The 922,746-nt window shown below is 40.4% G+C and carries 812 protein-coding genes, 18 tRNA genes, 18 rRNA genes, 1 other RNA gene, 4 pseudogenes and 2 riboswitches (2 of these 855 running past the window's edge); of the genes and pseudogenes, 369 read left to right on the top strand and 484 right to left on the bottom strand.

The annotated features are described in order from the left end of the window. Window positions 1-2,135: the 5' portion of a DDE-type integrase/transposase/recombinase gene (locus ATS72_RS14415; protein WP_058428375.1), read on the bottom strand. The gene continues 64 nt to the left of window position 1, outside the view; the window shows 2,135 of its 2,199 coding nt (coding positions 1-2,135); the start codon lies at window positions 2,133-2,135; its stop codon lies off the left edge, out of view. Then, complete coding sequence (locus ATS72_RS14410) at window positions 2,132-3,010, bottom strand: TnsA endonuclease N-terminal domain-containing protein (RefSeq protein ID WP_058428374.1); 879 nt, start codon at window positions 3,008-3,010, stop codon at window positions 2,132-2,134. Before ATS72_RS14410 ends, ATS72_RS14415 begins: the two co-directional genes overlap by 4 nt. A gap of 434 nt (window positions 3,011-3,444) precedes the next feature. On the opposite strand from ATS72_RS14410, the gene mads1 reads away from it, so the two are divergent. Genes mads1 through ATS72_RS14395 form a run of 3 tightly spaced genes read left to right on the top strand, consistent with a single transcriptional unit; the run spans window position 3,445 to window position 9,474 of the window. Next, the gene (gene mads1, locus ATS72_RS14405) at window positions 3,445-3,618 is read left to right on the top strand and encodes a methylation-associated defense system helix-turn-helix domain-containing protein MAD1 (RefSeq protein ID WP_058428373.1); all 174 of its coding nucleotides are present in this window, start codon (window positions 3,445-3,447) and stop codon (window positions 3,616-3,618) included. A 9-nt stretch (window positions 3,619-3,627) separates the two neighbouring features. Then, window positions 3,628-6,246: an AAA family ATPase gene (locus tag ATS72_RS14400; RefSeq protein WP_058428372.1), complete on the top strand. Its 2,619-nt coding sequence runs from the start codon at window positions 3,628-3,630 to the stop codon at window positions 6,244-6,246. 24 nt (window positions 6,247-6,270) lie between these two features. Next, window positions 6,271-9,474 carry a hypothetical protein gene (locus ATS72_RS14395; protein WP_058428371.1) on the top strand — a complete coding sequence of 1,068 codons (3,204 nt, stop codon included), beginning with the start codon at window positions 6,271-6,273 and terminating at the stop codon, window positions 9,472-9,474. A 148-nt stretch (window positions 9,475-9,622) separates the two neighbouring features. Here the strand turns inward: ATS72_RS14395 and gcvP are convergent, their stop codons facing one another. From gcvP to ATS72_RS14375, 4 genes are all read right to left on the bottom strand, one after another. Beyond that, complete coding sequence (gene gcvP, locus ATS72_RS14390; RefSeq protein ID WP_058428370.1) at window positions 9,623-12,514, bottom strand: aminomethyl-transferring glycine dehydrogenase; 2,892 nt, start codon at window positions 12,512-12,514, stop codon at window positions 9,623-9,625. A 155-nt stretch (window positions 12,515-12,669) separates the two neighbouring features. After that, window positions 12,670-13,059, bottom strand: coding sequence for a glycine cleavage system protein GcvH (gcvH, locus tag ATS72_RS14385; protein WP_006794102.1), 390 nt, complete (start codon window positions 13,057-13,059; stop codon window positions 12,670-12,672). A gap of 205 nt (window positions 13,060-13,264) precedes the next feature. Further along, window positions 13,265-14,347, bottom strand: coding sequence for a glycine cleavage system aminomethyltransferase GcvT (gcvT, locus tag ATS72_RS14380; protein WP_006794101.1), 1,083 nt, complete (start codon window positions 14,345-14,347; stop codon window positions 13,265-13,267). A 93-nt stretch (window positions 14,348-14,440) separates the two neighbouring features. After that, window positions 14,441-15,040 carry a hypothetical protein gene (locus tag ATS72_RS14375; protein WP_006794100.1) on the bottom strand — a complete coding sequence of 200 codons (600 nt, stop codon included), beginning with the start codon at window positions 15,038-15,040 and terminating at the stop codon, window positions 14,441-14,443. 126 nt (window positions 15,041-15,166) lie between these two features. On the opposite strand from ATS72_RS14375, the gene ATS72_RS14370 reads away from it, so the two are divergent. After that, complete coding sequence (locus tag ATS72_RS14370; protein ID WP_006794099.1) at window positions 15,167-16,012, top strand: LysR family transcriptional regulator; 846 nt, start codon at window positions 15,167-15,169, stop codon at window positions 16,010-16,012. A 197-nt stretch (window positions 16,013-16,209) separates the two neighbouring features. Further along, on the top strand, window positions 16,210-18,366 hold the full coding sequence (locus ATS72_RS14365) for a TonB-dependent receptor family protein (protein ID WP_058428369.1): 2,157 nt from the start codon (window positions 16,210-16,212) through the stop codon (window positions 18,364-18,366). Window positions 18,367-18,497: 131 nt separating this feature from the next. Here ATS72_RS14365 and rlmB read toward each other — a convergent pair whose 3' ends face one another. The 6 genes from rlmB to ATS72_RS18870 all read right to left on the bottom strand — a co-directional run bounded on the left by rlmB (window position 18,498) and on the right by ATS72_RS18870 (window position 24,621). Continuing rightward, window positions 18,498-19,241 carry a 23S rRNA (guanosine(2251)-2'-O)-methyltransferase RlmB gene (gene rlmB / locus ATS72_RS14360; protein WP_006794097.1) on the bottom strand — a complete coding sequence of 248 codons (744 nt, stop codon included), beginning with the start codon at window positions 19,239-19,241 and terminating at the stop codon, window positions 18,498-18,500. A gap of 5 nt (window positions 19,242-19,246) precedes the next feature. Next, the gene (gene rnr, locus ATS72_RS14355) at window positions 19,247-21,688 is read right to left on the bottom strand and encodes a ribonuclease R (protein WP_058428368.1); all 2,442 of its coding nucleotides are present in this window, start codon (window positions 21,686-21,688) and stop codon (window positions 19,247-19,249) included. A gap of 199 nt (window positions 21,689-21,887) precedes the next feature. Then, window positions 21,888-22,625 (bottom strand): enoyl-CoA hydratase/isomerase family protein, encoded by a 738-nt coding sequence (locus ATS72_RS14350; RefSeq protein ID WP_058428367.1) that lies wholly within the window; start codon window positions 22,623-22,625, stop codon window positions 21,888-21,890. Window positions 22,626-22,739: 114 nt separating this feature from the next. Beyond that, window positions 22,740-23,354 (bottom strand): response regulator transcription factor, encoded by a 615-nt coding sequence (locus ATS72_RS14345; protein WP_058428366.1) that lies wholly within the window; start codon window positions 23,352-23,354, stop codon window positions 22,740-22,742. Next, window positions 23,351-24,454 (bottom strand): sensor histidine kinase, encoded by a 1,104-nt coding sequence (locus ATS72_RS14340; protein WP_058428365.1) that lies wholly within the window; start codon window positions 24,452-24,454, stop codon window positions 23,351-23,353. The genes ATS72_RS14345 and ATS72_RS14340 overlap by 4 nt, the downstream gene beginning before the upstream one ends. Next, window positions 24,451-24,621, bottom strand: a complete 171-nt coding sequence (locus tag ATS72_RS18870) for a hypothetical protein (RefSeq protein ID WP_006794092.1) — start codon at window positions 24,619-24,621, stop codon at window positions 24,451-24,453. Before ATS72_RS18870 ends, ATS72_RS14340 begins: the two co-directional genes overlap by 4 nt. 157 nt (window positions 24,622-24,778) lie before the next feature. On the opposite strand from ATS72_RS18870, the gene ATS72_RS14335 reads away from it, so the two are divergent. The 4 genes from ATS72_RS14335 (at window position 24,779) to queG (ending at window position 28,864) form a co-directional block, all read left to right on the top strand. Then, window positions 24,779-25,645 carry a DMT family transporter gene (locus ATS72_RS14335; protein ID WP_058428364.1) on the top strand — a complete coding sequence of 289 codons (867 nt, stop codon included), beginning with the start codon at window positions 24,779-24,781 and terminating at the stop codon, window positions 25,643-25,645. Continuing rightward, window positions 25,642-26,346 carry a glycerophosphodiester phosphodiesterase gene (locus ATS72_RS14330; protein WP_058428363.1) on the top strand — a complete coding sequence of 235 codons (705 nt, stop codon included), beginning with the start codon at window positions 25,642-25,644 and terminating at the stop codon, window positions 26,344-26,346. The genes ATS72_RS14335 and ATS72_RS14330 overlap by 4 nt, the downstream gene beginning before the upstream one ends. Before the next feature lie 58 nt (window positions 26,347-26,404). After that, window positions 26,405-27,622, top strand: a complete 1,218-nt coding sequence (locus ATS72_RS14325) for a methyl-accepting chemotaxis protein (RefSeq protein WP_008126841.1) — start codon at window positions 26,405-26,407, stop codon at window positions 27,620-27,622. Between the two features lie 111 nt (window positions 27,623-27,733). Further along, a complete protein-coding gene (gene queG, locus ATS72_RS14320; protein ID WP_039036393.1) occupies window positions 27,734-28,864 on the top strand; it encodes a tRNA epoxyqueuosine(34) reductase QueG in 1,131 nt (376 codons plus the stop codon). 124 nt (window positions 28,865-28,988) lie between these two features. Here the strand turns inward: queG and ATS72_RS14315 are convergent, their stop codons facing one another. The 3 genes from ATS72_RS14315 to ATS72_RS14305 all read right to left on the bottom strand — a co-directional run bounded on the left by ATS72_RS14315 (window position 28,989) and on the right by ATS72_RS14305 (window position 32,773). Beyond that, on the bottom strand, window positions 28,989-30,122 hold the full coding sequence (locus ATS72_RS14315; protein ID WP_058428362.1) for a response regulator: 1,134 nt from the start codon (window positions 30,120-30,122) through the stop codon (window positions 28,989-28,991). Window positions 30,123-30,192: 70 nt separating this feature from the next. Continuing rightward, entirely contained in the window at window positions 30,193-32,166 is a 1,974-nt protein-coding gene (locus ATS72_RS14310) for an ATP-binding protein (RefSeq protein ID WP_058428361.1), read from the bottom strand. 118 nt (window positions 32,167-32,284) lie between these two features. Then, window positions 32,285-32,773 (bottom strand): GNAT family N-acetyltransferase, encoded by a 489-nt coding sequence (locus ATS72_RS14305; protein WP_033024928.1) that lies wholly within the window; start codon window positions 32,771-32,773, stop codon window positions 32,285-32,287. Between the two features lie 81 nt (window positions 32,774-32,854). On the opposite strand from ATS72_RS14305, the gene ATS72_RS14300 reads away from it, so the two are divergent. From ATS72_RS14300 to ATS72_RS14275, 6 genes and pseudogenes are all read left to right on the top strand, one after another. Next, on the top strand, window positions 32,855-33,430 hold the full coding sequence (locus tag ATS72_RS14300; RefSeq protein WP_006794084.1) for a glutathione peroxidase: 576 nt from the start codon (window positions 32,855-32,857) through the stop codon (window positions 33,428-33,430). Between the two features lie 84 nt (window positions 33,431-33,514). Continuing rightward, window positions 33,515-33,796 carry a peptidylprolyl isomerase gene (locus ATS72_RS14295; protein WP_006794083.1) on the top strand — a complete coding sequence of 94 codons (282 nt, stop codon included), beginning with the start codon at window positions 33,515-33,517 and terminating at the stop codon, window positions 33,794-33,796. A gap of 63 nt (window positions 33,797-33,859) precedes the next feature. Beyond that, window positions 33,860-34,438, top strand: a complete 579-nt coding sequence (locus ATS72_RS14290) for a glutathione S-transferase family protein (RefSeq protein ID WP_006794082.1) — start codon at window positions 33,860-33,862, stop codon at window positions 34,436-34,438. A gap of 17 nt (window positions 34,439-34,455) precedes the next feature. Then, window positions 34,456-34,806 (top strand): DUF2750 domain-containing protein, encoded by a 351-nt coding sequence (locus tag ATS72_RS14285; protein ID WP_006794081.1) that lies wholly within the window; start codon window positions 34,456-34,458, stop codon window positions 34,804-34,806. Window positions 34,807-34,903: 97 nt separating this feature from the next. Beyond that, the gene (locus ATS72_RS14280) at window positions 34,904-35,584 is read left to right on the top strand and encodes a hypothetical protein (RefSeq protein WP_033019772.1); all 681 of its coding nucleotides are present in this window, start codon (window positions 34,904-34,906) and stop codon (window positions 35,582-35,584) included. Window positions 35,585-35,707: 123 nt separating this feature from the next. Next, window positions 35,708-38,264: pseudogene (locus tag ATS72_RS14275) on the top strand (M1 family aminopeptidase). Between the two features lie 118 nt (window positions 38,265-38,382). Here the strand turns inward: ATS72_RS14275 and ATS72_RS14270 are convergent. Next, the gene (locus tag ATS72_RS14270; RefSeq protein WP_006794078.1) at window positions 38,383-38,748 is read right to left on the bottom strand and encodes a hypothetical protein; all 366 of its coding nucleotides are present in this window, start codon (window positions 38,746-38,748) and stop codon (window positions 38,383-38,385) included. Between the two features lie 61 nt (window positions 38,749-38,809). After that, window positions 38,810-39,685 carry a hypothetical protein gene (locus ATS72_RS14265; RefSeq protein WP_058428360.1) on the bottom strand — a complete coding sequence of 292 codons (876 nt, stop codon included), beginning with the start codon at window positions 39,683-39,685 and terminating at the stop codon, window positions 38,810-38,812. 157 nt (window positions 39,686-39,842) lie between these two features. Between ATS72_RS14265 and ATS72_RS14260 the strand changes: the two genes are divergently transcribed. The 3 genes from ATS72_RS14260 (at window position 39,843) to yjjG (ending at window position 42,047) form a co-directional block, all read left to right on the top strand. Continuing rightward, a complete protein-coding gene (locus ATS72_RS14260; RefSeq protein ID WP_008126819.1) occupies window positions 39,843-40,742 on the top strand; it encodes a phosphoribulokinase in 900 nt (299 codons plus the stop codon). 75 nt (window positions 40,743-40,817) lie between these two features. Beyond that, window positions 40,818-41,357, top strand: a complete 540-nt coding sequence (gene yjjX, locus ATS72_RS14255; protein WP_058428359.1) for an inosine/xanthosine triphosphatase — start codon at window positions 40,818-40,820, stop codon at window positions 41,355-41,357. Window positions 41,358-41,372: 15 nt separating this feature from the next. Continuing rightward, a complete protein-coding gene (gene yjjG, locus ATS72_RS14250) occupies window positions 41,373-42,047 on the top strand; it encodes a pyrimidine 5'-nucleotidase (protein ID WP_058428358.1) in 675 nt (224 codons plus the stop codon). A gap of 107 nt (window positions 42,048-42,154) precedes the next feature. Here yjjG and lpxC read toward each other — a convergent pair whose 3' ends face one another. From lpxC to mraZ, 16 genes are all read right to left on the bottom strand, one after another. Further along, window positions 42,155-43,066, bottom strand: coding sequence for a UDP-3-O-acyl-N-acetylglucosamine deacetylase (lpxC, locus tag ATS72_RS14245; RefSeq protein WP_058428357.1), 912 nt, complete (start codon window positions 43,064-43,066; stop codon window positions 42,155-42,157). Between the two features lie 103 nt (window positions 43,067-43,169). Further along, the gene (gene ftsZ, locus ATS72_RS14240; RefSeq protein ID WP_010555688.1) at window positions 43,170-44,414 is read right to left on the bottom strand and encodes a cell division protein FtsZ; all 1,245 of its coding nucleotides are present in this window, start codon (window positions 44,412-44,414) and stop codon (window positions 43,170-43,172) included. 21 nt (window positions 44,415-44,435) lie between these two features. Further along, window positions 44,436-45,668 carry a cell division protein FtsA gene (ftsA, locus tag ATS72_RS14235; protein ID WP_010555687.1) on the bottom strand — a complete coding sequence of 411 codons (1,233 nt, stop codon included), beginning with the start codon at window positions 45,666-45,668 and terminating at the stop codon, window positions 44,436-44,438. Further along, the gene (locus ATS72_RS14230) at window positions 45,665-46,444 is read right to left on the bottom strand and encodes a cell division protein FtsQ/DivIB (RefSeq protein WP_058428356.1); all 780 of its coding nucleotides are present in this window, start codon (window positions 46,442-46,444) and stop codon (window positions 45,665-45,667) included. The genes ftsA and ATS72_RS14230 overlap by 4 nt, the downstream gene beginning before the upstream one ends. Window position 46,445: 1 nt before the next feature. Further along, window positions 46,446-47,366: a D-alanine--D-alanine ligase gene (locus ATS72_RS14225; protein WP_010555686.1), complete on the bottom strand. Its 921-nt coding sequence runs from the start codon at window positions 47,364-47,366 to the stop codon at window positions 46,446-46,448. Continuing rightward, window positions 47,363-48,814: a UDP-N-acetylmuramate--L-alanine ligase gene (gene murC, locus ATS72_RS14220; protein WP_058428355.1), complete on the bottom strand. Its 1,452-nt coding sequence runs from the start codon at window positions 48,812-48,814 to the stop codon at window positions 47,363-47,365. Before murC ends, ATS72_RS14225 begins: the two co-directional genes overlap by 4 nt. Beyond that, a complete protein-coding gene (gene murG, locus ATS72_RS14215) occupies window positions 48,815-49,891 on the bottom strand; it encodes an undecaprenyldiphospho-muramoylpentapeptide beta-N-acetylglucosaminyltransferase (RefSeq protein ID WP_058428354.1) in 1,077 nt (358 codons plus the stop codon). Further along, on the bottom strand, window positions 49,888-51,063 hold the full coding sequence (ftsW, locus tag ATS72_RS14210; protein ID WP_006792144.1) for a cell division protein FtsW: 1,176 nt from the start codon (window positions 51,061-51,063) through the stop codon (window positions 49,888-49,890). The genes murG and ftsW overlap by 4 nt, the downstream gene beginning before the upstream one ends. Then, window positions 51,060-52,394, bottom strand: coding sequence for a UDP-N-acetylmuramoyl-L-alanine--D-glutamate ligase (gene murD, locus ATS72_RS14205; protein WP_058428353.1), 1,335 nt, complete (start codon window positions 52,392-52,394; stop codon window positions 51,060-51,062). The genes ftsW and murD overlap by 4 nt, the downstream gene beginning before the upstream one ends. Then, on the bottom strand, window positions 52,395-53,477 hold the full coding sequence (gene mraY / locus ATS72_RS14200) for a phospho-N-acetylmuramoyl-pentapeptide-transferase (protein ID WP_058428352.1): 1,083 nt from the start codon (window positions 53,475-53,477) through the stop codon (window positions 52,395-52,397). Beyond that, window positions 53,477-54,859, bottom strand: a complete 1,383-nt coding sequence (locus ATS72_RS14195) for a UDP-N-acetylmuramoyl-tripeptide--D-alanyl-D-alanine ligase (protein ID WP_058428351.1) — start codon at window positions 54,857-54,859, stop codon at window positions 53,477-53,479. The genes mraY and ATS72_RS14195 overlap by 1 nt, the downstream gene beginning before the upstream one ends. Then, a complete protein-coding gene (gene murE / locus ATS72_RS14190) occupies window positions 54,856-56,334 on the bottom strand; it encodes a UDP-N-acetylmuramoyl-L-alanyl-D-glutamate--2,6-diaminopimelate ligase (RefSeq protein ID WP_058428350.1) in 1,479 nt (492 codons plus the stop codon). Before murE ends, ATS72_RS14195 begins: the two co-directional genes overlap by 4 nt. Then, the gene (locus ATS72_RS14185) at window positions 56,327-58,144 is read right to left on the bottom strand and encodes a penicillin-binding transpeptidase domain-containing protein (protein WP_058428349.1); all 1,818 of its coding nucleotides are present in this window, start codon (window positions 58,142-58,144) and stop codon (window positions 56,327-56,329) included. Before ATS72_RS14185 ends, murE begins: the two co-directional genes overlap by 8 nt. Further along, a complete protein-coding gene (ftsL, locus tag ATS72_RS14180; RefSeq protein ID WP_006792138.1) occupies window positions 58,141-58,470 on the bottom strand; it encodes a cell division protein FtsL in 330 nt (109 codons plus the stop codon). Before ftsL ends, ATS72_RS14185 begins: the two co-directional genes overlap by 4 nt. Continuing rightward, on the bottom strand, window positions 58,467-59,405 hold the full coding sequence (gene rsmH, locus ATS72_RS14175) for a 16S rRNA (cytosine(1402)-N(4))-methyltransferase RsmH (RefSeq protein WP_010555681.1): 939 nt from the start codon (window positions 59,403-59,405) through the stop codon (window positions 58,467-58,469). Before rsmH ends, ftsL begins: the two co-directional genes overlap by 4 nt. A gap of 28 nt (window positions 59,406-59,433) precedes the next feature. After that, on the bottom strand, window positions 59,434-59,892 hold the full coding sequence (gene mraZ / locus ATS72_RS14170) for a division/cell wall cluster transcriptional repressor MraZ (RefSeq protein ID WP_006792136.1): 459 nt from the start codon (window positions 59,890-59,892) through the stop codon (window positions 59,434-59,436). Window positions 59,893-60,390: 498 nt separating this feature from the next. Between mraZ and ATS72_RS14165 the strand changes: the two genes are divergently transcribed. From ATS72_RS14165 to ATS72_RS14155, 3 genes are read left to right on the top strand one after another with little or no spacing between them, the layout of a single operon-like run. Then, window positions 60,391-60,729, top strand: coding sequence for a hypothetical protein (locus ATS72_RS14165; protein WP_010555679.1), 339 nt, complete (start codon window positions 60,391-60,393; stop codon window positions 60,727-60,729). Between the two features lie 6 nt (window positions 60,730-60,735). Next, window positions 60,736-61,191 carry a hypothetical protein gene (locus tag ATS72_RS14160; RefSeq protein ID WP_006792134.1) on the top strand — a complete coding sequence of 152 codons (456 nt, stop codon included), beginning with the start codon at window positions 60,736-60,738 and terminating at the stop codon, window positions 61,189-61,191. A gap of 1 nt (window position 61,192) precedes the next feature. Next, entirely contained in the window at window positions 61,193-61,435 is a 243-nt protein-coding gene (locus ATS72_RS14155; protein ID WP_058428348.1) for a hypothetical protein, read from the top strand. An 8-nt stretch (window positions 61,436-61,443) separates the two neighbouring features. On the opposite strand, the gene ATS72_RS14150 is transcribed toward ATS72_RS14155, so the two are convergent. Both ATS72_RS14150 and ATS72_RS14145 read right to left on the bottom strand, forming a co-directional pair. After that, on the bottom strand, window positions 61,444-62,415 hold the full coding sequence (locus tag ATS72_RS14150) for a glutathione S-transferase family protein (RefSeq protein WP_058428347.1): 972 nt from the start codon (window positions 62,413-62,415) through the stop codon (window positions 61,444-61,446). Window positions 62,416-62,432: 17 nt separating this feature from the next. Continuing rightward, a complete protein-coding gene (locus ATS72_RS14145; RefSeq protein ID WP_058428346.1) occupies window positions 62,433-63,278 on the bottom strand; it encodes a pirin family protein in 846 nt (281 codons plus the stop codon). Window positions 63,279-63,553: 275 nt separating this feature from the next. Here ATS72_RS14145 and ATS72_RS14140 point away from each other — a divergent pair, with 275 nt between their 5' ends. Both ATS72_RS14140 and ATS72_RS14135 read left to right on the top strand, forming a co-directional pair. Then, window positions 63,554-66,565 carry a bifunctional diguanylate cyclase/phosphodiesterase gene (locus ATS72_RS14140; RefSeq protein WP_082650895.1) on the top strand — a complete coding sequence of 1,004 codons (3,012 nt, stop codon included), beginning with the start codon at window positions 63,554-63,556 and terminating at the stop codon, window positions 66,563-66,565. Between the two features lie 128 nt (window positions 66,566-66,693). Beyond that, window positions 66,694-67,578: a LysR family transcriptional regulator gene (locus tag ATS72_RS14135; RefSeq protein ID WP_058429143.1), complete on the top strand. Its 885-nt coding sequence runs from the start codon at window positions 66,694-66,696 to the stop codon at window positions 67,576-67,578. A gap of 7 nt (window positions 67,579-67,585) precedes the next feature. On the opposite strand, the gene ATS72_RS14130 is transcribed toward ATS72_RS14135, so the two are convergent. After that, the gene (locus ATS72_RS14130) at window positions 67,586-68,539 is read right to left on the bottom strand and encodes a YihY/virulence factor BrkB family protein (RefSeq protein ID WP_039036377.1); all 954 of its coding nucleotides are present in this window, start codon (window positions 68,537-68,539) and stop codon (window positions 67,586-67,588) included. A 176-nt stretch (window positions 68,540-68,715) separates the two neighbouring features. On the opposite strand from ATS72_RS14130, the gene ATS72_RS14125 reads away from it, so the two are divergent. Next, entirely contained in the window at window positions 68,716-69,732 is a 1,017-nt protein-coding gene (locus ATS72_RS14125; RefSeq protein WP_425320032.1) for a mechanosensitive ion channel family protein, read from the top strand. Window positions 69,733-69,789: 57 nt separating this feature from the next. Here the strand turns inward: ATS72_RS14125 and rnpB are convergent. Next, window positions 69,790-70,153, bottom strand: an RNA gene (rnpB, locus tag ATS72_RS14120) — RNase P RNA component class A. 41 nt (window positions 70,154-70,194) lie between these two features. Beyond that, the gene (gene rsmI, locus ATS72_RS14115) at window positions 70,195-71,052 is read right to left on the bottom strand and encodes a 16S rRNA (cytidine(1402)-2'-O)-methyltransferase (protein WP_058428344.1); all 858 of its coding nucleotides are present in this window, start codon (window positions 71,050-71,052) and stop codon (window positions 70,195-70,197) included. A gap of 61 nt (window positions 71,053-71,113) precedes the next feature. Here rsmI and ATS72_RS14110 point away from each other — a divergent pair, with 61 nt between their 5' ends. Genes ATS72_RS14110 through dolP form a run of 4 tightly spaced genes read left to right on the top strand, consistent with a single transcriptional unit; the run spans window position 71,114 to window position 74,553 of the window. Further along, window positions 71,114-72,991 (top strand): penicillin-binding protein activator, encoded by a 1,878-nt coding sequence (locus tag ATS72_RS14110; protein WP_058428343.1) that lies wholly within the window; start codon window positions 71,114-71,116, stop codon window positions 72,989-72,991. 9 nt (window positions 72,992-73,000) lie between these two features. Then, window positions 73,001-73,372 (top strand): YraN family protein, encoded by a 372-nt coding sequence (locus tag ATS72_RS14105; protein WP_006792124.1) that lies wholly within the window; start codon window positions 73,001-73,003, stop codon window positions 73,370-73,372. A 25-nt stretch (window positions 73,373-73,397) separates the two neighbouring features. Further along, window positions 73,398-73,991 carry an SIS domain-containing protein gene (locus ATS72_RS14100; RefSeq protein WP_006792123.1) on the top strand — a complete coding sequence of 198 codons (594 nt, stop codon included), beginning with the start codon at window positions 73,398-73,400 and terminating at the stop codon, window positions 73,989-73,991. Next, window positions 73,984-74,553, top strand: a complete 570-nt coding sequence (dolP, locus tag ATS72_RS14095) for a division/outer membrane stress-associated lipid-binding lipoprotein (protein ID WP_008130334.1) — start codon at window positions 73,984-73,986, stop codon at window positions 74,551-74,553. The genes ATS72_RS14100 and dolP overlap by 8 nt, the downstream gene beginning before the upstream one ends. Before the next feature lie 61 nt (window positions 74,554-74,614). On the opposite strand, the gene ATS72_RS14090 is transcribed toward dolP, so the two are convergent. The 8 genes from ATS72_RS14090 to zapE (ATS72_RS14055) all read right to left on the bottom strand — a co-directional run bounded on the left by ATS72_RS14090 (window position 74,615) and on the right by zapE (ATS72_RS14055) (window position 81,117). Continuing rightward, on the bottom strand, window positions 74,615-75,049 hold the full coding sequence (locus ATS72_RS14090; protein ID WP_058428342.1) for a ClpXP protease specificity-enhancing factor: 435 nt from the start codon (window positions 75,047-75,049) through the stop codon (window positions 74,615-74,617). Then, window positions 75,049-75,675: a stringent starvation protein SspA gene (sspA, locus tag ATS72_RS14085; protein WP_006792120.1), complete on the bottom strand. Its 627-nt coding sequence runs from the start codon at window positions 75,673-75,675 to the stop codon at window positions 75,049-75,051. The genes ATS72_RS14090 and sspA overlap by 1 nt, the downstream gene beginning before the upstream one ends. 79 nt (window positions 75,676-75,754) lie before the next feature. After that, on the bottom strand, window positions 75,755-76,498 hold the full coding sequence (locus ATS72_RS14080) for a cytochrome c1 (RefSeq protein WP_058428341.1): 744 nt from the start codon (window positions 76,496-76,498) through the stop codon (window positions 75,755-75,757). Beyond that, entirely contained in the window at window positions 76,495-77,760 is a 1,266-nt protein-coding gene (locus ATS72_RS14075) for a cytochrome b (RefSeq protein WP_006792118.1), read from the bottom strand. The genes ATS72_RS14080 and ATS72_RS14075 overlap by 4 nt, the downstream gene beginning before the upstream one ends. Next, window positions 77,760-78,350: a ubiquinol-cytochrome c reductase iron-sulfur subunit gene (gene petA, locus ATS72_RS14070; RefSeq protein ID WP_006792117.1), complete on the bottom strand. Its 591-nt coding sequence runs from the start codon at window positions 78,348-78,350 to the stop codon at window positions 77,760-77,762. The genes ATS72_RS14075 and petA overlap by 1 nt, the downstream gene beginning before the upstream one ends. Before the next feature lie 578 nt (window positions 78,351-78,928). Next, window positions 78,929-79,321, bottom strand: coding sequence for a 30S ribosomal protein S9 (gene rpsI / locus ATS72_RS14065; RefSeq protein WP_086007041.1), 393 nt, complete (start codon window positions 79,319-79,321; stop codon window positions 78,929-78,931). 8 nt (window positions 79,322-79,329) lie between these two features. Continuing rightward, a complete protein-coding gene (gene rplM, locus ATS72_RS14060; protein WP_002957960.1) occupies window positions 79,330-79,758 on the bottom strand; it encodes a 50S ribosomal protein L13 in 429 nt (142 codons plus the stop codon). A gap of 270 nt (window positions 79,759-80,028) precedes the next feature. Next, window positions 80,029-81,117: a cell division protein ZapE gene (gene zapE / locus ATS72_RS14055; protein ID WP_010555667.1), complete on the bottom strand. Its 1,089-nt coding sequence runs from the start codon at window positions 81,115-81,117 to the stop codon at window positions 80,029-80,031. 132 nt (window positions 81,118-81,249) lie between these two features. Between zapE (ATS72_RS14055) and ATS72_RS14050 the strand changes: the two genes are divergently transcribed. The 3 genes from ATS72_RS14050 to ATS72_RS14040 all read left to right on the top strand — a co-directional run bounded on the left by ATS72_RS14050 (window position 81,250) and on the right by ATS72_RS14040 (window position 84,362). Continuing rightward, window positions 81,250-81,693 (top strand): YhcB family protein, encoded by a 444-nt coding sequence (locus tag ATS72_RS14050; protein ID WP_058428340.1) that lies wholly within the window; start codon window positions 81,250-81,252, stop codon window positions 81,691-81,693. Window positions 81,694-81,825: 132 nt separating this feature from the next. After that, window positions 81,826-83,178, top strand: coding sequence for a Do family serine endopeptidase (locus ATS72_RS14045; protein ID WP_008130320.1), 1,353 nt, complete (start codon window positions 81,826-81,828; stop codon window positions 83,176-83,178). Between the two features lie 101 nt (window positions 83,179-83,279). After that, window positions 83,280-84,362, top strand: a complete 1,083-nt coding sequence (locus tag ATS72_RS14040; protein ID WP_010555666.1) for a trypsin-like peptidase domain-containing protein — start codon at window positions 83,280-83,282, stop codon at window positions 84,360-84,362. A gap of 45 nt (window positions 84,363-84,407) precedes the next feature. On the opposite strand, the gene murA is transcribed toward ATS72_RS14040, so the two are convergent. From murA to ATS72_RS14005, 7 genes are read right to left on the bottom strand one after another with little or no spacing between them, the layout of a single operon-like run. Continuing rightward, the gene (gene murA / locus ATS72_RS14035; RefSeq protein WP_008130314.1) at window positions 84,408-85,667 is read right to left on the bottom strand and encodes a UDP-N-acetylglucosamine 1-carboxyvinyltransferase; all 1,260 of its coding nucleotides are present in this window, start codon (window positions 85,665-85,667) and stop codon (window positions 84,408-84,410) included. A 13-nt stretch (window positions 85,668-85,680) separates the two neighbouring features. Next, on the bottom strand, window positions 85,681-85,938 hold the full coding sequence (locus tag ATS72_RS14030; RefSeq protein ID WP_058428339.1) for a BolA family protein: 258 nt from the start codon (window positions 85,936-85,938) through the stop codon (window positions 85,681-85,683). 5 nt (window positions 85,939-85,943) lie between these two features. After that, window positions 85,944-86,237: an STAS domain-containing protein gene (locus ATS72_RS14025; protein WP_006792108.1), complete on the bottom strand. Its 294-nt coding sequence runs from the start codon at window positions 86,235-86,237 to the stop codon at window positions 85,944-85,946. After that, entirely contained in the window at window positions 86,230-86,910 is a 681-nt protein-coding gene (locus ATS72_RS14020) for an MlaC/ttg2D family ABC transporter substrate-binding protein (protein ID WP_058428338.1), read from the bottom strand. The genes ATS72_RS14025 and ATS72_RS14020 overlap by 8 nt, the downstream gene beginning before the upstream one ends. A 5-nt stretch (window positions 86,911-86,915) precedes the next feature. Next, window positions 86,916-87,464, bottom strand: a complete 549-nt coding sequence (gene mlaD / locus ATS72_RS14015; protein ID WP_006792106.1) for an outer membrane lipid asymmetry maintenance protein MlaD — start codon at window positions 87,462-87,464, stop codon at window positions 86,916-86,918. A 14-nt stretch (window positions 87,465-87,478) separates the two neighbouring features. Further along, window positions 87,479-88,258 (bottom strand): lipid asymmetry maintenance ABC transporter permease subunit MlaE, encoded by a 780-nt coding sequence (gene mlaE, locus ATS72_RS14010; protein WP_010555663.1) that lies wholly within the window; start codon window positions 88,256-88,258, stop codon window positions 87,479-87,481. Then, a complete protein-coding gene (locus ATS72_RS14005; RefSeq protein ID WP_074210176.1) occupies window positions 88,258-89,073 on the bottom strand; it encodes an ATP-binding cassette domain-containing protein in 816 nt (271 codons plus the stop codon). The genes mlaE and ATS72_RS14005 overlap by 1 nt, the downstream gene beginning before the upstream one ends. Before the next feature lie 382 nt (window positions 89,074-89,455). Between ATS72_RS14005 and ATS72_RS14000 the strand changes: the two genes are divergently transcribed. The 12 genes from ATS72_RS14000 to mgtE all read left to right on the top strand — a co-directional run bounded on the left by ATS72_RS14000 (window position 89,456) and on the right by mgtE (window position 98,738). Next, complete coding sequence (locus ATS72_RS14000) at window positions 89,456-90,424, top strand: calcium/sodium antiporter (RefSeq protein ID WP_058428337.1); 969 nt, start codon at window positions 89,456-89,458, stop codon at window positions 90,422-90,424. Window positions 90,425-90,427: 3 nt separating this feature from the next. Further along, complete coding sequence (locus ATS72_RS13995; RefSeq protein ID WP_006792102.1) at window positions 90,428-91,399, top strand: KpsF/GutQ family sugar-phosphate isomerase; 972 nt, start codon at window positions 90,428-90,430, stop codon at window positions 91,397-91,399. Further along, the gene (kdsC, locus tag ATS72_RS13990) at window positions 91,400-91,951 is read left to right on the top strand and encodes a 3-deoxy-manno-octulosonate-8-phosphatase KdsC (protein ID WP_006792101.1); all 552 of its coding nucleotides are present in this window, start codon (window positions 91,400-91,402) and stop codon (window positions 91,949-91,951) included. Further along, complete coding sequence (lptC, locus tag ATS72_RS13985) at window positions 91,948-92,502, top strand: LPS export ABC transporter periplasmic protein LptC (protein WP_058428336.1); 555 nt, start codon at window positions 91,948-91,950, stop codon at window positions 92,500-92,502. Before kdsC ends, lptC begins: the two co-directional genes overlap by 4 nt. Further along, the gene (lptA, locus tag ATS72_RS13980; RefSeq protein ID WP_008130303.1) at window positions 92,492-93,028 is read left to right on the top strand and encodes a lipopolysaccharide transport periplasmic protein LptA; all 537 of its coding nucleotides are present in this window, start codon (window positions 92,492-92,494) and stop codon (window positions 93,026-93,028) included. Before lptC ends, lptA begins: the two co-directional genes overlap by 11 nt. Next, window positions 93,025-93,750, top strand: coding sequence for an LPS export ABC transporter ATP-binding protein (gene lptB, locus ATS72_RS13975; protein WP_058428335.1), 726 nt, complete (start codon window positions 93,025-93,027; stop codon window positions 93,748-93,750). Before lptA ends, lptB begins: the two co-directional genes overlap by 4 nt. A gap of 69 nt (window positions 93,751-93,819) precedes the next feature. Further along, window positions 93,820-95,319: an RNA polymerase factor sigma-54 gene (locus tag ATS72_RS13970; RefSeq protein ID WP_006792097.1), complete on the top strand. Its 1,500-nt coding sequence runs from the start codon at window positions 93,820-93,822 to the stop codon at window positions 95,317-95,319. Window positions 95,320-95,345: 26 nt separating this feature from the next. Further along, window positions 95,346-95,633: a ribosome hibernation promoting factor gene (hpf, locus tag ATS72_RS13965; protein WP_006792096.1), complete on the top strand. Its 288-nt coding sequence runs from the start codon at window positions 95,346-95,348 to the stop codon at window positions 95,631-95,633. Between the two features lie 4 nt (window positions 95,634-95,637). Then, complete coding sequence (gene ptsN, locus ATS72_RS13960; RefSeq protein WP_058429141.1) at window positions 95,638-96,090, top strand: PTS IIA-like nitrogen regulatory protein PtsN; 453 nt, start codon at window positions 95,638-95,640, stop codon at window positions 96,088-96,090. Between the two features lie 19 nt (window positions 96,091-96,109). Beyond that, complete coding sequence (gene rapZ / locus ATS72_RS13955; RefSeq protein WP_006792094.1) at window positions 96,110-96,955, top strand: RNase adapter RapZ; 846 nt, start codon at window positions 96,110-96,112, stop codon at window positions 96,953-96,955. Window positions 96,956-96,998: 43 nt separating this feature from the next. Beyond that, a complete protein-coding gene (locus tag ATS72_RS13950) occupies window positions 96,999-97,271 on the top strand; it encodes an HPr family phosphocarrier protein (RefSeq protein ID WP_006792093.1) in 273 nt (90 codons plus the stop codon). Window positions 97,272-97,379: 108 nt separating this feature from the next. Then, window positions 97,380-98,738 (top strand): magnesium transporter, encoded by a 1,359-nt coding sequence (gene mgtE / locus ATS72_RS13945; RefSeq protein ID WP_006792092.1) that lies wholly within the window; start codon window positions 97,380-97,382, stop codon window positions 98,736-98,738. Between the two features lie 68 nt (window positions 98,739-98,806). Here the strand turns inward: mgtE and ATS72_RS13940 are convergent, their stop codons facing one another. Beyond that, a complete protein-coding gene (locus ATS72_RS13940; RefSeq protein WP_006792091.1) occupies window positions 98,807-100,993 on the bottom strand; it encodes a YgiQ family radical SAM protein in 2,187 nt (728 codons plus the stop codon). A gap of 107 nt (window positions 100,994-101,100) precedes the next feature. Then, entirely contained in the window at window positions 101,101-103,296 is a 2,196-nt protein-coding gene (locus ATS72_RS13935) for a bifunctional diguanylate cyclase/phosphodiesterase (RefSeq protein ID WP_058428334.1), read from the bottom strand. 152 nt (window positions 103,297-103,448) lie between these two features. Here ATS72_RS13935 and ATS72_RS13930 point away from each other — a divergent pair, with 152 nt between their 5' ends. Together ATS72_RS13930 and ATS72_RS13925 are read left to right on the top strand one after the other, a co-directional pair. Continuing rightward, on the top strand, window positions 103,449-104,030 hold the full coding sequence (locus tag ATS72_RS13930; protein WP_039036365.1) for an SRPBCC family protein: 582 nt from the start codon (window positions 103,449-103,451) through the stop codon (window positions 104,028-104,030). Then, window positions 103,999-104,886: a TIGR03899 family protein gene (locus tag ATS72_RS13925; RefSeq protein ID WP_039036364.1), complete on the top strand. Its 888-nt coding sequence runs from the start codon at window positions 103,999-104,001 to the stop codon at window positions 104,884-104,886. The genes ATS72_RS13930 and ATS72_RS13925 overlap by 32 nt, the downstream gene beginning before the upstream one ends. Before the next feature lie 33 nt (window positions 104,887-104,919). Here ATS72_RS13925 and ATS72_RS13920 read toward each other — a convergent pair whose 3' ends face one another. The 8 genes from ATS72_RS13920 to ATS72_RS13885 all read right to left on the bottom strand — a co-directional run bounded on the left by ATS72_RS13920 (window position 104,920) and on the right by ATS72_RS13885 (window position 110,439). Then, window positions 104,920-105,690: a TIGR04219 family outer membrane beta-barrel protein gene (locus ATS72_RS13920; protein ID WP_006792087.1), complete on the bottom strand. Its 771-nt coding sequence runs from the start codon at window positions 105,688-105,690 to the stop codon at window positions 104,920-104,922. 3 nt (window positions 105,691-105,693) lie between these two features. Then, window positions 105,694-106,680, bottom strand: coding sequence for a DUF2333 family protein (locus ATS72_RS13915; RefSeq protein WP_010555652.1), 987 nt, complete (start codon window positions 106,678-106,680; stop codon window positions 105,694-105,696). 8 nt (window positions 106,681-106,688) lie between these two features. After that, window positions 106,689-107,198, bottom strand: coding sequence for a copper chaperone PCu(A)C (locus tag ATS72_RS13910; protein WP_082014408.1), 510 nt, complete (start codon window positions 107,196-107,198; stop codon window positions 106,689-106,691). A 79-nt stretch (window positions 107,199-107,277) separates the two neighbouring features. Beyond that, on the bottom strand, window positions 107,278-107,604 hold the full coding sequence (locus tag ATS72_RS13905; protein ID WP_008130274.1) for a hypothetical protein: 327 nt from the start codon (window positions 107,602-107,604) through the stop codon (window positions 107,278-107,280). A 1-nt stretch (window position 107,605) separates the two neighbouring features. Further along, window positions 107,606-107,821, bottom strand: coding sequence for a PspC domain-containing protein (locus tag ATS72_RS13900; protein ID WP_008130273.1), 216 nt, complete (start codon window positions 107,819-107,821; stop codon window positions 107,606-107,608). Window positions 107,822-107,829: 8 nt separating this feature from the next. Beyond that, entirely contained in the window at window positions 107,830-108,510 is a 681-nt protein-coding gene (locus ATS72_RS13895) for a PspA/IM30 family protein (protein WP_058428333.1), read from the bottom strand. A gap of 240 nt (window positions 108,511-108,750) precedes the next feature. Continuing rightward, the gene (gene dusA / locus ATS72_RS13890; protein ID WP_058429140.1) at window positions 108,751-109,683 is read right to left on the bottom strand and encodes a tRNA dihydrouridine(20/20a) synthase DusA; all 933 of its coding nucleotides are present in this window, start codon (window positions 109,681-109,683) and stop codon (window positions 108,751-108,753) included. Window positions 109,684-109,818: 135 nt separating this feature from the next. Then, window positions 109,819-110,439 (bottom strand): MarC family protein, encoded by a 621-nt coding sequence (locus tag ATS72_RS13885; protein ID WP_058428332.1) that lies wholly within the window; start codon window positions 110,437-110,439, stop codon window positions 109,819-109,821. Window positions 110,440-110,533: 94 nt separating this feature from the next. On the opposite strand from ATS72_RS13885, the gene ATS72_RS13880 reads away from it, so the two are divergent. The 3 genes from ATS72_RS13880 (at window position 110,534) to ATS72_RS13870 (ending at window position 111,937) form a co-directional block, all read left to right on the top strand. Next, window positions 110,534-110,971: a transcriptional repressor gene (locus ATS72_RS13880; RefSeq protein ID WP_033019044.1), complete on the top strand. Its 438-nt coding sequence runs from the start codon at window positions 110,534-110,536 to the stop codon at window positions 110,969-110,971. Window positions 110,972-111,044: 73 nt separating this feature from the next. After that, window positions 111,045-111,512 carry a chemotaxis protein CheX gene (locus ATS72_RS13875; protein WP_006792077.1) on the top strand — a complete coding sequence of 156 codons (468 nt, stop codon included), beginning with the start codon at window positions 111,045-111,047 and terminating at the stop codon, window positions 111,510-111,512. Continuing rightward, window positions 111,509-111,937 (top strand): secondary thiamine-phosphate synthase enzyme YjbQ, encoded by a 429-nt coding sequence (locus tag ATS72_RS13870; RefSeq protein WP_058428331.1) that lies wholly within the window; start codon window positions 111,509-111,511, stop codon window positions 111,935-111,937. Before ATS72_RS13875 ends, ATS72_RS13870 begins: the two co-directional genes overlap by 4 nt. Window positions 111,938-112,161: 224 nt before the next feature. On the opposite strand, the gene ATS72_RS13865 is transcribed toward ATS72_RS13870, so the two are convergent. The 4 genes from ATS72_RS13865 to orn all read right to left on the bottom strand — a co-directional run bounded on the left by ATS72_RS13865 (window position 112,162) and on the right by orn (window position 113,236). Next, window positions 112,162-112,237, bottom strand: a tRNA-Gly gene (locus ATS72_RS13865). A 93-nt stretch (window positions 112,238-112,330) separates the two neighbouring features. After that, a tRNA-Gly gene (locus ATS72_RS13860) sits at window positions 112,331-112,406 on the bottom strand. A gap of 38 nt (window positions 112,407-112,444) precedes the next feature. Next, window positions 112,445-112,520: transfer RNA gene (locus tag ATS72_RS13855), tRNA-Gly, on the bottom strand. A gap of 170 nt (window positions 112,521-112,690) precedes the next feature. Then, window positions 112,691-113,236: an oligoribonuclease gene (gene orn / locus ATS72_RS13850; protein WP_008130263.1), complete on the bottom strand. Its 546-nt coding sequence runs from the start codon at window positions 113,234-113,236 to the stop codon at window positions 112,691-112,693. 162 nt (window positions 113,237-113,398) lie between these two features. On the opposite strand from orn, the gene rsgA reads away from it, so the two are divergent. Both rsgA and asd read left to right on the top strand, forming a co-directional pair. Next, window positions 113,399-114,457 (top strand): small ribosomal subunit biogenesis GTPase RsgA, encoded by a 1,059-nt coding sequence (gene rsgA / locus ATS72_RS13845; protein WP_058428330.1) that lies wholly within the window; start codon window positions 113,399-113,401, stop codon window positions 114,455-114,457. A 15-nt stretch (window positions 114,458-114,472) separates the two neighbouring features. Then, window positions 114,473-115,351, top strand: a complete 879-nt coding sequence (gene asd / locus ATS72_RS13840; RefSeq protein ID WP_006792072.1) for an archaetidylserine decarboxylase — start codon at window positions 114,473-114,475, stop codon at window positions 115,349-115,351. A gap of 147 nt (window positions 115,352-115,498) precedes the next feature. On the opposite strand, the gene ATS72_RS13835 is transcribed toward asd, so the two are convergent. The 8 genes from ATS72_RS13835 to ATS72_RS13800 all read right to left on the bottom strand — a co-directional run bounded on the left by ATS72_RS13835 (window position 115,499) and on the right by ATS72_RS13800 (window position 123,105). Beyond that, a complete protein-coding gene (locus tag ATS72_RS13835; RefSeq protein ID WP_058428329.1) occupies window positions 115,499-116,248 on the bottom strand; it encodes a HesA/MoeB/ThiF family protein in 750 nt (249 codons plus the stop codon). Then, entirely contained in the window at window positions 116,241-117,761 is a 1,521-nt protein-coding gene (gene thiE / locus ATS72_RS13830; protein WP_058428328.1) for a thiamine phosphate synthase, read from the bottom strand. Before thiE ends, ATS72_RS13835 begins: the two co-directional genes overlap by 8 nt. A gap of 13 nt (window positions 117,762-117,774) precedes the next feature. Further along, window positions 117,775-118,566: a thiazole synthase gene (locus ATS72_RS13825; protein ID WP_058428327.1), complete on the bottom strand. Its 792-nt coding sequence runs from the start codon at window positions 118,564-118,566 to the stop codon at window positions 117,775-117,777. 3 nt (window positions 118,567-118,569) lie between these two features. Beyond that, window positions 118,570-118,764, bottom strand: a complete 195-nt coding sequence (gene thiS / locus ATS72_RS13820; protein ID WP_006792068.1) for a sulfur carrier protein ThiS — start codon at window positions 118,762-118,764, stop codon at window positions 118,570-118,572. Beyond that, the gene (locus tag ATS72_RS13815) at window positions 118,765-119,772 is read right to left on the bottom strand and encodes an FAD-dependent oxidoreductase (RefSeq protein WP_058428326.1); all 1,008 of its coding nucleotides are present in this window, start codon (window positions 119,770-119,772) and stop codon (window positions 118,765-118,767) included. Window positions 119,773-119,877: 105 nt separating this feature from the next. Further along, the gene (thiC, locus tag ATS72_RS13810; protein ID WP_008130246.1) at window positions 119,878-121,830 is read right to left on the bottom strand and encodes a phosphomethylpyrimidine synthase ThiC; all 1,953 of its coding nucleotides are present in this window, start codon (window positions 121,828-121,830) and stop codon (window positions 119,878-119,880) included. Between the two features lie 141 nt (window positions 121,831-121,971). Next, window positions 121,972-122,080: riboswitch (TPP riboswitch) on the bottom strand. Between the two features lie 100 nt (window positions 122,081-122,180). Beyond that, window positions 122,181-122,579, bottom strand: coding sequence for an META domain-containing protein (locus tag ATS72_RS13805; RefSeq protein ID WP_235591582.1), 399 nt, complete (start codon window positions 122,577-122,579; stop codon window positions 122,181-122,183). Between the two features lie 121 nt (window positions 122,580-122,700). Continuing rightward, window positions 122,701-123,105 (bottom strand): acyl-CoA thioesterase, encoded by a 405-nt coding sequence (locus tag ATS72_RS13800; protein WP_058428325.1) that lies wholly within the window; start codon window positions 123,103-123,105, stop codon window positions 122,701-122,703. Between the two features lie 129 nt (window positions 123,106-123,234). Here ATS72_RS13800 and ATS72_RS13795 point away from each other — a divergent pair, with 129 nt between their 5' ends. After that, window positions 123,235-125,352, top strand: coding sequence for a TonB-dependent receptor (locus ATS72_RS13795; RefSeq protein WP_235591581.1), 2,118 nt, complete (start codon window positions 123,235-123,237; stop codon window positions 125,350-125,352). A gap of 232 nt (window positions 125,353-125,584) precedes the next feature. Here ATS72_RS13795 and epmA read toward each other — a convergent pair whose 3' ends face one another. Both epmA and efp read right to left on the bottom strand, forming a co-directional pair. Then, complete coding sequence (gene epmA / locus ATS72_RS13790; protein ID WP_058428324.1) at window positions 125,585-126,559, bottom strand: elongation factor P--(R)-beta-lysine ligase; 975 nt, start codon at window positions 126,557-126,559, stop codon at window positions 125,585-125,587. A 101-nt stretch (window positions 126,560-126,660) separates the two neighbouring features. Beyond that, complete coding sequence (gene efp / locus ATS72_RS13785) at window positions 126,661-127,227, bottom strand: elongation factor P (RefSeq protein ID WP_006792061.1); 567 nt, start codon at window positions 127,225-127,227, stop codon at window positions 126,661-126,663. Window positions 127,228-127,268: 41 nt separating this feature from the next. On the opposite strand from efp, the gene epmB reads away from it, so the two are divergent. Continuing rightward, window positions 127,269-128,282: an EF-P beta-lysylation protein EpmB gene (epmB, locus tag ATS72_RS13780; RefSeq protein ID WP_058428323.1), complete on the top strand. Its 1,014-nt coding sequence runs from the start codon at window positions 127,269-127,271 to the stop codon at window positions 128,280-128,282. Between the two features lie 8 nt (window positions 128,283-128,290). Here the strand turns inward: epmB and ATS72_RS13775 are convergent, their stop codons facing one another. Next, window positions 128,291-128,500, bottom strand: a complete 210-nt coding sequence (locus ATS72_RS13775; protein ID WP_006792059.1) for a hypothetical protein — start codon at window positions 128,498-128,500, stop codon at window positions 128,291-128,293. A 71-nt stretch (window positions 128,501-128,571) separates the two neighbouring features. On the opposite strand from ATS72_RS13775, the gene ATS72_RS13770 reads away from it, so the two are divergent. Beyond that, window positions 128,572-128,862, top strand: coding sequence for a hypothetical protein (locus ATS72_RS13770; RefSeq protein WP_006792058.1), 291 nt, complete (start codon window positions 128,572-128,574; stop codon window positions 128,860-128,862). Window positions 128,863-128,902: 40 nt separating this feature from the next. On the opposite strand, the gene ATS72_RS13765 is transcribed toward ATS72_RS13770, so the two are convergent. Next, window positions 128,903-129,394 (bottom strand): DUF3016 domain-containing protein, encoded by a 492-nt coding sequence (locus ATS72_RS13765; RefSeq protein WP_006792057.1) that lies wholly within the window; start codon window positions 129,392-129,394, stop codon window positions 128,903-128,905. A 271-nt stretch (window positions 129,395-129,665) separates the two neighbouring features. On the opposite strand from ATS72_RS13765, the gene galE (ATS72_RS13760) reads away from it, so the two are divergent. Further along, window positions 129,666-130,682, top strand: coding sequence for a UDP-glucose 4-epimerase GalE (galE, locus tag ATS72_RS13760; protein WP_039036351.1), 1,017 nt, complete (start codon window positions 129,666-129,668; stop codon window positions 130,680-130,682). 44 nt (window positions 130,683-130,726) lie between these two features. Here the strand turns inward: galE (ATS72_RS13760) and zapE (ATS72_RS13755) are convergent, their stop codons facing one another. Beyond that, window positions 130,727-131,836, bottom strand: a complete 1,110-nt coding sequence (zapE, locus tag ATS72_RS13755; RefSeq protein ID WP_058428322.1) for a cell division protein ZapE — start codon at window positions 131,834-131,836, stop codon at window positions 130,727-130,729. A gap of 59 nt (window positions 131,837-131,895) precedes the next feature. Here zapE (ATS72_RS13755) and rsuA point away from each other — a divergent pair, with 59 nt between their 5' ends. Continuing rightward, complete coding sequence (gene rsuA / locus ATS72_RS13750) at window positions 131,896-132,594, top strand: 16S rRNA pseudouridine(516) synthase RsuA (protein ID WP_058428321.1); 699 nt, start codon at window positions 131,896-131,898, stop codon at window positions 132,592-132,594. 27 nt (window positions 132,595-132,621) lie between these two features. Here the strand turns inward: rsuA and ATS72_RS13745 are convergent, their stop codons facing one another. Beyond that, entirely contained in the window at window positions 132,622-133,395 is a 774-nt protein-coding gene (locus tag ATS72_RS13745; RefSeq protein ID WP_006792053.1) for a YggN family protein, read from the bottom strand. 146 nt (window positions 133,396-133,541) lie between these two features. Continuing rightward, entirely contained in the window at window positions 133,542-135,971 is a 2,430-nt protein-coding gene (locus tag ATS72_RS13740; protein ID WP_058428320.1) for a zinc-dependent metalloprotease, read from the bottom strand. Between the two features lie 154 nt (window positions 135,972-136,125). Between ATS72_RS13740 and ATS72_RS13735 the strand changes: the two genes are divergently transcribed. Further along, window positions 136,126-137,094: a class 1 fructose-bisphosphatase gene (locus ATS72_RS13735; RefSeq protein WP_058428319.1), complete on the top strand. Its 969-nt coding sequence runs from the start codon at window positions 136,126-136,128 to the stop codon at window positions 137,092-137,094. Between the two features lie 64 nt (window positions 137,095-137,158). Here the strand turns inward: ATS72_RS13735 and ATS72_RS13730 are convergent, their stop codons facing one another. Further along, window positions 137,159-137,485, bottom strand: a complete 327-nt coding sequence (locus tag ATS72_RS13730; RefSeq protein WP_058428318.1) for a hypothetical protein — start codon at window positions 137,483-137,485, stop codon at window positions 137,159-137,161. A 43-nt stretch (window positions 137,486-137,528) separates the two neighbouring features. Between ATS72_RS13730 and ATS72_RS13725 the strand changes: the two genes are divergently transcribed. Next, window positions 137,529-137,888, top strand: coding sequence for a DUF5522 domain-containing protein (locus ATS72_RS13725; protein ID WP_058428317.1), 360 nt, complete (start codon window positions 137,529-137,531; stop codon window positions 137,886-137,888). A 158-nt stretch (window positions 137,889-138,046) separates the two neighbouring features. Here ATS72_RS13725 and ATS72_RS13720 read toward each other — a convergent pair whose 3' ends face one another. From ATS72_RS13720 to ATS72_RS13685, 8 genes are all read right to left on the bottom strand, one after another. Further along, window positions 138,047-138,880 carry a sulfurtransferase gene (locus tag ATS72_RS13720; RefSeq protein WP_058428316.1) on the bottom strand — a complete coding sequence of 278 codons (834 nt, stop codon included), beginning with the start codon at window positions 138,878-138,880 and terminating at the stop codon, window positions 138,047-138,049. 79 nt (window positions 138,881-138,959) lie between these two features. Further along, complete coding sequence (locus ATS72_RS13715) at window positions 138,960-139,355, bottom strand: adenylyltransferase/cytidyltransferase family protein (protein WP_039036343.1); 396 nt, start codon at window positions 139,353-139,355, stop codon at window positions 138,960-138,962. Beyond that, window positions 139,352-140,419: a CDP-glycerol glycerophosphotransferase family protein gene (locus ATS72_RS13710; RefSeq protein ID WP_058428315.1), complete on the bottom strand. Its 1,068-nt coding sequence runs from the start codon at window positions 140,417-140,419 to the stop codon at window positions 139,352-139,354. Before ATS72_RS13710 ends, ATS72_RS13715 begins: the two co-directional genes overlap by 4 nt. A gap of 87 nt (window positions 140,420-140,506) precedes the next feature. Next, a complete protein-coding gene (locus tag ATS72_RS13705) occupies window positions 140,507-140,932 on the bottom strand; it encodes a group I truncated hemoglobin (protein WP_058428314.1) in 426 nt (141 codons plus the stop codon). Beyond that, complete coding sequence (locus ATS72_RS13700; RefSeq protein WP_058428313.1) at window positions 140,932-141,768, bottom strand: DUF3034 family protein; 837 nt, start codon at window positions 141,766-141,768, stop codon at window positions 140,932-140,934. The genes ATS72_RS13705 and ATS72_RS13700 overlap by 1 nt, the downstream gene beginning before the upstream one ends. After that, a complete protein-coding gene (locus tag ATS72_RS13695; RefSeq protein ID WP_058428312.1) occupies window positions 141,755-144,070 on the bottom strand; it encodes a bifunctional diguanylate cyclase/phosphodiesterase in 2,316 nt (771 codons plus the stop codon). The genes ATS72_RS13700 and ATS72_RS13695 overlap by 14 nt, the downstream gene beginning before the upstream one ends. Beyond that, window positions 144,060-144,725, bottom strand: coding sequence for a methylamine utilization protein (locus tag ATS72_RS13690; RefSeq protein WP_058428311.1), 666 nt, complete (start codon window positions 144,723-144,725; stop codon window positions 144,060-144,062). Before ATS72_RS13690 ends, ATS72_RS13695 begins: the two co-directional genes overlap by 11 nt. A 122-nt stretch (window positions 144,726-144,847) precedes the next feature. After that, window positions 144,848-145,951: a phosphoribosylaminoimidazolesuccinocarboxamide synthase gene (locus ATS72_RS13685; RefSeq protein WP_058428310.1), complete on the bottom strand. Its 1,104-nt coding sequence runs from the start codon at window positions 145,949-145,951 to the stop codon at window positions 144,848-144,850. A gap of 200 nt (window positions 145,952-146,151) precedes the next feature. Here ATS72_RS13685 and ATS72_RS13680 point away from each other — a divergent pair, with 200 nt between their 5' ends. Genes ATS72_RS13680 through ATS72_RS13665 form a run of 4 tightly spaced genes read left to right on the top strand, consistent with a single transcriptional unit; the run spans window position 146,152 to window position 149,721 of the window. Further along, entirely contained in the window at window positions 146,152-147,225 is a 1,074-nt protein-coding gene (locus tag ATS72_RS13680) for a CDP-glycerol glycerophosphotransferase family protein (RefSeq protein ID WP_170865582.1), read from the top strand. Between the two features lie 8 nt (window positions 147,226-147,233). Continuing rightward, window positions 147,234-147,920, top strand: coding sequence for an ABC transporter ATP-binding protein (locus tag ATS72_RS13675; protein WP_058429136.1), 687 nt, complete (start codon window positions 147,234-147,236; stop codon window positions 147,918-147,920). After that, entirely contained in the window at window positions 147,917-149,206 is a 1,290-nt protein-coding gene (locus ATS72_RS13670; RefSeq protein ID WP_058428309.1) for an ABC transporter permease, read from the top strand. Before ATS72_RS13675 ends, ATS72_RS13670 begins: the two co-directional genes overlap by 4 nt. A 14-nt stretch (window positions 149,207-149,220) precedes the next feature. Next, window positions 149,221-149,721, top strand: a complete 501-nt coding sequence (locus ATS72_RS13665) for a DUF3299 domain-containing protein (protein ID WP_039036336.1) — start codon at window positions 149,221-149,223, stop codon at window positions 149,719-149,721. Window positions 149,722-149,792: 71 nt separating this feature from the next. Here ATS72_RS13665 and ATS72_RS13660 read toward each other — a convergent pair whose 3' ends face one another. The 19 genes from ATS72_RS13660 to rfaH form a co-directional block, all read right to left on the bottom strand. Next, complete coding sequence (locus ATS72_RS13660) at window positions 149,793-150,137, bottom strand: four helix bundle protein (protein ID WP_008130187.1); 345 nt, start codon at window positions 150,135-150,137, stop codon at window positions 149,793-149,795. A gap of 185 nt (window positions 150,138-150,322) precedes the next feature. Then, entirely contained in the window at window positions 150,323-150,796 is a 474-nt protein-coding gene (locus tag ATS72_RS13655; protein WP_058428308.1) for a peroxiredoxin, read from the bottom strand. Window positions 150,797-151,386: 590 nt separating this feature from the next. Continuing rightward, window positions 151,387-152,553: a nucleotide sugar dehydrogenase gene (locus ATS72_RS13650; RefSeq protein WP_058428307.1), complete on the bottom strand. Its 1,167-nt coding sequence runs from the start codon at window positions 152,551-152,553 to the stop codon at window positions 151,387-151,389. Window positions 152,554-152,677: 124 nt separating this feature from the next. Then, window positions 152,678-154,129 (bottom strand): capsule assembly Wzi family protein, encoded by a 1,452-nt coding sequence (locus ATS72_RS13645; protein ID WP_058428306.1) that lies wholly within the window; start codon window positions 154,127-154,129, stop codon window positions 152,678-152,680. Between the two features lie 577 nt (window positions 154,130-154,706). After that, window positions 154,707-155,627 carry a UTP--glucose-1-phosphate uridylyltransferase GalU gene (galU, locus tag ATS72_RS13640; RefSeq protein WP_058428305.1) on the bottom strand — a complete coding sequence of 307 codons (921 nt, stop codon included), beginning with the start codon at window positions 155,625-155,627 and terminating at the stop codon, window positions 154,707-154,709. 109 nt (window positions 155,628-155,736) lie between these two features. Continuing rightward, the gene (locus ATS72_RS13635) at window positions 155,737-157,134 is read right to left on the bottom strand and encodes an undecaprenyl-phosphate glucose phosphotransferase (RefSeq protein WP_058428304.1); all 1,398 of its coding nucleotides are present in this window, start codon (window positions 157,132-157,134) and stop codon (window positions 155,737-155,739) included. A 95-nt stretch (window positions 157,135-157,229) separates the two neighbouring features. Continuing rightward, window positions 157,230-158,648, bottom strand: a complete 1,419-nt coding sequence (locus tag ATS72_RS13630) for a phosphomannomutase (RefSeq protein ID WP_058428303.1) — start codon at window positions 158,646-158,648, stop codon at window positions 157,230-157,232. Window positions 158,649-158,786: 138 nt separating this feature from the next. After that, a complete protein-coding gene (locus ATS72_RS13625; RefSeq protein WP_058428302.1) occupies window positions 158,787-160,193 on the bottom strand; it encodes a mannose-1-phosphate guanylyltransferase/mannose-6-phosphate isomerase in 1,407 nt (468 codons plus the stop codon). Between the two features lie 8 nt (window positions 160,194-160,201). After that, window positions 160,202-160,828, bottom strand: coding sequence for a haloacid dehalogenase-like hydrolase (locus ATS72_RS13620; RefSeq protein WP_058428301.1), 627 nt, complete (start codon window positions 160,826-160,828; stop codon window positions 160,202-160,204). After that, complete coding sequence (locus ATS72_RS13615) at window positions 160,825-161,400, bottom strand: phosphoribosyltransferase family protein (RefSeq protein WP_058428300.1); 576 nt, start codon at window positions 161,398-161,400, stop codon at window positions 160,825-160,827. Before ATS72_RS13615 ends, ATS72_RS13620 begins: the two co-directional genes overlap by 4 nt. A gap of 4 nt (window positions 161,401-161,404) precedes the next feature. Continuing rightward, the gene (locus ATS72_RS13610; protein WP_058428299.1) at window positions 161,405-162,295 is read right to left on the bottom strand and encodes a glycosyltransferase family 52; all 891 of its coding nucleotides are present in this window, start codon (window positions 162,293-162,295) and stop codon (window positions 161,405-161,407) included. Next, a complete protein-coding gene (locus tag ATS72_RS13605; RefSeq protein WP_139295587.1) occupies window positions 162,288-163,373 on the bottom strand; it encodes an O-antigen polymerase in 1,086 nt (361 codons plus the stop codon). Before ATS72_RS13605 ends, ATS72_RS13610 begins: the two co-directional genes overlap by 8 nt. Window positions 163,374-163,581: 208 nt before the next feature. Then, entirely contained in the window at window positions 163,582-164,766 is a 1,185-nt protein-coding gene (locus ATS72_RS13600; protein WP_058428297.1) for a hypothetical protein, read from the bottom strand. Between the two features lie 3 nt (window positions 164,767-164,769). Next, window positions 164,770-167,022, bottom strand: coding sequence for an N-acetylneuraminate synthase family protein (locus ATS72_RS13595; RefSeq protein WP_058428296.1), 2,253 nt, complete (start codon window positions 167,020-167,022; stop codon window positions 164,770-164,772). A gap of 9 nt (window positions 167,023-167,031) precedes the next feature. Beyond that, complete coding sequence (locus ATS72_RS13590; RefSeq protein WP_058428295.1) at window positions 167,032-167,718, bottom strand: acylneuraminate cytidylyltransferase family protein; 687 nt, start codon at window positions 167,716-167,718, stop codon at window positions 167,032-167,034. A gap of 3 nt (window positions 167,719-167,721) precedes the next feature. After that, the gene (locus ATS72_RS13585) at window positions 167,722-169,959 is read right to left on the bottom strand and encodes a polysaccharide biosynthesis tyrosine autokinase (RefSeq protein ID WP_058428294.1); all 2,238 of its coding nucleotides are present in this window, start codon (window positions 169,957-169,959) and stop codon (window positions 167,722-167,724) included. A 15-nt stretch (window positions 169,960-169,974) separates the two neighbouring features. After that, complete coding sequence (locus ATS72_RS13580; RefSeq protein ID WP_058428293.1) at window positions 169,975-170,409, bottom strand: low molecular weight protein-tyrosine-phosphatase; 435 nt, start codon at window positions 170,407-170,409, stop codon at window positions 169,975-169,977. 10 nt (window positions 170,410-170,419) lie between these two features. Beyond that, the gene (locus tag ATS72_RS13575) at window positions 170,420-171,532 is read right to left on the bottom strand and encodes a polysaccharide export protein (protein WP_058428292.1); all 1,113 of its coding nucleotides are present in this window, start codon (window positions 171,530-171,532) and stop codon (window positions 170,420-170,422) included. Window positions 171,533-171,966: 434 nt separating this feature from the next. Beyond that, on the bottom strand, window positions 171,967-172,446 hold the full coding sequence (gene rfaH / locus ATS72_RS13570; RefSeq protein ID WP_039036310.1) for a transcription/translation regulatory transformer protein RfaH: 480 nt from the start codon (window positions 172,444-172,446) through the stop codon (window positions 171,967-171,969). A 328-nt stretch (window positions 172,447-172,774) separates the two neighbouring features. Here rfaH and ATS72_RS13565 point away from each other — a divergent pair, with 328 nt between their 5' ends. Next, window positions 172,775-174,160 (top strand): MBL fold metallo-hydrolase RNA specificity domain-containing protein, encoded by a 1,386-nt coding sequence (locus tag ATS72_RS13565; RefSeq protein ID WP_058428291.1) that lies wholly within the window; start codon window positions 172,775-172,777, stop codon window positions 174,158-174,160. 391 nt (window positions 174,161-174,551) lie between these two features. Here ATS72_RS13565 and ATS72_RS13560 read toward each other — a convergent pair whose 3' ends face one another. The 20 genes from ATS72_RS13560 to ATS72_RS13465 all read right to left on the bottom strand — a co-directional run bounded on the left by ATS72_RS13560 (window position 174,552) and on the right by ATS72_RS13465 (window position 197,425). Then, window positions 174,552-176,486, bottom strand: a complete 1,935-nt coding sequence (locus tag ATS72_RS13560; RefSeq protein WP_058428290.1) for a polysaccharide biosynthesis protein — start codon at window positions 176,484-176,486, stop codon at window positions 174,552-174,554. 162 nt (window positions 176,487-176,648) lie between these two features. Further along, window positions 176,649-177,197 (bottom strand): sugar transferase, encoded by a 549-nt coding sequence (locus tag ATS72_RS13555; RefSeq protein WP_058428289.1) that lies wholly within the window; start codon window positions 177,195-177,197, stop codon window positions 176,649-176,651. Window positions 177,198-177,225: 28 nt separating this feature from the next. Further along, complete coding sequence (locus tag ATS72_RS13550; RefSeq protein WP_058428288.1) at window positions 177,226-178,155, bottom strand: NAD-dependent epimerase/dehydratase family protein; 930 nt, start codon at window positions 178,153-178,155, stop codon at window positions 177,226-177,228. 8 nt (window positions 178,156-178,163) lie between these two features. Then, window positions 178,164-179,369, bottom strand: a complete 1,206-nt coding sequence (locus tag ATS72_RS13545) for a glycosyltransferase family 4 protein (protein ID WP_058428287.1) — start codon at window positions 179,367-179,369, stop codon at window positions 178,164-178,166. 1 nt (window position 179,370) lies between these two features. Then, window positions 179,371-180,501 (bottom strand): non-hydrolyzing UDP-N-acetylglucosamine 2-epimerase, encoded by a 1,131-nt coding sequence (gene wecB / locus ATS72_RS13540; RefSeq protein WP_039036304.1) that lies wholly within the window; start codon window positions 180,499-180,501, stop codon window positions 179,371-179,373. 38 nt (window positions 180,502-180,539) lie between these two features. After that, window positions 180,540-181,649 (bottom strand): UDP-2-acetamido-2,6-beta-L-arabino-hexul-4-ose reductase, encoded by a 1,110-nt coding sequence (gene wbjC, locus ATS72_RS13535; RefSeq protein WP_058428286.1) that lies wholly within the window; start codon window positions 181,647-181,649, stop codon window positions 180,540-180,542. Further along, entirely contained in the window at window positions 181,649-182,686 is a 1,038-nt protein-coding gene (locus ATS72_RS13530; RefSeq protein WP_039036302.1) for a polysaccharide biosynthesis protein, read from the bottom strand. Before ATS72_RS13530 ends, wbjC begins: the two co-directional genes overlap by 1 nt. A 1-nt stretch (window position 182,687) precedes the next feature. Further along, the gene (locus ATS72_RS13525; protein WP_058428285.1) at window positions 182,688-183,413 is read right to left on the bottom strand and encodes a glycosyltransferase; all 726 of its coding nucleotides are present in this window, start codon (window positions 183,411-183,413) and stop codon (window positions 182,688-182,690) included. A 19-nt stretch (window positions 183,414-183,432) separates the two neighbouring features. Beyond that, window positions 183,433-184,368 carry a hypothetical protein gene (locus tag ATS72_RS13520; protein WP_058428284.1) on the bottom strand — a complete coding sequence of 312 codons (936 nt, stop codon included), beginning with the start codon at window positions 184,366-184,368 and terminating at the stop codon, window positions 183,433-183,435. Beyond that, the gene (locus tag ATS72_RS13515) at window positions 184,361-185,524 is read right to left on the bottom strand and encodes a hypothetical protein (protein WP_058428283.1); all 1,164 of its coding nucleotides are present in this window, start codon (window positions 185,522-185,524) and stop codon (window positions 184,361-184,363) included. Before ATS72_RS13515 ends, ATS72_RS13520 begins: the two co-directional genes overlap by 8 nt. Next, a complete protein-coding gene (locus tag ATS72_RS13510; RefSeq protein WP_058428282.1) occupies window positions 185,487-186,731 on the bottom strand; it encodes an O-antigen ligase family protein in 1,245 nt (414 codons plus the stop codon). The genes ATS72_RS13515 and ATS72_RS13510 overlap by 38 nt, the downstream gene beginning before the upstream one ends. A gap of 2 nt (window positions 186,732-186,733) precedes the next feature. Further along, window positions 186,734-187,996, bottom strand: coding sequence for a hypothetical protein (locus tag ATS72_RS13505; protein ID WP_039036298.1), 1,263 nt, complete (start codon window positions 187,994-187,996; stop codon window positions 186,734-186,736). A 156-nt stretch (window positions 187,997-188,152) separates the two neighbouring features. After that, window positions 188,153-188,719 (bottom strand): dTDP-4-dehydrorhamnose 3,5-epimerase, encoded by a 567-nt coding sequence (rfbC, locus tag ATS72_RS13500; protein WP_058428281.1) that lies wholly within the window; start codon window positions 188,717-188,719, stop codon window positions 188,153-188,155. Window positions 188,720-188,732: 13 nt separating this feature from the next. Further along, a complete protein-coding gene (gene rfbD, locus ATS72_RS13495; protein ID WP_058428280.1) occupies window positions 188,733-189,608 on the bottom strand; it encodes a dTDP-4-dehydrorhamnose reductase in 876 nt (291 codons plus the stop codon). Beyond that, entirely contained in the window at window positions 189,608-190,480 is an 873-nt protein-coding gene (rfbA, locus tag ATS72_RS13490) for a glucose-1-phosphate thymidylyltransferase RfbA (protein WP_058428279.1), read from the bottom strand. The genes rfbD and rfbA overlap by 1 nt, the downstream gene beginning before the upstream one ends. 11 nt (window positions 190,481-190,491) lie before the next feature. After that, window positions 190,492-191,568 carry a dTDP-glucose 4,6-dehydratase gene (gene rfbB / locus ATS72_RS13485; protein ID WP_058428278.1) on the bottom strand — a complete coding sequence of 359 codons (1,077 nt, stop codon included), beginning with the start codon at window positions 191,566-191,568 and terminating at the stop codon, window positions 190,492-190,494. Window positions 191,569-191,782: 214 nt separating this feature from the next. After that, window positions 191,783-192,751 carry a Wzz/FepE/Etk N-terminal domain-containing protein gene (locus ATS72_RS13480; protein WP_058428277.1) on the bottom strand — a complete coding sequence of 323 codons (969 nt, stop codon included), beginning with the start codon at window positions 192,749-192,751 and terminating at the stop codon, window positions 191,783-191,785. Window positions 192,752-193,004: 253 nt separating this feature from the next. Beyond that, a complete protein-coding gene (locus ATS72_RS13475; protein ID WP_058428276.1) occupies window positions 193,005-195,674 on the bottom strand; it encodes an SLBB domain-containing protein in 2,670 nt (889 codons plus the stop codon). Window positions 195,675-195,796: 122 nt separating this feature from the next. Next, complete coding sequence (locus ATS72_RS13470) at window positions 195,797-196,579, bottom strand: DUF481 domain-containing protein (protein WP_010555578.1); 783 nt, start codon at window positions 196,577-196,579, stop codon at window positions 195,797-195,799. Window positions 196,580-196,606: 27 nt separating this feature from the next. Next, window positions 196,607-197,425, bottom strand: coding sequence for a mechanosensitive ion channel family protein (locus tag ATS72_RS13465; protein ID WP_058428275.1), 819 nt, complete (start codon window positions 197,423-197,425; stop codon window positions 196,607-196,609). 274 nt (window positions 197,426-197,699) lie between these two features. Here ATS72_RS13465 and ATS72_RS13460 point away from each other — a divergent pair. The 7 genes from ATS72_RS13460 (at window position 197,700) to ATS72_RS13430 (ending at window position 212,505) form a co-directional block, all read left to right on the top strand. Next, window positions 197,700-197,775 (top strand) — tRNA-His (locus ATS72_RS13460). Window positions 197,776-198,017: 242 nt separating this feature from the next. Beyond that, complete coding sequence (locus tag ATS72_RS13455) at window positions 198,018-199,343, top strand: surface lipoprotein assembly modifier (protein ID WP_058428274.1); 1,326 nt, start codon at window positions 198,018-198,020, stop codon at window positions 199,341-199,343. Between the two features lie 12 nt (window positions 199,344-199,355). Continuing rightward, the gene (locus tag ATS72_RS13450; RefSeq protein ID WP_058428273.1) at window positions 199,356-200,468 is read left to right on the top strand and encodes a FecR family protein; all 1,113 of its coding nucleotides are present in this window, start codon (window positions 199,356-199,358) and stop codon (window positions 200,466-200,468) included. A 40-nt stretch (window positions 200,469-200,508) separates the two neighbouring features. Further along, on the top strand, window positions 200,509-207,798 hold the full coding sequence (locus tag ATS72_RS13445; protein ID WP_082652819.1) for an Ig-like domain-containing protein: 7,290 nt from the start codon (window positions 200,509-200,511) through the stop codon (window positions 207,796-207,798). Then, window positions 207,799-208,632, top strand: coding sequence for an MBL fold metallo-hydrolase (locus ATS72_RS13440; RefSeq protein ID WP_082650890.1), 834 nt, complete (start codon window positions 207,799-207,801; stop codon window positions 208,630-208,632). 14 nt (window positions 208,633-208,646) lie between these two features. Continuing rightward, entirely contained in the window at window positions 208,647-210,872 is a 2,226-nt protein-coding gene (locus ATS72_RS13435; RefSeq protein ID WP_074210164.1) for a CHASE2 domain-containing protein, read from the top strand. Next, entirely contained in the window at window positions 210,844-212,505 is a 1,662-nt protein-coding gene (locus ATS72_RS13430) for an HD family phosphohydrolase (RefSeq protein WP_058428272.1), read from the top strand. Before ATS72_RS13435 ends, ATS72_RS13430 begins: the two co-directional genes overlap by 29 nt. Before the next feature lie 271 nt (window positions 212,506-212,776). On the opposite strand, the gene ATS72_RS13425 is transcribed toward ATS72_RS13430, so the two are convergent. The 12 genes from ATS72_RS13425 to prlC all read right to left on the bottom strand — a co-directional run bounded on the left by ATS72_RS13425 (window position 212,777) and on the right by prlC (window position 224,971). Next, window positions 212,777-214,204 carry an NAD-dependent succinate-semialdehyde dehydrogenase gene (locus ATS72_RS13425; RefSeq protein ID WP_058428271.1) on the bottom strand — a complete coding sequence of 476 codons (1,428 nt, stop codon included), beginning with the start codon at window positions 214,202-214,204 and terminating at the stop codon, window positions 212,777-212,779. Window positions 214,205-214,381: 177 nt separating this feature from the next. After that, window positions 214,382-214,720 carry an ISC system 2Fe-2S type ferredoxin gene (gene fdx, locus ATS72_RS13420; protein ID WP_006791979.1) on the bottom strand — a complete coding sequence of 113 codons (339 nt, stop codon included), beginning with the start codon at window positions 214,718-214,720 and terminating at the stop codon, window positions 214,382-214,384. Window positions 214,721-214,731: 11 nt separating this feature from the next. Next, window positions 214,732-216,594: a Fe-S protein assembly chaperone HscA gene (gene hscA, locus ATS72_RS13415; RefSeq protein ID WP_058428270.1), complete on the bottom strand. Its 1,863-nt coding sequence runs from the start codon at window positions 216,592-216,594 to the stop codon at window positions 214,732-214,734. A gap of 41 nt (window positions 216,595-216,635) precedes the next feature. Then, complete coding sequence (gene hscB, locus ATS72_RS13410; protein ID WP_008131647.1) at window positions 216,636-217,163, bottom strand: co-chaperone HscB; 528 nt, start codon at window positions 217,161-217,163, stop codon at window positions 216,636-216,638. Between the two features lie 75 nt (window positions 217,164-217,238). Then, entirely contained in the window at window positions 217,239-217,562 is a 324-nt protein-coding gene (iscA, locus tag ATS72_RS13405) for an iron-sulfur cluster assembly protein IscA (protein WP_006791976.1), read from the bottom strand. Window positions 217,563-217,574: 12 nt separating this feature from the next. Then, window positions 217,575-217,958 carry a Fe-S cluster assembly scaffold IscU gene (iscU, locus tag ATS72_RS13400; RefSeq protein ID WP_006791975.1) on the bottom strand — a complete coding sequence of 128 codons (384 nt, stop codon included), beginning with the start codon at window positions 217,956-217,958 and terminating at the stop codon, window positions 217,575-217,577. Window positions 217,959-218,006: 48 nt separating this feature from the next. After that, window positions 218,007-219,224, bottom strand: a complete 1,218-nt coding sequence (locus tag ATS72_RS13395) for an IscS subfamily cysteine desulfurase (RefSeq protein WP_058428269.1) — start codon at window positions 219,222-219,224, stop codon at window positions 218,007-218,009. A gap of 24 nt (window positions 219,225-219,248) precedes the next feature. Further along, the gene (gene iscR / locus ATS72_RS13390; RefSeq protein ID WP_006791973.1) at window positions 219,249-219,740 is read right to left on the bottom strand and encodes a Fe-S cluster assembly transcriptional regulator IscR; all 492 of its coding nucleotides are present in this window, start codon (window positions 219,738-219,740) and stop codon (window positions 219,249-219,251) included. Between the two features lie 232 nt (window positions 219,741-219,972). After that, complete coding sequence (gene trmJ, locus ATS72_RS13385; RefSeq protein ID WP_039036282.1) at window positions 219,973-220,698, bottom strand: tRNA (cytosine(32)/uridine(32)-2'-O)-methyltransferase TrmJ; 726 nt, start codon at window positions 220,696-220,698, stop codon at window positions 219,973-219,975. A 103-nt stretch (window positions 220,699-220,801) separates the two neighbouring features. Further along, window positions 220,802-221,557, bottom strand: coding sequence for a class I SAM-dependent methyltransferase (locus ATS72_RS13380; RefSeq protein WP_058429133.1), 756 nt, complete (start codon window positions 221,555-221,557; stop codon window positions 220,802-220,804). Between the two features lie 57 nt (window positions 221,558-221,614). Further along, complete coding sequence (locus ATS72_RS13375) at window positions 221,615-222,793, bottom strand: response regulator (protein ID WP_058428268.1); 1,179 nt, start codon at window positions 222,791-222,793, stop codon at window positions 221,615-221,617. Window positions 222,794-222,931: 138 nt separating this feature from the next. Then, window positions 222,932-224,971 carry an oligopeptidase A gene (gene prlC / locus ATS72_RS13370; RefSeq protein WP_058428267.1) on the bottom strand — a complete coding sequence of 680 codons (2,040 nt, stop codon included), beginning with the start codon at window positions 224,969-224,971 and terminating at the stop codon, window positions 222,932-222,934. Between the two features lie 332 nt (window positions 224,972-225,303). On the opposite strand from prlC, the gene gorA reads away from it, so the two are divergent. Both gorA and ATS72_RS13360 read left to right on the top strand, forming a co-directional pair. Continuing rightward, window positions 225,304-226,665, top strand: coding sequence for a glutathione-disulfide reductase (gene gorA / locus ATS72_RS13365; protein WP_058428266.1), 1,362 nt, complete (start codon window positions 225,304-225,306; stop codon window positions 226,663-226,665). 181 nt (window positions 226,666-226,846) lie between these two features. After that, window positions 226,847-227,701: a mechanosensitive ion channel family protein gene (locus ATS72_RS13360; RefSeq protein WP_058428265.1), complete on the top strand. Its 855-nt coding sequence runs from the start codon at window positions 226,847-226,849 to the stop codon at window positions 227,699-227,701. Window positions 227,702-227,753: 52 nt separating this feature from the next. Here the strand turns inward: ATS72_RS13360 and tldD are convergent, their stop codons facing one another. The 10 genes from tldD to ATS72_RS13310 all read right to left on the bottom strand — a co-directional run bounded on the left by tldD (window position 227,754) and on the right by ATS72_RS13310 (window position 241,361). After that, entirely contained in the window at window positions 227,754-229,193 is a 1,440-nt protein-coding gene (tldD, locus tag ATS72_RS13355) for a metalloprotease TldD (RefSeq protein ID WP_006793128.1), read from the bottom strand. After that, window positions 229,190-230,029 carry a carbon-nitrogen hydrolase family protein gene (locus ATS72_RS13350; protein ID WP_058428264.1) on the bottom strand — a complete coding sequence of 280 codons (840 nt, stop codon included), beginning with the start codon at window positions 230,027-230,029 and terminating at the stop codon, window positions 229,190-229,192. Before ATS72_RS13350 ends, tldD begins: the two co-directional genes overlap by 4 nt. Then, a complete protein-coding gene (locus tag ATS72_RS13345) occupies window positions 230,022-233,885 on the bottom strand; it encodes a YhdP family protein (protein WP_058428263.1) in 3,864 nt (1,287 codons plus the stop codon). Before ATS72_RS13345 ends, ATS72_RS13350 begins: the two co-directional genes overlap by 8 nt. Next, window positions 233,885-235,357, bottom strand: coding sequence for a ribonuclease G (rng, locus tag ATS72_RS13340; RefSeq protein WP_006793125.1), 1,473 nt, complete (start codon window positions 235,355-235,357; stop codon window positions 233,885-233,887). The genes ATS72_RS13345 and rng overlap by 1 nt, the downstream gene beginning before the upstream one ends. Window position 235,358: 1 nt before the next feature. Further along, a complete protein-coding gene (locus ATS72_RS13335) occupies window positions 235,359-235,928 on the bottom strand; it encodes a Maf family protein (RefSeq protein WP_039036275.1) in 570 nt (189 codons plus the stop codon). Next, window positions 235,928-236,407: a rod shape-determining protein MreD gene (mreD, locus tag ATS72_RS13330; RefSeq protein WP_006793123.1), complete on the bottom strand. Its 480-nt coding sequence runs from the start codon at window positions 236,405-236,407 to the stop codon at window positions 235,928-235,930. Before mreD ends, ATS72_RS13335 begins: the two co-directional genes overlap by 1 nt. Then, on the bottom strand, window positions 236,400-237,242 hold the full coding sequence (gene mreC, locus ATS72_RS13325; RefSeq protein WP_006793122.1) for a rod shape-determining protein MreC: 843 nt from the start codon (window positions 237,240-237,242) through the stop codon (window positions 236,400-236,402). The genes mreD and mreC overlap by 8 nt, the downstream gene beginning before the upstream one ends. Beyond that, window positions 237,242-238,285, bottom strand: coding sequence for a rod shape-determining protein (locus tag ATS72_RS13320; protein ID WP_002958401.1), 1,044 nt, complete (start codon window positions 238,283-238,285; stop codon window positions 237,242-237,244). Before ATS72_RS13320 ends, mreC begins: the two co-directional genes overlap by 1 nt. Before the next feature lie 131 nt (window positions 238,286-238,416). Then, window positions 238,417-240,465 (bottom strand): formylglycine-generating enzyme family protein, encoded by a 2,049-nt coding sequence (locus ATS72_RS13315; RefSeq protein WP_058428262.1) that lies wholly within the window; start codon window positions 240,463-240,465, stop codon window positions 238,417-238,419. 374 nt (window positions 240,466-240,839) lie between these two features. Next, the gene (locus tag ATS72_RS13310) at window positions 240,840-241,361 is read right to left on the bottom strand and encodes a type II secretion system protein (protein ID WP_058428261.1); all 522 of its coding nucleotides are present in this window, start codon (window positions 241,359-241,361) and stop codon (window positions 240,840-240,842) included. A 175-nt stretch (window positions 241,362-241,536) separates the two neighbouring features. On the opposite strand from ATS72_RS13310, the gene ATS72_RS13305 reads away from it, so the two are divergent. Beyond that, entirely contained in the window at window positions 241,537-242,445 is a 909-nt protein-coding gene (locus ATS72_RS13305; RefSeq protein ID WP_058428260.1) for a 1-aminocyclopropane-1-carboxylate deaminase/D-cysteine desulfhydrase, read from the top strand. 61 nt (window positions 242,446-242,506) lie between these two features. Here the strand turns inward: ATS72_RS13305 and ATS72_RS13300 are convergent, their stop codons facing one another. The 3 genes from ATS72_RS13300 to ATS72_RS13290 form a co-directional block, all read right to left on the bottom strand. After that, window positions 242,507-244,189, bottom strand: coding sequence for an EAL domain-containing protein (locus ATS72_RS13300; protein ID WP_237113117.1), 1,683 nt, complete (start codon window positions 244,187-244,189; stop codon window positions 242,507-242,509). 218 nt (window positions 244,190-244,407) lie between these two features. Continuing rightward, window positions 244,408-245,109 (bottom strand): single-stranded DNA-binding protein, encoded by a 702-nt coding sequence (gene ssb / locus ATS72_RS13295; RefSeq protein WP_058428258.1) that lies wholly within the window; start codon window positions 245,107-245,109, stop codon window positions 244,408-244,410. A 20-nt stretch (window positions 245,110-245,129) separates the two neighbouring features. Beyond that, entirely contained in the window at window positions 245,130-246,497 is a 1,368-nt protein-coding gene (locus ATS72_RS13290) for an MFS transporter (protein WP_058428257.1), read from the bottom strand. A 161-nt stretch (window positions 246,498-246,658) separates the two neighbouring features. Here ATS72_RS13290 and uvrA point away from each other — a divergent pair, with 161 nt between their 5' ends. Further along, window positions 246,659-249,478: an excinuclease ABC subunit UvrA gene (gene uvrA, locus ATS72_RS13285; RefSeq protein ID WP_008131688.1), complete on the top strand. Its 2,820-nt coding sequence runs from the start codon at window positions 246,659-246,661 to the stop codon at window positions 249,476-249,478. Between the two features lie 82 nt (window positions 249,479-249,560). On the opposite strand, the gene ATS72_RS13280 is transcribed toward uvrA, so the two are convergent. Beyond that, window positions 249,561-251,705: a winged helix-turn-helix domain-containing protein gene (locus ATS72_RS13280; protein WP_058428256.1), complete on the bottom strand. Its 2,145-nt coding sequence runs from the start codon at window positions 251,703-251,705 to the stop codon at window positions 249,561-249,563. A gap of 281 nt (window positions 251,706-251,986) precedes the next feature. On the opposite strand from ATS72_RS13280, the gene ATS72_RS13270 reads away from it, so the two are divergent. After that, window positions 251,987-252,352 (top strand): hypothetical protein, encoded by a 366-nt coding sequence (locus tag ATS72_RS13270; protein ID WP_058428255.1) that lies wholly within the window; start codon window positions 251,987-251,989, stop codon window positions 252,350-252,352. 33 nt (window positions 252,353-252,385) lie between these two features. After that, entirely contained in the window at window positions 252,386-253,306 is a 921-nt protein-coding gene (locus ATS72_RS13265; protein ID WP_058428254.1) for a TraB/GumN family protein, read from the top strand. A gap of 112 nt (window positions 253,307-253,418) precedes the next feature. On the opposite strand, the gene trpS is transcribed toward ATS72_RS13265, so the two are convergent. From trpS to rpe, 3 genes are read right to left on the bottom strand one after another with little or no spacing between them, the layout of a single operon-like run. Then, complete coding sequence (trpS, locus tag ATS72_RS13260) at window positions 253,419-254,423, bottom strand: tryptophan--tRNA ligase (protein WP_006793110.1); 1,005 nt, start codon at window positions 254,421-254,423, stop codon at window positions 253,419-253,421. A gap of 31 nt (window positions 254,424-254,454) precedes the next feature. Further along, window positions 254,455-255,120 (bottom strand): phosphoglycolate phosphatase, encoded by a 666-nt coding sequence (locus tag ATS72_RS13255; RefSeq protein WP_058428253.1) that lies wholly within the window; start codon window positions 255,118-255,120, stop codon window positions 254,455-254,457. Continuing rightward, window positions 255,120-255,803 (bottom strand): ribulose-phosphate 3-epimerase, encoded by a 684-nt coding sequence (gene rpe / locus ATS72_RS13250; RefSeq protein ID WP_010557964.1) that lies wholly within the window; start codon window positions 255,801-255,803, stop codon window positions 255,120-255,122. The genes ATS72_RS13255 and rpe overlap by 1 nt, the downstream gene beginning before the upstream one ends. A 205-nt stretch (window positions 255,804-256,008) precedes the next feature. Here rpe and ATS72_RS13245 point away from each other — a divergent pair, with 205 nt between their 5' ends. After that, window positions 256,009-256,305: a hypothetical protein gene (locus tag ATS72_RS13245; protein WP_006793107.1), complete on the top strand. Its 297-nt coding sequence runs from the start codon at window positions 256,009-256,011 to the stop codon at window positions 256,303-256,305. Between the two features lie 3 nt (window positions 256,306-256,308). Continuing rightward, window positions 256,309-256,494: a DUF2970 domain-containing protein gene (locus tag ATS72_RS13240; RefSeq protein ID WP_074210163.1), complete on the top strand. Its 186-nt coding sequence runs from the start codon at window positions 256,309-256,311 to the stop codon at window positions 256,492-256,494. Here ATS72_RS13240 and ATS72_RS13235 read toward each other — a convergent pair. From ATS72_RS13235 to ATS72_RS13195, 9 genes are all read right to left on the bottom strand, one after another. Continuing rightward, a complete protein-coding gene (locus ATS72_RS13235) occupies window positions 256,439-257,308 on the bottom strand; it encodes a Dam family site-specific DNA-(adenine-N6)-methyltransferase (RefSeq protein ID WP_058428252.1) in 870 nt (289 codons plus the stop codon). The genes ATS72_RS13240 and ATS72_RS13235 overlap by 56 nt on opposite strands. Window positions 257,309-257,361: 53 nt before the next feature. Continuing rightward, window positions 257,362-258,684, bottom strand: a complete 1,323-nt coding sequence (locus ATS72_RS13230; RefSeq protein ID WP_058428251.1) for an SPOR domain-containing protein — start codon at window positions 258,682-258,684, stop codon at window positions 257,362-257,364. Continuing rightward, window positions 258,685-259,755 carry a 3-dehydroquinate synthase gene (gene aroB, locus ATS72_RS13225; protein ID WP_058428250.1) on the bottom strand — a complete coding sequence of 357 codons (1,071 nt, stop codon included), beginning with the start codon at window positions 259,753-259,755 and terminating at the stop codon, window positions 258,685-258,687. A gap of 30 nt (window positions 259,756-259,785) precedes the next feature. Beyond that, complete coding sequence (aroK, locus tag ATS72_RS13220) at window positions 259,786-260,304, bottom strand: shikimate kinase AroK (RefSeq protein ID WP_006793103.1); 519 nt, start codon at window positions 260,302-260,304, stop codon at window positions 259,786-259,788. A gap of 184 nt (window positions 260,305-260,488) precedes the next feature. Beyond that, on the bottom strand, window positions 260,489-262,582 hold the full coding sequence (locus tag ATS72_RS13215) for a type IV pilus secretin PilQ (RefSeq protein ID WP_006793102.1): 2,094 nt from the start codon (window positions 262,580-262,582) through the stop codon (window positions 260,489-260,491). Next, entirely contained in the window at window positions 262,569-263,108 is a 540-nt protein-coding gene (locus ATS72_RS13210) for a pilus assembly protein PilP (RefSeq protein WP_058428249.1), read from the bottom strand. The genes ATS72_RS13215 and ATS72_RS13210 overlap by 14 nt, the downstream gene beginning before the upstream one ends. Then, the gene (locus tag ATS72_RS13205; protein WP_006793100.1) at window positions 263,105-263,710 is read right to left on the bottom strand and encodes a type 4a pilus biogenesis protein PilO; all 606 of its coding nucleotides are present in this window, start codon (window positions 263,708-263,710) and stop codon (window positions 263,105-263,107) included. The genes ATS72_RS13210 and ATS72_RS13205 overlap by 4 nt, the downstream gene beginning before the upstream one ends. Next, window positions 263,700-264,272 carry a PilN domain-containing protein gene (locus ATS72_RS13200; protein ID WP_058428248.1) on the bottom strand — a complete coding sequence of 191 codons (573 nt, stop codon included), beginning with the start codon at window positions 264,270-264,272 and terminating at the stop codon, window positions 263,700-263,702. Before ATS72_RS13200 ends, ATS72_RS13205 begins: the two co-directional genes overlap by 11 nt. Further along, entirely contained in the window at window positions 264,260-265,339 is a 1,080-nt protein-coding gene (locus ATS72_RS13195; RefSeq protein WP_006793098.1) for a pilus assembly protein PilM, read from the bottom strand. Before ATS72_RS13195 ends, ATS72_RS13200 begins: the two co-directional genes overlap by 13 nt. Before the next feature lie 131 nt (window positions 265,340-265,470). Here ATS72_RS13195 and ATS72_RS13190 point away from each other — a divergent pair, with 131 nt between their 5' ends. Further along, window positions 265,471-267,972: a penicillin-binding protein 1A gene (locus tag ATS72_RS13190; RefSeq protein WP_058428247.1), complete on the top strand. Its 2,502-nt coding sequence runs from the start codon at window positions 265,471-265,473 to the stop codon at window positions 267,970-267,972. Between the two features lie 148 nt (window positions 267,973-268,120). On the opposite strand, the pseudogene metL reads toward ATS72_RS13190, so the two are convergent. Together metL and metB are read right to left on the bottom strand one after the other, a co-directional pair. Further along, a pseudogene (metL, locus tag ATS72_RS13185) lies at window positions 268,121-270,466 on the bottom strand (bifunctional aspartate kinase/homoserine dehydrogenase II). 5 nt (window positions 270,467-270,471) lie between these two features. Beyond that, window positions 270,472-271,701 carry a cystathionine gamma-synthase gene (gene metB / locus ATS72_RS13180; RefSeq protein WP_058428246.1) on the bottom strand — a complete coding sequence of 410 codons (1,230 nt, stop codon included), beginning with the start codon at window positions 271,699-271,701 and terminating at the stop codon, window positions 270,472-270,474. Between the two features lie 199 nt (window positions 271,702-271,900). Here metB and metJ point away from each other — a divergent pair, with 199 nt between their 5' ends. Next, window positions 271,901-272,221 (top strand): met regulon transcriptional regulator MetJ, encoded by a 321-nt coding sequence (gene metJ / locus ATS72_RS13175; RefSeq protein WP_006793094.1) that lies wholly within the window; start codon window positions 271,901-271,903, stop codon window positions 272,219-272,221. A 69-nt stretch (window positions 272,222-272,290) separates the two neighbouring features. Here metJ and ATS72_RS13170 read toward each other — a convergent pair whose 3' ends face one another. Then, window positions 272,291-273,532, bottom strand: a complete 1,242-nt coding sequence (locus ATS72_RS13170) for a malic enzyme-like NAD(P)-binding protein (RefSeq protein WP_006793093.1) — start codon at window positions 273,530-273,532, stop codon at window positions 272,291-272,293. A gap of 619 nt (window positions 273,533-274,151) precedes the next feature. Further along, entirely contained in the window at window positions 274,152-274,367 is a 216-nt protein-coding gene (gene rpmE / locus ATS72_RS13165; protein ID WP_006793092.1) for a 50S ribosomal protein L31, read from the bottom strand. Between the two features lie 231 nt (window positions 274,368-274,598). On the opposite strand from rpmE, the gene priA reads away from it, so the two are divergent. The 5 genes from priA to ATS72_RS13140 all read left to right on the top strand — a co-directional run bounded on the left by priA (window position 274,599) and on the right by ATS72_RS13140 (window position 279,711). Then, the gene (priA, locus tag ATS72_RS13160; RefSeq protein WP_058428245.1) at window positions 274,599-276,785 is read left to right on the top strand and encodes a primosomal protein N'; all 2,187 of its coding nucleotides are present in this window, start codon (window positions 274,599-274,601) and stop codon (window positions 276,783-276,785) included. 20 nt (window positions 276,786-276,805) lie between these two features. Then, the gene (locus ATS72_RS13155; RefSeq protein ID WP_006793090.1) at window positions 276,806-277,333 is read left to right on the top strand and encodes an SPOR domain-containing protein; all 528 of its coding nucleotides are present in this window, start codon (window positions 276,806-276,808) and stop codon (window positions 277,331-277,333) included. A gap of 79 nt (window positions 277,334-277,412) precedes the next feature. Continuing rightward, complete coding sequence (hslV, locus tag ATS72_RS13150) at window positions 277,413-277,931, top strand: ATP-dependent protease subunit HslV (RefSeq protein ID WP_058403860.1); 519 nt, start codon at window positions 277,413-277,415, stop codon at window positions 277,929-277,931. A gap of 11 nt (window positions 277,932-277,942) precedes the next feature. Continuing rightward, a complete protein-coding gene (gene hslU / locus ATS72_RS13145) occupies window positions 277,943-279,271 on the top strand; it encodes an HslU--HslV peptidase ATPase subunit (protein WP_006793088.1) in 1,329 nt (442 codons plus the stop codon). A gap of 65 nt (window positions 279,272-279,336) precedes the next feature. Next, window positions 279,337-279,711, top strand: a complete 375-nt coding sequence (locus ATS72_RS13140) for a gamma-butyrobetaine hydroxylase-like domain-containing protein (protein ID WP_058428244.1) — start codon at window positions 279,337-279,339, stop codon at window positions 279,709-279,711. Window positions 279,712-279,734: 23 nt separating this feature from the next. On the opposite strand, the gene ATS72_RS13135 is transcribed toward ATS72_RS13140, so the two are convergent. The 3 genes from ATS72_RS13135 to ATS72_RS13125 form a co-directional block, all read right to left on the bottom strand. After that, on the bottom strand, window positions 279,735-281,615 hold the full coding sequence (locus ATS72_RS13135) for a methyl-accepting chemotaxis protein (protein ID WP_058428243.1): 1,881 nt from the start codon (window positions 281,613-281,615) through the stop codon (window positions 279,735-279,737). Window positions 281,616-281,723: 108 nt separating this feature from the next. Beyond that, window positions 281,724-282,755: an MJ1255/VC2487 family glycosyltransferase gene (locus tag ATS72_RS13130; protein WP_006793085.1), complete on the bottom strand. Its 1,032-nt coding sequence runs from the start codon at window positions 282,753-282,755 to the stop codon at window positions 281,724-281,726. Next, the gene (locus ATS72_RS13125; protein WP_006793084.1) at window positions 282,752-283,291 is read right to left on the bottom strand and encodes a phosphatase PAP2 family protein; all 540 of its coding nucleotides are present in this window, start codon (window positions 283,289-283,291) and stop codon (window positions 282,752-282,754) included. Before ATS72_RS13125 ends, ATS72_RS13130 begins: the two co-directional genes overlap by 4 nt. A gap of 205 nt (window positions 283,292-283,496) precedes the next feature. Here ATS72_RS13125 and rraA point away from each other — a divergent pair, with 205 nt between their 5' ends. Continuing rightward, the gene (gene rraA, locus ATS72_RS13120) at window positions 283,497-283,994 is read left to right on the top strand and encodes a ribonuclease E activity regulator RraA (protein WP_058428242.1); all 498 of its coding nucleotides are present in this window, start codon (window positions 283,497-283,499) and stop codon (window positions 283,992-283,994) included. Window position 283,995: 1 nt separating this feature from the next. After that, window positions 283,996-285,057, top strand: coding sequence for a formimidoylglutamase (locus tag ATS72_RS13115; RefSeq protein WP_058428241.1), 1,062 nt, complete (start codon window positions 283,996-283,998; stop codon window positions 285,055-285,057). Between the two features lie 125 nt (window positions 285,058-285,182). Here ATS72_RS13115 and ATS72_RS13110 read toward each other — a convergent pair whose 3' ends face one another. Both ATS72_RS13110 and hutI read right to left on the bottom strand, forming a co-directional pair. Beyond that, complete coding sequence (locus ATS72_RS13110) at window positions 285,183-286,844, bottom strand: EAL domain-containing protein (protein ID WP_058429132.1); 1,662 nt, start codon at window positions 286,842-286,844, stop codon at window positions 285,183-285,185. A 124-nt stretch (window positions 286,845-286,968) separates the two neighbouring features. After that, window positions 286,969-288,216 (bottom strand): imidazolonepropionase, encoded by a 1,248-nt coding sequence (gene hutI, locus ATS72_RS13105; protein WP_058428240.1) that lies wholly within the window; start codon window positions 288,214-288,216, stop codon window positions 286,969-286,971. A gap of 120 nt (window positions 288,217-288,336) precedes the next feature. Here hutI and hutC point away from each other — a divergent pair, with 120 nt between their 5' ends. The 3 genes from hutC (at window position 288,337) to hutH (ending at window position 292,323) form a co-directional block, all read left to right on the top strand. Then, window positions 288,337-289,044, top strand: coding sequence for a histidine utilization repressor (gene hutC, locus ATS72_RS13100; RefSeq protein ID WP_039036251.1), 708 nt, complete (start codon window positions 288,337-288,339; stop codon window positions 289,042-289,044). Window positions 289,045-289,114: 70 nt separating this feature from the next. Beyond that, entirely contained in the window at window positions 289,115-290,788 is a 1,674-nt protein-coding gene (gene hutU, locus ATS72_RS13095; protein WP_058428239.1) for a urocanate hydratase, read from the top strand. A gap of 2 nt (window positions 290,789-290,790) precedes the next feature. Next, the gene (gene hutH / locus ATS72_RS13090) at window positions 290,791-292,323 is read left to right on the top strand and encodes a histidine ammonia-lyase (RefSeq protein WP_058428238.1); all 1,533 of its coding nucleotides are present in this window, start codon (window positions 290,791-290,793) and stop codon (window positions 292,321-292,323) included. An 8-nt stretch (window positions 292,324-292,331) separates the two neighbouring features. On the opposite strand, the gene ATS72_RS13085 is transcribed toward hutH, so the two are convergent. Further along, a complete protein-coding gene (locus tag ATS72_RS13085; RefSeq protein ID WP_058428237.1) occupies window positions 292,332-293,102 on the bottom strand; it encodes an NADP-binding protein in 771 nt (256 codons plus the stop codon). A 406-nt stretch (window positions 293,103-293,508) separates the two neighbouring features. On the opposite strand from ATS72_RS13085, the gene secA reads away from it, so the two are divergent. Genes secA through ATS72_RS13070 form a run of 3 tightly spaced genes read left to right on the top strand, consistent with a single transcriptional unit; the run spans window position 293,509 to window position 297,761 of the window. Beyond that, window positions 293,509-296,217: a preprotein translocase subunit SecA gene (secA, locus tag ATS72_RS13080; RefSeq protein ID WP_058428236.1), complete on the top strand. Its 2,709-nt coding sequence runs from the start codon at window positions 293,509-293,511 to the stop codon at window positions 296,215-296,217. 60 nt (window positions 296,218-296,277) lie between these two features. After that, complete coding sequence (gene mutT, locus ATS72_RS13075) at window positions 296,278-296,676, top strand: 8-oxo-dGTP diphosphatase MutT (RefSeq protein ID WP_010557984.1); 399 nt, start codon at window positions 296,278-296,280, stop codon at window positions 296,674-296,676. A 14-nt stretch (window positions 296,677-296,690) separates the two neighbouring features. Then, window positions 296,691-297,761, top strand: a complete 1,071-nt coding sequence (locus tag ATS72_RS13070; RefSeq protein ID WP_058428235.1) for a phosphotransferase enzyme family protein — start codon at window positions 296,691-296,693, stop codon at window positions 297,759-297,761. Window positions 297,762-298,017: 256 nt separating this feature from the next. Here the strand turns inward: ATS72_RS13070 and ATS72_RS13065 are convergent, their stop codons facing one another. The 3 genes from ATS72_RS13065 to pmbA form a co-directional block, all read right to left on the bottom strand. Next, window positions 298,018-300,093 carry a M13 family metallopeptidase gene (locus ATS72_RS13065; RefSeq protein WP_058428234.1) on the bottom strand — a complete coding sequence of 692 codons (2,076 nt, stop codon included), beginning with the start codon at window positions 300,091-300,093 and terminating at the stop codon, window positions 298,018-298,020. A 242-nt stretch (window positions 300,094-300,335) separates the two neighbouring features. Continuing rightward, window positions 300,336-300,815, bottom strand: coding sequence for a DUF721 domain-containing protein (locus ATS72_RS13060; protein ID WP_010557986.1), 480 nt, complete (start codon window positions 300,813-300,815; stop codon window positions 300,336-300,338). Window positions 300,816-300,906: 91 nt separating this feature from the next. Next, complete coding sequence (gene pmbA, locus ATS72_RS13055; RefSeq protein WP_058428233.1) at window positions 300,907-302,256, bottom strand: metalloprotease PmbA; 1,350 nt, start codon at window positions 302,254-302,256, stop codon at window positions 300,907-300,909. A gap of 144 nt (window positions 302,257-302,400) precedes the next feature. Between pmbA and yjgA the strand changes: the two genes are divergently transcribed. After that, window positions 302,401-302,934: a ribosome biogenesis factor YjgA gene (gene yjgA, locus ATS72_RS13050; protein ID WP_006793069.1), complete on the top strand. Its 534-nt coding sequence runs from the start codon at window positions 302,401-302,403 to the stop codon at window positions 302,932-302,934. Between the two features lie 114 nt (window positions 302,935-303,048). Beyond that, complete coding sequence (gene hemN / locus ATS72_RS13045; protein ID WP_058428232.1) at window positions 303,049-304,422, top strand: oxygen-independent coproporphyrinogen III oxidase; 1,374 nt, start codon at window positions 303,049-303,051, stop codon at window positions 304,420-304,422. A gap of 73 nt (window positions 304,423-304,495) precedes the next feature. Here hemN and ATS72_RS13040 read toward each other — a convergent pair whose 3' ends face one another. The 3 genes from ATS72_RS13040 to ATS72_RS13030 all read right to left on the bottom strand — a co-directional run bounded on the left by ATS72_RS13040 (window position 304,496) and on the right by ATS72_RS13030 (window position 306,993). Continuing rightward, window positions 304,496-305,011 carry a DUF2489 domain-containing protein gene (locus ATS72_RS13040; RefSeq protein ID WP_058428231.1) on the bottom strand — a complete coding sequence of 172 codons (516 nt, stop codon included), beginning with the start codon at window positions 305,009-305,011 and terminating at the stop codon, window positions 304,496-304,498. Between the two features lie 13 nt (window positions 305,012-305,024). Then, window positions 305,025-305,618: a Der GTPase-activating protein YihI gene (yihI, locus tag ATS72_RS13035; RefSeq protein WP_008133239.1), complete on the bottom strand. Its 594-nt coding sequence runs from the start codon at window positions 305,616-305,618 to the stop codon at window positions 305,025-305,027. Between the two features lie 742 nt (window positions 305,619-306,360). Then, on the bottom strand, window positions 306,361-306,993 hold the full coding sequence (locus tag ATS72_RS13030; protein WP_006793065.1) for a c-type cytochrome: 633 nt from the start codon (window positions 306,991-306,993) through the stop codon (window positions 306,361-306,363). A gap of 280 nt (window positions 306,994-307,273) precedes the next feature. Between ATS72_RS13030 and yihA the strand changes: the two genes are divergently transcribed. Further along, window positions 307,274-307,951 carry a ribosome biogenesis GTP-binding protein YihA/YsxC gene (gene yihA, locus ATS72_RS13025; RefSeq protein ID WP_008133243.1) on the top strand — a complete coding sequence of 226 codons (678 nt, stop codon included), beginning with the start codon at window positions 307,274-307,276 and terminating at the stop codon, window positions 307,949-307,951. On the opposite strand, the gene ATS72_RS13020 is transcribed toward yihA, so the two are convergent. From ATS72_RS13020 to polA, 3 genes are all read right to left on the bottom strand, one after another. Further along, a complete protein-coding gene (locus ATS72_RS13020) occupies window positions 307,948-308,466 on the bottom strand; it encodes a DUF1285 domain-containing protein (protein WP_006793063.1) in 519 nt (172 codons plus the stop codon). The two genes, yihA and ATS72_RS13020, sit on opposite strands and share 4 nt — an antisense overlap. Beyond that, complete coding sequence (locus ATS72_RS13015; protein WP_058428230.1) at window positions 308,463-309,050, bottom strand: YceI family protein; 588 nt, start codon at window positions 309,048-309,050, stop codon at window positions 308,463-308,465. The genes ATS72_RS13020 and ATS72_RS13015 overlap by 4 nt, the downstream gene beginning before the upstream one ends. 517 nt (window positions 309,051-309,567) lie before the next feature. Continuing rightward, complete coding sequence (polA, locus tag ATS72_RS13010; protein ID WP_058428229.1) at window positions 309,568-312,303, bottom strand: DNA polymerase I; 2,736 nt, start codon at window positions 312,301-312,303, stop codon at window positions 309,568-309,570. Window positions 312,304-312,826: 523 nt separating this feature from the next. Between polA and elbB the strand changes: the two genes are divergently transcribed. From elbB to ATS72_RS12995, 3 genes are all read left to right on the top strand, one after another. Next, complete coding sequence (gene elbB, locus ATS72_RS13005; RefSeq protein WP_058428228.1) at window positions 312,827-313,474, top strand: isoprenoid biosynthesis glyoxalase ElbB; 648 nt, start codon at window positions 312,827-312,829, stop codon at window positions 313,472-313,474. A 216-nt stretch (window positions 313,475-313,690) separates the two neighbouring features. Further along, on the top strand, window positions 313,691-314,086 hold the full coding sequence (locus tag ATS72_RS13000; RefSeq protein WP_006793059.1) for a c-type cytochrome: 396 nt from the start codon (window positions 313,691-313,693) through the stop codon (window positions 314,084-314,086). 159 nt (window positions 314,087-314,245) lie between these two features. Then, a complete protein-coding gene (locus ATS72_RS12995) occupies window positions 314,246-316,810 on the top strand; it encodes a bifunctional diguanylate cyclase/phosphodiesterase (RefSeq protein ID WP_058428227.1) in 2,565 nt (854 codons plus the stop codon). A 30-nt stretch (window positions 316,811-316,840) separates the two neighbouring features. Here ATS72_RS12995 and rep read toward each other — a convergent pair whose 3' ends face one another. Continuing rightward, on the bottom strand, window positions 316,841-318,859 hold the full coding sequence (gene rep, locus ATS72_RS12990) for a DNA helicase Rep (RefSeq protein WP_058428226.1): 2,019 nt from the start codon (window positions 318,857-318,859) through the stop codon (window positions 316,841-316,843). 161 nt (window positions 318,860-319,020) lie between these two features. On the opposite strand from rep, the gene ubiK reads away from it, so the two are divergent. Beyond that, window positions 319,021-319,284, top strand: a complete 264-nt coding sequence (ubiK, locus tag ATS72_RS12985) for a ubiquinone biosynthesis accessory factor UbiK (RefSeq protein ID WP_058428225.1) — start codon at window positions 319,021-319,023, stop codon at window positions 319,282-319,284. Window positions 319,285-319,338: 54 nt separating this feature from the next. On the opposite strand, the gene ATS72_RS12980 is transcribed toward ubiK, so the two are convergent. The 8 genes from ATS72_RS12980 to ilvG all read right to left on the bottom strand — a co-directional run bounded on the left by ATS72_RS12980 (window position 319,339) and on the right by ilvG (window position 328,456). Continuing rightward, the gene (locus ATS72_RS12980; protein WP_058429131.1) at window positions 319,339-319,983 is read right to left on the bottom strand and encodes an NADH dehydrogenase; all 645 of its coding nucleotides are present in this window, start codon (window positions 319,981-319,983) and stop codon (window positions 319,339-319,341) included. Window positions 319,984-319,987: 4 nt separating this feature from the next. Beyond that, a complete protein-coding gene (can, locus tag ATS72_RS12975; RefSeq protein WP_039036235.1) occupies window positions 319,988-320,647 on the bottom strand; it encodes a carbonate dehydratase in 660 nt (219 codons plus the stop codon). Between the two features lie 25 nt (window positions 320,648-320,672). Beyond that, entirely contained in the window at window positions 320,673-321,863 is a 1,191-nt protein-coding gene (locus ATS72_RS12970) for a methyltransferase (protein WP_058428224.1), read from the bottom strand. A 53-nt stretch (window positions 321,864-321,916) separates the two neighbouring features. Next, window positions 321,917-322,960, bottom strand: a complete 1,044-nt coding sequence (locus tag ATS72_RS12965; protein WP_058428223.1) for an ABC transporter substrate-binding protein — start codon at window positions 322,958-322,960, stop codon at window positions 321,917-321,919. A 95-nt stretch (window positions 322,961-323,055) separates the two neighbouring features. Continuing rightward, window positions 323,056-324,609 carry a threonine ammonia-lyase, biosynthetic gene (gene ilvA / locus ATS72_RS12960; RefSeq protein ID WP_058428222.1) on the bottom strand — a complete coding sequence of 518 codons (1,554 nt, stop codon included), beginning with the start codon at window positions 324,607-324,609 and terminating at the stop codon, window positions 323,056-323,058. 2 nt (window positions 324,610-324,611) lie between these two features. After that, window positions 324,612-326,468 carry a dihydroxy-acid dehydratase gene (gene ilvD / locus ATS72_RS12955; protein ID WP_008133264.1) on the bottom strand — a complete coding sequence of 619 codons (1,857 nt, stop codon included), beginning with the start codon at window positions 326,466-326,468 and terminating at the stop codon, window positions 324,612-324,614. Window positions 326,469-326,567: 99 nt separating this feature from the next. After that, window positions 326,568-326,810, bottom strand: coding sequence for an acetolactate synthase 2 small subunit (gene ilvM, locus ATS72_RS12950; RefSeq protein ID WP_006793049.1), 243 nt, complete (start codon window positions 326,808-326,810; stop codon window positions 326,568-326,570). Next, window positions 326,807-328,456: an acetolactate synthase 2 catalytic subunit gene (gene ilvG, locus ATS72_RS12945; RefSeq protein ID WP_058428221.1), complete on the bottom strand. Its 1,650-nt coding sequence runs from the start codon at window positions 328,454-328,456 to the stop codon at window positions 326,807-326,809. The genes ilvM and ilvG overlap by 4 nt, the downstream gene beginning before the upstream one ends. A 668-nt stretch (window positions 328,457-329,124) precedes the next feature. Here ilvG and ATS72_RS12940 point away from each other — a divergent pair. Beyond that, entirely contained in the window at window positions 329,125-330,003 is an 879-nt protein-coding gene (locus tag ATS72_RS12940) for a TraB/GumN family protein (protein WP_058428220.1), read from the top strand. A 392-nt stretch (window positions 330,004-330,395) separates the two neighbouring features. Here the strand turns inward: ATS72_RS12940 and ATS72_RS12935 are convergent, their stop codons facing one another. The 10 genes from ATS72_RS12935 to rph form a co-directional block, all read right to left on the bottom strand. Next, window positions 330,396-332,117 (bottom strand): response regulator, encoded by a 1,722-nt coding sequence (locus ATS72_RS12935; protein ID WP_058428219.1) that lies wholly within the window; start codon window positions 332,115-332,117, stop codon window positions 330,396-330,398. A gap of 109 nt (window positions 332,118-332,226) precedes the next feature. Next, window positions 332,227-334,557: a fatty acid cis/trans isomerase gene (locus tag ATS72_RS12930; protein WP_058428218.1), complete on the bottom strand. Its 2,331-nt coding sequence runs from the start codon at window positions 334,555-334,557 to the stop codon at window positions 332,227-332,229. Next, window positions 334,554-334,916 carry a hypothetical protein gene (locus tag ATS72_RS12925; RefSeq protein ID WP_058428217.1) on the bottom strand — a complete coding sequence of 121 codons (363 nt, stop codon included), beginning with the start codon at window positions 334,914-334,916 and terminating at the stop codon, window positions 334,554-334,556. Before ATS72_RS12925 ends, ATS72_RS12930 begins: the two co-directional genes overlap by 4 nt. 143 nt (window positions 334,917-335,059) lie before the next feature. Beyond that, entirely contained in the window at window positions 335,060-335,836 is a 777-nt protein-coding gene (locus ATS72_RS12920) for a VOC family protein (protein WP_058428216.1), read from the bottom strand. Between the two features lie 511 nt (window positions 335,837-336,347). Then, a 5S ribosomal RNA gene (rrf, locus tag ATS72_RS12915) occupies window positions 336,348-336,462 on the bottom strand. A 147-nt stretch (window positions 336,463-336,609) separates the two neighbouring features. Further along, window positions 336,610-339,495: ribosomal RNA gene (locus ATS72_RS12910) — 23S ribosomal RNA — on the bottom strand. 296 nt (window positions 339,496-339,791) lie between these two features. Further along, window positions 339,792-341,327: ribosomal RNA gene (locus ATS72_RS12905) — 16S ribosomal RNA — on the bottom strand. 546 nt (window positions 341,328-341,873) lie between these two features. Then, window positions 341,874-342,260, bottom strand: coding sequence for a diacylglycerol kinase (locus ATS72_RS12900; protein ID WP_006794747.1), 387 nt, complete (start codon window positions 342,258-342,260; stop codon window positions 341,874-341,876). A 55-nt stretch (window positions 342,261-342,315) separates the two neighbouring features. Beyond that, window positions 342,316-342,960, bottom strand: a complete 645-nt coding sequence (gene pyrE, locus ATS72_RS12895; protein ID WP_006794746.1) for an orotate phosphoribosyltransferase — start codon at window positions 342,958-342,960, stop codon at window positions 342,316-342,318. A 23-nt stretch (window positions 342,961-342,983) separates the two neighbouring features. Continuing rightward, complete coding sequence (gene rph, locus ATS72_RS12890) at window positions 342,984-343,697, bottom strand: ribonuclease PH (RefSeq protein WP_006794745.1); 714 nt, start codon at window positions 343,695-343,697, stop codon at window positions 342,984-342,986. 179 nt (window positions 343,698-343,876) lie between these two features. On the opposite strand from rph, the gene ATS72_RS12885 reads away from it, so the two are divergent. The 6 genes from ATS72_RS12885 to ATS72_RS12860 all read left to right on the top strand — a co-directional run bounded on the left by ATS72_RS12885 (window position 343,877) and on the right by ATS72_RS12860 (window position 350,276). After that, a complete protein-coding gene (locus ATS72_RS12885; protein WP_008130686.1) occupies window positions 343,877-344,737 on the top strand; it encodes a YicC/YloC family endoribonuclease in 861 nt (286 codons plus the stop codon). Window positions 344,738-344,853: 116 nt separating this feature from the next. Further along, window positions 344,854-345,474 (top strand): guanylate kinase, encoded by a 621-nt coding sequence (gene gmk / locus ATS72_RS12880; protein ID WP_058430381.1) that lies wholly within the window; start codon window positions 344,854-344,856, stop codon window positions 345,472-345,474. A 123-nt stretch (window positions 345,475-345,597) separates the two neighbouring features. Beyond that, window positions 345,598-345,873 (top strand): DNA-directed RNA polymerase subunit omega, encoded by a 276-nt coding sequence (gene rpoZ / locus ATS72_RS12875; RefSeq protein WP_006794742.1) that lies wholly within the window; start codon window positions 345,598-345,600, stop codon window positions 345,871-345,873. 128 nt (window positions 345,874-346,001) lie between these two features. Continuing rightward, the gene (gene spoT / locus ATS72_RS12870) at window positions 346,002-348,107 is read left to right on the top strand and encodes a bifunctional GTP diphosphokinase/guanosine-3',5'-bis pyrophosphate 3'-pyrophosphohydrolase (protein ID WP_008130682.1); all 2,106 of its coding nucleotides are present in this window, start codon (window positions 346,002-346,004) and stop codon (window positions 348,105-348,107) included. Window positions 348,108-348,119: 12 nt separating this feature from the next. Continuing rightward, window positions 348,120-348,512 carry a RidA family protein gene (locus ATS72_RS12865; protein WP_006794740.1) on the top strand — a complete coding sequence of 131 codons (393 nt, stop codon included), beginning with the start codon at window positions 348,120-348,122 and terminating at the stop codon, window positions 348,510-348,512. Between the two features lie 156 nt (window positions 348,513-348,668). Then, complete coding sequence (locus ATS72_RS12860) at window positions 348,669-350,276, top strand: DUF342 domain-containing protein (protein WP_058430380.1); 1,608 nt, start codon at window positions 348,669-348,671, stop codon at window positions 350,274-350,276. 37 nt (window positions 350,277-350,313) lie between these two features. Here ATS72_RS12860 and asnA read toward each other — a convergent pair whose 3' ends face one another. Beyond that, window positions 350,314-351,309, bottom strand: coding sequence for an aspartate--ammonia ligase (gene asnA, locus ATS72_RS12855; protein ID WP_058430379.1), 996 nt, complete (start codon window positions 351,307-351,309; stop codon window positions 350,314-350,316). Between the two features lie 197 nt (window positions 351,310-351,506). On the opposite strand from asnA, the gene asnC reads away from it, so the two are divergent. From asnC to recG, 3 genes are read left to right on the top strand one after another with little or no spacing between them, the layout of a single operon-like run. Beyond that, entirely contained in the window at window positions 351,507-351,965 is a 459-nt protein-coding gene (gene asnC / locus ATS72_RS12850; RefSeq protein ID WP_058430378.1) for a transcriptional regulator AsnC, read from the top strand. A gap of 40 nt (window positions 351,966-352,005) precedes the next feature. Beyond that, window positions 352,006-352,692, top strand: a complete 687-nt coding sequence (trmH, locus tag ATS72_RS12845; RefSeq protein ID WP_058430377.1) for a tRNA (guanosine(18)-2'-O)-methyltransferase TrmH — start codon at window positions 352,006-352,008, stop codon at window positions 352,690-352,692. Window positions 352,693-352,752: 60 nt separating this feature from the next. Continuing rightward, window positions 352,753-354,834, top strand: a complete 2,082-nt coding sequence (gene recG, locus ATS72_RS12840; protein ID WP_058430376.1) for an ATP-dependent DNA helicase RecG — start codon at window positions 352,753-352,755, stop codon at window positions 354,832-354,834. Between the two features lie 557 nt (window positions 354,835-355,391). Here the strand turns inward: recG and rrf (ATS72_RS12835) are convergent. The 5 genes from rrf (ATS72_RS12835) to ATS72_RS12815 all read right to left on the bottom strand — a co-directional run bounded on the left by rrf (ATS72_RS12835) (window position 355,392) and on the right by ATS72_RS12815 (window position 360,649). Beyond that, window positions 355,392-355,506 (bottom strand): 5S ribosomal RNA (rrf, locus tag ATS72_RS12835). Between the two features lie 142 nt (window positions 355,507-355,648). Then, window positions 355,649-358,534, bottom strand: a 23S ribosomal RNA gene (locus ATS72_RS12830). A gap of 307 nt (window positions 358,535-358,841) precedes the next feature. Next, a tRNA-Ala gene (locus ATS72_RS12825) sits at window positions 358,842-358,917 on the bottom strand. 44 nt (window positions 358,918-358,961) lie between these two features. After that, a tRNA-Ile gene (locus tag ATS72_RS12820) sits at window positions 358,962-359,038 on the bottom strand. A gap of 75 nt (window positions 359,039-359,113) precedes the next feature. Continuing rightward, window positions 359,114-360,649 (bottom strand): 16S ribosomal RNA (locus ATS72_RS12815). Between the two features lie 621 nt (window positions 360,650-361,270). On the opposite strand from ATS72_RS12815, the gene ATS72_RS12810 reads away from it, so the two are divergent. Continuing rightward, on the top strand, window positions 361,271-361,750 hold the full coding sequence (locus ATS72_RS12810; RefSeq protein ID WP_008130837.1) for an RNA recognition motif domain-containing protein: 480 nt from the start codon (window positions 361,271-361,273) through the stop codon (window positions 361,748-361,750). Here ATS72_RS12810 and murI read toward each other — a convergent pair. Then, a complete protein-coding gene (gene murI / locus ATS72_RS12805) occupies window positions 361,713-362,513 on the bottom strand; it encodes a glutamate racemase (protein ID WP_058430362.1) in 801 nt (266 codons plus the stop codon). The two genes, ATS72_RS12810 and murI, sit on opposite strands and share 38 nt — an antisense overlap. Window positions 362,514-362,590: 77 nt before the next feature. Then, window positions 362,591-363,718, bottom strand: coding sequence for a DUF5610 domain-containing protein (locus ATS72_RS12800; protein ID WP_008130833.1), 1,128 nt, complete (start codon window positions 363,716-363,718; stop codon window positions 362,591-362,593). A 162-nt stretch (window positions 363,719-363,880) separates the two neighbouring features. Here ATS72_RS12800 and trmA point away from each other — a divergent pair, with 162 nt between their 5' ends. Then, on the top strand, window positions 363,881-364,978 hold the full coding sequence (trmA, locus tag ATS72_RS12795) for a tRNA (uridine(54)-C5)-methyltransferase TrmA (RefSeq protein WP_058430363.1): 1,098 nt from the start codon (window positions 363,881-363,883) through the stop codon (window positions 364,976-364,978). 10 nt (window positions 364,979-364,988) lie between these two features. Here the strand turns inward: trmA and ATS72_RS12790 are convergent, their stop codons facing one another. The 5 genes from ATS72_RS12790 to ccoG all read right to left on the bottom strand — a co-directional run bounded on the left by ATS72_RS12790 (window position 364,989) and on the right by ccoG (window position 369,294). Beyond that, window positions 364,989-365,441: a DUF523 domain-containing protein gene (locus ATS72_RS12790; RefSeq protein ID WP_006794649.1), complete on the bottom strand. Its 453-nt coding sequence runs from the start codon at window positions 365,439-365,441 to the stop codon at window positions 364,989-364,991. A gap of 59 nt (window positions 365,442-365,500) precedes the next feature. After that, window positions 365,501-366,139 carry a thiol:disulfide interchange protein DsbA/DsbL gene (locus tag ATS72_RS12785; RefSeq protein ID WP_058430364.1) on the bottom strand — a complete coding sequence of 213 codons (639 nt, stop codon included), beginning with the start codon at window positions 366,137-366,139 and terminating at the stop codon, window positions 365,501-365,503. A gap of 16 nt (window positions 366,140-366,155) precedes the next feature. After that, window positions 366,156-366,779, bottom strand: coding sequence for a thiol:disulfide interchange protein DsbA/DsbL (locus ATS72_RS12780; RefSeq protein ID WP_058430365.1), 624 nt, complete (start codon window positions 366,777-366,779; stop codon window positions 366,156-366,158). A 34-nt stretch (window positions 366,780-366,813) separates the two neighbouring features. Then, window positions 366,814-367,788 (bottom strand): serine/threonine protein kinase, encoded by a 975-nt coding sequence (locus tag ATS72_RS12775; RefSeq protein ID WP_058430366.1) that lies wholly within the window; start codon window positions 367,786-367,788, stop codon window positions 366,814-366,816. Window positions 367,789-367,863: 75 nt separating this feature from the next. Next, window positions 367,864-369,294, bottom strand: a complete 1,431-nt coding sequence (ccoG, locus tag ATS72_RS12770) for a cytochrome c oxidase accessory protein CcoG (RefSeq protein WP_058430367.1) — start codon at window positions 369,292-369,294, stop codon at window positions 367,864-367,866. Window positions 369,295-369,583: 289 nt separating this feature from the next. On the opposite strand from ccoG, the gene ATS72_RS12765 reads away from it, so the two are divergent. Continuing rightward, complete coding sequence (locus ATS72_RS12765; RefSeq protein ID WP_006794644.1) at window positions 369,584-369,943, top strand: hypothetical protein; 360 nt, start codon at window positions 369,584-369,586, stop codon at window positions 369,941-369,943. Next, window positions 369,943-370,149, top strand: coding sequence for a hypothetical protein (locus ATS72_RS12760; RefSeq protein WP_006794643.1), 207 nt, complete (start codon window positions 369,943-369,945; stop codon window positions 370,147-370,149). The genes ATS72_RS12765 and ATS72_RS12760 overlap by 1 nt, the downstream gene beginning before the upstream one ends. 39 nt (window positions 370,150-370,188) lie before the next feature. Here ATS72_RS12760 and ATS72_RS12755 read toward each other — a convergent pair whose 3' ends face one another. From ATS72_RS12755 to gspC, 13 genes are all read right to left on the bottom strand, one after another. Then, complete coding sequence (locus ATS72_RS12755; RefSeq protein ID WP_006794642.1) at window positions 370,189-370,776, bottom strand: UPF0149 family protein; 588 nt, start codon at window positions 370,774-370,776, stop codon at window positions 370,189-370,191. A 22-nt stretch (window positions 370,777-370,798) separates the two neighbouring features. Further along, on the bottom strand, window positions 370,799-371,557 hold the full coding sequence (locus ATS72_RS12750) for a type II secretion system protein N (RefSeq protein WP_058430368.1): 759 nt from the start codon (window positions 371,555-371,557) through the stop codon (window positions 370,799-370,801). Between the two features lie 3 nt (window positions 371,558-371,560). Next, complete coding sequence (gene gspM, locus ATS72_RS12745) at window positions 371,561-372,034, bottom strand: type II secretion system protein GspM (protein WP_008129639.1); 474 nt, start codon at window positions 372,032-372,034, stop codon at window positions 371,561-371,563. Beyond that, window positions 372,031-373,239 carry a type II secretion system protein GspL gene (gene gspL, locus ATS72_RS12740; protein ID WP_058430369.1) on the bottom strand — a complete coding sequence of 403 codons (1,209 nt, stop codon included), beginning with the start codon at window positions 373,237-373,239 and terminating at the stop codon, window positions 372,031-372,033. The genes gspM and gspL overlap by 4 nt, the downstream gene beginning before the upstream one ends. Next, on the bottom strand, window positions 373,236-374,222 hold the full coding sequence (gspK, locus tag ATS72_RS12735; protein ID WP_006794638.1) for a type II secretion system minor pseudopilin GspK: 987 nt from the start codon (window positions 374,220-374,222) through the stop codon (window positions 373,236-373,238). Before gspK ends, gspL begins: the two co-directional genes overlap by 4 nt. Continuing rightward, window positions 374,215-374,829: a type II secretion system minor pseudopilin GspJ gene (gene gspJ / locus ATS72_RS12730; protein ID WP_006794637.1), complete on the bottom strand. Its 615-nt coding sequence runs from the start codon at window positions 374,827-374,829 to the stop codon at window positions 374,215-374,217. The genes gspK and gspJ overlap by 8 nt, the downstream gene beginning before the upstream one ends. Next, entirely contained in the window at window positions 374,830-375,204 is a 375-nt protein-coding gene (gene gspI, locus ATS72_RS12725; protein ID WP_006794636.1) for a type II secretion system minor pseudopilin GspI, read from the bottom strand. Next, complete coding sequence (locus ATS72_RS12720; RefSeq protein ID WP_058430370.1) at window positions 375,204-375,788, bottom strand: prepilin-type N-terminal cleavage/methylation domain-containing protein; 585 nt, start codon at window positions 375,786-375,788, stop codon at window positions 375,204-375,206. The genes gspI and ATS72_RS12720 overlap by 1 nt, the downstream gene beginning before the upstream one ends. Before the next feature lie 49 nt (window positions 375,789-375,837). Continuing rightward, a complete protein-coding gene (gene gspG, locus ATS72_RS12715) occupies window positions 375,838-376,260 on the bottom strand; it encodes a type II secretion system major pseudopilin GspG (RefSeq protein WP_006794634.1) in 423 nt (140 codons plus the stop codon). 78 nt (window positions 376,261-376,338) lie between these two features. After that, window positions 376,339-377,574 (bottom strand): type II secretion system inner membrane protein GspF, encoded by a 1,236-nt coding sequence (gene gspF, locus ATS72_RS12710; protein WP_006794633.1) that lies wholly within the window; start codon window positions 377,572-377,574, stop codon window positions 376,339-376,341. A 2-nt stretch (window positions 377,575-377,576) separates the two neighbouring features. Then, window positions 377,577-379,142 carry a type II secretion system ATPase GspE gene (gene gspE, locus ATS72_RS12705; protein ID WP_058430371.1) on the bottom strand — a complete coding sequence of 522 codons (1,566 nt, stop codon included), beginning with the start codon at window positions 379,140-379,142 and terminating at the stop codon, window positions 377,577-377,579. Continuing rightward, the gene (gspD, locus tag ATS72_RS12700; protein ID WP_010558130.1) at window positions 379,135-381,198 is read right to left on the bottom strand and encodes a type II secretion system secretin GspD; all 2,064 of its coding nucleotides are present in this window, start codon (window positions 381,196-381,198) and stop codon (window positions 379,135-379,137) included. The genes gspE and gspD overlap by 8 nt, the downstream gene beginning before the upstream one ends. 23 nt (window positions 381,199-381,221) lie before the next feature. Beyond that, window positions 381,222-382,163, bottom strand: a complete 942-nt coding sequence (gene gspC, locus ATS72_RS12695) for a type II secretion system protein GspC (protein WP_058430372.1) — start codon at window positions 382,161-382,163, stop codon at window positions 381,222-381,224. A gap of 214 nt (window positions 382,164-382,377) precedes the next feature. On the opposite strand from gspC, the gene hslR reads away from it, so the two are divergent. The 3 genes from hslR to ATS72_RS12680 all read left to right on the top strand — a co-directional run bounded on the left by hslR (window position 382,378) and on the right by ATS72_RS12680 (window position 385,463). Beyond that, complete coding sequence (gene hslR, locus ATS72_RS12690) at window positions 382,378-382,800, top strand: ribosome-associated heat shock protein Hsp15 (protein WP_058430373.1); 423 nt, start codon at window positions 382,378-382,380, stop codon at window positions 382,798-382,800. 12 nt (window positions 382,801-382,812) lie between these two features. Continuing rightward, window positions 382,813-383,658, top strand: a complete 846-nt coding sequence (hslO, locus tag ATS72_RS12685; RefSeq protein WP_058430374.1) for an Hsp33 family molecular chaperone HslO — start codon at window positions 382,813-382,815, stop codon at window positions 383,656-383,658. Between the two features lie 266 nt (window positions 383,659-383,924). Beyond that, a complete protein-coding gene (locus ATS72_RS12680; RefSeq protein WP_058430375.1) occupies window positions 383,925-385,463 on the top strand; it encodes a phosphoenolpyruvate carboxykinase in 1,539 nt (512 codons plus the stop codon). 658 nt (window positions 385,464-386,121) lie between these two features. On the opposite strand, the gene rrf (ATS72_RS12675) is transcribed toward ATS72_RS12680, so the two are convergent. From rrf (ATS72_RS12675) to ATS72_RS12570, 21 genes are all read right to left on the bottom strand, one after another. After that, window positions 386,122-386,236, bottom strand: a 5S ribosomal RNA gene (gene rrf, locus ATS72_RS12675). Window positions 386,237-386,378: 142 nt separating this feature from the next. Beyond that, window positions 386,379-389,264 (bottom strand): 23S ribosomal RNA (locus ATS72_RS12670). 296 nt (window positions 389,265-389,560) lie between these two features. Then, a 16S ribosomal RNA gene (locus tag ATS72_RS12665) occupies window positions 389,561-391,096 on the bottom strand. Between the two features lie 887 nt (window positions 391,097-391,983). Beyond that, window positions 391,984-392,385, bottom strand: coding sequence for a 50S ribosomal protein L17 (gene rplQ, locus ATS72_RS12655; protein ID WP_006794892.1), 402 nt, complete (start codon window positions 392,383-392,385; stop codon window positions 391,984-391,986). A gap of 39 nt (window positions 392,386-392,424) precedes the next feature. Continuing rightward, entirely contained in the window at window positions 392,425-393,411 is a 987-nt protein-coding gene (locus ATS72_RS12650; RefSeq protein WP_008127834.1) for a DNA-directed RNA polymerase subunit alpha, read from the bottom strand. 24 nt (window positions 393,412-393,435) lie between these two features. Next, window positions 393,436-394,056: a 30S ribosomal protein S4 gene (gene rpsD, locus ATS72_RS12645; protein ID WP_002959461.1), complete on the bottom strand. Its 621-nt coding sequence runs from the start codon at window positions 394,054-394,056 to the stop codon at window positions 393,436-393,438. Window positions 394,057-394,077: 21 nt separating this feature from the next. After that, window positions 394,078-394,464, bottom strand: a complete 387-nt coding sequence (rpsK, locus tag ATS72_RS12640) for a 30S ribosomal protein S11 (RefSeq protein WP_002959471.1) — start codon at window positions 394,462-394,464, stop codon at window positions 394,078-394,080. A 12-nt stretch (window positions 394,465-394,476) separates the two neighbouring features. Then, a complete protein-coding gene (gene rpsM / locus ATS72_RS12635; RefSeq protein WP_006794252.1) occupies window positions 394,477-394,833 on the bottom strand; it encodes a 30S ribosomal protein S13 in 357 nt (118 codons plus the stop codon). A 125-nt stretch (window positions 394,834-394,958) separates the two neighbouring features. Next, window positions 394,959-395,072 (bottom strand): 50S ribosomal protein L36, encoded by a 114-nt coding sequence (rpmJ, locus tag ATS72_RS12630; RefSeq protein WP_002959476.1) that lies wholly within the window; start codon window positions 395,070-395,072, stop codon window positions 394,959-394,961. A gap of 22 nt (window positions 395,073-395,094) precedes the next feature. After that, entirely contained in the window at window positions 395,095-396,423 is a 1,329-nt protein-coding gene (gene secY, locus ATS72_RS12625) for a preprotein translocase subunit SecY (RefSeq protein WP_006794251.1), read from the bottom strand. A gap of 10 nt (window positions 396,424-396,433) precedes the next feature. After that, on the bottom strand, window positions 396,434-396,868 hold the full coding sequence (gene rplO, locus ATS72_RS12620; protein WP_006794250.1) for a 50S ribosomal protein L15: 435 nt from the start codon (window positions 396,866-396,868) through the stop codon (window positions 396,434-396,436). A gap of 4 nt (window positions 396,869-396,872) precedes the next feature. Then, window positions 396,873-397,055, bottom strand: a complete 183-nt coding sequence (rpmD, locus tag ATS72_RS12615) for a 50S ribosomal protein L30 (RefSeq protein WP_002959482.1) — start codon at window positions 397,053-397,055, stop codon at window positions 396,873-396,875. Window positions 397,056-397,057: 2 nt separating this feature from the next. Beyond that, window positions 397,058-397,564, bottom strand: a complete 507-nt coding sequence (gene rpsE, locus ATS72_RS12610) for a 30S ribosomal protein S5 (protein ID WP_006794249.1) — start codon at window positions 397,562-397,564, stop codon at window positions 397,058-397,060. Between the two features lie 9 nt (window positions 397,565-397,573). Beyond that, window positions 397,574-397,924: a 50S ribosomal protein L18 gene (gene rplR / locus ATS72_RS12605; protein ID WP_006794248.1), complete on the bottom strand. Its 351-nt coding sequence runs from the start codon at window positions 397,922-397,924 to the stop codon at window positions 397,574-397,576. 9 nt (window positions 397,925-397,933) lie between these two features. Beyond that, window positions 397,934-398,467 carry a 50S ribosomal protein L6 gene (rplF, locus tag ATS72_RS12600; protein ID WP_006794247.1) on the bottom strand — a complete coding sequence of 178 codons (534 nt, stop codon included), beginning with the start codon at window positions 398,465-398,467 and terminating at the stop codon, window positions 397,934-397,936. A gap of 13 nt (window positions 398,468-398,480) precedes the next feature. After that, window positions 398,481-398,873 (bottom strand): 30S ribosomal protein S8, encoded by a 393-nt coding sequence (rpsH, locus tag ATS72_RS12595; protein WP_006794246.1) that lies wholly within the window; start codon window positions 398,871-398,873, stop codon window positions 398,481-398,483. A gap of 21 nt (window positions 398,874-398,894) precedes the next feature. Beyond that, a complete protein-coding gene (gene rpsN, locus ATS72_RS12590; RefSeq protein ID WP_006794245.1) occupies window positions 398,895-399,200 on the bottom strand; it encodes a 30S ribosomal protein S14 in 306 nt (101 codons plus the stop codon). A 10-nt stretch (window positions 399,201-399,210) separates the two neighbouring features. Beyond that, window positions 399,211-399,750 carry a 50S ribosomal protein L5 gene (rplE, locus tag ATS72_RS12585; protein WP_006794244.1) on the bottom strand — a complete coding sequence of 180 codons (540 nt, stop codon included), beginning with the start codon at window positions 399,748-399,750 and terminating at the stop codon, window positions 399,211-399,213. A 16-nt stretch (window positions 399,751-399,766) separates the two neighbouring features. Further along, window positions 399,767-400,081: a 50S ribosomal protein L24 gene (gene rplX / locus ATS72_RS12580; RefSeq protein WP_006794243.1), complete on the bottom strand. Its 315-nt coding sequence runs from the start codon at window positions 400,079-400,081 to the stop codon at window positions 399,767-399,769. A 10-nt stretch (window positions 400,082-400,091) separates the two neighbouring features. Beyond that, entirely contained in the window at window positions 400,092-400,460 is a 369-nt protein-coding gene (gene rplN, locus ATS72_RS12575) for a 50S ribosomal protein L14 (RefSeq protein ID WP_002959498.1), read from the bottom strand. A gap of 272 nt (window positions 400,461-400,732) precedes the next feature. Continuing rightward, entirely contained in the window at window positions 400,733-402,703 is a 1,971-nt protein-coding gene (locus ATS72_RS12570) for an AsmA family protein (protein WP_058430147.1), read from the bottom strand. A 212-nt stretch (window positions 402,704-402,915) separates the two neighbouring features. Between ATS72_RS12570 and ATS72_RS12565 the strand changes: the two genes are divergently transcribed. The 8 genes from ATS72_RS12565 to ATS72_RS12530 all read left to right on the top strand — a co-directional run bounded on the left by ATS72_RS12565 (window position 402,916) and on the right by ATS72_RS12530 (window position 410,217). Then, window positions 402,916-403,341, top strand: a complete 426-nt coding sequence (locus ATS72_RS12565; protein ID WP_010557710.1) for a hypothetical protein — start codon at window positions 402,916-402,918, stop codon at window positions 403,339-403,341. Window positions 403,342-403,349: 8 nt separating this feature from the next. Next, window positions 403,350-403,550 carry a helix-turn-helix transcriptional regulator gene (locus ATS72_RS12560; RefSeq protein WP_058430146.1) on the top strand — a complete coding sequence of 67 codons (201 nt, stop codon included), beginning with the start codon at window positions 403,350-403,352 and terminating at the stop codon, window positions 403,548-403,550. Between the two features lie 139 nt (window positions 403,551-403,689). Further along, window positions 403,690-404,853 carry a hypothetical protein gene (locus ATS72_RS12555; RefSeq protein ID WP_058430145.1) on the top strand — a complete coding sequence of 388 codons (1,164 nt, stop codon included), beginning with the start codon at window positions 403,690-403,692 and terminating at the stop codon, window positions 404,851-404,853. A 282-nt stretch (window positions 404,854-405,135) separates the two neighbouring features. Next, window positions 405,136-405,822, top strand: coding sequence for a TorF family putative porin (locus tag ATS72_RS12550; protein WP_006794238.1), 687 nt, complete (start codon window positions 405,136-405,138; stop codon window positions 405,820-405,822). 521 nt (window positions 405,823-406,343) lie between these two features. Continuing rightward, window positions 406,344-407,057 carry a YIP1 family protein gene (locus tag ATS72_RS12545; RefSeq protein ID WP_058430144.1) on the top strand — a complete coding sequence of 238 codons (714 nt, stop codon included), beginning with the start codon at window positions 406,344-406,346 and terminating at the stop codon, window positions 407,055-407,057. A 55-nt stretch (window positions 407,058-407,112) separates the two neighbouring features. Next, window positions 407,113-408,279 carry an efflux RND transporter periplasmic adaptor subunit gene (locus ATS72_RS12540; protein WP_006794235.1) on the top strand — a complete coding sequence of 389 codons (1,167 nt, stop codon included), beginning with the start codon at window positions 407,113-407,115 and terminating at the stop codon, window positions 408,277-408,279. Beyond that, complete coding sequence (locus ATS72_RS12535) at window positions 408,279-408,986, top strand: ABC transporter ATP-binding protein (protein WP_006794234.1); 708 nt, start codon at window positions 408,279-408,281, stop codon at window positions 408,984-408,986. The genes ATS72_RS12540 and ATS72_RS12535 overlap by 1 nt, the downstream gene beginning before the upstream one ends. Beyond that, complete coding sequence (locus ATS72_RS12530; protein WP_006794233.1) at window positions 408,979-410,217, top strand: ABC transporter permease; 1,239 nt, start codon at window positions 408,979-408,981, stop codon at window positions 410,215-410,217. The genes ATS72_RS12535 and ATS72_RS12530 overlap by 8 nt, the downstream gene beginning before the upstream one ends. A gap of 13 nt (window positions 410,218-410,230) precedes the next feature. On the opposite strand, the gene ATS72_RS12525 is transcribed toward ATS72_RS12530, so the two are convergent. The 4 genes from ATS72_RS12525 to ATS72_RS12510 form a co-directional block, all read right to left on the bottom strand. After that, window positions 410,231-410,560, bottom strand: a complete 330-nt coding sequence (locus ATS72_RS12525; RefSeq protein WP_008127820.1) for a Bor/Iss family lipoprotein — start codon at window positions 410,558-410,560, stop codon at window positions 410,231-410,233. Then, on the bottom strand, window positions 410,557-410,868 hold the full coding sequence (locus ATS72_RS12520; protein WP_058430143.1) for a Bor family protein: 312 nt from the start codon (window positions 410,866-410,868) through the stop codon (window positions 410,557-410,559). The genes ATS72_RS12525 and ATS72_RS12520 overlap by 4 nt, the downstream gene beginning before the upstream one ends. Before the next feature lie 170 nt (window positions 410,869-411,038). Beyond that, window positions 411,039-414,617: an ABC transporter permease/M1 family aminopeptidase gene (locus tag ATS72_RS12515; RefSeq protein WP_058430142.1), complete on the bottom strand. Its 3,579-nt coding sequence runs from the start codon at window positions 414,615-414,617 to the stop codon at window positions 411,039-411,041. 9 nt (window positions 414,618-414,626) lie between these two features. After that, a complete protein-coding gene (locus ATS72_RS12510) occupies window positions 414,627-415,508 on the bottom strand; it encodes an ABC transporter ATP-binding protein (protein ID WP_058430141.1) in 882 nt (293 codons plus the stop codon). Between the two features lie 184 nt (window positions 415,509-415,692). Between ATS72_RS12510 and ATS72_RS12505 the strand changes: the two genes are divergently transcribed. Next, window positions 415,693-416,370 (top strand): nitroreductase family protein, encoded by a 678-nt coding sequence (locus ATS72_RS12505; RefSeq protein ID WP_008130030.1) that lies wholly within the window; start codon window positions 415,693-415,695, stop codon window positions 416,368-416,370. On the opposite strand, the gene ATS72_RS12500 is transcribed toward ATS72_RS12505, so the two are convergent. The 3 genes from ATS72_RS12500 to ATS72_RS12490 are packed head-to-tail and all read right to left on the bottom strand — an operon-like array spanning window position 416,363 to window position 421,009. Continuing rightward, a complete protein-coding gene (locus tag ATS72_RS12500) occupies window positions 416,363-417,436 on the bottom strand; it encodes an efflux RND transporter periplasmic adaptor subunit (RefSeq protein ID WP_058430140.1) in 1,074 nt (357 codons plus the stop codon). The two genes, ATS72_RS12505 and ATS72_RS12500, sit on opposite strands and share 8 nt — an antisense overlap. Further along, a complete protein-coding gene (locus ATS72_RS12495) occupies window positions 417,426-420,701 on the bottom strand; it encodes an efflux RND transporter permease subunit (protein WP_058430139.1) in 3,276 nt (1,091 codons plus the stop codon). The genes ATS72_RS12500 and ATS72_RS12495 overlap by 11 nt, the downstream gene beginning before the upstream one ends. A 5-nt stretch (window positions 420,702-420,706) precedes the next feature. Further along, window positions 420,707-421,009: an ArsR/SmtB family transcription factor gene (locus tag ATS72_RS12490; protein ID WP_006794225.1), complete on the bottom strand. Its 303-nt coding sequence runs from the start codon at window positions 421,007-421,009 to the stop codon at window positions 420,707-420,709. A 131-nt stretch (window positions 421,010-421,140) separates the two neighbouring features. Between ATS72_RS12490 and ATS72_RS12485 the strand changes: the two genes are divergently transcribed. Next, a complete protein-coding gene (locus ATS72_RS12485) occupies window positions 421,141-421,329 on the top strand; it encodes a YgaP family membrane protein (RefSeq protein WP_058433110.1) in 189 nt (62 codons plus the stop codon). Between the two features lie 5 nt (window positions 421,330-421,334). Then, on the top strand, window positions 421,335-421,679 hold the full coding sequence (locus ATS72_RS12480; RefSeq protein ID WP_039038386.1) for a rhodanese-like domain-containing protein: 345 nt from the start codon (window positions 421,335-421,337) through the stop codon (window positions 421,677-421,679). Window positions 421,680-421,760: 81 nt separating this feature from the next. On the opposite strand, the gene ATS72_RS12475 is transcribed toward ATS72_RS12480, so the two are convergent. The 7 genes from ATS72_RS12475 to ATS72_RS12445 all read right to left on the bottom strand — a co-directional run bounded on the left by ATS72_RS12475 (window position 421,761) and on the right by ATS72_RS12445 (window position 432,078). Continuing rightward, a complete protein-coding gene (locus ATS72_RS12475; protein ID WP_235591568.1) occupies window positions 421,761-422,585 on the bottom strand; it encodes a hypothetical protein in 825 nt (274 codons plus the stop codon). Between the two features lie 43 nt (window positions 422,586-422,628). Then, window positions 422,629-423,174 (bottom strand): PH domain-containing protein, encoded by a 546-nt coding sequence (locus ATS72_RS12470; protein WP_058430137.1) that lies wholly within the window; start codon window positions 423,172-423,174, stop codon window positions 422,629-422,631. Window positions 423,175-423,498: 324 nt separating this feature from the next. After that, entirely contained in the window at window positions 423,499-427,803 is a 4,305-nt protein-coding gene (locus ATS72_RS12465) for an alpha-1,6-glucosidase domain-containing protein (RefSeq protein ID WP_058430136.1), read from the bottom strand. 22 nt (window positions 427,804-427,825) lie between these two features. Beyond that, window positions 427,826-430,705 (bottom strand): TonB-dependent receptor, encoded by a 2,880-nt coding sequence (locus tag ATS72_RS12460; RefSeq protein WP_058430135.1) that lies wholly within the window; start codon window positions 430,703-430,705, stop codon window positions 427,826-427,828. A gap of 156 nt (window positions 430,706-430,861) precedes the next feature. After that, window positions 430,862-431,479, bottom strand: coding sequence for a LysE family translocator (locus ATS72_RS12455; protein ID WP_058403591.1), 618 nt, complete (start codon window positions 431,477-431,479; stop codon window positions 430,862-430,864). Continuing rightward, window positions 431,480-431,662 (bottom strand): hypothetical protein, encoded by a 183-nt coding sequence (locus ATS72_RS12450; protein WP_058430134.1) that lies wholly within the window; start codon window positions 431,660-431,662, stop codon window positions 431,480-431,482. A 17-nt stretch (window positions 431,663-431,679) separates the two neighbouring features. Further along, window positions 431,680-432,078, bottom strand: coding sequence for a DUF3224 domain-containing protein (locus tag ATS72_RS12445; protein ID WP_006794216.1), 399 nt, complete (start codon window positions 432,076-432,078; stop codon window positions 431,680-431,682). 88 nt (window positions 432,079-432,166) lie between these two features. Here ATS72_RS12445 and ATS72_RS12440 point away from each other — a divergent pair, with 88 nt between their 5' ends. Continuing rightward, on the top strand, window positions 432,167-433,945 hold the full coding sequence (locus tag ATS72_RS12440) for an ABC transporter transmembrane domain-containing protein (RefSeq protein WP_058430133.1): 1,779 nt from the start codon (window positions 432,167-432,169) through the stop codon (window positions 433,943-433,945). Window positions 433,946-433,980: 35 nt separating this feature from the next. Here ATS72_RS12440 and ATS72_RS12435 read toward each other — a convergent pair whose 3' ends face one another. After that, window positions 433,981-434,613 carry an OmpA family protein gene (locus tag ATS72_RS12435; RefSeq protein ID WP_008129859.1) on the bottom strand — a complete coding sequence of 211 codons (633 nt, stop codon included), beginning with the start codon at window positions 434,611-434,613 and terminating at the stop codon, window positions 433,981-433,983. 177 nt (window positions 434,614-434,790) lie between these two features. Here ATS72_RS12435 and chrA point away from each other — a divergent pair, with 177 nt between their 5' ends. Then, window positions 434,791-435,945, top strand: coding sequence for a chromate efflux transporter (gene chrA, locus ATS72_RS12430; RefSeq protein WP_058430132.1), 1,155 nt, complete (start codon window positions 434,791-434,793; stop codon window positions 435,943-435,945). Here the strand turns inward: chrA and ATS72_RS12425 are convergent. The 4 genes from ATS72_RS12425 to speA are packed head-to-tail and all read right to left on the bottom strand — an operon-like array spanning window position 435,908 to window position 440,922. Next, the gene (locus ATS72_RS12425) at window positions 435,908-437,164 is read right to left on the bottom strand and encodes a mechanosensitive ion channel family protein (RefSeq protein ID WP_058430131.1); all 1,257 of its coding nucleotides are present in this window, start codon (window positions 437,162-437,164) and stop codon (window positions 435,908-435,910) included. The two genes, chrA and ATS72_RS12425, sit on opposite strands and share 38 nt — an antisense overlap. Next, window positions 437,161-438,081: an acetyltransferase gene (locus tag ATS72_RS12420; protein ID WP_010557733.1), complete on the bottom strand. Its 921-nt coding sequence runs from the start codon at window positions 438,079-438,081 to the stop codon at window positions 437,161-437,163. Before ATS72_RS12420 ends, ATS72_RS12425 begins: the two co-directional genes overlap by 4 nt. 18 nt (window positions 438,082-438,099) lie before the next feature. Beyond that, a complete protein-coding gene (locus ATS72_RS12415) occupies window positions 438,100-438,984 on the bottom strand; it encodes an acyltransferase (protein ID WP_008129852.1) in 885 nt (294 codons plus the stop codon). Window positions 438,985-439,041: 57 nt separating this feature from the next. Next, window positions 439,042-440,922 (bottom strand): biosynthetic arginine decarboxylase, encoded by a 1,881-nt coding sequence (speA, locus tag ATS72_RS12410; RefSeq protein ID WP_058430130.1) that lies wholly within the window; start codon window positions 440,920-440,922, stop codon window positions 439,042-439,044. Between the two features lie 197 nt (window positions 440,923-441,119). Between speA and speE the strand changes: the two genes are divergently transcribed. Then, window positions 441,120-441,983 carry a polyamine aminopropyltransferase gene (gene speE / locus ATS72_RS12405; protein WP_058430154.1) on the top strand — a complete coding sequence of 288 codons (864 nt, stop codon included), beginning with the start codon at window positions 441,120-441,122 and terminating at the stop codon, window positions 441,981-441,983. 51 nt (window positions 441,984-442,034) lie between these two features. Here the strand turns inward: speE and ATS72_RS12400 are convergent, their stop codons facing one another. The 3 genes from ATS72_RS12400 to ATS72_RS12390 form a co-directional block, all read right to left on the bottom strand. Further along, complete coding sequence (locus tag ATS72_RS12400) at window positions 442,035-443,636, bottom strand: methyl-accepting chemotaxis protein (RefSeq protein WP_058430129.1); 1,602 nt, start codon at window positions 443,634-443,636, stop codon at window positions 442,035-442,037. Window positions 443,637-443,705: 69 nt separating this feature from the next. Continuing rightward, window positions 443,706-444,938 (bottom strand): hypothetical protein, encoded by a 1,233-nt coding sequence (locus ATS72_RS12395; protein WP_058430128.1) that lies wholly within the window; start codon window positions 444,936-444,938, stop codon window positions 443,706-443,708. Further along, on the bottom strand, window positions 444,928-445,554 hold the full coding sequence (locus tag ATS72_RS12390; protein ID WP_033025471.1) for a methylamine utilization protein: 627 nt from the start codon (window positions 445,552-445,554) through the stop codon (window positions 444,928-444,930). Before ATS72_RS12390 ends, ATS72_RS12395 begins: the two co-directional genes overlap by 11 nt. 162 nt (window positions 445,555-445,716) lie before the next feature. Between ATS72_RS12390 and ATS72_RS12385 the strand changes: the two genes are divergently transcribed. Beyond that, on the top strand, window positions 445,717-447,753 hold the full coding sequence (locus ATS72_RS12385; RefSeq protein WP_058430127.1) for a glycoside hydrolase family 97 protein: 2,037 nt from the start codon (window positions 445,717-445,719) through the stop codon (window positions 447,751-447,753). 62 nt (window positions 447,754-447,815) lie between these two features. Here the strand turns inward: ATS72_RS12385 and envZ are convergent, their stop codons facing one another. Together envZ and ompR are read right to left on the bottom strand one after the other, a co-directional pair. After that, a complete protein-coding gene (envZ, locus tag ATS72_RS12380) occupies window positions 447,816-449,132 on the bottom strand; it encodes a two-component system sensor histidine kinase EnvZ (protein WP_006793807.1) in 1,317 nt (438 codons plus the stop codon). A gap of 5 nt (window positions 449,133-449,137) precedes the next feature. Beyond that, window positions 449,138-449,857 (bottom strand): osmolarity response regulator transcription factor OmpR, encoded by a 720-nt coding sequence (gene ompR, locus ATS72_RS12375; protein WP_006793806.1) that lies wholly within the window; start codon window positions 449,855-449,857, stop codon window positions 449,138-449,140. 194 nt (window positions 449,858-450,051) lie between these two features. Here ompR and greB point away from each other — a divergent pair, with 194 nt between their 5' ends. The 4 genes from greB (at window position 450,052) to ATS72_RS12355 (ending at window position 454,075) form a co-directional block, all read left to right on the top strand. Further along, the gene (gene greB, locus ATS72_RS12370) at window positions 450,052-450,534 is read left to right on the top strand and encodes a transcription elongation factor GreB (protein ID WP_058430126.1); all 483 of its coding nucleotides are present in this window, start codon (window positions 450,052-450,054) and stop codon (window positions 450,532-450,534) included. A gap of 110 nt (window positions 450,535-450,644) precedes the next feature. Further along, window positions 450,645-450,950, top strand: coding sequence for a hypothetical protein (locus tag ATS72_RS12365; RefSeq protein ID WP_058430153.1), 306 nt, complete (start codon window positions 450,645-450,647; stop codon window positions 450,948-450,950). 52 nt (window positions 450,951-451,002) lie between these two features. Continuing rightward, the gene (locus tag ATS72_RS12360) at window positions 451,003-451,584 is read left to right on the top strand and encodes a CBS domain-containing protein (RefSeq protein ID WP_058430125.1); all 582 of its coding nucleotides are present in this window, start codon (window positions 451,003-451,005) and stop codon (window positions 451,582-451,584) included. A 166-nt stretch (window positions 451,585-451,750) separates the two neighbouring features. Continuing rightward, entirely contained in the window at window positions 451,751-454,075 is a 2,325-nt protein-coding gene (locus ATS72_RS12355; protein WP_058430124.1) for a Tex family protein, read from the top strand. A 154-nt stretch (window positions 454,076-454,229) separates the two neighbouring features. On the opposite strand, the gene ATS72_RS12350 is transcribed toward ATS72_RS12355, so the two are convergent. From ATS72_RS12350 to bioH, 3 genes are all read right to left on the bottom strand, one after another. Beyond that, complete coding sequence (locus ATS72_RS12350; RefSeq protein WP_058430123.1) at window positions 454,230-455,081, bottom strand: putative metalloprotease CJM1_0395 family protein; 852 nt, start codon at window positions 455,079-455,081, stop codon at window positions 454,230-454,232. Window positions 455,082-455,085: 4 nt separating this feature from the next. Beyond that, on the bottom strand, window positions 455,086-455,394 hold the full coding sequence (locus ATS72_RS12345; protein WP_006793799.1) for a hypothetical protein: 309 nt from the start codon (window positions 455,392-455,394) through the stop codon (window positions 455,086-455,088). An 89-nt stretch (window positions 455,395-455,483) separates the two neighbouring features. Next, window positions 455,484-456,224, bottom strand: coding sequence for a pimeloyl-ACP methyl ester esterase BioH (bioH, locus tag ATS72_RS12340; protein ID WP_058430122.1), 741 nt, complete (start codon window positions 456,222-456,224; stop codon window positions 455,484-455,486). Window positions 456,225-456,298: 74 nt separating this feature from the next. Here bioH and ATS72_RS12335 point away from each other — a divergent pair, with 74 nt between their 5' ends. Beyond that, the gene (locus ATS72_RS12335; RefSeq protein WP_006793797.1) at window positions 456,299-456,973 is read left to right on the top strand and encodes a ComF family protein; all 675 of its coding nucleotides are present in this window, start codon (window positions 456,299-456,301) and stop codon (window positions 456,971-456,973) included. Window positions 456,974-456,983: 10 nt separating this feature from the next. On the opposite strand, the gene ATS72_RS12330 is transcribed toward ATS72_RS12335, so the two are convergent. Then, window positions 456,984-459,533, bottom strand: coding sequence for a M14 metallopeptidase family protein (locus ATS72_RS12330; protein ID WP_058430152.1), 2,550 nt, complete (start codon window positions 459,531-459,533; stop codon window positions 456,984-456,986). A gap of 148 nt (window positions 459,534-459,681) precedes the next feature. Here ATS72_RS12330 and nfuA point away from each other — a divergent pair, with 148 nt between their 5' ends. Together nfuA and ATS72_RS12320 are read left to right on the top strand one after the other, a co-directional pair. Continuing rightward, complete coding sequence (gene nfuA / locus ATS72_RS12325; protein ID WP_006793795.1) at window positions 459,682-460,257, top strand: Fe-S biogenesis protein NfuA; 576 nt, start codon at window positions 459,682-459,684, stop codon at window positions 460,255-460,257. Between the two features lie 9 nt (window positions 460,258-460,266). Further along, window positions 460,267-460,536 carry a hypothetical protein gene (locus ATS72_RS12320; protein WP_006793794.1) on the top strand — a complete coding sequence of 90 codons (270 nt, stop codon included), beginning with the start codon at window positions 460,267-460,269 and terminating at the stop codon, window positions 460,534-460,536. 3 nt (window positions 460,537-460,539) lie between these two features. Here ATS72_RS12320 and ATS72_RS12315 read toward each other — a convergent pair whose 3' ends face one another. Continuing rightward, window positions 460,540-461,811 (bottom strand): MATE family efflux transporter, encoded by a 1,272-nt coding sequence (locus tag ATS72_RS12315; RefSeq protein WP_058430151.1) that lies wholly within the window; start codon window positions 461,809-461,811, stop codon window positions 460,540-460,542. A gap of 42 nt (window positions 461,812-461,853) precedes the next feature. Between ATS72_RS12315 and ATS72_RS12310 the strand changes: the two genes are divergently transcribed. Beyond that, entirely contained in the window at window positions 461,854-462,879 is a 1,026-nt protein-coding gene (locus ATS72_RS12310) for a polysaccharide deacetylase family protein (protein ID WP_058430121.1), read from the top strand. 15 nt (window positions 462,880-462,894) lie between these two features. On the opposite strand, the gene ATS72_RS12305 is transcribed toward ATS72_RS12310, so the two are convergent. The 13 genes from ATS72_RS12305 to ATS72_RS12245 all read right to left on the bottom strand — a co-directional run bounded on the left by ATS72_RS12305 (window position 462,895) and on the right by ATS72_RS12245 (window position 475,359). Next, window positions 462,895-463,929, bottom strand: a complete 1,035-nt coding sequence (locus ATS72_RS12305; RefSeq protein WP_058430120.1) for a protein-glutamate methylesterase/protein-glutamine glutaminase — start codon at window positions 463,927-463,929, stop codon at window positions 462,895-462,897. Window positions 463,930-463,937: 8 nt separating this feature from the next. Continuing rightward, complete coding sequence (gene cheD, locus ATS72_RS12300; protein WP_006793790.1) at window positions 463,938-464,555, bottom strand: chemoreceptor glutamine deamidase CheD; 618 nt, start codon at window positions 464,553-464,555, stop codon at window positions 463,938-463,940. Beyond that, window positions 464,545-465,369 carry a CheR family methyltransferase gene (locus tag ATS72_RS12295; RefSeq protein ID WP_058430119.1) on the bottom strand — a complete coding sequence of 275 codons (825 nt, stop codon included), beginning with the start codon at window positions 465,367-465,369 and terminating at the stop codon, window positions 464,545-464,547. The genes cheD and ATS72_RS12295 overlap by 11 nt, the downstream gene beginning before the upstream one ends. A 72-nt stretch (window positions 465,370-465,441) precedes the next feature. Further along, window positions 465,442-468,141: a methyl-accepting chemotaxis protein gene (locus tag ATS72_RS12290; RefSeq protein ID WP_006793788.1), complete on the bottom strand. Its 2,700-nt coding sequence runs from the start codon at window positions 468,139-468,141 to the stop codon at window positions 465,442-465,444. A gap of 50 nt (window positions 468,142-468,191) precedes the next feature. After that, window positions 468,192-468,656, bottom strand: coding sequence for a chemotaxis protein CheW (locus ATS72_RS12285; protein ID WP_006793787.1), 465 nt, complete (start codon window positions 468,654-468,656; stop codon window positions 468,192-468,194). After that, window positions 468,653-470,740, bottom strand: a complete 2,088-nt coding sequence (locus ATS72_RS12280; protein WP_058430118.1) for a chemotaxis protein CheA — start codon at window positions 470,738-470,740, stop codon at window positions 468,653-468,655. Before ATS72_RS12280 ends, ATS72_RS12285 begins: the two co-directional genes overlap by 4 nt. A gap of 14 nt (window positions 470,741-470,754) precedes the next feature. Further along, entirely contained in the window at window positions 470,755-471,117 is a 363-nt protein-coding gene (locus ATS72_RS12275) for a response regulator (protein ID WP_006793785.1), read from the bottom strand. An 8-nt stretch (window positions 471,118-471,125) separates the two neighbouring features. Continuing rightward, window positions 471,126-471,398, bottom strand: a complete 273-nt coding sequence (locus tag ATS72_RS12270; protein ID WP_058430117.1) for an STAS domain-containing protein — start codon at window positions 471,396-471,398, stop codon at window positions 471,126-471,128. A gap of 174 nt (window positions 471,399-471,572) precedes the next feature. After that, a complete protein-coding gene (locus ATS72_RS12265) occupies window positions 471,573-472,184 on the bottom strand; it encodes an SCO family protein (protein WP_058430116.1) in 612 nt (203 codons plus the stop codon). Next, entirely contained in the window at window positions 472,181-473,110 is a 930-nt protein-coding gene (cyoE, locus tag ATS72_RS12260; RefSeq protein ID WP_058430115.1) for a heme o synthase, read from the bottom strand. Before cyoE ends, ATS72_RS12265 begins: the two co-directional genes overlap by 4 nt. Window positions 473,111-473,122: 12 nt before the next feature. Continuing rightward, on the bottom strand, window positions 473,123-474,112 hold the full coding sequence (locus ATS72_RS12255; RefSeq protein WP_058430114.1) for a COX15/CtaA family protein: 990 nt from the start codon (window positions 474,110-474,112) through the stop codon (window positions 473,123-473,125). A gap of 22 nt (window positions 474,113-474,134) precedes the next feature. Then, window positions 474,135-474,629 (bottom strand): hypothetical protein, encoded by a 495-nt coding sequence (locus ATS72_RS12250; RefSeq protein ID WP_058430113.1) that lies wholly within the window; start codon window positions 474,627-474,629, stop codon window positions 474,135-474,137. Then, entirely contained in the window at window positions 474,619-475,359 is a 741-nt protein-coding gene (locus ATS72_RS12245; protein WP_058430112.1) for an SURF1 family protein, read from the bottom strand. The genes ATS72_RS12250 and ATS72_RS12245 overlap by 11 nt, the downstream gene beginning before the upstream one ends. A gap of 47 nt (window positions 475,360-475,406) precedes the next feature. On the opposite strand from ATS72_RS12245, the gene ATS72_RS19025 reads away from it, so the two are divergent. Beyond that, the gene (locus ATS72_RS19025) at window positions 475,407-475,685 is read left to right on the top strand and encodes a DUF2909 domain-containing protein (RefSeq protein ID WP_335682263.1); all 279 of its coding nucleotides are present in this window, start codon (window positions 475,407-475,409) and stop codon (window positions 475,683-475,685) included. Here ATS72_RS19025 and ATS72_RS12235 read toward each other — a convergent pair. The 5 genes from ATS72_RS12235 to lexA form a co-directional block, all read right to left on the bottom strand. Further along, window positions 475,585-476,460, bottom strand: a complete 876-nt coding sequence (locus tag ATS72_RS12235; RefSeq protein WP_006793777.1) for a cytochrome c oxidase subunit 3 — start codon at window positions 476,458-476,460, stop codon at window positions 475,585-475,587. The two genes, ATS72_RS19025 and ATS72_RS12235, sit on opposite strands and share 101 nt — an antisense overlap. A gap of 35 nt (window positions 476,461-476,495) precedes the next feature. Beyond that, window positions 476,496-477,026, bottom strand: a complete 531-nt coding sequence (locus ATS72_RS12230; protein ID WP_010557765.1) for a cytochrome c oxidase assembly protein — start codon at window positions 477,024-477,026, stop codon at window positions 476,496-476,498. Next, window positions 477,026-478,618 (bottom strand): cytochrome c oxidase subunit I, encoded by a 1,593-nt coding sequence (ctaD, locus tag ATS72_RS12225; RefSeq protein WP_006793775.1) that lies wholly within the window; start codon window positions 478,616-478,618, stop codon window positions 477,026-477,028. Before ctaD ends, ATS72_RS12230 begins: the two co-directional genes overlap by 1 nt. After that, the gene (gene coxB / locus ATS72_RS12220; RefSeq protein WP_006793774.1) at window positions 478,618-479,760 is read right to left on the bottom strand and encodes a cytochrome c oxidase subunit II; all 1,143 of its coding nucleotides are present in this window, start codon (window positions 479,758-479,760) and stop codon (window positions 478,618-478,620) included. Before coxB ends, ctaD begins: the two co-directional genes overlap by 1 nt. Window positions 479,761-480,175: 415 nt before the next feature. Continuing rightward, window positions 480,176-480,793 (bottom strand): transcriptional repressor LexA, encoded by a 618-nt coding sequence (gene lexA / locus ATS72_RS12215; RefSeq protein ID WP_006793773.1) that lies wholly within the window; start codon window positions 480,791-480,793, stop codon window positions 480,176-480,178. Between the two features lie 176 nt (window positions 480,794-480,969). On the opposite strand from lexA, the gene ATS72_RS12210 reads away from it, so the two are divergent. Beyond that, window positions 480,970-481,413: a PaaI family thioesterase gene (locus ATS72_RS12210; protein WP_039038356.1), complete on the top strand. Its 444-nt coding sequence runs from the start codon at window positions 480,970-480,972 to the stop codon at window positions 481,411-481,413. A gap of 1 nt (window position 481,414) precedes the next feature. On the opposite strand, the gene ATS72_RS12205 is transcribed toward ATS72_RS12210, so the two are convergent. Then, window positions 481,415-481,795, bottom strand: coding sequence for a hypothetical protein (locus ATS72_RS12205; RefSeq protein ID WP_006793771.1), 381 nt, complete (start codon window positions 481,793-481,795; stop codon window positions 481,415-481,417). A 246-nt stretch (window positions 481,796-482,041) separates the two neighbouring features. Here ATS72_RS12205 and ATS72_RS12200 point away from each other — a divergent pair, with 246 nt between their 5' ends. From ATS72_RS12200 to ATS72_RS12185, 4 genes are all read left to right on the top strand, one after another. Beyond that, complete coding sequence (locus ATS72_RS12200) at window positions 482,042-482,740, top strand: hypothetical protein (RefSeq protein ID WP_058430111.1); 699 nt, start codon at window positions 482,042-482,044, stop codon at window positions 482,738-482,740. Window positions 482,741-482,802: 62 nt separating this feature from the next. Beyond that, window positions 482,803-483,456 carry an endonuclease gene (locus tag ATS72_RS12195; RefSeq protein ID WP_058430150.1) on the top strand — a complete coding sequence of 218 codons (654 nt, stop codon included), beginning with the start codon at window positions 482,803-482,805 and terminating at the stop codon, window positions 483,454-483,456. A gap of 146 nt (window positions 483,457-483,602) precedes the next feature. Beyond that, window positions 483,603-485,219: a S41 family peptidase gene (locus tag ATS72_RS12190; RefSeq protein ID WP_058430110.1), complete on the top strand. Its 1,617-nt coding sequence runs from the start codon at window positions 483,603-483,605 to the stop codon at window positions 485,217-485,219. Next, the gene (locus ATS72_RS12185) at window positions 485,219-485,590 is read left to right on the top strand and encodes a hypothetical protein (RefSeq protein WP_006793767.1); all 372 of its coding nucleotides are present in this window, start codon (window positions 485,219-485,221) and stop codon (window positions 485,588-485,590) included. The genes ATS72_RS12190 and ATS72_RS12185 overlap by 1 nt, the downstream gene beginning before the upstream one ends. Window positions 485,591-485,698: 108 nt before the next feature. On the opposite strand, the gene ATS72_RS12180 is transcribed toward ATS72_RS12185, so the two are convergent. After that, a complete protein-coding gene (locus tag ATS72_RS12180; protein ID WP_058430109.1) occupies window positions 485,699-486,592 on the bottom strand; it encodes a LysR family transcriptional regulator in 894 nt (297 codons plus the stop codon). A gap of 119 nt (window positions 486,593-486,711) precedes the next feature. On the opposite strand from ATS72_RS12180, the gene ATS72_RS12175 reads away from it, so the two are divergent. Continuing rightward, window positions 486,712-487,278, top strand: a complete 567-nt coding sequence (locus ATS72_RS12175; protein WP_058430108.1) for an NADPH-dependent FMN reductase — start codon at window positions 486,712-486,714, stop codon at window positions 487,276-487,278. A gap of 11 nt (window positions 487,279-487,289) precedes the next feature. Here the strand turns inward: ATS72_RS12175 and ATS72_RS12170 are convergent, their stop codons facing one another. Next, window positions 487,290-487,736, bottom strand: coding sequence for a tellurite resistance TerB family protein (locus ATS72_RS12170; protein ID WP_008129052.1), 447 nt, complete (start codon window positions 487,734-487,736; stop codon window positions 487,290-487,292). Between the two features lie 97 nt (window positions 487,737-487,833). Here ATS72_RS12170 and ATS72_RS12165 point away from each other — a divergent pair, with 97 nt between their 5' ends. Continuing rightward, the gene (locus ATS72_RS12165; protein ID WP_058430107.1) at window positions 487,834-488,196 is read left to right on the top strand and encodes a hypothetical protein; all 363 of its coding nucleotides are present in this window, start codon (window positions 487,834-487,836) and stop codon (window positions 488,194-488,196) included. A 5-nt stretch (window positions 488,197-488,201) separates the two neighbouring features. Here the strand turns inward: ATS72_RS12165 and ATS72_RS12160 are convergent, their stop codons facing one another. Together ATS72_RS12160 and ATS72_RS12155 are read right to left on the bottom strand one after the other, a co-directional pair. Next, window positions 488,202-488,795 (bottom strand): hypothetical protein, encoded by a 594-nt coding sequence (locus ATS72_RS12160; protein WP_058430106.1) that lies wholly within the window; start codon window positions 488,793-488,795, stop codon window positions 488,202-488,204. Between the two features lie 43 nt (window positions 488,796-488,838). After that, window positions 488,839-489,825, bottom strand: coding sequence for a hypothetical protein (locus ATS72_RS12155; RefSeq protein ID WP_058430105.1), 987 nt, complete (start codon window positions 489,823-489,825; stop codon window positions 488,839-488,841). A gap of 416 nt (window positions 489,826-490,241) precedes the next feature. Between ATS72_RS12155 and ATS72_RS12150 the strand changes: the two genes are divergently transcribed. Further along, entirely contained in the window at window positions 490,242-491,750 is a 1,509-nt protein-coding gene (locus ATS72_RS12150) for a DUF3360 family protein (protein ID WP_058430104.1), read from the top strand. Window positions 491,751-491,823: 73 nt separating this feature from the next. Here the strand turns inward: ATS72_RS12150 and leuD are convergent, their stop codons facing one another. The 5 genes from leuD to fabR form a co-directional block, all read right to left on the bottom strand. Then, window positions 491,824-492,423 (bottom strand): 3-isopropylmalate dehydratase small subunit, encoded by a 600-nt coding sequence (gene leuD, locus ATS72_RS12145; protein WP_004589386.1) that lies wholly within the window; start codon window positions 492,421-492,423, stop codon window positions 491,824-491,826. Then, on the bottom strand, window positions 492,423-493,823 hold the full coding sequence (leuC, locus tag ATS72_RS12140; RefSeq protein ID WP_058430103.1) for a 3-isopropylmalate dehydratase large subunit: 1,401 nt from the start codon (window positions 493,821-493,823) through the stop codon (window positions 492,423-492,425). The genes leuD and leuC overlap by 1 nt, the downstream gene beginning before the upstream one ends. Before the next feature lie 54 nt (window positions 493,824-493,877). Next, a complete protein-coding gene (gene leuB, locus ATS72_RS12135; protein ID WP_006793757.1) occupies window positions 493,878-494,954 on the bottom strand; it encodes a 3-isopropylmalate dehydrogenase in 1,077 nt (358 codons plus the stop codon). Beyond that, window positions 494,951-496,504, bottom strand: coding sequence for a 2-isopropylmalate synthase (gene leuA, locus ATS72_RS12130; RefSeq protein WP_010557777.1), 1,554 nt, complete (start codon window positions 496,502-496,504; stop codon window positions 494,951-494,953). Before leuA ends, leuB begins: the two co-directional genes overlap by 4 nt. 414 nt (window positions 496,505-496,918) lie before the next feature. After that, the gene (fabR, locus tag ATS72_RS12125) at window positions 496,919-497,533 is read right to left on the bottom strand and encodes an HTH-type transcriptional repressor FabR (protein ID WP_039038350.1); all 615 of its coding nucleotides are present in this window, start codon (window positions 497,531-497,533) and stop codon (window positions 496,919-496,921) included. 126 nt (window positions 497,534-497,659) lie between these two features. Here fabR and ATS72_RS12120 point away from each other — a divergent pair, with 126 nt between their 5' ends. After that, window positions 497,660-498,793: an acyl-CoA desaturase gene (locus ATS72_RS12120; protein WP_058430102.1), complete on the top strand. Its 1,134-nt coding sequence runs from the start codon at window positions 497,660-497,662 to the stop codon at window positions 498,791-498,793. Window positions 498,794-498,806: 13 nt separating this feature from the next. Continuing rightward, entirely contained in the window at window positions 498,807-500,237 is a 1,431-nt protein-coding gene (sthA, locus tag ATS72_RS12115) for a Si-specific NAD(P)(+) transhydrogenase (RefSeq protein ID WP_010557785.1), read from the top strand. A gap of 73 nt (window positions 500,238-500,310) precedes the next feature. On the opposite strand, the gene hemE is transcribed toward sthA, so the two are convergent. Next, on the bottom strand, window positions 500,311-501,375 hold the full coding sequence (hemE, locus tag ATS72_RS12110) for a uroporphyrinogen decarboxylase (RefSeq protein ID WP_006793747.1): 1,065 nt from the start codon (window positions 501,373-501,375) through the stop codon (window positions 500,311-500,313). Between the two features lie 523 nt (window positions 501,376-501,898). Here hemE and ATS72_RS12105 point away from each other — a divergent pair. After that, window positions 501,899-502,369: an Rsd/AlgQ family anti-sigma factor gene (locus ATS72_RS12105; RefSeq protein ID WP_006793746.1), complete on the top strand. Its 471-nt coding sequence runs from the start codon at window positions 501,899-501,901 to the stop codon at window positions 502,367-502,369. Window positions 502,370-502,440: 71 nt separating this feature from the next. On the opposite strand, the gene fkpA is transcribed toward ATS72_RS12105, so the two are convergent. After that, on the bottom strand, window positions 502,441-503,187 hold the full coding sequence (fkpA, locus tag ATS72_RS12100) for an FKBP-type peptidyl-prolyl cis-trans isomerase (RefSeq protein ID WP_058430101.1): 747 nt from the start codon (window positions 503,185-503,187) through the stop codon (window positions 502,441-502,443). A 216-nt stretch (window positions 503,188-503,403) separates the two neighbouring features. On the opposite strand from fkpA, the gene ATS72_RS12095 reads away from it, so the two are divergent. Then, window positions 503,404-504,402 carry a WD40 repeat domain-containing protein gene (locus ATS72_RS12095; RefSeq protein ID WP_008126758.1) on the top strand — a complete coding sequence of 333 codons (999 nt, stop codon included), beginning with the start codon at window positions 503,404-503,406 and terminating at the stop codon, window positions 504,400-504,402. Further along, a complete protein-coding gene (locus ATS72_RS12090) occupies window positions 504,389-504,604 on the top strand; it encodes a SlyX family protein (protein WP_006793743.1) in 216 nt (71 codons plus the stop codon). The genes ATS72_RS12095 and ATS72_RS12090 overlap by 14 nt, the downstream gene beginning before the upstream one ends. Window positions 504,605-504,634: 30 nt before the next feature. On the opposite strand, the gene ATS72_RS12085 is transcribed toward ATS72_RS12090, so the two are convergent. Further along, window positions 504,635-504,838, bottom strand: a complete 204-nt coding sequence (locus ATS72_RS12085) for a YheV family putative zinc ribbon protein (protein WP_010557786.1) — start codon at window positions 504,836-504,838, stop codon at window positions 504,635-504,637. Window positions 504,839-504,970: 132 nt separating this feature from the next. Here ATS72_RS12085 and ATS72_RS12080 point away from each other — a divergent pair, with 132 nt between their 5' ends. Both ATS72_RS12080 and ATS72_RS12075 read left to right on the top strand, forming a co-directional pair. Further along, a complete protein-coding gene (locus tag ATS72_RS12080; RefSeq protein ID WP_058430100.1) occupies window positions 504,971-506,890 on the top strand; it encodes an ATP-binding cassette domain-containing protein in 1,920 nt (639 codons plus the stop codon). Then, on the top strand, window positions 506,877-507,299 hold the full coding sequence (locus ATS72_RS12075; RefSeq protein WP_058430099.1) for a TIGR02444 family protein: 423 nt from the start codon (window positions 506,877-506,879) through the stop codon (window positions 507,297-507,299). The genes ATS72_RS12080 and ATS72_RS12075 overlap by 14 nt, the downstream gene beginning before the upstream one ends. Here ATS72_RS12075 and ATS72_RS12070 read toward each other — a convergent pair. After that, complete coding sequence (locus ATS72_RS12070) at window positions 507,296-507,682, bottom strand: hypothetical protein (RefSeq protein WP_139295586.1); 387 nt, start codon at window positions 507,680-507,682, stop codon at window positions 507,296-507,298. The two genes, ATS72_RS12075 and ATS72_RS12070, sit on opposite strands and share 4 nt — an antisense overlap. A gap of 722 nt (window positions 507,683-508,404) precedes the next feature. On the opposite strand from ATS72_RS12070, the gene ATS72_RS12065 reads away from it, so the two are divergent. The 3 genes from ATS72_RS12065 (at window position 508,405) to ATS72_RS12055 (ending at window position 510,909) form a co-directional block, all read left to right on the top strand. Further along, complete coding sequence (locus ATS72_RS12065) at window positions 508,405-509,394, top strand: hydrolase (protein WP_006793738.1); 990 nt, start codon at window positions 508,405-508,407, stop codon at window positions 509,392-509,394. Then, window positions 509,394-509,648 carry a YheU family protein gene (locus tag ATS72_RS12060; RefSeq protein ID WP_010557790.1) on the top strand — a complete coding sequence of 85 codons (255 nt, stop codon included), beginning with the start codon at window positions 509,394-509,396 and terminating at the stop codon, window positions 509,646-509,648. The genes ATS72_RS12065 and ATS72_RS12060 overlap by 1 nt, the downstream gene beginning before the upstream one ends. Window positions 509,649-509,712: 64 nt before the next feature. Next, a complete protein-coding gene (locus ATS72_RS12055; RefSeq protein ID WP_058430149.1) occupies window positions 509,713-510,909 on the top strand; it encodes a dipeptidase in 1,197 nt (398 codons plus the stop codon). Between the two features lie 368 nt (window positions 510,910-511,277). Here the strand turns inward: ATS72_RS12055 and tuf are convergent, their stop codons facing one another. The 8 genes from tuf to murB all read right to left on the bottom strand — a co-directional run bounded on the left by tuf (window position 511,278) and on the right by murB (window position 515,843). Further along, on the bottom strand, window positions 511,278-512,462 hold the full coding sequence (gene tuf / locus ATS72_RS12050) for an elongation factor Tu (protein ID WP_006791257.1): 1,185 nt from the start codon (window positions 512,460-512,462) through the stop codon (window positions 511,278-511,280). Window positions 512,463-512,590: 128 nt separating this feature from the next. Then, a tRNA-Thr gene (locus ATS72_RS12045) sits at window positions 512,591-512,666 on the bottom strand. Between the two features lie 11 nt (window positions 512,667-512,677). After that, window positions 512,678-512,752, bottom strand: a tRNA-Gly gene (locus ATS72_RS12040). A gap of 45 nt (window positions 512,753-512,797) precedes the next feature. Further along, window positions 512,798-512,882, bottom strand: a tRNA-Tyr gene (locus ATS72_RS12035). A 40-nt stretch (window positions 512,883-512,922) separates the two neighbouring features. Then, a tRNA-Thr gene (locus ATS72_RS12030) sits at window positions 512,923-512,998 on the bottom strand. Between the two features lie 126 nt (window positions 512,999-513,124). Beyond that, window positions 513,125-513,835: a type III pantothenate kinase gene (locus tag ATS72_RS12025; RefSeq protein ID WP_058430309.1), complete on the bottom strand. Its 711-nt coding sequence runs from the start codon at window positions 513,833-513,835 to the stop codon at window positions 513,125-513,127. Then, on the bottom strand, window positions 513,832-514,836 hold the full coding sequence (gene birA, locus ATS72_RS12020; RefSeq protein WP_058430308.1) for a bifunctional biotin--[acetyl-CoA-carboxylase] ligase/biotin operon repressor BirA: 1,005 nt from the start codon (window positions 514,834-514,836) through the stop codon (window positions 513,832-513,834). Before birA ends, ATS72_RS12025 begins: the two co-directional genes overlap by 4 nt. Beyond that, a complete protein-coding gene (gene murB / locus ATS72_RS12015; RefSeq protein WP_058430307.1) occupies window positions 514,833-515,843 on the bottom strand; it encodes a UDP-N-acetylmuramate dehydrogenase in 1,011 nt (336 codons plus the stop codon). The genes birA and murB overlap by 4 nt, the downstream gene beginning before the upstream one ends. Before the next feature lie 142 nt (window positions 515,844-515,985). Here murB and ATS72_RS12010 point away from each other — a divergent pair, with 142 nt between their 5' ends. Next, on the top strand, window positions 515,986-517,827 hold the full coding sequence (locus tag ATS72_RS12010) for a M1 family metallopeptidase (protein WP_058430306.1): 1,842 nt from the start codon (window positions 515,986-515,988) through the stop codon (window positions 517,825-517,827). A gap of 67 nt (window positions 517,828-517,894) precedes the next feature. Here ATS72_RS12010 and ATS72_RS12005 read toward each other — a convergent pair whose 3' ends face one another. Then, on the bottom strand, window positions 517,895-518,497 hold the full coding sequence (locus ATS72_RS12005) for a DUF2057 domain-containing protein (protein ID WP_006793874.1): 603 nt from the start codon (window positions 518,495-518,497) through the stop codon (window positions 517,895-517,897). Between the two features lie 92 nt (window positions 518,498-518,589). On the opposite strand from ATS72_RS12005, the gene ATS72_RS12000 reads away from it, so the two are divergent. The 3 genes from ATS72_RS12000 to ATS72_RS11990 all read left to right on the top strand — a co-directional run bounded on the left by ATS72_RS12000 (window position 518,590) and on the right by ATS72_RS11990 (window position 522,094). Then, a complete protein-coding gene (locus tag ATS72_RS12000) occupies window positions 518,590-518,961 on the top strand; it encodes a histidine triad nucleotide-binding protein (protein WP_006793873.1) in 372 nt (123 codons plus the stop codon). A 196-nt stretch (window positions 518,962-519,157) separates the two neighbouring features. Further along, window positions 519,158-519,814 carry a helix-turn-helix transcriptional regulator gene (locus tag ATS72_RS11995; RefSeq protein ID WP_008132268.1) on the top strand — a complete coding sequence of 219 codons (657 nt, stop codon included), beginning with the start codon at window positions 519,158-519,160 and terminating at the stop codon, window positions 519,812-519,814. Between the two features lie 123 nt (window positions 519,815-519,937). Beyond that, window positions 519,938-522,094, top strand: a complete 2,157-nt coding sequence (locus ATS72_RS11990) for an ATP-binding protein (protein ID WP_010558066.1) — start codon at window positions 519,938-519,940, stop codon at window positions 522,092-522,094. 28 nt (window positions 522,095-522,122) lie between these two features. Here ATS72_RS11990 and ATS72_RS11985 read toward each other — a convergent pair whose 3' ends face one another. From ATS72_RS11985 to ATS72_RS11965, 5 genes are all read right to left on the bottom strand, one after another. Then, on the bottom strand, window positions 522,123-523,538 hold the full coding sequence (locus ATS72_RS11985; protein ID WP_058430305.1) for a mannose-1-phosphate guanylyltransferase/mannose-6-phosphate isomerase: 1,416 nt from the start codon (window positions 523,536-523,538) through the stop codon (window positions 522,123-522,125). A gap of 76 nt (window positions 523,539-523,614) precedes the next feature. Next, window positions 523,615-524,388, bottom strand: a complete 774-nt coding sequence (locus ATS72_RS11980) for an amidohydrolase (RefSeq protein WP_058430304.1) — start codon at window positions 524,386-524,388, stop codon at window positions 523,615-523,617. After that, window positions 524,376-525,518, bottom strand: coding sequence for a methionine aminotransferase (locus ATS72_RS11975; RefSeq protein ID WP_103379645.1), 1,143 nt, complete (start codon window positions 525,516-525,518; stop codon window positions 524,376-524,378). The genes ATS72_RS11980 and ATS72_RS11975 overlap by 13 nt, the downstream gene beginning before the upstream one ends. A 70-nt stretch (window positions 525,519-525,588) precedes the next feature. Beyond that, entirely contained in the window at window positions 525,589-527,070 is a 1,482-nt protein-coding gene (locus tag ATS72_RS11970) for an FMN-binding glutamate synthase family protein (protein ID WP_006793867.1), read from the bottom strand. 87 nt (window positions 527,071-527,157) lie between these two features. Then, window positions 527,158-528,939 carry a DUF885 domain-containing protein gene (locus tag ATS72_RS11965; RefSeq protein WP_058430303.1) on the bottom strand — a complete coding sequence of 594 codons (1,782 nt, stop codon included), beginning with the start codon at window positions 528,937-528,939 and terminating at the stop codon, window positions 527,158-527,160. Between the two features lie 531 nt (window positions 528,940-529,470). Between ATS72_RS11965 and ATS72_RS11960 the strand changes: the two genes are divergently transcribed. From ATS72_RS11960 to mdoH, 14 genes are all read left to right on the top strand, one after another. After that, a complete protein-coding gene (locus tag ATS72_RS11960; RefSeq protein WP_058430302.1) occupies window positions 529,471-530,457 on the top strand; it encodes a GGDEF domain-containing protein in 987 nt (328 codons plus the stop codon). A gap of 83 nt (window positions 530,458-530,540) precedes the next feature. Beyond that, window positions 530,541-531,296: a bifunctional demethylmenaquinone methyltransferase/2-methoxy-6-polyprenyl-1,4-benzoquinol methylase UbiE gene (ubiE, locus tag ATS72_RS11955; protein WP_006793864.1), complete on the top strand. Its 756-nt coding sequence runs from the start codon at window positions 530,541-530,543 to the stop codon at window positions 531,294-531,296. Between the two features lie 11 nt (window positions 531,297-531,307). Then, window positions 531,308-531,982 (top strand): ubiquinone biosynthesis accessory factor UbiJ, encoded by a 675-nt coding sequence (locus ATS72_RS11950; protein WP_058430301.1) that lies wholly within the window; start codon window positions 531,308-531,310, stop codon window positions 531,980-531,982. 9 nt (window positions 531,983-531,991) lie between these two features. Then, window positions 531,992-533,593 (top strand): ubiquinone biosynthesis regulatory protein kinase UbiB, encoded by a 1,602-nt coding sequence (gene ubiB / locus ATS72_RS11945; RefSeq protein WP_058430300.1) that lies wholly within the window; start codon window positions 531,992-531,994, stop codon window positions 533,591-533,593. A gap of 80 nt (window positions 533,594-533,673) precedes the next feature. Further along, a complete protein-coding gene (gene tatA / locus ATS72_RS11940) occupies window positions 533,674-533,913 on the top strand; it encodes a Sec-independent protein translocase subunit TatA (protein WP_033035675.1) in 240 nt (79 codons plus the stop codon). A gap of 5 nt (window positions 533,914-533,918) precedes the next feature. After that, entirely contained in the window at window positions 533,919-534,251 is a 333-nt protein-coding gene (gene tatB / locus ATS72_RS11935; protein WP_006793860.1) for a Sec-independent protein translocase protein TatB, read from the top strand. A 48-nt stretch (window positions 534,252-534,299) separates the two neighbouring features. Beyond that, window positions 534,300-535,040, top strand: a complete 741-nt coding sequence (tatC, locus tag ATS72_RS11930; RefSeq protein ID WP_006793859.1) for a twin-arginine translocase subunit TatC — start codon at window positions 534,300-534,302, stop codon at window positions 535,038-535,040. Between the two features lies 1 nt (window position 535,041). After that, the gene (locus tag ATS72_RS11925; RefSeq protein ID WP_058430299.1) at window positions 535,042-535,542 is read left to right on the top strand and encodes a hypothetical protein; all 501 of its coding nucleotides are present in this window, start codon (window positions 535,042-535,044) and stop codon (window positions 535,540-535,542) included. After that, window positions 535,542-536,327: a TatD family hydrolase gene (locus ATS72_RS11920; RefSeq protein WP_058430298.1), complete on the top strand. Its 786-nt coding sequence runs from the start codon at window positions 535,542-535,544 to the stop codon at window positions 536,325-536,327. Before ATS72_RS11925 ends, ATS72_RS11920 begins: the two co-directional genes overlap by 1 nt. Next, window positions 536,327-538,180, top strand: a complete 1,854-nt coding sequence (locus tag ATS72_RS11915; RefSeq protein ID WP_058430297.1) for a sensor domain-containing diguanylate cyclase — start codon at window positions 536,327-536,329, stop codon at window positions 538,178-538,180. Before ATS72_RS11920 ends, ATS72_RS11915 begins: the two co-directional genes overlap by 1 nt. Before the next feature lie 12 nt (window positions 538,181-538,192). Next, complete coding sequence (hemB, locus tag ATS72_RS11910) at window positions 538,193-539,203, top strand: porphobilinogen synthase (RefSeq protein ID WP_010558079.1); 1,011 nt, start codon at window positions 538,193-538,195, stop codon at window positions 539,201-539,203. A 130-nt stretch (window positions 539,204-539,333) separates the two neighbouring features. Then, window positions 539,334-542,066 (top strand): ExeM/NucH family extracellular endonuclease, encoded by a 2,733-nt coding sequence (locus tag ATS72_RS11905; RefSeq protein ID WP_058430296.1) that lies wholly within the window; start codon window positions 539,334-539,336, stop codon window positions 542,064-542,066. 253 nt (window positions 542,067-542,319) lie between these two features. Next, window positions 542,320-543,939, top strand: coding sequence for a glucan biosynthesis protein (locus tag ATS72_RS11900; RefSeq protein ID WP_010558081.1), 1,620 nt, complete (start codon window positions 542,320-542,322; stop codon window positions 543,937-543,939). Beyond that, window positions 543,911-545,872 carry a glucans biosynthesis glucosyltransferase MdoH gene (gene mdoH, locus ATS72_RS11895; RefSeq protein WP_058430295.1) on the top strand — a complete coding sequence of 654 codons (1,962 nt, stop codon included), beginning with the start codon at window positions 543,911-543,913 and terminating at the stop codon, window positions 545,870-545,872. The genes ATS72_RS11900 and mdoH overlap by 29 nt, the downstream gene beginning before the upstream one ends. Window positions 545,873-546,022: 150 nt before the next feature. Here mdoH and fusA read toward each other — a convergent pair whose 3' ends face one another. Next, a complete protein-coding gene (gene fusA / locus ATS72_RS11890) occupies window positions 546,023-548,107 on the bottom strand; it encodes an elongation factor G (RefSeq protein ID WP_058430294.1) in 2,085 nt (694 codons plus the stop codon). Between the two features lie 503 nt (window positions 548,108-548,610). On the opposite strand from fusA, the gene ATS72_RS11885 reads away from it, so the two are divergent. After that, window positions 548,611-551,589 (top strand): DUF3857 domain-containing transglutaminase family protein, encoded by a 2,979-nt coding sequence (locus ATS72_RS11885; RefSeq protein ID WP_058430293.1) that lies wholly within the window; start codon window positions 548,611-548,613, stop codon window positions 551,587-551,589. Window positions 551,590-551,964: 375 nt separating this feature from the next. Here the strand turns inward: ATS72_RS11885 and ylqF are convergent, their stop codons facing one another. Continuing rightward, the gene (ylqF, locus tag ATS72_RS11880; protein WP_074210160.1) at window positions 551,965-552,918 is read right to left on the bottom strand and encodes a ribosome biogenesis GTPase YlqF; all 954 of its coding nucleotides are present in this window, start codon (window positions 552,916-552,918) and stop codon (window positions 551,965-551,967) included. Window positions 552,919-553,339: 421 nt separating this feature from the next. Between ylqF and ATS72_RS11875 the strand changes: the two genes are divergently transcribed. Continuing rightward, entirely contained in the window at window positions 553,340-555,013 is a 1,674-nt protein-coding gene (locus ATS72_RS11875) for a hypothetical protein (protein ID WP_058430292.1), read from the top strand. Between the two features lie 202 nt (window positions 555,014-555,215). Here the strand turns inward: ATS72_RS11875 and ATS72_RS11870 are convergent. Together ATS72_RS11870 and ATS72_RS11865 are read right to left on the bottom strand one after the other, a co-directional pair. Further along, window positions 555,216-555,337, bottom strand: a pseudogene (locus tag ATS72_RS11870) (IS256 family transposase); the annotation flags it as partial. Window positions 555,338-555,513: 176 nt separating this feature from the next. Beyond that, window positions 555,514-555,999 (bottom strand): hypothetical protein, encoded by a 486-nt coding sequence (locus ATS72_RS11865; protein ID WP_058430291.1) that lies wholly within the window; start codon window positions 555,997-555,999, stop codon window positions 555,514-555,516. Window positions 556,000-557,235: 1,236 nt separating this feature from the next. Between ATS72_RS11865 and ATS72_RS11855 the strand changes: the two genes are divergently transcribed. From ATS72_RS11855 to ATS72_RS11835, 5 genes are all read left to right on the top strand, one after another. After that, window positions 557,236-557,919, top strand: coding sequence for a hypothetical protein (locus ATS72_RS11855; RefSeq protein ID WP_058430289.1), 684 nt, complete (start codon window positions 557,236-557,238; stop codon window positions 557,917-557,919). 12 nt (window positions 557,920-557,931) lie between these two features. Then, a complete protein-coding gene (locus ATS72_RS11850) occupies window positions 557,932-558,513 on the top strand; it encodes a hypothetical protein (protein WP_058430288.1) in 582 nt (193 codons plus the stop codon). Window positions 558,514-558,525: 12 nt separating this feature from the next. Further along, window positions 558,526-558,951 carry a hypothetical protein gene (locus ATS72_RS11845; RefSeq protein ID WP_058430287.1) on the top strand — a complete coding sequence of 142 codons (426 nt, stop codon included), beginning with the start codon at window positions 558,526-558,528 and terminating at the stop codon, window positions 558,949-558,951. 390 nt (window positions 558,952-559,341) lie between these two features. Beyond that, window positions 559,342-559,878, top strand: coding sequence for a YaeQ family protein (locus ATS72_RS11840; RefSeq protein WP_058430311.1), 537 nt, complete (start codon window positions 559,342-559,344; stop codon window positions 559,876-559,878). 22 nt (window positions 559,879-559,900) lie between these two features. Continuing rightward, complete coding sequence (locus tag ATS72_RS11835) at window positions 559,901-560,506, top strand: PGAP1-like alpha/beta domain-containing protein (RefSeq protein ID WP_008128336.1); 606 nt, start codon at window positions 559,901-559,903, stop codon at window positions 560,504-560,506. On the opposite strand, the gene ATS72_RS11830 is transcribed toward ATS72_RS11835, so the two are convergent. Then, the gene (locus ATS72_RS11830; protein ID WP_058430286.1) at window positions 560,503-560,712 is read right to left on the bottom strand and encodes a hypothetical protein; all 210 of its coding nucleotides are present in this window, start codon (window positions 560,710-560,712) and stop codon (window positions 560,503-560,505) included. The genes ATS72_RS11835 and ATS72_RS11830 overlap by 4 nt on opposite strands. 322 nt (window positions 560,713-561,034) lie before the next feature. On the opposite strand from ATS72_RS11830, the gene ATS72_RS11825 reads away from it, so the two are divergent. After that, window positions 561,035-561,508: a Dps family protein gene (locus ATS72_RS11825; protein ID WP_010558088.1), complete on the top strand. Its 474-nt coding sequence runs from the start codon at window positions 561,035-561,037 to the stop codon at window positions 561,506-561,508. Window positions 561,509-561,577: 69 nt separating this feature from the next. Here ATS72_RS11825 and ATS72_RS11820 read toward each other — a convergent pair whose 3' ends face one another. The 3 genes from ATS72_RS11820 to ATS72_RS11810 form a co-directional block, all read right to left on the bottom strand. Next, window positions 561,578-563,653 (bottom strand): S9 family peptidase, encoded by a 2,076-nt coding sequence (locus ATS72_RS11820; protein WP_058430285.1) that lies wholly within the window; start codon window positions 563,651-563,653, stop codon window positions 561,578-561,580. 144 nt (window positions 563,654-563,797) lie between these two features. Continuing rightward, on the bottom strand, window positions 563,798-564,361 hold the full coding sequence (locus tag ATS72_RS11815; RefSeq protein WP_058430310.1) for a hypothetical protein: 564 nt from the start codon (window positions 564,359-564,361) through the stop codon (window positions 563,798-563,800). Window positions 564,362-564,554: 193 nt separating this feature from the next. Further along, complete coding sequence (locus tag ATS72_RS11810; protein ID WP_058430284.1) at window positions 564,555-565,211, bottom strand: cytochrome b/b6 domain-containing protein; 657 nt, start codon at window positions 565,209-565,211, stop codon at window positions 564,555-564,557. A 98-nt stretch (window positions 565,212-565,309) separates the two neighbouring features. Here ATS72_RS11810 and ATS72_RS11805 point away from each other — a divergent pair, with 98 nt between their 5' ends. The 3 genes from ATS72_RS11805 (at window position 565,310) to ATS72_RS11795 (ending at window position 567,027) form a co-directional block, all read left to right on the top strand. Next, window positions 565,310-566,014, top strand: a complete 705-nt coding sequence (locus ATS72_RS11805) for an AzlC family ABC transporter permease (RefSeq protein ID WP_058430283.1) — start codon at window positions 565,310-565,312, stop codon at window positions 566,012-566,014. After that, entirely contained in the window at window positions 566,011-566,310 is a 300-nt protein-coding gene (locus tag ATS72_RS11800) for an AzlD domain-containing protein (RefSeq protein WP_058430282.1), read from the top strand. The genes ATS72_RS11805 and ATS72_RS11800 overlap by 4 nt, the downstream gene beginning before the upstream one ends. Before the next feature lie 219 nt (window positions 566,311-566,529). Further along, window positions 566,530-567,027, top strand: coding sequence for a glutathione peroxidase (locus ATS72_RS11795; protein ID WP_058430281.1), 498 nt, complete (start codon window positions 566,530-566,532; stop codon window positions 567,025-567,027). Window positions 567,028-567,142: 115 nt separating this feature from the next. Here the strand turns inward: ATS72_RS11795 and ATS72_RS11790 are convergent, their stop codons facing one another. Continuing rightward, window positions 567,143-567,328 (bottom strand): PA3496 family putative envelope integrity protein, encoded by a 186-nt coding sequence (locus ATS72_RS11790; RefSeq protein WP_010558095.1) that lies wholly within the window; start codon window positions 567,326-567,328, stop codon window positions 567,143-567,145. Between the two features lie 381 nt (window positions 567,329-567,709). Between ATS72_RS11790 and ATS72_RS11785 the strand changes: the two genes are divergently transcribed. The 5 genes from ATS72_RS11785 (at window position 567,710) to ATS72_RS11770 (ending at window position 570,757) form a co-directional block, all read left to right on the top strand. Further along, window positions 567,710-568,507, top strand: coding sequence for a YggN family protein (locus ATS72_RS11785; protein ID WP_058430280.1), 798 nt, complete (start codon window positions 567,710-567,712; stop codon window positions 568,505-568,507). An 864-nt stretch (window positions 568,508-569,371) separates the two neighbouring features. Beyond that, entirely contained in the window at window positions 569,372-569,512 is a 141-nt protein-coding gene (locus ATS72_RS18865) for a hypothetical protein (protein WP_008128321.1), read from the top strand. Between the two features lie 217 nt (window positions 569,513-569,729). Further along, window positions 569,730-569,820: transfer RNA gene (locus ATS72_RS11780), tRNA-Ser, on the top strand. A 49-nt stretch (window positions 569,821-569,869) separates the two neighbouring features. Further along, a tRNA-Ser gene (locus ATS72_RS11775) sits at window positions 569,870-569,962 on the top strand. Between the two features lie 306 nt (window positions 569,963-570,268). Next, window positions 570,269-570,757, top strand: a complete 489-nt coding sequence (locus tag ATS72_RS11770) for an RNA-binding protein (protein ID WP_006793835.1) — start codon at window positions 570,269-570,271, stop codon at window positions 570,755-570,757. Here ATS72_RS11770 and ATS72_RS11765 read toward each other — a convergent pair. Both ATS72_RS11765 and ATS72_RS11760 read right to left on the bottom strand, forming a co-directional pair. Further along, the gene (locus ATS72_RS11765; RefSeq protein WP_058430279.1) at window positions 570,741-571,865 is read right to left on the bottom strand and encodes an aminotransferase class V-fold PLP-dependent enzyme; all 1,125 of its coding nucleotides are present in this window, start codon (window positions 571,863-571,865) and stop codon (window positions 570,741-570,743) included. The genes ATS72_RS11770 and ATS72_RS11765 overlap by 17 nt on opposite strands. Window position 571,866: 1 nt before the next feature. Then, window positions 571,867-573,036, bottom strand: coding sequence for a PrnB family protein (locus tag ATS72_RS11760; protein ID WP_058430278.1), 1,170 nt, complete (start codon window positions 573,034-573,036; stop codon window positions 571,867-571,869). Between the two features lie 127 nt (window positions 573,037-573,163). On the opposite strand from ATS72_RS11760, the gene ATS72_RS11755 reads away from it, so the two are divergent. The 3 genes from ATS72_RS11755 to ATS72_RS11745 all read left to right on the top strand — a co-directional run bounded on the left by ATS72_RS11755 (window position 573,164) and on the right by ATS72_RS11745 (window position 577,765). Then, window positions 573,164-573,619, top strand: coding sequence for an Lrp/AsnC family transcriptional regulator (locus tag ATS72_RS11755; protein WP_008128312.1), 456 nt, complete (start codon window positions 573,164-573,166; stop codon window positions 573,617-573,619). 72 nt (window positions 573,620-573,691) lie between these two features. Then, on the top strand, window positions 573,692-576,403 hold the full coding sequence (locus ATS72_RS11750; RefSeq protein ID WP_058430277.1) for an ATP-binding protein: 2,712 nt from the start codon (window positions 573,692-573,694) through the stop codon (window positions 576,401-576,403). Between the two features lie 222 nt (window positions 576,404-576,625). Continuing rightward, window positions 576,626-577,765, top strand: a complete 1,140-nt coding sequence (locus ATS72_RS11745) for a GNAT family N-acetyltransferase (RefSeq protein ID WP_058430276.1) — start codon at window positions 576,626-576,628, stop codon at window positions 577,763-577,765. On the opposite strand, the gene ATS72_RS11740 is transcribed toward ATS72_RS11745, so the two are convergent. Next, window positions 577,742-578,332, bottom strand: coding sequence for a DUF938 domain-containing protein (locus ATS72_RS11740; RefSeq protein ID WP_008128308.1), 591 nt, complete (start codon window positions 578,330-578,332; stop codon window positions 577,742-577,744). The genes ATS72_RS11745 and ATS72_RS11740 overlap by 24 nt on opposite strands. Window positions 578,333-578,528: 196 nt before the next feature. On the opposite strand from ATS72_RS11740, the gene ATS72_RS11735 reads away from it, so the two are divergent. The 5 genes from ATS72_RS11735 (at window position 578,529) to ATS72_RS11715 (ending at window position 581,594) form a co-directional block, all read left to right on the top strand. Beyond that, window positions 578,529-578,714, top strand: a complete 186-nt coding sequence (locus ATS72_RS11735) for a hypothetical protein (protein ID WP_058430275.1) — start codon at window positions 578,529-578,531, stop codon at window positions 578,712-578,714. Between the two features lie 94 nt (window positions 578,715-578,808). Then, window positions 578,809-579,174, top strand: a complete 366-nt coding sequence (locus ATS72_RS11730) for a hypothetical protein (RefSeq protein WP_235591577.1) — start codon at window positions 578,809-578,811, stop codon at window positions 579,172-579,174. Between the two features lie 11 nt (window positions 579,175-579,185). Continuing rightward, window positions 579,186-580,559: a class II fumarate hydratase gene (locus ATS72_RS11725; RefSeq protein ID WP_058430273.1), complete on the top strand. Its 1,374-nt coding sequence runs from the start codon at window positions 579,186-579,188 to the stop codon at window positions 580,557-580,559. Between the two features lie 113 nt (window positions 580,560-580,672). Continuing rightward, window positions 580,673-581,179 carry a hypothetical protein gene (locus ATS72_RS11720; RefSeq protein WP_058430272.1) on the top strand — a complete coding sequence of 169 codons (507 nt, stop codon included), beginning with the start codon at window positions 580,673-580,675 and terminating at the stop codon, window positions 581,177-581,179. 10 nt (window positions 581,180-581,189) lie between these two features. After that, the gene (locus tag ATS72_RS11715) at window positions 581,190-581,594 is read left to right on the top strand and encodes a hypothetical protein (protein ID WP_006793824.1); all 405 of its coding nucleotides are present in this window, start codon (window positions 581,190-581,192) and stop codon (window positions 581,592-581,594) included. A gap of 29 nt (window positions 581,595-581,623) precedes the next feature. Here ATS72_RS11715 and ATS72_RS11710 read toward each other — a convergent pair whose 3' ends face one another. From ATS72_RS11710 to ATS72_RS11650, 13 genes are all read right to left on the bottom strand, one after another. After that, window positions 581,624-581,812: a hypothetical protein gene (locus tag ATS72_RS11710; protein ID WP_006793823.1), complete on the bottom strand. Its 189-nt coding sequence runs from the start codon at window positions 581,810-581,812 to the stop codon at window positions 581,624-581,626. A 188-nt stretch (window positions 581,813-582,000) separates the two neighbouring features. Then, on the bottom strand, window positions 582,001-582,321 hold the full coding sequence (locus tag ATS72_RS11705) for a hypothetical protein (RefSeq protein ID WP_006793821.1): 321 nt from the start codon (window positions 582,319-582,321) through the stop codon (window positions 582,001-582,003). Next, complete coding sequence (locus ATS72_RS11700; protein ID WP_058430271.1) at window positions 582,318-582,956, bottom strand: DUF4178 domain-containing protein; 639 nt, start codon at window positions 582,954-582,956, stop codon at window positions 582,318-582,320. Before ATS72_RS11700 ends, ATS72_RS11705 begins: the two co-directional genes overlap by 4 nt. Window positions 582,957-583,029: 73 nt before the next feature. Further along, a complete protein-coding gene (locus ATS72_RS11695) occupies window positions 583,030-583,722 on the bottom strand; it encodes a PspA/IM30 family protein (RefSeq protein WP_006793819.1) in 693 nt (230 codons plus the stop codon). 24 nt (window positions 583,723-583,746) lie between these two features. After that, window positions 583,747-584,160 carry a YjfI family protein gene (locus ATS72_RS11690; RefSeq protein ID WP_006793818.1) on the bottom strand — a complete coding sequence of 138 codons (414 nt, stop codon included), beginning with the start codon at window positions 584,158-584,160 and terminating at the stop codon, window positions 583,747-583,749. An 80-nt stretch (window positions 584,161-584,240) separates the two neighbouring features. Then, window positions 584,241-585,962 (bottom strand): polyamine aminopropyltransferase, encoded by a 1,722-nt coding sequence (locus ATS72_RS11685; RefSeq protein WP_058430270.1) that lies wholly within the window; start codon window positions 585,960-585,962, stop codon window positions 584,241-584,243. 3 nt (window positions 585,963-585,965) lie between these two features. After that, window positions 585,966-586,865: a DUF350 domain-containing protein gene (locus tag ATS72_RS11680; protein ID WP_008128289.1), complete on the bottom strand. Its 900-nt coding sequence runs from the start codon at window positions 586,863-586,865 to the stop codon at window positions 585,966-585,968. Between the two features lie 25 nt (window positions 586,866-586,890). Continuing rightward, the gene (locus ATS72_RS11675; protein WP_006793815.1) at window positions 586,891-587,823 is read right to left on the bottom strand and encodes a CHAD domain-containing protein; all 933 of its coding nucleotides are present in this window, start codon (window positions 587,821-587,823) and stop codon (window positions 586,891-586,893) included. A gap of 491 nt (window positions 587,824-588,314) precedes the next feature. After that, window positions 588,315-588,429 (bottom strand): 5S ribosomal RNA (gene rrf, locus ATS72_RS11670). A gap of 142 nt (window positions 588,430-588,571) precedes the next feature. Beyond that, window positions 588,572-591,457, bottom strand: a 23S ribosomal RNA gene (locus ATS72_RS11665). A 307-nt stretch (window positions 591,458-591,764) separates the two neighbouring features. After that, a tRNA-Ala gene (locus ATS72_RS11660) sits at window positions 591,765-591,840 on the bottom strand. 44 nt (window positions 591,841-591,884) lie between these two features. Continuing rightward, window positions 591,885-591,961 (bottom strand) — tRNA-Ile (locus ATS72_RS11655). A 75-nt stretch (window positions 591,962-592,036) separates the two neighbouring features. Further along, window positions 592,037-593,572 (bottom strand): 16S ribosomal RNA (locus tag ATS72_RS11650). A 578-nt stretch (window positions 593,573-594,150) separates the two neighbouring features. On the opposite strand from ATS72_RS11650, the gene ATS72_RS11645 reads away from it, so the two are divergent. Further along, window positions 594,151-594,687, top strand: coding sequence for a gamma carbonic anhydrase family protein (locus tag ATS72_RS11645; RefSeq protein WP_006794012.1), 537 nt, complete (start codon window positions 594,151-594,153; stop codon window positions 594,685-594,687). Here the strand turns inward: ATS72_RS11645 and ATS72_RS11640 are convergent. After that, window positions 594,670-594,930, bottom strand: a complete 261-nt coding sequence (locus tag ATS72_RS11640; protein WP_058430336.1) for a DUF1488 domain-containing protein — start codon at window positions 594,928-594,930, stop codon at window positions 594,670-594,672. The genes ATS72_RS11645 and ATS72_RS11640 overlap by 18 nt on opposite strands. Then, window positions 594,927-595,751, bottom strand: coding sequence for a shikimate dehydrogenase (gene aroE, locus ATS72_RS11635; RefSeq protein ID WP_058430335.1), 825 nt, complete (start codon window positions 595,749-595,751; stop codon window positions 594,927-594,929). Before aroE ends, ATS72_RS11640 begins: the two co-directional genes overlap by 4 nt. 53 nt (window positions 595,752-595,804) lie before the next feature. Here aroE and ATS72_RS11630 point away from each other — a divergent pair, with 53 nt between their 5' ends. Then, complete coding sequence (locus ATS72_RS11630) at window positions 595,805-596,242, top strand: group II truncated hemoglobin (protein ID WP_021032469.1); 438 nt, start codon at window positions 595,805-595,807, stop codon at window positions 596,240-596,242. Window positions 596,243-596,284: 42 nt separating this feature from the next. Here the strand turns inward: ATS72_RS11630 and hemF are convergent, their stop codons facing one another. From hemF to ATS72_RS11600, 6 genes are all read right to left on the bottom strand, one after another. Beyond that, complete coding sequence (gene hemF, locus ATS72_RS11625) at window positions 596,285-597,235, bottom strand: oxygen-dependent coproporphyrinogen oxidase (RefSeq protein ID WP_058430334.1); 951 nt, start codon at window positions 597,233-597,235, stop codon at window positions 596,285-596,287. 1 nt (window position 597,236) lies between these two features. Continuing rightward, the gene (locus tag ATS72_RS11620) at window positions 597,237-597,800 is read right to left on the bottom strand and encodes an L-threonylcarbamoyladenylate synthase (protein WP_006794007.1); all 564 of its coding nucleotides are present in this window, start codon (window positions 597,798-597,800) and stop codon (window positions 597,237-597,239) included. Between the two features lie 24 nt (window positions 597,801-597,824). Further along, window positions 597,825-598,394, bottom strand: coding sequence for a DNA topoisomerase family protein (locus ATS72_RS11615; protein WP_010558124.1), 570 nt, complete (start codon window positions 598,392-598,394; stop codon window positions 597,825-597,827). A gap of 118 nt (window positions 598,395-598,512) precedes the next feature. Then, window positions 598,513-598,986 (bottom strand): DUF494 family protein, encoded by a 474-nt coding sequence (locus ATS72_RS11610; protein WP_006794005.1) that lies wholly within the window; start codon window positions 598,984-598,986, stop codon window positions 598,513-598,515. 1 nt (window position 598,987) lies between these two features. Then, window positions 598,988-600,079 carry a DNA-processing protein DprA gene (dprA, locus tag ATS72_RS11605; protein ID WP_008130810.1) on the bottom strand — a complete coding sequence of 364 codons (1,092 nt, stop codon included), beginning with the start codon at window positions 600,077-600,079 and terminating at the stop codon, window positions 598,988-598,990. Window positions 600,080-600,110: 31 nt separating this feature from the next. Beyond that, window positions 600,111-601,232, bottom strand: coding sequence for a LysM peptidoglycan-binding domain-containing protein (locus tag ATS72_RS11600; protein WP_006794003.1), 1,122 nt, complete (start codon window positions 601,230-601,232; stop codon window positions 600,111-600,113). Window positions 601,233-601,351: 119 nt separating this feature from the next. Between ATS72_RS11600 and def the strand changes: the two genes are divergently transcribed. The 4 genes from def (at window position 601,352) to trkA (ending at window position 605,583) form a co-directional block, all read left to right on the top strand. Then, window positions 601,352-601,858, top strand: a complete 507-nt coding sequence (def, locus tag ATS72_RS11595) for a peptide deformylase (RefSeq protein WP_006794002.1) — start codon at window positions 601,352-601,354, stop codon at window positions 601,856-601,858. Between the two features lie 21 nt (window positions 601,859-601,879). Further along, window positions 601,880-602,833 (top strand): methionyl-tRNA formyltransferase, encoded by a 954-nt coding sequence (fmt, locus tag ATS72_RS11590; RefSeq protein WP_058430333.1) that lies wholly within the window; start codon window positions 601,880-601,882, stop codon window positions 602,831-602,833. After that, a complete protein-coding gene (rsmB, locus tag ATS72_RS11585) occupies window positions 602,826-604,121 on the top strand; it encodes a 16S rRNA (cytosine(967)-C(5))-methyltransferase RsmB (protein ID WP_058430332.1) in 1,296 nt (431 codons plus the stop codon). The genes fmt and rsmB overlap by 8 nt, the downstream gene beginning before the upstream one ends. A gap of 85 nt (window positions 604,122-604,206) precedes the next feature. Beyond that, on the top strand, window positions 604,207-605,583 hold the full coding sequence (gene trkA / locus ATS72_RS11580) for a Trk system potassium transporter TrkA (RefSeq protein WP_006793999.1): 1,377 nt from the start codon (window positions 604,207-604,209) through the stop codon (window positions 605,581-605,583). Window positions 605,584-605,650: 67 nt separating this feature from the next. Here trkA and ATS72_RS11575 read toward each other — a convergent pair whose 3' ends face one another. From ATS72_RS11575 to ATS72_RS11540, 8 genes are all read right to left on the bottom strand, one after another. Continuing rightward, window positions 605,651-605,866 carry a calmodulin gene (locus ATS72_RS11575; RefSeq protein WP_006793998.1) on the bottom strand — a complete coding sequence of 72 codons (216 nt, stop codon included), beginning with the start codon at window positions 605,864-605,866 and terminating at the stop codon, window positions 605,651-605,653. 80 nt (window positions 605,867-605,946) lie between these two features. Then, complete coding sequence (locus tag ATS72_RS11570; protein ID WP_006793997.1) at window positions 605,947-606,159, bottom strand: calmodulin; 213 nt, start codon at window positions 606,157-606,159, stop codon at window positions 605,947-605,949. 144 nt (window positions 606,160-606,303) lie between these two features. Continuing rightward, a complete protein-coding gene (locus ATS72_RS11565; RefSeq protein WP_058430331.1) occupies window positions 606,304-606,516 on the bottom strand; it encodes an EF-hand domain-containing protein in 213 nt (70 codons plus the stop codon). A 464-nt stretch (window positions 606,517-606,980) separates the two neighbouring features. Beyond that, entirely contained in the window at window positions 606,981-607,643 is a 663-nt protein-coding gene (locus ATS72_RS11560; protein ID WP_039038511.1) for a flagellar brake domain-containing protein, read from the bottom strand. Window positions 607,644-607,679: 36 nt separating this feature from the next. Then, the gene (locus tag ATS72_RS11555) at window positions 607,680-609,131 is read right to left on the bottom strand and encodes a TrkH family potassium uptake protein (RefSeq protein WP_008130797.1); all 1,452 of its coding nucleotides are present in this window, start codon (window positions 609,129-609,131) and stop codon (window positions 607,680-607,682) included. A 96-nt stretch (window positions 609,132-609,227) separates the two neighbouring features. Further along, window positions 609,228-609,842 carry a YigZ family protein gene (locus ATS72_RS11550; protein WP_058430330.1) on the bottom strand — a complete coding sequence of 205 codons (615 nt, stop codon included), beginning with the start codon at window positions 609,840-609,842 and terminating at the stop codon, window positions 609,228-609,230. Between the two features lie 57 nt (window positions 609,843-609,899). Then, window positions 609,900-611,222, bottom strand: a complete 1,323-nt coding sequence (pepQ, locus tag ATS72_RS11545) for a Xaa-Pro dipeptidase (RefSeq protein WP_058430329.1) — start codon at window positions 611,220-611,222, stop codon at window positions 609,900-609,902. A gap of 116 nt (window positions 611,223-611,338) precedes the next feature. Then, on the bottom strand, window positions 611,339-613,225 hold the full coding sequence (locus tag ATS72_RS11540; protein WP_058430328.1) for a transglycosylase SLT domain-containing protein: 1,887 nt from the start codon (window positions 613,223-613,225) through the stop codon (window positions 611,339-611,341). A gap of 192 nt (window positions 613,226-613,417) precedes the next feature. On the opposite strand from ATS72_RS11540, the gene fadB reads away from it, so the two are divergent. The 3 genes from fadB (at window position 613,418) to tusA (ending at window position 617,281) form a co-directional block, all read left to right on the top strand. After that, complete coding sequence (gene fadB / locus ATS72_RS11535; protein ID WP_008130792.1) at window positions 613,418-615,577, top strand: fatty acid oxidation complex subunit alpha FadB; 2,160 nt, start codon at window positions 613,418-613,420, stop codon at window positions 615,575-615,577. Between the two features lie 4 nt (window positions 615,578-615,581). After that, complete coding sequence (gene fadA, locus ATS72_RS11530; RefSeq protein WP_008130791.1) at window positions 615,582-616,751, top strand: acetyl-CoA C-acyltransferase FadA; 1,170 nt, start codon at window positions 615,582-615,584, stop codon at window positions 616,749-616,751. Window positions 616,752-617,041: 290 nt separating this feature from the next. Further along, complete coding sequence (gene tusA / locus ATS72_RS11525; protein ID WP_006793987.1) at window positions 617,042-617,281, top strand: sulfurtransferase TusA; 240 nt, start codon at window positions 617,042-617,044, stop codon at window positions 617,279-617,281. On the opposite strand, the gene ATS72_RS11520 is transcribed toward tusA, so the two are convergent. From ATS72_RS11520 to dnaA, 8 genes are all read right to left on the bottom strand, one after another. Further along, window positions 617,278-618,225: a hypothetical protein gene (locus tag ATS72_RS11520; RefSeq protein WP_058430327.1), complete on the bottom strand. Its 948-nt coding sequence runs from the start codon at window positions 618,223-618,225 to the stop codon at window positions 617,278-617,280. The two genes, tusA and ATS72_RS11520, sit on opposite strands and share 4 nt — an antisense overlap. 106 nt (window positions 618,226-618,331) lie before the next feature. Beyond that, on the bottom strand, window positions 618,332-618,781 hold the full coding sequence (locus tag ATS72_RS11515) for a hypothetical protein (RefSeq protein ID WP_058430326.1): 450 nt from the start codon (window positions 618,779-618,781) through the stop codon (window positions 618,332-618,334). A gap of 103 nt (window positions 618,782-618,884) precedes the next feature. Next, window positions 618,885-620,954 carry a glycine--tRNA ligase subunit beta gene (gene glyS, locus ATS72_RS11510; RefSeq protein ID WP_058430325.1) on the bottom strand — a complete coding sequence of 690 codons (2,070 nt, stop codon included), beginning with the start codon at window positions 620,952-620,954 and terminating at the stop codon, window positions 618,885-618,887. A gap of 2 nt (window positions 620,955-620,956) precedes the next feature. Further along, complete coding sequence (gene glyQ, locus ATS72_RS11505; RefSeq protein ID WP_008130780.1) at window positions 620,957-621,859, bottom strand: glycine--tRNA ligase subunit alpha; 903 nt, start codon at window positions 621,857-621,859, stop codon at window positions 620,957-620,959. A 141-nt stretch (window positions 621,860-622,000) separates the two neighbouring features. After that, window positions 622,001-624,427, bottom strand: a complete 2,427-nt coding sequence (gyrB, locus tag ATS72_RS11500) for a DNA topoisomerase (ATP-hydrolyzing) subunit B (protein WP_058430324.1) — start codon at window positions 624,425-624,427, stop codon at window positions 622,001-622,003. 12 nt (window positions 624,428-624,439) lie between these two features. Continuing rightward, window positions 624,440-625,534 carry a DNA replication/repair protein RecF gene (gene recF / locus ATS72_RS11495; RefSeq protein WP_008130777.1) on the bottom strand — a complete coding sequence of 365 codons (1,095 nt, stop codon included), beginning with the start codon at window positions 625,532-625,534 and terminating at the stop codon, window positions 624,440-624,442. Between the two features lie 15 nt (window positions 625,535-625,549). After that, window positions 625,550-626,653, bottom strand: coding sequence for a DNA polymerase III subunit beta (gene dnaN, locus ATS72_RS11490; protein WP_006793980.1), 1,104 nt, complete (start codon window positions 626,651-626,653; stop codon window positions 625,550-625,552). A gap of 13 nt (window positions 626,654-626,666) precedes the next feature. Beyond that, complete coding sequence (gene dnaA, locus ATS72_RS11485) at window positions 626,667-628,055, bottom strand: chromosomal replication initiator protein DnaA (RefSeq protein ID WP_006793979.1); 1,389 nt, start codon at window positions 628,053-628,055, stop codon at window positions 626,667-626,669. Between the two features lie 518 nt (window positions 628,056-628,573). Here dnaA and rpmH point away from each other — a divergent pair. From rpmH to glmU, 20 genes are all read left to right on the top strand, one after another. Continuing rightward, window positions 628,574-628,708 (top strand): 50S ribosomal protein L34, encoded by a 135-nt coding sequence (rpmH, locus tag ATS72_RS11480; protein WP_004335215.1) that lies wholly within the window; start codon window positions 628,574-628,576, stop codon window positions 628,706-628,708. A 7-nt stretch (window positions 628,709-628,715) separates the two neighbouring features. Beyond that, entirely contained in the window at window positions 628,716-629,141 is a 426-nt protein-coding gene (gene rnpA / locus ATS72_RS11475; protein WP_006793978.1) for a ribonuclease P protein component, read from the top strand. A 126-nt stretch (window positions 629,142-629,267) separates the two neighbouring features. Beyond that, complete coding sequence (gene yidD, locus ATS72_RS11470) at window positions 629,268-629,543, top strand: membrane protein insertion efficiency factor YidD (protein ID WP_006793977.1); 276 nt, start codon at window positions 629,268-629,270, stop codon at window positions 629,541-629,543. 8 nt (window positions 629,544-629,551) lie between these two features. Then, entirely contained in the window at window positions 629,552-631,186 is a 1,635-nt protein-coding gene (gene yidC / locus ATS72_RS11465) for a membrane protein insertase YidC (protein ID WP_058430323.1), read from the top strand. 134 nt (window positions 631,187-631,320) lie between these two features. Beyond that, entirely contained in the window at window positions 631,321-632,685 is a 1,365-nt protein-coding gene (gene mnmE / locus ATS72_RS11460) for a tRNA uridine-5-carboxymethylaminomethyl(34) synthesis GTPase MnmE (protein ID WP_058430322.1), read from the top strand. Between the two features lie 940 nt (window positions 632,686-633,625). After that, window positions 633,626-634,075, top strand: a complete 450-nt coding sequence (gene mioC, locus ATS72_RS11450; protein ID WP_058430320.1) for an FMN-binding protein MioC — start codon at window positions 633,626-633,628, stop codon at window positions 634,073-634,075. 426 nt (window positions 634,076-634,501) lie between these two features. Beyond that, on the top strand, window positions 634,502-636,391 hold the full coding sequence (mnmG, locus tag ATS72_RS11445) for a tRNA uridine-5-carboxymethylaminomethyl(34) synthesis enzyme MnmG (protein ID WP_058430319.1): 1,890 nt from the start codon (window positions 634,502-634,504) through the stop codon (window positions 636,389-636,391). A gap of 15 nt (window positions 636,392-636,406) precedes the next feature. Further along, window positions 636,407-637,027 (top strand): 16S rRNA (guanine(527)-N(7))-methyltransferase RsmG, encoded by a 621-nt coding sequence (gene rsmG / locus ATS72_RS11440; RefSeq protein ID WP_008130761.1) that lies wholly within the window; start codon window positions 636,407-636,409, stop codon window positions 637,025-637,027. Window positions 637,028-637,041: 14 nt separating this feature from the next. Then, window positions 637,042-637,827 carry a ParA family protein gene (locus tag ATS72_RS11435; RefSeq protein ID WP_006793958.1) on the top strand — a complete coding sequence of 262 codons (786 nt, stop codon included), beginning with the start codon at window positions 637,042-637,044 and terminating at the stop codon, window positions 637,825-637,827. A 20-nt stretch (window positions 637,828-637,847) separates the two neighbouring features. Beyond that, the gene (locus ATS72_RS11430; RefSeq protein ID WP_058430318.1) at window positions 637,848-638,774 is read left to right on the top strand and encodes a ParB/RepB/Spo0J family partition protein; all 927 of its coding nucleotides are present in this window, start codon (window positions 637,848-637,850) and stop codon (window positions 638,772-638,774) included. Between the two features lie 142 nt (window positions 638,775-638,916). Further along, complete coding sequence (locus tag ATS72_RS11425) at window positions 638,917-639,297, top strand: ATP synthase subunit I (RefSeq protein WP_058430317.1); 381 nt, start codon at window positions 638,917-638,919, stop codon at window positions 639,295-639,297. Between the two features lie 15 nt (window positions 639,298-639,312). After that, window positions 639,313-640,170, top strand: coding sequence for a F0F1 ATP synthase subunit A (gene atpB / locus ATS72_RS11420; RefSeq protein WP_006793955.1), 858 nt, complete (start codon window positions 639,313-639,315; stop codon window positions 640,168-640,170). 53 nt (window positions 640,171-640,223) lie between these two features. Continuing rightward, a complete protein-coding gene (gene atpE / locus ATS72_RS11415) occupies window positions 640,224-640,457 on the top strand; it encodes a F0F1 ATP synthase subunit C (protein WP_004335261.1) in 234 nt (77 codons plus the stop codon). A gap of 41 nt (window positions 640,458-640,498) precedes the next feature. Next, window positions 640,499-640,969: a F0F1 ATP synthase subunit B gene (atpF, locus tag ATS72_RS11410; RefSeq protein ID WP_006793953.1), complete on the top strand. Its 471-nt coding sequence runs from the start codon at window positions 640,499-640,501 to the stop codon at window positions 640,967-640,969. Window positions 640,970-640,985: 16 nt separating this feature from the next. Further along, window positions 640,986-641,519 carry a F0F1 ATP synthase subunit delta gene (gene atpH, locus ATS72_RS11405; protein WP_006793952.1) on the top strand — a complete coding sequence of 178 codons (534 nt, stop codon included), beginning with the start codon at window positions 640,986-640,988 and terminating at the stop codon, window positions 641,517-641,519. A 14-nt stretch (window positions 641,520-641,533) separates the two neighbouring features. Continuing rightward, the gene (gene atpA / locus ATS72_RS11400; protein WP_006793951.1) at window positions 641,534-643,075 is read left to right on the top strand and encodes a F0F1 ATP synthase subunit alpha; all 1,542 of its coding nucleotides are present in this window, start codon (window positions 641,534-641,536) and stop codon (window positions 643,073-643,075) included. A 60-nt stretch (window positions 643,076-643,135) separates the two neighbouring features. Further along, on the top strand, window positions 643,136-643,996 hold the full coding sequence (atpG, locus tag ATS72_RS11395; RefSeq protein ID WP_008130741.1) for a F0F1 ATP synthase subunit gamma: 861 nt from the start codon (window positions 643,136-643,138) through the stop codon (window positions 643,994-643,996). 33 nt (window positions 643,997-644,029) lie between these two features. Beyond that, window positions 644,030-645,415 carry a F0F1 ATP synthase subunit beta gene (gene atpD / locus ATS72_RS11390; protein WP_006793949.1) on the top strand — a complete coding sequence of 462 codons (1,386 nt, stop codon included), beginning with the start codon at window positions 644,030-644,032 and terminating at the stop codon, window positions 645,413-645,415. 13 nt (window positions 645,416-645,428) lie between these two features. Next, on the top strand, window positions 645,429-645,851 hold the full coding sequence (locus ATS72_RS11385; RefSeq protein WP_006793948.1) for a F0F1 ATP synthase subunit epsilon: 423 nt from the start codon (window positions 645,429-645,431) through the stop codon (window positions 645,849-645,851). 291 nt (window positions 645,852-646,142) lie between these two features. Continuing rightward, window positions 646,143-647,501: a bifunctional UDP-N-acetylglucosamine diphosphorylase/glucosamine-1-phosphate N-acetyltransferase GlmU gene (glmU, locus tag ATS72_RS11380; RefSeq protein ID WP_058430316.1), complete on the top strand. Its 1,359-nt coding sequence runs from the start codon at window positions 646,143-646,145 to the stop codon at window positions 647,499-647,501. A gap of 28 nt (window positions 647,502-647,529) precedes the next feature. Here the strand turns inward: glmU and ATS72_RS11375 are convergent, their stop codons facing one another. Beyond that, window positions 647,530-648,372 (bottom strand): LytR/AlgR family response regulator transcription factor, encoded by an 843-nt coding sequence (locus tag ATS72_RS11375; RefSeq protein ID WP_058430315.1) that lies wholly within the window; start codon window positions 648,370-648,372, stop codon window positions 647,530-647,532. 143 nt (window positions 648,373-648,515) lie between these two features. Between ATS72_RS11375 and ATS72_RS11370 the strand changes: the two genes are divergently transcribed. The 5 genes from ATS72_RS11370 (at window position 648,516) to rrf (ATS72_RS11350) (ending at window position 657,196) form a co-directional block, all read left to right on the top strand. After that, window positions 648,516-649,745, top strand: a complete 1,230-nt coding sequence (locus ATS72_RS11370; RefSeq protein WP_074210159.1) for an acyltransferase family protein — start codon at window positions 648,516-648,518, stop codon at window positions 649,743-649,745. 85 nt (window positions 649,746-649,830) lie between these two features. After that, on the top strand, window positions 649,831-651,624 hold the full coding sequence (locus ATS72_RS11365) for a choice-of-anchor I family protein (protein WP_058430313.1): 1,794 nt from the start codon (window positions 649,831-649,833) through the stop codon (window positions 651,622-651,624). 597 nt (window positions 651,625-652,221) lie between these two features. Continuing rightward, window positions 652,222-653,757, top strand: a 16S ribosomal RNA gene (locus tag ATS72_RS11360). Between the two features lie 296 nt (window positions 653,758-654,053). Continuing rightward, window positions 654,054-656,939 (top strand): 23S ribosomal RNA (locus ATS72_RS11355). Window positions 656,940-657,081: 142 nt separating this feature from the next. Then, window positions 657,082-657,196, top strand: a 5S ribosomal RNA gene (gene rrf / locus ATS72_RS11350). A 248-nt stretch (window positions 657,197-657,444) separates the two neighbouring features. Here the strand turns inward: rrf (ATS72_RS11350) and ATS72_RS11345 are convergent. Beyond that, entirely contained in the window at window positions 657,445-657,972 is a 528-nt protein-coding gene (locus ATS72_RS11345; RefSeq protein ID WP_058430024.1) for a sugar O-acetyltransferase, read from the bottom strand. A 154-nt stretch (window positions 657,973-658,126) separates the two neighbouring features. On the opposite strand from ATS72_RS11345, the gene ATS72_RS11340 reads away from it, so the two are divergent. The 5 genes from ATS72_RS11340 to ATS72_RS11320 all read left to right on the top strand — a co-directional run bounded on the left by ATS72_RS11340 (window position 658,127) and on the right by ATS72_RS11320 (window position 664,484). Beyond that, window positions 658,127-658,891 (top strand): DeoR/GlpR family DNA-binding transcription regulator, encoded by a 765-nt coding sequence (locus ATS72_RS11340; protein WP_058430025.1) that lies wholly within the window; start codon window positions 658,127-658,129, stop codon window positions 658,889-658,891. A 46-nt stretch (window positions 658,892-658,937) separates the two neighbouring features. After that, complete coding sequence (gene glmS / locus ATS72_RS11335) at window positions 658,938-660,758, top strand: glutamine--fructose-6-phosphate transaminase (isomerizing) (protein WP_058430026.1); 1,821 nt, start codon at window positions 658,938-658,940, stop codon at window positions 660,756-660,758. Window positions 660,759-660,870: 112 nt separating this feature from the next. After that, window positions 660,871-662,061 carry an alpha/beta hydrolase-fold protein gene (locus ATS72_RS11330; RefSeq protein WP_058430027.1) on the top strand — a complete coding sequence of 397 codons (1,191 nt, stop codon included), beginning with the start codon at window positions 660,871-660,873 and terminating at the stop codon, window positions 662,059-662,061. 159 nt (window positions 662,062-662,220) lie between these two features. Beyond that, window positions 662,221-663,528, top strand: coding sequence for a DEAD/DEAH box helicase (locus tag ATS72_RS11325; RefSeq protein ID WP_058430028.1), 1,308 nt, complete (start codon window positions 662,221-662,223; stop codon window positions 663,526-663,528). Between the two features lie 104 nt (window positions 663,529-663,632). Further along, window positions 663,633-664,484, top strand: a complete 852-nt coding sequence (locus ATS72_RS11320) for an alpha/beta hydrolase (RefSeq protein WP_058430029.1) — start codon at window positions 663,633-663,635, stop codon at window positions 664,482-664,484. A gap of 168 nt (window positions 664,485-664,652) precedes the next feature. Here ATS72_RS11320 and ATS72_RS11315 read toward each other — a convergent pair whose 3' ends face one another. The 8 genes from ATS72_RS11315 to ATS72_RS11280 all read right to left on the bottom strand — a co-directional run bounded on the left by ATS72_RS11315 (window position 664,653) and on the right by ATS72_RS11280 (window position 670,940). Then, entirely contained in the window at window positions 664,653-665,555 is a 903-nt protein-coding gene (locus tag ATS72_RS11315; protein WP_058430030.1) for a homocysteine S-methyltransferase family protein, read from the bottom strand. Window positions 665,556-665,721: 166 nt separating this feature from the next. Then, the gene (locus tag ATS72_RS11310) at window positions 665,722-665,967 is read right to left on the bottom strand and encodes a DUF3297 family protein (RefSeq protein WP_006792550.1); all 246 of its coding nucleotides are present in this window, start codon (window positions 665,965-665,967) and stop codon (window positions 665,722-665,724) included. Window positions 665,968-666,128: 161 nt separating this feature from the next. Beyond that, window positions 666,129-666,338, bottom strand: a complete 210-nt coding sequence (locus tag ATS72_RS11305; RefSeq protein ID WP_006792549.1) for a cold-shock protein — start codon at window positions 666,336-666,338, stop codon at window positions 666,129-666,131. A 187-nt stretch (window positions 666,339-666,525) separates the two neighbouring features. Further along, a complete protein-coding gene (locus ATS72_RS11300) occupies window positions 666,526-666,735 on the bottom strand; it encodes a cold-shock protein (RefSeq protein WP_006792548.1) in 210 nt (69 codons plus the stop codon). 292 nt (window positions 666,736-667,027) lie between these two features. Beyond that, window positions 667,028-668,032, bottom strand: a complete 1,005-nt coding sequence (locus tag ATS72_RS11295) for a YeiH family protein (RefSeq protein ID WP_058430031.1) — start codon at window positions 668,030-668,032, stop codon at window positions 667,028-667,030. Next, a complete protein-coding gene (locus tag ATS72_RS11290; RefSeq protein ID WP_058430032.1) occupies window positions 668,032-669,027 on the bottom strand; it encodes a TauD/TfdA family dioxygenase in 996 nt (331 codons plus the stop codon). Before ATS72_RS11290 ends, ATS72_RS11295 begins: the two co-directional genes overlap by 1 nt. A 9-nt stretch (window positions 669,028-669,036) precedes the next feature. Next, entirely contained in the window at window positions 669,037-669,999 is a 963-nt protein-coding gene (locus tag ATS72_RS11285) for an aldo/keto reductase (RefSeq protein ID WP_058430033.1), read from the bottom strand. A gap of 191 nt (window positions 670,000-670,190) precedes the next feature. Beyond that, window positions 670,191-670,940 (bottom strand): GntR family transcriptional regulator, encoded by a 750-nt coding sequence (locus ATS72_RS11280; RefSeq protein WP_010557877.1) that lies wholly within the window; start codon window positions 670,938-670,940, stop codon window positions 670,191-670,193. A gap of 170 nt (window positions 670,941-671,110) precedes the next feature. Here ATS72_RS11280 and ATS72_RS11275 point away from each other — a divergent pair, with 170 nt between their 5' ends. The 12 genes from ATS72_RS11275 to ATS72_RS11220 all read left to right on the top strand — a co-directional run bounded on the left by ATS72_RS11275 (window position 671,111) and on the right by ATS72_RS11220 (window position 685,869). Beyond that, window positions 671,111-671,878, top strand: a complete 768-nt coding sequence (locus tag ATS72_RS11275) for a sulfite exporter TauE/SafE family protein (RefSeq protein WP_235591566.1) — start codon at window positions 671,111-671,113, stop codon at window positions 671,876-671,878. A gap of 106 nt (window positions 671,879-671,984) precedes the next feature. Further along, window positions 671,985-674,045 (top strand): glycoside hydrolase family 31 protein, encoded by a 2,061-nt coding sequence (locus ATS72_RS11270; RefSeq protein ID WP_058430034.1) that lies wholly within the window; start codon window positions 671,985-671,987, stop codon window positions 674,043-674,045. Window positions 674,046-674,134: 89 nt separating this feature from the next. Further along, complete coding sequence (locus ATS72_RS11265) at window positions 674,135-675,874, top strand: solute:sodium symporter family transporter (protein WP_039038161.1); 1,740 nt, start codon at window positions 674,135-674,137, stop codon at window positions 675,872-675,874. A gap of 213 nt (window positions 675,875-676,087) precedes the next feature. Beyond that, window positions 676,088-678,529 carry a TonB-dependent receptor gene (locus ATS72_RS11260; protein ID WP_058430035.1) on the top strand — a complete coding sequence of 814 codons (2,442 nt, stop codon included), beginning with the start codon at window positions 676,088-676,090 and terminating at the stop codon, window positions 678,527-678,529. Window positions 678,530-678,736: 207 nt separating this feature from the next. Next, the gene (locus ATS72_RS11255) at window positions 678,737-680,320 is read left to right on the top strand and encodes an alkaline phosphatase (RefSeq protein ID WP_058430036.1); all 1,584 of its coding nucleotides are present in this window, start codon (window positions 678,737-678,739) and stop codon (window positions 680,318-680,320) included. 11 nt (window positions 680,321-680,331) lie between these two features. After that, window positions 680,332-682,122, top strand: coding sequence for an alkaline phosphatase (locus tag ATS72_RS11250; RefSeq protein ID WP_006792538.1), 1,791 nt, complete (start codon window positions 680,332-680,334; stop codon window positions 682,120-682,122). 112 nt (window positions 682,123-682,234) lie between these two features. Next, window positions 682,235-682,963, top strand: a complete 729-nt coding sequence (locus ATS72_RS11245) for a hypothetical protein (RefSeq protein WP_058430093.1) — start codon at window positions 682,235-682,237, stop codon at window positions 682,961-682,963. Window positions 682,964-683,277: 314 nt separating this feature from the next. Next, window positions 683,278-683,709, top strand: a complete 432-nt coding sequence (locus ATS72_RS11240; protein ID WP_058430037.1) for a hypothetical protein — start codon at window positions 683,278-683,280, stop codon at window positions 683,707-683,709. 112 nt (window positions 683,710-683,821) lie between these two features. Next, a complete protein-coding gene (locus ATS72_RS11235) occupies window positions 683,822-684,172 on the top strand; it encodes a hypothetical protein (RefSeq protein WP_058430038.1) in 351 nt (116 codons plus the stop codon). A gap of 53 nt (window positions 684,173-684,225) precedes the next feature. Further along, on the top strand, window positions 684,226-684,897 hold the full coding sequence (locus tag ATS72_RS11230; RefSeq protein ID WP_235591565.1) for a hypothetical protein: 672 nt from the start codon (window positions 684,226-684,228) through the stop codon (window positions 684,895-684,897). 52 nt (window positions 684,898-684,949) lie between these two features. After that, window positions 684,950-685,483 (top strand): YcxB family protein, encoded by a 534-nt coding sequence (locus tag ATS72_RS11225; protein ID WP_235591564.1) that lies wholly within the window; start codon window positions 684,950-684,952, stop codon window positions 685,481-685,483. 14 nt (window positions 685,484-685,497) lie between these two features. Beyond that, the gene (locus ATS72_RS11220; protein ID WP_058430095.1) at window positions 685,498-685,869 is read left to right on the top strand and encodes a hypothetical protein; all 372 of its coding nucleotides are present in this window, start codon (window positions 685,498-685,500) and stop codon (window positions 685,867-685,869) included. 97 nt (window positions 685,870-685,966) lie between these two features. On the opposite strand, the gene ATS72_RS11215 is transcribed toward ATS72_RS11220, so the two are convergent. Both ATS72_RS11215 and ATS72_RS11210 read right to left on the bottom strand, forming a co-directional pair. Continuing rightward, window positions 685,967-687,856, bottom strand: a complete 1,890-nt coding sequence (locus ATS72_RS11215; protein ID WP_058430039.1) for a monovalent cation:proton antiporter-2 (CPA2) family protein — start codon at window positions 687,854-687,856, stop codon at window positions 685,967-685,969. Between the two features lie 119 nt (window positions 687,857-687,975). Next, entirely contained in the window at window positions 687,976-690,372 is a 2,397-nt protein-coding gene (locus ATS72_RS11210; protein WP_058430040.1) for a PKD domain-containing protein, read from the bottom strand. Window positions 690,373-690,721: 349 nt separating this feature from the next. On the opposite strand from ATS72_RS11210, the pseudogene ATS72_RS11205 reads away from it, so the two are divergent. The 3 genes and pseudogenes from ATS72_RS11205 to ATS72_RS11195 form a co-directional block, all read left to right on the top strand. Beyond that, window positions 690,722-691,279: pseudogene (locus ATS72_RS11205) on the top strand (ABC transporter ATP-binding protein); the annotation flags it as partial. Continuing rightward, window positions 691,272-693,707 carry an FtsX-like permease family protein gene (locus tag ATS72_RS11200; protein WP_058430042.1) on the top strand — a complete coding sequence of 812 codons (2,436 nt, stop codon included), beginning with the start codon at window positions 691,272-691,274 and terminating at the stop codon, window positions 693,705-693,707. The pseudogene ATS72_RS11205 and the gene ATS72_RS11200, both read left to right, overlap by 8 nt. A gap of 7 nt (window positions 693,708-693,714) precedes the next feature. Continuing rightward, complete coding sequence (locus ATS72_RS11195; protein WP_058430043.1) at window positions 693,715-694,824, top strand: lipocalin-like domain-containing protein; 1,110 nt, start codon at window positions 693,715-693,717, stop codon at window positions 694,822-694,824. An 82-nt stretch (window positions 694,825-694,906) separates the two neighbouring features. Here ATS72_RS11195 and ATS72_RS11190 read toward each other — a convergent pair whose 3' ends face one another. The 8 genes from ATS72_RS11190 to ATS72_RS11155 all read right to left on the bottom strand — a co-directional run bounded on the left by ATS72_RS11190 (window position 694,907) and on the right by ATS72_RS11155 (window position 703,417). Continuing rightward, the gene (locus tag ATS72_RS11190; protein ID WP_058430044.1) at window positions 694,907-695,800 is read right to left on the bottom strand and encodes a hypothetical protein; all 894 of its coding nucleotides are present in this window, start codon (window positions 695,798-695,800) and stop codon (window positions 694,907-694,909) included. A gap of 205 nt (window positions 695,801-696,005) precedes the next feature. Further along, entirely contained in the window at window positions 696,006-698,537 is a 2,532-nt protein-coding gene (locus ATS72_RS11185) for a TonB-dependent receptor plug domain-containing protein (protein WP_058430045.1), read from the bottom strand. Window positions 698,538-698,829: 292 nt separating this feature from the next. Beyond that, complete coding sequence (locus tag ATS72_RS11180) at window positions 698,830-699,675, bottom strand: DUF4198 domain-containing protein (protein WP_058430046.1); 846 nt, start codon at window positions 699,673-699,675, stop codon at window positions 698,830-698,832. A gap of 35 nt (window positions 699,676-699,710) precedes the next feature. Then, window positions 699,711-700,220 carry a DUF2271 domain-containing protein gene (locus ATS72_RS11175; RefSeq protein ID WP_006792520.1) on the bottom strand — a complete coding sequence of 170 codons (510 nt, stop codon included), beginning with the start codon at window positions 700,218-700,220 and terminating at the stop codon, window positions 699,711-699,713. Then, complete coding sequence (locus ATS72_RS11170) at window positions 700,220-700,852, bottom strand: PepSY-associated TM helix domain-containing protein (protein ID WP_058430047.1); 633 nt, start codon at window positions 700,850-700,852, stop codon at window positions 700,220-700,222. Before ATS72_RS11170 ends, ATS72_RS11175 begins: the two co-directional genes overlap by 1 nt. A 134-nt stretch (window positions 700,853-700,986) precedes the next feature. Further along, window positions 700,987-701,382, bottom strand: a complete 396-nt coding sequence (locus ATS72_RS11165) for a YbaN family protein (RefSeq protein ID WP_006792518.1) — start codon at window positions 701,380-701,382, stop codon at window positions 700,987-700,989. Between the two features lie 132 nt (window positions 701,383-701,514). Further along, window positions 701,515-702,828, bottom strand: a complete 1,314-nt coding sequence (locus ATS72_RS11160) for a porin (RefSeq protein ID WP_058430048.1) — start codon at window positions 702,826-702,828, stop codon at window positions 701,515-701,517. A 106-nt stretch (window positions 702,829-702,934) separates the two neighbouring features. Continuing rightward, window positions 702,935-703,417, bottom strand: a complete 483-nt coding sequence (locus ATS72_RS11155; protein WP_008131907.1) for a MarR family winged helix-turn-helix transcriptional regulator — start codon at window positions 703,415-703,417, stop codon at window positions 702,935-702,937. A gap of 428 nt (window positions 703,418-703,845) precedes the next feature. Here ATS72_RS11155 and ATS72_RS11150 point away from each other — a divergent pair, with 428 nt between their 5' ends. The 4 genes from ATS72_RS11150 (at window position 703,846) to ATS72_RS11135 (ending at window position 709,797) form a co-directional block, all read left to right on the top strand. After that, on the top strand, window positions 703,846-704,697 hold the full coding sequence (locus ATS72_RS11150) for a D-hexose-6-phosphate mutarotase (RefSeq protein WP_058430049.1): 852 nt from the start codon (window positions 703,846-703,848) through the stop codon (window positions 704,695-704,697). A 62-nt stretch (window positions 704,698-704,759) separates the two neighbouring features. Then, on the top strand, window positions 704,760-705,293 hold the full coding sequence (locus tag ATS72_RS11145; protein WP_058430050.1) for a PH domain-containing protein: 534 nt from the start codon (window positions 704,760-704,762) through the stop codon (window positions 705,291-705,293). Beyond that, entirely contained in the window at window positions 705,286-706,845 is a 1,560-nt protein-coding gene (locus tag ATS72_RS11140) for a PH domain-containing protein (protein ID WP_058430051.1), read from the top strand. The genes ATS72_RS11145 and ATS72_RS11140 overlap by 8 nt, the downstream gene beginning before the upstream one ends. A 126-nt stretch (window positions 706,846-706,971) precedes the next feature. Then, window positions 706,972-709,797, top strand: a complete 2,826-nt coding sequence (locus ATS72_RS11135; RefSeq protein ID WP_058430052.1) for a TolB family protein — start codon at window positions 706,972-706,974, stop codon at window positions 709,795-709,797. Window positions 709,798-709,860: 63 nt separating this feature from the next. On the opposite strand, the gene ATS72_RS11130 is transcribed toward ATS72_RS11135, so the two are convergent. Further along, complete coding sequence (locus tag ATS72_RS11130; protein WP_058430053.1) at window positions 709,861-711,015, bottom strand: hypothetical protein; 1,155 nt, start codon at window positions 711,013-711,015, stop codon at window positions 709,861-709,863. Between the two features lie 48 nt (window positions 711,016-711,063). Next, window positions 711,064-712,197, bottom strand: coding sequence for a PepSY-associated TM helix domain-containing protein (locus ATS72_RS11125; protein WP_058430054.1), 1,134 nt, complete (start codon window positions 712,195-712,197; stop codon window positions 711,064-711,066). A 284-nt stretch (window positions 712,198-712,481) separates the two neighbouring features. Between ATS72_RS11125 and ATS72_RS11120 the strand changes: the two genes are divergently transcribed. From ATS72_RS11120 to ATS72_RS11105, 4 genes are all read left to right on the top strand, one after another. Further along, the gene (locus tag ATS72_RS11120) at window positions 712,482-713,096 is read left to right on the top strand and encodes a SemiSWEET family transporter (RefSeq protein ID WP_058430055.1); all 615 of its coding nucleotides are present in this window, start codon (window positions 712,482-712,484) and stop codon (window positions 713,094-713,096) included. Window positions 713,097-713,160: 64 nt separating this feature from the next. After that, on the top strand, window positions 713,161-713,982 hold the full coding sequence (locus tag ATS72_RS11115; protein WP_058430056.1) for a hypothetical protein: 822 nt from the start codon (window positions 713,161-713,163) through the stop codon (window positions 713,980-713,982). Then, window positions 713,979-714,452, top strand: coding sequence for a pilin (locus ATS72_RS11110; RefSeq protein WP_006792506.1), 474 nt, complete (start codon window positions 713,979-713,981; stop codon window positions 714,450-714,452). Before ATS72_RS11115 ends, ATS72_RS11110 begins: the two co-directional genes overlap by 4 nt. A gap of 16 nt (window positions 714,453-714,468) precedes the next feature. Next, window positions 714,469-715,257: a PhzF family phenazine biosynthesis protein gene (locus tag ATS72_RS11105; RefSeq protein ID WP_058430057.1), complete on the top strand. Its 789-nt coding sequence runs from the start codon at window positions 714,469-714,471 to the stop codon at window positions 715,255-715,257. Window positions 715,258-715,322: 65 nt separating this feature from the next. Here ATS72_RS11105 and ATS72_RS11100 read toward each other — a convergent pair whose 3' ends face one another. Next, window positions 715,323-717,830 (bottom strand): zinc-dependent metalloprotease, encoded by a 2,508-nt coding sequence (locus tag ATS72_RS11100; RefSeq protein WP_058430058.1) that lies wholly within the window; start codon window positions 717,828-717,830, stop codon window positions 715,323-715,325. A gap of 288 nt (window positions 717,831-718,118) precedes the next feature. On the opposite strand from ATS72_RS11100, the gene ATS72_RS11095 reads away from it, so the two are divergent. Then, window positions 718,119-719,297 carry an efflux RND transporter periplasmic adaptor subunit gene (locus tag ATS72_RS11095; protein ID WP_058430059.1) on the top strand — a complete coding sequence of 393 codons (1,179 nt, stop codon included), beginning with the start codon at window positions 718,119-718,121 and terminating at the stop codon, window positions 719,295-719,297. A 12-nt stretch (window positions 719,298-719,309) separates the two neighbouring features. Continuing rightward, on the top strand, window positions 719,310-722,453 hold the full coding sequence (locus ATS72_RS11090; RefSeq protein WP_058430060.1) for an efflux RND transporter permease subunit: 3,144 nt from the start codon (window positions 719,310-719,312) through the stop codon (window positions 722,451-722,453). A 70-nt stretch (window positions 722,454-722,523) separates the two neighbouring features. Here ATS72_RS11090 and ATS72_RS11085 read toward each other — a convergent pair whose 3' ends face one another. Beyond that, window positions 722,524-722,976 (bottom strand): c-type cytochrome, encoded by a 453-nt coding sequence (locus ATS72_RS11085; protein WP_058430061.1) that lies wholly within the window; start codon window positions 722,974-722,976, stop codon window positions 722,524-722,526. Window positions 722,977-723,066: 90 nt separating this feature from the next. After that, window positions 723,067-723,537: a DUF2721 domain-containing protein gene (locus ATS72_RS11080; RefSeq protein WP_006792500.1), complete on the bottom strand. Its 471-nt coding sequence runs from the start codon at window positions 723,535-723,537 to the stop codon at window positions 723,067-723,069. A 236-nt stretch (window positions 723,538-723,773) separates the two neighbouring features. On the opposite strand from ATS72_RS11080, the gene ATS72_RS11075 reads away from it, so the two are divergent. Together ATS72_RS11075 and ATS72_RS11070 are read left to right on the top strand one after the other, a co-directional pair. Continuing rightward, window positions 723,774-727,241, top strand: coding sequence for a S8 family serine peptidase (locus ATS72_RS11075; RefSeq protein WP_058430062.1), 3,468 nt, complete (start codon window positions 723,774-723,776; stop codon window positions 727,239-727,241). A 129-nt stretch (window positions 727,242-727,370) separates the two neighbouring features. Further along, entirely contained in the window at window positions 727,371-729,545 is a 2,175-nt protein-coding gene (locus ATS72_RS11070) for a S9 family peptidase (RefSeq protein ID WP_058430063.1), read from the top strand. Between the two features lie 85 nt (window positions 729,546-729,630). Here ATS72_RS11070 and ATS72_RS11065 read toward each other — a convergent pair whose 3' ends face one another. From ATS72_RS11065 to ATS72_RS11050, 4 genes are all read right to left on the bottom strand, one after another. Further along, window positions 729,631-731,112, bottom strand: coding sequence for a sensor histidine kinase (locus ATS72_RS11065; RefSeq protein ID WP_058430064.1), 1,482 nt, complete (start codon window positions 731,110-731,112; stop codon window positions 729,631-729,633). 10 nt (window positions 731,113-731,122) lie between these two features. Beyond that, entirely contained in the window at window positions 731,123-731,848 is a 726-nt protein-coding gene (locus ATS72_RS11060) for a response regulator transcription factor (protein ID WP_058430065.1), read from the bottom strand. An 86-nt stretch (window positions 731,849-731,934) separates the two neighbouring features. Continuing rightward, window positions 731,935-732,657 (bottom strand): spondin domain-containing protein, encoded by a 723-nt coding sequence (locus tag ATS72_RS11055; RefSeq protein WP_058430066.1) that lies wholly within the window; start codon window positions 732,655-732,657, stop codon window positions 731,935-731,937. A 10-nt stretch (window positions 732,658-732,667) separates the two neighbouring features. Continuing rightward, on the bottom strand, window positions 732,668-733,369 hold the full coding sequence (locus ATS72_RS11050) for a spondin domain-containing protein (protein WP_006792493.1): 702 nt from the start codon (window positions 733,367-733,369) through the stop codon (window positions 732,668-732,670). 181 nt (window positions 733,370-733,550) lie between these two features. Here ATS72_RS11050 and ATS72_RS11045 point away from each other — a divergent pair, with 181 nt between their 5' ends. Both ATS72_RS11045 and ATS72_RS11040 read left to right on the top strand, forming a co-directional pair. Continuing rightward, entirely contained in the window at window positions 733,551-733,916 is a 366-nt protein-coding gene (locus ATS72_RS11045; RefSeq protein WP_039038192.1) for a DUF4870 domain-containing protein, read from the top strand. A gap of 69 nt (window positions 733,917-733,985) precedes the next feature. Next, window positions 733,986-734,420 carry a YqaA family protein gene (locus tag ATS72_RS11040; RefSeq protein ID WP_006792491.1) on the top strand — a complete coding sequence of 145 codons (435 nt, stop codon included), beginning with the start codon at window positions 733,986-733,988 and terminating at the stop codon, window positions 734,418-734,420. Window positions 734,421-734,432: 12 nt separating this feature from the next. Here the strand turns inward: ATS72_RS11040 and folX are convergent, their stop codons facing one another. The 7 genes from folX to ycaO all read right to left on the bottom strand — a co-directional run bounded on the left by folX (window position 734,433) and on the right by ycaO (window position 743,029). Beyond that, window positions 734,433-734,789, bottom strand: a complete 357-nt coding sequence (gene folX / locus ATS72_RS11035) for a dihydroneopterin triphosphate 2'-epimerase (protein ID WP_008129424.1) — start codon at window positions 734,787-734,789, stop codon at window positions 734,433-734,435. 3 nt (window positions 734,790-734,792) lie between these two features. After that, complete coding sequence (folE, locus tag ATS72_RS11030) at window positions 734,793-735,347, bottom strand: GTP cyclohydrolase I FolE (protein ID WP_006792489.1); 555 nt, start codon at window positions 735,345-735,347, stop codon at window positions 734,793-734,795. 17 nt (window positions 735,348-735,364) lie between these two features. Then, window positions 735,365-736,084 carry a dihydromonapterin reductase gene (gene folM, locus ATS72_RS11025; RefSeq protein WP_058430067.1) on the bottom strand — a complete coding sequence of 240 codons (720 nt, stop codon included), beginning with the start codon at window positions 736,082-736,084 and terminating at the stop codon, window positions 735,365-735,367. A 135-nt stretch (window positions 736,085-736,219) separates the two neighbouring features. Next, complete coding sequence (gene nadE, locus ATS72_RS11020; protein WP_006792487.1) at window positions 736,220-737,050, bottom strand: ammonia-dependent NAD(+) synthetase; 831 nt, start codon at window positions 737,048-737,050, stop codon at window positions 736,220-736,222. Window positions 737,051-737,118: 68 nt separating this feature from the next. After that, complete coding sequence (locus tag ATS72_RS11015; protein WP_058430068.1) at window positions 737,119-737,748, bottom strand: YceH family protein; 630 nt, start codon at window positions 737,746-737,748, stop codon at window positions 737,119-737,121. A gap of 51 nt (window positions 737,749-737,799) precedes the next feature. Beyond that, complete coding sequence (locus tag ATS72_RS11010; RefSeq protein ID WP_058430069.1) at window positions 737,800-741,156, bottom strand: ATP-binding protein; 3,357 nt, start codon at window positions 741,154-741,156, stop codon at window positions 737,800-737,802. Between the two features lie 112 nt (window positions 741,157-741,268). Continuing rightward, the gene (gene ycaO / locus ATS72_RS11005; RefSeq protein ID WP_058430070.1) at window positions 741,269-743,029 is read right to left on the bottom strand and encodes a 30S ribosomal protein S12 methylthiotransferase accessory factor YcaO; all 1,761 of its coding nucleotides are present in this window, start codon (window positions 743,027-743,029) and stop codon (window positions 741,269-741,271) included. A gap of 147 nt (window positions 743,030-743,176) precedes the next feature. Between ycaO and ATS72_RS11000 the strand changes: the two genes are divergently transcribed. From ATS72_RS11000 to ATS72_RS10985, 4 genes are all read left to right on the top strand, one after another. Then, window positions 743,177-745,459 carry a penicillin acylase family protein gene (locus tag ATS72_RS11000; RefSeq protein ID WP_058430071.1) on the top strand — a complete coding sequence of 761 codons (2,283 nt, stop codon included), beginning with the start codon at window positions 743,177-743,179 and terminating at the stop codon, window positions 745,457-745,459. 57 nt (window positions 745,460-745,516) lie between these two features. Then, window positions 745,517-746,365, top strand: coding sequence for an MBL fold metallo-hydrolase (locus tag ATS72_RS10995; RefSeq protein ID WP_006792482.1), 849 nt, complete (start codon window positions 745,517-745,519; stop codon window positions 746,363-746,365). Window positions 746,366-746,453: 88 nt separating this feature from the next. Beyond that, the gene (locus tag ATS72_RS10990) at window positions 746,454-747,986 is read left to right on the top strand and encodes a bifunctional GNAT family N-acetyltransferase/carbon-nitrogen hydrolase family protein (protein WP_008129436.1); all 1,533 of its coding nucleotides are present in this window, start codon (window positions 746,454-746,456) and stop codon (window positions 747,984-747,986) included. After that, on the top strand, window positions 747,986-748,303 hold the full coding sequence (locus ATS72_RS10985; protein ID WP_006792480.1) for a DMT family transporter: 318 nt from the start codon (window positions 747,986-747,988) through the stop codon (window positions 748,301-748,303). Before ATS72_RS10990 ends, ATS72_RS10985 begins: the two co-directional genes overlap by 1 nt. Window positions 748,304-748,384: 81 nt before the next feature. Here the strand turns inward: ATS72_RS10985 and ATS72_RS10980 are convergent, their stop codons facing one another. Continuing rightward, a complete protein-coding gene (locus tag ATS72_RS10980) occupies window positions 748,385-749,263 on the bottom strand; it encodes a DMT family transporter (protein WP_170865580.1) in 879 nt (292 codons plus the stop codon). Window positions 749,264-749,518: 255 nt separating this feature from the next. Here ATS72_RS10980 and ATS72_RS10975 point away from each other — a divergent pair, with 255 nt between their 5' ends. After that, complete coding sequence (locus ATS72_RS10975; protein WP_058430073.1) at window positions 749,519-749,902, top strand: MAPEG family protein; 384 nt, start codon at window positions 749,519-749,521, stop codon at window positions 749,900-749,902. A 73-nt stretch (window positions 749,903-749,975) separates the two neighbouring features. On the opposite strand, the gene ATS72_RS10970 is transcribed toward ATS72_RS10975, so the two are convergent. From ATS72_RS10970 to ATS72_RS10960, 3 genes are all read right to left on the bottom strand, one after another. Next, complete coding sequence (locus ATS72_RS10970) at window positions 749,976-751,187, bottom strand: M56 family metallopeptidase (RefSeq protein WP_058430074.1); 1,212 nt, start codon at window positions 751,185-751,187, stop codon at window positions 749,976-749,978. Window positions 751,188-751,196: 9 nt separating this feature from the next. Then, window positions 751,197-751,571: a BlaI/MecI/CopY family transcriptional regulator gene (locus ATS72_RS10965; protein WP_058430075.1), complete on the bottom strand. Its 375-nt coding sequence runs from the start codon at window positions 751,569-751,571 to the stop codon at window positions 751,197-751,199. 99 nt (window positions 751,572-751,670) lie between these two features. Further along, window positions 751,671-752,363 carry a pseudouridine synthase gene (locus ATS72_RS10960; RefSeq protein WP_006792474.1) on the bottom strand — a complete coding sequence of 231 codons (693 nt, stop codon included), beginning with the start codon at window positions 752,361-752,363 and terminating at the stop codon, window positions 751,671-751,673. A 92-nt stretch (window positions 752,364-752,455) separates the two neighbouring features. Between ATS72_RS10960 and ATS72_RS10955 the strand changes: the two genes are divergently transcribed. Then, window positions 752,456-752,761, top strand: a complete 306-nt coding sequence (locus ATS72_RS10955) for a DUF6482 family protein (RefSeq protein WP_006792473.1) — start codon at window positions 752,456-752,458, stop codon at window positions 752,759-752,761. A 40-nt stretch (window positions 752,762-752,801) separates the two neighbouring features. Beyond that, entirely contained in the window at window positions 752,802-753,209 is a 408-nt protein-coding gene (locus ATS72_RS10950; RefSeq protein ID WP_008129452.1) for a GNAT family N-acetyltransferase, read from the top strand. 36 nt (window positions 753,210-753,245) lie between these two features. On the opposite strand, the gene ATS72_RS10945 is transcribed toward ATS72_RS10950, so the two are convergent. Next, a complete protein-coding gene (locus tag ATS72_RS10945) occupies window positions 753,246-753,602 on the bottom strand; it encodes a HopJ type III effector protein (protein WP_058430076.1) in 357 nt (118 codons plus the stop codon). 19 nt (window positions 753,603-753,621) lie between these two features. Further along, a complete protein-coding gene (locus ATS72_RS10940) occupies window positions 753,622-754,917 on the bottom strand; it encodes a hypothetical protein (protein ID WP_058430077.1) in 1,296 nt (431 codons plus the stop codon). A gap of 156 nt (window positions 754,918-755,073) precedes the next feature. Between ATS72_RS10940 and ATS72_RS10935 the strand changes: the two genes are divergently transcribed. Next, window positions 755,074-756,114, top strand: a complete 1,041-nt coding sequence (locus ATS72_RS10935) for a hypothetical protein (protein WP_058430078.1) — start codon at window positions 755,074-755,076, stop codon at window positions 756,112-756,114. Here the strand turns inward: ATS72_RS10935 and ATS72_RS10930 are convergent. From ATS72_RS10930 to lptM, 6 genes are all read right to left on the bottom strand, one after another. Beyond that, window positions 756,101-756,811 (bottom strand): HAD-IA family hydrolase, encoded by a 711-nt coding sequence (locus ATS72_RS10930; RefSeq protein WP_010557929.1) that lies wholly within the window; start codon window positions 756,809-756,811, stop codon window positions 756,101-756,103. The two genes, ATS72_RS10935 and ATS72_RS10930, sit on opposite strands and share 14 nt — an antisense overlap. A 9-nt stretch (window positions 756,812-756,820) precedes the next feature. After that, window positions 756,821-757,765, bottom strand: a complete 945-nt coding sequence (locus ATS72_RS10925; RefSeq protein WP_008129459.1) for a tyrosine recombinase XerC — start codon at window positions 757,763-757,765, stop codon at window positions 756,821-756,823. Next, window positions 757,762-758,373 (bottom strand): DUF484 family protein, encoded by a 612-nt coding sequence (locus tag ATS72_RS10920; protein WP_058430079.1) that lies wholly within the window; start codon window positions 758,371-758,373, stop codon window positions 757,762-757,764. The genes ATS72_RS10925 and ATS72_RS10920 overlap by 4 nt, the downstream gene beginning before the upstream one ends. Further along, a complete protein-coding gene (dapF, locus tag ATS72_RS10915) occupies window positions 758,370-759,200 on the bottom strand; it encodes a diaminopimelate epimerase (protein ID WP_010557932.1) in 831 nt (276 codons plus the stop codon). Before dapF ends, ATS72_RS10920 begins: the two co-directional genes overlap by 4 nt. Window positions 759,201-759,264: 64 nt before the next feature. After that, window positions 759,265-760,518 (bottom strand): diaminopimelate decarboxylase, encoded by a 1,254-nt coding sequence (gene lysA, locus ATS72_RS10910; protein ID WP_039038207.1) that lies wholly within the window; start codon window positions 760,516-760,518, stop codon window positions 759,265-759,267. Further along, window positions 760,519-760,713: an LPS translocon maturation chaperone LptM gene (lptM, locus tag ATS72_RS10905; RefSeq protein ID WP_006792465.1), complete on the bottom strand. Its 195-nt coding sequence runs from the start codon at window positions 760,711-760,713 to the stop codon at window positions 760,519-760,521. It lies immediately after the preceding gene. A gap of 157 nt (window positions 760,714-760,870) precedes the next feature. Here lptM and cyaY point away from each other — a divergent pair, with 157 nt between their 5' ends. The 7 genes from cyaY (at window position 760,871) to add (ending at window position 768,049) form a co-directional block, all read left to right on the top strand. Beyond that, entirely contained in the window at window positions 760,871-761,194 is a 324-nt protein-coding gene (gene cyaY, locus ATS72_RS10900) for an iron donor protein CyaY (protein ID WP_006792464.1), read from the top strand. After that, window positions 761,191-761,847, top strand: a complete 657-nt coding sequence (locus tag ATS72_RS10895; protein WP_006792463.1) for an alpha/beta hydrolase — start codon at window positions 761,191-761,193, stop codon at window positions 761,845-761,847. The genes cyaY and ATS72_RS10895 overlap by 4 nt, the downstream gene beginning before the upstream one ends. Window positions 761,848-761,869: 22 nt before the next feature. After that, the gene (locus tag ATS72_RS10890) at window positions 761,870-762,862 is read left to right on the top strand and encodes a DUF2914 domain-containing protein (protein ID WP_058430080.1); all 993 of its coding nucleotides are present in this window, start codon (window positions 761,870-761,872) and stop codon (window positions 762,860-762,862) included. 35 nt (window positions 762,863-762,897) lie between these two features. Continuing rightward, window positions 762,898-763,836 (top strand): hydroxymethylbilane synthase, encoded by a 939-nt coding sequence (hemC, locus tag ATS72_RS10885; protein WP_008129468.1) that lies wholly within the window; start codon window positions 762,898-762,900, stop codon window positions 763,834-763,836. Beyond that, a complete protein-coding gene (locus tag ATS72_RS10880) occupies window positions 763,837-765,669 on the top strand; it encodes a uroporphyrinogen-III synthase (protein WP_058430081.1) in 1,833 nt (610 codons plus the stop codon). It begins immediately after the preceding gene. After that, entirely contained in the window at window positions 765,666-766,778 is a 1,113-nt protein-coding gene (locus tag ATS72_RS10875; protein ID WP_058430082.1) for a heme biosynthesis HemY N-terminal domain-containing protein, read from the top strand. Before ATS72_RS10880 ends, ATS72_RS10875 begins: the two co-directional genes overlap by 4 nt. Window positions 766,779-767,047: 269 nt before the next feature. Beyond that, window positions 767,048-768,049, top strand: a complete 1,002-nt coding sequence (gene add / locus ATS72_RS10870) for an adenosine deaminase (protein WP_058430096.1) — start codon at window positions 767,048-767,050, stop codon at window positions 768,047-768,049. Between the two features lie 95 nt (window positions 768,050-768,144). Here add and ATS72_RS10865 read toward each other — a convergent pair whose 3' ends face one another. From ATS72_RS10865 to ATS72_RS10845, 5 genes are all read right to left on the bottom strand, one after another. Further along, complete coding sequence (locus ATS72_RS10865; RefSeq protein ID WP_006792457.1) at window positions 768,145-768,555, bottom strand: CBS domain-containing protein; 411 nt, start codon at window positions 768,553-768,555, stop codon at window positions 768,145-768,147. 158 nt (window positions 768,556-768,713) lie between these two features. After that, window positions 768,714-769,427, bottom strand: coding sequence for an NAD(P)H-flavin reductase (fre, locus tag ATS72_RS10860; protein ID WP_006792456.1), 714 nt, complete (start codon window positions 769,425-769,427; stop codon window positions 768,714-768,716). Window positions 769,428-769,575: 148 nt separating this feature from the next. After that, a complete protein-coding gene (gene ubiD, locus ATS72_RS10855) occupies window positions 769,576-771,042 on the bottom strand; it encodes a 4-hydroxy-3-polyprenylbenzoate decarboxylase (RefSeq protein WP_006792455.1) in 1,467 nt (488 codons plus the stop codon). Window positions 771,043-771,115: 73 nt separating this feature from the next. Then, window positions 771,116-773,146, bottom strand: a complete 2,031-nt coding sequence (locus ATS72_RS10850; protein ID WP_058430083.1) for a methyl-accepting chemotaxis protein — start codon at window positions 773,144-773,146, stop codon at window positions 771,116-771,118. Between the two features lie 67 nt (window positions 773,147-773,213). Continuing rightward, window positions 773,214-773,495, bottom strand: coding sequence for an MliC family protein (locus ATS72_RS10845; protein ID WP_058430084.1), 282 nt, complete (start codon window positions 773,493-773,495; stop codon window positions 773,214-773,216). 293 nt (window positions 773,496-773,788) lie between these two features. Between ATS72_RS10845 and ATS72_RS10840 the strand changes: the two genes are divergently transcribed. Continuing rightward, window positions 773,789-774,700, top strand: coding sequence for a DUF808 domain-containing protein (locus ATS72_RS10840; RefSeq protein ID WP_058430085.1), 912 nt, complete (start codon window positions 773,789-773,791; stop codon window positions 774,698-774,700). A 25-nt stretch (window positions 774,701-774,725) separates the two neighbouring features. Here the strand turns inward: ATS72_RS10840 and ATS72_RS10835 are convergent, their stop codons facing one another. The 3 genes from ATS72_RS10835 to ATS72_RS10825 form a co-directional block, all read right to left on the bottom strand. Further along, window positions 774,726-775,667 (bottom strand): tetratricopeptide repeat protein, encoded by a 942-nt coding sequence (locus ATS72_RS10835; RefSeq protein ID WP_058430086.1) that lies wholly within the window; start codon window positions 775,665-775,667, stop codon window positions 774,726-774,728. Between the two features lie 86 nt (window positions 775,668-775,753). Further along, window positions 775,754-777,157, bottom strand: a complete 1,404-nt coding sequence (locus tag ATS72_RS10830; RefSeq protein ID WP_058430087.1) for a M20/M25/M40 family metallo-hydrolase — start codon at window positions 777,155-777,157, stop codon at window positions 775,754-775,756. A gap of 138 nt (window positions 777,158-777,295) precedes the next feature. Then, the gene (locus tag ATS72_RS10825; protein WP_058430088.1) at window positions 777,296-779,374 is read right to left on the bottom strand and encodes a TonB-dependent siderophore receptor; all 2,079 of its coding nucleotides are present in this window, start codon (window positions 779,372-779,374) and stop codon (window positions 777,296-777,298) included. Between the two features lie 197 nt (window positions 779,375-779,571). Here ATS72_RS10825 and dbpA point away from each other — a divergent pair, with 197 nt between their 5' ends. Then, entirely contained in the window at window positions 779,572-780,960 is a 1,389-nt protein-coding gene (dbpA, locus tag ATS72_RS10820) for an ATP-dependent RNA helicase DbpA (RefSeq protein ID WP_033019133.1), read from the top strand. Window positions 780,961-780,965: 5 nt separating this feature from the next. Here the strand turns inward: dbpA and ATS72_RS10815 are convergent, their stop codons facing one another. Then, window positions 780,966-781,541 (bottom strand): DNA-J related domain-containing protein, encoded by a 576-nt coding sequence (locus tag ATS72_RS10815; protein ID WP_058430089.1) that lies wholly within the window; start codon window positions 781,539-781,541, stop codon window positions 780,966-780,968. Between the two features lie 76 nt (window positions 781,542-781,617). Between ATS72_RS10815 and ATS72_RS10810 the strand changes: the two genes are divergently transcribed. Next, entirely contained in the window at window positions 781,618-784,428 is a 2,811-nt protein-coding gene (locus tag ATS72_RS10810; protein ID WP_058430090.1) for a tetratricopeptide repeat-containing hybrid sensor histidine kinase/response regulator, read from the top strand. Window positions 784,429-784,495: 67 nt separating this feature from the next. Here the strand turns inward: ATS72_RS10810 and rho are convergent, their stop codons facing one another. Together rho and trxA are read right to left on the bottom strand one after the other, a co-directional pair. Next, window positions 784,496-785,755: a transcription termination factor Rho gene (gene rho / locus ATS72_RS10805; RefSeq protein WP_006792445.1), complete on the bottom strand. Its 1,260-nt coding sequence runs from the start codon at window positions 785,753-785,755 to the stop codon at window positions 784,496-784,498. A 182-nt stretch (window positions 785,756-785,937) separates the two neighbouring features. Further along, complete coding sequence (gene trxA / locus ATS72_RS10800; RefSeq protein ID WP_006792444.1) at window positions 785,938-786,264, bottom strand: thioredoxin TrxA; 327 nt, start codon at window positions 786,262-786,264, stop codon at window positions 785,938-785,940. A 91-nt stretch (window positions 786,265-786,355) separates the two neighbouring features. Between trxA and rhlB the strand changes: the two genes are divergently transcribed. The 6 genes from rhlB to ATS72_RS10770 all read left to right on the top strand — a co-directional run bounded on the left by rhlB (window position 786,356) and on the right by ATS72_RS10770 (window position 795,755). Beyond that, the gene (gene rhlB, locus ATS72_RS10795; RefSeq protein ID WP_006792443.1) at window positions 786,356-787,633 is read left to right on the top strand and encodes an ATP-dependent RNA helicase RhlB; all 1,278 of its coding nucleotides are present in this window, start codon (window positions 786,356-786,358) and stop codon (window positions 787,631-787,633) included. 43 nt (window positions 787,634-787,676) lie between these two features. Then, window positions 787,677-789,170 (top strand): guanosine-5'-triphosphate,3'-diphosphate diphosphatase, encoded by a 1,494-nt coding sequence (gene gppA, locus ATS72_RS10790; protein WP_058430091.1) that lies wholly within the window; start codon window positions 787,677-787,679, stop codon window positions 789,168-789,170. A 520-nt stretch (window positions 789,171-789,690) separates the two neighbouring features. Beyond that, window positions 789,691-791,226 (top strand): 16S ribosomal RNA (locus tag ATS72_RS10785). Window positions 791,227-791,522: 296 nt separating this feature from the next. After that, a 23S ribosomal RNA gene (locus tag ATS72_RS10780) occupies window positions 791,523-794,408 on the top strand. 142 nt (window positions 794,409-794,550) lie between these two features. Beyond that, window positions 794,551-794,665: ribosomal RNA gene (gene rrf, locus ATS72_RS10775) — 5S ribosomal RNA — on the top strand. 433 nt (window positions 794,666-795,098) lie between these two features. Further along, complete coding sequence (locus ATS72_RS10770; protein ID WP_010557628.1) at window positions 795,099-795,755, top strand: nitroreductase family protein; 657 nt, start codon at window positions 795,099-795,101, stop codon at window positions 795,753-795,755. 48 nt (window positions 795,756-795,803) lie between these two features. Here ATS72_RS10770 and ATS72_RS10765 read toward each other — a convergent pair whose 3' ends face one another. From ATS72_RS10765 to uvrD, 3 genes are all read right to left on the bottom strand, one after another. After that, entirely contained in the window at window positions 795,804-796,649 is an 846-nt protein-coding gene (locus tag ATS72_RS10765; RefSeq protein ID WP_058429962.1) for a hypothetical protein, read from the bottom strand. Window positions 796,650-796,749: 100 nt separating this feature from the next. After that, window positions 796,750-798,822 carry a GNAT family N-acetyltransferase gene (locus ATS72_RS10760; RefSeq protein ID WP_058429963.1) on the bottom strand — a complete coding sequence of 691 codons (2,073 nt, stop codon included), beginning with the start codon at window positions 798,820-798,822 and terminating at the stop codon, window positions 796,750-796,752. After that, a complete protein-coding gene (gene uvrD / locus ATS72_RS10755; RefSeq protein ID WP_006791383.1) occupies window positions 798,800-800,965 on the bottom strand; it encodes a DNA helicase II in 2,166 nt (721 codons plus the stop codon). Before uvrD ends, ATS72_RS10760 begins: the two co-directional genes overlap by 23 nt. 312 nt (window positions 800,966-801,277) lie before the next feature. Here uvrD and ATS72_RS10750 point away from each other — a divergent pair, with 312 nt between their 5' ends. From ATS72_RS10750 to ATS72_RS10740, 3 genes are all read left to right on the top strand, one after another. After that, window positions 801,278-801,502, top strand: a complete 225-nt coding sequence (locus ATS72_RS10750; protein WP_006791382.1) for a hypothetical protein — start codon at window positions 801,278-801,280, stop codon at window positions 801,500-801,502. Between the two features lie 115 nt (window positions 801,503-801,617). Continuing rightward, entirely contained in the window at window positions 801,618-801,986 is a 369-nt protein-coding gene (locus ATS72_RS10745) for a YacL family protein (RefSeq protein ID WP_058429964.1), read from the top strand. Window positions 801,987-802,068: 82 nt separating this feature from the next. Continuing rightward, window positions 802,069-802,692, top strand: a complete 624-nt coding sequence (locus ATS72_RS10740) for a dUTP diphosphatase (RefSeq protein ID WP_006791380.1) — start codon at window positions 802,069-802,071, stop codon at window positions 802,690-802,692. On the opposite strand, the gene yrfG is transcribed toward ATS72_RS10740, so the two are convergent. Beyond that, window positions 802,689-803,336 (bottom strand): GMP/IMP nucleotidase, encoded by a 648-nt coding sequence (yrfG, locus tag ATS72_RS10735; protein WP_006791379.1) that lies wholly within the window; start codon window positions 803,334-803,336, stop codon window positions 802,689-802,691. The genes ATS72_RS10740 and yrfG overlap by 4 nt on opposite strands. A gap of 62 nt (window positions 803,337-803,398) precedes the next feature. Between yrfG and nudE the strand changes: the two genes are divergently transcribed. The 7 genes from nudE (at window position 803,399) to ATS72_RS10700 (ending at window position 808,196) form a co-directional block, all read left to right on the top strand. Continuing rightward, window positions 803,399-803,971 (top strand): ADP compounds hydrolase NudE, encoded by a 573-nt coding sequence (nudE, locus tag ATS72_RS10730; RefSeq protein ID WP_033035276.1) that lies wholly within the window; start codon window positions 803,399-803,401, stop codon window positions 803,969-803,971. After that, the gene (gene cysQ / locus ATS72_RS10725; RefSeq protein WP_006791377.1) at window positions 803,964-804,767 is read left to right on the top strand and encodes a 3'(2'),5'-bisphosphate nucleotidase CysQ; all 804 of its coding nucleotides are present in this window, start codon (window positions 803,964-803,966) and stop codon (window positions 804,765-804,767) included. Before nudE ends, cysQ (ATS72_RS10725) begins: the two co-directional genes overlap by 8 nt. Before the next feature lie 136 nt (window positions 804,768-804,903). Beyond that, window positions 804,904-804,980: transfer RNA gene (locus ATS72_RS10720), tRNA-Met, on the top strand. Between the two features lie 81 nt (window positions 804,981-805,061). After that, window positions 805,062-805,138: transfer RNA gene (locus ATS72_RS10715), tRNA-Met, on the top strand. A gap of 68 nt (window positions 805,139-805,206) precedes the next feature. Further along, window positions 805,207-805,283, top strand: a tRNA-Met gene (locus ATS72_RS10710). Between the two features lie 755 nt (window positions 805,284-806,038). Then, window positions 806,039-806,653, top strand: coding sequence for a trimeric intracellular cation channel family protein (locus ATS72_RS10705; protein ID WP_058429965.1), 615 nt, complete (start codon window positions 806,039-806,041; stop codon window positions 806,651-806,653). A gap of 34 nt (window positions 806,654-806,687) precedes the next feature. Further along, entirely contained in the window at window positions 806,688-808,196 is a 1,509-nt protein-coding gene (locus ATS72_RS10700) for a YifB family Mg chelatase-like AAA ATPase (RefSeq protein WP_006791374.1), read from the top strand. Between the two features lie 33 nt (window positions 808,197-808,229). Here the strand turns inward: ATS72_RS10700 and ATS72_RS10695 are convergent, their stop codons facing one another. Both ATS72_RS10695 and ATS72_RS10690 read right to left on the bottom strand, forming a co-directional pair. Beyond that, window positions 808,230-808,934 (bottom strand): response regulator transcription factor, encoded by a 705-nt coding sequence (locus tag ATS72_RS10695; RefSeq protein WP_006791373.1) that lies wholly within the window; start codon window positions 808,932-808,934, stop codon window positions 808,230-808,232. Between the two features lie 183 nt (window positions 808,935-809,117). Further along, the gene (locus tag ATS72_RS10690; protein ID WP_058429966.1) at window positions 809,118-811,613 is read right to left on the bottom strand and encodes an alpha/beta hydrolase family protein; all 2,496 of its coding nucleotides are present in this window, start codon (window positions 811,611-811,613) and stop codon (window positions 809,118-809,120) included. 84 nt (window positions 811,614-811,697) lie between these two features. On the opposite strand from ATS72_RS10690, the gene ATS72_RS10685 reads away from it, so the two are divergent. Both ATS72_RS10685 and ATS72_RS10680 read left to right on the top strand, forming a co-directional pair. Continuing rightward, window positions 811,698-812,774 carry a hemolysin family protein gene (locus ATS72_RS10685; protein WP_008129553.1) on the top strand — a complete coding sequence of 359 codons (1,077 nt, stop codon included), beginning with the start codon at window positions 811,698-811,700 and terminating at the stop codon, window positions 812,772-812,774. Window positions 812,775-812,895: 121 nt separating this feature from the next. Further along, the gene (locus tag ATS72_RS10680) at window positions 812,896-813,912 is read left to right on the top strand and encodes a metalloprotease (protein ID WP_058429967.1); all 1,017 of its coding nucleotides are present in this window, start codon (window positions 812,896-812,898) and stop codon (window positions 813,910-813,912) included. 43 nt (window positions 813,913-813,955) lie between these two features. Here ATS72_RS10680 and ATS72_RS10675 read toward each other — a convergent pair whose 3' ends face one another. Next, window positions 813,956-815,266, bottom strand: a complete 1,311-nt coding sequence (locus ATS72_RS10675; RefSeq protein ID WP_058429968.1) for a short-chain fatty acid transporter — start codon at window positions 815,264-815,266, stop codon at window positions 813,956-813,958. Window positions 815,267-815,444: 178 nt separating this feature from the next. On the opposite strand from ATS72_RS10675, the gene ATS72_RS10670 reads away from it, so the two are divergent. Together ATS72_RS10670 and ATS72_RS10665 are read left to right on the top strand one after the other, a co-directional pair. After that, a complete protein-coding gene (locus ATS72_RS10670; protein ID WP_058429969.1) occupies window positions 815,445-816,512 on the top strand; it encodes a potassium channel family protein in 1,068 nt (355 codons plus the stop codon). Further along, window positions 816,512-816,715: a PLDc N-terminal domain-containing protein gene (locus ATS72_RS10665; RefSeq protein ID WP_006791365.1), complete on the top strand. Its 204-nt coding sequence runs from the start codon at window positions 816,512-816,514 to the stop codon at window positions 816,713-816,715. The genes ATS72_RS10670 and ATS72_RS10665 overlap by 1 nt, the downstream gene beginning before the upstream one ends. Before the next feature lie 16 nt (window positions 816,716-816,731). Here the strand turns inward: ATS72_RS10665 and ATS72_RS10660 are convergent, their stop codons facing one another. After that, window positions 816,732-817,193 carry an EVE domain-containing protein gene (locus ATS72_RS10660; protein ID WP_058429970.1) on the bottom strand — a complete coding sequence of 154 codons (462 nt, stop codon included), beginning with the start codon at window positions 817,191-817,193 and terminating at the stop codon, window positions 816,732-816,734. 77 nt (window positions 817,194-817,270) lie between these two features. Between ATS72_RS10660 and tesB the strand changes: the two genes are divergently transcribed. Further along, window positions 817,271-818,128 carry an acyl-CoA thioesterase II gene (gene tesB / locus ATS72_RS10655; RefSeq protein WP_006791363.1) on the top strand — a complete coding sequence of 286 codons (858 nt, stop codon included), beginning with the start codon at window positions 817,271-817,273 and terminating at the stop codon, window positions 818,126-818,128. Between the two features lie 19 nt (window positions 818,129-818,147). Here tesB and plsB read toward each other — a convergent pair whose 3' ends face one another. Next, entirely contained in the window at window positions 818,148-820,586 is a 2,439-nt protein-coding gene (gene plsB / locus ATS72_RS10650) for a glycerol-3-phosphate 1-O-acyltransferase PlsB (protein WP_058429971.1), read from the bottom strand. A 419-nt stretch (window positions 820,587-821,005) separates the two neighbouring features. On the opposite strand from plsB, the gene rpsJ reads away from it, so the two are divergent. From rpsJ to ATS72_RS10590, 12 genes are all read left to right on the top strand, one after another. Then, window positions 821,006-821,317, top strand: a complete 312-nt coding sequence (gene rpsJ, locus ATS72_RS10645) for a 30S ribosomal protein S10 (RefSeq protein WP_002957900.1) — start codon at window positions 821,006-821,008, stop codon at window positions 821,315-821,317. A 27-nt stretch (window positions 821,318-821,344) separates the two neighbouring features. Continuing rightward, entirely contained in the window at window positions 821,345-821,980 is a 636-nt protein-coding gene (rplC, locus tag ATS72_RS10640) for a 50S ribosomal protein L3 (RefSeq protein ID WP_006791361.1), read from the top strand. A 17-nt stretch (window positions 821,981-821,997) separates the two neighbouring features. Further along, window positions 821,998-822,603 carry a 50S ribosomal protein L4 gene (gene rplD, locus ATS72_RS10635; RefSeq protein ID WP_006791360.1) on the top strand — a complete coding sequence of 202 codons (606 nt, stop codon included), beginning with the start codon at window positions 821,998-822,000 and terminating at the stop codon, window positions 822,601-822,603. Next, on the top strand, window positions 822,600-822,902 hold the full coding sequence (gene rplW, locus ATS72_RS10630; RefSeq protein WP_006791359.1) for a 50S ribosomal protein L23: 303 nt from the start codon (window positions 822,600-822,602) through the stop codon (window positions 822,900-822,902). The genes rplD and rplW overlap by 4 nt, the downstream gene beginning before the upstream one ends. 15 nt (window positions 822,903-822,917) lie before the next feature. After that, entirely contained in the window at window positions 822,918-823,742 is an 825-nt protein-coding gene (gene rplB, locus ATS72_RS10625) for a 50S ribosomal protein L2 (RefSeq protein WP_006791358.1), read from the top strand. A gap of 15 nt (window positions 823,743-823,757) precedes the next feature. Then, window positions 823,758-824,036: a 30S ribosomal protein S19 gene (gene rpsS, locus ATS72_RS10620; protein ID WP_004588689.1), complete on the top strand. Its 279-nt coding sequence runs from the start codon at window positions 823,758-823,760 to the stop codon at window positions 824,034-824,036. A 13-nt stretch (window positions 824,037-824,049) separates the two neighbouring features. Next, complete coding sequence (gene rplV / locus ATS72_RS10615) at window positions 824,050-824,382, top strand: 50S ribosomal protein L22 (protein ID WP_006791357.1); 333 nt, start codon at window positions 824,050-824,052, stop codon at window positions 824,380-824,382. A gap of 11 nt (window positions 824,383-824,393) precedes the next feature. After that, on the top strand, window positions 824,394-825,095 hold the full coding sequence (gene rpsC / locus ATS72_RS10610; protein WP_006791356.1) for a 30S ribosomal protein S3: 702 nt from the start codon (window positions 824,394-824,396) through the stop codon (window positions 825,093-825,095). Window positions 825,096-825,107: 12 nt separating this feature from the next. Beyond that, window positions 825,108-825,521: a 50S ribosomal protein L16 gene (gene rplP, locus ATS72_RS10605; protein WP_002957890.1), complete on the top strand. Its 414-nt coding sequence runs from the start codon at window positions 825,108-825,110 to the stop codon at window positions 825,519-825,521. Continuing rightward, window positions 825,521-825,712, top strand: coding sequence for a 50S ribosomal protein L29 (rpmC, locus tag ATS72_RS10600; protein WP_004588692.1), 192 nt, complete (start codon window positions 825,521-825,523; stop codon window positions 825,710-825,712). Before rplP ends, rpmC begins: the two co-directional genes overlap by 1 nt. Then, window positions 825,712-825,969 (top strand): 30S ribosomal protein S17, encoded by a 258-nt coding sequence (gene rpsQ, locus ATS72_RS10595; protein ID WP_006791355.1) that lies wholly within the window; start codon window positions 825,712-825,714, stop codon window positions 825,967-825,969. The genes rpmC and rpsQ overlap by 1 nt, the downstream gene beginning before the upstream one ends. A 172-nt stretch (window positions 825,970-826,141) precedes the next feature. Continuing rightward, window positions 826,142-826,900, top strand: a complete 759-nt coding sequence (locus tag ATS72_RS10590; RefSeq protein ID WP_235591629.1) for a hypothetical protein — start codon at window positions 826,142-826,144, stop codon at window positions 826,898-826,900. 5 nt (window positions 826,901-826,905) lie between these two features. Here ATS72_RS10590 and ATS72_RS10585 read toward each other — a convergent pair whose 3' ends face one another. After that, window positions 826,906-827,451 (bottom strand): helix-turn-helix domain-containing protein, encoded by a 546-nt coding sequence (locus ATS72_RS10585; RefSeq protein ID WP_058429972.1) that lies wholly within the window; start codon window positions 827,449-827,451, stop codon window positions 826,906-826,908. Between the two features lie 185 nt (window positions 827,452-827,636). Between ATS72_RS10585 and ATS72_RS10580 the strand changes: the two genes are divergently transcribed. Then, complete coding sequence (locus ATS72_RS10580; protein WP_006791352.1) at window positions 827,637-828,101, top strand: hypothetical protein; 465 nt, start codon at window positions 827,637-827,639, stop codon at window positions 828,099-828,101. 27 nt (window positions 828,102-828,128) lie between these two features. Here the strand turns inward: ATS72_RS10580 and ATS72_RS10575 are convergent, their stop codons facing one another. Beyond that, window positions 828,129-829,745, bottom strand: a complete 1,617-nt coding sequence (locus ATS72_RS10575; protein WP_058429973.1) for an endonuclease — start codon at window positions 829,743-829,745, stop codon at window positions 828,129-828,131. A gap of 303 nt (window positions 829,746-830,048) precedes the next feature. Here ATS72_RS10575 and ATS72_RS10570 point away from each other — a divergent pair, with 303 nt between their 5' ends. From ATS72_RS10570 to ATS72_RS10550, 4 genes are all read left to right on the top strand, one after another. Next, entirely contained in the window at window positions 830,049-831,863 is a 1,815-nt protein-coding gene (locus ATS72_RS10570) for an assimilatory sulfite reductase (NADPH) flavoprotein subunit (RefSeq protein WP_058429974.1), read from the top strand. 60 nt (window positions 831,864-831,923) lie between these two features. Then, entirely contained in the window at window positions 831,924-833,621 is a 1,698-nt protein-coding gene (gene cysI / locus ATS72_RS10565; RefSeq protein ID WP_058429975.1) for an assimilatory sulfite reductase (NADPH) hemoprotein subunit, read from the top strand. A gap of 42 nt (window positions 833,622-833,663) precedes the next feature. Continuing rightward, on the top strand, window positions 833,664-834,404 hold the full coding sequence (locus tag ATS72_RS10560; RefSeq protein ID WP_006791348.1) for a phosphoadenylyl-sulfate reductase: 741 nt from the start codon (window positions 833,664-833,666) through the stop codon (window positions 834,402-834,404). 138 nt (window positions 834,405-834,542) lie between these two features. After that, window positions 834,543-835,085 carry a DUF4124 domain-containing protein gene (locus ATS72_RS10550; RefSeq protein ID WP_058429976.1) on the top strand — a complete coding sequence of 181 codons (543 nt, stop codon included), beginning with the start codon at window positions 834,543-834,545 and terminating at the stop codon, window positions 835,083-835,085. 3 nt (window positions 835,086-835,088) lie between these two features. Here ATS72_RS10550 and ATS72_RS10545 read toward each other — a convergent pair whose 3' ends face one another. From ATS72_RS10545 to ATS72_RS10530, 4 genes are all read right to left on the bottom strand, one after another. Then, window positions 835,089-835,334 (bottom strand): hypothetical protein, encoded by a 246-nt coding sequence (locus tag ATS72_RS10545; protein ID WP_058429977.1) that lies wholly within the window; start codon window positions 835,332-835,334, stop codon window positions 835,089-835,091. 134 nt (window positions 835,335-835,468) lie between these two features. Further along, window positions 835,469-838,213: an aconitate hydratase AcnA gene (gene acnA, locus ATS72_RS10540; protein WP_058429978.1), complete on the bottom strand. Its 2,745-nt coding sequence runs from the start codon at window positions 838,211-838,213 to the stop codon at window positions 835,469-835,471. A gap of 200 nt (window positions 838,214-838,413) precedes the next feature. After that, a complete protein-coding gene (locus ATS72_RS10535) occupies window positions 838,414-838,842 on the bottom strand; it encodes a hypothetical protein (protein WP_058429979.1) in 429 nt (142 codons plus the stop codon). Between the two features lie 94 nt (window positions 838,843-838,936). After that, complete coding sequence (locus ATS72_RS10530; RefSeq protein ID WP_058429980.1) at window positions 838,937-839,320, bottom strand: RNA-binding S4 domain-containing protein; 384 nt, start codon at window positions 839,318-839,320, stop codon at window positions 838,937-838,939. Between the two features lie 228 nt (window positions 839,321-839,548). Here ATS72_RS10530 and ATS72_RS10525 point away from each other — a divergent pair, with 228 nt between their 5' ends. Both ATS72_RS10525 and ATS72_RS10520 read left to right on the top strand, forming a co-directional pair. Continuing rightward, a complete protein-coding gene (locus tag ATS72_RS10525; RefSeq protein ID WP_058429981.1) occupies window positions 839,549-839,836 on the top strand; it encodes a hypothetical protein in 288 nt (95 codons plus the stop codon). A gap of 55 nt (window positions 839,837-839,891) precedes the next feature. Beyond that, the gene (locus tag ATS72_RS10520; RefSeq protein ID WP_058429982.1) at window positions 839,892-840,557 is read left to right on the top strand and encodes a hypothetical protein; all 666 of its coding nucleotides are present in this window, start codon (window positions 839,892-839,894) and stop codon (window positions 840,555-840,557) included. A gap of 1 nt (window position 840,558) precedes the next feature. Here ATS72_RS10520 and ATS72_RS10515 read toward each other — a convergent pair whose 3' ends face one another. The 5 genes from ATS72_RS10515 to glnA all read right to left on the bottom strand — a co-directional run bounded on the left by ATS72_RS10515 (window position 840,559) and on the right by glnA (window position 845,640). Next, a complete protein-coding gene (locus tag ATS72_RS10515) occupies window positions 840,559-841,017 on the bottom strand; it encodes a cyclic nucleotide-binding domain-containing protein (protein ID WP_006791339.1) in 459 nt (152 codons plus the stop codon). 26 nt (window positions 841,018-841,043) lie between these two features. Further along, complete coding sequence (ntrC, locus tag ATS72_RS10510) at window positions 841,044-842,429, bottom strand: nitrogen regulation protein NR(I) (RefSeq protein ID WP_033018844.1); 1,386 nt, start codon at window positions 842,427-842,429, stop codon at window positions 841,044-841,046. Window positions 842,430-842,443: 14 nt separating this feature from the next. Further along, window positions 842,444-843,514, bottom strand: coding sequence for a nitrogen regulation protein NR(II) (glnL, locus tag ATS72_RS10505; RefSeq protein ID WP_008127000.1), 1,071 nt, complete (start codon window positions 843,512-843,514; stop codon window positions 842,444-842,446). 83 nt (window positions 843,515-843,597) lie between these two features. Then, window positions 843,598-844,119: a DUF4124 domain-containing protein gene (locus ATS72_RS10500; RefSeq protein WP_277053767.1), complete on the bottom strand. Its 522-nt coding sequence runs from the start codon at window positions 844,117-844,119 to the stop codon at window positions 843,598-843,600. 114 nt (window positions 844,120-844,233) lie between these two features. Continuing rightward, window positions 844,234-845,640, bottom strand: coding sequence for a glutamate--ammonia ligase (gene glnA / locus ATS72_RS10495; protein WP_006791335.1), 1,407 nt, complete (start codon window positions 845,638-845,640; stop codon window positions 844,234-844,236). Window positions 845,641-846,146: 506 nt separating this feature from the next. On the opposite strand from glnA, the gene typA reads away from it, so the two are divergent. Beyond that, window positions 846,147-847,967, top strand: coding sequence for a translational GTPase TypA (gene typA, locus ATS72_RS10490; RefSeq protein WP_058429983.1), 1,821 nt, complete (start codon window positions 846,147-846,149; stop codon window positions 847,965-847,967). 293 nt (window positions 847,968-848,260) lie between these two features. On the opposite strand, the gene ATS72_RS10485 is transcribed toward typA, so the two are convergent. The 4 genes from ATS72_RS10485 to ATS72_RS10470 form a co-directional block, all read right to left on the bottom strand. Further along, window positions 848,261-848,989 (bottom strand): CBM9 family sugar-binding protein, encoded by a 729-nt coding sequence (locus tag ATS72_RS10485; protein WP_039038300.1) that lies wholly within the window; start codon window positions 848,987-848,989, stop codon window positions 848,261-848,263. A 72-nt stretch (window positions 848,990-849,061) separates the two neighbouring features. Next, complete coding sequence (locus ATS72_RS10480) at window positions 849,062-849,487, bottom strand: BLUF domain-containing protein (protein WP_058429984.1); 426 nt, start codon at window positions 849,485-849,487, stop codon at window positions 849,062-849,064. A gap of 88 nt (window positions 849,488-849,575) precedes the next feature. After that, a complete protein-coding gene (locus ATS72_RS10475; protein ID WP_058429985.1) occupies window positions 849,576-850,664 on the bottom strand; it encodes an MBL fold metallo-hydrolase in 1,089 nt (362 codons plus the stop codon). 142 nt (window positions 850,665-850,806) lie between these two features. After that, on the bottom strand, window positions 850,807-851,460 hold the full coding sequence (locus ATS72_RS10470) for a DUF2959 domain-containing protein (RefSeq protein ID WP_006791329.1): 654 nt from the start codon (window positions 851,458-851,460) through the stop codon (window positions 850,807-850,809). A gap of 85 nt (window positions 851,461-851,545) precedes the next feature. Between ATS72_RS10470 and ATS72_RS10465 the strand changes: the two genes are divergently transcribed. Next, complete coding sequence (locus ATS72_RS10465) at window positions 851,546-852,448, top strand: virulence factor BrkB family protein (RefSeq protein ID WP_008127015.1); 903 nt, start codon at window positions 851,546-851,548, stop codon at window positions 852,446-852,448. Then, a complete protein-coding gene (gene dtd, locus ATS72_RS10460; protein ID WP_058429986.1) occupies window positions 852,449-852,886 on the top strand; it encodes a D-aminoacyl-tRNA deacylase in 438 nt (145 codons plus the stop codon). It begins immediately after the preceding gene. Here dtd and ATS72_RS10455 read toward each other — a convergent pair. Beyond that, on the bottom strand, window positions 852,870-853,595 hold the full coding sequence (locus tag ATS72_RS10455) for a spermidine synthase (RefSeq protein ID WP_058429987.1): 726 nt from the start codon (window positions 853,593-853,595) through the stop codon (window positions 852,870-852,872). The genes dtd and ATS72_RS10455 overlap by 17 nt on opposite strands. A 172-nt stretch (window positions 853,596-853,767) precedes the next feature. On the opposite strand from ATS72_RS10455, the gene ATS72_RS10450 reads away from it, so the two are divergent. Then, on the top strand, window positions 853,768-854,661 hold the full coding sequence (locus ATS72_RS10450) for a bifunctional GNAT family N-acetyltransferase/hotdog fold thioesterase (RefSeq protein WP_010557660.1): 894 nt from the start codon (window positions 853,768-853,770) through the stop codon (window positions 854,659-854,661). Window positions 854,662-854,728: 67 nt separating this feature from the next. Here ATS72_RS10450 and ATS72_RS10445 read toward each other — a convergent pair whose 3' ends face one another. From ATS72_RS10445 to dapA, 5 genes are all read right to left on the bottom strand, one after another. Further along, a complete protein-coding gene (locus ATS72_RS10445; RefSeq protein ID WP_006791323.1) occupies window positions 854,729-855,763 on the bottom strand; it encodes a phospholipase A in 1,035 nt (344 codons plus the stop codon). A gap of 203 nt (window positions 855,764-855,966) precedes the next feature. Further along, window positions 855,967-857,088: a succinylglutamate desuccinylase/aspartoacylase family protein gene (locus tag ATS72_RS10440; protein WP_058429988.1), complete on the bottom strand. Its 1,122-nt coding sequence runs from the start codon at window positions 857,086-857,088 to the stop codon at window positions 855,967-855,969. 5 nt (window positions 857,089-857,093) lie between these two features. Continuing rightward, window positions 857,094-858,299 carry a PLP-dependent decarboxylase gene (locus ATS72_RS10435; RefSeq protein ID WP_058429989.1) on the bottom strand — a complete coding sequence of 402 codons (1,206 nt, stop codon included), beginning with the start codon at window positions 858,297-858,299 and terminating at the stop codon, window positions 857,094-857,096. Then, window positions 858,299-859,039, bottom strand: a complete 741-nt coding sequence (locus ATS72_RS10430; protein ID WP_006791320.1) for a 2,3,4,5-tetrahydropyridine-2,6-dicarboxylate N-succinyltransferase — start codon at window positions 859,037-859,039, stop codon at window positions 858,299-858,301. Before ATS72_RS10430 ends, ATS72_RS10435 begins: the two co-directional genes overlap by 1 nt. Before the next feature lie 15 nt (window positions 859,040-859,054). Beyond that, a complete protein-coding gene (gene dapA / locus ATS72_RS10425; RefSeq protein ID WP_058429990.1) occupies window positions 859,055-859,939 on the bottom strand; it encodes a 4-hydroxy-tetrahydrodipicolinate synthase in 885 nt (294 codons plus the stop codon). Between the two features lie 128 nt (window positions 859,940-860,067). Next, a riboswitch (Lysine riboswitch) is annotated at window positions 860,068-860,264 on the bottom strand. Window positions 860,265-860,455: 191 nt separating this feature from the next. Between dapA and ATS72_RS10420 the strand changes: the two genes are divergently transcribed. From ATS72_RS10420 to ATS72_RS10395, 6 genes are all read left to right on the top strand, one after another. Further along, the gene (locus ATS72_RS10420; protein ID WP_006791318.1) at window positions 860,456-861,160 is read left to right on the top strand and encodes a DNA-3-methyladenine glycosylase I; all 705 of its coding nucleotides are present in this window, start codon (window positions 860,456-860,458) and stop codon (window positions 861,158-861,160) included. A gap of 2 nt (window positions 861,161-861,162) precedes the next feature. Then, window positions 861,163-862,572 carry a protein adenylyltransferase SelO gene (locus ATS72_RS10415; RefSeq protein WP_058429991.1) on the top strand — a complete coding sequence of 470 codons (1,410 nt, stop codon included), beginning with the start codon at window positions 861,163-861,165 and terminating at the stop codon, window positions 862,570-862,572. Between the two features lie 389 nt (window positions 862,573-862,961). After that, window positions 862,962-864,017 (top strand): OmpA family protein, encoded by a 1,056-nt coding sequence (locus ATS72_RS10410; protein ID WP_058429992.1) that lies wholly within the window; start codon window positions 862,962-862,964, stop codon window positions 864,015-864,017. Between the two features lie 292 nt (window positions 864,018-864,309). Then, on the top strand, window positions 864,310-866,907 hold the full coding sequence (gene acnB / locus ATS72_RS10405; protein ID WP_006791315.1) for a bifunctional aconitate hydratase 2/2-methylisocitrate dehydratase: 2,598 nt from the start codon (window positions 864,310-864,312) through the stop codon (window positions 866,905-866,907). 199 nt (window positions 866,908-867,106) lie between these two features. After that, window positions 867,107-867,739 carry a 2OG-Fe dioxygenase family protein gene (locus tag ATS72_RS10400; protein ID WP_058429993.1) on the top strand — a complete coding sequence of 211 codons (633 nt, stop codon included), beginning with the start codon at window positions 867,107-867,109 and terminating at the stop codon, window positions 867,737-867,739. Window positions 867,740-867,748: 9 nt separating this feature from the next. Continuing rightward, window positions 867,749-868,984, top strand: a complete 1,236-nt coding sequence (locus ATS72_RS10395) for a cysteine desulfurase-like protein (protein WP_058429994.1) — start codon at window positions 867,749-867,751, stop codon at window positions 868,982-868,984. A gap of 61 nt (window positions 868,985-869,045) precedes the next feature. Here ATS72_RS10395 and ATS72_RS10390 read toward each other — a convergent pair whose 3' ends face one another. Continuing rightward, window positions 869,046-869,750 (bottom strand): 2OG-Fe(II) oxygenase, encoded by a 705-nt coding sequence (locus tag ATS72_RS10390; RefSeq protein ID WP_058429995.1) that lies wholly within the window; start codon window positions 869,748-869,750, stop codon window positions 869,046-869,048. 33 nt (window positions 869,751-869,783) lie between these two features. On the opposite strand from ATS72_RS10390, the gene ATS72_RS10385 reads away from it, so the two are divergent. The 7 genes from ATS72_RS10385 (at window position 869,784) to ATS72_RS10355 (ending at window position 880,654) form a co-directional block, all read left to right on the top strand. Continuing rightward, on the top strand, window positions 869,784-870,173 hold the full coding sequence (locus ATS72_RS10385) for an acyl-CoA thioesterase (RefSeq protein WP_006791310.1): 390 nt from the start codon (window positions 869,784-869,786) through the stop codon (window positions 870,171-870,173). A 224-nt stretch (window positions 870,174-870,397) separates the two neighbouring features. Beyond that, window positions 870,398-871,363: an aldose epimerase family protein gene (locus ATS72_RS10380; protein WP_058429996.1), complete on the top strand. Its 966-nt coding sequence runs from the start codon at window positions 870,398-870,400 to the stop codon at window positions 871,361-871,363. 212 nt (window positions 871,364-871,575) lie between these two features. After that, entirely contained in the window at window positions 871,576-874,356 is a 2,781-nt protein-coding gene (locus ATS72_RS10375) for a TonB-dependent receptor (RefSeq protein ID WP_010557670.1), read from the top strand. An 80-nt stretch (window positions 874,357-874,436) separates the two neighbouring features. Beyond that, window positions 874,437-875,978 carry a tryptophan halogenase family protein gene (locus ATS72_RS10370; RefSeq protein WP_058429997.1) on the top strand — a complete coding sequence of 514 codons (1,542 nt, stop codon included), beginning with the start codon at window positions 874,437-874,439 and terminating at the stop codon, window positions 875,976-875,978. 22 nt (window positions 875,979-876,000) lie between these two features. Further along, complete coding sequence (locus tag ATS72_RS10365; RefSeq protein ID WP_058429998.1) at window positions 876,001-876,750, top strand: SapC family protein; 750 nt, start codon at window positions 876,001-876,003, stop codon at window positions 876,748-876,750. Window positions 876,751-876,752: 2 nt separating this feature from the next. After that, entirely contained in the window at window positions 876,753-878,216 is a 1,464-nt protein-coding gene (locus tag ATS72_RS10360) for an SLC5 family protein (protein WP_058429999.1), read from the top strand. A 305-nt stretch (window positions 878,217-878,521) separates the two neighbouring features. Next, window positions 878,522-880,654 (top strand): alpha-galactosidase, encoded by a 2,133-nt coding sequence (locus tag ATS72_RS10355; protein WP_058430000.1) that lies wholly within the window; start codon window positions 878,522-878,524, stop codon window positions 880,652-880,654. A gap of 63 nt (window positions 880,655-880,717) precedes the next feature. Here ATS72_RS10355 and ATS72_RS10350 read toward each other — a convergent pair whose 3' ends face one another. After that, a complete protein-coding gene (locus ATS72_RS10350; protein WP_010557675.1) occupies window positions 880,718-881,419 on the bottom strand; it encodes a FadR/GntR family transcriptional regulator in 702 nt (233 codons plus the stop codon). A 204-nt stretch (window positions 881,420-881,623) separates the two neighbouring features. Here ATS72_RS10350 and ATS72_RS10345 point away from each other — a divergent pair, with 204 nt between their 5' ends. Together ATS72_RS10345 and ATS72_RS10340 are read left to right on the top strand one after the other, a co-directional pair. Further along, complete coding sequence (locus ATS72_RS10345; RefSeq protein WP_008127054.1) at window positions 881,624-882,382, top strand: SDR family NAD(P)-dependent oxidoreductase; 759 nt, start codon at window positions 881,624-881,626, stop codon at window positions 882,380-882,382. A gap of 3 nt (window positions 882,383-882,385) precedes the next feature. After that, window positions 882,386-883,330 carry a 2-dehydro-3-deoxygalactonokinase gene (locus ATS72_RS10340; RefSeq protein ID WP_010557677.1) on the top strand — a complete coding sequence of 315 codons (945 nt, stop codon included), beginning with the start codon at window positions 882,386-882,388 and terminating at the stop codon, window positions 883,328-883,330. Between the two features lie 79 nt (window positions 883,331-883,409). On the opposite strand, the gene glpD is transcribed toward ATS72_RS10340, so the two are convergent. The 7 genes from glpD to galE (ATS72_RS10305) all read right to left on the bottom strand — a co-directional run bounded on the left by glpD (window position 883,410) and on the right by galE (ATS72_RS10305) (window position 892,397). Beyond that, window positions 883,410-884,897, bottom strand: coding sequence for a glycerol-3-phosphate dehydrogenase (glpD, locus tag ATS72_RS10335; protein ID WP_058430001.1), 1,488 nt, complete (start codon window positions 884,895-884,897; stop codon window positions 883,410-883,412). 203 nt (window positions 884,898-885,100) lie between these two features. Beyond that, window positions 885,101-886,603: a glycerol kinase GlpK gene (glpK, locus tag ATS72_RS10330; RefSeq protein ID WP_058430002.1), complete on the bottom strand. Its 1,503-nt coding sequence runs from the start codon at window positions 886,601-886,603 to the stop codon at window positions 885,101-885,103. 204 nt (window positions 886,604-886,807) lie between these two features. Beyond that, window positions 886,808-888,136, bottom strand: coding sequence for an alpha/beta hydrolase family protein (locus tag ATS72_RS10325; protein ID WP_058430003.1), 1,329 nt, complete (start codon window positions 888,134-888,136; stop codon window positions 886,808-886,810). A 24-nt stretch (window positions 888,137-888,160) separates the two neighbouring features. Further along, complete coding sequence (locus tag ATS72_RS10320; RefSeq protein ID WP_058430004.1) at window positions 888,161-889,165, bottom strand: Gfo/Idh/MocA family protein; 1,005 nt, start codon at window positions 889,163-889,165, stop codon at window positions 888,161-888,163. A 14-nt stretch (window positions 889,166-889,179) separates the two neighbouring features. Next, window positions 889,180-890,328, bottom strand: coding sequence for a galactokinase (galK, locus tag ATS72_RS10315; RefSeq protein WP_006791295.1), 1,149 nt, complete (start codon window positions 890,326-890,328; stop codon window positions 889,180-889,182). Then, the gene (locus ATS72_RS10310) at window positions 890,318-891,382 is read right to left on the bottom strand and encodes a UDP-glucose--hexose-1-phosphate uridylyltransferase (protein ID WP_058430005.1); all 1,065 of its coding nucleotides are present in this window, start codon (window positions 891,380-891,382) and stop codon (window positions 890,318-890,320) included. Before ATS72_RS10310 ends, galK begins: the two co-directional genes overlap by 11 nt. A gap of 1 nt (window position 891,383) precedes the next feature. Next, window positions 891,384-892,397 carry a UDP-glucose 4-epimerase GalE gene (galE, locus tag ATS72_RS10305; protein ID WP_058430006.1) on the bottom strand — a complete coding sequence of 338 codons (1,014 nt, stop codon included), beginning with the start codon at window positions 892,395-892,397 and terminating at the stop codon, window positions 891,384-891,386. 251 nt (window positions 892,398-892,648) lie between these two features. Between galE (ATS72_RS10305) and ATS72_RS10300 the strand changes: the two genes are divergently transcribed. Beyond that, window positions 892,649-893,458, top strand: a complete 810-nt coding sequence (locus tag ATS72_RS10300; RefSeq protein WP_058430007.1) for an SDR family NAD(P)-dependent oxidoreductase — start codon at window positions 892,649-892,651, stop codon at window positions 893,456-893,458. Between the two features lie 130 nt (window positions 893,459-893,588). Here ATS72_RS10300 and ATS72_RS10295 read toward each other — a convergent pair whose 3' ends face one another. Next, window positions 893,589-893,831, bottom strand: coding sequence for a YdcH family protein (locus ATS72_RS10295; RefSeq protein ID WP_058430008.1), 243 nt, complete (start codon window positions 893,829-893,831; stop codon window positions 893,589-893,591). Window positions 893,832-894,074: 243 nt separating this feature from the next. On the opposite strand from ATS72_RS10295, the gene ATS72_RS10290 reads away from it, so the two are divergent. The 8 genes from ATS72_RS10290 (at window position 894,075) to speD (ending at window position 901,917) form a co-directional block, all read left to right on the top strand. Beyond that, window positions 894,075-894,656 carry an anthranilate synthase component II gene (locus ATS72_RS10290; protein ID WP_010557686.1) on the top strand — a complete coding sequence of 194 codons (582 nt, stop codon included), beginning with the start codon at window positions 894,075-894,077 and terminating at the stop codon, window positions 894,654-894,656. A gap of 46 nt (window positions 894,657-894,702) precedes the next feature. Next, a complete protein-coding gene (locus tag ATS72_RS10285) occupies window positions 894,703-895,866 on the top strand; it encodes an HDOD domain-containing protein (protein ID WP_006791289.1) in 1,164 nt (387 codons plus the stop codon). A gap of 377 nt (window positions 895,867-896,243) precedes the next feature. After that, window positions 896,244-897,449, top strand: coding sequence for an aspartate aminotransferase family protein (locus tag ATS72_RS10280; protein ID WP_006791288.1), 1,206 nt, complete (start codon window positions 896,244-896,246; stop codon window positions 897,447-897,449). An 85-nt stretch (window positions 897,450-897,534) separates the two neighbouring features. Then, complete coding sequence (gene astA / locus ATS72_RS10275) at window positions 897,535-898,551, top strand: arginine N-succinyltransferase (RefSeq protein WP_010557689.1); 1,017 nt, start codon at window positions 897,535-897,537, stop codon at window positions 898,549-898,551. Between the two features lie 15 nt (window positions 898,552-898,566). After that, the gene (gene astD / locus ATS72_RS10270) at window positions 898,567-900,036 is read left to right on the top strand and encodes a succinylglutamate-semialdehyde dehydrogenase (RefSeq protein WP_058430009.1); all 1,470 of its coding nucleotides are present in this window, start codon (window positions 898,567-898,569) and stop codon (window positions 900,034-900,036) included. Between the two features lie 129 nt (window positions 900,037-900,165). Further along, window positions 900,166-900,513 (top strand): DUF3802 family protein, encoded by a 348-nt coding sequence (locus ATS72_RS10265; protein WP_006791285.1) that lies wholly within the window; start codon window positions 900,166-900,168, stop codon window positions 900,511-900,513. An 89-nt stretch (window positions 900,514-900,602) separates the two neighbouring features. After that, window positions 900,603-901,016 (top strand): OsmC family protein, encoded by a 414-nt coding sequence (locus ATS72_RS10260; RefSeq protein WP_006791284.1) that lies wholly within the window; start codon window positions 900,603-900,605, stop codon window positions 901,014-901,016. A gap of 88 nt (window positions 901,017-901,104) precedes the next feature. Beyond that, a complete protein-coding gene (gene speD, locus ATS72_RS10255; protein ID WP_006791283.1) occupies window positions 901,105-901,917 on the top strand; it encodes an adenosylmethionine decarboxylase in 813 nt (270 codons plus the stop codon). A 95-nt stretch (window positions 901,918-902,012) separates the two neighbouring features. Here speD and ATS72_RS10250 read toward each other — a convergent pair whose 3' ends face one another. Together ATS72_RS10250 and ATS72_RS10245 are read right to left on the bottom strand one after the other, a co-directional pair. Further along, on the bottom strand, window positions 902,013-903,356 hold the full coding sequence (locus ATS72_RS10250) for a M24 family metallopeptidase (RefSeq protein WP_058430010.1): 1,344 nt from the start codon (window positions 903,354-903,356) through the stop codon (window positions 902,013-902,015). Between the two features lie 127 nt (window positions 903,357-903,483). Continuing rightward, window positions 903,484-904,767: an aromatic amino acid transport family protein gene (locus ATS72_RS10245; RefSeq protein ID WP_058430011.1), complete on the bottom strand. Its 1,284-nt coding sequence runs from the start codon at window positions 904,765-904,767 to the stop codon at window positions 903,484-903,486. Between the two features lie 752 nt (window positions 904,768-905,519). Here ATS72_RS10245 and ATS72_RS10235 point away from each other — a divergent pair. The 5 genes from ATS72_RS10235 to ATS72_RS10210 all read left to right on the top strand — a co-directional run bounded on the left by ATS72_RS10235 (window position 905,520) and on the right by ATS72_RS10210 (window position 908,736). Further along, window positions 905,520-905,909 (top strand): hypothetical protein, encoded by a 390-nt coding sequence (locus ATS72_RS10235; protein WP_139295585.1) that lies wholly within the window; start codon window positions 905,520-905,522, stop codon window positions 905,907-905,909. A gap of 94 nt (window positions 905,910-906,003) precedes the next feature. Continuing rightward, entirely contained in the window at window positions 906,004-906,366 is a 363-nt protein-coding gene (locus tag ATS72_RS10230) for a DUF7674 family protein (protein WP_058430014.1), read from the top strand. A gap of 169 nt (window positions 906,367-906,535) precedes the next feature. Continuing rightward, window positions 906,536-907,333, top strand: coding sequence for an alpha/beta fold hydrolase (locus ATS72_RS10225; RefSeq protein ID WP_006791277.1), 798 nt, complete (start codon window positions 906,536-906,538; stop codon window positions 907,331-907,333). Between the two features lie 779 nt (window positions 907,334-908,112). Next, window positions 908,113-908,394, top strand: coding sequence for a hypothetical protein (locus tag ATS72_RS10215; protein WP_058430016.1), 282 nt, complete (start codon window positions 908,113-908,115; stop codon window positions 908,392-908,394). A 45-nt stretch (window positions 908,395-908,439) separates the two neighbouring features. Further along, window positions 908,440-908,736 carry a hypothetical protein gene (locus ATS72_RS10210; RefSeq protein WP_058430017.1) on the top strand — a complete coding sequence of 99 codons (297 nt, stop codon included), beginning with the start codon at window positions 908,440-908,442 and terminating at the stop codon, window positions 908,734-908,736. 103 nt (window positions 908,737-908,839) lie between these two features. Here the strand turns inward: ATS72_RS10210 and cysQ (ATS72_RS10205) are convergent, their stop codons facing one another. The 6 genes from cysQ (ATS72_RS10205) to cysG are packed head-to-tail and all read right to left on the bottom strand — an operon-like array spanning window position 908,840 to window position 915,801. Beyond that, complete coding sequence (gene cysQ, locus ATS72_RS10205) at window positions 908,840-909,610, bottom strand: 3'(2'),5'-bisphosphate nucleotidase CysQ (protein WP_058430018.1); 771 nt, start codon at window positions 909,608-909,610, stop codon at window positions 908,840-908,842. A gap of 5 nt (window positions 909,611-909,615) precedes the next feature. Continuing rightward, window positions 909,616-910,212 (bottom strand): adenylyl-sulfate kinase, encoded by a 597-nt coding sequence (gene cysC, locus ATS72_RS10200; protein WP_008127182.1) that lies wholly within the window; start codon window positions 910,210-910,212, stop codon window positions 909,616-909,618. Window positions 910,213-910,245: 33 nt separating this feature from the next. Continuing rightward, a complete protein-coding gene (locus ATS72_RS10195) occupies window positions 910,246-911,970 on the bottom strand; it encodes an SLC13 family permease (protein ID WP_058430019.1) in 1,725 nt (574 codons plus the stop codon). Window positions 911,971-912,001: 31 nt separating this feature from the next. Further along, window positions 912,002-913,426, bottom strand: coding sequence for a sulfate adenylyltransferase subunit CysN (gene cysN / locus ATS72_RS10190; RefSeq protein ID WP_010557704.1), 1,425 nt, complete (start codon window positions 913,424-913,426; stop codon window positions 912,002-912,004). Beyond that, complete coding sequence (gene cysD / locus ATS72_RS10185) at window positions 913,426-914,325, bottom strand: sulfate adenylyltransferase subunit CysD (RefSeq protein ID WP_006791269.1); 900 nt, start codon at window positions 914,323-914,325, stop codon at window positions 913,426-913,428. Before cysD ends, cysN begins: the two co-directional genes overlap by 1 nt. Before the next feature lie 51 nt (window positions 914,326-914,376). Then, the gene (gene cysG, locus ATS72_RS10180) at window positions 914,377-915,801 is read right to left on the bottom strand and encodes a siroheme synthase CysG (RefSeq protein WP_058430020.1); all 1,425 of its coding nucleotides are present in this window, start codon (window positions 915,799-915,801) and stop codon (window positions 914,377-914,379) included. A 277-nt stretch (window positions 915,802-916,078) separates the two neighbouring features. On the opposite strand from cysG, the gene deoC reads away from it, so the two are divergent. The 10 genes from deoC to rpoB form a co-directional block, all read left to right on the top strand. Beyond that, the gene (deoC, locus tag ATS72_RS10175) at window positions 916,079-916,819 is read left to right on the top strand and encodes a deoxyribose-phosphate aldolase (protein ID WP_058430021.1); all 741 of its coding nucleotides are present in this window, start codon (window positions 916,079-916,081) and stop codon (window positions 916,817-916,819) included. Window positions 916,820-916,829: 10 nt separating this feature from the next. Beyond that, window positions 916,830-917,678, top strand: a complete 849-nt coding sequence (locus ATS72_RS10170; protein WP_039038343.1) for an SPFH domain-containing protein — start codon at window positions 916,830-916,832, stop codon at window positions 917,676-917,678. A gap of 106 nt (window positions 917,679-917,784) precedes the next feature. Next, window positions 917,785-917,861 (top strand) — tRNA-Trp (locus tag ATS72_RS10165). A gap of 132 nt (window positions 917,862-917,993) precedes the next feature. After that, complete coding sequence (gene secE / locus ATS72_RS10160; RefSeq protein ID WP_006791265.1) at window positions 917,994-918,371, top strand: preprotein translocase subunit SecE; 378 nt, start codon at window positions 917,994-917,996, stop codon at window positions 918,369-918,371. Between the two features lie 4 nt (window positions 918,372-918,375). Beyond that, window positions 918,376-918,933: a transcription termination/antitermination protein NusG gene (nusG, locus tag ATS72_RS10155; protein ID WP_006791264.1), complete on the top strand. Its 558-nt coding sequence runs from the start codon at window positions 918,376-918,378 to the stop codon at window positions 918,931-918,933. A gap of 214 nt (window positions 918,934-919,147) precedes the next feature. After that, window positions 919,148-919,576 carry a 50S ribosomal protein L11 gene (gene rplK, locus ATS72_RS10150; protein ID WP_002958879.1) on the top strand — a complete coding sequence of 143 codons (429 nt, stop codon included), beginning with the start codon at window positions 919,148-919,150 and terminating at the stop codon, window positions 919,574-919,576. 3 nt (window positions 919,577-919,579) lie between these two features. After that, window positions 919,580-920,284 (top strand): 50S ribosomal protein L1, encoded by a 705-nt coding sequence (rplA, locus tag ATS72_RS10145; protein WP_006791263.1) that lies wholly within the window; start codon window positions 919,580-919,582, stop codon window positions 920,282-920,284. Between the two features lie 320 nt (window positions 920,285-920,604). Next, window positions 920,605-921,099, top strand: a complete 495-nt coding sequence (gene rplJ / locus ATS72_RS10140) for a 50S ribosomal protein L10 (RefSeq protein ID WP_006791262.1) — start codon at window positions 920,605-920,607, stop codon at window positions 921,097-921,099. A 73-nt stretch (window positions 921,100-921,172) separates the two neighbouring features. After that, entirely contained in the window at window positions 921,173-921,535 is a 363-nt protein-coding gene (rplL, locus tag ATS72_RS10135) for a 50S ribosomal protein L7/L12 (RefSeq protein ID WP_006791261.1), read from the top strand. Window positions 921,536-921,805: 270 nt separating this feature from the next. Beyond that, a protein-coding gene (gene rpoB, locus ATS72_RS10130) for a DNA-directed RNA polymerase subunit beta (RefSeq protein WP_006791260.1) crosses the window boundary here: on the top strand, window positions 921,806-922,746 show its 5' portion. 3,085 nt of this gene lie beyond the right edge of the window; 941 of the gene's 4,026 nt are visible here — the first part of the coding sequence; the start codon lies at window positions 921,806-921,808; its stop codon lies off the right edge, out of view.

Raw genomic sequence — 922,746 nt, 5'->3', positions numbered from 1 at the left:
GTTCCAGTACCAAATGTATTATCCAACTGTTGATTCGCTTGAGTTCTTAGCACAAGCTTCTGAATTTGTTGACGAGCTTTAATGCCTGGTTGGATAGATTTATGTTTATTTTTAGGTGCGAGCGAGCGCTCAGCCTCCTGTTGCGCAGTAGTAAGATCAGTAACAGAATCCCAATATGAACGTGTGATCAGAGCATTTTGCTTATGCTCGTGAAGCATATCTTTTTCTTGCTCCATTAAATGCATTATCAGCTCCCAATGCTGACTTGCTAAAGGATTTTCGTTATTGATATTTTTAAGGCGTAACTTAACGATCTGACCATCGTCGGTTTCATGTAACAGCTCATTGATATTGTCGTACATCCTTTTGACCAATATTTTGAATGTGCCATGATGCCTAGCTCTAGCATAGCCACTACTAGAATTAAAATAAGGGTGATGGTATTCGACCCCTTCAAAACGTATACTGCTAGAAGTTACCGTCGCACGCTCTTCAGGCAAAAATGCCCACCGAATTTTAGCTTCACTTACTTCAGGGTTTAATCGCCCGACCTTTTCCATGTCTTCTAAGCTATTTAAAAAAATCGCTTTCGGCGTAAAGTCCGTACCATTTACAAGGCCTTTGAAGTTAAGTCGCTTGAGACGATCTGCTGAATTGTTGTGGTAGCAAATTTCTGCGATTAACACTTGCATCAATGAGTCATAATCGTACAACGCATTATTAGATGCATGGCTATCTTCACGTTTTGGTAGATCTGCTAATGCACCAGGAACAAACTTAATAACTTGATCATTAACAGTACCAAATTTGCGCTCAACCACTCCTTTAGCATCACCGCGATAAATTGCCATAAACGCAACATCTTCTATACCAATTCTCGCGTTTAACAGAGCATCAATTAAGTTTCTCTTATACTCAGGTCCATTGTCTATTGCTAATTCAATTGGCACATGTTTAGCGGGCCAATCATTCTCATCTAAAAGAACACCAAAACGCTTAGCAAATTCAACTTTATCTAAACATGCATTTGCTAGCGCCTGGGATACCCCTTGCCAATTGGGGCCATCAAACCCCAAATACATCCCAACAATCATTGTTGAATAAACATCGACTACGAGATATAAAACAGGACGCCCCATTGAATAGCGCTTACTTGTATCAAAAGGATAACGCACGTAACAATCAAGAATGGTTGCATCGACTTCATAGCGCTGTGTGGCGCCAAGTACCCCATCAAAAGACTTGCCTTGTCTATCCTCAAAGTCTTTGGCGAAGTTAACATCACCATGTTTCAAACGAAGAAGTGATGCTTTATCAATAATTTTTTTAAAGTGATAGCGAAACATGCCATCACTAATTCGGTCTTCCTCAGGAAATGGGTGAAAAATATGTTGGGTACCTAGTGTCGTCTCTCTTTCGATTACATAGCGTTCAAATGTCCTGTGATATAGCCGATAAGCAAACGCAATAGAAAAGTTAACATGATTAGATTTGATAAAAGCAGCAGTTTTTTTGATGTTTAATTTATCAACATCATTTACACACCGTGCGTTTGAACGAACTTTAACTTTACCGTTCTTACCGTTTGGACCACGCTTAATCTGGGAGTCACTCAAGTCTTTAACATGACGGTAGTTTGAGCCACATTGCATCAAGCCACATGGCAACAATGAGTTTTTGGTACAGCCAAAAATGATGTATCTATTAATCGCAGAATGAAATGATGCTTTCCCTTTCCACTTATCCTTTCCGAGAAGTGGCTTTATTTCAGCCGCTAACCCCTTGCCATACAGGTACTGCTCAATTTTATCGAGACTAACAAGACTTTCGATTTTCCTAAATTTATAGTCACGTTTATCAAGCCAGGTACCTTTACCCATTTCAGTAGCAATCCAGTCATCACTTCTAGTCATAACAACCGGGTAGTCAAAACGCTCTACTTGTAATGAATGGCTAGTTATATATGCCAATACATCATCCATCCGCCATGCTTCAGGTTTAGAAAGGTTCTTTTTTGGATCAAAACCATTTAGATCATACAAAGCAGTAAACCGTCGACAACAACTAACGTGACAAACAAGAAGATCAATATTCTTTTTATCGTTAGTCAGGCGCGTACCAATTCTTAGCATCATAAGGTAAGCTCCACAGGACGATGGAACTGTAACGTACTGCTATGCTTAAGCGGCAAAAAGTGCTTGAGTACACTAAATTGAAAAAGCCGAATAACTTGCTTATCAGAGCAATTTAGTTGCTGGCTTGTAAGTAACAGTAAAAACTCAAGTGGTTTCATGAAGTACCTTTGCCATACGTGGCAAAAAGTAAACACGAATGTTCTAACCAACTCATCCTCAAACTTCATAAAGCCAGCAGGCTCACAGAAGCGGATATTATTGAACTCGTCCTTGGTAGCATCCAATTCCGTAACAATTTGATACTTGATGCCACGGCGTCGCCAATACTCTCGTTCAATTGCAAATTTCTGCCAAGTTCGAGCATTCTTGCGCTGTAGCAGCTTTCTTTCTTCGCCTTGTATCGAGCCCTCCAGCTCAACCCCTTCCTCATCCACCACATAAATTTGAGAGGCATATTTAAAGCTATATGCAGTAGTAATAACGCTGCTTGGATTTTGTGGGTCCCGTGACTGCACCAAAAAATCTGTTGTCATCACATATGCCTCCGAGGTCTCCCAATTGCGTGGGTGAATTAAATTACCCGCGACTGCAATGTTTAAAGTTTCATTTAAATCGAGTGCATACTGCTCAAATACACGCTTTGTACCTCTGGCCCAAATCAATTTTTTGTACATCCGTAATTCACCATCACTCAACAAATGAGCATGCCGTTTCTGTACATTGCAAAAGATCCAATGCCTACGACCATATTGATTAACCGCTTTTACCGTTAAATACGGTCGATAACTCTCCGATGTTAAACTTTGTATGTCACGCTTCCACCGGTTTAACTTTTCCATAGCTTTTGGTGTAGCGGTAACCTCTTTAAATTTCATATGCATCCTGCAATTGATTCAGTAGGGAACAATATCTTGCCTGTAGATCAAACTTTGATCAACCCACCTAAAAACCATAACCACATGAAAAACAACATTTTTGTTTTGAAATAGCAACCTTGTATAACATCAAAACTGTGTAAGTAAAAATTGAATTAAATCAACGTAAGCTTTTTGACTAAAAATAAGTTTTTGAATTGGAAATGGAAACAATGATTTTGTTGTGAGGGATTTTGGGGCTTTAAAAATTGAAGTATTTCAATGCAAGATAAAAAAATATTTTTAAGGCATGATCAAAATTGACTAAATATTTTATAAAATAATTTTTAACCGCTCAAAAATACAACAAAATAACAAAGTAAGATCGCCTGCGATCAATTGCTAATTCCTCAAGTTTCTCATACTATCAACTTGTTAAAATGCAAAGATTAAACATGGCCGATGATATTTTGACCATTCAAGAGGTCGCTACGTACTTAAAGCTAAATGAAAAGACAGCATACCGTCTTGCAAGCGAAGGCAAATTACCCGGCTTTAAGGTGGGTGGAAGTTGGCGCTTTAAACGCGTAGATTTAGAGCAATGGATTGAAGAACAAAAACAAAAATAAGGGATTATTATGATTAGGGCTGAATATCAACGCTTTATGCAAACACTACAGGGTCAAAATGCAACGGATTCTGTGCGCAAAGTAGCAAATATAGTTTCAGCCCATTTTGATGAATTACTGCCCTTATCTACTCACCAAGGGCAACGTATTCGTAAGATGGTCGAGCTATGCCAGGTCAATTGGGACAACTCGGCGACTAATACTCCTCCACTCGTAGAGCAAGAAGTGATACAAGAAGTGCCACTATCGCGTTTAAAAATCTTGGAGGTGGGACCATTTAGAGGGTTTGCGCGGAAAGAAATATTTGATTTAAATAGTCGATTGGTATTGATTTATGGTCCAAATGGAACGGGGAAATCAAGTTTTTGTGAAGCGCTAGAATTCACTCTTTTAGGTAACGTTGCGGAAGCAGACAGCAAACGATTTCGTGATCAAAACGAATATCTGAGGAATGCTTTTGTAAATCAGCTGGTAGCCCCCTCCTTAGTCGCGTGTGATATGCAAGGCAACGATGTCGCTATAGTTCCGAATGAGTCAGCCTTTCGTTTTTGTTTTGTCGAAAAGAACCGCATTGATAGCTTTTCCCGGATTGCTGCACAAGCCCCAGCAAAGCAAACCGAGCTTATAGCAACACTATTTGGTCTAGAAGCATTTACAGAGTTTGTCCGTAATTTCACGTCGGATATTGGTGGTCAGTATATCGATTTACAAGGCCAACTAGCATTACATCTAGCTCAAAAGGAACAAGGATTACAAGTGGCGCGTCAGCAAATACAGGCAAGCGCTACCGAACTACAAAGAATAGCTGCCGAAGAGTTAAAACTAGCCAATAGCTACAGACTTGGTATCAGCTTTGAACAATTGATTCTTGAACTAAACGGTAATGGTCAAGCTCTGGGTCGTATTGCACAGTTAGAGTCTGAACTACAGCAGCCACCTCCGCCTAAAAGCTACCTCATTGCTGCTACGTTTGAGGCGATAGGTAACGAAGCGTCAGCGTTAGTCAATGAATTAAGACAAAGCCAACAGCAACTGGCCGATGCAAGTCAACAAGTTTCATTTAAACAACTATATGAAGCAGTAGTGCAGGTTCAACAGAGCAGCCCTGGTTTGTGTCCGGCCTGCAAGACTCCATTGCAACAAGTTCAGGTAAATCCATACACAAATGCCGGACAAGAATTAACCAGATTGCAGCAGTTAGGTGAACTTCAGCAAAAAGTGGGTCAACTTGAACAAAACGCATTGCAAGCAATATTTAAGGTTGGGCAATCGCTGAATACCTGTCTGCAATTTTTCTCAGTGAATAACCCCTTAAAACCATTTGAACTGGTTAACATGCAGCATGGGTTACAGTGGTGGAGTTCACTATTCACTCCGTTACCAGATACTTCTGTTGCATGGCAACACTTAACCAGTCAAATCCATCAACTAGAGACAAATGATAGGCTAGCGGAAGAAGCCATTCGACAGAGAGACAATAAACAGGCCGAATTAAATCGCCTCCGCAATATCGCACAACAAATAACAGTATTAGCAACGCAGAAGCAAACGGCCTTAGGTAACCAAGCTAACGCTCAAAGACTGATTGATAATTTTCAAAATGAAAATGCACAACTTATTGCAAACGTCGAATCAGAAAGGCCTTCCATCGCACGGAATCATGAAATAGTAGCTGCATATGCGATGTTTGTTCAAAAGCTTACAAATTACAATAATAGCTTGCCCGCACGGTTAGTCGCTGACTTAGGAGAATTGGTTGTCCAATTGTACAACTCTTTCAATCGAAATGATGCTCAATCGGAACTATTGGCTGACGTAAAGCTACCATTAGCACCAAACCAACGGTTGCGAATAGCATTTCAAAATCAACCTGAACAGTTATTTGATGCATTGCATATCCTAAGCGAAGGCCACGTACGTTGCTTGGGCTTAGCCATACTGTTAGCTAAAAATTTGAAAGAGCAAGCACCTGTTTTAATTTTTGATGATCCTGTCAATGCGATTGATGACGACCATCGTGAGTCCATAAGACGAACTCTATTTGAGGACCAGTACTTTATGGACAAGCAAATTATACTTACGTGCCATGGTGAAGAATTTTTCAAGGATATACAGAACTTACTGCCAGCTGCGGATACTCGTAATGCAAGACTTCTAAGCTTCCTACCACGGTTAGGTGAGCAGCATGTCCGTGTTGATTTCAATTGTGCGCCTAGAAATTATATTTTGGCCGCTCGTAATCACATGATTAGAAATGAAGTGAGGGATGCGTTGGCAAAGTCACGACAGGGTTTGGAGGCACTTACAAAAGGGAAAGTCTGGAAATATGTAAGTAGGTTCGGTGATGGAAACTTGAGTTTGAAGTTCCGTTCAGCATCTTCGCCAATTGAACTAAGAGGCTTAACCGAGCAGTTACGTAGCAAGATTGCTAAAGCTGACTTTTCTGATCCTAATAAAGCCAGCGTTTATGATCCAATAGATCAGCTTTTGAACCGCAGTGGAGACTCTCGAGAATGGCGTTATCTAAACAAAGGAACACATGAGGAGAATGATCGTCTCGAGTTTGATCGTCAAACGGTTGAATTAATTATTATGTCGCTTGAACAAATAGATGCGGCGCTGCAATAGCATATTTAAATAGGAATACGCATCATGGGGTATAGAGCAGAATTTACAGGATGGGACTCAATAACAATAGAAGATCTTCTCGTTGCATACCGAAAAGCAAAAGCCGACTGTTTCTTCGAAAACACCTTTCCAACAGCCATTAAATTCGCTGAATACGAGCAAAATCTACTCACCAACTTAAAAGCTCTGTTAGGTCAATTGCAAGCCGATGCTGGTTTTGCTGAAAATGTAGAATTACTTGGGGATTTTCGTTTACTGCCCAAGAAGCTATCCACTGAAAGAAAATCAGATTCAGGCGACAATGGCCATGTTCATTTCTCAAAACCTGATAGAGCGGTTGAAAGCCTGTTTAAAAATTACAATGTAGTGCCTGAGTTTAGAATTGTCGGCGACTTCCCTGTAAATACCCACATTATTTCTGCATTGTGGATCAATATGATTGGTCACAAGTTTGACGCCAAACTCGACGATAGCTGCTACGGAGCCAGACTCAAACGAATTAGTAATGATGAACTGATTACAGAAGATAATGAAAAGCCATTTCATATCAGCTCTGTAGGCTCTTTTGTACCGTATTTTCAACCTTACCAAAAATGGCGTAACGATGGCTTAAAAACAATAAGAGAAGAGTTGGAAAAAGACCGAGATATAATTGCTGTATCTCTGGACTTAAAAAGTTACTACCATTTTATAGACCCGCTAATTACCTCCGCTTCAGCACTTATAGAAGCTCTAGATTTGAACTTGTCTGATGAAGAAAAATCCTTCACTAAGCAGCTATCACTATTTCTTAATGCGTGGGCTAGCGGCGCCACCAAATTTGGTAAATCAGTAGGTGGCAAAAAAGCAAAAATAAGCGGCGGGTTAGTTATTGGTTTGACATGTAGCAGAGTCATTTCGAATGCTTTATTGCACAAGTGGGACCGGCTTGTTATCGAAAAGCTCTCCCCTATTCACTATGGCCGTTACGTTGATGATATGTTCCTTGTGTTGCGCGATACAGGGAAAATATCAAATAGCCAAGACTTTATGCTTTTATTACAAGAGCGAATGGGTGAAAAGTGCATTGCACAAAGTCCCAAAACCAATAAAGTGTGGGAAATTAATCAAGGCGACGACGTACAATGTAACTCCAAAATATCGCTTCAGTCAGACAAACAAAAATTATTTGTCCTACAAGGCCGTGCTGGCTTAGACCTGTTGGATAGTATCGAAAAGGAAATATACGAATTATCAAGTGAACATCGTCTCATGCCCTCGCCCGACCAATTGGAACATTCAACCGCAGCTAAAGTACTCTCTGCTGCTGGAAGTGTGGGTGAAAATGCAGATACTTTAAGAAGAGCCGATGGATTAACGATCCGTCGTCTGGGTTGGTCACTACAATTGCGTCATGTAGAAACCCTAGCTAGGGATTTACCGCCGAATCAATGGAAAGAGCAAAGGGAAGAATTCTACCAATTTGCCCATAATCATATATTGCGGGCAGACAATCTCTTTGCCCATTTTAATTATTTACCTAGATTGCTTGGATTTGCAATCAGCATGAATGAATGGGAACAAGCTGAACAAATCGCAGTGAAGTCCTATCAAGCTATAGATATACTAGCCAAAGAGATAGGCAGAGGAGAGAAAGTTCGAATCAATGGGTGTGATGCTAAAGTCTTGAAAGATCTTTGGGGTTACATAAAAGGTACCTTAACCTGGTTATTTATTGATGCCGCTACACGCTACCATGATCCAAGTAAACTATTCCTTGGAGAACGCTCGAGTAGGAAAAAGCGCCTAGCAAACTTGTTCTTAAAACAAATTGTCGAAACGCTCAGTGATTTTGAAACACTACTAAAGCTTAGTTTTGATGTAGCAGAGTTTGAGAATAAAGCCCCATTAGTCGCATCGGCAGATCTAGCAAAAGAAGCATACAAGCACATAATAGATAGTCGTTCCGCTGAGCAGTTAGTTGGTAAGCGAAATGCAAAAAAAGAAAAGCAAATTCTTAATTTGCTCGGTGATTCTGGGGTTATTGATGTACCTATATTTGAGCAGTTTATTAACTCTACCCGAAAAACGAGACTAGGCAACGTCACTAAAGGGCAAAAGAAAAACGACAGCTTCCTGCCGTATCTCTTCCCAACTAGACCTTTATCTCCACTGGAAATATCTGAGCTAGCCCCTGAATGTGTTGGTTTACCCTCTGCATCCGGAAAACCTCCAGTATTTGGCCCCTCTGTTACATGGGCAAAATACACGCAAGTACTTCGTGGTGTATGGATAAAGCCAACCCTACTTGCTGCTGAGCAAGATGCTGATGAAAAACCTCCAACAACCCGGAAGAAATTCATTAAAGTAGGTACGGACAGCAAAGATAAAGTGATCGTGGCGCTAACTAATCTTCGCACTGAGGACAACAACTGGGCATCGACAGCTTGCAACAAACCTAATTTAAGTCGGAAACGTTATCAAAAAATTTCTAAATTGGTTAACGATGTTCTGAAATTAAAACCAAAACCTGATTACGTACTTTTTCCTGAACTATCGATTCCGCTGAAATGGCTGAACAGTATTGCTGCTAGATTAAGTAGCGCAGGAATAAGTCTTGTTGCAGGAACAGAGTACCAACACGTTGGAGCTAATAAGATATACAGTGAGGCCTCAATGGTTTTGGCGGATAACCGACTCGGTTATCCCACCTTTGTCAAAATTAGACAACCTAAACTTGAGCCAGCTGTTGGTGAGGACAAAGAGCTTACTAGTAAGTTTGGTAAGCAATGGGACTCATTAGGAAAATCGCCAAAACCTGTATATATACATAACGGTTTTAATTTTGGTGTTATGGTTTGTTCCGAGTTACAAAATAGTAAAGCACGCGTTCGCTTTCAAGGAGCCGTTGATGCATTAATGGTGCTCAGTTGGAATAGAGATCTTGATACCTTCGCGTCTCTAATCGAATCTGCGGCTTTAGATGTTCATGCTTATACTATTTTAGTTAACAATCGAAAATATGGTGACAGTAGAGTACGCTCTCCAGCAAAAGAAGGCTTTCTGCGTGACATCGCTCGTTTAAGAGGCGGTGATAATGATTTCGTGGTAGCTGCTACTATAGACATTGCTACACTTCGAGCTTTTCAAAGTAGAGCTAAACGTTGGCCAGAAAATGGCGATAAGTTTAAGCCCGTACCTGAAGGCTTTCGCTTAGCAAATAACCGGAAAGTACTTCCTCCTAAATAAAACTGTATGAAAACAAAAAAGCGAACCAGAAGTGGTTCGCTTTTTTATTTTTACTGACCTCTAAATCCAACTATCGGTTGCAAACTTTATTCGAGTTGCAAACTTAATTCCGATAGTTGCATTCTTTATTCGCAACCTACATCAAAAATTAATCTCTATATGTCTCTACCGCTGGGCATGAACATACTAAGTTACGGTCGCCGTATACGTCATCTATTCGTGTAACGGTTGGCCAGAACTTGTCTTTAGCTACCGAAGGCACTGGGAATGCAGCGTAAAAACGGTCGTACGCGCGGTCCCATTCGTTGCCAAGTACGTCTGCTTGTGTATGCGGTGCAAACACAAGTGGGTTGTTTTCGATTGACCATTCGCCAGAGATTACTTTGTCGATTTCGCCTTTGATTGACACCATTGCTTCGATAAAGCGGTCTATCTCGCCTTTTGACTCAGACTCAGTTGGCTCAATCATTAACGTGCCCGCTACTGGGAACGACATAGTAGGTGAATGGAAGCCGTAATCTTGCAGGCGCTTAGCGACGTCCATTTCAGTAATGCCTGACGCCTCTTTTAATGGGCGTAAATCAACAATACATTCGTGAGCAACGCGATTGTTGCGTCCACGGTATAAAATTGGGAAGTGCTGGCTTAACTCGTGCGTTAAGTAGTTAGCGTTCACAATCGCCATTTCTGTGGCTTGTTTCAAGCCCTCTGAGCCCATCATGGCAATGTACGCCCATGAAATAGGTAAAATAGCCGCTGAGCCGTAAGGCGCTGCCGATACGGCACCGTTGTTAATGTTTGTACCCGGTACGTTAATTACGCTGTGGTTTGGCATAAATGGCGCAAGGTGCGATTTAACACCAATTGGGCCTACACCTGGGCCGCCGCCACCGTGTGGAATACAAAACGTTTTGTGCAAGTTTAAGTGCGATACGTCTGAGCCAATAAAGCCTGGGCTTGTTACACCTACTTGCGCGTTCATGTTTGCGCCGTCCATGTAAACTTGGCCACCGTGCTCATGAATAATGTCGCATAGTTCACGAATGGTTTCTTCGTAAACACCATGGGTAGATGGGTATGTGATCATGGCACACGACAGGTTTTCAGACACGTCTTCAGCTTTCGCTTTTAAGTCTTCCATGTCGATGTTGCCGTTTTTATCACAGTTAACCACCACAATTTTCATGCTCGCCATTTGTGCCGACGCTGGGTTAGTACCATGCGCTGAGCTTGGAATTAAACATACATTACGGTGTGCATCCCCGCGTGACTCGTGGTATTTACGAATGGCAATTAAGCCTGCGTATTCACCTTGTGCACCCGAGTTTGGCTGAAGTGAAACCGCATCGTAACCCGTAATGTTAACTAGCCAGTCGTGTAGCTCGTTAATCATTATTTGATAACCCTCTGCTTGGTCTAGCGGGCAGAATGGGTGAAGGTTTGCAAACTCAGGCCATGTAACTGGAATCATCTCAGCGGTCGCGTTTAGTTTCATGGTGCATGAACCTAACGAGATCATTGAGTGGTTAAGCGCTAAATCTTTGTTTTCAAGGCGCTTAATGTAGCGAAGCATGTCTGTTTCGCTGTGGTAGCTGTTAAAGTTTGGATGCGTTAATACTTCGTCATCACGTACTAAACTCGCTGGAATAGAGTCGCTACCGTTTGCTTCAATATCGGCTGCAATACTGTCTACGCTTAGGCCGTGGCCTTCACCTAGTACAATATCAAATAGCTCGGCTACGTCTGCACGGGTTGTGGTTTCTGAAACCGAAATTGAGTATTCGCCGTCGTGGTTTGTAGCAAAGTTAACACCCTTGGCAAGTGCACGTGCTATTACGTCGTCTTTGTTGTCGCCAACAATTGTTAGCGTATCAAACCACGTGCTGTGCTTAAGGGCGATGCCTTTGGTTTTTAGGCCAGCAGCTAAAATATCAGCAAAGCGGTGTATACGCTGCGCAATAGTTTTTAAGCCTTGTGGGCCGTGGTACACCGCATAAAACGCCGCCATGTTGGCAAGTAATACCTGCGCTGTACAAATGTTTGAGTTGGCTTTGTCGCGGCGAATGTGTTGTTCGCGCGTTTGCATTGCCATACGCAGTGCGTCGTTACCTAAACGGTCTTTAGATACACCAATAATACGCCCTGGTAATGAACGTTTGTATGCGTCTCGTGTTGCAAAAAATGCAGCATGTGGACCGCCGTACCCCATAGGTACACCAAAACGCTGAGCCGAACCTAATACTACGTCGGCACCTAATTTACCCGGTGCTTTTAATAGTAATAAACTCATAATGTCGGCAGCAACACAGGCAATGGCTTTTTTGCTTTGAACACCAGCAATTAGGTCGGTTACGTCAACTATTTCACCCGATGTAGATGGGTATTGGAATAATGCGCCAAAAATGTCGTGGTTAACGGCGTCGGCCGCTTTGCCTACAATTATTTCAAAACCAAACTGCTCGGCGCGGGTGCTTACTACGTCGATAGTTTGTGTGTGTACGTCGTCGGCAATAAAAAAGGCATTGGCTTTTTTAGCTTTAGATACACGTTTTGCAAGGCCCATCGCCTCGGCTGCAGCGGTTGATTCGTCAAGTAACGACGCGCTTGCTAAATCAAGGCCGGTTAAATCTAGGGTCATAGTCTGGAAGTTTAGTAATGATTCTAAACGCCCTTGTGCAATCTCTGGCTGATATGGCGTGTACGCTGTATACCAACCCGGGTTTTCAAGTACGTTACGTAAAATTACGTGCGGTACATGTGTTGGGTGGTAGCCTTGGCCAATGTACGATTTGAAAACTTTATTTTTGCTTGCTACTGATTTTAAGTAGCTTAGTGTTTCAACTTCAGTACGGCTTTCGCCAATGCTTAGCGGTTGCTCTAGGCGAATGTTAGCCGGTACCGTTTGATCGATCAGCTCTTGTACACTCGATACTTCAAGAGCGCTTAGCATATCGCTTACTTGCGCTGGGCTTGGCCCAATATGGCGGCGAATAAAATCTTGCTTTTGCTCTAACTGTTCAAGAGATTTGGCGTTTGACATGTGTCCAGATTCCTATGATCCTAAATACTAATGGGTAACTAGTATTGATTAAAATATATGATGATTTGGCAACTTACTGGGTATGGGCAATAAGCTGTAAAATCATAAAAGCCCCGATTGTTTACTCAACATGCGGGGCTTTAGACAAAAAGTGATTACTCTTCGTCGATAGTGTGCGAGTAGCCTTCAGCGTCTAATAGGTTGTCTAGCTCAGACACATCAGATGCTTTAAGACGGAATAACCAACCGTCGCCGTACGCGTCGTTGTTTACTGTTTCAGGTGCGTCTTCTAGCTCTTCATTAATAGCAATCACTTCACCACCAATTGGTGCGTAAATGTCTGAAGCAGCTTTAACCGACTCCGCTACTGCACAGTCTTCGCCTGCGTCTACTTCGTCGCCTACTTCTGGTAATTCAACAAACACCATGTCGCCAAGTAGTTCTTGCGCGTGTTCTGTAATACCAACTGTAAAGGTACCGTCACCTTCGTCGCGAACCCACTCGTGTGAAGAAGCGTATTTTAATTCAGTAGGGATATTGCTCATTATCTTGTTCCTTTGGTTATGATACCAATCAACTTAAATATTTAACCACTCTAGCGGTCTAAACAAAGCGCTAACATCGTTATTAATTTCTTAGGTAGAACAACTACATATCAAAATTAATGCCTTGTTATCACTCTATTTATCCGTCGCTATAAGTGATTAATAACTCAACATGATTGGTATTATTGGGTGATAACACCAAATTTTAAATTATTGATTTACCGTTACGTACAAAGCTAGGCTTCACTACTTTAACGTTAACTAATTTTTTGCGCATTTCTACTTGAGCAGTGTCGCCTGTTGAACGTGGTACACGTGCAAGGGCTACACTAAAACCAAGTGTAGGTGAAAAAGTACCTGAGGTAATAACCCCTTCTCCACCGTCAACAATTACTTTTGAACCGCTACGCAATACGCCTTTTTCTTCAAGTACTAAACCAACAAGCTTGTCGGTGCTTTTTTCAGCGCGTTGTTTAACCAGTACGTCACGGCCAATAAAGTCACGATCTTCTGGTTCCCATGCAATGGTCCATGCCATGTTAGCTGCAAGTGGCGATACGCTTTCGTCCATATCTAGGCCGTAAAGGTTCATACCTGCTTCTAAACGTAGCGTGTCACGTGCACCTAAACCAGCTGGCGCTACACCTGCGTCTAGCAGTTGTTGCCATAAATCGGCTGCTTGGTCGTTTGGTACTACAATTTCGTAACCGTCTTCGCCAGTATAACCCGTTGTAGCAATAAATAAATCACCCACTTGAACACCAAAAAACGGCTTCATGCCTTCAACTGCAGCTTGTTGCTCTGCATTTAAAAGCGTGCCTGTTTTTTCGCGTGCGTTAGGGCCTTGTACTGCAATCATTGCAAACTCTGGGCGCTCAGTCACTGTAACGGCAAAATCGCTCGATACATTAGCTAAATGCGCTAAGTCTTTTTCGCGCGTAGCCGAGTTAACCACTAAGCGGTAAAACGTTTCGCTGAAAAAGTAAATAATAAGGTCGTCAATTACGCCGCCTTGCTCGTTAAGCATGCCGGTGTAAAGTGCTTTACCTGGTACGGTTAATTTAGCCACGTCGTTTGCTACAAGCTTACGTAAAAATGCTTTAGCTTGGTCGCCTTCAATATCAACAATGGTCATGTGTGATACGTCAAACATGCCTGCATCGTTACGCACTGCATTATGTTCTTCTATTTGTGAGCCGTAGTTGATTGGCATTTCCCAGCCATGAAAATCAACCATTTTTGCGCCCGCTTCTAGGTGCTTAGCATGGAGTACAGTTTTAGAAGTCATAACATTCCTTCACGTTTTAAATTAACCCTTAATGGGCGTGGCTTAAATTAAAAACAGGCAAACATTATTATGTTTACCTGTTGGTTGTTTTTGTTATGCGGCCTGGTTTTGCATTACTGCAAAACCCTGCGTTTGCATATAGCTTTGCCATTTTTGTAGCTCTGGCGCTTTAGCTATGAGCACAAAATGCTGTTCATCTTTGTTATCAATCGCGGTAATAAATACCTCACCGCTTTGCGCACCGTAGCATAGTTGTGCGTCAGATAATCGCAAACCGGGTGTTAACTTAAAGGCATCAACTAGCGTATCAAAGGCGTTTTCGCCGCTTAAGGTAAAGCTAGTTAGGTCGGTACGAATAACGTAGTCAATATCAAAACGAAGCTGTTGTTCGTTTATAAGTGACTGTAATTGTAGGCTTGCGCTGTGAGGTAATACAAATCGAAAAGCGGTTTCGCTAAAATAATACACGGCGTAACTGAAGTCAGAATAAAAATCGCCATCTAAAGTGCCTTTTAAACCTAAACCGCTGGCCGTTAATTTTGTTAAATCGTGGCCTAAAATACTGCTTAAAAATACAGAAGCTTCGCTACCGCTAAAATCCATTACAACTGTGCTGTTATTTGCTTGCAAAGCGTTTATAACCGCGCTGTTAGCGTTGCTGTGGCGGGCAAACATTATTGGGTTAAAAGTCATAACAAACACCTGTGTATTTTTAATCTTAAAATTATATTGCGCGGGGTCTGTAACAACAAATTGTAATTATTTATCAATTGATAAATAATACTTATATATGTAGCCACATAAATTGCAATTTTAAATATGAAAAATATATCAACCGACAGTTTACGCACCTTTGTAATGATTGTAGATGTAGGCGGATTTGCCAAAGCCGGCGACTTTTTGGGGCTTTCGCAACCTGCGGTAAGCTTACAAATAAAGCGTTTAGAAGATGTATTAGGCTATAAATTATTTAAAAAGCAAGGCCAGCGCCAAGTACTAAACCAGTACGGCGAACTATTATTGCCTATGGCAAAACAAATGATGCAATACAATGATGCCATTTTGCAGCAATTTACGTCAGAGAGCATTACCGGAAAAGTACGTTTAGGCATACCTAGCGAATTTGCTGCGCGTATACTCCCTTCTATTATTGGCGACTTTGTGGCGCTGTACCCAGAGGTATCGCTTGAAGTTAAATCGCGATTAAGTAAGCATTTGCTTTCGGCTTCTAGGCAAGACCAATTTGATCTAGTGCTTGCGCTAAACGAGCAACTTACCTCAAGTAAATTCCCTATTTTTATGCAAGACCAATTGGTATGGGTGGGTGATTTAAACCAAGCAAAAAACCAAGTGGTTACCTTAGTAACCGCGCCAGAAGGGTGTATTTATCGCCGCCGCGCTACCGATGCGCTTAAAAATGCCGGCATAAAATACCGTATTGTATATAGTAACGCCGACTTAACTGGGCTTATTGCGGCTTTAAAAGAAGGGCTTGGCATTACAGTACTGGCAAAAAGTACCGTACCCAGTGAGCTTAATTACCAAGTACAAACTAAATACCTACCTGCACTGGGCGACATTGGTATTAGCTTGGTTAAAAGTTCAGGTGAGTCTGAAAATGCGGTAGATAAGCTTGCTGAGTTTATTGCCTTGCGTTTAGGCTAATAAAACACACACTCAACTTTATACTTAGCTTCACGATTACAAAACAATACAAAAGATATAAAAAAGTTAATTAAGTTACATAATATATGTTTTTAGTTCTAAAAAAATGAATAGTTTTATACTTAATAATATTGATTCGCATTCGTTAACGTGTTCAAATTACGCCAATTTAGATAATCAACGTGATTAGGACAAAAATGAACCCTAAGTTTTTAGTATCTACTCTTGCAACTGCGGTTGCTTTGTCTTTTACAGCCACTGCAATGGCTAAAGACACCAGCGATAAAGAACAACGCTTTGAACAAATTACAGTTATTGGCTCACAGCAAGCTATAAACGACATTCCTGGTTCGGCTACTTTTATCTCTGACGAAGAACTTCAAAAATTTGAGTTTACCGATATTTCGCGTGTTTTAGCGTCTGTTCCGGGTGTTTACGTTCAAGAAGAAGATGGCTATGGCCTTCGCCCTAACATTGGTATGCGCGGTACTGGTACCGGCCGTAACGATAAAATTTCTGTAATGGAAGACGGTGTATTAGTCGCACCTGCGCCTTACTCTGCCCCTTCTGCTTACTACTTCCCTACTATGGGTCGTATGGAAACAATTGAAGTATTAAAAGGTGCTGCCTCAGTTAAGTACGGTCCTCGTACTACAGGTGGCGTTTTAAACTTACTTTCTCGTAGCTTACCAACCGAGCCTAATAGTTCTAAAGGTATGGTAGATGCAGCCCTTGGTAGCGATGGCTACTACAAAGGTCACGCATACTTTGGTAAAGAAAAAAACAACACGTCTGGCTTGGTTGAAGTATTTACTTACGGCGCAGACGGCTTTAAAGAGCTTCCTGTTGGCAGCGATAATACGGGCTTTGAAAAAACTGATTTACTATTAAAGTTTGGTCATACGTTTGGTAAAAACGATGCTCACAACATTGAGCTAAAAGTAAAATACTCTGACGAAACATCAGACGAAACTTACATGGGCTTAACTGACGAAGATTACAAAGTAAACCCTAATCGCCGTTACGCTGCATCGCAAAACGATGAAATGAACACTCGCCACAATGCTTACCAACTAAACTACGCGTACCGTTTTGGCGAAGGCTACGAATTACTTGCAACCGCTTACCTAAACGATTTTCATCGTAACTGGTATAAAGCAAGCAGTGTAGGAACTAGCACGCTTGAGCAATACAGCGACTTTGAAGCAAATCCAACAAGCGAAGGTATTGAAGGCATTGGTGTTAAAGCTAACAACCGTGATTACCAAGCAAAAGGCATTCAGTCTGAATTACATATTCCTGCAGGCGATCACTACATTACTGTAGGTGTGCGTTACCACGAAGACGAAATGGATCGTTTCCAATGGCAAGACACATACACGCTTAATCAAGACCTAAGCATGACACTTACATCACAAGGTGTACCAGGCTCAGATAGCAACCGTGTAGATAGCGCAAAAGCAAGCACGTTATTTGTTCAAGACGAATGGACACTAGACGCGTTAGTTATTAATGCCGGTCTTCGTTACGAAGACATTACCATTACGCGTGAAGAATGGTCTAAATCAGATCCAACTCGTAGCAATGGCTTAACTAAAGATATTTCTAACGATACTGAAATTTTAGTGCCATCGTTAGGTGCCACTTATACACTTAACGATAACGTTACGTTACTTGCCGGTATTCAAAAAGGTTACGCTCCAGCGGCACCGGGTAATGCTGACCAAGAAGAAGAAGAAAGTGTAAACCTTGAGTTTGGCTCTCGCTTTAATATGGATGGCTTTAACGGTGAAGTGATTGCGTTTTTCTCTGATTACGACAACATGCACGGTAACTGTACTGCTGCTGTGGGTTGTAGCGACGAAAATATTGGCGACCAATACAACTACGGTGAAGTAGAAGTATCGGGCTTTGAATTTAGTGCGGGTCGTACTTTTGCAACAGACGCTGCGCAATTTCCAGTTAAATTAACGTACACATACACTGACTCTGAGTTTAAAAACACGTTTGATTCAGAAATTTGGGGCTCGGTAGAAAAAGGCGATGCAATGCCTTACGTACCTGAAAATCAAGTTGCTTTATCGTTAGGCGCTGAGTTTGCATCGTTTGTTGTTAACAGCCAAATACGTTACGTATCTGATTCTCATGCCGACCTATCTGACTCAGGCTTAAACGCAATAGATAGCCGTGTAGTATGGGATTTAGCTGCTAAATACTTAATCGACGACAACCAAAAAGTATACTTAACGGTTGATAACCTGTTTGATAAAACGTACATAGCTAACCGTGCTAATGGCGGTATTCAGCCAGGTAAGCCTCGTAGTATTCAAATGGGCTACACATACAGCTTTTAAGTAGTTGCTGAGTAAAACGACTCGTTAACTAAACCGTTTTACTCACACCATACTAAGCAAATAGTAGATACAAAAAAGCCGAGATTATTTAATCTCGGCTTTTTTAATGCTTAGCTTTAAACTAACGCAATTTAATTGTTTGCGTTACGTTGGCGTAATACTTCAAATAAACAAATACCGGTTGCAACCGATACGTTTAAGCTAGACACCGAACCTGCCATTGGAATTTTTACCAATACATCGCAATGCTCACGTGTTAAACGGCGCATCCCCTCACCTTCTGCGCCCATCACTATGGCCATTGGGCCTGTTAAGCTTGCATCAAATACATGCGTGTCGGTTTCGCCTGCTGTGCCAACTACCCATACGCCAGCATCTTTAATTTCACGAAGCGTACGTGCGAGGTTAGTGACTTGAATAAGGGGCACTGTTTCTGCTGCGCCACACGCTACTTTTCGTGCTGTACCGTTAAGCTTTGCCGACTTATCTTTAGGAACAATAATCGCGTGAACACCTGCCGCATCTGCACTACGCAAGCATGCACCTAAGTTATGCGGGTCGGTTATGCCATCAAGTACGAGTAAAAATGGAGTTTCTTCACGCGCAATGATCACATCTAAATCTTTTTCGTTGTACGTTGGCGCCGCTTTTACGTTAGCAATAATCCCCTGATGCTGCTCGTCTTTCGACTTATTATCAAGTGCTTTACGCTGCATAAATTGTACTGAAATACCAAATTTACGTGCTTCATCAATAATCGGTGTTAAGCGTTTATCATCACGGCCTTTAAGGGCGTAAATTTCTAAAAATCGCTCAGGCTCTTTTGCTAAAATTGCTTCAACAGAGTGAAAGCCAAAAATTAATTCATTACTCACGTATTTTATGCTCCTGGGCTTGTACGTTTACGGGCATTTTTGCCTGGTCTTTTAGGCTTTTTAGCCGATTTCTTTTTCGGTTTTTTCTTTGTGGTGCCGTCGGTAGCTTTAATCGCCGACTTACCAGCAGCTTTGCCTTTACTAGCTGGCTTTTTTTTACCTTTGGGCTTGTCGTCTGACTTTTTGCCCGGTACTTTGCCTGCTTTTAACTGTGAGCGCACACTCGCTGGGCCTTTACCTTTAGGTGCACGACGGCGTGAATACCTATCTTGTGCTACATCGCCTTTAAGTACTAAGTTTATACGGCGGTCGTCTAAACTGACTGAGGCAACTTGCACCGTTACTTTATCGCCAAGGCGATAAACGGTGTGGCTGTGTTCACCAATTAGGCAATGTTTTGCAGCATCATGTGCAAAAAACTCGTCGCCTAAATTAGTAACGTGAATTAAACCATCAATTTGTAAATCGTCTAATCGTATAAATAAACCAAAGTTTGTAACCGACGAAATAACCCCGTTAAACTCATCGCCAACGTGGTCTTGCATAAACTCACATTTAAGCCAGTCGGCTACTTCGCGAGTTGCGTCGTCTGCACGGCGCTCAGTGGTTGAACATTGCTCGCCTAATTGATCTACTTCATCGTCAGTGTACGCGTATGCGCCTGACGTTTGTTGACCCTGTGCTTTTAGTACCGCTTTAATTGCACGGTGTACAACTAAATCTGGGTAACGACGAATAGGCGATGTAAAGTGTGCATAAGCCGATAACGCTAAACCAAAGTGACCTATGTTATCTGGCTGATAAACCGCTTGTTTCATTGAGCGCAGCAGCATAGTTTGAATAAGCTCGGCCTCTGGGCGCTCGCCTAATTTAGCTAATATTTGCGTAATTTCTTTAGGCGTTGGTTCGTCACCTAATGTGCTCTGAATCCCTAACTCAGTTAAAAACTGTGTAAAGTTACCTAGCTTTTCACTGTCGGGTTCATCATGCACACGGTAAAGTGCACTGGCCTCGTGCTTTTCGAGTAATTTAGCCGCTGACACGTTGGCTAAAATCATACATTCTTCAATGAGTTTGTGCGCGTCGTTGCGGATAACAGGCACAATAGACTCTATTTTACGGTGTGCATTAAATACAAAGCGCGTTTCGAGTGTTTCAAATTCAATAGCACCACGCTCTTGGCGTGCTGATTTAAGCGCCATGTACATTTGCTGTAAATCAGTTAAATGTGGCACTACGGCGGCGTATTCGTCGCGAAGCTTTTCGTCATTTTGTAAAATGGCGTTTACTTTAGTGTAAGTTAAACGGGCGTGAGAATTCATCACCGCTTCGTAAAATTTATAACCCGACAATTTACCTGCCGCTGATACGGTCATTTCAGCAACCATACAAAGGCGATCTACTTTAGGGTTAAGCGAACACAACCCGTTAGACAGTACTTTTGGTAGCATTGGAATAACTTGCTCAGGAAAATACACTGAGTTACCACGTGCAATGGCTTCTTTGTTAAGTGGTGTATTCATGCCTACATAATGCGACACATCGGCAATAGCAACCCATAAACGCCAACCACCCGATTTTTTAGGCTCACAGTACACTGCGTCGTCAAAGTCGCGGGCGTCTTCGCCATCTATCGTAACAAGCGGTAAGTCGCGTAAATCTACGCGGCCTTGTTTGTCTACATCTTCTACAAATTCGCCTAAGTGGGCGACTTGTGCGTCAACCTCTTCTGGCCAAACATGCGGAATGTCGTGATTACGAAGGGCAACTTCAATTTCCATACCTGGCGCTAAATGCTCACCTAGTACATCAACCACTTTACCTACTGCGTTCATATTGTGGCTAGGATTTTGAGTGATTTTAACCTGCACCATTTGGTTGTGGCGGGCACCGTTTTCGTTGCCTGGTAAAATCATAATGTCTTGCGTAATACGCGGATCTTCAGCGACTACAACTGCAACACCATGCTCAACAAAGTAACGCCCTACAATAGGGGCGCGCTCGTTGGTAAGCACTTTAATAATACGGGCATCGCATTTTGAGCCAGAGCCACGTTTTGTACCTTTAGCTAGTACAATGTCGCCATGTAACACCATGTTCATTTGATGTTTGGCAATAAACCAATCTTTGCTCTCGCCTTCAACTTCTAAAAAGCCAAAACCGTCTCTGTGGCCTATTACTTTACCTTTGGTTAAACCGGCTTCGTCAATAAGTGCATAGCATTTAAATTTATTAAAATATAACTGACCATCACGCTCCATGGCACGAAGGCGACGTTTAAATGCAATTTGACGCTCTTCATCATTAACAGCTAGTTCTTCACATAATTGTGCGTAGTTAGCTGGTTTTGAACGCTCTTGAAGATGAGTAAGTATAAACTCACGGCTAGGGACGGGGTTTTCGTACTTTTCTTGTTCTCGACTGAGATTTGGATCTTGGTTTGACATTCACTATCTTGTTAGTTGGTTATGAAGGTTATTTTAACCCATATACGTAAAATGAGACAGGTAAAAGCACTTAATATTTAAACAAAGCTCACCTATCGGTTATTTAGCTTTTTAAACTTAGCGTACAGGGCCTTAATATGTCCTTAATTATGCAGCTTAATTGTGTCATTGTGATTAAGCTGCATCAGTGACTAAGCCATTACTCAGTTTTATGAAGATTTTTGTATAACATTTTACTGACGTTATCGATAAAAGCAGGGTCTTCTTCTTTAATAGTTTGCAAGATGTGTTTGTTCATTTGCGATTTGTTTTGAGCGTAAATCCAGCGATTTTTATTAAACTGCGCTGCAAATTCAAGTACACCGGCTTGCAGTTCGTCACTGTTAGAAAATACAGCTTCTATAACGTTGTTCTCAAACAGTTGTTGTGCACCCACCCGTTCGCCCGTCATTGCTAGCCTATTAAAGAAGGTTTGCGGTATCGCTTTATTAATAATAGGAAACATAGACGGTACAAAAGGCACCAGTACATCCACTTCAGGAAAGCAAAAAAAGCCTTTGTCTGATTTCATAAATCTAAAATCACAGGCACAGGCAAGCACGGCTCCATTACCATAAGTATGACCATTGAGGGCTGCAATAATAGGCATAGGAAACGTAACAATACGTTGTAGCAACTGTGTTATTTGCAACATAAAGTCAGAAATAGCCGCTGGTAAAATGCTTGGGTTTGCCATCCACTCAAGGTCAATACCCAGCGACCAGCTTTTGTCGCTTGCAGAGGTAAGTACCACCGAGTGAATGCTTTTATCAGCCTCTATATGATCAAGGTGTAAATTAAATTCAGCCAAAAACGCTGGATTGTGTCGATTTTCTGCGGTGTTCATTGTTAAAACTGCGACACTGTTTTTTACTGTTAAATCTATTAAATTTGCCATTTAACCCTCTTTTTGCGAATTTTAAGCTTACTTTAAGCGTTGTTCGTTACTTTTGTTGTTATGACTAACATAGTAAGGGTTTGTGTTAAATTTATAAACCTTAATCACATGTGTTTATAACCACCCTTTTTGTTTAGCTATACGTGCTGCGTCGATTCGGTTTGTTGCATTAAGTTTGGCAATTGCGTCTGACAGATAGTTACGCGTTGTGCCTTCACTTATAAATAACTGTGTGGCTATTTCGCTCGTTTTAAGTCCATCGCTTGCAAGCTTTAATGCTTTTCGCTCTTTGTCGGTAAGTGGATCGGCATCGTCTAGAGCGTTAATTGCAAGCTCTGGGTCAATCACTTTTTGCCCTTGCATTACCTTTTTGAGTGCGTTGATTAGCTCGTCACTCGGGGCTTCTTTTAATATAAATCCTTTAACACCGGCACTTAACGAGCGCCTAATATACCCAGCGCGTGAAAACGTAGTCATGATCACCATTTTTATAGCCGGAAATTGCATTGCTATTTTTTCACTAAGTTCGATGCCGTTCATTTTAGGCATTTCAATATCGGTTAAAATAATATCTGGCATTGCATCTTCATCAAGCGCATTAATAGCATTTAGAGCATCTAGCCCGTTGCTTGCTTGGCCAATTACGTCAATATTAAAATCTAGGCTAAGTAGTGCACTAACAGCGTCACGCACTAGCGCCTGATCTTCCACTAAAAATATTTTGATCATTGTAAATCCTCAGATGAAATTGGCAGTACTACGTTTAATGTAAATTGTTCACCACAGGTAAAAGTTGCACTACCTTGTATTTGCTCTGCTCGTTCTTTTATACCGTTTAAACCGTTGCCTGCCTCGAGCCTACCACAGGGTGAATTATCTATTACTTCAATGAGTAATTGCTGGGGTGTTTGCTTAATTGTTATTGCGCTGTTTTTAGTTGAACTATGGCGTAGTAAGTTAGTGACTGACTCTTTAATTATTAAACTAGCAATGCCCTCTACCTTGGCAGGTAGCACAGATAATTCAACGTTGAACGTAATATTAAAATCTTGCTCTAATAACCGTTGTTTTAACTGAGCAACTTGGCTTACCAAATTAAGCTCTTTTAAGTCGCTTACGGCACTGCGTACATCGCTAAGTAGCTGCCTTGCAAGGTCTGCTACTTGAGCTATTTCATTGTTTGCTTGCTCGTACCGCTCACCTTGGTTTAGCTTATTAGCCAGCTCGGCCTTTAATGCAATAGATGATAGTGAGTGGCCTAAAATATCGTGTAGGTCACGCGCTATACGTTCACGCTCAGCAATAGCAGCTAATTGCTCTAATTGGTTTGCACTTTCTTGCTCGCGCTTTTTATGGTCGCGTTCTCTTTTTGCTGCAATTCCATAACTAAATAAGGCGGCACATAATATTAAGGCCACAGCCAAAAAGTATTGAAGCTTTCCCATATCGCTTAAATACGAACTTGAAAAAAGCGCCACCACAATGGCTAATGCAGCATAAAACCGCTGTTTTAAGTTATAACTATACCCAGCTACATAGGCAACAAAGCCATATAAGGTAGGTGTGCCAGAGGTAAAAAAAGTGGCGCTAAAACAAATAGCGAGCAAGGCTAAAAATAAGGTGGTTATTTTTGTGTTATCGCAGTTAATTGCTTTTACATACAAGATAATAAAGGCAATATAAAAAGCTAAACATAGGCCCATTTGGCTTTTTGTAAATTGGTCAAAATTAATAATTAATGGCAGTAAGTAAAAGCCTGTAAAAATTAAATGGCCGTATTTCCAAAACGTTTTATCCGTTTGATGAGAAAAGCTACTTTGCGAACTCATGCTAGCACCTCTGGTGTATTATTTTTATTTAAAGCACTCTTTTTATTAATAAATATAGATACCACAAAAATGCTTATCAGCATAAAATAATCAATGTAATTAATAGTAAAATTAAGCGAATCAAAAAACTCGCTAATATCAAGACTCATTAAAACTAAACTATTCATAGCACTCTCCTGTTAAGTAGGATAACTATGCCAGTACGTAAAAATAATAAGAGTGTGAAGTGTCATTAACTTTGCTGACATTTGTCATGTTTCAAAAAATTCATCTTGTTGACGTCCCCTCGGTGATAACATATCAAAAAAAGGAGATGATGTTTAAATGCAGCCACAACAGCAAAGCTTAATTTACCTACATATTGCCGTGTTACTTTTTGGGGGAACTGCCCTTTTTGCCAAACTCATTGGTTTAAATGCCCTGGATATTACAGTTTACCGAACAGCTATTGCTGGTATGGCAATATTGGCAATGCTTTCATTCGGGAAAAAACAAATTAAGTTAAACAATCCCAAAGACTACCTTATTGCTTTATTTTTAGGTATTACAGTAGGGCTACATTGGGTGACTTATTTTGCAGGAATGCAAATGGCTGGCATAACCATTGGTATGCTTGCATTTTTTAGCTACCCAGTAATGACCGTGTTTTTAGAGCCTTTATTTAATAAAAGTAAACCTCAAGCAAAAGATATAATAAGCGCTGGTGTAGTTGTTTTGGGTATTTATTTATTGGTACCAAGTGCTGATTTAGGTGACGATGTAACACTTGGTGTTATTACTGGCGTGGTATCTGCGTTGTTTTTCTCTGTCAGAAACATTACTCACAAACGCTATTTTAGCCAATACGGCGGCCCACAGACGATGTTTTACCAAACCTTGGTAGCGAGCATAATGCTGTGCGCATTTATTGAAGTGCCTGTGTACGAGGTGAGTAATCAAGATCTTGTATTAATTGCCGTCGCTGGCATTATATTTACCGCTACACCGCACTCGCTATTTGCAGCAAGCCTAAAACATTTATCAGCTGCAACGGCAGGGCTAATTTCGTGCTTACAACCGTTGTACGGTACTATTTTGGCTATTATTATTGTTCACGAACGCCCAACATTAATGACCCTGATTGGCGGCGCACTTATTGTAAGCGCTGCATGCTTTGAAACATGGTCAATAACCAAGAAGGCTCGACAATGAAAGTTTTTGCACACAGGGGCGCTAGCGGGCACTTTCCCGAAAATACGAAAAGCGCCATTTTAGAAGCCTTAAATATGGGTGTAGACGGCATTGAAGTAGATATTCAAAGCGCTACCGATGATTACATGCTAATACATGACTCGTGGCTAGACAGAACCACCAACGGAAAAGGCAAAGTTAGTGAGTTTGATGCAGCAACCCTTACAAAGCTTGATGCGGGTAATGGCGAATGTATACCAAGGCTACAACAGTTATTTGATTGGAATAACAATAAAACCTTACTTAATTTAGAACTTAAGCATACCTTTGAACTTGAAAAGTTTGCTGACCAGCTTGAACGTAATATCAGTGCGGGAACCATTTCATGTGCTAATATTTTAGTATCATCGTTTGATCATCATCAATTACAATGGCTTAAAAAGCGTTTACCCTGGTTAAAAATAGGCGCTTTAACGTCTTCTATTCCAATTAAATATGCAAAGTTTGCACAAGACTTAAATGCATTTAGTGTGCATGTAGATAAAAATTTTATTAACAAAGCGTTTGTAGATGATGCTAAAAAACGCGGGCTTGAAGTTTACGCTTATACAGTGGATAAACAACAAGATATTGCACTTATGCGTGACTTCGGTTTAGACGGGATTTTTACTAACTTTCCCATGCAATCCAAGGCATATTTGCTATCGTTAGCTGATAAATAGAGTCGCTTATACCTTGCAAATGCCTGTGTAAAAGCGTTCAAACATAGGTTTAAGCAAGATGAGTGGCTTAATGAAAATTTATAATTACATCGAACAAACATTCTTTTTTACTCTAACCCGTAAAATTGTTGGTAACTTGAGTTTTGTTTTTTTGTTTCAAGCTATTACTTTGTTTTGGCTTTATGACAGCTTAAGTGAGCAACAAAATCTTGGCCTTTTTTGGCTACTAACCTTAGTTATTATTTCAGGCTTTGCGTTTACGCTTTTTTATATGCGCTTTTTGATTGTTCGCCCTGTAAAAGCTATGTGCGATACACTTATTAAAATTAATCAACAAGATGCCAATTTAAACGCCAAACTTCCGCATTTTTCATACGACGAATTTAAAACGTTAAGTACGCAATATAACGATTTTACAAGCCACTTAAGCCAATTACTTAACACGACTTACACAAGCGCTGAAGCCAGCGCACAAAGTAATAAAGCCGCAACTGAGTCAATGCAAAGTACGGAAAATTCGAGCGAACAGCAAATTACCTTAAGTCATACAATTATTGATGCCAGTAACCAAATAACACAAAGCTTGCAAAATATTGTGGGCAATACCGACAGTGTTCATACTGTAAATAATGAGCACTTAGCCTTTGTAAAACTCTCAGCTCAAGAGCTGAGTTCTCTGGTTGAGAAAGTGCAGTTAATAACTGATATGTTAGGCAGTTTTGCGAGCACCGTTGATGGCTTGAAGGAAAACAGTGAGAATATTCGAAGTATTTTAAAAATGGTTGAGGAGTTTTCTGATCAAACTAACTTACTCGCGCTTAACGCCGCGATAGAAGCTGCGCGAGCAGGAGAAGCCGGGCGTGGTTTTGCTGTTGTTGCTGATGAAGTACGTACCCTCTCGGTTAAAGTAAGTGGAGCTACTCGCCAAATCAGTGATTTTATAACCCAAATGAACGACCTAGTAAGTGAAACAAATAAAGAGTCAGAGCAACTTATTAACCATTCTAAAAATGCACAAAGCTCAATTTGTTCAACCTCTGAAGGGTTTAGTAAAATGCTTAATGAATTTGAGAGTAATCAACAGCAATTACAGCAAATTGCCAGCGCCGTGCATCTACTAGAAGATACGCAAAATTTAACCCATCAATCGGTAGAGCAAATTGTTGAATTAGGCGAGCAGGCTAAACAGCAAATAGACACCGCTCTTGCCGACAGCCAATTATCGCAAGAGTTAAGCTTACAAACACAGCAGCAGTTGAAGCGCTTTGTACTTTAATTTTTATCATAAACGCGGTTTACGCTTAAACACCTATTGATGCGTAAACCTCAACACACCTCTGTAATTATGCTAAATTACAGGGCGATTATTTAATATGCGTGAATATGTGTGAGCAACCTAACTCCTGACTACCCTAAATTAGCCCAGCAAATAAAAGCATGGGGAAAAGAACTCGGCTTTAGCGAAGTAGGGATCACTGATATAGATTTGAGTAAGCATGAACAACAGCTTCAGCGTTGGCTTGACGCCGGGTTTCATGGCTCAATGGATTATATGGCGGCACATGGAATGAAACGCGCTCGCCCTGACGAGCTTATTCCCGGCACACAACGTGTTATATCGGTAAAAATGAACTACCTGCCCCCCGATGCAGGCTTTGCTAAAACATTAAAAAACAAACAAAAAGCCTATATTAGCCGTTACGCACTTGGCCGAGACTACCATAAATTAATTCGTAATCGATTAAAAAAGCTCGGCCAAAAAATAGAACAAGAAGTAGGTGAATATGGTTTTAGACCCTTTGTTGATTCTGCCCCTGTATTAGAGCGCCAATTGGCTGAAAAAGCGGGGCTGGGCTGGCGTGGCAAACATTCATTACTAATAAACAAAGAAGCTGGATCGTGGTTTTTTTTAGGTGAATTGTTTATTGATTTACCTTTACCTGTTGATAATGAAAATACCTTTGAAGGCTGCGGTAAGTGTGTAGCCTGCATAACCTTATGTCCTACAGGTGCAATTGTAGAACCTTATGTGGTTGATGCCCGTAAGTGTATTTCATACTTAACAATAGAACACCAAGGCCCTATTCCTGAGCAGTACAGAACTTTATTAGGTAACCGAGTTTATGGCTGCGACGATTGTCAATTAGTTTGCCCGTGGAACCGCTATGGACAAATAACCGACGAACAAGACTTTCATCCGCGCACGCAGTTAAAAGACAAAGACTTGCTTGAGCTGTTTAGTTGGGATGAAACCACATTTTTAAAAAATACCGAAGGCAGCCCAATTCGCCGAATTGGACATGAACGTTGGTTACGTAATTTAGCCGTTGGTTTAGGTAATGCAAACTTTGACCCTGACATTATTAGCGCGTTAGAACAAAAAATTGATGGTTGTAGTGATCTAGTAAAAGAGCATATTCAATGGGCACTGGAGCAGCAAAACAATAAACAACCCTCACTTAGAAAAACGCAAAGACTTATTAGGATAGTGGAAAAAGGCTTACCACGAGATGCATAAATTCATAGAAGCCTATTTAGTACTAAAGCAAATCAGAGCTATTGGAGTGTGATTGTTCGCCATTATAGGGCGGTAAACCTGATATTAATGGCAAACAAGCCCTAAAAGTAAGTCTATGTGTTTATTATTGGCTATGGTTTAGCAGTATCGAAAGCTCTGTTTCAATGTCTGCGAACGCCTCTTTTACTTGAATAACAGACTCCTCGCGGGCTACAGAATTTTGAATTGTTTCATCTACTTTTTTATAGATAAAAATTTCTTGGTCTTCGTCTAAACCCATTGTTGGAATTCTAACCTCAAGCTCTTCCTGAAGTTTTTTAAATACTTGTTCGTTGTTTAAGCGATTTTCATTAAGTAAATCTATCAAACCATGAAATTTACTGTGTACTGTACTTGCTACTGCGTTTAGTTTTACTTGCTGCGCATCTAATAAGCTCTTAGTTATTATGGCGCGTAACTGCTGCTCTGTAACACTAACAATAAAGCACACGTGATCGCGTATTCTGCCGTGTTTATCAGGATCGTGTCCTGGCATGTTTAAGATGAGTAAACTAATTAGCTCGTAGTTAACTAATAAGCGCTGCGAAAACTCATGCAAACGGCCTTTGTTTTTAAGCATTTCAAATAGCTCGATCACAATAGGCGAGCAAACACCATGTAAAGCATAATGTTTAACAATAGAGTCGTATCTAAATTCTACATTACTTTGTAAATCAAAAGATTGTAGGCAATCAATAAGTGCTTTTGCTAAATCGTCTGGGTTAGTTATGAGTGCTATGCTTTCTACGTAGTTGACTATTTGCCCCATTTCGCTGCTGTTAGCCATTGCATTGAACGCGGTTGAAGTTGCCGCTTCTACTTGTTTTTCTAGGCTTTGTTTCTCTACTAATACTTGGTTTAGATTTTTTAATTTAGATCTAAGCTCATCATGCCCAAATGGTTTTACTATGTAATCTTCAGCGCCGGCTGAGTAGCCTTCCATGCGCTCCTCCACAGTTCCTCTTGCAGATACAAACATAACAATAATATGTGCGGTACTTGGGTTTGATTTAAGCGTTTTACACACTTCGTAACCACTCATCTGCGGCATGCTTACGTCAAGTAAAATAACTTGAGGCATATAGTCCTCAACCATATCCAAGCATTCAGGGCCACTGTTGGCTAGCCTTAACTCAAAATCTAAGTCTTCTAAAATTTCTTCAATTATCTCAAGGTTAAAGGGCTCGTCATCTACTGCTAGTATTTTTGTTAAAGCCATAACTAAATCATCCTTTTAAATTCAAAAATAAATTGTATTAACATAAACAACTTACTGTTTTAGCGTACTTTTATTCATCGACTAGGTGTTCGTCTAAATTTATTTCAAGTGGTAATTTTATGTGAACTGTGGCGCCACCATTGGTATTATTACACGCGCTAATTTGACCTTGATGCAACGATACAAATTCTCGGCAAAGTGCTAAGCCTAGCCCAGTACCGCCCGCACCACTGTTTGTTTTACTGCTTTGCACAAACTTTGTGAAAATATGATCAAGTTCATCTTCAGGAATACCTATACCACTATCAATGACTTCAATATCAGCAAATTGGCCATCCGATGCTAATTTAAGCGTGATGTTACTTTTGGGCTCACTAAACTTTAATGCATTGCCCAATACGTTGCGCAACAACTGATTAATTTGCTCTTCATCGCATTGCACAATGACCGGTGAATCTGGCGCAGGAAAAATAATATTAATTTGTTTTTCCATCGCCGTGCCCGACACATCATCAATGCTCGTTTTAATAATGCTTTCTAAATTATGAGGGCGCGGGTTAAACGGAAATTTACCTACATCAAGCTTTGATAAATCAAGAAGGTTATTTAATAAAGATAGCAGCCTATCGCCACTACACTCGATACGAGATAAGTATTTTAGTAACTTTTCTCTAGCAAAGTCGCCAGCTTCTAGCTTATCGAGTCCAAAGCGTGCAAAGCTTAAAATTGAGTGCATGGGGGTTCGCAGCTCATGTGACATATTTGCTAAAAAGTCTGATTTACTTAAATTTGCCGCTTCGGCTATATTTTTAGCATGCTCTAACTGCGATGTACGCGCTTTGACCTCTTCTTCTAGTAACCCTTTAGCTTCTTGAAGTAGCTCTTCTTTTTGCTTTAAGTGAGTTACATTTTTAAAAATTACAGCCAGTGCAATCTCACCATGGTGATCTATTTCGTTAAAAGAGCCAAACAAAGGCACTGTTCCACCGCTTTTAATGGGTAGACGTAAATCGTAACTGAATTGACGATTGCTGTTTAATGTTGAAATTTTTTCTTTGATTCCAGCAATCGAATCGTTATCTAAAAAATCAAATAACGATTTACCAGAAAGCCCGCTAAACGGTAGATCTAACAACCTCAAGCAAGCGTCATTTGCTTCAATAATTTGACCGTTGCGTTTAAATAGCATGATAGCGTCAGGGGTGTGTTTATAAATAACTTGTAGCAGACTGTCTTTTTCTATTAGTGCATCGACAGTTTCTTGAAGGCGCTCAACTAACTCGGCATTGCGGCGTTTTAATAATTCAGTTTGCCAAAGCTTATGCACTGATTGCAGTAAAATATTTTCATTGAGGGGTTTGATCAGTACGTCTTCAACACCTTGGCGAATAGCTTCAATCATTGAAACTTGGTCAGGGCGGGAAGTGAAAAGCAAGCACCGTGCATTTGGTTGCGACACTTTTAATTTTGAAAATATTTGAAGGCCAGTCGCTTCACCTAGGCTAAAATCGCTGATTAAAATATCAATTTTATTACTTTTTGCAATAGTGAGTGCGTCATTTAAGCTGCTTGCCGTAAGAGTTTTAATATGTGCGCCAATTAAATTGCTCTTCATATTATCAAGGCGATTTTGGATATGATCGACCAACAATATAGTGGGCAGTTGCATCATATGGTTAGAGTCTAGCTCTAATAAACTTTCTAAAAGAGAGGTGATCTCTTTATTAGAGAAGAAAGGATAAACAACCGTAGCATCAGGTACTATTTTATTTAGGCCAGCAAATGCGGTTAACTGCTCTGTGTTTTCGGTTTTAGGGGCAAGTAATAATAAACGCCCATGAGATAATTTATCAATTAGCGGTTTAATAGGTGCAACCGGCACACCGTGAGCTATAACAACTAAATCGTAATTTTCGGCGTGAGTAAACATCTCAAGCATAGAGAAATGAATCAGCTCAACATTACATCCAATGAGCTCTAAGAGTACTTTTACTCTCATTGCTATGATGGTGCTGCTGTCTATGATCAATATTTTTCTAGCCATTAAACTACACTTACAACCAATAAAATTAATATGTTACCAGCGTAGTATAAAAACACGAAAATAACACACATTCCTGTGCGTTATTTGTAAACAAATATGACCAATAAATAAGCGTAACTTATTCTAAATGCTTACCAAATATGGTTAGGCTGTATAAGTTATTATCCATAACGGCAACGTTTGGTAACTCCCCCCACACATCAAAACCAAAGTGCTTAAATAACTTTACGCTTGGCAAATTATGGCTAAAAATAAAGCCAAGTAACACGTTAATATCAAGCTTTTTAGCCTCCGATTGCGCAAACTGCATTAACTTTTTACCCAAGCCTTTACCTTGTGCATTTTTAGTGATGTAAATGCTCATTTCTACGGTTCCATCGTAAGCAGGGCGTCCGTAAAACGATTTATAACTCACCCAGGCAAGTACAGTATCGTTTTCGCAATACACATAAATTGGGCGCTTTTGTGTATGACTATTAAACCAATCTTTTTTTTCTTCAACGGTTACTTCTTCGGTATCTGCCGTTACCATTCGCCCTTCTATGGTTTCATTATAAATGGCGACAATATCATTAAGGTCGTCAATAGTTGCTAAGCGAGTTGTCATAGTAAATTTAAGTGGTTGATCAATTTCCTCCATATTAGCGTATGATCAGCAAATCAAACAATCGGATAGTTAGGTAATATGATGCTTAAAAAAATGATAATAGGGTTTACTGCGTTATTGGTTAGTTCAACTTTAATGGCACAAACACAGCCAAATAATGAAGCCGTAAATCCCCAAGCCTGTGACGATTTTACTAACGTTGATATCCGAAAGCTTCGCTCTAAAGAGTCCATTAACTTATGCGACTACAAAAACAAACCTCTGTTAATTGTTAATACTGCGAGTAACTGTGGCTTCACACCTCAGTTTGAAAGCTTAGAAAAACTACACAAAACATACAAAGACGAAGGGCTTGTAATATTGGGCTTCCCTTCTGATGACTTTTTCCAAGAAGAAGATAACGAAAAAGAAACGGCCAAAGTCTGCTTTATTAATTATGGGGTCACCTTTCCTATGTTCGCCACCAGCGAAGTGAGAGGGAGTGATGCAAATCCTATATTCAAGCATTTAAACGAGCAAACAAGTTCGCCCAATTGGAACTTTTATAAATATTTAGTATCTGCTGATCGTAAAACAATTTTACGATTTAACAGCAAAGTAAAACCAGATTCAGAAAAAATGATTAAGGCAGTGGAAAATTCCCTGTCTAAAATCTAAATTTATACTGGTACAATTTGTACAAACTAACTAGTATGGCAATACACTAGGTTAAAAAAACACCACTTATAATCAGGAGATTTTATGGCAGTGGCAAGCGCACGACACATTTTGGTAGACAGCGAAGCACAATGTTTAGACTTAAAAACAAAAATTGAACAAGGCGAAGACTTTGCTGAATTAGCAAAAGTACATTCTAATTGTCCATCAGGACAAGACGGCGGCGCTCTGGGTGAGTTTGGCCCGGGTATGATGGTTCCTGAGTTTGATAAAGTGGTTTTTTCTGCCCCAATAAACCAGGTACAGGGCCCTGTACAAACGCAATTTGGTTACCATTTACTTGAAGTTACTAGCCGTTCAGAATAAATTGAGCTTTACTGCTATTAACGTTTAATAAAAGCCGCTTTAGCGGCTTTTTTTGGAGTGATTATGCAATTAATTGGTTCTGTTCCCTCACCTTACGTTCGTCGAATTAGAATATGGGCTCTGCAAAACAACTGTAATATAGAGCTTATAAGCTTAGACATATTTTCAGCTCAAGACCGCCCTAAAATGGCCAATAAAAACCCAGCCCGAAAAATACCTATTTTAATTGATGGTGATTTAACACTTAGCGACTCAAACTCAATAATACGCTACTTATTAGAGAAAACAGGCAAATCAAAGCTAAACTGGCCGCAAGAGCACTTACTTACCACTATTAATGCCTGCAACGACTCGCTTGTTGAAATGCTATTATGCAAGCGCTCAGGTTTAGATACACAAAGCGATGCATTATTTTTTAATCTGCAAAATGAACGAATAGAACAAACATTAAGCTTTTTAAACAACCATTTAAACGATGAACAATTTAAAAGCTGTGAATACCTCAACATCAGTTTATACTGCCTGCTTGATTGGATTAGCTTTCGTGAATTAACTGACTTTAGTCAGTACAGTGAACTTGTTGCATTTCATGGACAATTTAGCGAACGTCAATCAGCAATAGAAACTAATCCTCGTCACTAACTTAATAAGGTAAACACATGAGCGATATTGAAATTGAATCACAGCTAGTTAACTTCGTAGAAAAAGTACGTGTTAGCGAAGTCATTTGGGCACTGGGCGCAGAAGATAATGGCTTTGTAGTGTGCGACTCAAACCAATTTGACGACACTGATGTTTTACTGCTCTGGGAAAGTGAAGAAGCGGCTAAAGCGCAGTGTAAAGAAGAATGGAAAGATTACAGTCCGGTAGAAATTAACCTTGATGAATTTTTAGATGCATGGGTTGAAGATTTAAATGAGGACGACGCATTAGTTGGCATTAATTGGAATGATGACCAAGTATGTGTTGAGATTGAACCAACGGGTTTAGCTCGTGCATTAAGTGAATAATAATTTACACACAGGACCTTAAAGCCTGATAACCCGACTAGCATCTAGTGCTAGTTGGGTATAAAATAAAACACCTCACTATTTTCAAGGTATTACGTTGAAAACCCATCTTGGTCGCCGCCCTTTTTCAGCCATGGAACTGCACACTATTTATAATGGATATATATACGGTGATGTTCGACTCCCTCGCGAGCAAGCAAAACATTGGCACTTTTGGCTGCCACTAATAGCCTATTACAGCGGTGCTTACAGTGATGAAATTGGCTGTTTAACACTTGATGATCTTTGTATTATTGATGATATTTTATGTTTTAGCTTTCATACTCACGGTAAAATAAAGCCCCGCTTAGTCCCTGTACATAAAGCACTTATCGATGCAGGATTTAGCGATTATGTTGAGTTTATAAAGTCTAAAAACCACCAGCGACTTATGTTTGATCTCCCGGCTAAAACAGGCAGATACAGTGAAAAAGTACGTATTTGGTTTTCGGGTGAAGGTGATCGTGCCGGCTATTTGCAAAAATGTGATATCCCCAACGTTGACCAGCTCGGTATGAAAACCGCCATTAGTAGCTTACGCCTTAACTTTGAACAACAAGTGCGTATTTATGCGCTTCAGGCTAACTCTAAAGATGCTTTTAATTATTTAATGGGTTTTAATGAATACCCAGATAATCAGTTTGATGAAATCAGCTTATTAAATACGGTTATTCAACAAGTACGTATTATAAATACACAACTCAGCTGGCAACGTTTTCTATCACGCGAAAGCCACTGACAAACTTTGTTACTATTTACCATCAAAGCCACTTCTTAAATCAATTACGCGCCTCACAAAAACTGGTAGGATAAACTGTACCCATAAAATCTGGGCGTTTCTAACAATAAACAAGGGATCACTATGTTTCTTAAAAGCCTCTTAACTGTGAGTGTTGCGCTAGCAATAAATGCAGCAAACGCTAACGAATTCGTTATCGAAAAACTCGCAAAACCAAGTTCGCAAAATGTATCGCTAACGCTCGACCCAAGCAAAGATACATTCACAGGGATGACTGAAATTGCCTTAGAAGTATTAAAACCAACACATTACATTGAGCTAAACGGTGTGGATTATGCAGTAAAAATGGCGCAACTTTTAGGTAAAGAAAACTGTGACTTAAGTAATGAAATACTTAAAACAGGTAAAGTTAAATTTAGCTGTGATGAAAAAATTCAACCAGGTAAATACACACTTAATATTGATTTTTCTGCTCCCTACAACCGCCAAAGTGTGGGGTTATACAAAACATTGGATCAAGGTACACCTTACCTATTTACCCAATTTGAAATGAGTGATGCACGTCGTGCCTTCCCCGTTTTTGATGAACCAAGCTATAAAATTCCTTTTCAGTTAACAATAACGGCTCCAAGTTCACAAAAAGTATATGCCAATACACCAGAACTAAAAACAACAATAAATGGTGATATGACAACCCACTTTTTTGATAAAACACCGCCTATTCCATCGTATTTAGTTGCAATGGCTGTTGGCCCGTTTGAAGAAATAGACATTGAAGGGATGCCCATTCCTGGGCGAGTTATTACTCCTCAAGGTAAAATTCATTTAGCCGAATATGCTAAAGATAATATGCCGCGCGTACTTGCAGCATTAGAAGAGTATTTTGGTATTCCTTATGTGTATAAAAAACTCGACTCAGTTGCCGTGCCTGAATTCCCATTTGGCGCAATGGAAAACTCAGGCTTGGTAACTTACCGCGAAGACATTTTACTCGTTGATTTAGCTGCAGCGACACGCAGTAAAAAACAACGTAACGTATCTATTATTGCTCACGAACTAGCACACCAATGGTACGGTAACTTGGTAACCATGAAGTGGTGGAATGACCTGTGGTTAAACGAAGCGTTTGCAAGCTGGATGGCAGCTAAATCCTGAGTTTGAATCACATTTAGACTTACCACAAAATAACGTAATGGCATTAGACGCCCGCTTAAGCACTAAGCCTATTCGTAAGCCAATTAAAACCGAAGCTGATATTATGGACGGTTTGGGCCTTGCATACAGTAAAGGTAGCTCAGTACTTGCAATGGTTGAAAACTGGATTGGCGAAGAAGCATTCCAAAAAGGGATTCAGCGTTACTTAAAAGACTTCTCTTATAAAAATGCAGAAGCGGCTGATTTATGGCAAGCACTTGGTAAAGCATCAAATAAAGATGTAGCCAGTGTTTTAAAATCATTTATCGAGCAGTCTTCTTTCCCTCTTGTAAGTGTTAAACAGCAAGGCAAAAAAGTAACCATTTCACAAAGCCGCTTTGTAAATGCAGGTGTTGATGCGCCAGCACAACTTTGGAATGTGCCAGTAACGATTAAATACGGTGCAGGCGACAACGTTAAAACAGCCAGTGTTTTACTAAACAAACAAAGCCAAACGCTTGATTTAGATTTTGCACCAGAGTGGATTTACCCTGACCAAGGTGCTCTTGGCTACTACCGCTGGGTAATGGATGACGCGCAATTTAACGCATTAATTGAAAACGCGCCAACAGTGCTGACTGACCGCGAACGTTTAGCGCTATTATCGGCCACCGATGCACTGCTTAAGGCTGGCGTTATCTCTGCCGCCAAGTTAATGCAAACACTTGAAGTATTTGTAAGTGACAGCCACCCTCGTGTAGCAAATACTGCACTGGGCTACTTAGTATCGCAGCAACGTACGTTCAAAGATGAAAGCAATAAAGACTTATGGCCTGCATTTATCCGTGACGCAGTGACTCCTGCTGCTAAAAAATATGGTTTAGAGGCAAAAATTGACGAAGATGGTGCAGTGTCGCAACTTCGTGCAGCCGTTATATCACGCTTAGGCTTTGATGGCGAAGACCAAAACGTAATCAATAAAGCCAAAGAACAAACGCAAGTGTATTTGACTAATCCACAAAAAGTAGACCCATACTTAGCAGGTGTTTATTTAAGACTCGCTGCTTTTCATGGTGATAAAGCCTTGCTTGATCAATTCATGACAACATTTAAAACGACTAAAGACCCACAAGTGCGCACTAACATGCTAGCTGCTATGGGCTTTTTTGGTGAGTCTGAATTACAAAATGCGGTTCTGGCTTACAGCTTAACTGATGAAGTAACCGCCTCTGATATGCGTACTATTTTATCTGGGCAAAGTTACACTGAAGAGCGCCAAGCATTATTTATCGATTGGGTTTATAATAATTACGATAAAGTAACAGCAAGTTTACCGCCGTTCTTTATTCCTAATTTACCGTACTTTACAACCGTAGGCTGTGATGCCAAAAGCTTAGCAACCACTCAAAACTTCTTTAACGATAAAATTTCAGAAGTGCCTGGGTACAGCCGTACATTGAGTAAACTAGAAGAAAGTACGCTTGATTGTATTGCACTAAAAAAACGCGAGCTTGATTCGGTTAATAGCTTCTTAAACAGTAAATAACCACTATGTGATTAAGCTATAAAAAAGCCGCTGAGTATTCACTCAGCGGCTTTATAATTTTAGGGCGAAACTAATTAACTCAAATTACGGATAAAAAACTTCTTAATTAATGTTCAGATTAATTACCAATGATCATCGTCAACTTAGCAATAAAGTCTTTTGCAGCTTGCTCTGAATTTATTTTAAATGCGACACCATAATGAATTGGTTGAGCGCTTTTATATATACGAGTTGGAAAACGCGTCATTTCACTGCTATGAAAATACCCTTGTGCACGTGTTACACCATCTATGTCATTAAAGTCATCACTAAATACTTCAAACGCAGGGCGAATCACTATTTTTCCTTTACCGCTTTCACTGTGAGTGTAAAAGGCCTCTTTAGAATTAACTAACATGTATTCAGCAATGTTTTTAATTTTAAAATTACTTCTGCATTGTAGTTTTATAAGCTGCTCTGTTAACTCATCTGCACTGTACGCCATGTTTATCCCTATTCGTTAATTTGCGTATCACCTTAACGCATACGCAGTTTGAAGTCTTATTTTATTGTGTTACGTCGCATACAAATGCAAGCTTATCGTTGTTGTAACTCATTCGGGTGATATTTGTTTCGCAGTATGTGCTTAAATCAAGCCATTGCGATATTTCATTACTGCCATCGAGCTTACGTTGATAAACACGATTTTTAATAGCGTAAGCAATTGTTTTATCATCTTTTAAAATGAAGTCTTGTACCTGAGTGGGGAGCCTTAATAAATCGCTTACTTGTTTATTTTGTGGATTAAAGCTCGCTAAAATATGCTGATCATTTTTAGTGTAACTAAATAAAAACATCGCCGCGTTGTGGTTATAAATAAGTGTACGAGAAATATCACTGGCAGCTATTTCACCTTTAGCAGCGTCTACTGAGGTGTATTGAAGCGTATGCGGCTGACCTAAAATAAACATCACTAAATCGTTTTTAATGCCCCAAGCATGGTAGCCAACAGGCTCTATCCAATCAAAAATACGACTAGGCGCACTTTGTGTATCAAGCGGATACTGCCACAACTTTTGTTTTGAATCAGCCTCTACAACAATGGCTGACAAACTTGTTTTATTAGGCATTAATGTTGGCGAATACTCACTGACAGGCGTATTTGTTAAGTTAGTTATTTCACGCGTTGTTAAATTGTAGTGTGCAATATCGGTTTGGCTTTGGTTATTAGTTATTACCTCATGAGTAAAGTATAAATCGTCATTAATTAAGTAAGGCTGGTTATTGTAACTTGTTTTGTCGCTTACTATGGTCACTTGAACACCATATGGCGTATTTAAATCAGCAAGTAATATTTGGCTTTTAGGCATGTTAGCGTGTGCACAACCTGCGGCTAACGCACTTAATGAAAAGAAGCTAAGTAGTGGTTTTAAAAGTTTCATGCTTTCTCTCGTTTTAATTTTAAGCACCTCATGATAACGTTATTTGCTGATGGCGTCACTTGAGCTTAGTCAGTCAACACGTAAGATACCCAAACGACTTAAAAAAGTGTTAAGTTTAGTCTGGTTATATAGCCTGGTCCTAAAAAAGAGAATTAACATGTCAGCTAAAAATCCTATCATTGCAATTACTGGTTCATCGGGTGCGGGTACAACCACCACAACCAATGCCATTAAGCACATTTTTCGTAGCCTAAATATTCAGGCTGCATTTATTGAAGGTGATAGCTTTCATCGTTATACACGTCCCGAAATGGACAAAAAAATACGCGAAGCCCAACAAGAAAGTAAGCATATTAGTTACTTTGGCCGTGAAGCTAACGACTTTGGCGCCCTTGAATCGTTATTTAGTAATTATGGTGAAACAGGGCAAGGCAAATTGCGCCGCTACTTGCACACCTTTGATGAAGCTGTACCTTATAACCAACTGCCAGGCACATTTACTCCTTGGCAAGAGCTTGAGCATAATACAGATATTTTGTTCTACGAAGGTTTGCATGGCGGAGTTGTTGACCAAGACGTTGATGTAGCCAAGCATGTTGATTTACTCATAGGCATGGTGCCTATTATTAACCTTGAATGGATACAAAAGCTAATCCGCGATACTTCAGAGCGAGGCCACTCTCGCGAAGCCGTGATGGGGTCAATTGTGCGTAGTATGGACGATTACATAAATCATATTACCCCTCAGTTTTCACGAACGCATATTAACTTTCAGCGTGTGCCTACCGTAGATACATCAAACCCATTTAGCGCAAAAGACATTCCATCACTTGATGAAAGTTTTGTTGTGATCCGCTTTAGAGGCATTGAAGATGTTGATTTTCCTTATTATCTGAGAATGATTGAAGGCAGCTTTATGTCGCGTATTAATACGCTGGTAGTGCCGGGCGGTAAAATGGGCCTTGCAATGGAGCTTGTATTAACACCGCTGATAAAAGATATTATTATGAAAAAGCGCGCACTAGAGAACCTTGCTCCGCTTGATTTGCCTATTTAGTATTATCGCTTTAGTGCTCTTTTTTGTTTAACAGAAGTCACGTACACTGCTGATTTTACTCAATACGAGATCAGCATGTCATCATTGTTAAAAGTTATAGTTGGATCTAAAAATCCAGTAAAAATAAATGCAGCAAAGCATATTTTTACTATGTACTTTCCAAATAACACCATTGATTGCCTAGGTGTTAACGCTCCTTCAAACGTGCCAGATCAACCTATTGGTGAAGATGAAACACGTATTGGCGCGCAAAACCGTGTTAACTATTGTAAAAAGCACCATCAAGCCGATTACTACGTGGCAATGGAAGGCGGTGCAGAGCAATTTAGCTATGGTGCAGCGACCTTTGCCTATGTTGTTATTGATAACGCCACAGAACAGGTTGTAGGGCGAAGCAGTAACCTTCCATTACCCAATATACTTTTTAAAGCATTACTTAATGGCGAAGAGCTTGGCGATGTAATGGATAAAGCATTTAATACCACAAATATAAAACAAAAAGGCGGCGCCATTGGTCTGCTTACAAATAACTATGCAACACGTGAAAGTACCTATACCCAAGCACTAACCTTGGCCATGGCACCCTTTTTACATAGCGACCTATATCGCAAATAAAATACAGGAAATTGAATGAAATACAGCTACGTGTTGTTTGATGCAGACGAAACTTTATTTAGGTTTGATATATTAGCCGGTATGACCCGTATGTTTAAAAATTACGGCGTTAATTTTACGCAAGACGACTACGTTCACTATCAAAAAACCAATAAAAAACTGTGGGTTGATTATCAAAATGGTGTTATTAGTGCTGATTACTTGCAGGTAACCCGCTTTAACGAATGGTCAGCAAAATTAAATGTACCCGCTAAAGAGTTGAACGATGCATTTTTAGATGCAATGGCGCAAATTTGTGAGCCTTTACCAGGCGCTGTTGAGTTGCTTAATAAATTAAAACCTCATGCTAGGTTAGGCATCATTACTAATGGCTTTGCTCGCCTACAAACAGTACGTTTAGAGCATACTGGTTTAAAAGATATGTTTGAATGGTTAGTTATTTCTGAGCTTGTAGGTATAGCAAAACCTAACAAAGCTATTTTTGAACATACATTCGAACTGATGGGTAACCCAAATAAGAGTCAAATATTAATGGTGGGTGATACCGCATCAAGTGACATACTTGGCGGTAATAATGTAGGTATAGATACATGTTGGTTGCAACACCCTGGTGAACAATTACCTGAAGGAATAACCCCCACTTACACAATAACCAAATTAGAACAGCTACAAGCCATTTTAGGTATTTAATTTTTAAAACTTACTATTTTAAAAAAAATAGATACATAGCAAAAAAAATGACGCTAATAAGCGTCATTTTTTGTAACTGTTTTAAGTGTGCACTTTAAAGTGCTTGGTTAGGCTGTTGCTAACTCAAGACCGGGTGCAGGCATCGTTACAGGCGTTTCAAATGTTGCCCACTCCCACGCTGACTCAGTAGCCATTACTTTACGAAGCAACTTATTGTTTAAATCGTGACCCGACTTAAACGCAGTCACCTTACCTAGAATATTATGGCCTGTCATAAACATGTCACCAACACAGTCTAGTATTTTGTGTTTAACGAACTCATCGCTGTAGCGTAAACCATTTGGGTTTAGTACTTTAAACTCGTCAAGTACTACTGCGCTGTCCATGCTGCCACCTAGAGCAAGGTTATTAGCATGCATGTATTCAATGTCTTTCATAAAACCAAAAGTACGAGCACGGCTAATTTCTTCAGTAAAGCTTTGAGCGGTGATGTCTAAACCAACACGCTGACGACTTTCGTTAATAGCCGGGTGATCAAAAGCGATTTCAAAGTCGATGTGAAAACCGTCGTACGGTTCTACTTCGGCCCATTTGTCGCCTTCTTCAATACGAACTTTTTCTTTAATACGAATAAAGCGTTTAGCTGCATTTTGCTCTTCAATGCCGCCTTTTTGTAATAAATAAATAAATGGTAATGCACTACCATCCATAATTGGTACTTCTGAGCTGTCTAATTCTACAATTAGGTTATCAATCCCCATTGCTGCAACCGCAGCAATTAGGTGCTCAGTAGTTGATAAACGAACGCCATCTTTGTTAATTAAACAGGTACACAACTGCGTATCGCCAACGGCTTCAGGTGTTGTTTCAAATTCAACAATCGGATCAAGGTCGACACGACGAAATACAATCCCAGTATTTGCGCTCGCAGGTCGGAGAGTTATTGTGACCTTCTCACCTTTATGAAGTCCAATTCCTATGGCTTTGACTACTTCTGCAATCGTACGCTGTTTAATCATAGGTTCGCTCACTTAAATTTATTACAGTTAGACGGCGGATAGTAACATATATACGCGCGCCTTACAATATTCGCTCAATTTACCAGCAAAATAACGTTTTTTATTAGTCTGCTTGTTTGCGTAAAAATGCAGGGATGTCAAAGTAATCACCACCCTCTGATTTATCCGCTTTTTTACTCGTTTGCGACGACGAGCTTGCTGTATTGCTAGAACTTGCTGAACTCGCTTTTTCTGCGCTTTCAGTTTGTGCTTTAGCTGCACTTTCATCGGTGCTGTCTTGGCTTGCAAAGCTAGGCACATACATGCTGCTTGCTTGGTTAGACGTGTTTGCAACATCAGAACCCGAAGCCTTTTTAAAACCGTTATCAACAATACCAAACTGTGGACGACGATCGCCGCCTAAACCCGTTGCAACTACAGTTACACGTAACTCGTCGCTCATTTCAGGATCAATTACCGCACCCACAACAACCGTTGCGTTCTCAGAGGCAAGTGCTTTAACGTGGTTACCGACTATTTCGAATTCTTCAATCGCAATATCCATACCCGCGGTGATATTAACTAAGATACCTTTGGCACCTGTTAAATCAACGTCTTCTAATAATGGGCTTGAAATAGCAGCTTCTGCGGCTTCTTGTGCACGATCAGGACCCGACGCAGATGCAGTACCCATCATAGCAGTACCCATAGCAGACATAACAGTTCGTACGTCAGCGAAATCCACGTTAATTAAACCAGATCGCGTAATGAGTTCTGCAATACCTTGTACAGCACCAAATAATACGTCATTAGCTTTAGCAAATGCATCTAGAAGTGTAGTGCCTTTGCCTAAAACTTTAAGTAATTTATTGTTCGGAATTGTAATAAGCGAGTCTACAATTTCTGACAACTCGCTGATACCTTGTTCAGCTGCCGCTGCACGCTTCTTACCTTCAAAGTCGAAAGGACGCGTCACTACCGCAACAGTTAAAATACCCAGCTCTTTAGCAATTTTAGCAACCACAGGCGCTGCACCAGTACCTGTACCGCCGCCCATGCCCGCTGCGATAAATACCATGTCGGCACCTTCAAGGCTTGCACGAATAGTCTCTGCATCTTCTTCAGCCGATTCGCGGCCTACTTCAGGGTTTGCACCCGCACCTAACCCAGAGGTTATTTGTGTGCCTAATTGAACTGTTACGTCAGCAGCAGAATTTCGTAATGCTTGCGCATCTGTATTAGCGGCAATAAAGCGCACGCCTTCGATTTGCTGTTTTACCATGTGCTCAACAGCGTTACCGCCGCCGCCGCCCACGCCAATTACTTTTATTACAGCTTCTTCGCTGTGTTGTTCCATTATATCAAACATGTTCACTCTCCGACTTGAGTCTTAAAACTCGCCTTGAAACCATTTAGTAATGCGGTTCCACCAATTATTGTTATCCTCTGCTTTCGACTTTTGTGCATTCATCGATTGCATGGTACGCCCGTATTGTAACAAACCAACAGCGGTTGCGTACGAAGGATCATCTACGTAGTCTGTTAAACCAACCATCCCGATTGGTTTACCTATTCTTACTGGCATTTGAAAAATGTCTTCCGCCACTTCCATTGCACCAGTCATTTTGGCAGTTCCGCCTGTTATAACGAGACCTGCCGCAATTTGGTCTTCTAAACCTGAACGACGAATTTCTTCCATCGCAAGTTCAAATAATTCTCTGAAACGAGGTTCTACCACCTCTGATAATGTATGACGTGACATTAATCTTGCAGGGCGCCCGCCTACACTTGGTACTTCAATAGTGTCTTCACTGCTTGCCAATTGGCTGCTTGCACATGCGTATTGTACTTTGAGTGACTCTGCATGCGATATAGGTGTACGAAATATTTTTGCAATATCACCCGTTACCTGATTACCCGCCACAGGGATTACTGCTGAATGGCGCAGCGCACCGTTGATATAAATAGTGATGTCCATTGTACCACCACCAATATCGAGTACAGCGACTCCAAGCTCTTTTTCATCATCTGTGAGAACTGAATAACAAGAAGCCAATGCTGTAAATATCAATTGGTCGACTTCAAGGCCGCAACGCTCAACACATTTCTCTATGTTTTTAGCCATGTCGTTAGAGCAAGTAATAATGTGAGCACGTGCCTCCATACGCACACCGCTCATGCCTAGTGGGTTTTTAATCCCTTCTTGCATGTCTATGCTGTACTCTTGCGGTAGTGCATGCAGCATTTTACGTTCAGCTGAAATAGGCACAGAACGCGCAATGTGAATCACATTTTCAATATCTTCGTCTGTTACTTCAGTATTATTAATAGCAACAACACCGCTTTCGTTCTGGCATTGAATATGTTTACCAGAAATCCCCAAGTACACCGAACTAATTCGACAATCTGCCATTAATTCGGCTTCGTCTATAGCGCGGCGAATAGACTCAGACACTAAGTTTAAATCGTTAACGCCACCTTTATCCATACCATGGGATACCTGGCTGCCCACACCAACAATGCTGAGCTTGTTATCTGCGGTGATTTCACCTACCGTGGCTACCACTTTCGAGGTACCAACGTCTAATCCAATCACGAGGTTTCTTTCTGCTGACTTAGTCATGCCTTACTCTTATTTTGTAATTGTTCTTCTTGCACTGGCTTAAAGCTCACTGCAAGGCCGGTATCATACCGTAAATCGACTGCATCTATCTGTGCTTTTTCTGGATATTCCATACGTGGGTAAACGTCTATAAAACGTTGCACACGCTTGGCTTTATCCCTACGCCCTAAATTTAAGCGCACCCCGCTATCAAGCCAAAGCTGCCAAGAAAAACGCTCTGATAAAGCTAAACTTTTAAGCGTTAACGCGTTTACTTTAAGCATTTCGTCAAACTGCTTAAAAGCAATCCATGCTTCTTGTTCGCTCCCTTCTGGGCCAAATAACTGAGGTAAATCTTTACTTAACTTATCGCTGCGAGCTTGAAAAGCCTCACCGTTGTTATTAATTAACAAGTCACTATTCCAATGCGCAACCGCCTCGTGTTCAACAACGTAAACCTGAATCGTATCAGGCCATTGTTTTCGCACCGATACAGTGGCCACCCAAGGTAGATTTTGCACTAGCTGTTGTACATGTTTTACATCAAGCTCAAAAAAACTACTTAAATCCGCTTTTTTTATTGCTGTTATTATTGCGGTTTCATCTGTGTATTTAGGATGCCCTTGCACCGTTAAGTGCTTTATTTGTGCATCTTTATTTTTTACTAACCAATCAGATACACCCGTTGTAATTTGCACTAAGCCTATAATAACAAATAAAAAAAAGCTCACGCCAAAAATCAGCGACCAATTTAGGTTCTGTTTGATTTTATGAGCTTTTTCTAAAAGGGGATGCATATTAAAGCGTTTGCTCCAAAATGCGAACAACTAATTGCTCAAAACTTGCCCCATTTGCTTTAGCTGCCATAGGCACTAATGATTTTTCTGTCATTCCGGGTACAGTATTAACCTCTAATAAATAAAAGTTGCCTTGCTCATCTTGCATTGCATCTACGCGGCCCCAGCCGCTTGCGCCAACTAAGTCAAACGCTTCTAACGACATAGCCTGTAATTGCTGCGTATCGTGCGCCGATAAATTAGCTGGGCAATGATACTGCGTAGTATTTGATTGATACTTTGCCTGATAATCATAAAAGCCATTTGGCGTTGTCATTTCAATTACGGGCTGTACTTCATCACCTAAAACAGTCACTGTAAATTCACGACCCGTTATCCACTGCTCAACCAACACTTGGCTATCAAACTTAAATGCATTGATTAATGCATCTTCAAGTTCTTGCGCAGTAGTTGCTTGTGCCATACCAATGCTCGACCCTTCATGAGAAGGCTTAACCATCACTTTTTTAAATTCAGCCATGATAGCGTGTGCATCAAAACCTTTTTTAGCATCCACAACGGCATAAGGTGCGGTGCTTAAACCGGCTGATTTAAACAAGTGCTTACAACGAATTTTATCCATTGCCAGCGCTGAACCCAGTACGTTACTGCCGGTGTAAGGTAAGTTCATAAACTCTAATGCACCTTGAACAGTTCCGTCCTCACCACCTCGGCCATGTAGTGCAATAAAAACACGATCTACATTTAACTCTTTGAGTTCCCACAACGACCGGTTTTGAGGATCGAATGCAATCGCATCTACACCGCAATTTTGTAATGCATTAAAAACAGCCTGACCCGACTTTAATGACACTTCACGCTCTGCTGAGTTACCACCAAGCATTACCGCTACTTTACCAAATTGTGCATTTACTTGGGTCATACTTCACCTTGTTTTAATTTTTCTATCGACATGCCTGTTGCTGCTAACGTTTTTACTAACTGACCTATATTACCCGCACCTTGGGTCAATACTAAGTCATTATTTTGCAAGTTATCTGCTAATACACCCGCAAGCTCTTTACTTGATGCTACATGCAATGGCTCTTTGCCACGTTGACGAAGGCTTCGGCATAAACTTTTACTATCAGCGCCCACTATAGGCTCTTCGCCAGCGCCATAAACATCTAATAATAAGAGCTGATCTACATCGGCAAGTACTTTTACAAAGTCTTCATATAAATCACGAGTACGACTATAACGATGCGGCTGATAAATCATTACTAAGCGTTTATCGGGCCACCCCTCGCGTACTGCTGCAATAGTTGCTGCAACCTCTGAAGGGTGATGACCGTAATCATCCACTAACATTATATTGCCGCGTTCGTTTTCAAATTCGCCGTAGTGTTGAAAACGACGGCCAATACCTTCAAACTTTTGCAATGCTTCTAAAATTGCTTGGTTGGCAATATTTTGATCTTTTGCTACTGCAATCGCTGCTGTTGCATTCAATGCGTTATGTTTACCTGGCATATTTAGCGTTGCCGTTAAACACTCACCTTGTTTATTGGTTACCGTAAACGTACACGTATTAGCTGACTGGCTAAAATTACTCATACGATAATCAGCCGTTGGCGACTCGCCATACGTAATAATAGGACGCCCAAAACGAGGAATTAGTTCGGCGGCTACCTCAGAATCTATACACACAACAGCCAGACCATAAAACGGCAGGTTATGTATAAAATCAACATAAGTGTCTTTCATTTTTTCAAGGCTGCCACCGTATGTATCCATGTGATCTTCTTCAATATTGGTGATCACCGATACCATTGGTTGTAAATGTAAAAACGACGCATCACTCTCATCAGCTTCTGCAATTAAAAAATCGCTTTTACCCACTTTAGCGTTACTGCCTGCACTATTTAATAAACCACCAATAATGAAGGTTGGATCGAGCCCAGCTTGTGCATAAATGCTGGCAATTAAACTTGTTGTTGTGGTTTTACCATGTGTACCTGCAATGGCTATACCATGGCGGAAACGCATTAATTCAGCTAGCATTTCAGCACGACGCACAACAGGAATTCTTGCAGCTTTTGCGGCAATTATTTCAGGGTTAGTTTCGTCAATAGCACTTGAAACTACCACCACATTAGCATCTTTTACGTTGTTTTCGTGATGACCAATGAATACTTCTGCACCCGCTTTAATCAAGCGATCTGTCATCGCACTATGTGCAATATCAGACCCTGTAATACGGTAACCTTCAAAAGCGAGTACTTCGGCAATACCGCCCATACCCGCCCCACCAATACCAATAAAGTGGATGGTTTCTATTCGACGCATTGCAGGTCGTATACTTTTGTTTTGTACTGATGCTTCTTTCACTTACGCTCTCTTATTTGATACTTGCTCACAGTGCGCTGCTACGCTTGCTGTGGCATCTAAAATGGCTTGTTTTTTTGCGTTATTAGCCATTTTATTAATTAAACTAGGGTTTACTAAGTAAGGGGTTAATAGCGCAACAATCGATTGCTCATTAAATACCCTTTGCTGCATGAGTAACGCTCCATCTGCCTCAACCAAATATTGGGCGTTAGCCGTTTGATGGTCGTCAACTGCATGAGGAAACGGCACAAACACAGCCATTTTTCCCGCTGCTGCAATTTCACTTACCGTTAGCGCACCGGCTCGGCAGATAACAATATCAGCCCAAGCATACGCTGCATCCATGTCATCGATAAATTCCGCAACTTTTACATTATCGCTTTCAAACATGTGCGTTTTGTATGTTTGCTCAACGTTGTTTAAATGTCCTTTACCTGTCTGGTGCCATACATTTATTGGACTGGTTTTGTTAAGCGCTTTAAATGCACCTGGAAGTGTTTGGTTTAGTACCTGAGCCCCTAACGACCCTCCTACAACCAACATATTAACCGGTGTTGAAACGTCACGCGTTGCTATGTCTATTACACTTTGACGAACTGGATTGCCGACAAGTTCGGCTTGTCCTGCATCAAAAGCGCTTGGAAAAGCCGCTAAAACGCGATTAGCAAATCGTGAAAGCCATCTGTTACTCATGCCAGCAACCGCATTCTGTTCATGAATAACTAACGGAATACCTAAACTTTTTGCAGCAATACCTGTTGGTCCAGTTACGTATCCTCCCATGGCAAGAACAACATCTGGACGTTGATTTTTCAATACCTTACGCGCTTGCAATATTGCATTAATAACCATGAATGGCGCTTTAACAAGGCGTTTTAATCCGTTGCCACGCACGCCTTTTACATTAATAAAATCAATTTCTATATTGTGCTTAGGAACAACGCTTGCTTCCATTCTATCTGGTGTGCCAATCCAAGTAACTTGCCACCCCTGTGCTTTTAAGTAATCAGCAACTGCAATACCTGGAAATATATGCCCGCCAGTTCCACCAGCGACTACAACACACTTTTTACTCATCGTTTACCTCCGCCTGAGGTCGCTTGCTTGGTTGCCATTTTAGTTTCAAAGTCAACGCGTAATAATATTCCAGTTGCTATGGTCATAATCATCAAACTAGAACCACCATAAGAAATAAACGGTAATGTAAGACCTTTAGTCGGTAAAATTCCCGCACTTGCCCCTACATTCACCATGGTTTGAAACGCAAACCAAATACCTATTGCAAAGGCAAAGTAGCCTTCGTATTCTTTACCGCACTTTAAGGCTTGCTGGCCAATTAATAGTGCTCTAAATACTAAAGTGGCGAGCACCATTAAAATGCTTACCACGCCAACTAAACCAAGCTCTTCGCCAATAACCGCAAAAATAAAATCATTGTGTGCTTCAGGAAGGTATTGCAACTTTTGCACGCTATTACCTAACCCTTGGCCAAACCATCCACCTTGGCTGTATGCCATTAATGATTGAACGAGCTGGTACCCTTTCCCGAATGGGTCATCCCAAGGGTCTAAAAAGCCAACAACACGCGCCATACGATAAGGCTCAACAATAATCAACAAAACAACCAAGCCAATCCCGGTTAAAATAAGGACAAAAAACTGCCATAGTTTTGCGCCCGCTAAAAACAATAAGCCAACTGTTGTTACAAACATAACAACTACGGTGCCTAAATCAGGCTGCAACAAAATAAGCAATGCATACACGGCAAACACTGCAATAGGCTTTGCAAAGCCTTTAATGTTCTCTTGTACTTCTTCACGCTTTCGGACCAGGTAACCTGCTATGTAACTAAAAAAGTACAATTTAGCGGCTTCAGCCACCTGAAAACCAATGGGTCCAATTGGGATCCAACGCTTGGCACCATTAACCTCGCGGCCAATAATTAATACAGCAATGAGCAATACCATGCCCAGTATCAATAAATATGCATTTGAGCGTTTCCACCAATCCATTGGCACACAAACCGTGATCCAAAAAAGAACAAACGCAACGGCCAAAAACATCCCGTGACGAATAGCAATATGATGTGAGTTATCAAAAAGGCGCTCTGCCGTGGGCATAGACGCACTCATCACCATAATAAAGCCAACACCAATTAGCATTAGCATTGAATAAAGCAAAGGCACATCATAAAGCTGCGGCGAAGGTTTTGGTGTTAATGTGTCTTTTATTTGTGCAAGCGCAATCATATGTTATCCGCCAAAACACACTTAACAAAGTCATCACCACGTTGCATATAGTTGTTATACATATCAATGCTTGCACATGCTGGCGCTAATAAAACTACATTACCCGGCGAACCAAGCTGCTTAGCTAAATTAACCGCCTCACTCATGTTATTTGTTAAATGGCTTTTGCTGCTCAGAGCCACTAGCTGTTTGGCATCTTTACCAAAACAGATCAGCGCTTTTACATGCTTTTGTAAGTAAGGTTTAAGCGGGTTTAAATCAGCGCCTTTTGCATCGCCTCCCGCTATCACAATTAAGTTTTGAGTTTCTGTGGCCAAACTGTCTATGGCTGCTATGGTAGCGCCTACGTTTGTTGCCTTTGAATCGTTAAAGTATTTAACGCCAAGTTGCTGAGTAATAAATTGGCAGCGATGAGCCAATCCGCCAAACTCATTTAGTGCCTTTTTATAAGCCTCTTTACTAATATTAAAGGGGCTTAGTAACGCCATAACCGCAAGCGTATTTAAATAATTGTGCTTACCTACAACAGCCAGTGTATCAACAGGTAAAAACGCTTCATTGTTAGCGAAAAAATACGTGCTGCTATTATGCTGCCCTAAATAATATTTACCCTGTTGAGTACCAAAACCAATTTTAGCCGTAGCACTGCTACCGGACGGATGCGTTTGTTTGTCATCTTCATTTACAACAATACATTGTGTTCCGTTGTAAATAGATAGCTTTGAGTCTATATATGCCTGGTAGCTATCGTAACGATCTAAATGATCTTCAGAAACATTTAACACCGTGGCACTCACAGATTTTAAGCTTGTTGTGGTATCTAATTGAAAGCTCGAAAGCTCAAGCACATAAACATCAAAGTCGTCATTGAGTAAATCAAGTACTGCGGTACCAATATTGCCGCCAAGTGCCACATTAAAGCCAGCCGCTTTTAACACGTCATAGGCTAAAGTCACTACGGTTGATTTACCATTTGAGCCAGTCACTGCCACTACAGGTTTAGTATTAATGCGCGCAAATAGCTCAACATCACCTATGACTTCAACACCCGAATTAATAGCACTCGCAATGGCAGGCGTTTTAAGGCTTAACCCAGGGCTTACAATAATCATATCACTGCTATTAAGCCCAGCAGCATCTAAGCTGCCAAAGTGTGTATTTAAACTAGGCGCATGACTGCTCAGCCATTCAATCCCTGGGGGATTTGCTCGGCTGTCGACAACCTTTGGCGTTAAACCGTGAGATAGTAAAAAACGCACAATGCCCAGACCGGTTACACCGAGTCCGAGCACTGTTATTTGTTTATTCTTTATCTCGTTTAAATATTGCATTTATCTTATCTTTAAGGTCGCAAGGCCTGCGAGAACCAACACAATAGATATAATCCAAAAACGCACAATAACGCGCGGCTCTGGCCAACCTTTTAATTCGTAATGATGGTGAATAGGCGCCATTCTAAAAATTCGTTGCCCTCGTAACTTATACGATCCCACTTGTAAAATCACCGACAACGCCTCCATTACAAAGACACCGCCCATGATAATCAGTAGAAGTTCTTGACGAACCAGCACTGCAATAATCCCCAGCGCTCCACCTAATGCTAATGAGCCTACATCACCCATGAATACTTGCGCCGGGTAGGTGTTAAACCATAAAAACCCAAGCCCTGCACCAACAATGGCAGTACATACAACCACAAGCTCACTGGCTAATGGCAAATGAGGAATATGTAAATAAGCAGAAAAATTAATATTACCGGTCAAGTAAGCAATGATGGCAAGTGCCGCCGCAACTAAAATAGTCGGTACAATAGCGAGACCATCTAGACCATCAGTCAGGTTTACAGCATTTGATGTTCCAACCAATGCAAAATAGGTAATAACAATGTAAAACAAGCCTAACTGCGGTAAAACATCTTTAAAAAACGGCACAACTAAAGACGTTTCTGCAGCTTGCGTACTTGTAAAGTACAATACAGTTGCAACCACAAGTGCAATTACTGACTGCCAAAAGTACTTCCATTTCGCTATAAGCCCTTTTGGATCTTTACGGATAACTTTTCGGTAATCATCGATAAAGCCGACAATTCCCAGTGAGCCAATTACAAATAACGTTGCCCACACATACTTATTGGAGAGATCGGCCCACAATAAGGTACTTGTAAAAATTGCCGCTAAAATAAGCAGGCCACCCATAGTTGGCGTACCCGATTTTGATAAGTGTGATTGTGGACCATCATCGCGTACTGTTTGCCCAATTTGCATTTTTTGCAAACCACGAATTAGCTTTGGTCCTAAATACAGAGACATAATGAGCGCAGTTAAAATCCCCAAAATAGCGCGCAGCGTTAAATACGAAAAAACATTAAAACCACTAAAATACTGTGTTAAATACTCAGCCAGCCAAACTAACATTATGATACTCCATTGATGGCTTGTTGCTGGCCATTAACTAAATCGGTTACTAATAATTCCATGCGAGAACTGCGTGATCCTTTCACGACGATGGTCGTTTTTTTATTTACTTGATTAATTGTGGCTTGAATTTGTTGCTGCATCTGCTCACGGTTTGAGAAGTGACGATTCGCAAGCGCAAATACATCGCTTGCACACTTACTCAACACACCTAGCGTAAATAACTCATCAATGCCTTTTTCAAGCGCATATTCGCCAACTTCTTGATGGTATTTACGTGCGTCTTCACCAAGCTCACCCATATCCCCCAGCGCTAAAATACGATGCCCTTGCATATCACTCAGTAAGTCAATCGCAGCCTTAACCGATTTAACATTGGCATTGTAAGTATCATCAACCACGGTGAGCATGTCAGACACTTCTATTAAGTTTACGCGCCCTTTTACATCACCCATCGTCGCCAATGCATGAGCAATATCATCTAAAGTGACATCGAGCTCGCTTGTTAGTGCAGCTGCAATAAGTGCATTGCTAATGTTATGTTTACCCGGTAATGCGAGAGTAACAGGTACCTTTTTTTGTTTTGTACATAACGTAAAGCTTGCACGTGCATTAGCATCTAAGCTTATATCTTCAGCCCAAATATCGAGTTTTTCAGAGGTTGAAAAGCGCTTTATATTGCGCCCTTCAAGTTTATCTAGCCAATATTGACTAAACTCACTGTCGCAATTAATTATGGCTACGCCATTTTCTTTAAGGCCATCAAAAATTTCGCCTTTTGCTTTGGCCACGCCCATCAAGCTACCAAAACCTTCTAAGTGGGCTGGTGCTACATTACACACTACCGCTACATCAGGTTTAGCCATTGCCGTTGTGTATGCAATTTCACCTAAATGATTTGCCCCCAGCTCTATTACTGCAAAACGGTGTTGTGGCTCTAAACGCAACAACGTTAGCGGTACGCCAATATCGTTATTAAAATTACCTTTGGTTGCCAGCACATCGCCATGCACAGATAAAATAGCCGCGCACATTTCTTTTACGGTGGTTTTACCCACACTGCCCGTAATAGCGATTGTTCTAGGTGCCACTTGCGCCATAACCGCTGTACCAATTGCGCCTAATGCTATACGCGTGTCATTTACTATAAACTGGGCAATATCAACATCGACTTTATGATCGACAATAACGCCTATCGCGCCTTTTTGTTTTGCCTCAGCTATAAATTTATGGCCATCAAAATTTGGCCCTTTAAGTGCTAAAAACACTTCACCTTCGCATACTGTGCGAGTATCTGTATTTATGTTGAGCACTTGCTGATTATCACCCTGATAATCGGTTGTTAACACATTGGCTAACCAATCAAAATCCATCGGGATCATGCTTGAGTCCCTCTATCTGTTTTTATTAATTGTTTTTGTACAAACTGGCGATCGCAAAAGTCGATACGTTCATCGCCTATAATTTGATAATCTTCGTGGCCTTTTCCCGCAATTAACACCACTTCATTAGAAGCTGCATTATTAATTGCATAACTAATTGCTGACGCTCTATCTGCTTCTAAATGTGCGCTTTGAGGTGCAGCTAAACCTGAAGCTACCTCTGCAATAATCACATTTGGATCTTCTGAGCGTGGGTTATCGCTGGTAATAATCACTTTGTTAGCATTTTTTTCAGCAGCTTGGGCCATTAATACGCGCTTCCCCTTGTCCCTGTCACCACCACAGCCAAATACACAGCTCACGCCACCTGGCACATGTTTTTGCAATGCTTGTAGTGCTAAAGCTAATGCTTCTGGCGTATGCGCATAATCAACTACGCAAGTTGGTTTACCCGCAACACTAAATGCTTGCATTCGTCCTGCTACTGGCTGAAGTTGCTGGCAACCTGCAATAAGTTGCTCAAGGGGGTAACCTAAACCCAATAACGTGGCTAAAGCAGCCGTTAAATTATAAAAGTTAAATTCACCAAACAGCGGCGATTTTACCTTAATATCACCCCAGCTTGTAGATAATTGCGCCGAAATACCTTCATCCGAATAATCAACATCTGAAAAGTACACATACTGTGCATTTTTAGGCGCTAAATTTTTTCGTCCGTAGCAAATTAAATTATTAAAATCGTATTTTTCGAGCCACTGCCCTGCTTGGTTGTCATCTTGGTTTAGTACAACAAGCTGTGGGTCAAAATCACGAAATAGCATGAGTTTTGCATCACCATAACTCGCCATATCACCATGGTAATCTAAGTGATCGCGAGAAAGGTTAGTAAATACAGCAGCTTTAAACTGGCACTGTGCAACACGGTGCTGCACAAGTCCGTGCGACGACACTTCCATTGCCACCAGCTTTTTATCTGCTTGATGTAAGTCGCTCAATATATGTTGTAAATCGACTGCTGAAGGCGTGGTGTTTATGAGCGGCGTTAAATTATCTGGATGGCCAAAACCAAGCGTACCAATAATTGCTGACTGCGTATTACAATACTGCGCTAAATGAGCAATCATAGCCGTGGTAGTCGATTTACCGTTTGTACCGGTTACACCAATTAAATCAAGGTTATGGCTGGGTTTATCGTAAAAACGACTAGCAAGTTCAGCCAACTTTTTATCAAGCTCAGACACTAAATAAAGTGACTCAAATGCAACATCAAACTCGCACAGTCTGTCGGCAATAACTGCGACAGCACCCTTTTCAATTGCTTTAGCTATAAACTGCCCGCCATCTAGCTCATGGCCTTTTATTGCTACAAATACATCGCCTGGGTTGACGTCTCGGCTATCTAATCGCAAATGATTTACAAGCTGCGATGGTGCATCTATTTCTATGTATTTTAAAATGCTTTTTAAATCACGCATCGTTCTTTTTACCTTTTACGTACGCAACTTCTTCCTTGTCGGGTGCGACGTTTAATATTCTTAATGCGTTAGAAACGATTTCTGCAAATGCAGGGCCTGCAGTGGCACCTCCATAGTACACATCACCGCCAGGTTCATTGATCATTACTACCACAGCTAAACGTGGATTACTTGCTGGTGCAACACCTGCAAAATAACCAACATATTCATCACCGTAACCACCTACTGCGGCTTTTTTAGAGGTACCCGTTTTACCCGCGGCACGGTAACCATCAACTTTAACGTTATGTGCAGTGCCACCACTTTCAAATACGCTTTCCATCATGTTTACTACCGCTTCAACATCTTGCTGTTGAAAAACACGATCCCCTTCAGGGGTAGAATCTTGCTTTAGTACAGTGAGCGGTCTGTTGATACCTCCCGCGCCTAACATGGCATAGAAGCGAGCCATTTGCGCAGTACTAACAGCAATATTGTAACCAAATGACAATGCAGCAATTTCGTGATCAGACCAACGACGATTAGGGTAAAATAAACCACTGCTTTCACCTACCATACCCGTGCCAGAGTCAGATCCGAACCCGACCTTTTGGAATAAACCCACCAGGTAGTCTTTTGGAACCAACTGAGTAACCTTAGTCACCCCCATATTTGACGAATATTTTAGTATTTCTCGTAGTGACATTTCACCATGGTTACGCGTATCTTGGACTAAACTTCCCCCTAAACGCATCCAACCTGGATAGGTGTCAATTTGTTCATCGGCTTGAATTGCGCCGTAGTCTAGCCCAGCTAAAATGGCCAGTGGCTTAACGGTTGAACCCGGTTCGAACAAATCAGTAATAGCGCGATTTCTGCGTTTATGAGGAGCCGCATCGGTTAGATTATTTGGATTGAAAGACGGGCTATTAACCATTGCTAATACTTCACCGGTTTTAACATCAACCACCATGGCTGAACCCGATGTAGCCTTATAAGATAAAACCGCTGACTTTACAGCTTTATAAGCAATAGCCTGAATACGTTGATCAATACTTAGTTGAATACTTTCGGGCTCTACACGTTCTCGCTCATCTAGCACTTGCACTTCACGGCCTTGGGCGTCTTTTCTGATAGTTCGACGACCTTCTTCACCGGTTAAAGCGTTTTCATAGAGCTTTTCAATACCTTCAATGCCTTTACCATCGATGTTGGTAAAGCCAATAATATGCGCGGTCACTTCGCCAGCCGGATAGTAACGCTTAGACTCATCCAATAAATGAATACCAGGAAGACGCAAGCCACCAATATAATCAGCAACTGCAGGGGTTACTTGGCGTTTTAAATAAACAAAACGACGACTCGGATCATTTAAAAGTCGGGAATTAATTTTTGCCTGATCAATACGTAATACATCAGCTAATTCGCGCCAACGTAAATCGTTTTTGTAATACTGTGTGGTGCGTTTGTTTAGCTCTACTGCATTATCTAACAACGCTTGTTTGTCTTCACCATTTTTTCGCGCTTGCCTAACAACTTTAGATACCAGCGATTTATGTAAAGCCTTAGGGTCAGCATACACACTCACAACGGGTACGCTGACCGCGAGCTCTTTGCCATTGCGGTCAAAGATCATTCCGCGTTGCACATGAAGTTTTTCGACGCGTACTGTACGTTTGTCACTTTCCGAACGTGCTTTATCAGGTTCAATTACTTGTAAATAGGCGGCACGAGACACTAGCGTCACAAACACCAAAAACACAACCGAACACACCAGCATAAAGCGCCATGTGATCAAGTTGTTAACTGGTTTTTTGCCTCGATTTCTCATTTTACTATAATTACCTGTTCATCCTGACTCGTCGGTCTTTTCATTTTTAATTGCGAGGTTGCCACTTCTTCAATACGCGCATGCTGAGAGTAAAACTCCTCCTCAACTAGTAAGTACCGCCACTCTAAATCAAGCTCATCTCGTTCCTGCAGTAGTTTATCTTGTTCAATTAATTGCCCGCGCGCTAAATGCGTGACTTGCACTACGCTAAAGCCAGAAACAAATATCGTAACCAACAAGGCCAAGGTGAGCTTATTAGCACCAAGGCCTTTAATTATTTCGAAAAATAAATTGGGAGGTTGACGATGATTTGCTTTTGTATTCATCCCAACCTCTGAGCAATCCTAAGTACAGAGCTTCGTGAACGCGGATTTCGCGCAACTTCTTCAGTGCTTGGTTTAATAGCTTTACCCACTGCTTTTAACGTCAGGTTTTGATTTATTTGTGCATCGGTTAAAGGCAGACCTCTGGGTAATGCTTCTCCCTTACTCTGTTTTCTAATAAATTGTTTTACTATGCGATCTTCAAGTGAATGAAACGAAATGACCACTAAGCGACCGCCCGGCTTTAATACTTTTACGGCCGATTGCAGCGCCGTTTGTATTTCTTCAAGTTCGCTGTTTATATAAATACGAATAGCCTGAAAAGTGCGCGTTGCGGGGTGTTTAAACTTATCTTTCACTGGTACGGCTTCATCAACTAAATCAGCAAGCTGCTTAGTTGTTGTAATGGGTGTGTGCTCTCGAGTTTCTAAAATTTTATGTGCAATACGCTTACCGAACTTTTCTTCACCCAACTTTTTAATGACGTGGGTGATATCATCTAACTCAGCTTCTGCCAACCACTGAGCAGCACTTCGGCCGCTTGTTGGATCCATGCGCATATCAAGCGGGCCATCTTTCATAAAACTAAAACCGCGTTCAGCATCATCAAGTTGTGGAGATGACACACCAATATCTAATAAAATGCCATCCACTTTACCAATGAGATCGTTTTGCTCAGCTACATCGTATAGTTTTGAAAATCGAGTGTGTGCTATAGCAAAGCGGGAGTCATCGGCAAATTTTTCAGCTGACTTTATAGCCTGTGGATCTTGGTCTATTGCCTGTAAGCGTCCTGCGTCGCCTAAACGAGCAAGTATTTGACCTGAATGACCGCCTCGTCCAAATGTGCCATCCATATAAATGCCGTCTGGCTTAATTGCTAGGGCATCAATGGTTTCGTCCATCAAAACGGATACGTGTTCAAATTGCGCTGTCATTAGCTATTGTTTGCCTTTTTTTGTGCCGTTAAAGTGTAAAGTTATCTAAATCTGAATTAGGCTCAAAATCACCTAGCCTCTCAAGCTCAGTGTCTTGGCGCATTTGCTCGTTCCAACGCGCTTCATCCCAGATTTCAAATTTATTCATTAACCCAACTAGCATTATTTTTTTACCAAGGTCTGCATGCGCACGTAACGACGGCGCTAACAAAATCCGACCATTTTTATCAAGTTGATACTCTGTCGCATTGCCTAACAACATGCGTTGCATTCGACGGGCACGTGGATTCATATTGGAAATTTTAGCTAAGCGACTTTCTATTTCTTGCCATTCAGCCAATGGATACAACCACAAGCAGGGCTCATTTAACGCGACGGTACAAATCACTGTTCCCTGATCTTCAGATAGCAGCGATTCTCGGTACTTGGTCGGCACCGCAAAACGTCCTTTATCATCCAAACTCAGTGAACTCGCGCCACGGAACATAATTAGCCTGCTTTAAATTATTTTAATCAGCTATTAATCTATGCTGATCCAGTTTGATCCACTAAAAACCACTTTTTACCACAGTGCTCCAGTTTAGGGCTTGACAAGCCTTTTTGTCAAGTAAGCTGACCTCCTTTAACGAGTCTCTAAGCTAGAAAAAATAAGGGTTCAGGCGAAGCGGTTGAATTACGTGGGAAAAAGTGGAGATACAAACAAAAAAATATTTTTATCCATTTTAATAACTTTTTGTTTACATGGTTTGATTACTGAATAAACAGTGAATAATTACAATTTTTTAGCGGGTTTTACTCACTTTGTAATATTTACTTATATCGGTGGTAAGAGTTACTGCTTCGTTTTTATTATATGTTAAAAACGACTCAACAAAAAAACATTATAACTTATAAAATCAATTGGTTATATAAATATCACAGTCTGGTTTAATTGTTGCTTTAGTTAATACACTACTTAAATACTTTTACTCATTAAGGATTGATTATGGCTACTGCTACGACGACTAAACAAAATACGACTACAGATATTAAGTCTGACACTAAAGCACAAACGACTGATGCCCCACTGACAGAAAAAGCAACATCAGCTGCTCACGATGCTGTTGATGCACTGTCTACAAAAGCAGCAACAGCTGAAAGTAGCGTGAGAAAAGGTGCATCTAGTTCTGCTGAGGCACTGAGCGAAAAGCAATTAATTGCTCGCGAAAAACTGAGTGAGTGCACAGCTAAAACACGTGCCTTCGCATCTGAGAATCCTCTAGCTACAGCAGGGATTGCATTTGCAGCGGGTATGTTAATTACTTCATTGTTCCGTCGTAAGTAAAACCTGATGGAAAATTTCCACTCGAGCACAACCAAGGATGGTACAGCGCAAAACCAAACGACTGATCAACAGTACCAAAAGGATGATTGGCAAGATCATATTGCAAAACTCTTAACGTATTCAAAACAGCTCAAGGATGATTATCACACTCAAGGAAAGATCACCCACCAGCTTGCAAAGGCTGAATGGCGCTTATCGTTAAGATCGCTTGCATTGATCTCTATATTTTTAGGCTGTTTTGCCAGTGGTTTGGTTTTGTTGTGGGCGGGCGTACTAGGTGCGGCAGGTTATGCGATATACGACCTATTTGGTTCTGTGTGGGTAAGTATTGCAACCGTTACACTATTACAGGTCGCATGCTTATTTTGGCTATGGAAAAGCGTTGCGTATTTAAGCAACAAAATAGGTTTTAGCAAAACCCTTAAAAGCATTAAACAATTATTAAACTTACAAGGACATTAAAATGTTAGTTGATATGTTGATTAAAAACCCTGATGCAAACGTAAAAGCACTGACTAAACAAATGGATTTACAAAGCGAGCTTAAGCGACAACACCAAGCCGCGTTCGTATACCGGTTAAAGCGTTTTGCAGCTAGTAAAGTAGGCTTAAGCAGCGCGTTTATAGCTGGTGTTGCCGTTCAGTCTGGTAAAAGTGAAACCAGCCTTATAAGAAAATACGGCTGGCTACTTAGGTTAATTGGTTAGCTGGTTAACTATGCTCTGTCATGTGATTGCAAATAATTTATTTCTGGCCCTTTTGGTACAATCTGAGTGGGATTAATCATAGTGTGGCTAAAATAGTAATGCCGCTTAATGTGATAGAAATCAACCGTATTTGCAACTCCCTCAACTTGGTACAAATCCCTTAAGTATCCACTCAATGAAGGGTAACTCTCAATTGTGCGCAAATTGCATTTAAAATGCCCTACGTACACACAATCAAACCTAATTAGCGTTGTAAATAAGCGCCAGTCTGCTTCCGTTATTTTGTCGCCCGCAAGGTAGCGTTTTTTACTCAGTATTTTTTCAACTTTGTCTAGAGCTGTAAACACATCATCAAATGCCTGTTCGTACGCGTGCGTTGTCGTTGCAAATCCAGCTCGGTAAACACCGTTATTAATATTTGGATAAACTAACGCATTAAGTTCATCGATTTCACTACGAAGTGATTCAGGGTAGTAATCGTCTTTATTACCTGTTATTTCATTAAACGCACTATTAAACATGCGTATTATATCGGCAGATTCATTACTAACTATCTTGTTTTGTTTTTTGTCCCACAAGACAGGAACAGTTACTCGTCCTGAGTAATTAGAATTATTTTTAGTATAAACTTGGTGTAAGTAATCACTAGCAAATAAGGCATCACCCGTGCTGTGGTTATTTTGATCAAACTCCCAGCCATTAACCAACATGTCGGGGCTTACAACCGATACAGAAATAAGTTCATCAAGCTTTTTTAACGTACGAAAAATAAGTGTGCGGTGCGCCCAAGGGCACGCTAACGAAACATATAAATGATAACGCCCAGCCTCAGCTTTAAACCCCCCTTCGCCAGTTTCACCTGCGCTACCGTCTGACGTGATCCAATTTCGTAATTGCGCTGCCTCACGCTCAAACTTTCCGTCGCTTGAATCTGTGTCATACCATTTATCTTGCCATTGACCATTAACAAGTAATCCCATTATTTGCTCCTCAAAAATTAAATAAGTGTGCCAAATTGACCATTTTGGTAATCACGAACGGCCTGCTGTATTTCGGCTTGTGTTGTCATAACAAATGGCCCCATGTGTGCAATGGGTTGCTTGAGCGGATCACCCGCTAAAATTAATACACCTGCACCATGTTGCGTTGATATATCAATATCGCTACCTTGCTCTAAAATTAGTAACTTACCCGCCTTGAATGTTTGATTATCTGGCGTGATAAGGGATCCCGAATGTATGTAAAGCATCACATTTTGTTGTTTTAAAGGAGCAAGCTCTAGCTGCTTACCAGCAGGTAAATTTACATCGACTAAAGCCGCATTTGCAGAGAGCTTTTGAATACTTGATGTTAATTCAACTGCTTCAAATTGCCATGAACCAGCAAGGGCAGTTAATGTGACACCATTTTCATTTTTAAAAGTTGGAGCTGGGCTTTGCGTTGTATCTTGATAAATGGGATCGCGCATTTTTTCTTTGCTTGGCATATTGATCCAAATTTGAAAACCATGGAGTCCGTCTTTGGCATCAGGCAGAGGCATTTCGCTGTGGATCACTCCATTGCCTGTACTCATCCATTGCACATCGCCTGCTCTGATCGCTTTTTTATTACCCATTTGATCTTTGTGCTCAAATCCTCCTTTAATAATATAAGTAAACGTTTCCATACCTCGGTGCGGATGCGCAGGAAAACCGCCCATATAATCAGCCTCGTTATCTGACTTGAGCTCATCGATCATTAAAAACGGGTCAAGGTATTTACCATCGAATCCAGGGATACGGCTTATATTGACACCATCACCATCTTGAGTTGCATAGGACGTTAATATTTTTGCTATATTCATTTTTTAAATCACTATCTTAAATATTATCTATACTTATTTAAGCACTGATAAAACCAAACAACCATGTCTTTATATCGCGCTAACCATTCGTTTTTTTAGAATGATTTGATAGTAAAATATTTTTTCATAACAACTTATAAAATATGGTTTTTTTATATTTTATTGACTACAATCACCATTAAATTTACTCAAAAAAGGGACAGAGTATTTTAACTTCATCGCTCAAAAGTCAATTTTATAGGTTACTAATCATTATTAGTATCCCGGGCATTCTTGTGACATTTTTAGCCCTTTGGGCAGAACGTGAGGCTGCGATTGAAAAAAGCGAAGAAAAAGTCGTTAATATTGCTAAGCATTTAACCCACCAACAAACAGCAATGATTGGAGAAACTGAGCAACTCACTCGGTTTTTAGCAAACACAATTGCTGCAGAACCCAACCTTCCGGACACGTGCCCTAGCTATTTTTACCAAATACAAGAGCTCTACACAAACGTTGCCAATATTGGTGTAGTTGATGACAAAGGAAACTTAATTTGTGTAACCAATGGCATAGTAAAAAATGTGTCTATTAGTGATAGGCAATACTTTAAAAATGCCATAGCAAATAAAAGCTTTTCAATTGGGTATTTTCAATACGACAGAAGCATTCAAGCACCCAGTGTTAACTTTGCTCACCCTATTATTGATAAGCAAGAGCAATTAAAGGGCGTTGTTGTTACAGTGATTGCACTTGACTGGTGGAGTGCAGCTTTAGACAAAGCCGAATTCCCAATTGGTTCGAACGCTGTTATTGCTGATTCTAATGGCCTTGTACTGGCAAGTTACCCAAACTCATTGCTACCTTTAGGGGAAAAAATTAACAACAAACACTTTTTACATGGCGATAGCTCATTAGCTATGTTTAAAGACGATAACAACGTCAATCAAATCTTTCACCGAGCAACTATTTATAATGACATTAATAACAATAATTTAGAAATTTACATCACATCGCCCACTGATAAATATATTGATCGAGCAAATAAACACTTTTTAGAAACTATTATTTTATTTTTTAGCGCTATTTTAATTATTGCTTTTATTGGCCACCATTTAATTAAAAAAAGTATTTTTTACCCTATTGAAAAACTCTCCCAAGCAACCGACCTATTAGCACAAGGCAATATGCCCGCTCATAAAATAAAACCTAATAGTCCTGAATTATCAGCTTTGTATACGCGCTTTGAAGCCATGGCTGAAACACGTTTGCAAACAGAAGCCGATTTAAAAAACAAACATGACGAGTTGACAGGGTTACTAAATGCTCTCCCCGATATGTACCTTAGATTCAACAATACGGGTACTATACTTAACGTTAGCGGCACCATTATCCCGCTATTTGCCGCAAGCAATAAACTGCCTGAAAACTTATTAGACATATTACCAGAAGGTATCACTGAACAAATTTTGAGTGAAGCATCCAACCGCGAAGACGTCATCACTTTTGATTTTAAAATCAGTACAGGTGTGGCGGATCACTATTTTGAGGCGAACATAAATCATCTTGAAAAAAGTGATGAGCTAATACTTGTGCTTCGTGATATTAGCCAACGCAAAGTAAATGAAGACTCGCTTCACTTAGCGTCTCTTGTTTATGGTAACAGTAGCGAAAGCATGGCAATTACAGATGCCAACGGTATTATTTTTGATGTAAACCCTGCCTTTTGTGAAACAACACAATATTCTAAAGACGAAGTGATTGGCCACTCTACCCGCATACTTTCTTCAGGTGAGCACTCAAAAGAGTTTTATGAAAAAATTTGGGCATCAATAAATGCCACTGGTCGCTGGCAAGGCGAAATTATAAACCGTAAAAAAAATGGGGTACTATTTACTGAGTGGCTAAATATAGACACTGTTTACGATGAAAATAACAAACCTGCACGCCGAATAGCTATCTTTACTGATTTAACTGAAAAAATACAAGCAAATAAAACCATTTGGCGACAAGCTCACTTCGATCATTTGACCGATTTACCAAATCGATTAGAGCTTAAAATACGACTAAATAAACAGTTTTCTAATGCAAATAATGAAAGCTTTGTTGTGATGCTTCTAGATATTGATCATTTTAAAGATATTAATGATACTTTAGGCCACCACTATGGAGACAACCTATTAAAAGTGGTGTCGCAGCGTATTGTTAATTCAGCTAAAAATGCAGAATTTGTTGCCCGCATTGGTGGTGATGAATTTGTTATTGTTTTTAATCATATTAAAAGTACTCGCCATATAAACCAAATTGCTAGCAATATTTTACAAAGCTTATCGTCTGCGCTGCATGTTGAAAATGAAGAAGTATTTATAAGTGCCAGCATGGGTATAGCCTGTGCGCCCGAAGATGGTGAAAATACCGAGCAGCTATTAAAAGCAGCCGATCAGGCAATGTATAAGGCTAAAAATAATGGCCGTAATGGCTTTGAATTTTTCTCTCGTGATATGAGAGAGCAAGCACAAGCTCGTATGGTGTTACTCAAAGACTTGCGCTGTGCAATAGAATATAACCAGTTCGAATTATTTTATCAGCCTATTGTGTCGCTAAACGATTTACATATACACAAGGCTGAAGGCTTAATACGCTGGCAACATCCACAAAAAGGGTTAATAAGCCCTATCGCGTTTATTCCACTTGCTGAAGAAACAAGGCAAATTAATGCCATTGGCCAATTTGTATTTTCCCAAGCAATAGAAACGCTCACCGATATAAAAAAATTGACTGATGACGATTTTCAAATAAGTGTGAACGTCTCCCCTGTACAATTATCTACTGCTAATAGTGGTATTGATGATTGGTATGCCATGCTTGATGCCGCTAAAATTTCCCCCTCTTCTATTGTTGCTGAAATAACAGAAGGCTTAATGGTTAACCCTGAGGAACTGACGCAAAAGCGCCTCAAACAAATTGTGAAATCAGGGATGCAACTGGCTCTTGACGATTTTGGTACAGGCTATTCATCGCTTGCCTACTTGCAGGAAATGGATACTGACTACTTAAAGATTGATAAACGATTTGTTGATAATATTAAAGCTGATAGCCAAGAACTATCGTTGTGTGAAGCAATAATTGTAATGGCTCACCAGCTTGGTTTAAAAGTAATAGCAGAAGGCATTGAAACACCATTACAATATCAGCTACTAACTGAGGCTGGTTGTGATTATGGGCAAGGTTACTTATTTTCCAAGCCTTTAAATAAAAGCGATTTTATGGATCTTATTGCTGAGAAAAAGGTAATTCTTTCAAAGTAAACTTACCGAGATTAGTAAGTTTTGTTAGGGCTGGGTTAAACATAAATTAATCTATTTCTGTTATGCAATTAAAAATGCGTCTATACGGTCAAGTCCAAGAAGCAAATAACTTTCTAACAGGATTTCAAATGGCAAAACCCACATTAGATCAATGGCGGATGTTTAAAGCCGTGGTAGAACATGGTGGTTTTGCTGGCGCCAGTGCCGCGGTATTTAAAAGCCAGTCAACGGTTCATCATGCAGTGCAAAAACTCGAAGCCGCTTTGCAAATAAAACTACTTGAGGTGAAAGGCCGTAAAGCGTTTTTAACGGAAAGTGGAAAACTTATATTACGCCGTGCAGAGTTTTTAATTGAAGAAGCGAATAAAATAGAATCTGTTGCAAATACACTAAGTGAAGGAGTGGAAAGTACATTAAAAATAGCAGTTGATGAAGTATTCCCTCAGCCCATTTTGTATCAAGCACTTGCTAAAACAAGTGAGCTTTATCCATTACTAAAAATCGATTTGATCGAAAGCGTGCTAACCGGCGCCAATGAATTACTTAACAATGCGGTGGTTGATTTAGCTATTTCATCAGTTCCTATTTATGGCATTAGTTGTAGCAAATTGACAGATGTTGAGTTTATTGCCGTAGCGCATAAAAATCACCCACTTAACAAATATGAAGAACAATTAAGCTTTCGAGATTTAAAACAACATCGACAAATTGTAGTGCGCGATTCTGCAACACACACTAACCAAGACGAAGGTTGGTTAGGCGCAGATATGCGCTGGACCGTTAGCCACTTACGTAATTCAATTGATATGGTGAGCCAAAATCTAGGTTACGCGTGGCTTCCGTTTGATCAAGTCACTCATCTCATTAATGATCATACACTCAAGGTACTAAACCTTGAGCAAGGCATTACGCGTCCTCTTAACTTATATTTAATGTGTAACGATGTTGATAGATTAGGCCCTGCAGCACAAGAATTTAAAGATCAACTTACAGCAATAATTGCAGCAGAGTAACGATTGATTAATCGTTTTTGATACCCAGGTGATCAGCAACATACGCGCCGCGTTCACCTAGCTCTTTCTCAGGTCCAATTGTGCTGTCTTTTGCCGTTTGCTGCTCTGTTTCTGCGTTAATCACGGCTCCCATGGTGACGATGTACGCGCTTATGTATAACCACATTAGCATGATAACCACCCCACCCAAGGATCCATAAGTTTCGTTATAACTTGAAAAGCGCGATACATAAAATGAAAAGCCAATAGATGCTATAATCCAAAATACGGTTGCAATAGCAGAGCCGAGCGTTATCCAACGCCATTTAGCCGCTTTTCTATGCGGTGCGTAACGGTATAAAAGCACCAATGCAAAGTTAAACGTAAGGGCTAGTATTGGCCACGACACGACCTTAATTAACAAATCAATACTGTCTTTGAGACCTACTAAATTTAGTACTATAGGCAAAATACCTATAATCAACAGCGCAAAAATAGCGACTAAAATAGCACCTACCGAAAACATAAAACGAACAAACTGCGCCCTCAAGAAAGAACGTTTTTCATATTCATGATAACTTATGTTGCAGGCTGTAATTAATGCTTGGCTTCCCTTAGAGCTACTCCAAATAGTGAGTAATAACGTGCCTAACGCCCCTAGAGTTAGCCGCGCCTGAGAGCTTTGCGTGAGCTCTGAAATTTGCGATAAAATCAGTTCACGCGAACTATTTGGTATTAAGGTTGTAAACTGCCTAAGGTGCTCACTGATTTCTGCAGGTGAAGCAAAATAAGCGTATATAGAAACCAAAGCAGCAATAGCTGGGAAAATAGCAAGTAACGCATAAAATGCCACTCCGGCAGAAACCAAAGATAAATTGTCTTTGCTCATGCGCGCAAAAATACGCTTAGCAATATCCCACCAGCCCTTCATGGGAATATGTGCTGGTTGCTCTGCATGTTGACCTCTTTTTGGCTTTTTCATACTTAATCTCACTATAATTAGTACTTTAATGAAGCAAAATAACTGCCAACTTAAAAAAAGTGTTTGGTATTAAACTTGCTGTTAAAGTAAAAGTAACTAAACACGGAAGAAACCCAATGCCTACAATAGCATCAGATGTACCATCAGCTGCCAGTACCCCCTCATTGAACCCCGTAATGGAAGGAAATGTGTTTTCGTGGCAATTTTTTTATGACCAAAGCATGCAATTAGTTCACGCTACAGCGCAAATATTACCCACCTTATTGTTAGGTTTACTCTTACTCACTATCAGCTATTTTACAGCAGGCCCTCTTTCACGCATGCTCATAAAACCTATCAATTTAGTAACCGATAGTAAGCTAGTTTTGCTGGTTGTAAGGCGCGGAATTAGCACTTTAGTCATTTTATTAGGCCTATATCTGTTTTTACGTTTAGCAGGGCTTACTGAATTTGCGGTAGCCATAATGAGTGGGACCGGTTTAATAGGCTTAATATTAGGCTTTGCTTTTAGAGACATTGCTGAGAACTTTATCGCAAGCTTACTCTTAAGTGTGCAACGCCCGTTTAAAATAGACGATGTAATTGAAGTAGATGGACGTTTAGGCGTTATAAAAAAAGTAACGGCCCGTGCCACAACGCTTGTTGATTACGATGGTAATCACATTCAAATTCCTAATGCTACGGTGTATAAAAATACCATCAAAAATTTAACTGCTAATCCCAAAATGCGCGGTAAAGTGGAAATAGGTATAGGTTACGATAACGACATACGCAGCGCGCAAACGCTTGCTCTAAATATAGCAAACAAACAAACGGCCGTATTAAGCGATCCCCCAGCACAAGTACTTATAAAAAATTTAGGCTCATCAACAATAAACTTTATTTTATATTTTTGGGTTAATAGCGAGCAGCATAGCCCACTTAAGGTAAGCTCTCAGCTTATGCGTGAACTAGTTAATGAATTTACTGAGCAAGATATAAGTATGCCGGATGATGCCAGAGAACGGATTTTACTAAATGCCTCTGGCGAGGATTTTTCAAGCTCAGCAATAAAAGAGCGTTTAAATGAAAAGAAACCACCGGAAACCCACGAGCAAACCCAAACACTTAACGATGTAAGCAGTGATACTGACGAAATACGCGAACAGGCAGAGCAGTCAAGGGATCCTGAACAAGGAAAAAATATTATTTAAGTTAATAAAATTTAGTGCAAAAAAGCCCGCAGCGTTAACTGCGGGCTTTTTATTGAATGAGTGAGTCAGCCTATAAGCCGGGTTTTGTCCTTTCCGAAGAAAGTGATAATCATTCGTCTAGGCCATAAATCGCTCTATGGCTCAAGCAACCTACCCGGTTCCAACGTGGGCCACGCCATAAGGAACCCTATTTGGTCTTGCTCCGAGTGGAGTTTACCTTGCAACCGACTATTACTAGCGGCCCGGTGCGCTCTTACCGCACCCTTTCACCCTTACCAACCGAAGTTGGCGGTCTTCTCTCTGCTGCACTTGTCGTGGGCTCACGCCCCCCAGCCGTTAGCTGGCACTCTGCCCTGTGGAGCCCGGACTTTCCTCCCCCTGATCATTTTCGTCACAGGCAGCGATTATCTTGGCTGACTCGGCGCGCAGTATACATGACGCTAAAGCCAAGCGCAGTAATATTTACTCTTTTTCTTCAATAATTGTTTTGTATAGTGCATTTTTCTTCATACCGAAATACTCAGCTACAACACCGCACGCCTTTTTCATTGGCATTTCTTTTTCAAGTAGAGCCAACATTTTACGAGCCTCTGGTGGAATGTCGTCTACTATCTTAGGCTTACCCGGCAGCATGAGGACTATTTCGCCGCGTTGCTTAGTGGGATCATCGGTTAAAAACTGCTTTAGCTCACTCACTGTGCCATTAAAAAAAGTTTCGAACGTTTTAGTTAGCTCTTTGGCAAATACGACCTGCTGTTCACTGCCAAGCGCAGTTTCTAAATCGTCTAGGCTTGCCATAATACGGTGCGTGCTTTCGTACATTATACTGGTAATACTTGAGTTAATCGCATCAATAAAAAAATCTTGGCGAGCTTTACTTTTAGCGGGGGTAAAGCCAATAAACTGAAAGCGATCGGTAGGTAACCCAGAACAACACACGGCGGTTATGGCAGCGCACGCACCTGGTACTGGGGTTACGCTTGCCCCTTGCTCACGACATAAGTTTACAACCGCATATCCAGGGTCACTAATGAGTGGCGTGCCTGCATCCGATACTAAAGCAATATTTAATCCTTGATTAAGCTGATCGATAATTTGCTGTGCTTTTTGTTTTTCGTTGTGATCATGTAATGCAAATGTTTTTGCCTTAATACCAAAATGGCTAAGGAGCTTACCTGTATGGCGAGTGTCTTCAGCAGCGATTAAGTCAACCTGCGATAATGTCGCGATAGCACGCTGACTTAAGTCGTCATAATTGCCAATTGGGGTGGCAACAACGTAAAGAGTGCCAATTTTATGTGAATTCTCCTCATTTAACATTGAGGTCTCCTGCGTCAGTCAGTAATATAAGCAAATCGCGTTAACGTATTGGGAAATCATTGTGCGACTTAAACTAGTTGGTCTATTAATTATATTGTCAGGGTTATCGGCGTGTAGCACAACCGAAAAACCAATTAAAAAAAGCGATAACTTCAGCAGCAGTGCTAATGCGCTAAAAAATCAAGCGACTAATGCTCAATCTATCTATCAATTGGCCGTAAATCGCGAAGGTGCAGATAAAATACAATTATTGTATAGCGCACGTGATGCTGCTATTTCTGAGAAGAACTGGCCATTATTAGAGCAAATTGGTAGCGACCTAGAGTTAACAGCGAGTGTCGATCAAACTCAAAATCGCCTTTATATTGCATACGCGCAAAAGCAACAAAATAAAAATGACCAGTCTTTGATTATTTTACAATCGTTAGATGGTCAACTGACACAACCTGAACACTTTGCATGGCATCAGTTTTTAACAGCCAGTATTTACGCCTCACAAAATTTCCCTAAAAAAGCGGCTCCCTATTTTTTTAGAGCATCAGAAACATCTACAAAAAATAATATTGATATACCACAACTCGACCAACAATTATGGGATAACCTAAAACAGCTTTCTTCTTATGCGCTGGAGCGTTTTAACCGTGGCTCTGTTATTCAACAAGGCTGGGTAAATCTTGCTTTATACCATCAAGTATATGCAGGTAGCGGTGTAGAGTTAGATCAAGCAATAAATAATTGGCGACGCCGTTACGTGGGGCACCCTGCTGGAGCCGTGTTACCTAAACAAGATGAAAACTTTGTTGAATTAGCACCTTTGAACATTGACCGCTTAGTTTTGTTATTCCCTCAATCAGGTCCTAACGAACGCCTAGGTGATGCTTTAAAAGCAGGAGCTTTAGCCGCATTAGATAAACAAAATATTAATGAAGCTATTTTTATTGATGAAAATTTAAGTACTGCAGACATTGCAGCAAAACTTGACCAAATTAACCCTGACTTTGTAGTTGGGCCACTACTTAAAGCGAACATAGATAAGCTTACGGCAGCTAAAACGCTTATTAATATTCCTACGTTGCATTTAAATACATTCGATGGAGACACTATTTCGCTCCAACACTACTATTTTGCCCTAAACCCAGAGCACGAAGTTGAACAAGCTTTAGAGCATTTTCTAGCTATGGGATATCAAAAACCCATGCTACTCGCTCCAGAAAATACGAATGGCCAGCGCTTAGTTGATTTTTTTAATCAGCAATGGCAACGCTACAGCGAGACTAAACCTCAAATTGGTTTTTATGAAAACAATCAAGACATGCCAAAAACGATTAGTAGTTTATTAGAAGTTGATCAATCTAAAGAGCGTATAAAAACAATAAAAGCCTTATTTAAGCAAGAAGTTGAAAGTGAAACACGCTCACGTAGTGATATTGATGTGATTTATATTTTAGGTGATGCAATAGAAACACGCTTAATTAAGCCCTACCTCGATGTAAATGTGAGTACATTCTCAGAGCGAATTCCGCTGTATGCGAGCTCAAAAAGTCACAGTAAGCAAATTGATTCAACCGACAAAGGCGATTTAGACGGCCTGTATTTCACAGAATTACCTTGGATGCTTAATTCACAAATCACACAACATAACTTACGTGAGCAGTATAATTTGCTTTGGCCCGAGCAAGCCGATATTAGCCAGCGCTTATTCGCCATGGCATACGATGCAGTACTCGTTATTAACGATATTAGGCAGTTGAGCTTAATGCCTGGCAATAAATTTAGCGGTTTGAGCGGTAAGTTATCAGTTAATAGTAATGGTCACCTACAACGCGTACTTGATTGGGCTCAATATACTAATCGCCAAATTAAGTCTGTGCAGTTAAAAACACAACGCCCTGTGCCCTTATTTATGCAATCGGCTAGCGGTGTAAAAACGATAAATTAAGGGGGCGGCATGTCGTGGTTTAAAGAGCTGTGGCAAAATAGTCGTGAAAAAGGTCAGTATTACGAACTACAAGCGCAAAAATACCTAGTAGCGCAAGGTTTAAAACCTATAGAACGTAATTATTACTGCCCCTTTGGTGAGCTCGATATTATTATGAAAGAGGGTAACACCCTTGTTTTTGTGGAAGTGAAGTTTCGCAAAAACAATGCTCGAGGTGGTGCTAATTATGCGCTCAGCGCTCAAAAACAAGCACGGCTTAAACGTAGTATTCATCATTACTTAGCAGCTAAAAACTTAACAAATCAGGCATTAAGAATTGACTATGTAGCCATAACCGGAGAATCATCTCCTACATATAATTGGCTTAAAAACGTATTTTAAAAATACTAAAAAGAATTGGTAGGCTATGCAAGACACAATAAAAGAAATTTTCACAGAAAGTATTCAAGTTCAAATAGCCGCTGGAGAGGTCCTTCCCAGTGCGCTTGAATCGGCCGCGTTCACAATTGCACAAAGCCTTATTAACGGTAATAAGTTAATTTGTTGCGGGACAGCTAACTGTCATATGCTTGCGCAACATATAGCGGGTATATTGGTCAATCACTACGAAACAGAGCGTCCTTGCTTGCCTGCTATTGCTTTGTCACAAGAAAATATAAATCTTGGGCAGAACAATCACAGTGATGATCACGATACATTTGCCCGTCAAATCCGTGCATTCGCTCAACAAGGTGACTTACTATTGGTATTAGCAATTAATGGCAATGAAAAGCAGGTAATTTCAGCCGTTGAAGCTGCACTTACACGCGATATGAAGGTCATTGTTATGGTCGGTGACGATGGCGGTGAATTAGTAGGTTTACTTGGCCCTAATGATGTTGAAATAAGAACACCGTCTAAACGCCCAAGCCGCATTATAGAGTCGCATTTAACTAACTTACATTGTTTAAGTGAACTTATAGATTTAACGCTTTTCCCGCAGGATGAAAATTATGTTTAAACGCTCCCTTATTATTTTAGGTACCGTTGTATTATTACAAGGCTGTGCTGCAGCTGTTGTAGCCGGCACTGCCAGTGCAGTAACCGCTGCAAACGACCGTCGCACTATAGGCTCTCAAATCGATGATAACAATATAGAAATTAAAGCTAGCATTGCTATTAGTGAAGTTGAACGCCTAGAAAAGTCTGCTCGAGTTAACGCTATAAGTGTCAATGGTATTGTTTTGCTTGTTGGTCAAGTTGCTAATCAGGAAATGAAAAACGAAGCACAAATAACCGTAGAAGCGATTGCCGGCATTCGTAAAATTCATAACCAACTTCGTATTGGTTCAAATATTGGTATAACAACTCAAACTCATGATTCGTGGCTCACCTCAAAGGTAAAAGCACAGTTACTAGCAGCTAAAGATATTAGTAGCAATAACATTAAAGTGGTTACAGAAAACGCTGAGGTGTATTTGATGGGCTTGGTGTCTCAAGATGAAGCTAATCGTGCAGTTGATATTGCACGTAATGTGTCGGGCGTTGAGCGAGTAGTAAAGGTATTTGAATATATTAATTAAAAGCCACTAAATTACAGTGATAAAAAAACCGCTTTTAAGCGGTTTTTTTGTAATCTACATATTATTTTATAACACGTAAATGTGAGCCTTTTTTCTTTTCAGGTTTTTCTGGCGGTGTTTCATCTATATACTCAGATGAATCAACACTTTCTAGCCCTGTATCAAACTCGTCTTCGTCCTCTACAAACTCGTCTGCAGTAAAGACTGTACCTTCGCCGTTTTCACGAGCGTAAATTGCAAGCACAGCACCTAAAGGTACATAAACTTGCATTGGCTGACCGCCAAAACGCGCGTTAAAACTAAGTTGGGTTAGGTCTAACGAAAACTGTGTTACTGCTGATGGGCTAATGTTAAGCACAATTTGTCCATCTTGCACAAATTGTGTAGGCACTTGCACATTCGCAAAACTAGCGTCCACCACAATATGTGGCGTACATTCGTTATCGACTATCCAATCAAAAAAAGCACGTAATAAATAAGGACGATTAGGCGTCATTATAAACGGATCTCACGCTCAGCTTCAGTTAGAGATGCTTGGAATGACTCACGTTCGAATAAACGGATCATGTACTCTTTCATCTCTTTAGAGCCTGCACCATTAAGCTCAATACCAAACTCCGGTAAACGCCATAGTAGTGGTGCTAAGTAACAATCTACTAAGCTAAACTCTTCACTCATAAAGTAAGGAGCTTCGCTAAAGATAGGAGCTACTGCAAGTAATGCCTCAGTTAACTCTTTACGAGCTTGTGCTGCATCTGATGTGTTATTGCTGATTTTAGCAGCTAAGCTGTACCAATCAGTATCAATGCGGTGCATCATTAGACGGCTACGACCACGCATTACCGGGTAAACAGGCATTAGTGGAGGATGAGGGAAACGTTCATCAAGGTATTCCATGATGATATTTGCCTGATATAAACCAAGCTCACGGTCAATCAGTGTTGGCACTGTACCGTAAGGGTTAATTTCGTGAAGTGCTTCTGGCAGATTGTCCTTTTCAGCCAAATGAATATCTACACTTACACCTTTTTCTGCAAGTACAATACGTACTTGATGGCTATACATACAGTTAGCCCCAGAGAAAAGGGTCATTACAGGGCGCTTATTGGCAGCTACGGCCATGCCTACCTCCATTAAATAACTAAAACAGCAATAGGGGCTTAAGCCCCTATTGCAAAATTACCTTTAAATATGTTCAAAATTAATGAACATCTCTCCAGTATTCTTTCTTAAGCATAAATGCCAAGATAAATAGGATAACTAAAAACCCAATTACCTTAATACCTAGCGCTTCCGATTCAAGTCGAGTAGGTTCACCTACGTACTCTAGGAAATTCGTTAAATCACGAACTGCTTGGTCATACTCATCTACACTCATCTCACCTGAACCATCTGTTTCAGTACCTGTGATATGTACAGTTGTTACACCGTCAACAGTTACTTCTTCAGTTATAGGAGTAGGAACACCCTGAAGTTCTTGTAGAACATGTGGCATACCTACTGATGGAAATAACGTATTATTTACACCAAATGGGCGAGACTCATCTTTGTAAAATGATTTCAAGTACGTGTAAATCCAATCACTTCCGCGTACACGTGCAACATTGGTTAAATCCGGCGGAGCCGCACCAAACCATTTTGCTGCATCATCTTTAGCCATTGAGTTCTTAATATGGCTACCTACTTTTGAACCATCAAAAATAAGCTGCTCTTGGCCAACTTCCGTTGGAATACCAATATCACGGAAAGTACGTTCATAACGCTGATACTGCATTTGGTGACAACCAAGACAGTAGTTCATGAACAACTTAGCGCCGCGCTGCAAAGATGGCTGATCAGATATATCGTTACCCGCGTCCATTAGTGGAACTGACGGGCCTGCCGCCATTGCAGGTAACATATGTACTGATAAAGCGAATAAACCAATTATTAGTTTTTTCATCATTTCGTTAACCTCTCAGGCAATGGCTTAGTTTTTTCATTCTTACTGTAAACAAATAACAGTACGAAGAACATAAAGTAAGTCACAGTACAAACTTGCGAAACAATTGTTTTAAAGTCAGTTTGCGGTGTAGCACCAACCCAACCTAAAAGAACAAAAGTAACAACAAAGCCTGCAATGTTCCATTTGTGGAAACCACAACGGTAACGAACAGAGCGAACTGAACCACGGTCAATCCAAGGTAATAACGCAAGTACTACAATTGACGCCCCCATTGCTGCAACACCCATTAATTTATCAGGGATTGCGCGCAAGATTGCGTAGAATGGCGTGAAGTACCAAACAGGGAATATATGTTCCGGTGTTTTAAGTGGGTTTGCCGCTTCAAAGTTTGGCGCCTCTAAAAAGAAGCCACCCATAGCAGGCATAAAGAATACAACCCAGCAGAACAAGATTAAGAAACCAACCACGCCCACAATATCTTTTACTGTGTAATAAGGGTGGAACGGAATCGCATCAATAATGTCTTTTTTATCAGTGTAGTATTCATGGAACTTAAATTTAGGCTTATCTTCTTCAGGAACAGTGCCTTTTTTACGTTTGTTATCAATACCATCTGGGTTATTAGAACCCACTTCGTGTAGTGCAACAATGTGTAAAAATACTAAGATAACAATAACCAATGGCAGTGCAATTACGTGTAATGCAAAGAAGCGGTTAAGCGTTGCACCAGAAATTACGTAATCACCACGGATCCAAAGTGTAAGGTCATCACCAATAACAGGAATAGCCCCGAATAATGAAATGATTACCTGTGCACCCCAGAACGACATTTGGCCCCATGGTAATAAGTAACCCATGAATGCTTCAGCCATTAGGGCTAAGAAAATAAACATACCAAACAACCACAGTAACTCACGTGGTTTTTGGTAAGAACCGTAGATCATGCCACGGAACATATGCAGGTATACAACAATGAAGAATGCTGATGCACCGGTTGAATGCAGATAGCGCAGTAACCAGCCATAATCTACATCACGCATGATATATTCTATTGATGCAAATGCACCTTCAGCAGACGGTACGTAGTTCATTGTTAGCCAAATACCGGTCAGTATTTGGTTAACTAGTACTAACATTGCTAATGAGCCAAAGAAGTACCAAAAGTTAAAGTTTTTAGGTGCTGGATACTGTGCAATATGCATGTTCCAAACACGTGTCATTGGGATTCTGTCGTCAATCCAACCAATAATCTTACCAAACATTAGGCCACCCCTTGTTCTTCGCCCACTAAAATAGTGGTTTCATCAAGAAAAGTATATGGTGGAATTTCTAAGTTTAATGGTGCTGGAACCGATTGAAAAACACGGCCAGCCATATCAAATTTAGAACCGTGACATGGACAATAAAAACCATCATCAGTCCCTTCCACTTTTTCACCAAAGCCACCTTGTAAAAAGCTAGGTGAACATCCTAAATGCGTACAAATACCTACAGCGACAAAAATCTCTGGACGTAATGAACGGTAGTCATTTGTTGATGATTCTAATTGTTGTGGCTCTTGCGATTGCGGATCACGAAGTTGACCTTCATGTTCTTTCATTTGCTCAAGCATTTTTGGGGTTCGTGATACAACCCATACAGGTTTACCACGCCACTCGACACGTATTAATTGTCCTGGCTCAAGTTTGCTTATATCTACTTCTACAGGCGCACCCGCAGATTTAGCTCGCTCACTTGGATTCCAAGACGCAATAAAAGGAACAGCAGCCCCAGCCGCACCAACACCACCAACAACAGAGGTAGCTATGGTTAAAAAGCGACGTCGGCCATTGTCTACAGGCGCATTGCTCATCCACTTATCTCCACTTACGATTCTCAACACTTGCTATATTGAGAACATCAGTTACAGCAGGTTAATTATTCGAAATTTTTAAAATAGAAATGATCATAATTAAAACCCTTGTTTAAAACAAGGTTATTAACAACTCAGGTCTTGAAAAATATTAATTTCACCAATGGTTTGATTAAGCTAGTTCGAGCACGAGCCGAAAAGTAATAATATCACTTCTGTAAAAACGATGTAGTGACCAAGATCAACTCCACTAAGCGGAAGTTTTAAGACTACACATAGTGTTATAAAACTTGATCGTTTTACTTCCACGCCAATTGTAGCAAAAAATTCCATCAATTAACTGATGGATTTAAACTAATTACGATAATTATTTAACTTTTTTGCACCTATCTGGCTATTTACTTCCTTTCGTTCAATTAATACGCCGTTATTGCACTGTGTGATCATCATAAACAGTAATTTGCAATTACAGCTTAGGCTAACAATTTTTTAAAGCTCAAAGGAATCAGAAGAAATTCATCGCCAATAACAAAAAACCCAGCATAAGCTGGGTTTTTGAATTCTTGATAACGTATAGATTAACGTTTTGAGAACTGTGGACGCTTACGCGCTTTCTTAAGACCCACTTTCTTACGTTCAACTTTACGTGCATCACGAGTAACAAAACCTGCTTTACGAAGTTGTGGACGTAGTGACTCGTCAAACTCCATAAGTGCACGAGTGATACCGTGACGGATAGCACCAGCTTGACCAGTTGTACCACCACCAGAAACGGTGATGAAAAGGTCAAATTTTTCAGTCATATCAACAAGCTCAAGAGCTTGATGAACAACCATGCGTGCTGTTTCGCGACCAAAGTACTCTTCTAAAGAGCGCTTGTTGATTACGATGTTACCAGTGCCTGGGCGTAAGAATACGCGAGCACTTGAACTTTTACGACGACCTGTACCGTAGTATTGATTTGCCATGATAGTGCTCCTTAAATGTCTAGAACCTGAGGCTGTTGTGCAGCATGGTTATGCTCAGTACCTGCGTAAACTTTAAGTTTACGGTACATAGCGCGGCCTAAAGGACCACGTGGCAACATGCCTTTAACTGCTTTTTCGATGATCATTTCAGGCTTTGCAGCTTGAAGTTTATCAAAAGTAGTAGACTTAAGGCCACCTGGAAAACCAGAGTGAGCGTAGTACACTTTATCTTTGAATTTGTTACCAGTTACAGTAACTTTCTCAGCGTTGATAACGATGATGTAATCACCAGTATCTACGTGTGGAGTGTATTCAGCTTTGTGCTTACCGCGTAGGCGATGAGCGATTTCAGTAGCGATGCGACCTAAAGTTTTACCTTCAGCGTCAACTACGTACCAGTCACGTTTTACTGTTTCTGGTTTAGCAACAAACGTTTTCATTTATAAAAATCCAATGTTTTTCAATTAAAACCACAAGTAGTTAATATTAACTACTGCTCTAAGTTTGCTATAACCCCTTCGAGTTTTAGACTTTTGCGCCGCTCATTAGTGGCTAAACTATATGAAGGCATAGAACGCAACGTGGCAGACGCGGGAGTATACCAGCACTTAAATCACATTGCTACCGATCGGTTGTTTTTCCCACAAGAAAATTATCGCTATTTAAAAATAAGTGTTGAGAGCGCAAAACGACCGGCATTCTAATTTTTATTAAGCTAAATGTTCTCTTGCCAAATACTCTAACGACTGCATTTCTTGTAAACGGCTTATGCAGCGTTTAAATTCAAAATTTAAGTTACCTTGGGTGTAAAGTTCGGTAATCGGTTTTTCTGCTGAAATAATTAGCGTCACGTGGCGTTCGTAAAATTCATCTACTAGAGCAATAAAGCGCCTTGCTGCATCGTCATTACTTTGGCCAAGCTGTTTTACATTAGAAATAATTACCGTGTTATATAAACGGCTAATTTCCATATAATCAACTTGGCTACGTGCAGTTTCACACAATTCACTAAATTCGAATAGCACGACACTTTGAGCTACTTTGCGCGTTTTTATTAAGCGCCCTTCTATTTCTATAGATTGATCGAGTTGACCCGGTTCAGCAGACAACTTATCAAAATATTCAAATAGATTTTTATCCGCTTGTTCATCAAGCGGACTGTGAAAAATCTCAGCCTGTTCTAAGGTTCTCAGTCGATAGTCAATACCCGAATCTACATTCACTATTTCAGTATTGAGTTTTACCAGTTCAATGGCAGGCATAAAACGAGCCCGCTGTAAGCCATTTCTATATAAATCGTCAGGCACAATGTTAGAGGTGGCGACTAAAACAATTCCACGAGCAAAAAGCGCTTCCATTAAACCACCCAGTAACATGGCATCCGTTATGTCTTGCACAAAGAATTCATCAAAACAAATGATGTCTGTTTCTGATTTAAATATATCCGCTACTTTTTCCAGCGGATTGGTCGTGTTATTTAGTTTTTTTAATTCGTCATGCACACGGTGCATGAAACGGTGAAAATGCACGCGCATTTTTCGATCACTTGGTAATGCCTCATAAAAAGTATCAACTAAATACGTTTTTCCACGCCCAACTCCGCCCCAAAAATACAAGCCTTTTATAGGTTCTGGTTCATTTTTACCAAATAAATTAGCGAAAAAACCTGTTGATTTTGGTTTTGCTTGCGTGAGGTCATCGTATAAACGTTGCAAGTGGCGCACAGCATTTTCTTGTGCTGCGTCGTGTACAAAGTCATCTCGTTTTAAATCTTGTTGATATGTTTGCCAAGGAGTCATATGTATTTTCAGTCAAAACGCAGTTTAATTTGTAAAGCATATTAACACGCATCATAACTCGGGGTATATTACACTTAATATGATTTATAAATGAATCAGCATTCTTTCGTTATTTTCCCAAAGGGGTAGTTTATGGGCACAGTTATATGGGTAGGTTTAATCGTTATTGTTGCGGCTATAGCATTTTTTATTGGTGCATTTGTTACTAAAAAACAGTTCAAACAAGATGAGTTAAAAGAGCAAGCGGAACAAGCGCAAAGCGAACTTGAGCAATACCGCCAAGACGTAGCTGACCATTTAGCAAGCACCAGCAAGCTTGTAAATAAAATGAAAGATAACTACAACCAGCTCTTGAGTCATGTAGAAGAAACTAATCAATTACTGTTAGAAGATAGAAATAAAGAACCAGCAGCCCCTTACTTTTCAAAAGAAACAACAGAGCAATTACAAGCATCTTTAAAAGAGCGTCGTTCTGATCGCTCTTCAGCAGAGGCGCAACCGGCAGACTTTGTGTCAGGTGAGTCTGGTTTATTTGCTGGTGAAAATAAAGTACAGGAACGCTCTAAAGCATCTTGATGAACTTTTTTTTGACCCCATAGTCTTTAGATATAACAGCTTTGTTGTTTTATCTTACTAACAAACTAAAAAAAGGCTGCTTATGCAGCCTTTTTTAATTTTTGTTTTTCCTAAGTGGAGTAAACCTTGACTATGAAAATGAAATTATCACTTATCAGTGCTGCTATATTATCTACAAGCTTATTAATGAGCCCGGTAGCGTCTTACGCAAAGTTACCAATAGCAGTTAACGGGCAACAGCTACCTACTCTTGCACCTATGCTTGAACAAATCTCCCCTGGTGTTGTGAGTATTCAGGTTTCGGGCTCTAAAGAGGTTCGCCGCCGCGCCGATCCACTTGAGTTCTTTTTTGGCCAGCAACAACCTCGCAGCCAAAAGCGCCAATTTAGTGGTTTGGGTTCAGGTGTGATTATCGATGCAGATGAAGGTTATGTGGTTACTAATAATCACGTGATCCAAGATGCTGAAAAAATGATCGTTACACTCGAAGATGGACGTGAATTTGAAGCTACTAAAATTGGTACAGATAAAGAGTCTGACATTGCACTACTACAAATAGACGCTGATGACCTTACAGAAATCAAACTTGCTAACTCAGACCAATTACGAGTCGGTGATTTTGCAGTTGCTATAGGCAACCCGTTTGGTTTAAGCCACACCGTAACCTCTGGTATTGTTAGTGCCCTTGGACGCAGTGGATTAAACATTGAAGGTTACGAAGATTTCATTCAAACAGACGCCGCAATTAACCAAGGTAATTCTGGCGGTGCTTTAGTGAATTTAAATGGAGAACTAATTGGCATTAACACCGCTATTTTAGGTGCATCTGGTGGTAACGTTGGAATTGGTTTTGCTATTCCTTCTAACATGATGAAAAACTTGGTTGATCAAATTATTGAGCATGGTGAAGTACGCCGTGGCTCGCTAGGCATATCGGGTCGTCCACTTGATGCGGGCTTAGCCAAAGCACAACAGCTTGATGTTAAACAAGGTGCTTATGTAATGCAGGTAATGGATGATACTGCTGCAAGTAAAGCAGGCATAAAAGCCGGGGATGTTATTGTAAGCATTAATGGCAGCGATATAAGCGGCTTCCATGAACTGCGCAGTAAAATTGCTACATTAGGTGAAGGCAGAGAAATAAAGCTCAGTATTTACCGAGATGGAAAAATAAAAACGCTCAAAGTCACACTCGACGGTGCATCTGGTGTTAAAGCGGTTGGCGAAGAACTGCACCCCGCATTTCAAGGGGCTGAATTAGAAAATGTTCAGAAAAATAACGCAAAGGGGATTGAAATTACTTCTGTCGATCCTCGCTCTCCTTCTGCACGGGTAGGCCTAGAAGAAGGTGACATGATAGTTCAAGTGAACCGCCAACGTGTTGAGACTATTCGCGATATGAATAAAATCATCGAAAATACTAAAGGTAATATTGTACTAGGCGTTAAACGTGGACGTGAGTCTATATTTATCCTAATTCAGTAATTAATCGCAGTATATGTGTAATAAAAATAACAGCGGCACTTGCCGCTGTTATTTTTTTTGTGCCATCATAAAGGGATTGCTCCTTTAATAATAAGAAACTTGTGCTGAAATTCATTAAATTTGTCCTCCCTCCTCTATTTGCAGGTCTCAGTATTGCTTTTTTGGTGGTTTTTTTCAGCCCAAATATGAGAGCAGCGCTGCTGCCTAATGTTCCTATCCCCAGTGCAATGAGTGCAAGCCACTTAAGCTTTTCTGATGCAGTAAAGCGCGCAGCCCCGTCTGTCGTTACTATTTTTTCTGAAAGTATTTCAAAGGAGCCCCGTTACAAAAGAAAAAACACCGTTCAGGAGTTAGGCTCTGGCGTTATTATGTCGCCAGATGGCTATATACTTACTAATTATCATGTTGTTAATAATGCTGATGTCATTATGGTGATTTTAACTGACGGCCGACGTTTTTTTGATGTGCAGCTTATAGGCTTTGATACAATTACAGATCTAGCACTACTTAAAATAAATGCAGAACACCTTCCTGTTATCCCCGTAAACGATGACTATACGACTAGCGTGGGAGATGTTGTATTAGCGATTGGTAACCCACTCAACTTAGGGCAAACCATTACACAAGGGATTATTAGTGCCACAGGTAAACAAAAAATTACCGATAGCCCGTTTAATAATCTACTGCAAATGGATGCAGCAATTAATGTAGGAAATTCTGGTGGTGCACTCGTTAATTCAAATGGTGATTTAGTGGGTATTACTTCGGCGCAATTTAAAACCCGCGAAAACTTAAACATCCAAGGCATCTTTTTTGCTGTCCCCTACACCCTAGCTAAGGAAGTAATGGCTAAGCTAATTCGCCATGGCCGTGTAGTGCGAGGTTACTTAGGGTTTGAAGGCACAGCTGTAGACAGTACAGGCAAAGAGGTTAATGACAACTTAACCCCTGTGAGCGGCATGCGTATTACAAATTTAGATCCATTAGGGCCTGCGTGGCAAGCTGGCATTGAAGAACAAGATATTGTAATAAAAATTGCAGGGCTTTCAGTGGCTAATCCACAAAAGGTACTTGAAAAAATTGGCAATACTGAACCAGGTAAAGAAATAGAGTTTGAATTGTATAGAGATGGGAAAATCGAAAAAATAATGGTTACTGTGGCTGAGCTTGAAACCAAACTCTAAATAAAGAAAGGTCGGTGTAATCACACCGACCGGCATTTAAACGTGTTAGCTTGCTTTACGCTTTATGTTAGCGCCTAGCGCGCTGAGTTTATCCTCAATACGCTGATACCCTCTATCAACGTGATAAATACGATCAACAACGGTTTCACCTTGCGCTACAATCCCTGTAAGGATTAAGCTTGCTGATGCTCGTAAATCCGTAGCCATAACTTGAGCGCCAGAAAGACTTTTAGTCTCACCACATATTGCTGTGTTGCCTTCTAAACGAATGTTTGCGCCCATGCGCTGTAACTCAGGCACATGCATGAAACGGTTCTCAAAAATAGTTTCTGTAATTGTCGCGCTGCCATTAGCCACTACATTAAGTGCAGTAAACTGAGCTTGCATATCGGTTGGGAACCCTGGATGCGGGGCGGTTTTAACATTCACCGCTTTAAGCTCACGACCACGCATATCCAGATAAATAGAATCGTCTTTAACTTCAAGTAAGGCATTTGTCGCGCGCAGTTTTTCAATAACAGGTTCAAGTGAATGAAAATCTGTGTTTTTACACAATACTTCACCACCAGCCATTGCTGCAGCAACTAAGAACGTGCCCGTTTCAATACGATCCGGTAAAATTTTATGTTCACAACCGGATAAGCGTTCTACGCCTTCAATTTCAATACGGCTCGTTCCAGCGCCTGTAATTTTAGCACCCATTGCAATCAAGCAATTTGCTAAATCGGTAATTTCAGGTTCACGGGCTGCGTTTTCTAGTACTGTTTTACCATCGGCCAACGCTGCTGCCATCAACAAGTTCTCGGTTGCGCCTACACTGACCATCTCCATAAAGATCTCAGCGCCTTTAAGGCGACCATCCACTTTAGCATTAATGTAGCCATTTTCGACGCTAATTTGCGCACCTAAACGTTCCATGCCTTGAATGTGAATATCAACAGGGCGAGCACCAATAGCACAGCCGCCTGGCAATGAAACTTGTGCCTCACCAAAGCGAGCAACTAAAGGCCCTAATGCTAATACAGACGCGCGCATTTGCTTTACTAAATCGTATGGGGCCAACGTTTTATCAACAGTTGCACCATCAATGACGAGGGTATCACTCTGCCAATTTACATCTGCACCTAATGTTTTTAGCAAAGCTTCAGTAGTTACAATATCGCGTAAGCGTGGCACATTGGTAAATGTGCTTTTACCGTCGGCCAAAAGTGAGGCAAATAAAATAGGCAGTGCCGCGTTTTTAGCACCAGAAATAGTCACCTCACCAGCAAGTGAAGTGCCACCTTGAATTACAAATTGATCCATTAGGAGGCCCTATTTATTGCGGTAAAATAAATTTTTGTTCGCGTTTCCACTCAGTCGGTGTAAAAGCACGAATAGAAACTGCATGAATAGTACCGTCTGAAATAGTATTCATTAGTGGACCATATACTAGCTGTTGCTTTTTAACTCGGCTTAAACCGTCGAAGCACTCACCCACGGCAACAACTTCATAATGGCTTCCATTGGCTTTTACATGAACTTCTGCTAATTGAAGTTCTTCGCGTAATAATGTTTCGATTTGGCTAGTTTCCATAACTCTCACTCAAATAGGGTTGTAACTTGACCCAATTGCATTAAATTTTGCAATTGCTCAGGTGGATTTTGCAATTCAAGGCGAATACCTTGCTGCTTTAATTCTGCAAAAGAGTGAATTAACCAAGCTAAGCCGGCTGTGTCAACCCTTGACACCCCACTTAGGTCAAAATAGATGGTTTTATGCTTAGTTTGTAGCTGCTTGTTCAGAAGTTGTTCATCGCCAATTGAATTTCGAGAGAGCTCGCCGCTCGCTCGAAACTGTTGATCATCAATTTGGCTTATCGCCAATTTAGTCATTCGAGCTACTGCCTCTAAATTGAACTGGAAGCTTACTTTTTTGCTCTAAAAGGTCACTTACTTTATCAATACCTTGCTGACGTAAAATGCCTTGTAGCTCACTTTGCTTAGCATCTAACAAGCTTATGCCTTCAGCAATCATGTCGTATGCACGCCATTGCCCACTGCGATCTTCACGAACTTTAAAATCAATGCGAATATCTGGCTTACCATCTTCAATAATTTTTGTTTTAACTACAACCACATCCTGACCTTTAAATGGTTGCGGTGCACCAAATTCAACGTGTTGGTTAGTATATTGAGTAAATACACCTGCATACGTAGCAACTAAATACTCTCTAAACACGCCAATAAAGCGCTGAATGTCTTTAATTGCTTGTGCTTTTTCAGCATCATCCGTGATTGCTCGTACCTTAGATACTTCACTTCCTAAAACACGCAGTGCTGCGTATTTATAATCAATATAGGGCATCAACTCTTCTTCAACGATAACGCGAAGATACTCTTGATCTTTAACAATCAATGGTTGATCTTTTTTGATTCGGTCAAATGTATACTCTGATACCTTGCGTACCATTTTATTTGGATCGTCTAACTTTACTTCTGCAGCACTCACCGTTTGCAATATGCTCAATGCGCTAAGCGTTATAATAGCTAAATACTTTTTCAACATAATAATTACTCACTACCTTGGTTGAATAAAAACTGCCCAATTAATTCTTCTAACACAATGGCAGACTTGGTATCAATAATTGAATCCCCATTCCCTAGCGCCTTACTTTCTACGCCAAATAAGTCATCAATTGCAGTGTCTTGTTCATTGTTGGTTACTGTTTCACCTAAACAACGCTGTTCAGCTGAGCTGGAGGCAATAACAGGATTTATACCTAAGTATTGCTCGCCTAAAATACCCGATGTAAGTATGGATATTGAGCTTGTATCTGAAAAACGACATAAGTATTGCGCATCGATAGTCATATCAACCACAGGTAAAAACTCTTTTGGATGAACATAAATTGACTCAACGCGACCAATTACCACACCACCTACTTTGATGGGGGCTCGTGCTTTTAATGAGCCAATGTTTTCAAACTTTGCATTGAGTGAATAGGTTTCGCCTGAGCCACTAATACCTGCATTCGCTACTTTAAGCGCTAACATAGCAAAAGCTAAAATGCCAAGCGCTACAAAAAAGCCAACTAAAATTTCTAATTTCCGTGAATTCATTATTTATACCCTAATTAGCTGGTAAACATTACCGCTGTCAAAATAAAGTCGAAACCTAAAACGGCCAATGACGAATGTACAACTGTCTCGGTAGTTGCCTTGCTGATCCCTTCCGACGTTGGAACACAGTCATAGCCTTTGTAAAGTGCAATCCAAGTAACCACTATTGCAAATACAAAGCTTTTAATTATGCCGTTTAGTACATCAGCCTGAAACGACACTTGCGATTGCATAATTGACCAAAAGCTACCGGTATCTACACCTAACCAATCAACCCCGACTAAATGAGCCCCTATAATTGCAACGGCAGAGAATATAATTGCAAGTAAAGGCATGCTAATAAAACCGGCCCAAAAGCGAGGTGCAATAATACGTTTAAGTGGATCAATTGCCATCATCTCTAATGATGAGAGTTGTTCGGTGGCTTTCATTAGGCCTATTTCTGCGGTAAGTGCACTACCTGCACGCCCAGCAAATAATAGCGCAGTAACAACAGGCCCTAGCTCACGCAGTAAACTCAATGCTACAAGTGGCCCTAAGCTATCTTCAGCACCATACCCTACTAATACGGTGTAGCCTTGCAATGCGAGTACCATACCGATAAACAAGCCTGATACCATTATAATAAGCAGCGACTGCGAACCCACCATATAAAGCTGGCGAATAAGCAGCGGAGTGCCTTTTTTAAAATTAGGAACATGCGCGAGTGCGCTGAACAACATGTAAGCTGAACGACCAAGGGCAGCAAAGCGACCCAGAGTTTTATGCCCTAACTTTTGAAACAAATCCAACATTAGGCTTTTTCTCCAAGCAACTCATCTGCATAGGCTTGCGCGGGGAAATGAAATGGCACAGGACCATCAGACAAACCTTTTAAAAATTGCTGAACTAGCTCAGATTCATGATTGCGCATTTCATCTGGCGTACCTGAGCCTATTACGCCCTGATCGGCAATAATAATAACGTGATCGGCAATACTCATTACTTCAGTTACATCATGGGTCACAATTAAAGACGATAAACCTAATACTTGATTGAGCGATTTAATTAACTTTACGAGCACGCCCATTGAGATAGGATCTTGGCCAGCAAACGGTTCGTCATACATGATGAGTTCTGGGTCGAGCGCTATTGCGCGAGCAAGAGCAGCACGCCTTGCCATTCCACCTGATAACTCTGAGGGCATTAAATCTTTAGCACCGCGTAAACCTACAGCCTGCAGCTTCATTAACACCACTAAACGAATAAGATCTTCACTTAGTTTTGTGTGCTCACGAATCGGAAAAGCAATATTGTCAAACACAGACATGTCGGTAAACAAGGCACCACTTTGAAATAGCATGCTCATTTTTGTACGCGCTTCATATAATTCTGAACGCGTCATGGAAGGAATACTGCCACCCTCAAATAAAATATCACCCGAATCAGGTTTTAATTGGCCACCAATTAAACGCAACATCGTGGTTTTACCAATACCGCTTGGCCCCATAATCGCAGTGATTTTGCCTTTAGGCACACTAAAGCTCATATTTTTATATATGACCCTATCGCCCCTGGAAAAGCTAACATCCTTGACTTCTACTATTGATTGCGACAAGTCGCTCTCCATAAAAATGTTCACTAGTGCCCCTATTTTAAATCTTTTTGATCCAATATGGAAAAAACAATTCGTAAGATTTTGTAATGTACGTTTAAAACACACATTAAGACTCACTCATCTTCACTTAACCAACACTTAAACTGGGGTCTGTTACCTATTAAGGTTAAATTTTCAGCAACCTATTTAGAATTTTTGGCAAGTCAGTACCTGGTAGTGTAGTTATTCCCCATACATCAGCAAAACTTTAATACTGAAAGCCTAACAGCCCCGACTAATTAATTTAGTAAAATGAATTAGTCTACGTAGTTGACCTTACTCTTTTATTTATACTTTCATCGTGGCATTTGTTACTATTCGCGCCATTCCTATTTTGAATAACTGGCTTAATACAATGGTTACCTCGTTTGTTATTTTGATTCTTGGTTTTGCAGCCCTAGTTTGGAGTGCTGACAGGTTTGTTTATGGTGCGGCCGCACTGGCTAAAAACTTTGGCGTACCAACCTTAATTGTTGGTTTGACTGTTGTTGCCATGGGCTCATCAGCACCTGAAATGATGGTATCAGCCTCTGCTGCATTAGCTGGAAAAACAGACACTGCGGTAGGCAACGCAATTGGCTCAAATATCACAAATATTTTACTGGTATTAGGTATTACTGCTTTATTTAGGCCTCTTAGCGTTTCTTCAAGTACATTAAAACGTGAAATCCCGTTAGTGCTTATCGTATCTCTAGCTACTTGGTATATTTTTTCAGATAACTACTTTTCGCTTGCTGAAGGCGTTGCCTTATTAATTGGTTTTGTCGTCTTTATTGGCGGGCTGATTATTGTTTCGCTACGTGCTAAAAATCAAACAGACCCATTTGTATCAGAAGCATGTGATGAAGTACCCAATGACGTACCAACAAAAAAAGCAGTAATTTGGTTAGTTATTGGTATGGTATTACTCCCTGTCAGTGCACATTTTTTAATAGATTCAGCGGTCGATATTGCAAAATATTTTGGCCTAAGTGATTTAGTGATTGGCTTAACAATTATTGCAATAGGTACTAGCCTGCCAGAGCTTGCAGCCTCAATTGCAGGGGTTCTTAAAAATGAAGATGACTTAGCACTGGGTAATATTGTTGGCTCTAATATTTTTAATATTCTTGCCGTGCTGCCTTTCGCAGGCATTATCAACCCTTCTGCTATTGACCCGTCTGTTGCTAACCGCGACATACTTATTATGATTGGTGCCACGGTCGCACTTATTATCATGTCATTGAACTTTAGAGGTGCTCAGCGCATCAATAGAGTAGAGGGCGGCTTATTATTAATCGCTTTTTTAGGCTACCAAGGGTATATTTTCAGTCAAGTAGGGTAAGTAATGGCAACGCTAAATTTTATTGAACAAGGCCTACGTGTATTAGACATAGAGCGCCAAGCATTGAGTGATATTGCACAATATGTGGATGAAAATTTTCATCAAGCATGTCAGTTAATATATGACTGCCAAGGGCGAACTATTGTTATAGGCATGGGAAAATCGGGTCATATTGGCAATAAAATAGCGGCGACTTTAGCAAGTACTGGCAGCCCTGCATTTTTTGTACACCCAGGTGAGGCAAGCCATGGCGACTTAGGTATGATCACTAAAAATGATGTGGTTATGCTAATTTCTAATTCTGGTGAAACAAGCGAAGTCCTCAATATAATTCCTGTTTTGAAACGCCTCGGCGCAAAAATGATAGCCATGACAGGCAACGCTAGCTCAACAATGGCAACGCTTGCAAACGTACATATTTGCATAAAAGTACAAAAAGAAGCCTGTTCGTTAGGCTTAGCCCCTACAGCAAGCACAACAGCAACACTTGCAATGGGCGATGCCATGGCGGTTGCACTGTTAGAAGCTCGCGGTTTTACAGCTGATGACTTTGCGCTATCTCACCCCGGCGGCAGTTTAGGTAAACGTTTACTGCTGACCCTAAAAGATGTCATGCATAGCGGTAAAAACACACCTATTATTAACGTTACTCAAACTATAAAAGATGCACTGATAGAAATGTCGGCAAAAGGCTTAGGCATGACAGCCATAGTTGATTCTCAGCAACAACTTGTAGGGCTCTTTACCGACGGTGATTTACGTCGTATTTTAGAACAACGAATTGATATACATACAACACAAATAGATGTTGTAATGACCAAGTCCTGCACAACGGCAACGCAAGATATTTTGGCCGCTGAAGCACTTAATATTATGGAGCAAAAGCGTATTAATGGTTTAATTATCGTTAATGAGCAAAACCACCCTATTGGTGCATTAAATATGCAAGACTTACTAAAAGCAGGAGTATTATAAATGCAATTTGAAGAGCTCTATCAACCATTGAGTGAAGACGCAAAAGCACGTGCAAAAAAAGTAAAGCTACTTATTTGTGATATTGATGGTGTGTTTTCTGATGGTCGCATTTATTTGGGTAACCAAGGCGAAGAGCTTAAAGCATTTAATACAAAAGATGGCTTTGGCATTAAAGCGCTAATTAATAGCGGCTTTGAAGTTGCGGTAATTACAGGACGCCACTCAAAAATAGTACAACAGCGTATGACAAGCCTAACAGTACAACATATATACCAAGGCCAAGAAAATAAATTACTCGCTTACGAAGAACTAAAAACAAAGCTCAATTTAAATGATGAGCAAATTGCCTACATTGGCGATGATGGCCCAGACATGCCAGTGATGGAGTTAGTCGGGTTTGCTGTTGCAGTAAATGACGCACATCCGCTAATAAAACGTTTAGCACATTATACAACACAAATGCTAGGTGGCTTTGGTGCAGTGAGAGAACTAACCGACCTACTAATGCTTGAAAATAACAAACCTTTGACCACAAAAGGGACTAGTTCATGAATACAGCGCGCATAATATTAAGCGTTTTATTCATCAGCTGTATGGTTTGGCTTTGGTACCCTTATTTCACACAAGTAAATTTACCACAACAAACCGAAGCAGACATAATTGCAAAGCCCGATTACACAGCCATAGAGCTAAAACAAACAGCGTATGACGAAAATGGGAAAATCAGCCATAAAGTAACGGCAGCGCGAATGGAGCTATATCAAGAATTAGGGTTTACCTTTTTTGATAAACCTATTTTTACGCTATACAACGACAAACAAACATGGCGAATTAACGCTAATGAAGCAACATTATACGAAGGCAGACAACTAATATTAGAAGGTAACGTTGTTGCTAGTAATTTAACTGATAACGCAATGATAGATAAAATTAATGCTGATAACATTCAGGTAGATATAAAATTACTAACGATGCAATCAGAGCAGCCTGTCATTGTTACAGGGCCCAATTTAAAAATCACCGGTAAAGGCTTAGAAGCCGATTTAAAAACCGAAGTGATAAAATTAATTAACCATACGCGAACTATTTATTATGACCAATAAACTATCAACACTCTTTATTATTCCAACATTTTTACTTGCATTAGGTACTAATGCCGCTGAAACAACAGCGCCAATTTCTGCAAATCAAATTTCGATTAGTGCGGATAAACAAGAGGGTCAACTAAAAGAAAACGTAGGTATCTTCGAAAAAAATGTTGAAATTATTCATGGCGACAGAAAAATTACCGCAGACCGCCTTGAGGTTCACAAGCGCGATGAGCTAGGCGACAACAAGCAATTGTTAATTGCCACAGGTACGCCTGCATATTTTGAAGAAAAACAAGCCGACGGCACAATAATGAGCGCCAGCGCTAATGAAGTTAGGTACGATGTTTCAACGCGTTTTTTAACATTAATTGGAGATGCAGAGATATCTCAAGCTGGGCAAAAAATGAATGCTAAAAGCATTACCTACGATATAGAACAGCAGCTTATTAGCGCCGAAAAAGATGAAAGCTCAACTGACCGTGTACACACTATCTTAGTGCCTGTGGAGCCTAAAAAAAATGACAAAGGCCAACCATGAGCACATTAAAAGCAGAGCTACTAGCCAAAAGCTACAAAGGCCGTGAAGTTGTAAAAAATGTGGGCTTAGAAGTTAAAGCTGGCAGTATTGTAGGCTTGCTTGGGCCAAACGGCGCAGGTAAAACAACAACCTTTTACATGATTGTAGGCTTAGTCCCTAGCGACAAAGGCAAAATATCTATCGATGATAACGATATTACGCTTTTACCTATGCACAGTCGTGCTAGATTAGGCATTGGCTACTTACCACAAGAGTCGTCTATATTCAGAAAATTAACAGTGTATCAAAACTTAATGTCTATTTTAGAAACTCGAAAGGAGCTCACTAAACAAGCCAGAGAAGATACATTGAATAATCTATTAGATGAATTTAGCATTCAACACATTCGCGACAGCAAAGGCATGGCATTATCGGGCGGAGAACGTCGCCGAGTGGAGATTGCACGTGCTTTAGCTGCAGATCCAAAGTTTATTTTGTTAGACGAACCTTTTGCCGGTGTTGACCCTATCTCAGTATTAGATATTAAAAAGATTATTGAACACCTGAAAAACCGTGGTATTGGCGTATTAATAACAGACCACAATGTGAGAGAAACCCTTGATGTTTGTGAAAAAGCCTACATTGTTTCTCATGGGGAACTGATTGCTTCTGGTACCCCTGAACACGTATTAAATGATAAAACTGTACGCGATGTATATTTAGGCGAGCAATTTAGGCTGTAACATTTACGCCTTATTTATAAGCATCTGCTAGTATTAATTATAACAACTTAAAAGGATTGTTAGAGATACATGAGGCAATCACTACAGCTGCGCATGGGCCAGCAACTTACAATGACACCTCAGTTGCAACAAGCTATTCGCTTGCTGCAATTAAGCACATTGGATCTTCAGCAAGAAATACAAGAAGCGCTCGACAGCAACCCATTACTTGAGGTTGAGGAGCAAGACTACGCCGATGACCTTGCGGGCAAAAATGAGCAAAAAGCAGATAACGATGAAGTTACAGTAACCGTATCTGCAGATGAAGCCCCTAGCGAGTATGAACAAGACAGTGGTGAAGCGCTTGCTAAAGATACCGTAAGTGACGACATGGCAATGGACGTTAGCTGGGATGAGTACATGAGTGCAGCCCCTGCATCATCTTCAGGACCAATGCCTGAAGATGAGTCTATATATCAGGGCGCATCAACTGAAACGCTTCACGAATACTTAATGTGGCAATTACAATTAACGCCATTTAGCCCTACAGATGAAGCCATTGCTATTGCTATTGTAGAAGCGGTGGATGATTCAGGCATACTGACACTCAGTTGCGAAGAGATTTTAGAGAGCTTTAATCAAGATAACGACGATGACGTTGAGGTTGAACTTGACGAAATAGAAGCTGTATTAAAGCGCATTCAGCTATTTGACCCAGTGGGTATTGCGGCACGTAGCTTACAAGAGTGTTTGTGTATTCAGTTAAATCAATTTGATAAAGGCACGCCTTTTATTGATGAAACAAAAATGATTTTAACCGAGCACATTGATTTGTTAGCTGCTCGTGACTACCGTACATTAATGAAAAAAACGAAGCTCAAAGAAGATGAGCTTAAAGAAGTAATGACACTTATTCATACGCTTAACCCTAAGCCTGCAGACACAATAGTACGAGAAGAGTCTGAGTATGTAATACCTGATGTGTCAGTTAAAAAAATTAAAGGCCGCTGGATTGTAGAGTTAAACCCAGACAGCATGCCAAAAATTCGTGTAAACAGCCAATATGCAGCGATGTCGCGTACAGTTAAATCAAGCGGCGACAGTCAATTTATTCGCTCACATTTACAAGAAGCTAAATGGTTTATAAAAAGCTTAGAAAGTAGAAATGATACACTTTTAAAAGTAACTAACTGTATTGTTAAACAACAACAGGGCTTTTTTGAACACGGGCCAGAAGCCATGAAACCGATGGTTTTAAATGATGTTGCCGAAATGGTAGAAATGCACGAATCAACAATTTCGCGCGTAACTACGCAAAAGTATATGCACACACCGCGTGGAATATTTGAGCTTAAATACTTTTTCTCAAGCCACGTAAGTACCGAAAATGGTGGAGAATGTTCATCTACGGCAATACGTGCACTTATTAAAAAATTAATCGCAGCAGAAAACTCAGCAAAACCATTGAGTGATAGCAAAATTGCGGATATATTGGCTGAGCAAGGAATTAAAGTAGCGAGACGTACAATCGCAAAATATCGCGAATCTCTTGCTATTCCACCGTCAAATCAGCGAAAGAGCCTGATCTAAGACGCTAAACAAAGAGGGTAATGCTTATGCAACTAAATTTAACTGGTCGTCATGTAGAACTAACTGATTCATTAAGAGACTATATAAATACCAAATTTGCGAAGCTAGAAAGGCACTCTGATCATATTAATAATGTTCATGTCATTCTTGATATAGAAAAATTAAATCAAAAAGCAGAAGCAACTATTCATGTAAGTGGTGCTGAATTATTCGCATCCACTGAACATCAAGATATGTATGCAGCTATTGATTCATTGATTGACAAGCTTGACCGTCAAGTAATTAAACACAAAGAGAAGCTTGCTCGACACTAATATGATGAAATTAAGTTCACTTATATGCGAGGACTGCAGTAAAGCTGCGGTCCTTTTTAATAGTAAAAAAAGAATTTTAGAGTTTATTAGCGAGCTGGCTCACGATAAATTACCGTATTTATCTCAACAGGATATTTTGGGCGCTTTATTAACCCGCGAAAAGCTAGGCAGCACAGGGATAGGAAGAGGTATTGCTATTCCACATGGCCGAATGAGCGGCGCACAAGAACCTTTAGCATTGGTGTTAGTAAGTGAAACACCGATTAATTTTGATGCTATAGACAACCGCCCTGTTGATATTTTTGTTGCACTCATCGTACCTGAAGGCGATAACCAACAGCATTTAAAGACGCTAGCAACGATAGCTGATAAACTAAAAAATAAAGAATTTTGTAAGCAGCTTCGCTGTGCTAAATCGGATGCTGAGTTGTATCAAATTATTGTTGACCAATCGTAACAAATTTAAAGGGTGATTAATGGAGTTGATTATCATAAGTGGCCGTTCTGGTTCTGGTAAGTCGGTTGCTTTACGCGTTGTTGAAGATCTAGGTTATTATTGCGTAGATAACATCCCAGTAAATTTATTACCTTCTTTGGTAAGAAGCGTTTCTGATAACTACGATAAAATTGCCGTTAGTATAGATGTGCGAAATTTACCAAAAGAGCAAGATGAATTTAATCACATAATCGAATACTTACCGGGTTTTACAAAACCAACGCTGTTCTACTTAGACAGTGAAGATCAAACTCTTATTAAGCGCTTTTCTGAAACTAGGCGCTTACACCCTTTATCAATAGATTCACTTCCGCTTGATTTAGCCATAAAAAAAGAAAAAGAACTTCTCGATGTGCTAATTACGCGCGCCGATTACATGATCGATACCAGTGAGCTAAGCGTTCATCAACTTGCTGAATCAATTCGCGAAAAAATATTAGGTAAAAAAGATAAGCAGCTGATTGTTACATTTGAATCATTTGGTTTTAAACATGGCATTCCTAAAGAGGCAGATTACGTATTTGATGCACGTTTTTTACCTAACCCGCACTGGGAGCCTGAACTAAAACCACTGAATGGCCTAGACCAACCAGTAAAAGATTATTTGGCTAGCCACAGCATAGTTCAAAAATTTACATGGCAAATACAAACCTTTGTACAAACATGGCTACCACACCTAGAGCGAAATAACAGAAGCTATTTAACTATTGCGATTGGCTGTACTGGCGGGCAACATCGCTCTGTATATTTAGCGCAAACAATTGGAGAAAGCTTTGCAGTTACGCATCCCAATGTAAAAATACGTCACAGAGAACAAGAAAAGTAATTTTACAAAACTAATAACCTGTTCAGCTTTGATAGAGTAATGTATGCGTATAGAAGACACTTTTTTAATACAAAATAAATTAGGACTGCATGCCAGAGCCGCGACTGTATTAGCCCAACTCGCTGTAAAATTTGATGCTTCAATCACCTTGTTTCAAGATGATAAAGAAGCTGCTGGTGACAGTGTATTAGCACTGATGCTACTTGAAAGTAGCCAAGGTAAAGAAGTTAAAGTGGTATGTGAAGGGCCTGATGCAGAGCAAGCTTTAAATGCAATTGGAGAACTTATTTCGCAACGATTTAACGAACAAGAGTAACGTTAATTTTTAACATTTAAATAAAATAACTATAATCAAAATAACTGGCTGCTAGGTCGTACTCCCCCACCCACTAGGTAACAGTTACAGTATAAATAAAGGACGCCAATGCCCGAAGCTTTTGAACAAGACTACCCACTACAACAACTAAAACAAGTGACTAAGTCACTTAATAGTGGTCAGTTTGTTCAAGTTAGGCGCATGCTCGCAAAAACAGCACCATGTGATACTGCATTATTATTAGAATCATCTCCACACAAAATTCGTCGCTTGCTATGGCAGTTAGTTGATCCTGATGTTCAAGGTGATGTGCTCGAAGAATTATCAGAAGACGTGCGCCTGGGCATTATTGCCCAAATGGAACCTGAGCACATTGCTGCTGCCACTGAAGACATGGGTCACGATGACCTAGGTGAAGTATTACGTAGTTTGCCTGACACCGTTTATCAAGACGTTGTTAGCGCCATGGACACCCAAGATAGAGAACGCGCAACACAAGCGCTATCTTATCAAGAGCGCTCTGCCGGCGCACTCATGAACACCGATACGGTAACTATTCGCCCAGATGTGACCATTGATGTCGTACTACGTTACATTCGACTTCGCGGAGAGTTACCTGAAGGCACTGACGACCTGTATGTGGTTGATAAGCATAACTGCTTTATTGGTGCTTTATCGCTGAGTACATTGCTAACTAATCCACCAGAAAAAATTGTTCGCGATTTAATGGATGAAGAATGTGAGTCAATTCCAATTTCAATGGATGAAAGTGAAGTCGCACAACTGTTTGAGCGCCATAATTGGATCTCGGCCCCAGTTGTTGATGACAACGATCAGCTACTTGGTCGTGTCACGATCGATGATATTGTTGACGTAATTCGTGAAGACGCCGAACATAGTTTACTGAGTTTGGCGGGCCTTGATGATGAAGAAGATACCTTTGCTCCTGTCTTAAAAAGCTCTAAAAAACGCTCAGTATGGTTAGGAGTTAACTTATTAACCGCGCTTGCGGCCGCCTTTGTAGCCAGTTTTTTTGAAAGCACACTCGATATTTTACCCATTTTAGCAGTGCTTAATGGCATCGTTCCTTCTATGGGCGGTGTTGCTGGTAGTCAATCACTTACACTTGTTATTCGTGGTATAGCTGTTGGTCATATAAATCAAACCAACCAACGCTTTTTAATGATGAAAGAACTCGCTATTGGAGCACTCAATGGCATTTTGTGGTCATTGTTGATAGCGGGTGTCATTGCACTTTGGCAGTGGGATTTTATGCTCGGCGGCGTACTCGCTTTTGCCATGTTTATGAACTTAGTTGTGGCAGGGGTTGCTGGTGCAAGTATTCCAATTTTACTTAAAAAAATGAATATAGACCCTGCACTTGCAGGCAGTGTAGTGCTAACAACAGTGACAGATATTGTGGGTATTTTTGCCTTTTTAGGCACCGCCACTTGGCTGTTAATATAAATTTAAAAGCTGTTATAAAAAACGCGCAGTTAATTTATAGCTGCGCGTTTTTATTGTCTCGGTAATAACTATCTGGCTTTTTGCCTATTTCCACCCACTTTAGGTTTTGTATTAGCCTTTTTAAATTGGCTAAATCCCGTATGACGTGTAAGCGCTGGGCGAGCCCCTTTACGGCCTTTATTAACGGTTTTACCCGCTTTTTCATCGCGGCCTTCTTCTGGCACTAAACAGTTTGGCCCTTTGCCAATTAGGTTAGCTTTACCCATTTTGCGAAGTGCTTCACGTATCATTGGCCAGCCCGATGCATCATGGTAGCGCAAAATAGCTTTGTGTAATCTGCGCTGGCGTGCTCCTTTTGGCACTGGCACTACTTCACTATTATTCTTGATATTACGCAGTGAGTTCATCTCTGTATGGTAAATAGTGGTCGCATTGGCCATTGGGGATGGGTAAAAGTTTTGCACTTGATCCAACTTAAAGTCGTTAGACTTAAGCCATAAAGCCATGTTTACCATATCTTCGTCTTTAGTTCCTGGGTGCGCAGAAATAAAATACGGAATTAAATACTGCTTTTTACCCGCTTCTTTCGAGTACTTATCAAATAATTCTTTAAATTGATCGTAAGCACCCATGCCTGGCTTCATCATTTTTGATAATGGACCGTCTTCAGTATGCTCTGGCGCTATTTTTAGATACCCGCCCACATGATGTGTCACCAGCTCTTTAACATAGCGAGGATCGCGTACAGCAAGGTCATAGCGAACGCCCGAAGCGATAAGAACTTTTTTAATGCCTTTTACATCACGTGCTTTTTTGTATAAATCGATTGTTGGCGTGTGATCCGTGTCCATATGCTTACAAATATCAGGGTATACGCACGATAAGCGTCGGCAGGTACTTTCTGCTTTTTTGCTTGTACAACGTAATTTGTACATGTTGGCCGTTGGCCCACCTAAATCGGAAATAACGCCAGTAAAACCAGGCACTTTATCTCTGATCTGTTCAATTTCTTCAATAATGGACTCTTGCGAGCGGCTTTGAATAATTCGCCCTTCGTGCTCTGTAATCGAACAGAATGAACACCCACCAAAACAGCCGCGCATAATATTCACCGACGTTTTTATCATGTCGTAAGCAGGTATTTTAGCGTCGCCATAACGTGGATGAGGAATTCGTTGATAAGGTAATCCAAATACCGCATCCATTTCATGTGTTTCTAAAGGATAAGCCGGTGGATTCACCCAAATAGAGCGATCGCCATGACGCTGGAACAAAGCTCTTGCACAACCAGGGTTAGTTTCTTGGTGTAATATCCTTGAGGCATGCGCGTATAAAGGTTTGTTAACACTTACTTGCTCGTACGCTGGAAGTTTAACATACGTTTTTTCCCATGGCTTAGGACGCGCTGGCTGCACGGTAATAGGCTTTGCAGCTTCTGCTTTTAAATCAATACCTGCTTGTTTAAACTCAGACTTGCTACAGCCAACATCATCGGCTCCGTAAGGGTTTGGAATGGGGTCTATTTTACCTATTTTATCAATAGCTGTTGAATCACTCCCCCGCCAGCCCGGCAAAGGTTCTTTACGAATCACAGCGGTACCACGAATGTCTTGAATCGTATCCATCGTTTCACCACCGGCAATACGGTGGGCAACTTCTACTAATGGGCGCTCAGCATTTCCGTAAATCAATATATCGGCTTTTGAGTCAAACAAAATGCTACGGCGCACTTTTTCTTGCCAATAATCATAATGGGCTATCCTGCGAAGGCTGGCCTCAATACCGCCAATAACAATAGGAATACCTTTGTATGCTTCACGACACTTCTGAGAGTAAATCATCACCGCTCGATCCGGGCGTTTACCACCTACGTTGTCTGGTGTATAAGCATCATCGTGGCGCATACGCTTTTCAGCTGTGTAACGGTTAATCATTGAGTCCATGTTACCAGCAGTTACACCAAAAAATAGGTTTGGCCTGCCAAGCTCCATAAATGCGTCTTTTGTATCCCATTTGGGCTGAGCAATAATACCTACTCTAAAACCTTGCGCTTCGAGCACACGTCCGATTACTGCCATCCCAAAGCTTGGGTGGTCAACATACGCATCACCACTAATTATTATTATGTCGCAGCTATCCCAGCCAAGTGCATCCATCTCTTCGCGTGATGTAGGTAAAAATGGTGCAGTGCCGTAACACTCAGCCCAATACTTGGGGTAAGAGAATAAGGCGCGCTTAGCTTTGAGTGTGCTCATAAATGTGACCGTAGAATAACAAAAGGCGCAAATTATACATCATAGACTTGTTTATATATACAACATTACAACGTATGAAATACCTTTAACACTAAGCCTATAACTATCTATGTTTTTCGTTTACTAATGAACTCTAATAACTTGTTTTCAGGCATAGGTTTAGCATACATAAACCCTTGTACTTCATCGCATCCTAAGTCTTTTAAAAACTTAGCTTGTTCCTGCGTTTCAACACCCTCTGCTATTGTTTTTAAACCTAACTTTGCACCTAACGATATTACTAATCCAGCAACGGCACCGGTATCACCATTATTAAGATCTTTAATAAACGACCTATCAATCTTTAGTCTATCGATAGGAAGGCTTTGTATATAACTTAATGAAGAAAACCCTGTGCCAAAGTCATCAATAGCAACTTCAATACCCAACGCCTTAAGCTCCCTCAGAGTATTAATAACCGTGTCTAATTCATCCATTACTACGCTTTCAGTGACTTCAAGCTCAATGTTTTTTGGGTCCACACCGTATTTTAGTAAGGTATTTTTTACTGTTTGCGCATACCCTTTAACTTTAAACTGCGGAACCGACACGTTAACAGCAATACATATTTCAGTTCCTTCATTTTCTAATCGCTTTTGCTGTTGGCACGCTTGCTCTAACACCCACTGCCCTATATCAACGATGAGTCCAGCGTCTTCAGCTAAAGGTATGAACACTGCGGGTGAAATGTAGGTGCCATTTTCCAACGGCCAGCGTAAAAGAGCTTCGCAACCAATTAATGACAAATCATCAAACGATAACTGCGGTTGGTACCATACTTCGAGCTTCCCTCTGGCAAAATCATGGCGCAGCTGTCTAATTAAACCTAATCGCCACTCCATTTTTTCTTGCATATCAATACTGTAATAAACACCTTCCTTGTGCTTTATTTTTTTAGCATGATTTAAAGCAATATAAGCCACTTTTAATGTTTCTAAACCAGAGCCTTGAAAGTCTTGCTGTTGGCATAAGCCAATTCTAAAATCGATGGGTAACACATGTTCCGCAGCAGAAAACGACGGACTTAACTTTTCATTAAAATCAGTTAAAACAAATTCACTTTTTGGGATTAAAAAACCAAATACATCAGCACCTACACGAGAGAGTAATTGAGCTGTGGGGACAATTGCTCTCAAACGCTCAACAATAGCAATAAGTAGCTTATTACCTACATCTTGCCCTAAGCCATCATTTATATCTGAGAAGTTAATAACGTCTAACAAAACAAACACATATTTGTTTTCACTGACGTTTTGAAAATCATCTATGCGCTCAATAAAATCAGTTCTATTTGAAATACCAGTGAGTAGGTCTTTATAAGCTGCATCTCTTAGCTTTACAAACAACCGTATATTATCGAGCGCAATACTAATATTAGTTAAAAATATTTCAGCAAACTGCAGTTGAATATCTGTCGGTGCTCCACCACTCTCAATATATAAAGCAGCTTTGCGGTGCTTACTTTTTAAAATAAAGGTGATGCTGTTATCTGTATATTGATGAGTGAGTTGTCCAAAACAGGCCTCAACCTGAGATAACGCAGTTTGGTTAACATTAACTAATTTTTCACCAAAATATTCTTCGTACTTTTCACACCCGCCCAGAACCTGAATAAAATTTTCACCATCAAGCTTGGTACAAATTAATCCGTTAGATTTACAACCTAAAATAACCCCCATAAATTCAAGTGCTTTATTGCACAATACTTTTACATCTGTTTGCCCCAAAATGTATTTAGAGGCAGATAAAATAGTATTCATCGCTTGCGCTTGATACTCAAGTAGGCATATCTGTTCGTAAGAACGAATAGCAGCAATAAGCGTTGTCACAAGTTTTGAGCGTGTCAGCTCTGTTTTAGTTTTGTAATCGTTTATATCGTATTCACGAATAACTTTTTCTTCGGGGATATTAGCGGCTTGGCCCGTACGTAAAATAATGCGAACGCGTTTGTTATTAAGAGTGTCTCTGACATGTTTAACCACCTGAAAGCCGGCATCGTCAGTTTCCATAATAACGTCTAAAAAAATAACAGATATATCATTGGGCTGAGTAAGTATATTTTTGGCCTCAGCGCCAGAATATGCGTGATGAAACCTAAGCCTAGCACCACCATACTCTAGTCCAGATAATGCGAGCTTTGTAACCGTATGAATTTCTTCGTCGTCGTCTACAATTAAAATATCCCAATATCGAGATGGCTCAACAACTATTTCGTCGTCTTGCTGTGGGTCTAAAAATAGAAAATCATTTTGTTCAGACGACATATTTACCCTTTTTCTGGTACTGCTTAATGCTTAAATATTCTAACGTAATGTTTAAAAAGCTATAAATTTAGTTTTTGGCTTATGATCTAATTCATACTATAGTCGATTAACAAAAAGTTGTTACATATATAGTTAAAAAAACTACCAAAGGTATGGTTATTAAATTATTAAAAGTACTGTTCAAATATGTATTAGTTTTACTACTTATAATAGTCGTAGTCGGATTACTGCTGCCACAAGATTATCGTGTAAGTAAACACGTAGAAATTAATGCCAATACCAGTACAATAAAAACACTTGTTGCCGACTTTAACCAATGGCACACATGGTCACCTTGGCAGCAAGTAGACCCCACCATTGAGTTTATTGTTAATGAACCTGGTGCTGGTGTAGGCGCTCATCAATCATGGATAGGAAAATGGGGATATGGTGAAATGACTATAACCTCCCTAAGTGATGATGAAATGTCGTTCAACATATTGCTAAATAATGAACACATTATTGAAGGCACACTCACATTTTCACCGCAGGCAAATGCCAATATCGTGACCTGTTATATTGAGGGACAATCAACGACTCTTCTCATTTCAGGCTATATGGCACTCGTATATGAGTATATTTTAAATAACACTCTAGAGCTTGGGTTAAATAATTTAAAAACCGTAGCACAATTAAGCGATATACAAAGCGTAGCAAATAGCCATGACAGTAAAAACAGCACAAGCACGGATTAATCTAGCTAATATAATAGAATCGTTACTTGGCTACCCTGTGACTAAGGTGCCCAACAACGACACTTCGCCATCATCAGAACAAAGTTACAATACAAAAGGGCAAGTAAAACCGCAGTACCATATAAATAGCGAACACCCTTTGCTGACTCGCGCAAAGCAAAGACAAGATTTACTGGCTATTAAGCGCCAACAAAATATAGAAGCTATCTTAACCAAAGCAATGGAGTTTTGCCCCGATGTAGCTAGCAATAAACACCCTGATGCAGATTGGGTTGAACACTTTATTGCTTTATGTGAGGACACCTCAAATAGCTCTATGCAAGCATTGTGGGCAAAAATTTTAACCGGTGAAACATTAAGCCCGGGGACTTTTTCAATTAAAAGCTTACAAACACTAAAACACATGACTCAGCGCGAAGCCGACTCTTTGCAAAAATGCGTGTCTTTGTCAGGTTATAATGAAAAAGACGATAGCCACTTTATTTTACTTGGCTTTTATAAAAAACCGTCTTTATTTGACCTACTTCGTAAGGGAAATAAAGTGTCATTAAATTTAGGTAAAACAGGAATAGGCTTTCCTGATATTTTAACTTTAATGGATTTGAATTTGCTTTACAGAAAAGAAATCGAATCTGCGGTGCTTAAAGCTGGCCAAGAACTCACTTTGTCGTTTTTATCTCAAAAGGTGACGCTTAAAGCAAAAAATAGTGATTTGGTTTTAAGCTATTACAAATTCACACAAACCGGCGATGAACTATCTAAACTCATACGATTTCCTGTAAATAAAGTATATAAGCAGCTGGTAAACACGGCACTAGAGGGAGAGTTTGATTTAGCGTGGCATACTACAAAATAGGACGCCACGCTTTGTTCAATTAGAAGGCACTAATTAAAAATGAACCTGAATACCTGCAAACGGACCCGATGCGTCAATATCAGTAGTAATATCATCAATATCGTCAAGCTCTAATACCATTGATCGGTAACCCGCTTTAACAGCAATATCTACAGCTAAGTTATCTACAAGTTCCCAAGCAACACCTACTTGATAATCTTGAACTTTACTATCGTCAATTGCCAAAAGGCTGCCTTCAAAAAACACACTTAAACCTGTAAGTGGTAAGCCTGCTTCTGCACGCGCGTATGCAAGTGGCACAAAACCAGAAAACTCAACCGTTTCAGTAAAGTTTGCGCCACCATCTTGCGTTGTACCATTAACAATGATGTCACCGTCAAACTGCTTTGCGTTTAGACCTAAATCAATAGAAATCAGGTCATTATCAAATATTTCGTAATACAAAATGTAATCTACATGCGTTAAATCGCTTACAGAATTAACGGTTGTACCCACTACGTAGTCTGAACCATTAAAGCTAAACGTATCATTTAGTACAGTAGAGCCATTTAGCTCAAGTTCTGTATACTTTAATTTAAGATTAGGTACTAATGGCACCGGATGCTCAAGCGCGGCGTAATAGCTTATGTATGTTTCATCTTCAAAGTTAAAATCTTGAGGTGCATTTGCTTTGTAAGAAAGCTGACCTTCATTATCCGACTGCCAACCATCAACACCTACATACAAACCTAATAGGGTATCAGCCTGAGCTACAGGTGCTAAACATGCCATAGATAAGGCAGCTGCTAAACAATACTTTTTCATTTTTTATCCTTGCGCTAATAGTTCGCTAAGTTCGATTAAAGCCGCGTTGGCTCTAGAAATATAATTTGCCATAACAAGAGAATGATTAGCAACATAGCCAAAACCATTTCCGTTTAAAATTAGTGGGCTCCATACAGTTTCTTGCGTGGCCTCAAGTTCACGAATGATTTGCTGTAAGCTGACGCGTGCGTTTTTCTTTTCAAGTACATCGTTAAAGTCATACTCTACGGCTTGTAAAAAATGCAGTAACGCCCACGTTGCACCACGAGATTCATAAAACACATCATCTATATCAAGCCATGGTGTTCTTACTTGCTGCTGCAATGGAGCAAGCGTTGCTTGCTTATTTGAAGAATTACCAGCTAAGTCAGTATTAACTTTATCTTGCCCAACACTTGCACTTAAACGCTGACTTAGACTGCCTAAACGTTTTTCAGCTTCTTTTAACCAACTACGTAAGTTATCAGCGCGGGCATAAAACTGACTATCGCGCTCATGCTGATGAGCCATTTGCGTACGGTAAACAATTAAGTAATCAATCCCTTTTTGGTACTCGCCCTCAGCACTTGGCCACGCCCAAGCTTCAGAACTTATATTAAATTGAGGTTGTGCTTTTTTAAGCGCTTCGTGTTCAGTTGATTGCGATTGAGAGCGGCTAAAATCTTTTCTCATAGAAAGTGATAAATCACGAACCATTTCAAGTGCGCCATATTCCCAAGCAGGCATATCATCCATAATAATGCTAGGTGGTATAACGTCGTTTGATAAATATCCGCCTGGCTTATCAAGCAGCGTATTTGCAACAGTGATAAGTGTTGATGTAGTAATGTAACCCGTCACCATCGTTTCATTTCGAAGTTGTGCTTGCTCTTTTGCACTTTCAACCACATCAAAACGTGAAGGCTCAGTACTCCAGTAAACGGCAATGGCGTAAAATATAATAAGCAGTATAACTATAATGCCTGCTATTTTTCCTTTGTGTTGCGACATGTAAACTCCTAGTGATGAGAATGTTGTGCTGACGACTTAGCTTTATTTATTTGCGACTCTAGCGTAACCACCTCAATATTTGTAAATAAGCGATTACCATCACTAAAATATAGCGTTAGTTTGCGTTCTTGCCCTGCTTTTAAAGGCTCTTGTGGCTCAAATACCATTAAATGATAGCCTCCAGGCTGAAAATCGACACTTTCATGCGCTTTCACAATGACCGATTCGACCTTTTGCATTTTCATCATACCATCAACATGTGCATGCTCATGTATTTCAACACGTGCTAGTCCGTCAATACTGGCCTTTGTTAATATTGCATTTGTACCACTATGATTGGAAATAGTTAAGTAGGCGGCACTTGCCTTACCGCCAGGTAAGAACTCTCTAACTTGCGCGTTACTTACTTCAAGTTGTGCGGTATCGGCTGAATGGTTATGGCCAGAGTGCGCAGCCAAAGATGACGAAAAAAAACTAAAAGCCAATGCAGACACAAAAGATAAACACAATTTTGTCATCATTTTAATCCTTGTAAAAACGTAATATCACACGTTAAATTTAACATAGTTAACGGGGAATAGTGAGTTAAATTAAGGATTAAGAAACCACTTTTTTGTTATCAGCCACTAACCAGCACAATACGGCAATAAATAATAATGGCCATGCAATCATCACTGAGCCAAATAGCAAAGCCAAAACAGTACCAATAACAGCCACTGCTGCTGCACCAATCAAACCTAAAGTCACTAACGCAGCAATTGCGGCAACGGCTACAATGGCTATAAGTACACTCACTAATTCAACACCAACCCAGCTCATATCTGCAATCCACAATGGAAACTGCCACGTGTCAAAGTTTAAAAATGAGAATGAGTTAGTAAAAAACACCAAATAAATGAGTATACAAACAGCTATAGCTTTCATTTTAAAATTCCTTAATATGCTTTTCTTCTAAACAGCAATGCGCAATAAAATAACTAAGCGCAACTACAAACGGAAAACTTAAAAACAGTAAAATAGTAACCAAACGAGTTGCCCACACCGGAAAATCTAATCGGTAAGCTAAGCCACTACATACGCCAGATATCTTTTTATTTAGCGTGTCTTTAAACCAACCACGCTGATGATTAAATCGACTCATAATTCCTCCTAGGCGCTTTGTTTAGAACTAACATTTAAGCGTGCTTTTAAACTAGCCAGCTCTGTATCAATTTTTTCGTTTTTAACAAGTGACTCGATTTGAGTTGCCGTCGAATTAGCTTTATCAGTTAACTCATACGCCTCGACTTGTGCTTCAATACTCTCAACACGTTGCTCTATTTGCTCAAAACGAGAGAGTGCATGAGTTACTTTATCGCTATTTAACTGAGTATTTATATGCGACCTGGCAACGGCTACATCATGGCGCTGCGCTAGTTGAGCTTGCTTTGTTTTTGCCTCTGCTATTTTTTGTTGAAGGCGTTCACAGTCAGATCTAATTTTTAATAAAGACTCTTGTAAAGTCTCACGTTGAGCTTGTTTCTTTTCAATGCTTTCGCTTACAGCTTGTTTAGAAATGAGTGCTGACTTTGCAAGATCATCACGTCCTTTTTCAATTGCTAACTCAGCTTTAGATTGCCATGTCGCAAGCTCTACTTTTTTAGTATCAAGGTGGCGGTTAATTGCTTTTTCTTCACATAAAAGCGCAGCTGCTGTGCTTCGGCATTCGTTTAATGCATCCTGCATATCGTTAAGTATTAAGTTAACAAGTTTTTGAGGATCTTCAGCTTTATCAAGCATTGCCACTATATTTGATTGAATAACATCGTTTACGCGAGTAACTATTCCCATTGTATTCTCCTGTTGATTTTTAATTGATTACAACAAGTAGATTCCAAGAGTTATGCCAAGTCACTTTATATTAATAAAAGAAGCTTATTATCAATGGGTTGAAATAAAAAAGATAACATTAAAATGACCACACACTGAATAGCGCTAAGTATAATTAGCCAATAAATTATGTTTTTGACTAATTTTTAGGATCAAAAAAAGCCACTGTATAAGTGGCTTTATATGTTACGTTTGAAAAAATTACTCGGGGACAAAACTAAGTGCTTTATCCATTACAGATAAATCAGCCTGCTTACCATGGCCATTCTCTGAAAGGTGACGTCTAAAGCCACGCGCACCAGGTTGCCCCTGAAAAATACCCAGCATATGACGTGCAACATGCCAAAAATTAGCGCCTAATCGCATTTCTTCTTCAATATAATCATACATAGAGCGCACAACATCATGACGGGTTTGCGTGTTAGCTGTATCGCCGTAAATTTTTTCATCAACCTCGTTAAGCATAAACGGATTACTGTAGGCCTCGCGCCCAACCATAACCCCATCAATGTATTTAAGATGCTCTAGACTTTGTTCAATCGTTTTCACGCCGCCATTAATACTTAAATCGAGTTGCGGATAATCTTTCTTAAGTTGATATACACGCGGGTAATCAAGTGGCGGGACTTCACGGTTTTCTTTAGGGCTTAAACCATTTAGCCATGCTTTGCGCGCATGAATAATAAAGTCATCACAGCCTACTTTATGACTTGCTTCAATTAACGCACATAAAAACTCATACGAATCTTGCTCGTCTATACCAATGCGCGTTTTAACAGTCACCGGAATACTAACTTCATTTTTCATTGCCGCAACGCACTGAGCAACCAATTCGGGTTCGGCCATTAAACACGCACCAAAGCGACCATTTTGAACCCGATCTGACGGGCAGCCTACATTTAGATTAATTTCATCATAACCACGCTCCCCGGCAAGCTTCGCACATTTTGCCAATGCCTCAGGGTCAGAACCACCCAATTGCAATGCAACAGGTCCCTCATGCTGGTTAAAATGCAAGTAGTCGCCACGGCCAAACAAAATAGCGCCCGTAGTGATCATTTCTGTATATAGCACGGTGTGCTTTGTCATTTTACGATGAAAAGTACGACAATGACGGTCAGTCCAATCAAGCATTGGGGCGACAGAAAAGCGTCTGTTTAAAGTTGGTTTATCCAAAATATATTCATCCAAATGTAAAACCCTAGTGGGTATAAAAGCAAGGCGTTTAAAGGAGGCGCATTTTACACAAAACCCCGACTAGCAGCAATATTAGCTATATACCTGCAAACCAAAGTAATGCGCTATACCATTTAAAATATTAGTTACTGCAACAGAGCTTAAAATAAGTCCCATTATTCTACTTATGATACTCGCGCCACTATCGCCAATAACTTTATGCACATGTGTTGCAAGTAAAAGTAATATGAGTACCAAAGTCAAAACAGCAAGCATCATCGAGGACGTCATCAGTTGCTCAATCCAGGTAAACTCTTCATTACGCGTCATAAGCACAGCACCTAACATAGCGCCTGGGCTCGCGATTGAAGGAATAGCCAATGGAAAGATGGCTGTTTCAGTGCTGTCACGTACGCTTTTTATTTCTGTTTCGGGTTTGCTTTCACCAAAAATCATCGACAGTGCAAAAAGCAGTAGCACTATGCCGCCCGCAATTTGAAAAGCCGACAATGGAATTTCAATCGCATTTAATAAAAGCTCACCAGCTACAACAAAAAATAGCAGCACAACAGCCGATACCCCAACGGCCTTAAAGATGACTTTGCGCTTAAATTTATCATCTTCTCCTCGGGTTACTGCGATAAATACAGGTACAGTTCCTATTGGGTCTATCACCGCAAAAAAGAAGATAAAAATGGCTAATAATTCGTTCATTTCGGGGTTTCCTAAATAAAAAGCGCCTAATAAAAACACTGCAACTACAACACAGTATGTTAGTATATCATGGTAGCGTAAGGATAAGAGAATGATGAATATAGAATCACTAGTTAGTAAAGCTAAGCAAGTATGTGACAACCGTGGCGCTCGTTTTACGCCTATCCGTGAAAAAGTATTTCGCTTATTAGCCAGTGCACAAGGCGGTGTAGGTGCCTATGATCTACTAGAACAACTAAAAATCACTGAGTCTGGTGCCAAGCCAGCCACTATTTATCGTGCATTAGACTTTTTAGCCGAACTAGGATTTATTCATAAAATTGAAAGCACCAACGCATTTATGTTGTGTCATCATTTTGATCATATTCATCCCGTACAATTGCTAATTTGCGACAACTGCGGATATGTTAAAGAACTTCACTCTACCGTTATCTCTCATGAGCTAAACAACTTAGCGGCAGAAAGTGGGTTTGTAGTATCAGGGCAAACAATTGAAGCTCATGGTAAATGTGAGTCTTGCAGAGCTTTATAAAAACAAAATAATTCTTTATGGCTATACTAGTAAGTTGTAGCCATTCAATAGCACAAATTTAAGAGTATTCAGTATGAATGTAGAGTTTATCAATCCTTTTTTATCATCATTAATCAACGTGTTAAGCACCATGGCACAAACACAGTTGAAACCTGGTAAACCGCGCATTAAAACTGATGAAGTCGCATGTGGCGATGTATCTGGTTTAATTGGTATGGTTGGCCCGCAAACGCGTGGGTCGTTCTCAATCACATTTGACGAAAGTCTAGCTCTTACAATTATGGAACGTATGCTTGGCGAGCGCCCAGACACTATTAATGAAGAAGTCACAGACATGGTGGGTGAAATCACTAATATGGTAACCGGTGGTGCAAAAAACCTGTTAGGCGAAAAAGGGTTTGATTTTGATATGGCTACACCTATTGTTGTTTCAGGTGCGGGCCATACAATAACACATAAAAGCCAAGGCAAAAAAATCATAATGCCATTTAGTAGCGACGCTGGCACAGCCAATATAGAAGTTAGTTTCGATACACTATGAGTTGGCAACAAAAAACAATTTCACTAAAACCTCGTTCTCGGGGTTTTCACTTAATTGATGATGACGTTTTAAACCAACTCCCCGAAATTGCCCACTATAAAGTAGGCTTACTGCATTTATTTATTCAACACACATCAGCAAGTCTAACGATTAACGAAAATGCCGATCCTACTGTGCGTATGGATATGGAAAGCCACTTCAATAAATTTGTACCTGAGCGACAGCCTTATTATCGTCATGATTATGAAGGCGACGACGATATGCCTGCCCACATAAAAACCAGCATACTTGGTTGTGAGTTAAGTATTCCAATTTCAAATGGATACTTAGCTTTAGGAACTTGGCAGGGTATTTATTTAGGAGAGCACCGCGATGCTGGCGGTGCAAGGCGCATTATAGCAACTATTCAAGGTGAGCTGCTTTAACTGAAATTTCAAAACTTCTCAGTCAAAAAGTATCCCCCCCTCTTAATTCAACTATATGACCTCAGGATAAAATATCGCTTTATTAATGAAAAGCTGGCTCTGCGCAAAAGTGATAAAGTCAAATAATCAAAGCCTGAATGCTGAATATTATAAATAGGAAAAATTAGGTAATAACGGTTTGAATTATGCTTTTTAATGTAGATATTTTGAAGGGATAAAAATATTGGAGCGGTACACGAGGCTCGAACTCGTGACCTCGACCTTGGCAAGGTCGCGCTCTACCAACTGAGCTAGTACCGCATTTTTACTTCTTTAGTTATTTTACGTTGGTGCGCGACAGGTCGCGTTCAACACTCTAGCAACTGAGCTAGTACCGCATTTTTGGTTAGAAATTGGAGCGGTACACGAGGCTCGAACTCGTGACCTCGACCTTGGCAAGGTCGCGCTCTACCAACTGAGCTAGTACCGCATTTCTAAATTTTAACTCCAATTTCTTTGGTGAGAAATTGGAGCGGCACACGAGGCTCGAACTCGTGACCTCGACCTTGGCAAGGTCGCGCTCTACCAACTGAGCTAGTGCCGCATTATGGTTAGTCAGTAATTTGTCCGTTGGTGCGCGACACGTCGCGTTCAACATTCCGGCAACTGAGCTAGTGCCGCATAATCGCTTGCTCAAGCGCACTAACCCCGCGGGGGTTATCGTCTTGAGCGGGGCAGGATTCTACAATAATACGATGTGTTTGCAAGTGTTTTTTACAAATTAAAGAATTTTTCTCTGTATACCTTCAATTCCATAATCGAATCTTTAATGTCGTCTAAGGCAAGGTGAGAGCCTTTTTTATTTACTTGAGCGAGCACTTCTGGTTTCCAACGTCTAGCAAGTTCTTTAATCGTACTTACATCAAGGTTGCGGTAATGGAAAAAATCTTCGAGTTCACGCATATATTTATTCATAAAGCGTCTGTCTTGCCCAATTGAGTTACCGCACATTGGGGATGCACCTGCTGGCACCCATTGCTTTAAAAACTCTAATGTTTGCGCTACCGCATACTCTTCATCAAACGTACTTGCTTTACAACGCGCAGTTAAGCCTGATTTACCGTGCTGAGTAGTACACCACTCATCCATACCATTAAGTAATTCATCGCTTTGATGAATAGCAATAGTTGGCCCCTCAGCTAATATATTAAGGTCTGCATCAGTGACAACAGTTGCAATTTCAAGTATTTTATCGGTCGCAGGTTCAAGTCCGGTCATTTCCAGATCGAGCCAAATTAAGTTTGATTTATTAATAGTCATAATTACCTTAAACGGTGCTTTTCTTTAGATCCAACGCATTTCGATATATCATATTAGCATCAACCGTCGAGCTAAAGCTTTTTTTATACCAACTCGGTTAAGTATTATTGCGAATTGGTATTATGCTCAAAGCCGACATTTAAACAAGGTTATAGGCCAAACGTGGCAAAACAGAAAAAATTAAGTAAAGGCCAATCGCGTCAGATCAAGGCCAATCATCAAAAGCGTATTAACAGCGCAGGTTCAAAACCAGCTAAAAAAGGTGCCCAAGAGTGGCAGGCAGATAATTTAGGTCAGGTTGAAAGCGCCATTGTGATCAGTCGATTTGGTCAGCACGCTGATGTTGAAACGCAAAATGGAGACGTGCTTCGCTGTAATATACGCCGAACGGTATCTAATTTAGTATGTGGCGACGAAGTGTTATTTCGTCGCGCTAAAGTAAGCGAGGGCGATTTAGCTGGAGTTATTGAAGCAACACAAGAGCGTCGCTCGCAACTTACTCGCCCCGATTTCTACGATGGGGTAAAAGTAATTGCTGCAAATATTGACCAAATACTTATGGTTTCTGCTGTATTACCTGAGTTTACCCCAAGTATTATTGATCGCTATTTAATTGCCTGTGAGGACATGGGTATTGAGCCTATTTTAATCCTCAACAAAATCGACTTAATCGATGAAGCCGGCCTTAAAGATATTCAAAACGTGCTCGATATTTATCGCACATTAAATTATCGCGTACTGCTTGTCAGCAATATAACCGGTGAAGGAATTGATGAGCTTAAAGACATGCTTGTTGGTAAAAATAATATTTTTGTAGGTCAAAGTGGCGTGGGTAAATCAACCTTAGTAAATACTGTACTGCCAAATGCCGAAATATTAACGAAAGAGGTATCCGAAAATAGTGGCTTAGGCCAACACACCACAACGGTATCACGCCTTCATCACTTACCCACTGGCGGTAACTTAATTGACTCGCCGGGTATTCGTGAATTTGGGTTGTGGCATTTAGACGTTGAGCGTGTGACTTGGTGCTTTAAAGAATTTAGAGAATTTATAGGTGGATGCCGCTTTAGAGACTGCAAACACTTAAATGACCCGGGCTGTATAATTAAAGAAGCCGTAGCCAATGGCGACATTTCACAACTACGCTTTGACAGCTACCACCGAATTTTAGAATCAATGGCCGATGGCCGTGCCGGCGCTCGTGCGCCGCGTGTATAATTAAGGAAAAATACCGTGAGCTTAGACAAATTTAAAATCGCAATGCAGTACGCAATGCCAAAACACTTTATTTCGCGCGTTGTGGGTAAATTAGCAGCTGCAAAAGCCGGTGCGTTAACAACAACGCTTATTAAACTGTTTATCAAGCAATATAAAATAGATATGAGTGAGGCTAAATATTCAGACCCGTCTCATTACAAAACATTTAACGAGTTTTTTACTCGTCCACTCAAAGACGGCGTTCGTCCAATGGTTGAAGACGCTGATACAATAATTCATCCAGTAGATGGTGCAATTAGCCAGCTAGGCGACATAGTTGATGGACAGCTTATTCAAGCCAAAGGCCACGACTATAGCTTGCAGGCACTTCTGGGTGGGTCTGAGGACGATACTACTGCGTTTTTAGGTGGTAAATTTGCAACTATTTATTTAGCACCGAAAGATTACCACCGTATTCATATGCCTATTGATGGCACATTAAGCAAAATGATTTACGTACCGGGTGATTTATTTTCGGTAAATCCGCTTACAGCGCAGAATGTTCCCAACTTATTTGCGCGTAACGAGCGTGTAGTGGCTATTTTTGAAACGGAAATAGGTCCACTCGCTATGGTATTGGTAGGCGCAACTATTGTCGCTAGCATAGAAACTGTTTGGGCCGGTACTGTTACTCCACCAGCAGGTAGTGATGTATTTAGTTGGAATTACCCGACCAGCGGTGAAAACGCAATCACACTTAAGAAAGGCGAGGAAATGGGTCGCTTTAAATTAGGCTCAACGGTAGTGCTTGCATGGGGTGCTAATAAAGCAAACATACTAGACGATCAACTACCAGAAGTGGTTACTCGCTTAGGTACTGCGTTTGCAAAAATTAAAGAAAGTGAAGAGCTATAAGTTTTTAGTTTTTAGTTAAAGATTAAAAGCACCGCGTTTATGGCAAATGCGGTGCTTTTTTATTGGTAGACAATGAGCTTGCTCATGTTAGAAGCGCAGCTTCTCATGGCTTAATCCCAAGTTTAGCCCCGCGAATTACCTCTTATTTTATCCACCACACTCTTTACAGTTTAAATCTTTAACTACTTTAAAATGTTGCTGCTTTAAACTCAGCGCATCAAAGGTAATAAATACACTCCCCTCAACATGCCCGAGTAAAAAATTAAGCGTAAGTTGTGCCTGCATAGAACCAACAATCCCTAATAAAGGGCTTATTACCCCCGCATTACTACAATTAATAGCGGGTGCTTCACTCGTTTTTGGAAAAATACAGCCGTAGCAAGGGCTTTGAGTCTGTGTAAAGTCAAAGCCCATTAACTGCCCGCTTGTCGCGATAGCAGCGCCAGCTATTAAACGCGTTTTATTCGCTAAGCAATACCGGTTAACTGCATAGCGCGTGGTAAAATTATCTGAGCAATCAAGTACTACATCGGCATTGCTTAAAAGCTCAGCGCAATTCTCGTCATCAAGCTTTTTACTGTGCGTCACTATGTGTATTTGATTATTGAGGCTCGTTAATACTTTACCAGCGGCCGCTACCTTGCTTTGTCCTAAATGATTAACTTTATAAAGCACTTGGCGCTGTAGGTTTGAAAGCTCAACGGCATCATCGTCTATTAAAATAAGCGTTCCAATACCTGCCGCCGCTAAATACAAAAGTGCTGGACTGCCTAAACCGCCTGCACCGACTACAGCAACAGTGGCAGACTTTAGTGCTAACTGCCCTTCTAGCCCCACTTCTTTTAATAATAAGTGGCGGCTATAACGCAGGGTTTCTTTATCGCTGAGCTTATCCATTTGGCTGGTTTATAGCGCTTTGTAGCGAGCTAATAGCTGCAATATAGTCATCCGCTTCACTAATGGCCCTTACTACCGCAACACTACCGACGCCTGTATTAGCAACTTCATTTGCGCGGGTTAAATCAATTCCGCCAATGGCAACCGTTGGGTAACTTTGCATTAATGGCACACACTTTTTAAGTTTATCGAGCCCTTGTATTTGCCCTGTCATATCTTTGGTCGTGGTAGGATAAATTGCACCAAATGCCATGTAACTTGGTCGGTAATTATGCGCACGCAGCATTTCATAAAAACCATGAGTCGAAAGCCCAAGCCTTAAACCCGCCTCTTTAATGGCGGCTAAATTAGCAATGTCTAAGTCTTCTTGGCCTAAATGCACGCCATAAGCACCGTGCTTTATTGCTAACTGCCAGTAATCATTTATAAATACGTGAGCGCGGTACTTTTTACCCAGTTCAACAGCCTGTTTTATGAGTTCATCAAGCTCAGTTTTATTTTTAACACGTAATTGCGCTGTTTTGATCCCTTGCTGTAAGCACTTTTCTAGCCAGTCATTACTATCAACAACCGCGTACAAGCCTAATTGTTTACTTTCACAAGGTGCAAAATCAGCGGCCATATTAAACTCAAGCGGCACATCAAAATCAAGTTCATCACCAAGCCAGCTACCTGGCTCTATAACTTGAGGATAGTCATCTAAATGTGTAGGAAATGATGTTTGCGCTACAGGCCCTATTCCTTCACCGTATCTAACCGACTGCTTTAAACCTTGGTTTATATAAGCTTTGGCTAAAATAAAGGCATCTTTTAGTGGGTAATCTTTTGCTAAACACGCTGCAATAACCGACGCCATACTGCACCCCGTACCATGGTTGTGTGGGGTTTGAATTTTTTTATTACCTAGCCAATATTCTTCATTATTTTGTATGCAGTAATCAATACAGTAACCACTAGGGAAATCCCAATGCCCACCTTTAATAACCACTGACTTTGCTCCCCAACTTAGCAGTTTATTTGCAGCGTCTTTAACGGCGCTTGGGCCAATTAAATATACGCCGGTTAATAATTGAGTCTCGTGCGTGTTAGGTGTTATTACATCCACCAGCGGCAATAAGCACTCTTTAATAGCGCTTACGGTATCTTCTTCGGTTAATACATCACCGCTTGAGGCAATAGCAACGGGGTCGTAAACAATCACTGGTGGAACTGGCCATTTAGCTTTGTAGTGGCTTATGTGTTCACTGATTAATTGAATTTGCTGCACATTTGCTAACATGCCAATTTTAATTACTTTGCCCTTCATGTCTTTTTCAAGTGCCAAAAGCTGTGATTCAATAATATCGGTAGATACCGCATTAATAGCTTCCACACCTAAACTATTTTGCGCCGTAAGCGCAGTAATTGCGGTACAGCCATGTACACCAAAACTTTGCATCGCCTTTATATCGGCTTGAATACCTGCGCCACCGCCAGAATCAGATCCGGCAATTGTCCACACTACGTCATTCATATATTTTATTTCCTTACTGCTGATGCCAAAACGGCATGCCCATTGTAGGAGTTGAGGGTGCTGCGAGGTCTTTTTCGGGCATTGCTTTAGCGTTATACGCAAAACGCCCTGCCTCAACCGCCGCCTTAAATGCACGGCTCATAGTTATTGGGCAACCTGCCCCAGCAATGGCTGAATTTAATAATACAGCATCATACCCTAATTCAAGCGCTTGGCAGGCATGCGACGGTAAACCTAACCCTGCATCCACAATAAGTGTTGTATTTGGTAAGCGCTCTCGAATCGTTTTTAAATTGTAACTATTTAACAAGCCTTTTCCTGTACCTATTGGTGCCCCCCATGGCATAAGCACTTCGCATCCTAGGTCATTTAAACGCTGACAAAGCACTAAATCATCGGTGCAATAAGGCAGTACTTTAAACCCATCGTTAATTAGTATTTCTGTGGCTTCAAGCAAAGCAAATGGATCAGGTTGCAAGTTATAGTCATCACCTATCAGCTCAAGCTTAATCCAATCGGTAGCAAATACTTCACGACACATTTGAGCAAGGGTTACCGCTTCTTTTACACTGTGGCATCCGGCCGTATTGGGCAATATTTTTAAACCCGTATTTTTTATCAATTGCCAAAAGTCATCACCTGCTTCTGCACTTTGCTGGCGCCTTAGTGATACCGTGACAACCCCCGCACCGGACGCTTTAATTGATTGCGTCATAATATCTGGCGATGGATACAAAGCGGTGCCAATTAATAATCGGCTATTAATTGCTTCACCATAAATATTTAGCGTGTCTTTTACTTGCATGCGCTACCCACCTTGAATGGGCGATAACAATTCAATGCTATCCCCTTCATTTATAACAAAACCGTTATGCTGACTTTTTGGTATAAATACGCCATTCACAGCCACCGCATAAGGGGCAATTGCTCCATATTCTTTCAATATCTCAAGTAACGCATGAGAGGTTAAATCTAAAAGCTCACCGTTTAACGTAATCTTCATTTAATTCTCACCTATGTACGATAGCGCTTGTACAACAAGAACAGGGGCTAACATATAGCCATGACGATATAAGCCATTAATGCTAATAACATTTCCTGATTTTTTCACTTGTGGTCTGTTGTCACTAAACGCAGGCCGAAGCCCTGTTTGAACCCCTAATAAACGCCCTTCTGCAAACCCACTATGCACCGTGTAAGCTGCCGACAATAGTTCTAGTGTTGAACGTACAGTGGCTGGGCCGCTGTCTTGCGATTCAATTTCAGTTGCACCAATGACATATTCATTATTAGGTTTTGGTGCAATATAAATAGGATACCGCGGATGCATTAATCGCACTGGACGCGTTAAATTAACTTCTGGCGCATAAAGTCGCGCAACCTCACCTCTTACGCCACGAAGCAGTTGCTCTTTTTTTGCGCCAAGCCCTCTGCAATCAATAATAAAATCAAACGGGCGATTATTAATTTCACCATTTTTAATAGTTACCCGCTGATTAAACACAAACTTTACTTTTCGCCTGTTAAGCATGCTGTAGCTTGCCTTATAAAAGGCCTGGTTATCTATTTGCCCTTCACAGGGTAAAAACACACCTTGGCTAAAACGATTCGCAAGCTCTGGCTCTAACTGCGCTATTTTCTGAGCATTTAAAGCCTCAGCATTGTGCCCAGCTATGGGTTTTATTCGCTGGGTAAAGCTTTGAAGGTCGCCTTTATCTTGCTGATGTGCAACCACTAATGTGCCTTGCTGCTGAAAAAACACATCGTGTTCAAGCTCTTCTATTATTTGTGGCCAGCGATTAATCGAATTCAATCCCATTTGCGCTAAATCGGCTTCACACAATACCGACTCAGCCAATGGCGCAAGCATAGCTGCTGCAACTTTGCCTGCGCTATTGAGAGCATGTTCATCATCGGCCTCAAACACACTCACATTGTGCTGCTTACTTAGCTCAAGTGCAGCAAGCCTTCCTGCTAAACCAAATCCAACAATGGCAATATGGTACTGCATAAAAAATCCTTCATTGGCTGGCCGCGAGTCACAAACTACATGCAATCTTGTGCTAAGGTAGCCACCTCATTGCACGTAGATAGATATCCGCAGCCTAAGGTCGAGTTATATCGCTTTATGATAAATTTCAGAGCCCGTTTGCTTAAACTCCTCTGATTTAGCTTTCATTTGCGCTTCTACATCAATCATTTTAATTTCAATAGCCTCACCTGCGTTATTGGGATCAATACCACGCTCCTCTAAATCGTTAGCGTAATCGCGTACTTCTTGGCTGATTTTCATAGAGCAAAATTTAGGGCCACACATAGAGCAAAAATGAGCTACTTTGCCCGACTCTTGTGGCAGTGTTTCGTCGTGATATTCGCGGGCACGTTCAGGGTCTAAACCAATATTAAATTGGTCATGCCATCTAAACTCAAAACGCGCTTTTGACAAGGCATTATCGCGCTCTTGCGCGCCTGGGTGTCCTTTAGCTAAATCGGCGGCATGCGCTGCAATTTTGTAGGTAATTAAACCTTCTTTGACGTCTTCTTTATTTGGTAAGCCTAAATGCTCTTTTGGCGTTACATAACACAACATAGCACAGCCATACCACGCTATTTGCGCCGCTCCAATGCCCGATGTAATGTGGTCGTACCCTGGTGCAATATCGGTTGTTAGTGGGCCTAGAGTATAAAATGGCGCTTCGCCACAATGTTCTAGTTGCTCATCCATGTTGGCTTTAATCATGTGCATTGGCACATGCCCTGGCCCTTCAATAAATACTTGTACGTCATGCTTCCATGCTATTTGTGTTAGCTCGCCTAATGTACGTAACTCACTAAATTGTGCTTCATCGTTTGCATCAGCAATAGAGCCTGGGCGAAGGCCATCGCCTAATGAAAAACACACATCGTATTGTTTTAAAATTTCACAAATATCTTCAAAGTGCGTGTATAAAAAGTTCTCTTTATGGTGCGCTAAACACCATTTGGCCATAATAGAGCCACCGCGCGACACAATACCTGTAACACGTTTTGCCGTCATCGGTACGTAGCGCAAAAGCACACCGGCATGAATAGTAAAGTAGTCAACGCCCTGCTCTGCTTGTTCAATTAAGGTATCGCGGAATATTTCCCACGTTAAGTCTTCAGCTACACCGTTTACTTTTTCAAGGGCCTGATAAATAGGCACAGTACCAATGGGTACAGGCGAGTTACGTACTACCCACTCACGTGTTTCGTGAATATAGCGCCCTGTTGATAAATCCATGACGGTATCGGCGCCCCAACGAGTCGACCACACCATTTTTTCTACTTCTTCTTCAATAGATGAAGTGACCGATGAATTACCTATATTAGCGTTCACTTTAACCAAAAAGTTACGGCCCACAATCATTGGTTCGGTTTCTGGATGGTTGATATTGTTAGGTAAAATTGCGCGGCCGCGTGCTATTTCGTCACGTACAAATTCAGGGGTTATAAAATCGGGAATACTCGCGCCAAACGACTCACCCTTATGCTGCGCAGCTAATAACTCTTCTCGAATCTTTGCACGCCCCATATTTTCTCGCACTGCAACGTATTCCATCTCTGGCGTTACAATACCTTGGCGGGCGTAATGCATTTGTGTGACATTTTTGCCCGCTTTACCACGGCGAATTTTTGGTAGGTGATCAAATCGAATATGATCAAGTCCATCATCAGCCATACGCTGCTGTGCAAACTGCGAGGTGACCGAATCGAGTACTTCTGTATCGTTGCGCCCTGCAATCCATTGCTCACGAAATTTTGGTAACCCTTTGCGTACATCTAATTCAAAATTTGGGTCAGTGTACGGGCCCGATGTATCGTAAACACGAAGGGGCTCATTAGATTCATACACCGGATTTTCGTCGGTGCCACCAATAAACGTATCACTGAGTGTTATTTCGCGCATACCTACACGCACGCCTGGCTGGCTACCTTCAACGTACACTTTTTGAGAATTTGGAAATGGCTGCCCTGTTAAATTATAAATATATTCAGATGCAGCTGCGCGCGTTTCGCGACGCGATGATTTATTTGTAGTGTTTGACATGACTTACCTCATAACTAAAGGGTTGTCTTGTCAGATATTCCAAAAGGAATAGAGAAAGATCGTAAAGTAGCTTCATGCCACTTTGCAGCCTAAAATGGGTATCGCTTTATTGCACGCATAAAAAAAGACGCACAAGCGTCCCGTTTTAGGCAGCTTGTTCCCTACGCAGGTATTAACCTGATCAGGTTCACGGATCCCGCTTTCGCGATCTCAGCCTAAGCAACATACTTAGGCACTCCGACAAGTATATAAATTGTTCGTTGATTTAATAAACAATCTTATTAAATCTGCGTTGAGTGTACGCCAGTTAAAAAAGACCCGCAAGGGGTCATTTTTTAAAACTCTAAAATTTATTTAGCAACAAATACAAACTTTTGCTCGCCTTGCATAACTAATTTTTGACCTTGCATGCTAAGCGTTGCACCTTGCTTTAACGTTTTTAAAAACTGCTGTTCAAACTTATCTGTTTTTTCGCCGCAAGATTTTCGGGTCATTCCAACTTTTTGCACACTAAGGCTACTTTCGTTAAGTTCACCCTCACCAAAAAATCGGTTACATCCTGCAAATCCATTTACTTGAAGCGCTTCTATAAAGCTAACGGAGGCCGTGTATTGTTCCTCTAAGGCTAAATCATCAATTGTAGATAACTGCCATTGTGTGTATTTTAGCTGCTCACTGGTAACGGTCCCTGTTGATGCGCAACCAACACATAAACCGATTATAAGCATCGGTATTGCTGCTAATTTCATACTGCTACTAACTCATTGTCTAATTAATGTCATAATAACAATATTTATGCGATTTATCCGTTAAATTTGCATGTTTTAAATGTAATTTTTTGTTCATAAAACGTTATTTATAGAATATGAGTTAGCCTAAATCATTATTGTTGAATAGGGTTTGCATTTCGGGTGGTAAAAAAGGACGCCCTTTTTCGTTCACGGCAGTACCTATTACTTTTGCTTTAAGCATCACTTGCTGGTCGTGTTTACGTACAATAGTTTGCTCAAACGCAAACTTTAAACGACTAAGACGAACGGGCTTTACAGACACATAAAACTCATCTTCTGGCACCAATGAGTGCTTGTAGTCGACTTCACTACGAATCACAACTAAATTAACCTTTTGCTTAGCAAGTAATGCAAAGTCAACACCGTTCGAAAATAGGAATTCATGGCGGGCATGTTCTAAATAATTAAAATAAACACTGTTATTAACGATCCCTTGTAAATCGCATTCGTAATGACGTACTTTAAAATCAACTTTAAAAGTCATATTAGTAATCCTAGTTTTTTTACGTATAATCGCTGCGTTATAACACAGGTATAAAAATAATTACTAGGGTCAGTTTGTCTTTTAAGATTAAGACTTAAAGGTCAACAGACCCCAGCATAAGCCCCTAAAATGGAGTTAAGTAACAAAATGAACTTACGTTTGTCTTTAATCACTGCCGCACTTTTGCCGCTAATGAGCGCCCCTTTTTCAGCTAATGCTGATGATAGCGACATAGAAAAAATAGTGGTCACCGGTGACTTTCAACGAGAAACTATTCAAACTTTAAGTGCCAGTGCAAGTTTACTCAGTGAAGAAGAAATAAGCCTACGTGGTGCAAGTTACTTAGACGAAATATTAGGCAGTGCCGCTAACGTAAACTTCACTGCGGGTGCGTCTCGTGGGCGTTTTATACAAATTCGTGGCGTGGGTTTACGCTCACAATTTGTTGACCCTATTAACCCTTCGGTTGGTTTAGTTATTGATGGCATTAACTACTCTGGCCTTGGTGGCAGTTCATTATTATTTGATATTGACCAAGTAGAAATTTACCGTGGACCTCAAGGAACACGCTTTGGTGCAGACGGCATGGCCGGTATGATCCAAATGCAATCAGCTAAAGCAACTAGCGATCCGAGTTTAAAACTGCACTTAGGTGCTGGCACATACAACAGCCATGAAGCAGGCCTTGCAGCAAGCACTGGTTTGACTGACGATACAACGGCTCGTGTTAGTTACTTTCGCAGAAAATCTGACGGCTACGTAGACAACTTATACTTGAACGAGTCGACACAAAATCAAGACGAGCAAGTTGCACGCTTTAAGTTAAACTCTCAGCTTACTGAAAACCTAAACACTGAGTTAAATTTTCATTATATTGATATAAACAATGGTTACGATGCCTTTACGCTCGACAACAGCCGCGACAGCGTTGCGGATGAACCAGGTCAAGATAACCAAAAAAGTTACGCGGTAGGTATTGCTAACACTTACACGGGTTTCGATAAATTTGATGTAAGCCTTAATGTTTCAGCAATCGATAGCGAGTTACTTTATAGCTACGATGAAGACTGGGTTTGTAATGATATTAACGAGCCGCAACTTTGTGCTGCAGGCTTACACCCTTGGGGTTACAGCTCTACTGATATTTACAATCGCGATCGCGATGACCAATCAGCTAACTTACAGTTTAACGATAAAACCGGTAACTGGGTTGCGGGTCTTTATTATCAAAACCGCGATGTTGATTTAGAGCGCCAATACACATGGCTTGCAAGCCCATTTGCCTCTACTTATGAAACCAGCAATATTGCATTGTATGGCCAAGTAGCAACCCCTATTGGCCCAAAAACCACTTTAATAACAGGCCTACGTGTTGAGCAATACCAAGGTGATTACACCGACAGTAACGGTTTTATACAAGAAACCGACGATGTTATGCTCGGTGGTAAAGTCGCGCTTGAGTATCAAGTAATAGATCGCACTATGATCTACGCAAGTATTACGCGTGGCTACAAAGCCGGTGGTATTAACTCAGAAGCGCTTGCAAAAGCAAAAGATGAAGGCCTAAACCTAGACGCTAACTTTTTTCAACAGCACACCAGCTTCGACCCTGAATACTTATGGAGCGGTGAGTTTGGCGTTAAAGGATCATCACTCGATGACGCTTTAACACTTCGCCTAGCGGCATTTTATATGCACCGCGACGACATACAGTTAAAAGCATGGCAAGTTGAAGGCCAGCAGTTTACAGGCTACGTTGATAACGCAAGCTCTGGTAGTAACTACGGCCTTGAAATTGAAGGTAACTACCGACTCACCGACAACCTATTATTAACCGGTAGCGCTGGTTACTTAGACACAGAAATAGATAACTTTGTAACGCAATCTGGTTTAAACCAAGATGGCCGTGAACAAGCCCAATCGCCTAAGTACCAATATGCATTTACTGCACGCTACAATTTTACCAACGCTTTTTATGCCATGGTGGGTATTGAAGGGAAAGATGATTACTACTTCTCAGACAGCCATAACTCAAAAGCGCCTAACAGCAACTTAGTTAACTTAAGCTTCGGCTACGACGCTGACATGTGGTCAGTTCATGCATGGGCACGCAATGTGTTTGATGAAGCTGTGCCGACGCGTGGTTTTGAGTTCGGTAACGACCCACTTGATGGCTACGAAACGCATACCTACACACAATTAGGTGAGCCAAGAGTAGCGGGTATAACGTTTACATTAGAGCTGTAAGTTGTCAGTTGTCAGTTGTCAGTTGTCAGTTGTCAGTTGTCAGTTGTCAGTTAAAGATTAAAAAACACCGCGTTTAATTAAAGCGCGGTGTTTTTATTTGTAGACGTTGAGCTTGCTCACGTGAGAAGCAACGCTTCTAATTACTTTAATTTAAGTACAATCGATATAATCAAACAACCTTTCAAAACCTTGCTTTAACGCGCCAGCAAGCTTTACGCTTACAGGGCAAGTATCAGGCTCTATCTACATCAAAGGCAATTACATCTTTAATTGTGTCTTTGTTAGTTGCTAACATTATCAGCCTATCAATCCCCAATGCTACGCCTGAACATTGCGGTAAACCGTGCTCCAATGCAGCAATTAAGCGCGAATCCATCGGAACTTGTTTTAAACCGTGCGCTTCACGATACTGGTTATCTTCATCAAAGCGTTTAGCTTGTTCTGTTGCGTTGGTTAGCTCGTTAAAGCCATTCGCAAGCTCCATATTTTTATAATAGAGTTCAAAACGACCAGCGACTCGCTCATCGTGTTCACAAATTTGCGCTAATGCCGCTTGTGAGGCAGGAAAGTGATAGACAAAACAGGGTTTAGTTTGCCCAATGCTCGGCTCTACTTTCATACAAAATAACAGCTGTAGCAAGGTATCTTTATGAGTTTCGTTTTTAGCTATGTCAGCAAAGCCGTGCTCACAAGCATGCGCCTTTAGTTGATCCAAAGATGCTGTCAGTGGATCCAGGCCTAATACTTGTTTAAATGCATCCTTATAAGTAATACGCGTTGCTTGCTCCACATTAAGTACACACTGCATTAGCTCATCCATTTCATCCATCAATGCAAATTCGTCAAACCCAGGGCGATACCACTCAAGTATCGTGAACTCAGGGTTATGATGGCTGCCCGCCTCTTCATTTCTAAATGCTTTGCAAAGCTGAAAAATAGAACCTGAACCAGCCGCTAACAAGCGTTTCATTGCAAACTCGGGGGATGTTTGTAAATAAAGAGGCAAACCACTAGCATGCCCGGGGCCCATAAATGAAGTATTAAAACTTGCCAAGTGAACATCAGTGACACTAGCAGCACTTAAGCTCGGTGTTTCTACTTCCATTACATCTCGCGCGTAAAAAAATTCACGAATCGTGCGTAAAATTTCTGCGCGTTGTTTTAATGTTTTTATATTTGCGCTGGGCGCCCAAAGTGTTGCTGACATATTTTCTCCAAAAAAAATCCCAGCATAGGCTGGGATTTATACCAATTCGCTTAATTAAGTGATCTATTTTGCGAATTGGTATTATTAAGCTACGTTAAATATTACTTAACACGGCCTACGTACTCACCACTGCGGGTGTCTACTTTAATTACTTCGCCAATTTGAACGAATAACGGAACACGAACTACTGCACCCGTGCTAAGCGTTGCTGGTTTACCACCCGTGCCCGCTGTATCACCTTTTAGGCCAGGATCTGTTTCAGTGATCTCAAGCTCTACAAAGTTTGGTGGAGTGACTGCAATTGGGCTGCCATTCCATAGTGTAATAGTACATACATCGTTTTCAACTAACCATTTGCCAGCATCGCCTAATGCTTTCTCGTCAGCAGCAATTTGCTCAAATGTTTCGTTATTCATGAAATGCCAAAATTCACCGTCTGTATAAAGATACGCTAAGTCCGTATCCATAACATCAGCACCTTCAACCGATTCACCTGATTTAAAGGTTTTTTCAAGTACCTTGCCAGAAATAAGCTTGCGGATACGAACACGGTTAAACGCTTGGCCTTTACCAGGTTTTACCATTTCATTTTCTAAGATACTGCAAGGCTCGCCGTCCATCATAATTTTTAGGCCGCCCTTGAACTCGTTGGTGCTATAATTCGCCATCGTTTCCTCTATTTTAATTTTTTCGAGTAATCTACGTGCCAATGATACAAAGAAATGAAGCAAATTTGCATAAAAACTGGCAAAAAGAATTAGCAAATGTAGTTACCTGTCCAAAAACCTTGCTTGAAATGGTTGGTTTATCGAGCCAAGTCCATGAAAACGACCTAAAAGCTCGCAGTTTATTTCCGGTACGGGTGCCAGTGCCTTTTATAAAAAAAATGCGCAAAGGTGATGCAAACGATCCTCTATTGCTGCAAGTTATGCCTCGCCATCAAGAGTTTTTAAAAAAATCGGGGTTTAATAAAGATCCTTTGCTTGAGCAAGACAACGATCAACCCGGGATTTTACATAAGTATAAATCGCGTGTTTTAGTTATGTTTAAAACCGGTTGCGCTGTAAATTGTCGGTATTGTTTTAGACGTCATTTTCCGTATCAAGAAAACCAACTTAATAAAAAAAGCCTGCTAGATGCCCTTAGCTATATAAAATCAGATACCAATATAAACGAAGTGATCTTAAGTGGTGGCGACCCGCTTATGGCCAAAGACGATGCCATTAGCTGGTTTTTAGATGAGCTTGAAAAATTACCGCAAATAAAACGTATGCGAATACACAGTCGTTTGCCTGTCGTAATACCTGCGAGAATTACTGACGAGCTATGTGCCCGCTTACAAAAATCACCACTAAAAATTGTATTTATAAACCATATAAATCACGCCAACGAAATAGATGATGAGTTTAAAGCCGCAATGCAAAAGCTTAAACATGCAGGCGTTATGCTATTAAATCAAGCGGTTATTTTAAAAGACGTGAACGATACGGTTGACTCACAAATAAATTTAAGTGAAGCGTTATTTGATGCCGACGTGCTGCCGTATTATTTGTATTTGCTAGATAAAGTTGAAGGCGCAAGTCACTTTGATATTAACGAAGAGCAAGCAATAAAAATAATGGCAGAGCTTTTAAAAGCTCTGCCCGGATTTTTAGTGCCTAAATTAGTAAGAGAAATAGGCGGTCAAAAAAGTAAAACCCCTATAGATCTCAAACTTATTTAGGGCGACATTTAAACGTATACGTTTATGTTATTACCAAGTGTTGCAGTCACCGATTTAGCTGGTGTTTGCGCACTTGATGATTGCGCAGCACCTTCAATTAGTGCAAGCGCAGCTGCGCCGTCTGCCTGTTGCTGTTTTTTAGCCAAAGAAGCGCTGTAAACTTCACCACTTTCGCTAGCCCCTGACATAACGGGTAAACTTGAACCTGATATATTCATATTACTAACCTGACTTTTAAATGTAATCCACGTATTATATCGGCCATGCAGTACAAAGCTTTAGGAAAACCATGGATTCTATAATTGAACAACTCAACGCTAACTTAAAAATTGTTTATCGTCAGGCACTTGATGCCGACAAAAAACTAGACGAATTACAACAACAAGGCCATGGTAAATTTAAAGCCTTATTTGGAAAAGACGCTGGTTTTGACTTTGAAGCAAAGCGTTTCAAACCCTATGTACTAGACGTTGCAGCCGACGTAGAAAGTTTATCAACCGATGGCTTTAACGAAGAAAAGTTAAAAGCAACCGTCATTAAATTACAACAGTTACTCACTTTACTTGCCACGTTTAAATAACCAAAGTTAATCACTTGCCGCTCTTAAGCGGCAAGTTAACTCAATCAATACTTGTTAATACTTGTTCGCCAAACCACTGTGTGAGTAATCTTTTTTCGTGGTCAAATGACTCCTCTCGGCCTCTTCTTATTCTATCCATAAAGCCCATGTCTTTGAGTTCAACATCATTTGCTTCACTTATTACATCGCCTTCTTTATTAACTAACGAATAGTTCAGGTTAATACGTGGGAAAAAAATAGGTTCAACAACGCGTATTTCACTTGTGCCACTAAAACGTACATCACCAGCTAAATCAACATCTGTAATTTCGACATTTAGCTTATAATCTTTTGGCAGTTGCTCAGCAAGCTTGGAAAAATGTTTTTCAAACTGCTTAGTAATTTGCTTATGGTAAGACGCTTTAGTTTGGTTTGATGCACGCACATCGCGATAGTCTTTAAAGTCATGCCACTTAACTGCAGACTCGCCAGCATGTGTAAATAGTGGCAATACAACACACAGTGCCATTGAAATTTTTGTAACTGAGTTCATAGCTATCTCCAAAAAGTAATCCATAACACAACGTATATGGTGTGGCTTTGTTGCTTACCTTAATTAAATAATCCTAACAGATATATATTAACTATAACTTAATCATAGTTGTTAAATGTAATTATAAACGAACAAAATGTAATCTGATGTACCTTTTAAAACTACTTTAAACCATCTTCTTTGCAAACTAAAAATTAAATATAAAGCATGTAAACTATGCCATTTTATGTTGAAATTAAAACAACTGAATAAAGAACCCTACGGAGCTTTAATGACTATTTTAGTAACCGGTGGCGCAGGCTATATTGGCTCGCATACCGTTTTAGAACTTTTGCAACAAGGAAGTGATGTTGTTGTTATAGATAATTTAGCAAATTCATCGCAAGAGTCTCTGGCTCGCGTTAAACAAATTACGGGAAAAGAAGTAACTTTTTATCAAGGTGACATACTCGATAAAGCTTTTTTAGATTCAGTATTTGCAAAGCATACGGTTAACAGCGTTATTCATTTTGCAGGCTTAAAGTCGGTTGGCGAATCGGTTGCTAAACCAGTAGAGTATTACCAAAATAATGTACAAGGCACTTTAACCTTAGTTGATGCAATGCGTGATGCGGGCGTTTTTAAGTTAGTGTTTAGCTCATCTGCCACCGTTTATGGTGACCCGGCAAGTTTACCTATTAAAGAAGACTTTCCTGTTGGTGGCACAACTAACCCATACGGTACCTCAAAATTGATGGTAGAAATGATGCTCCAGGATATCGCTAAATCTGACGAGCGCTTTGCGTTTGCTATTTTGCGTTATTTTAATCCTGTAGGTGCTCACGAATCGGGCCTAATTGGTGAAGATCCTAATGGCATTCCTAATAATTTATTACCATTCATTGCTCAAGTAGCAGTGGGTAAACTCAAGCAGTTAGCCGTATTTGGTGATGATTACGACACCATTGATGGCACAGGCGTACGCGACTACATTCACGTTGTAGATTTAGCTATTGGCCACTTAAAAGCGCTTGATAAAATAGCTACAAATACGGGTGCACTTGTATATAACCTTGGCACTGGTAATGGCTATTCTGTTCTGCAAATGGTTAATGCATTTATTAAAGCAAGTAACCAAGCAGTACCCTACCAAGTATCACCTCGTCGCCCTGGCGATATTGCTGCATGTTACGCCGCACCAGAAAAAGCCCTTAATGAGCTGGGCTGGGAAGCTAAACGCGGAATTGATGCCATGATGCAAGATACATGGCGCTGGCAGTCAAACAATCCAAATGGCTACAGTAAGTAAAGTAATTAGATTTGCGCTTAGCCATAAACCGTTAAGCGCGTTTTTTACCAATTTTGCATTTCTACTAGCCGCGATTGCGTTCGCGCATATTCAAAGCTTAGCTTTTTACCCACATATAAATGCTCTATATTTACCTGAGCATTTATGATCAGCAATTTTTGACAATCATAAAATTCATCCACTAATGCAATAAAGCGCCGAGCTTCGTCGTCTAAAGTGTGTTCTTCAAGCGTTTGCTTTTCCCGTTGATAGCTATCTTCTATTCCATGCACGATCGTTTTACCCGTTGCGGTTTCACCCATTTTAGGCACTTTATTAACGTACAACACATCAAACTGGGATGCTAAAAACATATAGTCGTTTGCACTACGTGGGCCTGAACATAAAGCCATAAAATCAATGATTACGGCTCTAGGCGCTTTTAATTGGTAGCTAAGTTTACGGCCGTGAATCGTAATTACATCTGAAAAAGTAACCTGTGAATTCGCTTGCACAAAAATAGCTTTAAAATCATCACTCGGTAAGTTGATATAATAGTGGCGGCTATTTTTACCATATCTAAAGCGATGATCTTCCCCACCGGCCACATTGACTATATGGCAGTGGTTGTTAATTAAATCGATAGTAGGTAAAAATCGCGCGCGTTGCAGGCCGTTTCTATAAAGCTGTTCTGGTTTTGCATTAGAGGTGGCCACCAGTACTAAACCTTGCTCAAACATCGCTTTAAACAATCTAGCCATAATCATGGCATCGCCAATGTCGCTGACAAAAAACTCATCAAAACATAATACTTTAATGTTTTTAGCCCATTTTTTCGCTATCAATGTAAGCGGATTAGCGTGGCCTTGTAGCTCAGCTAATTGACTATGAACATGTGCTATAAAATGATGAAAGTGAAGTCGCTGTTTTTTTACCACTGGCACATTGTTATAAAATAAATCCATTAACATTGATTTACCGCGCCCTACCGGCCCATACAAATAAACTCCATTTATATTTGGTGTTTTTTGCCACCATTTTACCGGTGTCTGAAGTTGTAGGCTTAAGGTATTTAATGCCATAACCGCACGTTGCTGGGCAGCATCGTACGTCAGCTCACCAGAGGCCACTTTGGCCTTATACAGGTTTAAAATTAGTGTGCTGTGCACTGTCATGGTATTTCACTATCGGCTATAATCGCGCCCATTGTAGCCGACTAAAAATGTGAACCAAAATGAAATTCCCTTGCCGTTTAGATAAATTTATTAGCCACTTAGCAGAAGTACCGCGCACGCAAGCTCGCGCCAGTATTAAGCGTAAAGAAGTAAGCGTAAATGGTGAGGTGATCACAGCACATAACTTTCAGTTAGCAAAAGAAGATGCCGTATTACATAACGGTGAGCCATTAGTATTTTTAGGTAAACGTTACTTTATGCTAAATAAGCCTGTTGGTTATGTGTGCGCAAATAGTGACGACTTACACAAAACAGTTTTTGACTTACTTGATGAGCCAAATATGAGTGACTTTCATGTGTCAGGTCGATTAGATATAGACACAACAGGCTTAGTCATAATCACTAACGATGGCGACTGGTCACATAAAATTACCTCACCACGCAGTAATAAATTTAAAACATACCTAGTTGAAACCCAAGAACCAATTACCGACGAAGCGCTTGAGCAATTACGCGAAGGCGTTATGCTACACAATGAAAAAGATGCCACCCGCCCTGCTATTGCTGAGCGCTTAGCTAACTACGGTTTACGCTTATCAATTAGTGAAGGAAAGTACCATCAGGTAAAGCGCATGCTTTACGCCGTTGATAACAAAGTGGTTGAATTACACCGTGAGCAAATTGCGGGTATTAAGTTAGATGAAAACTTAGCGCCAGGCGAATACCGCTTGTTAACCGAGAATGAGATAAAACTATAGGGCGGTCTGATCACGAACCACTTTCCCTTACGATTTAATTTGCACTAAATCAAAGTCTGCCATGCCCGGTACAATCGCTTGTAAGCGAGATTCGGTGACATCTAAGGTGTTGAGGTATTCGCAATATTCTGATGCTTTTAGCTCTAATTGGTCTGCTTTTTTTTGCAATGACTTATCAATCTCTTTCGTGATGATATCCATGCGTTGACCCATATCGTTAATGCGATCCTCAATATTGCCTTCACGCGATTTAAACGCATCCCCTAAAGACACTAAAATAGCACCTAACGAGCCATGAACCGCCGAGTGGATTTTTTGGCTTATTTCTTTTGTAAAAAAGTCATCAATTTGAGAAAGTGATTGAGGAGCTATAAAAAAAAAGTCGTCGCCTCGCTTAAACTTATCCATCAACGCGCGTTCTACGTATTGTAGTTGGGTTTTAAGTACTTCAGGCTCTTTATCCGACATGCCCTCAACCACCTGCTCAATAGCACTCAGCCCTAAATTAACACCGTCGGTGGCTAAATTTACAAGTTCGGGTACTGTTTGGCGAATGCCTTGGCTAAATTGCTCCAGTACTTTGCTTTCATCTTCACCTAAATCGACCCAATAGCCACGAATAAAGAGCTGGGTATTGTTGTTAATTTGCACTCGTGTTTGGCCTTTATCAACAATTCGTATTACGTCATCGGTAATAATTAGGCCATGTCTGAGTTCAACATCACACGGTTTTTGAGCAAAGGCAGCGGTACTTGAAAGTGCAATGGAAAGCGATAAAATCGCACGAGATAAAAACGCCATATACACCTCAAAAGACAAAAAATGGAAGGCAAGTAGGTTAACAAAAAACCAATTTTATGCAAGAAAAAACAGCGTTTGATACTATCGAAGCGCTGCTTATAAAGGCGTTTAAAGCTCAGGGCGTGTTAACCTGCGCCCTTATAAAATTAAATGGGTGAACCTGGCGGTATAGGCAGAACCTTAAAGTTATTAGGCCACTCTCCATTGGCTAAAAAGTGTTTTACCTGCACTGCTAGATATTGCTTAAATGCGCTTTCACCGGTGCTTGTATTACTCAGCATAGTGTTTTGATTAAAGTCGTCACTTAGCTTAACTAAGTAATAACGAAGTTGGGCCTGTACCTCTGGGCTTACATTATTATTTGCCACTAAGTCAGCAAAGGTTTTTGCTGTTAAAAACTGTATACGCTGGGTTATTTTGCCTTTCATTGTATCGGGCGACGATACATTATAAACATGGCTATACAACTTCTTTAATAACGCATCTAAACTGTAAAATTGGTTATTACGGGCTTGTTGTTGCGCTAAACGATTTAAGCGTTGTGGATTAAGCAACAACGATAAACTATGCTGCACTGCCACCTCTGGTAAAGCCATTGCATCAAGTGTTAACCCGGTACGCCCCACTACGCTTTCGCGCGATTTAGACTCACCATATGCTTTTGGCGGAATTAACGATAATACCGATTCAGGTATAACTAAATTTTTGGCTGTAAGTGTTGCTAAAATGGCATTAACTGCATCTTGTTGCACTTGCTTATCAACAACCTGAGCGCCTTGGACAGGCTCATCTCCGCGTGTTTCATATTCGTAATTTACACCTGCAATTAACTTAACCACAGACTCAACTTGAAAACGATGAAATAAATAAAGTGGCACAAGCTTTTCTTCTAACTGAGATAGCGCAACACCGGACTTAATATTATTAATACCAAATTGCGAAAGTGCCTTTTTACGCACATCTAAAACACGTAAAAGCTCTTCTGATGGGTTAGCGCCGTTATCCCATAAGTGAGCCGTTGGATGAGCGCCCCCTTTAGCCCGCGCGTCAGAATCTGAAATAAACGCTAACCCTTTGGCTTTATTCTCTTTTAAAATTGCTGCCAGCTCTGCGCTTTCATCTTGATTGGTAAAGTCGCTATAACCGTATTTAATTACCTGGGTATCCCATACGCCCATACCTGTTGCATAGCCTCGTGTTACATCAAGCTTGCCTTGTTCATTAAAGCTCAATAATGGGTGCGGGTAATCCATTACTGAGGCTCTATCACTTACTGATGCCGCAAAGTTATGGGCAATACCTAATGTATGGCCAATTTCATGGGCACTTAACTGGCGAATACGATCAAGCGCCATAGCGTGTAAGTTTTTAGCAACTTCATCTCCTTTAAAATAAGGAGCAGCCAGCGCTTCTGCAATTAAAATATCTTGGCGGACACGAAGCGATCCTAAGGTTACATGGCCTTTTAATATTTCACCGGTGCGCGGATCAATAACTGAGCTTCCGTATGACCAGCCACGTGTTGCCCTATGTACCCACTGAATTACGTTGTAACGAATATCCATGGGATCAACATTGGTTGGTAATACTTTAACAATAAACGCGTTTTTATAACCTGCAGCGCTAAATGCAACATTCCACCACTTACCACCTTCAAGTAAGGCGCTTTTAACTGGCTCTGGTACACCGGGATCTAAATAATAAACAATAGGCTCAACCGGCTCGCTAATAGGTAAGCTCGGATCTTTTTTTGCTAAACGGTGACGCGGTATATAACGAACATACATCGACTCGCCTAAAGGCGCTGCGTAATCTTTGTGTTCAATGCTCCAAAAGCCCGATTGCGGGTTAAATTTACGTGGTATGTAATTATCATCTGGTAATTGAATAAGTGAATGGTGCATATGTACGGTAACAGTGTATGGGTCGGCGCTAACTTGGCGTACAAACTTACCCGGCTTTGCGCCTTTAAATGTAAGCACGGCTTCCAGTTCGGTGTTTTTTACAAAGGCTTTTGAACGCGCCATGTAAACCGCACTTCGTGATTCATCAAGGTTAAAATTCCCCTGCTTACGGGCAGCTAGTGTACGGCTTACTCCATGTACATCGCTCAATAAATAAGGTGTGTAATCAATAAGTGCCGTGTTTTTGTCTTCAGCAACCACTTTAAAGCCCGCCAATATGCTTGATGCAAATGCCTCTTTGATACTTTGCTGCTCGGCTTTGTTATTAGTGTTAGCACGGTAGTAAGTATTTACAGCACGCAGCATAACTTTATCGCCAAAGCGCTCAAACTGTACCAAATGCGTGTTGCCAAGCTGGCCTCGATCAAGTCCAATATCGTTTGACCCAATCCCGTATGGCAAACTTTGTTGTAATAAAAACTGCTGCTCAAACTTATCTACCTTTAAATACACTTTGCCGTTTTGAGTATCGTAATAAAACGAGTAATACCCCGGAAAGTGGTTCATTTGTGTAGTAAATTCATCAATTGACTTAATTGCTGCGTGCGCTTGAGTTATGATAGAGCACAACACAGTAAAGAGTATGTAACTTAGTAGTGGTATTTTTTTCATAATCTTATCTTTGTTATAGGCGTTTTAGGTACGATTAGGTGCCCCCATTATAGGGCGGTATTTAAACAATACAGATATTTAAGACGAATTTCAGCGCTCTAAACTAATCTCTCTCACATTATGATTGGTTTTAACACGTTATCAGGAAAATAGAATGCGTAGACTCCCTCCAGTATTGCTAGAAGACGGTTGCCCAAGAGAACTATTATCATTAATCCGAACTATTTTAGCGGCATGTAAAGAAATATCGTTTCGTGTTGGTCAAGGTGCGCTTTCTGGCGTATTAGGCTCAACACTTGATGAAAACATTCAAGGCGAAACGCAAAAAAAGCTCGATGTATTATCTAATCAGCTATTAAAAGATATTTTACTGGAGTCGGGCACAGTTAAAGCCATTGCCTCTGAAGAAGAAGATTACACCGTTGCAGGAAACCCCGACGCTAAATATATTGTGGCATTTGACCCACTTGATGGGTCGTCAAACACCGATATTAACTCGCTGGTAGGGACTATATTTTCAATTATGGAAGCGCCTGAAGGCTCAGATGCAGCAGACGAAAGTATTTTTATGCAACCTGGCCACAAGCAAGTTGCGGCAGGTTATGTACTGTACGGCCCATCAACAATGTTGGCGCTTAGTACAGGTAAAGGCACACGCATGTTCACCCTTGATAAAACCCAAGGGAGTTTTTTACTAACAGAAGACTTTGCCACTATACCTGCAGATACAAACGAGTTTGCGATTAATGCGTCTAATCAGCGTCATTGGCAACCCGCTATGCAAAACTACATAAATGATTTACTGCAAGGCGATACCGGCCCGCGCGCTAAAAACTTTAATATGCGCTGGATTGCCGCCATGGTAGGCGATGTTCATCGCGTACTAAGCCGAGGCGGTGTATTTACTTACCCAACTGATACTAAAGATCCTAATAAACCCAATAAACTGCGTCTGCTTTACGAAGCAAACCCAATGGCTATGCTAGTAGAACAAGCCGGCGGCATTGCCTCAACAGGCTCTGAACGTATTATGGATATTCAGCCAGACGCTATTCACCAGCGTGTAGCGGTTATTTTAGGATCTAAAAACGAAGTAGAAACCTGCTTGGGATATCACAAGTAATCAGGTTGTCAAAAAATACTAAAACCGCATTTAATTTAAATGCGGTTTTAAGTTAACCTAAACTTTAACCCTTTAACAATGCCAGTATTTTTTGAAGCTTTTGGTGATCAAGCTCGCCCATTTGCTCGCTATTACTAAGCGCATAAATAACGCCCTCGTGTTCAGCGCAATCAACGTCTTCTCGTGACTCAATAACGTTAGCCCAAAGCTCTAAGTCATCTAAATCTATTTCACCACTCAAACAGCGTTTAATTACACCAACTAATACGTCAGTTTTTAATGTGTATAAGGGCGCTTGACCATAGGCAGGCGTTGACACAATAACCGATATTGCATTGTCTCTTTGTGCCGAAAACGTAATAAATTCTGCTAAGGCTTTTTGTATATTCATAATATTTGTTATTCTTGGCGCTCTACTGTTGATAAGAACTAAAATGACTCAAACAAACTGCAGCCAATGTAATACAGTGCTTAACTGTAATGTAAATAATATAACCGCATGTTGGTGTAACCAGTTACCCGCTATTTTACCCCTAGACGCAACGGCAACAAGCTGTTTGTGCCAAACCTGTACACTCAATAAAATTAATCATTACCTTGAAGAGCTTTATACTCAGCCAATTAAAAGCCAAATAGAGTTTGCAAAAGCATTTAAAGGAAACGATAACTTAATTGAAGAGCTCGACTACACTATGCAAAATGGCTACATGGTATTTAGTAAGTGGTTTTTTTTAAAGCGAGGAACCTGTTGTAAAAATGGCTGTAAAAACTGCCCATATGGTTTTAGAAAGTAAAAGCTACTTTATAAAAATGCGATAAAATATTCGTTTTTACCTTCTCATTTTTTCTCTTTTACTTCTCCTTGTGAGTAAAATTTTTAAGTACTGTTATTCACAAAGAGGTTTAGAGGCGCTGCGCTTTAACATGAGCAAGCTTTAAACTCATGACTCACCTACTTTTCTCCAGTAGCAATAGGCAACGAGTTACTCGCGCCCCACTCACTCCAAGATCCGTCATAAACACTTAAGTTTTTATAACCACATTCATCAGCAAATAAAGCTAAAATACACGCTGTAATACCTGATCCACAGCTAAATTGAATATACTCTGCAGTACCTACAGCGTTCTCAAATTTTATCTTTATTTCTTCAAAAGCTTTAGCCTCGCCATGAGTTAATAAATCTAAAAAAGGCAATGAACGGCTTTGTGGTATATGCCCACCTCGCATGCCTTTTCGAGGTTCGCTCTCTTCACCAGTAAAGCGTTTATAGGCACGCGCATCTAGCAATACCGTATTCGCATCATCTATTGCTGCTAATACTTGCTGGCGGCCAATAAAGTAACTTGGATTATAACTTGCTTCAAAATTACCACACGTTAAAGACTCACTATAACCTTGCTGCACTGCATAGCCGCACGCTAACCACTTTTTAAGACCGCCACTTAAAACCTTTACATTGTGATGCCCCATGGCTTTTAGCATCCACCACGCCCTTGCAGCACTAAATAAGCCGGCATCTTCGTATACCACAATAAACGAATCATGGTTTACACCCGCATGCTGCATAACCTGTGTAAACTGCTGTGCATTACACATTGTGCTTGATAGCGGGTTTGATTTATCTGCCAGCTCATTTTTTATGTCAAACCGCTTTGCATTGGGTAGCATAGCTTCAGGCACATAAGTTCCTAAAACACCAGGGCGAAGCATACCCGCATCAAACAACACTAAAGTAGGGTCGTTTAGCCTTTTTTGTAATTGCTGGCAGGTTATTAAGTTTTTGATTTGATAACCTTTTAATAATAAAGCGAATGGGGTTTGGAGTAATAATCAAAATATTACTCAATTATCGCTCTTCTAAGTTTTATGAAGGATTGCGAACTACTTCAATTATTTCCGTAGTTGAAATGGAAGGTGTTCTAGTTAAGTATTGTACGTCACATAACGTTTTGAAGTTATCGAATTTACCTGCCCAATCATCCCCCATTACTAACAAATCTGCATCATGTTCTTTTATGTAATCGCCTTTGAGCTCAAGGGAATGCTCTATAAAAATTTCATCGACACAGCGTAAAGAACTAATTATTTTAACTCTATCACTTTCGCTATAAACTGGAGTTCTACCCTTCTTTTGCATATTGAGTGCATCTGATGATATCCCAACAATTAAATAGTCACCTAAGGATTTGGCGCGTTCTAAAATGTTAATATGACCGACATGAACAATATCAAAGGTACCAAATGTAATAACTCGTTTCATTCATAACTCTCTAAGTAATTAACTATACGGTCAGCGCAATTTCCATCTATTTTTCCTGCAAGCTGCTCAATAATTTTTTTCCGGTTAAATCTAAATTCTTCAGATTCTGAGGCACACAACTGAACTGCAGATACAACATCGCTGAACTGTTCAGCCCTTTGACAAATTTTGTGAAAATAATTTATGTCCTCATCAAGCCGTGCCTTAAAACGATAAGAAAATATACCTCTATAATTCCATCGTAACTTGTAAAAGTCACACCACACAACAGGCTTATCCAGAGCTGCAAACTCAAATATAGCAGACGACGCGTCTGATAACATTATGTCTGCAACCGCTAAAAAAGGCGTTAAGTTAAATTCACTTTCACTTGTTAAATAAACATTATTATATTTTTGCCAGCGCATGATTTTACTTTTTTGTTTTTTATAACGCGGTTTAGACAAACTAAAAAAGTGTGGTTTTATAATAATATTATAATCAGGAAAACACTCTGGAAAATCATCGCTCATACACTCAATAGAGCTCGGATAAAAAGTGGGGGCATATAAAAGTGTTGGCTTATTCTTATCTAATCCCAACCCAGCCAAGTCAACTTTTTCCACTGAGTTGTTAATAATTGGATCTAATTTCGCATAGCCGCTATCAACAAAATTACCATTTGGATATAAGTTTTTTAATCGTTTTAAACGATGCTCACCTTCAACAAAGCGAACGGTAGTCGTTGTGTTTGATACATCGTAGTAACAGCTTTTTGGACCTATGCCATGCTGCATTAATACACTTTTATTATTGAGTTTATCAACATCTAAAAATGCATTACCAAACACGACCCAATCACACTCAACACCCTGATAGAAATCTAATGTATTTGATTTATCTTCCAACCAAATTGCTTTTATTGAATTTTCAACCGCGAACGTCTCGCAAATATCTATAAATTGTTTTTCTTGAGATCTATAAAATACTAATGCGCATTGATGGCCTCTATTTGATAATTTTTCAATTACAGGTATATATTGAGGTAAATAATAAATATGCTGGACGTCGAAATATACAAACATGAAAAATATACAATAAAGTAACAATATTGTTCATTGTACATAACTAATGGCCTGTATTGTAGGTAAACAGAAAATAATGTTTATCCACTATATATTAATAATGTCGCCTCTTAATGGCGCCATTTTTGACAAAATTTTATTTTGAATAGGATGAGATATGTTTTGCTCATTCATGGCATTCACTAATAAATCAACAACATGATTAAAGTCTTTTTCTGTTATATTCATGCCGGTGTGTATGTCTACCATTGAATCACCTGCGTAGCTGTATTTACACGGGCCATCGGTAAGCATGCACATATGCAAAATAAAACCTTGACGAAAATGTGCTATGTTTGTGTGCTCAAAGTAGTTAAATACCTGCTCGTCATTGCCTATTTGGTTAATAAAGCTATCAATTAGTTTTTCTATGCCGGCGTTACCGCCAATTTGGTAATATAAAGTAGGCGGTGCTTTATTCGCACAACCCATTAAAATACCTACACATAAAAACCCAACTGCAATTAACTTCATTACCAATACCCTGTTACCGATAAGTACCAACCGGTTTGATCGTCTGCCCCTGCAATACGCCCTAAATCTAAGTATGCGGCAGTTACACTCACATTTTTATTAGGCATCCAGGCAACAAAAACGTCTTTCCAGTCTTGCTCACCCAAGTTTAAGTTATTCGCTTTTTGACGATACTCAATACCGATTGCCAATTCACGACTTAAAAATACAGCGGTGCTACCTTCAAATAAAAACGCGCTGTCAGCATTACCGCCACCATAACCGAGTAGTCCCAGTTCATTGGCTTCACTATAGCGTGTTGTTACATTCCAAAACCAGTTATAACCTGCAAATGCACCTAAGTGAAGCTTACTGGCAGCCAAGTAATAATCTGTACCGCTGGTATCCTCTGCGCCAACAAGTTTGGCTACGGTGCCGTCATCTAGCGATTTATGCTGTATACCTAAACTTAATTGCGGCCATTGGCTGTAAACAATATCACCATATAAACGTATTTTTGCACTGGTAATCGATTGCTCTATTTCTGTGTTAAGTGCTGGCACGTCAAACTCTTGTTTTGCGTAACTTAGCTCTACCCGATTAAATAAGTTTAACTGCGCACCACATACATTTAATGCGTAATCACTCACATCCGCTCGGCTACAAAAACCATTTACCGAAAATTCATCTTCGCTCGCATAACCCGCAAGCTGAGCCCAAGGCACTATACCTCCACCGCCGCTACCTTCAACTTGAGATACACCCGGTGTTGCTAGTAACTTTCCGCTACTGTTGGCAACCGTTGGCAAACTTATTAGCAATAAAACACTGACAAATAAATGCTTAATTTTTACCATAGTATTCTTCCAGCCATTGTTCTAATAAATCAGCTTTTAAAGGCCGGCTAAGGTAGTAACCTTGTGCATGGTCGCACTGCATTGTTTTAAGTAAAGCTAACGACTCTTCGGTTTCGACCCCTTCAGCCACCACCGAAAAACCTAACTGATGCCCAAGCGTAATTGACGACTGCACTATAAATTGATCTTTTTGAGAGGCATCTAGTTTTAAAATAAAACATTTATCGAGCTTAAGCTCATCAATAGGTAACATTTTTAAACGCCCTAGCGATGTTTGCCCTACCCCGTAATCGTCAAGCGATATTTTAACGCCAATTTGTTTTAAATCTTTAAGCGCTTTAATACCCTTTTCTTCGTTTTCTATCATGTCGCGCTCGGTTAATTCAATGGTGATTAACCTTGCATCCACATTATGTTTTTTTAGCGTAGCGACTAACGCGGCATGAAACCCCGGAAACGCAATATCTTGTGCCGATACATTAATAGCGGCTTGAAGCTCAATACCCTTCGATTTCCATTCGGCAACTTGTGCAACTACGGTATTTATTACCCATGCAGTTAGTTCAACAATTAGCCCTGAGCGCTCTGCTAAATCAATAAATAACTCGGGATTAACCCAGCTGCCATCTTTACGCTGCCAACGAATAAGCGACTCAACTTTATCTATTTTTTGAGTTTGCATATGCAGCTTAGGCTGGTAGGTCATAAACAGCTGACCATCGTCGTCGCTAATAGCTTGCTTTAATTCATCAAGCATAATTAAACGATCTAAGTGGGCCTCGTCCTCGCCATCTTGGTAATAATGTATATGGTTTTGGTTATTTGCCGCATTTTCTACGGCAATAAGCACTCGCCTTACCAAGTCATCACTGGCAGTACCTTGCGATGGGTACTGCAATACACCGGTACTAAACTGTAAGTTAATTTTTAGCTTTTGAATGGTATAACACTCTTGAAGCCTAGCAATTAATCCCTCTATGCCGCACTTTTTCTCGCTAACCGCACTGCTTGGAAATACCGTTAAAAACTCATCTCCCCCAATACGCGCATGAATCCCACCAAACTCATCCGAAAACTCACTTATTCTGCATGCCACGGTTTTTATACATTCATCGCCAATGCGCGGGCCAAGCTTATCGTTTATATGGCGTAACCCTTTTATATCTATAGCTACAAGCGTATATTGAGTTAATTCGCTTAATTCTTTGTCCAACACTTCTAACATCGCAGAGCGATTATAAAAGCCGGTTAAAGTATCGTGTCGCGCCTGAAAACTAATTTGTTGTTCACGCTTGTTGATGTCGTTACCCATGTTGTCGAACGCATTAACTAAGGTCGTTATTTCTGTGCTTTGTTTTTTACCTTTAAACTCAAAATTATAATTACCTTGCGCAAACTGCTTAGCAATTACAACCAGCTGAGAAAGCGGCGTTGTTAAGTTATTTGCTAATAAGCTACTTGTTATTACACCTACAAACATCGTTAAGATAGACAAAATAATAAGGGTAAAAAATAGCTTTTCAAAATCGCTATAACTTTGTGTTAAATCGGCGCTTAATAAAATAATAATTGGGTGTGTTGCCAAAGAGGCTAAATTAATATCTCGGTTTCGGTAAACCGGGTACTCGCCAAATATTCGTGAGGTGGTGGCTGAGTTAAAATAACTCACCGGTTCAAAAGGCGCTGGGCGCTCATCTAACGAGCTAATAACTAGGTTGTCGGCACTGCCTACAAAACTTACGTCCATGCCTGTTAAGCTTTTAAGTTCGCTTGCAACACTGTCGTCTATTTTAAAGCCCACTAAACTGTAAGCTATGGTTCTTGGGGCTTTTACAGGTAATAAAATAACCTGGTAAAGCTCATTGTTTAACACTACAAATGTAGATTGCTCTTGTGCGTTAAAAAGCTCTGCGAGTAAAGGCCGCAAGTCGTCTTCAAAGGCACCTTGCTCTAAATTTGACGAAATTAGCTGACCCGATAAATCTATAAGCAACATTAATTGCGCGTCTATCCGTTGGCTGTGATTGTACAAAACACTGCTTATGGTGCCCGCATCGCGCGTGGCAACCGCTTGTTTAAAACCAAAATCGGCAGTTAATACTTTAGCTGCTGTTAACAATAGGCTTTCTTTTGAGGTTAAATATTGCTTATAAACGTTTTGCGCAACACTTATGTCTTGGTCTACTTTTTGTTCCTGAAACTGACTTGTTGACCACCAAAAACTAGCAACACTCACCAGCGTTGTTAATAACACCAGCCCTACGCAGAGCGAGGTAATTCGGTTTTTTAAACTATGAGTCATTACCAGCCTTAAATTTGCTACCAAAGGTGTTTCTTGGTGCTGGTGTAGATGTGTTTATCGTTATGGTGTGTTTGCTTTTAGCGCTTACTGTTATAATTTTTTTATTCTCCAAAGGTGCTGTTTGCAAAGCATGCCATATGCTTAATTCAATCGGTAATAAGTTATTTGGCAAGGTTACTTTGCCTTGCTCATTTGTTTTATAAACATGTTTGCTACCTGCCACATATATGTAGCCAACCATAGAGTCGTGAATATTACACCCCAAAACAACGACCCCTTGATTATCAAAAGTAATCGGTGCTTTTGGTTGCCCTGAATATAACTTTAACTGAAAAGGCTTAGCTTGCGAAAAAGAATACACATGATGGCGAATATTATCGCTATTTGGAAAATCAACTTGCTGCCCTTTTTGCACAACTAATAGCTCTGGCAAAAACTGTTTATGAACTTGGTCCATAGTGGCTACAGGAAGATTTGGCTTGGCTAATTGCTCGGCGTTAAAGTGAAGCTCAATAACAGCATTTGCTAGTTTGCCACCGTGTTGATCTTCTAGTACCAACTCCAGTGCAGCGGCGTTAGAAAAGTAACCAAAAAACAAACCCATGGTTAAAAAACGGCAACTTTTAGTTATTTTTTGCAAACAACGTTCAAACATAACAACACCTAACTATTAACGTTAGGTTAAGGTAATTAATTACAGGGGTTAATTGCAAGGAATATAGCCCAGTAACTAAAAATAAAAAGTTAGCCACTGGGTTTTTTAGTTCTTTAGTATGGCTATTTTACAATTAAGCCATAATCAGCGTCTAAAATAGAAATGACCTCTTGGCGCGGATCCTCAGGAATAGTAATTGCTTCACCAACTATTTTGCTGGCAATACCCACATAAGTATTAGACACTTCAAGCATGACTGATTCGGGTAAAATATACTCTTTTGCTAATTTTTCGCGCTCAGCCATGCGATCTTTGTTTAGTAATACGTCGCTTTCTGGCACGTTATTAATTAACAATTGGCGAAAGCCTTCTTTAGAGTTTTCAACAATTTTACCATCTCGATACGCAGCACCATCCCATATACGCGATGAATCTGGTGTACCCACTTCGTCGATATAAATAAGCTGTTGTGCACCATTTAGGTCTTCTACATAACCAAATTCAAATTTGGTATCTACAAAAATTTGGTCAAGCTTGGCAAGCTCTTTACTAATTAAGCCAAAGCCTTCTACTAACAGCTTTTCGTATTTTGCAACGTCGTCTGCCGACTTAAAATTAAATACATCTAGGTTATTTGTTATGTTCTCGCGGGTAATGTTTACATCGTCTACTGGCGCTATGTCGGCAACGCCTTCAATAATCCCCTTGGTTGATGGCGTAATAAGTACATTATCGAGTTTTTGATTCGCGTTTAACCCTTCAGGTAAATCTATACCGCAAAAGTTACGTGTCCCTTTAGCGTAATCACGCCACATGCTACCCGTAATATATTGGCGCGCTATCGCCTCTACCTTAACTGTGCTTGCTTTACGCACAATCCATACATATGGGTGCGGAATATCCACAATATGATTGCCAGCTAGGCCTGCTTCGTCAAATAATTTAAACCAATATGATGCAACGGTGTTAAGTGCTATCCCCTTACCCGGCACACCATTTAAGCCATTTTCACCTTGCCAAATACAATCAAATGCTGAAATACGGTCCGAAATCACCATAATAGCCAGCTCAGTACCTGCGGGTACTTTGTAGCCTTTATCTTTAATTAATCGTGCACTGTCTTCGTCTGTTAGCCAATAAACTGAACGCACTTTACCACTGTGTACTTCACCTTTGGTGCGGATGGGTAAATCATCGTTTACGTCTAAAACTTTATAGCTAGTCATGCTATCTCCGGGGTTAGGGATGCTCTATGAGCAAAGTATGGTATGGGGTTATGTGCGGTATGATAATCCAGCCAACTTCAAAGCTCAATCTTGGGCTTGAAACTAAATAACTTGAACTTTGGTTAAGAGATTTAGCAAGAATATTTATATGGTTGTCACAATCGGGTAAACTGGCTGTGCTATTGAGTCGAGGAGCTAGCTTGAACTACTTAACCACCACCAAAAATAAAAAATACTTAATGTATATATCTCAAAATTATTCATACGCAATTTTGAGGCCTATTCAGGCGGCCATATTAGCGAACGGTGGTCAGGTACGCTGGTTTTTACAAGGTAGCTCTGTAAACCCTGATTTTTTAACACCCGATGAAATACGCCTTAATTCAATAGACGATATTCACAACTGGAAACCCGATGCTACATTTGCACCGGCCAATTTAATTCCTACGTTTTTTCCGGGTATTAAAGTGGGTGTATTTCATGGTTTTGATGCCGGAAAACTTGATAAAAAAGGTAACAACGATCACCTAAAAGCAAGGGGCTGCTTTGACCTATATTGTACTCAAGGCCCCAATACCACAGTGCCATTTAAAGCCTTACAAAAAAAGCTGGGTTATTTTAAAGTGACTGAAACTGGCTGGCCAACGCTCGACCGCTTGTTTACTGGCGAATTACAAACCCCATATACCAGCAAAGCCGACACTCGCCCTACACTTTTAATTTGTTCTACTTTTTCAAAACGTTTATCACTTGCACCTAAACTTTACGAGCAAATAAAGCACTTTAGCGAAATAGGAAAGTGGCGCATATTAATGCAGTTTCATCCTAAAATGCCTATTGAGCTTATTGATAAATACAAAGCGTTAAGTAATCAAAACTTAACGTTTATCGAAACCGACGACGTAGTCCCCTTATTAAAGTCGGCCGATGTAATGCTGTGTGATACCTCATCGGTGCTTTTAATGTTTATAGTGCAGCGAAAGCCTGTTGTGACCTTTTGTAATAATGCCCCAGACAAGCATTTACTAAACGTAACAGATCCAAATAAGCTAGAAGACGCGATAGACCTTGCATTTACCTACCCTAAAACATTGATGCAAAATATAGAAAGCTATTGCCAACAGCTGCACCCATACACAGACGGTAAATCAAGTGAGCGAGTAGTGGCTGCAACGAATGAGTTTTTACTTAGTGACGAAAAGCTAAAACCTAAACCGTTTAATATTATTAGGCAGTTTAAAACGCGTAAAAACCTTAATTATTGGAAGTGGTAAACAAAACAATGATAAGCCTTAATAACGTTACTTTTAAATGGCATAAAAACGATAAAACGCCCACGCTAACTATTAGCAAACTTAACATTGAAAAAGGCCAACATGTTTTTTTACATGGCCCAAGTGGTTCGGGAAAATCAACCTTACTTGCCTTACTTGCCGGTATAAATGAAGCCACCAGCGGCAATGTCACGTTACTAAACCAGACCTTAAATACCCTAAGTAACACTCAACGAGATGTATTTAGAGCTGACCACATTGGTATTATTTTTCAAAACTTCAACTTACTTCCATATCTATCGCCTATTGAAAACGTAATACTGGGCTGCCAATTTTCAAAAAAACGCCAACAAAAAGCATTGAGCCACTCTGCCACATTAAATAATGAGGCTACACGGCTATTAAACTCACTGGGTTTAACCGAGCAATATCATAATAAAAATGTGGCAAAATTAAGCATTGGCCAACAACAACGCGTGGCCGCCGCACGCGCATTTATTGGTAACCCTGAAATTATAATTGCCGACGAGCCAACCTCAGCCCTTGATACACAAAACCGCGAAAGCTTTATTAACTTATTGTTTGAACAAGCTAGTAATACAAACAGCACACTGATATTTGTAAGCCACGACGAAAACTTAAAGCCGCTGTTTAATCGCTCAATCGACTTAGTAAGTTTGCAGGAGCCATTATGATCCTTACAAAGCTTGCTTTAAAAAGCCTAATTAATAGACGTGCTAGTGTTGTTTTAACACTGTTTACCATTGCCGTTAGCGTTATGTTATTGCTAAGTATTGAACGTGTTAGAGTTGATGCTAAAAGCAGCTTTAGCAATACCATTTCGGGTACCGATTTAATTGTAGGAGCCCGCACCGGCGATATTCAATTACTGCTTTCATCAGTATTTAGAATTGGCCACACCAATAATGGCGTGAGCTGGCAAAGCTACAAATACATAACAAGCCAACGCGGCGTAAAGTGGAGCATTCCTATTAGCCTTGGCGACAGCCACAAAGGCCAAGCAGTGTTAGGCACAACCCCCGATTACTTTACCCATTACCGCTTTGCTAAAAAACAACATTTGAGTTTTAGTGCAGGTAATCCTTTTAGCACTATTCACGGCGTGGTATTGGGCAGTGAGGTGGCTACAAAACTAGGCTATAAGCTGGGCGATAGCATTATAATATCTCATGGTATGGGTAATACCAGTTTTCATCATCACAACGACAACCCGTTTGAAGTAGTCGGTATTTTAAACCCGACGGGTACCCCGGTCGACAAAACACTGCATATACCGCTTGCCGCTATTGATTTAATTCACGGCGGTAAAGCAAGTCATAAGCACGATGAGCACGATGAGCACGATGAGCACGATGAGCACGATGAGCACGATGAGCACGATGAGCATAACAACCTAACTGGTCACCCTAAACAAATCACTGCATTTTTAATGGGGTTTGATTCGCCTTTATATACACTACAAATTAGGCGCAATATAAATCAGTACAAGCCCGAGGCTCTATTAGCCATTATGCCTACCGTCACACTAAAAGACTTATGGGAAATGCTCGCCATTGTTGAAAAAATACTGCTGCTTTTTTCATTTGTTGTCGTGCTAATAAGCCTGCTCGGTATGTTAACCACGTTACTTGCAAACCTTAATCAACGTCGCCGTGAACTTGCTATATTACGCTCAGTTGGTGCAAGGCCATGGCAGCTATTTACACTTATAAGTATGGAGTCATTGCTTACAACATTTTTAGGCTGTGTGCTTGGGTGCGCATTATTTTACGCCACCTTATTTTTAGGAGCCGACTACCTACAAAGCCATGCGGGTATTAGTGTAAATATAGCTATGCTTTCACGCTATGAACTCACCCTCATAGGCGTTATTATGGCGGCAGGTTTTATTATTGGCTTAATACCAGCAACTCGTGCTTATTTTTACTCACTCAGCGACGGCATGAGCATAAAAACATAATGTTTAGGAATTTTATGACACTTTTTAAAACAGCTTTAAATACTTTTTGCATATTAAGCTTAGCTATTATTAGTTTTTCAAGTAACGCTAATCCACCTAAAGAGATTTTTTGGGAAGACTTAATTCCAAAAGGCCATGTGCAAATAGATACCCAAGCACAAGCGAACCACGAAGGCAGCGATCAAAACTGGGTACAGCCCGACCTAGACGCCCCTGTAGTAAAAGAACTAAACGGGCAATCTGTCAGCTTACCCGGCTTTGTTGTACCACTAGAGGGCGATAGCGAAGTAATCACCGAATTTTTATTAGTACCGTATTTTGGCGCCTGCATTCACGTACCACCACCGCCACCTAACCAGCTTGTACACGTTACTATAAAAGGCGGCGTACCAATCGAAAGCCTTTACGATGCAATTGTAGTCACAGGTATTATTACAACAGAAACCTGGTCAGGTGAATTAGCGCAGGTAGGTTACAAAATGAAAGCCGTAGGCGTAGCGCCGTTTGAGCTTTGAAAAAGTGTTCAGTTTTCAGCTTTCAGCTTTCAGCTTTCAGCGCGGAGAATGAATAGCTAAACACTCTAAAGTTAGCTGTTATCAAACTTATTTTTAAGGCTTGTTAACATAGCAGCTAATTCTTTTGTTTCTATTATCCATTGTTGGCTTGTTGACTTATTTAAGTAACCTATTTCTGTGCCTATGTATATCTGTGTTCTAGCTTCTGCAAGAGAAGCCCTAGCTATATCTATAAATCTACTTTTCTCTTTATAGCTTTCTCTACACACACCTTCTGCAATGTTGCTCGGCACTGAAAGGCCTGAGCGTGTTAACTGATCTCTGAACCCATAGTCTTTTATATCTGCTGTAGACCTGTAAATATCTACGCTAAGACGTGCAGATCGTTTCCATACATCTAAATTTTCAAAATTCATTAGTGTTACTTTTATTTATATCATTTTTACTAGCTTAGTTTTAAATATACAAATAACAACTAGCTAACTAAACTAGCCAAAAAATACAATATTCATTAATAACTAAAATCTTCAGTCTAATCACTAATGTCTAAAAGCTTCTATCTGATAACTAAGTACTAACCACTGACAAACTAAATGCGGCCTTAAAGCTTTTCTAAAACATGCTCTGCGCGGCTTACTGTGAACTCTTTACCTTCTTCTACAAATAACTCAGTAACAACCGCGTTATTTACAATCATCGCGTAGCGAGATGAACGAATACCACCAAAGCCAGTGGTGTCTTTTTCAAGTCCGAGTGCTCTGGTAAAGCTTGCATCACCATCGGCTAGCATTAAAATTTCTTCAGCGTTTTGCGAGTCGCCCCATGCTTTCATTACAAAGGCATCGTTTACCGAAACACAATAAATAGCATCAACACCTTTTGCTGTAATTTTATCAGCAAGCGTAATAAATTCAGGTAAGTGCGCATTTGAACACGTTGGCGTAAACGCCCCCGGCACAGCAAATAACACCACTTTTTTACCATCAAATAATTCTTTGTTAGTCAGTGTTTGCATGCCTTCACTTGTTAACTGCGTAAGTGTAACCTCTGGTACGTTTTGGCCTTGTTCAATCATGATAAATTCTTAAAAATATAAATAACGAATAGCCCATAGCATAGTGGACTTTGCTAATAGGCGCAGCTTTATTATCAATCAGCATGAATACAAATTTTTCACACAATATACGTTAAGGTAAAAGTTGGAATGCTCATCGACTAATGCGAACTTACAGTGGCACAGCGAATTTAATGTAGGCGCTTTGCTTGCTAGTCCGTTTAATTTACACATAGTTACATTAACAACCTTTTACGTGAGCAAGCTTCACACCTTCGTTGAAATAACTCTAAAAATTAATCACTACCGAGAACGCTGAGCAGAGCGTAGTACAATATATTTTTTAAAAGATGATTTTAAATATTAATTACCACCGAGCGCACCGAGGCCATGTGGGCTACAAAGAGGAAATATACTATTGATTAGTCACTTCTCCTTGTATTTTCTTTGGTGAAGAAGTCACTTTTGTAAATAACACTTATCAGTTTAAATCTCAGTAACTAATCTGATAAATGCTGTCTGCTGCACTTTATAACTTGTAACAGAATACTCCCCCGCGAACAGGAAAGTACCTGTTACGGGGGGCAATTAAACCCTCAGACAATTATTATTTAATCGCTACCAAACAAATCTCGCGTGTACACTTTATCAGCAATGTCACTTAGCTCTTCAACCATACGGTTTGAAACAACCACGTCTGATATTTGCTTAAACTCGTTTAAATCTTTAATCACGCGTGAGTGATAAAATTCGCTTTCTTTAAGAACAGGCTCATAAACAACAACCTCAATCCCTTTGGCTTTAATACGCTTCATAATGCCTTGAATAGACGATGCTCTGAAGTTATCAGAACCCGATTTCATTACTAAACGATATACTCCAACCACTTTTGGATTTCGCTTTAAAATAGAAGCAGCTATAAAGTCTTTGCGTGTAGTATTCGCATCAACTATTGCACCAATAATATTATTTGGAACACTCTGATAATTAGCACGTAACTGTTTGGTGTCTTTTGGTAAACAGTAGCCACCGTAACCAAACGACGGGTTATTATAATGGTTACCAATACGTGGATCTAACCCAACACCCTGTATAATTTGCTTAGAGTTTAAACCGTGTGCTTCAGCGTAGCTATCAAGCTCATTAAAATAAGCGACTCGCATAGCAAGGTATGTGTTAGAGAATAACTTAATCGCCTCAGCTTCAGTTGAATCCGTAAATAGCACTTCAACATCTTGCTTTACAGCGCCTTGCTTAAGTAAGTTTGCAAATACAGTTGCACGCTCGCTTTGTTCACCCACTACAATACGAGAAGGGTGTAAATTATCGTAAAGCGCCTTGCCTTCACGTAAAAACTCTGGCGAAAATATTAAGTTATCAACATCAAGTTGCTTTTTTATATCGGCCGTAAAACCCACCGGAATAGTTGATTTAATTACCATTATTGCATTTGGGTTATGCGCTAATGCATCTTTAATTACGGCTTCAACCGAGCTAGTATTGAAATAGTTATTTTCAACATCGTAATCGGTAGGTGTTGCTATAATGATAAAATCTGCGCCACTATAAGCCGAAACTTTATTCGTCGTTGCAGTAAAGTTTAAATCATTGCGCATTAAAAATTCACTAATTTCTGTATCAACAATCGGCGATTTTTTATCATTCAACAGCGCTATTTTATTTTCATCTATATCTAACGCAACTACTTCGTTATGCTGTGAAAGCAGCATAGCATTAGATAAGCCCACATAGCCTGTACCCACTACGGCAATTTTCATGTTAATCCTTTAAGATCAATTAATATTTTACAAAATTATTTTATCAAAGTTACTTATATTCAACTATTGGTGTGTTTAAATAAAAAATATTACGATAATCTATAAGACCAATGACATTTAATTATTACCATCCGTAAAACGCACCGAGCCTAAAAAAGCTATCGTCAAATACGGTTTTGCCCGTATAAAGCTCAATACCCCAGTAACCATTTTTTAGATGTTGGGTGTAGCGAGCCTCCAGTTCAAAGCCTATCGTGTAAGGCTCTTCTGGTAATTGGCCAGCACCGTTCTTGCCTCGCTCTAAACCATTTTCGATCCGTCTAAACGTGGTGTCTATACTTTGAGTTGCACTATATTGCCACTCCCAATTAATAGACTGACTCTCTGCCGCAGGTTTGTGGTTATCACCACGCTCGTTACCCGCCCAATGCCCTAAAACTTGGCCATTAATCGAATTACCTAAAGAGTATAATTTTGCATTATACCAGCCTTCTTGCCAGCGGCTATTTTCAAATCTTAAACTATGGTTTTCACTTAAATAAGGTAAGTACAAACCAAAATTAAACGCATTATTCTTTTGACCACCACCTAGTGTATCTTCAAGGCCCACATCGCCATACAGGCTAAATGGCTGGTTAAACCAAGCCGCTTTATAGTCAAAGCTGAGTGAGGCTAATTGGTCACCTACCTCATAATTAGGGCCAAATTTTTGGGTTTCTTCTGGATTCACATTATCGTTACCGCCAGGTAAAAAAAACGCCTTTGCAAAATCTTTTAAACCTACAGAACGATCCCCACCACCAAACTGTAATAACCTGTTTGCACCTAGCGTTAAGCCATCAAAAGGTGAAAAACTCAAATGTACACCGGCTAAGTGGGGTTTACCTGGCACCTTTAAACCTAACTCTTTACCGGAGTTTATAGCGGGATCTGTTTTCATTTTCATGTAAAACAAATCATAACGAATATCAAAGTCAGTAATTGGTTTAACATTACTAATACTTATAGACGGGAGCGTTTTGGCATTAGTACTTAATATCATCGCGCTATCGTAAAACGGAGAGTACCAATGCTCGCGGTAACCTATATCAACCTGTGCATATTCGTAACCAAAATAAAAAAAGCTTTGGGTAGGTATTAGGTTATCTTCGTTAGCAATACCGGCAACACTTACACCAAAATGCTTGCCAAAATTTGCAAAACCACCCGCTTCTAACTTTAAATAGGTATCAACCTTTTGGCCGCGCTGATTAGGTATAGACTTAGGCTTATTACCATAAGCGACAGTCGCTTTAGCATAAGTCATTGCATCGGTTTGCTTGTATAATGCAAGCTCGTTAAATAGCTTTTGGTAAAGGCTTGGATAACTATGCTCTACCGATTTTAAAACTCTAAGCACTTCGCTGGTTTTATAGGGTTTACTCATCATGTGAGCGTTTTCCCCAACAACAAGGAGCTTTTCAACCAATTGCTCTAATTGCGGGTTTTGTTTTAGAGGTAAGTAAGGCGATACCCCACTAGCTAAAACCTGAGAACTAAACATTATTCCAATTAATACGGGTAATTTTTTGAGCATTTTTTTTCCATTTATTTTTTATGTTCTAGGTTATGCCCACATAATAAAAAATCGCTGGTGAGTTAACAACAACGATCTGTATTAATTTACTATCTCGGTTATATATAGCACTTAATTGATTACAACATACTAAATAACTCTTTGCGTGAGCAAGCTTCACGCCTACGTTGGGATGATTTCGAAGATTTAATTACCACCGAGCGCACCGGAGTCTGTTTTTTGTAGGCGCCTTGCTTGCTGGCGCGTTTAATTACACATAGTCACATTAATAATCTTTTGCGTGAGCAAGCTTCACGCCTACGTTAAGATGATTGTAAAGATTTAATTACCAACGAGAGCACCAAAAACTGTTTATTGTAGGCGCCTTGCTTGCTGGCGCGTTTAATTACTACACTGAGAAAAACGTAATACAGTATATTTGTTTAAAATGACTTCCCTGTACTGCTCCTTGTCTTCTCTGTGGTGATGATAATGTTTTATTCACTTAATCAATCAAATACAAAGCTTGCCTAAAAAACAAAAAAACCGTGTTTAAACTAAACACGGTTTTATGATATTAAATAAGCTAAATTGTTTATTACAAATTAACCACATTGTTTAGTGTTGGTGCATTTTCACCATTAACCAATGTATTTAAATGCTGTGCAAACTCCTTACCCAGCTTTTCATCGCGCATACCGTATTCAACAATTGCCTTTAAATAACCAAGCTTATCGCCACAGTCGTGTGCGCAGCCACTCATGTGAAATGCCTCTACAGTTTCTTGTGCCATTAACGCATCAATAGAGTCGGTTAACTGTATTTCACCGCCCGCCCCTACAGGTGTTTTAGCAAGTAGCGGCCAAATATTTTTACTTAATACATAACGGCCAACAACAGCAAGGTTTGACGGCGCAGCATCAACATCTGGCTTTTCAACCATAGTTTTAATTTTAGCGCTTTCACCGGCAACTAATTGCACCCCATTGATATCGGCAATACCGTATTTACTTACATCATCTTGTGCTACAGGCTCAAGCATTATTTGGCTTGCTGCAGTTTCATTAAAACGAGCGATCATAGCGGCAAGGTTTTCTGTTTTTTGGTTTGCTGTGTATGCATCTAGTATTACATCTGGTAGTACAACAACAAAATCGTCATTACCCACAATAGGCTTTGCACACAATATAGCATGCCCTAAACCTTTAGCCTCACCTTGGCGAACGTGCATAATGGTCACGTCGCTAGGGCAAATAGAGCGTACTTCTTCAAGCAATGTGCGTTTAACGCGTTTTTCAAGCGTTGCTTCAAGTTCGTAGCTGGTATCAAAGTGGTTTTCTATCGCATTTTTAGAGCTATGTGTTACTAATACAATCTCTTTAATGCCAGCAGCAACACACTCGTTCACAATGTATTGAATAAGAGGCTTATCAACTATAGGTAGCATTTCTTTTGGAATAGCTTTAGTCATAGGCAGCATTCGCGTACCCAAACCAGCAACAGGAATTACAGCTTTCATGGTTAGTCCTTTATTCTGTGGGTAAATATTTAATTTATATCATTATTATACCAAGCATACTTTATACCAACTGAACGCAGATAAAAATATGCAAAAACCTTAATAATTATTAGTAGGCATTTTTGTTGATAAAGCCTTTAAAAATCGTCAAAAATACTATTTTTAAATCTAAAACGAGTGACCAATTTTGAATGTATTCTAGGTCAAACTCTATGCGCTTTTCCATTTTATCTAATGTGTCGGTTTCACCTCGCCAGCCATTAATTTGTGCCCAGCCAGTAATGCCAGGCTTTACTTTATGGCGCAGCATATAGCCGTCAACCAAACTACGGTACTGCTCGTTATGTGCAACTGCATGGGGGCGAGGGCCTACAATCGACATTTGCCCTTGCAGTACATTTAAAAATTGTGGGAGTTCATCTAGGCTTGTTTTACGTATAAACTGCCCTATGGGTGTAAATCGCTTATCGTTTTTTGTGGCTTGAGTGACTTTAGCGCCGTCTTCCATAACGTTCATTGAACGGAACTTCCAAACCTTTATAGGTTTACCATCAATACCGTATCTGTTTTGTTTAAAAAACACGGGCCCTTTTGATGTAACCTTAACTGCAACTGCTAGCCCTATTAATACTGGTGAAATTAAAACAAGTATTAAAATAGAAAGTATTACATCCTCAATACGCTTAATAATAGCATTACTACCATCTATGGGAGAGTCATAAATACTTATAGTAGGTATACCCATTATTGTATCACTACGTGAGTGCAATAATTGGTAAGTAAATACATCGGGAACTATGTAAACACTAGCGGTACTGTCTGCTAATTTTTTAACTAACCATTTACGGCGCTCATATGCTTGTGGCGGTAGTACAATATAAACGCGATCTATTCCACCGCTTTTGCAATCAGCAACAAGCTGCTCTAAATCACCCAAAGTTTGTGCAGCAACCACTTTTTGGCTAGGTGTTTCGTCGTCGTAATAACCACTAAAAACCAAGCCAAAACTGGCATGTTCAATAATATTATTTGCAAGCTTTTGCCCTAGTACACCTGCACCTACAATAACTACATTGCGGGTGTTGTAGCCTTGTGCTCTGAGCAACCTTAGTATAAAGCGCAAGAAAATACGATATGAGCTCAGTAATACACAAGCCAAAACAAACCATACAAACTGAAGCCCAGTCGGGTTTAAATACTCTGGAGCTATAAAATTAACACTTAAAAACAGTACTGCGGCGCTTATAAACCAGTGTGAAATTGTTTTTTTAAGCTCTTTATAAAGCGATAAACCGCGCCACGATATATAAAGTTTGTCAAGCTCGCTGGTAAAGTGAAACAAAAAAACAGCCAGTAAAGCAGCCGTTGTGTGCTGCAATAACCAAGTAGTATTATGTAGGCATGTACTAATCCATAAGGTGCTCACTATTATTACTATGTCGAGCACCCGCTGAATAAATGCAACAATGGTTGCATTACTTTGCAAAATTCCTTTATGCATTTGCATATAGTCTCAATTATTGTTGTTATAAACGCAATTTAAGGATAACTGAATACACTTAAATTACTACTCATTTTTAACTTTGCTATCTCTGTAATAAACTAGTAGTTACTTATAAAATTTAATACATTTACTACAAGCTTTGTAGATGATTGTGCGCTGTTACTTTCAGTATAACAACGTAGCTCAGGTGCGTTGCCAGATGGCCTAAGGTGTACAACATCACCGCGTTCAAGAATAATACGTAAGCCATCAGTTGTATTTACAGAGTACCCTTCTTCATAGCCTAAAGAGCCTAAAAAATGGCTTGCATCATTTTTAAACTCGTTTATCAAATTTAAACTTTTCTCTTTTGCAAAGTCTTTAATGCGATCACTTGCAGTAAACCGTTGTGGTAGCTTAGCGAGCAACTTAGATACAGGCTCATTTTGCGCCAATAAAATCAATGCAGGTAATAGGGCATCTCTTGTTGGCAAAGCTTTAAGTGACTTGCCATTAAATGTTAAATCAGAGCCTAGTAAGTAACCCCCATTAGCTTCAAAGCCTGCGACTGATTTATATTGCTGAGCTAACTCTGCGAATTCAGCAATAACATACGGCGAGCCAATTTTAGTGCGTTTAACTTGCTTAAAACTCGCTGACTTTTCTATTGCTGTATTACAACTTACTGGCGTTGCAAGTGCTTCAATATTTAATAATTGGCTACAAAGCAATCCAAGTATATCACCACGTAACCAATTGCCATTTTCATCAGCAATTAATGGTCGGTCACCATCACCATCTGTTGAAAAAATAGCATCAAAGCTGTATTCGCTAGACCAAACCAATGCTTTTTGCTTATCCTCTTCCGATACAGCTTCAGTATCAATCGGTACAAATTCATCACTTCGACCTAGGCTGATAACTTCTGCACCTAGTTGCTCAAACAGTACCTTATAGATATCACGCCCTGCACTTGAATGCTCATAAATACCGATTTTCTTGCCTTTAAGCGTATCTGTACTGAAAAGAGAGGTATAGCGCTGTGCGTAAGATTCACTGGCAGTTGTATCTACTGTCAGTTCAGAAAGAGGTTCTGCTAATGCTGTGAATAAAGACTTGTTGTTCAGAATAGCTTGTTCATCAGCCTTTGTTATCTCACCGTCAGGGCGGTAAAATTTTAAGCCGTTACGATCAAACGGAATATGGCTACCTGTGACCATAATACATGGCATATTATTTTGCATTGCTTTGTATGCAAGTGCTGGGGTAGGTATTACACCATAATACACAACATTTAATCCATGCTGTTTTAACGCCTCTGCACATGCTTGTGCAATAGCATAACTACTTGGGCGGTTGTCTATAGCAATTGCAACTGTATCAAAAGTAAATTCATTTTCTATCGCAGATATAAAAGCAATTGCAAATGCCGCGTTTAAATCAGGAGTAAAATCCTTTACTAGGCCACGTGCACCACTTGTACCAAACTCAATACCACTTTTTGCAATGATTTCAGAGCAAACTAACTGGCTATCCATAAAAAACCTATTTATTTAACTATTTTACAAGAATACAACGAGCACAAAATAAATTGTACTAGCTGTATTTCTAACGTCTGATTACTAAAATCTGATGTCATTCATCTAATGTCTCAATCATGACACCTATCTCTTGGTTTATTTCACTCGACCATAACGGTCTTCAAAACGCACTATGTCGTCTTCACCAAGGTAAGAGCCTGACTGCACTTCAATTAGTTCTAAATCAACTTTGCCTGGGTTTTCTAACGCATGAACCGCTGTAATTGGAATATAAACAGACTCATTCTCTGTTACATATTGCTCTGTATCATCAATTTGTACTTTTGCTGTGCCTGATACCACAATCCAATGTTCTGCACGGTGGTGATGCATTTGTACAGACAACTTAGCACCTGGTTTTACGGTTATACGCTTTACCTGGAAGCGCTCACCATTATCAACTGAGTCATACTTACCCCATGGGCGGTACACTTCACGATGGAAAGTAACCTCTGAGCGCTCTTCTGCTTTTAGCTGGTTTACAATCGCTTTGACTTCTTGTGATTTATCTTTATGGGCAACTAAAACGGCATCTTTCGTGTTTACAATCACTAAGTCTTCAACACCCACTGTTGCGACGAGTTTGTCCTCACCAAATACAAGTGTATTTTTTGTATTTACGGCTTTTACATCACCTTTAAAGGCATTGCCATTTTCATCTTGCTCAGACACTTCCCAAAGGGCAGCAAAGCCACCAACATCGCTCCAGCCTGCATCCATAGGTACAACGACAGCGTCTTTAGTATGTTCCATTACAGCATAATCTATTGACTCATCGGGGCAGGCTTCAAAAGCGGCTTTATCTACACGTACAAAATCCATATCATCATTTTGCACTTGCATGGCTTTTTCACATGCTTCGTAGATATCTGGACGATAAGCCTTAAGCTCATCTAAATAGCGGCTTGCTTTAAACAAAAACATGCCGCTATTCCAGTAGTAATCACCGCTTTCTATATATTGCTTAGCTGTAGCTAGGTTTGGCTTTTCGACAAAACTATCAACTGCATAACCATGCTCAACTGCTTCACCACGTCTAATATAGCCATAGCCTATTTCCGGTTTATTACCGACAATACCAAACGTAACCAATTGATCTTCGTTTGCTAATTCTGCAGCTTTATTGATACTTGCTTGGAACGCTGCTGCATCTTCAATAACATGATCTGCGGCGAGAACAAGTAATAACGGGTCTTGCTCATTCTCAATTGCTTTAAAAGCGGCCAAAGCAATTGCTGGGGCCGTGTTACGCCCTACAGGCTCTAAAAAAATACCGCCATGCTCTACACCTAGTTGGCGTACTTGCTCTGCTGCAATAAAACGATGCTCTTCATTACAAATTAACATCGCAGGTGTATGTGCTAACCCTGTTAATCGAGTTAGCGTGTCTTGAAGCATGGTATGCTCACCATTCAGTTTTAAAAACTGTTTTGGATAGTTGCCACGTGATAGCGGCCATAAGCGTGTGCCAGAGCCACCCGCCATAATTACTGGTAAAATCATATACAACCTTAATCAAAAACTATTAAATTTGGAATGTGTTTGTAAAAAAATTGCTTTGTATAGTCATTAGTGTAGATCAAATAAAATTGGTCAGAAAAAAGTGCTAATGGTAGGTCTTCAATACTGTCACTAAACAAAGTTACATGAAATTTATCACGCTCTACGGCTAAATTTTCACTTAATAGTCTAGCTACAAAATCTCTCTTATTCTCACCTAACAATTCGCAATATACCGAGCTACTAGAACTTGTACATACAAAGTCTTGGAAGTGTCTATTTAAGTATTTTGTAAAAAAAGGAATAACGTATACAGATGGCGCAGCAGTAGCTAATATATTTATGTCAAATTTATTTACCTGTTTTAACACCTTTTTGTTTACGCATAGAGTTAATAAAAACACATAAAAATTTGCTAATTTACACCAAAAAACAGAACCTGTTTGTAGTGACAATAAATCTTTTTTGAAGGAATATCTATCTGTCCGCCCTTGCAATCTGAGTGTATAAAGTTTGAATAAAGAGACGTTATTTTTAAAGTCAAATAGTATAAAAAATGCGCTATAAATAACCCACATTTTAAAGGAGTTAACCCTAATTAGTGTTTCATCTAAATCAAAGACACCTACTTTAATCATTTTACGTCCATAGCCCAAGGGCAACGTAGTAACACTTGGTTATATAATGTAAAAGTTGGCGTAATTAATGGTTTCTTAAAGGTCACAGTAAGAACGGCAGTATGAATTTCACCATTGATACCTTTTGACTTTAAGAAATCAATAATATCTAAAATAGTTGAACCACTATCTATAGCATCATCTACTATAAGGATTTTTTTTATATTTTTAATTTTCAAAATTTCTACATCACCATTAAGGACTAATATATCGGCGGTATCTCTTAACATGCCTTTTTGATGAAACTTTCTTTCAGCTAGGTAGACCTCAAGCACGCGTAGTTTATTTAAGATAAACATAGGCATGAGGCGTAAGAATCTTGATACGTTTAACTTATTTTTCTTCTTAGTTGATCTTCTTTGCCTCTTTAAGATTAACTTATCGATAGAGTTAAAAGTATTCATATTGTCTAAGACATGTAAGCCACCTGTTGCGATTCCGACAATCAAGTCATAATCATTATCTGAAGCTTTTGCATATAAAGATTTACAAGCCTCTGAAAAATCCTCACCAAGTAAATTAACAACTTTCATTTTATTAATCCTTTTTGTTAAAAACAGAATTTTTTATCAGGCTATTTAATTTCTCTAAATAAAAAAACTCTGGAACATATTTACAATTTCTATATTCAAATATATTACAAATCACAGTAGAAAACATTGAAATATTAATAGTATATCTGTTACGCATTAAGTAACATTCAGCAGATTCGTTAACCTCTATCACTTTAAAGCCATTAGAAACCAAAGTATCTATAACCTTATTCTTTTCTCTAGGGTGGGTGAGATAATAAAATGGATAGGACTCATAATGCTTAGCTAATCGACATAACCCACTTATATATTTATCAATCGTTATAATGCCATCGTCTACTACTGGCTGAGCAATAAATATAACACCATGAACATCTTTAACATCTGTAAATACTGTTGGTTTATATACAAGATTCTTATTAACAAACCTATCGCGTATATTTAACTTATATCTTTTATAGTCCGGATCAAAAACTCCCTTACTGTAATGCCCTAAAATTAATTTCATCAATCCCTTTAAATAAAACAACTTATTATGATGTAAATTTAAATAGTGGTTTAGCCCATCTTCCCACATTTCCACGATAGTTTTTTTTTCGGTGAAAAAATCAATACAATGTCTTGAATATGGAAAATAATTATTAAATACAACGACCTTATTAAAATCACAGGCCATGTAAATATCATAGAGTTTCACATAAACACTTTTAGTATGTACTATCGAATGCGCCTCGAAAAAGTTATAAATTTTTACGTTTTCCTTACAAGTTAATGAAGGAGCTATAGTTAGATTATCATTTAGATTAACTAGATGTGTAAGCTCATCAGCTTCTCTATTTTGCTCAATTAGATCAACATGAAAAGAACTTCTAATAAAATACAGTACATTATTCAACTTTATTTCCTTTTAGTAATTTTCGAAACAAATAATCAAAAACAACTACGTAAAATATTATTTTCAAACCAAAGCCGAAGCCATAATATATAAAGAAAGGTATTGTGCTAGATAATATAAATCTATCTTTATAGCTTTTTTTATCAAATAAGTAGATTAAATACATAAAAATAACTGGTAGAAAAAACACACCAAACCAGGAAAAATTTAAGTAAGCTTCAACAATGAAGAAAGCACCTAGGTTGAGATTGTTTTCAATAAAATGCTCAGGGGATGCAATACTAGATATGACTTCATTTACTCTATTACTACCAACTAAAGGATCTGAGATGAAAGAAGGTAATATCTGAACTAAAGAAATAAAGTAATCTTTGCCCATACTCATGCTAGTATCTTTAGTAACAATAAAATAGCTGTAGAGTATGTTTTGTTCATGCCCTCCAAAATGCTCCATTAGGTCGCTAAAATTTAACTCATTGTTCATCAGTTTTTCAATCAGTTCTAAAGCTCCTAACTCTAAACCTCTTAATATCTGAAAAAAAATAAGAAGAAGATATATTAAGCCTCCTAAAAAAATATATTTTGACAGCTTTTTCCTTTTTGTATTTTCAAAAAAAAATAGGAGTGAGCAGATTACAACCATAACAAACGGAGCTCTAAATCCATTTAGAGCTAAAATTAATGAACTTAACATGACTAAAAAAAATAAAAGTTGCTGTAATCGAAACTTTGAGCCTTGATTAATTTTAAGCAAACCCTCTCTAACAGCCAATAGACTAAAAGTAATATACAAACTCATTAGAATCGTTCCACCTGGAATAACACCAACTAGAAATGAGTGCCTTGTAACTGTGCCCAAAGGTATAAATAAAACAATTGCAACCACCGAATAAAAAAAATACAACCTACCATTTGCTGTGAGAATACAGGTTTCATTCTTATTATTTAAGTCATTATTGGGTAAAAAGCTAAGAAAAAGGAAGAAGAGGATATTTAATATATTTAATATAGAAAACTCTTGGATGTATTCACCGAAACTGGTAATTGCTCTCCAACTTGTAAAATCGCCTCCTAACATAAAATAAATATCTATCGATAATAGGAAAAGCGTATTTATAACTATAAAAACTAGTATTGATGGCGATATAAATATTTTTTTATTAAATGAAAGATTCAATATCGCTGCAATAATATACACAAAAATGGATGACTGATTAAAATCAAATAAATACAAAATTATAGAAGTAAAAAAAAATGAAGTGTTTAATAATAAGAAGAACATTAGCTCACCGCTTTAATATCGTATTTAATAGAAGTGCAGACATCCCTGCTCCTCTCAAAATAGAGATTAATATTACTAAATAAACCCCATTCAGGCCAAAAAAGTAGGCACTAAAGAAACTCAATAAAACCACACTAAAGCTCGCATATATCATTCCTTTACTGCTAGAAAATTTCAGGTTAAATGTTCTTAATAAATGAAAAAATAAAATAAAGAATGCAATGATAAAGGCTTCAAAATTACTAAATACAAAATCTTCCCCCGAAAAAATAAAGCTTGCAACTATGCGACTCAATTGAGAGACAATTGTGGCGACTATGAAACATACAGTTAAAGTTGAAAAAAGATATATCAGACCATTCTTTAGGTTCCCTAAAATATTTTTATAACTTAAATAACTTAACAACGGATTTGAAACTACTAAAACAACAGGTGTTATGAAAAAATTTATTACAATTAATGCCTTAACTATTTCTACATAAACAGACTCAATAATAAAGTATTCATAAAATACTATATCCCCTCTTATAAGGAGGGCTAAACTGAAGTAAGAAAAGATAAAGTATAAAAGAGGCTTACAACTAACTGATTTATTTACAACTTTTATAAACCCGAAGTCCTTGCAAAGCTTTTTCTTTATAAAAATAAAGAAGAACATTTCGCACAAAGCAAGAGAAATGCAAAAGATAGCTAGATAAAGAGTGGGCTCTGCACTTGTCAATTTTAAGGTAATTAATACAACTATTAATGGCAAAGACTTAAAAAGAATATAAACCCAATTAATATTAAACTGCAACTTATTGAAGTAAACCTTTAAAGCTAGATTATTTCTAGTACAAAAATATACATAGATGCTTAAGATAATACTATTCTGTACATTCTGTGTTAATAAATAAAATATTATAACGCTGGATAAAGATAATAGAGAAAAATTTTGTAAAAAGTTCAGTAATTCTTCATTTAGGCAGCCTGAGGTGCTATTTTTTGTTAGATAGTCTGGTACCCCCCCTACAAAACAATATGATACCATTTCTATTAAAAATATTGCAGTTGCTATTATAATAAAGCTTTTCTCATCTAGCCTTTGAATAATTGGTAATGCTATAAGTTGCCTAAGGAAACTAAAAAGAAGAGTGGAAAATGAATATCCACTCGTCTTCTTTAAAAATAATAATATCGCGGACCACACGCTCTAACCCTCGTTAAAGGATTCTAAAAACTCTAGCGCGGACCAAAACCCTTCCCCATTATTTTTATGGCCTTGCCAAACTTCGGGGATAAATTGAATGTTTTGATTCACTTTATTTAACAGGTTAAATAGAGCAGTAAAGTCAACATCACCTTCACCGATAGCAACCCCTTCTCCATCGCTGCCTTTAGCATCAACAATATGCATATGTACGTTATATGGCGCGACTTTATTTACAAAATCTATTAAGCTCCACCCATAGTAATTACAAGACATCATTGAATGTGATACATCTAAACAAATTTTTATTTCTGGGTTGTTTTCGCAAAAACTAACAATTTCATCGGCACATACAAATAAGTTATGGTAACTTTGCCCACCAAAGTGCCAAGGGAAAGGCGGCATTGTTTGAATAGCAATGGTCACACCCGTTAAATCAATTTGCTTAAGCGCATCGCTAATCAGGTCATACTTAGCCTGTTTTAAGTTAGTATCGATAAAGCCATTATGATTCCAACCACCCGCATTAACTACAATTACTGGATTTGTTGTTTTAGGGAAATAGGTATTGAGCTGCTTAGTAATTTCAACCACTCGTGTCAAAAGCGCTATTGATTGCGCTCTGTACTCAGGGTTGTTAGAACATAAGTCAAGTATATGATCATTAGCAAATAGCTCTGGGCTATGCACCGCAAAACCTATATCTTCATGGCCATCAAAATACTTTTTAAGATCCACTTCTAAATCTTGGTAAGATAAATGAAATTCAACAAAGTCTAAGTTAGTTCCTTCTTTAATTGCTCTGTAATCATGATAGCGTACTGGAACACCAAATGGACGTTTAAACGAGTAGTTTCTCTTTTCAATTTGCCCTGTAATGTCTGTCATATAAAAGAATGAGCCAGCTTCTATATCTCGATTTGCAACAGTACCTACCAAATCATCTAATCTATTAGGTTGTAAACCTTGTCCAGGGCTTTTTATTTCTACCAAATCTCTGGTAATAACAGTCCCTTTTTTAATACCTTTTTTAGCCACTAAACTCTTAGCTAGGTTTTCGCGATTAATTAGCTCTCCTTGTGTAATTTCTCGCGGAGCTTCGTCACTGCCAAGCGCCTCTTCTACATTGCGTATTTGAGTAACCATTTCTTTAAGCTCACCTGGCAATAAACTTACCTTGTGGTCAGTGCCCTCTAGCGTTTGATCAATTGTTAAGTGCTTTTCGATTACACATGCACCTAAAGTAATTGATGCAACAGGTACACATATTCCTCGCTCATGCCCTGAGTATCCAACAAGTTGCCCTGTAATTTTACGCAGTCGGTTTAAATATTTAAGATTTACATCTTTAAATGGAGTTGGGTATGTAGAATTGCAGTGTAAAAGAACGTAGTTAGCGCCCAAAGTGTTTAAAAAGCTAACCGTTTCTTTAATTTCAGCTTCTGACGACATACCTGTAGAACAAAAGAAAGGTTTACCTGTATTTGCTATTGCTTCTAGCAGCTCAAAATTTGTAAAATCAGCAGACGCAACTTTATAAGCTGCCATACCATACGCTTCAAGCTCTTTTAATGAATCTAAATCCCAAGGCGTACATAAAGGTAAAACACCTTTTGACTTCGCATAATCAAATACTTCAATCAGCTCTTCATTTTTAAGCTGAAATCGTGAAAGTAAGTCAAGCGTATATTGAGCACCTAAATCAGCACTATCATCGTTTTTTCCTTCGCTTTTATAAAGCTGTTTCATACTACGCATTTGAAACTTAACACAATCCACTTTTGCAGCTACAGCATGATCTACTAATTCTTTTGCTAACTTAATATCACCTTGGTGGTTATTACCTATTTCGGCAATAATAAAGCTAGCACTTGATTCAGATATTTCTCGATCGCCCACGAAAAAGCCATCTTGCTTCTCAAAAGCAAGCTGTATAAGATGATTAGCGCTATCTACTAAAGGAATACAATCTACACCATTGATAAATAAAGTTTCGATTTCCGATTTATCTGTTTTAAAATCTACCGCTTTCACTGAGGTGTTCATTATTTCTTTAACTGGTACAGCTAAATCTATTTTATTACTTTTGGTAAGCCACCTTCTAACATCACCATCAGACAGGCTACCCAGTAGTTTGCCATGCTCAGTTACAATAAATACAACGCGGGCTTGATTGTCATTTATTTTAATCAAAGCGTCTGATAATTTCGCTTCTGAAAAGCAAATGTATTCCTGTATGTTTTTTGTTAAAAACATTATGTTTCCTTAACTTAAATTATTATGCTTCACTAACTCTTCACAAATTGTAAAGTCGATATGTGAATCTATTTCAAAGCTTTCTATTTCTGGTGTCTCAAACATACCAATTTTACCTGTTAAACGATTTTTTGAGGCTAGCAATTTTTTTGTGTTTGTAATATAAAACGAACCCGTTTCTAAATACTCTTGATCTTTTTCTTTAATATCTTGTCTTCTTGGCCTGTTCATAAAATCGTAAGAAGCGCTGGGGTTATCTTTATCTTTCCAAGTAAAGCGGTGAGACAATGATACGCTTAACATGCTGTCATAGCCTTTTAACTTAAAACGTTCAATAGCTTTGTCAAACGTACCTTCTGCTCGTAAAGGAGATGTGCATTGAATTAATACAAAAATTTCAGGCAGTTCATTCTTGTCATTTAAATAATCACAACAATGTAGCATTGCACTTTCAGTTGTGGCTATATCGCTAGATATATCAACGGGTCGCATGAATGGTACTTCGGCCCCGAACTCTAAAGCAACCTTAGCTATCTCAGGACAGTCAGTTGAAACAATAACTCTATCAATATTTTTCGACTTTTTAGCTTGCTCAATGCTCCAGGCTATTAATGGTTTACCTGCCAATAATTTGATGTTTTTTTTAGGTACACCCTTAGAGCCACCTCTAGCCGGTATAAATGCAACTACTGACATATTTTACCCTTTTAAATCTGATTTATATTCGTAGTTGTAGTAACCATAGTACCCGTAGGCATTACTGGCTTTTTTAACTACGCCATTAAATACTAAGCCTTTTACATCTATGCCGTTTTGTTCAAAGCGATTGCGCGTTAGCTCTATTTCGCGAACATGGTTTTGGCCAAAGCGTGCTACTAATAATGTGGTACCACAATGCGCGCTTACTATGGCCGGGTCGGTTACGGCAAGTATTGGCGGGGTATCTATAATTACTAGGTCGTAGGCTGCGCTAATTTGTTCAATAAATTGACTAAAGTTGCTATGCATTAACAGCTCTGACGGATTAGGTGGTATTTGCCCGCGCGTGATTACATTTAAGTTTTCAACTTTGCTTGCTTTTGTTATTTGCGCTAAGTTTAAACGGCCCGATAGGTAATCACTTAGGCCGTCGTCCCACTTTAAACCAAACTGCGTTTGTAAGTAGCCTTTACGCATATCGGCATCAACTATAAGTACTTTTTTACCACTTTGCGCCAATACTGTGGCCAAGTTTACTGATATAAACGATTTACCTACACCTGGGCTTGGCCCCGATATTGCTATTATGTTATTTTTTGATTCGATCATTGCAAAATGTAAGCTGGTACGTAAGCTACGTAAGGCCTCTATGGCTAGGTCTGCAGGGTTATCTACTGCTAGTATAGATTTGGCTTTTCCTGCTTTTGCTTTTTTAGACTTAGCACCAAACCCTACCAAGTTAACTTGGTGTTCTGAGTGCGGCACACTTGCATATACGTTAATGCCTAGGGCTTCTATTTCGCTTGGGTCTTCAATCCCTTTGTGCATAGCTTTTTGAATCAGTACTATGGCCACCGCTAAAAAACCACCTAGTAACGTTGCAACTACTGCTATTAATGCTTTTTTAGGTTTTACGGGTTCGGTTGTATCTACCGCTGCAACATCAACAACACGTACATTACCTACGGTGCCAGCACGCACTATGTCTAACTCTTGTGTTTTACTAAGTAGTAGCATGTAAATTTCGTTGCCTACTTCTACATCACGTGTTAAACGTAATAGCTCTTGCTGGGTTTCTGGCAGGTTACTTACTTCAGCAGTTAGCTGCGCTTTTTCGGCTTGTATTGATTCTATTTGCTTAATTAAACCTTGGTATGCTGGATGTTCGCGCTTAAATTTACGGCTAAGCTCTAGGCGCTTTAGGTCAAGCTCTTGCAAGGTTGTGTCTAGCTCTACAATTTGTTCAAGAATTGCTTGTGTTTCTAGTGTAATGTTTACCGACTGTCGCTTTTTTTGGTAGTCGTTAAATCGTTGCTCTGAGCCTTCTAGCTGTTTTTTAACCTCAGGCAGTTGTACCTCTAAAAAATCGAGCGACTTTTTAGCCTCTGCGCTGTTGCGCTCTACGTTTCGGCGTACGTAAATGTCAGCCACTTTATCAAGTACTTTTTCAGCGTGCGCTGCATTTTTATGCTCGTAGGCAAGAGTAATAATACCTGAATCTTTGCCTTTTTCGCTAGCCGAAATTTCTTGCTGTAACTCAACTACTGTGCGGTAACGGTTGTTTTTTACTAAGGTAAACACAGTACCAGGGCGTGCATTTAAAGCACGAACTGTAAGGGCATAAAAGCCTGCGGCTTCGTCTTTACCTACTGTGCCGTTTAGTACTGCACCGCCATCTGGGTTTAATAATTCGTACTGATTATTTTGTTTTATGTGTAATTCAAACTCCTCCCCTTCAAATGCTTGGGGCACTATAAACCTAAATACGTTTATAAATTCGCCGCCCCATGCATAGCTACTGGCGCCTAGCAATGGGTCGGCTACATCGTTTGGTTTGTTGGCTACAAATCCTCTGTAAAACTTACCACCAATAACAGGAAATAATTTAGGCTCGGCTACTATATCAAGTTTAAGTGAATCAACCGCCTCGCCAATCACACTGCGCGATTTTAATAGCTCTATTTCGGTTACGGCCTCACTTGAGCTCTCAAACATGCCTGCCATGTCATCTAGGCCTGGCACAGAAGGGCTACTTTCTTCTACTTGTATGAGCGCTGTGGCTTTGTAAATGGGTGTACTAAATACTGCTACAGCCACCCCTATTATTGCAAATAATACAGTTATTAAAACTATAAAGTATTTACGGTCGAGTAATGTGCCAAATAACGCTAGAAGATCTATTTCTTGTTCGGTTGATTTATTTTGATTATTGGTTGGAGCTGTAGGCTGAGAGGTCATTTACTTTGCCAATCCTTATAAATACTTTTGCCAAGCGCTACAAGCGCTATCGATTAATGCGTATACGTGCTCAAAAGCCTCTTGGCTTTGGCGGTAAGGGTCTGGTATTTCGGCATTGTTGATCCATTTACCTAATAAAAATGTTTTACCGCGCGCTTCGGGGTAGCGTGCGTGTAAATCATTTAAATGTCGTCCTTCCATAACTAAAATTACGCTATTTTGCGCAACGAGTGCCGATGTAAGCTGGCGACCTTGATGGGTATCCATATTTACACCATGAACTTGGGCAATTTTTTTTGCCATTGCATCTGCTGGCTTACCTTCAAGCGCTGTTAACCCCGCAGACGACACTTTTATATTTTTACCTTCCAGCTTTTGCTTTAATACATACTCGCCGGTTGGGCTGCGGCAAATATTGCCGGCACACACAACTAAAACAGAATCAAACATTATACCCGCCTTAGTTGTTTATATCGTTTAGGTTATCAACGGTAGCTACCGACGGTAACAATAAGCTTATTACGCGGTTCCAACGGGCCAATGGGGCTGATGTTACATATACTATATCGTGCGGCTGCAGTTCAAACTGCTCGGCCAATACAAGTGCTGCAATGTTTTTTGCATGAAGCTGGTATACGTTTGCAAGCACACCCGTTTGCTCTAAATTGCTTTTACGTAAAACGAATACGCCGTTTGCATCTGCTGTATTTTCATTTAAGCCGCCCGTGTCGCTTAATGCTTGTGCTAGGTTTAAGCCATAACGGTTAAGCGTAACCGACCCTGCTCGTTTTACATCACCTAATACAAATACTTTTTGTTGATCGTTTCGACTAACGTGCACTATATCGCCATGTTGTAGTAAGCGATTTTGCGAAATATCACCATGAGCATAAAAATCATCAAGCTCTATTACTTCTGTTTTGTCGCCACGGGTAAACGTTACTGTACGCCAATCGGCTGATTCGGTTAGGCCGCCAGCTTGATTTAGTGCATCTATCAAAGTAAGCGGTGTACTAGTGACAGGGTAAACACCTGGTTTATTTACTTCGCCAGTAACATACGCTTTTTGGCTTCTAAAACCGACTACTTTAACATCTATTTGTGGGTCTTCAATTACTCTACTAAGGCGTTTTACTAGCTGTTCACGCACTTCACTTATGGTGTGTCCTGCAGCTGGAATGTTTGGTGCGTATGCGTAAGTAATGGTGCCATCTTCTTGAACTCTGAAACCGTCAAACTCTGCGGTGCGCTGCGTACCTGCTGGTATGGTTAACTCTGGGTGATCCCATACACCTATTGTGAGTACGTCTCCTACACCTAGTTTATATTGGTAATTGCTTACGTTTAACCCCACGGTATTCGATATTGGCTTTGCGGCCACACGTGCTTGTTTTTGTTGTTTAATTAGTGACGAGTCAATTATTTGAATGTTTACTTTTTCTAGGTCTTGCTCAAGGTTTTGAGTTTGCTCGCCAGATTCTATGCCTTCAAAATGGCTACCTGGTACTATGGTGCAACCGGTAACTGATAGTATTGCGAGTGAAGTGATGAGTGATTTACAGCTTAACGCCATCGTAGAATCCCAAAATTATTTTAAATATTGCACTTGCCCACCAACCTTGGTGAGTACTTGTATTTTATCGGCTAATTAAAGCATGAGCTTACTTTGCACGCAAGCCGAAACACGCTTTTGCGCTTTGGCATTCCCTTAAATAAGTATTTATGCTTACTCAGTGTTTTATAAAATATAGACAGCAATCAGTGGCTGATTTACTTTATGAGTTATTAGCATTCACGCTGGCAAACTACGCGTCTATGAATAGCCACTCGGGCACGCTTCACGTTCCAGTTCGTCCCAGAGCTCCTCTCGCTCCAGCTTGAAAGCAAAATCATTTGCTTATCTAGCCCTTCGGGCACGCTTCCGCCCCTAGGTTGCAGTTCCTACTTACTGATAAAAGCTAAGTTTTGATGAGCGGGGTAATAATTTAATACTTGCCACTAAGGAGTTTATTTAAAATCATTGTTGTCTATGCTTATTTCTACTTCTTTGTTAAGCAATTTAATTAACAAAATGCTTCGGATATCTCCATCAGGCTCTTTATATATGGCATCTATATTGTTAAACGAGTTGTTATTTACGTTTACCCTATCACCTGATTTCGGCAGTTCGGATTTAGTAGTGTACAAACGTTCACACTTTAGTTGTTCTATTATTTGTATTGGTACAATTTGGTATTTGGCACCATATGCAACAAAACTTGCTATTCCGCGTGTGTTTTTTACAGCAGAAAAGTTACCGTTTTTTGAATCAAGGAACACAAATAAATAATTTGGAAATAAAGCAGATTTTTTGATGGTCTTACGACCTTTGACCAGCCTTTCGGTAGTCAATTGGGGGTAAAATGCTTCAATCCCTTGATTATTTAAGTTGGTTTTTGCCCGCTCTTCCTGACGAGGTTTACACACTACTAAGTACCAACTTTCCATAGCAATCCTACATAACAAAATTGCAATTAACACAAGATTAAACTAAATCAGGTGAGCATTATAGCTAATACTAAACACCTATGTAAACTGGCAATTAAAATAAATAATGCCAAACTTATGCTTTGAGTACTAAGTTTATCACTAAAAATAAACTTAACTAATTATGTAACAGTAACTTAACATTGGTAACGTTTAAAATTGATTTTGTTAAATATTTTTACATATATTATTTTAAATTTGATGAGTTAACTTATTTTTGGAAAAACATAGTAAAACAGCTATTTTTACCACTTTTTATTTTAACTAAATTTTAACACAAGGAGAGTGTATGCATTTACTTCACCACGGGGCTGTAAACGGTGTTACAGGCTCATGCCATGAGCTTTTAATTAATGAGCAAACAAGTGTACTTGTTGATTGCGGGTTATTTCAAGGGGAGGACTCAAAAGAAGACTTATCAATAGAATTTGATATTAGCTATGTTACCGCGCTTATTGTTACGCATTGCCATATTGATCATGTTGGCCGAATTCCCTATTTATTTGCCGCCGGCTTTAAAGGGCCAATATTTACCTCGCAAGCTTCAGCCAGTTTATTGCCGCTAGTAATAGAAGATGCGCTAAAAGTGGGCGTAACACGCGACCCTAAAATTATAAATGCCTGCTTAAACCTACTAAAGCGACGCATTGTACCCGTTGATTTTAAAACATGGTTTAACTTGCCATGCAATGGACAGCAAAGTGCTAAAGCGCGATTTCAGCGAGCCGGGCATATTTTAGGTTCAGCCTATGTTGAAATTGACATTAAAACTCATAAGCAAAGTACTAAACCAAATAGCACTCACCGCGTTGTATTTTCGGGTGATTTAGGCGCTCCATACACGCCATTACTCCCCTCGCCTAAAGCGCCTTATAAAGCCGATACTTTAGTGATTGAATCTACTTATGGTGATAAAAACCATCAAGGGCGTAAACAGCGTACCCAAACACTTAAAAAAATAATAGAGCGCGCGGTTGCAGATAATGGCGTGGTGCTAGTACCTGCATTTAGTATTGGCCGAACCCAAGAGCTCCTATACGAACTAGAACAACTTATACATAGCTCTTGTAAGCATACTAAATGGCGAGATATACACGTAATACTCGACTCTCCCATGGCAGCAAACTTTACTGCTCAATATAGAAAGTTTAAACACTTATGGGATAACGAAGCAAAACAGAAAGTAGCCAAAGGCCGTCACCCACTTGATTTTAAAAACCTAACCACGGTTGATTCGCATAAAGAACATATTTCCATTATTAATTACTTAAGTACGCGCCAAACGCCTGCTATTATTTTAGCCGCCAGCGGTATGTGTACCGGAGGCCGAATAGTTAATTACCTAGAACGATTTTTAGGTGATGCAACCACCGATGTTTTATTTGTGGGCTACCAAGGGAGAGGCACGCTAGGCCGTGATATTCAACAATACGGCCCACGTAATGGTTATGTATTTATAAACAATACACGCGTTACCATTAATGCCAAAGTACATACAATTAGCGGCTACAGTGCGCATGCCGATCAAAACGGGTTAATTAAGTTTGTAACGGGTATGCGTAAAAAGCCAAGCCATATAAAAATTGTGCATGGCGATGATGATGCAAAAGCTGCATTGGCAAATAAATACAAAGAGGTGTTGGGTGAGAGTGTTAAAATTGAAATAGGAAGTTAGCTTTAACGCGCCAGCAAGCAAGGCGCCTACGTGGCGTTAAAGCTTAATATTAGAGGTTTGAGGTACCTTTGCAGGCGTGAAGCTTGCTCACGCGAATAGTTAAATATAAACGCTTTTAACGCGCCAGCAAGCATGGCGCCTACATGGTGTTAAACCTTAATATTAGAGGTTTTGGATATCTTTGCAGGCGTGAAGCTTGCTCACGCAAATGGTTAAATATAAACGCTTTTAACGCGCCAGCAAGTAAGGCGCCTACATGGTGTTAAACCTTAATATTAGAGGTTTGGGATACCTTTACATTATTGGTTTTGGATACCTTTGTAGGCGTGAAGCTTGCTCACGCGGATGGTAAAGATTTAAAACACTAACTATCGTTTATTATAAACGCTACTCAAGAACTACTTATATTAGGCAAAACGGTCACATTTGATTGACTAGTTTGTTTTTCTTTCCAATTAAGGTCGCAAATACCATCAGTTGGAGCAAACGCTGTGGGTGCTTGTAAAAGTAGCTTACGAATTTGGGGATGGTCAGACTCATCACATGCAACTTTTAGATTAGCTAAAAAAGTATCTAATTCAGCCCATGGCATTTTTATTTCGTGAGCACTTAATATTCTTGGGTGATCTGTACCAGTAACGTTATCGCCAATTAACAACTCTTCGTATAACTTTTCACCTGGGCGCAAACCAGTACATTTAATTTCTATATCGCCATTTGGTCGTTTTTCATGCTTAACTTCAAGCCCTGACAAGTGAACCATTTTTGTTGCAAGGTCTTTAATTTTTACGGGCTCCCCCATATCAAGCACAAACACATCGCCACCGACCCCCATTGCACCGGCTTGGATAACAAGCTGAGCGGCCTCTGGTATTGTCATAAAGTAACGCGTTATATCTTGATGGGTTAATGTTATTGGGCCACCTGCTTTTATTTGTTTTCTAAAAAGCGGCACAACCGAACCCGATGATCCTAAAACATTACCAAATCTAACCATGGTAAAGCGCGTGGTGCTTTGCACCTCTGAAAGGCCTTGCAAAACAAGTTCGGCCATACGCTTGGTTGTTCCCATTATATTTGTTGGGCGAACAGCCTTATCGGTAGACACTAAAACAAATGTTTCTACATTAGTAAATATGGCTGCGGTTGCTACATTATAAGTTCCGTAAACATTGTTGCGAACACCTTCAACTACATTATGTTCTACTAGTGGGACATGCTTGTAAGCTGCGGCATGATATACAGTTTGAATACTAAAAGTTGAAAATGTTGATTCAAGTAATTTTTTATTTTGAATGGAGCCAAGTATTGGTAACACTTCAATATTTAGGTTGTTGGCAACGCAATATTCTGAAAGCTCTTTTTCAATAGCGTATAAAGCAAACTCTGAAAGCTCAAACAACACAACTTTTGTTGGAGTATTTTTTATTATTTGCCTACACAGCTCTGACCCTATTGAACCACCTGCGCCAGTCACCATAACGGCTTTATTGGTAATATTTGATGACATTAAATCTTGTCTTGGTTTAACTGATTCTCTGCCAAGTAGGTCATCGATTTCTACATCCTTAATTGCATCAACACTTGTAGTGCCCGACACTATATCGGCCATTCCAGGTATGGTCATCACCTGTAACTTGTACTTTTCAATTGCGTTAAGTATTTCTTTACGGCGGCTTCTTGATGTGCTTGGCAGGGCTAGTAAAATCTTCTTAGCACATTTTTGCTTTGCAACTTCTGCTATTTGTGTAGATGAGTACACGCATACTCCCTGTATTACAGATAAATGCTTTTTAGAGTCATCATCGATAAATGCAACAGGTGAATATTCAGGCCCGCTAGCAAGCGCGGTAGCTAATTGCCGACCTGCAGATCCTGCACCATATATAATTACACCTTCTTTGCGACGCATGGTGATTTGCCCTACAATGGCGCGCGCTGTTAACCTTGATCCACCTACAAATAAAATACAGAAACTAGCATATATAAATGGCACAGTACGCGGAACCGCGGCACTTAAAAAGAAAGACAAAACAGTTAAATATAATGTAGATAGCACAACGCCAGCGGCAATGGCCCACATAGCTTGTGTATTCATATATCGTAGAACAGCTCTGTATAATCCTAGCTTCACAAAACTAAGTAAACTCAGTGGTAACAGAACGGCTAGTAATAACCAATTGTGTATGCTTTTTAAAACAACTACATTATCTAGCCTAAGCAAAAAAGAAAGCCAAAAAGCCACTATTATAAATACGCTGTCGATAAGGAGAGAAATAACTCTTTTTTGGGGGCGTGGTAAACTAACTAAAAACTTTAAAAACACAATACATTTCCCTGAAGCCAGCAATCATATTGCTGTTCTATTGGCTACAATTTTACTACAAGATTAGCAACCAATGCACTTAATAAATAAAGACTATAGGCAATATTTTATATAGTCTTTATGTATTTAGTTATTTTTTGTAAATTTGTGTATGTTATGTTGCTATTTTACTCTATCGCCACTGCCACTTCCTGTTACTGTTTGCAGTATATAAGTAAAGTAATCTTTAAGGTTTAGCGTGGCAATCATTTTTGCATCGGTTTCAGCTAACAGCTCTGGAGTAGACATATCTATTTCGCTCACTTGTGCTAAGCCAGTAATGCCAGGGCGCACATTGTATATATTTTTAGCATCACGAGCCTGAGTAAGTTCTTGCTGATTAAATAGCCCGGGACGTGGTCCAACTAAACTCATTTCACCTTTAAGTACATTCCAAAGCTGCGGTAGCTCATCTAATTTAGTTTTACGTAAAAAACCACCAAAACGAGTGATAGATGCACTGCTTGCAAGATGGCTAGCAACCGACGCTGTATCTACTGACATTGTTCTAAATTTAACTAAAGTGAAAGGTTTTTTATTACGACCAACACGCTCTTGTTTAAATAGTGGTGAGCCAGTATCGAATAAGCCAATAAGGTATAAAATCAATAAAAACGGTAAAGCAAACGATAAACCAAAAAGTGAAAATAAAAAATCGAGTACGCGTATCATTTATAATTCCATATTATTAAAATAGTAGTTATTTAAAGCAACGACGAATGCCTTCTTCCAGAGTAATTGGCGGCTTCCAGTTTAATGTACTTTTAGTATGCTCAATATCAACAATTAACGAACTAGAAAATCTTTCAACGGTATCTTTTTTGCCAACTATAGAAGCTATGAGTTTTAAAAAAGATAATGGAATAGGTATCAACCAAGGCTTTTTACCTGCTGCCAACGTAAGCTTTTTCAAAAGATTTGATGTCGATATATCCTCATCATCGCTTACCAAAAATGTATGATTAACAGCATTTGGATGATCAATACATGTAACTATTAGATCAACTAAGTTATCTACAGCTACAAAGCTGCGCTGATTATTAATTGCACCCAAAGGAAGTGGTAGATTCCTCTGTGCAACATTTAAGAGTTTACCAAAGTTACCTGGAGCATTTTTGCCATAAACTAGAGGAGGTCTAATTATAACGAGCTCCATATCAGTATTCTTTACTATTTTTTTTAGCGCTATTTCAGCTTCATACTTAGAAATAGCATAATTTTCAATTGGAGTAGGTTTATCGTTATATTTAAAAGGAGATGAGTTTGATACCCCATTTACTCCTATAGAACTCATAAAAATAAACTTTTTAACACCTGCAATTACGGCTTGCTTCGCTAAGTTGACGGTACCATATGTATTTACCGAGCGGAAAGCTTCCAGCGACGACGCATTACTTACCTCATGTGCTTTCCCTGCTAAGTGAATGACAACATCGGCTTCTGCAAGTAACTCACTCCAACCCTCTTTTTGATTTAAACCTGGACATAACTGAAAGTTCGGCGGCAATGGCTCTCTTGCTAACGGTATAAAATTAAGGTAGTTAAATTTACTTAAATTTGAGCATAGAGCTTTACCAACAAAACCTTTAGCACCAGTTATAATGATTTTTTTACTAGAATTACTTGCCAATTTTTATCTCAATTTTGTTTTTCAAACAGTTCATCTACCAGGGATTTATACTTTTCAAGTGATTGTTCTTCAGAAAAGTGGTCAATCATACACTTCCGAGGGTAAATGCGATTATTAACTGTTAACCAGTTTTCGGATATTGTATCAATACTCTCGGCTAAAGTTACTGGGTTACCACTTTCACAAAACCAGCCTACATTGTGCTCATTTATTAATAGATCCAACTCAGACTCCTTATCAGCCACTAATAAAATAGGTTTGTCTGCAGCCATTGAAAAATATGCCTTGCTAGGTACACCTAAACCATACATTCCCTGCCCAAGAGTAACTAAGGCTATATCGCCACAATTTAAGCCTATATTATTATCTTTTAGCTGTAGTTCACCGTAATAGTAACTATTCCTTTTACCAACTGATGAAACAAACTTCTTCACCAAATGGTCTTCTGAACCACCACCAATGAATAAAAACCTGCTAGACTCCGATTTCACTAGCGCGATAGCAGATAATAAATTATCGATACCCTGCAAACGACCGATATTTCCAAAAAAACAAAAAACCAAATTGTTTTGCCAATTAAGCTTTTTAATTATTTGGTTTTCGTTTTTAGCCATCATCTTTATTTTATTATGATCAGCCCAATTTGGTACTACTACAATTCTTTCTTGGATTACACCTTTTTGCTGAAGCTTAACCGCCATATCTCTACCAATAGGTGTAATTATATCTGGGGTTCGATACAAAAGTGAGAATACTTTATTCACCAATTTGTACTTCAATCCTAACTGCATTACACCTGATGGAATTAAATTGTCAGGAAATATATCGTGGCATAGCATTATCCATTTGAAGGCTTTAAGCTTCTTAATTAACCCGGTAAAGAACATGCTAATTATTGGGTTAGTTCCAGTAAAAACTATATCTTCTTTACTAATATATTTAAGAATATGCCTGTTAAAAGACCAGGCATATTTCAATTGTCCAAAAACTCTTGATACTAATTTATTTTTATCAAAAGCAATATCTTTAACATAGTAAACGTTAAGCTTATGCTCGCGAAAAAAGCTTTCTGTATGCGAGTTTTTAGGACATATAACAATTAATTCATAATGTTTATTAAAAAATAATGCAATTTTCGCCCAATAAAAAGCTGTAGAATTATGATTGAGACCAATATATTCAGTAACTATAAATATTTTATTATTTTTACTCAATTTAATATTTTTTCCATACAACTCTATTTACATAGTCAGTGTAAGAATGGATTATTCTCACCACTTTATCTGCAACATTTGGCATGCTGTAATCATAAACCTGACGAAGTAAGCGTTGTTCCCCTGCAGGTTGAGATTCCAATATACGTAACCCCTGCATAACTCGCTCAACCCCTAAACCGACCATCATTACTGATGCCTCTTCCATTCCTTCAGGGCGCTCATGAGCTTCTCGTAAGTTCAATGCAGGAAAGTTCATAATAGAAGATTCTTCATTGATTGTTCCACTATCAGAAAGTACAGCTTTTGCATTTTTTTGTAAGTTATTATAATCATGAAAACCTAAAGGTTTTAATAATCTAATATTTTGATGGAACTCAATGCCCTGTGCTTCTATTCTATTTCTTGTACGTGGGTGAGTAGAAATAATTACAGGCATGTCATAATGTTCAGCAAGCGTGTTAAGCGTTTCAGCTAAGTATGCTAGTTGTTTTGGGGAGTCAACGTTTTCTTCTCTGTGAGCACTGACTACAAAAAACTGACCCTTTTGCAGTTCCAGTTCATTTAGTACACTTGAATCATCAATTTGAGGCATATAGTGGTTTAATACTTCAAACATCGGGCTACCTGTTTTTATCACGCGGTCTGCGGGTACCCCCTCTGCTAACAGGTAATCTCGTGCAATAGTGCTATAAGTCAGGTTTATATCAGCAGTATGATCAACTATTTTGCGGTTAGTTTCTTCAGGTACTCGCTGATCAAAACAACGATTACCTGCTTCCATATGAAATATTGGAACTTTTCGACGCTTTGCAGGAATTGCTGAAATACATGAATTTGTGTCACCTAACACAAGCATCGCTTCTGGATTAACTTCTTCAAGTACTTGGTCAACTTTAATAATTACTTGACCAATTGTTTCTGCAGCATTTTTACCTGCAGCATTTAAAAAATAATCAGGCTTTCTTACACCTAAATCGTTAAAAAAAACTTCATTAAGTTCAAAATCATAGTTTTGACCAGTATGTACCAAAATATGTTCGCAATGCTCATCAAGCTTAGCAAGTACTCGAGATAAACGGATTATTTCTGGTCTTGTTCCTACAACAGACATTACTTTTAACTTTTTCATTTTTTTCACTTTAAACTTATTAAATTAAATAACGCACTTTATAAAGGCATAGCGACAGTATCTGGTTTCTTTCTATCGAATATTTCATTTGCCCACAGCATAACGATTAGGTCTTCTGTACCAATATTAGTTATGTCGTGAGTCCAACCTGGTATAGTTTCTACTATAGTGCGGACTTGTTCCGATGTTGTAAGTTCATACTCTTCGCCTGTGACAATGTGCTTAAACTTAAATCGAGCATCACCCTTTAATACTAAAAACTTTTCATTTTTAGTATGGTGATAGTGCCCACCGCGAGTGATACCTGGGTGCGCAGTGAAAAATGAAAACTGACCTGAATCATTTGTTTTAAGCATTTCGCTGAATGAGCCTCGCTCATCAGTATAACTTGGCACGTCATAATTAAACTGCTCAGGTTTAAAATAACTCAGGTAAGTAGAATAGAGCGCTCGTTCAAACCCAACACCTACCTTACTCGTTATTAGAGAGGTGCGACTTTGTTTATAATCATTCAATAAGCTAACAACCTTACCTACTGTAGTTTTGTAAACAGGCTCTACATAATTATACTCTTCAGACTTTGAAGGTGTATTGATTAGTAAGTTAACAAATACATGACAAACATCATCTATGTAAACAAGGTTAATGGGTGCATCAGCTTTGTGTACAGTAATTGGTAAATCGTTTATTACGTTATAGCAAAAGGTAGCCACTGCAGAATTATAATTAGGTTTACACCACTTACCAAAAACATTCGGTAGTCTATAGATGTATGCCGTGCTTCCAGTTTTTTCCCTGTAAGAAAAAATAGCGGACTCTGCACCGGCTTTACTTTTTCCATATGGATTATTTAATTCAGCCTGAATTGATGATGTAAGTAAAATTGGAGTGCTTCGTTTATTATTGACTAGTATATCAACTATTTTTTTTGTTAAGTCAGTATTACCCGCTTGAAACTCAGCGTCATTTTCAGGTCTATTTACACCTGCTAAATGATATATAAAGTCAGCACTGTTTACCTTTTTATCAATACTTTCATCAGTGTCATCGCGGGTAATTGTTTCTATACTTTCAAAACCAGCCTCTTTCAAATGAATGCATAAATTTTTACCAATAAAGCCGTTAGCACCTGTTACTAAAATATTCATTACACACCTTCTGGTACTATTAATTTACCAGCTTCAATATCACGCATAAAGTCAAGTTTACGTAATAACTGCTTCATCCCTTCAACATCTAAGCGAGCTGTATTATGCGAATTGTAATCTTCGACATTAGATAAGTCTTTTTCACCTTGTTCAGTATATTGCGCATAGTTCAAATCACGATTATCAGCAGGTATACGGTAATATTCACCCTGATCTTGTGCTATGAACATTTCTTCACGGCTACATAATGCTTCAAACAGCTTTTCGCCATGGCGAGTACCGATTACATTTACTAAATGCTCCGGTGTTTTTAACATTTCAAGCAATGCTTTAACTAACACGTCAATGGTTGCAGCAGGCGCTTTTTGTACAAAAACATCACCATTTTGGCCATTTTCGAAAGCATGTAATACTAAATCAACCGCATCGTCTAAAGTCATCATAAAGCGAGTCATGGTAGGGTCGGTAATCGTAATTGGCTCATTATTAACTACCTGGCGAATGAACAATGGAATAACCGAGCCTCGTGATGCCATAACATTACCGTAGCGAGTACAACAGATTGTAGTGTTCGTGTGCTCTAAATTTCGGCTTTTTGCAACGATCACTTTTTCCATCATCGCTTTTGAAATACCCATAGCATTAATTGGGTACACCGCTTTATCAGTACTTAAACACACTATACGCTCAACATTATTCGCTATAGCAGCTTCTAGCACATTCTCTGTACCTAATACATTTGTTTTTACGGCTTCTAGTGGGTAAAACTCACATGATGGAACTTGTTTTAATGCTGCCGCATGATAAACATAATCAACACCGCGCATAGCCATTGAAATACTTTGAGGATCACGAACATCGCCAATGTAAAACTTTAGTTTTTCATTATTAAAAGCCTTACGCATATCATCTTGTTTTTTTTCATCCCGAGAGAAAATACGAATTTCTTTGATGTCTGTATTTAAAAATCGGCTGAGTACAGCGTTACCAAATGAGCCTGTACCACCTGTTATGAGTAGTGTTTTATTTTTGAACATTCTAAACTTTTAACCTCAAATAAGATAAATATAATAATTTTATAAACTTGGTTCTAATTTTAATTTTTTGTAAAAACGTAAGGCCCTTTTTAGGGCTTAAATTATTGTTATGTTGTCGATAACTTATCAATACTTTGTCATCGAAATATAAATTAGAAGAAACTACACCAAAGGCATTTAACCAATGGTCATGTGAGTATACTTGTTTTGGAAAAGGCACAATAAGAGGTACTATTTTTTTTCTAAAAGCCATAGCGCATCCATAACACTTCGGCTTAAGAATTGTTAATAAAACCTTACTATAGTTATTTTTCTGATTAAAGGAGGGAGGTACATAATTGAAGGTTTTATCTAATAAATTTCCATCACTACTAATAGTCTCCATGCCATGATGTAAAATATCTACGTTAGAATTCATTTCATCATTAAAAAAATCGGATATATATTTAACTTTATCTTCATTCCAAATATCATCTTGATCACTCAAATAAATGATATCACCTCGTGCTTCATAGATTGCTTGTTCAAAATTTTTTACATAGCCAAGATTTACTGGGTTCTTTTTGACTTTGACAATAGAGTTTACTTTAGAGAAATTAACTAGGAACTCATACGTGCCATCAGTAGATTTGTCATCAAAAATTAAAACTTCATCTGTAGCAGACAACTGATTCAATATACTGTTTAATTGTTGCTCTATGTAAGCTATGCCATTATATGTGGTCATACAAACTGATATCACAAAATTATCCTCTTCTAATTAACCTCTTCACTAATAACCTTATAGTCTTGAGATACTTAATCTGCGAAAAAACTAATAAACCAACTCTACCTCTATACTCACTAAGCAATCCAGTATGCAAATATTTGTCATACTCCACTGGGTCATAAGCTGGATTAAAAGCAATACTAATAGCTTCCTCATAAACCATCGGATCATGTGTCCATGTATTTGAATGTGTCCCATCAGTTCCGAAACCTACATTTCTTATAAGGTTTCCATTTGGTATAATACAATATTGATGTTTATTCCTAAAAAGCATTTCATATGAATATGCCCATGAATTAACCTGTCGTGATGAAAGCAAACCTAGGACGCCTTGAACATATAAACGCTCCACAATACCACTCGGCGTGTTTAATAACTTAAAATTGGATTTATAAGGAAGTTCTACATCTAACCCTAATATTCGATCAGACCAAGATGCCCAGCCCCAACAAAAAAAGCGAGAACAAAACGAATAATCTTGATGCATATCTAAATCGAAGTGTTTTCTACCAGATATAGTGGCAACTCTCAAATCACTTCTATAGTTATTTAGCATATTGCGACAATAACTAAAAAAGCGCTTATTTGGTACACAATCGTCTTCTAGTACAATACCTGCGTCTACCTCAGAAAAAAACCATTGTACTGCAGTATGAACTGCTCTTTTACAGCCCAGATTCTCTTTTTGGTACATGGTCTTAACTTCACATGGCCAGTCAATAAAAGACTCAACTTTACTTCTTATTGCATCGACATCGAAAGATTCAGATTCACTACGTGCACCGTCTGAGGCTAAATAGATATATTTAACTTTAATTTCTCGGAGTATATTGAAAGTATCTTGCATCCCTCCTAATCGATTGAAGGAGAGAATTAAAACAGGTACTTCGTTTTCATTTTTAAATTTAATCATCTAAATTAACAAATTTTTTAAATTGGGTAGAAACCGTTTTTTGTTTGAATAAACTAGACGCTTCTTCTAAATCAATATTTTTCGCGCCTTTCATAAGTTTTTCAATACAATGTAAGATTCTATTTTGCTCTAGTGACGTACAAGTAACTCCGCAGTTATATTTCAAAACAAAACCACATACATCGGCACTTTCTGGTCCATGGTAAAAAATTGGCAAATTCATTGATAGGTATGAAGTTACTTTTCCTGGGAATGAAGTTTTAACAACTAACTCTTTTTTTAAACTAAACCAATAAGGCATATAACCAGCATCACAATCTTTTATTACATTAAGAGTTTGACTCTGAGTCAAATAACCTAAATTAATAACACCAAACTCGGGGAATTTAGTAAGTCTACCTGGCGTTCCGATAAAAACCAACTCAACCTTCTTGTTTGATACTATAAAATCAACGGATTGAAGCGCTGTCACTAATGCATCCCACTCTGCTCTGCAATATAAGGAACCCGCAAAAACAATCCTAAACTTCTTGGCTTTACTATCAGTCAACATAGGTAAGTTCTTACTATATTTTTCCTGACTATCAATAGCATTTCTAAGTATAAATACTTTATTAGGTTCAATATCAAATTTATTCAAAGCAAAATAGTTTCTATACATGCCTTCAGATACAACGCCCAATGACAAAGATGAATTTATAATTTTTTTATATGCTTTGCCTAGCATATTTGAGGTAAACCTTGAAACTCTGAGGTTACTACAGATATACTCTAATACATCCCACACTAATACTCTAAATTTGAATCGCCCATTAATTTTTATTATTTCTGACAATATTAAAATTATAGCTGGACTAGATAATATGAATACTACCTCTTTATACTTATCTTTTCTTATTTCAGTCAGAATTTCACGAGCATACTCCGCTGCTTTAGTTTTATAGAAAAAGTATATATTTATATCAGAAAGTATTGGCCATGAGATATTTTTGTAAAAAAAGCTATCTACACAATTCGCATCGCTAATGGCTATATTTTTATCTACATCTGAAACAAAAATTCTTTTTACATCAATCCCACTACACATATTCGATAAAAAAATCTCGCCCACGCCAATTTTATCTGGACGGGTTCCTGATACAACTAAAACTGTCATTTATAGAGTTAACCTTAGAAGCCAAGGGGAAAATTAGTAGAAGTAAAATCCAATATTCCTTTGATTGAAACAAACTACCAGAAAACATTCCATTAACAAAATAGAATATGTAGAGATAAAATACTAACTTAAGTATTTTATCTAATATTATATTAGAACTAAAATATACAGCAATTGTTATAATGTTAATAAAAATAAAAACGACTAGACCTACCGCCCCTATAGACATCATAACTTCAATTAAAAAATTATGTGGATAATAATTTGTATTAATTTCCACCGCTCTATCCCCTATAAAAGGAGAATTAGAGAATTGTTCAAAGGCTGAAATGTATAATGAAAATCGTTGGTTTGCACTCTGATCTTCGCTGCCACCTACTTTACTAAACATCTCTATTAAATCAACATTGTAACCAACGAACTGTGATACTGAAGTGTAAATAATTATTATCGCAAATAAAGAAATGACCAAGTAAGTTATTTTCTTCAAGCTAAAATTACCTAAAACGAAAATAAATAATACAACAGCTAATCCTAACATTGGCCCCCTTGCTAAAGATAACAACAACCCTGTTGAACCTACGATAAAGATTAAAAGTGATAATAGCTTATGCTTACTTGGAATAAACATCTCGATAATTATTAATACTGCACTTGCTCTTCCAATTGAAATCGGGTTTAGTCTTTCAAATCCAGCCCTAATATTAGTTAGACCACCACTGCTAAAATCCAATAAAAAAAGCGAGATTATTAATACCGTTGAAATCAATAATAGCACTTTTAAACTTACCATTACTTCGAGTAGTAATTCTCTCGTTGAATTAATAGAAATTAGGATAGAGGCAAGCAAACTAAAAAGTAACCCAAAGACAAAATACTCAAGAAGATAAGAGTCATCAATAAATTTTTCTGAGTATATCGAGTCAATAAAAACCCTATAAGTAAACATTATATAAATGCATACAACTGACATTATAGCAATAAGATGTGTAAACTTTATTCTTCTATTATCAGTCTTTACTGATATAAAAAAAAGCAAAAATAAAAATACTACCTGACATATTCTTAACACTATCGTTATTGGTGATATATCTTCTGTATAACCTAAAAACTTACTGACAGGAGATAATATATAAAAACCATATAATAATAAAATAATAGTTATGTATATAAGTCTTTTTTCTAAATCATTATATTTAAATAGCATTTTTAAACCTTCTCCAACTTTAATGAAGAAGGTAATTCCACAATTAAAAAGCACATAAAAAACACTATAAATGGATTTATTTCGAGCTGGAAATACAAAACTAAAATAAGCACTAAAATAGAGGTAATTGCTTTGATTAAAAATATATTGGAAATTTTATTTATTTCATCTTTAGCTGTAAGTATGCAAAAAAACATATTACTCCAAATTAACGATGAGAAATATAATGATGCAGAAAACACATAAAAATATGAAAAGTCAATTTTATAAGAAAAATACCAAGTAACCAAATACTCTGCAATAGTGCTTCCAACTATTAAACTGGCTGTGATTAATAAAAATCCATAAGATTTCAGTCTTTTCACACTAGATTCGAACCAGGTTTTTTCACCTTTAATAAGTGATTCCCTAAGAGCTGGTATCAATGGAAGAGAAATAATAGAAAACAAACCACTACAAAGTAGTATAAGAGAATTTAAACTACTATATTGTGACGACCACTCAATACTACTAAACTTAGCTAAGATAATTACAGGTAATACATTCAATATAAAATTAACTAAAGTCGAAGCTTTTGTGTACTCTAATGCTGATAAAAAAAGTTCTTTTATAATCCTGGCATCAATTAACCCTACCAAAAACAAGTTTTCTTTGATAGTAAATAAAAGGCCTGTAATATATTTCATAATTAATGCTGGAAGAATTACAACTAAAAGAAAAATAGGGACTGAATCAATATAATCACGAAAGAAAATTAAGGTAATAATAGAGACCATACTTCCGATGCAAATAGCTAAACTCGACAAATATTGCTTTTGAAAGGATAAAACGATTGCATCAACTGGAAGACAGATACATTGGCTCATGAATAAAATAAATACTATAAATATCCCCGCAAATAAATTTTCACTTCTCAAACCCAATAAAAGCAGATTTTTAACATCTATTATATTGATGAAAATAATCATAATAGAAGAAACAAACAAACCAATTACCAAAAATAACGCCATACCATTGGTAATCCACACCCTAGCAGTATCACTGCTACTCGAACCCGATATTTTTGTAATCATTGCAGGTGATATTCCTGCTGTAGAAAGCATCAACCAAGAGTTTATACTTAATAAAACTGAGTAAAAAACTAGCCCCTCTGCTCCAAACTTTTCTGCAACCATAGGTAGTGACGTTAACTGCAGTAATAAAGTAGTTACTTTTGCGATAAGCGATGTTGATATTGAAGCTTTTAATTTGTTACTTCTGTTCATATTACCAATTTTTTAATGTAACTTACTAAATTACTTGGTTACGCTAATATAGCTTATATTCATGACTAGCTAACTCTAAGAATAACTCATCACTGAATCGTATAAATTTAGAAGTAAATTTTAACTGCAATTAAATGAGTGTAATAACATTCACTCTTAACAATAAGGGGTCAAGAGACCACGTGAACTTACTTCATCAATTGATAATGAATTAGTGTCCTTACTGGATAACACAGGCTTATTTTCAATAGGCCACTGAATACTCAAGATATTATCATTCCATGCAATAGATACTTCAGCTTTCGGGTTATAATAATCCGTACATTTATAAACAAATTCAGCTTTATCGCTCGTCACATAGAAACCATGAGCAAAACCTTTAGGTATCCATAATTGATGCTTATTTTCAGCTGATAGATATGCACCAACCCACTTTCCAAAAGTTGGTGAGCCTTTTCGAATATCAACAGCCACATCAAAAACCTCCCCTGAAATAACTCGAACAAGTTTCCCTTGAGTATTTTCAGTTTGATAATGTAAACCACGTAAAATCCCTTTACTTGACTTAGAATGATTATCTTGAACAAATCGAGTTGGTTTACCTGTAACTAGCTCTTCAAATTTTTTTTGGCTCCAGGTTTCCATAAAAAACCCGCGTTCATCACCAAATACTGTAGGCTCTATAATTTTCACATCTGGGATGCTTGTATCGATTACTTTCATTTTTTCAGCCTACTTATTTATATTTTTGAATAGTGTTTAATGCGGCTTTCCAGTCACTTGGCTCTACAGAAAAATTTGTTAAAATTTTACTGCAATCCAATTTTGAATTAGCTGGACGTTTAGCAGGAGTCGGATACTCTGAGGTTGAAATTGCACTAACTGTTACGGGCGATTCAATCACTTGTTGCGATAACGCTTGAGAAAATATTTCTGTTGCAAACTCTTGCCAGCTAACGTGTGGGTAACCTGAGTAGTTATATACACCGAACTTAGTAATACCTTTCTGAAGCTGTTGCGCTATGTTAATTAACGCTTTCGCTATATCACCTGCATATGTTGGGCCGCCAAATTGGTCCCCAACAACACCTAGAGTATCGCGTGTTTGTGCTAAACGCAGCATCGTTTTTACAAAGTTATTCCCATATTCGCTAAACACCCAAGCTGTACGAAAAATAATATGAGCATCGCACTCTTGTGCAACACTTTGCTCACCAGCAAGCTTAGTTTTACCGTAAACACCTTGTGGGTTTACTTCATCACCCTCTGTGTATAAGCCGCCTTTATCACCAGCAAAAACATAGTCAGTTGATATATGAAGAATGACCGCATTCACATTCGATGCTGCTTTCGCTAAGTTTTTTGGACCAACATTATTTATAGCATTTGCCAGCCCAAATTCAGACTCTGCTTTGTCAACTGCAGTATATGCCGCCGCATTAATTATAATAGTCGGCTGATACTTGTTTACTACTTCATTAACTTGTTCAGCATTCGTTATATCAAGCTCTTCTCGTCCTAACGCCAAAAAGTCAATGGAAGGGATATCAATTAATTGCGATACCAAGCAGCTTCCAACTTGACCATTTTTACCAGTAATAAGTACTTTCATTACTTTGCCTCAGACGCCAAACGAGTTAAATATTGACCATATTCATTCTTCATCATTGGTTTAGCTATTGTAAGTAATTCATCTGTGCTTAACCAACCGTTGCGCCATGCTATTTCTTCTAAACATGCCACCTTCAAACCTTGTACGTTTTCAATAGTTTGTACAAACGATGATGCTTCATGAAGACTTTCATGCGTCCCAGTATCAAGCCAAGCAAAACCACGCCCTAACAGCTCAACATTTAAACTTCCATCGTTTAAATACATTTCGTTTAAGGTGGTTATTTCAAGCTCACCACGGTGAGAGGGCTTTACCTGTTTAGCAAGATCAACTACACGATTGTCATAGAAGTATAAACCTGTAACAGCATAGTTTGACTTTGGCTTTTCAGGCTTTTCTTCTATAGAGATAGCTTTCATGTTTTTGTCAAATTCGACTACGCCAAATCGTTCTGGGTCTTTAACTTGATAGCCAAATACCGTAGCACCTGATGCTCTACTTGCCGCGTTTTTAAGCGTTTTACTAAACGATTGACCGTAATAGATATTATCGCCAAGTACTAAGCACACGCTATCATCACCAATAAAGTCTTCACCAATAATAAAGGCTTGTGCAAGTCCATCTGGAGAGGGTTGAATCGCGTAACTCAAGTTAATGCCGTAATCGCTACCATCACCTAATAAACGTTTGAAGCTGTCACCATCTTCTGGTGTAGTGATTATTAATATATCGCGTATTCCCGCTAACATTAACGTTGATATTGGGTAATATACCATTGGCTTGTCATAAACTGGGAGTAATTGCTTTGATACACCGCGTGTTAGTGGATAAAGTCGAGAGCCTGATCCCCCTGCTAAAATAATTCCTTTCACAAAATGCTCCTTTATTTATGTTTAATTTCGCCTAGGCGTTCGCGTTGATATGAACCATTTTGTACATTTTCACACCACAATTGATTTACTAAGTACCACTCAATTGTTTTGCGTAGACCGCTCTCGAATGTTTCCTCTGGTGTCCAGCCTAGCTCATTTTGCATTTTTGATGAATCAATAGCATAACGTCTGTCGTGGCCCGGGCGGTCTGCCACGAACGTTATTTGTTCTGAATATAGGGAATCTTTAGGCACTAAAGTATCTAAAATACTGCAAATACTTTTCACCACTTCAATATTTTGCTTTTCATTGTGACCGCCTATGTTATAGGTTTCTCCAACAATACCTTCGGTCACTACTTTATACAAAGCGCGCGCATGATCTTCTACGTATAGCCAGTCACGTATTTGGTCGCCTTTACCATAAATAGGCAAGTCTTTTCCTTCAAGGGCATTGAGTATCACTAAAGGAATTAACTTCTCAGGAAAGTGGTAAGGCCCATAATTATTTGAACAGTTAGTGACAATTGTAGGAAACCCATACGTGCGCAGCCATGCCCTTACTAAATGATCGCTCGATGCTTTGCTTGCAGAATAGGGACTACTAGGCGCGTAAGATGTTTCTTCTGTAAATAACGGAAGTTCACCTTCTTGTTCATCAGGGTGAGGTAAATCACCATATACTTCATCAGTTGAGATATGATGAAACCTAAACGATTTTTTGGCATCATTACTTAATGTATTCCAGTATTCACGAGCCGCTTCTAATAAGGTATAAGTTCCTACAATATTAGTTTTTATAAATTCGGCAGGACCAGTGATTGAACGATCAACGTGGCTTTCAGCCGCTAGGTGCATCACAGCGTCAGGCTTATGTGTATTAAAAACTCGATCTAATTCCGTTCGATTACAAATATCAACGTGTTCGAAATAGTAACGCTCAGACTCATCTGCATTTGAAAGAGACTCTAGGTTCCCTGCATACGTTAACGCATCAACGTTAGTTACACTATCTTGAGTGTTAGAAAGTATGTGACGAATAACGGCGCTACCAATAAAGCCTGCACCACCAGTTATTAATATTTTCACAATAAATACCTTTATATTTTTTGGGGATTATTCGTGCAAAGACGCTTTGCGCAGTCCTAATTATGTTTTATTTCTACAAAGTGTCTCAGTCATTTAATTAAGGACTGAGACACTTTTTCTAAATTGAGACGGTCAATTTAACTACCCCATTATAATTACTTGTTTTTATACTTTTATTTAAACGTGCCCAACAGCCCCGAAAGTAGGTTCCAAATCAGGATTTGGAATTACCAACAAAATGTCTGATCAATACTATCATTACACTTAACATGCCACCTAAAAGTAAACCCAGCACACAGATTAAAGCACGCTTAGGTTTAAACTTTTCTTCTGGCACGAGTGCTGCGTCTATAGTTTTAAATACATATTCGTCGCGCACTTTTGCAAACATAATTGTTTTAGTTTGCTCTTCAACAAGTTTATAGAGAACAGCACGTATATCAGCAATTTTAGTTTGTTCTAGTTGCTGAGTTAAAAAGTCGGTACTTTTTATTGCCTCTAACACATCACGCTGCTTCATGGTTTGGTTAATATCTTGTATTAACCAGCTCACCCATTGTTGAGCAATAGTTGGAGAAACATGCTCAATCGATATTTTAACCATGCCTGTTTCTTTATCTGTGCTGGCACTAAGAATTTTACTAAACTCTTTATATGCCTCTTGCATTGAAGGCTTTGGTTTAAAAGGTGCAGAAACTTCTCGCACCCATTTATTATTTTGAGCATTGTATATTTCGCTGTCATGGATAATAGCATCTGTTTGCATATTCCATGTTTTAGCGGACATTAAATAAGGGAGAATGTTGTGCTTTTTAATAAAATCGCTGGTGAATTGGCGTGATTTTAACACCTCAATTGCTAATTGTGCTTTATTGCTTGAACCGCCACCTAAATTAACGCCAGCCAAACTCGCTAAACCACCGAACTGGCCTGCTAAGCCTGCTAAACCACCTGAATTTTCTTGCTCTGCAGGAGCTAACAACGCCTCTGACTTATAAATATTAGGTAGGTGGATTGCATAAAAAACGGATGCCAGAGCAAACAAGGCAGTTACAGCTATAATTATCCATTTACCCTTCCAAATTACGGCAAAGAGTTCACGCAAGTTTATTTCGTCGTCGGCGATGTCATGGCTTTGTACGTAATCGTTATTTTCTTTTATACTTGCTTGGTTATTGTTCATATAAATCTCGGTTGATAGCTAAAGCTATTTATTAGTCTGGCAGCCAGGATTGCGATCCAATTCGTCGCAGAGTTTCTCTCGTTCTAACCTGAAGGCAAAATTATTTGCTTGCATAGCCCCTAGAGCACGCTTCCGCCCCTAGGTTGCAGTTCCTAAGGCCTGATAAAAATATAAATTTTGTTTTTACTATCTTGTACATGCCAACTAAAGCCAAAGGTTTTCTTTGGCTTTAGTTGCTAGTTTATTGCTTTAATTAAAGGCTACCAATTGCGGCTACTGCTACACCTAATTGATATAGTATCTGCGTTGCAGTGCTCCACAATGTTAGCTTATCCATGTGGCCAGCATCCATAGGGACCACTATTGTATCGCCTGGCTCTAACTGGTTTGCATTATTAGCCGCGAACCAGCCTCCTGTATTTGGAATTTCAACAGAGCCGTTGGCTTTAATAATGTAAATGCGGTCTTCTGCTGCTCGCTCTTTAAGGCCGCCGCTTAGGTCAATGTAATCATCTACACTTACACCTGCTTTATAAAGGTGCGATGTAGAGTAGTTAACCTCACCAATAATGCTTATAGAGTCACGTTTACTTGGTACATATAACGTGTCGCCATTTTGAAGTACTAAGTTTTGTTGGTTATTTACTATTAATGGTAAATCAATAACTAAACGCCCTACCGCTTCAACACTAGCTAAATCGTTTAGTAGTTTATCCATCTCATCGTATGAAAGAGAGTTACCGCTAACTGAGTTTTGGAAGCTTTTAGAAGCAATATCGCGGCGAAGCTCGGTTGATAAACGAGCAAGCTGTTGTTGCTCTTGCTCTTTTATAGAAACACGGGTAAATATTGCTGCGTTTTGTTCTGCAAAATCAGAAAATCCACCTGCACGTTTAAGTAAATCAGTGAGCGTTTCGCCCCGGCGAATAGTGTAGGTACCCGGGAATTTCAGTTCGCCTTTTAGCTCTACCTTTACATTTTCTTGCCAGTTAGGAATCGAGAAAATGTTAATGCTGTCTTTGCTACGAAGGGTAATATTGTTTTGTGATTCACCTTTTAGTGCACTTTCAAGATCAAATCGTACATGTTCTACCTGAGAGGCATCACCTAAAACAATGCGCGTTATTTCAGCTTGTTTAGTATAAGCGGATTCTAATAAGCCACCGGCTGCGGTTACTAAGTCGGCCACTTCGCCACTCACTGTAAGAGGGTAAATACCCGGGTAAGTGACGTTACCGTTAATTTCAACTAGTTGCATAGCTTGCGATATTGATGCTTGCTGTTTTAACTTTTCGATAATAGGAAGAAGTAAGTTATGGCGACTAAAAAAAGCATAGTCTTCTGCTTTTAATTCTTGCGATTGTTGATTCGCTTTACGTTTTGAGAAATCAGCAATTGTAAGCCCTTGCTGATTTTTTTTAATAGTTTCATCTTTTTGACTTATACCGATGTATTTTTCAAACTCTTTTTGTTTAAACTTATGCCATTGCTCAGCTTTAAATTGTTGCTCTTGTTGTTCTTGGCTTAGCGCCATGTTTTCAAGCGCTGTTTTTTCTATTTCTTTTTCTTCAAAGCGGCTAAATACAATGATTTTATCATTAGCTTTTAGCGCTAGGTTATTGTCAGTGTTTTTAATAATCGCTTGCGCTACGTCAAACTGGTGCGCTTCTATGTCACCATTAATGTTTGTTTCACGAATTAATAAACCATAGCTTAAATCTGCTTGGGGGAGTAAATCGCCACGCACAGACTTAAGTACATCTGAAATGCGTTTACCTTGGTACCACTGATAGTTACCTGGGCGTGCAACAGCACCAATTAGGCTAATTGAATTTTCGTATTGTGAACTTACCGAATTAAAACGAACTCGATCGCCATCTTGTGGAATATAGTTAATGTTACTTTTGCTAAAATCAACAGAGAGTATTTCTTTACGCTCATTATTAAAACGCTCAACAACCACGTTTTTAGCATAAGCCTCTGGTTTTAATCCGCCGGCCATGTTTAAAAGTTGTTTAGCCGTTTCACCTTGTTTAAGTTCAAAAATAGCCGGGCGTTTTACAAGGCCTTCAACCGTTACTTGTGAACCAACAGAAGGTACAAATACAACGTCCCCAGGTTTTAATACTATATCTTTACTGCTATCACCTTTGATCAGTAAATCGTATAAATCGAAGTTACTAACCACTTTACCAGCGCGTTTAACTTGAATATTACGAAGAGAAGCAATGTCAGATACACCACCACTGACAAATAATGCATGCGATACGGTGGTTAAAGACGAAACACTATAGCTACCCGGTTTGTAAGCCTCACCTAATACTAAAATACGCATACTGCGTAACTGCCCAAGCGATACAAACGCTTTTACGCCAATAACTTCTTGCTCTACCTTAGCATTAATAAGCGCTTTTACTTCTGCAAACGTTAAGCCTGCTACTTGGACTGGTGTTAAATCAGGAATGCTAATTCTGCCTTCACGATCGACTGTAACATCAAAACTTTCACTTTCTTTACCATAAAAGTTAATGTTTAACTGATCACCAGGGCCGACTAAATAAGTATCAGGAACTGCTGCGCTTTCATTTGGCATAAAAGTGGTTGGCTCACCGGCAAACAGTGAATAACCAAATGGTTTTAATTCATCTTTTTTTGGATTAAAGCGCTCGTCATCGCTGAGCTCTGCTTGCTGTGGCTCTTCACGCTCGCCAATCGTAGGCTGATCGGTTTGTGTTTGATTGCTTGGTTGATTTGATCCTGTGATTGTAGAAAGGTCAACACCATACTGCCTAGCTAAGGCTTCTTGCTGTGATTTAGGTAGTTTTTTAAATTGCTCTAGCTGCGAAGCAGTTGGCGTAAAAGCCATAGCGTTGATGCTAAATAAAAGAACAAAAGCACTTAATAATTGTGTCAAAACTTTCACGAGTAGGTATATCCCTAGGTCTACAACCAAAATTGGTGGCTATAATACATTAATCTGAGGCAAATAAAAAAGGGACTTTCGCCCCTTTTGTCATTTTAGTGTCACTAATTTAATGGTTTTGGTTAAAAACTGTAAACTAGTGTAAATGACGTCTCTGTGTCTGTGCTTTCTTTGTCATCAGCAACGTCTGAGTTGTTGGTAACATTAAAAGCCACTTTCATTTGTAGAGAGCCATTAATTTTAGCAAGTAATGCCGTTTCTGAACGTGTTTTAGTGTTCGTGTCACCGTATTCAACCGCCACTAACTGCGTAAAACGTGCATTATCAGAAATTTGCCAATTGTAGTCTAATTTACCAAGGGCAATCACTTCACCTTCAAACTCACCGGCAAGTGGATTGCCATTTTCGTCTACTTCAGTGCTGTCATCTGGGTACTCAAAGTATTTGTAACCCGGACCAATCTCTGCGCTTAACCACATTGTTTTTTCATTTAACAAACGTAAGCCATAACCTGCTGAAATTACAGACTCACTGCGGTATGCACCAAAGTAGTCTGAAACGTGTGAACCATAAATGAATAAATGAGAATGCTCTTCATTTAATTTATAGTTACCTTGGGCTGAAATTGAGTACTTTTCGTTTGTGCGTTGAGTAACTTTGTTACCGTTTGCATCGTCAACTTCATCTTCTTTATAGATTCCGTCAAGCTTGTACTCGTTGTTCCAGCTTTCTAAGTTGTGCTGTACTTTAATACCACCTTTAAGCGTTGTTGTTTCAGTGTTACCACTAGTAACAATAGCACCAAGCTCACTGGTAACTTCCCACGTTTTTTGCTCTGCATCTTCAGCAAAAGCGTTAGTCGCAGCAGAAGCTGCAACTAACACTGATAAAAGCTTTAATTTCATTAAAAATAACCTATTTAATACTAAAAATTAGTCTTGCTTGTGTAAATGAACATCCATTTGCGGAAATGGAATTGAAATATTTGCGTCGTCTAATGCAATTTTAATATTTTCCATTAGTGAAAAATATGTAGGCCAGTAGTCAGCAGCATTAACCCAAGGACGCACAACAAAGTTAACGCTAGAATCGCCTAGTTCTGAAACAGCTACAGTATAAGCAGGGTCTGTAAGTAAGCGTGTTTCTGCATCAAGTACTGATTTTAATACTTCTTTTGCCTGACGTAAATCAGCATCGTAACCAACACCAATCACTAAATCGATACGGCGAGTTGATTCGCGCGATACGTTTGTGATCGCACCTGACATAATTTGAGAGTTTGGCACAATAATTACTTTATTATCTGGTGTGCGAAGTTCAGTTGAAAAAATTTCGATTTTTTTAACCGTACCAGATTTGCCACCGGCTTCTACAAAATCACCCGATTTAAACGGACGAAGTAAAATGATTAGTACACCCGACGCAAAATTAGACAGTGAACCTTGCAACGCTAAACCTACCGCTAAGCCAGCTGCACCTAAAATAGCAATGAATGACGTTGTTTCAATACCAATTTGCGAAAGCGCCATTAGTACTGTTAATGCAAATACAAGGGTATACACAATACTTGCTACGAAAGAGCCAACCGCTTTATCTACTTGTTTTTTCGCAAAGCCCTTTTCTGTTAAGTTAGAACAAAACTTAGCAACTCGACTACCTATTAAAAAGATAATAAGCGCAACAACTGCTTGAATACTATAGTGTAAAATTAAGCCTGAGTTATCATTAAGCCAATTAAGTACTGAATCCATGTTTACTCCAAATGTTTTTGATTAGTGTTTTTCCGGATAGCATTATACATTAATTTACAATTTGTTCTCATTTATTAATGAATTCATACTATATATATGGCGAATTGTTTATAGTTTTTAATCGCGCATAGCTTGAACAAGCATTACTGAACTTTCGCTGTACGAGAGTGAATTTTTAGATTTTATTTTTAAATTTAATTTTTTTTAATTTAAGGCTTCACAAGGTTTATTATTTTATGTATTATGCGCGCCACACCAAACAAGGTGTGTAGTGGCGGTTGTAGCTCAGTTGGTAGAGCCCCGGATTGTGATTCCGGTTGTCGCGGGTTCAAGCCCCGTCAATCGCCCCATTTTTTCTATACCAATCTTCCTCTGTAAATAAAATCTACAACGTTAATCTTACACAAACTTTTTAAACCCGCTTATATTCAAATTTGTTAGCCCTATATTATCTTCGATGAATTGATATTTATACTTAAAATTAAATATCATTGAATTTATTATGTATTTTCATTAAAAACCGCTTATTTTCTGTTCAAAACCTATTTTTACTGTAAAATATATCTACACTTTTTAAGATATATAACTAAGTATGATTAAACCGATTCTAAAGCTTTTCCTATGTAGTTATTTGACCGCCCTCAGTTTTAGTTCTATTGCACAAAATATTAACAGCTACAGTCAGTTTTTAATCGATGTACAAAAGTTAGTCTCTGAAAAAAAATATCGCCAAGCCTACCAGCTAAGCCAGGGACAAAACCAGTATTTAGGCGAGCCCACTTATGATTTTTTGTTAGGTGTTTCTGCTTTAAAGTTAAATCATACTGCTGAGGCTATTTTTGCTTTTGAGCGCACCATTGAAAGCAATCCAAAGTGGTATGAAGCGCGTTTATTTTTAGCTCGCGCTTATATGTTGGTAAAAAACTTTCCTGCTGCACAAAATCAAGCCTTAATACTTGTTAACTCATCTATGGCGCCAAACACCATAAAAACCTCTGCACAGGCATTGTTAGATAGGGTCGCTTTACAGAGTAAGCGAGCCGGTGATTTTTATTCTCAAAATATTGAGTTTGCGTTAGGTGTTGATGGCAACGTAAATGCAGGCACTACAGAAGATACAATTATTATTCCTGAAATTGGGGAATTTTTATTATCTCCTGAAAGCAAAAGCACAGATGATAGTTACGCTAAGCTTAATTACTCTGGTAAATACTCTTATCCTATTAATCAACAAAGCACTGTAGTAATAAACGCTAACGCTGGATGGTATAAATTCGCCGAACTGAGTCAGTATGACAGAGTTAATGCCCATTTTAGTGCTGCATACAATTATGATATTGGAAGTATTAATTGGCACGTTCAGGCTTCAACAACGCCTTTAATGCTTGATTCAGAACTTTATAGAACTGAGTCGGCTATTACCTTGGGGGCTGATTTTGCGTTATCAGACGGTATTACCCTTTTTGCAGCGCTCAGTGGGGGGGAGTTAAACAACCGGTTTGACGACAAACTCGATAATATATTTTATGCGATTAATACAGGAGTAAGTTATTCAACACAGCATTGGTTTAACCGCTTTAGTGTCAATGTTAAAAATGAAGACGCAGACTTAACTCAGGGAAAATTTAATAGTCGCCAAAGCACCAGTGTGTACTACCAAGCCAACACTCAATTAGCCAAAAATTGGCAATTACTTTCACTTGCTGGTTACCAATGGATTAATTATCAAGAAGATCATCCTTTATTTTTGCAAGAACGTGCCGATAATCTACTTATGCTCTCGGCTACTGTTCGCTACTTAGTTAGTCGTGATTTTGCGTTGCAACTAACCACTAACTATCAGGATAAAAGCAGCAATATTGCTTTGTTCGAATACGACCGTTTAGACATTAATTTAAGCGCCTCTTACTCATTTTAATTTAAGGTATTTATGAAACACATACTTCCTATCATTACCGCCTTACTGTGTGTAAATTTTTATGCGCAAGCAAGTGAGCCAGCGGGTAAAACAATTTTGGCCCGTGGTTCTGTATTAGCAACAAATGAGGCAGCCCAACAACGTCAATTACAGCGTCGTGATACTGTTTTTGGTATAGACCGAATAACGACTGGCAACCAAAGTAAAGCGCAGTTTTCAATGTTAGATGGCGGTTTAATTTCTTTAAAAGAAAATTCAGAACTTAATATAGCCAATTACCAGTTTGATAAAAACACACAACAAGGGTCTGCATCTATTGAGTTACTCAAAGGCGGCCTGCGTTCTATATCTGGCGTTATCAAAAAAAATGGCGGTGCTTATGACGTCAAAACCCCTGTGGGGTCAATTGGTATTCGTGGCACGCACTTTGAAGTGCAGCTAGTAGGTAGTGATGTATTTATAGCTGTGTGGGATGGTGCAATCGACCTAACACTTACAAACAATAATGTGCTGTCGCTTGGTGATAATGAAGCATTTTCGTTTGCCCAAATTACAGGGACTGGTGATGTTTTTACAACAACGCGTGCCGCAGCTGTATTTGATCAAACCGTTGCAACTATTGAGCCTAATAGCGAAAGTGAAGAAACAGAGCAAACTCAAACAGCCTCAACAAACAACACCATTATAGAAGATGATAGCACAGCAGATGCATACTCAGAGCAGCAATTTCAGGCTGTAGATAATGCATCTTTAGTTGACCAAATAGCTCAGCGCCAAGGTATTTTTAACTACAACGCTTCTGATTTTAGTGTGGCTTCAAGTGCAGGAGGCGTTACCGACTTTTCTATGACTATGGCCGTTGATTTTGACAATGGGACAGTGCCTGATGGCGAAATTAGCTTTAAAGATGCAGGTGGTACATGGTATGCCGCGTACAGTGGTTTAATAAATATAAGTGAACTTGATTTAGCTATTACGTTTGCCTCATACGGAAACAATAAAGCAGAAGGTGATATAGACGCGGTGTTTTTAAATGACCTAGACACCATTATAGGTAACTTTCAGTTGAGTGAAATTAATAATCCAGATGTAAACGCGAGCGGTTCTTTTATTTTAGAACCGTAAACACATTGGATAGACCGCTTTTATTTTGGAGTATTAAATAATGACCGCCAAAAAACACTTTTTGCTTGGTTCAATGATGTTTGCACTAAGTGCTTGCGGAGGCTCAGATGAGCAACAACCTCAAGCGTCAGCGCAAGCGCCTACATCTACAGTTAACCCACCAGCCGTTGCAAGTTATGTAAATTTAGCGGGCGTTTTAGCCAGTAATAAAACAACACAAATACAGATTTTAGGTGAAAATACCGTGAGTCGCGGCGCTGTGGGCTCAGCTATAGCAAACTCGCAAGCTACTATTGGCTTTACTCAAACAGAAACAGTACAGGGTAATGTTTCATTTTTACTTAACGCCCGCGATCCCGATGGCATTAGCGAAATAAACTTAGTATTACCCAGCGTTAATAAAAGCCTACCTATTTGCTCATCTGATTGTGGTAATGAATACGAGCGTTCTGTTATTGGGCTAAGCCCATCTATTTATGGTGTAAGTGCCGGAGAATTACGCTTAGAAATATGGATAACAGATACACTGCAAAACCAAGTACTTGCCGATGCAATTACGTTTAGCTGGCAGCCTCATCAAATTGTAGGAGTAACAGCTCAACGAGAAGATCAAGGTATTAACCTTGCTTGGCAAGCCAACAATGAGCTAAACCGTTATAACGTATACATTGCCACCCAACCGGGTGTATCGCCTTCTAATGTTGATGAACTTGAAAATGGCCAACAATTTTTAAGCATTTCAGACCCTTTCTTTACAATACCAAACACGATTACAAACAAAAGCTATCAAGCTCTTATAACAGGCATAGATGGTAGCGGTGAAAGTGGGTTTTCTAACTTAATAAACATAGCTCCCCTAGGCGGAGAACTTGCTTTTGCTCCTACAGCTAACAACGATATATTTGAAATTGATGAAGATACTGCCCTGCAAGGCAATGTACTAACAAACGATACGAATCCGTATAGCGGACAGCTCCTTGCCAACACACAAGTATTAGTACCCCCTTCGCATGGCTCAGTAATTATAACTGAATCAGGTGATTTTACTTATCAGCCTGCGCTTAACTTTAATGGTGAAGATGCATTTAGCTATCAAATTATTAACGAGCTAGGCAGAACCGACACCGCGGTTGTGGCAATAACTATCAACCCAATTAATGATGCGCCTACTGCCCTAAACAATACCTATAATATTTCAAACGATGGTACGTTAACTGTTTCAACTCCCGGTTTGTTAGGTAATGATAGCGATGTTGATTTAGATGAACTTACGGTTGATGTAGCGCCTGTTAATGAGCCGCTGCGCGGACAGCTAACCTTATTTGCTGACGGTAGCTTTGAATACCAAGGCGAACCAAATATGCAAGGTGAAGATAGCTTTCAATATAAAGTTATTGATAACCAAGGCGGTGAAGCTACAGCAACTGTATTTATTGTAAGCACCAATACTAACTCGGCTCCCGTTGCTAATAACGATAGTTATAACGTAAACGAAGATAATACGCTTGTTATCTCTGCAGAAAATGGGGTACTTAGCAATGATAACGATCCTAACGGTGACACATTTACGGTAGACGACACCTTTATAGTTGCACCTACTCACGGGCAACTTTTACTTAGCATTGATGGCAGCTTTAGTTACATACCTGATGCTAACTTTAATGGGGTAGACCAGTTTCAATATGCAGCCATTGACTCTCAGGGCGCCAGTGCCACAGCAACTGTCACTATCATTGTAAATAGCCAGCCTGATAACCCGGTTGCGCAAAACGATGCATATCAGTTTAGCCGAAATAGTCTATTTTCAGTCTCAGCTGAAAGTGGCCTACTAGCCAACGACTTTAATATAGAAACTGGCGAACTTACTGTTAACACCACACCTGTTACAGTGCCTCAAAACGGCACGCTCAATTTAAATAGTGATGGTTCATTCACTTATCAACCCAATGCTGATTTTTCTGGGGTCGATAGTTTTTCTTATTCAATTTCAAACGTTCAGGGCTTAACCGCAACCGCTCAAGTAACACTAAGTGAAAGTGGAAATAACACCTTCCCTGAGGCAAGCGATGATCAGTTCACCATAGCCGAAGATAGCAGCGCAACACAGCTTAATGTATTAGCAAATGACACAGACGCTGACGGCGATACCATTACACTATTTAATGTAAATAGCACACTTGGCTCAGCAAGCATTGTTAATGGGCAAATTGAATATACCCCGCCGGCCAACTTTTCTGGGCAAACTGTTCTTACCTACAGTATTACTGATGGGTATGAAAATGGCTCTCCTGGTGAGAAAGACAGTACCGCAAGTGTTACGATTATTGTAACGCCTGTAAATGATGCACCCGTTGCAAACGCTGACCTTGCTACCATAAATGAAGACGCAATTGCATTGCTCATTGACGTTTTAGCCAATGATTCGGATATTGACGGCGACAGCTTAATATTAAGCGAGGTCTCTGCCGACAGTGGCACTGCGCTAATTGTTGATAATCAAATTCAGTACACACCCGCCCCTAATGCAAATGGCGTAGCAACGGTGACTTATTCAATAAAAGATGCGCAAGATGCAAATGCGACTTCAACACTGAGCATTACTATTTTACCAATCAACGATGCACCCGTTGCCACTGCTGATACTGCAACTATGGATGAAGATGCGGCGCCTATTACTATTGATGTACTCGCTAATGATTCAGACGTGGATGGCGACAGCTTAGTAATCAGTAACGCCACTGCCGATGTGGGTGCTGTAAGTGTTGTAAACAACCAAATTCAGTACACGCCTGCTGCTAATGCAAACGGCGTTGCAACGGTAACTTACACTGCGAGCGATAATAACGGTGGAACGGCTAACAGCACATTAGCGATTACTATCAACCCAATTAACGATGCGCCTGTTGCCACTGCCGATACCGCAACCATTGATGAAGATGCGGCGCCTATTACTATTGATGTACTCGCTAACGATTCAGACGTGGATGGCGATAGCTTAGTAATCAGTAACGCCACTGCCGATGTGGGTGCTGTAAGTGTTGTAAATAACCAAATTCAGTACACGCCTGCTGCTAATGCAAACGGCGTTGTAACGGTCACTTACACGGCAAGTGATAATAACGGTGGAACGGCTAGCAGCACTGTAGCAATTACTATCAACCCAATCAACGATGCACCCGTTGCCACTGCTGATACTGCAACTATGGATGAAGATGCGGCGCCTATTACTATTGATGTACTCGCTAATGATTCAGACGTGGATGGCGACAGCTTAGTAATCAGTAACGCCACTGCCGATGTGGGTGCTGTAAGTGTTGTAAACAACCAAATTCAGTACACGCCTGCAGCTAATGAAAATGGTGTTGCAACGGTCACTTACACTGCAAGTGATAATAACGGTGGAACGGCTAACAGCACATTAGCGATTACTATCAACCCAATCAATGATGCGCCTGTTGCCACTGCCGATACCGCAACCATTGATGAAGATGCGGCGCCTATTACTATTGATGTACTCGCTAACGATTCAGACGTGGATGGCGATAGCTTAGTAATCAGTAACGCCACTGCCGATGTGGGTGCTGTAAGTGTTGTAAATAACCAAATTCAGTACACGCCTGCAGCTAATGAAAATGGTGTTGCAACGGTCACTTACACGGCAAGTGATAATAACGGTGGAACGGCTAGCAGCACTGTAGCAATTACTATCAACCCAATCAACGATGCACCCGTTGCCACTGCTGATACTGCAACTATGGATGAAGATGCGGCGCCTATTACTATTGATGTACTCGCTAATGATTCAGACGTGGATGGCGATAGCTTAGTAATCAGTAACGCCACTGCCGATGTGGGTGCTGTAAGTGTTGTAAATAACCAAATTCAGTACACGCCTGCTGCTAATGCAAACGGTGTTGCAACGGTCACTTACACTGCAAGTGATAATAATGGCGGAACGGCTAATAGCACATTGGCCATTACCATCAACCCAATCAACGATGTCCCCGTTGCCACTGCCGATACTGCAACCATGGATGAAGATGCAGCGCCTATTACTATTGATGTGCTCGCTAACGATTCAGATGTGGATGGCGACAGCTTAGCAATAAGTACCGCGAGCGCTGATGTAGGCACGGCAACTATTGTAAATAACCAAATTCAGTACACGCCTGCTGCTAATGCAAACGGCGTTGCAACGGTAACTTACACGGCAAGTGATAATAACGGTGGAACGGCTAGCGGCACATTAGCAATTACTATCAACCCAATTAACGATGCACCCGTTGCCACTGCCGATACTGCAACTATGGATGAAGATGCAGCGCCTATTACTATTGATGTACTCGCTAACGATTCAGACGTGGATGGCGATAGCTTAGTAATCAGTAACGCCACTGCCGATGTGGGTGCTGTAAGTGTTGTAAACAACCAAATTCAGTACACGCCTGCAGCTAATGCAAATGGTGTTGCAACGGTAACTTACACTGCAAGTGATAATAACGGTGGAACGGCTAGCAGCACATTAGCGATTACCATCAACCCAATCAACGATGCACCCTTAGTTACTGAGCAAAGCTTTAGCATTAACGAGGACGCGACAGATTCCGACATTATAGGAACCATTGTTGCAACTGATAATGAAAACCAAGATTTAACTTACGTATTAGCCGGCGGTGATTTTGCTTTATTTAGCTTAAATGCATCATCTGGCATTTTAAGTGTGAATGGCGAAACCCCTTTTGACTATGAAACCAAAACTCAATACATATTAAATATTCAAGTAACAGATAACGGCACCCCTAATGAAACCACTGCGGTTAATATCACGGTTAATATAATTGATGTTGCCGAGCCACTAATCCCTGTTGAAGATACATCATTTGGTCGCCCTATTACGGGGCAGCTCGATCTAGGCAGCGTATTTTCAAGTGGCCAATTTAACGACAGCATAGCGCTTAACAACAACTTATATTTTGTGGGATTTACCAATAATGCAGACAAAGACATTCTTATTGTTTCGTACACTAATAACGGCGAAGCAAATACCGCATTTAATACCACAGGCACTAAAATACTTGATTTAGAGCAAGATGAAGAAGCCACTGCCATTATTTCCGACGGCACCGATTTGTTTATTGCCTACTCTAGTTTTGATGGCATTAATAATGAAGCATGCGTACTTAAAATGGATCTTGCAGGAACATTAAGAACAGGCTCAGATGATGACGATGATGATGATGGGGAAAGTAGCACGGGTATAAAATGTACAACGCTTAACAGTACCACGGTTATCAATGACCTTGAAATTGACGGCAATAAATTACTTGCTGTAGGCAAGCACTTTGACGGTACTCAAACCGATAGCCTATGGATACATTATAAAACCGACGACTTGTCATTTGAAAACTCTACACCCGCTATCGTTGATGTAAGTGGTGCTAATCGTGATGATGAAGGCCACGCAGTTAAAAACTTTGAAAACTCAGACTATTTAGTTGTGGGTAGCGTTACCGATGCTGATGGCACTAAAAACTCACTTTTGCGTTATTTAAAAGCAAATGGAGATAACGATGGTAATTTTAATGGGGGCGATCCGCTTATCATTAACTTATCAAGTGACTTAGGCCAGCCAGGTAACAATAAAGACGATGAGCTATTTGCCATTGGGGGTTTAGCTGATTCTAATTTTACAGCTTTTGCAGGTGGCTATATGACACGGCAAACAGGCGAAAAAGAAGCTGTTGTGTTAGCGATTGATAAAAATGGCGAGCTAGTGACCAGTTTTGACACCGACGGAATAGCAATTTATGACATTGATGGCAACAGCGGCGAGGGTAATGGCGGCGCTCAAATAACGGGTATCCAATACGAGCCAATTAAAAATGAAATAATGCTCTCGGGCACAACGGGTGTTCCTAATGCAGAACACGTATTTACAGCTCGCGTAATTAGTTCAACCGGTTTACTTGATGATACGTACGGTGAGTCTGGAGTTAGCACTCTTTCAGGTATAGATGCTAAACAAACTGTAAACACAACGTCTATCGACTCTAACGATACTTTATGGGTAGCTGGCATTGATGACGACACCAATACTAAACCATTTATTGGAGCGATAACCGATCAAGCCGCATTGTTTACTAATTTCAATAGCACAGGTTATTTAACAGTTGATGAAATAAGCGAAGCGTCAAACGATAAATCAATGAAATTGATACAACTTAGTAATGGCGCTCAAGCAGGTAAATATATGCTTGCCTCAACAGCAGAAACAAACGGTGTAATAAAATTAGTATTAACCCGTTTTACAAGCACAGGCGCAATAGATACAAGCTTTAGTAAAACGGGCCACAAAGAAATTGCCATAGAGTTAAACTCGCAACACGTTGCGTTAGCTGAATTAAACAATGGCAACTTATTACTTGCTGGTACTAAAAAAACCACAAATGGCTCGCAAGGTTTTGTAGCTAAAGTGGACCAAGATGGCTCCCTCGACACAACATTTGCAACCGACGGCATCTATGTAACCAACATTGAAAATACCGAGGCGCTTACATTATCAGATATAGCAATAACCAATAGTAACAATATTGTTGCAGTGGGTACTGCAACGCAATCTGGGAACACACAGTCATTTGCAATGATGCTCACAGCGCAAGGGGTACTTGCTACAAGCTTTGGCACTGAAGGCGTTTTATTAGGGTTAACGGGTGAGGATTTTTCTAAAATTCACATTGATAACAATGAGATTTTTATTGCTGGTGAATTAGTAACAGGTGCTGATTCAGCATTAATTGCGCTCAAACTTAACTTAACCGGCAATGAGTTGTTTAGATATTCAGGTACCGATACGCCTAACATCAACAACAAAGTAGCCAGTGTACTAACCGACTTATCTGGCGCAATCTATTTAGTTGCAAATTTAGTCGCTACACCTGATAAAGCGAATGTTGTGCGCCTGCTTTCGTCAGGCTCATTAGATACAAGCTTTGCTGACAATGGCGTTGGCCAATATAGTTTAGCTGCAACCGGCAATACTTTAATTAAAGGTGCCAAGCTAGATAGCACTGATAAACTTATATTAGTCGGTACTAGTAACAACCAGGGCGTAATTGCACGAATTACTACAAATGGTGAGCTTGATAGCATATTTGGTACTGGTGGAGTTGGTTATTACCAAGCTAACCTGTGTACAAATTCACTCGTATTTACCTCGTTGATTCTACAAACTGACACGCAAATAGCCTTAAGTAGCACTTGCGATAATGGTAGCTCAAATAATATCAGTGTATCTAAGTTTGATTTCTATCCGGATGGAGTTGAGCCATAAATGAAAGTCGAATTATTTGGGGTAAGAGGCTCAATGCCTACACCCGGTAGCGATACCCATCTATATGGTGGGAATACATCGTGTACTTATGTGACAAAAAATAATGGCAGTTCACTGATATTAGACTCGGGCACTGGAATAGCAAAACTTGGAGATTATTTACTCGAGCAGCAAAGCCCCATTTATATTTTGCTCACTCACAATCATTGGGATCATATTCAGGGCTTTCCTTTTTTTAAACCTATTTATCAAGCAAATCGCGATATAACAATTGTTGCAGGTGATGTTGATGATAAAGGTAGCCAACACGCTATTTTAAAACAAATGAGTGGCTCTTATTTCCCTGTTCGCCATCAAGATTTACCGTCAAACATTACGCTCAATACTGAGCTTTCGGCGCAAACGCAATTTAACCTTAATGGTTTTTCTATCTCCACCGCACCGCTAAATCACCCTGGTGGCGGAACTGCTTATTGCTTAATTGCTGATGGCGCGAAGGTGGCATATGTGACCGACAACGAGCTTAACCCACCTCAGCAAACTAAAACCAGTATTAGCGAGTGGGCAGCATTTATAGAAGGGGCAGATTTACTTATACATGACGCTCAACTTATTGATGCTGACTTACCATTAAAACATGGCTGGGGCCACAGCACTATTGACCAAGTTGCTCAACTTGCAATAAAAGCGAAAGTCAAAAACATGGTGATAATCAGTCACGATCCATCAAGAACCGATGAGCAACTTATCGAAATAGAACGTTATTTACAAACAAGCTACGGCAAGGATGTGCATATTGAATGTGGTAAAGAGGGGCGCGTTTTTGAATTTTAAACGCGCTAGGAGCTTTGACTATTAACCTATTAAAAAAAATAACATCAAAGCATTTTTATATTGGTGTATTGATCACATTACTCATAGCATCTATTGAATTTTTTTCGACAGGCGCTGTAGCTAAACTTTTAAACCGAGTTGAAGGGATTATTTACGATTCACGCTTACAACTAACCCTTGCAGAGACACCAAGAAAAGTGAATGAATCTGTAGTGATCATCGATATTGATGAAAAAAGCATGCAAGAACAGGGGCGCTTCCCTTGGAGTCGCTCTAAAGTAGCTGAGCTAGTAACTAAATTGACTGACGCTGGTGTTATTGTTATCGCCTTCGATATATTTTTTTCGGAGCCTGAAGTAAACCCTGTCACTAAAATCATGACTGAACTTCCTGACTTTTCGGCAAAGTATTCGACCCCCCTTTCGACAATAAAACAACAAGTAGATGCCGATACAAAATTGGCTAAAGCGCTGGCAAAAAATGATATTACCTTAGGGTTTTTATTAATTAACGACAAATTAAGTGAGCATAAAGCGCCATCTAAAAGTAGCGTGGTTTGGCGAGAAGATGATCACATCAACTCGCAAATTAATGACTACCCGGGTGCTATTATTAATATCCCTCAGTTACAAAATGCCGCATCAGGCCAAGGTTTTATTAATGCACATAGTGATGAAGATGGCTTTATACGAAAAGCAGCATTGATTAATCGTGTAGGTGATACCCTTTACCCTTCGTTGGCCCTTGAGGCCGCCCGTTTGTACACATTAGCCAACACAATAGAAACACGCTCAACGACATCAAATGGTATAACCCTATTTGAAGGCATTAAGTTTCACAATAAATGGATCCAAACTGATGAATACGGACAAGTACTTATTCCTTATAAAGGGGCTGCTCGAAGCTTTCCGTATTACTCAGCAACCGATGTGCTAACCCAACGAGTTGGCTTGAAAGAACTTGAAGGAAGTGTCGCGTTTATTGGCACCTCTGCTGTGGGGTTGGCTGACTTACGATCCACACCTGTGGGCTTACAATACCCGGGAGTTGAAGTTCATGCCAATATATTTGAAGGACTCATGAACCCACAACTACTTCCTTCAAAACCGAGTTGGTCACTTGGCGCCAGTTTGATCATTATTATTATTACTGGCCTTGTGCTGTCGTTTTTTAGTATTGGCAAAACCGCACGTTTTATTTTGGCACTCTCAATTATTGTTGCTGGTGTTGTCGTCGCTATAAATTTTTATTTGTGGTCAGCACAAAAGGTGAGCCTTCCTTTATTCATGACCTTATTACTCACCACTCTTCTGGCTAGCTATTACATTATTGTTGGTTCTATTGCTGAAATGAAACACAGCAAAAAAATAAAAACGATGTTTGACCAATATGTACCACCAGAACGTATCAACCAGCTTATAGAGCAAGGCGGTAACCTGGTTAAAAGCAGCGAACGCAGAAATATGACTGTTTTATTTGCCGATATAAGAGGTTTTACGTCACTGTCTGAGAGCATGTCGGCTCATCAATTAAGTGAGTATTTAAACCAATACTTAAGCTCTATTACTAAAATAATATTTGATAATAATGGTACTATCGACAAATACGTTGGCGATATGGTCATGGCATTTTGGAATGCCCCGTTAATAGATAAAGACCACGCCCAACACGGCGTAGAAGCGGCTCTAGCAATGACCGAAGGCCTAATAGAAATAAACGCCGTGTTTGCACAGCAAAACCTTCCTGCAATTAGTATTGGAGTAGGCTTAAGCTCTGGCGACATGAATGTAGGAGACATGGGCTCAATATATCGTAAAGCCTATACAGTTTTGGGTGATGCGGTTAACTTAGGTGCTAGAGTCGAAAGCTTGACCAAATTTTACGGTGTCGCTATTCTGGTCACTGAAGAAACAATGCAAGCTTGCTCAGCAATTACTTTTAGGCTCATAGATAAAGTACAGGTGGTTGGAAAAAAAACCTCAATTGCACTATATGAACCCATAAATTATACGAATAAGCTCAATAAAGTACAGCTTAACGAAATAGATAACTCGCTTAAAGCCATCACGCTTTTCCATAACAAAGAATGGGAAAATGCGCTCAGCTTATTTGAGCAATTAGAAAATAACGCTGTATTAAACGCAGGCGTTTACCGTGTTTACATAGAAAGAATACAAAGTACAGATATACAAACACTCGCTAAGGATTGGAATGGTGCCTTCGTACATACAAAAAAGTAGCAAAAATATGCCCCAGCACATTAAAGACAGAACAAACCTTCAGCACTTTATCGATATTAGTATTCGCCTTACTACCGAAAAAGAGCCACAACTGCTGTTAGACGAAATTTTACAAGTTGTTATGTCTATCGCTAACTCAGATGCAGGCAGTATTTATTCGATTACAGAAGATGATCAGCTTAAGTTTGAAACAGTGATCAATAAATCACTTAACTTATACTTGGGGGGTGGTTCAGATCGTTTTGTTAGCTTTCCCAATATTGACTTGTGTATCGATGGCAAACCAAACCAACGAGCAATCGTTGCCCATGCTGTTAATTCAGGCAAAGTAATTAATATTCCTGATGTTTACGCTGCACTGCCTTTTGACATGAGCGCTGCGCGAGAAATGGATGCCCGCACAGGTTATCGCACGCAATCAATGCTAACTATTCCTTTAAAAGATCACCAAGATGATATTTTAGGTGTGATACAGCTCATAAACGTAAAAGATAGCAACAATAATATTATTCCCTTTAGTGAAGAGCTCGTCACGCTAATACGCTCGTTTGCTTCATTAGGGGCTATTGCATTAACTAACTCATCACTGATTAAAGAAATGGAAGAGTTGTTTTCTACTTTTGCTGAAACCATTGCAATGGCTATCGATGAAAAGTCTCCTCATACCGGTGGACATTGTAAGCGTGTACCCGCATTAACGTTAATGTTGGCCGATGCGGTAAATGCAATAAGTAAGGGCCCATTAGCGTCATTTTCTATGAGCGACTCAGACCGTCATCAATTAGATATAGCTGGCTGGTTACATGACTGCGGAAAAATCGCCACCCCTGATCACATTATGGAAAAGGCAACTAAATTAGAAACCATTTTTGATCGTATCAGCTTCATAGACGCCAAATTTGAGATCATTAGCCGAGATTTAAAAATTAACTACCAAGAACAAATAATCTCAGCAATGAAAAATGGTAAGCCTGTAGAGGTGCAGCAACTCGAACGACTGCTCGATACCGAGCTTAAGCAGGTTGCACTGGACCGTGCTTTATTACAACGCATTAATGTGGGTGGGGAATTTTTAGGCGATAAAGAACTTGCCCAAATAGAACGCATTGCACAACACTATCACTTAGTGATCAACGATATACGCACACCACTGCTCAATGATGATGAAGTTGAAAACCTGTCAATACGAAGAGGAACGCTCACCGCTGGCGAGCATGATGTCATGAAGCGTCATATGGATGTCACTAAAAATATTTTAGATGCCCTGCCGTTCCCTAAACACTTAAGTAAAGTATCTGAGTATGCATTAGGGCATCATGAAAAACTCGATGGTACAGGTTACCCAAGGGGTCTAACCAAAGAGCAAATGTCGATACCTGCTCGGTTAATGGCAATTACCGATATATTTGAAGCACTTTCAGCGGTAGATAGGCCTTACAAAAAGGCAAAGCCGGTAAGTGAGTGTTTATTTATACTCGGTACTATGGTCGAAAAAAACCACTTAGACCCTGATATTTTCGCTGTTTTTATCGAATCCGGAGTGTACAAAAATTATATTAGTGAATACGCAAATCCAGAACAGCTTGATGACGTAGACCTTAATAACCTACCTGGATATAAATCAATCCGTTAATGCCCTACTAAAATTAACGACGCTGAACAAAAAAATGCCACCTTACGGTGGCATTTACACACGGGGTTATTTCTACTTATAGAAATCCTTTTACTTTTTATTTGGTTTTTAGTGTTGTTTTATTAACAAAAAATATGTGGCAAAGGTAGCACTTAGTCCTTGCTGTATCAATAGCAAAAAGAAAAGTTCATGATTTCGCCATATTATTGTAATAAACAAACGTTACCGAAACACAGCCTAAGAACCTTAAGCGTAAAATCGCGGATTGCTGTTAAATTTTAATACATACGTACTTTTCTTCTAGGTATTCATTAAGTCCTTGGTGTCCACCCTCTCGCCCTAAGCCAGATTGTTTTACCCCACCAAACGGAGCAACGGGGTTTGATATAACCCCTTCATTTACGCCTATCATGCCAAATTCAAGCCCTTCACTAATGCGGTAAACTTGTTTTAAATCTTGGCTATAAAAATAAGCGGCTAACCCATAGGGCACATCATTAGCAAGCGCAAGCACTTCAGCCTCTTCATCAAAAGGGATGACCGTTAATACAGGGCCAAATACTTCTTCGTGGTATATATCCATTTCAGTCGTTACGTTAGTAACAATGAGCGGGTTTTGAAAGCTGCCGCCTAAGCTGCTGTTATCCCCTATTAGGTCTGCGCCTTTATCAAGTGCATCTTGCACAAGCTGCTGCACTTTCTCTTTCGCTTTTGGATAAATTAGCGGGCCAATATCTACGTCCTCTTCAAACCCATTGGCTACTTTTAATGAGGCTACTTTAGGCGTAATTTTACTCAGCACTTCATCTAAAATACTGCGCTGAATAAAAATGCGGTTTGCGGCTACACATGCTTGGCCACTGTTTCTAAATTTAGCCGCCATAAGCCCGTCAATCGCATCATCGAGATCCGCATTATCAAAAATGATAAACGGCGCATTGCCGCCTAATTCCATTGAGGTACGCTTAACCGTGTCGGCACATTGCTTAAGTAATTGGCTACCAACACCTGTAGAGCCAGTAAAAGTAAACTTACGGATAATATGTGAGTCAGTGAGCATTTTACCCACTGTTTTTGCGTCTTGCGATACAAGTACGTTAAATGCCCCTTTAACAAAGCCAGCTTGGTCGGCTAGGTATGCTAATGCAATCGCGCATAGCGGCGTATGCTCAGAAGGCTTTAATATAAAACTACAGCCTGCAGCATATGCTGGCGCCACTTTACGTGTCACCATAGCAACCGGGAAGTTCCAAGGAGTAATACCTGCTACAACGCCTACAGGCTGCTTAAAACTGGTTAAACGGTGGTTCTTGTCGGTAGGTGGGATCACATCGCCATAACTTCGCTTGGCTTCTTCTGCAAACCATTTTATAAAGCCTGCACCGTAATCTATTTCGCCCAGCGATTCTTTAAGCGGCTTACCTTGCTCTTTAGTCATTAATTCAGCTAATGCTTGTTTGTGCTTGATCACAAGCTCATACCAGCGCATTAGCGTTTCACTACGCTCAGTGGCGTTAGTGTTTTTTAATTTTACAAAAGCGCCCTGTGCGGCAGTTATGGTGCTATTAACGCCTTGCTCGTCTATATCACTTACTTCAATAATACTTTGTTGGGTAGCGGGATCGTTAACGCTAAAATGTTCATTGGTTTTATAAAATTCACCATCAATAAACGAGTCACAAAAAATTAGATTACTCAAAGTACACCTCCGAAAAATATTTTAGGGGTTAGCTTTTAATGCGTGGCATAGAGCCAAGGCTAACTCTTTACGTCTACAAAATAACTTACGAGCTTTACTCGTCACGCCTACAATTTACAAACAAAAAAGCCGCTGTATTAAACAGCGGCTTTTAATAGATTAGTCGTTAATTAAAAACTAGTGCTCTTCATTAACGATATTGAGATTGTACTTAGGTATTTCAACCACTAAGTCTTCATCTCTAATTATTGCTTGGCAACCAAGGCGCGACTCAGGCTCTAAGCCCCACGCTTTGTCTAGCATATCGTCTTCTAGGTCGTCACTTTCATCAAGTGAATCAAACCCTTCACGAATAACTAAATGACAGGTAGTACAGGCACACGACTTTTCACATGCATGTGGAATGCTTATGCCATTTTTAAGCGCCGCGTCGAGCACTGTTTGCCCCTCAGGTGCTTCAATTGCAGCGCCGTCAGGACACAATTCAGGATGTGGAAGAAAAACAATTTGTGGCATTCTAATCTCTCTTAAATGTTGTCTACTGACTGACCCGTTAGGGCTTTTTTAATTGATGCATCCATTCTGCGCGATGCAAATTCACTACTGGCGTTATCTACTTTTTCGATAGCCGCTTTAATTTCGCTAGGTTGTTGAGCATTTTCGCGCACTTTTACCAGCTCTGCAATTTCAGCTCTTAAACTTGTAAGCTGAGCGTCATCAAGTAACGCGCCATCAGCATCTAATGAAGCATTTAGTGCCTCAATAACACGAAGAGCCTCAACTTGTTGCTCTTTAAGCATACGTGCTTGCATGTCGTCTTTTGCGTTGCTCATCGACTCTTTTAGCATGTTAGCCACTTGGTCGTCAGATAAACCAAACGAAGGTTTAACCTGAATTTCGGCTTGCACACCCGTTGATTTTTCCATCGCTGAAACACTTAATAAACCATCAGCATCTACTTTAAAGGTAACCCGAATATGCGCAGCGCCTGCTGCCATTGGTGGAATACCTTTTAAGCTAAACTTAGCAAGTGAACGACAATCGTCAACCAGCTCACGCTCACCTTGTAATACATGCAAAGACATCGCCGTTTGGCCATCTTTAAACGTCGTAAATTCTTGAGCACGCGCTACCGGAATAGTGGTGTTACGCGGAATAATTTTTTCAACCAAACCGCCCATGGTTTCAAGTCCAAGCGACAGTGGCAGTACATCAAGTAATAACATGTCTGAGTCTGGCTTATTGCCAATGAGCACGTCTGCTTGTAGTGCTGCACCCAATGCCACAACGCGGTCAGGGTCGATTGAGGTTAGCGGTTCTTTATCAAAAAAGCTATGTACTTGGCTGCGTACCAGTGGCATACGCGTTGAACCGCCGACCATAATAACTTGTAAAACTTCTTCGTTTTCAATGCCAGCATCTTTAACAGCTCGGCGACACGAACGCAGTGTTTTTTTAACCAGTGGCATAGCCATTTCGTCAAATGTTTCGCGCGTTACTTCTACCGTGTGGTTTTGCCCGTCAAACTCAAGCCCTACATTTACTTTTGCGTATTGGCTTAACGCTTCTTTACAGGCTTTGGCTTTGTTAATAAATAAACGTAAAACCGAAGGTGATAACGCTGACACACCGGTTTGCTGCTTAAAGTAATCAACGAGTAGTGAATCAAAATCGTCACCACCTAAGCTTGAGTCACCGCCAGTTGCCATTACTTCAAACACACCTTGGTGTAAACGAAGAACAGAAATATCAAATGTACCACCGCCTAAGTCGTAAACGGCAATGATCCCTTCTTGGCCCGAATCTAAACCATAGGCAACAGCCGCCGCTGTTGGCTCGTTTAACAAGCGTAATACATTAATGCCAGCCAGCTCTGCTGCATCTTTAGTACTTTGACGCTGAGCATCATCGAAATACGCAGGAACAGTAATAACAGCGCCTAAAATTTCTTGATTACCAAAACTTTGTTCTGCACGCGCTTTCAACGCGGCTAATATGTGGCTTGACGCTTTAACTGGGCTGACTTTTCCAGCTTCAGTTTGAATGGCAAGCGAGCCATTATCTTCACAAAATTGATACGGTAATTGGCCGTAGCTTTGCTCTATTTCAACCTGTGTTTTGCCTAAAAAACGCTTTACCGAAATAAGTGTATTTGCAGGGTCTTGTGTTGCAGCTTGAGCCGCATCGCTACCCACAGTAATACCACCGGCTTGATAACGAACAACCGACGGCAACATTGCCGCACCTAACTCATCTGTTAAAGTGCGCGCTTCGCCACTTTGTACGGTAGCAACTAATGAATTAGTAGTGCCAAGGTCAATACCTATGGCTAGTTTGTGTTCGTGTGGTGCCGCGCTTTGCCCCGGCTCAGCAATTTGCAATAATGCCATAATGCTCTTTAAACTCGTTTTGCTCGCTTTACAGCAAGTAATTAATCGTCAAATAAACTGTCTTCAATGCGTTCTAGTTCGTCACGTAATTTATAAACAAACTTCAGTTTACGAATATTATCAGCAGCTAGTTGGTACTGTTGCTCGTTGCTGCTTGCTAACTGTTCTGCAAGTTGTGCACTGTATTGCTCGTTAAGTTGTTTTATTTGTTTTTCAAAATTAGCAATGGCCGCATCCGGGTCACTCGCTGATGCAAGCTCTTCAAGCTCTTCGCGCAATTCCATTTGTTGCATTAAAAATAATGGATCTTGCAGTGTTTGTTGCTCGGCGCGAATATCAACTCCCAGCTCGCTTAACATATACTCAGCACGTTTAACTGGATGCTTAAGTGTTTGCAAGGCATCGTTAATTTCTGCAGCACTTTGCACAGACATTAACTTATCACGGCTGCTTGCATTGGCATGGCGGTCGGGATGTACAGCACGCTGTAATTCTAGGTAATTTTTATTAATCGTTGCTAAATCAATATTATAATCAACGGGCACTGCAAATAATTCAAAGTAACGCATAGCTTCAACCAGTAATATTCAGAAATAACAAAGCCCTACAGTTGCAGGGCTTCAAAATACAATTACACGTAGCAATTAAACGGTAAAGCTTTCGCCACAACCACACTCGTCAGCTTGGTTAGGGTTATTAAATTTAAACCCTTCATTTAAGCCTTCTTTAGTGTAATCGAGCTCTGTGCCATCGATGTAAACTAAGCTTTTTGCGTCAACTATTAAAGTAACGCCTTTAGCCGCAAAGGTTTCATCGTCTTCGTTTAACTCGTCAACAAACTCAAGTACATAAGCAAGACCTGAACAGCCCGTCGTTTTAATGCCAACGCGCAGACCTAACCCTTTGCCGCGGTTTGCTAAAAATGATTGTACGCGGTTTGCTGCCGCATCTGTCAATGTCACTGCCATGAGTTTCTCTTCTTACTTCGCTTGTTTGCTTTTGTAGTCTGCAATTGCTGCTTGAATTGCATCTTCGGCTAAAATTGAACAGTGAATTTTCACTGGTGGTAATTCTAGCTCAGCACTGATATCAGTGTTTTTGATGGTTGCTGCTTCATCAAGTGTTTTACCCTTAACCCACTCTGTTACAAGTGAAGAAGAGGCAATTGCGCTGCCACAACCGTAGGTTTTGAATTTTGCATCTTCAATAACGCCAGTATCCGATACTTTAATTTGCAATTTCATTACGTCACCACATGCTGGTGCGCCTACCATACCCGTTGCCACTGACGGATCGTTTTTGTCTAGAGCACCTACGTTACGTGGGTTTTCTACGTGGTCGATTACTTTATCACTGTACGCCATAATTCTATCCTCATTACCTGCTAGGGTATGTGCCTACATCACTAATTATTAGTGGTGAGCCCATTCAACTGAATCTAAATCAACACCTTCTTGATGCATCTCCCAAAGTGGAGACATTTCACGTAGGCGACCGATAGAGTTTTTCATTAATTCAACGGTGTAATCAATCTCTTCTTCGGTAGTAAAACGACCAATACTGAAACGAATTGAGCTGTGTGCTAATTCGTCGTTACGGCCAAGTGCACGTAAAACATAAGAAGGCTCTAAGCTTGCAGATGTACAGGCTGAACCTGACGATACCGCAATGTCTTTTACTGCCATAAGTAACGATTCACCTTCAACAAAGTTAAAGCTGATGTTTACAATACCCGGTACTGATTGGTCTTGTGTGCCGTTAAAATATACTTCGTCCATATCAGCCATAATGCCGTCGATTAGGCGTTTACGTAATGCGCTGATGTGTGCAAAATCTTTTTCAAAATCTTCTTTTGCGATTCTAAATGCAGTACCCATACCCACTAACTGATGAGTTGCAAGTGTACCTGAACGCATACCACGCTCATGACCGCCACCGTGCATTTGCGCTTCTAAACGAGCACGTGGTTTACGACGAACGTAAAGCGCACCTACACCTTTAGGGCCGTATGCTTTGTGCGCAGAGAACGACATAAAATCAACTTTAAGTTGTTGTACGTCAATAAGTACTTTACCTGCACTTTGCGCAGCATCTACGTGGAACATGATTTTACGTTCACGACACATTTCGCCAATCGTCGCAATGTCTTGAATTACACCTAGCTCGTTATTCACGTGCATGATGCTAACAAGTACTGTGTCGTCACGCATTGTGTCTGCTAGCTTTTGCAGATCAAGCAAGCCATTTTCTTCAACGTCCATATAGGTTACTTCAAAACCTTGACGTTCTAATTCGCGACATGTGTCGATGACTGCTTTGTGCTCAGTTTTAGCGGTAATAACGTGCTTACCTTTCTTTTTGTAAAACTGTGCTGCACCTTTAATAGCTAGGTTATTTGATTCAGTTGCACCCGAAGTGAACACAATTTCACGTGGGTCTGCATTTACTAAATCAGCAATATCTGTACGTGCTTGGTCAACGGCTTCTTCAGCTTGCCAACCAAAACGGTGTGAACGTGATGCAGGGTTACCAAATTTACCGTCCATTGTAAGGCATTGCATCATTTCTTTAGCAACACGCTCATCAACAGGCGTGGTTGCTGCGTAATCTAAATAAATCGGTAACTTCATTTCTCTCTCCGCTGCAGGTCAACCTTAAAGTTGACAGCTTACTTGAATGTTTTCCAACTGCTTAATTGCGTTATTGATACTGTTATCTTGGCGCGATGCAATTTCTTTCACATCTGATTTTTCCACCAATTCAGCAAGGGTAATACTGTTCAAAAATTCTTCTATACGTGCGCTCAAGTCTGACCATAAATTATGGGTTAAACAGCGCATACCGCTTTGGCAGCCAGTGTTGGCGCCTTGGCAACGTGTTGCATCAACCGATTCATCAACTGCGGTAATAATGTCACCAACAGAAATAACACCGGCTTCTCGCCCTAGTAAATAGCCGCCACCAGGTCCTCGAACCGAACTTACCAAGCCATTTTTACGCAGCCGAGCAAATAATTGTTCAAGGTATGACAAAGAAATTTCTTGTCTTTGTGAAATATCAGCAAGGGCGACAGGACCAACACCTGTGTGCAGCGCAACATCAAGCATCGCTGTAACGGCATATCGGCCTTTTGATGTTAATTTCATAACGCCCCCTGCACAAAGAGTGCAAATTTTAATTACCAGAGTAAATTAGTCAAGTATTATCACTTGATAAAAATTTGATTTAAAAACATATCGCTCAAAGTGAATGTAGTTAACAAATTTTTAATACCTGACCTGTTTGGTCAAGTATTGTCTCCATTGTAATTACCTGAGTAATTTAGTCAAGTATTAGCCAGTTATTTAAACACCCGTTTATATAACTAATTGCTATACCTTACTTAGGAATCGATTTATTTATAGAGGTAAGAATACCGCGCAAAATGTTCATTTCAGCCTCTTCTGGGCGTGCACGGTTAAATAAACGACGAAGCTTTGTCATCACAATACCTGGGTGCTGTTTGATAATAAAACCTGTGTTATAAAGTGTTTCTTCTAGGTGATCGTAAAATAACTCTGTTTGTTTTGAGTTAGGGTAAACGGTGTCGTCTTGTGCTTCTTGCTTAGGTTGCTTATTTAAAAATGCCATACGTGTTTCGTAAGACAAAGTTTGCACAGCCATAGCAAGATTTAGCGAGCTATATTCTGGGTTAGCTGGAATGCATACATGGTAATTACACAGCTGTAGCTCTTCGTTAGTTAAACCACTGTTTTCACGGCCAAACACTAATGCCACAGGACCATTTTCAGCTTCTGCCACCAGCTTTTCACCACACTCGCGAGGCTCAACCATAGGCCATGAAAGCGTGCGCGAACGTGCGCTTGTACCAATGGTTAATGCACAATCAGCAATAGCGTCTTCAAGCTTATCAACAATCACTGCATTGCCTAATACATCGCTGGCACCTGCAGATAACGCACTTGCATGGCTATCAATTTCACAAGCAGGGTCAACTAAATAGAGTTTTGATAAACCCATTGTTTTCATGGCGCGAGCCGCCGAACCTATATTACCTGAGTGTGATGTGTTAACTAAAACAACGCGAATATCGTCTAAGATCATTGCTGTGCTTCTTACTAATGCCAAAAAATTGCGCGAATTCTAACATAAAAGCACACTAAGATCCTAGATCCTTAAACCCGATCAACACTCGTAATAAGGGCCTTTAAACCATGGCCGCTTTTACATACACATCAAAACGGTTCTTTTTAGTTTTAATTTGCATGCTGGGGGTTTTGTCATTTAAAAACGGGGCGTAATCAGGGCGCTTAACCACCACTCGCTTGCTGGCAAGTGGGTAGGCAAATTCAAGTAAATCATCGGCGTCGGTATCTGCACCTACTAACTCTTGAAATACGCGCATTTCTTTTTTTACTAAGGCTGACTTTTCACGGTGTGGGAACATAGGATCTAAATAAACCACATCGGGCATGCTTTCACATTGGGCAAGTAACGTGTGGCTGGAGCCAAACACTAAGCTCATATTGTCTTTCATCCAAGGGCCAATTTCTGTGTCGCTGTAAGCTCTGTTTAAACCATCGGCCAGCAGTGCAGCAACCACCGGATGACGCTCATGTAAAATAACCTTGCACCCTAATGATGCTAATACAAAGCCATCGCGGCCCAAACCTGCGGTTGCATCCAGTACTACAGGCGTTGCCCCTTTATTAAGGCCAACCGCTTTTGCAATAGCTTGCCCCTTACCGCCACCAAATTTTCGCCTGTGAGCGGCTGCTCCGGTAACAAAATCAACGTTAATGGCACCTAATTTAGGTTCATCAGTTTTAAATAAACTCAGCCCTGTATCGTCATAGTGCAGGCTAAAACCTTGGCTATTTTGTTGCCAATTTACTAAACCAAAACGCGTTTCTAATTCATTTAAATACGGGCGACACTCTTTAAAGGCACACTGAATAACCACAATACACTCCGACGATAAAATACCGCCAGAGTATATCAACCAGCGAGCTTAAGCGCACTAAAATAGCTCTATGTCAGGGTCTTGGTCATTTGCCGGCTCAATGTCTTCAACTTTATGGCGTAAACTCTGTAAAAACTCACTGCGGCTTTGTGTTACTTGCTCAAACTGATATTTTATAAACGCTAAATCGCTATTGGCAGACACCAGTAACTGCATAGTATGTTCGAGCTGCGATATACATGAATCAATATCGGCGGGGTTTAAATTATTCTTTTGAAGCTCAATGGCTGTATTTAATGCCTCTAGTTGTGCACAAAACTGCTCTGCTACATTACTTTGCGTGATATTTTGAGCATTAAACTGGCTTATTATATCTTCCAGTGCCGTGCTAATTTGTTCAGCTTGCTGGTAATTTTTTTCGTTTCTTTCCATAGTAACGACCTTTTCATTGGTAACCTCTAAAATATGAGGAAACAAATCTTTATAACGCCCATATTTTTCGCTCTCATCGACGGGCATATTTTTTACCAGCAACGATAGTTTTGGATAATTAATGATAGTGCTCTCGCCTATATCAACAAACCGCTGTGCATCTTTATGTTGCGCCAATAACTCCTGCACTAGTGGGCATACACCACCTTGTAAGCTGTAAAATTCACTTTTATGCTGATACCAAAATACAACCACTACATCCAAATTAAGAGGAGTAAAAAACCCTAAGAAGAACTCACTCAACGTTTGTAAGCTGTTGGCATGATAACTTTGTCCAACGTAGCGCATAATTCGACCCATATCTCCCGACTCGGTCATCGCCATTGCAGCCGTTTTGTTGGCTTTATTTATATCGCTTTCGAGTTTGACGCATTGCTGGCGATACGCATAAAGTATTTTAATACGCGCCATTAGCTCCTGTGCATTAAACGGTTTCATTATGTAGTCAGACGCACCAACGCTGTAGCCTTTCACTCGGTCGATAAGCGCTTCTTTTGATGACAAAAACATAACCGGAATATCTTTTGTATCGGCATTTTGTTTTATTTCTTGGCAGACTTGATAACCCGACTTACCCGGCATTTCTATGTCGAGAAGGATAATATCGGGTTTATGTTCGTTTATTAACCTTAGCCCCTCCTCGCCCTCTTTAGCATGAAGAAGTTTACAAAACCCAGCTAGAGACTCTTCAATAATGAGGTGGGTTAATTTATCGTCATCAATGGTAAGTACTAACTTTTCCATACACAAATCCGTTTAGTTGAGCATGCTTAGAGCATAGTACGGCGTGCTGAAATTACTAACGTTTATAGCCTATTATCTAAAAACAATAAAAAAAGCGCCTAAAAGGCGCTTTTGTTAAATTTAATAAACGATATATTTTTAAGCTGAAATGCCGCTGTGGCGAAGTAACGCATCAACACGTGGCTCGCGGCCTCGGAAGTTTTTAAATAATTCCATAGGCTCTTCACTGCCGCCTTTTTCTAGAATATGCTGCATGAAGGCTTGCCCTGTTTGTGGGTTAAAAATTCCTTCCTCCTCAAACTTAGCGTAAGCATCGGCCGATAATACTTCAGCCCATTTATACGAGTAATAACCGGCACTGTAGCCACCTGCAAAAATATGGCTAAACCCGTGCTGGAAACGGTTAAACTCAGGAGCGTGAACAACGGATGTACGACTGCGCACATCGTTTAATACAGCTTGGATTTGACACGGCTCGCCCGCGACATAATCGTTATGAATTTTAAAATCAAATAACGAAAACTCAATTTGACGCAGCATTTGCATGCCTGAGTTATAGTTTTTAGCGGCCAATAACTTATCAAGCAATTCTTTTGGTAATGGCTCGCCGGTTTCAAAATGGCCCGAAATAAAGCTCAGCGCTTCTTCCTCGTAACACCAGTTCTCTAAAAATTGACTTGGTAGCTCTACGGCATCCCATGCTACGCCATTAATACCTGCTACGGGAGCAGCATCAACTTGAGTCAGCATGTGGTGAATACCGTGGCCAAACTCATGGAATAAAGTCGTTACTTCATTATGGGTAAACAAAGCTGGTTTATCGCCTACCGCTTTATTAAAGTTACATACTAAGTAAGCTACAGGGGTTTGTAACTCGCCATTAGCGCGTACCTTACGACCCATACAATCGTCCATCCACGCGCCACCGCGTTTGCGATCGCGTGCGTAAAGATCTAAGTAAAAACGTCCTCGTAGCGTGTTATTGCTATCAACAATTTCAAAAAAGCGCACATCTTTGTGGTATGTGTCAAAATCGGTTACTTCGTTTACGCTAATGCCAAATAAGCGGTTAACTGTTTCAAATAAGCCACTCAATACTTTATTAGCAGGAAAATAAGGACGTAGTACTTCATCAGAAATTGCGTATTTTTCTTGTTTTAGTTTTTCGCCATAGTAGCCAAAGTCCCACGCTTCTAACTCTGTAATTCCGTGTTTTTGTGCTGCATACGCTCTGAGTTCTGCCACTTCTTGCTCTGCTTGCGGCTTAGATTTAGCGGCTAAATCTTCTAAGAACGAAAACACTTGCTCTGGTGTTTCAGCCATTTTTGTTGCTAATGATTTTTCAGCGTAGCTTTTAAACCCTAATAACTGCGCAAGCTCATGGCGAAGTGCAAGTGCTTCTTTCATTATGTCTGAGTTATCAAACTCTCCCGCATTTGGGCCTTGATCAGATGCGCGTGTGCTAAATGCGGTGTAGGTTTCTTTACGAAGTTCACGGTTATCAGCGTAAGTCATAATTGGCAAGTAAGATGGAAAATCAAGCGTAAATACCCAACCGTCCAGCTCTTTACTTTTAGCTGTATCAGCAGCAAGCGCTAGTGCAGACTCGGGGAGTCCGGCTAAATCGGCTTCATCAGTAATGTGCTTGTGCCACGCCAAGGTCGCATCCATTACATTGTTACCAAACTTAGATGAAAGCTCAGATAAACGCGCACTAATTTCGCCGTAACGCTTTTGATCTTCGCTCGCTAATGCAATACCCGACAATTTAAAGTCACGCAAGGCGTTAGTAATTGATTTTTGTTGTGCTGTGGTGAGTGTTTTAAATTCGTCACTGTTGTACAAAGCATTATACGCTTCGTATAAACCTTGATGCTGACCAACAAACGTAGAGTACTCAGAAATAAGCGGTAAACACTGCTCGTATGCTTCACGCAGTTCGTCGTTATTCATAACAGAATTTAAATGAGAAACAGGCGAAAATAATCGCGATAGTTTATCGTCGGCTTCTTCAAGTGGTAACACTAAGTCATCCCACGTGTATGACTTTTTCGCAAGTACGTCTTCGATGGCTTTTCGACAATTTGCTATTCCGTCTTTAAGTGCCGGTACTACAAATTCAGGCTTAATTTTAGAAAATGGTGGTAAGCCTTCAAGGCCAATTAGTGGGTTGCTCATAAATACTCTCTTTGCGTTAATGCATTTCATTTTTAGATTGGGTCTAAAAGTTAAAAAACAACATACTTTTTATTAATCTAGCTATTCAAAAGCCATTAATAACTACTTTTAGGCTCGGTAATAATGAAATGCCTACAGGTAATGCAATCTAAAGCGAGCCCGGTTACGTACTGCAGATATTCTGTTTGGTACTGACTTAACGTATCGCTTTATATCGATAAGGCTGTAAATGTGAATGTTTTTTTACTCAACATAGGTCATCTAAACACTCTTTATTTTTAAAACTTAATGTTATGCTTATGCGCATAAAACTCAACGCCTAAGGACTTAAAATGACACAACACTTTGATTACATTGCAATTGGCGGTGGCAGCGGTGGCATTGCTTCTGCAAACAGAGCTGCAATGCGCGGTGCTAAAGTGGCACTTATTGAAGCAAAACACATGGGTGGTACCTGTGTAAACGTAGGCTGTGTGCCTAAAAAGGTTATGTGGCACGGCGCACAAGTAGCCGAAGCAATTAACTTATATGCACCCGATTACGGTTTTAACGTTGAGGTAAAAGACTTTAATTGGAGTAAGCTAGTAGAAAGTCGTGAAGCCTATATTGGCCGAATTCATAAAGGGTACGACAACGGTTTAGCAAGTAATGGCGTTACCGTTATTAAAGGCTTTGCTACCTTTATCGACAGCAAAACAGTAGAAGTAAATGGTGAACACTACACCGCCGATCATATTTTAGTGGCTGTAGGTGGGCGCCCTACTATTCCAAACATTCCGGGCGCTGAGCATGGTATTGATTCAAATGGCTTTTTTGAACTTAATGAACAGCCTAAACGCGTAGCTGTAATCGGTGCAGGTTACATTGCCGTAGAAATTGCGGGTGTATTACATAGTTTAGGCACAGAAACACATTTATTCGTGCGTAAAAGTAAGCCTCTACGTACATTTGACCCCTACATAATCGACACGCTCGTCGATATTATGGCTAAAGAAGGTCCGACTCTTCATACTGAATGCTCCCCTAAAGAAGTAATCAAAGAAAGTGACGGCAGTTTAACTATTCATTTTGAAAACGGTTACAGCCAAAATGTTGACCAAGTTATTTGGGCCATTGGTCGTACACCTACAACAGACAAAATAAATCTTGCGGCAGCCGGTGTAGAAGTAAATGAAAGCGGTTATGTAAAAGTAGATGAATACCAAAATACGACTGCTAAAAACGTTTATGCAGTGGGTGATATTATTGAAGGCGGTATTGAGCTTACTCCTGTGGCAGTTAAAGCAGGCCGCACGTTATCAGAACGCTTATTTAATAAAGCACTCCCTGATGATTTAAAAATGGATTACAGCCTAGTACCAACAGTCGTATTTAGTCATCCACCTATCGGCACCATTGGTTTAACCGAGCAAGAAGCGATTTCTCAATACGGTGGCGAAAACGTGAAAGTGTATAAATCAAGCTTTGCTGCTATGTACACCGCGGTAACTCAGCACCGCCAAGCATGTAATATGATGCTAGTTTGCGCAGGGGAAGAGGAAAAAGTGGTTGGCTTACATGGGCTTGGTTTTGCCGTTGATGAAATGATTCAGGGCTTTGCCGTAGCGATGAAAATGGGCGCAACTAAAGCTGACTTTGATGCTGTTGTTGCACTACATCCAACGGGCTCTGAAGAGTTTGTTACCATGCGCTAAGCTATTTAACCTAAACTCTGGATAATAAATCTCTTAACCAGAGTTCAAGTTATTTACTAATTTAACTAGGCCCCTTACAGTTATGTGTTAAGGGGCCTTTTTATTAGGGTAAAATTTGCTTATTAGCTAAATAACTCAATATACTAGCGTGTGTTTATCAACATACCTACAACTGGATATTATGATTACTGATATATTGCTACACCCGTTTCTTGTTTCAATTGTTATGCTTAGTTTTGCACTTGGATTAAAAGTACTTGTTGATAAATTAGCGAGAAACCGCGCAGAAAAAAAAGACAAAGATATTCGCTACATTGCTCATAACATTAAGCATTTTATTAATTTTGTGTTGGTGCTATCGCTGTTGTTTGTGTGGTCGACTGAAATTCAAAATTTTGCGTTATCTATTGCGGCCTTTGCGGTTGCCATTGTTTTAGCTACGCGAGAATTTATTCAATGTGTTATTGGCTTTTTTTACTTAGTCACCACACGGCCATTTAGGGTAGGCGACTGGGTGCAAGTCGGTGAATATTACGGTGAAGTAGCAGAAACAGACTGGATAAAAACAACCATGCATGAAATAGACATGCACACTTATCAGTTTTCAAGAAAAACGATTTACATACCTAATAATAAACTCATCACCAGCCCGATTAAAAATCTAAATTATGTAAAACGCTTTGCAACTCATAGCTTTACTATTGTTCGAAAAGAGAGCTTTAACCCTTACCCAATTTACGACACGCTCTCGGTAAAAGCTAAAATGTACTGTGAAGAGTTTGAAGAGCTCGCCACTCGTTATAACTCGATTATTGAGCGAAAACTAGATGCAAAAATATCGGGCCCAGCACCTGAAATACACTTTGGAACAACCGAATTGGGGGAGTTTAGAGCACGCTTTACGCTATTTTGCCCAACCGAGCAGGCACTGGACATAGAGCATAAACTAACTGAGTGTTTTATGGCGCTATGGTATGAAGAAGAAATGAAGCATAAAATTGCATTAAGCGAAGTAAATAACCAAGTAACTAGCTGATAGAGCGACTAGGCGCGAACGGTTTCGCGCCTAAACTTTATCGGTTAGGCCTTTAAGCTGTTCCACCTACCGTTAGCTGATCAATTTTAAGGCTCGGTTGCCCTACGCCAACCGGAACACTTTGCCCATCTTTACCACACACGCCAACACCTTTATCAAGTGCTAAGTCGTTACCTACCATTGAAATATGCTGCATGACTTCAGGGCCATTACCAATTAGGGTTGCGCCTTTGATTGGCTGTGTAATTTTACCGTTTTCGATTAAGTAGGCTTCTGATGCACTAAATACAAATTTACCCGAGGTAATATCAACCTGCCCGCCACCAAAGTTAGGCGCAAACACGCCTTTTTTAACGCTACTGATAATATCGGCTTGGCTATGCTCGCCACCTAACATATAGGTATTTGTCATGCGTGGCATAGGTAAATGCGCATACGACTCTCGACGCGCATTACCGGTTGGGTTAACCCCCATTAAACGTGCGTTTAGCTTATCCTGCATGTAGCCTTTTAAAATACCATTTTCGATAAGCACATTATAAGCAGCAGGCGTGCCTTCATCATCTACGTTTAGAGAGCCGCGACGATCGGCCATGGTGCCATCGTCAACTACGGTACATAGCTCAGAAGCCACTTTTTGCCCTACTTTGCCACTAAACGCTGATGCGCCTTTACGGTTAAAGTCGCCTTCAAGGCCATGGCCTACCGCTTCGTGTAAAAGTACACCTGGCCAACCATTTCCTAATACCACTTCCATAGTGCCAGCTGGCGCGTCAATAGCTTCTAGGTTGACTTTAGCTTGGCGTACAGCTTCTTGTGCAAACTCCATCCAACGTGGTTTACCGTTTACCAGCTCTTTAAAATAGCCGTAATCTAAACGTGCTCCACCGCCAGCGCCACCGCGCTCACGACGGCCATTTTTTTCAAGCAATACTGAGCAGTTTAAACGAATAAGCGGGCGAATATCGGTAGCAAATGTACCGTCACTGGCCGCAATTAATACTTCTTCGTATACTGCTGACATAGAGCTAATTACTTGCTCAGCGTCGGGTGCCAATTCTCGAATGTAGTTTTCAAGCTCGCGTAATAAACTCACTTTATCGCTATCGCTCATACTTGAGATTGGTTGATGTGGCGCAAATTGCATTTTTGCTGATACATCACTAAATACTTTAATGGTTTTATCTTCACCTGCATCGGCAATACTGCGAGCTGCTGTAGCGGCTTTGTTTAGCGCTTCTAAGTTGATAGCATCCGAATATGAAAAACCTGTTTTCTCGCCGCTTACTGCACGAACGCCAACGCCGCGCTCAACATTGTATGAGCCCTCTTTTACTAAGCCATCTTCCAGTACCCACGACTCGTGATGACTCGATTGAAAGTATAAATCGGCGTAATCTACTTTGTGCTGATGTATGTAAGCGAGCGTTTTTTCGAGCTCTTCTCTATTTAGTTGGCTGTCGTGTAATAAATGCTGTTCAACCGAATTCATAATAAATGCTCTCTAAATCGTTGATGAGACTGCACAGGCATATCTCGTCTAATTTTTTGTAACGGCTCTAAATCAGCGTTAGCGCTAATAAAACCTGTACCGCTGGGTAAATTACTTAAAGTATTACCCCAGGGTGAAATAATAATACTGTGGCCATATGTTTGGCGGCCATTTTCATGTGTGCCGTATTGGGCTGCAGCAACCACATAACATTGGGTTTCTATCGCTCGCGCCGCTAATAATGGTTGCCAGTGTGCTTGACCAGTCACCATTGTAAATGCACTTGGCACTAAAATAACTTCAGCACCTTTACGTGCAAGCGCATTAAATAAGGCACTAAAACGCAGATCATAACACACTGTTAGACCTAGTTTACCAAAGGGAGATTCAACCACAACCACATCACTTCCTGCTTGGGTAAAATCAGATTCGCGGTAACTCCCTGTTTTATCATCAACGTTTACATCAAATAGATGTATTTTATTATACGTTGCGACGCACTCACCTTGATTATTATATAAATGTGAGGCGGCATAATATTTAGTATTATTGTATGGTTCAGGTATTGTGCCTGCGTTTAACCAAATATTATGGTGTTTACATAATTGGCTTATTTGACGTTTGTATTGCTCAATGTGCTTAGCTGTTGAGAGCGTATCTTGACCGCTTTTGCTAAACACTAAAAAGGCCTCAGGGAGACATACAAGTAATGGCCGTGATGCGGGAAGTGTGTTTAATGCTTTTTTAAGTTCTGCAATATTGTCGTCAGCATTTAAACCAGAACACATTTGTAAAGCAAGTATATTGTGGTTACTAGGGTTCGCTAAATTAGTCATTAGTTGCGGTTACTTCAGCATCTTTAAGTTTTAAATCGACTGAAGCTTGGGGCTGGTTTTGCGCCGCTTGTGGTAATGTAACTTCACGGCTTTTACGATCGAGCTCCTGAACAACAGGCTCACTCATGGTGCCAGTCACTTTAAAGTTAATCTCAGAAATTACGCGCGCAGAGTGTATTACTTTATCTAGTGCCAATGCTGCTAGCCCTGTTACTGGGTTTACCATCCACGCCACAATAACGGGAATACTTGAGGTGACCTGCGGTGCAACAGCGAGATCGTAGTTGATATCAAGCGTATTTAAATTTGCATAGCCTTTTATGGTTAAATCAGCCGGAACGCCATCCATTTTAGTGTCTTTTGTATAAGCGATACCGTTCTCTAATTGCATAGAACCTTGCATGCTGTTGTAGAAAAACCCTTTTGAAAATACATCTCTAAAATCAAGTTTTAGTTTTCGAACCAACGAATCTAGGCTCAACAACGAAAAAACCCGTGCGCCACCATCACTAATTTCTGTTAGGTGCCCTTCTCCTAAATCCCAATCAATTTCACCACTGAGGCTCGGAACATCAAATGAGTAAGGTGCGGCTTGCCAAGCAAGATTGTAATTTATAGTGGCCTTAGAGCCTTTGATAGCCGTGGTAATATCAAACTCATCAAACAACGCACCTATATCATCACTTTTAACTTCACCGCTTAACTGTGTGGTGCCATCTTTCCATTGCCCTTTCGTGCGCAAAATATGATCGCCTTTATCAACAACCAACTCAGAAATAACCAAACGTTTACCGTCGCCAAGTAACGAGGCGCTTACTTTATCTAATTGGTAGTTGGTAATTTTACAATCTGCACATTCAAACTCTATAGCAGGTAAGTTCGTCAGCCACGTTAAATCGGTGTCAGGGTCTGCTTTTGCAGCCTCAGTGATGGGCGCTTCAATTTGCTCTGCAAAATTCACCCGTAAATAATCAGCGTTAAATCGAATAGGCTGGCTGCGCTGCGAGGTAGGAATAAATACACCTGCACGTAATTCTTTGGCGTTTAATTTTAAATACACATTGCTTTGCTCAGGGGCTAGGCGCATTTCAAAGTCATTAAACACCATACTACTAATATCGAGCATGCCAATATTTGCGACTATCTCGTTAAGCGGTGGCATGATACCTTGTGGTTCTGGGTCATCCTCGTTTTGGGCCGCACTAATGATTTGATCAATAAGATCAACCCAAGGTACAAGTTCGGTTTGCTCTAGGTTTATTGAAACGCTTAAGTCTTGTGAATTTAGCCCTAAATCTTGCTTACCTATAACAAAATGCGCATTACTAAATTGCGATTTTCCATTTTCTAATATTGCATTAAAATAAAACTGCTTATTTATCTGTGCAGTTATAAGGTTTGAAATGTCATCGCCTTGAACAACCGCATCAAGAATCCACGGTTGTGCCTCTGCTTTTTTGTATGGTGTTGGCAATTTACTTGTTAACCCAACAAGGTCAGATTTAACCTGTGCACGATAATTAAACCCTTGCTCGGTAAAATTAAGCACTAGTCCAATATCAACTGCACTTTGCCCTTCAAGTGACCCTTTTAAAATACCTTGCCCGCTATCGATTAAAGTATTGGCATCAAGTTGTGCATTAATATTTATGTTTGCTTTGTAGTCACTCGCTTCACTTTGGCTGTTGTAATTAAGTGCCAGCGGCATCCCAAGCCATGTAGCGGTGGCATTTTTAAGTTCGATATTATCGTTTTTAAAGTTAAGCACGCCGGTTAAGTTATTTAACGCAATACCGGGTGTGGCAATAAATACAGGTAAACCATCTAGCTTGACAGTGCCGCTAACACTGGCACCACCTTCAAACTTTGAACCGACCAGTAACTCAATGCTGGCATCGGCTTCACCTTGGCCTTGTATTACCTCAAAAATATCAGCTAACGGGCTCGCAATGGGCGTGGATTTAAAAAAGGTGTACAGGTTTTCCATCGGTGCTTTTTTATCTATTTGCACCACAAGCTCATCGGCATTCATTAAATCGTTAATGCTAACTTTAACGCTGTTACCCACATCTAAATTAACTAAAGAGCCTTGTTGGCTGTAAATATCCATGCGTTCATTAGCAAAATGTAGTTTTACCTTTGCATCTGTTACTGCTGGCCACTGCGGGTCAAACTGATAGGTGGCATTGTCAATTTGAGCAAGTACATCAAATTGCCCTGAGCTATCTTTAAATGGGAATCCTGATAACGGCCCTGCAAATAGAACCTGCGCTTTTGATATTTCACCGCCTTTTATAGCCCCGTTTAGGTAGCTAACTAATTCTGGGTTCATCGCTTTTAACGGAAAATAATGACCGGCAATACTGGCATCCTCTGCAAATGCCTCTGCGTATAAATCAAGACGCGGTGTATCACCAAAGCTCAGCTGCATTTCTGCGGCTAGCGTTATCTCATTGTTATCAAACCAAATATTATCACTGCTAATACGCCAGTTATTATTTTGCTTTACGAGGTCTAATTCTATATTGAGCTGGTTATACTTAATGTTGTCACTAAAACTATCGCCAGTTAATAAAGTGCCGTTTTCGCCAAATAAGCTGATACGGCCTTTATCTTGATTTAATAAACCGCTTACGCGTAAACCTTGCGCAGCAGGCACTGAATTAAGCTCTTGCCAGCCTATGTTATTGGCGTTAAACCATACTTGCCAATGCTGGTTACTCTCATAATTAACGTACGCCTGCTGTATTTGGCCACTTGGTTTGCGTTTTAAAAACGGGTCGAGAGAGTCAAAATTTGTCAGCGCTGCCAAATTAGCCAGTAGCGCTATATCTATTTGATTTAACCAAATTTGATTATTTTCACCAAGTTGAGCCTCAAACTCTAAGCTTGGCCATGTCGTATTATTGTTATTAAACGCTAAACCAGTGCTTTTTAAAAACCAATTACCTTGCTCGGGATAAAGATGAAAGCCACCTTCACTTAAACTAACTTGCTGGCTTTGAGATTCATTAAACCAAGTAACAGAACTAGGCAGCCACTGCATTTTTATATCGTCAATTAGGCCTTTTTCAATTTTTAACCACGCCTGTAAATTGATATCGCTGGTTAATTGTTGTTTTTCAGTATTTATATATTGCGCCAACCAATTAGAGACATCCACCTTATTGGCTTGGACATACATATTGCCAGCAACTTCTTCTAAGCTTTCACCTTTGAGAGCAATGCGTGCGTCAAAGGTGCCCACTGTGATGCCAGGTAAAGCTAATGTTCCACTACCTAAATGTTGAGACTCTTCATTTTGCCAAATGATATTTTCAAGCAGAAGTTTTCGCTCTTTGTTATCGTCTAAAACAAAATTAACACTGGAGTTTTCTATTGCAAAATGACCGGTATTACCTAAAAACAGCCCTTCTATAAGCTCTTTTTGCTCAAACGAAACATCATCTTGATTACCGCTCTCAAACAGATCTGCCACGTTTACCGTGGTATGAAAGCCATTTATAACAAAGTAGTTAGACTTTAACTGCAGGGTTTTAATGCTTTCCCATAAATTAAGCTCTAAGCTAGTTTTTGCAATAGTGAGGGAAATTGGCGCAGTTTCGTTGTCTTTAAACGATAGCTCTTCAAGCACAAGGGCAGGACCATTTCCCTGCCAGCTTGCTGAAATAGCGCCAATAGATAAACTAATAGCAAACTTTTCGTCTAGGTAGGTTTCTATATCACCTTTGTAATCATTTGCGTAAGGGAGTGTGTACTTTAATATTGAAACAATAACGGCCAGTAATACTAAAATTATGGCGCAGGTTTGCCATAACTTTCTAAAACAAAAAAAACAGACCGCTTTTGCATTCATTACATCATTACCACATCAAACTGTTCTTGGCTGTATAAGCTTTCTGTTTGTATGTGTACTTGCTTACCTATAAATAGTTCAAGCTCAGCAAGATTGTGGTATTCATCATTAAGTAAGGCTTCACTTACTGCAGGGGCTGCATAAACCATAAATTTATCGGCTGCGTAAGCGCGGTTTACGCGAACAATTTCACGTAATATTTCGTAGCATACCGTTTCGACTGTTTTTTGTGAGCCGCGCCCTGAACATGCCGGGCATACATCACATAAAATATGCTCTAAGCTTTCGCGAGTGCGTTTTCGGGTCATTTCAACTAGCCCAAGTGCCGACAAACCATTGATATTTGTTTTAGTGCGATCCTTAGCTAGCGCCGACTCTAACGAATGTAACACACGGCTTTTATGCTCTTCGCTGACCATATCGATAAAGTCGATAATAATTATTCCACCTAAATTACGAAGCCTTAACTGGCGCGCAATGGCGGACGTTGCCTCGACATTAGTGTTAAAAATAGTCTCTTCTAGATTGCGATGGCCGACAAACGCACCGGTGTTTACGTCAACCGTAGTCATCGCTTCTGTTTGATCAATAATGATGTACCCGCCTGACTTTAACGTGACTTTGCGATGCAACGCTTTTTGCACTTCGTTTTCTACATCGAATAGGTCAAATATAGGTCGCTCACCCGGGTAGTACTCGAGTACCTGTGAAAGTTGCGGCACAAATTCTTCGGTAAAAATTTTTAGCTCTTGGTAGGTAAGCTTTGAGTCAACACGAATACGTTCCATGTCTTCACCTACGTAATCACGCAGTGTTCTAAAGGCAAGCGTTAGGTCTTCATGTAATATGGTTGCTTTACTGGTTTTTTTACGACGTGCGGTTATTTTTTCCCATAATTTTCTTAAAAAACCAGCATCGTGCCTTAACTCTGCTTCGCTTGCACCTTCAGCCGCGGTACGTACTATAAAACTGCCATTTTCATCGCCATATTCAGCAACAATTTTTTTAAGGCGTGATCGCTCTTCTTCAGTTTCTATCCGTTGGCTTACACCAACATGCGTTGCGTCTGGCATAAATACTAAGTAGCGAGATGGAATAGTGATGTCGGTAGTGAGTCTCGCGCCTTTTGTGCCTAATGGATCTTTAACCACTTGCACCATAATGTATTGACCTTGGCGCACTAACTCTCGTATATCTTGCACTTTTTTTATTGGTACATCGTCAACACCTTCAACAATGGAGGCACTGTTTACTATGTCTGATGCATGTAAAAATGCGGCTTTTTCTAAGCCAATATCAACAAAAGCGGCCTGCATTCCAGGTAAAACGCGGCTTATTTTTCCTAGATAGATATTGCCAACAATGCCTAGGTTACCAATTCGTTCTAACTGAATCTCTTGAAGCACACCGTTTTCGATTAGGGCAACACGACTTTCACTCGGTGTTACGTTGATCAGTAATTCTGTACTCATGCTACCCTCTTAAAAATGCGTGTAATAATTGTTCAGTCTCATATAAAGGTAAACCGACAACACTAAAATAGCTACCCGCAATATGTGTAACAAAGCGACCACCTAGCCCCTGAATACCATAACCACCGGCTTTATCTTGCGGCTCACCACTTTGCCAGTAGGCTTTAATCTCTTCATCGCTCAGTTTTTTAAATGTCACATCGGTACTGATAACTTGGCTAAGCACTTTATCTTCAGTCGCAAAAGCAATAGCGGTTAGTACCTGGTGAGTGTTTCCAGACAAGCGTTTAAGTGTATGCGTAAAATCGGCTTCATCGCGTGGTTTACACAACGATTCATTATCAATAACAACTACTGTGTCACTACCTAGTACTGGCCGGTCTGTGTAACCAAGCTTGACACCTGAGCAAGCTTTTAGCCTCGCTAAGCGCTCTACATAGGCATGAGGAAGTTCATTAGGGAGTTGGCTCTCGTCTGCATCAACACTAAATTGCGAAAATTCGATACCAAGTTGAGCCAATAGCTCTTTACGACGAGGAGAAGCTGATGCCAGATATACGGCAGTATTCATTATCTGATCCTAAAATGTCTGCGGTATTTACGAAGTAATAAAAACACCCAAAACCAACTAATCATGCCAGTAAATACCGGCCATAAGTATTGTGGGTTAAAGTAAACACCAAGCAAAAAATGGTTTAGCCAAAACTGCATTAAATGATACAGCGTTAAAAACAAACCAATTAACAAACTTTGCTGCCAAAGCGAGAAGTTACGAATTTTTTGAAAGTTACTTGCGGTAATAAATATACATACCGAAAATGTCAGCGAGTTAACACCTAAAGGTGAGCCTGACGCTAAATCAATGAGTAAACCTACGACCCAAGCAGTACCAATATTTAACCGATGTGGCACGGCCAATGACCAATACATAAGTACTAATAAGACCCAATCCGGTCTAAATGGTTCAAACGAAAATGGCAGCGGCATTAGCGCCATAATTAAAGCAAAAAATATGCTCAGCGCAATTAACAATGAATAACGGTTAATCATCGTTTATTTGCTCCTGCTGGCTGCGCCATAAAATTACAAGTAAGCGAATACGGTCGAGCAACGCAATAGGCTCTGCATATACTTGTGCAAATGGACGACCTTCATCTCGGTTAATTTCTGTCACAATGGCGACAGGATACCCCTCAGGAAATGTGCCCCCAAGCCCTGAAGTCACCAATACATCACCAATACGCACATCTAAGCTGTGTGGAACATGCGAAAGCTTAACCACATTAATTTTACCAATGCCTTCAACTACGGTTCGTACGTCGTTTCTGAGTATGCGCACAGGTGTTGCGTGAGTTGTATCGGTCATCAATAATACGCGCGACGTAGTTGAACCTACTTTAGTAAGCTGCCCTACCACCCCCATTTCGTCTATTACCGCTTGCCCTTCGCTTATGCCGTCTGTAGTACCACGGTTAATAACAACTTGATGACTGTAGGGGTTTGAGTGAACCGATAATACTTGTGCAATAATTTTACGATTAGATTGTTTTGCTGACGAACCAAGTAATGCACGTAACTTTTGGTTTTCTCTGGCTAAAAATTGGTACTGTTGCAGCTGCTCACTTTGTAGCATTTGCTTTTTTTTCAGTGCTTCGTTTTCAGTAAGGAGTTGGTCTCGCGTGTGTAAGCTTTTAGCACCAATGCTAAATAACTCATAAGGTAAGTTGGCAACATAAATAAGCGGGCTAACCAGTGTATTTAAACTGGTGCGCACAACGGTTCCACCTTCTGTGTACCTATCTCCAGCTATGAGTACGATACTCAAAAGCACTGCGACAAAAAGTCGCAGTTGCAAAGAGACAGTGCGCCCAAACATTAATTTCATTAGTCGTAACTAAAAACGTCACCACCGTGAACATCAATCATTTCTAATGCTTTACCGCCGCCACGTGCTACACACGTTAATGGATCGTCAGCAACAACAACAGGAATGCCTGTTTCTTCCATTAATAAGCGATCTAAATCTTTTAATAGTGCACCACCGCCAGTCAGTACCATACCGTGCGCAGAAATATCTGATGCAAGCTCTGGTGGCGATTGCTCAAGGGCAACCATTACTGCACTTACAATACCCATTAGAGGCTCTTGAAGCGCTTCTAAGATTTCATGTGAGTTAAGCGTAAATGAACGTGGAACACCTTCAGCTAAGTTACGGCCACGTACTTCGATTTCAATTGGCTCATCTGTTTTAAACGCAGAACCAATTTGGTGCTTAATGTTTTCAGCGGTTGCTTCACCAATTAAACTACCAAAGTTACGGCGTACATAGTTAATAATAGCTTCGTCAAATTTATCGCCACCAATACGTACTGATGATGAGTAAACAACACCATTTAGTGAAATAATAGCGACTTCAGTTGTACCACCACCAATATCAACAACCATAGAGCCTGTTGCTTCTGATACCGGTAAACCCGCACCAATTGCCGCAGCCATTGGTTCTTCAATTAGGTAAACTTCTCGAGCGCCAGCGCCCATTGCAGATTCACGAATTGCGCGTTTTTCTACTTGCGTTGCACCACATGGTACACAAATTAGTACGCGCGGACTTGGGCGCATAAAGTTATTGTTATGCACTTGCTTGATGAAGTGTTGTAACATTTTTTCTGTTACATAAAAGTCAGCAATTACACCGTCTTTCATTGGGCGGATTGCTTTAATATTACCCGGCGTACGACCTAGCATCTGTTTTGCTTCAGTACCTACCGATGCAACACTTTTAGGGCCACCAGCACGCTCTTGACGGATAGCAACTACTGAAGGCTCGTTTAGAACAATACCTTCTTCTTTTACATAAATTAGGGTATTGGCTGTACCCAAGTCGATCGACAGATCGTTAGAAAAAATACCACGGAGTTTTTTAAACATGAGGCTGGATGACCTTTGAAATACGTTCTTATATTAGCTGCGTCACTTTAACATGCTCATTTTGATGAGCAATATAAAGTGCAGCGCCTTTGTGAATTTGTTAAAAAAGGAAGCAATGCTTCCTTATAAATTTATCTCTCGCGAACTAAGCGAAAACCAATGTAGTTTGATCTAAAATCAGGCGCTAAAATTAATCGTGTTGATACGCGTGCAAGGCTTGGTGCAAAGTTCCATGCCCCGCCTCTTACTGCCACATCCGATTCACCTGATTTTTTACCGGTCCATTCCCACACGTTACCTACCGTATCGTAAAGTCCAAACGCATTTGGAGAAAAAGACCCAACCGGTGCTGCGCGCTTGTTTGACCATTCACTACCACACCAACCACAGTTAGCTAAGTTTTTACCAATTTCGTTACCCCAAGGGTACTCAGTTTCTGTACCTGCACGAGCTGCATATTCCCACTCAACTTCGCTAGGTAAACGAAATTGCTGCCCTGTCTGGCCAGATAACCAGTCAGCATATGCTTTTGCATCGTTATAAGTTAAACATACAGCCGGAAAGTCACTGCCCTGTTCAAAGCCAGGATTGCGCCAGTTTAAAGCCGCTTCCCATACTGGCTCGCCATTTAAATAATATGCGCAGCCTTTATTTATTTCTGCTTCTGTTTTATAAGCCGTATTAGCAACAAATTTTTCATAGTCGCCTACAGTCACTTCCTTGCTTTGCATAGCAAAAGAGTTCGCAATGGCTTTTTCAATAACGGGGCGCTCATTAGCTAACCCGTTACCATTGATATCACCCATTTTAAATTTGCCAGCAGGAATAACCACAACAGGCGTCTCTACATTTGCGTTTAAAACGTTAACATTTTCGCTTACTCTGCGTGTTTGTGTTTCTGGTTGCTCGCGAGTATAGGTCGGTGCAGCAATCGACTTAGGCTTTTTTACTAAGTTAGCATTAATTGTTTGCGCTTTATTTAGGTTTACACGTGCTTGGTAAGGCTTGTAACCTAATTTACGAATTTCAATTTCATGCACACCTTTTGGTAAACGCGTAATTAAACGAGTAGAACCAAAGCTTACACCGTTAATGAATACTTCATCATCATATACATTAGAGCGAAGTGTTAACTCTACCGACTGATCTTTTTTTTGTTCAACAACCGTGTAATCAGGCTTAGACTGAACTGGCTGCTTAACAGAATAATCGCGTACAGGCTTGTTGTTTAAACGCGATACCGAAACTGTATTGTTATTATCCGCGCTATTGCTGAATGTTAACTGACTATCTGAATAGGTAGTGCCATAAGTTGGCTGGTAAGCTGTATTTAGCGGTGAACCGTATTCTGAACAATAACGGTTATCTATACTTAATAGGTTACATAAACGGCTGCTATTCACTTCGCCGCGCATTGAAACGCTTAAGTTAACGTTGTAATTACCTTGGCCGCTAAACGCACTGTTAACCACATGGCTACTTAAAATTTGTACTTGCGCCCCTGCTAAATTGCGTTTTGGTTCAACTATGCGCTCTTCGGTTAAGTTTGCAAAAATTTGATCTACAAAGCGTTTGGTTGCTTTTTGTAAACCCATTTGCTGACCACGTTGCTCACAGGCTGCAAGTGTTTCGGTGCGCTTACAATTTATTGTATGGTTAACCTCAAGCGTACCTTCACGCGTAAACTCGTTACGCAAGCGCTCAACACGAGCCGTTGTTAACTGCTCTTTTAAACTTTCTAAGGTATTTAGTAAAGTGTGCTTAGCCACTCGTATTTGCTCAATATCTTTTCGGTGAGATGCAATTGCCGCCAACTGCATAGAGATATCATCTTTATTTTGCTTGTGATCAACTACCGCCTGTTGATAGCGAGATTGAGCACTTGTAATATTTATTGATGGATCATCAATTAAACGACGATACATTTCGTTCATCGCGTCGAGCGCTTGGTTTTTTTCTTTATCTAGCTCAGTTGAACGAGAACGAAGTAGCTCTAATTGATTTTGTAACTGACTTTCTTCTTTTAAATGTTTATCAAGTATTCTTGTCGAGTTATCGTATTCTGTCTGTTTAACACTAATCTCTGACTCAATTCCAGTTACGGTAGCTGTGTCTTGTGCAAATGCACTACTTGCTAACAAACTAGCTGTAATTAACAGAGATAAAGGAGTAATTCGCATATATTCCAGTCCCAAAAAGCGGCAATTATTTGGTCGTTATTATTTTTTTATAATTAAAGTCTTATGCTATGTACTTGCAGCGCAAAACACAAGCTTTGTTCAATTATTATCTTAGTTTACAACTATTCGCCCGTTTCACGCTAGTAAATAACCTGATCATTTACTCTAAACCCGATAAATTGTGAAAAAATGCTTATATCTCTAATAGATTCATAAACTTACACTTAACAGTAAAACTATTTTATTTTAGGTTATTCATCACCGTTAAGTATCATTTTGTATTAAACCTAGCGTATTTGCGTTATTTAACCGTTAACCATTAAAAATTACGTTATCAAATAAACTAACAAACTTATAAACACTTATTTTTTGTACTAACACTCAGACGTAAATACGCTTAAAGCGGGCGCAGTAATTATATTTTGTTTAGTGTTTTTTTTGGCTTCAACATATTCAATACGGCAATTATCTACTGCAGAATAACTGTTGGGATAAATAATAGCTTTTGCAACTTGTGGGTTGCTAGTAATATTAAATTCTCCAGTGTTATCACTCGCAAACTTAGTATCTAAAAATGCCTTAAAAGCGGCCTCGGTTGCAGCAGGGTAGCCGTAAACAATATCAACCATGTTTCCTGAATCAAGCTCGATACTAGCATTAGCTTTATTATGCACACTTTTTACAATGGCTTTTCCATGTACAACGCTTATTTCAGCTTGAATTGATACTTGCAGTGTTTCAAGAATGGATGCGTGTGCCTCACCTTGAAGGTTTAAAAAGCGCGGGGCAAAATAAACAGCTAACGCACCAAAAGTGACAATAACAATGATTAGCTGCAGTAACGAAAAGCCAACCTGTTTTTTTATAACTATTGTTTCTTGAAATTGCTTCTTCATAACTAAACTCCCTTTACAATTGGTTAACTTTAAAACATGTTTACCAATCTAGCTACTCAAAATTTAATCAACGCACTGTTACTCACAACAATCCGTCGTAATTTTGGATAGCCCCTTTTGTTTATAAGCTATAAAATTGGTCATGTATTTTATTAATCCTTTTAATTGAGAAAAAATGCCTGCATCTTTCAAAATAAATGAAACCACTATTACGCAAACAATTGATGATCCGTGGTTAAAAAGTAAAGGCATTGAGTTACTAGTAAAACGAGATGATTTGCTTCACCCTCTAATAAATGGGAATAAGTGGCGCAAACTAAAATATAATTTATTACAAATGCAGTCGCAGAATAAAACTGAGCTACTTACTTTTGGTGGGGCATTTTCAAACCACATACATGCATGCGCCGCAGCTGGAAAAATCTTTGGTTTAAAAACACATGGGATTATTCGCGGGCCTAACTTAGATCTAAGCAATCCAACAATTCAATTTGCACAGCAGTGTGGCATGCAGCTTCATGTTGTTAATCGCATTGAATATAAGTTACGAAACGATTCACAATACCTTGCTGAGCTTCAAGAGAAGTTTCCAGATGCGTATATTCTTGCCGAAGGCGGGACAAATACCTATGCAGTACCCGGTTGTGCAGAGCTTGCACAAAGTTTACCAGAACACGATTACCTAATTTGCCCCACAGGAAGCGGAGGGACATTAGCGGGGTTAATTGAGGGGAGTAATACAGCAACACAAATAATAGGAATTGCCGTTTTAAAGCAAGCGCAATATTTAATAGATGAAGTCCGGGAACTAAGCTGCAAAGCAAAGTCACAAACTAACTGGCAATTACTTTGCGACTTTCATGGAGGTGGTTACGGTAAATTTACCCCTGAGTTATGGGCTTTTTGCCAACATATGGATATTAAACACTATTTACCATTAGAGCCTATTTATAGTGGTAAAATGATGTACGCAATATGGAACCTAATAGAGCAAGATTATTTTCCTCCTGGCAGTAAAATAATTGCGATTCATACCGGTGGCTTGCAGGGGCTAGAGGGTCTTAAATACAGAAAGCTTATTTAGGCATACTTCTTTTCGGTTAAGTCCCACTGCATAAGGCGTTAATTTACAAAGCTTAAATATTTTAATGAAAAACAGCCTGAGTTAGCTCTTGTAAAGGCTCCGAAAAATAAAAACCTTGTGCGCCAGCAACGCCCAATTTAGTTAACATAATGAGCTCTTTTTGAGTCTCAACGCCTACGGCATAAACAGGAAGGTTTAACATTTTACCTGCATCAACAATCTCTTTAATACATTTTTGATTATGCGATTTTTCATTTACTAAGTGAACGAGTTCATAGCTTAGCTTTAAGCCTATTACCTCTTCACAGTGAATAAGCAAAGGAATGTTTTCACTCGTTTTTACATTATCAATAATAATATTAGATCTGTGTTTTTTTATTGTATTTAACGTATTTGCTAACGCATTTTTGTTGTTGCAAAAGAAAGATTCACTCATTTCAAACTGTAATTGACAGCTTAGATTAAGCTTATCCATTTGCATGGTTAACCAGCTCCAAAACTCATCGTTAAGCCAGTTTTTAGGATGCATATTAATACTTACGCTCAAAGGCGACTTCTCTGCCATTACTAGTGTTAGTATTTGCGACAATACCGCCTTATCTAGAATTAACGCGTCATCTTTACTCTCAACTTGGTTAATAAAATACTGAGCAGCTAGTAATCCATGCATGTCGTGTCTTACTCTAATTAACGCCTCATGCTGGATAATATCACCACTAATCAGATCGAAAACAGGCTGAAAAGACAGCATAAATTTATTTTTCTTAATATTATTTATAACCTGCTCATTACAAAATAACACTTCTTGGCTTTTGCTCAGCGCCAACCGATGACGGTGTAATAACATACTATTTTTGGAAAGCGTTAGGGCCGACTGCGCTATTTGCAAAACCTTTGTTTGATCAGCTCCTAGACGAAAATTACACGCACCCAATTTAACATGCTTACGAGTCGTATTTTTTTGATGGCTTTGGCACACATTAAAAATTATTTTATGCAAACGCTCCGTGTACCGATCAAGCTCTGCAATAGGGACGTTGTAAAGCATAATGGTTAGCTTGTCTGGATTAATAAGTTTCACAGCTACTTTTTTTATCTCTGGAATACCTTTTAAAATAAAAACTTTAAAACTAGTTTCTAAGTCGGTATTTTTGTCAAAGTTACACTCCCAACTGACCAGAACAAACAAACTATGATACTGTTCAGCGGCAGCATATAGTGAGGCTAACTCCTCACTTTCAACATTTTTAACCACATTTAAACTGGAAATACTACGCGCCAATTTTGTTGAATTGTGATGACGGTTTTGGTGTTTTAATTGTCTAAAGTTAGCAGCGCTTCCCCAACGGTATAATGAAATAGCGGCACCCACTATCACCAGGTTAAGTAAAATAAATAAGTAGCTTTCCATTATCCACACAGGTGAATGGTAAAGGCCTAAGTTCAGTGTTTTATATGAAAACACCTCAAGCTGCGGCTTTATAATGTTTTTAAAGTGGAGGGAAGACGACTCAGGTGCAAGCATAAAGCCATTGCTTTGTGCTAAAACAGACAGTGTTTTTTGATTCAAAGGGGCATTTAATTGTAACTCATAAACTTGCTTTGTGAGCTGCTGGCCAGCGCTATGTACTTTTAAATGTAACGCATTGCTTAAAATGAGGTTAAAGCCAATAAGCGATACAACAAGCATGACCAAACAAATCGGCTTAAAATATCTTAATAACCAATACTGTCCCTTAGACATAACTCACCCACACGTAATATTAGTCACTAAAGTGTTGTTCAAAAAAGCCATAAGCACAAGGTAGCCAATTAACTTTAAATGTAAAACAGTACTTAAGCTAATTACCATTATTAGCAACACGAGAAAATTGGCTAACATTGATGGAGTGAAAGACATAAAAAAGCCGCTTAATAGCGGCTTTCTAGAAAACTTTTAAACATTTTGTTTTTTGTCTTAGATCAGAACGGAATGTCGTCGTCAAAATCTATTGTTGGTTCCATTGGATTTGATGCGCCGCCTTGTGGTGCATTTTGAGGCTTAGGTGCAAAACCACCTTGCTGCTGTGGTGCACTATTTTGCTGTGGAGCAAAACCACCGCCTTGTGGCTGATACTGGTTATTTTGCTGTGGTGCAGGCGCCGATTGAGGCTGTGCAGCAGGTGCAGCTTGCTGCTGTGGTGCATAATTACCTTGCTGGTTTTGATTATTTTGTGAATAACCGCCTTGTTGGCTACCTTGATTACCTTGATAACCACTGTTTTGCTGGCCACCTTGATTGCCTTGGTAACCGCCACCACTTTGCTGGTCTCCACCGCGAGCACCTAGCATTTGCATTTGACCTGTAAAGCCATCAACAACGATTTCTGTGGTGTATTTTTCTTGGCCTTGTTGATCAGTCCATTTACGTGTTTGAAGTTTACCTTCTACGTATATTTGTGAACCTTTACGACAATATTCGCCTACAATTTCAGCCAGTTTCCCAAAAAATACAACACGGTGCCATTCAGTTTTATCAACCATTTGGCCAGTGTTTTTATCTTTATAGCTGTCTGAAGTTGCTAAGGTAATATTTGCTACACCGTTACCGTTAGGCATGTAACGAACTTCAGGATCTTGCCCTAAATTACCAACCAAAATTACTTTGTTCACACCGCGTGCCATGAAACCATCTCCTATAAACGTTAGATTAAACCAGCGACTTTTCGCGCTTGGTCTAGGTCAAATTCTTTATCATTAATCTTTAAGTAGCTACGGCTTTCGTCGCGTACTACTGTTGCTTCTATTACACCGGGTAAAGCAACTAACTGAGAAGCCAATGTTTGGGCATGCTCCTCAGAACTTAATTTGGTCATTAAACTAATAACTTTACTTTTGGGTGGTACTTCCATTTTCCACGCAACAACAAGCCATATTAACCCAACAAGTGCCGCTGCCGCAAACACAGCTTGCGTACTTGTAGTTTGGGCAACATAACCACCTAACACCCCGCCCAAAAAGGCACCTAAAAACTGGCTAGACGAGTACCCGCCCATGGCTGACCCTTTTTGGCTAGCAGGCGCTAAACGCGAGACAAGCGCGGGCATTGTTGCTTCTAAAAAGTTAAACGCAACAAAATAAAGCAACATACATATTGCAATACCTACCACACTATTAATCCATACTGACATGGCAAGCATGCTGACTGTTAACAGCGCTACAGAACTTATAAATGTTTGCTTTTCTTTTTCTTTTTTTATGGCCACAATCATAATGGGAACCATTAATAGAAATGCTAACAGCAAGACTGGAATATACAAATACCAATGTTGCTCTGCCGCTAAGCCTTCTTTTATTAACTGGCTCGGCAGTACCACAAAAATAGTGGTTAGCGTTAAATGTAGCAGTAATACGCCTGCATTTAAGCGCGATAACTGCGGATGCTTAATAAGCTTTTTAATATCACTAAAGCTTGCCAAGGTATCACCTTTTGGCGCCTTGTTTACTGCGTTGGGCACTAAAAATAAAATAATACCAATACCACATACCGCAAGTATTGCTGTTAGCCAAAAAACGCCAGCCACACCCCACGACGCTGCAACAATAGGCCCTAATAACATAGCAAAAGCAAAGCTCATGCCTATGCTCATACCTATAACCGCCATTACTTTGGGTCGTTGTTCGTCTCGGCTTAAGTCGCTGGCAAATGCAAGCAAAGCACTAGCAATAGCGCCCATGCCTTGTAATGCACGCCCCACAGTTACCATTTGAATAGATTCAGCTAATGCGGCTATGACAGAGCCAATAGCAAACACAACTAAGCCACCAATAATAACTTTTTTACGGCCTATTTTGTCTGACAAACGGCCCATAGGTATTTGCAACACAGCCTGCGTTAGGCCATACGCACCAATAGCAAAGCCAATCCAAATAGGTGAAAAACCGTCAAGCGACTGACCATAAATCGCTAATACCGGCATCAGCATAAATAAGCCGAGCATTCTAAATGCAAACACACTTGCTAGCGATACAGCGGCGCGCTTTTCTCGTGAATTAAGTGAAGATGCAGTCATTATCAGCTAAATCTTACTATGTGAAAAAATTAGGCAAGGATTCTACCACAAGCTTGGCAATAATTAATCGCTTAAAGCTAAGGATTTTTCATGATCAAGGATTAATATTGCAGCGTATTATGAGATACTCAGTAAATAATTTTGGTAATTAACGAGATAGCATGGAAAACATTGAAGTCCGAGGCGCCCGTACGCACAACTTAAAAGACATCAGCCTAACCATCCCACGTGATAAATTAATTGTTATCACAGGCCTATCTGGTTCGGGAAAGTCATCACTTGCATTTGATACTTTATACGCTGAAGGGCAACGCCGGTATGTTGAATCACTTTCTGCTTATGCAAGACAGTTTTTATCCTTGATGGAAAAACCCGATGTTGATCATATTGAGGGACTGTCTCCTGCAATTTCAATAGAACAAAAATCAACTTCGCATAATCCGCGCTCTACCGTAGGTACCATTACCGAAATATACGATTACTTACGTTTAATGTTTGCCCGTGTGGGCGAACCTCGTTGCCCTACACATGATTTACCTTTAGCCGCACAAACAATTAGCCAAATGGTTGATACCGTTTTAGCGCTGCCAGAGGGCACTAAACTGATGCTTTTAGCGCCAGTGGTTAAAGACCGTAAAGGTGAGCACGTTAAATTACTTGAGCAGCTTGCAAGCCAAGGCTATATTCGTGCCCGAATAGATGGCGAAGTGTGCGACTTATCAGATCCGCCAACGCTTGAACTTCATAAAAAACATACTATTGAAGTGGTTGTTGACCGCTTTAAGGTAAAAGACGGTCAACAGCAGCGTTTAGCTGAGTCGTTTGAAACAGCACTTGAAATGTCGGGCGGCGTAGCAAATGTAGCTTACATGGACGACAGCAGTATTGAAGAAATGCTGTTTTCAGCCAACTTTGCCTGCCCTACCTGTGGCTATGCAATGACCGAATTAGAACCGCGTTTATTTTCGTTTAATAACCCTGCCGGTGCGTGTCAAAGTTGTGATGGTTTAGGCGTACGCCAGTACTTTGATCCTAACCGCGTAGTGCATAACCCAGAGTTAAGCTTAGCCGGAGGTGCTATTAAAGGGTGGGATAAACGCAGCTTTTACTACTTCCAAATGCTACAAGCAGTAGCAGAACATTATAAATTTGATTTAGACGTACCTTTTGAAAAGCTGGCTAAAGATTCTCAAAAAATTATTTTAGAAGGTTCAGGCAGTACAAAAATAGCCTTCAACTACCGTAACGACAGAGGCGATTTAATCACACGCAACCACGAGTTTGAAGGCGTGTTAAATAACATGAACCGTCGCTATCGCGAAACTGAGTCAAACTCGGTACGTGAAGAGCTCGCTAAATATCAAACCAGCCAAGCCTGCCCTAGCTGTAAGGGTTCACGTTTACGCCAAGAAGCACGCCACGTATTTATTGGCCAAACTAACTTACCTGCTATTACGACCATGAGTATTGGCGAAGCGATGGATTTTTTCGAGAGCTTATCGTTAAGTGGCCAAAGAGCACAAATAGCAGAAAAAATTCTTAAAGAAATTCGCGACCGTTTATCGTTTTTAATCAATGTTGGCCTTAATTACTTATCGCTTGAGCGCAGTGCCGATACCCTCTCTGGTGGTGAAGCGCAGCGAATTCGTTTAGCCAGCCAAATTGGTGCGGGTCTTGTTGGTGTTATGTACGTATTAGACGAACCATCAATTGGTTTACACCAGCGAGATAACGACCGTCTATTACAAACATTGGTGCATTTACGCGACCTTGGTAACACCGTTATTGTTGTTGAGCATGATGAAGACGCCATTCGCGCAGCCGATCATATTATTGATATTGGCCCTGGTGCGGGTGTTCACGGCGGACATATTATCGCACAAGGTACACGCGACGATATTTTAGCCACGAAAGACTCAGTAACTGGCCAGTTTTTATCAGGCGTAAGAAAAATAGAAGTACCAAAAAAGCGTAACCCAACCGGCGATAAATGGCTTGAGCTATTTGGCGCAACAGGTAACAACCTTAAAAATGTCGATTTAAAAATTCCGTTTGGTTTAATGACCTGCATAACAGGGGTGTCGGGCTCTGGTAAATCAACACTTATAAACGATACGCTATTTAAACTAGCGCATACTGAATTAAACGGCGCAACCACAGCAGAAGCTGCACCGTATAAATCAATTAGTGGTCTTGACCATTTTGATAAAGTAATTGATATTGACCAAAGCCCTATTGGCCGTACACCACGCTCAAACCCTGCTACCTATACCGGTATTTTTACGGGTATTCGTGAGTTATTTGCGGGTACACAAGAATCACGCTCTCGTGGATATAAAGTGGGTCGCTTTAGTTTTAACGTTAAAGGTGGACGCTGTGAAGCCTGCCAAGGTGATGGCGTAATTAAGGTAGAAATGCACTTTTTACCTGATGTATATGTCCCCTGTGATGTATGTAAAGGGGCACGCTACAACCGCGAAACTCTAGAAGTACAATACAAGGGTAAAAACATTCACCAAGTACTCGAAATGACCGTTGAAGACGCGCATGACTACTTTGATAAAATACCTGCAATAGCCCGTAAGCTTAAAACGCTAATGGACGTTGGTTTATCGTATGTTCGCTTAGGACAAGCAGCTACTACGCTCTCTGGCGGTGAAGCTCAGCGTGTAAAACTTGCCCGTGAGCTTTCTAAACGCGATACAGGTAAAACACTGTACATACTTGATGAGCCCACAACCGGCTTACATTTTGCCGACATTGAACAACTGCTTGTTGTATTACATCGCCTGCGCGATCACGGTAACACCATCGTGGTTATTGAGCATAACTTAGATGTGGTTAAAACTGCAGACTGGGTGGTTGATTTAGGCCCTGAAGGTGGCGCTGGCGGCGGTGAGATACTTATTGCAGGTACGCCTGAAGAAGTAGCCGAATGTGAACGCTCGCACACAGGTCATTACCTAAAGCCATTGCTTTAATACCAATAAAAAAACACCAAGTAATTTAACTACTTGGTGTTTTTTATATTTAGCTCCCAACTGCTAGTCCTTGATAAACTTTTTATTCATCCCAACTAATTTGTATAATTTGCATATCTTTGTATTTAGCACCCGTAAATAAAATTTCGTTATCTGAACTCACCTCAAAAGTGATAGGCCGAAAGTCCACGTGTGTATCTTGCACGGTACCCTCTTTTAAATTGAGCCTAGCAATTCTTGAAATAGAATCTGAGTAATAAAAATAGTCTTTGCTTACTCCATATACATTCGCCTTTCTGGCATTTTTAGGTAATGCCCAGCTTTGCATATCTGCGAGACGAATTAACTGATCAAGTGTTATTGCGTAAGCGTTCCCTTCACTATCTGAAATGAGCTTATTGGCTTTAATGTTTTCAATTACGCGAGTATCTCGGGTTAGCAAGTTCAACTCAACGACTCTATTTTTTGAATCAAGCTGCTCAATATAAATAATACTTTCGTTATTTTTTGACCAAATATAACTCTCTATTTTTCGCCCACTTAACATCTCTAACGGGTAGAATTTTTGCGTGTTTAGGTCATAAAGTGAAAAGCGCTTATTTTTTATTAATAATATACGCCTCTTATTAGGAGATACTTTTAAACCTTTAAATTTATAGGTAGAGGAGTCATCGTCGTAATTAAAAAAACTAAGTTGCTTAGTTAGCCCATTTTGAGCAATCCATAATTGGCTGCTACCAGAGCGCTCTGATACAAAAACATGCGCTGGCCCAGCTTTATTTATTACTTCAACAATACTGTAGTCGTCATTATCACTTTTATACAAAGGTTCATAAACTGGATTGTCGCCAAAGGTATCCGTTGCTTTAATTAATGAAAATGCTTGTGTTTTATTTGCTGAGTAAAACAGACTATTAGCAGACTGAACTGCAATATAATAAGGTGAAATTGCGGGGGTAACATTTAGAGTATGTTTAATTATATTATTTTCATTAAACGTAATGCTTGAAAGATCAGAGTCTTCAAACACAATGACGCCTTTATCATTTGAAAGCCAATCGAACGCGAAACTGATGGTTCTTCTCTTTGCCTTAAATAATCGCTTAGTCTCACGTGTGTTAAAGTCGTAACTAAATACAGAAAATGGCTGGCCTTTTTGGCTTAGTATGTACGCTATTTTATTACCCGAATGAGATAAACGCGGCATTATTACACCATACATTACACCTGGCGGAGGAATAACAATCGACTCCTTTTGTAATTCTAAATCAAATTTGTATAACCCTGAGCCATCTTGCTCATTTTTGTATTCGGTATAATAAACATACTCACCATTTTGATCTAATTGCGCATAACCTGTGTATCTGAGGTCACATTTTTTTATAAGTTTAGCGTCTCCAATAATAGGAAACTGGCTTAAATCAACTAATACCATTTCGCATTGCTGCTGTTTTAAGTTTGTCGCTTGTAATAGCACAGCATGTTGGTTTAGCTGCCACGATAAAATAGATACCTGAAAACCAGGGTATGTAATTTCTACTTCTCGCTGATCAGAAAGTCGCTTAACAAATGCACGATTAAAATCCTGTTCAGGTTCAACATTGGTATAAGCTAAATAGTGTTTATCTGAAGATAGCTCAGGGTGAACCTCACTACCTATATTCCACGTACTCGCAACCTTATTTACCGTAACTTGTTTAACTACATCACCAGCGCCTTCACTTGTATAAAACAGTACCAACCACACAATAGAGCACATGCAGGTGATGACTAATAACGTATAAGCCAAAAGCGTTTTGATGTTCTTTTCTGGAACCGGTTTTGAAATAGTCGCAGCAGTAAAATCATCACTATTAGTAGTGGCAGTAGCCGAGTCAGATATTGAGTTTACAGGCTTTTCAGTAACGCTTTCTCGTGTTAACTGTTCAGGTACTACCGTAAGGCTATATCCTTTACGGTAATGCGTTTTTAAAAGCGGTGCTTTTTCAGTTGGATGAGCAAGCTGTTTTCTTAGCTCTGAGATAGCTCGGTTAATCGCGTTATCGTCTACATAGCTTTGTTGCCATACACTTTCGATTAGCACTTGGCGGGAAACTATTTGTTGAGGCTTATTTACAAAGTGCAGTAATAACTTTACTAAAAGTGGATCTAATTCCCTTTCTAAGTTACTTGAAGTAATCACACAGCGATTACTTATAAATTGCCAAGGTCCGATTTGATAATTCATAGTCTTTAGGTATTTTTATTTTTATAAACCGTACCACATCAACTCATTATTGTGTATAAAAAGCATTTAAAACCTTATATCAACAATATAAGGTTTTACGCTAACCCATTAAATTAAAACAATTAAATACGATTAAAACCTTATCTATTAATTGCTCATAACTAGATAAGCGACTCTCAGTAAATTCAGCGATATTCTTTAAACCGTCATCAACAAGCAGCTTACTAAAAATCATTTGCGATTCTAAATTAGCTGCAATTAAAAATATAAAAGGTTTAATTATGAACAGCACAATGAAAAAAGGTCTATCTACTTTACTACTAGTAACTGCTTTTAATACTACATCAGCCTTCGCAGTTGATACTAAACAACACATATTTAAAAAGAGCGTTGAGCAGTGTGTAATTGGTGAACATACAGAAACAAACAAACCAACTAACAAAAAGCAGCAAAAAACTAACACAGTAAATGCAACTGAGTCTTTAAAAACTCATGTCGATACGCAAACACTGCTTTCTTCAATAGATGAAAAAATATCAGCTGAACTTGATTCTTCAATGAGCAAAATAAACACAGAAATTGACGAAAACCTTTCAAAAGTAACATCGTCAATTACTGCTTATTTCAGCAATATTTTATCTAACTAAAAACAACAAATTTTAAAGTATTAGGAAGTTATTATGAAAAATTTTACAAAAAAATTAGTGTCTGCCAGCGTTTTACTTGGTTGCAGCTTGGTAGCAAATACAGCACAAGCTCAAAGCTCTGTATGGCAAGTAAGCAAAGGAGGTGACTCGTTATTTATTGGCGGTACTGTACATATTTTACCTAAAGCTGAAATGCCATTACCTGTTGAGTTTAATCATGCCTATGAACAAGCCGATACAATTGTTTTTGAAGCGCCAATAGCAGACCCAGCTGATACTAATGCTCAAATGCAAATGCTTGGCGCGCTTTCATATACTAATAATGAAACGTTAAGTGAAAAGTTAGAGCCTGAGGTTAAAGCTTCACTCGAAAATAAACTGAGTGAGTTTGGCGCTAACCTCGAAAAGTTAGATGGTTTTCGCCCAGCCATGGTGAGTATCGTCTTAATGTCGATGGAACTGCAAAAACAAAACTTAATAGGTGAAGGTGTTGATGCTTACTATACGAAAAAAGCGACTAAAGACAACAAAACAAAAAACTACTTAGAAACAGTGGAGTTTCAGTTAGAGTTATTTAAAACAATGGGTCAAGGTAACGAAAATGACTTTATTAAACGTAACCTAGCAGAGCTAAATAACTATAATGATATATTTAAAGGATTATTAACTGCATGGCGAGAAGGTGATACCGACACACTAAACAAGGTAGCGGTTGAAAATATTCAGAAAAATGACCCAGAAACCTACAAGCAGCTACTTAAAGATAGAAATAATAATTGGTTACCAAAAGTAGAGGCAATGTTTAATAACGACAGTAGTGAGTTTGTACTAGTTGGGGCTGGACACCTTGTAGGCCAAGATAGCTTGCTTACATTACTTGAAAATAAAGGCTACAGCGTTTCTTTAGTGAGCATTAATAACGCACAAGACATAACTGTAAAAGGAGCCGAATAATGGATAAAACAGACAAATTAGCAGTATCGCTACTGTTTTTATTTGGGTCTATCATGTTGATATGTGCCATATGAAAAATGCCGCTAATAAGCGGCATTTTTTTTCAATAAACCTACCCGCGTGGAATAAACCCTAATGCATCGTATACCGATTTAAGCGTTTTCTCGGCACGTACACTGGCTTTTTCAGCTCCAGATTTCATTATGTTATCAAGTAAATTTTGATCTTCTCTAATTTCTTTAAAGCGAGCTTGAATTGGTTCAATCATGCTTACTACTGCATCGGCTGTATCTTTTTTAAGATGACCGTACATTTTACCTTCAAACTCTGGTACTAAGTCTTCTATTGAGCGCTTAGTCGCTACGCTTAATAAAGTAAGTAAGTTAGATACACCTGGCTTTTCAGTTCGGTCAAAGTAAATACGCGCTTGCTCGTCTGAATCGGTCACTGCTTTTTTAAGCTTTTTCTCAATCTTTTTAGGCTCATCTAATAACATAATGTAGCCGTTTGGATTTTCGTCAGACTTTGACATTTTCTTGAGTGGGTCTTGTAGACTCATTACACGCGCACCAAACTCTGGAATGTAAGGCTCTGGCAGTTTAAAAACGTCACCGTATAAGTTATTAAAGCGTGTCGCTATGTCACGCGTTAGTTCTAAGTGCTGTTTTTGATCTTCGCCTACTGGTACCTGATCGGCTTGATAAAGTAAAATATCGGCCGCTTGTAAAACTGGGTACGAAAATAAGCCCACGTTTACATTGTTAGCATGCTTTGACGACTTATCTTTAAACTGGGTCATGCGGTTAAGTTCACCCATTTGCGCGTAACAATTAAGTACCCACGCTAACTGTGCGTGCTCTGGCACTTGAGACTGAACAAATAACGCTGACTTTTCAGGGTCGATACCGCATGCAGCATACAATGCAACGCCATCTAGTACACGAGAGCGTAATAATTCAGGCTCTTGGCGAACGGTGATAGCATGCAAGTCAACCAACATAAAGAAACTTTCGTGATCTTCCTGTAACTTTAGCCACTGGTTAATAGCGCCAACATAGTTGCCTATTGTCATACCACCGGTTGGCTGAATGCCGCTTAAAACTACTGGTTTACTCATGATTTTCCTTTATTTACTTAATTATTAATATTTAACGCTGTGTTAGGACAGGTATTATATCTAAGAAGTTATCGCATAGGTACTGTGGATTATAATCAGCAAGGTTTTCACCTTGATTATAGCCATAGCCTACTGCAATTACATCAATACCCGCCGCTTTTGCAGCAAGTATATCGCTTTTAGAATCGCCAATCATTATTGCTTTAGAGGCCTCAATATTTAGCTTTTTACACGCAAACAATAATGGCTCAGGTGACGGTTTTTTTGCCATATCATCGCCACAAATAATAAGCTCAAAATGATTGGTAAGTGCTAACTTATCAAGAAGTTTTTCAGTAAAAATTCGAGACTTATTAGTTATCAATGCTTTTTGCATACCACGTAAAGCTGCAAGCCCTGTTTCAACATGTTGGTATAACACGCTGTATTGGCCTACCTGTTGTTCATAATGCTTATGAAACTGTGCAATGGCTTTATTAGTTAGTGATTCATCTAAATGCTCACTAACCTGCATATCACCACTCAGTGCCCGCTTTACCAACATATCTATACCATTTCCTACCCAGCTTTCGACCAAACTTTGGCTTACAATAGGAAATGCCAAGTCGCTTAATGTTAAGTTAATTGAGATATATAGGTCATATACACTATCGACTAGTGTGCCATCCAAATCAAAAAATGCCGCATCGTACTGCATTATTTTACACTCTCAAGTTGCTTACGCATTTGATCAATAACTACTTTGTAGTCTGGCTGATTAAAAATAGCAGAGCCTGCTACAAACATATCTGCACCGGCCTGAGCTGCTGCAGCGATATTATCCACCTTAATACCACCGTCCACTTCTAGTCGAATATCTCGACCTGACTCAACAATTCGTTGCTTTGCCTGCGCTAACTTTTTAAGTGTATGAGGAATAAAGCTTTGCCCACCAAATCCGGGGTTAACAGACATGAGTAAGATAGTATCTAGCTTATCAATTACATGATCTAAATAGCTTAAACTGGTCGCTGGGTTAAATACTAAGCCAGCTTTACAGCCATGATCTTTGATTAATTGAATCGTGCGATCAATATGCTCACTCGCCTCTGGGTGAAAAGTAATTATTGAAGCCCCCGCCTCTGCAAACTGTGGAATGATGCTATCGACAGGCTTAACCATTAAATGCACATCAATTGGCGCGGTGATACCGTAGTCCCTTAGTGCTTTACACACCATAGGTCCAATCGTTAAGTTAGGTACATAGTGATTATCCATTACATCAAAATGCACTACATCTGCACCTGCGGCTAAAACGCTATCAACATCTTCACCAAGCTTTGCAAAATCAGCTGAAAGAATTGATGGGGCAATTAAGTATTTTTGTTCTGGGCTAAACATAGCAGATTCACCAATGAGTAAAATATTACGTTAATGTAACTCAATTGATGACGTTACCCAAGCAACTAAAGCGTAATACTGTTGCGTTTGAAGTGCTTAAGTGGCTATTTTTGACATTTAATTAATAGTCTTTATTAGAAACAAGTTTGTTATTTGAGCAGTTTTTGTTATGCTTAAAAAAGTAACAAAATATTAGGTTCAAATCATGCGCGCTTTTAAAATTGGGATATTAATTGCATCTGCATTATTAGTTATTGGGGTAGTAAATTTTACGCCAAGTTCAGGGCAAGAGTTAAGCTCGGTTAATAATTGTGCTCCGCAATCAACACACGAAATAAACACAAGTAAACCCTGTTTACATGTACTTGAAGAAGACTCTTCTTGGTTTTCTTGGATCACTGGTGATAGTCGCAGCGCTCAGTTTCACTACTTGGATTTACTTGAGTTATTAACAAGCTCAGACGACAGCAAGAAAACACCTTCTTTAAAGCCTTTATTCTAGAAAATGCGGCACTTTATTAGCGCGTTGCAAAGTGTGCTAGCCGCATTTTTTGGTGTTCAATCAGAACAAAAGCGCCGCGCAGATTTTCAAGAACACTCTATTTCCTCAATCATTGCTATTGCGATAATACTATTTATCGCTTTTGCGCTTTCAATTTATGCTGTGGTTGTTTTAGTGGTAAGTACATAGCCATTAACTCGCCTACTTTATTACGAGTTCCGCCCTTAGGGCTTATCGTCCTTTTTACTTGAATTTGATCAAGTGATGCTTGGCTGTATATTTTCCGTGTCCATACTGTATCGTGATTTGAAATAAGCACTGGGGTGTTATTTTCAAACGCCGCTTTTTCTGCCAAATTAGCTAAATTAGCCTGATCATCTAAATTAAACCCGCCCTTAGCATAAGAAGTAAACGAAGCCGTTTTACTCAAAGGGACATAGGGTGGATCGCAATAAATAACCGCGTTATTAGGAACCAGTTTAAATACATCATCGTAGCCTAAGCATGTAAACGTCGCTTGCTGTGCTTTTTCAGCAAAAAAGTACATTTCCTTTTCAGGAAAATAAGGCTTTTTATATTTACCAAATGGTACATTAAAAATACCTTTTAAGTTATAACGGCATAAGCCGTTGTAACCAAAACGATTCATGTATAAAAATAGCATTGACCGCTCATATACATCACGGCTTTGATTAAACTGAAATCGGTATTCGTAGTACGCATCGGGGTGGTTATTTAAATCAACGAATAGCTTTTTTGCATCACTAATAAACTCATCGGGTGAATTTCTTAATTCTTTATATAAGTTGATTAAATCAGCATTAATATCGTTAAGAATATAATGCTTAAAATCGCTATTTAGAAAAACGGAACCGGCACCAACAAAAGGTTCAACCAAGGTATCAGCATGCGAACTTGCTTGGTTTAATCGCGCGTTAATATCATCAACGAGACTGTATTTTCCGCCAGCCCATTTAAGGAAGGCTCTACTCTTTTGCTGCATTGGTTCTTTACTTCAATCTGGTGTTGCGCGATTTTACACTAAAGCGATTTATATTACTGATCAACTAGTGCAATTTCTTGTTTTATTTTACTAATTTTTTTATAAAACGGCTTATTTTTTAAGATACTTGCAGGTAGGTTTTTCATACCTTGCTGTGCATCATTCATGCTTGTAAAACTACCGGTTGTCACCACCCACCATGTTTTATCGTTTCTTTGAGTTTGATAAGTGTACGTTGTTAATTGGAGTGCATACTGCTCTATAAAATCATCTACAACCTGCTTTTGTGTTACTGCAAGTAACTGAATCACCGTATTTGAATCATTTTGCTTAGAATACCATGAGCTAACTTCGTTTATGGGCAGTTGCACTGATGATGCATCAACCTCATTGTTAACTTTTGATTGCACAAGCTCTTTAACAGGTTCATCTTTTATGAGTGTATCAGAGCTAATAGGCTCATTGATCTCGTTGCCTGCATTTAAGCTTTGCATGATCGCGGATATATCGTTTTTTCTTTCACCTTCAGCGGTAGGCTGTATGTCGGCTACTTTTTCTTTTGTTACTGTGTCAGGTATAGGTGCAATAGCCTGGCTCACTGAAATAGCAGTGCTATCAACCTCAATGGTGCCTTGCTCATAATGCTTTTGCCACCAATCACTCATATCTGATTTATATAACAAGCCTATAATTAAGAACATAATGAGCAACATAAGTACCAGTAAATGTACACGCCATGATACTTTATCTTTAACTTTGACATCTGCGATGTACTCATCCTGTTGCCATGCAAGCAATAAACTAGGATTACCATTAGCTTCAGCTAAAAAAGCTTGGAAAACAGGATCTTCATCGTGAGGAAGCTTTTCAAAGTACCACCCCATTAACTGCTTACTTTCATGAAGAGGAAGCCGTTCAAGATGAATTTCAACTGCATGTTCAACCGGCAACTTTGCAGCTGAGGCAATCATAATATAAAGAGTGATTGGGCTATTTTTAGCTAGCAGCTCCAGCTCAATTAAAAACTCTTCTGATAAGTGCCTACCACCGTCAATAACCCATAAACAGGAGCCCGGTTGTTGTTGATTAAGTAACTTATAAAAATTTTCAGACAAACTTAAATTATGATCAACCAACGGGTTGTTAAAGCTTTGCTCTAATAGATCGCTCATTAACTGAGCGTCCGTCAATTTTGCACTCGACTGTACAAATGCTTTATTAAAGTCGTTGTATTTATCGGTAATAAAGGTTTCAAGTAGATAGCTTTTGCCTAGGCCTGATGTGCCCAGTAAAACAATGAGGTTTTGACCATATTCAAATTGCAGTGCGATTCTATCCACCAAAGCCGCACGGCTTGGTAAAATTTGTGACTGCATTTAGTGCTCGATTAATGCTCGGACTTGATCGTCAGATACATCGTCTACCAGTGCACATTGACCAAATTGAGTGGGTAAAATAAAACGGATAGTTCCTTTTTTATTTTTTTTATCTTTGCGCATATGCAATAAAAATTGTTCACTCGTCATATCTACAGGTACTTCAGTTGGTAAGTTATATTGTTTAATAACATCCACAATACGCGCTACATCCTGCAGCGTTAAGTCACCTCGAGTGTGAGCTAACTGAGAAGCTAACACCATACCCGTAGCAACAGCTTCACCATGAAGCCACTTACCATAACCCATTTGGGCTTCAATTGCGTGACCGAAGGTATGCCCCAAGTTTAGCAATGCTCTGAGACCTTGCTCTTTTTCATCCTCAGCAACTATTAACGCTTTAATTTCACAGCACCTGTAAATGATATGCTGCAGGCATGTTTCATTTAGCTGCTGTAAGTTTTCAACATTTTGCTCTAAATAAGTAAAAAGCTCGGTATCGTATATTAAACCATACTTGATAACTTCAGCCATTCCTGCCGCAAACTCTCTTTTTGGGAGTGTATGAAGAGACTGAGTATCAATAAAAACAGCTTGTGGCTGATAAAAAGCCCCAATCATGTTTTTTCCTAACGGATGGTTCACCGCTGTTTTTCCACCAACAGATGAATCCACTTGCGATAAAAGTGTTGTAGGTATTTGAATAAACGGCACGCCACGTTGATAACATGCAGCTACAAAACCAGTTAAATCGCCAACTACGCCACCACCTAATGCAATTAAACAAGTATCGCGACCACAATTATTTTGCAGTAAAAAAGCGGATATTTTTTCAAACCACTCTAGTGACTTGTATTGCTCACCATCAGGTATGATAAAGGAAAGAGGATTTAATTCAGCTAATGAATCAAGTAAGCCTTGTAGATATAAAGGTTCTATTGTGTCATTAGTAATGATGATAGGCCGACAATCACCAATATGGTGAATTAGACGGCCATTATCTTGAAGTGCAGATTGCCCAATATAAATAGGATAACTTCGCTCGTCCAAATTAACAGTTAATTTAAGCATGCTCAGCTAATCCTTTATTATGTATTGGTTTTAAAAATCTAATTTCTCAATGATTTGATTTGCAACAACTTTAGCGCTTTGCTCATCAGTGCGTACAACAAAATCAGCCACTTCTTTATATAACGGTTCGCGTTCTTCTGCTAAGCGCTCTAGTACATCACGAGGTGCTTCTTCTGTTTGCAGTAACGGGCGACGCTTGTCGCGTTGTGTGCGTGCAACTTGCTTTTCAATAGGTGTCTCTAGGTATACAACAATACCACGAGCCGAAAGCTTGTTTCGAACTTCTTTACTCATTACTGAACCACCACCTGTAGCAAGTACAATACCTTGCATTTCAGTTAAGTCGCCAATAACAGATTCTTCACGAAGTCTAAAGCCTTCTTCACCTTCAAGATCGAATACCCAGGCAATATCTGCACCCGTGCGGCGTTCGATTTCTTGATCAGAATCAACAAATTCAAGGTGTAATTGATCGGCAATGTGACGACCAATTGTGCTTTTTCCAGCCCCCATGGGGCCAATTAGAAATATATTACGTTTCTCAGCCATATCTTTTAGTACAAACGAACTCTAAAATTTGAAATAAAACCCCGCCTAACGACCTGGCCCCAAAATTAAGGAGGGGATTATCTCAGTAATTGCAGGGGTATTTCAAGTCAATTAGAATAAAAAGCCACATAACGAGCAATTAAACTAAATAATCACCCGTTGATTAACAAAAAAGTACCTTATTTTAATCTATTTGTATTTTTGGTGTCACGAAAATAAGCAATTCACGCTTTTCATTAAATTCACTGGTGCTTTTAAACAACCTACCAACATAAGGAATATCACCTAACACCGGCACTTTATTTGTAGTGTTGATTATCTGCTGTTGGAAAATCCCACCCAGTACGATAGTTTGCCCGTTTTCAACTAATACTTGTGTTTGAATTTCTTGAGTATCTATCGACACGGCCTCACCCGTACCTGTTTGTACAACATCGCCCCGTGTATCTTGCGTGATTATTAAGTCTAAAATCACTTTATTATCAGGCGTTATATGTGGCGTCACCTCTAAACTAAGTACTGCTTTTTTAAAGCTTACCGTTGTTGCACCACTAGAAGCTGATTCTGTATAGGGTATTTCAGTACCTTGTTCAATGCGCGCTTTTTGCTGATTGGCAGCAATAATACGCGGGCTTGCAATAATCTCGCCTTTATTCTCTTCTTCAAGCGCACTTAACTCTAAATCGATTAATGTCCCGTTGGCGAGTTTTGCTATGTGGAGGCCTATACTTGCCGCTGGGTTTGTAATAGGTAGATTTACATTTAATCTATCTGTTAAGTCAGGGATTACGCCATTTGAAATGGTTTCAGCACCTTCTAAAGAACCAGATATGCCATCACTACCTTGCTGATCGCTAAATCCCCAACGAACACCTAGGTCCTCAGTTACGTTATCACGCACTGTTACCATACGAGATTCAATAACAACCTGTTGAACCGGTATGTCCAGGGTTTCAATCATACGTCTAATATTTTCTATGCTCTTAACAGTATCTTTAACGAGTAAAGTGTTAGTACGCTGATCAACCGACACACTTCCGCGTGGGGTAATGATGCTATTAATATCGGTTTTAAGTAAGTCAGCAAAGTCTTCAGCTTTGGCGTAATTTAATCGCATATATTCGCTGTAAAGCGGCTCTAAATCTTCAACTTGCTGCTTTGCTTTTAGATCTTTTGCTTCACGGGCTGCAAGTTCTTCTGCTGGCGCTACCATTAAGATAGAGCCATCCATACGCTTGTCCAACCCTTTTATACGTAATACGACATCAAGTGCTTGGTCCCACGGCACGCCATCTAAGCGCAAGGTAATGTTACCGGTAACGGAATCGCTTGTTACTAAGTTAAAGTCGTTATAGCCTGCGATAATTTGTAACGCTGCACGGACTGAAATATCTTGAAAGTTTAAGGTCATTGGTCGACCTTGATACTCTTTACCACCATCTAAGTAAGCATTTTGAGTTTCATCTTTTTCAACTGTGAGGGTAAGAATATTGTCTATTTGCTGATACGTGAATGTAAACTCGGCATTAGGTTCTATAACAACGCGGCTTCGCCCTTCTTCTTTAAACGTTTCGATAGTACTAACAATGGTACCAAAGTCTAAAACATCTAACTCATAAAGTAGATCGTCCAGAATATCTGTATGGTGAAAATCTGCGTAAATTTTGCCGCCACTTTCGTGAACCTCTATAGCAGCTTGAGTGTCTTGTAAAAATACAAGTACCTTTGCCTCACCTTTCTCACCACGTCTAAAATCAATAGATTGGATACGGTTAATGTAGTTTCCACTCACATCACCTGTCAGAACGGCTTCATCTTCAGTTACTGAACCGGTTAATGGGTTATCCGATACACGTATTGAAACTAAGTTGTTATTAACTTCTGTTTCATACATTTTTAATCTGTCTAGATTAACTGTTACCTTTAAACCTTGCTCAGATAACACATTGGTGACACTACTAATACCTGCTTGATTAACTTCAACGTCATTTAATCCTAATTCTAACTCTGCGGTATCAAAAAACATTTCAATACGCGCTGGGCTGTTAAATACTTGAATTTGTGGTTCTAAAGTTATCTCTTCGTCGAAAACAAGCTGTAGTTCGGTTTCACCTTTAAGTAATGGGTTATAACGTACATCGTAAAGCAATGGTCCTGCCAAAGCATTGTTAGCACAAACCAAAGCGGCTGTTGCAAATAAAGCTCTCGCAATGCGATTAAACCAAAGAACATCCTTATGCATGTTATTTTTACCTTTTTTATTATTAATTTGCGCCATCAGTTGCCGCCTCTAACATTTCCAGTTTAGTCAGGCGCTCTTTCCAACAACCAGACCCATCAGGGATTAATTCAACTAATTCTATAAAATCGTTACTCACAGCTTTTACCTTGCCATCGTAACTGCCCAAATAATTACCAATCGTTACACGATGTAATGTTTCATCTGCAGCAGTTATAAGCGCCCAAACTTGACCACTTGAACCAATTGTACCTTTCATTGCTAAATTATCTAACGGGTATTTTTCTAATGGCTCTCTGCGCCTGTCTGGGTCAGGGTGTAAACAGTTTTTTATTTGCGTCAGTTTGTTCTGAATTATTTCAGGTTGAGGTGCCACAAATGGACTTCGTAAATTTCCAGCACTATATTCAAAAATCTCAAATTGAGTAAGTTCAGGAATCGACTCAACTTTAGGCGTTGTGCTTGCTTTTACCTGGTCAATAAACTCTTTTTGCTCCGAGGTATCGTCGTTACACCCCACTAACGCAATAACAGCCAATAGCGGCATTAAATGAAGGAGCCTCATTTTTTAACTCCTTCTTCATAACGGTAAGTTTTTGCTACAACACTAAATGTTAGTTGTTTTTCGCCAGAAGACGTAATAGAAAAGTCATGCAAACTAACTATTCGTGGTAACTGAGCAACTTTGCCAACAAATTCACCAAATTCATGATAAGTACCTACTACTTCTATTTTGATAGGTAGCTCTGTATAAAACTCTTTCTCTACTTCAGGTAACCAACCAATTTTTAAAAATGTTAAACCGCTCGTTGTGCCAACATAAGACAAATCGTCAAGTAAGCCGGGTATTTCGTTTGATGTCGGTAACCGCTTAAGTAATTGAGAAAACTTATCTTCCATTTCTATCATTTGTTGGCGATAAATATCTAGCTTACTCGCTACAGCGTATTTTGTTCTGTAGGTACTTCTTAAGTCGACCTCTTTTGATACCGCATTATGGTAGCTATCAATCTCGTCAGAAACTAACAGGCTATAGCTAAAAAATAATATGAGCCCAGCAACAAATGCACAGCAAATTACCTTTACAGCAGCAGGCCAATCACCAATATTGTCTAACTCAATTTCATTCCAATCTATTTCGCCAAGTGCTTTAAAATCAAGGTTCATTACGTACCTCACCAATCTCATCAAATGGTTTTACGTAAAACTCCATACTAAAGTCACTTAGTAAACGCGAAGACTGATCACCTGCAACAATATCCTGCATGGTCAAACGCTCTAACAAATATGAACTTTGTACCTGGCGGATCATAGTAGATAAACGGTTATTTGATTCACTTCGGCCAAGTACATAAATCTGGTTCCCTCTGCGTTCCAGCTTTGTTAAGTAAATACCTTGAGGTACTATTTTTGTTACTTCATCCATAATTTGTGTGCCAAGGTTACGGCTACTTTGCAGCTCTTCGATTAATCGCATTCGCTGTTGTAGGTTTTCTTTTCGTTTGTCTAATTCTCTAATATCACTGATCTTTCGATCAAGCATACTTATTTCAGAACTTAAGTAATTATTTTTTAAGTTTTGCCCGTCTTTTAATGCACCGTAAAACATACTTAATAAGTACATACTTAAAAAACAAGCTAAAACAATTCCAACTAGTATGGTTACAAATTTCTTTTTAGATTCTTCGCGCTGCAGTTCTCGCCAAGGCAATAGATTTATATGTGGCATGATGAAAAGCTCCTTAATGCCAAACCTGTTGCAATTGCAAACTGTGTTCGGTGACGCTGCATAACATTACGATCTACTTTTGGCGAAATTTCCATATTTGCAAACGGTTCTGCAACAACACTGTGTATACCTAATTCTTCAATTAATAAGCGATCAAGCCCTTTGATCATAGAAGTTCCACCGGTAAGCACAATATAGTCTATTTGTTCTTTGCCACTCGTTGTTAAAAACATTTGCACCGCTCTACGAACTTGCTGAAGCAACGCTGTTTGAAATGGTGCTAATACCTCAAAGGTATAGTTAGGTGGTAAGTCGCCTGATGTTTTACCTATTTCAGCTTCATCAAACCCTTTGTTGTAGTAGTTAACAATACTATTTGTGTATTGATCACCACCAAAGACCTGGTCACGTGTATAAATAGTTTCACCAGCTTGCACAACACTTACAAGCATGAGTACGGCACCAATATCTACAACAGCAACACACTTATTGAAGGCATCGCTTGGTAGCTGTTGATAATAAACGTCCATCGCACGGCTTAAGGCGTAACTTTCTACATCAACAATCTTAGTATCGAGATTAGCCTCTTCTAATGCGCCAACACGTGCTTCAACACTTTCTGTTCGGGCTGCTGAAAGTAATACATTCATTTTACTCGGGTCAGCTTCGTTAGTGGAGAGCTTTTCGAAGTCTAAGCTAACTTCATCAAGAGGGTAAGGTATTAAACTATCTGCTTCAATTTCAATTTGGGATTCAAGTTCTGCATCGCTCAACGACACATCCATAAAAATTACTTTTGTAATAACAGTTTGCCCTGACACCGCCACTGCTGCATTTTTAAGTGACTTAGGTAATTTTCTTTTTAATTTTGTTATTACATTACCAATCGCTTCAATATCTTGAATTGTTCGTTCACTCATGGCGCCTTTAGGCATGGGCTCAATTGCTAGGGCCTCTAATCGAAATCCACTTTCAATTTCTCTCAGAAGCACCGCTTTAATCGAGTGCGATCCGATATCAATTCCTACCATCATTGGCGACGGCTTTTGAAATAGTTGACTTAGCATGTTTGCAACTTGGCCTTTGTTTTAATAATAAACAAGTTATAATTTTTTTCTGAAAAAATATTATTCATTTTTTAATCAATATATACTATCAGTCCAAACTCGCAATTGGGAGTCCATTTAGGGAAATATAAGTGATTTTATTAAAACGAACTTTACAATTTTTTATCATTTGTACGTTAATCGGTCTGATAACTTTGGTCAGTCTTTATTACTACGTTAAACCTGATATCCCCAGTGTGCAAGTTTTAAAAGACGTGCAATTACAAACTCCTATGCAAGTATTCACTAAAGATGGCCTCTTGATCAATCAATTTGGTGAAAAACGTCGAATTCCGGTCACTATTGATGAAATCCCACAACCTTTAATTGATGCATTTTTAGCAACTGAAGATAATCGCTTTTATGACCATATAGGTATAGACCCTATTGGTATAGTTCGCTCTGCTATTGTTCTTATTTCTACAGGCGAGAAAAAACAAGGTGCTAGTACTATTACCATGCAACTTGCACGTAATTTTTTCTTAACCCGAGAAAAAGCTTATATCCGTAAAATAAAAGAGATATTCATCGCTCTACACATAGAAAATGTACTTACTAAAGATGAAATTTTAGAACTTTACCTAAACAAAATCGAGCTAGGTAACCGCGCCTTTGGTATTGGAGCTGCCGCTCAAGTTTATTACGGTAAAGAGTTAAAAGACTTAACGCTTGCTCAAATGGCGATGATTGCTGGCTTGCCAAAAGCGCCTTCGGCGTTAAACCCAATTCGCAACCCTACCCGTGCAAAAGCACGCCGTAATGTTGTACTTGGTCGTTTATTAACTGAAAACTACATAACACAAGACGTGTATGATGATGCAACAAGCCAACCTATTACCGCTTACTTTCATGGTGCTGAAATAGATTTATACGCACCGTACATTTCTGAAATGGTGCGTGCAGAAATGGTTTCACGTTACGGAATAGACAAGGCATATAATTCAGGCTTTAAGATATTTACCTCTGTTGAGTCTAAAGTACAAAAAGCGGCGCAAACCGCGCTAGTTAATAATCTTCATAGCTACGATATACGTCATGGCTTTAGAGGTCCAACCGCTATTTTATGGGATCCTGAAAAACAATCAGCGCTAAGTGAAGATAAAATACTAGCTAAACTCAATGAAGCCAAAGAGATAGGTACATTAAAAGCAGCTGCTGTTATTAACGTGGATGAAAAAAATGCCACAGTATTGCTTAAAAATGCAGAGCAAATAAATCTGAATTGGGACAACTTAAAATGGGCACGCAAATATATAACTCGTTATCGCCAAGGTTTTGCTCCAACTACGGCAACTGAAATATTAACGCCAGGAATGCAAATCTGGGTGCGTAAAAACAGCAATAACGAGTATGAACTAAGCCAACTACCTGAAGCATCAAGCGCAATTGTTTCACTTGACCCACAAGATGGCCGTATTAAAGCCATTGTTGGCGGCTATAGCTTTGAACAAAGCCAATACAACCGAGCTATTCAAGCAAAGCGCCAAGTGGGGTCAAACATAAAACCATTTATTTATTCTGCAGCGCTTGAAAACGGCTATACGCTCGCCTCTATTTTAAACGATGCGCCAATTAATCAGTGGGATAAAAGCCAAGGTGTGGCATGGCGGCCTAAGAACAGTCCGGCTGTTTACAATGGCCCAATTAGAATTCGTCGCGCGTTAGCACAATCTAAAAACGTAATATCAGTTCGCTTGCTCCGAGGTGTTGGTTTGCAACGAACAGCAGATCACTTACTAAAATTTGGCTTTAAAAATTCAGACATCAACCGCAGTGAATCCTTAGCACTGGGCAGTGCTTCAATTACTCCAATTGAACTAGCACGCGGTATGAGTGCATTTGCGAATGGTGGGCATTTGATTGAGCCGTACTTTATCTCAGAAATCCAAGATGCTTACGGTAATAGTTTGTTTAAAGCTAATCCTTCAGTAGTGTGTGACGACACTTCAGCTCAGTCATTAACCCCAGACAATACTACTGGATTATTCCCACAACAAAATACAGATACGCCACAATTAAAATGTGCCCCTCAGGTCATATCAAAACAAAATGCATTTTTAATTGCTCAAGCAATGCATAGCGCTGTTTGGGGAGGCGGAAACTGGTCACATAAAACGGGTTGGTCAGGAACAGGTTGGCGCGCTCAAGCATTAGGCCGTCGTGATCTATCAGGAAAAACAGGCACAACTAATGACTCTGTAGATACTTGGTTTAGTGGCTTTAATCGAAATGTTATGACCTCGGTATGGGTTGGTTTTGATAACCCTGGCAACCCGCTAGGCAGAACTTCATATAATAATAATCTTGATAGCGGGCAAATATCAGGGGCTGAATCTGGCGCTAAAACAGCACAGCCAGCTTGGGTTGAGTTTATGAAAGTTGCGCTTGAAGGTAAACCTGAAGCCCCCATAGAGCCGCCAGAAGGTTTAGTGTCTATTCGGATTGATTTAGAAACCGGTTTATTAAGTCATAAAAATGATTACACCAGTCGCTTTGAGTATTTTGACAAAGGCACCGCCCCCACAAAATACGTAATGTCTCAACCAACAGATATATTTGAAGAAGACACTAAAACAGAAGAAGAACTGTTTTAAATAAAGAACGGCAGCCATTGGCTGCCGTTTTTAGTTGATACCAAATTTAGCTATTCTAAATAAGAATTTTTTAACGCATGTAGCGACACGTTTAGCCCCGCAAAATGATTAGGTATTATTGCGGATTGATACAAGGCCCTTGTAACCTTTATTTTATATTTTGTACCAGCCAATATAAGTCAGAATGAATACCCGCCGCGGTTACTTCCTTACCCGCACCAGGTCCTTGAATCACAAGAGCGTTAGCGCTATACCACTTACTATTAATGACAAAAATATTATCGCCAGGTGTTAAATTAGCTAACGCATCACCAATAGGAGTATAAGTAATACCTACTTGAGCGGTTACTTTGTTTTCCGTAATTTCAAGTAAACCCGTGTAACGAAGTACGGAACTTTGTGCTTTGGCATTTGCAGCATGAGCGTCAATAAAGTCATTGAGGGTGGATTCATTAGCCAAAAAGTCGTCCCAACTTCCTATAGCAAGCGTTTCGGGCATGAGTGCTGATAAGCTTATATCATCAAGGTCGAGTTCTAAACCAAGCTCTCTGGCAAGTATAAGCAGTTTACGCTGCATATCACGCCCTGATAAATCTTCACGCGGATCGGGCTCTGTGAACCCCATCTTTTGTGCTTCAAGCACCAGATCAGAAAATGGTATTGTTCCGTCAAACTTACTGCATAACCACGATAACGTGCCTGAAAAAACACCTTCAATACGAGTGATTTTGTCACCACTGTTTTGCAAATCTGCCAATGCAAAGTTAACAGGTAAGCCTGCACCTACGCTTGTGTTGTAGCGCCAATGCAAATTTCGCTCACTAATACTCGTACGCAAAGCTTTATACCATGCTGTATCAGCAGTTCCAGCGTATTTGTTAGCACTGATCAAGTGGCAATCTAATGCAACAAACTCCGGGTATAACTGGCTAAATGCCTCGCTTGCGGTAATATCAACAACCACTTTATGCTCATAATCAAGTTCACTAATTATGTTTAGTAATGTTTGGTTATTATAAGCTTTGCTTTCTGAGAGAAAATGCTTTTTCCAATCAGCAATGTTTATACCACTGGGGTTAAAAAGTAACGTTTCAGAGCGTATTAACCCAACCAATTTAATTGTAAAGTCATCAGAGAAACGCTCGAATTGAGCTGACAACTGCTCTATAAATACCTCTCCCACATTTCCAAGGCCCGCGATTATTAAAGCAACTTCTTGGCCTTTATTAATAAGCTTATCGTGTAAAACACTGAGTATATCGCTATCTATAACCTGATCCGTTAATAGTAAAATGTATCCACTGTCTTGGTGAGTAAAGCGGGGCTCGATGGCATGAGCATTTAACGTATCAATAGCCAATACATTCAATTTTGAAATATCATTAACAGGCGCAACAACCGCACAGCCATTTAAGCTCGACTCGCTAATGTTTGCTCTACCCTCAAAATAACTAACAACTTTATATGTTGAAGCAGAGGGGACAACTAAATAAGTTTCACCATTTTGACTAAAGTGATGAATGCTGTGTTGAATAAGCTGGCTAACATCTGCGACTTCGCCTTCGGCCAGCTTTTCAACTGTTAATAAATCGATGTTGTTTAACGTGGTAATAAAACGCTTTTGTTTTACATTTCCTTCTTTAACTATATCTGTAGGCGTTGCTTGCACATCAAAACTACTACGAACAGATAGTTTTATATCGCTGCTTCTTAAAGGAGAAAGCGTTTTAGCGTGTAAAACAGGATTACCTAATCGCGCTAATAGGTTAGCTTGACCTCTACATACTTTATTGTATTTAACCGCTTTACTAACTTTGCGAGGGTCTGTGCTGTATACACCTTGTGTATCAGTCCAAATACACACCTGCTTAGCATGGCAGTAATTAGCGAGTAAGGTTGCACTATAGTCACTCCCATTGCGACCAAGTGTAACCGTGTCACCCAACGTATTTGATGCAATAAAGCCTGTGACAACATTAATGTAGTCTGGGGTTATAAACTTCGCACATTGCTGCGCATTTTGGGTATGTAACAATTGCCCATTATTTAATGTAAAAAGTGTTCGAGCATCAAGGTCACAAGCATTAATATTTAATTGCGTAAGGTAAAGCGCCAATAAGCGTGCAGATCAGACCTCACCATAAGCAAGTAAGGGAGCCTCTTCCAAGCCTTGGTTTTTTATCAATTCACTAATCGCTGTTAGTTCACTATGCAAACGCGTTAAAGCAGTTCGCTTAAGATCTGCATGGAGTAACTGTGTGATTAAATCAGTTTGATGATTATTTAATTGCAGCAATATATCAGCAACGACATGCGTATCTTGTTGCTGATAGCTTTGCCATAACTTCACCAAAGTATCGGTTGTTTTTCCCGCCGCAGATACAACAACACAATCGCCCGGCTGAGTATGCTCTAAAATAATACTCGCAACCCGCTCATACCGCTGAGCCGAACTAAGGCTTGAACCACCAAATTTATGTACTGTTTGTGTCATATTGTTCACCAAAGCGCTGGATGAGCGGCACTTAATTTAATGTCACCGCCTGCTCCTTTGTTTAAATTTACTTTACTGCCTGGCTTTACAAGCTGAAACACGCGCTCTAAATCAGCTAATAAGTCGTTTATATCTTCTATACCTACTGAAACTCGAATAAGTGTATCGCCCACTCCCGCTTCAAGACGAGCTTTAGGCTCCATGCCAGCATGGGTCATGGTTGCAGGATGGCATATTAGGCTCTCTACTCCGCCCAAAGACTCTGCCAAGCTAAAGTCACGTAAGCTGGTTAAAAACGCCGCAGCATCGTTTATGTCACCTTTAATATTAAAACTCACCATGCCACCAAAGCCTAGTTGCTGCGCTTTGGCTAATTCATGCTGCGGGTGTGATTCAAGACCAGGGTAATAAACTTGGCGAACAAATTCCGACTTTTCTAGGTATTTAGCAATCGCTAATGCGTTTTCTTGATGCTGCTTTAAACGCACATTTAGTGTTCGCAACCCACGCAATGTTAAATAACTATCAAATGGCGCACCTGTAATACCTATATTATTTGCCCACCATGCCAGTTCATCGCCCAGCTCTTGTGAAGCGGCAATCACCGCACCGCCCACTACATCTGAATGACCATTAATGTACTTGGTGGTGGAATGTACAACTATATCAACACCAAATTTAATAGGGTTTTGTAATGCTGGTGATAAAAATGTGTTATCGGCAGCGACTAAAGCACCGCACTGTTTAGCAACATCGGTTATTGCTTTAATATCAGTTAAGCGTAGTAATGGGTTACTTGGTGTTTCTATCCAAATTAGCTTAGGCTTAATTGCTAAAATTTTATCTAAACTTTGTGCTTGTGTTAAATCTAAAACTTCTAGCTTGAGCAAACCGCGCTTTTGCAGTGAAGTAAATAAACGATAGCTTCCGCCGTAACAATCATGTGGGATCACTAACGTATCGTCATGATTCAGGATTTGCGTAGCCAAATGAACGGCAGACATACCCGTGGCAGTAATAATACCGCGTGCGCCACCTTCAAGCTCAGCCAAGGTTTCGGCTAAAATATCACGATTGGGGTTACCACTTCGCCCGTAATCGTATTGACGCTTTGTATCAAAGTCGGCAAACGAATAGGTGGTTGATAAGTAAATAGGTGCGACAACTGCGCCATGATGTTTGTCTGCTTCAACACCACTTCTTACTGCAATGGTTGCTTTATTTTTTTCGCTCATATTCGTCACCTATTTAGTTTGGATGTTTAGACGTCTAAAAGAGTAATTTATCTTATTAAAGATGTCAAAACATTTAAAGCTCTAGATGGCTAAGAAACTAGTATTTGACTATCTTTTTTAAATCGATAGAATTTCACGCATATTCATATGTATTGTAGTGCATATGAGCAATTATTAATCTGAGGCGACGATACATCTTATGGCTAAATGGAATGGTGAGTATATTCACCCATACGCAGAACACGGGAAAAAATCAGAACAAGTAAAAAAAATTACCGTTTCAATCCCACTAAATGTATTAAAGGTATTAACGGACGAACGCACGCGTCGTCAAATTAATAACCTACGTCATGCAACAAATAGTGAATTACTTTGTGAAGCATTTTTACATGCATTTACCGGTCAACCTTTGCCTAACGACGACGACTTACGTAAGGATAACGCCGAAAAAGTACCTGAGGAAGTGAAAAAAATAATGCAAGAAATGGGGCTAGAAGTGCCTGTTTTAAACGAAGACTAAACGTAATTTAGACACAAAAAAAACCTCAATTAATTGAGGTTTTTTTGTGTCTAAATTACGACTTAGTCGTTATTCCATATAGTTTTCTGGTAAATCAATTTGTGCAACACCTGACTCTACAGCAGCTATTGCAACCGCTTTTGCAATGCGTGGTAATAAACGAGGATCCATTGGTTTTGGAATAATATACTTATCACCAAACTCCAGCTTATCAACACCCGCAGCCGTCAGTACTTCAGCAGGTACAGGCTCTTTGGCAATACTTCTTATCGCTTCTACAGCTGCAATTTTCATTTCATCATTTATTGCACTGGCGCGTACATCAAGAGCACCGCGGAATATAAACGGAAAACACAGAACATTATTAACTTGGTTAGGGTAATCTGATCGACCCGTTGCCATAATTAGATCGTTTCGAGCAGAATGAGCCAGTGCAGGATCAATTTCTGGATCTGGGTTTGAACAAGCAAACACAACTGGTTTTTCTGCCATTAATTTTAAATCATCGGCAGCTAATAGATTAGGCCCCGATACACCAACAAATACATCTGCATCTTCAATAACATCTTGCAACGTGCGCTTGTCTGTATTGTTAGCAAAAAGTTTTTTGTATTCATTTAAGTCATCACGACGAGTATGAATAACACCTTTACGGTCAAGCATATAAATGTGCTCGCGCAAAGCACCACACTTAATTAACAGCTCCATACAAGCAACCGCAGCAGCACCAGCACCCAAACACACAATAGTCGCATTTTCGATAGACTTGCCTTGCACCTCAAGCGCGTTCAACATACCCGCAGCAGTTACAATGGCTGTACCGTGCTGATCATCATGAAATATCGGAATACTGCAACGCTCAATCAATGCTTTTTCTATTTCAAAACACTCTGGCGCCTTAATATCTTCAAGGTTAATTCCGCCAAACGTGTCGGCAATATTAGCAACTGTATTAATAAAGTCTTCAGTAGTGCGGTGTTTCACTTCGATATCAATAGAATCAAGGCCAGCAAATCGCTTAAACAGTAACGCCTTACCTTCCATTACAGGTTTTGAAGCAAGTGGGCCTAAATTACCTAAGCCTAGAATTGCAGTACCATTAGTGATAACCGCAACCATATTCCCTTTACCTGTGTATTTATAAGCGTTTGCAGGGTCTGCAGCGATTTCACGTACGGGCTCTGCAACTCCTGGGCTATATGCTAATGCGAGATCTTTTACCGTTTCAGCAGGCTTTGTTAGTTCAATGCTAATTTTTCCTGGAACGGGGTGCGAATGATAGTGTAGTGCTTGTTCACGAAAGTCTGACATAACGCGATTGTATCCTGCAATTAAAGTAAAAGTGAGAGGTGAAGTTTAGGCTACGATACCCTTATTATTTTTAAATTCCAAGCAATATCAGGTCTATCCTGTTATATGCTAGTTCGATTAATTTTAAGAGGTTTTTCAATAACTTTTGTAAATTATATCGACACTTTATAAATAAAAATTCATCCAATAACGGATTCTAAAGGCACATTTGTTCTTTCATTATTTTTTATAAAACATCTTAATAAAGTACTATAAAAATAAGCAAAAATAGGCTTATTCACATACTTTAAAAACATATAACTTCACGTTAGCTACATTTAACTACTTAGTTAAAAATGAACTAATTAAAAATATAGAGAATAATTTGCGGTTTGTCTGTAAAGGTTTATGCATATTCAGAATAAGAACAGGAAATAGTTATGCATAGCAGGGAAATATGAAAATCGAGCAATAAGCTAAATAATTTGTTATTTAGTTGTCCTATATTAAAAAATATTGACGCCGTTCGTGTAACACTTAATTTTTTAAATCGAAACGTTATTACTATTAAATTGGTATAACTAAATTAAAAGCATAAAAAAAGCACCCTAAGGTGCTTAATTTAACAAGACAGCAAAAATTACTTCTTGCTACCAAGTGCACCGAAACGCTTGTTGAAACGATCAACACGTCCGCCAGTGTCTAAAACTTTTTGCTTACCAGTGTAAAAAGGGTGACACGCTGAACATACGTCAAGGTGAATGTCTTTACATAGAGTAGAGCTTGTTTCGAATTTATTGCCGCATGAACAAGTTGCAGAAATTACTTCGTACTTAGGGTGAATACCTTCTTTCATAGAAACCTCTAGTTAAGGCCGCATCGCTCTCCAAACCCGAAGTCTGGCACCATACGTCGTTAAAACAAATTTGTTGGTCGCGGATTTTATCCAACTACCATCAAACACACAAGCTATTATTAACTGTTTTGCTAAAAAAGTAGGCAGACACTTAAGCAAGCAATATTTGCTAGTAGGTTTTTAACGTTATTTTTAGTACATTACATCATTAATTTTATGAGTTGAGTTGCTATGTGTTTTGCTGAAGTCGCTATAAAAGTCCCCTTACCGCGCACCTTTGATTATAAAGTAGATAAGCAACTCGATGGCATGGCATCACCACTTAAACCGGGTATGCGTGTGTTGGTGCCTTTTGGTAACCAAAAAAAAGTCGCCGTTGTTTTAGCTATTAAAAGCAAGACCGACGTCCCCGAAAACAAAATAAAATCCATCATCGAAGTAGTTGATGACGCGCCTATTTTATCATCTGAGCACATTGCGCTTTTGAGTTTTACATCTCGCTATTACTGCTACCCACTCGGCGAAACAATTCATATAGCGCTACCAAGTGCGCTGCGCCAAGGTGAGTCACCGGATAAAACCAGTATCAATATGGTTATGCTGACAGAAAAAGGATCAAAACTTCCGTCACTCAAAGCAAAAACTCAACTTAACTTATTAAAGCAACTTGCACAGTCAGGTAAATCATCATTAACCGAGCTTAAAGCACTCGGCTTTAGTAAAAAGACTATCGATAGCCTTATTGCAAAAGCGCTTGTTACACAAACCATAGAACATGATAATCAGTGGCAAAGTACTGCACCAACAGTGGGTAGTAAGCCTACACTGAATAAAGAGCAAGCCGTAGCTTGCACTGCAATTAATCAAAGTAAAGGCTTTAACACGTTTTTATTAGAAGGGGTTACTGGTAGTGGTAAAACCGAAGTCTATCTTCAATGTCTTGAAGAAGTATTAAAGCGAGGTGAACAAGCCTTAGTACTTGTCCCCGAAATAGGCCTTACCCCTCAAACGGTAAACCGTTTTCGTCGCCGCTTTCCAGATACACCCATCATGTTATGGCATTCTGCACTTACCGATAACGAACGCCTACAAACATGGCGCTTTTGCGAAAAAGGGAGTTGCGCTATTGTAATAGGTACGCGCTCAAGTATTTTTTTACCCTTTTTAAAGCTCGGTATGATTGTAGTTGACGAGGAACATGACTCATCATTTAAACAACAAGATACCCTTCGTTACCATGCTCGAGATTTAGCAGCTTATCGTGCATTCCAGTATAAAATCCCACTTATACTCGGCAGTGCTACTCCAGCGCTCGAAACCTTGCATAAAGCCATTAATAATAAGTACCAACTATTAAGCCTGACTGAGCGCGCTCAAACCTCAACCGATAACCAATTTAAATTACTCGACATGAAAGGCCAGCCCGATCAGGCGGGTATTGCTCACGCAAGCCTTGCTACTATGCGCCAACATTTAAATCGTGGTAAACAGGTTATGGTGTTTTTAAATCGTCGTGGTTTTTCACCTACACTTATTTGCCATGAATGTGGTTGGTTAAGTGAATGTAACCGTTGCAGTACTAGTGCCACGTTCCATAAAGCGATTGGTCAAATGATTTGCCACCATTGTGGCGACCAACATCAAGTACCTCATCAATGCCCTGATTGCGGGAGCACGCAAATATTCCCTAATGGTAAAGGGACTGAACAAATAGAAGAGTTTTTAACAAACGAGTTTCCTGATACGCCGGTAACCCGTATTGATCGCGATTCAACTCGTCGTAAAGGCAGTTTAGAAAAAGCCCTAGACGAAATTAATTTAGGTGGAGCGCGCATATTAGTAGGTACGCAAATGCTTGCAAAAGGTCATCACTTTGCTGATGTAAGCCTTGTCATAATTTTAGACGTAGACAGCGGCCTATATTCCTGCGACTTCAGAGCAACGGAACATTTAGCGCAGTTAGTGACTCAAGTAGCAGGACGTGCTGGTCGCTCAGGAGAGCCTGGCCAGGTGTTATTACAAACACATTTCCCAGAACATCCTCTTTTACAAGATTTGGTCAATAATGGTTACCAAGATTTTGCACGCTTTGCGTTAAGCGAGCGTGATGACGCCGACTTACCGCCTATTACTAATATGGCCATAGTTAGAGCACAAGGGCTAAGTATTAAACTAGTCGTCGACTTTTTGACAGATTTGGTTCCAGTTAACGGGGTATCTGGTATACAATTGCTCGGTCCGATCCCTGCCCCATTAGAAAGAATTGCGGGTATGTATCGGTTTCAATTGCACATTCAAGCGCAAGATCGCCGCATATTACATCAGTATCTTGCGCAAATGGTTGATTATTTAAGCACCAGTAAACTTGCACAAAAAGTTCGCTGGAGTTTAGATGTAGACCCTATAGATATGATTTAGGTTAAGGCCAAAATAACGCTATGGCACAGCACGATTACATTAATAAAAAACCAAAAAATAGAAAAAACACCAAAAAAGAACCTGCTAAAAAGCCATTCCCTTATCTTTTGGTAATTGTTGCAGCTTTGCTTGTGGGCGGTTTTGCCTATGGATTATGGTTTATTAAAAATAATGCCGACCCCGAGCTTGTTGAAAAACAAACTAACCCAGCCGAAAAAGAAAAAATAGAAGTGGTCGTTCCTCGTGCGCCTGAATTTATAAAAGAAATCAGAAACCATGAAGTGCAAGTAGAAGTAAAAGAAATTGAACAAAAAGGTCCTTATGTTATGCAATGCGGCTCGTTCAGGACTCATGAACAGGCTGAATCGTTAAAAGCTAAAATAGCCTTTGCTGGTCTTATATCTGAAATAAGAGAAACCAAAGGCGAAACGGGTATTTGGTATAAAGTACGTTTAGGGCCTTATAAAACGAAGCGCCAAGCAGAAAGTGATAAAAATAAACTCAAGCGTGTCAAAGTCGTCGGCTGCGGAATTTGGGGCTGGACTTGAAAATAAACCATTCACCCATATAACCTCATCATAATCGTTTTTAACGAGTTGCCCCTGCAACTCGATGATGAGGAATAACATGACCACTATTGTAAGTGTACGCCGCGACGACAAAGTTGTAATTGGTGGCGACGGCCAAGTTTCATTGGGTAATACCGTAATGAAGGGCAACGCCCGTAAAGTTCGACGCCTTTATAATGGCAAAGTAATCGCAGGTTTTGCCGGCGGTACTGCTGATGCCTTCACCCTGTTCGAACGTTTTGAAAGCAAACTAGAAATGCATCAAGGTAATCTCACCAAAGCTGCTGTTGAAATGGCGAAAGATTGGCGTAGTGACCGTGCACTCAGAAAGTTAGAAGCCCTTTTAGCTGTAGCCGATGAAACTGCCTCTTTAATTATCACCGGTAACGGCGACGTCGTTCAGCCAGAAAATGACTTAATTGCCATTGGTAGTGGTGGTAACTTTGCCCAATCGGCCGCAACCGCGTTATTAGAAAACACCGATTTAAGCGCTCGTGAAATAGTAGAAAAAAGCCTAACTATTGCAGGTGATATCTGCGTATTTACTAACAACTTCCAAACTATTGAAGAATTATAATAGGAACCGCTATGTCTGCTATGACCCCAAGAGAGATTGTTCACGAGTTAGATCAACATATTATTGGCCAAGCTAACGCAAAAAAAGCCGTTGCTATTGCACTTCGTAACCGCTGGCGCCGTATGCAATTAAACGATGATTTGCGTGCAGAAGTAACGCCAAAAAATATTTTAATGATTGGTCCTACAGGTGTTGGTAAAACGGAAATTGCGCGCCGCTTAGCCAAACTTGCTAATGCCCCTTTTATTAAAGTAGAAGCAACCAAGTTCACCGAAGTGGGTTATGTTGGTAAGGAAGTTGAAACCATCATTCGCGACTTAGTTGAAGTGTCTATTAAAATGACACGTGAACAACAAACTAAAAAGTTTAAACACCGCGCAGAAGAAGCGGCCGAAGATCGTATTTTAGATGCACTTTTACCACCTGTTAAAGATCAATACGGTGAAACTCAGCGTGATGAAAACTCATCAACACGCCAAACATTCCGTAAAAAGCTTCGCGAAGGTCAACTAGACGATAAAGAGATTGAAATCGATTTAGCACAAGTACAACCAAACGTAGAAATTATGGCGCCTCCTGGTATGGAAGAAATGACCAACCAGCTACAGGGCATGTTTCAAAACATGGGTGGCGATAAGCGCACTAAGCGCAAGCTCAAAATTAAGGAAGCCTTTAAGTTACTAACCGAAGAAGAAGCGGGCAAACTAGTAAACCCAGAAGAGCTAAAAGAGCAGGCTATATTCGCTGTAGAGCAAAATGGTATTGTGTTTATCGATGAAATAGACAAAATTTGTAAGCGCGGAGATTCATCGGGTCCAGATGTTAGTCGAGAAGGTGTACAACGCGATTTACTTCCGCTTATTGAAGGTTCAACAGTAAATACTAAGCACGGTATGGTTAAAACTGACCACATGCTATTTATTGCTTCTGGTGCATTCCAAATGGCTAAACCATCAGACATGATCCCTGAACTACAAGGTCGCTTACCTATTCGCGTTGAGCTTGAAGCTCTTACTGCAAACGACTTCAAACGTATACTTACAGAGCCTCATGCTTCACTCACAGAGCAACAGCGCGAGCTACTTAAAACAGAGCAAGTTGATGTTCAGTACAGTGATGACGCTATTGAGCGTATTGCAAAAGCGGCATGGCAAGTTAACGAGAAAACCGAAAATATTGGTGCTCGTCGTCTTCATACCGTGATGGAAAAGCTAATGGAAGAGATTTCATACGATGCGTCTGAGCAAGCTGGGTCGTCGGTAGTTATTGATGCGGCTTATGTTGAAAAACATTTAGGTGCACTAGTTGAAGATGAAGATTTAAGCCGCTTTATTCTTTAATTGGTACTATAAGTAGTTATACTAAAAGCCTCCATATTGGGGGCTTTTTTAATGGGATACCAAACATGAAACACGTAACAAAAGTGCATTATCATAGCGTGAGCAAAAATTTAGATGTTTACTTTGACGATGATAGTAAAGCCGTATTTAGTTGTGAATTTTTACGTGTTCACTCTCCATCAGCAGAAGTACAAGGCCATGGCTCTGGCCCTATGAAGCTGGTTTTAAACAAGCAATCAGTCGGGATAAAAAAAATAGTCCCGGTTGGGCATTACGCACTGCGCCTAGATTTTGACGATGGCCATAATAGCGGATTATTTAGCTGGAACTATTTTGCTAAGCTTCAAGAACAGCAGACTAAGCTGTGGAATGAATATTTAGAACGTGTAAGCGAAAACACAAAAAATAAAGATAGTGTGCCAATAAAGTTTATTCCTTAAACCTTATTGGCTCTTTAATAAATTTAGACTTTAAATTTATCTATCGCAGCATATAGTACGCGACCTTGCTCAGATACCTCTTCACTAGTTTGCGCGTTACGCGATGCATGCTCTGATGCATCTTGTGCAATATCTCTAATACGTACCACGTTTTTATTAACCTCTGATGCAACTTGGCTTTGCTCATCAATAGCAACGGCAATTTGTGTACTCATTTCCATAATGGTTTGTACATCTTCAGTAATAGCACCCAACAACTCGCCCGCTTTAATTGCCTGGGATGCACTTTCATCACCTTGTGAGCGACATTGGTGCATAATGCTTACAACTTCCTGAGTACGTTGCTGTAGGGTATTAATAATCCCTTCTATTTCACTAGTAGACTCTTGCGTACGCTGGGCTAATGAGCGCACTTCATCAGCAACCACCGCAAAGCCGCGACCTTGCTCGCCAGCACGAGCTGCTTCAATTGCGGCATTAAGCGCAAGTAAATTAGTTTGTTCAGCAATACCACGAATAACATCAAGCACCGAGCCAATAGTTTCACCGTCTTTTTCTAGTTGAGACACCACATCAGATGCACTGCCTAAAGATCCAGACAATTCTCTGATATGGTTAACGGTTGATTCAACTTCGCTGCGGCCTTGTTGAGCACTCAAGTTTGTAGACTCCGCTTTTTTAGCCGCCGCTTCAGTGTTGTGTGAAATATCCTGAATAGTCGCTTGCATTTCTGTTGCTGCGGTAGCAACCATGTCAGCTTCGTGTAATTGCTCTTGCATACCTGAGCTTGTGGCTGCTGTGCTCTCAGATAAATGATCTGTTGCTACATTGAGAGTATTTAGTGCGCCATTAACCTCATAAATCAGGTTTTTAAAGTCACCTATTAAACTGTTAAAGTCAGTCGTCATGATAGTAATTTCATCTTTACCTGTTTGCTCTATCATTACGCTTAAGTCGTTATTGCGCCTAATGTCATTTATGCTGTGATAAACGCGTTCAATAGGCACAATAATAGAATGGCTAGTAAAATAAACCAATACTAAAACAATAACGCCTGCAATAACGAAAATAGTAATTGCCAAAAACTGTGCCTCACTTACGCTGTTTTTAACATGAGTTACTGTTTCCTCAACAATTTGGCTAACAACAGTGTCACTTTTTGACACGCTTTCTCGCATTTTACCAAGAGCTCCTGACTCTAAGTTTACCCCTAATTCAACTTGGGCTTTTACCAGCGCCTGAAAAGAACTTTGATAAGTAGCAATTAAACTATTGAGTTGTGATTTGGTGTTTGAGTCTATCGTTGAACGAGAAAGGCTTTGTTCAAGCTTAGTAATTGTGTCATCAAAACGGGGGAGATACTTGGTATCTAAACGCAGCATAAAATCTTTTTCAGCACGTCTTAATTGCAACATAAGTACTAGCAACTCATCGCTTTGCTGCTCGTTAAGCAAGGTTTCTACTTTATGCACTGCACTTCTTAGTTCACCATAAAGAGCATCTTTGGGATTTAAGCCTATTTTTCTTTGAAGAGAGACTACGTTATTAAAATCGCTATTATATTTAGCAACTAAGCTTTTTAATTGCGCTGCTTTTTGAGTATCAATATTTAAACTAGACATTAAAGCCTGTAATTCAGCTAACTTTGTATCCAGGACTGCATACTCTTTTTCGAACGACTCTAAAGAGCTCTCTGTTTTGTAAAACAAAAAGTTTTTTTCATGCTTTCTTAACTCTAATTGCTGAATATTCAGCTCTTTCGCTAGCTGTATAGTCTGATTTAATTTAAGATTTTCCTTTCCCTCAAAAATAGTTACACATAATAGAATAACCATTGCTAAACCAACTACCAAAGCATTAAGTTGCAATCGCCTCTTAATCGTTAAATTTTCTAAAAAACTCATTTCAAACACCTTTGGTTAATATGCAACCTTATTATAGACTAATGTCCTAATCTGCTTTTATTTTTTTTAGCTTTTTGCAAACTGGTCATACCTGAAAAATGTATGGCATTACAAATTAACACTGCCCCATAAACCTCTGTGTAGTAATTGAGTTTTATGCCACTGTTTTTGTAATAACCAATCTACAAGTGGTTCAGGGTCGCTAGGGTAATTAATTTGCCTGTTTTGAGGTGCATTATTCCAGTCATCTAATGCTTGTGGATTTAAGTAATTCATTACATGAGCCATTCCCATAGTGAGTAATGTTTGTGCATTTTCACTTTGTTCAAACTGGCCATCTAACGGCTTTAGTAATAACTTTTTACCCAACTTTAATGCCTCACTGGCAAGTTCAAACCCAGCATTACCAATCACACCGCTTGTATTGGCTAAATCATTTAAAAAGTCAGATCTTGAAGGCGAGCGTAAGTGTATATTACCCAGCGATCTATTTTGCGCATCGGGGTGATAACAATAAAACTCTTTTTCGGGAAAGTCCTTTAGGTAGTCAATAATGCTAGCAAGGTTTTCAAAGGGCAAGTACACCAACACTTTGTTAATAATCGCAACAGGATTACTGTGTTCATGATGTGCAATAAAGGGTGGAATAATGTTTTCAGCAAATGGCTGCCAATGAACCCCCAAATACGTATCAGCAGGTGCATAATATTTTATTAACGATTTACGTAAAATACCTCGGCTAAACATAGGAACACTGTTAGATAAAAACGCCGCCTGGTGACTGATACCAACCACAGGAACACCCGCTCGTTTAGCTGCCCATGCAGTAATTGGCTCAAAGTCATTAAGCACAAAGTCATACTGCTTTACATCGAACGATTTAATATCTTTTACTAACTTACAAATACGCGCATTTTTAACGGTTTGAAGGCTTTTTACTTGCCCATTTTTAGTATTAAACGACAGCCCTCTAAAGCTTTTATAGTTCGCAAAGTCGTGCATATCAAAGTAATCTTTATTTGCACGTCCTGAAAAAACATAATCAACGTCAATGTTTAGTTTTTTAAAGCAGCTAGCCATAACACGGGCCCGTGTTATATGGCCATTCCCAGTACCTTGAATACCGTATAATATTTTCATGCTGGCACCACTAGTGCCAATGCAAATAACCCACATGAACTACCTATCAGTGCACCAATAATAATATCAGCAGGATAATGGACCCCCAATACCACTCTCGATATTGCCACACCACCAGCCCAGCCTAAAAATAGCCATACATACTGAGGGAAAAAGTGACACAAAATAATAGCAACTAAAAAAGCGGCAGCACTGTGACCTGACGGTAAGCTAAACTTGTCACTCGGTACTATATAGGCATTGGTTACTAAACAATCGCATGGCCTTATTCGTGCAAAATACTTTTTAGCTAAAAAGTAAATGGGCCGCTCAATAATAAAGCCAAGCATTATTGCGATTGGTAATAGCTGGTGCAGCTCGTTTTTACTAAGCCACCACACACCTGCACATATAACTAAATACAATCCGCCGTCACCACTTTTAGATAATCCAAACGCCATTTTTTTTAGCCACTTAGGTGAGTTACAGTTAAACAAAGTTAAAAATAATCGCTCGTCAAACTGAGCTACTTTTTTAAGTATATTATTATTACCCATTGCTTATTCCTCATCGCATAATATATGAACACTGATTTAGCTTAGGTGTTGTAAATAACAATTGAGTGACGCTTTTAAGACACTATTGTTGCCATTCTTGATTTACTCCTTGTTTTGCTTAAATTTACTACGATTAAGTCGTTGTTATTGGTTATAAGGCAGGTATACTGAGTTATAAATTAATGTACCTTTTGAGGATAAAATAATGGATTACAGCACTTCTGATTTATGTGACCACTTTGCTGACGTGGTTGACGTGCTAGAGCCAATGTTCATCAACTTTGGTGGTCGACACAGTTTTGGTGGCCGCATTAAAACGGTTAAATGTTTTGAAAATAATGAACTGATCCGCGAAATACTATCTCAAGACGGTACAGGACAAGTGCTATTAATTGACGGTGGTGGCTCTACTCGCCGTGCACTTATTGATATTGAACTTGCTGAACTAGCGTTTGAAAACAATTGGAGTGGCATTGTTGTTTACGGAGCTGTCCGCCATGTGGATGAGCTAGAAGAGCTTGATGTAGGTATTCAAGCCATAGCATCAATCCCTGTGGCTGCCGACAGCGAAGGCGCTGGCGAAAATGGCATTGGTGTTAACTTTGCTGGTGTGTCGTTTTTCGATGACGACTTCATCTATGCCGATAGCACGGGTATTGTGCTATCTGCTGAAGAACTTGAGTTGGAAGTTGTAGAAGTATAACGTGATCCCTCAGTTAAAAGTATATGATGAAAGCGCGGTTAAAGCTTTATGCTCTACCCGCGCAAACGAAAAAAAAGCATGGCAAGCCATGTCTTTACTCGACACTCACGTAGATGTTCAACAAGCCCTTGTTGATGCCGCTGAGTTTGGTATGCGCTATGTGCTTTTAGGCATATGTGAAGACATTGGCCCTAAAGCCAATTTAGGCAATAGCGGGGCAAGTGAAGCTTGGCCTGCTTTTTTATCTAAATTTTTAAACCAACCCCATAATCAATTTATTGCCACTCAAAAAGTGTTGTTACTTGGCGAAGTCCACGTTGATGACCTAATGGCGCAAAGTAACCAATTAAACAACAAAAGCCCTGAACAACTTCAGCAATTACGTTTGCTATGCCAACAGTTAGATGAGCGCGTAGAAAGTGTATTAAATCTAATATTTAAAGCGGGTCTTGAACCAATTGTGATTGGTGGCGGGCATAATAACTGCTTAGGGATTATTCGTGCACTTAGTGGTTCACAGCATACACCAGTCAATGCAATAAACTTTGACCCTCATGCTGACTTTAGAGAATGCGAAGGGCGCCACAGTGGCAATGGGTTTCGATATGCTTATAACGAGAAGCTACTCAATAATTACCATGTTATTGGCCTACATGAACAGAAAAATAACCAAGCAATTATTGATGCCATGACGCAGGCAAACTTCACGTTTGATAGCTACCAGTCACTCAAAGTAAAACGCGACATAACGCTTACTCAGTCTATTGATAAGGCTATTAACGGTTTTGATTCATTACCCCTAGGCATTGAAGTAGATCTAGACAGTATTACATTTATGCCTGTAAGTGCCTATACGTGCTGTGGGTTTAGTGTCAGCGACACTGAACATTTTATATATAAAGCAGCAAGTAACCGAAACGCTAAATACTTACACCTATGTGAGGCATCACCGAGCCAACACCCAAACGGACCTGAAATAGGTGCCACACATGTAGGACAAGTGATCAGTGCATTGGTAAATAGCTACTTACTGGCAAAAGAAAGCGAGTGCTCATTCAAATAAATTTGATCGTGATGTGGGGCTATAAATTAATAGATAATGTAACCTTAGCTGCATTACTCTCCTGTATTACAACCTTGAAACGTCAGTGAGGTAGCGCAAAAAGAAGCCCTTTGCGCTCACTCTAATTAACCTTGTGCTTGTTGCCACTCTTTTAACCAGCTCATTAAGCCTATGCTACTAAGCGGATGCCCAAAGTAATAACCTTGGGCAGCATAGGCATTTAAACTTTTAACAAATTTAAGTTGCTCAAGGGTTTCCACCCCTTCAAAAATGACTTTTGTTTTTTGCTGATTATGCATTTCAACCATACCGCCAACTAAACTGCGGATATTATTTTGGTTGCTAAAATCAGCCGTTAATGACGGCGCTACTTTTATATATTCTACCGCTAAGCTAGGTAACTTAGAAAGCAGTACAGGGTTATCACCTAAGCCATCAACACAAAGCTTTAAGCCAATATTGTTCAGCCTTGCGATCATCGCTCTACCTTTATCATCGAGCCCCGTAAATATATGTAATGGACACTCAACAATTAAATCCCCCATTTGTAAGTTGTGCTCTGTTATTACATTATCAACAAACTCAACAAACTCTTCATTAAGCATTTCTGGGCCAAATACGTTAATGCTTAGCGGTATAGCTATGCCTTCTATTCTAAGTGCCATAGCAAGTTCTGCAGCCCGTTCTATAACAAACTTAGCAAGTGGGTAACCAAGCCCTGCAATTCTAATATCATCAATAAAACGATTAGCAGATAAAATCCCTTGCTTAGGATGCTGCCAACGCAATAACAATTCCAAAAACTCAATTTGACCATTTTTATTACAAATAACCGGTTGAAAATACAACTCAAGCTCGCTTGCAAAGTCAATGTTAGCAAGTTCTTTTAAACGCGCTTGCTGTTCTAATTGCTCAATCATCATTTGCTGGTGATAAGGCACCACTTTTTGAGTAGGCTGGCTATCAAGGGCTAAGTAGGCATAGGAAATTAAATCGTCAAAGTTAGTATCTTGCTCGTTACAGGCAACATAGCTTGCTCTCGCTTTCACCTCAACCGTGCAATTGGCGACATTAAAAGGCTTAAGTGTTGCACCGAGTATGGTATCAATAATTTGTTCGTGTAAATGCTTGTGATTAGCTAAGCTGCAAATAAACGCAAAATTTAATCCACCTAAATGAGCAAGTTTTTCATTACCAACTAAAGTAATCACTTCTTCGCTTTCTAATTGTTCTTGTATTCTATTTGCTGATTGCGCTAATAAAATATCGCCAAAGCCACGCCCTATATGCTGATTAACTTGCTCAAAGCCTTCAAGTCGAATAATAATAAGCACGGCTTCAACTTGAGTATCATCACACCAAACATAGTAACCTTGACGTAACTCTTTTTTACTAGCAAATACTGAAAGGGGTGACTCTTCTACAAAGGCGTCGTCGACCTGCTTAGGCGCCATGCTAACTTTGGGCTCGTCACTTTCATCATTTAGTAACCCAACTACAGCGCACAGTAATATGGCTAGTACCACCCAAAATAACGGCACATCCAATAACAAATGTGCTGAAAACAACACCACAAATAGCAGTCCAGCGGCAGAGCTGGTAATAATCATACTCCAATTATTGCGCTCAAATGATTGCCATAAGTGAAAACAAAAACCAAAGGCCAATAAAATAGCTAACCATGCTTCACCGCTACTTAAAATAGCTAAACCTACAACACCTATGCATAAATAACTAAATTTAATGTTGGTATTTTTTACCGAAAATAAAGTGGTGATCATCGCCATTAAAAGCGCACCACTAAAAAAAATCGGAAAATTACTGTCGGTTAATATATTCAAGTTAACGGCACTCGTATTCGTAAAAAAACTTTAACAACAACATGTTAAATATGAACAAAAATAATACAAACTAATTAAGTTTACCCAAAATCCATAAATTTGACAGTTTATTTACGCCGAATTGGTAACTTAATTGCGATGGGTGGCTTATTTGCCAATGTGCAACGTCGGCTCTGGCTCCCACTTTTAACACTCCTCTATCATTTAATCCCAGAGCTTTAGCTGCGTTACTGGTAACACCTGCCAGTGCTTGCTCTGGTGTTAATCTAAAGAGTGTACATGCCATATTCATCATTAATTGCACCGAACACAGCGGTGAAGTACCTGGATTAAAGTCGCTCGCAATCGCAATTGGCACCTTATATTGATTAAGTAGCTCTATGGGGGGCTGTTTAGTTTCTCTTAAAAAATAAAATGCCCCCGGTAACAGCACAGCTACAGTGCCAGCCTTTGCCATGGCTTCTACACCTTGCTCATCAAGGTACTCTATATGATCTGCCGATAATCCATTAAATTCGGCCACCAGCGCAGCACCATGCTGATTAGATAACTGCTCTGCATGGCATTTTACTGGCAAATTATGTTTAGCCGCCGCCGCAAATACGCGCTTAGTTTGCTCATAACTAAACCCTACATTTTCGCAAAACACATCAACGGCGTCGGCAAGGCCACCTGCAACGACTTGCTCAAGCATCTCGTTGCACACCAAATCAATATATTCATCTGCACGGCCTTTGTATTCCTTAGGTAATGCATGAGCGCCTAAAAATGTTGTTTTTATATCAATAGGGTGATGCTCACCCAGTAGTCTTGCCACTTCTAATATTTTAATTTCGTTTTCGGTATCAAGCCCATAACCCGACTTAATTTCAACTGTTGTTACGCCTTCTTTTAACAGTGTATTGAGCCTGTCTTTGGCATCAACAAATAGTTGCTCTCTATCTGCAGCTCTGGTTGCTTTTACTGTACTTGCAATGCCTCCGCCTTGCGCTGCAATTTGTTCATAGCTTACGCCTTGTAATCGCTGCTCAAATTCTTGCGCACGAGAACCAGCAAATACCAAATGTGTATGGCAATCTATTAAACCAGGTGTTAGCCATTGCCCTTTTATGCTCAAAGTTGGCGTTGCAAAAGCGTCAAATGGCGGTAACGATGCTTGTTCACCTAACCATACAATTATTCCGTTTTTAATGGCTAACGCTGCATTTTTGATGATCCCATAAGGTGTATCTCTAGTAGGATCCATTGTGGCAATATTTGCATCGATTAAAAGTAAATCGATATTTTCTAAGTTATTATTTTGTTGAGTGTTTTGCATATTGCAGTCCATACATACCCTGACATGATTGAAATATAGTCTAACAACACATCTTGTATATACAAGAGGATTGTGTCATCTTATTTAATATAAATTACTCCTAATGCAGCTACCCAGTTAATGACAACACCTAAATTTGCGCAAATAAAACAATTTATTGTTGATAAAATTCGCAGCGGTTTGTGGCAAGAAAACCAACGCGTTCCCTCTGAAAACGAGCTAAGCACACAATTTAGCGTTAGCAGAATGACTGCTCGCCGCGCACTTAGCGAATTAACAGAAGCTGGAATACTTACGCGTAGCCAAGGCCTTGGAACATTTGTTGCTTCGTTTAAGTCGCAATCTTCATTACTTGAAATTAAAAATATTGCCGATGAAGTTAAAGAACGTAACGGCAACTACACCTGTAGCGTGCTTATACTTGAATCAATAAACGCGGTGGCCCCTATTGCTATCGCACTAGGAGTAGAAGTAGATAGCGTCGTGTACCGAAGCGTACTGGTTCATAACGAAAACGACAGCCCAATACAGCTTGAAGAACGCTTTGTAAACCCTGCGCTTGCTAGCGGCTATTTACAACAAGATTTTAGTGCAACGACTCCTCATGAGTATCTTTCAAGTGTTGCACCTCTCACCCAAGCTAGACACACAGTAGAAGCCATTATGCCCAACAACGAAATGTGCCAATGGTTAAACCTATATAACGAAGAGCCTTGCCTGCAAGTTATTCGCAGAACATGGTCAGTTAACGGTATTGTAAGTTTTGCACGACTTGTATCGCCTGGTAGCAAATACCGCTTGGGCGGACACTTAACGTTTAAAAAATAAGATAAACAAAATTGCGCATCATGCGCTTTTTTTGTGACAAATCACCTTGTATATACAACAGGAGCAACACATGACTAACCGACTCGACACAAGTCGCGTAATACGTGCACCACATGGCGATATGATAAGCGCAAAAAGCTGGCAAACTGAAGCGGCAAAACGCATGCTCATGAACAATTTAGACCCTGAGGTTGCAGAGCATCCTCACGCGTTAGTTGTTTATGGTGGTATTGGTAGAGCGGCACGTGATTGGCCAAGTTTTGATAAAATAATAGCAACCCTAGACCGATTAAATGATGACGAAACATTGCTTGTTCAGTCAGGTAAACCTGTTGGCGTATTTAAAACACACAGCAATGCTCCTCGCGTTTTAATTGCAAATTCAAACTTGGTACCCCACTGGGCTAACTGGGAGCACTTCAACGAGCTAGATAAAAAAGGTTTAATGATGTACGGCCAAATGACGGCTGGATCTTGGATTTATATTGGCTCTCAGGGCATTGTACAAGGCACATACGAAACATTTGTAGCTATGGCTAAACAACACTTTAATGGTCAAGCTAAAGGTAAATGGGTGTTAACAGGTGGCCTTGGTGGCATGGGCGGCGCGCAGCCACTGGCGGCAACTATGGCGGGCTTTTGCGCCTTAGTTGTTGAGTGTGACGAAAGCCGCATCGATTTTCGCATTAAAACTGGCTATGTTGATGTAAAAGCCACAAATCTTGAACATGCACTGCAGTTAATTACTGACGCATGCGTTAACGACAAAGCAATTTCGGTTGGCTTGCTGGGCAACGCTGCAGATATATTTAGCACACTTGTAAGCAGTGGCATTACACCCGATATAGTGACTGACCAAACATCAGCACACGACCCACTTAATGGTTACTTACCACAAGGTTGGACTATGGAGCACGCCGCAAAAATGCGTGAACAAAATCCAAAAGCGGTTGTAAAAGCAGCAAAACAATCAATGGCTGTACAAGTTAATGCCATGTTGGCCCTACAAAAAGCAGGCGCAGCAACCACTGACTACGGTAATAATATCCGCCAAATGGCATTTGAAGAAGGTGTTACAAACGCATTTGATTTCCCTGGCTTTGTTCCTGCTTATATCCGCCCATTATTTTGCCAAGGTATTGGCCCGTTTCGATGGGTCGCTTTATCGGGCGATCCAGAAGATATTTATAAAACAGATGCTAAAGTAAAAGAACTAATCCCTGATGATGCACATTTGCACAATTGGCTTGATATGGCGCGCGAACGCATTCAATTCCAAGGCCTACCGGCTCGTATATGCTGGGTGGGTTTAAAAGACAGAGCACGCTTAGCACTGGCATTTAATGAAATGGTAAAAAATGGGGAGCTTAAAGCACCTATTGTTATTGGTCGTGATCATCTTGATTCTGGCTCAGTAGCAAGCCCTAATCGTGAAACAGAAAGCATGAAAGATGGTTCAGATGCCGTCTCTGATTGGCCATTGCTTAATGCGTTGCTTAACACAGCAAGCGGCGCTACGTGGGTATCGCTTCACCATGGCGGTGGTGTAGGAATGGGCTTTAGCCAACACTCAGGTGTTGTTATTGTTGCCGATGGTACAGACGAAGCGAAAGAACGTGTTGGTCGCGTGCTTTGGAATGACCCCGCTACCGGTGTAATGCGCCATGCAGATGCCGGTTACGACATCGCAAAAAACTGTGCCAAAGAGCAAAACTTAGACTTACCAATGCTGAACGAGGAATAATCATGGTCGAATTAACTCTCACACCCGGCTCGCTTGATTTAAATAGTCTAAGAAAGATTAATGCATCAAGTGTACAAATAAACCTTGAAAAAAATGCCGAATCTCAAATCGCTGCCAGCGCACAAACCGTTCAAAATGTCATTAATGAGCAACGCACAGTGTATGGAATTAACACCGGGTTTGGCCTGCTTGCTAATACCAAAATTGCCGATGACGAGCTTGAGCTACTTCAGCGTTCAATTGTGCTTTCTCATGCCGCTGGCATTGGCGAGTACATGGACGACAGCACAGTAAGATTGATGATTACACTAAAAATCAACTCACTTTCTCGTGGCTTTTCTGGCATTCGCTTACAAGTCATCGAGTTCTTTATACAGTTGCTAAATAGTGAAGTTTACCCATGCGTTCCTAAAAAAGGCTCTGTTGGCGCTTCGGGTGACTTAGCTCCACTTGCACATATGTGCTTACCCTTGCTAAGCGAAGGCCAGATGCGCCATCAGGGTAAAATAATCAGTGCGGGTGAAGGTTTGAAAATAGCAGGGCTTGAACCGCTTACGCTTGCAGCAAAAGAAGGTTTAGCGCTGCTTAACGGTACTCAAGCGTCTACCGCTTTTGCATTACAGGGGTTATTTAGAGCAGAAGATTTATATGCGCAAAGCTGTGTAATAGGCTCTATAAGTATTGAAGCAGCAATGGGGAGCCGCGCTCCCTTTGACTCACGTATTCACGAAATTCGTGGGCAACGTGGTCAAATAGATACCGCACAAGTGTTTAGAGATTTGCTTGATACTCAATCACAAATTAGCGACTCACATGTAAACTGCGAAAAAGTACAAGACCCTTATTGTTTACGTTGCCAACCTCAAGTACTGGGTGCGTGTTTAACACAAATACGCCAAGCTGCTGATGTATTGCTGTGCGAATCAAATGGTGTAACCGATAACCCACTCGTATTTGCCGATGTGGGCGATATTATTTCTGGCGGAAACTTTCACGCTGAACCTGTCGCTATGGCCGCCGACAACCTCGCTGTTGCAATTGCTGAAATTGGCGCTTTAGCAGAGCGCAGAATTGCTCTACTTATTGATTCTAACTTATCAAAATTACCGCCCTTTTTAGTTGAAAACGGTGGCGTAAACTCTGGCTTTATGATTGCTCAAGTAACAGCAGCAGCATTGGCATCTGAAAATAAATCGCTTGCGCATCCCGCGTCTGTAGATAGCTTACCAACATCGGCCAACCAAGAAGATCACGTTTCAATGGCTACGTTTGCCGCGAGGCGGTTACAAGACATGGCAAATAATACACAAGGTGTTTTGGCTATAGAGTGGCTTGCATCAGTACAGGGCTTAGAATTTAGAAAACCGCTAAGCCCGTGTGAAAAAGTATTAAAGGCAAAAAATTTACTACGCGAATATGTGACCTACTACGATAAAGATCGCTATTTTGCACCCGATATAGAACAAACTAACACTCTATTGAGCGAAGGTAAATTGTGCGACTTTATTGACCACAACCCTCTCCCTTCTTATTAAAATAAGTGTTAAATACCGTACTGGTAAGTAAAGTCTAACGCCTCGATAGCTGAGCCAATAACCTTGCGCTCAGCTTTTTCATCGCTCGTAAATTTTGGTATTTCACCACCTTGCTGCTTACACTTTAATGCATAGTAATCGGCTTTTGTTGGGTGCTCGGGGTTAACGATATTGTAAATATTTTGTCCTACTTGCCAATGCGCTATTACCGCAAAAATAGCATTTATTACATCTTGCTGATGCACCATATTCACCACTTGCTGACTTGAGGTATTAAGCTCTTTACCCGCAACAAACTTACCCGGCTCTCTGTTTGGGCCAAGTAATCCTGCTAAACGCAGTACCTTACCGTTTTGCTCAAGGACTTGCTCTTCGGCCTGATATAATTTTGTTTGCCTTGGATTGGCGCAAGCAATATCGCTACTTTCACTGTATACACCGGGTTCTTGGTCGTAAACCCCTGTGGATGAACATAATAAAAACCCTTTTGCATTTAACTTTTTAGACAACGCCAAGGCTGCAGTAAGTGTTTCTGGGTAATTACTCTCGCTATGACGACTTCGTGGTGGAATAGCACAGACCCAAAACGCATTGTCTAAATCAACCTGATGTATTAGCTGATTACCTTCTAATTTAAACTGGCGTTCAAAATCAAATTCTCGTGTATTTGACCGACGAGTACCCTGCACCTTCCAACCTGCCTGTTGTGCATTAACACATAGCGCATGACCTAACCAGCCAGCACCCAATACAACTAATTTATTCACCTTATTTTGCATGTTGAAACACACCTTCGCGTTAAGCGCACCATTGTTTAATGCTGTTATCTGAGCATAATTTTCTAAAGTTCACAAATGTAACGCCCCCCTTGTTTTTAATTTTTTAAGCACCATATATTCACAGTTCATTACTATTTTTATAGTAAGGAGTTAATACCACGGCTTTTTTAGAATGCAGATCAAATTTTTCTATTTTATATACAGATCTTTTGGCTGAGATAGTTTGTTGTTTGGCAGAGTCTGGTATAGTAGCGCACGTAATAAACAGTGCTTTTTGAATGGTTTAATACAAAATTGCTAATTAATATGTACTAAGTGTTACTTAAAAGCACATATTAATTACCAATTGTTAAAAATGGGTTAGCCGATACGCGGCTAACAACGAATTGATTGTAACGGTTTTATCATGATATCTAATTTATTTACCAAGATTTTTGGTAGTCGCAACGACCGCACTATTAAAAACTTTAGAAAGACGGTCGCGCTAATCAATGCGCTAGAAACGCAGTTAGAAGCCCTTTCTGATGAAGATTTACGCGCTAAAACAGCAGAATTCAGAGAACGTTACGATAACGGACAAAGCCTTGACGATATTCTACCTGAAGCATTTGCTGTAGTTCGTGAAGCATCTAAGCGCGTTAATGGCATGCGCCACTTTGACGTACAGTTACTAGGCGGCATGGTTTTACACGAAGGCCGTATTGCAGAAATGCGTACCGGTGAAGGTAAAACACTTACAGCAACCTTACCTGCTTACTTAAACGGCTTAACAGGTAAAGGGGTTCACGTTATTACCGTGAATGACTATCTTGCTAAGCGCGATGCTGAAACTAACCGTCCGTTATTTGAATTTTTAGGCCTAACGGTTGGCTGCAATGTTCCTGGCATGATGCCACAACAAAAAAAGCAAGCGTATGCTGCTGACATTACCTACGGTACAAACAACGAGTTTGGTTTTGATTACCTTCGCGACAACATGGCATTTAGTATTGATGAGCGCGTTCAGCGTCCATTATTTTACGCTGTAGTCGATGAAGTTGATTCAATCCTAATTGATGAAGCGCGTACACCGCTTATCATCTCAGGCCCAGCCGAGGACAGCTCACAGCTATACACTGAAATAAATACCATCGTTCCTTTACTTGAACTACAAGAAAAAGAAGACGAGGAAGGTGTTGAAGGCGACGGCGATTACACTATCGATGAAAAGTCTAAGCAAGTTCATTTAACTGAGCGCGGCCAAGTTAAAGTAGAAGATTTACTTAGCGAGCGCGGCTTAATTGAAGAAGGCGATTCGCTGTACTCTGCCGCAAGTATTACCTTGTTAAGCCATGTATATGCTGCACTTCGCGCACACAAATTATATCAAAAAGATGTTGATTACGTCGTTAAAGAAAACGAAGTTATCATCATTGACGAGCATACTGGTCGCTCAATGGAAGGTCGTCGTTGGTCTGAAGGTTTACACCAAGCTGTAGAAGCTAAAGAGGGTGTTAAAATTCAAAACGAAAACCAAACATTGGCGTCTATTACGTTCCAAAACTACTTCCGTTTGTACGAAACATTAGCGGGTATGACCGGTACTGCCGACACAGAAGCATTTGAGTTTCAGTCAATTTATGGCCTAGATACCGTTGTTATGCCAACTAATAAGCCAATGATCCGTGATGATCGCGCTGATTTAGTTTACCTAACGCAAGAAGAAAAATACGAAGCTATTTTAGTTGATATTAAAGACTGTCAAGAACGCGGACAGCCTGTACTAGTAGGTACTATCTCAATTGAAAGCTCTGAGTACTTATCACAGTTTTTACGCAAAGAAAAAATTAAGCACAATGTACTTAATGCTAAATTCCACGCGCAAGAAGCTGATATCGTCTCAGATGCAGGTTTACCTGGTACTGTTACCATTGCAACTAACATGGCCGGTCGTGGTACCGATATTGTGCTAGGTGGTAACTGGAATAGCGAAGTTGAAAAACTAGAAAATCCAACTGATGAACAAATTGCAGAAATTAAAGCTGCATGGAAACTTCGCCATGATGCAGTCATTGATGCTGGCGGTTTGCACATTATTGGTACTGAGCGCCATGAATCGCGCCGTATAGATAACCAATTACGTGGTCGTTCTGGCCGTCAAGGTGATGCTGGTTCTAGCCGTTTTTACCTTTCGATGGACGATGCGCTTATGCGTATATTTGCCGGCGAGCGCATGACTAACATGATGCGTAAACTAGGTATGCAACGCGGTGAAGCAATTGAACACCCATGGGTTAACCGCGCAATTGAAAATGCACAGCGTAAAGTAGAAGCACGTAACTTTGATGTTCGTAAACAGCTACTTGAATACGATGACGTAGCAAACGATCAACGTCGTGTTGTTTACTCTCAGCGTAATGAATTACTTGAAGAAGGTGATATTTCAGAAACTATCACTGCAATTCGTGGTGACGTACTAAGCAATACAATAGATCAATACATTGCTCCACAAAGCCTTGCTGAAATGTGGGATGTACCAGGTCTTGAAGAGCGCTTAAAACAAGATTTCTTAATTGAGCTACCAATTACTCAATGGTTAGCAGACGACAATAAACTATACGAAGAAAAACTTCGTGAGCGTATTGAAGAAGCTGTTGATCAAGCTTACAAGCAAAAAGAGCAACAGGTTGGTGATTCAGTTCTACGTCAATTCGAAAAAGCAATTATGCTTCAAAGTCTTGACCAACATTGGAAAGATCACCTTGCGGCGATGGATCATTTACGCCAAGGTATTCACTTACGTGGCTACGCGCAAAAGAATCCAAAGCAAGAGTACAAACGCGAGTCGTTTGAACTGTTCTCTGAAATGCTTGAAAACTTAAAAGTTGATGTAGTTAGCATTTTAAGTAAAGTACAAGTACGTGCAGAAGAAGATGTTGAAAAAGTAGAAGAGCAACACCGTAAGAGTGAAAATGCCCCTCGCGAGTACCAACATGAAGAAGCTGAGCACGTAGGCGGCGAAGCACCTCCAAGTGCTACGGTAATGGCCAGAACAGAGCCAAAAGTTGGTCGTAACGATCCGTGTCCTTGTGGTTCAGGTCAAAAATTCAAGCAATGTTGTGGTAAATTAAAATAACCACGCATTGTAAGTAATTAAAAAGCGGCGCTTGCGTCGCTTTTTTTATGGGATAAAAATATGACAATAAAAATAGTAAATGTAGCCGTTGGTGTAATTAAAAAAAATAATGCAATATTTATCTGCAAACGTGCCGATGACCAACATCAAGGTGGCTTATGGGAGTTTCCTGGTGGTAAAGTTGAAGCGAATGAAAGTGTATTTGCAGCGCTTAAACGTGAGTTGACTGAAGAAGTAGGTATTACTATTCACAGCTCTAGCCAGCTCATGGTGATCGAACATGATTATGGCGACAAATGCGTAAAACTCGATATTCACGTTGTCAGTAACTTTAGCGGTGAAGCGCATGGCGCTGAAGGGCAACCTAGTGAATGGGTAAATATTAGTGAGTTAACTCACTATGACTTCCCTGCCGCTAATGCTGAAATAATTGAAAAACTGCAATCTCGATACGCTTGATTAAGTGAGTTACAATGAATAACACTGTACAAAATACGTTGAGTAAACTGCTAAAACTCAACCCTGAAACAACTCAGTTGAGTACCATCAGTAGCGGTCATATCAATAGCACATGGCTACTAACACATTTTGAACAGCGATTTATTGTGCAAAAACTTAACACTCATGTATTTAAGTACCCAGCTCAAATTGTCAGTAACGCACAACTTATAGAGCAACACCTAAATACTAAGCAGAAGCAAAACAACTATCCGCTCGATATTGTTAAACACATTAGCACAGGCAACAACGCGTATTTAACCATGCTTAATGAAGAGCCATATCGCGTACTTAACTATATTGAGCACAGTTACAGCGAGGATGTTGTTAAAAACCCAGAGCAAGCGCATCAAGCCGCTTTGGCCTTTGGTACTTTTGCAAGTGCCTTACACGATTTTGACACAGCCACACTGCATACTGTGATTAATGATTTTCATAACTTGGCTATGCGCTTTGAGCAGCTAAACACAGCAATAACTCATAGTGATGAAAGCAGGCTTAACCGCAGTAAAAAAGACATTGAATTTTGCTTATCGCAACAACACTTAGTAAATGAACTTAAAGCTATAACTCAGCATTTACCTATTCGAGTTTGCCACAACGACACTAAAATCAATAATATGCTCTACTGCAGTAAAACTCATAAAGCGAAAGCTGTTATTGATTTAGACACCTGCATGCCTGGTTTTTTATTACACGATTTTGGCGATATGGTACGTACATTTTGCTGTGCAGAAGCAGAGGATTCGACACGTCTTGATAAGGTTGTTATTAGAAAAGAGGTTTTTGAAGCACTCGTTAAAGGTTACTTAGCACCACTCAAACCAATATTGAGTAAACAAGAACAGCTCAGTTTACTTTTAGGCGCTAAAATAATGCCCCTGATGCTCAGTGTGCGCTTTTTAACAGATTACTTAAATAACGACGTGTACTTTAAAACCGCATACCCCGAACACAATTTAGTACGCACTCAAAACCAACTCGCTTTATATAAAAACATTTTAGTTAACGAAGCATGGATGTACGAAACCCTAATGAAACAATAAAGTAAGCGTTTAAAATTTCGTATCAAAAAAGCCAGTAAGTTAAACTTACTGGCTTTTTTATTCACTGGTTTTTAGTTAACTAGTACCAATCTGCTTAATTAAGTGATCTATTTTGAGGATAGATAAACGTGTTGATAGCTAGGCAAAAAATTCGTTATTTAGTTATTCTAAATGAGAATTTTTTAACGCAGATAACGACACTTTTAGCCCCTAAAAATAATCAAGTATTATTGCGAATTGGTATAACATTATCTGATTACCAAATTTTTACGCGATCTTCTGGTTTGATATACATTTTGTCGCCTTCTTTTACATCAAACGCTTCGTAAAACTCTGGCATATTAGACAAAATACCAATGACACGATAATGGCTTGGTGAATGCGAATCGGTCATTAAACGGTTACGTAATTCTTCATCGCGGTAGTTACGACGCCAAATTTGCGACCACCCCATAAAGAAGCGTTGATCGCCTGTGTAACCATCAATAACTGGTGCTTTATTATCACCTAATGATAGCTGATATGCCTTATATGCGACTGTTAACCCACCTAGGTCACCAATATTTTCGCCAAGCGTAAGCTCACCATTTACATTCGCATCGTCAAACGGTTTGTACTTGTTAAATTGCTCAACTAACGCACCTGAACGCTCCTCAAACTGTTTAAGGTCGCTTTCAGTCCACCAGTTACGTAAATTACCATCGCCGTCGTATTTAGAACCTTGGTCGTCAAAACCGTGACCAAGTTCGTGTCCAATTACCGCACCAATAGCACCATAGTTTACCGCATCATCCGCTTCTAAGTTAAAGAATGGCGGTTGTAAAATAGCAGCAGGGAATACAATTTCGTTGTTTACCGGGTTGTAGTAGGCATTCACTGTTTGCGGTGTCATGTACCATTCTGAACGGTCAACAGGTTTGCCTAATTTGGCAATCATGTCTTTATACGCCCATTGGCTGTAACGGATGTAGTTACCTACTAGCTCGTCTGAATTAATTTCAAGCTCAGAGTAATCCTTCCACTTATCTGGGTAGCCAATTTTAGGAATAAATTTGTCTAGTTTTTCCTGTGCTGCAATTTTTGTTTCAGGTCCCATCCAATCAAGACCTTCAATTGCAACGCTGTAACCTTTAATTACGTTATCAACTAGCTCTTCCATACGTGCTTTAGCTTCAGGCGGAAAATTGTCTTTAACGTACACTTTACCTAAAATTTCACCTAACACACTGTTAGACGCATCTACGGCTTTTTTCCAAAGTGGTGCTTGCTCTTCTACACCACGTAAAGTGGTGCTGTAAAAGTTAAATTTAAGGTCAACCAAATCATCATTTAATAGCTGCGCATAGCCACTCACAAAATGAAACTTAAGGTAGTTTTTCCAGGTTGCTAAGTCGGTGTTTTGATAAATACCACCCAGCGCTTCTAAAAAGCTTGGTTGGCGCACGATAATATCAGCGGTGTTTACACCTGCCTCTTTAAAAAACGTCGATAAATCAAGCTCTCCAGCAAGTTTATCAGCCTCTGCTAGGGTCATTTTATTGTATGACTTAGTTGCATCACGGCTTTGTACACGGCTCCACTGCGCATCAGCAATGGTTTTTTCAAAGGCAAGTACGCTTGCTGCTGCTTGTGCGGCCTCTTTGACACCTGCTTTAGCTAATACATCAGTTATGTATTGCTCATAAGAGGCGCGAATTTTAGTAAATTTCTCATCGTCTTTTAAGTAGTAATCGCGATCAGGTAAACCCAAGCCAGATTGAGATAAATACAAAGCATATTCGCTTGAATTTTTAGCATCGTTATTGATAAACCAACCAAACGGTAGAGTGCCGCCTTGCTGTTGAATAGACGCCATAAGGCTAATTAGATCAGACTTAGATTTTACACTATCAATACTATCTAGCGACGGTTGCAGCGGTGTAATACCAAGCTCATTACGGGCGTTTTTATTCATATAGCTTTTATAAAACGCGCCAATTTTGTACTCGTCGCTGCCTTTTTCAGCCGACTTATTGGCCGCTGCGTTTTCAAGCGCCGTTTTCATCGCTTTTTGCGACTCATCATATAATTGCGAAAAAGAACCATAGTTAGACTTGTCACCTGGAATTTCGGTTGTTGCTAACCAAGTGCCATTTACATGGTAGTAAAAGTCATCCTGCGGGCGAACTGAGCTGTCCATATTAGCCAATTCAATACCTAGCTCTAACGGTTTTTCTGCCGGTGCTGTTGCTGCTTGAGTGTCGGCTACTTGGGTTTCTTGTTGTTTTTCGCCACAACCTACTAAGCCAAGCGCAAGTGCAATACTTGCAGCGGCCATTGTTACTTTATTCATAATTAATCCATTTGTTAGTCAATTTTATAAATTGCTCATACCAACTCCATTAAGCTCTTTCACAAGATAGCAGTCAGCTTTTACTTAATGGAATGGGCATCAACTTACACTAATTATTGAGTGCAATAACGCTATAATAAACCTGATTTTGAGAACATTGAAATAGATTATGTAACAAAGTATTTTGAATGAGATAAACGTTCTAAATTGCCCTATCAATAACTTAATAAAGTAGCCGGCAATTAACCCTTATTTTTACCGTGTAAGGCCAAACGTTGTAACTTCTCTTTTAATGAAGGTGGTGCTGAGTCGGCAATCGCATTTAAATAATCGGCTGTTTGCTCACTCATTTTACGTGAATTTGTGACGGCGGCTGATGCGGGTTTGTTGGCCGAACTTAATCGCTGAGTTGCCTGTGGATTAGCTGTAATTTTAATTTGCCCTAGTTCAGCCATCCCTGCCGCTCTAAAGTGCGAAAGCATATCCATTTTTAAATAATTAAGCCGAAGCGCTATCGGGGCCGATACCGCTTCAATCATTAAAGTGCCATCGCGATAATTACTTACGCGGCACTTATCCCCTAATTTAGGGCCTAAAAAACCTTTAAGTAAAGTTTGCTGAGTATCAAGAGCTTGGCTTTTACCAGCGTAAGCCGACAGACGGTTGTTTAGGCCCGCCATAATATCGGTGAGTGGTTTTGGTGCGTATCTATCTTTAGCCATTAAATATCTCAACTCGTACTTATTTACACACTTAAATTTAGCACCATCAGAGTAAACTAAAGTGTGTCCATAATTAAGCATAAATCAGGTATTAAGCACCCGCTATTTGCATTTGCTCGATTAGAACAGAGCCAGTTTGAATGCCGCCTCTGCGCTCAATATCACCACCGATAGCAGAAATACCTTTAAACATATCTTTTAAATTACCGGCAATCGTAATTTCACTTACCGGATATTGAATCTCTCCATTTTCAACCCAAAAACCACCAGCACCTCGAGAGTAATCACCTGTTACTGTGTTTACGCCTTGCCCCATAAGCTCGGTAACTAACAAACCGGTACCCATTGTTTTTAACAATGCTTTTAAATCATTATGCGTTTGTTCTACTAACCAGTTGTGAATACCGCCGGCATGACCTGTCGGGGTCATATTCATTTTACGCGCGGCGTAACTTGCTAATAAATAAGTTTGTAACTCACCACCTTGAATTATTTCACGATCAACCGTTTTAACACCTTCGCTATCAAACGGTGATGAAGCTAATCCTTTTAAAATATGCGGGCGTTCAGCAATATTTACACAATGACTAAATACTTGCGTACCTAAACTGTCGAGTAAAAAGCTCGACTTACGATAAAGTGCGCCACCGCCAATTGCCGAAACCAAGTGACCAAACAATGAGTTTGCAATATCAGCCCTAAATACAACCGGGACTTTCATTGTTCCTAATTTTTGGCTGTTTAATTTAGCCAATGTTTCTGATGCGGCTTCAAGCCCAACCGCAGCTGCATCAGTCAGACCTGCTTGATCGCGGGCAACCGTGTATGCTGAGTCGCGTTGCATTTGTTCACCATCTTTACCAATTACCATGGTGCTGATGCTATGACGAGTGCGAGGAAAGCCAGCAATTAAACCATGGCTATTCCCATAAACACGAAGCCCTTGATGCGATGAAAAACTCGCGCCATCAGAATTTACAATACGTTCATCAGCATTTAATGCCGCTTGCTCAGCTGTATGGCAAAGCTCAATACCTTGCTCTGGGCTTACATCCCAAGGGTGGTATAAATCGAGATCTTGTGGGTTAAACTCAAGTAGCTCTTTATCGGCGACCCCATTGAAAGGATCGTCTGATGTGAACTTTGCAATATCAATGGCTTTTTCTACTACTGTGCGCAATGTTTTAGGGTTTAAATCAGCCGTTGAGGCAGACCCTTTATTATTGCCAACATAAACACTAATCCCCAGGCCACCATCTTGGTTAAACTCAATGGTTTCTACTTCACCCATTCGTGTACTCACCGATAAACCCGACGTGCTAGACATTGCTGCTTCAGCTGCTGTAGCACCTAATTTTTTAGCATGTTCGAGTACTTCGGCTACCGCATCTTTAACCTGCGATATTTGAGAATAAATTGGATCGTTTTGTTGGCTTTTCATAAATTAAGTCCTGAGCCTTAGAGGCATAATGCACGCATTTCTTATAGTTAAATGCTAACACACTCACTGCACCACATCAGCTAATATTAATCACTAAAAGAATGGCGTATAATGTCGCCAGTTATTTTTATTTAAGAGCACCCCATGGCGAAGAAAAAAGGCAAGCCTGCTGAAATTGAAGAAGAAATTGAATACGTATCAAGAACAGAGCTTAAGCGCGAAGCACAAGAATTTCATCAGTTAGGTTCTGAAATTGCCAAAATGGGTAAAAAGCAGCGTGAGCGCCTACCATTAAATGACGATTTAAAAGAAGCGATGGTTGTTGCTGATAAAATTAGTAACAAAAGCGATGCATACCGTCGTCACTTAAATTACATTGCAAAAACGCTTCGCACAGTAGAAAACATTGAAGATATTAAAGCTATTATCGATGTAATGCTTAATAAAAATAACCAGGCTGAAGTTTTGGTTAAAAAAATAGAGCAACTGCGCTCAGACCTAATAGAACAAGGTGATAGTCTTATAAACGAGACTATTGAGCAGTTCCCATCACTTGATCGTCAAAAAATGCGTCAATTAGTACGTAATGCAGCAAAAGAAGTCAAAGCCGAAAAGCCAGGTAAAGGCTATAAAGAGCTTTTTCAGTATTTAAAAGATGCGCATACCGTCACGTATTAACGCGTAATGCGTTGTGATAAAAAGGTGCTTCGGCACCTTTTTTGTTATAGATCAACATATCTCCTTCGTTACTTTTTTATAATCACGGCTCTAGTTAAAACTTAGGTGCGTGTGATGATAAAACTTCCTCAATGGGACCAAGCTCTCATTAATAAATACAATGTGTCTGGTCCGCGGTATACATCCTACCCTACCGCATTATCTTTGAATGAGGGATACGATAAACACGATTTAATCAGCGCTGTAGAATCATCTCAATCTCGTTCGCTTTCTCTATATGTTCATATTCCATTTTGCAGTCAGCTTTGCTACTACTGTGGTTGTAATAAAATAATCACTCGCCACCAATCTAAAGCCGATACATATATAGACTTTTTAGCAAAAGAAATTGCCGCACAAGCGCCTTTGTTTAAGCACTACAGCGTTGAGCAACTGCATTTAGGTGGAGGCACTCCTACCTTTTTAACCCCTCAACAAATGAAACGCTTAATTACCCTGCTCGAACAGCACTTTAATTTTACCAGCACAACAGAGCGCGGTATTGAAGTTGACCCACGATCGCTTGCTGAAAATATGTTGGTTGATTTGAGAATGCTTGGTTTTAACCGAGTGTCGTTTGGGATTCAAGACTTTAATGACGACGTGCAACTTGCAGTTAATCGCCCTCAACATGCCGATACCGTTAAGCAGTTAATTACTCAGGCACGTGAACTGGGCTTCAAATCAATTAACGCCGATATGATTTACGGGCTTCCACTGCAAACCCCCGAAAGCTTTAAACAAACAATAGAGCAACTCATTGAGCTTAGCCCCGATCGTGTTTCAGTATTTAACTACGCTCACTTACCAGAGCGATTTGCCGCACAACGCAAAATAAAAGAGCACGACTTACCAAACGCTCACGACAAGTTAACCATGTTTAAAAGTACCTTAGAGCAGATGACACAAGCAGGTTATCAGTTTATTGGTATGGATCACTTCGCGAAAGCAGACAACGAGCTGGCTATCGCACAAAATGAAGGTAAATTGCATCGAAACTTTCAAGGTTATACAACGCATGGTAATTGTGATTTATTAGGGCTGGGTGCATCATCTATTTCACAAATTGGCACTGCTATTTTACAAAATAAAAAAGAGCTAAAGCATTACTACCATAGCATTGAAACGCAAAGCGGCTGCGCACTTAGTAAAGGTATGCATTTAACCCATGATGATGTTATTCGAGCGGATGCTATTAAGCAGCTTATTTGTCAGTTTGAACTAAATATAGACGAGTTTGCTAAAAAGTATCATATTGAATTTGATACCTACTTTGCGGAGGCATTGGTTTCTCTTAAACCACTTATAGACGAGAACATGGTGATTATTAAAAACAATCACGTCAGTGTCACACCACGGGGTAACTTATTCATTCGTATAATTTGTATGTGTTTTGATACCCACTTACAAAATAAAATCAACGCAACGCGTTTTTCTCGAGTCATTTAACTCCCTAATTAAATATTATTTGGGCACAAAAAAAGCATACCTAGGTATGCTTTTTTAATGTTATGTACGAGATTTAGTTAAAAACTACGTTTTCACTACCTGGAGCAGCTTTGAACTCAGAGATAATTTTAACGCAATCGGCCTTAATCTCATCACTGTAGCTTTCTTCTGCGCGCCAACGCGCCGTGTCTTGCTTAAATATTTCTTTTTTAGAATATTTTTTTCGGGCATCGTGTGTCGGCATTTCTTTTACCACTTGGTACATTTTATAAATGCCAGGGTACTGTATGGTTAAATCTCGCTCGTCTTCAAAGCCATATTGCGACATAAGCACCCACACGCGCAAACATCCCTCTGAAAACTCACATTGTTCTTCTTTCATTGCACGCGCAATTAGATGAATACTGTCGGCAAGCTTAGCATTTCGCTTTAAACGAGATGCTGCAAGCTTTTGCTTTTGCTCTGCTTGCTTTTTAGCTATTAACTTTTTTTGTGCACTTAACTTGTACAACAACTGACCCGCATAGAATGCCAAACCAGCTATAATAATAGCGCCTAAACACAAGGCTATGATCACAGCAGTACTCATTGATTACCCTTAATTACTTATCTTCGTCTTCATCATCGTCTAGCCATTCACTGGCAAGATCGTTTGATAAATACTGGTCGAAGTCTGAATTACTCTCTTCGCCAAAGTCATCTTCATCATCAAACTCGTCTTCATCCTCAAGGCCTAATAATTTGCATAGAACCTGATGGCGAGCAATTCGACTATTAAAGTACTTAGCATCTTTACCAGTCAGCATCTCACCGCCTTCATGACGCTCAACCAACTTAAGTAAGCGTACATCATTTTCAAGCTCTTCAAGCTCTTGTTCTGGTGTAAGCTCTGGCTGAACTACTTTTTTAAGTTCAACCACTGGTTTTAAGTTACGTTTCATTTCTACTTTTGGTTCAGCAGCAACAGGCACTAAAGACACCGGCTTTTTACTACCAATACGTTTATCTCTCGAACCTGAATGCGATGTTTGGTTTTGTTCTTCAACCAAATCTGGCGCATTACGAGAACCAGGCTTAGCACCTTTGGTTTTTTTAACACGCTGCTCTTTTAACGCACGCATTTCTTTAAGCTTATCTTGGCTTAAGCGAACAGGTCCATTTGATGGGATTTTGCGTGACTTTTTCTTTCTACTCATATCTTGATCATCTCACTTAAGAGGTTTTGAGCGAGGCGTATATTAATAGGCATCGCAATGCTGGCATAGCCAGAAGAATTCAGTTTGCGCTTTAGAGGTTGGGCTTCTCTTTAACATGACGCACTAGCATATTGCTAAACGGTGGGTATTGTAACAGGACAAATAAAAAGGCGGTAGAGAAAACATCTCTACCGCCTACTAATCTGAGCGCCATAAAATGGACACTTCTCCCTTCGACTTTTTTAGTCTTTGTTATTTTTATTATTATCAGTCCGTATTGTTATTATTTTTACGTTCCTTGTTTCATTCCATTTTGTTTTTATTATTAAACTTCCATGAGTTATTTTATTATTTTCGGTCATCCTGACTCTTTTGTAGTATTTCCTTTAGTAGCACAATCTTTGTGCTATGTAGTCGTGCCGCGCTACTTTCCTTATAGATGTTTCCATTTTTTTATTGTTCTTTGCGACAGCTGTTAATTTACTCGTTAATAATTTTGTTACAACTGGTTTATATCTTTTTTCTTACATTACAGCCATACATAAATAAAAGCCTATTTAAATAACAACAACTTAACAAATAAAAGACATTTAAAATAAGACTTTTACCATACATCCGCATGGTCAATGTCTCACAAAGTGAAAGACGATATCGCGAATTTCAGACACAAAAAAAAGCAACCGAGGCTGCTTTTTTTTCATATTACACTGTAGTTGGTATCTAAATTTAAATAAATACGACTTTAGTGTAAACCGCCTAAGTACTTAGAAAGCACTTCAATGTCTTTGTCTGTTAGCTTTTTAGCGATGTCACCCATCATACCGTTTAGGTCATTATGGCGTGTACCATTACGAAACTTTTCAAGCTGAGACTTTATGTACTCTGGGTGCTGAAAAGACACTTTTGGAAACTTAGCTAACGATGAGCCGTTACCACGAGGACCATGACACGAAGCACATGAAGGAATTCCTCGCTCTGCATCACCCGCTTTGTAAAGCATAGCGCCAACTTCAACGACGTCTTTAGGTGTTGAACCCTCTGACATGTTTAGTGACGAAAAGTAAGCTGCCAGATCTTTCATGTCTTGTTCGCTTAGTGGCATTGCCATTGCGCTCATTACAGGATCCATACGGCCTTCTTTCCCGCCTGATGTCATACCTAGTTTCAAATCCTGAAGTTGCTTTAGGATATAATCTGGGTGTTGGCCTGCAATTTTAGGGTAAATAGTAATCGGTGCATTACCGTCTGGGCCGTGACATGCCGCACACGTTGCTGATTTTTGTTTACCTGCGTTTACATCGCCATCAAATGCTGTTGCGTTGCTTGCTGACAACGCACCAAGCAATATTGTTAAAGATAGTGCTATTTTTTTCATGGTGAATTCTCTGTTCCCGACCCTGTATCATCTACAATCATGATGTTGCAATACATATATTCTACACGATAATAAATTCTCTGGCACGTTTTCTACACATATTAAGCTTATAATTTACAGGGTTTTGACTAAGGTGAAGCTTTAATATGCTTTAAATGTACCACAGACACTGATTTAAGGTATTTAAATACGCTTTTTAATACATCTTTTATAGTATAAAATACGTGCCCTAAGTAAATTTGGTTTACTTAACGTTATTTTTAAAGTTTTAGGAGAGCCTGTGCTCAAATCTCGTATCAAATATAATACCGCGTCTTTCGTTACAAGCGCTCCAGACATTACTAAATTACCTGCTGATACGGGAATTGAAGTTGCGTTTGCGGGTCGTTCTAATGCAGGTAAATCAAGTGCGCTTAATGCATTAACCGATCAAAAATTAGCACGTACGAGTAAAACCCCTGGGCGAACTCAGTTAATTAATACCTTTGAGTTAGCTGATGTTGATAACATGCGCCTCATAGATTTACCAGGCTACGGTTTTGCCAAAGTACCAATTGAAATGAAGAAGAAATGGCAAAAGTCATTAGGTGAATATCTTCAAAAACGCCAAAGCTTAAAAGGAATAGTTGTTTTAATGGATATTCGTCATCCGTTAAAAGATTTAGACCGCGACTTAATTAATTGGGCGATTGGAAGCGAGATTCCAGTATTGGCCCTGCTAACAAAAGCTGATAAATTAAAGCAAGGTGCAAGAAAGGCACAAGTACTACAAGTTCGCCGCGAACTAAGCGAGCTGGACGGTGATATTACTGTCCATGCATTTTCATCTTTAAAAGGCACTGGATTACCAGAAGTAGCTAAAAAACTAGACGAATGGTATTTAGGCCCCGTTATCGCGGTACCACCTGTAGAAAAAGTAGCTGACGAAAGCAGTTCAGACACAAACACTGCAAGCTAACTTAAGTAAAACACCTCACCTGCAGATTGAATAAAATAGCCGAGCTCATCAGACTCGGCTTTTTCTGCCCACTGATAAAACACACTTCTTGCTATACGTGCACTACAACCAAAAGGTAATATTAAATAAGGTACTTTAGCGCCCTTATAATTTTTTACCCGTAAGGGCTGTTGCTGGCAAACAATCCACTGCCTGGCTAAATTATCAATACAACACAAAGCCTCGCCTTCATTAGTTTGCTTTAAAAACCAATCAACAATAATAAACGGCGCATCTTCTACTGTAATCGTTACTTTTTCGATAGGTGTTTTTAAATAAAAATGTGCACCCTCTTTGCACAATACAGAAGCAAACAATTTGACCATAGGTAGTCTTGTTATTTTACTACCATCGTAAAACCATTCCCCTTGGTCGTTAATAACGATTGGCAACTCACCACAATGAGAGGGTTGCCAACTATCAAAGGGCTTACTCGGCTCACTTAACTGTTTACTGAGCTCATTAAGCGAAATCACTGTTTATTAAGCGTTAATACAAATGAAACTGGGATAGCCGTTGCAATCGAAGGCAAACCAGCAAGCTCTTGTAACTGTTTAACTCCCTCTGTCACACCAAAGTCGCCACTATTTATGATGACTGGCGTGAATGAAGCAAGCGTCAAATCAGCACTTTTATTGCTATTTACCAGCACATCAATTGAAAGTGATTTTTTGTTACCATGAAAATCAAGCTCTGCGCTAATACCTTTTAACACGTAACTACCCGGTTTTTTAATTATTGCTAACGACGGCTTCAAATTGGCGGTTAGCACGGCTTTTGGGAATGTATTTACTTCAAACAACAGGCTTGTAAGCCTTTGATTACGAATAGGTATATACGTTTCTACTGATACTAAGTCTATATAAACATTAAACTCACCTTTATCGTTAAGCTTACCTTCGATTGCAGTGAAGTGATGGGCTTCAGCAATCGTGTCTTTCTTTATAGAAACAAAACTTACTTGGCTTTTATCGTTGTCTAGCAGCCAATTAGCAAAGGCAAAATTAGACATAAATAAACTTGATAACGAAAGGCCTGTAATCACTAACGCTTTAAACATAACGCACTCCTTTAAATACATAGATGAAGGTAAAACCTCATTGAATACTATCATTTAGAAATAGCTTAAACCATACTAAAATATGAGATTGTAATATCGTAACTAATACTGGCTATAATTACGGGATTTAAACGTAAAGATGATCACAATAGAAGTAATAATTAGGTCAAGAATACTGAAAAGTGCGGAATAAAAAACGGCCTAATAAAATGTTATTAGGCCGATATAGCAAACTGGGGAGTCGCTAACAATTTGTTGCATCTTTACAGACGCATCATCAACAGGATGTCCTACAGAGTAGGACGGGCGGGACTTTAACAAAAGCGCGCATAAAAATACAATCATATTCTGCATTAATAGTTAGAATTGACGAACATGTAACCATTTGGCATAAATAATTACCTATTTTAACCAATTATTAACTAAATTCTGTTTATATAAAATTGACCGTTAAGGTACTACTATTTTTAATACACATAAAAAAAGCGCCTATTGGCGCTTTTATTATTTATAAAGTTTAGTGGGCTTGTTCCCAGTTTTCACCTTCGTCAGCCTCTACTATTAGCGGTACATCGAGTGAAGCTGCTTGTGACATTAACTCGCAAATTTGTTTTGTGTAAGCCTCTGCACAATCAGTTTTAATCTCAAATACTAATTCATCGTGCACTTGCATAAGCAGCTTCACGGTATTTGGAGCTTGTTCGTACACCCACTGATTAACACTTAACATAGCCTTTTTAATTATATCAGCAGCAGTGCCTTGCATGGGCGCATTTATGGCAGCACGCTCCGCGCCCTTACGACGAGCTCCGTTACGGGCATTTATTTCAGGTAAATGCAATCTGCGTCCAAATATTGTTTCAACATAACCATTTTCTGCTGCTTTTTCGCGTGTTGTTTCCATGTACTCTAATACGCCTGGAAAACGTTCAAAATATTTATCAATATAATGTTGAGCTTCATGGCGTGGTACATCTAACTGGCGGGCTAAACCAAAAGCCGACATACCATAAATAAGACCAAAGTTTACGGCTTTTGCTTTTCGGCGCATGTCTGTTGTTACGTCATCTAAATCAACACCAAACACCTCGGCCGCGGTCGCACTATGAACATCTAAACCGTTTGCAAAAGCATTAAGCAAACCTTTATCTTGTGAAAGATGCGCCATTATGCGTAATTCAATTTGGCTGTAATCGGCTGCCACTATTTTATAACCATCGGCAGCAATGAAGGCCTCTCGAATACGACGACCCTCTTCTGAGCGAATAGGAATATTTTGCAGGTTAGGATCGGTAGAACTTAAACGCCCTGTCGCTGTTACAGCTTGATGATATGACGTGTGTACACGCTGTGTTTTTTCATTAACCATAAGCGGTAGTTTATCGGTATATGTTGATTTAAGTTTTGATAAACCACGGTGTTCAATAATAACCTTAGGTAACGGGTAATCATGAGCAAGCTCTTGAAGTACCTCTTCTGCGGTTGAAGGTGCACCTTTAGGCGTTTTTTTAATTATTGGCAGCTCTAGCTTTTCAAACAATAATACTTGTAACTGTTTTGGTGAGCTCAGGTTGAAGGGTTCACCTGCAATTTCAAACGCCTCTTTTTCAAGTTCAATTAAGCGCTCACCTAAACGTTGGCTATGCGCGCCAAGCATGTTGCTATCAATCGCAACCCCTGTGCGCTCAATATCTGAAATGACGCTTACCAATGGCATTTCAATCTCTTCAAATACTGATTTAAGCTTTTCATCTGCCTCAATTTTAGGCCACAGTACTTCGTGTAAGCGAAGTGTTATGTCCGCGTCTTCTGCTGCATAAGGCGCTGCTTTGTCGAGTTCAATTTGATTAAACGTCAGCTGCTTTTTACCCTTGCCTGCAATATCTTCAAAACTAATATTTTTATGACCTAAATACTTTAATGCCAACGAATCCATATCGTGGCGCGTACCTACGCTGTTAAATACGTAAGACTCAAGCATAGTGTCAAATTTAATACCATTGAGTTCATAGCCAGCATTAGCTAATACGCTTTTGTCGTATTTAAGATTCTGCCCTACTTTTGCTTTATTAGCGTCAGCTAAAATTGGCCCAAGCTTTTGCATCACAAATTCAAGGCTTAGCTGTTCTGGTGCATCGGGGTAATCGTGCGCAACAGGTAAATATGCAGCTTCTCCTGCTTTAACGCTAAAACTCATGCCTACTAATTGCGCTTGCATATAATCGAGGCTAGTTGTTTCTGTATCAAATGCAAAAAGATCAGCGCCATTAAGTTGCTCTATTAACGTATCAAACTGCGCTTCTGTTAAAATAGTCTCGTAATGAGCCTCTTCAACTTTTGGTAATTCTGTTTCTTGCGATGGAACTGCTAAGTGAGTTTGTGCATCACTTGGGTTATCTAGTAGCTCAGCTAACCAACGACGAAACTCGCATTCACCATATAATGCAATTAATTCGTCTTTATTTGGCTCCTGCAGTTTAAACGTATCAAGATCTGACTCAACCTCAACGTCACACTTAATGGTTGCCAACTCATAGCTTAAAGGTAAATGATCTAATGCATTTGCTAATTTTTCACCAATTTTACCTTTAATTTCGCCTGCGTTATCCATTACACCTTGCAGAGATCCATATTTTTGTAACCATTTTACAGCTGTTTTAGGACCACAGCCTTCTACGCCAGGAATGTTATCAACCTTATCGCCCATCAGTGCTAGGTAATCAATTATAAGATCTGGGCCCACACCAAACTTTTCAACAACAGTGTCAGGATCTGAAATACTGTCGGTCATCGTATTAATGAGTGTCACATGCTCATTCACAAGCTGGGCCATATCTTTATCGCCGGTCGAAACCAGTACATGGCGTTTTTGCTCAGAGGCAATTCGCGCAAAGGTTCCAATGACATCGTCTGCTTCAACCCCTTCAATACTAATAAGCGGAAACCCCATTGCTTTAATAATACTGTGGATAGGTGCTATTTGGGTGCGTAAATCGTCAGGCATAGGTGGGCGATTAGCTTTGTATTCGCTGTACATGTCGTTACGGAATGTTTTACCTTTGGCGTCAAATACAACCACCATATGCGAGGGATCATACTGTCTGATCAAGCTTTTCAGCATATTAATAACGCCATAAATAGCGCCCGTAGCCTCACCCTTAGAATTAGTTAGATGTGGAGGAGAATGATAAGCACGAAATAAATACGACGAACCATCAACTAAAATAAGTGGATTTTCGGGGATCTGAGCCATGGTGAATTTGGATCCTAAATGCTAAAAATTATGATAATTGTAAGCATGCCATAAGGGTTAAAATAAAACGACTATCAATTGATATTCGGTATTTTATTAAAATAAGAGCAAGCTGTGGATAAGTATGTAGATAACAGGCACAAATGATTCTTCCAAGGCCTATTTAAACGCCTAGAAAAATGATTAACTATATGTTTTAATTTAAAAAAGATAATACGAAGTTCTTTTTTTATTATTTTTAAACCAATGTGGAAAAAGGTTTTGTATGGCTACTAGTGCCATCATCTACTTTGGTTATTCGTGTCCAATTAAATAACCGGAGGAGTATTCTAGCATAATGGATCGAAGATCATAGCGATCCTTTATACTTTTTTTTATTGGTGCTAATTGTGAAATGGCATATGCCGCATTGCAACTTACTTAGCGGATAATTTTCACACAAAAATTAATTTAAATAGGCAATTTCGTCCGTGTTAAACTTCAAACTATAGACTGAATAAATTAAATCAAGGAGCACAAAAGCATGAAAAAAGTAGCCGTGTTATTAGCTGGAAATGGTGTATACGATGGTGCCGAAATTAATGAAGCCATTTTGACTCTTTTACACATAGCTAAAAATGGTGCAACCTACCAGTGTTTTGCACCAGACATAGAGCAACTTCACACTATTAATCATCTAACGGGTGAGGAAATGAGTGAAAAGCGTAATGTATTAGTAGAAGCTGCACGTATTGCCCGAGGTGATATAAAAGCGCTTAACCACCTTAATAGCGATCAATTTGACGCATTAATAGTTCCAGGTGGTTTTGGTGCTGCGAAAAACTTATGTGACTTTGCGGTCAAAGGCGCACAAGCGACCATTAACAACGACGTATTAAACGCCTGTAAAAAATTCGCTAATGCCAATAAACCAGCCGGCTATATGTGTATCGCGCCTGCGTTAACTCCATTTATTTACGACGATGCAAAAATCACTATTGGCAACGATAAAGACACAGCAGCCGCACTCACTAAGCTTGGCGCAACACACTTAAATTGTGACGTTGATGACGTTGTAATTGATCAACACAATAAAATTGTGACTACACCTGCTTACATGCTAGCGCAATCGATTGTAGAAGCAGATGCGGGGATCGAAAAACTTGTTAAATCCGTATTAGCATTAAATTGATTGTAACAAAGGTTATTTATTAGATGACCAGGTATATTGGCTAAATAAATACGCCAAGGCACTTATTTTTGTTGAGCTAACGCAAAAAGTAGCCAGTTTTTAGTAATAAAAATACCTCTTAGCATTTTATAAATTGCCTCAGAGAGTTATAATCGGCGTAATTTCCGTCATCTATATCGTGATTGATCACGTTCAAATCGAAGTGAGCAAGGCAAAATGAAAAAATTAACAGCATTAGCATTATTAGTGTTAGCAACTACAGCATACGCACAGCCATATGATAACTCTATGACTGAAGATGCAATTAAAAAGCGTTTAGCACCTGTTGGTGCTGTGTACCTTGAAGGTGATAAAGCTGCAGTAGCTGCCGCGCCAACAGGGCCTCGCTCTGGTGAGCAAGTTTACCAGGCTGCGTGCTTTGCATGCCATGGTACAGGCGCATTAGGTGCACCTAAATCTGCAGACGATTGGGCACCGCGTATTGCCAAAGGCAAAGATACGCTACTTGAGCATGCAATTAACGGCTTTAATGCAATGCCAGCTAGAGGCACATGCATGGATTGTTCTGACGATGAAATAAGCGCAGCAATCGATTTCATGACAGCAGAATAACGCTCAGTTATACATAAAAAAGGCTTAACTTGTTAAGCCTTTTTTATGCCCAAAATACCGCGTTAACCATTATTTTTATTAGAATATCAGCTTGACGCTAAGCACTAAAAGTGAAAGTATAAGTCTAATAACTATACAATAATAATATCGGTTACATCATTGGAAGATAAACTCCCTTCATCGCGTAGATTAGCGTATCAAAATAAACGCCTCAAAACCCTACTCGAAAAGTACAAGCAATCACACCATTTGCAAAATGCGCTTATCCAACTTTCTGAGCGCGCGAGTACGGTTGCGGAGTTAACACTACTTTATCCCGCTATACACGATATTTTACAAAAGTATGTTCCCAGTAAAAGCTTTTATGTTGTTTTACAAAACCAGCAGTGCCAAACATTAGAGCTTTCTTATTTTTCAGATGAAAAAGATGGCATTGCAGTACCACTAAACCACTCTAATAGTTTTGATGAAGGTGCTACCGGTTACGTATTTAAAGAAGGTAAAACCACATACTTTACAAAACAACAAATGCAAGACGCTGCTGCTAACGGCTTATTCAAAGCGCTAGGCACACCCGCCGAACATTGGGTAGGTGTACCTGTGTACCAAGAAAAAAATATTATTGGTGTGTTAGCCGCTCAAAGCTATGACGTAAATCAAAGTTATAACTCCCAGCAAATACAACTTCTTGAAGTGATGTCGCTGTATTTAGCAACGGCAATAGAGCGTGTAAAAAAACGTGAGTATTTAGAGTCAGAAGTAAAAATTCGTACTCGAGCACTGACTCAAAGTAACGATGCACTTAATCTTGAAGTAGCTAACCGTAAACGCGCGCTGCAACGTCAACAAATTTTATTTAAAGTATCTGAAATCGCCACTCAAGCTAAAAATCTTGATGATGCTTACGTTAAAATACATGGCATAATAAAAACAATTACCTACGCAGAAAATCTTTATATTGCACTTTATGACAAAGACTCAGGCTGGATAACATTCCCTTACTGTGTTGATGAATATAAGGAAAATACTCAGCCCCGTCAGTTTGCCAAAGGCTATAGCGAATTAGTAATAAGCACCGAAGAAACGCAGCTTATTAACCCAGAAAAAGCACAAGCATTATTAAATAGTGGCGTGGTACAACGTTCAGCCCCCGTTCCTAACAAACAAAAAGCGACGAGCTGGCTAGGTGCACCTTTAAAAACATCGCAGGGTGTTATTGGCCTTATTGTGTGCCAAGCATACAACAATAAACATATTTTTAGTCAAGACGATAACGAATTAATTACGTTTGTATCGCATCAAATAGCGGCTGTTTTACAAACTAAGCTAGCAAATCAGGCTATAGCTAAAAGTCACCAAGAGCTTGAATTTAGAGTAAACGAAAAAACAAAAGAACTGCAACAAACTAATTTGCATTTGCAAATGCAAATTGAAGAACGAAAAAAAATAGAGCAGCAGCTTTATCATGACGCCCATCACGACTCGTTAACAAGCTTGCCAAACCGTAGTTTATTTTTAACCCAATTAGAAAAAACACTTCAACATTTTCAGCGTTTTCCAGAGCGTCAATTTGCTGTTCTGTTTATTGATTTAGATAAGTTTAAAGATATTAACGACCAACTAGGTCACCAAGCTGGCGATCAGTTCTTAATTAATGTGAGTGAGCTGTTTTCACAATGTATTCGTGAACATGATTTATTAGCCCGTTTAGGTGGAGATGAATTCGTTATTTTACTAACGCATTTAACCGAACCACAACAGGCCGAAGATGTGGCTAATCGTATTATCGATTTAATGAAAAAGCCTTTTAATATTAAAGGTACTTTGCTGCAAAGCGGTGCTAGCATTGGGATAAACTACTCAAAACAAAGCTATAAACATACCGACGAAATTATTCGTGATGCTGATGCCGCGATGTATCATGCAAAAAATTCTGGAAAAAATCGTTACGAGCTGTTTCATCCGTTACTCACTCAATCAATAGCTGATGTAGGGCAAAAAGCACTGCATCATCTTGATGTCATGCCAATGAGCTTTAGAAGCTCAGAAATTATTACACTAAACGAGCAACAGCAATCTGAATCGCTATTTGAAGCGTTCGGTGAGCACCCTATTTTAGGGTTTACCAGTTTTGAGGTTTTGAAAAAATTTGCTACCGACAAAGAGCAACACTTAAAAGTAGAGTTGCAACTTCTAGAGTGTGCTTACACGCAGGCCATAAATGCAAATGTGGCAATGGCATTAGTACCATGCTCTTGCTTATTACTTGAAAAACACGAATTTACTTTATTTGTTGATGTGTTAAATAAACAACGTGGCCCAAGCCAACTTTGTTTACTTTTTGATGAGCAAGAAATTCGCCATGCCTGTGCTACTCAGCTAGAAAATCTTAAGCAATTATCTTTGTTAGGCTACTCAATTGGCTTAAATAATTTTGCTAAAGACAGATGTGAACTTAACCTATTAACCGATGTAAATTTTGACTATCTATTGCTTAGCTCCACCTTTAGCAAGCGAATATTGCAACAAGATAGTTACGACCTGCAACTACAAGGTGTGCTTCCTATCACTAAGCTCAAAAAAATGAAGGTCATTGCAAAAGGACCCTCTATTCTTAATTTTAGAGCCTTATTGGAGAAACATGGCTTGTCATATTTTGTTGGCAAACAGCACACTTTAGCTTGCCCTGAGTCACAGCCAGAACACGTCAGTCAATCAGTTTAAGCCCAGCTTTGGTTATAAAAAAGCCTGATTTCACTCAGGTTTTTTAAACATAGCCCGTAAATTTGCGACTCTGGCTTGCCCTTTTTCCATTCGCTCTGCCTGAGAGCTTGGCGCTTTTTTGTTTTCAAATGCCAAATCATCTTGCGGCAACTCTTGCACAAATCGACTTAACTCTGTTTCAGAGGTTTCACCAAACTGGCGGCGGATTTTTGCATATGTAAGTGTTAACTCTTGCTGCGCACGAGTAATACCAACGTAAGCGAGTCGACGCTCTTCATCTACATTGTCTTCATCAATACTAACCTGGTGAGGTAATAACCCTTCTTCCATGCCAACCATAAACACATACGGATATTCTAAGCCTTTAGAAGCATGCAATGTAAGCAGCTGAACTGCATCAGACTCATCTTCTTCCTCGTTACGCTCAAGCATATCACGCAGTGTAAGTTTACTAACCACCTCGGCAAGCGTCATCGGCTCGTTCTCAGCGTCTCCGGTTAGCATATCTGTGATCCAACGATATAATTCAGAGACGTTTTTCATTCTCATTTCGGCCGCTTTAGCACTGGGCGATGATTCGTAAAGGTAGGCTTCGTAATTAATATTACGCACTAAGTCTTTCACTGCCTCTAACGTATCACTGCGTACCGCGTTATCTGACAATTCGACAATCCATCGAGCAAACCCAGCTAAAGCGTTAAAACCACGCCCTTTTAGCCTGTAACTCAGGTCGTTATCAAAACAAGTAGCAAACAAACTTTGATGTTTTTCGTTGGCTAAAGTGCCCAGTTTTTCAAGTGTTACCGTGCCTATTTCTCGTCTAGGCGTGTTTACTATACGTAAAAATGCGTTATCGTCGTCTTGGTTTACGAGCAAACGTAAATACGCCATGATGTCTTTAATTTCTGAACGCGCAAAAAACGACATACCGCCACTAATTTTATAGGGAATACGGTTGCTCATTAATGATTTTTCAAAGCCACGTGCTTGGTGATTACCACGATACAATATAGCGTAGTCTTTGTAGCTGGTGCGCTTCATAAATTTATGCGAAATAATTTCAGCAACTACACGCTCCGACTCATGCTCTTCATCACGACACCCAATAACTTTTATCGGCTCACCGTACCCTAACTCACTAAATAGTTTTTTTTCTATATCGTGCGGGTTGTTGGCAATGAGTATATTGGCAGATTTAAGTATTCGCTGCGCGCTTCGGTAATTTTGCTCAAGCTTTATAAGCCTAAGTCCGGGATAATCTTTACTCAAAAGAACAAGGTTTTGCGGACGTGCGCCACGCCATGAGTAAATCGATTGGTCATCGTCGCCCACTACAGTAAAGCGTGCTCTCTCACCTACGAGTAGCTTTACAAGCTGATACTGGCTGGTGTTGGTATCTTGGTATTCATCCACCAGCAAATACTTAAAGCGTTGCTGCCAACGCTCACGAGATGTTGCATTGCTAGTAAGTAGTAACGTAGGGATCATTATTAGATCGTCAAAATCTAATGCATTATAAGCACGTAATTGTGTTTGATAGCGTGCATATAGCTGCGCGAATAAAGCCTTTTGCGCGTCACGCGCTTCACGTATTGCTTGCTCTGGCAATACTAATTCGTTTTTCCAGCTACCAATTTCCATTTTAAGTAGCTTGAGTAAATCTTTGTCTTTTTTTAATTCATCTTCAGTGAGCTCCGACAACAGCTGATTGGTATCTTGATCGTCAAATAACGAGAACCCAGGTTTAAAGCCGAGTGTGCTCAATTCTTTTTTTATTATTTCTAAACCCAGTGTATGAAACGTCGATACCCATAACCCTTTAGCCTCTTGCTTACCAAGCGTTTGTAATACGCGCTCACGCATTTCTTTAGCCGCTTTATTAGTAAAGGTAACAGCCGCAATATTACGTGCTTTGTACTCGCACTTTTGTACCAAATAAGCAATTTTATTTGTAATAACGCGGGTTTTTCCAGAGCCAGCGCCAGCAAGAACTAAGCATGGGCCACTTATATATTTTACTGCTTCATCTTGTTTTGGATTGAGTTTCATAACGACCAGAATGATTTAAAAGACGCGCAATTTTAACGTAACCATTACTACAGGCATAGCAATTGCCATAATTAATTACCTAAACATGATCATGTGTTAAATGAGGTGGGTATAAGGTAACATTAGTTATATTCATTTTAGGCAAGGCCGAAGGGACAATTATGATCAACCCAGCAAAACTAGAAGAAATTGCTAAGCAAATTACGAGTAATATGCCACAAGGTGTAAAAAATTTAGCAGACACGCTAGAAGGTAAAACAAAGCAAGTTTTACAAAACAAACTTGCTGAGATGGACTTTGTTAGCCGAGAAGAATTTGATATTCAAAGCCAAGTACTTATTCGTACACGCGAAAAACTAACTGAGCTAGAAGCTAAAGTCGCTATTCTTGAACAGCAACTAAACAAAAATACAAACGCAGAATAATTAATTCAACGCATTAAAAAGCAGCCTGAGCTGCTTTTTATGTGTAACTAAAATCTAGATAAATAGCTCATCAAGCACATAATATTGTTGCGCCTCTTTTTGCTCTAAGCTCACCGCTAACATTTTTAAAGCGACTTGCTTTCCTTTTATAGGTTTATAACGCTTTAGGAAACCAATTTTTGTAAGCAATGGTAAAATCACACTGCCCATTTTTTCAGCTAACCTAAAGTGATCTCGCTCACCTATTAACAACGACGGTTGAAAAATACTTATTTTATTAAATGCTAATGGCACAACCTGTTGCTCTAGCTGCCCCTTCATTTTTAAATAAGTGCTGTTGCTGTTTGCGTTAGCACCACTTGATGACACTAAACAATAATGGCTTATGCCATTGCATGCTGCAATTTGTGCGGCGATGAATTGATAGTCAAAATCCACTTTACGCTGCGCATCAACAGAGCCCGCTTGCTTAAGCGTTGTCCCTAAGCACGAAAAAAATACATCACCTTTAAAGAAATCGCTGTATTGAGTCAACTTTTCAAAATCAATAACGTGATTAGTTAACTTAGTATGGGAAAGTGGTAACGCTCGGCGTGTTATGGCTACAACCTGACTATACTCAGCGCAACTGAGTAATGCAGTTAAAAGCTCAGACCCAACTAAACCTGTTGCGCCAATAATAACCGCCGTTTTTGTCATGTATTTACTCACAACCTGCTTTTTTGAAAACATGTTGTATTGCACGTTTATAACTGTCCGACTCTTCTTCCGCGCACGTAACAACGGCTTCTAAATCATGTAAGTGGCCGTTTTCTAAACCATAAACCCAACCATGTATTGTTAAATCTTGGCCGCGCTCCCATGCATCTTGCACAATATTGGTACGACATACATTGCGTACTTGTTCTATTACATTAAGCTCAATAAGTCGACTCAAGCGCTGCTCTTCGTCAATGCTGTTAAGTTGCTCTATGTGCTTTTCTTTTACATCGCCAACATGTCGAAGCCAGTTATCAATAAAACCAAACTTTGCATCACTTAGTACAGCTTGAACGCCACCGCACCCATAATGGCCAACAACCATTATGTGTTTAACTTTTAGTACTTCTACCGCATACTGCATAACAGATAAACAGTTATGATCGGTATGTACAACGACATTTGCTACATTACGGTGTACAAATAATTCTCCGGGTAATAAATCAACTATTTGGTTTGCGGGTACACGAGAGTCTGAACAACCAATCCATAAGTACTCAGGGTTTTGCTGCATAGATAAAATTTTAAAAAACTCTGGATTCGCTTCGCTTGTTCGCGCAGCCCAGTTTTTATTATTATCGAACAAATTTTTTAATTTTCTCATTGCATCTCTTATTAAGCCAAAACGACTAGTTGTTGGTTGAAGGATTAGTATTGGCAAGAATTAAAATATTCCGAGGCGTTAACTGCTTTTCACAAAAGGTTTTAATACTTACTTGATAGCCATGCTGTTGCAAATATAAAGCACGATCGAGCACAAGCCAAACCTCAATTGCTCTTCTGAACACATGTCGAACCAGTTCAACTCTGTCAGTGACCTTTTTTCGAGCCATACCCACAGATAAAAAATATTCATAATCAATATCTTGCGGTATTTTTAAAGCTTTTTTATCGCCCGCCCACTCACAAAATGATTTAAATGAACCTGAGAACACGGCCTTATTAACAGAGGGAACACTAACATAGTGTAATTCATTAGTAATTGACCTCCTGAGTGCATCAAAGCCCAACCGCCACTCAAGTTCTGTTTTTCGTATTTTATCAACACGAGTTGGCGCGGTTACTGTTTCTTGCAAAGCCAGTTTTAAATCACGGTGAGTTAACCTAAGCTGACTTTGCTTGGCAAGCTCGCTCATTGGTAAGTAATCGTTAGGTGTAAATAAATGATAGCAACAAGGTGAAAAGCTAATTTGCTGCACGTTTGCAGCTATTGCTTTGCGCATCATAGCCTGATGTAAAGCGCCGCATGCATGAAGCGCCACAGCATGCATCTGTGTATTAAAAAGTGATGTAGTATCATCTTTTAATACATCAACTTGGCTAAATTGCATTGCCAAGCCTTGTTGCAGTGCTGCTTTTTGGCCTTGTTCGCATAATGTTGATTGCAACTCAACACTGCTGACCTGCGTGGCACCGTTAAATGCGAGCATACGACCTAAGTGCCCTTTACCCGCACACCATTCTAATACCGGTAATTTTGTGTTTGGCAACGCAGATACAAAGTCTTGGAGTTGTTCGAATTTACGCCCTTTTATGCCGTTACTAATCCAAAAAGGGTAATTATATCGGAGGGTATTTGCCTGAGGTAATTTACATAATAGCTGTAATTCATCAAGTAACTTAATGTGTGGATTAAAGAAGTCTATTAACTCATTCTGCTTGGTATCAAGCGTTGCTACTTGCTCATCTGTTAAGCTATTTAATATGCCTCGCAGTTCGAGCCAAGGGATCGCATCAAAATCAAAAGCGGTGCACTGCCAATAGGTGCGAGTACGCTTTAAAATAGAGTCAAGTGAAGTAAATTGCTCGGCTAACGTCATAACAGCTTAATTTATTGAAAGGTAGCCAATTGTATCAGTAACATTAACAGCCATTAAACGGTTATTTTTTTACTAAACATTAAGCGCAAATACAACGGTATAGAGATAACACTCACAATCATCGCTGCAATTAACATCCACGATAATTCCATTTTTTCTGGTCGCTGATATTTATAAATAAAACTGGCTTTAACCTTATCAAACTCAGTTTGGTGAATACCGTACAAGTCTGCAATTAGGCGCCATTTTGGAATAGACATATGCCCCAGGCTAGTTGTTGCTGGCATAATGTACTCTTTTAATACTTCAGCCTCATATGCTAATTCATGGAAACTTTTGTTAGGTGCGTAAAGTATTTGGGTAACCGCAATGGCCTCATCCATATTCATCATTGCGTAGCGCCACCCCTTCAGGCTGGCTTGGTAAAATTTTTCAACGGTTTCTGGGGATGTGCTTAACATTTTCCCAGTGGTATATAAGATATCTGCATAAACGTCTATACCGTAACGCTGAGGACATATTAGGCGATGTGATATACCTCTTTGAGTCATATTGTAGGGCTCTGTAGATAAATAAACTTGCATCGCATCGAGCCTGTTCTCAATCCAGGCTTGGCTTGGGTTGTCACCGTTGTATACACTAAGCAAACGCGTATTAACTCCGCTGCGTGTCAGCATAGCCATTAACTCATTGCTATCATTGTGACTCACTTTACTAATTCGCTTATTTACAAAATCACGAGGATGAAAAATATCAGAGGTGTCTTTGACCATCCAACAATAAGGTGAATATTGCAAGATAGGCGCCATTGCTACAAAAGATTGGCCTTTTATACGTTCCTGTAAAATACCCGAGTGACCTACACCAAACTCGGCGTCGCCATTAGCCACAGCACTAAACGCATCGGGCATTGTTAGATCTGCTGGGTTTATGGTTACATCAAGACCCACATCTTTATAAAACCCTTTTTCTTTGGCCATGTAGTAACCAGCAAACTGAAACTGATGCGTCCATTTTAATTGTAAAGTGACCGATTCTTGCGCCGCAATTTGGCCACAAAAACAACACAATCCAAGTATTAATCCTTTAAGTAACAACCAAGTTTCCTCAAGTTAATGACGGTATCAGTAACTATATGTAAAACAAATGATAAAGCAAGCACCCTTGTAAGGTACTTGCTGTTTAATGGCTGTTAAACTGAAGCGAGCTTTGCGGTTTTTTCTGAAAGAGGTTGCGTCGTTAAAAACTGTGTAAAACACGGATTATGCGTTTCATCTTGCACGCTATAGCCTAAGTCATTTAAATGCTCGTTAAAAGTCTCAAATTGCTCAGGTTCAATAGCAAAACCGGCTAATACATAACCCATTGAGCCGCCTTGACTCCGATAATGAAATAACGTGATATTCCAATCGTTGCCTAACGTATCTAAAAAGCGCGCTAGTGCGCCGGGGTATTCTGGAAACTCAAAACGTAACAAACGTTCATGCAGTTTTTCGGGTGCTTTACCGCCAACCATATAGCGTACGTGCAATTTAGCAAGTTCATTATCTGATAAGTCGCAAAATGTGTAATCGTTTTGAGTTAGGTCCTGCTTGAGCTCATTGAGCTCCTGCTCTCCTTGGCGCAGAGCAATACCTACAAATATTTGCGCTTCACCAGGCCCTGCATAACGGTAGTTAAACTCAGTAATAGCACGGCCACCTAAAGACGCACAAAACTGTTTAAAACTGCCTTTTTCTTCTTTGATGGTAACGGCTAATAACGCTTCGTTTTTTTCACCTAGCGCAGTGCGCTCAGCGACATAACGTAAGCGATCAAAGTTTAAATTTGCACCCGAAAGCACAGCTGCTAAATGCAACCCTTTTAAGCCCGATTGTTGGCTCCACTTTTTAAGCCCTGCCGTTGCAAGAGCGCCAGAAGGCTCTGCAATTGCACGAGTAGACACAAAAATATCTTGCATGGCGGCGCAAATTTCATCGCTAGTCACAGTGATTACTTCATCGCAAAACTTTTGTGCCAAGCGAAATGTTTCTTTGCCAATAATTTTAACCGCTACACCATCGGCAAAACTGCCTACTCGGTCAAGCTCTACCGGTTCACCCGCTTCAAGTGCAGCTTGTAAACAGGCGCTCTCATCGGCTTCTACGCCAATGACTTTGATATCAGGACGAAGTGACTTTATATAAACAGCCATGCCTGCCAGTAAGCCACCGCCTCCAACGGGAATAAATACCGCATCAAGCTCATTGAGCTGCTGCATGAGTTCTCGCGCTACAGTACCTTGCCCAACAATAACGTCAGGATCGTCAAATGGTGGGACAAAAATGCCATTACGCTGCTCTGTGAGCTCAAGCGCGTGCGCTTTAGCTACGTCAAACTGATGTCCATGCAATACGACCTCACCGCCTAAAGCGCGTACGGCGTTAACTTTTATCTCTGGCGTTGTAACAGGCATTACAATCGTTGCCTTATGCCCTAAATGCGAAGCGCTTAATGCAACACCCTGAGCATGGTTACCAGCCGATGCAGTAATTACAACAGACCCTTTTGGCAACTTATTTAATTTATTGTATGCGCCGCGTAATTTAAACGAATACACGGGCTGTTGATCTTCACGTTTAAGCCATACATGGTTGCCAAGTTTAGCGCTAAGGTCAGGCATTTCACTGACCTCAGTAACTTTAGCCAAGGGCTCCATATTTGCTTGAATAATTGCACGAAAATAATCGAGCTCTTGAGAAACCATAATTAGCTCAGCTCCTCCAGTTTCTCTAAGTCACGCACTGCGCCCTTATCTGCACTCGTTGCAAGTAGTGCATAGGCTTTTAATGCCGACGAAACATAACGCTCACGGTCAAGGGGCTTATACGCCTGTTTACCACGCGCTAATTGCTTTTGCTTACGCGCTTCAAGCTCTTCCTCGCTTAGTGCAAGCGTGATCTCACGGGTAGCAATATCAATAATAATTTTGTCGCCATTTTCAACGTACGCAATAGCACCACCGCTTGCAGCCTCTGGCGATACGTGGCCAATAGATAAACCAGACGTGCCGCCCGAAAAGCGTCCATCGGTGATCAGCGCACACTTTTCAGCTAAACCTTTTGATTTTAAGTAGCTCGTTGGGTAAAGCATTTCTTGCATACCAGGGCCGCCTTTAGGGCCTTCGTAACGAATAACCACAACATCACCGGCTTTTACTTCGTCGTTTAAAATGCCTTCTACTGAATCATCTTGTGATTCGTATACCACTGCAGTGCCTTCAAAATGCAGCATTTCGTCAACTACGCCCGCGCTTTTAACAATACAGCCATCAACCGCTAAGTTACCTGAAAGTACAGCTAAGCCGCCATCTTGTCTAAATGCGTGTTCAACACTTCGAATACAACCATGTTCGCGGTCGTTATCGCCTTCATCCCAACGACACTCTTGGCTCATTGCTTTTGTAGTACGAATGCCAGCTGGCCCCGCGCGGTAAAACTTTTGTGCCGCTTCGTTTTTAGGATCTGTCGCATCCCATTTTTTAACAAGCTCACCCATAGTCATACCTGCAACGTGGTTTACCGATAAATCAACTAAACCGGCTTTGCCTAGCTCACGCACAATTGCCATCATGCCACCAGCGCGGTGAACATCTTCAATGTGGTACTGTGCTGTTGCTGGAGCTACTTTACATAAAAATGGGGTTTTACGAGATAGCTCGTCAATGTGCGACATGTCAAAATCTACGCCAGCTTCTTGTGCGGCTGCTAGTAAATGCAGTACGGTGTTAGATGAACCACCCATAGCAATATCAACAACCATAGAGTTCATAAAGGCTGTTTTGTTAGCAATAGCGCGTGGCAATACGTCTTGGTTATCTTTTTGGTAGTACTCGCGGCATAAATCAACAATGCGAGCACCCGCTTCTACATATAGCTGCTTACGATCTTTATGGGTTGCAAGCGTTGTACCGTTACCCGGTAGTGCAAGGCCAATAGCTTCTAATAAACAGTTCATTGAGTTTGCAGTAAACATACCTGAACACGACCCACAAGTAGGACATGCAGAGCGCTCTACTTGCTCTGAATCTGCATCACTTACTGTTTCATCAGCGCCTTTTACCATGGCATCGACTAAATCTAATTTGATATCAATGTTAGCAAGTTTCGTTTTACCCGCTTCCATTGGTCCGCCCGATACAAAAATAACCGGTATGTTTAAGCGTAGCGCTGCAAGCATCATCCCTGGGGTGATTTTGTCACAGTTAGAAATACAGATCATCGCATCGGCGCAGTGGCCGTTAACCATGTACTCAACCGAGTCGGCAATGAGATCGCGCGAAGGCAGTGAGTAAAGCATGCCCCCGTGGCCCATTGCGATACCGTCATCAATTGCAATAGTATTAAATTCTTTTGGTACACCACCCGCTTGCGTGATTGTTTCAGCCATTAGCTCACTTAGCTGATTAAGGTGTACGTGCCCTGGCACAAATTGCGTAAACGAGTTAACTACAGCAATAATTGGTTTACCAAAGTCGGTGTCGGTCATGCCTGTTGCGCGCCATAATGCACGTGCGCCTGCGCGTTTACGTCCTTCAGTTGTTGTTGCACTTCTTAATTTAGCCATAGTTACCTCTGTTTTGCCGCTGTGAAAGCGGGCATTCCTCATTCTAAAAATTGGTGAGTAACAGTTATTCAATTACTCGTAAATTTGTGTTGTTAGCAATTACACAGCTTGTTGCTGTAAATTTTGTAAAGTGATTTCTTTAACGTCCACCAGCTTATTTAACTGGCTTGTTAAAAGATGGATTGGTTTATCGCTGTCTACTGTCATTGCAACATTGTAGTGGCCATCATCCATATTGAGCTGAAAATGCGTAAGATCAAAACCACGGTGACGCACTACACGTAAAAAACGCTCGACCGCTATACTTTGGCTCTTTAATGCAATAGTTAGGCTGTGTTTCATTGTGCTTTCTCCGTAATCATTTCGTCATTTGCAGCCCCTGGTGGTACAAGTGGCCATACGTTTTCTTTATCGTCTATGCAGGCATGTACTATGTACGGCCCTTTGCTGTTAACTAATGCTGTTATTGCATCATCAACTTGATTGGCATGGGTAATTGTTTGCCCAGGAATACCAAATACAGCGGCTAACTGAACAAAATCAGGGTTATCTGAAAGGTTTGTTTCAGAGTAACGTCCTTCAAAAAATAACTCCTGCCATTGGCGAACCATACCTAAGCGTTGGTTATCTAATATTAGTATTTTTACTGGTAAATTGTTACGGCGAATAGTCGCAAGCTCTTGAATGTTCATCATGATTGAGCCATCACCCGACACCGTTATTACAAAATCGTCTGGGCGTGCTACTTGTGCGCCAATAGCCGCTGGTAAACCAAAGCCCATAGTGCCTGCGCCACCACTACTTAAATGGTTGCTCGGGTGGCTAAACTTCATGTGTTGCGCTACCCACATTTGATGCTGACCCACATCACAGCACACTACGCCTGTTTTTGGCATACGTTGGCTTAATTGGTTCAATAAATACGGGGCAAATACTTTTTCGCCTGGGTAGTCGTAGCGCCACGCATGTTTTACGCTTAACTGCTTATTTATATCGCACCATGCTTTAGAGGTTACAAAGCACTCAAGTGCCGGTAATGAGGTTTTTAAATCAACAATTAATGAGGCTTTAGCTGGTTTACGTTTACCTACTTCGGCCGCATCTATGTCTAAATGAATTACTTTTGCTTTAGCGGCAAATTTAGCTAAATTCCCAGTTACGCGGTCATCAAAGCGAGCGCCTATACACACTAAAACATCACACTCTTGCACCGCTATATTAGCGGCTTGTGTACCGTGCATGCCTAGCATGCCTAGGTAGTGTTCGTAATCTGGTAATACGCTACCTAACGCTTTAAGTGTTGATACCGCAGGCATCTGCGTTTTATTTAAAAACTGCATTAACTCATTTTGCGCATCAGCGGCTTGTACACCACCACCTACATACGCCACAGGTTGCTTTGCTTCGCTTAATAACTGATTGGCAATGGCTACTTGGTTTAAATCAAGCTGCGGTAAATACTCATCAGCGGCTAACCAAGGTTTAAACGGCACTTGCGCCATTTGAATATCTTTTGGAATATCAACAAGCACAGGACCTGGGCGACCACTTAGGGCTAAGTGCATGGCCTCTTGTAGTATTTCGGCTAAATCTTCTGGACGCTCTACCATGTAACTGTGTTTAGTACATGAAAGCGACATACCTAGTACATCGACTTCTTGAAATGCATCTGAGCCAATAGCGGCAGTCGGTACTTGGCCGGTAATTGCTAATAATGGCACTGAGTCCATCATTGCATCTGCAAGTGCTGTTATTAAGTTAGTAGCCCCAGGGCCTGATGTTGCTAAACATACACCTAATTTACCTGTGCTGCGGGCATAACCTACAGCAGCAAAACCAGCACCTTGCTCGTGGCGAGTGAGGTAATGCTTGACTGGCGCACCATACAGCGCATCGTAAATTGGCATAATGGCTCCACCAGGGTAGCCAAATACCTCTTTTACGCCGTGTTTGGCTAATAAGTCGATTGTGAGTTCTGCGCCTGTCATTAATAAATCCTCATTCTTCAGTGACAACCTAATTAATTTTTACCCTTAAAACTAAAAAGCCCTCCGAACTGTTAAGTGCGGAGGGCTTTTTAATGCTCAAGTTTATAGCACTACAAAGCCCTCGCGGGAATAATCACCACGATAATAATCAGGACTAGTTTAAGTGCAGTTGTAAGCATGTAATTAACACCAAATTTAAATAATCTGTTGCGAAAGTTCATCTTTCGCTCTGTTATGTATTAGTACCGCGCTGAGCGGCTTAAGTCAACACCAAACTCAATTCAAAAAAAGCACGAAAAACCAAATTAAGTGGTTTTAAAATTCACTAAATACAACCATAAAGGAATTTTTATGTTTTAATTTAAAGTATAGAAATTCACTATTCTTATATTCCCCATTTATGGTTTGATTAATTTTTGAGTTTTAGTAAAAATTAAATTAATTTTTTATACAGATAATGTTTAGACCTTCCGAATAGTTTTAATAATCATGGTTTGCAACTGTACTAAATCAAAAAACGTAAATAGAACAAATACTCCACTGAGCGCACATATTAGTACCAATAACCTCACAAAAGACGATTGATAAATACTGAATTTAGCACTGCTGTATAGGCAAATTTAGGTTAGTATTTGTTTAACTCAACAACAGGATTTGAAGGACAAACTATGAAAGCGATACCTCGTATTAGTCACTTTTTTATTATGGTACTGTTTACAGTACTTAGCTTTAATAGCTTTGCGGCACCGGCTTTATATAAAATAGAAAAAAACGGCACAACATCTTATTTATTTGGCACCGTACACGTAGGTGACGCCAGCATGAAAGGCTTACCAGTAAACGTTACCAAAGCGATTGATGAGAGCGAACACGTTATTGTAGAAGTGGATATTAGCAAACTGACTCCATTTCAAATGCAACAGCGCTCAATGCCATTAATGATGCTAAAAAATGGTAAAACATTACAAACAGAACTATCAAAACAAAACTACAATAAGCTTAAAAATTACTTTGCAAAAAAATCGATTGATATTGCTATGTTTAGCAACTTCAAACCTTGGGCTGTAATGGTGACTATGATGCAAATTGAGTTTCAAAATGCAGGCTTTTCTGATCAAACAGGCATAGACAAGCAAGTACTTGCTTACGCTAAAGAGCACAACATTAAAATTGGTGAACTAGAAACCCTAGAGCAGCAGTTACAAATGTTTGATGGTATGGCGCTATTAAGTAATGAAATGATTGAAGAAACCTTTGAACAGCTTAGCGATATTAATACATACTTTATTAAGCTAGTAAACGCATGGAAAAATGGCGATATGGATACCCTTACCGAGTACTACAACATGAGTTTTGACGAGAGTAATTATGGTGAAATAAGCGAGCAAGTCATGCTAATAAACCGTAATAACAAATGGGTAGAGCAACTTGTTCCTCGCTTAAATAACGAAAAGCTATTTATTGCAGTAGGCGCGCTGCACTTACCAGAGCAGCATGGTTTAATAAAGCAGTTAAAAGATAAAGGTTTCAGTGTTACTCGACTCTAACCTCATTGTTATACCTAGGGTGATATTAATTGCCCTAAGGGTTGCTAATATTATTAGTTTAAGCTCTATTAAAAAACGTAAATCAATGCGCTAAGTTCAACAAATACTAATTAAGAAACCGATTTTGATTTAAAAAACACTGTTGATAACAAGTTGAATTTTCGTTGTTCAATTTTTCTAAATAGGCGTTTTATAGCGCAGAAAGCGACACGTTTAGCCCCACAAGATGATTAAGTATGATGGCGAATTGGTATCCCACTTACAGAAAAAATACATGTAATTTTCTCAAGTAGAACCTCTCTTTGAAAAAGACCAATTGAGCGTTTTAGATTACTTATTGCAAATAATTTTTACTAAATTAACGCTGAAAATAACGCTATATAATCAATTTATTATTTAGGGTTTAAGCTACCTATTAACACTTCAGCTAACGCTTGCGTGCTGATAGGTTTAAAAACATGCCCATTTGCACCTAATTGAGTGGTAATTGCAATATCACTTTCTGATGTATTAGCGGTAACCACAATAATAGGCGTATTAGCGTCAAAAATGCGTATTTTTTTAATAGCCTCAAAGCCATCCATTATTGGCATATTTAAATCCATAAAAATGACTTGGTATTCGTTTTTAGTTGCCATCTCGCATGCGACCTTTCCGTTTTTTGCACATTCATAGCTGTAGTTAAGCTGTGAAAGAATACGGGTTAAAATGTGCATGTTTAACGGGTTATCTTCAACAACTAAACAATGCATATTTTTAGGTAACAGTGCACTTAACGAAGGTGCACTTTCATCAATCACAACGGGCATTTTCAGCGTAACGCACACCCCATTTGGCGATGTATTTTCAAACACAATATTTCCGTCAAAAGCATCAACAATGTACTGCACCCTTGCAAGGCCTGTTCTTAACCCTTGAAAGTGATTATTTTGATTAGATGAATCAAAGGTTGACCTGCTGACTGGCTTGGTTAACCCTGAACCTGTATCCGTTATTGTTACTGTTAATTGCTTATTGCTAACACAAGCCTTAACAGTAACAGTCCCCTCTTCTGTAAACTTTAATGCGTTGCCAACTAACTCAGCTAACACTTGCTGAAAGCGTTGATGATCTAGTTTTATAGCTTGGTCAAGTGTCGAATCAAGTGCTCTAACTAAGGCAATGCCTTTTTGGTTGTAACCAAATTCATACCCTAAAAGCACTTTATTGAATGACTGAAGTAAGTTTTCATTTGACGGTTTTAATGCCCAACGGCCCAAACTAAGCGCCTGTAAATCTTGAAGTTCGTCAAGCATTGCTATTATTCTTGATGCGCAATAAGAGGCCTGTGTTTTAATCGATTTTTGGCTATTACTGACCTCTAACGAATCAATCGAGGTAACAAAACCTTGTAGGGGCGTTCTAAACTCATGACTTGCTCGAGCTATAAAGTGTTCTTTATTTTTACTCACTTGCTGCGCAAAATCTTTTTGCTGTTGATACTTTGATAACGCCTTAGTGATCTGCTTTTCCATCGGTATGAACACAAAACGTAATACACCAATAAGCAATAACATAGTTAGCAACCAAAAAAATAGCTCGGCTGAAGACACCCACGCCACTTTTTTAACGGACGCTTTTTCAAATAAGCCAACAGCTTGATCTAAATACTTTAGTAACTCTTCCATGCGCTTAACAGAAAACACATCGGGGTTTATTTTTTCCTGTTTATACAGCAGCCCTTCTACCTGTTGGATAAATTTTTGCACGCGCAAATCTAGCTCAACAGGTGGTTGTATATATAACTTTATAAGCTCAGGGCTGAGGTATTTATATTGACCATTATCGTTTTTTAACAATAAATATTGATGGTTTGCTTTAAATAGGCTGAGCGATGCATCTAAAGACTGCTGATGACTAGTACTAGGAACTTGCGAGGTTAATAACTTATCACCATGCCATGCAATTTTTTGCGACAGCATTCGCTGTTTACCAGCAATGTTAATAATGTTTGCATCATTTTTCTGTACTGAAAAAAAGTACTGCATTAGTGATACAGAAACACTAATTAATAGCGCAATAGCGATTAATGCCCACCGATTACGTAGGCGAATATTTGCGACAACTTCAAACATAGTTAGCCTAACTTTTTGGTTTAAGTGTAGTCCAATTACATCAATATCTATGCTTAATCTATAAATATAAAAAAGCCCAACTCAAAGCTGGGCTATATAAGAGGGTTTACTATCTATTTTCTAAACGGTTGTAATCGAACAAGCCATATTCAACACCACGGTATTTTTTTGCTGTAGCGTGTAAAATATCGCTGTATTGCCAAAACTGTGGATGAGAACGTCTAATTCCAAATTTAGTTTTTAAGGCTGCGTAATCAGCTTCTACTTGCATCATAGGTAACTGTTCAGCAAAAGCCTCAACCTGTTGTTCATTATTTAAATACCAAATAGAGGCTGGGTAGTCACCTATAAAACCAGGGACGATTGTTGCCGTGTCTTCTTCAAAAGCTCGTTGACCGTCTTCATTTAACAAGCTCGAAATATTGTAATGCGCGTTATGATGAATAATCGTGTAAGCCTTATGGCTATCGTCATCTTGCTTTACTAATACAAACGATAACTGCGGTAATAAATTTACTGCTTTTGCCGGCATAGTATTAATGGCACTTAACGATTTAGGTACTTGCTTATAATCGTAGTGCTCACTTAGCACTGGACTTAGCGCCTCTTTCATTAATGCATACAATTCTTTTTGAGGGGTGTTTGTTTTATAAGTTATTCCGCTTGGCTGACTAAACTCACGGTTATTTTTAAAAAACTCAGCAAGACTTGGTGGTGATTTGCGATACCACTGGCCTTTGATTTTATCTCGTTTGTTTTCTGGTAATAATGCTAAGAAGTTTTGTTCTCCTTCTAGGCGTAAAAAGTCCATATATAAACGCGTAACTAACTGGTGCCCAATATTGCCGTAAACATCAAAACCAGCAACCAGTAAATAATGTATACGCTCGAATAAGGCATAATCTAAAATCCAAGTTGTTTTTGGCTCTTGGCCAATAAAACCTTTCACCACAGTGGCACTGTCAAAATGACGAAAAATAGTCAGTGCTGCATTTTTATTATGACCATCTCCTTTCCACAATAAATCTGTTGTTAAATGCTCACCGCCTTTAAACATCTCATTTGCTAAATTGACCTTTGCTTTCAAATACTTTTGCTCCAGAGCTGAGTATTTAACCCAATTAGCAATAGGGAACGCATTACTTTCTTCTGCAGCTGGTAATTCAAGTGCGTCTTCATGCTGCATTATCATTTGTCCAACCGCTGGGGTGGCCACTTTATTTGGATCAGCAAAAGCAACCCAAAAGTGGTCGTTAATCACATTTAACGCTATCTGACCACGACAGACAGGCCCTTTAATAAAGCCCATAATAATCAACTCAGCTTCATCAAGCATAAACTGATATTTAGAATCAATTGGGATCACTTCAAACGTTTTAAACGGATTAGATGCAGACTCTGCCTTATAGCTAGGCATACTTTTAACCGTATACTCTGGTGCAATGAACTGTTGGTACAAGCGCGTCAACTTTTCATCATTTAGCTTAAGAGGTAAGTGAGTTTTAGATAAAACAGTGCTGCGATCATGCAAAAATCGGTAGTAAACACGGTTAACTTTAGGGTCGTCATAAGGTCGACGTGTGCTTATTAATTTTATTTTTTCGCCTGGAGGTGTGCTCGAACGGACGAGCTTAAAAAAGTTATCAGGGGTCTTTTGATCAAAATATATGTGAGCTAAAAACCAATGCTCGTATATATAGCGAGCCGATAACTGATACTTCAAATCATCTTGGTTTAAAAATGCTTCCCAACGCTTTACCTGCTCAAGTTCAAACTCTGTTGGCGGGTCAATATGCGCCATTTTACCGCCTGCTTTGAGCCACTTCTGCAAATGATTAAATTCATCACGGGATACGCCCGGTAATCCATAAGGCATACCAGCATGAGGTTGCTCACCCGCTAATTGATCAAATTCTCCCATAGTGGCACAGGTTTGAGAGCGGCTCAGCGAAAAATCAAATTCATTATTTAATATTTCATTTGCAGGCAATTCATGGCTTTGTTTCAGTACTAAACTATTAAACAAGACGCTACCAGCTAAGTTAGCTTCCTCAGTTTGTACTCGCTCATTTAAAACAGGAGTAAAGTTCTTTTCTCGCCATTGCTCTGTGGTTGTAGCATCAAATAACAATCTACTCGGCGTTGTAGCAAGTAAACGAGTTCCGTCGTAAACAAGGTCTTTGCTTACCCCTCTATCTATTCCTTCAGGGGATGATAGCTTTAACTGACAAGGTGCATCGTAACAACCATGACACACAACACACCGAGTATCGAGCACCGGTTTCACATTCTGTAAAAAATTAGCCCCTTCGCCAGTAGTATGAGATACGATACGCTGCTGGGCCTGCTCAGTGCCAAATAGCTCATTGTAGTGAGCATTACCTAAGTATGCACAACCACTTAAAATAACTAATGTAACGATGCCTATGAGTTTATTCATTCGCCTTCATCACCTAAATTAAAGGTCGGCATCATATCCATTTGCGGAGATATAAATACATCTTGATCCTCAGTATTTAGTACAACACTCAATACAGGACCATGATTTAAAGTTATTTGCGCGTGGTGTGATTGTTCTAACATGTATTTGTAAGAAGGATCGGCTATTAACAGCTCATAACTTGTTATTGTAATAGCTATGCTGCTGTCCGCTGAGGGATTTTGGCAAATTTGAGCAAGTAACTCATCATCGAGCGCTACTGATATTTCAAAATCAGGCTGCTCTACATCCCTTTCACTTAAGGACTCGTTTAATAAAAATAACGGCAGCGTTAAATTGCTATCTTGTTCAAATTCCATTGTCTACTCAACATGCATAATTTATATAACTGGCATTATAACAAAATAACAAAATAACAAAAAATTAAACGTTAATGCCAATAACCAAAGTAGCTAAGTGCAAGACAACCCTCTCATGCACTTATCAGCATATTGTAAACGCTTTAATCTTTCGTTTGGATCACCGAAAAAACAGCACCTTGAGGATCACAAAGAACACCAAATCGGCCAACGTCTGGTACTGTAGTAGAAGGTACACATACTTGGGCTCCCAGCTTTTTAGCCTTATTAAGGGCAGAATCACAGTCGTCAACTGCAAAGTAAATCATCCAATGAGGTGGGACATCATCAGGCCATTCGCTACTCATTTCCAGCATTCCAGCAATCGGCTTACCGTCTACCATAAATAAAGTATATTCCATGTTGTCCATAGGTTTCACTTCGCTCTTCCAACCTAGTAAAGCACAGTAAAACTCATTACTTACTTTGCTATTTCGCGTCGCTAACTCATGCCAATAAGGCGTTGATAGCTCTGATAAACGTTTACATCCTTTATGATCTTTTCCTTGCCATAATGCAACGGTTGCTCCCCCCGGATCAGTAAACATGAGCATACGACCTGCATCCATAACATTGTGCGGACCCGCAATTATTTTAGCCCCAAGCTCTTTCGCTTTAATTGCACAATGATCTACATCATCTACAGCAATGTAAGTTAACCAACTGCTTGGAACACCCTCCTGAATTTGCTCTTTTGGCATTTCGTACATAGCGGCAATGTCGTCACCCTCTTTCTGGAGCATAGTGTAAAAAATACCATCGCCAATTGGCTGATCATCATAACCCCAATCAAATAGAGAGGTATAAAAAGCTTTACCTTCTTTCCAATTATGTGTGCAAAGTTCTGACCAACAAAAAATACCCTGAGGATAATTATCCATATTAAAGCCTTTGTTATTTTTATATTAAACATACTCTCGAAATGTAGTACGCAAGATTATTTTTTAATTAGCTTAGATCAATAACTATTAAGAGTCGATGAGAGATATAAGGAACTTGCTGAAATCTAAATGATGCTATCTAAGACAGGGGCTGTATTTCTGAATACCGTCTAGGTTATTAGCTCCGTGTATTAAGAGAATTGGGCAAAATGAGGTTACTAGGGTAATACTGTATATCTAATTACGTTATTTATCAGGTAGCCATGAAGAAATAGTTGTTCAAGTATAGGGATAGTGAGTTTACTAAACCACAGACAGCAAAAAACCATCACATTGATTTAACGAGTTTTTCTTATTTGAAGTCGGTGTGCTACCAATAACCAAAACACTCTTAACAAAGAGACGCTTTGCTTAAGAGACGCTACGCTTTAGAGAAGGGAATGCTGAAGATTACTTTTCTGCAGACGTAAAAAAGCCCGACTATTGCTAGTCGGGCTTTCTACAATTTGAAGCCTGGTAATGTCCTACTTTCACATAGCAAATGCTACACTATCATCGGCGCTGTTTCGTTTCACTACTGAGTTCGGCATGGAGTCAGGTGGGTCCAAAACGCTATTGTCACCAAGCAAATTTGGGCGTTAATCCGTATTTCTACGCACTAACTGAATTTGGAAAAATATCTGATAATATTTTTTAAGTCTTTCTGTCAGTAAATATCTACTTTAGTTATTAACTTCTGTCTTAACTGTCACACAAAACGCGTTTGGCGTTGTATGGTTAAGCCTCACGGGTAATTAGTACAAGTTAGCTTAATGGCTCACACCACTTCCACATCTTGCCTATCAACGTTGTAGTCTTCAACGGCCCTTCAGAGACTTTAAAAGTCTAGTGAGAACTCATCTCGAGGCCTGCTTCGCGCTTAGATGCTTTCAGCGCTTATCAGTTCCGAACGTAGCTACCGGGCAATGCCATTGGCATGACAACCCGAACACCAGCGGTTCGTTCACTCCGGTCCTCTCGTACTAGGAGCAACACCTCTCAATTCTCAAACGCCCACGGCAGATAGGGACCGAACTGTCTCACGACGTTCTAAACCCAGCTCGCGTACCACTTTAAATGGCGAACAGCCATACCCTTGGGACCGACTTCAGCCCCAGGATGTGATGAGCCGACATCGAGGTGCCAAACACCGCCGTCGATATGAACTCTTGGGCGGTATCAGCCTGTTATCCCCGGAGTACCTTTTATCCGTTGAGCGATGGCCCTTCCATTCAGAACCACCGGATCACTATGACCTACTTTCGTACCTGCTCGACGTGTCTGTCTCGCAGTTAAGCTGGCTTCTACCATTACACTAACCGTACGATGTCCGACCGTACTTAGCCAACCTTCGTGCTCCTCCGTTACTCTTTGGGAGGAGACCGCCCCAGTCAAACTACCCACCAGGCACTGTCCGTAACCCCGATTCAGGGGCCAACGTTAGAACATCAAAACTACAAGGGTGGTATTTCAAGGACGACTCCACAAGAACTAGCGTTCCTGCTTCAAAGTCTCCCACCTATCCTACACATGTAGGTTCAATGTTCAGTGCCAAGCTGTAGTAAAGGTTCACGGGGTCTTTCCGTCTAGCCGCGGGTACACAGCATCTTCACTGCGATTTCAATTTCACTGAGTCTCGGGTGGAGACAGCGTGGCCATGGTTACACCATTCGTGCAGGTCGGAACTTACCCGACAAGGAATTTCGCTACCTTAGGACCGTTATAGTTACGGCCGCCGTTTACCGGGGCTTCGATCAAGAGCTTCTCCGAAGATAACCCCATCAATTAACCTTCCGGCACCGGGCAGGTGTCACACCGTATACGTCATCTTGCGATTTTGCACAGTGCTGTGTTTTTAATAAACAGTCCCAGCCACCTGGTCACTGCGGCTCCCGTCCGCTTAGAGAGCAAGTCTCATCACAGATAGGAGCGTACCTTCTCCCGAAGTTACGGTACGATTTTGCCTAGTTCCTTCACCCGAGTTCTCTCAAGCGCCTTAGTATTCTCTACCTGACCACCTGTGTCGGTTTGGGGTACGATTCGGTATAATCTGAAGCTTAGAGGCTTTTCCTGGAAGTATGGCATCAGCAACTTCACTACCGTAGTAGCTCGTCTCGTGTCTCAGGTTTAGTGTTCGTCCGGATTTACCTAAACAAACGCCCTACTCACTTTCACATGGACAACCATCGCCATGCTTGCTTAGCCTTCTCCGTCCCCCCATCGCAATTATACCAAGTACGGAAATATTAATCCGTTTCCCATCGACTACGCCTTTCGGCCTCGCCTTAGGGGTCGACTTACCCTACCCTGATTAACATGGGATAGGAACCCTTGGTCTTCCGGCGTGCGGGTTTTTCACCCGCATTATCGTTACTCATGTCAGCATTCGCACTTCTGATACGTCCAGCATACCTCCCGGTACACCTTCAACCGCTTACAGAACGCTCCCCTACCACTCATCCTAAGATGAATCCGCAGCTTCGGTGCATAGTTTAGCCCCGTTACATCTTCCGCGCAGACCGACTCGACCAGTGAGCTATTACGCTTTCTTTAAAGGATGGCTGCTTCTAAGCCAACCTCCTGGCTGTCTGGGCCTTTCCACATCGTTTCCCACTTAACTATGACTTTGGGACCTTAGCTGGCGGTCTGGGTTGTTTCCCTCTTCACGACGGACGTTAGCACCCGCCGTGTGTCTCCCGGATATTACTTTACGGTATTCGGAGTTTGCAAAGGGTTGGTAAGTCGGGATGACCCCCTAGCCTTAACAGTGCTCTACCCCCGTAAGTATTCGTCCGAGGCTCTACCTAAATAGATTTCGGGGAGAACCAGCTATCTCCCGGTTTGATTAGCCTTTCACTCCTAGCCACAGGTCATCCCCTAACTTTTCAACGTTAGTGGGTTCGGTCCTCCAGTTGATGTTACTCAACCTTCAACCTGCCCATGGCTAGATCACCGGGTTTCGGGTCTATACCTTGCAACTATTCGCCCAGTTAAGACTCGGTTTCCCTACGGCTACCCTAATCGGTTAACCTCGCTACAAAATATAAGTCGCTGACCCATTATACAAAAGGTACGCAGTCACAGAACAAGTCTGCTCCTACTGCTTGTACGTACACGGTTTCAGGTTCTATTTCACTCCCCTCACAGGGGTTCTTTTCGCCTTTCCCTCACGGTACTGGTTCACTATCGGTCAGTTGGGAGTATTTAGCCTTAGATGATGGTCCACCTATATTCAGTCAAAGTTTCACGTGCTCCGACCTACTCGATTTCACTTAAAATGTCTTTTCATGTACGGGACTATCACCCTGTATCGTGGCACTTTCCAGAGCCTTCCATTAACACATAATAAGCTTAAGGGCTGTTCCGATTTCGCTCGCCGCTACTTTCGGAATCTCGGTTGATTTCTTTTCCTACGGGTACTTAGATGTTTCAGTTCTCCGCGTTCGCCTCGTTAACCTATGTATTCAGTTAACGATACCTGCAAGCAGGTGGGTTTCCCCATTCGGAAATCCTAGTCTCAAGTGCTTTTTACTAGCTTGACTAGGCTTATCGCAAGTTAATACGTCCTTCATCGCCTCCAACTGCCAAGGCATCCACCGTGTACGCTTAGTCACTTAACCATACAACCCAAACGGGTCTTTGTTTTGTGACAGTTTAACTTCGCCAGAAGTTAATATTGAATACTAAAGTAGATACCAATCAATCAACTCATAAGAGTGATTAAATGGCACTGAATGATACTGCTATCATTCTTTTTTACTTTTGAAAACTCTGTACAAATAACAATGTTATTCATACGAATTTTATTATCAGCTTTTCCAAATTTTTAAAGAGCATATTAATTAACTAAGCCAGTGGCTTAACTAATTAACAATCATCTGTGTGGACACTACGAACAAATAAGTTCTAAATCGTATAAGGAGGTGATCCAGCCCCAGGTTCCCCTAGGGCTACCTTGTTACGACTTCACCCCAGTCATGAATCACTCCGTGGTAAACGTCCTCCCGAGGGTTAGACTATCTACTTCTGGAGCAACCCACTCCCATGGTGTGACGGGCGGTGTGTACAAGGCCCGGGAACGTATTCACCGCGTCATTCTGATACGCGATTACTAGCGATTCCGACTTCATGGAGTCGAGTTGCAGACTCCAATCCGGACTACGACGCACTTTAAGTGATTCGCTTACCTTCGCAGGTTCGCAGCACTCTGTATGCGCCATTGTAGCACGTGTGTAGCCCTACACGTAAGGGCCATGATGACTTGACGTCGTCCCCACCTTCCTCCGGTTTATCACCGGCAGTCTCCTTAGAGTTCTCAGCATTACCTGCTAGCAACTAAGGATAGGGGTTGCGCTCGTTGCGGGACTTAACCCAACATCTCACAACACGAGCTGACGACAGCCATGCAGCACCTGTATCAGAGTTCCCGAAGGCACCAATCTATCTCTAGAAAGTTCTCTGTATGTCAAGTGTAGGTAAGGTTCTTCGCGTTGCATCGAATTAAACCACATGCTCCACCGCTTGTGCGGGCCCCCGTCAATTCATTTGAGTTTTAACCTTGCGGCCGTACTCCCCAGGCGGTCTACTTAATGCGTTAGCTTTGAAAAACAGAACCGAGGTTCCGAGCTTCTAGTAGACATCGTTTACGGCGTGGACTACCGGGGTATCTAATCCCGTTTGCTCCCCACGCTTTCGTACATGAGCGTCAGTGTTGACCCAGGTGGCTGCCTTCGCCATCGGTATTCCTTCAGATCTCTACGCATTTCACCGCTACACCTGAAATTCTACCACCCTCTATCACACTCTAGTTTGCCAGTTCGAAATGCAGTTCCCAGGTTGAGCCCGGGGCTTTCACATCTCGCTTAACAAACCGCCTGCGTACGCTTTACGCCCAGTAATTCCGATTAACGCTCGCACCCTCCGTATTACCGCGGCTGCTGGCACGGAGTTAGCCGGTGCTTCTTCTGTCAGTAACGTCACAGATATGAGGTATTAACTCACACCCTTTCCTCCTGACTGAAAGTGCTTTACAACCCGAAGGCCTTCTTCACACACGCGGCATGGCTGCATCAGGCTTTCGCCCATTGTGCAATATTCCCCACTGCTGCCTCCCGTAGGAGTCTGGACCGTGTCTCAGTTCCAGTGTGGCTGATCATCCTCTCAAACCAGCTAGGGATCGTTGCCTTGGTGAGCCATTACCTCACCAACTAGCTAATCCCACTTGGGCCAATCTAAAGGCGAGAGCCGAAGCCCCCTTTGGTCCGTAGACATTATGCGGTATTAGCAGTCGTTTCCAACTGTTGTCCCCCACCTCAAGGCATGTTCCCAAGCATTACTCACCCGTCCGCCGCTCGTCAGCAAAGTAGCAAGCTACTTTCTGTTACCGCTCGACTTGCATGTGTTAGGCCTGCCGCCAGCGTTCAATCTGAGCCATGATCAAACTCTTCAATTAAAAAGTTTTGTGTCTTTCGACAGCTCAATGAATTCTGAATTTATTTAATATCTTTCGATATTGAATTGACTGTGCTGAATAACTACCTAAGTAATTATTCTGTTGGTCACTCAGTTTCAATTGAGACTCTAATTTGTTTGCCTCACTACCTAAGTAGCTTGGCTGTTAGAACTCAATCTGTACGAGTGCCCACACAGATGATTGCTTTATATTGTTAAAGAACGTTTGAGTTGCCTTAGCGACTCAAGGGAAGCGAATCTTACGCTTTCCTGTATTTTTGTCAACACTTAATTTTAAGTTTTATAAAAATCTAAACTTAAGTTTTACTCGACTCACTAAGTGGTTTGCTTGCCTCGCTAAGCGTTGCCTGCTCTGCCGTCTCAGTGGGGTCGCATTATAGGGAGATCCGAAAACAGATCAACCCTTTTTTGAAGAAAACTTGAAAAAATATACTGTTCGATGAGTATTTGAACTAAACCTACTAAAAAAACAACATTGCTTTCATTTTATTAACATGTATCGTCAATTTTGCTTTGAAACGGTAGGCTAAGATCCGACGATCTTCATATACAAACTCACTCCCCATAAGATCACAAGGATCATTAGTGAAAGCGTGACGGCTGCAGAGCCCATATCTTTTGCCCTGCCTGACAAAACATGTAGTTCTGTGCTTACACGATCAGTGAGTGCTTCAATTGCTGAGTTTAATAATTCAACAATTAATACCACTAACAGTGAGCACATAAGAATTGCCCAATGAAGTAATGAAGATGCCAGCAGAAATGAAAAAGGAAAAAGGATTATGCAGATCAGTAACTCTTGCCTGAATGCAGCTTCTTCTTTAAACGCTGCTTTAAATCCTAGATAGGAGCAGTATGTGGCTTTAAATACACGCTTGAACCCTAATCCATTTGGTTTGAATACATCTTTCATTAAATAAGCTCTTTAAAAGGTCAAAAGAAAGCCCCGCAATGCGAGGCTTTATATTTTAGGCTACGCCGTATTTATCACGATACGCTTTTACTGATACTAAATGTTCACCCATTGTCCCTTGGTTTTCAAGGTAACTAATCAAATCAGCAAGTTTAACAATAGAGATTACCTGTGTATTAAAGTCGCGCTCAACCTCTTGAATAGCAGAGAGCTCAGCTTTACCTTTTTCCTGACGATCTAGTGCTATTAATACACCACTTAAGTCTGCGCCATTATCTGCGATGATTTCCATTGATTCGCGAATTGCGGTACCCGCAGTGATCACATCATCCACCAGCATAATTTTACCATTTAATGGTGAGCCTACTAATGTACCGCCTTCACCATGCGCTTTTTTCTCTTTGCGGTTAAAGCAATAAGGTACATCTTTATTGTAATGATCTGCTAATGCTACAGCTGTGGTGGTAGCGATTGGAATACCTTTATAAGCTGGTCCAAATAAAACATCATATTCTATAGCCGCATCTTCTAGAGCTGCAGCATAAAAACGGCCTAACCGTGCTAAATCACGTCCAGTGTTAAATAAGCCTGCATTAAAGAAGTATGGACTAGTACGGCCTGATTTAAGGGTAAACTCACCAAACTTCAGAACCTGCTTTTCTAGCGCAAATTCAATAAATTCTTTTTGGTAATCTTTCATTTTTTTGCTACCTACCTACTTATTTATGCTAATGCTTGCTTTTGAACGTCAATGATCTCTCTAATAGAGTGTTTTGCTAATGTAAGTAACTCATCAAGCTCATCAAACGAAAACGGTTCGCCCTCTGCCGTGCCTTGAACTTCAATAATTTTACCTGTTTCAGTTAAAATTACATTCATATCAGTTTCTGCCGCTGAGTCTTCAATATATTCTAAATCACTTATAGCTTGGCCCTTATATATGCCAACTGAAATTGCAGCAATCATATGCTTAAGCGGGTTTGAATTAATCATACCCTTGGCACGCATGTGGGTTAGTGCATCGACAAGTGCAACACAAGCACCGCTTATTGATGCTGTGCGTGTTCCACCATCGGCCTGAATGACATCACAATCAATAGTAATCGTGTTTTCGCCAAGTGCTTTTAAATCAACTGCAGCGCGAAGTGCACGTGCGATCAAGCGTTGAATTTCCATTGTTCGGCCACCTTGCTTACCACGAGACGCTTCACGAGCATTGCGCGTGTGTGTTGACCTTGGAAGCATGCCGTACTCAGCATTTATCCATCCCTTACCTTGGCCTTTCATGAAACGCGGAACGCCCGATTCAACCGTAGCTGTACAAAGTACTTTGGTATTACCAAATTCAACAAGTACAGACCCTTCTGCATGTAAAGTATAATTACGTGTAAATGATACGGGTCTAATTTGATTTGGTGTTCTTTGGCTTGGACGCATTGACGATCCCCTTAATTCATAATTTGCCACATTATAAGTGTATGTGAGTACAGATACCATGCTGATTTAACAAATACCTGGTTGCAAAACATTCAGCTACTTAAATTTTCCCTAGAGGTTGGAGAGTGTTTCGGTATAATAATAATTAATTATGTATTATAAAACTTAGGAAACCATCCATGATCCACAGTATGACAGCTTATGCGCGTCGCGAGATAAAAGGCGATTGGGGCACTGGCACTTGGGAAGTTCGATCAGTTAACCAACGTTACCTTGAAACCTTTATTCGCGCACCAGAGCAATTTCGTGGGATGGAGCCTGTTATTCGTGAACGCTTACGTAAACATCTACAGCGCGGTAAAGTAGAAGTATTTTTAAAGTTTGTTGCAAACCCAGCTCATGTTGGTGAGTTATCAATCAATCAAGCATTGGCTGAACAACTTATAAATAGTGCTAAATGGGTTCAACAGCAAAGTAATGGTGAGATAAACCCTGTTGATATTTTACGCTGGCCTGGTGTAATGGAAGCCGAAGAACTGGATATGGACAGCGTAAACACAGCGCTAATTGCAGGGCTTGATGAAGTAATAGAAGACTTTAAATCAGCACGGGGTGATGAAGGCGCAAATTTAGAAGAGATGATAGCAACTCGCCTTGATGCAATTATAGAGCAAGTAAACACTGTAGAAACTCACATGCCAGAAATTACTAAATGGCAACGTGAGAAACTTGAACAAAAATTGGAAGATTTAACGACAAATATTGACGAGTCTCGTCTTGAGCAAGAACTAATTTATCTGGCACAAAAACAAGACGTAGCCGAAGAACTTGACCGCTTAAAGTCTCATGTTAAAGAAACTAAAAAAATTCTTAAAAAAGGCGGCGCATGTGGCCGTCGCCTAGATTTTATGATGCAAGAGTTTAACCGAGAAGCAAATACCCTCGCTTCTAAGTCTATTAATAGCGATATTACTAATGCAGCAGTGGAGCTTAAAGTTCTAATTGAACAAATGCGTGAGCAGATCCAAAATATTGAATAGCGTAAAGTACGCCTGTGACTCACTTGAGCACAAATAGATAAATAAAGTACAATGTAATAATTAAAGGCTTGGGTTATTTATAACTCAAGCCTGTTTATTTTTTGATAGAGAAAAACATGGCTCAAACTCGCGGAAACTTATTTATCTTATCAGCGCCATCAGGTGCAGGTAAGTCTAGCTTAATTAATGCCTTACTTAAGAAACATGCAGATATGAAAGTATCGGTATCGCACACCACTCGCTCACCTCGCCCAGGTGAAGAAAATGGCGTTCACTATCACTTTGTAACTACAGATGAGTTTAAAGCATTAATTACCAAAGATGATTTTTTTGAGTGGGCACAAGTTTTTGATAACTATTACGGTACATCAAAACAAGCTATTGAATCGCAACTTGACGCAGGCATAGATGTATTTTTAGACATAGACTGGCAAGGTGCACAGCAAGTTCGTAAAATTATGCCAAGCGTGCAGACTATTTTTATTTTACCGCCTTCTAAAGCAGAACTTGAACAACGCTTAAATAACCGCGGCCAAGACTCTGCGGATGTTATTGCGTCTCGTATGGCCAAAGCACAATCTGAAACATCTCATTTCAACGAGTACGATTTTGTTATTGTAAACGATGATTTTGATACTGCCCTTGGCGATATCGAAACGATTGTTATGGCGCAGCGTTTAACATTAAGCGCTCAAGAAGTTCGTAATAAAAAATTACTAAATGACCTTTTAAAGTAAATTAAGGGCATTTAATTAGGTCATACTCAGAAAACTGATAAAAATTGACCACTACCTATTGGCGAAAGTCCCTGCGTGCAGTAAACTACGCCTTTGCTTTTAAATTATTTTTGGAGTGCTGAGATGGCTCGCGTAACAGTTGAAGATGCAGTAGATGCAGTTGGTAATCGTTTTGACTTAATTTTAGTTGCGGCTCGTCGTGCCCGCCAAATTGCTGTTGGTGGTAAAACTCCACTAGTAGACCCTGAAAACGATAAACCAACCGTTGTTGCTTTACGTGAAATTGAATTAAACCTTGTTGATAGCTCATCAATGGATTTAATCGACCGTGAAGAACAACAACATCAAGAAGCAGCAGAACTTGCTGCCGTTGCTGCTATTGTTGGTGGCAACCAATAATCGACCTCCCGGTCTGATTTAGCCAACGGCGCAGTATTTCTACTATAGCCGTTGGCAATCCTTTCTTTTCATCGTATATTCTTAACTTACCGTTACCTAATTTGCTTCACTAGAACATTGGAGTGTGAATGTATCTTTTTGAAGGTCTAAAAAAGAAAATTTCTGAATACTTACCTGCTGCTGAAGTAGAGCTGGTACAAAAATCTTACGTGGTAGCACGAGAGGCCCATGAAGGCCAAACTCGCTCAAGCGGCGAGCCTTACATTACTCACCCCGTTGAAGTAACTCAAATCCTCGCAGGTATGCACCTTGATCATGAAACGCTCATGGCCGCATTAATGCACGATGTAATTGAAGATACCGACTTTAGCCAACAAGACTTAGCTGAGATTTTTGGCGAAACTGTTGCAGAACTTGTTGAAGGTGTAAGTAAGCTTGATAAGCTGAGCTTTAAAGATAAAAAAGAGTTTCAGGCTGAAAACTACCGAAAAATGATCATGGCAATGACCCAAGACATTCGGGTTATTTTAATCAAACTTGCCGATAGAACACACAATATGCGCACCCTTGGCGCACTTCGCCCTGATAAACGCCGCCGCATAGCGCGTGAAACACTTGAAATATACGCACCCATTGCAAACCGTTTGGGTATTCACGATATAAAAAATGAACTGGAAGACTTAGGTTTTCAAGCATTATACCCTATGCGCCATCGTGCACTTAAGTCGGAAGTGGCTAAAGCCCGTGGTAACCGCAAAGAAGTTATCTCCAATATTCAAACTGAAGTAGAAGCTCGCTTAGAAGAATCAGGTATTGCTGCTACTGTATCTGGACGCGAAAAACACCTTTATAGCATTTATAAAAAAATGCTAAATAAGGAGTTGCTGTTTAATGAGGTAATGGATATTTATGCGTTTAGAATTGCCGTCGATTCAATGGATACCTGCTACCGTGTATTAGGCGTTGCGCATAATTTATATAAACCTATTGAAACTCGCTTTAAAGATTACATTGCGGTACCTAAAACAAATGGTTACCAGTCGTTGCATACTTCGCTTGTTGGCCCGCATGGTATTCCTGTAGAAATACAAATTCGTACCCATGACATGGATCATATGGCCGACAAAGGCGTTGCAGCACATTGGATGTATAAAAAAGCTGGCGATGGTGCAGGAAATACGTCTCAGCAACGTGCTCGCCAGTGGATGCAAAGCTTACTTGAACTTCAACAAAGTGCAGGGTCGTCTTTTGAATTCATTGAAAACGTTAAAACAGAATTATTCCCTGAGGAAATTTACGTATTCACTCCTGATGGCAGAATAGTTGAACTACCAATGGGTGCTACTGCGGTCGATTTTGCGTATGCAGTTCATACCGACGTAGGCAATACCTGTGTAGGCGCGCGCGTTAACCGCAAACCTTACCCGTTAAGTAAACCACTAGACACAGGCCAAACAATTGAAGTGATCACCAGTTCAGGCGCTCACCCTAATGCAACTTGGCTTAACTTTATTGTGACAGGTAAAGCGCGCTTAGGTATTCGTAATTACCTTAAGAGTCAGCATCATGAAGAAGCTATGTTGCTTGGTAGACGCTTACTCGACTCTGCACTAGGCGAAAACAAGCTAGATAGTATTCCTGATGAAAATATTGCACGCGTTCTTGAAGAGCATGAACTTTCGACCTTACTTGAGCTGCTTGTAGAAATTGGCGCTGGTAATTTAATGAGCGTACTCATAGCCAAGCGTTTATTGCAAAATGATTCTGACGACTTGACCGACATAACTAAACAAGCCAAAGCGACCATTATTGGAACAGAAGGCATGTTAGTCAATTACTCTAAATGTTGCCGCCCTGTCCCAGGTGATGCAATTACTGCACACATAAGCCAAGGTAAAGGATTAACAGTTCATCGCCAAGAATGTAAAAATATTCGTGGCTGGGAAAGTGAACGATCTAAATACTTGGTCGTAAAGTGGGATGATAACCCTGAAAAAGAATACATAGCAGCCCTTAGGGTAGAGATTATTAATCATCAAGGTGCGTTAGCTAAGTTAACCAACGTAGTTGCCACAACCCACGCTAATATTGTTGAAATAGCGACTGACGAAAAAGAAAGTAATTTATATGTGATAGACCTTGGAGTCACGGTTAAAAACCGTGTCCATGTTGCCAATATTATGCGAAAAATTCGCGTAATGCCCGATGTGCAAAAAGTCTATCGAAAAAAATAACATAGGAAAAACATGAACAAAGCATTTATATCCACCGAAAAAGCACCTGCAGCAATAGGTACTTATAGCCAAGCAGTTAAAGTTGGCACTGCAGTATACTTGTCTGGTCAAATTCCATTAGTACCTGAGACTATGGAAGTTATATCAGAAGACTTTAGTGAGCAAACACATCAAGTATTTAAAAATATCACAGCAGTGTGTGAAGAAGCCGGTGGTAAAATTCAAGACTTAGTTAAAGTAAATATTTATTTAACTGATTTATCTAACTTTGCTGTCGTTAACGAAGTGATGAGCCAGTACTTTAAGCAGCCATACCCTGCACGTGCAGCAGTTGGTGTACGTGCTTTACCAAAAGGTGTACAAGTTGAGATTGACGGAATAATGGAACTGCCTTCAACTAACTAATATTTTCCTGAGCTATAGACCCACTCTATAGCTCACACCTGTCCTCTTTTTATACTATATTGTTATTCTTACTATCTTGACTCCGTCTTCAATTTCTATCACTCTGTAACTATGTCATTAATTTACTAAAACTTTAGTGGTTAAAAAGGATTAGCTGTGTTTAAGCTTGCTCATAATGGGAATGTTTTACTCGATGTAAATAAACACCCGCCTCCAAGTGCTACATTTGTTATTGAAGCAATAGAAATGTCTAAATTTTGCGACTGTAAAATTGATTACGACGCAATTAATGCATTCTTCAAAGATAAAAGTGCAGAGCCAGTACTTATCGTCGCGACCAAATACGATGCAAAGTTAGAGGTTGTCATCAGTGATGATAAAATGATGGCTACTGGCGAGCTTACCGTCGCGCAAGGCGGTGATTTACTCAGCCTAGATGATGCAAAAAAACAGCTAGTCAAAGCAGGTATAGTTCGTGGTTATAAGCAAGCATATTTAGAACAACTATTACAAAAGCAATTTACTGCTAAAGCAGGTGAGATTGTGCAGGGTATTTTGGCTCAAGGCCGCCTGCCCAGTGATGGCTTAGCAACTAAACTCGTTACCAAAGTAAGAACTTTAAAAGACCATCTAAAAACCCCAAAGTTAAAAGAAGATGGCAGCGTTGATATGCGTGACTTTGGTAAAATGGCAAGTGTTGAGCCTGGTGCGGTACTTATACGCCAACAACCCGCAACTCCAGGGAAAGAAGGCTTTACTGTACTTGGCGATATATTACCGGCGAAACCGGGTGACAATAAACAACTTGTTGCCGGTGAGGGTACCGAGATCTCTAAACTTAACCCTCTAGAGTTAGTATCAACCATATCAGGTGTGCCTATTGAAATTACTAACGGAATGCGCGTAGACGATATTTTTACTATTCCCGATGTCAACGTTAAAAGCGGTCATATTGATTTTGAAGGCAGTGTGATTGTTACTCGAAATATAGAACCTGGAATGAAAGTAACCGCCAAAGGTGATATTACAATATTTGGTACTGTTGAATCTGGTGAGTTAACGGCCGGCGGTAATATTACTGTTAAGCAAGGCGTTATTGGGCATCAAAAATCTGACGACAAATCGCTTTCGTGTAAGCTTATATGTGAAGGCGACATTCATGTATCCCACTCACAATATTGCTATTTAGAAGCTGCAAATATTTTTATTGAGCGACAAACTAGCCACTGTATTATGAAGGCACGTCATGCTCTTAAGGTAGGTCAACCAGATTTACCTAAAGGTAAGATATTTGGCGGTGAGATTTTAGACGCGACAACATTAATTGCTGGTGAAATTGGCAACGAATCGGGTGCTAAAATGGTTATTAATTTAGCAAGCTCCGGCGGTGATATTACTGCTGAAACTGACGAGTGCTTTAAAGAGCTTGCTAAAACGGAGCAGCAATTAGACTCCTTACAACCTGCATTAGAAAAAGCAGACTTGCTTAAAGATCCAGAAAGAAAAAACGAACTTATCAATAAAATTGGTGCTACTCAGTTACATCTATGTCAACAAGCAGAGCAATATGAAAGGCAACTCTCATCATTAGAGAATAACCTTCATGAATTACTTACAAATACACACTTAATCGTCAATACAGTTTTACATTCAGGTGTGGAAATACATATTTTTGATAAAGTTCTTAAAACAAACCGTAATTACCCACCTTGCACAATAAAACTGATGAATAACAAAGTAGAAGTTGAGTTTAAAACATCGTGAATATAGAGTGCTAAAAGCAGCACTCTTATATCTTTCATTAGAGTAGACCGTCAACGCTTGCATGTGTTTGTGTTGACCATACTCCAACTTGAACTTGTCCAATATGTTCCTTTTGCAGCAATAACATAGCCAAACGTGATTGCCCAATACCACCACCAATAGTTTGTGGAAACTGACTTTTTAATAATGCCTTATGCCAATCCAATTGCAGGCGGTTATCATCTCCTGTAATGCTCAACTGAGTTTTTAGTACCTCAGGGCTTACACGAATCCCCATTGAAGATATCTCAAAGGAATCTTCCAGTATTGGATTCCATACTAAAATATCACCATTGAGCCCTATATATTGTTCGCTCGTTGGTGTAGACCAATCGTCATAATCAGGCGCTCTTACATCGTGAATTTGACCATCAGCTAATTGACCACCAATCCCAATTAAAAATACAGCACCATATTTTTTTGCTATTGCTTTTTCGCGATTTTTAGCCGTAAGGTCAGGGTACATTTTACGAAGCTCTTCACTGTGCACAAATTGAATATCACTTGGTAAAAAAGGATCAAGCGAAAAGTGTTCGCTAACAAATTGCTCTGTTTCTTTTATGCCTTTATAAATTGATTCAACTGTACGTTTGAGGGTAGTTAAAGAACGTTCTGTTGATTCACAAATTACCTTTTCCCAATCCCACTGATCAACGTAAACCGAGTGGATAGGACTTAGCGACTCTTCATCAGGGCGCAGTGCCTTCATTTGAGTGTAAAGGCCTTCACCTTTACTAAATCCATACTCACCTAACGTTTTACGTTTCCACTTTGCTAGCGAATGCACAACTTCGTATTGGCTATCGGCAATCGCTTTTACATATACTGCTACAGCGTTTTCATGACCGCTTAAATTATCTTGTGTGCCATCACCTACTTTTGCAAGAATAGGTGCCTGCACTTCGACTAGCCCTAACTGTTTTTCCAATTGCCGTGAAAAAAATTGCTTTACGCTGCTTATTTGCAACTGCTGCTGCACATAGTGTGAACTCATAATAATTGGCCTCATTCCCAGTTATTGTTACTTACTTTATTTTTAATAACGCACCTAACAGGTGCTGCTAATGAAGTTACTGTAACGATTTAAACTTTTAGTTCAATAACTCATAATAAAAATAGCTTTAATGCATTAATTCGACTAATTTACAGGGTATAAAAATGTGAATTCACTAATTTAAATAAGAAAAAATAATGGAAAATTATCAAATCGATAATCTCGATAAAAAGATACTTCACGCTTTAATGGAAAACGCCCGTACAGCTTATGCAGAATTAGCTAAACGTTTTAACGTAAGTGCCGGTACTATTCATGTGCGTGTAGAAAAATTAAAACAAGCAGGAATTATCACAGGTACCCAATTAAGTATAAATACAAAGCAACTTGGCTATGACGTTTGCTGCTTTATTGGTATTAATTTAAATAATGCACGCGACTATCCTGAAACACTCATTAAACTCGAAGCGCTCGAAGAAGTTGTTGAAGCCTATTACACCACCGGTAATTACAGCATTTTTATTAAAGTAATGGCTAAATCAATCGACCACTTACAGGATGTATTAATAAATAAAATTCAAGCGATAGAAGCTATCCAGTCCACCGAGACACTTATTTCTTTACAAAACCCAATTAGCCGCACAGTGATGCCTTAGTACATAAAATTTCGTATAATTAATAAAAAAGAGGATCACCATGCAGCAAAATCGCTATCAACGAATTAAAGACGTCTTATCGCGTCGCCAAACCGACTTAACCGTGTGCCTAGAAGACGTGCACAAACACCATAATCTATCGGCTATTGTAAGAAGTGCCGATGCAGTGGGTTGCCACCATGTACATGCTGTATGGCCTGAAAACCAAAAATGGCTAACTAATAACACCTCAGGCGGGAGTAAAAATTGGCTAGAAACCCACCTTCATAAAAATATTGATGATGCCGCAACCATGATGCGACAGCACAACCCAAATGTACAAATATTAGCCACGCATCTGAGCGAAGATGCCGTTGATTTTAGAGAAATAGATTACACAAAACCCACAGCAATTATTGTTGGGCAAGAAAAAACAGGGATCTCAGCACAAGCCCTTAAGCATGCCGATCAAAACATAATTATCCCTATGCAAGGCATGGTGCAATCTCTTAATGTTTCTGTGGCTGCAGCACTCATTTTATTTGAAGCACAACATCAACGCGAAAAGGCAGGGCTGTATGATCGTAATATGTTGAGCGAAGATATAAAACACCCAATGTATTTTGAAGGCTACCACCCCGTTATAGCTAAACAATGCCGTATAAAAAAACTACCTTACCCGCCACTCGATGAAGAAGGTGAAATAATTGCTGACGATGAATTTTGGCACGCTTTAAAACATGCTTGATGCTTAGCGAGCCTGTGAGTACACTTAACTCATTCACAAATAAAAAGATTTGAGCCTACATTGTCTAAACCTAGCTTAAACCAATACCCCATTAAGGAACTTAAAGGGGTTGGACCCAAAATGGCCGAACGCCTTTTAAAGCTAGGTATTAAAAACGTGCAAGACATGCTCTTTCACTTACCGCTTAGGTACGAAGATAGAACCCGTATTTATTCCATCAACGAACTGTCATTACACAGCCATGTGAGCATTGAAGCAACAATAGAAACAAGCCAGATCACATTTGGCAAAAGACGTATGCTCGTTGTGCAAGTAAATGATAATACAGGGAGGCTCACACTTAGGTTTTTTAATTTCAGTGCAGCACAAAAAAATGCATTAAGCCCTGGAAAAATAATACGTTGCTTCGGCGAAGTTCGCCGCGGGCGTGCTGGCTTTGAAATGAGCCATCCAGAATACAGTTTAAGTGATACACAAAGTGAGCAGCCAACAGCTTCAACATTAACGCCAGTTTACCCAACAACAGATGGTTTAAAGCAATTATCTATTAGGGCCCTAAGTGAACAAGCTGTAGAGCTGCTTAATAAATACTCTGTTGAAGAACTGTTACCCGTGCAATGGCAACCTTCTCAACTTGCACTAGCTGATGCCTTATTATTGCTTCATCGCCCACCTAGTAATATCGACGTTAATGAACTAGAGCAAGGAACACACCCTGCTCAGCAGCGATTAGTATTTGAAGAATTACTTGCACAAAACCTAAGTTTATTAAAAGTAAGAAAGCAAGGACAGCAAGTAAAAGCGGTGTCTCTAAGCTCTACAAATAAATTAGAGCCTCAATTTTTATCACAATTGCCTTTTGCGCCAACCAATGCACAAAATCGTGTTGTGTCAGAAATTAAAGTTGATCTAGCATCTCCTTATCCTATGATGCGCCTAGTTCAAGGCGATGTAGGCTCTGGCAAAACCTTAGTTGCGGCATTAAGCGCATTAACAGCAATAGCTCAAGGGTTTCAAGTAGCTTTAATGGCACCTACTGAAATACTTGCAGAGCAGCATGGTATAAGTTTCACCTCATGGTTTAAACAATTAGGCATAGACGTAGCATGGCTTGGTGGAAAAACAAAAGGAAAAGAACGCACAGCAACACTAGAAAAGATTGCCTCTGGTGAAGCACAAATGATTGTAGGAACACATGCTTTATTCCAAGATGAAGTAAAATTTAACAACCTAGTACTTATAATTATTGATGAACAACATCGGTTCGGTGTTCACCAGCGTTTAACACTAAGAGAAAAGGGGCAATTTAATGGCTGTTATCCACATCAACTAGTGATGACCGCAACCCCAATTCCACGTACTTTAGCAATGACAGCTTATGCCGACTTAGAAGTCTCAATTATTGATGAGTTACCACCTGGGCGAACACCTATTACTACAGTAGCACTTCCAGACACGCGTCGTGACGATATAATTACTCGCGTTAAATCAGCTTGCAATGAACAAGATCGCCAAGTTTATTGGGTATGCACACTCATTGATGAGTCTGAAGCACTGCAATGTCAAGCAGCTGAAGATAGTGCTGTGCAATTGAAAGAAGCCCTGCCAGATTTAAATATTGGCTTAGTGCACGGACGAATGAAGCCAGCAGAAAAGCAGTCCATCATGGACGACTTTAAAAAAGGCCTTATACATGTTTTAGTTGCTACAACAGTAATTGAAGTAGGTGTTGATGTACCTAACGCAAGCTTAATCATCATTGAAAACCCAGAGCGCTTAGGTTTAGCACAATTACACCAGTTACGCGGGCGTGTGGGAAGAGGGAGTATTGCTTCCCATTGTGTTCTTTTATACCATGCACCACTTTCGCATACCGCTCAAAAACGCTTAGGTGTACTTAGAGACAGTAACGATGGCTTTGTGATAGCCGAGCGGGATTTAGAAATACGCGGCCCAGGTGAAGTCCTAGGAACTAAGCAAACAGGCTTAGCAGAATTTAAAATTGCTGATTTAACCCGAGATAAACAAACCCTAAACCAAGTAAGACCTATTGCACAACAGATATTAAGTCAATACCCTCAATATGTAGATCAACTCATTCAACGCTGGTTGGGCAATAAAACAAACTACGCACAAGCATAACCCAATTATACTTATTTCAGCATCACTCTAGGTAGTAAGTGGTTTTCAAATATAGTGTACAGTCTTCTATCTGAAACCTCTGGATGTAAATGCATATACGCTGATTACTTCCTACCCTTAGCCTTATAAATTATGTTGTAGTGCCCACAGCGGTAGAGAGTCACAGTGAAATGTTCCCTACCATAGGCCTGTGTATTGAATAACCAAAAAACTCTTCACAAAGAGGCGCTTCGCTTAGGAGACGCTACGCTTTAGAGAAGAAAATGTTGAATATTACTTTCCTGCAGATGTAAAAAAAAACGACTATTTCTAGTCGGGCTTTCTACAATTTGAAGTCGGTGCGCTACGCAGTAGAATGTCATGGTGCCCACAGCGGTGAAGAGTCACAGTGAAATGTTACCTACCATAGGCCAGTGTATTTAATAGCCAAAACACTCTTAACAAAGAGGCGCTTCGTTCAACAGACGCGACGCTTTAGAGAAGAAAATGTTGAATATTACTTTTCTGTAGACGTAAAAAAGCCCGACTATTGCTAGTCGGGCTTTCTACAATTTGAAGCCTGGTAATGTCCTACTTTCACATAGCAAATGCTACACTATCATCGGCGCTGTTTCGTTTCACTACTGAGTTCGGCATGGAATCAGGTGGGTCCAAAACGCTATTGTCACCAAGCAAATTTGGTTGTTAATCCGTATTTCTACGCACTAACTGAATTTGGAAAATATCTGATAATATTTTTTAAGTCTGTCAGTAATATCTACTTTAGTTCATTAACTTCTGTCTTAACTGTCACACAAAACGCGTTTGGCGTTGTATGGTTAAGCCTCACGGGTAATTAGTACAAGTTAGCTTAATGGCTCACACCACTTCCACATCTTGCCTATCAACGTTGTAGTCTTCAACGGCCCTTCAGAGACTTTAAAAGTCTAGTGAGAACTCATCTCGAGGCCTGCTTCGCGCTTAGATGCTTTCAGCGCTTATCAGTTCCGAACGTAGCTACCGGGCAATGCCATTGGCATGACAACCCGAACACCAGCGGTTCGTTCACTCCGGTCCTCTCGTACTAGGAGCAACCCCTCTCAATTCTCAAACGCCCACGGCAGATAGGGACCGAACTGTCTCACGACGTTCTAAACCCAGCTCGCGTACCACTTTAAATGGCGAACAGCCATACCCTTGGGACCGACTTCAGCCCCAGGATGTGATGAGCCGACATCGAGGTGCCAAACACCGCCGTCGATATGAACTCTTGGGCGGTATCAGCCTGTTATCCCCGGAGTACCTTTTATCCGTTGAGCGATGGCCCTTCCATTCAGAACCACCGGATCACTATGACCTACTTTCGTACCTGCTCGACGTGTCTGTCTCGCAGTTAAGCTGGCTTCTACCATTACACTAACCGTACGATGTCCGACCGTACTTAGCCAACCTTCGTGCTCCTCCGTTACTCTTTGGGAGGAGACCGCCCCAGTCAAACTACCCACCAGGCACTGTCCGTAACCCCGATTCAGGGGCCAACGTTAGAACATCAAAACTACAAGGGTGGTATTTCAAGGACGACTCCAACAAGACTAGCGTCTCATCTTCAAAGTCTCCCACCTATCCTACACATGTAGGTTCAATGTTCAGTGCCAAGCTGTAGTAAAGGTTCACGGGGTCTTTCCGTCTAGCCGCGGGTACACAGCATCTTCACTGCGATTTCAATTTCACTGAGTCTCGGGTGGAGACAGCGTGGCCATGGTTACACCATTCGTGCAGGTCGGAACTTACCCGACAAGGAATTTCGCTACCTTAGGACCGTTATAGTTACGGCCGCCGTTTACCGGGGCTTCGATCAAGAGCTTCTCCGAAGATAACCCCATCAATTAACCTTCCGGCACCGGGCAGGTGTCACACCGTATACGTCATCTTGCGATTTTGCACAGTGCTGTGTTTTTAATAAACAGTCCCAGCCACCTGGTCACTGCGGCTCCCGTCCGCTTAGAGAGCAAGTCTCATCACAGATAGGAGCGTACCTTCTCCCGAAGTTACGGTACGATTTTGCCTAGTTCCTTCACCCGAGTTCTCTCAAGCGCCTTAGTATTCTCTACCTGACCACCTGTGTCGGTTTGGGGTACGATTCGGTATAATCTGAAGCTTAGAGGCTTTTCCTGGAAGTATGGCATCAGCAACTTCACTACCGTAGTAGCTCGTCTCGTGTCTCAGGTTTAGTGTTCGTCCGGATTTACCTAAACAAACGCCCTACTCACTTTCACATGGACAACCATCGCCATGCTTGCTTAGCCTTCTCCGTCCCCCCATCGCAATTATACCAAGTACGGAAATATTAATCCGTTTCCCATCGACTACGCCTTTCGGCCTCGCCTTAGGGGTCGACTTACCCTACCCTGATTAACATGGGATAGGAACCCTTGGTCTTCCGGCGTGCGGGTTTTTCACCCGCATTATCGTTACTCATGTCAGCATTCGCACTTCTGATACGTCCAGCATACCTCCCGGTACACCTTCAACCGCTTACAGAACGCTCCCCTACCACTCATCCTAAGATGAATCCGCAGCTTCGGTGCATAGTTTAGCCCCGTTACATCTTCCGCGCAGACCGACTCGACCAGTGAGCTATTACGCTTTCTTTAAAGGATGGCTGCTTCTAAGCCAACCTCCTGGCTGTCTGGGCCTTTCCACATCGTTTCCCACTTAACTATGACTTTGGGACCTTAGCTGGCGGTCTGGGTTGTTTCCCTCTTCACGACGGACGTTAGCACCCGCCGTGTGTCTCCCGGATATTACTTTACGGTATTCGGAGTTTGCAAAGGGTTGGTAAGTCGGGATGACCCCCTAGCCTTAACAGTGCTCTACCCCCGTAAGTATTCGTCCGAGGCTCTACCTAAATAGATTTCGGGGAGAACCAGCTATCTCCCGGTTTGATTAGCCTTTCACTCCTAGCCACAGGTCATCCCCTAACTTTTCAACGTTAGTGGGTTCGGTCCTCCAGTTGATGTTACTCAACCTTCAACCTGCCCATGGCTAGATCACCGGGTTTCGGGTCTATACCTTGCAACTATTCGCCCAGTTAAGACTCGGTTTCCCTACGGCTACCCTAATCGGTTAACCTCGCTACAAAATATAAGTCGCTGACCCATTATACAAAAGGTACGCAGTCACAGAACAAGTCTGCTCCTACTGCTTGTACGTACACGGTTTCAGGTTCTATTTCACTCCCCTCACAGGGGTTCTTTTCGCCTTTCCCTCACGGTACTGGTTCACTATCGGTCAGTTGGGAGTATTTAGCCTTAGATGATGGTCCACCTATATTCAGTCAAAGTTTCACGTGCTCCGACCTACTCGATTTCACTTAAAATGTCTTTTCATGTACGGGACTATCACCCTGTATCGTGGCACTTTCCAGAGCCTTCCATTAACACATAATAAGCTTAAGGGCTGTTCCGATTTCGCTCGCCGCTACTTTCGGAATCTCGGTTGATTTCTTTTCCTACGGGTACTTAGATGTTTCAGTTCTCCGCGTTCGCCTCGTTAACCTATGTATTCAGTTAACGATACCTGCAAGCAGGTGGGTTTCCCCATTCGGAAATCCTAGTCTCAAGTGCTTTTTACTAGCTTGACTAGGCTTATCGCAAGTTAATACGTCCTTCATCGCCTCCAACTGCCAAGGCATCCACCGTGTACGCTTAGTCACTTAACCATACAACCCAAACGGGTCTTTGTTTTGTGACAGTTTAACTTCGCCAGAAGTTAATATTGAATACTAAAGTAGATACCAATCAATCGACTCATAAGAGTGATTAAATGGCACTGAATGATACTGCTATCATTCTTTTTTACTTTTGAAAACTCTGTACAAATAACAATGTTATTCATACGAATTTTATTATCAGCTTTTCCAAATTTTTAAAGAGCAAGAGATACAAAAACCTCTCAAAATTAAACACACTCTATTCTCAGGCGATTTAGCTGCCCGATAAAGAATATTTATTTTTAAGAAGTAAAAGTGGTGGAGCTAAGCAGGATCGAACTGCTGACCTCCTGCGTGCAAGGCAGGCGCTCTCCCAGCTGAGCTATAGCCCCACATATGCTGGTCTTATTGTTTAGTTACCGACTTCGTGAAGAAGTGGTGGGTCTGAGTAGATTTGAACTACCGACCTCACCCTTATCAGGGGTGCGCTCTAACCAGCTGAGCTACAGACCCAAACAATAAGTGTTGTTCTCTTTACAATAACAATCATCTGTGTGGACACTACGAACAAATAAGTTCTAAATCGTATAAGGAGGTGATCCAGCCCCAGGTTCCCCTAGGGCTACCTTGTTACGACTTCACCCCAGTCATGAATCACTCCGTGGTAAACGTCCTCCCGAGGGTTAGACTATCTACTTCTGGAGCAACCCACTCCCATGGTGTGACGGGCGGTGTGTACAAGGCCCGGGAACGTATTCACCGCGTCATTCTGATACGCGATTACTAGCGATTCCGACTTCATGGAGTCGAGTTGCAGACTCCAATCCGGACTACGACGCACTTTAAGTGATTCGCTTACCTTCGCAGGTTCGCAGCACTCTGCATGCGCCATTGTAGCACGTGTGTAGCCCTACACGTAAGGGCCATGATGACTTGACGTCGTCCCCACCTTCCTCCGGTTTATCACCGGCAGTCTCCTTAGAGTTCTCAGCATTACCTGCTAGCAACTAAGGATAGGGGTTGCGCTCGTTGCGGGACTTAACCCAACATCTCACAACACGAGCTGACGACAGCCATGCAGCACCTGTATCAGAGTTCCCGAAGGCACCAATCTATCTCTAGAAAGTTCTCTGTATGTCAAGTGTAGGTAAGGTTCTTCGCGTTGCATCGAATTAAACCACATGCTCCACCGCTTGTGCGGGCCCCCGTCAATTCATTTGAGTTTTAACCTTGCGGCCGTACTCCCCAGGCGGTCTACTTAATGCGTTAGCTTTGAAAAACAGAACCGAGGTTCCGAGCTTCTAGTAGACATCGTTTACGGCGTGGACTACCGGGGTATCTAATCCCGTTTGCTCCCCACGCTTTCGTACATGAGCGTCAGTGTTGACCCAGGTGGCTGCCTTCGCCATCGGTATTCCTTCAGATCTCTACGCATTTCACCGCTACACCTGAAATTCTACCACCCTCTATCACACTCTAGTTTGCCAGTTCGAAATGCAGTTCCCAGGTTGAGCCCGGGGCTTTCACATCTCGCTTAACAAACCGCCTGCGTACGCTTTACGCCCAGTAATTCCGATTAACGCTCGCACCCTCCGTATTACCGCGGCTGCTGGCACGGAGTTAGCCGGTGCTTCTTCTGTCAGTAACGTCACAGATATGAGGTATTAACTCACACCCTTTCCTCCTGACTGAAAGTGCTTTACAACCCGAAGGCCTTCTTCACACACGCGGCATGGCTGCATCAGGCTTTCGCCCATTGTGCAATATTCCCCACTGCTGCCTCCCGTAGGAGTCTGGACCGTGTCTCAGTTCCAGTGTGGCTGATCATCCTCTCAAACCAGCTAGGGATCGTTGCCTTGGTGAGCCATTACCTCACCAACTAGCTAATCCCACTTGGGCCAATCTAAAGGCGAGAGCCGAAGCCCCCTTTGGTCCGTAGACATTATGCGGTATTAGCAGTCGTTTCCAACTGTTGTCCCCCACCTCAAGGCATGTTCCCAAGCATTACTCACCCGTCCGCCGCTCGTCAGCAAAGTAGCAAGCTACTTTCTGTTACCGCTCGACTTGCATGTGTTAGGCCTGCCGCCAGCGTTCAATCTGAGCCATGATCAAACTCTTCAATTAAAAAGTTTTGTGTCTTTCGACAGCTCAATGAATTCTGAATTTATTTAATATCTTTCGATATTGAATTGACTGTGCTGAATAACTACCTAAGTAATTATTCTGTTGGTCACTCAGTTTCAATTGAGACTCTAATTTGTTTGCCTCACTACCTAAGTAGCTTGGCTGTTAGAACTCAATCTGTACGAGTGCCCACACAGATGATTGCTTTATATTGTTAAAGAACGTTGCGACGTTGTCGCTAGGGATGCGTATAATACATCCTTTATTTTTCGAGTCAATACTTTGTTTTAAACTTTCTTACGATAATTTAAAACAGAAGTTTTACTTAACTCTCTGAGCCGCTAACACTTTGCTATGCTTCGGCGTTTCCCGTCTCAGTGGGGTCGCATTATAGGGAGATCCGAAAACAGATCAACCCTTTTTTTTAGATCTTTTTACTGTTCGAACAAAATTAGAACAAAACCACAAAAAACCATGTTAAAACACGCTTAAATTGATGTTTTTTTACACTGCTTTTTATAATTTCATATAAATATCATTGCTAAGTTCGTTTAAGACGTTAAGATAGCAAGTTCACAATGTTAAATTAATGTTTATTTCCTGTTTATTGGTAGATCTAAAATGAAATTACCCGATCAAAAATCTTTTATCTTTTCTGTTGTTATTGCTGTAGTTGGTTTTGTTATTGTTAAGTTCGCCCTTGGAAGCTTAGAACTTGACCCTGCAATTGTATTTGCTGTTGGCTTATTAATAGGTGGGCTAGTTATTGCTGCTATGTCTTCTGACGTTTTAGAAGAGGCCGAAGTAAAAACTAAAACACTTTACGTTGGTAATCTTCCTTACCGTGCAAACGAAGGTGTTGTTCGTGCTTTGTTTGAAGAGCAAGGTAAAGTATTCAACGTTCGTCTATTAAAGGATAAAAATACAGGCAAACGTCGTGGCTTTGGTTTTGTTGAAATGGCGCAAGCTGATGCAGACAATGCTATTGCTAACTTGAACGATAGTGAGTTCCAACAACGCACTTTAAAAGTACGTGAAGCAAAACAAAAACAAGAAGATGATTCTAATACGCTTCGAACTCAGGCGGATCAATCAGTTTAACTAGCTTAACCGCAAGTTTATCGCTGATCACATTAGCCGTTGCATAGTATTGCAACGGCTTTTTTATGCCAGGTATATTTTGTGCTAAAAAACCTGACTCGGTTAATAGATAAATAACTCTATTTGCTATTGCTGCACCGGAATCCACCAGCTGAATGCTGTTTTTAAAGTGCTCACTAATCTGCTTTGTAAGTATCGGAAAGTGAGTACACCCCAATACAAGCACATCTGTTTGCTTTTCAAGATTCAAACCTTCAAGTACAGCATGTAATTTATTTGTATCTAAATAGCCATTAAAGAAAAGTAATTCAGCAAGGTTTACCAACTCAACACTGCTATATAAGTTAACAGTTACATTACTAGCGTGCTGCGCTATTAACTTTTTTGTATATGAGCTCGCTATTGTGGCAGGTGTTGCCAGTAAAGCAATGTGATTTGAACGTGTTAATTCTGCGGCGGGCTTGATTGCTGGTACAACACCAACTATGGGTATATCTGTAATTTTGCGTACAGCACTTAATGCCGATGTGGATGCCGTGTTGCATGCTATAACAATTAAATCGACGTTTAGCTTGTTTGACTTAATGAAATGAATGAGCGAACACAAACGATTAATAATTGTTTGTTGTGTTTGAGCTCCATAAGGTAAGAAAGCATTATCCATAAAATAGCTATATTGAGCATTCGGGATACGTTGCTTTATATGTTCAAGTACTGTTGTGCCACCAATCCCTGAATCAAAAACCATTATATGCGCTGACAAACGACCGTTCCTATTATTAGATTAGAACGGCAGTTTGCCATGTGATTTTTGCAAAAGAAAGTAGTTTAATGTTGAGGTTAAACTTCCTCTGCTGTTTGCTTTGTCGCGCTATTTAACTTATTAAGGTTTTCAAACATAGCTTTTGTGTAATCAACCAGTTTATCGATCTCACTTTGATCTTCATTAAGCCACTGCATAATACCTGATAATTGATTTTGAATACCTAGCTCGGTTGCTTTAGAAAATGCCTCTCGGAGGTCATCATTAAAAGGCGCTACTTTATCTGCAATTACTTTTTCTGGAGCCGGTTTATTTTCTTCGTAACCCTTTATTGCAGCAACTGTTTTGGTTTGGCGTAAATCCATTGAAAATGCGACAAGTTGTTCATTGCCTAAACTAAGCTCTTGCGCCTCTTCAAATGCCTGCTCTAAATCGCCGCTAAAAAAGGTCTTACTTACGTTTTGTAGGTTTTCCATTAACTCATTAATTGCTTCTTGCTCTTTATCATTAAGGTCGCCGTTAACTGACATTGAAAATGAAAGCTCTCTCGATTGTGATGATTCACTTACGAATGCCTCCCCTCCCTCACCACGCTGATAGCTACTAGCAGACTGAGATTTAAACGCATCGGCAAAACTTATCGTTACTTCATCACCTTCTGCGGTTGTGAAACTGTACTGAGCATTATTACTTAAACTTGCGTATTGTGCTTGAGTTACCCCCACACTAGCGGGCATTGGGTTGAACAAGTTATCTTCAAACTTATCAAGGCCATCAAAAATACCTTCTTTTGATTTGTTGATTCCCTCTTGGGTTTCATCGTTCAGAACGCCGGATTCTTTTAACTCATCAACAGCGTCATCAATACCTATTTGCACCCCCTTACGGGCATCACTTAGCATACCTTTTAATTTATCGTCATCGGCACCATCAGCTTTTGCTTTATTAACGGCGCCGGTGACAAAGTCGAGTACATTTTTAACTATTGCTTCAAAATCAAAAAGGGGCTTATCTGCTTTTTTTTCTTGAACTGGCAAACCAAGCTGCTCTGCCATTTTATCACCTAAAACTTTAGCAGCTAATTCTTTACCTCGTTGCTGATAGCTGTCTTGCGGAGACGCGATGGTAGGTTGTTGTACGTCAGCTTTGTTGTTGAATTTGTTTATGTTCTGGCTTGGTATAAAGCCATAATTGCCTATTTTCATGAATCGTCTCCTGAGCATGCGTAGTTTATTATCGGCCAGGGCATAAAAAACTAAAGTAAACCGTGCAAAAAAACATCATTTATTCTAGCCAAAACTAGACAAATGCGAACCGCTCCCTACAATAGCGCCGATAAACAGATCTTAGATAAGGTAGTAACGCGAATGGCAGTTATTAAAATAGATACCACACAGTACCAAGCGCAGTTAAGTGAAAAAGAACAGCGTATAACTTCACAGTTTCAACGTTTTGGTGTGAAGCAGCTAGAAGTATTTAGCTCGGAGCCAATTAACTACCGCCAACGTGCCGAATTTAGAGTATGGCATGATGGAGACGATCTGTTTCATATAATGTTTGATCAGCAAACTAAAGAAAAAATACGCGTTGATACGTTTGACCCTGCGGCACCGCTTATTGGTGAAATCATGCAGGTGATGATTGAAAACCTTAAACCATGCGAGGTTTTACGCCGAAAGCTATTTCAAATAGATTACCTGTCTACACTCAGTGGTGAAATTTTAGTGAGCTTGCTTTATCACAAGCCCCTTGATGATGAATGGCTACGTGAAATTAAGTCACTAAAGGCAAAACTGAGTGAAAAATATAAAATAGATTTTATTGGCCGAGCACGTAAGCAGAAAGAAGTGCTAGGTGATGACTTTGTAACAGAGCAATTAACTGTAAATGGCCAAGAACTAATTTACCAACAAGTAGAAAATAGCTTTACGCAACCTAATGCAAAAGTAAATATAAGTATGCTTGAGTGGGCACAAGATTTATGTAAACCACTTAAAAATGATTTACTAGAGCTTTACTGCGGTAATGGTAACTTTTCTATTGCGCTAGCGGGATCTTTTAATAAAGTACTCGCAACTGAAATATCTAAATCGTCTGTTCACTCTGCTCAATATAACATTGCCAAAAACAATGTAGACAACCTAGATATTATTCGTATGTCGAGCGAAGAGTTTACTCAAGCAATGAATGGCGAACGTACTTTTTCTCGTTTAGACGGTATTGACCTTAAAAGCTATGACTGCCAAACCATCTTAGTCGACCCGCCACGCGCTGGTATGGATGAGTTAACCTGTGATTTAGTGGCTAATTACGAAAACATAATTTATATATCGTGTAATCCTGACACACTGGAACGCGATTTAGATCATTTAACGCGTTCGCATAACGTTAAGCGCTTTGCGATATTTGATCAGTTCCCTTATACACATCACATAGAGTCGGGTGTTTTCTTACAGCGTAAATAACCAACCAAAATTAAAGTGCCAGTGCTTTTATAAGTGCTGGTATTTGCTCTTCACTAAATACTTGAACTCCATTCTTTATTAATAATGCTGCAGTTAAACCTAGACCTTCGATTTTTATTCCGCGATGCTTTCCATCATATATTGTATTTCGTCCGCAAGAAGGGCTCGATTCTTTAAGTAAAGCAAAACGAACTTTATTTTTTTTACAAAGTTCTAGCGCTATATTAGCCCCTGTTTGAAATTGCTCTGTTACATCTTCGCCTGAATTAGTAATTACTTTCCCCTGTATTATTTCAGCAGGAGCTCTAGGAGTAGATAGCCCACCAGCCACTTCAGGACAAAAGGATATTATTTTCTTATTACTTTGCCATACCCGTAATTGTGGATGCTGTAATGTTTGTCCTTTCCCATCATAACGAACAGGTTGCCCTAGCAAGCAACTCGATACTAATATTTTTTTCATTGCTACATCCTTATAAAGCAAAAAAGCTCCTTAAGGAGCTTTTTTGGTTTTAGCTAAACTTACTTGTTAGCTAAGTAATTAATTAATTTACTGATATCTTCAGGTGCTGTAACACCTGATTCACGGCCTAAGTTTAATTTATACTTACCGTTTACGATAAATGTGGGCACACCACGAAGAGCACCTTTTTCTTTAAAGTATTCTTGATCGCGCTTCATCTTAGAGCTTAATGTACGAACCGAAAAGCTTTTAAATAACTTATCAAACTTATCGCCATCAACACCTTGCGCAACAAACACATCTTTCACGTCAGCTAATTCGTTAAATTTAGCGCGCTTAGTGTGAATATGATTAAAAATAGCTGCGATAAGTTTCTCTTTTTGAGGAAGTACTTCAGCAGTTGCAAGTGCTTGGCTCATCATTTGTTGGTTTTCTGGATTACGAACCCCCACAAAGTCAACGTGACTCTTTTTAAACTTAACATTTTTATCTAGTTTAGGCTTAAATTCGCTGATCAGTGACTCGTAGTTATTACACGCCGGGCAGTAAAAAGAGAAAAACTCTTTTACTTCTGGCTTTTTAGTGGCACGTTCAGCAATAACATCGTAATGGACGCCTTCTTCGTAGGTCGCCGCAAAGCTTGTTGCTGCCATCGGTAATACTAATGCAAGTAACCCTGCTTTAAGTAGTTTAATCATTCTTATGCTCCAAAATTTATAATGCTAATAAAAACGCAATTAACTCATCAAGTTCTTGTTGGTTTTTTATGGTGTTAATATTGATTTTGTATTTATCGTTAACAATAAAAGTAGGTACACCAGTTAACGCACCTAACTTTGAATATTTGTTTTGCTTATCTTGCATTGCCTGCTCTTCGGCAATAATTGGCATGCTTGCAATCGCTTGGTCAAATGTGTCGCTGTCTATTCCATTTACTTCCAATAGCTTTTTAAGGTCTTTAACTTCTGTTAAAGGCGCACCTTGAATATGGATACTTCTAAAAATTTGGTCAGCTATATTTTGTGCTTGCCCTTGTTGTTTTGCGATTAAGTAAGCAAAGCTTAAATTACTTTGTGCCTGTGGAGATACACCACGTAAAAAGTTGACGTGACTTTTAACAAAATCAGTGCCTTCAGGCAGTTTTTTTTCAATTGCTTTAGCCACTGGTTCAAATTTAAAACAGTGCGGACAATAAAATGAAAAGAACTCTGTTACCTGTGGTGTTGTGCTTTTTTCAGTTTTAATAATCGTGTATTGGTTATTTGCCTCAAACTGTGCAGCAAAGGCTGCAAATGGTAAACATAAAAGAAGTAGGCTCAGTTTTAGTTTTTTAAGCATTAGTGTCTCGTTGTACTCGTCATTAAATAATAATTTACGGCAATAACTTTAACGGCGGTTCTTGCAGTGCAGCAAGTTGTTCTTTAAGCGCTAAAATTTGTTGCTCCCAGTATTTGTCATCAGCAAACCATGAAAAGTTCCGCACAAAAGCTGGATCGCTCCACCTTTTTGCCACCCATCCCATGTAGTGAATAATACGCATTGCTCGCAGCGGTTCAATTAATTTGAGTTGAGCGTGGTCAAAATCACAAAATTCTTCATACGCTCCCACCAAAGTGTCTAACTGTAACAGTTGCGTTGGTCTGTCGCCACTGAGCATCATCCATAGATCTTGAATAGCAGGCCCTTGACGACTATCGTCTAAATCCACGAACATTAGCGCATCGCCAGCCCATAATATATTGCCTGCGTGGCAATCGCCATGTAAGCGAATACAATTTGTATCTTGATACTGCTTTTGTGTCTGCTCAATTACCAAATCTAAAATAGTATAAAAAGCAGTGCTTAATCCCATTGGCACCAAGTTACTTTTTTGAAGATGAACTTTAGCTGTATGCAAATATTCTTCACAGCTTATTGTTGGTCTGTAAGTAAAGGGTTTGGTTTTAGCTACTTGGTGCATTCGACCAATTAAACGTCCCATAACATCAAGCTGATCTAAATTATCTACTTCAAATAATCGCCCACCCACACTTGGGAATACCACAAACATATAACCCTGGTGTTCAAACAAGCTTTGTCCATTATGTAAAACAGGGGCTACAACGGGTACTTCAGCGTCAGCAAGCTCAAAAGCAAAATCGTGCTCCTCTTGAATTTGTGCTTTACTCCAACGCTCGGGACGATAAAACTTTACTACGTAACGCAGACCGTCTTCGGCTTTAAATTGATAAACTCTATTTTCATAACTGTTAAGCGCTAGTAACCCAGACTCGGGATAAATACCTATGGTTTCTATCGCATCAAGTATTAAATCTGGGGTTAAATCTATAAAGCTAAATTTGCTCATGCTCTTCTTATATAAATGAAAAGCGGGTTAAACCCGCTTTTGTTATTGCTATATTTACCGAATTAGAAAGTACGGCTATCGCGCTCTAAAAAAGTTGCTCGATTGCGAAATTGTTTCATCCGGTTCATTAACTGGCGACAATACAAAATTAAACTCTGTTATAGGCGCTTTTAAGTCATAAGGGTCCATAACGAGTGATAATGGCACATTATGCGATTGACCTGCTTGAACAGTAAATACTTGTTTACCTATGTATTTAAAGTTTTCTAGCCCTACCACTTTAATGTTAAAGGTTTGCTCATATTGCGCCTTATTGATGACCTTTAAGGTATATGTGTTTTCAACCAAGCCATTAAAGTCGACACGATATAGCTGATTTCGATCACGAATAATATCAAAGTCCATTGGTTTACGCAGTGCAATATTTGTAACAAGCGCGCCTGTTAGCAACACTAGTATGACCGTATACCCAATAATTTTGGCTCGTAGAGGATTGGTTTTATTTTCTGGCGTCTCAAGATTACGTTCTGTGGTATACGAAATTAACCCTCGCGGGTACTCCATTTTATCCATTACGCCATCACACGCATCAATACACGCACCACAATTTATACACTCAGCCTGCAAACCGTTTCTTATATCAATGCCTGTTGGGCAGACTTGTACACATAGGTTACAGTCAATACAGTCACCTATTTCTAAATCTGCGTGGGCAACCTTACGTGAGCGAGGGCCCCGGCTTTCACCTCGGCTTTCATCATAGGTTACTGTGTAGGTATCTTTGTCAAACATTGCCGACTGAAAACGTGAGTAGGGACAGATATGCAAACACATAATTTCACGCATCCAGCCTGCGTTGCCATATGTACACACAGCAAATACTAAAATGCTCACTAGTGCATAACCGCCAACATTAAAGGTTATAAAATCAGGGAGTAGCTCTCTTATCGGTGTGAAGTAACCAACAAACGAAATAGAAGTATACAAAGAAAACAACACCCAGCTGGAATGCTTAGCTGTTTTTCGCCAGAACTTGTCAAAGTCCATAGGCCGTTGATCGAGCTTTTTACGTTGATTTGCTGTGCCTTCAAGTTTTTCTTCAAACCAGATAAAAATGAAGGTCCATACCGTTTGAGGACAAGTATATCCGCACCAGACTCGTCCATAAAATGTAGTTACCAAAAACAGCGCAAAAGCCGCCAGCATGAATATAAACGCCAGTATGGTGAAGTCTTGAGGCCATAAAGTTAGACCAAAAATATTGTATTTTTGTGCTATTAAATCAAATAGCACGGCTTGCTGGCCGTTAAAGTTTATCCATGGCAAAACCATAAATGCGAGCATGCCTAAAAAACCAATGCGCTGTCTTAGTAATTGGTGAAGACCTTTTACGGCTCTCACATAAATGCGGTTACGGGGGTTAAATCTATCATCTTGACGGCTTAAATCCGGCTTTTGAATTTTTACCTCAACAGGAATGTTTTTTACTTTAATCTGTTTGTCCATCGAAGTTCCTCAACACCGCTTGGAAAATAAAAGCTGAGCACTAATCAAATGCTCTATACTCATAGTGTAGCAAGTAACTTGCTAAGTAAGACTTGTTTAATGAATCATAAATTAAATACTTTCAGATATTTCAGAAATATCTAACTTTTGTTAGTTATTATATCAATATTGGCTAAAATTACTGGTATAGATTACAACTAATTTATTCATCTCAGTTACTTGCTTTTAAAAGGCAGTTTATTACACTGCTTGATAATTCAACCCTATTTAGATCAAGGTTTACGTATCCATGAAGAAGTTTATTATTTTGATAATTGTGATCCTTGCGTTTTTTACCATTGATCATCCACTTGTAAAAGAACCACGCGAAAAGCTATTAGGCGAAGGTATTGGCTTTTTAAGTGATGCAAGTAAAGTAAATAGAAGCCCTGCTGCTAATTTAGCAAAAAACAGAATTAGTAATGAGCTAACACTTTCAAGCTCAGAAAAAGAATACGTAGAAAAAACATTCACCACTGATGACGCAGTTCAGCTATTTAATTTGCGCTACTGTCGTGAACGCGACTTAAACCTTTATTTCTACGCTGAACGCTTAAATAAAGTGTGTAAAATAGTGTCTGAATCACTCGAGCAAAAACGGGCTAAATAATGGACTTTTCTAATTTAAACAAAAAAACCAGTGATTCGTTTCACAAGCAACGTAATATGCTTAAACAGTTAGCACAAGGTAAAACGCTAAAATGCGAAAAATGTAATACGGTACTCACACTCGATTTAGCCACCAGCGAAGTGGGAAAAGGCGTGGTGAAGTGCAAGCAAGGCTGCACAGATATTATTTTAGATCTTGGCGCTTGATATTAATTAAAGCGCCATTACTAAAAAGTTTAACGCTAACTACTCGTCCCAGCCATCATCGTTATACAAACCACTATTGAGCGCCACTATTTCTACTAGCTCTGCAAAACCAAGTGCAAAATCCCCCATAAGGTCATATTGTTGTTCACACAACTGCAATGTATTCATTGAATTTTGTGATGCTATTTGAGAGATAAGCTGTGTATCTAATGCAAAAAAGCTGAGGGTTGCTTGTGCGGTTTCTAAGGCCTCTTTGTACTGTGCATCTAACTTCGTTGCTGCTAATAGCTTTTGCGTGTAAGCATTACTTGCTGTTAAAAAGCCTTGGCTCCACTGCGAGCAAAATGCACTGTCGTACTGTGGTGGCAGTTTATACCCTACTTCAAACACCTGTTCACTTATTTGATGGTAAAACGCCATAAATAAAAATAGCGTTTCTTCATCTAATTCGTTTGCTGAATTATTGAGTATCACATCAACCCATTCGTGCACATCAAGAGGGTCGGGTGAACATATAACGCCAAACAAATAACCTTGGCTTTGTTCAAAGGTCATGGCTTGAGGTTGGGTATTTAGAAATGTGCTGAGCTGCTTAGCATGCAGCTCAGTGAATTGCGGTAGTTGCATTAAAACTCTTTATATCAAAACATTAAAAATTGAGCGGGTAACGACCTTGGCTATCTGGTCGGCCTAAAAACTTAACCGCATCGTGAACATCTTTTGGTAAGCTAGCATCTGGTTTTACATACCCTGCTACGCTAAAGTCAAAGTTAGCTTTAAGAGTGGCATCGGCTTCAAGCCCAAGGGTGTTATCAGGGTTGATTAATATTGCCACATCGCCCGACTTACAGCTTAACTTGCCAGCCAGAGGCCCTATATTAAACCAACCATTTAAGCCTTGCACGTCGATATTTGGGCTCGCTATTTCACCCTTTAATGATTCACAGTAAGGAGCACCAGAGGTGTATTCATCTAGCTCAAGTATTACACGCCCCTTTGCTGTAACAGGTAATGGTAACTGAACTCGTTGCATAGCTCGATCTACCGTTGAGCGAACTAAACCATCTGTTACTTTTAAAGTATGATTAAACAATCCATAGCTGACGGTTGCATATCCCGATATATCGGTGCGTTCGCGAGCATTTCCAAACTTTATATTAGTATTTAAATTGCCAGTAAATAATGCCCAACCGGCGATATCCCAGCGCACATTGTTTAACTGCTCGCCATCAAAACGAACTTGCATTAATTGGCCTTGCCATACAGTGCCTACAGCCTGCCCTACTTCTAACTGCTTAGGGAAATGGGGTTTTGCTAAATCAAGCGCGATAGCTGCGGGTAATTTAATAATACAAAACACAATAAAACTAATTAAAAAGACAGCCGATAATATAATTATTCTTTTCATTTATTAATTCTCTATTACCAAACGGCTTACTCTTACATAACCCGATTTATCGTCGCGACTTAAATCTAAGTTTTCAATTTTTAAACCATGTTGATTCACTAATTCATCGAGCCATTCTACTAGTTTATTAAACTCTACTGAGTCGAGCGTTAAACGCAGCGAACCATCACTAGGCTGCATTTTACTAATATTGATTTGATAGCGACTTCGGGTAGAGTTAACCACTTGGCTTAGATTTTGACTACTCGCAACACGCGTATTACCCGCTGCTTTTAGCTTTACTATGCTTTCGTCAACCCACACGAGCAAAGCCTGTTGCTTAATTTTCGATTGTTCTGCTTTTGTTATGGCGTTATTTAACGGCCTGAATATCCCCATCACAAGAACAAAAATAACAAATATACCACCAGCAACCATAATAAGTTGCTGCTCTTGTTCTTTTAAAGAACGCCAGTATTTTATCGCTTGTGCTTTCATGCGGCACCTCGCAATTTAATCTCACCTACCACAAAATCACCATCGTTATTTAAAGACCCTTGCTCTACCGTTAAGCCTTGCTTTTCAAGTATGGTTTTTACTTTACCAAAGGTTTGAAAGTCTTTAGCACGCGCGCGAATACGTAATTCGTTTCTTCGTTTGTCGTAACGTAATGTTTCTGGTGTGAACTCATTCACTTGTGAAAATACATCAACCAAATTAGTCGTCAGCTCTAAAAAACCGGATTCATCAGAGCCTTCTATTCTATCTAATGCGCCTTTAATCTGATTTTTTATCAAATTAGGATGCACTTTAGATCCGGGGAATGCTGTCTGGTATCGCTCAACTACTTGGTTTTTTACTATATCGACCTGAGAATTAAGCTGTTGCAACTCAATTGCCTTTATAACTAAAGTAGAGCCCAATGCGACGGCTGTAAAAATTGCCGCGCCTTTCCAGTAACCCCACCAGAGCGCGCTCTTCTTTTTAAGCTGGTAAACACCTTGGCGAAGGTTGAATTTAACGTTATTTAATTGCTTAGCAAATAAAGCTAACGGGAGATCGTACTGACTTGTTTGCGCTTGTAAATTAGCCCCCTCTGGGAAGTCTTCCGCTGGGCTAAAGTGTTTAACCTCAGGGTTACCTAACGCAGTCAAGTAACCTGACAACCAGCTTAATTCAACCGCACTAATATGCCATGCCCCTTGCTTAAACAGCCACTGCTGATTGAGCTCTATAGCACTAGCCTCTCCTTCACCTACAGAGGGTAACAACAGTGCATCAGGTAATATTTTATAAACAGGCAGCTCATGTTCCACAAACAACGCGAGCCATTGCTCAAACCATTCGCGGTCAGTCATAGCAACCTGAATAGCATGCTGCTCACCAACCATGGTTGCTTCGCCTATAGCTATATACAAATCGTCTACATCGCAGGCTATATCTTCTTCAAGCATGTAAGGAAGTGCTTGCTCTAATTTGCGATTCCACTTTGTGGGTAGTGTTACCGTTTTTAATTGCACTTGATCGCTTGGCAATAAAACAACCACTTCCCTGTTGGCTGCTTTTTCACTTAATTCATTCAAATTGCCTGCGCTTGATAGCTCACCACTGGCTATTATTTCTTGTTCTTGTGGTGAATATACAAGCCAATTTAATCGTTCTTGTTGGGTTTGACCCGTACGGATCAACAATATTTCTGTCACTGTACGCCTCCAAATTTTCGCGCCAGTATCGTTACTTCGCCGTCTTTGGCGTGCAGTAAGGTGGTCATCGAAAAACGCAGATCTACAAAGTTTGCCTGCGTTTGTAATTTAAAATATTCGCTTTTAATACTAAATAAGTCTTTCACTGATTCAGTGTTTGTACCGCCTTGTTGCTGTACCTGTTCAAAAAATTCTTCTAAAGAATCAAAACCTGTTTGTGGTCTTGCGGCAATGACAGCCTCTGCAGCTGACAAACTTAAATTATCCATCAGCGCGCTTAATAGTAAAGCCTGTTCTGGTGCTATTGTATTAATGTTAATTAAAAGCTGAGTGCTCCCCGGTATAACACATACATAAGGCAGTACTTTTTCCATTACTAGCGGGTTAAAGCCTTTTACCAAGCGAAGTTCCGATGGAGATGCAAATAAACTATTAGCAGTCATATACGGAAATTTACGAGATAAGTACTCTCCCTCTTCAGCACCTGAGCGATACGTTATGCTATTTTCATCCAGCCAGTCGAACACGCTATCAGCCATTGCTTCTTCCGATTCATCCGCTGGTAAATCTTCTATATTTTCAAGTAAGGCAAACAGTGCTTTGTGTGCAGGGTTTGTTTTATCAGCGCTATTTGTATCGGGTTCAATCGCTATGGCGTTTAAATTTAAACATGATTGCAAGTCAGTAATTGAACCACTTAATGTGCCGTTATCAACTGGGTATGCTGCGTTACCTTGTGTTGCCCATACTTGATCAAGCGTTGTTTTATCTGGGTCATCTTTTTTGCTTTGAATGAGCCCTTTAATAGCTAACTCTTCAGCACCGTAAGCATACCATTTTGCTTGTTGGTGACCTTGTAAATTAGTACTTTTTTGCACTTGCACCATTAAATTAGCACTCATTTCTACGGCTAAAATAGCAGCTAATGCAACAATAAATAACACAATAACCAGCGCTGCTCCGCGCGAAGACTGCCTACCCATTACTTCTACTTCCTTGCCCAGGAACTAAAAATACACGGCGAATAGGTTCGGCCTCTATTTGTTGTAAAGTAACCGCAACCGCTTTAGGCAATGCTTTTACTTCCCATTGTTCTTGCCACTTATTATCACTGTCTAAAAATTCAAACTTAAGCTCTTCGACGTTTTCTAATACCTGCTGTACACGTGGCTCCATATTATCAAGCTGATCAACGTACACGCGATACACACGCTCAAGATTATCATCTATGACCCTATATCCAACAGCCTGCAGCTCTGACCGAGGCAATAAATTTATTGGGTTTATCCAACCGTCTCTTACAAATGCAATGCCGTCATATTGGCTTTCAAGCACATAACGCCCTGCTAATAAATAATATTCTTGTACGTCACCAGACTCGTTTCTAACTGCACGTTTAGTCATTTGGCTAAAGTCTTGGTCCATAAGTCTAAACGTTGTTTGTAAGCCATTAAGTTCCGCTATTTTTTCGTCCGATGCGTCTTTTGCTTTAGTTGTGCTGTCTAGTATTTGGTGCGTAGAAATAACAACAAAAGCTAAAATCCCCAAAGCAACCATTACTTCAAGTAATGTAAATCCGCGCTGCTTCACTTACTTTTTACCTTTATTTAAATACGTTGAAAGCTCATAGACTGACTGTTCGTACTTTTCATCGATAAATACATTTATGGTTAATTTAACAAAGCTTTTATCTGCAGTGGGCACAACCTCTTGCTGCCAAAACCATTCAACACCACCCATAACCTCACTACCACGTAAGTTATTTTTACCTTGCCATTGCTCGCCTTTTACCCGTTGTTCAATAATGACATTTTCAGCAACCCAGGAGGCATATGTTTGTTCTTCAATTGTTGTTAAGTGATGAATATGCTCGCCAGTGGCTTGCATTGCTGCAATACCTGCCATTGCACAAATACTCAAAGCAACAAGTACTTCTAACAAGGTAAAGCCTTTACTTAATGTCATTACTCTGGCTCTCTTCTTAAATTTACTGGTGCTGTAAATTCACCCTCAATAAAGTAAACAGGGTCACTTTGATCTTTTAGCTCAAGAATTAACTGAAATGCGCTTACTTCGCCCGACGATAAAATAAGTACTTGAGGTATTTTAAGCTTTTTAAGTTCGAGTAAGCTATCGTCTTCACCACCACTCATAAGCTCTCGCCAATTAGACTGTTCAAGTAGATTATCTTGAGCCCATGCAAGGTCTTCTAAGTTGAGGGTAAGCTTTAGGCGTGGGTCCAACTCTATGGGTTTAAATAACTCTTCTCTGTCAAAGGTTGCCCATTTTTCTCCATCAAATACTAAATATTCTAGGGTATTTTTCTCAACGAGTAAGCCAAGCTCTACCTGATTTAAAATTGCAAATTCTGACGCCATATTAATGGTGGTATGCAACCTAAGCGCTTGAGCATCTAACTCATCTTCGGCGCCGCCATCTAAGCTGTATACCACCATTTTTGTTGCAAAAGCGATAACAACTAATACAACTAAAATCTCGATTAAGCTAAAGCCCTTTTCCTTGTGCATTGATTGAAGACCTACGTTCATAGTAAGCCTTCAACAAGTACATTTAGGTTAAGACCAGTAGACTGACTCATTACTGCTTTTCTTCATCCCAGTTACCAATGTCGTCGTCGGTACCGACTTCACCGTCTGGTCCCATAGAGAAAATATCAAATTTACCAATTTCACCTGGGCTTATTAATAAGTATGTATTACCCCATGGGTCTTCTGGTAATTCGCTGATAAAGCCGCCATCAGGAAAACGTTTAGGAACAGGTTCAATAGACGTTTTAGTCACTAACGCTTCAAGACCTTGCTCTGTGCTCGGGTAACTTTTATTTTTAAGCTTGTATAAGCTCATCGCATCTTCAAGCTGCTGAATATCTAAATGCGCTTTATCAATAGCGGCCTCTTCTTGTTGGCCCATAATATTTGGCGCAACAATAGACATAATCATCCCGATGATAACCAGTACCACCATTACTTCTAGTAAAGAAAAACCTGATTGTTTGTTCACGTAATTACCTCATTATTCTAAAAACACTAAGCAAAAATGGTTTAGGTAAAACCATTAATATATAAAAACTATTTAAATTTAGAGCCCAACTGCTTTGTTCATTGCCATAATAGGCTGCAAAATGGCCATAACAATAAATAAAACGATAACAGCCATAGAAGCAATCATTGCAGGCTCTAATAACTTAAGCGATACGTTAACCATGCTTTCAAATTCACGGTCCTGGTTATTCGCTGCACGCTCTAACATTTGCTCTAGCTCACCTGATTTTTCACCACTGGCGATCATATGTAGCATCATCGGCGGGAACAATTTAGTTTGCTGTAAGGCCGCTCTAAGGCTTGCACCTTCGCTTACTCTGTCAGCTGCGTCGGCTACCGACTTCTTGATTTTTTCGTTTACGAGTACATCGCCAGAAATCCGCATTCCTTCAAGTAGTGGCACAGAGCTTGAAGATAAAATACTTAACGTACGAGCAAAGCGAGCGGTATTAATACCACGAGCCACCTTACCAATACCCGGCATGTGCAGCACACGGTCGTCCCACCAAAAGCGCACTTGTGGTTTTTTTAATGCGTACTTAATGCCAATCGCAATGCCGGTGATGGCTAGTAGGCTAATAAACCAGTAATTTTGTACAAAATGACTCCCAGCCATTACCCACTCGGTGGTCCAAGGTAATACTTGTTTAGTTTTTTCAAAGGTTTTTAGTATTTTAGGAACAACAGTACCTAATAAAACCGACACTATACCAATGGCAAAAATAACTAGAATAGTTGGGTAAACCATAGCCTGTGTTATTTGACTACGCATATGCTGACGCTGCTCGGTGTAATCGGCTAAGCGATTAAGTACTTGGTCAAGATGCCCTGACTTTTCACCCGCAGCCACCATTGAACGATATAAGTCGTCAAACACATGGGGAAACTCACTCATACCATCAGCAAGGGTATAGCCTTCAACAACTTTTGAACGAACCGACATTAACATACGTTTTAAACGTGGCTTTTCACACTGCTCAGCCACCGCCATAACCGCGCCCTCAACTGGTAATGCTGACTGAATTAACGTTGCTAACTGGCGTGTGATGAGCGCAAGTTCAGATGTAGAAATACTTGGTTTAAAAAGGCTACCAAATAAAGGCGCTTTCTCACCCTTTACCTGTTTATCACTCTGAGCCGCAGGCACAACCTCTAAAGGGGTTAAGCTTTTATCGCGCAGAAGCTGACGAACTTGCTTGGCGGTGTCGGCCTCTAAAATACCTTTTTTTTCTTTGCCGCGGCCATCTAATGCCCGATATTCAAACGCAGCCATTATTAGCCTTCCTCACGGGTAACACGCAGCACTTCTTCAAGCGTGGTTTTTCCTGCAAGCACACGGCTGCAACCATCTTGGCGAATACTTGGGCTATGAGTGCGGATGTATTTTTCTACACTTTGCTCACCTTTACCGTTGTGGATCATTTCTCGAATTGTTTCATCTACAACAAGTAACTCGTGTATACCAGTACGACCTTTGTAACCATTAAAGTTACATTCTTCACAGCCTATTGCACGGTAAATCGTTGGCTTGCTCTCAAATGGTACACCTAAAAGCTGACATTCACGTTCGTCTGCCACATGCCCTTCTTTACAGCTGTTACACAACGTACGTACTAAGCGCTGAGATAAAACACCTAATAGCGATGAAGAAAGCAAAAACGGTTCAACGCCCATGTCTTCCATTCGAGTAATAGCACCAGATGCCGTATTTGTATGCAGTGTAGACATAACTAAGTGACCAGTAAGTGATGCTTGAACCCCTATTTGTGCAGTTTCAAGATCACGTATTTCACCCACCATTACCACATCGGGATCTTGACGCAAAATAGCACGTAACCCTCTTGCAAACGTCATATCTACTTTTGTATTTACTTGCGTTTGACCAATACCTGGGATCTCATATTCAATAGGATCTTCTACAGTCAGAATATTACGATCGCGAGAATTTATTTGGCTCATACCTGCATACAAGGTGGTACTTTTACCAGAACCTGTTGGCCCTGTTACCAAAATAATACCGTGCGGCTTGCTAATTAAGTCAGCAAACAACTCACGGTTTTTTGGAGTCATACCTAAATCTTCTAGGTTTAGGCGAGCATTGTTCTTATCAAGTAAACGCAATACTACTCGCTCTCCAAAGCTCGACGGCATGGTTGATACACGCACATCTACTGCACGTCCTGCAATACGCAAGCTAATTCGACCATCTTGCGGAATACGTTTTTCAGCTATATCGAGTTTTGCCATTACCTTAATACGCGATACAAGCAATGAGGCAAGTTTACGATTTGGTTTTAGTACTTCTTTTAAAACCCCGTCAACCCTGAAACGAATCACAAGCTCTTGCTCGAACGTTTCAATATGAATATCTGACGCGCCCTCTTTTATTGCCTCGCTAAGCATGGCATTAATGAGTTTAATAATAGGCGCATCGTCATCACCAGCTAATAAATCTTCAGTTTGCGGGAGCTCATCAGCTAAAGAAAACAGATCAACTTCGTTACCAATATCTTCCATCATTTGCTGAGTTTCAGAGCTATCGCGTTGGTAAGATGACTCTAGCAACAATTCAAACTTGTCATCTTCAAGCTGCTCTAATTTAAAGCCATGACCTGCGACTCGGCGAACTTCTAGTAATACATCTAAATCAAGCTCACCACGAAAGTACACGGTAGTTTGGCCTTGATATTCACTAAGCAAAACACCTGCACGTCGCGCGTACGAAAATGGTAAACGTTTTGCTGGCAACTCAACGAGTACGTCATCAGCTAAGGGTTCATCTGCACTATGCGTATTAGGATGAACCACGTCTTGGTTTATCTCTTGTATCGCATTAGTCATCTTTACGCTCTTGTGCATTTTGTTTACGTAAATGCTCTTCATAAGTTGGCGGAAGTACTAACTCATCATTCCACTCTGGTAATACAGGGGTATCGGTCATTGGCATTAAATCAATACCATCTTCTTGCTGCTTAGTTTGCTCACCACGAATAAAGTTATACTTGTTAAAACTTAACTTATTCATGCTCACCCCATCACGGATGATCGTTGGGCGGATAAATACAATTAAGTTACGCTTACGGCGAGTCGTGTTTGTTGACCTAAATAGGTGCCCTAAAACAGGAATATCACCTAATAATGGAACTTTAGACACACTTTCTTGAACGTCTTCATCTATTAAACCACCTAAAACAACCATACCACCATCATCAGCAATAACCGTTGTTTTAATAGCACGTTTATTTACTGAAATATCAACCGCGGTTGCACCGCTTACGCTTGATACTTCTTGCTCAATGGTAAGCTGTACCGCTGAGCCATCGTTAATTTGTGGCGTTACAATAAGTTTAATACCTACTTCTTGACGCTCAACCGTTTGAAATGGGTTGCTATTGTTAGTGCCCGTTTGAGATCCGGTAATAATGGGTACTTCTTGACCCACTAAAATAGAGGCTTCTTCGTTATCCATGGTGGTAATTGAAGGCGTGGCCAAAATATTTGAATTGGTATCAGTTGCTACTGCCTGAATAATTGCGCCCCAGTCATTTTTTATAACGCCCAGTGCTAAGCCATTAATACCACTAAGTAATGATGCAAGCGGTCCGTAATCACCTTCCGTTGTTTCTGTGTAAGGTGTAACCGTGCCTGACTCTGTACCTATAATTGTTTTAGTTACTGTTTGATCTGCAGCTTGCTCTGCTGCAACAGCTAACGACCCAACAGGTACCGTTGTGCCATTATTAAACTGCAGCATGCCACCTTGCTCTGAAATCCACTGCAAGCCTAAATTAACGCCATCGCCTTCCATTACTTCAATAATTATTGCTTCAACTAATACTTGTGCGCGACGAATATCTAATCGCTCAATAACTGATTCTAATGAACGCATAGTATCTGGCTGTGCAGTAATTATTAGTGAGTTTGACTCTGGGTGTGCCTCAATGCTTGTTTCGTTGTTACTACGCGAACGCGTTTTAGTTGCGCTACCTTGAGCTTCCTCGGTTAACGTTTTACTTACACCCTGAAGAACCTTAACTAAGTCCTCCGATTTGGCATAGTTTAAATAAAATACTTTAGTGTTGCCTTGGCTTTCAAGCTCACCATCAAGACGCTTAATTAGCTCGATTGCACGTGTGCGGGCTTGCCCTTCACCACTTACAATTACGCTATTGGTACGGCCGTCGGCTACGACTTTAGGAATCAAAAATTCTGGTACGCTTCCTTTGCCACTATCTTTATAAATATTTTCTACTACAGAGACTACGTCATCAGCCGTTGCGTATTTAAGCTTTACAATATCAACACGCTTATCACCGGCTTGATCAACTGAGCGAATAATTTCCACTAAGCGGTTTACTGATGCAGCATGGCCAGTCAACATCATTACGTTTGCAGCATTAAAGTTAGCAACATGGCCACCATCTTTTTGATCGCTAAATTGACGAACTAATGGTCCTAGTTCTTGCACGCTTACATTTTTTACGCGCACTACACGGGTGATCATCATATCGCCCGATGCAGAACTGTTTTCAGTAATTAGTGGCACATTCGATTTTTTAGCATCAGAACTTTTTTCTACTTTAATAATGCCATTATCCATTTCAACAGCTGAGTAGCCGTAAACTTCTAATACATTTAAAAAGAATTGATAGTAAAGATCTTCATCCATTAACTCATAGCTACGTACATTCACTTTACCACGCACGTTGGGATCTATAATCACCGTCTTATTAAGGTTTTTACCAACAATATTAATAAACTCGTTGATATCAGTACCCTTAAAGTTTGCTGCATATTCAACTGCAGAAACAGACAAAGAAATACTTGCCGCCAAAAAAAGTGCTGCGTACTTAGCTAACCCTTTTTTAATTTTTGTGAGGTGTAGCACCTGAACCATTATGTTAAAACTCCAAAGCTAAGTTATTGCAGGCTAAATTGCACATCTATTTGCTCACCATCACGCTCAATGGTGATAGTCGCATCGGTGCTATTGCGCAGCTCGTTTATGGCTGACATAGCCTGTTTTAAATCTGTTAATTGATAGCCGTTAATAGAAACAGCTAAATCGTTATTTTTTAATCCCATTTGCTTAAATAGTGCGGGTTCTTTTCCCGGACTTAAGAGGTAACCAATGAGTTCGCCTTCACTCATTGCTTGAGATACACGTATGTAATCGAAAAGTTTACCGGGTTCTTCTAATAATTCTTCGCGTGTTTCTATAATGGCAGCTTTAACTTCGGGATCCGCAGTCGCATTTATTTGTTCTTCACTGCCATCTAATCGTTGCGGCCCCATTTCTTGCTCATCTTTTGCAGCGAGCACCGGCATAGAGACTGTTTTGGTAAAATCGAGTCCATCAAGCATAAGCGTTTCAAAACGGGCATTTACACTTAAAATGACACGGTCAGGAAGTATTTGCGCTACTTTTGCACGGGTCCCAGATACAACTTCATCGACAAGATAGCTAACCTGCTTGCCCTGCGACTCAATAATTGCAACGCCTGCTTTATCATCATTACTTACAGCTACTATGCCTGTTAAGTTAATACTTAAACGTGTTTCAGGGGCGTCATTAATAACTTGTGATTGTTTTGCAGTATTAGCGCTGTTTGTTACCGTTTTTTTACCAAACAAAAACTGCTCAACAATACGTTGTGCCGAATTATTACTTGTTCCCGATGACTGTGTGGCAAACTGAGTAGGGCTAAGTAAAGATACCTGAGGTTGAGGCCATAAAAGCCAAACCAATTTTGATAATAAAAATGCAAGGTAAACAACAACTAATAGCGTGACTAACGCACTTAATTTAGCATGCGGTAATCGAGTTAAAATGTGTTTTAGCTGTTGGATTTGCTGTTCCATAAATAGTGTTCTTTTTTTAATTTACTGCGTAAGCGCGTCCCCATAGTACCCTTTCATTTTTCATTCAACAAGCACACTAATATTAAACTTTGTAAACAGAATGAATAACTTCTATTTACTTGAACAAAAAACAAACACCCACTGTAATACCTTCATCCTAGATAGATTTCGTGGTAAATTTTAGATAACAAATTACTGCAGGTACAAATACATTATGAGTAAAAAAAGTAATAGTAATAAAGACTCTGACCTCGTAGATAACTTAAAAGTTCGATTAGATAAATGGTTATGGGCAGCACGCTTTTATAAAACACGTGCGATAGCAAGGGAAATGGTACAAGGCGGTAAAGTGCATTATAATGGACAGCGAACAAAGGCGAGTAAAATAGTCGAAGTTGGTGCGATAGTGAAACTCGCTCAAGGTGTAGATGAAAAAATCGTAACCATAACGAAAGTGCTTGAAAAACGACAAAGCGCCCCCATTGCTCAGACCTTGTACCAAGAATCTGATGCTAGTATCGCCAAACGCGAAGAAAACAGCATCGCACGTAAAAATAATAGCTTTTTTGCTCCTCATCCGGATAAAAAACCCGATAAAAAGCAAAGACGCGAACTTTTAAAAATGAAATCAAGTTAGGTATAGCCGCTCATGCAACAAGATTTACTTCACCGTTATTTATTCAACGAACTAGATGTTCGTGGCGAACTCGTTCAAATTGAGAGTGCCTACAATGAAATGATTGCAAACCATAATTACCCAGCACCTGTAAAAGCATTACTAGGTGAGCTATTGGTCGCTACTTGCTTACTTACTGCTACATTAAAATTTGAAGGTGAAATAGCCGTGCAACTGCAAGGTGACGGACCCGTTAAATATGCAGTAATAAATGGTGATGATAAGCAAAATATGCGTGGTATTGCTCGTCTACAAAGTGAAGTGACAGGCAGTACTGTCAAAGAACTAATCGGTAATGGCTATATGGTTATTACTATTACGCCAGATAAAGGTGAGCGCTACCAAGGTATAGTCCCTCTAGAGCATGACACTCTAAGTGAATGTATTGAAAGCTACTTTGAACAATCAGAGCAGTTAAAAACTCGTTTATGGTTTGCAACCAATACAACCGAAGGCAGTGCAAAGGCATGTGGTTTATTTTTACAGGTACTGCCTGTTGATAAACAAAAGTCGATTGAAGACTTCACCCACCTAGAAGCACTCAGCAATACGATTAAAGATGAAGAGTTATTAAATCTTGATGCAAATACAATCTTAACTCGTTTGTATCATGAAGATAATCCACGTGTTTTTGAACCACAAAGCATACGTTTCAAATGTGGCTGTAGTCGCGACAAAACAATCACCGCATTAGTTAATGTAGGACAACAAGAACTACTCGATGATGTAGCAGAAAACGGCAGTGTTAATATCAACTGTCATTACTGCTTAAAAGAATATACGTTTAATGAGCAAGACATTAAGAGTATTTTCAACTAAAAACTCCATCTCAGCTCATCTTCCTATATAAAGCCGCAAAATATGCGGTTTTATATTATAAAAAGATGATACCGGTGTCATAAAAAGTGACATTTAATGACACCGGTATCATTGAAATTATTCATGTTTTTTTGCAAATATATATGTTTTTAAGGGCTTTACAGGCTCGAATATCTGAAAACCTTCTGTTACTATCATTACAGCTGAAGGGCACTATTTACCCAGAGCTATCCCGTTCAAACTCTCATACATAGTTAGGTATAAACATGATTACAAGCGCTACACGTTTTGTCGATTTAACCGCAGCTGAACTTGTCGAGCATGCGATCCGCCGTGGCGAAGGAACTTTAGCCGCAAATGGTGCTTTCGTAGCCATTACAGGAAAACGAACAGGCCGTTCACCTCGAGATCGTTTTATTGTACAAGAAGCTACAACACAAAATGAAATTCAATGGGGCAATGTAAACCGTCCTTTCGATGCTGACAAATTTGATGCTTTATGGGCACGCGTAGAAGCACATGTGCAAAGTAATGACCACTTCACCTCTCACCTAGAAGTTGGCGCTGACCCAGAGCATTATTTACCTGTAGTTGTCACAACAGAAACTGCATGGCATCACATTTTTGCCAAAAACATGTTTATTGAACCTAAAAACTATAACGCTTCAAACTTACCACAATGGCAAGTGATGAACGTACCATCGTTTGTATGTGAACCAGAACGTGATGGCACTAACAGCGATGGCACCGTAATTATTAACTTTGCACAACGTAAAGTATTACTGGCGGGAATGCGCTACGCCGGTGAAATGAAGAAATCGATGTTCTCAGTTCAAAACTTCTTATTACCAGCTAAGGGTGTATTACCAATGCACTGTTCGGCTAACGTTGGTGAAGCTGGCGACACAGCATTATTCTTCGGTTTATCTGGCACTGGTAAAACAACGTTATCAGCTGACCCAACTCGCTTCCTAATCGGCGATGACGAACATGGCTGGGCACCTGGTAGTGTATTTAACATCGAAGGCGGCTGTTACGCAAAATGTATCGACCTTTCACAAAAGAATGAGCCTGTTATTTGGGATGCAATCCGCTTTGGCACTATCTTAGAAAATGTTGTGCTTGATGATAGAGGTGTGCCAGATTTTAACGATACAAGTCTGACCCAAAATAGCAGAGCTGCGTATCCATTAGAACATGTTGAAAAGCGTAAAGTAGAAAACCGCGCAGGTGAGCCTAAAGCTGTTGTATTCTTAACATGTGATGTGAGTGGCGTATTACCTCCTGTATCTGTACTGAGTGAAGAAGCCGCTGCGTACCACTTCCTAAGCGGGTATACTGCTAAAGTAGGTTCAACCGAAATTGGTTCAACAAGCGATATAGAATCTACATTCTCAACCTGTTTTGGCGCACCATTCTTCCCACGTCCTGCAGGGGTTTATGCTGAGCTTCTAATGAAACGTGTACGTGAGTTTGGCGCTAAAGTTTACCTAGTGAATACTGGCTGGACTGGCGGTCCTTACGGTATCGGCAAGCGTTTTGATATACCAACTACACGTGCTGTAATTGACGCTATAGTGTCAGGTAAATTAGCCGGTGTTAAAACTCAACATATTGATGCATTGAACTTAAACGTACCAGTTGCAGTACCTGGTGTTGATAGCAACCTTCTTAACCCTATTAACACGTGGGAAGATAAGGCTAAATATAATGAATATGCAGCTAAATTGGCTGCTGACTTTACAGAAAACTTTGCTAAATACGACGTATCTGACGATATTAAAAATGCAGGCCCTAAAGCTTAAAAATAACCTTTAGCCTTAAAAATAACCTTTAGCCTCATGATTAAAACGCCAACCTTGAGTTGGCGTTTTTGATTCTAATTTTTACCCCAGCAACTAAGTTTCTTTAATAAATAACCGAATACATAAGATAGAACACTCCAACACCACAAGCCAAACTGTTAAAGGTTTACAGTCATATAAAAGTCTACTCTTTCGAGTCGGACTTTCTTTCATTTAGAGTAGGATAACAGCTTTATAGCAGTGGCGCTGTACCCTGCGCTAAAGAGCCAAAGAGCTAATTCTGCGTCATCATCTGGTAATGTATTAGATAACCAAAAAACTCTTCACAATGAGGTGCTTCGTTTGAGAGACGCTTCGCTTTAGAGAAGGGAATACTGAAGATTACTTTTCTGCAGACGTAAAAAAGCCGCTTCATTTCTGAAGCGGCTTTCTACAATTTGAAGCCTGGTAATGTCGTGGTGCCCACAGCGGTAAAAAGTCACATAGCAAATGGGATGCTACTTTGTGCCTGTTTGCCTTGTGTGGCGCTCGCCTTCGCGCTGTTTTGTTTGATGTATAGGAATACAAATACTGAGTTCGGCATGGGGTCTTGGCTTTTACTAAACCCCAGATAGCAAAAAACCCGTCACATTGCTGTAACGGGTTTCTCTTATTTGAAGCCTGGTAATGTCCTACTTTCACATAGCAAATGCTACACTATCATCGGCGCTGTTTCGTTTCACTACTGAGTTCGGCATGGAGTCAGGTGGGTCCAAAACGCTATTGTCACCAAGCAAATTTGGGCGTTAATCCGTATTTCTACGCACTAACTGAATTTGGAAAATATCTGATAATATTTTTTAAGTCTGTCAGTAATATCTACTTTAGTTCATTAACTTCTGTCTTAACTGTCACACAAAACGCGTTTGGCGTTGTATGGTTAAGCCTCACGGGTAATTAGTACAAGTTAGCTTAATGGCTCACACCACTTCCACATCTTGCCTATCAACGTTGTAGTCTTCAACGGCCCTTCAGAGACTTTAAAAGTCTAGTGAGAACTCATCTCGAGGCCTGCTTCGCGCTTAGATGCTTTCAGCGCTTATCAGTTCCGAACGTAGCTACCGGGCAATGCCATTGGCATGACAACCCGAACACCAGCGGTTCGTTCACTCCGGTCCTCTCGTACTAGGAGCAACCCCTCTCAATTCTCAAACGCCCACGGCAGATAGGGACCGAACTGTCTCACGACGTTCTAAACCCAGCTCGCGTACCACTTTAAATGGCGAACAGCCATACCCTTGGGACCGACTTCAGCCCCAGGATGTGATGAGCCGACATCGAGGTGCCAAACACCGCCGTCGATATGAACTCTTGGGCGGTATCAGCCTGTTATCCCCGGAGTACCTTTTATCCGTTGAGCGATGGCCCTTCCATTCAGAACCACCGGATCACTATGACCTACTTTCGTACCTGCTCGACGTGTCTGTCTCGCAGTTAAGCTGGCTTCTACCATTACACTAACCGTACGATGTCCGACCGTACTTAGCCAACCTTCGTGCTCCTCCGTTACTCTTTGGGAGGAGACCGCCCCAGTCAAACTACCCACCAGGCACTGTCCGTAACCCCGATTCAGGGGCCAACGTTAGAACATCAAAACTACAAGGGTGGTATTTCAAGGACGACTCCACAAGAACTAGCGTTCCTGCTTCAAAGTCTCCCACCTATCCTACACATGTAGGTTCAATGTTCAGTGCCAAGCTGTAGTAAAGGTTCACGGGGTCTTTCCGTCTAGCCGCGGGTACACAGCATCTTCACTGCGATTTCAATTTCACTGAGTCTCGGGTGGAGACAGCGTGGCCATGGTTACACCATTCGTGCAGGTCGGAACTTACCCGACAAGGAATTTCGCTACCTTAGGACCGTTATAGTTACGGCCGCCGTTTACCGGGGCTTCGATCAAGAGCTTCTCCGAAGATAACCCCATCAATTAACCTTCCGGCACCGGGCAGGTGTCACACCGTATACGTCATCTTGCGATTTTGCACAGTGCTGTGTTTTTAATAAACAGTCCCAGCCACCTGGTCACTGCGGCTCCCGTCCGCTTAGAGAGCAAGTCTCATCACAGATAGGAGCGTACCTTCTCCCGAAGTTACGGTACGATTTTGCCTAGTTCCTTCACCCGAGTTCTCTCAAGCGCCTTAGTATTCTCTACCTGACCACCTGTGTCGGTTTGGGGTACGATTCGGTATAATCTGAAGCTTAGAGGCTTTTCCTGGAAGTATGGCATCAGCAACTTCACTACCGTAGTAGCTCGTCTCGTGTCTCAGGTTTAGTGTTCGTCCGGATTTACCTAAACAAACGCCCTACTCACTTTCACATGGACAACCATCGCCATGCTTGCTTAGCCTTCTCCGTCCCCCCATCGCAATTATACCAAGTACGGAAATATTAATCCGTTTCCCATCGACTACGCCTTTCGGCCTCGCCTTAGGGGTCGACTTACCCTACCCTGATTAACATGGGATAGGAACCCTTGGTCTTCCGGCGTGCGGGTTTTTCACCCGCATTATCGTTACTCATGTCAGCATTCGCACTTCTGATACGTCCAGCATACCTCCCGGTACACCTTCAACCGCTTACAGAACGCTCCCCTACCACTCATCCTAAGATGAATCCGCAGCTTCGGTGCATAGTTTAGCCCCGTTACATCTTCCGCGCAGACCGACTCGACCAGTGAGCTATTACGCTTTCTTTAAAGGATGGCTGCTTCTAAGCCAACCTCCTGGCTGTCTGGGCCTTTCCACATCGTTTCCCACTTAACTATGACTTTGGGACCTTAGCTGGCGGTCTGGGTTGTTTCCCTCTTCACGACGGACGTTAGCACCCGCCGTGTGTCTCCCGGATATTACTTTACGGTATTCGGAGTTTGCAAAGGGTTGGTAAGTCGGGATGACCCCCTAGCCTTAACAGTGCTCTACCCCCGTAAGTATTCGTCCGAGGCTCTACCTAAATAGATTTCGGGGAGAACCAGCTATCTCCCGGTTTGATTAGCCTTTCACTCCTAGCCACAGGTCATCCCCTAACTTTTCAACGTTAGTGGGTTCGGTCCTCCAGTTGATGTTACTCAACCTTCAACCTGCCCATGGCTAGATCACCGGGTTTCGGGTCTATACCTTGCAACTATTCGCCCAGTTAAGACTCGGTTTCCCTACGGCTACCCTAATCGGTTAACCTCGCTACAAAATATAAGTCGCTGACCCATTATACAAAAGGTACGCAGTCACAGAACAAGTCTGCTCCTACTGCTTGTACGTACACGGTTTCAGGTTCTATTTCACTCCCCTCACAGGGGTTCTTTTCGCCTTTCCCTCACGGTACTGGTTCACTATCGGTCAGTTGGGAGTATTTAGCCTTAGATGATGGTCCACCTATATTCAGTCAAAGTTTCACGTGCTCCGACCTACTCGATTTCACTTAAAATGTCTTTTCATGTACGGGACTATCACCCTGTATCGTGGCACTTTCCAGAGCCTTCCATTAACACATAATAAGCTTAAGGGCTGTTCCGATTTCGCTCGCCGCTACTTTCGGAATCTCGGTTGATTTCTTTTCCTACGGGTACTTAGATGTTTCAGTTCTCCGCGTTCGCCTCGTTAACCTATGTATTCAGTTAACGATACCTGCAAGCAGGTGGGTTTCCCCATTCGGAAATCCTAGTCTCAAGTGCTTTTTACTAGCTTGACTAGGCTTATCGCAAGTTAATACGTCCTTCATCGCCTCCAACTGCCAAGGCATCCACCGTGTACGCTTAGTCACTTAACCATACAACCCAAACGGGTCTTTGTTTTGTGACAGTTTAACTTCGCCAGAAGTTAATATTGAATACTAAAGTAGATACCAATCAATCAACTCATAAGAGTGATTAAATGGCACTGAATGATACTGCTATCATTCTTTTTTACTTTTGAAAACTCTGTACAAATAACAATGTTATTCATACGAATTTTATTATCAGCTTTTCCAAATTTTTAAAGAGCATATTAATTAACTAAGCCAGTGGCTTAACTAATTAACAATCATCTGTGTGGACACTACGAACAAATAAGTTCTAAATCGTATAAGGAGGTGATCCAGCCCCAGGTTCCCCTAGGGCTACCTTGTTACGACTTCACCCCAGTCATGAATCACTCCGTGGTAAACGTCCTCCCGAGGGTTAGACTATCTACTTCTGGAGCAACCCACTCCCATGGTGTGACGGGCGGTGTGTACAAGGCCCGGGAACGTATTCACCGCGTCATTCTGATACGCGATTACTAGCGATTCCGACTTCATGGAGTCGAGTTGCAGACTCCAATCCGGACTACGACGCACTTTAAGTGATTCGCTTACCTTCGCAGGTTCGCAGCACTCTGTATGCGCCATTGTAGCACGTGTGTAGCCCTACACGTAAGGGCCATGATGACTTGACGTCGTCCCCACCTTCCTCCGGTTTATCACCGGCAGTCTCCTTAGAGTTCTCAGCATTACCTGCTAGCAACTAAGGATAGGGGTTGCGCTCGTTGCGGGACTTAACCCAACATCTCACAACACGAGCTGACGACAGCCATGCAGCACCTGTATCAGAGTTCCCGAAGGCACCAATCTATCTCTAGAAAGTTCTCTGTATGTCAAGTGTAGGTAAGGTTCTTCGCGTTGCATCGAATTAAACCACATGCTCCACCGCTTGTGCGGGCCCCCGTCAATTCATTTGAGTTTTAACCTTGCGGCCGTACTCCCCAGGCGGTCTACTTAATGCGTTAGCTTTGAAAAACAGAACCGAGGTTCCGAGCTTCTAGTAGACATCGTTTACGGCGTGGACTACCGGGGTATCTAATCCCGTTTGCTCCCCACGCTTTCGTACATGAGCGTCAGTGTTGACCCAGGTGGCTGCCTTCGCCATCGGTATTCCTTCAGATCTCTACGCATTTCACCGCTACACCTGAAATTCTACCACCCTCTATCACACTCTAGTTTGCCAGTTCGAAATGCAGTTCCCAGGTTGAGCCCGGGGCTTTCACATCTCGCTTAACAAACCGCCTGCGTACGCTTTACGCCCAGTAATTCCGATTAACGCTCGCACCCTCCGTATTACCGCGGCTGCTGGCACGGAGTTAGCCGGTGCTTCTTCTGTCAGTAACGTCACAGATGTGAGGTATTAACTCACACCCTTTCCTCCTGACTGAAAGTGCTTTACAACCCGAAGGCCTTCTTCACACACGCGGCATGGCTGCATCAGGCTTTCGCCCATTGTGCAATATTCCCCACTGCTGCCTCCCGTAGGAGTCTGGACCGTGTCTCAGTTCCAGTGTGGCTGATCATCCTCTCAAACCAGCTAGGGATCGTTGCCTTGGTGAGCCATTACCTCACCAACTAGCTAATCCCACTTGGGCCAATCTAAAGGCGAGAGCCGAAGCCCCCTTTGGTCCGTAGACATTATGCGGTATTAGCAGTCGTTTCCAACTGTTGTCCCCCACCTCAAGGCATGTTCCCAAGCATTACTCACCCGTCCGCCGCTCGTCAGCAAAGTAGCAAGCTACTTTCTGTTACCGCTCGACTTGCATGTGTTAGGCCTGCCGCCAGCGTTCAATCTGAGCCATGATCAAACTCTTCAATTAAAAAGTTTTGTGTCTTTCGACAGCTCAATGAATTCTGAATTTATTTAATATCTTTCGATATTGAATTGACTGTGCTGCAATTCCTACCGAAGTAGTTATTGCTGTTGGTCACTCAGTTTCAATTGAGACTCTAATTTGTTTGCCTCACTACCTAAGTAGCTTGGCTGTTAGAACTCAATCTGTACGAGTGCCCACACAGATGATTGCTTTATATTGTTAAAGAACGTTTGAGTTGCCTTAGCGACTCAAGGGAAGCGAATCTTACGCTTTCCTGTGTTTTTGTCAACACTTAATTTTAAGTTTTATAAGAATCTAAACTTAAGTTTTACTCGACTCACTAAGTGGTTTGCTTGCTTCGCTAAGCGTTGCCTGCTCTGCCGTCTCAGTGGGGTCGCATTATAGGGAGATCCGAAAACAGATCAACCCTTTTTTAAAGAAAACTTGAAAAAACATGCTGTTCGATGAGTATTTGAGCTAAACGCTCAAAAACACAACTAATAGTAAGCTTTATTTATGTAATAACGCCATTTTACTAAGTATATGATGATAAATATCTTTCTAGTGCTTATTTGAAAGGTAATTATGATAACAACCATATTAGCTTATGATTTTTCTTAGGTTTAACGTTACCGTTTTTATAGTAATGCTACTCACTTCGCTGAATCATTAATGTAATAGAGCTGTGTTTTGGAGCACTTGAGATTAGTGGTAAATGGGTAATAGGTAATAGGTAATAGGTAATAGGTAATAGGTAATAGGTAATAGGTAATAGGTAATAGGTAATAGGTAATAGGTAATAGGTAAATATAATAATGCAGAAGTTTAATTTGTAAATTTCAGGCATTAAAAAGCCGAGCATAAGCTCGGCTTTTAGGTTTCTTTAAGACTTACTCTGCAGACTGTGCGTCTTCTTGAACTTCTTCGCTAGTCGCTGGGCGACCAACTAGTTCAATATAAGCCATTGGTGCATTATCACCAGTACGGAAGCCACACTTAAGAATACGAGTGTAACCACCTGGACGATCCGCGTTACGTGGACCGATTTCACTGAATAATTTACCAACAACTTCATTGTCGCGTGTGCGAGCAAACGCTAAACGGCGGTTTGCTACACTGTCAGTCTTAGCCAGTGTGATTAAAGGTTCAATTACACGACGTAACTCTTTCGCTTTTGGCAAAGTAGTTTTGATGATTTCATGTTTCACCAAAGAACCTGCCATATTGCTGAACATCGCTTTACGATGGCTACTGTTACGGTTTAATTGACGACCACTCTTACGATGGCGCATGACCCTATCCTTCTAACTAAACTAATATAGTGATTTAGATTATTCAGCTAAACTTGCAGGTGGCCAGTTTTCTAGGCGCATACCTAGAGAAAGACCACGTGAAGCTAGCACGTCTTTAATTTCAGTTAGAGACTTCTTACCTAGATTAGGCGTTTTAAGAAGCTCAACCTCAGTGCGCTGAACTAAATCACCGATATATTGAATTTGCTCGGCTTTCAAACAATTTGCTGAGCGTACTGTTAGTTCAAGATCATCGACTGGACGAAGCAGAATAGGATCGAATTCTGGTTTCTCTTCTTTCTCTTCTGGCTCAGTTACATCGCGTAAATCTACGAATGCATCTAATTGCTCAGCTAAGATAGTAGACGCACGGCGGATCGCTTCTTCAGGATCTAATGTACCGTTTGTTTCCATATCAATGATTAATTTGTCTAAATCTGTACGTTGCTCAACTCGAGCTGATTCAACCGAGTACGCAATACGTTCAACTGGGCTGAATGATGCATCAAGCAACAATCTACCAATTGGACGCTCATCGTCATCAGAGGATAAACGACTAGATGCCGGCACATAACCACGACCGCGCTCAACACGAATACGCATGCTGATCTCGCTGTTACCTGTAGTTAAATTACAGATAACGTGATCTGGATTAGCAATTGTTACATCGCCATCGTGCTGAATATCAGCCGCAGTAACAGGGCCTACACCAGATTTAGTCAGGGTCAGAAAAACTTCATCTTTGCCTTCTAACGTTACTGCTAAACCTTTAAGGTTTAATAGTATTTCAATGATGTCTTCTTGAACGCCTTCTTTCGCGCTGTACTCATGTAATACACCGTCGATTTCTACTTCAGTTACTGCACATCCAGGCATAGATGAAAGTAATATACGGCGTAAAGCATTACCCAGAGTGTGACCAAAGCCACGCTCTAATGGTTCTAAAACTATTTTAGAACGCGTTGGGTTGATAGCGTCGATGTCGACTAACCTTGGTTTTAGAAATTCTGTAACAGAACCCTGCATTTTATCCTCTCTTAACTCTTAACTTTACTTAGAGTAAAGTTCGACGATTAGTTGTTCATTAATGTCCGCAGACAGGTCTGAACGCTCAGGTAGACGCTTAAAGCTGCCTTCCAATTTCTTACCGTCAACTTCAACCCAAGTCGGCTTTTCACGTTGCTCAGCCAACTCTAGAGCAGCGATGATACGTGCTTGTGTCTTAGACTTCTCACGGATTACTACAGTATCTTCTGGAGTAATTACGTATGAAGGAATGTTCACAACACGACCATTAACTAGAATCGCTTTATGGCTTACTAACTGACGTGCTTCAGCGCGTGTGCTAGCAAAACCCATGCGATATACAACATTGTCTAAACGTTGCTCTAAAAGCTGTAACAAGTTTTCACCTGTATTACCTTTAAGGCGAGCAGCTTCTTTATAGTAGTTACGGAATTGCTTTTCTAATACACCGTAGATACGACGTACTTTTTGCTTTTCACGTAATTGTAAACCGTAATCAGATAGACGACCTTTACGAGCGCCGTGCTGACCAGGTGCAGTCTCAAGTTTACACTTAGAGTCGATAGCTCTTACGCCGCTCTTAAGGAACAGGTCAGTACCTTCACGACGACTCAGCTTGAGCTTAGGGCCCAAATATCTTGCCATGTTATTTCTCCTAACCTATTGTTAAACGCGACGTTTCTTCGGTGGACGACAACCATTATGTGGTATTGGCGTCACGTCAGTAATGTTTGTAATACGGTAACCAGCAGCATTCAAAGCACGTACAGCAGATTCACGACCTGGACCTGGACCTTTGATGAAAACTTCTAGATTTTTTAAACCGTATTCTTGAGCAGCAGTACCTGCACGCTCTGCAGCAACCTGAGCAGCAAATGGTGTAGATTTACGTGAACCACGGAAACCTGAACCACCGGCAGTAGCCCATGATAGTGCATTACCTTGACGGTCGGTAATCGTTACAATAGTGTTGTTGAAAGAAGCATGAACATGAGCCATACCATCAGCAACTTGTTTTTTAACCTTTTTACGACGAATTGGTGTCTTAGCCATAATACTATCCCCTTATCGCTTAATAGGCTTACGAGGACCCTTACGGGTACGCGCGTTAGTCTTAGTTCTTTGACCACGTAGTGGTAAAGAGCGACGGTGACGTAGGCCACGGTAACAACCAAGGTCCATAAGGCGCTTGATATTTAATGTAACTTCACGACGAAGGTCACCTTCAACAGTGTACTTGCCAACTGCATCACGCAGTACGTCAAGTGTTTCGTCAGAAAGTTCACCGATTTTTGTGGTCTCGGCGATACCAGTCGCTGCTAAGATAGCCTTAGAGCGAGTCTTACCTATGCCATAAATAGCTGTTAAACCAATAACTGCATGTTTATGATCAGGGACGTTAATGCCAGCAATACGGGCCACTAACACATCTCCTATATTCGAATTTGGTAATCAAAAGTTTGAAAAGCCCGTAAGGATACTCAAACGAAGACCAAATCACTACTAAAAACACAGGCCGAGAAATCTCAGCCTGCACGACTGTTTACTTAGCCTTGCCTTTGCTTATGCTTAGGCTCACTGCAAATTACGCGTACTACACCAGCACGTTTAATAACTTTACAGTTACGGCATATTTTCTTAACGGAAGCACGTACTTTCATTGCTCAACTCCGTAAACTGACCTTATCGACCGTAGCCTTTAAGGTTCGCTTTTTTCAGCACAGAATCATACTGATGAGACATCAGGTGAGTCTGTACTTGTGCCATAAAGTCCATGATTACAACAACGATAATCAAAATTGATGTACCGCCGAAATAGAATGGCGTTTGCCATGCCATAGTCATGAATTCGGGCACCAGACAGATAAAGGTTATATACAAAGCACCTGCCAATGTCAGGCGTGTCATCACTTTATCAATGTATTTAGATGTCTGCTCACCTGGACGAATACCTGGGATAAATGCGCCAGATTTCTTAAGGTTATCTGCAGTTTCACGAGGGTTAAACACCAACGCTGTATAGAAAAAGCAGAAGAAGATAATTGCCGCAGCTAATACAAGTGAGTACAAAGGTTGACCTGGAGTCAACGTTGTAGCAACAGCTTGTAATGCATCAGCGACAGGACCTTCACCTTGGCCGAACCAGCTAGCAATTGTACCAGGGAACAGAATTATACTACTAGCAAAGATTGGTGGAATAACACCCGCCATGTTTACTTTTAGTGGTAAATGCGTGCTTTGAGCAGCAAATACTTGACGACCTTGTTGGCGTTTAGCGTAGTTAACAACAATACGACGTTGTCCACGTTCGAAAAACACTACAAGATAAGTAACAGCGAATACTATAACCGCAACCATAAGTAGTACAAAAACATTCAAATCACCTTGGCGCGCCATTTCGACTGTCGAACCAATAGCAGACGGCAAGTTAGCTACAATACCAACAAATATTAGAACTGAAATACCGTTACCGATACCACGTTCTGTTATTTGTTCACCCAACCACATAAGGAACATAGTACCAGTTACTAAGCTCACCACAGCGGTGAAATAGAAACCCATACCCGGATTAACAACTAACCCGTTCATCATGCCCGGTAAGCTAGTAGCAATACCGATAGATTGGATAGTAGCTAGCACAAGCGTGCCGTAGCGTGTGTACTGGCTAATTTTTTTACGCCCTTGCTCACCTTCTTTCTTAAGCTCTATAAACGGAGGATACATATGCGTTAATAGTTGCGTAATAATCGAAGCCGAGATATACGGCATAATACCCAGCGCTAACACTGAAGCTCGCTCAAGTGCACCACCACTGAACATGTTGAACATTTCAACAATGGTGCCCTTTTGTTGCTCGAAGAAATCGGCAAGTACAGCGGCGTCAATCCCAGGGATCGGCACAAATGAACCTAGACGGTAAATTATGATAGCACCCAATACGAAGAGTAATCGACGCTTCAATTCCGAAAGCCCACCTTGTGCACTTTGTGTATCTTGACCTGGTTTAGCCATTTGTACTTCCTTAGTCTTCTACCTTGCCTCCGGCAGCTTCAATAGCTTCGCGTGCACCCTTAGAGGCTTTAAGACCTTTAAGTGTAACAGCGCGTGAAACTTCACCAGATTTAACAACTTTAACGAAAAGAACGTTCTTTTTAACTAGACCAGCTGCTTGTAACGCGCTTAGGTCTACCACATCGCCTTCAACTTTAGCGATTTCAAAAAGGTTAACTTCTGCAGATACTAACGATTTGCGTGAAGTGAAACCAAATTTAGGTAGACGACGTTGCATAGGCATTTGACCGCCTTCAAAACCAACGCGTACTTTACCGCCAGAACGTGACTTTTGACCTTTGTGACCACGGCCACCAGTCTTACCAAGACCAGAACCGATACCACGACCAACACGTTTAGGGGCAGTTTTTGAACCTGCAGCAGGTGAAAGTGTATTCAAATGCATGAAATTAACCCTCTACCTTAACCATGTAAGAAACCTTGTTTATCATACCACGTACACATGCTGTGTCTTCTAACTCAACAGTGTGATTGATACGACGTAAACCAAGACCGCGTAATGTAGCTTTATGCTTCGGTAAACGACCGATAGAGCTTTTTACTTGTGTTACTTTTACAGTTTGATTAGCCATGGTTACCCCAGTATTTCTTCTACGCGAAGGCCACGTTTTGCAGCGATAGACTGTGGAGAATTCATATTCTCAAGAGCCGAAATCGTTGCACGTACTACGTTGATTGGGTTAGTAGAACCGTAACATTTAGATAGTACGTTCTGAACACCAGTCACTTCTAGTACTGCACGCATAGCACCACCTGCGATGATACCAGTACCTTCAGAGGCTGGTTTCATGAACACTAGTGAGCCAGCATGACGTCCCTTAACAGGATGCTGTAATGTATTGCCATTTAGGTCTACATTGATCATGTTGCGACGTGCTTTTTCCATTGCTTTTTGAATAGCAGCTGGAACTTCACGTGCTTTACCATAACCAAAACCTACTTTACCTGCGCCGTCACCAACTACAGTTAGTGCAGTAAAGCTAAAGATACGACCACCTTTAACTACTTTAGACACACGGTTTACCGCGATTAGCTTTTCAGCTAGATCAGGCTGTTGTTGCTTTGCTTCTACGTTAGCCATTGTCTACTCCTAGAATTGCAAACCGGCTTCACGCGCAGCATCAGCTAGCGCCTTCACACGGCCGTGATATTTAAAGCCACTGCGATCAAAAGCAATCTTTTCGATGCCTTTGTCAGCCGCACGTTCAGCAACCGCTTTGCCAACTGCTTGCGCAGCTTCAACGTTACCGGTGCCTTTAACTGTTTCGCTAATAGCCTTCTCAACAGTAGAAGCAGCAGCCAGTACATTACCCTCAGCATTAATTACTTGAGCGTAAATGTGACGTGGCGTGCGGTGGATAACAAGACGCGTTGTGCCTTGTTCAATATAATTTCTACGAGTGCGTTTAGCACGACGTAGACGAGCTGTTTTTTTATCCATCGTCTTACCTTACTTCTTCTTAGCCTCTTTACGGCGTACATTCTCATCTGAATAGCGAACACCTTTACCTTTATAAGGCTCAGGTTTACGGTATGCACGAATGTTAGCAGCTGTTTGACCAACTAACTGCTTATCTACGCCCTTAACTAGAACTTCTGTTTGGCTTGGAGTTTCAATCGTAATTCCTTCAGGAACTGCGAAATTAACTGGGTGTGAGAAACCAAGTGTTAAGTCTAAAACTTTACCCTTAGCTGCAGCACGGTAACCAACGCCTACTAACTGAAGTTTCTTCTCGTAACCTTCATGCGTACCAACAACCATGTTGTTGATTAGAGCGCGAGCAGTACCTGCTTGTGCCCATGCATTTGCTACGCCTTCACGAGGTAAAGTTGTAATAACGTTGTCGTTAACTTGTACTTCAACTGCGTCGTTGATAGTACGAGTAAGTTCACCGTTTTTGCCTTTAACTGTGATTTCCTGGCCTTTCAATGTAACTTCTACACCGGCAGGAACATTAATTGGTGCCTTTGCTATGCGAGACATAGTTCCCCTCCGATTAAGCTACAAAGCCAATGATTTCACCACCAACACCAGCACTACGTGCTGCGCGGTCTGTCATTAGGCCTTTAGAAGTTGATACGATAGCGATACCAAGACCACCCATTACCTTCGGTAATTCGTCACGTTTCTTGTAGATACGTAAACCAGGGCGACTTACACGCTGGATATTTTCAATTACAGCTTTGCCTTCGAAGTACTTCAACTCGATAGAAAGCTCAGGTTTAACTTCACCGTTAACTGCGTAGTCTACGATGTAACCTTCGTCTTTTAGTACTTTAGCTAATGCTACTTTCAGCTTTGAAGTTGGCATCGTTACAGATACTTTCTTCGCTGATTGACCGTTACGGATACGTGTGAACAAATCCGCGATAGGATCTTGCAAGCTCATAGTCTTACTCCCATGATTCTATTACCAGCTAGCCTTTTTAAGGCCAGGAATTTCACCGCGCATAGCTGCTTCGCGAACTTTAATACGGCTCATGCCGAATTTGCGAAGGAAACCATGTGGGCGGCCCGTAATGTTACAACGATTACGTTGACGTGCAGGGCTAGAATCACGAGGTAAAGCTTGTAGCTTAAGTACCGCGTCCCAACGATCATCTTCAGATGTATTAACATCACTGATGATAGCTTTTAGTGCAGCACGCTTTTCAGCATACTGAGCAACTAGTTTTGTGCGCTTTGCTTCGCGCGCTTTCATAGAATTCTTTGCCATAACCCTACCCTTATTTCTTAAATGGGAAGTTAAACGCTTCTAACAACGCACGGCCTTCCTCATCAGATTTCGCAGAAGTAGTGATAGTGATATCCATACCGCGTACACGGTCTACTTTATCGTAATCGATTTCTGGGAAGATGATTTGTTCACGTACGCCCATGCTGTAGTTACCACGTCCATCAAAAGACTTAGCACTTACGCCACGGAAGTCACGAATACGTGGGATAGCGATTGATACCAAACGCTCAAAAAAGTCCCACATACGCTCGCCGCGTAGGGTTACTTTACAACCAATTGGGTAGCCTTCACGCACTTTAAAGCCAGCAACAGATTTACGTGCTTTAGTGATTAAAGGTTTCTGACCAGAGATTGCAGTTAAATCCGCTACAGCGTGATCTAAAATTTTCTTGTCAGCTAGGGCTTCGCCCACGCCCATATTTAATGTGATCTTTTCGATCTGAGGGACTTGCATGACAGAGCTGAAACCAAACTTCTCTTGAAGCTCAGCAACTACTTTGTCTTTATATACTTCATGCAGTTTCGCCATCATTCTACTCCAACTATTAGATAGTTTTACCAGTAGATTTAAAGATACGTAATTTCTTACCATCTTCAATCTTGAAACCTACACGATCTGCTTTACTCGTTTCCGAGTTGAAGATCGCAACGTTTGATGCGTCCATAGACGCTTCTTTCTCAACAATGCCGCCAGCTTGGTTCAATTGTGGAACCGGCTTTTGGTGTTTCTTGATCAAGTTTATGCCTTCGACAAAGATTCGACCAGATTCAGTAACAACTGAAAGCACTTTACCGCGCTTACCTTTGTCTTTACCTGCTAGTACGATTACTTCGTCACCACGACGGATTTTTGCTGCCATGATTGGCTCCTTACAGTACTTCTGGGGCTAGTGAAACGATTTTCATGAACTTGTCATTACGAAGTTCGCGAGTCACAGGGCCGAAAATACGTGTACCAATTGGCTGCAAGTTATCATTTAAGATAACAGCCGCGTTGCTGTCGAAACGGATCAGAGAACCATCTGGACGGCGAACACCTTTTCTGGTACGCACAACTACCGCGTTTTTAACATCACCTTTCTTCACTTTACCGCGAGGAATAGCTTCTTTTACAGAAACTTTAATGATGTCGCCAATCGCTGCGTAGCGACGGTGTGAACCACCAAGGACTTTTATACACTGCACTTTGCGAGCGCCGCTGTTATCAGCAACTTCCAGCTGAGTTTGCATTTGGATCATGTTAATGACCTCCGGTGTAGTAATTACAACGTGTCTTAAAATTGTTTAAAATCAAGACATTTCGATTAAATCCCACTCAAAAACAAACGAGTTGTCTCTTAAGGGCGGGCAATTGTACCAGCATTGAGCATGTAGCGATAGGTTATTTTTTAATTAATTTAAGAACTGAGGGGATTTTATTAACGTTGGTAAAGCTATGTGACTATTTTTTCAATGGTTATAAAATAAACAAGGCACTTAAAAAGTGCCTTGTTTATTTTACTAGTGGTTACTTAGCCAAATAATCCCTTTAATTTGTCTTTTACTTTATCTTTGGCTTTCTCTTTCGCTTTTTCTTTTGCGTCATCTAGTTTCTTTTTTGCTTCATCTTTTAAGGCATTACTTACATCAAGTTTAATTCCCACATCGTGAAATGGTCCTTTTATGCGTAACGGTATTTTAAAGCCTGTACTGTCATCGGTAGTGCCTTGACCTTCTATTGAATCTACAATCCCTGTTACCAAACGGTAATCAACTTTAGTGAGAGGTAAATCCACATCTCCTTCACCGGAAATACGAATCAGAGGGCTAATTAGTGAAAGGTCAGTATTGCGTCCAACACCTTTAATAAAATTAAAGCTACCTGTAAGCGCAGAAAAATCTGTTTGTTCTGCCTCTTCAAAGCCAGTATCTAACCCTTCAGAAGCGGCGCCAAAATTACCAGATATAATCTCTTTACCTTTACGAACCATTTCAGCAATGTTCGCCCCTTTTACAGCACCATCTGCAAACTCAAATGCCAACTTACCATTTAGCGCATCGATAAACGATTTTTGACTTTGCCCAGCTGTAGATAAATTCCAATTTAAAGAACCTCTACCGAGTACCTTGTCAAAACCGGTTGCATCAGTTAATAACGGCTGGGCATTTATATCTGTTAAATTAAAGTTTGTAGCTATTTTATAAGGCGCATTTTGAGCATCAATAGTAATTACACCTCTACCAGCGCCTTCATAAGCTGAAAAGCTATCTAAACTTAATTTAGCTACACCTTTATTTAGCGCCACTGTAAACTGGTTCGCACCCAGTTTTATATCATTTGCTATTAATCCACTAGAACGAATTACTACATTAGCATCTTGTGCTTTAAGGGCGCTTAAATCAATTTGAGTGTCATCCCAAACAATTGGCTCTGCCGGTTTGCTATCGTCTTCAGTCGGCTGTTCTTTTTTAGCAACGGCATCTGGCAAATAGGGATTAAGATCGAGCATCCCCAAATCTACATTTGCATTAATGGCTAAACGATTACCTAAACTAATTTCGCTTTTACCTTTAATTTGAAGTTCATCAAGCGTTGCAGTTAACTCTTCAAGATTGAATTTTTCACCCAGTAAATGCATTTTACCATTTACACTAAATGCATTAAACGCATTATCTTTCGCATTTAGGTCAACCCCCTGCCATTTAGCAATATTTTTTACCGACTCGCCATTGAGTGCTAATTGACCTTTTATGTCTTGCCCTTGTTTTGCGATTGAGCCATTAAATGTCAATTCAACCAAGCGCGAATCTAAACTTTGCGATACATTAAAAGCCTGACCTTCAATCGCTTTGGCAGGAGTATCGAGTTTTACATCTAGTTCAAATCGCTCCTGCATATAGGTAATCCCCCCTTTAACTTCAAGGGTTTTACGTAATGAAGGAAGTAAAATAGCCAGCTCTAAATCGCTAATTTGCTGCTTGGCGCCCGTTTGACCATCTAGATATGTAAATGTACCGCCATAAATAGCGACCTCACCCAGCTCAATATCAAAGCTAGCAGGTAGCTTAATTGCCTCACCAGGCTCAGTTTGCTCTGTTGGTTGCTCTGCTACAGCATCAAACAACTGCCAGTTAGCTTTACCATTTTTATCTGTCTCTAATAAAATATCTGGTTCGTTAATAACAAACTTATCAAGCTTAAACTCACCGCCAAATAACGAGAACCAAGGTATATGTACTGCCAGCTGCTGCATACTTGCCATATCAGCTCGCGAACCTGTTTGCATATTAGCAAAGTGGACATCATTCAACTCTAACTTTAGTGCAGGAAACACACTAAGCGTTTTGTCACCATTAATTGTTAGCGTTCTTCCCGTCGTTTTTTGAACTTCCTCTGATACTTTATTAAAAATGGTATCGGTAGGAATTAAAAAAGGCGCTGCCACAATTAAAGCAATACAGAGTAAGAGTATTACACCAAAAATTTTGAGTAAGGTTTTCATGTTCGTCCTTTAAGCGGTCAAATTATGTTTTTATCATAGCGAGTGTTAAGCCTAAAAGCATTGCTGTAGATAAAAAAAGCTCATAAAAGCAGTTTACTTATTTCATATGAATCGTTCCTGAAACATTTTGATACCTTTAGGTTACAAAAAATAATTGACTCATTGATACCCCAAGGTTACAAGAAATCAAATACTATTACAGGATGAATACTATGAAACAACAAGATATTAAAACAGAAGAACAATTTATGAGACAAAATATACGGTTTTGTATAAGCGCTGGCGTAGTTTGTTTACTTCTCAGTGTTTACTCACTAACTAACCATAATATAGAAGAGATGATAGTTGTTGGAATGAGCGTTTTATTTTATATGGTTGTAACTGCTATTTTTATGATTAAAGCAAGCTTTCCGCTAAAAATGTATTTTAAATATGCTTATAAAGATGAGTTTCTAAACACCATTGACATTAATGCCTATAAACATACAAGTTGTGCATTTGGAGTTTGTCTTATTGGTGTTTTGTATAATAACGATTCAATACCTAGCGAGGTTTCGCATGCAAATATGGCAATATTTTACTTAGGTATTATGCTCTTAGTATATGGAGTATCAACCCTTTGGCAGAGCCGTGATTAGGAGTCAAAGTGCAAAATAACATAGCAAAATTTCGTAAAGAGGCGGGGCTTTCACAGCAAGAACTTGCCGATGCTATTAGCGTTTCACGTAAAACAATAAGTACAATAGAAACAAATCGATTTACGCCATCGGTCATTATAGCCCTTAAAATCGCAGCTCATTTTCACGCATCAGTTGAAAGCCTCTTCATATTAGAAGAGGCTGATTAATAACCTAGCTGGTTAGATTAACCCCGATTTTAAACACCATAATAATGCAGCGCGCAGGACAGCGCTGTTGTTATTAGTGTATTTGAGCTAAAATAAGCAATGCTAATACATATATATAAATCCGGAGTATCTACAAGGCATGAAAAAACTGCTAATTTCACCGTCAAAAATGACACTAGGCGAGCAAGAAAATCAAATCTATCAGAACATTCTGAAACAATCTTCAGAATTAAGCCTTAACCTTATGGCCGTGAAAGTAGAAAACCATCCTGATGATTTTTTACCTTGGTGTTACGAGCTATTAAACGCAAGCAGAGATCGTATTAACTACGATCTACTTGAGCCACAACAGCTACCTGTTCTGAAAAAGCTGCATGATCAACTTATTTCAGCTATTAGCTTTTTACAAGTTAAAACGCTTCGTGTAGCTCCTTGGCCTGTGGTAAGTGTATTTATAGAGCAACATAAAGACGTTATTGCACTTGATGAACAACTTCGTTTAGCTAGTTACGTAAAAAGTATTCGTGAGCAATCATTAAAAGACATGATCCCTGAAGACCTTCTTGCTTTTACTGGCAAGCATATGGCTTCACTTGGTCCAAGCACTTACGATTTTGATGTTGAGTGGTTTGCATCAACTAAGAGTGCTAAAGTTTTCCACCAACTCATTGGTGATTTACCGGGTGCGTTTGATGAAGCACTGGCTAATATTCCTCTTGAAGGTGATATTACCCATTACGAGTACCAACAGTTTGTAGCTGCTTATAGCAAAATATTTACTGATAGCAGTGAAAAGCCAACACTTGCTCCGGCAACAAGACTACTTGCAATGCGTCGCCCTGATATTTTTACGCCAATTACAAATAGCCGTTTAGACGCGTTATGCTCAGCGCTTGCGGTTACTAAACTCAAAAATAGTGATTTTGAGCGTTACTGGCAAGATATTGTAAAAGGCATTCAAGCTATGTCATGGTACAAAATGGCAAATGCTTCAAATGAGCTAGAAGAGCAACTAGTGTCAATTAAAGCGCTTATTCCGTGCTTTTTTTACTACGCGGATAACAAAACACCAGATAGCTCTAACTATATTAAATTACTTAATAAACCAAAGCGTAGCACCACTAAAACGGGTAAAACACAACGCAGAGGTAAAGAGTCTGCTGAAATTTTAGTTGACCGCGCTTTGGCTGCCGATGATATTCCTGAGCATATTCGTAGCAAACGCGACTCAATAATCAGCGAAGTTCAAAAAGGTCGCAGTGTAAACGAAACAATTAGTCTAATGCGCACCATATTTGGCTAAATAATTCTAAACAAGCTGTACTTTCATGGTGCAGCTTGATTATTTTATGCACCAGCGATGTGCGATAGAATATTTCTTCCTCATAATCTAAACCACCCACCCCAAACGCAAGCCATTGTTAATAAATAATAAAACTTAAATCTTAAACAAAATAAATCAAGCTGGCACACACAGTGCAATTCTATTCTCAGTTAAACAATAAAAACGCATAAATCAAAAGGCTACGGTACTTCATAATAAAAAGCCTTCCTATGCAAAAAATCATATAACGGGAAATGGAACATGTTAAAACTAAAAAAAACAATCGCTTTTAGCGCCGTAGCATTAATGGCTGCAACGTCACTTACATCAACAGCAGTAAATGCTGAAGTATCTGCGAATGTAGCAGCTACCTCAAATTACTTATGGCGTGGACAAGAACAAACTGGCGGCGACGCTGCTATTTCTGGTGGTATTGATTACGCTGACGAATCTGGGTTTTATGCTGGTACATGGGTATCTAATGCATCTTGGGCTGACGAAATGACCTACGAGCTAGATTTTTACGCAGGCTTTGGTGGCGATATTAGCGAAGGTGTTAGCTACGATGTAGGTTACATTTATTATGCTTACCCAGACGCGGCATCAAGTGCAGACGCTGATTTTTCAGAAATTTACGGTAGCATCAGTGTTGAAGGCTTTACCTTTGGTGCATCAGTGCTTGCTACTTCTGCTGCAAGTGGCGACGGTACAGACTTTGGCGACTCACTTTATTTGACAGCTGATTACGGCTTTGCCGTAGGCAGCAATGGTACAGAAATGGCTTTACACATAGGTCATTATTCTGGCGATTTTATTGGTGACGAAGACATTATTGATTACGGTGTGTCTGTATCAAAAGATGGATTCACATTTGGCGTATCAGACACTGATATGGACGAGTCAGATGTAAAAGTTTACGTTGCTTACGCTGTAGACTTCAGCCTATAAACAAACATGTGTTACTTGCTGCAACTGAAGGGCCATTTGGCCCTTTTTTTTATACTTAAGCAAATTTGTTTAAGTATTCATGATTGTATAACTGGAAGGCAGGTTCTTACTATATTAGGTTAAATTGGACTTTTCAAAGCTTAGCCTTTTGATTATTAAGGACAGTAAAAATGAAACCGAAAGTGGTGATAAAAAACTAAAAGCATTGTATATCGCAACAGATAACCCTAGCGGTCTTAGTTTATCTGATAGCTAATTAAATAAATGGCTGTATTTGCATTAGATACAGCCATAACAACGTGATTATTAAGCTCCACTCCTTATGGCTCAATCATATTAAAACCACTTCGCAACTATAGAGCTTAACAATACGTCTTTTATTAATTACTTTTATAATGCCCACCCTTGTTAACAATCGGTTACAATTGAATAAAATTAGTACATACTTTTTCCTATATTATTAATCTATCCATTGGTATCAAGTGTTTACCAAATCACATATAGGTTATTAAGGAATAATAATGAAATCACCTAACGCATTTAGCGCCCTACTCGATATTTACATTAGTCCAAGCAAAGCTTTCAATGGTGTTGAGCACGCCAAAGGTTGGTCATGGCTTGCTTTTATAGCAATCTCTTTAGTTTCAATGGCGAGTATTTATATTTTTTATTCTACCGTTGATATGCAGTTTTTGATTAACGAGCAATTTGCAGCTGCAAGTGTTGATGCAACAATTGGCGAGCAAAAAATGATTCGCCAAAGCATTGAACAAAACGCCGGAATACAAGTATGGATTAGCATGATATCAATCGTATTAGGTACTGCAATCATAGCCGCGATAATGGCTGTGTATTATATGCTCATTGCTAAATTAGATCCAGAGTCAGAGCACAGCTATGGTGCTTGGTATGGTTTTACTATTTGGACAATAATGCCAAATATTGTTCTGAGTTTAGGTACGATAGCGCTTGTACTTAGTGCAAGTACCGATCAAATATCTCAAACAGCAGTATTTAACTTTGATTCAATTAATCAGCTTGTTGTTGGGTTAGAACCTGGTAGCGCATTTTATACATTACTAGAATCATTAAAGCTAAGTAGTCTTTGGGGGATTGGACTAGGAATGGTTGGCTTAAAATGTTGGACAAATTTTTCAACAAATAAAGCGTTACTTTTCTCGGCGCTTCCAACACTCGTTATTTTTGGTATTTGGGCAATTATTGCCGCAATGTAATTAATAAGCAGAGGTATTTTACCTCTGCGCTACTTATTCACGGACAGATGTATATATGAAAAAAGCAATAATAATAACGATAGCTATAGTCGCTTTTGTAGGCCTAATCGTCTCTAAGCAGGTGACCGGTGATAAAAAGCAAGCCCAAGTGAATATTGCGCAGGTTGAGCAAGGGAATATTGCTGATTCAATCATGGCGTCGGGCAATCTAGTTTTTAATACCCAAGTGCAATTGCGCTCTGAGGTAACTGGTCGTGTCGATAAGGTATTTGTAGAAGAAGGGCAAAGCGTTAAGCAAGGGGATATTTTAATGCGCCTTGATACAACGGCCTTCGAATCAGAAGTAAACCGAAACCAAGCCGTTCTACGCGCTACCGAAATTGAAATAAAACATAGCCAAACTCGCCTTGCTAATTTAGAGCGCCAATTAAAAAGGCAAAAAGAGCTATACGATGTTGGATTAGGAAATCAAGAAAGCTTTGAAAATATCGAAAGTGCTCGCGATCTAGCAAAAATAGATATCGAATCACGCAAAGAGTCATATAACCAAGCGCAAGCGTCGCTTCAAATTGCACAAGATCGCCTAAGTAAAAGTGTATTTAGAGCGCCAATGAGTGGCTTACTGGCATCGGTTAATATTAAAGAAGGTGAAACAGTTATTGCAGGCACAACTAATATTATTGGTTCAGACCTTATGCTTGTTGCCGACCCTAGCGCTATTTTAGCAGAGCTTAGAGTTGATGAAACAGATATAGCCAGCATAAAACTAAATCAACAAGCTGATATTTATGCCGCAGCCTACCCTAACAAACCATTTAGCGGCAAAGTGATTAATATTGGTACATCAGCTAAAAACCAACCAGGTTCGCAAGGGCTTTCTTTTAGAGTTAAAGTATTATTAGACCCAACAGATCGCCAGCTTTATGCGGGTATGAGTTGCCGAGCAGAAATTGCCACCAGTATTGCCGAAAATGGTTTAAAGCTCCCTATTGAAGCAATACAAAAAGAAGAGGGTAAAACCTTTGTATGGCGCTTAAATAGCGATAATACCGTAAGTAAAGTAATAGTAAGTGTTGGTATTTCGTCTGACATTGAGCAAGCTATAACAGAGGGGCTAAGCAAAGGCGATAATGTGGTTATTGGCCCCGCTCGACCAATTAGCAAGCTGCAAGAAGGCGATGTTGTTTCACTTAAAAATGACGCAGACGAGGAAACACTATAATGTCTGCGGTAATTAAGTTAGAACACATTAACAAACAATATGTAATGGGCGAGCAAGTATTTAAAGCGTTAGATGATGTAAATATCGTCATGAATGAAAATGAATACGTAGCCATTATTGGCCCTTCAGGCTCAGGTAAATCAACTTTAATGAACTTACTTGGCTGCTTAGATACACCCACTAGTGGCGATTACTTTTTAAAAGATAAGCTTGTAAAAAGTATGACCGAAACCGAGCTTGCCCATCAACGCAATGAAAGCGTCGGATTTATTTTTCAAAGCTTTAACTTATTGCCTCGCGCATCTGCACTTGAAAATGTAATGCAGCCCTTGGTTTATCGTTTTATACCCGCAAAACAACGCAAACAAAAAGCACTTGAGGCATTGCAACGCGTTGGTCTTGGCGACAAAGTTGATCACCTATCAAGTCAGCTTTCGGGTGGGCAACGTCAACGTGTAGCCATTGCTCGCGCATTAGTAACTAAACCACATATTTTACTGGGGGATGAACCCACAGGTAATCTTGATAGTAAGACCACAGCAGAAATAATGACCTTGTTTGATGAACTGCATAATGAGGGGCACACTATTATTTTAGTGACCCACGAGCAAGAAATTGCAGACCATTGCCAACGGGTTATTCGCTTAGTCGATGGTAAGGTAGTAAGTGACGTAAAAAAAGGCGAAGGAGAAAAACAACATGTTTAAATCTGCCATTGCCATTATGGAAGGAACAAAAGCAGCATTAATGGCTATTAAGGCCAACGCAATGCGCAGCGCATTAACCTGTTTAGGTATTATTATTGGTGTTGCAGCCGTTATAACTGTGGTTGCAGTAATGCAGGGCTTTACTAAACAAATTAACGATCAACTCGCTGACATGGCACCCGATGTAACCTCAATCAAACCATTTACAAGCATCGAGCAAGAAATGGTTGGTAAAAACGCAAAACTGACTTACTCCGATTTTCTAACACTAAAAGCACGTATAAAAGAAGCCGAAACACTGACCGCACTTATGTTTACGTGGCGCTTTTCTGGTGGAGCTGAATACGGGAATAAAAGCCATTCATCTCGCGTGATGGGAACCGAACAAGATTACCAAAAAGCATACCGCACGTTTCCAGAATTAGGCCGCTTTATTCGCGCGGAAGATGACGAAAAACGCCGTCGGGTTGCGTTCATTGGTCCTTCTATTATTGAAAAGTTAAATTTACCCGATAACCCCGTAGGCGAATATATCAAACTTGGTGGCGAATGGTTTAGGATCATTGGAGTAGCCGAAAAACAAGGTAGCTTATTTGGCTTTGATCAAGATGATTATATAAATATTCCGATCAGTACCATGAGCGCGTTAGAGGGTGCTAGCAGCACGAGTAACGTGCAAATAATGTTTAGACTTAAAGAAGGGGTCGATGAAGAGCTTACTTTAGCTAAAATAACGCGTATTTTACGCCAATTACATAAATTAAAAGACGGTGAAGAAAACGACTTTGAATTTGAAACCGCTGAAAAAGCCCGTGCTAATGTTGATAAGTTTACAGGTAGCGCCACAGCAATCACTGCTGGTATTGTTGGTATAAGCCTTGTTGTAGGGGGGATTGGCGTAATGAATATTATGCTGGTATCGGTGACTGAACGTACCCGAGTAATAGGCACTCTTAAAGCATTGGGCGCAACACCCGGCTTTATTATGCTACAGTTTTTGGTGGAAGCCGTAGTGCTATCGTTATTTGGCGGACTAATTGGCTTAGCTATAGGTTATGGTGCTGCCGCATTGATTTCGTTTATGGTTCCCAGTATGCCGGATGCTTACATACCTGGTTGGGCTGTGATGCTATCGTTCGGATTTACGTCACTTATCGGTATTATATTTGGCTTAGCCCCTGCTATTAAAGCGGCAAGGCTAAACCCTATTGAAGCATTACGATACGAATAATCAGCATCAATCTCTACTCAGCTTTAAAAGGTACCTTAGTGCAGCTCACTTCAACTGTTTTAGGGTACCAAGCCGGGCCTATCTGATTAACTACAACCTCCGCTACTCCATTACTAAATGACTTATACGTGTGCACCGTTTGCCATTGTCCTTGTGGACAATGCTCACTTAAGTCAACCGCATCAGATCCCTCATACAAAGCTAAAGCAAAATTATGATGCCACTGAGAACTATTGTGCGACTGGTTATTAACTTTTTCAGGTACACCATTATCAAAGTAAATATTTGTGCAACCAGTTAACATAGCAAAAGTAATACTGCCTAAAATTAATTTAAGATTCATAACGCCTCCTGCGTATTTTGCTCTTCACACCATACCTTTATAGTATGTGGTGAATAAATGCCTAGCGTAATTAAACCCAACGCACCATCGCTAAATGTTTGTTGCGACTGCATTTGAGCCGCTTGTGTATCTGTACAAATCTCTTTTACATCCACACGTTCCTCTCCTACTAACCCCCATAAATAAAATGGACGGCTATCTTCGTAGGTCGCTTTACTTGTAATTTTTGCGATAGCGTGTGGCTGTATGGTAACCGCAGAACAGGCGCTTAAGCCTAATACTACAAACCCCATTATTAATGATTTCATGTTTGTCCTTACTTGGTACTTACTTTCAGTAAATAAACTTTACAGTAAACCAGTAAAATAATGAGTAAAAAGCTGTGCGAAAAATGTAGCCAACCTTACAGATTTCAAACAGTTTTTTACACAAAAAAGGCCGCAAAATTGCGGCCTTTGAGTAAGTTTAGTTTCAGCTATTAAAACTTAGCCAAATTATTTACATTGTCTTTATCAACCAGTTTTACGTACGGATCGACTCCTGCAAATAAAGGTTTTTCTTTTACCTTTAACTCAATAATATTAGTACCCGTTACTATTTGATGTTTTTGTGAGTAAATCACAAAATCTTCGGCGAGTAGATTTTCAGGATCGTCACTAAACAACACAATATCAATTAACTCATCGAGTGGCTGTTCTGTTTCTTCACCTTGACCATCAGCACGTTGCTTAACAGCTTCAACGTTTAACGTAACACTGTAAAAGCCCTCACTGTCGGCTTCGTCTGAAATCGAAACCTCTTTCATTTCCAGCTCATACAAAGTGATATATTTAAACTGATCGTCAATAAAGTTTTGCTCAGCTTGGGTTGCGTCTTGTTTTAAATAACTTAGTAAATCAAGTGTTGTTGGGTATGGCGTTGACTGATATCTAAACTCATTTAAAAATGCCTTAAGTGCAGCGTTTAGGCGTTTTTCACCTAGGCGATCATAAATCGCCATCATAACAACAGATCCTTTATTGTAATGAAGGTATTGCTGAGCCTGGGTTTTATATAGTGGCATCTCTTCAAACGCTTCTCCAGTGCGGCCCATTAAGTACCTATCTAGCTCGTATTTTAAAAACTTACGTAGCTTTTCTGGGCCAAAGCGTTTTTCAAGCACCATAAGCGCACTGTATTGTGAAAGCGTTTCAGACATAACTTCACTCCCCTCTACATTGGCGCCTGATACTTGATGACCCCACCATTGATGCGCTACTTCGTGTGCAGTTACATAGTAAGGTAGGTCAATTTTACTTTCATCCCTTGAGTCTGTAACAAAACCAATGCTTTCTGAATAAGGAACAGTATTAGCAAAACTTTGCGCAAATGAGCGATAGCGAGGAAATTCAATAATACGTAATTGCTTATGCTGATAGGGGCCAAATGCTTGTGTAAAATAATCTATCGAGTCTTGAACCGATTCAATCATGCGGTCAACATTCCACGCATGACTTTTATGGAAATAAACCTCAATATTTACACCATTATGCTCAACCTTTTTACTTTCCAATTCAGCCGACTGCACCGCATAAAAATTTATAATAGGTGCATCCATTTCATAAACAAAGGTTCGGCGCCCATCTTTTACGCTTTCACTTTGTAAATAACCAGGTGTAATCGCAAATTGCGATTCATCGGTCGTTACCCTGGCCCTAAAGTTAATAAACCCAGTAGCTTGACCAAAATCACTTTGTGTATAGTACTGGCTATCTTCAAGTTTATTTGCTCGTTCTAGCTCTGGTAAGTCATGTTTACGGCGCTTAAATTTATCAGCTACCTGTAAACCACGGTTGTACCCGAAGTTAGGAAAAAGCTCCCAATTATTAATAAACGTACCATTAGCCACTAACTGTGTATCGGAGCCACTATCGGTAAAGCCTGTATGCTCGCGAGTGACAGACAGCTGCCCTTCTCTTACCTCTTCTGGCATAAGGGGCTGATCAAATTCAAACCATGCAGAATAAAGCGCTGGTAATTTTTCAACAATTTTACCGCCAGCCATCGTTACATCCCAGCTTTTGGCGTGTTGCGGTGAGGTGATCAATACTCGCGAAATTGGCTCATTAGATGTATTAGTAAACTTAATTTTTGCAACTGCACTTAAAGCACGCTTTTTAGGGTAAATATCAACAGTTAAGTCAACATCGGTCACCATAGGCACTGCTAAATCTTTATATTGTGCAAACTGTTTTTCATAGCTTACTTGCTTGTCTTGAAACGCATCGCTTGTGATAAATTCGTTTAAAACACGCGTATTGTGATAAATGTTATAACCTGCACCAACAAACACCAGTGCACTAACACAAACAATTACTTGCCCCTTTAACGACATATTATAACGAAGCAGAGACAGTCGTGTACGCAGTGTTTGTGAAGGTCCTCTATGCCATAACGCAAATCCTACAATAGCCAAAACAAGACTTAACGCGCCCCAATACAATGTGTACCAATGCGCTGCTTGCAAAAAGTGTCCATAGCCGTTTATATCAGAGTACGGTACGCTACTGCTTTTCGAAAAATGATACATATGGTGTTCAAATCCATACGAATCCATTACCATTTGCACTATGTAGTACAAAATAAATAACCCCATTCCTACGTATTTATTTGGGCTAATAATTTGTAAAAAGAAGGCAAGCACCGTAAGCATAATTAACGGTAAAAGCGATAAATAAACAATCCTGAATAAATACTGCCCTAACTCTAAATTAAATTGCCCTTTAAATAACTGCACTGTGATTGTTAGTATCATTCCAACAAGAAACAAGCCTGAAATAGCTGTTATTAACGCCAGTATTTTTGATACCCAAAAAACACTGTTGTGTACTGGAAAGCTGTCAACAATATCGCCCATACCACTTTGACGTTCTCGCCAAACAAGCTCAGCGCTATAAAAAGCGATAATAACAAACAAAAACAAACCCGAAATACCGCTAATAATATTGACCATATTCGCGGTAATTGGCCAGTTAGTTGTACCGTAAGCGCCAATGGGAGCAAACAGCGGAATCATAAGCGTTACAATACTTACACCCGCTAAAATCATAAATGGCGCGCTAAATATTACTTGTTTAAGTTCAAATATACTGCGCATTATTAACTGCGATTGCGTACTCGCTCCTGCAGACTTGTAATTTTTAGCATTATTAATCAGTGCAGCTTGTTTATTTTGCACAAATGCAGAGACTTTAAATTGCTTTTTCTGTTTTTTAGCTACTATGCGGTTACTTAATTTTCCAAGGCTAAAAAACATAGCTAAGCCCAGTACAACCCACAAAATACGGTTAACTAACAAATCACCGCTGAGAGTGAGCACTTCTGTATTTTTATCACTCACAGTCCAGTAACGCGTCAAATCAATTAAAGACCCCAAGCCAAATGGGTCGGCGTAAACAACTATATTTCTAAATGCTAAATCATCAAAATAAGCACTGGCGATTTGATAAGCAATAAAAATAACAACGGCTGCGACATACACCGACATCATGGTTTTAAAATAGACAGCTACGCTGTTAAAAATAGCCGAAAGCACCAGCAAACTGGGTACTGCAATATAAAAATAAGGTGCAGCGTAATACACAAACTTATTTGGACCCACTAGCTCACTATCGAGCCATCCAACAGATAAGCCAAACTGCGACCCTAAAAGTACTCCTAACGGCACGGTTAAAAATACAACCAGCACCACTAAGTAAGCACCAAAAAAGCGCCCAGTTTGATAAGGGACAGGATTAACAGGCTTACTAAAAACCAGTTCATCCATTTTAGTTTCACTATTTCTAATAGCGGAGCTGGCAACAAAGTTAACTACCAAAAACATCGCAAATACACAAAATGTAATGGTCAACATCATAATTGAAAAAGGCGAATTCATATGTACATTAGCGCCGCCTAGCGGAAATTTGCTAGAAGAGCTGATAAAAAACGCCATAAAAAAGAACATTAATGAAATGATATAAAACGAAGGCTGGCGCACAAAATAGCGCAGCTCAAACGCGAGCATATTAAAAAACATAACGCCTCCTTATGCTACTTGGCTATTACGATGATTGAGCAAAGTAGAAAAGTACACGTCTTCTAGGTTTGCATGGCTTGATTGAAAACCTTCAGGGGCTTGTTCCGCTAATACATGCAATATGGTTTGCCCAGCAAATAAGCGTTTAGAAATAACAGGTAGCTGTGGCTCAAGCTCTTGCGCTTCTTCTTGGCTCATGGCTTTGCGCCAAATTTGGCCTTGCAACTTGTCGGTAAGGGCAATGGGGTTACCCTCTAATAATATTTTTCCGCCTGCCAGTACTGCCATGTTTGGGCATAGTTCAGCAACGTCTTCTACTATGTGGGTTGATAATATAACGACTTTTTGCTCACCTAAGCTTACTAACAAGTTATGAAAGCGATTTCGCTCTTCAGGGTCTAGCCCTGCAGTTGGTTCATCAACAATTAGTAAATCAGGGTCACCTAGTAAGGCTTGTGCAATACCAAAACGCTGGCGCATACCGCCCGAAAAGCCACTTACCGCTTTTGAGCGATGTTGATATAAATTAGTATGTGCTAGTAGGCCTTCTACCGACTCTTTACGCTCGCCTTTGTTATGAATGCCCTTTAAAACAGCCATATGGTCCAGCAAGTCGTAAGCACTAACACGTGGGTATACACCAAAATCTTGCGGTAGGTAACCTAAACGTTGGCGCAAAGCCTGTGGGTCTTTAAAAACATCAATACCATCAAAGGTAATTGCCCCCGAATCGGCAGATTGCAACGTAGAAATAGTACGCATTAGTGATGACTTCCCGGCACCATTTGGCCCAAGTAGCCCAAACATGCCTTTACCTATTGATAAATCAACACCTTGCAGAGCGTGCACGCCGTTGTCGTAGGTTTTTGATAACCCTGTTATTGATAGCATTTTTTACTTCCTTGAATTGTAAGTATTATTTTTATACTGTTTTATACCACATTAAAAACGGGAACATAAGTTACGCAGTGGCCAACTTTGTAACAATAAATAAACAACACACTCTAATAACACTTGCTAAGAAGTGAGCCTCTCGGTATAAAAAGCACACACAACTTACAAGAAGCGAAAAGCCATGCAAGAACATAAAAACCAGCCATTGACCGATTTTATAGAATACTCACACGATGAAATGTTAGCCCGTGCAAATGAATTTTTACAAACAAGCCAGCGCCGCCATAGCATTCGCAGTTTTAGTGACCGCCCAGTGCCAAAAGAGATTATCGAAACCTGTATAAAAGCAGCGGGTACAGCACCTAGTGGTGCAAACCACCAGCCTTGGCATTTTGTGGCTATTAACAGTAGCGATGTAAAAAAACAAATACGCGACGCGGCTGAAAAGCTAGAGCGCTCTTTTTACGAAGGGCGAGCAGGCGAGGAGTGGCTGGATGCATTAAAACCATTAGGGACTGACGCGAACAAACCCTACTTAGAACATGCACCTTGGCTTATTGCTGTGTTTAGTCAAAAAAAGGGCGGCGTGAGTACTGACGATAAAAATACAAATTACTATGTGCATGAGTCTGTTGGGTTAGCAACGGGGTTTTTAATACAAGCTCTGCACCGAGCAGGCCTTGCAACACTTACTCACACCCCAAAACCTATGAGCTTTTTAACAGACATTTGTGGCCGCGATAAAGATAACGAGCGCCCTTATATGCTATTAATTGCAGGCTATCCGGATGAGCATGCAACAGTACCAATGCACGCCCTAGATAAAAAATCGATTGATGAAATAGCCAGTTTTATTTAATACCGTGCAAGGGGGAATAATCAATAGCGAGTACATCACCCTCTTTAAGGCCAGCAATTACATGGTGCTTGTTATTAACCATTGTACCTAACCTTACGAAACGTTTAACTGGCGTTTCGTTTTCTAGTACATACACCATGTTTAATTGCCCAAATTCATGTACCCAGCTTGGCTCAATTAAAATACCTTGAGCGCTTTTTGTAGGTAACTGCAACTGTGCGTAAAGCCCAGGAATTAACCCTAATTGTGTATTCGTGTCTAGGCGAATAAGCAAGCTACGCGCGCTACTGTCGGCAACAGGGACTATCTCGCTTACTACGGCAGGTGTTGTTATTGACAAAGATGGAAGAACCACATTTAAGCTATCTCCAAGTTTTAATTTTACAGCTTGTTGTTCACGCACATTAAATTCAAGCTGTAATTGCAATGGGTTATACACAGTAATAAGTGGCTTGCCCGGTGTTGCGGTGTCGCCGGGCTCGGTTAAACGCTCAACCACAACCCCCGAAATAGGCGCTATAATTTGAGTATAATTTAGCGCCACTTTTGCTTGTGCTTGCTGCTGCTGAGCTGCGGCTAAATTAGCAGTGAGATTATCAAATTTAGCCTTAGCATCATCCATTTCACTAACAGGCACCAACCCCTTCGCATTTAAATCACTCACTCTAACTAATTGCTTTTGAGCTTGCGTCAACGATGCTTTCACCGCGTTAATATTCGCGTCGCTTTGTGCTAACGCCGCTTTAAAATCATCTTGTTTGAGGGTAATAAGTAAATCGCCTTTAGTGACCTTATCGCCCGCTCGTACTTTTAGCTGCTCAACCTGCGCCATAACATTTGATGAAATTTGCGTATTTTGTTTAGCAATTACACTACCCGGTACCTGCTCAATACCGGTGATGCTTTGCAGCGAAATGGTGACGCGCTCACCCTGATAATTACTTTGTTGTGATTCTTTTAAACCAGCAGTTTGCTGGTCAGAAAAGCTGCCTGCCATGTAAAGCACAGCCATAATAATTACCAATAAAGCGATCAAGGCGCCGATTAGTTTTGATTTACCCTGCATGCGCTTCACCCTCTGAACTTGCAAACACTAAATAATAAACAAGTGGCACTACAAATAACGAAAATACAGTAGACGCCACAATACCAAAAATTATCGCAATCGCGAGCCCGCTGAATACCGGGTCAAGTGTGATTACTAAGTTACCCAATAAAGTCGTGCCTGCGGTTAGTAATACAGGGCGCATGCGCACTGTTCCAGCAGCAACCAGCGCATCTTTTATAGCCATACCTTGGCCTCGGGCTTGATTAATAAATTCGACTAAAATGAGCGAATTACGAACCACAATACCAGCAAGGGCAATCATCCCAATCATTGCTGTGGCGGTAAATAATACTGGCTCAGGAGCGCCAGCTATAGCACGTTCTCCAAACTGATTTAATAACCAGAAACCTGGCATAATACCTATGACCGTGAGCGGAATAGCCGACATAATAATTAGTGACAAACTCGCAGATTGTGTTTGAACACGTAAAATAATAAAGATGGCACTAAGCGCAAAGGCAAATGCAATTCCCATATCCCTAAACACATCTATGGTAATACGCCACTCCCCCTCACCACTAAAGTTGGCATACGTACCTTTAGGTAATTGCCATGGTGCAGTACCGCCATTGTTAAAAAAGTGGCGGTTTATCCACGGTGTTTTTTCAAAATAGTTAGGCTCGGCGTTAAAGTCAGCATTTACGTCTGCAATAATCTCTGCTGGCGTTCGACCGTTTAGCTCAGCCATAACATAAATTACATCACGTTGATCTTTACGAACCCGAATGTCAGCAACCTGATGTTGCGTAAATTCACCTAATTCTGAAAGCGACACTAATGGCCTAGGTGCACTTTGTAAGCCAAATTCATTACTGGTTTTAGCTAAATCTCTATCACCTCTGACTTGCAGTGCAAGTAATTGCGAAATTTGATTACGTTCGCTGTATGGTAACTGTAATTTAATATCAACAGGCTCAGTTTCAGAGCTTACGTAAAGTACACCGATGGTTTCACCTTGTGTTGCAACACTTAACGATTGAGCAATATTTTGAGTAGAAACTGCACTGATTGCCGCTTTGCTCTTATCGGTTACAAAACGCTGTAAAGGTGAAGGTGCAACCATAGAAGTATCCACTTCGACTACGTGTGGCTCTTGCTTTAAACGTTCAGCTAATTGTTTAGCTGCTTGGTAATGAGTTTGCTGATCAACAAAATCATCTCGGTAAACCTCAGCAACTAAAGTACTTAATACGGGCGGACCAGGAGGCACTTCAACAACTTTTATTACTATGCCGTGTTTTGCTAAAGGTGCGAGCTGTTTACGTAAGCGCATAACCACAGCATGTGATTGATGCTCACGCTCAGGCTTATCAATCAATAAGACTCTTAGCTCTGCTAAATGTGTCGCTTCACGGCGATAATAGCCACGTACCATGGCATTAAAATCCATACTTGAAGGCTTACCAACGTAGGCTGCTATTTCACTTACTTCGTTTAATTGCCAAGTGAGTGTTTGCACTTGCTTGGTAAAGGCTGCGGTTCGTTCTAAATTTGTGCCCTCTGGCATGTCTATTAATACTTGTAGCTCATTTTTGTTATCAAACGGTAATAGCTTTAAAGGCACTAAACGCATCATTGGTAGCATGGCGCTAATAATAAACAAAATTAATGTGCCCCATAATACCCATTTTGCGCGCTGCTTTGAGACGAGCAGTGGGCTTAATAACGTTCGATAAATACTGATTTGGGGCTCAATTTTAGTGTGGGTATCTGTATTGGGCTTGAGTAACTTCATCGCAAGCCATGGCGTTACAAAAAACGCCACAATGGTGGATACCATCACGCTGATTGGAACGTTAAATGCCATAGGTGCCATGTATGGCCCCATCATGCCGGTAATAAATGCCAGCGGAATAAATGCCACCATAATCGTTAACGTAGACATAAGTAATGCACCGCGAATTTCGCTCATTGCACCAACTATTTGCTGCTTTTTGTTGCCTTTTTTATTTAAAAAACGGCTTATATTATCAATGCCTGTAATTGGGTCATCTACCAATAAACCTAACGATAAAATAAGTGCAAATAACGTTACTCGGTTAATGGTATAACCAAACGCAAAATCCAGTGCCAGTGTAATGCCATAGCAAATAGGCACCGCTAACCCAACAACAATGGCGGGTCGCCAGCCCAAAAACACCCCAACAAATATCACTACCGTAAATACGGCAAATACTAAGCTTGATGTTAGATTATTTACTTTTTCATTGGCGGTTTGTCCGTAATCTCTTAATACCGAGTAGCTCACTTCTGGCGGTAAAAGCGTGCGTGATAACTCGGCCATCATTTGATGAACATGGTTTGCCACCGCCACGGCATTCGTGCCTGTTTGCTTAGCCACACTTAATGTGACCATGGGTAACTGTTGAGCATTAGAAGATTGTGCAAGCCATTGGTAATGTTCGCTCTCGCTAGGTCCGTCAATCACGCTTGCAATATCAAGTAAGTAAACGCTCTTACCGTTTACTACATTCACTACAAGCTGCTCCACTGCAGACTTATTACGTAAAACGTCACCCGCTTGCAAAGCTATTTTTTGCTGACCATTTACAACACTGCCTAGTTGCGTAAGTTGATTAGATACACTTAATGCGTAAAGTACATCGCTTATAGTCGTTTTGTGAGCAGCCAACGCGCTGGCGTTTAAATTAATAGTGAGCGTGCGTTTACGCCCAGCAATCACTTTTACCTCGCTGGTGTTTTCAATACGTTGTAAAGCACTCGCAATTTCGTTTGCAAATCGTGTTAATTCGTAATCGCTATAGAGTTGTGGATCTTTGCTGTACAGCCCAAGCATAACAATGGGAACATCATCGACCTCAATGGGCCGAATTTGCCAATTTTTAATAACAGAAGGCATTGTATGCTGGTAACTATTAAGCTTGGCGTAGGTATCTAAAATAGCTTGTTCGCGATCATGCCCCACCTCAAACCTAAGTGTCACCACGCTAGCGCCAGTTTGTGTGGTTGAATAAATATGTTCAACACCGCCGAGCTGGGAAAGTAACTTTTCAAGAGGCTGAGTCACCAACCGTGTCACTTCGGGCGCTTCTACATTAGGAGCCGATACATATATATCAAGCATAGGCACCACTATTTGCGGCTCTTCCTCGCGAGGCGTTTGTTTTAAAGCAAACAGACCAAACAAAATTGATAACACAAAAATAATAACCGGAATACGACCCGTTAAACTGCTTTTTACTGCGTTATCAATCATGTTCATTACCACTACCCCTTACAAAACAAACCATACAATGTGCCTAAAAGATGAATAGCATTCTGATCAATCACACGGTAATAAATAGTTTGCCCCTCACGGCGAGTAGCAACAATATTCGTTTTTCTAAGGGCAGCCAAATGCTGAGAAAGTGCCGACTGCGCTAACGGCACCGCTTCATTAAGCTGTGTCACGCTCATTTCGGTATCTTGCAACGAACATAAAATCATTAAACGATTTTTATTAGCTAAAATTTTTAATAGCTGCTCAGCTTGCTCAACGTTCCCCGCCATAGCAGTAAAATCAATATTCATATAAAGCTCTAATAATCTAATGTGATCGCAGTATAAATTGTTACATTAGAAAAGTCTAATATTAGGATTTACTAATATATAAAATACGATTATAGTAATTAGGTATTTAACTGGATAAGTGACCGACTATAATGAAACTCAATAATGCGCTTCGTCTGATCGCTGGCATAATGATTGTGATCTCAATTTTATTACAAACCTATCACGATCCTAGGTGGGTATTTTTTACAGTGTTTATTGCCCTAAACTTGATGCAATCGGCTTTCACTAGCTGGTGCCCTATGATTACACTACTACGCAAATTTGGCGTTAAGGAATAAATATAATGCTTACTTCTATCCCCGATTTACTAAAAGTTATTACACCTAACCAACGACGTATCGACGCTGAGCAAGCAAAACAAGAGATTAGCGAAAACAAGGGCTTACTTATTGATGTGCGCGAACCCGCAGAACATGCCACCAATCCTGCTGTAGGCGCTATTAATATTCCGCGTGGCTTACTTGAAATGAAGTTGATGGAAATAGAAAAAGACGCTTCCCGCCCAATTTATCTGCACTGCGCTAGTGGCGCACGCGCCACATTAAGTGCTGAAGCAATTACACGTATAGGATATGAAAACGTCACCGTCATTACTTGTAACGCAACGCAAGTGTGTGAAGCTTTTTAATTATGGTAAACCCAAATAATTAGGGCTTTAGCTAGTAGACTCGACGATAAAAATCGTCGAGTCTACTGATTCAAGTTGGGCTTAATTTGTTTGAAAATAAAAGCGCGTTTCTGTTATTTTTTCAATAATGTCATACTCTAAGCCCATGTGGTTATACTCACCCTGAGTTGGTATTCTTGAACTGTAATTAACAACAACACCCCAATGGTTATCACTCACTCCTCCAAAAATTATGCTCATACTTTTGTCATCATTTTTAGTGATAGCAGCAACATTATAAGCATCCATTAACTCCCTAACTTGCTGAGTTTCTGCTGATAACTTCATTAGCTCTTCATTTTCACCTAACTTAAAAACTTTATAATTAGCTGAAGGAACAAATCCCGCATACTTAGAAGGATAATAAGTAACAAGTTGAGCTGGCGTGAAAAATGTATTATTTATTCGATAAACAAACATGTCGGTTTGCTGAATAAGATTTAGATCTTTTGACTGATTTAATTTAACAAGCTCATTCATCGTTACTCTTAAAAAGTCGTCAATTAAGCCTAACCTTTCTTCCTTACATGCTTGTTTTTTACATATCGTAACATTAGGTAATTTGGAGAGTTGTGTCTTATTAATATTTAAGAAATTGCGCCCCAAAACACCTAAATTAAAGTTTGCAAACGCTTGTTTATCTTTATCACTTTTAAACTTAGTTGGGTGAATATCAAGAAAACTAAAAGGATAAAATAACGGCAGATACGCTAGTGGTAAATCACTTTTAGGTAATATATCTCCAGCATGCTTTAGAAATGCTCTATATTCTGTGTCTATATCCTCATTAAAATAAGGAGGCATACCACCGGCCTTAATAGCCGCCGCATTAATCAACAAACATAAAAACAGTCCATATCTCAGCATATTTTTTAAGACCCTTATTAAGTGCTTTTTTGTATAGCAAAAGCTATTTTTTCTCATCAATTAGCGTAACAAGCATGTTTTCTATGTTTTTTACGCTATAGGTAAGTGCACGTATTAGCTCTAGTTGGCTTTGCGGGCTTTCTTCATTTGATGATTTTGCTGGTGTGCTCGCGGTTAAGTTATTTTTTTGCTCAAGTATGGCTTCTCTGAATTCACTGGCATTTTCAACACCAAGTAATGACACCAATGCACCGTGGCCAGACTGTCCTGCTGTTTCAAAACTTAAACGATACAGCCCAAACATGCGCATTATTGGGCCTTGACTTAGGCCTACATCGGTTATTTTTTCAAGTGGTATTGATTTTTCTTCTTTAAAAAATATCCCGCGTTTTACAACGAGTTTTTGCGTGAGCAATTGTGCTGACATAGCCGCCAATATTCGCCCTCCCACCAGCCACACAATCGCCAAAACAATAGGTAATAACGGAATGGTCACGAGTGCTAACACACTAAAAAAAGCGGCCATTAGCATCCAGTATTGCTGCACTTTAGGGTCGAAAGATGCACTTTTTAAAACGTGGTTATTCATAAGTTTATCCTTAATTTAATGAGAGCGTATACCCTGTACAAGGTCGTTTTTACGCCTTTAGATACTCAAGTTACGTGAACAGTAACTTTAATGCAATTTAACTTCTTACATTGAAATAAATTGTCACACTTCCTTTTATAATCTCCCTTTAAACAAAAAATATCTTCAACCTCAGTTCTGAACTTGCTTCACTTTACATAAAGTGTATTTTCACATTGGAACGCAAATACCATGGGTTAACACCCGTTTTTAATATACTTTTAATTAGGCATTAAAAAAGCCGAGCAGGATTATGCTCGGCTTAGGTCTGGGAAAATATAACTGCTACTGTTTGTTTATAAGTATGCTCACATTTTCTCTATCTGGACCTATTACCTTAAAGGTGTAAGTACCTTGTTCGGTAATACTCAGTTCTATATTGGCACCTATAGCTTCGAGTGAAGTAAGCTCACCAATGGTGGCTACAGGTGCATCACCTGCTCCGCCATAATCAACGGTACTCCAATCTTCAGACGCTACTTTAAATTCATAGTCGCCCGCTTCTAACTCTATGGATGTAGAGTAAACCGCATTACCCTCGTACATCAGTGGGTTGTCTGTTCCCCATCCATTTAAGCTGCCGCGAATAAACACCGGTGTTTGTGCAAACATTTCAGCGTTAAGTACTTTGAGCGTTACATTATTTAAATCACTGGCATCAAATACAAACTGGTATTCACCTTGCTCGGCAATATCTAAGGTCATATTTGCGCCTGCAACCGATAACTGCTCTGCTGTGCCTATCATCACACTTGCATCCCCCTCGCCAGAGCCGTAATCAACCGTGCTCCAATCTTCTGACGCTACTTTAAATTCATAGCTTGCAGCGCTCAGTGTTTTAGTAAAGGTGTAAATGCCTTCTCCTTGATAGCTCAGCTCATCGGTTACTCCCCAGTCATTAAGCGTACCGCGCACATAAATAGCGGTGCCTACAAATGGCTCTTCGTTGAATAAAGTAAGCGTTGGGTTTTCAGGGTTTGAAGCATCAAGCGAAAATACATAAGTTGCATCAATGGCTGCATTAAAGGTCATGTTGGCACCTGAGCGCGTTAGTGGCTCACTTTGGTTTTCTACAACGTCTTTATCGGCATCAGAAAGCGCACCAAAATCAACCGTAGACCAATCTTCTGAGGCAATTTTAAATTCGTAGTCGCCAGCACTGAGTGCAATTGCTATACGGTATTCACCTTCGCCAATATATTCAAATGCATCACGTGTGCCCCAGTCGTTTAACGTACCACGAACAAACACAGCGTTGCTGCCATAAGGTACTACATCAGGTGCGCCTACGGTTGCATTTGCACTTAAACCAGTACCTTGGCTCTCACCTTGGTTTTTAGTAAAAACAGCTAACGTATAAGGAGGTACAGTGAATGTGCCTTCGTTATCGCCTTCGGCAAAATTGGCGCTGGCCATGCTTGCATCAACACTGTTTTTTAATACGTCATGTAATTCAAAACCCGCTGCAGTGGCAATGGTATGGCTAAGAGTTTGCTCGGTTGCGTTAATCACCACTACAAGCGCGTCAAATGCTGGATCTAAGTCTGTGAGTTCTTCACCATCATCAATGCTCATTACAATTAAGCCGTGCTGCTGGTTTTTACCCACATTGTGAAATCCGACACGGTCGATAACATCTTGTTCAGTTGTTAATCTAAATAACGGGCTTGCGCTGCGGATAGCCAAGAATTCTTGAAATACATCACCTGCATACGCTATGTCTTGCGGCATTGCCTGTGCATCTGCATTAGCAGAGATAGGCATAATTTCAGACCATTTTTCTTGGTTCTTCTCTGCGTTTGGTAAACCAATGTTCCAGTTATTATTCTCTTTGGTTAAATCAACAGCATTAAACCAATCACCGGCATTATAGCTATCACGGTCCATTGACTTAGAACGCAGTAAATCAGCGCCCAATTGCATAAATGGGATGCCTTGGCTCATAAGTGGAATCGACAATGCCACATTGTGCGCGCGCACACGTTCCTCAATACTCATGCTTGATGCATGTTTGTATTGCAACTGATCCCACAGCGTTTCGTTATCGTGTTTTGATACGTAATGAATGCTGTCGGCAGGGTCAAGTGCATACGCCGTTGGTTGAGTGTTCCAAGTAAAGCTATTACCTTTAGATGAATTACCTTTAAAGTCTTTTAAAATGTAATTTTGTAAGTTGCCCGCCAGCGATAACCGTAACGTGTCTTGTTCGGCTAGGTTGCCATCTGTCGGGTTATTGCTAAACATTGCACCACCACGCACGGCTTCGCGAATACGGTCGTTAAATGTGCCTACCTCTGAGCCTGCCATATCAGCTTGTTTAGCTTGTGTGAATAAACGATTGTTGGCTACTTCACCAAAATCCCAGCCCTCACCGTAAAAATAGTTGTCAGGGTCAACGGCTTGCACGGCTTCACGCGCAGCTAATATTGATGATTTAGGCATATGCCCCATTACATCAAATCTAAAACTGTCGTAGCCAAATTCACGCGCTAAAATAACCATTGAATCAGTAACAAACTTATCCATCATTACATGCTCTGTCGCTGTGTTTTCACAACAGGTTGAGCGCTCTATTTCACCACTTACTTCGCTATAGCGGTGGTAGTAACCCGGCACTAGTTTATCAAATACCGACTTATCCCAAATGCCCGATGATGTTGTATGGTTATAAACCACATCCAGTACAACACGAAGTCCTACTTCTTGCAGTGATTGCACCATAGCGCGTGTCTCAACTACGCGAGCAATGCCATCGCTGCTTGATGCATACGAGCCTTCAGGCGCAATAAAATGATGAGGGTCATAACCCCAGTTAAAGCCGTCTAAATCACGCATCGCACTGGCTAATGCTTGTGCATCGTCTGAGCCAGGTAGGTAACTTTGCATAATATCGACAATAGTGCTGTTTTTATCTTCGATTTTACATGCATCGGCTTCATCGTTAATACGCTCACATAATTTACCTAAGGTGTCTGTAATTTCCACACGCTGTGAAGCATCTTCTTCAATGGTGCCAATATCAGTCACTGGCAGTAAATGAAAGTGTGTTAAGCCCTTATCTGCTAATTGCTTAAGGTGCTGCATTGGCACGCTTTCAAGTTCAGTGAATGCAAGGTATTTACCACGGTTTGCTTCGCTTACTGACTGATCACGCACACTAAAATCACGTACATGGCCTTCATAAATAACCGCATCTTCTGGGTTAGTAATAGTAGGCACGATACGCTCATCCCAGCCTTCTGGTTTAGTGTCTTCATCGGCTAAATTAATCAGCTGGCTGTATAAGCCATTGGCAGATACATTGAGTGAGTAAGGGTCTGTACTCCATAGCGACTCTATTTGCTGAGTCAGTGGGTGGTAAACATCAAAATTAAAGCGATAGTAATGGCGGTCATATTGCGTATCTAAACTTACTTGCCAAATACCTGTCTGCGTATTTAATGTCATTGGCGTGGAGTGCACTTGTGTTTTTGCATCATCAAACACGTTTAGCACCATGTTATTCGCGGTGGGTGCCCACACAGTTACATCAATCGTGTTATTGCCATAATTTACGCCAAGTAATGCCTCGTTAGCATCGTCTTCGCCTTGTGTGTAAAGGGCATCGAGTGCTTTAGCGGTTTGTACAAAGGTTGCTTCTAGTAGCTTGCCTTCACTATCGTAGCCTGCAACAACAAGCTGTTGCTTTATAAGCTGCTTTGCAGCGTCTGCATCCCAACTACCTTCATAAGCAATCCAATCCGTTAAATGTGGTACTTTTGCAGCTTGCTCATCAGTTAACTCGCTTGCAGTCAGCTCAACGGTTTCACCATTTAGCCCAGTGTCTAAATCAACCACCAAGTCAGCGGCTGCTGAAGAATGTAACTTAATGATTTGTGTAAGCTCATTACTTGGCTTATACAATACTGTATTTAAATCAATCCAATGTGCTGATGCACCATCTATCGCCACCGGACGTTCGCCCAAGCTTAAAATAGGGTATTCAAACACCGAAGGCTCACCATGAATGGTAAAGTTCATACGCTGAAACTTTTCATCGTCTTGCATAAGCGGCATGGTTAAATCAACATCACCAAACGCTTTACCCGATCCTTCTGTGCCAATGTGCACAATAAAGTTAGCACACTCGTTATATCCTTCTTTGAGATTAATTATCCAGTAGGCACCGTAGTTTGGGTCAATCCCATCGTATTCATGGCCGTTAGCCCAATCGCTCGTGTCAAACGGAGGTGCGTAAGCATCACACACATCGTTATTCCACGAATGTAATCGGTAACCTTCGTAGTTATCGTCGGCTAAACGGTTATAAAATAAAACCGCCTCACCTTCACCAGCAAATACAATAGGATCAGGCAGGGTTGGGTCAGCGCCCACTACACAGCTTTCGTTTTTTTCATCCGGTACAGTAGGCGCTGCACACGTTATAGGTTCAGGGTCCACACATTGCGAGCCTGCTTCGTTTGGTACTTGTGGCACATTACAGGTTAAAAGCTGCTGCCCCGATTCAACCTTATTTGTCCCACCACATCCTGCTAATATCATTAACCCTAAGGCTATTAGCAAATATTTAGACATTGTTATAATTTTCATTTTTAAACGCTCCGTTTGCTAATTAATGACTGTATGTAAAACCAAGATAAAACTGACGACCAAAGTACTGAGTAGTCCCTGTTCGCTGCTCTGAGCCAAAGTAACTTTGGGTTGGTTCATCGGTTAAGTTATTAACTTGCAAAAGCATGGTGAGTGAATCGCTAAAGCGATAAGACGTTTGAAAATCGATGACTGTTTCAGCATCAAAATTGACCACTTGTTCGTTAATGGCAACCTGCTCTGATACAAACTCATCGCGGTAGCGTACATTAAGGCGCGTTTCAAAATCGTCTAAAGCATAAAATAACGTAGCATTAAGCACATTATTAGATAACCCAGGTAAAGATTGAACGAGAGTATCGCCCCCTAAACTGGTGATCGATTCAATTTCACTTTCGGTGTATGAATAACTTGCATTAGCGCCTAAGCCATTAAATGGTTCTGGTAAAAAGGTAAACACTTGCGTATAGGCAAGCTCTAGCCCTCTAATGTAGCCACCTTCGCCATTATTAACTGCTGTGGTGTAAATACCGTTTGTTGTAGCAACTTGCTCACCACTGACCGGATCTTCTATAGAATCAGGGACATTAAAGCCATTACCTTTAAAGTCGAAGTTCTCAATCGATAACGTTTCAACAAACGAGTCTATATTTTTATAAAATAACGCCGCAGCGACAGTGCCGTTACCTTCTTCAAAATAATATTCGTAAGATAAGTCGTACTGGTCAGCATAAAAGGGTTTTAAAAATGGGTTGTTATTACTTGAACCATTAATAACACCATCGTCACTTACGTTTGCGCTGGCATCGCCCGCTAAACGGTTAATTGGTGCACGCGACATGACTTTAGCCGCAGCAAAGCGTACAAGTGAATTGTCGTTAAGTTGCAGGTTTAAATTTAGCGAAGGCAGGTAATCTGTATATTTAGTGCCTAATACATTAGGCGCGTATAAGTCATTAACAATGCCGTTCTCATCAACAATATTTTGCGCACCTAAGCGCGCATCGCCTGCTACGTTTTCAAGTACGGTTGCTGATTGGTCGGTTTCGATACGGCGCACACCCACATTACCTGATAGGTCAAGGCCGGCAATTTGCGTGTTAATGTTTACCATCACGTACGCGGCTAGCACATCTTCAAACACCGAACCGCTTTGTAACACTGACCACGAATAGTTCGTTGTGTAACCTTGCGCGTCGTCTACGCCATCGGCGTTGCCCCATGTTTGAACGGGTTCTGGGGTGCCATCTGGAAACCACGCATTAAGTGCTTTATCTAAATCAATGGCTAAATACGATGGGAAATAACTAAAGTCGCCCTGCCAATCAACCACTGATGCCATATCGTCGGTTAAACGCAAAGGGGGCTGCGTTGTTGAAAATGCCCCGTCGTTACCGTACTCAAACACCGAGCGCTTTCGGCTGTATTCTCTATCTGAATAGCGTGCACCAAATTCTACTGAGCTAAAAATATCGCCTTCTAACTCGTATTTAAAATCGAGTCTAAATGCCGTTACTTCATCTTCTGTTTGATCAGGGTAAATACCATATTTACTGACCATCACACGGTCTATATCGCTAAAGGCGGCCGCCTGATTAAACCCAACGTCAGGTAAATTTAACCCATTTAACTGATAGTTAATTGCAACGTTGTTATCAAATACTGGCGTTTCTGCATTGGCATCTTCAGCTACTAAGCTCCACAACAAACCGTTTCTAAAATTACTTTTTGCGCGAGAAAGCGCTACATCAGCATTAACATTTAGTCTATCGGTTACTTGCCAATCGGCATTAACGCCAAAGCTGTCTACTTCGTCAAAATCTTGGTTGTCGTCATTCACTATTTCAACACGGGTATAACTTTGTGAAGTACGATTAACCGCAGCACCAATTACAGCATTGCCATCAAGTTGCGCATTTGCGTATGCCGCAGATGGGCCACCTAATTTAACCCTAAAACCACGGGCAAATGACTCTTTATCAAAGCGCGATAAAAACGCGTCACCTTTTAATTTAAAATTATCTACCGGTGCCCACTCTATGGCAGCTAAATAGCCATTACGGGTTTCTTCACCGCCTAAATGCTGTAGCTCAAAGCCTTCGCTAATGTATTCACTTTCTGGGCTATCTATGGGGCCATTTGTGTCGTTTGGTACGCCATCAACATCTTTTCTATCGTTGTATGCAAGGCCAATAAACTGTGTTGCTACACTTGGCTGAAATAAACGCGCAAACCCCAGTGCTACACCTAATGTATCGTCTAAATATTTACCTTGATACGAAAAGCTAATTCGGTCACCAAACTCAGTGGCATCCGATACCTCAGATGCACGGTCGTTATACATACCGCGCACATTAGCTACAAATTTATGCTTTTGATCATTATTGAGTGGGCTGGCTGTTTCAAGCTCTACCGTACCTGCCACACCACCTTCTATAAGCGATGCCTTTGGCGATTTATATACCGCCGCAGAGCTAATTAATTCTGATGGGTATTGGTCAAACTCAATACTGCGGCTACCACTTGTAGATACCTGCTCACGACCGTTAAGTGTTGAAAATACAAAGCCGCCCGACAGCCCGCGTATATTAATTTGTGCAGCCTGCCCACCAGTACGCACAGCTGAAATACCCGGTAAACGAGTCAGTGCATCGGCCATTGAAATATCAGGTAATGCGCCTAGGTCATCAGCAGAAATTTGTTCTGACACCGTATCGCTAAATCGCTTTTGGTTAAGCGATTGAATTAAGCTGCGACTAAAGCCGCGCACTTCAATCACTTCTACATCGGTTTGAACTTGAGCGGTTTTGCTCGTCTCTTCAGGTGGTTCTTCAGTAGCTGCAATAGCACTATTGGCGGCAAATAATGCCAGCATGAGCGCATTTAATTTAAACTTTTGCATGTGTGTGCCTTTTGGTTATTGTTTTGTGTGGTGTGTCAGTGCAGTAAAAACACAACCAACAAATTGTAACCAAAAGGTGAATATTTTGTGATGAATACGTATGCAGTATAGCCTGCTTAGGCTGCAGCTATTTTGAGCAATTTAGCTAGCAATAGCTTAAATACTCACTACCACCCTAATGGCTAAGGCAACAAATACAAAACCCAGTACTTTGTCTAACCATGGATTGTGTTTAGTAAACCCAAAACGGTTTTTAGAAAGCTCTGTTAGGGCGGCAACAAGTAAGTACCAACCGGTATCAATCACAAATACAGTTAAACACATCACCATTGCAATGCTTAAGGTAAGATTTTCTGGATCAATAAACTGTGAAAACAAGGCTAAAAAGAAAATAGCAAGTTTGGGATTTAAAAAGGCAATGGCAAACCCATCTTGTAATGCTTTAATGCTACTCACTTCGCTATTTTGTATTTTAAGTTCATCATTGTTGGGTTTAGACAATAAAATTTTAATTCCTAGGTAAGCTAAATAGGCAGCGCCTAAATACACTAACACCTGATACACAGTAGGAAACTGTAGCATTAACGCACCCAAGCCAAGTAATGAGGCTCCCGCATATAGTCCCACTCCAATACCATGACTTAGCGCCGCTAGCATGCCGTTTTTCATGCTGCCGTTGAGCGAATGCTTTAATACAACCGCAAGGCTTGGACCCGGCGACATTGCGCCCATCATACAAATAGCAACTAGGCCTAACCACATAGAAAGAGTCATTTACAGCTCGTCAATTTCAATAAATAATGTATAACCATGCACTTGCCCATAAAAACCGGTTATTGGCACTGCGCTAATTACTTTCCAGCCATCTTGATTTAATTCCTGTATGCGCTCATTCAGCGCCGCTATATTTACCCCACCCATAAAGCGGGTCTTTCTAAATTCGATTACTTTTTGCATTTAAATCCCTGTGTATCTTATAACGTGTATTGAAAATCGTAGTAATGTACACCGTTTTCAATGCGTATTTTCATACTACCGGCTAATCCTTCTAGCTCATCAGTGCCTGAGTCGGAAATTACAGTTAAAATTAGGCTGTCTTGGCCTTTATCCATAGTGCCAAAATGCTGTAATACAAAGCTGCCTTTTTTGCCTTCAAGTTCGCCTATTACTTGCTCTATTGCTACATAACCAGCACTGCCTTGCACAGGTGTCATAGCGCTTAACATTTCACCTTGGCTAGAAGCATTAAGCTTGCCTGTAAATGTTTTATCAATCGACATACGCCCTAAATTAATGCCGTTTTGTCCTTTGGCATAGCCATCTAGTGGGGCTAATGCCACCGTAAATTGGCCTGTTACTATGTTGCTTGTCATAACAATTCCTTATTGATGATTTTTAAAGCTATTGATTTTTAATCCAATGATGCCATATCTATACCTCAACTTATAAAAAGAATCCACTATGCCAAACAGTACCCCCGCAACCGAAAAAGCTGCCTTTAGCAGTTTATTGCCTATTTTTGCATTTATAAAACCCTATAAATGGATGGTTATAGCAGCCCTTGGCGCTTTATTAGTAACGGCTGGCGTTAATTTATCGTTAGGCCAAGGGGTTAAGTTTGTTATAGATCATGGCTTTATTGCGGGCTCTCAAGCGCAACTTCAACAAGCTGTATTGGTACTTATTGGTTTAATTAGCTTATTGGCTGTAGGCACCTTTAGCCGATTTTATCTAATGTCGTGGATTGGCGAGCGAGTCAGTAACGATATTCGTAAAGCCGTGTTTAATCGCATTGTTACCTTGCACCCAAGCTACTTTGAAGAAAACCGCAGTGGCGAGCTTATGTCGCGTTTAACAACCGACACCACTTTGCTGCAATCAATTATTGGCTCATCGTTTTCTATGGCGCTGCGTAGTGCGTTAATGCTGGTTGGCGGTTTGGTAATGTTATTAATTACCAACTTAAAGCTTACGCTCGTAGTGGTTGCGTGTGTGCCACTGGTATTAGTGCCAATGATGGTATTTGGCAAAAAGGTGCGTAAACTTGCAAGCTCGAGTCAAGACGCCATTGCCGATATAAGCACCTATGCCGGCGAGATCATTCAAAATATTAAAGTAGTACAAAGCTATAGCCACGAAACACAAGAGCAACATGCTTTTGCACTTGAAACCGAAAAAGCCTTCAACGTTGCCAAAAGCCGCATTAAACAGCGCTCGTTTTTAATTGCCGCTGTAATATTTTTAACCTTTAGTGCCATTAGCGCAATGCTTTGGGTTGGCGGCAGTGATGTACTGGCAGGCACTATGACCGGGGGTGAACTGGGTGCGTTTGTGTTTTACGCTATTATGGTGGCAATGTCGGTGGCAACGGTTGCAGAAGTGTACGGCGAATTGCAAAGAGCGGCAGGTGCAGCTGCCCGTTTACTTGAATTACTGGCCGTTAAAAGTGAAATTGAAAATCCAGAAAACCCACAAGACGCTCAGCTACAAAATAACGCAACTTTGCCTGCAATCTCGCTTGAAAATATCAGCTTTAATTATCCGTCTCGCCCGGATGTCAGTGCACTTAACAAAATAAGCTTAAGCATTTCGCAAGGTCAAACAGTCGCTATTGTTGGCCCATCTGGCGCAGGTAAAACAACCTTATTTGAGCTACTACAGCGCTTTTACGACCCAGCTAGTGGCGCAATAAAATTTTACGATATTGATATTAAGTCGCTCTCTTTAAACACTCTGCGCGATAAAATGGGCATGGTGGCACAAAACCCTATTTTATTTAGCTCAGATGTAATGCATAACATTCGTTACGGCAATCCAAACGCCACTGATGAACAAGTATACGCTGCTGCAAAACATGCCCATGCTGATGAATTTATTAAACAATTACCACAAGGGTACAACAGCTTTTTAGGCGAACAAGGCGTTAGGTTATCGGGTGGTCAAAAGCAGCGTATTGTATTGGCACGCGCTATTTTAAAAGACCCTGAAATACTCCTTCTTGATGAAGCTACCAGCGCACTTGATGCGCAAAGCGAGCACCACGTTCAAGCCGCGCTTGAGCACTTAATGCAAAATCGCACCACGCTTATAATTGCGCATAGGCTAGCAACAGTTATCCATGCAGATATGATTGTAGTTATGGAGAATGGCGAAATTATTGCAACGGGCACTCACCAAGAATTAGTAGCAAGCAACCCGTTGTATCAAAAGCTGTGTGAATTACAGTTTAATAAAGACTAGGGTCTTAACAGATTGAAATTCGTACAGGCTAGGCGTTAACCCTCTGTGTTTGGCACTATTTGAATTTCTACACGGCGGTTTTGAGCACGGCCATTTGCAGTATCGTTAGTGGCAATTGGGCGTGTTTCACCAAAGCCGCTAGTGCTAATGCGTGCTGCCATAATGTCTTGGTTAGCTAAGTAAGCCTTTACACTTTGAGCACGTTCGCGCGATAAGTTCATGTTGTAGCTATCTTGCCCTGTGCTATCTGTATGCCCTTCTACGCTTAGGTAGGTTTTCTCATACTTGTTCATAACTTTAGCAATGGCGTTTAGGGTATCATTAAACCCTGTTGAAATGTATGATTGGTCGGTTGCAAACGTAATATTAGATGGCATAACTAAGCGCAAGTTATCGCCTTCACGTACCACCTCAACACCCGAGCCGGCTAATTCATCACGAAACGCTTCTTCTTGCTTATCCATGTAGTCACCTACAGCTGCACCTGCTAATGCGCCAATAGCAGCACCAATAAATATACGCTTGTCTTTGTGGTTACCTGTTGCTTTACCCAACACGCCACCAGCAGCTGCACCAATTGCCGCGCCTTTGCCGGTGTTATTCATTTCGCAACCTGAAAGTAATACGGCTACCACTGTAACGCTTAAAAGTGATTTTGATAATGTCATGATGATGTCCTATTCATTTAGAATTTAGCAACAGTATGAAATTACCTGTATGAACAAACTATGAAGTGCGTAACAATCGCCTTATAATTTTGTTATTAACCCTACAAAATTGAGTTTTAATAAATATGTCACATTCCTTTGTGACAATTTAATGAAATCAAAAAGGATAAAAGCGCAATGCTAATTGCTATTTTTAGACAGTTTTTTTTACTTGGCTGCATGAGCTTTGGTGGCCCAGCGGCACACTTAGGCTATTTTAAGCGCCACTTTGTAGATACACTAAATTGGATCACCAACACACGATACGCGCAATTAATTAGTTTAAGCCAAGCGTTGCCGGGGCCTGGTTCGAGCCAAGTGAGCTTTGCTATTGGCGTTGAACGCGCAGGGATATTAGGTGGTATTACCGCATTTGTTGGTTTTACGCTGCCATCTTTTTTAATTATGGTGATACTGGCCATTAGTGCACACCAATTTGATGCCGTTTACTATGCGATTATTGCAGGCTTAAAATTATTTGCCGTGGTCATCGTAGCTGATGCCACACTGTCTATGGCTAAAAGCTTTTGCACAAGTGCGGTACTTAAGTTACTTGCACTGTTTAGCACCTTAGCGCTTGTTCTACTGCCCGTGTTAAGCACGCAAATTGCAGTTTTAGTTATTGCTGCAACTATTGGTGCTATATGGCCTTTATTAAAATTAGGCGAGGCAAATCAAAATACGAATACCGACACAAAAAGTAATATTAACTGGGTTGCTCTGAGCTTATTTGCATTATTACTGGCTATTAGCTTTGCCCCGCTTGGAAAAGAATTTGCATTATTTGCGCCTTTTTACCAAGCAGGCGCTATGGTGTTTGGTGGTGGGCACGTTGTATTACCCGTACTGCAAGCTGGTGTACCTGCGCTGAGTGATGACCAATTTTTAAGTGCTTATGCCAGCGCTCAAGCAATCCCTGGCCCTATGTTTACTATTGCTACTTATTTAGGTGCACAACTTAATACTGCGCAGCCTTTATTTGGCGCACTGGTTGCTACGTTATTAATTTTTGCACCCGGCTTTTTATTGATGTTAGCATTTCAAAAAAGCTGGCTTAACTTGGCTAATAAACCGCGTTTTGCTAGTTCAATTGCCGCACTTAATGCCGCCGTTGTGGGCTTTTTGGCCGCAGCTTTATACTCACCTATTTGGACATCGGCAGTGCACAGCTGGTTACATATTGGGTTAGTTGTTGTAGCTTTTGCATGGCTACGACTTAAAAAGCCACCTATTTGGTGGCTATTAATATTATTTATTAGTGTGGGTCTTGCACAGCATTATTGGGCACTTTAATACTGGGCTTTTCAGTTTGCCCTGCATTGGTTGGTGGGCTTAACTGCCCACTCACACTTTGATAAGCGCGCAATCCAAAAATAGGCAGCACGGCAAGTAAGTGATCCATTATTTCGGCTTGCAAATGTTCGTAAGAAATCCAGCGCTTATCTTCACTAAAGCAGTAAAACTCAATAGGTAAACCGTGGTTTAAAGGTTGCAGCTCCCGCACCATTAAAGTAAGCGAAGAGTTTATTTTACTATGCTGCTTTAAATACCCTTCGGCATAACGACGAAACAGCCCTAAATTAGACACAGGCTCTGGCAATGCCGATACACGAATATACTCGTGCAGCGGAATAGCGGCGTCTATTTGCGCTCTAAACTCGTCGTTTACTAGGCAAATGCTGTTCATATCAATATTGAGTGAGCGCTTAATCCGCCTTCCACCCGACTCTTGCATACCACGCCAGTTTTTAAACGAGCCTGCCACCAGCATGTACGTAGGAATAGTCGTAATAGTGTTATCCCAGTTACGTACTTTTACCGTGTTTAAACCTAAGTCTATTACCTCACCATCGGCGCCATAATTATCAACTTGTATCCAATCACCATAAGTAACTAACCGGTTAGCCGCAATTTGTATACTGGCAACAAACCCTAAAATCGTATCTTTAAATACTAATAAAGTGACGGCGGCAATCGCACCAAAACCCGAAAGAATATACGTCGGTGATTTTTCAAGCACAATACTAACAATTAAAATGCCACAAACAATAAAGGTAATTAGCTTTACAACTTGCACAAGGCCCTGAATGGGGACTTCTCGAGCAAAGTCTAATTGGTTATAAATAGCAGCCGCAAGACTAACAATGCTGCTGATAATAAAACCGGTATAAATAATTAATAAAGCTTGGCCTATGGTTTTAAGTATTTCAGCCGCTAACTCACCAACCGGATAAAAACTGTCGAAGGTGGCTAAAAACAATACACAACACAGTAGCCCAGCAATACGCTTATTAAGCTTAGTTAACATTGGAGAAAGCGCGCCAATACGCTCAGGCGATAACTTAGTAACCACCTTTTGAATACCTGGCAGCATAAGCCTGCGAGTAAATAAATACACAACAAATAACGAACAAATGCCAATGGCGGTAGCCGTTAGTGCACTAAAAAAAGCAGCGTCGGGGACATTTTCAAACCAAGGAGCAATTAGCTCTTGTATATGGGTGTTGGTCATAGTGTTTTGGCTTCCTTACTAATTTGTGCATCTGGCATAGCTTGCTGGGCATAAATACCTGCCAATTGCTTATCTTTTGCAACCCATAAGTCGTTCACATATTGTTGAAAGTTAGCTTTGAACGCTTCATCTGTTTGGTAACTACCTAACATAGTGTCGGTAATAGCCATTACATCAATTGATACGTGAATAGAGTCTAGCTCACCTTTTAATAAGTTGCGGCACACATGATCTGACTTACCGCTATAGACCAAACTGGTATTTAACATAGCATCAAACTGGGTTCCGAGTACCTCAAGTGCAAATGCAATTCCGCCTGCTTTTGGCTTTAGTAAATGCTTAAACGGGCTTTGCTGTTGTGCGTGTTTAGCGGGGGTATAACGCGTTCCTTCAACAAAGTTGATAATAGTTGTTGGATGGTTACGAAAGTTACGACAGCTGTTTTTGGTACGCTCTATGTCTAACCCTTTAAGCTTTGGGTTTTGAGCTATTTGCGCTTTGCTTACACGTTTCATAAATGGCATTCCCATCGCCCACGCACCTGTGCCAATAAATGGCACATATTTTAAATCGTCTTTTAAAAAAAACTTAGGCGCGGGTAACGCATGCATCGAACTAAGCACCGTAATATCTAACCAACTCATATGGTTACAAATTAGTAAGTACCAACTTTTTGAGTTTAAATCACCTTTCACATCAATTTTAATGTCTGGGCAGCCTAGCCATAAACCCAATCGGTTACCGTTACACCACCCCCGATAAGCGCTATGTAATAAACGATTAACAGCATGAATAGGCAGTAATAGTTTCACTAATCCTAAAAGTAATACCAACACGCCAAAAATTATAAGGTTAGTAAATAATACGCAGCCTACAATTAGGCCGTTTAGCCAATTTGGTAACCATTTTTTTAGCATAACTGTAAGCTCACCGTGTTATTTTGTACTTGTTGGGGCGTCAAGTGATTGCAACGTTTGTTCTTTTTCTTCCCATAAACGATTTAACTCGCTTTGAAAACGAACTCTAAATTCAGAATCACCCGTGTAATCACCAATTAACTCATCACTTACCGGCATGACATTCACGTGTACATTAATATTTTTTACTTTTCCGCCAGCAAAGTCCATAAACGTAGGAATACCGTCAGGGTAATGCAAAGTAACATTCACTACTTGAGAAATTTGCTCACCCATTGCTTGCATAACAAAGGCAATGCCACCGGCTTTTGGTTTTAATAAATGCGGAAATGGGCTTTGCTGTTTTGCATGTTTACTTTGTGTAAAGCGCGTACCTTCAACAAAGTTAACTACCGTTACAGGCATTTCTTTAAATTTTTCGCAGGCTTTACGTGTTGTTTCTAAGTCTTTGCCACGTAATTTAGGGTTCTTTTTAAGCTGACTTTTGCTCGTGCGCGTCATAAATGGAAAGTCGAGCGCCCACCAACATAAGCCCAAAATAGGCACATAAATAAGCTCTTTCTTTAAAAAGAAATTTAAAAACGGAATTTTACGATTAAATACGCGCTGTAATACTAAAATGTCTACCCAGCTTTGATGATTGGCAATCACCAAGTACCAATCTTTTAGTTTCAGAGAATCCAAGCCCGTCACGTTAAGTTTTGTTGGTGTAAGTAACAACTGGTTTAAGGTATTGAACGACACCCAAATAGTGGCGCACTGTTTAGCAACCCAACTCAATAACTTTTGTAATGGTTTAATAGGAATAAGCTTTAATAAGCCACAAATAAAAATAGGTATAAACCAAAAAAGTGTGTTTAATGCATAAAAAATAAGACTAAAAACACTACGAATAACTGACATTACTTCTATTCCTTTAACGGTGCGCAGCATTAAACACTGCGCATTTATACTTAAAAATTAATCTTCAAAATAGGTATAACCTTCAAGGCCCGCATTGAGCTCGGCTAAATAACCCGCTTTACACTGCTCTGAGGCATCTAGTTTATTAATTTGATAAGCAAAATTTTCGGCTAAAATAGCGCTATCGTAATCAACAAACTTTAATACATCCTTAACGCTATCACCTTTTATGGCATTGGTTAATACATAGCCGTCGTCGTTTAGCTCAACATGCACTGAATCGGTATCGCCAAATAGGTTATGTAAATCGCCTAATATTTCTTGATACGCGCCAACCATAAACATAGCAAGGTGGTATTGTTCGCCGTGCTTATATTCAGGAATTGGTAAGCTGGTTTCAATACCTGCACCTTCAACGTATTCGCGTATTTGCCCATCCGAGTCACAAGTAATATCTTGAATAATGGCGCGCTGAGTAAGGGGTTGCGTTAAGTTTTCGATTGGCATAACCGGAAACAACTGCTGTATGCCCCATACATCTGGTAACGACTGAAACAGTGAAAAATTAACAAACAGTTTATCGGCTAACTTTTCATTTAAATCGTCGAGTACTTCTCGGTGAGCTCGCGCGTTATTGCTAAGCGACGCACGCACGCGATGCAAAATAGTAAAGTAAAGCTGCTCTATTTTCGCCCACTCTAGCATGCTTACTAAACCGTGTACGTACTGATCGTGTGCTTCGCTAAATAAGTGCATCGCATCGTGATAAATTTCGAGCGCCATACGCGGATTCAAACGCTGTAAACATTGCCACATTTCATCAAGCACTAACACGCTGTTTTCAAGCGGTGGTTCAGGGTTTAAATGATTGGGTGCTTTTTCAACGTCAATTACGTCGGTAATGAGTACCGCATGATGGGCGGTTAAAGCGCGGCCTGACTCGGTAATAATCGCTGGATGGGTTAAATCGTGTTGGTCGCACACTTCCGCAAACGCATTGACTACGTTACGGGCGTATTCTTCCACTGTGTAGTTCATTGAGCACGCACTGCGAGAGCCCGACCCTTCATAATCAACGCCTAAACCGCCACCTACATCAACCGTATTCAGTGGTACGCCTAGTTGCGTTAGCTCTGCAAAGTGACGCGCACACTCACGAAGTGCGCGGTGTATATCACGAATATTGGCAATTTGAGAGCCAATATGAAAATGCACCATTTGCATTAAGTGTAATTTATTGTGTTTTTTAAGTACTTCTACTGCGCTTAATACTTGCCCTGCAGTTAAACCAAACTTACCTTTTTCGCCACCGGTATTTTGCCACTTACCTTTACCCACCGAATTTAAGCGAATGCGAATACCAATTGCAGGCTCTATGCCTAAGTTATCTATTTCTTCAAGTAAGGTGGTTAGCTCTGATAGCTTTTCGACCACTATTTTTACGCTGTGCCCCATGGCCTGACCAATACACGCTAAACGTAAAAATTCGCTGTCTTTGTAGCCGTTACATACAATGGTAATTGGCTCTTTTGCCACACCTAAAATAGCCATTAGCTCAGGTTTTGAACCCGCTTCAAGACCAACTAAACCACTTGGGTGCGCCAATAACTTACTCACCACAGAGCGCTGCTGATTTACTTTAATAGGATAAACACAGGTGTATTTGCCATTATATTCGCGGCTACTGCGCGCTTTGGTAAAAGCATTAGTAAGCGTATCTACACGATTTTTTAAAATGTCGGTAAAGCGCACTAAAACAGGCAATGTTAGCCCTTGTTGTTTAAATTGCTCTGTTAAGTCTGTTAAAGAGATTGCGGCTTTATTTTGATCGCCGTCGGGGTAGGCAACCAATTCGCCTTGTGCATTGATATCAAAATAGCCATCACTCCAATGAGCAACATTATAAGTAGCACGTGCTGTTTCTAAACCCCAGGTCATGGCAACTCTTCTTTAGTCAATTAGGTATAAAGGCGCATTTTAATACGTCGCTATCCCCTAGGCTAACAAAAATTGAACTTTCACTCACTCCTCACTAACTTTATTCGCTAAATCAGTTAAAATGTCATTGAGCAAACCGCCAAGCACTGGCAGAATTGCCCTTTTTTTACCTTAACCTAAAAAGTGTATCAGCAACTATGGCAAACTTAGATCAAAGTAAGTGGTTTACTGAAATTAGCGACCGCGACGGCAGCGCATTTTCATTACGCATTAACAAAAAGTTAGATGAAAAACAGTCTCCTTTTCAAAAAGTAGAAATGTTCGAAACCACAGACTTTGGTAATTTAATGATCATCGACGGTTGTACCATGGTATCAACCCGCGAAAACTTTTTTTATCATGAAATGATCAGCCACCCTGCACTTTTAGCACACCCAAATCCTAAAAATGTGGTTATTATTGGCGGCGGCGACTGCGGCACGTTACGTGAAGTATTAAAACACCCTGGCGTAGAAAGCGTAACGCAAATTGACATAGACGAAGTAGTCACACAAATGTCGTTAAAATACTTCCCAGAGCTGTGCGAATCTAATAACGATGCACGCGCTACAGTTATGTTTGACGATGGCATTAAGTACATGCGCGAAGTGGCTGGCGAGTCTATCGACGTTGTTATTGTTGATGGCACCGACCCAGTAGGCCCAGGTGAAGGTTTATTTAACCATGCATTTTACACTAGCTGCTTAAACGCACTTCGCCCTGGCGGTATTTTAGTGCAACAAAGCGAATCGCCACTTATGCATATGCCACTACTGGTTGAAATGCGTGAAGCGATGTTAAGCGTTGGTTTTAACGATTTACAAACATTGCCATTCCCTCAGCCTATTTACCCAAGTGGTTTATGGTCGGTAACACTTGCCCGTAAGTCTGAAACCTTTAATGGTTTTAGAGAAGACGGCGCAGCACACGTTGCAACGCAAAGTGAATACTACAACAGTGGTATTCACCATGGGGCTTTAGCAACACCTAACTTTATGAAACGCGCGTTTGATAAAAAATAATCAGTGTTAATATTCTACAAAGGGAGCTCTACACGCTCCCTTTTTGTTACGTTAAACCTTAAACCGGTTAACTAATCGATTAAGCTCGTCTGTTAACTGCTCCATTTTATTTGATACATCTTGCGTTGTGCGCGCCAGCGACCCACCCTCTAAGGTTTGATCGTTAAGTGATGATAAGTTATGGCTTATTTCATCAGAAACCGTTGTTTGCTCTTCGGTTGCTTGCGCAGTTTGCATAGCCATATCGTTTACTTTAGTAGATGAACTTTGCATGGCATTGAGTATATCGTTAGTTTGCGAAAACGATTCCACAGCATCATCTGCAAATTGCTTACTCTCACCTATGGCATTAATCGACTGCGATACACTCGATGCAAACAACTCAATCATTTGTTGAATATCGTTGGTACTATCTTGTGTGCGCGTAGCGAGCGTCCTTACTTCGTCAGCCACAACCGCAAAGCCTCGTCCGTATTCGCCAGCACGTGCCGCCTCTATTGCTGCATTAAGTGCTAATAAGTTTGTTTGTTCTGCTATGGCACGAATCACCTCAAGGACTTTGGCGATGTTGTCAGAACTTTGTTGCAACTCAGTAGAGCGCGCCATAGCTTGCTCCATGTTGCTAGAAAGAGAGGTGATTCGCGAACTAGAATTAGCCACCGCACTAAGCCCTTGTTGCGCTAGTTTTAACGAATTATCGGCTTCGCTTGATGACTGCTGTGCAACCCCTGCAACCTCTTTGCTAGCAGTGCTCATTTCATGCACTGCGCTTACAATAGACTCTGACGCTTGCCCCAAGGCTTGGTTTACACTGTTATTTTGGGAGGCCACTTTGCTAAGCTCAACACCTAAACCATTTAACTCTTTAGATTGCTCTAATATATCGCGTATTAATTGCTGTAAATTATCTAAAAAAGTATTAAATTCGGTGGCTAAGTCAGAAAACTCATCTTTAGACGTTACTTGTATTCGGCCAGTTAAATCGCCATCTCCTGAGGCAATATCACTAATACGCTTAGTTACATAATTAATTTGGCGAGTAAGTTGTTTAGGTACACTGTAACTAAACCAACTCGCTGCAATTAAAATAATAGTAACCACTGTCAGCATCATCATTTTTGTTGAAATGATATTGGATGAAAGCGTGATTATTTCTTGCTCCGAGGTTTTTTCAGCCAGCTCACCGGCTTTATCAAGCTTAATCCTTAAAGTGGCAAATGCTTGATCCGAATTCTTTTGTTTAGCTTGGCTATTTTTATCAGCCATGTAGCTTTTTGACGCTGCAAGCCAAGCATTAAAATCGTTTTCAAAGCCATTTAGCTCTTTAGCTATACTGGGGTAATCTTTCATTAAAGATAAATACTGATTAAGTTTATCAGTAACTTGCATTGCATTTTCTTCGTGCTCTGCCTGGTACTTTTCTGTATTTTTTGAATTAGTTACTAAATTTAATTCGGCCACTTTAGCTTGATATAGGTCGCGGTCTGCGTTTAAAGCAAGAGACAACGCCTTAATAAATTTTTCAGACTGCACATCAAGTGCATTTTTTTGTAAGGTTATTAAGTAGGTATACCCCACAATTAACGAGAGTATGGCAAGTCCTAAAACAACTATCGGAAACGACACTTTAACGCGAATACTATGCAAATTCATTTTATCACCCTGCAAGGCCCTAAACGCCTCTTACAAATTAAACCCAAAATTGCAGTAGGTTGATAAAACCTAAAACTTCCATTGCGTGTTAATCATTACTTGCTGCTGCGAAGCTCGCTGCTGCAGCCCCATTGCAGCTCTATTGTCTACAAAACTTTTTAGTGCTGAGCCTTCAATACCAATTTGACCATGTTTGCTAAACGCGTAACGCCAAGAAGCTGTTACCCCTTCGCCATTGCTTGCATTTGGGTCAAATACCGTCGTGTCGTTATCGGTTACTTTAAAGTAATCGTACCGCAACGATATTCTATGCTTACCTTCTTTATGGCTTAGCATTAAATAATGGCTGTAAAAGTCGTTATCTATTAATTTGCTATGCCCCATTTCGGTTTTACCGCTTAGTACCTGTGTTATAAAACGCGTTTTATTATTAAATTTATATAACCATGCAGCACTGGTAAAACGTGTATTCCATGCATATTGTCCTGAGCTAATGTTCAGTTTAGTTGGATCGCCATTATTGTCGTAATAATAAACTCTAAATTGTGATTGTTTTAAATAATCCCAGTGAACACCAAGGTAATAACCAAAGCGCCCATCAACTTCTTCAAATGGTAAAACCTGATTTGCCTGCCAACGCAATGCATATTCGCTAAGTGCTGCAACGGGTGCAAACCTAATACCTTCGTTAAATGTAGTTTGCCTGTCGTGCATGGCAAAGCCACGCCAAGATAGTAACGTGCCTGTAGGGTCGTTACCTTTAAATGTTGCACCCACTAAACTAAAACTATGCGGGCTGTTAAAACGTTTAGCGGGGCGTTTTATTGTTACCTCTGCGCCAACGGTTCTAAGCTCTTCACCTATCCAACTATTAATTGCTGAATTGGTATAGTTGTAAGGAGATGTCCAGCCAATATCTGGGTTCTCTAACGACATTAGTGGATAAAACCCACCCACTCGTACATGCCACTTATAAGCGCTACTAGTTAATGGTTTATATGTAAAATAGGCTTGTGTTAAACCTAAACCTACATCAGGGTCCTGATTAACGTTTAACACCCCATGAGCAGACCAACTTGTTGCTAAATCGGCGCGCACGTCAATAATACCTTGCGATAATAAAACGCCATCGTTTTTAGCATCGTGTCGGTATAAGCCGGTGCCTCCGTCTTGAAAACTTTTTAGCGCATCACCTTGAACTGCACGCACTTGTAGCAGCCCCTTAACCTGTGCACTGATTGACGCGCTAAATAAAAGCACACCACTAACAACCGCATATTTGAGCATGTGGTTAATAATCATCAAATTCATCCGTAGCAAAATCAAACTGCTCGGTTATGGCTTGCTTCACTTTATAAATAAATGGAGCTTGCCCTATGGTTACTTTTTTAGACTCAACATGGCTTATATCGCCAAACCCTGAATGCCAAACATTAAGTGTGTACTCACCTGGCTCTACGGTTAAATTTACATGTCCGCTGTTATCGGTAATATCAAAAATAGGGCTATCAACAACCACAATATAACCAAGCATCCAGTCATGAATGTTACATCCCAACTCAACAACACCGGTTTGATCAAACACCAATGGCGCCTTGGGTTGTTCCTTATATAACTTTAATTCAAACGTTTTTGCCTCAGAAAACGAGTACACATGATGCAAAATTGAATCGGCGTTTGGAAATTCCACTTTTGCATTTTGTGGTACAACTAAAATACGCGGCGTAAACTCCCTATCTTTTTGCACCATAGAATAAAGTGTATCTGCTTGGCTGGATTGACTAGAAAGCACCTCAGAAGTCAGCCACACCACGGCATCAGCCATAGGCTCATTTTTATTATTGTTAACCGTGATAGAAACCGCTTGTGCCTGCCAAGTTAATAACATGACTATAATTAACGTTAAATATTTGAACATCATCTTACTATTCTTATTTTTCAAATTATTTACAGTATAGACCTATTAGATTACTTATTTCTTTCTATTTTATTGATAAATGAATACGTATGTAGATATTCGTATTTGTTAACAACAGCCTTTATTCTGATAAGTCACACTGACACAGTAAGGATCTCTTAAATGAGAACATCAGCACTTTTGCTTTTCGCTTTTTCGGGCAGCTGTTTTGCACAAACAGCCATATTACAATCGCCCAACGGCAATATTAAAATAACTATTTCTGACGAATTAACGACCCCAAGCTATTCAATCGACTTTAAAAACAAACCGGTTATTAATAGCTCCGCGCTTGGTTTTAAATTTAAACAACAAGCCCCTTTTAGCGAAGGCTTTAAAATAACCCATACACAAAAAAACACACAAAACACCCAGTGGCAACAACCTTGGGGCGAACGACAAACCGTTACCGACAACCATAACGAAGTTGCTGTTACATTTAAAAAACCACAAGGCGGCGTATTTACTGTTAAATTTAGAGCCTTTAACAACGGCGTGGGCTTTAGATACGAAGTACCCAAGCAACCCGGTTTTGAAAATATAGAAATCACAAAAGAACTTACCGAATTTGCCATTACCGACAGCCAAAGTGCAACAGCGTGGTGGATCCCAGCCCGAGGCTGGAACCGTTACGAATATGTTTATAACACCACCCCAGTTAACGACGCTCCCTTAGTACACACCCCTTTTACGTTTAAAAACAAAGAGGGCGTACACGTTAGCATTCACGAAGCAGCCCTTGTCGATTATGCAGGTATGACCCTTAACCAGCGTCGACCAGGTGTTTTTCAAGCTGATTTAACACCGTGGTCTGACGGCATTGCAGTAAAAAAGCAAGGCGCATTTAATACACCGTGGCGTACTATTCAAATAGGTAGCAAAGCGGTCGACCTGATTAACTCCGATATTATTTTAAACCTTAATGAGCCAAATAAATTAGGTGATGTTTCGTGGGTAAAACCGGGTAAATACGTCGGTATTTGGTGGGGTATGCATATAAATACGCAAACATGGGGCAGTGGTGAAAAACACGGTGCTACAACTCAAACAACCAAATACTACATGGACTTTGCCGCAGAGTATGGCTTTGACGGCGTGCTAGTAGAAGGATGGAACATAGGCTGGGATGGCGACTGGTTTTTTAATGGCGATGTGTTTAGCTTTACACAACCCTACGACGACTTCGATATTGAGGAGCTTACCCGCTACGGTAAGCAAAAAGGGGTGCAGTTAATTGGCCACCACGAAACCTCAGGCAATGTAACTAACTATCGCAATCAAATGGAAGATGCCTTTGCCCTTTACGAAAAGTCAAACGTAAGCCAAGTTAAAACGGGCTATGTGGCCGATGGCGGAAACATAAAACGCATAGATGAAAACGGCATTGCCCGCCATGAGTGGCACGACGGCCAATTTATGGTTAACGAATACCTTTATAACGTAAAGCTCGCTGCTAAACATAAAATTAGTATTAACACTCACGAACCAATAAAAGACACTGGCCTGCGCCGTACCTACCCCAACTGGATTGCGCGCGAAGGTGCACGTGGGCAAGAGTTTAATGCATGGGGCACACCGCCTAACCCGCCAGAGCATATCCCTATGCTTGCGTTTACCCGTATGCTGGCAGGGCCAATGGACTTTACTCCCGGTATATTTGATATGGGCTTTAATGGCTTAGGCGATGATACAAACCGCCCGCAAACAACACTAGCCAAGCAACTTGCGCTGTATGTTGTGCTGTATAGCCCGATCCAAATGGCCGCCGACCTACCTAAAAACTACTTAGCTAAACCCGATGCTTTTCAGTTTATTCAAGATGTACCAACCGATTGGCAGCAGAGTATTGCGCTTGATGGCGAGGTGGGCGACTTTATTGTATTCGCTCGTAAAGAACGAAAACGCGGTAAATACTCAGGAAACGATTGGTACTTAGGTGCAGTGACTGACGAAAAAGCCCGCACCATTGAGGTAAAACTCGACTTTTTAGAAAAGGGTAAAAAGTTTGAAGCGCATATATACCAAGACGGCAAAAACGCTGAATGGAAAAACAAGCCGTATGATTTAGATATCGAAAAGCGCGTAGTTAGTGCAAACGATAAGCTAACTTTAAAGCTAGCAACAAGCGGCGGCACTGCCATCCGCTTTAAAGCACTTTAAGCTTAACGGTTACATCAGTTTTACAGATATTTCAGTGTTATAAATAGCACACTCTGCACAGGTTACTGTGCAGAGTTTTGTATTTTTATAGGCAGGTAAATTTGTGCACTTAAGCCGCCTTCAGGCCGGTTTTCAAGTTTTACTTTGCCGTCGTGCATATCAACAATACGCTTAATAATAGCAAGGCCTAGGCCACTGCCCTCACTGCCTCGTGCAGCATCACCTTGCTTAAACGGTTCAAATACCGACTCTAATTCACTTTCAGGAATACCTGGGCCATTATCGTTTACCGCAATAACCACATACTTTTTATTAGAGTTATAATAACTAAGTACCTCTATATCGCCGTCAGAATAACGAATTGCATTTTCAATCATGTTAGTTACAACACGCTTTATAGCCACGCTGCTGAGCGGAATACTCTCTATACTTGGGTTACTTTTAAAGGTAATAGAACGCTGATGCTTTAACTCGCAATTAACGACTTCACCCACTAACGCATTTATATCTTCACAACTGAGTTCTTCGCGTTTGTGGTGACGTAAATATTCAATAAATTGATCGATAATACCGTTCATATCTTCAATATCGTAAATAATCCCTTCGCGAAGATACTCGTCTTGGTCGCTCATCATCTCGGTTGCTAAACGAATGCGGGTAAGTGGTGTGCGTAAATCGTGAGACACACCCGCCATAAGTAAACGGCGGTCGTTTTCAAGGGCAGCGATACCGCGCGACATTTGGTTAAACGCACGCGTTACTTCGATTACTTCAGTAGAGCCTTCTTCTTCTAGCTTGGTGCTAAAATCGCCTTTACCTACTTTTACTGCCGCTTGTTGCAGTGCTTTAAGCGGGCGGTTTAGGTGGCGTGCAAATAACCAACCACCTAGTACACTCAAAAAGCCAATACTTGATAAGTAAAACGTTAAAAATTCGAGGTTGTTTTCTTGATACCCTGAAAGCGGAATTTTAACCCAATAGCCAGGCGCTTGCGGGGCCTCTATCCAGTAAACAAGCGGGCCAGTTTGCGTAATACGCACCCGCGCCGAGCCATTTAACTGCGCAGACATACTACGTGAAAGCATGGGGTATTCACGGGTTTGACCAAGCCCTTGGCGCATGGCTTCGCGCTGGGTCATCACATCAATACCGGTTATTTCAAAAAACTTTTCTGATAAGTCGTCGTTTATTTCTATACCGTCTTCCCAGTCAATAAAAACAGTTTTAACTTGCTTAGCAAGCATTAAGTTAACTTGCTCTATGGTCGGTTTTACAACATATAAACTGACTGTTACATAAGACACAACTTGGTTTATAAGTAATAACGCCGCCACCAAAAATACAGTTTGCCCAAACGCGCTACGCGGAAAAAATCCCATAAAAACTACTTTTCACCGTCAGGAACAAACACGTACCCTAAGCCCCACACAGTTTGAATATAACGCGGGTTAGCCGCATCAATTTCAATCATGCGGCGAAGGCGCGACACTTGCACATCAATACTGCGCTCTAGAGCACTGTAATCTCGGCCACGCGCTAAGTTCATGAGTTTATCGCGGCTAAGCGGCTCTCTTGGGTGTGACACAAGCGCTTTAAGTACGGCAAACTCGCCGCTGGTTAGCGATATTGTTTTATCGCCTTCGCTCATTTCACGAGTGGCTAAATTAAGTGTAAATTTACCAAAGGCAATTAGGTTTTCTTCTGCGGCGGGCGCACCTGGCACTTCTTTAGCGCGGCGGCGTAATATGGCTTTAATGCGCGCAAGTAACTCACGAGGATTAAATGGCTTTGGAATGTAATCATCTGCGCCAAGCTCTAAGCCAATGATACGATCGACTTCGTCGCCCTTTGCGGTGAGCATAACAATAGGGATTTCGTTTTCTTTTTGGCGTAACCTACGGCAAATAGATAAGCCATCTTCACCGGGAAGCATTAAGTCGAGAACCATTAAGTGAAAGTTTTCACGCTCTAAAAGCCTATCCATTTGCTCTGAGTTTGCGGCGGTTCTAACAATAAAACCTTGCTCTACTAAATAACGTTCTAATAAGCTGCGTAAGCGCATATCGTCGTCTACAACCAATACTTTTGTCGTTTCGTGTCCCATTACCTGTTTCTTATTTTTATATCCAATTAAGTATTAATATAAATGAAAAAACAAATAATCAAAAACTAATTAAAGCCTTAGATTGTTACTGAACATTTCAAACAACAATAATGGCTGCTTTAAACACTTTAAGCTCGACAAATTTTTCTAAGTTTATTACCGTGCCCATCATTGAAGCTAATAATTAAAAGTCGATGAAAACAAATTTAATTACCCGTGAAGGCTACTTGCAACTACAACAAGAACACGATCACCTGTGGAATGTAAAACGCCCTGAAGTAACAAAAATAGTCAGCTGGGCAGCAAGCTTAGGCGATCGCTCTGAAAATGCCGACTATCAATATAATAAGCGACTGCTGCGCCAAATAGACCGACGTGTTCGCTATTTGCGAAAGCGTATTCCCGATTTAAATATTATTGATTACTCCCCCGTGCAAGACGGAAAAGTATTTTTTGGTGCGTGGGTCGAAATAGAAAATGAGCAAGGCGACATAAAAAAGTTCAGAATTGTGGGCCCAGACGAAATTTATGACCGAAAAGACTATATTTCTATCGACTCACCCATGGCCCGGGCGCTTATTAAAAAACAAGTCGATGACGATTTTGAAGTAATGACACCGCAGGGAAAAAAAGAGTGGTACATAAACTCAATTGAGTATCAAAAAACGACTAAGTAGCATTTGATTCAGATCATATTAACTTTTGATTGTTTAAATTATCGCATTAGGCTATATATAAATAGCTCGCACATAATTTTAATGTGGGATTAGCAAAGGTTGTAATGGTTATGTCAAACGTAGTACAGCGCATATTTAGTAATGCCGTATTGTTTGCACTTTTTATGAGTGTGAGTTTGACTTTGCATGCCACCAACCAAAACACCAACCTTGAACACCCAACCGTTTTAAATAATTTAATTGCCTTAGATATTCCCGATCAGGCAACTCCTGACTTTGACGAAGATTCATTTGTTGATGTCACTTCCCTTAAGGCAGCTCAACCACTCCCTAAAGGCGCTCACTCTTTTTACAAGAGTTCATCTTTTAGCAGACCGTTTAGCACTGCGTACCAACGTGGACCCCCTGTTATTTAATTTAATTTATTACTTTCAATTTAATTAAATTTTTAACTAATAGGTGGATATTATGTCTAACTTTAAAGAATTACGTACCCAAAATATCTCTCATGGTGTTATTGCAAAATCATTTGCTGACAATCAACCGTTAATCGATTTGGCCTCACCCGCTTTAAAAATGGTGAATAACTTTACGCAAAAAACACCTGTTCGAGCACAGCACGAAACAACAATTGCTGAGGCCCTAAAACAAACGAGCAGCCAGCAGTCTGACTTTGTATTAGTAATGGATGACGACCACAAGCTAATAGGTATTGTTTCAAGTGCTGATTTACAAAGTGCTAAAATTACTATTATTGCTCAACGTTTAAATACACCGCGAAATGAAGTGAGCCTTCGCCATGTAATGACCCCAATAAACCAGCTAATGGGTGTCAGCATGCAAAGCTTAAGTTATGCCTGTGTGGGCGATGCTTTGCAAACAATGGAGCATCAAGGGACGATGTTTTTATTAGTAACAACAGCCAATAACGAAATATGTGGATTAATTTCAGCTCGCCAAATTGCTAAAACATTGCATATTCCGCTGCATATTAGCCCAATTGCCACTTCGTTTAGCGACGTACTAGAAAGCGTAGACCACCCTCATTAGAGGCTGTTTTATCGCTTAACTGTCTCAACCAAAGCAACCGTCTTAAAGCAAGTTAAATAGCTTGCTTTAAGAGCTTTTTATTACAACTTCATGTGATATTATTCAAGCAATTAGCCGACCCAGATATTTATTTCTGGTCTTATTTTTTGTTTAAAAAGGTTTTTGCATGAGCGATATCTCTGCACGTTTAGCCAGTGAGCTAAATGCACAACAACAACAAGTTGTTGCTGCAACAAAATTACTTGATGAAGGCGCAACTGTTCCCTTTATTGCCCGCTACAGAAAAGAAGTCACCGGCGGTTTAGATGACACTCAATTGCGCTTGCTAGAGCAGCGTTTATCTTACCTTCGAGAACTTGAAGAGCGTCGTAGCTTTATTTTGTCGACTATCGAATCTCAAAAGAAGCTCACCGCAGAGCTCAAAGCCGATATCACTAGCGCGCAAAGTAAAACAGAACTCGAAGATTTATATCTTCCATATAAAGCAAAACGCCGCACCAAAGGCCAAATAGCTATAGAAGCAGGCATAAAGCCCCTAGCCGATGCGTTATTTACCGACGCGAGTTTAAATCCTGAGCAACACGCGGAGCAGTACATTAATGCTGATAAAGGCTTTGATGACACAAAAGCCGTGCTTGATGGTGCTAAATTTATTTTAATGGAGCGTTTTGCCGAAGATGCAAAATTACTCGCTAAATTAAGAAGTCACATAAGCCAAAACGGTGCAATACAAAGCACGGTAATTAAAGGTCAAGAACAAGCGGGCACTAAATATCGCGATTACTTCGATCATCAGGAGCTACTTACTAAAGTACCTTCTCATCGTGCATTAGCTATGCTGCGAGCTCGCAACGAAGGCATACTTCAATTAAATGTAAACCCAGAGCCAAGTTCTGAAAACCCTGCTCAACTTTGTGCAAATATGATTGCACAGCACTACCGCTTAAATATTACCGACCAAACAGCGAGTGCTTGGCTTTTAAGCGTGGTGCAATGGGCTTGGAAAATTAAGCTAGGTTTACACTTAGAAAACGAATTTTTTGCAGCCATGCGCGAAAAAGCAGAAGCAGGCGCTATTGATGTATTTGCTAAAAACTTAAAAGACTTACTAATGGCGGCACCTGCAGGTCCACGCACAACACTTGGTCTTGATCCCGGTTTACGTACCGGTTGTAAAATTGCTGTTGTAGACAGCACAGGTAAACTGCTAACTACGCAAACTATTTTCCCTCATGCCCCGCAAAACCATTGGGATAAATCACTGCGTACATTAGAGCAACTTTGCCGCCAACACAAAGTAGAACTTATTGCCATTGGTAACGGTACAGCGTCGCGCGAGTCAGACAAATTGGTTGCTGAGCTAATGAAAGCAAATACCGAGTTAAAACTTAATAAAATTATGGTGAGCGAAGCTGGCGCGTCGGTTTACTCAGCATCTGAATTTGCAGCTAACGAATTTCCTGACTTAGATGTGTCATTACGTGGCGCGGTATCGATTGCACGTCGCTTGCAGGATCCGCTTGCTGAACTTGTTAAAATAGAGCCTAAATCAATTGGTGTAGGGCAATATCAACACGATGTGTCGCAAAGCCAACTCGGACAAACACTTACAGCCGTTGTTGAAGACTGTGTAAACTCGGTAGGTGTTGATTTAAATATGGCGTCGGTTCCTTTACTTACACGCGTATCAGGATTAAACAAAACCTTAGCGCAAAACATTGTAAATTACCGCGATTCCAATGGATCATTTACAAAACGTAGTGAGCTAAAAAAAGTAGAACGCTTAGGGCCAAAAGCATTTGAACAAGCTGCTGGTTTCTTACGAATTAACAATGGCAGCGACCCACTTGATAACTCATCAGTTCACCCTGAAGCCTACCCTGTTGTTAAGCAAATTTGCGAAAAAAACAACGCAGAAGTAACCACATTAATTGGTAACAGCGAATTTTTAAACAAGCTCGTTGCTAACGACTACACCAACGAAAAATTTGGTTTACCTACGGTTACCGATATTATTACTGAGCTTGATAAGCCGGGTCGCGATCCACGTCCAGAGTTTAAAACGGCTGAGTTTAAAGCAGGTGTAGAGAAAATAAGTGACCTAAAACCAGGTATGATTTTAGAGGGTGTTGTATCGAATGTTGCTAACTTTGGTGCGTTTGTAGATGTAGGTGTTCACCAAGATGGGTTAGTGCATATTTCGGCGATTACGAATAAGTTTATATCTGATCCTCGCGAAGTAGTTAAAGCGGGCGACATTGTAAAAGTTAAAGTAGTGGAGGTTGATGCTTCGCGTAAACGTATTAGCTTTACCATGCGTTTAAACGACGAAATAGACACCAGCAACAAGCCAGCCCCTGCTGCACAAAAACAACAGACGCGCACTAACAATGCGCAACCAAAAGCTGCTAAACCTAAACGTGATAGCGGTAATGCGGTTATGGGTAACGCGTTTGCCGATGCATTTGCGAATGCCAAAGTAAAAAAATAGCAGGCCATATAGCTTGTTTAGCTTTTAAGTAAAAATCGGAAAGCGCTCTACGCTTTAAAATAAAAAACCGCGAAAGCGGTTTTTTTTATTCAAATCAGTAAGCATTAAAAGCAATTTATTGAGGAGAGTTTAATATTCGGAGTTCAGGCTATTGCTAAGAGATTGCTGAAAAACCACTTTGTGTGGATGGCGAAGTTGCCATTTGATAAAAATTAGCAATTCGTCCTGCGCGTGCTTCCACGTCTGCATCTCGTGTTTGCTCTTCACTTTCTGCCGTTTTAGTTTCTTGAGCTTCACTGCTTGTGAATGACGCTTTACTATTGCTTTCAGCGCTGTCGTCTTCCTCATTTTGAGGCGCTGCAAGTTCAGCCTGAGCTGCTACCAGCTTTTGAGTTGCGTCTGCCGCTATTGATCGATCAGCACCCGAAGGCTCCGCTGGAGCTAGGGCTGCAGCTCTAACCGTTTGCATTTTTTCTATGGTTGCTTGGGGATCACCTGGAATTTCAGCAACGTCAATTTGCACCTCGCCGCCCACTGCATAGTTAGTGCCGTCAGGGCCACGTTGATATTCGTAACTTGGCGAACCCGCATATTTACCGCCTACAGAAGCATGCGCTTGTTCGTGAATACGCACTTCAGTATCGCGCGCTTTTAGCTCTTTTATTTGCTGCTGCTCTTGCTCTAAAACTTGCTGTTCTTGTTCAGACTCTTGTTGCTGCGCTTTTTGCTCTTCAGACTCCTCTGGATTCTCGGCGTTTTCATCGTCGCGCGCTTGAACCACTTTTTCGTCAGCTAACTTACCCGACGCGCTATATGTTGTACCTTCATTATTGCCCGGTAATTTAGCTTTTTCAGCATCGCTTTGCGCTTTGGTTTCGGTATTACTTGCGCTATTTGCAGAAGGAGCAGGAATGACTTCCCGCAGTTGATTGTCACGACGAGCGGTTTCCGTATAAACATTAGCTGTGTTTATATTGATTGATGGAAATGGCGTGACAATATTCATTACATTACACTTTAATATCGACTAACGTACCTAGTACGTCATCAGCTGTTTGAATTGTTTGCGCATTAGCTTTAGCGTTAAATTCTTCAACTTTTAGGTTAACAAGTGATTCGTCAATACGCGCAGGCTGAGCAACCGGCGCTGTTACTGCTTCGTCCGGCGTTGCTGCAACTAACTGTCGCTGTTGTGCAAGTTGCGCATCATCTTGCTGTTCTATACTGGCACGGTTGATTTCTGCGCTGGCCTTTTCAATACCTTGGCTTGCACGGTTAAACCCTTCGACACCATTATTAAATACAGATCCGATTGACATGGTAAACCTCCACCACTTAAATATTGTTTAATTATCGCTCAGTTTGTGCGCAAAATAAAGCTTTACGGGACGCAATTATCGTCGCATTTTTAAAGCATTGATTTAACGATAGATAAAAACTCATTTTTGTGAGAAATAAACGGAGCATGAGATGCTTTATCTATTACTTGGTATTCAAACTCAGCATTTAGTACTGACATTTTAGCTATTGCTTTATACGGCACTAATGCATCTAAGCGACCAAATACACCCATAATTTTTACCGGACACGTTGCAAATAAATCGCGTAAATCATCATTTTGTAAAATATCTAAACCGGCGGTTAACGCCTCACTGTTGGGTGCTGAATATTGATTTAGCAATTGTTTAAGCTGCTTTATGTCATCTCTCGCTGACTCACTTCCCATAGCCTGAATAGCCAAAAAGCGTTCAATGGTTTTTTCTCTATGATTAACCAATTGGTCCTTAAACTGAGTTAGTACTTTTTCACTAATTCCCGGCCATTCACCCTGCTCTGCAAAATAAGGTGTCGATGCGACTAAAATAACCTTCGATACTTTTTCAGGCCAATGCTTTGCAATGTATAGAGCAAACAAACCACCTAAAGACCACCCCATTAAAATAGAATGAGGTTTTAACTGTTGGCTTAATTGCATAGCGGCATCATGCAAATTATACGGGGTTGGTAATGTGGTTGCGCTATTACCAAACCCAGGCAAATCAAGGCTACGCACTTCTCCTGTATATAAGTTTTCAAGCTCTGGCTGTATGAGTTGCCAAACGCCTTGATTCATTCCCCAACCATGTAAAAGTACTAACTCTTTTTGCATATTTGCATATTCTTAACCAAACTTAGGCTCATAATAACGTTTAAAAAGATGATTGCAATGGAAGGCACTATCTCATGAAAGGTCTGTTTAACTGGCTGTTCCCGTCGTATTGCGTACAGTGCAAAAGCCCTGTAAGTGCAAGCCTAGGTTTATGCGAATATTGCTTAGAAGATTTAGCATTACTAGATGTAACTAAACACCCAAATTTACTTCACCGACCTGATATTGTTGATATGTTTCCTAACTGCGAATTTGACAGGTTATTTGCTTGCGCTTTTTACCGCCCTCCATTTGAGCAGTGGCTAACCCAACTTAAATTTAGTAACCAAATACATTACAAAAAAGCACTTCAGCAGGTTGTACACAGGCAGCTCAATGCGTTTTTTAAATACAGCACGCAATCTCCTGATCTATTTATAATTTTACCTTTGCATAAAAGCCGGTTTTTAAAGCGAGGTTTTAATCAAGTAAGCCAAGTATGGCACCCTTGTTTGTGCTCTCGCGTTGTTTTAAATAATGCGCTTATTCGTAATAAAAAAACCCATGCGCAATCGCAGCTCACTAAAGCAAAACGTATTAAAAATCTAACCAATGCATTTATATGTACTGAAGATATGAGCGGTAAAACAGTCGCTATTGTTGATGACATTATGACAACCGGCGCAACATTAAATGCCGCAACTCAGGCTTTAAAGAAGGCCGGCGCTAAACAAGTGTGGGCATTCACAACCTGTTTAACGCCAATTTAGTTAATTTATGTTACTGACCACTTGCGCGGAATGTATGGCCTAAAAACAGTGCATTGCTAAGCAATCGACTTGTACCATACCAGTAACCTCTAAATACGGGGTTGTCGGTCATAGCAATAACACTGCCGCGTCCGTACGAATGTGCTATTAAACCAGCGCCTTCAGCTACTTGTTCTACATTTACAGAGTCAGTAAAGCCTGCTAACAACGGGCGTTTTGTGTAGGTTAGTACATTTACAAAAGGGGCATCTGACGCTTCAAGTAACCATGTACTGTTTTTAAATACCGGTAAGGTGTCGCGCGTGAGTGAGAAGGTTAATGGGTGCGTTAAATCCACGCTAGTGTTAAAAATAGCCCCAGCAATACGCTGACGCCCCGCTAGATGATCTTTATCGCCATAGCTTAAGCCTTCAGTTTTGAAAGCACCAGCTAAATCCTGTCGCGATAAATAATTTGCTTTAAGTAGTTGCTGGTCGACTAAAAATTTAGCGCCGCCTTTGTGGCCCCAAATAACACCGCCTTTTCTTACCCAGCTTTTAATCGCTACTTTTTCTGCATCTGTTAAGCTATTGTAATTGCCGTGGGCCAACACAATATGGCTATAATCACTAAGCTCAAGTGAACTTAAACGCGTCATTTCAACAATTGTGGGGGCAACACCTACAAACCTATCTAGGTAATACCACACTTCACCTACTTCGTACTGGCTAGTGCCTTGGCCGCCAATAAGTAAAACCTTGGGGGCTTTAACAACTGCCATAGAGCGTGAACCTAAATCAGCACCTTTACTGGTTAAGCCTGTTGTAATAGGTTTTATGGCAATACCAAATTCACTTTGCGCACTGTTTAACAAAGTAATCCAGTTTTGCTGTGTTTGTAAACCAGCCGGAATAATAATACTCCCTGGCTCAAAATTTATGTCGCCCGCGCTCGATTTTGCCGTTAAGGCGCTCAATGCCACGCGTGCTTTTATACCTTGCTTTAATAATGTATTTAGCATTTTAGGCGCTAAGTAGTCGTCCCATGCAAAACCAAATGCATACGCTGGCTCTAAACTTGTTAGGGGTGCTTTAGGTGCTTTATTCCAAGGAGTATCTGCAACGTCTAGCCCCCAGTTACTTTTTACTTTTGCAAAGGGTAGATTAAATGCGTGCGCTAATGTCCAACCAGATACATCGTAAAATGTATTGTCTGCAAAGTTTTTTTGCTCGCTAAATATCGCTTTAACTAAACGATATTGAGGCTGCGCTAAAGGGACATAATAGCTGTTGGTAGTAAAGTTTATGCCACCTGCTTTTAACGGTTTAGTAAGCTCAAATGTCTTTATTTTATGTTGCTCTAATAGCGCTAAAAAGTCAGTAATTCGGTTGCTGTCTTTTGCACCTTCAACAACATAACCTGCAAAGTTTTCGTCACCTGCAAGCTCTGCTGCTTGATTATAAAATTTAGCTTGGTAGTCAAGCAATGCTTGACGGTTTTCAACCGCCGCTTTAAAGGTAGATAAGCTCGTTAATAACTGATTTTTTATAGTAAATGGAAACGTTAAAGGGCCATTAATGGTCTCTTGTATATGGCCTCGAGAGCTTGCTTGCTCAAACAAAATACCTATACCTCCGTTCACATCTGGGTAAGTTGAACCTTTACCGTAGTAAAAATCGTCAAAGCTTTCTTCTGTAAAATACAGTGCATTATTTTCATCCAATGTTTTGGCATGATAATTAGCAATTGCTTTGGTTAATGTTACGTTTTCAATTGGCGTAATTGGGTGCTTTCTACTTGGAATACCCGGCTGAAAAAAGTAGCTGCTGTTTGGGCCCATTTCATGAAAGTCGGTGAGTACATTTGGTTTCCACTGATGAAATTTTGCAATACGCGCACGCGACTCAGGGTGCTGTAGTAATAGCCAATCTCGGTTTAAGTCAAACCAATAATGATTAGTACGGCTGCTTGGCCAGTTTTCGGTATGCTCACGAGTTTTTGGATCTGACGATAAATTCATGCCGCGGTTACTGTTTGCCCAATTAGCAAAACGTGCAAGTCCGTCGGGGTTTAATGATGGGTCGAGCAAAATAACGGTATTGTTTAGTAGGTTATTTATTTCATCGCCTTGTGCTGCAGCTAAGTAATAAGCCGTTAAAAGCGATGCATTGCTACCCGATGATTCGTTACCGTGCACACTGTAGCCCATCCAAACGACTGCAGGTTCATCGTTTGCTTTTTTGCTGTTATTACCCAAACGAGCCAAGTGCGCTTGGCGTATTTGCTCTATTTGAGTTAATTTATTTGGCGCTGTAACCGTTAGCATTACCAGTGGTCGTTGCTCATGTGTGCGGCCAATTATCTCAAAGTTTATTCTGTCGCTCTTTTGAGCAAGTACTTCCATGTAGCGCACGAGTTGGTCGTGTCTTACATGCCACTCACCTACTTGATAACCCAATACTTCTTCGGGCGTGGGAATGGCTGGGTCGAATACAACATCGTCTTCAAAATAGTATGAAAGCGGTTTTGCTACACTTGAAAAGCTAAGCATTACCACCATTATTGTTATTAATAAACGCATATAGATCACTCTAAAAATGTTTGTTAATTGCACGCTAGCATTGCTTAAAATAGATGCCAACTTTTTACGCTCAACACTAGCCGCAACACGATGAGCGGAGTATGATATGCAGTATCCGAGTAATTTAGTCAGGTATAAAGCCGTTTTTATGATTTCTATTTCCGAAACAGCACAAGCACATTTTGCTAAACTATTAGCAGATCAATCACAACAGACCAATATTCGCGTTTTTGTTGTAAACCCTGGTACATCACAAGCCGAGTGTGGTGTTTCTTATTGTCCAGAAGACGCCGTTGAAGACAACGATATTCGCTTAAATTTTAACGGTTTTGATGCCGTTGTTGATGCTGAAAGTGCTCCTTTTTTAGAAGAAGCTGAAATTGATTTTGTTACCGACAAAATGGGTACTCAGCTAACGCTTAAAGCACCTAATGCAAAAGCACGTAAAATTGGTGATGATGCATCATTAAACGAACGTGTTCAGCACATGCTTGAAACAGAAGTAAACCCACAACTAGCTAACCATGGCGGCCAAGTAAGCCTAGTAGAGATTACAGCTGCTGGCGTTGCAGTACTTCAGTTTGGTGGCGGTTGTAATGGGTGTTCTATGATCGATGTAACGTTAAAAGAAGGCATCGAAAAAGAAATGATTGCTAAGTTTGACGAGATCACAGGTGTTGCAGATATTACTGATCACGAAGCTGGCGAGCACTCTTACTATTAAGCCAAGTAAATGCTAAAGCCTCTTATATACCGCTTAGGGAGCAACCCTAAGCTGAGTTTAAAGCGGTTTTTTCGCGGCGTAGCACTGTTTGTGCTAGCCGTGATTTTTATTTTTGCGGGTTACTATAGTCATTACAGTTTGCAAATTATTGGCGTTTTAATTTTAATACCTGCGCTATTTTTTGCTTTTTGGGGCTACAGTGGCATTTTTGCCAATCGCTTTTCGCAAGTAATAAAAGAAATAGGGCCCAAACATCACGATCCTGATCTGTGGAAATAAACCTTAATCTAGCAGCTGATTATTAGCTTTAAGCGTTTGATATTTTATTATTAATGTAACTCCACGCATTAGCATAAAGCAGCTCATCGCAAGCCATAGCCCATTATTTTGCCAATCATTAAATACCCAAAATACACCAAAAAACCCAATAGCTGCCGATAGCAACACACTATTTCGCATATCTTTAGCGCGCGTTAAACCAACAAATACACCATCAAATAAAAAGCAGCTCATTGCTAATAATGGCAAAGCAATTACCCATGGTAAATATTGCGTAGCCTCATTAATAACCTCAGGTACGTTGGTTAATAGCGTAATTATATAAGCGCCATACACAGCAAAAAACACGCTATAAATCACGCCAAATAATATTCCCCAAAATACACTTATTTTTACCCACAGCTGTATTTTACTTACACTTTGCTGACCTTTAGCTTGGCCTACTTTAGCCTCACTTGCGTAAGCTATGCCATCCAGTGCAAAGCTGACTAACATTAAAAAGTTTAGTAATACTGCGTTCGCTGCAAGGGTTGTTTCGCCAATACGCGCGCCATAAAAAGTCATAAAGCTAAAACACAACTGAAGTATTAAAGAGCGAATGAAAATGTCGCGATTTAAACTCAATAACCCTGCCATTTTTTTAAAGCTAAACCAGTGCGGAGTACTTAACACTACACCTTGTTTTTTTGCGAGTTTAGTCACTAAAAACAGCGCGAAAACCAGCGCAGTATAATCAGCGATTAACGATGCCCATGCCGCGCCTGCTACAGCCCAATCTAAAAAAACAACAAAATAAATATCAAGCACAATATTTACACTATTTGTTACCAACAATAAGTAAAATGGCCCTCGTCCATAATGAACGCCTAACATCCAACCCAATAAAACCAAGTTACATAGTGCCGCTGGCGCGCTAAAAATTCGAATACTAAAATAAGTATAGGCCTCGCTTAGCACGGCATTATTAGCGTCTGATAAAAATGCTATTGCGTGTTTTATTAAAGGAGACATAGCAATAAGAAATAATGCCACTATGCTAGCAAGTAATAGGCTTCGTTTGAGTAAAGCAGCTAATTGGGTTGAGTCATTTTGGCCATAGGCTTGTGCAACCATGCCGGTTGTGCTCATTCTTAAAAAACCCGCGAGCCAAAATAAAATGGAGATAACAGCTGAGCCCAACGCAATACCAGCCAAATAATGAGCACTGCCTAAATGGCCAATGACCGCGGTATCAACTATTCCTAACAGTGGCACGGTGATATTTGATAATATCATTGGTCCTGCTAACAACAGCAAGCTTTTATGGTGTGCTTTATTATGTATAAGAAATTGTTTCATTTAGTTTTATTGACTCTTATTGGGTTATCTTTACGTGCTCATGCTGGTGTTATTTTACAGTACCACCATGTAAGTGAAACCCTGCCGGCGGTCACTAGTGTGAGCGAAGAAACGTTTACAGAGCATCTAAACTATTTAAAAAATAATGATTTTAATGTTATTGCCTTAAATGAACTACTTGATGCTTTAAAACAAGGCCATACCTTACCTGATAAAACCGTCGCCATCACGTTTGATGATGGTTACAACAATAATTATGATCAAGCTGCTCCAATACTCGAAAAGTTTGGCTATCCATACACAATTTTTGTTAACCCTAAACTCATAGACGAAGGTAAACGCTATGTGATGGGGTGGGATAAACTTAAAGAGCTGAGCAAAAAAGGCGCACTTATAAGTAACCACACCGCACAGCATGACTATTTACATGTAAAACTTGACGGTGAAACCAACACGCAATGGAAAGAACGTATCACCCAAGATATTGTTCATTCACAACAACGTATAAAAGATGAAATAGGCCACAACTATAAATATTTAGCTTACCCCTACGGAGAGTTTGATAACGAGCTACAAGCTTTAGTGACAGAGCTTGGCTATATAGGCATTGGCCAGCATTCTGGTGCTCTAAATATACACGCTAACTTTAGTCGATTACCTCGCTTTCCTGCATCTGGCGTTTATAGCGACATAAAAACACTGGCAACCAAATTAAATTCTCAGGCATTTAATATTACTCAATTAAGCTATGAAAATAGCGTAACAACCCAAAACCCACCTGTGTTAACCATTGGGTTTGAAGTTGATGATTTTAACAAGTCTCAACTGGCTTGTTATGTGTCGGGGATTGGCAAAGCAAACTTGAACTGGGTGACTGATAATACGGTAGAGGTAACATCACCTAAAAAACTGAACAAAGGCCGTTCACGCTTTAATTGTACAGCGCCTTCAATTAAAAAACCGAACAGCTATTATTGGTTTTCTCAGCCTTGGGTTATTCAATAAATTTGAGCTTTCTATTTAGTTAGGTTTAACTGCTTGGCTTAATAATCGCTCAGCCATTTTATCAAGTGCAGCCACTTCATTGGCTGCATTTAAATCAATAGCGGCTTTAGGCATTCCCCACACAACTGATGAGTATTCATCTTGCGCTAACGTGTATGCACCGTTTTGCTTCAGTGCTAACAGTCCTTTAGCCCCATCAGCGCCCATCCCTGTAAGTATTGCTGCCACTATATTTTTTGATCCACAATCTACAAGCGAATCAAATAGTACGTCAACGGCTGGTTTATGCCGATTTACAGGCTCACCATCGTCGAGCTGGCAATACAGAGCAATTCCTCGCTTTTTTACGCTTAAATGAAGCCCGCCGGGGGCAATATAAGCCCAACCTGGGCTTAGCTTGTCGCCATGTTGTGCCTCTTTCACACTAATTAAGCATGTTCTATCCATACGCTCAGCAAACGAGGCACTAAATACGGGAGGAATATGCTGAGTAATTACAATAGGAGGGCAATTAACGGGCATTTTTATTAGTACTTCTTTTATTGCCTCGGTACCCCCGGTAGATGCACCAATTGCAATCACTTTATTTAATAAAAATTCAGTCTCTGAACTTATAGGTTTTGTATCGGGTGGCGCTTTTTTAAAGCTGCGTATTCGTGCACCGGCGGCTATTCTTACCTTTTGTTGAACCAGTGACGCATAATGACTCAGCTGGGCTCTTACGTTACTTGTTGGCTTAGCAATAAAATCCACAGCACCTAGCTCTAACGCCTCTAATGTAATGGGCGACCCCTTCTGCGTAAGCGTAGAAATCATAACCACGGGCATAGGCCTTAGGCGCATTAGGTTTTTTAAAAAGCTAATCCCATCCATTTTTGGCATTTCTACGTCTAAGGTAAGTACATCGGGATTAAGTTTTTTGATCATTTCGCGTGCTTGGTATGGATCTTCAGCACAGCCCACTACGTTAATGTCGTTAGCTTGTTGCAGTATTTCTGTAAGCAACCCTCTAATTAAAGGGGAGTCATCGATTATTAATACATTTATCATAGCGACTCCTAAAACAACTCTATATTCGATACCACTTCTTGCTTTTTAAGGTTTTGCAAGTAACGTACTTCGCGCTTTTCAATGGTATCGTTATGTAATTTTTTAAGTTTTTTCATATACACTTTACCCGTTTGTGGATGAAAGAATATTTTTCTAGGCCACGGGCCGCCCATATCATGGGCCACTAAATTTAAGGCTTCTTCTTTGACATAGGCGGTAGCAAAACTAATATTACCCAGCCCAATATCTGTCATTGCACTAATTATTTTTCCGCCACCAAATAGCTTAATTTTTAAATTATGACGAGACGCACCGTTTTTTAATACTTCATTAATTAGGTATTCCATAGCCCAATTACCATAACGGCAGTTTAAGCCGTGTGCACTTTTAAGCTCTACGCCTTTTTGTATCGGCAGCATAAAATGATTCATCCCGCCAATACCTAACACTTCATCGTAAACACAGGCCGCAATACATGAGCCAAGTACCGTTGAAATCAATTCATTATTTTTAGATACATAAAATTCTCCTGGAAGCACTTTGGCAACAACATGATTTCTTCCTGAATCCCAGTAACGCTTAATGTGTTCAAAACTGGGTAAAACACTTCTAAATTCAGCCTGCATGTGCTCTCAATTGATACATAGTTTTTCCTAAATTTTTATAATTTGAGTGCTCTTTACCCATACTCTCTGAGTGACCTAAAAATAAGTAACCGTGATCGCTTAGAATATTTGCATAGCGTTTAAATAAATGATCTTTCGTTTCTTTATCAAAATAAATAACCACGTTGCGGCATAAAATAAGATCAAACGGCCCTTTCATTGGCCAGTCTTGCAATAGGTTTAAGCGCTTAAAAGAAATACGCTCACGCAGCGTGTCTTTCACTTTATAGTGTTCGCCATCTTTACTTTTTAAAAACCAACGCTTTAGATGAGTGGCATCTAAGCCATTTACGTTTGCCGCGGTATACACACCTTTTTGCGCTTTCTCTAACACGTTAGAATCTAAATCGGTGGCTAAAATCTTTACATCCCAATTACTTGGAAATGCATTATTTAGCGTCATTGCTAAGCTGTAGGGCTCTTCTCCTGTTGAGCAGCCTGCAGACCATATTCTGACCCGCTTGGTGTCTTTGTTCGTCTTTATTAAATTAGGTATAAGCTCAGATTTAATAAATTCAAAATGATGAACTTCACGAAAAAAAGACGTTAAATTAGTGGTAATTGCATTTATAAACGCATCAAACTCTTGGTCTTTATGCGTATCTAAGTAGGCTAAGTAGGCTTTAAAGTCGTTTAATTTTAGCGCTCTTATCCGCCTTGCTAAACGTGAGTACACCATTTCACGTTTATGATCGCCTAATACAATACCGCAAGCGTTGTAAACTAAATTGGCAATGTCTTTAAAATCGCGATCGGTACACAGAAACTCTTTCATTAGCAGCTCTCATACATAGTAGTGAGTGTGGCCTTATTGAGCGCTTTTCCAATAAGGCCTGTAATCAAATAATTAAAATTCTTCCCACTCGTCTGCCGAATCAATAAAATTATCGCCTCTTGGCTTGCTTTGTACTGCGTTACTTTGTGATTTGTGAGCTAAACTTGGGGTATTCATCGTGGGTGACATAATAGCCATGTCTTGCTGACCCAGTGAAAAGAAATTAAGAAGTCTGCGCATTTCATTTGCTTGCTCAGCCATTGATTCACCTGCAGCCGATGCTTCTTCAACTAAGGCTGCGTTTTGCTGGGTCATTTCATCCATTTGAGATATAGCTTTATTTACTTGCTCTATACCTGCACTTTGCTCTTCAGATGCCTCTGTAATATCTGAAATCATTTGCGTCACTTTTTGTACCGACACCACAATTTCTTTAAGCGTTGCACCTGATTCATTAACAAGCTGAGAGCCATCTGCTACTTTACCTACACTATCTCTTATCAGCTCTTTAATTTCTTTTGCTGCACCCGCAGAGCGCTGAGCTAAATTACGCACTTCACCTGCAACAACCGCAAAGCCACGCCCTTGCTCTCCCGCTCTAGCTGCTTCAACGGCCGCATTAAGTGCAAGCAAGTTAGTTTGAAATGCAATTTCGTCAATCACACCAATGATGTCAGCAATCTTTTTACTCGATTCATTAATTGCCGACATACTCGTCACAGCACGATTAACCACTTCACCACCTTGAATCGCTTTATCGCATGTTTCTTCTGCGAGTGTATTTGCCACTTTAGCATTGTCTGCATTTTGACGGACTGTACTCGTCATTTCTTCCATACTTGAGGCGGTTTCTTCCAATGATGATGCTTGCTCTTCCGTGCGCTGACTTAAATCTGCGTTCCCCTGAGAAATTTCTTCTGCGCCACTGGCAACTAAGGTTGCTGATGAACTTATACGATTAATAACCTCCGTTAATTTATCTGCCGTGGTGTTTGCGTCGCGTTTTAATTTATCAAACGAGCCTTTGTATTCTTTTTCAATTCGCTTAGATAAGTCACCGGTTGCCAAGGCATCTAGCATATTGCCAGTATCTGCGACCGCATCGTCAACAATTTTAACTAAACTGTTTAACCCTTGTGCCAAGCGTAAAAAGAACCCTTCTTTACCCTCTTCCATTACACGCGTATCGAGGTCTCCCTCTCCTGCAGCACTCACTAATTGCGCTATTTCTCTTTCTATTGCAACTTCTGCGGTTCTATCTTCCCACTCTACAACGGTGCCAATTCTCTCTTGCTCTGGGGTTATTATTGGGTTTGCAACCAAACCAAATGTGCGTCCACCAACCTTTATTTGCGTACTGTAAGTATCTTTTAACGTTGCTAATAGGTTTTGTTGGTGCGCTGGGTTTTTATGAAACACATCAATATTTTGATTAAGTAGATTTTTGCTATCAAAATTAGGTAGGTCTTTTCGAAGGTCATTTTCAGCAATACGCATCATATTTCTAACAGCTTTATTCATGTACACAATGACATTTGATGAATCTGCAATCATGGTATTAGTCGCGACAGTATCAAGCGCTTGACGCACACGAAGGTTTTCTTGCGCTATGGCACGCTCTGCGTCAGCTTTAGCAACCTTTTCAGTAATATCGTCCCACTCAACAATGGTACCGAGTTTCTTTCCTTCTTGGCTGTACCATGGCGTCGCTATTAATGTGAAAATAAGCCCCGCTAAACGAAGCTCTGCTTTATAAGGTTTATCTAAATTTTTTAATAAATCTCGTTGGTGTGACGGCTTCTTATGAAAATCATCAACACAAGTACCTATTAAATTATCAACAGAAAATTGTGGCAATACGGTTTGTAGGTCTTTTTCACGCGCTTTTAACATGTCTTGCACGCGTTCGTTTACGAATACAATATTGAGGTCTTGGTCTGCAATCATTACATTTGCTTGGCATACTTTTAAGGCGCTGGCTAAGTCTGCAGTTTTACGCGAAGATTTTTCTAACTCTTTTTGAGCTGTTATATCGGATGCGTATTTAATTACTTTAAATGGCTTGCCATTCATATCATAGATTGGGTTATAAGAGGCCTGAATCCAAACTTCCTGACCTTGTTTACCTATTCTTAAATATTCACCCGAGTCAAATTCACCGCGCCCTAACTTAGCCCAAAAAGCTTTATATTCATCACTATTTGCGTGTTCAGGTGTAACAAATAATCGGTGGTGCTGCCCTATAATGTCGTTAAGCTGATACCCCAACGTATTTAAAAAATTATCGTTTGCATCAATAATAGTGCCGTCTAAATTAAACTCTATTACTGCTTGAGACTTACTAATTGCATTAATTTGCCCTCTTGCCTCTGCTGCAGCGAGTTTTTGTGGTGTTATATCCGTCGCAAATTTTACAACCTTAATAACTTGCCCCTGGGAGTTTATAATTGGGTTATAAGTGGCCTGAATCCAAACCTCCTTACCACTTTTGGTAAAACGCCTAAATTCTTGAGATATAAATTCGCCGCTGTTTAATCGTACCCAAAAATGTGTGTAGTCACTCCCTTGGGCCTCGGTATTATCAACAAATAAAGAGTGATGCTGGCCTTGAATCTCTTCTAGTTGATATTCCATTACGCGAAGAAAATTAGCATTAGCGGTAATTATTTTACCGCTTGGCTCAAACTCAATCACAGCTAATGACTTATTTAATGCGCTTACAATTAAATCATTATTTGATTCAGACTGTTTTGGATTACTAAACCATCCCATGCTCATCACCACCTTTAAGTTATTTTTACTTTATTTAGCAAATACTGACTCTAAATATTCATTGTTTTTTGCAAGTCGATTAACGCCACCATTTTTTCACCCACGTTAACTAACCCTGCCACATAATCGTCGTTATTTGTCTCTGAAATACTTGGTACCGCTTTGGCATCTTGCTCTGAAATACTGTAAACCTCAGAAACGGCATCAACGGTAATACCAATAATTTTACTGTCGTGCTCAAACTCTATTTTTACTACAATTACCACTGTAAGCGGCCCGTACTCTATACTGGGCAAACCAAATCGCAGCCTTAAATCAATAATCGGCACTATAGTGCCACGCAAATTTATAACGCCTTTTACAAATTCGGGAGCGTTGGGTAAAACGGTTATCTCTTCCCAACTACGAATTTCTTGCACAGTTAAAATATCTACGCCGTACTCTTCATCAGCCATAATGAATGTTAAAAACTGTTTCACGCCCTTTTGCTGCTGCAGATTTAGCTCCGAAATCATAACGCCTCCAAAGCAACTTGCGACTCAATACTTAACTCTTGGCTGCCCGGCTTTTTTAATCCTGAAAGCTTTATCAACCCGCTTATATCAACTATCAATGAAACCCGTCCATCGCCCAAAATAGTCGCACCGGATATACCATCTACTTTTTGGTAATTTGCCTCTAAACTTTTAATAACAACCTGTTGTTGCGATAGGAGGTCATCTACCAATAAACCTACTTTTTGGTTGTCGGTTTCTACAACAACAAGCAGGGTTTTATCAAGAGACTCAATGGCGTTATCATGATTAAAAATATCGTAGAGTCTTAAAATTGGAATGTATTCATCACGCAATCTAAGTACGTCTAGGTTTTTGCCTACACGGCTTACTTTGGCAATATCAATTTGCAGCGATTCAACAATAGAAATAAGCGGAATAATATAGGTATGCTGGGCCACTTTAACTAATTGGCCATCTAAAATAGCCAGTGTAAGCGGTAATCTAATTGTAAACGTTGATCCTACACCTGGCGCGGATGTAACCTCTACAGAGCCATTTAATGACTGAATATTACGCTTAACTACATCCATACCAACACCACGGCCAGATAAGTCACTCACTTCATCCATAGTGGAAAAACCAGGCATAAATATAAGCTCGTTTATTTCCTCATTGCTAAGGTGGTTGTCGGCAGAGATCAGTCCATTAGCAATGGCTTTTTCTTGAATTTTTTTAGTGTTTAGCCCTTGCCCATCATCCATTATTTCAATAACAATATTTCCGCCTTGGTGAAATGCATTTAAAGTGACCGTTCCTACTGGATCTTTTTCGGCTTGCAGTCTTTTCTCAACCGTTTCTAGGCCATGATCTAATGAGTTTCTAACCAAATGAACCATAGGATCAGAAATTTTTTCCATCACGGTTTTGTCTAATTCGGTTTGCTCGCCTATCAGCTTTAATTCAACCTGTTTATTTAGCTTTTGCGCAATGTCGCGCACCAAACGTGGGAAACGGCTAAATACAAAATTAATTGGCAACATGCGGATACGCATTACGTTTTCTTGTAAATCGCGAGTGTTGTGCGCAAGTTGCGCTAAACCTTCTTGCAATGCCGTAATTGTTGCTGGCGTAATGTCTTGCTCGCTAAGTTGATTAAGCATAGCTTGGGTAATAACAAGCTCACCCACCATGTTTATTAATGAGTCAACTTTATCAATCCCAACGCGAATAGAAGTCGACTCGGGTGTTGTTGATTTTTTATTCGTATTAGCAGAGGTTGGCTTTATGGGCTTAGCTTGTTCCGCCTGCTTTGGCTCTGGCTCTTGGATTGATGGCTCTTGATCTACTGTACTACTGTCATTTTCAGGAGTGGGTAACTCATCAGTAAACAGGCCGCCACACAATTCAATGGTAATATCAGCGTCATCTTCAACCCATTCGAACACCTCTTTAATTGCGCTTTCACCATGGCTGGTATTTAAGAAAAAACGCCAATGTAAAAAGCATTCATCACTACTCAAATTGGTTATTTCAGGGACTTCATCATAAAAAACATTGGTATCTAACTCGCCTAACTGCTCAAGCTCACTAATCATAATGAGTGGTTCATTACCTGTTTTAAATAAGTGATGATGAGGCTTAAAGTCTATTTGGTATGTATCGCTATCAGACTGGCTATCTGAAGTTTGAATGTTGGACTCTTGCGTTGTGCTATTTATTCCTAGCACTTCTTCAAATTGTGCTCGTAGTGTATCGGCTTCAGTTAAGTCGGGCTCTTGCTCTGCCTGCAATCCAGCCAGTAGCGAACGAAGGCAATCAACCGCTTTAAGTAATAAATTAACGTGCTCGGTTGTCAGGGTGCGCTCGCCTTGACGAATTTGGTCCAGTAAGGTTTCAAGTACATGAGTAAAATCAGACACCGATGAAAAACCAAATGTCCCACTCCCCCCTTTTATTGAATGGGCGGCTCTAAAAATAGTGTTAATAGTTTCTAAGTCTTCCTCACCGGGTACTAAGTTTAAAAGCTCAGCTTCCATGGTATCGAGGCCTTCAAAACTCTCTTCAAAGAAAACTTCAAAAAATTGACTTAAATCTATACTCACTTTGCGCTCCTTGACTAACGAATAACCTTTTTAATCACCGCTAGTAACTGCTCAGGATTAAATGGCTTTACTATCCAGCCTGTTGCACCAGCCGCTTTACCTTCTACCTTTTTTTCTAAGCCCGACTCGGTTGTTAGCATCAGCAATGGTGTAAATTTATAATCGGGTAACGTACGTAGCTCTCGGATTAATGTAATACCATCCATAATTGGCATGTTTACATCTGAAATAACCGCATCAAAACCTTGCTGCTTAGCAATAGCCAATGCCTCACTGCCGTCTTTGGCCTCTGTTACATCAAAGCCTGCGGTTTTTAAGGTAAAGCTCACCATCTGACGCATTGACGCTGAATCATCAACTGCTAAGATTTTTTTCATATAAACCTCTAACTATTTCTTTCGATTGTTAAATAATGACTTAAGCCAAGCTGATTAATGGTATGTGCTAATGCTCTACTACTGCCGACCCATATAATTTTATGTTGGATGGTAAGTAAGTGTTTTTGAAGCGCACATAACAGCTGAATAGATGCAGTATCTGCAGACACTACATCGCTAATATCAAGACTGATATCGTCGTTGCTATTGAGTTCTTGTAGTAAGTCTTGGTGGAGCGTTTCAACTTGGGTAATCACAAGTTCGCTTGGAAGTTTTAACATTTAAAATTGTGTAATCCCTTTCATTTCAATTCATAACAAAAGCTTAGCTCTAGTTGTTAAAATTGCCATAAAAGGGTCAAAAAAAAGTTTAATAAATTTATAAACAGGAATGAAAAAACAAAAAAGGGAGCCTAAAGCCCCCTTAAAATACGTGAAAATTTAAAAAGTCAGTTTTTAGTAGTAGTTTGCAATAACTTTAAACTCTTGCGTTAATTGAGTTGAATTAATAAGCGGCACACTGCCTTGCTTAAACTCAGGTTTAAAAATAGCTCTTAGCGCTCCTGTATCATCAACCAACGCAACTGATGCGCTATGATCAACCGCATAATCAGCTTTTGTTGTATCACTAATTGCGTAAATGAGGCCAAGCTCTCTCACCACTGGAAAAAGATCTTTATGCTCCCCTGAAACAGCCAAAAAATTGGGGTTAAAGTAATCTATATATTGTTTTCGTTTTTCTGCTGTATCTCTGTTTGGATCGACCGACACAAACCATATTTGTAATGGGTAATCAGCTTCCAGCTCTTTATAAACTGCGTTTAACTTAGCTAATGTTAACGGGCATATATCGGGACAACTTGTGTATCCTAAAAACACTAAATTCCATTGCCCTTTAAATTGCGCTTTTGTCACTGGTTCGCCGTGCTGATTTTTTAACGTAAAATCCGAAAGTGATTTAGCGTTTTCATAAACAAGTGCATTTAAATTTTGAGGGTCGTTTTCACTTGAGCACGCTGATAAAAATAAATTTAAAACAACAATTACTAAAAGCCATAACCGTTTCATAAAGGGAGCCATTTATCTATAAATAAGACCACGAAGAGTACCATTAAATGCACTATCGAAAAACGAAATAAATCCATAGCCTTGTCGTTATTAGCTGCAAATTTTAACTTAATGGCTTTGTACATAAACACACTATTTAGCGCACAAGCACCCACTAAGTAAATACCTCCTGACATACCAATTAAGTATGGCATCACACACACTAACGCCAATAAAACTGAGTATGCAACCACACATGTTTTACAAAAGTCGATACCATGGGTTACCGGCAGCATTGGAATTTTTGCACGCTCGTAATCACTTTTTCGAGCAATGGCTAAAGCCCAAAAATGGGGGGGGGTCCAGGTAAATATAATCATAACAAGCAACCACGGCGCTGCTGCCATTTGGTTTGTTTCAGATACCCAACCAAGCAATGGCGGCATCGCTCCAGCAAGTCCGCCTATTACAATATTTTGAGGTGTCGCACGTTTTAAAAATGACGTATAAATAAAGGCATAACCCACTAATGCAAATAACGTTAATATTGCTGTAAGCGTATTAGACCACACCATAAGCATGATAAAACCAGCAATACCAATACTTGCCGCAAACGTTAATGCATGTGTTTTACTTAAACGCCCTTTAGCAACAGGGCGATGACGCGTTCTTGCCATTTTAGAGTCTATTTCGCTATCCACTACATGGTTAATAACGGCAGCGGCAGCAGACAACAGGCCTATTCCTAATAGACTAATCATCTGAACGCCTATTCCACGTCCAACATCCGGGGCTAATGCTAATCCAACCCAGGCTGTTAAAACCAACATCGCCACCACTTTAAATTTACTGATGGCTAAGTAATCTTGTAATAGATCGTAAGCACGCAAGCTAAGTGATTGAGTATGTGCAGGCTGTATTGTTTTTTTGTTTATTGTTAGTGCCATTATATTTCTCCTTTATGTGCGTGATTTTAGGTAATAACACAACCTAACCATACTTAATAACAGTATGGCAGCCATTAGGTTATGCGCCAGTGCAACACCCAACGGAAAGTGCCAATGTACCAAAATGAGTCCTAAGCTAATTTGGCAAAATAAAGTAACCAATACTGCTATTACGCAGCTTTTAATTTTTTGAGAGTAAGCGTGACTGTAAATTTTCCACATAATAAGCGCCAATACGATGCAGGTCACTAATGCCCAAATGCGGTGTAATAAGTGAATAGACATTCTTGCTTGTTGTGAAAGCACACCAAACTCGTAGTTGCTGTGCTCAAGCGGTAACTGAAAAACACTCCTCAGTGAAAAAGGCTGAGCGTAATCACACAAAGGTAAACCATTACAGTGTGGTGCTGCGTAATTAGCCGCAAGCCAGCCGCCAAGCGCTATTTGCAAGACCAGTACAATAAGCGCAATTAAACTTAATCCATAATACCGCTTAGCCCCCGCATCTCCGCCCATAATGGGTTTTGCTGTTAACCTTAAATACAGCAATGTAATCAGCGATAAAATACTAAAACCACCCAATAAATGCCCCATCACTATAAGTGGTTGCAGATTCATAGTGACAGTCCACATACCTAAGGCAGCTTGAAACACAACAAGTAATAGCAATAAAGATGTGAGCTTTAATGGTGTAGTTGGAAATTGACGCTTTAAAAAAGCAACAATAAACAACGCTAAGATCATCAGCCCTAAGGTACCTGCAAAATACCTATGAATCATTTCTTTCCAGGCTTTCGCTTTTTCAAACACCATGTCAGGGTAACTTTGTGTCGCTAAAGCAATATCAGCTTCATGTTTAGGAACCGTTAAAAAGCCATAACATCCGGGCCAATCTGGGCAACCCAGCCCTGCATCACTCAAACGAGTGTATGCACCTAGTGCAACAACAACTAAAGCAAAAAGTCCGGTCAATAAAACCCAATTCTTATAATTTTTGTACATCTTTTACCTCACACTAAACGGATTAGCTTGAACGAGAATAATTAAGTAGTTTTTTTAAATCCTTCAATAGCCCTTTTTGAACTAAGCGGTTTTCTTGAGGCTTTGCTTTATATGGGTACTCAAGTACCACAAGCCCCATATGATCAATTAAATACAAACTTGCGGGGGTCAAGCTTGCTTGCTGAGCCATTTTTTTCCATGGTAAGTCTGCTTGTGAAGGACTCCCCATAACAGCCATATCTACCTTTCCTTGATTTTTACCAAGCGCTATATACAAATTATTAAGCGCCTCAAGTTGCTCGTTACATGACGCACTGCACTCACTCGAATAATTAAGTGCTATAGTCCATTGTTTAGGATTATTTTGTTGCCAGTTTTCTAGTTTTATCTCTTCATTTAGAAATTCACCGTGATTTGTAACCGCACTAGGTAACCAATCAAATTTCAGCGCGCTATAGGCTAAAAGCAAAGGGATAGCACAACAGGTTACAAACAGTAAAAGGGGTTTATTTTTCATTTTTATTCCTTTTTTTACTCGCAAAAATGGCTACAACAACACATGCAAAGGCGATTAAAAACCACTGCACCGCATAGGCGTTATGTTTTTGTGGGTTCATTACAACCGCTTCGTAATGCGGTATCGCAATTTCATCACCCTCACCTTGGCGGTAAGCCATAAAGTTAACTAATGGGAAATGAGTGTGTGATTGTATAAAGCTTAAGTCGATTGATTGAATGCGTTTGGGCAGATCACCACTCGAGGTTTTGTCTTCTAGGGTAAAACTACTGAGGTTATTCTCTTTAATTTGTGCTTTGACCGTAAACTCACCTTTAGGCATAACTATTGTGGGTAAAATATCCCGTGATAGCGGGGCTCTCACCCAACCTAAATTAACCAATACTGCACGCATATCATTATTTGGTTTTAACAGGGCGAGTAGGTCGTAACCCACTTGTCCGTTATATACTTGATTATCTAACAACCAGTAATGCTCGCTTAAAAGTGTCCCTTTAAGCTCGACTAGTACACCGGTTTTATTCCACTGCTTTGGTAAATTAAGCAACTGCGACCAACTCATAACACCATGAGTTTGTATTTGAGCAATGGCAGTGAGCTGTTGCTGTTTTTTTTCACCTCGTTCTAATTGCCAAAAACCTAGGCGCACACATACCAGCACGACAACCACAACCATACAAATTGTGATTATTGAACTAAGCTTTTGTTTGTGCCTTAAAACTACTTGCATAAAGGGTCAACTCAGTGATTATTAAAATTATTATTGTACTGTTGTTAATGTTTATACTTTTTAACTTATTTAGAGCGCTATTTATTATGGTGTCTGGGAAAACAAACGGGCGACCTATGTCTCACTTTTTAGGGCGCCGAGTGTTGTTTTCGGTTGTTGTATTAGTGGTTGCAATCGCAGCAGTTAAGCTCGGTTATATAAAGGCAAATAGCTCGCCCATAAACGTTACAGCACATATACAAACACAAATAAACACAGCCATACCACATCAACAAAATGCCAATACCAAGCAGCAGCTTGAAACGCAAAGTGCTTTTCTTTGGTAAAATGACCTTTTAATATTCGTATTAAAATGACAAATAAAAGTATGGCTCCGAGTGTGACATGCATGCCATGAAAGCCTGTAAGCAAAAAGAATGTATTACCGTACACACCGGCATCTAATGTTAAATTTAAGTCATTGTATGCATGAACGTATTCCTCTACTTGCAATGCTAAAAAGCACACGCCTAATAACACCGTAAGTCCTAAAAACACTTTCAGTGGTTTACGTTTGTTGTTTTCCATTGCAACATGGGCAAAATGCAGCGTAACCGATGACGCGATTAAAATTAACGTATTGATCAATGGTAGGCCTTGCCACCCCATAGCTTGGGTTGTGTCACCGGAAGGTGTAACAACCAAAGGCCACATAGCTTCAAAAGTAGGCCACAACACTTCATTAGTCATAGCATTGTTACCCGCGCCCCCCAACCAAGGCACCGAAATCATACGTGCATAAAATAACGCACCAAAAAAGGCCATAAAAAACATAACCTCAGAAAAAATGAACCAGCTCATGCCTTGTCGAAAAGAACGATCCATTTGTGCTGAGTACAACCCTTGGCCTGACTCGTGAATAACATTTTTAAACCAGCCAAATAACATATATAAAAGAACGGCTATACCGGCATAAAGTAAATAAACACCGCTCCCCCCTTCCTTGCCAACTTCCATAACTGTTAAGCCTGCGCCTACGGCGATAAAAAACAACGCAACCGCCCCTACAATGGGCCACGGGCTTTGCTCTGGTACGTAATAATGCTCATGTTCTTGATTCATTTTACTTGCTCCTAGTTTCGCACTAGTGTTTGTTGCTAGTTATTACTGGCAACTAGTTGCTCACTAATATCAAATACGGTGTAAGACAAAGTTAGCTCTTCAACATCACTTGGAAGCGCTGTATCAACATAAAAAAGCAATTTAAATTCGAGCTCTTCTCCCGCTTTTAGGGGTTGTTGATCAAAGCAAAAGCAGGCCATTTTGTGTAAATATTTTGCCGCTTTGCCTGGTGAAACAGACGGTACTGCCTGCATAACTTTATCGAGTTCACTACTATTTTTTGCGCTAAAAACGACTTCTCGCATTTCTCCGGGTTTCACAACCACACTGTACTCTTTTGATTTCACCTCAAAAGGTGCACCGCTTTGTGCATGAGTTGTAAAACTCACGCTAACGTCCCTTGTTTGCTCAATCACGCTACTTTGCTGCGCTTGCTCTAACGATGGCTTACCATTTAGCCCGGTTAAGTCACAAAACACGTCGTATAACGGCACTAAGGCAAACGCAAACGCAAACATACCTATGCTGATAATAATCAAGCGTTTAAGGAGCGGTGCGTGGGTCATTATTTAATTTCCGGTGGTGTTGAAAAGGTATGGTAAGGCGCAGGGGATTCAACTTCCCACTCTAACCCTTCAGCGCCATCCCATACTTTTGCAGGGACTTTTTCGCCGCCTCTTGCACATTTAAAAACAACCACTACAAACAACAGCTGAGATAAACCAAATGCAAAACCACCAATACTTATAATTGCGTTAAAGTCTGCAAATTGCAGTGCATAATCAGGAATACGGCGAGGCATACCAGCCAAACCCACAAAATGCATTGGAAAAAACAGCACATTTACACTGACTAACGACAACCAAAAATGCCACTTAGCCAGCGTGATATTAAACATATTGCCAGTCCATTTTGGCAGCCAGTAATAAGCACCGGCCATGATTGAAAATACCGCCCCTGTCACTAACACATAATGAAAATGAGCCACTACAAAATAAGTGTCGTGGTATTGAAAATCAGCGGGAGTAATAGCAAGCATCAACCCTGAAAAACCACCTAATGTGAACAGCACTATAAAAGCAATACTGAACATCATAGGGACTTCAAAGCTAATAGACCCGCGCCACATGGTGGCTACCCAATTAAATACTTTCACGCCGGTAGGTACCGATATCAGCATTGTGGAGTACATAAAAAATAGCTCTGCAGCTACCGGCATACCGGTGGTAAACATGTGATGCGCCCACACAATAAAGCTTAGCAATGCTATAGATGACGTGGCATAAACCATAGATGCATAGCCAAATAGCTTTTTACGCGAAAAAGTAGGCACTATGGTTGAAATGATACCAAACGCTGGCAAAATCATGATGTAAACTTCGGGGTGACCAAAAAACCAAAATATATGCTGGAACATCACCGGATCGCCACCGCCGGCAGCGTCAAAAAAGCTAGTCGCAAAATATTTATCGGTTAAAACCATGGTCACCGCCCCTGCCAAAACGGGCATAACAGCAATGAGTAAAAATGCCGTTATTAGCCATGTCCATACAAACAAGGGGAGTTTCATCCACGTCATGCCAGGTGCACGCAAATTAACTATAGTCACAACCACATTAATAGCACCCATAATTGAGCTAATACCCATTATGTGCACCGCAAATACAAACAAGGCAGTATTGTCGTTACTGTATGTGGTTGAAAGCGGAGCATAGAAGGTCCAGCCAAAAGCAGGACCTCCTCCAGGCATAAATAAAGAAGCAAGCAAAATTAAAAATGCGAAAGGTAAGATCCAAAAGCTCCAGTTATTCATTCTAGGTAATGCCATATCTGGCGCACCTATCATTAACGGTATCATCCAATTGGCTAATCCCGTAAAGGCAGGCATAACGGCGCCAAACACCATTATTAAACCGTGAACTGTAGTCATTTGATTAAAAAAGTGGGGATCGACCAACTGCAACCCAGGTTGAAATAGTTCGGCCCTGATCACCATAGCCATGGCGCCACCAATTAAAAACATGGTCAACGAAAATATTAAATATAAACTGCCAATATCTTTATGATTTGTTGTATAAAGCCAGCGCTTAAAGCCTTTAGCTGGATGATGAGCATGATGCGCTTCATTGGCGTTTGGTTGTTCTGCTATGCTACTCATTAGTTAGCCTCCACGTCGGCATCAAGTGCTGCTTGAATCTCACTAGGCTGAATAACATCACCGGTATCGTTACCCCATGCATTTCGCTTGTAAGTAATAACCGCAGCCAATTGTTTTATAGATAACTGCTTGGCAAATGATTGCATTGCCGTACCTGGGCTCCCATGAATAAGTATGTCTATATGACCTTTTATATCGCCAAGTACAATTGGGCTACCTTTTAGAGCCGGAAATACGCCCGGTAGCCCTAACCCTGTAGGTTGATGACATGCTGCACAACTTGCCATGTATACTTGAGCGCCCAGCTCCATTAGCTCTTCTTTAGGTAATGTTTGATCAAGTAAAGCGGCATCAGCTAAAGCTGCTTGTTGCTTAGCTTGTTTAGCATCGGCCAACCATACTTTAAAGTCAGCCTCAGATTTGGCCTCTACCACAACGGGCATAAACCCGTGATCTTTACCGCACAGCTCAGCACACTGACCTCGGTAAATGCCTTCTTCGTTTATGTTGGTCCATGTTTCGTTAATAAAGCCTGGGTTGGCATCTTTTTTAACGGCAAAGTCTGGTACCCACCAAGAGTGGATAACATCATCTGAGGTCATTAAAAAACGAATTTTTTGATTAATTGGCAGTACGAGGGGTTTGTCTACCTCAAGTAGATAATTTGGGTTTTTATCAGCTAAATTAGTTATTTCATCCTGAGGAGTTGCAAGCATTGAGTAAAACTCTACATCTTCTCCCATGTATTCATAATGCCATTTCCACTGTGAACCTGTAACTTTAATTGTTAAGTCGGCTTTACTGGCATCTTCCATCGCTATTAACGTTTTTGTAGCTGGCACTGCCATAGCAATTAAAATAACAAATGGAATGGCGGTCCAAAGAATTTCTACTTTGGTGCTTTCGTGGAATTGAGCGGGAACCGCTCCTTTAGATTTGCGATGATGAATGAGTGCCCAAAGCATAATGGCAAACACTATTATCCCAATCACACAACATATAAAAAATATGGTCATGTGTAATTCGTAAACATTTTCACTTATATCTGTAACGCCTTTACGCATATTAAATTGGCTATTTGCCAAGGCTAACTGCGGAAAAACACACAATATAAGCCACAAGGTACAACTAAGTTTACCCATGTGACGACTCCTTTGATGCTGTTGCTAGTGCAAAGCGAAGAGGCATACGGCTTAAACGCCAATTCGTTATTTTTATTTTTTTATTAATGCCGTTTTATTTATAAAAATTGGCATTCACTGCGCTAGCAAAAGTTTATTGTGTGTGCTCAAAACTTAAAAGCGATGAGTATTGCCAGCGTCAGCTTATTAACAATTAGTTAATATTTAACCACCATGCAAGTTTTTTGTATTAAAAACAAACAATAAATATATAAAAAGTAGAGAGTTGACTTAGTTGAACGTAGAGAGAAATAGCTCAAATCGAGAGGTGGTAAGGGCTAAGGATGAAATGAAAGAGTGTGAATAAAAAACAAACAAAATTTTAAAAATAAAAAAAGCGCACCAAAAAAGTGCGCTTTTTATAAAATAAGAAAAACTACATCCAGTCCGCGTTACGAATTACACCCACTGCTAAGCCTTCAATGTTGAACGACTCAGTTTCAAGATCGACCTTAATTGGTGCAAACTCGTCATTTTCGGCATGAAGCAATACCTGACGACCCGCTTTTTCGATGCGTTTTACGGTTACATCGTCATCAACACGGGCAACCACAACTTGACCATTTTCAGCCACTTGTGTTTTATGCACAGCAAGTAAATCGCCATCCATAATGCCTATATCTTTCATACTCATACCGTTTACGCGCAGTAAAAAGTCGGCAGCTGGTTTAAACATTAATGGGTCAATTTTACAGTGGCTTTCAACATGTTCTTGCGCCAAAATAGGGGAACCTGCCGCAACTCGGCCAATAAGCGGTAAACCTAATTGTTCTGGCTCCTCTTCTTCAACAAGTTGAATTCCACGGCTTGCGCCAGGTTTCATTTTAATCACCCCTTTTTTGGCAAGGGCTTTTAAATGTTCCTCAGCGGCATTTGCACTTTTAAACCCTAACGTTTGTGCTATTTCGGCACGTGTAGGCGGCATACCAGTGTCTTTAATAAACACTTTAATTAATTCGAGTATTTGAGCTTGGCGTTTAGTTAATGGGCGCATACAACTGGTTTTCCATACAGTACATTTAACTGTGAGTATATACAGTTAAATAAAAATCGCAAATTTAAATTATTCGTTCAAATAGCCAAATTACTTCCTTACGTGTACATTTTAGGGGCTTTCTAAAATAGCCTATAAAAATAGTAACTTGCTACATTAAATTTAAAGGAATCTATATGAGTATTTGGCATCAACCCATTACATTAGCATTGTGTAAACAATTGGACGAAGGCATTAATGGCCAAGGGACGCTAATGAAAACCATGGGAATCGAAATAACAGAGATAGGCGACGATTATCTAGTAGCAACCATGCCTGCAATCCCTGCACACCATAACCCTATTGGCATGGTTCATGGCGGCGCAAACGTTGTACTCGCCGAAACCGTAGCGAGCTATGCTGCTAATTTTGTAGTTGATTTCACAAAGTTTTACTGTGTTGGGCAAGAAATAAGTGCAAGCCATTTAAAGGCTTCTCGCAATGGTACATTAACGGCAACAGCACGCGCATTTCATATTGGAAAACGAAGCTCTGTTTGGGAAATAAAAATTACAAACAGCCGCAACGAGCTATGCTGCGTATCAAAAATGACCGCAGCCGTTGTTGAGCGAAAGACGTAAGTTATTTTTCGAGAGGGTAAATTGTTATTTCCATACCCGCGCCAATAGCAGATATACGCAGTAGTGTATCTGCATGTAAAGCTTGATTAAAACATTTTGGCGACGTGCCTGACTCAAACCCTATATCAAACGTTCTACGTGAGCAGCTTAACCATTGCTTTAATGCATTGCGTGAACATGACTCAATAAGCTCACATATATGGTTTATTGCTTTGTCTGGTGATTTTACATCGCCAGCTACCTCAATACGTGCTAATTGACGGTATTCGTCTTTGTCATAATGTAAAATCGTTGCGACTTTTTTTAGGTCGGCCACCAGCACACTAATATCTTGTTTTGACTCAAGCTCTAGATCTACATTTAAAAATTGAATTTCCGACATTGTCTCGTATTTATCCTCTAATGGTTACCATGCAAACTTTAACGCAGTTTTACCTTTATACCAAATCAACACCCTATAAATAGACGTTTTATATAGTAATACTCTTATTTTAGAGTGCTATTGCTGCTTACAATTGGCGCTATTGTGCTGAAACGCTATTTTAATGCACTAGTGCGACATTTTGTCGCACTCACCTTGCTCAACCATCGCGTAAAATGTCTCGTAAAAATAATAAGATAAACACACATGAAAAAAGTTTTTAAACCAGCACGTAAACTTCATAAATGGTTGGGCTATTTATTAGGAATACAAATACTAGCTTGGTTGCTTGGCGGTTTGGTTATGAGCGCTATCCCGCTTGAAAAAGTACATGGTAAACACCTAGCAACACGCACCCTAGTTAACCCCTTTAAAAGCAGCGATTACGTGGCATCAATTGATAATATTGTTTCGCAAGTCACTAATCCGACTAAAATAACCTTTGCGCATTTTTTATCTACCCCACTTATAACTGTAACCAGTGAAGGCAACCCTCAAAGTTTTAATGGCATTACTGGGCAACCATTTAAAGCCCCCAACAAACAGCAAATAATTGCTAATGCACACGCGCATTTACTTATTGATGCTCAACCAGTAAGTACCACTTTATTAGGTTTAGGACCAAGAGAAAGCGGTTATAAAAAAGATGTATGGAAAGTACAATTTAACGATACATTGAGCACCACACTCTATTTGTCATCAGATACAGGCAAAGTGATTACTGTGCGCAGCACACTGTGGCGAATTTTCGACTTTTTTTGGATGCTGCATATTATGGATTACGATGAACGTGAAAACTTTAACAATCCTCTATTAATTAGCTTTGCTGCAACCAGTGTGCTTTTTTGTTTAACTGGCTTTTTACTGCTATTGCAAAACATAAGGATTAAACGCAGATTTAAATAAGTTTATGTTTGCCTGTTGAGCCAGTAAACTAGGGGCTCCTGTAGTTCACGTATGTGATGGATATGACCCGATTGATTTTGGCCTTACTGGCTTGCTGTGTCTGTTTTTCGGTATCAAGTAAAGACTTTACTCGCTTCTCTACTGCTAAAAAGCACTTAATAAAAACGCTACCGCACAATGCAAAAAGCCTGTATTGCGGTTGTGATATTAAAAAACAAGGTAAAAAACTAGTGCCAGATCCAACGGGTTGTGGCTATGTACCTCGTAATACATTTACCCGCTCAGGCAAAGTAAACAAGCGCGCTTTACGTATTGAATGGGAGCATATTGTATCGGCATGGGAGTTTGGGCATCAACTACAATGTTGGCAAAATGGTGGGCGGAAAAACTGTCGTAAAGTCAGCGAAAAATTTCGAAAAATGGAAGCTGATATAAATAACTTAGCCCCCGCAATTGGCGAAATAAATGCTGACCGCTCTAATTATCGTTTTGGCATGCTAGGTGGAGCCGCGACTCAATACGGCCAATGCGATGTAAAAGTAAACTTTAAGCAACGTGTTGTTGAGCCACCATTTTATGCCCGTAAACAAATTGCCGACGCCTATGCTTACATGCAAAAAACCTATGGTTTAAAAATTTCAAAACAACAACAAAAACTTTTTAATGCGTGGCAAAAGCAAGACCTAGCACTAAAAAGCACTATACAAAAAATGTAATGATATTCCCGCTAATAAGCGAACTTAAAATACTGCTTTACCAATAAAAAATGACACAATTATTTACATAAAGAAAAAGCAAAACGTTGAATAAATAATCAGGTGTTGTAGTATTTTAAACAACTTATTTACAGGAAGTACCGAATATGTTTAAAAACAACACTCTATCGCTTGCAATTATTAGCGCGCTCTCAGTTTTTGCTTTAACAGGTTGTGGTGGAGGCGGAGGTAGCAACACTACACCAGCGCCTGTCACGCCACCTACAAGTAGCACACCGACATGGACTGCCGGTGTATTTGAACCTTCAGACGAACTTAAAAACTTTTGTGAAACACCACGTACAGGTAACGACCCGTTTAATAATAATGAGCCTTACCCTGACCAAGCTGGTTCAGCCTTATACGAAAAACTATGGCTTCGCTCATGGAGCGACGAAACATACCTGTGGTATGACGAAATAGCCGATAACGACCCTGAATCGTTCGATACCGTCGCTGACTATTTTGCTCAACTAAAAACCGAAGAGCTAACCGATTCAGGCGCTAAAAAAGATAACTTTCATTTTTCAGAACCCTCTGAAGATTACTTCCAAGAAGCACAATCGGGCGTTACCTCTGGTTATGGTATTAACTGGGCATTTATTGGTGATTCAGCCGATAGAATTTTACGTGTTGCTTACCTTGAAGATGACTCACCAGCTAGCCAAATTGGCTTTCAACGAGGCGATACCGTACTTGAAGTTGATGGCGTAAGCATTAATACCAATACCCAAGCAGGGATTGATACTTTAAACGAAGGCTTATTTAGCCCAACCAACGGTGATTCACATACAATTGTTGTTCGCAGTAACGACGGCACGGAAAAAACATTTAACGTCACAGCGGGTAACATTGAGCAAACGCCTGTTCAAAATGTAAAAACGATTGTAACAAGCAATAACACGCGCGTTGGTTATATGCAGTTTAATAGTCATATAGGTATTGCCCAAGAGGGCCTAATTGATGCAGTAAATAAATTTAGAACCGATAACGTAGACGAACTCGTTATTGATTTTAGATACAACGGCGGTGGTTTATTAGCGCTGTCTGCGCAGCTAGCGTATATGGTGGCAGGAAGTGCCAATGTACAAAACCGCTTTTACTATCAAACACAACAAAATGATAAACAGCCTGTCGATTCTCCATTTCCGTTTATTGACGAAGAAATAGATTACTCAACGTTTTTTAGTACTGGCGATAAATTACCTGATTTAAACTTATCTAAAGTGTATGTACTAAGTACATCAGGTACCTGTTCAGCCTCTGAAGCATTTATTAATGGCTTAAAGGGAATAGATGCAGAGGTGGTACTTATTGGCGACACAACCTGTGGTAAACCATACGGATTTACGCCTACACACAACTGTGGAACAACCTACTACACCATTCAATTTAGTGGTGTTAACAGTAAAGGCTTTGGCGAATATGCCGCAGGCTTTACCCCAACACCAACACCACAATTTAATGCCGATGTACAAGGGTGTGTTGTTAGTGATGACTTTGATAATCAACTTGGTGATAGCAACGAAAGGTTACTATCTACAGCACTTTTTCATATAGATAATAACGGCGCATGCCCAATCACAACAACGGTCGCTAATAGTAAAATAGATGTACCAAGCTTTGCTGCAACGGGCGAAAAACTGCAGCCTTTAAACGCACCAAACGAGCTTGCTCGCGGTAACATGGACCTAACATGGCCTACGTTGTCTAAGGAGCAATAATGGTAAAGTTACTGGCGGTACTCACTGTATTAATAAGTATAGGAGGGTGTAATAGTATGAGTAATGCCGTTGCAAAGCCTGCGCTATTAACAGAGGTTAACCCGGGCGTTATAACTGTGCTGCAACAGGCAATAATAAAAGCTAAAGGCGGTACGCTTGTTACACTGGCCGACACCGTTTTTACCAAACGCAGTGAGCTTTTACTAAGCCATGGTACAAGTAAAGATCCCAATGGTATGCCCATTATGGGCGCGCATAATATCAAGTCAGAAAAGTTTGTTTTGCAAATTATTGGCGAGCAATGCGTGCTGTATTACCCTAAAAAAGATCTCACTATTGAGCTTAAAAACGTAAGTTGTAAAGCACAGTAATTTAAAAACTAAAAAGGCGTACAACTTGTTGTTGTACGCCTTTTCATTGTAAAACTGTTTAAATGCTAATTGCCAAAAAATAACTCGATCGGGAGCCCTTCAATTTTTTTACTTAGCAAGTTTATTAAAATGCGCCTTTAATAAGCCTGCAAAAGCTTGTACTTTCGCGGTGCGATGCACTAAATGGTGGGTCACTAACCACACATCTGTGGGCCAATTTAATTCACTATGTAGCACAGGGACCAAATCGCTATATTGCGCTGCTACATCATGTTGTAAACCACCAATGCCTAAGCCTTTAATAATCGCGCGCGTGGCCTCGGCAGTTTCTGATACACGTAATTTGATTTGCGATGCAGGAATGTTTTCGTCTGCCCAAGCAAAATAAGGTACGCGTGCATTATATCCCGCCACTCCTGATACAAAATTATGCTGCAATAAATCACCTAATGATTTAGGCATGCCATGCCTTGTAATGTAGCGTTTGTTAGCATATAAACCCGATGTAAGCTTTGCTAAGTGCTGAGCAATGTAGTCACCTTCATCAGGTTTAGGGCCTGCACGAAGCGCAATATGTGCTTGCCCGTGATCGAGCCGCAAGCGTTTTTGCTCCAAAATAACTTCAAGCTGCACTTGTGGGTGTAATGCCTGAAATTGCTCACATACATCACCCATAACATCAATAAACCCACTCACCGTAGTAAGTAATAAACTTCCGCGTAAAGTACTATCGGCAGCGGCAATATCGTTATGTAGCTGTTCGAGCGAGGTATCTATAGTTTGCGCTGTCGCAAATAATTTAGCGCCAATTTCAGTTACCTTGTAACCACGAGCATGGCGATGAAACAAGCGGGTATCTAGGTTTTTTTCAAGGCTGTTAATTCGTCTTAACACAGTGCTGTGGTGCACATTAAGTGCCTCTGCTGCAGCTGTAAGTGTGCCAAGCCGCGCCACTTCAAAGGCCACTTTTACGTCTTGCCAGTCATCAAATTTAATTGCCATGCGCTCTGCCTATAACTTGTGTGCATATATGCACATAAGTGTTGCGTTTATTTGGGTTTTCTACAAGTAAAAGTTTGCTACATTAGGTATGTAACTTAAAACATAAAAAGGCCAAACTCATGTCAGCACCAAAAATTATCGCGCTTGCGGGCAGCTTACGTAAAGAAAGCTTTAATCAAAAACTTATTAATGAAGCAGCACGTTTTGCTCTGCAAACAGGTGCTGAAGTAGAAGTTATTCAGTTAAACGAGTTAGATATTCCACTATTTAACGAAGATATTGAAGCACAAGGCACACCCGCTGATGCACAACGTTTAAAAGACAAACTTCGCTCTGCAGATGGTATTTTACTGGCAAGCCCAGAGTATAACGGCTCGATCACTGCGCCATTGAAAAACGCTATAGATTGGGCGTCACGCACTGAGCAAGGTGCAGTACCGGCGTTTCGTAATAAAGTTGTGGCCTTATTTGCTACTTCACCGGGTGGATTAGGAGGTTTACGCGGTTTAAACCACGTACGTGATATTTTAAGCGGCATTGGTTCGTTAGTGCTTGCCGACCAACTTGCTGTACCGTCTGCGTTTTCTGTTTTTGATGACAATGGCCAAATTAGCGACCCAGAAATAGCTGATAAAGTATCTTCGCTTGCTTATCAATTAGTCAGTGTTGCAAGCAAATTAAAGTAACCTTATACGCTTTACTTTTGCTTTGTCGCCGCTATTTTTGCGGCGATAAAATCAACATGCGTTACATATAATAGACCCGCTATTTTACGTATTACGTACTCTTCTTGTGGGTCTATTTCACCGTCTGCGTAGGCTAAACGCCACAGCAATTCTATTATCTCTATTCGCTCTGCCGCACTGCAATGCTCATTAATCTGCTTTGAAAACTGAAAGTAATCAATTGCACCATCTAAACTACTTGCTGCATTGGTAGTGAGTTCTTCAACTTCAGAATCAGTTAAATTAAAGTACTTTTTTAAGGTTACAGTCAGGGTGTGTTGTTCATCATGGTCAAGCTTGGTATCTGCACGCATTACTTCAATTAACAACGCTGCTACCGCTGTTTTTAAATCGTGTGGCTCTATACTTGGCGCTGGATCATCGAATGCTGTAAAAAGCTGTTTTATTTGTTTGAACATCACATTATCTCTTTTGGGTGTTAGACTTAACGTACATAAACCGAACTTGTATGAGTATTTAATGGGTATTAAGTTCGCAAATTAAAGGATACATTTTATGAAAGGGTTATATTCACCGCGCTTTATCATTAGTTGCGTACTGGTGGGCCTTTCGAATACAGGCACTGTACTGGCCGACACCGTCGAAAAAGAAAAATCATACGACTTTGATAACAAAGTTCATTATTATCAAACCAAAATTGACAACAGCAATTATAAAATAGAAATACAATCAGACGATTACAAACACTTTGCTAATCAAAGTATGTTTTTACTGCGCCATGCAGACAGGTTATGCCGTGGTAACACCTTTATGTTAAAAGTGCTTGAAGGCGTGCAAGAGTACGAACGTTTTCCTACTAAACCACGCGCTTATCAACCACCTTTAACGGTTTTATTGCAATGCGAAAAGCCTGAATAATACGCTTACTCTTCGTATCCCCATGGTGCAGCGGGTGGCGTAATAGGTTTAGTTAAATCAAAGTCCACCTTAAACTCGCGCCCTTGGCGAATTAACCGATACGTAAATACCTCAGGATAAATATACATTTGCCATGTATTACCTGCCGACTGTTCAATGCCTTGTGCTACAAATAATTCTTTAGAGTATTGATCGGCCGGGAAAGACTGCATTTGTGCAAAACCCGCATCAAGTGTATGACCGCCATACATAGTAGAAGCGTCGTCAGTGCCATCTTTATGGCGATGATCATGCTTTAAGCTCAAACCACTGCCCGTTTTAGTAATGATCCACGTACGCGATGCATCATCACCCACATGAAATGGCACTTGTAGCTCGCTATCAGTACATTTACGTACATGCATAACTAATTTTTTATTATCAAATGAGCTTGGGCCTTTTGCGTTATCTACACTTACTTTGCCCTCAAACGCCTTACCACAATGCGCAGCTATATTATTAAAAAATGCATCGTGTGTCGGTATAGATACCAAAGGCGCAGGGCGCGCAATAGCGGCTGATGAAGCAAGTAATAACGTTGCTACCGTTAATAATTTCATAAAGTACTCTTATAATAGTTTTTTAATACCATAGCGGTTTAAGTTAATAATAGGAAATAGCTGCGACAAGTGGCTTTTCTGCTCTGTTTTTCATTAATGTTAAAAGTGAATAATGGAAGTCTTGAAAAATTACCTCACCCCATATTCGCGAATAAACACCAAAATTTGTATTATCTTGCACGGTCGTTTTTAAAGTTAAAATGGTATTGCCGCTTTTATCTTCACTTAACTCATATCCACCGTAAAGAGGTGAAAAGTATTCGCCGCCTAGTTTTACATGTTTATCGAGTGCATCATCGGGAATAGCATCAGGGTCTATCTCAAATCTATAAAGCATCTGTTTATTTGGCTGCCAATCCGTAATAACTTCTTTAAATATAACCCCTTTTTGCCATTTACTGGTTCTAATTGCACCAACACCCGTAGCATTCATATTTGCCTCTAAGGGTTTAGGTACACCTATTAATTGGGTAAGCGAGAATGGCAATTCTTGTTGCTCTATAGTGCTTACATTAGCAAGCTGCTGCCATACACGATTTATAGGCGCTTCAATAATTATAGAGTTGGTGACTTCGTACGTTTTTGATAAGTGTAAATAATTTACCTCAATAGGTGAGAGCAACACAGGAAGCAAAGCGATTGAAAGTAAAGGCCGGTTAGCGTTTTTTGTTTGACGGTTTTTAATAAAGCCTGCCAATAAACCACCCATACTTGCAAAGAGCATAAAGGCAGGCAAAGCCATTGCCACACAAATACTGCCTTCAAGCAGTGTAATAACGCTTACAAGTAAAAAAACAAAAATTGGCTGCCAAGCAATTGTCACCATTTGCCTTTTTGTTAATATTTTTGAGCTTTTAAATTCAAAGTGAATACGAATATAGCCAATTGCAACGGGCACTAAAAACATAAAGGAAATAGACACAAGGCTACTTAAATTATAAGTATCAAGCAGCTCTACAAACAGCCGCATAAATATGCCGTAAAGCGTACCGAGTAAAATACCAATTGATTTAGGGGAGTTGAATTGCATCTCTATTCTTTATTGTTGTTATTAACAATCAGAAAGTAACAGATGTATTATTCCACCACAAATAAAACAAAATTAACGGCTCCCGCAAACAAATAGCTTGAAATAAAACAACTTTAACAACCACTAAGACTAAAGGATAATAACCTGCCGTTAACACGATACTATTTCTGCAAATAGCTCTGAGCATCTTTAATGACACATTCAAGAGCATGATCTATATAAACTTTTAATCATTTTCTGTAATTTATGACTTTTAGTGTAAAGCTGTTTTTTAAATTAACTGTATTAAAAACAACCATACACGACCTTTTGCCTATACATTCCTGAGTAAAAGCTGATCTACCCTGCCCCTTCACTATTCATTTGCTTTAACAAAAGCCGTATTAGTAAATAAGCAACGAGTAACAGGAGGGACTATGTCAGTAACCCCAAAGGGTCACAACTCAGATCACAAAAGTACATTGCACGACAATACCAACAGCTATCAAAACAACCATAAACCCAGTTCAGAGTTTAATACCCGCGACGAATACCTAGAGCACGAACTGCAAATTATGCAGCCTAAGCGCTGGCGGCCTAATTTACCTTTTAGAGACTACCGCTTTGAATTTGAAGACACGATTCCAGCCATGGCGGGCACTATTGGTAAAGTGGTTATGGTGGGTGCTATTGCCGCTACATTTGCAGCGCCACTAGGTTTAAGCGATGCGTTTGTGTTAGAGAACGTACGCTATGAATTACTGATTGTTTCTATTTTTATTATTTTGTTTTCGGGCTTTATTTTACCTACCGCTAACTTAGCGGGTACTCATGGCCCACTTATTCCACTTATTCCTATTGTGGTTGCCGCTGGCGGCCATCCTATGGCGTTTGGCTTACTGATTGGTGCCTTTGGCTTTATTTTAGCCATAACCAAAGGAGGGAGCTTGCTGGCACGCTTAACAAGTAAAGGCGTGTGCGGGGGCTTACTTATATATTTAGGCTTTATTGGCACAATTTCACAGGTTAAAAAACTGTTTGCATGGGCTGAGGCCATTGATATGGCGCATATTGCGTTTATTGTTATTTTGGCGACCATTTTATTGTATGCGTTACTTGAGCACTTTAAAAAGCGCTGGTTAGCTGTGCCGCTTAGCTGCCTTATTGGCGGTGTGGTTGCATTTGCACTCGGTGCGCCGTTTGAATTTAATACCGCGCCGGGCTTACCAAATATGAACCCAGCTTATTGGTGGGGCGAAAACACAGGTTGGATGCTGGGCTTACCTACGCTTGAAAGCTTTGTGGTTGTACTGCCTTTTGCGGTATTAGCTGTGGCTATGTGGTCACCGGATTTTTTAGGGCATCAAGTATTTCAAAAAATTAGTTACCCGCAACGCACTGAAAAAGTACAAATGAACATAGACGACACCATGCTAAGCGCATCGGTTAGACAAACCTTTGGCTCGCTAGCCGGTGGTGCTAACTTTACCTCATCGTGGGGAACTTACATTGTCCCTGCCGCTATTGCTAAACGCCCTATTCCGGCAGGCGCCATTTTAACAGCCGTATTTTGTATTGTTGCGGGTTTATGGGGCTACCCAATGGATTTAGCCATTTGGCAACCCGTGCTTTGCGTTGCGCTTATTGTAGGTGTGTTTATTCCGCTGCTAGAGGCGGGTATGGAAATGACACGCGAAGGTAAAACAACGCAATCGGCCGCTATTGTTGTGTTTGCCTCTAGCTTGGTTAACCCTGCTTTTGGTTGGTCTCTAACTATGCTGCTTGATAATTTAGGCTTAATTGGCTGTAAAGAGCGCAGTGCTAATTTAACTAAAATGAGCCGCTGGGTTATTCCGCTAATTATGTTTGTGGTTTTAACCACAGTAATGGCTATTGTTGGTATGCTGCCAGGCATACCCGCGCTAATGGCAGATTTTAGACATTAAGAATTAGACATAAAAAAGCGCGGCTTATATACTCAGCCGCGCTTTGTTTTCATATGTAATTAATTGCTTTTTGTTACTGCCAAGGGCGCTCAGCAGCAAGTTGTTTTTCAAACGCATCAATTTGTGGATTTAGCGTTTCGGTCACACCAATAAAGTCTAAGCCACTTAATAAACGCTCTTTTACGTCTTTACGAATATCAAAACTAATTGGCGCAAACTTATCGCTTGTTAATGTTTGGTTTTCAAGATCGATTTGAATGTTTATATCGTCGTGCTGCTCACTAAGTACAAACAATTGCTCAAGCGTGTCGGCTGGTAGCGCAATGGCTAGCATTTGGTTGTTGCCACAGTTATTAAAGAAAATATCTGCAAAGCTTTCCGCTAAAATTACTTCAAAACCATATTGCTTAAGCGCCCACGGTGCATGCTCGCGTGATGAGCCACAACCAAAGTTATCGCGCGTTAATAATATTTGTGCGCCTTGGTAGCATGGGCGATTTAAAATAAAATCAGGATTTGGTTCACCGTTTTCTAGGTAACGCCAATCGTAAAACAGTGCTGCATCAAAACCATCACGGCTAGTTGATGTTAAAAACTGCTTAGGAATGATCTGGTCTGTATCTACATTGTTTTTATCAAGTGGGGCCATTAAGCCACTAAAAAATACGCTCATTAGGCTTCTCCTCTTATATCAACAAAGTGACCATGTATTGCAGCGGCTGCCGCCATTGCAGGGCTTACTAAATGTGTACGTCCGCCACGACCTTGGCGACCTTCAAAGTTACGGTTAGACGTAGATGCACAGCGTTTGCCCGCCTCTAAGCGGTCGTCGTTCATTGCTAAACACATTGAACAGCCCGGCTCGCGCCACTCAAAACCTGCCGCTTTAAAAATATCGGCTAAGCCTTCGTCTTCGGCTTGCTTTTTAACAAGACCAGAGCCCGGTACAATTAATGCCTCTATGCCAGCTACTACTTGCTTGCCTTCAACAATTTTTGCCGCGGCACGTAAATCTTCAATACGGCTATTTGTACATGAGCCAATAAAGACTGTATCTACTTTCGCGCTTGATAATTTATCGCCCGCTTTTAAATCCATGTATCTAAGTGCGCTGCGAATAGCGTCGGCTTTAATTAAATCTGGCTCTTGGTCTGGGTCTGGTATGCATTCGTCAACACCAATTACTTGCTCTGGGCTTGTACCCCAGGTAATTTGTGGCTGAATGTCGTCAGCTTCAAGCTCAACAACTAAATCAAAGTGTGCACCTTCATCTGTTTTTAATGTTTCCCAATATTCAACTGCTGCGTCAAAGTCAGCGCCTTTTGGTGCAAACGGACGACCTTTTAAGTAATCATACGTAATTTGGTCAGATGCTATTAAACCCGCTTTAGCACCCATTTCTATGCTCATGTTACATAGCGTCATACGGGCTTCCATTGAAAGTGCTTCAATGCCTTCACCGCAAAATTCAGCAACATAACCTGTGCCACCAGCGGTACCTAACTTGCCTATAACCGCCATAATTAAATCTTTAGAAGTTACCGTTGGGCGAAGCACACCGTTAATTTGAATTTTTAACGATTTTGCCTTTTTTTGCTGTAGCGTTTGCGTTGCTAATACATGCTCAACCTCAGAGGTACCAATACCATGTGCTAATGCGCCAAACGCACCATGCGTAGAAGTATGGCTATCACCACATACAATGGTAGTGCCAGGCAGCGTAATACCTTGCTCTGGGCCCATTACATGCACAATACCTTGGTTAATTGAGTTTAAATCGTAAAGTACAATGCCAAACTCTTTACAGTTCGCATCTAGCGCCATTAACTGGTTTTTAGAGACTTCGCTTGCGGCATCAAGTGATCGGCTTTTAGTCGATACATTATGATCCATCGTTGCAAAGGTTTTTTCTGGGCAACGTACCGTACGGTTTTTTTCACGTAGGCCAGCAAAAGCCTGTGGTGATGTCACCTCGTGAACTAAATGACGGTCAATATAAAGTAAATCAGTTTGCTCGTTTATGCTGGCAACGGTATGTGCTTGCCAAATTTTGTCGTATAACGTTTGGGCCACTTGCTAATTCCCTACTTTGTTAAGTCGCAGCATAACGGTGCTGCGATTTATATATTAAATACGTGAAACAATGGCAGCTGCCACATCGCTTGTGCTGTATCCACCTTGTGGGTAGATATCTGGCGTGCCAACGCCTGCTTCTACGGCTTCGGCTACGGCTTTTTCAATGGTGCGGGCTGCTTCGTCTTGCCCTAATGAGTAACGTAGCATCAGTGCAGCACTTAAAATTTGTGCAATCGGGTTTGCAACGCCTTTACCTGCAATATCTGGCGCGGAGCCACCAGCAGGTTCGTACAAACCAAAGCCCGATTGGTTTAAGCTTGCTGATGGTAATAAACCCATTGAGCCTGTGATCATCGCACACTCATCTGACAAAATATCACCAAACAAGTTATCGCAAAGTAGCACGTCAAACTGGCTAGGCTGTTTAACTAACTGCATAGCTGCGTTATCTACGTATATATAATCTAGGCTGACTTCTGGGTAGTCTTTACTTACTTCGGTGACTACTTCGCGCCATAATACGCTTGATGCAAGTACGTTGGCTTTATCTACCGAGGTAACATGGTTACTACGTAATTTTGCTGCTTCAAAAGCAAAGCGGGCAATGCGTTCGATTTCTTTACGCGAGTAGTTTTGCGTATCAAAGGCAAACTCCTCTTCGCCTTCGCCACCTCGGCCTTTTTCACCAAAGTAAATGCCGCCGGTAAGCTCGCGTACACATAAAATATCAAAGCCTTTTTCGCTAATATCGGCACGTAATGGCGATGCTGCGCTAAGCGCCGGTAAAAGCTGTGCTGGGCGTAAGTTACAAAACAAACCAAAGTGCTTACGAAGCGGTAAAAGCGATGCACGCTCAGGCTGCTCATTTGGTGGAAGGTTTTCCCACTTAGGGCCACCTACTGAGCCAAATAAAATAGCATCAGCGTTTTCGCACGCGCTCAGTGTTTTTGGTGGTAATGCTTCACCAAATTCATCAATGGCTGCACCACCAATAGCATGATGCTCGCGGTTTAGAGTAAAACCAAACTTATTGCTCACAGCATCAAGTACTTGCTCTGCTGCTGCCATTACTTCTGGGCCAATACCGTCGCCTGCTAATACGGCAACGCTGTAGTTTGTTTTACTCATCCTGCTTTCCTTTGTTGTTTTAAATCAGACACTTTTTGTGCACGATAAATTAAGTTGTAAACACGGATCATGGCGCGTACCGACGCTTCTACCACATCCGCAGCAATACCCGCACCGTGATAAGGGCGGCCATCGTATTTAGCAATAATGTTTACTTGGCCTAGCGAGCTTGCGCCTTGGCCTGTCGCTTCTAAGTTGTATTCAATCATTTCAACGCTCATACCGGTTAAGCGCTCAATAGCTGCAAACGATGCCTCTACTGGGCCATTACCTGTTGCGGCTTCTTGTTTAACTTCGCCATCAATCACCATACCAATAGTAGAGCTGGCTACCGATTGCGAGTTAGACGCTGAGTTAACAAACTCTAACTGGTATTTTTCATCTTTGTCGTTAATTTGATTTAGGTAAATCATGGCTTCAAGGTCGTAGTCGTACACCGTGCCTTTTTGATCAGCTAGGGCTAAAAAGCTTTCGTATAGGCTGTCCATATCGTAGTCCGCTTTTTGATACCCTAACTCTTCTAAGCGGTGCTCAATAACATGACGCCCCGAACGCGAAGTCATGTTTAATTGGTTGTTTGGTACGCCTACGCTTTCTGGCGACATTATTTCGTACGTATTTTGTGCTTTTAGTACGCCATCTTGGTGAATGCCCGAGCTATGTGCAAAGGCGTTTTCGCCCACAATGGCTTTATTTGGCTGCACTGGCATATTACAAATTTTTGCCACTTGGCGAGATGCGCGATAAATTTCTTCGCTTTTAATATCGGTGTGAACTTTTAAGTGGTCTTTGCGCATTTTCATGATCATCGCCACTTCTTCAAGCGAACAGTTACCCGCACGCTCACCAATACCATTTATTGTACATTCAATTTGGCGAGCACCCGCTTGTACCGCGGCGACCGAGTTAGCTACAGCTAAACCTAAATCGTTATGACAATGTACACTTAAACGCGCTTTATCTATATTTGGCACGTTATTCATTAAATGGCGGATCATTGCGGCGTATTCGTCTGGCGTAACAAAGCCAACGGTATCTGGTAAATTAATAGTAGAGGCACCCGCATTTATAGCCTGTTCAACAATTTTACATAAATCCCAATGCGGCGTTCGCCCTGCATCTTCACACGAAAACTCCACATCGTCTGTGTAGTTGCGCGCTAATTTAATTGATTTAACCGCCATGGCCGTTGCGTCATCTAGGCTCATACGTAATTTATGTTCAAGGTGCAAAGGGCTTGTGGCAATAAAAGTATGAATACGGCTTTGCTGTGCTGTGCGAAGTGCCTCACCACAGGCTTCAATATCTTTTGCTACTGAACGTGCTAACCCACAAATAATTGGACCTTTTACTTCAGTTGCAATTCGTTGCACCGAGCGAAAGTCAGCAGGGCTGGATACCGGAAAACCCACTTCCATCACATCAACATTCAAACGGCTAATAGTATGCGCTAACTGAATTTTATCATCTTCAGTAAGGCTTGCCTTAAGTGCCTGCTCGCCATCACGTAAAGTGGTATCAAAAATCCATACTTTATCTTTGTCTTGCATAACTGCCCCTCATTCCTATGTTACCCAAATTTCAATTTATCCCAGCCGCGAGATAAAAAAAACCCCGCAATTGCGGGGTTTTTAATGTTCAACTCAATGCAAACACACTAATCCCCGCTTACTTGCCATAGCAGTAAGAGGTTAAGTTTTAGTGTAATTAAACGAATATTTTGCATCTTGTTTCTTGTGTGTGTGTTCAGTGAGGCCTATTTTTAACATTACAGCGCAGTAGGTGCAAGCATAAAAATTCCAAAAAACAACTTCTCACCACATACTTTTAGATTTTATTATTCAAAAAACCACTGCAAAATGGATTTAAAAATCAAAAAAAAAGCTGAGGCACGCTTAAATTTACAATCTCAACAAGCTACTCTGCTTATATTAACTTTTTACTATTTTTTTAGGCTAAGTTACTTAATTTGTTTCTCTTACATAATGGGTTGCACCACGCGTTATGTAACGCAGCTGCCAAATAACACGCTCAACAAGTTCGTCAAGTTGTTGGCCTTCTATATCTAGCGCCTCTGCGCCGGCATTAAAGACCAGTGTTACCATGGCTTCTGATTGAATGTAGGCGTGCATGGCGTCGCACTTGGTTTCGCTTTCTAAATAGTGGGCAAGCTCTAAGATAAAGTGTTTGATTTCGCGTGCGACTGCGGCTCTAAATGCCTTAGATGTGCCAGAGCGCTCACGCAGTAATAACCTAAATTGGTTACTTGAGCTGTCTATAAATTCCATAAACGTAACAACCGAAGTGTTGATTACACTGCCACCGTCGTTTGCTATGCGTCTGCGGGCTTGGCGCATTAGCTGGCGGAGGGTTAAACCGGCTTCGTCCACCATGGTTAAACCTAGCTCGTTCATGTCTTTAAAATGGCGATAAAACGAGGTGGGCGCAATGCCGGCTTCGCGGGCTACTTCGCGTAAACTTAAATTCGAAAAGCTGTGATCTGCACTTAGCTGATTAAATGCCGCCTGAATTAAGGCTTGTCGTGTTTTTTGTTTCTGTTGCGCTCTAACACCCGACATCAACAACTCCCTGAATAATTTTATATTAATATTTAGTGATAATAGCTCAATTCCCCAGTCTAATACTTGACGGCGAGAGTTTGAAATACTATTTTAGCTTACAGTTGTACGCTGAGATTGAGAATGATGAATAAACCACCGATTATCTGGACAAACGTCCTATTTTTTAGCCTTACCTTTTTAGCGGCTATCACACTTGTTCCTTGGTATGGCATTAGCTACGGATTTACCAGCGCACATTGGATTGCTTTTGTAGCCTGTATGTTTTTTGCGGGCCTATCTATCACAGCCGGTTACCACCGCTTATGGGCACATAAAACGTATAATGCTCATCCTGCTGTTGAATTTATTTTTGCCCTTGGCGGTGCGTTTGCGTTGCAAAACAGCGCTCTGCACTGGAGTAGCGATCACCGTATACACCATGGCCAAGTTGACGACCCAATAAAAGACCCTTACGCCGCAACCAATGGCTTTTGGTACAGCCACATTGGCTGGATGTTACGTGACTACCAAGGCGATAGCTACGGTGATTACAGTAATTGTCGTGATTTACAGCGTAATAAAATCGTTATGTGGCAACACAAGCACTACCTAAAACTAGTTATTGCGATGAATGTTGGCCTACCATTAGCACTTGGTTTATTAGTGGGCGACGTGTGGGGTATGCTTATTTTAGCGGGTTTACTGCGTTTAGTATTAAGCCAACATTTTACCTTTTTTATTAACTCGGTGGCTCACATATGGGGTTCGCGCCCGTACACTGAAAAAAATACCGCGCGCGATAATGGCTTTTTAGCGTTATTTACTTATGGCGAGGGTTACCATAACTTTCATCATATTTTTGCAAGTGATTACCGTAATGGGATTAAGTGGTTTCATTATGACCCCACTAAATGGATGATTCGCTCTTTAGCTGCTGTTGGTTTAGCCAGTAAATTAAAGCGTACCCCTGTTGAGCGCATAGAAAAAGCTAAAGCCGATACGCTTATGAGCAAAACGCAAACACGCCTTGCAAAATTGCCTTTAGCTCAAGATAGGCTTACATTATTACAACAAGAATACGATTTATTGCTGAAAAAACTGCAGACTTATTGTTCACTTCAAAAACAAGTTTTAGAAGTTAAAAAAAATAATATGGCAAAGCAGTGTGAACGTTCAGCTTTAATGGCACAATATCACGAGCTGGAAGCCGCCTGGGAAAATCAAAAGCAGGCATGGCTAGCACTTAATGCGAGGTTATTAAAAGCCTCTTTTAATTAATTTAGGAGTGGCTGTGGCCAAACAACCAGAACAGAAAAAAGCACCCGTAAGTTTCCAATATGACGCAATAATTATTGGTACGGGCCCTGGCGGTGAAGGCACCGCCATGAACCTTTCGAAAAACAACAAAAAAGTAGCGGTTATAGAGCGCCAAGAAACAGTCGGCGGCGGTTGTGTACATTGGGGAACTATCCCTTCTAAGGCATTACGTCACTCAGTTAGCCGCTACATTGAATACAAAGCCAACCCGTTGTTTAATATTGGTGAACGCCCGAGTCGTTTAACGTTTCCTGATATTTTACGTCACGCAAGTTCGGTTATTTCTAAGCAGTCTAATTTACGTAGCAGCTTTTACGATCGTAATCGCATTCATATGTTTCAAGGTGATGCGAGCTTTGTTGATAAGCACACTGTTGAAGTAAAACGCCTTGATGGTTCAACCGAGCGTATTACTGCTAAAACAATTGTTATTGCTACAGGCTCTCGCCCTTACCGCCCACCTGAAGTTGATTTTAGCCATTCTCGTATTTACGAGAGCGATACTATTTTAGGCCTTGAGCACGACCCTCAGCGCGTACTTATATACGGTGCAGGGGTTATTGGCTGTGAGTATGCTTCTATTTTTAAAGGTTTAGGCGCTAAAGTTGATTTAGTGAATACTCGCGACCGTTTACTTGCCTTTATGGATGCTGAAATATCTGATGCACTTAGCTACCACTTTTGGAATAGCGGTATTGTTATTCGTCATAACGAAGAGTTTGATCGTGTAGAAACGCGCGACGATTGCGTTGTTATGCATTTAAAATCGGGCAAGCGTGTAAAGGCTGACTGTATTCTATTTGCAAATGGCCGCACAGGTAACACTGACACACTAAACCTTGAAGCCATTGGCTTAAAAGCCGACGGCCGTGGGCAAATAAAAGTAAACGAAACCTACCAAACTGAGGTTGAAAACGTTTATGCGGTAGGCGATGTAATTGGCTACCCAAGCCTAGCTAGTGCTGCGTTTGACCAAGGCCGTATTGCAGCTGATGCAATAGCCTGTGGTAACTGTGATGATAAGTTAATTATTGATATCCCAGCGGGTATTTATACCATTCCAGAAATGAGTTCAGTGGGGAAAACAGAGCAAGAACTAACCGCTGCTAAAGTACCTTACGAAGTAGGCCGCGCTCAGTTTAAACACCTTGCACGCGCGCAGATTGCAGGTACTGAAGTAGGTAGTTTAAAAATATTATTCCACACCGAAACCAAAGAAGTACTTGGGGTACATTGCTTTGGCGAACGTGCCTCTGAAATTGTTCACATTGGCCAGGCCATTATGGAGCAAAAAAATGGTGGCAATAATATCGACTACTTTGTAAATACCACATTTAACTACCCAACCATGGCAGAAGCCTATCGAGTTGCAGCATTAAATGGTTTAAATCGCTTGTTTAAGTAAGCACTTTAAAGCGTATAAACAAAAAGCCCGCTGTTAAGCGGGCTTTTTAGTATTAATGCATAAAACACATTAATTATTTGTGATACTGGCCGCTAAGCTCGTGCACGGCATTAATAAATATACCGGCATTTTCTGGGTCAACATCTGGCGTAATACCGTGACCTAAGTTAAACACATGACCATTGCCTGTACCAAAGTCTTCTAAAATAGTGCCTACTTCTTGGCGTATACGATCTGGCGTACCATGTAGCATTGACGGGTCCATGTTACCTTGCAAGGCCACTTTATCGCCTACGCGGCGTTTAGCATCGCCAATATTAATGGTCCAATCTAGGCCTACTGCATCACAACCTGTGGCTGCAATGGCTTCTATCCACTGGCCACCATTTTTAGTAAATAACGTTACAGGCACTTTGCGACCATCGTACTCACGAATCAGGCCATCAACAATTTTGTGCATGTATTGCAGTGAAAACTCGTTGTAGTCGCGCGGGCTTAATACACCGCCCCACGAATCAAATACCATTAACGACTGCGCGCCGGCTTTTACTTGTGCGTTTAAGTAGTCGATTACTGAATCAGCAAGTTTATCTAACAGTAAATGCAGTGTTTGCGGCTCTGCAAACGCCATTTTTTTAATTTTACCAAATACTTTGCTGCTACCGCCTTCAACCATGTATGTAGCAAGTGTCCATGGTGAACCAGAAAAGCCAATAAGTGGTACTTCGCCTTTAAGTTCACGGCGGATAGTACTTACTGCATTCATTACATAACCAAGCTCGTCAGTTGGATCGAGCTTAGGTATTTTTTTAACATCTGCAAGCGACGAAATAGGACGTTCAAACTTAGGGCCTTCACCTGTTTCGAAGTACAAACCTAAACCCATTGCATCAGGAATCGTTAAAATATCGCTGAACAAAATGGCCGCATCTAATGGGTAACGACGCAGTGGCTGAAGTGTTACCTCGCAAGCAAGCTCAGCATTACGGCACAGGCTCATAAAATCGCCCGCTTGCGCACGTGTAGCACGGTACTCTGGTAAATAACGTCCAGCTTGACGCATCATCCATACAGGCGTTACATCAACAGGTTGTTTTGCAAGTGCACGTAAATAACGGTCGTTTTTTAATTCGCTCATGGCGTAAATGATCCTAATGCTTATAGAAATTGTGCAAGATTGTACCACCATATTCATCGCCTCTCTATTTCTTAAAGACGAAAACGCCTTTACATAGAAGCAGATCAATAATATTGATGGTTTTAATTCATTTTGATTATAAATTAGGCAAAAAACACTAACATTTAAAACTTTTTGTTAATATGTTTGCAACATAACAAAAACCTTGGTATTGTCTTTCCCGCGTTAACAAAAACAATAATAAATTATTAAAACAATAAAAATAAAAAGTTTTAAATAATAACAATAAAAATCATTTAATAAAAATAAGAAAGCTTGTTATAACAAGCCACTTGAAGAAATTAGACCACCTTAACCGGTGGTTTTTTCTTGCCTGCAATAAAATGTTTAGCCTTTCAATAAATAATTCTTCTGCACTTTTACAACATCTGCATTACTTGTTGATATACACGCAAATTAAATATATCTTGATGTACATAAAAACGAATGTAACTAAAAACCAACCCAGCTTAGGAGAACAGTTATGCTGACGCGTGTAGAAAAAGCTCAACAGAAATGGGGTGGTAGCCATACAGTAATCGATAACTGGCTTAATGAACGCCAAGAACTTATTGTACTGTATTGCAAGATTGCAGGGTTTGCGCCTTATGATAAAAAAGATCACGCGCTACCAGAGCCTGAACAAATACAGTCTTTTTGCCAACTGCTTATGGATTACCTCTCTGCAGGGCATTTTGAAGTTTACGATGATATTGCTAAAGCATGTGAAAAAAAGGGCTTAGAGAGCCAAAAACTTGCAAACTCAATTTATCCGCGTATTTCAGGCACCACCGATGTCGCACTTGATTTCAATGACAAGTACGCTGAAGTAAATAAAGAAGACTTATTAGAAGGGTTTGATAACGACCTTTCAGTTATTGGTGAGTCATTAGAGCTTCGTTTTGAGCTTGAAGATGAACTGATTGATAACCTGTTTTCTAATCATACTGATTAAATTAAGATTTAATTAAGTTACACGAATTAAAAAAGGGACCCTAAGGTCCCTTTTTACGTTTTAAGCTTGGCTTATTCTGCAGGTGCTTCTGCATTTTGAATTTCTAGTAATTCAACTTCAAAAACAAGTGTTGAATTAGCTGGAATTTTACCAAGGTCACGATCGCCGTAAGCAAGCTCTGAAGGAATAGTAAACTTGTACTTAGACCCTACAGGCATAAGTTGTAAACCTTCCGTCCAACCAGCAATTACGCGATTAAGTGGGAATGTAGTTGGTTCGTTACGTGCGTATGAGCTATCAAACTCAGTGCCGTCTAATAAAGTACCTGTGTAATGTACTTTAACAACGTCTGTTGCTGCTGGCTTTTCGCCTTCGCCTTCGCTTAATACTTCGTATTGTAGGCCAGACTCAGTTACTGTTACGCCTTCTTTTTTAGCGTTATCAGCTAGGTATTGAACACCTGCCGCTTTGCTTTTTTCAGACTCAACTTTCGCTTTTTCTTCTTGCTTAGTGCGTACTGAGGTATCTAAAGCTGTTAACACTTCACGAATTTTTTCTTCGTCAATTTTTGCATTGCCAGCAAGTGCATCTTCAAAACCACGAATTAATAGCGCTTGGTCTAGCTCAATGCCAATTTCAGATTTGTCTGCTAGGTCTTTATTTAAAAAGTTACCTACAGAAGCACCAATACCGTATGCTTGTTGTTGCTCTACAGTGTCTAGTGTTACTTCAGCTTGCTCTTTTTTTGCTTCTTGATTACAAGCTGTAAGCGCTAAAACCGACGCTGCAATCAATGACAATCTAATCGTCTTTTTCATTTTAAATCTCCGACATACTTTGCAGTTGTCATTTATTGTAATATTACTAGTTAAAGATTAACGCCCTACATGGTAGGCTGTTTGTTTAATAACTAAAGTCTGTATTGTTAGCTAAACTTAGAAATATATATCCAGTGATTAGACAAACAACCTAGGCATTTAACGCACCTAGTCTAACCTCTCAGTCACTAAGAGTTAAGAGGAAATACCTGTAAGATGTCGATATTTCGTACTTTTTTAATCGTTTTTAGCTGTTTTTTAGCCATTGCCTGTACCGATAAAAAAAATCAATCGGTAGAAAGCTTTGAGCATACCGCACAAGGTGCATTTTCGTCAGCTCTCTCTCACGATGGAAAGTACAGTTTAATCTCTTCTATCAACCATGGGGTCGCGCTGTGGGATAATCAACAGCACGTTTTAAAATACCAATGGTTTCAGCAGCAATCTCAAGACAACTTAGTTTACAGCCTTGCTATTGCCTTTGATAACAGCGTGGCGGTTACCGCAGAAAAAACAACTTTCGCAGTGTGGGATATCAGCACTGGCGAAAACAAAGGCTATTACAAAATACAAAAAGCCACGATTCGAGATATTGCCATTAGTAACCAAGGCCGCAGTGTTTTATACGGCAGAAGCGACGGCGTGGTTGTATTTTTAAACCTTGAAACCGGACGTCGCATTGAGTTTTTAGGCCATCAAGATAAAGTTAACACCGTTGATTTGGCGCCAAACGGACGTTATGCATTAAGCGGCTCTAACGACTACGTTGCCTATTTTTGGGATACCAATACAGGCCAAGTTATTCATCGCTTTAGCCACCCAACTCGTGTTACTCAAGTAACCCTTGATCCACAAGGTCGCTTTGCATTTACCGCCGACAGTATGGCACAAGCACATGTATGGAAACTGACTACAGGTGATCTTGTGAGTAAACTGGCGTATATTGCGCGTCAGAAAATTTTTACCGCCGTGCGCTTTAACGAGCAAGGCACATTGCTGGCAACGGGTTCGCCTAATAAGCGAGTTGATTTATGGCAAATATCAAGCGGTGAAAAAATTCAAACGTGGCAAGTTACGCCGCGAGAAGGCAGTAAACCTAAATCGGCCGTTGTGCTTGATGTGGCATTTATAGATAACGATAAGTCGTTGTTAACCGAAAGCTCCAGCGGTATCGCAGAGCGATTTATTATACGAGACACTAATGAACACAATTGAACACCGCGTAATGGAACTTGAAGCCAAAGTGGCTTTTCAAGATGAAACGATTGAAATCTTAAACGATGAGATCAAAGTGCACCAGCAAATGCTAGCTAAAATGAAACGCCAAACGGAACTGCTGGCAGAAAAAATTAAAGAAGCGCAAACCTCGCCTTCTATGATGTCTAATATGCCAGAGCCACCGCCTCCGCATTACTAAAAGGTGTGTACTTAGGCAATAAAAACCGGGTTAGTCGCCCGGTTTAAACACACCAATGACTTGCTCAAATTGGCGAGTAGATGCCTGAACAGCGTTCTCTGGTTGTGACATTTTATGTCCACACTCAACACACTCTACTTTTTCAACATCATGTTCTCTGTAAAGCATCATTGTATCCATGGCTTTGCAGTCAGGGCACGATGCACCAGCAATAAATCGCTTCTTTTGTCTCACAACATTTTTCCTGTGGTTTGAACTACAACTATTTTATCGTATAACATCACTTGTTGATACGCTTGATAAGCGCATTAAGTTCTATGGTATGATAGCGCCAACTTAACAAGGGTACAGTAAAGTAACGCATTCATGATCCAAATATCAGAAATAGAACTCCTTCGTGGCGGAACAGCCTTATTAAAAAATGCATCAGCTACGTTATTTCCAGAGCACAAAGTAGGCCTTGTGGGCGCCAATGGCTGTGGAAAATCAACCTTATTTGGTTTATTAAAATCTGAATTGCAACTTGATGCTGGTAATTGCAGTATTCCTAAAGATTGGTCTATTGCCTCGGTTAAACAAGAAACCCCTGCCCTCGAAATAAGCGCGATTGATTATGTATTGCAAGGACACCCTGAATACTACGCGCTGCGTATTGCGCTGAGAGAAGCAGAACAAAATAACGATGGCGATACTCAAGCCAAAGTGCATATTCAGCTAGAAAACATGAAAGGCTACAGCATTGAATCGCAAGCTGGCGAGCTGTTGCATGGGTTAGGATTTGCTAATAACCAAATAGAAAACCCTGTTAGTGCGTTTTCGGGGGGGTGGCGCATGCGTTTAAACCTTGCCCAAGCACTTATTCGAAACGCTGATTTACTATTGCTCGATGAGCCGACAAACCACCTTGATTTAGATGCCGTATATTGGCTTGAACGCTTTTTACGTGCCTACACAGGCACACTGGTACTTATATCGCACGACCGTGAGTTTTTAGATGCAGTGGTTGATCAAATTTGGCACATAGATAAACAACTTATCAATATATACAAAGGTAACTACTCGCAGTTTGAACGCCAAAAAGCAGAGCGTTTATTACAACAGCAAGCCATGTTCGAAAAACAGCAAGAGCAAATTGCCCACCTAGAACAGTTTATTACTCGCTTTAAAGCAAAAGCCAGTAAAGCTAAACAGGCGCAAAGCCGTGTTAAAGCTCTTGAGCGTATGGAAAAGCTTGCCCCTGCACATGCTGACTCACCATTTAATTTTGAGTTTGCAGAGCCATTAGCGCTACCAAACCCACTCATGACGCTCGACAAAGCTCAAGCCGGGTATGGCGACGTAACTATTTTAAATAGTATTAAGCTGAACTTAGTACCTGGCAGCCGTATTGCACTGCTTGGTAGAAATGGCGCAGGTAAATCCACATTAATTAAATTACTTGCCGGCGACTTAAAACCACAAGCAGGAGATGTATTTCAGCACCAAGGCCTTAATATTGGCTACTTTGCACAGCACCAGCTTGAATCCCTTGACTTAAAAGCCAGCGCAATTACACATTTACAACGTTTAAATCCAAAGGCTAGCGAACAATCGCTACGTGACTTTTTAGGCGGTTTTGCCTTTATTGGCGATAAAGCGCTTGAGCCTGTAGCGCCGTTTTCGGGTGGAGAAAAAGCCCGTTTAGTGCTGGCTATGCTGGTATATCAAAAACCAAATTTACTGCTACTCGATGAGCCTACCAACCACCTTGACTTAGAAATGCGCCATGCTCTTGTTATGGCTCTGCAAGGATTTGAAGGCGCTATGGTTACCGTATCGCATGACCGCCACATGCTGAAAAACACCGCCGATGAGTTTTACCTTGTAGACAGCGGTGAAGTAACCCAATTTGGCTACGAACTTGACGATTATTACCAATGGCTTCTTAATGCTAATAAAGCGGCTACTAAATCGGAGCAGGCCGATGAGCCAAAAGCAAACTCAGGGGTTAATAGAAAAGAGCAAAAGCGCTTAGAGGCTGAATTTAGAAAAGCCATTCAACCGCTTAAAAAGCAAATTGAGAAACTTGAAAAGCAGCTCGACAAACACACCGCAGAGCTCAGCGAAGTGGAAGTTGCACTTGGCGATAACACCCTTTATAACGATGACAATAAAGCTAAACTAAAAGAGTTAATAGCAAAACAAGCGACATTAACACCTAAAGTAAACGATATCGAAGAAGAGCTACTCATGGCCCTTGAAGAAATGGAAGAAAAAGAACAAGCGTTTGCCGATGAACTTGCTTAACTGCGATGACTTTTGGCAATTTGCATGTGACCTTTATAGCAAAGGTGACATGCAAACGCGTCTGTTGGATTATCAAAACCAGCAAGGTAAAAATGTAAACCTGTGTTTGTTACTGTATTACCTAGACTCTCTCAAGCTAGCAGTTAGTCAAACTCAGCTAAACAAGCTTGAACAATCAATTTGTGAATTTGACCAGCAGGTATTGAAGCCCCTTCGTGCTACACGCGCCTATCTAAAAGCAAATCAAACCGAGATTGCAGATTACGCTGTAATTCGTAAAGAGCTGCTCAGTACTGAGCTCAAGCTCGAGAAACAACAACAACAGATGTTAGTAGAAAAAGTGAATACTTTAACATTAGAGCCTGATTCGAGGACCACTAATGTAATGCTATATGTTGGAGAGCTTTAAGCATTCGTTTTTTGCTGCAACTGCAACCCTGTTAGGGTTGCTAAAGTAATAACTAACAATGAAACAGGCAACTCTATAATGGAAGTTTCACTGAAAAAGTAAAACTCTTGCAATATCAATGAGACAGTTACTGTACCAAGCAAAGAGCCTAAAAAGTAAACATAAAATGTATATCGCCAAGCATAACTATCACTGCGATATGCCATTACACCGTATAGTAAAAAAGATAAAACACTAGAAGGCATGATTGCAATAAGAATGTAATCGCCAAGCCTCGATGATGCATAGCGCTCAAAACCAACAACAGTATTAAGTAATGTCGATAAGGCAATTTGCAGCAGCATAATCACTAAAGTGTATTTAACTATCCGTGTAATGTTCAATGCCTACCACCATTATTACTAGGTATAAAAATAAAGCTATAAAGGAAAATTATAAGCCCAAGCAGATGTTATTGCTACTAAGCTTGTAGGAACCAGCTTTAGCTGCGAATAAATTTTGCATTCCCCTCATTTACTTCTCATTCTCTCTTTGTGCAAAAAACTATTTAAATAACTGACTCACAATGAGGCATAGAGGCGCTTCGCTTTAAGAGAAAAACAAAGCCGTGATTTAGCTCAGCAAACTTACAATAAAAATTATCGCCATAAATGACGACCTACAGTAATTCATTACCTTGAAACTGCTTTTTATCATTAATTCTCGTTGGGTTTCGCTATGCTCTAGCCAACCTATTTGATCCAAATCAACTTCTTTACGACTCTTTTAATAATCAGGAAAATAGCTTGATCTGGATCAGTTCAGAGCTGCAAAAATAGACCTATGATTACCCCATAGACATCAGGAGGCAATTATGGACGTATTCTTTAGAGATTTTTTTAGCGACCCAGTGTTATTTTTATCATTTGGCTTTTTAGGCGTCGTTATTAGTTTATGCCTATTTTTTGTGTATTTTTTCATGAAAAAAGTACACGACGCTGATCTGAAAGAACAACATTAAAAAATTAAGCACGACGCACAAAGCGCCTAATTAGTTATTAATTAGGCGCTTTTTATTCTTTTTGATACACTAACGCTTCGTTTTTGCAAAGTGTGTAGTATAAACATGACTCATAAGTTTAAACCCGCATGGTGGATGACCAATCGTCACGTTCAAACCATAATGCCGCGTTTTTTCCGCCCTTTTCATAATACTCGCTACGAATTAGAACAGCTTGATACACCCGACGGTGATTTTATTGAGCTTGCATGGTCACTTCCGCATAACGAAAACGCTCCACTTGCCATTGTATTGCATGGCCTTGAAGGCAATATTAATAGCTTCTATGCCAAAGGCATGATGAAAGCGCTAAAAAAGCAAGGGTATGCCGTTGTACTCATGCACTTTAGAAACTGCTCAACAGAGGTAAACCGTCTTCCCCGTGCGTACCACAGTGGTGACACAGACGACTTAGCCTTTTTTATTAATCACTTAAAACTACAATTTCCAAACAGGCCTTTATTTGCGGTTGGCTTTTCGTTAGGTGGTAATGTATTAGCAAAATATTTAGGTGAGCAAGCCCAGCGATGCCCATTAAATGCAGCAGCCGTTATATCAGCACCGTATGATTTATCATCATCAAGTGATGTAATACGCAAAAGCTTAGGTAAAATTTATCAAAAGTATTTGCTCGATCGTATGAAAAAATCGATGCAGCGCAAGTTGCCTCAAATTAAGCAGCAAATACCCATTACAACTGATGAATTAATGGACATTAATGATTTATTAGAATTTGATAATCATATAACAGCCCCTTTGCATGGCTTTGAGAATGCACATGATTATTATCGTCAAGCCAGTGCTATGCCCTACTTAAAACATATTGCTGTACCTACCTTAATCATTCATGCGAAAGACGACCCAATGCTGTCGATTAAAGCGGTGCCTAGCAAGCAAGATGTGAGTGAAGATGTTACCCTGTGCATCTCTGAAAAAGGTGGGCACGTTGGATTTATTAGCGGTAGTAATCCGTTTAAGCCCATTTTTTGGTTAGAAAAAGCCGTACCCAGCTATTTTGGCCAACACATAATAAACAAAACGAGTAACAAGCAGTAATGATTATCCCTTTTGAACAACTTGATAAAGACACACTATACAACTTAATAGAAAGCTATGTACTGCGTGAAGGCACTGATTATGGCGAGCAAGAGTTCAGTATTGAAAGTAAAGTAGCGCAAGTCAATCAGCAGCTAAAAAATGGTGAAGCCATGGTATTTTTCTCTGAGCTGCACGAATCGGTCACTATCATCTCAAAGAGTGAATTTAAAGCACTGCAAAGTGAAGAGCACCAACAAGCGTCGTATGATTAGAGTGTAATACTTGTAACTTTTTAGCTGAGCGTACACAATGGCTTTTTACCCAAAGAGCCAAAACATGATAAAACTCAGCACTCTAGTGGTAGCCGTATCACTAGCTTTAACAAACCAAGCCTTTGCAGAGCAACCTATTAGCGCGTCAGACAAAGCGGTTAAACTTGCCAAAGACACTATTTTAATCGACACCCACATTGATGTACCTTACCGTATTCACGATACGTGGGCTGATGTAACTAAAGCGACTCAGGATGGCGATTTTGATTATCCTCGCGCAGTAAAAGGTGGCTTAAACGCGCCATTTATGTCGATATATATTCCTGCCCATTTAGAGTTTGAAGGTAAAGGCAAAAGCTATCAGTTAGCTAATCAGTTAATTGATGGGATGGAAGCGATTGCACAACGCGCGCCCGCTAAATTTGCAATGGCAAGCTCTACAAACGACATAGAACAACAATTTAAAGATGGCAAATTGTCTATTGCTATGGGAATGGAAAACGGCTCCCCTATTGAAGGTGACTTAAAAAACCTTCAGCACTTTTTTGACCGTGGCGTACGTTATATCACCCTTGCACACTCACAAAGTAATCATATTTCTGACTCATCTTACGATATTCGCCGCAAATGGAAAGGACTTAGCCCTTTTGGTAAAGAGCTAGTCACTGCAATGAATAATATGGGTATGCTGATTGATGTGTCGCATATCTCAGATGATGCGTTTTATCAGGTAATGGAATTGTCTAAAACTCCTGTTATTGCCTCACATTCATCATTGCGTAAGTACACCCCTGGTTTTGAGCGCAATATGAATGACGATATGCTATTGGCCCTTAAAAAGAACGGTGGTGTGATTCAAATTAACTTTGGCTCAAGCTTTGTTACAGCAAAAGCAGGTGCATGGGGTAAGCAACTAAAAAGTACAAAAGAGTCTGCTAAAAAACAAGGCACTAAATTAAGTAATGATTTTGATGCGGCTTATCGCGCTAAAAATCCGTATCCTTTTGCCAGCCTTGAACAAGTGCTTGATCATATTGATCACGTCGTAGAGTTGATTGGCATTGATTATGTTGGCATTGGCTCTGATTACGACGGTGTTGGCGATTCGTTACCGATTGGTTTGAAGGATGTATCTAGTTATCCAAACTTAGTACAAGGCCTTATGGATAGAGGCTACAGCGATGGCGACATAAAAAAAATACTGAGTGGCAATACACTAAGAGTATGGAAGCAAGCTGAAGCATATGCCAAAAAACACTAAGCTGTAAAATTTCTCAGTTGTCAGTTGTCAGTTGTCAGTTGTCAGTTGTCAGTTGTCAGTTGTCAGTTGTCAAAAAGTTTAATTATTAGCACGGCTTAAAGTCGTGCTTTTTTATGTGTTAAGTATAATTTAACACCAAGCTACTAATAGCTGAAAACTAATCGCTTTTCTTTAGGCATTAAAAAAGGCCACCTAAGTGACCTTTTTCTAACAATTAACTAAAACGCTAAATATTACTCATTGAACGTTGCTACAAAGCACCTACACCTAAAGTAAGAGCGCCCCTTCACGTGACGTAAATTGCAGGCATTAAAAAACCCGAGACTAAGCTCGGGTTTTTTAGTATTAATTAACTTAAACGTTAATTATTACTCTACGATAGTTGCTACAACACCAGCACCTACAGTACGGCCACCTTCACGGATAGCAAAACGAAGACCTTCATCCATCGCGATTGGTGCGATTAGAGTTACTGTCATCTTGATGTTATCACCAGGCATTACCATTTCTACGCCTTCTGGTAACTGTACGTCACCAGTTACGTCAGTTGTACGGAAGTAGAACTGTGGACGGTAACCTTTGAAGAATGGAGTATGACGACCACCTTCATCTTTAGAAAGTACGTATACTTCTGAAGTGAATGTAGTGTGTGGGTTGATTGAACCAGGCTTAGCTAGTACTTGACCACGTTCAACGTCTTCACGCTTAGTACCACGTAGTAGTGCACCAATGTTCTCACCAGCACGACCTTCGTCAAGAAGCTTACGGAACATTTCAACACCAGTACAAGTAGACTTAGTAGTCTCTTTGATACCAACGATTTCAACTTCGTCATTCACGTTGATGATACCCGCTTCAACACGACCAGTTACAACAGTACCACGACCTTGGATTGAGAAAACGTCTTCGATAGGCATGATGAATGGCTTATCGATGTCACGCTCTGGCTCTGGAATGTAAGAATCTAGTGCTTCTGCAAGCTCTACAATCTTGTCTTCCCATTGCTTCTCGCCTTCAAGTGCTTTAAGTGCAGAACCTTGAATTAGTGGTAAGTCGTCACCTGGGAAATCGTACTCAGAAAGAAGTTCACGAACTTCCATTTCTACTAGCTCAAGTAGCTCTTCGTCATCAACCATGTCACATTTGTTCATGAATACGATGATGTAAGGTACGCCAACCTGACGAGAAAGAAGGATGTGCTCACGCGTTTGTGGCATTGGGCCATCAGTCGCAGCTACTACTAAGATAGCGCCGTCCATTTGTGCAGCACCAGTGATCATGTTTTTAACATAATCGGCGTGACCAGGACAATCTACGTGTGCGTAGTGACGAGTTGGTGTGTCGTACTCAACGTGTGAAGTTGAGATAGTGATACCACGCTCGCGCTCTTCTGGAGCGTTATCGATTGATGCGAAATCTTTAGCAACACCGCCGTATACTTTTGCAAGTACGTTAGTGATTGCTGCAGTTAGTGTAGTTTTACCGTGGTCAACGTGGCCGATTGTACCAACGTTTACGTGCGGTTTTACGCGTTCAAACTTTTCTTTTGCCATGACGGAACCTATCAGTTTTGTGTATCTAGATTACATATGAAAATAATCCACCGAAGGTAGATTAAGTTAATTTTTTCAAATAGTATTTTCTGACAGATAAAGGAAGTAATCAAGAAGATTCTTAAGACTGGTGCTGATAGGCAGAGTCGAACTGCCGACCTCACCCTTACCAAGGGTGCGCTCTACCAACTGAGCTATATCAGCAACACAAGAACTGGAGCGGGCAGCGGGAATCGAACCCGCATCATCAGCTTGGAAGGCTGAGGTAATAGCCATTATACGATGCCCGCGTTAGGAATCTGTTCTTAATCTACCTCTAACCGTCAAGAATAAAGTGGTGGAGGGAGCTGGATTCGAACCAGCGAAGGCTGAGCCGTCAGATTTACAGTCTGATCCCTTTGGCCGCTCGGGAACCCCTCCACGATAATTCTCTACTAATTCACTTTCGGTAAAAGGAAAGTGGTGCCGACTAACCGAGTCGAACGGTTGACCTACTGATTACAAGTCAGTTGCTCTACCAGCTGAGCTAAGTCGGCACTGCTTTAGTACGGGGCGAGATATTAGAGTAAGGTTTATTGGGATGCAACAATAAAATTAAAAAAAATGCGATTTTATTGGTTAAATGTTCAATATTCATGCAAAAGTTGCTGATTTTTCTATTTTTAGCTTGTTTTGCTTAAATCTCGCCAAAAATTTAAACCTTTCATTACTAATAAAGAATCAAAAATACTACCTTCAAATTGTTGCTGTAACAGTGCGCCATAACCACCAGCAAAAACAATTTGTACTGTTTTTGTGCTATTTTGCACGCCTAAGTGTAATTTAGCTTGTTCTACCGCCCCGATGGTCGCAACCAACGCACCATTTTTTAAACCGTTAGGTGTATTTTTCCCTAATTGATTTTCAAAGGGGGTTTTTTCGTCATCAAATACTCGTTGGGTGTTTTGTGTCAGCGATGACGTCATTAAATCAAGCCCAGGTAAAATCCACCCACCTAAATGGTGGCCTTCACTGGTTAACACATCAATCGTTGTGGCCGTACCAGCATCAACCACGATACATGCTTGGTTAGGGTGCAATGTAAAACCAGCAATAAGCGCAAGCCATCTGTCTATGCCTAGGTTGTTTACTTGCTCGTATGCGCAGCTTAATCCTTTAAGTGTTTTAGTCACCGTTGCTTCGTAACATGCTATATGATGCTTAGCAGCTTGGGCTAATAATTTATTAAGTAAGTCACTTCGCCCTACACAAGCGTATACAACTTCTGTTATTTGCAGCCAGGGTAAATTATTTAAATCTGCTGGTTGTGCCTGCTGATTGTGCCAAAGTACTGCTTTTAAAGATGTGTTACCTACATCAATGAGTAATCTCATAGCTGTGCCTTTCTCAGTGATATTTCACCGCCATAATAGCTTTTTACCTCGCCGTCTTGGCGAATACGAATCCCACCTTGAGGGTCAATTCCTTCGCATATTCCCCGCCAACTTCTATGGCCTGTATTTAACTCTACGCACTCACCCGCAAATGCATTAAGCGAATTCCATTGCTCGTGCATTGTGTGTAACCCACTTTTACGATACTGTTCTAACCGGTGCTCTAAGTGGTAGGTGAGTGATGCCACCAGCTCGTTTTTATCTAGCTGCTGGGTATGCTGGCTAAGATCAGTCCATGCTTGATCTATGTGTTGACTAAAGCTCTGTGGCATTTGCAAATTAATACCAATTCCTAACACTAACTGACACGGCCCTTGCGGCTGCCCATCTAGCTCAACAAGTACACCAGCAAGTTTTTGTTTATTTAGGTAAATATCATTTGGCCACTTAAGCTCTAACTCTATGTTGTAAAGCGCTTTAATTGTATCGTATACCGCTAATCCGACCGCAATCGACACCCCCATAGCTGCTTGAAGACCATCATCTAAACGCCAAAAATAGCTGTAATAAAGGTTTGCACCAAACGGTGACTGCCACACACGGCCTCGTCGTCCTCGGCCGGCCTGCTGCATTTCAGCCACAATCACGGTACCCGACTCAAGCGCTGTTTTAGCTTGTATCCGCCTCATAAGTTCGGAATTGGTTGAGTCAATTATAGGATGCACTTCTACGTTCACTGGCTGTGACTTTAACTGGCTAGTTAATTGATTAAAATGCTGCTGTATTTTTGTTTGATTTAAAAGCCCAGCGTGGTTATTTAGGCTATAGCCTTTACCAGTTACTTTAAAAATATCTAAACCCATAACTTGTAAGCTATTTATGTGTTTACTCACTGCCGCGCGACTAATACCGAGCTGCTCACCTAGCGCTTGGCCAGATACAAAACCGGGTTGATTTAACGCATTCAATATAGCGAGTTTATTGCCATCGGGTGCTTTCACTGTGTAACGTCTCCTTGTATGTAGCATTCATCGGTTGTGTTTATTAACCGTACTTCATGCTCAAGCAGTATGTTGTAACGCGAATACACAACATGCTGAATGTACGTGATCATAGCAATCAAGTCTTCGCCTTCGCTGTTACCATGATTAACCAATACCAGTGCTTGTTGTCTATGAACCTCAATACCCGCTACGCGATAACCTTTAAGATTTGCGTTATCGATTAGCCAACCCGCAGCTACCTTATGCTCATTTTGCCCATAGGCGTAATACGGTACATCAGGAAACTGCTTCAACAACGTTGCTAACTGTTGATTGGTAATTATCGGGTTTTTAAAAAAACTGCCCGCATTTGGTAACGTGTATGGATCTGGCAGTTTACTATTACGAGTTTGAATAACGTGCTCAAATACAGCGCGTGGAGTCACGTTTGTTAGCTGTTTTAATGGCCCATAACTCAGTACAGGTTGCCATTGCTTTGGCAATGCTAGCAATACCCGTGTGATAACGGCTTTATTTTTTAGTCCATGTTTAAATACAGAGTCGCGGTAGCCAAACTCACATTGCGCGTTAGTCAAACAAACAAGTTTCTTGCTGTGTATGTCAAAGTACTCAACCGACTCTACAAACTTAGAAAGCTCAACACCGTAGGCTCCAATATTTTGTACAGGTGACGCCCCAACTGTACCAGGTATAAGTGCTAAGTTTTCAAGCCCTGGTAAGTTTTTATCAAGCAAGTAACTTACTAATGCGTGCCAATTTTCACCAGCGGCAACGCTTATTAAAGTATCGGTTTCACGGGGTGTAATAGTAATCCCTTTGGTGGCCATTTTAATAACCGTACCGTGGTAATCGTTTAAAAAAATGGTATTACTCCCCTCCCCCAACAAACAAAATGGTGACGAAAAGCTTTGAGTATAAAGTTGCTCAAGGTGAGTAATTTCAACTAAATCTTGGCATTGATTATGTAATGCAAAGGTGTGTAAAGGGTGTAATGCGTACGCCACAAAACTCTCAAGATAAACCGTTAACTAATCGTAATAGTTTACCTCATCGTCGCAAAATGCGCATCAGATTGTAAAAATTGCTCAACCCACCCAGCCAATCGTGATATAAAACCTGCACTTTTTATTTGTGTTCAGGGTAATTATGAAAATTAAACCTCTCTTTTTAAGCCTCGCTATGGCAGGTATGTGTTCGCAAGCAATGGCGAATGCGGTTGATCAAAACTCATACGCCAATCTTGACGATGTTGTTACAACTCACCTTAGCCTTGATTTAGATGTCGATTTTGACGACAAGCAATTAGAAGGCTTTGTTGAGCATACGCTTAAATGGAATAACAGCAAAAGTAAAACACTAGTGCTTGATACCCGCGATTTAGATATTGATAAAGTAATGTATCAAACACAAACAGGCAGCTGGCACAAAGCTAAATTCACTTTAGCGAATCGTGATGATGTTAAAGGCTCAAAGCTTACTATTGAATTTAAAAGCCAAGCTAAAATAGTGCGTATTTATTATAACAGTCGCCCAGAAGCATCTGGTCTACAATGGTTAACACCTACGCAAACTGCAAGTAAAACGCATCCGTTTATGTATAGCCAATCACAAGCAATTCATGCTCGTAGCTGGTTGCCAGTGCAAGACACTCCAGCAATGCGTGTAACCTACTCTGCACGAATTACCACACCTAAAGATATTCGTGCGGTTATGAGCGCAGACAACAAAGACGCGCTTTATAAAGATGGCGACTACCATTTTGAAATGCCGCAAGCTATTTCGCCATACCTAATTGCCATTGGTGCAGGTAACCTAGAATTTAAAGCAATGTCTCATCAGACGGGTATATTTGCAGAGCCTGAAATTTTAGAAGCCTCTGTTGCCGAATTTAACGACACGCAAGCCATGATCGATAAAACCAATGCCATGTATGGCGACTATGCTTGGGGCCGTTACGACTTACTCATGCTTCCGCCAAGTTTTCCGTTTGGTGGCATGGAAAATCCACGTTTATCGTTTATTACCCCTACCGTTGTTGCAGGCGATAAAAGCTTAGTTAACCTTATTGCGCATGAGCTTGCTCACTCTTGGTCTGGTAACTTAGTGACTAATGCGACGTGGGAAGATTTATGGTTAAACGAAGGTTTTACCTCATACGTTGAAAACCGTATTATGGAAGAAGTGTTTGGCCGCGACCGTGCCGTTATGGAGCAAGCACTCGATGCAGCAGGTCTTCGCGCACAGCTTAAAATCATTGACGCGCCAGACACACGCCTTAACTTAAAGCTTAATGGTCGTGATCCAGACGATGCGTTTAGCTCGGTACCATACACTAAAGGTCAATTATTCTTAATTTACTTGGAAAACAATTTTGGTCGTGACAAGTTTGACCCTTTCGTAAAAACTTATTTTGACGAGTTTGCTTTTAAATCGTTAACGACTGCACAATTTGTTACCTATATTGAAGCTAATTTAATTAACAGGTACCCAGGTATTGTTAGCATGGATAAAGTGAACGAGTGGATTTTTGAGCCAGGTTTACCAACAGATGCTCCTAACCCTACCTCTGATGCGTTCGATAAGGTTGATACTGCAACCACAGCCTGGTTACAAGGCGCAAAAACTGCTGCTCAGTTACCTACAGCAAACTGGACAGTACACGAGTGGTTGCACTTTTTAAATAACTTACCACGCGATTTAAGCATTGAAAAAATGACTGAGTTAGATGACGAGTTTAACTTAACGCAGTCAACCAACGCAGAACGTGCATTTGCATGGTATATGCTAGCAGTAGGCAACGGTTATCAGCCAATTTACCCTGCACTTGATGCGCATTTATCAGGTATTGGTCGTCGTAAGCTAATTGTGCCGCTGTACAAATCACTTATCACTAACGGTAAGAAAGACTGGGCGCAGAGTGTTTACTTAAAAGCACGTCCGGGGTACCACCCACTAGCACAAGGCACTATTGACGCATTATTTGAATAATAAATAGCGTAAAGTAACAACTAAAAGGGCCTAATTTGGCCCTTTTTTAATGCTTATTTTAAATAGTTTAGTTTGTTACTTTTTCTAAAAAAGCTTTGCGCTCAGCAACTGTTGCTTGCTGCCACCAAAAGTCGAGCATTTGCGCCGCACTTGGCATGCCTTTGCCTGTAATAGGCGCAATAGGTTTAATTGGCCTACTTGGCTTTTCTGGACCCGCTGGTGCTTCTCGCATAGTTCTAACAGGCGCTTCGCTAGCAAGTTGGTTATTAGAGACAACACTCAATGGTGCAGCTAACGCACTGCCTTTAGCTTTTAAACTTACCATAGGCGATTGAGCAAATACTTTAGCCGCTACTGCATTTTCAGCACGATTAAATACCAAGGTATAATCTGTACCCGCCTCAATTGTAATATCAACCCAAAAAGGCTCTGACTCAACCACCTCATGCATATCGTAATCTTCATCGTATAAGTCGGTATACTTGAGCTTTAGCCGATACGACCCCGGCGCTAGCTCTAAATCTTCTACACGGCTAAACAAAGAGCTTTCTATTATTCGCTCACCGACTTGCAACGGCACAAACTCTTCAGGAAAGTGAATATTTTCTGCCATACTCGATACACTAAATAGCAATGCAGCTACACTGCTCATTAACACTGATTTACGCATATTAACTCCTTTGGTTGATTTGAGTTTGACACTGCTTTGAAAATTTGTCATTAGTGAATCTAAATTTCATACCACTTGATAAGGAACACACAATGAGCCAAGAGACTATCTTTACAAAAATAATCAACCGCGAGATCCCAGCAAACATAATTTACGAGGACGAAAATACTCTCGCGTTTGAAGATATAAACCCTCAAGCTCCTTTTCATGTGTTAATTATCCCAAAAATTGCAATTCCTACCATAAATCATATAAATGATGATAACGCACATTTAGTAGGCAACTTGTATGTGGTGGCCGCTAAGCTTGCAAAAGAACATAACTTTAGTGATGACGGCTACCGTGTTGTTATGAACTGCAACGATCATGGCGGACAAACCGTCTATCATATCCACCTTCACATGCTTGCCGGTAAACAAATGGGGTGGCCTCCTTATCAAGATAATAAAAAAGAAATCGCTTAATTAAGCTCAGTTACTACATGCTATGTAAAAGCATGTGTTCCTATAAATTAAAAAACAATTACTTATTTGCAACATTTTATGTTTAAATAATCATAAAATTGTACTTGTTTTTAAGTACGATAGCGGTTTTCTAATACTAAAGGTGTGGGAATCGTGATAAACTTAATCAGTCAGCTTTATAAAAGAGTATAAAAACATGAGCAGTTCTGCCTTTTTGTTATTAGATAAAGATCCAATTAATACTATTGGTATTAACGTATTAGAGCCATTGCTAAAAACGCAAGGACTAGACGTTACAACAGGTACTAATATATTGGATACACCTGAAGGGACTCGCTTACTTTTTATTGAAACATCTAGCAATGACGCGTGGGGAAAATTAAAAGAACAACTAGTAAACCTTCGTGTTAAGTGCGATATCATATTATTTAACTTAGATGAAAACCCAGAGCTTGCTAATCGAGCACTACTCAGCGGTATTCGTGGTGTATTTTACACGACCGATAATGCAGATGTGCTAATGAAAGGTATTCGACTCTTATTAGAAGATCAGCTTTGGTATCGTCGCGACATCATGTGTAATGCATTAAATCGCATGTTGCAGTTTAATAAAGACGCACTTCACAAGCTTACAGAGGGCGATATTGAACCTGTCAAACTTACTAAGCGAGAAAAAGCGATTATTTCATTAATGAGTAACGGTTCTAAAAACAAAGAAATTGCTGAAGAACTTAGCATTAGCCCACACACTGTAAAAACTCATTTATACAGCGCATTTAGAAAGACCAAGTGTCGTAACCGTATTGAGCTTTTATCGTGGGCACAGCAAAATATACCAGACGAAATTCGCTAAACGCTGACTTCGACTGAAATACAAAAACAGACACTTAGGTGTCTGTTTTTGTATTTAATATAAGCGCTTGTTAAGTTTATAATTTTTAATTAATCTAATCAAAAATCACCTGCTGGGAAACCCATGCTTGACTCATACACTTTATATTTTGCCAGCATAGCCGTTATTGTCGTCATGACTTTTTTGAATATTTTAACTTGGCGAACCAATAAGCAAACCCCAGGGACACTGATATACATTTTTTATCCAGTATTGATGCTATGTGCTGTCGTTGCATTTGCGCTTGTAAGTAGCTCACATAACTTACTTGTTATAAATGCAGCGTGTAGCTTAATGTTTGCAGCCTCTATTGTGCACTGTTTTGCTATTAGTCAATTTTTAGATTATCGCGGACCTGGATTTAAGCTTCTTTGTTCAGTGACCGCATTTAGTGCAATGGTATTTGGTTATTATAGTTTTTTTGATCCCTCTTTAGCTGGTCGTGTTATCGCATCCGACCTACAACATATTTCAGAAGCCTTGTTTTTACTGTTTATATTTATAAAGTACGCTCGTAAACCTTACCCCAACGGCAGTATTGTATACATTACAATTTTAACACTCGTGGTGTTAGCCTTTATTGCGCGTTCAATTTTTATGAATGAAATTGAGCAAAAAGATCTCGTCTCAAGCAGTTGGTTTAGCACTGTATTATTTTTAAATGGCATCATAGCACCTATGTTTTATGCCGCTGGTATGGCACTGTTATGTAATGAACGCCGAGAGCATCACCTCAATACGCTCGCCGATAAAGCGCAGAAAGATTTAGAAATACGAGGGCTATTTTTATCGACTATTAGTCACGAAATACGTACACCACTCAATGGTATTTTAGGTAGTGCACAATTGGTCATGAACCAAACAAGCGATACGCATAGTAAAGCCTATTGCGAAGCAATTATTAATTCTGCCGAATCACTAAACCTACTGGTCGATAAAGTACTTGAATATGCAAGTCTAGACCAAAGTGACGAAGCCCTTTATGAAGAAGATATTGAATTTAAAACATGGCTAAATAACTTATGCTTATTGCTTAGCCCATTAGCAGAACAAAAACAGCTTAAATTTGAGCTTATATGTAATATTCCTGAACAAGCATGCTACTACTGTGACCAGCAAAAGCTTCGACAAATAATTATTAACTTAGTTGGTAATGCTATTAAATTTACTGACCGTGGCGTAGTAAAAATTCAAGTTGATTTAGTTTTAGAAAAACAACTAGAACACACTATAAAAGTGAGTGTTAAAGATTCAGGTCCAGGTATCGAAAATGAAGAAATTGCTTACTTAACAGAGCCTTATGTACAAAGTAGTGCAGGCAAGGAAAAGGGCGGCACCGGTCTTGGACTTGCAATTACCAGTCGCTTATTAGAAAAACTCGGTAGCCGCCTTGAAATTTCTAGTCAACTGGGCACTGGTAGTGTATTTAGCTTTACGATTACTTTTGCGCTGGGTGAGTTAAGCCTTGTAGAGCAACGCCATCAAACAAAAGATTATTTAACAGGGCTCGATGTTCTTTTGGTCGAAGATTTAGACCTAAACCAAAAAATTGCTATTGAGTTTATGGCCGACGACGAACACAAAATCAAGCTCGCTAAAGACGGTAAAAGTGCCATTGAGTTAATGCAAGCTCATCATTTTGACGTCGTCTTACTTGATATGAATCTACCCGATTTAACAGGCCAAGAAGTTCTTAAACGCCTTAAACGCCTTGATCACAAAAACCAGCGTACACCAGTACTCGCTTTTACTGCGAGTTTAAGCCCTGATGAAGTTAAAGAGTATTTAGCGCTGGGTATAAAAGACATTGTTGGTAAGCCAATTAAACACCAAAAACTGCGCCAAGCATTAAGCGATTCTCAATCAAATCAAACCACAAATATTGCAGTAGAACTTATAGATACCCTGTACGATAAAACGGCTATTGAAACACTCGCCAGCTCGTTTAGTGAGGATGAGGTATCATCTATTTATAATGAGTTTGTACTCTCTGCTCGTAATAAGCTGATACGCTGCCAAGATTTAATAGACCAGCATCCTGAACAGTGCATTAAACTTTTACACCGCCAAGCGAGTACTGCATTGCAATTAGGGTTTAATCGTTACGGTATGGAACTTAAAAAAATTGAGCGCCGCCTACTCGACAATAAGCCTCATAACGGCATGCTTGATGAGGCACTTGATCTTTGGCAACGCAGCCTTGAGAAATACTTAAAATTTGTACGTAGTGAATTAGGTTAAAGCGGTTTACTTTAAAAAGTAGAGCAGCTTAATACCTTCCGTACATATCATTAAATCGCTCAATGTCATTTTCATCAAGTATGGCACCCGTTTGTACCTCAATAACAATTAACGGCACTTGCTGGTTATTCGCTAAGCTATGTAGTTGTTTAGCGGCAATATAACAAGATTGATCTTGGGTGAGCATTAATACTTGGTCGTCAATACGCACATCTGCCACCCCAGATACAATAACCCAATGCTCTGCACGGTGCTGATGGCGCTGCGTTGAGAGCTTAGCGCCAGTATTTACAGTTATTTTTTTTACTTTAAAACCAGCACCCTCAACTAATGTGCGATAGCTACCCCACGGGCGGTATACTACTCGATGATGATCAAGCTTATCACTGTGCCCTAGTGCTAATTTTTTTAATAGTAAAGGTAACTCATCAAGCTCTTTTTTATTTGCAACCAGTGTGGCATCGTGGGTGTGGATAATAGCTAAACCACTTACGCCAAGCGTAGCCACCGTATGGTCGTTTTCAGTTATAACAAAATTATTGGTACTGTTTTGTGCAGTATGGTTTTCGCTTTTGTTGTTGCCATAACTATCTTTTTTGCTCAGGCTAGCAAGCGCACTAAAGCTGCCCACATCATTCCATTTAAGTGCTACAGACATAACAGCAACATTATTACTACGCTCTAAAATAGCGTAATCAATTGAATCACTGGGGCAAAACTCAAGCGGTTTACTATCGGGCCTAGTAAAACCTAAGTCATGTGAAAAATGAGAAGCCATCTTCACGCTGTGCGCAATTTTTGGTGCGAAGCGTTCAAGCTCATTTAAATAAGCACGTGGCGTAAATAAAAACATGCCGCTATTCCAACTATAACCGCCTTCAGCTAAGTATTTTTGCGCCGTAGCTAGGTTTGGCTTTTCTTTAAATTCAGCAACCTCAAAACAGTTTGAGCCTGAAATTTTACTGCCTTGCTTTATATACCCAAACCCAGTGTGGGCCACTGAAGGTGTAATTGAAAAAGTAACCAACTTTCCTTGCTCTGCCAGTGTTACAGCATCGTTTATTTGTGATGTTAGCAGAGAAAAATCCTTTATATGATGATCAGCAGGCATCACCAACATAGGGCCTTTAAGCCCACTTTGAATTGCATAATGGGCAGCAAGTGCAATAGCAGGAGCCGTATTTTTACCTGTAGGCTCTAGTATCAACCCAAACACATTTGCTGCACTACTTTGCTCTTTAGCAATAAATCGGTGCTGTTCGTTACACACTAAAATTGGCTGTGAAAACTCAGCCCCAGAGACGCGATTTAATGTATTTTGCAATAATGAGTTTTCATTATTCAATAGTGGCAAAAATTGCTTAGGCATTGCTTGGCGCGACAAAGGCCACAACCTAGAGCCAATACCACCAGCTAAAATAACAGGAGTGATTAAAGTGTTCATATTGCTAATTAGCCGCCAATCAATGTAATAGCGTCTATTTTAACACTTAATATGTTTAGTGCTATGTGAAGATGATTTAAGTCAGAGTAAACGTATCAGCATCTAAATAAGCAGGGAAAGCCGCTTTAAAGGTCTCTAAATGTTTTTTTTCAAGTGTCACTGTTACTAACTGCTCTGTGTTATCGGCCGCCTTAGCTAATGCCTCTCCCTTAAAATTATAAACTGCAGTGCCACCATTGTGAGCAACACCATTGCCATCGTCGCCTATACGGTTAACCCCTACCACATAACATAAATTTTCTATTGCACGAGCTGCCAATAATGTATCCCAAACGGGGCGTCGCACCGCTGGCCAATTTGCTACATTTACCATTATGTCGTAGTCATTTTTATTGCGCTGAAACACCGGAAAACGCAGGTCGTAGCACACCTGCGGTAATAGTTTAAAGCCATTAATTTCAAACACTTTTCGCTCACTTCCTGCTAGTACATAGTCTCCCTCATTTCCTAAGCGAAATAGATGGCGTTTATCGTAATAGCTCACTTCACCACATGCTTTTACCCAATAAAAGCGGTTGGCTTTTTTATTACCTTGCGCCACCAGCACCGATCCAGCAATCACTGTATGATGTTTTTTTGCTTGTTGTTTTAACCACGTAAGCACCAAGCCATTTTCTGGCTCCGCGCAGTCAAGGTTTATAGCAAAACCAGTGGCAAATGTTTCAGGTAATAAAATAAGGTCAGGCTTTTCTATTAGCGCCTCGAGCTGCTTATCAAGCATCGCTAAATTAGCGCTTTTATCAAGCCAGTGAAGAGAGCTTTGCACCAATGTAAGCGTTAAAGTTGACATAAAATATGGGTTGCCTCTTTTAGGGTTTCATCATTTTTTGCAAAACATAAGCGGATAACTTTATCACCCGGTGGCGTTTGATAAAAAACACTTAAAGGTATTGCCGCAACACCTGCTTGCTCAACTAGCCAATGGCAAAATTCAACATCGTTTAAATCAGATACATCACTATAATCTAACAATAAAAAGTAGGTTCCTTGGCTTGATAAAACTGTAAATCGACTGCCGAGTAAATGACGTATAAGTAAATCGCGCTTTTGTTGATAAAAATCACTGAGCGAATCTACATGCTCGCTTTGTTGTTCTAACATGTCGGCCAATGCATGCTGAGCAGGTGTGAAGCTAGAAAAGGTCACATATTGATGAATTTTTCTAAACTCGCTCGCTAAATGTTCAGGGGCAATGCAATAACCCATTTTCCAACCTGTACAATGAAATGTTTTACCAAAGCTCGAAATAACAAAACTTTGAGCGAGCAATTCTTGATCTCGTAATACACTTAAATGTGGTTGCTCATCAAGTGTAATATGCTCATATACCTCATCGCTTACAATATATAGCTTGTAAGTACCAACCAACCTTTTAAGCTCTGTAATGTCTTGTTGAGTTATCACTTTAGCGGTTGGATTATGAGGCGTGTTTATAACAATAGCGCGGGTGTGCTTTGTAATTTTTTGCTCTACCGTACGCCAGTTAATCGTATAGTCGGGGGCCTTTAATGCAATATGTACGGACCTCCCGCCTGCAAGCTCAATCGCGGGTTTATAAGCGTCATAAGCTGGGTCAAATACGATGACTTCGTCGTTTGGGCGAACTATTGTTTGAATGGCAACAAAAAGAGCTTCGGTTGCCCCCGATGTGATGGTTATTTGCTTTGCAGCATTAAGCTCTGTAGCGTATTTTTTTTGTATCAAACTTGCAATTTGCTGCTGTAATTTAGGTACACCACTTGAAGGAGAATATTGATTAACACCATGTTGAACATAATGAGTAATCTGACTTTTTAAAAAGTTTGGTGTGTCGAACTCAGGAAACCCCTGCGAAAGGTTAATTGCAGAGAACTGATTCGCCAGCTCACTCATTTGGCTAAATATACTCACACCAACGTCAGGTAATTTACTATTCAACACACGCTTTCCTTACTTCATTTTTGGAACCACTCAAAATAAACACGCACCTATTACATCTGTTTATTTTAACCTACTTATAATTTTCGTAAATTTTATCTAATGGCTCCGAAAGGCCACTTTCTTGAACTATACGCACATGTTCGCGTTTAAGCTCTCGTGCACTTGTTACACCGCATGAGTGAGCAATAAGCCCCGCGCCATAGTGAATATACTTATTGTAGTTAGCCACTCGCTGCGCTTTATCCGCAACGTTTAAACCGCGCTGCAAGCGTTCGTTATGAGTAGTAATACCGGTAGGGCAAGAATCTTTGTTACATTGCATTGCTTGAATACACCCTAATGCAAACATATGTCCGCGAGCCGACACAACAAAATCGGCCCCAAGCGCTAACGCCCAAGCAACCTTAGAAGGCACAATAAGCTTACCCGAAACAATGATTTTAACGCGATCACGCAGTCCGTGTTTTTCAAGCATATTGACTACTAGCGGTAAACTTTCACGAAGTGGTAATCCCACAGAATCCATTAAGGGCTGAGGAGCAGCACCAGTTCCACCGTCAGCACTATCAATGGTAATAAAATCAGGAGCCGACTCAATACCACGGTGATTTATTTCAGCAAATAAGGTTTCTAACCAGCCATACGCACCAATAACAGCCTTAAAGCCGGTTGGTTTACCTGTGGTATTTCGTACCGTCGCAATCATATCGAGAATATCACTGGGGTTTTTAATTTCAGGGTGCCCATTGGGACTAATAGAATCTTCGCCCTCAGGAATACCGCGTATTTTTGCTATTTCAGCATTCACTTTGCGCCCAGGAAGCATGCCTCCCTTACCGGGTTTAGCACCTTGACTCATTTTAAGCTCAAACATTTTAACCTGCTCGTGTGCTGCAATCTGTTTGAGTTTTTCGATACTGAGCTGGCCATTTTCATCGCGTACCCCGTATTTAGCAGTACCAATTTGAAAAACTAAATCTGCGCCACCTTCAAGATGATAAGGGCTCAAGCCCCCCTCCCCCGTGTTCATCCAACAACCTGCGAGCTTTGCCCCTTTAGAAAGAGCACGCACAGCGGGTTTAGATAGCGCACCAAAGCTCATTCCCGATACGTTAAATAAAGAATTGGTTGAATAAGGTGTTTGGCAATAGGGACCAAGCGTTACTTCACTTGGCGCAAGCGCTTCTTCATCAAGCGTAGGGAAGGCGCAGTTCATAAACATTACTGTACCTGTGACCTCTAAGCTTTGTGTAGATCCAAATGCCGCGGTACGGTCTACATTTTTTGCAGCGCGATAAACCCAACTACGTTCGGCACGATTAAAAGGCATTTCTTCCCTGTCGAGGGCAAAAAAGTATTGTCTAAAAAACTCGCCTTGACGTTCAAAAAAATACCTAAAGCGTCCAATTACAGGGTAATTTCGCCTAATTGCATGCTTTGTTTGTGTAACATCGCGGATATAAAAAACAGCCACAATTAAAACTAATAAGCCTAAAAAAACAATAAATAGACTCGCAAATACGTCAATACTAAACATTATAAAGTTGTTCATTGGTGATCCGCTGCTGTAAAAATAAAAAAGTGCTATATCCAAAATGACATAACACTTTTATGCATTCAAGAATTAACCATTTGTAGGCTAACTCTTCTGTTTGGCTAACTCTTCATTAATATATAAACGTACTTGCGCCTCTAAAACTGATAAAGGGACAGAGCCATGGCGTAATACCTGATGGTGAAACTCCCTAATATCGAAACTTTGCCCAAGTGCTTGCTCAGCCTCTTTACGTAAACGTTTAATCGTAAGCTCGCCAATTTTGTATGACAGTGCTTGGCCAGGCCAAGTTATATAGCGATCGGTTTCGGTTTTCACATTGTGTAACGACAACGCTGTATTTTCGCTCATAAACTGCATAGCGCGCTCTCTGCTCCAACCATACATGTGCATACCGGTGTCTACCACTAAACGAGCAGCTCGCCACATTTCGTAAGTTAAACGACCAAATCGGCTATATGGACTTTGATAAAAGCCCGCTTCAATGCCTAAGTACTCAGAGTAAAGCCCCCAACCTTCACCGAATGCCGATAAATACGCATCTCGACGATAACGTGGCAAGGTTTCTAATTCTGCATTTAATGATATTTGTAAATGATGACCCGGTACCGCTTCGTGCAAAGTGAGCGCTTCTAATACATACAGTGGGCGTTTATCAAGTGCGTACGTATTCACCCAATAATAGCCCGCCTCATCATCTCTATTTGACCCTGAGTAGCGACCCGTTGTGTATTTGGGCGCTATGCTCGCGGGTACCGGCGCAACACCATACGGTTTACGAGGCAAGGTATGAAACAGCTTAGGCAGTTGTGCGTCCATTTTTTTTGCTATATATGCTGCCTCTTTAAGTAGCTCCTCCGGTGTGGTTGCATAAAATTGCGGATCGGTTCGTAAAAAGTGAATGAACTCTGCAAATGTTCCCTCAAACTCGACTTCTTTTATAATGGCTTCCATTTCGCCGCGAATGCGTGCAACTTCTTTTAACCCCAGCTCGTGTATCTCTTTAGGGGTCATCTCGGTAGTGGTGTAATATTTAGCTCTATTTTTATAAAACGATTCGCCGTTTGGCGTATTTGAAATACCTATCGAAGTGCGCGCACCGGGGCGATACTCCTGTGTAAAAAAAGCTAAATAATTTTTATATGATTCAATTACTTTATCTTTTATTACAGACTGCGCCTGCTGCTGAAGTGATTTAAATTCACCCTCTGGCAAGCCTGCGTTATTTTTTAAAAAAGGTTTATAAAATTCAGACGTTGTAACATCCTCAACTATATAGGCTGATATTGATTCTTCGTACCCTTCAAGCACCGCTTTAGGTTGCGTTAAACCTGTTTCAAGACCTTTTTTCATCCAATAAATATTTTGTTCAAAAAAGCGAGGGACCTGAGCCAAACGTGCTAAATAGGTTTGATAATTTTGCAGTGTTTTATATTGGCTGCTGTTTACAATATACGATAAGCCAGAATGAAAACCGTACTCAGAAGTTAGCGGCATGTAATGAGCATTAAATACATATTCGTCAACGCTGTTTTGTACTTGAGCGCGAATAATACTGAAGTTTATTTGGTTTTCATCACTCAGGGACGCTGCATCTAAGGCGTCTAGCTCAGCCAAGAACTGAGTTTTTTTATTGTATTGCTGCTCTAAAAACTCAGGCGATAGATTCGCTAACAAATAACCATTAACACCCTCAATGTTGCCGTAAGGGCTGGAACTTTGTCGGTAATCAACAATGCTATCTGCAACCGCTGTAAATTGACTATCAGCATTATAGTTTGTGGATTGACAGGCACTTAAAGTACATAAAAGCGTCATGCTGATAAGTGTATTGCGAAATGGCTTAAGTAATAAATTATTCGTCATAATAAAATTTAGTCAGATAATGAATTTCACAAAGCTATCGCAGACTCAGTAAATAGCAAGTAAATGAGACAAGTATCGTTGATGTTAACGCCCTACCAGGCTTAAAGCTTATTCAATAAAAGGGCAAGCTATGATATAGCATATTGCTATTACACTGCGCTATCAGGCGCATTTGCAATAGCGTCTCTTTATAACGTGCCTTTACCTTATTACTAAAACCACCACTGTAAGATAAAGTTTTAAATAAAAATCAACTCTAAAAGTACAGTTTTAAAAAGTATTTATTAAACGATCAATCCTATTAAATGAGCTAAAAACAAGCCTAATTGATGAGAAAAGCAGCTATTAAGCGACTAAAGTAAAATTTAAGTTCCCTTGGCCCTATTTTTGCTTTTTAATAGCAGTTATAACGAATACAGTAGTAAAAAATAATAAAAAAGCTTGGACGCGCAATCGACTCATGGAATGAAATTATAAATTAAGCATTGATGCGTATTTAGTTGGTATTAAATAATGATGTTCCATGATTCCATGGCTATTGCTCAAGAGAAAATGACTCAAGTGTGTATGTTCTTAGAACGCTATGCACTGCCGCCAACGCCCCTGAATTTTCAAGTTGTTTACACCTACGTTAGCCAAGCAAATTTAAAATTAAATAAAACATTAGATCGCGCTATTTCCACCGATGAAAACATTGATGGCGTATTAATAGAGCAACTTTATTTTGAATTTTTAAATGTCGGACACAAGACGCAAGTGTCGATGATTCAAAACGTAGACGGCGTTATTACTTCATTGTCTAACAATGCGCAAAATACAGAAAAACAAATCAGTCGCTTTGCAGATCAAGTGAGTGAATGTGTTCATTCGCTTGACGAAAACAATATAGAACAAAGCCGCCAAGCACTTAACAAACTTGATAAGCAAACTGCTGAGTTACTCGCGCAACATAAAAAGTTTAAACAAGAGCTAACGAGAGCAAAAAAACTACACGAAAGAACACAAAAACAGCTTTCTCAACTTCGTAAGCAACACATTATAGATAGTCAAACTGGCTTATTTAAACGCCATTACTTAACCCAACAAACTGAATTATGGGCGACTCAAGACAAGTCTATTTGTGCCATTGCCATTCAAATCGATAATTTAGCGCATTTTGTTGATAACTTTGGCGATATTATTGGTGAAGTGATTTTAAACAAAGTGGCTAAACAAGTTCAAAAGTATGTAATGCAAAGTGGTTTACCGGGGCGTACCGCTAAAGATCAGTTCACTGTTTTATTAGCTGACATTGACCCTGAAACAGCGATTCTCATTGCTGAAAAAGTTCGTAAAGGTGTAGAAAAACTGCGTTTTGTAAGCTCAAAAAGTGGCGCAAAACTGCCCAGCATTAACTTATCGCTGGGAATCGCTCAGCATCAGCAAAAAGAAGACTTTAACCAGTTGGCTAAAAAGGCATCACATGCGGCATTTAAAGCCCGCTCTCTTGGCCAAAGTAGTTTTACCGCCGGCCAATAAAACACCTGATAAATCATATTCAAATTGCACCTTCGGTGCACAATAAAGTACACTAGTGCTTATTGCCACGATAGAGATTAATCATGAACGAGACCCCAGAAAAGACCACGCACTTTGGCTACAAAACCGTTGCTGAAAACGAAAAAGCATCAATGGTTGCAGATGTATTTCACTCTGTTGCGGCTAAGTACGATGTAATGAATGATTTAATGTCTTTTGGTGTCCACCGTTTATGGAAACGTCAAACTATAGCCAGTTCAGGCGTGCGTAAAGGCCATCATGTTCTTGACTTAGCCGGTGGTACAGGCGATTTAACTGCAAAATTTAGTCAACTGGTCGGTGAAACTGGCCAAGTGGTTTTGGGCGATATTAACTCATCTATGCTCAAAGTAGGTCGTGAAAAGCTTCATAATTTAGGCCTTGTAGGCAATATTGACTACGTACAAATGAATGCTGAAATGCTGCCATTTCCAGATAACAGCTTTGATGTGATCACCATTGCCTTCGGTTTACGTAATGTAACCGACAAAGACAAGGCGCTGCGCTCAATGTATCGCATACTAAAGCCAGGTGGTCGTTTGTTAGTATTAGAGTTTTCTAAGCCAAAACACGAAGCACTTAGCAAAGCGTATGATTTTTACTCGTTCAATTTACTTCCAACAATGGGCAAGCTAGTTGCTAACGACAGTGAGTCTTATCAATATTTAGCAGAGTCGATTCGTATGCACCCAGACCAAGATACGCTTAAAGCAATGATGGATGAAGCTGGGTTTGAACAAACAACGTATCAAAACCTAACTGGCGGAATTGTTGCCCTTCACCGTGGTTTTAAATATTAAGGCTCTGAGTCATGGCGCTTGATCAAGCATCTGAAAAAAACAGTGATAATACAAACACATCGACCTTTTTGATGCTACCTAACTTTGTACTTTCGCTTGTTGAGCGCATTTTAAATCAAGCACTTAAACTCGACCCTAACGTTGCCCAAAAGCTAAACACGGTAAAACAACAGCGTTTACTTGTTGAAGTTAGAGACTGGCAACAAACCATACAGGTTGTTTTTGCTGACGAAAAATTACACCTTTATGCCGCTGACAACAGCGATTATAGCGATTGCATGATCAGCGCCGATATAGACACGCTTGTTGCTCTTAAAAACCCAGCCATGCTTACACAGCTAATTCGTCAAGATAAACTCGATTTACAAGGCGACTTGAATATAGCGCAAGCATATAGCGGTGCATTTTCAGGGTTAGACATAGATTGGCCCGAACAGTTATCAAGTTATATTGGCGATGCACCAGCTCAACAACTTTATTTGCATTTTATGTCGATAAAGCGCCATGGTAGAAAAATTAACGCGCAACTAAGCACCACGTTAACAAGCTTATTTCAAGACGAGCTAGCTGTTACAATTCACCCTTTAGAACTTGCACAATTTAAACAACAAAACCGAGAGCTAAAAGGCCAAGTTGCCGCCATAGAGCAGCGTATAAACACTTTATTAAGCGCCAAAACACGCTAAGGACTTTTTGTGTCTTCTTCACGATTGTATTACATCACTAAAACATTACTTAGCTATGGTTTAGACGAATTAGTGCCTAAAAGTAAAACACCTTGGTTTGCAAAAATTGCCAGGGGGTGTTTATTTTGGCTACGAAATCAGCATAAAGAAAAACCTGCAGGACTGCGCTTACGTTTAGCATTACAAGAGCTAGGACCTGTATGGATTAAATTTGGCCAAATGCTGTCAACACGTCGCGATCTACTTCCTCACGATATCGCGCAAGAGCTTGCCTTTTTGCAAGACCAAGTTCAGCCTTTTGAAGGTGAATTGGCGCAACAAATTATAGAAAATGCACTCGATATTAATGACATTAGCGAGCTGTTTAGTGAATTTTCACAAACGCCATTGGCATCTGCATCAATAGCGCAAGTGCATACTGCAACACTAGTTGACAACGATAATATTGAGCAAGATGTTGTCATTAAAGTAATTCGCCCAAACATCCATGAACAAATAAATGCAGACTTAGCATTAATGGAAAAGCTTGCTCAGGTGCTTGCTAATGTTCATAACGAATCAAAACGTTTGCGCCCTGTTGAAGTAGTAAAAGAGTATAAAAAAACACTGCTTGATGAATTAGACCTAATGCGTGAAGGTGCCAATGGCATTCAATTAAAACGTAATTTTGATGATTCAGATGCACTCTATATTCCTACTGTTTACAGTGATTACAGCCGAAGCAACGTGTTAGTGATGGAGCGTATTTACGGTATACCCGTGTCAGATACCGAGTCGTTAATAGCGCAAAATACAAATATGAAATTGCTTGCAGAACGTGGTGTAGAAGTGTTTTTTACACAAGTATTCAGAGATAGTTTTTTTCATGCAGACATGCATCCCGGTAATATTTTTGTATCTCGCGAGCATCCCGAAAACCCTAAATATATTGGTATTGATTGCGGTATTGTTGGTACCTTAAGCAAAGAAGATAAGCGCTATTTAGCAGAAAACTTTATCGCCTTTTTTAATCGCGACTATCGCCAAGTAGCCCAACTGCATGTTGACTCTGGCTGGGTTCCTGAAGATACCAGTATCGAAGAGTTTGAATTTGCTATTCGCACTGTTTGCGAACCTATTTTTAATAAGCCACTTGCTGAAATATCATTTGGGCATGTACTGGTAAATTTATTTAACACCGCGCGTCGATTTAATATGCAGGTGCAACCACAATTAGTACTACTTCAAAAAACATTACTCTATGTTGAAGGGCTGGGAAGACAGCTTTATCCTCAACTAGATTTATGGAAAACGGCTAAACCCTTCTTAGAGCAGTGGGTTAAAGAACAAGTAGGGCCGTTATCTGTCTTAAAACAAATGTATGCAAACCTACCATTCTGGGCAGAAAAAATGCCTGAGTTACCTGACTTGATTTATCAAAACTTAAAGCGCCCAGTGCGCACCCACGCACCTGTAAAGCCAGCTTCTCATAAAGCGTTAGTGCTTAGCTTGTTGGGGAGTGCTACTTTGGTAGTGTCTGCACTGTGTTATTTGCAACATGATTTAATTGCTGCGGGCGTTACAGCAACCTGTTCCGCCGCGTGTTTTATTGCGGCATGGCGACACACATAAACAAAGTGCTATTTACGGTTTAAGGCGTATAATTAGTATTTAAAATATACATTTAATCATTTTATTATTTGGAGAGAACCATGGGATTGGGCGGCATTAGTATTTGGCAATTATTGATTGTTTTGGCAATCATTGTACTTCTTTTTGGTACTAAAAAATTACGCGGCATGGGGGGTGACTTAGGCGGTGCTGTTAAGGGGTTTAAAAAAGCAATGTCGGATGAAAAACCAACTGAAACAGACTCCCCTGAACAAATTCAAACGTCACAAAAAACGACGACTACTGATACCGAAAAAACAAAAGACACCGATAAGGCTTAATTAACATGGGCATGTGGGAGCTAGTTGTTGTTTTTATTGTAGGGCTTGTTGTATTAGGGCCTGAACGTTTACCCGTTGCAATAAGAACGGTTAGTCGCTGGATCAAAACTGTTAAATCTCTAGCTAATTCAGTTAAAGCTGAAGTGAGTGAAGAATTGCGCGTACACGAGCTCCACGAAAACCTAAAAAAAGCTGAGCAACAAAACCTACAAGACTTAAGCCCTGAATTACAAAGCTCATTAAGTGAGCTAAAACAGGCTGCAGAATCAGTAACTCACAGCTATAAAAAACAGCCACAAGAATCAGAACCGAACCAACAAATTGATGAAAAAAAGTGAATTTAATTTACCTTTCTATGGTCAACTTACTAAATGGTATAAATAAAAATGGTTGAGGAAGTAAAATCGGGGTTTGTAGCTCATTTAATAGAGCTGCGTGACAGGCTTATAAAATCACTGTTGAGTATTTTAGTTATTTTTATTGCAATAGTGTATTTTGCAAACGATATATACGCGTTTGTTGCACAGCCGTTAGTCTCTCATTTGCCAAGCACTGCAACCATGATTGCAACCGATGTCACTGCCCCCTTCTTTGCCCCATTTAAGCTGACTTTATTTGTTGCATTATTTGCGTCTATACCTTGGATATTGCATCAAATTTGGGGGTTCATAGCGCCGGGATTATATCAGCATGAAAAGAAAATGCTGATGCCTATTCTTGCTTCCAGTATTTTACTATTTTATGGCGGTATCGCATTTTGCTATTTTGTAGTGCTACCCATTATTTTAGGTTTTTTTACCAATACGGGGCCTGAAATGATGACCCTAGCGCCAGATATAAGTAGTTATTTAGGGTTTGTATTAAAGCTGTTTTTCGCATTTGGCGTCGCATTTGAAATTCCAGTTGCTATTATGCTTTTGTGCTGGAGTGGTGCAACGACAACAACGAGCTTAAAAGAAAAGCGCCCTTATATTGTGGTGGGTGTTTTTGTTGTGGCGATGTTTTTAACGCCGCCCGATGTTTTATCGCAGACATTATTAGCATTTCCGATGTTGCTTTTGTTTGAATTAGGTTTAATTTTAGCGAAATTTTACACCGCTAAACCACGAGAAGAAGTTGAGGAATAAAATGAAAAAACAAATACTCTCACTACTGGTTATATTGAGCGCACCTGCATTTTCTGCGCAATCAGACATTAATACTCAAGCGCTAAAAGCGTGTAGCTTTATCGAAAATGACTTTAACCGTCTCTTGTGTTACGACAATACAATGGCGGGTAAACCACTTACACAATCAACAGTAACCCAAAAAGTTAAAGCGCCAACAACAGCCACCAATGTCCCTGTTGTTGCAGTTGAAGCGCCAAAGGATGACTTTGGTTTAGAGCACAAAAAAGACCAAGCAGAAAAAGACAGTGAAATAAAAGCAGCGGTCACATCTGTTGACAAAGCCCCCTATGGCGAGCTGATCATCACCTTGGATAACAACCAAAAATGGCGCCAAGTTGGTTCTGATAGCATGCGTTTGAAAAAGTCTGATGCTGTAATCATTACCCGCGGTGCATTTAACTCATTTTTATTACGAAAAGATGGTCAAAACCGTTCTATTCGCGTTAAACGAACTAAGTAATGCCTTACACACTGGTTGATGCTGGCGTTAACTTAGCAAACCATCAGTTTGATGGTGAGCATTCAGATATCATCTCCCGCGCTCAAAGCGCGGGTGTCGAAAAAATGCTGCTTATTGGTTGCGACATATCAACGAGTGAGCAATCTTTAGCACTTGCTAAAAGCTTTCACTTGTTTTCAACCGCCGGTATTCACCCACATGATGCCAAAACAGCAACTGATTCATTAGAAGACCAATTAACACTGCTTGCCACTCAACCTCAGGTTGTTGCTATTGGTGAATGCGGGCTTGATTATAACCGTGATTTTTCGCCTCGAAATGTTCAACGTAGCGTATTGAGACGCCAACTTGCACTAGCCGAAAAGTTAAATTTACCGGTTTATTTGCATGAGCGTGATGCGAGTGATGACATGATCAATATTCTTACGGAGTTCAATGTTCGCGGTGTGCTTCACTGCTTTACAGGAGACGAAAACGCACTCAAAAGCTATTTAGCATTAGGGCTATACATTGGTATCACAGGGTGGGTTTGTGATGAAAGACGCGGACAAGCATTGCAAGCTTTAGTCCCAAGCATTCCCTTAAACCGCTTACTTATAGAAACTGATGCGCCTTTTTTAATTCCACGCACAGTTAAACCAAAGCCTAAGTCGCGAAGAAATGAGCCAGCACTATTAACGCATGTCTGCCAAACACTTGCTGAGCTATATCAAATAGATGCCAAGAGTGTGGCTAAGCAAACAACAGATAACTTTTATGCTGTTTTTGGTTTAGAAGCCCGTTAATGAACAGTATAAAGGCTGCTATTTGCCTACTTATAGTGCTTTTCACTTTTAAAAGCTTTGCGTCTACCGTAGTAATAAATTCAGATTTTTCATCCCATATCGTTACAAATCTTACTTATTCTTTTGAGCCTTCATCGATAGAGACAGCTTTACAACTTGAGCCTAACCAATGGCGTTCGGTTAACACCAAACTGTTAAATTTTGGCCTAGAAAGTCGCCCTGTTTGGGTTACGTTTGAAATAAATAACACGTTAAATAGTCGCTTTAGTCCATTAATTTTAATAGACAATCCATTTTTAAATGAAGTTCAGCTGTTTCACCTAAATAATACAAAAATACTGTCAGAAATGCGGCTAGGTGATTCATTCTCACTTGACGAACGTACTATAAAGAGTGAGTTTTTGTTAACTAAATTAACGCTTCCAGCAAGCTCCTCCACTCGGGTTATTCTCAAAGTTAGTAACCCATCAGGTTTACGTATCCCTATCAGTTTATGGCAACAAGATGTTTATTTAACTCAAAAAGAGGGTTTTAACTTAGTTTATGGGTTAATGGTCGGCTTTTTAGCAGCATTGGCATTAAGCTGTATATTTTTGTATGGATTTACTCGAAAGCGCTATTTTGCACTAGCGGGAGCGATCACTTTCACGCTAGGACTTTTTCTAGCGTACCTTGGCGGCTTTGGATTTCGTTACTTGCACCCAAATACTCCCACAATCCAACAAGTAATAATGCCAATATTACTTATTTTAATCGCGCTGTTGTTTTTCCCTCTTCAACAACAAATGTGCAAGCCTCACGCTCAAAAAATTATACGTGTGCAAAAATTAATAACAAAATTGCTGGCTGCCTCTCTATTATTTATTTGGCTACTTCCTAACTGGTTGGTCACTGCATATTGCCTAATATTAACCCCTCTTGTTTTAAGTCTGTACTTTTTAACAACCTACTTATCTACTCGCTCCCACCCTTCAAAATCTATAAATGCATTATTACTAGCTTTAGGCTTTTTTAATGCAGTAACGGTTTATTTTATTATAACCGTGATGGGATGGTACACCTTTGAAACGATGGGGTTGGTCATTATATCGGTGTTATTTTTTAGTTGTACATTTTGCTTGTGTTATGCAGTTATGAAGCAATTTATAACTGAACGAGATGAGCAGATAATCGAACAGCAAACTGTGATTGCAGAAAGTACGGCTCAAGACACACTGTTAAAAGAGCGGCTCGCACTTCAAGAAGAAGCTCAGTACGAACTTGAATCACAAGTAGATGAGCGCACGTTTGAACTACAAGTAACACTTAGAGAACTTGAAGAAAAAAACAGAGAGCTTGAACAGCTAAATACAGAAGATGCGCTAACAGGCGCTAAAAACCGCCGCTTTTTTGATAAGAAACTGGTAATGGAACTTCGTCGTTCACGAAGAGAACAAACACCGCTAAGTATTATTATGATTGATATCGATCACTTTAAAACAATTAACGATACCTACGGACACTTAAGCGGTGATAACGTTATAAAAGCAACTGCTGATATTATCAAACGCTTTTTGAAACGACCGCTGGATGAGGTCGCTCGCTATGGCGGTGAGGAGTTTGTAATTTTACTCCCTAACACTGCAAACCAAGGCGCTTTTGATATAGCAGAACAAATACGACTACATATATACCAAAACCCAGTCATTGTTGCTGGTGCTGAGGTTAAATTTACGATTAGTGCCGGTGTCTATACATTTATCGCTGATGATATAAATACCCCTGAGTTATTCACTGAATGCGCAGATAAAGCACTTTATAGCGCTAAACAACAAGGTCGTAACCAAGTTGTTAATTTTGAAACTATACAATAGGAGCATAGTAATATGGCCCAATCTGGACTAGACCTTTTCCCATATACTCGTATGCGCAGAATGCGCCGCGATGACTTTTCTCGTCGTCTAATGGCCGAAAACCACCTTAGCGTAAATGACCTTATTTACCCTGTTTTTGTACTAGAAGGTAAAAATCGCCGAGAAGTCATCGAATCAATGCCTGGAATTGAACGTTTATCGATTGATTTTTTGCTTGAAGAAGCAAAAGAGCTTGTAGATTTAGGTGTACCTGCCGTGGCTATTTTTCCGGTAACTCCTGGTGACAAAAAATCACTGATGGCTGAAGAAGCCTTCAATGAAGATGGCTTAGCACAACGTACTGTGCGCGCTTTAAAAGAAGCTTTTCCTGAGCTTGGGGTTATTACCGATGTAGCCCTTGACCCATTTACTACTCATGGTCAAGACGGCATTATTGATGATAAAGGTTATGTAATTAATGACATAACCACAGAAATTCTTGTTAAGCAGGCGCTTTCGCACGCCGAGGCAGGCGCAGATGTAGTTGCGCCATCTGACATGATGGATGGTCGTATTGGCGCTATTCGCGAAGCACTTGAAGCAGATGGCCATATTCATACACGTATTATGGCTTACTCAGCTAAATATGCTTCTAGCTACTACGGGCCTTTTAGAGATGCTGTAGGCTCTGCAGGTAACTTAAAAGGAGCCGATAAGAAAACCTATCAAATGGATCCTGCCAACTCAGATGAAGCAATTAGAGAAGTCGCGCTTGATTTACAAGAAGGTGCCGACATGGTGATGGTTAAACCCGGTATGCCCTACCTTGATATTGTCCGCCGCGTTAAAGACGAATTTGGTGTACCTACTTTCGCATATCAGGTTAGTGGAGAATACGCAATGCACAAAGCAGCGATTGATAACGGTTGGCTGAGCGAAGAAGCCACAATTATGGAGTCTTTACTCGCTTTTAAGCGCGCAGGGGCTGATGGCATATTAACCTATTTCGCTAAGCAAGCCGCGCAATACCTCACTAAAAAGTAAGTAATTGATAAAAAGGCGGTAAAACCGCCTTTTCGTTTACATTCATTAACATAATTGTATTATTTTTGTCATTTAGATTCTCTAAACTGGTGTCCCATTTTGGGATTTAAATACACGGGAATAATAAAAAATGTTAAAAACAAAAATAACGCCACTGGCGCTTGTACTAGCAGGTCTTAGTGCACCAGCGTCCGCTAACTTAATCATATCTGAGTATGTTGAAGGTAGTGGCTATAATAAAGCGATAGAGCTATATAACACTTCATCATCGGAAATCTCTCTAGGTGATTACACATTGCAGCGCTATTCTAATGGCTCTAGCACAGTTTCTACTGAATTAACGTTAAGCGGTACTCTTGCTGCTAATAGCACTTATGTTATTGTTAATGCTGACTCAAGAGCTGATTCAGCCCTTATTGCAAAAGCAGATTTATCTGACTCCGTAGTAAACTTTAATGGTGATGATGCTTTAGTTTTAATGCAAGGAACAACAGTTGTTGATAGCTTCGGCCAACGTGGTGTAGATCCTGGCTCATCTTGGTCAGAAGGCGGGGTAGAAACTGCAAACAAAACATTAAGACGCAAAGATGGAATAGTAACAGGTCGTGTTACTCCTGATGCTACCTTTAATCCTAGCGAAGAATGGGCGCAGTTCGATCAAAATGAATTTACTGGTCTCGGTTCTCATGCGGGTAATGGTGGCGGAACAGAGCCTGAACCAGATCCAATTGATCCAATCGTATGTGCTGCAGACAAAACGCTAATTAGTGCTATTCAAGGCGAAGGAAACGAAAGCCCACTAGTTGACACACTAGTAGAACTAGAAGGTATTGTTACTGCCGACTTCCAAGGCGATGATGAACTTAAAGGTTTCTTTGTAACCTCTCTTGCCGCTGATGAAGATACAAACCCACTAACTTCTGAAGGTGTATTTGTTTACTTTGCAGATACAGATGTAAATGTTGGCGATCACGTACGTGTTCAAGGTACAGTTGATGAATACTACGATTCAACGCAAATTTCTGATGTTGTTCAAGTTGCGGTATGTGCAACGGGTCAATCAGTAAGCGCCACTAAAATTTCTTTACCTTTAGCAAGCCAAGATGATTTAGAAGCCTTTGAAGGCATGCTGGTTACTTTAGACCAAGAGTTAGTTGTAACAAATAACTTTGGTTTAGGCCGTTACGGTGAAGTTGAGCTTGCAACAGAACGTTTATACCAAGGCACACAAGTTGCTATGCCTGGCGATGCAGCTAACGCTGTTGAAGTAGAAAACCTAACTAAAAAAATCTTAGTTGATGACGGTTCAACTGTTCAAAACTCAGATCCTACTGCTTACCCGACCCCAGGTTTATCAGCAGAAAACACATTACGTACAGGCGATAGTGTGAACAGCGTAACAGGCGCATTAGCGTATAGCTTTAGCACATACCGTATTCACCCAACAGTTGCACCGCAGTTTATTGCAACTAATCCACGTGAAGACGCACCGGAACTAAATCCTGAAGCAGACTTACGTGTTGCAAGCTTTAACGTTCTAAACTACTTCAACGGTGACGGCCAAGGCGCTGGTTTCCCAACCAGCCGCGGTGCTGACTCACTTGAAGAGTTGGTTCGCCAAGAAGCTAAGTTAGTAAGTGCAATTAGCGCAATGCAAGCTGACGTTGTTGGTTTAATGGAAATTGAAAACGATGGCTTTGGTGAGTTTAGTGCAATTGCAAGTTTAGTAAACGCACTAAATGATGCTGACAGTGCTAACGAATATGCTTTTGTAGACTTTAATGTTAACCAAGTAGGTACTGACGCAATTACAACAGCACTTATTTACCGCGCAAACAAAGTTGAAGAAGTAGGGTCTGCTGCTATTACTACCGCAGCACCATTTGATTTCAGCAACCGTACACCTATCGCACAAAGCTTTAAATCGTTAGAGTCGCAAGAAGTATTTACTGTTGCTGTAGCGCACTTAAAATCAAAAGGCGGTTGTGGTAGTGCAAGTGGCGCTAATGAAGATCAAAACGATGGTCAAGCATGTTGGAATGAAATCCGTACAGAAGGTGCAAGCGCATTTGCTGATTGGTTAGACAGCAAACCAACAGGTGTAGACGACGAAGATATTATCTTAGTGGGTGATATGAACGCCTACGCGATGGAAGATCCAATTCGCAAATTTGACGAAAAAGGCTACAAAAATGTTGTTGCTGAGCTTGATGGTAATACATTAGCTTACTCTTACAGCTTCTCAGGCCGCGCTGGTAGCCTTGACCATGCAGTGGCGACTGAGTCTTTACTTAGTAAAGTAGTGGCTGCTAAAGATTGGCACATTAATGCCGATGAGCCTATCGTACTTGATTACAATGTAGAGTTTAAGAGCGAAGGGCATCAGTCTACTCTTTACTCAGAAAGTGCATACCGCGCGTCTGATCATGACCCTGTGATTGTTGATATCAAATCTGAAGTTGTGCTTACACCAGAAGAACAGACTCCTGTGGTTGCCCCAGATCAAGTATTCTCTATTGATGAAAACAGCGCTGTAGGTACTGTTATTGGCATGCTTGATTACTCAGATCCTAACCCTGAAGATTCACCTGTTGTTAAATTTATCGTGTCTGAAAACGATAGTGTGTCAATTAATGATCAAGGTCAGCTAATTGTTGCTGGTGAAATTGATTATGAATTTGAAAACCGCATTACGTTTACTGTACAAGTTGAAGATAGCGTTGGTAATGTATCAAAAGCTGAAAAAGTTGCTGTGAAGGTAAATAACTTGCGTTCAGATGATGATAACGATGCTGGCTCATTGCTTTGGTTATCTCTTCTTTTAGCACCACTTTCTATAGTGCGTCGCTTTAAAAAGAAATAATTAGCTTAAAGTAAAAAATAAAAAGCCGCATTCGCGGCTTTTTTTATTCCTCTGTAAAAATAATTCAGACAAGCTTCAGCTATCCCCCCTTAATATCTTTTGCGTTAGGTAGTTCATTTTTTATTAAATGTAACTTTACAAACCTCGTAACTTCAGTACTTAACATCAAATTCATAGATTAATTTAGGCTTACCCATTAAGTAAAAAAATCACTTTTAAATGTGACCTAGCCGTTTTCATAAAGGAAGAAAAAATGAAGCAACTTATCAAATTAACAACACGATGGCAGTCTCATACTAAATCGATTTTGGGTTTATTTATTGCACTTTCAACATTTGCAGTTAGTAACCAAGCATTAGCAAGTACCACCAAAGCCTCTATTTCACAAAGTAGTTTATTTGATGTTATCAGCGCACGTGCAAAAAAATTAGCCAGTGAAGACTATAAGGCGCCAAACAATATTGAACTTGATGCACTAAATAACATTAATTATCAAGATTACCGCTCCATTCGTTTTAAACAAGATCAAGCTGTTTGGAAAGATGATGGTTTGTATGAATTACAGCTATTTCATCCTGGTTTTTTATACAAAACACCGGTGACAATAAATACTGTTGATAGCGACTCAAAACACAGCAGACTTCCCTTTAATACTGACTTTTATAATTACGATGGAACGGCTGCACCGCTAAAAGATGAGTTAACTAAAAGCACAACCAATACACAGCTTGGCCATGCAGGTTTTAGGCTTCACTACCCTTTAAATACTAATACTTATAAAGATGAGATTATGGTGTTTCAAGGTGCTTCTTATTTCCGTGTTGTAGGTCCAAACCAAGTTTATGGCCTTTCAGCTCGCGGATTAGCAATTGATACAGCGCTTGCATCTGGCGAAGAGTTCCCTATGTTTAAAGAGTTTTGGCTAGTAAAACCGACAGCAGAACAAACTAGCATTGTACTGTTTGCATTACTTGATAGCCCATCAGTATCTGGCGCTTATAAATTTAATATTGACCCTACTACCAACACAACCGTTAAAATAGACATGCAAATATTTGCCCGTAAAGACGTGAAAAAGTTAGGCATCGCACCACTAACGAGCATGTTTTATCATGGTGAAAATAGCACAAAATTTTTTGATGATTATCGTCCTGAGGTGCATGACTCTGATGGTTTGTTAACTCAATCACAGGATGACAAGTGGGTATGGCGCCCACTGAATAATCCATCGCAACTGAGTGTTACGTCATTTGCGTACGAAAACCCTAAAGGTTTTGGGCTTGCGCAGCGCGACCGTGACTTTAATAACTATTTTGATATAGAAGCACATTACCATGATCGCCCAAGCCTGTGGATTGAACCTCAGGGTGAATGGGGCAATGGCCGTGTTGAGCTAGTAGAAATTCCAACAGATACCGAAACAAACGACAACATTGTTAGCTACTGGGTACCAGAAAACCCCTTCAAAGCTGGTGATTCATTAAAACTTAGCTACAAAATGAGTACGTTTAATAGCAGTTTAAACAAACATGAAAAAGCACATGTAGTTCGTACTCGTATCGGCAGCGCGGCATTGCCCGGTGAAGATAACCCGCCACCACAAAGTCATCGTCAATTCACTGTTGATTTTTCTGGCCCTGCTCTAAATGCTCTCTCTGAACAACTTAAGTTAAATGCAGATATTCAGCTTACTACGGGTGAAGTAAGTGATGTATCCGTTCAAAAGCTGCCTGAAGGGTACGGCTGGCGTGTTGCTTTTAAAATTGCACCACAAGACGACAACCCCGTCGATATGCGCTTATCGTTAAAACTACGTGACAAAGACATTAGTGAGGTATGGAGCTATGTTTGGTATCCAAATGACATCAAGTAAGCAAAAAAAGGGAACGACAATGCCATTTAAAACAGCTCGTGTATGGCTTTTTGCAATTGCCGCTATATTCATATCAGGCTATGGCATATCAATCATGTTCGACATACTTAACTCAAACGGCATGACGTTGCTTGAGTATGCACTGCTTGTCTTATTTTCTATTACATTTGCATGGATAGTGACGGCATTTTGTAGTGGCACAATAGGGTTTGTATTACAGCTATTTCGTATCGATCCACTTACCTTAAAGCGCATAAAACCAATCGCGATCCACGCCCAAGCTATTGCTAAGCAAAAAACAGCGGTTGTAATGCCTATTTACAACGAAGACACCCACCGTGTAATTGCTGGTTTTGAAGTAAGTCTAGCGTCGCTTAAAGAGACCGGACAGCTCGAACACTTTGATTTTTACTTACTAAGCGATACACAAGACCCGCAGATAGCCGAGAATGAACTCAATGCATGGCACGCACTATGCGAGCGCTTAGGAGATACTGCCAAACATATTTTTTATCGCCGCCGTGAAGACAATAAACACCGCAAAGTAGGCAACCTAACGGATTTTTGTGAACGCTGGGGTAGTAAATACGATCATATGATTGTACTCGATGCAGACAGTATAATGACTGGCAAGTGTATGCTTGAGCTAACAACTAGCATGCTAAATAACCCACAAGCAGGTCTTATTCAGACAATCCCTATTCCGGTTCGCCAAGATACTTTTTTTGGTCGCTTTTTACAATTCGCATCGGTACTCTACAGCCCCATGCTAGCTACTGGCTCTGCTTTTTGGCAAACCGATCAAGCTAACTACTGGGGACATAACGCAATTATAAGGGTCGATGCCTTCATTAAATGTTGTGGCTTACCTACGTTAAAAGGGAATGCCCCCTTTGGTGGTGAAATTCTCAGCCACGACTTTGTTGAAGCTTCTTTACTTCACTCAGCAGATTGGGATGTATTGTTGTTATCTGAAATTGAAGGTAGCTATGAAGAAGTTCCAAGCAATATATTAGACTACGCAATTCGTGATAGGCGCTGGGTACAAGGCAATATTCAACACCTTGGTTTATTGTCATCAAATAAATTAAAGCTTATGAGTAAGTTTCATTTTTTACTGGGTGCCACAGCATATATATCGTCGCTTATTTGGCTATCAATGCTCGCATTAAGTACTATTGATGCAGTTACCCGCGCATTAAACAGTGATGTCTATTTTAATCGTGCTTATCAGTTATTCCCTACATGGCAAATAGCTAAAACAGATTTAATTGACTCATTACTTTATTTAACCATTATTATTTTATTAATGCCTAAGTTAATGGGGGTCATTGTTACCATAGTCCACAGAAATAAGCGTTTTGGTGGGTCAATTAAACTCATAGCTGGTTCAGTTATTGAAACTTTGTTTGCCGTTATTGTGGCACCGCTGATGATGGTTTTTCATGCTTACTTTGTAGTATGTGTATTTTTAGGTAAAAAAGTAACGTGGGATGCTCAACCGCGAGAAGGCCGCATGGTGTCGTGGAAAGAAGCCTTTGGCTATACACTATTTTCAACCGTAGTTGCAGTTGTTTGGGGCGGGGTTGCTTATTACTTTACCCCTGTATTTTTCTGGTGGTTATCACCTATTTTATTAGGGCTGATACTTGCAGCTCCCATTGTTCGTTACTCGAGTAGTATTAAGTTTGGTGTAGCGCTCAGAAAACTAGGTATATTTATATGCCCTAGTGAAGTCGATAACAGCAAAACACTCGCTGCACTTAAAGTACATTTACAAACAGTATCAGTACCAAGCAAAGGACAATACCCTGAAGCTTTGCCAGCACTACCTGCAGAGCAATTAACAACAATGCCAGTACAACGTTTTCATCGTGTTCGTAAGCTAAAAATCAAAACCCTCAAAGCAAAGTTAATTAGAAGGTTTAATTAACCGTACCATCACACTAAAAAGGAGCGCTTAGCGCTCCTTTTTTTATGCTTAAAATATATGCTAACTATAGATTTCACAGAAGCTAGAAAAAATTTTAACCAATAAAAAACCCGCAACATGTGCGGGTTTTTTTAGAGTTTAAAAGGCTAATTACTTAGCCGCTTTTTTCTCTTTTTCTGCAGCGATTACCGTTTCAGATACGTTAGCTGGACATGGTGCGTAGTGTGAGAACTCCATAGAGAACTGACCACGACCTGATGTCATTGTACGTAGTGAACCGATGTAACCAAACATTTCTGATAACGGAACGTCAGCTTTAATGCGAACGCCAGTTAAACCAGCTTCTTGGTCGCTTAGCATACCACGACGACGGTTAAGGTCACCGATTACGTCACCAACGTGATCTTCTGGAGTGAACACGTCAACTTTCATGATTGGCTCAAGAAGTTGTGCGCCCGCTTTAGGGATCGATTGACGGAAAGCGCCTTTAGCAGCGATTTCGAATGCAATTGCAGATGAATCCACGGCGTGGAAGCCACCGTCGAAAAGTTCTACTTCAACGTCAAGTACAGGGAAGCCAGCTAGCACACCCTCTTGCATCATTGATTTAAAGCCTTTCTCAACTGCAGGCCAGAATTCTTTAGGTACGTTACCACCAACAACTGATGATGTGAATGTGAAGCCTGAACCCACTTCGCCTGGCTTGATGCGGTAATCAATTTTACCGAACTGACCAGAACCACCAGATTGTTTCTTATGCGTGTAGCTATCTTCGATTTCACGAGTGATAGTTTCACGGTAAGCAACCTGTGGTTGACCAACAATAAGGTCTACACCGTAAGTACGCTTAAGGATATCTACTTTGATATCTAAGTGAAGCTCACCCATACCTTTAAGGATAGTTTCGCCTGAATCTTCATCAGTCTCAACTTGGAAAGATGGATCTTCTGCAACCATTTTACCGATAGCAACACCCATTTTCTCATTACCGCCTTTATCTTTAGGCTGTACAGCAATCGAGATTACTGGAGTTGGGAATACCATTGGTTCAAGTGTTACTGGGTGCTTAGGATCACAAAGAGTGTGACCAGTTTGCACGTTCTTCATACCAACGATAGCGATGATATCGCCCGCTTGCGCTGAAGTAAGCTCTTTACGCTCGTCAGCTTGCATTTCTACCATGCGGCCAACACGTTCTGTTTTACCAGTAAACGCATTAAGGATAGTGTCACCCTTGTTAAGCTTACCAGAGTAGATACGTACGAATGTTAATGCACCAAAGCGGTCATCCATGATTTTGAATGCAAGCGCTTTGAAAGGTTCGTCTGCAGAAACAATTGCAAACTCGCCGTTTTCATTACCTTCTTCGTCCATAAGAGGTTGAGGATCAACTTCTGTAGGAGCCGGTAAGTAATCAACAACAGCGTCAAGTACAAGTTGAACACCTTTGTTTTTAAATGCAGAACCACAGAACGTTGGGAAGAACGCAAGGTCACGAGTACCTTTACGGATACAACGCTTGATATCTTCAACAGAAGGTACTTCACCTTCCATGTACGCTTCCATTAGGTCATCGTCTTGCTCAACAGCAGTTTCGATAAGCATTTCATGGTATTCTTCAACTTTGTCAACCATATCAGCTGGAACGTCTTCAACTGAGTAGTTTTCTGGAAGACCAGTGTCATCCCAAACGTATGCTTTTTTCTCTAATACGTCTACAACACCAACAAAATCATCTTCAATACCGATTGGTAAAGTCATGATTAATGGTACTGCACCAAGTACTTTACGTACTTGCTCAGTTACACGGTAAAAATCAGCACCCATACGGTCTAATTTATTTACGAAAATAATACGTGCAACTTCTGATTCATTCGCGTAGCGCCAGTTAGTTTCTGATTGTGGCTCAACACCACCAGAACCACAGAAAACACCAACACCGCCATCTAATACTTTAAGTGAACGGTAAACTTCAACAGTGAAGTCAACGTGTCCAGGAGTATCGATAACGTTGAAACGGTGATCTTTCCAGAAACAGCTTACTGCCGCAGACTGGATAGTAATACCGCGCTCAGCTTCTTGATCCATGAAATCGGTAGTAGATTCACCATCATGAACCTCACCTGTTTTGTGGATAGTACCTGTAAGCTTCAGGATACGCTCAGTAGTAGTGGTTTTACCCGCATCAACGTGCGCGAAAATACCAATGTTTCTGTACTTCGATAAATCTGCCATTATTTTACTCTTAATAAAGTCGATAAATTATTCGGCGGGAGTATAGCATTACTTAAAGCGAACATCACCATAGAAGTCGCTTAAAATGCAATCAATTCACTATATTTTTTTTACAAAGAGAATATATTAACGGTACAACACGCTGTTTATTATATAAACCAATAAAAACGTTAGGCTTTATTTCATAAACACTGCATTTTAAATAATGCTTTTTAATTTTGTATCGGTAACTTAAAAGGCCTTATTGATATCGAGCATATTGTTATGTTTAATAATTTTTACTGCAGCTGCGCCCTTTAAGGTATAAATAAATAGTCGTAAATTCTCCCATAAACACATTGAAGAAAGGTTTATTTAATTAAAGTTAAAGCAGGCGAGTATTTAAAAATAACGCATTACTAAAGCTCTTCACGATTCAATCTGTATGATAATATCGATTAAAAATAGGCCACTATATAAACCTATAAGTGGTATGCATTAATAACAAATAATAAGAATTAAAAATGAAACGGACATTTCTTTACCCTATTTATTGGCTACTAACATGTGTTTTATTTCTATGTAATGCACCAGCTTATGCTACGCAATATAAAATAGATGCACCTGGTAATTGGGTCACCCTACATGACGTAAAACAGCCCCAAAAAAGTGATATGGCAAAAGTGCGCGATGGCACACTTTACCTATTACTCGACAACCAAACTTATGTTCCTGAACGTCAAAAGCAACAACGATACACACGCCTAGTAATGCAAGCACTTAATCAAAGTGGCGTTGACTATATAAGCCAGTTAAGCCTCGATTTTGACCCAAGCTATCAGACCCTAACATTGCACACACTCTCCATAATTAGAGATGGTAAGCACATAGATAAGCTTTCAACTGCAAGGTTATCTGTTATTCAGAGCGAGCCTGAATTAGCTGATAAAATTTATAACGGAAGGCTTTCTTTAAATATCATTGTTGACGATATGCGAAGCGGAGATATGCTCGATTATAGCTACAGTGTTACCGGCAGTAATCCTATCTATGCCAATAAATTTAGTACTCGGCGCACACTAAGGTGGTCAGTGCCCGTAGTGCAACAGTATATGCGTGTTTTATGGGGTAAAAAAACACCTCTTAATATAAAAACCATAAATGGAACTGCCGAAACAAAACAGACTGAAAACCAATACGGTACGGACTACTCTATATCAGAGTTCGAAGCCCCTTTACTCACGCAAGACTCTGAAACACCCACCTGGTACAACCCATACATGCAAGTTTATCTCTCTGAATATAATAGTTGGGACGAAGTTGTTAATTGGGCATTACCACTTTATGAGTCAGCAATCGAAACACCCAGTAGTATTAACGCCATAGCGCAATCTATACAGGCACAGCATACCAATACATCCGATAGGATTGCCGCAGCATTACGCTTTAGCCAAGACGAAATACGCTATTTAGGTTTAGAAATGGGCACCAATTCTCATCAGCCAACACCTGCCTCAGAAACGCTATCTCTACGTTATGGTGACTGTAAAGATAAAACAACTCTACTCATTTCATTATTAGAAGCGATGAAAATAGAGGCATACCCTGCTCTTGTAGATACAGAAGAAACGAAGCGCTTAATAGAGCTACCGGCCACAGCAAGCGTTTTTAACCACGTAATTGTAACTCTTAAGTACAAAGGCAAACGCTATTGGCTGGATCCAACCATTAGTTATCAACGAGGTACACTTCCCTATTTAGCGCAGCCCGATTACGGATATGCACTTATTATAAAAAATGGCGAAAATACATTAACGCCTATGGCACAAACTCCTGTGCATAAAAAGGTAACAGTAAACGATCAATTTTATATTCCTAAAACAGTAAAAGAACCGGTCCTATTTACTACCGAATATTCTTATGCCGAGTTTCAGGCTATTAATCGCAGAAGTAATTTAGCGCGCAACGGGCTAGACAGCGTTGCAAAATCATACCTTGAATACTACCAAGGTTTTTTTGACGAGATCAAAATCGATAAACCCATGGCGGTAAGTGAGGACCAACAAACAGGTCAGTTTATCACTAGCGAGTCGTACCTTATTAGCCAGTTTTGGGAAAAAACCAGTGACGGATATGAAGCCGATTTTTACGCCTCTGAAATACAAAACAGTGTTTACGAGCCAAAGCAAACTAATCGCACAGACCCACTTTATTTTGAATACCCCAATATAATTGACACCAGCATAAAACTTCATTTTACTGAAAAAAACTGGGCGTTTGACAATAGCCAAGACGAGATTGATAACGACTACTTTTATTTAAAAACATCCGTTAGCTTTAATGATAATATTTTAACGCTAAGCTATCACTTTTACGCAAAGAAAGACCATATTCCCGCTGATAAAATCAGCGACTACCTAGCGCAACGAAACAAACTTATTTCAGCCACGCACTACTCAATTTTAAAGTACGCAAACACAACTGAGGCGCCTCAAACAACGGCCGACATACTCGATAACCTTGGAGGTAATTGGCTTAAATACGCACTTGCCGGTTACCTTTTATTATTTATTTTCTTTATTGCAGACTGGCGACTCGAGTCGGCAAAGCGCCCTACTTTTGAAAATAACCCATTTTACGCTGTATCGGTCAGCAAGTTTATTATTTACAGCATTTTAAGCTTAGGTATTTATATTAACTATTGGTGCTACCGTAACTTTAAAGCTATAAAGCAGCACAGTAATGCTAATATAATGCCTATTGCTCGCGGTATTTTCGCCATTTTATGGTATTACCCGCTTTATCAAGCACTGAAGCAACACAGTGAATTGCAATCAAGTAAAAGTAAAATAATCCCAAGTTGGGGGGCTGCTGTTTTATTTTTATTAGTACTTGCAACCACATTGGTTTACCGCATGGAAGAATACGCCACTATCGCATTGCTGGTTATGCCTTTTCTATGGCTTCCATTAGTGAGTTACATAGAGCACGCAAACACCAACCAAAAAGCTTTGCATTACAATTCTTACTGGCGAGTCAGACAGTGCTTTATGTCTCTGGCGCTTTCGCCAATATTACTCTTCGGTGTACTTCAAGAAGCTAATATTTTACCTGGTAGCGCTATAATAAAAGGCGAAAAGTTATGGGCTTATCAAACTCACTTTTTAAAACGTAACCGCCTAACACCAGAAAATGAAGACGTTCTCTATTTTTATAGTGATGCCATGTTTGACTATCGAGACGATGGAAACGGAATAACTGATAATTATATTTTTAGCTACTATAAAAACGATGCTGGAAAGCTTGAGTCAGACCTTAGTCACTTTAATGACATTGATAAAATAGAAACCTCATACGGTAAAACTGAACTAGATAACACCACTATTAAAGTAATAAAAACAGATGGAAGTGATTTTTTACTTATTGTTAGCAGGTTTAATAAGCTCGATGAAGTGCTAGTTGATAAAATAAATTTACGCTTAAGTGAAAATAAAAAAGAGTAGTTATTTAACGCTAACATACCGATTTAAAAGAGAATAAAAAACGCGCACCAAGATAATGATAATTATTTGCATTTGAGTGTTGACAGATACTTAGATCTAATTGATAATCACTATCAACAAGGCAGAACATACAGCTTTGTAACGGAATGAATAACTTGTTTCTCGACCCTGAAACAACGTGTGGCGCACGTTAACAGCTATGGTTACTTGTTATTAACCGCAACGCCCCTTGATGTTGATGATAAGTAACCGCCCTACTATTTTACTTGCTACATTGCTCATATCGGTGACGGTAGATATGAAACTAAAAAAGCCCTTACGGGCTTTTTTTATGTCTGAAATTTAGTGAGCAACATACTCACATAAGCTCACAATTTAACGGCGGTTTTTTCGTGCGCGTGCACGGCGCTGTTTTTTCTCTTCTTCTTTAGCAGCTTTTTTAGCTTCTGCAGCGGCGCGTAATCCGGCAACCATTATTTCTTCTTCTTCACGCATGGCTGGTGTTTCCATGGTAATGCGACCAATGATGCCATCTCGAAGTTCGTTAATGAGTATTTCAGACATTTTATACGTGTCTATTTGATTACCACCACGAATACAACCACGCTTTTTACCCGCCATTTCCACAAATTCCCAATCGCTTTCTGGCAATTCGTTTAACTTATAGCGCGCTTTTAGTAGTTCAGGATAAGCATGCAGTAGATATTCAGCGGTGTAACTAGCAACTTCTTCGTACTCAAGTGCAGTGTCGCGTATTGCACCCGTTGCACCTAAACGATAACCTGAATTCTCGTTCTCTACTTTTGGCCAAAGCATCCCTGGCGTATCGTATAGCATAATGCCGTCTTCAAGCTTAATGCGCTGCTGCGCCTTGGTAACCGCAGGTTCATTACCCGTTTTTGCCACTATACGACCAGCTAATACATTAATTAATGTAGATTTACCCACGTTTGGAATACCCATGATCATGGCTTTTATTTGCTTATCGGCACCCACTTTATGCGGCACTAACTTTTTACAAAGCTCATTAATACGGTGTACTTCAGCGGCTTTATCATGACCAAACGCAATGGCTTTAACACCACTTTCTTGCTCAAAGTAGTCTCTCCATACTTGAGTCATTTTAGGATCGGCTAAATCAGCCTTATTTAAAATTTTGATGACCGGTTTGCCTTCACGAAGGGTTGTCACCATTGGATTTTCGCTACTATAAGGAATGCGTGCGTCAAGCACTTCAATGATCACATCCATTTGTGGCATTATTTCTTTAATTTCATTTCGGGCTTTATTCATGTGCCGAGGGAACCACTGTATTCCTGCTCTACTCATTTGATTTATATGACCTTTAATTTCAGGCCTTAGGCCATGGGTACTAATGTGGGTACTAAAAGTAAAACTATGCTTTTGTACTTTTTGTTCATAAGAGTAGTTTACTACAAATTTGATTAAATTGACTCCCCTAAGCTTGGCACCAAAGAACTGAAAGCGGTAATAAAAACAATTATATTTTGCAACAATATTACCATTAATAAAGCATGCCTGTTGATTATCAATTTTAGAGTTATATTTGCATCTTAAGACTATGCTAACAGCCTATTTAAAAATAGCGTTAATTCTGTTGAATAACTTGTGCTTATATAAATAAAATTACTTCATCTAAATCATAGTTTAAGAGTGATTTAGCTGTATTTTTGTAAAAGTATGGCCTAACCTCTAATAAAAAGGATTTACAACTAACACAGGACTATATATGAATTTTGAAACTTATATTTTAAGCTCAGGCCTAACCACCATAACCTCTGACTATATTTTCACGAAACCAAACATTCCTCGAAAAAAATTATTAAATGCTTTGAATGAATATGGACGGGATATACCCGAAGAAGACGTAGTTGCTCTGATTGATGATACGTTTTGGGGAAGTGCGAAAGAAGGCTTACTTATCACTAATGAAGGTATTTTTTTCAGTGGTCGAACATCAGAAACTCGTTATATATCATTTGATGAAATAAAAGAAACTTTTTGTAGTGACTGCAAGCTTACAGTGAACAAAAATTTTATAACTAAACTTACTTACGCAGAAAAAATGCCATTAGGATTTCTATTTTCCGAACTTAATAATTATGCTATCACTCTAAAAAAAGATGTAAGTTGCATAAACAAAGTAAAACTTACAGATGAAATGCTTTTAATATTAGAAAAACTAATTTATAAAATTAAAAACACTCCAGTTTTCTATGATCCACAAAAAAACAAAACCTTTGGTCCAAATCCTGAGTTAATAACTACAATTTCCGGTTTACATTTGGCCGATGAACTCACTTTTGAACAATTAGAATTCATAGCTTTTAAATTAAAGCTTAAGAACGATGAAAAGGTGATTGCAGCAACCTTCTTAGCCAACCTATCAGGTTATAGTGAATTCTTCTGTATTACTAATTGCGGAATATACCTTTCTAGAGGTAATTTAAATGAGGAATATATCAGTTTTAATAATTTGAAAGCCTTAAAAACAATTTCTGAACGAGAGAATTCAAGGTTTTGGGAGGTGGAATTTAGTAATGGTGTAAAAATGATTACCTCTCCTCAGAATGGATTCACTAAACCGTATTCTAAAACTTTGTTAGATAGCATTATTTATCTTCTAAATAATGGAGAAATAAATACAGATCTTCTAGCTAGTTACAAAGCCTCTCCAAAAGAAACAATAACACAAGAGAAGAAGCTACATACCCAAGCTGAAAATACTTCAGAACCCAATAAGTTGAAATTACAATATATTAGCAACGATGATCTATTTAATTTCATAAAAAACATGAATAGAGTCGATAAAGTAGCCTCATTTCTTACATCACCTTCAGACCCTAGAGAGGCGCCCCTAACAAAACTAAAAGAAGATTTTCAATCTTTTATAGTAAAGTCAGTGATAAAATTTAGAAAGATGGTTATTGAAAATTCAGGAATGAAAGAATTCGAAAACGACTATGCCACATTAGAAGTCATAGTTTTTTCAACTGCTTTTTTCCGTTTAGCAATGCTAAAAAGAGGTCTCAACTTAGAGATAACAGATACTATTATCCTTGAAGGTCTAAAGCTAACTTTTGGAGAAAGAAAGGACTGGCGTAAAAACAAGTTTATCTTGGTTGTTCGGAAGTTTGAAAAAAGCTATTTTGATGATGAAGATATGATATCAGCGTTTCAAGCAAGACTGTATCTTGGGAATTTAACAAAGTCCCTTGATATTGATAATGCAATACCAATGCTTTTCTCAAAGGGGGAGTATTCAGAAAAAGATGTAATCGATGGTTTAGAGGCTGTTAATAATAGAATGGGAAAAGGCTTAAATACCTATCTAGAAGATTTTGAAGGTGATACACACCACTTCATAGACAAATCAATGGACCTTCTTTGGAGTATTCGGTAAGTAGATTAATTACTCTATGAAGCAAGCATAGGTGGCGTCTACCAATAGCAGTTTTTTGAAGATGCTCATCATTTCGTAGATAAATCGCTAGATTTAATTTGGAGACTTAGATAACTTTCAGAGAGCGTTCAGAGTTTTTTATCAGCCTAAATTGCTAAATATCTAAGACGCCATCTAATATATCTTCAAAGTGGGTGGCTAATTACGACAATGTCAGGTTCAAATTATGGATTGGTATTGTCCACTCAACATGCTCGCATACAATAATTTTATCAAGCTATCTTCATTGAGGAATGCGCCCTTAGTTTTGGTTAATTTCCTAAACTAAAGGTGCACAGCATGTTCAATGAGCTATCAAAATATATGAGTGGCTATTAGTAAAATGGCCACTTTTTAAATCATCAAACCTTTTCCACAGGTTGTCGATTGAACCTTAAAAAGCTCTTAATGCAATTTAGCTATAATAAAGTTTAAACGCAATTATAGAACAGCATAAAGTTCTATACCCTGTCATCCAACAAGTCCATTAAATCATCTTCTATATCATCTCTTTCGGATACAATATCCCCAAAACTCAGACCATCTAAATAATCAGCAACTTTGGTTAGGATCTCCTCTTTTTGCATCAAAGTTTTAAAGAATTTATCTGCTCCTCGCCCCTTATACATTAACTCATTATAATCTTTCAGTTTAATTGAAGGGTTGCTTTCAACATAAAAGTAATATGCAAGAAGACCTACGGCTGTATTAAAATCTGCATAACCCTCAATATTTCCAGAAGCCACTACTTTTTGATAGCTTGAAGCAAATTTCAATGGACTATCCCCGTCGATTTCTGGATAAGATTCAAAAATAGTTATAGGCCAAACAATTGCTTTTCCTAAGTTATATGCATAACCACGATAGCTATCTTCACCAAACAGCCACATAAAAATGCTACAAATAAAAGCCACTGTAAAATAACCACTTATGAGTTCTTTCTTCATCAACTAACCCCTTATAACTTTTCTAAATATTAATTGTTTATAGTTATAAAGTGCTGACATTAACTGGTGTTAATATTGCTTACGCTATAGGAAAGTTGAAAGAATAACTGATACTTTAAATTGCTTTTGGTTTAAGCTAGTACGGTACAATTCATTCCCTGTCAGTACTTCGTATGTTGTCTATTAGAACCGCTTTTATCTGATTTGACAAGTAGCAATATCCAACATCTTATTTATTATAATTACATTAGCAACTATGTTTGTGTGGTAATAATACTACCTAAATTAGTGTCCGGTTTTATTGAATCACAACAAGGGCTATTCTACAAATATTCACAAAGCAACCAGTTCTTCGAAGGGTAGCCAAAGTAAATTAATCTGATATTCAAACCTCGGCCTAAAAGGGAAGCTATAAGCTTCCTTTAGGATAGTTTTTAGTTGTTTGTGCTTTTAAGCTAAACCAGTCTTCTTGTTTTAGCTTGTTGCAAACAACGGAGACATAGACACCTTTAACTTACATGCGAATCAAAAATTGTGGTAAATTGATTATTAAGAAAGTAAATCACTCTGCTACACATGGTTATCTAGCTTTTGACTGTATGAAAATACTTTTTCAACAGTCTTGATTCCTACGCCTTGTATCGATAGGAGCTGATATATATGGTCTACCTCAATTACTTCTAAAATCCTTTCAATATAATAGCTTTGTATAATCAACAAGCTAATACTTACCTTTGAACCATCTAATTAAAGTCTCTTTATCAATAAAGAACCAATAAATACAAAAAGCTACTAAATAGCATACAGTGATGATTAAGAACGCTTTCACAAAGTATTGAAGAGTTATAAGCACCAAATTTGTAAGGCTTATGCACTCATTCTCATAAAATGCAAACAGAAAACATGAGAACCCCGTAAATGACATTAAGGTTAGAACCATCACGAATTTACTAATATCGAAATCAAACTGTAATTTAATAATAACTAAAGTCAAAGTTAACGCAGGAACAAGCCAAAGCAAATTTTCATTCATTTACTCATCCTCAAAGTAATAACAATTTCTCTATAAAGTTTAATTTATTACCTCTTCTTATAGTTACCTTGGAAACTTCCAAAAGTCAGTTTGCATATGTATTTAACTTATTAAAAATTAAAATATTTAAAAAAACCTTGCAATTCAGATCTCAATTATTAAAGTTCTTATGCGGTTCAAACATAACTTAAATAGGAACTCTAATGAATCGCATTGCTGAAAAACTACAATCTATCAAGAATAGTCTCTTATCATTTACCTCTGGGGGTAAAGACGAAAGCTCAGACTACTCACCCTACCTGCAACTTATTAAACCTTTCATGGATATATCTAAAAGAGCAAATGTACAAAACTTTTCCAGAATGAAAGCCGATCGTTTAATGTTTGAAGTAAAATGTAGTGGGATGAAGTTAGATACCGGCATTCATAATTCTAGTGATGATGTTGAACTAGAGATGTTAAGGGAGTCTAGTTACGCATTTTACAAAAGCATCTTTCTAAGGAACCAGGTTCATAATCTTACTGATCTCTCCGTGTTTAAAGAAAAAGCTATATTAGCACTTAAAAAACTTAAATATAAAATAACAATTATCGATGATGAGCTACTTCTAGCGACAAAAGGCAAAAATACAGCAGTTGTTCAATTAGGTATTCACTCTACTTTTAAAGAACTGCAAGATACCTCTTGGAACGCAGAAAGAGTTGAGCTTTTAGAGAAAGCAAAACAAAACCATAATGCATCGGCGGCTATTTATTTGACTCCTGGCTCGACTTCAAAACAGTTTAGACAAATTGAGAAACAATCTGATGTTTTTGTTTTAACAGGCTGGGATATTGTTCAGTTATTTGCTGAAACAAAGATCACACCTTTATCATATTCAGCATAGAAGGCTGAAGCTATGAGCCTAATGATCCAGCATATCGAACTAAACTCCAAAGCTAACATCAATCAAAAACTAAGATTTCAATTAACAATTTATACAGCAGATACTGAAAATAATCTAAAGAAAGAAATTATATTTCTTCCTTGTAAAGAGGCCACTTATCTGTGGGCGTGGCTTGATTCTAAGGGAGTGCAAAAAAGGTCGAATGCAAAGGCACTAGGTTATAATAAAGCTGAAAAGTTAGCTCAATTAATAAGTAGGCAAGACATACATAGCCCTAACTTTAAATCTGATTTTGAGGCGTATGCTTTTTTTAAGAAGAACTTTGACAGTTCATTTCTTACATTACTTCTTGGTAAGGATCATGACGAAATAGCTACAAAATTAGAAGATAACAATAATTACAATGTACTTGGTGGTTACTTAGGCGGTGAAACCGAAAGTAAAGATAAAACTAGATTTAAGAGCTTCTTATTAAAAAATCTACAAGATTCCACTTTAGTTAATCAATTACTCCCGCAGCCACTTAAAAATAGAAGTGGTAAACGAATTCAAAACCAGTTCCATTTCACAATTTCAAACTACAAAATTTTATAAGGATTTACGGCTATGAGTAAAGTACTCGTTGGGATTTTAATATTTATTACTTCATTTTTTGTTATTGCAAAAGGCTCAGTACTAATTGGTATGTTAATACTTATATGGGGTAAGTGTTGCATCATACATGGCTTAGCTACTTGGGGAGATAGCCCTGTAGTAGATACTTACAGGCGACCAATGTCTGCCACAGAACAAAAACATATGAGAATTGCGCATAATAGAGCAGCGATAAATCGCAGTAAAGCGCGTGGCCAATCAAATAATAGTTACTCAGGCTCTACTACATCTAGTTTGAGTTCAAATAGTTACACTTCTACCGGCGATGATATCGTCATTAACCCTGCTAGTGGTCTAGTAATGAACGGTGGATACGGAGGCTTTGATTCAGAGGGAAATACTTACGGTACAGATAGTCATAGCGATAATAATTACTAATTAAAATTGTTAGATAGATCATACTAGCTGGGACTTAAATCCAAGGCCTTACCGCCATCTTTAAATAATAAAACTAGTTTAACAGCCAACGTTCATAGTCAAAGGTAGTTATGAAGGGCCATAATTTTAATAGCCCTTCAAAAGCTTCACTGACAAACACATTAAAAGTTGTAAAATTTAACTATTAACAAAATAAATCGCTCTGTTGCACATGATTATTAAGCTTTTGACTATATAAAAATATCTTTTCAACAGTCTTAATGCCCACAACTTGTATCGATAAAAGCTGATTTAGTTGATATATACGGCCTTCCTTAATTTAAGCGCTATTTTAACTGGCAATTCATTTAATTGCGCTATACTGGCGAAAATATTTTTAGATTAGTTGTTATGGCTCTTAAATCAACCATTATGAAGGCACAATTATCGCTTAGCGATATGGATCGCCATGTTTATCAAGATACAAACTTAACTCTGGCTCAGCACCCATCGGAAACTGACCAGCGGTTAATGATTCGCCTGCTCGCGTTTGCACTTAACTATTGTGATGGTTTAGAGTTTACCAAAGGGTTAAGTGCTGATGACGAGCCAGAGCTTTGGCACGTTAATTACAGTGAAGAAGTAGAGCTTTGGATTGAGCTAGGCTTACCTGACGAAAAGCGCCTTAAAAAAGCCTGCAATAAATCTAAAAAAGTTGTGCTTTATACCTACGGTGAGAACAACCAAGCTATATGGTGGCAAAAACACCAACCCAAATTGTACGAATTTAAAAATTTAAGTATTTTTAGTTTAGACTATGCAGCAACACAGGCACTTGCAGACCTAGTTGATCGCAACATACAGCTTACAGTTACCATTCAAGATGGTGAGGTATGGGTTAACACTGATAATACAAATATTGAGATAAAACCACAGCAATTAATGTAATTGCAGTTGCTTTAGGGGTTATATGAAAGTTAAACACGTTATTGTTTTACATGGCTTGTATATGTCTGGCTTTGTTATGCGCCCCCTTTGCTCTAGGTTAGAGAGCTCAGGAGTTAACGTGTTAAACCTTACATACAATACTCTTGACCCAAATCGTGATGCTATTTTTAAACAAATAGATGAGTTTATTGGTAATGAGCCCACAGCCTTAGTATGCCACTCTATGGGTGGGTTAGTAGCTAGAGCTTACTTAGAAGCTAACTCAGACGCGAGCCAATTCGTTACAAAAGTAGTAACGCTTGGTACTCCGCATCAAGGCAGTCACATTGCACAAAAAATGAAACAAAAAGGGTTTGAAGCTTTTTTAAAAAATAGCGTTGAGTTTTTACTCACACAAAATGGTAACTGGCCATTTAAAGCAAAGCTTTATAGTATTGCTGGCGACCTACCAATCGGCTTAATGCCTCTTATTGTAAAGGGTAGCAAGTCAGACGGCACGGTTCTTCTAGATGAAACTAAACTAAAAGGTATGGCAGAACACAAAGTGTTTCACTTAAGCCATACCAGTATGATTTACTCACGTGAAGTGGTCGATTATATTTTAAAGTGTTTAGGCGAAGGCAGTTAATCTTCTGCTGCCTCAGCTATTTTATAACTTAGAAATACAATAACCCCGAGCACCAACGGAATTGGCGCAGCTATATAACCAAACACGTCTGAGTTAGCGATACTTGCACCCGCTAGATGAGCTACTAAACCGAGCACAAATGCCACCAGCGCAATACATACCACAATTAACTCTGCTTTATTTTGTTTGCCTGTTTTTGCGTACATGTTCACTCTCCTAATTAATTCAGCATCATTATTATGCGCTTTCAAAAAGAGTGATTTTTGACCTAAATCAAAAAATAAATTAACAAATTTAATAACACCTTCTAGGCTTGTTTTAGATCATATTTTACCCAACAAACCACTTAAAAAATGAGGTGAATTTTAATAATTAGACCCCATTTCTATATAGCGAGCAAAACTTATGCACCTGACATTTAATAGGTTTTAACTATTAATTTTATAGATATAAACAATTTTACTAATCTAACTAAAAAAGTAATACTTTACTCAAGTTAACAAACAAACGGTTCTTAAGGAGCAAGTTATGTCACAAGTAAATGCAATTGGTTTAAACAGCGCAAAAAGCGACGACATTGTAAAATCACTTAATACTCTACTGAGTAGCTACCAAATACAGTATATGAATGCTCGTGGTTTTCACTGGAACATCAAAGGCCGTAACTTTTTTGAATTACACGTTAAGTTTGAAGAAATTTATAACCTGTTACTTTTGAAAGTAGACGAGATTGCAGAGCGTATTTTAACGCTCGATGGCGCGCCGTTACATGCATTTTCAGATTACCTTGAAGTAAGTGAAATAAAAGAAGCAAAAGGCATAAGTGATGGTGTTACTGCCGTAGAAAATATATTAGCGGGCTACAGTACATTAATTAAAAAGCAACGTGAGATTTTAAACCAAGCAGGTGATGCAGGCGATGAAGGTACAGCATCATTAATGGGAGACTACATCTCTGAACAAGAAAAACTAGTTTGGATGCTTAAAGCTTATTTGGATTAAGCTAAACGTTATTCTGATTTTGAAAGCCTCAGCTACCACTGAGGCTTTTTTGTTTATTTAACAAATGTATCATTCAACCAACGCAATAAAAAATGCCATTTCAAGTGCTTTTTCTTCCAAGCTTTTAAAGCGTCCAGATGCGCCGCCATGACCTGCGTCCATATCGGTTTTAAATACCAATATATTATTATCTGTTTTGTATTCTCGCATTTTAGCAACCCACTTCATGGGCTCCCAGTACTGCACTTGCGAGTCATGTAGGCCGGTAGTGACTAATATATTAGGATAATTTTGTGCGCTTATATTGTCATAAGGCGAATACGCATCTATTACATTATAAAACTGTGGATCGTTTGGGTTTCCCCATTCATCGTACTCATTGGTGGTCAGTGGAATACTCTCGTCCAACATAGTGGTGAGTACATCTAAAAATGGCACATGACACCCTACACCACAATATAACTGTGGAGCTTGATTCAGCACCGCCCCCATAAGCAAGCCACCCGCACTACCACCGGATGCAAATACTTTGCTGCTATCACAGTATTTTTGTTCAACCAGCGCTTCTGTTACGTCGATAAAATCACTAAAACTATTTTGTTTATGTGTTTTTTTACCTTGCTCATACCAATTGCGGCCTAGCATTTCGGAACCACGCACATGTGCAATGACATAAACAAAACCACGGTCAAGTAAGCTGAGCGACGTGCTAGAGAAGCTCGGATCAATGGTGTAACCATAAGCCCCATACCCATATTGAAACAATGGGTTGGTGCCATCTCTTTTAAAACTATCTTTTCGGTATACAACAGAAGCAGGTATTTTGACGCCATCACGCGAAGTAATCATCAGCCGCTCAGACTTATAATCTGTGGCTTTAAAGTCACCTAATACCTTTTGCTGTTTAAGCAATGTTTTTTCACCCGTTATAAGGTCAACATCGTACAAAGAACCTGGAGTGGTTAAGCTTGAGTAATAAATGCGCGCCGTTTTAACATTGGGCTCTGGGTTCATTGCAACAGCAGCGTAATAGCAAGGATCGTCGAACTCAAGCGCCATACGCTTGCCTTCTTTATTTACTACAACAAAACGTGCTTGTCCTTGCTCTCGTTCGCTGAGCACTAAAAAATCATTAAAAAGCTCAACGCCTTCAAGTAATACATGTTCCCTGTGGGCTGTATGCTCTTGCCACTGAGTTTTATCTGCAATGGTCTGCTCGGTTGCAGTCATCAATCTAAAGTTTTTAGCTTGCCAGTTGGTGACAATATAAAATGTGTCACCTAACTTATCGACATCAAACTCATGACCCTCTTCTCTTTGCATGAGTGCGCTAAATTGACCTTGCGGATTATTGGCATCAAGCACCCATGTGTCGTTGGACTCAGTAGATGCCAAATCAATTATAATTAGCGCTTCATCTCGGCTTTTACCCAGTCCCATAAAAAAGCTGCTGTCTTGCTCTTCATACACCAACACATCTTGGCTTTGCGCACTTCCCAGCTCATGCCTAAATACTTGGTACCCTAATAAAGTTTGCAGATCTTTTTTAACATAAAAAACGGTTTTATTGTCGTTTGCCCAAACAACTTGCCCTTCTGTATTTTCAAGCTCATCAGTGAGCATTTCACCTGTTGATATATTTTTAAAACGAACGTTATAAATACGGCGACCCTCAGTATCTTGTGAATACGCCATAAGCTGCTCATTAGGGCTTAATGCAACTTCCCCAAGGTCAAAAAATTCAAAATCTTGTGCAAGTTCGTTTACATCTAGCAAAAGGGCTTTATTTTCAGCTTTAATACTTGTGCTACGATAATGACGCGCATATTCATCGTCACCGCGCACTTCAGAGTGATACCAGTATTTTCCATCTTTGACGGGCACGGAATTGTCGTCTTTTACAATACGCGCTTTTAACTCTTCGAATAAGGTATTTTGCAAGGGTTTAATACATGCTAATTGCTCATCGCAATAGTTATTTTCGGCTTGTAAATGTGCGAGTACTTTTTCATTTTTGCGCTCATCATCACGCATCCAATAGTAATGGTCGGTTCTTTTTTTATTATGTGTAGTTAATATGTGGGGCTGCTTTTCAGCAACAGGGAAATGAGGCAACAAGCGTAAAGAGTAGTCTGAACTAGGCACAAATAAACCAAATTAAAGAAGTAATAATGCTCGCAGTTTATCATAAAAATAAAAAAGCCCACTCAATAGTTGAGTGGGCTTAAAGGCAACCGATTTATTCCTAAACCTGTAATACCTATGGGAAGAAACATGTAATTAACTAATTTATAATTGCAGCCAAGCCATAGCCCAACTTTTACCTATCCCTGGTTCAAATATTGACTGTTTATCCTTTGCTTTTCGACAAAACTCGTTAAAAGGCCAAGGCCTACATTGATATATGCAACCATCTTTAGGCTGTAACACCTTAGTACCTGCGTTATAGCGTTCACTATGCTCAGGGTAAACATACTCATACAAACGTTGAGAACTCACGTCATGATCGTCGCATTTTGCAATACAATTAAAATCAATATGCGCTTTGCATATACCGCTACTTTGCAATGCAAAGATTTTATTATTCCGATAAGCGACTACTAAACCGTGTTCAGTCATTTTTCCTGCACTAACCAAAGGAATGTGAACATTAATGTATTCTGCTATCAAACGCGGCCAGGCGTGAGGCTCCCCTTGTTCAAATGAAGTAATTTTAAAATCAAACGATAAGCTAATTAGCTCTCCTTGCATGTCATAAAAAGTTACTTTCACCACATCACCAATAAATAATTGAGTGTGATGATTTAAGCAACCAATTGTTGACCATTCCCCGCAGGCCAACGACGTATGCATAAACACGGCTACACCTTAAGAGTGACATAGTTTATTCATTATGAATAAACAAGAAGCACCAATAACAAGTAATACTGCAAACCATTCACTTGCCAAGGAAGTGCTAATTATAAGTACCCACTCCCTAACAATCAAACAAAAGAATGTAACCGAGATTTACAACCAGTAATTAAGGATTATTTTAAAGCTGAATTTATCCAAATAAGTACTGTAAAGGCTCTTGCCCCCAAGTAAACGCGAGTATAAGCAGTAAGCCTGCAAATATAGCCCATGCGAGCCAAGGCGACTTAGTTGCGGAGCTTTGTACACTGTTTGATTTTGATGCTTTTTCTCCAGTAATCATTGCTTTTACTAAAGGCTTACCTTTAATCTTGTACACAACAATTGCCGCTATATGCAAGCCTATTGCATACAGCAATATGTCAAAATTGAGGTGATGCAGCCAATTAGCAAAATCTACCGTATCACTCGATACATATTCAACAAGCGGGCCGTCAGTTAAAATACCGTCGCTACTCATCAACCCGGTAATTAATTGCGTTGATATAAGCGTAAAAAAAGCAAGAACCATATAGCTACCAGGAGCAGAGTGCCCAATGGTGTCAATCGGTTTTTTAAGCGCCTGTAACACAGCCTTAGGTGAGTGAAACAAGCCACTTAACTTTGCTGTTCGGCTGCCAAAAATCCCCCATACTATTCGCGTAACAATGAGCGCTAAAGTAAAGAACCCAGCAACAAAATGCAGCTCAATCATGCCTTCTTCTACACTAAAATATAAAACAGCAATACTAATGACTAACAGCCAATGAAAACACCGTATAAACCCATCCCATACTTTTATCGTCGTCATTGTGTTTACCCTCTAAAAAACAGTATTATTAAAATGCTAATCAACCTCATAATAAGGTGTCGTTATCTGCCATTCTACAAGCCAGCAAGGTAAATGCTATGCAACCAGTTAAAAAAGCGATAATAAAAGGCTTTTTAGATATGCTTCCGCTTTGCTTAGCCGTTATTCCATGGGGAATACTCTGCGGCTCTTTAGCTATTCAAAATGGATTTACAGCTCTTGAAACACAAGCCATGTCGTTACTGGTCTTTGCAGGTTCAGCTCAACTTGTCGCTATTGAACTTATGGCGAGTAACACCCCCTTACTTACCATATTATTCACCACGTTTATAATTAGCTCTCGGCATTTTTTATATGGACTTGCTGTTAGGCATAAAGTCATAGATCAACCAATGCGATGGCGCCTACCTGTTAGCTTTGTATTAACCGATGAATTATTTGCGTTTTCTCATCACCGCAAAGCTTATCGCACAAAAGTGCGTTTAGTTTATGCGCTTAGTGCAGGCTTTAGTTTTTACATCGCATGGAATATATGGACATTAATAGGCATTGTTGCAGGATCTATGCTTCCTGATTTAACTAACTTAGGGCTCGACTTTGCAATTGCAGCTACTTTTATCGCCTTAGTTATTCCAGGTATTAAAAATACCGCCTCTTTAGTGACTGTTATTGTGGCAGGTATTACTGCTACGTGGTTAAAAAGCACAGGGTTTGAATTATGGCTAGTGTGCTCCGCATTATTAGCAATGAGTGCAGGCTATACAACGGCAAGGCTAACAGCGAAAAAGGACACTAAAACATGATGACCACTATTTTACTCATGGCCTGCATTACGTTTTTTACGCGTTATTTATTTTTACACCGTGCATTGCCGTTTAAAGTAGGCCCTAAAATGCAGCAATTTTTAAGCTTTAGTGCACCGGCCGTGCTTACCGCTATTTGGGTTCCTATTGTATTTTTGGGTGACGAAGGCATAAACCTGAATTGGCAAAACCCTTACTTAAGTGCCGCTATTGTAGCCATTATTGTAGCTTATAAAACACATAACATTTATTACACAACACTTGCCGGTATGGGTTTGTTTCTAATTTTAAATTAGGGCTTATTACCCTCTAAAGTTAAGTTTTAGCAGCCTGAGGATTGTTTATTATTTTTCACCTACAAGGATGTGGAATTAGGTATAAGCAATACGCAAAATTTAGCTCAAACTATACCAAGGCCGTTAGGTCACATATCTCGCTCCACGAATAAACTTTATACTTTATGTGAAACCTTTACCGCGTTAAAGTATACCTAACAACAATAATAAGAAGCCACCATGCAAAAGTTTCATCAATTAAGCGCAACAAGTCTACAAGGCCAATCTATTAACTTTGATGACTTTGAGGGAAAAGTTGTACTCATTGTTAATACTGCAAGTAAATGCGGATTTACCTACCAGTACGCATCTTTACAAGCGCTTCATGAAAAGTACGCCAGTCAAGGACTTGTGATTATAGGCTTTCCGTGCAATCAATTTGGCCAACAAGAGCCTGGAAATGCGTCGCAAATAGAGCAAGGGTGCTTAATAAATTATGGAGTCAGCTTTTTAATAACAGACAAAGTTGATGTGAATGGTAAAAATGCACACCCTGTATTTCGATTTTTAAAGTCAGCATTACCGGGGCTTTTAACTCGAAAAATAAAATGGAATTTCACTAAGTTTTTAATTGCAGCCGATGGCACGCCAATTAAGCGCTATGCCCCTTTTACTAAGCCAGAAAAGATAGAGCTCACTATACAAAAAGCATTAAGTAAGGCTAAAAGCACGCAGTAAAAAGTAATAAAGAGGCACATAGCCTCTTTATTACCAATGTAACAACCGCTTAAGCGCACTTTTTTGTGCACCTAGCCGCCGTTATTAATTGGTATTGTAATTATACTAGTGCGGTTTAATCGATGTAATCGCTTAAGTCATCTTCGCCTAGATTTTTGCGCAAGCGTTTCTGCTCAAGATAGTCTTCCAACTTTTTCTTAACCTTTTGCTTGTTTTTATCGTGTTGATTTCGACCGACCATTTCGTATTCGTCTTCAACAAAATCATCATCTAGCGCATCGTAACTAAATGTCTTACCCACAACCCACTCCATAAAGTGTTTGAGACCAATTACGCTTTAATTAATGTAATTGGTAAATTAAAAAATTTAACACCAATATGCTGTGCAAATTAGCATCAAAGTAAAGCCACAAAGCCATAGTAAATAGCCTTCATGTCATTAATGTGAATAAATAGCGCTAAATTGCAATTGTGGAAAGTGAGAGTTTTTTATCGTATCGATAAAATTTTTTTATAAATTTATATTCGTTGGTGAATTTCACTAAAATATAGTCTAATAATAAAAACAAAACAGACCTTTAAACCCAGCAAAAAACACAAGCCATTGCTTTTGTTGATAAAAAAATAATGGCACCAAACTTGTTATTAGTTATTTGTTATCAACAAAAAATAGAGTCATCACATGAAAAAATTACTATTAGTTAGCGCATTAATCTGTACACCTGTTGCTATGGCACACAACGATAATGATTCAACAATTTCATTTAGCAACGATCAATGCGACGTAGAGTTTAAAAATGACGTTCGCATCAAGCCAAACGAACTAGAAATTTTTACAGCAAAAAACCAAGCTATGCAATTCAACAGCAATGGCGATTTAATGGTAAACGGTGAGTTTGTAGCGCTTAATAACTCACAACGCCAAGCTCTTACTCAATACTCTGATAGCTTACGTATACAGCTACCCGAAGTCGCTAATATAGCATTAGACGGCGTAAAAATCGCCGGTGTTGCTTTGGAAGAAGTCGGTAATGCTTTTAACATTAATGGCTTAGACGATATGTCATCGTTAATGGACGATATACGCGTAGAAGTAGAAAACACGTTTTATCAAGAAGGCACCTTTGTTATGGGCCAGCAAAGTTTTAACCAATTTGGTGAAAACTTTGAGCATCAGTTTGAAAAACAAATAGAAACAGCCGTTGAATCAGCAGTCATGCAATCTATGGGTAGTATACTGGTCGCGCTTGGATCGGAGTTATTAGGCTCTGGCGGCGATATGGATGCATTCGAAGAACGCATGGAAAATATGGGCGCACAAATTGAAGAGAAAGTAGAGTTACACGCGAACAACTTAGAGCAACGAGCTAATTCGTTATGCGGTAATTTTTCTGAAATTGCAAAACAAGAAGAGCAGCTAGTAACGTTAGTTCCTGAGCTAGAAGGTTATCAATTATTTACCTTTAAACACGTTAAATAACCCGCAATTAACTCACTATATTTAACATCCCTTCAGCAGCATTTTATTTTATTGAATGCTGCTTTTTTGCATCTGTTCTGTCTCTTTTTTCTCGTTTATGTTGTTCGGCTCAGAATAAGGGCCATTGGTCTAGTTAGTACTTGCCTAAGTAAACAACTCTATGGCTTTATACAAACATAGGCTTCGTTCGTTATTTATCGTTATAAATAATAAAGATAAAAGCAGTGTTTTATGGACATAAATTTAACTCATATGCCCCCTGTTTTTGATAACACTAAAGATTTAATCATCCAATTTTTAGTGGCCAAGCAAGACTAAAATATTCAGCAAGCAATTTGCTTCAAAATTTATGCCCTTAGCAAAAAGCTGAGAGGCTCCATCCCCAGTTAGACACGTTTAAACGTAACTAACACTAAAGCGCCTGCCTCATAGCAGGCGCTTTTTATTTATTAGAGAAGCACTCTATTAAAAAACCGTATTTTTAAGTCAATTACTATTTTAAATATCAAATTAACGACGATTTTTAATGCGCTAAACATAACTACTAGCTGCAATAAAAAACACTACAAACACAATGATTAAAAACCTAAATAAAATAATCTGAATAATTACCCATTTAAAACAATCGAATATGCATAAATAAAAAACAAAACTAGTAAAAACACATTTAAAACAACAAACTAAAAAACAACAGGGTGAAATAAAAATTAAAAAACAGAAAAAACACAATTAAACATTTGATTAACAACCACCACTTCAGATAAAAATAACTAATGCCTCATAGGTAATTTTTATCGTTTTATTTTTGTACGCTTTGCATGCAAAATGCGCATGTTTTCAACAGACCTAAACCGGAGCCAAGTGATGAACCCAATAAATACATTAAACCAAACAGCAAACACACAAATTGCAGTTAAACCAACCAACCGAAAAGCAAAAATGCTAGCTAGGCTTAATACCCTTGGTAAAAAATTAGCACTTGGCGGCGCAGCGCAATATAAATAATCACCCAACCATGGTTATTTATTCGGTGCAGCAAACACCCAACCACTAAAAAGTCTCTTTTTTAGCTCCCACAGTTTGCTGCAACCTCTTTATTTTATTAATAATTGCCTTAATTTCCCCTAATTTGTAAAAAAACACGTATTTACGTCTATTTTTTAGGCAAACAGACATTTTGCTATTTACACACCCCCATCACCTAAGTATTATTCTGCGTCACGGAGAGATGGCAGAGTGGTCGAATGCACCGGTCTTGAAAACCGGCATAGGTTTGTAGCCTATCTAGGGTTCAAATCCCTATCTCTCCACCATATTTTAATTGGTGGTTTTTTATATCATCAATACAACCGGTTATGCGTTGGAGAGGTGTCCGAGTGGCCGAAGGAGCTCCCCTGCTAAGGGAGTATAGAGTTTGTAGCTCTATCGAGGGTTCGAATCCCTCCCTCTCCACCATATACTATATATAAACCACTTAACTGTGGTTTTTTTGTGCCTAAATTTTAACACTAATACTAAATTGGAGGGTGAGACCCTCGACAGGGTTCGACAAAATGTCTGGAACATTTTGAGCCGCTGCAAGCGTCGCACAGCGATTGATTACATGGATGTAAGCAAGTCTATTCCCCTTTCTCCACCATATACTATATAAACCACTTAATTGTGGTTTTTTTGTGCCTAAAATTTATAAAAATTAAACAAATTGTAACCCGCTATGACTTAGTGCATTATTACTAAAACGATAGCCACTTTAGGTTTGCTATGAACAGGTTCATATTGTTAATTACATGCACAGCGCTACCTTTTTTTTCTTTTTCGCAAAATACAACGGTATACAAGTGTGTAATTAAAGGTGTTCCTACCTTTAGCCAAACACCTTGCTCAAAAGATGCCGAACAGATCACACTAAAAGAAATCAATATAATTGAAGCCTATAAAAGCCCCACTCAAGCAAATAATGTTACAGATAGTTCAGTAGACAATTTTTTAGAAGTTCAGCAAATAGAACGTGAAATAAGCAAGCTACAATTAACACTTAAACAAACAGAAAAAACCTACCAAGAGCAAGTAAAGCAAGCCAGCTATGTTACACAAGATCAGGCTAATCGGTTAGGCGCCTCTTCTATTGCTGACGCCATTGCTAAAAAAACAGCGCCAATTACCAGCGCATATGAATCAAAGGTTACGCGTACACAACAACAAATAGATGCTTTACGTCAACGAAAGCAGTTGCTTAGTCAAATTCCTTAAGCGCTTGCTTTATGGTATTGATAAGCGCGTTTACATCTTCTTCCGTTGTATAAATATGCGGTGAGACTCGTATTCCGTATTTGCGCTCGTCAACACTCATGTTTGCTTTACCCAGCGCTGCTAATATTTGCTGCTGTTTATTCTTAAAAAACATAATAACGGTACCACTACATTGATTGCTTTGTATTGGTGACACAACAAATTCACTTAAATGCTGATGAATATTCGAAATCATCGCGAGATTATGCTCTCTTACCTTTCTAACTGTCAGATCTGCAAAGTAATTTATACTATTTACAGCAATCACGTACGGGGCTATAGAAGGGGTGCCTCCCCAAAATCTCAGCGCGCTGTGATGATAACTAAAATGGTTAATATTAAACTCAAAGGGGTCTTCATGAGAAAACCACCCCACATCTTTTGGCTTACACTGCTCCAGCTGGTTTTGATTAACCCATAAGTAGGCTGCACCAGGCCCGCCGCACAACCATTTAACACTTGAGCCAATCATGAAATCGGCATCAAGCGTTGTTAAATCAATAGGCAAAACTCCAGCAGATTGCGCCACATCAATTATTGAAAGGCTATTAGTCATCTTACTGCGTAGTACAATATCGCTTATCGGTGCTTGAACCCCCGTATTTGAATAAACATGGCTTACAAACACCATATCTATATCGGATGTTAAATAACGCTCCCATACAGCTATATCGCTTAGGTCTTCTTCTTCAGGAATAAACGTTATTTCTGCACAAGGCGGTAACGCCTTTTGCATTACAAACCCCATACTTGGAAAGTCACTTTGTGCCATAAGCACTTTGCAGCGTGCTTGTTGTAATTGAGGGTGCGACATAACTAACTTAGTTAAACTGCTTGATAAATTAACCTGCGGACAAAATTGTGAACTTGGCGAATTAAATAACTTACCTAGTGCAGAAGTAAACGCATCTATTTGAGGTAACCATTGTTGCCATGGCTCTTTATTTGAATCTTGCCATGGTGATAGGTAGTGCTCTGTAAAGTACTGTTGAGAGCTTTTTAGTGGCCTGCCGACGGAGTGGCTTAAAAAGTAGCAACCTTCAGATATACAAAAATCATTTTTAAGCATATTACTTCACCCACTCTTTTAATGAATTGAGATCATCAAACCGCGTTTTTATATCGTCCCTTTTTGCCGCAGCGCGTCTATCCCTCAACTTTTCTAACGAATCGAGTAATACATGAAGTGGCGGTCCACTTGCCGTTACTTTACTTAAATGTTGCTCTTGCATTTGCTTTGACGGTTGCGCAATAAATTTTTCTACTAACTGGTTATGATGTCCGATTGCTGTGTCACCATGTAACTTACATACTTGCATAAATAGCTTTCCATGTGATTTAAACCAGTTGCTATTTTTATATTGCTGCGCCTGTAAAAAATCGTCCATAAAGCTTTGTATTCGCATTGATTCTCTTAATATTTGCTGATCTTCTGGCATCATATACAAAAACTTATCCACCAGCATTTGTGAGTAGCTTGGCTCATTTGCACTACAAAGACCAAGCAACATATCAATTACGTTAATTCCGGCAAAATCGCCTGCGTTTGCACCTCGATAAATCTCTTTACCAACACGGTATGGTTTGTAGTAAGGGCGAACGCAGTTAAAAAAACGATCTGTATCTAATTGTGTGTAAAGTGCATTATTAGATTCAATTACATCAATGAGCGCGTACTTTGCAGCCTTTAATAATTCACCACACAAAGGGTGCGAAATACCCAGTGGTACTATCTTTAATAAGGCATCACTTGCTCGCTTGTAGGCTAAAATACCTTGAGTGTTATAATCTAAAAAAAGTTTTTCATCAGGTAAATTAGTAAAGCGCTTATAGGTGCCATTAACAGCTTTATTGTGGGTGGTTAAATGCGCGGTAGCAAACCGCGGTGTTACACCAATCGACGCACCAATATGCATTGCCAATGCCGATGCCTCTACCAAAGGTGAAGTAGTTTCTCTACTGGGCTCAGTTATTTCATGGCGGCGACATGCAGCCATGAATAATCCAACATTGCCTAATAAATCAAATGCACGATCAAACCCTTGATCGGTATTTCCTTCTGCTAACAAGTGTGAAATTAATACATTGCCTTGCCTTTTTAATTGTTGCTTTAATTTCTCACCAACACCTTCAACATTTGCTTTATCGAATTGCTGCCAATAAAGCAGCTCTAATTCAGTATTTATCTCTACAAACTCAGTGCGTATCCAATCATCAAATGTGGCCGTATGTGTATTCATTATTTTGCTCTATTATTTTTATATTTAAATGCTAACAGAGTAACGTGAGCGTAAATCATCAAAAAACAAAGTGAAAGTGTCTATAATTAGTGATAATCACTAAAAATTTAAAAATAGATAACAATAAATGTTAGATAAAAAAGATCAGCAAATACTCACAGCACTACAAGAAAATGCCAGAATATCGGTTTCAGATTTAGCAAATACGATTAGCTTGTCTGATACGCCTTGCTTAAGGCGAATCAAAAAACTTGAAAAAGAGCATGTTATTACGGGCTACCACGCGTCAATTAATCCTAAAAAACTTGAACTGAACGTATTGGTATATGCTTTTATTAGGCTAAATCAAAATTCTGTTAGCGCGGCAGACTTATTTGAACAGTCGGTAGAAAAGCTACCTCATGTATTAGAGTGCAGTGTAATATCAGGTAGCTATGATTATTTACTAAAAATTATTGCTAACGATCTTGAAAGCTATGAACAATTTGTTAAACATCGGTTAGGTAGTTTGAGCTGCATAGCGAATATAGAGTCAACGGTGGTACTTAAGCAGTCGTTCACTAAAAAGCAGCTTCCGCTATAAAAGTACGGCAAATACAAAGTTGTTAGCTATACTGATATTTCTTAAACAGAAACATAGATATATGGATATTATGTGAAAATATTCGCCTCAACCTATCAATCAATTATTTTCTACATATTATTCGCCCTCGCTTATTACTTACTGGGCGTTGGACTTACTACGTTTGCATTTAACTCGGAAATAGTCCCTATCTGGCTACCGGCAGGTATTGCTTTAGTTGGTTGTTATATATGGTGGTGGCGTTTTATACCGCCTTTATTTGCAGCAGCAATTGCATTTAACTTAAATATATTCGATAACTCAGCTCATGAAATAATGCTGGTCGGCAATACGTTTACTCAGGCCATTTACATTGCCCTTGGCGTTATTATCCAAGCTATGGTCGGTGCCGCAATATTAAGGTATTGGTTGGGAAATCCGCTTTATTTTCGTAAACGAAAATACATCGCTTATTTTATTGCTGTAGTTGCTGTTTTAGTAAGCTTACTATCATCAAATATTGGTGTATTTGCGTTAAGTAACTTTAACCCACTTTATAGTATTGAGGACCATTGGCTACATGTTATTTATTGGTGGTTAGGAGATATATTAGGGGTACTTATTGCCTCACCTTTTTTATTGTCGCTACTGCCCAAAGCACCAGGACAACGCAAAGTCTTAGCCTTTGAAACCATTGCAGTTTGCTCTATTTTATTTATATCTGTGGCGCTTACAGCACAAATTTACGAACGCGAAAACAGCAAAAATACAATTAAAATTGCAGAGCGAGAAGTTGAAGTTATTGAAAACAGTTTATACAGGTATATAAATCAAAGTATTATCGCCGTGCAAAGCTTAGCAAGCCAAGTACAATCATCACCTGAGTTTAATGAGCAAGACTTTTACGCTTCAGCAAATAAACTACTTGAAAAGCATTCATTTATTAAAGCATTGTCTTGGAATGTACAAATAACACAAGCGCAGCGCCAAACACTCAGTAATACAATGTCAACAATTTATCGGCAAAATATAAACATTGTTGGTGATCCTCTCGAAGATGATGACCCTCTAGTGGTTGTTAAATATATAGCTCCTTTAGAAAGTAACCAAAAGGCGGTTGGCTTTAATGTATATTCAAACCCAGATCGAAAAGCATCTTTGCAAAATCCAGCTATCAAATATTTACCTATCAGCACTAAAATCATTCAATTAGTCCAAACAAAAACACCAACACCCGCCTATCTACTATTTGCGCCTGTCTATGGTCAAAATGAAAATATAAAGGGTTATGCCACCGGTGTATTTTTGGCCCATAAAATTATTGAACAAGCTATTACACAGCAGCAATCTGAAATGTTTTCTATTGATGTGTTTGAATTTGACAACGAACCCGCCTTTTACAGTAACGACTCTCAAAACTTTGAGCAAGCAACCCAAAGCCAGTTAATGTCATTCAATATTAACTTTGGAGGGCAGCAATGGGTAATAAAATTAGCACTTAAAGAAAACTACATTTCACAACAAAACATTGAAATGTCTTTATTTTTACTTATGCTACAAACCGCTGTGTGTTTACTTATTATTGTAGTGTTAATGCTATTTAACCAGCAGCAACTAGCGCTTAGCCGCCAAGTTGCAGAACGAACAAGCTCATTGGTAAAAGCCAAAAAACAGTCTGACTTAGCCAATAGCGCTAAAAGCCAATTTTTAGCCAATATGAGTCACGAAATACGCACCCCATTAAATGCCATTATTGGCCTATCGTCACTTGCGAAAAAAGATGATGATGCTCAAAAGCTGTTCAGCTACATTAAAAAAATTTACTCCTCTTCAAACAGTCTATTAAACCTAATTAACGACGTTCTTGATATTTCAAAAATAGAGTCACAACATTTAATACTAGAGTCCATTGCGTTTGATCCAAAAGCACTTGTAACGCGCATTGACACAATGTTTGAGCAAAGTGCGAAAAATAAGAACATTGAATGGATTCTCAAATGTAACTTACCTGTAGATACCTGGTTTTTAGGCGATGCAATGCGCATAGAACAAATACTACTTAATTTATGTAGTAATGCGATTAAATTTACTAACGAAGGAAGCGTTACGCTCGATATAGATACAGAGTTTGTGTCTGCCAATAAGGTAAAACTAAGCATTTCAGTATCAGATACTGGCATAGGTATTGAAAAAAACCAACACAACACCTTATTTAACGCGTTTACCCAAGCTGACAGTTCAACCTCTCGAAAATTTGGTGGCACTGGCCTTGGTTTAACAATAGCTAAAGAACTATGTTTGCTAATGGGAGCAACACTTAATTTAAAAAGCGAGCTGGGTGAAGGGTCAACCTTTACGTTTGCCGTTAATTTAACAACAACAGAGCCAGATATAGAGCCAGAAGCCATATCAAAAGATATTGATATTACGTCTTTAAATATTTTGGTCGCAGAAGACAATCCTGTGAATCAAATGGTAATAAAAGCCATGTTGGGATCTTTAGGTATCATTCCTCACTTGGTTGAAAATGGTGAAGAAGCTGTAAATATAATCAAAGAACAACATTTTGATTTAGTATTAATGGATTGCCAAATGCCTGTTATGGATGGCTATAAAGCAACAGAATTAGTTCGTGCGTTTAAATCGCAACATACATTACCCATTATTGCGCTAACAGCAGATGCCATGCCAGAAGATAAAATTAAAGCTAAAAAAGCAGGCTTTAACGAACATTTAGCAAAACCCATAGAACTTGCAAAACTGACCGAGTGTTTGAGTCAGTTTGTAAAAAAAGGTACTAAATAACATCCAAAAAATTGTTACCATCACGCTACGTGACTGAGTTATTATGTTCTCGGGTGGCGTTTAATCACACAATTAGCCTAATCGCATCGTAAAACACCGCTTTAATACGTGAGTATTAAAAGCTCTGAAAAAATAAATTGAAGCTTAGAAGTAAAATAAGTGCCAATAAAATTACAAATTAGAGCGCACAATTAAGCACGCAATATTTACAAGGTCGGCATCATGAAAAGCTTTTCTCATCGATGGTTTAAAAATATTAATGAAATAGACCAAGCGCAATGGCATGCTTTTTTTGGTGATGAACCTTTTACTCAACATGCCTTTTTATACGCCTTAGAGCAAAGCCAATGTGTAACACAGCAAAGTGGCTGGCAGCCCTATCATTTAGCTGTATATGAAGGGAGTAACTTAATAGCGCTTGCACCTGGTTACGTAAAAAGCCATTCTTATGGTGAGTATGTATTTGACTGGGCATGGGCTGAAGCATACGAAAAAAATGGTTTGCATTACTATCCCAAATGGCTATCAGGGGTGCCATTTAGCCCAATTGAAGGTAAACGTATTGCCATTCATCACACAAACCACACCGTCGTATACAACTATATTACAGAGCAACTCTGCACGCACAGCATTGAGCAAGGATGGTCTGGCTGGCATATAAACTTTTGCGACCAAACACAAGCAACGTTACTCACTAAGCAGCAAGCGATGCTCAGAGAGGGCGTTCAATTTCAATGGTTTAATAAAGGGTTTGATACTTTTGACGACTTTTTAACAACGCTAAACTCGCGTAAACGTAGATCGCTAAAAAAAGAACGCGCTAAATTAACACATCAAAATATTACTACTGAGTGGCTACAGGGTTCAGATATCACACCTGAAATAATGCAGCTGTTTTGCGAATTTTATCAGCGCACCTATTTAAAACGCTCAGGACATTTAGGCTATCTAAACAGTGAATTTTTTACCCTTTTGCATGCACTTATGGCATCGCAGCTGGTTATTATGCTTGCCAAAAAAGACGGTCAAGTCATCGCTGCAACACTCAGTTTAATTGGTGAAAACACACTTTACGGCAGGTACTGGGGGGCAAGCGAAAATATTGACGCACTTCACTTTGAGCTATGTTATTACCAAGGGATAGAATTTGCTATTAAACATAAACTCGACTGCTTTCATTCAGGTGCACAAGGGGAGCATAAAATAGCGAGGGGGTTTGAACCCGTTACTACTTTTTCAGCCCACCATATTGTTAACAATGACTTTAGCAGTGCAATTGAAGATTACCTGTCTCGAGAACGCCAGCATATTGCACTTTACAAAGCACAGTGCACATCGTTATTGCCGTTTAAAAACGAGTAACTGGTTATTAGCAGGCATAGCATGATCGCTCATAAGCGAAAGCCCTGCTTGCTTGGCCAATAATAAAACAGCTTCAAAGTCTCTTATACCACTTAAAGGATCTCGCTCAGTTAAAAAGGCGCAAAACTCTTGATTACTTTGGCTAGTGTATTCACCTTTGTACTTAAAAGGACCATAAATACACACAACCCCCTCATCATTTAAGTGACGTTTAACCCCGTCAAAAAAACGTTCAACTAATAACCAACTTACAATATGAAATGTATTCGCAGTATATATAGCATCTACTTTTTCGATAGGCCATGGCTGGTTTAAATCAAGCTCAATAGGGGCATGTAAATTAGCTAAATTCACTTCACTATGCCATAGCCTAATACCTTCATGATTAATGACACGATCACTTGTATGCCATTGTAGATAAGGTAATTTTTCAGCAAAAAACACACTGTGCTGACCTGTTCCAGAACCAACTTCTAATACTGTTTTAACGTTTTTTAACGCGCTATTTAAATGCTCTAAAATTGGCCCTTTATTGTTTTCACATGCTTGTGAAAATGGCTTTGTCATTGAGTGCACCAAAATTGTGGATGTTTGCACAATAGTAAAGCAAATTTGCAATATGTTGTCGTGACTAATTATGATTTATTTATTAAGTTAAATATAATCATATAGTTAGATATAGCTGGCTTGATTGGTATGTATTATGCAGCAACATAATTGACCCATTTAAGGGTTAATTAACTAATCACAAAAGGATAAAATTATGCATATGCCTCCCTATACCGCTGTTGATGCAGCAGTAGCTATCACCGATAAAAGTACCGATGATCACAGTGAAAGCCTTGATATGAGAGCAACAGTAATTGATTTACTTTCTCATCCAAAACATAATCAAAAGGCGATCACTAAACATGAAACAGACCAGATATTTATTCTCGGCTATAATTAAAATACACGCCGTAAATAATTTTTATAATAACTATTTACACTGAAACCGATTAAATGTAATGATAACTATTATCATTAGTTGAGTCGGTTTTTTTATGCCTTCAAATCACGCCTTACATAACTATCAACATACTCTTGCATTTAATTGCAAAAGACCAGGTCTGCATGCCCCAATGCTTGTCGCTCATTATATAGACGCAGCTCTCAACGTAGCTAAAAACTTTGAACAACTTGATAATCCGCTACTTCAGGAGTATTACCTAAGACGCACACACCATGAAATTATAAATAAAATGTGCGATCCTCTTACTCATAATGCAATTCGCAAACAATGTCTAAACCAGCTACACAAACCATTACTTGCATTAAAGCGTTTCTACATAAGCCACAATAGCCGTGCTAAATTTTTATTACTTGAGCGTGAAGCTCGTATTCTTAGTCACGAATTCAACCCTTTTTAAGGAGCACATTAATGAGCAACTTTAGAATAGAATCAGACAGTATGGGCGAATTAAAAGTACCTGTTAACGCTTTATATCAAGCACAAACACAGCGCGCTGTTAATAACTTTGCCATTAGCGCCCTCACTATGCCAGCACAATTTATAAAGGCACTGGCATATATAAAACAAGCTGCAGCACAAAGTAACTGTGAGCTAGGGCTTATAAATAAAACCAAGGCAACTGCAATAGAGCATGCTTGCCAAGCGATTATTGATGGTAAGCATCATGATCAGTTTCCTGTTGATGTGTTTCAAACCGGTTCAGGAACTAGTTCTAATATGAACGCCAATGAAGTAATAGCAACACTTGCCAGTACTCAACAGGAGCTTGTACATCCTAATGATGATGTAAACATGGGCCAAAGCTCAAACGATGTAGTCCCTACGGCTATTGCACTAAGTAGTGCATTAGCCGTTAAACAAGCATTACTGCCAGCTCTTGAAAACCTTTCGCAACATTTAGAAAATAAAAAGAGCGAGGTAGGCGCTATTGTTAAAACAGGTCGCACCCACTTAATGGACGCGATGCCTGTTACATTCGAGCAAACCCTTAATGCATGGCAATCGCAAGTAAACAACGCAGCCTCAGGCATTCGCCATAGCTTAGAGCCAGTGTGTGAGCTTGCTCAAGGTGGTACAGCTGTTGGTACCGGTATTAATGCCGACCCAAAGTTTGCAGACTTATTTTGCACTAACCTAACTAAAAACGTGGGGATCCAGTTTTCGCCAAGCAAAAACTTTTTTTATAATATTGGTTCACAAGATGCCATTGTTGCACTGTCTGGGCAATTAAAAGTACTCGCTGTAGCACAAATGAAAATAGCGAACGACTTACGCTGGATGAACTCAGGCCCTCTTGCAGGTTTAGGCGAAATAGAACTTGAAGCCCTACAACCTGGCTCATCTATTATGCCGGGTAAAGTAAACCCAGTCATACCAGAAGCCGCTGCGATGGTTAGTGCGCAAGTGATTGGTAACGACGCTACAATTACCGTTGCTGGTCAATCTGGTAACTTTGAACTAAATGTTATGCTGCCCGTTATTGCCTATAATATTTTGCAAAGCATAGAGCTACTAACAAACAGCGCCCAAGCTTTGGCAGAAAAAGCCATAGCCACATTTATCGTAAATCAAGCTAACATTGACCGCGCTCTTGCTAAAAACCCTATTTTAGTGACTGCACTTAATCCGGTGATCGGTTACGAAAAAGCAGCAAAAATAGCCAAGCAAGCCTATAAAGAAGCCCGTCCTATTATTGATGTTGCCGAACAAGAAACTGACTTACCACGTGAAGAGCTCGAAAAACTGCTCAACCCGACTAAGCTCACACAAGGTGGTTTGTAGTTTTTGAAAAGCCATAAATACGGCTTTAATTACTTGATTATAGAGTTTTTATTGCCGTAAAAAATGCACCGTGTATGATAGTGATGAATTATTCATCACTATCAAGGTATCTTATGCGCCCTGTATTATTAGCTCTTGTTTTACCCCTTTGTTTAAGTGCGTGTTTAGATAAAACACCAGCAGAAAAAGAATCAGTAACCACTGCTGAAGTAATAAAACCAAAACAACAAACACTAAAAGAAACCACTCAAACAAAAAGTGACGTTGAGGAACTTTCAAACTCAAGTCTTAAAGCGGTATCGGTTGAAGATATTACGACAGCTAAAACCCAATTAAACACGCTTATTGCTGACACTAGCTGCGATACAAGTATGCAATGTAAAGTTATTGCAGTAGGTAGTCGCGCCTGTGGTGGCCCTAGTAGCTTTGAAGTTTATTCAACCAAAACAGCAAAAGACGAGCAAGTAAAAACACTGAGTAAAACAATCACCGAGCTTGAAAGTAATTTTAATACGCAAAAAGGAATGATGAGTATTTGCCAGCATTTAACAACACCAAGCACTCAGTGTGTTGAAAATAAATGTGTTAAACTTGAAGGCTCAGCAGTAAGTGTATTTTAAGGATAACAATATGAGTGGTTTGACATTGACAGTTAAATTATCAATTTTTAGTGTTGCTGCTAGCATTTTTTTACTCAGCGGTTGCTCAACAACAGCATCTGTAAATAGCGATCAAGGGCAGAGCTTGTCGGCTTTAAATAGCCAACTTGCCAATATTGTTGATAACAATGGCTGTACAGCAAGCTTTCAGTGTAAGGTACTTGAAGTAGGGGCGCGAGCATGTGGCGGGCCGAGCAAATATGCTGTTTATTCAACGCTAAATACCCCTCAAGAGCAAGCAGAAAGCATTGCAAAGCAGATCACCGAACAAGAAAAAAATCAAAATGAGCAACAATCACTAACCGATTGCTTACCGGTTATTGAAGTACAATCGCTGTGTATTAACCAGCAATGCCAATCAATAGATATTAAGTAATAAATAAAGTATTAAGTACTATTTCAGCGTTATTGACTTAAGTACGGAATAAGCGCTGAAATAACCACGACTAGCAGCACACATATCCCTGCTTTTAGTATGTACTTCATTGGCATGGTTTTTAGTACCCAGTATGCATATATAAAACGCACAAAATAACTTGCTGCAGTACCAAATAAAGCAAAAATAATTAGGTAAGTAATCAGTATAATATTCAAAGCAGTACTTCTTTATAGTTGTTACCTTTAGTGTAAGGGCTTAATACAAAGAACGCAAAAGCACTGCTTTTCAATTTATTAGCTTTTGATAAATGATTTAAAAGTACATTGAAGTACCCATCCATTTAATCTTATTTTTAGCTAAAATAACTGCCTAACATACTTTTATAAGCCAGGATTTAGGTCAACTACTTAGCTTTTTTAGTATGCGCAATTAAAAGCTCTGCTACTTGTTGCTTTACCGCGCGCTTATCTTCGCTTGGTACATCAAAGCGGCTCGCTAGTTGCGCTATCTCATCATCATTCAAATTGAACGATAAGCGCTGTCGAGTCTTTTTAGACTTAACATCTAAGCCAAGTATTTTGCGGATCATATCGGATGGCGTGAGCTCTTGGTCAATTGCTTGCTTTTTTATTTGCTTTTGAACATCGCTACTCAAATCAAATGCCATTTGTGTTGCACGTACAGCCTGCTCTTGGCGCAACCACTTATCTTTAGCATCACTCACTTCGCGTCTCCAGGAAATAAATCCACTATATCGGTAATTGGACGCGTAAGTGTTAATGACACTTCGGTTTCGCCGCCATCCCAAATTTCAATATTTAGACTATGTCCTTCATCAGGCGATTCTAAACATATCATTTCACAAGGCTCGCCACCGTCTTGCTCATAGCGAGGTAGGCTTTGACCACGAAAGTCTTTATTATGAAAATAACAAACAAACGGCGATTCAGTTTGTTGGTAACTTTTAGCCAAAAACTGCATAAAACGCTCAGGAGTATTTTTAACTGCAATATGCGTTAACAACTCTTCATCAAAAATACGAGCAAATTCATCTAATGTGAAAATATCGTCTACTTCATCTCGTTGAACTTTTATCGAAAAATTAGCCCACTGCTCGCCGTCTTCTTGTGCTATTTGTAAAAACACAACTTGACCACTGTTTGTCTCAAGCACAAACTCAGTATCACTACTGTGCTGATATTGATAAGTTTGCACATCAATAACACGCAATGTTTGTCCTTTTAACCACAACGGATAAGCAAACGAATCTATAACGGTAAACATGTCACCTTTTTTAAGCTCACTTGCATGGTTAAGCTGACGTTCTGGCTCTTTTTTAGATTTGAAAAAATTAAACATAATAAAGCATCCCTTAAGCAAAAAAGGTAACTAAGCGACGCTTAATTACCTTTTATTATAAATGTACGAACTATTAGCCGTTTTGCTTGGCTTTAATGCGCGCTAAAATATCGGCACTTTTTGGACTTGTATCGCCAATGCCTGCTTCAGCCATTTTCGCTTTTAAATCGTCGCCATTAACTTCTGACTCAAGCTCTTTTGCAGCACCTAACTGATCGCTACGGTCTTGTTGACGCTGTTTAATACGCTCTAGTGATTGTCGAGCTGAGGTCATCGAAGAGCTATTCGTATTAAGCGTGCTGTTAACAGCCATTGTTGCTTGCTGTACGCTTTCTGTGGTTTTAACCATCGTAAGCTGACGTTGATTTTCTTTAATCGACTTTTCAGCGTCTTTAACTTGCTGCTTAAGCGTTACAATGTGGTTGCTAAAACCTGCTAATACTTGCTCGTTTTCAGCTTTTTCAGCTTCAAAGTCACCAATTTTTTCTGCAATTTCTAATGCTAAGGCTTCGTTACCTTTTTCAAGTGCTTGGCCTGCATACGCTTCGTGTTCAGCAATTGATGCATCTACAGCGCTAATTTTTCGCTTAGTTTGCATTTCTTTAGCCATTACTTCGGTCAAGCTTTTTTTAGCACGGTGAAGTGCATTTTGTGCATCAGCGATTTCTTGTTCAAAAATACGGATACCATTTGCATCTACAATTGCTTCGCCCGCTTCACGAGCGCCACCACGTACTGCTGTAAATAATTTTTTTAAAATACTCATAATCTTAACTCCACTAACTAGTTACTAATCGTTTAAATACAAGGTCACGGCTTCTAGTGCATCAATAGCGTTGTCAGCTAATGTCACTAGTTCGTGGGTAACATCATCTAATGATGAGTTTACCGACAGTGCACCAAAAATCGCGTATTTATTATCGATTTTAGCAAATGCACTTAGTGGAATTGGCACGTTTAAACGTAACAATGTTTCGTTTAACTCGTTGCGTAATTCACTTTTCACTTCGTCTTCGCCAAACAAGTAGCTAATACATAACAACTGCTCTTGAGTTTGCGTAACAAAAATTGGAAGTTCATCATTTCCATCAACAATGACTTGTAAAACATCTTGCTCACCTGGATTGGCAATCAAGAAAGACTCAAAGTTAGCGCCTTCAGTTTCAAAAGAAGCTAATTTTATTGAAAGTTCGTTTAATTCCATGTCTCTGCCTTTTTGTTTTTTGACATATTATGTCTGAGTTAAGATTCGCACGGCAGACATATTATGTCAACCATGTTTTGTTAGTTTTTATACAATTCACTCTCTATTTGCCATGCTGAACGGTAATAATCATAAAGCTGCCCAGAACCTAACCTATTGACCTCAATATCATTTATTTGTTCAAAATACTGATTAGGGAATAAAAAACTTGCTAGTAAATATTTTTTACTTATCCATCGTGACGATACCGGCATTTCGTCTATATTATTTATTCGTGCACTGGCTGGTTGACCCATTTTGGTAGCAATTGTCCACCCCCACTGACCAAACGATGGAATATTTTGTTGGTATTGCTCCACGTAATCAAATCCGGCAGCCTTAACAGTTTTAGCTATACTCAGAAACGCCTTTTTTGCATGATATGGCGACGTTGATTGCACAGCCATAGCCCCATCAGGAGCAAGTAATTGGCGTACATGATTATAAAAATAATCGCTGTATAACTTATTTAGGTCAGGATGATTCGGATCAGGTAAATCAATAATAACAGTGTCAAACTGTTTGTTTTGATCGAGTAACTTCTCAACCTCTAAAAAAGCATCACCCACAATTATGTTAGCTTTGGGGTCTTTCATTGAGTCGTTGTTGAGGTTTATTAATCGCTGCGTGATGGCTTTGGGCGGGGTAAACTTATCGTCTTCATGGCCAAATAGGTTAAGTAACTGTCCATCTAAATCAATTAAAGTGACTTCGTTTACCGACCATTTTAGTACATCCCTTAATGCTAAACCGTCACCCCCGCCAATAATTAGCACCTTATCATGTCGGTTAGAGGCAAGCATAGCCGGATAAACTAGCATTGAATGGTATATTTGTTCATCAACACTTGAGAACTGTAGGCGGCCATTTAAGTATAGGTCGGTAATAGGTTGCGGTTGATTTTTGCTAAGTCGTTCTGTTAATACAACATGCTGATATTTAGTCGCTTGAGAATAAATAACTTTATCTTTATATAAGACGTTGCTTAGGCTATTCATCCAACTGCTGCCGAGCACTAAAATAAAGCCAAACAGCACAAGCAGTAAAATATGGCAAACCAACAAAGCTTTAGCAAAGCGAACATGGGCATGGTAGCGCCATAAAAAAGCAAGCCCTGCAATAATATTAAATAAAGCGGTCCATGCAGCAGCTTGCATGATAGGCATAGCCAACATTATGCTTACCCAAATTGCTGCGCCAATACCTGCCCCAATGTAGTCTGCACCATAAATAGTTCCTGCATTGTTTTCTAAAAACCGCCCGTACACATGTTGGCGAATACGCGCTATAAGCGGTATTTCCATACCAATAAACAGTCCTAATACTAAGCCAAATACATAAGGTAAAAAGCGTGACCATTCTTGTAACTTTTGAAATACATAGCCATTAAGTACAACGTCAGGTGGCAGGTTAAAAATGCTCGAGAATAAATGAGGAAGCGAATAACTAACTGCAATCACGCTTGCTATGGCCAAAATACAGCCCATGCCAATCAAAGCTATAATGCTTTCTAGCCAAGCAAATGCAGTGAACGCATCTTTAAACCAACGCGCTAAAAAAGCTCCTAGCCCCATAGCTACTATCATGGTGCCAATCATGGCGTAAATAGCACTTTCAACAGAGCCTAGTACTCGGCCGGCATAGTGAGAGAGTAGGTACTCATAAATAAGGCCGCACCCAGCGAGCACAGCCATAACAGTGATAAGTAATATATCGTGCCCAAGTAAGCGAGACTTACTTGGGCTTTGAGTTGTTGATGACACGAATTATGCGCCTAATAAGGTTGCCATTGTGATGCCTACGGCAAACGATACAGCGGCAGAAATAGCTGCTACACCCACATTTTTTTGACGATTAACTTCATCAGAAATATCACAACCCGATAAAATTATTTTAATGGTCACTAAGTGTAAAATAATAAACGCAACTAGGCTCACTACTGCACTAACAGCCCAATATAATAGGCTAGCATTAATATTATCTGCAGCATACGGTGCAACACCTGTTGCCGCTGTGATTGCTAATGCACTACCCACTAAATAACCAGCGTAACGAATACCAACAGCTAAGTTATCATCAATAATAGCTTGTTGAAGACAGTCACCATTTTTATTTGTGCGTTTAAATAACATAACTCGGTACTGGCTCACAAATAGCAGCACGATGCTACCAATAACAAAGGCAGCAATGACAATCGGTAAACCATGCCATCCCTCTGTAGCTACCCATAGCAGTGCTGAACGAATGACAATTGCCACACTCACTACATGGCCAAAATCAATGATAGAAGCAGTCACATTACCTTTAACAATTTCATCATGTAGGCTCACTTTACGCAGTGCAACTTTGTCTTGAAAAAAGTGACCAAGCTTAATTAACACAATGGCAAGCGCACCATAGCCAAGCATTTGCAGTGCTTCTTGCTGAAGCGTTGCAGCAAATGCACCACTGCTTACACCGGTTAATACGATAGCTAGCGCAACCAAACCAGCAGCAAAACTAATACCAAAGGCAAAATTATCACGCTCTGTTATTTCGTCATTGGCATGTAAATTTGAAACCCAGCCTTTTATATATTTAAGGCTAACAAATAGCAGCACAATTATTGCAAAGTCTATCGCTAAAGCTTGCAGCGACCACGTAGTTATTCCATTAAATTCATACATATTATTCTAACTCCAACTTTATTCTTTACTTACCACGGCTCACGCCACGAGAGGTTCTGCTTCCACTGTCACGAACTGAACCAGAGCTATTGCTATAGCTACTTGAACGTGAGTAACTGCTGCGACTCTTAGGTGGTGTATAGCTACTTCGACTTAACCCTGATGCACCAGTCTTTTTACTCGCATACGGGCTTGTGAACTGCTTACCTTGGCGTTGATATGTTTGACGTGTACGTGTCTCTAGCGCGCTTTGTGTTTTAATTTGTTTAGGGCTTGAGTAGCGATAACGACCATAATCGTTGTAATAGCTGTACTTACGGCGTTTACTCCAGCTTCCGTATTCAACCCTGTCAAATACATCCCCTAAAATACGGTACATGCCGTACCATTGCCAAAAGCTGATGCCACTGCTATTTGTTTGCCAGTTACCGTAGTTGGGGTTACCCACCATCTGGTTACCTACCCCTTCACCCTCGGCTTGTTGGCTAATAGCACCAACGCGAGCTAGCGATCCTTTTGACATATCAGCAAGCATATTGATTGGATCAGTTAAAGCGTCAGAGAACAGTGAAGGTTTTGCAGCTTCACGTAAAAGATCGATGCTGTGCAACGTATCTTCGTAAGGGGGGATTAAGTAAGTACTTTTAGTCTCTTTAAGTCGCTGTAATAAACCACTATAAAGTGCACCTTGGCGCGAAGCATCTAAAGTAATTACATCAACAACATTTGAAAGCTCTGGCTGTTGTTTTTTTAAAAGCGCACCATACTCTTTAAGTAACACTGCATTGCGTATACTGCCATTATCTAGCGCACTACCTAGCTGTGATAGCTCAGCATCCGCTTTTTTTATAGACTCTTGAATTGTTTGTTGTAGCTGCTCTTCTTTAGATTGACAACCCATAAGCACCGTAAACAAACAAAACAGGCTTATAAGTTTCCAAACTTTACTATTCGACATTCATGTCACCTGATTTACTAAATTAACACAGCTAGTCTTACACAGGTCACTTAGTAAGCCAAGAATGAAATTGCAACAAAATGAGAAGAGATGTAAAGAATAAAGTAGATTACAAAACTCAGTAGTCAAAGGTAAAAAGTTTATGATCTAGACACGGGATAGAATTGACTTAACCTTACGTTGGTTAGCATTTTTGATGGAGATGATATTAGTTTGGTTCTTTATTTTATCCAAGAAAGTAAAAAACCGTCACACTGCTGTAACAGGTCTCTATTATTTGAGCCTGTTAATGTCATGGTGCCCACAGCGGTAGAGATTCACAGTGAAATGTTGCCTATCATAGGCCAGTGTATTGAATAACCAAAACACTGTTCACAAAGAGGCGCTTTGCTTAAGAGACGCTACGCTTTAGAGAAGGGAATGCTGAAGATTACTTTTCTGCAGACGTAAAAAAGCCGCTTCATTTCTGAAGCGGCTTTCTACAATTTGAAGCCTGGTAATGTCCTACTTTCACATAGCAAATGCTACACTATCATCGGCGCTGTTTCGTTTCACTACTGAGTTCGGCATGGAGTCAGGTGGGTCCAAAACGCTATTGTCACCAAGCAAATTTGGGCGTTAATCCGTATTTCTACGCACTAACTGAATTTGGAAAATATCTGATAATATTTTTTAAGTCTGTCAGTAATATCTACTTTAGTTCATTAACTTCTGTCTTAACTGTCACACAAAACGCGTTTGGCGTTGTATGGTTAAGCCTCACGGGTAATTAGTACAAGTTAGCTTAATGGCTCACACCACTTCCACATCTTGCCTATCAACGTTGTAGTCTTCAACGGCCCTTCAGAGACTTTAAAAGTCTAGTGAGAACTCATCTCGAGGCCTGCTTCGCGCTTAGATGCTTTCAGCGCTTATCAGTTCCGAACGTAGCTACCGGGCAATGCCATTGGCATGACAACCCGAACACCAGCGGTTCGTTCACTCCGGTCCTCTCGTACTAGGAGCAACCCCTCTCAATTCTCAAACGCCCACGGCAGATAGGGACCGAACTGTCTCACGACGTTCTAAACCCAGCTCGCGTACCACTTTAAATGGCGAACAGCCATACCCTTGGGACCGACTTCAGCCCCAGGATGTGATGAGCCGACATCGAGGTGCCAAACACCGCCGTCGATATGAACTCTTGGGCGGTATCAGCCTGTTATCCCCGGAGTACCTTTTATCCGTTGAGCGATGGCCCTTCCATTCAGAACCACCGGATCACTATGACCTACTTTCGTACCTGCTCGACGTGTCTGTCTCGCAGTTAAGCTGGCTTCTACCATTACACTAACCGTACGATGTCCGACCGTACTTAGCCAACCTTCGTGCTCCTCCGTTACTCTTTGGGAGGAGACCGCCCCAGTCAAACTACCCACCAGGCACTGTCCGTAACCCCGATTCAGGGGCCAACGTTAGAACATCAAAACTACAAGGGTGGTATTTCAAGGACGACTCCACAAGAACTAGCGTTCCTGCTTCAAAGTCTCCCACCTATCCTACACATGTAGGTTCAATGTTCAGTGCCAAGCTGTAGTAAAGGTTCACGGGGTCTTTCCGTCTAGCCGCGGGTACACAGCATCTTCACTGCGATTTCAATTTCACTGAGTCTCGGGTGGAGACAGCGTGGCCATGGTTACACCATTCGTGCAGGTCGGAACTTACCCGACAAGGAATTTCGCTACCTTAGGACCGTTATAGTTACGGCCGCCGTTTACCGGGGCTTCGATCAAGAGCTTCTCCGAAGATAACCCCATCAATTAACCTTCCGGCACCGGGCAGGTGTCACACCGTATACGTCATCTTGCGATTTTGCACAGTGCTGTGTTTTTAATAAACAGTCCCAGCCACCTGGTCACTGCGGCTCCCGTCCGCTTAGAGAGCAAGTCTCATCACAGATAGGAGCGTACCTTCTCCCGAAGTTACGGTACGATTTTGCCTAGTTCCTTCACCCGAGTTCTCTCAAGCGCCTTAGTATTCTCTACCTGACCACCTGTGTCGGTTTGGGGTACGATTCGGTATAATCTGAAGCTTAGAGGCTTTTCCTGGAAGTATGGCATCAGCAACTTCACTACCGTAGTAGCTCGTCTCGTGTCTCAGGTTTAATGTTCGTCCGGATTTACCTAAACAAACGCCCTACTCACTTTCACATGGACAACCATCGCCATGCTTGCTTAGCCTTCTCCGTCCCCCCATCGCAATTATACCAAGTACGGAAATATTAATCCGTTTCCCATCGACTACGCCTTTCGGCCTCGCCTTAGGGGTCGACTTACCCTACCCTGATTAACATGGGATAGGAACCCTTGGTCTTCCGGCGTGCGGGTTTTTCACCCGCATTATCGTTACTCATGTCAGCATTCGCACTTCTGATACGTCCAGCATACCTCCCGGTACACCTTCAACCGCTTACAGAACGCTCCCCTACCACTCATCCTAAGATGAATCCGCAGCTTCGGTGCATAGTTTAGCCCCGTTACATCTTCCGCGCAGACCGACTCGACCAGTGAGCTATTACGCTTTCTTTAAAGGATGGCTGCTTCTAAGCCAACCTCCTGGCTGTCTGGGCCTTTCCACATCGTTTCCCACTTAACTATGACTTTGGGACCTTAGCTGGCGGTCTGGGTTGTTTCCCTCTTCACGACGGACGTTAGCACCCGCCGTGTGTCTCCCGGATATTACTTTACGGTATTCGGAGTTTGCAAAGGGTTGGTAAGTCGGGATGACCCCCTAGCCTTAACAGTGCTCTACCCCCGTAAGTATTCGTCCGAGGCTCTACCTAAATAGATTTCGGGGAGAACCAGCTATCTCCCGGTTTGATTAGCCTTTCACTCCTAGCCACAGGTCATCCCCTAACTTTTCAACGTTAGTGGGTTCGGTCCTCCAGTTGATGTTACTCAACCTTCAACCTGCCCATGGCTAGATCACCGGGTTTCGGGTCTATACCTTGCAACTATTCGCCCAGTTAAGACTCGGTTTCCCTACGGCTACCCTAATCGGTTAACCTCGCTACAAAATATAAGTCGCTGACCCATTATACAAAAGGTACGCAGTCACAGAACAAGTCTGCTCCTACTGCTTGTACGTACACGGTTTCAGGTTCTATTTCACTCCCCTCACAGGGGTTCTTTTCGCCTTTCCCTCACGGTACTGGTTCACTATCGGTCAGTTGGGAGTATTTAGCCTTAGATGATGGTCCACCTATATTCAGTCAAAGTTTCACGTGCTCCGACCTACTCGATTTCACTTAAAATGTCTTTTCATGTACGGGACTATCACCCTGTATCGTGGCACTTTCCAGAGCCTTCCATTAACACATAATAAGCTTAAGGGCTGTTCCGATTTCGCTCGCCGCTACTTTCGGAATCTCGGTTGATTTCTTTTCCTACGGGTACTTAGATGTTTCAGTTCTCCGCGTTCGCCTCGTTAACCTATGTATTCAGTTAACGATACCTGCAAGCAGGTGGGTTTCCCCATTCGGAAATCCTAGTCTCAAGTGCTTTTTACTAGCTTGACTAGGCTTATCGCAAGTTAATACGTCCTTCATCGCCTCCAACTGCCAAGGCATCCACCGTGTACGCTTAGTCACTTAACCATACAACCCAAACGGGTCTTTGTTTTGTGACAGTTTAACTTCGCCAGAAGTTAATATTGAATACTAAAGTAGATACCAATCAATCGACTCATAAGAGTGATTAAATGGCACTGAATGATACTGCTATCATTCTTTTTTACTTTTGAAAACTCTGTACAAATAACAATGTTATTCATACGAATTTTATTATCAGCTTTTCCAAATTTTTAAAGAGCAAGAGATACAAAAACCTCTCAAAATTAAACACACTCTATTCTCAGGCGATTTAGCTGCCCGATAAAGAATATTTATTTTTAAGAAGTAAAAGTGGTGGAGCTAAGCAGGATCGAACTGCTGACCTCCTGCGTGCAAGGCAGGCGCTCTCCCAGCTGAGCTATAGCCCCACATATGCTGGTCTTATTGTTTAGTTACCGACTTCGTGAAGAAGTGGTGGGTCTGAGTAGATTTGAACTACCGACCTCACCCTTATCAGGGGTGCGCTCTAACCAGCTGAGCTACAGACCCAAACAATAAGTGTTGTTCTCTTTACAATAACAATCATCTGTGTGGACACTACGAACAAATAAGTTCTAAATCGTATAAGGAGGTGATCCAGCCCCAGGTTCCCCTAGGGCTACCTTGTTACGACTTCACCCCAGTCATGAATCACTCCGTGGTAAACGTCCTCCCGAGGGTTAGACTATCTACTTCTGGAGCAACCCACTCCCATGGTGTGACGGGCGGTGTGTACAAGGCCCGGGAACGTATTCACCGCGTCATTCTGATACGCGATTACTAGCGATTCCGACTTCATGGAGTCGAGTTGCAGACTCCAATCCGGACTACGACGCACTTTAAGTGATTCGCTTACCTTCGCAGGTTCGCAGCACTCTGTATGCGCCATTGTAGCACGTGTGTAGCCCTACACGTAAGGGCCATGATGACTTGACGTCGTCCCCACCTTCCTCCGGTTTATCACCGGCAGTCTCCTTAGAGTTCTCAGCATTACCTGCTAGCAACTAAGGATAGGGGTTGCGCTCGTTGCGGGACTTAACCCAACATCTCACAACACGAGCTGACGACAGCCATGCAGCACCTGTATCAGAGTTCCCGAAGGCACCAATCTATCTCTAGAAAGTTCTCTGTATGTCAAGTGTAGGTAAGGTTCTTCGCGTTGCATCGAATTAAACCACATGCTCCACCGCTTGTGCGGGCCCCCGTCAATTCATTTGAGTTTTAACCTTGCGGCCGTACTCCCCAGGCGGTCTACTTAATGCGTTAGCTTTGAAAAACAGAACCGAGGTTCCGAGCTTCTAGTAGACATCGTTTACGGCGTGGACTACCGGGGTATCTAATCCCGTTTGCTCCCCACGCTTTCGTACATGAGCGTCAGTGTTGACCCAGGTGGCTGCCTTCGCCATCGGTATTCCTTCAGATCTCTACGCATTTCACCGCTACACCTGAAATTCTACCACCCTCTATCACACTCTAGTTTGCCAGTTCGAAATGCAGTTCCCAGGTTGAGCCCGGGGCTTTCACATCTCGCTTAACAAACCGCCTGCGTACGCTTTACGCCCAGTAATTCCGATTAACGCTCGCACCCTCCGTATTACCGCGGCTGCTGGCACGGAGTTAGCCGGTGCTTCTTCTGTCAGTAACGTCACAGATATGAGGTATTAACTCACACCCTTTCCTCCTGACTGAAAGTGCTTTACAACCCGAAGGCCTTCTTCACACACGCGGCATGGCTGCATCAGGCTTTCGCCCATTGTGCAATATTCCCCACTGCTGCCTCCCGTAGGAGTCTGGACCGTGTCTCAGTTCCAGTGTGGCTGATCATCCTCTCAAACCAGCTAGGGATCGTTGCCTTGGTGAGCCATTACCTCACCAACTAGCTAATCCCACTTGGGCCAATCTAAAGGCGAGAGCCGAAGCCCCCTTTGGTCCGTAGACATTATGCGGTATTAGCAGTCGTTTCCAACTGTTGTCCCCCACCTCAAGGCATGTTCCCAAGCATTACTCACCCGTCCGCCGCTCGTCAGCAAAGTAGCAAGCTACTTTCTGTTACCGCTCGACTTGCATGTGTTAGGCCTGCCGCCAGCGTTCAATCTGAGCCATGATCAAACTCTTCAATTAAAAAGTTTTGTGTCTTTCGACAGCTCAATGAATTCTGAATTTATTTAATATCTTTCGATATTGAATTGACTGTGCTGAATAACTACCTAAGTAATTATTCTGTTGGTCACTCAGTTTCAATTGAGACTCTAATTTGTTTGCCTCACTACCTAAGTAGCTTGGCTGTTAGAACTCAATCTGTACGAGTGCCCACACAGATGATTGCTTTATATTGTTAAAGAACGTTGCGACGTTGTCGCTAGGGATGCGTATAATACATCCTTTATTTTTCGAGTCAATACTTTGTTTTAAACTTTCTTACGACAATTTAAAACCGAAGTTTTACTTAACTCTCTGATTAACTCTTGCCTCGCTATGCGTTGGCGCCTGCCGTCTCAGTGGGGTCGCATTATAGGGAGAACAGATTTTTACGCAAGTACTTTTTCAAAGAAAAACTAAAATAAAACACTGTTCGGTCAGTATATGAGCGAAAGCCCTTAAAACTGATAGTTTTATAAACAATATAGGCTTTACTGGCACTGAAATAAGCACTACTGCTACACTAATACACTTAATATGTTTAATTTAAAGGTGCATATATGGCAATACGTTCTTATAAAGGAATTACCCCTGCGTTTAATAAGTCTGTTTATATAGACGAGTCGTCTGTATTAGTCGGTGATATTACTATAGGTGATGATAGCAGTGTATGGCCTTTAGTTGCTGCTCGCGGCGATGTTAACCATATTCGTATTGGTGAGCGCTCTAATATTCAAGATGGCAGTGTATTACATTTATCGCGTGCAACTAAAAGCAATCCAGATGGTTACCCTCTTATAATAGGCGATGATGTAACGGTTGGTCACAAAGTGATGCTACATGGGTGCGTACTTGGGAACCGTATACTCGTGGGTATGGGTGCGATTGTGATGGATAATGTAATTGTAGAAGATGATGTTATTATTGGTGGGGGCTCGTTGGTACCACCAAATAAGCGCCTGGAATCAGGCTATTTGTATGTAGGAAGTCCAGCAAAGCAAGCCCGTCCATTGACTGAGCAGGAGCTCGCTTTTTTAAAAATATCGGCAGATAACTATGTCCAATTAAAAGATGAATATCTAGCTGAAGCTAACTAATTCCACTTCAATTTGACCTGCCGAGTTATAACTTTCTTCTTCTATTAGTTGCTCGGCACGTTCTTCGTATTCAAAACGGTATTTTTCAAAATAATCTGTTGCGTGACTTTCATCCGTGAGTTTAAGTGTACTTATCGCAATAACACACTCCACCAGCATGCCACTCACTTGAGCAAAAAACACTAACTGGTGATGAGGCTCTCTAAACTCGAGTCTATCTATAAATTGTACAGCTTGGTTCATTTTAGTGAGCCTTTTTTAAGTGCTTTAACCACGGGGAGAATTTCTGGCATTTTGTTATGCCAAACATAATAAGCTTGTGCTGCCTGCCCTACCAACATACCACTGCCATCTAAAAGCTTAGTATTGTTATTATGCTCTGCAACCCAGTTCATAAAAATAGTGTTTGTCAGTGAATAAAACATATCGTATGCAACATCACAGCATGTTAAGTGCTTTTTACCTAAGGCTGGTAATTCGTTATTCATACTACTAGACGTTGAGTTTACAATTAGTGAGTAATCGCTTACTGGTAAATCATCGAACCCATAGCCTGAAACTTTTCCGTATTCAGCAAATAGCAGAGCTAAGTCTTTTGCTTTTTGAGCGGTACGATTAACAATAATAATTTCTGCGGGTTTTTGTTCAAGCAATGGTAATATTACCCCCCTTGCAGCACCACCAGCACCAATTATTAAAATACGCTTATTTGTAATCACAACTTTGTTAGCAAGGAGGTCATTTACAAAACCAACACCGTCGGTGTTATCTCCTAATAATGTTCCATCGTTTCTTTTTTTAAGTGTATTAACTGCACCGACTATTTTAGCAAGCGGTGTAAGTTCATCAGCCATTGCAAACGCCTGCTCTTTAAATGGCATGGTAACGTTCGCACCTTTTCCACCTAGCTCAAAAAATGTCGATACTGTTTTTTCAAAGCTGTCGATAGGTGCTAATATTGCGCGATAGTCGATTTGCTCACCTAGCGAGATAGCAAATTGTTTATGTATCGCGGGGGATTTTGAATGTTTAATTGGATTTCCAAAAACCGCATATTTGTCCATTTTAAAACAACCTCTTTGCAGCTAAGTGCTGCCTATAATCGATGATAAATAATATGATTAAACGACTTTTTTCTAAATCTAAGCCTAAGAAAGTAGATCAAACACCTACACCTGAAAAAACGCCTTACGAAATCATTGGCGGAGAGAAAGGTGCACGCGCTATTTCTGAACGATTCTACGACATTATGGCCTCAGATGAATACGCTAAACCGTTATATGATATGCATCCTCAACCATTAGATAGAATTCGCCAAGTCTTTTTCGAGTTTTTATCTGGTTGGTTAGGTGGGCCTTCACTATTTGAGCAAAATCATGGGCAGCCCATGTTGCGTAAACGCCATATGCCATTTTTAATTGACCAGAACTTACGGGATCAATGGATGTATTGTATGAACAAAACTCTTGATATTGAAATTGACAACCCACTACTTCGAGAAGGGCTTAAAAACTCATTTGCTCAGCTAGCAAGCCACATGATTAACCAACATTAATCATAAACAATAAAAAAGACGCTTTCGCGTCTTTTATATTGTTTATATTTGCCACTCTCGGGCTATTAGCTCTTCTGGTTTACTTGAAAGCCAAGCTTGTGGTCGCAAGTAATACTGATATAAGTTTGCCTCAAGGCTGTTTTCAGCTGGTGTAAAGTTATACTCCCAGCGCGCTAGTGGTGGCATCGACATTAAAATAGACTCTGTTCGCCCGCCACTTTGCAATCCAAATAATGTGCCTCTATCCCACACTAAGTTAAACTCAACGTAACGACCACGGCGGTAGAGCTGAAAGTCACGTTGCTGTTCAGTGTACTCATCGTTTTTGCGACGTTCAATAATCGGAATATAGGCATCTAAAAAGCCATTGCCGACTGACTGCATAAATGCAAAGCTTTGCTCAAAGCCTAGTTCATTTAAATCATCGAAAAATAAACCACCTACCCCACGTGTTTCATCACGATGTTTAAGGTAAAAGTACTCATCGCACCATGTTTTGTATTTTGAATAAACATCACTACCAAACGGCACACATATATCGTGTGCAACTTGATGCCAATGCTGTACGTCTTCAAATACCGGGTAAAAAGGGGTTAAATCAAAACCTCCACCAAACCACCATATTGGCTCTTCGCCCTCTTTTTCGGCTATAAAAAAGCGTACGTTGGCATGACTTGTTGGTACGTGCGGGTTTTTGGGATGAATAACAAGTGAAACCCCACAAGCATGAAAACTACGCCCTGCAAGCTCTGGCCTATGGGCGGTTGCAGAACCTGGCATGGATGCGCCAAATACATGAGAGTAATTTACGCCCCCCTGCTCAATTACGTTACCATCAGTAGTTACTCGAGTACGGCCACCACCGCCTTCAGCTCTTTGCCAGCTATCTTCGACAAATTTAACACTGCCATCTGCAGCTTCTAGCCCTTGGCAAATGGTATCTTGCAAAGCCATAAAGTAGGCTTTTACTTGTTCTAATAATTCGCTTTGCATATTACCCTCTAAATACTTTACCGGTCATGGCATCTTTTATTGTGCTGGGTTGTGTGTTTCCACCTAATGGCTCGTCAACATAAAAGCCAACTTGATCAGCAAATTGCTCCTTTGCTTGCTCAATGCTTATTACTGTTTCTTGGCCTGTTAAATTTGCACTGGTTGATACCAGTGGCTTTCCAAACTCTTGGCATAAGCGTTTAACTGTTGGGTGATTTGTTACCCTAACCGCAATAGTATCAAACTGCCCTGTTAACCATTTTGGTGTGCTTTTTGCCGCTGGCATAACCCACGTAATAGCAGCAGGCCAACTAGAAAATATGTCTGCACGTTTGTCCATAGGTACTTTAGCATCATCAACATACTTTAATAATTGCCCATAATTATCAGCAATTAAAATAAGGCCCTTTTCAACTGGTCGTTGCTTAATTGCCAATAATTTTTCAACAGCATGCTGATTATCGGGGTCACATCCTAAGCCGAACACAGCCTCTGTTGGATAAACAATAACTTCGCCTTCATTTAAACATGTAAGTGCTGAAGGCGTATTTGAAAGTTCTGACAAGGTGGTCTCCAAAAATGTTAAACGTTATTGAGTAAGCTTATGCATGCAACTTTTTTGCGGGCATTGTAGTAGTGTACCATTTGCCATGTGTCTTTCTATGACGATGGGCCAATCACATTTAGGGCATGGCTGCTCTACAGGTTTATTATTAAGCGTGTATTTACAGCTTGGGTAGCTGTCGCATGAGTAAAATACTTTCCCAAACTTATTACTGCGAGCAACTAAGTGGCCTTTTTTGCATTTTGGGCATGCTGGTAACGTAGCCTCTTGTTCCTTTTGCTCGTTGTCGTTTGCAATATAATGGCAATCAGGGTACCCCGTACAACCAATAAACATACCGTAACGGCCATTTTTAACCACCAGCGGTTTGCTGCATTGAGGGCAAGAGGAATCTTCAAGTACTTTTATTTCGTTACTTTCGTGTTGTACTAATGGCCTAATAAAGTCACATTGAGGGTAACTTGCACACCCCAAAAAAGGGCCTGACTTACTGTTGCGGATCACTAACTCTGAACCACACTGTGGGCATACTTCGTATTCTTTTTCTAAGGCGTGCTTATTCGCCGAGAAAAGCGAATGGTCGATTTTACTCATAGTGTTCCTAAGAGGTAAGTGAATTTTCGCCTAATATACCCAAACCACTTAAAGATACAAGCTATGCTATGCGCTTCATCTCTAGTAATTTGGGTTATATAAATAAATTCATAAGGTATTAATGCAATAACTCGGTGGGCTCATCAAAAATTAAGTCTTCCATTTGCTCATATGCTTCTTCAGAGCCGGGGACATTAAATAACACCATAAGCACTATCCACTTTAAATCATCTAAGCTAATCGCTGGCTTATCAAGTGCTGCAAGCTTATCCATAACCATTTCACGGGTAATGCTATTAATAACTCCAATTTGCTCAACAAACATTAAAAAGCCACGACACTCAACGTTTAACATATTGCATTCGCTTTCTGTAAATATACGAATAGCGCGCCCTGGGTTAGCGATTAAATAAGGAGATTCATCGCTGTGTTGTAAATCGGCTAACTGTTCTAGCCAATTTAAGGCTTTAAATATTTCTGGTTTATTAAAGCCTGCACGAACTAACTCGTCGGTTAATTCATTTTGCTCAGCAAAAATGTCAGCTTCGCTATGAATGTAATTTTCAAATAGATACATAAGAATATCGAACATGCTACCTTCCTACGCTAAGCCTAATATAACCATCTAAAATGCGTTCAATTTGATCGTCTAACTCTAAATCAAGCAACCTTGCTAGTACTTTATCTATTGGCCATTGAACACGGCGTACAATATCGTCAACAGTTGTTACCTCAAACCCAATACTGTTTAAAACTTCACAATCACTACTTTGCTGAAGCGTCTCTTCTTTACTATATAGACCGCTTTGATAAGAAAAGCTCACTTCATCTAAAATATCTGTCACATTTTCAACAAGTTTAGCACCCTGCTTAATTAAAAAGTGGCTGGCTTGTGCAAGCGGGTTTTTAATAGAGCCTGGTACTGCAAACACCTCTTTATTTTGTTCAAGCGCATAACGCACAGTAATTAATGAGCCGCTTTTAATTTCAGCTTCAACAATTAATACACCTAAAGATAAGCCCGAAATAATCCTATTTCGACGAGGGAAATTATGTGCGTTAGCGGCGGTTCCGGGTAAAAACTCACTAATTAATAAACCACTATTGAGTACTTGTTCTGTTAATAGTTTATGGCGTTTAGGGTAGTAAATATCAACACCCGTGCCTAATACCGCGATAGTTTTACCACTCCCTGCTAAAGCACCTTTATGTGCTGCGCCATCTATTCCTCTAGCCATGCCCGATGTCACAGTAATACCAGCCTTTGTTAATTCGTAGGCAAACTCGGAAGCTATTTCAAGCCCTGTAGGGGTGGCGTTACGGCTACCAACAATGGCTATTTGCGAGCTAGAAAGCAAAGACACATCGCCCTTACAAAATAGTAATAAAGGTGCGCTAGCTATGTGTTTTAGTGAATCTGGGTAACGTGTATCAAAAAAACAAATAACTTCAATATTATGCTCTGCAACAAGCCGCTCATAATGCTGTACTTTTTGCCAATCTGTATTGAGTAAATTACTGGCCTGATTAGCCGTTAACCCTAATTCGTGTAATTTAGCGTGGGGTAAGTCAAACAATGACTCAAGTGGGTGGTGTTTAGATAGGGCTAATAAGGTTTTTGTGCCTAATCCCTTACACATATAAAAGGCAAGCCAGTGAGCTAACTTGCCTGATGACTGATCCATGCTCTCTCCTAGAGCACCGACTCGCTACTTCTTAATGAATAACTGCAATATCTCCAACGCGAATTGGGTGCTGGTTTTTTGTTATTAATGCATAACTTACTTTGTCATACACTTTGAATACAATTAACTCGCCTACTTTTTCTTTAGGCATTTTCCATGTTGTATTATCTTCGTCAGCTTTATTACTAAACAACTGACTTGCATCAGATAACAGCTTTTCAAATTTACTTGAATCCTCTGGGTAACGAGGACCACGAGGGCCATCAATAACCGTAGGTGACTCACGCTCTAAATCTAAAACATGACCTGGTTCAATATTTTGCTCGCTGCCTAAGTTTAGCACTACAACATCCATCGTGCTGAATTCTCTTACTTGGCGAGGAGACGCTATAACTTGCCCTTCTACTGGCTCTAGTGGGCGGTGAATATCAAAATAGGCTGGCAGCAACTGCCCCTCCATTGCTGGCATTAAAAAATCACCTTGTTTAATTTCTCGTTTTACTGACTCAACACGTAATGACGACGGCACACCATTACTTTCATCGCCACTTCTAAACGCTCGCGCCATGCCAACGTACGATGCACGCGTTGCTAATACTTCGCCTGTGTTTAAATCTCTGTAGGGTTCACCCTCGTTGTAAATCGCATAAGCACCATGTACTTTTAAGTCACCTTTAACGTATAAAATATGGCCTAACGTTTGTGTTTTTGTGTTTTCGTTAGCACCTAACACATACGGCATATTTTTTATATCGTCGCTGTTAATCGCTTGCTCGTAACTTAAATAAGGTTTAATCATTTGCAAAGGTAAAGTGGTAATTGCATTCAACCCTTTTGGGGTAATACGTCCTTGAGGTGACAGCTTTCGGTACGCTTTATTAATAACTAAACGTGGATTTCCGTCAGCATCGTATATAAGTGCCAATGCATCACCCGGATAAATTAGGTGAGGGTTATCGATTTGCGGGTTCATTTGCCATAGTTCTGGCCACAACCATGGCTCGTCTAAATAAATGCCAGATATATCCCACAACGTATCACCTTTTTTTACAACATACTGTTTTGGTGCATCTTTTTTTATTTTTAGCACATCAGCAATCGCCCCAAAAGAGGTGCTTAGTGCCAGTATGATTGCAACTAACGGAAATTTCATTGAGCTTCCTTGTATTGTTTTTTCATTATTATTGCCCAAAACCTGTTAAAGGTGAACGTGAATGGCTAAAATAAGAGCATACAATACCCTAAATTAAGCACAAGTGAAAAAGGTAACTAATGGCTAGGTTAGAAGTTTTAAGATTTCCAGATGAGCGTTTACGTACAATAGCAAAAGATGTTGCAGACGTTGACGACCAAGTTCGCCAAATTGTAAAAGACATGCTCGAAACCATGTACGACGAAAATGGCATTGGTTTAGCAGCAACACAAGTAAATATCCACCAGCGTATTGTGGTTATTGATGTCTCTGAAGAGCGTGACGAACCACTGGTATTAATTAACCCGCAAATCATTAAAAAAGATGGGTCAACGATTAGCGAAGAAGGCTGTTTGTCAGTGCCTAACTCGTACGCAAAAGTAGACCGAGCAGAAACAGTGACTGTGGCCGCACTAAACGAAAACGGTGAAGAGTTTGTGTTAGACGCAGATGAGCTATTAGCTATTTGTATTCAACACGAACTAGACCACCTTCAAGGCAAGCTATTTATTGATTACTTATCTCCATTAAAGCGCCAACGTATTCGTAAAAAACTTGAAAAAGAAGCTAAGTTTGCAGCACAGTAATCAGTACCTTAGGAAAACTCAGTGATCCAACCATTACGCATAATATTTGCCGGTACGCCGGATTTTGCCGCACGCCATTTACAAGCGCTAATAAATAGCGAACATGAAATTGTGGGCGTATATAGTCAACCAGATCGCCCAGCAGGTCGTGGTAAAAAATTAAAAGCGAGCGAAGTTAAAGCGCTAGCACTTGAAAATGACTTGCCTGTTTTTCAGCCTCAGTCATTAAAAAATGATGAGGCACTTGCAGAGCTCACCGCTTTAAACGCCGACATAATGATTGTGGTGGCCTATGGCTTAATTTTACCCAAAGCTATTTTAAATGCGCCACGCTTAGGCTGCTTAAACGTGCATGGTTCTATACTACCTCGCTGGCGTGGTGCTGCGCCTATTCAACGTGCAATTTGGGCGGGTGACGAGGAAACGGGTGTAACCATAATGCAAATGGATGAGGGCTTAGATACCGGCGACATGCTGCATATTAGCCGCTGCCCTATTAGTGATACAGAAACCAGTGCCAGTTTATATAACAAACTAGCAGAGTTAGGTCCTAGTGCATTAATCAACACCGTTAATAAGCTAGCTAATGGCGACATTACCCCTCAGCCTCAAAATGATGAGCTAGCTAACTACGCTAAAAAACTCTCTAAAGAAGAAGCAAATATAGATTGGTCTATGAGCGCCGTGCAAATAGAACGTAATATTCGCTCTTTTAATCCTTGGCCAGTGTGTTTTACCCAAATGGGCGAACAAACCGTAAAAATATACCAAGCGAAAGTAGTTGATCAATCAGGTAAGCCAGGCGAAATTTTAACAAGTGATAAAAACGGTGTTGTGGTTGCCTGTGGTGAACACGCTTTAAGTATTACTCAGTTACAACCGCAAGGTAAAAAACCAATGGCAATTAGCGACTTTTTAAATGGTCGCAGTGACTGGGTTAGTCCTGGCACACTATTAGGCGAAAATAATGAATAAAGTACAAAACGTACGAGCGCTAGCCGCTGAGACTTTATATAACGTGGTTGATAAAGGCGCTTCGCTTAATCAAGAACTACCATTTGCAAGCCAAGGTTTACCACCAAAAGACAAAGCACTGTTACAGCAAATTTGTTATGGCGTATTACGCTACTTACCTAGCCTTGAAAACTACTGCCAACATTTAGTAGAAAGCCCACTAAAAGGTAAACGCAGAATTTTTCAGTTTTTACTCTACGTAGGTATTTATCAATTGCAGCACATGCGCGTTCCACCGCATGCAGCAATAAGCGAGACCGTAAATGCACTGGGTCAAATGCGCGCACTAGGATTAAAAGGGTTAATAAATGCTATTTTACGTAGCTTTCAACGCCAGCAAGCAGAGCTTGAAGAAAAAGCAAAGCTTATTCCAGTGTGTTTATACAACCACCCCAATTGGTTTATTAAACAGGTAAAAGAAGCCTACCCAGAAAACTGGGAAGCTATACTTGAAGAAAACCAGCAACAAGCGCCAATGTGGTTACGTGTAAATCAATCACAATTTAGCACGCAAGAATACAGCGATATGCTAACGGCTAACGATATAGAACATACATTAAACCCAAACTTTATAGATGGGATTAAACTAGCCAAGCCGCGTGATGTTTTTTCACTTCCTGAGTTTGATACGGGTGCTTGTTCAGTGCAAGATGCAGCAGCGCAATTAGCTGCTCGCTTTTTAGAGCCAAAAGATGATGACGTTATTTTAGATGCCTGTGCAGCACCCGGCGGTAAAACATGCCATATATTAGAGCTTGCCGACGCCGACGTACTTGCACTTGATAGCGATGCCACTCGCCTTGAACGCGTAAAGCAAAACTTAACCCGTATAGGTTTAGGTGCCGACCTACAATGTGGTGATGCATCGCAACCGCACACATGGTGGGACGATGAACAGTTCGATCGTATCTTATTAGACGTGCCTTGTTCAGCAACCGGCGTTATTCGTCGCCACCCTGATATAAAATGGCTACGCCGTGCATCCGACATTGAAGACTTAGCCGCACTACAAGGCGATATACTCAATAGCATTTGGCCTCTACTCAAGCCTGGTGGTACATTGGTATATGCAACATGTTCGGTTCTTCCAAAAGAGAACCAACAACAAGTTGCTAAATTTTTAGCTAATAACGATGACGTAGAGCATATTCCACTTCATGATAAAGACACCCTCATCACACCGGGTTTACAGCTACTTCCGGGTGAAAGTGATGGTTTTTATTACGCTAAAATGGTTAAAAAAGCCTAGTTAAACAGGGCTTAATAACGCGTACAACAAGCCATTTTTAAATTTAAAAATGGCTTTTTATTACTACTTAATACACTGGTAAATAATGAAAATAATCATACTCGGTGCTGGACAGGTTGGCGCCACGCTAGCTGAAAACTTAGTAGGCGAACAAAACGAAATTACCGTAGTAGACATTGACGGTAATCGTATACGCGAACTGCAAGATAAATACGACCTTCAAGGTGTAATGGGCCACAGTGCTCACCCTGATGTTTTGCGCCGCGCCGGCGCAGACGATGCCGATATGATTATTGCGGTAACCAGCTCAGATGAAGTAAACATGGTGGCGTGCCAAGTGGCGTATAGTATTTTTAATACACCCACTAAAATTGCCCGAATTCGCTCTGAGCAGTATTTAAAATACCGTGAAAAACTTTTCCAAAACGATGATTTACCAATCGACCATTACATTGCCCCAGAAGCGTTAGTTACTAAGTATATACGCCGCTTAATTGACTACCCTGGCGCATTGCAAGTATTGCAGTTTGCCGATGGTATGCTCTCGCTAGTTGCAGTAAAAGCCTATTACGGTGGTTTATTAGTGGGCTATGCCTTATCTGCATTAAAAGAGCATATACCCAATGTAGAAACTCGCGTTGCAGCTATTTACCGTCAAGGCAAAGCCATTAAACCGCTCGGTACAACCGTTATTGAAGCCGACGATGAAGTATTCTTCATTGCGGCAACCAAACATATACGCGCCGTAATGAACGAACTGCAAAAGCTTGAGCGTTCATACAAAAAAATAATGATTGCTGGTGGCGGTAACATTGGTGCAGGCCTTGCTCGCTCTCTTGAAAAAAATCACACCGTTAAGCTAATAGAGCGCAGTAAAGAACGTGCTGAACAGCTTTCAGAAATGCTCGACAACACGGTAGTATTTTGTGGCGACGCCTCCGATCAAGAACTTCTTTCTGAAGAACATATCGAACAAGTGGATGTGTTTATTGCCGTTACCAACGACGATGAAGCCAATATTATGTCGGCCATGCTTGCCAAACGCATGGGCGCGCAAAAAACCATGGTGCTTATTCAACGTGGTGCGTATGTAGACCTAGTACAAGGTGGCGAAATAGACATTGCCATATCGCCGCAACAGGCAACAATTTCTGCATTGTTAACCCATGTACGTCGAGGTGATATTGTTAACGTGTATTCATTGCGTAAAGGGGCTGCAGAGGCTATTGAAGCAGTTGCTCATGGCGATGAAAATACCTCCAAAGTAGTTGGCCGTGCAATTGCCGATATAAAACTACCAGCCGGAACAACTATTGGGGCCATTGTGCGTAACGACGATGTACTCATTGCCCACGACGACACCATTATTATGTCGGGCGATCACGTGATTATGTTTTTAATTGATAAAAAGCATATCAACGTAGTAGAAAAGCTCTTCCAAGTAAGTGCTATATTTTTATAACGCATCAAACACAAAAAAGCCGCTGAACATGGCGGCTTTAGTGGAGTATGATTGGGGCTTATCAATGCTACTGTACTTTGGCAAATTCTTCTTTAGAAAGCTCACCATTTCCATCTGTGTCTAAATCTTTAAAAATTTTCACTAGTTGTGAGTTTACTTGAGCTTCTTCCATGCTGATAACACCGTCACTGTTGCTATCAAACGATGCAAAGTCTACCGCTGCATAAGCTGCTGAAGAAGATGCTAAAACTAAAACCGCAAGTGTTGTATTTAATGTTTTCATAGTAATGTTCCTAGTAAAATGAGAAATCCTTTTCTAAGATCCCTGTCTGTGAAAAATAGCTAAACCAATACCGGCTAACTTTAAAATTTTGCAAACTCGTCTTTAGAAAGCTCACCGTTACCATCTGTATCTAGCTCTGTAAACTCAGCCATTAAATCGGTGTCTATTGCCGCTTCACTTGGGCTAATTGCTCCACTGCTGTCGGTATCTAAACTGTCAAAATCTGATGCTGCAAACGCAGCTGAAGAAGACGCTAATGCAATAAGTGCTAATGCTTTATTTAAATGTTTCATAACTTAATCCTTCATACTTAATGTTCTATCAAAAAAATGGGCTTATTACCTTTTAAAATGGTTTCACTTCCTTGTTATCCTTTTTCGTAAGCTCCCTTGCCTACTTAGGTTGTCTTTGGCAACTCAGGATTCCATTTACTGAATTTAGGCTTTTGAAAACTCTTCTTTTGATAACTCACCATTTTGGTCTGTATCGAGCTCTGAGAACATGCTCATTAATTTTGCATCAACTGATGCTTCGGCTTGGCTAATTGCACCATTACCGTCTACATCGAGTGTATTAAAGTCAGAGCCTGCAAAAGCGGCTGACGAAGAAGCGAGTGCGATAAGTGCTAATTTTTTATTAATGCGTTTCATAGTATGTATCCTTCAAGTTGTATGTGAGTGATTGGTACTTACTGTTAATCACGTTTTTCGATTAGTACAACCAGACTATTACAACTTAAATGCCAATATTTATTAGTTTATATTTTTCAGTGCCTTACGTGTTAAACACTGAAAAAAGTGCAAATTTAAGCATTATTTTTGTAGCTATTTAGCAACGCTGGTTTAATTAAAAACTATAAGTTATTAAAAATCAGATATTTAGGTTTAATGTAAAAAACCACAAAGCAAAGTTATTTAAATGATCAAGGTGTAATTAGGTATTGAGCAGGAAGTTTTAAACTGAACAAGGTGTAAAAATAAAATAAAATATAAAAAATTTTAATGCTATATCTCTGTTTTTATTTAATAAAAAATAATAATTTAGAGGTTGGTAATTTATTTTCGTTCATAAAGTAAAAAGTCGCTATTTTGTTGCAAAATAGCGACATTAAAACCTAATCGGCATCGAGTTCTATCATAGCGGGGTCAATAAAGTGCTCTTTCATAAAAGCTTTCATCTCTTCTTTACTGGCTAATAACTTAATGCCGCAACGCACGCCTGCATTATGATCTTTCACGCTGCACACTTCGCCTTCAAAGCCTTTGCTATTACTACCTAATACCACAGTGCATTGTGAGTCTTTGATGCTTTCTAGATCTGCGTCAGTTTTTACATCAAACATAGCCCCCGTTAGTGAAATATCTTTTATAACACCATCGAGTACCTTGTCATCACTGAGTTTAAGTTTTGCAGGTAATAGAGTTGGAATACGGGTTTGCGAACGTAAACTAAATAGCTGAACTTGCTTGGGGTAGTTTATAAAAATCAGCCTAACGGGGTGTGATGCAATAGATTTAATTTGCTGTCTAAACGCAATTATTTGTCCATCATCCCCCTCTATTAATGCTCTTACAACTACGGTGACGCCATCTCGTAAGTAATCATTTGCACCCGGTAAACGTTTGGCTGTAGGAAAGTTTAAAATAATAAACTTTTCATCAAGCAAGCCTACCATTTCTGTTTTCACGCGCTTACTGCTAGTGGGTGTTAATATTTCTAAGTCAACTAAACTGCCAACCGGTATATTATTTAATTTATCTGCATGTGTTGCTGGCATATCCATTCCATAAACATAGTAGTAAAACGTTGTGTTTTATCCGCGCCAAAACGTAGGCGTAAATAACACAAGCAAAGTAAAAATTTCTAGTCGGCCAAATACCATTGCAATAGTCAGCAACCATTTAGCGCCGTCGGTTATTGCACCATAATGCGAGGCAACATCACCCAACCCTGGACCTAAGTTATTTAAACACGCTGCCGTGGCCGAAAACGCCGTAATATTATCCATTCCCGTACCCATAAGCGCCAGCATAATAATAATAAATACTAAAGCATAGGCAGAGAAGAACCCCCACACAGCTTCTACAACCTTATCGGGCAATGCTTTACGGCCAAGTTTGATTGAATAAATAGCACGAGGGTGCACTAGGCGGTTTAGCTCACGTACGCCTTGCAGGTAAAGTAAAAACACGCGCACCACTTTCATACCGCCCCCGGTAGACCCTGCACAACCACCAATAAAGCTCGAAAATATTAATAAAATAGGTAAAAACAGCGGCCATGTTGAAAAGTTATCGGTAGCAAAACCCGCCGTTGTACTCATTGATACCGCTTGAAATAGTGCTTGGTCAAGGGTTTCATCACCATTGGCGTATATCTCGTTCGACGACAACACAGTAAAACAAATAACCACCAGCGCCAATTGAATGCATAAAAATACTTTAAACTCGGGATCGCGAATGTAGACCTGCACGTTCCGGCTTGCCACCGCAGCGTAGTGCAAGGAGAAGTTAATAGCGGCAATGATTAAAAAGAATACACAAATAAAGTTAATAACCGGGCTGTCGAAATGGCCCATAGAAGCATCATAAGTCGAAAACCCACCAATGGCGACGGTAGAAAACGCATGACAAATGGCATCAAACCAGTCCATTCCTGCCGCCCAATACGCCAACATACAGGCAATGGTTAACGACACATAAATATACCAAAGATGCTTTGCGGTATCGGCTATGCGAGGGGTCATTTTTGAGTCTTTTACTGGGCCGGGGATTTCAGCACGGTACAGCTGCATTCCACCAACACCTAGCATGGGCAGTATTGCAACAGCTAATACAATGATCCCCATACCGCCAAACCACTGTAATTGCTGGCGATAAAACAGCACTGACTTAGGTAAATATTCAATCCCCGTCAGCACCGTAGCGCCTGTGGTTGTTAAACCCGAAAAGGCTTCAAACACCGCATCAGCAAGGGATAAGTTAGGTTCTTGTAAAAAGATAAGAGGCAAGGATGCGAATGCCCCCAGTACCAACCAAAACAAAACCACAATTAAAAAGCCTTCGCGGGCTTTCAAATCCCCGTTTTCATGTCGGTTTGGGTAATACGCTATTAAGCCAATAATAATACTGAAAATAAACGCTAAAACAAAAGGAACACCACCACCATCTTTATAAATTAAAGACACCACAGCAGGTGGCACCATGGTAATACTAAACAGCGCAACAAGTTGCCCAAGAATTTTTATGATGGTACGAAATTGCATTTAGCTAATCGCTTTTATTATTAGTAAATTCAGGCTCAACTGCATTAGCCTGGTTAAATAGAATGAATATGCATTGTATGCAACGTGTGTAGGTTATTACTCTTTAATAGTTAACTCAACTGCGCCGTGGCTTAAATCGAAAATATCTTTAATTGCTTGATGTGCTTGGCGGCTATCAATAGTGATCACCCAATCAATATTAGCAGTAAATTGCTTTTCAATGTTGAGCACTTGGTAGTGCGTTTTAAGTAGCTGCTCAATTGCGCCTTGCATGCTGTACTCACTGCTGCCAAGTAGCTCAACACTTGGAACTTTAAGTACGGTGTCTAATTTGGCTAATGCATTATTTAACGATCCACCATAGGCTCGTACTAACCCGCCAGTTCCAAGTTTAATCCCTCCAAAATACCGGGTCACCACGGCAGTAACTTCACCAAGTCCCGATCCCACCAGCACATTTAACATTGGTTTGCCGGCTGTACCATTTGGCTCACCATCATCTGAAAAACCATACACGTGGCTACCACCGGGGTTACCTGCCACATGGGCCCAACAATTATGCCGAGCATCGCTGTATTTATCTTCAATACTTTTAATAAAAGCTTTAGCTGCGGCTAAATCGGGAGTATGTGCAATATGCACAATAAACGTGCTTTTTTTAATTTCTTCTTGGTGAAACACAGCGTCGGCTGGGTATTTATATTCTGACATATTTTACTTAACCAAAAAAATGGGGCCATTAGGCCCCTTCTCTTGCTAACTTATCACTTAATCTAAGTGTAAGTCGCGCGTCATATTTTCTAAACTATCATCGTGCACAATAATGTTATCTTCAATACGAATACCGCCATAAGGTTTAAACGCTTCAACCTTATCCCAGTTGATATATTGCTTGTTGTCGGTTTGCGCTAAATCACCTAACAACGAATCAATAAAGTACAAACCAGGTTCAATAGTAAACACCTGATTTTTCTCTATCATACGTGTACAACGTAAAAATGGGTGTCCTTCTGGAGATGCTTGATGAGTACCTTTATCGTCACTCATAAAGCCGCCCACGTCGTGTACTTGTAAACCAAGGTGATGCCCTAAACCATGCGGAAAGAAAGTAGAGGTAATTTTACGCTCTATAATATCTGCAGCCGGTAAGTTAACTATATTAAAGTCGCTAAGAATTTGCGCTATGCGGTTATGGCACTCAACATGTAAGTCGCCGTAAAGCATACCTGGCTTTAATCCTTTACCTAATTCGATTTGCGTAGCCGTCATTGTATTAACTAGCTCAGCAAATTCACCCTGCTTTTTGAAGTCATAAGTACGCGTTATATCTGCGGCGTAGCCGTTAAAGTTTGCGCCAGCATCAATTAAAAATGAGTTATGTGTTTGCGGCGCGTTTGGCTCAAAATGAGTGTAATGCAAAATAGCGCAGTTTTCGTTAAGCGCCACTATATTACCATACGGCATTTCGTTTTCGCTTTGGCGTGTAGCCATAAGGTACGCTTGTTGAATATCAAACTCACTGCCACCATTAAAAAAAGTGTCGCGAGCAGCTTTATGGCCATCAACCGCTATGCGGTTAGCATTACGTAAACACTCAAGCTCATACTGCGTTTTGTATGCTCTATTAAAGTGTAAATAGTTAAGCACGGGCTCTGGGTTCATTATGCTAAAGCCAAGTGCTTGAGCTACTTCTATGTATTCGCCCATGTAAGCGTACTTTGCTTTGTCATAAGGAAGTAGCTTTTCAACCTGATCGGGTTGTAACAATAGCTCTATATCAAAATATTCAGCCCAAAAATCACGTGGTTCGTCAGGTACTTTATGCCAAAAATCAACAGGACGATAAAAAATAAGCTTCGGTTTGTCGCTACCATTAACAACAATCCAGCAATGTGGATTATCAATAACAGGTAACCAAGCTTTAAAGTGAGGATTAACTTTAAACGGGTAATACATGTCGTCTAAAAATTGGCGCTTTGCTTGGCCAGAGTGAATAACTAATCCTTCTAACCCTTCGCTTTCGCAAATTGTACGAGTACGCTGCTGCAGTGTTGCAATATGTTCGGCGTATAAAACGGCTAATTTATCCATTGTTAATCCATCTGTTAAATTTAACTTGCTTTGAGTCTACCACTTATAGCTATTACGCTCAAAAAAGGGGAATGGCCCACTGTGAGCACAATCCCCCTTATTTAAACTTATGTTTACTAACCGCCTATTTTCATTTCCAGTATGGGAGCCAGTAAATTACCCTCTCGGCCCATACGAGTATGATATACCTGCCTGTAAGCAAATACATTTTTGACATAATCGCGTGTTTCTCTATACGGAATAAGCTCTATCCATAACTCTGCTGGCATTGCATCATCAGGCACCCAACGTTTTATACGATGGTAGCCTGCGTTATAAGATGCTGTAGCAAGTATCTCGTTACCATGATTTTTCTTTTTCAAGTAACGTAAATAACTGGTACCTAGCCTAATATTTGTTTTAGGTTGATATAATCGACTATTAGACACACTGCCTTTATTTACATACTTAGCGGTACTTGGCAGCAATTGCATTAAACCTCGTGCATTAGCACTTGATCGCGCGTCAGGAGCAAATGAGCTTTCACGCCTTGCAATAGCAATACTCCAAGCTACATCTATTTTATTACGCTTGCTGTAGCGCTCAAATATGTCTTGAAAAGCAAATGGAAAACGTTGTTCAACATTATCCCAGGCTTTTATTTTTGCGAGTGTGAATATCGTGCTGTCGTGCCACCCCAAATTGGTAGATAAAACAGAGGCTGCAAGCTTTTCTTCTTCATTTGAGGTGTTTGTTAAGTAATTCCATTCACGTCTAGCTGAAGTAACACGCTCTAACTCATATAATGCTTTTGAACGTTTAAAACCAGGGGCATTACTCACCTTTGCAATTAATTGCTCACTAACCACTTTTGGTTGATTATTTAGATCAACCGGCAAGCCTAGACGCGCAGCGGCTAAAAAACCGTAGTAGTCTCGGTTAGTCGCAATACTTTGCCACATTTTTTTAGCTGTTTGATCGTCACCGCGTTCTGCATAACTATACGCAAGCCAATATTGCTGGCCTAAACTAAGATTTTCTTTGCCTGTAAAAAACGCAGCAATACCTGCCCAATCTTGGGTTTTAAGCATGTTACCAAGCTGCCATTGCATTAATTTGTTGTCTTGGCGCTCTTTTGGCACTTTGTTTAACCAAAAACTGGCTTGCTTATGTCCGCTAGAAGCAAGTGATAAAGCAAAGGTGTAGTATAAATCTGCCTTTTCTTTATCGCTGTAGTTAAACATACGCTCTATTTTTTCCCATGCGCGCAGCGCTAGTTCTTTGTCGCGCCAAATTAGACGCTTAACACCATAAAGTGCAATTTCACCCTCTTTAGGCGATTTATTTTTATAGCGATATAATCCCGCCGCAGCGCTTGGGTCGCGGCGAACTTTTAAATATAAGTCAGCAAGGTAACGCTCATTTTTTGGTAAAAGTGTTTTTAAATAAGGTAGTAGGCTTTGCGTTCCGCCTTGCGCGGCAAGTGTAATTCGTTGCCATACAGTATCGGTATTCATATAGCCTTTTTTGCGCCAGTACGAGAATAACGAATCGCACTCCTTAGGTTGTGACTTTCCCACCGTCCATAAATCCGTCACCTGATTTAAAATGGCTTTTTCTGGGGCGCCTAAATCTAATTGATACCCCAAATATGTACAGGTGTATTCAGCGTTGCTGGTGTCGCGGTAATTACGAATATACGCCGCTTTTCTATTATTTTTTTCAAGATACTCCAGCCATACTTTACGAACAGGCCACTCAAGTGGCGTATGCTGATATATATTTAAGTAATCTTCTATTTCTGCTTGATATTTTATGCTCGGGTTTCGTTGCCAGTATGTTTTTTCTACATACGGTTTAAGTGGGTGGTTTAGGTTATTAACTACGTTTTTAAACTCGCGGTAACTTGCGTTGCGTACTTTTTTTTCAGCATCTAAAAATGCGTCGTTATCGATGCTAGCCTCGGCAGAATAAAGAGGAAAAATAAAAGCAGCTGCCGCAAAACTAAATAATTGTTTTTTCATAATGTCCTTTAATAAAAAATTAAAGTAGTGAATAAAAGCTTTTTCACCACCTTAGCACCAAACCAGCTATATTTTAACCAGTCGTTTGTAACCGAGTTAAATTTTTCGTTGCATTTTTTACTCAAAGCAAGCACACTGATTGAAATGCAAACTCATCGTACCAGTCTTAGTTCGTCAACTAGGGAGAATAAAATGTTATATAAAAGCGATTCCTTTGAAGTTAGCTTCCTAAAGGAAAACATCGCCGAGTTTAAGTTTTGTGTTGCAGGTTCTGTAAACACATTATCTCAAAAAACTCTTTCAGATTGTGCAGCAGCATTAAAAGAATTAGCTGCTAATTCTGATATCAAAGGCATGGTTTTTACCAGTGATAAAGACCACTTTATTATTGGCGCCGACATCTTCGAATTTTTACCTACATTTACTAAACCTGAAGAAGATTTAGTCGTGTGGATCAAAAACGCAACTGACGTTTTTGATGCAATTGAAGATCTTCCATTCCCAACTCTAAGCGTTGTAAACGGCTTAGCACTTGGCGGCGGATGTGAGTGGGCACTTGCTACCGATTATCGTGTTGCAAGCGAAAGCGCTAAAATGGGCCTACCAGAAGTTAAACTTGGCATAATGCCTGGTTTTGGTGGCACAGTGCGCTTACCACGTATCATTGGCGCAGATAACGCCATGATGTGGATCACCTCTGGCGCTGAAAACCGCGCAGCTGACGCCCTTAAAGTAGGTGCGTTTGACGCGGTAGTTAGTGCTGACAAACTTTTAGAGTCAAGTGTAGCAACACTTGAATTAGCGATTGCAGGCAAGCTAGATTGGCAAGCAAAACGCAACGCAAAACTACAGCCACTTAAATTAAACCGTGTTGAGCAAGGTATGAGCTTTGCTATGGCAGAAGGTATGGTAATGGGTAAAACCAAAGGCCACTATCCTGCTCCGGTTATGGCAGTGCGTACTATTAAAGCAGCGGCAAACTGTACTCGCGATGAAGCAATGGCAATCGAAAATGCTAACTTTGCAAAACTTGCGCGTACCAACGAAGCTGCAGCGCAAACGGGCATTTTCTTAAATGACCAATTCATCAAAGGTAAAGCACGCAAACTTGCTAAGCACAGCGATGTAGAAATTAAACAAGCTGCAGTATTAGGCGCGGGTATTATGGGCGGCGGTATTGCATATCAGTCTGCTTATAAAGGCACACCAATCATAATGAAAGACATCCAACAAGATGCGCTTGATTTAGGTATGGGTGAAGCGTCTAAATTATTAGGTGCAAAAGTTAAGCGTGGCCACATGCCAATGGAAAAAATGTTGGCAACACTAAGCAAAATTAAGCCAACACTTAACGATGCAGACCTACAAGACGCTAACATTATTGTTGAAGCCGTTGTAGAAAACCCTAAAGTTAAGCAAGCAGTATTAGCAGACCTTGAAAAGAACATGCCAGAAGGCACTGTACTTACATCAAATACGTCGACTATCTGTATTGACCTACTTGCTGAAGCACTTGATAAACCAGAAAATTTCTGTGGTATGCACTTTTTCAACCCAGTGCCAAAAATGCCATTAGTAGAAATTATCCGTGGTGCAAAAACGTCAGACAAAACAATTAACGCAGTCGTTGATTACGCCCTTAAACTTGGCAAGTCTCCTATTGTTGTAAACGATTGCCCAGGCTTTTTTGTAAACCGTGTTTTATTCCCTTACTTTGCAGGCTTTAGCAAATTAGTTGTTGAAGGCGCTAACTTTGCAAAAGTAGATAAAGTAATGGAAAACGTATTTGGCTGGCCTATGGGTCCGGCTTACCTACTTGATGTTGTAGGTATTGATACGGCTTATCATTGTACTGGCGTAATGGCTGACGGTTTCCCTGAGCGTATGGCACGTGCAGAAAAAGATCCGGTAACTGTTTTTGCTAACGAAAAACGTTTTGGTCAAAAGAACAAAGCAGGTTTTTACAAGTACGAAACAGACCGTCGTGGTCGTCTTAAAAAATCAAGCGATGCAACAGCCGTTGAGCTACTAGCGCCAATTACTGATGCACCGAAAGAATTCGATAAGCAAGAAATCATTGACCGTTGTATGATTCCAATGATCAACGAAGTACTTCTTTGTTTACAAGAAGGCATTGTTGCTTCTCCACAAGAAGCTGACATGGCACTTGTTTACGGCGTTGGTTTCCCTCCATTTAGAGGCGGCGCGTTCCGTTACTTAGATCAAACTGGTTTAGCTAACTTTGTTGCAGCAGCAGACAAATACGCTCACCTAGGTGCGATTTACCAAGTATCAGAGCAAACTCGCAAATGGGCTGAAGAAGGCCGTGTTTTCTATAAGGTGGAAGGTTAATATCATGAATAATCCAGTAATTGTAGATTGTATCCGCACACCAATGGGTCGCTCAAAAGGCGGCGTATTTAAAAACAAGCGTGCGGAAGACTTAAGCGCTCATTTAATGAAGGGCTTACTAGAACGCAACCCAGCGGTTGATCCAGCATCAATCGACGACATTTATTGGGGTTGTGTACAGCAAACATTAGAGCAAGGCTTTAACGTTGCACGTAACGCATCACTACTTGCGGGTATTCCACACTCAGTACCAGCAACCACAGTTAACCGCTTATGTGGTTCGTCAATGCAAGCATTGCATGACGCAGCACGCGCCATTATGACGGGCGCTGGCGACACTTACCTAATTGGTGGTGTTGAGCACATGGGCCACGTTCCTATGACTCACGGTAACGACTTTCACCCAGGCTTAGCAACTTCAATTGCACAAGCATCTGGCTCTATGGGTTTAACAGCAGAATACCTTGCTACTATTCACGGTATCAGCCGTCAGCAGCAAGATGAATTTGCTTATCGCTCACATCAACGTGCACATGCTGCAACAGTTGAAGGCCGTTTCCGCCGCGAAATTTTAGCAATGGAAGGTCACGCAGCAGATGGTTCTTTAATTTTAGTTGAAGATGACGAAGTAATTCGTCCTGAAACAACGGTTGAAGGTTTATCTCAGCTTCGCCCAGTATTTAACCCAGCTTCGGGTTCTGTTACAGCGGGTACGTCTTCAGCACTTTCTGACGGCGCATCAGCCATGTTAGTAATGAGCGAAGAAAAAGCAAAAGAGCTAGGTTTACCAATTCGTGCGCGCATTAAAGCAATGGCGGTTGCCGGTTGCGATCCATCAATCATGGGTTACGGCCCAGTACCAGCAAGTAAAAAAGCACTTGCCCAAGCTGGTATCACTATTGATGACATCGACGTAGCTGAGCTTAATGAAGCCTTTGCTGCGCAATCACTACCAGTACTTAAAGACTTAGGTTTAGCTGATGTGGTTGACGAAAAAGTTAACTTGAATGGCGGCGCTATCGCACTGGGTCACCCTCTGGGTTGTTCTGGTTCGCGTATTAGCACATCGCTAATTCACTTAATGGAAGACAAAAATGCTAAGTACGGTTTAGCGACAATGTGTATTGGTTTAGGCCAAGGTATCGCAACTGTATTTGAGCGTGTTCAAGACTAATACTCTTAACACGTAAACCATCTTGGTGAGTAAAAAGGCGCACTGACGAAAGTTAGTTCGCCTTTTTTATTTGCCAAATTTTAAGGCGCTATACTAAGGCAATTTAGATTTGTGTTGTTGTGATCGGGTTTATAATTTGGCGTTGATATAAATACACTTAAATTAAAACTGATCCAGATCTAAGTAAAATAGTTAATTTATACTTAAAATTACGCTAAACTTTGGCGCAACAAAAAATCTGACTACTCGTAAAGTCACAGATTTGAAAACTATTTACAGGCATACGTACTATGAATTTTGATAATCCCGATCACCAATTAGATGCCATTGGCCTTCGCTGCCCCGAGCCAGTAATGATGGTACGTGCTGCTATTCGTAAAATGAACGACGGTGAAACCCTGCTTATAACTGCTGATGACCCCTCAACCACCCGTGATATTCCAAGTTTTTGTGTATTTATGGATCACACGCTGGTGGCTAAAGATGCCGATGAAGCACCGTATAGGTATGTGGTGAAGAAAGGGCTTTAAGGCTCATCGCTCAAATACTGTGTTCTTATTAAATTATTGCTTTTGAAGTGAGAATTATTTTTTTCTTCTAAATAATGAGCCACTCGGAACCACTCAAAATCCAAGTGAAATTTCTTTTTATTGTTAACTACTAATGCTGGTGGCCCCAAGAGTCGATTCATGTTTAAGTCTATATTTTGATCAAGTAACTTACTAAAATAATCTTCAGCCTCATTTACTGATTTATTCACCAAAGTACGTAGTTTAATCATTAAATCAAAAATCCCCTCAAAATAACCATCTATCGCTTTGTTGAGGTCAACTAGATCAAACCTTAACAGCTCATCTTTAAATGCAGAGTTTAACCCCTTTAACAACTTTATCTTTTCTTTCTCTTCCATTGCCGATAATACGAGTGGAATCTGAAATTTTGTTGTTACACCGTTTCCATGTTTACTTTTAGATGGATATTTTAAAGTTAACCTATTTACGGGTAACATTTTATGTTGGCATAAATTTCTCAAGTTGCAGCATAGAACATAATATTGATTATCTTTAAAGACCTTCTCTCTTTCTATTAATAGTTCAGGTAACAAAGATTGATCAATATCATTAATTATCGAAAACTTATCACGTTTAATATACAGTCGATCTAAAACTAATTTTCCAGTATTCAAAATACTTAAATAGGATATATTTAATTTAGTACGGCTTTTTTGATTTTCTATATAAGCATGTACCTCAGAGAAACGTGAAAACTCTTGTGAGAGCTGAGCTATAGTAAGCAATGATTTGAATGTTTTAACTTCCTCTATCAAAACATCAAATAAATTTTCTATCTCAAGTTTTCTTGAGAATACTCTATATTTTTTTAAGCACTCATTTGAGTCTAATTCAGTTAACTTACTTCGTTCAAACCTGGGCTTATCATTTTCTAGGTAGCAATACTCTATATAATTATTCAATGCGCTACCCCTTATTCCAACGGTTCAATTTCATATTAACGTCCTTGTCACAAATCTATAAGTTTACTCGAGCAACTAAAAGCTGACAGCTTATAGCTTGCAGCTCTTACTTCTTTGTTATTGTCACTTTTGGCTCATCATAGTCACTAAAATCAATGCTTACTATGTATGTTCCTTTTATCGCAGGTGTGTAACTAAAGTAATTATAAATAGTATTACAGTCTGCCGTTGCAGCTTGCCCAAGTGTTAAACTTTGACCTTGTGGGTATGAGTCGCTGTAACCACAGTTAAAGCCTTCACTAAAATCGGCATCGGCAATTTTGAATTCGTACACTTTACCTGGTGTGCTAAATTTTACCTGTGCTTGATACAATGCTGGGCCCACTAAGTTAAATTGATACTGTGGCTCTGCGTCCCATAAAGTAAAATCGCCTCGCAGGTACATGGTGCGGTCGAGTTCTTTTTGTGGCAATACATCGTTAATTGATATTTGGCTTGAACATGCACTGAGTAACCCAGCAATAGCGAGTGGTATTATTTTTTTTATTGAAATCATCAATTTTCATCCTATTCATTATACCTATTAGCTTAATTAAGTTAGGTAGGTATTAAAACTAAAAAGCCAGCGTTATGCTGGCTTTTTAAATTGCTAATGGTTGTTATTTTTGTAAAACAGAAATATCTGCAATATCCAAAAATAAACCACTTAACTGGCTTAATAGCGCAAGGCGATTTTGCTTAACAGCTTCATCGTCGGCCATAACCATTACGTTGTCAAAAAAGTTATCAACACTTTCACGAATGCCTGCCAATTGGCTAAGCGCTTCTTGGTAGTTTCCATCGGCATAAAGTGGTGCAAGCTCAGTTGCAAATTTTGCCACTTGTGATGCCAATACTTTTTCAGCGTCGTCGCTTAATAAGCTCTCATCAACATTACCTTGGCTTGTGATGTCGTTTTTAGCAAGAATGTTACTTACGCGTTTATTTGCGGCTGCAAGGGCTTCTGCTGCGTCTAAAGTACGGAAGTGGCTTACGGCTTTAACACGACGGTCAAAATCAACTGGTTTAGTTGGACGACGTGCTAGCACAGCTTGAATAACATCTACTTCAATACCTTCGTCTTGATACCATGCACGGAAACGTCCAAGCATAAATTCAAATACGTCGGTTGATACATTCAGGTTAGTTAGCTTATCGCCAAACAGTGTTTGTGCTTTTGCTACTAGGTCTAAAATATCAAGAGGTAACTCTTTTTCTACCATAATACGCAATGCACCAATAGCAGCACGACGAAGTGCAAATGGGTCTTTATCGCCTTTTGGTGCTTGGCCTATACCAAAAATACCCACCAGCGTATCAAACTTATCTGCAATGGCTACTGCACAGCTAATTAGGTTTGTAGGTAAGTTGTCGCCTGCAAAGCGTGGCATGTATTGCTCGTTTTGTGCAAGCGCTACATCTTCTGCTTCACCGTCAAAGCGAGCGTAATGCATTCCCATGACACCTTGTACATCGGTAAATTCCATTACCATTTCGGTCATTAAGTCTGTTTTACTTAATAGGCCTGCACGTTTTGCTAAGTCTTTATCTGCGCCTAATTGCTCAGCAATATACCCTGCAAGTTCGCTAATACGCTCAGACTTGTCTTTAAGCGTACCTAACTGCTTTTGGAATAAAACGGTATCAAGCGATTCTAAACGGCTTTCTAATGTTTTCTTTTTGTCGGTCTCAAAGAAGAACTGTGCATCAGCCAAACGTGGGCGTACAACTTTTTCGTTACCTGAAATTACTACGCTTGGGTCTTTACTCTCGATGTTAGATACGAACAAAAACTTATTTAAAAGCTTGCTGTTTTGATCTAATAACGGGAAGTATTTTTGATCGTCCTTCATGGTGTAAATTAGCGCTTCGGCTGGTACATCTAAAAATGCTTCTTCAAATGTTGCCGTTAAAGTAACTGGCCACTCTACTAGTGATGTTACTTCTTCTAGTAAATCTTCATCCATTGCAACAACAGCGTTAACTGCGCTTGCAGCTTCTTCTATTTGTGCACGTATTTGCGCTTTACGTTGTTCGTAATCTGCAATAACGTAAGCAGATTTAAGTACATCAAAAACCTCATCAGCATGGTTAATGCTAATTTTTTCTGGGTGATGAAAACGGTGACCTTGAAGTTGGTTACTTACTTGCTTACCAAGGATCTCACCTTCTAGCAATTCGCTACCAAATAAAATAGTGACGGTATGAACTGGGCGAATAAATTGTGTTTTATTCGCACCCCAGCGCATTGGCTTTGGTATTGGTAATTTACTTAACGCTTTTGCGATAGCATCTGCCATTAGCGTTTTAGTTTCTTGCCCTGCTACTTTAGCAATGTGCAATAACCATGCGCCTTTATCCGTTTCAAGTGTTTGTGCTTCACTTACATCAATACCACAACCGCGAGCCCAACCCATTGCTGCTTTTGTAGGGTTACCTTCACTATCAAATGCTGCTTTAGTTGCTGGGCCGCGCTTTTCAACTTCTTTGTCCTGTTGTTTAGCTTCAAGTGCTTTTACTTGTAAACCTAAACGACGAGGCGATGCATACCAGCTTACGCCTTGATGTGCTAATTCTAGCGATTCTAACTCTTGAGTTAAATTTGCAGCAAATGCCTCGGCAAGTTTACGCAACGACTTTGGTGGCAACTCTTCAGTGCCAATTTCTACTAATAAATTTTGTGCTGTCATGCTTACTTATCCTTACACAGCGGGAAACCAAGCGCTTCGCGTGCATCGTAATAACTTTGTGCACACGCTTTTGATAACGCACGAACACGTAAAATATAACGCTGACGTTCTGTTACCGATATAGCATGGCGCGCGTCTAATAGGTTAAATGCATGCGATGCTTTCATCACTTGCTCGTAGGCAGGAAGTGGTAAATTTGCTTCTATTAACTTTTGGCTCTCAGCTTCACACTTATCAAACTGCGCAAACAAGTCTTCTACGTTTGCATGTTCAAAGTTGTAAGTAGATTGCTCTACTTCATTTTGATGAAATACATCGCCGTATGTTACACGCCCTAGTGGACCGTCTGCCCATACTAGGTCGTAAATGCTATCTACGCCTTGAATATACATCGCTAAACGCTCTAGGCCGTAAGTAATTTCACCTGTTACTGGTGAGCACTCTAATCCGCCTACTTGTTGGAAGTAGGTAAATTGCGTTACCTCCATACCGTTTAACCAAATTTCCCACCCTAAGCCCCATGCGCCAAGCGTTGGTGATTCCCAGTTATCTTCTACAAAGCGTACTTCGTGAGTTAGGGTATCAATACCCATTGCTTCTAGTGAGCCTAAGTAAAGCTCTTGAATGTTATCTGGTGATGGCTTTAAGACTACCTGAAATTGGTAGTAATGTTGTAAGCGGTTTGGGTTTTCACCATAGCGGCCATCCGTAGGACGGCGACACGGTTGTACGTATGCGCTAGACATTGGCTCAGGGCCAATTGATTTCAAAAATGTTTGCGGGTGAAATGTCCCAGCGCCCACTTCCATATCAAGTGGTTGAATAATGACACAGCCTTGCTGTGCCCAATAATCCTGTAAAGCCAGGATCAAACCTTGGAAGGTTTTTACGTCGTATTTTTGCATATTTGGCTTTTTACTATCTAAGAAGTAGCGTGAAAATTATCCTTAGTATACCGTGTGTACACTCAGGTTTTAAGCAGTTTGTGTATTTGTAGAAAATAAAAAAGGAGCCCTTAGGCTCCTTTTTATTATCTAAATATGTTTTTACACGTCTAAGTTAACTACGCGTAGTGCGTTAGTTTCAATAAAGTCACGACGTGGCTCTACCTGATCGCCCATAAGCGTAGCAAATAACTGATCCGCGCCTACAGCATCTTCAATTGTTACTTGTAACATACGGCGTGCGCCTGGATCCATGGTAGTTTCCCAAAGTTGATCTGGGTTCATCTCACCCAACCCTTTGTAGCGTTGGATATAGATCCCGCGCTTAGATTCAGTGATCAACCATTCCAAAGCATCCACAAAGTTATCAACAGGTTTTGTTTTCTCACCGCGTTGAATATAAGCACCTTCTGTAATGATGTTTGCAATGTTAACACCAGTCACAGCAATACGTTGGTAGTCACGCGATGTGATGAAGTCGTAGCTTAGTACGTGAGACTTATCTACACCGTGTTGACGAATATTCACAACAGGATAATACAAGTTACGCTCTGCATCATACTGAGTTGCAGCGTTGAAAATAGTTGCATCTTCGTCACGGTCAACTAAATCGTCAACAAGCTCTTTTGTCCACGCAATTACTTTAGCTTCGTCTGCAAGGTCTTCTTTTGTTAATTCGCTTTGGTAGATTAAACGTTCCATTACCGTGTTAGGGTATTTACGTTTTAAGCGCTCGATTACTTTAACTGTATTTTGGTAATCGTGAACTATATTCTCTAATGCTTCACCTTCAAGCGCAGATGCGTCTGCGCTTGTGTATAAAGCTGCATTATTAAGTGCAAGCGATGTTAAGTACTCAACAAGTGCTGGGTCATCTTTAATATAGCGCTCTTGCTTACCTTTTTTCACTTTATAAAGTGGTGGTTGAGCAATATATATATATCCGCGCTCTACAATTTCCGGCATTTGACGATAGAAGAATGTAAGCAATAAAGTACGAATATGAGAACCATCCACGTCCGCATCGGTCATGATGATAATACGGTGATAACGTAGTTTTTCAGGGTTATATTCGTCACGGCCAATACCACAACCTAATGCAGTAATTAGTGTTGCAACTTCTTGAGAAGACAGCATTTTATCAAAACGTGCTTTTTCTACGTTTAGAATTTTACCTTTAAGCGGAAGAATCGCCTGATTCTTACGGTTACGACCCTGCTTGGCTGAACCGCCAGCAGAGTCCCCTTCCACTATGTAAAGTTCTGATTGTGCAGGATCTTTTTCCTGACAATCGGCTAATTTACCCGGTAAACCTGCAAGATCCATTGCGCCTTTACGACGTGTCATTTCACGCGCTTTACGTGCCGCTTCACGCGCACGTGATGCATCTATAATTTTCCCAACAACAATTTTTGCATCTACTGGGTTTTCTAATAAAAACTCAGTGAACTTCTCAGCCATTGCTTGTTCTACGGCAGACTTAACTTCGCTAGATACTAGCTTGTCTTTTGTTTGCGAAGAGAACTTAGGATCAGGAACTTTAACACTAATTACAGCTGTCAAACCTTCACGCGCATCGTCACCGGTTGCGTTACTGGTTGTTTTTGCTTTCTTGTTAAAGCCTTCTTTTTCCATAAAGTTATTAAGTGTACGTGTTAGCGCAGATCTAAAACCGGCTAAGTGAGTACCACCATCACGTTGTGGAATGTTATTTGTAAAACAGTAAATGTTTTCTTGGTATGCGTCATTCCATTGCATTGATACTTCAACGCTAATTCCGTCTTCTACACGCTCATGTGTAAAGTGGAAAACGCCTTTATGAATAGGTGTTTTGTTACGGTTAATGTATTCAACAAATGCCTGAATACCACCTTCGTATTTAAAGTGGTCGCTTTTATTTTCTTCACGCTCATCATTTAAAATGATACTAACGCCCGAGTTAAGGAACGACAGTTCACGTAGGCGTTTTGCTAAAATATCGTAATGAAAATCTAAATTAGTGAATGTTTCTGCACTTGGCCAAAAACGTAGTTCTGTACCCGTTGTTTCAGAATCTCCAATAACAGCAAGTGGTGCATCTGGCACACCCATAGTATAAAACTGCTCATGAAGTTTACCTTCTCGACGCACGGTTAGTTTTAATTTTTCTGAAAGTGCGTTTACAACCGAAACACCCACACCATGCAAGCCGCCTGATACTTTATAAGAGTTATCATCAAACTTACCACCAGCGTGAAGTACCGTCATGATTACTTCGGCAGCCGAAACGCCTTCTTCTTCATGGATAGACACTGGGATACCACGGCCATTATCTCTAACCGATACAGAGCCATCTAAGTGAATCGTTACAAAAATATCATCACAATGACCAGCAAGGGCTTCGTCTATTGAGTTATCAACGACCTCAAACACCATGTGGTGTAAGCCTGTGCCATCATCGGTGTCCCCTATATACATCCCAGGACGCTTTCTTACTGCGTCTAATCCTTTAAGTACTTTAATACTCGACGAGTCATAATTCTCAGACATGGTTAATCCCACTTATCTTGTTATTAGGTTGCCATGTTTCACGTGGAACATTTTTAGTTCTCGTTGCATGGGTTCCACCACAGCAGAAATACTCTCAGATAAAATTGAAGAGATAAATATTTGAGAACTGCAGTGAGACAATAGTTGTCCAACTTTCTCTTTTGTATCTTCGCCTAACTCTGAGGGTAAATCATCTATTAGCAATATAGATTGCTTATCGGTCTCTGACTCAATTAAGCTATTTTGCGTTACTTTTAACGCATACAATAATAACTTTAACTGCCCGCGTGAGAACGTATTCTCTACACTGTTGCCAGCGACACTGAAACTAAAGTCGGCCTTATGTGGGCCTTTACTTGTAAATCCTTGGCGAGCATCTCGCTCAAAGTTTTGCTCTAACGCATCTGCAAGAGATTCATTCTCTTTCCAGCCTGCATTAAACGTCATTTCTAAATCGCGTATAAGCGTTAATTCTGAGCACATTTTATCAAAAAATTGCTGCTTAAACCTACTTATATACGCCAATCTTAATTTATTTATTTCTTCAGCCAGTCTAACAAATTCTTTGTCCCAAAACTTAATTTGGTCAAAATAATTCTTAGGCTTAGATTTTAGTAAAGCATTACGCTGTTTTAATACTTTATTAAACGATTGCCACAAGTAAAAAAACTCATGTTCCACGTGGAACAAACCTAAGTCTAAAAACTTTCTACGCTCTTTTGGCCCACCAAAAAATAAGGAATAGCTCTCAGGCGTAATAATTTGAACAGGCATAAGCTGTGCAAGCTCAGATATTTTTCGGCTCGCTTTTCCCTGAATCTTTAAATTTGTTTCACCTAAACGCGTTTTGCTAATACCAATAGGAATTGATAAATCATGCACCGTCTTTCGGCCATGAATTACAAATTGCTCTTGCTGGTGTGCAATAATGCTTTTGTGCTTTGGTGTTCTAAAAGACTTGCCGTGAGAAAGGTAATAAATAGCTTCTAAAAGGCTGGTTTTTCCGCTGCCATTTTCACCATATATAATGTTTACGCCATTAACAGGTTCTAGCGTCAGCGCCTCAATATTACGAAAATATTTGAGGCTCAAATGACTTAAGCTCATTATATGTTTGTGATCTTATAAACGCATAGGCATAACAACATACATTGCTTCATCATCACCAGCGCCTTCTATTAGTGCACTGCTGTTTGAGTCTGCTAACGTAAACTGTACATCTTCAGTTTTTAATGTGTTTAATACATCCAAAACATATGAAACATTAAAACCAATTTCTAACTCATCACCTTGATAATTTACTTCAACAACCTCTTCAGCTTGTTCTTGCTCTGGGTTATTGGCAGTAATTTTTAATAAACCATTTGATAAGTTTAAGCGTACACCACGAAACTTCTCATTTGATAAAATAGATACACGCTGAAAAGCATTTCGTAACCATTCACGGTTGGCAATAATTGTTTTATCACCGCCTCGTGGAAGTACACGACGGTAATCAGGAAAACGACCATCAACTAGTTTACTGGTAAACGTAAACTCAATGTCAATAATGCGAATGTGGTTAGCACCGAATTGAATAGTAACTAGCTCATCGTCGGCAACCATAAGGCGCATGATTTCTTGCACACCTTTACGTGGAATAATTAATTGGCGTTGAGTATTAAGTGATTGAGTAAGCTTTTTCTGTGCAATCGCCAAGCGGTGTCCGTCGGTAGCCACCGTTTTAATATCGCTATTATCAACTTCAAACGACATACCGTTTAAGTAATAACGTACATCTTGGTTTGCCATTGAAAAGTGCGTGCTTTCAAGTAATTTACGAAGCTCTAAACGCGTTAGTTGAAATTCAACTTCACCATCCCATTCTTCTAAATTGGGGAAGTCAGCCGCTGATAACGTTGTAAGTGAAAAACGACTTTTACCACTCGTTAATAACAACTGGTGGTCTTGTAAGCTTAACGTAATGTCTGAACCTTCAGGTAGACTTTTACAAATATCGAGTAACTTTTTAGCAGGTAAAGTTAATTTTGTATCGGCAATATCATCACCAACAAAAACACCAGACACTAATTCGATTTCAAGGTCAGTCCCTGTCATCGAAAGCTGTCCGTTTTCTACTACTAACAAAACGTTAGATAAAATTGGTAACGTATGCTTACGCTCAATTGCGCCCGATACTTGAACCAATGGCTTTAAAAATTGTTGTCTTGATATTGTTATTTGCATAAAAAAGTCAGCCCTAAGATGACAATGTTCTTATTAAATTTTGATAATCTTCTTTAATTTCGTGACTTTCATCACGTAACGATTTTATTTTACGACACGCATGTAAAACCGTTGTATGGTCACGACCACCAAACGCGTCTCCAATCTCAGGTAAACTGTGATTGGTTAATTCTTTAGACAGCGCCATAGCAACCTGACGTGGCCTTGCTATTGAGCGGCTTCGGCGTTTAGAAAGTAAATCCGAGACACGAATTCGATAATATTCAGCCACTGTACGCTGTATATTATCAATTGTGACGAGCTTATCTTGCAGCGCCAATAAGTCACGCAGTGCTTCTTTTACAAAGTCGATAGAAATAGGACGTCCAGTGAAGTTTGCATTTGCAATTACACGGTTAAGTGCGCCTTCAAGTTCACGTACATTTGAACGTAATTTTTTTGCAATGAAAAAAGCCACTTCATGAGGTAAATTTATTTTACTCTGCTGCGCCTTTTTCATCAAAATAGCGACACGTGTTTCAAGCTCTGGTGGCTCAATAGCAATTGTTAATCCCCAACCAAAACGAGACTTAAGCCTGTCTTCTACCCCTTCAATTTCTTTAGGGTAACGGTCAGAAGTTAAAATAATTTGTTGATTACCTTCAAGCAACGCATTAAAAGTATGAAAAAACTCTTCTTGAGAACGTTCTTTATTGGCAAAAAATTGAATGTCATCAATCATTAATGCATCAACACTACGGTAATAACGTTTAAATTCTTCTATTGCATTATTTTGTAGTGCTTTAACCATATCTTGTACAAAACGCTCTGAATGCATATACACAATTTTAGCATCAGGCTTATTTGCCATAATGCCATTACCTACAGCATGGAGTAAGTGCGTTTTACCTAAGCCCGTACCACCGTATATAAATACAGGGTTAAATGCAGAGCCAGGGTTATCGGCAACTTGAGTTGCAGCCGCTTTTGCTAATTGGTTAGATTTACCCTCAACAAAACTATCAAAGGTGTAGTTTTCTTTAATGTTTGATTTATATCCCGATTTAGGTGCGGGTTCAACAACCGGTTTTTGCTCACGCGGCTGTTGCTTTGCTGATGCTTGAATACTAGGTGCAGGCTGTGCTTCTGTAGCAGGTGCAACCTGTGTATTTAAAAGTGGTTTGCTACCTACATCAAAACGAAGTTCCGGTGCTTCGTCACCACAAATCTCCACGAGTAGTTCGTTAATGCGGTTAAGGTATTTTTCTCTCACCCAATCAAGCACAAAGCGATTAGGTGCATAAATAGTCAGAGTATCTTCGGTACTTTCTGCTTGAAGTGGTCTTACCCACATACTGAACTGCTGCGAAGGCAATTCATCTTGCAATACATATAAACAACTTTGCCAAACCGACAGATACACAGTTAAACTCCCAGAGATATAATTTTTATTCCCGCACATCAAAAATGGTTAAAAACCATGCATTTATTGCGTTTAAATAGCCAAATAAGCGGCCCAAGACCAAGTATTATGAAGGCACTTTATCCACAAGTAAAAGGCTGATTTTTATAAAATTATGTATAATGACATGAAAAAAAGCTAACGCCTTGATTTAATTAAATTTTTAATTATTAGCCTGATAACAGATCATAACAAAATAACACCAAGATCGCGAACCAATTTTACGATCCAATTTACTTTTCCCCCGCTTTTATTCACTTTTTATACAAGGGCTGTGGAAAACTTCTTATTTATGATGATCCTACTAGATCGCGCTTTACGATCACTAACTGCCTGCTTAATAAACACGGTGCTTAACGCGTAATTATGATTGACTTTAGGTCGTTTCATCTATAATATCTCGCGCTCGCAATGGCACCTGTGCCAGGATCGCGACCTGCATAGGATGTTTTAACTTTAACCGATCGGATGAGATTGTTATGAAAAGAACTTTTCAACCTAGCGTTTTAAAACGCAAACGTGCACACGGTTTCCGTGCTCGCATGGCAACTGTAAATGGCCGTAAAGTATTAGCACGTCGCCGCGCTAAAGGCCGCAAAGTTCTTTCTGCTTAATTTATAAGTGGAAGACTTTAGCTTTGGCAGGGAGTTACGTCTGTTAACTCCCTCGCATTACTCTCGTATATTTAACGAACCCGCTCGGGCTGCAACTCCTTACTTTACTCTATTAGCTAAACCCAATGACCAAGAAAAACCTAGGTTAGGACTTACTGTTGCTAAAAAACGTGTAAAAAAGGCATGCCAACGAAACCGTATTAAACGTCTTGCTCGCGAAAGTTTTCGTTTAAATCAACACAACATCGATAACATTGATATTGTGCTTATGGTTAAAAATGGCATTGACGAGCAGTCTAATGAAGAATTAACCAAGCAACTGACCAAGTTATGGCGAAAAATCAACGAACGCTGTAAACCAGGTGCGCCTAAGCCTCCACCCTTTAAGAAACGCCCAAACAAATCAGCTAAATCTAATAAACAAACCCAATAGCAATAGAATTACAGGGTTAATTAATGTATCTTTAGCTCACCTTTTAATCATGCATTTAAAATTTCCAATAGAGCCTTTAAATACATGATATCTATCTCACTAAATTTAACTAGGGGCATAAACATCATGAGGTTACTCAAACCACTTGTTGCTTTACCGACATTATGTTTAGTGTTATTGATCCGCGGTTATCAAAAGTGGATTAGCCCGCTATTAGGTCCGCATTGTCGTTTTAATCCAAGCTGCTCACATTACGCAATTCAAGCAATTAAATTGCATGGATTGATAAAAGGAAGTTGGTTAGCATTAAAACGCATATTAAAATGCCATCCTTTACATTCAGGTGGTGATGACCCAGTACCTGAAAAAATAACCCATATTAACCACCAACACGAGAAATAAGAGCTGTTATGGAATCGCAACGCACGTTTTTATTCATTGGCCTAATGCTAGTGTCGTTTTTATTGTTCCAAGAATGGAATAATGATTATAACCAGCCAAAAGTCGATCCAAGTGCCACAACACAAACGCAACAAGCAAGTTCAACTGAATCGGATGATTTTATACCTTCATCGTCAGACTCTGGCTTACCGGCTTCAACAACATTAGCTAAACGTTCTGTTATAGAAATAACAACAGATGTGTTTAAAGTTAAAATCGACACCAAAGGTGGTGATATTGTTGAATCGGACTTACTTCAATACGAAGAAGTGAAAGGCGAAGAAACACCTTTCATGCTGCTGGGTGAATTTGAGGGTAATCAATACTTTTCACAAAGTGGTTTGATTGGTTTAAATGGCCCAGACGCATCTGCAAACGGTCGCCCTACTTACCACAGCGAACAAACGTCTTATACCTTAACAGGTGATGAGTTACGCGTACCGTTACAGTTTACTGATAGCAACGGTGTTAGCTTTACCAAAACGTATGTATTTAAAAAAGGTCAGTATGATGTTGGCTTAGAATACACAGTAAACAATACAACCAGTGCCCCTATCCAAGTGCAGCTTTACACACAGGTTAAACGCACAGTACAGGAAAAAGGCAGCTTAGTTGATCAAAACTATTTAGGTGCAGCTTACGGTACAGACGAAGAACCGTACGAAAAGTATAGCTTTTCTGACATGGCCGACAAAAACCTAAATGAAAGCACGCAAGGTGGTTACATTGCATTTATTCAACATTACTTTGTAAGTGCGTGGGTACCAAAGCAAGACCAAACCAACACCCTTTATAGCTTAATTACAAGCAGTAACGCCGCTATCATTGGTACAAAAGCAGAACCAGTTAATGTTCAAGCCGGTTCAGAGCAAACCATTACTTCTATTTACTACATGGGCCCTAAAGAGTCTGATGTATTAGAAGCGCTTCACCCAGATTTAGACCTAACTGTAGACTACGGCTGGTTATGGTTTATTTCACAGCCACTATTTGTATTACTAAAATGGCTTTACAGTATTCTTGGTAACTGGGGTTTAGCAATTATTGCTATCACTATTATTGTTAAATCATTGATGTACCCGCTAACTAAAGCGCAATATACGTCAATGGCTAAAATGCGTGCCCTTCAACCAAAAATGGCAGCTCTTAAAGAAAAATATGGTGATGACCGTCAAAAATTCGGTCAAGCTACTATGGAAATGTACAAAAAAGAGAAAGTAAACCCAATGGGTGGTTGTTTCCCTATTTTGCTACAAATGCCTATTTTCTTAGCGTTGTTTTATGTATTTTTAGAATCAACAGAACTTCGCCATGCTGAGTTTATGCTTTGGTTAACTGATTTATCAGCACAAGACCCATACTACGTATTACCAATTTTATTTGGTGCAAGTATGTTTATAACTCAAAAGCTTCAACCTATGACGGTTACCGATCCAATGCAGCAAAAAATGATGACCTTTATGCCGGTTATCTTCTCTGTATTCTTCTTATGGTTCCCATCAGGCTTAGTACTTTACTGGTTAGTATCTAACCTTATTTCAATCGCGCAAATGCTTTATATTTATCGCGGTATGGAAAAGAAAGGAATAAAAGTAAGAGGCTAACTTAGCCCTACTTATTATAAAGGCGACTTAGGTCGCCTTTTTTATTGCCCATTTTTTATCAGAGCATTCGCGAGTGGTAATTTCATAGGTTACAATAGCGCCATAACGTACACATTGTTGGTAAATTAAATAGCATGATCAATCAAGACACAATTGCAGCACAAGCTACCGCACCTGGGCGTGGTGGTGTTGGTATTATTCGGGTTTCTGGCAACCTTGCCAAAAGCGTTGCTGAACAAGTTATTGGTAAAATACCAAAAGTGAGATACGCCGATTATGTACCATTTAAAAACTTAAATGGCGATCAGCTTGACCAAGGTATTGCCATTTATTTTGCCGGACCTAACTCATTTACTGGTGAAGATGTACTTGAGTTGCAAGGCCATGGCGGCCCTGTTGTGCTTGATATGCTACTTAAAGAAATTAGTAAAATAGAAGGCGTACGCTTAGCAAAACCAGGTGAGTTTTCAGAGCGTGCATTTATGAACGACAAGCTTGATTTAACCCAAGCAGAAGCAATTAGTGACCTAATTAATGCCACTAGTGAACAAGCAGCTAAAAGCGCCTTACAATCACTTCAAGGTGAGTTTTCTAAACACATTGAAACACTGGTTGAAAAAGTAATTCATCTTCGTATGTACGTAGAAGCAGCAATCGACTTTCCAGATGAAGAAATAGACTTTTTATCAGATGGCAAAGTATCGGGCGATCTAAACGCAATTATAAACCAATTAAACACCGTAACTGACCAAGCTAAACAGGGAAGCATAATGCGCGAAGGTATGCGTGTTGTGATTGCAGGTCGTCCTAACGCGGGTAAATCAAGCTTACTAAATGCCCTAGCAGGCAGAGAAGCAGCAATCGTAACCGAAATAGCAGGTACCACCCGCGACGTACTGCGCGAACACATCCATATTGATGGCATGCCACTGCATATTATCGATACCGCAGGTCTTCGTGAAAGCCCTGACCGCGTAGAGCAAATAGGTATCGAGCGCGCATGGGATGAAATAAACCAAGCCGACCGCGTTTTATTTATGCTTGATGGCACCGATACTGTAGACACCGACCCACATAAAATTTGGCCAGAATTTATGGCAAAATTACCAAAAGGTATGGGGGTTACAGTGATCAGAAACAAAGCCGATTTGTCGGGTGATGTTGTAGGCTTGGATGAAAACCAACAATACCCGGTCATAAGTTTAAGTGCTAAAAACGCTGAAGGTATAGAGCTCGTTCGTGAACATTTGAAGGCCTGTATAGGTTTTGACGGCGCAACAGAAGGTGGCTTTATGGCTCGTCGCCGTCATTTAGACGCTTTAGAAAGCGCAGCTTATCATTTAGATACGGGTAAAACGCAGCTTGAAATGCATGTTGCGGGTGAAATTTTGGCCGAAGAGCTGCGCCTAACGCAGCAATTTTTAAACGAAATAACCGGTGAGTTTACTTCAGACGATCTACTTGGAAAAATATTTAGCTCGTTCTGTATTGGTAAATAAAAGACCTAACAATTAAATAATTAAAAATTAAGGGCGTAAAAACGCCCTTTTTTACTGCCTTAATTAAGCCTTCCTATATCAACATATGGATATTTTTTAGATAAGCTGAGTGCTATTTTAGGCTCTCATTTTCACTAAATTAGTATCTTTAGAAGCTTATTAATGACCTACTTTACAAGATATAACCGCCTATTTAAGGTGATATATCTCCCACATACGAATAAGTTAAGCCACTATAATTAACCTTAAAACAAGCTGAAATCACTGTTTTTAATATTTTATTAGCTAAAATTGCAGCCTTAATTGGCTATATATCAAAAAATAAGGCGATCACAAGTGTGTATTGATCGCGCTATCCACCAGCTCAAACATGTAAATGCATGATCGAATATCACAAAAACTTTAAATTTAGTCAGATCAGTTATCCACAATTTCCATTTTTTGGACAAAAATCCAAAATTTTTTAGCTGAAATACACGTTATTAGCTCTATTTTTAGTAAAAAGCGGCCGTTATAAAAACTATTTTGATATTTATTTAATAAGATCATATTTAATTGATCGTTATTTAAAATTATTTTCGATCTAAATAATCGGTTATCAACACCCTTTATATCCACACAATGATCAACATTACTTCTATATTAAACATTCATCATAATTGGACTTACAAAAGCTTAAAATCAATAACTTACAAAATTTTAGCTAAATAGAGTATAAAGTTAAACAGAACTTCCCCCAATCTTATTAACAGTTTGATCAGAAGGTTACATTTGAAGGTATTATTTTACATCTTTATAAATCAACAACTTAAAAAAACTTTAAACAATGATCTAAAAATTAGCCTAAAAATAGTTATCCAAACCCACACTCTTCCCTTTACTGCAGTTTGTACTCGGCTATCATAGGCAGCAATTAAAACTAATGCGATCATAACTAATCATGAGTTCAGTAAATATTATTGTGGGCAGCCAAATGGGATCGGCCGAGTATGTTGCGGAGCAATTAAGCGATGAGCTAAATAACCAAGGTATTACAACCCAACTCCATGATCAGCCAAAATTTAATGAAATAGATCAACACAATACGCTCTGGTTAATATGTACATCTACTTATGGCGCAGGTGATTATCCCGATAATCTTTTAAGCTTTGTAGAACAAGTAGCGCAATCAACTGATTTAAAGCATTTAAAGTTTTCAGTTATTGCATTAGGTGATACCAGCTACGACACATACAACTTAGCAGGGCGCAATATAGAAGTACTACTAAGCAAAAAAGGCGCTATAAAAGTGGCTGAACGCTTAGAATTAAATATATTAGACGAGTCACTCCCTGAAGACACAGCCCTCGCTTGGTTAGACACTTGGGTTACCCAAACAGGTTTAAAATAAAGAGATCAAGTAAAATCTCATATAAAAGTTACTCACAATTTACTAATAATTTAATTAATAATGTGGATAAAGTTTGAATAAACTGCATTTTAAAGCATGCTTATCCATGGGATAAGATCTATCTAATCGCCCCCTGTGCATAAAGTGGCTTTTTGATCAGTGCTTATTTGTGGGATGATCCGATCATATTAACACCTTTAGATCTGATCTAATTTAATGTTTTTAAACAAGATCTAAAGCTTATCAACAGAAAACCCGATCAGTAGTAGTAATAGTATTAAAAGATCTCTTTAAAAGATCCTTTATATTATTAGAGATCACTTACTTAGATCTGAGCACAGTTTAATCATTTATCTTCTGCTCATTTCTAGGTAGAATACGCTCCCTTTTGAAGTTTACCGGTTTGATTTAAGTAGGATCCCATTAATGATTTTTCATGAAAATTTTGACGTTATCGTAGTAGGTGGTGGACATGCAGGCACTGAAGCCGCATTGGCAGCTGCCCGTATGGGGATGAATACCCTGCTACTAACTCACAATATGGATACCCTTGGTCAAATGTCTTGTAACCCAGCAATTGGTGGGATAGGCAAAGGTCATTTGGTAAAAGAAATCGACGCCCTTGGCGGTGCAATGGCACAAGCTATTGATAAAGGCGGGATCCAATTTCGTACTTTAAATTCTTCAAAGGGACCTGCGGTTCGTGCAACCCGTGCACAAGCTGATCGCGCTTTGTATAAAGCGGCTATTCAAACCACATTACAAAACCAAGAAAACTTAAAAATATTTCAGCAATCGTGTGATGATCTTATTGTTGAAAACGATCGAGTAACCGGCGTAGTAACTCAAATGGGGTTACGTTTTAGTGCACCTAGTGTAGTACTCACGGTAGGTACATTTTTAGGTGGCCAAATACATATTGGTTTAGAAAATTACAAAGGCGGACGTGCAGGCGATCCACCATCAATTGCTTTAGCACAACGATTACGTGAACAACCTTTCAGAGTAGATCGTTTAAAAACAGGTACTCCACCACGTATTGATGCGCGTACGGTTGATTTTAGCAAAATGCAGGAACAACCAGGCGATGCCCCTACACCTGTGTTTTCATTTTTAGGTAAACAAAGTGACCACCCGCAACAAATACCGTGTTACATCACTTACACAAATGAAAAAACACATGATGTTATACGCAAAAACTTGCATCGTTCACCTATGTACTCAGGTGTTATTGAAGGCATTGGTCCACGTTACTGCCCATCTATTGAAGATAAAATTGTTCGCTTTGCAGATAAAGACAAACACCAAATATTTGTAGAGCCAGAGGGTTTAACATCTTACGAGCTTTACCCTAATGGTATTTCGACAAGTCTACCGTTTGATGTGCAATTAGAAATAGTGCAATCGATCACCGGTTTTGAAAATGCACATATTTGCCGACCAGGTTATGCTATTGAATACGATTACTTTGATCCACGTGATTTAAAACAATCACTAGAAACTAAATTTATTGAAGGCTTATTCTTTGCAGGCCAAATAAACGGAACTACTGGCTACGAAGAAGCGGGTGCACAAGGCTTAATTGCTGGTATGAACGCGGCACTTAAAGTGCAAGGTAAAGATTCGTGGACGCCACGTCGTGACGAAGCATACGTTGGTGTATTAATTGACGACTTAGCAACGCTTGGTACAAAAGAACCTTACCGTATGTTTACTAGCCGTGCTGAATACCGTTTATTGTTGCGTGAAGATAATGCCGATATTCGTCTAACTGAAAAAGGTCGTGAGCTAGGTTTAGTTAACGATGATCGCTGGCAGGCATTTAACGAAAAAATGGAAATTATCGAAAAAGAAAAACAACGTATAAAAGACACGTGGATTCACAAAGATCATACAGTTGTTGATCAAGTAAACGCTTTATTAAAAGCTCCATTAACGCGTGAAGCAAGTTTAGAAGAATTACTACGCCGCCCAGAGATCCGTTATGATGATCTAATGGCTATTGAAGGCTTAGGATCTGAATTTACAAATAAAGCGGCTTTAGAGCAGGTTGAGATCCATACAAAATACGCAGGTTACATTGCGCGTCAGCAAGATGAGATCAATAAACAGCTTCGCCATGAAGAAACAATTTTACCAAAAGAGTTTGATTATAAAACCGTATCAGGTTTATCAAACGAGGTAGTGGCAAAACTAGAAGAGTCTCGTCCGGATACTATTGGTCAGGCTTCGCGTATTTCTGGTATCACACCAGCAGCTATTTCGTTATTATTAGTGTATCTGAAGAAGCAAGGCTTATTACGCAAATCTGCGTAACGGTAAGGGCACCTAGTGTTACAACAACAATTAACTACATTGTTAGCGCAAACTGATATTGCGCTAACAGAAAAACAACAGCAACAGCTTGTTCGTTACGTTGAACTATTGGATAAGTGGAACAAAGCGTATAACTTAACCTCAGTACGTTTACCTCAAGAAATGATGGTAAAGCATATTATGGATAGCCTTGTTGTTGCACCTCATTTACCCGGTCATCATTATATTGATGTTGGTACAGGCCCTGGGCTTCCTGGTATTGTATTAGCTATTGCACTTCCTGATACCCAATTTGTGTTACTCGACAGCTTAGGTAAACGTGTACGCTTTTTAATGCACGTAAAGCATGAACTTGGGCTTGATAATGTTACCCCGGTACAGTCAAGAGTTGAAGAATATCAGCCAAGTGTTAAATTAGATGGCGTACTCAGTCGTGCATTTGCATCATTACAAGATATGGTTGATTGGTGTTCACACCTAATTGATCAATCTGGCCATTTTATTGCGCTTAAAGGCGTTTACCCTAGCGAAGAGTTAGAGTCATTACCCGCTGGCGTAAAGTTTGAGAAAAAAATTGCATTAGAAGTACCTGAGTTAGATGCACAACGACATTTAATTATTCTTTCTAAAGACTAGGGATCAGAGACACTGTGGCAAAAGTCATCGCATTAGCAAATCAAAAAGGGGGTGTAGGTAAAACTACGACCGCTGTTAATCTCGCTGCGTCTATGGCCGCAACGAAGCGTAAAGTGCTGTTAATTGATCTCGACCCGCAAGGTAATGCCACTATGGGCAGTGGTGTAGATAAATATGGCGACGTGCCTACTATTTACGACCTACTTATTGAAGATAAGCCCATTGAAGACGTGATCATTAAAGAAACATCTGGCGAATACCATATGATTGCAGCAAACGGAGACGTAACCGCTGCCGAAGTTAAACTAATGGAATTATTTGCCCGTGAAGTGCGTCTTCGTAATGCACTTGAAAAAATTCAGGACCAATACGAGTTTATATTTATAGACTGCCCGCCTTCATTAAACATGCTAACTGTTAACGCTATGGCCGCTGCAGATTCTATTTTAGTACCAATGCAATGTGAATATTATGCACTGGAAGGCCTAACAGCATTAATGGATACCATTACGCAATTGGCTAAATTAGTAAATCCTGAATTAAAAATTGAAGGCATATTACGCACTATGTACGATCCGCGTAACCGCCTAGCAAACGACGTTTCAGAACAATTAAAACAACATTTTGGTGATAAAGTGTATCGCACTGTGATCCCACGAAATGTTCGTCTAGCTGAGGCGCCAAGTTTTGGCGCACCTGCTATGTATTACGACAGAGCATCAAGTGGCGCAAAAGCGTATTTGGCACTTGCCGGTGAAATGCTGCGCAGAAAAGAAAAAACAGCGTCCGTTGTCGCCTAACTTTGAGGTAAAAAAATAACATGTCTGCTAAAAAACGAGGTTTAGGCCGAGGACTCGATGCACTTTTAAGTTCGTCTAAGCCTGCACCGAGCGCCAGCAAGGAACAAGACACACAAAACGTAACAGAAGTTGTCCAAAGCACAGTTAGTGCTACAGATAACCCGTTACAAACATTGCCTATTGAGTTTTTGCATTCAGGCAAGTACCAACCTCGTAAAGACATGTCTGAAGAGGCACTCGAAGAACTCGCCAGCTCTATTCGCTCACAAGGAATTATTCAACCTATTGTTGTGCGCCCTATTGCCCACAATAGCTATGAAATTATTGCCGGTGAACGTCGTTGGCGCGCAGCGCAAATTGCAAAACTAGACGCAGTTCCATGTATTATTAAAGATGTACCCGATGAAGCGGCCGTTGCTATAGCACTGATTGAAAATATTCAGCGTGAAGATTTAAATGCAATGGAAGAAGCGGTTGCGCTTAATCGTTTATTAAATGAGTTTGAATTAACACATCAGCAAGTGGCTGATGCAGTTGGTAAATCAAGAACCACCGTAACAAACTTATTACGTTTAAATAATTTAAATAGTGATGTAAAAATTCTGTTAGAACATGGTGACATAGAAATGGGCCATGCGCGTTGCTTACTAGCACTTGAAGGCGAAGCGCAGTCTGACGCAGCACGAACTGCCGTTGCAAAGGCACTAACAGTAAGAGAAACTGAAAAGCTAGTGCGAGCAATTTTAGAGCCAGCACCCGACAAACAAGAACACCAAAAAGACCCAGATGTTAAACAGTTAGAACAACAATTAGCTGAAAACCTAGGTGCTAAAGTAGAGATAAACTACAACAAAAAAGGCAAAGGTAAATTGGTTATTTCATATACTAATTTAGACGAGCTTGACGGCATTTTGAATCGTATTAATCACGACAATACCCACCATTGATCTATTACATGTCTAAAAAGAGACATTTGTAGCAAATTTGTGTTACAAACACTCTACTCAAGTTGCAAAACTGGCAGGATACAGTATAATTTCGCCAGTTTTCACACCCTAACGATTTGAACGCCATTAAGGTTAACAAAAAGTGAATAATAAGTTAGCAAGTCCGTATAGGCTTGCCGCATTTAAACTAATTTGTCTTCAGGGTGTTGTAGCATTATTTGCTGCCGTAATTATTTTTATTGGTTTGGGAGTTGAAGCCAGTCTGTCAGCGTTAGCTGGTGGTGCAGTTGCGATACTTCCTCACTGTGTTTTTGCACTTTACGCATTCCGATTTATGGGGGCGAGTCGTGCAGAGCAAGCGTATAACGCGTTAAAACGCGGTAACGCACTAAAGTTTATGCTGACAATCATATTGTTTGCGCTAGTACTAAAGCATTTTTCGGTAGTTTTGCTGCCCTTTTTTAGTATCTATGTACTGGCTTTATTCACTGGATTGTTTGCACCCGTTTTTTTTAAACATTAACTTTTGGGATATAACATGGCTGCAGAAGAAGTTACTCTATCTAGCCATATCCAGCACCACTTAACCAATGCTAAGATGTGCTCGACCGACGCCGGTCTAGCCTTCAATAAAGCATGTACGGACAGTGGTTTTTGGACATGGCATGTAGATACCCTCGCATGGTCAATCGGACTAGGTCTTATCTTTTTATGGATCTTCCGTAGTGCCGCTAAAAAATCAACATTGGGCGTACCAGGTAAATTTCAGTGTTTCATTGAAATGATAGTTGAGTTCGTTGGCGACAACGTACGTGATACTTTCCATGGTAAAAGCAAGCTGATTGCACCATTAGCATTGACGATATTCGTTTGGATATTCTTAATGAACTTAATGGATTTAATCCCAGTTGACTTCTTACCTGCATTTGCTGGTTTAGTAGGTGAGCAAGCCTTTGGCATGGACTCACACGACGTATACATGAAAATTGTACCAACAACAGATATAAACTTAACTGCAGCGCTGGCGCTAGGTGTGTTTATATTAATGATTGGTTACTCAATTAAAATTAAAGGTATCGGCGGTTTTATTAAAGAGCTAACACTTCACCCGTTTAGTTCAAACAATACAGCTATGCAGATTCTTTTAATCCCATTCAATCTATTACTAGAGCTTATCGCATTGGTTTCTAAGCCGTTTTCACTGGCGCTGCGTTTGTTCGGTAACTTATATGCAGGTGAACTAATCTTCATCCTTATAGGTGCGATTGGCTTAATGCAACTACCGTTGCACTTTGTTTGGGCTGTATTCCATATCTTAGTAATCGTATTGCAAGCATTCGTATTCATGATGCTAACAATCGTATACCTAAGCATGGCAAGTTCAGATAATCACTAATTTATAACTTTTAATTTTTACTTTTAATTACAATTGAAACTTTGGAGAAAAAAATGGAACTAGTATTAGGTCTTAAGTACATCGCAGTAGCTTTACTTATCGGCTTCGGTGCAATCGGTACAGCAATCGGTTTTGGTAACATGGGCGGTAAATTCCTTGAAGCATGTGCGCGTCAACCTGAGCTTGCACCATCGCTACAAGTTAAAATGTTTATCCTTGCTGGTCTAATCGATGCTGTAGCAATGATTGGTGTTGGTATCGCGATGGTATTGTTGTTCGTACTTTAATTTTATTTTTTGAACAGCTTACTATTTAAGGAGGAGCGGTTGTGAACTTAAACGCCACTCTTATCGGTGAATTAATTGCGTTTACGGTGTTCGTACTTTTTTGTATGAAGTTCGTATGGCCACCACTAAACGGTGCAATTGAAGCTCGCCAGAAGAAAATCGAAGATGGTTTAGCTGCCTCTGATAGAGCCGAAAAAGACTTAGAACTTGCGCAACAAAAAGCTGCAGAACAGCTTAAAGATGCAAAAGCTCAAGCGGCTGATATCATTGATCAAGCTAAAAAGCGTGCCGTGCTAATTGTTGACGAAGAAACAGTTCGTGGACAAGAAGAGCGTGAAAAAATTATTGCTCAAGGGCACTCTGAAATTGAATCAGAGCGTAACCGTGTGACAGAAGAGCTACGTAAGCAAGTAGCAACACTGGCTGTGGTTGGCGCAGAGAGAATTTTAGAGCGTGAAATCAATCAAGCCGCACATAGTGACATCGTTGAAAAACTTGTCGCTGAGCTGTAATTAGGAGGGTATGAGCATGTCTGAATTGACTACTATCGCTCGCCCATACGCTAAAGCGGCTTTTGAACTTGCCGTTGAAAAAGGCGCTATTGAAAGCTGGAATGACATGTTGTTTTTCGCTGGCCACGTTGCCAGCGACGAGCAAGCATCAGCCATTTTAGCTGGATTGCCTACTGCTTCTGCACAAGCTGAGTTATTTATTAACTTATGCGCAGAGCAGCTCAACGAACAAGGTCAGAACCTAGTGAAGGTGATGGCTGAAAATGGACGTTTGATTGCACTGCCTGAGGTTGCACAGTTATTCGCTGCGTTTAAAGCAGAGTATGACAAAGAAATCGATGTAGACGTGATTTCGGCAACCCCTCTTACTGCAGCGCAGCAAGAGTCATTGGTAGCGACACTTGAAAAACGTTTCGCACGCAAAGTTAAGCTGAATTGTAGTGAAGACGCGTCAGTAGTTGGCGGCCTTATTATTAAGGCAGGCGACACTGTAATCGACGGCTCTGTACGCGGAAAATTAAACCGCTTAGCCACAACACTACAATCGTAATTGGGAAAAAGAGCATGCAACTTAATTCCACTGAAATTTCAGAACTAATCAAACAACGTATTGAGAAGTTCGAAGTTGTAAGTGAAGCTCGTAACGAAGGTACAATTGTATCTGTTACTGACGGTATCATCCGCATCCACGGTCTAGCTGACTGTATGCAAGGTGAGATGATTGAGCTTCCTGGCAACCGTTATGCTATCGCACTAAACCTTGAGCGCGACTCAATTGGTGCAGTAGTAATGGGTCCATACGCTGACCTTACTGAAGGCGTAAAAGTATACACAACTGGTCGTATCTTAGAAGTTCCTGTTGGTGCTGGCTTACTTGGTCGTGTTGTAAACACACTAGGTGCTCCTATCGATGGTAAAGGCGCTTTAGACAACGACGGGTTTGAACCTGTAGAAAAAATTGCACCAGGTGTAATCGAGCGTCAATCTGTAGATGAGCCAGTACAAACTGGTTACAAATCTATTGATGCGATGATTCCAGTTGGTCGTGGTCAGCGTGAGCTTGTAATCGGTGACCGCCAAACAGGTAAAACTGCACTAGCAATCGATGCGATCATCAACCAAAAAGACACAGGCGTTAAGTGTGTGTACGTAGCGGTTGGTCAAAAAGCATCTACTATTGCTAACGTGGTACGTAAATTAGAAGAGCACGGTGCACTTGCAAATACTATCGTAGTTGTAGCATCTGCTTCTGAGTCTGCGGCACTTCAGTACTTAGCACCGTTCTCGGGCTGTACTATGGGTGAATACTTCCGTGACCGTGGTGAAAACGCATTAATCGTATATGATGATTTATCTAAGCAAGCTGTTGCTTACCGTCAAATCTCATTGCTACTTAAGCGTCCACCAGGTCGTGAAGCATACCCAGGTGACGTTTTCTACCTTCACTCGCGTCTTTTAGAGCGTGCATCGCGTGTAAACGCTGATTACGTTGAAAAGTTCACTAACGGTGAAGTGAAAGGACAAACTGGTTCATTGACGGCACTGCCTATCATTGAAACTCAAGGCGGCGACGTTTCTGCGTTCGTACCGACTAACGTTATCTCTATCACCGATGGTCAGATCTTCTTAGAAACTGACTTATTCAACTCAGGTATCCGTCCGGCAGTAAATGCTGGTATCTCGGTATCGCGTGTTGGTGGTGCTGCACAAACTAAAATCGTTAAGAAACTAGGTGGCGGTATCCGTCTAGCCCTAGCTCAGTACCGTGAATTAGCTGCGTTCTCGCAGTTCGCGTCTGACCTTGACGATGCTACACGTGCTCAACTTGAGCATGGTGAGCGTGTAACAGAGCTAATGAAGCAGAAACAGTACGCGCCAATGTCTGTTGCTGAAATGTCTTTGTCGTTATTTGCAGCTGAGAAAGGTTATCTTAAAGATATCGAAATCGCTAAAATCATGGATTTCGAAGCAGCTTTACTTTCTTACGCAAGTAGCACATACGCAGAGCTTGTGGCTCAAATCAATGAAACTGGTAACTACAACGCCGAGATCGAAGCGCAACTTAAAGAACTTCTAGAGAAGTTCAAGTCTACGCAAACTTGGTAATTTAGTTATTAATGGTGCGCTTTAGTTTACTAAAGCACACCTTGATTCGGAGAGAGAGTCATGGCCAGCGGAAAAGAGATTAAAAGCAAGATCGGGAGTATTAAAAATACTCAAAAGATCACTAGCGCAATGGAAATGGTTGCTGCGTCTAAAATGAAAAAGGCGCAAGAACGAGTGGCTTCAAGCCGTCCATACGCTGACAAATTACGCAAAGTGATTGGTCGTGTTGCTCAAGCAAATCTTGATTTTACTCACCCGTTCTTAGAAGAGCGTGAAGTAAAACGAGTTGGTTATATTGTTATCTCTACTGACCGTGGTCTATGTGGCGGCTTAAACTCAAATGAGTTTAAGAAAGTTGCATTAGATATAAAAGCATGGAAAGAAAAAGGTGTAGACGCAGAGTTTGCAACTTTAGGCAGCAAAGCTGCTGGTTTCTTTCAACGCTTTGGTGGTCAAGTGCTTGCTAAAAAAGCAGGCCTAGGAGATAAACCTTCAGTACAAGACGTTATTGGTCCTGTAAAAGTAATGCTTGATGCATTCTCTGAAGGTAAAATTGACCGTTTATTCCTGGTATATAACAACTTCGTTAATACCATGAAGCAAGAGCCAACAATAGATCAGTTACTCCCTTTGCCAAAAGCTGAAGAAGAAGTATCTGCCCACACATGGGACTACTTATACGAACCTAGCCCAGACGCTATTTTAGAGTCTTTGTTAGTTCGCTTTGTAGAATCTCAGGTATACCAAGGTGTGGTTGAGAACGCTGCCTCTGAACAGGCTGCCCGTATGGTTGCGATGAAAGCCGCAACTGATAACGCTGGCGACCTTATGGATGAGTTACAGCTTGTTTACAACAAGGCCCGCCAAGCGGCAATCACACAAGAAATTAGTGAGATTGTTTCTGGTTCAGCCGCAGTTTAATGCTTCAGGCAAAGATTAACGAGAGGAATAGACATGAGTTTAGGTAAGGTCGTCCAAATTATCGGTGCCGTTGTGGATATTGAATTTTCACAAGACAACGTGCCAGCCGTATATGACGCGCTAAAAGTAACAGATGGCGATTTAGCTGGTTTGACTCTAGAAGTTCAACAGCAGCTAGGTGGCGGTGTGGTACGTACTATCGCACTAGGTACTACAGACGGTTTACGTCGTGGTGCAGCAGTATCAAACACAGGTGAAGCGATTCAAGTTCCAGTTGGTAAAGCAACACTTGGTCGTATCATGAACGTACTTGGTGAGCCAATCGATGAAGCTGGCCCAATCGGCGAAGAAGACCGTATGTCTATTCACCGTGCAGCGCCTTCATACGAAGAGCAATCAAGTTCAGTTGAACTTTTAGAAACAGGTATCAAGGTAATCGACCTTGTATGTCCGTTTGCTAAAGGTGGTAAAGTTGGTTTATTCGGTGGTGCCGGTGTTGGTAAAACCGTAAACATGATGGAACTTATCCGTAACATCGCAATCGAGCACAGCGGCTACTCAGTATTCGCAGGTGTTGGTGAGCGTACTCGTGAGGGTAACGATTTCTACCATGAAATGAACGATTCAAACGTACTTGATAAAGTATCGCTTGTATACGGTCAGATGAACGAGCCTCCAGGTAACCGTTTACGCGTAGCGTTAACAGGTCTTACTATGGCTGAAAAGTTCCGTGACGAAGGTCGCGACGTACTTTTCTTCGTAGATAACATCTACCGTTACACTCTTGCGGGTACAGAAGTATCAGCACTACTTGGTCGTATGCCATCAGCGGTAGGTTACCAGCCTACACTAGCTGAAGAAATGGGTGTACTTCAAGAGCGTATCGCATCTACTAAGACGGGTTCAATCACATCAATCCAAGCGGTATACGTACCTGCGGATGATTTAACGGATCCATCTCCAGCAACAACGTTTGCTCACTTAGATGCAACAGTAGTACTTTCACGTGATATCGCATCACTTGGTATTTACCCAGCGGTAGATCCACTTGATTCATCTTCACGTCAACTTGACCCATTAGTAATTGGTCAAGAGCACTACGATACAGCGCGTGGCGTTCAAACAGTTCTTCAGCGTTACAAAGAACTTAAAGACATCATCGCAATCTTAGGTATGGACGAGCTTTCTGACGAAGATAAGCAACTTGTATCTCGTGCACGTAAAATCCAACGTTTCCTATCTCAGCCGTTCTTCGTGGCAGAGGTATTTACAGGTGCGTCAGGTAAATACGTTTCACTTAAAGACACAATTGCTGGCTTCAAAGGCATTTTAAACGGTGAGTTTGATGACCTTCCAGAGCAAGCGTTCTACATGGTTGGCTCTATCGAAGAAGCTCAAGAAAAAGCCAAAAGCATGTAATTAGGAGGGTAGTATGGCAGCTATGACTGTACATCTTGACGTAGTAAGCGCAGAGCAGAACTTGTTTTCTGGTTTGGTTGAATCGATTCAAGTATCTGGTAGTGAAGGTGAGCTTGGTGTTAATGCCGGTCACGCGCCACTACTAACTGCCCTTAAACCTGGTATGGTGCGTTTAGTTAAGCAATTTGGTGAAGAAGAACTCATCTACATTGCTGGCGGTACACTAGAAGTTCAACCGAACATAGTGACCGTACTTGCAGACACAGCCGTTCGTGGTGAAGACCTAGACGAACAAGCTGCAGAGCAAGCTAAACGTGACGCTGAAGCGCAAATGGCAAAAGGTGCATCGTCAGAGCTTGATTATAATCAAGCGGCAATGCAGCTAGCTGAAGCGGTAGCACAACTACGTGTTATTCAGCAATTACGTAAAAAGTAAGCCTATCTGGTTTATAAAAAGCCCACTTTAAAGTGGGCTTTTTTGTGCTTGTTGCTAAGGTCCGTGTTTAAATTTAAGCTTTTTTTAGTCGTCGAAGTTATTAACTGAGCTTTTCACTTATATCCTTCATCAATCCCCGCTACAATAACGTCATTAAATTAAGTGTGTTTTTCAGCCAAGATTCAGTACTAGCAAATTAGTTTACTGAGTATTTGCACAGGGCGTGACTTACGCAATCTTCTGCATAAACAGACTTGTTAACTAAAACAACGGAAAAAGGAAATTGTTTTAATGGCTCTAACTACTGTAATTCTTGCTGCGGGTAAAGGTACTCGTATGCGCTCTGCTCTACCAAAAGTACTGCATAAAGTGGCAGGTAAACCTATGGTGCAGCATGTTATTGATAACGCAAAGGCACTGGGTGCAACAACCACTAATTTAGTTTACGGACACGGCGGCGAACTATTACAACAACAACTTGCCGATAACGATGTAAAGTGGGTACTGCAAGCAGAGCAACTTGGTACTGGCCATGCAGTAGCACAAGCAAACCCTCATATTAACGATGACGATACTGTATTGGTTTTATACGGCGATGTTCCTTTAACTAAGCAATCAACGCTTGAGCGCTTATTAGCTGCAACACCAAAAAATGGGCTAGCGGTATTAACCGTTAACTTGGTTAATCCAAATGGCTACGGTCGTATGCTACATGAAAGTGGCAAGCTTGTAGGTATTGTTGAGCAAAAAGATGCAAGTGCAGAACAGTTACTAATTAGCGAAGTAAACACCGGTATTATGGCGGTTAACGGCAAACTGTTAAAAACCTGGTTAGGCAACTTATCTAACAATAATGCGCAAGGCGAATACTACCTAACTGATATAGTGGCAATGGCGCACAGTGAAGGTGTAGAAATTACATCGGCTCAACCAGATCATGCAATGGAAGTTGAAGGCGCAAACAACCGCGTACAACTTGCAGGCCTAGAGCGCGCTTACCAAGCGTGGCAAGCAGAAGAATTAATGTTAAATGGTGCCACCCTCGCCGATCCTGCCCGTATTGATGTACGTGGCAACGTTAAAACAGGCGAAGATGTATTAATTGACATAAACGTTATTTTTGAGGGTAATGTAACCCTTGGTAATAACGTACAAATAGGTCCTAACTGTGTACTTAAAAACTGTACCATAGGCGATAACGTTGTAATAAAAGCGAATACCCTTATTGAAGATGCAAGCGTAGCGGCTAAATGTACACTTGGCCCTTATGCACGCCTTCGCCCAGGTGCGGTAATGGAAGAAGACTCTCACATTGGTAACTTTGTAGAGATGAAAAAAACCCGCTTAGGTAAGGGTTCTAAAGCTAATCACTTAAGTTACTTAGGTGATGCTGAAATTGGCGAAAAGGTGAATATTGGCGCAGGCACTATTACTTGTAACTACGATGGTGTTAATAAAGCAAAAACCATTATTGGCGATAACGCTTTTATAGGCTCTAACTCATCACTTGTTGCTCCTGTAAACATTGGTTCCACTGCAACAGTGGGAGCAGGCTCTGTGATCACTAGCACTGTTGAAGACGAGCAACTGGCAATAGCACGTTCAAAGCAACGCAACTTAACCGGTTGGAAACGACCAGTTAAAAAATAATAATTAAAGGCTACTTAGGTAGCCTTTTTTATTGCAGCTTAAGTTTAAATTGCTCTTTATAACGCCTAGAAAGGTTAAGCACTTTTCCTGTCGTTAGTTTTATTTCGCTGTCGCCGCTGGGGAGTGGTGTAATACATTCTACTTTATCGAGCTTTACGCCATGACTTCGGTGAATCCTACAAAATCCCTGCACTTCTAGTTGTTTACTTAATTCAGTGAGCGTCACTCTTAAAGGGTAAATGGACGTGCCAATGTGTAAGTTTACATAATTGCCTGAAGATTCTAGCCAATCCACGTCGTCAATTTTTATAATAAATTCTTTACCCCGCTTTTTAACTAATAAGCGATTTATAGTGTCAGTAATGTGTTGCGCACCTTCATCAATAGACGAGGCCTCTCCCACCAACTGTTTAACAATATACTGATAAACTTTAATAAGGGTGATAAAGAATAAAAAGCTTATCGCATCTTTTTGGTATTCATATAAAAATTCAAACCAGCTGAGGCCAAAGTTGTAGTGAAGTTCGTTCAACCAATAAATGAGCTTCCGTCCTCCAACCATTACACTAATATGGAATACGCTGAAAATAATAGACGCTACAAAGTAAGTGCACAGCGAAAGCGCAATATTATGCCAATTAAAAGGTACTTTTTTTAATAGCCACACTACAGCTGGAAATATAAGTAACGTGCTAAACGCACTTGAATATTCCCATACAAACGGCTCCCATATTAAAAAAGGCAGTGCGCCGTCTCTTTGCGCCTCCATTATTTGAGTTGTCGCATTAACCGTATTGTTTATTACAACGTAGCTAAACAGGAGTAACGCGGCATAAAAAGTTTGAAAACGTTGAAAGTGTTGAAGGTTCATTATGTATGCTTTTATATTTGTAGGCGACAGCTATCCCTGTATACCACCTTTTATCACTATTGCTTGTAATATAAGCACTTATGTATAGTTTTTGCGAGTTATTTTAAGTTAACTACCGGTATCACAAACACATTGGTTAACGTATGAGTACTCAATTAAACGCAATACAATCTACACACTCTCGGCATTATTTTATTGATTGGTTGAGAGTAATTGCTTTTGCGACTCTCATTTTTTATCACATAGGTATGTTGTATAGCCAAAATTTGGGGTTTCATTTTAAAAGTAATTATACGTCTGAACACGTAGAGTATTTTATGTTGCTGTTTTCCCCTTGGAGAATGCTGCTAATTTGGTTTATATCAGGGGTAGCACTTCGTTTTATGCTTGATAAGGTAAGTGGCTATAAATTATGTGCCTTATTTGTTTTAAAGCGTTCTATTTTCATATTACTCCCCCTGCTGGTGGGGCTATGGTTAATTGTGCCTTTTCAGCTTTATGCCGAAATGCATCAACAAGGCGTTATAGATATGACGTATTGGCAGTTCTATTTAGCGTTTTTAGATACCAGTAATAGCATATTTGTTAATTACAAATCTGGAGTATGGCCGCATGTTGATGTAAATCATTTATGGTATTTACGCTCTTTGTGGCAGTTTATGCTTATTGTTTTTATATACTCATTAGTAGCAAAGCTTTCTATTTTTTCTTCTTTATTAAATACGATTAAAGTAAACCTATCATTTTCTATGCTTACAGGCCTATTGGTAATAGCCATGTTGCTTGCTAATAATTGTTTAAAAGGTGATGCAATACGCGAAGTAAGCGGCTTCATATTTTTATTTACAGGCTACTTGTTAGCTAAAAACACTTATTTTTGGAAAAGTTTAAATCGATACCTTTGGCTATTGTGTGCAAGCTTTACTCTATTGTATGTGTGTATTGCTTTGGCGTATCAAAATGAACTGGATTTACCAAACTATGTGTGGACTGCAATATACAATACTCAAAGAGTAGTTGGTGTACTTACCATGCTTACCTTAGCGCAGCGTTTTTTAAATTTTAAAGCAGCTTACTTAAACACACTAAATAGCTGGGTGTTTCCCTTTTATGTATTGCATCAAAGTGTATTAATTATTTTATGTTTTATGCTGCAACCTTTTAGTTTTGGCCCCGTGGTTGAGTTATTTTTAATTACAGTGGGTACTTGGGGAGCGTGCGCAGCTATTACATTAGTGGTAATGCGCATTGATATTATTAGGCCCTTGCTAGGTCTTAAAATAAAAAGCAACTATTCGGCAGCGCTTAAAAAAATGGGTTATGTATTGGGTATGTTGCTTATTTTACCTTTAGCCTATCAGCTGGTTTTTTAAAGTAAAAAAGCCGTATTAAAAGTGCCATAACTTTGTAATACCTCTGTGTTGATATTTACCAAATACCACACTAAGGAAAAGAACAATGTTAAAAAAATCAATAATAGCGCTTTCACTTTTATCTATGCTGACTGGTTGCTCATTAGATGGCGATGATGGTCAAAATGGCGCACAAGGAGCTCAAGGCGAGCAAGGTACAGCAGGTGAAAATGGAATTAACGGCACTAATGCAAATTCGGCTTTAACTATTAACCTAATAGGACGAGCAGTACTCAATGCGCAAAGCCCTGAAGGTGCTGCCGAAATAGTCGCATATCAAGCATCAAAAAAATGGATTTACGCTATTAATAGCTCGGGGGATGCTGCGGTTGTAAATATTATTCCTGCCGACACATTCGATACAGCTGCTCTAGTGCAAGACAATGAAGGCATTGTAAATACAACAAACTTAAGTACGGCAATTACACTTACCTTAAACGACAACACCCCCGGTGACGCAAACAGCATAGCAATAGATGAAAATAACAAATTACTTGCTGTAGCAATGGCTGCTAAAAGTGTTGGAGAGGCAGGTCAAATTGCCTTTTACGACATAAGTGGCGATACACCAATATTTATAAAAAATGTAACGGCTGGTTTTTTACCCGATATGGTTACATTTAGCCATGATGGAGCAAAAGTAGTTGTTGCCAACGAAGGGGAACCTAACGGCGACTATAGTATTGATCCACAGGGTTCTATCAGCATTATCAATGTTAATGATGGTGTAATTGCCGACAATGCTACCAATATTGATTTTACAGCATACAACGATAAGCAATCTGAACTTGAAGCACTCGGACTGGTATTTGCTAATCCAACAGGGCGCACCATAAATGGTAATTTAATCAATACCACCGTAGCAATGGACTTAGAGCCAGAGTATGTCAGTATTTCTAAAGATAACAAATATGCCTACGTATCGATTCAAGAAAATAACGCACTAGCCATCGTTAATTTAGAAGATAACTCTCTTGAGTTAAAAGGGTTAGGCTTTAAAGACTGGTCTAGCTTACAAATAGATGCATCAGATAAAGACGGCGGTGTTAATTTTAAATCATACCCTGGCTTATATGGCATGTATCAGCCAGACACAATTTCAAGCTTTAGCTGGAAAGGTGCAAACTTTATAGTGTCGGCTAATGAAGGTGATGCACGCGAATACTTTTTTGATACAACCGATGAAGCAGATTGCATAGCCAAAGGCGGCGTAGATTTCGATGAAGACGATGGATGTCTTGCTTACATAGATGAAAGCCGCGTCGAAGACCTAACGCTTGCTGCTAATTTTGATTACTTAAATAACGACGATAACGACATCGGCCGTTTAAAAGTGACAACGGTTAAAGGTGATAATAATAACGATGGTCAATACGAATCGCTTTATGCCTATGGCGCACGTTCGTTTACCATTTGGGACAGCAATGGGCTGGTGGTGTTTGATTCTGGAGACGATATAGGCCGTATTACCGCATCAGTTCATGGCGAAGCGTTTAACAATAATGAAGATGAAAATAAAGGGGATACACGCTCAGACGATAAAGGCGCAGAACCCGAAGCGCTAACTGTAGGTACAATTGGCGAACGTACCTTCGCATTTATTGGACTCGAGCGTATGGGCGGGATCATGATTTACGATATTACTAACCCATATGATGTGCAGTTTGAAGACTACTTTTATAACCGAGGTTTAATAGCTGGTGCAGAAATTACCGGTGATCTAGCACCAGAAGGAATGACATTCATACCACGCGAACAAAGTGCAACTGGCAAACCACTACTTATCATAGGTAATGAGATATCTGGTTCTATCGCAGTATGGGAAATTTCAGCTAATTAACCACTCTGTAAAAAGCGGAAAATATCATGCTTTATTTTCCGCTTTTTATATTGATAGAGTATTAGCATTTAAGTAGAGATTAAAAATGCATGTTTTTTAAGCTAAAAGCGCCCTCCATCCCTTTATTTGTATACCTTTCGTACTAAAAGTATTTTTATTCAAAAAAGCATGAATTAAACGTTGACCCCCACTCGAATATCCCTATAATGCGACCCCACTGAGACGGCAGGCGCCAACGCATAGCGAGGCAAGAGTTAATCAGAGAGTTAAGTAAAACTTCGGTTTTAAATTATCGTAAGAAAGTTTAAAACAAAGTATTGACTCGAAAAATAAAGGATGTATTATACGCATCCCTAGCGACAACGTCGCAACGTTCTTTAACAATATAAAGCAATCATCTGTGTGGGCACTCGTACAGATTGAGTTCTAACAGCCAAGCTACTTAGGTAGTGAGGCAAACAAATTAGAGTCTCAATTGAAACTGAGTGACCAACAGCAATAACTACTTCGGTAGGAATTGCAGCACAGTCAATTCAATATCGAAAGATATTAAATAAATTCAGAATTCATTGAGCTGTCGAAAGACACAAAACTTTTTAATTGAAGAGTTTGATCATGGCTCAGATTGAACGCTGGCGGCAGGCCTAACACATGCAAGTCGAGCGGTAACAGAAAGTAGCTTGCTACTTTGCTGACGAGCGGCGGACGGGTGAGTAATGCTTGGGAACATGCCTTGAGGTGGGGGACAACAGTTGGAAACGACTGCTAATACCGCATAATGTCTACGGACCAAAGGGGGCTTCGGCTCTCGCCTTTAGATTGGCCCAAGTGGGATTAGCTAGTTGGTGAGGTAATGGCTCACCAAGGCAACGATCCCTAGCTGGTTTGAGAGGATGATCAGCCACACTGGAACTGAGACACGGTCCAGACTCCTACGGGAGGCAGCAGTGGGGAATATTGCACAATGGGCGAAAGCCTGATGCAGCCATGCCGCGTGTGTGAAGAAGGCCTTCGGGTTGTAAAGCACTTTCAGTCAGGAGGAAAGGGTGTGAGTTAATACCTCACATCTGTGACGTTACTGACAGAAGAAGCACCGGCTAACTCCGTGCCAGCAGCCGCGGTAATACGGAGGGTGCGAGCGTTAATCGGAATTACTGGGCGTAAAGCGTACGCAGGCGGTTTGTTAAGCGAGATGTGAAAGCCCCGGGCTCAACCTGGGAACTGCATTTCGAACTGGCAAACTAGAGTGTGATAGAGGGTGGTAGAATTTCAGGTGTAGCGGTGAAATGCGTAGAGATCTGAAGGAATACCGATGGCGAAGGCAGCCACCTGGGTCAACACTGACGCTCATGTACGAAAGCGTGGGGAGCAAACGGGATTAGATACCCCGGTAGTCCACGCCGTAAACGATGTCTACTAGAAGCTCGGAACCTCGGTTCTGTTTTTCAAAGCTAACGCATTAAGTAGACCGCCTGGGGAGTACGGCCGCAAGGTTAAAACTCAAATGAATTGACGGGGGCCCGCACAAGCGGTGGAGCATGTGGTTTAATTCGATGCAACGCGAAGAACCTTACCTACACTTGACATACAGAGAACTTTCTAGAGATAGATTGGTGCCTTCGGGAACTCTGATACAGGTGCTGCATGGCTGTCGTCAGCTCGTGTTGTGAGATGTTGGGTTAAGTCCCGCAACGAGCGCAACCCCTATCCTTAGTTGCTAGCAGGTAATGCTGAGAACTCTAAGGAGACTGCCGGTGATAAACCGGAGGAAGGTGGGGACGACGTCAAGTCATCATGGCCCTTACGTGTAGGGCTACACACGTGCTACAATGGCGCATACAGAGTGCTGCGAACCTGCGAAGGTAAGCGAATCACTTAAAGTGCGTCGTAGTCCGGATTGGAGTCTGCAACTCGACTCCATGAAGTCGGAATCGCTAGTAATCGCGTATCAGAATGACGCGGTGAATACGTTCCCGGGCCTTGTACACACCGCCCGTCACACCATGGGAGTGGGTTGCTCCAGAAGTAGATAGTCTAACCCTCGGGAGGACGTTTACCACGGAGTGATTCATGACTGGGGTGAAGTCGTAACAAGGTAGCCCTAGGGGAACCTGGGGCTGGATCACCTCCTTATACGATTTAGAACTTATTTGTTCGTAGTGTCCACACAGATGATTGTTAATTAGTTAAGCCACTGGCTTAGTTAATTAATATGCTCTTTAAAAATTTGGAAAAGCTGATAATAAAATTCGTATGAATAACATTGTTATTTGTACAGAGTTTTCAAAAGTAAAAAAGAATGATAGCAGTATCATTCAGTGCCATTTAATCACTCTTATGAGTTGATTGATTGGTATCTACTTTAGTATTCAATATTAACTTCTGGCGAAGTTAAACTGTCACAAAACAAAGACCCGTTTGGGTTGTATGGTTAAGTGACTAAGCGTACACGGTGGATGCCTTGGCAGTTGGAGGCGATGAAGGACGTATTAACTTGCGATAAGCCTAGTCAAGCTAGTAAAAAGCACTTGAGACTAGGATTTCCGAATGGGGAAACCCACCTGCTTGCAGGTATCGTTAACTGAATACATAGGTTAACGAGGCGAACGCGGAGAACTGAAACATCTAAGTACCCGTAGGAAAAGAAATCAACCGAGATTCCGAAAGTAGCGGCGAGCGAAATCGGAACAGCCCTTAAGCTTATTATGTGTTAATGGAAGGCTCTGGAAAGTGCCACGATACAGGGTGATAGTCCCGTACATGAAAAGACATTTTAAGTGAAATCGAGTAGGTCGGAGCACGTGAAACTTTGACTGAATATAGGTGGACCATCATCTAAGGCTAAATACTCCCAACTGACCGATAGTGAACCAGTACCGTGAGGGAAAGGCGAAAAGAACCCCTGTGAGGGGAGTGAAATAGAACCTGAAACCGTGTACGTACAAGCAGTAGGAGCAGACTTGTTCTGTGACTGCGTACCTTTTGTATAATGGGTCAGCGACTTATATTTTGTAGCGAGGTTAACCGATTAGGGTAGCCGTAGGGAAACCGAGTCTTAACTGGGCGAATAGTTGCAAGGTATAGACCCGAAACCCGGTGATCTAGCCATGGGCAGGTTGAAGGTTGAGTAACATCAACTGGAGGACCGAACCCACTAACGTTGAAAAGTTAGGGGATGACCTGTGGCTAGGAGTGAAAGGCTAATCAAACCGGGAGATAGCTGGTTCTCCCCGAAATCTATTTAGGTAGAGCCTCGGACGAATACTTACGGGGGTAGAGCACTGTTAAGGCTAGGGGGTCATCCCGACTTACCAACCCTTTGCAAACTCCGAATACCGTAAAGTAATATCCGGGAGACACACGGCGGGTGCTAACGTCCGTCGTGAAGAGGGAAACAACCCAGACCGCCAGCTAAGGTCCCAAAGTCATAGTTAAGTGGGAAACGATGTGGAAAGGCCCAGACAGCCAGGAGGTTGGCTTAGAAGCAGCCATCCTTTAAAGAAAGCGTAATAGCTCACTGGTCGAGTCGGTCTGCGCGGAAGATGTAACGGGGCTAAACTATGCACCGAAGCTGCGGATTCATCTTAGGATGAGTGGTAGGGGAGCGTTCTGTAAGCGGTTGAAGGTGTACCGGGAGGTATGCTGGACGTATCAGAAGTGCGAATGCTGACATGAGTAACGATAATGCGGGTGAAAAACCCGCACGCCGGAAGACCAAGGGTTCCTATCCCATGTTAATCAGGGTAGGGTAAGTCGACCCCTAAGGCGAGGCCGAAAGGCGTAGTCGATGGGAAACGGATTAATATTTCCGTACTTGGTATAATTGCGATGGGGGGACGGAGAAGGCTAAGCAAGCATGGCGATGGTTGTCCATGTGAAAGTGAGTAGGGCGTTTGTTTAGGTAAATCCGGACGAACACTAAACCTGAGACACGAGACGAGCTACTACGGTAGTGAAGTTGCTGATGCCATACTTCCAGGAAAAGCCTCTAAGCTTCAGATTATACCGAATCGTACCCCAAACCGACACAGGTGGTCAGGTAGAGAATACTAAGGCGCTTGAGAGAACTCGGGTGAAGGAACTAGGCAAAATCGTACCGTAACTTCGGGAGAAGGTACGCTCCTATCTGTGATGAGACTTGCTCTCTAAGCGGACGGGAGCCGCAGTGACCAGGTGGCTGGGACTGTTTATTAAAAACACAGCACTGTGCAAAATCGCAAGATGACGTATACGGTGTGACACCTGCCCGGTGCCGGAAGGTTAATTGATGGGGTTATCTTCGGAGAAGCTCTTGATCGAAGCCCCGGTAAACGGCGGCCGTAACTATAACGGTCCTAAGGTAGCGAAATTCCTTGTCGGGTAAGTTCCGACCTGCACGAATGGTGTAACCATGGCCACGCTGTCTCCACCCGAGACTCAGTGAAATTGAAATCGCAGTGAAGATGCTGTGTACCCGCGGCTAGACGGAAAGACCCCGTGAACCTTTACTACAGCTTGGCACTGAACATTGAACCTACATGTGTAGGATAGGTGGGAGACTTTGAAGATGAGACGCTAGTCTTGTTGGAGTCGTCCTTGAAATACCACCCTTGTAGTTTTGATGTTCTAACGTTGGCCCCTGAATCGGGGTTACGGACAGTGCCTGGTGGGTAGTTTGACTGGGGCGGTCTCCTCCCAAAGAGTAACGGAGGAGCACGAAGGTTGGCTAAGTACGGTCGGACATCGTACGGTTAGTGTAATGGTAGAAGCCAGCTTAACTGCGAGACAGACACGTCGAGCAGGTACGAAAGTAGGTCATAGTGATCCGGTGGTTCTGAATGGAAGGGCCATCGCTCAACGGATAAAAGGTACTCCGGGGATAACAGGCTGATACCGCCCAAGAGTTCATATCGACGGCGGTGTTTGGCACCTCGATGTCGGCTCATCACATCCTGGGGCTGAAGTCGGTCCCAAGGGTATGGCTGTTCGCCATTTAAAGTGGTACGCGAGCTGGGTTTAGAACGTCGTGAGACAGTTCGGTCCCTATCTGCCGTGGGCGTTTGAGAATTGAGAGGGGTTGCTCCTAGTACGAGAGGACCGGAGTGAACGAACCGCTGGTGTTCGGGTTGTCATGCCAATGGCATTGCCCGGTAGCTACGTTCGGAACTGATAAGCGCTGAAAGCATCTAAGCGCGAAGCAGGCCTCGAGATGAGTTCTCACTAGACTTTTAAAGTCTCTGAAGGGCCGTTGAAGACTACAACGTTGATAGGCAAGATGTGGAAGTGGTGTGAGCCATTAAGCTAACTTGTACTAATTACCCGTGAGGCTTAACCATACAACGCCAAACGCGTTTTGTGTGACAGTTAAGACAGAAGTTAATGAACTAAAGTAGATATTACTGACAGACTTAAAAAATATTATCAGATATTTTCCAAATTCAGTTAGTGCGTAGAAATACGGATTAACGCCCAAATTTGCTTGGTGACAATAGCGTTTTGGACCCACCTGATTCCATGCCGAACTCAGTAGTGAAACGAAACAGCGCCGATGATAGTGTAGCATTTGCTATGTGAAAGTAGGACATTACCAGGCTTCAAATAAGAGAAACCCGTTACAGCAATGTGACGGGTTTTTTGCTGTCTGCAGGAAAGTAATCTCTAAAGCGAAGCGGTTCTTTGTGGACGGTGTTTTGGTTACTAGTAGCGCACCGACTTCAAATAAGAAAAACCCGCTAAATCAATGTAACGGATTTTTGCTTTCTGGGGTTTAAAACACCAAACCTTCAACACTCAGATCGGGCGAGCAAAGTGACACCTGACATCAAAAAACATCGATTATAATTATAGTATTCTTATTTTAAGAGCAGGATTACCTGCAACAAGAGTATCCGCCTCTACATTTTTAGTTACGACAGATCCCGCACCAACAACAGCATTATCGCCAATGGTAACGCCAGCTAATACAATAACTCCCGCGCCAATCCACACGTTATTACCCACTGTGATGGGGGATGCAAAGTTTTCTTTATTGAGTCGCTGTGTAGGGTTAACAGCATGAGATACCGCTAATAGCTGAACATTAGGACCAATTAAGCAGTCCTGCCCAATGCTGATAGCACCTTCACTAATTGGGGCATCCAATACAGTACAGTTAATGTTTATGAAGCTACGATCACCAATAGTTATTTGATTACCATAATCGCAGTGAAAACCTGATTCTATAATTACCCCTTCACCGCATTGAGCGAAGAGCTCTTTAATGCGTTTTAAATTGCCTTTACTCGGGCTTTTATTAAAGAGTCGGCATATTTCGCCAGTTTGCTTTCGTAGCGCTAATAGCGTTTTATCTAAGCTGTTAAATGACTGCATTAAGGCTTCTTTGATTGATTAACTGATCCTAGCGCTATTTTACCTTTATTATTCCTTGTTGAAAGCTGCTTTATTTTTGCTCGTTCACTTGCCATTTGACTAGTTTCGTTTAGAATTACATATCTTTCGAAACGAAACTTAATTTACGAGCTTTATGACTAAACGAAACACACAGCAACGCCGTCATTTAATACTTACTCAGGTAAATGAGCTAGGTGAAGTGGCTGTTGAAAAGCTCGCTGAGCAGTTTCAAACATCTGAAGTAACCATTCGAAAGGATTTAACTGCGCTTGAAAAAAGTGGCTTGTTACTGCGCCGTTATGGTGGAGCTATTGCACTGCCTAAAGAAATCGTCACCGACGAAATAGACTCTAAACGCAAAGTAGCAATAGCTAAGGCTGCAGCAGCACTCATAAAAGATCATAACCGTATTATTATTGATAGCGGGCGCACTACGGCCGCTATGATCCCAGAGCTTGCAAATAAGCGAGGGTTAGTTGTAATGACCAACGCGATTAAAGTGGCGAGCCGTTTACTATCACTTGAAAACGAGCCAACACTTTTAATGACCGGTGGTACATGGGATCCGCATTCTGAGTCGTTTCAGGGGCAAGTTGCCGAAAACGTATTATGCTCTTATGACTTCGATCAATTATTTATTGGTGCAGATGGCATAGATGTAAAGCGCGGCACGACTACCTTTAATGAGTTAGTCGGCTTAAGCCAAGTTATGGCAAAGGCGGCCCGTGAAGTAATCGTTATGGTTGAATCAGATAAGATTGGCCGAAAAATACCAAATTTAGAATTACCGTGGAAAATAGTAACCACATTAATAACCGACAATGGCTTAGCAGACGATAAACGCAAAGCGATTGAGGCGTGTGGTGTAAAACTAATTTGTGCAGATATTATTGATTAGTAACTGCAAAGTGAGTTACTAGAATTAAAAAATTAATGGAGACACTATGTGTGGAATAGTTGGGGCAGTTGCAGAACGTCCAGTAAACAAAATTTTAGTTGAAGGCCTTAAGCGTCTTGAATACCGTGGTTACGACTCAGCAGGCGTAGCATTGCTTGATGGCAACACACTTAATACTGTTAAAGCAGTAGGTAAAGTAGTTAACGTAGAAGCTGCACTTGAGAAAGCAGGCGTTAGCGGCCATACAGGTATTGCACACACTCGCTGGGCAACACACGGTAGCGTTACTGAAGAAAACGCTCACCCGCACGTATCAAACAACCAGCTAGCACTCGTGCATAATGGTATTATTGAAAACCACGCAAGCCTACGCGCATCGCTTAAAGAAGAAGGCTACGAGTTCCTATCTGAAACAGATACCGAAGTAATGGTGCACTTAATTCATAAGCTTCGTAAGCAACACACTACGTTACTTGCATCTGTTCAAGCCGCAGTTAAGCAATTTGAAGGTGCGTTTGGTACCGTTGTATTTGATAAAGCAAACGACAACGAAATCATCGTAGCGCGCTCAGGTAGCCCACTTGTAATAGGTTTAGGCCTTGGCGAAAACTTTATTGCCTCTGATCAGCTAGCACTATTACCAGTGACTCGCAGCTTTATCTTCTTAGAAGAAGGCGACGTAGCGCGTATTACACGTGACACTGTTGAAATTTTTGATGAAAATGGCGACGCTGTAGAACGTGAGGTTGTTGAATCAAACATCACGCAAGATGCTTCAGGCAAAGGCGACTACCGCCACTACATGCTAAAAGAAATTTACGAGCAACCACTTGCGGTACGTAATACCCTTGAAGGGCGTTTAAACGACGACCGCGTAGCAATTGACGCCTTTGGCGACAGCGCTCAGCAAATATTTAAAGACGTAAAACACGTGCAAATTATTGCCTGTGGTACATCATACCATTCAGGTATGGTTGCACGTTACTGGCTTGAGCAATTTGCAGGCGTTAGCTGTAATGTTGAGATTGCCTCTGAGTTCCGTTACCGCCAATCGTATGTACACGAAAACAGCCTACTTGTGACTATTTCACAATCGGGTGAAACAGCCGATACGCTAGCTGCACTACGTTTAGCTAAAGAGCAAGGTTACATGGCATCAATGACCATTTGTAACGTGCCGGGTTCATCGCTTGTGCGCGAATCTGACCTTGCCTTTATGACTAAAGCTGGTGCTGAAATTGGTGTAGCTTCTACTAAAGCATTTACAACACAATTAGTTGGTTTGTTAATGCTTACTGCGTCTATAGCTCAAGAAAAACAGCTTGATCAAAGTGCCATTGTAAATGCTATAAAAGTACTTCCTGCTAAGCTTGAAGAAACATTACTGCTTGCTGATGGCATTGCAGACCTTGCAGAAGAGTTTGCCGACAAGCATCACTCACTGTTTTTAGGTCGTGGTTCGCAATACCCAATTGCAATGGAAGGCGCGCTTAAGCTTAAAGAAATTTCGTACATTCACGCAGAAGCCTACGCAGCGGGCGAGCTAAAACATGGGCCACTTGCACTTATTGATGCTGACATGCCAATTATTGTTGTAGCACCAAACAATGAGCTATTAGAAAAGCTTAAATCAAACGTAGAAGAAGTACGCGCACGTGGCGGCATTATTTACGTATTCGCAGATAAAGATTCACACTTTGAGTCAGACGACACAATGCGTGTAATCAACGTAAACCACACTGACGACATTATTGCGCCAATTGTTTACACATTGCCATTACAGTTATTGTCGTACTATGTAGCCGTAATTAAAGGTACCGACGTTGACCAACCACGTAACTTAGCTAAATCTGTTACGGTTGAGTAAAATCAATAAGTTATTGTTTGTTAGTTAAAACTAAAAAGGCGCTCAACGCGCCTTTTTTTGTACCTCAAAGCCTGTTAGATTAAATAACCCACTATTTTCAAAAGGATTAGTAATGCGTTTATTAGCCGTAATTTGTTTTGTTAGCTTTTTTGCTTTTAGTTCACAAAATGCCTTTGCACAATCTGGCACTAAACAGCAAAGTGTAGATTACTCTCAGTTCATGCACTCTATTAAATCGGCTGTTTTAAACGAAGAGCGTACTGTTGTAGTCCAGCTACCAAAGAACTACCAAGCTGAGCCAAACAAAGTTTATCCGGTCATTTATCGCCTTGATGGCGCGGGTAACATACCGCTTATAAGTGCTGTGATGGAGCGCTTGCAAAATGATAATCGTGCGCCCGAGGTTATTATTGTCGCTATTGAAAACACCAATCGCTTAAGGGATTTATACCCCACAGTTAATAAAGAGCCACAAGGCCCGGTAGGTGAAGGCGGTGGTGCAGCAAAGTTTTTAGCATTTATTGAGCAAGAACTTATGCCCTTAATTAATAAAAGTTATCGTACGCACAATTATAATGTGATTGCAGGGGCCTCTGCGGCAGGCGTGTTTGCACTTTATACAATGCAAGCTAACCCTGATCTTTTCCAAGCGCATATTGCATATAGCCCAGCGGTTTGGTGGAACTATGGTGCATCGCTAAAAGCAGCTAAGGCGTTTATTAATACATCAAAAGACCTAAATAACTATGTTTACATTAATATAGGCGAAGAAGCAGGCATAATGCGTGAGCGATACAATGAACTTCAGCAAGCTTTGCAATCTAATAGCTTGCCAAATTTACGCTTCTTTAGTGATGCGTTTGATGGTATCTCGCATAACCTTACTTCGGTTGCTGGTTCATTTAATGCCTATCACAACTTATTTTTGCCTAAACAAATGCCCATAAGTGCTTTAACTGACGATGTAACCTCTATTGATACTTATTATCAAAGCTTATCTCAACAATGGGGCGAGCAGATTGCGCCATCGGATCGCGCTGTTAGATCACTCGGTTATAACTTAACGGGCAGCAAGCAGTTTACCCGTGCTATTGAGGTGTTTAAGTACAATTTAAAAAACCACCCAAAATCAGTCGATGCGCTTTCAGCTTTATCTTATGGCTATGAAATGCAGGGTGATACTCGCCAAGCGCTTAAACAGATGGACTCTGCTTTAGCGATAGCAGACGACTCATATCCTTATATACATTACTTAAAAGAAACAAAAGCTAGATTACAAACGCAGCTAAGTAAAACGCAATAATGTAAAAGGATAAAGCGCAGGGAGAGCCTGCGCTTACAGTTACCCTTACAACACGTAGCTGTTACCTATGAGAACATTTAAATCACTAATTCCTACTTAATAAGCGCTAAATACGCTAAAATTACAGGCTACTTTTTTAGCAATAAGCCCACAACTTTTATGACCTCAGCCGCAAGCCCTAGCACCTTTAACGATCTTGGCCTTATTCCAGAGCTACAAGCTCGTTTAACCGATTTGGAATATAACCAACCTACGCCAATTCAAGCTAAAGCGATTCCAAGTGTACTTGCTGGTAGCGATTTAATTGCGGGGGCAAATACTGGCTCAGGTAAAACAGCAACGTTTGCATTACCAATGCTGCAAACCCTATTTTTAGAGCAAAGCGCTAAAAAAGCAGCGAACAAAGGTAACTTTGTCACTGGGCTTATTTTGGTACCTACCCGTGAGCTTGCAACGCAGGTGGCTGATAGCGTTAAATCGTATTCTGCTAACTTTAATGGCGCCATTAAAACGGTGGCGGTATTTGGTGGTGTATCGGTTAATACACAAATGCAGGCTCTACGTGGCGGCGCCGATATTATCGTGGCAACACCTGGCCGTTTACTCGATTTAATCTCAAGCAATGCGATTAAGCTCGATAAAGTAACGACCTTAGTGCTTGATGAAGCCGACCGCATGCTAAGCCTTGGCTTTACCGAAGAACTTGCTGAGTTATTAGCGTTAATGCCTGCTAAAAAACAAACAATGTTGTTTTCAGCAACCTTCCCAGAGCAAGTCACTCTATTAACGCAAGAGCTGTTAACTAACCCTGTTGAAATACAAGTTCAAAGCAAAGACGAAAGCACCTTAGTACAGCGCGTATTTACGGTTAATAAAGGCGAAAAAACTACGGTTTTAGCGCATTTAATTAAAGAGCATAAATGGCGCCAAGCGCTTATTTTTGTAAACGCTAAAAAAGACTGTGAGCACTTAGTGGGTAAGCTTGAAAAGCGTGGTATTAACGCACAGGTATTTCATGGTGATAAAGGCCAAAGTGAGCGTACTCGCGTAATAGAAAAATTTAAAGCCGGTGAAATAGAAGTACTTATTGCCACCGATATAGCAGCCCGTGGTTTAGATATTGCCAAACTGCCTGTTGTTATTAACTTTAACTTACCGCGCAGCCCCGCCGATTACATGCACCGTATTGGCCGAAGCGGCCGTGCCGGTGAAGTTGGCTTAGCGTTATCGTTAATTGATTATGAAGACTTTCATCACTTTAAAATAATCGAAAAGAAAAATAAACTTCGCTTAGAGCGTAAAGAAGTAACGGGTTTTGCAGTTAACCAAGCAAACCTTGATGCAGCTGATGCGCTTAAAAACGACAAGCCAATGGCAAAGCCTGCAGGCACAGGTAAGAAAAAGAAGAAAAACAAAGTTAACCCAGAAGATGATGCATGGAGTGGTTGGCGAAATCGTTCTAAGTAAGGTTTTATAGTCACTTTATATTAGGCAGTTACCTTTATGAGGCGCTGCCTTCTTTACTGTTTGGGCAAATATAAGTGTAGCTGTAGTTTATAAAGGGAAATTAAGTGAATTTACCAACCAAATGGCTATTGCTGCTTTGTGTATTAACTTGTTTTAAATTAAGTGCAAATACGCCATATGAAATTCCTAGAAGTAGCGTTATTCAGCTAACTGAACCTTCTAGTAAGCGTGTTTACCCTGTTTTTATTCAGCTCCCTAAGTCATATAAAAATAAGCCAGATAAAACATATCCAGTTATTTATTTAACCGATGCGCCGTATACCTTCCCTATAGTGGCAGGGGCTACACGGTTTCCTATGAATAGCGGCAAAATGCAGCAAGCAATTATTGTCGCCATTGGTTATGAAAAAGGGTCTATTGGATCAGCTAGTCGAATAAGAGACTACACTCCTACCTTTGCAAAGGATTGGAAAAAACAAACAGGTAATGCGCAAGGCCATATTCAGTTTATTAAAAATACCGTGTTCCCTTATATTGAGCAAAACTACCGAGCAAGTCACACACACAAAACCTACATAGGTAACTCGCTAGGCGGTTTATTTGGTGCTACTGTTTTATTTACGATGCCCGACTTATTTAGCCATTATATTATTGGTAGCCCGTCTGTTTGGTTTGATAGCAACGCAATCTTAGCGCTACAAGCAAATAAACCTAAAGTGCCTACAAAGGTTTATATATCGGTGGGAGCAAAGGAAATCCCAGCTTTTGGTGAAGGGCAAAATATGGTTGAGGGTACCAAGCTATTGGTACAAAAAATTAATGCACTTAACAGTGACAACATACAATTAAAAAGTGTTGTTATTGAAGGGGCGAGCCATGCAACCGCATTTCCTACTACTGCAATACAAGGGCTTGATTGGGTGTTGGGAATAACACCAATCGACTCAAATATTTAATCATTCTAGCGTGCTAAATAGAGCGCTAACAGCGTTATGAATTTCTCATGTAGAACAACTACATGTCGATATTTATGCCTTGTTATCACGCTATTTATCTGTCGCTATAAATGCCTAATAACTTAACACGATTGGTGCAGCCAATAAGCCCTAAAGGGCACTAAAAGCTTAAGCGCTTTCAAGTTCCTGTTTCCAGTTTACCAGCACTTCAATAAACTCTGGGCCTATACCACAGCAACCCCCAATAACAGTTGCACCCAGAGCGTGCCACTTCTTTGCAAAGCCAAGGTATTCTGAAGGTGAAATATCACGATACGCTTGCGAGCCTTGATTGGCTTGATAGTCATGGGCAATAGGCGTAAAGCCGTTTGCAAAGGCGCCCAAAGCCACGGTTTTATTATGCTTCGACAATACCTTATTAGTATCTATTAAGGCTTGTTCTATTACTTCAGGGATCGAGCAATTAAATAAAATACCTGCAACATTGTGATCAAGCAGTTCAGTTACGGCGTCAGTTACAAATTCGCCTGAGCGCAGGGTTGCTAGTTCGCTAACTTCATCATTTAAGGTAAATGCGTAATAGCATGGTTTGTTTGAATTTTTAAGTACGCTTGCCATTACTTGTGCTTCTTCAATGCTAGAAATAGTTTCGCCAATCCATAGATCTACATACTCGTTTTGTGCTTCGTAAAGTGTATTTAAAATAGTAAAACCACGCTTACGTTCAAATAGCTCCGGGCGGTAAGAGCCAAATACCGGAGGAAGCGAACCTGCTACCAGTATATTTTTATTTGCACTTTGAGCCGCTTTTTTTGCAATGATTGCAGCTTGGTTAGCAAGCTCGGCACCCTGTGCATCATAAAGCGCTTCGCCTAAATGAAACGGTACACAGGCGTAACTATTTACAGTAATTATTTCAGCGCCAGCATCTATAAACCCAGAGTGTGCTTGAGTAACAAAGTGTGGCGCTTCTATAAGTGCCTGCGCACTCCAAAGAGGTTGCGTAAACGGAGCGCCAATGCGCTTAAGTTCGCGGCCCATGCCACCATCTAAAATAATTACTTTTTTCATAATAAGCTTCCGCTGTTCTATACAATATGACGTCATTCAAGCATGTTTTGCTTAAAAATATAGTGAAACTTCATCAGGTTTAACATGAAAATAGCTCAATACTTTTTAATAGGCACAAAAAAAGCGACTGCCTAAAGGAGTCGCTTACTTTTAAATAAGGATTAGCTTATTTGTAAAACGCTTCTACCTTGCCTTTTACTTTCATAAGCAATGGCTGACCGCGGCGATCTAACGCTTTAGGTGCTGCTACTTTAATCCAACCTTCGCTAATGCTGTATTCTTCAACGTCAAAACGTTCTTTGCCATTTAGTGTAATACCAATTTCATGTTCAAACACTTCTTCTACATAAAATTTGCTGCGTGGATTAATAGAAAGTTGATCTGGTAATTCAGGTTTGTTTGTATCAGTCATAATAGGGATCTACATAGAATATATTGTGCGCTATTGTAGGCAATACAGGAGTTATGCTCAAGCAAGACTGAAATAAATGTTTGAAGGGGTTTTACTAATACTTATAAGAGGTAATTAAGGGGGTAATAAATGCGTTAAAAAACGCATTTATTTAAAACATGTTAAATGCTAACAATGTTTTCAGCTTGTGGGCCTTTTTGACCTTGAGTAACAGTAAACTGTACACGTTGGCCTTCAGCAAGGGTTTTAAAACCGTCGCCAGAGATTGCGCTAAAATGTGCAAACACATCAGGGCCAGACTCTTGCTCGATAAAACCAAAACCTTTTGCTTCGTTAAACCATTTTACTGAACCAGTAGTTGTAGTAGACATAATATGTATCCTAAAAAATTAATATAAGTGTGCCTGAAAAGAGGCGATTGAGCCGGAAAAAATAGTTAACTTGAGGATAACGCGCAGGATTATTACTAAAACAACGGGGTACTAACAAATAAAACAAAACTTCTTTCAAACTAGTATTCAAAATGGGTTATTGCTAACCCATTTAATTGTTTAGCAATTAGATGCTAACAATGTTCTCAGCCTGTGGGCCTTTTTGACCTTGAGTAACAGTAAACTGTACACGTTGGCCTTCAGCAAGGGTTTTAAAACCGTCGCCAGAGATTGCGCTGAAATGTGCAAACACATCAGGGCCAGACTCTTGCTCGATAAAACCAAAACCTTTTGCTTCATTAAAAAATTTAACTGTACCAGTTGTTGTATTAGACATAATAGATCCTAAAAATAAATAAAAGTGTGCCCTAAATAGGCAATTTAACAGGAAGAAAACGTGCATTTAACTGAGGATAACGCGAAGGATTATTACTAATATCAACGAGGTACTTACAAATAAACTGGGTTTTCATCAACCCGATGCCGAGCAGGATAACAGCATGTTTGATAATACACCAAGCTTTATTGTTATTTTATTTTTTAGCCTTAGAAAGAATTAAATTAAAAAGCCGTGTTTAACATGGTGTATATTGATCTTGAAATTTACGGCTTAAACCTTTTTTATTCAGTTAGTTAAAGAATATAAAGCCCAATATTAATAACGCTATCCACACAGTTTCAGCCACAATTAAAATAATGGGTTTTATGCCCACTTCGGTAAGCTTTCCCAAGTTAGTTTTCATGCCAATGGCGGCAATAGCTGTAATTAAAAAGAACTTTGACAGTTCATTAGCGCTTTCGAGTAATACGCTTGGCAGCGAAAAACAGCTGTTAATTACCATTAAAATAACAAAACCAATTAAAAAGCCAGGTACCTTAGGTAAGTCGCCTTTATTGCTTTGATTGGAGCGATTAATTATAACCATCATTATAAGTACAACAGGCAGTAACATAGCTACACGTACAAGTTTAGTGAGTGTGGCAATGTCGCCGGTTTCTGGCGATACAGAATAGCCCGCGCCCACAACTTGGGCTACATCATGTATGGTACCACCTAAAAATACCCCTGCGTTATGGGCATCAAATTCTAGGTAATTAACAATGATTGGATAGAGAATCATTGCAATGGTCGACATAGCTGTTACGCCAATAACAGTAAGTAACGTATCGCGCTCTTTGTGTTCGCTGTTGGGCATAATCGACGAAATAGCCAATGCTGCCGATGCACCGCAAATAGCCACAGACCCGCCAGTTAAAGCTCCAAAGCGTTTTTGTAAGCCAAATACGCGCGCAAGTATTACCCCTAAAATAATGGTGGTGAATATAGCACCAGCAAGCATGAGCGCAGTTTGCCAGCCCAGTGTAATTAAGTCGCCTAAAGCAATACGTGTACCCAAAAGTACAATGCCGACTCGCAAAATAGTGGTGCCGGTAAAGTCGATCCCTTTTGCGCAAGGGCTGTCACTTTGATACAAAAACGATACCGCCATACCGAGCAATAAAGCAAATAACATAGCGGGTGCGCCGTAATGTTCACTTAAAAATAAGGCTGCAAGCCCAGTCATTACTGCAATGCTTGCACCTTGCCAAAGTGGCGATACATACGCTTTTAATGCATTACTTACTCGCCGCATTAGGCGTTAGCTGCGGTTAATGCAACAAGTACTTGCCGCTTTCGCTCGCCAGTAAATGGACGACGCCCGTGCATAGCCATTTCGTTATCAACCAGTGCTACATCGCCATCTTGCCAGGCTAAATCAAAGGTAAACTCTTTTGAAAGCTCAACAATTTTATCAAGTCCCGCTTTAGGAATAGCACTGCCATCGCCAAAAGTAATGGCAATCGATGGGTTTTCTCGTACGCCCTTCCAACCCATGTAAGCGGCAATAAGTTGGTTGTAAAAAACTTGTACGCCGTTTTCAAGGGTAACTACCGCAGGTAAAACCGGGGTAATTGCTTTTAAAGAGCCATCGTCTAGCCACTCCCACTCATAACCTAGCTCGGTAAGTTTACTGTGCGCTTCTTCTTTATTTTGTACGCTGAGCGTGCTTTTCCAACTGCGGCCTTGGCCCGATGTTGCATCGTCGGCTGCAGGCATGTAAGTGGTGTACTTTAAGCCTTTTTGTTCAAAGTCATCGGCTAATTGGCTATCAAATTGCTTTAAAGCGCTAAATAATTTATCTGAGCGGCAAAGCGGTGTTGCGCCGCCTTCCTCTGCTGCCGATTTACAAAAAAAGAATAATTTACTTGGCGAAATAGGCGTTTGAGCCATTTCGTGGTGTAAGTAAATTTCTACATCTTTTGGCGCTTCGTTAGCGGTAAATACACGCTCGGTAAAGTTAATACGTACCGCGTTAGATAGCGACTCTTGGTAAGTAAAATTATCGTAATCAAACCCTGCTGAAAACGTATCAAAGGTTTCAGCACTATTAATCGGAAAACCACGAAACAGTACAGCACCAGCGCTGCGCAGTTTGGTTTCTAGTTCGGATTTATTTGCTCGAATGAAAGCCACCGCCTCTTCAACGGTGCTGGCGTTATTATTATTAACCACAATGCACGGAAAAACCGAGTCATCGAAGGTTAATTGAGTAGGCACTGCGGCGTAGTTAAGTTCGGTAGCTGACATTGTATTTTCCTAATCGTAAATAGGGTGAAAACGGTTAAACGCTGCTTCACAAAAGTGACCAGGGTCGTTAAAGCGGCGGTTAATATTAAGTGCAGAAATATCGGCCATTTCTTGCTCATTGAGTTCAAAATCAAACAGCGATAGATTTTCTGTCATGCGTTCAAGTTTTGATGTTTTAGGGATGATGGCTGTTCCGCGTTGCACGCCCCAGCGCAGCACAACTTGTGCTGGTGTCTTACCATGGCTTTGCGCCGCAGCTTTCACTACGCTTTGCTCAAGCACAGACTCTGTTTGATCGGCCATTTCAAGCTCTAGGTACGAAAGCGCGCCCAGTGGAGAAAATGCAGTAACCGGAATGTCGTATTGTTTTGCCAACCTTATAAGGCGCTCTTGCGTTAAATAAGGGTGCGATTCAATTTGCAGCATAGCGGGTTTAACGGTGGCGTAGGTCATTAAATCGTGGAGTAATGCGCTTGAGTAATTACACACACCAATGCGTTTTGCTTTGTTGTTATATACTTGCTCTTCCATTGCTTGCCACGTTAAATGTAGTGGTACTTTTGCCAACTCCATGTGTGGGTTTTGAGCATCTGGGTCTACAAACCACTCTGGCGGGTAGCGTGTCTCTATTGGTACAAAGGTTTGCGCAATCGGAAAGTGAATTAAGTATAGGTCGAGGTAGTCGAGCTTTAAATCGCTGAGTGTTTTATCAATCGCAAGCTCTACATGCTCGGGCGCATGAAAGGTATTCCAAAGTTTTGACGTTATCCATAGCTCTTCTCGGGTGCACAGGCCGTCATTAATTGCTTGGGCTATGCCATCGCCAACCTGTTCTTCATTACCGTAGTCTGCGGCACAATCAAGATGGCGGTAACCCGCTTTAATGGCTTGATACACCGTTTGCGCGCAATCTTCTTGTGCTACTTTCCATAAACCGAACCCGACTGGCGGGATGTTATTTAATGAACTCATTGGGAATTCCTGTTAAAATTGCATAATGACTTTGGTCTTGTATAAGACATAAGTTATTATACGAATCTAACAGTGTCAACACTGTGCGCACCGCTAGGTGTTAAAACAGCGAATTAAAAAAGCTGCAGATAGCAAAAAGGCAGCGATTGCTGCCTTTAAAAAAATTTTATTTGTGAGTTGTTTTACATCTGTTAATCAAGCTCAATTTGGTAATGGTAATGATCGCTTCGGCACTTGCTTTGGCGGTATTCAATACGTTTACCTTCAATTGATTCGGTAATGCGTGACACTAATAACAGTGGATCGCCAGTTTTAATTGCGAGCATTTTTGCATCAGTTTCGTCGGCTAATACCGCTTTTATGCTGTCTTGGGTTTTGTGCACGGTTTGATTAAATTTGGTTTGGTAGTAGTGGTACAATGTATGCGGAATATCACTACTTTGATGTATATCAGGAAAGTAGCTTTGTGGAAGGTATATAGTTTCGCTCATACAAAATTCGTTATCAAGAATACGCCTACGCACAAGCTTAGTTACTTTATCTTTTTTATTAAGTTGTAAGGCATCGATAACATCGTGTGGTGCGGGGCATAGCTCAACCGATAACAGCTCTGCCTTGGGTAAGTCTGCACCTTTACCATCGGCCTGAAGCGGGAAAAATCTAAACAGTGCGTCTTGCGCGGTATGCTCAGATACAAACGTACCTACACCTTGTCGGCGAGTGACTATTTTATCGTCGGTTAGTAAGTTAAGGGCTTTACGAACAGTGCCTTGGCTTACATTAAATTCTTCAGCAAGGCGAAACTCGCTAGGTAATGCTTCGCCAGGTACCCAGCGTCTTTCAACAATGAGCTGTTTAATATAATCAGCCACTTGTAAGTAAAGTGGTTGAAAAGCCAAGCTTGGGCCACTTAATTTGTGATCAAACATAGAGTTACTCATTGTTATTTACCGTTAAATTCAATCCACCTGTAGTTATAACATAGGTGGTACTTTTTGCGCATCTTTGCGTGTTATAAGTTAATTGTGAGCTATTGTATTACAGCTTGTTTTTACATTATGCCTAAAAACAAATCGTTACACTACAATAGCGCACGCCAAGGAAATTTAAAGTGTTCAGTATTTCATTCGAACTTATATTAGTTATGGCGCTTTGCTTAAGTGCAGCCACACTATTGCAAACACTCAGTGGGTTTGGTTTTGGGCTTTTAGTGGTAGCCAGTTTTACGCTATTAGATGTATTGCCATTAACGGCAACCACGTTTTTAGTCAGTTTGCTAGGGCTTGTTAACTCAACCACTGTGGTGGTTAAAAACCGCAATGCAGTAAAAATCCCCGAACTAAAACTCATGCTGTATACGGGCATTCCGCTAATGTTGCTAGGGTTTGTTCTACTTGAATATATGTCGGCGCATTTAACTCAGTTTTTAAATTTTATATTGGGGATTAGCATTTTATTGTGCTGCGCTTTAATGCTAGTAAAACGAAAGCGAACCGACAGGCAAAGTCGTCCTCGCTCCTTTTTAATTGCAGGTGGGGTAAGTGGTTTACTGGGCGGGTTGTTTTCAACGTCGGGACCGCCGCTGGTATTTCAGTGCTATAAACAAGCTTGGTCTATTGAAGCAATTCGTAGTACGTTACTTGCAGTGTTTACCATTGGTGGCATAGTGCGGGTGGGTATTGCTTTATTTGGCACCTTGCCCGATCTCGATATTATGTTTTTAATTGCGGCTGCAATTCCTTTAGTATTACTTGTGACTCATTTTTCAAGACGCTTAACCCCATACGTAGATGCAAAATGGATACGCATTATTGCCATCACGCTACTGGGTGTAAGTGGTGTATCGCTGGTGGTTATCTCGGCGCCTACTCTAGTTTAAAGCGAGTGCTGTTAATTAATTAAAGTTAAGTTTATTTACATTGACATAGGGATCACAATTATTTAACTTGTGTCTTATACAAGACTATAGTTGGTAAGGAACTCCCATGAATGCATTTGAATTACGTGAGCCAGACTGGAACGCAATAGAACCAGCGCGCTTAATTGCAGAGCCTAAATTGCAAGGCCATGTGCTAGTTTTACCGACTCAATTTGGTGAGGTCAGCGTTACCATAAGCGAGTTTGGTTTACGTTTAAATGCAGGCATAACGCAAGACCACGCGTTTAATATACTCAGCGCCACTCCTACTAATTTACCGTTATTACTTAATACATTGGGCCAAGGCTTTGAAGCAACAGCCGGTGAGTACCGTTTAGAATTTTACAGCGACCCATTTCATTTTAAGCTTTATAAAAACGACAAATTAGTACAGCAATCAGCAACCGATGGCCACTTTGTACGCCAGCATCGTTTACCGCCACTGGCTAAAACTGATCACGGCTGGATTTTAAGCCTGGAGCTTACTTACGACGAAGCCGTATATGGCCTTGGTGAAAAGTGGGGCAAGCTTGATAAACGCGGCCAACTTATTCGTTCATACAATCACGATGCACTGGGCGTAAATGCTGAAAAATCATATAAAAATACCCCATACGCTTGGAGCCCAGAGGGCTGGAACTTATTTGTACACACGCCAGCGCCTGTTACCCATGGCGTAGGTTACGCACTTTGGTCGCAACGTGCTTATGTGTGTTTAGTTGAAGATGACGCACTTGATGTATTTTTATACCAAGAGCAAACGCCTGCACAAAGTATTAATCGCTACTGCGAGCTAACTGGTTTTGCACCGGTACCACCGCAGTGGAGCTTTGGCGTTATTTTATCAAAAGCGTACTACAAAAATGCTGATGAGCTACTAAGTGTTGCCCGCGAAGTACGTGCTAAAAATATGCCGTGTGATGTAATTACCCTTGATGGCCGAGCATGGCAAGACACCGACACCCGCTTTGCTTTTGAATGGGACCCAACACGTTACGCCGACCCAAAACCTGTGCTTGATGAACTAAAAGCCATGGATTTTAAAATTTGTGTGTGGGAATACCCGATGATCTCGGTAAACAACCCATTATTTGCTAAAGCGGCCGAGAACGGCTGGCTAATAAAAGATAAACGCACAGGTAAAGCGTATCAATACGAGTGGGATTTAAGCCCCTTTGGCGAAGTGCTTACGCCATTGCCAGAGTCGGGTATTTTAGATTTTACTCACCCCGATGCATACGAATACTGGCTCGAATCGCACAAGCCATTGTTTGAGCTTGGTGTTGATATGATAAAAGCAGACTTTGGCGAACAGCTAGAAGACGAAAACATGGTATCGCATAGTGGCGACAGCGGCATTAGACTGCATAATGTTTATAGCATGCTGTACAACCGCTGCGTTTATGAAGCTGCCGAAAAGTACTGTAAAACAGGCCCCTTTTTGTTTAGCCGCTCAGCGTGGACGGGTAGCCAACGATTCCCTGCACAATGGGGCGGCGATCCACAAGCCGATTGGCAAGGCTTAGCAGCAAGTATTCGCGGCAGCTTAGCGTGGGGCATGTCGGGCGGGCCATTTTTTGCAACCGATATTGGTGGTTTTTATAAAGATACTCGCGATGCAGAGCTTTATGTACGCTGGGCGCAAGCGTCGGTATTTAGTGCGCACATGCGTTTACATGGCATTGGCCCACGCGAACCGTGGTCTTACACCGAGCAAGCAAGTGACGCGGTATTTGCAGCGCTTAAATTGCGTTATCAGTTAATTCCATATTTACAAACATGTGCAGAGCAAGCACAGCAAACAGGGCTGCCTATTCAGCGCGCTATGGCACTGGCATTTCCTGATGATTTATTAGCACATAGTTTTGATCAGCAATTTATGTGCGGCGAAAAACTCCTTGTTGTGCCATGCGTTGTACCAAACGGTAAAGTGAAGTTTTACTTACCGCAAGGGGAATGGTTGAGCTTTCCTGATAGGCAGGCATACCAAGGCGGAAAGTATTACGAAGACACGCTTGAGCTTACACAAATGGCCGTGTTCGTTCGTAAAGGCGATACGCTATTGCTAGGTCCTGCTGTGCAACACACAGAGCAAGACATGAGCCAGTTAACTGCGTGGCCAAATTAAAAACTCGTTTTAAAACACACACAACACACATAATAATAAAGATATTAGCTTACTTTTTAACGAGTTAAGTAAGCTTAAAGGAACACAGTATGGAAGGTATGAACATTACCATGACACTGCTATCGTGCTTGGCGTTTATGGCGCTGGTGGGATATATCTCGTACCAAAAAACCAAAGGGGAAGTTAACACCCAAGACGGTTACTTTTTAGCGGGCCGTGGTTTAACAGGTACATTTATAGCAGGGTCGATGATCCTCACTAATTTATCGGCCGAGCAACTTATTGGCCTTAATGGCTCAGCGTATGGTTACAACCTTAGCTCAATGGCATGGGAAGTAACCGCAGGTATTTCTACCATTATTATGGCGCTGATCTTTTTACCGCGCTATTTAGCTGGGGCATTTTCTACCTTACCCGAGTTTTTACGAGATCGTTTTGACGATACCGTACGCCGCATGACCGTGATCTTATTCATGGTCGGATACTGCTTTATTACTATTCCTTCGGTTTTGTACTCAGGATCAATCGCCGTGCTTAGGCTATTTGATGTACCCGCCTTGTTAGACATGAGTTATCAAGCAAGCCTTATTGTTACCATTATTATTGTCGGCTCTGTAGGGGCAATATATGCGGTATTTGGTGGTTTAAAGGCGGTTGCTGTATCCGATACTATTAACGGTGTTGGGTTACTTATTATTGGTATTTTAGTGCCAACGCTTGGGCTTATTGCGCTTGGCGATGGCAGCTTTGCTGATGGTTTAAGTACTTTAGTAAATACCGATACCGAAAAGCTTAATGCTATTGGTAGCGAGGATGATCCCGTGCCATTTGGCACTATTTTTACCGGTATGATCCTCGCTAATTTATTTTATTGGGGTACAAATCAGTACGTGATCCAGCGCACATTAGGTGCTAAAAACTTAGTTGAAGGGCAAAAAGGGGTGTTGTTTTCAGGGTACTTTAAAGTACTAGTCCCCTTTATGATGATGATCCCTGGGGTTATTGCGTACCATCTTTATAAGCACGAAAGCCTACAAACTATTGATTTAGCCTACCCACACTTAGTGAAAGATGTACTTCCTCAGTACTTATCAGGGTTCTTTTTAGCAGTATTGTTAGGTGCGGTATTTAGCTCGTTTAATTCACTACTAAATAGCGCCGCAACGCTGTTTTGTTTAGATGTTTATAAACCCATGAAAAAAGACAAAGTAAGCGACGAAAAGCTCATTAAAGTGGCCAAAATAACCAGTATTGTTATTGCTGTTTTGTCGTTTATAACCGCGCCATTACTCATGTTTGCACCCGAAGGCTTATGGCACATTATTCGTGTATTTACCGGTTTTTATAACATTCCGGTCATCACAATTGTGTTAGTGGGTTTATTTACTCGTAAAGTGCCTGCATTGGGCGCTAAAGTGGCGATTATTTTTCATGTTATTGCCTACACGCTACTTAAATTTGTGTGGGATGTTGATATTAACTTTATCCATATTTACGCCATTTTATTCTTTATTGAATTGGCAATAATGCTAGGAATTGGTTACTACAAGCCACTTGCAAAACCGTGGCAATTTACCCGCAAAGCCGAAGTAAACTTAAGCCCTTGGAAATACGCACTGCCGTGCGCCATTGTATTGGTTAGCTTAATAGTGAGCTTATATATTGTGTTTTCTCCTTTAGGCCTAGTTGGCGGTACCAGTGTTTATTTTGTGCCTAGCCTAATTACTGTTTGGACATTAGCTGCATTGTTTAGCTGGTGGAGCGTGCGTCGTTGGCATGTGCGATACGAAAACAGCCTCGCCCATATAGGTGTCACAAAGGCCGCATAAACACAGGTTATAACCACTATACGTGATTTTAAATCACATTTTATTCACATAATGTTTGCATTACGAAGTTTGATTGTTTAAATTTGTAGCTCTTATATAAGATATAAGAGCTAGTAAGGAAAATACTTAACACACACTGTCACCGTAATTTAGCAAACCACACAATTGCTAGCGCGGTACCACACAGCACACACGCACAATATGGAGAATGACATGAGAGCTAAAAAGTCTATCTTAAGCTTGGCTGTCTCGTTAGCAATGACAACTGGTTTAGCTGTTAGCGCGCAAGTTAATGCTGCGCAAGAACAAGTAAATCAAACGCAAGCGGAACAAGAACAGCAAAATAATAAAAACGATTCATTTGAAAAAATAGTGGTGACATCGCAAAAGCGCACGCAAAGCTTAAACGAAGTGCCGGTTGCCGTATCGGTGCTAAATAGCGATCAAATTAATTCAGCGTTTGCTAATAATATGGAAGGTTTACAATCGCTTGTGCCGTCTGTGAGCTTTAGAAAAGGCACCACAACCCGTAACTCGGCGCTCACCGTGCGTGGTATTGGTACAATTTCATTTAGTATTGCTGCCGAGCCAAGTGTGGCAACGGTTGTTGATGGCGTAGTACTTGGCCGCTCTGGTCAAGCTTTTGCTGATTTATATGATGTAGACCGTATTGAAGTACTGCGCGGCCCACAAGGCACACTATTTGGTAAAAATGCCTCGGCTGGTGTGGTAAATATCACAACAAAAGATCCGTCTTACGACACTACCGGCAGTATAGAAACCTCGTTTTATCAAGACAACGAATACCGCTTTAAAGGCGTTGTAAGTGGCGGCCTAAGCGACGACTTAGCAGCAAGCTTAACCGTATTTAAAGGTAAGTTTGATGGTTACATAGATAACGTATATAACAACGAAAAAGTAAACGGCTACGACCGTGAAGGTGCGCGTGCTGTATTTAAATACGAACCAACCGACGACCTAAACGTTAAATTTATTGCAGAATACTACAACGCCGATGACGACTGTTGTGCCGATTTAGAAGCCTTACCAAGTGGCCGTAATCCTGATTCAAAAGCGGCGCCAAACAGTAACGGTATTGTTGATGGCGTTGCTGACATAGACCTAGATCAGCGTAAAGTTGACCACGACTATGAGTCGCGCACAATAGATAAACACAGCGCGTTTTCAGTACAAGTTGATAAAACCATTGGCGACCACACGTATACGTCAATTACTGCACAGCGCTCGTGGGATAACACCGAGTTTCGTGAAGGTGATTTTACCTCTATTGCCGGCGACAGCAATCAACCCGTATTTGGTGTGCCATTTCAGTTACATGATATTGGTGAGCAACAATGGGATCAGTTTTCACAAGAGTTTCGTGTAACGTCTAACCTAAGTGGGGCATTTAACTACGTGGCTGGTTTATTTTACTGGAACATGGACTCACAACGTAACTTTACTCGCGATGCCAGTTGCCAAAATAACGCAGGCCAGTTAGATAGCGCCATGGCGTTTTACGCGCAAAATAACTTGTCGGGTGCAGAGCTAGACGCAGCGCTTGCCGACTTAGATGGCTACGCACAGGGCTTAGGCGTTAGCTGTAATGCGAACGACATTGTGTCGGCTACTGCATACATGAGTACAGAGTTTAATAACTGGGCAGCCTTTGCCGATGGTACTTATGAGTTATCTGACGATTTAACTATGCTATTTGGCCTGCGTTATACCGATGACGAAGTATCGTATACGCACCGCCGTGTCAGCAATGATGTATATGGCCGTCGTGGTGTAGGTGTACGCCCTGCAACGTTAAATACCGACGAATCAGGCAGTGCAGAAGAAACTAACGTATCGGGCCGTTTAGGTATGCAATACGATTTAGGCGATGGCCAAATGGTATACGGTACTTACTCGCAAGGTTACAAAGGGCCTGGCTTTAATATTTACTACAACTTTAACCCTGACAACGACGGCCGTGAAATAGCGCCGGAAGAGTCTGACGCGTTTGAACTTGGCTATAAGTATGCAAGCAGCGACTTTGTGTTTAACTTTGCAGTATTTAAAACCGAAATTGAAGGCTTCCAAGCAAACAACTTTGATTGTTCAGACGGCACCTGTATTACCCGCTTAACAAACGCAGGCGACGTAAGCACACAAGGTGCAGAAGTTGACTTTATGTGGGCCGCAACCGATGCACTTACGATAACCGGTGGTATTGCTTATATTAAAGCCGAAATTGATGAATTTAATTGTCCGCCAGAAGTGGCCGCAGGCTCGTGTACTGACCGCTCAGGGCTAGATGTTCCATTTTCGCCAGACTTAAAGTACTCATTAAGCGCTGACTACTTTATTGAAACCGAACACGGCTTTAACGTGCACGTAAATGGCTCGTACATATACACTGACGAGCAATACTCTGACCTACCTAATAATGTAGGCGAGTTTAACCCAGCAGCCTTATTACCAGATTACGGTATTTTAAATGCAAGCGTAGGTTTATCGTTTAAAGACGATGCCTTTAGAGTATCGCTTATTGCTAAAAACCTAACAGACGAAAGCTATGCAACAACCTACAGTGGCGATAATTTCCGTTACCAAATACCGCGTGATGCAGAGCGCTACTTTGGGGTGTCGTTTAAGGCGCGCTTTTAATAGTTAAAAATTTTTCCCTTGTATAACAACAAGCGTAGCGTTAAACCGCTGCGCTTTTTTGTGTCTTATTTTTGTAAATCTTTGGTCACTTTTTCTTCATTAAAACGTCCTTTATTAGTCATAAGTATTTTCTATAGTGCAGCGGTTACTTATTTGAGGTTTTAGCTTCAAGCAAAAATAACCACTACATAATGGGAATAATAAAGGATGAAAATTAAAAAAGTCGCTGCGGCGGTTGGGCTAACATTTATGTTAAGCGCTGCAAGTCATGCCAATGTATTACCACAAAGCCAAACAGACAATAACTGGTATACAAACGCACAAACTACGTTAGCTACTAAAAATACTCAGGCACAAAGTGCGCAAGTTACAAAAGCAAAAAACGTAATTTTATTTGTGGGTGATGGCATGGGTATTTCTACCCTAACGGCAGCACGTATTTTAAAAGGCCAACGAGCAGGCAACCCAGGTGAAGAAGGCTATTTAAGCTTTGAAGAGTTCCCGTATTCTGCGCAAGTTAAAACGTATAACGTAGATGCGCAAACGCCGGATTCTGCAGGCACAATGACCGCAATGATCTCAGGTGTTAAAACTGATGTAGGCGTAATTGGTGTAGACGAAGACATTGAGCGCGGTGTGTGTTCAACTGTATCGGGTAACGAGCTTTTAACTGCAACAGAACTAGCTGAAATTAAAGGCCTTGCAACCGGTGTTATTTCAACAGCGCGTATTACACATGCAACGCCAGCGGCCACGTATGCTAAATCGGCAGACCGTAACTGGGAAGACATTTCAGATATGCCAGAAGGGTCAGAAGCCTGTGAAGATATTGCATCTCAACTAGTTAACTTTGAAAAAAACCTCGAAGCGCGCTTTTTAGGTACCGACGTAGACGGTCTTGATTTTGTAATGGGCGGCGGTCGTCGTCACTTTTTACCAAAAGATGCAGCGGCTAATTCAAGCGATGCGACAAGCGCCGTTGAAGGCGATCGTACCGATGAGCGTAACCTTGTCACTGAGTGGCAAACACAATATCCAAATGCAACATACGTTATGGACCAAGCAGGGTTTGATGCTATTGCCGATGACGCTACGAAAGTATTTGGCTTATTTAACGAATCGCACATGCAATACGAAGCTGACCGAGCAAACGACGTAGCAGGCGAGCCGTCACTTAGTGAAATGACCACAAAAGCAATCGACGTGCTGGGTAAAAATGACAATGGCTTTTTCTTAACGGTTGAGTCGGGCCGTATTGACCATGCGCACCACGCAGGCAATGCTTACAACGCACTTAACGACACCATTGAATTTGCCAATGCAGTTCAAGCAGCAATCGATAATACCAACCCAGAAGAAACCCTTATTTTAGTGACTGCCGATCACAGCCACGTATTTACTATTGCTGGTTACCCTAAGCGCGGTAACCCAATTTTAGGCCAAGTAGTGGCCGTAGGCCAAACAGCGCCAAGCCTTGCTGCCGATGACATGCCATACACTACAGTAGGTTATGCAAATGGTTTAGGTTTTAGAGACCTAGGTGATGAAACAAACGCTGATGCAACCTACTTAAGCGGCCCAGTAGCTGGGCGCGTTGAGTTAAATGGTGTTGATACAACAACCCCAGGTTTTCACCAAGAAACAACCGTACCACTCGGTTCTGAAACACATGCCGGTGAAGATATTTCACTGCATGCTAAAGGTCCAGGTGCACAACTTGCTCAAGGCGTTATTGAGCAAAACGTTGTATTTCATCTAATTAACCAAGCTCTTGAATTAACTCAGCAATAATGGCGGCGAACATGAAAAAATTAACAGTACTTTCTTTAGCAGTAATGGTCGCGCTAGCGGGTTGTTCAAGTGATGACGATAAAAGTGATAACAACATTATCGCAGTAGACAACGCCATAGCCGTGGGCTCAGCGCAATGTATTAATGGCGGTGTAGAAACCCAAGTGGGCGTAGATACAAACGAAAATGGCGAACTCGATAGCGACGAAGTTAACTCATCTAACCTAGTGTGTAATGCGCCGGCAACGTCGCTAACTACAGAGCAATTAGCTAACCTTACAGGTAATGCTTGGTATAGCGACGCGCAAACAAAGTTATCAGCAACGCAGCAAGCTAATACCGAAGCGGTTACAGAGTCGGGCAAGGCGAAAAATGTTATTTTATTTGTAGGCGACGGTATGGGTATTTCTACCGTTACGGCTGCACGTATTTTAGCGGGTCAGCTTGAAGGCGGCATGGGTGAAGACTACCAACTTAGTTTTGAAACCATGCCTTACTCAGGCTTTGTTAAAACGTACAACGTAGATGCACAAACACCTGATTCAGCAGGCACAATGACGGCAATGGTGTCAGGTGTTAAAACTGATGTTGGCGTAATCGGTGTAGACGAAGACATTGAGCGCGGTGTTTGTTCAACCGTTGCAGGTAATGAGCTGGTCACCTCGCTTGAGCTTGCTGAAATAGCAGGTAAAGCAACAGGCCTTATTTCAACGGCACGTATTACTCACGCAACACCCGCGGCAACGTATGCGAAGTCGGCTGATCGTAACTGGGAAGATAACTCTGATATGCCAGCAGGTTCAGACGCATGTGAAGACATTGCATCGCAACTTGTTAACTTTGAAGCTAACCTAGAAGCACGCTTTGCGGGCATTGATGTAGATGGTATTGACGTAGTAATGGGTGGCGGTCGTCGTCACTTTTTACCAAAAGATGCCGCGGCTAATTCAAGCGATGCAATCAGCGCAGTTGAAGGGGATCGTACCGATGGGCGTAACTTAGTAACCGAGTGGCAAGCTACTTACCCTAATGGCAACTACGTAATGGACCAAACAGGGTTTGATGCAATTAGCGACGATGCTACAAAGGTGTTTGGTTTATTTAACGAATCTCACATGCAATACGAAGCTGACCGTGCAAACGATGTAGCGGGCGAGCCTTCGCTTTCACAAATGACTGAAAAAGCAATCAACGTGCTTAACAACAACGAAAACGGCTTTTTCTTATCGGTAGAGGCCGGGCGAATAGATCACGCACACCACGCAGGCAATGCATACAACGCGCTTAACGACACCATTGAATTTGCTAAAGCCGTTAAAGCCGCTATGGACAGCACTAACCCAGAAGAAACGCTGATTGTGGTGACTGCCGATCACAGCCATGTATTTACTATTGCAGGCTACCCAAAACGTGGTAACCCAATATTAGGTAAAGTGGTTGCAGTTGGCCAAACCGAGCCAAGCCTTGCAGCAGACGACATGCCATATACTACCGTAGGTTACACCAATGGTTTAGGCTACAGAGACTTAGGCGATGAAACCAATGCCGACGCTTCTTACTTAGCTGCACCGGTTACAGGGCGTGTTGATTTAACAAATGTTGATACAACCACACCGGGCTTTCACCAAGAGTCGTTAGTACCACTTAGTTCAGAAACCCACGCGGGTGAAGATGTAGGTGTTTACGCAATGGGCCCAGGTGCACATTTAGTAACAGGCACAAACGAGCAAAGCTTTTTATTCCATGTAATGGACTTTGCCGCAGACCTAGTTAAAACAGCCGATGAAACAGTGGCTCAGTAAATAGAGCCCATTAAAAGCCCGTATTATTTTGCGGGCTTTTTTATGTCATAAAAATGCCATTGTTAGTGGTTATGTTATGGCAATAACAGTGATGTTAAATATAGAGAGCACCATGAAAACAGCATTATCATTACTCGCAACCATGTTGGTTGCCACACTAACAAGCGCCAGCGCAGTTGCCACTCAGTGCAACCTAAATAGCCAGTATTTAAAAGCCGAATACACAATTACCAACACCCACAAAAATAAGCAAAGTAGCAAGGTACTTACACTTTGGCGTAATAACCAGCAAGTCGCACATCAAAGCGATGTTACTACTGAGCTGTGGCAACATTTAGCTAATAAACAAATTCGTCCAATACGTTATTTTAATGCCCAACAACGCGGTATTGAGTATCAGCCATCGGAAGTGCGCGGCGTACAAAATTGGAGTGCTAAAAATCAGCTGGTGGATAATCACTTAATTAAAAAAATGACCCTTACAAAAACGCAAGGCACAGGCTGTGATGAGGTAAAAAACTACACTTACCAAGAGGGTGAAAATACCTACACACTTGCTTTTTATAGCCAAACCCAGCTTGTTAAATCTTTTAGTGTAAACAACACAAAAAACCAAACAATCACGTTACTAAGCTTAAATAACGTAAGCTATAACAAGCAGCAAGTTACTTCGCAATTTGCGCAGTGGGACCGCTTTCAAACTACTGACTACGCCGACATTGGCGATAACGAAAACGATCCGTTTTTAGCAAAAATGATAAACCTAGGTTTTATAGAGCACGGTGCAACAGGGTTTTACAACCAGCAAGGTGAAGCGATTCAAGGTGGGCACCACCACTAGGTTTTAGCTGGACTTTAGCGACAAAGGCTCCGTCATATGGCGTAAAACGAGCTTGCTGTATTTAGATTAAATTTAATTTACTTTAAATCAGCAAGCTATAGTGGGCGACTAACCGCCCTGTAAAATAAAGTGCATTTAAAATACTCCTGCCCAAATAAGGCCTCGAATAATCGGCTCTTCTTGTAAATAAGTAGCCACTTACAGTCAAATATTTTTAGTTGGCAATAACTTACGCTATTTGATATTAATAGAAGTCCACTCAATAGGGACGTTTGCAAAAATGCCTCTTAACAAAGCTGTTATATTGGACTTAAATGCGAGCACTTTTAGTTATATGTTTTTTCTGGGCTAACTCATTATTCGCCTGCGGTGATGATGAACTAGGTCAACTCGCATCTTTTGCAATAAATGAAGACTATAGCGTAGGTAACGTTACAGGCTATAATGTATATGTAACTGAAATGTTTAATAATTATTATTTAACGTCATTTACTCTAGTGATAAAAGATACTTTTTTAGGAGACTTAAACTTTACTGAAGCTAATAGTTATAAAGGTTATTACAAAGCTTTTTTTCAAGTTAATCCTGAAAAATTAGATTTACTAAATATAGTACTCGGTTACTCAACAACACAGGACAAAAAAGGAATTGTGATGTGTGGTGAAAGAATACAGTTAAATTTAAAAGAGTTGCTCAGAGCAAATCGGCCAGAAGCGATCATAGCAATACCACCGCCGTTAAAATAAAAATTATGTTCTTTTTTACAACGTCGCTCAGAAAGTTTGAAGTAGCTTGGTTGAGTTCTTTACGGCGCTTTAATTGTTCGCAATGTTTAAACAAAGTTAGGAGTTACTTTTAATGAGAAAGCACGTATTTAGTCTTTTATTTATCTTATTACTAGCCGGGTGTGATTTTGAAGTACCTGGAGCCGATGAAAGGTTTGGTACGCAAAACTTTGTATCTGCTATTTCTCTCATTGAACTACATAAAACCCGCAATGGCGCATATCCAAATACTTTAGCCGAACTGGATTTTTTAGGTGATTGGGATGGTATTTGGTTGTCCGCTGTTAAATATGAAAAAAATGATGACGGCTACAATTTATACCTTGAGAGAGGATGGGCTGGTAAGCCCTCATTAGAGTTTCCTGAGAGATTCAAGCAAGGTTTAGGTATTAAAGAAACCAATATTAAATGGGTAAAAAACTAATTACCAAAGCTTAAACAGTTGCTTATAAGGAGTTTGCATCGAATATGCGCATTATGAATTTTATTGAAAAAGCTAATAAGGTATTACTATTTATTGCTGCGTTAGTTGTAATTTTTGCTATTGGTAAGAGCCTTATTAGTGATCTTTTTAAAAGTGGCTATTCTGCGCCTAAGGTTCAGGTGATAGAACATAGTGCAGCCCTTGATGAAGAACCAAAGTTACAAAAAAATTATATTGGTCAAATCAAAGATGTTCACATTTTAGAAATCACATCTGACAAAATAGTAAATCAAAAACCTTACAGCGCTAATGCTGAGATTATTGTTTCCTCAGCACTGAGTTTGAGTCGTAATGCAGTAAATTTAATGTTTACTAAAGCTGGCGAAAAAAACAAAGTGTTATTCAAAAATAACGTATTAATTGTAGGCTTTTCTCCGGTTCAATTAAAAGAAACCAGTTACCAAAGCGTTCTAAGTAAAAACATCTACTCCGTTGTACGAAACGACACGAATAAAAATGGCTTTTTAAATAGTGATGACCAAAAAGAGTTGTTAGTTTCTGAATACGACGGCTCTGGCTTGAAATCCATTATGGATAATATTGAGGGCTATCAGTTAATTAGTAATAATACGGCCTTAATTTATACCAAGCCGGAGAGTGAAACACTTTATTATATTTTTGATGTACTATCAGGTGAGTTAGTTAAGCTTGATACGCGCTTGTAGTTAGTAATTAACTTAAACACAAAACCTAATTGTGCGCTGAAAGGCGTTTTATATGGACATGACAATGCTCAAATCTATTACTGTTACTAAAAAGAATTATACCGACTACGCTGATTTTATAATAAAAAAGTTGTGTGCGCCTAAAGATAATAAAGGTCTAGGGTTTATAAAAAATGTGATTGCATGGTTTGTGCTAACCGTTGTTTTTATGACTTTTTTTCAGGTTGAGTCTGTTCGCCTTTCTGACTTTCATTGGCCAAGTGGATTAATTGTAGCAGTGCCATTTTTAATATTGATTGTTGTATTTTTATACAACAATCATAAGATAAAAAAGCAATCAATCCCCAATGAAAATGGCGTAATGATTGGCAATAAAACAATTGAGTTTCAAGCTGATGGTATTTGCGAAACTAATCATCTAGGACGTTACTTTTATAAATGGCAAGCCGTTGAAGCAATAGAAGAAAATAAAGGCGACTTATATATATTTGTAGACAAGCTATTGGCTTTAATAATTCCGGCTAGTGCTTTTACAAGCGAAGCCGAAAAAGAAGAACTAAAAGCTTTAATTAAAGCCTATATCTAGTAATGTATTACTTTATGAATACTTACAAAGCTTTAGCGCTTATTTTAATGCTTATACCTATTTCATCAATGGGAAGTGAAAAACAAGCTAACACTACCGATGAACAACACGATAAGTATCTTGAGCATAGAGCTGCTTGGGAGAAAATGCTAAAAGAGCGCTATGACAAAGAGTTAAAGCACAACCCACCAAAACCGCCTTGGATTAAATTTCCAGATTACCACCCAAGCGAAATTTTTTGGAGAATGGGTGATGGCGAAAGCTACATAAATGACTATGTTTTTACTTATTTTAAGTACGCTTCTAAAGCTGAAATAAATGCTTATAAGATTAAATATCCAGAACCCGCAGATTGGCGAGGAACATATAAGCGCTTTGAACACTAGCTAAAGTACGGCTATGTTTTTAGGTAACTTATTTGAGGGCGGTATTTATTAAAAGTGCTATTAACTCAGGCTAATAGCACATATCAATTTTTAGACACTACTCCAAATGAGAATCATCAGGCTTTTTAGGTTTATCAGCGAGTTCTGTTAGGCCGTCTTCACAGTCGCCGCTGTCACAGGTATTTAAATCGCTTTGTGCTTGCCTGTCTTGTTGTAATACTTGCTTTAAATCTTCCATACGTTGGCGAACGGCTACGCCGTAGCTGGCATCGTCGCCCCACAGTTCAGCAAGTTGCACAACCGCAGCGCGATCGTGTTCTCTAAACAGCTTACCGGCGCGCTCGGCGTCTTGCTTGTTGTTTCCAAGTAGCTCGAGTGCTTCTACGGCTAAATTAATAGCTGAGTCGACGGTTTCTCGGTTAAAGGCATCTACTTTTAAATTAAGCAATTTGTAAGCGTGGCGACGGTCTATTGCGCGGGCAACAATTTTTAATTGTGGGTAGTTTTTGTGGGCAAGCTCAATTATTTCAATGGTTTTGTCTGGGTCATCAATGGCAACAACCAGCATTTGTGCGGTATGAGCGCCTGCAGCTTCAAGGAGTTCTTGGCGGGCGGCGTCACCATAAAATACGGTATTACCAAAGCGGCGTAGTAATTCTATTTGGCTTGGGCTGTGATCGAGTACTGTTATTTCGTAGCCTTGGGCGTGTAATAAACGGCCCATAATTTGTCCAAACCGTCCGTAGCCCGCAATAATAACGTGTTTAGCTGTGCTAATTTGCTCTGGCTTGTCGAACTCTGGCGCACTGATATGGCTGCGCTTTTCGAGTTGTTCGTACATCATTAACAACAGCGGCGCTACTAACATGGATACGGCGACGACCAGGGTCACTAAGCTTGTTTGTTCTGGTGTTAAAATGGCCAGTGTTGTGGTTACGCTTAATAATACAAAGGCAAATTCGCCGCCTTGTGCAAGGGCTAATGCAAATAGTAAGCGCTGTTTTTTACTGATGTTAAAGGTAATGGCAAGGGCATATAAAATACAGGCTTTTACCACAATAAGTAATGCAACAAGTGCGATAACAGTTGAAAACTCACTAGCCAATAACTCAAAGTTAATAGAGGCACCTACGGTTATAAAAAATAACCCTAAAAGTAGGCCTTTAAAGGGCTCTATATCGGCTTCGAGCTCATGCCTAAATTCACTTTCGGCAAGGACTACCCCTGCTAAAAACGTTCCTAATGCTGGTGAAAGCCCAATACTTTGCATAACAAGAGCAATAGCCACCACTAAAAATAGCGCAAAAATAGTGAATATTTCACGCATGTGAGTTTTAGCTATGTATCTAAATAATGGGGCTGATACGTATTTACCACCGGCAATAATGGCTGCGATCACGCCTACCGATACAGCAACTTGTTGCCATACTGGCCAGTTGGCAATAATAGAATGGCTGATTTCTTTAGAGCTACTTGGTGGAGCAAAGGCAAGTAATGGCAGCAGTGCCAAAATAGGAATAATGGCAATGTCTTGAAATAATAAAACTGAGAATGCATTTTGGCCGGCTTCGCGTTTTAGCCAGCCTTTTTCTTCAAGGCTTTGCAGTACAATAGCGGTTGACGATAACGCGAGCATTAAACCAATTGCGAGTGCGGTTTGCCAAGGCATGGTAAAAAACCAAAAGCAAAACGCAAAAATAACGGCGGCAGTTAGCACGACTTGCAGGCCACCGAGCCCTAAAATAGAGTGGCGAAGCTTCCATAAGCGGGAAGGTTGCAGTTCAAGGCCAACTAAAAATAGCATCATTACTACGCCAAATTCGGCGAAATGCATTACATCGGTTTGATCGCCCACTACCCCTAATGCATAGGGGCCAATGAGTATGCCGGCAATTAAGTAACCCAGTACCGAGCCAAGGCCCACTCGCTTGGCGATAGGCACCGCCACAATAGCCGCAGCTAAGTATATTAACGCTATTTCTAACACATGCTTACCTTATTAAAGTTTAGATAATTAGCATGGCTTAGGTACGTTTAAAATACAACGGCTTATGTGGCTCAATGTTGTTATTTATTGTGTGCGTTTTAAAAACGCACACAACAAGGCTAAATATTACATATGTTTATAATAGCTGATCTTGGATCGTCAGACGCTGAATAAAAAATAGTAATAGGCCAATTATAAGTGTTCTCAACGTTGCTTTCGGTTACCGTCACCTCAAATTTAGCAGTTGCTGGTAGGTCTATAAGCAGTTCGCTATCTAGGTAGGTGCTTCCTGATTTTTGCAAAACGAGTGCCTGAGTTTGGTTAAATTGATATTCAAAACGTGCAGAGGCTAGCAGTGTTTCGGTCATGTTAAAGTTTACGTTAATGGTATCTGGCCCGGTAAACTCAGGACATACAAATACGGTAACCTCCACGCTTTGAAATACGGGTAAACTGTTTTGTTCTAGGTCTATCGTAAAGTTATTTTGGGTAATTGCGGGAGAGTTATAGATGGCATTAGCAAGGCGCGGATCGTTGCTGGTTATAGTAATGTTTTCACCTTCAGCTAAGTTAAGTGTTTCGTTAAACTGACCTGCGCTATTTGTGGTGTACGGCACATTGTTAATTGTGAGTTTGGCATTACTAATTGCGGTTCGTTGCACGTTGGTAATTTGCCCTTTTATGTTGCCCGTTATTTGCGATGAATTAGTAGCTGTAACCGAAAACTGAGTAATGGCTTGGTAGTTGTCAGCATCAGTTACCGTGAAAGTTAAGATATAGTTACCAGTTAGATCGGGTGTTAATTCGGTTATGTTTTGGTTGGTGCTACTTAAACTAGCAGATGAACCTGTTGGTGTAGAGAGCTCCCATTCATAGCTAAGCGCGGTGCCCTCTGGATCATAGCTTTGGCTTGCATCAAAGTTAACGGTGCTACCAACGGTGCTGTAGCGAGCTTTATCACCGGTATGAATAATAACGGGCTTGGCGTTTTGTGTAACATTAATAGTGAGTGTTTGCGTGTCTGAAAACTGCTCGCCATCATTGGTTTTAAGTGAAACAACAACTTGCCCTTCTGCTGGCGCGCTAAGCGTGGGGGCTGAGCTACTTGTACTGCTTAATACAGCTTGATTTGACGACGAAACTATTTTCCAATGGTAACTTAAAACTGCGCCTTCGGGGTCGTAACTGGCTGAGGCATCTAAAGTAACTTGCTCATTAACACTAATTGAAGACTTGTAACTTACTAGAGTAACTGGTTTTTTATTATCCTTTGTATGCAGCACCGAGGTTACTTGTGGTGAGCTGAGTTCACCGTCAGATACAACTAGGGTAACAACGTAATCGCCTTCAACATCAGCAGTAAGCGAAGGGGTAGCCGATGTGCTTTGCTGTAATTGCGCAGTGCTACTTTCAGGTTTTGCTTGCAGTTGCCAGTTGTAAATTAGAGGGTCGCTATCGGGGTCGCTACATTGTAGGCATTGTAGGGTAGTTAATGTATTTAAGATTATATCAGCTTGCTCTGCAAGAACGGCAATAGGCGCTTTGTTTTCGGTGGTAACGCTTAAGGTTACTTGCGCGGTATCACTTAGATTACCTTCATCGGTTACGCTTAGGGAGATTATGTACTCACCCAATTCATTCGATGCAAAGCCTGCATTTTTGGCAATTGCATTAGATAAGCTTGGGTCGCTGTTCTCAGGCTTAGAGGTTATTGCCCATTGATAACTTAGCGTGTCGTTTGTATCTGGATCGGTACTTTGTTCACCATTTAGCGTTACGAGTTGGTTGGGTGAAAGTGTAATGTTTTGAACCGAAATCACGGCATTTGGCGCAGAATTTACAGTAAGCTGCTCACTTTTTATAAGTACGTTACTGCTGGCAGTATCGCCAACTGAGTTAGTAATAGTTAATTTAACGCTATACTCGCCTACTTTATCGGCAATAAATTGGCTGTTAACTCGGGTGCTGTTTTCAAGCTGTGTGGTGCTTGATGTCGGTTTGTTGGTAAATTGCCATTGGTAGCTATTAATTACCGCATTAGTCGCGGTGCTTTGTGCTGCTGTTAATTTAACTACATCACCTTGTTTTACGGTTTGTGTGCTGCCTGCGTTTGCAATGAGCTGTGCGTTTGAGGTAACGGTAATTTGTTTGCTTACTACAGAGCTTGAAATTTTACCGTCGCTTACTACAAGTTCTAACGTGTAGTCTTGCGCCTGCGATACCGAAAATTCAACAGTGCGTTGGTTGTTGGTATTAAGCGATATGTTTTGTTGATTACCTGTGCTACTGAGTTGCCACTGGTACGTGAGTGTATCGCCGTCAGGATCGCTACTATTTTCTGCACTAAAAATAATGGGTGTATTGATTTTATATTCTGATTGTTCAGTACTTATAACAGCCACGGGTTGCGCATTTGTGCTGACAGGAGGAGTGACTTGTTTTGTGTCAGAACTACCTGAGCCACAAGCAGCCAATGTAAACAAAGTGGGTAATATAATTAAAAGTGTCCGTTTCATATTAATATCCTTATAAAGTTGATATTAATATGTACCCAAAATAGATATAAATCAAAAAATAAAAACAAACTTTTGTAGTTACTGTTAGGCGCTATGCAGTTATTTGGGTTTTAGTTGCTGATTTAGTTAAATAAACGCATTTACTATGTGTCAAAAAATTAATCAAAAATCCGCTTAAGTGACCGTATTACTGTTATGGTATCGTTTATATAACGGGCCGTATTTTTATTACAGGAATAACCTTTCTTTTATGATTTCGCTAAATAATGTGTTTTTTACACGCCAAGATGGTGGCACAAAACGACAAATAATTAATGATTTATCGTTAACTATTTTACCCGCTGCACACATTGCTTTACTGGGTGATAGTGGCTCGGGCAAAACAACATTATTAAATTTATTAGCCGGTTTACTGTCTCCTGATGCAGGAACTATTACGGTTAATGAGCAAAAAATTAGTGAATTGAGTGCCAGTGAGCTTGCGCTTTATAGGCGTAAAATAGGGATTATTTTTCAGCATTACCAATTACTCAGCCCGTTAAATGTAAAAGACAACATGTGCTTTCAAGCAAGGCTTAATGGGTTATCGCCGAGCGACGATGAAGTAAATACAATGGCTAAAAAACTGGGTTTAGAAGGCAAGCTTACAGCGATGCCTGAACAGCTATCGGGTGGTGAGCAGCAACGAGTAGGAATAGGCCGTGCGCTATTAAATAAGCCCAAGCTACTATTGGCTGATGAACCGACCGGCAACCTTGATGCCGCTCGCTCACTCGATATCGTTACGCTATTAAAAAGCTTGTGTGAAGAAGAGCAAATAATACTAATTATGGTCACTCATAGTCAGCAATTGGCTAATCAATTTACTACGCAACTATTTTTAAAAGATGGCCAAATTAATGGCTGAGCTTAAACTTATATTAATAACGTATATGCAGTTTTATCGCCGTCATGTAGGGCTGTTATTACTGTTTTTTATTGGTTTTAGTTTAGGTGCGGCGTTACTTACTGCAATACAAGGTTTAAACCTGGAGGCCGGTAAGCGCTACCAACAAACCACAGCACTAATTGCAAACCCCGTGACGCATTTTATACGCCCTGTATTAGGTGAAAACAGGTTGCCCAACAGTATGTGGTCGCGCATTAGGGCCGCTGGTTTTACGCAGGTTCAACCCGTTTTAGAAGGTGTAATTGAAACCGATAAGCAGCAAAAGCTCGCACTTAGAGGTGTCAATTTATTGCAATGGCTTACACAAAATACCGACAGCTCAGCACCAGCATCAACAGCAAACAATAGTTACTCCGGTTTTGAACAGCTACTAAATACTGTTTATATCGATCCTAAATTAATGCAGCGGTTAAATTTAAAAAACAGCCGTATTAATATAAAAATGGGCGATGCCACCCGCACTTTAACGGTAAGTGAACTGCAAGGTTTAGGCATGACCATGCTGGTGGACATTAGCCTTGCTGATAAATTACTGCGCGCAAATGGGATGATAAGTTACTTTGAAGTAAGTGGTTTAAATAGTAAACAAGCAGCTAAGTTAAACGCGTTGCTAGGCGAGCAAGCACGCCTTGAAGCTGCGCAAGAACAAGCTTTTGACGCGCTATCGGAGGCGTTTTTCTTTAATTTACAAGCGCTGGCATTGTTGGGTTATGTGGTAGGTGCGTTTTTAAGCTTTAACGCAATTAAACTGGCATACAATGCGCGCGCTCACTTACAGCAGCAAATGTGGGTGTTGGGGTGTCAACGGTCGGCGTTAATTAAGGCGCTGGCTATTGAATTAACGTTACTTAGTTTGTTTGCGGCTGTGTTAGGTGCGATATTAGGCGCGGCACTAGCAAACGCCTTGGTTATGGATGTATCGGCCACTCTTCGAGGGCTTTACCAACTAGATAGAAGCTTTGTAGTAAACCTTGATAGCAGCATGGTTGCCAGTGGCTTTACACTTAATATTTTTGTTTTGTTAGGATTTTTAGCCAGCCAGTCGGCTCGATTAAGTACTGTTTTAGCGCGTATTAAATGGCCAATGTTAATGCTCGCCATTGCAGCAACCAGTTATTTAGCGCTAACGGCAAATACCAAAATGGGCGCCTTGTTGCTGTGTGTTTGTGTGCTACTGCTCTTTTTTGTGGTTACGCCACCGATAGTTAAAGCTGTATTTAAGCTGCCATGGCCCACACAAAACCCGATTATTCAGTGGTTAAAAGCCGATAGCATAGTGCAATTACCTGCATTATTGAGCTCAGTACTCGCCATTTTAATGGCGATGGGTGCCGCTGTAGGTATGCAAATTATGGTTGGCAGTTTTAGCGACACCTTAGATACACACCTTGAAAAACGCCTAAGCGCCGATTTGTACGTAAGGCCCGATCAAAACATTCAAGCATTAGGAACTAAACTGACTGAACTCCCTGAAGTTGAAAAGGTGGGCGTATATTGGTCAGCTAACAGTGAGCTTAAAACACCTAAAACCATGGTTGCTGTTGATGTTATGGCATTTGGTGCAACGGCCAGTTACAACCAACATCTTACTTTGTTAAACAATAAAGCACCTACATCTACAGTATTTGAAAAAAACAAAAATGGGATTGTGGGTTGCTTAGTGAATGAACCCGCCTTGCTGCAGTACTCGCTTACAGTCGGTGACGTAATAACCCTAAGGCAGCATATTAATACACTAACGTGCCAAGTACGCGCTGCCTATTTTGATTACGGCGAGCAAGGGTTAAATGTGGTAGTCACTACAACAGCACTATTAAATAGCAGCTTAAGTTACACCGAGTATGGTTTATCGCTTTGGCTAAAGCCCAATAGCGACGTAGACGCCATAGCCGACTATATTCAAAAAAAGCACCAATTAGATAGCCAACAAGTCATTGCCAATCAGCAGTTTAAGCGCTTTGCTAAGCAGTTATTTGGTAAAACTTTTTATGTTACTCAGGCGCTTAATATATTTATTATGCTGATTGCATTATTTGGTATGTGGGTAAGCTTTTTAACCCTGGGGCGGGGGCAATTGCAGCCTATGGCAGTATTACAAACGCTGGGTGTGACTCAACTGCAATTATTGGGTGCAAAAATATTGCAAGCCGCACTTATTATTTTAACCACCTTGTTATTGGCTATACCTTTGGGGCTTTGCCTTGGGTGGGTATTATTAACTTACGTAATGCCCATTGCCTTTGGCTGGACCATGGCCATGACCGTTAATTGGCTGCAATTAGGTGGTTTTACTGTGCTTATATTTATTTTAGCCTTATTTGTGAGTGCGTTACCGCTAATAAAATTAACGCGAAGCGCAGTTGCCGATAATGTCGCCAAGTTATAGGACTTACATGAATAGACTAAAAGCAGCCGTTATCTTTGTTTTTATTGGCACATTAAGCGCGTGCCAGCCAGAAGTAGAGCAAATAAGTAAAAATAAACCAATGCATAGCGGATTTGCACAGCAATTTGGTGAACCTGTAAATAAACACCAAGGGCTGAGCTTTCCACGCGACCATGGGGCGCATCATCAGCAAGGTATTGAATGGTGGTATGTTACTGCTAATTTAAAGGCAGATAATGGCGACACCTTTGGTGTGCAATGGACTTTATTTCGGCTCTCTGTTGATGATAAAAACACTGCAACTGAAACGTCGCCATGGTGGAACGGGCAGCTGTATTTTGCTCACTTTGCAATACAATCAGATACCCAGCACCATGCGTTTGAAAAGTATGGTCGCTCGGGGCAAGTTAATATTACTGCGCAGCCATTTGAGGCTCGCTTAGATGATTGGCAGTTAGCAAGTAAAGAGGCAGCATTTTTACCGCTTAACTTGAAGGCGCAGCAGGAAAATTACAGCGCTAATTTGGTGCTGGCTAATAGCCCACTTGTAAAACATGGCGAGCAAGGTTACAGCCAAAAAACGCATCAGGGGCATGCCTCTTATTATTACAGTTATCCGTTTTTACAAGCCAAAGGCAACATTACATTTGCGGGTGAAACGTATCAAGTAACCGGAGATGCTTGGTTAGACAGAGAGTGGTCTTCGGCGTTAATCGATCCGAGCCAAAATGGGTGGGACTGGTTTAGCATTCAGGCTGATGATAAAAAGCAGGGTGGTTTGATGGCATTTTGTATTCGTAATGGCCAACAAAGTTATGATTACTGCAGTGCATCGCACATTACGCAAAGTGGAATTGTGCGCGCTATTGCAAATAATGACGTGACCTTACAGGTATTAAAAACATCTGAGCTTACAACCCAAACGGCGCAAACAACGCCAAGTAATAAATCCTACCCTATTAAATGGCAGCTTAATGTTGAGGGGTTTGAGCCTATAACCATTGAAGCGCGTAACCCCGATTCACGTAATCAATTGAGTATTCCCTACTGGGAGGGGCGAATTAAAACCCAAGGTGGTTTTAAAGGTAAAGGTTATGCAGAGTTAGTTGGCTATTAGTGGGTTATAAAGTTTTTAAAAAGAAATGCACTTAAGCGCATGCTAAGTGCATTTTATTATTTAAAGCTTGATACACCTGATCTTATTGGTTGTATTTTACAGGGCCGTTCACATTATCAATGCTTACATCGCCCGAGCCTGCTTCAGTAATAGTCAATGATTTTGCATGATTAACACGAATACTGCCCGAACCATCTTCAATGGTAACGTTTGCATCAACATGCTCAATGGTTAAGTCGCCCGAGTTATCTTCAACGTCTACAGCGCCATTAATATGTTGTATTGCTATGCTGCCCGAACCGTCTTCAACGGTTAATGTACCGCGCACATTATTTACACTCATATCGCCTGAGCCATCATCAATATTTGCATTGCCATTCACGTTATTAATAGTAATGCTACCTGAGCCATCGTTAAGCTCTAGGTTGCCGGCAATGCTTTGAAGCGAAATATCGCCCGAGCCATCGTCTATGTTTAGGTTTTTAGCGCCATTGATTGATAAGCTGCCAGAGCCATCTTTTACATCAATATTATTTGTCATGGCATTAATAGTTATATCGCCCGAGCCATCATCAATATCTAGCTTAAGGTTGTTAGGGACTGTGACCACTAAATTAATGCTTGGCGATTGACCGCTGTAAAAGCTAATTCCATTATTACTTGTATTTTGGGCAACAAGCTTTGCTTTAGTTCCACTCTGATCGAGTGTGAGTTCGTATTCATCGTCAATATCGGCTGTGTAAATAGTGGCGTCAACATTAATACTGGTTGCTGTTGATGAGCCCATTATTTTAAGTGAACCTGCACCGCTTAATACGTCTAGGTATTCAAGGTTATTGCTAGGTAATGTAAGTTGTTGTGTTTGTTTTACCGATGCAACGCTTGGCGAAATATGAAACACGCAGCCACTTAATAATAAAATACCGCTAATTAGCGAAAGTGGTTTAGCAATGGTAGATACAGTTGATGAGCTCATGGTTAGTCCTTTTAATGTGACGTTATTTGTTAATATAACAAGACTAGAGCAATAATGGGGCCTAAATTTAAATGTTTGTTTTATAATGAATTTAGTTTTTTGCTAAAAATTAAAAGACTAATTAGTGGTTAAAATTACTAACTATTAATAAAAAGGATGCATAGCGCATCCTTTTTGTTTTAACGACTGGTTTTAATTATACAAATTAAAAGCTGTAAGTAATGTTACCGTATAAAAAGCGGCCATCTAAACTGTACGATGTATAGGGTGTGTACGGGAATATTTGGCTAAAGGTAGAGTAACCAATGTTATCGACCGTAGCTTGCGGGTATTGGTCAAATAAGTTATTGGCACCCAGTGCAAATTTCCATTCGTCATTAGGACGATATGCCACTTCTAAATCGGTTATCCATTTGGCGTCTAGGTATTCATCGCGATCGCTTGTTGTGGAAATATCAGCAACTTCACCGTAACGTGTTGCACGTAACGTTGTTTGCCATTCGTTAAAGTTCCACACGGCCGACAGATTCAGTTTGTTGTCTGGTGTGCCTTCTTCAAAACGACCTACTTCACGGCGTGCAAATACAACGTAGTCGTCTCCTAAAGAGTTTAGTTGTTCAGGATTATCGTCAACGTGTGTCACTTCGGTGTCGTTAAAGTTAGCCGCTGCGTTTAAGCGCACATCGCCAAAGTTATCTAACTGAAGTAGGTAAGTTGCAACAATGTCTACGCCTTGCGTGCGCGAGTCGATTGCGTTAGTAAAGTAGCGTACGCTTTCGGTATTTAACTCACCAGCATCCGCTAAAATTTGCTGTACTGCGGCACCGCTTAAATTTTCCGAGAGTACAATTCGGTCATCAATATCAATACGGTAGGCATCAACCGTTAAGCTAAAGTTACCTTGGGTGTAAACAAAGCCAGCAGTTAAGTTAACTGAGTCTTCAGCGTCTAACTGTTTTGCACCAAGGGCTTGCGCTGCGGGTGCATCTGTTGGGAATAGGCCTACTTCAAACGCTTGGTTGTTTTCAAGTACGGTTGAAATTTGGCGATACGAGCTTTGTGCAAGCGATGGTGCACGGAAACCTGTGCTAATTGCCCCACGTAGCGATAGGTTTTCGTTTACGCTGTAACGTGTTGCAAGCTTTGAAGTAAAGGTGTTACCAAAGTCGCTGTAATCTTCGTAGCGGCTAGCTAAAACCATGTTCCAGTTGTCGGTTAGGTAGGTGTCAAACTCAACAAATAGTGCAACGTTATGGCGGCTTTCATCGGTTACGCTTTCTGGACCAAAACCCGAAAGTACTTGTGCGCCACCGGCAGCAATTGGATTGCCATTGCTATCAAGTGCAGTAATGTAAGAGGATTCTTCACCTTGTTCTATTTTATAGCTTTCGTGGCGGTATTCAGCACCTAGGGTAAAAAATACGTCGTCAGGTAATCCTAAATCAAGGGTTGTGCTTGCATCACCATTGACTATAAATTGGTCATAAACTAGTGCGCCGTTATCAAATTCGGTGGGGCTGGTGGCACCCAAAGACGTATTTAAGCTATTTACAACGCCCAATGCAAAGTCGTTGCGGCCATAGTTGGTACTTACATCCCATGTCCAGTCGCCCGTTTCACCTTCTAGACCTAGGGCAAATGAGTAGTCTTCAACATCGGTTTCAATTTGCGGTAAAAAGCCATTTGGGTAAAGTGCTAATACGTTACGGCTGTCTTGTGCACGGCGGTAAAAGCCACCTGAGTTACCTTCTCGTTTTGAGTAGCTACCAAATGAATACAGGTTAAGGCTGTTATCTAGCTCGTAACCCATATTGTAAAATAAAGCGTAATCTTCAAGGTCAGCTTTACCAAAACGATGGTTGTAACGGTCAATAGTAAATTCGCGCGGGTCTAGGCTGCCATCGTCAAGGCGGCTATATTGCTCGCGAGGGTCAAAACCAGAGCGTTGTGTTGGGCTGTTATCGCGGTATTCAATCGATACGTTTACAAAGCCGCTGTCTGATAATGCAAATCCAGAGTTAGCGCTAATTGTGCGTGTGGCGCCATCGCTAATTTCGCGGTCATTACCTAGGTTAAATGCAAGGTCGCCGTTTGCATCTGCGTAGGTGCTTTCTAAGTTCGGTGCGCCCGCCATTTGTGTATCGTATTCACCATAGGTTACGCTTACACTACCGCCTTCAGAGGCATCTTTTAAAACAATATTAATCACCCCAGCAATGGCATCAGAGCCGTATTGCGCTGCAGCGCCATCGCGAAGTACTTCTACGCGCTTAATAGCTGATGTAGGGATCATGTTTAAATCTACCGCAGTAGATCCTCTACCTACAACACCCGCTAAGTTTAAAAGCGCGCCAGAGTGACGGCGTTTACCATTGATAAGCACTAAAGTGTGATCGGGCGCTAAGCCGCGCAGTACAGCAGGTTTTGCGTGGTCTGTTCCATCACCTAAAGTGGCACTTGGAAAGTTAAAGCTAGGCACTTGGTTGGCAAGAACTTGGCTAATCTCAAGTTGGCCTGTGCTTGCCATGTCGCTGCTAGTAATAATATCTACTGGCACTGAGCTTTCAGCAATACTTCGCAAACTACGGCGAGTACCTGTTACTGAGATTACTTCGATATTCTCTTGTGCCTGAGTATCTTGCTCTGCTGCATTAGCTGTAACAAAAGAACCGCCAAGTGCAGAGGTTACGGCCAGGCTAAGTGCTAATTTATTGGCTGATAAACGCTTAAAAGTCATTTATGTTCCTTAAGAACGTCGTTGTTTTGGTGAGTTTGAAAAAGGAGCGAATCATATAGAAGCGCTCAACTACGTGCAAAGATAAAAACCATCTATGTTATTCACGTTTTTAATAAGTAAGGCCACTGTTTACGTACGTTATAGGCGATTAGATCGTTACTGTTGTAATCTTGTGGCGAATGGTTGCGAAATCAATAAAAAGTAAAAGAGAGATTGAAAAAAAGTGATAGGCATAAAAAAGCCAAGTTAAAAACTTGGCTTAGAAAATACTTTTAAATAAATGCCTAAAAAATTACTCAGGCGCAACTTCAAGTGTTGTAAATAATGCATAACGACCTGAGTCTACGCCCTTTTCATTTACATCAACTTCAGTGGCGGTTTCAATTAAATAGATACCCGGTGCGTTCCATGTTGTTGTAAAGAAGCCGTTTTTATCGGTGGTTACTTTTACTTCGCCACGTTCGTTACGGTAGCGAGTGTCGCCTCTTAAAATATTTACTTCAATACCTTCGCCTGCAGGCTTCCCGTCTTGTAGTAATTGAAAACGCGCTTGCTCGCCTACAAATAAATCGTTTGGATGGGTTGGGCCACTTAGTTCAAGGCCTAAACCTAATAATGCAGGCTTAGATGTACCGTTACGGCTTACAAACGTGTCTACCGTTGAAATCACTTTAGTGGTGCGTACGCCTTGAGCGTTGCTAGGTAATTTAGCGTCTGTTTTTTTGCCAAATACACGTTTGCGTTTACCTTCTTCATCTTTATAAAAGGTCATGTACATTGGCTTTTGTGTCATTGCAATGTGGTAGGTGCCCTGTTCAGTTAAACTAACTGCGGCAGAGCTTTTGCGTTTTAAGTAATAAGCACGAATAGTGTCGCTAACCGGCTCGCCGTTTGGCATAAGCGCCATGAGTAATGTGTCGTCCCATTGAGCGTCTTTTTCTTTTGGCTTAAAGGCTTTGTCGGGGGCAAACATTTCGTTAGAAATACTCGCATCAATCATTACATAATGCGCTTTATCGCCAGAAAGTGAGGTGTGTGATGGTAATAACCAACGGCCATGTGCGCTGGCTGATGTAGATACAAGCGCTGATAAGCTAAGTGCGCCAATTAATGCTGTTTTTAATAAATTAATTTTCATTTTTCTGTCCTTTAAATTCGAATTATAAATAGCTACTACTTAGCGTTTACGGTAACAAAACTGGTTGAAAACTCTTTTTTACCATCGATGGTAATTTTACCTGGCTTTGTTAAATCGAGTTCGAGGCGTTTGTAATCACGGCCTCCTTCTTCACGAACAACTTCAATATTTAAAAGGTATTTACCAGGTGCTACGGCGTTGCCGTCTAAATCTTTACCTTGCCAATCAATTGTATAAGTACCAGCGCGCTTAGTGGCGCCACTTATACCGTCAAAGTTAATATTGGTTTTACCTGCTTTACGCCACCATTGGCGTAAGTCTTTAAACCACTCGGCTTTTTGAACCCAAAGTGCAAGCGTTGTTACGTGTTTGCGCTCTGGTGTTTCTAGCCACACAGCAACGTACGGTCGATGATAAGGTTGTACATCAAGGTCGGGTAGGGTGAGTTCAATCTCTAGCTGTGGCGTTTGTGCCTGAACCGTTGTTTGAAATAGTGCGGCAACCATTAATAATGCTGCGCTAAATACAGTACTAACTTTTAACATTAAGACACTCCTTTAATTTGTGGTACCCAGCATAAATAAATAACCAATGGCGTTGCGATGCCTAAAACGGTTATCCATATACCTGCTAAGCGTTTTTTTCTGTTTTGAAACAAAATAATCATGCCGGTAATGGCAAAAATAATCATCAATACCGCTGAAATATCAATTACCCAGCTCCATACTTCACCGGTGTAGCGACCTTTATGTAAATCGCCAATAAGGCTGAAAAAGCCGCCTGTTTGGTAATCGAGGTTTAGCTCGCCAGTTGTAAAGTCAAGCTCAGCGTAAGCAAAACCGGCCGGAAGGGGATAGTCGAGCATGACAAGTGCGTCTTCTTTTTCCCATTCAATACTTTTTACCTTGGTGAGTGAGTATTGTGTAGCTAGATAAGCTTCTATTTCTGGGTAAAGCGAAGGCAGTGTATTTAGCTGTGCGTTGGCTTTAGTTACAAGCTCAGCTGGAATAGTTGCGGTGACTTGCCCGTTACTTTTATCGTTTTTAAGCCAGTCAACATGGTTAAGTACAATACCGCTAACGCAAAATAGAATGAGTAAAAAAAACAAAGCGGTAGAAATATAAATATGTAGGGCACGGCTTGTACTGTACAAAGCTCGCTTATTAATAAACGACATAAATAATTTAATGTAATAAAATTTATTACATGATAATGATTTGCATTACTTATTACAAATTTACTTACGTAACTTTACATTAATATTTTAAATAACCTGAATTCAGGCTAAATGTTAGTGCGTTTAAACGAGGTTTAGTGCTGAGGGGGTTGTGAGGGTCTTAAAATAAGGTAAATCATAACCGCAATTTCTATTGCTGCTACAAGGTATACAACCCAAATAGGTGCTGTTGAATTAAGTAAAAGTATAAAGCCAGTAAGCATACCAATAGCGGCAAAGTACTTAGCTTTGGTTGGTACCACTTTATGAGCTTGCCATTGCTGCAAGGTAACACCATAGCGAGGGTGATTAAGTAACCAATTTGCAAGTGCAGGTGATGAGCGAGTAAAACAAGTGAGCGCCAAAATAAAAAATATAGTCGTGGGCATGACTGGAAGCATAATGCCTACAATGCCTAGCGCCACTAAGGTTAAGCCTAGCATTTTTAACCCTATGTTTTTGTAACAGATAAGTGACGATTTTATATTCATTGACGACGCTATAGTGAGTGGCGACTAATTTAAAGTGTAGGCCAATTTTACATTTATTATAGAGCTAAAACGCTATTCCAATAAAAAAGGACATACCCAGTATGCCCTTTTTTGTAGACTAAACACTAGTTATTAAAAATAATAACCAATGTTTATATTAAAGCGTTTTTCTGTTTCGCTGCTGTCACCGGCAATAGATCCACCAACGAAAGGTTGGTTTTTTGCATGTACAAAATCAAAGTAGGTAAACAAGCCGCCAGCGGCTACAGAAACACCGGTCACGTTCATCCACGTATCTGCGCTGTTGTCAGATTTATCGTAGATAATCCCGTAATCGTTATAAAATTGTAGGCCTGTCACTGGGCCCCACTCGACTGGCATGCTGTAAGCGATGTTTGCATTGGTCATGGTTGCTTCTGCGGCAATACTGTCGTAAAACGAGTAAGCACCTACGGCCATACGATCAATATTATCTATGTCGTAGTTGTATTCACCATGTTGAAGCTGAAAGTTCCATGCATCAATATTGCTATTTAGATGCATAGCCCATGCATAATAGTCGCCTGCGCGGTCATTACCGTCATGTAACCCGCCAGATAACGCAGAAAAACCTAACTCGGTTGTGCCGCCGTCATGTTCAAAATGGTAACCGTAACGGCCCGAAAACGTATTGTATTCGCCTATTTGGATTGCAGGTTCTGCATAAATGCCGTCTTCTGCGGCTCTAACGCCAACTACATCGTATGAATAGCGATCGCTGCGGTTGTCAACGTAGCCATCTACGCCACCAAGCTCATCGTTTTTGAAAAAGCCGAGATCTAATTGCCAGTTATCTGCAATTTTACGTTTAAACATAATGCCTAAATCGTGATCATCTTCTAAACCGATGTAATAGGTGGTGTTAAAAAACCAGTTGTGCGAATTATAAGGCCAGTTACCAAAGGGTACTTTGGTGATACCTGCTTGTACTTGCCAATCGTCTGCAAAATCGTACGCTGCATAAGCATATTTTACTGCGGTCATGTAATCAAAAAAGCGAATTTCTGCGTTAAGAATAACGTCGCCTACATCACCAGAAAAATTAAGTCTAAAAACGTCAAAATCGAAGTCGCCGCCGCGATCTTCGTTATCGTCATCATACGATGCATAACTAAAGTTAGTACGAATAGCACCGCCTACCTTTATGCCGCTGCTTTTTTCTTTCGGCGCTTCTGCCACCACAACGTTTTGGTCAGCTTTTTTCTCGATAAGTGCAACTTGCTCTTGGTATTTTTCGTTAATTTTTTGCTGTTTAGATTTTTCTTCAACTAGTTTTTGTTCAAGCAGCTTCATTTGCTGCTGTAGTTGTTTTAATTGACTTTGAAGCGTGTCGATATCGGTGGCGTAAGAAGTACTCGAAACACTACCTAAAATAAATGCGAGCGATAATTTTGAGAGTTTGGTCATATTAGCTGCTTCTTTTCGTTTGGTTAAAAATAAAAACCCAAGATATTAATAACACCTTGGGTTAAGAGCTTAGTACAAAACCATTATATTTTTTATTGTTCGTTTTTTATTCTTTAGGCGCTTGTGTAAGTGCGCCCACTTCAAGTAAGGGAGATGCATCTAATTTGTCTGCATCCATCATTGCTGCAATACGCTGCATAGAGGAAAGTAACAAAGATTGCTCCCATTCAGCCAGACCAGAAAACTTTTCTATGAAGTGTTCTTGTAATGGTTGAGGGGCTTTAAGTAGTAATTCTTTCCCTTTTTCGGTGAGGTGTAAGCTCACTCGACGTTTATCCATTTGGCTTCGAACGCGCGTAACCAGATCTCTGCTTTCAATTCTGTCGAGAATATTAGTTACGGTCGCTGGACTTAAATTTACATTTTGCGCAATGCGGCTAGCAGTGATGCCATCAGTTTGAGACACTTCGTGCATTATAAGCAGTTGTGGGCCAGTTAAGCCGGCTGTTTTATTAAGTTGCTTTGAATGTAAATCAATCGCTCGGATCACTTTACGTAAAGATACCAATAACTCGTCATATTTTTGCATGTGTTTATCTCGTCGAAAAGCGATGCTTTGCCATAATCGCGAAATGTTACACATCAAATAAATTGAATTCAAATTAAAAATTTAATTTTTTACTGCTGTTACTCGTTTTTATTAATTAGAGTAGAAACTAATTTACCTTAAAGCAAGCCCCCTTTAATTAAGGGTGTTTAATAGGTGGGAATGCTTAGTTAAGCATTTTAGCTACGTTTGAACTATTAAATACACTGCTCAAATTGCTTTTTTACGATTCATTTTATGCGTTTAGTGTGTAATTAGTTAAATTATAGATTAAGTAAGTGCATGATATACAACTATCAATATGCTCACAATGATTGTCTGAATAAGCAAAAACTTATTTGCTTGGTTTATACTTTACGTTATATGTAAGAGTATTGAACGTTGTGATTATTAATATTAAAGGGAAAGGCATGAAATTATCGCCATCAGTGAGCATTGAACACACCGAAACCGGTCTTGAATTTATTAATATTGAAAGTGATTTGTGCGATGCAAAAATATTTTTGCAAGGTGGTCAAATTACGCAATTTACACCTAAAGGTAAGCAACCTCTTATTTGGGTGTCGGGTAATGAAACGTTCTCAGAAGGCATGAGTATTCGCGGTGGTATTCCTATTTGTTGGCCTTGGTTTGGGACACACGCTAACGCTGGTTGGCCAGCACATGGTTTTGCCCGAACCAGCTTGTGGCAAGCTGATGAGGTTAATGAAACTGAGGAATGTATTACGGTGAGTTTAAAGCTACCCATGAAGTTGGTGAACACTGAAAATTGGCCGCATCAGTCGGCATTGAAGGTGGAATTTGTTTTAAGTGATTCGCTTGAGGTGAGACTAACCACAACAAACTTAGGCGATACGGCGTTTAGCTATACACAAGCGTTGCATACATATTTTCCAACGTCAGATATTACTAATACACATGTTGACGGCTTACAAGGCGCGCAATATATTGAATTTGCTGAAGGACCTTTTACGCAACAAGCGGTTGTTGGATTTGAACGTGAAACCGATATGGTTTACACCCAAGCCACACCTATTCAATATATAAATACGCCCGAAGGCGTTATTAAAGTTGGGCGAGCAAACTCTAGTTCGTGTGTGCTTTGGAATCCGTGGATTGAAAAATCAAAGCGCTTGTCTAATTTTGCTGACGATGAATACAAAACCATGTTATGCCTAGAAGCCGCCAATGTATTAGATGATGCTGTTACTCTTGCACCACAGCAAAGCCACACGTTGGTAACATCTATAGAATGGGCATAATTAGATATGCCTAATTAGGCTTTGTGTACGAATAAAATAATAAAAACAGTATAGGAAATAGTGTGTTTAACAATCAGCAAATAACGGATTTACCACAGCATAAAAACATTGAATTTAAAGCGCTTGCCGATAAAGCATTGCTGCATGCACAACTTAACTGGTTAGTGTTTTATATTCCCTTTAGCGCAATATTAGCCGCAATTTGTTACTTCAACGAAAATTTTGCGAATAACGCGCAAACGTACTTATTAATTGGTATGCCTATTTTAATTCTCACTTCTATGCTTTACAGCGTTGCGAGCATTAAATTGCAAGGTGTGGCTATGCGTCAGCACGACATTGCGTTTAAAAAAGGAATTATTTGGCAGCGGGTTACTATTTTACCGCTAGCGCGCGTACAGCACATTGAAATACACCGCGGCCCTATTGAGCGAAAGCTGGGTTTAGCCAGTTTAAAATTGTATAGCGCCGGTGGTATGAGTGCCGATTTGCAAGTAAGCGGGCTTACACACACGGATTGTAAAAATATGCGCCAGTTTGTTCAAGATTACCGCCAAGAGCAAACGTCTACTCAGGCTGTACCAGCCGATGAGTGATTTTACACCTCATACTACACAAACGGGTGCTGGCCAGACGCAATTGTGGCAAAAGGTATCGCCTTGGGCACTTGTGTATTTTGTTGTCCATTTTGGTGTGCGTTTTGTGCGTGACGGTATATTTAACCTATTACCGCTTGGCTTTGTATTTGTTACACAAGTAGAAAACAAACTCTTCTGGGGGCAAATTGCAGCAGCAGTGGCTGTAAGTGCTTTGCTTTTATACTCGGTTTTATATTACAGAAACTTTAGGTTTTGTATTTCAAGCGATAACGAAATACTACTCAATAAAGGTGTTTTTAAAAAAGAACGTTTAACGCTTAAATTTGAGCGAGTACAAAATGTAAATATTGCTGAGCCTTTTTACTTTAAACCAGTAACGTTGGTTAATTGTATTTTTGATGCGGCAGGTAGCGCGGCTCAAGAAGCTGTATTGCCGGGCGTAACCCAAGGTTACGCAGAGCAAATGCGAAAGCAAATATTTGCTTATAAGGCCCAGCAGCAACTTGAGCCAGACAGCGAAGTAGAAACAGACGAGGCTACTGAGCAAAGTAGTTTGTTTATTTCAAACAAAGAAATAGCCAAGTTTGGTTTAATGTCAAACATGGCTATTTTAGCGCTAGCCGCCATTGCACCACTCATAAATGTGGTAGCCGATGTGCTTGAAAAGCAATTAATCACAAAAGTAGAAGGGTTTTATGAGCAAGAACTTGGTCTTGTAGCCAGTGCAGCGTTATTTGCTATATTCACAATGTTTGTACTTGTGGTGCTTATTGCTGTTTTGCTTTCGGTGGGAATGTCGCTGATTCGGTTTTATAATTATCAGCTTTATTTTAAAGGTAAAAAGTTTAAACGCATTGCCGGTTTATTAGAGCGCCACCAGTTATCGATGAGCTTAGACAAAGTGCAGTCGATTGTCATTAAGCAAAATATTATTGCCCGGTTACTTAAGCGCTTTACCGTTGAATTTTTGCAAGCGAGTAGCGGTGGTGCAATGGCGGGTATGGCCGCTAAAAAAAATAAACAAACCTTAGTTTTACCTGTGTTAAATAACGAGCAAGTAAACAGCGTATGCCAGTGGATTTACCCGTGGTTTAACAACAGCGCACTGGCATTTAAGCAGGCAGAGCGAGCACTTTGGTATAAAAACTTAGTCTTGTATGCATTGTTACCTAGCTTACTTGTGGCTGTTTTTTGTTATTTTAATGAGTTTAATTACTTTATCAGCGTGGGTGTGCTTGTTGTATTTGCAGGCTTGGTTACCTTGTCGTATCAACGTTATGGTTACTATTTACATGAAGATGATGGCCGATTTTACATGGTTGTGCGTAAAGGCATGATTGGCGTACATTATCGCGTGTTTGAACTATATAAAGTACAAAGTGCTAGTAGCGAAAGTACCTATTTAATGCGGAGATCAGGATTGAAAAGCCTGTATATACAACTTGCTCATGGCTTTGCGTTTATGCCATACATAAAAGAGCAAGACGCTGATTTTGTGATTGATTTTACGCTTAAACAGGCTGAGTCAGACACTCGTAGTTGGATGTAATTTCTGCAAACAATAAAGTATGTGCGAAAACACATTTGCACATGCTTTATTACACTTTTTTACTGCAAACTCAGTGAGTTTAATAATACTCTAAGCATTATTGAAAATGCTACTTAAGGGATTATTGTGAAAAAGTCACTCATTGCCTCAGCTTTGTTGCTCGCTGCCCCCGCGTTCGCTGCGGATTGGCAAACCATTCATACCGAGCATTTTAATGTGCACTACAGCATTGAGCATATTGATTTTGCTAAATCGACCGCGGTTGAACTTGAAATTGTTCGCACGAAAGTGCTTGAACAACAAAATCGTGCACTCGATGAAATAGTCGATGTTGTCGTGTTTGACCCCTTAAATGCGGCGAACGGGTTTGCCTTGCCTACATCAAGCAACCCAGTAATGGCACTTTTTACTACCCCACCGCAGTCTGATACGGTGATTTCAAACAGTTCTGGTTGGCAGCAGTTACTGGTGTTGCACGAATACATTCATTTAGTGCATTTGGCCCAGCCTACACGCAACCACTGGCAGCAAAAAGTGCGCGGTTTGTGGGATATTTACGATTTAACCTACAGTGATACGCCGCGCTGGGTTGCTGAAGGGTATGCAACGTTAATTGAATCTAAAATGACCGGACGAGGGCGCTTATTTGATAATTACTCTGAGTCGATATTACGTGAATTTGCTCAACAAGGTGCGCTACCAACCTATGGGCAATTGAATAGTGATAATGGTTTTATGGGTGGCTCTATGGCCTATTTGATGGGCAGTCGGTTTTTATATTGGCTAGAGCAAACATTTTCTGAGCAAATACTTGATAGTGTATGGACCCGAATGCAGGCGGTTAAGTCGCGTGATTTTGATGAAGCATTTGAAGGTGTGTTTGGCCAAAGTGCGGCGAAGTTATATCGCCGTTTTATTGCTGAATATACGTATAAGGCCATGCAGCAAGAGCAAGGAGAGCAACCACTCAATAGTGAGTTATGGCTAGAGCTTGATTTATACGCAAGCACTCCAGCACTTTCACATGATGGCAGTAAGCTTGCAATAGTTGAGCGTGATGTAAAGCGTAATACTAAGCTCGTTATTTATAGCACCGAAGATAACACCAAAGCGATGGAGAGCTTTGAAAAGGCACAAAATGAGTTAATTAAGCAAGACCCACTCGATATACCAGATTCGCCACCGAGCGTGTTTAAGCGTGAACAAAAGCAAATACTTAATCAAATAAATCGGGCAGGTATAGCCAACCCGCAATGGGTAAATAGCACGACACTGTATTTTAATGCTTATAGTACTGAAGAGTCGGGCATTTATAATCGGGTGTCTGATATATTTAGCTATAACATTGAGACCGGCAACGTAGAAAAGCTAACCGAGTTTGCAGGGCTAAGACGCTTTAATGCAACAAGCGACGGTAAAGCAGTGTATGCAGAGCAAATACGTGATGGTTATTCTGAATTAGTAAAAGTTGATATCAGCACCGGTACCATAACGCCGTTGTTCAAAAAAAGCTTAAATACTGCATACGATTACCCCACGCTCAGCTCCGATAATAAAAAATTAGTTTATTTATCGGCTTCTTTAAACGAAAACTGGCAAATGTATATACAAGATGTTGATAGTGGTATTAGCCGGCCTGTACCTATGCCAAACGGGTATCAATATTTAACTCAACCTAGTTTTAGTGACAATGGCGAATCAATCTATTTTGTTGCGGGATTAAATAAAACGACTGATATTTATAATTACCATATAGCCAGTAATACCCTAAAGCGTTTAACACATGGGCAAGAAGCGGTTGCTCACCCCATTGAAATGCAAGATGAAACGCTGCTTTATTTATCGATTAATGCCGACGGCCCTGATGTAAAAAGCCTAGCGAATACCAGTATTAAAACGAAGGTGACCGATTTAGCTGCTAATAGCAAAGCCCCGCTATTAATGGTTAATGAGCACACATTGCCAGAGGCTAAAGTATACGCGCAAGAGGCTGGCGAACAGCGCGATTATGCAATATTTGATCAACATGCAACCTTTGCGTTGGGTTCTCAGTATTATTCTGCATCGACCAGCTTATTAAGTATGGGTATTAAAAGCAGTGATTTATTAAAGCAGCTAGACCTGCAAGCCGGTTATAGCATTGACTTAAACGATGATGCATTACATGGCGGGTTTGTAAACGCTAAATACAATGCGCTTGATGTTAAGTTTAAACTCGCTTTGTATGACTACAACTTAGATACCTCACGCCAATATCAAGCTTTAAGCCCAAGCAATTTAAATAACGAAATAGATGCTCTTGGTGGGTTTGTAGCAATGAGCTATCCACTTAAGTTTGGCCAATTAAGCTTAACCCCTGAGCTTGCTTATAACTATACTGATTACAAACAAAGCCATACTCGTTGGACGCGTGTCGGTTTTGCTCAAAGTTGGCAATATGACCGCCAAGCTTTTGCTATAGGGCAGCGTATTAATGCCCGTTGGTACGAAGGTAAAAGTGAAAACAATTGGCAAGGGTATGACCTCGATGCGAGCATATTTGGTAAGGTGTATAACGCTCCTTTGTACATTAATTTCACACAAAAGCAGCGAGACGATGCACGCCTTGCGCTAGGCGGGTTTAGTTCAAACCTTATTAATCAACACTACAGTAGTGAATTTGTGCTGGCAGCTGATCTGCCTTTTTATAGTGCAACTGCCGAGCGTTACCAAGGATATGGCGGCGGAGTTACTTATAAAGAAGGTATGCCATGGCTTTATTACACTCAGCATCAATTAGATGACAGCGTTTATGCACAAAGTTACGGTTTAAAATATCAAGGTGACTTTAGCTTTGGCATGGGGCCTGCGGGTGTTAACGATTTAACATTTAATGTGGGGGTGTCGCGTGTTGAGGGCAGCAGCTTTGATGATGAAATGCGTGCATGGCTGAGCTTTTATTATTCGCTTTAAATAAATTTAATGAGCTTAGTTGAACTGTGGGTAGTAAATCGATTAACCACAGTTCAATTCAGCCTAATCTTTATACTGCAACGACAACAATTTGGCTTGATATACGTTTAACTTTTTATCGTCTCGTTCGTATTCAATTGCTTTTTTGAGAAGTCGCTTTGAACGTTCAGTTTTACCTTGCTGGTAGCGAACTTTAGCAAGTTCTAGGTATAGCTCAGAAATATAGGGGGCTTTAAATAAAGCGAGCTCTAAGTGGTCTTTTGCTCGATTAATATAACCGGTTTGTAATTCGTTTTTTGCTAGAGCAAGTAGTTCATAAGGGTCTCTTTCTTTGTAATTTAATTGGCTGGTTAGTTGCTCTACAAGTACAGTTTTACCAAGTTGTTTAGCTAATAGTTGATAGTTATTAACTAAATTGACGCTCGATAAATTATTGTTTATTGCTGTTTCGTAAATTACTTCTGCGTTTTTTAAATCTCCCGCACGGCGATGTAACATACCCGCCATGTTAAAAAGCTCAGCATCATTCGGGGTAAATTTATTGGCTTGTAAAATAAAAGAATAAGCAGCGTTAAGATTTTCTTCAGCAAATGCTTTAGCTGCTAAGTTGCCATAAAACTTCGCAACTAAGTCGTTGTAGCTGGCGCTGCCAGAATAAAAACTACCGCGTGTAGGAAAATAATCAATCAGGGTACCTGGGCGAAAAACTTGAATAACGTTATCTTTTTTCTCAACTTTTGGTGCATATACCATGGTTCTAAAATGATTAGCTACATAGACCATTCCACTTTCTTTTGCGTACACAGGTTCACTAGTAACTTCTTGAAAGCTGGTTTCTAGCCCCAGCGCATTTGCATAACTTTGTGTAAGAACCGCTAAACTAATACAGTTGCCGTGTGCGCGAGTCAGAGTTTGCGAAGAAGTTAATGTGTCACCATGATAACTAAAATCGCTAAGTTGGTTTTCTAAATAGTTGTAAATAATACGATCGGTTCTAACACCATTTAGTTGCTGCTGGTCGGCATAAGCTAAAAAGCGTTTTTTTTCGGCGTTTGGCAATTCAAAAATATTCAACTCGCTGGGAGTGTCTATTTGTTTAAAACGGGTGTGATTGATAAGCGCAGTAAGCTGGGGGTGCTCAACTGTAGGCGTTGTTGGAGTGCTTTGACATGCACTTAAAAATACCAAAAATAACGTAACTAATACTATAGATTTCATAAGTCACCTCAATGTGATTTTTAACATTACATTGAGGTGACTTTTTAATCAAGCGGTTATTGTTCGTTGTTTATTATGACGATTTTTTTGCGATTGTTTTTTACGTTTGCGGCGTGTTAACCATAAGTAAAAGCCAGTAGCGCTTAGCCACAGTGGACTTAGCCCTATAACACTCCAAAGTATTTTACTTATTAGGCCAGCAAAATAACCAAAATGAAGCTTACGAAAGCTGTCTAGCACTTTCCAGCCAAGACCTACTTGGCGTATATCCCAATTGGCAATATGCTCACCAGTGATTTTGTTATACGAAACGGTATTAGCGTATTCACTTGCCAGTGGGTTATTAGAATTTACTTCACCAAATACAGTAATGTTGTCGTCAGGCTCTAATGGCATAACCAAGTAAGTGCTGTTGAACGTGGCTATTTGTTGCTTGCTGTCATCTAAAATATCTTGGAAGGAAACATTTTTGCTATACAGGTTTTTGGTTAGGGCATGATGTTCTTCTTCAGCATGTTCAAGTACTTCGTGATACCAAACGGCACCATTAAAATAACCACCGGTTATAGCTAAAACAATTAAAATAGGTGAGCCAATAACACCAGTCATTTTATGAATATCACTTAATACGATTTGTAATGTTGCGCGCCAACGCACGGTAAATAGGCGTTGCCAAAACTTTCGGTAAATAATGAGGCCGGTTATTCCAAGCACCAATAAAAATAAAGCAAAAAAGAACCCCAAAACGGTGCCTGTTTGGCCTGGTAAGCTTTTTAAATCATTGAGTAAAAAGGTGTAATGGAGTTCTAAAAACCAATCTGTAAAATAATGGCTCGTTCCCACGGGAGTTGACAAAATATCACCAGTATATTGATTTAAATGAAATTTATACCAAACTTGCGACTCGCGCTCGATTAAGTAAACCCGATCAGCAGTATCGTCGTTAAAAATTTCCCAGCTACCGATAACATACTCAGGGTAAGCGTTCTGAGTGATGGAAATTAACTCATCCATATTCAAGCGTTCAGGTTGAGTGCTAATCACAAAATGACTTTCGGGCATAAGTAGGCCATCTATCTCGCTTTTAAATACGAGCACACTGCCGGTAATACTAATTACAATTAATGGAATAATTGCAATGAGAGCAATCCAGCTATGAATTTTGAAAAGTGTTTTTCTCATGGGTTATCGTTATCTAATTCACCTATATACAAATGATATCAATTGTTATTTGTATTTAATAGTAATTGAGTAAGTATTCGGGAAATTAATAAACTGTGCACATTACATAACATATTTTGTAAATATAAGTTTCCAGTTCCTTGAAAGGGTTTTTGCTGTTTAGTTGAGTTAAATTAACTTCACTCTACAATGCCGCGCTCACAGTAAAAGCCTTTTAAAACATATGTTTAATAAATGTTTTTATTAAGTAATTAAAGTAACCGTTATGTAACAGCGAGGTTGTTTTGGCGCACTATTTGCCTATTTTGTCTTCATTTATTTTACTTTTTAGTTTTTTACCATTGCTAAATAAAATTAGAAAAAACAGAAGTGTTTCTGGTTTATCTTTGTTGATGATGACATTTGGAGTCGCACAAAGTCTCTATTTCATAACGTATAACATTTATTTTGAGCGATACTTTATTGCTTTACCTTTTTTTGTAACAGGCGTATTAAGCGGCTTGATCTTGTACTTTTTTGCCCGTTACAACGCCGCAAAGCAAGAGCGGCTGCAATTAATACTCATGCTTGGCTTTTCGCTTATGCCTTTTTCGCTGTTATTAAGTTCAAACTTTGATACAGCATGGGTGCTCAGCGCACTTACTTATGTAGGATTGGTGATGAGCTCAGTGCGCGTAATGCCACAAACCTACAAAACGCTGCGCACAGGTGATGTAAGTAATTTAAGTGCTCGTTATTTTAGTTTGCAGTTCATAGCGGGCATTTGTGGCTTAGTTGTTGAATTAACAAATACCACACCAAGTACTTCACACTTACTTATGTTTATCATGTTGTTGCTGACTAATGCCGTGCAGTTTGGTTGTATGCAATATTATAAAATGCGACCAGTAATGGCTTAATGTTTTCATTTATATTTAGGTAAATATATGGCATGTTACTTTATCGTTATTCAAAGGATAGAGTATGAATTGGGAGCAATTTGGCTATTTATGCCGAATAAATAGTTCATCACAGTTAAGCAAAAGCGATAAGCTAAGGTTAAGTGAAAAGGCGAGCCTAAGCATATACCAAGGCGATAACGACGATAGTGAACTTGCAAAAACGCTAGTTGTAGGTGTTGTGTCGCAAGACGAAATAGCCGCGCAAAAAAGTGCAACTTATTACCAGTGTTTACCCAAATTAATCAACGATTTTAAATTTGAGCATAAAGGCTGGCTTGTTTATTTGACGTTTGTTTTTGCGTTTTTTTGTTTATCTTCTCTTCTTTACCAACTTTTTGTTGTCCCTGCGTTTGTAGACATGTACAGCATGAATCAACAACATGATCACAATATCTTTGATAGCTATTTTCGCTATTGGTATGTTCCGATCATATTATTATTTTTGCTGCTTAGTTTTATACTTAGCGCAATTTTAAAGCTCAAAAACGCCAGTGTATTAAGTGAGCTAAAGCCGTTTTCAGGCTTGTTTAAAGTGTTTTTCCCACGAAAACTAGTCAAAAACTACGAAACATTAACTGCTATTTTATTCTTTCCATTAAGCTCAGTAAATTCAGGTGTTACAACCACAGAAACAAAGCATTTATATGAGTGTGAAGCGCTGGGGTTAAATGCTCAAAATGAGTTTGAAGTACTGTTACAGCAGCAGTTAAAACAGTTTAATCAGCGCGCAAAATACTTTATTAATAAACTTATAATTATTTATGGTGCAGTGATTGTTGTCTCTATTTATTTGTTTGTTTCAGCGGCCTATAAACCACTATTTATGTATGGAGAAGTATTATGAAAGCAAAAGGATTTACGCTCATAGAGTTAATGGTGGTTGTATCAATTATTGGTATTTTGGCCGCTGTAGCATTGCCTCAATACAGTAAATACATGCAAAAGGCAGAGCTTGTTGATCCCCTTGCTATGGCTGCTGCAATAAGAGAAGACGTAACAGTGTTTTACCTCGAGAATAAACGTTTTCCTAATAATAATGAAGAAGCGGGTGTGCCTGCTAGTCAATACTTAATAGGGAATAGAGTAACGGGAATTACTATTAAAAACGGTGCCATACATATTGCTTTAGGTAACAAAGCATCTCGGCCTTTACAAAATACCACGTTAACGTTTAGACCAGCAGTTGTTGAGGGCAGCCCCTCTAGCCCAATTTCTTGGTTGTGCGGCTTTGATCAGCCAGTCACAGGAATGAAAGCGATTGGTGAAAATAAAACCTCAGTGCCAAAAGATTTATTACCCTCGGCGTGTATTTAAAATACTAGGGAAGCTAATGCAATTAACTATTCACCAAATTGATGCGTTTACACACGCTTTATTTAAAGGCAATTATGCAGCTGTTATCCCACTTGAGTCGTGGTTGGATGATGACCTAATGCTAAACATAGGCGCTGAAAACAACGTATCTGAAACTGCGTTTACCTGTAGGCAAACCGATGGCCGTTTTGCTATTCGTTGGTTTTCACCTTTAATGGAAATAGACTTTTGTGGCCATGCCACTTTGGCTGCTGCGTATGTATTATGTGAAGAACATAATGTATCGCAAATTCGCTTTATCGCTGATGCAGTAGGCGAGCTGATTGTTAATAAAAACAATGATGGCAGCTTCGCCATGACATTCCCTAAACAAGCACCTGTAGAGGTTAAAAACCCGCCACAGGCACTGTTAAATGGCTTGTCTATACAACCTATTAAAGTACTTAAAAATCGTCAAGCTTACTTTGCTGTTTATGAATCGGCTAAGCAAGTAAAGAGCTTAAAAACCGACTCGGAACTCTTAAAAACGCTAGCGCCACACGATGTAGTTGCCACTGCGCCTAGTGATGAATACGATTTTGTTTCTCGTTATTTTTGGCCTGCCAGCGGTGGCGATGAAGATTATGTCACTGGCTCTATTCATACAGGGCTTGCTCCATACTGGGCACAGTTGTTAGGTAAAACACAGTTAACTGCCTATCAGGCATCTAGCCGAGGTGGTCATATACAGTGCGATGTTGGGGAGTCAACGGTAACTTTAACAGGCCATGCTGTTAGGTATTTAAAAGGCACAATTTACCTTTAATGGTGATAGGAATTAAGTTTATAAAAAAGGCCACAATCAATGTGGCCTTTTTTTGTTACAACTATTTACGCTTCGAGTGCTTTTGCAATTAAGCGATCAATATACTTTTTATGGGCTTTGGCTGCAGTATCTGCGCCCCATGACAGGCTTGTATCCGCTATTTCGGTTAACTGATAAAGCGCGGCTGTTTTAGCGAGGTTATCGAACTTGCTTGGTTTGCCTAAACCCGCAATTGCAATCAGTTGGTTTACATATTCAATTTGTAAATTGTGACTGATTGAGCTGGCCTCTGCGTCTTTAACAAAAATACTTGCGGTTAAATCCCCCATAAATTGATTTAAGCTATATTCGTTTCCGTATAAAGCGGTATCTGAAATACGCAGTAAAACCGCTGGGTGCAACAGCTGTGCAAGCACAGACTTTTGCATGCCTAAAATCATTTTGTGAGGTTTAGGGTCTTCATTTTTACCATAGTGATTAAACCCGCGGCGCTGTTGCTGCATGAAGTTATAAAGCGGTTGCATGCTTTGTAACACATCAGGTGCAAACACGTACTCGGCTAGAATTTCCATAGCTTGAGTTTGTTTTTCAAGTGGCACTGGGGTGAAAGGTTTGTCGGCGTTTGCATCACCTACAACTGCACGCTCTACATAAACCCCACCAATTTGACGAGATACAATACCTGCCTGCGATCTGTACTGGCCAAATAAGCTATTAGCTGAGGTAACAAGTTGCTGGTAAGAATCACCTTCAACAGTGGCTTTATCTTTAAGCTCAGTAAACAGTTTATTAATAAGTGCCATACGGTCTGCACCATACGCTGCTGGGTTTGATGACAAATCGCCAATCATTACGCGGGGATCGATATGACGGCCCGGCGCGCGCATATCATCTGCATCGTTACCAAATGCTAAAGCATGCTCACTAGAACGCGCAAGAATTTTACTAAGGCGAGCTTGCTCGGCAGATTCATCAGCCAGCGCTACGCTGTATCCGTAGTTAATAGCCCAGTCGTCGTATGGGCCTGGTTTAGTTTGAAAAATATCACCTTGCTGCATGCCAATCGGCGCAATGTTAGCCGGTGCATAATCCATTACTGAGCCTGTTACGATCCCTTGGGTTTTACTCTTATCGTGCACTTCTTTCTCATCCCACAAAATAGATGATTTCATGTTGTGGTTAAGGCCCAATGTATGACCTACTTCATGCAGAATAAGCTGTGTTAACCCTTGGCGTATCATTTCGTTTTCTTCAATGCTATCGCCAGCAGCTAAGCCTTTTGCAAGCATAAGGTTTTGTTGAATTTCATGACCTAATGAGCAGTTTAATTCACCAGTATGTGTACTATTGCTGTGGCTCATAGCGCCCTGTGTATAAAGGGTGTCGTAAATCCAACGATTTTTCATAAATACAAACTCAAGCATAATGTCTGAGCCCAGTATTTCGCCTGTTAGCGGGTTGGCAAGTGCAGGCCCGTAGCCACCAAATGGTGGTTTTGGCGATGAGGTCCAACGCAGTACATTGTAATTAATGTCGCCTGCATCCCAGTCGGCATCATCAGGTTGTATTTTTACTTCTAAGGCATTTTTAAAGCCTGCTTTTTCAAAAGAGCTGTTCCATGCAAGTACAGCGTCTTTAATTGTGTCGCGCCACTCTATTGGCGTGGTGTTTTCTATCCACCATGTAATTGGTTTTACAGGCTCTGAAAGTGCAGCGCTTGGGTTTTTCTTTTGTAAATCCCAGCGCTTAATTACATCTTCGTAAGGCGTCCAATCAGTTGACGTCATTTGATCAAACTGGTTTGTGAAATAACCAATGCGCGCATCGTCTAAACGAGGCTGGTAGTTGTTTTGTGGGAGTGCTACAAATGAATGCTGAACCTTCACAGAAACACTACGCGGGTCACTTACTGCGCCAGAGCCACGAACGGTTGGACTTGCATTGGTAAATACGTAATCTACGACAACGTCTAAATTATTAGGATAAGGACGCTGTTTAATAATGCGCGATTTTTTGCTGTCTAGCTTGCCTACTTTAAAACGTTTTTTCGCATTTTTATCTGCGGGATTTATAGTAGGAGATACTTTATGAAGTGCTTCACTTAAAAATAACTTATTGACGTTAAAGGCAATTCTACCATCTTCTTCTTTTTCTATTTTAATACTCGCAAGCACAGCTTCACTAATGTTTGCATTGCTGGCTTTTGAAATGGCACTGTTTTCGTCAAATTTATAACGAGGTGTTTTACTTATAATATCGATACGGTCGAAGTACTTCCTAAACTCAATGAGTTTGGTTTCACGGTAAGAACCACGAAAGTGTCCAGCATCAGTCACCCCATCAACTGTATGAGCAAAATAAACGAAAGGAGTATCAAGCTGCGATTCGTTAATGACCATTAAGTGCTTACCCGTTTTTTCGTCCTGATAAAGGTTAAATATACCGGCAAATTCGGTTTGACCTTTGATCATTTCACTTAATGTTTTTGGTTTTTTTTCGTCTTTTTTGTCATTGGCAAAAGCATGGCCGCTTAGAGCAATACTGAGCGCAAGAGTTAGGGTGGTTAGTTTCATAATGTCATCTTTTCGTTTGTTAATTTATTTTTACTGTACGTAATTTCAATTTGTTTCGTACAACAAATCGATGAAATAATACCTTTTTTATTTAATGTATTGATTTTAAATAGTAAAAGTTTGTAACAAAATATAATTTTATGGCTATATAATCTAATTTATAATTAAGTAATTAATTACGAGAAGTATAATTAATGCACATTTGTAACAGTTGCTTACAAATGTCACGTAATTGTTTAATTAAGCTCTGTTATTATGGCGTTAATAGAAATTTGGGGTAATTAGGATATGCAAACAAATTCACTTAGATGGGTTTTTCCATTTGTTGCGCTTGCTATAGGAGTTGTTGGTTTTAAAGCAATAAACGCTCTTGCAAATGAACAAGAAAAAAAAGGGTTAGTTGATACGCGACCTACTGTTCAAGTTGAGCCGGTTTCGGCTAACGACCATCAGGTTGTAATTAACAGCTATGGCGAAGTAAAGCCGCTGGAAAATACACAACTGTCTGCACAGGTATCGGGAGAGGTACTGAGTTGGCATCCGAGTTTTGTTGCCGGTGGGGTTGTAGCACGTGGTGAAACCTTATTTTCGATTGAAAAAGATAACTACGAAGCTGCAGTGCTCGTGGCTGAAGCTGAACTTGCTCGTGCCCAAGCGGGTTTAATTGAAGAACAAGCGCAAGCAAAAGTAGCTGAAGACGAAGCAAAACGCTTTCCAAGTAAAGCGCGTACTGATTTATTTTTACGCAAGCCTCAAGTACTTAGTGCGCAAGCAAATGTTAAATCAGCGCAAGCAGCATTAAAACGTGCGCAGCGAGATTTAGAAAACTGTGATGTTAAAGCACCTTACGATGCACTTATTGTGAGCCGTAATGTAGGTGTGGGCCAATACGTGACAATGGGCTCGCAAGTCGCTGAGCTAAACAATATAGAAACTGCTGAAGTAATTATTCCTATTGCAGGCTTTGATAGTGTGTTTTTGCCTGAGCGTATTAAAGGGATTACCGCAACAGTTATTCAAAAAGGCCTTAATAGCTTTACTCGTGAAGGCGTTATTGACCGCGATTTAGGTATTGTAGATAACGCAACACGTATGAGCAGTTTAGTGGTGCGAATTGAAGACCCGTATGGCCTTAAAAATAAACAACCAGCAATTAAATTTGGCAGTTACGTACAGGTTAATTTTGCTGGTACAACATTAAATAATATCTACCGTTTACCTCAAGCGCTTGTTAACAACCAAACCGTTTGGGTGGTTGGTGAAAACCAAACCCTTGAACCAAGAAAGGTAACGGTAATACGAGAAGAAGGCGAGTACTTCTATATTAGTAGTGGCCTAAAAGCTGATGATAAGCTGGTGGTTACGTTACCAGAATACCCTCAAAAGGGAATGGAAGTTAAAATAGCAGGTGCCCAACCGGCACCTGAAAGCTCTGATGTGAGCACCTCAAATACGCAACAGCTTTAAGGTGTAATAACAATGAGTGAATCAACACAAACAAAACAAACAGGGTTAATAGCTTATTTTGCCAATAACTCGGTTGCTGCAAACTTAATGATGTTGTTTATTATCGTTATGGGTTTTTTAAGCTACAACACGATTCAGCGACAAATGTTTCCTAATATAGAAATTAACTATATTAACGTAAACGCTAATTACCCAGGCGCCTCTCCTCAGGAAATTGAAGAAAGTATTCTTATAAAAATTGAAGAATCACTTAAAGATATTACCGAAATAAAAAAAGGTGTGTATCGCGCATTTAGAAACGGCGGCTCTGCAAGTCTTGAAATTCATACAGACGCAGAACTCACCGATGTGCTTGATAAAGTAAAATTGCGTGTTGACGGTATTGCTACTTTTCCAGCAGGCATGGAACCGGTCACCATAAGCCAGATTGAATTTAGACAAGATGTAATAGGCATGACACTGGTTGCTGACTTGCCTTTATTTGAGCTTAAGCCGATAGCAAACAATATTGAAGATGAATTGCTGCAATTATCTAATGTATCGCTTGTGGTCAATGATGTACCGCTTGATGAAATAGCGATTGAAATCGACCCAGATACATTACGCCAGTACAACTTAACAATTTCAGATGTTATGAATGCCGTGCGTCGTTACTCAGCTAACTTTTCGGCAGGTCAGTTAAAAACTGATGCGGGCGTTATATCAGTTCGTGTTGAAAACCAATTTTATTCAGGCGAAGAATTTAGACAAATTCCGGTAAAAATTGGCGAGTATGGTGCCAAAGTTTTACTGCAAGATATTGCCACAATTAAAGATCAATTTACTGAAGGTGAACGTTATTTTAAGTTTAATGGTGAAAATGCCGTTTATTTATCAGTAAAAGCAACGCAATCACAAAATATTATTCCGGTAGCTGAATCGGTTAAAGCGTATATTGATAAAAAGAATAAAGAGCTCCCACCGGGTGTGCGTATAGAGCCTTTAATGGATATGACGTACTACCTAAATGCTCGCTTAGATATGATGAAATTAAACCTTCTTCAAGGTGCGATTTTAGTCGCAATTATGTTGTCGTTATTCTTACGCTTTAAGTTGGCATTGTGGGTAATGATAGGTTTACCGGTATGCTTTTTAGGCGCGATGATGGTGATGCCACTATTTGGTATTAGCATAAATATCGTTTCGTTATTTGCGTTTATCATGGTGCTAGGGATTGTGGTGGATGACGCCATTGTCATAGGCGAAGCCGCATACAGTGAAGTTGAAAAAAGTGGCGGCGGTGTTGATAACGTAGTACGAGGTGCAAAGCGTGTAGCGACCCCAGCGACATTTGGTGTACTTACTACCATTGCTGTATTTGCGCCGTTTACGCTTTCGAGCGGCCCTGAAAGTGCCTTTTTTTACGGTATTGCTGTTGTTGTTATGTTGTGTTTGGTATTTAGCTTAATTGAATCGAAGCTCATATTACCTGCGCATATTGCACATACACATTTTACTCCTATTAAAAAAGGTGGCTGGCGAGATAGATTTAATACCCGCTTTTTTGGTTTTGTAAACGGCCCATATAAACGTTTTGTTTCTAAGTGTGTTGAATGGCGTTGGACTGTTTTATTTAGTTTTATTGCTTTATTAGTCGTGACTTTTGCATTAATTGCTTCAAATCAGGTGCGCACTATTCCTTCACCTAAAGTACCGCATGATTTCCCACAAATTAATATTGAAATGAATGACAACGTATCCGACATTCAAACTATTAATGCTATTCGTGAAATAGAAGCTATGGTGCTTGAGGTAGATAAAGAAACAGAGCGTCAAACAGGTCAAAAAATTATCCGCGATTTACTCGTGTTTAACCAAGGCCGCACAGAGGCGCAATTATTAGCCCCATTAGTTGATGAAGACTTACGTCCTTACGATGCGTTTGAATTATCGCGCCGTTGGCGTGAAGCCATGCCTAATATTGCAGGTGTTAAATCGTTAACTATTCAAGACGACGTAGGCGGCGGTGGCGGCAACGGTGGTGGCGAGTTTGGTTACCTTCTATTTGGGTCTGATATCGATACATTAAACGAAGCTGGGCGTCGTTTTATTCAATTACTTCAGCAGCAAGAAGGCTTGTTTGATATAAGTTCAACCATAGATCCTGCCAGTAAAGAAGTGCAAATGAGTTTAAAACCCGTTGCCTTTGATTTGGGGTTAGATCTTGCCAGTATTGCTAATCAAGTAGGTGCCAGTTTTTATGGTGGCGAAGCACAACGCGTAATTAGAAATGGTGAAGAAGTCCGTGTAATGGTTCGTTACCCTAAACTTACACGCGAAGCATTTTCATCACTTAAACATACAGTGGTGACTACACCAACAGGGCGCGAAGTGTTATTGGGTGATGTGGTTGAGCTAACCGAAACTCCCGGTATTAGCTACATTCGCCGTGAAGGTGGCTATCGAACTGTTTATGTGTACGGCAGTATTGATGAAGAGCAAATTGAGCCGGGCGAAGTGGTTAAACAGGTAAAAGAAAACCTACTACCACAGCTTAAAGAAGAATACCCAAGCGTTAAATCAGAACTTGGTGGTGCTATTGAGGAGCAACAGGCGCAAGCCAATGAGCAAAAGTTGTTTTTTATTGGAGGCATGATACTAGTTTACATACTGCTTGCTGTACCACTAAAAAGCTATTCACAACCGCTTATTGTAATGTCGGTTATTCCGTTTAGCTTAACGGGGGCTATTTGGGGGCACTACTGGTTTGATTTGGATATGAGCTTAATGTCTGGCTTTGGTCTTATTGCTGCAGCGGGCGTTGTAATTAATGACTCCTTGGTTATGACCGACTATGTAAACCAGGTACGTAAGCAAGGCGTTAGTGTTAAAAATGCCGTAATTGAAGCCGGCTGTGCGCGTTTTAGAGCAATATTACTCACCTCAATCACTACGTTTGCTGGTGTGTTGCCTATTATGTTTGAAACCAGCCTACAGGCTAAGTTTGTAATACCTATGGCAGTTGCGCTGGGATTTGCAGTTATGTTTGCAACCTTAATTACGCTTATTCTTGTACCTTGTTTGTACATTATATTAGGTGATATTGGGGCATTATTTAAAAACACTTACCGACGTATTTTTAAACGAAGAAGTGTAGAAGTGTCTGTTGATAGCTAATTTTTGCTAAACAATAAAAAAGGACTGAGTGTTAACACTCAGTCCTTTTTTATTTTTATTATGTTTTTAATTAGTCTTTAAATTGCTTGTGGCAATCTTTACAACCTTTCGCCCAAGCACCAAAGGCTTTACCAATAACCGCTTTGTCGCCAGATTGGGCAGCTAGAGCAAGTTTGTCTGCGTTTGCAGCAAACGCATTGGCTTTTTCAACAAATACCGTATTTTCAGACCAAACAGTAGCCAGTGCCGATGTATCGCCTTTGTCTGTTCCTGCGTAAAACGCTTCCCAAGGCATTTTTGAAAGCGCTGCTGCGTTATTTGCACGCATTTTGAATTGTTCTGCATCAAATGGAACCTTGCCCTTAAGCATTGCGCCCATATCGCCAATTTGAACTGATAGCATAGAGAATGCACTTTGACGGTATTCAATAGCGTCGCTTGGCTCTTTAAACGCAGAGTTTGCAGATACACTCAGCGCGCATGTTGTTAGTAATGCACCCGCTAGAATCTTTTTAAATTTCATATTATTGCCCCTGTTAACTATTTTTTGACTATTGCTTTGTATCTTAGCTATTGGTTTTATTCAAGCTAATACAGAAAAATTAACTAAAAGTTAATCGTTCATATCAATATCAGCAAATATCATCCCTCGTCGCATACTGCGAGTTGCTAAGAAAACTTCACCTAATAACGACATAAACGCACATATTAACAACGCCATAGCGGCCACAAAACAGCTGGCGATAGTAACGCCTAAGTTTATTGATTGAATGTGAGATAAAAATAATAGCATAACCACTGCGCATACAAGCAAAGCGCTCAAAACACTTAAACTAAAGGCTATATGTATACAACGGGAGCGTTTTAATAGAGCGCGAAGTTCTGTTGCGAGTGATTTATTAAAATCTTCATCGGTGCTTACTTTTAGTTTGCGCTCCAATTGCCTCGCACGGTCTGTAATACGAGCCAAGCGGTTTGATAAAACGCCAAGTGTAGCTGCAATACCGGTTATTAAAAACACTGGTGCAACAGCTGTTTGTATTACTTTAGCCATAGTTAAAATGTTGATCACATCATTATTCATAAAGTACCTAGTTATTATGCAGTTTTTGTTTACAAATATTCACAAAAGTGAAATGTGGTTTTATTTATTTATATCAGTTGCTTGGTGCTTGTTTGATTGTTTTTTTTATGTGCTTAATGCTTATTTGTAACCAAAGTGTTGCTTGGTGGGGGATGAACGTTTTATATTCGTCCATACATTGTAATTTGCTTTATTAATGTGACTACAATAATACATAAAATATCCTAGGGGAACTCATGAGTAACAATATAATAAAAAAGACAGCGATAGCGACGGCTGTTTCTAGCGCATTTGTGGCAACACTTGCAAGTGCCGCTGAATTACCAAAAGCAAATATTAACTACAAACAAGTAGAACAAGTAGTTGAAGTTGCAGCAGACAAAAAAGAGCCTTCAGCTCATATGATCGTTCTTAAAGCAACAACATCTGTGGATGCAGTATCAGCTGGAACTTATCAGGCTTCAAGTAGCCGTGAAATAACAGCTCAGGTTGAGCAGCTTCAAGACATAATGACTGCAGAGTTGAGTAACTTAGATTTTGATGCAAAAGTAATTGGCAAAACAAAGATTCTTGCTCCAACGTTAATCGTTCAAGCAACACCTGAAGCTTTAAAGCAGATTGCAAAAGATGATCGCGTTGCAAAAGTATTACCAATGTTTGACCGTGAACTTCACGTTGCAGCAAGCTCTGATTATATTAACGCTAAACCATTAATTACTGATGGTATTGTAAGTGGTAAAGGTCAGCGCGTTGCAGTACTAGATACAGGTATTGATTATACTCACGTAGCATTTGGCGGTGCGGGTACTGTTGAAGCATACCTAGCGGCACAAGAAGACCCTACAACAGTTACATGGCCGCAAGGCATTGTACAAGGTGGCTATGACTTTATTCGTGATGATGCAGATCCAATTGAAAATGATGCTGCAAATTCACCGTCAACAGGTGATCCAACAAATCATGGTACATCATCTGCAAACTCTGTAAACGGTATTGCACCAGAGGTTGAGCTATACGCATATTCTGTATGTGGCGGTGGTTGTCCAAGTGCAGCACAAGCAGCTGCATTAGAGGCTGCAATGGATCCTAACGGTGATGGCGATATTTCAGATCGTGTTGACGTGATGAACATGTCTCTTGGTGGTGAATTTGGTGATACTTACACTGGTGGTGGTACACAATACCTAGTTCAACGTGCTGTTGAATTAGGTGTTAACATGGTAATTTCTGCCGGTAACGATGGTGATAACCCATTCCGTGTTGGTGGCCCAAGTACAACTCCTAATGCCTTATCTGTTGGTGCAATGACACATCCAACAACAGAAGTTGGTATTGCAAGTGGAACAGTTGCAGGCGTTGAAGGCGATATTCAAGCGTCAGGTTTTGGCCCACAAGATGGCTTTACCCTATCAGGTGCTGATATTGATTTAGTATACCCTACAGCAAATCAAAACGGCTGTGACGCTTTTGCAGACGATGTTGACTTTACAGGTAAAGCGGTACTAATAGATCGTGGTGCCTGTGCATTTACACAAAAAGTACTAAACGCACAAGCTAAAGGTGCAGAGTTTGTATTTATTGCAAATAACATTGACGATGGCACACCAGCCCCAATGGGTGGTTTTGATGCTGACGTAACTATTAAAAACGTCGGGATTAATTTTGAAGCGGGTGCTGCACTGAAAGCACAGCTAGAAGCTGGCGGCCCTGCAACATTTGATATTAGTGTTGAGATTAAAACGACTGCGGGTGCTGTGGCAACATTCTCTTCACGTGGCCCTTCTATGGATGGTTTACTTAAACCAGAAATTACAGCGCCAGGTACGAGCATTGTCGTAGCAGCAACAGGAACTCAAACAGGTACTAACCCTGTATCGGGTACCTCGTTCTCAGGTCCAATTACAGCCGGTGCGGTTGCTATGATCCGTGAGGCTCACCCAAACCGTAATGCGTTTGAAATTAAAGCCACTATTATGAACGCGGCAAACCTTGAAGTTACTAACGAGCCATTGGCTATCAATCCTGATTCAGAGCTGGCACCTATTAGTATGATTGGTGCTGGTTTAGTTGATGTGACTAAAGCTGTGAATTTACCTGTTGCAGCATGGGTACATAATGCTGAGTTTGATACAAAACAAGCTGCCCTTTCTTATGGTTTAGTGAGCCTTGCAGAAGCCGGTTCTATCACTAAAACGGTCACTGTTAAAAACTTCTCTGCTGAAGCGAAAACATATAACCTTCGCACTGAAGCACGTTACGAAAGCGACGAAAAAACTGAAGCTGTTAGCTGGGATTTCCCAGAATCAGTAACAATTCCAGCTGGGCAAGCTGTAAACTTTGATATCACAATGATGGTTGACCCAAGTAAACTACCTGCATGGGAATTAGAGAATCCATTTAGTGCTGATGACATTGCTGCTCGCAGTGCTGCACTAACATCGATTGAGTTTGATGGTGCGTTAGTATTTGATGATGCGTCAACAGATACAACTCACGATCTACACGTTGTGTATCATGCAATGCCGAAAGCAGCGACAGAGCTAAGTTATACTGCCGAGCTAATTGACAATAAAGTTGCACTAGTACTTGAAAATACGGGTCAGACTGAAATCATTCCTCAAGCTGAAAGCATCATTGCAGTAGGCACAGAGAAAACAATGGAAGAGGCTGAGTATAATATTCTGTCGAGCACATTCTCTGCATTTGGTGCAGACTTCTGTGATTCAGGTATTTACATCACTTCATCAATTCAATTACGTGACCCGCTAACGCACACTTTCCAAGCTGGTTACAGAGTTGAAATTGATACAGATAATGATGGTGTTGCTGATCAGTTCTTACAAAACTTAAATGACCGTGGCCGTACAACGGCTTCACCAGGCCGTAGCCGTACATTAATTGGTACTACTGACGGTGCTGGTAATGATGGTTGGGCATGGGGTACACCACTTCTTCATTCAGCAGGTGAGGATACAATCACATTTACTGGTTGTTCTGAGCTAATGAATATTGATGGGTCGTTACTTGGTCAGCCAATGAACTTTAGAGTATCTGTGGGCTACCCAAGCTACCAGTCAGGTGTTTTCTCTGAGACAGACAGTGTAACTGGCTCAGTGGTATTTGGTGTTCAGCCTGAAGTTCAAATGACTTCGCTTGAAACTGGCGAAGCTGTTGCATCACTTCTACCTGGCGAAAAAGCAATGGTATCTGCAAGCGGTCCATTTGTTTTATCTCAAGGTGCTGGCACTAACATCATTAAAGCAATGACAAGTGAAGAGCTTACATTACCAGCTATTGAGGCGCCTATCTTAGTGGGTGGTGAATTCTCAGTTTCTGAAGATGCAGCCGATGGTACAGTAGTTGGCGCGCTTACAATTGAAGAAGCCGATTTTGACTTAGCGGTTTCTGAGTACTACGTTCAATCAAACACAAATATTGGGTTAGGTGTTGATGAGCAAGGTCAAATTGTGGTTGCTGACACCAACATGCTAGCAGGAGATACTACTGCTGAAATGGAAGTTGTTGCGATTGATATTCGAGGCAATGTTTCTGAGCCTGTAACTGTAACTGTTAATGTAACTGCAGTAGTACCTCCGGCAGTTGTTATTCCAGAGCCAGAGAAGAAAAGTTCGTCAGGTTCATTAGCTTGGTTAACGCTTCTAGTAGCACCGTTCGCATTCATGCGTCGTCGTAAGCAAAAGTAAGCTTAAAAATGATTAAGTACTAAATTAAAGGGAGCTTCGGCTCCCTTTTTACATAGCTTCACAAACTAAATCACAAAAGGTATTAATTTTAGGTATATTTAGGTAACAAAAATAATAAGGACTTTGCCCATGACACGTACTCCATTTGCACTTGCTGCACTCTCGCTTGCTATTTTAAGCGGGTGTAATAAAGCCCCCGAAGAAACTCAAAAAAATACGGTTCAAGTTGAGTCAGCTCAAGCTGTAACAGCGGTTGCACCAATTGCTAAAAAAGTACCCCATGAAATGACCATTCATGGCGATACACGTATCGATAATTACTACTGGCTCAGAGATGACGAGCGAAAAGCACCTGAGATTATTAACTACTTAGAAGCCGAAAATGCGTATTCTGACGCTATGCTTGCGCATACTAAAAAATTACAAAGTAGTTTATTTGAAGAGCTTAAAGGGCGAATCCAAAAAGATGATGACTCTGTTCCGGTAAAAGACGGCCAGTACTATTACTCGTCGCAAACTCGCGGCGATAATGAGTACACTACTTACTTGCGCAGTAGTGATTTTACAGGCACCGATCAGGAAGTTATTTTAGACGTAAATGAATTGGCTAAAGGTCATGACTATTTTGCGGTTAGTGGCCTAAATGTCAGCCCAAATGACAACTTAATGGCGTATGGTGAAGATACGGTGAGTCGCCGTGTTTACAACATAAAAATTAAGGATTTAAGCACTGGTAAATTATTAGACGACACGCTTGAAGGCACCAGTGGTTATGTTGTGTGGGCGAACGACAATAAAACAGTCTATTACATCAAAAAAGACGCGCAAACCTTACTCGGGTATCAGGTTTATCGTCATACGCTTGGTACACCACAAAGCGATGACGAGCTTGTTTACGAAGAAACAGACACAAGCTATTACACAGGTATGAGCAAGAGCAAAGACGGCTCAGAAATTTATATTTGGCATAGCAGTACTGATGCATCGGGTTTGTCAGTACTTAATGCAAATGATGTAAACGCTAAGCCTAAGCGCTTAATTGAACGTGAAGCCAACCTTGAATACAGCATTTCCAAACTAGGCAATACTTATTACATTGTTACTAATTTAAATGCCGTTAACTTTCAGCTTATGAAAGTAGATATTGATAAAGCCGGTGATAAAGCAAATTGGCAAAGCGTGATCCCTGCGCGCGAGGGTATTAAACTCGAAGGTGTTGAGTTGTTTGATGACTACTTAGTATACCAACAACGCGAAATGGGCCAATCAACACTGATTGCGCGTAATTTAACATCGGGCAAAGAGTTACCACTAAGCTTTAACGACAGTGCATATACAATTAATGCGTACGGTAATAACGAATTAGACAGCGATACGCTGCGTGTTTACTACACCAGTATGACGACGCCGGGTTCATCTTATGATGTTAATTTGGCCACTGGCGAAAAAACATTATTAAAACAACAAACAGTATTAGGTGACTTTAACGCAGACAACTATGCCTCAGAACGTATTTTTGTAACAGCACGCGATGGCGTAGAAGTACCGGTGAGTTTGGTGTATCGAAAAGAGTTATTTAAAAAAGATGGCACTAACCCATTATTGCAATACGGTTATGGTTCGTATGGTGCAACAATGGATCCGAGCTTTTCGTCTGCACGATTAACGTTGCTTGACCGCGGTTTTGTATTTGCAATTGCCCATGTACGTGGTTCGCAAATGTTAGGTCGCCCGTGGTACGAAGCGGGTAAGCTACTTACCAAAAAGAACACGTTTAACGACTTTGTAGATGTAACTAAGTCATTAGTTGAGCAAAAGTATGGTGCAAAAGACAGCATATTTGCACAAGGCGGCAGTGCGGGTGGGCTATTAATGGGTGCAGTGGCAAACCAAGCCCCTGAGCTTTATAAAGGCATGGTTGCACAGGTTGCGTTTGTTGATGTGGTTACTACTATGCTAGATGAAACGATTCCGCTTACAACTAACGAGTATGGCGAGTGGGGTAACCCTAACGAGAAAGAATATTACGATTATATGTTGTCGTATTCACCGTACGATCAAGTCAGTAAGCAAGACTACCCTAATATGTTAGTTACTACAGGCTTACACGATTCACAGGTTCAATATTTTGAGCCTGCAAAATGGGTTGCTAAGCTGCGTGACTACAAAACAGATGATAATAAACTATTATTTAAAATAGATATGGAAGCCGGACATGGCGGGGCATCTGGGCGATTTAAGCGCCTCGAAGATGCCGCGTTAAATTATGCATTTATGCTTGATTTAGCAGGTATAAAAAAATAACAAACCCTAGGGGCTGTTGATTTAATTTGCAAAGGTCAGCGGTCCCACAATTCAACTAAGTAATGAGCTAAGGCGTAACGTTAAGTTACGCCTTTTTTTGTGGCAAATTAAAGCTAAACATTGTGCCTTTGCCTAGTTCACTTTGTACATTTATTTCACTGTCCATGAGCTTTAATAGCCCGCGGCAAATAGCAAGGCCCAAACCACCTTGTTGTCGGCCGGCTTTGTTAGAATTACTAGCTTGGTAATGAGGATCAAAAATGGCATTTAACTCTTCGTGTTTAATACCCACGCCGGTATCAGAAACCTGCACAAATAATTGATTGTCATCACCGCGTTTTACACGCACAGCAATACTGCCATCACGCGGGGTATGCCTAATGGCGTTATCGATTAAGTTACTTAAAACACGCTCAAGTTTGGCTATGTCGGCAATGACAGGAAAGTCACAAATTGCTGGTTCAACCGATAAATTAATGCCTTTTTTCTCTACGGCTAAACTAAACTTAGCAATACAATCGTAAATAAGTTCACCTAGGTTAAATGTTTCTTTGTTGATGCTTATTTCGCCATTTTCTAGGTGTGCGAGTTCAAAAATTTGCTCTATTAGTTGCTTAAGTTGGCCACAGTTATTCAGTGATACTTGCAAGTACTCTTGCTGCTCTTGCGCACTTAGTTTGTCACCTGACTGATTTAACACCTCTAAAAAACCTTGTAACGAAGCCAGTGGTGTACGTAAGTCATGAGATAAGTGAGTAAGTAGCTCTTTGCGTTGTTTATCGCCTTGCTCTAGTGCTTTAAATTGCTCGTTTATACGTGTGAGCATTGCTTGAATAGTTCGGCTTAAGCTATGGACTTCATTACTTTTTTGAGTTGAATAAATACTCAATTTTGTGTCGTTTAGGCTGTAGTTTGCAGCCTCAATTTTGCTTACATCTTTTGCAAGGCGTTGAATAGGGTTTGTAAAAAATCGCAGTAAAATAAGCATCGCAATAAATAAAAAAACGAGTGCTGAGCCTAACCATATGGCAGCCAATAATAACGAGTCGTTACTTTTTATATGATTAAGAGAGGTGTCGTATGCCTCACCACCAATAATCACATATAAATACCCTTGCAATGTGTTGTTATTAAAAACAGGCGCCACAGAAAATATTTTTTGTTGAGCAGGGTTTCTTGGGTTGTCGCCATAAACTGGTGTAGCACTTGGGTTAGCTATAAGGTGCTTTAATGGCGTTAAATTAATATGTGTACGCTTCACTTTTCCGGGTTCTGCGGAGTAAGTTAATATTTTTCCGTTTTCGTCTACAAAGTAAAATTCAAAGGCGGGGCCGAGTAACATTAAGGTATGAAATAGGTTTTCAAGGGCTTCGTAATCGTATACGCCTTCTTTTATCAATGGGTTATCTTGTACTAAATGTTCAGCTAGCGCTAAATGTAAATTTTGTTCTCCATGATGTTTAGAGTTGAGTTCTAGTTGTTTACTCCAGCTATAAACCAGCGCGCAAATAAAACAAAAAATGACGGCTAACGACACTGCTAATTTTTGGTACAAAGAAAGTCTCATAATAAAAATCTTAATTAAGTTGGCTTGGATTGAGTTTGTATCCCACACCCCAAACGGTTTCTATAATAGGTGTCGATTGATGCAATTCAAGCTTTGCGCGCAACCGATTAATATGTGAATTAACAGTATGTTCGTAACCGCTATGTTGGTAGCCCCAGACTTTATCAAGTAGTTGCTGGCGACTAAATACATGGTTAGGGTGGCGTGCAAAATACACCAGCAAATCAAACTCGGTGGCAGTTAGGTTAATTGCCTGTTCGGCCAAATACACTTGATGAGAGTCAAACTCAATGTTTAATGAGCCAACTTTAAGGGTTTGTTCACTTGAAACAGAGGGTTCATCGGTATTTTGGCTGGCGAGTAACTGTGCTCTGTGTCGAAGTTGGGTTTTTACTCTGGCTTGTAGTTCACGTGCAAAAAAGGGTTTACAAATATAGTCGTCTGCGCCCATTTCTAGGCCAATAACCCTATCCATGTCACTACTTAGTGCGGTGAGTAAAATAACGGAGGTCGTTGGATAGTGCTCTTTTATTTTACGACATAAACTTAATCCATCCATTTGCGGCAGGTTTATATCCAGTAAAATAAGCCCGTACGGATGCTTAGCTATTTTCTTTAAAGCCTGTTCAGCACTGACAACATGATCCACATGTAAATTTAGCGATGTAAGCTGTGTGGTAATTAATTTACCAATTTCTCTGTCGTCTTCAACTATGAGTAATTTTTCATGACGCATCGTTTATCCTCGTAAAAAGGGGGCTTCCGTGCTCCCCAACTTCCCCATTACAAGCTGGTATATCAAGGTCAATACTGATAAACGAATTACTGAGTGCGGGTAATAACCACTTTTGCTAATGGGTTATCAAACTTATGTTCAGGGCTAAGCACTGAACTAGATAAGCCATCTTCATTTGTAACGACACCTGGGTGTCTTGCTACAAAATTAACATCATCACGGGCTTCATTAAAACCTTCTCCGCCATCAGCAGGACCGGGTATCGTACCAGCTGCTTCTGTATTTGCTTCAGTACCTGCATCGTAAGCAACTGTGGTGCGAGTTAAAGAGTCGCCCACGGCTAATGAAGATACGTCTAAAGCACTAAGACCGGTAAATCCATCATTCGTATTCACCATCATAGTGGCAAGTGAAAGCTTGAGTGCTTCAAGTGAGTCTGTCGTTAATGTAATCGTGGTATTTACACCTGGTCCAACAGGGCCTTCGCTTGATGCGTTGGCAATGGCGTTTTCTAATGCAAGTAGTTGGCTGTTGTCGCCTCCTTCAGCCATTGTTTCTAATGCAACCGATGCAGGACTACCTATTTGCCAAAGTGTGCCTTCTGTATGTGCAATAACGGCAATAGGCGATAGTGGCTGCCCTGCGGTTAAATTACTGACGGTTACATCAAATGTATAGCTTACAGGCTCAGGAGTCGGCGGTGTGACAACTTGAACAGGATCGTTACTGTCGTTGTCGCCACAGGCTGCAAGTGAAGCTGCAAGTGCAACAACCACGATGCTTTTTTTAAGAGTATTTAAAGATACCATGATTACGCTCCTACTTAACCGTAACGGTTAGCTTAGCTACAGGGTTTAACCATCTGTGAACCGTGTTGCTTAAATCACTATTACCAGCGGTTAAGTCGTCGTCACCTAGTGTACCAGGATGAATATGCACATTAATGTTGCTATCGGTGCTTGTTAAGCCTGCGCCACCAGTACCCGCATCACCACCTGGTGCTGCAGGAATACCTGGTGTACCAGGTGCTCCAGAACCTTCAACCACGAGCTCATTATTTTGCTCAGTGCCCGCATCGTATGCATTTAAATAAACTGTGTAGGTACCTGCTTCGGTTGGTATTTTCCAGCTATCAAGGCCAACAAAGCCATCGTTTGTAGGTAGTAACATAGCGGTCACTGATAAGTAATCGTTACCGTCTGTCGTCATTAGTGTTGTCATGGTTGATGACGATGGTGCTAATAGACCTTCTGCTGGGTTTGCAGCCATATCGCTACCTGCTGCAGTGGCTTGTGCCATTAGCTCAGCAATGTTGCCACCTTCAGCCATTGTTTGTAATGCGGTAGAAGCTTCAGTTGCAACTTCAAAAAGCTTATCTTCACTGTTGTGTGCTGTAACGAGTAGCGGAGTGAAGTGAATGCCTTGGGTTAGGTTGGTTATTGTTAAGTCTAACTCTGCAGCCATGGTTGACTGGCTAGCTACCGCTAAAAGAGTTGCAAGTGTAAAAGTTGAAGCTTTCATTTTTATTTCCTGTAAGTGATGATTCGAGATAAGTATTGAACAATCGTCTCCAGAAACTCTCACAAACTTATCACTTTTTTATCACAGGAATGTAGGTTGTGATTTTTGTAAATAAATACGCCAGAAAACTTATAGACCTGTGTATAATTAAACCGCATTATAAAAATTAAAGGATTGTGTTATGGAAGAAAATCAACAGGTTAAAGTAGTAAATAAAGATGAGCGCACATGGGCAATGTTGTGCCATTTAAGCGCGTTTGCTGGATTTATTGTGCCGTTTGGTTCAATCATAGGACCATTAATTATTTGGTTAATTAAAAAAGATGAAATGCAAATGGTCAATGAGCACGGTAAAAAAGCGCTTAATTTTCAGATAACTATGGCAATTGCCTATATTATTTGTTTTGCATTGATGTTTGTTGTGATCGGTGTAATTTTATTACCTATTGTGGCCATCTTTTCTTTTATTATGGTGGTTTTAGCGAGTATTAAAGCCAATGAAGGTAAAGAGTTTAATTATCCACTGAGTTTAAATTTGATAAAATAAGCGCTCAATTATTTGTATAAACCGACCCTAGCCTTAGGCTGGGGTTTTACCTTTTCCCGCAAGGTTATTATGCTTTATCTAACGCTGTTTTTAAGCGCATTTATTTCAGCTACGCTATTGCCGAGTTCTTCAGAGGTGATCATGGTGGGAATGATCACACAAAGCCAGGTTAACCTTTGGCTTTTATGGTTGGTTGCAACACTAGGTAATGTATTGGGAAGCTGTGTTAACTATTGGTTAGGCACGCAAGTTTTACGTTTTAAACATAAAAAGTGGTTTCCGGTATCAGAACAAGGGCTTGAAAAGGCACAAAATCAGTTTAATAAATATGGCGTATACAGCCTATTGTTTGCATGGCTGCCTGTTGTTGGCGACCCATTAACAGTTATTGGCGGTATTTTTAAAGTGAGATTTAGCGTGTTTTTACTTTTAGTAACACTTGGCAAAGGCGCACGCTATTTAGCGGTTATTGCCCTTGCCGTGGGAGTAGAAGCTCTTATTTAAGCTATACGTACGCTACTTTGTCCAATCAAGTGTTAACGATACAGAGTCAGCAAAGCGAAGCGCATGCGGTTTATCTACACGGGCTTTAGCATAATTTACACTCGGGTGTGAATGACAAACAGCAAGAATTTCAGCGACTAGCTTTTCTAGTAATAAAAAGTGTCCTTGCTCAACTAAACTAATCACCTCTTTGGTGATCACTTTATAGTTAAGTGCTTGGTCTACTTCATCGGTTTTACATGCGTTGTCGGCAGGGTAGTGAATCTCAAGGTTGATCACTACGTCTTGCTTTTTTTCACGTTCTTCAGGATTAAAACCAATAAATGTACGTAAGCGTAAGTTAGTAACATTAATAATTGCGTTGGCCATAGATTACCCTTTAATAAGCTGCAAAAATTCGTTGCGTGTTTTAGGGTCGCTTCTAAAGTTACCCAGCATTACTGATGTACGCATGCTTGAGTTTTGCTTTTCTACACCGCGCATCATCATACACATGTGCTTAGCTTCAACAATAACGCCTACACCTTTTGCGCCAGTCACTTCTTCAACGGCTTTGGCAATTTGATGCGTTAACTGTTCTTGTATTTGAAAACGACGCGAAAACATATCAACAATACGCGCAAATTTAGATAACCCCAGCACCTTGCCGTTTGGAATATAAGCAATATGGCAGCGGCCAATAAACGGTAGCAAGTGGTGCTCACACATAGAGTAAAGTTCTATATTTTGCACCAGTACCATGTCATCTGCATCAGAGGTAAATACGGCATTATTAGTAATTTCATCAAGCGTTTGGCGATACCCTTGTGTCAGGTATTCCATTGCTTTTGCAGCACGTTTTGGTGTGTCTAATAAACCTTCGCGTTCAGCGTCTTCGCCTACGGCGGTTATAATTTTTTGGTAGCTGTCTTTTAATTCGTTATGCATAGGTGTCTCAGTGTTTTTTACTTTAAATGACGTCCGCCATCAACAGGGATAGAGCGCCCTGTTATGTACTGACTTTGTAATAGTAAATCAATGCTGTTTATAATTTCTTGGCACCCAGGTTCGATGCCCATCAATGATTTTTTGAGTGTTTTAGCGCGGTATTGTTCGTCGTCGTGCTCGTTAAAAATAATAAGCGAAGGCGCAACCGCATTTACTTTTATATTTGGTGCGTATTTAGCACTAAACGATTTTGTTAGATTATCAAGTGCGCCCTTGCTTGCCGCATATGCCAAATGCTTAGGGCTTCCTGTTTCAACCACATAGTCAGTAAGGTGCACAATATCAGCCGCAGCACCGCTAGCTTGCTGGTACGCTAAAAGTAAGTCAGCGCACTGCATATTAATTAAGTAGGGTGTTTTGGCATGAATGCGCATCATGTTATCAAAAAGCTTAGCGTGGTCTGGATTATTTGCTTCACAGTCCCAGCTAGATGCATTGTGTATAACAGCCTTTAAGGATTGGGTATGGGCTTTCAAAGTATTAATAAACTCATTAATTCCCGCATCAGTACTGAAATCGGCATGGATACAAGTCACTCCCTGCTGCGCTAGTTTTTCTACGGCATCATGGCGAGTACGATAAGTAATAATCACTTTTTGCCCTTGGGTTAAGTAATGCTGAGCAAGGGCTAGGCCGATTCGTTGGCCTGCGCCAGTAATTAAAATAGGCGATGTCATATAATGCAGTGTTCTCTTTGGCAAGTTTTTAATAAATATTAGTACGTTAAGTGCAATGTGTACGTAATATTTGAGTAGGGCGATCAAAAAAGCAATTAAACTAGATGCTGTTAATTGCTTTTTATATCACTTATATTAATCGTAAATTGTTGGTATTGGCTGGCGTTTATGTTGCGTGCGCAGATATATACCGATTAACTTTTGCTCCACCTCTTCAGAGACAGGTTTGCCCTCTAAAAAATCATCAATTTGATTGTAACTTAAACCGAGCGCTTCTTCGTCGGTGAGGCCCGGTCGGTCGCTTTCTAAATCGGCTGTAGGGGCTTTTTCAACAAGCACTGCTGGCGCACCTAGGGCAGTCGCTAGTGCGCGAACTTGGCGCTTAGATAAACCAAAAAGAGGCGCTAAATCACATGCACCATCGCCAAATTTAGTGTAAAAGCCTGTAATGTTTTCTGCGCTATGATCGGTACCTACAACCAAGCCTTGGCTAAAACCAGCAATTTCGTATTGAGAAACCATACGTTGGCGTGCTTTAACGTTACCTTTAATAAAATCTATTTGAGCTTGCTCTGGTAATGCGTCACCGCTGCTAGTCATTGCGATTAACACTTGCTCATGTAAAGCATCAGCAGCAGGCTGAATATTAACGGTCATACGCTTACTTGGCTGAATAAAATCTACCGCCATTTGTGCTTCGTCTTCATCAGCTTGCACGCCGTAAGGTAGGCGCACAGCAATAAATTGATATTTGTTGGTGCTGTGTTCTTCATTTAATTCGTTAACAGCTAGTTGGCATAAACGGCCGCAAGTTGAAGAATCAACCCCGCCACTAATACCAAGCACAAGCGAGCGTGAGTGGGCTGCAACTAAACGTGCTTTTATAAAGTTAACTCGACGAGAGATCTCAGCGTTTACATCAATGGTTGGCTGAACTTTCATTTCAGCCATTATTTCGGCGCGCATTGCCGGCTCCTTGTAAGATTTTAAATGTGATACGCAATAAACTTATTATGTGATTTAGTTTTACTTATTTAAAGCCCTAAATGTGCTTTTATCTGGTTAAGTTCTGCTTTTAACTCTTCTACTTCGCGTAATAAATCGTTTAGCTCTTTATCTTTAATGGCTTCGCTGGGTAAATTAATGGTATCGCTATCAGGCGTAATTGGTTGCTCACCAAATAAATGAATATATCGGCTTTCACGTTTACCTGCTTCGCGCGGTAACTTGGCAACTTGCTCATTTTCAATTAATTTATTTAGCGCATTTTCAACTTCATCTACATTATTAAAATCAGCGAGACGAGCGCTGCGTGTTCTTAATTCACCGGGTGTTTGGGCGCCGCGTAACAGCAATAGGCAAATAATGGCACGTTGTTGTGCTGAAAACTGTAAGCTACTAAATTCGGTATTACAAAAGCGGTGGTCGTATTTATTTACTCGCCCCGAAAGTGCTTCATCAACAGTAACTAGGCGCATGTCACTAAGTTCATCTAGCACAACTTGCACATCACTTTCGGTTAAATTAAGAACAGGATCGCGATTCGATTTTTGATTACATGCATTGGTTAACCCATTCAGTGACAAAGGATAATGCTCTGGTGTAGTGCTTTGTTTTTCTAGGAGACAACCAATAACACGTTGTTGTTGTGGTGATAACTGCATAAGTACCCTTAAAAATATTAATTGTTAATGCTAATTAGTGGTAAGCCTTATTTAACTGCCAAGCCAGTGCTGCAACTTGGGTTTTAAGGCGGCCATATCAAGCGGCTTAGTTAAGTAATCGTCCATGCCCGCAGCAATACATTTTTCTCTATCGCCTTGCATGGCATTAGCCGTTAAAGCAATAATTGATACAGCATTATATTTTTCACCTGCTCCGCCTTGTCTGATTGCCTGCGTGGCTTGATAACCATCCATTATTGGCATTTGGCAATCCATTAAAATAAGTTTATACGGGTTATTTTGTTTGGCGTTTAGTTTGCTAATTGCTTGCTCACCATTTTCAGCAATATCAAAGATCACCCCGGCCTCTTTTAACAATGCAGAGGCCACAACTTGATTTATCTTATTGTCTTCTACTAACAATAAAACGGGCTCTGATGAATCTTTAATAGGTGCTTTTGTAAGTGTATTAATGAGTTGCGCCTGATTTAATTGCTGCTCTAAAAATTTTTCATTAGTGAGTGAATCAAACAGATCTGATGGCGTAAGAGGTTTAAAAATCATGCAGTCGACATTCATTTTAAGCGTTGATTCTTTTTGTGAATAACTCATTGGCGCCATAATTACTGATTTACATTTAAACTTTTTAATAAAGTTTTGTAAGGCGGTTGTTTGCGTTTTTGCAGCAACAGAAAAAAAGTGATAATCAACTAAAATTGCATCGTATGAATGAGTCGTCTCTTCTAAGTGTATCAGCACCTCATTATAGTCATTAATAAACTCCACATGGGCCCCCCAAATCATCAGCTGTTTAGTGGCTATACTGGTATTTAAGTGGCACTCATCAATAATTAAAATACGTTTGTTGTTTATTAGATGGCTTGGTAAATCTTGCTCTTTACTTAATCTAGGCTGTATTTTTACACTAAATGAAAACGTACTGCCTTCGCCTTCAACACTGTTGACACTGACGCTTCCGTCCATTAATTCACATAGTTGTTTTACTATCGTTAGCCCAAGGCCTGTACCGCCAAATTGGCGCGTAGTTGAAGTGTCGGCCTGTGTAAATGAATTAAATAATGATGTTTGCTGGTTTTTATTAATACCAATACCAGTGTCAATTACTGAGCACTCTAAAAAGGAGCCATCGGTGGAGTCGTCCACTCTGGCTATAATAATAACGTCACCGTTTTTAGTAAATTTAACAGCATTGCCAATCAGGTTATTAAGAATTTGCCTAAGCCTATTCGGATCACTAATTATTTCACTTACTGTAATTTGGGTTGCGTCTAAAATTAGTTTTGTATTGTTTTGCTCTACTTTTAGTGCAAATGATTCAACCACTTCACCTAATAATTTTGGGAGATTAAATTGAATACTATCAATATTAAGTTTACCCGCTTCCATTTTAGAGAAGTCTAATATGTCATTAATAATATTAAGCAATGATTCGGCAGATGATTGCGCAAGCTCTATATGATGTGCTTGTTGTTGATCTAACTTTGTTTGCTTAATTATATTTAGCATGCCTAGCACCCCATTCATAGGAGTGCGAATTTCGTGGCTCATAGTTGCTAAAAATTCACTTTTTGCTGCCACCGCTTGCTCGGCTAATTCCTTAGCTTCTACTAATTCTTGTTCTGCTTCTATGCGTTGCTGGCTTGAATGTAAACTGCCTATAAGTGTAGCCACTGTGATTAAAAAACTTTCTTCGTTTTTTGTCCACAAGCGTGTGGTTTTGCATTGCTCAGCACATATTATTCCTAATACCCCGTTGCCGGCAGGGATTGTTACGCACAGCATCGATTTTATTCCCAATGGCAATAAGTAATATGGCGACAAAGGAGATAGCGCTGAATTATGAATAACGTCGGGAATATTAAAAACAGCTTGGTGATCAAGCATATTAAAAAAGTCAGGAAGGTGTTTTCTAAGCCAAGTTAGTTCAACGCTCTCGGCCTGTGTTAATTCGCTATGAAGTGCAAACGGTATTAACTGTGTTTGGTCTTCGTTATAAAAACGAATGCTGGCACGCTCAATTTTTAAAGCATGGCAAATAGCCTCAGTGAGTATGTCTTTTGATTGGCTAAGTTTACCGTTTAAAATGAGCTTATTAACTGTTAATGAGGCTAACGTTTCATTGTGCAGCGCTGTAAAGCTGTTTTCTAATTCAATTTTTTTACGGGTATCAATATTTTGTAGCGAACCAAAAATACGCACACATCGACCATTTTTATGTTCAGCTTCTGCGTTAACAAGTACCCATACCGCTTCCCCTTCATCGTTTATTACCTCTAGTTCAACTTCATAACTATGGCCATATTTAATAGCACGTTCGAGTAGAGGTTTGATCGTTTCTCTGCTTTCGCCCTCTTTAAAATAGCTTAAATCTTCAGGCCATTGTGGCTGGGTATTGAGTGGGTATTTAAACAGTTTTTTAGTCATATCTGACCAATAAACTTGTTTCGTTTCTAAATTAAACGACCACGCACCTATTTGCGCCAAATCACTCATGGTTTCTAGCATTCTTTCGTTTTTTTGCTGGCGGTCAAGCATTTTTAAAAAGAACAAAAATGCCCATGTAAGTAACGCACAAATAATAATTATTGCTAAACGTAATGGCCAAACTGCTGAGTTGGGTGGGCTCCAGCCCTGCTTGGGTGCAACGTATAACTGCCAGCTTCCGCCTTGAAAGTTTAACGAAAATGCGAGGGGATCTTGATTTAATATTGCGGCGTCACCAAAAAAAAACTCGCCTTTATCGCCCAGCCCATTTCTGCCTTGGAGTGCAACGTTATATTTTTCTTTAAGATCTAAAATTCCGGCGTTTTTATAAATTTTATTAATATCTAGAACAACAGAAAGTAATCCCCAAAAATTTTTATCAGGCGGGGTATAGACTGGCACACGCGCTATGAGTGCCTCACCTCCTTGCACTAGCGTTAACGGGCCAGCCATTATAATTGTGTTGGTGTCTCGCGCTTTAATAGCGTCAGCGCGTTGATTTTTATTCGCCAGCAAGTTGAGGCCCAGAGCCGCTTCATTTCCTTCAAGCGGGTAAGTCATTTTAATAATCATATTGGGTGCACCGCCAATATTTCTAAGCTCTTTTGATGTATTAAAAAGGGGGGCTGCAATTTGTGCAAAGCGTTCTTGATTTAAGTTAGGCTCTGCAGAAACAGCCACGCCTAAGCCGCGTACTAACTGAATGTTAGAAATTAAAATGGCTTCTAGTTGTGCTCTATAGGTGCTTACATCGGAGAGGATTTGAAGGCGATGAGCGTCTTTCACGCGAGTGTAATTAATGCGCTCTAGTACAACACTAATAAGCAGTAGTAGTGTCATCGATAACCAAAAAGTTCGGTTATAGTTGTGCGCACTTGCTTTTTTATTGTTAATTGGTGGCATTAGCTACTATTGGCTTGAATTTAGGCAATTCCACTATAGCTATTTATTGTACAAATTAAAATGACGCTTATGCATAAGCGCCATTTTATTTTTATAATTAACGATCTAAATATCAAGAATCGCTAACATCACGTGCCCAATGATTTTGCTTAGCTACATGTAACTTACGGTAGCCATCAAGTAGTGCTGCGTGCTTTTTAAAGCCTTCAAGCGATAAACCTGGGAAGGTTAAACCATTAAATAATGTACGGCCTTCAGCAATTTCAATTGCAAGCGCTACGTTGTCGCTACCAAACATTAAACCCAGTGCATCTTGGTAGTCGGCGTATTCACGCTCGTCATCGTATTTAATTTCAAGAATGGCTTTTAAGCAGCGGAAATGGCGCATTGCCTCTTCGTTTACTTGGCCTGTATGCAGTATCCAATCAACCCAATCAATTGCTTCTTCGCTGCCTGCGGCTAAACATAGGTGCGCTTTAAGCTCACCAATACGTAGCGTATGCCAAGGTGTATCGGCATCGGTTGCAAGGCCAATAAACTCTGCAGCGCGAATAATATCACTGTGGCCGGCTTCCTCTAAGCTATCGTAAATGTCCATCCATTGCTCAGCATCGTACTGATCAAGCGATAGGAATGCTTCACGGAATTTAGCGCCTTCGTTGTTGTTACGCCAAATCAGCTCATCTACTGGGTAAATGTCTGACATGCCCGGTACTAAAATTCGACATGCATACACGTTTAAGTGCGTGTAATCCATAATGTAAATGTCGTGGTTCATGCTATGAATTAAATCTGTACAGAAGTTATATTCTTGCTCTGTTGTGCCGCTAAAGTCCCAGTGTACAAAGTCAAAATCAGGCGTTGCACGGAAAAAGTCATGCGATATTAAACCGCTAGAATCAATAAAGTGCAGTTCAATGTTTTCAGGCGTTGCCACTTCGTCATTATCAAACGTGGCTGGTTGGAACACATCAAGCTGATCAAGGCGACGACCTTGTAAAAGTTCTGTAACGGTACGCTCAAGGGCTACTTCAAATGAAGGGTGAGCACCAAACGAGGCAAATACAGAGCCATCTGTTGGGTTAATCAGCGTTACGCTCATTACTGGGTATTTACCGCCTAGTGATGCATCGGCAATACGTAAATGAAAACCATGGCTACGCAGTTCTTCACATGCTTCGTGAATTTGTGGGTACTGCTTAACAACCTCTTCAGGCACGATTGGTAAACAAATGCCTTCAGCAATAATACGGTTTTTTATTGCGCGTTCAAATACTTCAGACAAGCCCTGAACTCGCGCTTCAAACTTGGTGTTACCTGCGCTCATACCGTTAGATACAAAAATATTACCAATCACGTTTACTGGAATGTACACGTCTTGGTTATCGCGTTGGCGCGTGTATGGCAATGTACAAATGCCGCGCTCGTTATTACCAGAGTTAAAATCAAAAAGGTGTGATGCATTAAGTTCGCGCTCTGGATCAAAGTAATCCCACAGGCTTTCATCCATTATGCCCTCAGGCACTTCTTCACCTTCAACTTTAAACCATTTTTCGTTTGGGTAATGAGTAAACTCACCGTTGGCAAATTCTTCACCTAGGTAAAAGTCAGCAAAAAAGTAGTTACAGCTTAAACGCTCAAAATATTCACCAAGTGCAGAAGCAATAGATGCTTTATCAGTTGCACCTTTACCATTAGTAAACATAACACCGCAGTCGCTATCTTTTATATGAACCGAATAACAGTTAGCTACAGGGTTAAGCCAAAGCGCCTCTTCAACATTAATGTTTAGGGCTTTAAGCTTGTTTTGCATGGTAGAGATTGACGATTCTAAATCGCGGTCTTTACCTTTGATAAACGTTTTTTCAGTCATATTGATCTCAACTAGTTCTGCACGATGTGTGGAAGTGACATTATCGTGGATTTTGATGTTTATTTCATCCTTTGCGAGCAAGATCATGATTATTTAATAAATCTGTGGTTATTATATAAGCAACGCAAAGGGTGGAAGGGCAACTCAATGTATAAACTAATCAAACGCTTGTTGTTATTAATTGTAATTTTAGGGCTGAGTGGCACCGCTGTTGTGTATGGGGTACTTAGCTTAAGTTTACCTGCACTTGATGGCAACGGGCGCAGTATGGCAGTGAATGACCCCGTTAAAATTTCCCGTGATACATTGGGCCAAGCTGTTATCAACGCTAAAAGCCGTAACGATGCCGCTTATGGCTTAGGGTATGCGCACGGACAGGACCGATTTTTTCAAATGGACCTACTTAGGCGTAATGCTGCAGGAGAGCTAAGTGAATTATTTGGTAAAGCCGCTGTTGAGCTTGATAAAAAAATGCGTTTTCATCAACTACGAAAACGTAGCCTCGCTATTTTAAATACCTTACCAGAGCGCGATAAACAGCTGTTAAAAAGTTATGCTCAAGGCATAAACGAAGGTTTAGCCCAAGTAGGGTATGCAAGCTTTGAATATATACTTACCGGCGCAACTCAAAAACCGTGGCAAAGCGAAGACAGCTTATTAGTGATTTTTAGCATGTACTTAGATTTACAAAGCATGACATTTAATCGCGATCAAACTTTGATTCAATTAGAGCAAATATACAGTAAAAATATGGTTGATTTTTTAACGCAACCTAGCCAATACCAAGCTGCGCTTGATGGTAGTAAATTAGCCCCATTTGCAGGTGAATTACCCATTCTTACATCGCAAACGACTCATGTTGCAAGCCACATTGAAGCCCCTCAAGAGCTTGGTAGTAATAATTGGGCCGTTACCGGAGAGCTTACAAAAACAGGAGCTGGTATGGTGTCTGACGATATGCACTTATCAATGGCGGTGCCCGTTATTTGGTACAGAGCGCAGCTTAATTACACGCAAAATGGTGAACAATCTCAAATAACAGGCGTATCACTTCCTGGCACTCCTGCCATTGTAGTGGGAACCAATAATAAAATTGCATGGGGTTTCACTAACGGTTATTTAGATACTGCCGATTGGATTGAGCTAAATAGCGATAGCAAAACATGGCTTGTTGATGAGCCTATTTTATTACCAGAAGGAGGCGTTGAGACTTACTCGCTAACAATGAGTAAATACGGCCCAGTAAAATACATTAACGAAAAGCCTTATGCGCTTAGTTGGGCAGCGCATCAACCTTATGCGGTTAACATGCAGCTATCAAAGCTTGAGCAAGCAGATACTGTGGACGATGCGCTCGCCCTTGCAAGTAATGTGGGTATACCTGTACAGAATTTAATGGTTGTTGATAGCTTAGGTAATGCGGCATGGAAAAATATAGGCGGTATTCCGGCGCGTACAAATGTCAGTGAGTTAAGTGTAAATGCACAGCAGTACTCTGCACTCTTTGAGCAAAACGAAATTAATCGCCCATTTTTTAAAAACCCACCCAGCGGGCGATTATGGACAGGAAACTCTCGGGTTGTATCTGCCAGCGACAACGCACGTTTTGGTAATGGCGGCTACGCATTAGGTGCACGTTCAAGCCAAATTCGTGACCGTTTATTTGAAAAACAAACCTTTGCCGAGAGCGACTTTTACGCACTACAGCTTGATAACCAAGCCCGCTTTTTAATGCCATGGCATGAGTTGTTACTCAAGCAGTTAAAAACCAATGAGGTTAAAAATGCGAAGTACATCACAGAGCTTGAAAACTGGCAGCAATGCGCATGTGCTTCTTCGGTAGGCTATACCCTGGTTAAACGATATAGAGACGAAGTTATTAACCTTGTGTTTAACCATATTGAAGTCACTCTTAATGAGCATGAGGGCACACTTAAGCCTATCAAGCGTGGGTTGGAGCCGGCGCTGTGGCAACTTATTAATAATAGACCTGCATCTTGGATTAACCCTCAATTTAATAGTTGGGACGAACAATTAGCGGGTGCTTTTGATCACACTGTAAATAAATTGAGTGAGCAATTTGGTACTGATATAAAACAGTGGCAGTGGGGTAAAGTTAATGAGCTGGTAATCGAGCATCCTTTTGCAAAACAAATCCCTTTATTGGCAAAGTTACTTAATATGCCAACCGCTGCAGGATTTGGTGACTCCTATATGCCTGCGGTGCAGGGGCAGAGTTTTGGTGCATCACAACGTTTTATTGCTCAACCAGGGCATTTAGAACAGGCTATTTTAAGCGTGCCGGGTGGCCAATCGGGTCACCCGCTATCAGAGTTTTATAGAGCTGGTTTTAGCGATTATATTGAAGGGAAGCAAACTGCGCTATTACCACAAACGCTAATGCATCAAATCGTTATCTCACCAAAGTAGTGTGAGCCAAAATGTAAGTAATCACGTTCTATATAACTCTAACAATGGAGAACTAAAATGAAAAAATTACTACCCGCGTTAATAACAGGTTTACTACTGAGCGCATCGGCTCATGCAGACGATAACCCCGTTACCGCAGAAAAATTAAGTGAAAGTGTCTATGTACTATTTGGGCAAGGTGGCAACATTGCTGCAAGTGTGGGTGATGACGGTATTTATATTATTGACGATCAGTTTGCTAAGCTCTCAGACGATATAAAAAAAACCATCAGCGATTTAAAGCCTGGTAGCGCCGAATTTGTAATTAATACCCATCACCATGGCGACCATACCGGCGGCAATGAAAATTTTGCAAAAGCCGGTGCGCATGTCATTGCGCACGACAATGTTCATAAGCGTTTGAAAGAAAAGCATGGTGAGGGTTCTAAATTTTTACCTCGTATTAGTTTTGGTCACGATTTAAAACTACATTTTAATAACGAACACGCACACGTTGTGCATTACAAACATGCCCATACCGATGGTGACTCAGTTATCTTTTTTAGTAACGACAACATAGTTCACATGGGTGATATTTATTTTAATTTTGGTAGCTTACCGTTTGTTGATGTAGATAGTGGCGGCAGTGTTGATGGAGTATTAGCTGCGGTTGACGATGTTATTAACCAAATCGACGATAATACACAAGTTATTCCGGGGCATGGTCCAGTAAGTGACCGTTCAGGGCTGATAACGTATCGTAAGCTGGTGCAAAAAGCCAAAGATGTTATGCTTAAGGCAATGCAAAACGATGCAAGTTTGCAGCAAGTACTTGACGCCGACCCATTATCAGAGCTGGGTCTTAAATATGCAAAATGGCTACCAAAAGAGCGAGTAACCACATTGTTTTATCGTAGCTTAAAGTAACTTGCAAAGTGAGTTAGCACGCATAATATAGTTTATTAAGCTGAGCATTTGTTCAGCTTTTTTGTTCCCATGCCCCAAGGAGTTGTGTATGTCGGCAGAAAAAACCCACCTAGAAATTTGTAACTTGACCAAAGAGCAGTACCCACAAATAAAAACGCTAATGGATCAAGCTTACCCAGACTTAGGTGGCGCATGGCCAAGCCATACCATTTTTAGATTAATCGATCAGTTTCCAGAAGGGCAAATAGGCATAGTAGATGACGGCGTGCTGGTGGGTTTAGCACTAAGCGTGCAAGTAGACTACGCCCGCTTTTCAAATCCGCATACCTACGAAGACATTGCTGACGGCCATGACCGTGTATTCAGCGATACCGATGGCGATGCGCTATACGGTTTGGATGTTGCCATTAGCGAAACTCACCGAGGTATGCGCTTAGGGCGTCGCCTTTATGATGCCCGTAAAGAATTGTGCCGCCAATATAACTTACGCGCTATTTTAGCGGGTGGCCGTATTCCGCGTTATTACAATCACAGCAGTGAAATGACGCCAATGGAATACATTGAAAAGGTTGACCAAAAAGAGCTTTATGACCCAATTTTAAGCTTTCAGCTTTCTAACGACTTTCAGGTAAAGCGATTACTAAAAAAGTACCTACCTGAGGATCAAGAGTCTGTAGGTTACGCCACCTTACTTGAGTGGAATAACATAATGTACGAGCCAACCGACACCGTACTCGAATCGACTAAATCAATAGTACGAGTAGGGGCCGTGCAATGGCAAATGCGTTGTGTTGAATCGGTTGAAGAAATGCTCAAGCAGGTAGAGTACTTTGTAGATACGGTATCTGACTACAAAAGTGACTTTATTTTATTCCCTGAATTTTTTAACGCGCCGCTGATGGGATTAACTGAGCAAAGCAATCAAACTGAAGCAATCCGCTATTTAGCCGAATACACCGAAACGTTTAAAAACGCCATGTCGCGTATGGCAATAGAATATAACGCCAATATTATTACTGGCTCTATGCCACTTGCCGAAGACGACAAAATTTATAACGTAAGTTATTTATGCCACCGTAGCGGTAAAATAGACGAGCAGCGCAAAATACATATAACCCCGCATGAACAAAATGATTGGGTTATTCAAGGCGGCGACAAAATTGCCGTATTCGATACTGATGCTGGGCGCGTTGGTATTCAAATTTGTTACGATGTAGAGTTCCCAGAGCTTTCACGCATATTAGCTAAGCAAGGGCTTGATATACTGTTTGTGCCGTTTTGGACCGATACTAAAAATAGTTATTTACGGGTTCGCCATTGTGCACAAGCGCGGGCAATCGAAAACGAATGTTATGTGGTTATTGCAGGTTCAGTGGGTAACTTACCACAAGTAGAAAGCCTAGACGTACAGTACTCGCAATCGGCAGTACTGACGCCATCTGACTTTTCGTTCCCGCACGATGCAACACTTAACGAAGCAACACCTAATACCGAAATGTTATTATTTAGCGACCTTGATATGGATAAGCTAAAAATTCTTCATAGCGAAGGGACAGTGCGTAATTTAAAAGATCGCCGCGAAGATTTATACGACGTAATTTTGAAAAAGAGAGATGTTTAATGGCTTGGGTTTATTTAGTCATTGCCGGCTTGCTTGAAATAGGCTGGCCAATTGGTTTAAAAATTTCACAAAATCCCGACACACGCTGGCAGGGAATAGCAATGGCCATTGCATTTTTAACAGCCAGTGGTTTTATGTTGTGGCTTGCACAAAAGCAAATATCAATGGGGACTTCCTATGCCGTATGGACAGGTATAGGTGCTGCGGGTACGTTTTTAGTGGGTATATTACTTTACGGTGATGCAGCCACGTTTGGGCGTATTGCGGGTGTGCTTATGATCATTTGCGGTGTAATAACGCTAAAAATCAGCTCTTAAAAAAAGCGCTTAACATTCGCTTTAAACGTTATATGCAGCTTATAGTAGCGCAGGTTTAAAAGCCTGCGCTTTTTTATGTTCTCAATTTGGCAGCATCACCAAAATAGCGGCGATGGCTATAAGTATTAAGCCCGCGGTATCTTGCTTTTTAAGCGGTTGTTTTAACCAAAGAACGGCAATTAGCATGGTAAAAAATACCTCTACCTGACCAAGCGTTTTAACATACGCCACATGCTGTAAACTCATTGCACTAAACCAGCCAATAGAGCCTACACAACTAAAAACACTAATTGCTGTTGTAATGCCTTTATATTGCCAAAGTTTACTAAGAGTATGCGGCTCTTTTAGTAATAAATAGCCAAGTAATATAAGCGTTTGTAGGCTTATTACAAACAGTAAAACCCATGCAGCCGAGTGCGGAAATAATAACCCTGAGCTTAAGCTCGCTTCACGTACCCACAGCGATGTAAGGGCAAAGCTGGTACCACAGGCAAGGCCCAGTAACGCTGTTTTAGCATCAAAGTGTTTTACGCTGGTTATACCGCTAAGTAAAAGCACCGCAATAGCGCCTAAAAATACACCCAGCCAACCAAGTAGGCTAAGCGCAGAGCCAAAAAATAATACGCCTAAAATAGCCGCTACTAAGGCTTCACTCTTGGCAAGGCCTGCACCTATGGCGTAATTATTCATTTTAAACAGTTTTACCATTAAGCCGGTGGCGAGTATTTGCATAATACTTGCGCCAATAATAAATCCCCAAAAGGCATTATTAAAGGTAGGCATGGTGGTATCTTGATATTGATACAAGCCGTACAAATACACTGCAGCAATGGGGCCGGCTAAAATAAAGCGCGAAAGCGTTACGCCAGCCACACTTGCATGTGAGCTTAAATTACTTTGCAGGGCATTTCGCCATGCTTGCATAAAAGCGGCTAAAAAAGTGAAAAAGATCCAGGTCATGGTATTCGTCGATAAAAAATAAGGTCTTTAAGTTAACAATCTTTGATTATTAAAGCGACGCATTAAGGGTGATAGTGAATATTCATCACCTGCGACATTATGCCGCACTGCTTTATGAGTAAACTTAGCTATAGTAAGTGTGATGTTATTGTTTAGCCGCCAGCGTTTGTCATAAAACGTATTGGCGGCTTTTTTTGTGCGTGTATGGTATATGTATTGCTCAAATTATCAGATTTTATAATAAGAGAATAAACTATGACGACATTAGTAGTATGCGCATTATTGGCCGTATTAATGCCTTACTTTGCAAAAGTGCCTGTGGCAGTTGCGATGGCAAAGCTTGGCCAATACGACAATAAACACCCACGTTCCCAACAAGCAAAACTAACTGGCTTTGGTGCTCGGACGCTCGCTACTCATCAAAATTGTTTTGAATCACTCGCTGTTTTTGCTGTTGCTATTGCAGTGGTATTTGGTGCTAACTCGGTAAACGCAGTAACCGAAACCTTGGCGGTTACTCATATAGTCTCGCGCATTTTGTATTGTATTTTTTATTGGTTGAACTTAGATATTATACGTTCGCTTGTATGGTTTATTGGCTTAGGTACTGCCATTGCCATGATTGTAGTGAGTATTTAACTTTATTGTTAAAACCACAAAGCAAGCGGCCTAAAAGGGCGCTTGCTTTGTGTTCTTGTATTACCCAACAGCACTAATGCGATACTTTAATTCGTTCTATCAAATCGGTATGTGCAACCTCGCTGTTTATGGCAAAATCGAGCTGTACAAGTACGTCATTAAAGCCGGCCTTAGAGGTTTTATACTCCCACTTTGCCAGCGCTTCTTTAGCTGATTTATCAAAAACGTCTGACGGCTTAGATTGAATGACACTAATGTTTTTTGTTCTGCCATTAGCGGCAATATCGTATTTTAACACCACAGATCCGCTAATGCCTTGCTTAGCTGCTTGGGCTGGGTAGTGAGGCTCAATGCGAATTATTGGTGAAATATGCTCTTCTTTAGCGCCCTCTGTTTGCGGTTGCTTTGCAATAGCGAGCGTGCTTAACATACTTGCTGCAACTAGCAGTAAGCCACCTTTGGCAAAGCGAGAGCTACTGCCACTGTGCTTTATATTGGTAAGTCGTTGTAACATGTTTTTTTTATCTCCGTAGTGTGAATAAGCCATTAGGCCTGCGGGCGTTGCTGCCGCGCAGTTCACTAAGGCTTTGCTGTATAAAATGTGTTGGTGTGTGGTTTTATTGGCAAGTACCCGTTCATCACAAGTCAGCTCTTGTAGACGGCGCATGCTTGCGTAACAAAACCAAGTGAGTGGGTTAAACCAAAGTAAAATAGTGGGTAACAGCATGAATGCGTTTGTTAGGTTGTCTTTGCGTTGAATGTGTACGTTTTCGTGCTCTAAAATAAGCGCCAATGTGGCTTTATCAAACTGGGTATTATAATCACTTGGCAGTACTAGCTTGCTTTGAAAAATACCCACCACCATTGGTGTGGCTACATGTTGGCTGATATAAGTTTTAGCATTTGTAGTAAGTGTATGGTTAAAGTGTGTTAGCTCAGTTAGCTGCAGGCTTTTAACAAAACGAGTATGTGTAATAAAATTAGCTATTAATAACCCCGCAGTAATAAGTACATACATAAGTGCCCAGCTAATACCCATTTCATGTGTAAAAGGCTGGTTAGGGGTAATTAAGTAATGGCTAATATTGCTATTTTGCAGTGGTTTAATCGCATTGGGTAAATTAGCGATAACTAATGCCGCAGGAATTAACCACGCTAACTTGTATACAAACCGCGCGCCAAGGGTTTTTAAACCAAATCGCTCGAGTAAAATAAATCCACAAAACAAAATACTCAATAGTAGTTGTTGCTCAATTAACCAATTAAACCCAGTTTGAATAACCATCTTAATCCCTTACTTTTGGTTTTTTTCCCAGTCATCAATGACTTTTTTAAGCTCATTTATATCTTGCTGCGAAAGCTGCTCTGATTTAGCAAACCCGCTTACCAGCGGCGCTATACGGCCACTAAAAAAGCGCTCAATAAAGTTTTTGCTCTCTTTGAGGGTGTAGTCGGCGCGCTCTATACAAGGGGTATAAATATATTGGCGGCCGTCTTTTTCAAAGGTCAGTGCGCCTTTTTTAACTAATCGACCCAGTAGGGTTTTAATGGTTTTTTCGTGCCATTGCTTATCATCGCTTAAGCGCTCAATAATTTGGCTCGCGGTGGCAGGGTAATTAATCCAAAGCGCATCAAGCACGTCGAACTCTGCTTTTGATAACTCAATCATTTTATTGCCTACAAATGTAATCTTTAAGTTAAGACTACACCTGTAATCTATTTTTGCAAGGTTATTTTTTAACTTTTTTGTGAGCTATTTAAACGAAGGTTAGATTTTTGAAATATCAGTTTTATTAATTTGTATAGAGTGGTTTTCAGGTAGGTTTAGGTTTGAGAGGGCAAGTTCGCTAAATTGCACTCTAAATAAATCAATTACTTTAAAGCCGCAGTAATGCGCCATTTTACGTATTTGTCTGTTAAGCCCTTGTTTTAAAATAATACTAAATTGATTGTCAGCTATTTTAGTTACTTCACACGGTAAGGTTATTTGTTTATCAACGGGGATACCTGCAGCCATTTTTTCACAAAACGCGTTATTAATCGGTTTATCTACCGTGACTAAATAACGTTTAGGCTGGTGGAAGTCAGGGTGAATAAGTTGATTACAAAAGTCACCGTCGTTGGTCAAAATAAGCAAGCCGCGAGAGTCTTTATCTAATCGGCCAATGGGGTAAACCCGGGTGAGGGTAGGTAAATGGTGAATAAGGCTGGCGGGGTCATTTTCATTTAATTTGCAGTCAATACCTACAGGCTTGTGGTACGCAAAATAAACTAAATCGGCTGCCCCTTTAACTACTTGGCCATTAACTATTATGTCGTCTTGTTCATCAACGTGATCAATATGATTAGCAGGGCGATTATTTACCGTTACTACCCCTTCATCTATTAAACGCGATGCCTGTTTACGCGAGCACACGCCTGCATGAGCAATGTATTTAGCAAGGCGGATTTTGGTGCTCATAAAGTGTTCTCGTTAGTTGGTAATAAAAAACTGATCGCGATTATAGCAAAGCTGCGTATCGATAGAGCGATATTTAATTAAGGTGAACAAAAATGGGTATGAAATTTTCTGAACTAAAAAATCATGAGCCGCTACAAAAAGTAGTTGTTCACTCACTTGAAATGGCGCTTTACCAGGTTTCTGTGATCATTAATAACGTTGAATATTATGTAACAGAGGAAGATGGCGAATTTGTAAGAGCAGTAAGCCCGCTGCATGTACAAAAGCGGTTTGAAAAAATAGCGTACGCACAAATGATGCTTCGCCACACAAGCGCTTACGACGAAATGTGCGGGCAGCCCGAAAAAACGTCAAGCAACTTACTTGAAGTGCCTTTCGGTAAAAATAATCTTTTTTAATTAAGTGTGTTTGCTAATATCGCTTTTTTAGGAGCGGTATATGTATCAATTAAAATCTGATAACAGTGATGCGTTAAACTCAACTTTACGTAATAAAATAGTTGATTTTAATGCCAAGCATTTTGATGCGCAAAGAGTGCCACTCGGCTATAAATTTGTTGATAATAATAACGAACTAATGGCTGGTATTAGTGGTTGCGTATTTGGCAATTGGCTAATTATAAATTGGCTTTGGTGCAGTGAAATCGCCCGTAATGAAGGCCTTGCCGGGCAGTTGCTCACAGAATTAGAGCAAGCTGCAATATTGCTTGGCGCTAAAAAAGCCCAGCTAGACACTCTCGACTTTCAAGCAAAACCTTTTTATGAAAAACGCGGATACAGCGTAAAGTATCAGCTTGATAACTACCCACTTTGCGGCACCCGCTATTTTATGGAAAAACCACTTTAATTTACAACATAACTCAAGTTTTTAACAGGAGCCCAGTTACTTCGCTGTTAAAGGCTCGCCCTCAAACGTAACACCTAAAAATGGTGTCGTCTCTGGCGCTAACATAAACGTGCGAATGTTCATATGATCGTCGCCGTTAGGGTTTTTAAGCACCTCATCGCGGTAAAACTTACCAAAGCAATCAAGAGTGTTTTGCTTGCTAAGCCCATTGAGTTTTGCAAACGCAAAAATTTTACATGAACCGTTATTTTCACTCGCTGAACTCAGCAACCCGTGGTTATTAAAGGCACAAGCAGTAAAATCGTAATTGGCTTCAATCACCGCCATTGTATCGGTAAATTGAATGTTTTTTGGGTTCTCAGCCAGCTGTTGTAAGAAGTCGAGTAATAACATAAGTATTCCTATTTAAAATTTAGTTATTGTTCATAAGTTCAGCACTAATTAACAGGCCATCATAAGTATGAAAATAACCATTCCATAGTTCAGAAGTAAACTCTGCTTTATCTAAAAACTCATCGTACTCACCTATGCTTGACAATGAATCTGTAAAACCTTCGTATTTAACGCCCGCAAATTGCCAAGCAGAACTTTTTTTAAAGTAATTAGCTAACGCTTTTAGCTTAATGTTTTTAGTTGAAAAAGGTTCGATTAGTTTTATTTTTGAAATGTAGCCAGCATTATCATATAAAAGCTCATTGCAGTTCGTTATGATAATTTTTTCATGATCTGCGTTTAATAGTTCAAGTGTAAAATTGCTTCTGTTTTTCTTTATATAGTCGTCAACTAAACCATTACCTCCGTAGCAATTACTATTACCTTTAATGCTTTTTACGAGAGTACCTTGCGAAATGCCTGCTATTTGCTGCTGTGTTTCAGTCATACTTTTTTTGTACGTAGCAGTATTTATACTTGAGAAGCTCTGTTTAAGTTTGCTAATAAGTTGAGTTGTTAATGCTGTATTTAACTTAATGGGCTCATGTGAATCTAAGTGTATTTCTAATTCTTTATTTGTTAAAGGCAACTCATTGTTTAACATCATAGGAAGTAAATTTATGTGAAATTGGTAGCCTACAAGTTTGCTATCGATAAAGTGAAAAGCGTGATTTCTGCCGTATATGAGTATCTTCTTATTTTCACTGCCTAATTCTAAACTTGCTAACCCTAATGCTGAACGTGTTTGCTCAAGGCTTTGCCCTAGTTGCTGCCCAAAAAACAAAGACGGTGTCACACGCATATCATTAAATTCTTTAAACTTAGGTCCGTTACTCATATTTACCGTAAACTCTATTTTTTTTCCTTTAACAATATGAGTTTTCCCTTGTTTGTGTTTCCCCGCGATGAACATATCTTCGGTAATGGCTTTTTGTTTATTACAGTTTTTAGACGGTGTAAATGAGCCCACGTAATCTAGATGCCCAGTGACCTTACTAAATGATGAATTATTTTTGCGGGATGAAATCTCTAATTGAAATTGATCTACAACATGTACGCTTTCAGCATTTATACCTTTGTTATTGTACTTTTCGATTGCTTTGCTTCTAAGTCGTCTTTTTTCAGACGTTTTATCGTTTAGATTTGAAAGCTTTGTGCTTAACTTTACTTCAATAGTTTCAGACGTAGGCTTACAGCTTTTGTCTTTGAAAAAGAAGTCAACCGCATTGGCTTTAGAGTGACAAAGTAAAAGCAGGGCTAATAAGATAAATCGCATATCAATTCCTTTTGTTTGTTTAGCAGTCAACTGTAACGTATATGTTTATTCATTTATAGATAATTTCATTCAACCAAAAGAGATTGTTTAGAGTTTGCCTTTTGATAAAGATGTAAGTACGGTAATTAAAAGGATTAATATAACTATATGCTTAGAATGAAAAAATTACTTTTTTTACTATCGTTATTATTGTTTGGTTGCACTCCAAGTGAAACTGATACATTAAATGAAATGTATCAAACAGCCAAAAAAGAAAAAGATTTAATAAAACTTCAAAACTCTCTGCATAACTTAAGTGCTCTCGAATCTGATACTTGGCAAGACGAGTACATCAGTATTACTCAGTCCAACGAAAATATAAAATTAGCAAATGAGGCGCTGAGTCTAGGCCAACTTCACGACGCATTAAATTATGCAATAAAGTCATCGCAGACTTTTTACAGTAAGCAAGCGAGTGAAGTTGTGAGTGAAGTAAATAAAAAAGCAGTGAACCTAAAAAAGTTATACATCGAATTAAATACGCTAGATAAACAAAAAGATTCACTCAATAAGCGCATAGCAATGATTCACGAGCAAGATCCAAAAAATTGGAACATCATTGAATTTAATATGCTGTTGGTCGACTTAATTAATATAAAAAATATTTTCGCCAAATTAGCGTCAAAGCTTAACAAAGTAATAAATGAAGGTGGTATTTATGTCGAGGCTAGTGAGCAAACCACTAAACAGCTAGCATTGTTAGACGATTCTATTAATATATTGCTTTCTCAGGTAGTTAAGCCTGTAAGCCATGGTCTTATTAAGTTTAGCGTATCTACATCTGAGCAAACCCACTTAAACCTTAATCATTTTTCAGATAAAAACGTGCCAAGTATGATGGCTTTCTACTACAAAAAGTTTAATGTTGAGAACAAAAAATATACTGATTTACTTGAAAACGCTCATTTAGTGACTTTTCAAAATAACTACAAAGGCGCTATCAATATTTCAAATTTTTATAGTCTTTACAGTGAGCTCTCTAACCCGCCTGAAACATTCGAAAACTACGAAAAAATAATACAGTCAAAGCAAGTTGACGTAATTGCTATAGCCGACAAAGCTGAGCCTTACATACGTTTAAATCCTAAAATTACAGTATATAAGGCTCATTTTCTTACCGCGTTTTATGAAGATTTACAGCAGTTTATGAACGAATAAAATGCGTTAATGCGTGAATATTGGTGATTTCTACGTCAGCTAGGCCTTTGTAGTTATACTTAGCGTTTTGATCGTTTAACCACACTGATTGGCAACCTGTGTTATTGGCGCCTTGTACGTCGGTATCTAGGCTATCACCAATATGAAGTATGTCGCTTTTGGTGACTTTTAAGTGCGCAGCTGCTTTGTCAAATAAGGTGCTATGAGGTTTAGCTTTACCGTGCATGCCCGCTTGTAGCACTAGCTCAAACTTATTGTGTAAATTAAAGCGTTCTATTTCAACATTGCCATTGGTTATGGCGATTAAGGTAAAATGTTGCGCTAAGTTATCAAGTAGCACTAATACGTCGTCGCTGACTACAATGTTACTGCGTGCATCGGCAAATGCGTTATAGGCGTTACTAGCGTGCAGTGCTACTTCTTGTTCAGTAAATCCTAACTTTGATAGTGCTAAACGCAATGTGTGCTTGCGCCACTGCGTTACATTGTCTTTTAGTTCTGGCTGTTGCAGTGCGGCAAGTTGCCGGCATTGTTGCCAGTATTGAGGGCCTTGTTCTTGGTAGCGTGGTAATGCATTTAAGTAATTTTGTTGGGCGCTAACGGCTGCTTTTATAATTGGGTGGTTGTTGTATAGCGTGTCGTCTAAATCAAAGCTCATGACAGAAAAAGGGCGTATTGCACGATTAAATCGGATCATTATAATTTCCTAATCAGTTTGTTTTTTGGCGCGCGGATGGGTGTTGTCGTACACTTTGGCTAAATGCTGAAAATCTAAATGGGTATACACTTGTGTGGCCGACAAGCTACTGTGGCCAAGCAATTCTTGTACAGCACGTAAATCACCTGACGATTCTAAAATATGTGATGCAAATGAATGGCGTAATTTATGTGGATGCACCTGTGAGCTAATGCCTTGCTTTATTCCCCACTCTTGCATACGCAAACGCACTTGGCGAATTGAAATACGATTTTTTTGGCTACTTAAAAATACACCTGGCTCGTCTGGCTTTGCAAACTGAGGGCGCACGGTTAACCATTTTTTTAATGCGTCTAATGCCTTTGTTCCCACGGGAATAAGGCGTTCTTTGTTACCTTTACCGCGAACTAATATTTCGCCACTTTTGGCATTAATATCTTGCATGTTAGCGCCAACTAACTCGCTAATACGTAAACCTGATGAATACATAAGTTCCATCATAGCTTTGTCTCTTATTGCTAAAGGGTCGTCGTCAGGAATTTCGAGCAAGCGAGCCATTTGATCAACGTCGAGGTTTTTAGGTAAAGGCTTGGCAAATTTAGGGCCTTTAATGCCGGTAGCAGGATTGTGATAATGCGATTGCTGTGCAATATTTTTAGCTTTTAAAAACTTATATAAACTTCTGATACAGCTCAATTTTAAGCTAATGGTTCGGCCACTTAGTTGTTTGGCGCGTAAAGCCATACTGTAACGGCGAATATGCTCTGCTTGTACGCCAAACCAGTCATCGCATAATTTATTAAAATAAAGGGCTGCAAAACCAAGTTGGCTAACATACTGATTTACAGTGTGCGCTGAATATTGTTTTTCAAATTTTAGGTAGTCGCTAAATAGCGTAATGGGTGTGCGCCAGTTGTCACTTAATTCGCTTATATTAGGCGCATCATCACTCATGCGAGTTTTTGTAACCTTAACTGCAGGGCACTAATAAAATCCAGAACGAACAGGTTGTCTTGTGCGGGTTCAAAATGGTTCACGTTGTTGCTGCCAAACGCGAGTATGGCAATCGGTTGCTTTTCATCACCGATTAAATAAATAGCCGCAGATTGCGTGTCATCACTAAATAATAGAGCCCGTTCTTGCGCTGTAATACGGCCTAAGTAATGTCCAGAGTTTGTGAGGCGGTGTTCAATAAGCTCATCGTAGTCAGGGCTGTATTTTATTAATTTAAAGTCACTTATGTCGTTATTTGAACACACAATCGCGTGTAAATTTTTAGCGATGGTATCAAAGTCGTCATGGCTCCAAAGCTGGCGATGGCATTGGCTGAGGAGACGGTATACGAGCTCATTTTGAACTGCGTGCTGACTCATTGTATCGATTTGATTTTTTAAACGCGTATTGTGTTCACGCAATTGGCGCTGTTGAATATGTACTAATGACGTTGCCCCTTGCGCTTGCTGCTGAAGGTCTAGCTGAGCAAGCACGTTTGGGTGTTTAACTAAAAAGTCAGGATTTTCAAGTAAGTAGCTAGTAATTTTCTCTTCATTTAGCTCGCTCATAACGCGACTTGTCCATCGAATACGTGTTCAGCAGGGCCTGTCATTCGTACAGGGTGACCTTCTCCACTCCAACGTATTTGAAGTGTTCCACCAGGTAGGTCGACTTGTACCGCGCTTGAAAGCTTGCTTTGCATATGGCCAATGACCATAGCAGCACACGCGCCAGTGCCGCATGCGAGCGTTTCGTTTACGCCGCGCTCCCATACTCTTAGCTTTATATGCTCTTGCGATATAACTTGCATAAAGCCAATGTTAGCGCGCTGTGGAAAACGTTCGTGGTTTTCAAGCAGTGGACCCAATACATCAACCTGCGCTGTCGTAATATCGTCAACTTCAAGTACACAGTGTGGGTTCCCCATAGATACTGCGCCACTAAATACGGTGTGTTCTTCAGCCCTTATAATGTAGGTGAGTTCACGTTTGCTGGCTTTAAGCGGTATTTTGCTTGGCTCGAAATTAGGATGCCCCATGTTAACCGTAACTTGGCCGTCTTTTTCTATATAGAGCGTTAAGTTACCCGATTTGGTTGATACACTAATTTTATGTTTGTTAGTCAGGCCTTTCATACGCACAAAACGTGCAAAGCAACGTGCACCATTACCGCACTGTTCTACTTCGGTACCATCGGCATTAAAAATACGATAATGAAAATCAAGATCGGGAGAGTATGGTGCTTCAACCATGAGTAATTGGTCAAAGCCAATGCCAAAGTGGCGATCAGCCAGTTTTTTTATTTGATCTCGTGATAAAAATACATTTTGTGTAATGTTATCAATAACAACAAAGTCGTTGCCTAAGCCGTGCATTTTGGAAAAATTAACTAACATAGCGCTCTAATTCGTGTTTGCTCTGTGGTAATCATGCCACAGAGCAGCTAGTTGGCAAAAACGTTTATGGTAAAATTTTCTCACCTTGATAAAGACTCTCAATGGTTTCACGTTCGCGAATAAGATGGTGCTGTTCACCGTCTACCATTATTTCAGCTACGCGTGGGCGAGAGTTATAGTTTGAACTCATAGTAAAGCCATATGCCCCAGCACTTCGCTGCGCGAGTAAATCGCCTTGTTTCAGCGCCAGTTCTCGGTCTTTTCCTAAAAAGTCACCGGTTTCGCACACGGGGCCAACAATATCAAAGTTGTGAGTTGGCGTATCGTCATCACGAACCGACACAGGTATAATTTTTTGCCACGCTTGATAAAGAGAAGGGCGAAGCATATCGTTCATACCGGCATCAACAATGGCAAAAAATTTACTTTGGTTTTGTTTAATAAACTCAACTTGCGTAATTAATACCCCTGCGTTTGCAGCAATGGCACGACCTGGTTCAAAAATAAGTTCTAAATGGCGGTAGTTTTCTAGGCGAGCTGTTACTTGCTCTGCGTATTCACTAGGATGAGGTGGTTGTTCGTTGTCGTAAGGAACACCTAACCCACCACCTATGTCTAAATGGCTTAATTCTATCCCAACATTTTTTAGCTCATCTATTAGCGCAAGGAGTTTGTCGAGCGCTTCTAAAAACGGCTTTACTTCGGTTAACTGCGAACCAATATGGCAATCTACGCCTATTATGTTTAAGCCAGGTAAAGCAGCGGCTTGTTGATAAACACTTACAGCGGTTTGAATATCAATGCCAAATTTGTTTTCTTTAAGGCCAGTAGAAATATAAGGGTGCGTTTTTGCATCTATATCGGGGTTAACGCGAATAGAAATTGGTGCTACTAAGTTAAGCTCACACGCAACCTCTGAAATACGCTCTAATTCAGAGGCCGACTCAACGTTAAAACATTTAATCCCTAATTTTAATGCATACGCTATTTCGTCAGCGGTTTTAGCAACGCCTGAAAATACTACTTTACCGGCGTCTCCTCCTGCTTTAATTACACGCGCCAGCTCACCTTTAGATACAATGTCAAAACCCGAACCAAGGCGGGCTAGAATATTTAATACAGCAATATTAGAGTTTGCTTTTACGGCATAACATACCAAGCTTTTATGGTTTTTAGTCGCATTGGCAAACGCAAGATAGTGGCGCTCAAACGTTGCACGAGAATACACATAGCAAGGCGTGCCATATTGCTGAGCAATAGCGGCAATACCCACATCTTCAGCAAACAATTGATTGTTTTTATAGTTAAAAAAATCCATTTATTGCTCCTGTTTGACTGGTGTTGTAGGTTGCTTGGCCTCTGCGGCAGGCACCATAGTGTTTTCTGGTTGGTTTTGCTCGGCCTGTTGTTCAGGCAAATATAATGGGCCGCTTTGTCCGCAGCCAGCTAATGCGCCAAATAGGGCCGTGCAAATTAATAGTTTTTTTAATTGTAAGGTATGTGTCGCTTTCATTAGATTAATATTGTTGCTGGCTTTATAATCGCAGAGTAACAGAATATCTAAAAAATGCAGCTATTCGCGGATGATTTTATTCCTGTTACACTAGCTGCATATTTTTAACGCAATTACGTACCCAATATTAGGCGGCCCGCCTGCAAAGGAATCAACAATGACTGAACACGAATATCACCAATTAGCCGAAGCTCTTATGTTCACAATTGAAGAGCAAATTGATGATTGTGAAGCCGATTTAGATTACGAATCAGCGCAAGGTATTTTAGAAATTATTTTTCCTGATAAGAGTAAAATTGTCATCAATAAGCAAGCGCCTCTTCATCAAGTGTGGGTAGCAACTAAATTCAATGGTCACCATTTTGAAATGCGTGACGGTCAATGGATTGATAACCGCTCTGGTGCAGAGTTTTGGGAATTCATTAACGAAGCGTCAACTCGCCAAGCTGGCCAAGAAATTAAGTGGCAATCATCATTATGAGTTTAGAGTTTGTTCAATACCCCGCACAGAGCGCGCATAAAGCAACAGTTATTTGGTTACATGGCTTAGGTGATTCGGGTGATGGGTTTGCCCCTGTAGCGCCGCAATTAAATTTACCAGCCGAGCTGGGCGTGCGTTTTGTTTTCCCACATGCGCCTGTGCAACCGGTCACCATAAATGGTGGTATGGAAATGCGTTCTTGGTACGACATTAAGTCAATAGAGCTTGATAAACGTGCCGATGAAGAAGGGGTGAGGGAGTCTGCCGAAAAAGTAGAGGCGTTAATAAATACAGAAATAGCCAACGGAATACCTGCTAACAAAATTATTTTGGCTGGTTTTTCACAAGGTGGTGTTGTGTCGCTTCACTTAGCTCCGCGCTTTGAACAAAAGTTGGCGGGTGTTATGGCACTGTCTACTTATATGTGCGCGCCGCATAAATTTACAGATGAAGCAAAGCATACCGATTTAAATGTATTTATGGCACATGGTAGTCACGATAACGTGGTACCAATGAGTGCAGGTAAAAGTGCATTTGATGTATTAACAGCACATAACATGGATGTAAGCTGGCAGGAATACCCAATGGCACACCAAGTGTGTGCAGAAGAGTTACACGCTATTCGCCAATGGTTAATTGCCCGTTTAAGCTAATTTTGGAGCCGCTGAGGTCAATATGAGTCAAAAAATAGTTATTAAAGCAAATGTAAAACGCGAACCACAAAACAGCCTACCTACGGTAAGCTATGAATGGCATTGGCGTCGAATTGTGAGTTTGGCTATGTTGATAGTAATGACATCTGCGGCTGTGATATATGGTTTAACCAGCTCAGTAAATGCAGATCAGGGCGCACATCCCAATGAACAAACAGAGCTTTTAATCACTGATAGCACACAAGGTGATGAAGTAACTGAAAGCGAAACACATAATGCACCTAGCAACCAATTGCATATAGAGACTGAGCATGCTGAAACACTGCCTGCTGAGCAACTACCAACAACTCAAGAGGCGGACATTACCAATGCCTTACTTGAAAACGCTGAGTCAGTAACCGTTGCGCCAATCTCAGATGAGCCGACAGTAACCCAATCAACAGTTGACTCAATAACTGAAAAAACGAATACAGTTGATAACAGTAAAAACGATGCGTTGGTCACTAATGCAGTAAGCGCTGATACAACAAGTGAAGCAGTATCTGTACCTGCGTCAGAGCAAACTTCTGAGCTTGGCACAATCGCATTAGAGCCAGCGAGTAATATTGATGCACAACCTGTTACAGAGCAATTTGCTGAAGATGCCCATATTGCTAGCGTGGCACTCGGTGCTCAGATTGATACCAGTAAAATAAGTCGCGCAGTGCTTACACGCAGCGTAGTAAAACGCGAACCTACTAATGTGTTTGCAGCCGACGTGCGTTTAAGTCAGTTTGAAGGTTCGTTATCATTTTTTAGTGAGCTTAAAGGGCTGCAAGGCCAGCGCGTAAAACATGTTTGGTCTTTTGAAAGTGAAACAATGGCCGAAATTTCACTTAATGTTACTTCGCCACGCTACAGAACTTATTCAACAAAAAATATTATGAACACGCAAACAGGCCATTGGCGTGTAGCTGTTGTTGATGAGCAAGGTAATTTAATAGCTCAAAAAGAATTTAGAGTGTTAGCTAACTAAATAATGCTAACCGCAGTAATTAATTGGATACCCCTATGACAGAAAAAACAAAATTAGTACGTATAGCAACCCGTAAAAGCGCTTTGGCGCTATGGCAAGCCGAATTTGTAAAAGCGCAGCTAGAGCATTTTCATGATGACGTGCGTGTTGAGTTAGTCCCTATGTCGACACAAGGGGATATTATTTTAGATACACCACTTGCTAAAATTGGCGGTAAAGGCTTATTTGTTAAAGAGCTTGAGCAAGCTATGCTAGATGGTCGAGCTGATATTGCCGTACACTCAATGAAAGATGTGCCGGTGGAGTTTCCAGAAGGATTAGCCCTTCATACCATTTGTGAGCGTGAAGATCCGCGCGATGCGTTTGTATCAAATCACTTTGCTAACTTGAATGAGTTACCAGAAGGAGCGGTAGTAGGTACATCAAGCTTGCGCCGCCAATGCCAAATTAGAGCACTGAGACCTGACTTAGAAATCCGTGATCTACGCGGAAACGTAAATACGCGTTTGGCTAAATTAGATGCTGGGCAATACGATGCGATTATTTTAGCCGCGGCAGGGCTAATTCGTTTAGAAATGGGCGAGCGTATTGCTGACTACATTGAACCAGAAGTATCGTTGCCTGCAAATGGGCAAGGTGCTGTAGGTATTGAGTGTCGGATTGAAGATGAAGTGACTAAAGCGTTATTAGCACCGCTTGAGCACACACATACACGTATTCGTGTTAATGCAGAGCGTGCAATGAACCGCCGTTTAGAAGGTGGTTGTCAGGTGCCGATAGGTGCCTATGCGTTAGTTGATGGCGAACAGGTCCATTTACGAGGGCTTGTAGGCGCAGTCGATGGCAGCGAAATTTTACGTGACGAAGTTGCGGGTCATATTAACGATGCCGAAAAACTCGGAATAGAGCTGGCTGAAAAATTACTTGCTCAAGGCGCAGATAAAATTTTAGCTGACGTATACAGAGACGCATAAATGACACATATTCTGATAACTCGGCCCGAAGGAAAAGGCGCAGCCCTTGCAGAGCAACTTGAGCAAGCGGGTTATCAGGCGTCATTGTTTCCTGTTTTAAATATTAACTATTTAACGCCCTCTAGTACTCAACTAAGCCCACTTATTAATGCAGATAAAATTATTTTTGTCTCTCAGGACGCTGTTAAAGCACTGGCACAATTAAAGCCCGATATAAACATTAAAGCGCAGTTTTATGCTGTAGGGCAGCAAACTGCCGATACAATATATGAATTATTTGGTGTGCGTGCAGCCACGCCTAAGCAGTTCGATTCAGAAGGGGTATTGGCTCTTAAGTCGTTGGCTCAGGTTGATGGTAGCAATATTGTATTGGTTAAAGGGCACGGTGGTCGCCCAGACATCGCCAAGGTACTTAAAGAGCGTGGCGCGTTTTTAAATAATTGTGTTGTTTATGAACGTGAGCCTGTGCCCGATTTAACCAGTGACTGGACTGACCACTGGAAAAGCAGCAATGTACACGGTATAGTCATAACAAGTAATGCAGCAGTTGATGCCATGTTTACCCCCCTTGCTGCACAACAATTACAATGGTTACAACAGTGCCACTTTTATGTTGCCAGCGAGCGCATAGCCGCATATTTACAGCAACAACATGTTAGTTTGGCAAATATCCATATTGCAGCAGGGGCTAGCGATAACGCTATGTTTACCTGTATTAATCAGCAAGGTAGCAGCATGAGTGAACAACCTAAGTCAATAACAACAGAAAACACAACATCAACAGCTTCGAGTTCAACATCAGTTAAAAATGAGCCAGCAAGCGTAAAAAACAAACCAGCAAATGACAAACAAAAAGTAAGTAAAGTGGCTTCACTTGCATTGTTAATATCGTTGGTTGTGGCCTCTGGAGTTGGCTACGAGTTTTATCAAAAGCTAAATGCTGGTAAAGCGCAAAACACAATTGTTAACGAGCTTAGCGAGCAAAACAAGCTGCTCCAGCAAGAGCTTGCCGCACTTAAATCTTCTCAAATGAGCTTACAACAAGCATTATTTAATAGCGAAGAAAAAGTATCTGAGGCATTAACGCAAAGCACTCTTGAAAATCAGCAAGCATTAAAAGCTGCGCTGCAAAAAGCGCAGCAGCAAGGTTCATCGTTAAACCCACAAGAGGTCACCAGCTTACAACGAATGGCTGAGTTTAAACTGTGGGCCGAAAAAGATTACCAAGGCGCAAGCGCTGTACTAAAGCGTTTAGACGGACTGTTAAGTGAGTACCCTGGCACAATTGAAGTTCGCCAAGCCATTATGCAAGACATACAAACGCTTGATAGTTTAAAACCGGTTGCTACCGAGGCTATTTATTTACAGCTAAATAGTGTTATTAACCGAATTGACGAATTGGTGTTTAACGCGGTCAATTTACCAGAGGAAACATTGGTAATTGATGAAAATGCACTCAGCGAAGATATTAACGATTGGCAGCAAAATATCAGTAATAGTTGGAATAAAATTGTTGATAGTTTTATTACTATTAGGCGCCATGAAGGGATTGCTATTGAACCTTTACTAACCGATCAAGAGCGTAATTTAATTAATCAACGAATTAAATTAAATATAGCACAGGCGCAGGACGCATTATTAAGTAAGCAAGCGAGTATATACTTTAGTGCGTTAAGCGAAGCTAAGCGCTTAACTGGCGAGTACTTTAAGCAAGACGATGACGCCACAAAATCAGTACTAAATACGCTATCTAAATTAGAAAAAGAGCAGCTCAACTTTAGCCAAGAGGTCACTCTGCAAAGTACACAAACGGTTAAGGAGTGGGTGCAATGATAGGCCTAATAATCTTAATTGTAGCTATTGTTGCTGTACTTGCGGTTACCCCTTTTGTACTGGACGAAAAAGGCTACGTGCTTATCTCGTTTAATAACACAACAATTGAAGGCACCATTGTTTCGTTTTGTATTATGGCTGCAATGACTGCGGCAACTTTATACTTTACTTATAAACTAATACGCTATTTATTATCAATTTATAGAAATACCAAACATGGTTTTTTTGCCCGCAGTGAAGAGCGTAAATTCGCCGCAATTGAACAAGCCCTTTTCAGTGCTATAAACGACGATTACGAACAAGTAGAGCGCGCACTTTCTGGCAACAGTGTGCCAGATAAATTTGATGATATTCGTTTAGCACTATTGGCTAAAGCGGCACTTGCTAATAACGAGGCAGATAAAGCACTAGAACGATTATTTGAAATAAGCCCTGAGCAGCAATTGAAAGTAGCAAAACTATGGTTGGCAAGTGGCGATAGCAGTGCAATTGAATCGCAGTTGCGCGTTAATGCAGAAGCTAAAAAAGCCACTGCACTTGAGCTTAAACTGTACACTGAGGTATTGGTACAACAGCAGCATTTTAGCGTGCTAGAAGAGTTTTTACCCAAGCTACTGCGTAAAAAGGTGTTTTCTAGTGATCAGTGGACGCGTGTATTTACTGCCTATTTTTCGGCTCAATCAGCTGATGAACTAACAAATAAATACAAACAATTACCACGAAAACTTCAAACTTATGCGCATACTGCGTATTTAACTCAAATGGCTGCAACAGGTCAGCTTGCTGTTATTGAGGGCGATTTAGCTAAAATGGTTAAGCAAGCCAGCCAACATGATGAGCTTGCTACTATTTTAAATAATGCAAACCATGGCGAAGCGCACAAATTACAAGCCAGTATTCAAGATCGCCTTAAAAAAGACGACACTAATACAGCACTGCTGTTGTCGCTTGCGTGCCTTGCTAATGCACAAAGTGATTATGATTTAGCGGCACGTGTGTTTGATAAAGCACTTAATGGTGATAATAAACACCAATTTGCAGACCAGGCAGCTTTGAGTTACAAAAACACGGCACAGGCTGAAAAGGCGCTTGTTTTATATAACAAATAAGTTTACTAGCTGATTAGTTATATATTTTAGGCACAGGTTATAGGCGTTGTATAAATGCTTTACCTGTGCTTTTTTATAGGTATTTTTTAAGTTTAGCGAAATAATAAAAAGTAAGGCGAGACTATTTTATACATATTATTGTTAAGTGCGTGAATATTTGCACAAAAAGCAGACATATGACCGCTTAATAATATTACAAAGCGTATAGACTTGAAAAATAACTCTATCTGCGTATTATGCGCAAAAATTTAATTAAACTGGGTGCTACTATGATCAATAGAAAACTACCTTTGCTAGATATTCACCGTCATTTAGATGGTAATGTTCGCGCGCAAACCATACTAGAACTTGGTCGTCAGTTTAATATTGATTTACCCGCAGATAACGTTGAACAATTAATCCCTCATGTTCAAGTAATAGATCCAGAGCCAAACCTTGTCGCTTTCTTACAAAAGCTAGACTGGGGTGTTACTGTACTTGGCGATTACGATGCATGCCGCCGTATAGCTATTGAAAATATTGAAGATGCACAAGCGCAAGGTCTTGATTACGTTGAGCTTCGTTTCAGCCCTTACTACATGGCTCAAAGCCAAGGCTTACATCCACAAGGTGTTGTCGAAGCTGTGGTTGATGGTATTAAATCAGCAACAAAAAATGCCAATATTAAAGCTAATTTAATTGGTATTTTGTCGCGTACTTATGGTGTTAAAACGTGCCAACATGAGCTTGATGCATTACTTGCGTTTAAAAATGACTTAGTGGCTGTTGATTTAGCGGGCGATGAAATTGGCTTTCCGGGAGAGTTATTTATTGAGCACTTTAAGCAAGTGCGTGATGCGTATTTAGCGTCAACCATTCATGCCGGTGAAGCACTTGGTGCCCCCAGTATTTGGCAAGCGATTAACGAGCTAGGTGCAAGTAGAATTGGCCATGGTGTAAAAGCAATTGAAGACCCAACGTTAATGGATTACCTGCGTGATAACCGTATTGGTATTGAGTCATGTTTAACCAGTAATATTCAAACTAGCACAGTTACCGACCTAGCTACGCACCCGCTTAAACAGTTTTTAGATCATGGCATTCTTGCTTGCCTTAATACAGATGATCCTGCTGTTGAAGGTATAGAAATAGGGCATGAATATACTATTGCAGCACCAAAGGCTGGCTTATCTCAGGCTGATATAGAAAAAGCCCAAGCGAATGCGTTGGAAATTGCATTTTTAAGCGACGGCGATAAAAAAGCACTATTAGCACAAGTGAGTGCACGTTAATCAATACAAATAAATATGCCGCTTTAAAGCCGCATATTTGTAGACTCAACTTGAGCGCTAGTTAAGAGGTTTACTGTCTAACGCTCAGGTTTAAATTAGTGCTCTTGGCAGCTAAGGTAGTTATCGTAGAGCGCTTTGAGTACATCGGCACGATTTATCATTCCTACCACTTTTACGCCTTCTACCACAGGGTAGTTTTTTGGCTTACCTGGCTGCATTTGTTCAGCTAGTTCAATAATGTTTAAATCGCTACTTACTGTGACTACATTGGTTTGCATAAGCTGCGACACTTTTACAACCCCTTCGCAAAAATAACTACTTTGCATTAAAGGCTTTAATAACTCTTGCTCTGAAATAAACCCGACAAGGCATTTTTCGTTGTCGAATACAGGCGCACCAAGTAATTTAAATTTTTGTAACTCGGCTATGGCTGTCGTCATTTCGGTGTCTGGTGTTATGTTTGGCAACTTACGTTGCATAAAATCTTTTACTTTTGTATTTAGCATTTGGGTCTCTCCCGCTGATGTTCTGTACAAAGTATGGTTTATAGATTGGATTTTAGGAAATTGTTTATATTGATGAATGTGATAGGTTTAAACTATTAAAAATTTAAAGTCATAAAAAAAGCACCCGTAGGTGCTTATTATTAAACTATGTGATGAGTTTACTTAATAAATGCAAACGCATCGGCGTACATATTTTCACGAATAGCGCCATGAGCTATAAAGTCGTCACGTACAATCCCTATCATGTCAAAACGACCCGCCATGTAAATGTCGTAAGGTTCAAGTGATACAATATCTTGCATTACTGCTTTGTGCACAAAACCAGTATGACCTTGCCAATTAGCAGATGGGTTTTCGACAACAGGAATAAATTCAAAATGTTCATGGCTCTCTGCCCATAATTTCATTTCTTCATGTGCGTACAAAGCAGACTCTTCTTTAACACCCCAATAAAATAATACAGGGCGGTCACAGTTTATTTCAGCTAAGTGATCTGCCATTGATTTTACATACGAAAAACCAGTGCCACCGGCAAGTAAAATAATAGGTCGATTACATTGTAATCGAAGTTGAGACACACCCAACCCGGCCTCTATATCAACCATTGTTTTGTTTGCATGTGCATTGCGTAAGTGTTCAAGCGATTGCATTGCGTATGAGTCTGCACCCGAAGCACCAATGTGTAGTTCTATTTCGTCACATTGAGATGGGCGGCTAGCAATAGAAAAAGCGCGTTTGTCTTTTTCACTTAACACCAGTTGCATGTATTGGCCCGCTTCAAATGTCACAGGTTGTTGTGGCTTTAAAATTACTTTGTTAACAAATTCTGTAAGTGGGCTGATAGCTACAACTTCAGCTTTTAATGTTTGCATTTTTTACCTTTTAGCAGCGCTTTTGACAGCAGATACGCAATTGAATGAGTCGATTCTAGCATATCTACAGGGTTATTTTATAGCCTGTTTATAGCTTGTCCGAACGGTGGCAAATAAATTATTGGCCACCGCTTGGTTTGTTGAGTTGTTAGAGAATTTTAAGGCTATCCCAAATATCATCAACACGTTCTTTGGTGGCTTTGTCCATCACTATTGGTTCACCCCATTCGCGGTCGGTTTCGCCTGCCCATTTGTTGGTTGCGTCCATCCCCATTTTAGAGCCAAGTCCCGATACCGGAGAGGCAAAATCTAGATAATCTATTGGGGTGTTTTCAATTAACGTAGTATCACGCGCTGGGTCCATACGAGTTGTTATGGCCCAAATAACATCTTCCCAGTCGCGTGCATTTATATCGTCGTCGCACACAATTACAAACTTGGTATACATAAATTGGCGTAAAAACGACCATACTCCCATCATTACGCGCTTGGCGTGACCAGGGTATTGTTTTTTCATTGTGACTACTGCCATGCGGTACGAACACCCTTCAGGCGGTAAATAAAAATCGACAATTTCGGGAAACTGTTTTTGTAATATTGGAACAAATACTTCGTTTAGTGCAACACCCAGGATAGCCGGCTCATCAGGCGGACGGCCAGTAAATGTGCTGTGATAAATAGGATCTTTACGGTGTGTAATGTGAGTTACGGTCATAACAGGGAAGTCATCTACTTCGTTGTAGTAACCAGTGTGGTCGCCATAGGGGCCTTCTGGCGCCATTTCGCCTGGCATAATATGACCTTCTAGTACTATTTCGGCACTGGCAGGTACTTGCAAGTCATTTGAAATCGACTTTACTACTTCAGTTCGGCTTCCACGTAATAACCCAGCAAATGCATATTCGCTAAGCGTATCTGGAACAGGAGTTACCGCACCTAAAATGGTCGCTGGATCGGCGCCTAACGCCACCGACACAGGATAAGGCTGGCCAGGGTTTTCTTTACACCACTCTTGAAAGTCGAGCGCGCCACCACGATGCGATAACCAGCGCATAATTATTTTATTTTTACCTAATAGCTGTTGGCGATAAATACCCAGATTTTGACGTTTTTTGTATGGCCCTTTTGTTACGGTTAAACCCCACGTAATTAAAGGGGCTGCATCGCCCGGCCAGCAATGTTGAATAGGTAGCTTTGTTAAATCAACGTCATCGCCTTCTAAAACTACTTGCTGACAAGGTGCTTTTTTAACCTCTTTAGCGGGCATATTCAGCACTTTTTTAAACACAGGAATAGATCCAAGTGCTTCTTTAATACCTTTAGGAGGCTCTGGCTCTTTTAAAAATGCGAGTAGCTTACCTACTTCACGAAGTTCGTTAACGTCTGTTTGACCCATCCCCATAGCAACCCGCTTTGGTGTTCCAAATAAATTGGTAAGCACCGGCATGCTGTGCCCTTTTGGGTTTTCGAATAATAAGGCAGGACCTTTTGCACGCAGTGTGCGGTCGGAAATTTCGGTCATTTCAAGATACGGGTCAATTTCTTGGGTGATGCGTTTAAGCTCACCTTTTTTTTCAAGTAAATTGATAAAATCGCGCAGATCTTTATATTTCATTATGGGCCGCTATTAAGCAAAAGAGTTGAACTATTATACCCATTTCATGCAAAGCAAGTCATTACACCTGCACTTAAAACTTAAAGCGCTCTACGGCACTTGTTAAAGAGTGTGCAAGTTGATTTACATCTTCACTTTCGCTTGCTAGGGTGGTTGCGTTATTGGCATTTAAAGTGGCTTGTTCGGTCACCTTAGCCATTATTTTTTGAATATCATCACTGTTTGTTAACTGTTCATGAGAAGCCGTAGCAATTTGCTCACTCATGTGGTTAATTGAAAGTAATGTTCCTTTTATACGCTCAACCGCTTTATTTAGTTCAGCACTGTTTTCAACACACTGTTTAGCTTGTTGTTGGCCATCGTTAATTTCTTTTTGCGTCGTTTTTGTGTGTTGTTGCAGCGTTTGAATCATAGTATGAATTTCACTTGTGGAGCTTTGTGTGCGTGCCGCTAATGAGCGAACCTCGTCAGCAACCACCGCGAAGCCTCGGCCATTTTCTCCGGCTCTTGCCGCTTCTATTGCTGCATTTAATGCAAGTAGATTAGTTTGCTCTGCAATGCTGCTAATAGTGTTTACAATTGCGCCTATTAAATCTGTAAACTCAGCCAGCTCTTCTGTGCTACTTACCGCTTTATCGAGTCGATTTAAGAGTGCTTCAATACTTAAACTGTTGTCGTTAGCTATTTGGTTGACGTCGTTTGCAAACTGAGAGGCGTTTGTGATCTCGTTAGATGCATTATCGGCCTGCTCATAAACCGCTTGCGAATTATTTAACATGCTATGTGCAAGGTCTGTGGCTTGTGCGCTTCGTTCTAATTGTTGCTGAGCAACAATGGTCATTTGTTGACCTTTTTCACTTGTTTGAATGGCCGATTTATCAAGCTCGTGGGCATCATTACTAATTGCTTTTATAAGGTGTGATAAATCGTCACTAAGCTTATTAATGTTGTTAAGTAAAGTGCCAAACTCATCTTTGCTACGCGGTTGGCTGCGTTTGGAAAAATCACCCGAGGCAATACGTGCTAAATCGCTATTTACTTTTTTAAGCGGTTTTAGCATAGCATTGGTTGTAAATATTGAAATAACAATAAGTAATCCAATAAGTACAATCGCAATTATAACAACAGAGCTAGAGCCCATATTAATTGCCGATTTGGCACTGTTTTGCAGTGTTTGAAAACGCTCGTCAGCTAGCTTGTTAAGCTGTAATAATTGGCTTTCTGTGTCTATAAATTCTTGTTGAAAGCGCTCAAAACTTTGCTGTGCCATTTGGGTGTTTTTAAGCGCTTTATTTTGCTGAGCGTAAATACCGTCGGGTCCATTCAATCGTGATCTTAAGTTATTAAATTGCTCGGTGAATTGAGCCGCGTTTAAATTGTCACCAAAGGGAGTGGCTTGCTGTTCTAAATACACAAAGTTTGGCTGGATGTTATCAAGTAAAAATTGGGTATCTTGTTGATGATCATTTAAGTCGCTAACACTGGTAGTTTGCGTAATACTTTTAATATTGTTGCTTAAATTAAATAGTAAGTCGTCTATGCGTGTTGCAGTACCAAATACAGAGCTGAGTAAAGATTGCTGCTTTGCACTGACCTCTATGAGTTCTATATCGAGTAAGCCATTACTGAGATTGCTGAGCTCAACACCAAACTCTGTAATTAATAGAGCGGCAGCCGACTGCGCACTAAAACGCTGTTCTTTGGCATTAAACATGTTTGCGCTTGTTTTGCTTAGTTGCTCAAAGTTTTTTGAAGCGCCAACTAGCAAAGTTTGCATGTTTTGCTGACCCGTTAATTGCGGCTTAAGTGCATTGAGCATATTACTGAATTCTTGTTGCTCGCTAAGAGCTTCTTTTTTATTGGTCAGTAATAAATCAGGTTTTGTTTGGCTATAAGCTAGAGCATTGAATTTAGTAATAGAAAGAAGCGATAGCCTTAAGTCTTTACTTACTTGTTGGGCTGGTACGGCAAGGTTTTCTATACGTGAAGTTGTGGTGCTTATTTTATTTAAGGACCAGTAAAAAAATAAGCTACTAATAAGCATTAGTAAGCCAATGGCAGAAAAGGCTAAAATTATTTTATGTTTAATGGCAATAGAACGCATAACTTCATCAACAAAATTAAGACTTTTGTTAGTGTAGCAAGTTTTTTAATATGTTGTTAGTGGGTTGTTATCTTGTGCTGCAAAGGTGTTTATTCCCTGAAATTATAAGCATAGCTTTAGTGCCTTTCCCCCAAAAAAGGACTTTGTTACTAATGTATTTATTACCAGAGGCGCTTTTTTCATGCGTAAGATGATAGGTTTTATTTTTAAAAGTGAGTGCTGCTTTTTCGTTTGCTAAGACATTAAGCACGGCTTTATTATCATTGCATACATAGTGTGTGGTTGTTGTTTTGTCATTGCACCCTATTAAACACAGTAAATAAACTACTAAAACGATTGTTGCTTTCATTTCCCCTTCCTTTATTTTTCACCGGCTATTCTATTTCAGAATAACAGAGCAAAATTAACCGTTGGTGAAAGACGAGCTTTACGTTATGTTGATTAAATTATTTATTAGATAGGGTCTGTTGATCTTTTCGGATTGAAATTTGTTCACACTAGGGGCTATTTAATCGCAGCGCGAGGTTTGTAACCTAGTGGACTAAGTAAAAGCCGAGCAACAAAGAGTAAGTAGCCCCTAGGAAGAACCAAACAGGCTACTGCAAATTAACCTTTAAAGAACAACAGACCTTAGGAAGCACAATGGCAGGCACTAATCTTTTAACATTATTAGATGATATAACGGCTTTACTCGATGACATTGCAACCATGAGTAAAATTGCGACAAAAAAAACGGCGGGTGTTTTAGGAGACGACTTAGCACTCAATGCACAGCAAGTAACGGGTGTGTCAGCCGACAGAGAGCTACCTGTTGTATGGGCGGTAGCAAAAGGGTCATTTTTAAATAAAGCCATACTTGTCCCAGCAGCTTTAATGATCAGCGTTTGGCTGCCATGGCTAATTACACCACTTTTAATTTTAGGTGGTTTGTTTTTATGTTTTGAAGGGGCTGAAAAAGTATTTTCGCGATTTTTACCTCATCACGATGATATTGCCGATAGCGACGAAGCGCCTGATTTAGTTGAATATGAAAAGCAAAAAGTAAAAGGCGCGATACGAACGGACTTTATTCTATCGGCTGAAATTATTGTTATTACGCTCGGCACTGTTGCAGGTCAAACATTGCTTAATCAATCTTTAGTGCTTTGTGTAATAGCCATTGTTATGACTATTGGTGTTTACGGACTTGTGGCTGCCATTGTAAAACTTGATGATGCAGGCTTGTATTTGGTGAATCAATCTAAAGTCTCTGGCAGTACGGTTAAAGAGTTTATAGGTAAAGGCTTACTTGCAGCAGCACCGCGACTTATGCAATTTTTAGCGTTTGCAGGTACTGTTGCTATGTTTTTGGTGGGTGGGGGTATTTTATCTCATGGTATTGAGTTACTGCACCACACACAACTTAATATGATTGGCTATGCGCAATCAATGTTAGGCAATATAGGTGAGGTATTAGCTCCGCTTATTTTTGATGGGTTGTTAGGCGTTGTTGCCGGGCTGGTCATTGTGCTTTTTCATGTAGCTTATACAAGGTTATTTAAGACAAACAAGTAGAGCAGCGTTTTCTGCCCTACATAACTTATTCGCACGTTATAAATTTACACAACTGCTCAAGCTCGTAAGCTGCTTTACTATTACCTTGAGCAATTGCTTTTTTATACCAGTAAATAGCTTGTTGTGTGTTTTTGCCTGCACCTTGCCCGTCTCGGTACATTTGCGCAAGGTTAAGCTGACCCCATTGAGAGCCTGACTCTGCAGCAAGTTTAAAGCTCTCTAAGGCTTTTTCAAATTGCCCATCTTTAAAGTACATAATGCCTTGCTGGTTATTTTTATCTAGTTTTAAACCTTTGTATAAAGGCTTAGGTTTAGGCGGAAACATCACAAACCCACCATACAAGCTATTAGCGTGTGGGCGTAGTACATCGTAAATCACGTCACTGTCATATAAGCGCTTTACCTCATCACGCGGTAAGGTAATTGTGCTTGTTGAAAAATAATCGCGTTGCACTAATAAGCTGGTGCGCATTGCCGTGGTTATGCCTCGGTTGCGTTTATAGCTATAGTTGCTTACTTGAAAAGTAATAAATTGCTCGTCAAAGCTTAGCACTTGGGCCACTTTTAAATTTGTTAGCGTCCATGGTTCGTGAGTAAATTTATCGGCGTGAACTAAGTATGTATCAAATGCCTGTGGGTTATTTAAGTAGCTGTATTTGAGTGCTTGGTTGTCGGTGTATTGTTGAAAAAAATACACCATTACCCACAATAATAAAATTAAGCCAACCCCGTATTTTGGCAGGCTTAGTTTTTCAATTAAGGGGAGCTTTTTTAAATTAATGGCTTCGTTATGCCCACATTGGTAGCATTCGCGCTTGTAGTTTAGCTTTAACGGTACGACAGGAATAATCGTAAAACGTAAGTAACGGCTATGGTTTACTAAGTGATAGCTATCGCTTTGGCAGTTTGGGCAGCACTGCGTTTGTGAAAAGTGAGGAAAGGACTGACTGGTGTTGAAAAGCAGCATGCAATAATGCCCCGAGTTTTAATTTCTATTAAAGTAAATCAAGGGGCATATTTTTTAAAGCAGCAAACTGTAAGTAAGTATGTCTGTTACTCTTTTGTTGTTACTTTTGGTTTAATTGTTGTTTTTGCGTCTGCTGCCATAAGTGCAAATACCGCATAGGTTGCTGTATTTTGACGAAGCTTTGCTGGCGTTACTTTATCAAGCGTGTCGTCAGCAGTGTGGTGATAATCAAAGTAGTCTGTACCATCTTGGGCTAGCTCAAAAATAGGTGCCGAGACTGCATTTTTAAATGGAATGAGATCAGGTCCGCCGTTAGCTTGGTTTTTACCAATGTACTCAACATTTAAAGGGGCAAGTTCTTTCGCGATAGCGCGCACTACAGGCAGTGACGCTGCATCTACATTTGATTCAAAACCGTAAACTACATCAGCGCCAAAATCAGACTCTGCGGCAGCAACAATATTGTGTAAATCGTTTTTATGTTTCGCAAAGTAAGCTTTAGCACCCCATAAACCAAGCTCTTCAGCGGCAAAAAGGACAACGCGAATACTGCGTTTAGGGCGTTTTACATCGCTAATATGTTTAGCTGCCGCCATAGTTAATGCAACGCCGGCGCCGTCATCAAGTGCGCCCGTGCCTAAATCCCATGAGTCTAAATGTCCGCCAATTAATACGTATTGTTCAGGGGTTTCAGTCCCGTTAAATTGGCCTATAACATTGTAACTAGTGCCTTCGCCAAGGTTTTCGGTTTGTACATTTATATTTACCGATACATCTTTACCTAAAGCGACTAAGCGAGCAATTTGATCTGCATCGGGGTTGGCAATGGTTACATTAGGTATTTTTTTAACACCTTCTTTGTAATAACTACCGCCAGTGTGGGCAAAACGGTGATGACCTGTACTTACTGAGCGCATCATGTAGGCCACAGCCCCTTTTTTAGATGCTTCAATTGCTCCAGTGGCACGTGCTTTAACAGCGGGTCCATAACCATTGCCGTCTATATCGCGATTCATTCGGTAATTAATGTAAGCAATTTTACCCATTAAGCTATTAGCCGGTGCAGCTTTTAGCTCATCAAGTGTTTCGAATAATTCAATGGGTGCGCTAATACCTTCTTTGGGTGTGCTTATGCTATTACCTAGCGCGGTTAAATGAAGGGGTTGTTCGCTAGGCGTTAATATTTTTCCACTTTCGCTGTAGCGGCGCCACTCTGGGAACGTCGCCTCTTCAAGCCATACCTTGTCAAAACCGAGTTCTTTAAATTTAGCTTGCGCCCATGCAACGGCTTTTTTGTCGTTTTCGGTGCCTGGTAAGCGCGGGCCAACTTCTGTTGTTAGTGACTCTAATAGCTCATAGCTTAGGTGGCTATTAAGTGCAGTGGTACGCACTTCATCTACTTGTTGTAATTGCTTTGGTGTAAATTCGTTGCTGCTGGCAGTGGCTGCCATGCTACTGGTAAGCAGTAGCGCGGTGATGAGGTTTTTCATGGTAATTAGCCTTGTTTGAAATTGCGGCTATTAAAACATGTAATAAAGACGTAAAAAAATAGAATGAGATGAATGAGCGGCTTTAAAGCGCAAAAAGCCCGCGTATTTTAAGCGCGGGCTGGTAATTAAAGCGCTTAATTAAAAGCTAAACTGGGCAGCCAGTCTTACGTTAGTACCTTCACCTATTGTTACGTTATTTGTTCCGCCACCGGCTAGATAATCTTCATCAAATAAGTTTTCTATGTTTAGGCGTAAGTTAACATCGGTTTTGCTTACTTTAAGTTTGTAAGTTGCACCTACATCTACGCGTGTGTAGGCATCTTTAGTAATCGTGTTGGCACTATCTGCAAAGCGCTCACCTTCGTAAAATGCACCCGCATTAAATGCAATCGCGTCGTTTAATTCGTAACGAGTCCAAAGCGATGCAGACCATTTAGGGGCATCGGTAGGGCGCTTGCCTTCTAAATCTTCGTCACGCTCGTAATTTGCATCTAAATACATAGTCGATGCCATTACGAATAAACGGTCAGTTGCCGCACCTTGCGCTGTTAGTTCAACGCCTTTGTGGCGCTGTTCACCAATTTGGTTTGTTTCAGAGATTAAATCACCCACTGGTACATCAAGTGTTTCTGTAACTAGTGTGCCATTTTTACTAATGTCAAAAAGCGCACCACTTAGCATTAAACGATCATCAAACAATTGCCACTTAACGCCAATTTCTTTTTGCTCAGAGGTAACGGCGTCAAGCTTCATACCATTATTTATATCGTCTTCGTTTACAAGAGTATCGCTTCCTTGAGGCTCAAAGCCTTCAGAGTAACTCGCGTATATGGTAGCTGATGCATTAGGGTGATAAAGAACACCTACTTTTGGCACAAACGATTCATTATTTGCATCTTCACGTGTTTGCTTATCGTAGCGACCACCAAGCGATAGCTGCCATTGTGGCGAAAACGTGATTAAGTCTTGCACATAAATACCGTAATAGTCGTATTCTGTTTTGCTAATAGTGTCGTCAGTTTTGTAACTGACAGTTGGGCGACTTGGTTCTGCTTGGCCTGCTATAAAATTAAATGAATCAGCTGAGGTGCGACGCTGGCCATAATAATAATCAAGTGAGTTAGCACCAATTAATAATTGATGATGAACACCGGCTGTTTCAAATTCACCAATGAAGTCGATAAATGCTGTTTTAAATTGCCAGTCGTCGAATCGGTCGTACGGGCGAGACTCATAGCTGTCGCCTTCAACAAAATTACCCGGCTTACGTGGCGCTGACTCAAAACGTTGGCGCTCAAATGTTTGTTCGTTATAACCAAGTTTTACTTGCCAGTTATCGTTTAAAAACACTTTAAAATCTATGCCCGCATTTTCTACCGTTATGTCGGTAAACGCCCAAGACATATCGCGAATAGTTTTATCGTCGCCAATAACGTTTGCGTTGTCGTCTATCCATGCGCCGGTGTCTAAACCTGCTTCGTCGTCTGTGCGGTCGTAATGCACACGCACTAAGGCATTGTCACTAATGTCGTAATCAACAATAAATGCACCTAAAAAGCGGTCACGCTCGCGGTTTTCACCATTTTGGTATTCGCGCCAGTAATCAACATCTTGCTTAACTAAAATACCGCGTGCACGTAAATCTTCTGCATCCGTTAATGCTCCGCTAGCATCAAGCATAAACCGCGTTGAACCGTGTTGATCTACATCTGCACTGGCATTGAACAAAGTTTGTGCTGTTGGCTTTTTAGTGACCATATTAATTAGTCCGCCAGGGCCTGATTGACCATATAAAATGCTCGATGGACCTTTAATAACTTCTACTTGCTGTAAAATTTCAATGGGTTGTTGATAGTGCGACCAGTGCTGATGACCATCGCGTAAGTAACCCGTTGATGAGCTAAGTTCAAAACCACGTAAGTTAAATACTTCACGGTTACGTTGTTTAGAACCAGCCGTTAAGCTTGCATCGTTTGAAAGTACTTCACCTAGTGTTGTCGCAAGTTGTTCGTTAATAATAATATCGCTAATTACAGTCACTGATTGAGCAGTGTCGAGTAATGAAGTTGATGTTCTCATTGCACCATTTGCGTTATCTACTTTGTAGTCATTAAAGAAACTTCCTTTGACTTCAATATGTTCAAGGTCGGTAGAGTTTGCATATGTGTTTGTTGTTATTGTTGCTAATAGTGCGATGTAAAGTGAACTCAGTTTCATTTGATGCTTCCAGCTCATTATTTAAATAAAAAGTGAAGCGCAATCTTAATGAAAATAAATATCATTTGCAATGTGTTTTTATTAACAATGTTTTATAATGTGTTTGCTAATGGTTGCCAATAACGAATTCTGCTATTATTAGCGGCATATTTAGTGGGACTTTATCCTGCGTTATTTTTACTGCTATGGAATTTACTGTGACTTCAACTGCTTTTTCATCTTTGGCTTTACCAGCTGGACTTGTTGATAATTTATCGACGCTTGGCTACGCCCACATGACACCTGTACAGGCGCAAAGTTTGCCACCTGTACTTGAAGGTAAAGACATCATTGCTCAGGCAAAAACCGGCTCAGGTAAAACGGCTGCGTTTAGTTTAGGTGTGCTTGCTAAATTAAACGTAAAACGTTTTAGAATTCAATCGCTAGTTTTATGTCCAACACGTGAACTTGCTGAACAAGTGGCTGTTGAAATGCGTAAGCTTGCGCGTGGTATCCATAATATTAAAATATTAACGCTATGTGGTGGTGTATCAATTGGGCCGCAAATTGGGTCGCTTGAACACGGTGCACACATCATTGTTGGTACACCAGGGCGTGTAGATGACCATATTCGCAAAGGGACTTTACGGTTAGACGATGTAGAAACATTAGTACTAGACGAAGCCGATCAAATGCTTGATATGGGCTTTCAAGATACCCTTGATGCGATTATTGAATGTATTCCACAAAACCGCCAAACGCTTTTGTTTAGTGCTACTTTTCCACGCGCAATCGAAGCGATAGCAAAGCGTGTACTTAGTAACCCAGAAATGATTAAAGTAGAAGAAGAGCAAGAAAAAAGCACAATAAAACAATACTTCTACAAAATGGATAACAATAAACAACGCTATCCAACACTTAAGTTACTATTACTTAAATTTACACCACAAAGTTGTGTTGTGTTTTGTAACACCAAGGTAGAAACGCAGCAAGTGTGCGACGATTTAGCCGATGAAGGTTTCAGCGCCGTGGCATTGCATGGTGATTTAGAACAACGTGACCGTGAGCGCACTCTGATTCATTTTGCTAATAAAAGTGCGTCTATTTTAGTCGCGACAGACGTTGCCGCACGTGGTTTAGATATTGACGATATGGACATGGTAATCAACTACCATTTAGCGCATGACCCGCAAACGCACGTTCACCGAGTTGGGCGAACAGGCCGCGCGGGTAAAAAAGGAATTGCTTGCTCAATTTATGGTGATGCAGAGCAATTTAAAGTAGCGCAAATTGGTGATCACTATGAGCGCGACTTTGAGCCAGAGCCAATGCCTTCATATAATTTGTTGGACAAACCACCGTACAAACCAGAAATGGTCACTCTGATGATAGATTCAGGTAAAAAGCAAAAAGTGCGTGCAGGTGATATTTTAGGTGCGTTAACAGGTAAAGACGGTATTGCTGGGCGTCAAGTAGGTAAAATTAATGTTCTTGATAACGTCGCATTTGTAGCTGTTGAACGTAATGCGTCTAAACCGGCACTTCGTAAATTAACCGAAGGTAATATAAAAGGGCGCAAAATTCGTGCTCGTCGCCTAACGCGTTAATCAATTTATGAGCGAGCAGCCGGTTTAAGCTGCTCGTACTCTACTTTTATTTGCTTAAATGCATTCTCGCAGCCAGTAGGTTTGTCTGGGTGGTTCGCCAGTGCAAGCTGTCGCCAACGTTTTTGTAATTCTTTAAGTGAAAAATCATTTGTTAGCTGCCACTTTGCCAACAGTGCGTCAAAGTGATCTTCTGCTAAAGCTGGCGCGCTATTTACCCTCTTAAACTTTTGCCAAAAACTTGTGAGTAGCTCATTAATTTGCTCTTCGCTTGCTTCGTAATTCCCCCAGTCTAAATAATAATCTTTTAAGTTTGATTTAACCGTTGAAGGGCTTTCTATGTCTGTTTCAATAAGTTCTATATGAAGTGTTGATATTAAGAGGCTTTTAGGGTGAAGTTGTTCCTGTAGTTGATACAATGCATTCATAATTAAAAAATTACGCTTAAATAAATCACGTTCAGGGTTTTTATCAAGTGGCTTAATTGCGCCACAATTAATAAGCTCAGCTGCTAGGATATGAACTTGCCACACTTTTTGGGTTAATATTAAGTCAAATATTCGGTCAATCAGTGGGTTAAGCATTGTTTAGGTCCTAGTATTTAGTGTATCTTCAGTACAGATTACATTGTTACACGTAACAATTTGAAGGATTAAAATTATGCATGGCAAGCTCAAGTGCCTCTTATTCATTGTATGCAGTTTGTTCTATTTGCCAAGTTATGCTCAACAATCAGAACCATTATTAGAAGAGTTTAAACAACAACAACAATGGGATGCAAAGCGTGAATTAGGTAACGCTTTACTTAATAACCAACGTATTACAGCTCAAAGTCGTGCTGTAATATATGCAGGCCTTGCCGATACTGCGCTGTCGAGCGGCCACTTTAGCGATGCTTTTAATTACTTTAAATTATTAGAGCAAGAAACTTCTGGATCACTTCTTCCTAGCGAGCACTTTCGTGCAATTAAAATGCAAGGTGTTGCACTTTTTTATCAAGGCTTATTTAAACAAGCAATTACTCAATATAAGCGTGCACTTGATATTGCAAAAATTAATAACCAACCATTAGAACAAGCAAATTTATTGAATAATATTGGTTTAGCTTATTTTAATATGCATAAATTAGTAGCAACGCTTGATTACTACCTAAAAGCAAAAGAGATTTACGAAAAAGTAGGCAGTGAACAAGATAAAAGCGATATTTTACTTAATATAGCAGGCGTTTATATACGCTTATCTCGTTATGAAAATGCCATGAGTATTTATCAAGATGTGTTAAAAATTTTTCGTAAGTTAGATGATAATTTGGGTATTGCTTTGGTGCATAACAATATGGGGGTGGTTTATTTTGAAAGCAACCAGCTAGATTTAGCGATGCATTACTACCAATTAGCAACCCGTTATTACTTATCTGTCAATAATGTAAATAAGTTAGCGACTCAGTACACTAACCTTGCAAACGTCAATATCATTCTTAATAAAGTGGAACTAGCTTATGAGCAAGCGCAACTAGCGATAGAGTATTCACTTAAAATTGATAATAAAAACTTAGAGCTCACTGCACTGCAAACTCTCGCAAAAGTCCAGCTTGTTAGAGGGATGTTAGATGAGGCAAAAACGAATATTGAACGCGTTTTTGAATTACTTGAAGAGCATAGTAATGATCGCATTATGCGAGATGGACTTGGCACCCATGCTTTGATTGAAGCGAGCAGGGGAAACTACGAAAATGCAATGCAGTTGCATGAAAAGTACAATAACGAACTACGCAAATTAAGAAGTGAATCTATTGTTAAAGCCCTAGCAGTATTAGAAAGACAGTTTAAAGCCACACAATTAAATCAAGAAATTAAAGAGCTGAAACAAGACCGTAAATTACAAGAACTAAAAATGCATCAGCGTTCGCAGTTAACGGTGTTTATTTTTGTACTGTTATTTTTAGTCATAGTGACAGGGGTTGCTTTATACCGACGCGGCGCAGAAAAACGGGCAAAGCAATATTTAGCTGAGCAAGTGGCGCAACGCACAGCAGAGCTTCAAGCTGTTGCCCAAGAGTTAAGAGCAGCTAATGATGTTAAAAGTCAATTTTTGGCTAATGTTAGCCATGAAATAAGAACACCATTAACGGCGATTCTCGGACAAACAGACGACTTAATGAATGGTTTATACGAGCCTGAACAGCTAAAAGATGAGTTAGCTATTATTCAGCGGCATAGTAACCATTTAAAAAGTTTGATCAACGATGTACTTGATTTAAGTAAAATAGAAGCGAATAGGTTAGAGCTTAATGTTTCTTGTTTTGACATGGTTCAACTGGTTAACGATGTGCACGCAATGTTTAACCCTCAGGCAAAAGCAAAAAATCTCAGGCTTGTGCTTGAAAATAAGGTGGGCGATGAGTTTTACACCCGCCTTGATATAATGCGAGTAAAACAAATTCTCATTAATTTGTGTGCCAATGCTATTAAGTTTACCCAATCAGGGCAGGTATTAATTGCATTAAATAAAACAGAGCAGGGTATTGTACTGATTGTTAAAGATACCGGTATAGGTATGAACTCATCACAATTAAAGCTCATTTTTGAATACTTTAGCCAAGCAGATAACAGTATTAGCCGACGTTTTGGTGGTACAGGTTTGGGGCTTAGTTTATCGCAGCAGCTCGCTTCTATGATGGGTGGGTATATTAGCGTGCAAAGTGAATATAAAAAAGGAAGTCAATTTTCGTTCTTTTTACCTTGTGCGCAAGTTTCTAGTGATCAAAGCGATATTGGGCAAATAGAGCAAAATAAAGTGCAACTAAGCGGTACTGTCCTGCTTGCAGAGGATCATGCAGATAACCGTAGGTTTATTAGCCGTTACTTGCGTTCATTAGGGCTTGATGTAATTGCGGTAGAAAACGGTGAGCAAGCTGTAGAGCGTTGCTTACAAGAATACCCAGATCTTGTATTGCTCGACATTCAAATGCCTATAATGGATGGACGAGCGGCCTTTGAGCTATTGAAAAAATGTGGTTTTCAACGGCCAATTTTTGCGCTCACTGCAAATGCAATGAGTCACGAAATTGACGACTACCTTACATTAGGGTTTAACGGATACCTTGCAAAGCCATTGGATAAAGACTTATTTTATAAAACCTTGTCAGAAAATTTAGATCAAGTTCATTCGGATGAACCTAATGTACCAAGTGAGATAGATATCAGTGATTTAGTAATAAGTTTTAAACAAAGTTTTGGTTTAGAAAGCGAAAATATTACACAGCATTTTCTAAGTGAAGACTTTGACGCTTTGCAAAAAGATAGCCACCGAATATTAGGTGCAGCACAAATGTTCGCCTTAGAGGAAATAGCTTCAGCTGCGAAAAATTTAGACAGCGCCTTATTGCAAAAAGGCGAAAAAGATATGAAATATATTAATCAGCTTGTGTCAGAGCTCCAGGCTGTATTACACAAATACAATGAAACGTAAGTACACATTATAACAAATATAAAAAAAGCGCCCAGGGGCGCTTTTTTTTTGTATTACTTAAATGCGTTTATTGGCGTTTCATCGAATCAAAAAACTCATCATTGGTTTTACTCATTGATAGTTTATCGATTAAAAATTCCATGGCGTCAATCTCTGACATTTCATGAACGATTTTACGTAAAATCCATAGCTTTTGCAGCTCATCTGGCTTAGTAAGTAGTTCTTCACGGCGAGTACCAGAGCGGTTAAAGTCGATAGCTGGGAATACACGTCTTTCCGCAATTTTGCGGTTTAGATGTAATTCCATGTTACCAGTACCTTTAAATTCTTCGTAGATAACTTCATCCATTTTAGAGCCAGTATCGATAAGTGCAGTGGCTATAATTGTTAAGCTACCACCTTCTTCAACGTTACGTGCGGCACCGAAGAAACGCTTAGGTTTGTGTAGTGCATTAGCGTCAACACCACCGGTAAGTACTTTACCTGATGAAGGAATAACGGTGTTGTAAGCACGTGCTAAACGCGTGATTGAATCAAGTAAAATAACAACGTCTTTTTTATGCTCAACTAAACGTTTTGCTTTTTCGATAACCATTTCGGCAACTTGTACGTGACGAGATGCAGGCTCATCAAACGTTGATGCAATAACTTCACCTTTAACAAGGCGTTGCATTTCAGTTACTTCCTCAGGACGTTCGTCAATTAGTAAAACCATTAACGTTACATCAGGATGATTATGCGTAATTGATTGTGCAATGTTTTGCAGTAGCATTGTTTTACCCGCTTTTGGCGGTGCTACTAATAAACCACGTTGGCCACGGCCAATTGGTGATGCTAAATCAAGTACACGAGCAGTGATATCTTCTTTACTACCGTTACCACGTTCCATGCGGAAACGTTCGTTTGCATGTAATGGAGTTAAGTTTTCAAAAAGAATTTTGGTGCGAGAATTTTCAGGTTTATCAAAGTTAACTTCGTTTACTTTAAGTAATGCAAAGTAACGTTCACCATCTTTTGGTGGACGAATAAGGCCTGAAATTGAGTCGCCAGTACGCATACTGAAGCGGCGAATTTGGCTCGGTGATACATAAATGTCATCTGGGCCAGCTAAGTAAGAAGCTTCTGATGATCTTAAAAAGCCAAAACCATCTTGCAAAATCTCAAGCACACCACCGCCGAAGATATTTTCTCCGCCTTTGGCATGGGATTTTAATATGGTAAAAATGATATCTTGCTTTCTTAAGCGGGCTACGTTTTCGAGCCCCATGGACTCAGCTAAGTTTACAAGTTCTTTTATAGACTTGTCTTTTAATTCGCGTAAATGCATATTGGTGGGTTCTTTATTACAATTGTCATACTCAAAGTCGCTTTGATCGTTGAGTGAGGTTGGTTGAATATAACTAAGGATTAGTTGGCTTTATAAACTAGCAGCTCACTGGCATAGCGTCCAGTGTTTATACAAAATAAATTCAAAAAAAGGGCAAAAAGCCCTTTTTTAGTTCTAGTCTATTAGATGTTGTTATCTAAAAACTCGATAAGTTGTGTTTTTGAAAGTGCACCAACTTTAGTTGCAGCAACTTGGCCATCTTTAAAAAGAAGCAAGGTAGGGATGCCGCGAATACCAAATTTAGGCGGAGTGCCAGCATTTTGGTCAATATTAAGTTTAGCAACAGCAACACGACCGTCGTATTCATCAGCAACTTCATTAAGGATAGGGGCGATCATTTTACAAGGTCCGCACCATTCAGCCCAGAAGTCTACTAGTACAGGCTTGTCTGATTGTAATACGTCAGCTTCAAAGCTATCGTCAGTAATTTGGATTATTTTCTCGCTCATTGCGCTCTCCGATTTAGTTAGGCGAAATATTTAGTGCGTATTTAAACACTCTTGTTTCTTATTGCAAGTTTAAACGTTATGCTTAAACGCTATGACTAAGACACATTTAACCGATAAAAAGTTTTCAGACTTTGCTATCGCACCGGAAGTGGTTGCCGGTCTAACCGAGAATGGGTTTGAATATTGCACACCTATTCAAGCAAAATGCCTACCTTTTATTTGTGATGGACGCGATATTGCGGGCCAAGCACAAACAGGTACAGGCAAAACGTTGGCATTTTTAACTGCTACGTGCCATCGGTTATTACAATCTAGCAAAGCACCTAGTAAACATCCAAGAGCCCTGATCATGGCCCCTACTCGGGAGCTTGCGATTCAGATACACAAAGATGCAAAAATTTTAGCGCCACACTGTAATCTTAACTTAGGTTTAGTATATGGTGGCGAAGATTACGAAAAACAACGTGCACAATTAGAAAAAGGCGTAGATATTTTAATTGGCACGACAGGTCGTTTAATCGATTTGTACAAGCAAGGCTGTTACACCCTTAATGAAATTGAGGTTGTCGTGCTTGATGAAGCTGATCGTATGTTCGATTTGGGCTTCATAAAAGATATACGTTATATGTTTGATCGTATGCCAGATACGTCTAAGCGATTAAACTTATTATTTTCTGCGACTTTATCATACCGCGTGCAAGAACTTGCTTTTGAACACATGACCAACCCAGAGCATGTACAAATTGAGCCAGACGTAAAAACCGGTAAACGCATAAAAGAAGAGCTATTTCACCCTTCACAAGAAGATAAAATTAAGCTTTTATTAACGTTAATTGAAGAAGAATGGCCTGATAAAGCCATTGTGTTTGCAAACACTAAACACAGCTGTGAAACCGTATATGCGTGGTTAAAAGCTGATGGTCATCGTGTTGGTATGCTAACGGGTGATGTAAATCAGAAAAAACGTCAAAGCATTTTAGCGCAATTTAGCAAAGGCGAATTAGACTTTTTAGTTGCAACTGATGTTGCAGCGCGTGGGTTGCATATACCAGAAGTAAGTCATGTATTTAACTTTGACTTACCAGACGACTGTGAGGATTATGTTCATCGTATTGGTCGAACAGGTCGTGCAGGTGCATCAGGACATGCAATAAGTTTTGCGTGTGAACAATATGCATACAACCTACATGAAATTGAAGAATACATAGAGCACAGCATTCCTTTATCGCATTACGATAAAGCCGCTTTGTTAGACGATTTAACTAAGCCTATTATTCAAAGAAAGCGCAACTATTCAAATGGTCCTCGTAATCGTAGTAACAATAACGGGCGTCGACCAAATAATAGTTACCAAAAAGGACGGTCGTAATAGACCGTTTGTATAAGTAGTAGTAACTAGAGGTTTTTGAACGGTGGGGCAACTTATACCGCAAAAAAATGTATACGCAGTTATTGATTTGGGATCAAATAGCTTTCATATGCTAATTGCCAAATCAGTGGCTGGCGGTTTACAAACTATTGGTCGCGTAAAACGCAAGGTCAGGTTAGCCGCAGGGCTTGATAAAAATAACATATTAAGTACCGAGGCTATGCAACGAGGCTGGGAATGCCTCGCGCTTTTTGCTGAGCGTTTACAAGATATTCCAAATCAAAATATTACAATAGTAGCTACGGCTACATTACGCTTAGCAACCAATGCTGAAGTATTTAAAGCGCAGGCTGAAAAAATTCTTGGCCATAAAATCAATGTTATCAGTGGTGAATTAGAAGCGCGTACCATATACAAAGGTGTAGCGCATACTTCTGCATGTACTGGCAAACAGCTTGTTATTGACATTGGTGGTGCAAGCACTGAAGTAGTGATTGGTAAAGAGTTTGATGCACTTTTATACAAGAGCCTCAACATGGGGTGTGTTACTTACCTTGAGCGTTACTTTAAAGATTGCTTATTAACACATAGCAATTTCAATACCGCTATAAATGCTGCTCGAACTGTTATTGATAATATAGCTCCTGAATACAAAGCCGCAGGATGGCAAATAGCATCAGGCGCATCAGGTACAGTACAAGCAATTCAAGAAATTATGGTGGCACAAAACCTTGATGATCTTCTTACTTTAGAAAAGCTTAATTCAATAAAAGAGCAATCAATTGCATTTAAATCCATTGCAGCGTTAGACCTTCCAGGTTTAAGCGAAGATCGTCGATTAGTATTTGTATCGGGCCTTGCTATCTTGATTGCTTTGTTTGAATCGTTAGAAATTGAAAAAATGGGACTTGCAGGCGGCGCACTTCGTGAAGGTGTTTTATATAGCATGGTGCCAGAGTTTCATAATAGCGATATAAGAAAGCGAACAGTTGATGGGTTTATGAGTCGATACCATGTTGACCAAAAACAAGCATCACGAGTTTCTAGTTTGGCAATTGAGCTCGCACAAAGCATCAATGAAGATTGGCCAATTAATCACTTAAATGGCTTACCTCTGCTAAAAGCCGTTGCACAGTTACATGAAATCGGCTTACTAATAGAGTATAAGCAGTATCATAAGCATACAGCGTATATCCTAGAAAATACCGACATGCCTGGTTTTTCGCAATCAGAGCACAGGTTAATTGTGGCAGTAGCCGATGCACATCGTTCTGATATACCAAAAGACAGCTTTAACGCGTTAGGTGCAAACAACCTTCTTGCGCAGTACATTGTAAGATTACTTCGAGTATCCGTTATTTTGTCGATGAGACGACAGGACGATGTTCTGCCACATTTTGAATTAACCGCTAAGAATGAAGTTTTAACATTAACATTCGAAAATAACTGGTTAAAAGAACATCCATTAATGGCAAGTGAACTACAACAAGAGTCTAAACAGCAAAGTAAACTTGGTTGGAAGCTTCTCGTTCATTGAGTAAAAAGGCCCTTGTGGGCCTTTTTAGTGTTTAAAGTAACCGTTTCGATGAAAATATGCGCGAACGACACGTTTTTTCAAGTTTTCTTCAAAAAAGGGTTGATCTGTTTTCGGATCTCCCTATAATGCGACCCCACTGAGACGGCAGAGCTGGCAACGCTTAGCGAAGCAAGCAAACTACTTAGTGAGTCGAGTAAAACTTAAGTTTAGGTTTTTATAAAATTTAAAATTAAGTGTTGACAAAAATACAGGAAAGCGTAAGATTCGCTTCCCTTGAGTCGCTAAGGCAACTCAAACGTTCTTTAACAATATAAAGCAATCATCTGTGTGGGCACTCGTACAGATTGAGTTCTAACAGCCAAGTTACTTAGGTAGTGAGGCAAACAAATTAGAGTCTCAATTGAAACTGAGTGACCAACAGAATAATTACTTAGGTAGTTATTCAGCACAGTCAATTCAATATCGAAAGATATTAAATAAATTCAGAATTCATTGAGCTGTCGAAAGACACAAAACTTTTTAATTGAAGAGTTTGATCATGGCTCAGATTGAACGCTGGCGGCAGGCCTAACACATGCAAGTCGAGCGGTAACAGAAAGTAGCTTGCTACTTTGCTGACGAGCGGCGGACGGGTGAGTAATGCTTGGGAACATGCCTTGAGGTGGGGGACAACAGTTGGAAACGACTGCTAATACCGCATAATGTCTACGGACCAAAGGGGGCTTCGGCTCTCGCCTTTAGATTGGCCCAAGTGGGATTAGCTAGTTGGTGAGGTAATGGCTCACCAAGGCAACGATCCCTAGCTGGTTTGAGAGGATGATCAGCCACACTGGAACTGAGACACGGTCCAGACTCCTACGGGAGGCAGCAGTGGGGAATATTGCACAATGGGCGAAAGCCTGATGCAGCCATGCCGCGTGTGTGAAGAAGGCCTTCGGGTTGTAAAGCACTTTCAGTCAGGAGGAAAGGGTGTGAGTTAATACCTCACATCTGTGACGTTACTGACAGAAGAAGCACCGGCTAACTCCGTGCCAGCAGCCGCGGTAATACGGAGGGTGCGAGCGTTAATCGGAATTACTGGGCGTAAAGCGTACGCAGGCGGTTTGTTAAGCGAGATGTGAAAGCCCCGGGCTCAACCTGGGAACTGCATTTCGAACTGGCAAACTAGAGTGTGATAGAGGGTGGTAGAATTTCAGGTGTAGCGGTGAAATGCGTAGAGATCTGAAGGAATACCGATGGCGAAGGCAGCCACCTGGGTCAACACTGACGCTCATGTACGAAAGCGTGGGGAGCAAACGGGATTAGATACCCCGGTAGTCCACGCCGTAAACGATGTCTACTAGAAGCTCGGAACCTCGGTTCTGTTTTTCAAAGCTAACGCATTAAGTAGACCGCCTGGGGAGTACGGCCGCAAGGTTAAAACTCAAATGAATTGACGGGGGCCCGCACAAGCGGTGGAGCATGTGGTTTAATTCGATGCAACGCGAAGAACCTTACCTACACTTGACATACAGAGAACTTTCTAGAGATAGATTGGTGCCTTCGGGAACTCTGATACAGGTGCTGCATGGCTGTCGTCAGCTCGTGTTGTGAGATGTTGGGTTAAGTCCCGCAACGAGCGCAACCCCTATCCTTAGTTGCTAGCAGGTAATGCTGAGAACTCTAAGGAGACTGCCGGTGATAAACCGGAGGAAGGTGGGGACGACGTCAAGTCATCATGGCCCTTACGTGTAGGGCTACACACGTGCTACAATGGCGCATACAGAGTGCTGCGAACCTGCGAAGGTAAGCGAATCACTTAAAGTGCGTCGTAGTCCGGATTGGAGTCTGCAACTCGACTCCATGAAGTCGGAATCGCTAGTAATCGCGTATCAGAATGACGCGGTGAATACGTTCCCGGGCCTTGTACACACCGCCCGTCACACCATGGGAGTGGGTTGCTCCAGAAGTAGATAGTCTAACCCTCGGGAGGACGTTTACCACGGAGTGATTCATGACTGGGGTGAAGTCGTAACAAGGTAGCCCTAGGGGAACCTGGGGCTGGATCACCTCCTTATACGATTTAGAACTTATTTGTTCGTAGTGTCCACACAGATGATTGTTAATTAGTTAAGCCACTGGCTTAGTTAATTAATATGCTCTTTAAAAATTTGGAAAAGCTGATAATAAAATTCGTATGAATAACATTGTTATTTGTACAGAGTTTTCAAAAGTAAAAAAGAATGATAGCAGTATCATTCAGTGCCATTTAATCACTCTTATGAGTCGATTGATTGGTATCTACTTTAGTATTCAATATTAACTTCTGGCGAAGTTAAACTGTCACAAAACAAAGACCCGTTTGGGTTGTATGGTTAAGTGACTAAGCGTACACGGTGGATGCCTTGGCAGTTGGAGGCGATGAAGGACGTATTAACTTGCGATAAGCCTAGTCAAGCTAGTAAAAAGCACTTGAGACTAGGATTTCCGAATGGGGAAACCCACCTGCTTGCAGGTATCGTTAACTGAATACATAGGTTAACGAGGCGAACGCGGAGAACTGAAACATCTAAGTACCCGTAGGAAAAGAAATCAACCGAGATTCCGAAAGTAGCGGCGAGCGAAATCGGAACAGCCCTTAAGCTTATTATGTGTTAATGGAAGGCTCTGGAAAGTGCCACGATACAGGGTGATAGTCCCGTACATGAAAAGACATTTTAAGTGAAATCGAGTAGGTCGGAGCACGTGAAACTTTGACTGAATATAGGTGGACCATCATCTAAGGCTAAATACTCCCAACTGACCGATAGTGAACCAGTACCGTGAGGGAAAGGCGAAAAGAACCCCTGTGAGGGGAGTGAAATAGAACCTGAAACCGTGTACGTACAAGCAGTAGGAGCAGACTTGTTCTGTGACTGCGTACCTTTTGTATAATGGGTCAGCGACTTATATTTTGTAGCGAGGTTAACCGATTAGGGTAGCCGTAGGGAAACCGAGTCTTAACTGGGCGAATAGTTGCAAGGTATAGACCCGAAACCCGGTGATCTAGCCATGGGCAGGTTGAAGGTTGAGTAACATCAACTGGAGGACCGAACCCACTAACGTTGAAAAGTTAGGGGATGACCTGTGGCTAGGAGTGAAAGGCTAATCAAACCGGGAGATAGCTGGTTCTCCCCGAAATCTATTTAGGTAGAGCCTCGGACGAATACTTACGGGGGTAGAGCACTGTTAAGGCTAGGGGGTCATCCCGACTTACCAACCCTTTGCAAACTCCGAATACCGTAAAGTAATATCCGGGAGACACACGGCGGGTGCTAACGTCCGTCGTGAAGAGGGAAACAACCCAGACCGCCAGCTAAGGTCCCAAAGTCATAGTTAAGTGGGAAACGATGTGGAAAGGCCCAGACAGCCAGGAGGTTGGCTTAGAAGCAGCCATCCTTTAAAGAAAGCGTAATAGCTCACTGGTCGAGTCGGTCTGCGCGGAAGATGTAACGGGGCTAAACTATGCACCGAAGCTGCGGATTCATCTTAGGATGAGTGGTAGGGGAGCGTTCTGTAAGCGGTTGAAGGTGTACCGGGAGGTATGCTGGACGTATCAGAAGTGCGAATGCTGACATGAGTAACGATAATGCGGGTGAAAAACCCGCACGCCGGAAGACCAAGGGTTCCTATCCCATGTTAATCAGGGTAGGGTAAGTCGACCCCTAAGGCGAGGCCGAAAGGCGTAGTCGATGGGAAACGGATTAATATTTCCGTACTTGGTATAATTGCGATGGGGGGACGGAGAAGGCTAAGCAAGCATGGCGATGGTTGTCCATGTGAAAGTGAGTAGGGCGTTTGTTTAGGTAAATCCGGACGAACACTAAACCTGAGACACGAGACGAGCTACTACGGTAGTGAAGTTGCTGATGCCATACTTCCAGGAAAAGCCTCTAAGCTTCAGATTATACCGAATCGTACCCCAAACCGACACAGGTGGTCAGGTAGAGAATACTAAGGCGCTTGAGAGAACTCGGGTGAAGGAACTAGGCAAAATCGTACCGTAACTTCGGGAGAAGGTACGCTCCTATCTGTGATGAGACTTGCTCTCTAAGCGGACGGGAGCCGCAGTGACCAGGTGGCTGGGACTGTTTATTAAAAACACAGCACTGTGCAAAATCGCAAGATGACGTATACGGTGTGACACCTGCCCGGTGCCGGAAGGTTAATTGATGGGGTTATCTTCGGAGAAGCTCTTGATCGAAGCCCCGGTAAACGGCGGCCGTAACTATAACGGTCCTAAGGTAGCGAAATTCCTTGTCGGGTAAGTTCCGACCTGCACGAATGGTGTAACCATGGCCACGCTGTCTCCACCCGAGACTCAGTGAAATTGAAATCGCAGTGAAGATGCTGTGTACCCGCGGCTAGACGGAAAGACCCCGTGAACCTTTACTACAGCTTGGCACTGAACATTGAACCTACATGTGTAGGATAGGTGGGAGACTTTGAAGCAGGAACGCTAGTTCTTGTGGAGTCGTCCTTGAAATACCACCCTTGTAGTTTTGATGTTCTAACGTTGGCCCCTGAATCGGGGTTACGGACAGTGCCTGGTGGGTAGTTTGACTGGGGCGGTCTCCTCCCAAAGAGTAACGGAGGAGCACGAAGGTTGGCTAAGTACGGTCGGACATCGTACGGTTAGTGTAATGGTAGAAGCCAGCTTAACTGCGAGACAGACACGTCGAGCAGGTACGAAAGTAGGTCATAGTGATCCGGTGGTTCTGAATGGAAGGGCCATCGCTCAACGGATAAAAGGTACTCCGGGGATAACAGGCTGATACCGCCCAAGAGTTCATATCGACGGCGGTGTTTGGCACCTCGATGTCGGCTCATCACATCCTGGGGCTGAAGTCGGTCCCAAGGGTATGGCTGTTCGCCATTTAAAGTGGTACGCGAGCTGGGTTTAGAACGTCGTGAGACAGTTCGGTCCCTATCTGCCGTGGGCGTTTGAGAATTGAGAGGGGTTGCTCCTAGTACGAGAGGACCGGAGTGAACGAACCGCTGGTGTTCGGGTTGTCATGCCAATGGCATTGCCCGGTAGCTACGTTCGGAACTGATAAGCGCTGAAAGCATCTAAGCGCGAAGCAGGCCTCGAGATGAGTTCTCACTAGACTTTTAAAGTCTCTGAAGGGCCGTTGAAGACTACAACGTTGATAGGCAAGATGTGGAAGTGGTGTGAGCCATTAAGCTAACTTGTACTAATTACCCGTGAGGCTTAACCATACAACGCCAAACGCGTTTTGTGTGACAGTTAAGACAGAAGTTAATGAACTAAAGTAGATATTACTGACAGACTTAAAAAATATTATCAGATATTTTCCAAATTCAGTTAGTGCGTAGAAATACGGATTAACGCCCAAATTTGCTTGGTGACAATAGCGTTTTGGACCCACCTGATTCCATGCCGAACTCAGTAGTGAAACGAAACAGCGCCGATGATAGTGTAGCATTTGCTATGTGAAAGTAGGACATTACCAGGCTTCAAATAAGAGAAACCCGTTACAGCAATGTGACGGGTTTTTTGCTATCTGGGGTTTAGTAAAATAGCCTAGAGGCCCTGCAGAACTCGGTAGTAATACAAAACAGCGCGAAGGCGAGCCCCGACCAATGATAGCATCCCATTTGCTATGTGACTCTGCACCGCTGTGGGCACCACGACATTAACAGGCTCAAACAAAAGAGACCCGTTATAGCAATGTGACGTTTTTTTTGCTATCTGGGGTTTAGTAAATGGCCAAACTATACCGAACTTTTAGTACATGCTTACATAATAATTGAATGGTCGCCTAGGCTATTTTAATTATCAATATTTTCTATATAGTCTTTTAACTGTATTCACTATTATCAAAATGATCCTTTCCAATTAAACTAACTTCATAAAATATTTACTTAGTATAAGTTTTGGAGAAAAACATGGCTCATCAAATTATCAAAGATTTACACAATCGTTATACTGCTAAGCAATATGATTCATCAAAACGTATTTCTGATGAAGATATTGAAGTAATTAAAGAGGCTATTCGCTTGTCAGCTTCTTCAATTAACTCGCAACCTTGGAAGTTTATTTTGGTTGAAAGTGAAGAAGGTAAACAACGCTTACACGATACATTTGCTAACAAACACCAGTTTAATCAGCATCATGCTAAAGAAGCATCGCATACATTATTACTTGCTTATGATCCTAAGTTTACGAAAGAAAAATTTTCTAAGCGTGTTGATGTAGAAGTCAGCTCTGGTCATTTACCAGCAGATATGCGTGATAACTTTATGGGTGCATATGCGTTCGCTGAAATGAACACAGATGAGAAAGGTTACAACGGTAGTTGGACTAAAGCGCAGGTTTACTTAGCACTTGGTAATGTGCTGCATACATTAGCGCGATTGAACATAGCGTCGACTCCAATGGAAGGCGTTGACCCGGAGCTAATTAGTGAGAAGTTTAATGCTGAACTTGACGGTCATATTTGTGAAGTTGCACTAGCAATGGGTTACCCTAATACCGACGAAGACTGGAACCATGGTTTGCCAAAGGCGCGTTTAGCGGTAGAAGATATTATAACAACCGTATAGCATAAAAAACTTTATTAAAAAGCCGAGTCTATCTCGGCTTTTTTGTGTCTAAAATAAGCCATACGCTTCCGTATTTTCAGTTTCTACCTGTAGTTCAGTCGGCTTAAATATGGAACTTGGATCGATAAGCACACTATGATTTTCTGCCATTTTTATTAAGCCTCGCATCATACCTTTAGTTTGTGGATCTATATCAAAGCCTATATCAGTTAGCTTATCTAATGGTTTTATATCTTCTTTTTTATAATCTAGGCTGTCTTCTACTTTATCGACCAGCAACCCCACATGAGGGTTTATACCGTCTTTCGTTGTGAATACAATAATTGGTTTGTAATCCAAGGTTATTTGCTCTTGTGCTGATTCAAACAGTCTCTCTAACTGAGCAAGACTGCTACGTTTTATCTTACTAAGTAAATAGCTTACCTGTTTATGTTCACCTTGCCTGTGAGCAGTTACGGCTTGTCTAGCTTGTTCTAGTAATAATTCAAAAGGCTCATTAAAGCGTGACATAGTAAGTTTTAAATCAGGGTTGTCTGTATTGAACTCCTGGAAAAAAACAATAAAGTCTTGAAGCTCAGTTTCATTAATAACTAATTTTTCTGATTGATTTAAGAGGTTTTTTTCGAGTGTATTAAACCATTTGGTTTGTTTGTCTTGCCAGGATCTTAGCTGTTTTAAAATATGTTTGTTGCTTTGCTCTGTTGATATATTATTTAAGATAATTCCTAAATCGAAAACTGGCGTAGGGATATCCATATAATCTTTAACACCAATAAAGCTTTTGTTGTTGTTTGGTAGTGTTGTGAGATTATTATCAAAGCGCTCGGTTAATAAGATATCAAGTATTTTCAGTGAAATTGTTTTGGAGCCCACTTTAAAGTTTATTAATTCCATGCCTTTATCTTAATTTACCCATTAATGTATTAAGAATAGAACAAATCTACCAAATAGCTTAAGTAACTGTGGTAATTAATCATTGTATTAAGGGGGTGGGTTATTTGATGGCTTTAGCTAGTTTTAACACTGCTTGTTTAAAGCATGTTTCAAGCTCTTTTTTGCCTTGTATATTTAATTGCTCAATGACGTTTGTATCGCTTTCATTTTGCAAAATTAAGCTAATTAATAGTTGCTTATCACTTTGCGTTAAACAATTAACAACAGAGGGTGCCAGAGTTACAACTTGCCAAATAGTAGCTGTAATACTAAATCGAGAAAAGTGATTATTAAGTTGTCGTATTAAACGTTTTTTGATGTCTGAACTGATAGGTCTATCTGTAAACGAGGAAATAAGTACATTTACAAGCTGCCAATCAAGGTGTTTAAAGTGTGTGAGTAAAGCATAAAATATATCGGTTTGAAATTCAGCTTTTAATAGTTTCAGTGTACCCGTATTGTTGTTTAAACATTTCACAACGAGTGCTGAATGCTCGCTAGTGCTTTTATCTTTTTGATAACCCAGCTTTATAGTGCTAAACCCTTGGCTTTGCCAAAATTTTAATAGCTCAGCCGTAGCGCCAAAACTAGCACCAAACCAATAGCACTCATTACTTACTCTTGATTCGCAAAAACTCAGTAGGGCTTTACCTACTCCTTGACTGTGAAGATTAGGGGCAACAGCAATTCTTACTACTCGAGCAGAGAGTTGGGTAAGGCACTGGGGATCACTGCTTAGCTGCGAGAGAGTTTGTGCCATTAGGTGCCCTTGTGGGCGGCGTTCACCTTTAAGCACCTGCTCAGTTAGCTCGAGGGGTAACCCGCCTTCTATTGTAACTAAACACACCCCCACTAAGTGATTATGTGTTTGGGTTATGAACAATCGTTGTGAGGGTGCATCAAGTAGTTGGCGTAAATCGTTAACGCTACTTTGGTAATGTGCTAAGGCAAGTAATGCAATAACCTGCTCAAGTAACAGCTCGTCATTTGTGAGTTGTTGCTGAGTAATTTCACTGTGGACTAGCTTATTTAAGCTATTGCTTTGTATTTCTTCGTACTGTGCTTCGAGTGCGAGCAAAGTGCGTATATGGCGCTCTAGCGGGTCGGCTTTTGCAAACCTTAACGGTTCATCAAGTGTGATAATATTAGCGGCTTTATACTTTGCTTTAATGTACTGACTAAACCTAATTGTATAGCCTCTACCATTACCCTCATAACCTACTAAAGTACTTGCAAATACAATGCGCGGATACTGTTTTAGCATTTTTAATAACAGAGGAACTGGAATAGCTGCCGCCTCGTCAACAAGTAATAAGTCACACTCTGGCAACGAGTCTAATAATGAATCTGGAGCAATATACTGCAAATTAGCAAGTTGCTTACTTTTACCATCGAAGGGTATGTTTAACTCATTACTTAAATGTTTAAAGCTGCTATGAGTGGCTTTAAATTGTGTACTGCAAAGTAGTATTTTTTTATCGATAAGCTTGGCGGCAGCAAGTCCAAGCGCTGCTGATTTACCACGACCTCTGTCGGCATTAATGAGTAAAGGGCGATTGGCGCGACCATGAGCCACTTTAATTATATTTTCTACACAATGCTGTTGCGGTTCAAAATCTATTTTATTGGCAGAGCTTTCTCTGCTGATATTACCTGTACAGCCATGTAATTCACTAAAGTGATAAGCGGGTAACGATTGTACAACGCGGGCAATGCGTTCATTAAAAAAGCTATAGCTTACTTTATGCCCGTGAGACTGCACTGTGCTTAAGGCAGGATCTGACCAAGTTGAAAGTTCGCTTAGCTCTGGTAGCAGTAAATATAAAATACCGCCTGCTTTTACCGTACCTGCAATAGCTGCTAATTTATCAGGGTGCAAGCCACTAAAGCCATCGTATACGGCATGAGAATATTCTTGCCCTAAAATTTGATGAGTACGATTAGGCCACTGCGCGTTATTTAGTCTGGTATTTTTAGAAACGACGAGTGTGTTTTCAGTTTGAAGTAATTCACCTAACAGCTCGTAGCACCAAACAGTACTGCCAGTAATAAGCACTAGTTGGCGATGATGAGCGCCAACCAGTGTTTTTTCTAGTGAGTTTATGTGAGCTTTATACAGCTTGTAATCGTGCATAAGCCGTTACTAGCCATTTACTGCCAAGGTCGTCAAAGTTTACCTGTACACGCGACTGTGCACCGCTACCTTCATAGTTAAGTACCGTACCAATACCAAACTTAGCATGCAGTACACGTTGACCTAAGTTAAAGCCGCTGTCTTCAAAGGCGGCATGGCTTACTGATGCACTAAAGCGACCAGCTGCCGGTGGTCGCGAAACTTGCGTTTTAATACGAATTTCTTCAACGCAGTCTTCAGGGATTTCGCGTAAAAAACGTGAAGGACTATGGTACTTCTCTTGTCCATAAAGGCGGCGGCTTTCGGCATGGCTAATGTATAGTTTATCCATTGCACGGGTCATGCCTACATAACAAAGGCGGCGTTCTTCTTCTAAGCGGCCAGACTCTTCATTACTTTGCTGCGAAGGGAACATGCCTTCTTCTACGCCCACCATAAATACAAGCGGGAATTCTAAGCCTTTAGCTGAATGCAGAGTCATCATCTGCACGGCATCTTCGTGCTCATCGGCTTGTCCTTCGCCAGATTCAAGCGAGGTATAGGCTAAAAAGCCTTGTAGTGGTGAGCTAAACTCTTCTTCTTCAGGGAGTTCGTACTGATCGCAGGCACTTATAAGCTCTTCTAAGTTTTCTACGCGGGCACGGCCTTTTTCGCCTTTTTCAGCTTGGTACATAGCCATAAGGCCAGAGGTTTGAATTGTGTATTTAGCTTGTTCTTGTAGGGTGAGATCGCTAATTTTGTCTTCAATGTGCTCAACAAGTTCTACAAACTTTGTTACAGCGCCAGCTGCTCGGCCTGATAAGTGCTGTTGTTCAACAATAGCTTTAGCTGCGTACCAAAGCGGAAGTGACTCAGCACGAGCGCAATCACGTATATGACTTAATGTTTTATCGCCAATACCGCGAGCAGGAGTATTAATTACACGCTCAAATGCGGCATCGTCTTGGCGATTACCTACTAAGCGTAGGTACGATAGCGCATCTTTAATTTCTTGACGCTCGAAGAATCGCATACCACCGTAAATGCGATATTTTAAGCCTTCTTGCAGCATGGCTTCCTCGAGTACACGAGATTGCGCGTTACTACGGTATAAAATAGCGGCGTCTTGCAACGCGTTACCAGCATTTAACCAACTACGTAATTTGCTACTCACAAAGCGGGCTTCGTCTAGCTCGTTAAAGGCGGCATAAATTGATATAGGCTCGCCTTCGTTACCATCGGTCCATAAGCTTTTTCCCATACGCTCGGAGTTATTTTTTATAAGCGCATTAGATGCTTTAAGAATAGTTGCGGTTGAACGGTAGTTTTGTTCAAGGCGAATAGTTTCAGCATCAAAGTCAGTTAAAAAACGTTTTATGTTTTCTATTTTAGCGCCGCGCCAGCCGTAAATACTTTGGTCGTCGTCGCCAACAATCATTATGCTGCTTGTGTCGCCGGCAAGTAACTTTAACCATGCGTACTGAATGGTATTAGTATCTTGAAACTCGTCTACTAGCATGTGGGCAAAGCGCTGTTGGTAGTGGCGAAGTAACGTCGGGTTATTTTTTAATACTTCATAGCTGCGTAGCAGTATTTCAGCAAAATCGACCAAACCAGCCCTGTCACACGCTTCCTGGTAGGCGGCATATACACGCAGCATCATTTGCTCGTTTATATCATAAGCTTGAATATCTTTAGGGCGAAGTGCTTCGTCTTTTTTAGCGCTTATGTACCAACCAAACTGTTTTGCAGGCCACTTTTTATCATCAATATTCATTGATTTTAATAAGCGCTTGATCATACGAAGTTGGTCATCAGAATCTAAAATTTGAAAGGCTTCTGGTAAGTTAGCTTCACGGTGATGAGCGCGTAAAATACGGTGTGATAAACCATGGAAAGTACCAATCCACATCCCGCCAACCGGTGCTTTTAAGGTTTCTTCAACGCGGGTACGCATTTCTTTAGCTGCTTTATTGGTAAAAGTTACCGCAAAAATACTATAAGCTGATGCTTGTTCAACTTGCATAAGCCACGCGATACGATGAACTAACACTCGTGTTTTACCAGACCCAGCACCGGCCAACACCAGCATGTTTTGTAATGGGGCTGCAACGGCATCGCGTTGTTTGTCATTTAAGCCGTCGAGTAATTCTGAAACGTCCATCGTTACGCCTTTTTAATCAATATTGAGGGCAGTATAACAGGTGTTTTTGTTAGGCTAAATAAAATACTGTTTTTATGAACAGCTATTATAAAAATAGCCTCTAAAACCAATCAGCTGGATAGTTTTTGGCGTGGATAAGTGACTAAAATTAATAATAAAAATAATCAAATTGACCTATATTTAGTAAAAAATACCAAAGTAATTAGTGAGTCGTAATTTAACTAGCTGATTTTTAAGCTTTAATAAATTGGCATAAAGTGTGATAGTAAGTAGATAACTAAAATTTAAAATTAATTAACTACAGAGGTGAGTATGGCTGATCAAGGGTCTGGCGGTAATGTGATTGCTGCATTGTGTAATATATTTTTTCCTGGTTTAGGGCAACTAGTACAAGGGCGTATTTTAGCGGCTATATTTTTTGCGCTAGCTATTGTTATAAGTTACGCACTTATTTACGTACTCGTTGGTTTTGTATTAGTCCCTATTATTTATTTATGGTCGATAATAGATGCGGCACGATACCGCTCGCGAAGTTAGGTATTTAAACGTTTTACAAAAATAGCGCCCAATGGCGCTATTTTGTTTTTTAGGGTCGGCGTTACAGCTAATTTACGGGTATAATCGCGTTATTAACGTTTAATAAGTAATAGCTATGGAATATCAATTTATACGTGACCCTATTAGTGGTTTACGAATTAAAATAAGCAGCGAACACGCAATAATAGGTCGTTGGTTAAACGAAGAAATTGGCAAAGACAAAGTCGCTATGGTGCAAGCACTTATTGTGTCTGTCAAAACGAGTTTTGAGCCAGTCACTCTAAAAGGCCAAGAAATAGATTTAATTTTATCTAAAGATGAGGCCTTATTTGAGGCTCATGCTCTGCACCAAGACAGCGAAGACTTAATTGCCTATCAAGATGATGATTTAATGCTTGAAGAGAACGACTTAAGCAGTGGTTGTGGTTTTGAAGACTTTGTTGATTTAATCGAGTCGTGGGCTGAGTTTACCAGTAATCGATAAAAATAATTAAAACAGACATAGCAAATGCAAAAACAGCGCTTTCTCTGTATTATTAAAACAACTAAAAACGACAGGAATTGATATGTCTGCCAATTTAAATAAGCTAGTAGTCATGCTAGAAATGCAAAACGCCATGAATACAAAAGTGCATGAACAATGGTTTACACAAGGGTTTGAATGGTATCGCGCTATTTGGGTTGAGTGTGCCGAAATGCTAGATCATCATGGCTGGAAGTGGTGGAAAAAACAAACACCCGATACCGAGCAAGTTATTTTAGAATTGGTTGATATTTTTCACTTTGGTTTGTCGCTACGTATTGACGGAAAAACAAGCTATCAAGACTTAGCAAAGCAATTAGAAAGTGAGTTGAGCCAAGTTCAGCAAGCTGATGACTTTAAGCAAACGTTAGAAATACTTGCGGCATCTGCTGTTGCAGATAAAGCGTTTAATGCATCAGCATTTGCCGGTTGTATGGCACAAATGGGCATGGATATTGACGATTTATACCGTGGTTATGTTGGTAAAAATACCTTAAACTTTTTCCGCCAAGACCATGGTTATAAAGACGGTAGCTACATTAAAGTGTGGAACGGGCAAGAAGATAACGAGCACTTAGTGGAAGTAGTTAAAAGCCTTGATACCGAACATGCAGACTTCGCAAAATTAGTCTATCAAGGCCTTGAGGCACGTTACCCAAAAAGCTAAATAATAGTACGGTAGTCGGTTACATTTAAGTAATCGGCTATTTCGTTGTGTGGTTGCTGACTGTCGGGGTTGGCAACCGCAAGTAAGTGTCCAATGCCGTATTCTTTTGCGGCATTTAATACAGCTATGCTGTCATCAACAAACAAAGTACGTGTTTTGTTAAATCCTAAATCATTTTGTACTTGGTGCCATAAACTTTGCTGCTCTTTACTTACGCCATATTCATGAGTCGACACTACACCATCTAAATAATTATCGATTGCGGTGTGTTCAAATTTCATCATGACGTTTTCTGGATGTGCGTTGGTAAGCAATATAAGCTCTTTTCCTGCTTTTTTTAGCTCCGTTAAAAAATAGGGCACGTCGTCACGAACTTTTATAAGGTGCTGTGTTTCTCGCTTTAAATCCATAATTGGTAATTTAAGCTGATCTTCCCAATAATCTAAGCAATACCACTCAATTTGGCCGCTTACAGCTTGGTAGCGTTTAAAAATATCTTCTTTTGCTTCGCTCAGGCTTATATTTTTCGCTAAGGCGTGTTGCTGTGGAAGAACAGTTAACCAAAAATGGCTGTCATAATGTAAATCGAGGAGTGTTCCGTCCATATCAAGTAAAACGGTATCGATTTTTGACCAATTTAGCATGGGCTTTTCCCTGTGAAAAGTTTATGATTAAGCACAACTGCCATGATAGCAAATTAACGCCAATGACACAGAAAAAGCATCCAACACCTCCTCAAATCCTAAGTAATAATGTTGTCGCTAAAAGTCGCCTATTTACTGTGGAATCTTTAGAGCTAAAATTTTCGAATGACGAAGAGCGTCAGTATGAACGTATTCGAGGTGGTGGCAGAGGCGCTGTAATGATTGTGCCTATAACGGCTGATAACGAAATGCTGCTAGTGCGTGAGTATTGCGCGGGCACCAATGACTACCAGCTAGGCTTTCCTAAAGGACTGATCGACCCAGGCGAAACACCAGAGCAAGCTGCTAATAGAGAACTTAAAGAAGAAGTAGGTTTTGGCGCAGACTTTTTTAAACCATTAAAAACAGTGACCATGGCACCTAGTTATTTTAATGCCACCATGCATATTTTATTTGCTAAGCAATTATATCCGCAAACACTTCCAGGCGACGAGCCTGAGCCTTTAGTTGTTGTTAAGTGGCCATTAACGCAATGGCAGTCATTATTAGAGCAAGATGATTTTACCGAAGCACGAAGTGTTGCCGCTTTGCTATTATTAGATAAGTACTTAGCATCTGGAGCTGCCGATGAATAAATTATTAGAACCTTGTATTGAATTAGCCGAACGTGCAGGCGATGCCATTATGGCTATATACAAAAAAGATGATATTGGCCAACAAGAAAAATCAGACCACACACCAGTAACTAAAGCCGATTTAGCTGCAAATGATGTGCTTGTTGCAGGCTTAAAGGCACTTGCGCCTGATATTCCAATCATGTCGGAAGAAACGCCTATCCCTGCATTAGCCGATAGGCAAGATTGGCAGCGTTATTGGTTACTTGATCCCATGGATGGCACAGGTGAATTTATTTTAGAAAGTGGTGATTTTGCGGTAAACATTGCGCTTATTGAAAATAACCACCCTGTGTTGGGTGTAATTCATTGGCCGTCAAAAGGTATTACTTACTTTGCGAGTGCTAAAAATGGTGCTTTTAAGCGTGAAGAAAAGAGCGACACACGAATATACGTAGCTCCGCCTGAAAGTTTAACACTAGCGGTAAGTCGCCGTCAGAAAATTGAGTCGGTGAGTCAATACTTAAATAGCCAATTTACAACCATTGCGGTTGGTTCGTGCTCGTTAAAAGCATGTATTGTTGCTGAGGGTAAAGCGGACTGCTTTTTAAGAATAGGCCCAACGGGTGAGTGGGACACAGGGGCTTCACAAGTTATTGTAGAAGAAGCGGGCGGTTGCATTACTGATGCAGAGTTTAACCCTTTAACCTATAACCAACGCGAGAGCACTGAAAACCCAGACTTTATTGTAATGGGGCACCCTGATTGGGAGTTTCAAAAAATGATTACTCCTCATCAAAGAGCGAGTATAGAATAGAGTTTTGATTGCTTTTTGTTCACTTGAATAGTTTTAGGTAGTTAAAGCCTTGCATTATAAGTTTATTCCTATATAGTAGCGCTCTCTTCAAGGCAGGCTCGTAAATATTACGAAAATGTTTTAAAGAAATTACAGGCGCGGGATGGAGCAGCCTGGTAGCTCGTCGGGCTCATAACCCGAAGGTCGTCGGTTCAAATCCGGCTCCCGCAACCAATTTCCTTTATGGGGTGAGGTTACTGTAAACTCTAACTTAAGAGATTAAATTAAGTAGTCGATAGACTTTAAATATACAGGCGCGGGATGGAGCAGCCTGGTAGCTCGTCGGGCTCATAACCCGAAGGTCGTCGGTTCAAATCCGGCTCCCGCAACCAATTTTTTACATTAAATTGGACGCCACGTTGTAATGTAAGCAACGTTAAATAAGTATGCATATTTCAGGCGCGGGATGGAGCAGCCTGGTAGCTCGTCGGGCTCATAACCCGAAGGTCGTCGGTTCAAATCCGGCTCCCGCAACCACTGAAATAAAAAGCACTATTAAAGTAACACGCTAAAAGCGTGTTTTTTTATGCCTGAAATTCAGTGAAATGGGTAGCTCGTCGGTCTCAGTTCTTCATTAGCTAGCAAAGGCCATCTATTAAAATCCGGCTCCCGCAACCACTGAAATAAAAAGCACTATTAAAGTAACACGCTAAAAGCGTGTTTTTTTATGCCTGAAATTCAGTGAAATGGGTAGCTCGTCGGTCTCAGCTCTCCATTAGCCAGCAAAGGCCATCTATTAAAATCCAGCTCCTGCAATCACTGAAATAAAAGCACTATATAAAGCAACACGCTAAAAGCGTGTTTTTTTATGCCTGAAATTCAGTGAAATGGGTAGCTCGTCGGTCTCAGCTCTTCATTAGCCAGCAAAGGCCATCTGTTAAAATCCGGCTCCCGCAACCACTGAAATAAAAAGCACTATTAGAGTAACACGCTAAAAGCGTGCTTTTTTATGCCTGAAATTCAGTGAAATGGGTAGCTCGTCGGTCTCAGCTCTCCATTAGCCAGCAAAGGTCACTTATTTAAATCCGGCTCCCGCAAACACTGAAATAAAAGCACTATTAAAGTAACACGCTAAAAGCGTGTTTTTTTGCCTGAAATTCAGTGATTTTTAATAACAAAGTGGTTATTACACTTACCACATATACTATACCAATCATTTTAAATTCGTTATTACTTAACACCTCGTGCTGGGTATGTTAAAACGGCTGAAATATTTTTAAGTGTACTTTTACATGACAGAACTGTATCACTGGTTTGATTTAATCGGCATTGCTGTGTTTGCTATTTCAGGCACATTGGTGGCCTACGAGAAAAAAATGGATGGTTTTGGGGTGGTAGTATTAGCAACAGTGACCGCTATTGGTGGGGGAACTGTTCGCGATGTGATTCTAGACGTTCCTGTATTTTGGCTACATGATCAAAGCTATTTTTTTGCTATTTTAGCTGCTGTACTTATTACATCTCGGCTTATTAATAAGCAAAAATCTATTCCGTATTACACACTTCAAATAGCAGACGCATTCGGTTTGGCTTTTTTTGCTGTAATGGGTACTCAAAAAGCACTACTTGCAGGTATGCCAGAAATGACAGCAATCATAATGGGAGTCATAACGGCTTGTTTTGGAGGCTTAATACGTGACGTACTCGCTCGCGAAATCCCTATGCTGTTAAAAGGAGAGCTCTACGCCATTACCTGTATTGCGGGTGGTATTGTTTATACACTTAGTGTGCATTTTTCATTTGTGACTGAGCTGGCGATGGTATTGGCAATGTTGATGACATTATTCTTACGTTTTTCAGCAATAAAATGGAAAATCACATTACACGTTTTTAAATATCCTGACTAAACTTACTTAATCATAGGATTGATTAGGATAAGGAATGTCATTAGCTCGTATATATTCTCGTGCTCAGGTGGGTATTAATGCCCCTGAAGTTATTGTAGAGGTTCACTTAGGAACTGGTTTACCCGCATTCCACATTGTAGGCCTTCCCGAAGCCTCTGTTAAAGAGTCAAAAGACAGAGTGCGTAGCGCGCTTGAAAACTCTCAATTTGGTTTTCCTGATCAACGCATTACTGTTAATTTAGCCCCAGCTGATTTACCCAAAGACGGTGGCCGGTTTGATTTGGCAATTGCCGTAGGCATTTTGGTGGCATCAGGGCAAATAGTGTGCCCTGATATTCATAAATATGAGTTTTACGGTGAGCTTGCACTCAACGGTGAGGTACGTGGAGTAAATGCTATTTTGCCCTCTGTGCTTGCAGCTAAGGAACAAAACCGCTGCTGTTTTTTGCCCATCGCTAATGATAGCCTGGCAAGCCTTGTAAATGGCGTAAAGCGCAAAGCGGTAAGTTCGATTCAAGAAGTATGGGGTGATTTACTAAACCAACAGCCGTTGCCGTTAAATATAGAGTATCCAGACTGTACGCAAGCACCTGACTTTTTACTCGATTTGAGCGACGTAAAAGGTCAACCCGGCGCTAAACGTGTATTAGAAATAGCCGCTGCAGGCGGGCACAACCTGCTATTTTTAGGTCCACCGGGAACCGGTAAATCAATGCTTGCTCAACGAATGGCCACAATAATGCCGGCTATGTCTGATGATGAGGCACTTTCAACTGCCGCACTTTATTCAATTATTGGTCATTCAATCGATTTAACAAACTGGCGGCAACGCCCTTTTCGTAATCCTCATCATACCTGCTCGGCGGTTGCATTAGTGGGGGGGTCATCAAACCCTAAGCCGGGTGAAATTTCGCTGGCACACAATGGGGTATTATTTTTAGACGAGCTACCAGAGTTTGAGCGCAAAGTGCTCGACTCCCTTCGTGAGCCAATGGAAACCGGTACGGTAACTATTTCGCGTGCGGCGCGGCAAATGGAGTTTCCTGCGCAGTTTCAGCTCATTACAGCGTTAAACCCAAGTCCTACGGGAAGCCATACCGATAAAAGAGCAACACCCGATCAAGTTATACGTTATTTATCTCGTGTATCAGGCCCATTTGTTGACCGTATTGATTTGCAAATAGAGCTACCACGGTTAACTAGCGTAGAACTGCAAAGCACTAAGCAAGAAGAAACCAGTGCACAAGTACGTGCACGGGTAGAAGCGGCTTATTACATACAGTTAAAACGCCAAGGCAAAGTGAATGCGCGGCTAAATAATAAAGAGATGAGTATTCACTGTGAGCTTGCCCCAGCAGAGCTGCAGTTTTTGGCTAAGGCCAGTGAAAAGCTGTCTTTATCACCGCGTTCTTACCATAGAGTTATTAAAGTAGCGCGTACGATTAGCGATTTAAAAGGAAATGAAAAAATTAGCTTAGACGATTTAAAAGAGGCATTAAATTACAGAGCCTTTGAGCGCTTAATTGCTCAACTTACTAAGTAGCTAAAATTGAGGCTAAACTGTTTTTACTAGCGGCTATAAAGAGAGCATGTAACCTTTACCGCGCACAGTGACAATACGCTTTTGATCTTTTTCATCGTTTAATTTTTTACGTAATCGACCAATAAGAACATCGACTGTACGATCGTTAGGACTCCAATCTGGTTGGCCTATTTCTTCAGATATTTTTTCACGTGAAGTGGCTTTACCTGCATTACTTATTAAGCAAATAAGTACTTTGTGCTCTGCTTCAGTTAAACGTGATTCAACACCCGAGGAGGTAATAAGGGTGCGATTATCGGGGTGTAATTTAAAGTCGGCGTATTCAATAAACTCTTCACTTTCGTCGCTATCCATATTAACGGCAACGCGTTTATACAAAGCGCGCATGCGCAGTTCAAGCTCAAGCAAATCAACAGGCTTACAAATATAGTCGTCAGCACCTTGGGCAAGGCCTGCTATTCGATCTGCTTGTGAATCACGACTAGAAAGCACAATAACACCAATATCTGTTAGTGTGTTAAGTTCTTTGGCGAGCTGAAGGCCGTCTATTTTAGGCAGTACAATATCAATAATAGCGAGGGTAAATGCATCACGCAGGTTTACTCGCTGCCTAACGATGCTCAATGCATCAGCGCCAGTTGAGTCTACTTCTATTGTAAATTCGGTCTCTGCAAAGTGATTTTGAATGCGTTTAACGAGTATTTCATCGTCTTCAACCAATAAAACATTAATAGCCATAGTACTTTATTTTAAATGCTTGTAGCTTTGTATGGTAGCACCATTAGGTAAATACTGAGAAGGGGTTACATGCTAGTTTTAAGTAACTTAATATTTCAAAAATATTAAAATAATTATAAAAAATCAAAAAAGCGCCCCATATTCAAGGGCGCTTTTCATAAAGATATAAAATTCCGGTTTAAATTACTTATTTTCGTACATAGAATCCCACCATTGTGGTTCGTCTTTTAGTTTTTTATCAAAATATGCCAACATAGTATTCCACCAGTTAAAGCGTTTATCGCGCGCAAAAATTTGATGATCGGCGCCTTTGTACTCAATAAGCTCCACGTCTTTATTTAGTAGTTTAAGTGCGGTGTACATTGTTAAGCTCTCGCCTACGGGTACGTTAGTATCACTGTCACCATGAATAAGCAGTAATGGTGTGGTTACTTTGTCTGCATGAAATACCGGACTATGTTGGCTATACAGATTGGCGTTATTCCATGGGAAGCTGTTTTTAGATGCCTCACCAGAGTATAAGTAGCCCCACCACCCTTCGCCCCAATAAGAGGTTAAGTTTGAAATACCCGCGTGGGAAATAGAGGCGCTAAATAAATCGGTTTTTGTTGCCAATAGCATGGTCATAAAGCCACCATAAGAGGCACCTAAATTACCGACCTTAGTGTTATCTACGTAGTCGTATTGTTTTAAAAAAGCCTGTGTTCCTTCGATAATATCGTCGGCGGTGTAATCACCCCATGCATTGACGTGTTGTGCTGAGAACTTTTGTCCAAAACCTGTTGCGCCGGTAGGTTGTACTACATAAACGACATAGCCGTTTTCGGCCCATAAGTTAAATGGGTAACGGCCAGTAAAACCACGGGTAACAGGTGATGTACCACCGTAATAATAAACAAGTGCAGGGTACTTTTTAGTTTTATCTAGGTTACTTGGCACATAAACACGCCCGGTTATTTCAACGCCACTTTTATTAGTAAAGTTAAACTCTTCAAGGGTGGGTATTGTTGTATTGGCATAAGCGATTGGCTTTGAATCCCAGATAAGATCGGTTTTGTTTTTACTAATATTAAGGCGTTTTAGTTGTTGCGGTGCTAAAGCACTTGTGCCAGTGATTAAAACTTGTGAATTGCGCCCATGTGAAACGCTAAATTTTTCTACAATATCCACATTGGTATTTAACTTTTTAAAGCGCTGCTTACTGAGGTCAAATAAATACAGTGGTTGGGTGTCTTTTTCGGTCACTTTAAGTACCGCATCGCCGTTTTCTAACACGCTTAGCTGACTTGTCGATGGGTCGAATTGTTTACTGAGCGCAGTGACATTTTTACCGTTGTTAGTTAACAGGTAAAGCTGTCCGTCGTAGTTATTAGCAAGCATTGACTTTGGCAACGCTCTGCCAGCACCATTTTTAAAGTCGGGGCCTGCAACAACATACACGTCTTTGTTTGCGTATTTTGCTTGGTTAAATGTTTTAAATTTACCAAGTGACAAAAGCTTGTTTGATTTTATATCCAGCTCAACGAGCTCTGTCTCAGGATGTGTAGACGCTTGCATAGCCATAACCGAACGGCTCATTAATATTTTTCCACGCGTACTATTTAAATCTTCAAAGCTATGAGAAAGCGGGCCTTGGCTAAGCGCTTTTGTTAAGCCACTTTTAGTATCAAGCATATAAAGTTGGCTGGTAGTGCGCGCATACGACCAACGATCTTGAAGGCCTTTGTAATGCTTGGTTAAGTTGTTGCTGCTTTCTGGTGATTTTGACCAGCTAAATACTAGGCTGGTGTCGTTAAAAAAGGTGAAACCACTGGCGCCGGCTAAGTCGCTTGCCAGTGTTTTAATGGCTAAGCTTTTACGATTAAGCTGTTTAAGCTCACCCTTTAATAAATACACTAAGTACTGATTATCTGGGCTCCAAATAATGTTACTTGGTTGTCCATCTTCAAATCGATAGACAGTTGAGTTGTCTGTATTTTTTAACTCGGTAACTAAGTTGGCTTTATTTTGAGTTTTATCGTCGTAAGTGCGCTTGGTGGTTATGTATTGCTCGGCGTTAGGCGCTAAAGATATATTACTCATGGTCGGCGCATCAAACAGTTGCTTTGCTGATAAGCGCTTTGTGTATGATGTATTTAGCGTAATTTTATCAGTGTCACTCTTAGGGGTGAAATCAATCACCACATCATTCCAGTTTGCGACTTGTTGCGCCAAAATAATAACGCTGTGGGTAGAGTTAGTTAATGCAAGCTTATAACTGTTTTTATCCCCTTTTTGGGGTTCGCCATTAATAAATAATTGCCCCTTTTCAATCCCTTTTAATGTTAAGGTGCCTTGTGTAAAACGCTCTGTTTCAATATTAAATTTTAGTGCTTGCAGTCCGCCAAGGGTGAGTGCGCTTACTTTATTGAATGGCTGCCAGCTTTGTTTTTTACCGAAAATAGAAAAACTGTCTGAGTTTGCTTGTAATTGTGGCAAAAGGTTGTTGATAATGGCTGAGCCATGCGGCGTTTGAAAAGGTTTTAATTGCATATCTTCGGCCAAGGGGCCGATAAACTGAATTTTTGATTTGTCCAATGGTTCAGCAATTGCTGCAAAGCTTAAACTGCTAAAGGCTAATAAACCTAAGGCTCGTTTAAATTGCTTGTTGCGGTAAAGCCAAGGTGCATTAAATTTCATTATTGTGCCTGTTATTATTGGGTATTTGGTCAAATATAGCATGTATTGTTACCATGCTCACATATCCAATATAAAGGAGAAAAAGTGACTTTACTGATTGTTTATATGGTTGTGGCCATTGTTATTTCGTTTTTGTGCTCTGTGATGGAAGCGGTGCTGTTAAGCATTTCGCCAAGCTATGTTGCATCACTCAGAAAAGAGCAACCTGTGCTTGCTAAGCAACTTGAAAAACTAAAAAATAATATAGATCAGCCACTGGCAGCCATTTTGACTTTAAACACCATCGCGCATACAGCGGGTGCGGCGGGTGTAGGGGCGCAAGCGGCCGTGGTTTTTTCTGATGCTGCAGTGGGGATTGCCTCAGCAATTATGACCTTATTGGTATTGGTTCTTTCTGAAATTATTCCAAAAACTCTGGGTGCTAATTACTGGCGTGCCTTAACGCCAAGTGTTACCTACTCTTTACGGTTTTTGGTGATTTCGCTAAAGCCCTTTGTATGGTGTGCGCAAAAGTTAACAAACCTAATGGGGCCAAAGCACGACGAGGCTTACTATATTCGCCAAGAAATAGAAGCCATGGCCGATATTGGCACTGAATCGGGCGCTTTGCACGAAGATGAGTCTGAAATTATTCGTAATCTTTTGCATTTTAGGCATGCAAAATTGTCTGATTTAATGACGCCACGCACAGTTATTTTTAAAGTACATAAAGACTTAACAGTAAACCAATATTTAAATGAGCACGGTTCGTCATCGTTTTCCCGCGTATTAATATTTGATAAAGATGCCGACGACATTGTCGGTTTTGTGCATAAAAACGATATTATGTTGGCGTATCATCGTTTAGGCACCGATTATAAAATCAGTAAGCTGATCAAACCAATCTACACAGTACCCACATCTCAAAATGTATCGTCATTATTGCAAACGCTACTAACTCAGCGTACGCACATATGTTTAGTCGTGGATGAATATGGAGAAGTGCGCGGCATAGTAACGCTTGAGGATATGATTGAATCACTAATGGGCTTAGAAATAGTCGACGAACGCGATCAGTCAACCAATATGCGTGCAGTGGCAAAGCAACGCTGGCGTAAGCGTTTGGCCAGCAGTGCGCATATTGTAAGTGAAGAAGACGAACATCCTGAAGAAGAAAAGTAACCTTTCACTCGCAGCGTTAGCTATTGTTAGGTACTTAAATTTAATACAATAGTTAACGCCTGCCCTCGTGTTTTTTTAGCCAAACGGTATACTAGCGCGATTATTTTAAATGGCTTTAATTATGATAAGAATAGACCTAACCTTGGCTGACCAGCCATTTTCATTAATGGTTTCTGGGCAGCAAATAGTACAAGTATTTCATAACCAGCAAGCTATTGCGTTTGATACTCCTCGAGAACATTACTATCAATTTAACTTTCAAGATAAATTAATAGGCATAGATACCAGCACAACTGCCGAGCAAAGTATTTCGTTATTTGTAGATGAGCAATTTGCTACCCAGCTCGCTTTACCAGCCCCAGTTAATGGTGAACCTAAAAGGGGTTTTTTAGGTTTTGCTGCGTTAGGTTTTAAACTATTTAAAAGCGCAAAAGTAGTAAAGGCTGCGTTGGCAGGTGCATCTGTTGCTGGGTATGCCTGGTTATTTAGCATTGAATTTGCGCTTATGCTTATTGCGTGTTTAGTGGTGCATGAGTATGGGCATGTAAGAGCTATGAAGTACTTTGGCATAAAAACCAAAGGTATTTACTTAATCCCATTTGTGGGTGGCTTAGCTGTCAGTGACGATAAAATAACAACCCGCTGGCAAGATGTGGTCATATCGCTCATGGGGCCTGCTTTTGGCTTAATAACCTCTGTGTTGGGTGTTGTTTTATATTACGCCACGGAGATGGAAATATTTGCTGGTGTTGCGGTACTCAGTGCATTGCTTAATTTATTTAACTTACTGCCAATTTTACCGCTAGATGGTGGGCATGTATTAAAGAGTATCAGCTTTTCTATGCGCTCATGGATTGGACTAAGTGTATGCTTGCTGGGTGTGTTTTTTGGCTTATGGCTTAGTTATACATTTGGATTAATGTTACTGGTGTTCTTTTTATTTGTTGGGGCGCTAGAAATTGTGTTTGAATGGCGCGGACGACATTACTCGCATTTAATACCACTAGATAAATACGGACAAGGTTTTTCAGCCGTTATGTACGCACTTGTAGTTGCAGGGCATGTAGCAGTGATGATGCATTTTGCAGATTCTGACAATCCAATACTCAGTTTGCCGATGACAATTTTGTCTAGCTGATAATTGTGCGCGCAGTTAATTTTTAACTACGCGCAAAGCTTTATTAATAAAAGCTCAATACCAGCGATATAAATACCCCAGTAATAATCAGTTGTACCACGCAAAAGCCCATAATATCTCTTGCCTTTAGGCCCGCTATAGCTAATACGGGCAGTGCCCAAAAAGGTTGAATTAAATTGGTCCACGCATCTCCCCATGCCACAGCCATAGCAACACGGGATATATCGGCGCCAAGTTCTTGTGCTGCAGGGATAACAATAGGTGCTTGTACCGCCCATTGTCCGCCACCGGAGGGCACAAACACATTAACGAGTCCTGCACTAATAAAACTATAAAATGGCAAGCTATCGGCATCCGCAATGGCAATAAAGCCTTGTGATATCTGCTGTGCTAACCCTGTATCGACCATGACCGCCATAATACCGGCATAAAAAGGGAACTGAATTACAATTCCCGCACCACTCGGAATTGCTTGTTGTAAGCTATTAAGCACATTGTGAGGAGTTTGATGTAGCGTAATAGCTAAAAACAAAAACAGGGCAATTACACTGTTGAGGTTTAAGCCGCCACCAGAGATAAAAAAGTAATAGCTTAAGTAGGCAAGCCCCATTAAGCCAATGCTCATACCTAGCAGTTTGCTTTGTTCTAAATGTTGCGAAGGACGCGTTATTTTACTTGCTGCAGGTGTGCGGGTGTTTAATAGGGTTGGATCAATATAAACGCTGTCGTTGTCACTGGGTAACATGTAGCGATTTACTAATGGGACGATAATAAATAAACCAATCAAAATGGCAATATTAAAACCAGCAAATAAGGTTTGATCTGTACTAACAACACCAATACTTGCCTGTGAAAAGTGTCCTGGTGTTGCAATAGTTAGCGGAATTGAACCTGCAAGGCCGCCATGCCATACAACAAAGCCAGTATAGGCACTGGCTACTAATAATCGATAATCTACACGGGTATGTTTTGCAATAGCTTTGGCAAACAATGCACCAATAACAAGGCCAAATCCCCAGTTTAGCCAGCTTGCTAAAAGTGAGATAAAAGTAACTAATATAATTGCTTTAGGCGCGGTGTTGGCTAAGGTTGCTAGTTTCTCTAATACTTTGCTAATGAGAGGTGTACTTGCCAGCATGTAGCCTGTAATAAGTACAAGCAGCATTTGCATAGCAAAGCTCAATAGGTTCCAAAATCCATTGCCCCACGCATGCAGTACATTAATACTGCTGGAAGGGGTAAATATACTGGCAGCGGCAAATGTGATAAGTGTAAGCAAAATTACAAATATAAATGGGTCGGGTAGGTAACGCTCAATCAGTTTTGTAAATGGGGTGGCTATTCTATTAAGCATAAAAATACAGTTTAGTGTTTGTTTGTAGATTAATTAATCACGAAATGTGGTTATGTGCAAATCACAATTAGTATTACAGGGGACAGTTTCATACTGTCTATACCTTAAACGTTGATTAAAACTAAGGCATACAGTAACGTACTGTTTATAGATAATTTAATAACAAAGATTTTGTATTATGCCGGTGATATTTAAAAGGTTAGCGTTACTTGTTCGCGCTCATATTGATCAATTGAGCTGGCAAGCAGTGACCTTTGCAATTTTAACTCATATGCTCGTAACCTGGTTGCTACTGTATGCTGCTAATGAACAGGCATTAACCTCTATAACCACTTTTTTTTACTATTACACAGTGACAACGTCAACAGTAGGATATGGTGATTTTAGCCCGACAACAGAGCTTGGTCGATGGGTGGTTGCTTTAATACAAATTCCGTTTGGTTTAGCTTTATTTGGTGTTTTGCTTGGAAAAGCAGGGCAAACTGTTACTTATTTAATTAGGCACGCTATGACTGGTGATAAAGATTTTGCTCACAGTAATAACCACATCATTATTTTTGGTTGGCACGATACCAGAACTAAAAAAATGATTGATTACATTTTGGCGGATACAAAGCGCACTGAACGTCGTATTTTACTCGCGGTAACAGAGCAGATGGATCATCCGTTTTTAGCAAATGAGCAGGTTGATTTTGCGCGTCTTTCTAGCTTTACTGATTTAGCAGAGTTAGAGCGTGTAGCAATCAGTCACGCCGATAAAGTAATTATTGATGGGCAAGACGACGACCAAACATTTACTACTGCGCTGCGTATTAGCCGCTTAGTAAAAGATGAGTGTCATATTAGTGCTCACTTTTTAGATGAAACCAAGGTCGATATGCTACTGGAGCATTGTCAAAATATAGAATGTAGCAGTGCTAAGTCGGCTGAAATATTAGTTCGTTCAATGCAAGACCCCGGCTCTAGTCGAGTACAAGAAGAACTGCTTTCTACATTACATGGTGATACACAATTTAGCTTAAAAGTACCCAGTGGCTGTAAGGAAATGGAATTTGGCACCTTGTTTAATCATTTTAAAAGGCAGCACGACGCTATTTTGTTGGGTGTTGCACATAACTTGAGTGCTCAAAATATGGACTTAAATCCACCTTTGGATTATAAAGTGAGTGAAGGAGATATTCTCCACTATATTTCTGTTGAGCGTGTATTGAGCGGCGAAGTTGATTGGTCAAGCTTGGAAAAATAATGAATGAAGTTATATTTTTAATTGTTATTTTAAGTGCGTACATTTTACCTGTAGTCATTGTACTAAACAGTAAGCGTACGCAAGGCCACGAAAAAAACGGTTGGCTCATCGGTATCATCTTTTTTTCGTGGTTAGGGCTCATTATGTATTTTGCCATTGTGCCCAAGCACGGGCACAAAAAGAAAAAAGCAGTAAAAAAATAAGTACGGCGTTACAACTTTACTCTTTAGCCATATTCATAATTTCATTCCAATCGTGTTCTGTTACGGGCATAACCGATAATCTTCCTGCTTTTTTTAGTGCCAATTCTGTAATACTGTCGTTTGCTTTTATAGATTTTAAGCTAACCAGTTTATTCAAATGTTGGTGATAGGTTACGTCAACGACTACCCAACGCGGTGAATCGCTGGTGGCTTTAGGGTCATAATAATCGCTATTTAGGTCAAATTGAGTAGGATCTGGATAGGCCGCGCTTGTTATCTTTGCTATACCCGCTACACCTACGTTTTTGCAGCTTGAGTGATAAATCATCACTAAATCGCCTTCTTTAACATCATCACGCAAAAAATTTCGGGCTTGGTAATTTCGTACACCTTCCCACAATGTTGTTTGATTAGGTGCGTGTTTTAGGTCGTCAATTGAAAAAGCATCGGGTTCGGTTTTAAACAGCCAGTAAGCCATAGTTGTATTCCTAACAAAGATTTACATAGTTGTAGTCTATAGTATCATTAAGTTATTAGGGAATTGAGGAACATATAATGAGCCAAGTTTTAGATGATTTATTATCGTTATTAACACTTGAAGAAATAGAGCAAGGGTTATATCGAGGGCAAAGCCAAGATTTGGGTTTTAGAGCTGTTTTTGGTGGTCAGGTTATGGGGCAAGCGCTATCAGCAGCAAAGGAAACCCTACCGGCTGGACGTATTGTTCACTCTTTACATTCTTACTTTTTACGCCCAGGTGATGCTGCTAAACCTATCGTTTACGATGTTGAAACTATTCGCGATGGCAAAAGCTTTAGTACCCGTCGTGTAAGTGCAATTCAATACGGTAAGCCTATTTTTTATATGACTGCATCTTTTCAGGCGGTTGAAGACGGACTTTCGCATCAGGCAACGATGCCAGATGTACCGCAACCGGAAGAGCTACGTTCGTCGCTTGAGTTTTATCAAGAAAATGCTGAGCATATACCCGAGGTGATTCGTAATAAATTTATTCGCGAAATGCCTATTGAAATGCGCCCTGTGACATTTCATAACCCCTTTAAACCAGAAGCGATTGAGCCAGTTAAACATATTTGGTTTAGAGCAAATGGTGATATGCCCGATGATCAGCGTATTCATAATTACTTATTGGCTTATGCGTCTGACTTTGAGTTTTTACCAACGGCATTACAGCCGCATGGCGTGTCGTTTATGCAGCCAAATATGCAGGTTGCAACAATTGACCATGCAATGTGGTTTCATCGCTCGTTTAGATTAGACGACTGGATTTTATACACCATAGACAGCCCGAGTGCGAGCTCAGGCAGAGGGCTGGTAAGAGGGCAATTTTTTGATCGCCAAGGCAACTTGGTTGCCTCAACAATTCAAGAAGGGGTTATGCGTCAGCGCTAACCCTATCTATGTATAGCGGCTAGTTACACTGATCTTGAACAATGTCGCTAATCGATTGCCATATACGGGCAGGTAGCAATGTTTTAAGTTGTGAATAGGTTTCGCACAATTGCGTACTGCCCACCAAGCCATTATCGCCTTCTGTCACAAGCCCTTCACCACGTAAGTTATCGATAAAACCAACCAGTACTTTTTTATCAAAAAACTCTGGTGTTTTAATGCCGTGTAATGTGCCTAAGCGATCTGCTAATACTTGGCTTTCTCGCTCAAGCTCAGCCTTTTCAATACCATTACTCGTTTGTATAAAACCAATCACAATAGCGTAGCGTTGCAGAGTGAAGCTCAATGCTCGCCCTAGCATTTCTAATTTTGCTAAGCAGTCGTTGGTATTAGTAATGTGTATATTGTCGCCATCAAATTCAATTAAGTTTTGATCAGCAAAATTGGCCAAGATACGCGTAATGTAGTTTTCATCAAGGGGCTGTAAATACCATTCTTTGGCAAATAGTGGATAAAACGAATGTACTAATTGTTCACACTGCTTAATTGTTGTTGTGTGCTGCTTAAATAAGTGCAATGCCAACAAGCTAGGTACTGCAAATAGATGCAAAATATTGTTACGGTAATAATTAAAGAGTGTTTTTTCTTTATCGCTAATTGCAATAATTTCGCCAAACTCATCACTTATCACATCAAATTTGTTAAGTTTTAAGGCATGTGTAAGAAGTTGCTCCGGTGTTTCGTCAGGCGCGGTTACTTTATCGCTATAACTTGCATCACGCTGCAGGCGTAAGTAAAAATCGAGCTGAGCTAATAGTTTTGGTTTACTTAAAGCATGCTTGTCGTTTACTAGCAATACCATTGCTAATAAGTTAACAGCATTTAATGCAGCTGCATTATTAATTTTAACCATAACTTGGTCTGCTAAGGCTGCGACTTGTGGGCCTAACCACTGAGGTTTTTGTACGTCAGTTGGGTGAACCGCGTCGCGCCAGTCGGGTTGGTTATCATTTAAATATTGGTTAACCGAAATAGGATCGCCAAAATTTAGGTAACCACGTCCGTAGTTTTTAAGGTTTTTTATCGCTTTAAAAATACCAAATACCGATTCGCCTTTCTTATCTTTTCCAGCAAGCTCTTTAAGGTACGTATTTATTTCCATGACATGTTCGTAGCCAATATACACAGGGACTATTGATACTGGTCGATCGATACCGCGTAGCATGGCTTGAAAGGTCATTGCAAGCATACCTGTTTTGGGCGGTAACAAACGGCCCGTGCGGCTACGCCCGCCTTCTGTGTAAAACTTAACTGAGTAACCTTTAATAAACAACTGACTCAAATATTCTTTAAAAATAGCTGAGTACAGTTTATTGCCTGCAAACGAGCGGCGAATAAAAAATGCACCCGAGCGGCGAAATATGCCACCGGCCGGGAAAAAGTTAAGGTTAACACCTGCGGCTATATGCGGTGGCACCAAACCTAAATGGTAAATAGAGTAAGTAAGAAGCAAGTAGTCCATATGGCTACGATGACAAGGCATGTAAATAATTTCATGGCCTTTATTAGTTAGTTCATGCAATTGCTCTGTGTGTTTTATGTGTATGCCGTTGTATAGCTTATTCCAAAGCCATGTTAAAAAGCGATCAGCAACGCGTATCATTGCTTCAGAATAGTTTGCGGCTATTTCATCAAGTAGCTTAAGCGCATTTTGACGTGCCTCGGTTTGGCTAATATTTTTAGCTTTTGCTTCATCCTGAATGGCTTTTTTTATTGTTGGTGAAGCAAGAAGAGAGTTAAACAATTGCTCGCGCGATGGCATTTTAGGGCCAGTGGCTGCCAGTTTTTGACGCTTAAAGTGAACCCGGGCAACACGTAGTAATTTTTGTGGTAGCTCATTTACATCAGCTTTTTCATTTACAATAAGTGATAAGTCGAGAGGTTGGCTAAAGCGAATAAAGTTGTCGCGACCAGAAAACAACACAACAAAAAACTTTCTAAACCAGCTTGGTGTAACCGAATGCGTTATTAAAGTACGTAATCCTGGTTTTTCTTTACCCGGATCGCGCCCCCATAAAATAGTTGCAGGTATCACTTGTACATTTTTTTGGCCACTATTTATAAGGTGATCAATTATTTGTTTGCCTTGTGCCAGTGCATTGGTTGGTTTTGCTGTATCGCCAAATAAAGGTGATGGATTTTTAATACCAATAAATCGCTCTAAATGTTCATCACCTAATATTTGCTCTTCAGTAGGACTAGGTAAGCCGTGTTTTTTACAAGCATGAGCCAGTGCCGCAAGATCAAAACGAGAGTTTAAGCGCACTATATAAAATGTAGGGTAATCAGGATTTAAATCGTACTGTTTAATAGGGTTTTCTGGGAGGACTTTGCTTTTAACAAATAAGCGACTAAATCCAGCAGATAAAACGTTTAAACAATAATTAAAAATACGCATCGACTCACCATATTGAGGGTGTTAAAAAGCAAAATTAGCGTGATAGGATACCATATTATCTAAAAAATCGCTTCTTTACGAAATGAGATTAGTTAATGCAGCTATTGACCCGCATTGAAAAATTTAGTTCCAGTATAGTCACACAATATAAGCTGGCACTTATTTAGACGAATTAATCATTGATACTTTGTTTTGAATTAGTTGTTGCATTTATCACCAATACCTCTATAATACGCAGGCTTTCAAAATTCCCCCGGGAACTTGGAAGGATAAATTAAGCTTGGATTTCAAGCTAATAAACAGGAGTTCCGATTTGGAACTCAACGTAGATATAATCAAACAGCCGACATCTTAATAATTAAGATTGTTTCGGTCGTTTTTTTATGCTCTTTTAAATGCTCTTTATATTGAGGTTAAGAATGTCAAATCAACGCATTCGTATTCGCCTAAAAGCTTTTGACCACCGTTTGATTGACCAATCAACGGCAGAAATCGTGGAAACTGCGAAACGCACTGGCGCACAAGTACGTGGTCCAATCCCACTACCTACACGCTTTGAACGTTTTACTGTACTTACTTCACCGCACGTAAACAAAGATGCGCGTGATCAGTACGAAATCCGCACCCATAAACGTCTGATAGACATCGTAGAACCAACTGACAAGACTGTTGACGCGCTTATGCGTTTAGATCTTGCTGCTGGTGTTGATGTTCAAATCAGCCTGGGTTAATCGGAAGATTAGAGAGGTTTTAGGAAAATGGCATTAGGTCTAGTCGGTCGTAAAGTGGGTATGACACGAATCTTCACTGAAGATGGTGTATCTATCCCTGTGACAGTTATTGAAGCGACACCTAACCGCATTGCTCAGATCAAATCTGACGCAACAGACGGTTATAACGCGCTTCAAGTAACCGCAGGCACTAAAAAAGCAAGTCGTGTAAACAAAGCTTCAGCGGGTCACTTCGCTAAAGCTGGCGTTGAAGCGGGTCGCGGTCTGTGGGAATTCCGCCTTAACGGTGGTGAAGGCGATTTTGAAGTAGGCGCAGAGCTTACTGTTGAGTTATTCAACGAAATCAACAAGGTTGACGTAACCGGTACTTCTAAAGGTAAAGGTTTCCAAGGTGGTGTTAAGCGCTGGAATTTCAGCATGCAAGACGCTACACATGGTAACTCTCTATCTCACCGTGCTCCTGGTTCAATCGGTCAAAACCAATCACCTGGTAAGGTGTTTAAAGGTAAGAAAATGGCCGGTCATATGGGTGCTGAGCGTGTAACGACTCAAAACTTAGAACTAGTTCGCGTTGACGCTGAGCGTAACTTGCTTTTAGTGAAAGGTGCAGTACCTGGATCTATCGGCGGTGACGTTATCGTTAAACCAGCTGTTAAAGCATAAGTCCTGGAGATTTAGTGATGGAATTAGCAATCAAAGACGCTTCTGGCGCTCTTGAAGTTTCTGAAGCTACTTTTGGACGTGAGTTTAACGAAGCATTAGTACACCAAGTAGTTGTTGCTTACGCAGCAGGTGCTCGTCAAGGTACTCGTGCTCAGAAGACACGTTCTGAAGTAAGCGGTGGTGGTAAAAAACCATGGGCTCAAAAAGGTACTGGCCGTGCACGTGCTGGTACAATCCGTAGTCCAATTTGGCGTTCAGGTGGCGTTAGCTTCGCAGCTAAACCACAAGACCACAGCCAAAAAGTAAACCGTAAAATGTACCGTGGTGCGATCAAAAGCATCCTATCTGAACTAGTTCGTCAAGAGCGTTTAATCGTTGTTGAAAGTTTTGGTCTTGAAGCACCAAAAACTAAAGATCTAGTAGCTAAGCTTAAAGAGCTTGAGCTTAAAGATGTACTTATCGTGACTGAAGAAGTAGATGAAAATCTTTTCTTATCAGCACGTAACCTTTATAAGGTTGACACGCGTGATGTAGCTGGTATCGATCCTGTAAGCTTAATTGCTTTCGACAAGGTACTTATTACAGCCGCTGCTGTTAAGCAACTTGAGGAGGCGCTAGCATGATTCGTGAAGAACGTCTTTTAAAAGTGATCCTTGCTCCACACATCTCTGAAAAAAGCACAATTGCTGCTGAAGAAAACAACACGATTGTTTTCAAAGTAGTAAATGACGCAACTAAAGCTGAAATTAAAGCAGCAGTTGAGAAGCTTTTTGAAGTAGAAGTAACGGGTGTTCGCACACTTAACGTTAAGGGTAAAACAAAACGTACTGGCATGCGTTTCGGTCGTCGTAGCGACTGGAAGAAAGCTTACGTTACTCTTAAAGAAGGCAGCGAGCTAGACTTTGTCGGCGGCGCCGAGTAATAAGGGGATAGAATTATGGCACTTCAAAAGTGTAAGCCTACTTCTGCGGGTCGTCGTCACCTAGTTAAAGTGGTTAACTCTGATTTACATAAGGGTAAGCCATACGCACCACTTTTAGAGAAAAACTCTAAATCAGGTGGTCGTAATAACAATGGTCGTATTACGGTTCGTCATATCGGTGGTGGTCATAAACATCATTACCGTTTAATCGATTTTAAACGTACTAAAGATGGCATTCCAGCTACTGTTGAACGTTTAGAATACGATCCAAATCGTAGCGCAAACATCGCTCTTGTATTATATGCAGACGGTGAGCGTCGTTACATTATCGCACCTAAAGGCTTAAAAGCTGGTGATGCAATCCAGTCTGGTGTTGATGCACCAATCAAAGCTGGTAATGCACTACCAATGCGTAATATGCCTGTAGGTTCGACTGTTCACAACGTAGAATTAAAACCAGGTAAAGGTGCACAAATCGCACGTTCTGCTGGTGCTTACGTTCAAATTCTTGCACGTGATGGTCAGTATGTAACATTACGTCTTCGTTCAGGCGAAGTACGTAAAGTTGAAGCTGATTGTCGTGCTACACTTGGTGAAGTTGGCAATGCTGAGCATATGCTTCGTTCACTTGGTAAAGCAGGTGCAAACCGCTGGCGTGGTATTCGTCCGACAGTTCGTGGTGTTGCCATGAACCCGGTTGATCACCCACACGGTGGTGGTGAAGGTCGTACTTCTGGTGGTCGTCATCCTGTGTCTCCATGGGGTAAGCCGACTAAGGGTGCGAAGACGCGTAAGAACAAGCGTACGGATAAATTTATAGTACGTCGTCGTACTAAGTAATATTGAGGAATAGCCATGCCACGCTCTCTCAAGAAGGGTCCTTTTATAGACCTACACTTGCTGAAGAAGGTAGAGAAAGCTTTGGAAAGCGGTGAGAAAAAGCCAATTAAAACTTGGAGCCGTCGTTCAATGATCATACCTAACATGATCGGATTGACCATTGCTGTCCATAATGGTCGCCAGCACGTACCAGTTTTCGTTTCTGACGAAATGATCGGTCACAAACTAGGTGAATTTGCACCAACTCGCACTTACCGTGGCCATGCTGCGGATAAGAAAGCGAAGAAACGTTAAGAGGGGAAGATAAATGCAAGCATTAGCTAAACATAAATTCGCCTCTGGTTCGGCGCAAAAAGCACGTCTAGTTGCAGATCAGATCCGCGGGTTACCTGTCGATCGCGCACTAGAAATCCTGGCGTACAGCCCGAAAAAAGCGGCTGTATTAGTTAAGAAAGTACTTGAGTCTGCTATTGCTAACGCAGAGCATAACGAAGGTGCTGACATTGATGAGCTTCGTGTAACTACGATCTTTGTGGACGATGGTCCTACAATGAAACGTATTATGCCTCGTGCTAAAGGACGCGCAGACCGCATCCTTAAGCGTACAAGCCATATCACTGTTATGGTTTCAGATAGCTAGGAGTATAAGTAATGGGACAAAAAGTTCATCCTACTGGTATTCGCCTAGGTATATCTAAACCTTGGGTTTCTACCTGGTACGCGAGTTCTAAAGATTTCTCTGATCAGCTTTTTGGCGATCACAAAGTTCGTGCATTCCTTACAAAGGAATTAAAAACAGCTTCTGTGTCTAAAATCGTTATTGAGCGTCCAGCAAAATCAATCCGCGTAACAATCCACACGGCTCGTCCGGGTGTTGTTATCGGTAAAAAAGGCGAAGACGTAGAAAAATTACGTCAAGCAGTAACTAAAATCGCTGGTGTACCTGCTCAGATTAATATCTCTGAAGTACGTAAGCCAGAACTTGATGCACAACTAGTAGCAGACGGCATTGCCTCTCAACTAGAGCGTCGTGTTATGTTCCGTCGCGCTATGAAGCGTTCGGTACAAAATGCAATGCGCATCGGTTCAAAAGGGATTAAAGTTGAAGTTAGCGGTCGTCTTGGCGGCGCAGAAATCGCACGTTCAGAATGGTATCGTGAAGGTCGTGTACCTCTACATACTCTTCGTGCTGATATCGACTACGCAACTTCTGAAGCCTTAACCACTTATGGTATCATTGGTGTTAAAGTTTGGATCTTCAAAGGCGAAGTTATTGGTGGTTTACCACTAGTACAAGAGCAAGAGAAGCCAGCTAAACGCGCACCAAAGAAAGCCAAGAAAAGTGCTAAGTAGAGGTAGCGAGTAATGTTACAGCCAAAACGTACAAAATTCCGTAAAATGCACAAAGGCCGCAACCGCGGTTTAGCGCAAAACGGTAACAAAGTAAGCTTCGGTACTTTCGGATTGAAAGCTACTGGCCGTGGCCGCATGACTGCTCGTCAAATCGAAGCAGCTCGTCGTGCTATGACGCGTCACGTGAAACGTCAAGGTAAAATCTGGATCCGTGTCTTCCCTGACAAACCGATTACAGAAAAACCTCTTGAAGTTCGTATGGGTAAAGGTAAAGGTTCTGTTGAATATTGGGTTGCTGAAATTCAGCCTGGTAAAGTACTTTACGAAATGGAAGGTGTTTCTGAAGAGCTTGCTCGTGAAGCATTCGACCTTGCAGCTCGTAAACTGCCATTCAAAACAACTTTCGTAACTCGGACGGTAATGTGATGAAAGCAAGCGAACTAAAAGACAAAAGCGTAGAAGAGCTTAATGCTGAACTTCTAGGACTTCTTCGTGAGCAGTTTAACCTGCGCATGCAAGCAAGCACTGGTCAGTTAGCTCAGACACACACGCTAAGAACAGTACGTCGCGATATCGCGCGTGTAAAAACAATTATTAACCAGAAGGCAGGTCAATAATGAGCGATAAAATTCGTACTCTTCAAGGCCGTGTAGTTAGCGACAAGATGGAAAAATCTTTCACTATCGCAATCGCACGTTACGTGAAGCACCCAATCTATGGGAAATTCATTAAACGTACAACTAAGCTACACGTACATGACGAAAACAACACAGCAAAAGCGGGTGACGTAGTTACTATCCGTGAATGTGCACCAATTTCTAAGAATAAATCTTGGACTTTAGTAGACGTTGTTTCTAGTCCAAAACAAGCTTAATTTTTAATTAAGTTAGTTTTGTAAAAAAGCCCCGGCATTAGCTGGGGCTTTTTGTATTTAGTACCGCAGTAAAGTAACTTATTGATAATTTTTAGACCGACAATACACCTTTTTAAATGAACTAAACCTGCCCAGTTATACTCATAAAGTAAGCTGTTCACAGGGAGTTGATGTGTTGAAAGGTAACTATAAAGCGTGGGGTATATCAATTGGTTTACATATTGTTGTTATTTATTTGGTTTCGAGGCAAACGGTTGAGATAGCACAACCATACGCAGGCAAAGTGATAAAAGCGTATGTAATGGTGGACCTTACAACATTACCCAGTAATACAAAAAGTAAACAGCCGAATGCTTCACTCCCTGAAAATGATACCGAGCTTGATGCAAGTGAGTTAACACCTAAGCCGCTTAAAGGGCGTGACTTTGAGAACGCTCAGCAATTAAAATTAAACTTACCAGAGAATGCCACTGAGACAAGTAAAAGCATTGCCATAAGCACTGATAGAAAAAAGCATAATGTAAATAAAGCCGCGATTGAGCCTATAAAAAATAAGGTTAATTCAAAAGCTCAGCAGCCATTTAAAAAAATTGATCCGTACGCATCAATAACTCCGTTTTCAATTTCCAGTAATGCTATTGTATCCTTTGATTTCCCGCAGATAGCAACTTTGCCAAAGAGCAAAAATCACAAGCACATAACGGTTCCAATTGAGCATTCTAGTGATTTAAAGTCAGCGGTTTTGTGGCAAAGCGCAGATGGTAGTCAGCGGGTGGAAATGTACAAAGGTATGTGCTACAAGATTGATTTTAATGGTGTTATGGGTAAAGTAGGCTTACCAACAGGATCGCCAAGGCCATGCAAAGATAACGATCGTATTTTATATAATAAAATAATGGATAAGTGGAACGCTAAAAAGCCCATTAAGTAGTGTGTTTAAACTTTATTTAGAGGCTTAATTAATAAATGCTTTTTAGAAAAAGCGGCAACGACAACGGATAGCAAAATACAAAGCGTGGAGCCTACAATTAAAAAGCGGTTTTCAATCCGGCTAACTTGTCTCTCACCTAAAATTTGGTAAATAACATCACCTTCAATATATCGCTCGCCTTGGTAGTGCTGACTGACGTTGAACGCTACAAAATCGCCTAATTTGGCCTGATAAGTAAAGTAAGTCTCTGGGTAGAAAATTTCATAGGTTGCGCATAACCACATTACGAGACCAGTAATAAGCATAATTAAACTTACAAACAGCCTTTTTTTAATCTGTGTGCTTTGTAATGTTTTTGTTGGTAAATACTTATCTAAACATGTTTTGCCATAGCAAAGTTCGAGCTTTTCAATTACCTCAGCGGACGGAATAAATTGTCCATTTTCAAGCTTAGATAAGTAAGATTGTTGAATACCAATCTCGCGTGCAGCAAATGCTTGCGTCCATTTTTTATTTGCTCTTAATTGCTTTAGTTCAATTCCTAGCGACAAGTTTCTTCCTTACCTTGTTTAATGCTCATCTATTTATTATCGCTAAAAATGGTGTGTTTAAATAGCCCAATAAGCAATATTCATTACTATGAATTAAAAGAATATTATGAATATTAATAAGTTAAGTTTTAATAGGTGATAAATTGGTTATGCTAGGCAGACTAAATAATAAAGGAGTATAACGAATGAAAATGTACTTTTATAAAGCGGTAATGGGGATTACTTTTGGGTTTTTATCCTCAGCGTGTATTGCAGAGCCAGTATTTGCGATTAAAGCCACTATTTACAAGCTAGAGAGTAAAATAACAATAGATAGCAAAATAGATGAAACATTAAAAAATTTACAACCGATTCACCAACCTCAGTTATTAGCTAACTTAAATAAAAGCGCATTAATAGAAATAGGTGACGGTGAACAGCTAACAGCACTTGAGGTAAAAACAAATGAACAAGGAAGTTTTTATAATGCGAGCATGAAGCTCAAAGAAAAAGTAGATAGCGATTGGCAGTCTATTACGTCTTTCATGCCTAATATTCCCAATGGGCAAACTGTATATTTTAGCCGCACATTTACAGACAGCGTATGGGTGATTAAATTAACGGGAAAGCGCTATGAGTCTATTGCACTTGGTCAGGCGAGTTTTAAATAGCCTCAGCCTTGGCTGAGGCTATATTTTCTACCAAATCATTTCTACAAATTCAGGGTAGTCGATAAACGGATTACGGTTACCTTGAAATTCAAATGCGGCTTGGTTTCGATCTATTTCCATTTGGCTAACAGGGTCTGCGTTATGCCAGTTGATTAACATGGCAACAACCCAGCTTTCAAATACCTGCGTACTAGTGCCGTTAAGAACGGCATTACTTGCAGTGGTATTATTTTGCCACGCCCCAATCACATTTTCATAGCGTGTAGCCATGTAAAAATAGGCACGGGCAAAGTCACCTTTAAACTCATCAATGGGTTCAAACACTGTGCCCGTGTAATTAATGGCACTACTTGCAGAACCTAACTTACTGCCATTGGTTGATGTAAACGTGGCGCTTGCCACTTCACCAAACGGAAAGTTGCTGCGTTTAGAGTTTACATAGCCATCGGTTGCATAAATATGATGAACATCTGAGTTCATAGGCTCATTAGTACCGCCAAACCAACTTTTAGGGAACGAATGTTCGCGGTTGTAACAACCACCTTCGCCACTGTAATTGCCACATTGATCGCTAACGGCTGTGTATGTGTAGCTATCGTTGCCATTTGGCTTTTCACTGTACATATCTAAAATACTATTATCGTTTTCAAAGTATGTATCGCGAGCCGATGAATCATAAAAGTTCCATATTGCAGAGTACCCCTGCGAACTATGATTATTAATGATGTTATAAAGCTCAGTTTTTAATGCGTAACCGGTTAGGCCTTGTGTTGTAACATAATAACCTGTTGGTGTTGTGGGGGTACCACCAGAGCCACCGCCAAGCGAAAATGAAGTACTTTCAGCGTTGCTGAAGCTTGCGCCACTTGCCAGGGTTGAACCACCACTAGTGAGTGCATAATTACCACTACCAAAACTACAACAGATACCATCACCGTAGCTGTCGTTAATAGTAAAGGTATAGGCGCCATCAGCTAAACACAGTGCTTCGTTATATTGTGTATTAGACGCATAGCCACTTCCGCTTGCAACTGTATTACCTTGGTTATTATTAATAGCCCAGCTTGTTTCGCTACCATAATTATCTGTCGTCAAACTAAAAGAGAGGCTATTGCCCGAGCAACTCCCAGAGCTACTGTCGTTACTTGTAGGTAAAAAGTTATCTACATAGACAAGTTCATTGCCATCAAAGCCACTGACATCATAAAAGCGTAGGCCAACATTAATGGTTTTATTGCTACTTGCTGTATAGCTATGGCTAATTGTTTGCCATTGATTAGTTTGCGTATTATTGGAGTAGCCTTGGTAACCATCTACGAATAAACGGGCTTTAACTTTTCCTTCTGTGTGGTAAACATCAGTTGAAAACGCATAGGTTTTTCCTGCTTCTACCGTTATTTGTTGTAATAAATCGGTGTTAGCCTGAGAGCCTGTGGTTACATTAACTGCTGCTGCACTATTACCTGTTTTAACAATATTTGTTGAGCGCGATAGGCTAATACCGCTATCTATTGTGCTCCACGCGTCAGGTGTATTGCCTGACCATTGCTCAAAACTGCCATTTTCTACATTTGCCATTACCGGAAGTGTGCCAAGTAATAAGGCTGTTCCGAATAGTTTATTTTTATATGTCCCGTGTGACATGATTGTTCCTATTTTTATAATGAGTGAATAATATACATTACTTTGTTTAGGTTACAAAATTGTTAATTTAAAATTTAATAAAAAGCAATAATCGCTCTTTAATCTGTTTTTTTAGGTGTTTTTTAAAATTAATAACTAAATGGAATATCAAAGCAGATTCTATTCTTTTTTGATAAGTCGATAGCCCGTTATCCTGCACAGTAAGAAAACCTCAGCAAACTTATATCGGCTGAGGAAAAACTCATTTTTAACAATACACGGTGTGTGTTGTGCTTAATTTTCAGGGTTATGGGGAATCGATTCATGTTGTTAGGTCAACTAAATGCTGCGGCAAGCCCGCTATCGCAAGAGCAAGTTCAAAAGCTGCAAGGTTTAGTGGCTGAGCTTAATCCAATACAACAAGCGTGGGTAAGTGGTTACTTAGCAGCTAATGCAAATGCTTCAGCACTTGGTATGCCTACGGCTGGCACATCAGTAACGGGCGATGCAGCAGTATTAACTATTTTATATGGCTCACAAACGGGTAATGCAAAAGGTGTTGCAACCCAAATGAAAGATCAAGCTGAATCGCGTGGTTTATCAGCCAAATTAGTGAGTATGTCTGATTACAAACCAACGGCCCTGAAAAAAGAAAAGTTTTTAACCGTTGTTGTATCGACTTACGGTGAAGGTGAACCGCCTGAAGATGGCGAAACGTTGCACGCATTTTTAGCCACTAAAAAGGCCCCTAAACTCGACGGTGTTAAAATAGCTGTCATTGGTCTAGGTGATTCTAGCTATGAGTTTTTCTGCCAAACAGCAAAAGATTTTGAAGAGCGTTTAAATAAGTTAGGCGCTGAGTCAGTTTACCAACGCGCTGATTTAGATGTTGACTACGAAGAAGAAGCTGCAACATGGATACAAGGCGCACTGGATGCATTTGAACCAGATTTAAAAGCGCAACAGGGTAACGCAGGTGGACAAGCCGCGGTTATGCCATTTGGTGCACCAACACCTGCAGCCAGCCAGTACACAAAGCAAAATCCATTTGAAGCCGAATTATTAGCCGTTCAAAAAATTACCGGGCGTGATTCAACAAAAGATGTACGCCATGTAGAAATTTCGCTCGAAGGCTCTGATATCACTTACACACCGGGTGACTCACTGGGTGTATATTTTTTAAATGATGAGGCGTTAGTTGATGAAGTGCTAGAACTTACCCAAATTGATGGTTCTGGTCGCGTTAAAGTTGCGAATGAAGAATTGAGCGTGCGCGATGCGCTTATCGAAAAATTAGAGCTAACGCAGTCATATCCGGGTTTTGTTGAAAAATACGCAACAGCAACAGGCACGCCTGAGCTACTTAAGCTAGTTGAAGATAAAGCTGCAATGCGTGCTTACATTGAGCCACGCCAAATATTTGATGTTATTCGTCAAAATCCAGCAAAACTAGATGCACAAACATTAGTTGACTGCTTACGTAAGCTTCAGGCTCGTTTATATTCTATAGCGTCTAGCCAAAGCGAAGTTGAAGACGAAGTGCATTTAACGGTTGGACTTGTTGAGTTTGATACTTTTGACAGCGAGCACTTAGGTGGTTGTTCTGGTTATTTAGCGCGTCGTGCTGAAGAGGGCTGCAAAGTAAAAGTATTTAGCGAACATAATGACAACTTCCGTTTACCGGCTAACGATGAAACACCTATTATCATGGTGGGTCCAGGTACTGGTATTGCGCCATTCCGTGCATTTTTACAAGAGCGTGATTCGCGTGAAGCACAAGGTAAAAACTGGTTGTTTTTTGGTAACCCACACTTTACTCAAGACTTTTTATACCAAGTAGAAATTCAGGGGTATTTAAAATCGGGCTTATTGAGCAAAGTCGATGTGGCATTTAGCCGTGACCAAGCCGAAAAAATCTATGTACAAGATAAGCTTCGCAAAAACTCAAAAGACATTTTTGAGTGGTTAGAAGCTGGCGCTCACTTTTATGTATGTGGAGACGCAAACCGCATGGCAAAAGATGTACATCAAGCATTGGTTGATATCATTAAAGAAAATACGGGTAAAAATGATGAAGACGCAGAGCAATATTTAAAAGACCTGCGTAGCGCAAACCGCTATCAGAAAGACGTGTATTAATCACGTTTCTTATTTTATTAACAGCTAACAGCCGTCACTGTAACAAATTTAGGATTTAAAATGAGCGAACAAGATAAAAACGTAAAGCTTTCTGATAACGAGCGTTTGAAAAGAGAAAGTAACTTTTTACGAGGCACTATAGAGCAAGACTTAAAAGATGAAATTACCGGTGGTTTTACAGCCGATAACTTCCAACTTATACGTTTTCACGGTATGTATCAGCAAGATGACCGCGATATACGCCCAGAGCGTGCAAAGCAAAAGTTAGAACCGCTGCATAACGTAATGCTACGTGCGCGTATGCCTGGCGGTATTATTAAGCCAGAGCAGTGGTTAGCAATCGATAAGTTTGCTGATGATAAAACCAGCTACGGCAGCATTCGTTTAACTACGCGTCAAACGTTTCAGTTCCATGGTGTTTTAAAGCCAAATATTAAAGGCATGCACCAAATGCTAAATAGCGTGGGCATTGACTCTATTGCTACCGCAGGTGATGTAAACCGTAATGTGCTGTGTACTACTAACCCTGTTGAGTCTGAGCTACACCAAGAAGCGTATGAGTGGGCTGCAAAAATTTCAGAACATTTATTACCAAAAACAAAAGCGTATGCTGAAATTTGGTTAAACGGCGAAAAAGCAGAAACGACAGAAGAACCTATTTTAGGGTCTAACTATTTACCACGTAAGTTTAAAACAACCGTCACTATTCCGCCTAATAATGAAGTAGACGTTCATGCGAATGACTTGAACTTTGTTGCTATTGCTGAAGACGGCAAGCTTGTTGGCTTTAACGTACTTGTAGGTGGTGGCCTTGCTATGACCCACGGTGATACGGCTACGTATCCGCGTAAAGCTGACGACTTTGGTTTTATCGCGCTAGAAGACACCTTAAAAATTGCTGAGCACGTTGTATCAGTGCAGCGCGATTGGGGTAACCGCTCTAACCGTAAAAATGCAAAAACTAAATACACACTAGATCGTGTTGGGTCAGACGTATTTAAAGCAGAAGTAGAAAAACGCGCGGGTGTAAACTTTGCACCTAGCCGCCCATATGAATTTACTCATCGAGGCGACCGTATTGGTTGGGTAGAAGGCATTGATAGTAAGCACCACCTTACGCTATTTATTCAAAGCGGCCGTATTTTAGATTACCCAGATAAGCCACTTAAAACAGGGTGTCGTAAAATTGCAGAAGTGCACCAAGGTGACATGCGTATGACGGCAAACCAAAATTTAATTATTGCCGGTGTACCTGCAGATCAAAAAGCAGTGATTGAAGAAATTGCTCGTAACCATGGTTTGATTGACGACGGTGACACAGAGCAACGTAAAAACTCAATGGCGTGTGTGGCATTACCTACATGCCCGCTTGCAATGGCCGAAGCTGAGCGTTACTTACCAAGCTTAATTGAAAAAACTGAAGCTTTACTCGCTAAACACGGAATACCAGACGATAGCATTATTATGCGCGTTGTAGGTTGTCCTAATGGTTGTGGTCGCGCAATGCTTGCAGAAGCAGGGCTGGTAGGTAAAGGGCCTGGTAAATACAACGTTTACTTAGGCGGTAATTTAGAAGGTACACGTATTCCTAAATTGTACCTTGAAAACGTAGGTGAAGATGTTTACCTAGAGGCGTTTGATAAGCTAATTGGCCAGTGGGCAAGTGAGCGAAACGACGGTGAATGTTTTGGTGACTTTGTAATTCGCAAAGGCATTGTTGCTGAAGTAAAAGTATCAGTAACCGATTTTCACGCATAATTTGATACCAGCGCTTGGCGCTGGTGAGGCTTGGAATTTTCCATGAGTGAATTTAAAAATATATTACAGCTAGATAAACAAAGCCAAGCGGCTATGTTAGCTGATGCTAATGGTGTATTAGCAAATATGAGCGCAGAGCAACGTGTTGCGTGGGCGCTTGAAAATTTACCCGATACCGCGTTTCTATCGTCAAGCTTTGGGATTCAAGCTGCGGTGATGTTGCATTTAATGACAACCCAACGCCCAGACATTCCTGTTGTATTAACAGACACCGGTTATTTGTTCCCTGAGACGTACCAGTTTATTGAGCAAATGAGCGAGCGTTTGTCACTTAATTTAAAAGTGTACAAGGCGCAGCTGAGCCCAGCATGGCAAGAAGCTAAGTTTGGAAAGTTATGGGAGCAAGGTGAGGACGGTATTAAGCAATATAATCAGCTTAATAAAGTTGAGCCAATGACTCGCGCTTTAAAAGAAATTGAAGCGGGTACCTGGTTTAGTGGTTTACGTCGCGATCAATCTTCTACCCGTGCAGATAAGCAGTTTGTAGAAATAAGCCGTGGCACGGTAAAAGTGTACCCGATTATTGAATGGTCAAACCGCGATGTATATCAATATCTAACTAAGCACGATTTACCTTACCACCCATTATGGGAGCAAGGGTATGTATCAATGGGCGATGTACACACTACGCGCAAACTAGAGCCGGGCATGACTGAAGAAGAAACGCGCTTTTTTGGTTTAAACCGTGAATGCGGTCTTCATATGGATGGTGATGGTATTTAGTACCTTAACGCTTTATTTAACCGCAATTAAACGCAGCTTAGGCTGCGTTTTTTATTATCTAAATTTAGATAATAAAATTGCCAGTGAGTGCTTTATTCACTAATATTATATTAAAGGAACAAACAAAGCAGGAACGCTATGAAATACTTTACCTATTTAGCAATATCAGTGATGGTAATTGCTGTCATATCATTATTTTATTTAAAAAAGCCAGACGGCCAACCTTGGCTTTCAGGTTCAACTATCAGCAAAGAAACCCAGCAAATTAAAGAGCAAATGGTTGCGTTATCAACCAATACGCTAAATCATGCTGTAAAAGGCATTCACGAGGCTGGCGATAAAGTGACGAGTAGCATTTCAAGCGATAGCTCAACGGTTACGTCTTCAAGTACTATTTATAAGTGGCAAGATGAAACAGGCCAATGGCATTATTCAGATAGCCCTAACCCTCATGGTAAAAGCATAGAGTTAACCCTCAACCCTGAGGATATAACTGTGATTGGTGCAGAAGATACCTCTATTTTAAACTTAGAGTCTAGTGCTAATGAGATGTCAGCTAATACGCAAACCCCTTCAATATTAAATCCTGAATCGATTAAAAAGCTGTTTGAAGATGCAGAAAACATCGAAAAAAAATTAGAAAAACGTAACAAAGAAATTAATAATTTAAGTGTACTTTAAGCGCTATTCATGAGTATTAGAGCGGGTATAACGTTTTTCAGCTTCCATTAGTAAAATGGTTAAATATATTTTGGTGGGTAGTGACAATAGTATACTCACAGCGATGCAAGCTGCGGATGCAATAATGCCGTTAATACCAAATTGCTCATTAAACCCATTAGATATGATAAGTGTATGGCCTGTAACTATAAGGCATAGGCCAAGTACAATAGATGTTTTAAGTACTCTAATAATAGTTACATGCGACATAATGCCTCCACTGGTTATGGTGCCAGTGTAATAGGCTATGTGTTTTGTATATTGATACAGCGCAATAATAAGGCAGTTATAAAAAAGGCCTCATGGTTGTAACCATAAGGCCTATGAGTTATTCACTACGCAGCTTAGTTAAGCATGTTACGCAGTACATATTGTAAAATACCGCCATGCTTGTAGTAATCCCACTCTTTAGGAGTATCAATACGTACATCGGCTTTTACGCTTGTTTTTTTGCCTTCGGCATTGGTTGCTATCAGTGTAATCTCGTCGGTTTTATCGTAAAGGCCTTGAATATCAAACTCTTCTTGGCCAGTCAAACCATGCGACTCATAGCTTTCACCCTCTTTAAATTGTAATGGCAGTACACCCATTCCAATTAAGTTAGAGCGGTGAATACGTTCATAGCTTTGTGCAAAAACAGCTTTCACACCTAGCAACAATGAACCTTTTGCAGCCCAATCGCGTGATGAGCCAGTACCATATTCTTTTCCGGCTAAAATAATAAGCGGTGTATCATTTTTTTGATACGCCATAGCCGCATCGTAAATACTTTCTAAGCTATTGTTTGGTTGCGTGCGTGTTACACCGCCTTCTGTACCCGGTGCTAACAAGTTTTTAAGTCGTACGTTAGCAAAGGTGCCACGCATCATTACTTCATGGTTACCTCGGCGAGAGCCGTAAGAATTAAACTGTGCTTTTTCTACATTGTGCTCTTGTAGGTAAAGACCAGCAGGAGCATCCGCTTTAATTGCGCCTGCAGGAGAGATGTGATCGGTTGTTACCGAGTCTCCTAGCTTGGCTAAACAGCGAGCCCCTTCAATGGTAGGAATACCCGGTGGCTCTACGGTCATGCCATCAAAAAATGGTGCTTTTTTAATGTAGGTAGATGCGTCGTTCCAATCATACAACTTACCATCAGGTATTTGAATTTGTTGCCAGCGGCTATCGCCTTCATAAACATTGGCGTAGCTTGTTGCAAACATCTCTTTGGTAACCGTTTCTTTTACTAAGTCGCTAACCTCTTTCACACTTGGCCAAATGTTTTTAAGGTAAATATCGTTACCGTTTTCATCTTGTGCAAGGGGCTCGTTATAAACATCTATGTCTGTTCTACCTGCAATTGCGTAGGCAACAACCAAAGGAGGAGAAGCTAAAAAGTTCATTTTAACATCTTGGTGTATACGCCCTTCAAAATTACGATTGCCCGATAAGATAGAGCTGACTACCAACTTGTGTTTTTGAATAGCTTGTGAGATTTCATCAGCCAGCGGTCCTGAGTTGCCTATACACGTAGTACATCCGTAACCGACTAAATTAAAACCTAGGCTTTCTAGGTCGTCCATTAACCCCGCTTTTTCTAAGTAGTCGGTAACTACTTTTGAGCCAGGTGCCAGTGATGTTTTAACCCAAGGTTTAACGTTAATACCTAGTTGTTTTGCTTTTTTAGCCACAAGGCCTGCTGCTAAAATAACACTTGGATTAGACGTGTTGGTACAGCTTGTTATAGCTGCAATAACGCATGCACCGTCGTTAAGTTCAAACTCTTGGCCTTTATAGTTAACTTTTGCCGCCCCCATAAATTGTGCTTCGTTTACAGGTTCATCAGGGTTGGTTGTGGGGCCTTCGCTTTCGATACGCGATTGCTCGTCATCACTTTTATCGCGATGTGCTATACGCTCTTCTTGAAAACCTTTTAGGTGCTGAGAGATTTCCTCGCCGGCTTTGTTAAGCGCTATTCTATCTTGTGGGCGTTTTGGGCCTGCAAGGCTTGGTACAACATCATCGAGCTTTAGTTCCAGGGTATCGGTATAGCGAGCTTCGTCGCCATCGTTACGCCACAAGCCTTGGTGTTTTGCATAATCTTCAATAAGCTTTAGTTGGTCTTCATCACGGTTGGTAAGACGTAAATAATTAATCGTTTCGTCATCAATTGGAAAAATACCACACGTAGCACCATATTCAGGTGCCATGTTAGCAATGGTTGCTCTATCGGCAAGGGGGAGATCTGCAAGGCCATCGCCATAAAATTCTACAAATTTACCCACCACGCCGTGGTTACGCAAAATTTCAGTTACCGTGAGCACTAAATCAGTTGCTGTTGTGCCTTCTGGTAATCGGCCATTAAGTTTCATGCCAACTACCTGTGGAATCAGTAAGCTAATTGGCTGGCCAAGCATTGCAGCTTCAGCCTCAATGCCGCCTACACCCCAGCCAAGTACGCCTAAGCCATTAATCATGGTTGTGTGCGAGTCAGTGCCAACCAGAGTATCGGGGTAGGCAAACTTTTTACCATTGCTATCTTCGTTAAAAATAACGCGAGCCAGGTATTCTAAATTAACTTGGTGAACAATGCCGGTTGCGGGTGGTACCACTTTTAAATTATCAAATGCCGTTTGGCCCCAGCGTAAAAATTCGTATCGTTCTTTGTTGCGGTCGTATTCAAGTTTCGCATTTAAATCAAAGGCACCATCATTTCCATAGCCGTCAACTTGTACTGAATGGTCTATCACCAACTCAGCAGGCGAAAGCGGATTTATTTTTGCAGGATCTCCGCCGAGCTTTTCCATTGCATCTCGCATTGCAGCTAAATCAACAATGGCAGGTACGCCAGTAAAATCTTGCATTACTACTCGTGCAGGGGTAAATGCAACTTCAGATGATGGTTTTGCTTTTGGGTCCCAATTTAATAGCGCATTAATGTCTTGTTCTTTGATGTTTTCGCCGTCTTCGTTGCGCAGCAAATTTTCTAGCAAGACTTTTAAGGAGAAGGGGAGTCGTTTTGCTTTGTCGCCAAGCCCTTTCAGAGAATGAATATTATATTGCTCACCATTAATTGTGAGCTCATGTTGGGTATCGAAACTATTTTTCATTATTTTGCCCCTTCTTAACTAATTAAATTTTTTGAAAAGTAACCTCTGTAATTACGCAGTTGCAAAGTGCATACCATGATAAACGAGTATTAAATAGCTGCTCTTATGAGCAGCTGTAATAGGAAGTAAGATGTTAAATTATGAGTTCAATAAACCATATATGACAACGAAAAAGCACGTTGTTCAGCTCGCCTATTCAGTTAGTTTAGCCAGCCTTGTTGTTTCCCTTTTATACTTAAATAAATAAGCGCTAAGGCAATAAAAACTACCATAAGTGGCATTACAACCGAGCTTATTCCTAGCAAGGCAATGCTATCAATTATAAAAAAGTTGTAGTATTGCTGTATAATTATCGCGCCGAGCGATAAAGCAAAAGTAGGTGTTGCAAGCGATTTCTTAGCAAGTAAAAAAATGCAGCCTAAAGCACCACCAAAAACGGCAACGGCGAAAGCAATGGTGGCCCATATTGGGGTGTTTGAATATGCAGCTTGTTGATCTAATGGTAGTTTACTGATCATATCTGGGCTTGTCATTATGTGCATAATGAATGCTATAACGCCCAATAAATTCCATATAAGAGCAGCCCAAGCGACAGGTTTAAACCAGTTTTTAGGTGTGTGAGATGACATGTGTAACCTTATTTTTTATTATTATTAACAAGGTTATTAAAGAGTAAAAAAGCCAACTATACAAGTTGGCTTTTTTATAATGCGATTTGTAAGCTTACCCAAATGAAATAGGACGACGCCCTGTTTTTTCATCGACCTTTGGCTTTTTAGTGCGCTTACGTTTACTTTTTGCTGGTTGGCTTTCAGGCGGTGTAATGTTTTGTTTCGATTCAACCGGTGTTTGTTCACTTGGTCTTTGTGCTGGTGTTGCATCTTCACTCAGGGAGAGTTGAAAAAGCTCGCCATCAAATTCCAGTACATCACCACTGTATAATTTTTTCCGCTTTATTGTACAAATTTCATGGTTAACACCCACATAGCCTTCGGCGATTAGGTTTTTAGCTTGGCCGCCACCTTCAACTAAATTAAGTACTTTTAATAATTTACAGAGCTCTATCGGCTCTTCTTCTAGTTCGATTTCTATGTATTCTTCGTTCATTGTTACTCTCGGTGGAGGCTTGCATAGGCTGTAGTATAAAGGCATAGGGCCAATTATGCACCAAACCAAATCACTCAAATTTACGTATTAGTTATTTTTTAAAAAATGACTCACTTTAAAAAAACTGAAGTATTTATTAGTTAAGCTCCGGCGAGTCATGTTTGTAAGTGGCTTACTAATTGCTATAGCTGTGTCGAATTTAGAATACATAGAATCATGGAGTAAAAAATGGGCGTAAGATTAGCAATGAGAAAAGAGCTAATGGGCTTAAATCATTCAGACATGTTAACTGCCGATGACGTTAGGGAACACCTTAGTAAATCAATAAAAAAGCACGACCAAAAACCTGAACACGGGTTTTCGGTTATTTCAAAATTTAACGATACACACAGCCAGTTACTTAGTGGCAACACTAACAAAAAAAGCGTTTTGGAATTTGAACGTCACCGCTTATTCAAAGAAGTGTTATATACGCGTAAAAGTGTAGATGCTTGGTTAGATAACCAAATAAATTAAGTTGCGATAAAGCAATACCTCTAATAGACTACAAGTGTAATCAACTGAGGTGACTATGAAAAAAGGACTTTTAATTTGTGTATTGGCATGTATGTTAGTTGCATGCCAGCAACCCACCGTTTATGTTTTTAGTGAAAACTTGCAAGATGAACAACGTAACCAGCTCGATGCGGCGTTAAAGGCACAAATTCTTCCCTATGAATATGTAACGTTAGAAATCCCATCAGATTTTGGTGAAGCTACATTGCTTTTATCAAGCGATAAAATTTATTCCAAAGAGACAGAACAGCTTGCGTCCATAATGCAAGCGCTCGGGTATGAGCCACACGTTAATTATACAAGTCGCTCAAACCATTTTTATGGTGATGGCAATATAGGTTTTTATTTAAAAAATACGGCTGCAAATGCTGCTTTTGTAATGCCTAAACAGCTACGAACAACTCAATGCAGTGAAGATAAGTACAATGATTTAATCGTTACCTTTACCAAAGAATACGCAGATTTTACTCTACCCAGTGGTGCAGTTGTGAGGTTGGGTTGGGAGTTTTTATATGGTTACGTTGTCATTTATTACAAAAATTATTCGCAAACTTATAGTCACTCGCAGCCACTTATAAATACGCCCTTTGGCGATAAACCATCAGATACTTACACGTTTACAGCCCATGTTAATAATCCTAGCTGGCTCGATTGCTCATTGCAGGTTGTTTATATGGACTGAGCTAACCGTGATTTTCTATATAGTCACTGAGCTTGGTTATTCGTTCACTCATACCTTCAATAATGCGGTCTTTAATTTTTTCTCGAATAACATTGGGTAACTGAGTGAGTGCTTCGGGAGTGATGGCAAGGACAATGGTGTCGGTTTTAGCGCGAGCACTTGTACTGCGCTCTCTGTTATTTATAAATGCGCCTTCACCTATAAATTCGCCAGGCTCTATTGTGCCCAGTTCAAGTAAGTGATTATGCTTAAATACTAAAAGTGCGCCGCTAAGTACAATATACAATCGTTTATCGTTATCGAACTGTTTAAACAAAAATTGGTGCTGGCCAACTAAATACAATAGGCCATATGATTCTAATAAAATTTGACGCTCGTTAAGCGTAAATTCCTTAAAAAAATGTAGCCTGTTAATTATTTCCATTTGTTTGAACAATGGAATGTGTTCGATTAATTTCATTCGATATCAAAATTTAATGCACATTGTTAGCTAATATTGCGCTCTTTTAATTTTCGGGTCAATGTATTGCGACCCCAGCCTATTTTTATGGCGGCATCTTGTTTGTGGCCCGAACAATTAGCAAGTGCTGTTTTAATTAAGCGTGTTTCTAATTGTGCCTGTATGTCTGGCCAAATATTTTCTTTACCTTGTTTTAGTTCATTATTAAGCCATTGCTGAAAAGCATCCAGCCAATCACCTTCTTCTTGTATTGGTGTTACTTCAATAATTTCAGGGGGCAAATCTTGCTCTGTAACAAGCTCGCCTGGTGCCATAACCGTTAACCAACGACAGGTGTTTTCAAGTTGGCGAACATTGCCTGGCCAGTTAAATAAACGAAGTTGCTCGGTGGCTTTAGGGCTCAATACTTTGCTTTCTACTTGCAGATCTTTAGCGCTTTTATGTAAAAAGTGTTGCGCTAAGCGTTCAATATCTTCGGTGCGTTCACGTAAAGCAGGTAAACGAAGGCGTACTACATTTAAGCGATGGAATAAATCGTCCCTAAACTTACCTTGTTTAACTAAGTCTTCTAAGTTTTGATGTGTTGCGGCAATAATGCGTACATCAACTTTTATACTTTGATGACCACCAACACGGTAAAATTCTCCGTCGGCAAGTACGCGAAGTAAGCGTGTTTGCACATCTAAAGGCATATCGCCAATTTCATCTAAAAATAAAGTGCCGCCATTGGCTTGTTCAAATCGACCTTTTCGCACGGTATCGGCACCGGTGAACGCGCCTTTTTCATGGCCAAACAGCTCAGACTCAACTAATTCTTTAGGTATAGCAGCCATATTAAGGGCAATAAATTGGTTTTCTTTACGCGGGCTGTGATTATGAAGTGCACTTGCAACGAGTTCTTTACCCGTGCCCGATTCTCCATTAATCAAAACACTCATGCTAGATGCTGAAAGTTTACCTATTGCTCTAAAGACCTCTTGCATAGCGGGTGCTTCACCAATGATGTGAGCACTTTTAGGAGGCGCTTGCTTACGTTTGGTTTTTTTTGTGGAATTTGCTCTAAATGCGCTTTCAACAAGTGCAACGGCTTCATTTAAATCGAATGGTTTAGCTAAGTACTCAAATGCCCCTTTTTGAAAGGCGTTCACTGCTGAATCTAGGTCTGAGTGCGCAGTCATTATTATTACTGGCAAGCCAGGGTTTTGTTCTGCGATGAGTTCAAGTAGGGCCATGCCATCCATACCGGGCATTTTCACATCCGATACTAAAACAGTTGGTTGACTAAACTTCAATGCATTAAGTACATCTTGCGCGTTGGCAAAGCTTTCTACATTAAAACCAGAGCGTTCAAGTGCTTTTTCAAGTACAAAACGAATTGATGCATCATCATCTACAAGCCAAACTGTTTTCATGGCAACTCCAAACATTAATCTGCAAAGGGCAGATAGATATTAAATTCAGTATGTCCAGGCCAGCTATCACATTCAATATAGCCATCGTGCTGATCAATGAGCGTCTGTGCAATCGAGAGTCCAAGCCCTGAGCCACCTTCTTTGTTGGTGATCATAGGGTAGAACAAGGTTTCACGTATGCTGTGATCTATGCCTGGTCCGTTATCAGATATTTGGATCAACAAGGCTTTTTTAGGTGCCTTACCTGGACGACGGTGTTGATGATTAATACGCGTTTTTATTTTTATCTCACCACCCTCAGTAAGCGCCTGCTGAGCATTACGAACAATATTTAAAACCACTTGTTGTATTTTACTCTGATCAATAAACACATTAGGGATACTAGGATCGTAATCTTTTTTCAATTCGATATTTGAACAATTATCGAGTGTGCTTAACTTCACTACCGACTCTAACGCTTGGTGTATATTAACGTAAGATTTCTGTGGCAGTTGATTAGGCCCTAAAAGTCTATCTACTAGTTCACGTAATCTGTCTGCTTGCTCAATGATGAGCTCAGCGCATTGATTTCTTTCTTGCTGATCAACCTCATATTGCAATAATTGCGCCGCTCCGCGAATTCCACCTAAAGGATTTTTAATTTCGTGTGCCAAGCCTCTTATTAAGTTACGTGCTGCTTGGTATTGATGCATTTGATTTGAAGCTTGATCGTGCTTTATTTCATCGTCCGTTTGACGACATTCTAATAAAATATACGCAGTACCTTTAAAGTTAATTCGCCTTGAATTAACACTTACTTTGGCATGGCGAGAATCGCTAAAGACTACGTCAGCTCTGTGTTGTTGGCAATCAACGCCATCAATTAATGAAAACTGCGCGATGCGTTTTAAGTCAATTGAATGGTAATTAAAAAGGGTATCAAAGGGCTGTTCGAGTAAGCGTTTAGTGGCAAGCCCAAGTAACTCACTGGTACTGGTATTGGCATAAAAAACGGTAAAATTTTTATCGAGAAGCATAACTGCCGTTGTTTGATTTTGCCATATGGCATCAAGCAGTTCGGGGCTAAAATTTTTGTTATTAATCATGTTTGCACCATTTTAGTGCGCAGGTGTTTACAGGCCAGGTTTTATCTTAAATGAGCTGCTGCGCCTAAGTATTAAGTTTCGCTTTAATTGCTATGGATTTTGCCTTTTCTGCGCATATTAAATATACGTGGCTCGCTCACAGCGATAATTTGGTTTTTCTCGTTAAACAGTCTTAGTTGAAGCATATGTTCACCGGCTTCAACATCAGCAATTGCAAATACTGAGTTATTTATTGCAGGGCCGTTTGCTTCTCCATTAACAAGCAATTGAATGGTATAGCCTGCTTTAAAGCTCGGCATTACGCGGCTGGTGACGTATATTGTGCCGGTATTTTCATGAATGGTTTGATTGTGCTCAGGTGACGTAATGGCAATACCAAACCCTGTTTTTTTAGTATGGGATTGGCTGCTGAGAGTCGCTATATCTTTAGCGGGCATAGTTAAGCTTTGGCTAGAGAGTTTTACCTCTGTAGCACCTTTACGCGGTGTATCTGAAAACACTAAAACGCCGTTTTGATCTTTCCAAGCGTAAATCCTTTTTTCACCCGCATAACCATAATTACTTAATCCTAAAGTAATCATTAGCAATAAAATCTTACTATTCACACTGCTACCCTGCAATTTTTATGATTGCTTAACTTTAGTGGAGTTTGATTTAATTTACCATTAAAAAAGCCCGCTAAGCGGGCTTGAGAACACACATTCTTTTACAGTGTCACATTAACAGCTGTAGTACATTTCGAACTCAACTGGGTGAGTTGTCATGTTAAGTTTTTCAACTTCTTGACCTTTAAGTGCAATGTAAGCATCGATTAGGTCGTCAGTGAAAACACCACCTTGAGTTAAGAACTCGCGGTCAGCACTTAATGCATCTAGTGCTTCACCAAGTGAAGATGCAACTTGTGGAATTTCTGCTGCTTCTTCTGCTGGTAAGTCGTATAAATCTTTATCCATTGCATCGCCAGGGTGGATCTTGTTTTTGATACCGTCAAGGCCAGCCATAAGCATTGCTGAGAAAGCAAGGTATGGGTTAGCTGTTGGATCTGGGAAGCGTACTTCGATACGACGACCTTTCGCAGATGGTACCACTGGAATACGGATTGAAGCAGAACGGTTACGTGCAGAGTATGCAAGCATTACAGGTGCTTCAAAGCCTGGTACTAAACGTTTGTAAGAGTTAGTTGATGCGTTAGCAAATGCGTTAATAGCTTTAGCATGCTTGATAATACCGCCAATGTAATAAAGCGCTTCTTCAGAAAGACCGCCGTATTTATCGCCAGCAAACAAGTTAACACCGTCTTTAGCTAAAGACTGGTGACAGTGCATACCAGAACCGTTATCACCAACAATTGGCTTAGGCATGAATGTAGCTGTTTTTCCGTATAAATGAGCCATGTTATGAATAACATATTTCATTTCTTGGATTTCATCTGCTTTTAAAACCATACTGTTAAAACGCGTAGCGATTTCGTTTTGGCCTGCTGTTGCTACTTCGTGGTGATGTGCTTCTACTACTTGACCTAGTTCTTCAAGTACTAAACAGGTAGCTGAACGCCAATCTTGTGAAGAATCAACAGGTGAACAAGGGAAGTAACCGCCTTTAACACCTGGACGGTGACCAGTGTTACCGCCTTCATAATCTTTATCTGAGTTCCATGCTGCTTCTACAGCGTCAACTTTGTACATTGAACCAGACATGTCTGATTTGTATTTAACATCGTCAAAAAGGAAGAACTCTGGCTCTGGGCCAAATAATACAGTATCAGCGATACCTGTAGAGCGCATGTAATCTTCAGCACGTTTTGCAACAGAACGTGGATCACGCTCGTAGCCTTGAAGTGTAGAAGGCTCTACAACGTCACAACGTACGATTAATGTTGTTTCTTCAGTGAAAGGGTCAAGTTTTACTGATTCAGCAACAGGCATTAAAACCATATCTGATTCGTTTATGCCTTTCCAACCAGCAATTGAAGAACCGTCGAACATTTTACCGTCTTCGAAAAAATCTTCATCAACTTGGTGATGAGGAATAGATACATGTTGCTCTTTACCCTTTGTATCAGTAAAGCGTAAATCAATGAACTTAACGTCATTTTCTTTAATAAAATCTAAAACCGATTGTGACATGTGTCCTCCAACTATTGGGTTTTATTATTGCTGCATAATTGCTTTGGGATTTATTAAGCTGATTTTGTGCCATTTTTATAACTCTATGTTTATAGGTTAAAAAAACTTAGTTGCTACAATGTGGGGCATAAAATAGCACCACTATGGTGCAGTTAAATTCCACTTTGGTGCAGGCTATGTGCACTACAATTTGTTGTTAATTTAATCGCTCGAAATCAGCATAACCTAAATGTAAAAGAGTGCCAAAAATATCGTGTAAATAGTGTAAACTGCATTTTTGAAAAAATAATGACAATTTATTTCATATAATTGTCATATATAAAACAGATACTTAGTAAAAGTATTGAGAAAGTTTTGAAAATTGTATTGGATAAACTTTCATCCATGTCATTAATGAGGGATAATATGCGCCCTTTTAAATCCTATGCTTGGACATCTCGTGAAAACGCAGATGAGTGCGTAGATCTTGCAGGATCATTGAGAATTTAATTTCTCTGAGTAAATATATGAGCATCGAACAGTTAAGAAATATAGCGATTATCGCGCACGTTGACCACGGTAAAACAACTCTGGTTGACAAACTACTTGAGCAATCAGGTACATTAGAAACACGCGGCGGTAACGAAGAGCGCGTGATGGACTCAAACGACATTGAGAAAGAACGTGGTATTACCATTTTAGCTAAAAACACAGCTATCTCTTGGAATGATTACCATATCAATATCGTAGATACCCCGGGACACGCCGATTTCGGTGGTGAAGTTGAACGCGTACTTTCGATGGCTGACTCAGTATTATTACTTGTTGATGCTCAAGAAGGTCCAATGCCACAAACGCGTTTCGTAACGCAAAAGGCATTCGCGCAAGGCTTAAAGCCAATCGTCGTTATCAATAAAATTGATAAACCAGGTGCACGCCCGGATTGGGTTATGGATCAAATCTTTGATTTATTCGATAACCTTGGTGCAACTGATGAACAGTTAGACTTTAAAGTAATCTACGCATCAGCTATCAACGGCTGGGCGACATTAGATTTAGACGAGCCATCAGACAACATGGAACCTATGTTCAAGATGATCGTTGACGAAGTATCACCACCGGATGCAGATCCTGAAGGTGACTTCCAAATGCAAATCTCTCAGCTTGATTATAACTCGTACAAAGGTGTAATCGGTATTGGTCGTATTAAACGTGGTTCTGTTGCGACTAACCAACAAGTTACAGTTATTGGCGCTGACGGCACGACTCGTAACGGTAAAATTGGTTCAGTACAAAGCTACTTAGGCCTTGAGCGTATCGACACTGATAAAGCTTATGCTGGTAACATCGTTACTGTAACAGGTTTAGGCGAGCTTAAGATTTCAGATACGATTTGTTGTCCTAACAACGTTGAAGCATTACCACCACTAAGTGTTGATGAGCCAACAGTAACAATGACGTTCTCTGTAAACAACTCACCGTTCTGTGGTAAAGAAGGTAAGTTTGTAACATCACGTAATATTCGTGAACGTTTAGACAAAGAATTAGTACACAACGTTGCACTTCGTGTTGCAGATACTGACAACCCAGATAGCTTCCGCGTATCAGGTCGTGGTGAATTACACCTAGGTATCTTAATCGAGAACATGCGTCGTGAAGGTTACGAGCTTGCTGTATCTCGTCCAGAAGTAATCTTACGTACTGTTGATGGCGTGTTAGAAGAACCGTATGAAACACTAACTATTGACTGTGAAGAAGAGCACCAAGGTTCTATCATGGAGCAAATTGGTCTTCGTAAGGGTGAACTTACTGACATGGCACCAGATGGTAAAGGCCGTATGCGTATGGACTTTATGATCCCAAGCCGTGGCTTAATCGGTTTCCAAACTGAGTTCATGACACTTACTTCGGGTTCTGGTTTACTTTACCATACGTTCGATCACTACGGTCCGCACAAAGGTGGCGAGCTAGGTGTTCGTAAGAACGGCGTAATGATTGCAAACGCAACAGGTAAAGCACTTACTAACGCATTATTTAACTTACAAGAGCGCGGCCGTTTATTCATCGGTCACGGTGTTGAAGTTTATGAAGGTATGGTTATCGGTATTCATAGCCGTGATAACGACCTTACAGTTAACGCGCTTAAAGGTAAGCAACTTACTAACGTTCGTGCATCTGGTACAGATGAAGCACAAACATTGACACCACATCTGAACTATTCACTTGAGCAAGCGCTTGAGTTTATTGCTGATGATGAGTTAGTAGAAGTTACACCTGAGAACATTCGTATTCGTAAGCGTCATTTAACTGAAAATGAGCGTAAACGTGCGGGTCGTGCTCCTAAGTAATAATCTATTAATTTAGAAAAATGATTTCAAAAGCCGCTGTATTGCAAAATACAGCGGCTTTTTTGTTTTTAAAGCAAGAGAAGCTTTCAGTTTTTAGTTATCAATATTGAGCTCTAAAAGCGCAGCACCTCTTGTCCTCTTTGTGAAAAATTCACTTAAAAATTTTTGTAGAAAGAAAAGATAACGAGAAGTAAAAGAGCAAGCGCTAAAACAACTGATAGTTCAAAGCCTCTATTTTGTTGGTTGGTTTTTTTGTTGTGTTTCGCTGCGCCCAACCTATACGCTAACTTACATCACTTTTTTGGTAGTAAGGTGATTTTGCCAAATACATCTGCGTCTATAAATCCTCGGTTTCTGTCACCGTTAACTGGCTGTACTTCGTGTGACCCCATAAAGTGCTCGCGTGTTTCACTGCCATCGTTATCGCAATACGCGAGCATAAAGCCAATAACTTGTTTTTCTGTTAATTTAAGCGGTGTATTTTTTGCGCCTTGTTGATAATCATTCGGGTAGAGTTTTATCGCAACTTCCCAAGTAATGTTATAGGGTGCAGTGGTATTGCGTTTCCAGTTGCTAACTAAGTGGTCTGTATACAAGTGTGCTTTTTTATCAGGGCCGTAATCGGCAGCTTGGTTATCAAGGCCAATATGGTACGCTAAAGCGGTGTGGTTAAATTGGTGAATCCCGCCCGATGCATCGCTATCTATAAATATTTCAAGGGCATCGTCATCCCAATATTTATAGGTAGGGTCTGGGTGTGTGTCTATTAAAACATCATCTACAATATCGGCTTGTAGGTATAAGAATTTTTCATCCCATAATAAGCGATAGCGGCCTTTAAAATCGGCATCGTTTGAAGGCAATGTACCATCCATTAAATGTGGCATATCGTGCCAAGCAGCCTTATCCCATGCGCTTTCAGATACGCCGTCAATATTAATAGGGGTTGACGTATATTTAACGTCAGCAGCCATTATTTGGCTGCTGATCACTAAGCTCGTGGCTAACAGTACTTTTTTCATTAATTGTTCCATTAATTAAAGTTGGCTTAGCTTGGCTTAAGTTAACAATAAAAACAATAATACATGCGTATTTTAACTAATAGCACCTGTAATGCTGCCTTTTAACGCTAGCATTAATAAGTGAGCACTTTCGCCAGACATTTTAAATGGATTAAAATCAACAGAGCCTGAAAATTTCAGATTCAGTGATTGGGTTACTCTAGATTGTGGAACATAACCCATAGACCACTTTTCAAATTCTCTTTCTGGAATTTGGGTATAGTTAAGCATAATTACATTGTGGTGACGTTTGTCGTTTAATATTTGTTGATAGGTATTATTTACTGCGGTTCTGGAGCCTTCAAGGCACTGTAAAAAGTATTCGTTACTAAAGCAAAGCATGCCGGTAACATGTGTTTTTACATTATAGGTACGAGCACTTTGTAAAATATTTTCTATATCTTTTGGCCCAAAGCCGTCTGAAATTTTGCTTGCGTAAATGAGTCGTACTAGAAACATAATAACCCCACATTGCTTAGTTAATTAAAGATAGTTCAGCTAGAGGGTTATTACGAATTATGTTGATGTATTTCAGCTGGTGGGCAATTTAAAATTTAATACTTTCACCTTCATTTAAAATATAAAGCGGCACGGGTGATTTCATTGTTTCATGCATGTGTAATAAACGTAGTAAAGCCGAATGACTACTTCGGTCGCCCATTTTCCATGATGAGTTACCGTACCCCCACGGTATCATGACTTTACAGTTAAGCTCGTGTGCGGCCTTAAGAGCATCTTCTGGGGTTGTATGAACATAACGATACCACTTGGGATTATCTTCGCTGTAGTAAGAGGCTATCGGCATTAAGCACACATCAATATCGCCATACTTTTGCTGAATATCGCTAAAGTGTTTGGAGTAGCCAGTGTCGCCTGCAAAAAATAAGGTACTGCCATTTTGTTCAAGTAGCCAGCCATTCCATAAGTCTTTATCGTTGTCTTCGTAAATAAAGGGTACTAATACACGGCTGCTAAAGTGATGCGCTGGTAGTGCATGAATGGTTAAATCATCAATTTTAGTTTTTGCATACCATGCCATTTCGCTAATATTAAGTCCTGCGTTTGGAAAGTTATCTGCCATGCCTAATGGTGCTAAGTAGCGAGGTTGATTACCTATTTCTTCTATGTCTGATTTATTAAAATGATCGTAATGAATATGCGAATACATAACGGCATCTAGGTTTTTAAGTTCGCTTTGAGTAAGCCAATCACCGGGTTGTCTATAAAACCCAGAGGCAAGCTTAAATGCTAAATCAACGGGTGAGTCAAACTGCTCTTTTACGGGGTCGAACACTACATGCTGTCCATTTGGTGTTTGGATCATAAAGCCAGCATGGCCTAACCAGCGTATATTAAAGCCAAGGTTTAACCGTGGCTTTAATTGCTCAGCGTTAAATGTGCAATTTTCAGCCGTGGTTTCGCATATTACATTCGGGTGTTGTGGGTAGCAGTCAGCTTCACAGGTAACCGGATAGGTTTTATCGCCCGCATAAAGGTTGTGATAACGCCCTTCACGCTCACCTGATTTATGAATTGGCGTTATGCTGTCTTGCCCAGCAATTACATTTACAGTGTTTGCGCTGCAGGCGGCTAAAAAGCTTGAGGTAATAAGTAAGCACAGAGTATGTAATTTCATTTCGACTGTTGTTATTGTTTAAAAGAAATTAAAGCTTATCAAAAGCTATTTATTAAACAATGTGTTAATCGTAACAAAAAATAATCACAAAAAAGCCCGTTAAAATTAACAGGCTTTTAGAGTTGTTATAAAAATAGCACTATTAGGCTTTGTTCATTTGCTCAATAAACTTATTTGAATCGGCGATTGACTTGTTCATGTCGTTCATCAGTATCTGAATGTCGCGTTTAAGGTTAGTAAATTCACCTTTTATAGCAGCAACTGCCTGTGCATTTAAATTATGCTTTAAGTACAAAACGTTATCTTTTAGTGATGATAGTACTGGTTCCATTTTACTTTCAGCACTGCGCATAGAACGAAGAAGCTGATCAAATTGGCGTTTAGTGGCATTAAGTTTTTTACTGCTTTCGCGTTTTAACGAAGCGCTTTTGTACTGTTCTAATTCATCGCTCCACTCGTCAAACAAGGCTTCAGCAACATCTTCTACTTTATTGATATTGGTAGTAACGTCGTCTGCGGCTTTAAGGCTTGATTCGTAATCGTCATTTAGTTGATTGTAAGCATCTTGGAGCTCACCGCCATCAAAATTAATTAGTGTAGTTAAACGCTCAAGCGCTGACTGAAACTCTTCTTGAGATTCTTCTTGTGACTCTTTGGTTTCTTCTACGCGGTCAATAAGAATGTCACGTTTGTGAACACCTACTTTTTCCATTGCAGAATAGTAAGCTGATTGACACCCAGATAATGCTAACGTTAGGGCAAGTATTGATGCGCTTAACAGTGTTTGTTTTTTCATTTGATTCCCTATTTACGTGTAAGTGCTGTAAATTCCGGTGCTGATTGTTATGATAATCAAAACTCGATAAGCACAAGTCAATTGTATGAATGATAAGCTCTCCCATTACAAACAGCAAGTTAAGTCCTTTATGCGCCAGCAACCCGGTTGGTGGATGCAATATATTAATCGTTGTATAGACGATCAAATTACAGTCAATGCTGGTTACCTTGCTTACGTAACTCTGCTTTCTTTAATACCGCTTATCGCTGTAGGGGTTGCAATTTTTTCAGCGTTCCCGGGGTTTGAATCGACTCGTATGGAAATAGAAAGCTTTTTGTTTACTAACTTTGTGCCGACCTCTACGGATGTGATCAGAGAGCATATTAGCTCCTTTGCAGGCAATGCCAATCAAATGACTGCAGTGGGTATAGGTTTTTTAGCCGCTGTTGCCTTACTTTTAATACGTAATGTAGATGCAACACTTAATCGCATTTGGCGTATTAAGAAAAAGCGCCCAATGATGATTTCATTTGCAGTGTATTGGATGGTATTGAGTTTAGGCCCTGTATTACTGGGCGCAAGTATTGGTGTAACTTCATACATTGTGTCGTTAGTATCGTTTGCTGATCAAGGTATTCCAGGGTTTAGTGGATTTTTATTAAAATTACTTCCCTATGGAATTTCGATGATGGGCTTCATCATGCTTTATACCTTAGTGCCAAATACACGCGTATCGTTTAGAGCCGCAGTACCAGGGGCATTGTTTGCTGCACTTTTATTTGAGCTAACAAAAAAAGGGTTTGCACTTTATATTAGCCACTTTCCTTCATATGAGGTTATTTACGGTGCGGTAGCAACAATTCCTATTTTATTTGTGTGGGTGTATTTAGCGTGGGTAGTTGTACTTTTAGGCGCCGAATTTACGGCGTGTATTAGCCCAAATGATATTGAGGATACCCCAGAAATAGAACTGGAAGAAGAACCTAAATCAAAGGATATAAGTTAAATGCAAGGGTTAATACAGCGCGTAAAACACGCAAAGGTAGAAGTTAACAACCAGGTAATTGGGCAAATAGAGCAAGGTATTTTACTTTTGTTAGGTGTTGAAAAGGCAGACGATAATGATGCTGCTGATAAGCTTTTACATAAAGTCAGTAATTACCGAATTTTTACCGACGAAAACGATAAAATGAATTTAAGTTTAAAAGACATGGGTGGTGAATTATTAGTTGTTTCGCAATTTACCTTAGCCGCAAATACTAAAAAAGGAATGCGTCCGAGCTTTTCATCGGCAGCGACCCCAAGCCAAGCTAACGCGCTTTACGAGTACTTTGTTGAGCAAGCTAAAGCGCAAGGTATTAGTGTTGCAACCGGTGAGTTTGGTGCCGACATGCAAGTGAGTTTATGCAACGATGGACCGGTTACGTTTAACTTATCTGTTTAGGGTGTTGTTTACTAATGACCACTATATGGTTAACGTAACCTGAAATTTTTTGAGGGTATACAGTATAACCAAATACATCGAATAATAGCTTTTGGAGCTGTTTTAACTGTGAGTTGTGTTGCGATAAAAAGTTAATAAATAGTTTGCCGGTAGTGTTAAGTGCTGCGTGAATTTTTTCATAAAATGCGTGCTCAAATAAAAATCGTGGCGCATCTATCTGGCAGAATAAATCTAATATAACCCAATCTATATCACGCGCAGTAGTAAGTACCACCTGCGCATCATCGCATAGTAAATTTTCGTTACTGCTTGATGCAAAAAACTGCGAATAACATGCCAATATGCCTGCATTTTTTTCAACTGACGTTATATTTACTTGAGGGTGTTGCTTAAGTAAATAGTTACGAATAGCCCCACCGCCCAATCCAAGTTCAAGCACGTTATTAGGTGGTGGCAGTGTTTGCCATTGCGCTGCTAAATATTGCAAATGAGGGAACAACAGAGTTCGTGGATTATTAACGTCGATAATAGATTGCAATGTGTTGTTTATTAACAGCCAGCGTAAATTACCATGCTCGCGAACTTGAATGTGATCGCCATTTACGTTTTGCCAATAAAGTAGCGTTCCTTCATTTTGGCTGTTTTCAATAAAATGACTGTTAATTAGGCCTGTTGAGGTATCAATGTATGTGGTCATGGTATTTAGCATAAACCAGCTTTAGTAAAGCGCAATGGGATCTGTCATTAATTTTTTACGTATATTAAAAGCTTCACCAAAGTCGTATTTGCAGTTTTGTTAAGATGGAGTATGGTATTTGCCATCAACAGGTTGAGGCCTTTTAAAATTTTTACATGCGGCTTTTACAGCAACAGGAGTAAGTATGTTTCAGGTAAGTACCCCACAAAGTAGCGAAGATTGGCAAGCTTATTATCAATTACGCTGGCAGGTTTTACGCGCTCCTTGGGGGGAACCAAGAGGTTCTGAACAAGATGATTTAGAACAAGACGCTGAACACCGCTTTATAAAAAATAAAGAGGGTGACGTATTAGGTGTGGCTCGATTACATTTTAATAACCACGAGCAAGCTCAGGTTCGTTATATGGCTGTGGCTGAAGGTAACCGAAATCAGCATATTGGTAGTCGCCTGTTACACGATTTAGAAAAAATAGCGTGGACACAAAATGCCGATGAACTGGTGTTATTTGCACGTGAGCGGGCACTTGAGTTTTATAAGCGTCATGGGTACGAATTAAAAGAAAAAGCGCACTTGGCATATGGTGACGTACAGCATTATAAAATGGTTAAGCAAAAACCGAGTGAGCCGGGTTGGTTCCGCCATCCAAATTGGACTCAGGTACTGCAAAATATCTGGCGAGAATCAATTCCTATTAGTGATGCAATGGGCATTAAAGTAGAAAGTTACACCGATTGGCAATTTACAACCAGCGCTGATTTAGACGCTAATTTAAATTTACATAACACCATGTTTGCGGGTTCTATTTATAGTTTAGCGACATTAACTGGCTGGGGCGCAACGTATTTAGCGCTCAAAGAAGCGGGACTTGAAGGTAGCATAGTTTTAGCCGATGCAAGTATTAAGTACTTGAAACCACTCAATACAGATCCGCGGGGTTGTGTAGATTTACAAGCGTGTAAAGGAAAGTTAAGCGATTTAGAAGCCGATGGTAAAACAAGTTATGTGGTACCGGTAACCATTTATGATGGTGACAACGTAGTTGCTGAGTTTGAAGGTGTGTTTGCCGTAAAAAAATAACGAGTAATTTTTAATTAAAAAAGCCAAGCACTTAATAATTAATGCTTGGCTTTTTTATAAGCTGATTTTACAACAAATCAGTTAATAATATACCTACACCTATACGTTCAACATCAGCGTTATAATCAATTAAGCTTTCACCGTAGCCGTTAAAGTATTGCGCGTAGCCACGAACGCGGCCCCACAAAGGAAATGACCAATCAAGCTGAAGTGCACCACGATTGTCTGAATTTAAGTTATTACGAGTCATAAAGCTAAATTCATGATCGTGATATCGATATGCACCGCTAAATTCAAAGTACCCCATGTATTTGTAAATATCAGGGTTATCATCCCCTTTTGCATCTAGCAGGTTTTCTTTTTCGTCTTCAGCTATGCGATACCAAGGTTTAAAGCTAAAAACAAAGCCTCGGTTTTCCCATATGAAGTCGGCGTAAATACGGTTCCACGAGCGCGAGTTTGGTTGGCTTCGACCATTTGACTGGTGTGAAATACCTAACACAATAGCCATTTCATCGCCCCAAAGTACGTTTTCTGGATCCAGGTAATTTATCCAAAAAATTTCAGGTTCGTAGTTGGTTTCACGAAATGGCGATGAAATTTCTGAGTTATAAATTTGCCAATACGATTGCAGCGTAAAACCAAAATACAAGGCTTGGTCTTCGTCAGAAAATTCGTCAAACAAGGGAACCTTGATTGAAAGTTGATATTTTGCTTCTAAGTTATCGAGCGTATCACCATCTTGTTCATCGGTGAGCTCATCAAAACGGTCGAAAGGACGATCGTTAGGATGCGATACGTATGATAGTGGCAATATGTAATTACGTTTGTGGGGTGTGATTACATTACGATTTTTTTTACCAACCTCTTCACGTGCTTGGCGTTTATCGAGTGCGGTCAGTTGTTTGTTTTCTTCCAGTGCAGAACATTTTTTACGAAGCTCATCGAGTGTTTGCTTGCCATCGCCCCCAATCACTTCATTCAAAATACATTGCTTGACGAGTTCTATACTGCTGTCTTGCTCGTTTGTTTGTACTTCGTCTTGCGCAAATGCTGCGGTACTTAGTAAAGCTGAAAGGGTGATCCAGTGGCGCCAGCTCATTGTAATTCCTTGTGAGTATTGGGTAGGTTGTGATTTATTTTATTATAACGCTTTTTACATTAGGTACAGTGAACTTTTACTGAACTGTTTACATTACGTTAAAAGCGGTACTAACAGATCAAAAGAAAAGCGGCCAAAGCCGCTTTATCTAATGTACATTAACTTAGGAGATTAATGTACTCTCACGCAATGAGAAGGGTGAGCTATAGCTCAAATACGTTTGTAAAAAATTTATACAACTCAGTGCCTTGATTAACGCTTGCTGAGGCAAAGTGCAAAATAGCGATAGCATCGCAATCAAGAGTCAGCGTTTGTAATGGTTGTTCACTTAGGTAGCGTTCCATACGTAAAATATGTGCGATGGGCTCGCCTGCTTTAATATGACCACCAAGTGGTGCTACATATTCAACCATGCCGCCAATAGGGGCGTAATAGGCAAAGTAGTCATCTAGGTTACACGCATAGCGAGTTATATTAGCTGGTTTATGTGGTGCATCTACTAATACGTTCTTATGATTTAGGTAGCATAATATGCTCTTTGCATCGTTGAGTGCTTCTTTTAAATCTATTTTTTCTTGGCTACCTAGCTCAACTGTAAAGGCTTCTACCTGCACGTTGAACGATCGCCCTTGCGCGCTAAGTGCATTACTTAAGTGCCACCATGGGCAAAAGCTAGCTTCATCCATTGCGCCATCAAAGTCGCTTGGGATCAGCAGTACATGCTCAATATTAAAATAACGAGCACTGTCGGTTGCATAGGTCGGGCAATATAAATGCTTACTTGAAATAGGGCCTGTGTGTAAATCGAGTACTATGTCGGCTTGGTGCGCAAGCTTTTGCAGGTTAAGCGCAATGCGTTTACCGGTATTGAGTAAATATGCGGGGCCGTTAAGTTTGGCATCTATTTCATCAATTAGGGCTTTTTTAAAATTACTTTTTAAAGCTGCATCGTCGTACTGGCTATGATCTTTGGCAAACTGGGTGACTAAATCACTATTGTAGTGATACATACGGTTCCAGTTAGTGCCAGTAATAGGGTCGAATCGGCCAAGGGTAAACTCCCCTGATTTTTGATTGCAACCAATAGGGTTAGCATATGGTACTAAGGTAATGTCGCCTTTTAAATTGAGCTGTTTTAACTGCTCTAGCAGCTGAAAAATAACCGCGTTACCTTGTACCTCTGCGCCATGCATGTTGGCTTGAATATACACGCTTGGACCTGTGCCGTCGCCTTTTAAGCGATACACCGGAATAGTGAGAGGCAAGCCATTTGCTACTTCCCCTACTACAATGTTTTCTTGGCTAATGGGTGTTGTTATGCTCATGTTTATTACCTTAAGTAGTGACTGGCATTTTCTGCTTGACGCACACAGGTGAGCTCGCCATTTTGTAACACATATTCTGCGGCTAGTTCATGGCATAAAAAGTAGGGCATGCTTTCGGTAAAACCATAGGCGCCACATTGGCTAAACACCAGCCAGTCTTGCTCGTTTAAATCGCTTGGTAGGGTGTGCTCGCCTAAGCAATCAAGGGCAGTACATAATGGGCCATATAGGCTCATTGCTTGTTCTGGCGCCGTTGATTCGCGCAATAACGCCGCAGGAAAATCTTGGCTTGTAACAGCAGGGCGCAATAAGTGGTTAATACCACCGGTTAAAATAACTTGCTGTTGGCCGTAGTTTTGTTTGCACTCTACTACGGGGGTAGCATAATGTCCGCATTCGCCTACAGCGTAACGACCAAGCTCCATCCAAAGCTCGTCTACACCCGCCTCTTTTTTAATTTTAGCAAGCGCGGCTATAAGGCCATCCCACTCAAGTATTGTCTCGTTTTGTGTATAAGGAATGCCTAAACCGCCGCCTAAATCGAGAATTTTAAGGTTTATATTTAAGTTATTAGCCAAGGTGGTAAGCGGTGTAATCATTTGCGACCACAGCTCGCTTAGCTTTTGCGTGCTGAGCATGTTGCCCCACTGAAAAATATGCAGGCCATCAAAATTAAGTGCTGGGTAATCGCCAGTATTGAGCGCTTGCCATTCATCGCAGCCAAGCCCAAACGGAGTTAGGCTGTCGCCGCCTAGTGGGTTTTTTTCACCTTCAGGCCAGCGTAGTTGCACACGCAATAATACTTGCAGCTGCGTATTTTGCAGCTGAGCTTGCTGGTGTAACCAACGTACTTGATTGAGGCTTTCGGCAACAAATATGCGTACGCCGCGCTCGATAAAGTGTTTAATTTGTTTAGGGCTCTTTGCAGGCCCTGTGTTGAGCACGCGCTGCGAACTAATACCTTGTGCAAGGACTTGTTCAAGTTCACCTTTACTTGCTACGTCAAAGTTAAAGCCTGCGCTATCTAAGCTTTGAATAATCTTAGAAAGCGGGTTCGCTTTTACTGCATACCAAAGTTTTACATCGGTTTGCGCAACTAAGCGCGTAAGGTGTGCGTTTAGTTTATCTAGGTCGTAAACAAAAAAAGGAGTATCAAGCTGCTGTGTAAGCGTATTAACAGCGGTTTTGATTGGCGTGCTCAAAAAGCTCATTATCGTAAAACCTCTTCTAGCAATAATGATGCATCGCTTTGTTCGTCGCGGTATTTAACAATTAACGCACACGACATGCTTAAACCTTGCTCACGTGCCCATTCGTTAGACGCCGGGCGAGAGCCAGGTATTACAATTGCGTATTCTGGGATTGGCTCGCCTTTATCTAGCTGACGCTCGTTAACACAGTCGTAAACCGGAATGGTTGCAGATAAACGCACGCCTGGTGCCAGTACCGCGCCTTTTTTAACCACTACGCCTTCAACAATGACACAACCAGCGCCAATAAACGCATCGTCTTCAACTACTACTGGGCTTGCCCCGATTGGCTCAAGTACACCACCAAGTTGAACAGCTGCGCTTAAATGCACATTTTTACCAACTTGTGCACACGAACCCACTAATGCGTGGCTATCAACCATAGTGCCTTCGTCGATGTATGCGCCAATATTTACGTACGCTGGTGGCATAATAATAGTGCCTTTAGCTACGTAGGCACCACGACGAACGCTTGAACCACCTGGTACCATACGCACGCCGTCGTCAGTACTAAATTCTTGCGGTGCAAGGTTGTGCTTGTCAACAAACCCGCCTGCAAACTCGGTGTTAGTGCCATTTTTAAAGGCTTCTAAAATGCCTTGTTTTACTTCTACGTTAGCTTCCCATTGGCCGCTTTCGTTTTGTGATGCTGCGCGTACTGCGCCCGATTCTAAATTATTAAGTAGTTCTAACCAGCTCATTATAAAAACCTGTATTTAATGCCAAGATAAAATGGTGTCGTTTGCAGTGGTAATGCAATCGGTTTGCGTTAACTCAAGATGCGTTAAAGGCGGGCGCAGCAACGGGCTACTTAAGCGGCCTTGTTGGTGCATTAGCACTTTAACGGGAATAGGGTTTGCTACAGCAAATAGGCTATTAATAGCGCGAGTCCACTGAGCAAATAAATTGGGGTGTTGGCCACTTAAGCTGCGTTTTACAAATTCGTGTGTTTGCAAAGGCCACGCGTTTGCCGCAACCGATACTAAGCCTTTTGCACCTGCTTGGGCAAAGTAGGGCATAAGTGCATCGTCGCCACTGTATAGCGCTAAATTAGGCGCGGCTTGTCGGTATGCTTCAAATTGGGTGATGTTGCCACTGGCTTCTTTTAAGGCCCACAGTTTTGGGTGCGCTTTTAAGTTTTCAATGGTTTCGATAGGAATGCTTACACCGCTGCGCCCAGGTACGTTGTATAACATACACGGATGCGCGCTTTCGTTTAACAAGCTTTCGTACCAAAGAGTTTGACCTACAGCTCCTGGTTTTGCATAAAGAGGCGAGCCTAATAAGTAGCTGTGAATAGGTAATTGGTTACAGTAGCTAACCCATTCTTTTTGTTGAGCTAAATTACTACCACCAACAGCAACCATAAGCGGTACACTGGGTTTTAATTGGCACACATGCTCAACAATCGCTTGTTGCTCTTTAAGCGTAAGGGCTAAGCCTTCACCTGTACTACCGAGCAGTAAAATACCGTTGTGTGCTGCTTCTTGTTCGCTAACAAGTGTTGTGAGCGTGTCGTAGTCAACATTACCTTGTTGATCAAACGGCGTAACAAGCGCTGTCCACAGTGCGTAGTCGTCTAAATTGAAATTATTGATCATCTCTTACGAACCTATAAGGTGTTCGAGATATTAAAGGGGCTGTATGATGTGAGCCGCATTAACGTCGTTCGAACAGTATTCGAAGAGCGAATGGGCTTAAAATAATAGGGCGCACGGCCTTATTATTTAAGACCAGAAGCTCTCCACCAAACTAATAAGCTGTTTTAAAACAGCTATTGGTGACAGTCGCTAGGATTCAACCTAGTCGCCCGAAGTAATTGCTTCGCAAAAGCGTTTACCTCTCGGCGGTATTCCCCTGACGTATGCTCACTGGAGTTTGCGCTCCTAACATACGCTACCTGAATAACGCACCTCTTCTAGCCCTTTGTATTTTGTTTAACCGCAAAAGGTTTAACAAAATACAATTTAAATAGGGTAATTGCGGCGATTAAAACATTTTAGCCGTCTAGGTGTCAAGTTGCAGGGTACAGATTAGTTCATCGAAAATGTGGGTGGTTACGTATTGGCTGCTTTTCTCGTAAACTAACCCTATGAGCAGCGAGGTATTTAATAAGTATGGAAAAATTTAGCGATATTTATAAGCGAGCAGTAGAGCGAAAAGGCTCTGAAAAAATGCTTAAGTTATTACTCGCAAAACCCTTATCTAAAAAAGCATTAAGCACGTTAAGTGACGACGATTGGCTTGAAGAATTTACCCGAAAAGTTTTTCAAAGTGGTTTTTACTGGTCGGTAATAAACAGCAAATGGCCGGGCTTTAGAGAGGTTTTTTGGGAATTCAGCGTTGATAAGCTATTAATGATGCCGCCCGATATGCTCGAGCAAAAAGCGAGTGATGAGCGTATTATTCGTAATTATAAAAAAGTGAAAACAATTCCTGAAAATGCCTACATGATCCACGAAATAGCACAGGAATATGGCAGTTTTAGCAAGTTTATTGCCCAGTGGCCAACAGATAATATTATTGGTTTATGGGCGCATTTAAAAAAGCACGGCGCCCGATTAGGCGGTAATACAGGCCCTTATGCCTTAAGAGCACTTGGCAAAGACACTTTTTTACTTTCGCGAGATGTAGAGAGTTACCTAAGGGCACATAAAATTATTGATGGTGGGCTGCAAACTAAAAAATCACTCACTGCTGCGCAGGCATTTTTTAACGAAATGCAAAAGCAAAGTGGTTTAAGTATGCAAGAGCTAAGTTTAATTGTGGCCTATGGTGTGGGTGACAATCGCGTAGGTATACGTCAACAGTCAGGAAATTAACCATGAAACTAGTGCCGAGATACACAGACATAGCAGATAATTTCGCAATAGAAGATCAACCATCAAGCGTTGCAGCTCCGCAACTGCTTTTGTGGAACGAAGCGTTAGCAAAGCAGTTTAATATAGGTGTTGAGCCGCAGCTGCGTCCTAGTACCTTTGCAGGCAATGAATCACAGCAAATAAAGTCGGTAGCGCTTGGTTATTCTGGGCACCAGTTTGGTCACTTTTCGCCGCGCTTGGGTGATGGGCGAGCGCATTTGCTTGGTGCTATAAATGACGATAAAAACCAGCTGTGGGATATTCAATTAAAGGGCTCAGGCGCTACCCCGTATTCTAGAGGTGGCGATGGGCGATGTGCATTAGGCCCTGCTATTCGTGAATACGTAATGAGTGAAGCTATGCACGCATTAGGTATTCCCACTACTCGTTGTTTGGCTGTGGTTGGTACCGGCGAAGCGGTTTACCGTAATCCGCCTCAACCAGGGGCTGTTGTTACTCGCCTAGCAAGCAGCCATATTCGTGTTGGCTCGTTTCAATACTTAGCAACCCAAGGCGATGCTGAGGGATTAAAAAAATTAGCTGATTTAGCAATTAAACGCCATTACCCTGAAATAACGAGTGAAGGCCCTGAGCGATATATCGCTTTTTTGACAGCAGTCATTAGCAATCAAGTGAACTTGATTATTAATTGGATGCGCGTTGGGTTTGTTCATGGCGTTATGAACACCGATAACACGCTCGTAAGTGGCGAAACTATAGATTATGGCCCGTGTGCAATGATGGATAGCTTTGACTTTGACACCGTATTTAGCTCTATAGACAAGCAAGGCCGCTACGCTTTTGGTAATCAGCCAAATATGGCGAGTTGGAATTGTGCTCGCTTAGCTGAAAGCCTTATCCCATTAATTAGCGATGATGAAGAAAAAGCAGTGTCATTACTGACTCCCGTCATACACCGTTTTTCAGAACAATTTAATACTCAATTTACAGTAATGTGGAGCAAAAAATTAGGCTTGGCTGGTGCAAAAGAGGGCGACAAAGATCTTGTTTCTGAGCTACTAACATTATTGCAAGCACATCATCTTGATTACACCAATACTTTTGATGCACTGACGGAGTTTGTGAATGGCAATGCAACTATTCCAAAAGAATTAATTGAGTGGGCGAATAAGTGGCAAAGCCGAACAAGTAACGATAGCTACAAAACCATGCGAGCAGCCAATCCACGTATAATTCCGCGAAATCATATAATTGAAACAATATTAGCTGAATATAATGAGCTTGGTTCAAGTAAACTGATGAGCCGTTTTGTAAAAGTAGCTAATAAACCGTACCTGTTCAGCGATGATATGGCCGAATTTCAAGAGGTACCGTCAAATGATACCGACTATAAAACTTTTTGTGGTACTTAAGTGTTGTAAAAATAGATAAGTTAATGATTATAAATAACGATATTTTAGCACAGAGATGTTCATTGATTGAGCAAAGCAAATTCCGGTGTTACTATCTAAACATAAAGATAAGTTAGTTTCATTGTGAGCAAGAACAATTGATTGAGTTGTCTTTGTGTCTTCTGCAGATTATCGATTTATATGATCAACTAGTTGGTTTCTAGCTAGGTAAAGTTTTAAATTTCACCTAAACTGATTTGTTGGATATCGTTATATCGCATTGAAAAAAATTATAAACTTTATTTTTCGTTAAGTATTGATTAACAAAAGTTGAGTTAGTCTGTATAAAACTTAGTGAGCTAGTACTTAATTAGCCACAATTTATTAGTTGTTAAAATGGGAAGAAAACAATGAAATTAAAATCACTAACTATTGCAATTGCGTTAGCTGCAACTAGCGTATCTACTTTTGCTGCTGACAAGCAAGAAGGTTTCTACATTGGCGCATTTGGCGACTACTACGATGCGTCTTGGGAAAATATGAGCGCACAGGCTGGTCTTGACGTAAACGAGTCGACTGGCTTTGGTCTTGAAGCGGGTTACCGCTTCAGCGATTTTTGGAGTGCTCGTTTAGAGTATGCAGATCTTGATTTCAATGCATTCGACAAAGCCGCTGGTAACCGTAACAACATCGACGGTAGCCGTTTTGGTATTGATGCGCTTTACCATTTAGATGGCGGTCCTTTCTACGGTTTAGTTGGTATTAAATCAATGGACGTTGTTGATGACAACACGTTCTTAAATGCAGGTGTTGGTTACAGACACTTCATTACTGACAACTTATTCGCTAACGTTGAAACTGCTGTATACCAAGGTATTGATAAAGGTTACACAGATGTTGGCGCTAAATTAGGTATTAACTATTTCTTTGGACAAAACACTATGCCTGCTGAGCCGGTACAGCCTGCGCCAGAGGTTGTTAAAGTTATGGTTGAGCCAGTAGACAGCGACAATGACAATATTTTAGATGCTGATGACAAGTGTCCTAATACACCAATGACAGATGCTGTTGATGGTACTGGTTGTACTTTATATGAAGATAAAGAAGTAACTGTGAGCTTATTAGTAACGTTCCCTAACGACAAAGCTGCTGTATCACAGCGTTACTTAGACGACATCGATCAAGTTGCATCTTTCTTAAAAGATTACCCAGATACAACCGTGCTTTTAGAAGGTCACACTTCATCAGTAGGTAAAGCGACTTACAACAAAATGCTATCTAAAAAGCGTGCTGATTCGGTAGCTAAGCAATTAATAGCTGACGGTATTGCATCTGACCGCATTACTACGGTAGGTTTAGGTGAAGAGCGCCTTAAAAATGAAGCTAACACAGCCGCTGCACACGCAGAGAATCGTCGTGTTGAAGCGCACATCAAAACAATCAAAACAGTAAAAGTTTTACGTTAATAGATTATTTTGATTATAAAAACCCAGCTTATGCTGGGTTTTTTTATGGCCGCTATTTATGCTTGCCTACTTAAATAGTAATGATTATTACTTAACAAGTATTCATGGAAATAGAATTTCCCGTAACTACTATTCATAGTGTTTATAGTCGGTATAATCAGTTGTGTAACTGGATGGATTTTCATCTATCTATAAAAGCTTTATAATTACGCGTTAGAATACTATAAGTATTGGGTAACAAGTGCGCATGAAGCGCTACCGAATACTTTCACGTCACCAAGAGGGCAATATTGTGCTACAAGAATATCGTAAACACGTAGAAGAACGTGCCGCGTTAGGTATCGTACCAGCGCCATTAGATGCTCAGCAAACTGCTGATCTTATTGAATTAATAAAAAACCCACCGGCAGGTGAAGAAGAATTCATTTTAGATTTATTAATCAATCGTGTACCACCAGGTGTTGATGACGCTGCTTACATCAAAGCAGGCTTCCTAGCCGCTGTTGCTAAAGGTGAAGCGACTACTTCTCTTATTTCTAAAGAAAAAGCAGCTGAATTATTAGGAACAATGCTAGGCGGATACAATATCGCGCCAATGATTGACCTACTTGATGACGAATCATTAGCGCCAATCGTAGTAAAAGGCCTTTCAAACACATTACTGATGTTTGATGCTTTCTACGACGTAGAAGAAAAAGCCAAAGCAGGTAATGCGTTTGCTAAGCAAATTATCGAATCTTGGGCTGCAGCTGAATGGTTTACAAATAAGCCAGCAGTAGCTGAAAAAATCTCTGTTACTGTATTTAAAGTAACGGGTGAAACAAACACCGATGACTTATCACCTGCACCAGATGCATGGTCACGTCCTGATATCCCACTTCATGCTTTGGCAATGCTAAAAAATGAGCGTGATGGCATAAACCCAGATAAAGCAGGTGAAGTAGGTCCTATCGTACAGCTTGAAGAATTAAAAACTAAAGGCTTACCACTTGCTTATGTAGGTGACGTTGTAGGTACTGGTTCTTCTCGTAAGTCTGCTACTAACTCTGTGCTTTGGTTTATGGGTGATGATATCCCATTTGTACCAAACAAACGTGTTGGTGGTGTATGTTTAGGTAACAAAATAGCACCTATCTTCTTTAACACAATGGAAGATTCTGGCGCATTACCAATCGAATTAAATGTTGACGAGTTCAACATGGGTGATCAAATTGATATTTACCCATACGAAGGTGTTGTTAAACGCCATGGTACTGATGATGTTATCTCTACTTTCGAACTTAAATCAGATGTAATCCTTGATGAAGTTCGTGCTGGTGGTCGTATTCCACTTATCATTGGTCGTGGTTTAACAGACAAAGCACGTACATCTTTAGGTTTAGGTGCTACTGATGTATTTAAAGTACCAGCAGTGACTGAAGAGTCAGACAAAGGCTTTACACTAGCGCAAAAAATGGTTGGTAAAGCATGTAACGTAGCCGGTATTCGCCCAGGCCAATACTGTGAGCCTAAAATGACCACTGTAGGTTCGCAAGATACTACTGGTCCTATGACACGTGATGAACTTAAAGACTTAGCATGTTTAGGTTTCTCTGCAGATTTAACAATGCAGTCATTCTGTCATACCTCTGCTTACCCTAAACCAATTGACGTAAACACGCACCATACGCTTCCTGATTTCATCATGAACCGTGGCGGTGTTTCACTTCGCCCTGGTGACGGTGTAATTCACTCGTGGTTAAACCGTATGTTATTACCAGATACCGTAGGTACTGGTGGTGATTCACATACTCGTTTCCCATTAGGTATTTCGTTCCCAGCTGGTTCAGGTGCAGTAGCATTCGCAGCAGCAACAGGTGTTATGCCACTTGATATGCCTGAGTCTATTTTGGTTCGCTTTAAAGGTGAAATGCAGCCAGGTATCACATTACGTGATCTTGTTCATGCAATTCCTTACTACGGTATCAAAGAAGGCTTATTAACGGTTGAGAAGAAAGGTAAAATCAACGAATTCTCTGGCCGTGTACTAGAAATTGAAGGTGTTGAGCACTTAACTGTTGAGCAAGCATTTGAACTATCAGATGCATCAGCAGAACGTTCAGCTGCAGGTTGTACTGTTAAGCTTTCTAAAGAGTCTATCTCTGAGTACCTTGAGTCTAACATTGTTATGCTTAAGTGGATGATCTCTGAAGGTTACGGCGATGTTCGTACAATCGAGCGTCGTATTACTGCAATGCAAGATTGGTTGGCTAACCCAGAACTTATGGAAGCTGACGCGGATGCAGAATACAAGCACGTACTTGAAATCGACCTAGCTGATATTAAAGAGCCGGTACTTTGTGCTCCGAATGACCCAGATGATGCGCGTTTACTATCTGACGTTACAGGCGAGAAAATCGATGAAGTATTTATCGGTTCTTGTATGACTAATATTGGTCACTTCCGTGCCGCAGGTAAATTATTAGATGGCTTTACTGGTCGTATTCCAACACAGCTTTGGGTTGCTCCACCAACGAAGATGGATAAAGACCAACTTACAGACGAAGGTTACTACGGTATCTTTGGTCGTGTTGGTGCACGTATTGAAACTCCAGGGTGTTCACTGTGTATGGGTAACCAAGCACGCGTTGCAGATAAAGCAACAGTTGTTTCTACCTCAACACGTAACTTCCCTAACCGTTTAGGTACAGGCGCAAACGTATTCTTAGCATCAGCAGAACTTGCTGCAGTGGCGGCAATTTTAGGTAAATTACCTACTCCGGCTGAGTACCAGGAATATGCAGCGAAAATCAATGCAACGGCAGCAGATACTTACCGTTACTTGAACTTCCACCGTATGCCTCAGTACACTAAAAAAGCAGACAACGTAATTATTCAGCAAGCTGTTTAATTTATAGAGTTTGAATAAAAAACCCGCTTCGGCGGGTTTTTTATTGTTTAAATATAATTTAGATTATTCATGCTTTAATAGCCTTATACTGAATTAAAATTAAGTATTTTTCACATTTAAGTTGGATAATAAAGCAATAATTCCTCGCTACATGCATTAAAATCTCTTTTAATATTCTCATTATTTTAGGCGAGATTTCATGACTGCATTAAACAACCAGAATTTACTGCAACTTCGTTTTATTAACCAAGCAAATATTGATTTGGTTAAGCCTTCTTTTGATAACCTACCTGCAAATCCATATGCAGATGGCGAATTTCGTAAGCGTCGTTATTCAGTAATTAAATTTCAAAATGGTGAGCTAAAATTGCAAGCTGCCAAAGCATTTGTTCAAGACGATTCGATTAATACGTTTCAAGGTAACGTTGAACGTACTTACGAAAATTTAGAGCAAAGCCTACTTGAATCAGATGGCATGAAAAGTATTGTCAGTGAGTTTTGCCAGCTTACCGGTGTTGATGAAGATCGCGATATTGAAATACATCAATTTAGAATGTTAGCCATTGATAGCGATACGCCAGCAGCGCCAGAAGGCGTGCATCAAGACGGTTTTGATCATGTATGTATATGCGGTGTTTCGCACGAAAACTTAGAAGGTGGCGAGTTACTTGTATACGAAAACAAACAAGCTGAGCCATGTTTTAAAATGGAAATTAAAGACGGCATGTTTGCGCTTATAAACGACCGCCAAGTTTGGCACAATGCAACGCCAATGAATAAAGTTGATGCTAGCAAACCAGGTTACCTGGATTGCTTTGTACTTACCTCTTAAGGAATGCTCATGAATATAGCGCAATTACGTGAGCAGTTTCCGGCATTAATGCAAAGCGTTGATGGTAAATCGCCGATATTTTTAGACGGCCCTGGTGGCTCTCAAGTGCCGCAGTCAGTGCTTAATGCAATGTCTGCTTATTTAGGACACTACAATTCAAACCTAGGTGGTGCGTTTTTTTCAAGCGATAAAACTGTTGAGCTAATGGCAAATGCACGCCAAGCTGCAGCCGATTTACTCAATGCGCCAAGTGCTCAAAATATTGTGTTTGGCCCTAACATGACAAGCCTTACCTTTAGTTTTAGCCGAGCTATATCGCGCGATTGGCAAGCCGGTAATGAGATCATTGTTACTAACGCCGATCACTTCTCAAACGTGTCATCATGGCAGCAAGCCGCAGAAGATAAAGGCGTTAAGGTTAATACTGCCTTGATTAATGAAGCCGATTGCAGCCTAGATATGACGCAGTTTGAAAGCTTATTAAACAGCAAGACTAAGTTGGTGGCTGTGACCTATGCTTCAAATACCACAGGCTCAATTAACGATATTAAACGCATTATAGAGCTAGCTCATGCTGTGGGCGCTCTTGTGTATGTTGATGCGGTACATTATGCGCCGCACGAGCTTATTGATGTACAAGCCCTTGATTGCGACTTTTTAGCCTGCTCAGCGTATAAGTTTTTTGGGCCACACCTAGGGATGGTGTACGGTAAAAAAGAGCATCTTGAAGGTTTTACGCCTTACAAAGTAGAGCCTGCTAAAGATGTAGCGCCGGGACGTTGGGAAACAGGTACCCAAAGCTTTGAAGCAATGGCAGGCTTTATTGCCGCTGTTGATTACATTGCTGCAATTAGCGAGCTTGATGATGGCCATACACGCCGTGAAAAGCTAACAGCTGCGTTTGCTAAAACTAAACAGCACGAGATGGCGCTCAGTGAGCACTTTTTAACGCGTTTGGTTAATTACCCTCGTATAAAATTGTACGGTATTGACGACTTTGATCGATTAAACGAACGTACCCCTACGTTTGCTTTAACATTTGAAGGGCTTGAGCCACGCGCCGTTTCAGAGTTTTTAGGCAAACAGCATATATGTGTGTGGGATGGACATTTTTACGCGCAAGGTTTATGTAAGCAATTAAACGTGCTTGATACAGGCGGTGTAGTACGTATTGGTTGTATGCATTACAACACAGTCGAAGAGCTTGATAAGCTGTTTGATATGTTTGACGAGCTACTTGGTTAAATAGGCCGTCTACTAGATGTATAAATAAGCCATAAGTGTTGTTTATGGCTTATTTATTGGTTTAGCTTTTAGGTGCACCATATATTTGCTCTGCACGGTTAAATAGCACCCACGAGGTTAAAATATACTTATCGTTTGATATTGGCTTATTACCCCTATGTGTATGCGTAAAGTAGCCAGGCGCTATCACCATGGTGCCTTTTTTAGGGGCTATTTTACGGTTTTGATAATAAAACTCCGTTTCTCCACCTTCCTCGACATCGTTTAAGTAAAACATAAATAAAAGTACACGATGCAGGGCTTCATTGTGTTGTAACTGAGGATACACTTCGCTGTGCCAGTAAGGATAACCCCCTTTATTTACCTCGTATTTCTGCGCTTGGATATTACCTAATCTAAATATTTGCTGCACAAGGACAGGGAGCTGTGGCTTACCCACTTCATCAAAATTTTCTTGAGTTAAATCTACTACTTCCCCCGTTTTTGGGTGATAAACCTTTAAGCCAAATGCGCCAATCATCATAAAAATATGTTCTTCAATATAGTTAAAAACATGCTGTGCAGTCGTTTGTTGTATGTGTTTTAATTGCTCTGCATATTCGGGGTGACTATTTAGGTGTAGGTCGTGGCTGTCTTTTTTCTTTAAATCAACACCACCTGACGTAACCCCTTGTTTTACATGCGGGCTTTGCGTGAACGTATTAATAAAGTTATCGCAAAAATCATCGCTCAATGCGTTTTCATAAACGCGAATAAAGTCCGTCATGGTTTACCTTTGTATAATTATTTTTGGATTAATATGTTTATTGAAAAAGTGATACCGCGCTTTAGCGAAACAGATGCACTCGGACACATCAACAATACCGTACTCCCCGTGTGGTTTGAAGCCGCTCGCGTCCCTATTTTTAAATTTTTTACGCCAGACTTAAACCCACATGACTGGAAACTAATCATTGCCAAAATAGAAGTGTCGTTTGTGGGGGAGTTATTTTACGGCCACGAGATCACGATTAAAACGTCTGTAGATCACATAGGAAAAAGCTCTTTTGTACTCAAGCAAGAGGCATTTCAGCATGATAAATGCTGTGCAATTGGAAAGGTTGTAATGGTCAGATATAACTTTGCTGAAAGAGCTAAGCAAGCTTTGAGCACTGAAGAAAAAGCAGCACTTGAGAAGCATATGGCTTAATTTACAAACCGATACTGCGGTGCTACGCACATTTCAACTTAGCCAATTATAAAAAGGTAGTCAGTATTAACGTTAAATAAATAGCGCAATTGTAAATTTTATTAAAAAATTTAACGTTTTTTAATTGAGTTACCAATATGAGTTATATACTATTTATAATATATATAGCTGCCTTATCTAACTAATATAGTTTTCTAGGTAACTTTTGAGGAATGTGCGTGACGATGACAACCATTGATGAACCAATGCGGGTTATACAGCTTAGTGACTCTAAGAATCTAACTGCCGAAATATTGCCATTTGGTGCAATAATTAAAAGCATTAAATTTAAAAACCAAGAAATGACGCTTAGCGTCGACGATCCTCAGTACTATCTTGAAAACCCATTTTATTTTGGCGCTACAGTAGGTCGATACGCTAATCGTATCGCTGAAGGGCGTTTTAACTTATCTGGCTCGCAGTATCAACTGGAAGCAAATAACGGCCCTAATAGCCTACACGGCGGAGTTAAAGGCTTTAATAAAGTACTTTGGCAAGTAACCAAACAAACCGACAGTGAGGTTGAGCTTTATTATTGCTCAGTGGATGGCGAAGAGGGTTTTCCTGGAGAGTTAAAAGTATGGCAAACCATTACTGCAGAAAATGGGCAGCTTCTACTTAAGTTTAAAGCGACTTGCAATAAAGAAACTCTCGTTAACTTCACTAACCATTGCTATTTTAATCTTGAGAGCAGCGACACTATTGAGAACCATTTACTTCAGGTAAATGCGACCCACTATTTACCCATTGATGAGGACAGCATCCCATTGGACGGGCCTGCCCCCGTTGCAAATAGCTGCTTTGATTTTACTAAGCCAAAATTAGTTAAAGATGCATTAACGCAAAGTCACACCCAATTAGATGCAGCTAATGGTTTAGATCACTGTTATGTATTTGAAAACGAGGACAGCCTTCATACCATGGCTACTTTAACGTCGCAGCAAACCGGTATTAATTTAACACTCAAAAGCACTCAGCCAGGCATGCAGTTATACACAGCAAACTTTGTTGGTGCTCCTTTTAAGCCGCGACAAGCACTGTGCCTTGAAGCGCAAAATTGGCCTGATGCGCCAAATCGCGAAAATTATCCTAAAGCTAATTTATTGCCTGATGAAGAATATAATCAGGTTATTATTTATGCATTTTCGTAATTAAACTCAACACCTTAATTTGATTTTAATGTTAATTAAAAGAAAACAAAAAGAAAATCAATAGTAATGAAGTGATACGTATTATTAAGGAAAAGGTTGCACTTTTGCTTTGTTTAAAGTATTTATAATATAAATAGTATTTGAAATAATTTTGAAGCTATTCAATCAACATAACGACAAAATAACTACACACAATCAGGAGTTTTTAAAAAATGATAATTAACAATAAGTTATCGTTCAACAAGAAAACCGCACTCAGTTTAGCTATCGCTGGTGTACTGGCAAGCGGCCATGTTGCAGCTCAAGAGGCAGAGGGAGCTACAGCAGAAAAAGATATCGAAGTCATTGAAGTACGCGGCTTAATAAGTAGCCTTAAGCGTTCTTTTTCTGATAAGAAAGAAGCGCTCATCGTTTCTGATGGTATTTCGGCGGAAGATCTTGGTAAATTTCCTGATCAAAACGTAGCAGAGTCACTACAACGTATTACAGGTGTTGCTATTGACCGAAGCGGTGGTGAAGGTCAGCTTATATCTGTGCGTGGTTTTGGCCCTCAGTTTAACCTGGTTACTGTTAATGGCCGTCAAATGGCGTCGGAAAGAGCTGGCCGTGAGTTTAGCTTCGACACACTTGCTTCAGAGCTAATTTCAGGTGCAGATATCTACAAAACATCAAATGCTGCTAATCAAGAAGGTGGTATTGGTTCATACATTAATTTAAATACAGCTAAGCCTTTTGATTTGGACGGTTTCAAAGCTGTGGGTAATGTAAAAGCAACTTACGACAGCTTATCTGAAAGCACAACCCCTGCATTTTCAGGTCTCATAAGTGACACCTTTATGGAAGATAAATTAGGCGTACTAGCCTCTTTATCAGTACAAAAGCGTGATGCACAAATTAACCAAGCTGATACACGTGGCTTTTACCGTGTCGATCGTATCCAAACAAATGACTTTGATGCTGCTGCAGGTACAGGTAAAGAAGCATTTAATGTATGGGTACCACGTAATTTAGATTTAACATCAAACGTTGAAGACCGCACACGCACAAGTGGTACACTGGTATTTCAATACGCTGCTAGCGATGATCTAACTTTAACGTTTGACGGTATTTATTCAAAATTTGAAGTTGAGTCTCAAGTAAGTAACTATGCAAACTGGTTTACTCCAGGTAACTTCCGTGATTTTCAGGTAGATCCATCAACAGAAACAGTAACTTATTGGTCACACAATGCGTTTGACGATCCAAATGGTGGTGGTTCAGGTGCAACTGACTTTGTTCAACAAGGTTTAGACCGCAATGTTAAAATTCAATCTTTTGGCTTTAATGCTGATTGGAAATTAACAGATCAATTAAAAGTAGATATTGATATTTCTACTTCTAAAGCTGAAGATTTAAGTGGCGATCAAAGTCGTGTTTTCACCGTAATGGGTTACGCAAACGGTTATACATATGACTTCACTGGTGGTGGTGATTTACCGGGGTTATCTTCTGATGGAATTAACGGCCCATTCACTCAAGCAGACTCAAGTAAACTTCGTGCTCACTACGTAGAGCGTGGAGGTGATGAACGAACTGATGAAATCACAGAAATGCGTGCAGATTTCACCTATACACCAAATAGCGAAACGTTTACTCAATTACGCTACGGTGTGTATACACAAGATAGAACAAAAGAAGCTAAAGTATTCCAATCGCCAAGCTTACCAAATTGTTTCTACTGTGGTTACGGTCTAGATGTTCCAGATGACTTAGCATATCTAGTTACACCAAATGGTTGGTTTAATGGTATTCCATCATCATTCTTTGGTTACAACGTAGATGATTACTTATCGTACCTAGAATCTGATGCCGCTATTTCTGGTCAGTCAGCCAACCGCGGTGATGATGCAGATGCAAATATTGCAGCGTTTGCAGCGTTAAATGGTTATACGCCGGTTGAGTTAGGTACAAGTTTTGAAATAGAAGAAGAAATATTTTCTGCTTATGCTGACTTTGTATTCCAAGGTGATTTAGGTGATATACCATGGACTGTAAATGTTGGTGTTCGCTACAGTGAAACTACAACTACAGCATCGGGTAACCAGGCTACATTAGTTGATATTGCTCAAAACCCACTAGACGGTACAATCCTTGACCAAGTTTACATTGAAGATGCAAACGGCCAACGAGCTTCTGTTCCAATTACGCTTAAAAACTCTTACACCAACTTACTTCCTAGCTTAAACGCTAAGTTTGAAGTTGAAGATGATATGTTGTTACGTTTTGCTTACTCAGAAACGATTACTCGTCCGACATTAGAAGCAATGCGTCCAGTTACAAATATAGGCACAACCCGTCCAGATATTTTACTGGCGAGCGGTGGTAACCCTAATTTGACTCCATTCCTATCAACAAACTGGGATATGTCATACGAGTGGTACTATGATGATGCAAGCGCCGTATCTTTTGGTATTTTCAGCAAAGATGTTGAAGGCTTTATCACAGTAACACCGGCTACAGAGTCTTTCTCTTTAGCAAGTGGAAGCTATGATTTTGAAGTAAGTCGTCCACGTAATGGTGCGACTGCACAAGTTGAAGGTCTAGAAATGGCCTGGACTCATACGTTTGAAAATGGTTTTGGTTTCCAAGCAAATGCAACTATTGTTAATAGTGATAGTGAAGATGGCTTTCAGTTAGAAGGATTAGGTGATTCACAAAACTTAATTGGTTTCTATGAAAAAGACGGTTTCCAAGCTCGTATTGCTTACAATAACCGTGAATCGTTTTTACAAACTCTTCGTAACGGTGATACTGGTGAGCCTGAGTACGTAGATACTTATGGACAGTGGGATATTAGCGCCAGTTATGACATAAACGACAACCTTACAGTTATTCTTGAAGGTATCAATATTACTGATGAGTACACGTCTAAACACGGTAGCTTAGCAAGTCACTTTACTGAACAAGTTCGTTCAGGTTCTCGCTATGCACTAGGTATTCGAGGCTCGTTCTAGTCAGGTTATGATGTAAGTTTAAAGGGGGGATTTACCCCCTTTTTTCTTAAAGTTTAACATGCAATGAAAAGGTAAACGCTTTGTCTGGTGTTATTAATCGAATTATTGTCCTGGGTGGTGGTACAGCAGGGTGGATAACTGCAGGCATTCTTGCAAAGAAACACGCTAGCAATCTATCCAACCAAGGCATTAAAGTTACCCTAATTGAATCGCCTGAAATTTCAGTAGTTGGCGTTGGTGAGGGGACATGGCCAACGATGCGTAAAACATTATCGCAGTTGGGAATTTCAGAAACGCAATTTATGCGTGAATGCGGAGCTACTTTCAAACAAGCTAGTAAGTTTGTTAACTGGGTAAATGCAAAAGATGATGTCTATTATCACCCGTTTACAGAACCACAAGGGTTTAATAAAGTTGATCCAGCACCTTACTGGCAGTCTGTAGTTGAGCCTACTTGCTCGTTTTCTGAAGCCGTCAGCTTTCAGCAATATTTATGTGAACAGGGTTTAGCCCCGAAAACTATTGCGAATAAAGAGTACGAAGTGATAGCTAATTATGGCTACCATTTAGATGCGGCAAAGTTTATCGCTTTATTACGAAAGCACTGTATTAGTGAACTTGGTGTTGAGCACATTAGCGATACCGTTGATCGTATTGAGCAAGCTCCATGTGGTGATATCAGTTGTTTACAGACCAAAGAACATGGCGCACAACTAGCTGACTTATTTGTAGACTGCTCAGGTATGCGAAGTTTGTTGCTTGGTGAAACTCTAAAAGTTCCGTTTGTTCCATGCGATGATGTTTTTTTAGCTGATACGGCCATAGCCACTCAAGTTCCTTATATCAATGAAAATGACCCTATTGCTTGTCATACTATTTCAACAGCTCAAGAGGCGGGTTGGATATGGGATATTGGCTTACAAGAACGTCGTGGTGTTGGTTATGTGTATTCGAGTAAACATTGTTCAGAAGAACAAGCTCGCAAAACACTTGCGAATTACATTGGCTTGGAAGAGGTAAAAACAGCTAAAAAAATAAATTTCAAACCAGGGCATCGAAAAATTTTCTGGAAGAATAATTGTGTTGCTGTTGGCTTAGCTGCAGGTTTTTTAGAACCACTAGAGGCATCAGCGCTCATGCTTATTGAAGCGTCTGCAAATTATATCGCGGATCAATTGCCTCCAAATAAAGAATTGATGCCTATTACTGCAAAACGTTTTAATGCGATCATGTTGAAAAAGTGGCGCGGTGTAATTGATTTTCTTAAGTTGCATTATGCTTTGAGTGAGCGTACTGAACCGTTTTGGCTTGAGCATCGCGATACACAGAGTATTCCTAACTCTTTGCAAGAGTTATTGTCTATTTGGCGTTATAGCTCCCCAAGCGAGTATGACTTTACTGATAATGTAGAAGCATTTAGTGCTGCTAGCTATCAGTACATCTTATATGGTGTTGGGTTTAAGTCTGACTTTAGTCAAATGGAACATATTTATAATCAAGGTGAGTTAGCAAAAAAACAGCTACAGATGACAAAAATACGTATAGATCAGCTGAAATATAATTTGCCCACTCACAGAGATCTTATTAATAAAGTAAATTCATTGGGTTTTGCAAAACTGTAATTCCCTTTGATGAGAGATAAACATGTCTAACTATGTACTACTTGATCCTGCAAAACATCAGGATATAAAAATAAAACCACATAGCAATTTCGGCTTTTCAAAAAATCAGCACCACGCATCATTAGTTGTTCATGAGTTTGGCGCAGCTGCGAGTAGCTTTCCTGTTGTTTATATGAAAGAGCCAACTCAAGGGCAATTTCGCGCTGTCGGATTGCTTGGTTTAGTCGCTGGCCATAATGTGTTCTTCACAGAACAAGAGTGGCTAGCAGTTCATGTTCCTTCAGCGTTTTTAAGAGCCCCGTTTGAGTTAGGGCCAGATCCAGAAAAAGATAAAACACTCACTGTTTACATAAATGAACAAAGCGACTATGTGAATAATTCACAGGGCGAAGCTTTATTTCAAAATGGCGAATCGAGCCAATTTTTGCATCAAGTTCAAGATAAAATGAGTGAGTACTATCAGCAGGAACAGGTTTCACATGAATTTACCCAAAAGTTACTCTCTTTGAGCTTACTTAAAGAAATAGAATTGGTTATTAATTTTAGTGATGGAAAGAAAACACGAGTAAAAGGCATCTACACAATTGACGAAGAAGCCCTAAGAAAACTGCCAGACACTGATATTGTTGAGCTTAATAAACAAAATTACTTATTACCTATCCATGCAATGTTATCGTCGCTAGTTCAAGTTAACCGCTTAATTAAACACCATAACCATTGCTCAGAAAATACGATATTAGGTGTGCAAATGCGCGCTAATGCAGGAGAGTAAAAATGTCTGATAGTATGATCCAAGTGTTAGTTTTTGCTATTGTAACGGGCCTAATTGGTTTATTTACATACTTAAAATGCCGCGATCAGGGGCGTAGTGAGCAAACTCAAAATAAAGAATATTTTTTAGCAGGAGGCGGTTTAACTTGGATATTTGTTGCAGGCTCAATCACGCTTACTAATTTAAGTACAGACCAGTTGGTTGGCATGAATGGGAACCAAATGGCTTTATTAGTTTGGTGGGAGCTTGCGGCGATTATAGGTCTAATATTATTGGCTAAAGTGTTTATTCCTGTTTATTACAAATATAACTGCACAACAACCACTGAGTTATTAGAAAAGCGCTACAACAATAAGCATATCCGTGCCGTTATTGGTAGTTTGTTTTTTACAGGAAATGCACTCATTTACATGCCTGCGGTTATTTACTCGGGTTCGCTATTTATGCAAACCATGTTTAAAGTTGATATACCATTAATGTACATAGCAACCGCTTTTGCTATTGTAGGCGCCATTTATGCCTTTTTTGGTGGGCTACGTGCAGTTGCGGTGTCAGATACATACAACGGGCTACTCGTGCTAGGTATGGCAATACTAGTCGTGTTCTTAGCGCTTAACGCAATTGATTACGACTTTAGCGGTATCCCACAAGAGCGCTTAACGTTAATTGGCGGTCCTGATTCGCCTATCCCTTGGCCAACGCTACTGACTGGTATGATATTCATTCAGATGTTTTACTGGGGAACTAATCAAACGATTACACAGCGCGCTATGGCAGCACCTAATGTCAAAGAGGCGCAAAAAGGGATATTTGCGGCAGCAGGTATTCGCCTTTTGATTGTTCCGGCAATCGTGGTGCTACCTGGTATTATTTCTTACAAGTTGTATGGCGATATTGGTGATGCCGCATACGGACGAATTGTTGGCGATGTAATGCCTACATGGTTAACAGGTGTGTTTGCCGCAGCAATGGCCGCAGCAGTGCTTTCAACTTATAACAGTTTACTAAACTCATCTACGGCATTATATGTGTGTGATATTCACGAAGCATATTTTAATAAAGAACCAAGTGTTGTAAAGCTAAGTGGTTATGTCACATTATTATTAACTAGTTTGACGCTGGTGCTTGTACCTATTTACCAGCAAGCTGACAGCATTATTAACTTACTACAGCAGCTAAACGGCTTACTAAGTATGCCTATATTCTCAATTTTTGTGGTTGGCTTGTTGTTTAAAAATGTAGATGCACGAGCGGGTATTGCCGCTGTAATTTTAGGTGTTGTTATGTATGGCATGCTGACATTTGAAAGCTCACCGCTTCACACTACTATTCACTATATTCATTTAATGCCAGTGACGTTGTTTGTCTGTGTGGCATTTGCATTAACTGTGAATAAAGTCGTGTTTGGATTAAACGCGCAATGGGCGGGTAAATCTTCAGCAATTGACGACACAGTAAAACAATAAACGTTAATTAATCGACGTTAATATAATCGGCCAAAGTATAGCTTTGGCCGATTTTTTATTTTAAACAATGTGATTATCACTATAGTTAACCATCAAATGAAACCTAAGTGGTATATCCAGTGGTTTTATCTCAGTATTTGCGATAGAAAAACTATTAAAACTAAATTTATATGATATATACTATTATTAGTGTTCGCCATCTATCAGATTGTGCCTGAACACTTTAGAGATCGCGTTAACGCCTATCGCTAACATCATCTCGGTATATTAATAACTCACACAATGAATAAGAGGATAGGAAAATCATGGCCAACACTAAATCATTTTATCGATTAGACAGTGTAAACAGCACCGTTATTTTCAACTGCCAAAGTAAAACACCTGCGTTACTGTATTTTGGTAAACGCCTATCAGAGCAAACAACTGAGTTGATGCTTGCTCAGCTTGCTACCCGTCAAGAGGTAAAATGTGCCTCAGTTGAAGAAGCGCCTATTTCTCTTTCTCCACTTTTAGGTGAGGGCTTTACTGGTGCACCTGGCCTTGAGCTTGTAAACGACTCTTTTGCTTGGTCTGTAGGGCCGAAGTTAAAAGAGGTTCGTCAGCCATCATCATCAATGCTTGAGTTTGTAAGTGAAGATACATTACGTGGAATTGAAGTCGTTCATAGTATTACGCTTGATTACAATACCAATGTGTTAAGCGCGCATACGGTATTAACTAATTTAAGTGATTCACCACTAAGCGTTAATTTTTGTGCAGCACCCACATTTCAGCTACCCGATAGCGTTAACAAAATTATAAGTTTTGAAGGGCGGTGGTCAAACGAATTTCAACGTCAATCTGTCGATTTGGTGTTAGGCAGCTTTGTACGCGAAAATCGTAAAGGTAAAACATCGCACGACGTATTCCCTGGTTTATTAGTTCATAGCGAAGGCGCAGGCGAGCAACACGGTGAGTGCTATGGCTTTCATTTAGGATGGAGTGGTAACAACAAGTTACGCGCTGAACTACTACCAGAAGGGCGCCGTTATGTGCAAATGGGTGAGTTATTATTACCGGGCGAGCTAACCCTTGCTAAAGGCCAAACGTATCAAAGTCCACGTATTTATGGCTCGTTTTCGAGCGATGGCTTTAGCGCGCTTTCGCGTAATTTTCATCAGTTTGTTAAGGCTAATTTACTTAGCCAAGCACAGCGTGAAAAAACACGCCCGGTGCATTACAACACGTGGGAAGGTATTTATTTTGACCACGATGTAGATACGCTTAAGCAGTTAGCCGATAAAGTAGCACCATTAGGTATTGAGCGTTTTGTTCTGGACGATGGTTGGTTTAAAGGTCGCCGCGGTGATTTTGCAGGCTTAGGTGATTGGACAGTTGATTACGAAATTTACCCAGATGGTCTATCGCCAGTCATTGATCATGTAAATAGCTTAGGTATGGAATTTGGTATTTGGTTTGAACCAGAAATGGTTAACCCAGATAGCGACTTATACCGCGCTCACCCTGATTGGGTCTTAGGCTCAGAAAATAACGAGCAACTGAGCTTTAGAAACCAACTTGTGCTTGATTTAACGCGCACTGAGGTGGTTGAATATTTATACAAAGCCATTGACGATATTTTGGTTGAGTACCCAAAAATTAAGTATATTAAATGGGATATGAACCGCGATATTAACCATGCGGGTAATTTTGATGGTAAGCCTGCGGTACATCAGCAAACACTGGCACTTTATCGCTTAATCGATCGCATTAAAGCGGCGCATCCAGGCCTTGAAATAGAAAGCTGTTCGTCAGGTGGTGCACGTGTAGATTATGGTGTGCTTGCACACACAGACCGTGTATGGACGTCAGATTCTAACGATGCGCTTGACCGTCTTGAAATTCAACGTGGTTGTTCGTTCTTCTTCCCATCGTCGGTTATGGGTGCACACGTAGGCCCACGTGATTGTCATATTACAGGGCGTAATGTGAGCATTGAAATGCGTGCTGCGGTATCCATGTTTGGCCACATGGGAATTGAAATGGATCCACGTGAGCTGACCGATCATGAATACAATGCGCTTAAAGCGGCTATTGCGCTGCACAAAGAGCACCGTGAATTTATTCATGCTGCCGATTTGTACCGCCTCGATAGCGACGATTTATCTATTAATTTTGGTTTAATCGACGAGCAAAAATCAAAAGCGTTATTTGCGTATAACAGCGTGCGCGAAACACCGCGTACCGCGCCTAATAAGCTTCGTTTTGCTGGTTTAGATGCAGATACACAGTACACACTTAATTTAGTGTGGCCTATTAAATTTGAAGAATACCGCCCTTCGTCTATTACCGCCGTTAACGGGCAAACCTTTACGGGGGAAGCATTAATGGAGTTTGGCCTACAAATGCCAATTTCATTCCCGCAAACATCACTTATTTTTGAGCTTAGCAAAGCTTAAAATATAATAAGCAGTAAAAAGGGAGCTAAGTAGCTCCCTTTTTTAAAGATATTTTTTTAGTCATCAATCGAGTTTAGATTCGATGAGCTCTAGCGCTTCTTCTAAAATTGTTTCGACCGCTTTTTTAGCGCGCTCGGGATTCCCAGATTTTATTGTGTCTAAAATATCAGCGTGCTTAGTTACGTCAGCGCCTGGTACACCTTTAATATGGTTAGTGTAACGAATACTAACTCTAAGAGCTGTACTAATAAATTCAGTCAGCTGTACAAAAAATCGGTTGTTGCTGGCTACTAAAATACTGGTATGGAAGGCGATGTCGGCTTCTAACGGATCGTCTAACCCTTCATCGGCATCAGCCATGCGCGCAAGTGCGTTATCAATTTCTGCAAGCTGCTCTGGCGTAGCGCTTATTGCAGCTAACGCGGCTGCTTGTGGTTCAAGTGCAACACGTACTTGGGTAAATTCTTTTAATAATGATAGTGACGGTTTGCTGCTTAAAATCCAACGAAGTACGTCGGTATCAAACATATTCCAACTGCTTTCTGGTAATACACGAATACCTTGCTTTGGACGCGATGAAATAAGCCCTTTAGCAGAGAGCATTTTTACTGCCTCGCGCGTTGCACTGCGGCTTACATTGTACTTAATGCATAAATCAGCTTCCGATGGTAATCCTTCGCTTACAGGATACACGCCCCGCACTATTGCAAACCCTAAATCATGGGTTAGTTGGTGAGTTAAATTTTGGCGAGGTTGAGTTTTCATCGTGCGAATTTCCGAGTTCATTATTGCTTAATTATATATCATATATCATATATCATATTAATGTACGTAAGGATATGGTATAAACTTTTAAATCGCTAATTATTTTAACACAGCAATAACAACTTGGTTTGGCTCTTTTTCTCTAAGTAATCGTTTTTAAAGGGTTTAAGTTGAACTGAAAACATGCTGCAAGGAAATTTAATTTTGAACACTCAAGCTCAATATCACAGTCTTTCTGGCAAGGTTATTTTTATCACTGGTGGTGCGTCAGGCATTGGCAGAGCCATGGTTGAGTCGTTTGTTAAACAGCAAGCCAAAGTAGCATTTATTGATATAGATGATGAAGCGGCGCAAGCACTCATTAGCGATTTACCCGATGCTAATTTATGGTACAGGCAAGTTGATGTCACTGATTCGAACGCTTTGCAAAAGTCACTGGTCGATGCGTGTGCTGCCCTTGGTAGCGTAAATGTACTTGTAAATAATGTGGCAAACGACCGTCGTCAAGCCAGTGAAGACGTGACGGTTAAAGATTGGGACCAGTGTTTACAAATTAATTTAAATCCTGCTTTTTTTGCCTCTCAAGTGGCTATGTCGTTTATGCAGCAAGAAGGTGCTGGCAGTATTATTAATTTTAGCTCTATCAATGCCATTATGGGCCAACCGCAAATGGCAGGTTATGTAACCGCCAAAGCGGGTTTAATAGGTATGACCAAAGCACTCGCTCGTGACTATGGTGAGTTTGGTATTCGCGTTAATGCCATATTACCAGGCTGGGTTGCAACCGAGCGTCAATTAGCAAGCTGGTTCACTGAAGAAGAGCAAGTAAAATGGATGGAAGCTATGGCGCTTAAAAAATTAGTAACGCCAGACGACGTCGCTAATTTAGCGCTTTTCTTAGCCGCCGATGAAAGCAGTATGATCACCGGGCAAGGCATTAAAATTGACGGTGGGAGACTTTAAAGTTTGACTACTTCAACTTTGTTTATAGCCGTTGACTGGGGCACAAGTCACTTACGTGCTTACTTGTGTAAAGTAGGTGAGGGCAGTGAGTTAACGTTAATTGATCAATGTGACGGGCCTGGCGTTGTAAAAGTAAATCAACATTTTCAACAAACACTGATTCACGCAATTACACCTTGGACAGCGCAATATGGTGTACTACCTATTTATATTGCAGGCCAAATTACGTCAACGATTGGTTGGCATGAAACCCCTTATCTAGAGTGCCCAATTAACCCTGAAGGCTTGCTTGATGCTGCTGTTAGCTTTGAATGTGAAGGGCACACCATTAATGCCTTACCAGGCACAAAATGCACGTTACAAAACACGCTAATTGATGTCATGCGAGGTGAAGAATTACAAATACTGGGTTTTTTAAAACAAAACGAGCAGTATCAAACGGGTAAAATTTTACTGTGTTTACCTGGAACGCATACCAAGTGGGTACTAATTAACAATGGTAAAATAATATGTTTTAAAACCGCTATGACCGGTGAGTTATACGACCTGTTATGTCATCAAAGCGTATTAATTCCTGATGATTGCGCTGAAGGTGAATTTGATTGGCAAGCGTTTGAACAAGGCTGCGATTTAACTTTGGGCAGTGATAGCGGTAACTTAGCGCATGGCATTTTTAGTGTAAGAACACGCCAATTGTCCAAAGAACTAACCCCAGTTCAAGCTAAAGCATACCTATCGGGCGTACTAATAGGCAGTGATGTACGCGCAGCACGTTATGCAAGTGAATGGCAGCTACTCAGCAACACACAGGTTGTGGTTATTGGTACTAAGCAACTTAACACGTGTTTTACCAAGGCGCTTACAAAAATAGGGGTACAGTGTAGTGAGTTTGATATTAAATCGGCAACGCTTAGTGGGTTTAACTATTTATACCAGTCGGCTGAATAGTTAATAATAAAAACCCCTTTATAGCTTGTTAACCATAAAGGGGGAAACGGGAAATAGTGATAATGAAACAGCTTATTAATCAGCGTGTTTCAATATAATTATTTAAAACTGTAATCTGCTCATCGCTAAAACGTAAACCCAGTTTACTGCGACGCCATAAAATGTTGTAAGCATTACCAGCCCACTCTTGTTTTAGTAAGTAATCAACTTCAGCAGCAAATAAGCCATGGCCAAAGTCATGTCCTAAATCACTGAGTTGTGTGGCATTACCTAAAATAATTTTTGTACGTGTGCCATACGTACGCACAAAACGCTTCAACGTCACTTCTGGTAGCCAGTTGTATAAAGATTTAAGCTCTTGAGTCAGTGCTTCAACATTATCAAAGTCGCCACCAGGTAATGCGCTGTGTTTAGTCCATGCTTTACCCATTTGCGGATAAAAGTCTCCTAACTTATCAACAGCGGCTTCTGCCAGTTTACGGTAAGTGGTAATTTTTCCACCAAATACGCTTAATAATGGAGTGTGTTTACTCTCACTTGAAAGCTCTAGCTTGTAGTCTCGTGTTACGGCTTGCGCATTAATAGACTCGTCATCTAGTAGCGGGCGTACACCCGAAAAAGTATGAACTATGTCTTCGCGTTTAATGTGATTTTTAAAGTAGCTGTTAGTAATATCGATTAAGTAATCGATTTCTTCATCACTAATTTTAACATCTTGAGCTGCGCCGTTATGCTCTACATCGGTGGTGCCAACTAACGAATAGTCATCTTCAAATGGAATAACAAATACAATTCTTTGATCTTTATTTTGTAAAATATAGGCTTCTTTTTCATCGTGAATGCGAGGCACTACAATATGGCTGCCTTTTACAAGGCGAATATTTTGTGGTGATTTTTCAATTAGCGCTTCATCAAATAATTTTGCAACCCACGGACCAGCTGCATTAACAATGCCTTTAGCCGATACAGTGTATTTACTTTTAGTATTTTGTTGCTCAAGCGTTACCTGCCATTTATTTTGCTCACGTTTAGCGTTTACACATTTGGTTTGTGTAGCAATGGTAGCGCCTTTTTCTTGTGCAGAAAGGGCATTTAAAATAACTAAACGAGAGTCATCAACCCATCCATCTGAGTATTCAAAACCTTTTACAATAGATGGCTCTAGCACGCTATTTTCGCCAAATTTAATACCTCGAGAACCAGCCAGTGTTTCGCGCTTGGCTAGGTTGTCGTACATAAACAAGCCAATGCGGATCATCCATGCAGGGCGTAAATGCGACTGATGTGGTAATCTAAAAGTAAGTGGCCACATAATATGAGGGGCATTTTTAAGCAGTACTTCTCGTTCAGCTAAAGCTTCTTTTACTAATCTAAATTCATAATGCTCAAGGTAACGTAAACCACCGTGGATTAACTTAGAACTATTTGACGATGTCGCACAAGCAAGGTCCGATTGTTCACACAAAAGTACCTTTAAACCTCTGCCAGCTGCATCAGCTGCTATTCCTGTGCCGTTTACACCACCACCGACGACGAGTAGGTCGTATTCGTTATCTGCTAATTCCACTGTGAGCTAACCTTTTTATTTGTAATATAAATAAGACATATATCATCATAAAGCGACCGTCAGTGTTTGACAATAGCTAACCGTGCTTTTTGATTTTAAATTTTTTAGCCTGATCTTTTTAAAATCAAACTGCGTAAAACGCGCCTTTAAATAGCGTTAGGCCTGCTTTAAAAGCCGCTAAATTTCATTAGCGGCTGCATACATTACTGTTGTTGGCAATCGTCGCTAGATAGGCGAACTTGCGCTACACAGTGCTGCCATTTTGCGTATAAATCATTACGTTCATCAGCACCCATTGTTGGCTCAAAACGACGGTCACAGGTCCACATTTTAGCGAGTTGCTCAGTTGACTCGTAAATACCTGCTTGTAAGCCGGCTAAATAAGCAACGCCTAACGAGGTGGTTTCGGTGACCGTTGGGCGCTCTACGGTTGCACCTAAAATGTTAGATAAAAAGGTGAGTACCCAGTTATTTTTAACCATACCGCCATCTACGCGTAGTACACTTGGGCGAAGTCCATCACGTTCCATTGCTTTTTGTAAATCTTTGGTTTGATAACCCACCGATTGCAAAGCTGCGGCAACAATAGTGCTAATACCAGAGTCGCGGGTTAAGCCTAAAATTGCACCACGTGCGTTAGGGTCCCAATAGGGTGCGCCTAAACCTGTAAACGAAGGGACTAAAAATACCCCATGATCAAGTGGTACATCTTTCACTAGTGATTCACTTTCGCCTGCATGACTCAACAGTTTTAAGCCTTCAACAATCCACTGCATAGTGGCACCCGCCATAAAAATGCTGCCTTCAATGGCGTAAGTGGGTTTGCCATTTAATCTATAAGCAACCGTAGTCAGTAAGCGGTTCTCAGATGTAAGGGCTTTTTCGCCCGTATTTAACATTAAAAAACAGCCCGTACCATAGGTGCTTTTAGCCATACCTTGTTCAAAGCAAGCATGACCAACAAGCGCAGCTTGCTGATCGCCTGCAATACCACATACGCGTATTGGCGCGCCAAAAATATCTTCGCTGGTTGAGCCAAACTCGTCTGCTGAATCCATTACTTGGGGCAGCATAGATTCAGGAATACCAAATAAGTCGAGTAACTCTTGATCCCATTGCTGTGTATGAATATTAAATAACATGGTGCGCGAGGCATTAGTGGCATCGGTGCGATGCTCTTGTCCACCTGTTAGGTGCCATAATAAATAAGTATCAACGGTACCAAAGGCCAGTTCGCCAGCATCGGCTTGTGCACGTGCGCCCTCTACGTTGTCTAAAATCCAGCGTACTTTAGTTGCAGAAAAATAAGGGTCGAGCAATAAGCCTGTTTTGTCGCTAATAGTTTGGCAAAGTTCGTCAGTGCTTAGGCTTTCGCAATAATCACTGGTACGGCGATCTTGCCAAACAATGGCGTTATACACTGGCTTACCGGTTTTTTTGTTCCATACCAAGGTTGTTTCGCGTTGGTTGGTGATACCAATAGCAATAATTTCATCAGGCTTTACGTCGTTTTTAGATAACACTTCACGGCTTGTGCTAAGCACGGTTTGCCAAATATCGTTTGGGTCATGTTCAACCCAACCGTTTTTTGGAAAATGCTGTGAAAATTCTTGTTGTGCTGACCCAAAAACGTCTGCATCTTTTGTAAACAAGATGGCCCGAGAGCTTGTGGTTCCTTGATCAATTGAGAGTATGTATTTTGACATGATATTTGTGTTATTTATCTTATCTTATATATGACTAGATTGCCTTTAACAAAGGTTAATGGCAATGGTTTTTTCTTAAAATAGCCGATTAAAAAACAAACATTTTTATATTGTGTGTTAACTCATTTATATAAAAGGTTTTTATTTCAGTCTGGTTTTAAGGCGAAGGCGGCTATCAAGTTTTATAGCCGCTTAAATTAAGTATTACTTACTACGAGGTTTACTTTGTTGCCAATCCATACCTGAAGAGAAGCGGTTATCAAAGCCATACCATTGTGGTAGTGGCTTACCATCAACAATGGCTTGGTCGCCATTTTGAGGTAAATCTAAGTACTTACACTGGCTGCTTATGTCTTTTACATGGCAATCCATCATGGCAAGTACAAAGTGTTTATTTATTTCGTTAATGGTGCGCAATGACCACGATGGCTCGTAGTAATGACCTAAATCTAATTCACTACTGCTTTGGGCAATCGCAGGGGCTGGGTGCGGTGCAATATTATGGCGGGCATTTTTATAAGTAAGCATGTACTTGTCGGCACTGCCAGTTTGGTTGTAAAGATTTTTAATGCCTTCAAAACCAGAAATATCATCTAAGTCACCTGCAATATAAAGTGAAGGCACTTTAATGTTTTTCATTGCTTTAGCGTCAAATAAGTTATGTTGTCCACCCCAAGGTGCGATAGCCACCATTGTTTTTATACGAGGGTCTACTTGCGGGTTTTGATATTGCCCGCCTGCACAGCTGTTAAGTAGTTGCTGTACTTGTTTAATTTGAGCAGGGTCAGTCATTCCCGTAAACATGGCTGTAGTTTGCTCGTTAAAGGCATAACAACCACCAATTGTATTAACCGCACCAAATCCACCCATAGAGTAGCCAATAACACCTGCGCTAGTTTGATCTACTTGCTCGCTTGCAAAGTTGCTTTGTTCGTTAAAATAATTAATCACAAATTGCTGATCGCGTGAGCGATTAATCAAGGTGCTAAAAAAGCCCGCAAAGGGCGCGTTTTTAAAATCTACATGGGCGTTTGTGGAGTCTGTGTGATCAAGTGCAACAACTATGTAGCCATGCGAGGCTAAGTGCTCGCCAAGGTAGTACATAATTGTGCGGTAGCCGGTATAACCGTGCGAAAGCACTACAACTGGGTAGTTATCGGCGTTACTTATATCAACATCACGCTGTGCATCGGCTTGTAAGGTAAATTGTTTGCCTGAGCGGGTTATGTCTGTGTAGCTGGTTAGTGGTTTGCTTGCTTTACTATCTGCTGGATACCACACTTCAACTTTTAAAGGGCGATCTTTTTGGCTTTGCGTTGTGGGATCAAACTGCGCTGGATTAACTAAGTCTAGGGTTTTTACACCTACTTTATAGGTGCCTTTAGCTGCTAATTCAGGGAGCACTTCGCTGGTTATTGGCGGATAAAGTTGCTCAGGCTTATTTGATTCGGCAAATACCGCACCGGTAGTTAAACTGGCCGTGGCTAATAACATTGCTTTTGAAAGCGTTTTTAAACGGTGTGTTGTTGTCATTGTGTATCCTTGTTGCGTGTATTTTTATTTATTTATGTCATGAGATTCGACAGTCGCGCTATATTCAATCTGCCATTGGTCTCTTAGGCTATCCATCATCGTCATAACCCGTAAGCTTGTGCTCAGTGGTAATATAGAGCTTTGTATTTGTTTATTTAGTATGCACTCAGTAACGTGATCAATTTCAAATTTAAAGTTTTCATCATCACTAAATGGGTAGTCAAAATGTTGAATAGCTTGCCCATTAATATGAAGCTCAAGACCTTTTGCACCTACAAACCAAGGTATGCGTATAAAGCCATGTTCACCGGTAATACATGCTTCGGTTGGACCGTTTTGCTCAAGTGCGCTGCTAAGTTGTGCGAACTGACCATTACCATAATCGAGCATGGTAATATTTCGCGCATCTACACCTGTATCAGCCTTATGCACAAATGAGCTGATTTTTTCAGGGGATTTATTAAAAACCACATCAGCAATCGATAGCGGGTAAATCCCTAAATCAAGCAAAGCGCCACCGGCTGTATTTGGGTTCATTAAGCGGTGGGTGTTGGCAAAGGTGCCGGGTAAACTAAAGTTGGCCTGCACGGTATGTACTTTGCCAATAGCTGCTTGGCTTAGTAGCTGCTCTAATTTTATAATGGCGGGTAAAAAGCGCATCCACACTCCTTCCATTAAAAAACAATCTTTTTGCTCGGCCAGTGCGGTTAAGTTTTTTAATTGCTGTGCATTGACGGTAATAGGTTTTTCACTTAGTACGTGCTTATTATGCATCAAGCATTGGGCGATGCTTTGAAAGTGTTGGTCGTGAGTGTTTGCAATGTAAATGGCATCAATGTTTGGGCATTGCATAAGGGCTTGGTAGCTTTCATAGCCTTTAATTAAATAATGTGTGGCAAACTCGTTTGCGCGCTGCTCACTAGTTGAGGCTGCGCCAATAAGCTGAGCATCAGCGCAATGCGCAATGCTTTTAGCAAAGGTGTGAGCAATATTGCCACACCCAATAATACCCCAGTTAACCTTTGCCATATTGATACCTACTTTTAAAAAGACGTTATTTGTAACCCTGAACCTGCTGAGCACACATAAATATCTGCGTATAAGTTAAAGCGTTCAAAGTAATGTTTTTCAACGGCGGCTTTAATTAGCGGTACTTCTGCATCGCGGCATAAACACACTATTGCTCCCCCAAAACCACCACCGGTCATGCGCACTGCGCCACGCTCACCCATCGCTTCTTTACATATTTCTACCAAGCCATCCGTTGCGGGTACCGTTACTTCAAAGTCGTGTTTAAGTGATTGGTGCGATGCAGCCATCAATTCACGAAGTTGCTCCATATCATTGGCTTGCAATGCTGTAGTTGCGGCGATAACGCGGTCGTTTTCGCTAATTACATGGTGCGCACGTTTGTATTCGTTATTGCTAAGCTGTGCTTTAACAGCATCTAGCTTAGCCATCGTTGCTTGGCGAAGTGTTTTAACTCCCATTTTTTCAGCAGCTTGTTCGCAATCAATACGGCGTTGATTGTATTCGCTGTCTACTAATTTACGTGGGTAGTTAGAGTTTACAATAACAATATTCAAGTCATCAGGCACTTTCACAGACTTAGTTGCCAAATTTTCGCAATCTATTAGTAATGCGTGGCCGTTTTCGCCTTTTGCCGAAATGAGCTGATCCATAATGCCACACTGGCAATGCATAAAGTCGTTTTCAGCTTCTTGGCCTAGTAGTGCAATTTTTTCTTCGCTTAAACCAAGCTGTGCAATATGGTTAAACATACCACCCACAGCCACTTCTAATGCTGCCGATGATGATAAACCACTACCTTGCGGTAAGTTACTATCAATAAGTAAATCAGCACCGCGTAAGGTGTGGCCTGCGCGTTTTAATACGAATGCAACGGCGCGAATATAATTTCCCCATTGCGATTGACCTTCGCTAATCGGTTCGTCAACGTTAAAGCTGTCTTGCTCGCCTGGGTAATTGAGTGACTGCACGGTAATCGTATTATCGTCGCGCTCTTTAAACATCACTTGGGTACGAAACTCTAATGAGCACGGAAATACAAAGCCGTCGTTGTAGTCAGTAAACTCACCGATTAGATTTACACGTCCTGGTGCAGCTGCAATACCCTGAGCAGGGGCACCGTACAGTGATAAAAAGTGGTGTTGAAATTCATTAAGCTTCATCTGTGTGTCCTGCTGTATTTTTATAGTGTGTGGTGCTTGCTGCTTTTAAAATAGACGCGGCTGTTTCTGCGCTTAAATCGCGCTGACTTTCGCCTAACATTTCGTAGCCAACCATATGTTTTTTAACGGTGGCAGAGCGAAGTAGTGGCGGATAAAAATGTGCATGTAAGCGCCAGTGTTGCTCATCAGAGCCACGATTTGCTGGTGCATTATGCCACCCCATAGAGTAAGGGAAGCTGCAGTTAAATACGTTGTCGTATTTAGTGGTTAATACTTTTAATGCCTGAGCGAGTGAATCGGTTTGTACATCACTAAGCTGGCTAAAGTTTTGAATGTTGTCTTTAGTTACTAGTAAGGTTTCAAATGGCCATGCTGCCCAAAAAGGCACCACAACAAGCCAGTGTTCATTCTCAAATACGACACGGGTTTTATCGACTTGTTCTTTTTTTACATAGTCGGCAAGCATAGCAGTGCCGTGTTTATCAAAATAAGCACGCTGCTGAGTATCTTCGGCTTCTATTTCGGTAGATAGGTGCGAATGCGCCCATACTTGGCCATGCGGATGGGGCTGCGAGCACCCCATGATCTCGCCTTTATTTTCAAATACCTGAACACACTCGTATTGCTGTGCAAGCTCGGTATAGTTGTCTTTCCACGTTTTTACTACGGCATGCAGGGCATCGTGCTCAAGCTCTGGTAATGTTTTGTTATGTTCTGGCGAAAAGCAAATCACGCGGCATTCGCCGCTTGCTTCATCAGCAATAAATAAATCACTGTCTGACTCTACGCTTTGTGATTGTTCGCTGGCATTGGGCGTTAGTGCGCCAAAGTCATTTTTAAAAACATGGGTGTATTTGTAGTCTGGGTTGCTGTCGCCATTTGCTCGTGTATTGCTTGGGCAAAGCGGGCAGCTTTCGTCATGCTTTGGCAATACTGTTTCGTTAACGGCTTCGGTTGCGCCTAACCATGGGCGGTTATTACGATGCGGTGAAACTAATACCCAGCGCCCCGTTAGCGGGTTTTTACGTCTGTGAGTACTTTCTAATAAAGCCATATTAACTCTCCAACCCACTTGGGTAATTAGTTTGCCAGCGCCATGTATCGGTGGTCATGTCGCTCAGTGTTAGTTCTGCGTGCCAGTTAAGGGTGTTTTGCGCTTTTGTGGCATCAGCGTAATTACAGGCAATATCGCCTGCTCGGCGCGGTGCACTTTTATACGGAATAGCTTTACCCGCTGATGCGCTAAATGCGTTGATCATATCAAGCACTGAATAACCTTGGCCTGTGCCTAAGTTGTATGCATGAAAGGCGGTATCTGATTTATGTTGCATAAATGCCGCTACATGGCCTTTAGCTAAATCTAAAACGTGAATGTAATCGCGCACGCCAGTACCATCTTCGGTGTCGTAGTTGTCACCAAAAATATTAACAACTTCACGTTTACCAACCGCAGTTTGAGCAATAAATGGCATTAAATTATTTGGAATACCATTAGGGCTTTCGCCCAAGAAACCACTTGGGTGTGCGCCTACTGGATTAAAGTAACGCAGTGCTATACCCATAAAGTTGCTGTTGGCATTACATACATCTTGCATGGCTTGTTCTACCATGACTTTAGTCCAACCATAAGGATTGGTTGCGCGTATTGGGTGCTTTTCATCAATAGGCAGGTAGTCTGGCTCGCCATAAACAGTGGCCGATGAGCTGAAAATTATATGATTAACACCTTCATCTTGCATGTTTTGTAGCATGCTTAATGTGCCCGATACATTGTTTTGGTAGTAACGTAGTGGTTGCTCGGTCGATTCACCTACTGCTTTTAATGCTGCAAAATGAAATACAGCCTCAGCCTGAGTATGCTTAAGCGCAAGTTTAAACTGCTGCTCGTTTTGAATATCACCTAAAATAAATTCAAAACGTGTACCTGTAATTTTTTCGAGTTGATCAAGTACACGAGGGCTCGCATTAGATAAGTTATCGTAAATTACAGGTGTAATGCCTGCTTCATGTAATGCAATACATGTGTGGCTACCTATGTAACCCATGCCGCCAGTCACTAAAACTTTCATGTGTTTTCTCGAAAATATATTTATATGATAAATACTACTATTAAGGAAGTTTAAAAACAATAGTTATGAATTGTTCAAAATTCAAATAAATGATTAAAAAACACTCACTGCTATCTCCGTCACTTTATTAATATTTTCTATAAACTGATTCAACAACGGTCTAATTATCATTCAAAGATGGCAATGCTATTATTTCACAATCGTAATTCGTTAAATGTGTAAGCGCTGTATTACATAACATGGAGCTAGGTATGAACAAAAAAATTTTAATCACAGGTGCAACAGATGGCATTGGGTTTGAAACGGCTAAAATGTTGCTAGCGCAAGGTCATACCGTACTTCTTCACGGGCGTAATGCGCAAAAGCTCAATAAAGTACACACTTTACTCAATAACGATTATCCGCAAGCAAGCACACAAACTTACGTGGCTGATTTGAGTGAAATGGCGCAGGTGCGTAATCTGGCTAAACAAATTACAGCCGACCATAAACACCTAGATGTACTTATTAATAATGCAGGTGTGTTTAAGCTCGACAACCCTGAAACTGCAGATGGTCTTGATGCACGATTTGCAGTAAATACATTAGCGCCTTATTTATTAACTACTTTACTATTACCGCTTTTTGATACCCAAGGGCGAATTGTTAATGTGTCGTCAGCGGCGCAAGCAACAGTCAACCTAGATGCACTGATTGGGCAAAGCTTTTTGTCAGATAACGCAGCATACGCACAAAGCAAATTGGCAATTACAATGTGGTCGCGTCATATGGGTTTAAAACTTAAGGGTAATGGTCCATTGGTGGTATCGGTTAACCCTAAGTCACTACTAGGCAGCAAAATGGTTAAAGACGCATACGGCCTTAATGGCGGCGATTTAAAGTTAGGTGCCGATATATTTTGCCGCGCTGCACTAAGCGATGAGTTTAGTAATTCAACAGGGCTTTACTTTGATAATGACGCTGAGTGCTTTTCAGCCCCTCACGCAGATGCATTGAATGACGCTAAAAATCAACAGCTAATAGATGCACTCGATTTAAAGTTATTACAGCTAGCAATATAGCTAACGCAATTTGAGCGCTGGTTATAGAGTGTATTACCTAGTTATACACGGTATAAAGTTTCATTGAAGACAAACAAAGAGTTCACCACTTTAAAATGGCGAACTCTTTTTTGTTTTTGGAATTTTATATTTATTGTGCGTTTATTAAACGCTGATACAACCAATCTTTTAATTCAGAACGGTCGTGTTTTAGCTGGTGCATTTGCTCATCGCTAATAGGCGCACCGTCCAATTCTAATATTCTTATTTCTTTATCTAGTTTATTGTACTGCTCGGCTTTTTCTGCAAAGTCAGCATCACTTTTGTTCAACGTATTTATCGTGTTTATGTGCTCAGGAAAGTCGTTTGTTAATGAATGGTCTTCGCCTAACATAGTCGCTCCTTAGTAAAAAATAAGCTTATACAAAATAAGCTGTCACTTAATGAGCTTGGGTTTAAATAAGGGGAATTCAACCACTCGCATCAAAAATTTAATAGGGTAAGTAAGTGTTACGTCATGCTAAAGAGGGAATTACTATTTATCTAGCTGCAAATCACTGACACTCATAACGGCTTGGGTTAGAATGCAACACGCCTAAATACTCCCGATAACTACCTTTATTGAGTACTTAATTACATGCTATTAATGATCGATAACTACGATTCGTTTACCTATAACTTAGTGCAGTACTTTCAGCGATTGGATCAAGACGTATTAGTAAAACGTAATGACGAGTTGAGCATTGCGCAAATTAAACAACTTAATCCGGAGCATATAGTTATCTCTCCGGGTCCTTGCTCACCGAATGAAGCTGGTATATCGTTAAGTGTAGTTGAACACTTAAAAGGCCAATTTCCTATATTAGGGATTTGCTTGGGACATCAAACGATTGCCCAAGCTTTAGGCGGGGATGTAGTGCGCGCTAAAAAAGTAATGCATGGGAAAACATCTCCCATAACACACACCAATAAAGGTGTTTTTAAAGGATTAGCTAATCCGTTAACGGTTTGTCGTTATCATTCGCTGGTGGTTAAAGCGCAGTCGTTGCCCAACGAACTTGAAATAACAGCGTGGACACAAACACCGCAAGGTGAGTTTGACGAAATAATGGGCATGCAACACAAAGAGTTAGCAATTGAAGGGGTGCAGTTTCACCCAGAAGCTATTTTGACCGAGCAGGGATTAACGCTGCTTGATAACTTTTTAACTCGCTTCTAGTCTAATAGCACTGAACGTATTCAATACTTACTATTTAACGAGCACTATGACTGAACTTGCACAACAACAGCGTACAGCAAAAATACTTGATCAACGGGCACACGATTTGCTGTTGGGTCATAGTTTTGCGCATCAGCAAATTGGGTTTATTCATACCTTAGATATTGATTACGGCGAGCCTATGAAGCAGCGTACCTTGTTGCAGGTTGAAGTGTCAGCGCAACAAAAGCGTAAGCAAACAAGTACCGCTCATCATAAGTACCGTGCACAAGCCAGCGAACAGCTTCATAAAGTAATTGAAACAGCTATATTTAAACAGCTCGAAGATATGGACGCAGTGATTCAAACCACAATAGGGATTGAAGACAGCGTTGCCACTATTTTAGATATATTAGCTGTAAAGTCGGCCTCAGTTGGCCGTTTAGAGCCGTTAGTAAACGATTTAAGCTGGCTAGGGCGCGAATTGGTCACGTTGGTTAACCTCCCGTATTACCGAAACCAGCGTAGTAAAAAAAATACCGCGGTAAAAGTAGACAGCCCTGCACTTGCTCTGCGTTACATAGGGCTTGATAACTTACAGTTAGTGATTCCCACATTTGCAGTTCGCCATTGGATGCCCCATAGTACCGAGCCTTTTTCGTTACTAAAACGTAGGCTAAGAGACAGCGCAATGGCCAACGCCATTGCCGCGCAAAAAATTGCAGAAATAAACGACGTAAACGAGATACACGCATTTACCTTGGGTATGTTATTAGATGTAGGGCGTATTACGTTAGTACGTTTGTACTTAAAAACCTTTGAGCAGGTTTGGCAACGAAAAGTACAAATAGCACGTCAAGAAAACCAAAAAGACCTCCACACAGCATTATTAGAGCTAAAGCCCGACCCTTTATTTTTAACTACACTGCTGTGCAATAAGTCAATTCAGGTCAGTGCGCGAGTCATCGACAAAATGGCCTTTAAATATTTGCCATTTAAAGGCGTGATGGAACAGCTACAAAATGGCGTAAATAAAGGCGATAGTGCCTTACCGTTAACGCAGGTCATGTTAAAAGCGCGGTGTTACTCCCAGTATTTAATTTTAAAAGAACACCAACTAATTGAGCCCGACGAAACGGCAGCGTGGTTTTCGTATTTTCAGTTCACTAAAACGGAACTAAAAACCCTTCAAACAAGCAATTTTACCAATCTTGCTATTCAAATTGACTAAAAAATTAAATTTTTTGTTAATTTTTTTACGACTATTCATTCATTCCCACTGATTCATCCGTAAAGTTATTTAGTGGTAAAAGCCTATGCAGGTCACTACTGATGCGGTTAGTTGATAAAAAATAAGTGTGTTTAGGTATGCAAATAGTTATTCACTATCTATGAAATAATATCTTAAGCCCTTTATTTTCAAGGGTTACATGAAAGTTTTTAACGAGACAGCTACCACTAATTCTGAAATAATGGGCGTCTGAAAATTGAACCACAAAGCAATTTTTTGTACCCAACAGACACCTGAACGTACTTAAAAGCTTGGTTAATATTTTTAATCAAACACTTTTTTATGCTTTGTGTAGATCACAATTAAGAGGAAATAAAATGACAGTCAATCGCGAATTATTTGATCACGTAATGGTTCCTAACTACGCACCTTCAAGCGTAATTCCTGTTCGAGGCGAAGGCTCTCGCGTATGGGATCAACAAGGCAAAGAGTTTATCGACTTTGCTGGTGGTATTGCTGTTAACTGTCTTGGCCACTGTCACCCTGCTTTAGTAGGTGCATTAAAAGAACAGGGCGAAAAAATTTGGCATTTATCAAATGTTATGACTAATGAGCCGGCGCTTCGCTTGGCTAAAAAAATGGTTGATGCCACTTTTGGTGAAAAAGTTTACTTTGCTAACTCTGGCGCAGAAGCAAACGAAGCCGCACTTAAATTAGCGCGTCGTTTTGCACTTGATAAGTTTGGCCCAGAAAAATCACAAATTATCGCATTCAACAAAGGTTTCCACGGTCGTACATTCTTTACTGTAACTGTTGGTGGCCAAGCGGCATACTCAGATGGTTTTGGCCCTAAGCCGGGTGACATCGTACATTGTGATTACAACGATCTAGCCGCATTTGAAGCGCTAATTAGCGACCAAACATGTGCCGTAATGATGGAACCACTGCAAGGTGAGGGCGGTATTGTTTCGCCAACTGACGAGTTTGCTCAGCAAGTTCGCGATTTATGTACTAAACACAATGCGCTACTTATTTTTGATGAAGTGCAAACAGGTGTTGGCCGTACAGGTGACTTGTACGCATACCAAGGTTTAAATGTAGTACCTGATATTTTAACTTCAGCAAAAGCATTAGGCGGCGGTTTCCCAATTGGCGCAATGTTGACTACAACAGATATTGCACAGCATCTAAAAGTAGGTACTCATGGTTCTACTTACGGCGGTAACCCGCTTGCATGTGCTGTTGCCGAAGCCGCATTTGATACTGTTAACACACCCGACGTACTTGCCGGCGTAAAAGAAAAAGCAGCTTTATTTAACGAACTTCTTGCAGCGGTAAACGAAAAATACAACGTATTTAGCGAAATTCGCGGTAAAGGTTTGTTAATTGGTGCTGTTGTGAATGAGCAATACAAAGGCCGCGCTAAAGAATTTTTAGTAGCCGGTACTGAACAAGGTCTAATGTCATTAGTGGCAGGTGCTGATGTTGTTCGTTTTACACCGTCTCTTGTTATCCCAGAAGCGGATATTCGCGAAGGTATGGCACGTTTTGAAAAAGCAGTTGCAAGCGTAGTAAACGCATAAGCTGTTTTAGCCAATCTACCGAGGGCAAGCATTGTTTGCCCTACGAATTTTATTTACCGTTATTTATAAGGGAGCAAGCGGACTCATGATGATCCTTCGCCCAATCCAGCAAAATGATTATTCAGCATTACTGACAATCGCCCACGAATCGGGCCATGGTTTTACATCTTTGCCTTTAAACGAAGAGCTATTACAAAAGAAGATTGACCATTCAGTAAGCTCATTTGCTAAACAAACGTCACAACCCGGTGACGAAGGCTACTTGTTTGTTCTTGAAGATAGCGAAACAGGTGAAGTAGTAGGTACCTCGGCAATAGAAGCTGCTGTGGGCTTAGATGATGCGTTTTATCATTACCATTTAAGTAAAGTGATTCACTCTTCGCGCACACTAGACGTTTACAAAGCGGTTGATATTTTGACGCTATGTAACGACTACACTGGCGCAACTGAGCTGTGCACCTTGTTTTTGAAAGACGGCTATCGCAAAAACTGTAACGGCAAACTGCTGTCTAAAGCACGCTTTATGTTTATTAAACAACACCAAGCACGCTTTGCAGAAACCGTTATTGCAGAAATGCGCGGTGTGTCTGATGAAAACGGCAATAGCCCGTTTTGGAAGTGGTTAGAAGAACACTTTTTCTCAATGGACTTCCCAACAGCAGATTACTTAACGGGTATTGGCCAAAAAGTATTTATTGCTGAACTAATGCCTAAATACCCAATTTACGTCAATTTATTGAGTAAAGATGCGCAAGCGGTAATCGGTCAAGTTCACAACAATACTCGCCCAGCGATTGAATTATTAAAAAGCGAAGGCTTCACGTTTAACGGCTACGTCGATATTTTTGACGCAGGTCCAACAGTTGAAGCAAAAGTAGATAATATTGCTACAGTACGTAACTCACACGACTTTATTGTTGAAATTGGTGAGCAAACGGGCGACACCATGGTGTTATTAGCAAACGACAAGCTCGAAAACTTTAGAGCGACCGTTGCATCAATGAGTTTCGACGAACGCGCTAAAACCGTTGTGTTATCACAACAAGTAGCCGACGCCCTGCAATTACAAACGGGCGATACTGTTAGCGCAACCCCAGTTTAATTTAGGAGAAAGTATATGACTCATCCTGCACAATTTATTAATGGTCAATGGTCACAAGGCCAAGGCTCAGAATTTAACTCAGTAAACCCAGCAAATAACGATGTTATTTGGCAAGCATCATCAGCCACTGCAGAGCAAGTTGATGCAGCTGTTGGCGCTGCGCGTGAAGCGTTTTACGCATGGGCTGATAAAAGCTTTACTGAGCGTTTAGAAATAGTAAAAGCATTCGCAGCACAATTAAAAGAAAACAGTGAAGAGCTTGCAATCACCATTGCACAAGAAACAGGTAAGCCACTATGGGAAACACGCACTGAAGCGGGTGCGATGGTTGGTAAAATTGCCATTTCAGAAAAAGCATTTTTAGAGCGCACGGGCGATGTTGAAAATGCAATGCCATTGGGCCGCGCGATGATTCGCCACAAGCCACACGGTGTTGTAGCAGTATTTGGCCCGTATAATTTTCCGGGCCACTTACCAAACGGCCATATTGTGCCAGCGTTACTAGCGGGTAATACGGTTGTATTTAAACCGTCTGAACTAACACCAAAAGTGGCTGAGTTTACCCTTAAATTGTGGGAAAAAGCGGGTTTACCAGCAGGCGTTATTAACCTTGTTCAAGGTGAAGTTGAAACGGGTAAAGCCCTTGCTGCTCATAAAGGCATTGATGGCTTGTTCTTTACCGGTTCATCGCGCACAGGTCATATTTTACATGAACAGTTTGCAGGCCAGCCGGGTAAGATTTTAGCTCTCGAAATGGGCGGTAATAATCCGCTTATTATTACTGACGTTGAAGATACTAAAGCCGTTGTACACGATATTGTGCAATCAGCATTTATTTCAAGCGGTCAGCGTTGTACCTGTGCTCGTAAGTTATTTTTACCAACAGGTAGTAAAGGCGATGCAATATTAGAGCGCCTAATCACTGCAACTAAAGCCATTAAAGTAGGCAACTACGACGATGAAGATCAGCCATTTATGGGCTCTATGATCTCATCAGCGGCAGCAGCAGGTATGGTTAAAGCACAAAGCGAGCTTGTTGAGCTTGGCGGTAAGGTCCTTGTAGAACTAGAGCACACAGCAAATACAGGCTTTGTAACACCAGGTATTATTGAGTGTTCAGCAATTGGCGACTTCCCAGACGAAGAGCATTTTGGCCCACTTTTAAAAGTGTTCCGCTTTGACGACTTTGACAGCGCAATTGATAAAGCAAACGACACAAGCTTTGGTTTATCTGCCGGTTTACTTAGCGATAATGAAGCCGATTACGACCACTTTTTACGTCGTATTCGTGCCGGTATTGTTAACTGGAACCGCCCAATTACGGGTGCGTCTAGCGCTGCACCATTTGGTGGTATTGGCGCATCAGGCAATCACAGAGCAAGCGCGTACTACGCAGCTGACTACTGTGCATACCCTGTAGCTTCAGTAGAGCTTGAAAAAGTAGCCATGCCAGCAACATTAAGCCCAGGCTTAAAAATAGATTAAGTTAATAATACTTAATTAGTATAAAAGCAGCTTCGGCTGCTTTTTTTGTATGCTTAAATCACAAAGCTAGCAATCAACCGCGCTTTCTGCTTAAATCAGCGTAAGTAATATTATTAGGTGGTAAATATCATGGTTTTAGATAGGCAAGGGTACGATGATTTAATCATGTATCTAACTCAAAATTTAGCATTGTTTGAGAAGCCAGGTGTGATAAAACCAGGCGCTCCAACGGTAATGGAACTCATAGAAGATGTTATTGCCGAAAACGTCATGCTAATTTGTGAACAGCACACAAACCTTAACACAGAGCAACGCAGCTTAATTGTGCGTGAGGTTGATGGCATTGTTTACGACTTACAAGAAGTGCTTAGCAGCATTACGTCACAGCCTGTTACGGTTGAACAACATGAGTTTATTGACGAATTTGCAAGCTTAATTAAAAACCTCTTCGACAGCGCTGTTTCGCAGCAGTATTAATCCCCAATTTATAGCGCCGCGTATCGCATTTCGTTTGCAACTGCGGCCAACTTGCTTACAATCAAGAAAAATATTTTTGAGATAAAAACATGCAAGCAAATGTAAAATGGGTTGATGGCGACACTTTCGTAGGCCGTTCTAATTCTAATCACAACGTTGTATTTGATACCGGTAGCGACAGTGCTGCACCTAGCCCAATGGAAATGGTATTGATGTCGGTTGGCTGTTGTTCATCGGTTGATGTTGTGGGTATTTTAAAAAAAGCCAAACAAGACTTTTCAGACGTTCAAGTACAATTAAGTGCCGAACGCGCCGAAACTGCTCCTCGCGTATTTACTAAAATCAATTTACATTTTGTTGTTACAGGCAAAAATGTGTCTGAAAAGCACCTTGCACGCGCTGTTTCTTTGTCTGCTGAAAAGTATTGCTCGGTAGCATTAATGCTTGATAAAACAGTAGAAATTACTCATAGCCATGAAGTTGTGCAAGAACAGGTAAAATAACGCTTTTTCCATAAGGAAAATTCGTATAAAATCCGCGAACTTTTCATTCTGCAGGTGCAGATTTCACTAATTTATAGGTTGGTTTATTATGAACAAACCCTTCGATAAACTTAAACTTCATGGCTTTAACAATTTAACCAAAAGTTTAAGCTTTAGTATTTACGATATTTGCTACGCAAAAACCGAGCAACAACGTAAAGAATATATTGAATATATCGATGAGCAGTACAGTGCAGATAGACTAACCGACATTTTAGGTGAAGTTGTTGATATTATTGGTGCCAATATTTTAAATGTTGCACGCCAAGATTATGAACCACAGGGCGCTAGTGTAACTATTTTGGTTTCGGAAGAGCCAGTAGAAGAGCAGCAAAATTACGATGCTGACGAAGCACCAGGCCCATTACCTGACTCAGTTGTTGCACACCTAGATAAAAGCCATATTTGTGTACACACATACCCAGAAGCTCACCCTGATGATGGTATTTGTACATTCCGTGCTGATATTGAAGTATCTACGTGTGGTATTATTTCGCCGCTTAAAGCATTAAACTTTTTAATTCATAGTTTAGAGTCTGACGTGGTAACAATTGACTACCGTGTTCGTGGTTTTACTCGCGACGTAAACGGCGTTAAGCATTATATTGACCACGCGATTAACTCAATTCAAAACTTCATGACAGACGATACCAAAGAAGCGTACCAAATGATGGACGTAAACGTGTATCAAGAAAACCTGTTCCATACCAAAATGATGTTAAAAGAAACCGACCTGAACACATACTTGTTTGGTCTTTCTACAACTGATTTATCGGATGATGAAGAAGAAGAAATTCGCTCTAAGCTAAACCGTGAAATGCAAGAAATATTCTATGGTCGTAACCTGCCAGAAACAGAATAATAGTCACGTTAGTTAAATAAAAACGGCGCTCATTGAGCGCCGTTTTTGTATGCGTTAATAAATATACCTATAAATCACTTACATCAGAGTTTAGGTTATTTAACAAGTAACAACTCGGTTTGTCGGCCGTTTAAGTACCACACGCCGGTTTTATCAAAAATAGCGTCTTCTTCTAGCATTATGCGTATTTCTTTATTCCATGGTTTTATAAACACCGCATTGTTAAGCTCAATAGAGTAAGCGGTATTTAAATGCAGTGGGTAGTCGCCATCGCCGGGTACACCCTGTTGTGAATCCCACATACCCAGTGTGGTACCCGCAGCATGACCATGATAGCCAAGCGGGTGCGTATAAATAGTGGGTTTTAAACCTTGGCCAATGGCTTTTTCGCGAGCGGCTTTTAATACCTGATTACCCGTTTTACCTTCGCTAAATTCAGCGGTAAAAATGTCTTGGAGTTTATTGCCTTTTTTAAGCGCATCAACAAGGTAAGCGGGCGCATTGGTTTCGCCAGGCTTTAAAACATAAGCATGTTGTTGGGTGTCGGTATTTAAGCGTAAGTACGTAATACCAAAATCGACATGCAGTAAGTCACCCGCTTGAATAACGTTGTCGGCGTAACCATTCGTAAAGCTGTCTTCGTGATCGAACGATTTGCTGTCAGCGCGTTGTATTGCAATACTTGGGTGAAACCATGTTTGCAGTTTTAGCTCTTTTACGCGCTCTCTAAACCACCACACTAAATCGTCGCTGGTTGTTTTGCCCACCGTTATTATTTTGTTTGAAAAACCCTCGGCAATAATAGCGTGCGCAATAGCAACAATGTGTTTATACATGTCTATTTCTTGGGGGATACGCTGCTCTAACCAGGCCACTGCCAGCGGCTCGGCCGATATTATTTTATTTTTATAAGCGCTAGGTAAGTTGGCCATTAAGGTATTGTAATCGCCCAACACTAAGCCGTCGGCATGACCCCAATCGGTAGACGTATTGAGTGCAATGTTATCTGGGTTGTAGCGTTCAATAATATCGTTCAGTGCTTGCCACTGGTTTGGCTGCGCCTTTTTGTCCCAGCCTTTTGTAAATACGTTACCTATTTTATAGGGCGCAATGGCGTAAGCATCCACATTGCCTTGTTCATTTAAGGCAAAGAGCAAAATGGTGGTACGCCTTGCCGATAACCAGGTTGCTGGCAGCATTGTTTTTAATATGGGATCTTCGTTGTATTCGCGGCTAATAAGCAGCCACATATCGATGTTGTGTTGCTTCATTAAGCTGGGCATTAATGTGTTTACCCTAAGCTCTGTTATATTATCTATAAACGCAGCGCGTTCTTTCATCGATAAAATAGCAGGCACGCCATCGGCTTTAGCTAAGGGGCTTAAAACAAGCGTGGTAAGTAAGCTCACGCAAAGTAGGAGTTGTTTTGTAAGGTGCATAATTGTTTTATTTTTAGGCTAGTTAATTTATAACATGCCTTAATGGCAGCCATAAAAAAACATTTTGAGATAAACAGCACACAAAAAAGCCCAGCTAACTCGCTGGGCTTTAGCATGAATAGGAGTGTTATTTAATCATGCTGTAAATAAGTGCAAATACCGCAAGCGCACCCACCGCTAACACAAACAAAGTACTTAAACGGTTACGATACTTATGCAGAGCCGGTACTTTATAAACTGCAATCATAGGCATGATAAATAATATCATTGCAATAATAGGGCCCGACAGCTGATCCATCATATCGAGTATGCTTGGGTTTTTAACTGCACAAAACCAAATTGCAAAAAACATAATAACTACACCAATTTTATCTACCGTTTTAGCACCAAGCTGTGTTTGCTTAGTCACCAAACCTGTAAAGCTTTCGCGGGCTCCTAAAAAGTGACCTAAAAACGACGACGTAATGGCAATAAAGGCAACTAAAGGCCCAAGCGTTGCAATAAACGAGTTATGGGTAATGTTAGCAAGGTACGATAAAACCGAGACGTTATCGGCTTTTGCTTGTGCCATCTGCTCTCCTGTTAGCGACAGCACGCACGAAAATACAAACAGCAATACAAACACAATTAACAGTAAGCTTGTGCGCTTTAAAATGGCTTCTGATTTGCGTGTAGCAAGGTCGTCATAGTGTTCGCGTTGTACATGCACAAAGCTTGAAATAGCCGCTGCATGGCTAAACGAAAACACAATAATAGGAATAGATAACCACAGCGTTTTACCAAAGCTGCCCACTTCAGGTAGGCTCATGTCTGGCATTTGCCAGCTAGGGATTAAATACAAGGATAAAAAAAACAAAATACCCACAAGCGGATACACCAAAATAGAAAACGCGCGCAGCATTAGGCGCTCGCCACCCATCATTAGGCTTATCATACCGGCTACCAAAATACCCGAAAGCACTACGCGTGGCGGCGACTCCATACCCAGCTGGTTTACCATAAAGCTGTCTACCGTGTTGGTTAAGCCTACACCGTAAATAAGCAAAATAGGGAATATAGATAAAAAGTATAACAATGAGATTAATCGCCCTGCATTAACGCCAAAGTGTTCTTCAACTACATCGGTAAAATCGGCATGCTTATTTTTAGACGATAATACAAAGCGTGCTAAACCACGGTGGGCTAAAAAGGTCATCGGAAACGCTAAACACGCCATAATAATCAGCGGCCAAAAACCGCCAATACCAATGTTAATAGGTAAAAATAAAATACCCGCACCAACGGCGGTACCAAAAAGGCTTAAGGTCCACTGCGTATCGTGCAGGTTCCATTTAGATTTTGCGTTTGAATTTGCACTTGAATGCGCGTGTGTTGATGCATTTGAATGCGTTGCATCTAAAGGTGTTGTCATGTGTGTGTGCCGTCCATTATTTATAATAATAACCGCGCCGAAGGATATAGTTTTTGGCCCACTTTTTCATGTTTTTAGCGCCCTAGAGCCGCAATTAACTGCGTTAAAATAGCCCCCAAGTGTCATGAATACGAAACAGCGGTGTAAAAGTAAACAAAGCCAGCACAAGGTGTTTAAAAATGTAGTAATGACACGCTTTACTATTTCTAGCACAGCTAAATAACGCTCTAAAATATAATATTTATAATTGGCAAACACTTACACGGTTTGTTATTAATAGGTGTTCATAAAATAAGGATGTTTTCATACAAAAATGGTGAAAGTGTTCTTTTGTTAAATTGTCAGGTTTTTCATCGTGTTAATTCATATAGTTTTTACTGAAACAGCAGTAATATTAACGAAGGTCGAATATAAATCATTCAGGGAAATACAAAATGATTTTTGTGACTTCAAAGCGTCACTTGGTCCTTGGACAGAGTGTGAGGTTTTTGATTATCTAAATTTTGAATATTCAAATTTAGTACCGAATGCTAGGGACCAACTAAAAAAGCTTAAATCGAGTGGGCACAACGAAATTGTACTTTCTTTTTGCGATAAGGCATAAACCTAACAACTTAATAAATTAACTCACTTTTGTGCATACATGAAGGGCAGCTGTGCAATTTATTTAGAGGTTTTATAATGTTTATAGGCAACAATCATCAATGCGGTGCTTCACTAACTGGTTGGCTAGACTTAAGTTGGAATCAAATTTGAAAATTATTATTGTATTAATATGTTTAATGACCTCTTTTAATTCCTTCGCTTGTTTTGTTCAACCAGAAGGTTTAACAGAACAACATGAAACTCAATTAATTAATTATTTAATTTATGCTGGTGTTCTAATGACTGCAGCTTTATTTATTAGGGCTTCATATAATATACAAAAAATTTGGATTCCAATTTTGTTGCAGGTTATTTTTGGGTATTTTCCAATGTATCTGTATATGCTGGAAATAGCAGGTGTATCACCTTATTCAGGCTCCTGTGGTGCTCCTGGGTTTGTTTACATTGGTAAAGTATTAGCCATTGGTATGGCCTGTATTTTTGCACTTGAAGTAGTTTTATTCTTTAAGGGCAGAGGAAGTAGAAAAGTAAAATAATAAGCTCGGATTTATTTTTATTTAGAACTAGGATAAACAATAAGTCTATAGTTTTACACCGGCATGTGAATGACTACGTATTAACTGGCAATATATGGCAGACCAAGAAATAAGACAATTTATTGAGGATATACAATCTAAGTTTCCAGATGTCATACCGCTAATGGATAAACACGAAGAATGTGAATTCGCTTTTCGTATGGAAGAGTTCGCGAATTTAACAACGTTTGCATTCAACGAAAATAAAAACGCCGACGCTCTAAAGTATTTGTCATATATGAATCTAAAACTAGAGACTGCAAGTCCTACCGAGTTTGAATACATAGATACCTATTATGTTGAGCACTTGTTTTGGAAAGCGACTCCCATCGGAATTGAAATGGGTTGGCCACTTGTTCCCGATAAACTAAAAAAGCTGTACTTAAATTTTCATGGGCGAGCGCCTCAAATACGTTGAGTATTGGTAAAGGTTGTTCTTATTTGTTTTTATTTAAAAATTAAAACCTGTTCCGAAAAGTTGTTAAGTAGGCGCTATTGTTGTGAACTTGATGAGAGATTTTTATTAAACTCCGTTATACTTCTTACAATTGAATATGCCAAATGAAGTAAATAGGCCGCCAACAGCAATGAGCACAGACATTCTTTTTCATACTATTTTTCCGCACGAAACCAGTCAAACATGGGTTGTATTTGTCCATGGCGCTGGGGGAAGCTCGGCAATTTGGTTTCGTCAGCTTAAAGCTTATAAAAAAGAATATAATGTATTGTTGCTAGATCTTCGTGGTCACGGTAAATCAAATAACTTAGTACAAAATTTTGTTGATAATAATTATTCGTTTAATAACGTCTCTAAAGATATTATTGATGTGTTAGACCATAACAATATCACCAGCGCACACTTTGTTGGTATTTCATTGGGCACAATACTCATTCGCAATATTGCAGAAATTGCGCCGCAATATGTTTCTAGCATGGTGCTAGGTGGCGCGGTAACCCGCTTTAATACTCGCAGTAATACTTTGGTTTATTTAGGTAATACCTTTAAGCACTTCTTGCCGTATATGTGGCTATACCGTTTATTTGCTTTTATTATGATGCCCAAAAAGCGCCATAAAGAATCTCGGCTTTTGTTTGTTCGTGAAGCAAAACGCTTGTGCCAAAAAGAGTTTATAAAATGGTTTAAATTAGCCATGGACGTAAATCCTTTAATGCAATACTTCAAAGAAAAAGACATCGATATCCCCATTCTTTACATTATGGGTAAAGAAGATCATATGTTCCTTGGCCCTGTTAAAGAAATGGTTAAACGCCATAAAAATAGCGTACTGCAAACTATTCACCATTGCGGCCATGTTTGTAATGTGGAACGCCCAGACTTATTTAATCAACACTCGCTTGCTTTTATCGCCCAGCAAAATCGTTAAGGGTTGTCGCTTTTAAAAAGCGTCCAATTAATGGCAAGTCTCAAAAACTTATAACAACCATTACTTGTTGATTGGAAGCGGTCATTCTTTTGCCTCTCTCCTAAAGTTAAAAGCACTGCCTTGTTTCACGCCACACCCTTTTACACATAGTAAAATACCTAGATTAAATATAATTTTATAATTGGCAATCACTTACACAGTTTGTTACTAATAGATGTTCCAAAAATAAGAACACGCTCATGTTAACTATAAGGGGGTAATTTGAGCAAGTTACTAGAATGCAGGGAAATATGTGAGAGCATGTTTAGTTTTAATATTATTACTTCTTAATGGATGTTCTCCAGTTTGGGAGGAGCAACCTTATAAAGTGTATTACATCGACGGTACCAAAAGGTTAGGTTATAGCCTTGGTCGGGGCACATATATTGGGCGACTCAATGAACCAATAAATATTAAGTCTAACGAACAATATATTTCGGTTTATGCTTGTCCGCATAAAATTTGTGCTTTTTACTATATTGATAAAACCAAAGATAACAAGTTTGCTGAGCACAATGAGTTTGTTTATGGGTCATACACAAAAGCTCAATTTGCGGCGATAACCAAAAAGTTAGGGTTACCGACTACGAATTCCAGCGTTAAGACTGCAATTTAATAAAGACTAAAACGTTACTTATATTTTCACCGGCTACAATAGCGCCAAATCAGTTAACTAAAACGCATTTAAAGTTTATAAGTACAGAACTTAAAGAAAAGCAAAGGCAGTAAAGAGAGTTAGCATGGATAAAAAGAAGGTGATTGTTATATTTTTCGGCATAACATGGTTTGTGTTTGGAGCCGCTTTTTTTATAGGTTTTGAGTCAGTAGAAAAGTTGTTGTTTTGTGTGTTTGTATTTTCTTTTTGTTATAGATATATCTATGCATTTATATTAAATAGAAGTATTTATGCACCATATACCGGTGAGAAAATCCCTCCTACTGAAGGTAATTTAGTAAAGCGGCTTTTTATGCTGATTATAGCTATCGGTGCGTGCACCTATTTTACTTTCTTTATTTCTTAAAAAAAATATATTTACCCATAGCCTTTATGTTTGGGAGATCAATATATGGCAATTTTATCAATTTCAGTAGGCGTTGCGTTTTTTGCAGTTGCTATGATTTGGTTTGGGTTTAGCGCTATGTTCGGCCAAATGGAAAATTCAGGTTTTGCATATAGCTTCATATTGTGTATGTTCCCTGCGTTTATTGGCTTGGTTTTAATAGTGCCTAGTACACTTTACCGAACTGTTTTTGTATTTGCCCAAAAGCCTGAGCAAACCCGAAAGGAAAAGGTTATTTTATCGCTTGGTTTGTTGATAACTTTGCTATGCTTTAGTGCGCTTATTAAGTTAGCTTTTACATAACAAATAACTTAAGCGTTACTAAGTATTTTACTTTATGCTCCCTGAGTAACTCTTATAGTAAAAGCTATCACTTATCTTGCTGACAACTGATAGCTCTTAACTTTTATTCTTCTATCGCACTTACAATAAAATACGGATTTAAGTACTCATCTTTGGTGTTATAAGTAAGCGGGCTGCCATCGAGCTTAGTGACTTTTGCACCGGCTATTTCGGCGATTGCATGGCCTGCGCCGGTATCCCATTCACAGGTTGGGCCTAAGCGCGGGTAAATATCGGCGCTGCCCTCAGCCACTAAACACAGTTTTAGTGAGCTGCCTTTTGAGACCATTTCTACGTCGTCAAAGCGTTTTACAAATTCGGCTAAATCAGGTGATGGGTGCGAGCGGCTGCCTACAACACGCATTAACCCTTTGTTAGGCTTAGTGGTTACTTTAAGTTCTATACGCTCATCGCCCGTGTCTTTAAACGCGCCAATGGCGTCGCTTGCTAAGTAAGATACGCCAAGTGCAGGGGCATCAACAACCGCGAGTACCGGTTTTCCGTTTTCTATTAGGGCAATGTTTACGGTAAATTCGCCGTTCTTTTTAATGAACTCTTTGGTACCGTCGATTGGATCGACTAACCAGTAGCTTTTCCACGTTTGGCGAATAGCCCAGCTTATGTCGGCGTTTTCTTCGCTAAGGATGGGGATATCGGGCGTAAGCTGAAGTAGCCCCGCTACAATGACCTTATGAGCTGCTAAGTCGGCGTCGGTTACTGGGCTTTCATCGGCTTTGTATTCAACGTTAAAGTCCTTTTCGTAAATCCCCATAATGGCTTTGCCTGCGGTGCGGGCAAGGATGAGGGTTTCTTCTAGCAGTTCGGTTTGGTTCATTGGGGTTAACCTATTATATGCGTTTGTTTTAGATACGTTATCAGTTGGGCAACCGATTGGTCTAGGGTGTTTTTACTTGTATCTAAAATTATTTCAGGCTTTGTGGGTACTTCGTAGTTTGAGTCGATGCCAGTAAAGTGTTTTATCTCTCCTGCGCGTGCTTTTTTGTATAGCCCTTTTGGATCGCGGCTTTCGCATACATCAAGCGGTGTATCTATAAATACTTCAATAAACTCTCCGTCGTCTACTAAATTGCGCACCATGTCGCGTTCAGCTCTAAAAGGCGATATAAACGCAGTAAGTACTAACAAGCCTGCATCGGTCATTAGTTTTGCGGTTTCGCCTACACGGCGAATGTTTTCTATGCGGTCTTCATCGCTAAAGCCTAGGTCTTTACATAAACCGTGGCGTACGTTGTCGCCATCGAGCAGGTAAGTGTGTACGCCTTGCTGATTAAGCGCCGCTTCGAGTGCGTTGGCTACGGTGCTTTTACCCGAACCTGAAAAACCGGTAAACCATAAAATAGCTGGCTTATGTTTTTTTTGCTCGCTACGTTGTGCTTTAGTGGTTGCGTAGTTATGCCAAACTATATTTTCATCCATAGTGATGTGTCTCTTATGCTGTTTGCGCCAGTATTAAAAAGGAAATACCAGCGGGATCAGGGTTAATACCGTGATTGAATAAATAATAGAAAGGGGCAAGCCCATAACAATGTAATCTTTTAAGCGATAATTACCCGCGCTATACACCATTAAATTTGTTTGATACCCAAATGGCGAAATAAAACTTGCCGATGCGCCAAAAGCAACCGCCATAATAAAGGGTAGCGGGTCTACATTAAAGCCAACAGCTAATGAGTAAGCAACCGGAAATGAAAGTGCCGCTGCTGCATTATTTGTAATAAGTTCGGTAAATAGTACGGTCATTAAAAATATGGCTATAAATGCGCCGTAAGGACCAAAGTCGCCAAGTACCATAAATAGCGCACTCGATATTTGCCCAGCAAGGCCAGTGCCTATCATTAATTTTGCAAGCCCAATGGCGCTACCTACTACAACAAGTAACTCAAGCGGAAATCGGCGCTTGATTTCGTTTAGCTTTATGGTGCCGCTGAGCATTAAGCCAATAAGCAATACCAATAAGCCTTTTACTAACGGCACTACCCCAAAAATACTTAAACCCAGTACACCCGCAAAGCTGAGTAGTACAATATTAGATTGTTTGGGCGCAAGGTGGGTTTGTAAATCAAGGCCTGAAATATATACAAACTCACGCTTTAAATTAGGTAGGCTGTAAAAGTTTTTGCCGGGTGCCAAAATAAGTGAATCGCCTGCTTGTAATTGTACTTGGCCAAGGCCGCCTTGAAGGCGGTCGTGCCCACGGCGAATAGCAATAACAGCAGCGTGAAACTGCTCGCGAAAACGTATTTCTTTTACGGTTTTGCCTATAAATTTAGACGACTGACTTACGACCACTTCAACTAAGTGTTCTATGTCTTTTTCGTGGTTATCGTGTACTACTTTTAAACCATCAAAGCGGGTTAATAGGGGGACTGATTTAATGTCGCCTACAAATAATAAAATGTCGTTTTGTTGAATAATTTGCTGAGGCGTTACTGCGCATATGCGTTCGTTATTACGAATTATTTCAGCTAGGAACAAGTCTTTTAAATCGCGTAGGCCGTTTTCTTCTACTGTGCGACCTATTAATTTTGAGCCTGTTTGTACTTTACCTTCAAGGTAAAAAGGAACAACTTCTTGATCGCTTTTGCCGTTGTCAGGCAAGTATTTAAGCATCACCAAAATAGTAATAAGGCCAATACTAAGCGCGCCTAAACCCACTAAGGTAAAGTCGAAAAAGCCCAGTGGCTGCATACCTGCATCTACCGCAAAGCCGTTAACAATGAGGTTTGTTGAAGTACCTATGAGTGTGATGGTGCCACCTAAAATAGCAGTGTACGACAGCGGTAATAATAGCTTTGAGGGTGAATGGTTTGGGTTATCTTTTATTGCGGTAATGAGTGAGGCAACCACCGCCGTATTATTAGTAAACGACGATAAAAATGCAGTAGAAATCCCCAGTTTTGTTACCGACTTAACTAAGCTACCTTTAGATAACGACATGGATAGCTTTTGAATTAACGTGGTTTTTTCGATTGCAATCGACACTAATACGAGGAGTACTAGGGTAATAAGTGACGGATTGGCGTAGTTAACTAGCATGTTTTCAAGGTCAATTAGCCCGGCTAAGTAGCTGGTGCCAATAGCGCTTACAAATAACCATGCTGGATTAATGCGGGTGCCAAAAAGGCACCCGACTAAGGTAAGCATTATGCCTGTTAAAACTAGCTGCTCTACCATGCTTTATTATTCCTAACAGACATTAATAAACTTACAGTTTCGAAATATCAAGCGCTTGCCAATGCGGGAAGTGCTTGCGTACTAAGCTATTAAACTCAACTTCAAAGTCACTGAAATCGCTTTTGCTTTTCTCGCTTTGTAGTACGTGTTCAATCATACCGGCTGCTACCGTTAAGTTAGATAAACGGTCAATTAGAATGAAAGAGCCTGTTTCGTGGTTATTGTGGTACTCGTCGGCCAAAATAGTTTCGGTTAGTTCAAGCGTTACAATAGCAATTTCGTTTAGCTGTAATGAATCGGCAGAGCCGTGTTCAAGCGTGTTTACATCAATAGTGTGGTCAATCTTTTTAACCACAGCCGATGTGTTTTTGCTGCCTAGTTTTAGGTTGTAGTTTTTACCTAGCACTAATGGCGATTCGTGCATCCATACAATTTTAGCCTGAAGCTGATTAGTAACAGCGGCAGTTGAACTTGCCGGTACGATTACGTCGCCGCGGCTAATGTCTATTTCACTGTTTAGCGTAATAGTAATTGCTTGGCCTGCTTCTGCTGTGTCTAGGTTGCCATTAAAAGTGACAATTTCTTTAATGCTTGATGTTTTACCCGACGGTAATACTTTTACAGCGTCGCCTACTTGTAGCTTGCCCGATGCTAATGTGCCCTGAAAACCACGAAAGTTTAAGTTAGGGCGTATTACATATTGCACGGGTAAACGAGCTTCAAAACCGGTATCGGTTTGTGCCGCTGGCGAATCTTCTAAAAGCTCAAGCAGGGGTTTGTCGGTGTAATACGGTGTATGTGCAGAGCGCGTTACTACGTTATCGCCTTTAAGTGCCGACATAGGCACAAACTTGATGTTTGTTACATTTAGTTGCTCAGCAAATTTAAGGTAATCGGCTTTGATTTTTTCATAAACGGTTTCGTCAAAATCAACAATATCCATTTTATTAATGGCTACAACAAACTGTTTAATACCTAGCGAGTCACAAATAAAGCTATGGCGTTTAGTTTGTACTTGCACGCCGTAACGCGCATCAACCAAAATAATGGCGACATCGCTTGTTGATGCACCCGTTACCATGTTGCGTGTATATTGCTCGTGGCCTGGTGTGTCGGCAATAATAAATTTACGCTTAGCTGTTGAAAAGTATCGGTACGCTACGTCAATGGTAATACCTTGTTCGCGTTCAGCTTGTAGGCCATCTACTAATAATGCAAGGTCAAGATCTTCGCCTGCGTTACCTACTTTTTCGTTGTCTTTGTGAAGGGCTGCTAGCTGATCTTCATAAATTTGGTGGCTGTCGTGTAATAGGCGGCCAATCAGTGTTGATTTACCATCGTCTACACTGCCACAGGTAAGCATGCGCAATAAGCTTTTGTCTTGTTGACGTGCTAGGTAGGCGTCTATGCCTATTTCTTTTACTTCGTTAAATGTATCGTTATTTTGGCTAGACATTAGAAATACCCCTCACGTTTTTTCTTCTCCATTGAGCCTGCTGAGTCATGGTCAATAACGCGGCCTTCGCGTTCTGATGACGTAGATAGCAGCATTTCTTCAATAATTTCGGTTAGTGTACTGGCTGTAGATTCAACGGCGCCGGTTAGTGGGTAACAGCCTAATGTACGAAAACGGACCGATTTCATTTGTGGTACTTCGCCTTCTTCAAGTGGCATACGTTCGTCATCAACCATGATAAGTGTGCCGTCACGTTCAACTACTGGGCGCTCTTTAGCTAGGTAAAGTGGAACCATTTCGATGTTTTCTTGATAAATGTATTGCCAAATATCAAGCTCAGTCCAGTTAGATAACGGGAATACACGAATGCTTTCGCCTGGGTTTACTTGACTGTTATAAGTGTTCCAAAGCTCTGGACGTTGGTTTTTTGGATCCCAACGATGGTGCTTGTCGCGGAACGAGTACACACGTTCTTTTGCACGTGATTTTTCTTCGTCGCGGCGGGCGCCACCAAAGGCTGCATCAAAACCGTATTTGTTAAGAGCTTGCTTTAACCCTTGGGTTTTCATTATGTCGGTATGCTTACCCGAGCCATGCGTAAAGGGGCCAACGCCCATTGCTAAGCCTTCTGGGTTTTTGTGTACCAGTAGGTCAAAGTCGTACTCTTTTGCTATGCGGTCGCGAAATTCAATCATTTCACGAAACTTCCAGTCGGTGTCTACGTGTAATAACGGAAACGGAATTTTTGCAGGGTAAAACGCTTTACGCGCTAAGTGCAGAAGTACCGACGAGTCTTTACCAATTGAGTAAAGCATTACTGGGTTCTCAAACTCAGCGGCGACTTCGCGCATGATTTTGATACTTTCAGCTTCAAGTTGCTGAAGATGAGTTAAAGCCATTGTTAGTCGTCCTACTAAAATGATTAAAAGTTATAAAATTAAATTTGGTTACTAATTTGCTATATCGGTTAACGGTTGCGCATAGCTACTTGTTTGGTTGTTTTGCCCAAACCACGCAAGTTGCGAGTGTAGGGCGGCTACTTCACCAATAATAAGTAATGCTGGCGATACAATGCTGTTGCGTTCAATTAAATCGGCAAGCTCGCCTAATTGGCCTGTTACTACACGTTGATTTTTGCGCGTGCCATTTTCGATCACGGCAACTGGCGTATCGGCTTTACGGCCATGCTGTAATAGTTCTGCTTGAATGTGTGGTGACTTAATTACGCCCATGTATATAGCAAGTGTTTGGTTTGGCTTAGCCAGTGATTGCCAATCAAGTTCTTGGCCGTCTTTTTTACAGTGCCCTGTTACAAACTGAATAGCTTGGGCATGATCGCGATGCGTAAGCGGAATACCTGCATACGCACTACACCCTGCTGCAGCTGTAATACCCGGTACTATTTGGTAATTCACCTTGTTGGCAGCTAGTACTTGTACTTCTTCACCGCCGCGGCCATAAATAAAGGGATCTCCTCCTTTAATTCGGCATACTTTTTTACCTTGTTTAGCTAGGTCAACCAACATTTGGTTAGTATCTTCTTGAACAACACTATGGTCGCCTAAGCGTTTACCAACACAAATTAGGTCTGCATCACGACGAACAAGCTCCATAATTTCGTCAGACACTAAAAAGTCGTAAACAACGACATCAGCCTGTTGCATCAGTTGCAGTGCTTTAAGGGTTAAAAGCTCTGGGTCGCCAGGGCCTGCCCCTACCACATAAACTTCGCCCTCGGGCTCGGCTTTAGCGTCTAGCATTTGTTCAAGTTGTTGCTCAGCACCTTGGGTGTCGCCGGTTTGTACTTTACTCACAACTGATGAGTCGAACACGCCTTCCCAAAATTGGCGGCGGTCAGAAAAGTGCTTAAAGCGCTGTTTTACTTTATCTCTAAAGCCACCCACCAGAGTGGCAAGTGGGCCAATGTGTTGTGGTATTAATGTCTCTAACTTTTCGCGTAAACGGCGTGCCAGTACAGGGGCTGTTCCCGCACTCGAAATAGCAATTGTAATAGGGTTACGGTCAACAATAGAAGGAAATATAAACGTACATTTAGGTTGATCATCAACCACGTTTACAAACACATTGCGAGCATTGGCAAGCTCAAACACCGTGTTGTTAACTTCGTCTCGATCGGTTGCTGCAATAACTAGCATTTTTCCGTCTAGATGTGACTCGTCAAAGTAAGCGTCTATTAGGGTCACTTCGTTGTGTTGTGCGTGTTCTTTTAATTCGTCACAAAACCAAGGTGCCACTAAGGTTACTGCTGCACGGGCTTTTAAAAACGCGCGACACTTGCGTAATGCGACCTCTCCACCGCCAACAACCAATACAGGTTTGTTGTCGAGTTTGGTAAAGATAGGTAAATATTGCACGTTGGTAACACCCCTAAACAATTTTATAAAACGCTTTAATCTGTTGCGCAGAATATAGCGGCTATGTGTAAGTAAAAAATAATTAAAACCAAGTTGATATAACCAAAAGTTATATTGGGTGGCGGTTTTAAGCCTAAGACTGAGTTAACAAGGGATTGCGGCTAGTTACAAGTAAAATAATAAGCTTAGAGTGTTTGGTTATGAGCTATAGCGAGTTTTTTTTAATTTGTTAATATGAGGCATATTAATTTTACCCAAGCAGGGCAAGGGAGTCCGTATGACAAAACAACAAGACGCATTACTCGCAGTAGAGCTTATGGATTTAACTAGCTTAAACACAAGCGACACAACAAAAGATATTCAAGCTCTGATCAATAGTATTAGGCCTGCACTAGGTACGCCAGCTGCGGTGTGTGTGTATAGCGATTTTGTAGACGATGCAAAAATAGCGCTTGCTGCACGGGAGCTTAGTCACGTTAAAGTAGCAACGGTGACTAACTTTCCAACAGGTGATGCCCCGTTAAGCGATGTAATTAACGAAACTCTCATAGCTATTGAACGTGGTGCAGATGAAATAGACCTCGTTATTCCTTATAAAAAACTAGCAGCAGGTGACACGCAAGCCACGCTTAAGTACGTAAGTGAAAGTAAAAAAGCGTGCGGCACTAAAGCTCAGCTAAAAGTAATTATAGAAAGCGGCGAGCTAAAAACAGAGTCGTTGATTGCTCAAGCGACCGAACTGGCTATTAAAGGCGGCGCTGATTTTGTAAAAACGAGTACAGGCAAAGTCGCTATAAATGCGACGCTTGAGTCAACTAAGGTAATGTTAACGACCATTAAAAATTCAGGTCAACGTGTTGGTTTTAAAGCTGCCGGCGGTGTTAAAACGGTGGCTGATGCCAGTGAATATTTAGCACTAGCCCGTTCAATAATGAGCGATGACTATCTACAAGCCACCACATTTAGGTTTGGTGCTTCAAGCCTATTAAGCGATGTATATAAAGTATTAGAGAAATAAAGGACAAATAATGAGAGCAAGAAATTCAGGGATGCAAAGTTTGGTTAATAATTTAGTTAAAGGTGCCTTTGTTGTTGGTGTAATTGGGTTTGGATTAACCGCGTGCACTAACCCAAGTACGCCAGCAGGTGAAGAGGGCTATGTTTACGAAAAACCACGAGTATTTGGTGAAGGTGGTTACCAAGGCACCATGATAGGGCCTGCTAATTATGGTATGTCGTTACTGCGTAATGAAGTGGTAAACATAGATATGCGGCCTAATACGTATACCGAAACATTTAGAATATTAGCTAATGATGATTTAAACATAAAATTTGATTTTCATGCCGTGATTGCGATTCAAAGTGGTTCAGTGCAAACCGTTGTTGAACAATACGGAGCAGAGAACTGGTACAAACGTTTTGTGCGTGAAACGTTCAGAACTTACGTAAGAGATACGGTTCAGAAATACGACAGTGGTGAACTTAAAACAAACCGCGAAAAAATAGCCCAAGAGGTCACCCAACGTTTGCAAAACTATTTATCAACCACCCCCTTTAAGCTTGCCAATGTGGTTGTAGGTAATATTAACTACCCCGATATTGTTGCTAATGCGGTAGAGAAAAAACTAGCTGCGCAGCAGTTACTTGCTGAAAAAGAAACACAAAAAGAAATTGCGCGTAAAGATGCAGAAATACGTGTTGAAGAAGCAAAAGGCATAGCGCAGGCACAAAAAATTATTAACGCCACGCTTACAGCTAATTATTTACAACATGAAGCCATAAATGCGCAAATAAAAATGGCCGAGTCGCCAAACCATACAACGGTTTATATTCCTGTGGGTAATAATGGCGTGCCACTTGTTAAAGGGGCGAATTAAGCCTTTTTAATATTAAGTACTTAATTGTTTATAGAGATTTTGCATTACGGGTATCTTTTAGGCTTGTGTAAATGATTTGCGTAAGTATAATAGGCATCCACTTTGCAGGGGCGTAGTTCCAATTGGTAGAACAGCGGTCTCCAAAACCGACGGTTGGGAGTTCGAATCTCTCCGCCCCTGCCAATTTACTCATTAATATGAGTAAGTCTGGGGTTAAAAATCGGTTTAAATAAGTCTGTTTTTAAGTTTAGATTTTAATGGATTAACCCTGCCATTGTGTAGGGTTGTTGTGTCTGTAGTTAAGGTAATAATATTATGAGCACGAATGTAGAAACACCATCAAGCGGGATGGAGTCAGTGAAGTGGTTAGTAGCAATCGCGCTACTTGCAGGCGCAGTTGTTGGTAACCATATGTATGCAGATCAGTCTGTATTACTACGTGCTATCGGCGTTGTTGTTGCAATAGCGGCCGGATTAGCCATTGCCTCACAAACTTTTAAGGGACGTACCTTTCTTGCTTTCGCTAAAGAAGCGCGAATTGAAGTACGCAAAGTTATTTGGCCTACGCGTCAAGAAACTACCCACACGACATTAATTGTAATGGTTGCAACCGTGATTATGGCACTTATCCTTTGGGGATTAGATGGCATTTTATTCCGCGCTGTTGGCTTTTTAACTGGATTGGAGATCTGATCCCATGTCGGATGAGAACAAAGAAATTAAATTACGTTGGTACGTAGTACAAGCATTTTCTGGTTATGAAAAGCGTGTAGCTCAAACGTTAACTGAACACATTAAAATCGAAGGTCTTGAAGAGAGCTTTGGTGAAATATTAGTACCAACTGAAGAAGTGGTTGAGATGCGCGCAGGTCAAAAGCGTAAATCTGAGCGTAAATTCTTTCCAGGCTACGTACTAGTACAAATGGATATGAATGACGCTAGCTGGCACTTAGTAAATAGCACAGAGCGTGTAATGGGCTTCATTGGCGGTACATCTGACCGTCCAGCGCCAATCAGCTCTAAAGAAGCTGATCGTATTCTTAACCGTTTACAAGAAAATGCTGAAGCACCTAAGCCTGCTACATTATTCGAACCAGGTGAAGTGGTACGCGTAACTGACGGTCCATTTGCAGACTTCAGTGGTGTAGTTGAAGAAGTTGACTACGAAAAAAGCCGCGTTAAAGTATCTGTACTTATTTTTGGTCGTTCTACGCCAGTTGAACTTGAATTTGGTCAAGTTGAACAAGATAAGTAATTGATTAAAAAAGCTTCACTGCTGAAATTTTAAATTTTGGCACGAAGCTTGAAAAAGGCCGCTGATTATCTTATAATCAGCGGCCTTTTTGTATAAAGGTAAAAATTTATTTTTACAGTACAAAAAGTACGAAACCAATTTTTAAACTGGGAAGCCGTTAGAGTACGCGTCCTCGCGCGCACAAGGCTAAGACCCACCAAATGAGGTATTTATAATGGCTAAAAAAGTTGAAGCTCTAATCAAGCTACAAGTTGCCGCTGGTATGGCTAATCCTAGTCCTCCAGTAGGTCCTGCACTAGGTCAACACGGTGTAAACATCATGGAATTCTGTAAAGCGTTTAACGCACGTACAGAGTCTATCGAAAAAGGCGCTCCAGTTCCTGTAGTGATCTCTGTTTACGGTGACCGTTCATTTACGTTCGACATGAAAACGCCACCTGCTGCTTACTTACTTAAGAAAGCTGCTGGTATCAAGTCAGGCTCAGGCCGTCCTAACACTGACAAAGTAGGCACAGTAACTCGTGCTCAACTTGAAGAAATTGTTGAGACAAAACGAACTGACCTTACAGCTGCCGATATGGACGCAGCGGTTCGCACTATCGCAGGTTCTGCGCGTGCGATGGGCTTGAACGTAGAGGACTAAGAAATGGCTAAATTAACTAAACGTATGCGTACTATCCGCGAAAAAGTGGAAGTAACTAAAGATTACGAAATCAATGAAGCAGTTGCTCTTTTAAAAGAGTTAGCGACAGCTAAATTCGTAGAAAGTGTTGACGTTGCTGTTAACCTTGGTATCGATGCTCGTAAATCTGACCAAAACGTTCGTGGTGCAACTGTACTACCTAACGGTACTGGTCGTGACGTTCGCGTTGCAGTATTCACACAAGGCGCTAACGCAGAAGCTGCGAAAGAAGCCGGTGCTGAATTAGTAGGTATGGAAGATCTTGCTGAGCTAGTTAAAAAAGGCGAGATGGATTTTGACGTTGTTGTTGCATCTCCAGACGCTATGCGTGTTGTTGGTCAACTAGGTCAAATCTTAGGTCCACGTGGTCTAATGCCAAACCCTAAAACTGGTACTGTAACACCTAACGTTGCAGAAGCAGTTAAAAATGCTAAAGCTGGTCAAGTGCGTTACCGCAATGACAAAAACGGCATCATCCATACTACTATTGGTAAGGTTGATTTCACAGCTGAGCAACTTCAACAAAACCTTGAAGCTCTAATTGTTGCACTTAAGAAGGCTAAACCTTCTCAAGCTAAAGGTGTTTACTTGAAAAAAGTAACTATCTCTACAACAATGGGCGCAGGTGTTTCTGTTGACCAAGCTACTTTAAACACAGTAGTTGCTTAATTTAGTGTTTACATGGCACGAAATTTGTACTATAATTTCGCGCCATTTTGTTGATTAATTTATTAATTAGCAAAATAAAGAATTCGGGTTGAAGTCCATAATTTCGGTGCGCCTCTGGCAAAGCGATAAATTGGGCTTCCGTCCAAGACCGTAGGCGGCTTAGGCCTTAATTTTACCTACGTAGACGGTGTAGACCCCAGATAGATTTTTCCTAATCCTTCTGGCTCTCGCCGTAAAAAGCATCTCTACCTTTTTGGTAGGGAAGAGTAGAACAGGGGAAACCGATTGTCGGTAACCCCATTAAACCAGGAGTAACACCCATGGCTTTAAATCTTCAAGGCAAAAAAGCAATAGTTGCTGAAGTCAACGAAGCAGCCAATGGTGCTCTATCTGCAGTTGTTGCAGATTCTCGTGGTGTAACAGTTGGCGCAATCACTGCCCTTCGTAAAGAAGCTCGTGAAGCTGGTGTATGGATGAAAGTTGTTCGTAACACTTTAGCAAAACGTGCTCTTGAAGGAACAGATTTTGAGTGTCTTTCTGATTCATTTGTTGGTCCAAGCTTAATCGCTTTCTCATCAGAGCACCCAGGTGCTGCTGCGCGTATCTTTTCAGATTTCGCGAAAAAGAATGAGAAATTCGAAGTTAAAACGGCCGCTTTTGAAGGTAACGTAGTAGATGCAGCTATGCTTGCAACTCTACCTACATACGACGAAGCTGTTGCACGCTTAATGAGTGCTATGAAAGAAGCGTCTGCTGGCAAATTGTGTAAAACAATTGAAGCAGTACGTGTACAGAAAGAAGAGCAAGCTGCTTAATTTTAAGTTGTTTAATCCTTTCGGTGTAAAATTTATTTGGACCTAGAGTCCGTTAATTATTAGGAAATTTGTAATGTCTGTATCTAAAGACCAAATCCTTGACGCAATTGCTGAAATGTCAGTAATGGACGTTGTTGCTCTTGTTGAAGCAATGGAAGAAAAATTCGGCGTAACTGCTGCAGCTGCAATGGTAGCTGGTCCAGCTGCTGAAGCTGCTGAAGAGAAAACAGAATTTGACGTAATCCTTACTGGCGCTGGCGCTAACAAGGTTGCTGCAATCAAAGCTGTTCGTAGCGCTACAGGCCTTGGCCTTAAAGAAGCTAAAGCTCTTGTTGAAGCTGCTCCTACACCTGTTAAAGAAGGTGTATCTAAAGAAGAAGCTGAAGCACTTGCAAAAGATCTTACTGAAGCTGGTGCTGAAGTTGAGGTTAAGTAATTTAGCTTACGCTAAGTTCGCTGCCTGAGAAATCAGGCAAGGGCTGGTGATTATTTAATCACCGGCCTTTTTGCGCTATGGAGTGATGCACTCTTATAGCGCAAATAAAATCTAATTGTTTCTTTACTTTCAACGCTTTATAGTTTGCTAGTGTTGAAAAGGGATTTAATTAGAACAACAATAAAATGTTGTAAATCTTGGCATAGCTGCCAGTTAAGTCTGTTCTTACAAGAACAGGTCGGGTCAAAGATCAGCAAGCTGAGGAACCCCATGGCTTACTCTTATTCTGAAAAGAAACGTATCCGTAAGGATTTTGGTAAACGTCCACAAGTTTTGGATATACCTTTTTTACTGTCTACACAGTTAGAATCGTTTAAAAAATTCTTAGTGCCGGACGCTGATGGCGATCATGGTTTGGAAGCTGCCTTCCGTTCTGTGTTCCCTATAAAAAGCTACTCGGGAAATTCTGAGCTTCAATACGTAAGTTACCGTATTGGTGAGCCAGTTTTCGATGTAAAAGAATGTCAAATTCGCGGTGTGACTTATTCTGCTCCACTTCGCGTGAAACTGCGTCTTGTTGTTATGGACAAAGAAGCTCCAGGCACAGTTAAAGACATTAAAGAGCAAGAAGTTTACATGGGCGAAATTCCGCTCATGACCGATACCGGTACCTTTGTAATCAATGGTACAGAGCGTGTTATCGTTTCTCAGCTACACCGTAGCCCTGGTGTATTCTTTGATAACGACCGCGGTAAAACTCATTCATCAGGTAAAGTATTATATAACGCACGCGTTATTCCTTACCGTGGTTCATGGTTAGACTTCGAATTTGATGCAAAAGATAACTTATATGTACGTATTGACCGCCGTCGTAAATTACCGGCGTCTATCATCTTACGTGCACTTGAGTACTCTAGCGAAGAAATCCTAGATATCTTCTTCGATACAACTGCGTTTGAAGTAGCTGACGGTAAAGTTCTAATGGAACTTGTACCTTCACGTTTACGTGGTGAAACTGCCGCTTTTGATATCAAAGGCGAAGACGGTGAAGTACTTGTTGAAAGCGGTCGTCGTGTTACGGCTCGTCACATCAAGAGTATCGAGAAAAAAGGCATTACTCAGTTAGAAGTACCTCATGAGTACATCATTGGCCGTATTATTTCTAAAAACTACGTTGATGAATCAACGGGTGAAGTTATTGCAAACGCGAA

Origin of the sequence: Pseudoalteromonas sp. 13-15, from assembly GCF_001468205.2 — a bacterium.
GTDB classification, from domain to species: domain Bacteria; phylum Pseudomonadota; class Gammaproteobacteria; order Enterobacterales; family Alteromonadaceae; genus Pseudoalteromonas; species Pseudoalteromonas marina.
Note: the sequence above shows the minus strand (reverse complement) of the source record. Positions and strands in the feature narration are given on the sequence as shown.

What these genes read in the sequence shown, in the direction of transcription:
- lpxC (WP_058428357.1), bottom strand. Translation starts at nt 43,066, where the DNA reads ATGATTAAACAGCGTACGATTGCAGAAGTAGTCAAAGCCATAGGAATT.
- ATS72_RS13650 (WP_058428307.1), bottom strand. Translation starts at nt 152,553, where the DNA reads ATGAAAATTGCCGTAGTGGGTACAGGCTATGTGGGCTTATCTAATGCT.
- rho (WP_006792445.1), bottom strand. Translation starts at nt 785,755, where the DNA reads ATGCATTTACGCGAATTAAAAGACAAGTCTATAAAAGAACTTGTAAAC.
- ATS72_RS10350 (WP_010557675.1), bottom strand. Translation starts at nt 881,419, where the DNA reads ATGAAAACTCAACCTCGCCAAAATTTAACTCACCAACTAACCCATGAT.
- ATS72_RS12940 (WP_058428220.1), top strand. Translation starts at nt 329,125, where the DNA reads ATGAAAGCGATACCTCGTATTAGTCACTTTTTTATTATGGTACTGTTT.
- ATS72_RS10750 (WP_006791382.1), top strand. Translation starts at nt 801,278, where the DNA reads ATGGCTGATCAAGGGTCTGGCGGTAATGTGATTGCTGCATTGTGTAAT.
- ATS72_RS10295 (WP_058430008.1), bottom strand. Translation starts at nt 893,831, where the DNA reads ATGTTAGGCGAAGACCATTCATTAACAAACGACTTTCCTGAGCACATA.
- thiC (WP_008130246.1), bottom strand. Translation starts at nt 121,830, where the DNA reads ATGTCAAACACTACAAATAAATCATCGCGTCGCGAAACGCGCGCAGCT.
- ATS72_RS11550 (WP_058430330.1), bottom strand. Translation starts at nt 609,842, where the DNA reads ATGTCAGAATATAAATACCCAGCCGACGCTGTGTTTCACCAAGAAGAA.
- ATS72_RS10360 (WP_058429999.1), top strand. Translation starts at nt 876,753, where the DNA reads ATGTCTGATAGTATGATCCAAGTGTTAGTTTTTGCTATTGTAACGGGC.
- ATS72_RS13040 (WP_058428231.1), bottom strand. Translation starts at nt 305,011, where the DNA reads ATGAGTACTGCTGTGATCATAGCCTTGTGTTTAGGCGCTATTATTATA.
- ATS72_RS13270 (WP_058428255.1), top strand. Translation starts at nt 251,987, where the DNA reads ATGAACAGCACAATGAAAAAAGGTCTATCTACTTTACTACTAGTAACT.
- rpsH (WP_006794246.1), bottom strand. Translation starts at nt 398,873, where the DNA reads ATGAGCTTGCAAGATCCTATCGCGGATTTGTTCACACGTATCCGTAAC.
- ATS72_RS12445 (WP_006794216.1), bottom strand. Translation starts at nt 432,078, where the DNA reads ATGACAAGCAACATAGTAACAGGCCAATTTACGGTGGCATTAGCCCCA.
- ATS72_RS14300 (WP_006794084.1), top strand. Translation starts at nt 32,855, where the DNA reads ATGCTTAAAAAAATGATAATAGGGTTTACTGCGTTATTGGTTAGTTCA.
- glyQ (WP_008130780.1), bottom strand. Translation starts at nt 621,859, where the DNA reads ATGCAAAAATACGACGTAAAAACCTTCCAAGGTTTGATCCTGGCTTTA.
- ATS72_RS13230 (WP_058428251.1), bottom strand. Translation starts at nt 258,684, where the DNA reads ATGCAGTCACAAATTTTACCAAGCCGTGCGGCTTTGGTGGATAGAATC.
- rpsN (WP_006794245.1), bottom strand. Translation starts at nt 399,200, where the DNA reads ATGGCAAAGAATTCTATGAAAGCGCGCGAAGCAAAGCGCACAAAACTA.
- tatC (WP_006793859.1), top strand. Translation starts at nt 534,300, where the DNA reads ATGGTTGAGGAAGTAAAATCGGGGTTTGTAGCTCATTTAATAGAGCTG.
- ATS72_RS10265 (WP_006791285.1), top strand. Translation starts at nt 900,166, where the DNA reads ATGGTTTTAGATAGGCAAGGGTACGATGATTTAATCATGTATCTAACT.
- ATS72_RS13445 (WP_082652819.1), top strand. Translation starts at nt 200,509, where the DNA reads ATGACCGCCAAAAAACACTTTTTGCTTGGTTCAATGATGTTTGCACTA.
- ATS72_RS11555 (WP_008130797.1), bottom strand. Translation starts at nt 609,131, where the DNA reads ATGCAATTTCGTACCATCATAAAAATTCTTGGGCAACTTGTTGCGCTG.
- ATS72_RS13800 (WP_058428325.1), bottom strand. Translation starts at nt 123,105, where the DNA reads ATGACTTTTAAAGTTGATTTTAAAGTACGTCATTACGAATGCGATTTA.
- ATS72_RS13200 (WP_058428248.1), bottom strand. Translation starts at nt 264,272, where the DNA reads ATGCCACATATAAATCTATTGCCTTGGCGAGAACTGCAGCGCGAAGAA.
- ATS72_RS12785 (WP_058430364.1), bottom strand. Translation starts at nt 366,139, where the DNA reads ATGATTAAACTACTTAAAGCAGGGTTACTTGCATTAGTATTACCGATG.
- hemC (WP_008129468.1), top strand. Translation starts at nt 762,898, where the DNA reads ATGACAGAAAAAACAAAATTAGTACGTATAGCAACCCGTAAAAGCGCT.
- ptsN (WP_058429141.1), top strand. Translation starts at nt 95,638, where the DNA reads ATGAAATTAAGTTCACTTATATGCGAGGACTGCAGTAAAGCTGCGGTC.
- ATS72_RS14335 (WP_058428364.1), top strand. Translation starts at nt 24,779, where the DNA reads ATGCAGCCACAACAGCAAAGCTTAATTTACCTACATATTGCCGTGTTA.
- ATS72_RS11040 (WP_006792491.1), top strand. Translation starts at nt 733,986, where the DNA reads ATGCTTTATCTAACGCTGTTTTTAAGCGCATTTATTTCAGCTACGCTA.
- ATS72_RS13805 (WP_235591582.1), bottom strand. Translation starts at nt 122,579, where the DNA reads ATGAAATTAGCAGCAATACCGATGCTTATAATCGGTTTATGTGTTGGT.
- ATS72_RS10520 (WP_058429982.1), top strand. Translation starts at nt 839,892, where the DNA reads ATGAAAAAAGGACTTTTAATTTGTGTATTGGCATGTATGTTAGTTGCA.
- ATS72_RS10325 (WP_058430003.1), bottom strand. Translation starts at nt 888,136, where the DNA reads ATGACAACAACACACCGTTTAAAAACGCTTTCAAAAGCAATGTTATTA.
- ATS72_RS11675 (WP_006793815.1), bottom strand. Translation starts at nt 587,823, where the DNA reads ATGTCGAATAGTAAAGTTTGGAAACTTATAAGCCTGTTTTGTTTGTTT.
- ATS72_RS11045 (WP_039038192.1), top strand. Translation starts at nt 733,551, where the DNA reads ATGGAAGAAAATCAACAGGTTAAAGTAGTAAATAAAGATGAGCGCACA.
- ATS72_RS12080 (WP_058430100.1), top strand. Translation starts at nt 504,971, where the DNA reads ATGATCCAAATATCAGAAATAGAACTCCTTCGTGGCGGAACAGCCTTA.
- cysN (WP_010557704.1), bottom strand. Translation starts at nt 913,426, where the DNA reads ATGTCTAGCCAAAATAACGATACATTTAACGAAGTAAAAGAAATAGGC.
- hutC (WP_039036251.1), top strand. Translation starts at nt 288,337, where the DNA reads ATGACAACACCTAAATTTGCGCAAATAAAACAATTTATTGTTGATAAA.
- ATS72_RS14165 (WP_010555679.1), top strand. Translation starts at nt 60,391, where the DNA reads ATGGCTACTGCTACGACGACTAAACAAAATACGACTACAGATATTAAG.
- ompR (WP_006793806.1), bottom strand. Translation starts at nt 449,857, where the DNA reads ATGGGACACGAAACGACAAAAGTATTGGTTGTAGACGACGATATGCGC.
- ATS72_RS12315 (WP_058430151.1), bottom strand. Translation starts at nt 461,811, where the DNA reads ATGATATTATCAAATATCACCGTGCCACTGTTAGGAATAGTTGATACC.
- rplB (WP_006791358.1), top strand. Translation starts at nt 822,918, where the DNA reads ATGGCACTTCAAAAGTGTAAGCCTACTTCTGCGGGTCGTCGTCACCTA.
- ATS72_RS11720 (WP_058430272.1), top strand. Translation starts at nt 580,673, where the DNA reads ATGCGCCCTGTATTATTAGCTCTTGTTTTACCCCTTTGTTTAAGTGCG.
- ATS72_RS10210 (WP_058430017.1), top strand. Translation starts at nt 908,440, where the DNA reads ATGGCAATTTTATCAATTTCAGTAGGCGTTGCGTTTTTTGCAGTTGCT.
- ATS72_RS11160 (WP_058430048.1), bottom strand. Translation starts at nt 702,828, where the DNA reads ATGACCAAACTCTCAAAATTATCGCTCGCATTTATTTTAGGTAGTGTT.
- yjjG (WP_058428358.1), top strand. Translation starts at nt 41,373, where the DNA reads ATGAAATACAGCTACGTGTTGTTTGATGCAGACGAAACTTTATTTAGG.
- tatB (WP_006793860.1), top strand. Translation starts at nt 533,919, where the DNA reads ATGGGCATGTGGGAGCTAGTTGTTGTTTTTATTGTAGGGCTTGTTGTA.
- ATS72_RS11715 (WP_006793824.1), top strand. Translation starts at nt 581,190, where the DNA reads ATGAGTGGTTTGACATTGACAGTTAAATTATCAATTTTTAGTGTTGCT.
- ATS72_RS10830 (WP_058430087.1), bottom strand. Translation starts at nt 777,157, where the DNA reads ATGAAAAACCTCATCACCGCGCTACTGCTTACCAGTAGCATGGCAGCC.
- ATS72_RS10515 (WP_006791339.1), bottom strand. Translation starts at nt 841,017, where the DNA reads ATGAAATTAATCGAACACATTCCATTGTTCAAACAAATGGAAATAATT.
- ATS72_RS13085 (WP_058428237.1), bottom strand. Translation starts at nt 293,102, where the DNA reads ATGCAAAATAAGGTGAATAAATTAGTTGTATTGGGTGCTGGCTGGTTA.
- rplK (WP_002958879.1), top strand. Translation starts at nt 919,148, where the DNA reads ATGGCTAAAAAAGTTGAAGCTCTAATCAAGCTACAAGTTGCCGCTGGT.
- ATS72_RS13235 (WP_058428252.1), bottom strand. Translation starts at nt 257,308, where the DNA reads ATGCAGCAAAAGAGTAGAGCCTTCCTTAAATGGGCTGGCGGAAAATAC.
- rplE (WP_006794244.1), bottom strand. Translation starts at nt 399,750, where the DNA reads ATGGCGAAACTGCATGAAGTATATAAAGACAAAGTAGTTGCTGAGCTT.
- ATS72_RS14310 (WP_058428361.1), bottom strand. Translation starts at nt 32,166, where the DNA reads ATGGCTAGAAAAATATTGATCATAGACAGCAGCACCATCATAGCAATG.
- ATS72_RS13110 (WP_058429132.1), bottom strand. Translation starts at nt 286,844, where the DNA reads ATGGCGATGATCACCACTTTATTTTCGGTAAAAAATACCAACATTAAA.
- ATS72_RS11125 (WP_058430054.1), bottom strand. Translation starts at nt 712,197, where the DNA reads ATGAGAAAAACACTTTTCAAAATTCATAGCTGGATTGCTCTCATTGCA.
- ATS72_RS10920 (WP_058430079.1), bottom strand. Translation starts at nt 758,373, where the DNA reads ATGAGCGAGCTAAATGAAGAGAAAATTACTAGCTACTTACTTGAAAAT.
- gspK (WP_006794638.1), bottom strand. Translation starts at nt 374,222, where the DNA reads ATGGGTAGGCAGTCTTCGCGCGGAGCAGCGCTGGTTATTGTGTTATTT.
- ATS72_RS13920 (WP_006792087.1), bottom strand. Translation starts at nt 105,690, where the DNA reads ATGAAAAAGTATTGTTTAGCAGCTGCCTTATCTATGGCATGTTTAGCA.
- nadE (WP_006792487.1), bottom strand. Translation starts at nt 737,050, where the DNA reads ATGCGCGCCGAAATAATGGCTGAAATGAAAGTTCAGCCAACCATTGAT.
- hemN (WP_058428232.1), top strand. Translation starts at nt 303,049, where the DNA reads ATGATAAAACTTCCTCAATGGGACCAAGCTCTCATTAATAAATACAAT.
- gmk (WP_058430381.1), top strand. Translation starts at nt 344,854, where the DNA reads ATGGCTCAAACTCGCGGAAACTTATTTATCTTATCAGCGCCATCAGGT.
- acnA (WP_058429978.1), bottom strand. Translation starts at nt 838,213, where the DNA reads ATGAAAAATAGTTTCGATACCCAACATGAGCTCACAATTAATGGTGAG.
- ATS72_RS10700 (WP_006791374.1), top strand. Translation starts at nt 806,688, where the DNA reads ATGTCATTAGCTCGTATATATTCTCGTGCTCAGGTGGGTATTAATGCC.
- ATS72_RS11150 (WP_058430049.1), top strand. Translation starts at nt 703,846, where the DNA reads ATGAAATTATCGCCATCAGTGAGCATTGAACACACCGAAACCGGTCTT.
- ATS72_RS13060 (WP_010557986.1), bottom strand. Translation starts at nt 300,815, where the DNA reads ATGGCTAAAGATAGATACGCACCAAAACCACTCACCGATATTATGGCG.
- ATS72_RS11840 (WP_058430311.1), top strand. Translation starts at nt 559,342, where the DNA reads ATGGCTCTTAAATCAACCATTATGAAGGCACAATTATCGCTTAGCGAT.
- ATS72_RS12465 (WP_058430136.1), bottom strand. Translation starts at nt 427,803, where the DNA reads ATGAAAATTATAACAATGTCTAAATATTTGCTAATAGCCTTAGGGTTA.
- ATS72_RS11690 (WP_006793818.1), bottom strand. Translation starts at nt 584,160, where the DNA reads ATGGAATTAAACGAACTTTCAATAAAATTAGCTTCTTTTGAAACTGAA.
- ATS72_RS14410 (WP_058428374.1), bottom strand. Translation starts at nt 3,010, where the DNA reads ATGAAATTTAAAGAGGTTACCGCTACACCAAAAGCTATGGAAAAGTTA.
- rfaH (WP_039036310.1), bottom strand. Translation starts at nt 172,446, where the DNA reads ATGGAAAGTTGGTACTTAGTAGTGTGTAAACCTCGTCAGGAAGAGCGG.
- ATS72_RS13770 (WP_006792058.1), top strand. Translation starts at nt 128,572, where the DNA reads ATGGATTCTATAATTGAACAACTCAACGCTAACTTAAAAATTGTTTAT.
- hslO (WP_058430374.1), top strand. Translation starts at nt 382,813, where the DNA reads ATGCAACAAGATTTACTTCACCGTTATTTATTCAACGAACTAGATGTT.
- ATS72_RS11950 (WP_058430301.1), top strand. Translation starts at nt 531,308, where the DNA reads ATGGCGCTTGATCAAGCATCTGAAAAAAACAGTGATAATACAAACACA.
- uvrD (WP_006791383.1), bottom strand. Translation starts at nt 800,965, where the DNA reads ATGGACGTTTCAGAATTACTCGACGGCTTAAATGACAAACAACGCGAT.
- ATS72_RS10745 (WP_058429964.1), top strand. Translation starts at nt 801,618, where the DNA reads ATGGAATATCAATTTATACGTGACCCTATTAGTGGTTTACGAATTAAA.
- ATS72_RS10880 (WP_058430081.1), top strand. Translation starts at nt 763,837, where the DNA reads ATGACACATATTCTGATAACTCGGCCCGAAGGAAAAGGCGCAGCCCTT.
- ATS72_RS10215 (WP_058430016.1), top strand. Translation starts at nt 908,113, where the DNA reads ATGGATAAAAAGAAGGTGATTGTTATATTTTTCGGCATAACATGGTTT.
- ATS72_RS10550 (WP_058429976.1), top strand. Translation starts at nt 834,543, where the DNA reads ATGAAATACTTTACCTATTTAGCAATATCAGTGATGGTAATTGCTGTC.
- mreC (WP_006793122.1), bottom strand. Translation starts at nt 237,242, where the DNA reads ATGAAATTAATGTTTGGGCGCACTGTCTCTTTGCAACTGCGACTTTTT.
- ubiK (WP_058428225.1), top strand. Translation starts at nt 319,021, where the DNA reads ATGATCAACCCAGCAAAACTAGAAGAAATTGCTAAGCAAATTACGAGT.
- atpB (WP_006793955.1), top strand. Translation starts at nt 639,313, where the DNA reads ATGGCTGCAGAAGAAGTTACTCTATCTAGCCATATCCAGCACCACTTA.
- ATS72_RS14145 (WP_058428346.1), bottom strand. Translation starts at nt 63,278, where the DNA reads ATGAATATAGCAAAAATATTAACGTCCTATGCAACTCAAGATGGTGAT.
- hemF (WP_058430334.1), bottom strand. Translation starts at nt 597,235, where the DNA reads ATGCAAAGCGAATTATTAGAACAAGTAAAAGCCTACTTTATGGCTTTG.
- polA (WP_058428229.1), bottom strand. Translation starts at nt 312,303, where the DNA reads ATGGCTCAGATCCCCGAAAATCCACTTATTTTAGTTGATGGTTCGTCG.
- dtd (WP_058429986.1), top strand. Translation starts at nt 852,449, where the DNA reads ATGCAAGGGTTAATACAGCGCGTAAAACACGCAAAGGTAGAAGTTAAC.
- astD (WP_058430009.1), top strand. Translation starts at nt 898,567, where the DNA reads ATGACTCATCCTGCACAATTTATTAATGGTCAATGGTCACAAGGCCAA.
- ATS72_RS11795 (WP_058430281.1), top strand. Translation starts at nt 566,530, where the DNA reads ATGCAAAAGTTTCATCAATTAAGCGCAACAAGTCTACAAGGCCAATCT.
- ATS72_RS12470 (WP_058430137.1), bottom strand. Translation starts at nt 423,174, where the DNA reads ATGAATAACCACGTTTTAAAAAGTGCATCTTTCGACCCTAAAGTGCAG.
- ATS72_RS10390 (WP_058429995.1), bottom strand. Translation starts at nt 869,750, where the DNA reads ATGACGGACTTTATTCGCGTTTATGAAAACGCATTGAGCGATGATTTT.
- ATS72_RS13675 (WP_058429136.1), top strand. Translation starts at nt 147,234, where the DNA reads ATGATAAGCCTTAATAACGTTACTTTTAAATGGCATAAAAACGATAAA.
- nfuA (WP_006793795.1), top strand. Translation starts at nt 459,682, where the DNA reads ATGATTTCTATTTCCGAAACAGCACAAGCACATTTTGCTAAACTATTA.
- ftsA (WP_010555687.1), bottom strand. Translation starts at nt 45,668, where the DNA reads ATGACTAAGTCAGCAGAAAGAAACCTCGTGATTGGATTAGACGTTGGT.
- ATS72_RS11990 (WP_010558066.1), top strand. Translation starts at nt 519,938, where the DNA reads ATGCTTGACTCATACACTTTATATTTTGCCAGCATAGCCGTTATTGTC.
- ATS72_RS18865 (WP_008128321.1), top strand. Translation starts at nt 569,372, where the DNA reads ATGAACCCAATAAATACATTAAACCAAACAGCAAACACACAAATTGCA.
- ATS72_RS11865 (WP_058430291.1), bottom strand. Translation starts at nt 555,999, where the DNA reads ATGAAGAAAGAACTCATAAGTGGTTATTTTACAGTGGCTTTTATTTGT.
- ATS72_RS14005 (WP_074210176.1), bottom strand. Translation starts at nt 89,073, where the DNA reads ATGGAGAGCGACTTGTCGCAATCAATAGTAGAAGTCAAGGATGTTAGC.
- ATS72_RS13450 (WP_058428273.1), top strand. Translation starts at nt 199,356, where the DNA reads ATGAAACACATACTTCCTATCATTACCGCCTTACTGTGTGTAAATTTT.
- ATS72_RS11740 (WP_008128308.1), bottom strand. Translation starts at nt 578,332, where the DNA reads ATGACAAAGCCATTTTCACAAGCATGTGAAAACAATAAAGGGCCAATT.
- ATS72_RS10445 (WP_006791323.1), bottom strand. Translation starts at nt 855,763, where the DNA reads ATGAGCTGGCGCCACTGGATCACCCTTTCAGCTTTACTAAGTACCGCA.
- ATS72_RS11730 (WP_235591577.1), top strand. Translation starts at nt 578,809, where the DNA reads ATGCCTTCAAATCACGCCTTACATAACTATCAACATACTCTTGCATTT.
- ATS72_RS12415 (WP_008129852.1), bottom strand. Translation starts at nt 438,984, where the DNA reads ATGTCAGTTATTCGTAGTGTTTTTAGTCTTATTTTTTATGCATTAAAC.
- ATS72_RS13360 (WP_058428265.1), top strand. Translation starts at nt 226,847, where the DNA reads ATGATTACTGATATATTGCTACACCCGTTTCTTGTTTCAATTGTTATG.
- ATS72_RS11885 (WP_058430293.1), top strand. Translation starts at nt 548,611, where the DNA reads ATGAAACGGACATTTCTTTACCCTATTTATTGGCTACTAACATGTGTT.
- murG (WP_058428354.1), bottom strand. Translation starts at nt 49,891, where the DNA reads ATGAGTAAAAAGTGTGTTGTAGTCGCTGGTGGAACTGGCGGGCATATA.
- ATS72_RS13265 (WP_058428254.1), top strand. Translation starts at nt 252,386, where the DNA reads ATGAAAAATTTTACAAAAAAATTAGTGTCTGCCAGCGTTTTACTTGGT.
- rplN (WP_002959498.1), bottom strand. Translation starts at nt 400,460, where the DNA reads ATGATCCAAATGCAAACTCAGCTGGAAGTTGCTGATAACAGCGGCGCT.
- ATS72_RS11540 (WP_058430328.1), bottom strand. Translation starts at nt 613,225, where the DNA reads ATGAAAAAACAATTATTTAGTTTTGCGGCAGCTGCTTTTATTTTTCCT.
- atpD (WP_006793949.1), top strand. Translation starts at nt 644,030, where the DNA reads ATGAGTTTAGGTAAGGTCGTCCAAATTATCGGTGCCGTTGTGGATATT.
- hutI (WP_058428240.1), bottom strand. Translation starts at nt 288,216, where the DNA reads ATGCAAAACACTCAACAAAATAATAACTTAGAAAATATCGATTTACTT.
- murD (WP_058428353.1), bottom strand. Translation starts at nt 52,394, where the DNA reads ATGCAATATTTAAACGAGATAAAGAATAAACAAATAACAGTGCTCGGA.
- cysQ (WP_058430018.1), bottom strand. Translation starts at nt 909,610, where the DNA reads ATGAACCAAACCGAACTGCTAGAAGAAACCCTCATCCTTGCCCGCACC.
- ATS72_RS13660 (WP_008130187.1), bottom strand. Translation starts at nt 150,137, where the DNA reads ATGAATTTTGAAAATTTAGATGTATGGAAACGATCTGCACGTCTTAGC.
- ATS72_RS14290 (WP_006794082.1), top strand. Translation starts at nt 33,860, where the DNA reads ATGCAATTAATTGGTTCTGTTCCCTCACCTTACGTTCGTCGAATTAGA.
- greB (WP_058430126.1), top strand. Translation starts at nt 450,052, where the DNA reads ATGAAAACAAATTTAATTACCCGTGAAGGCTACTTGCAACTACAACAA.
- ATS72_RS12775 (WP_058430366.1), bottom strand. Translation starts at nt 367,788, where the DNA reads ATGAGCAAATTTAGCTTTATAGATTTAACCCCAGATTTAATACTTGAT.
- ATS72_RS13690 (WP_058428311.1), bottom strand. Translation starts at nt 144,725, where the DNA reads ATGTTTGAACGTTGTTTGCAAAAAATAACTAAAAGTTGCCGTTTTTTA.
- galK (WP_006791295.1), bottom strand. Translation starts at nt 890,328, where the DNA reads ATGAAGCTTAATGAATTTCAACACCACTTTTTATCACTGTACGGTGCC.
- rplQ (WP_006794892.1), bottom strand. Translation starts at nt 392,385, where the DNA reads ATGCGCCATCGTAAGAGTGGTCGTCAATTAAACCGTAACAGTAGCCAT.
- cysI (WP_058429975.1), top strand. Translation starts at nt 831,924, where the DNA reads ATGAGCGAACAAGATAAAAACGTAAAGCTTTCTGATAACGAGCGTTTG.
- astA (WP_010557689.1), top strand. Translation starts at nt 897,535, where the DNA reads ATGATGATCCTTCGCCCAATCCAGCAAAATGATTATTCAGCATTACTG.
- wbjC (WP_058428286.1), bottom strand. Translation starts at nt 181,649, where the DNA reads ATGAATATTTTAGTAACAGGTGCTAACGGCTTTATTGGTAAAAATTTA.
- ATS72_RS11325 (WP_058430028.1), top strand. Translation starts at nt 662,221, where the DNA reads ATGACCTCAGCCGCAAGCCCTAGCACCTTTAACGATCTTGGCCTTATT.
- ATS72_RS12510 (WP_058430141.1), bottom strand. Translation starts at nt 415,508, where the DNA reads ATGCTATCAATAACAGGGTTATCAAAAACCTACGACAACGGCGTGCAC.
- ATS72_RS14375 (WP_006794100.1), bottom strand. Translation starts at nt 15,040, where the DNA reads ATGACTTTTAACCCAATAATGTTTGCCCGCCACAGCAACGCTAACAGC.
- ccoG (WP_058430367.1), bottom strand. Translation starts at nt 369,294, where the DNA reads ATGGACAAACAGATTAAAGTAAAAAACATTCCTGTTGAGGTAAAAATT.
- ATS72_RS11970 (WP_006793867.1), bottom strand. Translation starts at nt 527,070, where the DNA reads ATGAACAACTTTATAATGTTTAGTATTGACGTATTTGCGAGTCTATTT.
- dnaN (WP_006793980.1), bottom strand. Translation starts at nt 626,653, where the DNA reads ATGCAAATAACAATATCAAGACAACAATTTTTAAAGCCATTGGTTCAA.
- ATS72_RS12230 (WP_010557765.1), bottom strand. Translation starts at nt 477,026, where the DNA reads ATGACCCACGCACCGCTCCTTAAACGCTTGATTATTATCAGCATAGGT.
- hemE (WP_006793747.1), bottom strand. Translation starts at nt 501,375, where the DNA reads ATGAGCGAATTAAAAAACGACCGTTATTTACGTGCACTTGCAAAACAA.
- zapE (WP_010555667.1), bottom strand. Translation starts at nt 81,117, where the DNA reads ATGACTCCTTGGCAAACATATCAACAAGATTTAAAACGAGATGACTTT.
- ATS72_RS12105 (WP_006793746.1), top strand. Translation starts at nt 501,899, where the DNA reads ATGCTGACGCGTGTAGAAAAAGCTCAACAGAAATGGGGTGGTAGCCAT.
- ATS72_RS12435 (WP_008129859.1), bottom strand. Translation starts at nt 434,613, where the DNA reads ATGACATTATCAAAATCACTTTTAAGCGTTACAGTGGTAGCCGTATTA.
- ATS72_RS13375 (WP_058428268.1), bottom strand. Translation starts at nt 222,793, where the DNA reads ATGGAAAAGTTAGTACTTACCATTGATGACGATAAATTAACCCACCTC.
- asnA (WP_058430379.1), bottom strand. Translation starts at nt 351,309, where the DNA reads ATGAGTTCACACTATGTGCAGCAGCAGTTGCAAATAAGCAGCGTAAAG.
- ATS72_RS11170 (WP_058430047.1), bottom strand. Translation starts at nt 700,852, where the DNA reads ATGTCGTTTATTAATAAGCGAGCTTTGTACAGTACAAGCCGTGCCCTA.
- ATS72_RS14230 (WP_058428356.1), bottom strand. Translation starts at nt 46,444, where the DNA reads ATGCATCCCCTTTTAGAAAAAGCTCATAAAATCAAACAGAACCTAAAT.
- ATS72_RS12385 (WP_058430127.1), top strand. Translation starts at nt 445,717, where the DNA reads ATGAGAACATCAGCACTTTTGCTTTTCGCTTTTTCGGGCAGCTGTTTT.
- ATS72_RS12345 (WP_006793799.1), bottom strand. Translation starts at nt 455,394, where the DNA reads ATGTCAATCGGATCTGTATTTAATAATGGTGTCGAAGGGTTTAACCGT.
- ATS72_RS13140 (WP_058428244.1), top strand. Translation starts at nt 279,337, where the DNA reads ATGAAACACGTAACAAAAGTGCATTATCATAGCGTGAGCAAAAATTTA.
- ATS72_RS11220 (WP_058430095.1), top strand. Translation starts at nt 685,498, where the DNA reads ATGAATACTTACAAAGCTTTAGCGCTTATTTTAATGCTTATACCTATT.
- ATS72_RS11345 (WP_058430024.1), bottom strand. Translation starts at nt 657,972, where the DNA reads ATGCAGTCATTTAACAGCTTAGATAAAACGCTATTAGCGCTACGAAAG.
- ATS72_RS12290 (WP_006793788.1), bottom strand. Translation starts at nt 468,141, where the DNA reads ATGGGATGGTTTAGTAATCCAAAACAGTCTGAATCAAATAATGATTTA.
- ATS72_RS13595 (WP_058428296.1), bottom strand. Translation starts at nt 167,022, where the DNA reads ATGTTTTTAACAAAAAACATACAGGAATACATTTGCTTTTCAGAAGCG.
- speD (WP_006791283.1), top strand. Translation starts at nt 901,105, where the DNA reads ATGAACAAACCCTTCGATAAACTTAAACTTCATGGCTTTAACAATTTA.
- ATS72_RS11900 (WP_010558081.1), top strand. Translation starts at nt 542,320, where the DNA reads ATGAAGCAACTTATCAAATTAACAACACGATGGCAGTCTCATACTAAA.
- ATS72_RS11185 (WP_058430045.1), bottom strand. Translation starts at nt 698,537, where the DNA reads ATGACTTTTAAGCGTTTATCAGCCAATAAATTAGCACTTAGCCTGGCC.
- ATS72_RS13350 (WP_058428264.1), bottom strand. Translation starts at nt 230,029, where the DNA reads ATGACTAATTTAGCGAACCCTAGTAACCACAATATACTTGCTTTACAA.
- spoT (WP_008130682.1), top strand. Translation starts at nt 346,002, where the DNA reads ATGTATCTTTTTGAAGGTCTAAAAAAGAAAATTTCTGAATACTTACCT.
- hutH (WP_058428238.1), top strand. Translation starts at nt 290,791, where the DNA reads ATGGTCGAATTAACTCTCACACCCGGCTCGCTTGATTTAAATAGTCTA.
- ATS72_RS12555 (WP_058430145.1), top strand. Translation starts at nt 403,690, where the DNA reads ATGAAAAAACTGCTAATTTCACCGTCAAAAATGACACTAGGCGAGCAA.
- rpsJ (WP_002957900.1), top strand. Translation starts at nt 821,006, where the DNA reads ATGTCAAATCAACGCATTCGTATTCGCCTAAAAGCTTTTGACCACCGT.
- ATS72_RS11050 (WP_006792493.1), bottom strand. Translation starts at nt 733,369, where the DNA reads ATGAAAGCTTCAACTTTTACACTTGCAACTCTTTTAGCGGTAGCTAGC.
- ATS72_RS13590 (WP_058428295.1), bottom strand. Translation starts at nt 167,718, where the DNA reads ATGTCAGTAGTTGCATTTATACCGGCTAGAGGTGGCTCTAAGGGTGTA.
- ATS72_RS11830 (WP_058430286.1), bottom strand. Translation starts at nt 560,712, where the DNA reads ATGTACGCAAAAACAGGCAAACAAAATAAAGCAGAGTTAATTGTGGTA.
- ATS72_RS10450 (WP_010557660.1), top strand. Translation starts at nt 853,768, where the DNA reads ATGTTTCAGGTAAGTACCCCACAAAGTAGCGAAGATTGGCAAGCTTAT.
- ATS72_RS12320 (WP_006793794.1), top strand. Translation starts at nt 460,267, where the DNA reads ATGCTAAAGCCTCTTATATACCGCTTAGGGAGCAACCCTAAGCTGAGT.
- ntrC (WP_033018844.1), bottom strand. Translation starts at nt 842,429, where the DNA reads ATGAAAACAGTTTGGCTTGTAGATGATGATGCATCAATTCGTTTTGTA.
- rplW (WP_006791359.1), top strand. Translation starts at nt 822,600, where the DNA reads ATGATTCGTGAAGAACGTCTTTTAAAAGTGATCCTTGCTCCACACATC.
- ATS72_RS11070 (WP_058430063.1), top strand. Translation starts at nt 727,371, where the DNA reads ATGACACGTACTCCATTTGCACTTGCTGCACTCTCGCTTGCTATTTTA.
- ATS72_RS12475 (WP_235591568.1), bottom strand. Translation starts at nt 422,585, where the DNA reads ATGCTGAGATATGGACTGTTTTTATGTTTGTTGATTAATGCGGCGGCT.
- ATS72_RS10475 (WP_058429985.1), bottom strand. Translation starts at nt 850,664, where the DNA reads ATGAAATTACATACTCTGTGCTTACTTATTACCTCAAGCTTTTTAGCC.
- ATS72_RS11835 (WP_008128336.1), top strand. Translation starts at nt 559,901, where the DNA reads ATGAAAGTTAAACACGTTATTGTTTTACATGGCTTGTATATGTCTGGC.
- galU (WP_058428305.1), bottom strand. Translation starts at nt 155,627, where the DNA reads ATGAAAGCTGTAATTCCTGTTGCTGGTTTGGGTACGCGAATGCTGCCT.
- ATS72_RS13935 (WP_058428334.1), bottom strand. Translation starts at nt 103,296, where the DNA reads ATGTCGTCTGAACAAAATGATTTTCTATTTTTAGACCCACAGCAAGAC.
- ATS72_RS12865 (WP_006794740.1), top strand. Translation starts at nt 348,120, where the DNA reads ATGAACAAAGCATTTATATCCACCGAAAAAGCACCTGCAGCAATAGGT.
- gspM (WP_008129639.1), bottom strand. Translation starts at nt 372,034, where the DNA reads ATGAAAGCACAAGCGATAAAATACTGGCGTTCTTTAAAAGAACAAGAG.
- rsmH (WP_010555681.1), bottom strand. Translation starts at nt 59,405, where the DNA reads ATGACAGCGCAATTTGAACACGTATCCGTTTTGATGGACGAAACCATT.
- nudE (WP_033035276.1), top strand. Translation starts at nt 803,399, where the DNA reads ATGACACAGAAAAAGCATCCAACACCTCCTCAAATCCTAAGTAATAAT.
- ATS72_RS14130 (WP_039036377.1), bottom strand. Translation starts at nt 68,539, where the DNA reads ATGAAAAAGCCAAAAAGAGGTCAACATGCAGAGCAACCAGCACATATT.
- ATS72_RS12025 (WP_058430309.1), bottom strand. Translation starts at nt 513,835, where the DNA reads ATGAGATTACTCATTGATGTAGGTAACACATCTTTAAAAGCAGTACTT.
- ATS72_RS11995 (WP_008132268.1), top strand. Translation starts at nt 519,158, where the DNA reads ATGAGCAGTTCTGCCTTTTTGTTATTAGATAAAGATCCAATTAATACT.
- gspI (WP_006794636.1), bottom strand. Translation starts at nt 375,204, where the DNA reads ATGACATTAAGTAAAGGCTTTACCTTGTTAGAAGTACTTGTTGCTTTG.
- ATS72_RS13835 (WP_058428329.1), bottom strand. Translation starts at nt 116,248, where the DNA reads ATGGATAAGCTCAGCGATAAAGAAACCCTGCGTTATAGCCGCCACTTA.
- ATS72_RS11330 (WP_058430027.1), top strand. Translation starts at nt 660,871, where the DNA reads ATGCGTTTATTAGCCGTAATTTGTTTTGTTAGCTTTTTTGCTTTTAGT.
- asnC (WP_058430378.1), top strand. Translation starts at nt 351,507, where the DNA reads ATGGAAAATTATCAAATCGATAATCTCGATAAAAAGATACTTCACGCT.
- ATS72_RS10375 (WP_010557670.1), top strand. Translation starts at nt 871,576, where the DNA reads ATGATAATTAACAATAAGTTATCGTTCAACAAGAAAACCGCACTCAGT.
- ATS72_RS10260 (WP_006791284.1), top strand. Translation starts at nt 900,603, where the DNA reads ATGCAAGCAAATGTAAAATGGGTTGATGGCGACACTTTCGTAGGCCGT.
- ATS72_RS13730 (WP_058428318.1), bottom strand. Translation starts at nt 137,485, where the DNA reads ATGAATATACAAAAAGCCTTAGCAGAATTTATTACGTTTTCGGCACAA.
- ATS72_RS12480 (WP_039038386.1), top strand. Translation starts at nt 421,335, where the DNA reads ATGCTTACTTCTATCCCCGATTTACTAAAAGTTATTACACCTAACCAA.
- ATS72_RS13170 (WP_006793093.1), bottom strand. Translation starts at nt 273,532, where the DNA reads ATGTCAGACTTTCGTGAACAAGCACTACACTATCATTCGCACCCCGTT.
- ATS72_RS13870 (WP_058428331.1), top strand. Translation starts at nt 111,509, where the DNA reads ATGAGTTGGCAACAAAAAACAATTTCACTAAAACCTCGTTCTCGGGGT.
- ATS72_RS12000 (WP_006793873.1), top strand. Translation starts at nt 518,590, where the DNA reads ATGAGCCAAGAGACTATCTTTACAAAAATAATCAACCGCGAGATCCCA.
- ATS72_RS12350 (WP_058430123.1), bottom strand. Translation starts at nt 455,081, where the DNA reads ATGAATATTGTCACGCCATTTCCATCAATCAATATAAACACAGCTAAT.
- ATS72_RS11560 (WP_039038511.1), bottom strand. Translation starts at nt 607,643, where the DNA reads ATGCCAGCAACACATGCAGATAAATTAAATAATATACCGGTTGGCAGT.
- ATS72_RS14345 (WP_058428366.1), bottom strand. Translation starts at nt 23,354, where the DNA reads ATGATCAAAATATTTTTAGTGGAAGATCAGGCGCTAGTGCGTGACGCT.
- rep (WP_058428226.1), bottom strand. Translation starts at nt 318,859, where the DNA reads ATGAAACTCAATCCAAAACAAGATGAAGCAGTAAAATATATAAGTGGC.
- ATS72_RS11010 (WP_058430069.1), bottom strand. Translation starts at nt 741,156, where the DNA reads ATGCCACCAATTAACAATAAAAAAGCAAGTGCGCACAACTATAACCGA.
- ATS72_RS13290 (WP_058428257.1), bottom strand. Translation starts at nt 246,497, where the DNA reads ATGACTGCATCTTCACTTAATTCACGAGAAAAGCGCGCCGCTGTATCG.
- secE (WP_006791265.1), top strand. Translation starts at nt 917,994, where the DNA reads ATGAGCACGAATGTAGAAACACCATCAAGCGGGATGGAGTCAGTGAAG.
- ATS72_RS18870 (WP_006794092.1), bottom strand. Translation starts at nt 24,621, where the DNA reads ATGAATAGTTTAGTTTTAATGAGTCTTGATATTAGCGAGTTTTTTGAT.
- dprA (WP_008130810.1), bottom strand. Translation starts at nt 600,079, where the DNA reads ATGGATCAGTCATCAGGCAAGTTAGCTCACTGGCTTGCCTTTTATATG.
- ATS72_RS11565 (WP_058430331.1), bottom strand. Translation starts at nt 606,516, where the DNA reads ATGAAACGCATTAATAAAAAATTAGCACTTATCGCACTCGCTTCTTCG.
- add (WP_058430096.1), top strand. Translation starts at nt 767,048, where the DNA reads ATGATCAATAGAAAACTACCTTTGCTAGATATTCACCGTCATTTAGAT.
- rpsD (WP_002959461.1), bottom strand. Translation starts at nt 394,056, where the DNA reads ATGGCAAGATATTTGGGCCCTAAGCTCAAGCTGAGTCGTCGTGAAGGT.
- glmS (WP_058430026.1), top strand. Translation starts at nt 658,938, where the DNA reads ATGTGTGGAATAGTTGGGGCAGTTGCAGAACGTCCAGTAAACAAAATT.
- ATS72_RS13300 (WP_237113117.1), bottom strand. Translation starts at nt 244,189, where the DNA reads ATGTCTAAGGGACAGTATTGGTTATTAAGATATTTTAAGCCGATTTGT.
- ATS72_RS10355 (WP_058430000.1), top strand. Translation starts at nt 878,522, where the DNA reads ATGGCCAACACTAAATCATTTTATCGATTAGACAGTGTAAACAGCACC.
- ATS72_RS13765 (WP_006792057.1), bottom strand. Translation starts at nt 129,394, where the DNA reads ATGAACTCAGTTACAAAAATTTCAATGGCACTGTGTGTTGTATTGCCA.
- uvrA (WP_008131688.1), top strand. Translation starts at nt 246,659, where the DNA reads ATGGAAAACATTGAAGTCCGAGGCGCCCGTACGCACAACTTAAAAGAC.
- ATS72_RS12425 (WP_058430131.1), bottom strand. Translation starts at nt 437,164, where the DNA reads ATGACCAACACCCATATACAAGAGCTAATTGCTCCTTGGTTTGAAAAT.
- ubiD (WP_006792455.1), bottom strand. Translation starts at nt 771,042, where the DNA reads ATGAAATATAAAGATCTGCGCGATTTTATCAATTTACTTGAAAAAAAA.
- ATS72_RS13530 (WP_039036302.1), bottom strand. Translation starts at nt 182,686, where the DNA reads ATGTTCAAAAATAAAACACTACTCATAACAGGTGGTACAGGCTCATTT.
- tuf (WP_006791257.1), bottom strand. Translation starts at nt 512,462, where the DNA reads ATGGCAAAAGAAAAGTTTGAACGCGTAAAACCGCACGTAAACGTTGGT.
- atpA (WP_006793951.1), top strand. Translation starts at nt 641,534, where the DNA reads ATGCAACTTAATTCCACTGAAATTTCAGAACTAATCAAACAACGTATT.
- ATS72_RS12400 (WP_058430129.1), bottom strand. Translation starts at nt 443,636, where the DNA reads ATGAATTTGCATAGTATTCGCGTTAAAGTGTCGTTTCCGATAGTTGTT.
- ATS72_RS13455 (WP_058428274.1), top strand. Translation starts at nt 198,018, where the DNA reads ATGATTAAACCGATTCTAAAGCTTTTCCTATGTAGTTATTTGACCGCC.
- ATS72_RS12090 (WP_006793743.1), top strand. Translation starts at nt 504,389, where the DNA reads ATGAACACAATTGAACACCGCGTAATGGAACTTGAAGCCAAAGTGGCT.
- ATS72_RS12550 (WP_006794238.1), top strand. Translation starts at nt 405,136, where the DNA reads ATGTTAAAACTAAAAAAAACAATCGCTTTTAGCGCCGTAGCATTAATG.
- pepQ (WP_058430329.1), bottom strand. Translation starts at nt 611,222, where the DNA reads ATGGATAAATTAGCCGTTTTATACGCCGAACATATTGCAACACTGCAG.
- ATS72_RS10230 (WP_058430014.1), top strand. Translation starts at nt 906,004, where the DNA reads ATGGCAGACCAAGAAATAAGACAATTTATTGAGGATATACAATCTAAG.
- ATS72_RS14135 (WP_058429143.1), top strand. Translation starts at nt 66,694, where the DNA reads ATGGCAAAACCCACATTAGATCAATGGCGGATGTTTAAAGCCGTGGTA.
- cysD (WP_006791269.1), bottom strand. Translation starts at nt 914,325, where the DNA reads ATGGCTTTAACTCATCTTCAGCAACTTGAAGCTGAAAGTATCAAAATC.
- ATS72_RS10385 (WP_006791310.1), top strand. Translation starts at nt 869,784, where the DNA reads ATGTTTATTGAAAAAGTGATACCGCGCTTTAGCGAAACAGATGCACTC.
- ATS72_RS12305 (WP_058430120.1), bottom strand. Translation starts at nt 463,929, where the DNA reads ATGATAAATGTATTAATAATCGATGACTCCCCTTTAATTAGAGGGTTG.
- rplF (WP_006794247.1), bottom strand. Translation starts at nt 398,467, where the DNA reads ATGTCTCGCATAGCAAAGGCACCAATTAATGTTCCTGCCGGTGTAGAA.
- ATS72_RS10895 (WP_006792463.1), top strand. Translation starts at nt 761,191, where the DNA reads ATGAGTTTAGAGTTTGTTCAATACCCCGCACAGAGCGCGCATAAAGCA.
- ATS72_RS11175 (WP_006792520.1), bottom strand. Translation starts at nt 700,220, where the DNA reads ATGTTAAAAGTTAGTACTGTATTTAGCGCAGCATTATTAATGGTTGCC.
- ATS72_RS12195 (WP_058430150.1), top strand. Translation starts at nt 482,803, where the DNA reads ATGACCCGATTGATTTTGGCCTTACTGGCTTGCTGTGTCTGTTTTTCG.
- trmA (WP_058430363.1), top strand. Translation starts at nt 363,881, where the DNA reads ATGGCAGTTATTAAAATAGATACCACACAGTACCAAGCGCAGTTAAGT.
- gyrB (WP_058430324.1), bottom strand. Translation starts at nt 624,427, where the DNA reads ATGTCTGAGAATTATGACTCGTCGAGTATTAAAGTACTTAAAGGATTA.
- ATS72_RS12780 (WP_058430365.1), bottom strand. Translation starts at nt 366,779, where the DNA reads ATGCTTAAAAAACTAAAACTGAGCCTACTTCTTTTATGTTTACCATTT.
- epmA (WP_058428324.1), bottom strand. Translation starts at nt 126,559, where the DNA reads ATGTCAGCAACACTTTGGGCGCCCAGCGCAAATATAAAAACATTAAAA.
- ATS72_RS13465 (WP_058428275.1), bottom strand. Translation starts at nt 197,425, where the DNA reads ATGGATTCAGTACTTAATTGGCTTAATGATAACTCAGGCTTAATTTTA.
- ATS72_RS12460 (WP_058430135.1), bottom strand. Translation starts at nt 430,705, where the DNA reads ATGCAAAAGTTTAAATTAAATGCGCTCATGCTGGCATTATTTGCCGCC.
- iscA (WP_006791976.1), bottom strand. Translation starts at nt 217,562, where the DNA reads ATGGCAGTGACATTGACAGATGCGGCAGCAAACCGCGTACAATCATTT.
- fabR (WP_039038350.1), bottom strand. Translation starts at nt 497,533, where the DNA reads ATGTCGGGTGTTAGAGCGCAACAGAAACAAAAAACACGACAAGCCTTA.
- ATS72_RS13130 (WP_006793085.1), bottom strand. Translation starts at nt 282,755, where the DNA reads ATGAAAATATTATACGGTATTCAAGGTACTGGGAATGGCCATATAACA.
- ATS72_RS13315 (WP_058428262.1), bottom strand. Translation starts at nt 240,465, where the DNA reads ATGCGAATTACTCCTTTATCTCTGTTAATTACAGCTAGTTTGTTAGCA.
- gspF (WP_006794633.1), bottom strand. Translation starts at nt 377,574, where the DNA reads ATGGCTGCGTTTGAATATCGGGCATTAGATGGCCGCGGCAAAGAAAAA.
- aroK (WP_006793103.1), bottom strand. Translation starts at nt 260,304, where the DNA reads ATGGCTGAGAAACGTAATATATTTCTAATTGGCCCCATGGGGGCTGGA.
- ATS72_RS11515 (WP_058430326.1), bottom strand. Translation starts at nt 618,781, where the DNA reads ATGATTTCAATAAAAAAAATAATACCACTCGCTATTGCTGGGTTACTC.
- ATS72_RS13645 (WP_058428306.1), bottom strand. Translation starts at nt 154,129, where the DNA reads ATGCTCAAAAAATTACCCGTATTAATTGGAATAATGTTTAGTTCTCAG.
- ATS72_RS19025 (WP_335682263.1), top strand. Translation starts at nt 475,407, where the DNA reads ATGTTTATACTTTTTAACTTATTTAGAGCGCTATTTATTATGGTGTCT.
- ATS72_RS11210 (WP_058430040.1), bottom strand. Translation starts at nt 690,372, where the DNA reads ATGAAACGGACACTTTTAATTATATTACCCACTTTGTTTACATTGGCT.
- ATS72_RS11765 (WP_058430279.1), bottom strand. Translation starts at nt 571,865, where the DNA reads ATGCTTAAAAATGATTTTTGTATATCTGAAGGTTGCTACTTTTTAAGC.
- ATS72_RS13480 (WP_058428277.1), bottom strand. Translation starts at nt 192,751, where the DNA reads ATGAACAATAACCAAGCAAGTATAAAAGAAAATAACGATTACGTACAA.
- rpmH (WP_004335215.1), top strand. Translation starts at nt 628,574, where the DNA reads ATGAAAAGAACTTTTCAACCTAGCGTTTTAAAACGCAAACGTGCACAC.
- iscR (WP_006791973.1), bottom strand. Translation starts at nt 219,740, where the DNA reads ATGAAATTAACATCAAAAGGCCGATATGCCGTTACAGCGATGCTTGAT.
- ATS72_RS11430 (WP_058430318.1), top strand. Translation starts at nt 637,848, where the DNA reads ATGTCTGCTAAAAAACGAGGTTTAGGCCGAGGACTCGATGCACTTTTA.
- rpsK (WP_002959471.1), bottom strand. Translation starts at nt 394,464, where the DNA reads ATGGCTAAGACACCAATTCGTCGTAAAAAGGTTAAAAAACAAGTTGCT.
- ATS72_RS13125 (WP_006793084.1), bottom strand. Translation starts at nt 283,291, where the DNA reads ATGGGTAATAATAATATACTTAAAAAAGTAGCTCAGTTTGACGAGCGA.
- ATS72_RS13255 (WP_058428253.1), bottom strand. Translation starts at nt 255,120, where the DNA reads ATGCAGTACGATGCGGCATTTTTTGATTTGGATGGCACACTAGTCGAT.
- ATS72_RS11280 (WP_010557877.1), bottom strand. Translation starts at nt 670,940, where the DNA reads ATGAGTAACTCTATGTTTGATCACAAATTAAGTGGCCCAAGCTTGGCT.
- ilvM (WP_006793049.1), bottom strand. Translation starts at nt 326,810, where the DNA reads ATGAAACACAGCCTAACTATTGCATTAAAGAGCCAAAGTATAGCGGTC.
- bioH (WP_058430122.1), bottom strand. Translation starts at nt 456,224, where the DNA reads ATGCAAAAAGAGTTAGTACTTTTACATGGTTGGGGAATGAATCAAGGC.
- ATS72_RS10930 (WP_010557929.1), bottom strand. Translation starts at nt 756,811, where the DNA reads ATGATCCGATTTAATCGTGCAATACGCCCTTTTTCTGTCATGAGCTTT.
- ATS72_RS11115 (WP_058430056.1), top strand. Translation starts at nt 713,161, where the DNA reads ATGAATTGGGAGCAATTTGGCTATTTATGCCGAATAAATAGTTCATCA.
- rplV (WP_006791357.1), top strand. Translation starts at nt 824,050, where the DNA reads ATGCAAGCATTAGCTAAACATAAATTCGCCTCTGGTTCGGCGCAAAAA.
- yidC (WP_058430323.1), top strand. Translation starts at nt 629,552, where the DNA reads ATGGAATCGCAACGCACGTTTTTATTCATTGGCCTAATGCTAGTGTCG.
- rfbC (WP_058428281.1), bottom strand. Translation starts at nt 188,719, where the DNA reads ATGAAAGTAATCGATACAAGCATCCCAGATGTGAAAATTATAGAGCCT.
- ATS72_RS12190 (WP_058430110.1), top strand. Translation starts at nt 483,603, where the DNA reads ATGTTTAAAAACAACACTCTATCGCTTGCAATTATTAGCGCGCTCTCA.
- ATS72_RS11925 (WP_058430299.1), top strand. Translation starts at nt 535,042, where the DNA reads ATGAAAAAACAAATACTCTCACTACTGGTTATATTGAGCGCACCTGCA.
- ctaD (WP_006793775.1), bottom strand. Translation starts at nt 478,618, where the DNA reads ATGAGTAGCATAGCAGAACAACCAAACGCCAATGAAGCGCATCATGCT.
- ATS72_RS13245 (WP_006793107.1), top strand. Translation starts at nt 256,009, where the DNA reads ATGCGCGCTTTTAAAATTGGGATATTAATTGCATCTGCATTATTAGTT.
- ATS72_RS10845 (WP_058430084.1), bottom strand. Translation starts at nt 773,495, where the DNA reads ATGAAAGCAACAATCGTTTTAGTAGTTTATTTACTGTGTTTAATAGGG.
- mutT (WP_010557984.1), top strand. Translation starts at nt 296,278, where the DNA reads ATGACAATAAAAATAGTAAATGTAGCCGTTGGTGTAATTAAAAAAAAT.
- ATS72_RS14050 (WP_058428340.1), top strand. Translation starts at nt 81,250, where the DNA reads ATGGGCACAGTTATATGGGTAGGTTTAATCGTTATTGTTGCGGCTATA.
- ATS72_RS11140 (WP_058430051.1), top strand. Translation starts at nt 705,286, where the DNA reads ATGAGTGATTTTACACCTCATACTACACAAACGGGTGCTGGCCAGACG.
- ATS72_RS10525 (WP_058429981.1), top strand. Translation starts at nt 839,549, where the DNA reads ATGGGCGTAAGATTAGCAATGAGAAAAGAGCTAATGGGCTTAAATCAT.
- gcvH (WP_006794102.1), bottom strand. Translation starts at nt 13,059, where the DNA reads ATGAGCAATATCCCTACTGAATTAAAATACGCTTCTTCACACGAGTGG.
- ATS72_RS13925 (WP_039036364.1), top strand. Translation starts at nt 103,999, where the DNA reads ATGACAGTAAAAACAGCACAAGCACGGATTAATCTAGCTAATATAATA.
- ATS72_RS11110 (WP_006792506.1), top strand. Translation starts at nt 713,979, where the DNA reads ATGAAAGCAAAAGGATTTACGCTCATAGAGTTAATGGTGGTTGTATCA.
- ATS72_RS13665 (WP_039036336.1), top strand. Translation starts at nt 149,221, where the DNA reads ATGACACTTTTTAAAACAGCTTTAAATACTTTTTGCATATTAAGCTTA.
- ATS72_RS13740 (WP_058428320.1), bottom strand. Translation starts at nt 135,971, where the DNA reads ATGAAAAAAATACCACTACTAAGTTACATACTCTTTACTGTGTTGTGC.
- ATS72_RS13700 (WP_058428313.1), bottom strand. Translation starts at nt 141,768, where the DNA reads ATGGTAAAAATTAAGCATTTATTTGTCAGTGTTTTATTGCTAATAAGT.
- ATS72_RS12310 (WP_058430121.1), top strand. Translation starts at nt 461,854, where the DNA reads ATGTATAAGAAATTGTTTCATTTAGTTTTATTGACTCTTATTGGGTTA.
- speA (WP_058430130.1), bottom strand. Translation starts at nt 440,922, where the DNA reads ATGACCTGGGGTTTAGAAACAGCACGTGCTACTTATAATGTTGCTCAT.
- ATS72_RS10570 (WP_058429974.1), top strand. Translation starts at nt 830,049, where the DNA reads ATGTTGTTAGGTCAACTAAATGCTGCGGCAAGCCCGCTATCGCAAGAG.
- ATS72_RS13685 (WP_058428310.1), bottom strand. Translation starts at nt 145,951, where the DNA reads ATGACTAGCTATAAAGTTTTAGACGTAAACGATGATTTACCCATCCGC.
- ATS72_RS13240 (WP_074210163.1), top strand. Translation starts at nt 256,309, where the DNA reads ATGCGGCACTTTATTAGCGCGTTGCAAAGTGTGCTAGCCGCATTTTTT.
- ATS72_RS10480 (WP_058429984.1), bottom strand. Translation starts at nt 849,487, where the DNA reads ATGTTTCTAGTACGACTCATTTACGCAAGCAAAATTTCAGACGGCTTT.
- ATS72_RS13695 (WP_058428312.1), bottom strand. Translation starts at nt 144,070, where the DNA reads ATGACTCATAGTTTAAAAAACCGAATTACCTCGCTCTGCGTAGGGCTG.
- ATS72_RS12455 (WP_058403591.1), bottom strand. Translation starts at nt 431,479, where the DNA reads ATGACTCTTTCTATGTGGTTAGGCCTAGTTGCTATTTGTATGATGGGC.
- ATS72_RS11810 (WP_058430284.1), bottom strand. Translation starts at nt 565,211, where the DNA reads ATGACGACGATAAAAGTATGGGATGGGTTTATACGGTGTTTTCATTGG.
- ATS72_RS12540 (WP_006794235.1), top strand. Translation starts at nt 407,113, where the DNA reads ATGAAAAAAGCAATAATAATAACGATAGCTATAGTCGCTTTTGTAGGC.
- ATS72_RS10300 (WP_058430007.1), top strand. Translation starts at nt 892,649, where the DNA reads ATGAACAAAAAAATTTTAATCACAGGTGCAACAGATGGCATTGGGTTT.
- ATS72_RS10690 (WP_058429966.1), bottom strand. Translation starts at nt 811,613, where the DNA reads ATGAAATTTAATGCACCTTGGCTTTACCGCAACAAGCAATTTAAACGA.
- ATS72_RS10960 (WP_006792474.1), bottom strand. Translation starts at nt 752,363, where the DNA reads ATGAGCACCAAAATCCGCCTTGCTAAATACATTGCTCATGCAGGCGTG.
- ATS72_RS11060 (WP_058430065.1), bottom strand. Translation starts at nt 731,848, where the DNA reads ATGCGTCATGAAAAATTACTCATAGTTGAAGACGACAGAGAAATTGGT.
- ATS72_RS12930 (WP_058428218.1), bottom strand. Translation starts at nt 334,557, where the DNA reads ATGAATAAACTCATAGGCATCGTTACATTAGTTATTTTAAGTGGTTGT.
- ATS72_RS13310 (WP_058428261.1), bottom strand. Translation starts at nt 241,361, where the DNA reads ATGAAGAAGCAATTTCAAGAAACAATAGTTATAAAAAAACAGGTTGGC.
- tatA (WP_033035675.1), top strand. Translation starts at nt 533,674, where the DNA reads ATGGGATTGGGCGGCATTAGTATTTGGCAATTATTGATTGTTTTGGCA.
- ATS72_RS10170 (WP_039038343.1), top strand. Translation starts at nt 916,830, where the DNA reads ATGAGAGCAAGAAATTCAGGGATGCAAAGTTTGGTTAATAATTTAGTT.
- ATS72_RS13735 (WP_058428319.1), top strand. Translation starts at nt 136,126, where the DNA reads ATGCGTAGACTCCCTCCAGTATTGCTAGAAGACGGTTGCCCAAGAGAA.
- ATS72_RS10675 (WP_058429968.1), bottom strand. Translation starts at nt 815,266, where the DNA reads ATGCTTAATAGAATAGCCACCCCATTTACAAAACTGATTGAGCGTTAC.
- ATS72_RS12900 (WP_006794747.1), bottom strand. Translation starts at nt 342,260, where the DNA reads ATGAAAGATGTATTCAAACCAAATGGATTAGGGTTCAAGCGTGTATTT.
- ATS72_RS11255 (WP_058430036.1), top strand. Translation starts at nt 678,737, where the DNA reads ATGAAAATTAAAAAAGTCGCTGCGGCGGTTGGGCTAACATTTATGTTA.
- zapE (WP_058428322.1), bottom strand. Translation starts at nt 131,836, where the DNA reads ATGACAGTGCACAGCACACTAATTTTAAACCTGTATAAGGCCAAAGTG.
- ATS72_RS13940 (WP_006792091.1), bottom strand. Translation starts at nt 100,993, where the DNA reads ATGAGCACACTCAAAGCTAAGCGCGCCTTATTCTCTTACCCCAAGTAT.
- ATS72_RS12005 (WP_006793874.1), bottom strand. Translation starts at nt 518,497, where the DNA reads ATGCGTAAATCAGTGTTAATGAGCAGTGTAGCTGCATTGCTATTTAGT.
- ATS72_RS11155 (WP_008131907.1), bottom strand. Translation starts at nt 703,417, where the DNA reads ATGCAAAAATATGACGAGTTATTGGTATCTTTACGTAAAGTGATCCGA.
- ATS72_RS13915 (WP_010555652.1), bottom strand. Translation starts at nt 106,680, where the DNA reads ATGTCGCAACACAAAGGAAAAATAGCAGGCATTATAGTTATACTGCTT.
- rpmE (WP_006793092.1), bottom strand. Translation starts at nt 274,367, where the DNA reads ATGAAAGAAGGTATTCACCCTAAGTACGAAGTAATTTCTGCAACTTGT.
- secA (WP_058428236.1), top strand. Translation starts at nt 293,509, where the DNA reads ATGATATCTAATTTATTTACCAAGATTTTTGGTAGTCGCAACGACCGC.
- hpf (WP_006792096.1), top strand. Translation starts at nt 95,346, where the DNA reads ATGCAACTAAATTTAACTGGTCGTCATGTAGAACTAACTGATTCATTA.
- lptM (WP_006792465.1), bottom strand. Translation starts at nt 760,713, where the DNA reads ATGAAAGCGACACATACCTTACAATTAAAAAAACTATTAATTTGCACG.
- ATS72_RS11090 (WP_058430060.1), top strand. Translation starts at nt 719,310, where the DNA reads ATGAGTGAATCAACACAAACAAAACAAACAGGGTTAATAGCTTATTTT.
- cyoE (WP_058430115.1), bottom strand. Translation starts at nt 473,110, where the DNA reads ATGGCACTAACAATAAACAAAAAAACAATACAGCCTGCACATACTCAA.
- ATS72_RS11315 (WP_058430030.1), bottom strand. Translation starts at nt 665,555, where the DNA reads ATGAAAAAAGTAATTATTTTAGATGGTGGCATGGGCCGCGAACTTAAG.
- ATS72_RS10815 (WP_058430089.1), bottom strand. Translation starts at nt 781,541, where the DNA reads ATGCTTAACCCACTGATTGACCGAATATTTGACTTAATATTAACCCAA.
- nusG (WP_006791264.1), top strand. Translation starts at nt 918,376, where the DNA reads ATGTCGGATGAGAACAAAGAAATTAAATTACGTTGGTACGTAGTACAA.
- ATS72_RS10485 (WP_039038300.1), bottom strand. Translation starts at nt 848,989, where the DNA reads ATGAAAAAAGTACTGTTAGCCACGAGCTTAGTGATCAGCAGCCAAATA.
- folM (WP_058430067.1), bottom strand. Translation starts at nt 736,084, where the DNA reads ATGACATCGCCTATTTTAATTACTGGCGCAGGCCAACGAATCGGCCTA.
- ATS72_RS12520 (WP_058430143.1), bottom strand. Translation starts at nt 410,868, where the DNA reads ATGAAATCATTAATAATGGGGTTTGTAGTATTAGGCTTAAGCGCCTGT.
- fre (WP_006792456.1), bottom strand. Translation starts at nt 769,427, where the DNA reads ATGCAAACATTAAAAGCTGAAGTTGTAGCTATCAGCCCACTTACAGAA.
- ATS72_RS13670 (WP_058428309.1), top strand. Translation starts at nt 147,917, where the DNA reads ATGATCCTTACAAAGCTTGCTTTAAAAAGCCTAATTAATAGACGTGCT.
- yjjX (WP_058428359.1), top strand. Translation starts at nt 40,818, where the DNA reads ATGTCATCATTGTTAAAAGTTATAGTTGGATCTAAAAATCCAGTAAAA.
- ATS72_RS10665 (WP_006791365.1), top strand. Translation starts at nt 816,512, where the DNA reads ATGAATGAAGTTATATTTTTAATTGTTATTTTAAGTGCGTACATTTTA.
- metJ (WP_006793094.1), top strand. Translation starts at nt 271,901, where the DNA reads ATGGCTAAATGGAATGGTGAGTATATTCACCCATACGCAGAACACGGG.
- ATS72_RS14075 (WP_006792118.1), bottom strand. Translation starts at nt 77,760, where the DNA reads ATGTTTGGTAAGATTATTGGTTGGATTGACGACAGAATCCCAATGACA.
- ATS72_RS11235 (WP_058430038.1), top strand. Translation starts at nt 683,822, where the DNA reads ATGAGAAAGCACGTATTTAGTCTTTTATTTATCTTATTACTAGCCGGG.
- rplM (WP_002957960.1), bottom strand. Translation starts at nt 79,758, where the DNA reads ATGAAAACGTTTGTTGCTAAACCAGAAACAGTAAAACGTGACTGGTAC.
- ATS72_RS12720 (WP_058430370.1), bottom strand. Translation starts at nt 375,788, where the DNA reads ATGAACGTAGGTCTTCAATCAATGCACAAGGAAAAGGGCTTTAGCTTA.
- ATS72_RS12075 (WP_058430099.1), top strand. Translation starts at nt 506,877, where the DNA reads ATGAACTTGCTTAACTGCGATGACTTTTGGCAATTTGCATGTGACCTT.
- ATS72_RS12495 (WP_058430139.1), bottom strand. Translation starts at nt 420,701, where the DNA reads ATGAACATGATTGATAACGCAGTAAAAAGCAGTTTAACGGGTCGTATT.
- ATS72_RS12515 (WP_058430142.1), bottom strand. Translation starts at nt 414,617, where the DNA reads ATGTTTTTTAATATGCTCGCGTTTGAGCTGCGCTATTTTGTGCGCCAG.
- ilvD (WP_008133264.1), bottom strand. Translation starts at nt 326,468, where the DNA reads ATGGCTAAATTAAGAAGTGCAACAACAACTGAAGGACGTAAACGCGCA.
- ATS72_RS13825 (WP_058428327.1), bottom strand. Translation starts at nt 118,566, where the DNA reads ATGCAAGTAAAAGACACGCTAAATATTTATGGTGAAGCAATTAATAGC.
- ATS72_RS10980 (WP_170865580.1), bottom strand. Translation starts at nt 749,263, where the DNA reads ATGACCTGGATCTTTTTCACTTTTTTAGCCGCTTTTATGCAAGCATGG.
- ATS72_RS12365 (WP_058430153.1), top strand. Translation starts at nt 450,645, where the DNA reads ATGTCAAACGTAGTACAGCGCATATTTAGTAATGCCGTATTGTTTGCA.
- ATS72_RS10430 (WP_006791320.1), bottom strand. Translation starts at nt 859,039, where the DNA reads ATGAGCTGGTTAGAACTACTTAATAATTTAGAATCGGGCGCAGTACGC.
- ilvA (WP_058428222.1), bottom strand. Translation starts at nt 324,609, where the DNA reads ATGGTTTCTCAAGAGCTCGATTATTTTCGTGCAATTATTCAAGCAAAT.
- lptA (WP_008130303.1), top strand. Translation starts at nt 92,492, where the DNA reads ATGACCAATAAACTATCAACACTCTTTATTATTCCAACATTTTTACTT.
- ATS72_RS10770 (WP_010557628.1), top strand. Translation starts at nt 795,099, where the DNA reads ATGGCTCATCAAATTATCAAAGATTTACACAATCGTTATACTGCTAAG.
- epmB (WP_058428323.1), top strand. Translation starts at nt 127,269, where the DNA reads ATGATACAAAGAAATGAAGCAAATTTGCATAAAAACTGGCAAAAAGAA.
- speE (WP_058430154.1), top strand. Translation starts at nt 441,120, where the DNA reads ATGGCAAACTTAGATCAAAGTAAGTGGTTTACTGAAATTAGCGACCGC.
- ATS72_RS13605 (WP_139295587.1), bottom strand. Translation starts at nt 163,373, where the DNA reads ATGTTAGGAGGCGATTTTACAAGTTGGAGAGCAATTACCAGTTTCGGT.
- ATS72_RS14325 (WP_008126841.1), top strand. Translation starts at nt 26,405, where the DNA reads ATGAGTGGCTTAATGAAAATTTATAATTACATCGAACAAACATTCTTT.
- ATS72_RS13135 (WP_058428243.1), bottom strand. Translation starts at nt 281,615, where the DNA reads ATGAGTTTTTTAGAAAATTTAACGATTAAGAGGCGATTGCAACTTAAT.
- deoC (WP_058430021.1), top strand. Translation starts at nt 916,079, where the DNA reads ATGACAAAACAACAAGACGCATTACTCGCAGTAGAGCTTATGGATTTA.
- ATS72_RS14020 (WP_058428338.1), bottom strand. Translation starts at nt 86,910, where the DNA reads ATGTTGAAAAAGTATTTAGCTATTATAACGCTTAGCGCATTGAGCATA.
- rpsQ (WP_006791355.1), top strand. Translation starts at nt 825,712, where the DNA reads ATGAGCGATAAAATTCGTACTCTTCAAGGCCGTGTAGTTAGCGACAAG.
- ATS72_RS11630 (WP_021032469.1), top strand. Translation starts at nt 595,805, where the DNA reads ATGATTAAACGACTTTTTTCTAAATCTAAGCCTAAGAAAGTAGATCAA.
- rplC (WP_006791361.1), top strand. Translation starts at nt 821,345, where the DNA reads ATGGCATTAGGTCTAGTCGGTCGTAAAGTGGGTATGACACGAATCTTC.
- ATS72_RS10875 (WP_058430082.1), top strand. Translation starts at nt 765,666, where the DNA reads ATGATAGGCCTAATAATCTTAATTGTAGCTATTGTTGCTGTACTTGCG.
- ATS72_RS12155 (WP_058430105.1), bottom strand. Translation starts at nt 489,825, where the DNA reads ATGCAATTCAACTCCCCTAAATCAATTGGTATTTTACTCGGTACGCTT.
- ATS72_RS12170 (WP_008129052.1), bottom strand. Translation starts at nt 487,736, where the DNA reads ATGTTCAAACAAATAAAACAGCTTTTTACAGCATTCGATGATCCAGCG.
- rpsE (WP_006794249.1), bottom strand. Translation starts at nt 397,564, where the DNA reads ATGGCTAACGTAGAAGCAAAGCAACAACAGCCTGATCTAGCTGAAAAG.
- hscB (WP_008131647.1), bottom strand. Translation starts at nt 217,163, where the DNA reads ATGCGTTACTTTGAATTATTTGCAGTGCCCGTTGATTATAATATTGAT.
- def (WP_006794002.1), top strand. Translation starts at nt 601,352, where the DNA reads ATGGCTAGGTTAGAAGTTTTAAGATTTCCAGATGAGCGTTTACGTACA.
- ATS72_RS11375 (WP_058430315.1), bottom strand. Translation starts at nt 648,372, where the DNA reads ATGAACCTTCAACACTTTCAACGTTTTCAAACTTTTTATGCCGCGTTA.
- ATS72_RS13775 (WP_006792059.1), bottom strand. Translation starts at nt 128,500, where the DNA reads ATGAATATATCAGGTTCAAGTTTACCCGTTATGTCAGGGGCTAGCGAA.
- ATS72_RS12800 (WP_008130833.1), bottom strand. Translation starts at nt 363,718, where the DNA reads ATGAAAATAGGCAATTATGGCTTTATACCAAGCCAGAACATAAACAAA.
- ATS72_RS13205 (WP_006793100.1), bottom strand. Translation starts at nt 263,710, where the DNA reads ATGAACCTTGATTTTAAAGCACTTGGCGAAATAGATTGGAATGAAATT.
- ATS72_RS13320 (WP_002958401.1), bottom strand. Translation starts at nt 238,285, where the DNA reads ATGTTTAAAAAACTCCGTGGTATTTTTTCTAACGATCTGTCGATCGAC.
- ATS72_RS14025 (WP_006792108.1), bottom strand. Translation starts at nt 86,237, where the DNA reads ATGACTAAATTGGCGATAAGCCAAATTGATGATCAACAGTTTCGAGCG.
- ATS72_RS11760 (WP_058430278.1), bottom strand. Translation starts at nt 573,036, where the DNA reads ATGAATACACATACGGCCACATTTGATGATTGGATACGCACTGAGTTT.
- coxB (WP_006793774.1), bottom strand. Translation starts at nt 479,760, where the DNA reads ATGGGTAAACTTAGTTGTACCTTGTGGCTTATATTGTGTGTTTTTCCG.
- ATS72_RS13505 (WP_039036298.1), bottom strand. Translation starts at nt 187,996, where the DNA reads ATGAACAGAAGTAACAAATTAAAAGCTTCAATATCAACATCGCTTATC.
- ATS72_RS12255 (WP_058430114.1), bottom strand. Translation starts at nt 474,112, where the DNA reads ATGTACAAAAATTATAAGAATTGGGTTTTATTGACCGGACTTTTTGCT.
- ATS72_RS11165 (WP_006792518.1), bottom strand. Translation starts at nt 701,382, where the DNA reads ATGAATATAAAATCGTCACTTATCTGTTACAAAAACATAGGGTTAAAA.
- trkA (WP_006793999.1), top strand. Translation starts at nt 604,207, where the DNA reads ATGAAAATAATCATACTCGGTGCTGGACAGGTTGGCGCCACGCTAGCT.
- ATS72_RS10455 (WP_058429987.1), bottom strand. Translation starts at nt 853,595, where the DNA reads ATGCTAAATACCATGACCACATACATTGATACCTCAACAGGCCTAATT.
- ATS72_RS12535 (WP_006794234.1), top strand. Translation starts at nt 408,279, where the DNA reads ATGTCTGCGGTAATTAAGTTAGAACACATTAACAAACAATATGTAATG.
- ATS72_RS11230 (WP_235591565.1), top strand. Translation starts at nt 684,226, where the DNA reads ATGAATTTTATTGAAAAAGCTAATAAGGTATTACTATTTATTGCTGCG.
- ATS72_RS14340 (WP_058428365.1), bottom strand. Translation starts at nt 24,454, where the DNA reads ATGAGTTCGCAAAGTAGCTTTTCTCATCAAACGGATAAAACGTTTTGG.
- ATS72_RS12810 (WP_008130837.1), top strand. Translation starts at nt 361,271, where the DNA reads ATGAAATTACCCGATCAAAAATCTTTTATCTTTTCTGTTGTTATTGCT.
- pyrE (WP_006794746.1), bottom strand. Translation starts at nt 342,960, where the DNA reads ATGAAAGATTACCAAAAAGAATTTATTGAATTTGCGCTAGAAAAGCAG.
- dolP (WP_008130334.1), top strand. Translation starts at nt 73,984, where the DNA reads ATGTTTAAACGCTCCCTTATTATTTTAGGTACCGTTGTATTATTACAA.
- ATS72_RS11260 (WP_058430035.1), top strand. Translation starts at nt 676,088, where the DNA reads ATGAGAGCTAAAAAGTCTATCTTAAGCTTGGCTGTCTCGTTAGCAATG.
- hslV (WP_058403860.1), top strand. Translation starts at nt 277,413, where the DNA reads ATGACCACTATTGTAAGTGTACGCCGCGACGACAAAGTTGTAATTGGT.
- ATS72_RS10400 (WP_058429993.1), top strand. Translation starts at nt 867,107, where the DNA reads ATGACTGCATTAAACAACCAGAATTTACTGCAACTTCGTTTTATTAAC.
- dapF (WP_010557932.1), bottom strand. Translation starts at nt 759,200, where the DNA reads ATGTTAGTTAATTTTTCCAAAATGCACGGCTTAGGCAACGACTTTGTT.
- fadB (WP_008130792.1), top strand. Translation starts at nt 613,418, where the DNA reads ATGTTATATAAAAGCGATTCCTTTGAAGTTAGCTTCCTAAAGGAAAAC.
- cysC (WP_008127182.1), bottom strand. Translation starts at nt 910,212, where the DNA reads ATGGATGAAAATATAGTTTGGCATAACTACGCAACCACTAAAGCACAA.
- ATS72_RS11225 (WP_235591564.1), top strand. Translation starts at nt 684,950, where the DNA reads ATGGACATGACAATGCTCAAATCTATTACTGTTACTAAAAAGAATTAT.
- ATS72_RS14185 (WP_058428349.1), bottom strand. Translation starts at nt 58,144, where the DNA reads ATGAGAAATCGAGGCAAAAAACCAGTTAACAACTTGATCACATGGCGC.
- ATS72_RS13440 (WP_082650890.1), top strand. Translation starts at nt 207,799, where the DNA reads ATGAAAGTCGAATTATTTGGGGTAAGAGGCTCAATGCCTACACCCGGT.
- ATS72_RS14315 (WP_058428362.1), bottom strand. Translation starts at nt 30,122, where the DNA reads ATGGCTTTAACAAAAATACTAGCAGTAGATGACGAGCCCTTTAACCTT.
- typA (WP_058429983.1), top strand. Translation starts at nt 846,147, where the DNA reads ATGAGCATCGAACAGTTAAGAAATATAGCGATTATCGCGCACGTTGAC.
- ATS72_RS10420 (WP_006791318.1), top strand. Translation starts at nt 860,456, where the DNA reads ATGGAAAAATTTAGCGATATTTATAAGCGAGCAGTAGAGCGAAAAGGC.
- rnr (WP_058428368.1), bottom strand. Translation starts at nt 21,688, where the DNA reads ATGTCAAACCAAGATCCAAATCTCAGTCGAGAACAAGAAAAGTACGAA.
- ATS72_RS11960 (WP_058430302.1), top strand. Translation starts at nt 529,471, where the DNA reads ATGGCTATTGCTCAAGAGAAAATGACTCAAGTGTGTATGTTCTTAGAA.
- ATS72_RS13620 (WP_058428301.1), bottom strand. Translation starts at nt 160,828, where the DNA reads ATGATTAAAGTAGGTGTCTTTGATTTAGATGAAACACTAATTAGGGTT.
- ATS72_RS14080 (WP_058428341.1), bottom strand. Translation starts at nt 76,498, where the DNA reads ATGATGAAAAAACTAATAATTGGTTTATTCGCTTTATCAGTACATATG.
- ATS72_RS11105 (WP_058430057.1), top strand. Translation starts at nt 714,469, where the DNA reads ATGCAATTAACTATTCACCAAATTGATGCGTTTACACACGCTTTATTT.
- rpmC (WP_004588692.1), top strand. Translation starts at nt 825,521, where the DNA reads ATGAAAGCAAGCGAACTAAAAGACAAAAGCGTAGAAGAGCTTAATGCT.
- gcvP (WP_058428370.1), bottom strand. Translation starts at nt 12,514, where the DNA reads ATGTCAAACGCCAAATCTCTTGAACAGTTAGAGCAAAAGCAAGATTTT.
- ATS72_RS13715 (WP_039036343.1), bottom strand. Translation starts at nt 139,355, where the DNA reads ATGAAACGAGTTATTACATTTGGTACCTTTGATATTGTTCATGTCGGT.
- ATS72_RS13575 (WP_058428292.1), bottom strand. Translation starts at nt 171,532, where the DNA reads ATGGCGTTAAGCTGTAAATCACTCATCACTTCACTCGCAATACTATCA.
- ATS72_RS10410 (WP_058429992.1), top strand. Translation starts at nt 862,962, where the DNA reads ATGAAATTAAAATCACTAACTATTGCAATTGCGTTAGCTGCAACTAGC.
- ATS72_RS13515 (WP_058428283.1), bottom strand. Translation starts at nt 185,524, where the DNA reads ATGACAGTTTTAGTTGTATCAGGAACCCGTCCAGATAAAATTGGCGTG.
- ATS72_RS12920 (WP_058428216.1), bottom strand. Translation starts at nt 335,836, where the DNA reads ATGGATAATTATCCTCAGGGTATTTTTTGTTGGTCAGAACTTTGCACA.
- ATS72_RS10825 (WP_058430088.1), bottom strand. Translation starts at nt 779,374, where the DNA reads ATGAAACTGAGTTCACTTTACATCGCACTATTAGCAACAATAACAACA.
- rplX (WP_006794243.1), bottom strand. Translation starts at nt 400,081, where the DNA reads ATGGCAGCAAAAATCCGTCGTGGTGACGAAGTAATCGTACTAGCAGGT.
- ATS72_RS10760 (WP_058429963.1), bottom strand. Translation starts at nt 798,822, where the DNA reads ATGCACGATTACAAGCTGTATAAAGCTCACATAAACTCACTAGAAAAA.
- rplJ (WP_006791262.1), top strand. Translation starts at nt 920,605, where the DNA reads ATGGCTTTAAATCTTCAAGGCAAAAAAGCAATAGTTGCTGAAGTCAAC.
- ATS72_RS12060 (WP_010557790.1), top strand. Translation starts at nt 509,394, where the DNA reads ATGATTATCCCTTTTGAACAACTTGATAAAGACACACTATACAACTTA.
- ATS72_RS12485 (WP_058433110.1), top strand. Translation starts at nt 421,141, where the DNA reads ATGAAACTCAATAATGCGCTTCGTCTGATCGCTGGCATAATGATTGTG.
- ATS72_RS10245 (WP_058430011.1), bottom strand. Translation starts at nt 904,767, where the DNA reads ATGACAACACCTTTAGATGCAACGCATTCAAATGCATCAACACACGCG.
- ATS72_RS10365 (WP_058429998.1), top strand. Translation starts at nt 876,001, where the DNA reads ATGTCTAACTATGTACTACTTGATCCTGCAAAACATCAGGATATAAAA.
- orn (WP_008130263.1), bottom strand. Translation starts at nt 113,236, where the DNA reads ATGACTATTAATAAATCAAACTTAATTTGGCTCGATCTGGAAATGACC.
- ATS72_RS13950 (WP_006792093.1), top strand. Translation starts at nt 96,999, where the DNA reads ATGCGTATAGAAGACACTTTTTTAATACAAAATAAATTAGGACTGCAT.
- ATS72_RS13905 (WP_008130274.1), bottom strand. Translation starts at nt 107,604, where the DNA reads ATGAAAGCTATAGCTGTTTGTATACTCATTTATTTGGTGTTTTTTACT.
- ATS72_RS11875 (WP_058430292.1), top strand. Translation starts at nt 553,340, where the DNA reads ATGAATTTTGAAACTTATATTTTAAGCTCAGGCCTAACCACCATAACC.
- ATS72_RS10470 (WP_006791329.1), bottom strand. Translation starts at nt 851,460, where the DNA reads ATGAAAAAACAAACACTGTTAAGCGCATCAATACTTGCCCTAACGTTA.
- ATS72_RS12545 (WP_058430144.1), top strand. Translation starts at nt 406,344, where the DNA reads ATGAAATCACCTAACGCATTTAGCGCCCTACTCGATATTTACATTAGT.
- ATS72_RS11745 (WP_058430276.1), top strand. Translation starts at nt 576,626, where the DNA reads ATGAAAAGCTTTTCTCATCGATGGTTTAAAAATATTAATGAAATAGAC.
- ATS72_RS12935 (WP_058428219.1), bottom strand. Translation starts at nt 332,117, where the DNA reads ATGTTTGAAGTTGTCGCAAATATTCGCCTACGTAATCGGTGGGCATTA.
- ATS72_RS11370 (WP_074210159.1), top strand. Translation starts at nt 648,516, where the DNA reads ATGAGTACTCAATTAAACGCAATACAATCTACACACTCTCGGCATTAT.
- ATS72_RS14265 (WP_058428360.1), bottom strand. Translation starts at nt 39,685, where the DNA reads ATGAAACTTTTAAAACCACTACTTAGCTTCTTTTCATTAAGTGCGTTA.
- wecB (WP_039036304.1), bottom strand. Translation starts at nt 180,501, where the DNA reads ATGAAAAAGTTAAAAGTAATGTCTGTTGTAGGAACAAGACCAGAAATA.
- ATS72_RS13195 (WP_006793098.1), bottom strand. Translation starts at nt 265,339, where the DNA reads ATGCTAAGTCAACTATTTCAAAAGCCGTCGCCAATGATGGTAGGAATT.
- ATS72_RS13470 (WP_010555578.1), bottom strand. Translation starts at nt 196,579, where the DNA reads ATGAAATTAAAGCTTTTATCAGTGTTAGTTGCAGCTTCTGCTGCGACT.
- hslR (WP_058430373.1), top strand. Translation starts at nt 382,378, where the DNA reads ATGAGTAAAAAAAGTAATAGTAATAAAGACTCTGACCTCGTAGATAAC.
- ATS72_RS11385 (WP_006793948.1), top strand. Translation starts at nt 645,429, where the DNA reads ATGGCAGCTATGACTGTACATCTTGACGTAGTAAGCGCAGAGCAGAAC.
- elbB (WP_058428228.1), top strand. Translation starts at nt 312,827, where the DNA reads ATGAAAAAAGTAGCCGTGTTATTAGCTGGAAATGGTGTATACGATGGT.
- ATS72_RS10530 (WP_058429980.1), bottom strand. Translation starts at nt 839,320, where the DNA reads ATGAACGAAGAATACATAGAAATCGAACTAGAAGAAGAGCCGATAGAG.
- ATS72_RS12120 (WP_058430102.1), top strand. Translation starts at nt 497,660, where the DNA reads ATGAATAAACCACCGATTATCTGGACAAACGTCCTATTTTTTAGCCTT.
- ATS72_RS14150 (WP_058428347.1), bottom strand. Translation starts at nt 62,415, where the DNA reads ATGGGATTACTTGTTAATGGTCAATGGCAAGATAAATGGTATGACACA.
- ATS72_RS12390 (WP_033025471.1), bottom strand. Translation starts at nt 445,554, where the DNA reads ATGTTCAAATATTTAACGTTAATTATAGTCATGTTATTAACTTGGCAG.
- ATS72_RS13015 (WP_058428230.1), bottom strand. Translation starts at nt 309,050, where the DNA reads ATGTTTAAAGCGTTAGTGATTACAGGCCTTTCGTTATCAAGTTTATTT.
- ATS72_RS11290 (WP_058430032.1), bottom strand. Translation starts at nt 669,027, where the DNA reads ATGTCAGCTACCGAACTTAACTACGCCGCAGTGCCTACTCAATTAACC.
- ATS72_RS14350 (WP_058428367.1), bottom strand. Translation starts at nt 22,625, where the DNA reads ATGGCAAATTTAATAGATTTAACAGTAAAAAACAGTGTCGCAGTTTTA.
- dusA (WP_058429140.1), bottom strand. Translation starts at nt 109,683, where the DNA reads ATGCTTGATTGGACTGACCGTCATTGTCGTACTTTTCATCGTAAAATG.
- ATS72_RS11610 (WP_006794005.1), bottom strand. Translation starts at nt 598,986, where the DNA reads ATGTTCGATATTCTTATGTATCTATTTGAAAATTACATTCATAGCGAA.
- ATS72_RS13885 (WP_058428332.1), bottom strand. Translation starts at nt 110,439, where the DNA reads ATGAACGAATTATTAGCCATTTTTATCTTCTTTTTTGCGGTGATAGAC.
- ATS72_RS12490 (WP_006794225.1), bottom strand. Translation starts at nt 421,009, where the DNA reads ATGAATATTGATTTTACTGCTATGGCGGGGAACGTTGAGCAAGCTGAG.
- ATS72_RS13585 (WP_058428294.1), bottom strand. Translation starts at nt 169,959, where the DNA reads ATGACCTCTCAGCCTACAGCTCCAACCAATAATCAAAATAAATCAACC.
- ATS72_RS10250 (WP_058430010.1), bottom strand. Translation starts at nt 903,356, where the DNA reads ATGCACCTTACAAAACAACTCCTACTTTGCGTGAGCTTACTTACCACG.
- ATS72_RS13305 (WP_058428260.1), top strand. Translation starts at nt 241,537, where the DNA reads ATGCCTGCATCTTTCAAAATAAATGAAACCACTATTACGCAAACAATT.
- ATS72_RS11850 (WP_058430288.1), top strand. Translation starts at nt 557,932, where the DNA reads ATGAGCCTAATGATCCAGCATATCGAACTAAACTCCAAAGCTAACATC.
- ATS72_RS13875 (WP_006792077.1), top strand. Translation starts at nt 111,045, where the DNA reads ATGAATGTAGAGTTTATCAATCCTTTTTTATCATCATTAATCAACGTG.
- ATS72_RS13520 (WP_058428284.1), bottom strand. Translation starts at nt 184,368, where the DNA reads ATGATTAAATTTAAAAATGAAAACGAAGTACCTGTTTTAATTCTCTCC.
- ATS72_RS10850 (WP_058430083.1), bottom strand. Translation starts at nt 773,146, where the DNA reads ATGCGTTCTATTGCCATTAAACATAAAATAATTTTAGCCTTTTCTGCC.
- ATS72_RS11240 (WP_058430037.1), top strand. Translation starts at nt 683,278, where the DNA reads ATGCGAGCACTTTTAGTTATATGTTTTTTCTGGGCTAACTCATTATTC.
- ATS72_RS14270 (WP_006794078.1), bottom strand. Translation starts at nt 38,748, where the DNA reads ATGGCGTACAGTGCAGATGAGTTAACAGAGCAGCTTATAAAACTACAA.
- ATS72_RS13745 (WP_006792053.1), bottom strand. Translation starts at nt 133,395, where the DNA reads ATGGCGTTTTTATCTCGTGCGATTTTATCGCTTTCCATTGCACTTTCA.
- leuB (WP_006793757.1), bottom strand. Translation starts at nt 494,954, where the DNA reads ATGAGTAAAACAAACTACAGCGTTGCCGTATTAGCAGGCGACGGTATT.
- ATS72_RS10285 (WP_006791289.1), top strand. Translation starts at nt 894,703, where the DNA reads ATGACTGAACTTGCACAACAACAGCGTACAGCAAAAATACTTGATCAA.
- ATS72_RS10990 (WP_008129436.1), top strand. Translation starts at nt 746,454, where the DNA reads ATGTCGGCAGAAAAAACCCACCTAGAAATTTGTAACTTGACCAAAGAG.
- gcvT (WP_006794101.1), bottom strand. Translation starts at nt 14,347, where the DNA reads ATGACTTCTAAAACTGTACTCCATGCTAAGCACCTAGAAGCGGGCGCA.
- ATS72_RS11905 (WP_058430296.1), top strand. Translation starts at nt 539,334, where the DNA reads ATGTTAAAAACAAAAATAACGCCACTGGCGCTTGTACTAGCAGGTCTT.
- ATS72_RS10695 (WP_006791373.1), bottom strand. Translation starts at nt 808,934, where the DNA reads ATGGCTATTAATGTTTTATTGGTTGAAGACGATGAAATACTCGTTAAA.
- recF (WP_008130777.1), bottom strand. Translation starts at nt 625,534, where the DNA reads ATGAGCTTAAGTCATTTGAGCCTCAAATATTTTCGTAATATTGAGGCG.
- gspE (WP_058430371.1), bottom strand. Translation starts at nt 379,142, where the DNA reads ATGACTAATGCGATACAAGAGATAAACCAAGACGTGGTTCATCCTAAT.
- ATS72_RS10670 (WP_058429969.1), top strand. Translation starts at nt 815,445, where the DNA reads ATGCCGGTGATATTTAAAAGGTTAGCGTTACTTGTTCGCGCTCATATT.
- rplD (WP_006791360.1), top strand. Translation starts at nt 821,998, where the DNA reads ATGGAATTAGCAATCAAAGACGCTTCTGGCGCTCTTGAAGTTTCTGAA.
- priA (WP_058428245.1), top strand. Translation starts at nt 274,599, where the DNA reads ATGTGTTTTGCTGAAGTCGCTATAAAAGTCCCCTTACCGCGCACCTTT.
- fadA (WP_008130791.1), top strand. Translation starts at nt 615,582, where the DNA reads ATGAATAATCCAGTAATTGTAGATTGTATCCGCACACCAATGGGTCGC.
- ATS72_RS12450 (WP_058430134.1), bottom strand. Translation starts at nt 431,662, where the DNA reads ATGCAAAAAGTAATCGAATTTAGAAAGACCCGCTTTATGGGTGGGGTA.
- ATS72_RS12420 (WP_010557733.1), bottom strand. Translation starts at nt 438,081, where the DNA reads ATGCTAAAAAAATGGTTACCAAATTGGCTAAACGGCCTAATTGTAGGC.
- rfbD (WP_058428280.1), bottom strand. Translation starts at nt 189,608, where the DNA reads ATGAAAGTACTTATTACTGGTAAAAATGGTCAAGTTGGAAGCTGCTTG.
- ATS72_RS13580 (WP_058428293.1), bottom strand. Translation starts at nt 170,409, where the DNA reads ATGTTTGATTCTGTTTTAGTTGTGTGTGCCGGCAATATTTGCCGCAGC.
- ATS72_RS11180 (WP_058430046.1), bottom strand. Translation starts at nt 699,675, where the DNA reads ATGAAAATTAATTTATTAAAAACAGCATTAATTGGCGCACTTAGCTTA.
- ATS72_RS13995 (WP_006792102.1), top strand. Translation starts at nt 90,428, where the DNA reads ATGGCAACGCTAAATTTTATTGAACAAGGCCTACGTGTATTAGACATA.
- ATS72_RS10970 (WP_058430074.1), bottom strand. Translation starts at nt 751,187, where the DNA reads ATGGTTATTCAAACTGGGTTTAATTGGTTAATTGAGCAACAACTACTA.
- ATS72_RS11845 (WP_058430287.1), top strand. Translation starts at nt 558,526, where the DNA reads ATGAGTAAAGTACTCGTTGGGATTTTAATATTTATTACTTCATTTTTT.
- ATS72_RS10660 (WP_058429970.1), bottom strand. Translation starts at nt 817,193, where the DNA reads ATGGCTTACTGGCTGTTTAAAACCGAACCCGATGCTTTTTCAATTGAC.
- atpE (WP_004335261.1), top strand. Translation starts at nt 640,224, where the DNA reads ATGGAACTAGTATTAGGTCTTAAGTACATCGCAGTAGCTTTACTTATC.
- fusA (WP_058430294.1), bottom strand. Translation starts at nt 548,107, where the DNA reads ATGGCAGATTTATCGAAGTACAGAAACATTGGTATTTTCGCGCACGTT.
- ATS72_RS10440 (WP_058429988.1), bottom strand. Translation starts at nt 857,088, where the DNA reads ATGAGCATAACAACACCCATTAGCCAAGAAAACATTGTAGTAGGGGAA.
- ATS72_RS13335 (WP_039036275.1), bottom strand. Translation starts at nt 235,928, where the DNA reads ATGAATACTGCCGTATATCTGGCATCAGCTTCTCCTCGTCGTAAAGAG.
- ATS72_RS12010 (WP_058430306.1), top strand. Translation starts at nt 515,986, where the DNA reads ATGAAAATTAAACCTCTCTTTTTAAGCCTCGCTATGGCAGGTATGTGT.
- mads1 (WP_058428373.1), top strand. Translation starts at nt 3,445, where the DNA reads ATGGCCGATGATATTTTGACCATTCAAGAGGTCGCTACGTACTTAAAG.
- ATS72_RS12440 (WP_058430133.1), top strand. Translation starts at nt 432,167, where the DNA reads ATGCCAAACAGTACCCCCGCAACCGAAAAAGCTGCCTTTAGCAGTTTA.
- ATS72_RS11250 (WP_006792538.1), top strand. Translation starts at nt 680,332, where the DNA reads ATGAAAAAATTAACAGTACTTTCTTTAGCAGTAATGGTCGCGCTAGCG.
- ATS72_RS13880 (WP_033019044.1), top strand. Translation starts at nt 110,534, where the DNA reads ATGAATATAGAATCACTAGTTAGTAAAGCTAAGCAAGTATGTGACAAC.
- ATS72_RS13930 (WP_039036365.1), top strand. Translation starts at nt 103,449, where the DNA reads ATGGTTATTAAATTATTAAAAGTACTGTTCAAATATGTATTAGTTTTA.
- ATS72_RS11295 (WP_058430031.1), bottom strand. Translation starts at nt 668,032, where the DNA reads ATGCGGCGAGTAAGTAATGCATTAAAAGCGTATGTATCGCCACTTTGG.
- ATS72_RS10680 (WP_058429967.1), top strand. Translation starts at nt 812,896, where the DNA reads ATGATAAGAATAGACCTAACCTTGGCTGACCAGCCATTTTCATTAATG.
- mnmE (WP_058430322.1), top strand. Translation starts at nt 631,321, where the DNA reads ATGATCAATCAAGACACAATTGCAGCACAAGCTACCGCACCTGGGCGT.
- ATS72_RS13635 (WP_058428304.1), bottom strand. Translation starts at nt 157,134, where the DNA reads ATGCAAATGCATAAAGGAATTTTGCAAAGTAATGCAACCATTGTTGCA.
- prlC (WP_058428267.1), bottom strand. Translation starts at nt 224,971, where the DNA reads ATGAGCAACCCACTAATTGGCCTTGAAGGCTTACCACCATTTTCTAAA.
- ATS72_RS12235 (WP_006793777.1), bottom strand. Translation starts at nt 476,460, where the DNA reads ATGAATCAAGAACATGAGCATTATTACGTACCAGAGCAAAGCCCGTGG.
- ATS72_RS11575 (WP_006793998.1), bottom strand. Translation starts at nt 605,866, where the DNA reads ATGAAAACATTAAATACAACACTTGCGGTTTTAGTTTTAGCATCTTCT.
- ATS72_RS12360 (WP_058430125.1), top strand. Translation starts at nt 451,003, where the DNA reads ATGTCTAACTTTAAAGAATTACGTACCCAAAATATCTCTCATGGTGTT.
- ATS72_RS11195 (WP_058430043.1), top strand. Translation starts at nt 693,715, where the DNA reads ATGAATAGACTAAAAGCAGCCGTTATCTTTGTTTTTATTGGCACATTA.
- ATS72_RS11095 (WP_058430059.1), top strand. Translation starts at nt 718,119, where the DNA reads ATGCAAACAAATTCACTTAGATGGGTTTTTCCATTTGTTGCGCTTGCT.
- ATS72_RS12250 (WP_058430113.1), bottom strand. Translation starts at nt 474,629, where the DNA reads ATGAAAAATAAACCCCTTTTACTGTTTGTAACCTGTTGTGCTATCCCT.
- ATS72_RS14370 (WP_006794099.1), top strand. Translation starts at nt 15,167, where the DNA reads ATGAAAAATATATCAACCGACAGTTTACGCACCTTTGTAATGATTGTA.
- ATS72_RS13705 (WP_058428314.1), bottom strand. Translation starts at nt 140,932, where the DNA reads ATGAAGTTAATTGCAGTTGGGTTTTTATGTGTAGGTATTTTAATGGGT.
- ATS72_RS10740 (WP_006791380.1), top strand. Translation starts at nt 802,069, where the DNA reads ATGTCTGCCAATTTAAATAAGCTAGTAGTCATGCTAGAAATGCAAAAC.
- ATS72_RS11305 (WP_006792549.1), bottom strand. Translation starts at nt 666,338, where the DNA reads ATGTCTACTACAACTACTGGTTCAGTAAAATGGTTTAACGAAGCAAAA.
- yidD (WP_006793977.1), top strand. Translation starts at nt 629,268, where the DNA reads ATGAGGTTACTCAAACCACTTGTTGCTTTACCGACATTATGTTTAGTG.
- ATS72_RS12885 (WP_008130686.1), top strand. Translation starts at nt 343,877, where the DNA reads ATGATCCACAGTATGACAGCTTATGCGCGTCGCGAGATAAAAGGCGAT.
- lexA (WP_006793773.1), bottom strand. Translation starts at nt 480,793, where the DNA reads ATGCGCCCATTAACTAAACGCCAAGCTCAAATACTCGAATTAATTAAA.
- ATS72_RS14365 (WP_058428369.1), top strand. Translation starts at nt 16,210, where the DNA reads ATGAACCCTAAGTTTTTAGTATCTACTCTTGCAACTGCGGTTGCTTTG.
- ATS72_RS11065 (WP_058430064.1), bottom strand. Translation starts at nt 731,112, where the DNA reads ATGAGACTTTCTTTGTACCAAAAATTAGCAGTGTCGTTAGCCGTCATT.
- fdx (WP_006791979.1), bottom strand. Translation starts at nt 214,720, where the DNA reads ATGCCACAAATTGTTTTTCTTCCACATCCTGAATTGTGTCCTGACGGC.
- ATS72_RS11735 (WP_058430275.1), top strand. Translation starts at nt 578,529, where the DNA reads ATGCATATGCCTCCCTATACCGCTGTTGATGCAGCAGTAGCTATCACC.
- ATS72_RS12925 (WP_058428217.1), bottom strand. Translation starts at nt 334,916, where the DNA reads ATGGAATTTGAACAAGATAGCAATTTAACGCTGCCGTTATTTTTATTA.
- ATS72_RS10280 (WP_006791288.1), top strand. Translation starts at nt 896,244, where the DNA reads ATGACAGTCAATCGCGAATTATTTGATCACGTAATGGTTCCTAACTAC.
- ATS72_RS12330 (WP_058430152.1), bottom strand. Translation starts at nt 459,533, where the DNA reads ATGCGTTTATTAATAACAATAATGGTGGTAATGCTTAGCTTTTCAAGT.
- ATS72_RS13210 (WP_058428249.1), bottom strand. Translation starts at nt 263,108, where the DNA reads ATGAGGCTCCTTCATTTAATGCCGCTATTGGCTGTTATTGCGTTAGTG.
- ATS72_RS12175 (WP_058430108.1), top strand. Translation starts at nt 486,712, where the DNA reads ATGTCAGCACCAAAAATTATCGCGCTTGCGGGCAGCTTACGTAAAGAA.
- ATS72_RS14100 (WP_006792123.1), top strand. Translation starts at nt 73,398, where the DNA reads ATGCAAGACACAATAAAAGAAATTTTCACAGAAAGTATTCAAGTTCAA.
- ATS72_RS10840 (WP_058430085.1), top strand. Translation starts at nt 773,789, where the DNA reads ATGGCAGGCACTAATCTTTTAACATTATTAGATGATATAACGGCTTTA.
- thiE (WP_058428328.1), bottom strand. Translation starts at nt 117,761, where the DNA reads ATGAATGACGTAGTGTGGACAATTGCCGGATCTGATTCTGGCGGTGGC.
- ATS72_RS14000 (WP_058428337.1), top strand. Translation starts at nt 89,456, where the DNA reads ATGGTTACCTCGTTTGTTATTTTGATTCTTGGTTTTGCAGCCCTAGTT.
- ATS72_RS10935 (WP_058430078.1), top strand. Translation starts at nt 755,074, where the DNA reads ATGAAAAAATTACTTTTTTTACTATCGTTATTATTGTTTGGTTGCACT.
- ATS72_RS11285 (WP_058430033.1), bottom strand. Translation starts at nt 669,999, where the DNA reads ATGAGTTCATTAAATAACATCCCGCCAGTCGGGTTCGGTTTATGGAAA.
- tusA (WP_006793987.1), top strand. Translation starts at nt 617,042, where the DNA reads ATGAATTTTGATAATCCCGATCACCAATTAGATGCCATTGGCCTTCGC.
- ATS72_RS10395 (WP_058429994.1), top strand. Translation starts at nt 867,749, where the DNA reads ATGAATATAGCGCAATTACGTGAGCAGTTTCCGGCATTAATGCAAAGC.
- yihI (WP_008133239.1), bottom strand. Translation starts at nt 305,618, where the DNA reads ATGAGTAGAAAGAAAAAGTCACGCAAAATCCCATCAAATGGACCTGTT.
- ATS72_RS12270 (WP_058430117.1), bottom strand. Translation starts at nt 471,398, where the DNA reads ATGTTAAAACTTCCAAGCGAACTTGTGATTACCCAAGTTGAAACGCTC.
- ATS72_RS11130 (WP_058430053.1), bottom strand. Translation starts at nt 711,015, where the DNA reads ATGAAATCTATAGTATTAGTTACGTTATTTTTGGTATTTTTAAGTGCA.
- ATS72_RS11645 (WP_006794012.1), top strand. Translation starts at nt 594,151, where the DNA reads ATGGCAATACGTTCTTATAAAGGAATTACCCCTGCGTTTAATAAGTCT.
- secY (WP_006794251.1), bottom strand. Translation starts at nt 396,423, where the DNA reads ATGGCTAAACCAGGTCAAGATACACAAAGTGCACAAGGTGGGCTTTCG.
- ATS72_RS12650 (WP_008127834.1), bottom strand. Translation starts at nt 393,411, where the DNA reads ATGCAGGGTTCTGTTACAGAATTTCTAAAACCAAGGTTAGTCGACATC.
- ATS72_RS10435 (WP_058429989.1), bottom strand. Translation starts at nt 858,299, where the DNA reads ATGAGCTTTTTGAGCACGCCAATCAAAACCGCTGTTAATACGCTTACA.
- glnL (WP_008127000.1), bottom strand. Translation starts at nt 843,514, where the DNA reads ATGATTAATAACAAAAATTTTAGCCCCGAACTGCTTGATGCCATATGG.
- rpmJ (WP_002959476.1), bottom strand. Translation starts at nt 395,072, where the DNA reads ATGAAAGTACGTGCTTCCGTTAAGAAAATATGCCGTAACTGTAAAGTT.
- ATS72_RS10465 (WP_008127015.1), top strand. Translation starts at nt 851,546, where the DNA reads ATGAATGATAAGCTCTCCCATTACAAACAGCAAGTTAAGTCCTTTATG.
- chrA (WP_058430132.1), top strand. Translation starts at nt 434,791, where the DNA reads ATGCTAATTGCTATTTTTAGACAGTTTTTTTTACTTGGCTGCATGAGC.
- rpoZ (WP_006794742.1), top strand. Translation starts at nt 345,598, where the DNA reads ATGGCTCGCGTAACAGTTGAAGATGCAGTAGATGCAGTTGGTAATCGT.
- tesB (WP_006791363.1), top strand. Translation starts at nt 817,271, where the DNA reads ATGAGCCAAGTTTTAGATGATTTATTATCGTTATTAACACTTGAAGAA.
- ATS72_RS10580 (WP_006791352.1), top strand. Translation starts at nt 827,637, where the DNA reads ATGAAAATGTACTTTTATAAAGCGGTAATGGGGATTACTTTTGGGTTT.
- ATS72_RS12760 (WP_006794643.1), top strand. Translation starts at nt 369,943, where the DNA reads ATGGACTTTTCTAATTTAAACAAAAAAACCAGTGATTCGTTTCACAAG.
- yrfG (WP_006791379.1), bottom strand. Translation starts at nt 803,336, where the DNA reads ATGCTAAATTGGTCAAAAATCGATACCGTTTTACTTGATATGGACGGA.
- ATS72_RS12765 (WP_006794644.1), top strand. Translation starts at nt 369,584, where the DNA reads ATGAAGAAGTTTATTATTTTGATAATTGTGATCCTTGCGTTTTTTACC.
- ATS72_RS10955 (WP_006792473.1), top strand. Translation starts at nt 752,456, where the DNA reads ATGGGTATGAAATTTTCTGAACTAAAAAATCATGAGCCGCTACAAAAA.
- glpK (WP_058430002.1), bottom strand. Translation starts at nt 886,603, where the DNA reads ATGTCAAAATACATACTCTCAATTGATCAAGGAACCACAAGCTCTCGG.
- glyS (WP_058430325.1), bottom strand. Translation starts at nt 620,954, where the DNA reads ATGACAGCACAAAATTTATTAGTAGAAATTGGCACTGAAGAGTTGCCA.
- rplR (WP_006794248.1), bottom strand. Translation starts at nt 397,924, where the DNA reads ATGGATAAAAAAACAGCTCGTCTACGTCGTGCTAAACGCACTCGTAGA.
- ATS72_RS10535 (WP_058429979.1), bottom strand. Translation starts at nt 838,842, where the DNA reads ATGTCATCTCACACACCTAAAAACTGGTTTAAACCTGTCGCTTGGGCT.
- ATS72_RS11190 (WP_058430044.1), bottom strand. Translation starts at nt 695,800, where the DNA reads ATGAGCTCATCAACTGTATCTACCATTGCTAAACCACTTTCGCTAATT.
- trmH (WP_058430377.1), top strand. Translation starts at nt 352,006, where the DNA reads ATGCAGCAAAATCGCTATCAACGAATTAAAGACGTCTTATCGCGTCGC.
- ATS72_RS14305 (WP_033024928.1), bottom strand. Translation starts at nt 32,773, where the DNA reads ATGACAACTCGCTTAGCAACTATTGACGACCTTAATGATATTGTCGCC.
- ATS72_RS10995 (WP_006792482.1), top strand. Translation starts at nt 745,517, where the DNA reads ATGAAAAAATTACTACCCGCGTTAATAACAGGTTTACTACTGAGCGCA.
- ATS72_RS11755 (WP_008128312.1), top strand. Translation starts at nt 573,164, where the DNA reads ATGTTAGATAAAAAAGATCAGCAAATACTCACAGCACTACAAGAAAAT.
- ATS72_RS14395 (WP_058428371.1), top strand. Translation starts at nt 6,271, where the DNA reads ATGGGGTATAGAGCAGAATTTACAGGATGGGACTCAATAACAATAGAA.
- ATS72_RS12530 (WP_006794233.1), top strand. Translation starts at nt 408,979, where the DNA reads ATGTTTAAATCTGCCATTGCCATTATGGAAGGAACAAAAGCAGCATTA.
- ATS72_RS10925 (WP_008129459.1), bottom strand. Translation starts at nt 757,765, where the DNA reads ATGAGTGATGATGCGCCTAATATAAGCGAATTAAGTGACAACTGGCGC.
- ATS72_RS14225 (WP_010555686.1), bottom strand. Translation starts at nt 47,366, where the DNA reads ATGACCCAAGTAAATGCACAATTTGGTAAAGTAGCGGTAATGCTTGGT.
- ATS72_RS11805 (WP_058430283.1), top strand. Translation starts at nt 565,310, where the DNA reads ATGCAACCAGTTAAAAAAGCGATAATAAAAGGCTTTTTAGATATGCTT.
- ATS72_RS11855 (WP_058430289.1), top strand. Translation starts at nt 557,236, where the DNA reads ATGAATCGCATTGCTGAAAAACTACAATCTATCAAGAATAGTCTCTTA.
- hutU (WP_058428239.1), top strand. Translation starts at nt 289,115, where the DNA reads ATGACTAACCGACTCGACACAAGTCGCGTAATACGTGCACCACATGGC.
- dapA (WP_058429990.1), bottom strand. Translation starts at nt 859,939, where the DNA reads ATGATCAATAATTTCAATTTAGACGACTACGCACTGTGGACAGCGCTT.
- rng (WP_006793125.1), bottom strand. Translation starts at nt 235,357, where the DNA reads ATGAGTACAGAATTACTGATCAACGTAACACCGAGTGAAAGTCGTGTT.
- ATS72_RS10810 (WP_058430090.1), top strand. Translation starts at nt 781,618, where the DNA reads ATGCATGGCAAGCTCAAGTGCCTCTTATTCATTGTATGCAGTTTGTTC.
- ATS72_RS14125 (WP_425320032.1), top strand. Translation starts at nt 68,716, where the DNA reads ATGGAAGGAAATGTGTTTTCGTGGCAATTTTTTTATGACCAAAGCATG.
- rpe (WP_010557964.1), bottom strand. Translation starts at nt 255,803, where the DNA reads ATGTTTAGCCCAGAACAAAAATACTTAATTGCCCCATCAATTCTTTCA.
- ATS72_RS12205 (WP_006793771.1), bottom strand. Translation starts at nt 481,795, where the DNA reads ATGTCGGAAATTCAATTTTTAAATGTAGATCTAGAGCTTGAGTCAAAA.
- ATS72_RS10195 (WP_058430019.1), bottom strand. Translation starts at nt 911,970, where the DNA reads ATGGTAGAGCAGCTAGTTTTAACAGGCATAATGCTTACCTTAGTCGGG.
- ATS72_RS13615 (WP_058428300.1), bottom strand. Translation starts at nt 161,400, where the DNA reads ATGAAAGTTGTTAATTTACTTGGTGAGGATTTTTCAGAGGCTTGTAAA.
- ATS72_RS11800 (WP_058430282.1), top strand. Translation starts at nt 566,011, where the DNA reads ATGATGACCACTATTTTACTCATGGCCTGCATTACGTTTTTTACGCGT.
- aroE (WP_058430335.1), bottom strand. Translation starts at nt 595,751, where the DNA reads ATGGACAAATATGCGGTTTTTGGAAATCCAATTAAACATTCAAAATCC.
- leuD (WP_004589386.1), bottom strand. Translation starts at nt 492,423, where the DNA reads ATGAGCGTATTTTTTAGTGGCTTAATGGCCCCACTTGATAAAAACAAT.
- envZ (WP_006793807.1), bottom strand. Translation starts at nt 449,132, where the DNA reads ATGGGATTTTTTCCGCGTAGCGCGTTTGGGCAAACTGTATTTTTGGTG.
- mlaE (WP_010555663.1), bottom strand. Translation starts at nt 88,258, where the DNA reads ATGTTGGATTTGTTTCAAAAGTTAGGGCATAAAACTCTGGGTCGCTTT.
- ATS72_RS13065 (WP_058428234.1), bottom strand. Translation starts at nt 300,093, where the DNA reads ATGAATAAAGTAACAATGGCCGCTGCAAGTATTGCACTTGCGCTTGGC.
- ATS72_RS11815 (WP_058430310.1), bottom strand. Translation starts at nt 564,361, where the DNA reads ATGCATACGTCGTTGGCCTGCGGGGAATGGTCAACAATTGGTTGCTTA.
- ATS72_RS11680 (WP_008128289.1), bottom strand. Translation starts at nt 586,865, where the DNA reads ATGTATGAATTTAATGGAATAACTACGTGGTCGCTGCAAGCTTTAGCG.
- petA (WP_006792117.1), bottom strand. Translation starts at nt 78,350, where the DNA reads ATGAGCAATGCGCCTGTAGACAATGGCCGACGTCGCTTTTTAACCATA.
- ATS72_RS14155 (WP_058428348.1), top strand. Translation starts at nt 61,193, where the DNA reads ATGTTAGTTGATATGTTGATTAAAAACCCTGATGCAAACGTAAAAGCA.
- ATS72_RS13070 (WP_058428235.1), top strand. Translation starts at nt 296,691, where the DNA reads ATGAATAACACTGTACAAAATACGTTGAGTAAACTGCTAAAACTCAAC.
- ATS72_RS12505 (WP_008130030.1), top strand. Translation starts at nt 415,693, where the DNA reads ATGCAAGAACATAAAAACCAGCCATTGACCGATTTTATAGAATACTCA.
- thiS (WP_006792068.1), bottom strand. Translation starts at nt 118,764, where the DNA reads ATGAAGATTACGTTAAACGGTGAGCTTTTAGATTTAACCTCTCATGCG.
- ATS72_RS11915 (WP_058430297.1), top strand. Translation starts at nt 536,327, where the DNA reads ATGAACAGTATAAAGGCTGCTATTTGCCTACTTATAGTGCTTTTCACT.
- ATS72_RS13625 (WP_058428302.1), bottom strand. Translation starts at nt 160,193, where the DNA reads ATGATTTTACCAGTAATTATGGCGGGTGGCTCTGGCACACGCTTATGG.
- ATS72_RS11770 (WP_006793835.1), top strand. Translation starts at nt 570,269, where the DNA reads ATGAACAGGTTCATATTGTTAATTACATGCACAGCGCTACCTTTTTTT.
- ATS72_RS11055 (WP_058430066.1), bottom strand. Translation starts at nt 732,657, where the DNA reads ATGGTATCTTTAAATACTCTTAAAAAAAGCATCGTGGTTGTTGCACTT.
- ATS72_RS12180 (WP_058430109.1), bottom strand. Translation starts at nt 486,592, where the DNA reads ATGGCAATTAAATTTGATGACTGGCAAGACGTAAAAGTGGCCTTTGAA.
- cheD (WP_006793790.1), bottom strand. Translation starts at nt 464,555, where the DNA reads ATGCAGGCTGAATTTAGAAGTGTTTTACCCAGTTTTGAACACATTAAG.
- ATS72_RS14330 (WP_058428363.1), top strand. Translation starts at nt 25,642, where the DNA reads ATGAAAGTTTTTGCACACAGGGGCGCTAGCGGGCACTTTCCCGAAAAT.
- ATS72_RS10310 (WP_058430005.1), bottom strand. Translation starts at nt 891,382, where the DNA reads ATGGCTTTATTAGAAAGTACTCACAGACGTAAAAACCCGCTAACGGGG.
- lptC (WP_058428336.1), top strand. Translation starts at nt 91,948, where the DNA reads ATGAATACAGCGCGCATAATATTAAGCGTTTTATTCATCAGCTGTATG.
- mreD (WP_006793123.1), bottom strand. Translation starts at nt 236,407, where the DNA reads ATGATTAACCGTTATTCATTGTTAATTGCGCTGAGCATATTTTTTGCT.
- ATS72_RS13630 (WP_058428303.1), bottom strand. Translation starts at nt 158,648, where the DNA reads ATGGATAGCCAGTTAGTTTGCTCTGAAATCATTGCAAAAAGTGGTATT.
- ATS72_RS12165 (WP_058430107.1), top strand. Translation starts at nt 487,834, where the DNA reads ATGAAAGGGTTATATTCACCGCGCTTTATCATTAGTTGCGTACTGGTG.
- ATS72_RS14030 (WP_058428339.1), bottom strand. Translation starts at nt 85,938, where the DNA reads ATGGAAACTAGCCAAATCGAAACATTATTACGCGAAGAACTTCAATTA.
- ATS72_RS13280 (WP_058428256.1), bottom strand. Translation starts at nt 251,705, where the DNA reads ATGAATTATCAAATCGGACCTTGGCAATTTATAAGTAATCGCTGTGTG.
- murE (WP_058428350.1), bottom strand. Translation starts at nt 56,334, where the DNA reads ATGCGTGATTTAAAAAGCATTTTAAAATACATAGAAATAGATGCACCA.
- ATS72_RS12355 (WP_058430124.1), top strand. Translation starts at nt 451,751, where the DNA reads ATGAGCGATATCTCTGCACGTTTAGCCAGTGAGCTAAATGCACAACAA.
- ATS72_RS14090 (WP_058428342.1), bottom strand. Translation starts at nt 75,049, where the DNA reads ATGACGCCTAATCGTCCTTATTTATTACGTGCTTTTTTTGATTGGATA.
- ATS72_RS11310 (WP_006792550.1), bottom strand. Translation starts at nt 665,967, where the DNA reads ATGACTGATACAAACAAACCTGAATTACCAGATCAACTTTCTATTAAT.
- rpsS (WP_004588689.1), top strand. Translation starts at nt 823,758, where the DNA reads ATGCCACGCTCTCTCAAGAAGGGTCCTTTTATAGACCTACACTTGCTG.
- ftsZ (WP_010555688.1), bottom strand. Translation starts at nt 44,414, where the DNA reads ATGTTTGATATAATGGAACAACACAGCGAAGAAGCTGTAATAAAAGTA.
- ATS72_RS12095 (WP_008126758.1), top strand. Translation starts at nt 503,404, where the DNA reads ATGTCGATATTTCGTACTTTTTTAATCGTTTTTAGCTGTTTTTTAGCC.
- ATS72_RS10380 (WP_058429996.1), top strand. Translation starts at nt 870,398, where the DNA reads ATGACAACCATTGATGAACCAATGCGGGTTATACAGCTTAGTGACTCT.
- folX (WP_008129424.1), bottom strand. Translation starts at nt 734,789, where the DNA reads ATGGCCAACGCAATTATTAATGTTACTAACTTACGCTTACGTACATTT.
- ATS72_RS14045 (WP_008130320.1), top strand. Translation starts at nt 81,826, where the DNA reads ATGAAAATGAAATTATCACTTATCAGTGCTGCTATATTATCTACAAGC.
- ATS72_RS12150 (WP_058430104.1), top strand. Translation starts at nt 490,242, where the DNA reads ATGTCAGTAACCCCAAAGGGTCACAACTCAGATCACAAAAGTACATTG.
- ftsW (WP_006792144.1), bottom strand. Translation starts at nt 51,063, where the DNA reads ATGATTGCGCTTGCACAAATAAAAGACACATTAACACCAAAACCTTCG.
- atpH (WP_006793952.1), top strand. Translation starts at nt 640,986, where the DNA reads ATGTCTGAATTGACTACTATCGCTCGCCCATACGCTAAAGCGGCTTTT.
- ATS72_RS12680 (WP_058430375.1), top strand. Translation starts at nt 383,925, where the DNA reads ATGATTACAAGCGCTACACGTTTTGTCGATTTAACCGCAGCTGAACTT.
- ATS72_RS11980 (WP_058430304.1), bottom strand. Translation starts at nt 524,388, where the DNA reads ATGTCAACTTTAACGCTTACATTGGTGCAAAGCTCTCTTCACTGGCTT.
- lptB (WP_058428335.1), top strand. Translation starts at nt 93,025, where the DNA reads ATGAGCACATTAAAAGCAGAGCTACTAGCCAAAAGCTACAAAGGCCGT.
- efp (WP_006792061.1), bottom strand. Translation starts at nt 127,227, where the DNA reads ATGGCGAATTATAGCACCAACGAGTTCAAGGGCGGCCTAAAAATTATG.
- ATS72_RS13395 (WP_058428269.1), bottom strand. Translation starts at nt 219,224, where the DNA reads ATGAAGTTACCGATTTATTTAGATTACGCAGCAACCACGCCTGTTGAT.
- ATS72_RS13900 (WP_008130273.1), bottom strand. Translation starts at nt 107,821, where the DNA reads ATGAGTCGATTTAATCATCAGCGTGGTTGGTTTAAAGACACGCTAAAT.
- ATS72_RS10705 (WP_058429965.1), top strand. Translation starts at nt 806,039, where the DNA reads ATGACAGAACTGTATCACTGGTTTGATTTAATCGGCATTGCTGTGTTT.
- ATS72_RS10945 (WP_058430076.1), bottom strand. Translation starts at nt 753,602, where the DNA reads ATGTTATTACTCGACTTCTTACAACAGCTGGCTGAGAACCCAAAAAAC.
- ATS72_RS13725 (WP_058428317.1), top strand. Translation starts at nt 137,529, where the DNA reads ATGACTCAAACAAACTGCAGCCAATGTAATACAGTGCTTAACTGTAAT.
- kdsC (WP_006792101.1), top strand. Translation starts at nt 91,400, where the DNA reads ATGCAATTTGAAGAGCTCTATCAACCATTGAGTGAAGACGCAAAAGCA.
- gorA (WP_058428266.1), top strand. Translation starts at nt 225,304, where the DNA reads ATGACACAACACTTTGATTACATTGCAATTGGCGGTGGCAGCGGTGGC.
- ATS72_RS14160 (WP_006792134.1), top strand. Translation starts at nt 60,736, where the DNA reads ATGGAAAATTTCCACTCGAGCACAACCAAGGATGGTACAGCGCAAAAC.
- ATS72_RS11920 (WP_058430298.1), top strand. Translation starts at nt 535,542, where the DNA reads ATGCCTTACACACTGGTTGATGCTGGCGTTAACTTAGCAAACCATCAG.
- ATS72_RS11965 (WP_058430303.1), bottom strand. Translation starts at nt 528,939, where the DNA reads ATGACGAATAATTTATTACTTAAGCCATTTCGCAATACACTTATCAGC.
- ATS72_RS12200 (WP_058430111.1), top strand. Translation starts at nt 482,042, where the DNA reads ATGAAAAAAGTTTTTAAACCAGCACGTAAACTTCATAAATGGTTGGGC.
- hslU (WP_006793088.1), top strand. Translation starts at nt 277,943, where the DNA reads ATGTCTGCTATGACCCCAAGAGAGATTGTTCACGAGTTAGATCAACAT.
- murA (WP_008130314.1), bottom strand. Translation starts at nt 85,667, where the DNA reads ATGGATCAATTTGTAATTCAAGGTGGCACTTCACTTGCTGGTGAGGTG.
- mgtE (WP_006792092.1), top strand. Translation starts at nt 97,380, where the DNA reads ATGCCCGAAGCTTTTGAACAAGACTACCCACTACAACAACTAAAACAA.
- ATS72_RS12970 (WP_058428224.1), bottom strand. Translation starts at nt 321,863, where the DNA reads ATGACGTTAGCCGAGCAATTTACTTCACTTGACTCTATTTTAAAGCGT.
- ATS72_RS14295 (WP_006794083.1), top strand. Translation starts at nt 33,515, where the DNA reads ATGGCAGTGGCAAGCGCACGACACATTTTGGTAGACAGCGAAGCACAA.
- metB (WP_058428246.1), bottom strand. Translation starts at nt 271,701, where the DNA reads ATGAGCGAAAAAAATAAAGCAACCATTGCAGTAAGAAGTGGTGTTGAA.
- ATS72_RS13215 (WP_006793102.1), bottom strand. Translation starts at nt 262,582, where the DNA reads ATGGCGCAAATTAATAATAAAAAAGGTAAAAATAACATGCATAAGGAT.
- ATS72_RS12750 (WP_058430368.1), bottom strand. Translation starts at nt 371,557, where the DNA reads ATGAAAAGAATAATTATATTATCGGCTGTCTTTTTAATTAGTTTTATT.
- ATS72_RS14195 (WP_058428351.1), bottom strand. Translation starts at nt 54,859, where the DNA reads ATGATCCCGATGGATTTTGATTGGTTAGCCAATGTGTTAACAACCGAT.
- ATS72_RS10290 (WP_010557686.1), top strand. Translation starts at nt 894,075, where the DNA reads ATGCTATTAATGATCGATAACTACGATTCGTTTACCTATAACTTAGTG.
- ATS72_RS13000 (WP_006793059.1), top strand. Translation starts at nt 313,691, where the DNA reads ATGAAAAAATTAACAGCATTAGCATTATTAGTGTTAGCAACTACAGCA.
- ATS72_RS12525 (WP_008127820.1), bottom strand. Translation starts at nt 410,560, where the DNA reads ATGAATCTTAAATTAATTTTAGGCAGTATTACTTTTGCTATGTTAACT.
- hscA (WP_058428270.1), bottom strand. Translation starts at nt 216,594, where the DNA reads ATGGCATTATTGCAAATTGCTGAGCCGGGGCAAAGCGCGGCACCACAC.
- ATS72_RS10965 (WP_058430075.1), bottom strand. Translation starts at nt 751,571, where the DNA reads ATGATTGAGTTATCAAAAGCAGAGTTCGACGTGCTTGATGCGCTTTGG.
- ATS72_RS10225 (WP_006791277.1), top strand. Translation starts at nt 906,536, where the DNA reads ATGAGCACAGACATTCTTTTTCATACTATTTTTCCGCACGAAACCAGT.
- mnmG (WP_058430319.1), top strand. Translation starts at nt 634,502, where the DNA reads ATGATTTTTCATGAAAATTTTGACGTTATCGTAGTAGGTGGTGGACAT.
- rsmI (WP_058428344.1), bottom strand. Translation starts at nt 71,052, where the DNA reads ATGTTAAATGAGGAGAATTCACATAAAATTGGCACTCTTTACGTTGTT.
- ATS72_RS10985 (WP_006792480.1), top strand. Translation starts at nt 747,986, where the DNA reads ATGGCTTGGGTTTATTTAGTCATTGCCGGCTTGCTTGAAATAGGCTGG.
- ATS72_RS11725 (WP_058430273.1), top strand. Translation starts at nt 579,186, where the DNA reads ATGAGCAACTTTAGAATAGAATCAGACAGTATGGGCGAATTAAAAGTA.
- mdoH (WP_058430295.1), top strand. Translation starts at nt 543,911, where the DNA reads ATGTTTGGTATCCAAATGACATCAAGTAAGCAAAAAAAGGGAACGACA.
- rhlB (WP_006792443.1), top strand. Translation starts at nt 786,356, where the DNA reads ATGACTAAGACACATTTAACCGATAAAAAGTTTTCAGACTTTGCTATC.
- ATS72_RS10765 (WP_058429962.1), bottom strand. Translation starts at nt 796,649, where the DNA reads ATGGAATTAATAAACTTTAAAGTGGGCTCCAAAACAATTTCACTGAAA.
- plsB (WP_058429971.1), bottom strand. Translation starts at nt 820,586, where the DNA reads ATGCGTATTTTTAATTATTGTTTAAACGTTTTATCTGCTGGATTTAGT.
- ATS72_RS13710 (WP_058428315.1), bottom strand. Translation starts at nt 140,419, where the DNA reads ATGTTTGTATATTTCGACGTCCAGCATATTTATTATTTACCTCAATAT.
- ATS72_RS13655 (WP_058428308.1), bottom strand. Translation starts at nt 150,796, where the DNA reads ATGATTGAACAAGGCCAAAACGTACCAGAGGTTACACTTACGCAGTTA.
- ATS72_RS11100 (WP_058430058.1), bottom strand. Translation starts at nt 717,830, where the DNA reads ATGAAACTAACCACCCTAACTCTTGCGCTCAGTATTGCTCTAAGCGGC.
- ATS72_RS13795 (WP_235591581.1), top strand. Translation starts at nt 123,235, where the DNA reads ATGGAGTTAAGTAACAAAATGAACTTACGTTTGTCTTTAATCACTGCC.
- rplP (WP_002957890.1), top strand. Translation starts at nt 825,108, where the DNA reads ATGTTACAGCCAAAACGTACAAAATTCCGTAAAATGCACAAAGGCCGC.
- ATS72_RS10950 (WP_008129452.1), top strand. Translation starts at nt 752,802, where the DNA reads ATGTATCAATTAAAATCTGATAACAGTGATGCGTTAAACTCAACTTTA.
- ubiE (WP_006793864.1), top strand. Translation starts at nt 530,541, where the DNA reads ATGAACGAGACCCCAGAAAAGACCACGCACTTTGGCTACAAAACCGTT.
- rplA (WP_006791263.1), top strand. Translation starts at nt 919,580, where the DNA reads ATGGCTAAATTAACTAAACGTATGCGTACTATCCGCGAAAAAGTGGAA.
- ftsL (WP_006792138.1), bottom strand. Translation starts at nt 58,470, where the DNA reads ATGAATACAAAAGCAAATCATCGTCAACCTCCCAATTTATTTTTCGAA.
- can (WP_039036235.1), bottom strand. Translation starts at nt 320,647, where the DNA reads ATGAGAAAATTAAAAAATTTGTTCGATAATAATAAAAACTGGGCTGCG.
- ssb (WP_058428258.1), bottom strand. Translation starts at nt 245,109, where the DNA reads ATGGCACGCGGTGTGAACAAAGTAATTTTGGTTGGTAATTTAGGGCAA.
- ATS72_RS10835 (WP_058430086.1), bottom strand. Translation starts at nt 775,667, where the DNA reads ATGCTGCTTTTCAACACCAGTCAGTCCTTTCCTCACTTTTCACAAACG.
- mioC (WP_058430320.1), top strand. Translation starts at nt 633,626, where the DNA reads ATGAGTTCAGTAAATATTATTGTGGGCAGCCAAATGGGATCGGCCGAG.
- ATS72_RS11080 (WP_006792500.1), bottom strand. Translation starts at nt 723,537, where the DNA reads ATGAATAATGATGTGATCAACATTTTAACTATGGCTAAAGTAATACAA.
- tldD (WP_006793128.1), bottom strand. Translation starts at nt 229,193, where the DNA reads ATGAATTCGGTTGAACAGCATTTATTACACGACAGCCAACTAAATAGA.
- ATS72_RS13510 (WP_058428282.1), bottom strand. Translation starts at nt 186,731, where the DNA reads ATGCTATTTAAATATAATGATTTAGAAAAAAGACTTATATACATAACT.
- mraZ (WP_006792136.1), bottom strand. Translation starts at nt 59,892, where the DNA reads ATGTTCCGTGGCGCGAGTTCACTGAGTTTGGATGATAAAGGACGTTTT.
- ATS72_RS12565 (WP_010557710.1), top strand. Translation starts at nt 402,916, where the DNA reads ATGAAACAACAAGATATTAAAACAGAAGAACAATTTATGAGACAAAAT.
- trpS (WP_006793110.1), bottom strand. Translation starts at nt 254,423, where the DNA reads ATGAGTAAACCAGTAGTTTTAAGCGGCATTCAGCCAACCGGTGGTATG.
- ATS72_RS11785 (WP_058430280.1), top strand. Translation starts at nt 567,710, where the DNA reads ATGAAAAAATTACTATTAGTTAGCGCATTAATCTGTACACCTGTTGCT.
- ATS72_RS14400 (WP_058428372.1), top strand. Translation starts at nt 3,628, where the DNA reads ATGATTAGGGCTGAATATCAACGCTTTATGCAAACACTACAGGGTCAA.
- pmbA (WP_058428233.1), bottom strand. Translation starts at nt 302,256, where the DNA reads ATGAAAAGCCAACAAAACGATCCAATTTATTCTCAAATATCGCAGGTT.
- ATS72_RS13430 (WP_058428272.1), top strand. Translation starts at nt 210,844, where the DNA reads ATGGTGCCTTCGTACATACAAAAAAGTAGCAAAAATATGCCCCAGCAC.
- ATS72_RS11300 (WP_006792548.1), bottom strand. Translation starts at nt 666,735, where the DNA reads ATGTCTAATACAACAACTGGTACAGTTAAATTTTTTAATGAAGCAAAA.
- ylqF (WP_074210160.1), bottom strand. Translation starts at nt 552,918, where the DNA reads ATGAGTAGAGCAGGAATACAGTGGTTCCCTCGGCACATGAATAAAGCC.
- ATS72_RS14285 (WP_006794081.1), top strand. Translation starts at nt 34,456, where the DNA reads ATGAGCGATATTGAAATTGAATCACAGCTAGTTAACTTCGTAGAAAAA.
- atpG (WP_008130741.1), top strand. Translation starts at nt 643,136, where the DNA reads ATGGCCAGCGGAAAAGAGATTAAAAGCAAGATCGGGAGTATTAAAAAT.
- rplO (WP_006794250.1), bottom strand. Translation starts at nt 396,868, where the DNA reads ATGCATTTGAATACACTTTCACCTGCTGCAGGTTCAAAAACTGCCCCT.
- ATS72_RS12265 (WP_058430116.1), bottom strand. Translation starts at nt 472,184, where the DNA reads ATGAAACGGTTATGGCTTTTAGTAATTGTTGTTTTAAATTTATTTTTA.
- cysQ (WP_006791377.1), top strand. Translation starts at nt 803,964, where the DNA reads ATGAATAAATTATTAGAACCTTGTATTGAATTAGCCGAACGTGCAGGC.
- ATS72_RS11640 (WP_058430336.1), bottom strand. Translation starts at nt 594,930, where the DNA reads ATGAACCAAGCTGTACAATTTATAGATAGACTCGAGTTTAGAGAGCCT.
- ATS72_RS11085 (WP_058430061.1), bottom strand. Translation starts at nt 722,976, where the DNA reads ATGAAATTTAAAAAGATTCTAGCGGGTGCATTACTAACAACATGCGCG.
- ATS72_RS12275 (WP_006793785.1), bottom strand. Translation starts at nt 471,117, where the DNA reads ATGAAAAAAATCTTAGCAGTTGATGATTCAGCGTCAATGCGTCAGATG.
- yjgA (WP_006793069.1), top strand. Translation starts at nt 302,401, where the DNA reads ATGGCGAAGAAAAAAGGCAAGCCTGCTGAAATTGAAGAAGAAATTGAA.
- ATS72_RS12395 (WP_058430128.1), bottom strand. Translation starts at nt 444,938, where the DNA reads ATGATTATTAACCACATGCTCAAATATGCGGTTGTTAGTGGTGTGCTT.
- ATS72_RS11985 (WP_058430305.1), bottom strand. Translation starts at nt 523,538, where the DNA reads ATGAACACTTTAATCACTCCTGTTATTTTAGCTGGTGGTATTGGCTCT.
- ATS72_RS11570 (WP_006793997.1), bottom strand. Translation starts at nt 606,159, where the DNA reads ATGAAACATTTAAATAAAGCATTAGCACTTATTGCATTAGCGTCTTCT.
- ATS72_RS12570 (WP_058430147.1), bottom strand. Translation starts at nt 402,703, where the DNA reads ATGAAAACCTTACTCAAAATTTTTGGTGTAATACTCTTACTCTGTATT.
- ATS72_RS11695 (WP_006793819.1), bottom strand. Translation starts at nt 583,722, where the DNA reads ATGAGTATTTTAAAAAAATTATTTACAGCAGTACGTGGTGGCGCTCGT.
- ATS72_RS12210 (WP_039038356.1), top strand. Translation starts at nt 480,970, where the DNA reads ATGAGTATTTGGCATCAACCCATTACATTAGCATTGTGTAAACAATTG.
- gspC (WP_058430372.1), bottom strand. Translation starts at nt 382,163, where the DNA reads ATGGAACAGCAAATCCAACAGCTAAAACACATTTTAACTCGATTACCG.
- trxA (WP_006792444.1), bottom strand. Translation starts at nt 786,264, where the DNA reads ATGAGCGAGAAAATAATCCAAATTACTGACGATAGCTTTGAAGCTGAC.
- folE (WP_006792489.1), bottom strand. Translation starts at nt 735,347, where the DNA reads ATGCATAACGAATTAAAAGACAGCTACCAAAAAATTATAACCGCCGTA.
- ATS72_RS11700 (WP_058430271.1), bottom strand. Translation starts at nt 582,956, where the DNA reads ATGTTTAATTTTTTCAAATCTAAAAAAGAGCCAGAACGTCAGCTTAAC.
- ATS72_RS11245 (WP_058430093.1), top strand. Translation starts at nt 682,235, where the DNA reads ATGAAAACAGCATTATCATTACTCGCAACCATGTTGGTTGCCACACTA.
- ATS72_RS10545 (WP_058429977.1), bottom strand. Translation starts at nt 835,334, where the DNA reads ATGTCGCATGTAACTATTATTAGAGTACTTAAAACATCTATTGTACTT.
- rapZ (WP_006792094.1), top strand. Translation starts at nt 96,110, where the DNA reads ATGGAGTTGATTATCATAAGTGGCCGTTCTGGTTCTGGTAAGTCGGTT.
- leuA (WP_010557777.1), bottom strand. Translation starts at nt 496,504, where the DNA reads ATGCAAGACAAAGATAAAGTATGGATTTTTGATACCACTTTACGTGAT.
- ilvG (WP_058428221.1), bottom strand. Translation starts at nt 328,456, where the DNA reads ATGACAGGCGCAGAACTCACAATCGACTTATTAGCCAAACACGGCGTA.
- rpsC (WP_006791356.1), top strand. Translation starts at nt 824,394, where the DNA reads ATGGGACAAAAAGTTCATCCTACTGGTATTCGCCTAGGTATATCTAAA.
- rsmB (WP_058430332.1), top strand. Translation starts at nt 602,826, where the DNA reads ATGAATAAAGTACAAAACGTACGAGCGCTAGCCGCTGAGACTTTATAT.
- rraA (WP_058428242.1), top strand. Translation starts at nt 283,497, where the DNA reads ATGGATTACAGCACTTCTGATTTATGTGACCACTTTGCTGACGTGGTT.
- cyaY (WP_006792464.1), top strand. Translation starts at nt 760,871, where the DNA reads ATGACTGAACACGAATATCACCAATTAGCCGAAGCTCTTATGTTCACA.
- ATS72_RS12055 (WP_058430149.1), top strand. Translation starts at nt 509,713, where the DNA reads ATGATAAAACTCAGCACTCTAGTGGTAGCCGTATCACTAGCTTTAACA.
- gspD (WP_010558130.1), bottom strand. Translation starts at nt 381,198, where the DNA reads ATGGTTCAGGTGCTACACCTCACAAAAATTAAAAAAGGGTTAGCTAAG.
- hemB (WP_010558079.1), top strand. Translation starts at nt 538,193, where the DNA reads ATGGCCCAATCTGGACTAGACCTTTTCCCATATACTCGTATGCGCAGA.
- ATS72_RS11365 (WP_058430313.1), top strand. Translation starts at nt 649,831, where the DNA reads ATGTTAAAAAAATCAATAATAGCGCTTTCACTTTTATCTATGCTGACT.
- ATS72_RS10575 (WP_058429973.1), bottom strand. Translation starts at nt 829,745, where the DNA reads ATGTCACACGGGACATATAAAAATAAACTATTCGGAACAGCCTTATTA.
- mraY (WP_058428352.1), bottom strand. Translation starts at nt 53,477, where the DNA reads ATGTTAGTTTGGCTGGCTGAGTATTTAACACAGTATTTTAGTGGTTTT.
- ATS72_RS13895 (WP_058428333.1), bottom strand. Translation starts at nt 108,510, where the DNA reads ATGGGAATAGTTACTCGCGTAAACGATGTTATTCAATCAAATATAGTG.
- ATS72_RS13525 (WP_058428285.1), bottom strand. Translation starts at nt 183,413, where the DNA reads ATGACCACATATAATGGCATAGCTTACATAGAGCAACAATTAAACAGT.
- galE (WP_039036351.1), top strand. Translation starts at nt 129,666, where the DNA reads ATGACTATTTTAGTAACCGGTGGCGCAGGCTATATTGGCTCGCATACC.
- ATS72_RS13155 (WP_006793090.1), top strand. Translation starts at nt 276,806, where the DNA reads ATGGCACAGCACGATTACATTAATAAAAAACCAAAAAATAGAAAAAAC.
- ATS72_RS12285 (WP_006793787.1), bottom strand. Translation starts at nt 468,656, where the DNA reads ATGATTTCGGAGCTAAATCTGCAGCAGCAAAAGGGCGTGAAACAGTTT.
- ATS72_RS13970 (WP_006792097.1), top strand. Translation starts at nt 93,820, where the DNA reads ATGAGGCAATCACTACAGCTGCGCATGGGCCAGCAACTTACAATGACA.
- lysA (WP_039038207.1), bottom strand. Translation starts at nt 760,518, where the DNA reads ATGGATTTTTTTAACTATAAAAACAATCAATTGTTTGCTGAAGATGTG.
- ATS72_RS13345 (WP_058428263.1), bottom strand. Translation starts at nt 233,885, where the DNA reads ATGAATGCAAAAGCGGTCTGTTTTTTTTGTTTTAGAAAGTTATGGCAA.
- mlaD (WP_006792106.1), bottom strand. Translation starts at nt 87,464, where the DNA reads ATGAATTCACGGAAATTAGAAATTTTAGTTGGCTTTTTTGTAGCGCTT.
- ATS72_RS11340 (WP_058430025.1), top strand. Translation starts at nt 658,127, where the DNA reads ATGACTAAACGAAACACACAGCAACGCCGTCATTTAATACTTACTCAG.
- ATS72_RS13815 (WP_058428326.1), bottom strand. Translation starts at nt 119,772, where the DNA reads ATGCAGTACCATATTGCCATTGTTGGATTTGGTTTAGCAGGAAGGCTT.
- ATS72_RS11825 (WP_010558088.1), top strand. Translation starts at nt 561,035, where the DNA reads ATGTCACAAGTAAATGCAATTGGTTTAAACAGCGCAAAAAGCGACGAC.
- ATS72_RS13555 (WP_058428289.1), bottom strand. Translation starts at nt 177,197, where the DNA reads ATGATACGCGTACTCGATTTTTTATTTTCACTTTTTGGTTTATCGTTT.
- rplL (WP_006791261.1), top strand. Translation starts at nt 921,173, where the DNA reads ATGTCTGTATCTAAAGACCAAATCCTTGACGCAATTGCTGAAATGTCA.
- ATS72_RS11200 (WP_058430042.1), top strand. Translation starts at nt 691,272, where the DNA reads ATGGCTGAGCTTAAACTTATATTAATAACGTATATGCAGTTTTATCGC.
- glmU (WP_058430316.1), top strand. Translation starts at nt 646,143, where the DNA reads ATGGCTCTAACTACTGTAATTCTTGCTGCGGGTAAAGGTACTCGTATG.
- ATS72_RS12160 (WP_058430106.1), bottom strand. Translation starts at nt 488,795, where the DNA reads ATGAAATTATTAACGGTAGCAACGTTATTACTTGCTTCATCAGCCGCT.
- ATS72_RS10940 (WP_058430077.1), bottom strand. Translation starts at nt 754,917, where the DNA reads ATGCGATTTATCTTATTAGCCCTGCTTTTACTTTGTCACTCTAAAGCC.
- ATS72_RS12335 (WP_006793797.1), top strand. Translation starts at nt 456,299, where the DNA reads ATGAAAGGTCTGTTTAACTGGCTGTTCCCGTCGTATTGCGTACAGTGC.
- ATS72_RS12500 (WP_058430140.1), bottom strand. Translation starts at nt 417,436, where the DNA reads ATGCAGGGTAAATCAAAACTAATCGGCGCCTTGATCGCTTTATTGGTA.
- iscU (WP_006791975.1), bottom strand. Translation starts at nt 217,958, where the DNA reads ATGGCGTACAGTGATAAAGTAATCGACCACGTAGAAAACCCACGTAAC.
- trmJ (WP_039036282.1), bottom strand. Translation starts at nt 220,698, where the DNA reads ATGATCTTAGACGATATTCGCGTTGTTTTAGTTAACACATCACACTCA.
- rsuA (WP_058428321.1), top strand. Translation starts at nt 131,896, where the DNA reads ATGAAATTCCCTTGCCGTTTAGATAAATTTATTAGCCACTTAGCAGAA.
- ATS72_RS12980 (WP_058429131.1), bottom strand. Translation starts at nt 319,983, where the DNA reads ATGACAAAAACGGCGGTTATTATTGGCGCAACAGGTTTAGTTGGGTCT.
- ATS72_RS11615 (WP_010558124.1), bottom strand. Translation starts at nt 598,394, where the DNA reads ATGAGTAAAATCGACCATTCGCTTTTCTCGGCGAATAAGCACGCCTTA.
- aroB (WP_058428250.1), bottom strand. Translation starts at nt 259,755, where the DNA reads ATGCTTAAATTAACTGTTAATTTGGACGAGCGAAGTTATCCTATTTAT.
- fkpA (WP_058430101.1), bottom strand. Translation starts at nt 503,187, where the DNA reads ATGAAAAAGACGATTAGATTGTCATTGATTGCAGCGTCGGTTTTAGCG.
- ATS72_RS12065 (WP_006793738.1), top strand. Translation starts at nt 508,405, where the DNA reads ATGACTCATAAGTTTAAACCCGCATGGTGGATGACCAATCGTCACGTT.
- ATS72_RS10320 (WP_058430004.1), bottom strand. Translation starts at nt 889,165, where the DNA reads ATGGCAAAGGTTAACTGGGGTATTATTGGGTGTGGCAATATTGCTCAC.
- ATS72_RS11265 (WP_039038161.1), top strand. Translation starts at nt 674,135, where the DNA reads ATGGAAGGTATGAACATTACCATGACACTGCTATCGTGCTTGGCGTTT.
- ATS72_RS10890 (WP_058430080.1), top strand. Translation starts at nt 761,870, where the DNA reads ATGAGTCAAAAAATAGTTATTAAAGCAAATGTAAAACGCGAACCACAA.
- ycaO (WP_058430070.1), bottom strand. Translation starts at nt 743,029, where the DNA reads ATGACTGAAAAAACGTTTATCAAAGGTAAAGACCGCGATTTAGAATCG.
- ATS72_RS13565 (WP_058428291.1), top strand. Translation starts at nt 172,775, where the DNA reads ATGCATTTACTTCACCACGGGGCTGTAAACGGTGTTACAGGCTCATGC.
- ATS72_RS14260 (WP_008126819.1), top strand. Translation starts at nt 39,843, where the DNA reads ATGTCAGCTAAAAATCCTATCATTGCAATTACTGGTTCATCGGGTGCG.
- ATS72_RS11075 (WP_058430062.1), top strand. Translation starts at nt 723,774, where the DNA reads ATGAGTAACAATATAATAAAAAAGACAGCGATAGCGACGGCTGTTTCT.
- ATS72_RS10560 (WP_006791348.1), top strand. Translation starts at nt 833,664, where the DNA reads ATGAGTGAATTTAAAAATATATTACAGCTAGATAAACAAAGCCAAGCG.
- ATS72_RS13910 (WP_082014408.1), bottom strand. Translation starts at nt 107,198, where the DNA reads ATGACAAAATTGTGTTTATCTTTTGTGTCTGCATTGGCTTTTAGTTTT.
- sspA (WP_006792120.1), bottom strand. Translation starts at nt 75,675, where the DNA reads ATGGCCGTAGCTGCCAATAAGCGCCCTGTAATGACCCTTTTCTCTGGG.
- ATS72_RS12185 (WP_006793767.1), top strand. Translation starts at nt 485,219, where the DNA reads ATGGTAAAGTTACTGGCGGTACTCACTGTATTAATAAGTATAGGAGGG.
- rpmD (WP_002959482.1), bottom strand. Translation starts at nt 397,055, where the DNA reads ATGGCTAATCAAACTGTAAAAGTAACACAAGTAAAAAGCTCTATCGGT.
- ATS72_RS11000 (WP_058430071.1), top strand. Translation starts at nt 743,177, where the DNA reads ATGTATAAACTAATCAAACGCTTGTTGTTATTAATTGTAATTTTAGGG.
- ATS72_RS10865 (WP_006792457.1), bottom strand. Translation starts at nt 768,555, where the DNA reads ATGCTAAATACAAAAGTAAAAGATTTTATGCAACGTAAGTTGCCAAAC.
- rph (WP_006794745.1), bottom strand. Translation starts at nt 343,697, where the DNA reads ATGCGTCCAAGCCAAAGAACACCAAATCAAATTAGACCCGTATCATTT.
- ATS72_RS12245 (WP_058430112.1), bottom strand. Translation starts at nt 475,359, where the DNA reads ATGCAAGTAGTTTTAAGGCACAAACAAAAGCTTAGTTCAATAATCACA.
- ATS72_RS12790 (WP_006794649.1), bottom strand. Translation starts at nt 365,441, where the DNA reads ATGAAAAAAATATTAGTATCGAGTTGCTTGCTAGGGCAACCTGTTCGT.
- ATS72_RS11270 (WP_058430034.1), top strand. Translation starts at nt 671,985, where the DNA reads ATGAATGCATTTGAATTACGTGAGCCAGACTGGAACGCAATAGAACCA.
- glnA (WP_006791335.1), bottom strand. Translation starts at nt 845,640, where the DNA reads ATGTCACAATCGGTTTTAGATTTTATTAAAGAAAATGACGTTAAGTTC.
- ATS72_RS13030 (WP_006793065.1), bottom strand. Translation starts at nt 306,993, where the DNA reads ATGAAAAAAATAGCACTATCTTTAACAATATTGCTTGGTGCGTTGTCA.
- galE (WP_058430006.1), bottom strand. Translation starts at nt 892,397, where the DNA reads ATGAAAGTTTTAGTGACTGGCGGCATGGGTTACATAGGTAGCCACACA.
- ATS72_RS14105 (WP_006792124.1), top strand. Translation starts at nt 73,001, where the DNA reads ATGTCGTGGTTTAAAGAGCTGTGGCAAAATAGTCGTGAAAAAGGTCAG.
- ATS72_RS12295 (WP_058430119.1), bottom strand. Translation starts at nt 465,369, where the DNA reads ATGAAAGAGTTTCTGTGTACCGATCGCGATTTTAAAGACATTGCCAAT.
- ATS72_RS11015 (WP_058430068.1), bottom strand. Translation starts at nt 737,748, where the DNA reads ATGCAGTTATCACCACAACAACAACGTGTTATTGGTTGTCTCCTAGAA.
- ATS72_RS10975 (WP_058430073.1), top strand. Translation starts at nt 749,519, where the DNA reads ATGACGACATTAGTAGTATGCGCATTATTGGCCGTATTAATGCCTTAC.
- ATS72_RS12755 (WP_006794642.1), bottom strand. Translation starts at nt 370,776, where the DNA reads ATGCAACTACCGCAATTCACTGAGCTGCATGCTAAGCAGCTCAGCACA.
- ATS72_RS11600 (WP_006794003.1), bottom strand. Translation starts at nt 601,232, where the DNA reads ATGAAATTTCCGTTAGTTGCAATCATACTGGCACTAAGCACCTCTTTT.
- ATS72_RS10415 (WP_058429991.1), top strand. Translation starts at nt 861,163, where the DNA reads ATGAAACTAGTGCCGAGATACACAGACATAGCAGATAATTTCGCAATA.